Raw genomic sequence first — 909239 nt, 5'->3', positions numbered from 1 at the left:
GAAACAATTCCCCCTAATATACACAAGAAGTCCACAAAGTTATCCACAGTTTGTTGATAACTTTCCTATAAATAATGAATGCCTCCGAACCCGGAGGAGTTGTTTTATCATAACAAATTCGGACAGGGCTCTCAACGAACAAGGCAGGTAAAACCCGGCCTGTGGAAAAAATCCCTTTCTTGACCTGGGAATGTGAGGCGACTATAATTAAAGCCACATTTGCGCGAGAGTCGGGGGGTGACGAATTTATGAAGCGGACTTTTCAACCGAACCGTCGACACCGGGCTAAAGTTCATGGTTTTAGAAAACGCATGTCCACCAAAGCTGGCCGTATGGTCATTAAGAGGCGCCGTCAAAAGGGCCGAAAGCGTTTGGCTGGCTAGACCATGGCAAAATTTCAGCGGCTCAAACGGCGTTCTGATTTTGGACGGGTTTTCAAGTTTGGACGCACGGTAGGCGATCGGTATATTGTCCTGTTTATTCTTGGTAACGGCCGCGGAGAAGGGCGCATCGGTTTTACCTCACAGCGGTCCGCTGGCTCCGCGGTGAAGCGAAACAGGATTCGTCGTCGTATGCGTGCTCTTTTTTCCCTTTTTGCGCCGGATATGAAAGCATGTGGAGATATGATTGTTTTGGGTAAAAAAGCCGTGTTGTCGGAAGATTGGGACCGTCTTGTTCAATCCATGCGGCGATTATTAGTGAAGGGTGGCTGCTTGGACAAGCGGATGTGATGGAGAAAGCGGGTAACAGCTGGTGAAGACGTTGGTCATTGGGCTAATCCGTGTCTACCAAAAATATATATCTCCGATGACTCCCCCCAGTTGCCGATATATGCCAACCTGCTCGCAATACGCGGTGGAAGCCGTATCGAAGTACGGGGTGCCCAAAGGTGGTTATTTGGCGGTCAAGCGTGTATTGCGATGCCATCCCTTTCACGAGGGGGGCTACGACCCTGTCCCATAGTTCGTTAAGGAGGCTGTAAATGGCTATTTGGGGCGGATTTTTGAGCATAATTCGTGGGGCGTTTGTGTTGTTCACGGGGTGGACCCACAATTATGTGCTGGGGATTATTCTGCTCACATTGCTCGTGCGTCTGATTCTTTTGCCGCTTGGGGTGTATCAAGCCCGGTCGATGCAAAAGATGGCCAAGGTAGGGCCTAAACAACGGGAACTGCAAAAGCGGCATAAAGGTAATCCGCAGCAATTGCAAAAGGAATTGGCGTTGCTCTACAAGGAGGAAGGCGTCAATCCTGCATCGGGATGCTTGCCGTTATTATTGCAGATTCCGGTCATGTATGGGTTGTTCGACGTATTGGAGCGATTTCATTACGTCTATCACAATTATGGATTCTGGGTATGGGAGAATTTGGCGAAACCGGATCCGACCTATATTTTGCCAATCTTAGTGGCTATTAGCACGTTCTTTATGCAGAAGCAAACGATGCAAATGACACCGCAGCAGCCTGGAATGGAACAGAGTCAAAAGATGATGTTGTGGATGATGCCCATTGTTTTTGGTTACGTGGCATCCCGGTTTCCCGCAGGACTTTCTGTGTATTACGTGATTTCCAATCTCTTTCAGTTGGGACAGACGACGTGGTTGTTACGCAAGCCGCTGAAGGATGCATCAGGCGGGGGCGCTCAGGCCACGCACTGACACGAGGGAAGACCGCGCTGAAGCGCGGTTTTTGCTTATTACGGGGCAAGGAGACGACGGTGGAGTGGAAATACCCCAATGGGTTACGCCAGAAATGGCTAAGAAGCTGCAGTCATCAACGTATGAGGCGCAGTTGATGCAGATGATGACAGAGCTTTTAGATGTACCAATGAACGTAACAGGCTTTCGAACGATTGCGGATTTGTGGGATCACGGGGTATTGGATGCGGTGTATTCCTTGCAGGCTGTCGACATGACAAAGGTCCGACAAGGAGTGGATATTGGCAGTGGTGGTGGATTTCCGGGCATGGTCATGGCGATTTTATATCCGGAAGTGGAGTGGGTTCTCGTAGAATCACGAGCCAAACGGGCCGATTTTTTGGAAGACATGAGTAACAAATTGGGACTAGAGAACGTGACCGTCTTCGCCCAAAGGGCGGAAGATATGATTCAAATGGACCCCTCATGGAGGGAATCGGCAGAGTTTGTGACGGCACGCGCTGTGGGCCCCTTGGCGATAGCGTTGGAGTTAAGTGTGCCGTTTATGGCTGTGGATGGTTATGGAGTATACCCCAAAGGGTCGTCACAAGCGGCCGATGAGGTGCGTGTGGCGAAATCGTTAGGGCGCAGGTTAGGGGCGGAATTTGTGTCGGTTTCGGAACCGTATGGTCCTCGCTTGAGTTCGCGGTTGGTTACGGTGAAAAAAGTCCATCCCACACCGGTGATGTATCCTCGAAAAGCTCGCGAGTTAGGGGACCGCGGCTAAAGTGTTTCTTTTTAGGGGAGCGGGACAAGCATGCTGCCCGGTGCCGAGATCGTTTATAATGCGGAGTAAGGCGTGTAATGGGTGATGTAGGCTTTACGGCCGGTGGTCTCCTTGTGGCCAAGCCGTTATTGAATTCAATGCAACAGGAGGCACCATTTTATGGGCCGAATCATCGCGGTGGCCAATCAGAAGGGTGGGGTCGGCAAGACAACGACGGTGATTAATCTTGCCGCCTATCTGGCTGATTCGGGCAAGCGCGTTCTTGCGGTAGATATTGATCCCCAAGGAAATACGACGACAGGTTTGGGGATTGAAAAACACACGGTCGATGCGTCCATTTATGATGTGTTGTTAGAGGGACAGCCGTTAATGGAAGCCTTGGTCCCCACTGATGTAGTGGGCTTGCATTTAGTGCCAGCCACGATGGATCTCGCAGGGGCCGAGGTGGATTTATCGAAGGCAGATCACCGGGAAATGCGGCTTAAAGCCGCATTGATGATCGTCAAGGAACGCTACGATTATATTTTCATTGATTGTCCACCCTCTTTGGGTTTATTAACGGTGAATGCCTTGTGTGCAGCGGATCGCGTGATGATTCCGATTCAATGTGAGTTTTTTGCATTAGAAGGACTATCACAATTGTTATCAACCATTGAGCTGGTTAAATCTCATCTCAATCCTACGCTGGCTTTAGAAGGCATTTTGCTCACAATGTTTGATGGGCGGACCAATCTTGCTACGCAAGTGGCGGATGAAGTACGTAATCATTTTACGTCTCAAGTGTATCAATCCGTCATCCCGCGGACGGTGCGTCTAAGCGAAGCGCCAAGCCATGGGTTGCCGATTATGCGATATGACCCGAAATCGCGCGGAGCAGAAGGGTACCGCGCGCTAGCGGAGGAGGTGATGGCCCATGGCTAAGGCACGGGGATTAGGTCGGGGTTTGTCGTCTTTAATTCCTGGTAGCGCAGATGATGCGGTAAGGGAAGAGCCCCGCGACGGACAAGCGGTTTCCGCGGTGCCGCTAAACCAGGTTAGTTCCAGTCCTTTTCAGCCTCGAAAGCATTTTGGAAGCGAGGAACTTCAAGAGCTCGCGCAATCGATCCGGACGCACGGGATAATTCAGCCCATCGTGGTGCGGCCGTGGCAAGAAGGATATCAGCTGGTTGCTGGGGAAAGGCGTTATCGGGCTGCAAAATTAGCGGGATTGAGTGAAGTGCCTGCCTTGATTCGTCCCTTGTCTGATCCAGATGCCATGGAAATTGCGCTAGTGGAGAATCTACAACGTCGCGATCTTAATCCGATGGAGGAATCGTGGGCGTATTTTAAACTGACACAGGAGTTGGGGTGGACGCAAGAAGCCTTGGGCGAAAGAGTGGGCAAATCCCGATCGCACATTGCTAACTATTTACGGTTATTGAAGATAGCACAAAGGAACAGAATTGTCAGCAGAGGAAACTCATGGAGTGTTCCTCAAGGAACATTCTGTGCGTGGAAGGAGTGTTCCTCAAGGAACAATGTCACATGTATTGGGTGCGTTAATCAATGGAGTCGGCATCGTGGTTGGGTCCTTAATCGGGCTCTTGTGGGGGAAACATCTCGCCGAAGATTTTCGTGGACAAGCGCTTAAAGTAATTGGTCTCTTTGTCGTGTTAATTGGATTAAAAATGGCGTGGCCATTACCGGATCCTATTAACACGCTCCTGTCGATTATTTTAGGGGCATGGTTGGGCTCGGCTTTGCAGCTAGACCGCCGATTAGAACACTTTGGTGCTTGGGCTGAATCGCGCGTGGGACAATCGGGATTCGCCAAAGGCTTTGTCGCCGGGACATTAATTTTCAATATCGGAGCGATGGCGATTTTAGGTGCCTTGCAAGATGGCTTGACAGGCAAGTTCACCATTCTTGCCACTAAAGCGGTGCTAGACGGTACGACGGCGATTATTTTGACTTCGGTCGCTGGGTGGGGTGTCATGGCTGCTGGCGTGGTCACTGCGCTTTACGAAGGGGCTTTATCGTTGTTGGCAGGAGACTTGTCGACCGTTTTGAAAGGGGTTCTCCTGACAGATGTCACGGTGGTGGGTGGCCTCATGATTGCGGCGATTGGGCTGAATTTTATTCTAGACAACGGCGTGATCAAGATTGGCAACTTGCTGCCGGCGTTATTATTTCCGGTTCTTCTGTTGTGGCTAAAGAGCCATGGGCTCGAATTCTTGTGATTGGGGGATTTGTCGAATGCTATCCGGTTTGCCCTTATCTTGGGTCGCGGTAGGCAGTGCTGGCATTGCCGCGTTAGCGGTCGTCATCGCTTTGTGGGCTTTAATCTCTGCGGCTCGTCTTCGTAAACGAATCACCCGCTTAATGCGAGGGGGTGGCTCGAGTCTCGAAGAAACCATGGCCAAGACGCACGAGGCGGCCGAGTCCGCCAGGACCATGGCAGGTAGCTTTGATGCCCGGATCGAACTATTAGAGGCAAAAACTGCTCAAACCCTCAATAAATTCGGCTTGGTGCGTTTCAATCCGTTTGAAGATACCGGTGCTGACCTGTCTTTCTCCTTGGCCTTGCTCAACGACAGCGGGGATGGTATTACATTGACGAGCCTTTGGGCGCGCAATGAAGTGCGCCTCTATGCCAAACCAATCAAAGACCGTACGAGCCGCTATGCCCTGAGTCAGGAGGAAACGCGTGCAATCGAGCTGGCGATGTCTACGCGCTTAGACACGGGCGAGGGTAGGTCCCGCGTCAACGCCTCGCGATCCTCATAACAGGGTCTGCACCAGGGACATGAAAAACGCATTTAGCCTAACCCTAAACTATGCACAAAGGCCTCGGATATGCACGAGGCCATTTTCATCACAAGATTTAAGCGGGTGTTCTGCAGCACAAAAAATTCCATAAAGCCACCGACGTTGACCGTTCCCGTCAAATGATACCGTCCCAAGGGCGGTAGCTGTTTGTTCACTCCCGCTCCTGGACGCAAGGGACCAAAACTCGCGGTGATGCTCCCGACATCGCTCAATTTACCTAATGAGGCGTCGACAGCTAACACCCGACTGCTGAGGATGGCAGGATAGGCGCGAATCATCTCTGTGAGATTGGCCGCGTGCACGGGATCATCGAGCGTCCCGAGCACCCGAATCGGATGAATACGAGCGCCGATTAAATTACTGCCGACAAGGGGGCCTAAGGCATCACCGGTCGAGCGGTCGGTGCCAATACAAACGACGACCTCCGGCACACCCTCCTTGCGCCATAGCCATTTCATCGCCGCGCTTAATTCCGACACTGCCCCTGGTGCGTCGTATTGGACCCTTTTATCTGCATAACCGCCGTTGCGGTTGACCCCTAATTCTGCCAACACTTGTTCCCCCCATATCTGTTATGACTATTTTATCCAACTCCCATCATAGATGTACTGAAAAGGGGGAAATCCATGAAATCCTCATCGATTGCAGTGGCGATGGCTTATGTGGGAACCGTAATAGGGGCGGGTTTTGCAAGTGGCCAAGAAATTTGGCAGTTCTTTTCACGCTTTGGCTTATGGGGCGGATGGGGCATTGCTGTGGCAGCTCTTGGCTTTGCGCTCGTGGGATGGCTCGCATTAGAACGAGGACGAGCCGGCGTCCATGACTTTGGAACATTGCTTGCCTCCGTGTATCCACCGTGGGCCGCCTATATTGCAGAAGGCTTGACCACGGCCTTTTTGGTGGTGGGGGTTGTTGTGGTGGTTTCCGGTGGGGGCGCTGCGCTCGCCTTTTTTAGTCTGCCTTCTATCCTTGGAAAAGCTTTGACGCTCCTAGTGATTATCGCTGTTGCGAGTCGTGGTGGGAATGCAGTCACTATCGCTAACTCATTTATTGTGCCGTATTTAATCATGATGACGGTAGCTGTTGCCTGGCTTTACCCACACAACCTCCTGACTCACGGATCGCCGGACCATTCGTGGGCATGGGCTTTGTCAGCACTGCTTTATGTATCGTATAATTTGTTTACAGCGTTAATGGTGCTCCTAGCTCTGGGATCCCGTCTGACGTCTTTTAAATCGACGGGGGTGGCCGCTGGACTCGGAGGGGCTATCCTAGGACTTTTGGCCTTTTTGGAACATGGGGTGCTTTTGCGCCTATCTGTGATTGGTGACCTGCCAATGCTGACTGCGGCTCACCAGATTCATCCGGGTCTTGGGTTTTTATTTGCAGCAAGTCTTTGGTTGGCTCTGATGACAACCGGCATTGGGGGGGCCTTTGCCCTAGGAGAACGATTTGGCCGCTCCCGTTTGTGGTGGCTGGTGTTCACGATAATTCTTACGCCTTTGAGTTTTAAAACACTAGTCAGTTTGCTGTATCCCGTGATGGGGGTGTTGGCGGTTATGTTATGGCTTCCCCTATTTGTTACACCAACAAGGAGCGAGTGAGTCTTGTGAGTAATCATCAAACCGAAAGTCCGCCGTGGGACAGCCAAGGCCAAACATGGTTGATGCAGGGCACGCATGCGTGGGAGGGTGGCGAACGCGAGCAAGCGTTGGACATTTTCCACCGCATTATTGACGCCTATCCCGAGCGCCCTGAAGGTTATAATAAAATCGGCGTGATATACGCGGAAACGGGCCAACTTGACGACGCGGAAAAATATTTTTTGTATGCGTTATCCAAAGACCGTATGCATGTCCCGGCGCTGACCAACTTGGGAAATATATACCTTGAACGGGGGCAGCTTACGGAAGCGATTCAGCACTATGCACTAGCCTTACAGGCGGATCCGGAATATCCTCCTGCCCACCGCAACTTGGGGGTAGCATATCGGCGCCAAGGACGCATTGGTGCTTCTGTGTCGCATCTGAAACGCTCGCAACGCCTTGAGGCGCGGAGGCTCGACGAAAAAGCGCGCGCGGAACGGCGCTTGCAGCCGGGACCCGCTAAAAGCGGCCCCAAGATGGAACTGTCACATTTCGGGGTCCGGTGGGCTCTGTGGATTCTCGCAGCCATCGTTGTCACCGGATGGCTGCTTACAAGGGGTAAACTATAAATGCGTCGTAAACCGCCCATGATCTTAAGGATTTTCGGTATGGTTGTGACGGTGGTGTTGCCCATCGTGGTGCTTTCGTTATGGAGCGCATGGAGTGGTCCGCTTCCACTATTGGTCAAGGATTTGGTGGCATTCGTGTTGGCTTCAGCGGCTGCTCAACTAGGTTTTTTGCTCACAAAAGCTCGCGCGACCGCTATGATCGGACAAGACGTGGCGATAGCAGGTGTTGCGGGTGTGGGATCGTGGCTGGCAGAAAAACTGGCATTGGCTCAAGGTGGGGGCGCAGCGAATACGGCTCTGATTGCTTTAATAGCGGCGTATGTCTTAGCTCTTTGGCCCCATGACCGACGCCGCCTTTCACCAAGACACTAAGGACCTATTGGTCCTGAAGGAGGACATCGGAATGCGTTGGGTGGATATCGCAATTCTTCTCTACATCGCGGTTGGCGCGGTGAGTGGAATACGGCGTGGCCTTATTACGGTTCTATTTAGCCTAGCCGGTTATGTGATGGGGATTATTGTGGCCGCTCAGTATCAAGCTGGCCTCACTCAAACGCTTATGGCCTCGCTTCCGGTTACCACATGGGCTAGGCGGCTCTTGCCAGGGCCTGCCGCAAGTGTGCCTGGTTACACCCTGCAAGCCGACGACCTTATTCATACCTTGGTCGCGCTGTTGGTCTTTTTAGTTATCGTCGGGGCTATCGAGTTTCTCGGCCGATTGCTGGGAGAGTTTTTAACCCGCATCGTTAAGACACTCAAAGTGACGGGATTTTTGAATAAAGTAGGAGGAGCCGCCGCGGGCTTGGCTGAACACGGAGTTTTGGTGGGATTAGTGATTACCCTGATGTTCGCCTTGCCCATTTTCCAGCATAGTCCCATTACCAATGACATGCGGCACGATGCGTTGGTCATGGCGCTGCGTGGGTGGTTTGGCCATCTTGCTAAATTACCAGGAGGGACATTTTTGTAATGCATTGGCCACCACACATGCTTTGGGACCTCGCTGAGTCCGCTGTCATTATTCTTGTCGCCAGCATTTTCCTTCGGGTTATGGCGCGTGTATTTAAGCATATGGAAACCGGGCGAACCGGTAAACCCAGTCAGCGTAAAACGACCATTGCCCGCTTATTGACCTCTGTTGTCCGCTACGTGACAGATTTTGTAGTCATTGTCATGGTATTGGGACGTTTTCACGTGCAAACAACCTCCCTGATTGCGGGGGCAGGGATTTTAGGCTTGGCGGTTAGCTTTGGTGCGCAAGGCTTGGTACAAGACGTAGTTACCGGAATCTTTTTGTTGTACGAAGACCAATTTGGCGTTGGCGACCATGTCACGTTTCCCGCACTGACTTTGTCTGGCACCGTCCAGGAAGTGGGGATCCGTATAACGCGTCTCACCGGGTTGTCTGGGGAAACCGTCATTGTCCCGAATCGTCTGATTCTCGAAGTTAAAAACTACAGCCGGGGTTCGCTCGGCGTATCAGTCGTGATTCCGGTGTCCGCTGATGAGAATCCCGACCGGGTCCGCCGGGCATTGGACTACGCGGTGCAAAACCTCCAAGATGTGGTGCCTGGAGCATCTTTGGTGGGTATTACCGGTTTTTCGAATGGCACGGTGGAGTGGACGATTAGTGCCTCCGCCACGCTTGCGACACAATCCGCCGCCAGCCGTGATATTCGAGAATATGTGGCACAAGCGTTTTATGACGAACACATTCATTTCGCCGGCATGGGAAAGGGACCTGTTAATTATGACACCAGTTCAGTATCAAATTAACGATATTGTTGAACTGAAGAAACCGCATCCCTGTGGGAATAAACTGTGGATAATCACACGCACGGGAATCGATTTTGGCTTGAAATGCCAAAAATGTGGCCACCGTGTCATGATTCCTCGCAAAACCTTTGAGCGCGCCGTGAAGCGTGTGGTCACACCGGAAAAAAATACGGGGGCGTAAGCGCTACGCACTGAATACAATAAGGGGCAACGCATCAACTACCAAAAAGGAGGAGTCAGCGTGGCAACAAAGCGGGTCGTAGTGCTGATGGGAGGCCCCTCCGCAGAATACAGTGTGTCCATGGCGAGTGGCGCAATGGTGATGGAGGCCCTTAAAAGTTTTGAGGACTTGGACGTCCAAGCGGTCATCATTCATGAAGATGGCGTATGGGAAAAGACCACGGCGGTGCCGCACGGCCATATGCGCCCTGCGGCCCTTATCCGCCCCAATCCTCCCAGGCGCCACATCCTAGAGGGTCTAAGTTTATTGGAGGACGCCGATGTAGCGTTTGTTGCCCTTCATGGCAGTTTTGGGGAAGATGGGACCATGCAAGCGGTGCTGGAAACCTTGCATTTACCGTATACAGGAAGCGGACCTCTGGCATCGGCCCTGGCCATGAACAAGCGCCGCGCCAAGGAGTTGTTCCAGTGGCACAGACTGCCCCTTGCCCCTGATTTTTACATTCCCTATCTTGATCCCAATGCCATACAGCAACTTCTGCCGCAAATTGAGAGCCGTCTGGGATATCCTCTCGTGGTTAAACCGAATGATGGCGGATCCAGTGTAGGCATTCATATGGCGTCTGATCGGGATAGTCTGCGTGAGGCCCTTTATGACCTTAAGGAATACCCAAGACCTTTGTTAATTGAGAAACGGCTCTCCGGACGTGAGCTGACTTGCGCGGTCCTCGAAGAACCCGATGGGAGCGTGCGCCCGTTGCCCGTCATTGAGATTGTTCCCCACGCCGGGCAGTTTTTCGATTTCAATGCCAAGTATCAAGATCAAGGATCCGAGGAGATTTGTCCGGCTCAAATTGATGTGCGCAGTACGCGCCGAGTGCAAGATTTAGCGGTAAGGGCGCATCAGATTCTTGGCTGCCGGGGATTTTCCCGAGCGGATTTTATTTTAACGGCGGATGGCCCCTATCTGCTGGAGGTTAACACCATTCCGGGAATGACGCCCAACTCGCTTTTACCCAAGGCTGCTCAAGCGGCGGGATTAGCCTTTCCGACCTTGATGCGGCAATTACTGGACCTTGCGCAAAACCCTCGGGCATCGTCTTAAGCGCCCCCCCAAAAAAGGGGGGAGATCGCCAACAAATTCAACAGGTTTTCTGTAACGCCTGGCGATTATGATAGAGGAGCGGACACGCTTGAGCACGCATTGCACCAGGCTGGCTATTTTGGTATAATCGCCTTTGTCTGGGTGAAAGCCCACACCACCCTGCTCCGGTGAAGAACGGAGCCCCCAGTTGCTGGGTGACCGTAGAGGAGGTGAAAAGTTTGGCTCAGTATGAGCTTATGTATATTTTAAAACCCGATTTGGGCGAAGAGCAGACACAGGCTGATATCGACCGTTTCAATGAGGTCATTACCGCCCAGAATGCAACCATTACCAAAGTGGATAAATGGGGCCGCCGTAAGTTAGCGTATGAAATTAACAAGCTAACCGAAGGTTTTTACATGCTAGTGACCTTTGAGGGTGCTGGCGACATTGCCAACGAGATAACCCGCGTGCTCAAAATTCATGACGACGTGGTACGCTCCATTGTCGTGCGCTTGGATGAGTAGAGAGGGAGGATCTCCATGCTAAACCGCATTATTCTTATTGGCCGGCTGACCCGTGATCCGGAACTGCGCTACACTCCCCAAGGGGTGCCCGTGGCGTCTTTTTCTTTAGCAGTCGATCGGCCTTTCGCGAATCAGCAAGGCCAGCGTGAAGCGGATTTTATTGATTGTGTGGCATGGAGAAAGCTTGGCGAAACTGTTGGCAATCACCTGACCAAGGGGCGTTTGGTCGCTGTGGAAGGGCGTTTACAAATTCGCAGTTACGAAGCGCAGGATGGCACCAAGCGCAAAGTCGCTGAAGTGATTGCTGATAGTGTGCGGTTTTTGGACCGTCCTCGAGATGGCCAAGTCCCCGGTAGTCCTGCAGACGTCGGAATGACGGACGATGTGGCCTTTCCCGATGACCTTCCCTTTTAAAGCGAATCAGGAAGGAGGTATAAGCGATGCGAAAAGAACGAGGGCGTCGGCCTAAAAAGAAAGTTTGTGGATTCTGTGTGGATAAAGTGGAGCATGTCGATTATAAAGAAGCGTCACGATTGCGGCGATACGTTACCGAACGTGGCAAAATACTCCCCCGCCGGATTTCCGGAAATTGCGCCAAGCATCAACGGCAGATGACAGTAGCCATCAAGCGTGCGCGGAACATGGCGCTTTTGCCATATACCATTGAATAGCGACAAAGAGCACGCAGCGCGTGCTCTTTTTCTTCACGAGCCCTTGGCCTCGTGATAAAGGCAGGTGAAAGCGGATGCTGCAAAACTTCGAACCGTTTGGAGACACGTGGTTGCGTCCGGAACGTTTCGATACGATTACCGTTTTTCTAAGGCGTCTGGAACTTGTGTTGGAGTTCTTTTTTTTGACCTCCTATGCAGTGACTTTGGCAGGCCTTCTCGTCAACTTCCCAGGCAGTCAGCCTCTGGTGCGATTGGCCATGCCTTTAGGCATCAGTTACGCCGTCATGCGACGAGGATGGGCTATCTCGTTCGCGGTCGCCATCTTCAGTGCGTTGGCCATCTTTTTATTCCCCAAGGCTACAACCGGGCCTGAGTTTTTTGCTTTGACAGCTCTCCCCGTGTGGGCCGTCACCGGGTGGGCATATAAAACCCATCAGAGAGCGGTGTGGCGCTGGGTGGGTACGGTGTTGGCGATGGCTAGCAGTGATATCCTGATAGCCATGGCATTTTATCCTCACTGGCCTTCTGTTATTCTCAAATGGAGTACGGGGCCTATTGTCGCGATCAGCGGGCAGTTGGCACTCCAAATCCCAAACGTTCCGCTCTATTGGCCCTTGTGGTTCATTCTTGAGCAAGTTCTCGAAGGTACCGCAATCTTTTTGGTCCTAGCATTTTTTGCTGATTTAGCCGCGCTCCCTCTCCCCCAAGTGCCTCGCTTTGGCACATGGGTCATGCCGAAAGGGGTGTTGGGTCTTTTAACGGTGTTGTTCTTAGCGGTGTTTTGGGGCCGTACCAGCCATCTTTTGCCTGCGGCTTTAGTGGAATCCATCATCATCTTATTGGTGAGTTACGCGGTCGTGGGGGTTAATGTGCTGTGGGGCTTGGGGCAAATCATTGGGGTACCGAAACCGATGCGTGTCGCGTTGTTGCTCTTACTCGCCGTGGGAGCATGGGTTGGAGTGGGACTTCTGACGTTAATCGGAATTTATGATAGTCTATGGGATTTAAGGCAGTACGTGAGGACATTGAGGAGGTCATCGTAATGCGTGTTATTCTCTTGCAAGATGTGCGGGGCAGCGGCAAAAAGGGCGATATTATTGAGGTCAAGGATGGGTATGCGCGCAATTATTTAATTCCCAAAGGCCTGGCAGCCGAAGCGACCAAGGCTCGCGAATTAGAAATTAAGCAGCAAAAAGCTCGGGAGACCGCCCAACATAACAAAGAGCTGGAGCAATACCGCAGTTTGGCGCAGGCTTTAAAAGGTCAGACTTTTGTCATGCGGGCCAAAGCAGGCGACCAGGGGCGGCTCTTTGGAGCCATTACCACCAGTGACGTGGCCGCTGTCTTGAACGACCGAGGATACAAGCTGGACCGAAAAAAGCTGGAGGTCGAACCGATCCGTCACTTAGGCACGTATACCGTACGATGCCACTTTTATCAAGACATCGTTGCGGATTTTCAACTGCACGTCATGGCGGAATAACGGTACCGCAAGGAGGCCGATGATGGAAGACAATATTAAAGACCAAGAACCTAAAGCGAAGAAGCGCGCCAATACCTTAGAGCGGCGGGTGGCAGCTTTGCATGATATTCTTATGCAAATCTATGGACCTGAGCGACTCATCTTACGCGCAGGGAAATTGCAAGCGCTCAAATATCTGCGATCGGATGACATTGGATTGCGGGCCCTAGCCCTCGCCAAGCTGGTCCGGGAAGATCCGTCATTAAACGAAGTGCCCACCCGTAAAGAAATAGGTCCCTTGCTTAACGATTTGGAAGATGAATTGGCGGACATTTTAGCGCGACGGACCTTGGAGGATGACCTCGAGAAGCGGATTGCGGAAAAAATGCAGGAGAAGCATGAAGACTACGTCCGCGACATTCGTAATCAAATTCTGAAAGAGGATGTGGGTCCGGAATCTCCAGAAACCCTGAAGAAATTTGCAGCCTTAGTCAAGTTGGATGAAGGGGGCCTCACCCAATCAGCCCTTGAGGTCATGCGCCCGAGTCGCCTTGATGAGGTCATAGGTCAAGAGGATGCGATTGACAGCCTTTTGGCTAAACTCGCTTCGCCTTATCCGCAGCATGTCCTTCTCTATGGACCGCCGGGGGTGGGCAAAACGACGGTCGCCCGGCTGGTTTTGGCTGTAGCCCGCAAGCTGCCTCAAAGTCCTTTTAGTGAAGAGGCTCCGTTTGTGGAGGCGGACGGGACGACCCTGCGTTGGGACCCGCGTGAAATTACCAATCCCCTCTTGGGGTCTGTACACGACCCTATATATCAAGGCGCGCGCCGGGATTTGGCCGAAAGCGGCATTCCCGAACCCAAAACGGGTCTGGTTACAGACAGTCATGGGGGCGTGTTATTCATCGACGAAATCGGAGAAATGGATCCGATTTTGCAAAATAAGTTGTTAAAAGTCTTAGAAGACAAACGCGTCTACTTTGACTCGCCATATTACGATCCGTTGGATCCGAACGTGCCTAAGTATGTGCACAAGCTGTTTGCCGAAGGCGCTCCTGCCGATTTCATTCTTATTGGTGCGACGACCAGAAGTCCTGAGGATATTTCGCCTGCCCTGCGTTCGCGCTGCGCGGAAATCTATTTTGAACCGCTGACGCCTAAAGACATTGCTCGCATTGTCATGCAAGCGGCCGAAAAGCTGCAAGTGCGCATCGACGACGGGGCGGTAGACTTGGTGGGCCAGTATACGCTTGAAGGGCGCAAGGCGGTGGGATTGGTGGCGGATGCGTTTTCTGTCGCGTACTTGCGGATGAACAAGCGGCCTGACGTCATTACGCCTGAGGTCATGAAGGATGTGATCAGCCGTTCGCGGCTCATCCCGGTAAAGCCACCTGTAATCAAAGAGCCGATGATAGGTCGGTCACTCGGTCTCGCAGTTGCGGGATACCAAGGGATGGTCTTGGAAATTGAAGCCACCGTGTTCCCAACACTGAAAGAGGGAGAAGGGCGTTGGCGCTTTAATGATACCGCAGGGTCCATGGCAAAAGACTCTGTGTTTAATGCGGCGACGGTTTTACGACAATTGACGGGGCGGGACCTTACCCAATATGATGTTCATGTCAATGTGGTCGGGGGTGGCAATATTGATGGGCCCTCGGCGGGTGTCGCAATCTTTGCGGCTGTGTATAGTGCGCTTACCCAACGGCCGATCCGATCGACCGTGGCGATGACAGGGGAACTCTCCTTGACGGGAAGGGTTAAGCCTGTGGGTGGTATTCCGGAGAAGATTTTTGGGGCACGACAAATTGGCCTGACCACGGTGTTGGTGCCTGAGGACAACGCCGGCGATGTTCCGCCTGGTATTCGGGATATGCGCATTATTTTGGTCAAAACCGTGGAAGATGTGTTAACTGAGGTGCTAGTGTGAGTATAGAAGCCGTCAGGACTCCTCCGCATAGTATTGATGCGGAAGTGTCTGTACTAGGAGCCATGCTGATCCATCCTGATGCAGCGTCTAAAGCGATAGAAATCTTGCAGCCCGAAGATTTCTATCATGAGCCCCACCGTGCGATTTTCGAAGCGGCCATGAGTTTGTTTAACCAAGCCAAGCCATTGGATGTCGTGGTGCTAGGCGATGAGTTGCGCCAGCAAGGGCAATTGGAGGCCACCGGTGGACTGGCCTATTTAATGGAACTGGCCTCGTCGGTGCCGACGGCAGCGCACGTGGAATACTACGCCCGCATTGTGAAAGAGTCGGCCATGACGAGGCGCATTATTTCTGTTTCAACCAAACTGGTGACTGACGCGTACCAAAATGAAATGCCAGCCCAGGATTTGCTGGACCGGGCCCAGAAAGAGCTGTTTTCTTTAGCTCAAACAGGACAACGTGATTACGTGAGTTTGCACCAAGTGCTGTTGGAGACCTTTACGCGGCTTGAGGTCCTTTACGCGAACAAAGGCAAGTTGGTCGGACTGCCGACGGGCTTTCACGATTTGGACCGGATGACGGCCGGCTTGCAGCGTTCAGATTTGATTATTGTTGCTGCCCGCCCCTCCATGGGCAAAACCATGCTTTGCTTGAATTTGGCGCGTTATGTGGCGCTGCATGATCACACCCCGGTTGCCTTTTTTAGCTTAGAAATGTCCCGAGAACAGCTGGCCTTGCGACTGTTGAGCGCAGAATCCGAACTTCCAGCGCAAAGACTGCGGACTGGGGAAATGGATGACAATATGTGGGCTATTGTGAGCCGCGCGTTAGGCCGGCTAGGGGAAGCGCCCATATTTATCGACGATACCCCAGGCATCACCGCTTTGGAACTGCGAGCTAAAGCGCGGCAAATGAAAGTGCAGCATAATATTGGGCTGATTATCATTGATTATATGCAGCTGATGTCAGGGCGTCGGTCAGAGAACCGCCAACAAGAAATTTCCGATATCTCGCGGTCACTCAAGGCGCTGGCTCGCGAACTCGATGTTCCTGTTATGGCGTTGTCGCAGTTGTCACGGGCGGTGGAAAGCCGCACCGATAAAAGACCGATGTTATCAGACCTGCGCGAATCAGGGGCCATCGAACAGGACGCGGATATTGTCGCCTTTTTATACCGCGATGATTATTATACGAAAGACTCAGCAACACCGGATATTACGGAGTTAATCGTGGCCAAGCAGCGCAACGGTCCTACGGGTACCGTGAATTTGCTGTTTAAAAAGGACATTGGCAAGTTCTTTAACACGACCTCTGTAGAACCATAATCCATCAATGGCTGACGTTATGAACGATTTCAGCATAGAAGGGACGAGAGAGATGTCAACAGTAGTCGTGGTAGGCACTCAATGGGGTGACGAAGGGAAAGGCAAAGTCATAGACTTCCTCGCACAGCAAGCAGATGTGGTGGTACGCCACCAAGGCGGTAACAATGCAGGACACACCGTGGTGGTGGAGGACGAAGAATACCGCCTACATTTGATTCCCTCAGGCATTTTATATCCTGATACCTTGTGCGTCATCGCCAATGGAGTTGTCGTCGACCCGCGTGTGCTTTTTGAAGAGATTGACTACTTGCATCGGCGGGGCATACCCACCGATCGCCTGCGGATCTCGTCCGAAGCGCATCTGATTATGCCATATCACACCCGCCTCGACGCTTTGGCGGAGGATCGGCTGGGTGTGAATAAACTGGGGACAACATTGCGGGGCATTGGACCGGCATATATGGACAAGGCGGCACGCACCGGTTTGCGCGTCGTTGACCTTCTATATCCTGCACAATTTGCGACCCGGTTAAAGCGAATCTTGGATGAAAAGAATCGCATATTATCCAAGGCCTACGACGTTGAGCCCTTCGACTATGATGAGTTGTTGCAACTGTATCTGTCTTACGGAGAGCGCATGAAGCCTTATGTGGCCAACACGTCGGTGGTCATTAATGACGCCATTGATAATCATGAACGGGTGCTCTTTGAAAGCGCGCAAGGCACCATGTTAGACATCGACCACGGGACCTATCCGTTTGTGACGTCGTCCCATCCTATTGCAGGCGGGGCTTGTATTGGTGCAGGTGTCGGTCCCACCCGCATTGATCAAGTCTATGGGGTGGTTAAGGCGTATACGAGCCGGGTTGGCGATGGGCCATTTCCCACCGAATTGCATGACAATGTGGGTGCTGACTTGCGTGAACGCGGCCATGAATATGGTACAACCACGGGGCGGCCTCGGCGTATTGGATGGCTCGATGCGGTGGTGCTGCGTCATGCTGTCCGTGTTAATGGCTTGACAGGGCTGGCCGTGACCCGTTTAGACGTCTTAGATGATATGCCCGAGGTAAAAATCGGGGTCGGCTACCGCTATCATGGTGAATTAATTCATGAATTACCCGATAGTGTTGAAGTTTTTTCGAGCCCGAATATGTGCTGTTGTGTCTCATACTGACCTTGTCACGTTTTCCCACAATATGATTACGGACCATTTGGCGTTCGGGACCTCAGGAAATCTCAGTGTTCGTGAAGGCGATCTGCTATGGATTACCCCTTCAGGTGTGCCTTTTGACGAGGTCACGGTCCAAGACTTGGTTGGCATTCACGTGGACACCGGTCAGCAGATCGCAGGCAGTGCGCGCCCCTCCTCAGAATTGCCGCTACACCGGGCCGTATATCAGGCGCGTGCAGACGTCCAGGCCATCGTCCATACCCATTCCGAATATGCGGCTGTGTTTGCCGCCTGTAAAGAACCTGTGTTGCCTGTCCATTATCAGCTGGCTCCTTGGGAATATGAGATTGTGTGCGCCGATTATGCGACTTATGGCACCTACGAGCTGGCACAAAATGCGGTAGCTGCTTTGGGTGCGGATCACCACGTCATTTTGTTGCAAAATCATGGGCTTTTGGCCGTCGCGGGAACGTTGGCCGATGCTGGGTCCAAGGAGTATGTGGGCGTTGCTGGATTTCCCCACGGCTAAGGTCATGGCCGCTTTGTGGCTGGCCTTTACCCTGTGGTCGGCGTGGGAGGTGCAGGCCCCATGATGCAGCGAGTGGGCCGGAAATGGGCGTGGATTCTTGTCGCCGTCGGGGCCGCGTTAGTGGCGGGATACAGTACATTGGTATGGAGTATGCGCACGGTACAGGCAACCGTCCCCACGCGTATTGTCATTAATGTGGTGCAGCATAAACTTTATCTATACAGAAATCATAAGCTCTTCCATACGTATCCCGTCGCCGTAGGCAAACCGGAAACACCGAGTCCCCGGGGAGAATTTGTGGTGACCCAAAAAGCTATTTGGGGGGATGGGTTTGGCACGCGCTGGATTCGCTTCTCGGCACCTTGGGGTATTTATGGCATTCATGGCACAAATAAGCCGTGGTCGGTGGGCACGGTGGCGTCTCACGGCTGTTTTCGGATGTACAATCACGATGTCGAACAAGTGTACGCCTTAGTGTCAATTGGCACCCCTGTGACTGTTGAGGGCATTACTCCCTATGTGAAAATCCGGCGTCCCATAAATCCCGGACAAATTGGGCAAGATGTAGTAGAATTGCAACGGCTCTTGCGCCTTGCGCGGGTCTATTCTGGACCCTTGGGCGGCGTCTACACGCCAGAGGTGAAAAAAAGTGTGGAAACCTTTCAGACGATGGTGCATTTACCGGTCACAGGGGTTGCCACGCTTGAGACGACGGCGAAATTATTAGAGTATACGCATCAAACAGGGGCTAAGCCAGGCTACCTGGTACGACCGAGTTGATAGTTGAAATTTAGAGCGAAACGGTGTATAGTAGCCAATGGAACTGCTAACGTAGCTCAGTCGGTAGAGCAACGGTTTCGTAAACCGTAGGTCGTGGGTTCGAATCCCTCCGTTAGCTCCATTGTATTTTGCGCAGCATGGAGCAAATGAAAATGGACATATTGATTGCCCCTACACGATTTCTTCCCAATGTTGGATCACAAGCCGTCGCAGACGCTTTGGAACGCGGCGTTAAACGCTGTCCTGATATTTCCCACGTAATATTACGACCAGTACCTGAAGGCGGACGCGGTACGATGGATACCGTGGTTCGCGCACTTTTTGGGCGTGTGCGCCGCAGCCACACGGTGAATGCCATGGGTCGTCCGGTCGATGCCCGCTGGGCTATGTTTCCGGACGGTACGGCTTGGGTGGATGCCGCTGAGATCTTAGGAGGCAACGAAGTCACCGATGTGAGCCGAGCTAGCTCGTGGGGATTAGGCCAATTGATTGCGGAAATCGCACGCTGGAAGCCTTCCCGTCTCGTGATTGCACTCGGCGATGTGATGACCCATGATGGCGGTTTAGGCCTTTTAGACTTCTTTGGTGTCCATGGTTACGATGTCCACGGTCGGCCGCTTGTGAACGGAGTGCGCGCCGTGGAACTGCTGGATCATGTGGGCGGGATCGCCACCGTTCCCGACATTCCGATGATCGTACTCTATCCCCATGGGTGGCACATGACCGGCAATACCGGCACGACCTGGCAGCAGGGGTTATCCAAAGGCATCGCGCCCTTTCAATTGACAAGCCTTGAGAACCATATGCAGCACGTTTCCCAGCAGCTAGAACAGTTTTGGGGACGAGCGTTGTCTTCCCTAGAAGGCAGCGGTGAAGGAGGCGGGCTGGGTATGGCGCTAATGGGACTGGGCGCACAGGCGTATTCGGCCACGGAATATCTCTTAGATATTTTGCAGATGGAATCCTTCTGGCGCGGTGTCGATTGGGTACTGACGGCACAGCCCACACTCGAAGCAACGCAACCTTTTAGTCTCGCTCCTGCATTGGCCCGGCGTTTGAGGGGAACAAAGATCCCCCTAATTGCGATTACGGAGCGCGTAGGCCAACACTATGAACAATTTTACGACATAGGCCTAAGCGGTATTTACCCCTTAACAGATAAGCCGCGTAGTGCCAAAGAGACAGAGCGCAGTCGTATTCATCTGCTCGAACAGGCGGCTTTTCGTGTGGCTATGTGGATGCGCGCCCTCCCTAATCACATGTGACCGCACGCTGTTAGGGTGTAAGACGCACGTAGCGCGTCACGGCATCCGTGGTGATGCATGTGACTTGGCCGCGCAGGCGCAAATATTCCAAATGGGCCAGTGTCTCGGTCAAGGCAAAACGCCATTGCGAGGGTGTGAGCGGTCGGCGAAACAGAGACTGCGCAACTTCGTAAGCGGTGTGGGGTTGGCTAATGCGGGTTAGCACCTGCTGAGCTCGCTCATGGTGATGCGCGACAATTTCATCAATCCGGTCTGACAAGGCAACAATGAGGGCTTCGTGGGCGGGTAAGGCCAGCTTAACGGGTAGGGTTTGTAAGGTTTTAAGCGAGGTCAAATAGGACGCTAGGGGATCGGGATCCGCGTCAGGCCAGAAGCTAATGTTGGGCGTGATGCGGTCAAGGACTTGATCGCCCGTAAACAGCAACTCGCGACTGGGCCAATATAAAACCAACTGATGATCGGTGTGCCCCTTTTGTTCTATCACCTGCAAGTCGCCAAGATAGGTATTGGCTTGTAGGCCTTGAATAACCGGCGGCAGTTTGACGGCCTGGGCCCAAGTGCGTTCCTCCTCCAGGACGTGAACATCTGTGGCGGGCAATCCATGCTGCGTAAAGAAAGAGGAAAACGACAAATGCTCGGTAAACACCTGATAGGCGGTGTCTTTTTCTTCCTCTAACATCATGACCGGGCACTCCCATAAGGCTTGGGCAAAGCTTGACAAGCCGATATGGTCGGGGTGAAAGTGAGTGATGACAATACCCCAGACCCGGCCGGGTCTTAGTCCCAGGGTTTCGGACGCACGCTGCCACACATCACGCGCTTCGGGAGTGTCCATGCCCAGATCTACCACCAACACTCCTTGGGGCAAGGTGATGACATAACTGTAGAGCCAAGCATTTGCAGCCTATTGCATTTGCCTCATCGAAGACCATTGAACCAGGTGAACTGGTGGTGGCGATTGGCAATGCCTTAGGGCTCTCCCACACGGTGACCACAGGGATTATTTCCGCTAAAGACCGGGTGATGTTTCATGACGGATGGGAATATCATCTCATTCAAACCGATGCAGCCATTAATCCCGGCAACAGCGGGGGGGCGTTGGTCAATGCCCGGGGTGAACTCATTGGCCTCAATTCCAGTAAGATTGCTCAAGCTGGCGTGGAAGGGATTGGATTTGCGATTCCTAGTGACACGGTGAAAGAGATTTCGCAACAGTTGATTTTATATGGCCATGTGAAACGGCCGTGGTTAGGAGCTACCGTGGAGTCATCAGGTCCGCGGTCATTTGGATTGCTGGTGGTGGGGGTGGTTCCGTCAGGTCCTGCTGCGCGAGCTGGTATTCAGCCAGGCGACTTTATTGTGGCCGCCGACGGAATTCCTGTTCACCAAAAAGAAGATATTGTGAGGGTTTTTCAGAATGTGGGAGTCGGTCGGGCCGTGCGTCTTGACATTATGCGGGGAACTCAACGCTTGCAAAAAGTCGTTACACTACAGGAACTGCCGATGAAGCCGCGCCAAGCGGGGTAGATATAGGAGGCTCTCTCGCATTCTCGTTATGCGGGAGAGCTCGACGACGCGTTATCGACAAGACGTTCTTTACCGTTGTGCTAATGAAAACCGTAAGCTATGGTGGCGCTAAGCATCTTTACTAATCATGAAAGCGGATAGCTATTCGGCAAAGGTGGGAATTCTAAGGGGCACGGCCTTGGCAGGATGCTAGGTGCATCCATAAGGTGGCTTACATAGATGGCGCAATCTTTGGGCCTTGCTCTGTGGCTACAGAGGTTAAAGCTATAGAGGGAGACTGTGGAACATAAGGAGCAAGCGCGTGTAAGAAAAACTCCCACGCATGCCAGTTCCTGCGTGAGAGCTTTCCTTATCCACGAGGAGGAAATGCCCAGTGCCAGAACCAGGGCCATCCCATTGTGGCGAAGACTGTTGTCGCGACGGCCAAAACCGAAATCCATAAAATGTGGCGCGTGACAGGCCATTGCCGATCGGGATGACCGCCCCAAATAAGCGAGAGCAGAAGCGCGCTACCCAAGGTCGTAAGGGCTAGGACGAAAATATGGGGAAGGGATAAGGAGCGGCTGCCCACGGCTGACCGAATCAAGACGATAGAGGATCCCCCGCCAAATGTCGCTGCGAGTGCTGATAATAAAGCGTGCCCAGCCGTTTGCCGATTTTCAGCGGGATTGTCTTCATGCACTAGAAACCCCTCATTTCTGTCAGAGTTCTCTATGTGATATGTATGTGCAATATGGGCCAATAGTACAAGCTACAAAGCCTCTTTCTGGCCCTCGAGCCGCAAAACCTGTAAACTGAAAAGGCAAAGGAAACAGGGTATGGGAAAGGAGAGGGCGATGGCACGGGGCTGGCGCATGCTTACGGTAGGACGCCCCAAAGACAAGCGGGTTACCCAGTTGATAGATGACTACCGTCAACGGCTCACCCCGTGGATGCCAGTGCAGTGGGACAGCGTCACAGAAATCGGTTATCGTTCGGGCCAGGAGCTTGAAACCCAAGAACGCGAAGGAAGACTTCTGCTGGACAAAATCTTGCCGAGTGACTGGGTCATCATTTTGGATATCATGGGACAATCTTTGAATTCCGTCGACCTGAGTGCCAAAATGGCGCACTATTATGACCAAAGTCTCCCTGTGGTGTTTGTGGTAGGGGGGAGTTTGGGATTGTCGGCCCGCATTAAGGACCGTGCCAACTGGCGCTGGTCGCTATCTCCGTTAACCTTGCCGCATGCGCTGGCGCAACTTCTCGTCATGGAACAAATTTACCGGGCCTTTAGCATCATACATCACCATCCCTACCATAAATAGCGAGAACGTCCAAAGACACAGAACGAAAGGCGGAATGATGGCGTGGCAAGGCTCTTTGAACCATTTCGTGTAAAAGATCTGACGGTAAAAAATCGCATTATGATGTCGCCGATGTGCCAATACTCTGTGTGGGAGCACGATGGCCGACCTAATGATTGGCACTATGTTCATTACATATCGCGGGCCGTGGGTGGTGCCGGACTGGTGATGATGGAAATGACGGATGTCGAGCCGGATGGCCGCATTACGGTTCGTGATTTGGGGCTGTGGTCCGATGATCAAATTGACGCGTATGCTCGTGTCATTGAGGGGGTTCATGCGTACGGGGCCAAAGCTGGCATTCAAATTGCCCATGCGGGCCGCAAGGCTGAATCGCCGGAACTAAGTCCCGTGGGACCATCGCCCATTGCGTTTTCCGACCGGTACCGCACACCCAAAGAGCTTAGTCGCGACGACATCAAGCGGCTTGTTGCGGCGTTTGCACAAGCGGCGCGTAGGGCTGTCAAGGCAGGAGCGGATACGGTGGAAATCCACGGTGCACATGGATATTTAGTCCATCAATTCATGTCTCCGCTCTCAAATCAACGCGATGATGAATACGGAGATTATGCACGCTTCGGGACCGAGGTTATCCAGGCTGTGAAGAGTGAATTGCCGGCGGGCATGCCACTTATCATGCGGGTATCGGCGACAGAATATCATCCGCAAGGCTACGACATTGACCAACTCGAATCGATGGCCCGCCAATACCGAGATCATGGCGTGGATGTTTTTGATGTGTCCTCCGGCGGTAATGCCCCTGTTGTTCCTGCGTTCTTTCCCGGCTACCAAGTGCCCTACGCAGAGCGTCTACGCAAGGCCTTAGGCGTTCCTGTTATCGCCGTGGGAATGCTGGAGGCGCCAGCGTTGGCCGAATCCGTGTTGCAACAAGAACAGGCCGATATGATCGCGATTGCGCGCGGGATGCTGCGTGATCCCTATTGGGCCAACACCGCCGCGGCAGCCTTGGGGGAAGGGATCCAAGTGCCCAAAGCTTACGACCGTGCGTTTGGGCCGGATTTCGTCAGCAAGACGCGTGGGAATCCCTCATGACGGTTGCCGACATGCAAGCCCGGGTCGATGCGTGGATCAGCCAATTTGAGGAGGGGTATTTCTCTCCTCAAGGCATGATCTTGCGGCTGACCGAAGAACTGGGTGAGTTAGCCCGTGAAGTCAATCATCAATTTGGCGAAAAACCTAAAAAACCTAGTGAACCAGAAGGCTCGTTAGCGATGGAGCTAGGCGACCTGTTGTTTGTGGTGGTTTCATTTGCTAATGCCTTAGGACTGGATTTAAATGACGTCTTTAACGCGGTCATGGCCAAGTATGAAGAGCGGGATAAGGGGCGTTGGACACCGAAAGCGTCACAATAAGACGCTTGGGGTTTGGAGAAGAGCAAGGAGGCGCTTATGGATTTATCAGCGATTCTTCCCATTCCAGATTTGATGGCCGCCAAGAATTTGATCGTGTTTTCACCGCATCCGGACGATAATGAAGTCGGCGCCGGTGGCACGATTGCCAAACTGATCGACCATGGCTGCCAAGTGACGTATGTTATTGCGACCTCTGGTCAAGCGGGTAGTGAAGATGGACAGATGTCGCCCGATGAACTGGCTGCCATCCGCAAAAAGGAACAGCAAGCTGCTTTGGAGATTTTAGGGGGCGGACGCCTCATCTTTTTGGACTATCCGGATACGCAACTGAAAAAATATGAAGAGGCGCTAGGCCGAGACATCATTCGTGTGATTCGGGACATACGACCTGATTTCGTGATGGCCCCCGATCCTTGGCTGCCTTACGAAGCCCATCCGGATCACCGCACATTGGGGCATCAGGTGTCTACGGGGGTCATTATGGCCCCGTTTGCATTAGCCCAACCGGATTTAGGCACGCCCGTCCCTTCTCCCGCCATTGCCTATTATGGCAGTGCATGGCCGAATACGGTGATCGATGTCACCGAGACGTTTGACCGCAAAATCCAAGCGCTTTCGGCGCATCAAAGTCAGTTTAGCCCACCTCCCCAATTTGCCAGCATCTTCTGACAGACGAGAGGGTTCGTCCAATCCGGTCAGAGCTCTGCCGCTGATAAGAGCTTTTGGCCAGTGCGAGGATACACCCAGCGACACAAGGAGGATCAACGACGATGGCACCAAATCACTACGATCTCATAGTGCTGGGCGGTGGAACGGGGGGGTATGTCGCGGCCATTCGTGCAGCACAGCTGGGACTCCACACGGCTTTAGTGGATAAAAGCAAGGTGGGGGGAACATGCTTGCACCAAGGCTGTATTCCCACAAAAGCGTTACTGAATACCGCTGAACTGCTCCACACCATCCAACATTTGCCTGACTATGGGCTTACGGGTCAGAATATGGGACTCGATTATCCGAAGGCCTTGGCGCGCAAGGATAAAGTGGTAGACCAACTGTACCGCGGCGTGCAATTCTTGCTCAAGAAGAACAAGGTGACGGTCTATGAGGGATTTGGCCAGTTGGCCGATGCTAGCCACTTAACCGTTACGGCAGCGGATGGCACAGTCACAACGCTCGAAGCGACCAATATTCTGATTGCGACTGGATCTGTGCCGCGCGAAATTCCGGGTATGGCCTTTGATGGTGCCCGGATTATCAGTTCCGACGACGTTCTCAAACGCCCCACAGTGCCATCCTCTATCGTCATTTTAGGGGGCGGAGCGATTGGGGTCGAGTTTGCCTCAATGTACAATGACTTTGGGGCCCAAGTGACATTGGTGGAAATGTTGCCGCACATTTTACCCCAAGATGACGATGAAATTGCGGGCCAATTGACCAAAATGCTGACACGCCGCGGTGTGAAAATCTACGCCGGATCCAAATTCGATACCGATAGTCTGAAAGTCAATGATGATGGTATTCAGGCCGAGGTGGTGTTGCCCGATGCCAGCCGTGTCGCCGTGGCCGGGGAAGCTTTGCTGGTCGCTGTAGGCCGGAAAGCTGTTATTGATGGGCTGGGCCTCGACAAAGCCGGAGTGGAGACGGCACGCGGGTTTATTACGGTCGATGACCACTACCGCACCAATGTGCCGCATATCTACGCCATTGGCGATGTGATTGGCGGCTATTTGCTGGCTCACGTGGCAGCCGCTGAAGGGATGATCGCGGTAGAAACCATGGCCAATGCGGACCCGGAGCTCTTGGATCCCCACCGTGTCCCTCGCATTACGTATTCTCGGCCAGAAGTAGCGTCCGTAGGCCTGACGCAAAAAGAAGCTGAAGCCCAGGGTTATACGGTCAAAGTGGGGACATTTCCGTTTCGGGCGAATGGCAAATCCCTTATTTTGGGGGATGCTGATGGCATGGTAAAATTAATCGCTGATAAGCAAACGGATGCGTTACTTGGGGCTCATATTGTGGGTCCACATGCGTCCGACCTCATCAACGAATTGGCTTTGGCCAAATTCCTTGAAGCGACGTCATGGGAAGTGGCGGAGAGCATTCATGCGCATCCGACAGTGTCCGAGGTTCTGCATGAAGCCGCGCTTGCTGTGGATGGTCGCGCCATTCATATGTGAGCCAAAAAGCCGGTACGCCGGAAGGGGGAACGGAATATGGCGCAGAGAGAACCAGTCTCTGGGCTACCAGTCGATCGAGAAAAATTAAAGACCATGTATTATTACATGGTATTAAGTAGAAGACTTGACGAGCGCATGTGGATTCTTAACCGTCAAGGGAAAGCGCCGTTTGTCATCTCCTGTCAAGGGCAGGAAGGCGCACAAGCCGGGGTGGTTATGGCCTTGGATTCTCAGGTCGACTGGATTGCGCCTTATTACCGCGACCTGGCTGTCGTATTGGCATTTGGTATGACGCCGCGGGAAGTGATGCTGGGGTTTTTGGGCAAGGCGGATGACCCGAGCTCTGGCGGCCGGCAAATGCCTGCGCATTATGGACATCGTGCACGGCGGATTTTTACGGGATCGTCGCCGGTGGCCACGCAGGTGACACAGGCGGCGGGGCTGGCATGGGCGTTCAAGCTGCGTCATGAGGCCGCGGTGGCGGTGGCCTTTTTAGGAGAAGGTTCCACCAACCAAGGGGAGTTTCACGAGGCCTTAAACTTTGCGGCGGTGCAGCGTGTGCCGCTGATTGTAGTGGTCGAGAACAATGGCTACGCTATTTCGGTGCCGCAGAACCATCAAATGGCGATTCATAATGTTGCAGACCGGGCTGCGGGGTACGGAATTGTGGGCGTTGTCGTACAGGGGTCTGACCCGCTTGCGGTGTATGAGGCGGCGCATGCGGCGCGCGAGAGAGCTGTGGCTGGCGGGGGACCCACGTTGATTGAGGCCAAAACGTATCGCTATACCGCACACTCGAGCGATGATGATGACCGCAGTTATCGTAGTCGGGAGGAATTGTTGCGGGAAAAGGCGGATGATCCGGTTGTGGTCTTCCGAGAATCTCTCATGCGCCTAAACGTATGGGACGAGCGGCAAGAGGAACGGTTGCAACAAGAAGTGCGGGCGGTGGTCGATGATGCGACAGAGTATGCATTAAACGCGGCGATGCCAGACCCCTCGACCTTAATGGACCACGTGTATGAGAAGGATTGATGAAAGGAGTGGGGACATTGGCATCTTTAAATATGACCCCGGAGTTGCTCAAGGAGATGTATTACACCATGGCTCTATCGCGGGCCTTGGATGACCGGATGTGGATTCTGAACCGGCAAGGGCGAGCACCTGTGGTGTATTCTGCTAACGGCCATGAGGCTGTCCAGGTGGGAGCTGCGATGGCTTTGAACCGGGGCGAAGATTGGATTGTGCCTTATTACCGGGATTTAGCGATGGTATTGGCTTATGGCATGACCCCACGTGAGGTGATGTTACACCTTTTAGGACGTGCGGACGACCCGAACTCGGGCGGCCGTCAGATGCCGGCACATTGGGGCCTTAAGCGACGGCACATTTTAACGACTGGGTCTGTGGTGGCAACCCAGGATGTGCACGCAGCAGGTCTGGCGTTGGCATCGAAGGTGCTGAAAGATGGCCGGGTCTCTATGGCCTCTTTTGGAGAAGGGTCCACGAGTCAAGGAGAATTTCATGAGGCACTGAATTTTGCTGCGGTGCATAAGCTCCCTGTCATTTTTCTCAACGAGAATAACGGATATGCTATTTCCGTTCCAGCACGCAAGCAAATGGCCATTATGGACGTTGCCGCGCGGGCCCAAGGCTACGGGATGCCGGGCGTCATTGTGGACGGCAATGACCCGGTTAAGGTCTATGAAGTTACGCGAGAGGCGGCAGACAGAGCACGCCGCGGAGAAGGACCGACCTTAATCGAAGCGAAAACCTACCGATTTGTGCCGCATTCCAGCGACGATGACGACCGGGCTTACCGGAGTCGTGAGGAAGTCGCGGAGTGGAAAAAGCGGGACCCGGTGATTACGTTTGAAAAGCGTCTCCTCGACGAGAAGGTCATGACGGAAGAAGAATTAAAGGCATTCCAGCAGCGGATCAAGGATGAAGTGAACGACGCCACAGAGTATGCAGAAAAAGCGCCGTTGCCTGATCCCGCGACGCTTTGGCAGCATGTCTACGCTGATTAAATCCATCCCATTTCCCTTGAATGCTCAAACGAGCAATCACCACAAAGGAGGGCAGTCCCGGCCACAGGGAAACGGGGAGTATCGCAGCCGGGGATCCGTATGGCGGTAATGAGTTATTTGGAAGCAATACGTGAAACATTGCGGCAAGAAATGCGCCACGATGAGCGCATCATCATTTATGGGGAAGATGTTGGCGTACGGGGCGGGGTGTTCCGGGTTACGGAAGGCTTGCAAAAAGAATTTGGCGAGGACCGGGTGATTGATTCGCCGTTGGCGGAAGCGGCAATTGTTGGAACAGCCATAGGGGCTGCGGTGAATGGCTTGCGTCCTGTGCCAGAGATTCAGTTTGCAGACTTTATTTTTCCGGCCATTAACCAGATTGTACAAGAAGCGGCTCGTATTCGTTACCGGTCCAATGGGGCCTTTGGGGTCCCGCTGGTCATCCGGGCGCCTTTTGGTGGAGGTGTCCATGGGGCGTTGTACCATTCCCAGAGTGTCGAGGCGTTTTTTGCCCACGTTCCCGGATTAAAAGTGGTGATTCCGAGTACGCCTTATGACGCCAAAGGATTGTTGGCAGCAGCTATCCAAGACGAAGATCCAGTACTGTATTTTGAACACAAGGCGGCCTATCGCTCGATTAAAGGGGAAGTGCCTGATGAGCGTTATCTCATCCCCATTGGCAAAGCCGACCTCAAACGAACCGGTAAGGATGTCTCCATCATTACGTATGGGTTGATGGTCAACTATGCGTTGAAAGCGGCCGAAACCTTGGAAAAAGAGGGGATTTCGGTAGAAATTCTTGATTTACGCAGCATTCGGCCCTTGGACGTGGAGATGATCTTAGAGACCGCCAAGCGGACCGGGAAAGTGCTCATTGTGCATGAAGATAACTTGACGGGCGGCATTGGTGGCGAAGTGAGCGCTTTAATCGCCGAACATGCGCTGTTCCACTTAGACGCACCAATTATGCGTCTAGCTGGACCGGACGTCCCCGCGATGCCTTACAGTCCACCCCTGGAACATGCGTTTATGGTTACCAGCGACAAAATTACTGAGGCCGCCCGCAAGCTCGCCAAGTTCTAAATGCAGGTCGGATGGCAAGGAGGAGAATTATGGCAGAAGTTGTGCTTATGCCCCAATTAGGGGAGTCCGTCACAGAAGGCACGATTGGTCAATGGCTCAAGAAGGTCGGCGATACGGTCGAAAAATATGAGTCTCTGCTTGAAGTGACGACAGATAAGGTGAACGCCGAGGTGCCCGCGCCCATAGGGGGCACGGTCAGCAAGATATTGGCGGAAGAAGGGCAAACCGTTGCGGTCGGCACCCCAATTTGTGAGATTACAGCGTCAGGTGAGTCGTCTGCAGATACGGCCCCAGCCGCAGCACCCGCTGCTGCAAAATCCGCTTCGGCCCCGGCTGCAGCCCCGTCCGAAATGGCTCAACAGCCTGCGCCTGAGACAACGGGGAGCAAGGATTTGCGCGGGCGCTATTCCCCTGCGGTTCGCCGCTTGGCAGAAGAAAATCACATTAATCCCGACACCGTTACAGGGACCGGAGCACAAGGGCGCGTCACACGGGATGATATCTTGCGGGCTGCCGCTGCCAAACCTGTAGAAGCGGCTCAAGTCCCCGTTTCTACCGAACCGGTCACACAGCCAGCTCCCGTACCCCCAGGCCCACCGTCCGCGCCTGTCAGTGCTCCTGCAGCGGCCGCTGCGGTGATCGATGCCGATGATGAAGTGGTGCCGCTGTCTTCGGTGCGCAAGGTTATTGCCGACCGTATGATGCGTTCCAAAGCGACCGTGCCACATGCATGGCTCATGATGGAAGTGGACGTCACTTCGCTGGTGGCCTTACGGGAGAGCCTCAAAGAGGAATTTAAGGCCCGCGAAGGGGTGTCACTGACCTACATGCCGTTTATGTTGCGAGCGGTGGTGCAGGCGTTGAAAGCGGTTCCGGAAATGAATGCGCAGTGGAACGGAGATAGTATTGTTCTAAAGAAACACGTGAACATCGGAATGGCGACGGCGACCGACCGCGGCCTCATTGTGCCGGTCATCAAGGATGCGGATCAGAAGAACATCGTAGGGCTGGCCAAGGCCTCTCAAGATCTGGTGAAACGGGCCCGGAGCGGTCGCCTGACGATGGATGATTTGACGGGAGGTACGTTTACCGTCGACAATACCGGGGCTATTGGCACGGTTCTGACATACCCCATTATCAATGCCCCCGAAGTAGGCATTGTGACCATGGAAGCCATTGTTAAGCGCCCCGTCGTGATCCAGGATATGGTGGCCATCCGATCTATGATGAATGTCTGCATTTCCTTCGATCACCGGGTGGTGGACGGAGCCGAGGCCGGGAAATTTATTCAGGTGATCAAGCAAAACCTGGAATCGATTGGGCCTTCCACTTCGCTGTACTAATACTTTAGGGGACCACGAGAAGAGGGAAAGGAGTGCGAAGATGGAGTCATTGCCAATCATACACACCGACCGCAAAGCCCCATCACAACCTTTGCCACCATGGCTGAAGGTGCGCTTGACGCAAGGAAAAAACTATGTAGACCTCAAGAATTTGATGCGGTCTCAGACCCTGCATACCGTGTGTGAAGAGGCCTTATGTCCCAATATTTATGAGTGCTGGGAAAGCCGTACGGCCACGTTCTTAATCTTGGGGGACATTTGTACGCGCAATTGCGGATTCTGCGCGGTAACGACAGGGCGTCCTACGGGACTGGATTGGGAAGAGCCTCTGCGTGTGGCGCAAAGTGTCGAGGACATGGGCCTTAAGCATGTGGTGATTACATCCGTGACGCGAGACGATGTGCCTGATGGGGGATCTGCAATTTTTGCCGAGACCATTCGGGCGATTCGCCGCCGTGTGCCGACTTGTACCATCGAGGTGCTGACACCGGATTTCTTAGGGAATTGGGACGCGCTGATTACCGTGGCCGATGCTCATCCTGAAATCTTCAACCACAATACCGAAACGGTTCCTCGTTTGTATCGCCATGTACGCCCTAAGGCGAAATACGAACGGAGCATGGAGTTTCTGCGCCGTGTCAAGCTTCATGACCCATCCATTGTCACGAAATCGGGCATCATGGTGGGCCTTGGGGAAACACGAGAGGAAATTCATCAGGTGTTCGAAGACTTACGTGCCAATTTGGTGGATGTGTTGACCGTAGGGCAATACTTGCGTCCTGATGCCAAACATCTCCCCGTCGAACGGTATTACCCGCCGGAGGAGTTTGCGGAAATCAAAGAGGAAGCTTTGGCTCTGGGCTTCAGCCATGTGGAATCAGGTCCTTTAGTGCGGAGCTCGTATCACGCAGCGTCGCAAGTCCCTGAGGTGCGCTAAAATGTCACAGGCTGCCTATGTCGTCGATTTAGGAACGATGGCCTATCTTCCGGCGTGGGAGTTGCAAAAGCAAGTGGGACAACGTGTCGGACTAGGGGCTTTGCCCGATATTGTGTTGTTGGTCGAACACCCACCCGTTTATACGTTGGGGCGGGCGGCACGCGGATCGCATGAAAATTTGGTCTGGGATGCGGCACAGCGCGCCAAAGAAGGTATTGAGTTTGTGGAAGTCGACCGGGGCGGAGACGTGACCTATCATGGCCCCGGCCAATTAGTCGGATATCCCATCTTTGACTTGAATCGCCACGGCCGTGATTTGCATCGTTATTTGCGCGATCTTGAGGAAGTCTTGATCCGCACACTGCAGGACTTTGGCATTGAAGCGGGCCGCATGCCGCCTCACACGGGGGTTTGGGTCGGTCATGACAAAGTGGCGGCGATTGGGGTAAAGGCGAGCAAATGGATTACCCAACACGGTTTTGCCTTAAACGTCGATCCGAATTTAGAGCATTTTACCGGGATTATTCCGTGTGGGATTCACGATAAAGGGGTGACCTCGATGCGCCGGTTGTTAGGGACATCGATCACCCTCGAACAAGTCAAGCCGGTAGTCATTCGCCATTTAGCAGAAGTGTTTGACGTGGCACTGACGCCTGTTTCGCTGCAAAGCTTGGATGTCCACGCGAACACTGTGTGAAAATCGTTAAACAGCATGCTACGGCAAGCCTTTTCCTGATGAAGGAAGGGCTTGCCCGCGTTTTAGGGGCAAATGGACACGGGTAATTGCTGCGGGTGGCCCTAGGCGCTTTTTCGCACGGATGGTACAGTGAGGAAGGATGAGATAGTCATCCTAATGGGAAAGTGGGGAATCCACAATGATGCATGAGACCGAACGCTACCCGGATTGGGCTCGCAGCATGAAGCATGCGCAAGAAGATATTGGCTTGTTAATGGCGCATTTGATGGAATGGAAGGCAATTTTCGATCAGGAACTGCCGACTGATACGGCAGCGGGCGCTTTAGACCGGGCCGTAACCGCGTTAGAGCTGGCGACATCCGAAATGATGGTGGTGCTGTCCGCGTTGGACGGAGACGATATGCCGTATCAAGAGACGGAAGGGGATGCATTCTCCTCCATGCGCCGCAACGCTCCCGATTTATACGACGACCCGACGGAAGAGGAGTTAGACGAGGATTAACCTTTGCGCGAGATGGAGACGGTCATTGGGAATCGAACCCAACCAATCCCTTCGGGATTGCCGATCGGTTTGCAGCCGATGGGGAACCCAGTTCCATGACCGTCGTATCTGTTCCAAGAGGCTATGGCTTTAAAAGGTAACGCCGCAAGTCCTCTGTTCGAAATCCCACGACAATTTGTTCCGTACCTTCTTGGGTACGTATCACCGTGGTAGGGGTGGCGTCGGAGCCAAGCGCTATGACTTCGTCTATCCATGCGGGATTTTTTCGGATATCGCGTTCCTCAAATGCGATTTGATGATGAAGAAGCCAAGCCTTCTCTTGTTGACAGGAATGGCATCCTGGTTGTGTATAGACAATCACTTCCATACCCGCGCCTCCCTTCGTGCGGGTATTATTATACCCATTTGCTAGACCATAATCTAGGATTGGCAATGACAAGATAAAAGCTTCATACCCAATGGGGTATGTATTCAACCGCGACAAGAAAAAATGGGCGAAACCTGTGTGTGCGAAATGGTGGCGTTGTTGCCCATTACGCAATCAGCGGTGTCGCAGCATCTGAGAAAGCTGAAACAAGCGGGATTGGTGCAGGAAAGACGGCAAAAATACTGGATATACTATCGCCTTAATGAGGCGATGGCCTCTCCCGTCGCGAATCTGGTGCAGGCTTTACCGGAAGAACCGAGCGATGTGCAGTGGCTAACGACGCATGCCGTGGGATGGCCTTGTACCGTCGCAGAAAATGGGGCTCGCAAGACGAACGATGCCGCGGACGAGGAGGGAGAAGCTGTATCAGGGCAACCTGGGCACAGCGAACGCGATGCAGGATTATACCGTTGATGTGGCTAGAACGTCGGACGGAATAGCGGATGCGTCGGTACGGTCGTTTCATTTAACCTTAGGAGCGCGCCGCGGTGCGTTGTCTTTGGGATTCAATCCCGTGGAAACGTTGCTTTCTGCGCTTGGGTCTTGCTTGATGACGTCACTGGCGATGGTGTCGGAGTTGTCACGGGTGCCCATTACCACGATGCATATGCATCTTCGTGGAACACGTCAAGATAAGCCGCCGGTTTTGGTGGCCGTGGGATATCATCTGACGGTGGTCACGGATTTGGGGCGCGAACGGGTCGATCGGTTGATAGAGTTGGCCCACAAAAACAGCACGGTTTTTCAAACACTGTCGGGAGCCGTGCCGATATCCGGGACGTGGGATTACGGCTCCCTTGGTTCCTAAGCGATTTTAGGTGCAGGGAGAAGGAATTAGTCTGTTGTGCCTAATTGTTGGACCCAACGCCGGGACAAGATAGGGACGAATGACCCTAGGGAATCGAGAATGTCTTGCGTAAGCTTAAGCCGTGGTCAGTCTCGAGAGGCTTAGGAGACCGAAGACGCAACGGAGGGAGTGAGGACGATGTACAACTACAACAGTTACAGTGTGTCAGACGGCATTGATGGCAAGCTGATGGGAAAGACCTTGGCCTATTTGGTGTTGCTGTTAGGGATATTAATGATTGGCAGTGTGATCGGGGTGGGACTCGGTTCGGTCGGGCTGTGGGTGGGCTTTATCCTCGCCATTTTATCGACGATTATGGTCTCGCGCCGGGTCGGCAACAGCGGGCAGGCTTTGATGTGGGGCATTTTGGCGGCCATCGGTATGGGAATGATGATTTCGACCGTCTTGTGGTATGCCATTCTTTATCAAGGACCGCTCCTCTTTACGACCGTCATTGCTTTGCTGCTGGCGGTGTTGGTTGCCGCTGCGGTCGTCGCGTGGATTCCGTGGGATTTTAGCAAAATGGGGCCGCTGCTCTTTGTCGGTTTGATTGTATTGCTGGTGGTCGGCTTGTTGTCGATGGTGATTCCGAGCATGGGTGGCGTGATGATGTCCCAGGCTTACAACATTATCGGTGTCGTGATATTTACCGGGTATTTGATGGTGGACTTTGGCATCATGCGCTACCGGTCACGGGCCTTTCCCGAGGACGGCATGGCCATCATGCTTGCGGTCTCACTGCTCGTCGACATTGTCAACTTGTTCCTCTTCTTGCTGCGATTGGGGCGGCGCTGAGCCGTCCCTCTTTTTTTATCGCATCCCCTGATTCTTCCCCATATTTACTGCACTCACATCATGCAATTGCTGGAGCACGACCGGGGTTGTGTTCGCTTAGCGGCGAGCTAGCTTTGCTATTGGCTACGGGCCGATGAATCCCATTGGCCCGACGGAGAGGAAGGATGAATCATGCAAACATTGACATTCGATGTCGTGACCATAGGAGGAGGACCGGGCGCCACCCCGGGAGCTCAGCTGCTGGCTCAACAAGGGCAGAAGGTGGCCATTGTGGAAAAGGGTGCGGGACTGGGGGGCACGTGTTTATTTGAAGGCTGCATTCCGTCCAAGATCTTCTTGGAATCTGCCGCGCGGATCCGTGCGATTGGAGTGGATGCAGGCTTTGGCGTGCAAGGAGCCCATTTTGACACGATTAATTTAGACCGCATCCGGGCACGCAAGCAGGAGATTTTGGCAAAGCGGGCGGGTGGTGCTCAAGTCGCCTGTGACAAGCTTGGAATAACCGTGATCCAAGGCGTTGCCGACCTTCTTGATCCGCACCATGTGACTGTTCAGACGGCGAATCACGAGTCGATTCTTCTTGAGGCCAAAACGCTAATCATTGCACCCGGATCCGTCTCTCGGCCCTTGGAGGTGCCCGGAGCGGATAATGAGGGCCTGTGGACTAGTCAAGAGGCGTTAGAGCTTGCCGAAATTCCCAAGACCCTTTGCATCATCGGTGGGGGATACATTGGGATGGAACTGGCGACCTTGTATCACGCACTCGGAAGTCAGGTGCACATTTTAGAGGCCGGTCCTCGCATTTTGCTTACCGAAGATCCCGGCATCGCGGAGCATCTCGTGCAGACATGGCAGAAAACGGGGGTATCCATCCCCATTGAAACGGGCATTACGCTCGACGCCATTGAAAGTACCGGGAAAGCTTTGGGCCATCAGCGCGTGCATTACCGCGCTGCGACTGGTGAAGTCCGCATACTCGAGGCGGACCGCGTCTTGATAGCGGTAGGGCGGGCCCCGGCCACGCCTCAGCTCCGTTGGGATCGCGTAGGCATTACCCTAGGGGCCCGAAAGGAAGTTCCGGTAAATGAGTTCTATCAAACCGTCGTTCCCAGCATTTATGCTCCGGGGGACGTCAATGGGGAGGTGATGCTGGCCCATGCCGCAACGCGTCAATCCCTCATTGCCGCGCAGCAGATCTTGGGCCGAACCACGGTTCCCAACGCGCTGGTAGTGCCCCATGTGGTCTTTACGGACCCGGAAATTGCCGCCGTTGGTGCGGACAGCCGTGACTTAGCTGCGCATCCGCAATGGGCCATGACATCTTGGCCGTATCGTCAAGACGCCCGGGCGTTGATTATGGGGGACGCGGAAGGTTTTGCGCAGATGATTTGGGATCAAAAGACGCATGCGTTGTTAGGGTTGCAAGGCGGGATGCTTCATGTGCCGATATTGCTGTGGTTTGGCTATCCCTTAAAGACCGTCGCCCAACCCGTAGGGATTCTTCTCAACGGCATCACCACATTGGTCGCGCTCGTGGTTTATGCCCGCAACCGATTGGTGGACTGGAAAGGGAGCTGGGGGATGGCGGCAGCTGCTTTGCTAGCAGCGCCGTTAGGAAGCATTGTGGCCCGTATGGTGGCGGATCGCTTGTTAATCATTCTGCTGGTCCTCATGATTTTCTTTGCTGCCATCAGAACCTTATTGACCGCTCACAAAGCCGAACCCGAGAAGTTTGCCCCGAGCCGGATGCGCCAAGTGTTAGGCACCATCGTCGTGGCGTTCGCGGCTTTTCTGGGGGCGATGCTGGGACTTGGGGGCGGCACCCTTATCAGTCCCATGCTAATGTGGATGGGATATCCGACGAAGAAAGCCGTGGCGACATCGGCATTCGTCGTCACTGTATCTAGCGCCTCGGGGTTTGCTGGACGCGTGGGTCATATGGCGGCATCGTGGGAGCTGATCTTGGTCCTGTCGTTGGCTGTGATGCTGGCGGCGTGGTTAGGAAGCTGGGTAATGGCCACGCGTGCTAAGCCTAAGTGGGTCAAGTACGGTTATAGTCTCTTGTTAGTGGGGGTGGGAATCAAGCTCTTAATCCCGATTCTCTAGGTTCACTCTGGGCAGAAGATGGAAAAAGGAAGACGGCCGTCAAGATCTCGACCATGGCTGTCTTCTAGCGTTGTGTCGATGGACCTAGAAATCTCATTCCTTGTGGCCATAAAGGAGTTATGGCGATGGATATGCCACGCTCATCATCTCGGATGCTGCAATGGGGTCTGGCTGCTTATTGGTTTTCCTTAAATATGGAAGGAGCCGCGCTCCTTACCATTTTGATCCCGATGACCTTACTCCAAGTGTCTCCCGTAGGACATGTCGGCCAGTTGGCGCGTATCGTGTCCTTGGCCGCGCTATTCACCATGATTGTGCCCCCTATTGCCGGCGCCTATTCGGACCGTCAAAAACGCCGTGGTAAACGCCGCATGCCGCTGATGTGGTGGGGGACGGCGCTAAATGTGGGGGGCTTGTTGATGATCCCTGGGGTGTCACGAGCCTCAATCTTAACCGTTTCGGTCCCGGCCATGGGGTGCGCGGGTCATTTCAGCGGGCTCACAACGGTTGTTTGAACCAAATTTTTTTACCACCCGTTTGCCAGAGCGCTGGGGATACTGGTTAAGTGCTGTAAATGTAGGTCCTGTATTGTGGCGTCTTGGGGTGCGGCCTATAGAAAATCAACCGCTGTTCCGCCCCATTACGAGTTGGGCGTATCATATTTTTCAAACGCAGGGCAATCTTCTTGCGAGCGCGGTATTCACCGAGGAGGTGCTTACGGGTTTGGCCATGGTGAGGACAAATAAGGCGCCGCTGCGGCTACGCGACCTTTGGCAGCCGCGCTATGCCCGGCAAGGTGCTTGTCTTGTCAGCGTCACCGCCCTGCAAGAGCCCTATCGGCACCAGATGCGCCAGCAACTAGCCATGCATATCCGGCAACAAATAGCGGAACTATTAAATGCCGTCCGCGATGGCGATCTATTGTATTTGACACCCGAAGGCCGCTATACCCAAGACGGACGCGTGGGCCGGTTCCGCATGCTTTGGACGGTAGCTCAACAACACATCCCAGAGGTTGTGGGGATGGCTACCGCCTATGACGTGTTGCGCCCGGGCCCTTTGCACGTCTGGATGAGGTGGACCGAGAGGATGAAAGCCCCTTGGGCGCAAACCATTTTGCGAGCTAGGCGGCCGATTACGGCGAGTCATGTGGTGGCGGTCGCGGTTGAAGGCATGGCCGATGAATCTTCAGCCATGGCCCGGGCGAAGGCGCTGATGGCAAAAATTCCCGCGGATGCCCAGGTGGCAAGTGACTTGGCGACACGGCCAGATGAGGTGTTGACCCGCGCGTTGCACTTTCTTTGGCCTCGGCATCAGCACGGCGTGGTTTGTGACCCGCGGTTACCAGGAGTACCGGATCTTGTGCAGTATTACCGCAATCAATGGGATGAAACGATAGCGGCGTTAACCCGTTGCACAAGACCATAATCGCCGTGAAAGTGACCACGATCCGACTGCCCATGCAGAAATGCTTGTGATTCGAGCGGCATCCCAAAAACTGGGGCGATGGCGTCTGACTGGGACGACGTTGCTTGTGACGCTTGAGCCTTGTATAATGTGTGCGGGTGCTATTATATTAAGTCGGATAGATCGATTGGTTTTCGCTACACGGGATCCCAAAGCTGGCGCTGTGTTGAGCCTGTATCAAGCGCTATCGGATGACCGTCTCAATCATCGCGTGGCGATTCATGAAGGTCTCTACCAACAACAGGCACAAACGCTGTTGCGGGACTTTTTTCGGGCCCGGAGAATAAAGGACAAGTGAATAGTGCGGAGAGGTGTCTGAGTTGGTCGAAGGAGCCCGACTCGAAATCGGGTAGGCGGCTAAAACCCGTCTCGTGGGTTCGAATCCCACCCTCTCCGCCACGATATTGATCTGGAGGGGTGGCCGAGCGGTTTAAGGCGCACGCCGACGCGATTGAGCTCATCGCCGAGTATGCCGACGGGGCTTTGCGTGACGCGCTTAGTTTGCTAGACCAAGCCTTGGCGGTCGGACAAGGAACTCTGAGCCGAACGGTTGTAGCGGACTTGGTGGGTACGGTGGATCCTGCCCTTATGCTGCGGTTGATGACAGGATTGAGCCAGTCCGAGACCTTGGCTGAGGTGATGGTGACGTTGGATACGGTGTATCATTTAGGGCGCGATTACCGCAGTGTCCTGCGTGACCTTGCTAAGCAGATTCGGGATGTGATTATATGGCGACAAGCCGGGCATGATCTTTTTCCGCAATATCGGCAGCAGTGGCTTGCCGAAGTGGATCAGGCTCTTCCCACTCATATTGCTCCAGCTCAGTGGTTCCATGCGTTAGAAATATTAGCGGAAGCCGATACGCGTTTGCGCGGGGGATTTCCGGCGCAATTGTCTGTAGAATTGGCACTGCTCAAGATTCGTGAGGAGTGGGGACTCGGATCTCCTCCACCTGTCTTGGAGGCGGTTCACGCTCAAAAGCCCCCGACCAAGACCCCTTTGTCTCCTAGGGCCGAGCCCGCGAACACGGGTTCCATCGCACCGGAGCCCGTACCCGTTCAAGGGGGTGGAGGTACTGGCAACCGAGTACCATTGCTCTTAGAGACGATTCGTCAAGAACGGCTGTCAACCCATGCACTCTTGAATGATGCCAAGGTCATTGAGCGCGATGCACAGAACTTGGACATCATCTTTTCTTTTCCGGCGCACCGTGATTTAATGATGACCACGCAGAATAAAGCTTTGCTGGATCAGGTGATACAGCGGATATATGGGCCTGGAATGCGGTATCATTTAACCACAGCTGACAACGCCGCCGAGACCGGCGCACCGCCGTCTCAATCGGTTGCTCCCCCGCTTGAGGACAGCATCCGTGAGTGGTTGGGGCCTGACGTGCCTATTCGTACGGTGAGCGATTAATTCGAGGAGGGTTATTATGGGATTTAACCCCAACAACATGCAAAAAATGATGAAGCAAGTCCAAAAGATGCAGGCGGATATGGCTCGGGTTCAAGAAGAATTGCAGACGGAAACGGTCGAAGTGGAAATTGGCGGCGTAATCAAAGCCGTGTTTAATGGACATGGGGAGATTCAGTCCCGATGGCACACCCGTCTACAATTTTGCGGTGGTACTCGACGATTATGATATGGCGATCACCCACGTGATTCGGGGCGAGGAGCATCTCTCCAACACGCCGAAACAAATCTTAGTCTATCAGGCGCTAAACTTGGACCTTCCTGCCTTCGCGCATGTCCCCATGATTTTAGCTCCCGATCACACAAAATTGTCCAAACGCCATGGCGCGACTTCTGTTGAGGAGTACCGGCAGCAGGGTATTCTACCTGAAGCATTGACGAACTATCTCTTGCTCTTGGGATGGTCTGCTCCAGACGATACCGAAATCATGACCCTTGAGCAAGCGGCGCAGTGGTTTGACTTGGACCGAGTACAACATACGGCTGCAATTTATGACATTAAGAAGCTAGAGTGGATGAACAGCCAATACCTCCGGTTGCTGCCGGTGGACCGGATAAAAGAGGCGGTGACGCCCTTCCTGGCGGCAGAAGGTATTGTCTCGGAATCAGGGCCGGACCTGGATACCGTTATTGCTTTGGTGCGCGAACGGGCCCGGACGTTGGTGGAGTTGGCGCAAGGGATGGCTTATTTTTATGTGCGGCCCCAAACATTCGAGGCCAAAGGTGTTCAAAAGCATTTTGACGCCACCACCCCCGAGCGGTTACGAGCGCTAGCGGAGGTCTTAAGCCAACTGTCGACATGGGACCATGACAGCCTGATGGCGGCGTATGATGCGGAAGCGGCTCGTTTAGAGGTCAAACGGGCGGCGTTGATTCACCCTTCCCGATTGGCGGTAACAGGACGCACGGTGGGCCCGGGCTTATTTGAACTGTTGGAGGTCTTAGGGCAAAAAGAGACCGTGGACCGTCTCTTGGAGACGGCCACGGCCATTGAGAATGGGCATATTACGCCAACACCTTGACCTTGGCAGGACCGGGGGTCACGTACCCAATGCGGTAAACCGCAATCTTGGCTTGCTCGAACGCGGCCTCTAAGGAGGCGGCGTTCTCTTTTTTGACCGTAAACAGCAAACCACCTGAGGTAACCGCGTCAGCTAGCAACGTCAACAACTGGGAATCCATCGCCGGATCCGCATCAAGATGCGGCCTCACGTACTCTAGATTGCGACGGCTGCCCGACGGAAACCGCCCGAGTTGCGCGAGTTCCTTGGCGCCTGGTAACGTGGGAACACGCGAGGCCTCAAGGACGATGCTAACGCCAGCACCTTGGGCCATTTCCCAACTATGCCCTAGTAGACCAAATCCCGTAACGTCCGTACAAGCGGTGGGATCTCCCACTTGTTTAATGGCATCGCGTGCGGCGCGGTTCAAGGTTGTCATCATGGTGACCACGCTGTTCGTCCATTCGGGACGCGCTTCACCATCTTTGACAGCTTTGATGACCACGCCACTCCCAATCGGTTTGGACAGATACAACAAGTCGCCGACTTGCGCCGTGCTGTTGCGCCATATGTGATCGGGGTGGACAAGGCCTGTGACGGCATATCCCATTTTCGGCTCGTTGTCATCGATAGAGTGTCCTCCAAGTAAATGGCAAGACGCTTCATCTAAGATCGACTGACCGCCTTGCAGCATGGCTCCGACTTCTTCGGGTGACAACACGCCTTCTGGCACCGCTAGAAGATTCAATGCGGTCACGGGAATGCCTCCCATGGCATACACGTCAGATAATGAGTTGGCGGCCGCGACTTTGCCAAATAGTTCAGGATCGTCGACAACAGGTGTCAAAAAGTCCACGGTTTGCACAAGGGCTTGATCTGGCGTGAGGCGGTAAACGCCCGCGTCATCGTGGGTTTCGTTGCCCACTAAGACATCAGAATCCGCATGAAGGCGGGGTGGCACAAAGCTTAGTGCCTTCGTTAGGTCCTCCGGACCTAACTTGCACCCTCATCCCGATTTGCTGGTCATCTGTGTTAAGCGCGGGTGCATATCCTCACCTCCTGGATCCTCCAGAAAGCCTGGCGGAAAATTTTTCATGATGATTCTGGAGACAACGAGGCCTCCAGTCTTCTGTATCATAGCACAGTCATAAGGGCAAAGAGTTTGAGCGATGGATTAAACCCCCCGGCTGTTATCCGGAGGGTTTGACTTCAATGGCGCTGGCTCAAGGGCTATTGTTGTCCATACCAGATGGAACGGATGACGGTCCACAAGTGCGGATCCTCATCGCCGAGGCGCCAAATGGCGACCCCACCGAGATGATCGTGTTTGGCCAGTTCCAGCTTAAAGGCATCACTATAGCCGTTTTCAAACCACACAGTGTGGGTCGTGCCATTCGCAGCTTGGTACTGAAACGTGGCTTCATCATACGTCGAATTCCACGTGATGGGCACCCCGTAGTGGGCAGCCAGGTTCACCGCTTGCTCGTCATGGACCTCTACGGTATTGCCGTCCGAAGACCAGTTATAGCCGTAGGCGGCAAGTCCTAAAACAATCTTGGAAGCTGGGATGCGGGCTAAAGCGTAGTTGACTACATTAGTGACCCATCCGATAGGGGCGACAGGCCCTGGCGCCGAGCCGATGTCATGATAGTCATACGTCATGAGGACCACTTTGGTGGCGTATTGCCCCAAGAATTGATAATCATAGGCGCGTCCGTAGGGATCCGTGGAGGTGCGGGGAATAACGGCCACCGTGACCTCTTTCCCTAAAGGGCTAAGAGATTGACTGAGCGACTGGATAAAGGCATTGAGTCCAGAACGGTCTTGGGCACTTAAACCTTCAAAGTCAATGTTGTAGCCTTGGTAATCGTCTTGAACTGCCAATTGCGTCAGCTCGGCGACTACCGCACTGCGTGTGCTGGCGTTCGTCAGGATCGCGTCATTACCGCCAGCATTGGTGACTAACGGGAGAACCGTAATGTGATGAGCTTGGGCATACGCACGCACCGTAGCGCGCTGATAGCCCATGCGCCCGATCAAGCCATCGGCATGGACCGTGTACCACAACGGCGCAATCGTGTTGATGCTACCGAGGTTCTCTGACAAGCTGGTTTGCGATGCGGTAGACTGCGGCGTATATTGCGTGTAATATCCTAGCACCATCTTATGAGTGGAAGGGGCTAAAGGCGGATTCCCTGATGAGGGGGAGGGGGCCGCGGAAGATGACGGCGCATAGCCCATGGCGACCATTAAGGCATGCACCGTTTGAGGACCGACTACTTCATCGACTGCAATACCCGCGTGCGCTTGAAAGGCAAGCACGGCACGTCCTGTTTGTTGATTGAAGACCCCATCGGCAGGACCGGGATTGTATCCTAATTGGGATAAATCACCTTGCAAGGTGGTCACGGCAGAACCGTAGTCCCCTAGCGAAAGCATGTGCTGTCCGAGTGAGCCCTTTGATAGGGACATAGGACACTAAGGATATGAATAGGAGGGGTTTTGTGGCTGGGAGCCTGCGTTTAAAAACGGGACCGCACCGAGTGCTTGAAGGGGCTCCGTGGGTATATCGTGGAGAGATGTATCATGCCGATTTAACGCCAGGAACGGTGGTCGAATTAACCGAGGTCAATGGACGGTTTGTTGGCAAAGGGTTTTTCAATCCGGCATCGCTAATTGCCTTTCGTCTGCTCACGCGTGATGTGCATGACGTGATTGATGGGGCATGGTTTCGCCGCCGGGTGCGTGACGCGGCGCAGATGCGACAGGATTTACTTGGGCATAAAGATGCTTACCGCGTTGTCAATTCCGAAGCCGACCAATTGCCAGGGTTGATTGTGGACAAATATGGGCCGATGCTGGTGGTGGAAATTTTAAGTTTGGGATTGGTGCCCTTTACCGCGGATATTGTCGACGAGCTTGTCGCGATTTTTCAGCCCCAAGGAATTTACGAGCGGGGGGATGTTCCCGTGCGCACGAAAGAAGGACTGCCGCGCACGAACCGCATGTTGTTTGGAACCATGGTGTCCCCTGTCCATATCATAGAAAATGATGTGGTCATGCTAGTGGATCTGGCAGACGGCCAGAAAACAGGCCATTTTCTTGACCAATATCCCAATCGTCGGCGTACCGGGGAATTGGCTGCGGGCCGGAAAGTCTTTGATGCGTTTTGCCACACGGGGGGCTTTGGTCTTACAGCCGCCAAACACGGCGCGCAATCTGTCATTGGGATTGATATCGATGAGAACGCGGTGGCGCGCGCTCAAGAGAACGCAGCGGCGAATGGGTTGAACCAGGTGGAATTTCTCACCGCCAATGCGTTTGACTGGCTGAGGAAAGAAAGTGAAAAAGGACCCCAATACGATTTGGGGATCTTGGATCCGCCGGCGTTTACGAAGTCCAAAGATACAGTGGCTGGGGCGATCCGGGGCTACAAAGAGATTAATTTACGGGGCATCAAATTGCTGAAACCAGGGGGGTCATAAAGCTAAAGCTAAGGAAAATACCGTTGGCGCCGATAAGGCGACAGGAGGAGCTTTATCATGTCATCTGAGTCTACTGATTTCCAGTCCGCAATGGATCACGCTAAATTAAAAGGCTTGCATTGGAAAATTTGGTTTTTATCCGCCATGGGAGTGTTCCTTGACGGATTTGACCTCTTTATTATTGGAGTGGCTTTGCCACTGATTTCTCACCAAATGCATATGTCCAAGACCGGTCTGGGACTCGTAGGCGCTGCGGCTCCCCTAGGGGCTATGATTGGGGCCTTCACGTTAGGCCGATATACTGACAAGTTGGGTCGAAAGGCGATGTACTTTTTTGACCTTCTTTTTTTTGTCGTGTTCACAGGACTTTCCGCACTCTCTTGGAGTACGATATCTCTTCTCGTTTTCCGCTTTCTTTTGGGTATCGGCATTGGCGCAGACTATCCCATCAGCTCCACATACGTATCAGAACTCATGCCCAAAAAGATTCGCGGCCGCATGCTTTCTTCCGCCTTTAGTTTTCAAGCGTTGGGCGCGTTGTTTGGTGCGGCGGTTGGTCTTGCCATCTTAATGTTGGACCCCGCTCCTAATGCGTGGCGGTTTATGCTGGCCATTGGTGTCGTTCCGGCCATCATCGTGCTCGTCTTGCGGACCACGGTGCCCGAAAGCCCCCGGTGGCAAATGGAGCACGGTGACGCAGAAAAGGCTCGGACCTCCGCTGAAGCTTTGACAGGGCAAGCGATTGCCGTCGAACCGGTGCGCAAAAGCACATTGCAGTACAAGGACTTATTTAGCGCGGCCTACCTCAAACGAACCATTTTAGTGACGGTGCCATGGTTCTTAATGGATATTGGGCTCTATGGCATTGGCATTTTTACGCCGACGATTTTGTCCGTTATGGCTTTCGCGGGGCATGGTAACTTCATTCATAAAGACATTTTGTCAACCCAAGGCGCGATTTTCTTGGACGTCTTTTTAGTCGTGGGTTTTGCCTTAAGCATTACCCTTATTGAGCGGCTTGGGCGCATCCGGCTCCAAATGATAGGGTTCGCGGGGATGGCCGTGGCGATGGCGGTGCTCGCGGTTGTCGGTGTGCCCAAGGGGGCCCAAGGAGACTCCACGTTGTTAATTTTCTTTGGATTTGCCTTGTTTAACCTCGCGGTGAATATGGGCCCCAACGCCACCACCTGGATTTTGCCAACCGAGGTCTTCCCCACCAGCCTGCGCGCATCGGGTCATGGTCTCGCGGCCGCATCCGGAAAATTTGGCGCAGCCGTGGGTATTTTCTTGTTACCGGTCTTAGAGCAAGCGTGGGGGTTAGGGGTCACGTTAGGGATGATTGCGTTGGCTTCCTTTATTGGATTGCTGATTACCTGGCTTTTTGGGTATGAGACAGCTGGCCAATCTTTGGAAGAGGCCGGGGGCAATGGGAATGAAAAAGGGCCGCGAACGAAGCAAGTGACGGCCTAAGGAAAAAGCCTTCCGGCACAAGCCGGAAGGCTTTTTTAATGAGACGATGTTAGTGGCTGCACGAATTGGCGGCGCCGGGATCATCCTTAGTACGGAAGGAGTGACCACATCCGCAGGAAGAAGCCGCATTGGGGTTATTGATGGAAAAGCCACCGCCCATCATTGAGTTCACATAATCGACTTCGATTCCCTCCAAATAAGGAGCACTTAAGGGATCGATCACCACTTTGACCCCATTAAACTCAAAGACGTTGTCATCCTCTTGGGCAGCGTCCAGTGCCATGCCATAGCTGAAGCCACTGCACCCACCCTTACTGACATAAATGCGCAGGGCTAGGTCCGCATGATCCTTTGAGGCCATAAATTCCTTGACCTTATCGGTGGCAGTTTCACTCAGTGTAATCATTACGACATTCACCTCCGGGAGAAGTATTATAAAGCATCGGGTTATAGCTATCCTATCATAGATCCATCGTGCGTATCACACTATTTTTTACTGCTTTTGGACTCCTGTTCAAGAATGCCAAAAACATTAAGTAGTTCAGAAAGGCCAAAAATAAGAGCGTCGCGCGACTTCTGATCTAAACGTTCGGCAAATCGGCTAAATTGAGCCTGTCGGCGTTCAAAGACGAGTTCGGCCAGTTGTTTTCCATAGGAAGAGAGGCGTACTCGCACCACGCGTCGATCTTGATCATCGCGCTCGCGTCTGACCAGGTTCATGTTGATCAGGCGATCGACCAGTCGTGTCGCCGCGCTTTCTGTAAGTCCTAACTGTTCAGCCAGTTCACCCATGGGCAAATTGGGCACACCATATAAGGCAAACAAGGCGTTCATTTGGGACGGCGTAACCTCGAGGCCAATCAACTCACGACTAGCTTCGGCTTCGAGATAACGCATTATACGCGGGAAAAGTCGCTGAATTTCATTAATGAACGATTGTAATTGGTCATCCATCTGGGGCCCTCCTTGCGTCTGTTGTTTCATCATATCAAATCTTCGGCTTTTCGCTAATAAATTTGTCGTTGACAACTATTGCATTAGGGCGATATACTGGCCCTGCAAAACGTCACAGTCTAAAGGAATGGGGCGCCATGATCCCGATATTACGGACGCATCAACGAGTCTTCTGCGGTTCCGAGGGGGAGGTGGCGCTTTTTCTTATGATCAGGAGGGGTGCGGATGTATGTCAAGAAGGTCGCGGTTATTGGCGCGGGGACCATGGGCGCCGATATTGCTTATACGCTGGCTTTGACGAATATTCCTGTGGTTCTGCGGGATGTGGATGATTCGGCGCTTAAGAGGGCCCAGGAACACATTCAAGGACTTTTTGCCCAACGGGTCGCGAAAGGACGTCTCACGGCTCCAGATGCCGACCAACGTTTCGCCCGCATCGTGTTTAGTGGGGATCCTGCAGCTTTGCAAGATGTGTCCGTGGCGATTGAAGCCGTGCCAGAAAAAATGGCTTTGAAACAGAAAGTTTTTCAGGAACTCGACCGCTTGCTTCCGCCACTGGCCATTTTAGCGACAAACACCTCGGCCCTTAGTGTGACAGAGATGGCTCGCGTAACGTCCCGTCCCGAACGGGTGGCCGGCATGCATTTTTTCTATCCTGCGCACATGATGAAGCTGGTCGAGATTATTGCTGGATCGGATACAGAGCCTGATGTTCTCAAGACCCTCAGTCGACTTAGTGAAGAAATTCGGAAAATTCCGGTGGTCGTGAAGGAGTGCCCGGGGTTTGTGGTGAACCGCGTGTTGACAGCCTCCATGGCCGAGGTGATGCGGTTTAAGGCCGAATATGGCTATAGCGCGCAAGAGATTGATGACGTTATTGTGAGACATCAGATTGCTCCCTTGGGCCCTTTTACGTTGGCGGATGCTTTAGGTCTAGATATTGCCTGGGATGTCGCACAAACGCTGCAAGCAGCTTATGGAGACCGTTTCGATCCGGGTCCCGAGTTGCCACAACTGGTAGCGGAAGGACATCTTGGGGTGAAAACGGGCCAAGGCTTTTATACCCACAACAGGTCATGAAAGGATGGGGAGAAAATGGAGGCAGAACGCGAACAAGAATTAATAGATCGGTTTACGCTGGCCACGTATTTAGAAGCAGCTAGACTGTATGAAGAAGGTATTGCTACCGCGCAAGCGATTGACATTGCGATGCGGGCCGGTGCAGGGCTTCCTCAAGGGCCGCTGGCGTGGGCGGATAGTATCGGCTTGGATGTTATTTATGAGAAGCTCACGCGCCTGCAACACGAATTGGGCGACCGGTTTGCGCCTCCAACATCTCTGACAGAGCGGATCGGGCGGGGTCAACTGGGTGTCAAAACGCACGCAGGTTATTTCAATTATTAACGGACAATGGGAGGTGAATACAACATGGCACTAATTACCGTCGAACAGAGGGACCGTGTCGCTGTCTTGCGCCTGAGTCATCCTCCTGTGAATGCCTTAAGCTTATCCTTGTTGCAAGAACTCGATCGTGCCCTCACCGAGGCGATTGAGAATCATACTGTACGAGCGTTGGTTATTACGGGAGATGGTATGTTTTTTGCTGCGGGCGCCGATATTCCGAGCTTTTTGCAAATGGGAGCTGGCGTTAAGGATTTTTTGGCCTATGGCGTGGCCTTGTTTAATCGCATCGAACAGTGTCCCAAGCCTACTATTGCGGCCATTGGCGGCCCTGCCTTAGGCGGTGGCAATGAACTAGCGATGGCCACCGATATGCGCATTGCGTCCGACGCGGCACGTTTTGGTCAGCCCGAAGTAAATTTAGGGATCATACCGGGCTGGGGTGGGACGGTTCGTATGCCCAAATTAATCGGTCGGTCTCAAGCGGCGCGCTTATTACTCACCGGCGAAGCCATTGATGCCCAGGAGGCCTTGCGTATTGGTTTAATTCATGAGGTGGTGCCTGCCCATCTTTTATTGGACTATGCCGTGAATCAAGCAGACCGCTTAGCAGCCTTGCCGCCTTTAGCCCTGCAAGCCATTAAGAAACTTCTGGTCGATCCGAGTCTTGGACAAGCGGCGGAAACCGACGCGATGTCGGCTCTCATGGCGTCATCTGATGCAGCGGAGGGTATTATGGCCTTTCTCCAAAAGCGACGCCCAGAGTTTCGAGGGCAGTAGCGATGAGCGTCTATGACGAAAAACCTTGGTTGAAGCATTATGGGAATGTGCCACCAGAGATTGCGCAACCCCTTCGACCCTTAACCGATGTCATTGAACGCTGGAAAGACTGTGACGATAGAACGGCCGTGGTATTGGAAGACAGGACTATAAGCTATCCCGTTTTGTGGTCCATGGTAAACCGCGTGGCGGAAGGATTGCGGCGGTTGGGCGTTCAAAAAGGTGACCGTGTGGCCATTATCTTACCGAACAGCTTGGCCTTCTTACAAGCCTATTTCGGGATTTTGCGTTTGGGTGCGGTGGTTGTCGCGCTCAATCCGTTGTATACTTCATCAGAGCTGGCCGCGTTGTTAATGGATGCTGCCCCACGCACCCTGATTGTCCCGCCACAAGCCGTCGATCGGTTGCCTTCAGGCCTTCCCTGGCCCGTATTAATCGCCGATATGAACAATGACCAAGCGGTGGAAGAAAAGGCGTGCGCAGCATATCCGCAAGCTTCCTCCTTTAGTGCATGGTTGTCGTTGCCGGAATTGGCTACTCCCCCGGACATTGAGCCTGAGCATGATTTAGCGCTCCTGCAGTATACAGGCGGCACGACGGGTTTGCCCAAAGGCGCGATGCTGTCCCATGGGAATCTATGGGCCAATGCCGAACAGTCGCGCCTATGGATGCAAGACATCGTGTCTGCCGATCACCAAGACACCATCCTGATTGCTTTGCCATTATTTCATGCGTACGGGATGACGGTCGGCATGAATTTGGGCTTGTTGATTGGAGCGCGTTTGGTCTTTATGGTCCGTTTTCATCCCGAACAGGCCGCATTCTGGATTGAACGCACGAAGCCAACCCTCTTTCCCGGAGCCCCTACGATGTATGTGGCGCTCGCGCAATATGCGGCTCAACATCATTTGGACCTCACCTCGATTAAAGGGTGTATCAGCGGCTCGGCTCCGTTGCCCGCTCAAGTACAAGAAGACTTTGAAAAACTAACCAAAGGGCGGATTGTAGAAGGGTACGGTTTGACCGAGGCGTCTCCTGTGACACATTGTCAGCCTTTATGGCCGGTCGATGTGAAATCGCCAGGCATTGGATTTCCGTATCCGTCTACAGCTGTGCGGATTGTCAATGCGTCCGGTGAAGATGTTCCTGTTGGCGAAAAAGGTGAATTGTTGGTGAAAGGGCCTCAAGTCATGCAAGGATACTGGAATCGACCGGAAGAGAGCCAAATGGCGTTGAAAGAGGGATGGCTTTATACGGGAGACGTGGCGACGATGGATGAAGACGGATATTTCCATATTGCTGACCGTAAAAAGGACCTCATTATTTGTTCCGGGTTTAACGTGTACCCGCGGGAAGTGGAAGAAGTGCTCTACCAGTATCCGGGGATCGAAGAAGCCTGCGTCATTGGGGTACCTGATCCCTACCGAGGAGAGACCGTTAAAGCCGTTATCGTGCCGCGCGCGGGCGTCGCGTTGGACGCCCGTGCGCTCGATGCGTTTTGTCAAGAGAGGTTGGTTTCATACAAACGTCCGCGGATTTATGAGATGGTGGACCACTTGCCGAAATCAGCGATCGGCAAAATTCTACGCCGGGAGCTAAGCCGCACGGCGGCGCAGAATGACCAAAAAATAGGCGGCAAAGAAAAGACCTAGTGCAGGAATTCCGTAGCTAGCCGCAACAATCCGCACATGCACAAACGCAAGCCACAAGAGGCCGGCCGATCCGAGCCACGGACTGACCGGCCCGCTATTGCGCCCGCCAATGGAAATCAGCACGGCGGCTAACAGAAGAAATCCTATCCACCACCAAAGGCCATGGCCCAAGGACAACAAGGAAAAAGTGACGGCTAAAATCAGAAGCCGCAAAAGGCCCCGGCTGTGAAAGCGCCAAGGAGGAGTGGTAGTTCTGGGCACGGCAGAAAGTTTGGGACGCATTATGCAAAAAACCTCCAAAACCGGTTTGTTGAAGCTCATCGCAAGCTCGGGTGTGTTTGCCGCGCCCGTAATCAAAGCGGGCTTGGGAGCGAAGCTTGTCTAGCTCATAGTATCATTGCTGTGCGTTTTTGACTAAAAATTAGAGCGATTTGGGGTGGGAATTCGCACGCAGACGACCTGTCACGCGCTTTGTGTCTTTGGGTAGACTAAAAAACAAAAGACGCCTTGATGAGGAGGACAACGAAATTCCTGGGCCTCGAGAATATTACCTTTTAAATTGGTAGATGGTATAATACGGGGGAATTTAGTGTGCACACGGGGGTATGGCTATGCAGGTCACTGATGCAGCGTATGAAGTATTAAAAGAACACGGGCAGCCGATGGAAGTGCAGGACTTGCTCGATGAGACGTTGCGCAAACTGGGCCAAGACCGGGAAGCCCGTCAAGTGGCAAGAATTTACACAGAAATTAATCTTGATGTCCGCTTTCAATATCGTGGCAACTCGATGTGGGGATTAAAGGAATGGTTGCCTAAATCGGTAGCAAAAGGGTCGACTGGTCGGTCGGGCGGCTACGACGACGAAGAGAACGGCGACGTGGAGGAGGACGAGGGCTAACCTTCGGACTCCTTCTCCTTTTGAGTAAAAATCAATAGGCGGACAGCAAGAATTGTTATGAGGCATGGACATTAAGGGGAGGACATTGTGGCGAAGTTTGTGTTTATAACGGGTGGGGTCGTGTCATCCTTAGGCAAAGGGATAACAGCAGCGTCTTTGGGGCGTATTTTAAAAAGTCGGGGCGTGAAAGTCACGGCTTTAAAGTTGGATCCGTATATTAATGTGGATCCTGGTACAATGAGCCCTTTACAACATGGCGAGGTTTTTGTTACGCAAGATGGCGCGGAAACAGACTTAGACCTAGGTCATTATGAACGTTTTATGGATGTGAACTTGGGACAAGCCAACAACGTGACCACAGGCCGCATTTATTGGTCCACTCTGACCAAGGAACGACGCGGCGATTTTCTGGGAGGCACCATTCAGGTCATCCCGCACATTACCAATGAAATCAAAGAGCGAATTCACCGCGTTGCCGAGGCATCAGGAGCCGACGTCATTATTGTGGAAATTGGCGGCACTGTGGGCGATATTGAGAGCTTGCCGTTTTTGGAAGCAATCCGCCAAATGCGGTCAGATATTGGCCGCGACGCGGTCATGTACATTCATGTCACGTTGGTGCCCTATCTCAATGCGGCGGGCGAAGCGAAAACCAAGCCAACGCAGCACTCGGTCAAGGAATTGCGTTCTATTGGCATTCAGCCCGATGTGATTGTCTGCCGCGTCCAGAAGCCGTTGTCGCGCGATTTGCGTGACAAAATTGCGTTGATGTGTGATGTGGATCGGAAGGCCGTTATTCAAAATGTTGATGCCGAATCGATTTATCAATTGCCTTTGATGTTAGCGGAAGAGGGCTTGGACGATATTGTGTTAGATCGGTTGCAGATGCAAGCGCCGCCTGCTGACCTGGCTGATTGGGCGCAAGTGGCCAAACGGGCAACAACGTTGCAAGGGGATGTGACGGTTGCTGTTGTCGGCAAATATGTGGCGCTGCACGATGCATATATGAGTGTGGTCGAGGGGCTTGTGCACGGAGGGCTCGCCCATCAGGTTCGGGTTAATATTAAATGGGTCGACTCCGAAGAAGTGGAAGAGCAGGGAGCTGCGGCTTTATTGGAGGGCGTGGACGGGGTTTTGGTGCCTGGTAGCTTTGGCTACCGAGGTGTCGAGGGAAAAATTCAAGCAATTACGTGGGCGCGTGAAACAAGAACCCCATTTTTCGGGATTTGTATGGGCATGCAGGCCGCGGCCATTGAAGTGGCGCGCAATGTCTGCGGATTGGAAAATGCGAATTCTACGGAGTTTGATCCGAACACCCCGTATCCTATTATTGACTTGATGCCCGAGCAGCAAGGCGTGATGGACATGGGCGGCACCATGCGGTTAGGGAGCTATCCATGTACCTTGAAGCTAGGGACTAAGACTCAAGCTATTTATCAAGATACCTTAATTTTCGAAAGGCATCGCCACCGGTTTGAGTTAAATAACCGGTTTCGGGAGATGTTGGCAGACAGCGGACTCGTGGCGTCGGGTCTGTCGCCGGATGAGCGTTTAGTTGAAATTATGGAGTTGCAGGGACATCCTTGGTTTGTGGGGACGCAGTTTCATCCCGAATTTCAGTCTCGCCCGAATCGCCCACACCCCTTGTTCGCAGGATTTGTGGGAGCTGCGGCTAAGCGCAAGGGACTAGGCCCAGACAAGACGTTAGTGGAAGAAAATGCGGGGGCTGTGGGCCATTCCTAACGGGGGGTCTGTCTTATACCTAACGCTCTAAGAGTCTATCGCAACAGGTCCGGTGCCGGGTTCGGGTACCGGACCTCCTTATTTGCTCGCTAGTGGGGATGGTGCATCAGAACTAAACTGCGGTTGATGGGGTATAAAGCTATGGCAGAGGGCGAAGATAAGGGCAGTGACGACCGTGTATTCGGATATCAGCGGTCAAAATTACACCTGTCAGGAGACGACGTTGCTTATGTTTACGCAATCTGCCTTTCTTCCCATTGCCATTGGATTTTTTGGACTGGGCACCAACTACTTTGTGTGGGGGGGACAAGCCCTCTTCAACCACCCACCGAACGGCCCCGAAATTGATAAAGCGGTGGCGATTTGGGGGATCTGGATGGGGGGCTTCATGCAGTTCAGTGCTGAAGGATGGATGGCCATTGCCTATGCAGCCCTTTCCTTATTGGGAACCTTGATCTTTTTAGATGCCGGAGACGTGCCTGTGGGCATCTTGTTTATCATTCTGTTGCTCATTTACTTATCGGAAATTCCTACCCGACTCGCTGGTTGGAATCCTGGAGCACGCTTAGTGGGACTGTGGCAATTTCTGGGCGCTATCTGGCTCATGTATTTAACGTACGGCGTGGTATTCAACACCTCTTTAGGAGGACACTGGTGGGTTTAGTGCTTGAGTATGCAAGGGGACGAGGCTTTCCAAGAGAAGGGGCTTGGAAAGCCTCTTGGGTTTGCGTAGCGGTCATGGATACTCTTTGACAAGGTTTTTGCAGACAGAATATACTGAAGCAAAAGAGGAGAGGAGGCTCGACACATGGGATTGATTTCACGGGTGTCCACCATCTTTAAATCGAAAGTCAACAATATCTTGGATAAGGCTGAAGACCCTCGCGAGACCTTAGAATATTCCTATCAGAAGCAAGTCGAGCAGCTTCAGCAAGTTCGGCGTGGAGTGGCCGAGGTTGTGACGTCGAAAAAGCGTATCGAATTGCAGCTGAATAAGCTACAACAAATGGCCGCGCAATGGGACCAAGATGCGCGCGACGCGGTAGCTGCCGGCCGTGACGATTTGGCCCAAGAAGCCTTGACCCGCAAGCAAACAGTCGTTGCGCAAATGCAAGGACTGCAAACGCAAATTGCGGATTTGGAGAAAGAGGAGCATCGCCTACAAGATGCCCAACAAAAGCTGTCGTTGAAAGTGGAGACGTTCCGGACGCAAAAAGAAGTTATCAAGGCGCAATACTCCGCGGCCCAAGCTCAGGTGAAAATTGGGGAAGCGTTTTCAGGGTTGGGCGAGGACATGGCGGATGTTAACATGGCGTTGCAGCGGGCGCAGGACAAAACTCAGGCCTTGCAGGCACGCGCTCAGGCCATTGACGCGTTGTCCGAGGCGTCTTCGTCGACCCTACAGCTTGATGCAGCCCCATCGACAGGGGATTCCATTCGCGACGAATTGAATCGTCTCAAAGGGTCAACATCGGTGTCCGATGAGTTGGCAAAGCTGAAAGAAGAAATGGGCAAGGGAGAACCCTCATGATTGTTAGGATTTTGGCAGAAGGCCAGTATGACGTGGACGGAGCGACATTGGACGCTATTCATCGTCTGGATGATGAAGTCATGCAGGCCATCATGAACAACGATGCTGGGCGCTTTCATACTCTCTATGGGAAGCTCGTAGCACTGGCACGAACGGGCCGCCGAATTGAACCGCATGAATTTGCGGAATCGGATATTATACTTCCAGCGGCCGATACCAGTTTAGCGGAAGCAAAGAAACTGTTCAGTGGCACAATCGACTAACATGATCTTAAAGGGGAGGATCCCAGAGCGCGTACCATCGCTCCGGGTCTTTTTCTATGGGCATAAAAGGCTTCAGGGTTTGGGCAATCCGAAATTCCCGGGCTTGGTCGCGACGATGGGAGAGTTGAGGGACAAAGGGGTAAAAGGCCGCGCGACGATAGGTGTAAATCAAGTACCATGAGGGCGTGAAGGCAAACATCGCGGCCAGAAGACTATCGCCATATCCGGCTTGCTTTAACATATCTGCGGTTAAGTGCAGCGCGTTGATGACATCTTCGGGATCTTTTCCCTCAAAGACAATCCAGCGATAGCCTTGTTGGTCGTCCACGTGATGGGCTGTGACCGGCATATCTTTGCCGCCTAAGGTGAGAATTTGTTGGACATCCTTTTCTAAGGATTCATACCCTGAATTGTCAAAAAAAAGCTGGCAATAGTAATCACCGCGACGTCATGATTCTTAATATGGGTCAACTCGTGGGCTAATACCGCTTCTAATTCTTGTTCCGGAAGCTGATCCAAAAGGCCTTGGGTCACGGTGATCGTCGCCTTTTTAGGACTGCGTCCTGTAGTAAAGGCATTCGGCATGCGAGTCGGCATCACGGCAATTTTGGGTACCGGGATATCCGCGAGTTGTGCGAGACGCTCGACCATAGCATACAGCTTGGGCGCTTGCTGGGGCGTAACAATCCGTGACCCCGTCGTTAATAGCACCAGGCTGTCTGAAAAGAAATATTGGCTAAAGGCTAATGCCATAATGATTAAAATCAGTAACGGCAATGCCACACCTGCGTCCCATAACACCACAATAAACGCCAAATACAACGCCGCTAACAACATCATGGTAATGAACATCCGAAGCGATAAACCAAAATCGTGGCCATACCAGGCCGCAGTTTTTTTTGCCATCGACGGTATGCTCCTTTCCTCTTATAGTATAGTCTACGTCCTAAAGGTCTTGCACTCAAGCTTAAGAGACGATTGTTATGAGAATCAGTCTCAGTTTACTGCGGCAAAGGCTTGTCTAGTGTGGTGCGATGAGCTAAAACGTATGCGAGAAATTGTGCTGGGTAGACGTCTGTGGCAAAAAACGGATCGACAAAGTTCTTGCAAAATCTCATCACGGAGAGTAAAATGGTTTTTGCTGCTGGGGGATGATGTAGCGGTAGCATAGGTGACTCTGGATCACCTCGCCTAGGTTCGAATCCTGGTCCCCCAGCCAATTATGGCCCCATAGTCTAGAGGCCTAGGACGCCGGACCCTCATTCCGGAAACAGCGGTTCGAATCCGCTTGGGGCTACCATTTAATAACCGCTGTGAAGCGGTTATTTTTTTATGCTCACTGTCCGACGGCCTGAATAATTCTCGCATCTCGCGTGGATTAAGACCGTTGCGAAAATCCAAGGCTGGGTTTGAACGAACGACCCAAGCCTTGGATTTTAGTGGTGTTAAGGGTGAACGGTGGTGAGCATATGCCATTTGATGCCGCTGACGTCCTCTACGGTTACGGTGACCTGAGTGCCTGGGGGAATAGGGCGATTGATAGCGAGTCGTATCGTGCCCTTGGCGGAAAGCGGCACGATGAGTCCGTGTGGGCCTGGGGCGATTTTTTCAAAATGATAGACGTTGTGAATAGATTCTTTTGAGATCTTGTGCAGTTGTTGACCATTCCATATCTCATAGACCTTTCCGGTGCTAGATGTGAGGGCCACCATGGAGGTAAATTCCCCATAGACGCCAGAACCTCCGGTATTATACAGTTCTAGATCAAGCATGTGCGGTGTGACGTGGGTGCCGGTTAACACTAAATCAGGTTTTTTGCTGTAGTTGACTAACTTTCCCCACAGACCATGGTGAAAGACTTGATAGGTGAATAGGGTGATGACCACCCCGACAATCAACATGCCAAGGGCTTGCCGTTTTTGGTTTTTCGTTTCAACGGCTTCGTGTTTGATCGCCATCATTTTTCACTCCTTACACGGCAGTTTTTAAGCTAATCTGATGCGCCAAGGGCCAATGTGAACATAACCATCCCAGTTTCTGAGCAGCCACCGGTCCAAACTCCAAGGGCCAGCGCCGGAGAACATAAAGACCATCGCAGCAATGCCTTCCACGGTACCAATTTGCCATTCGTCAACACATGTGGTTCCTTGCCAGCCGTCCCCCCACAAAATCCCAAAACTCAATAGGACTGCTCCAAGAGCGGAAAGACGGGTCAGAGTTCCGCTGATTAAAAATAATCCAACCAAGAATTCGATCCACGTGAAGATAATTAAGAATCCAAAGGCTGTGTGCGGGTGAAGAATTAACGTGTTCATTAGATGATTCAGAGGCCAAAATCCCGCCTGTTATTCGCAGTATGCCCGCCTTGGGGCCTGCTGGCACAACGAGCGTAGGCGTTAGAGCTTCTGATTTACCATGGGTTGTGCCTATGATTTTGTCTAAGAGGGCCAAAAGGCCAAGGTATCAGTGCCCGAATGGTAGTGTTCGGCTCAAGTCCCGCAACGTACACTGGGGATGACAAATCTGTTTGAATGGTAGAGGTGGAGAAGGACCGTGGAAGTCGAAGCGTTTGGGTATTCCAGTTCTGTCATTGTGAGGCGCCTACGCTTTATCATTCCTTTGACCTGTTTCCTTGAAGTGTTATTACACCCTGCAAATAGTGAAGGATTTGCCGTCGTCGGTTTCGCGGCGGTTATCGATGTTTTGCGTCACGAATGGTTCTTGGCCTCAACCTCAAAGGGATCATTGTCTTCTACTGCATGGCGTGACGCCGTCTATGCGCTGCTTATCTATGTTCTCTATCTGACCCAAGCCCGGTTTCCTGCTCTTGCGCTCTCCCCTGTTCCAGTGATGGAGTTAGCATTAATGGCCAATCCTTCGATGGTCAAAAAAATCCTGCCCACTGTGGCAGGATTGATTGCGATTCGCCGCATAGTGTTGGCACGCCAAGGATTATTACTCTTACATATGGTTTGGCCGCTTTGGATTTTGGCGGCAGCCCTAATGGCGCTGATAATAGCCGGGCTAGTCCGGCAGCATGATCAAGCCAAAGAATCTGCTAATACCCTTATTCAGCGTCATCAGCAACTGTTAATGCGCGTGATTGAGCGGCTTTTCGAGGAGACCCACGTGATAATAGCTGATGCCGAGCGTGAGCGCCTCGAGGCATTGATTACCCAGCTGTGTCGCTCGGGCGGGGGGAAGCTCTCAGAAGAACTAAGCCATATCGTCGCTTGTGCTATAAAAGAACATGAGGAGGTCTTACATCTTTTCACGCCTCGTGAGAAAGAAATTCTTCAGGGAATGGCACGCGGATACTCTTACCGGCAGATTGCGGTCCATCAGCAGGTTAGTGAGGGAACGGTGCGGGCCCATGCGGCTAACATTATGCAAAAAATGGGTGTACACTCGCGTAGGGATGCTGTGCATTGGGCTCAACAGCAGCACATGCTTCCGGTACAGCCCGGCTCAGCTCCAGCCAATACGCGTCAAGAGTAAGGGCAAGCCGGTAAGGGGAGGATACGACAGTGATAACCACGTGGACAACGTGTTTGCGTTGGGCGGAATGTGATGTGGCCGGCATCATTTATCACGCTCATTTATTTGATTGGTTTTCTGAGGCGCGAATTCATTGGCTTCGAGCGCACAATATGGATTACTATAAGATCTTGAGACCGTTAGGTCTTGAGTTGTTGGTACGACACGCTGAAGCAGACTTTATTCATGCTATGCGTCCCGGAGACCGCTGTGACGTGCATGCGTCACTCACTAGGCTTACGCCCACACGCGCGACCTTTACGTATCAGGTCACGTCGCAAGGCCAGGAAACGAGTCGGGGAATCACCGAACATATTTTTGTGCTCAATGGGCATGCTGCTCGCCTGGACCGTTCTTTGCCTGAGTACTATGGTTCTTTGCAGCAGTTGTTGTCCTAAACACAACAGGAGGCAAAAATCATGGCCATTAAACCCTATCACTACGAGCTTCCACTGGATTTTAATCAACCTTCAAATCGCAAAGCCATGGAATCGGCGCTGCGCGAAGTCAAAGAGCAATTTGGTCTATCCTACCCGCTGTTAATCGGCTCCGAACGCGTTGACACGGAAAAAAAGATTACCTCGACCAATCCCGCCCATCCCGACCAAGTCGTAGGATTTGTCTCCAAAGCCGAAGCGAGTCACATTGACCAAGCCATTAAGGAGGCGTGGCGTGCCTTTGACTCATGGAAGAAGGTGCCCGCCGCAGACCGAGCACGCTACCTCTATAAAGCGGCAGCAATTATGCGCCGTAAAAAATTGTTTTTGGCAGCCGTAGAGGTCTACGAAGCTGGCAAGACCTGGGCGGAAGCGGAAGGCGACGTCAACGAAGCGATTGATTTTATGGAGTATTACGGTCGGCAAATGGAGCGGTTGGGAGCGCCTGTGCCCTTGACCCCTTTAGACGATGAAGACGACCAGGCCTTTTATGTACCCATCGGCGTGGGCGCAATTATTCCCCCGTGGAACTTCCCGTTGGCGATTTTGACGGGAATGACAACGTCTGCGATCGTGGCCGGAAATTGTGTCATATTAAAGCCGGCGAGTGCGACCCCGGTGATTGCCGCGCATTTTGTCGAGATTATGCATGAAGCAGGGCTGCCATATGGCGTCTTGAACTTCGTGCCGGGCGATGGCGGCACGATTGGTGATTATATTGTGACGCACCCGCTTATTCGCTTCATCAGCTTTACGGGCTCTCGAGAAGTCGGCTTGCGCATTAACCAATTAGCGGCCCAAGTAGCTCCCGGCCAAAAGTGGATTAAGCGCGTCGTGGCGGAAATGGGGGGCAAAGACGCCATTGTTGTGGATGAAACTGCCGATCTCGACAAGGCAGCACAAGATATTGTAACATCGGCGTTTGGATTTCAAGGACAAAAGTGTTCCGCATGCTCCCGCGCCATTATTGTTGATGAAGTCCATGATGTGTTGTTGAAGAAGATTGTGGAACGGACCAAAAAGCTGGTTGTCGGCGATCCCGATAATTTTAACAGTCAAATGGGTCCCGTGATTGATCCCAAAGCCTTTGAAAAGGTTCATAGTTATATTCAGTGGGGGAAAGAACACGCGCATCTCGAAACCGGTGGCGGGACCATGGACCGCGACGGCTATTTTATTCCGCCCACGATTTTCTCGGATGTGAAGCCAGGGAGCAAGCTGGAACAAGAAGAAGTGTTTGGGCCAGTGTTAGCGGTGATTCGGGCACGTAATTTGCTCTTCCAACCACTGCAGCGTGTTCACATCCAAGTGGTTATTGGGCTCATCGAGCAGCCAAATATCCGCGCCGGACAAAATAATTTGCAACAGTGCTAGTCGATGTTGTTCTCCGCCGGAAAGATGCTGGGGAGAGTCATTGAAACGGGATTCAGCAAAGCCCAGCGCAATGAGGCCCGCCCGAACGGTCGCTTCCCATTCATATCCGCCCATGTCCGAAAATTTTTCGGAGAGCCTGCCCCACTGCTCGGTTAACTCGATGAGTTGTTCAGAGGTCATATCCGGGTTGGCCATGGCTTGTTCGACGTGCTGCAGCTGTTCTTGAGTTTGCCGAAGCTGGCTGTTGGCGTCCGCTGCACAGGCCCAAATTGTCGAGCAAGAAGGCTTTTGCCACTGATTAAGTTGGGTGATATAAGGGGCGCCCATGACTTTTATGGAGCCGGAGTCGGGTTCGATGGCTCCTGACAATAAACCTAAAAAGGTGCTTTTGCCCATCCCGTTGGGTCCAACAATGCCAATTCGGTCACCAGCATTAATATTTAATGTAATGTTGTTAACTAAGGCGCGACCGCCCATTGAAAGTTGGGCCGATTGTACAGAAAGCCAAGCCATAAAATACAAAACCTCCGCGCTGACGCTTTTCTCTGTATCTTAACACAGGGCGAATACGTCAGTCGTGATGCATTAAGTTCCGCAAGCTGGGCGAAACTAATTCGACACAGAAGAAATTGGGAGTTGCATACGCAGCAAAAGGGTGTTATTATATCAAAGCTGTCCGCGAGGACAGTGAGACCACCCGGTTTAGTGGTGGTGCCCGGTCCTTGAAAACTATATCGTCATGAACTCATGACGATATAGTTTTCAAGGACCGACGCCGCCCGCTGAAGCGGGGGGCTCACTGTCCTCGCGGACAGCTTTGATATAATAACACCTGAGGTGAGTTCTGTCTAGCCATATTAGAAAACTTTTTGTTTAACCATTGTACCCCACGGATTTCGACATTATACGGTGCCGCCGTTAGAGATCCTCGCCGTCTTCTATGGTTAATTCACGTGTTTCGGGATTAAATACGTGATATCCGCGCCAACGGCCTTCAAAGCGCCAAAATGTAAAAATTATGCCTCCCGCCAGCATAATGGCAACCAATGCATCGATAGAGCGACCAATAGCGGCGGGGCCGTAAATCAAGAAAATGCTAATGACCACCGCAAACCACGTCGTCGTCACATAAGAAATGATCTGAAGGCCTCTGTGTTGGTGCGTAATGCCATGTAGACCATGGTGATGAATACGCGTTAAAAACACCGCCGCACTAAGACTGTCAAAGAGAAACTCCAAAATCAGAAAGAAACCCGCCGTACTGAGCACTAAATTGAACACAGACGCAAGCGATGCCACCAGTAACTGCAATGACACAATCGTCCATCCCAACACGAGAGGGACCACAATCGTCCACGTCGGCGACTGTGCAGAGTTTTTCGTCACAAAAAATCGGGGGAGTATTCGGTCCCGAGCCATTGCATACAACGCCTTACTCAAAATAAACGTTGTAAGCCATAAAGAGCCGGCGGTTGAAGCCACAATGGGCACAATGGCCCAACGGAATTGATGAGGCGATAACGCTTGCGCCCATGCAATCAACACATCGGGATTCTTAACCAGCTGGGCTAGTGACACGGAATGTAGCATTAAAGGGAAAATCGTTAAATAAAAAGCTAACACCATGAAAGCTCCTACCACGCCGCCCATTCCCGGGGTTTTCTGCGGGTAATCAGCTTCTTCCGCCGCATAGCTATCAATTTCCCAACCATCCACTATAGTCGCGCCTACAACCATCGCAATAACAAAACCGTGCCATGATGGCGTCACATGATTTCCCGGAAGCGCACGCCAATGAAGTACTCCCGCTATGGCAAATATGATGATAGCGATGAATTCTAAAACCATAAATATTTTGGTCAATTGCGCAACGGTTTTACTCCCCCTCAATAACAACCCAGCGGACAATCCGATCCACGCCCCGCTCACGATAATCACCAACCACGACGGAGGGGCTGTGACTCCAACTAAGGCGAGAGACTCCTCTGCTGCTGGAATAATAATGGGAGGAATGGACCAAAAATAGGCCATCATCAGAATCCATGATTGATATCGCGAGATACCAAAACCTAAAATCCTACGAGACCAATGATAGGAAGCTCCGGTATTAGGATAGTGTTGATTCAACATCCGAAACAGCCATGAACTTAGAATAAAAGGTGTGGCAATCGCCAAGACAGCCCAAATAATATCAGCGCCAGCCAGGCTAAGCATAATGGAGCCGGCAGCCGCCACACTAAATAAGGGTGCGACACTCGCAACGGATAGTCCCGAAAGATCCGACAGGCTTAACAAAACCGGTTTTTTACCTAATGGTTGCACACTGATCCTGGCCTTCCCGATAAGTTATCAAGAAAGGTTCCTTGATAACTCCGTTTTTATTTGCAAGGGATGCTTTTTATTTTGTGGCCGATTGGCATGATTGGCATAAGCCCCATGCGGTAATTTGAACACCTTGAATATCGCGGCTGGTAACGGAGGCTTTTAGCATGCGATGAACTCCGTGCATTACGTCATCCGTAATGTGTTCAATCGCATGGCAACGCTGACACACCCAATGCGCGTGCGCTTTTACCGTGGCCTCGATTACGCGAGATCCGTCGGGCAAGTGCATTTCACTGGCCAGGCCCACTTCTACAAAGGCCTGAACCACCCGGTAAACCGTCGAGAGTTCAATAGAAGGCACTGTTGCTTTGACAGTACGCCAGAGGGATTCAATAGTATAGTGACCCACCGATTGGGATAAGGTGTCCATAACGATGGTACGAGGTAACGTTGCGCGCAATCCGTGTTGATGAAGGCGATTTTCTATAGTATTTTGTTCCATGTTGCAAATCATAGGCAATAATAAAGGGTGTGTCAACCATGATTATCCAACACACCCCTCCATTTCCCATTTGAAATGCTCTTTTCCTCGAACAGACAAGCCACGCGGACGGATTTGAACGAAGGACAATAGAATGCGATCCGATATTAATGCCGCAACGAAGCGGATTGCCGCGGGTGATGATGGTGGTGATGCGAACGCCCTTTCTTCTCAGAAACGGCAGGAACGGCCTTGCGACTAACCTCTTTAGAGGACTCTAACGCCTTCACTCGCCATTCTCCTTCTGCTCGTTGCAAAACCTGCTTGCACCAGTTAAGCAAGCGCCAGCCATTTGCATTCTGATTGGTGCGAGGCGGGATACCCCAACCAATATGAGTACGCCCACCATGTCCATGAATCCGTTCCACATGCTCGATGGTCTGAAATATCGTGACGGTGGGCCAGCGTGATTGCCATTCCATGACGGCATGCCCGGAGGGAAGAACCACTCCAATGGCCACAATTCCTGTACCACTCACGCCACTGACATCTTCGTGCCGGTAGAGATAGAAAGGTTGCACCAAAGGACGCTGCCGGGATACACGCATAGCTTCCACTGCCTTTCTCGCAACTTTTTGTTACCAGTATATGGGCGGCGCTGTCAATGGTGCAAAAATCACGGGGCGTAGAGGTTTGCCTAGAAAAAGTATACACTGTTGGCGGAGACTCTCTTAGCAAACGCAACACCGTCCCGACACCGCCGTACGGGACATCGAGAAAGGACGATGCACAATATGGCAACCCTGGTGGTCATTCGGCATGGCCAAAGTCAATGGAATTTAGAAAATCGCTTCACCGGATGGACCGATGTCGACCTCTCTACTCAGGGAATCGAAGAGGCGCGCCGCGCCGGACAACTCCTCAAAGCGAAAGGAATCCACATCGACGCAACCTATACGTCACTGCTTAAACGCGCCATCAAAACATTGAATATTGTCTTGGAAGAAATGGACCTGCTATGGCTCGATGTGGTCAAATCATGGACGTTGAATGAACGGCACTACGGCGCATTACAAGGGCTAAACAAAGCCGAAACCGCTGCCAAATATGGAGACCAACAAGTGGCCGAGTGGCGCCGCAGTTACAATACCGTCCCGCCTTTATTACCTGAAGGCGATCCCAGGTTACCCATCAACGATCCTAAGTACCAATCCCTCGATCCCGCCCTATTGCCGCGTGCAGAAAGCCTCGCCATGACCGTGCAACGTGTTCTACCTTTTTGGAATGCGCAAATTCTACCGGTTTTAACGCGGGGTAAAAACCCTTTAATTGTGGCGCATGGCAATAGCTTGCGAGCGCTCGTCAAATCTCTTGATAACCTCTCTGATCAGGAGATTGTTTCCCTAGATATTCCGACTGGGATTCCCTTAGTCTATGAGTTTGATGAGGACGTCCGCCCTGTTCGCCATTATTACTTGGAATAGGGGTTACTACATAGCAGGACAGCTGTTTGACTCCAAATAGGTCACCATTAAGATTTTTATACGCATAGCAAGCGGGGCGTCGTCATTGCCATGAATGACACGCCCCACGTTTAAATCTATAGATCATCGTTAAGCCACCTAATTCTCCATCGCGCCTTTAGGGTGCGGCAAAGGTCTTTCGCTTGAGGAATTTTCCACGCCCCGCACGGCCCAAATACTGTCCGTTCGCTATAATCTTTTCTCCACGCGAGAAGACCATATGAACTTTGCCCTGGGCATTATAGCCTTCAAAAGGATTATAATCCACTTGCATGTGCGCCGTATTCACGCCCCATGTCGTAGTTGCCTGGGGGTCAAATAAAACCAAGTCCGCATCCGAACCCACCGCAATCGTGCCTTTTTGAGGAAACATACCAAAGAGCTTCGCGGGCATTGTGGCCATAATTTCCACAAAGCGATTGAGAGAGAGTCGATTTAAGCGAATCGCGGCATCATAAAGAAGGCTCACGCGAGTCTCAATACCTGGAGCACCATTGGGAATCTTGGCAAAATTGTTGATCCCTAATACCTTTTGGTCTTGCATGCAAAACGGACAATGGTCTGTTGCGACAACCTGCAGATCGTCTCCGGCCAGCCCCCGCCACAGATGAGTCGCATGGTCTGGGGATCGCAACGGTGGCGACATAACGTATTTAGCTTTGGCCCACCACGTATCAAGGGCTTCTTCGACGCTATGCCCGCGTTGTTGAATGGCAAAATCAATTATAGTAGTCGTACCCCCAAATGCTGCAGCTCGCGTGCCGGTGAAAAAATCATCGGAGGACGTCGTGCCACCAAATGGCATGTCGAGGTGCGTATGCACATCGACACCGCCGGGCAATACCAACAAACCGCTCGCATCAATGACCTCATCGGCCGCAGGGACAAGAAATTGCAAATCCTGGCCAATATACACAATGATTCCTCTGTCGATGAACAAATCGGCATGATAGTCATCGGTGGCTGTGACGATATGACCATTTCGTATCAATGTCTTCATCCTAAAGTCTCCTCCCGCGTCCCCATATTGGCAAGCTTTTAGAATCCCACACGACTTTGGCGTTGTCGCCACGTCTCCACCAAGCCCAAGTCAATGTCTTGCATTTCAATACATCCTGGTACTGGACAGACCAGACTGCATAAATTGCACCCGACACAATCGTCTTTTCTGACCACCGGGGCTCTTTGTCCTGGGAGTCGATCAATACATTGGTGGCCCCCGTCATCGCAGGCAACAAAGCACAAATTGCAGCCAATGCATTGATCTGCATGGATTTCTGCGACGGTTTTGTACGAGTAGGACAGCCGAAGGTCATTCCAATCGCCCACGCGATGTTTGGCTTTCCCCACAAGGTCCTGGACGGAGGCTAGACCCTTGCGGTCTAGGTAATCATTTAATCCTTCGGTGAGATCATCAATAATACGAAATCCGTAATGCATCGCCGCCGTACACACTTGAACGGCTCCCGCTCCAAGAAGAAGATATTCGACGGCATCTCGCCATGTCTCGATGCCGCCAATACCACATAGGGGCACGGGCACTCTTCGGTCATTAGCTAGTGCCGATACCATGTATAGGCCAATAGGCTTGACGGCCGGTCCACAATATCCTCCGTGGGATCCCCGGTCCGCAACATGGGGGTCAGGCAGCCATGTCTCAACATCTACGCCCATAACACTGTTGATCGTATTAATCAACGACAAGGCATCAGCACCTCCAGCCACGGCAGCCCTGGCCGGCATTCGCACATCAGTCACATTGGGTGTTAACTTTACGATAACCGGTAACGATGAGCCGGATTTGGCATACGCGGTAATTTGCTGCGAGTACTCGGGTACCTGCCCCACGACCGACCCCATGCCGCGCTCGCTCATACCGTGGGGACAGCCAAAATTGAGCTCTACCCCATCAGCTCCCGTATCTTCTACGCGACGCATCATGTCTGACCACAGTGTAGGATCGGACGCCAACATCAGAGATATGATAACCGCATGGTGAGGGAAACGGCGTTTGACTTCTGCAATTTCTCGCAAGTTATCGTCAATAGGCCGATCGGAGATAAGCTCAATATTGTTCAAGCCCATCATACGGCGACCCCCATAGTCAATCGCCGCCAAACGAGAGCTGACATTAATCACAGGCTCTCCCACTGTCTTCCAGACAGCTCCGCCCCATCCCATATCAAACGCCTTCATGACTTGATAGCCTGTATTGGTTAAGGGGCCTGAGGCCAACCAAAAAGGGTTAGGAGAAGAAATCCCTGCAAAGTTTACCGACAAGTCTGCCATTTTTAGCCCTCCTGTTTTGTGATACTATGGCCCTCCAACCGCGCAATAATGGCACGAGCTGCCTGTTTACCTTGAGCGGCCGCAGTGACCACGGTCGCCTCAGCGGATGGAGCTAGACAATCTCGTCGTATTGATCTTTTAACGTCTGCCAGGCGACATCTGTCCCCACATGCGTATTCAAATACACCGTCGCCCCTAACGAATGGATAAGTTCTCCCTCCCACAAGCTGACTGCCAGAGGTTCGCGAAATGACACAATACCGTAGGTATCTAATCCTCCTAAGGCAGCTTGTGCTTCATAGATGTCGACATGACAACCATGGCGCAAGAGCTCTGCAGCAGCAGCCAGTCCCGCGGGTCCTCCGCCTACAATTGCCACCTTCCCCGTGACTTGCGTTTGGCGCCTAGGCAACCGCGGAGCGCCCGTGACATGCTGCATTGCATAATCCATCGCCGCACGTTGCAATCGGCCAATAGCAACGGGATGACTGTCCCGGGTGCGCACACAGGCCCCCTCACATAAGGTCGCGGTTGGGCAAATACGCGCGCACGTGGCGCCGACGATATTCGCGTCCAAAATCGTTCGACTTGCGGCCGCCAGATCGCCTTGTGCGATCTGGCGAATAAAACGGGGAATATCGATACCCGTGGGGCACCCTTGGATACATGGCGCATCATCACAATAATAGCAACGTAAGGCCTCCTCGTGGACTTCTCGATCCGTGAGAGGCGGTACCACTTCCTCAAATGCGCGCAACGTGGAATCAGTCGGCATCATCGCTGTCCTCCTTTGGCACCATCCGGGTTAGAGTTACAAGTCCGTTAAACGTTGGTAGGTCTCTGGACGCCGGTCCCGGTAAAACTGCCAGGTATTGCGGACTTCGCGCACAACATTCAGATCGGCATCGCCAATCACGACCTCCGACTGGTCAGGACTCCCCATAGCAACAAATTGTCCTCGGGGATCAACAAGATAGCTTTCTCCATAGAACTCCCCCATGTTCCACGGCGCCTCGACGCCCACGCGGTTAATAGCACCTAAATAATACCCATTGGCCACCGCATGAGCCGGTTGTTCTAACTTCCACAAATACTTGGATAGGCCGGCCACGGTCGCAGAGGGATTAAAGACGATTTCTGCCCCATTCAATCCCAGCGCCCGGGCACCTTCCGGAAAGTGGCGATCATAGCAAATGTATACCCCAATCTTGCCCACGGCAGTTTCAAATACGGGATACCCCAAATTACCCGGGCGAAAGTAAAACTTCTCCCAAAATCCCGTCGCCTCCGTCGGACCAGCTTGGACATGAGGGAGATGACTTTTTCGGTATTTCCCCAAAAATTTCCCATCGGCATCGATCACGGCCGCAGTGTTATAGTAAACTCCCGTTATCTCCTCCTCATACAGGGGAACGACCATAACCATCCCGGTTTCTTTTGCGACGGACTGCATCATTTGTGTCGTCGGACCGTCTGGTACCCGCTCCGTTAACCCATACCACCGCGTATTTTGTTCGGCACAGAAATACGGTCCATAAAACAGTTCTTGGAGACATACTACCTGCGCCCCCTTGGCGTGGGCTTCATAAATCATCCCTAAATGTTTATCGATCGCGGACTGCTTATGCTCGTCTAGAGGCCGTTCGCCTGAAACGTCGTGCTGGGATTGAATTAATCCAACGCGGACTATATGGCTCATAAATATCCTCCTCTATCAATCGCAGTGGTGTTCACAATCTGTTCGTTAGTGGGATAGATGCGATGACGGCATTTCCCGAGATGGTGTAGGATTGTGGTATTTGGCATTCATCAACACTAAATAAACTCCAAACGACACGGCAAAACCCACAAACCATGAATAATTGAAGAGCCAGACTAAAGGCGGTACGACTTTACCAATGAGCGACACCAAAATTCCAGCCGCCAACGCCCAAATCGCTAACGGATTGTAGCCATTCTTGTAGTAGTACTGTCCCGAGGCCTCGTACAATTGAATAACCTCAAGAGTTCTGCGCCGAAATACCCAGTAATCGGCAATCAGAATAGCCGCAATGGGACCTAAGAAGCCCGAATAGACATCAAGCCATGTAAAAATATAGATGTGCGGGTTGGAAATCAAAAGCCACGGCACCATGACAATACCAAGAATGCCCGTGATAAGACCCCCGCGTGCAAAGTTCAAGTGTTTGGGGAACAGCTGTATTAAGTCATATGCAGGCGACACAATGTTGGCGGCCACATTGACTGATAATGTCGCCACAACGACAGCACCTAAAGCTATAATCAAAATCACCACGTTGTGAAAGTGACCTAACAAGGTAATGGGATCCGAAATCGCGTGATGAAACACGACAATCGTTGCTGATGTCACGAGAACCCCGATGCCGGAAAAGATGGTCATGGTCAAGGGCAATCCAATCGCTTGCCCCCATTCTTGCGCTTGTTGACTCTTAGCAAATCGCGTGAAGTCGGGGATGTTCAACGACAATGTCGCCCAAAAACCCACGACGCTTGTCAAGGCCGGAATCTCGACGGCCCAAAAGGCCGTACCATGGACCGTCGCAGGTCGCTGTAGTAGGGGTCCAAATCCATGGGCCGCATTCAATGCCCAAATTAATAGCCCAATGCCTAACAGCAATACCAACGGTCCGGCCCACGCCTCAAACCGGCGCACGGCTTGAATGCCATGGTAGATGATCCACACGTTCATGAGCCAAAATAACAAAAAGCTAATCCATCCGCCCAAGTTCATTCCCACAAACGTGAAGACGTCGGAAAAATGCGCCCATCCTGGAATAATCATGAGAAGGAAGGTTTGAATGGCCTGTCCGCCTATGGCGGTTTCAATGCCAAACCAGCCTGCCCCGACTAAGGCACGCAAAAAAGCTGGAATCCCCGCCCCTACCACGCCAAATGAGGCACGCGCCAAAACAGGAAAAGGAATCCCATATTTTGTGCCCGGATGGGCATTGAGCAAGATAGGGACAAGCACAATCATGTTCCCCACAAAAACTGTTAAGATCGCTTCCCACCAATTGAGACCAAGAACGATAAAGCCGCCAGCCATCAAATAGGTGGGAATATTGTGAGCCATGCCAATCCACAAGCTCAGGTAGTTGTATAAGGACCATTGCCGCTGCTCTTGGGTCGTGGGGGCAATGTCCTGGTTATAGCGAGCTAAATCCTCGTTGTTTTCCACATTCACAGCCATCTGATGTTGTCTCCCTTGCTGACGGGATCTTGGTCAGTCGTATCATGCCTCCGTACTCATCCACGTGATATCCATGTATCTCTTGTTGCTAAATGCTGGACAACAAGGATGATTCCATGATATCGAGTGTTCGGCACAGATAGGACGGACAGATCCGTGATTTTTAACGGAATTTTCTATACATAATGTAAAAGGCCGATTTTGCCTAGAGAGTGGCGCACAAAAATCCGGTCGCACTCCCCACCTAACAGGGCCTTTCCCTATCATAACGGTAGTGTCAAGACGGATGGAGCTCCTAAGAGCCCTTTAAGATGATGTGCACTACTGCAAAAAAGGCCACGCGTCAAAGCGCGTGGCCTAACCCGCCTGCATGTTATTGATGTTATTGATAGATGATGCGAGTGGATTCCACGGCCACTAGGCCGGGATGGGCTTGATATAAGGCCGACATCACATCTCGCAACACTGTCAGCGCTTCGTTGACTTCCTCATCGCTAACCGTCAACGGCGGCGCAATTCGCAAGACGTTATGGTACAGCCCACCAAGTCCCAACAAAAGCCCCCGGTCTTTCGCCAATTCTAAAATTTCCTCCGCTAATTCCGCTGCTGGCGCCTTATCCTTTTCAACAATTTCAATCCCTTGCATGAGGCCCATCCCGCGCACATCGCCCATGACCGGATATTCATCCGCCAATTGTTCAAGTCCACTACGCAAAATGCGACCGAGCGTGGCAGCGCGCTCGGTTAGCTGCTCTTGTTCCATGACCTGCAGCGTAGCTAACGCAGCCTGCATTACAACAGGGTTACCTCCAAAAGTTGAAATAGTGGGTCCTTGGTAATGACGAGCCACATCCGGCGTGGCAATAGTCGCCCCAACGGGCATACCATTGGCCATGCCCTTGGCAAACGTCATAATGTCTGGTTCCACCCCGTAATGGTTAATGCCGAAGGGCTTACCCGTTCGCCCAAATCCCGTTTGCACCTCATCATCAATAAATAGGGCTCCATACTTGCGAGCAATGCCGACAGCTTCTTGAAAGAAAGCTGGAGGAGGGGTAATAAACCCACCCACCCCCTGGATAGGCTCGGCAATAAAAGCCGCTAATCGCCCAGATGTGCTGGTTTTAATGAAGTCATCCATGTCCCGAGCACATTCCAACCCACATCGATCAGGCGTCTTGCCAAAGGGGCACCGATAACAATACGGATTATGCGTGTGACGGATCGGTAAACCCATCCCACTGCCTCCGAGTTTCCACGCACCTTGACCAGTTAGCCCCATGGTCACTTGGGACCGTCCAGAATAGCTATGTCGCAGTGCTACGACTTCATTGCGGCCTGTGGCCAACTGCGCCATCACCAGCGCGGTTTCGTTGGCTTCGGTTCCGCTCGTGGTAAAAAAGCTTTGGGAAAGAGCACCTGGCGTAATCTTAGCCAGATATTCCGCCAAATCAATCATTGGCTCGGACAAATACAGAGTTGAGGTATGAACCAACGTCGCAGCCTGTTGGGTGATGGCCTGGGTTACCACCGGGTGACAATGCCCCACCGATACCGTGAGAATGCCGCCAAAAAAATCTAAATAAGATTTCCCTTGATCGTCTTGGACATGGCACCCTTGACCAGACACCAATGTCAAAGGCTGCTTATAATAAACCCCAATCCCAGGCACTAAATATCGCCGTTGCCGCTCTAATGCTTCACGCATAACATTCCATCCTCTCTTGGCGTGGCTTCTACCGTTTGCAACCTGCACGGCACGTTAAGGTTGCTCAGTACCCCAAAATCGGCTGATCACGACCTTCTCTTCCGTGTAGAACCGAAAAGCGTCCATGCCTGTGGCATGCAAATCCCCATAAAATGAATGTTTCCAACCCGCAAAGGGGAAAATGGCCACGGGTGCCGGCACGCCAATATTGACCCCGACCATCCCCGCTTCAATATGGTCGCGAAAGTAACGAGCCGCAGCGCCTGATTCGGTATAAATGGTCGCGGTATTGCCAAATTGCGACTGGTTGGCCATGTCCACTGCTGTTTTCAGATCGGGCGCCCGCATTAGACTTAAGACGGGTCCAAAAATTTCTTCGCGGGCAATCGTCATGGTACTCGTAACCTCATCAAATAGCGTCGGCCTTAAGAAGAATCCTTCAGCCGCTACAGGATTTTCTCGGCCATCCTCCAATAATGCAGCACCCTCTTCTACGCCTGTTCGAATAAAGTGGCTAATGCGTTCACGACTTTGTTCGCGAATGACGGGGCCCATATCATTGGTTTCATCCAGTCCCGAGCCCACTTTCCAGTCGCGAATGGCTTGTCGAAGCGCGGGAATCAGACGCTCCGCCGCAGAGCCCACTGCAATCGCTACAGACCCGGCAAGACACCGCTCGCCAGCGGACCCAAATGCGGATCCCATTAGAGCCTCTACCGTACGCGGGAGATGCGCATCCGGCATGACAATATGATAGTTTTTCGCACCGCCCAGCGCTTGCACGCGCTTTCCCGCCGCGGCCGCGGTACGGTAAATATACTCCGCCACGGGTTGTGAACCAACGAACGAAACGGCTTTAATGGTCGGGTGGGTCAAAATCTGATCCACGGTAGACCGCCCGCCTAATACCACATTGAGCACGCCTGGCGGCAATCCGGCCTCCTCCCACAATTCCATCATAAGTAAAGAGGTTAAGGGAGTTTTTTCAGAGGGTTTCAACACAAAGGTGTTGCCGCTAACCAAGGCAGGAGGAATCATCCACAAAGGAACCATAGCGGGAAAGTTAAAGGGGGTAATCCCTGCGACAACGCCTAAAGGTGTCCGGACCATCATCGTATCCACACCGCGTGACACATCGGGCAACACTTCACCCTTGAGTAAAGACGGGGCTGAGGCGGCCAGTTCCACCACTTCAATGGCTCGCGCCACCTCGAGACTGGCATCGGGTAATGTCTTTCCATGTTCTATCGTGACCGACCGCGCGATATCCGCCTGATTGCGCGTCATGAGATCATGAAACTTAAACATAATCCGCGCACGCTGTAAGATAGGGGTGGTAGCCCAAGCCTCAAAAGCCTCCGCGGCCCTTTGCACCGCACGATCTAGCGCCTGGGTGTCATCCAGAGGAACGCTTCCAAGCATTTCTCCCGTAGCGGGATTGATGACATCCTCCCATTGATTGGCTGTTGGCGTAATGCGTTCACCACCAATGACATGCTTCAGTGTAGCCATCGATATCTCTCCTTCATAACGGCGCTTATACGATAGTAACAGCTTGGGCGCGGCGCCGATTTTTGTTGATCGTAGCAAAATCAGAGGCGGCAAGGCTCCGACAGTTTGTATAATTATTGCAACGAGAACCTGACATATTGATGAGAGGAGAAGCGCTTATGGTGGTTTTGCGTGATGTACTCAAAAGACAACCTTTTGCGGATGCGACGGTAATCGCGGGCCACACCGGCGTGAATCGTCCCGTGAAGTGGGTCCATATCGGGGAAATTCCGAATATAGGAGAATTTCTTCGTGGAGGCGAGCTAGTACTGAGTACAGGGGTCGGTCTGAGTACAGAGGAACAGCGTCGGACCTTTGTTCTAGGCCTGGTCAAAGCCCAAGCGTCAGGCGTTGTCATTGAGCTAGGAGCCTATTTCACCCAAATTCCTCAAGACCTCATCGACTTGGCCAACGCTCACGATCTTCCGGTAATCGTGTTCTCCCACCTGGTCCGGTTCTTAGATTTATCCCAGGAAGTCAATAGCCTCTTGATTAGCCAGCATCACCGCATTTTAGAAGACTTGGATGCTTTATCGGGACGCTTGCGCAAAGTATTGCTCTCAACGGAAGGATTAACGGCTCTTTTTGAAGCCTCGTTTGACGTATTGAAACGCCCCCTCGCCTATCTGTCACGCGCAACGGATGACAAAGTCCAACTAGGAGATTGGCCCTTTGCTCTGGTCCCAGTGCGTCAGAACGCTTTACATCCCCTCGTGGAATCCTCTCCCGCACCCTACCTGCGGCAGACAATCTCAGTATTTGGACAACCTGTCGGAGATGTCGCCATCTTGCTCTCTACAAATTACGTTGATGAATATCTCTACTTAGCGTTAGACCGCATCACCACGGCTGCCGCGCAAGAAATTATTCGCATGGACACCTTAGAAAAGCGCAAAAGGCAAGAGGAGGCGGTGTTATTAGAACAGCTGTTTTTTGCAGAACATCCCTCCGAAACCCTCCTCCAGCGTTGTCGCTCGCGTTACAATTTAACTAGCACGCGGCGCTACCGTGTCTGCGTGGTGCCGAATGATAGCGCAGCTCCTAAAGCGCATGCGGCCATCCAGCGCCTTTCTGCGTTATTAGCTACAGCGCTCTTGTCGCAAACGGACCGGGATATCTGGCTCATTACCGGGCGCGAGGGCGATATCACCAATCTTCCCCAGTTGCTCGGCACCTATTTGGGGGAACGCCCAAATCATATTGGCTTGTCCGCGCCCTACCGCGATCCCGCTCAAATGCATCAAGCCTTTTCCGAAGCATATGATGCTGCACAAGTGGCCTCTCATCTTGATAGCACACGCCCTCAGTGCTATGAAAAGTTAGGAGCTTATCGCTGGATTTTAGCAACGCCGCCTGACGTACTGCGGCGCCTGGTCATTCATCCCGAACTTGGTCCCTTGTTGCAGCCTGAACACGGCAAAGAAACAGAAGGACTCCTACAAACCTTAGAGGCTTTATTAACCTTCAATGGCTCCAAACAAGAAGTCTCGCAATGGCTAGGGATTCATCGCCAAACTCTTTATGCGCGAATTCGTGCCTTGAAATCCTTATTAGGCCACGACTTCCTCGTGTTTGAAAGGCGTGTCGCCATAGAAAACGCCCTTTTAGCCTACCGTTTTCTGTGTAGTCAAGGCGAGATGCCATCCAGGGCCGCGCCGCCTAGTTCCTGAGCTCCGCCGCCGCTTCAGCTTGGAAATGACAATCGGTCGCGACATTATGCCGTTCGCTGCTGGTTATTACTGGCATCATAGGCTTTAACCGCAAACGGCACAATGGCGGCCCCCACGCCCATCACAAGAATAACAGCCATCCAAACAGCCGCGTGCGTTATCACCAGGGGCCCCACGATGACCGGGATAAGCGCGACGCCAATATTGGAGGCCATGCTAAAACCGGCTGTCGCAATGCCGGCATTGTGCCGCGTCCGCGCCTTTTCCGCCGCTGCTTCCAACGCTAAAGTGTACCAGCCATTACTAAATAGCCCGAAGAGAAAAAACGATGCATCAAGACCCGCTGTTGACGCGGAAAGCCCGCCTGTTAACAAGAGTCCGGAAAGAAACAAAAACACCAACGTCAACACGCCTAGTAAACGCGGCAGACGCCGCACACTCGCGGGATTTTCGCCCAACCAGCCAAATAAGATCGCGCCTATCGCCGACCCTAAAAACGTCAGGCCAGACAGCATTCCTCCCAACGCCGCCGCGTCCGGCACATGCAAATGAAGCAAGGCACTGGTACTGACAGAACCAAACATCACACTTATGGAAGCGACCACAAAACCTATCACCCACCACCAAGAGACGATAAGACGCGTCTTTCCCACGGATACCCCCGGGGACTTCCTCGTTGCCCGCAATTGGCTAAGCAACCATAACCCGGTGACGACATTGAGGACAACCGCCATCCAAAGATCCACAACCGGAGACATATCTGGTCCAATAAAAGATCCCGCTGCCATTCCTAAAAAAAGCATGCCAATAACCAAGCCCGTCCCCATTTTGAGCTGCCGCACGCCTCCTAATCGCAACACCGAACCAATGGGCGCAATCAGCAACGGATAGGCCAAAGCCGCCACCACTTGCCCCATTAGGGCGAGGGTAAAACTTGAAGCCCCTGCACGTAGCGCCAAGCCCACAATCGTCAGCACAATACTCCCATAGAGGGGCGCTTGTGGCCCAGACTTCGCAACCCAATACCCGGCAGGAAGTGCTCCCACAATCATGGCGTACCCATATAACGAGATAAGAAGCAAAATCATAGCTAAGGAGACGTGGAAGGTTCCTATCAAATAAGGAACCAAAGGCGCCAATACAAACCAGCCCCACCCTAACGTAAACGCAAAGAATGCATAAGGCCATAAAAGACGCCCATTGTCACTGGACAATAATATCATTCCTTTCCATTTTTCCCATTGATTGTACGTGAATCCCGAATTTTATGGCAAGGCCTCAAATACAGTTAGTCCGCAATTCCGCATAGAGTTCCTTGGCCGGTTGCTTTCCCATCCTAAGCTTCATTTAGGACAAAGAGGACGGCGGTCAAGGCCATGAAAACCACGTTGTCTTGGCATAGGTTTCGTCGATCGACGAATGCCCTTACGAACTGAGAGTAGATAACACAAGATGGCACGTATGGATGACCAGCGCCCACTAATCCCTTGGCGCCATACAAACACAGGGATTAACAGCGGCCGGAGAAGTTACGCTGAAAGAATTTCCCCTAATCCAGGGGAGGCTAGACAATTATCTCGCGCCGTTAGAACAGTTGATTTATCATGTGCAGAATATCTCCAAGTGGTATGAACTCATAGGCCCAACTCGCACACGACAAGACCTTATTAGAATGGCTTGAATAATCGGGACCTGCCACGGCAATATACTGTCCATGAATGCGCGAGACAGTAACCCACGCCCAATTCTGAGCCCATGTTGGTGAGGGCGCTGCTGAATCCGTGGCTGTCATCCATATCGCGATATGCTTTGCACGAAGACGCGGTAACATGGTGAGATTCTCTTGGCTTGAGCTAGGATTGACGACGCGTCCTTGATCGATGACCCAATTTTCCGCCAGCCAACCATCGTTCCGGCGCAGTCCCGCGACCAAGGCCGTTTGGGGATTCCAGCTATTTAACAAGACCTTCAGATCTTGATCGTGAGCCAATCCGACGGCGGTTCGCAACCGCGATTGTGACACCCCATAGCTAGCACCCGCACAATCAAGCAGCACCCCCTGCACGCCCAATTTCTTCCACGCGCGAAGGTCTCGTCCAATCACCGTTAACGTGTGATCGGGTTGGTGGTCGGTTACGCCAATGTCTACGTATCCATAAAAAGTCGTGTGAGGCAATGCTTTAATGACGTGCGCGCAAGCGACCTTGTCGCCTGACGCGCTCCACTCATCGCCACCTCCTAAAACGATTATGCGGTAGCCAGAGACTTTCCTAATCCATTGGTCTTCGTGAGAACGGGTTTGCGGAATCCACCCATAATAAATGAGAAAAGGCGTCACAGCAGGATGCGCTAAGAGCCGTATCCCCGAAATCGCCAAACTTGTGAGAAGAAGCCCCGTTATCCATGTTTGCCAACGTTTCCGACTTGTTACCACTCAAACCGCTCCTTGAATTGATGAAGCGACTGTACAGTCTGTGCTTTACGGTGAAAACGCCAAAGATGACTGGCGGGTGATCATGACCCCATTACGAATGCCCAAATGGCTCACGGCTTGAGGTCCCTTGCTCCAACTCAAGACTACACCATTACCGCGCATCGGGACTAATTTTTAATATCTTAAATACTGGTTCAGTAACGTTTCTGTTTTTTGTAATGGTTCATCAATAAGGACAGAAGCCATGGGACTTCGCGTGGCTGAAGGATGCCTCCCGGGGACAATGGCCGTGTTCCATGCGGATCATCGCCCCTGATTCCCTCTGGCATCTTCCGATTAGGTATGGGATGATGGAGTTGGTTGTTGCATACAGAGGAGGCCCGCGTGAAACCGGTTACACGTTTGTTTCTCATTGCCACGGGCTGGACCTTGGCATCTTATATGGCGTCCAATTTTGTAGGTGCTTGGTTTTGGGACATCGGCACAGGGCTGCGGGCGATCATTCTCTTTTACGCGCTGTTATTTGCGGTCATGATTGTCGCGTTTGCGGGCGCCACACGCATTTCACACCGTGTTAGTGCCCGCCGACTGATGACCTGGGGCATTTGGCTCAACGTCTTATACCTTGCACTGCTTTTGGTATTAAAAACTCACGCCCGAACCTATTACATCCCTCTAGCCTTGCTCGAAGGATTATCCGCTAGTTTCTACTGGCTAGCCCTTTTTGTTTTGGCGGCCTCATGGGTTCCCTCTGAGCAGTCGCGTTGGTATAATGCCTGGACCGGGACGCTTGAAGCGATTCTAGGTCTCGTGGTTCCTCCACTAAGTGGGTGGATTATTGCTAGTGTGCCAGGTATAACGGGATATCGAATCGTCTTTGCGATGGCGCTTTTGAGCCTGATGGGCGCTCTTATTCTCATTATAGGAAGTAGCCCCTCGACAAGCGCGCACCTTGCTTCCGGCAACCATCCTCCGCTTCCGAAGATTCCCTATTGGCAACGTCTATTATGGAGTTTTGGCGCTTTGGGCTTACGCGATGGACTCTATTTCTTTCTGCCGAACCTCGTTTTATACATCCTAACCCGCAGTACTCTCTGGCTCGGGCTTTTTATTGCCGGTCAGTCCGTATTAGAAGGAGGTGTGTTTTGGGCACTAGCTCGGTGGCCCCAAAGCCGTTCGTGGAGCCTCCCCCTTGCTACAGCCCTCTCAGCCCTTGTTTTGTTCATCGTGCAACACCCCTTATCAGGTACCTCCGTATTCGTGTTGGGCATGGTTATAGGACTCTCCTACCCGCCTTATAAAGTCGCCTTGGAAGCCAGTGCGCTGACAATGATAAATGAGTATAGCCGCGACGAAGGAGAACGAATTCAACTCACAGGTATAAAGGAAGTGTGGATTAATGTCGGACGATTTATCGCTTTATTGCTAGTATTGGCCGTACTATGGATCTGGCCCCTTGATCCATTACAAGATATCCGTTGGGTCTTTGGCATTTGGATTATCTGGCCCATTATGATTTGGCGGCTTTACCCCAATAAACAGCTACTGCGTGTCAAGTTTTAAGTGGTGTCCGACGCCTCCGTTCTCCATTGTATTATCCGATGACGCCAGCATATTTTGTATACTAAAAAGAGGACGAAGCGCCAGAATAGTTGGAGTCAGGAGGACCACACCCATGCCTACCCTCTATTGGGATGCCTATACCCATTTTCAATGGGACATTCCCCAACAATTCAACATAGCGGCGGCCTGTTTGAATCATCCCCCAAATCAAGAGGCGCTTATCCCCTATGGCACGGCTCCCATTACCTTTGGGATGTTAAACGACAAGTCCGCACGTTTAGCCAATGGACTCCGTGCCCTGGGTATCACCCGCGGCGACCGCGTGGCGGTATTGCTCAGCCAGAGCGTAGAACTCGCGGTATCGCACCTCGCGATCTACCGCATGGGGGCGGTTGCCGTTCCTCTCTTCTCTTTATTTGGCCCAGACGCCCTGACATATCGTTTAAACGATTCTGCGGCCAAGGTCATTATTACCGACCCCAGTCATCAAGAGATGGTCGCCGACATTGCACCCGCTCTGCCATCTCTTGTCCAAGAACACATTGTCGTTACCGGTGAGGCCGTGCTCCCAGGACTCGCCGGCTATGAAAACCTCTTACAGGGTTCTCATCCTACGCATGAATACGTCGTAACACAGAGCAACGACCCCGCGGTCATTATTTATACCTCCGGCACGACGGGAGCACCCAAAGGGGCGCTACATGCTCACCGCGTGCTCCTAGGACACTTGCCTGGCGTAAGCTTGTCGCATAATCTCATGCCGCAGCCGCACGACCGCATCTGGACTCCTGCCGACTGGGCCTGGATTGGGGGTCTATTTGACGTCCTCTTTCCTGCCTTATATTGGGGCGTGCCCGTCGTGGCCCACCGCATGGAGAAGTTCGACCCCGAAGAAGCCTTTCACCTTCTGGACACTGCATCCATCCGGAATACATTCTTACCCCCAACCGCACTAAAAATGATGCGGCAAGTCAAAAATCCCCAAGATCGCTTCGCCCTTCATCTCCGCAGTGTGGCGAGCGGAGGCGAGCCGCTGGGGCAAGAAATGATTCAGTGGGGCCGATCGGTGTTGGGTTTGACTATTAATGAGTTTTATGGGCAAACCGAATGTAATATGGTGTTGTCGAATTGCGATGCCTTAGAGGCCACCGCCGAGGGAGCTGCAGGGCTGCCTGTGTTTGGCCATACCGTCGCCATTGTTAACGAGGCCGGAGTGCCTTTGGCAAACGGGCAGACTGGCACCATCGCCGTCAAAAGCCCTGACCCTGTAATGTTTTTGGAATACTGGAACAACCCTGCGGCCACCGCGGCCAAAATGCAAAAGGATTGGCTGATGACGGGCGACCTGGGCTACCAGGATGATGCCGGGTACATCCACTTCGTGGCGCGCGCCGATGATCTGATTTCGTCCGGTGGTTACCGCATCGGGCCAGGAGAAATCGAAGAATGTCTTCTTCAGCATCCTAGCGTGCTGATGGCCGCCGTCGTTGGCAAGGACGATGCGTTACGAGGCCAAATTGTCACGGCTTTTGTGGTTCTTAAGAACCCCAACGACGCCTCCGCGGCGCTGAAAGACACTTTGCAGCAATGGGTCAAAACCCGCTTGGCCTATCATGAATATCCGCGGGAAATTACCTTTGTAGACACGTTGCCCCTCACAGCGTCTGGAAAGGTCCGGCGTAACGTGTTGCGTCAGCAATTTAAGTAACGTGTCGTGACCCTTGACCACGACCCATTCTATTTAGAAAAGAGGCCTGCCCATGAGTGAAGGATTTCGCGCATTAATGGTCAGTAAAGAACCAGAGTTTCGCGCCGAGATGCACGACATGACCTTAAACGATTTGCCTGCTGGGGATGTAACCATTCGCGTGCATTATTCCTCCATAAATTTTAAGGATGGTCTGGCATTGATCCCCCACGGCAAAGTCATTTTTCGCTACCCCATGGTTCCCGGTGTAGACCTTGCGGGTGTGGTTCGGCACTCCAGCGACAAGAGATTCCATGAAGGCGACCAAGTCCTGGTCACCAGCTACGGATTAGGTGTCCAACACTTTGGCGGTTTTAGCGAATACGCGCGAGTCCCGGCTGATTGGGTCATTCCCAAACCCCCAGGGCTCAGCTTACGCGAAGCCATGATTATTGGAACAGCTGGACTCACCGCCGGTATTTCGATCACGCAACTAGAACGCAATGGGCTTCGACCCGATCAAGGCCCTGTCTTGGTAACGGGCGCTAGCGGCGGTGTCGGCAGCTTTGCGGTCGATATCTTAGCGCGCCTAGGCTATCACGTCGTTGCCAGCACGGGTAAAGCCTCAGCGCATGCCTATTTGCAACGCTTAGGCGCCGATGTGATTCTCTCCCGAGAGGATGTCAGCATAGCCTCGCCCAAAGCGCTCGAGGCTGAACGCTGGGCCGGTGCTGTAGACCCGGTCGGGGGTGAGACGCTAGCCTACGTGCTTAAGACCACCCAATACGGCGGGTCCGTTGCCGTGTGTGGCCTAACGGGCGGCAGTACCTTGAGTACGACAGTATTCCCTTTCATCTTGCGTGGGGTCAACCTTCTGGGTATTGACTCGGTGTCCTATCCATATCTTGCGCGGCGGCATTTATGGGAACGGCTGGGCTCTGATTTAAAACCACGTCATCTTGAAGACATTCTGGCTGAAGAAATCTCCTTAGAGGAGATTCCGGCGGTTGGCGAAAAAATTTTACGCGGAGAGGTATTAGGCCGGGTCATTGTCCGCGTTTAACGCGAGGTACAGTGGCGTGGCGCTTACGTGCCGCGCCACGCCGGTGCCTAGGGTATTAACGCACGACTAACACGGGATAGGTGGTGTGATCCAGCAAATGGCGACTCGCGCTGCCTAACACAAACCGGTCCCATGCCGTATATCCGTGACTGCCAATTACAATTAAATCGGCATGAATCTTTTCCGCGATTTTATTGATCTGGGCCGATGGCTGGCCTTCGGCCACCATAAATTCGATGTCAGGCGTCCTTTCAAACAAACTGAAGACCTGCTGTTCGACAAAACTCTGAGCGTTTAAGGCATCAGTCGCGTCTTCTGGCACTAATGTTTCAGGCGGATAGATAAGCTGGTCTTGAACGTATAAGGCAACCACCTTCGCCTGCGGAAATCCCTCTTTCAACTGCTTGACCATCGCTCCCGCTTTCTGTGCACTCTCTGATCCATCCGTGGCCCACAAAATCGTTTTTATTGCCATATGACACAGCTCCTTTCAAAGGCATTATGGCGGAACTCCTCTTTCCATCCTAACTGTATCAAAGTCTGCCGTTCTGGCTAATGGACAAATGGTCCATCCATGGAACGCAAGAGACCATAATTCGCTCCTGCCATTTGGCGCGACAGGCCTTTAATCCATGACCATACCACCCGTGACATTGATGGCTTGGCCCGTCATATACCCAGCCGCAGGCGAAGCGAGAAACGCGACCACTTCTGCGACGTCATCAGGTGTGCCCAGCCGTTTCAATGCCGATCGTTCCTTCCAATCCTTGCGTGCGCTGAGCTGCACCATATTACGGTGGCCCACATCGGTAAACAAGATGCCAGGACACACGCTATTGACGCGAATGTGATAAACACCCAGTTCCAATGCCAACACCTTCGTCAAATGAATCACGGCCGCTTTAGCCGCTCCATAAGCGGATTGACCGGGTATGGCCATTTTTCCCGACATAGATGCAATATTCACAATCGTTCCTTGCTCCCGCGCTATCATGTCTCGCGCGACGCGTTGAGTGACCGTAAAAAGCCCTTTCACGTTGACGTCAAACATCCTCTGCCATTCATCGTCGGTCATTTGCATAAATTCGGCAACATGTAAAGCCCCGACATTGTTGACCAAGACATCGATCGGTCCCATCGTCTCCGTAATGTGTTGAATCGCCACCTCCACAGCGAGGCGATCGCGCACATCACAAGGCAGATATTGTCCTTGGTGCCCCTCCAGCATTTGCTGCGTCTCGTCATCCGGGGTTGGCGCAATGTCGAGCACAGCCACGTGGTCTCCTTGCAAACTAAATTTTGTCACCAGGGCTTGGCCCAACCCCCGATTTCCTCCGGTAATCACGACAATGCGAGCCATCTTCACATCTCCTGTCGGATTATGTTTTGGTGTAGACATTACGCATAAAGGACGCGCAAACCCGGCAATTCTTCACCTTCCACCCACTGCAGCAATGCCCCACCTCCCGTGGATATATGGGTCATGCGTGAAGACACTCCTGCCTTTGCAATGGCCGCAACGGTATCGCCTCCCCCCACAACCACCGCACAACGCATATCCGCTACTTTGTTCGCCACCATCAGCGTCCCATAGGCAAACGCATCGTATTCAAAAACTCCCATCGGCCCATTCCAAAGAACCGTGCGCGATGCTTCAATGGCCTCTGCCATTCGCTGAACCGTCATGGGGCCGATATCGACAATGTGCTCATCGTCATGAACATCGTCCAACGCACACAAACGGCTCGGAACATTGGGGCCAATAGCCGGAGCCACCATCACGTCTTCAGGCAGAATTACGGGCACATGCCGCGCTTGGGCCTTGGATAAAATGTCCAGCGCCTGAGTTTCCAAGCCTTGACCGTACAAGGAACGTCCGATGGGGTAGCCTTTCGCTGCTAAAAAGGTGGTGGCCATAGCGCCCCCTAGAACCAGTCCGTCCAACTTATCTACGAGTCGCAAAAGCATGGCTAGTTTGTCCGGCACTTTCGCACCGCCGACAATGGCCCAATATGGCCTGGCAGGACGGCCCAGGATATGCTCAAGTGTCATCACCTCTGTTTCCATCAGATGTCCTGCATAAGCGGGGAGATACTGAGGAATTCCGACAATAGACGCATCACTGCGGTGGGCGGTGGAAAACGCATCATCAACATAGGCATCGCCCAACGCCGCCAACGCTTTCGCAAATTCCGGATCATTTGCTTGTTCTCGGGGATCAAAACGCAAATTCTGCAGAATCAACATCTCCCCCGGTTTCAGGGCGTTGACGGCCTCAGTGGTTTCATCGGACACAATGCTATCAATAAAGCGCACGGGGTAATCTAAAAGTGATTGCACATAACGCACGACCGGGGCCAAACTTTGGGTCTCATCCCAGCCATGGGGTCGACCTTTATGACTCATCACCACGACACGCGCACCCGCGCGCAATAACTGATTGAGTGTCGGCAAGACCGCTTGGATACGTGTTTCATCCCCCACATACCCGGTTTGTGGATCGATTGGCACATTAAAATCAACGCGCACCAAAATTCTCTTGTTATAGACCGAATCCATATCTTTCATCCGCCGTAACGTCAATGTCATTGCCATCCATCCCTTTCTGCAACCATCACTGTCAAATCGACCAAGCGCTGCGCATACGCCCACTCATTGTCATACCATGCCATCGTTTTGACCAAATGTTCACCGACGACGAGGGTTTGCGTCCCATCGACAATAGCCGAATGAGGATTGCCCTTGAAATCCATGGACACCAGCGGAAGCTCGCTATATTGCATAATGCCTTTAAGCAGTCCCGACGACGCCAGGCGAAAGGCTTCATTCACCGAAGACACAGAAGCGGGATATCGCGTATGAATCGTCAAATCCACGACCGAGACGGCGGAAATGGGGACGCGCATGGCCACACCATTCAGACGCCCCTTTAACCTCGGTAAGATGCTATCGAATGACTGAGCCGCACCTGTACCGGCAGGAATAATGTTCTGGGCTGCGGCCCGAGCCAAACGCCAATCTGGATAAGGCGAATCCATTAATTTTTGATCATTCGTGTAGGCATGAATCGTTGTCATGAGGCCTGTTTCCAGCCCGAACGTTTCATCCAGCACCTTGGCTACTGGTGCCGCACAATTTGTCGTGCACGAGGACATGGACAGTACCTGATGCTTCCATGGTCGATACTCTTCTTCATTGACACCCAAGACGACCGTCAGATCTTCATGCACGGCGGGTGCCGTAATGATCACTTTTTGAGCTCCTGCCCGCTCAATATGAGCCCGGGCCAAATCCCCATCGGTATAGCGCCCGCTGGCCTCAATCACGATGTCGACTCCTAACGGTCCCCATGGAATGGCCCCAGCATTGTGTTCGGAGAAAACGTGGACGTCATGACCATCTACGCGGAGAGATCGGCCCGCAGCCACGACATCCGCGTGAAATCGCCCATAGTTGGAATCGTAGGTCAATAAGTGCGCCAGCGTCGCCGCATCAGTTTGATCATTGATGGCCACAATATCAAACAGGCTCGCCCATATGGCCCTGATTTCTCCCCCCAATGGACAACAACGATGAGCCGTGGAGCCCATCGTTGTTGTCCATTGCGTGCGTCTATCTCGTCTCTAGCTTCAGCATGGGTTATTGACATCCTGACCGTGCAGGGGCGACACCCTCACTCCGCTCCATTCGGTAATTCATCCCTTCCCAGCGTTGTTCCGTAGACCAGTAAAAAGTGAATTCCACCGCCGTAAGGCCATGCAAGGCAATGTCGTGATAATACATACCAACATGGGCATCGTGCAGCTCCGCGTTTAAAACATGGGCCCACTCGTCTGTGGTATAGACGAGCACCCCAGGTCGTGGTACGGCAATACGTAAAAGCTGATCCCCCGCATGCCAGTGTAGGCGTTTATGATTGAATTGCCAAAACAGCATGCCCGAATGGCGAGCGTCATGCGGACGTTGAATATAGCGGGTATGCACTAACTCAGGCAGTTCAAAGACATGCCCATCCATGGCCGAGCGGACGAGTTTGATATATTCGGCATGGGCCCAGACCAGCGGCATCGCCGAACCCGAGGGCCGTCCCAAAAAAAGTTCTCGCTCAGGAATGTCCGCGCTATCCCACACCTGTTCCGGCAAAAGGCCCCCGATACTGGCCGACCCTTCCATGGCTGCCAAGTAAGGCTCGGGAGACTGTCCCAGCGCTATGGCGTAATGCCCTCGCTCCCCAGCTAATAAAGGCCACAGCCGTCCGCGTCCATGCCCTTGAAAAGGTGAGCCGTCTTCTTGTTCTCCATAGCCGTCATGATTATAACGATGCCAAAGCGGACCATATGGCAACTCTTGCTTTAAAATCGCATCATACGCAGCAACAGATTGTGTGATGTGGGGATCATCGGCGGCTTTCAATCCATAACGGACTAATTCGAGAAAACCGCCATCAATCACCGCCTCTTCTGGGTAAAGATTAGGGGCTCCGGGCGGCATATTTTTAATGGGCACAAAACCATGGTCGATGCGCCCATCAGGACTTCGAGGCGCTTGCGTATGAATGCGGATGTAGTGACAGGGAAAGCGGGGATCCACTTGTCCATGTTCCGTGAAAGTCCACTTGTCAATGCGTCCTTGCCAATAATCCGCCAGCATTTCGCAATAAGCCGCGACATCATTGTCACCGCGACGCCGCGCAAGACACCGTACTACCAATGCACAGCGCTGCATCTCCACGCCAAGCCATAACCGCCTGCCTACCTCGCAAGTCGATTAGCGCGGCGTTATTGTGGCCACCTTGATTTTTAATGTGAGGTGCCAGGAGAAAAAAGACCCGGTAATCGCTCCGTGCCCCTTGCAGTACTTCAAAACGGACGTGCGTGAGCAACGCATCCCCTTCCGGCCAGGTCACAATGCGTTTCGTGATCCGAAACCGTCCTTGCGGGTCCGTATTGATCAGCTTATACGCCGGAGCATCGGGATGAATGTACTGCACCTCATGAATTAAGTCTCGTTTTTCTTCCCAAAACTGTCCGTCGCGCGACACAATTAACAATTGCGCATCCCGGGTATTGGCCACATCCATCCGGGGGAAATAGATTTCATTCAAAATCCCATGCGATAGCGTAAACCAAACACGCGACGTATCTGCCATCGCCGTACCGACCCCGTGCTTGGCGCTACTAGTCCATGTCGCGTCTAATCCGGGATGGCCTGGTGCTGCTGACATAAAAACCCCTCCCTTATCGGGCGATCTCCTCATCTCACGCACAAAGGTTCTCTTCCCGTGCGTGTTCTTCGCTCTTCATCATCTCACAAAAGGCTCGGGGTGAGGCCGTTTAATCCAAAAACGCTTCAGCCCAAGACAGGTTCAATGCCTACCGCGGTGCTATGCTCGTTGTACCGTTTAGCCAGGCGTGGGACATCACGCACGGTGGCTCATAGAAAGAGGACCATCATCCAGTCGCCCCCACGCCCCATGGCTATTGCCCGCGCCGTGAGGGGAACAGGGGCCTTCCTCGTGAGATCACATTGGTTAAGCCACACCATCTTGTTCAGACGACAATCCATGATATAAAGACAAAAAAGGATTGCAACCATCTAAGAGCCTGCAGGCAAAGAGTGTGCCATGATATAGTGGTAGGGGTAGACGTAGCTCTACATGGTATGAGCCCCCACGACATCGCCCATACTGGATCCGAGGCACACCGACAAGGAGGATGATTCCATGGCAGACGATGATGTAAAAGACATGGGTGGGTCCGCCGCAATAGCGATTTACGACACCCACGAGTTAGCCGATAACGCGGTCAAAGAACTGCAAAAGGCTGGCTTTGACATGAAGAAGCTGTCTATTATTGGTAAGGGCTACCATTCTGAAGAACATCCCATCGGCTATTACACCACAGAAAAAAAGATGAAGGTCTGGGGAGGAATCGGCGCCACATGGGGCGCTATCTGGGGAGGCTTCTGGGGACTGCTCTTTGGCGCAGGATTCTTTTTAGTCCCCGGCGTCGGACCGATTTTAGCTGCCGGCCCCTTAGTGGCAGTCTTAGTCGGCGCTTTGGAAGGCGGCGTCGTGGTTGGAGGGCTGAGTGCCTTGGGGGCCGCCTTAGTCAATATCGGGGTGCCCAAACATAGCGTCATTCGTTATGAAGAAGCGATTAAAGCGGACAAATATGTCCTTATTGTCCACGGTTCACCCGAAGATGTGCAGCGGGCCAAAGCCCTTATTGATCAGGCCAAAGCCACAGAAAGCACCATCTACTCAGCCAGTTAAAACGCTCTATGGGCCGCCATAAGGCCAGCCCCTCACGTAAACGGGCTGGCCTTTAAGGCGATTCAAGAATTGCCCTGGCGCTTTGAAAGATGTCATTAAACATCGTGACCGTCAATTTTCCCGTTTGGGTATTTTGCCGACTGGGGTGATAGGAGGCAATCAGGGTAAGGCTATGACTTGGTAGCTCGAGATCAAACTGTGCCCCATGCTTGAAGATTAAGGAACGCTGGTCGGATCCGCTAATTTTTAAATAATGCCGGACCGCTTGAAACGCCACCCGCCCCAGTGCCACAATCACCCGAGGGGCCAAAATTCTGAGCTCAGCTTCCAGATAGGGGCGGCAGGCTTGCACTTCTTCGGCCGTCGGTTTGTTTTGCGGCGGCGCACACCGGACCGCGGCTGTCACATAGGCGTTACGCAGCGCGAGTCCATCGTTTGATGCGACGCTATGGGGCTGATTAGCAAATCCATTCACATAAAGCGCATGGACGAGCCAATCGGCGGACGAATCCCCTGTAAACATCCTTCCCGTGCGATTGCCCCCATGAGCGGCGGGCGCAAGCCCTACTATCACTAATTGAGCATGCGCGTCGCCAAAGCCCGAAAGCGGTTTTCCCCAATACGTCTCCTGCGCAAAACGGCGCACTTTCTCCTCTGCCACGCGTTCGCGCCATGCCACCAACCGTGGACAACGCCCACATGACACAATATCCTCTGATAAGCGTTCCAATGCATGCATAAGACTCGAAGCTCCTTCAATGTCATCGGTCACTGGCACCCAGGCCCTCACCTCGCCTTGGATCTAAGGCCATTGCCTGCTATCATCATAGCATGGATGAACGGCGCTTAAGGCAGACCCCACCGTTGTGGGACACCCACGTGCATCTCGACCAATTGCCCCACCCGCGGTCTGCTGTCCAGCGGGCCATAGACGCTGGGGTGACCACGTGGGTCTTAGTGGCGACCTCGCCCTATAGTTACAAGGCGCAGTCTCGCCTGTTAAAAACAGGTGCATTCTCAGGAATCCAGCATATCCGCGCGATCGGGCTTCATCCGGAAGTCGACCACGCAGCTGATGCGCTTCACAGCGTATGGTCCATTATCCACAACGAACCCATCGCGGCCATCGGAGAAATCGGTTTGCCGGTCTATCGCCAGCTGTCTCGCGCTGCATTCAATCGCAACTGGGAGTGGCTCCATATTCAACTCAGCTGGGCTGAACAAAGACAACTCCCGGTGATTATTCATGCCGTCCATCAATCGTGTGAGCCCATGCTGCGCATTTTGGAAGACTTTCCGCACATTCCGCGCGTCGTCTTCCACTGGTTGAAGGCCCCTCTTGATTTAGTGCAAGAAATGATCGCACGCCACTACTTTGTAGGCATCACCCCCGATGTCATCTGGCGTGAGCGGGATCAGAACCTCTTGTCTTTGTGGCCCCCACACCAAATTTTGCTGGAAACCGATGCCCCGTGGCCCCATCGTCAAGATCGCCAAGACGGTGAACCCGCAGAAATCCGGGCCTTGACAGATTTTCTTGACACATGGTCGCCGCAACCGAGCAGTTGGCGAAAAATTGCCATTCATAATGCGCTCGCCTTCTTTGTTCCCTCGGACTCACGAATATGACATGGAAAAGGAGACCTTCACGTGGCTGGCTGTGGATGGGAAGGAACAGATCCGTTATATCGGCAATACCACGACACCGAATGGGGTGTCCCCGTATTAGACGACACGCGCCTGTTTGAATTTATCGTATTGGAAAGCGCCCAAGCAGGGCTTAGTTGGCTCACCAGCTCTGGTGTGGTCATGCGTGAAACGCTTGAGTACCCCACCACCACGACTCTTTTTTAGCAATTAATGCCGCCCAACGACACATATTTGATGTCCAAGTATTCGTCTATCCCATAATGGCTGCCTTCTTAAGCCCGATACCCAAAGTGGCAAACCATCGTTAGCCATATTCAAGATGTTCGGCTAAACGCATGACGCGCCCAACATCCCGTGTAAAATAATATGCGGCCAGTCCCGCACGCGTATTATTCGCACGTGCAATGACTTCATCCTCGGTATCAAACGCCAAGATCGCCGCAACAGGCCCAAAGGTTTCTTCCTGGGCAATAAGCATCGAGTCCGTAACGCCTGCTAACACCGTCGGTGGATAAAAATAGCCAGGGCCTTGTGGGCGCGTACCCCCTAACAGCAGTCGCGCTCCCTGTTTTTGGGCATCAGCCACATGCCGTTCAACCTTCGCCACCGCTCGCCCGTCAATCAGCGGGCCCACTGTCACATCATTTTGCAACCCGTCGCCCATCCGCATCGTAGCTAAAGCATCCGTCAATTTACGGCTAAAGGCCTCAAGCACCGGACGTTGGACATACATTCGATTCGCAGCCACGCAACTTTCGCCAACACTCCGCATTTTGGCAATGACGGCATTTTCTACTGCCGCGTCAAGATCGGCATCAGCAAACACAATGAACGGCGCTTGCCCACCTAGTTCCAACGAGACCCGCTTCATGGTCTCAGCGGCTTGCACCATCAACCGCTTGCCGACCGCAGTCGACCCAGTGAACGAAATTTTTCGCACCGAAAACTCATCCATGGCCACTTGCACCAACGGTCCGGGTTGCGTTCCGGTGAGTACCGACAACACCCCTAGTGGCAAGCCCGCGTCTTCTAAAATCTTCGCAATAGCGAAAGCGGATAATGGTGTTAGTTCCGAGGGTTTGACAATCACGGGACACCCGGCGGCTAAAGCGGGCCCTACTTTGCGAGTAATCATCGCCGCAGGAAAATTCCACGGAGTAATCGCCAAAGACAAACCAACCGGTCGTTTAATGACAAGAATTCGTTTATTTGCGGAATTGGCGGGAATTATTTCCCCATACACACGTTTTGCCTCTTCCGCAAACCATTCGAAGAACGAAGCGGCATAAGCGATCTCGCCGCGCGATTCACTCAGCGGCTTCCCTTCCTCTTCGGTCATGAGCCGCGCTAAGTCTTCCAATTGCGCCCGCATAGATTGCGCAGCTCGCAACAAGATTTGCGCCCTCTCAGCGGCCGGTGCATCCGCCCAAGAAGCTTGAACCGCTAGGGCCGCATCAATGGCCCGGCGCATATCCTGGGGCCCAGCATCCGGGACGCGGGCGATGACTTGCTCAGTCGCAGGATTGACGACATCAAAATACGTTCCCGCGGCCGCTTCGGTCCATTCGCCCCCGATATACAAGCGAGCTTTATCAATTTCCATCGTTTATTCTCCTTCTCCTTGAGAGTTGGCATATCCTCTCAACCTCACTCATCCAAATTTTATCACGCCACCGTATCCCGCGGTTTATCAATATGGATAAGGCCTGATTTTCATTACCCGAGTGGTCTCCTGGCCGATCAGTGGTGGACGCGGCGGCGTATCGCGTCGGTGCCGCCCTCACCGATGCCCGGTCGGGCCTTACGCCTGACTACTCCCGCAGCGGAGATGTGCGCGAGACCGTCATCCTGGCGCCTGCGGACGCCATCGGCAGGCCTTGTGAACGGCGATCGATGCAGCCGAGTAGAAGAACTGGCTCTCCCGCACATTTGCTGATCATGAGGAATCGGTTTATGGTCGAAGAAGAGGACATGCGTCCAACGTAAGCGTCAACGGGGTGGGCGTCGTGGGACCATCCCATGGCATCGCACCCCGTATTCCCCAGTTCACGGGGGGGACGCGATGCGGGAGTGAGGTTGCCGATCGCAGTCTTTATCCTGGCATGCCGCCAGTCGCTCCGGACATCTCTGCCTAGCGACGCGCTCTCAAAGAACTGATGCATGTGAATCGGTTCGTGTTCGTCAACCGTCTCTCTCTTAGCCTAGGGACTCATCTTGGCTTAATGGCTTCGCCGCAAACCTCGTTTCCTGTAGACTACGTCACCGTGCGTATGTCCCGCTCGCCACCGCCACTTCGGCTCACTCGCCCGCGTCGTCGGACGAGGGCCGGTTCCAGCGCGTTCGCGCTGGTCCTAGGGTTCGACCGGATCGGCTTTGTAGGCCGCGACCCAGGCATACAAGGTTTTGCTGGGAATGCCCAAGCCCACGGGCGGCGGATGAACTCGACGAAGTCATGCAAGCGGCGGAGGCCAAGCAAACCGTCGATACAGGAAAAGAGAATGAGTACCCTGCGGCCAATCCAATGGGGTAAGCAGCGTTCGGCTCTTTTGGTGTCAAACACTGATCAACTGCTCGGACACTTGGGCATATCAGACCACGTTCTCGATATTTAACCCTCTCACTTAATGCCGCGTAAGAATCGTTCGATAGCATTCTTGGGAGGACGAGCGCGCTGAGCGTTGACCGCCGTCCGTTGTTGTTGCAGTTTAAGTAAAGTGCGGGAATCCCATAACTCAAATCCATTGTCTCGCGCCAACGAAATGGCCGCTGGTGTCATGCCCCACCCACCAGCAGGAGAATAAGCAACGGCTCACTACCGGCTGAACTCTTTCGTGAATACCGTCGATAGAAGCGATAAGACCGATGACGTGGCATGAGGGCCCCCCTTTCTTGATTATTGGATTATTTTGAGTGCCCGGGGGTTTTAGGTCATTTAAATGGTCACTCATAATCCTACCTCCTGTGCTATGATGACGCGTTCGGAGACGCCCACTTGCGCTGCCGAGGAGCGAGTCCTGACTGTAAATCGTGCGTACCCGCCTAACGCTTTACCGCCCGTAATGCCCCTTCAGTTTCTCGCTGACGGCCGCCGCAGCGTCTGGCCCATACGCCTGTCGGTACTCATTCATCAGCATGCTCAGCACATGTTTTCCAGCAGGAACTCTTGATTGTGCTTGCCTTTCGATTCTACGGTAAACCGGACGAAGTCCGTTTCTAAGTTCACGTTGGCCAAGATACATCCCTCCTGCGTTATTGGACCACCGCCGTGCGGTGGTACTTGTCGCCAACTTCGTATCTCAAAGTCTTTATGCAGGGGAATTGTCAGAAACAATTTATTACGATACTCACACCGGAGAACCAGAAACAACGTCTAATAATTCAATATGCCTATTCATGGACTGTAGCTGATGACCTTTATCAAAGATTAACCCAATATGGCTACGGTAATCTTTATGGCACGGCACCAGGAACCGATGTCAATTCATCAAGCGGTATCTATAAGGGCGATGTGCTGTTTTTTAATTGGGGCCAGGGATTAGGTATTAGTCACGCAGCAATTCAGACCGGCTATGGTACCGATCCTGACAGTGGCTTTGTTGGAAATTACGTTGATGAAAATACAAATAATCGATACCATGCATTTTGGTCTCTATATCCGTATAATAGTCAGGCTAGTACCACAACTATTTTTTTGGTCACTATCGATGCCTCTTAATATACAGAAATAAGGAAAAGAATGAAGGAGGTGCTATGATGATTATTCATCCATGGAAATTGGTAAAAAATCATAAATGGTCATTTCTAGCCGCCGCTGTTCTCATGAGTATCATGAGTACGATTATCTTGAACAAACTACGGGCTGATTCGACTAATAGCAATAGCAACCAAATTGCAGAAAAAATTGCTGAAGCGATTAGTGCTCCCGGAGGAGTAATCCCTCTAACATCCGTACCACTCGGAACAGCGCTTTCGCTGTCTCAAAAAAATAGTCTTTTACAAAATCAAGAGACGGTATTATCCAATGTCTTTAGGCCACAAAGTCCCTTGTTTGATACCGACTTAGCGGGGTATCAAACAGCTTTGACCAATGTTGCTACTGAACGGCGGACACAGGATATTGTCACATCTCTCGACTTAACGTCCCTTACCATAAAAAACGGATTAGCGACAGCAACATGGCAAGCCCAACTTTCTTTTACCAGTCAATGGCGAAATTCCACGACCGCCTCATGGTCACAACCTTATAAGGCGATAAATGGATTATATGGAACAACTACTTTGGAAGAAATTAATGGACAATGGTTGATATCCAATCAAGTGAGCAACTTTCTTCCAGGAGAGGGCCCTTAAGGTCCCTATTATCCCGAACATTGCTTCAAAAGGATGTTCGAGTTATAGTGACCAAAATTTACTGACTAGCACTAGATCGGGGGTATTCTCGGCTTTGACACTTCGGCACTGCCTCTCAGGTAGCTCGGAGGCACTTGTCCTTAAGCAAGTTTTACTAGAGTTTTGACCCAGTCATCCATGGAACTAAATCTCTACGAATCTCTGATGTTCCTAAGCGTGGCAGACTCAACTTGGGTAAGTTTGACTAAAACCCCGAGGCGTCAATAATGGTGTTTACGACGCGATTTCTGGCACTGGCTGTTTTCTTACTCAGTGAGTCGTTGGTGCGGGCTAATCGGATCACGGGGTGACATAGCGTGCACAGTATATCCTATTGAAGAGTTTTTTCCGCTGTCGCCAATTTCAGTCCATGCGTGGCGAGTCCACAGCTGTTTGTAACGCAGATCCCAGAGAGTCAATGGGCCTCAATTATGGCGGAACAGGAGGAATCGACGCCAAAACAGCGGCCCGACGGGCCGTTCAGGAATTTCGATGATTGGGTGGGGTTCACGACCCCACCAGGCGGCGCGCCCGCTGAGATCGCCGCTGCCGTATCCGTCCGAGCGCCATCGCCAACATGACGACGAGGGCTAAACCACAGCGGAGGTGCATTTTCTTGAATCCCCGAATGGTATACCATTCGAACCCAAACGCAAACGATACATCCAACCGACTGTTCACCTGTTCCACCGCCGTGCGATGGGCATACTCATGCTTCCATTGATAACTGGCCCGGTCCATGGGCGTAAAAATCCGCCGATCAGTCTGTAAGGGAATGCGCAGGCCCTGAGCGACGGGACAGTGGTCTTGACCCTCGCAGGACGCGCCCGCAAAGCGGGCGGGACACCGTTTTTGAGACGTTGGCGCCCGGCTTCGAATCCGCCGTTACTCATGGTGTGCACCTGACCCGAGACCGGATCGTGACAAAACACCTCTTGAGAAGGGTCATAGAATCCTGACGAACACTTTCTGAGTCCGCCCCTGTGTCAGGTGTACCCATCTGACAGTCTCATTTGGGTACACCCAGTTGAGACGGATTTCCAGAGACGGATTGTCGTCGTTTCCAACGTATCGTATGCTTGACTCATTAATCATATTGAAAACCGGAGCGAAAACCCCATCATTTACGGGTATGCTCGGGTGAGTTCGCCTACGCAAAGTCTGGGCACGCAGGTCCGTCAATTGCGACGCCTGCCAGAAGAGCGATCCCTCACACCGCGCACGCAGTTTGCGGGGCTTCTAGACTCCTGCCCCCCTAAAGCTGTCGTAGTCCCGCCCAGCGGTGACCCGCTCTATTTTCCCAGTTTACTCTCTGGCAGCAGCGACCTCCAACCAACGCATTCCCAAGCCTTTACCATCCCCATATCTGCGCGGCAGCCCCACGTAGCCAAGAAATCCGTGAAAACATAAATGGCTTCGTTAGGGACAGACCCGTCGCGGGCATAATAACTAGGAGGAACGGGATACGGATATCGGGGAAGGGATAGCGATTGAGGCCATCATGGCAATCCTTAGAGACCATTATTCATGAAGCCGTCGCAGACTTGGGCGAACGCATCATCATTCATCGTCATCAAGCGTTTTCGACAATGACGTGGGTCGTAGTCTGGACGCGGGATGACAATCCCTATAGCCACCAGCATGAAGTATGGCCCCCTTTATGGCGGATCCGTGCAGGTACCTCATGGGCGCTGTGGGAAGCCCAAACCGCTTCGACGCCGGTCCACTGGACCTTAAAATATGACAAGGATACATGGACGGAAGTAGGACAGAACGAGGGCAATATCATGCATAAAGCTCAGCAAGCGTTCCTGGGCTTTCTAGGCCGTATTCCCCCGCCGACGGCTCGGTCTGTAAGGCATTCTCCATGTGCTCTTAAGATCCGTGAATGGATCTGGCAAGGCCTGTTATGGACAACGCCCTTCTTGTTCTGGAGAACGACACGACTGATAGCCTTAGGTATGGTCATCGCAACCACTGCGGTGGTTAGTCTTTCTTATGTGCTTGATATTCGGCAGCAGTTTCGCTCTCGCATCCATGTGCCGCCTGTGCCGCGTGCCTATAGTCCCGTGGCATGCCTAACCAAACCGTCGTGCGCGATTGCACACTGGGAGATCACCGATCCCGATGCGCCCTCGCATCGCCTCTTTCAGCATTTACAAAATTGGCTCGTAGAGGAAGAGCTGCCCTTTGAACTTCACGCACGGCGCACGGATTTATGGCGCCTAAGCGCGCAAGCGGGAGCGTCTCCGTCGGTCCCTAGCTTCTTATCCATCACCCTCGTCAGCTCAGGGTATGCCATTCATTGGTATTACGATGTCTATGATTGGGATGGCAACTATGTCCCCTTAGTCCAAGATGCGCTGATCTGGTCGGGTTCTTGCTGGCTATATCACGACGTGCCCCTAGAAGACAGTTTTTTGCCTCTACTACGAAAAAAACTGGCGCCTCACGCGCCAGTTCCTTAAGTCAATCCAAAATACGCGGCTTTAATATGAGTGTCCGCATCAAGCTCTTCCGGCGATCCATCAAAGTGCACACGACCATTGTCCAAGACGTAAACATGGTCAGCACCCTGTAAAAACTTAATATTTTGTTCGGCAATAAGAAAAGCGGGTCCCGTACGGCGGTAGGTTTCTAACAACCCCAACAGTTCATTCACCATCACAGGAGCCAATCCGGATGACGGCTCGTCCATCAATATTAACCGGGGTTGACCCATCAACGCTTTAGCAAATCCTAAAATTTTTCGTTGACCGCCACTGAGGCTTCCTGCCGCTTGCTTGCGGCGCGCCTTCAGCAAGGGCAATTGTTGATAAATCCGATCCAATTGTTGCCGTGATTGGGAGCCGGAAAGATAATACGCACCCAGTTTAAGATTTTCTTCAATACTCAATGTCGCAATGACACCAATTTCGGATAAGAAGGCCATGCCAGCGCGAACACGCCGACTCGTGGGCCAATGCACCACATCATCACCGCCGAACTTAACATGCCCCTGCCAAGCGGGTAATAAGCCGACAACCGTTTTAAGCAATGTGGTTTTGCCCGCTCCATTGGCACCCAGCAGAACCACTTGTTGACCCTGATCCACCACAAACGTAATGTCGGATAGCACTTGCAAGGTCCCGTAGCCACCGCTTAACGCTGCCACCTCGAGTATGGCCATGTATGCTTCCCCCTTCTCGCCATCACCTATTGCACGGAGCTAACGTCCACCGCGTCGTTACCGAGGTAAACCGCCGACACAATAGGGTCTTGTGCGGCTAAGGCCAACGACCCTTCAAAAATTTCCTTGCCTGCATTCATCACAATCACCCGGTCCGTCAATTGATTGACAAACCCTAAATGATGCTCGACAACGATGAGCGCCATTGCCCGATCCGCCAAATGCCGCAAGCTGTCCGCCATTTGGTGTAGTTCGTGGGGGCCAAGACCCGCCGCCAATTCGTCCACGAGCACCAACTCGGGCCCTGTCGTTAAGGCCCGGGCTAAATCCAACAGCTTCTGTTGACTGCTATTGAGGCTCTGCGCTAACCGATCCGCAGCATCCGCTAAGCCGGTAAACTCCAGAACTTCCCGCGGAGTCATCGCTCCGGGCCGGGCAAAATGATGCGCGAGTTCAACATTTTCCGCCACCGTCAAGGTTTTAAATGGCTTAGGAATTTGAAACGTCCGATTAATCCCGTGCCGTGCACGCCGATGCATAGGCCAGTTCGTGATGGTGCGGCCCTGATATTGCACAAGCCCGCCATCCGGACGATAGAGTCCTGAAATGACGTTGATAAGGGTTGTTTTACCGGAGCCATTGGGCCCCACCAACCCTAGAATTTCCCCTGGCGCAACTTGAAGGCTCACGCCATCTAAGGCCTTAAATCCGCCAAAGGTCTTCACAATTTTATCGACGAGTAATAGGGGTTCACGGGACATAGTTTCCCCTCCGTTGCAAGAGTGAGACCACTCCGCCAGGCAAAAACAATACCAACAGCACAATGAGCAGTCCATAAATCAATTCGAAATATTGGGGGTCGGAGATCCCAATCGCGTTATAGAGCCCGTACAAGACGACCGACCCCAAAATAGGGCCAATCGCGGTGCCGCCTCCCCCGAATAACGTAAACACAATGGCTAGGATGCTGATGCTGAGATCAAACACGGTACTGGGGTAAAACACAGACAAATGCCAGCCAAAAATTGCGCCCGTCAACCCGGCGATGACTGCGCTGACAATCCAAATTATGGTGCGCGTGCGCACGACTGCAATGCCCGCCATCTCAGCGCTCACGGGATCTTCACGGATGGCCATGAGGGCACGGCCAAACGCGGTATTTTTGATGACGATGACAATGATCGTGGTCACAATCAACAACACGACCATGGCAATGTAACTCGTTTCAGGATGATAGCTTTGCACTAATGATTCCCCATACGGCCCATTCGTGAGATGCACGAGGGCCGGATTGGCGACCACATTATACAAAACCTCAGACGCGGCAAGACTGCTAATAGCAAAATAGGCCCCCGATAGACGCAATAGCGGAGACAGAATCAATGCCACAATGACGGAAAACAAGGCACCCACAATGAGTGCCACCAGGCCCGGAAGATGAAAGATCTCAATGCCCATGGCCATGCCATACGCCCCAATGCCGAAAAAACCGACATAACCAAACGGCAAATAGCCTGTAAACCCATATAATAAGTTCACACCTTGGGCCAAAACCATAAAGGCCATCATTTGAAAAATCACCGCTTGATTAGCGTAAACCATGGGGGCCACAGAAAATGCTGCCAGTAAGACAACCGGGATGGCGACATTCGTGCCCATATGAGACCGCCGACTCACGAGCTTCGGACTAAGCATTGCGCACCCCCCTGCCTAACAGCCCCGAGGGTTTGACCAACACAATAATCAACAGCAGAAGATACGGCACAAGATTAGACCACGATGAAAAATACGTTTGCATCAGCATGACCGAAATGCCGTAGACTAAGCCCCCAAGAACCGAACCCAAGGGATTACCTAGAGAACCAATCACCACAATGGCAAACGCAATGGTGGTCAGCCCCAATCCCGTAGACGGGTCGATGCTGCCAATCATAAAGGGACTCATCACCCCCGCCATCGCAGCCAAACCAATCCCCACTGCAAAAATAATGGCAGAAGTTTGCGCTACCGGCAATCCGCTCGCCATCGCTTCGTCGCGGTTGCCCATAACGGCTCGCGCCGCATACCCAATGCGGGTATAGTATAAAAACCCATACGTGACGCCAATCATAATCAAACTCACAAGTGCGGTGATTACCCATGCCATTTGATAATTCTGGCCCAAAAAATGAAGGGGGGCGGATCCCATAATGGCTAACGGCAACGAACGCGGATTGTTGCCAAATCCAATCACATCAAGCGCCTCAATAATTTGTGATAACCCAAAGAATAGAATCAACGAGAGCATTTCCGGATCCTTCGACTTGGTTAGTCGGGGAATTAAAGGAAAGTACAACACGTACGCCACCACAACAAATAGAACCAACGCTAAGATTAGACTCATCAATGGATTGACATGGGCAGATGCGTACGCCACGACGGCTAGGTACCCACCAAGAACCACAAAATCGCCATGCGCTAAGTTCACCACCTGCATCACACCAAAGATCAAATTGAGCCCCAGGGCCATAAATCCAAAAAAGACGCCAAATAAGATACCGGCAATAAGACTGTATTCGAGCATTCGCCCCTCCTATGAATGGCCCCTGGCACGTAAACCAGGGGCATAAAATGCGTTATGAAAGCGGGGTCATCAATTGGACGGATACTTGACCTTGGGCGTTGGCAGAAATTTTTCCAACGGGCAAGGTTTCTCCGGTTTGGGCACCCTCGGAGTTAATTTGGAACTTGCCATCTAATGTTTCAATCGTGCCCGAAAAACGGGACACGGCGTGACGCAACGACAACTGACTCAGACTATTAGCGGTTTGCAGCGTTTTCTGGATGATAAGACCCGTGTTGTAACCAGCAATGTTCAAGAAGTTGGCATTGTCCCCCGTCGCCTTCTTGAACGCGGCAATAAATTGGCTGGAATCCATCCCGTAGTTGACGTGTGCATGAGAAATCAACGGCGGAGCGGGATACGTGTATGTTCCATTAATCGCTGAAGGCCCAACACTACTCGTAAATAGCGACGGCAGTTGTCCGGGGAAGACCGTAAATACCATCTTATACTGGCTTCCGCTGGCCTTGAGCGCTTGAAGGAATGAGACATCATTATTCGGATATCCGAACTCGATGACGGCCTGAGGTTTGGTCTGCGCGATGTTATTCAGCAACACCGAGTAACTTGAGGTGCTTGTCGGAACCCCCGAGTTATAGACGGGCGTGATCCCCGCCGCCTTCAATTTGGTCACCAGGGTCTGATCCTGAGACTGGTCAAAGTCATTGGTATCATACAAAATCGCAATCCGCGAATAATGCTTACCAATCAAATATTGCGCTAAGGAATCGGGCCATAACCCTGAGTTAGGCAAGGATGTCAAAACAATATAGGGGTTATTGGGCGTAAAAAAGGTGGTACCTGTCCCACTTTGGTCGAACAGCACCATTTTGTTTTCTTCAGCCACAGGCACCGCCACAGATGTCAGCACCGAACCAAAGTCCGCCACCAATATGTTGACGTGGTTAACCGAGATTAATTGCGAATACAAACTCGTAGCCGTTGTCGCTGAACTTTGATCATTATAGGCCACAATTTTAATGGGCACTTTCTTATTCAGGGCTTTGACAAACACCCCGCCCGCCTTGTTCACCTGATTGGCCCAAAACTTCAATCCATCATATTCTGGGAGCGATGACGTTGCAAACGATCCACTCCCCGCATATAAGGTCCCGATCGTGATTTGGGAAACATTTTTCGCCGGAGGTACCGACGTCGTAGATGACGTGCCACAGCCCGCCAATGTGGCGCCAAGCAAAGCTGCTGATAAGCTAAATAACGCCATCGTTTGCTTGCGTTTACGCATAGAAGAATCCTCCCAAAAGGATTTATTTGTGTGAATACTGCATACTACTGAATAATACCCTAAAATAAGTCGATACGGTACAACCTTTATTTGCGTGAATATTCATTGCGATATTTGAGACAATTGCACAAAAACCTCTCCCGTTATCGGGAGAGGTTTTTCTGGCTGGTACAAATCTCCTTCGAAAGGCTCTTAGAGATTCAACACGGTTGACTTCAGTCGCGTCATAGCGAGTAAGGAGTAGCGCACGCCTTGGGCACCCATTCCCGAGGCTTTAGTGCCCACAAATGGAAAATGGTCCGGACCTCGCGAGGTTTTGCCGTTAATTTGAACGGTTCCCACGTCCAACTCTTCGGCCAATAAGAACGCTTGGGACACGTCTTGTGTAAAGATGGCGCCTTGCAGCCCGTACTCACTGGCGTTGGCTAACTCCACGCCTTCTTCCGCGTCATGAATTCGGATAATCGGCAACACCGGTCCAAAGGGTTCTTCCCAAGCTACCCGCATATCGCGCGTTACAAAATCCAGCACGACAGGATAAATCAAATTCCCCTCCCGCCGAAGTGGAGTCAATGCCACCGCCCCTTGCGCCACCGCTTCATGTATCATATCCCAAACAAAATCGGCGGCTTCATTTGAAATCAAAGGCGTCACCACACTATCCGCCTCTGGTGCCCCCACCGATAAAGTCATCACCTTTTGGGCCACGGCCGTAGCCAATTGATCCGCGATCTCCTCGACCACCAAAACCCGTTTGACTGCCGTACAGCGTTGGCCTGAATAAGAAAAGGCCCCGCTCACAATATTGTCTCGAGCCCGTTCAATATTGGCATCGGCGAGCACAATGGCGGCATCTTTCCCGCCCAGCTCGAGGAGCAAGGGGACCATAATGGCTTTGGACGCAATATGTTGGCCCGTCTGCGTCGAACCCGTGAAGTTAATCATATTGACGCGGGGATGGCTAATCAGATAATCGCCAATCACCCGTCCGGAACCTGTAATGGCGATGATGACGTTGTCTGGAATCCCCGCTTCGTAGGCCAATCGTGTGATATTCAGCCCCGCAATAGCGCCTTGTGTCGGCGGTTTCAAGACGACGACATTGCCCCCCATTAAAGCAGGCGCAATCTTCGTGACAGCCAGGTTGATGGGATAATTAAACGGAGGAATGGCCAAAACCACCCCTAGTGGTACGCGGCCAACAATACTGACTTTCTGTCGCGTTTGACCCGGAAACGCGTCTCCAAACAACGTTTCGCCTGCCAGTCGCAATCCTTCCTCGGCGGTGTAGTGGATGAAATCCGCCGAGCGCTGCACTTCGTCGAGAGAATCACGGTGGTTCTTGGCGATTTCTAACATCAGTAGTTCCGCTAGCTCCGCCCTGTTCGCTTCTAGCTTATCTGCCCATTGATGAAGCAGGTGAGCACGTTCGGTGAGAAGCATACGCTTCCAACTTTGAAAACCTTCTTGTAATCGTCCAATCGCCTGGTCAACTTCTTCTCGCGAAAAGGCATGCACCTTGCCAATAATTTGACCGTGAACAGGACCATAGACGGCCACATGTTCTCCGCTCTGACACGATGTCCACCCCTGTGGTCCTAACTGTACACAATCATCGGCACTGTTAGGAATAAATACTGATGTATTTGCCATACTGCCTCCTCCATAAAACGCATCTGCTGTGGGATTTTATGCTTGTGACTTCAGAGGCTGCCTGTCCTCAGCGGGTTTCATCACGAGAGGAAAAACGAGGAAATTTGCTATCAGTCCTCAGACACCTTGCAGTCGATAAGGTTATGCTACCATAAAACCTTCCCTAAAACTTCAATAATCTGTAGCAATTGTCTGTTTAATATTAGAACCTTATAACCTTCCCAATCCTGCAAATCGTGCCGTAGATGGGCCCAAGGCGATATATTCTCATACATCGTGAATTCGCACCGCGTACTACCTGAGGGGCTCGACTCGCCCACCTGCCGAAAGAGACCGCACGGTTTCGCCACCAAAGCATGACTCGCGCTATGTCGTATGAGGACATGCGGCCTCCTTTAACGCGCTGTAGGGCTAGGCACTATCAGGACAGGTAACGTGCTGTGAGTGGTTAACCAGTGCGGTACACTGCCCAGGAAATTTTCCTTAACGGGAGACCCCTGATGACGCCCAACACAAATGGCCTCCGCGTGGTGCTCACGTGCCCACGCCTCAAGCATGGCAGCAATGCTCCCATGTTGTCCTGGCATCAGGCTTAAAACGTGATGGCGTACAACAATCCCGGGCGCATGCGGCATCTGCACCAACTGGGTAAACGCCGCGTGAGCTGCGCTATCCCACTGCTTTTCAAAAAAATCAGGGTCATGAGGCAAAGCCCCCCCTAAATCAGCACGGGCTTCGTCCCGGTAGAAGGTCTTCACCGTCTTGATGTCAATAGCCCATAATGTCCCGCTTGCATCCAATATGCGGTAAGCAGCAGCTGCCGCCGCAAAACTCCCATCCGACCCATCGAATCCGACAACCACTGAGTGCATCAACATGCCCCCCGTCTTAGTCACACGCTGAATTTAGTCGCAACATTCCGGCATTCTCAAAGAACCACCAGCGCCATGGGCTCAGGAGCGCATCATTTGGCGGGCAAATACGGCGGGGCCGTGATGTCTGGCGACTGTTGAGGGTCTTGTACACACTCTACAGCCAATTGCTTCATATTTACCACGCCTGCCCAAAATGGCAAGCTCAAGTCGGACACATCATCAAGAGGCGGGCCTGAGCGAATTTTTGCTGAAGCTTCCGTTAACGGCATTCCAAAGACGCGCGTGGTTTTGATTTCCACGTCCGTTGGTCTACGGCAATCATTCCATCGCCCCGGCATGACATGCTCGACCATGGCCTCCAACACCGAGGTTTTGTGCCGAACATCGGTGACTTCATACGGCGTGCCCATAACCACCACCGACCGGTAGTTAAGCGAATGATTATACGCAGAGCGCGCGAGGACGAGCCCATCTAAGAGGGTGACTGATAAGGTCGCATGGGCCTCTTCCTTTAGATCTTTAAAAATCCCCGCAGCGACAGCTCCGTGGAAATATACTTGGTCTTCGATACGCACGTGCAACGTCGGCAAGACCACCGGCACACCGTCCCGAATTACGGCGATATGACAATACAGGGCTTCATCCATAATACTGTAGATGGTGTTAAAATCGTAATGCCCGCGCTCCGAGTGCCTATGTACGCGGATGCGTGACGAAATGTTTGGGTCCATGTGTGCTCTCCTTAATATCAGTGATGGTCTGTGATGAGCTACAAGCGGTTTGGTGCTTTCTTTTTATGCCACCTCACCCCCAAAACACCTTATTTCGCACAAGGCAAACAACCAGCGAAGAGGCATTACGTCTCCATAATACAAGATCCAAAGAGCTCTCAGATAGCTTACGTGTCCCTTTCTGGCGTGCATCCGTGGGGCATTATGACCGCTTATACCACAAGAGGTACGACACGGGCGTCTTCCGGCGTCTTCGTGGCAAGAAATTTTGCCAAACACCTGGGTCGGGGAGGAATGAGAAGGCATTAGCGCGAACTACAAAGATGTCACATCATAACTACATACGCTAACAACACGACGTTCTATGGCTTAGGAGGCAACGATGATTCCACGCGCTGAAAAAATTCCCTATCTCCACATCCTTCACGGTGATGTGCGTGAAGACAATTATTATTGGTTGAAAGACCGCAATAATCCCGAGGTCATTCGTTATCTAGACGATGAAAATCGGTATTTCGAAGAAACCATGCAGCCGCTTCGAAGTCTTACAGACGCTCTCTATCAAGAGATGCTAGCCTATGTGCCCGAAGACGACGAGGAAGTCGCCGCCGCGCAACCACCCTACTACTATTATCGGCGCACGGCCAAGGGCCAGCAATATCCCATCTATGCGCGCAAGGCCGCACACCACCGGAAAGATCTCAGCACAGCCCACGAGCAAGTGCTGTTAGACATCAACGTACACGCCGCAGGTCAGACCTTTTACCACGTTAGCCTCATCCGGCTGAGTCCCGACCAACAATGGTTAGCCTATCTCGAAAATCGCGACGGTACAGACCGTTATACCTTACGCATTAAACATATCGACACCGAAACGTATTTGCCTGAAACCATTCCCAATGTTTTTCTCAGTCAAAGCGTGGAATGGGACGCGACGAATACGTACTTGTTTTATACGCTAGTTGATGCTTCGCAACGTCCTTACCGTCTCATGCGCCATCAGCGGGGCACAGACCCGGCCATGGATAGCTTAATTTACGAAGAACAGGACACCACTTTTTCGCTGGCATTGAAAAAAACGCGAGATGGCCGCTTTCTTCTTTTAACGTCACAAAATAAAGAGACCAGCGAGGTGCGGTGGCTCGATGCTAACCACCCGCTAGAACCATGGACCGTGTTCACACCGCGGCGCACGGGCCTCTTATACTCTATGGAACATTGGCACCATCAATTTGTCGTCCTCACTAATGACGGCGCCCCTAACTTCGCGGTCAAGGTCTGTGAAGACGAGTCTGCTGGATGGGACTCCTTGCGTGATCTCGTACCCGTGGATCCGACCGTCTACCTACAAGATGTTGTTCCGTTCGCGCATGCATTGATTCTGGAAGGACGTCAAGAGGGCCTGAGCCAAATCTGGATCTATTACCAAGACCAACGTCTCGAAAAACTGAAATGGCCGGAGAACCTCTATCATGTCGCATTAGGCCCTAACCGCAGCTATGAGACGGATGAAGTCTTGATAGACTATGAATCTTTTCTCACCCCGAAAACCACCTTGGGATTCAACCTGACGACTCAAACACGTACCGTGCTCCACAAACAGGTGGGAGGGCGCCCGTTTGAGTCCCATCACTATGAACAAAAACGGCTTTGGGCCCCCGCCATAGACGGTACGTCCATTCCTTTGTCCGTGGTATACCGCGTAGACGCGTTGTCACAAGGCCCGGCTCCCCTAATACTCTATGGCTACGGATCTTACGGAGTCAGTGTCGACCCGCATTTTGACCCTGCCCAAATCCCTTTGTTAGATCGCGGCATTGTGCTCGTCACGGCCCACGTCCGTGGAGGCGCCGAACTTGGACGCGCGTGGTATGAACAAGGGAAGCTCCAACATAAACGCAATACCTTTACCGACTTTATCGATGCCGCTCGGTATTTAATCAAGGAAGGCTACACGACGCCCCAAAAGCTTGCGGCACGCGGCCGCAGTGCGGGCGGTTTGCTGATGGGCGCAGTCGCCAATATGGCCCCCGATCTGTTTCAGGTCATCGTCCCCGGCGTGCCTTTCGTGGATGTCCTCACGACGATGCTTGATGCCAGTATCCCACTGACGACATTAGAATGGGACGAATGGGGCAATCCGGCCCATGTAGAAGACTACTGGTATATGAAATCTTACAGTCCTTATGATAACATCACCGCACAGGACTATCCCCATATGATGCTATTCACGGGACTAAATGATCCACGCGTCGGCTATTGGGAACCGGCCAAGTTTGTTGCCAAGCTGCGCGAGGTGAAAACCGATACCCACACTCTTGTGCTGCGCACGGCGATGGGAGCGGGCCACGCGGGGGCTTCGGGCCGCTACCAGCGCTTCGCTGAGCTTGCGCAGGAATTTGCGTTTATCTTGGATAAGATAGCCCCTAACCAATAAGCGGCTCCAAGGAGTGGATGCGACGGGGTCGCTTTGCTCCTTGGAACTTATACGCTAAACCGGAGGAAGAATGCCCAGCTGTTTCAAAAACTCTTGAGCATTAGCAGGCCAATAGATGGGGGCGCGAGGCCGAAAACAACCAGGTTCTGGCGCAGGCCGGCAGTGGTCTAAAACTTGCACCCATGGCTCGGGCATTTGGGAAAACCCGTACACGGCTCCCAACAAAGCGCCTGCAATAGCCGCATTGGTATCGGTATCGTGGCCCAGCATGATCGTCGCGACAATGCCCTCCTCCAACGATGGGGCGTGCAGGAGTTGATAAAACGCATTATGCAACGCCGAGTCAAACGGGGCCACTTGCTGCCAAATCCGCATGATAGCGTCCATCCATTTCATTGCTCCCCTTTTACTATAGCGGATTTCAAAACGACTTGACCACGGTCCGCACGCGTTGAAACACGACGCAGATAGGGTGCCATACAGGAAGACCGGTTCGCTTTCCCAACCGAATGCATGACCCCATTAATATAATAGTAACCCGATCGTCTTTTTAGCCATATTAGTGTAAAGCCGCTCTCAAGTTGGCAGACACCACCGCGTTTAGAAACTTTTCAAGAAAGGATGAACAGATCGTGACCCCTGACTTGCGCATCAATCAGTGGCAACACACTTTACGCCACGCCCCCCTCCAAGACATTCTGATTTGGGCCAAAGAGACCTTTGGCGACACGATTGTCATCGCCTCCAGTTTGGGACCGGAAGATATGGTCATTCTTGATGCCGCCCATGCTACCGGATGGACCCCTCACGTCATTTGTCTTGATACTGGCGTCCTCTTCCCCCAAACCCTCGCCCTATTGGACCAAGCATGCCATCTCTACGACATTCACATTGAGCTCATCACCCCCAAGCAAAGCCTTGCCGACCAAGCCGAACAGTATGGTCCCCGTCTTTGGGAAACGCACCCTGATGTTTGCTGCCGACTACGCAAAGTCGAACCGCTGCGCGAAAGATTGGCCGCCGCTTCCGCGTGGATAACAGGTATTCGCCGCAGTCAAAGTCCGACGCGCCAAACAGCTGAAGTCGTCGAATGGGATCCCATTTTTTCGCGCATCAAAGTCAATCCTCTAGCGTTTTGGACGCATGATGCCGTGTGGGAATACATTCATCAGCGGCAGGTTCCTTACAATCCGTTACACGACCAAGGCTATCCCAGTATTGGCTGTATGCCCTGTACCCAGCCGAGCGATGGAACCAGTGAACGTAGTGGACGGTGGTCGGGATTTACCAAGACAGAATGTGGGTTACACCGATGACATACGCCAAAGTCATTGCGGTTACGGCGGACGTCGCGTGGGATGTCACCCTTCTCACCTGGGGGGCCTATGCTCCCCTGCAGCACCTCATGACGGGTGAAGAGTATCACAGCGTCTGCGAAACGATGCGCTTGCCCAACGGGACGATTTTCCCTCTTCCTATGGTCTTGCCCGTGCCAGCGTCCGTGGCCGAAGCTGTTCATCCGGGCGAAGACCTAGAGATGGTTGGGCGATATGGGTTTGCAGGGCAGATCAAAGTCACCGAAATTTTTAAGCGAGACCTACTCGATGAAGCGGCAACGGTCTATTTGACGACCGATATCCGACACCCCGGCGTTGCGCACCTTCTATCGCAAAGCCCATGGTGTCTCGCCGGAGACATCAAAGTCCTACATCCACCTGATTTACCATTTCATGAACCGGTCCATCCAGGCCAGGTCAAAGCGCTTATCCGCAAGTACCAGTGGCGAACCATCGCCGCCTTTCAGACCCGAACGACGGTCCCGCACGGATAATTTACCGATGTTTGGGGGATGCCATCCACCCATGCATGTATGTGAATCATCGCTCCAATTTCGGGGTGCGCTTCATAGATCCCCCAATGTTCTACCGCATCCACAGACACACGTAAGGGGGATGAGCCCGGGGAAACGGACAGACGCATCGCGTTGGCTTCGGCGTCATAGCCCTTAACCAGAAGAATATCCCGGCTCACCGTGCCAATTTTACCTTTATCGACCCCACTCGCTGACATCCAAAAGCGGTGTCGATCATGACGGGCGCTGAGATTGCCGTAGCTAATGCCCCCGATGCTAAAAACATATTGCAAGTGCCGGTAGTCTGCGGGCGATAACATCTCCGACAACGGATACGGGGTAGGAAACAAATTCCAAGCGGCCAGCGTGCGACTGGCGTGCCGCATCTGCTCCGTCACCGTCGTCCCTTCGGCCAATTCCGGGGGTAAATCTTCATCAAAAATATTGTCAATCACCAGACGCGAGGTGGCCAACGGAGCGATTCGGTCATAAATCGTGTGAAACCACTGGTCGCGGTCTCGGGTCGGCTCAGCCGGATAACACCCTAATTCAGGAGTCACTAGATATACCCAAGGTTCGGGATCCGGTCCGCCATAAATGAGCAGATTGGACAACGACCGCAATAATAACGGGTAGGCGTGATTCAAAGGCGATCCCTCTACGGGTGGTACCTCGGTGATTCCGACCACAAACACAGCCTTCGATTGACGCCGAAATGGTCGCGGCCTATGGGCGTCGACCAGGTGAAACACAAGCTCGCCGTCATCCGGATGCCCGACGTGTTCATGACCGTAAGCATCCATCACATATTCCAGTCCGCCTCGCATCATTTTCAGCCAAGAAGACGCTTGGAAATCGCCGTCAAATGCGTATTTCATAACCACACTCCTTGCTAAACCCCTCTGTTTCTACTCTAAAGAAGGCAATTAAGCCTCGCGTAGGACCTATCGGCCCGATTTTCTTTGCCCATTTGTCCCTAATTTTACCGGAGTGCGTCACACCTTCTCGACATAGACCCGGTGAATGCCGTGTTGCCACACAGCCACAGGATGTTCCGCACCTGGATTGGCGTAAATCTCTCCTGTAGGCTCATATCAATACCAGGAACCGCCCAGTCCACAATATGATTAAATATGAGAGGTTTGCGACGGAGTTGATACCAAAAGGCTAAGACGCCAAACCCGAGGGCCCCGTCAATGGCCAATCCCCCATCCCATATCCGCAAGATCTGCACGGGATCGGTCCAAATCCATTGGGGTTCGTTAGCAAGAACAAAGACGACGCGAGCGCCCACAACCCCCCACAAGACTGTCCAGAGCAGAATATTCGAAAGAGCATCAGGGTCTTCGCCTAATTGCCTCCCCCGCTCAATTAGGTAGTACGAACCGCCTAAGATGGCCATCACCATAAAAATCCCATACCAATGCACGCCCACCGGACCAATGTGAAAGGCATAAGGATTCAGCTTAGCAATATACACACAATTCCTCCTCAACCACGCTACAGTTCGGCCCCCATCTGAGTCGTGAAGCTTATTCGGATACCTCCACCGTCCGTAGATGGGCCACTGGGTGACTACCAGCCTCCTGCCAACCCTTTTCTCAGTCTATCGATTGTCTCTTCTATCCGCAATGACTGGCCGGCAACACGACTATCACCAATCGCCAATAACGGTGACGACGCGTCTGGGACCATGCACCCCAACTACAAGCTGTCCTTCAATGTCCGCCGTCATGCTCGGCCCACTAATCAATTTCACCAAGTGTGGAACCGCTCCTTGCGCATGCACTGCCCGCAATCCCTCGGCTAGGGTTGCATAAATGCGCCGTTTCGGCAGCAATACCACATGCGTCGGTGGCAACAAGCTCGCCGACAAACTCGTTTGGGCCGAAGCATAAAGCGCTACGGTTCCAGTATCTGCCGCTGCCCATGCCGCGCCCGTCACTCCGACGCTCGCATGAGCGACGATATCCTGCAAAGCCTCTTGACGGCTGAGAACGTCTAGATCGTGTCTATCATAAAAACGTGCTCCGATTGTCTCACATAACGCTGACCAAGGCACGTCTTTCGGCCAATCCCCAGTGTCAAATCCCACAACTGTTGGGAAAGCCGGGTCAATGACGCCGGCTAAGACGTCCTCTATCGTGTGTGACCAGCCCACCGCGGCGTCAGCCAGCACGACTTCGCCGCCTAATAATCGCCATTGTGTGGCGAAGAGATCTACTGGCTCATGCACGGCGCCGCCTCCTTTGTTCGTGTGCCCACCCTTCGAGAAACGTGCGCGCTGCCACAGGGGGCATCTTACGGGTTTTCAGCCAACCCGCTGCCAATCCTACGTGCCTAAGCGCCAGACGCTGGGCGATGCGGGCGGCTTGCACCGAACGGCGATAGCCATGAACGGTCGACCAAGCCTGTCCCCACAACCGATATTGCGTTCGAACAGCAGCGGGCTCGCGGTCTTCAGCTACAGCTTGGGCACGCAATCCGATAATCTGCTCCGGCAACGGAATGTCCATGGGACAGGCTTCTTGACAGGCATAACAGACGGTACACAAATAACGTGGCAGCTCGCCGAACGTCTGCATGCCGCCGATTAGAGGACTAATGACGGTGCCGATGGGCCCTGAATACACGGATCCATATCCGTGCCCTCCAACTTGTTGGAAGACCGGGCAGACATTCAAGCAGGCACCACAGCGGATACATGCTAAAACATCTTGGTATGGGCCATCATGAATGGCCTGACGGCCATTATCCAGCAAAACAACATGCCATTCATCAGGCCCCTCCCAACTCTCTGGACCGCGGGGACCAGAAATCATTGTCGTATACGAAGAAAGCCGTTGGCCCACGCCACTTAACGCGGGTTGTTGAATAATATCGATAAGAGCATCCCAGTCTTGGACAATTTTTTCCAACCCGACAATCGAAATTAAAATACGAGGCAGGGTTGTCACCATATCGGCATTGCCTTCATTGGTAATGACCACTACCGTGCCTGTTTCCGCGACCAGAAAATTTCCCCCGGTAATGCCCATATCTGCCGACAAAAAGTCTTGGCGTAACTTCTGCCGTGCAAACTGCGTCAGACCGGGAATGTCATCAGAGACAACATCGTGTGCATCCGCAACGGTCTCACGAAAAAGAGCCTGAATTTGTTGGCGATTTTTATGAGCCGCCGGGGCCAAAATGTGGGACGGTTTTTCATGCGCTAGTTGAATAATATACTCGCCCAAGTCTGTCTCCCTTACTGCAAATCCAGCGGCTTCCAATTGGGCGTTGAGTTGCACTTCCTCCGTGGCCATCGACTTCGACTTAATAATGCGTTGCACGCCGTGCTCTTGCGCCACTTTTTTGATGTAGGCTCCTACGTCACCGGGCGTGGCGGCACGAAACACTTGCCCACCGTGTGCGGTAATTTGCTGTTCGGCTTGGACCAATAATGGCTCCCACTCGCGAATCGCTTGACGCTTGCGGTGTTTAGCACGCTCCCTCGCCTCTGCGCCGGCCGGGTAATTTTGGTAGGCTTTGATGCGCGCGGTGTTCAAACGGTGCGTTACGCGCCTTAATGTGGCTTGTAAAACCGGATCATGCAAGGCTTCGTCACGTCTTGCTGGCCATGGTCTGGGATCATGCGGCAATCGTTCCATGCCATCACTCTCCTTTTTTCTGTGCTGACATTTTTTCTCGCTGGTTAATCCATTCCGCCACATGCAACACCGGCCAACGATCCCCTTCGTATTCCATCCGCCCGCTCAAATGCAAAAGACATCCCCAGTCCCCACTAATCAGACTGGTGGCACCTGCGGCTTGCGCTTGGCTCAACGCCTCCCGCTTCGCATCAGCAAGTTGGGTCGATATCGTGGGTTCAATCATGCTGTAGGTACCACCAAAACCACAACACTGGGTCTCATCAGGATACTCGACCAATTCCGCTCCATAGGCCCGCAACGCCTCATCGGTCGGTTGCATGGCTTTTAACACACGGCGCATATGACACCCATGATGCACCGCCACCTTTTCTGGCTTGACCGCCGGTAACGCCAGAGCCTCTTGCCCATGCACCCACTCTCCAAATTCCATGAGTCGTTCCGCCATCACCGTAGCACGCTGCACCCATTGGGCGACCTCTTCGGGCGCTAGTCCCATATTGGCTCCTTCACGCTGGAAAAGTTCCGGGTATTCATGCGCTACCATAGCGGTACATGAAGCCGATAAGCCCACAATGGTGGCCGCATTAGCGCTCTCAAAGACCTCAATAAAATGTTGAGCCAGTTTGATGGCTTCGGCAAAATGACCTGCATTATACGCAAACTGTCCGCAACACGTCTGCGATAAAGGCACTTCAACCTCCCACCCATGGCGCTCCATGACTTCGGCCGCTGCATAGCCTGTTTGCGGTTTAAAGAGGTCCACCAGACAAGTGACAAATATGGCTGCTTGGGGCATGACAATCCCCTCCTTTCTCACGCGTCTTCCGCGACAAGTGTGGTGGCAGCTCGCTTAAACAAAGTGTGACAGTTGTTCGCCAAGACCCTCAATCCGCAACCGAACCACATCGCCCGCCTTCAGCCAGTCTCTTTGTCCTTCCGGCCGACCTAAGATGACGCCTTGGGGCGTGCCCGTACAAATGACATCCCCAGGCTTCAGCGTCCATACTTTCGACAAGTATGACACAATTTCCGCACACGAAAAAATCATATCGCGGGTATTCGAATGCTGGCGGTTTTCGCCATTAAGCCAAAGATCAATAGCCAAGTGATTGGGATCGGGAATAGCATCAGCCGAAGTGACTACAGGTCCTAACGGCAAAAACTTATCGCATGACTTGCCTAGCAACCATTGGCTTGTTTTCGTTTGCAAGTCACGGGCAGAGATATCATTGGCAATCGTATAGCCCCAAACGCTTTGCAGCGCTTCGTCAACCGACACATTGTGTGTCACACGGCCAATAACCATCGCCAATTCCGCTTCATAATCCACTTGCGATGAGGCTTCCGGAATGGGAACCCCTTCCTCATGCGCCGCAAGAGTATTCGAAAATTTACTAAACACCACCGGAGAAGTAGGCAGAGGCATACCACTTTCTAACGCATGTTGCTTATAATTGAGTCCAATGCAAAAAATTTTTTCGGGGCGCGTCAGTGCAGGCCGCCACGTCCATTCACCAGACTTTACCGGAACCGCTGCCTCTAGCAAGTCCGGCACAGAAAATGATGACGTCGATTGATGCAAAAGAAAATCGTCGGTGGTGCTCATGGTTAACCCGTGCCACGTCTTCGGCACGATCATCCATGACTCGGCGTGGTATACCGCAATCCGCTCTTCCCCACCATAGAAAACATTCGCAATTTGCATATCAGGGCCCTCCTCCTTTGATGTTTGCCGTCCATGCTTATGGCCTTGTTGCACCTCCACAGAGTCACGGAATTAACGCGTGATATGCAAAGGCCAACCAGAACCAGTCCGAGAGGCCTTAAGACAACGCCCATGATTCTCGATACAAAAACTACTCGTTTACCCTCTAATTGGCAAGTCAATTCACAAACTATGCTATTGTGAGGATTCCCTGTATTATGCATTATAACGTGTCTATTCCCATGCCAAAGGAGTCAACGACTGCATGAAAACATTCAATATTGCTGTCATCCCCGGGGACGGAGTTGGACAAGAAACCGTTCCGGCAGCTTGGCGGGTTTTGGAGTTAGCTGGGCAGTTATCCAACGCATTCGCCGTACGTTCCCACGTCTTTGACTGGAGTTGCGCCTATTATCAACGCCATGGGCATATGATGCCGGATAATGGCCTCGATTTACTGAAGCCCTTTGACGCGATCTTCTTAGGAGCCGTCGGCTTTCCGCCCGTTCCCGACCACGTGTCACTATGGGGTCTGTTATTGCCGATTCGGCGCGGATTTGACCAATATATCAACTTGCGGCCCATCAAACTCTTACGCGGGATTACAAGCCCTTTGTGCGGGTATCATCCCGGCGACATTGATTTTGTCGTCATTCGGGAAAATACAGAAGGCGAATATTCCAACAGTGGCGGACGCCTTCGCGTTGGTACGCCACAAGAAGTGGTGGTGCAAAATAGCGTGTTTACCCGTTTCGGCACCGAACGCGTTATCCGCTATGCGTTTAACCTAGCCCGTGCCTCTCGCCAGTCCCTTACCTCTGCTACCAAATCCAATGGGATTAACTTTTCCATGCCGTTTTGGGATGAAGTATTTCAGGAAGTCGGAGAAGAATATCCCGATGTAAAACAAGTGCTCTACCACATCGACGCGCTGGCCGCGTATTTTGTAACACGGCCCCAGACGTTTGATGTGGTCGTCGGATCTAATTTGTTTGGCGATATACTAACCGATTTGGGAGCCGCCATTCAAGGCAGCATTGGCATTGCCGCGTCCGCGAACATCAACCCCGAAGGCCAGTATCCCTCGATGTTTGAACCCGTGCATGGATCGGCCCCGGACATCGCGGGCAAGGGTCTTGCCAATCCCATCGGCCAAATTTGGACGGCCAAACTGATGGTCGACCATCTCGGCTTTCCCGACGTCGGAGCAACCATCTTAGAAGCCATTGAACGAGCCTGGCCCAAACTAAGAGTGCAACGCCCAAAAGCCGCATGGCAGCAGCAATGCCCGCTGCCAGCGGCACCCCCCAAAAGTTTAACGCGCCAATCGCAACGACCGCCCCAAGTCCTCCAGTTAAGTTTGTCAAGATGCCGTACGCGCTTATCGCCATGAGCCGCGTCGACTCCGGAACCACGTCCAACAAGCGTACAAACATAAGGAGATTCATCCCCGCTCCGGCTATTCCGCCAACGATATTCAAGCCTAAGACTCCCATCATGCTTGGATGCCATATGTAACCGACCGGAACCAAGACCAGCAGCAATGCCGCAATAGGCACCAGCCGAGCTGTGGAAATCGGTTTTTGTAAGCGTTTCCAGACCGGTAAAGCGAACATCGTCGCGGCCCCGTTGGTGGCCGCCCAAATTGCCATCCACGCATTGGTAGCATGTAATCCCGACACTTGGTAGCGGAGGGAAACGGGCCACAGAAAAATCCAACCAAAGTAAAAGACCGCAGCGCTTCGCGGTGCCATGTTGTGACCTGAGGCGTTGGATACTCGCCGACACGAAACCGTTGATAAATTAGGACTTCTCCAATGCCCACAGCAGCCGCAATAACGTCCATGACCCCATAGGCATGAACGCCAGGAGCCGTACCTATGGCCCACCCCCCCACGAGGAGAGTGACCAAGCCAATGGCATTCATCCCCCATTGCCGCCACATCACCGCTTGCGCACGCCCCGAGGGCGGTAGGACCTGGCCGAGCAGCGTTTGCCAGCCAATGACCGCTAAAGCGCCTGGCAGATTCAGCACGATGACGGCCAACAAAAACCACAGCGCCGCGTGGGGTTTATTGCCCCAGAAGTCCACGGCCGCTAAAAGCAAAAATCCCAACCGTGCCGCAAGAAATAATTGAGCCGTAAAGCGCTTGGGACGACGCGCACGCAGTAGCCAACCCGTCCCGATCGCTGCAGCCAACGCTTGCGCAAGATATGGCACAGCAATCATGACCCCTAAAAATAAATTAGGGGCGCCCAAACGCACCATATTAATGCCCAAATAGGGGTTTACGAGGCGTAACTCGACGGCTTTAAGCAGCCCATTCCAGACATTGACGGCTTGATTGTGCCGCACATCCACGTCCTCTTCTTGCAATGGCTCGACTTGCGCGCCCCGCTTCTTGCGGTAGTATGGCCACATCGCCCAACGCTCCATCCCTGATACCCTTAGATGCGGTTATTCTACTCTATTCCGCGCCCATAGGCGATCATAGGAAATGGAGTATTCTGTTATGCGAAACTCTGCCACAACCAGTTTAAAAAGGCGTCGACATCAATAGAAGACGCAATTTTGCAAAGAGGGCGATCCGCAGGCCCTTGCGCCACCACCACCGTGCCCCGCAAGGGACCTTCGCGCACCACGGCCAGTGGCAATTCCACCCATTGAAACAAGTCAGGCGCATCCACCGCCGCAATTGTTAAGACATCATCAATCGGAAAGGCCTCCGGATCACCGCCTTCCCCCTGAGATTTCGTCCCATAGAACGTCATTAATTCGAACAGCAATTGACCAATTCGTCCATATTGGCGAAAACGCTGGACATCTTTTAGGGGCAGTAACGCGCGGTGCGCCACATTGATGCCAATTAATTGCACATTTTCCCCATAACGTAACACCACATCTGCTGCGTGGGGATCTAAATACACATTGAATTCTTCAAAGCGGTCAACGTGCGTCCCGGGTAGAGCTCCAAACATACAGGTAATGCTCGTCCAGCGCGTGGCGAGATCGGGATGGGCTAAGAAGAGAAGCGCTAAATTTGTTAAGGGCCCCGTCGAAATCAAATGCATGGGCCCAACGTCTTGATGAGCAAGAGCGGCCAACTCCGTCCATGCCCGGTCTTCCGGTAACCTCTGCTTGGGAATATCCGTCAACAATCCGAGACCATGGCCGCCATGAATGGCGGCGGCCTTGATAAGGGGATAGAACAACGGACGCGAAGCACCTGCCCACACCCGGGCGTGCTGCCGCAATGCAATTGCTTCATGATTTTTGCCGCATGCTCGATCGAATCGCTCGGCGCGACCGTCGACACCTTATGCGTCATAATGTCTTTGACTTTCATTTGACCCCTCCTTATTACCATGATGGCCCTAGTATGAGTCGAGCCTCATCGTCCTATGCGCCGAAGGAGCAGCCCCACTAGAAATCGCCCGCCTCGAGGCTCACCCCATCGCCGGGCGCGTGCTCTGCCGTCAGATGCCACGTCAACCCCACCAATGCCGCACTGATGCCTAAAAGCAAAATGCCGCGCAAAGCCCCCGCACTCCACGCACTGCAGGCCACGTCCACCATCATCAGTAACGCCCCGGCTAACCACGCGATACCGTATCTAAGCTGCCTGATTGCGCTCCACCGTCCCGCCGCCAGTATTAAAAATGAGACAGTTTGAGCAGCCCACATCGGATTCACCCCATCAACGAAATGCACCGGTGAGAATCCAGTGAGGGCGTTCAACACAAAGCCAACCCCCACTGCGCTCACCATGGCCCACGTTATCACCGTACTCGGCATGTCGTCCCCCCATAAAAGCAAGCCTACCGTCGGGCCGACCACACCCGCATTACGCAGGGTAAGCCCAAAAACTCTCCACCACGCCATCTCCCCGGGTCTCCATAAAGCGTAAGCAATCATCAAGGCCCCCTCCACCCCAAGCGCCCACTTGGTCGCCATCATACTAGCCTTCCGGGGCATGACATCGGCGCCCAAGCTAATGGCCCCGGAAAACAGCAGCGGACTGCACCAACTAAGCGCCATCGCCCAAATGCCTAACCCAATGACCAGCATCTGCCACGGCTGTGCGTGGCGCGTCAACAAGACCGCCAGGTGAACAAGAGCTCCGGGTCCAGGCCTGGGCGCCAACATGCGCAGGCGCAGGCCTATCCAAGTGGAAATCCCAACAACGCCGAGAAGGACGGCCGAAGAACACCCTACAATCATCCGAGCCTTGCCAGGATAACGAGAGGCTGCTAACATTTGAAATTCGGCCTGCGCCGCAAAAACATTGAGCCAGTTCATCCCAAACCATACCAGAATGGTGGGAAGTCCTACACTTTCCCACCCCATCAATCGGTTCGCCAACAGAATAGGAACCGGATGGGTCAGAGGTTGTTGATGCATAATCCACGCGATCATCACCAAAGAGCCCATCATCAAGACTAAATTTGATCCTTGAGTGGCTGCTAAAGACCTCATTCCCGCAAACTGAATACTCGCGATTAAGACGGCTGTGGTGATCGCAAGACTCCATGCCATGGGCCATGCCCATAGCACATGAAAGAAAACGGCAGAAAACACCGCATTAGACATCGCAAAAATCGGAAACGTAATGCCAATAATTAATCCCGAAAGGCGACGCACAGCCGGTCCATAGACGGCACCTAACAAACCGCTATTAGAGATATAGCTTCGGGATTGAAAAAAAGGCAGTAAAAGAGCTACCAAAACCGATAAGGTGAAGATAGAAACGCCATACCACGCCGCCGACCACCCGACCGCATACGCCGTATCGATCTCCACGACGATGCACGACGAAGCCCATAGGGCTGTCACCAAGATAAAACAAACGCTTAAGACATCGTGAGGTTGCTGTAAAGGATATTTGGGTCCCAGTGGCAACGAGCTCTGGAAACTTCCACCGATGAATGCGGAAATCCAATCCCGCACCCACGCTTTGACGACCGGATAGCGCCGCAGAATATCGCGCACACGTTGTTGGTGGAAATCCCGGACAGACGCGGGTTCTTGGTCTTGGGTGTGCAACAAAAAGGCATTCATCATGATCGCCGTTCCTGCTTGCGCGGCGCGGAGGCGAATTTGATGACCATCATCGGCATCGGCAAAACGCACCGCATTCCATGCCTTTTGAGGCACAGCGGTCATTAAGCAGCCAGGATGGCTGCTTGCTACCCATTCTTGGCAGAGTATGGCTCGCCCCGATTCCTCTAATGAGGCCACAGCCCAAAAAGCTGCACTCTTATATCGCCGCGCTCGAAAGTGCGTTTCTGCTTCTAATGAAAAGCGCATTGCCGCCCGCGCCGCATCTTGTCGGCATCGACTGAGCGTCGAGATCGCAATTTCAGCCATTTCGTCATTCCTCCGCTTCCCCGCAGTCGTGTCCCAAGAGGCACCATTGTTTCACGCGCCCTACTGGTGCTGTCTCAGGTCATCGTACGATAGGGACGAGAGAATCACAATAGGGCATCAGGACGCAGATAAAGGACAAACGGCCCATAGGTCATAGGCCGATCGTTGCGAACAGCATGCCCGCGTTTATTTTTTAGGGGGTCACGTGATGGTGCGTGCTCCTCATAGACTGCAGAGAATGACTCCAGCGACGCAACTCTTGGAGCATATCCTGGGCCGCTTGTTCTGTGGCTTCACTGGGATGAAACTGGTGGTGGTCATCAAAATACTGCTGAATGAATGGGATATTTACGGCTTCAGTAACCGGCACCATTTTCAAGGTCGTGACGACTTGTTTCAGCATCTGAACCGCTCGCACCCCACCTGAAACGCCCCCATAACTGACAAATCCCACGGGCTTATAGTGCCACTCGCTAAAAAGATAGTCGATCGCGTTTTTTAGGGGAGCGCTAAATCCATAGTTATATTCCGGGGTCACGAAGACCACCGCATCAGCCGATTCGACCTGCGCACTCCATTTTTTCGTATGATCATGGACATATTGATGAAAACGGGGGTGTTTGGGCTCATCCATAAACGGCAGATTGATTTCTGCTAAGTCCGCGATAGCGACATCCCATCCCCCCATGGCTTCAGCCCGCTGGGCAATCCATTGCCCAACAGGCAATGCGACGCGCCCGGGTCGGGTACTTCCAATCACAACCAATAACTTAGCCGTCGATATTCCCTCCTAAACTTAGTGCTTGAAGACACCTCTCCTTTAGGATACTGGTGGGGGTCATCCGTGTCAAAATTCTTAGGCTCGTGATACCAACACACGGCATGGCCCCCCGAAACCGCTGCCGCTTTTCTTATTTTGTGCTATGGTTAGGATACAGAGTTGACGAAGGAGATTAGCATGCCATGCGTTCACCTAGACGTCAAAAACACGAAGAAAGAGCACCGCAGCCCATGCCCATGTGGCAAAAACTCTTTGCCGTTTTCATTGCCTTAATCTTTTTATCCTTGAGCATGGGCAGTTTCCTTGTGTTATTCACCCACTAATCTGTTTACGGATCGAGGGAGTTCCCAAAACGAAACGCGAGGTGCATGGATGGGGAACGCCGAATCAAGACAGACTCTTAGAGCAGGTACGCTAAATTTTTGGGGAGCGTTTGCCATATCCTTTGGGAACATGGCACCGGCCGCAAGCGTCTTGTTCTTGCCCCAGGCTATGGCACAATTTACTGGAACAGCCGTTCCCTTAGCATTTGTATTCGCCATGATCGCCTCGTTTCTCACCGCCGCCTCCATTTTGCACTTTGTGAAACGCTTCGCATCCGCCGGAGCGGCCTATACCTTTAATAGTTTAGCATTCAATAAAGTCATGGGATTTGTATCCGGCTGGATGCTGTTTTTAGCATATGGACTCTCCTTGCCTTCCAACTTGTTGGTGTTTGGCTACTTTTCACAGGCATTTGCCATGCAGATTTGGGGCATTCACCTGTCCTGGTTTCTCTTCACGGTGGCGGCGCTTTTAGCTATCACGCTCTTGGTTATGCGAGGTGTTCGCATGTCCTCGCGCGTGGATCTCGTGTTGGTCATTCTCGAAACTAGTATCATTGTGGCATTGGCTGCCGCCATTATTGGGCAAGGAGGCGCCAACGGCAATACCTGGGCTGTCTTCTCCCCGTTCCGCGCCCGAACCCACTGGGTAGGTATTATCTTCGGCATGCTCTATGGCGTTGGGGCTTTTGCAGGCTTTGAAGCGTCCGCCACCGTGGCCGAGGAAACCCAGCAACGCTTTCGTACCATCCCCTTAGCCATATTTGCCACAATCATCGTAGGCGGCTTTCTTTATATCCTGGTGGCTTATGCCATTGCTATCGGCTACGGTGTCGGCCATGGTCACGCATTGGCCACCGCTACCTTGCCTTTAAGTGTCCTAGCCACGCGCTATGTGGGGCCGTGGATGGCGCTGGCCGTCGAACTGGCCGGGATGGCATCGGCACTGGGCATTGCCTTGGCGAGTGCAACAGCCAGCGCACGCGTCATCTATACCATGGGGCGGGACGGCGTGATTCCCCGCTGGTTTGCCACAGTTCATCACCGTTTTGGCACGCCCTTTCATGCTATGGCCGGTTTAGCTCTTTTTTCAGGGTTTTTGCTGACCATCATGGCCGTGTCTGTCAAGCCCTATCCCCAAGGCTTCAGCGATTTAGTCGCCGCAGCAGACGTGCTGGGTCTCACTCTTTACATTTTAGTCAACCTAGCGTGGGTGACTATGTGGTTCAAGCAACCCGAGCACTATCACATGTCCTGGCTAGTGGGAATCGTGCCCTCACTGCTGGGCGCCCTGGTGATGGCTATTCCATTAGTCTCCACCATTGTGCCTATCCCCCCGTGGCCCCTTAATTTGTTTTTATATCTCACGTTCGCCTACATCGGCTGGGGTTTGGTCACCGCGTGGTTGCTCAAGCGGCGGAATCCGGCGCGCCTCGACCAAGTCGGCCGAGGGCTGACTATCAATGAATGAAGACGGTTCCAATAATGTATCCATAACAGCCGTAAGCCCTTGCAGAATCTCGGCGGGGGTTGGCGGGCATCCCCGAATGACAACATCGGGTGGACGCATGCTGCCTTCGACTCCCCCCCGCGTCGCATAGGCTCCTTGAAACACCCCGTAGCCTGCAGCACAATCGCCCAATGCCACCAACCGTTTGGGACGCGGCAACGCGGCCCATACTGCTCTGAGCGGCGTCATCATCGTATCAGAGACGGGCCCTGTTACAATCAAGGCATCGGCGTGGCGTGGAGAGGCGACGATGTCCAGTCCCACATGCTGCATATCGTAAAAGGACCCCGTCAAAGCGTTTAGTTCTTGCTCGCAACCATTGCAGCTCCCCGCATCAACATGGCGGCATTGCAACGACCGTGAATGTGAATGGTGGCCCATATGCCTTTACTCCTTCCAGCTATCTATCGATCTGTACAGCTATAACACAACTCGAAACTCTTGTTGATCAAGGGAAAGTCACCCACCGCGCCGCCTGACACCGCCTTGACCATAAGCGGCCAATTGCGAAAAGTGCCTGAGCGCACATGATAACGGCGCACACGCCCATGGTCTAAGGAGATCACATGGGCATTCAACCCATGGGGAGACTCGGTATACGTCGTGATATCGCCACTTAAGTCAGGCAATATGGCCCCCACCCCAGACGACTCTGGATCCGGGGCGCCTATGAGATTACGCGCTACCTGTTCGAGAATACGCCACGATTCCTCAACTTCATGAAGTCTGACCCGAAACCGCGCTGCGACATCACCTCGGGATTCGCACGCAGGGGTCCAGTCTAAATCGCCATATCCAGGAGTCAGCAAACGGGCATCAAAGCCCAAGCCCGATGCTCTGGCCACCACTCCAAGTTGTGGCCATGATTCCAAGCCTCCCCACAGCCCTTTCAACAGATGGTACAGCAATGCCGTAAAAGTCAAGACAAGCGCGGTACTCATCGTCCCTAAGGCCCAAAGTGCGTGGGATTGCCACAAGGCCCAAAGTATCATCCATTCACTATACGCCAGCCCTAAGGGCGGCAGGCCTGCTAAGGCCAAGATACCCACCGCCCAAAGCCCGGCCATTTTTGGATGCTGACGCGCAAGATCCGTGATATGACCAAGGTTCTTGGAATGATACCGCTCCGTTAAATGGCCACTGGTGAAAAATAGCGTGGACTTAATCACGGCATGAAACGCGTATTGCCACAGCGCTGCCGTCTCGGCAAGCGGCGTGCCCAAGCCAAATCCAATCGCCATAATGCCCATTTGTTCAATGCTTGAATACGCCAACAAGCGTTTGATGTCGTGCTGGACAAACAGCGCAAGTGCCCCCATGGCCACTGAGGCCATGCCAAAGCCCAAAAGCAGATGGGGACCTGACAACACACTTTCTGAGGGTACGGGAACCGCCTGAATAAAACGTACAAGAGTGATAAGGCAGAGCCCTAGAAGCACGCCCGACAGCAATCCACTGACCGGCGATGGGGCTTCTGAGTGAGCATCCGGCAACCACGTGTGAAAGGGCACTAAGCCGACCTTGGTGCCGATCCCCCCCACAACCAACAACGTCGCAACCGCCCGTATTATCCCTGCGATATGGGCATGATGCCGCCATAAATTGACATATGACAGCGTCTGCCAGCCCAGTCCTTGCGATCTCAAACTTCCATAGATGAAAATAATCCCCATGAGTCCCAAGGCTAAGCCGACCGATGCAATAACAATATACTTCCATGCTGCTTCCAGCGCTTGCGGCGTATTGCCCAGTACGATTAAAGCCCCCGACGCTAAGGTGGAAAATTCAATCGCCAACCACGACACAGCGAGATTTGGCGACCACGCAATGACGTTCAGCGATAGCCAAAACGACGCTAATAGATGCATCGCATGCGTAACCGCTAATACCAACAGGGCCGCCATGCCATAGGCCCAAAGAGGCAAAGAAGAATCTTGGCGAAATTCTTGGGGCCACCTATGCATCACGCGATGCATGACATAAGGAATCAGACCTGCCTTCACTATCATAGTGACCGCCCCAATCACCGCGACCGCTAGGGTCAATGGGCCGGATGTCCAAACCATGACCCCAAGTGCTCCTCCCTCGAAAACCAAAAACCAAATCCCACGAGCAATATTGCGAGACCACAACAAACCACCCGCCGCCAAAAAGACCAATAGCCCCGCGGTTGCCACCTTAGCTCACGCTCCCCGACGCCACAAGATAAAATGCCAATAGTCCCACCCCGGTCGCCATGGCAAAATACGTTGGCAATTGAAAATACCGTAATTTCACAAAACGGCTCTCTGCCCATCCTAACGCCATACTCGTAACGGCTAATTCCCCAACACGCATGAAAAGGTTCGCCCACACAGAGGACATCACCGGGCCTAAATAAATCCATCCTAATCCGATAAGGGCGGTGAATTTGAGCGCACCAGCCATTTGCTGCTCCGCAAGAAATCGCCCATTATATTCCAATACGGTCGCTTCGTGCATCATCGTTAGCTCTAAATGGGTATCGGGATTATCCACCGGCAAGCGTCCTGTTTCAGCTAGCAATACCAGCACATAGCTCGATGCGGCCAATATCCAAGGCAGAATACCTAAGGCTTGGTGTCGTAGCCAAGGGGCTAACGGCGCGATGGCCGTATGACCGCTCACGACCCAGAGCACGCCAAATGCCGCTAACAGGGCAGGCTCAATGCCACTTCCCACCGTTGACACCCGGCTAGCTCCCAACCCGCCAAAGGCTCCCGCACTATCCATGCCGGCCAAGGCGCTCCAAAATCGTTCCACTGCCAGCAAAAAGAATAGAACAAGCGCATTATGCGGCCAGGAAGATGGCAATTTTCCCGTCCACGGCAGCATAGTAACGATGACGAGCATAGTAGCCACATTAACGCTCGGAGCCAAACGAAATATCCAGGAACTGTCTTGGGGTACGGTCGTTTCTTTATGCCAAGTCTTCCACAAAATGCGGTACGCTTGGAACACAGACGGGCCCATGCGCCCTTGAATTCGCGCCTTCGTCGTCTGACTGAGGCCTACCAACAACGGCGCTAGGGCGATCGATGCGACCATGCTGATTGCTTGTCCCCACCACTCCATGATTTGTCCCCTTCCTTAGCGCAGCGTCAGCAACAGGACCCCGATAGTCACCAGCAAATACGTCAAGTACAGTCGGACAGGCCCCGCTTGTACCCGGGTACTATATTGGGCGATGCGCCAAATAGCTTGAGACACAGGTCGATATAGATACCGTTCCCACGTTGGCGTTGTTCCCCCTTGATAGACAATGCGTTCAGGAAAATCCTCACGATAGGGCCCCAACCGGGCGAGATGGCGATGGGGCCGGTAAATCACCGCAAAAGTGGTTCGAATCGCCTTGGTAAAAGAGGCCGCAGAAAATTGCATAGCCGGATTCGTTTGGCGCCCCCCTCCCCAGCGCGGCACTTCCGGTGCATCCCAAACGCGTGAGGTAATCGCTGCGATACCAATCCCCAGAAGGAGCATACTCGCAACCACTATGACGTGAACCGGTACCAATAGGGCGCCCGAGCTAGCCCGCGTTGCCAAGAGACGTCGAGCGATGAATGCAATGACAGGTCCGGGAAAGATGCCTAACAACAATGAAATGACGCCCAGCACAAGAACAGGCGCCCCCATGGTTCGTGGAAGAGATGTATAAGGTAATGGCTGGCGCGCCTGTCCAAGAAACATAACGCCCACCGCCTTCACAAAGGCCATGCCCGCCAGAGCTGCGATCAACCCCAATATTAAGGCCAAAGTCAACGCTGTCACGCGAACAAGCACAGGAGATTGCAAGGTCATCAACAACATCCCCCGCAACACGAGCCATTCGCTGACAAAACCATTGAACGGCGGCAAGCCGCTGATTGCCATGGCTCCCATCACGAAAGACAGCCCAATGCCGGGCAAGGTGTGAATCAAGCCCCCTAATTGGTCCATAGTCAAACGGCCTGTGTGCTGCTCTACCCCACCCGCTATCAAAAACAACTGACTCTTAAACAAGGCATGATTCAATGCATGAAGCAGGGCACCCACGCCGCCAATCACCTCTAAACTCGGGCGATGCCAGTCGAGTCCCGCCGCCATGATGCCTAGAGCCATAAAAATAATCCCCATGTTTTCCATGCTGCTGTAGGCTAAAAATTTCTTGAACTCTCTTTCCATTAGGGCATATAACACCCCGAGGAGGCTTGAAAGAGCCCCAATGACGAATAAGACCATAGGCCAAGCGCCGTTCGCGGGGCCCAAATCCATAATGGCAAACTGTATAATGCCAAAAACGGCCACTTTAATCATGACGCCCGACATTAAACTTGATACCGGTGCCGGCGCTGCCGGATGCGCCCGCGGAAGCCATATATGAAAAGGAGCCACACCGCTTTTGATGGCGAATCCTGCGGTTAAGAGGCCAAAGATCACATTTTTTTCAGGCCCAGAGAGTTCATGGGCTTTTATCGCCCACATTGCAAACTCACCCGACTGTACCTGATAGGCCATCAGCAACAATCCTAAAACAATGAGCATGGCGCTCACTTGCGACATGACCAAATAAACGTATCCGGCCTTGACGACACCGGGTCGTTCAGGGTGCGATATGACTAAGAAAAAAGAGGACAACGCCATGATTTCCCATGCCGTCATGAACCCCCAAAGATTTTGGGCTGTTAACACCCCGACCATGCTGACCAAAAATAACGGAGTCCAAAAGGCGCTCCATAATGGATGATGCAAACGGTAACCTAAGGTGTAAATAGAAGCGGCCAACGCTACCACCCCTAATAGGAAAAGAAACCACGATCGCAAAGGGGTTAGGGCCCATTGAGACCCCTGAAGCCACGATAACGTCGGATCGCACAGCCCCAAAAGGGCCACGACAACTAAGGCGACACTCCAGGCGATGTACGCGATTCGGGCCCCTTGTTCATACCAGGCAAGAACCATTATCATGAGTCCACTCAGTAAAAGCCCCATTACTAACATAACCTGACATTCTCCATTCGTTCGGTCGAGACCACACGGCCAGTGCCATCCTCTAGGGTTGAGAACGTAATACCGAATTCATGCTGTCGACTTGATGTTGAAATATCGAACGCGCGATGTCCAACAACTCAAAGATCAACACGTCTGGAACACTGTAAAACACATTCGTGCCGCTTTTGCGCGATTCGACCAGATGATGCGAACGTAGTACTGCCAACTGCTGAGAAACGGACGACGGCTCAATGTTCAAAGCCTGTTGCAGCTCAGACACACTTCGCTCCCCATCTCGCAAGAGATCTAAAATCCGCAATCTGATAGGATGGCCCAAGGTTTTATATAGTTCGGCCTTAAACGCATACATAGCATCCACAGCCACTGGCCTCCTTTCCCAACTTTATTATACCATAAAGTTATTATCTGTGAATATTAATAGGTTTTCATATATGCATATTGCTGTTGAAGAAATTTTTCACCGTGTTTGGTACACTAAGAGCTGTGCAAGGAGGCCCAGATGGATAGCAGTCGTGAAACAGCGAGACCTGTACGGTGGGGATTTACTCCTTCCATCTTAATGGCCGTGGTCTTAAATCCGTTAAATTCCGCAACCATCTCCGTCGGTTTAACCATTCTCCTGCGGGCCTTTCACAGCAGTTCGGAAGGCATTACTTGGATCGTGTCAGGATACTATTTGGGAAGCGCTGTGGCGCAACCGATTATGGGGCGCTTGGGCGATCGGTTTGGTTATCGTCGTTTCTTTTATTGGGGGTTGACGCTCGTGCTGATTACGGCGATCTTGGCCCCGCTCTCGCATCAATTGTGGGTTTTTGTCGGATGGCGCGTAGTGCAAGCGATCGGAACATCCATGGTCTATCCCAATGCCATTGGATTAGTACGCCAATGGCAAACGAAACGCCTGCCCACAATCTTAGGATGGATTGGAATGGCAGCCGGCATCGCTTTGGCAGTCGGTCCCCCCGTAGGAGGGCTGCTCATCGCGCACTTCGGATGGCAAGCAATTTTTTGGCTCAATATCCCCATCGCGATCGCCACAGGTCTCTTACTGGCCATCAGTATTCCTCACACAACCCGGCCATCATCGTCGGTCAAACCCCACGAAGACGTTCTCGGAAGCGTTCTCTTTGTGTTGCTCATGCTCGCGTTTCTGCAAGCAACAAATAAGGCAAGTGTGGTGGCGAGCTTAGGTGGACTAATGATTCTCGTGGTGTTAATCGTGGCCGAAAAGCGTCATGACTATCCCACAATCCCCGTTCGGTGGTTTCTGCGCCGCGCATTTACCTTGGCTGCCCTGATTACCCTATTAACCAACCTGGTTATGTATCTCGCGTTGTATGGGATTCCCATTTTTTTAGAAACCGATAGGCATTTATCCGTGAGTATGAGTGGTTTCATGCTTTTACTTTTTGCCGCCACGCTAGCGGTAGCTTCTCCCCTCGGTGGATATTTGGCGCGTTCCCAAAGCCGTCGATCGCCTATTCTCCTATCAAGCATTCTGCTGGTTGCTGCAAGTCTTATACTGTGGAGCCAGTCTTGGGCCTCCTTAATCTGGATTGGCCTCTCCTTAGTGCTTTTGGGTCTAAGCTTCGCCGTAACCAATGTCGTTCTCCAACAAATGTTCTTGGAACTCGCTCCCGCGCATCAGTCTGGCACCGCTTCGGGGCTCTATAGCTTATTGCGCTATGTGGGCACTATAGCCTCTTCGGTTGTTCTCGCCCAAGCCTTTGAGGCCACTCACACCCTAGTTGTGCTGTTTGTCGCCCTCACAATGGCCAGTGCACTAAGCGGCATCTTAAGCGTAGGACTGCCCGTCAAGACAAAGCGGACAGAAACTTTGTAACCTAGTATCGACGCGGGGGTATCTTGTTGCACGGTAGGCAAAAAGTAACACAGAGAAACGTCTGACGACAAAAATGGCACATTGACGGAACGGAAAGACCCCCACGCACACGCGGCGGAATAATATGGTCTTCTCGTGCTTACACACCAGATCACCTGATGCGGTGGAAATCCCCACAGACCTGAACAGAAGCCAACCCATCCTCCCAATGAGGACTTCTGTTCAAATCTCTGAGGATTGCGAAGAGCCACCCGCCACCTCTTTGACCTGCTTGCCGGGGTGCCTTGTCATGAGACCTTTAGAGACTGGAGACTGACCGTTTTGTGTTCCCCTAGCCATGGTGGCGCAGGTGTCTTCGTGCTCACGCGCCATCCCGTACGCGTTTCTTCATAGACCATCCAGGGAATGCCTTGACGCGTTAACTCCTGCTGATAGTGCCGCCACCGCCTCGGGCTCCAATGAAAACGGCTCTCCCATTCTGTATGACTCATTAAATATTGTTGCAGCACCCGAAAGCTTTCATTCGTCTGCACGCGATAAAACACCACAGGGTCCCCCCATTGGCGTCCCGTCCACAATACTCCATACGTAACGGATTTCTTGGCTGCCATCGTCATCACCCACTCCTTTTGTGATTTCATTCACAATGTATTCCGGTTTCCTGTATTTGTCAAGCGTATGCGTAGTGATGCAGTAGCACGAGCGTTTCTAAAGCGGCAGCCTTGTCACGTAATAAACGCGTGATCGGTTCGTCACGAAGACACGCTAGGCTCAAACATTCCCGCGTATGGAGAAATGCGTCCCACGATTCTTCTATCGCAAGCATAAATGGCTGAACGAATGCAGACACATCGAAAGCAGTTGCCGCTCGCCCTGAAACCAAATCTACATGATCGTTAAACAACCCATCCGCGCGCTGCATGGAACGAACCCACTGCTCCATGGCCAACATTTTCGGATCAATTCCTCGACCGTCACCCTGAGCCAGCCGCCATAAACGCAGTCCTAACAATAAGGTGGGGCCAGTCGAACACACATGAACTGTCCGAGGGGGGATTTGACGCCACAATATCCCTCCACTGCCCACATCAAGGCCGCGGGACACAATGCCTTGATAGAGACCTTGCGCTATCTCAAGCCACGGCTTATGCCGTAATCCTTCATATAAGTCAAGGGCAGCTAAACCAATCCAGGCATTATCGTCGAAGTAGATGCCACCCGGAAACTCGTCAGATTGATGAGGAATACTGTCCATAAGGCCATCCCCAGACTCATAGGTCCGCACCGAAGCAAGAAGGTCCCCTTCGACCTCTTCAACCAATGTTCGGCCATCTGGCAACCACGTAAGTTTACCACAGGCCGACAACAATGCACCAAAACTCCAGTTATAGGCCCAAAAGGGATGGTGACCCACCTCTGTTGATTCTTTGAACCCCGACCATCGACCCACCTTATATTCGGCCCACAGCCGTTCCCATGCACACACCACCGCATCAAAATCCCTCCACTCTGGGCTTGCTGGCGCCATCACCTTCCTCCTTCAACGAGGTATCCTTTGCATTCTTAGTATTCCACAGTTTGATCTTAGCGTCTGATCGTCGCCGAAAGTCAGCAGATCAAAGAGGATAGGGGCGCACGCCCCTATCCTCTTTGATCCCCATAACTCGCCTATCATCATGCACTGTATCGCAGCATCTAACCCTTCACGGACCCGGCTAAAAGACCCCGAACAAAATACTTGCCCAAAAAGATATACACGACCAAGGTCGGAATGGATGCCATCAGCGCACTAGCCATCTGGACATTCCACTGAATGGTTTGGCTTCCGGCAATATTCACCACCGCAACCGTCACCGGTTGGTGCGGAGGTACGGTGATCGCGACCGCAAATAAGAAGTTGTTCCAGATTTGCGTAAATTGCCAAATACCGGCCACCACAAACCCTGCAGCGGATAATGGCAGGATAATACGGCGGAAAATACCCCAATATCCGGCGCCGTCAATTTGGGCGGCTTCAATCATTTCGGCCGGAATCGCTGCATAGAAGTTTCGAAAAATAAGAGTCGTAATGGGAATTCCATAGACCACGTTCACCAGAATAAGACCGGGAATCGTGCCGTATAATCCAATCGCATCTAAAACCCGCAATACCGGAATGAGCACGGCCTGATAGGGAATGAACATCCCCATAAGAATAATGAAAAACACCACATTGGCGCCGCGAAATTTCCACTTCGCCAAAGAATATCCGTTCACCGCTCCAATGAGCGACGAAATCACGGTCGCGGGCACAGCAAGATAGACACTATTAAGGAAGTTTGGGCCTAATTTTTGCCATGCAGAAACTAAACTTGATGTACTCCAGTGCGTCGGTAGATCCCACATCTGCGACAAATGCAGAGCTGCACCCGCTTTTAAGCTAGTCGTCACAACGAGATAGACCGGCATGAGATAGAGAATGGCAAACACGGTAAGCACGAGATAAAGGATAGACCGATTCAGACGTCTTAGTGCCATCACATCTCCTCCTCTCGATTTTCGCGCCGCAACACCGAGATTAGATAGGGGACACTAAAGGCCGCCATCAGTAAAAACAAGATAGTGGCAATGGCTGCGCCTTGGGCAAACTGACTCCCTTGGAACGTCGTATCAAACATGTTTAAGGTCGGCATATCCGTACTAAAATCTTGACCCGGTCCTGTCATGGCATAGACCAGCCCAAACACTTTCAACGACGCCGCCGTCAGAATGATGACAGCGGTGACCGTTGAACTGGCCAACTGCGGATAAATGACGGACCAGAACAAACGCCACGAACCCGCTCCATCAATGCGGGCTGCTTCCTTGATTTCTTCAGGTACTGCCCGCAAGCAATACCGGTCGTCCGTGCACGCACGGACGACCCAAGCGCCTTATGATAATGGATTGGACTGGGCAGCGTTTTCCAACGCGGTCACGAACTGCGAAACATTGTGATTGCTCAGGAGGATATCCATCGCATTGTTGACCGCAGTCGTAAAGCCAGGATTGACAGCCCCCTGACCGATGACTAATACCAGTTTGTCCTTCTTGTACGATTGCATCGCAGCACGCGAATAGGCGTCATAGTCTGCCGGATTCGCATCAAGTCGCGGCGAAAAGGTCCCTTTTAAGGGGTTGAAGATATCTTGCCCGGTCTTGGATCCCAAAACTTTGAGGTAATCTAACGTCGCTGTCTTGTTCTTTAAATGCGATGGCAGTCCGAAGACGTCAGACACCACGGCAAATGTGCCAGCAGTTCCTGGTGTAGGTGCCCAGCCAAATCCTTTGCCAGGCGTTAGATGTAAGTCCGTCGTAAAGTAGCCTTGCGCCCAATCCCCCATGACATTCATCGCGGCTGATCCCTGAGCAACTAATTGATCGGCCTGCTGCCAATGCAATGCGGTGTAGTCACTGTTGGTATACTGCAGCATCTTCACAAAGGTTTGGGTCGCCGTGGTTACCCCAGGACTACTCCACGAGGCTTTCCCGCTTAATAACGCATCATATTCCTGAGGTCCCACTGTGCCTAATAAAACATCACTCCACAAAAGCGTGGCTTCCCAGTCCCCATGATTCGCTAACGCCAACGGCGTAATATGATGTGCCTCGAGAACCTGGGCATCGTTAAAGAATTGCGTAAATGTTGTCGGCGGGGTTAAGTTATATTTTTGAAAAATGGCAGGATTGTACCATAGTACGTTGCCTCGTTGCATATCGACCGGCACCGCATAGATTTTGCCATTGAAGGTCAGTAAGTTCAACAATGATGCGGGATAATCATGATACCAACCTTCTTGCTTGTACAAGGAATTTAATGGGGCCATATCGCCCGCTTGAACCCAAGAATATAACGATCCATGTCCGGCATGGACTTGAAATGTACCCGGAGGATTGTTGGCCTCCATGCGGCTCGCAAGCACGGCCTTGGCGTTCGATCCAGCTCCTCCTGCCACCGCTTCGTTAATCACTTTGATCTGGGGATATTCTTTGTTGAACTGAGCGTTAAGGGCCGCCAACGCCTTACTACTGGCCACACCTGTCCACCAGCTAAAAATTTGAAGCTGTTTTGGGGAATTGTTGACGGTCGCTGGCGCCTGCGCGCTTTGTGAACCACAACCTGCTAACCCGACCGTACTGGCCGCAAGTAAAGCCGCAAAACCTATCCCTATACGACGTGTTCCCATTAATGCACGGAGCCTGGGCAGAGTTTTTGCGTCGCCCTGTGGAGAGCCTCGTCTTTATCAATGCGGGAATCGGTGTTGGCGCCGGTCTCATTTTAGGGGGGCAATTGGTTCGCGGGCACCATGGTATTGCTGGTGAATGGGGACACACTACCATCGACGCGATGGGCTTGCTTTGCGCGTGCGGCAGCTACGGGTGCTGGGAGTTATACGCGTCCGAACGCGCTTTAGCGCGCTATTTAAAAGAAGAGGGCGTTCCTGATGGAGACCCGTTTGCGCCCTCTTTTATGGATTCTGCCCTGATTAACGCCCCCGACGATCCACGCTTTCAGGAGGCCTTCAGACAAGTGGGCCACTACTTGGGCATCGGCATTGCCAATATCCTCAACGCCTTAAATCCTCGCTACATTATCGTCGGCGGCACCATCGCCCGCGCGTCGCGATGGATTCTACCCGAAATCACCTCCGTTCTGCGCAAACGGGCCATTGGCGTCAACAAAAACGTAGAGATATTTGCCGCCGACCCAGACATGGTCGCTATTGGAGCCGCCGGATTAGCGCTATCACGCGCGCTTCCCCTTACGCCTCTTCCGGTCTTAAGCCAACTCGATGTCGGCCGCGCGCCCATTCGTTCCATCGGATCAGGAACCATACTGAACGACCGATAAAAATAATAACCTGGGAATTATGATTTTTCTGCCATTAGCGGAATCGTTGATGCGCAATTATCCCCCTCTCATACTAGTAAGTAATCACGAGATAAGGAGGGATTAACCATGACGCGTCGTCGTTGTGCCAACTGTGGCCAATGGATTAATGAGCCGGAATGGACCAAAGCCGGACAAGAATCACGCCCTACGGTCTATTGGTGCCTCCCTTGCCGGCTGCAAGTGCAACGCGAATGCCAATTGCAATTGTGGGATCAACTAGGAACCAAATCCGCGACCGATTCGTTATTGCAACAGGTGGTGCGGGAATGGTTGAGCCCTTGACACGACAATGCGACTCCCATGACCATCCTTTGCTCACCGCGCGAAGCTCGCGCGGTGTTTTTTGTTGCCGAGCTTGTTGTCTGGATTATAAGGCCAAGCCCGCAAAACATGACCGATATCCGTGCCGCTTTCGCCTTTAAACCCCCTCGAATGACTTCCGGCCATCAGGTTATGGAGTTATATCGCATCGCCATTCTCTCCCAGGCTTTACCCCCTCTCAGTAGATTAATTAGACAGAGAGAAAGCCGTTGTGATATAATAATTTCATACTAGTTGAATCCGACTATACTTCCGTGTAATGATTTCAGCCACAACTTCAAGCCTCGTCTACGAGATAATGCAAAAGAGTCTTACCCTGTGAGGTGCACGCAAACATGTGGAGCAATGGAGCCTGCTTTATTGTTAATAACGATTTAGCCATTGAGCATTGGAACCCTGCGATCAGTCAAATGACGGGCCTCTCGGAAGAAGCCGTCTTGGGTCGACGCTGCTATGACGTGATACGAGGCGCCAATCTCGATGGCAGTGTGTTTTGCCAGGCCTCTTGTACCTTGCTGACAACGGGCACCGTCCCGTCGAACATCTTAGTTCCCACTCGGTACACAGGTCACCGAATTGCAGAATTGCGTGTCACTATGTTGGATACTCCGCCGGTTATTGTACACTGGCTCACACTCTCCGACCAGGTCGTCTCCCCGACATGGCACCTAACTCCTCGTCAACAGGCCATTTTTGCCCTGCGTTCCCAAGGATATTCACGGGCTGCCATCGCCAAGGAACTTCATATCCAGCTCAGCACGGTGAATACGCACATCAAACGTGTGCGGGAAATTCTTGGTGTCCGCACCGAACAAGAAGCACTCGCCCAAATAGCAGCCAGTGCATCCTCTTCTCCAACAGCTCGCAACGAATAACCTTCACACCTAATGATGTTCCCGATACCACGCAATTAATTCACGATCCGAGTGGCAACTCAACATCGACCGCATTCGCTTCAAATGCGTTTCAATTGTACTAGTGCATGCGCGGGCTTGCCAATCCATTCGGCCACTTGAGGATCCATATCCATAATGCGCCAATCACTCCCGACGAGAAACGTCGGAACATTGCTCCACATATGACGTCCTCCCACCTATCCCCTAATATCTTGATAGCGCGTGGGTTCCACCCAATGCGTAATCGCGCCAGAATGTCCATCGATAGCCATATGGAACCGCACAGGCGCCTTAGTCTCTGGCCCGGACATGACCAGCACCGGAGCGGACGTCCCCAACCCCTCTTTACGCACGGGGCAAGGACTTCCACAATACGGTGTGCCATCTATGCGCGACGTTCGCACAATGTCGGCACATAATTGACCCTCGACACGTTCTCGCGATAACCCAGTTAATTGACTAAGCGACTCGCTCCAAAATTGAATATGGCCGTTTTGGCCTACAACAAAACACGGCGAGTTACTGGCGGTAGTTACATCCTTCTTGACAGCCTTGGATGCCGATAACCGCCGACGAAAAGACAATCCTAAGCCACGTTTAGCCCACCGAATGGCTTCACTGCGGTGCGAGGTTGCCTTTGCCCACGCCCATACCGCCGCCCACGGCACGGGAACCAGTCCGCTCTCATAAGATTCTACTAGAAACAACGGCCAGCGAATAGCCTCGGCTAAATCCGCCTGCGACCACCCTCTAGCTTCACGGAATCGGCGCAACCTCACGCTCACCTGATTATGGTCCCAGTCGGGCGTGGGACCAAATTCCCTAGCAACATTTTCCCAATCGCCAAAGGTATCAGCAATCGCTTGAGACAAACGTGGATGATACGCTAACGTTTCTTTCACCGTAAACCCATGACTCAAATAGTTGCGAAGCAACGCCAACACCCGTTCTTTCGTCCACCGCTCTGCCCGCACCGCTTGAGATCCCGTTGCCAGTTCCACAGCACGACTCCATGATCCAAAATGGTCACACGCGGCACGGTAAAGCGCACGGTTCCAAAACCTCGCCGAACTATCACGGAGGTCGGCGCCCGACGCATACGCATCCTGAAGCAAGGTCTGAACACGTTCCGCCGACCACGGTATGGACGCCCGGACGGCCTCGGCGTTGAATCCGGCTGCCTCGAGGGCCCGGCTCCACGATCCAAAATAATAGGTCGCGGCAGAAACCAGTTTGTTGTTTTGAGATCGCATGTGATGAGCATAGAGCGGTTCCCCACGTTCGGCATAGGATTGGATTTCAGCGATGATGCGTTCACGGGACCACCGCTCCTCCTTAGGCCCTTTGTGGCCTAATTCCTCCGCAATGCCACTAGCCTCAAGCGCTTTCGCCCAACTTTTATAATAGCGGCGAGCGGCTGCCCATAAGGCGCTGTCTTCAATACGCACCCGCTCTGATGCCATCGACAACCCTTTGGCCTGCCGTTCGTGGAGGGCGCTTGTGACACGGTGTGCGTCCCAGCGCTGTTTTGGCATCTTCCGTTCTTCGTCCACCGTCTCGTCTCCCATTTCGGTATCGTGTTGGTAATTTAAGAACAGTGGCACAGCGAATGCCACTGTTCTTGTCACTCAAAGCTAACGGTTGGCGTTAGACGAACGTTTTTCTGCGCGTTCCCGGTCGATGTCCATCGCGACCTTGCGCAAGGTAATCAATAATACCGTCATCACCACAATTTGAAAGATCCACCACATCGGATCCCACCAGTGGGCCATCCCAATGCTGTAGGGAATCCGCAAGGGCAAGTGGGGCCAAAAGTTGTTACCCATGACTTCGTCCTCCCTTCTCTTTCGTTACAGCAGATAGAGCACAATGTATACCACAAGCCAAATCACTGAAATTCCTGCCCACAATAATGACACAGCCTCCATATGCCAATACCCATCATCGGCGGACGCCACAAACCGCACCCGCGAGATATATGAAAGCAATGCGATAAGGCCCACAACGAGATAAAACACGGCAAATCCCGTCATGGTGAAGAACACCTCGCCATAACGTGTACCAGGCGACAGATACCGCACAGACCATTGGTACAGCACGCCCAGTAACGCCCCAGCCCCCAACAGCACCATCCATTTCACCCGGGCGACTTGGTCCACCCCGCGAATCGCCGATCCCCGAACGGTCCACGCCATAATCCCACTTACGGCCATGAGAACCGCCACTAAAAGGGCAACCGGTTGGTCTGCGGAGGAGGAGACGTAGCTTCCCACAAAGAGGTAGCGTACATCGATTAACACGATAATGGGCACCAATTGACTGGCAATGAACATGAACATTCCAAAGCGCCCCATCCGACGACTCGAATCCGGCCGCCCTTTGCGCGGCGCAGAACCCATGCTCACAGGTTGGTTCGTCATTCGTGAGGCCCTCCTTCATCTTGAGGATCTTTAGTCGCAGCCAACTCCTGCTCTGCGGGGAATTGCACCGACACTGGCTGCTTGGACCCAATAACTCATTACACTGCCCGTAGCAGCAAAGAAATTAAACGGCACCAGTTTTTCCAGCAACGCGAGGACGAACGTCGTCTGAATTTCCGGAATCCATATGAGCACGAGCAATCCCACGGTGAGCTGTCCCCACGCAAATAAGGGCAATCGACTCCATGTCATTCCCTGGGCCCGGCGGAACATCACGGTGGTCACCATGTTGAGTCCGACGATGAATGTAGACATTGTCAGCGCTGCGACACCAAGGTAGTAGTATAGAATCCCATTAGCATCCTGACTGGCCAACGGCTCATACCCACGCCACCCTGTCGTCCAAGCCCCTAACAATGGACTGAATAGTACCGTAAGAATTCCCGCCGGTACTAACCAGACGCTAATGCCGGACAATTTGGGGAAGGCAGTGCTCCGAGACCCAATCATCATGGGCACCATGTAATTGCCGAACCCACCGAGAAGAGCCACGTTGGCCACGGAAAACATCATAATCGTTCCGTGAATACCAACCGCGGTAAGGTAATTGCTCGGATAGTGGAAAATTGTCAGGTGGTCGCTCATAAGCTGAATCCTCATCAACATAGCCACAGCGCCGGCGATGAGGAATCCCCCCATAGCTGATCCAAGATATTGCAACCCAATAACCTTATGGTCGGTACTATATTCGAAATAGCGCCGCCATCCCGTAGACTTTTCGTGCCAACGGTCCTTATATCCAAATAAGGGCAACGCCACCGATTCCCAGACTCCTACGCCCAATAGCCATCCAATCACCGCTGCAACCCATCCAAATGTTGCTGACGGGCCCGTCACAAACGGATGGCCGCGGAACGGGTCGACAATGTCAACAAACGTGTTAACGACCACAAAGCCAATAGCGGCCCACAAAAAGCCCCTTAAGACGGGCGGCATGACATTGCGTTTCCCCGCCTTGGGTGCACGAGTGGCGGCCGGCACCATAGTGGTTTGTGCCATTAAAATTCCCTCCTTGCTTCAGCCATCGCTTTACGCTTAGCCTCCGTTATCATTAACCCAGACCACTTTGCAGCTTTTTCTCGTACTGAATCCATTTAGCAAACTGGCTCGACGATACAACATTTAACGGCGCTTCCATCCATGGGTGTCCGGGGCCGCAGACTTCGGCGCACTGTACGCGAGACATCGGGTTTTGCGCGAACGAGGTGATCTTGGTGGGCGTAATATAAATGGAACGCGCCTCACCTGGAATGACGTCCTCTTTAATACCCCAAGACGGCACCCAAAAACTATGAATCACATCCACATATTGGTCGTAGGTGTGATACGGGTCATACGAGCGCAACACAAATTTCACCGACCGTCCCACCGGCAATTCCAATTGATCTTGACCATTGGCATCCAAGGTCTGCGTCAGCCCGTACTGCGGGTAGCTAAAAATCCATTCCCACTGGCGCGCGGTGACGTCTACGATAATGGCTTGTTTGTTGGCGGCCGCTTGCGGATTTTCCATCGCAAAGAATTGTTCGGTCGCGGACGCCGTAGGATGCAGGAAGAACAATAAATTGATGCCTATACTGCCAATGACCCAGCTTCCTACAAACCATTTGTTACTGCGGGCAAATTTTTCCGGTAACGTTGGGGTTTCTCCGCGTTTCACCGTAAATCGAATCATCGACCACACGAGCGTGAGCCCAACGAAAATGAAAATCGGAACGAGCACCACAATCAGAAAATCCATTGCACTTTCGACCATGAGTCCAATATTGGAAGCGGTATAGTACATCGGGTCATTGTGAATAATGACCCGCACGCCCATTTCTCCGAGAATGGAGAGAACGACCCACACAATGCCAAACCCTAAAACATCCACAGACACCCTTCTCCCTTCCGCCATCACCCCTTAGGCTGGCAAAATCATCAGTTTGCCGCGCATACCGGTCCGGTAGTGAATGTACTGCTGAACAAAGCATCCAAAATCCCACAAGCCCGGTTTATTGGGAACCTGAAACGATAATGTCAAACTTCCTCCCGGCTTCAATGTGGGACTAAAGTCCCCGCCGCTCGCAATGTTATAGAGATATTTGGGACCCTCGTAAGTGACAATGGCTTTGTTGGGGACGAAGTTGTCAATGTTATATGGGTTACTCAAGGTGACAGGGACACCATCCCAAAAATCCGTCTGCCACGCATCCGCATCCATTTCCCCAAAGGCTTGGAAATATGCTTCATTAAGATGGCGACCAATGGTCCATTCGTGCCAGTGCGTATGACTTTGATTTTGGAACGTCACGCGCATATAATCCCCAACACGCCACGTCATATAATTGGGAATGTAATAATAGTCATAGGCGTAAAAGTTAAGATTGCCAGAGTCCACCGGAGACCCAAAGACCCCTCGAGCCGCGCTAACAAGCGCCTGCCGACCAAACAATGTGACGGCTCCCGCCGCCGCAACGCCTCCCATACCCCACAGAAATTGGCGCCGACTCCACGTAGATTCTTCAGGCAATTCTGTCTCTAATGGACTTTTGTTATCCACCGTGCCACCTCCTCACAGACATTGCGACAAACGCCAGACATAAAGCGTTTGCCCGAAAAACGCGATCCCATAGAACTAGTTCTTTAAAAGTGGGTGCATTTGTATTGCCAATGCTTAAATTAATAAAAAAGGCTATCTGCGACAATCCTAAAAACAGGGTGACTTTGTCCCCTGACTACGTACCCCTCGAAGGCACGAGTTCATTTGAATGAGGTGTTCGAGAGCGCAAGCCGATGGATATCAAATGCAAGATCCTTCCTTTGGATTATCGGCGACCCTTGGGATTTACAGGCATCCCTCCCTACCGTCCCAAGAAAAATCCCGGTCTCTCGCGTAGCGACGCGTCAGAAACCGGGGAGTCGTTAAGGACGTTTATAATGGACCAATGTATTAAGCGAGCAGCGAACAACATTTCTCGTTGTAGTGAATGGTATACCCTTTAGCTTCCGCATAGCGAATGGTCCCGGCCAAGGGGTAGGCAATACTTTGCACGCCGCAGTCAATCGCGTATGCTTCCATAGCCAATTTGTCTGGACCAGGCGGCCTTGCACACCCCAACGAAATAGGCGTGGACGGCATCATAATCCGAGCCGCCGCAATTACACGCGCGACATCCTCGGCTGAAACCCGTGCAGCCCCTGCCATGGGAGTCCCCGGCAACGGCATTAACGCCACAATGACCAGTTGTTGGCAGCGTTCATCACGGATCATTTCCAACGCATTAAATTCTCCCAGCAACGCACCAAAGTGCAATCCAACCACGACATGCGGCACTGCATTTAAACCCTCTTCTCGCAAGATCGCCAGTGACTCACGGTAATCTCGGGTCGTCTTGTCGAGATGATACACCCGGTGAATGGTTTCGTCGGCACCAATAATGTCTAAAAGAATTTGGTCCACACCCGCCATCTTCAAAGCGTGAGCGACCGAACGTTTTACCAATCCGGTGTGAACTAAAACGGTAAGCCCTCGGTCTTTAAGACGCGCAATATCCTCTACAAACCGTTCTAAAGGCACCGACCCGTCTTCTAAACATCCTCCGCTAATCAAAACCCCATCCGTCCCGTTGGCAACTAAGGTATCCGCCGCGTCACGAAAGCGCTTAAGACTATTCGCAACCGTCATCCCTTCGAGGACTTTTGTGCCACAGTGGTCACATTGCAGTGCACAATGATTGCCCGTGACGCTCATGGACGCAAAAGCAGTACGGTGATTTTGATAGATCCCCGTATCATAGTGTTTCTGACTCGGCGCCGAAACGGTCAACGACCGGGCAAAGTAATTCTGCGATAGCATCCCCGCCCTGGTGATAAGCTCCTCTAGCGGTCTATCGCTCCAGTTCATGCCCCACCTCCTGATATATGTCCTCCCCGGCCCAATCCGTCCATAATTGCGCGCGAATGTCTTGGATATCTTGCGGTCCCGGCTGAAAGGCGAAGTTGCGAATTTTTTCACTGGGGCGGCCGTTACCATAAGGCCGATTGCATGCGGTTTCTCCTTGTTCATCGGGACATCCCGACGTCATAAACGGTTGCCCTGATTCAATAATTCGCGCAAGCACATCAAGGTCTACGCCAAAGTCGATAACCTGCCCTTGCGCATTGAAACGAAACTGATGGACAGATACTCCCAACTCATTGACAAGGTAACGTCCAAGTTGGCATCGACGATAATGACCCATTGACGGTTGCGGATAATCCCCTAACAGTGTTGACGGTTCCGGATTAAACGAGAATAAATGCGTGACAACATTCATATCTTGAGCTTTTTGACAGGCCTCCAGCAGTTCTTGTTCTGTTTCTCCTAACCCCGCCACTAAATGAATTCCCACAGTGCCCGGTTCGAATACTTTCGTGGCCTCCTCTGTTACCCACCAAAAATGCTCCCATCGATGAGGCCCTTTGACAGGTCGGCCCCGATGCTTCTCAAAGAGCGCAGGGGTCGCGGCATCAATAGCAATATCGACTCGATCAGCCCCCGCGTCGCGGATTTTTTGCAAATCATCGCGCTTCTTGATTAAGGACGCCGTGATAAGCCCAGAAATCAACAACGGGGTACGCTCATGAAATTGCCGGATAATCTGCAACGAATGGTCAAACGACTGATGATTTGCCAACATACCGACGCACAATCGGCGCATTTGATGGGGCACTTGAACACTGCGCTCTATGAGATCGTCAACTGCCACAATGGGCCACTTGACCCGGATAAAGGTGGCGTCTTCACGCGGCACCCTGCGCTCCCGAGACATCCCACAATAAGAGCAGTTCGCGACACAATTTTCTTGATAGGTCATTAAAATATTAAGACCCCTTAACACCGTTTCTGGCCGAGCGAACTTTCCCTTTTCGAAACCTAATGTAATGGCCCCAGCCAACGACGTCATCACATGAGTCGGACTCTCATGGGCAACGTGTGGTTGGGGACGCAGCTCAATTTGGTGGCGATATGCGTCATCGTTCATAGCGATCCCTCCCGGCGATTGAGGCAAAGAGGAGACAATGCGGCAATCCAGTCTTCCTCTTTGACTCCTAGATATTGATAGCCTGTGCGGTAATGTTGCTTCACGATGCTTTGCAAGGCATGGATCTCTAATGGGGCATCTTTCAAGGCCGCTTCTAAATCCAAGACAGCGCGTTCGGGATAGACAAAAAAATCTCCCGTAATAAAAATGGTTTTAATGTGAGTCATCGCCATGTTGGTTTGCACGGTTAAACGGAGAAGACCACCAGAGGCTTTATACGTCAGATTTTCAAGCGGATAGTTGGCATCCGGTTGAGGCGGCTTGCGACGGTCAATCCACTGCGGCATACGGTAGGTTTCGGCCGATTGCTGCCATGCATCCGCTTCAAAGTCTGTTAACGAGGAGGGAACTAAACGGACTCCTAGGACATGCATCAAAGCCGCTTGCACTCGCTCTTTGACCTCATCCATTGGAGGCGACTGCCCAAGCAACTCGCGCATCGTTACTAATCGCTGCGCAAAAGATGTGACACTTTTGTCTGAAAGTTTTTCAACAGGAAGCCGCAAAACCTCCAGCATGGTCTTGACATCAAAGTCCAGTAATAGTGTCCCTTGGTAGATCACGGTGCCATAATAATCAACCCCACCGGTTCCGGAAATTTTACGCCCATCGACTTCCACATCATTGACAGGACGAAAGTGCGCCTTAATGCCCCATGAACCCAACGCCTCCACGACCACTTGCGCGAGCTGTGGATAGAGCGATTCTGGACGAATGCGCTGAGACGCACCTACCTTCATACATATCTCCCATCCGAGTTGTTGGGCATCCATATAAATTGCTCCGCCGCCCGTAATGCGTCGATTGATTTCCACCCCCAATCGCTCGGCTTGACTTCTATTTATTTCCAAATCCACACTCTGGTGATATCCAATTAACGCTGTAGGTGGATAAAATTCCATAAACCGCAAGGTGTTGGGCACGCTATCGCGCGCACGCGCTTCAATAACCACTTTATCCAATGCCATCTGCTTCCATGCAGGCAACGGCCCTAAATCCAACATCCGCCACGTGTCCATCACAACACATCCTGCTGGGATAGCCACGCGCTGTACGCGTCCGCTGATAACAAGTTCTCCAAGGACGTCGTCGCCTTAGCCTTAATTAACCATCCTTGTCCATACGGATCACGATTCAGTATTTGCGGATCGTCTTGCACTAAAGCATTGGCAACAATCACAACCCCGTCAAAAGGTGCATATAACTGCCCCACCCACTTGCCCGACTCGATACTACCAAAAGGCATGCCTTCGACGAGAACGGTTCCGGGCTCCGGCAGTGCCGCATAAAGAATATCGCCCGCAGTATCTTGGGTATAATCCGTGACTCCCACCGTAATAAGTACATCCTCTTGAAGCACCCACTGATGATGCCTATCGTACAACCTACCCGGCACCACTTTCCACCGATGAATCGGTTCGATGGCCATACTTACCCACCCCTCACAAAGATTTTTCAGATCATATCGACACACCGCAAGGGAGAGACCTTTACGGTAATAAGGACGAAGACGTCGAACGGTCCATAAGACTTAGCAATACTTCTTGTAAATGAGGATCCCCTATGTAATCGCCAATTTGCGCGTACGGCAACGGCAGGGGCACCTCAAACGGCAGGTTCCAAATCTGCAAACATAGTTGCCGCTCCGTATCCACTTCCGCCACAATATCAGGAAACCAGGCATCTTCACGGGGTTGCCGCAAATACACCCCTTCCCGCACTTTGATTTGATGGTAACGTGGCCGCATTCCCGGTGCGTAAAGCCACCGCGGTTGAAGTAGACTGCGTCCCACTTGCGCAACCACCGGGTTCCAGCGGTCCCAAGGAACCTCGCGCAGCACGGTGTCCCAATGCCGATGGAAAGAGGTTGCCAAATCCCTCATCACGGTCTCCGGTTGCCACTCGCGCCCGCTGAGCTCTTCCAGGGTGGTAAGATGCCGGGCCAGCGCATCCGCAAAGGAGTGTTTGAAGATAGAGGAGCCCGCTCGCACTTTGACCATCATTTCGGGGTCAAAGCGCAACAAAATATTCCCTACAATAACGACACTATCTTCAATTTGACCCCCTGCATTCCCAGAAATTTTTCGGTTATTGATGAGAATATCGGCAGGGCTCTTGAACATCGCAGCAAATCCCATGGTCTGCAAATACGACACAACAGGCGCTAAGGCATATTGGTACCATTGCTGCGGGGACTTTTTTGCAACGTGGTGGGATGCATTGACAATAACTTGAAAAAAAATTTGGTGCTGATCTAAATAAACTAGCGTACCTCCTACATGCCGCCTTACCACAGGAAGCCCAGCACGGGCGTCAAATTCTTGCCAATCCTGATGACAACCGATGGATACATAAGGATCGCGCGGCCAGCATAGAACGATTCCTTCTTCATGCATCGTCGGCAACGCATGATATAAGGCTTGGGTGGTGAGCCAATCAACCTCGCCCACCATATATAGCGGCAACACGGCCTCACCCCATAATTGTCTTAAACTTTATTTAACTACGGTACAAATGTTACCACGAATATTTCCTCAATTCAATGGAAATGGTCAATTCTGATCTCTTAATGCAAAAAAAGTCCACGAAATCCCCTGCGCAGGACGTCGTGGACCTCATTGGGAGTCCAATCATTAAAGACCTTTAGGAGGTAAAGCGGGATAATGATGCTGGCTATTGTGCCGATGGATTAACTGCCATAAACTGCTTTGACTGCCTGTCTTGAGTATTCCTTGAGGATTTCCATAGGGAATGCGCAAAGAGACAGCACTGGTAAATAGCACAAACGTCACAATGGTCAAAGACACATGAAGAGTTAAATAACGCAGCGGTAATCGCCGACCGCGCATGTCAAATGCCATGAAGAAAATAATGCCCAACAGGAACGTGAGAATATACACGAATACCGTCCAGCCTAGAATATGGTAAACGGACGACCCATTGTGGCGAAAGGCGAACAAGAGCTCGGTCAAAGGGAATGTACACTGCGTTGACTCAATTCAATGGCCCGGTCAAGCTTTTGATCTAAGGCGGCAATGAGCAGTTGGGTTTCTTTAATATCCGCCTGCAAGACCTGTATCCACTTCTCAAGATTCTCCGTCCGCTCCTCAAGCCGAGCTACACGCACTTCTACAGATTCTGATCCATCTCCCATGACGAGTCCTCCGTTCCATCCCTGTTGTTATAGGAATAATATGGGAGCACGTCGAAAAGGTGACTAGCATGTCGCCCATTTCCGCCCACTCTGAGATAATCGCCAGGATCGGCCCCAAGACCGCATCATGGTGTCGCCCCTGAAAGTGGACCCTTGCAGCCAAAGTGTTGTGTTTTATTGATAGAGGCCTAAGTAACGGCAATCCGCATAGAGTATCGCCTAGAGACACACAATACGCCCATGAACCCAACAGCAAGGATGATGGATTCGTGGGCCGCACCGAACAGGCAGTGATTTTGGGATCCCGATTTGGAGGATTGGCCGTGAGCACTTGGCTGCGGCGACTCTATCGTCCCGGACAATTGGCCATCGTGGTCATTGACCAATGGCGCGATACGGTCTATCGACCTGGACTCGTGCACGCTGTCAACAATCCTCCTAACAAAGTGATGTCGTCAGTCCAGATTCCCCTCACGGCCTACCGAAAACGTCATGCGATCACGTTTGTCCATGATGTCGTCACAGGCATAGATCCTGTCAGACATCTGATTCATACCGCGAACCACCCACCAGTCCCTTACACCGTTCTTTTCATCGCAACGGGAAGCCGACCAGGTTGGGATACTATCAAAGGACTTGAGCCCAGTTGCGGCGGAATATGTGAAGACTACTTGGCACGCCAATTGGCATCAACGTTAACGCACCAGATTCCCCGTCGCATCGTATTTGCCGCGGGCGGCATTGACAGCAATCCCGCTTGGACACCTCCCATCACGGTGGGATGCGAGTGTCCGCTCCTCGAAGCTGCCTTCTTGTGGGATACCCATCTTCGCCAACAAAACCAGAGAGGCAATTCGACAATAACAGTCCTTACCCCGGCCAAGACCATTGCCGAAAACGCTGGCCCCAAAGCCCAACATTGGCTTCAACAAGAATTGGCTCGGCGTCACATTGGTGTCGTGACCGAAGCCCAATATCATCAAGTGACCGCTAGCGAAATCATTTTAAGAACCCAGCGCATTCGTTATGACGCGACCGTCTGGATTCCGCCCTATATCGGATCAGAGTACTTGCGGGGGACGGACCTTGACGATGGGTTCGGATGGGTTCCCACCAATGCGTACCTCAATCATCCCCACTACCCAGAGATCTACGCCGTTGGGGATATTGTCAGCCATTCCTGGCCCAAGATGGGACATAGCGCCATGGTCCAGGCACACATTGCTGTTAAACACTGGCACGCCGTGCAAAATCATCGTCCCTTGCCACAGCCCTACCGCCCCCAGCTTTTATGGGCTCTTGAAACCGGCGGAGGGCGCGGCTTATTTGTGCAAAGCGATGTGTATTACGGAGGATCGCGAGAAATCGTGCATGCAGGACATTGGCCATGGGCGGCGAAGTCTCTCTTTCAAAAAGCCTATATGGTGTTACGGGGCAATCTACCGGTGTAATAGCCGCATCTTAGTCGTGAGACCAGTTATCTTACGTCTGATTCACGTTCTAAGGCCCCCCGCGCAACCGCACAATGAAAGGCGCATTCCAGTTTCAGTGGATGTGTTTGAAACATTACACAATATTTTCGTTCGGAGCTATTGTATAGTATGGTTATAAAGTAGGGTTTCGATAGGATGCTATGGAAAATAATCGATGAGACCTTCACTCTAGAAAAGAGGTGCGATGGAACCTCAAATTCAGGCAAGAATAGTGGTCAGTACACAACACTCGAACGCAAGCCGTCACGGTCATCGACCCATTGCCCGTCACGTACATTCACAGCAGGTGCGCGGTGGTGTCTCGCACGGCTTGACTCAAATGTACATAAACTGGCTGGCCCTTTATAAGGACGGCCACTTTCCTCATTCCCTTCGCCGAATATTCATGATCCAAAGGAGTTGACTGTCATCGCCAACTGGACCACTGCCTCGCGTAATATGCTCAAAGACATCCTTTCCCTAGACACTTGGCTCCCTGAGACAATGCCCGAATATGCCCAAGGCTTTATGTATATGCTGGGCTCTTTAACCGCGTCGAGCTTTGTCGTCCTCGTCATTTCAGGGATTGTTCTTGCCGCAAATGGTCCGGCAAGCTGGTCGTATAATCCGGCCGACCGTTTTGTAGCAGCTATTCACTTTTGGGGCGTGCAAGCGTTTTTCTTTTTTATGATGCTCCATCTCTGGCGTGTCTTTTTTACAGGTGCGTGGCGCGGGGGGCGGCGGGAGACCTGGTTGCTTGGTGCTTTAGCCTTTTTAATCGCTATTCCCACCGCCTTTACCGGCTATTTGATTAATGGCGATTTCTACTCGCAATGGAATGCCGTGCAAGCTAAAGACGGCCTCAATGCCTTGGGGCTAGCATGGGTCAATCTTCCCAATGCGGGCCAGATGTTTGGCATGCATGTCGTGGTCCTACCACTCACCCTAGGAGCCCTTATCTTTGGTCATATTGCGCGCGTGCGCTTAAAAGGTGTCGTGCCGCCGTATCCCCTCTCTTCTCCTCACTCCGCGCCGAAAAAGGAGGTCCCAGAACCATGACTTTTACCGCCACCATGCATCCATGGAGGATTCCCATGAAAAGTCCTAAGAATTGCCGACGTTCATTAGAGATGATACGTTTTGCCCTAGGCAGCGTGTTGGGAATCCTAGGATTTGGCACCATTAGCCTCGCCCTCTTCCCGTTTCGAGCGGGCACTTTCTTTTTGGGCATCGGCGAATTGGGAATCGGCACGGTCTTAGCGCTCGCAGTGATGGCTCCGGTCCGGCGCAAGCGACAAAATAGCGAAGAGTCTTTGCCCCCCTCGCTTCCTCATGATGAATGAAACAGCCCTCTCATCTCCAACACCTTGATTAGAACCATCCCTTAAGACTCTACATCGCCTTGGACCCCCTAAAGTCTCCTGCCCCCTTGTAGGCGGGAGACTTTAGCCCACCTCTTCATCGCACCTGCTCACCCCAGACACGCCTTATGATGTTTGGCCAATGCAGGCCTTGAGATCATAAACAGCAATCCCGTCTGGGTGTGGCAGTGTTCTGATCTGCTCAATCACGGATTGATGGTGCGTAAAATAAAGAATTTGGGTCTTTTGCGAGAGTTCTTGTAATACCGCTAAGGTTGCCCACGTCCTTTCATCGTCAAAGTGGACTAAAATATCATCCATCACCAGCGGCAACGGTTCGGATGCCTCGAGGTGCTGTTCCACGAAGGCGAGGCGCAGGGACAAAAACAATTGGTCTCGTGTCCCATCGCTCAGTTGATGAATATCACGGCGTTGACCACTTGCATGCACCGCCAATAAATATGGGGTCTGTTCAGCGTATTCGATTAACAGTCCCTCATATTGTCCCAGCGTCATGCGCGTAAAGAAGTGTTCTGCGCGCCGTAAGATGCTTGACTCATTACGTTCTCGGAATTGCTCGACCGCCCGCGCTAAAAGGCGTCTCGCCAATTCTACTCGCAAATACTCAGACCATGCCTTATCGACCTCCGCCCAATACCTTTGCGCGTCTTGAGCGGCTGTTGCCGCAGCATCCTGGGTAGCGCTCAGCGAGGCCAACTGCCCTTTCACCTCTTGCAATCGCTCTTTGACACGCTCTATATCCCCTTGTAGCTGCTCGCTCCTATCCTTGAGCTGTAGCTGTTGGGCAAAGAGCTTATCGGCATCACCCATTTCCTTTAAGGCTCCTAGCAAGTGTTCGACAGGCACTCCATCGGCCGTTTGCCGAATCGTCTGTTCCAGCTTATGGCCTTTGGTATCCAGTTCGCGAAATTGTTGGGCGGCTACAACATAAGCCCTCAAGGCCGTGAGGTCTGCCACATCGCATAAGGATACGTATTGCGTCAAGTCATTCACGACCCGTGAGACAGCATCCTGCGCTTTCTCAATCTCCTCACGCAAAATGCCCGCATCATGAGCACTCACTTGCCACAATTGCTCTTGTTCGCGAGCTATCTGGAGTCGATGCCTGACGCTTCTTACCCACGATTCCACTGAAATCGTCGACGCTAAAGACTCCCCTAACATCTGCGCCACAGCATTCGCTTCTTGGCTGAAGCCCTGACATTGCTCCTCATCATAGCGAATCTGCGTATCGATTCCTTCTAACGTGGTTAACTGCCGCAATAGCTCACGCAAATGTTCCGTATAATGCGCTGCATCTTCAGGGCGCGGCGGTAATGAAGGAAAGCGTGATACGATCTCCTGCCATTGGTCTTTAAGTATCTGACCTTCCCGCTCCCAGCGGGCCATGGTTTCGCGCCGTTGCACAATTTTGTCAGCTAATTTATGCTCTTGGTCCTCCAGCGTCAAGCGCTCGGCCGCCATTTTGTTCATCCGCTCAACATAACGCTCCGCCTGCGTTAATAAAGCATTCAACGGTTGATTCGTGTCGACCTCGCTGTCAGGCAGTTCGTCTAAGGTCTCGACCAGCTCTTTGCGCCACATCTCCATCTCCGTTAGGAGCGCTTGACGTGCCTCCTCCATATGTTGATGCTCTGTGACCATTTGGATCATGGGGCGATAAAAGATACTGAGCCATTCTTTCATAGCCCCAGGATTGCGCGGTACAATCCCAGAGCCTGTCCATTCCAAAGCCCATTGCGTGCGCAGCGCAGAAAACTGCTCTTCCAAATTGGCTTGGTGTTCCCGGCTATCTTGCAGGGCTTTTTGCGTTTGTCTTTGCTGCAGCAATAACATCGCGCGACGTGCCGAACGTTCAGCATCTAAACGCAAGTCGTCAGATACACGGTCGGCATTCTCCACTTGCCGGGCATATGCGTCGGCCAACGCATGCGGATTAGGCACCTCATCCGCCTGGCCTTCGAGCCATACGCGTTTAATCTGCGCCCACGAGATATCGCGCTGTTCACGTGCAACCCACAAATCATGAAGGATCGGCACAGTCCCCTGCAAGGACAACGCCTCCAAATCCCTTTGGATTTCCTGCAATTGAGCACTTAACGTCTGGAGCGTCTTGGCCGTATCCGCGAGTTCTTGTTCTAGGTATGCCCATTGCTGTGCAAAACGGTCCATGGTGTCTTGCAAAGGAATCGGCAAGGTGGCCAGCTGATCGATAGGACCCGTAAATATCGCCTGTTGATGCGCTTTTTGCTCGAGGTCCACGGTTTTTTTTGTGATGTCACGAGAAAGAAGGGCTAATTGTTCACTTAGATTTCCTCGTTCTCGGATTTTTCGAATAAGTTGGCTAAGAACGGCGGTATCGATCACTGGCCCGACGTGACTTAGTTGGTCTCGGACAGATTGGTGTTCGCGTAAAATATCATCATGCTGCGCCTTTTCATGCTCATAGCGAACCCGCACATCGGCGAGGCCTTTGATCAGTTCCGTAACCCGGTCCACTACGGCAATAGGCAGCCGCAACTGTTCGCGTTCAGTCCACGAAAGTCCCGGCGCCAAATTTTTAATCCGCTGTTCACAATCCGTCTGCAGCACCTGTCGATTCCGGCGTGCATCAGGCAACGTGTGGTCCCGCAATTTAAGAAAATGCTGCAAGCCCTCGCCTAACGCATCAATTCGGTCGAACACCGCTAAGACCGCCGGATCTCGGATAATCTCCCCCATCCGTTCTTGTTGGCGCTGATATTCATCATGAAGTTGGGATAAGCGGGATTGGGTCGTATCGAGCACCTCGAATTGCTGACGAATATAATCTTCGACATCAGGAGACGTCTTCGGCACTGCTTTACCCGCCATGGCTTTTATATGCTCTTGCCACTCGATCAGGAAAGGGCGAACCCGAATGAGCCGTTCCACCTTATGCAACTGGGCCTGAGCTTCTTGCCACTGCTGCTGTAAATGCTGTAAATGGCCTTCGTGTTGGGCCACCTCGTCACGGACCCGGTGCCATTCCTCGGCCCGCAGACTATACTGCCTAATCCGCTTTTGCGCTTCGGTAAACGCACGCCATTGTTTATTCAGTTCCTTAGCGGATCTGGCGTTAAACGACGGATCGAGCAGTTGTTCCGAGCGCTGGCTTAATTGTTGGAGAATCTTGGTTAAATACTGGATGCCCCCACCGGCCTCAAACAACGAGATCCCCACATTTCCCTGGGACTCGAGCAAACTTTGTCCGCCCGCGCGAAGGCGATCATGGTCAAACCCAAACAGCATCATATAGCGATCGCGTGGATATCCGCCTATAAATGGCCACAACACATCTTCAGGGAGTTCCGGGTGACTTGGGTCACTTAACACCAGACGGTTATATCGTTTCTTTCGCTCAATGTGATAGATAGCATCGTCACCGCGCTCGACAATCCCTTGCAACCGGGAGCGGCTGTCATAGTGTGCCCGCAGCGCTTCGGGGATCGGCCCCCCAAACAACAAATCCACAATGACACTAAGCAGCGTGGACTTGCCCGTTTCATTCGGGCCATAAAATACATGAAATGAGGCTTCGTTATTGAACTCTAAGGAAAATTCGTCATAATGTAATACCTGACGAACACGGAGGGAACGTAGTCTCATAGGGCTCCTCCTTTCGCAATTAAGGCTTCAAGAAGATCCCGCGCTTGGCTGAGGAGGTCCATCGGACGGACCTCGGAGGCATTTGTATCCTTATTATAGTCTGGCATGCGACGTTGGATTGCTTTCATATCCTTAAGAAATTCATCGAGAAAAGGGTCGCCTATCTGAACTGCTTGCAAAAGACGATCGAGTTCCGACCAAGCATCAAGATACGCTGTAGAGACCTGCTCCACAGCCATGGGCTGAGTGTCAATGAGGACCTTCTCGACCCAGATCCGGTCCACACCACTTTGCTGCGCCGCGTTAAGAATTTCATGATAATAATAGTCCCACTCCGCCAGCAACGCACCGTGCAAAGAGGTCGTCCCGGTCAACCGAATCCGTACCGCCAAAGGATAGCCGGGATGATTCGCCAGTTCTTGCTGAAAAGTCGTCAAGCACCGGTCCACCACATCTTGAGGCTGCGCCGCATTCTCCAAATTCACCGTGCATAACGACCACCGCAAGACATCTAGCGGGCGATGTTCTAGCGACACATGGGACCCATCAACCGTCACCACCGTGCACCCCTTGTCTCCTGTTTCGCGAATATGGCGCCCTTGGATATTTCCCGGATACACGATGGTAGGATTCTCAGACCGAATAACCTGCCTCTTATGCACGTGCCCCAATGCCCAATAGTCATATCCCTTCATCACCAAGTCCTGTACGGTACACGGTGCATACGCCTCGTGCCCCTCATGCCCTTCAAGGGAGGTATGAAGCACACCAATGTTGAAATATCCCCGCACAGGGGTCGGATATTCAGGTACCAGGTTCTCGGTGACGGCACGATTTTTAAATCCTTGACCATGCAATGCGACCTGTAGGTCCTCAATGACAAAGGTCTCGGGGCGGTCATGTGAAAAGCGGTACACGCCGTCAGGAGGCACGAGCTTCCGACTCATTTGACTGGCCGCATCATGATTGCCATTGAGGATATACACGGCAATATTCTGGGCTGTTAATTGCGCCATGCAAGCGTTGAAAAACAAGCCCGTTGAGTAATCTATCCAGTCCCCATCAAAGATGTCGCCCGCAATCACGACAAATCGCACAGCTTCGGCAATACTTAAAGACACCAAATTCTCAAGAGCTCGCCGCGTGGCCGACCGTATCGCATCCGTGGGCGCATCCTCTCGCATGGTCAACCCGCGCATAGGACTGTCTAAATGCAAATCGGAACAATGAATAAATTTATACATTCAAAACCTCCCCTATTTCGTCGTCTTTATTATACCAAGCCCCTGGCACATACGCCTTCGATCCCCATCCAGACTCGCGCCTTCGGACGCGATGTCGTAAGATAAAGGAAAGAGCATTTAGCGAATTGAGGAGTGTATTATGGCACGGCCTAGTAAGAAAAGCGAAATTGTTCAAGCCGCCGCAGAATTATTTAGCACCAAAGGATTTAAGGCGACCACAGTCCGCGACATTGCGGAACGGGCGGGGGTATTGTCTGGTAGTCTATATGCGCACATCGACACTAAGGAAGACTTATTGATCGAAATCGTCCGCCAGGCGGCTAATGAATTCGCCCAGGCTTTAGCCCCGATCGTGCAATCGCAAGAAAGCCCCACCGCCAAGATGCGAGCGGCCGTCCATGCGCATTTAGGGGTCATTGCGTCATCTCGCGCTTGGAGCACTGTATATTTAGATGAGGATATGGCATTTTCCGAGACGGGGCGTGCGACCGTGCGCCAATTGCGCCGCACCTATGAACAATATTGGATTCAGCTTTTAGAAGAAGGACAACAGCAGCACGTGTTCTCTGACATCGATATTGGGCTCACGAAATTGTTTATTCTTTCGGCCTTAAACGGCTTTCATCGGTGGTATGATCCAAAAGGTCGGCTCATGGTCCACGAAATCGCAGACCATTACGCCGACATGATCCTCAAGATGCTGGCTTAAATAGGAAGTGAGTCTCAAAACCACAACGGTTCTAAGGACGTTCCACTAATGTGGTAATACCTTGGCCAACCCCAATGCACATCGTTGCCACTCCCCGGCGTGCGCCTTGGCGACGCATCCCATAAATTAAGGTCGTAAGGATGCGAGCTCCGGATGCACCTAGCGGGTGACCCAAGGCTATGGCCCCTCCTTCCGGATTGACAATATCCCGGTCAAATGGTAAATCGTGTAATACCGCTAAGACTTGAGCTGCAAAGGCCTCATTGAGTTCCACACGCTCAATTTCGTCCAATGTCCACCCATGCCGCTGCAATGCCCGCTGCGTAGCAGGTACGGGACCATATCCCATAATTGCCGGATCGACCCCCGCCACACCGCCCCCGCGAATATAGGCTAAGGGTTCCAAATTGTGCCGCAAGGCCACACTTTCCTCCATCAACATCACGGCTGCCGCTCCATCATTAATGCCTGATGAGTTTCCAGCCGTAACCGTCCCGCCTGGCCGAAAACCCAGAAAAAATGGCTTGATAACCGCGGTTCACTGCTTCGAGCGAACTGCCGCAAAGACGATTAACGGTGGCCCCCGGAACCTCAACAGGAAATCCTGCCAATAACAAAGCCATCCGGGCCACATTGCGATTGTCTTCCCCGGCTTGGTTAGCTGCGCCAAGCAGCACGTCGTCCACCTCGCGCGGATCAAGGCCCGTTTGTTCTAGTAACGCCTTCAGTACGAGGGCCGCTAAGTCATCAGGCCGTACATCTTTCAGCACCCCATGGTGGCGACCAATGGGCGTCCTTTTAGCCGCCACCACTACCACTTCTCGCATAGTCCTGCCTCCTTTGGGAATGCGCCGCCGTTATTGCAAACTGATCCAGACATCTTTGGTTTCAGTGTATAACTCCAGCGCATGATGCCCCATTTCGCGGCCCAAACCCGATTGCTTAAAGCCTCCCCAAGGAGCGGCGGCGTCATAGACATGATAGGCGTTGACCCAAACGGTGCCAGCTTCTAAGTTCTGGGCAAGATAATGCGCCGTGCGCACGTTTTCCGTCCAAACTCCAGCAGCTAAGCCGTAAGCCGAAACATTCGCGCGCTCGATCACTTCGTCCACCGTATCAAAGGGCATCACGGCAGCAACAGGTCCAAAGATTTCCTCTTGGGCAATCGTCATCGTGTCGGTTACTTGCGCAAACACCGTGGGTTCAATAAAGAAACCGGACCCCGCAGCGGGCATTGCACCGCCGCCGGCAATCACCGTAGCGCCTTCTTGACGTCCTTTGGTAATATAACCCAACACGCGTTCATATTGCTCCGCCGACACAACGGGTCCCATTTGCGTTTTGGCATCCAGCGCCATCCCGACTCGCATGTTTTTCGCGTACGTGGCCATTTGTTCCAACGCTTCATCGTAAATTTCACGCGCCACGTAAATGCGCGACCCAGCTGAACACACCTCACCCTGATTCATAAAGATACCCAGCATTGATCCGGATATGGCCCGCTTGAGATTGGCATCGGCGCATATAATGTTAGGCGATTTGCCGCCCAACTCTAGCGATACCCGGGCCATACGGTCGGCAGCAGTCCGCATAATGGATTTGCCCACTTCGGTCGATCCCGTAAATGAGATTTTATTCACACCGGGGTGCGCGACTAACGCAGCCCCAGCCTCGGGGCCATAGCCTGTAACAATATTGATCACCCCGGGCGGAAAGCCCGCTTCGGTAATCAGTTCCGCTAACCGCAAGACGCTTAAGGGCGATTGTTCGGCAGGTTTTAAGACCACCGTACATCCCACCGCCAAGGCTGCACCTAACTTCCAAATCGCCATTAATAAAGGAAAGTTCCAGGGAATAATGGCTCCCACGACCCCAACGGGTTGACGCACAGTATAATTGAAAAAGGGTCCTGCAGAGACCGGAATCGTCTCCCCCTCGATTTTGGTAGCCCAACCGGCCATGTAACGCATGTGATCAATCGCCATCGGTACCGTGCCATACTGAGCTTGACGTAGAGGCATGCCCATATCCAAACTATCAATTTGCGCCAGCTCTTCCAAATGCGCGGCCATCAAATCGGCTAATTTCCACATTAAGACGCCGCGGGCCTGCGGACTCATGTGTCTCCATGCCTTATCCCGAAAAGCCTGTGCGGCGGCGGCCACCTCCCGGTCAACATCGGCGCTATCGCCCCGAGCCACCTGTGTTAACACGCCCCGCGTGGATGGATCAATATCGTCCATCGTTTCTCCGGACGCAGCGGGAACCCACTCACCCCCTATAAAATGACGATGAGTGCGCTGAATAAATTCCTGCACTGACGCCTTCGCGTTAAGAATCTGCTCCACCTTTGTCGTCCCCTTCCGCATACTCTGCAATAGTTGGCCTCGTCCCTAAACGCCCGACCGCACCCGATTGTCGACAATCCGCACCGCCTTGCCTTCGCTGCGCGCAATCGTCCCTGGTTGATGAATCTTTAATCCCACAGAGATCCCCAATTCGCTTTTTAGGGCATGAAGAATTTGGCGGTGCAACTGAATCGAGCGCGGGTCTTCAGGATTAGTCGCCGTGGCTTGATGGAATTCTGGCGTCACTTCGCAATGAACCTCAAGCGTATCCAATGTCCCCACGTGGTCGACGACCACTTGATAGTGCGGTGCAATTTCATCGACTTGTAACAATACGTATTCAATCTCGGTGGGAAATACGTTGACACCTCGAATAATGAGCATGTCATCCAACCGCCCCTTAATTCGAGACATACGCATCACCGTCCGCCCACAAACGCAAGGTTCAGGATTTAGCGAAGCAATATCCCCCGTACGGTAACGAATCACCGGAAACGCCTCTTTGGTTAGCGACGTGAACACGAGTTCTCCCGTTTCCCCATAGGGCACGGGCAGTCCTGTCTCAGGGTCAATAATTTCTGCCAAGAAGTGATCTTCGGCAATATGAAGCCCGTTTTGGGCTTCCCAGCATTCCATGGCGACACCTGGTCCAATGACCTCACTCAGTCCATAAATATCGATAGCTTTAATCCCTAATGTGTTTTGAATCTCTTCCCGGAGTGCTTCACTCCATGGCTCGGCACCCAAAATTCCGTATTCAAGACTTGTCTCATGCGGGTTGAGACCCAATGCCCGCATTTCTTCGGCAATATTTAAAATATAAGACGGAGTGCCGGATATCCCACGCGGCCTAAAGTCTTCAATCAGCCGAACCTGGCGGGGGGTGTTGCCTCCCGATACCGGAATCACGGCCGCTCCTAACTCTTCAATACCATAATGAAGTCCCAAGCCGCCGGTGAATAAACCGTAGCCGTAGGCGTTATGGAAACGATCGCCGGGTCTTGCGCCTGCACACGCCAATTGACGCGCCACGATATGAGCCCAACGCGAGATATCGCCCTTAGTATAGGCCACGACGGTCGGTTTTCCCCGTGTGCCCGACGATGCGTGGAATCGAACCACTTGGTCCATGGGGACAGCAATCAGTCCAAACGGGTATTGATCGCGTAGATGACTTTTCCGCGTAAAAGGCAGTCGAACAATATCCTCCATCGACTGAATATCCTCGGGCCTCACATGCGCTTCGTCCATGGCTTGACGATAAAACGGCACCGATTGATACACACGTTCCAAAGTTGTTTGCAAGCGGCGCAACTGGAGGGCTTGCATTTGATCCCGTGACATCGTCTCAATTTCTGGGTCTAACATCATTGGCTGTTGCCACTCCTTCCCCATTTTCACTCCCGGGTCGGTGTCTCGTGGGTCTTGGCCTTGGTGACAGCGCGACCCCCATTGTCATCAGGCGCTGACTATTTCAACACATTTTCATCTGCTCGAAAGGTTGTGAACAATCAAGACAATAAAAGAGGGCCGGACAGGGACTGTTACCAATAACTGCTCGTACGCTTAGGTCCACATCACCTTACCGACATAGAGCCCGTCGTCACCGATTTGACCCCCACGTCAACAATGCTCTCGTCGCTACTCCACGACGTCGGCAATCGCCTGCCTCCGTATGCGAGTTACCAGTGCGCAGCGGGCTCACTGCGCCGAACCTCCGTCATCACCTGCAAAAGATCATGCATGTCGGGGCTATGCTCGCCAAGACGGCCGTCGAGCACCGGACTCGAAAGCGCTCCTGGCCATGGCAAGTCCATAGACCGCATCTTTTCCGCCACGTGAGTTTCCCACGACCGCTGTAACTCCGAGCCTCGTAGGCTGTCTAACCCAATGGCAGTCAAAAAGTGCTCCGAAGGGCCCCACAAAAACAGACCCCCTAAAAGCGACCAAAGGTCGGCAATAGCCTCACGCAGCCGATGGCGCGACTCCTCGGTTCCGGTCGCCAACATCTCAAACCATGTGGTAAAGTGTTGCAGATGATAGGCTTCTTCGCGCCGAATCTTACGCACGCCATCTTGCAAAGGCTGCCAGGACGCCGTACTCAACCGTTCAAGGCGCAGGGCATCGAAGACTTCGTAAAAATACCGCAAAGCCACAAGTCTGGCCCAATCGCCATGAGCCGTTTCCAGCACGACGGCATGCCGCCACTGCTCCTTGGAGCGTCCGTACACCATGTCCTCGGGAGTTTTCTCGCCTAGTTCTTCCAATAGCGCATAATAGTATTGAGCATGGCCCATTTTGTCCTGATTAATGGAGCTAAAAGCCAAATCCTCTTCCAAATCGGGAGCCAAACCGAGCCATTCTGAGCCCCGGTGTGCAATAATCCACTCATCATCCGCGATCGGCTGTAAAAGCGCTATCCAATGTGGCACGTCTTGAGATTCCACCTAGGTCATCACGCTCCTCCCTGTTTGTGCGTAGCCATTTCTTCCGCTACTTCCTCGATAGTCATTGCTTTGGCTTTGAACCGCTTCCACCGGGGCGCATTGTCATAGCCAGCCGGTAACCGATATTGCTTATCCATGGTGTGAACCGGTAAATAGGCCGAGTCACGAGGACTTGCTACAATGCAGTCTTGGGGCACGACCCATACCTCGCAAGGTTCTTCCCGCCGAAAAAAAGTTTCCCGCGCCATTTGTAAGGCCATTTCGGAGTTGACAGCCCGCAGACTCCCCACATTCACATGAAATTGACTCGCATCGCGTTGCACAAACACCTCATACACGCGGTACTCCGCTGCATTTAATGCCACTTCCGTCCCCCCTCGCTCGTCACCCGTCTGAGCCCTTTATACGGTCGCCAGAGCCGTGGCATGCATCACAGCCTCTCGTACCCAGCGTTGTTCGCTATGCGCTTGCCGACGCAAATGCAGGCGGGCTTGAGACTGCGGCCCCGAATTATTCCGGACCATTTCGGTGTCCCGGACCCAATCGGGCTCCGTTTGTCCCATTTGCCGCGGCCCAAAAAAGAACATCATCGGTTCCCACCACCGATCAATGGCGCCTTGTAGCATTTCTCGCTGGCGGGTCGTGCCTTCGGCCAACGCCAGAACCACCGATTCACCATACTGCATGTGAAAGCTTTCCTCGGCGACGATGCGCTTGAGCATGCGCGCATACGGGGCATAAGAACTCTCGAGCAAGGCCGCTTGGGTAATAATGGCTCCTCCATCGACCAAAAAACCAATAACCCCTGCATCAGCCCATGTGGGCGCCGGCATATGAAACACATTGTGAAATTTCACGTGCCCGTTCAGCAAGTCCTCCATCAATGCCTCGCGGCCACGGCCATACGGTCGGCTTAAATCTTCTGCGAGTCTCAAAAGCATTTGACCATGCCCGATTTCGTCTTGAACCTTGGCATTGAGCGCCAGCTTGCGCCGTATCGATGGAGCCTTCGGCACCCATTCCTTTTCGGGATAGGCTCCCATGATTTCGCTGACCCCATGCATATGAATTTGTTTGATTAACAGATTACGATATTCCTCGGGCATCCAATCGTTTGCTTCGATTTTCTCACCGTTCTCAATCCGCGCCATAAATTCCGCCGTTTTTTGCGCCTCATCCACCGCTTTTTGCCCCTCCTTTTGGTAGGAACCCGCCACACCCAAAGAGTGAGATCTTTTTAAACAAAGCAATCGCTTGCTTGCACCATGATATAATGTTCGTCAGTATTGGTCAACAATTCTTTGATATTCTATTATTTGAGGATTTGCGGCCGATACAACACGTATTGCCAGAAACCACGGGGCTCAAGGCTTTGCGGATGGACGGTCCATATTCGTAGACATCGCCATTCACTAGCTCAGTGCGGTATTGCCATATTTTGTGCGTCATATCACCCGATCGATGTAGTTATTGCGGAGGATATGCGCCTTGAGAAAGACGGTCAGGAGGGAGCAAGATGGCCGCAAGAGACATATTTAGCGAGACTCTTGGGATTATCATAGATGAGGAAGAAGACGGCTTTGTCAGCGGACGCCTAAGGGTCACCGAACAGCATTTAAATCAACACGGCACCGCTCATGGAGGTGTGATATTTGCCCTCGCGGACGCCGTGTTTGCCCGCGCCAGCAACCGCGACGGCATACCCGCCGTCGCGCTAGATACCTCCATGACCTTTACCCGGGCCGCTAATACAGATGATGTGCTGTACGCCCACTGCGAAGAACTCGTGCGCAAACGAAAAATCGCCGTCTACAGCGTGCGCATTATGAATAGCCGCCGCGACTTAATCGCCGTTTTCCGCGGCACAGTATACCGGATGGACACAGCAGGCGCTGAGCGCCCCAATAAGGAGCGACACTAGATGGGATGGTATTATGAAGATTTTCAAGTCGGAGCCCAGTGGAACACGCCCGCCCGCACCATCACGGAGAGCGATGTGATGCATTTCGCACAGTTATCGGGCGATTTTAACCCCTTACACACCGACTTTGAGTTTGCCAAACATCAGCGTTTTGGAAAACCGGTCGCGCATGGCATGCTGGGGCTCAGCATCGTTTTGGGCCTCATTGCCCGGCTTAATATTTTTGATGGCACTGCTGTCGCGCTGCTGGGCATTGACCAATGGAAGTTCTCAGCCCCCATATTTTTTGGTGACACCGTGCACGCCATGGTAACGATTCGCGACATGCGCGAAACCCGGGACCCCCGCTACATTACGATCCTCGTTAATAACGCGGGCATCACCCGCGATAATCTCATTTTTCGAATGACCGACGAGGAATGGTGGTCCGTCGTCAATAGCCATTTGACGGGATCTTTTAACTGCACACGCGCGGTGCAACGTTATATGGTGCAAGAGAAGTGGGGGAAAATTGTTTTTACATCTTCAACCTCAGCGCTTGGCAACCGGGGCCAGGTCAATTACGCGGCTGCCAAGGCGGGACTCATTGGCATGACCCGCACCTTGGCCATTGAACTCGGGCCCTTCAACATTAATGTCAATGCCGTAGCCCCTGGCTTTGTCGATACCGACATGACCAGAGATACCGCCTTTCGGTTGCATAAGGACCCTGAGGAATGGAAGGCCGAGCGCGCCGCTCAAATTCCGTTGCGCCGCGTTGGCACGCCGCGCGATATTGCCAATGTCGTCGCGTTTTTGTGCAGTGATGATGCCAGTTTTGTAACGGGTCAAGTGATTTATATCAGTGGAGCGCCCGGACGCGCCTAAAGCGGCACAGCAGCCCTTTTACGGGCTGCTGTGCCCTTATCTTATTCTTCGCCTGATGCGGTTTCCAAACTGACGCCGCGCCCGGTCTCATTGCCTTTCCAAACCCACAACAGCGCGCCGCTTAAACCAATAGCCCACACCACCAGATTAAACAGCATATACTGGTGCAGGTCATAGTTCTGACTCATGTAGATGGTGACAATATAAAGACCAATGCTAACAAATCGTACAATAGCTGTATACGTCCCACGCTTCTTGGTGGGCCATACTTCGCCTTTTAAAGTGTCTTCGGTTAAGTATCCAATATTGACAAAGAAGTTCAGGACCACCAACAGCAACCAGAATAACGCCGCGGTTTTCGTCCACGCATCCACCGACAAGTAAATAATCAAGGTGACCAGAAATGTGCCTCCATAGCCCCATAGCAACATGGTTTTCCGGCTCCATCGGTCAGCCAACAATCCCAAAAAACCCGAGAAAAAGCCCACGCCGGTCGCCACCAATAAAATCAGAGCGGTATCGTTTTTGAAGTAGCTAGGCCCCAGCACATATGTCATTAATCCGAACCCTGCACTGCCCGCAAACGCCGTGGCCGTCGTCGCATAAAACCGAACACCCATTGACGTTTTCGGTGCCGCGTGTTGATCTTGTTCTCTGCGCAAAAGGTTTTGGCGCACTTGATATTCATCTTCACCGTAATATTTGGCAGCTTCCGCCTTCGCGCGTTCTGTCAAACCACGTTGTTCCAACCACCGAATGGACTCGGGAGTCCGGTTTCGCGCCAAAAACAGCACAAATAAGACCACTAAAATCGTAATCGCAATCATGCCCCGCTGGAAGCTCACCGAGTTATACGCACTCATCAACGCAACCAAGGCCAGTAAAAAGCCGCCCAAGTTGATAAAGTTGAGTTCCATCATCATAGTCTTACCACGATGTTTAGTCGGCATCATTTCGTGCGAAGCCGCCATGATCGTATTCATCTCGCCGCCCGCCGCAAACAGCAGCACCGCTAAAAATAACAAGATCAACACATAGGAATAACTAAAAACAATTCCGATAGCTCCAATCCCATAAAGACTCATCGTCAAATAGAACGTATTCTTACGACCGACCCGGTCCGACAAGGGGCCTGCAACCGCAATTCCGATAATAAGCCATAGCGGTGCCCATGATAACAGCAACGACCGAAGATCTGGGGGCATATGGGTCCAGCCCGTCGCAATCGTCGCCATACCAAAAATATACGCTTCAAGCAACATACCTAATCCAAAGGCCCAAAATGACCACGTATCGGTTCGTGTCCAATGTTCTTCCCCTGTAACTGGCGGCTGCGTCATCGTACTTCCCTCCTTGAACACTTAGTGTGAACCATGACTCCACTTTTTACCCTGATTGTGGCCCTTTACCATAAAACCCCTATTGCCGGTGACGCCGCACATCAAAGCGGAAATGTCCCGGTAAAAAATGGTCTTGAGACCATAACAATACAGTCGAGTGTTGATTATAATGCGCTTGTCGCAAACATAACAACGGCGTAGCACGCGGCACCTTTAAATGATCTGCCATGGGCTTAGACGCCATAACGACGTCAATTTCTGTTTGCGCAAAAATGATGACCTGGCCCCAGCGCTTTTCTAAAAACGTAAGAAGCGACTCGTCGAGCTCAGAACCTTTAGTCGGTGCAAATTCACCCGGAATGACATCGATACAATATAAGACCGGAATTTGACTAGCGGTTCGTACCCGATGGATTTCTGCCACTTCTTCTGTCTTCCACGGAGCGAATAGCTCCCGTTCATGGGCTGTCGGCGGCCTCCGGTCAATTTCAACAAAGGTTGTCCCTGGCTCCCGGCCGCTTTGGCGAATCCACTCAGTAATACTGATGAGCGATTCCAAACCGCCCGAAATGGCGTCCGGCTGGCCAACAAAAGTCCCAACACCGCGCCGCTTAATGAGATATCCCTGCAGCGCCAGCGAAGATACCGCTTCCCTTACGGTCGCACGGCTGACTCCATATTCATGAGCGAGCTCCTCCTCACTGGGCAATTGTTCCCCAGCTCGGCACTCTCCAGAAATAATGCGCTCTTTGATTCGCGCCTCCACTTGCCTGGGCAATGGTAGACGATTGGGCTGCATGGTTAATCACCTCCCGGTCAGATGTCAGACCTCAAGTTGTATTGTATTTTCCCGCCTTTCATAAATCAACAACGTCTTTTCGTCCATCCGTATGGACACTCTTGTATTTTGGCTGCAATAGGGTACAATCACAGCAGACGTCAGACATCATTCAAGACGCTCTTGGTGTTATTTTCAGATAAATAGAGCTTAATGGCATTGTTCTTACGGGTTTTGTTGTGAAAGGCCGGTGGGTCAGATGATGACGGTGCTCATGTCATTTGGCGTCGGCATAGTCGTCGGCGCCGTGTTCACCTTGTTGCATTTACCACTCCCCGCTCCGCCAACGTTGTCGGGAGTATTAGGCATTGTCGGAATTTTTTGCGGTATGTGGCTTACGCAATACTTGATACATTAGTCCATCCACGCTCGGCACGAGCGTGAAATAATCTCAGCGAACGGAGGAGACGACGTGAAAAACCCCGCGGATAGCCCCAATAACGGACTCTTTCAAAAAACCTTGAATGAAATTGAAACAGTTGGGGTGTTGCCCGTACCCGATGCCGAAAGAACGATGACGTCTGGAAAATTGATGATTGTGTGGTTAATGGCCTCAGCCTCCGCAATGACCCCGCTCATTGGTTTACTATTATTTCATTTCGGCATGACCGACATGATTTTGGCGATTCTCGTCAGCTGGCTCATCAGCTTTATTCCTGCTGGGTTGTTTTCGGAAATGGGCCGTGAAGTCCCCTTAACCGGTCTCATTGTGGCACGGAAAACCTATGGTCGCGTAGGCGCCTTTCTCTTCGCCGTGCTGTTCACCTTTGTCAACATGGGCTGGTTTGGTCTCAACACCGCCGTGGCTGGCGAAGTCCTTAATGCCATCTTCCACGCCACCGGTTCCTTTTGGTTTTGGGTGATTGGGGCAGCACAAGTGATTTTGGTGTTATTTGGCATGAAGTGGTTAGAATATTTCTACCGTTACACGTCGGTGCTTTTACTCTTATGTTATGGTGCCTTGACTTGGTACCTCTTTACCCACTTCCACATCACGACGCCGCATGCCACCACCGCGATGCAATGGGGTACGGCCATTTCCACCGTGGTAAGCTTCTCGATCTTGGCATGGACCTACAAATTGTCTACCGTGTCCCGTTTTTGTGTACCCAAGTCCTCCAACACCGGCAATGCTCGGTACTTTTTAGCCCCCTCTATTGGCATCATGCTAGCCGTATTGCTCATGGGAATTGTGGGAATGGATGCCCAGCAAGCCACCGGCAACTGGAACGTCGCGTTGTTAGGACCTCACATTCCCGTCTGGGGGCTAGCCGCAGCATTGGGTGTGGCGTTAGCAATTATCCACACGGCGGTCTGCATTAATCCTCTCTATATCCCACTGGCGCGGACCCATCTGGCCTCCTTGGTAGATTTGGCAGCGGTTGCCGGTTTCCCCCTGGGCGCGACCGCTTCTCGGGTCAAAGCTCAAGAGGCCGCGTGGTGTATTGACCATGGAGCCAACGAAATTGATATGGTCATTAGCATCGGTTTAGTAAAAAGCCAGCAATGGCGGGGTGTGCTCGACGACATTGAAGCGGTCCGCGAGGCAACTCCAGCGCCCAATCGCCTTAAGGTCATCCTTGAAAATGCATTGCTTAGCCGCGACGAGATTATTCTCTCATGTCTTCTCTGTGTGGCTGCAGGGGCCGATTTTGTGAAAACCTCCACCGGTTTTGGCCCCTCTGGCGCTAACGTGTCCGATGTTTTACTCATGCGCCAAGTGGTGGGACGCAATACCGGAGTAAAGGCCGCTGGCGGTATTCATACGGCCGATGAGGCCTTGGCGATGATCGCAGCGGGTGCTGACCGAATTGGCGCGAGCCAGACCCGCACCATTTTGGAGGCCATGCCCGTTTCGTAACAGGAACGGCCTAGGGCAAACTAATCAAGGAGAGTGTTGCGAATGGCACACGATATTATGCCGCAGCTCATTGCAAAAACTCGGGATGGGATCGCTTTAAGCCGAGAAGAGATTCAAGCGCTGATTGCTGGCGTAGTCAATGGCGATTGGCCCGATTACCAGCTCTCAGCTTGGCTTATGGCGGCCTACCTTAAGGGGTTGACCGACCGAGAAACCTTTGAATTGACAGGAGCCATGGCAGAGTCGGGCGGGCCGATTCCTGAACCGTTGGGGTTAGTGGACAAACATTCTACGGGAGGCGTCGGCGACAAAACGACCCTTGTTCTCGCCCCTTTAGTCGCCAGTTTGGGCCTACCCATTGCCAAAATGTCAGGCCGAGGTCTGGGCCATACCGGAGGCACGCTCGACAAGCTGGAGAGCATCCCCGGATTTCGCGTAGACTTGCCACCCGACACCATTCGGGCCCAAGTCGAGAAAATTGGGGTGGCGGTGGTGGCGCAGTCATCCAGCTTAGCCCCAGCCGATAAGAGACTATATGCGTTGCGTGATGTGACTGCCACGGTCGATTCCATCCCACTCATCGCCTCGTCTATCATGTCGAAAAAGTTGGCCAGCGGTACCAGACACATGGTCTTAGACGTAAAAGTCGGAAACGGAGCTTTCATGACGACGTTAGACCGTGCCCGTGAACTAGCCCAACTCATGGTGAAAATTGGCGCGTTTCATCAACGTCATGTCACCGCGATTCTAACAACGATGAACGAACCGCTTGGCTGGGCAGTGGGCAATGCTATTGAAGTCAATGAAGCCGTAGCCTGTCTTAAAGGGCAAGGACCTTCAGATTTGCGGACTCTCGTCATCGCTCTCGCAGCAGCTCTCGATCAGTCCGTCAATGGCACGGATGCCGACACGGCCCACGCTCGTGCCAGCCAAGCCTTAGATAGTGGTAAAGCCTGGGAGGTCTTTGTTCGTTGGATTCAAGCCCAAGGCGGTGATCCGCAAAGCATCGAGCAACCCCTACCCCTTGCGCCCGTTACAGCAGAGGTGCGTGCTCTGAATCCCGGGTGGATTTCGTCGATTCAAACCCAAGCGCTAGGCGAGGTCGCCTTGGAACTCGGTGCCGGTCGCCACGAACTAGGAGAGCAAGTCGACTTTGGTGTAGGATTAGAATGCTTTGCCAAAATAGGCCAGCATTTTGACCAAGGCGAACTGGTTGCGCGCATCTACGCACGCACCCCATTGGCTGCCGAAAACGCCATCGCTGGCGTTCAACAAGCCTTCTCATGGAGCGCGTCACAGATACCCGCACCCGCATTAATTTTAGACCGCATCGCCAGTGCCTAAATCTAGGACGGCGTTTAAGAAGAAAGGAGAAGGCGAACACGACATTCGCCAACGGATACTATGCGCATCGTATTATTGGTTATTGATTCGGGAGGAATAGGCACAGCCCCCGACAGCGAAGCCTTTGGCGATGGGGGAGCCAATACCATCGGTCATACCGCCCAAGCTGTGCCCTCATTGTCATTGCCTCACTTGGCGGCCATGGGATTGTCCGCGCTCGTAACCCTGCCAGGAACCCCAGCGGTCCCTCTGCAAGGGGTGGCCTATCCGGTTTATCCCAAAGCCGCAGGCAAAGACACTTTAGCTGGCCACTGGGAAATGATGGGACTTACGGTCACCATCCCCTTTCGCACGTTTCCTCATGGCTTCGACGCAGCCATTATTGACAAACTGAGCTCGGCGTTCGGGCGTCCTGTTTTAGGCAATGAAGTGGCTTCGGGAACAGAAATCATTGCACGTTTAGGGGAACAGCATATGGCTAATGGTTGGCCGATTGTTTACACCTCAGCCGATAGCGTCTTGCAAATCGCCGCCCATGAAGACATCGTACCATTGTCCCAGTTATACACATGGTGTCAAAGCGCTCGCGACATTATGCAAGGCCCGTGGCTTGTCGGACGCATTATTGCCCGTCCCTTTATAGGCATCCCAGGGCAGTTTGTCCGTACAGCGCACCGGCATGATTTCAGTGTGTCCCCAACTTCGGCCACTCAAGTGGATGCATTGCAAGAAGCAGGCGTTCGAACTATTGCGGTCGGAAAAATCGGCGACATTTTTTCTGGCCGAGGATTTGATGTAAAAGTGCCAACCATTAGCAATCAAGATGGTCTAGAAAAGACTGCTGCGGCCTTAGCGGAATGGCCTGATAGACAGTCGGGATTTATTTTTACCAACCTTGTTGAATTTGACTCACATTACGGGCATCGCCGTGATGTGGCAGGCTATGCACAGGCACTGAAAGAACTTGACAACTTCTTGCCGAAATTGTGGGCCCTTTTGGAACCCGGTGACCAGCTATGGATTACGGCTGACCATGGCTGTGACCCCACCTACCGCGGGACCGATCATACCCGCGAAGCGCTCCCATGGCTTTGCTATGGGCCGTCTCTGACGCCCTATGTCGGTAGCCCACGTATGACTTTGGGCGACATCGGGGCGACTTTAGCCGCCTTATTCGCTACACCCCAAATTGGTCAGGGGAAACCCAGTTCAGAACTCATCACATCGTAAGGCCTATTCTGCGGACGCCAATACGCGTCCGCAGAACCCTTCCCCCAACAGTCCTCATCTGCATCATGGCACATTGATCCGCTTGTTCTCGTCCATTTTAGACTTGACACAACTGCCATCTAGCCGTCCAATAGAATGCGAAGAAAGAGCCATTGATTGGAGGTCTCGTATGTCACCCACACAACGCCATGAGTTGCTAGTCCATCTTCACAACGACGCCAAGCTGTCCGTTCACACCCTAGCGGCCATGATGGATGTGGATCCCGCAGATGTGGAAGCCACAATCGCTGAACTAGAAAATTCCGGAATCATCCGCGGGTATAATGCTGTCATTAACTGGGACCGCATTGAACGCGACCGCGTACGGGGAATTATTGAGGTAAAAGTCACTCCACAACGCGAAGTCGGCTTTGACGCCGTCGCCCGCCGCATCTATCAATATCCTGAAGTCAAAGATGTCACCCTCGTATCAGGCAGTTATGACCTGCTCGTCATTGTCGAGGGTCAACGCATTCAAGAAGTGTCTCGCTTTGTTTCCGAACGGTTGGCCACCATTGAACACGTACAATCGACGACGACGCATTTCGTTCTCAAAACCTATAAAGTCGACGGGGTGGTTCTTGACGACGATGACAACGAACAGCGGCTGGTGATTAGCCCGTGACCACCTTGAAAGACCGTTTGGCCCCGCTTGCCGCGTCCTTGCCTCCATCAGGCATTCGGCGGTTTTTTGATTTGGCCAGCACAATGAAAGACGTCATATCGCTCGGCGTCGGCGAACCAGACTTTGTTACTCCCTGGCATATTCGCGAATCGGGCCTACATGCCCTAGAACGAGGCATGACTGCCTATACCGCCAACGCCGGGTTGTTTGAACTCCGATCGGCGATTTCTCGCTATCTTGAAAGCTTTGGCACCATATATCAGCCCGAGAATGAAATCTTAGTTACGGTCGGCGGCAGCGAAGCAATCGACCTGGCCATTCGGGTCCTAGCAGGCCCTGGTGATGAAGTCTTGATTGCGGAACCCGCCTACGTATCATATCGGCCTTTAGTGCATTTGACAGGCGCCACGCCCGTAACCGTTCCGCTACGACCCGAAAATGGATTTCAGCTTGATGCCAATGACATCCGTGCCCGTCTAAACTCTCGCACGAAAGCCATTATCCTATGCAATCCCAACAATCCCACTGGGGCCGTGCTGACCCGCGCTCAGCTCGAGCCAATCGCCCAGGTGCTTAAAGAGGCCGACCTTTTCGCGATTGTCGACGAAATTTACGCGGAACTCACCTATGATCACCCGCATACATCATTTCCGTCTTTGCCAGGCATGCAAGAACGCACCGTCCTCATTGGCGGCATGTCCAAAGCCTATGCCATGACAGGATGGCGCCTGGGCTATGCCGCAGCCCCCGAGTACATTTTGCATGCGATGCTCACCATTCATCAATATACAATTTTGTGCGCCCCCGTTGCGGCCCAAGTTGCGGGCATTGAAGCTCTTAACCGCGGCCGAGGCGATGTAACTACGATGGTAGCCGAATACGATGCCCGCAGGCGCCTCATCACCAAAGGTCTCAACGAACTAGGACTCCTCTGTCCGCTTCCCCAAGGGGCGTTTTACGTGTTTCCTGACATTCGCGGAACAGGGCTCACATCGGAACAATTTGCCGAGTCGTTGCTCATCCACGGCCAAGTCGCCGTGGTCCCTGGCAATGTCTTTGGTGACCAAGGAGAAGGCTTTGTCCGCTGTTCGTACGCCACGTCGGTCGGTCATATTGAAAAAGCCTTGGAGCGCATGCGAAAGTTTTTAACGGCTGGTCGTGACTAGATGTTCTAAGCGAACTGCTAACCCGTAGGAGATTTTCGGCATAAGGTCTGACCTTGTGCCAGAATCTTCTACTCTTCAATTTGATTGTCGATTCCCCTTGCGCATGATAGTCTTGTGAATAAAAATTCCAAGGAGCTCATTTTTATGGATTATTATCTGATTCGTCATGCGGAAAGTACGCTCAATCGGGAACACACATTACAGGGTTGGTATAATGCGCCTTTGTCTACCCAAGGCATGCGCCAAGCCGCTGCGCTACGCGGTGTTCTCCCCTCCTGTGTAATTGTAACGAGTGATTTATCCCGGGCGCTCGACACCGCCCACGCTTTGGCCCTGCCGACGCAAAAAGTTCAGCCCGATGCCCGTCTGCGCGAGGCAGACGTAGGGGAATGGTCTGGCATTCCGAAGGTGTTGGTGCAAGAAAGCACTCTGTGGAAGCCCTATCAACGCGCACCCCATGAATTTCGTTTTCCGGGTGGAGAAAGTTTGCGCGAAGTCCAACGTCGTATGATCGGGGCGTTTGAAGAGTATCTGCAAGCCTATTCGCAACTAATTATCGTCTCTCACCATCTTGCCCTCAAAACTTTAATTTGTTATTTGCAAAATCGGAGCCTGGCAGACCTTCATCAGTTTTCTTTGCCCAATGCGTCCATTACCCGCGTCACACAAGTCGGTTCCCACTTTATCTGCGAAGGAGTTGGCTTTTCATTATAAGATGAGCATGGGCACAGACAATCACGCATTTTTAACCCCTTCCTCTCGTAAGCTTACACTGGAGGTGTGAAAAGATGATCGTGATATCGGAAGTCATCCACCCTGTAGGCCTCGAGCTGTTGCGCTCGTTCCCCGTGTACTATGATCCCGACTTGTATCAACGCCGGGCCGAATTGCTGGAACGAGTCGCCACCGCCGATGCTTTGATTGTCCGCAACCACACGGCCGTCGACGCCGAGTTATTACGCCATGGCCCCCACATCCTGGCAGTGGGCCGTTTAGGGGTGGGGTTAAACAATTTAGACATAGAGGCCTTACGCCAACGCGGCATAGCGGTCATCGTTCCCTACGGCGCCAATGCCACGGCGGTGGCCGAGTACGTGTTAGGCTCGCTGATTATTTTTCGTCGCCACCTCATGACCTTAGCACGCCACACAAAAGAGGGCCACTGGAAACGCGATATGAAGGGAAACGAAGTTAAGGCAACAACATTAGGCATTGTCGGATTTGGAGCCACAGGACAAGCCGTGGCCCAGCGTGCCCAGGCATTGCACATAAGGGTCAAAGTCCACGATCCGACCAAAACCCAAATGATTCCACAAACATGGCGCAGTACGTCACTAGAAAACCTCTATGCCGAATCCGACCACATCACCTTGCATGTCCCCTTGAATACCCAAACCTTTCACATGATAAATCCGCAAACCTTAAACCTCATGCGTCCTGATGCGCTCATTATCAATACAGCCCGGGGTGAACTCGTTGATGAACAGGCGTTGTGGCGCCGACTAACCCAGAACCAATTAGTCGGCGCCATTCTCGACGTGCGCGAGCACGAACCGCCTTCCGTTCCGGATCCACTCGCGACCTTGCCCAATGTCTGGCTCACGCCACATATTGCCGGCTTAACTGCGCAGAGTCAACAAACCATCGCCGAAGCGGTGGCCGCAGGCGTCACGACCGCTTTGCTCAAGGCTGGCAAAACCCCCTAAAGACCTATCGCGTCTAGGTTACGAAATCCCTGCGCACAAACCATCAGCTGCTTTTACCACTAGGGAGAATCGCTTGATGGATGAGTTATGGCCATTTGTTGCAACCGTTGCATGACCAAATGAATCGCTAACGCATCATCGAGGTATCCAATGGGAAACATGTAATCCGGAATGGCATCGGTTGACAAAATAAAGTACAAAAGGCCACTGGCCATCACCGTGCGCTCTGGGGCAGCCCACGGCAACGTCTGATAGTTGGCAAACCACCGTTCCATTTCTGATACCAAGGGCCCAATTCCCGCGACTTGCGCCATTTTTTTGGGAAATTCCGTTCGGATCATGTTGTCACCCTCTATAGTGCGGGCAAATGTTTCATACGTATCCAAAATCTCTTTGATATGCGCGTTCAGATGATTCCACTGACTAACCTCCATATCCGGTGACACCACTGCAAAAAATTCTTGAAGACGTTGCCATGACTCTCCATCATGGCCGTCTTCTTCCTTTGGAATCGCCACATAAGGAGCTAATTTGCGCATTTGTTGCGCAGTCGCCCGGCGTTTGCCGTTCACCAGTCGGGACAGCGTGGACACATGAATCTCTGTCATTGTGGCAAATTTCCGCAAGGACAGACCGTGTGCCTGTAAATACGCTTTTATGGCTTGCCCCACAGCATTGGTGTCCGACCTTTCCATCGCGCGCCTCCTTTCTCGGAGATGTTGCCCACATACGGCAAACATTGTGTCAACACCCGTCACGCTTCGAATCTCCCCACCGTACTATGAACCGAGAACGCTAGGCGGGCCATCCCTACATGTTATGAAAGAGTCGGGATCATGGCGCATGGACCTGCAGGAATGGCAGAGGGAGGATTTTCATGAGTTCGCACAACGAATCACCGGTGAGCACGGGTACACAGCCGCGAGTTTTATCTTCCACTTCTTCTGCTGGCTTTTGGCAACTTCTCCTTCTCATTTGGGCAGCACTCGGCCCAGGGGTCTTGGCTATTATCGGTGACAACGATGCGGGAGGCGATATTGCCTATGCCGTAACGGGGGCCCGTTTCGGTATCAGCGGTTTTATTCCCCTGATCCTCGTACTGGGAATTGTGACGTACACAGTCCAAGAAATGAGTATGCGCCTGAGTGCAGCGTCCTCAACCGGCTTCACCCAGCTTATTTTTTATCGGTGGGGTCGCTGGTGGGGCTACTACCATATTCTCACCCTGTTTCTCGAGAATTTAATTACCCTCCTCACCGAATTTATTGGTATGACCGCAGGTCTCATGATGACAGGATTATCGCTGGCCATGAGTGACGCGGCCTCGCTGGCCTTGGTATTCAGTTTGCTGTTCATTTCGGGATACCGCAGCAAAGAGCGCTTGGTACTGCTATTGGGGCTCATTAATTTTGTCTTTTTCATTATCGCCTACCAAACCCACCCCAATCTGGTGCGCATCGCACACGTATTAATCACCTGGCACTTGCCATCCATGACACCTTTTGCTGTCGTCTCCTGGTATATTGTTGCAGCCATCGGCAATTCCTTAGCGCCATGGATGGTGTTCTTTCAGGGCGATGCGACCCTCGACAAGGGAGTAACCTCCGAAGACATTCGACTGGGACGCATCGATACAGCGGTCGGCACCTTGGCACAAATTGTGGTCGCCGCGGCGATCATCATTATTGGTGCGGGCTTATATGGACATTTGAGCCATATTAATCATATCGGTCCCAGCCAATTGATCGCCGCCATCAGGCATCGATTTGGGATGTGGCCAGCCTACCTATTTGGGGTGGGACTCTTTGACGCTGGTCTTCTCGCAGCCATTACCATATCCTTGTCGAGCTCGTGGACCATTGCCAGCGCGTTAAAATGGAGCCATAGTCTCAATGCCTCCCTCACGCGGGCCCCCAAATTCTATGCCATTTATATCGGCAGTTTAACGACCGCTGCGGCCCTTCTCTTGATTCCTCATTTACCACTAGACTTTTTGTCCGTCCTCGCTCAGGTCGTAGGCGGGGTGCTAATGGCTCCTGTGCTGATCTTTCTCGTCGTTCTGACCAGTGACGGCCGTTTGATGGGACATCACCGCAATAGTCGTTGGGCAACGCGGTGGAGTTGGTTGATTGTCTCGCTTTTGATCGTGATGGCGCTCTTAACCATTTGGAACACCCTAAAATAACCCGCTTACGACGCTTTTGCCACGCTATGCATGACACACATCTTTCCCCTAACGCTGGATTGCTCATATCCCGGCCAGAGCCGAGCAATTCGACGGGGGGAGAACTTTCGTAAGGCGAAGGGTATCTTATAGTATGATAGAAGCTGCACATGAAAAGGAGGCGCTTCTCGTGCCTAAAGATAACCCAACGCCTATCTGGGAAGAGACCCTGATTGTCGACCCCCATCAACTAGAACGACTACGCATCTTTATCACGCAACCAGACAGCCGCACGCACGACGTATTTGCTGAGCAAACCTTTACTATCAACGACACAATAGCCCTGAACTGGCTCGTCAAGCACGACCTGCAACAACCCTTGCCTTTCTATGCCTTTGGGTGGTAAACTATGGACATGGAAGAATACTTATCCATTGGCAAGGCGGCAAAGATTCTAGGCGTTACGCCTAAGATCATGCGGCTTCTCACCAAACGCCAGGTGGGATTCGGTACCCGATGTGTCGTCTATGCGCGTGTGTCCTCTGCAAAGCAGTCGCGTGACGGAAACCTGGAGCGCCAAAAAGAAAGGCTCCTGGAAGAGGCCCAAAAACGCGGCTATGATCCGGTGTTGGTGGTGGCGGAGCAGGCATCCGGCATCAATGACAAACGGCGTGGTCTTTGGCGCGTCCTGCACCTAGCTGAAAAACGGGGCTTTGATGTGCTCCTTATTGAATTCCCGGATCGGTTGGCGCGCTTTGGCTATCGCTACCTGACCGAATATCTCCGGGCCTTTGACGTCCGGGTGGAAACCGCGCGGGATATGCCTCCGGCATCCTTCGAGGAAGAACTGACCCGTGATCTCATCACCATCCTGACGGTGTTCTCCGCCCGGCTCTACGGTAGACGGAGCAAGGGGTTCCGGAAGAAAATCACGGATACCATTCAAGAGCACCACGAGAAAGGCGGTGAATCCCCCTTTGGCCATAGCCATGAAGACCCTGATTCTGCCGCTCCTTGACGCCAATCCCGGCAAACTGGAGGCTTTGGAGTCGACGGAGGCCCTGTTTTCCCAAATGGTTCAGTTCTACCTGAACATCCTGCTGACCACCCCCTTATTCTGGGACACGGTGGTCAAGGTAGATCCCGCAACCGGCGAAATCCTTTCCGAACGTGCCCCTACCAGCAAAGACATCCTTACCCGGCTGGAATTTGCCACGGTATCCACTCCGGCCCATACCCATCCTTCTTATCCTCTCTCCAATGTTCCTGGTGCGGAGGATGCTCCGGTGGTGTTCCGCCGCGCGGCGATCAACCGCGCCATCGGCATCGCGAAGAGCTATCGCGCCAACCGCAAACGTTGGGAATCCCTGCCCGAACACCGTCGTGGGAAGGCTCCTGCCATCCCCACTGTCCGCTCGATGCCCGTCACGCTCTACCAGGGCATGGGCCTTCTGGTGCGAGAAGAAACCCGTTCCTTCCTGCGGGTGAAAGTTTGGGATGGTCAATCTTGGCGATTCGAGGGGTACCCGGTCGCCATCGCTCCCTACCAGCGCACCATGCTGGCGATAGCTGAAACGGAGCAGGCCCGGCTGGACGCGGTGCGGGCCGAGGCGCGGATGATCAAGAAGGCTGGCCGGGACGAGGAAGCCCAAACCTTGCTGGCCACCGAGGGGAGGCAACAGGACGGCATTCCCGTCATGGAGTCGGGTACCCTCTTTCATGATGGCAAACGCTGGCGATTCCACGTGCCCCTGGCCACCCCGATCCGCGTCAAACGGGCGAAAGACCAGCTGGCGGAAAATCCCGATCTGCCGGTGACCACGGTGGATCTGGGCGTGAACAACCTGGCCGTAGCAGTGGCGTTTCATGGCGCGAAAGTGAAAGGCACTCTCTTCGTTCCCGGACGGCCGCACGAGCAGCGGAGGTTCCGCAGGCTCCAGGCCATCGCCGTCCGGCAACGGAAGACGGGGGGGCGACCCAAGCGCCAGGCGAATCACCGGATCTGGGAGCATCTCAAGCACAGAGAGGACGCCATCGCCCACCAGGTCGCCCGCCAGATCGTCGATTTCGCCAAACGGCACGGCAGCCGGGTCATCGTATTTGAGGCCCTGTCCCGCATGAAAAACCCCAAGCGCACCGGCTGGATGAAGCGGCAGAACCTCCGCCGATCCTACTGGATGCGGGGGAAGATCATGCGCTGGGTTCGGCACATGGCTCTGCACGAAGGGATCCTGGTCGTGACTCGGGATGCCCAGTTCACCAGTCAGGCATGCCCTCGCTGCGGCCATCTCGGAGCCCGGTTCTGCGAAGCCACCCGCCATCACCGCCGGGGCAAGGACGTGTTCCGCTGCTACGCCTGTGGCTGGGGCGGCAATGCCGACCTAGTGGGGGCCTTGAACCTGCGCAAGAAATGGCTCAAGATCTTCCCCTCCATCGCCACATTGCGGCATGAGCAGCAGATCCGGGAGGCCCAGGGCAAGGTCACGACTCGCCGGAAGAACCGGAACGTAAAAGCGACGAAAACCGGCCCGAACCGGACAGTGGCATAGTCCCTGTTCGGATACCAGAGAATCGGGAGGTCCGTTTTCCCCTTGGGGGATGCCCAGAAGGGCACCGGCTAACCACCAAACAGGCGGCAAGCGGTCATCAGCGGCCTGGGGATGCCGGAAACGGCGGGGAGGCCAGTGGTTCTCCCCCGGCAGGGCCATCGGTGTAGAAGCAGAGGCTTCGTACCTCACAGCATCGATGGCTCTACCCTGCAACCGGCTAGAAATGGCCGGAGTAACCGGGATGGAGCGGATAGTCGCTTCGTAAGCCGCTCTTCCTCCACACGAGGATCCTCCGGAAAGGGGCTGCCGTGAATAGCGGTTGTCCATATTTGTCCCAAGAATTGGGCAGCTGCTGATACCACCTTTTCGAAGGGGTGATGATGCAAGTGAGCCTTCTCGACACGGCCGATTATCGGCATCTGGGAGGGGACGACATTATTGTATCTAATCCCGAAGACATTTTTGGCGATTACCGGGTACGGTGGCGCCATGCCGAATATCTGCTGCACGTCAAGCCAGCGTAACCCCTTACACGCCTCCCGTCACGATAACCCCGGCAGCCTAGAACGGCCATTGCCCTCTTGACTGCTACGCTTGCCGGGGCTCAAGCCCGCGTATCCCCTTTACGACGCTCTTGTCGTCGCTAGTCAACCCCTGCGCACCATGGTATGATGGAAGCGTGTTACAGCATGAGGGGTGCCGATTTGTGCTGAGAGGCTTACCGCCAACCCTAGAACTTGGCCAGGTAATTCTGGCAAAGGACGATGTGCTCATCCATCCTTGCTTACGACGGACGCGGTATCTTTTCGTCATAGATGCTTCTCCCCTCTAGTCGAGTGCACGGCCGTGAAACTAACAGGCCTATTCCAAGCAGACAAGAGGAGGATATTCGTGATTTCCCCAGATATTGACACTCATCAGGTATGGCACGTGGAGCGTAACGGGATTAACCCTATCAATGCATCCGGACGCCATGGTACAGTCCGACAAGTCTTTTGGTTATGGTTTGCCGGCAACTTATCTTTTACCTATCTTGTCATTGGCGCTGTCGTTTGGAGCTACGGATTGTCGTTAGGCCAAAGCGTCTTGGCCATTGCTACGGGATTATTGTCCTTTGCCGCCATTGGGTATCTTGGGATCCCGGGCAAAGTCACGGGCCTACCGACCATGGCCTATTCGGAAAAGTACTTTGGACCGAAAGCCAATCGCTTCATTGCCCTAATTGCCTGGTTGAATATGGTAGGATGGGAAACCATTGTTCTCATCATTGGCAGCTATGCTTTGCAAACTGTGTTTCATCTGGTCTTCGGCGTCCCACTCACGGCGGTATGGTTGGTTGCGTCATTGGGATTGACGGCTTCCGCAGAATTATTTTTAGCTTTTCTAGGCCACGCGACCATTGAATATTTGCAGCAACGGATCTCGTATATTTTTGGCTTTTTAACGTTGCTAGTAGTTCTAGCCCTCTTGCCGCATACGGCATGGCATGCCGTTTGGACGCATTCAAGTGGCTCTTGGCTGAAGGGAGTTATTCCGGCTATTACGATCGTAGTCGCCGTCAGTGCGTTATCATGGATTACGACGGCGTCCGATTATACCCGCTACTTACCCCACCATCTTCCTAATCGGCGGATTGCCTACGCAGCCACCCTGGGCTCCATTATCCCCACGTTGGGATTGATGCTTACCGGGTTACTCTTGGCCCAGAGCGCGCCCGCATTGGCCACCGCCGCGAATCCCGTCGAATTCTTGCTGCATTGGCTTCCGCTATGGGCACAAATTCCTTATCTTATTATTACGCTCACAGGCATGTTAGCCGGCGGCATCTTGTGTGCCTACTCCTCCGGTCTTAGCCTTTTAGCCGCTGGAGTTAAGGTGCCGCGATCTCGTACGGTCGGTATTGATGCCGTTCTTTCCATTACCGCCAGTCTTTACGTGTTACTCGTTTCACAAGGTTTCTTAAATAGTTTTGAGGGGTTTCTTGAGCTCATCGCCACATTCTTGGCACCATGGGCGGCCATCGCCCTCCTTAATGTGCGCCAAATCCAACCAACCGCACCCTCACGTGCCATCATCGCATGGCTAATTGGAGCCGCCGTGGCTCTGTCCACGACAGCCACCCCCGTATTTACGGGCCCCCTCGCCGTGGGCATTTTTAACGGGTCCTCTTTGGGATATTTTGTGGGTTTTGCCGTGACGGCCCTGGTGTACATCAGTGGCAAGCGCCAATCCCCAGGCGGTCCGTTCTAAAGCATAAACCGCGAGCGCAAGGAACATCCCTCGCCTCGCGGTTTTCATTGCTCTTGCCTCAGCTTATTGCGCTGATTCACTCGGCGGTATCATTCCCAACTGATGGCCCCGTTCCTTGGGAATGCGCTTGGATATCCCATAGACATAGAAAACGACGGGAATCAACACCACAATCCAAATCAGCGCCGAAAGACTAAGAGGATAGGCGATGGGCCAAACCGATTCGTATAGAACGATCCAAAACAATCCGATGGCTAATATAGGCAGCACTACATGTTGTAAAAAGTGACTTTGTTTGTGTTCGGACCGGAATAAGCGCATCAAGGAGACATTCATCAAGGTGTGAGACGTCACCAGCCCAAACAACACCGCTGTCGTCATCACATTAAAAGCGGCCGACGGACCTAAAAGCGACCCGGCCACGACAGCCATGACCACCGCCATCCCTGCTAACAACGTCACGCTGCGGCCCGGCGCGCGACGGCCATTGACTTGCGCAAACCCCGTATTTACCAGGTTATCTCGCCCAATCGCAAATAAGACCCGCGATGAACTCGTTAAGAGCGCGATGCTATCCGCCAACGCACTGTTTAAGGCTAAAATGACCAAAGATGCCGCGCCCACAGGCCCCAAATAGTGAAGAAATACCGTCACTCCGGGGGCATTAGCGGTAGAAAAGCTACTCATGCGAAACATGCCCCACCCCACTGTTAACGCATAGGCCGAGAGGGTTAAGGCCACTCCGGTTAACGTGAGTGAGACTAACGCCGCTTTCCCAATCAGCCGGCCTTGTTGGGTCCGCACTCCTTTGGCTTCCTCTCCTAACGAGCTATGACTTCCGATGCCGATAAAGCTCGTGATCGCAAAGACCATGCCCATCGCCACACCTTTAATGCCCACCGACCCGAACTGAAAGGGCACCAGAGGATGAGATGGATGAACTTTGGCCATAATAATGATGGATGCCACGATTAAAAAGCTGATTTCCACCAAACTGGTTGTCGCTAATACCTTAATCGATGGTCGAATGCCCAACACCGCCAAGAGCCAAGGTACCCCGATGAAGAACAATACGGCAACGATCCAGAAATAAGCGGGCAATGCCACGTGCAAGCGGTCCGCGAGTCCTGGCAAAAATACTCCGCCAATATAGACAGGAATCCCCGCCACACTCAGAATTTGGTAAAACACAACCATAAATCCTGTCACGAGGGCAGCGCGCGGGCCCAATCCCGCCGAAACATAGCTATAGTATCCCCCCGCTGATGCTCTATCTTTGGAGAGGTGATACAGCGTATTCACTTCAATAAACATTAACAGGAAAGCCAATAAAAAGGACAAAGGCATGGCGACCAAAGCAAAAGCGGCACCAGCCGTCATAAAAGCCACCACATCACAACTCGGTGCCATGCCCGCCAAACTCTGACTGACTAATCCCCAAAAGCCGACAACATCCGGTTGCAATGTCCCTTGCTTATCCGTCATTGTTGGTCCCCCGATCTTTTGCAATAAATTTGCATCTGCTGTGATATTACATAGCATAACAGTTATTGTCAAGTCTCCACTCGACTTGCTTCCATGCTGCGAAGCGGACCGACAACGCCACTTCGGCGGTGCCTAGCACAATCCATCACGCAGCGTATTGGGGAAGACGCCAAGACGTTGGTTGTTTCGCGTCTTATGCCCATGGGAGATTCTTGATGAATCTTTGGTCCACGACGTTGTTGTGTGGCTTCTGAAAACCGTTATTCCCTTCTTACCAACAAACATGCTCCGTAACCGTACCCGGCCCTATGGTGACCAATGGGTCACAGTTTTTTTCAAGTGGCTCTTGACATTTTGGTACGCAATCCTCGCCTGCCGTGACGTCTCTTGCCCTACCAGTGGATGATTCACCGTCTCACCCCTCTCCCATTCCACCCTGTGATATGTGTCTGCATGCAGCATACCAAGAGGGTATGAACCTTTTATGAACACCGCGCGAACCTTTTGTGAAAATCGCGTTATATCATTTTGAAGCTCTTCCCATCATCTGAGATATAGTTCGTCTCAATACCGCACATACCGGCTTAATCGTGATATTATTAAGATTATGTTAAGAAAGGATTACGATTACGTTAAGGGAGGCGACGCCGATGGTGTTGGACGGAGCTATCTTCACCCTCATCGTGGCCTTTACAATCATATCGGGCATTAACGACGGCGGAAACCTGATGGCCACGTTCTTGGCCAGCCGCACCTTACGCCCCTTTACCGTCGTCCCACTTATTTTAATAAGTATTGGATTAGGTCCCATGGTCTTTGGCACGGCAGTATCCCATACCATTGCCGTCGAAATCATTAACTTTCAGGTGGCCGGGTACGGGGTGCTAACAGGAGCTCTGCTCGCCGCGTTGTTTACCCTGCTGGTTACCTGGAAAATGAAAATGCCCACCAGTACAACCGTGGCTCTAGGCGGCGGCATGATTGGCGCAGCCCTAGTGAGTGGCCACGCGCGAGATATCCATCTTCTTGGCATCGTCAAACTGCTTATTGGCCTATTAGGTTCCGTGGGTCTGGGGTTTTTAGCGGCATGGCTTTTAACACGTGCGATTTGGTGGATTTTAAGCCGATTAAGCGCCGACCGCATTCATCAATTGGAAAAAGGACAGTATCTTACCGCATTCTGGCAGGGATTGGCCTACGGCGCCAACGATCAAGAAAAAGCTATTGGCCTGATGGCGTTATTTTTTATGATCCTCCATCATCAAACACGCTACCACGTACCTATTGCCGCAATATTCTTACCCTTGGTATTTTGGGCCCTAGGGATGATATTTGGCGGCATTCGCATTGCGCGCACGGTTGGTAATCATGTGATTCGCGTCAATCCCATGAACGCCGTGAGCACCCAATGCGCTGCCGCGATTACGGTAAGCCTCGCAGCCATCGCCGGTTTTCCTGTCAGCACAACCCAAACCACGGACGGCTCCCTCTTCGGAACCGGCACGGCTTTGCGACCCGGCAGCGTCCGGTGGATTGTCGTCCGCAAGATCCTGGGAGTCTGGGCCTTGACCTTACCTGCTGCCATCGTACTGGGCGGTGGCATTATGGCTCTGTTTCTTTGGATTAAGTAACTATCCCACTAGGAGGTTATCATGAGCTGGAAAGATATCTTTCAAATGTCCCGTCAGGTTCAAAACTTTGACCGTTTGTTGGCTGACCAATCGCAATACGCCGTAACCATGGTTGGCTTGTTAAAAGCCTATGTGGAAAATGGCTCAGACGAAACCAAGCAGAGACAAATCGCTGAACAAGCCTCTGATTTAGAACACGCAGGAGACCGAGCGCGTATTACCATTGTCGAACAACTCTACCATACCTTTGTGACCCCATTCGACCGAGAAGACATAAACGATCTCTCGCAAGCTTTAGACGATATCGTCGATTACGCCGAAAACTCCTCGCACTTATCGCCCTGACCGAGAATGGCGATGTGCGCACATACACGTACGCGCAAATGGCCGCCGAAGTTCACCGTCTCGCAGCCGGATTTCTGGCCTTAGGCATACAACCAGGAGATCGTGTCGCGATATACATGCCCACGGGACCTGAAGCCATTTTTTCAATGCTTGCCCTCTCCCGCATTGGCGCTATTCACATGGTCGTTTTTGCCGGGTTCGGTTCTGCGGCCTTAGCCCAGCGGATTGAGTTAGCCCAAGCCACGGTCTTAATAGCCAGTGACGTCTCCCATCGCCGGGGCAAAGTGATTCCCCTCTCCTCCATTGTCGCAGAGGCCTTGCACGATCCGCATTCTCCCGTCCGAACTGTTATCTGGCAGCAAAGGACGGATCACGCGTTACCGCCAGTACCAGTACGCACGGTTCTGTGGAATGACTTGCGACAAGAAGCCCCTTCCCACACATCTGAAGCGATTCAGCTCGAATCGAACACGCCAGCTTTTATTCTGGCCACCTCCGGAACCACAGCGCGCCCTAAATTAGTCGTTCACATGCACGGCCCTTATCAAGTCGGTATTTTGCACGCCTCCCAGATTTTGTATGGCTTATCGCACCAAGATGTTTGGTGGTCAACCTCGGATATTGGATGGATTGTCGGACATAGTTTTATCGTTTACGCGCCACTTCTGGTGGGCGCTACCACCATCAGCTACGAAGGCGCACTGGATTTTCCCTCCCCCGAACACTTTTACCGCATCATTGCTGACCACAAAGTTAGTGCGATTCTGACAGCCCCAACAGCCGTCCGCTTGTTAATGCAATACGGCACAGATGTCGCCCGCAAACATGACTTGTCAAGCGTGACGCGCGTCTTCTCGGCCGGTGAACCTCTTAACGCCCCGGCTTGGGAATGGTTTCAACATGACGTTTTTAACAACCAGATTCCCGTTATTGACCACTGGTGGCAAACGGAAACGGGCGGACCTGTCATAGGCAATCCCTATCCGCTGGGGCTGCTGCCGATTAAACCTGGCTCGGCGGGAATTCCGCTGCCCGGCTACGGTGTTGAAATAAGGCAGCCGGATGGCACACGAGCTGCCCCCAAAGAGACTGGGAGTGTTGTCATTACCCATCCATTTCCAGGGCTCACCCAAGAATTATGGAACGATGCCGAACGCTACCGCACCTCATATTGGGAGCAATTGCCTGGTGTTTACCTGACAGGAGATGCAGCCAACATCGACGAGGATGGCTACGTGTGGTTTAGTGGCCGCGCAGACGAAATCTTAAAGATTGCTGGGCACCGGATTGGCACAAGCGAAGTCGAAACAGCCATCTTGCGACACCCTGCGGTGGCAGAGGTAGGTGTGACAGGAGCTCCCGACCCCTTGCGCGGGGACGTCATTGCTGCGTTCGTGGTCTTGCGTCCCGGGCTTGAATCCTCACCACAACTCGCCGACGAAATTCGGCAAACGGTGCGGCGCGAACTGGGGGCGGTCGCCGTTATCGGAGCCATCGAGTTTGTAAAGATCCTGCCCAAGACGCGTAGCGGAAAAATTATGCGCCGGGTATTGCGTTCAGTAGTTCGCGACGAGAATCCGGGAGATGTCTCGACCATCGAAGATCCCACAGCGGTTGCGGCATTAACAGAAGTCTGGCATCAAGGTCATTCTCAATAGGCCTTAGAAAAAGGGGGCCGAATGGCCGCTTCGAACCCTGCAGCATTAAAAGCATGTCAATGAAGCCTAGGCAAGCCGCCACAGACGTGCCTTGCCTAGGCCATGCTATTTAGAAACAGGATAACGTCTGCCAATGTCTAGTGCGTGAAAGATTGGAGGAAAAATGCATGACGGGGATGTTCATCCTTTCGCCTCTTCTTCGCTATGTTCACCCCATGATCCATGCGATGAAGGCTTGATAATGCAACAAAAATCCCCTGGTAATGGATGGAGATTAGAGCAGGACAGCTATCCGCAGCGAACGGAAGTATCCCGCCGTTTTCCTAGGACGCACAAACTGACTGTTTAGTAACACTCTGCTGCGAATCGGGAGGAGCCCTCGATCTGGGAATGCCTCTCTTAGGGTCTCTTCGCATTCCGGATGTTCTCCAATACCCCGTCTATCGCTTTACTTAGACAAAATGGGAAGAGCCCCCTTAGGACAGTCAAGCCTTCTTATTGCTGGGCTTTCCACGCCGCCTGCCATGCTTGCGCCGCCATTTGCACCGGATCAAAAGGACTAGAAACCGGTGGTGTATAGCTTAAGTCCCAATCGTTGACATCATCGACTAAGGCACCTTGCATGAGGCCTATCGCGAACAAATCGATTCGTTTGGCGACTTCCGCCCCATATTGTCCCATTATCTGAGCGCCTAACAAACGTCTTGTGTGCTGATCTCCCGTGAGGCGGATCCACAGCGGAGAAGCTCCGGGATAATAGACCTTATGGTCGGTCAGTTCTGATTCCACTGTTAAAGGTGTAAACCCAACTTTTCGGGCCTCTTCTTCTTTGAGCCCCGTTCGTCCCACAACCCAATCAAAAATCTTCACAACCTGAGTGCCGACCACCCCGCGAAACACAGCCTGTCCACCTGCCGCATTGATTCCTGCAATCCGCCCTTGCTTATGCGCCGTAGTTCCCAAGGGGAGATAAGTCGTGCCTAGTAATTGATGCTGTGTGATGACCCCATCCCCCGCGGCCCAAATATGCGCGCGATTGGTGGCCATCCGCTCGTCTACCACGACCGCTCCTTGATGCACATGGAGACCCGCACTCTGAGCCAAGGACGCATGAGGACGCACCCCCACAACAATCATAACCATGTCTGCGTCAAGGCGTTCTCCGGTATGACAAGTTAACACCAGCCCTTGCCCAGCCCTTTCAATGCGTTCAATCGTCGTGTCGGTCATCACGTGGACTCCGTGGGCGCCCAAATGGCCCGCCAATCGATGAGCGAATTCCCGGTCGACAGTCGGAAGCACTTGGGGCAGCCGTTCAACCACCGTTACCGTCATGTGACGATGCGTCAACGCATCCGCCATTTCCAAGCCAATGTAGCCAGCCCCCACAATCACAGCGCGCTGGGGCTGATATTGAGCAATAAAGCGGTCAATACGGACGGTATCCTCCATGTCATGCAAGCTAAACACCCCAGGCAAGTCCCGCCCCGGAAGAGGAGGTACAGCAGCCTGAGCCCCCTGGGCTATCACCAACCGATCAAATGGGACAGAACGCTCCACTCCTTGATGTACCACGTGCAGCACTTGCGAATCCCCATCGACCGCGACTGCTTCTGTATTGAGATGCACATGAATTCCTAACGCCTCAATATCAGACAATGAGCGGTGCGCCAGTTTTTCCACGGAGGGCACTTCGCCACCCAAAAACATGGGAGCGCCACAGACGCTATAATTCACCCATTGGTCCTTCACTATCATTTCCACATGCAAGCTCGAATCGGTGGCCTTGGCCCACAAGGCTGCCATTACCCCCGCATCGGATCCTCCCACAACCACCACACGCGTCTGTGCCATCCCGTATCTCCTCCATCCATCCATGGGTTCATTATCTAGGTCAACGCTAAAAAGCCCAGGCTGACCACGCCCATAGCCCAAGCAAGGACGCGGCCAATACTGGAATGGTCAATGTAATCCCCACACGCATGTAATAACCCCATGTGATGCGAATACCACGCCTATCAAGAACATGAAGCCACAACAAAGTCGCCAACGACCCAATCGGGGTGAATTTCGGGCCCAAGTCACAGCCAATGACGTTAGCATAAGCCATTAACGTCCGAATCCCGTGGGAGAGGGCAGCCCCATGAATGGCTAACGCATCGATTAGAACGGTTGGCATATTATTCATCACCGATGAGAGGGCCGCGGCCAATACGCCAGCGCCCATGACGCTAGCGAGTCCCCCATGTTGTCCCAATGCCGATAGCAGGTGGGCTAAAATATGTGTCAAGCCCGCATTGCGCAAGCCAAACACCACAACATACATGCCAATGGAAAAGACGACAACCTTCCATGGCGCCTCGCGAACCACAGTCGGTACGCTAACAGCGGGACTGCGGTGCGCGATTGCCAGAAAGATTAAGGCGGCCCCTCCCGCAAAAATCGCCACCGGCCAATGCAAAAGTTGACTAGCAAAGTACCCGATCACTAAAAGCGCCAGCACAATCCATGCGGCATGAAAAATTCGTGTATCCTTAATGGCATCTTGTGGACGAGCCAACGTCCCGACATTAACCACTTTGGGTAGTGTTCGGTGATAAAATGCGAAGAGCGCCAACAAACTTATGGCCAGCGACACAATATCCACCGGCACCATACGGGCGGCATAAGAGGCGAAACCGAGGTGAAAATATCCTGCCGATACAATGTTGACCAAATTCGAGACCACCAGTGGCAAGGATGTCGTGTCGGCAACAAACCCACTGACCATAATGAGGGCCAACGTCGCTTTGGCATCAAGGTGCAATGCTTTGGCTTGTTCATAGACAATGGGGGTAAGAATTAACGCGGCGCCATCATTGGCGAAAAACATGGCTACCAACGCTCCTAAAATACCTAACCCAATAAATAAATGCCGTCCATTGCCCTTGGAGGCATGCGCCATATGCAGCGCTGCCCACTCAAAAAACCCCACGGCATCGAGAATTAAGGAAATGAGGATGACCGCCACAAAGGTCAACGTCGCATCCCAAACAATACCGACCACTTGCCCTACATTACTCCACGATACAACGCCCGTAAGCAGTGCTAGCGCTGCTCCTGCGGACGCACTCCAACCAATCGATAATCCTTTGGGCTGCCAAATCACCAGGCCCAAGGTGACCACAAAGATTGCTAACGCCAGATAACCCATAGCACCCTCATCACTTGTGTCTTGAATAGATTCCAAAAAGACGGTGGCAATGCGGAGACTTCAAAAAGGCTCGCTGTGCCGGTTTGATAATCTAACTCTTGCTTTATCATCGCAAGAGTTTGACAATCTGTCGAATCGCCTCTGCGCCTGTTATTTCCTCTTCTTGCCATGGTATGCCCACTATTTCACGCACGCGATAACGTCTTTGCAATTCCGTTAAATAGTCCCGTTGTTTGGTAACCGGCAACTCCAGCAACCTTAACGTATGGCCTGTCGGAGCCGTGTCAAAAACTACCCAGTCGTAGGCGGGGTTACGCAAGCAGGCAATAAATGGGTCAAATGTCGCCATCTCTTCCGTACAGGGACCGCTCATCTTCTCATCTGCAGCGTGAACAATCGTTTCCGGAAATAACACCCGCAAGGGGGCTAACGCACGCTCTTTATACGCCGCAAGAGAGGCTTTAGAATCGATAGCCTGTACAAAGAGGCCATTGACCGCTTCTACCGGTTGAGGCTCAAGACCCACAGGCTGCCCAAAAACGTCTCCCAGATTGGACGCCGGATCTGTTGTCACCAACAGCGTGTTCAAGCCTTTTTGCGCTAGTGCGACCGCCGCTGCCGAGGACAGGGACGTCTTACCCACCCCTCCCTTGCCTGAAAACAGCAGATAATGCGTCATGTCAGCCCTCCTGGCGGCCACAAATATCTTCATAAGAGGGATACTGCCCCATTGTAAGGACAGCCCCTTCCACCGTAACAATCGGAAGCGCCTGATACACAACGGTATCGGAGACGAAGGCGTCCGGATTGTGACTCAACATATAGCGGGCTACCTGGTGCCCCTCATGTTTCAATCGTTCAATCAGGGTCGCTACTCGGACCAGTTGCTGAGTGCGAGGCCAATAAGTTCTCGGTTAATACCCGTAACCGTGATTTCCTCTTTTGTTAGATTCATGTATAATTATATCATTATCTATAAATAGCAACATGTGTGCTGGGAACATTCTTTACCTTATGATTTGATGGAGCGTCCTAGAGGAAAACTTCCCAAAATACGACAGCCTGGCACGCCCTGTTGGACATTAACCCACTCAACTTCGGAGATGTCCCAAAATAACGCAGACCGGTGTTGCTCAACCAGATGGGTGAGGCGTGCTTCAACGGCTCCCGCAGTCGCAGGATTGACGCGCGCCATGGTGATATGGGGAATAATCTCTTGATGCTTACCTTCATACGGTGGATATGTTCGAAATTTTTGCCAAATCGTTTCAAATAGCGTCATCAACTCTGGCGTTACTGTGACTTTTAAGTACAAAATCATTTCGTTGGGCATTTCAAAGCGCCCCATGTTGTCAAAATAAATCCGAAAGGGCGCCATTTTACCCAGCAAACGCTTCAACTGGGGAGCCACGATCCGAGATTTTGGCTCATCGGCAAAAGGAAAATGCACCGTGACATGTGCAGGGAGTTGCCGAGCAGAAGGGTCGCTTTGCAACCTGAACGCCTCTAGCGCGTCAGGCAAGGCTACCGGAATAATTAAAGCATTACCGTCAATCAGCAATGTGTTCCCTCCACGCTCAGTATGCCTTGTCTGCAATGAACTGATTCTCGGTCAACTCCTCTGGCAAATCTTAGGGTGAAAAAACACAGAATTTATTACCTGCCGAAAAAAATTTGTCACAATAAAACCGCATTATACCGTTTATTCTAGTGACATTTTCGTGTTTCGCCAAGTTTTTTTCCATTTCCACATCTTTGCAGCCAAAACAAATGCTGGAGTTCGTCTCCCTTCGTGCTCATTGTCGTGCATACCCGCGCCAAAATGCCTAGACGCCACGTTGTGCCCGGACAAGGCATCTCGACAGATTTCCCCGTTTCTTGTGATCCCCGTTACACTATGGGGCGTTACACCGCGCCTAATTCCTTGGGAACCGGGGGATTATTCTTTGGGTGAATCCTTTTTAGGCAGGGACGCTCGTGCCCGAACCCGTAAACTAACTCCGGCGGCGCCAAACGAGAGGAGGCATTCATTGATGGGATTGTGGAAACCTTTTGCATTAGCCATATCCGCTATGAGCAGTATGTTAATGGTATCGAGTCCTACATGGGCGCAAAGCGTCACGCTACCGGAACTCGAAGCCCAACATCCCGCGATGCAGCACACCCTATCTTATTCCGACCAAGGGCATTGGGTGATGACCTTGCAGGCTGACTTACAAGATCTCGGTTTTTCGGCTGTTGGACCTGTTGATGGTATCTTTGGCCCCAAAACCGAACAAGGGGTCAAAGACTTCCAACAGGCTGAAGGTCTGCCCGTGACGGGGACCGTAGACCCTGCAACTTGGCAAGATATTCTCGCCGGATTTCATCTCACCCCGGCCTATTCGTCTTCTGAAGGCTCCGCGGTCCAAGCATCCAATGCATCCCCTCAGACGATAGACGGCAAACCGGTGGTGGCGGTCTATCATATGACGGCAACAGCCTATGGACCGAGTGCACAAGACAACTATCCCTATGGTCCTGTTGATGCATTCGGACAACCTCTGCAACCCGGCATGATCGCTGTTGACCCCAGTGTCATCCCTTTGAAATCTACCGTCTACGTCCAAGGCTATCACGATTCTGTACTGCCCCAAAGCGGCTTTCTTGGTCAAGCCATGGATACCGGCGGCGCGATTGTCGGCGACCGCATTGATATCTTTATGGACAATGGCTCCCAGACCGTAGCCAACTTTGGCATTCAGCCCGTCACTGTTTACGTGCTGGGCCAATAACTAGGCATTCTCGCGCCAAAGGATCCGTAGTCTGGGCGCGAGAATGCTATCCATCTTTAATATCCCACATAAGCCGCGCGGCCCGGCCTCCAATTTTTAAAGGCCCGAACCACGCCGACACATATTCCGTTCCGTAGCGAGAAAGTGTTGCGGTGCTTATAATAGCTATAGGGATTGTGGTTGCACGACCGATGACGAATAATTTAAGAATGTGCAACATAATACGGCTGTGGTCTGACCATAACGACCGTGTTCAGAGCGTACATCCTCAGATTCGACATGTCTCGCTCGTTCCATTCTTGCGTATGAAAGTGTTAAGTGATGTAACCTCCTTGCATCGTCAAACGTTATGGTATTGAGACAAGAGAAAAGGGAGTTGCCTGTTACGGACGCACAGGAAGAACGACGGTTTACCCAATTTATGGAGGAATATGGAGATAGAGCTTTGCGGTATGCTTTCGTCACACTGCACGTCAAAGATGACGCGGAGGACACGGCCCAAGAAGCCTTCGTCCGTTTGTGGCGCCATACCGAACGGCACGGCGCGGACACTCTGAGCCCTGCTTTGCTTTTTCATACGATTACCAATCTTTGTCGCGACCGTATGCGTTATTACAAGCGCCATCCCGAAGATCCCACCGACATTCTCGAGGTAACTCAATCTGCCGTCGATGAGGTACCCTTACTTTTGGAGGACGTCAATGTTTTGGACGCTGTCATGAAACTCGGTGTGGTTGAACGCCAATGCATCTTATTATTTTATTATATGGACCGCTCACTAAAGGAGACCGCCGCGGCGCTCGGCGTCAGCGAACAGGTTGTGAAAACCCGTCTCTACCGGGCCCGCCAACACTTGCGTCCTTTGCTTGAACCCCTGTGGAAGGAGGGACTGTTATGAGCGAAGAACGCCACCATGACACAATCGGAGAGCTGATGGATCGGGCCATGGCTGACGGGATGGGTCTGTACTTCAAACCCGACTGGCATCCGAAAAAAGCGTTAAAACGGCGTGCGCGCGTCCGGCAGATATTTTTGAGCGCTGCCGCGGCGTCGATTGCAGGATTGTTAATTCTTCCGCAAATTCGCCCCGCCGGACAAAGCCATACATCGACAGGCCAGCGCACCTTATCAGCACCGGCCCTGTCGGCTTCTGTGAAACATGTGATATCCCAATTAAGCAATCAACCCGTGCAAGTCATGGGGATGTCGCCGGTCTATGCCACCTATCCAATGGCTGTTCCCACGGGACACGCACTCACCTTGTCAGGCAAGTTTAGCGTGGGCAATATCACCGGGACGTCTTTGGTGTTAAAACTGGACAATCGACGCCGTGTATTAGGCGGCACACTATTTAATCAAGGCGTCCCTGTCTATGATTTTGTGGGAAATATCACGACGGGCGGTGACGTTATTAACCCCCATCCGTCGGCTACCCCACTTGCTGGCACGTGGGTTTCCGGCCTCCCGACTCCCATTTCCTCATTTGCGGCGGCCGGCTCATATATTTATCTGACACATAACAATACCTGGGCGGTGCTTCATGGTCCCCGCAACGCGTACTGGGCAGCCTCGCCTGGCCACGCCTCTCCCAACATTATCGACACCATTTCAGCGCTGCCATCCAATCCACAATCCGTTCTCTTGGCGGAAGAAGCGCCATCAGGACTCAGTTCCGGGTATGTCAGTAATAATGGGGGACGGACTTGGCAACCGTGGACTTTAGGGCAAACCACGTTTTCGAATGTCGTCGCGATGGGACACCAGTATTGGGCTATCATCAATGGGACTTTGCAAACAAGCTTCAACGGCATGACGTGGCGTTCCATGATGGCCCTTAATACCAATCGCTGGCAAGTCGAGGATTTTGCCATTAATCCTTCCAACGCGCAGCAAATTGCCGTGGCCCTAGTGCCGATATCCGGCACAGGGATCGGACCCGTTTTAGAAAGTCTTAACGGCGGCAAGACATGGCAGGAATTACCCCATTTTCCTGCCTTAGGAGCCGCCCCCTCCAGTATGGTCATGTCTCCAGCCGGAGGAATTTCGGCGCTCGTCAATCTTACAGATCCTGTGTTGGTGTGTTATTCCCCTCACCACCAAAAGTGGACCGCTATTGCCGTCCCCGCGTCGCCAGACCAAGTGGGCATTGGCCAACTTGCCGCGTCTCCCAACGGTGATCTGTTATACGGCTCGCCTACTGGATCCATTTACCGATGGGTAAAAGCCACAGGCCAATGGCAGTCCATTAGTGCTCCGACCACAACGACATCCGCCCCATATCCGCTTGAAGCGATTGGAAACCATCAAATTCTCGCCGGCTATGGGAACGGCTGGTCGATTTTCGTGGTGTCGAATCCTCTCCCGTCTAAGAAACCTTCTTAAGCGCCTGTTAGCCAAGATGATGGATGAAGGCCCTTCTCACCGGAGAAGGGCCTTCATCCATCGATCCTAATATTGCTGTTTAGACCCGTTCAATAATGGTCGCCACGGCCATTCCCCATCCAATGCACATCGTGATGAGTCCATAGCGTCCTTGAATCGCCTCGAGCTGATTGAGCGCCGTCAAGACGAGACGACCGCCTGAGGCTCCTAGGGGATGTCCCAACGCAATGGCTCCCCCATTGGGGTTGACTTTGTTCCAATCGGGATGATATTCGCGGCCCCATGCTAAGACAACCGATGCAAAGGCTTCGTTTACCTCAAACACATCGATATCATCAAAACGTAAGCCCGCTTTGTCTAACACCTTGCGCGTCGCAGGAATCGGTCCGGTGAGCATGATGACAGGATCCACTCCCACCACGGCCATTGCAACAATACGAGCCCGCGGGGTTAAATGATGCTGACGCAGGGCCTGTTCCGACGCAACCAACAAGGCGCTGGCGCCATCGCTAATCTGACTGGAATTCCCCGCGGTGACGACACCGTCGGCCTTAAAGGGCAAACGCAGTGTAGCCATTTTCTCCACAGTAGTGTCTGCCCGTGGGCCTTCGTCCTGCGTCACCGTCAAGGGCTCTTGACCTTCGGCACTTTGGACCCTGACCGGTATAATTTCCTTGTCAAAAAAATGCTGATTTTGGGCCCGAACGGCCCGCATGTGGCTTTCGTAGGAATACTGGTCTAACTCTTGACGCGATAACTTCCACTGGGCCGCTATCAATTCTGCGGAAATACCCTGAGGAACAATATTGTATTGGGCCAAGAGCTGGTCGCTGAAGGTCGAGCCATCGCTGCCCATGGGCACCCGCGTCATAGATTCCACGCCAGCCGCTACGACCACATCGTGCATGCCTGACATAATGGCTTGTGCCGCTTGGTTGATGGTCTCAAGACTTGACGCACACATGCGGTTGACGGTGGTCCCGGGCACCTCAACAGGAAATCCGGCGATGAGGGGAGCCAACCGGCCGATGTTGTATCCCTGTTCACCAATCTGGGTCACACACCCTAGTCTGACGTCTTCGACCGCGTGGGGGTCAACCTGAGTGCGCTCCATCAATTGCTGCAAAGTCAGCGCCGCCAAGTCATCCGGGCGCACATCTTTCAACACGCCATTGCGCTTTCCAAATGGCGTACGCACGCCATCAACAATATACGCGTCGGCCATGAATTCCGCCCCTTTCTTGAGTACTTGCCTTAGCTAATCAAGGTTTGTAGTTTTAACGCCATACTCATATCTCCGCCAACGGACAGCTTCCCACCCATAAACGCCGTCATTGGGTTGAGTTTGCCAGACGCCAAGTCCTTGAAATCACTAGCACTCATCGTAATCGTGACGCCCGCATTGTCAGCTTTGCCAGATTCCACCTTGGCGCCATCCGCGCCAACGACGACAAAATACTCGGCCCCATCATCCCCTGTAAGAACAAATTGATACGTTCCCTGGGATCCTGCTAATTGCGCTGCCGGCTTTTGGGCCAAGCGACCTTTTAATTCCTCGAACACTTCTTGGGTTGTCATCATCCTGCCTCCTCTATCGAAATCAAGTGCGTGACGCACTCACATGAGACGCGTCATCACCCTTTTTTGGATTTGCGTAGTTCCTTCGTAAATGGACATAATTTTGGCGTCACGCAGCCACTTTTCTACGGGGTAGTCACGGATGTAACCATAGCCTCCCAGTAGCTGCACAGCATTAGTCGCGACCTCCATGGCCATATCCCCACAGTAGGCTTTCGCCATGGATCCCTCTAAGTTGCAAGAGCGCCCTTGATCCGCCAGCCACGCCGCCCGATAGGCTAAAAGACGACCCGCTTCGATCTTGGTTAACATGTCCGACAACGTAAAGGAGACCGCTTGATTATGATAAATGGGCTTGCCAAATTGAGCAGTTCGCGTTGATCAGGCGTTAATTCAAAGTCCATCGTGCCATCCCCCCTCGCACTAATTGCAACCAGAATTATTTTACCACATCAAATTTATGCAGTTAACAAGTATTTACACGATGACGATGAAACATTTCAACGCACGGCGAATAGCGCTGAGAACACGGCGAGTCCATTAAGCAAGGCATGGGCTATGGTCGTCGTGACCAAGGACCGAGTCTTCACGTAAGCGACATTCAACATCATTCCGGCGACCATCAAGGGAATAAACAATGTCGGATCCATGTGTGCCGCACCAAATACGGCCGCTGCCGTCAGATTAGCCCACCAAAATCCCCATGCCGTCCGCAAGGAGCCAAAGAGGATCCCACGAAAAAGTGCTTCTTCCGCCAACGGGGCCATCACGATGACGGCGAGCGCCATCGCCACAACGATCACAGGATGGGAGTTGATGGTCGAAGCGTACACAAAGGGGTTATTTGATTGGATGGTCACATGACCTATTTGACTCTCTATGCTCACCAACACCCCAACCAAGAGAGTCATCACGCCGCCCGTCGCCAATCCCCACACTATCTCGCGAGGCCACTGAGAGGGCCCAGCATAGTTCTCGGCAATAAAGGCCGACAGGCGGCGACGGTGACGAAGAATCATGAAGACAATAAACCATTCGGTGGGCGGTGTCAGAAGATATGCGGTCAGCAGCAAGGGCAGATTGGCCGATAGCGACGTATGATGAGTTGTTAATAAGCTTATAGAGAGGATGAAGGATGTCCATAAAAATAATCCAAATCCCAAAAATCCATCCCCGGCGGTAATGCGGCCGGGTTGAGCGCGATGTGCCCACATCGCAACGCCCCCGGCCATGATGCCCAACATGGCCGGCAATAGCAACCGTTGGATCCACGACACCGGGACGAACCACAATGGCAGACTTGAGCCAACCGTCAGCAAGACCACCATGGTCGGATAAGGAATCGCCCATGCCATCGCCATCGTCGCAATAACCAATGCCAAGCTGGCGATCATCGCCTCGTCCGCATGATGCACGCGAGCAACACACGCGTACAATCCAACAGCAATAAGTCCTCCCAGAAGGGCCTTTACGCGCTGATTCAGCCGTCCTCCCCCTTCCCCATTACATATTATGGTACAATATTTTAGGCTCTATAAGGAGGACGATCGCTTGTGATGGGAGAAAAGCAACAAAAGATTCTGACCTTTATTCAGGATTATTTAAACCACAATGGATACCCACCGTCGGTGCGAGAAATTGGCAAAGCTGTCGGCTTGAGTTCCACCGCTAGCGTAGCCCGCCATTTAAAGGCGCTGGAAGAAGCCGGGTATATTTCACACCCTCCGTCCAAACGACGTGCGTGGGCAATTGGATCGTCTTCGCACACTCCGACCCTGTCGGTGCCCCTTGTGGGCCATATTACTGCTGGCTTGCCCGTTTTAGCGACCGAATCCTTAGAGGAGCGCCTCACCTTACCCGTCACATTGTTTCGCACTGTCCCCGACTTTCTATTACATGTCGATGGGGATTCTATGATCAACGCCGGGATATTCGACGGCGACATGGTTGCAGTAAAACGCACCTCGTCCGCCGACGACGGCGATATTGTCATTGCCCTCATCGGCGACGAAGCGACCGTCAAATATTTTTACCGGGACCCTGAAGGGGTGCGTCTCATGCCCGCTAATGAGCGATATCGCCCCATTGTTTCCCCTGACATTCAAGTTATTGGCCGCGTTGTCGGTCTAGTCCGCAGCTTGTAACGCGTCGAGACCTTTATTCACGGCCATGACCATATGCCAGCGTGACAACCCGCCTTGCAAGTAGGCCGTATAAGGCGGCCGCATTGGCGCATCACACGATAATTCCAATGACGCCCCCGCCACAAACCCTCCCGCTGCCATAATGACGGGATCGGCATATCCGGGCATGTCCCACGCTTGGGGATCGACGTGTCCATCGACCGGCGATACCGATTGCACTGCCCGGCATAACACTTCAATGCGTTCCGCCCGTCCAAGTTCAATAGCGGTAACAATGTCGGTACGCAAGAGGGCATCAGGCGCCGGATCCACGCGATATCCCGCCGCGTGAAATGCATGGCTCGCATAAATCCCCCCCATGAGGGCCTCGCCTACAATCATCGGGGCCAGAAACCACCCTTGTGCTAACAAACGCACATAAGGGCCCGTCGGCCCGACTTCTTGACCAATGCCCGGCGCTAACAGCATGTCACCCACAGCCTGCACCAAATCCCGTCGTCCCGCAACATAAGCCCCTGTGGGCGCGATGCCCCCGCCTGGGTTTTTTAACAGACTGCCAATAATCAGATCGGCGCCCCAATCCGTGGGTTCTTCCGTGAGGGTAAATTCTCCATAGCAATTATCGACCACTAACCAAGCTCCGCGCGCATGAGCTTGCGATGCGGCCTCTTGAATCTGCGTACGGGTCAAGGACGGTCTGGCCTGATAACCCCGCGACCGTTGCAAGTAGACCACACGCGGCGATATCGTCTCACTCAGTGCAGGCCACTTTGGATCGCCATTCATATCAGTCGGCAGTGTCGTAATCTGCACACCATGCGCAGGCAGGCTTGTACGGCTGTTCCCGAATAGCAAAGGCTGTAACGTATCATAGACAGGACCATTGGCGAGCCATAGGGCATCTCCGGGCATCAACAAGGCGCGCAAAGCCGTGGCTAACGCGTGCGTACCCGATGTCCATTGCGGTCGCACCATGGCCGCTTCAGCATGCATCACGTCGGCGACGATGTGATCCAAGGTATCCCTTCCGCGGTCATCATAACCATATCCTGTGGTCCCACCGAGATCACTGGTTGCCATTCCACTCGTACTAAACGCGGATGCGACCCGCATCATATTGTCTGCCACAACAGCTTCAATGCGCTCCCATGCATTACGGCTCGTACGGAGCACATCAGGACGACGATCTCCTATCACTCTCATTCCACCTTCCTCAAGCGATCTTGGGTATGATACATCATCACCGGAGGAAATGAAATCAACCGATAGCTAGCCCCGTACAGCAAGGCTCAAAAAATAATACCCTCCCATGTTTAGGGTATCTTTGATGATTCGCCCGTTGTACCCGCCCCGCATGGATCGCGTCGTTTCCCATTGATAGGGGCCTTAGGCCGCGGCACAACGGGTCAAAAGTGCTAACCGCACAAAGGACAATGGCCACCACATGTTCCCGTGGCAAAGGAATTCCCCCGATCCTCCTGGATCCGCTGGGTCGCATGCGGTCAACGGGCTTCACCGTTATGTGAACTGATCCATTCGGCGATGGTGCACGCGTCATTAAAGATCCAAGAAGGGAGACAAGATCTACACGGCGCGGCAACAAGGTCTTATGCGCTGTATGAGAGACTAATTTTCTCTTGGCATCCTCTAAGGAAACCCGCCGAACCGATACGCGATCATCGCTGCTCATCACATCCAAACGGATCTCTCGCAGGCCCAAATAGGACGCGAAATTCAACACAAACAAAGACTTACCCACATTGGGCTTGCCGATGACCAATGCGTCCATCACAAGCCTCCTTCAATATCAGCCCATGTCAACGTCATTAAATCCTCGCGGGATGCCATGTCTAATCGACGCATCAAGCGCACGGCTTGCCGCCGAATTGCGCCTTCCATTAAATTTCTCACAAGGCGCGCATTGCCTGCATTCTTATGCCACCGTCCCTGGGTCTGTAGCAAATACTCGGCTAATTGACGGTCGGCTTCCGGAGTTAACTGGTATTGACGGGCGGACAACATCAGACGGGCAATGGCAACCAGCTCAATTGGCCCGTAGTCGGGAAAATGCAAATGAAGGGGAAAGCGTGAGAGTAAACCCGGATTCATCGAAAGAAACCACGCCATCTCTTCAGAGTATCCCGCAAGAATTAACACAAATTCACCCCGATGATCTTCCATAGCCTTGACGAGGGTATCGATCGCTTCTTTGCCAAAATCCTTTTCACCGCCTCGCGCCAAGGAATACGCTTCGTCGACAAACAAGACCCCTCCCAAGGCCCGCTTGACAACATCTCGTGTTTTCTGCGCGGTATGCCCAATATATTCCCCCACTAAGTCAGCACGCTCGACCTCTAACATATGGCCTTTGCTGAGCACTTCTAAGGCTTGAAACAATCGTCCTAGAATGCGGGCAACGGTCGTTTTTCCCGTGCCCGGAGCTCCTGAAAACACCATATGCAACGCCTGCGGCTCGCTCGCTAACCCGACCTCGACCCTACGCTGCTGCACTTCGACATAAGCACGAATTTCGTGGACCATCTTTTTTACATCGTGAAGTCCCACTAAATCATCTAATTCTCGCAAAACTACTTCGACGCGCCGACGTCGCGATTCTTGACTGGGCACACGAACCGTTGTCCGGGAATCTCCTGTCCGGCTGTCCAATTTCTGGAGATGCTTTAACGCCCCTTCCGATGAAATACGGCCCGCCTCAAACCACGCCAGAACCTCTCGCGACGTCATCGGATCAGGGGAATAACCATGCTCATAGACTGGTTCGGGCATCTGCTTTCCCTCCGCCTCATATCGTCACACCCTTAACTATACGCACGCCCTTCCAAAATGCTGCCTGTCCGGCAAACAATCCGTAGGTCCTTTGCCGTTCTCTTAAGGAGCGCTGTGAGATTTTCTAAGACCAAGGGTATTAACGTGCCGTTCGCGGTATAATCGAGACAATGGCAGGAATCATGGAGAGCGCAATGGAGCTAAACGCACAGAGGTATCACTTGGGTCAGTGGGGACCTTCGGTATCAAGAATCGGATTGGGCTTAATGGGCATGTCCGGGATGTATGGCACGGCCAATCGCTCTGAAAGTCTCGCGACCATCCACGCCGCCATAGACGCGGGCATTAATTTGTTGGACACGGGTGACTTTTATGGGATGGGTCATAACGAATTTTTGCTCCGTGAAGCGTTACAAAACCGACGACGCGAAGACCTGATTATCAGTGTGAAATTCGGCGCTTTACGTGCGCCGTCGGGAGAATTTCTAGGATATGACAGCAGACCAGCCGCCATCAAAAACTTCTTGGCCTATTCTCTTCAACGTCTCGGGGTGGACTACATTGATATCTATCGGCCAGCCCGGCTCGACCCCTCAGTGCCCATTGAGGATACGGTAGGCGCTATCGCCGATATGGTCAAAGCCGGTTATGTCCGCTACATCGGTCTCTCCGAAGTTGGCGCTCACACCTTGCGCCGGGCCCAAACGGTCCATCCCATTGCCGATCTTCAAATTGAGTACTCGTTGATGTCACGGGGGATCGAATCCGAAATATTACCGACATGCCGTGAACTGGGCATCGGCATCACGGCCTATGGGGTCTTGTCACGCGGACTCCTAAGTGGAACATGGTCACCACAGGCATCGCACTCTGGAGACATTCGCAGCAGGATGCCACGTTTTCAAGAGGGCAATCTTGAAAAGAATCTCATATTAGTCGAAACACTTCGCCAGATGGCAAATGAAAAGGGCCTTACGGTCGCGCAATTAAGCATTGCCTGGGTGCTTTCCCGTGGTCACGATATTATTCCTCTCATAGGGGCTAGACGCCGCGACCAACTTGCCGACGCCTTGGCGGCACTAACGGTGGAGTTGAATCCAGATGAAGGGGCGAGAATCGAAGCGGCCATCCCCATGGGTACGGTAGCGGGAACTCGCTATGCCCCAGCTCAAATGGCCCAGCTCGATAGCGAACGGACTTCGTCGTAAGCTCTCCTTAAGGCTAGAGCTTGGCGCACGGGGAAGGATTGCGAAGAAGCGTGGGCGAATGTCTTGTGCTACTTGACTAAGCGGGAGACATTCGCCCTTAGGCGCCCCGTTATGCTTTAGACTCCCGCTCCTTCTCGCCCATGGTCGGCGTCACACCTAACTGTCGGCATTGGAATGTCCAGATATCCGATTCTTCTTCAAGAGCTTGCTCGCGTGTCTTACCCACACCATGTCCTGCCTCCGGTTCGATGCGCAAATATATAGGATATCCTGAACCCGTCGCATCTTGGAGGCGCGCAGCCATCTTCCTGGCATGCAGCGGAGCCACCCGGTTATCGTGAGCCGATGTAAAAAGGAGGACAGCGGGGTATTTCGTATACGGCACCACATGATGATACGGCGAATACCGGTAAAGCCATTGCCATTGCTGATAAACCGCGGGATCCCCATACTCATCTTTCCATAGGGCTGCCACTAAAAACTGGTCGAAACGTACCATGTCCAATAAAGGAACGCCGATGATAGCCGAACGCATGAGCTCGGGATGCTGCGTCACTAGCGCCCCCGTCAGCAACCCACCATTGCTCCGCCCGGTAATGCCTAACATTGAGGCCGTGGTATAGCCGCGCTGAATCAAGTAACGCAAGACGGCGGTCATGTCGTCAAACACCGATTGCTTGCGCTCCCGCATTCCAGCTTGGTGCCACGCCTCTCCTCGCTCGCTGCCTCCCCGTAAGCCCGCCACCACATAAAGTCCGCCCGACTCCACCCATAACGCAATACCTGGCGAGTAAACCGGGGTATAGGCAATATTAAAGCCGCCATATCCGCCGACTATTGTTGGCACAGGGCCTGTCGACTGAGCCCGCTTTTTCGCCAAATAAATTGGAATGAACACACCATCTGGTCCTTCGACTTCCTCTGCCCAGACGTCCATCTCAAAGCGCCAAGGTCCGTCCACACCCCATGATTCGAGCGGCCCAAGCGGACTGCGCATGCGAAATAATTGGGGAGGATGATCAAACGATGTCCAACCCAGCCATGCCTCCTGGCGGTTGGTGTCAATGGCCATTCCCATCACCGTACCGATTCCTTGATGGGGCAAGTCAATATCGTGCCCTTCACCTTCGGCACTCGTCCACTGCAGCACTAAGCGCGCACAGCGCCAGCGCAGCGTTAAAAATCCGCCCGCATACGGATAGCATTGCTCAATCGCCTCGTTGTTCTGCTCACATCGCCATCGTTTTCGCGTTCACTGGGTGAATTCTGACCCAAAAGCTCATTATGATCCCACGGATCGTGCCTCTTGGCCAAATATGCGTCGGTTGCGAGATCGCACGCAGCGCACTCCATCCTCTATGCGTGTCGATTAACAGCCACGGTGCTGTGGTCGCTAAAGAGAGCGTAAACGTTGCTTGCAGGTCGGGTGAATCTTCTAGGTAGGGGGACTGATGCCGATAGACTTTGGTATCAATCCGCACGTAGAGGATAGCGCGTGTAATAAAAAGCATCAGCCCCTTCCCCCATTAGCGCGTGATCTCGAATCTTTTCAAACTCTTGAGTCATGGAGCCATCTTGTTCTAACGCGTAATACGGATCAAAAATGGGAAAGCCATGCATAAAAACATATGACATCAGTCCAGCGCTCCTTACGTCACATAATTAGACAACGACCTCGGCCTGCGGCACCGCCATGTAATCAATTCCCCCGAAGTCTGGCTTGGCGCATCTCTTGGTCTTGGCCGATGAATAAGACGCTTCGGGTTCTAGAGACACGCTACCACAATGGCACAATCCCCGCGAGGCATGAATAAGTAGACCGGTTTCTCCCTTATAAAAAACGCATACTTCCTGGTCGTCTCTTTCATGCTAGGTGCAGAGGTGACGTTGATGCCATTGAGGAACCCCCGGATTCAGCCCCTATGGTTTTTTGCGCAAACATTTGTTATTGGCTTGGACTTATATATTGTCTCGCCCTTACTCCCCCAAATTATGAGACACTACCACATTGGCGCATCTCATGCCAGTTTATTAGTCACGGTCTTTGCTTTAACGTATGCTATCGCTTCTCCCTTTTGGGGCTATTATGCCGACAGCCATCCCAGGCAATGGACAGCCCTATGGGCCTTAACCATCTTCATCGTGGGTGATGTCCTCACAGCGCTTGGTCCTCCCTATGTCCTTGTGTTGGCCAGCCGCGTTCTTGCTGCGGTAGGTGCCGCGGGCTTTACCCCCACCTTATATGCCTATATTGCCGACCATGTTCCTTACCGGTCACGGGCCAAAAGTATGGGCGTTGCCTCCGCTGGCTTTTCATCGGCCACGTTCCTAGGCATTCCCACGGGCCTCATCGTCGCGAACGCTTTAGGATGGACCGCTGCGTTTTGGCTAATCTTTGTACTGGCGTTATGCTCGCTCGTCATTACGCGTGAGCTGTGGATACGTTCACCAATCCCGCAACCCACTACTCCTCCGTCTTGGACCTTACCGCGCCCTCTGTGGGGAAACGTTCTGATGACAGGCTTGGCGTTCGGCAGCTTTGGAACCGTCTATACCTATCTTCCCTTATATTTAGTGCAGACATGGCATATCACCAGACTGTCCTTAACTATTTTTATGATGGTCTTCGGCCTCGCTGGTCTCATCGGCACCTTATCATCGGGCCGTCTTGGTGACCGCTTCGGCAATTTGTTGGTCATCCGTTGGGGCATGTCTGCAGAAATCGCGACTTTGGTGATGTTACTCTTCACGTCTAATGTGGCCACCTTGTGGACTGCCTTATTGGCCTATTCCTTCGTCAGCTCTTATACCCCCTCTCTGAAAGCGCTTATTAGCCATAAAGGGGCCAAAGGATTGGCATTAGCTTGGAATAACTCGGCCATGTATCTCGGATTGTCCGTGGGTTCTGCGTTAGGCGGCTGGCTCTGGCATTGGCACATGAGCGCCGTCTATGGGGGCGCCATCATTCTATTAGCCGGAGGTTGGCTCAGCGCGACTTCCAAAGTTTGGGCATGATTTCCAAGAGCACGACATAAGATGAAACCGTAGGACAAGACTATCCCCATAGGAGGAATGCGCATGATAACGTCGACCCCCGGGTGGGCGCCCCGTCAACGGTCGAGCGTCTGGCCTGCACGTGTCGCTGTGGCATGTGGCACCTTGCTGTTGGGCAGTGCCGCGCATCAAACACCTGCGCCCAAAGTCGCGCCAGTCGGTAGGAAAGCCCATTCACCTACGCTCATTGTCCCACGCCCCATTGCCTTACCGAAAAAACTTCGCAGGCCCTTGTCATCGCTGGCCCAGTCGCAAACGCGTGCCCACGTCTATCGGATCCGGTGGGGTGACTCTTTGTGGAGCATTGCCGAAAAGTTTCATGTTTCTGTTGCCACGCTGGAAGCTGCTAATCACTTACACAGTACAACCATTTACGCCGGGGATACATTGACGATTCCCACCCAGAGTCATACCGTAACCCCCGGAGACACTGTGGAATCCATTGCCCGTCGTTACCAAGTCCCTATTTTGAAAATTTGGCATGCAAATCACCTGACGTCTGACCAATTGACCAAGGGACAAGTCCTGAGTGTGCCGGCTGCGAAACCAGAAGCTCACCTCTATGATGCCGAGCCCGTGCAGCCTGCCGCCACCATCTCCCCGTCGACGGTGCCTTTTACGCACGAGGATATCCGGTTATTGGCCCATTTAGTCCACGCCGAAGCCGGCAACCAACCTTTTTTAGGTCAAGTCGCCGTGGCCGCAGTCGTTCTGAATCGGTTAAAAACCCCGGGGTTTCCCAAAACTATCCCCGAGGTGATTGAAGAACCCGGACAATTTGATTCGGTGAGTTCCGGAACTTTTTGGCAAAGTCCCGGAACCTTGGCCTATAAAGCCGTGATGGCAGCCCTGAACGGTGCCGATCCGACGGGCGGGGCGTTATTCTATTACAACCCCTCTTTGCCCTATGCCAGTTGGATGAATACGTTGCCGGTGACAGTAACTATTGGCAATCAAGTCTTTTGTCGTTGAACCGCCACGAGCTCTTGCGCGTGGGAAATAATCTGGGCCGCAACCCGTTCAAATCCGTAGAGAGACAGATCGAGCCAACGAGCAGCCTTTTCCGAACGAAACCATGTCAATTGACGTTTCGCATACTGCTTGGTATGCCGCGCAATAAATTCGTCCCGTTCCGCCGCGGTACTCCGGCCAAAAGCCCATTGCACCGTTTCTCGGTATCCGATAGCGGACAAGCTTTGCGCATGGGCCGGCACCCCCTGCGACAACAGACCTAAGACCTCTTCGGGCAAGCCCTGCGCAATCATCTGGTGCGTACGCTGTGTAATCCGTTGGTGCAAGTCAGCAATAGGGCGAGTCAACACCCAATAGTCGACACGGTAGGGACTTGGCTGTCCCTGCCGTTTTAATGGACGGCCAGTGGTCCACACGACCTCCAATGCCCTCGTAATTCGATTTTTGTCGTTGGCCGCGATTTTGTCATAGCTCACCGGATCTAATACCTTCAGTAAATCGCGAATTTTTTCCCATCCCTGCTCGTCTGCCAATTGCCGGATATGGCGCCGAATAGCTGCCGACAACGCCGGATCTTGGGGAGTAAAGATAAAGTCTTGAACCACGGCCCGAATCCACAGCCCCGTGCCGCCCACCATAATGGGCAAGTGGCCACGCGCCCAAATCTCATGAATGCGGGTTTTGGCGTACTGCTGATATTCGGCCACGGAAAACGTGGCCGACGCATCCACGAGGTCCAAGCCAAAATGCGGAATGCCGCGACGTTCCGCTAACGGAATTTTCGCGGTCCCGATATCCACCCCTTGAAAAATTTGCGCTGAATCACAGGAAATAATTTCGCCCTGCAGTGCCTCGGCGACGGCAAGGCTGACATCAGTTTTCCCCACCGATGTCGGTCCTGCCAAAATCACCAGCGGCGGCTTAACACGCCCGTTATCCCCGTCGTCCAAATCGGCGGTCAACCTCCTCCATACTTAAGTGCAGCGTCGTCGGCCGACCATGCGGACAGCCACGAGGGTCTTCCACCCGTGCCATGAGGTTCAATAGGGTTTGCATTTCTTCCAAGGTGAGGGGACGGTAGGCCTTAACCGCCGCCTTGCATGCGGCCATCGCATACTTCGCCTCTTGCGTCCAAAAGATCGGATGGCCCTGATGGGCATCTTGCTCGGTTAAGGATTCCAGGACGGTACGAATGATCCCCCCATTGTCACCATGCGGTGCTGTCAAGCCTTGCGGCAAAGCGCGAACTAATAAGGTTGTCCCTCCTACTTCCTCCACCTCAAATCCCATTTCTGCAAACAGCGCACGGTTCTCTTGCCATTTTGCCCATTCTGCTGGAAGACACGTATAGGTGTAGGGAATCAACAACGGCTGACTTACGAGAATGTCACGCCCTTTTTTGCGAAATTCCTCATAATACACCCGTTCGTGAGCGGCATGCTGGTCAATGAGATATAACCCCAAAGGACCCTGCGCAATGATGTATTTAGCCTGCCATTGAGCCAACGGGACCAGGGCTTGATATTCTTCATGCAAAATCGGGTCGGGCTCGGGAGCCTCATGACGGGGCCTATCCCATACCAACATTAACTGCTCGTTGGCATGGACCTCTTCGGAAGCCACAGGCACCTCCCAAGAACTGTTGACTCTCAAAGCCGACGACGAGGAATATCGGGTCAACACCTCCGTAACCGCACGGTAGAGGTATCCCGCAATCATCCGTTCGTGGTCAAGACGCACCTCGGCTTTGGTCGGATGGGCATTGGGATCAACCTCCGCGCCATCCACCGTCACCCACAGCCAAAAATAAGGATACCGTCGGTCGGGAACATTCGGACGAAATGCCTCTTCCACCGCATTGCGCAAAACCCAGTTAGTGACCCAGCGCCGATTGATAAAGAGACTTTGTCCCTGACGGGTGCCACGGTGCCGCCCCGCGGGACACACAAACCCCGTCACAGTCACTCCGTGCCCTGACCAAGATACTTCCAGCATGTCCGAGGCCACTTCACGGCCAAACAACTGCAAGACAATCTCATCGATTCGGCCTTGGCCAGAGGTCTGCCATAACACGGTCTGCTCACTCGTGAGTTTGAATGCCACCTCAGGATAGCCAATCGCGTAATGCTGCAGCGTATTTTGAACCGCCCCGAGTTCCGCCGTTGGCGATTTTAAGGCCTTAAGTCGCGCTGGAATATTAAAAAATAAATCCTCGACCACAATCTCTGTGCCCTGGTCCATGGCACACGGCTGCGGCTCTAACGGTATGCCTCCGGTAATCTGAACTTGGTAGCCGTAGGCACTGCCGCGGGGACAAGAGGCCATACGCATGCGGCTGACGGCAGAAATGGCGGCTAAAGCTTCGCCGCGAAAGCCTAGGGTCGTTCCCTGCGCCAAATCCTCTAACCGTTCAATCTTAGAGGTGGCATGACGTTTAACACAAAGGACGAGGTCCTCGCGGTCCATGCCGTGCCCATCATCGCGCACCGCTAAAAATTGCCGTCCTCCCTCAGCTAAGGTCACATCAATATGCTGTGCCTCCGCATCTAAGGCATTCTCCACCAGTTCCTTCGCTACAGAAGCGGGACGCTCCACCACTTCCCCAGCCGCAATTTGGTCAGCGACTAGCGCGTCCAGAATATGTATCCGCCCCACCTTCTACTCCTTTCTGCCGCGCCCTCCGAATACGTTCGAGCCAGTCCGTAATCCACGCCCACGCTTCCCGCGGAGAAAGGTCATCGGGGTCTATAGCGGCGAGGGCCGTCAGTAATTCTTCTCCCATCGGGTCGGGTTGAAACCAGGTGACCTGCTGCAATGGTTCGGTCAATTCCCGACTATGTTCTTCCCATTGCGCCAACAAATGCCGCGCACGGGTCAAAAGCGTCTTCGGCAGTCCCGCAAGCTCCGCTACTTCTACCCCATAAGACCGCGACGCAGCGCCTGTGATAACACGGTGTGTAAACACAAGTTGACCGCTTAATGCGTCATGCGCCACTTCCACAGACAAATTGCTGACCCGCTCACGTGTCTCGGCTAGGCGCGTTAATTCGTGATAATGCGTCGCGAATAGTGTCAACGGGCTGGGTTCTGCGGATAGTCGTTCCGCCACGGCTTGCGCAATAGCCATCCCATCAAACGTCGACGTACCGCGACCCAATTCGTCTAAAATCACCAGACTGTCACGCTGACTCTGCCGTAAAATCCAAGCCATTTCTTCCATTTCCACCATAAACGTACTTTGTCCCCGGTATATATCGTCGTCAGCCCCGATACGTGTATAGAGGCCCGTAAACAATGGCAGCTGCATCTCCTTGCACGCCACGGGTGCCCCTATGTGGGCCAGGAGCACATTGAGAGCAACCGCGCGCATAAATGTTGACTTCCCGCCCATATTAGGCCCGGTGATTAACGCCAGCCGCAAGCTGTCAGGAAATTCCACATGAGTCGGCACAAAATGCTGCGTAAAGGTCTCTAATACCGGATGGCGCAATCCGTTCAACTTCAGATGACGATCTTGCGCATCGTCATTCCATTGCGGTAAGTAGTAATGACGCTGCACAGATACTTCAGCCAGAGCCGTCAACGCATCCATCTCACCCAGCCACCGAGCTACGTCATTCAGTAAGGCGCTCGCCTCGCGGATCGTTGCCAGTACCTCGCTCGCTTTTTGGTATTCATAGGTCTTCAACTCCGTCTCCGCTTCCACAATCGTGCGCTCTAACTCCAACAAGCTATCGCTAGTAAATCGCTCAGCATTGGCCATGGTCTGGCGACGACGCCAATCATCTGGTACCTTATGGGCTTGCCCATGACTCACTTCCAAATAATACCCAAAGGTACGATGGTAGCCGACCTTGAGCGATTTAATCCCAGAGCGTTCTCGTTCCGACTGCTCTAGCTGGGCTAATGCCTCGCGTTGATGGCTTAACAAAGCCCGGTAGCGATCAATGCGGGCATCGGCACCCTCGCGAATGAGGCCGCCTTCGTCCCATTTCACAGGAGGGTCGTCATGCAAAATGGCCATGTGGGTGAGAATCTCGCTTACGCCCCGCTCACCGGGTCTAGCCACTTCCCCTTGGAAGTCGCTTGGTAGTGGCTGGATTATTTGATACACGGCTTGTACTTGTTGCAAGCCCGTCCGAATAGCAATCAAGTCCTTAGGCGACGCGAGCCCTAATGCAACGCGCGAAACGCGCTTGGCCAAATCCCCGATGGGCCGAATTTGTTGGCGTAGAGCATCGCGAATGAGCGGTTTGTCCATCCAACCCGCAATAGCGCGTTGACGTTTCTGAATACGGATTAAGGAGGCCAACGGACGTTCCAACCACGCCATCAGTTGACGTTTGCCCATGGGCGTACACGTTTTGTCAAGCACGGACAACAAGCTAGGCCCATTGTCGCTGAACACGTTGAGTTGGCGGAGCGTACGAGCACTCACGGCCATGGTATCACCAGGCTTAATCCACGCAATGTAGCTAAGATGAATAGGGTCTTGGCGCTCTAGCCGCGTAACATAGCGCCATAAAACGTAAACCGCGGCCTGAGCGGCTTCATGCTCAGCAAGCCCCCACCCACTTAGGGTCTGGGTCCCTAGCTTCGCAGCCAAGAAGGCTTCTTGTTCGCGGCGGTTAGGCACCAAAGCAAACCATGGAGCAGACTCGATTAAATGGCCGGATAAGGTGAGTGGTTCGGGCCAATTCGACAAATACTCCTGGGGTCTCCAATGCGCCCACTGTTCCGTGACCTGTTCCGCCGCCAAGCGCCCCATACGCTGTTCGCTTAGGTATATAGTACCTGTCGCGAGTTCCGCCACGGCCAAGGCCCATTCTTTCTTGGTGGCATAAATCACGGCAAGACGTGCAGGAGTTTGATCGTTTTCGCCAATGTACGTCCCCGGCGACACCACACGGATAATTTGGCGCTCAACCAATCCCTTTGCCTGCTTAGGATCTTCCGTCTGTTCCGCAATCGCCACGGTAAATCCGGCGTCAATGAGGCGCTTAAGGTATTGATCCACCGCATGATAGGGCACCCCACACATCGGCGTGACTTTGTCGCGCGTAGTGAGTTGCACATCCAAAATCGGCGCCGCCACGGTGGCATCGTCACCAAACAACTCGTAAAAATCCCCCAGTCTAAAAAAGAGCAAGGCCTCAGGATTTTCTTTTTTCAATCGTTGATATTGTTCTTGCATAGGCGTCGTTTTCACGCGGTTCACCAGGCAAACCCCTCACTCTCACCATGGGCGGCTAACCATAATCCTTCAAGAAAGCCCCGGGGATGAAACGTCACATAATCCCATCCATAGACTGAAAACAGTTGCCGCACCAATTGCAATCCTTGGGGAAAAATTTGACGACGCAGGGCATCTAGCGTCGAAAGACGTTCCGGATACGCGGCCAATTCGGCTAATAACGCCTCAACCTGCGAGACGTAAATGACGTTCGTTCGCACCATCTGGGATAAGACTTGCGCCGTTCCCCCTATCAGCACCGGGTGCTGAATACGCCCCACGGCTGGCCATGTTACCGACTCTTGCCGCACGGCACCAACGGGAACGCTAAACGCCTCCGATGACGAGGCGAATTCCGTGCTGCCTCCCCCAATATCCACAATCCACTCCATCTGGGGGACGGCATCTTTGACGGCCATCCATGTCAATCGAGCTTCTTGCCAACCGCTCACCTCATGATAATCCCAACCCGCCTTTCTCACTAAAACCGCAAGATCCGGATGGCGCCGCATTGCTTCTCCCCCGGCCGCGATCATCACTTGGCACTGTGTTTGGCGGGCGCTATCAGTAAAAGACGTGATCACTTCAGCTAATGCATCTTCTCGGTCGTCCGCAAACATATTAACCAACCGTTGTTGGCGCATGAGCACATGAGACAGATCTGTTGCAATTAACAAACTCGTACTCGTTGACCCGATCTTCATTGCGGCTACCCTTTGCATATTGTCACCCTTTAAAAAAATTGCTCAGACTACGCCAATGTGTCAGTATTATAACAAATTATCTTCGGAAGGCAGGTATAGGGTATGACTGGAAGTGAACGCCGGGCATGGCTTAAAGCACATTTAAACGGTACCACGCCCATTGCGGGACATGAGCTGTCTCAGACATTAGGGGTCAGCCGTCAAGTGGTCGTGCAAGACATTGCCTTATTACGCGCGGAAGGACATCCCATCATCTCCACCCCGCGGGGGTATATGATTTGGGAAAAGCCTTCGGGCAGTATTCGGCAAGTGCTAGCAGTCAAACACTCTGATGACCCCCATATTGTTCGACAGGAGCTCCTCACCCTGGTTTCGCATCATGTCACGGTGCTTAATGTCATTGTCGCCCATCCCCTATACGGTGAGCTCGTAGGCAACTTGAATTTAACCTCGTCCGACGACGTGGACAATTTCCTACAAACGATGCAGTCACAAGGTGCCGCCCTGCTGTCTCAGTTAACGGATGGAGTCCACCTGCATACGGTCGAGGGCACGCCGGACAACATCGCCCGCGCCAAACACGCATTACAAACTATCCATATTTTATTGCAACCCAGTTGATGGAGCACGTTATGCCACACGCGTATTTTCTCGACACAGCACTCTATGAGCCCTTAATCCCTTCTGACGCGTGGATAATGGGGCGTGGTTGCCCGGATATCTCGGCACCTTGGCCTCTTGAACAGCGGGGTCTATTTATAGAGGACGACCAGCAGATGTTTTGGATCAAAGACGACACATGGCGCCACGAGCCCATGACGAACTTGCCGCTCCTCGTGGAATGGCACCAACAGTCTGTCGCATTAATGGCTGAATCACACCTTCAATTTCCGGAAATCAGTCGGTATTTCGCTCATCATGGGGCCATGCTCTTCCTTGTCGTTGGGGAAGCTCCACGCGCTGATTACCGCAGCGGGTTGTGGCGAGAGGTCCAGCAAAATCAAGTCGTGGCGTTGACGTGGTGGCCGCACCCCGGTCTTCTTGTTCCCTGCGAAATGGACCCCACGACCACCGGATTTATTCCGGCCGTCTCTTCCCATGTCCAATGGGAATGGTCTCAGGTGTTCGAGGTTCGAGAACGCTATCCCCTGTGGCAACGGCGGCGCCCCGATCTCTACCGCACGCACTGGTGGATTGCCCCATGACAATCGGCCATCGGGTGAAAAACCTCTATCTCCGCGTACTCGCTGGCCACCTGCGCCGTACATTGCAGCGTTCCTGGACGCCTTTAACAGCACCACGGCATGACTTCCCTCGACGAAAGGAGAGGCCTGTAGTGCGAATAGCCGCGGCTCAGTTTTCTTTAGATGCCGTGCCTGAACCGTCTTTGTGGCATAAGCGGCTTCATGCCATCTTTCAATCCGCGGCTCAAGCCAGAGCGGATATCCTCGTATTCCCGGAAGATATGTCACTGCCTCTGCTTGGCATCATTGCACGGTGGCTGCCCCGCTCCCCAGGTCCACCTGACCCAAGTCAAACAGCCTTGGCTCTTGCTACTCTCGCACCCATTGCTTATGACCATTGGCAGCGTGTGATGCAAGATATGGCACGCCATTTTGCGATTATTACGGTTGCGGGTTCAGGACTCACGGTCCGGCACCAGCGGCTAGTCAATCAAGCCCTAATCATCTCGGATCAAGGCCATATCATGGCCGAACAACCCAAAATGCACTTATTTGCTTTTGAACAGGATTGGGGAGTAACCGCCGGATCCCTCGTCAACCAAACCGCCAACTCCTGGTCCTTATACACGGTCGTATGCAATGATGCCACTTATTTCGAGACGTTTCGTATGCTACGACATCGGGGTGCTGATCTCATCGCCGTTCCTATCGCCGATCCCGAACCCCAATATTCCGAACATAAAGCACGAAGAGGCACGTGGGCGCGCGTGCAAGAAACGCCTGTATGCGGGATTGTAGGCGCGGGCACAGGTTCCCTATTCGGCTTTACCTTAAGCGGTAAAGCTGGCATTTATCTACCAGCAGCTTTAACCCCTGACCACACTGGCATTGTTGCTGAATCTTCCTCGGCGTACGGAGAGGGCATTGTCATGGCCGATGTCGACTTAGACGCGTTGCACGAGTACCAGAAAAGTCAACCGAAACTTCCTAAGGGTCCCTGGCAGCATCCCTTTTAAGGTCTTTATACGCCGGGCAATGATGCCATGACATCATGTTGTGTCTGCTCGCCTGCATTCCGAGCGAAAAGCAGATAAAAGATCGCCCGGCACGTGGACACCGGAGTTGTCTTCCGGCGTGTGGTATTATCATAATGTCTTAAAGACTCTCTTAAGTGTGTAAGGGGTCTAATGGGGGCGAGACATGAGTCTAATCCCCTTCACCGGCGCCTATTATGACGTTTTGCCGTGGCATACGCGCGGCGTTGTGGGGAACGAACAATGCCTAATTGACAACCACCAAGCCGCCTTCGGGAGAATCCCGACTTGCGGTTGGTAGGAAGAAAGGAACAGATGCGGTGGTGGCCCTTTTACATAGTGTTACCCATGGGATTCTTGCCTTAGGCATTATGGGTGTGTTTATTGGCATGTTTCTGGAAAGCGCATACATCCCGGTGCCTTCTGAGATTATCTTGCCGTATGCCGGATATCTGGTCTATCTCCACCGCGCCACCTTAACGGAAGCTATGCTGGCAGGTTTACTCGGAGGGCTCTTTGGAGCAGTTTTTGCCTACTGGATCGCGCGGTACGGGGGCAGGCCTTTGATAGAGAAATATGGCCGCTATGTCCTCATTCACCAAAAACAAATAGAGCGTGCGGACCATTGGTTTCAGCGCCATGGTGATGGCGCCGTATTTTTTGGGCGGTTACTCCCCGGCATCCGCACGTATATCTCGTTGCCAGCCGGTGTTGCGGAAATGCCAATAGGGCGATTCATCCTTTTTTCTTTGCTAGGGGCACTGCCTTGGACCATTTTATTTACCTATATTGGCTATATTTTAGGCAACCGTTGGCAAAATATCGGCCACTTAGCCCAATATTTTGGTGCCGTCGTCGTGGTGTTGTTTATCGCTTGGATTGCCATGTTGTGGAGGAATCGCGCCAAAACCAATCACTAACTTCCCACCAAATGAGCCACGGCACCATCCACAAAACTTCGAGGTCCATGTGCACTCGCATCGGCGCTAACGCTTCCACAATATTTTCTAAACCAACGGCCCCTAAGGTAATGGTGCGCAAGACCGTCAGTGCGCTGTGCCAGGGGCTCATCCAATTTTGCAGCGCAAACGGCAAGGCGAATCCGGCAACAAATCCTGTCACAACGGCCAATACCTGTCCCGAACCGATGACTAAGGCCCACAGGGTGCCAACGGCTTCGAGCGGTTCAACCCATAAATGGGACAAGGTATGGGAAATTCTTTGATGCCGTTGAATATCGGCTAAGGCTTTAAAAACTAAAATGCAACCGGCCGCAAACCACCAGCCGCGCAATGAGGCGGGGGCACGATCTCCTGTCGTTTGCCATAGCACCACAACCACGACCATGCCCAATCCCCAGAGCCAAAGAGTGGACAAAGTGTGGGACAAACGCCCCCGCTCAAAGAAGCCCGCTCCCCCCTGAAAGCCAACGAGCATACCCGCTCCCAATACCCAGAGGTCCTGTGTCAGGCTTGTTACCCCCTTGGAATCTTCGTCCAAAATCCGGGTGACTCAAATCCTAACCGCCATAACGCCACACCTGCTAAATGCCGAGATTGCGCTAATCGCACACGAGCTTGAGCCGATCGATTCCCCATGTAGTAAACAATATGCTTGACCCCTGCTCGCGTAGTATAGGTCAACACATTTTGAGAGTCCCAAGGATTATACCGAGACGTCACCCCATATTCGTGCTCAAGGGACGGTACACTCTCATCTGGCACCGTGGTGGCAGGACCTGCAGACCCGTTATCCACCCAGTCATACCCATACATGCCAATGGCTAAAATCAAGTGGTCCGCCGGGACGAGTTTAAGTGCTGCATCCATATTTTGTTTAACCCACTCCCACGGCGCCACCGGTCCCGGAGGGCCCCCGCTATAGTGATGGTCGTAAGTCATGATGACCAAGTAATTGGCTGACGCGCCCAGTTGCCTGTAGTCATAGGCGCCATTAATCGAAGACGGTACTCCTACGAGCGGAAACACGGAGACGGCCACAATTTTATGAATCGCATGGAGTTGTTTGCTGAGTTGAGCGATAAAGAGGCTAAGATCTCCGCGACTCGATGCAGGAATCAGTTCGAAATCGATATTAACGCCATCTAAGTGATCCTGCTTAACCAACGCTACTATATTGTTGACGGCATTTGTACGCGCAGCAGCGCTGTATAAGACCTGCGCACTACCCTGCGCATTATTGAACAGCGGAACGACCTGCACGTGATGGGCATGAGCAAGACGCACCACACTTGGGGTATAGCCGATATCGGACACAGCGCCCGACGGGTCGACGAGAAACCAACGGGGACTTACCGTACTCAACTGCGTCACATGGTGTTCAAAAGACGATTCCGACCCTGGGTGTCCACTTGTTGGGTTATAATTTTGATAGAAACCAACGACCTGAAAGTTTTGCAACGCTGGGGCGGCCGATCGTGGCGCACGAATGCTGATCCATGCAATGAGGGCAATAACCACAGCGGCCACTCCCCCAACAATCCAGACTTTATATTCGCGCCACACCATAAGCCAGTCCCGGTTATTCATCGTACAGCCCTCTTTTAGGTTATTTGCCCATAGTATGGACAATCCCCATTACATCATGCGCCTGATCTACGGGCTCTTGACCAGGCGCCGATGGCTTTTTAACAACGTCCGTAACTGCCGATTTTCTAGCTCCAATGAGTGAATTCGCCATTGCTTTTCACGCGCTTGCAATGTTAAGAGGTTCATGAGGACACGGCGGCTCGAACGCAGCCCTAACAACTTAGCATGCAGGCTTTGGATTTCTTCTTCCAACCGCGCAATTTCTTTTTGCGCATCGTGGTACATCAATTCCACCTCCTGAGCCTAGTATACCGAGGATAGTGGCAAATTATTCCTCAAGTGGCAAAGCGTGAGGATCACAAAGCGCCTAGGACGGTCCGTCCTAGGCGCTTTGGCAACCCACCACGTTTATTAACCCAAAGTATGTGCCAATTGCACAAACGTCCGCACCATGACTCCTGTAGCTCCACTCACAGCAGTCAGGGGGCCTTCTTTGGTCCACGCGGTCCCCGCAATGTCCAAATGGGCAAATGGTACGTCTCCCGCGAATTCACTGATAATCATCCCACCCGTGATAGTACCCGCATCGCGTCCTGGCGAATTTTTCATATCCGCTACTGACGATTTATACAACGCCTTGTATTCCGGATAGATGGGCAATTGCCACACTCGTTCACCCGCCGCAGTTGCCGCTGTAATCACCTGGTTGGCTAAAGCCGTATCGGTCGCCACGAGCCCTGTCGCTTCATGGCCTAATACGACAATAACCGCCCCGGTTAAGGTGGACGTTTCGACGATCCAGTCGGGGTGGAGATGCGCGGCATAACTCACACCATCTGCCAACGCCACGCGCCCTTCCGCATCGGTGTTCGTAATTTCAATCGTTTTGCCATTAAATGCCCGCACCACATCACCCGGCTTATAGGCTGAGCCCGACGGCATATTTTGAGCGATTGCCATAATGCCAATCACATTAATCGCGGGTTTTGTATCCGCAATCGCACACATCGCGCCTAACACAGCACCTGCACCCAACATGTCATACTTCATTTCTTCCATGTTAGCCGATGGTTTGAGACTAATGCCCCCCGAATCAAACGTTATGCCCTTTCCGACAAGCGCCAATGTTTTTTCGCCGTGCCCATGATAGCGCATCACGACGAGTCGAGGAGGATGCACACTACCTTGTCCCACGCCCAACAACGCACCCATGCCAAGTTCAGCTAAGCGCGCTTCATCCATGACCTCGACCTCAAAGCCATGCGCGTTCCCCGCCTTGACCGCCTCTTGCGCCAAGAGCTCAGGATATAATTTGTTCGATGGCGTAAAACCTAGCTCACGGGTCAGGTTTTGGGCCTGTCCAAGGGATAAGCCGCGTTTAATGCCCAAAGCCGCCGCCTCGTCGTCCTGAATGCCCGCCAATACGAGGGCCGGAATTTGACGGTCGACAGGCTTTTGATGATATCCTTCAAAGCGCCAGCTTCCCAGTACCCATCCTTCGACAGCCGCCGTTACTGCGTCTAATGCGGCATAATCAGCCTCCGGTAGCTCGAATCCTACGGAGCGCACTTTTAAGCTTTCGCTGGTTTGCGCCGCTTGCCCCATAATCTTCCGTAACGCATGGACATCAAACTCCTTAGATGGGCCCATGCCGATAAAGAGAACGCGATCAAGGTCGGCATCCGTGCTCGTCACGATAAAGCGCTGTAGAAGCTTTCCTTCAAATTCTTGACGCGCCCATGCATCCGCTAACGCGCGGCGCAGACCTCCGGGGATATGTTCCGAAACTTGTCCAGCACTATCCTGAAATACGCCCACAACCGTCAACTCAACGGTCCCAGTCTGAAGGCGACCTGTTATTGTCTTAATATCCATGGTTATCCCTCTCCTCCTTACGTGACCACTCGCGGGTAAAAAACTCCACATAATTCATCCCAAAAATGCGACGAATTGTATCGTCTGCCAAACCTCGCGCACTCATACGGTCTGCTAAGTGGGTCAGACGTGTCACGTCCTCTAGTCCATCCACCGGATGTTCCACCCCGTCGAAATCTGATCCCAACCCTAAATGGTGATCATCGCCCACCAAGTCAAGATGCAGACAGGCATGGTCCACAACCCGTTCGACATCTTCTTGACCTCCCAAGAAATCGCGCACAAACGTCAATCCTTGAATGCCATTGGCTTTGGCCAATGCAATAATCTGCGCATCCGTCAAGTTGCGGCGATGGTCCGCCAATGTACGGCAGTTTGAATGCGAGGCGATGACCGGGCGCTCAGACGTCTCCATGGCATCCCAAAACGCTGCATGGCTGAGATGAGAGACATCAAGTACGATCCCCACCCGGTTCATTTCTTGTACAATCCTGCGTCCTGCAACACTCAGGCCGCCGCCTCCCGGGTCTTCCCCCGCTCCATCCGCTAACGCATTGCGCTCGTTCCACGTCAAACTCATCAAGCGAAAACCTAGGCGGTGCATAATGCGCACCATACGAGGGTCGGTGCCAACCGCTTCGGCTCCTTCCATGGACATGACCACTCCGATTTTACCCGGCGATAGCGCTGCCAACAACGACCTGTCATCCACAACGGGCACGACCATACCGCCTGCCCCCAACACTTCTTGGTCAAATTGGTCAACAAACGACAGAAGTCGAGGTAAGGCCCGTTCCGGTTTATATTCGGGCTCCACCCAACACGAAAGGAATTGCAAGCGGTGGCCGCCTTCGACCATGCGGGGAAAATCCAGCTGCCCCTCGTGTGAGCGCTCGTACAAGTGCCGCTTTCCCTTTAGAGCGTCCAGTAAACTATCTGCATGCGTATCGACCACGGGTGTTTCTTCGCCATGCCATAACACGTACACTCCTCCTACTCCCGGTAGAATATCCTATGAAGAGACAGTGCCTTGCCATTGGTCGGATCGACATCCACCACTAAGCCGCCAAATTGACCGGGACCCGTCGCCGTCTCGAAGCGTACTGGCATTTGAGTCCGCATTTTTTGGATGACCAACTCAGATTTTACTCCAATTACCGAGTCACAAGGACCGGTCATCCCCAGATCAGTGATATAAGCGGTGCCTTTAGGCAAAATACGCTCATCCGCCGTCTGTACGTGGGTATGAGTACCCACCAACGCGCTGACCCGCCCGTCTAAATACCATCCCAAGGCAATCTTTTCCGACGTGGTCTCGGCATGAAAATCGACGAGAATGACCTTAACTTCAGAGGGCAAACTACTCAGCACATGATCAAGCCCTTGTAAAGGGTCATCATATTGGAACGGCATAAATGCCCGTCCCGCTACATTAATGACGGCCACCGGAATATCGTTGGTGGCCGTGACAACGTACCCATGACCCGGAGTGCCCGGAGGAAGGTTGAGCGGTCGTAAAAGAGCTGGGACATCATCGAGAAAATCAAAGACCTCTTTTTTATCAAAGATATGATTTCCCGACGTCAAGACATCAACCCCGGACCCGAGAAGGTCATCCATGATTTCGTGGGTAATCCCGTTACCCCCAGCCGCATTCTCGCCATTGGCCACAACCATATCAATAGCGTACTCTTCACGTAGACGGGGAAGAGCCTCTTTAAGCATACGGCGACCGGTTTTTCCCACGATGTCTCCCACTAACAAAACCTTCATAGCCGCCCGCCTTTCCTCCTTCAACCCACTTAGGTATTAAACACCACAACCCGTCCCTCGTCTCGCAACGCCACTAAATGTCCATGTGCGTCTTTTGTGAGGGCTTCAAGATTGGCCTGAATCGTTTCCTCCTGAAGCATTAATTCTTCTTCCAAGAGATCATGGGAATCCATTACCACGTCTTGTTCGAACCAATCATGAAGAATCTCGATCATCATGCCCACTTCCTCGACGGATACGGTCTCAATATCCCGTCGCAATTCAATAATCGTGGCAGTGTCCCACTCAAGACGATCCAGACTAATCTGCGATAAAGGCCGGCCCGTAACCCACCGGTAGGTTTGCAGCACATCTTGGAGCTGAAGTTGGAAGCGTTGCCATACGTCTTCCCCCAACGTCTTACGGACGATGAATGTCATATTAAGCGTCCGGTCATCAGGATTAAATTGGACGCTGTTGATCTCCGGATACCGCATCATAACCGTAATTAATGCCCCAAGCCCCCGTGTGCTACTCCCCCAACCTGATGATGATAGGTTCATTCCGCACCCTCCTTTTCCGGCCATCCCACATCTTCTTGATATCATATGCGATGCCATAGAAAACTCGCTTTATGGTCGCTTAGAGGACGGGAGGCTTCCACTGGTCAGTATTTTCTAGTGCTTTACCGGGATACAGCCGTTGAAATTTTGTCTCTAATTCCTCCCGCGATTCGGAGTGTGCAACATCAGCGACGCAGGCCTCTACAGGACACACATCAGCGCACTGTTGGGTCCCGTAAAACCCAAAGCACTCGGTACAGTGGTCCGGATCAATAATATAAATATCGACCCCTTCGCGAATGGCTTCATTGGGGCACTCCGGCTCGCAAGCACCACACGAAATACACTCATCAATAATCTTTAATGCCATACCTACGGCTCCTTTCTCATCCCCCTTGGTCGCCATGCCCTATTATCTTCCAGACAATAGACGTGGGAAAGCCCCGGCGGACAAGGTACCGTCCGTAGCGAATACGCTCGCGGTCATCCTTGATATCGTAACGCTCTTGCAGACCTTCAGCAATCTTTAACCAATCAATATTCTGCTGCCGTTCTTCCCATAAAGGCTCCCATACCTCTCGCGGCAGCTTTTTATCCTGAAGTTTTTGGACTACGAGTCTTGGCCCCATCGTACCATTGCGTAGACATTGCTCGATAAGTTGGGCGGCAACCCGCTTGTCATCGAGCCATCCTTTGGCCTCCAGTTGGTCCATGACCGAGTCCACCAAAGGTTCAGGAAAACCCGCCCGGAGAAGCCGGGCGGAGAGATCCTGTCGACTATAATCACGATACCCCAACCACCTTAGGGCTTGTAGGTAAGGATCTTTATTGGATGTCTTGGTCATCTTGAGCGCCTATGGTCACCAGTGACGAGGCCGCTTGAAAATGTTGGCGAATTTTTGTGTCTAATTCTTGCGCCAGCTCAGGATTTTTCTTGAGATAGTCCCGAGTATTCTCACGCCCTTGCCCCAGGCGCAAATCTCCGTAGGCATACCATGCACCGCTCTTTTGCACTAAATTAATCTCAACTGCCAAATCCAGGATACTTCCCTCACGGGAAACCCCTTCCCCATAGAGAATATCAAATTCGGCTTGCTTGAACGGGGGAGCCACCTTATTTTTCACAACCTTGACGCGCGTTCGATTGCCCACCACATCGGTTCCTTGCTTTAAGCTGTCGATACGGCGCACTTCAAGACGCAAGGAAGAGTAGAACTTCAGAGCTCGCCCTCCAGGGGTTGTCTCCGGATTTCCAAACATCACACCAATTTTTTCTCGAAGTTGGTTAATAAAGACTGTGACCGTATTCGATTTCGAAATCGACGCCGTCAACTTACGCAAGGCTCAGGCGGGACAACATGGGAATCATTTCGCCCGTGCTTGCACAAGGGCCCAACAGGAATCACCGCCCCATTTCGCCCTCGCAATTTTCAGCGCGTGGCACATTGAGGGCTGCCACCTTAGTCCACGATCCAACCATGCTCTAATCAATCAACGCCCCGGACCGAACCAACGCTTCCGCAATTTCTAACGCTTGCAATTCACAGCCCGTATCACCCCTATAGGATTTGGGCTTCCCCAAAATCGAGCCCTTACCGAACTGCTTTTCTATTTGGGCGAAATATGCGCACCTTCCGCTAAGCCCCGCACAATATCAGCCGGAGAGACGCGGTCCATCCGCCCGAGGTTTAAGAACAGCCGAACCATTCCGGGCTCTGCGCCCGTTTCCCCGAACTCTCCTTCTGGCGCTTGATCATGCCCCTTATCCAGCATTAAGCGCAAAGCAGCAGCGGCAATATCAACACTGTCATACGACTGTGCGAGTTCCATCACAATCTCTTGATAAGCCGGCAACACACCATGCTCGATTTCATCGGCCAAGCGGTTTTTCAATGCTTCCCGCTGTTTCTCTGCAACATCCTCCTGGGTAGGTAAGGGCCGCCGTTGTAAGCGAACATGCAACAACTTTTCCATTTGCCGCAGTTGGCGAAATTCCTTGGGCAACACGAGAGTAATTGCCGTGCCGCTCTTGCCGGCTCGTCCCGTCCGTCCAATACGGTGGACATAAGTCTCTGTGTCTTGAGACAAGTCATAGTTGATAACGTGCGTCACGTTGTCAATGTCCAATCCTCGCGCCGCGACATCGGTAGCGACCAGAATTTCACTAACTCCCTCTTTAAAGCGTTTCAACACCCGGTTCCGTTGCACTTGATTCAAGTCCCCGTGGATGGCTTCGGCAGAATAACCTCGCGCTTGCAAGCCCTCGGCCAATTCATCGACGCGTTTTTTCGTGCGGCAGAAGATAATGGTGCGCTCAGCGCCCTCCATGTCCAAAATCCTGGACAACCCATCTAATTTTTCATGTTCTCGCACTTCGTAATAGACTTGTTCAATCTTGGGCACCGTCAAACGCTCGGGGCTAATCGATACGTGTTCAGGATGGCGCAGATACTTCCGAGCCAACCGGGAAATGGCATCAGGAACGGTCGCTGAAAATAGCATCGTCTGGCGCTCGGTGGGTACATTCTGCAAAATGAACTCGACGTCTTCGATGAAGCCCATGTCAAGCATTTCGTCGGCTTCATCCAAAACCACGACCTTAACGTTATCAAGCTTTAATGTCCCTCGGCGAATATGGTCCATGACACGACCAGGTGTTCCAATCACAACCTGTGCGCCGTGTTCTAGCGCTCGAATCTGACGGTCATAGGACTGCCCTCCATAAATCGGAACCACTTTCACGCCCGCATGGCGGCCGATTTTGGTGATTTCTTCTGATACCTGAATGGCTAATTCCCGCGTGGGGGCCATCACCAAGGCCTGCACTTTTTTGCTGCGATGGTCCAACAACTCGACAATCGGAACACCAAATGCAGCTGTCTTCCCGGTTCCCGTTTGAGCCTGTCCAATAATATCGTGCCCTTGCAAAATCAAGGGAATGGTTTTAACCTGAATGGGTGATGGTTCTTCAAAGCCCATGTCTTCTAAAGCTTTAAGTACTGGGCTGGTCAACCCCATACTTTTAAACGATTCAAGTTTTACTGTTTCCTCTTCCATCGAAAGCTCCTTCATCATATGTTTTAATGTCCTCTCCATCCCACACCCGATACGTTAACCCGGTAATTCGAGTAGGTCCCACAATTGCGTCAACGCCATCTCTACCGCGGCCTCTCGTACTCCTTGTCGGTCAACGTGAATAATGCGTTTGCGAACCACCGTTTGGCCTTTATGGCTTACCGCCGTATAAAACGTCCCTACAGGATTTTCGGCGTCTCCACCCCCGGGACCTGCATACCCTGTCGTACTCAGACCCCAATCCGTGTGAAACCGTTGGCAAACAGCCTCTGCCATCGCCTGCGCGCATTCAGCACTAACCGCCCCAAACTCTTCCAGTACATGTCCCGGCACTCCAGACAGCTGCTTGACATGATCAGTATACGCAACAGTCCCTCCTGACACACAGAGCGATGCGCCCGGCACTTCAATAAGACGCGCGGCTAAAAGCCCACCGGTGAGGGATTCCATCATGCTACAGGTCTCATGCCGTTTTTGCAGGGTCTCGACAATGACTTGGGCACGATTCACCCCTTGAACATGATACAACGGTGCTTGAACCTGACCCTTTACCCACGCTAGAGCCCGTTGCGCTAAAACGGTCCCGTGCTCGGAAAATGCGGTAGTCTCGACCCGAATGTCCACTTGCCCAGGCTTCGCATAGATTCCCATTTTAGGATGTTGGCCGGCCAAAAGCGGTTCAATCCAGTGTGCGAGTGTCGCTTCGCCGATATCGAAGCATGAAAGACTTTGACGCATGACCGTTCGGCTACCTTGCATACGGCGCAACCACGGCAATAAATACTGCTCAACAATGGCTTCCATTTCTCGTGGTGGCCCGGGCAACAAAACCAGCGTTTGCCCCTCTAATTCAATCAGTTCACCCGGAGCCTGGCCCTTGGGATTTTGCCAGATGACCGCTCCCGACACGACTGACGCTTGTTTCTTAATTGATTCTTCCCAACCTGAGTTCCGTCCATGATGTTCCGAAATGTATTGGTGTGTCTCGGAATCCACAGTCACCGGCCGCTGATATAACTGAGCCACCGCTTCCTTAGTCACGTCATCTGCCGTAGGACCCAAACCACCCGTCACAACCACCAGGTCACAGTCCTGGCGCAAATAGCGAAGGGCTTGGATAATGGTGCGCACACTATCCCCTACCACAGTTTGGGCGTGAATATGTATCCCGACCGATAATAATTGTTGCGCAAGCCACACGGCATTGGAATTCATGACTTCGCCGGTCAACACTTCATCGCCTACCGCCACGAGGCCGGCAAGTTTGAACACTCCTGTCCCTCCGTACTATCAGGTATTTTGATCATGCCATATTTGGGACAGAATTACAACCACCTGCACACCCCCCAGCCCTGCAGGGTGTGCAGGCATGCCATAAATTTACGCGATATAAGCCCGTACGGCCTCGCCGGGAAGAGTTTCGTGCTCCAATAACGCATTGGCCAGCGTCCACAACTCCGCTTCATGGCTCGTAATCAATTCGTCGACGACGGTTTGTTGCTCCGCTATAATATCTCGGATCGTCTTGTACAACGTCTCTGGCGACAACGCTTCTTCTTGAACCACACCGAGCGGAGATAACCCCGACAACACCATTTGGCGTGCAATATCCCATGCCTTTTCAAAATCGTTGGCCGCTCCTGTACTTTGTTCCCCTAACAAGATGCGCTCGGCCGTTGAACCCCCTAATAGAACGCGAATATCCGCTTTGAGTTCCGAGATAGTTTGCAACAGCCGATCATCTTCGGGAGCATGCCGCACAAAACCTAGCGCCATTCCCCGCGCGGCAATCGTAATTGACGACACGGAGCCCGGGGATACTAATTCCCCCACAATGGCATGACCTCCTTCGTGAACCGCTACTCTTTTCAGGTCTTCACGGCGCAAGTTGCGGTCGATTTTTTCCCCTAACATCACTTTATCGACGGCTTGACGGAGGTGCCTTGTTGTTATGACATCGGTCTCTTCTCGCATCGCCAGGATGGCTGCTTCATTACAAACACTTTCTAAATGTGCCCCCGAAAATCCGAAGGTTTCCCGAGCAATGCTATCCAAATCCACGTCCGGTGCAAGCGGTTTATTACGCGTGTGCAATTGCAAAATGCTTAGCCGTCCTTCGCGATCCGGTAAATCTACCCGCACCATGCGATCAAAGCGGCCCGGGCGCATCAGAGCATTGTCGAGCAAATCCGCGCGGTTAGTGGCGGCCATCACTAAAATCCGCACATCGTCCTCATGAATCTGCATGCCATCCATTTCGACCAGCAGTTGGTTAAGGGTTTGGTCATACTCCAAATGAGATTGGTTGCTGCCGCGTTTCCCGGCCATCACTTCAATTTCATCAATAAAGATGATAGCACTAGACTTTTTTTCTTTACGGGCCAAAGTGCGTGCGTCTTGAAACAACTGACGTACCCGCTGCGCACCCACACCCGCATACATTTCGACAAACTCCGAACCTGACGCAGCCAAAAAGACGGATTCCGTATATTGAGCAGCGGCCTTGGCCAATAAGGTTTTCCCCGTGCCAGGGGGGCCGGTTAAGAGAATCCCTTTTAACGGCCGTATTCCGAGTTTACTAATCACTTCGGGCTTTAAAATAAATTCCAAGGCTTCCTTGAGTTCGCTTTTAGCCATATGCTGGCCGCCTATATCTTGAAACGTCGTATTGACTTGGCTTAGCACGATTTTTCGTGCGCTTTTATTACTTAAGCGACTCAAAATACCCGAAAAGTAGAGTGCGGAACCCAAAGCAATAAGTAAAACGAGCGGCCAAATATCAATGCCATCAAGACCTAAGAAAACAATTACGGCTAGACCAATCCCCACAGCCACTTCTCGTTTCATCATCCTTGGCCCCCTAATCGTAACGGCATGACAATGTCTTCCCAATATTGCGGGGCCCTCAAGGTGACAAAAATGTGACGACTACTGATTTGTACGGTCGCCGCGAAATGGTCATGTTTAGCCACCTGCTGGATGGATGCATTCATCGCGACATATTGTCCCGTGGCTTCACCTTGGGCAATTATGAGGCGAAGAGTATTGAGTGATTGAAGCATAGCAGGACTCGGATGCGATACAATCGTAATGGCCGTCGGTACATGGCCGTAACGCTTTGCATGGCGTGCAACAAGGGCGAGCGGATTGCTGACCGCATATAAATCCATTGAACGCCGCGCAACAATCCTAAAACCAATGCAAAGACAACAAATACCAAAAAAACTTGCCGAACCGTAAACTTCATCAATGGTTCTCGCCCTCCTTCAACCACCATGTCACGAATCATTTCGCAATCAATGGGGAGTATATCATAGCGAGAACAATTGAGCGCAGGCAATGCTTGTCTAGACGGGGAAAGCCCGCCACATCAGGAAAAGCCAAGAAAGTTTATCTTTCCAAAAAACTCACGCGCGTGGCCAATACCGATAAAAGTATTCAATACCACTCCAGATGGTGAGCGTTAACGCGACTACCCAAAACACAATTGGGACCATCCCTGTCAATACCGCCGAAGCACCTAAAGCAAAAAGCTGCCCTGTCGTCTTCCACTTCGCAACGGCACTGGCGCCCATCGTCGTTCCAGCGGGAAGAATCGACCGCAATCCCGTTATCGCAAATTCACGCAACAATAAAATCAACACGATCCAAACAGAAAGCCGATTTGACGCAATTAGCGCCAAACCGGAACCTAGCACAAGAATTTTATCCGCCAAAGGGTCCATATAAGCCCCAAAATGCGTTGTTTTTGATGCATGCCGTGCAAGACGTCCATCAACAAAATCTGTCATACCCGCAATAATAAACACCACCAAGCCGATCCAATGCCACTTAGGAGCGTGAGCTAACCATAGAGCCACCACAACCGGCGTGAGAATAATCCTCGACAATGTGACTTGGTCGGCTACATTCACATTAGCGCCTCCGCCAACAGGTCGTATTCGCGTGTTCCAGAGATCTTGACGGGAATAATCTGCCCGGGGCTAAAACGTCCTTTTACGTACGTCACCCCATCAATGCCGGGTGCATCAGTAGCCCCGCGCCCCACACTAACAGTATCACCTATATCTTCAATCAATACTGGCATCACATGGCCAATGTGGCGTCCCCGTACCGATCCCACTAATTTGCGTTGCACCAGCATCGCCTCGCGGCGCCGACGCTGCTTTACCGCTTCGGACACCGGATCTCCCAATTTTTCCGCCCTTGTACCCTCTTCATGCGAATACGTGAAAATGCCGACGTGGTCAAAGCGCATTTCCTCTATAAAGTTCAGCAAGGTTTGGAAATGGTCATCGGTTTCACCCGGAAACCCGACGATAAACGTTGTACGTAAGGTGATATCAGGTATAGCGTCCCGAATCATCCCTAGGACCCGATCTGTTTTATCCCGCCGAAATGGCCGACCCATTTTTTGCAGAAGTTCAGGATGGGCGTGTTGGAGAGGCATATCTAAATACGGGGCCACAACGGGTAAATCGCGCATCGCACGCACAAGATCGGGAGTAATCTGCGTGGGATAACTATACATAATACGAACAAAAACCAAATCCGGGATCTCTTGTAAGGCATACAACAGCCGTGGCAGCTCCGGATGTCCGTAGAGATCATGGCCCCAAATAGTGGAATCTTGGGCAATTAAAATCAATTCGCGTACCCCTTGCGCTACCAATCGTTTGGCTTCAGCCACAATATCTTGCAGAGGTCGGCTGCGGTATCCTCCCCGCATTTGGGGGATAGCGCAAAAGGCACAACTGTGGTCACAGCCTTCGGCAATTTTTAAGTAGGCCGTATAATTGGGTGTTGTTAATTTGCGTGGAGCTGCTAATCCACTTACCGGCATTTCTCCCCAAAAACTTGGGCGCGTACCGTTTAACGCCCCTTCCACGGCTTCCACAATGCGGTGAAACTCGCCTGTTCCTACCATGGCATCGACTTCAGGCAAATCATCCCATAAGGTTTGCTGATATCTTTGCGAGAGACATCCAGCCATGACTAATGCCTTGAGTTGGCCAGTTTCCCGGTAATGATTCATCTCAAGAATCGTATCAATCGATTCTTGCTTGGCTGAGTTGATAAAGCCGCACGTATTCACAATCAACACTTCGGCATCATCGGCTTCCGGTGTTAACTGGTACCCTGCTTGTTCAAGAAGACCGAGCATCACTTCCGAGTCTACTCGGTTTTTGGGGCAGCCTAGAGAGACCATCCCCACTTTCGTCGCCAAAACAATCACCTCGGACGTATCATAGCCCAGCGAGGCGGGAAAATAAAGAGGCAAACCATGTGCTTTGGATTCTACATGTCTGCAGTCAGTCACTGTCATTGCGAAACGGAGGCGAAGTTTTGCGTATCCATACATTAAAATACCGGGTTACGCGGGCCTTTATGGCCTTGCTCATTCTCATCGGGTTGGTTGCAGCCAGTTTTTGGACATCAAAACAGGCTACCATATTTGCGCAGACATCCCCGCTACCCGCGGCGGATCGTTATTCATTGCGTGATGTCGAGACCACCCAGAAGGTTGCTGCTTTGACGTTTGATATTTCTTGGGGCACAGTGATGCCTCCAAAAGTTTTGTCCATAATCTCCCGAGACCATGTACCTGTGACTATCTTTGTGTCAGGCCCATGGGCCTCGCAACACCCGGACATCGTGAAAGCCTATGCGGCCGCTGGCGCTGAAGTCGAGTCACACGGATGGGCTCATGTTAACTACTCAGACCTATCCAATGCCGGTATTGCCGAAAATTTAATGAAAGCCAATGCTGCGATCGAAAAAATCACCGGCAAACGCGCCACGTTTGTAAGGCCCCCGAATGGTGATTTCAATAGCCGTACCATTATGGCTTCGCGCGCGGTGGGTTATACCACGGTCACATGGGGAACAGACTCCCTCGACTGGATGAATCCGGGCGTTCCCACCATTATTCGCCGGGTTACGACCCGCATTCATCCGGGAGACATCATTCTCATGCACGCTTCGGACACATGTAAGCAAACCGACATTGCCTTGCCGACCATCTTGCAGGATTTGAAAGCCAAAGGCTACAAATTGGTGACTTTGAAACAATTGTTGACCTACGGCAAGCCTATTTACCGCGGATAATCCACCACCGATGGTGGTGAACAGCCGCCGCATCACTTTGCATCGTCTGCACTGAAGTAACCACCGCTGGCTGGCCAGGGGTGGTTACTGTTATAAAGCCGCTGGCTTGATGCCGTGCAACTGGCGCTTTAAGAAATTTTAAGGTCGCGTTGATGTGATAGGTCTCTTGATTCGGTAGACTCAACCACACGGAATGCATAGCTTCCACTGGCACCATCGGTTGTTGTCCGCCTTGAACCGGCACCTGTGCCAACACCTCGCCAGGATGCACGACTTCCACAGTGGACCAATGCTCAAACCCCCACGCCAACAAATTGCGGGCATCGCTATAACGATCTTGGCTATGTAGAACCACGGCAATCAATTCATCGCCATTACGCTGCGCAGACGCCACTAAGCACTTGCCGGCAGCGTCTGTGGTCCCAGTCTTAATGCCCGTTGCTCCCGGGAACGTGTAAAGCAATTGATTGGTGTTATGAATTTCTCTACGCTGATGATGACGCAGTTCTGTAACAACGGCTTCTTTATTGGCCACAATTTGGCGAAATAATACAGATTCAAGACATCATTGGCCGTAGGAAGTGCAAATGCCTGTCCGTTTATCATCATCGTCAGCGCATGGCTGCCCAACGTCAGCGAGATATCGTGAGACCCTGAAAATTGAGCGGATTGCCCAGCATAATAGAGTTTACTCATGGCAGGACCTCCATCGACCGACGCCGATACCCAGCACGTCCCAGTAAAAGACAAAGCAATCGTTACTGGCGACGTGCTGACAGCATATTGGGCATAATATGAATGGCCGCTTTGGCTCGCACTTTGTTGCGTAATCTTAACGCCCGTGGGAGAGGCGAGCTGGGGATGAGATCGTGCCTTATGGCTTTTAGCTGGGCCCTTAACAGAAGTCTGTAATTTGGGCGGACTTTTCTCCGCCAAAGGACTCGTCACCGATCCCGAATAATGTTGCAGCAACCATAACCCGCCAATGAATAGCACCACTAAAACACCGACCACCCAAATCATCAACCGGGGGTTGGAATACTCGGGCATGTCTTTTTCGCCGTCTTGACGGCGAATGCGCGAGGGGGAAGACCTATGCGTCGCCCGCGGTGAGGCATGGGCATAAAGACCCGTACGTCCAATAGGTTCCATTGGAGACAATACCGGATGATCTAACGGCTGTCCCAGGGCTTTGCGGCGCTGCTCTACCAAGGCATCACCATCGAGTTCTAAATACCGCGCATAGTTCCGAAGAAAGCCTTGTCCATAAACTTCTCCAGGCAAGTCCTCCCACCGATTCTGCTCCAAAGCCAGCAAGTATTCGCGCCGGATGTGCAAAGCTTCACTGACTTGGTCGACCGAGAGACGCCGGCGAATGCGGGCCTGATTGAGCGCTTGGCCCATATTCTCTGGACCGTTATTCGTTGACGTATCCATTGCGCATCCTCCTCATGACATTATGGCCAGACCCGGTTCAATGTGCGTGCAAAAGGAATGGTTTCGCGCACATGGTCCAACTTGCAGATCCATGCCACCATTCTTTCCAACCCCATCCCAAATCCACTGTGAGGCACCGAGCCGTATCGTCGCAAGTCAATGTACCAAGCATAAACCGCAGGATCGAGATGATGTTGCTCCATACGCTCCAACAGCAAATCCAGGTCATGAATGCGTTCACTACCGCCAATGATTTCTCCATAACCCTCTGGCGCCAACATATCGGCGGCTAGAGCCACCTCCGGTCTGTGCGGATCCGGTTGCATGTAGAAGGCCTTTAATGCTGTCGGAAAATGCGTGACAAAAACCGGCCGATCAAACATCTCGGCTAAAGCGGTTTCGTGGGGAGCTCCCATATCATCACCCCATGCGAGCGGCATCCCCACACTCTTGAGACGTTCCAAGGCCTCGTCATAAGTAATACGCGGGAACGGTGGAATGACTTTTTCCAAGCGGGAAATGTCCCGCTCAATCGTTTGCAATTCCACCCGACAAGTGGCCAAAACATGTTGCACAATATGGCTCACCAGTCGCTCCTGCCAGACCAAGTTCTCTAATGCGATATTGATGCCCCTCTTTGATAGCGCGGGTTCGTGTCCCCCCAGCGTCCGACCCGGCGTCTGGCTCGGTCAAGGCAAAGGCACTCAGACACCGCCCTTGGGCAATATCAGGAAGGTACCGAGCCTTTTGCTCTGCCGATCCCGCAATCAGTATAGGCATCGCGCCCAGATGCTGCGCAGCAATAATCAAGGCCGAGGTGGCACATACACGCGCCACTTCTTCGATCGCGATACACGACGTGAGCAAGTCCGCCCCGCCACCACCATATTCCTCGGGCATTGCAACACCCAAGAGCCCGTACTCCCGAAACAATTCGACGATGTCCCAAGGAAACTCTCCTGTTTCATCAATTTCTTGCGCTCTGGGCTTTACTTTTTCCTCTGCCAAACGCCTTACGGTATCACGAAACATCCGCTGTTCATCGGAGAGTCCGAATGTTGTAAGACTAGACACAGTCCTTCCCCCTCTTCTTCCCTACCTATTCACGTTATTGTAGCATGCTCCGAATCCCGGATACCTCTTTGGACCCGCAAAAAATGACGCAGGAATTTTCTTTGTACACTGTCGCGAAATTCGGTAAAATAAGCGTAAGACTCTTGTATAGTTAGGACAGTAAAAAGATTTGGTGGTCGTACTCAATTAGGGGGGTGCGTGATGCCTGCAAGCCGCGAATCTGTCAGCATGCCAATACTGCCCATCAAGGGAATTTTGTTTCCAGGGGCTAAAACCAAGATGGTGATCGATGATAGTTCCTACAAGGCCATGATATCCTATTGCATTCAGCAGGATACAGGACTATGTGTTTGTATGGAACGTCGAGCACAAGAATCGGGCACAACAGCAGAAGCAGCAGAACCATCCAACATCGGCACGTCTGCCCGCATCCTCCAAGTTTCAGAAATGGATAACGGAAGTCTGCACGTAGAACTCGCGGGCATTAGCCGCATCAGCCTATTGTCTTATCGCCATGGTAGCCGGTACATGGTGGGACAGTTTAAATATCTGCCAGATTTGGATGATTCTGTGCCGCCTCCGCTGATTGATGAGGCTTTAGCCTTAAGCTCCGAGATTTGGAGCTTTATTTCACCTACCCAGGCGCGTCCTCAGATACCCACAGAGCCAGAAGCCTTGTCTTATTGGATTGCCGCCCATGTTCCCTTTTCTGTAGCGGCGCAACAAGAGCTGTTAGAACTGCGCACGACGCGAACTCGGTTGTCCAAAGAAGTATCGCTGGTCCGCCATTTAATAGACCGCATACGTAGCGAACAAATCATGTAGCCCTCACCCCCGCATGCAGCGGGGGTCCCTTTTGACTGTCTTCAGGCTAATCGGGCGAATGGTCACGGGGCGCATGGCGGTCTATCGCCGGTAACAGATGTTGTGACAGCATATAGGCCCAATAACGCCAATCTTGTGCAAAACGGTCAATTCGTGTATATGTGTGCACGCAGCCAGGGCGTCCACGGTGCTAAGAGCGCTGGGCTGTTGCCTGCTAACGTTAACACACGTGATGCAACGCCACGGTTTAAACGCTGTAACCATTCTTCCGTGCGTTCCACATCGGGCCAAAACCTCCGCGAGTCCGTTGGAATCGAAGGAGAAAACTGAGCAATGAGCTGCAATGGGACACCTGCCTATGACCGTCGTAATTACGACTAGTATAACAAACTCGACCATTGTACTTCACCGCGACGACATGGCTTTTGAGATGGAATATCACACCACATTATGCAGTGGTTGGTCAAGATGGGACCGAGCTGAGACGATCAACCACCGTATCAAACAACTTGATACGCCATTGCAAGGCTTCTCGGGCAATGACTGTCGCTCTTTCCAATTTAGCTGGGTCGCGACCGCACAGGTGATCGAGGAGCTGTGCCGCCAGCGGTCCATGGGTATCGGAGTCCACCTCGATATGCCGTTCCAGGTAATAGCGAAACCGCTCAAGACGTGCATCCGTTCCCAGTTTATCCACGATACGTAAAAACATTTCAGGGATAATGTCTTCACGGCCGTAAAAAAAAGCGGCAGCCACTTCGTATGTCTCTCCATGATGCGCAAGATTCAAATCAAACCGAATAAACTCTTTCACACGGGGATCGACGGGCAGAGCCTCCACTGCCTTTTCCCAGGGCACGCCTTGTTCAAGTTGCGCCAAAAGAAAGTTAATCGGCGCCCTATCCGCGCCAAGTTGCACCATAGCGTCTTGATACAAGCCAAAATGGCTCTGATAGTGGCCGTTCCCCACTTCATCCGATTCTTCTGCCACCACAATCTCGTTAATAAAACGCGTATAGGGCTCTTCCCCACGCGGCCGCCACGGAATATCAAGCCCTGTCAAATCATGTTAAATATCGGGGATGTTGTGGTCTTGTGCACAGCATCTCGCCCCCGTTACGGTCATGGACCGCGAAGTGGAGAATTTTATCACGGTGTGGCCAAAGTCACGAGCGGAGAGCGCTATTCGCTCAGTTGCCTCTTTCACGATGAATAGCAGGATGAGCCCAGATAGTCGCTCATCCTCGTTTCTTGACCGCGTCATAAATGGACCACCATAGGATAAGATATTCCCTGTGATATGCTAATGACCTGAGGTGCCCTATGCCTAATCTTGATAATCTCATCGACGATTTGCAAGCCTTCGGATTTAGTCCCATCGAAGCCAAAGTTTACCTTGCGTTAGTGTCCCAAAACACGCCCATGACGGGATATCAAGTGGCGAAAGCGGCAAACATTCCGCGCCCAAACGTTTATCCTGCGTTAAAACGCCTAATACAGCGCGGAGCGTGTTTGGAAAACCCGGATCAAGACGTCATACGGTACGTAGCCGTTCCCTTTCAGACCTTAGGTCATCGGAACCGTCTTGGTTTGGGTTTGGCCTTGATGCACGGCCGTTATCGTTAAATCCCATTGATCGCTCGACACCGGTTCAATGCTAGCTGAAATGGTGGACCCAATGGGAACCGTCATAATGTCTTGCGCATGCTGTGGCAATTCTTCTACAAACACTTGAGCGGTAACGGCACCGTTGCTATTTTGTTGTTCGATAGTTCCCGTTTGCAACAAATCTTGGCTCTTCACTCCACCAAGCCCAACCCACTGCGCGGCCACTCCGCTCCCATTTTGAATTGCAGGCACCGTCCAAGTCGCCGATACGCTGCGGTATTGCCCGGAAGAGACAACGTAGCCGGCCCAGTTTTGGGAACTCTGAACCGATGCTAATTTGGTAACCGGAGCGTATTTAACGTCCTGGGCCTGCTGCGAAACGCCCGGCGCGGCAGAACCGGTCAAGACAAGACTTCCTAAATGGTTGTGGCCGTATAGCAACAACGCCTCCACACCACAAAGTGCCATGGCTGCCACGACTTGCCTTACCAGTCGACGACCATTCATGGCTTCAACCTCCTTTGCCCTTCTGTTCGCAATGTCCTCTGTAGATTAATTTAACCGCCGATTCATTGCAAAACTGTTAACAAATGGGTCAAGAAGCTGAGATTTTGCTGAAGCTCTGGGTCAATTCGCGTTAAAGCGCGCAAATTCCTTGACCATGCGTTGTGCTCTCAGCACAATATCGTCATCCCCTGGCTGGAGCGGTTCGGTCTCCACGATTCGTTTCCATGTCTGCAGGGCTTTGTCACTGTGACCCGTTTTTTGATACGCCTCAGCCAACGCCTGAAGGATTTGAATCAAGGAGTATTTGTCTTCATCCGGAACTAATATACGCTTCCATTTTCGTTTTTGACTTGTGATTTCCGTGGCCTTAAGATATTGCGCAATCCCCTCTTCCGTTTTTCCCAGCCGCATGAAAAGGTCGCCTAGGCGTTTGCGCGCGGGAATCAAATCCTTTTTAATGCGATTCGCCATTCGGTATTCGCGAATGGCGTCATCAATACGGCCGCTTTGTTCATATTGGACAGCGCGCAGATAATGCGGCTCCGCTTTATCGGAGTATTTGGTAGCCATTTCCTCACTTCCCTATTGAAATCGCCCTTGCGGTTACGCAGGAGACGTTTGCGTGCGTGGTGCCGGTACTAACTGCTTCCAGTGTCGCTCATGAGGTAATTGAAAATACACCGGCCCCATCCATTTGGGATGGCGCGGGTTCACCACGATACCAACCAATGTATTGCGAGGCAGCACATGACCTACGAGAAGAACCTTCTTACGCATAATATACACGGTCATAGGACGATGGTCGGGCAAAGCCCGACTCAGACCGATGAGCAAAATATAATCTTTGGGGGACAAGCGATGATCAATCCATGCCACAGCGGTAGGATATCCATGCCCCACAATGACGGGAGCTACGCTCGCTCCACAGCCCGAAACAGCGGCTAGCAATCCTACACTGAGCATCCATGGAACAAAGCGTTTCACTTTCATCCCCCCACTTACCAACCCACACATTAATGGTGGCTTAACTCCACTTTATTTCCCGCGACGCTAAGAGTCAACGTCTGCTCGTTTGCGGCGCAGCTTATGAGCGTAATGCAAGATAAGAGGAAGGCCAACACCCACCACAACGAAACCCACCATCGCGATATCAATCATTTTGAACTGCGCCATAATCGCTAAGATGCGGTGACTAAAGAAGTAACCCGACAACGCCCATGCACTAACCCATGCACCGGCTCCCAGCGTATTCAAGGGCACAAAAAACTTCCATGGCACCCGATTAGCCCCAGCAATCCATCCGTTCAATTGGCGAAATCCATCGACAAAACGCGCACCCGCGATTAACCACACTCCGCGGTGGACCACCCAGCCATTAAACCGTTCTAAAACATTGGGTTTCAAGCCGACAAAATGACCAAAACGCCACAACAGATGATGGCCAAAACGTCTGCCTAACATAAAGCCTACTGTATCCCCTGTAATTCCGCCCAGTAGTGCCACCACGATGACGTCAGTAATGCGAAAGACATGTTGTCCTGCCAAGATGCTCGCTGCAACTAAGATCGTCTCCCCAGGCAGCGGCAATCCAAAGTCTTCCAAAAATACACCCAAAAAAATGGCCACATACCCGTAGTGGTCAAGGAACGGCACCACGTACTTTGTTGGTGCCCAGAGGGCTCTGTGTCTATTGTCATTCTGCGCAAAGCCAACGAATTGGTTACCACTAAAACCGAGCTAAAGGCCATGGCCCCACCCGCCAGCGCGGGTGATATGACTCCGAACGCGGCTAATGGGATACCCACTAAATTGTACCCCAGTGCCCAAAATAAGTTCTGGCGAATTTTGGCCATGGTCCGCTGCCCTATTAACAATGCCTGGCCCGCGGCATTAATTTCCGGGCGGACTAGCGTAACGTCAGCGGTGTGCATAGCAATGTCGCTCCCTGTCGCCACCGCCATGCCCACAAAAGCCACCGCCAAGGCTGGAGCGTCATTGACGCCATCTCCCACCATAGCTACACGCTCGCCTTGTGCTTGCCATTGCTTAATAAGTTCCGCTTTCTCCGTAGGAGACAACTCGGCATGAACATCCTCGATACCGACACGAGCCGCAATCGCATGCGCAGATGGAAGACGGTCGCCCGTCAACATGCTAACGCGATAGCCATTGGCTTGCAAACGTTGGATGGCAAAGGCGGCATCATCACGCACCCGGTCGGCAATGGCGATGGCACCCAATAATCGATCGTGCAGTCCCACATAAATAATTGTCGCGCCTTGCTGCATCCATTCAGCAATTTGCGACGTTTCCCATGTCTGTGGCCATATTATGCCATAATCTCGCAAGAGTGCCTCCGTCCCCACCACAACGGTTCCCTCGCCGCTCGCTGCTTCCCCAACGACGCCGCGGCCTTCCTCGGTATAAACGCCTTCCACCGCAGGCCGTGAAACATTATGAGCGTACGCAAGCACCGCCCGACTCAGAGGATGATTGGCTTCTGCTTCCAAACTGGCAGCATACCCCACAACCTCGGCCTCCAAAACATCGCCATAGGGGAGGACCGCAATCACTTGGGGACGTCCTTCCGTCAAGGTTCCTGTCTTATCCATTGCCAGTCGGGTCACCTGACTGACGCGCTCAAGGGCTTCGCCATTTCGATACAGAATGCCATAACGCGCCCCCATCCCGGACCCAACCATCACCGCCGTGGGCGTTGCTAATCCTAATGCACACGGACAGGCAACCACCAACACGGCTACGGCATGAAGCAAAGCAGCCGTCCAATTTGCGGTCAACCCGCCCGTCAAAACAAAGGTCAGCACAGCCAATGCGACCACGGTGGGAACAAAGACATTACTTACCCGATCCGCAAATCGTTGAATGGGCGCTTTACCTGCTTGCGCCTCCTCGACCGCCCGAACAATTTGGGCCAACATGGTGTCTTGCCCAACACCTTGAGCTTGCATGATAAAAGCGCGTTCTCCTTGATGAATTGTTCCTGCACTGACGGTGGAACCAACTGAAACACTTTGCAACTCGGGTTCTCCTGTCAGCAACGATGCATCCACCAGGCCATGGCCTTCGGTCACCACACCATCAACCGGAATACGGTCGCCGGGTCGAATCTGAATAAATTGTCCAACGGCAATCGCGTCCACATCCTTGTAACAGCGTAATCGTAGCAGTACCTGTTGCAGCATTCGTGACGACTTTATAAACGCCATCCATCTGGGCTACGCGTTCTTCAAAGCGAGTTTTCACAGGGACCTCATCCAAGCCTTCAACAGCAAGCCGATACGTCTCTTGTCTCACTTGGTAGCCAATGCCGGTGACCGCTTCGACGAACTGATGGGGAGAAATCAGTCTCGGATCAAAGACAATATTGGCCTTTTCCAAAGCTAAGTTGACCTCAGCTAAGCCGACCCCTGGCAAATGGCTGAGTTCTTTTTCAATACGCAATGAACAGCTAGCGCATGTCATTCCACCAATATCGAGCGTAATCTTTTCTTGAGAACTCGTAGGGTCTTGCTGCGCCATCCCTCTCGCCTCTTTCTATCGTTTCACAACCTTGCGAATAACGGTCATCAGTTCTTGAATCGATTCTGCCCCGTTTTGACTTTGAATAGCATCGGCCACGCACCCGGTAATATGGCTCTGCAGCAAAATTAAAGAGACTTCATCCATCGCGCCCGACATGGCAGCGATTTGTTGGAGAATATCTGGGCAATAACGCCCTTCTTCAATCATGCGCATGACGCCTTTGACTTGCCCTTCAACGCGCTTTAAGCGACTCATCAAGTTGTCTTTTTGTTCAAGATATAGATACGTCGGAAGATCCTCCCTTCGCATTCTATGATACCCCTACGGTGTATGTGTATCAAGCTTGGCCGAAAATATGCACAAATTTTGGGTTCATGGCGCAGAATTCTTTCATTCCTACTCTGTTTGCTGGCTGAATTATTTGTATAATGAAATCGCTTGAACGGACCTATTCCTTAAAAGGAGGTCAATTATGCAACTGCCCATGTTGCCCATCCGCTTTCTTCATCGCGCCCAAAGCCTTTATCCCGATAAAGCTGCCGTCGTTTGTCAGGGCGTTGTCGAAGACTATACCGAATTCCAGCGCCGGGTCAACCAACTGTCCTGGGCGCTGTTGCACGCCGGCGTTCAACAAGGGGACCGGGTTGCGTATCTAGCCTTCAATTGTCATCGCATGATCGAAGGCTACTATGGTGTCCCCCAGATCGGAGCCGTGTTGTTATGCTTGAATGTCAGACTACATGCCGATGAAATTGCCTTCATTCTTAATGATGCCAGCCCCAAAATCTTAGTGGTATCCCCCGCATTGCTTCCCATTTGGGACACAATAGCGGAACGCTGTCCCAGCGTTCAAGACGTTTGGTTGATGGAAGACGACGACACGCCGCATCCTTATCCATCCTACGACAGCAAACTTCAAAATGAGCCGCACACGTCCCCTGACCTTCCGATGATTGATGAAAATGACGTAGCGGAACTCTTTTACACATCGGGCACAACAGGATCCCCCAAGGGCGTTATGATGACCTACCGCAACTTGTATGCTCACGCCATGAGTATTTTGGCCACCCTCCATTTAACAGATGACGTCGTACAAATTGTCGGCACGGTCCCTCTGTTCCACGTTAATGCACCCGTGTGATTTAAGGCCGCGCCGCTCACGATTCGTATTTTTCTTCGACATAGTGTCCGTTTCGCCACTGAAGGGCTGTGGCCCGAATTGTCATTCCGGGCCACAGCACGGCGGATATACGGTCAAATTCCTCGGTCTGACCCGTGGTATAGAAGCGCATCGTACCACCCTCTTGCTGTTTCAAGGGTCCCAAAACAGCGGTCAAATGCTTAGCCGTTTCGTAACCCGGGTCAACAATTTCAGCTCGACCCGCAACTTCTTGATAAAAGATGCGTTCCATGTGCGGGAAGTGGGTGCATCCCAAAACCACGGTATCCACGTCTTCTCGAAAGACCGTGGTGAGACACTCTCGCACCGCCAAACGCGCTTGCTCCGTATCCGTATCACCCGACTCCGCCATCGTCACCAGCACAGGACAAGGGTGCTGAACGACCTGAGCCCCTTCGTTATACCGCGCAATAGCGTAACGATACACCTCAGACTGATACGTTGCATACGTTGACAATACCGCGATACGGCCACTAGAAGAAAGTCTGGCAGCCCTGTGGGCTCCTGGATCCACCACCCCAATGACCGGCACCGGCGAGCGCCGTTGAGCCTCTTCCAGTGCCGCTGCAGTGGCGGTATTACAAGCAATCACAACAGCCTTGACGTGCTGGTCGAGAAAAAAATCTAAAAATCGTAGAAACAATTCGCGCACATTATCTAATGACCGGGAGCCATAAGGGAAATGCGATGAATCGGCCCCATAAATAAAATCCTCGCCAGGATATAATGCCCAAGCCCGTTTCAAGACGGTGAGGCCACCTTCCCCGGAATCAAAAATTGCAATTGGTTGTGACGTGGCCAACCATCCTTTCTCGTTCACTGCGTCCATAGTATCTCGAAAGAACCCGCTTTCCAGTCCTGATCATGAGGAGCGCCTCAGGTGGCGCTCCTCAGGTGGCGTAATATTTCTAAATGCTAAATAATATGCAATCACATTCAATGCCATGAAAAAGGCCGCGCCGTAAACGGGGAAATCCAGCACACTTTCCATGGCATTGCCGCCAATGACCGGTGAAATCATAGACGTTAACTGCGATGGCAGGTTACTAAAGGCCGCAACACGGCTACGATACCTCCGGTCCGAAACGCCCATGGCAAACGATTGACGCGCTGGCATGCCAAAAGAATTAAACACCATACGCAGCAGATATAAGAAACCCGCTTCCCAAAATTTGGGCACAAATGCCATAAGCAATAATGCGGCAATACTCAAAATCCGCGTGACGGTGACCGCTTTTACCGCGCCCAACCGCCGGGCAATGCCCGATGCCAAGAGATATGGCAACGCTGTCGCTAAATTAATAATCGTATATAATGCGCCTAACTCGGCAGGACCCGCTCCGTATCGGCGATAGAACCAATAGGTGAGTAATGGACCCAAAAACCCGAATCCTAGTCCATTTAAGGCATTTGTTAAGCCCAAACGTCCTGTCAAGCGTTTAACACTAATCGGGGGAGGCTCTTGCTCCGACACAGCCATCATGTTCGGCCGTTCCTCATGAATCGGCCACGCCGTGGCAATCATCAACAACGAAAGAATTGCACTAAAACCAAATAACAGATGATAGCTGGCCACCCACGTCCATCCTAGACCGTGAAGCCATTCTGGCACGACAGCCACCAATGAACCAAATGCTCCGGCGACGACCCCCACAAACGAAATCCGCCCAAAAACTTTCGTACGATTTTCATCAGAGACCGCTTCCGCTAACAGGGGTTGTTCCGCGGGAAACAAAGGACCCCACGAACCGCCGCTTCCCGCGCCGCCGCCCTTTCCCACGCCGCCTAGCCCAGAAGAGAGCACAACGACCCAAAAGGCCGCGGACGTCGCCATCGCCACGCCTCCAAGCAATGACAAAATACTGAGCCCTATAATCGCTCGTTTCCGCCCCATGCTATCGGCAAAAATCCCCACCCCGGCTAATAAAACGACGCTCACGACGCCAGATAGTGTCAAGACCAAGCCAATGCGAGCCGCCGAATAGCCTGACATGGCGAGGTAGAGGGGAAAAACAACCGTCAAAAAGGCCGTAGCAAAGCTGCGCAAGGCGCGATTCGCATACAGCCAACGTAAGTTCTGTGACACACATAAGCCTCCCGCATCCTGAAAAATTCACGGGTCTACTATAGCACACCCTAGCAACCCCATCGGTAGCCCGGCATCGTAGAATATGCTAGCATTTGGATTGTAGATATTGACGTTAATTAAAGGGGGCACAGATCGTTCGTACACGGCTTAGCTGGGCGCTCGTGCTTATGCTCGGGGTCATAGCCGGAGGCATCTTAGGATTCCATATGGTTTACCATGCGCCATGGCTCCTCTCGATGTATTTCACCATTGCGACAATGTCCACCGTTAGCGACTCACGCCTTAGTCCTCATGGCCCCATACAAATTATTTTTACCACCGTCATGATCGCGTTTGGTACAGGGATTTGGGTATTTGGCCTGTCCTTATTCGTTTCGTATTTTTTAGAAACTGACTTGGGTTATTTTAAGGAGCGAAAAATGATACGGGAAATTGGACGCCTTCGCCAACACTTTGTCATTGTGGGAGCGGGACGGGTTGGAGAAAGTATTGCCCGCGAACTGACGGCGATGGGAGAAAAGGTCGTCATGGTGGATTTCGAACAAAGTCGGGTTGAGCGTGTCCGCAAGTTAGGCATGCAAGCTCTTGTCATCGCGAACTTCGATACCGAGGCCATGCAACAAGCCAATCTTGCCCATGCTCGTGGCATTGCCTTGGCGTTGCCTGACGACGCTCAAAATCTCTATGCATTTCTCACGGCCCGTGATGCGAATCCTGATTTGCAAGTGGTCGCACGAGCTCAAACCCCCGAATCCGCCCACTACCTAAAATCCTTGGGGGTTGAACGAATCATTTTACCGGATATCGTCACCGGCCGACGCCTAGCCCGTATGCTCGTGAAACCGGTAGCCCAAGATTTACTGATGGCGTTGTTGAATGAGGAAGGGGTGCATGTACAAGAAATCCCCGTCCAAGCTGACGATGCCATCGCGAATCAGCCCGTTCAAAGTGTGCGAGACATTTACGGCGAAGCGGTCACCCTCATTGGGTTTTGGCATGACAACCACCTACATATGGCCCCCCGAGCTCAAGACATTATTGTGCCAGGGGATACCCTTATCCTAGTGCAAGTCGATGACGATAGGGCGCATTGAGAAACTCACACGTCTTTTGCTTGCTGCCACCGCGGATGAGACTCCATTTGCCGAAAATCCGGTTGAAACCACAGCATCGCGCAAAAGAGAGCAATAATGGCGCCTCCTACTATCATGAGACTTGCCGGGCCAAGCCAATGCATCCGCAAAATGAGAGAAGACATCCCATAGCTTACAGGCACCAATCCAACCGACATCAGCGTTAACAATGACATAACCCGCCCCATCATGGCGTGATCCACGATCGTCTGGATATACGTGATAATGGGAATATTAGTCAGGCTCATCGCGATACCTGATGCGGCCAGAAAGACAATACCCATAGGCCATTGGTGAACCATAGCGGCTCCTATTAATCCAAGGCCGATAACAGCGGCTGCAAGAGCAATCCACTGAAAATGTCCACGCATACCGCGAACGGCAACCGTGAGTGCCCCACCAACTACCGCCCCTAAGCCCATAGCCGCCTCAAAATACCCATAAACGCTACCGGACCATCCTTGACGCTGCACAAAACTCGGCAAGCCAATGTTGACAGGCCCCATAAAAAAGAGGTTAATAACCATGGATGCCAACATTAAAAAGAGCAGAATGCGAATGTTCCATACATAACGCACGCCATCATATATTTCACCCCATACGCTGCGCGACGCCAAGGGAATGACGCGTTCCTTTGCTGTCATATGAATGGCGCGAATGGCCACCGCGCTCCCTGCATATAGCGCGGCCAGGACCGTAAATATCCCGGCGAACTGATGCCATTGCAACATCCCCCCTGCGACAAGAGGACCTACGACCATACTGAGTTGTTGTGTCGTCTGAATAAAGCTATTGCCTGTCGCAAGCACTTGGTCTGGCAATACATGCGGCACTAAGGCATTTTGAGTTGGCCAATAAAAGGCGTCGACCACCCCAAACATCCCTGCCACGGCATAAAGCACCCAGAGATCCAACGCCCCAACCTTTGTAGCCAGCCAAACGGCTAGACCAAGCAAAATCGCCATTCTGGCGGTTAATGACACCACCATGACCCGGCGTGGGTTCAACCGGTCTACAGCAACCCCTCCAAAAATCATGAACAATAGGCGCGGCAAGGAAGCCATCAACAGCGTAGTGCCTAAGTTTGCAGCAGAATGGGTGATCTCCAGCACAAACCACGCAAGAACTATATAGTATGTGCTGTCCGCCACAGACGATAGCATAGCGCCTAGCCATAAAGGAAAGAAATTGGGTTCACGCCATACCGTGGATTTCATGACTCTTATTATACTGAAATCCTTGAAGCACCGCCCAGGGGTATCATAGCACGGTTGAATTTTTTGATCTTATACCGTCTTCAACGGTAGTAACGCTCAAGTGCCGTCCACATCCAATCAAAAAATTTGGCGGTATCAATATCCGTCGCGACCGCCACAAGAGGTCCCTCACTGCGTTGCTGAACTTGTCCCCGGCACTGACCGTCACACCTTTCAACGGTTACCGGCACCATGAGCCATGTAAAGAACTCAGGATGCTCTGCCGCGGCAACCGCTAGCACATCGTGAATCGGTACGCCCTGCGCATTGGCATCAGGCTCATGCGCCGCAAAGAACGTAAACAATCCATAAAGCATCTCACCTACCATACCAGGCAAGCGGCGAAATCGTTGAATCCCGTCTTGGGATAGTAAGGCCTTATGCGTGACATCGAGCCCCACGAGGCGGATGGGAATGCCAGATGTTAATACAATGTTCGCCGCATCCGGATCGACGTAGAAATTAAATTCGGCATTTCCATGCCGTTGTTTGGGAACAACACGCAATTGACCTCCATGGGCGAAGTGGAAGAGGAAATTCAAAAACTCCAACAAGATCATGGCGCTGCCACGAGCAACCTCAGTGCCATGGATTTCTGGCTGGTCACCGATGCCGGCTACCGGCCCTTAGGCTTTGTCCTCGGCAACTCCGTGATGAGCATGGGGGTCAGCGGCGGAATTGCTACGGCATTTAAAGGCATGCAACGGGGGGAATTAAAACAGTTAACCCAGTTGATGTACGCCGCGCGTGAGCTGTCACTACAGCGCATGAAGGCAGAAGCCGATGCACTAGGGGCAGACGCGGTGATAAATGTCCAGATCGAGATCATTCATCGTTCAGAAGAAATTATGGAAGTGGTCGCAACGGGAACCGCCGTAAAAAAAGTCGGAGAGCCTCAGAATCGGCCCGTCACCTTGCAAGTCAAATAAAGATCACGGCATTCCCTGGTTAAAAAAACTTACGATAATCTCTTTCGGCTTTTCTCGGCCCCTAACGGGACCCGCAGTCCTCACAGGATTCGTCTGCTCGGGGGTGGCTTCCGCTCCATCGCGTGGGGATGTTTTTCCCCCACGCACCGCTCAAGATCCCGGCAGGAGAAGGATGGCAGGAAACTCCCATCGGTGTCCCGTCGGTGGTGCCCTGAGCCCCAGTGTTACTGGGCCCTCATCAAGATGCCCCGTCGCTCCTTTCGCCACGTGGTGGCGACGGGGGAATGCGATGTGGGTCATTCGGAGAATAACGTCTTGCGATACCCTAACCAGGCACTCAAATACTGATGGTGCGATGCCAACGTCTTCGTCATGATCCGTTTAATCCGAGCCCATGCACTCCAATCATTTTTCCGATAAGTGGGGTCGTTCCATTGATCGCGGTCTTGCATCCAGAGCCGCAAGGCTTTCGGGACGTTTTCTCGGCGGACTTTCAGTCCGCCTCGTCGTCCGATCACGAGGGCCGCGGCGTGATGCACGCTCATCCCGTATTGCGGCTGATACTTGAACCGCCCGATAATCGAGGTATAAGCTGGTTTGACTTTCCGCAAGGCGACGCCTACCCGCGCGGCCTGTCGTTCGACCGCCGTCAGCAAGGCCCGGTAATTAAACTGGTGCGTCACGCGGTTAAACTTGGCGCTCACATCCCGATCATGGATGAACTGCAAGTCTTCCACGACCAGTCCCGCTCCACGAGCCTTAGCCCACTGAACGGTCTCGACCGCGAGACCTCCCACCAACGCGTCGCGTTGGGTCGATCGGACATCGAAGAGACGGGGATCCCCGATCGTCGCGAAGGCGCAGGCGTTGCCGTTCGGCAACACGTGACAGAGCGCCAAAAAGGTGCTGTTGGTATCCACTCCCACCCAGCCATGACGAGGATCGGTCTGTATGGGCGCGGGGACTTCTTCGACGGTCACGCGGACCTGATACCGTCCTTGACGTCGGAGAATTTCGACTTGATAGGGGTCGCTGGCGGCGAGCACCCGACGCAGCAGCCCCTCATAATCCCGGCCATGGACTTGGCCGGTTTTCTTGGACACCTTCCGCGCAATATAGAGAGGGATCTCCAGTTTCTCATACCGAGGGACTTTGGCGTCGGGGTTGCCCGGTTTGAGGCAATCGAGAGAGATTTCTAAGATCCAATGGTCGGTTCCTGCGCGGACGCGCAGGAGGGGATTGCCCCTTTTGGTTCGATCCCCACGCGCTGACAGCCGACCATTCCGGCTCTCGTCCCATTCTTCCCGCCACGCCTGCTGGCGTTCCTGTTCGGCGAGGGGGTCATCGAGAGTCTTGAACCGATCCAGCCACCGTTTTTTTGTGCCAAACACCACGGGAGGAAAGGTGCCTGCCTCGACATGCTGTTGATAAAACGCTTGCTGGGCTTCTTGATGCGTGAGCTTACGTTCTTGTCCCGCAATGCGGCGGGCATTCGGATGCGGGGAGGCCCGGAGTGCGGTCAACCGTTCTCGGGTTTTTTTCACGCGTTGCGTCCATAAAGTCGCCCCGTCTTTCATGGCTTGATGGCGGGCCCGAATGAGGTCTTGCGCTTCTTGCACCGCATCTTTGGCGTAACGCAGCGGCAACTCCGTTTCACTGGCACAGTGACGTTCCAAACCGCCTATGTTTTGTAGTCCTCCAACCAAGCGTTGAAAGGCAAACCGTAGCATGAACCCATATTTGCGCATCAAACGGCGTAACACCGTGTCCTGATCGGGCGTGACATCGAGCAAGACACCCAAAATGGTTGTCTTCATTCGGGGACTCCTTCCTGAGATAAGGTCGCCATCGCTTGACGCACGGTCGACCCCATCTTTTCCCCTCCGCGTTTGCCATAAATGCGGGCCGAGAACGACGTGGTAATGGCAATCAAGTCCTCCACGAGTTCCTGCTGATCGTCTTTCACCGTGTGTTCCATGACAACAACACGCACGCCAAAGGCGTGCAGGTAACTTTCCAGATAAGTAAACCCGAAGCGTGCCAATCGATCCTTGGATTCCACAGCCACAATGCCCGCTTGGTGTTGCTGAGCAAGATCCAGCAACCGATGGAGACCCCGCCGTTTTTCATTCAAGCCGCTCGCGACATCGGTAAGAGCCGCCACCACAGTCCATCGCTGCTCCGCAGCGAACGCGGTTAACCGCCCGAGTTGACGATCCAAGTTCCCCGCGTCTTGTTGTTTTGTGGTCGAGACTCGGGCATAGAGGAGACAACGAGTATCCCTAGCAACATCAGGCGCATCCTCGTGCATCAGGGCGCGTAAGTCCGCGACCCGATAGCGCCGATGATTCGTCACGGTACGCACCGGAATCAGGCGCCCTTCGCGTTCCCACTTCCGGAGTCCGTCGATGCTCATGCCGAGCATCTTGGCCGCCTTGCCGATACTGACAAACTGCTCATCCATAATACCATCACCTTATTATATTATAACATATTATCAGAGATCATCATAGATTGACAGCAAGCAGCTTAAACCTCCTAAGGCGCATGGTACCGTGTTCGACGTGCTGTGCGCCGCACCCTCATTAAGCTCACCACGCCACTAAGGAACGCGACCCCCGCGATCACATACAGGGCCGTCGCGAGCCACAGGGCCCCCTTGTGTTGCTGCCATAAACTCGCCACAATAGCCGAAAAGCCCGCAAGCACCCATGCCACAAGGACTGCCATTTGACTAGAAATTTTATCCAGACGCCGCAACACCGGTGTCAATTCGGGGCGGGTGCTGACTGAACCGCGACCGATTTTGTTCAATGCGACATCGAGCTCTTCCGGAAGGCGCCATCCAATTTGCCCCCAACCCTTGGCCTTGTCGGCCACTTTGTCCCACACCATTTGACCTGTTGGACCCCATAGGTTGCCAATTTGCTCGCGAACCCATTGATAATAACGATTATTCCAGACTACACGCCGTTCGTTAATCATCGGCAAGGCTTTTTCTTTTAAGAGCGCCATCCAATCTAAGTCGGGATCGAGTCCTCCTACTAGCCCAAACAGCATGCCAATAGCTCGTCCTAAAAACATATATTGTGCAGGAAACTGCAACGGCTCCTCATATAAGAAATCTTGAAAATCGCGAACGAGCGCGCTTAGTGCTGGCCCTTCTTGTAACGGCACTCCCGCAATGCGATCGAGCATGAAGCGCACTGCGCGTGTCAAAATTTCTAAATTCGCTGATGGCCTCACAAATCCTAGCGCCACCATACTATCCACCACGCCCGGTGCATTGCGTGCCAGCCCAAATTCGCGCGCTGTTCGTCGGACATATTTGACCACTTTGTGACCCGAGCTACGCGAGTCAATCCCAAAAGCGCTAAGAACCAAAAGAACAATGGAACTTGCGGACGTCGCCTAAACCACATCGTAAAACCCCCTTAACAACTATTCGTACTGCTTACTATTTGTCATTATAGACGTTTTCCTATTTACATGCAGCCTATCGTAACGCGCTAGACCCAAATTTTGTCATGCGCAGGGCCTGCCGATAACAACGCCCATACAGTTTAGGAAGATGGCGCAATCCCATCATCATCACTTCTTCGCGTGCTCGCGAAATGCCCGTAAATAATTGATAAGCTCCGGCTCCTGTTGTCTCAAAAGCCTCTTCCGTTTCGGCCATCAAGATCACCATATCAAACTCGAGTCCTTTAGCATATTCCACGGTCGCCATAATGACGTCGTACGGTTCAGGATTTTCGGGCTCAAAGGCCATTTCAATCGTCTCCGGTTTAAGACGTTGAAAGCGCTCTAATAAATCCCGCGGTGCCTTATTAGCAAAAATCACTGCCACTTGTCCTAAATACTCTCGTTTGCCCCGCACTACCTCTTGCATCACCGCTTCGGCCACCTTTGACTCGCTAACCTTGACCGGTGGATGAATGATGCCGCCGCCGCGCCGAGGGACTTGTTTAATACCGGCCGGATGCGCCGCATTGGCTAGGTGCACAATCTGCGCTCCTGAACGATAATTATCCAAAAGTTCGACATGTTGGGCATGCAATCGGTTTGCTACCTCCGACCAGTTTTCGACCTCCGTATAGGGATTAAGATGTTGAAACGGATCCCCAACCAACGTAAGCGAGCCATTCGTGGAGACCAATTGCTCCGCCAGAGCGAAGCCCACAGCGGGGACATCTTGAGCCTCATCTAAAACCACTAAGGCATAATGCTGTGAATGCCCTAAAAACTTCCCGGCTAAAAACAATAACGCTAAGGCATCGGCGAGGGCCCATACCGATTCCCGATGAAAGGGTGCTTCAATCCCTGCTTCCTGTCGCGCTACGGGATAAATAGCCATCAAATCTTGAATCGTCTCCACCCGTGGGACTTGTTCTTGCCAATGATCAAATCGCTGGCGGGCCAACTTTTGATAAGAGGTCAATTGACGGCTCTCCGCTCCCGCTAAGGCCGTTTCTACCATTTGGTCCCAACGGTGTCTTAACAGGCGCCACCGTTCCCGTAATGAATATCGTGAGGAGGTCGCAAAAGTCTCATAAACTTGCGCCGATGACAATTCCAACGTACCTTGATGCCGACCGCTGACCGTTTCCACATCAAAGGCCATCCGCAAATCGCCCAGGTTCTTCGCCAAGTTCGCGGCATAGTGGTCAACCCAACGTTCTAGCCTTTGGGTAAACACCTCATCATATAATAAGGCGTCGTCAGAACTAGCCGATTTTTTTCGAACGGGGACGCCTAATTCTCGTGACAGCCATGAGACGAGGTCGTGTAGCACAACATCTTGAGCGCAACCGGCGCATTCCATGGGATAATATCCACTAACCGCCCGTTAGCGTCCTCAAATTCCAGCGATCTTTGGGCTTTACTGACATAGACAACAGTCGGCTCTTCTCCCTCTGTTCGGTCGACATACTCGATACGGCCATAGTAAGGATTGTGCCCATGACGGTCCCATTCCTCATACCAAATCTGCTGTCCCCGAGCCACGGCCTGATACACAGTAATATCATTATAACCACTCACGGGCGTGCCCTTACTGTCAAGCAATGCTTGGATGCGTTTTTTTATAGTAGCTAGCGCTTGCGCTAAATTTTTGCGTTCTAAAGCAAATGTGTGCGATGAGGGCCGATAGCGATATTCCAAATTCTTTCACCACCCGCATAATTCATGACAAAGGCTTTGGCAACCCACCAAAGCCTTACCATGCCATGCCAATGGTCACTATCATACCAGAAGAACCGCGACGATCCTAACGAAATCCGTCGGTGGAGCTATTTCGGACGTAAAATCGATCGCCGATGATGGCGCCCACCTTCAATTTGCTCCACGATATTTTTGGCCTGAAGCAAAGAGCATTGGTAGCGTTTTTTGATAACCCGAATAGCCTCGATCCGGCGCCCCTGGTCCAACAGACTACGGACTTCTTCCTGGGGTGACTGATCAGGTGATACTTCCCACAACAACTCCATCAGGGCACGCTGTTGGTATTCCAACGTCTTAAGACGGTGATGCAAAAACATAATCATGCCTAAAAATCCTAACGCGGTAATGAGTGCAATCCATTCCACATGCCATACCCCTATCCTATAGCCGCAGCCGTAGTTCAACGATTATTATGCCAAACCTATCATGTCTATTGTGTTCACCTCTAAGGCCCGGTGATATTCCATTTTCGACAGTATACGGGACGTGCCATGGCTTTTCAACCCGACCGAAAAGCCTAGTTCAAAACGTTCGGTGGGGTGAGAACGTCCGTGGAAGTCGGCAATGGTGCTTGATTCGGTTCGACACGCCATAGGGCCGTCAACCCAGCACCCAAAAGAGCCGCGGCCCCTGCAATGGCCAGCACGGCTCCCAACCCCCACCGCACTTACCCCACAATAAACCGTGCGACCACAAGCCACATATAGGAATTCAAGACCGCAGATAACAAGGAAAACACCATAAAAATCACAAGATCCCATAAGAGTAACCTTTTGCGACCTAGCCAATCCGCCAGCACCCCAGCAGCCAAACCGCCACCAATCGACCCTAGAAGCATGGCCGAGGCTAAGAGCCCTGTTTGCCCAGCGGTTAAGCGATAGAAACGGGTCAGGGGCACAAGCGCGACGGCAATCACGGACAGGTTGTATCCATCGAGAACAATTCCCAGACTCGACACAAGACGAATGCGCCGTAATACAGAACCCGAAGATTCAAGATTTGTCGTCATAAGACCTATACACGCTACTTTCTCGAGACTTGAACACGACGAACACCCGGCCATATTTCCCCGATACAACCAGTCCTTCACGGCCCCGAACATTAATACACGCATGCCCATCCCTCGCGCTGACTTTGTAGCATGTTGGCGAACCCAATAAGGTATGATAAAGTCAGCCATGCATATGAGACGGCCTATGTCCCACGTAGTGAACCCGTGCGGCCAGACGTTGGTCTCCAGCTCTCAACTTCAAAAGCGAGGTGCCTCATGTCTACCCCGATCTTACCCATCGACCACCGCGGATTGACCCGGGAACAAACCGCAGACCTGTTGCGAGGCCTGTCTGATTTTATTGAAACCTATCCCCACGACGCTTTTGTCGTCACCATTGATATTACACCTGCCACGACGGAAACCGCTGCACCCAAAACCCGCCGAGCGCCTCGTAAGAAATCCTGAAGACCATGGTCCTTCTGACAAGCGGCAAGTTCTCACGTCCTCTCTTTGCCGCTTGACGAAGGGGGATGCCCTTAATGCCGGAATCCCGATACCGGCTCTTGTGGGTGGGGCATAGGGCCATCAAGGGATTCAAGATAGCCCACGGCTTCCTTTAGATCGTCCAGCAGCAAATGCGCTAAATCCAATGAAAAACCATTGCGCACTACGACACGTCAGGTCGGCTAAAATACGTACGCATCGCTCTTCAATAGCGGCCGTCTGCGGATATTCATCTTTATCAATCATGTTTTTGTCAAAGGCTTCCGCATACAGTTTGTCAGCCTGGGGATCCATCCACGTCCCCACAAACGTTGCCAAATTGAGGCGTGCATTGCCATCCATAGCAATTTCATCATGCACAATTTGATACGCAGCATCGGGATTCATGCCATGTTCGCGTAAACGAAATCGCGGAATTGGCTCATCATTCTCCTGAAAGACTAACGGATTGATGGCCAGTTCATCGGGCAGCGCTACGTGCTTTCGGCGAGCATGCCAGCGGCTCATAAGACCCCTCCTTATTTTCGCGCGTTGTCATAGCGAGTCTTCTTATAGTGTGACGCTATAAACAGGGAGGGGCAAGAGCCTTATCAAATAGAACCCGAAGTTCAACTTGACATCGTGCTATGGAGTGTGAAAATTAATATATGAACAACATGACTGATTTTCCTTTGCCTATAGGGTCTATGCTTGTTGATCGGCTAAATGCCGCAAGCCGCCGCACGGGACTCTCCGTCGATTCAATCGTCATCATAGCATGCCTTGATTGGCTCAGACGGCATGAAGACCACATGTCATTGTGGACCCCTCGGGCCTTTCCAGAACGAGATCCCCATGAATAGCTATGCGGGCTGTTCGTGTTTACGCCCGTTAAGATGTCTTGCCAAGCGGTCTCAAGGCAGTTCTTATCCTCCTGGAAATATACAGATATGATTTGTGCAGGTAGAGTAATATATGGCCGTGCCCTATAATGGACCAGTCACAACAACTAGGAGGGACTTCTCGACACATGGCAGGAGAAAACATCTCAGCAGCAGCATCGGGCACTTTTCGCATTGGCGAAGATTTGCCTGTTCATCGATTAGGATATGGCGTCATGCAGCTCCCGGGCCCTGGCGTTTGGGGCGAATCGCGTGATCCCGAGGGAGCTTTACGTATTCTGCGCCGAGCCATTGATCTCGGTGTCAATCTCATCGACACGGCTGATGCGTATGGCCCCTTTGTCGCAGACCTTCTCATCAAAAAGGCCCTTCATCCCTACCCGGAAGGTCTTGTAATTGCCACCAAGGTCGGGTTGACGCGTTCGGGGCCCAATGACTGGCGCCCAGTAGGACGACCCGAATATCTTCGTCAACAAGTCGAACTAAATTTACGCCATCTAGGACTCGAGCGCATTGACTTATTGCAGTTGCACCGCATTGACCCCAAGGTCCCTCTCGCCGACCAACTAGGTGAACTCACCCTCTTGCAAAAAGAGGGAAAAATACGGCACATCGGACTCAGCGAAGTGACCCTCGAGCAACTCAGTGAGGCCAGTCAGTATGCCACAATTGTCTCCGTCCAGAACTTATATAACTTGGCGAAACGCGAGGCAGAGCCGGTGTTAAAGTACTGTGAAGCCCATCATCTGGCCTTTATCCCGTGGTTTCCCCTGGCCACTGGAGCTCTTGCTGCTCCCCAAGGCCCACTGGCCGAGATGGCCAAACGGTTAGGTGCCACGCCCTCCCAACTGGCTCTCGCTTGGTTGTTAAAGCGCTCCCCAGTGATCTTGCCCATTCCCGGCACCTCAAACATACAGCACTTGGAAGAAAATGTGGCCGCTGCAGCAGTGACGCTAAGCCAAGAAGACTTCGACGCTCTTACCCATGCGGTCTAGTCGCTTCAGAACGAAGGAAACAAGCACTTTGTAGATTCGTCAAACGAGATGCCCCAATGCCACAAAAATCACATCTAGGCATTGGGGCATCTTGACGCTAAGCTGATGGAGTCTCATTCATAAAGATGCGCTGAAAATCGGCCATAGTAATGCGCACATCCCGAGCTTTTGCCCCCTCAGCAGGCCCAATATATCCGCGCTCTTCCATCGCATCGATTAAGCGCGCAGCTCTGGTATATCCCACTCGCATCCGGCGCTGCAACATCGACGTTGAGGCTTGCCCACTTTCCACGACTATTCTTACGGCATCTTGAAACAAATTATCCGTTTCTTGCGGTACCGATGCCGGAGAGTCTGGACTCTCTTGGAATTCGATAGCGTCATCTACAGATTCCGACGCCTGAGCATGCTCTACGAGATAGGTGACAATTTCCTCGATTTCCTTTTCGTGAATAAAAGCCCCTTGCAAGCGCTGGGGTTTGCTTGCACCTACCGGATGAAACAGCATATCTCCGCGTCCCAAAAGTTTCTCGGCTCCGGCTCCATCGAGAATCGTGCGAGAATCCACCTGTGATGAAACGGCAAACGCAATGCGGGAGGGAATATTCGCCTTAATAGTCCCGGTGATCACGTCAACAGATGGGCGCTGGGTCGCCACAACCAAATGGATCCCCGCTGCGCGCGCCATCTGCGCCAAGCGAGCAATGGACTCTTCAACATCTTGGGGTGACACCATCATTAAATCCGCAAGCTCATCAATAATGATGACGATCAGGGGCAGACGTTCTTCAGCCGTCTGATTATATCGCGCCACGTCACGAACCCCCATATCCGCGAAAAGACGGTAACGCCTTTCCATTTCCGCAACCGCCCAACGCAGGGCTCCGGCTGCTTTTTTGGGTTCCGTCACCACCGGACTTAATAAATGGGGAATGCCGTTATAAATCGACAACTCTACGACCTTCGGATCACTAGAAATCCCGCCTCCAGCTTGTCTGCAAAAGGCAATAAGATAAACAGGCCAACAATTCCAATGACGGCTCCCCAGCCCCGACGATTTCCTGTAAAGGAGGGACGGTTTAATAACCGTAATAACCCAGCGACAATCACAAAGGCAGGTATGGCCCACGCCAGCAGACCAAATGCAAAAAATAAACCCTGACCCAAATCACGCGTTAACCGGCCTGAATGGGGAAATACTAATGATAAATAGCCCAACAATCCCAAGGCTACGAGAAGAATCCCTCCAATTTCTCGACGCATATCCTTGGTAATTTGTTTGAGCACCGACCCCATTACAAATCCTCCTAACCACTCTTTAACACTTGATGGCTGTCATGGCTTAAACCCATCATGTGGCGTCAACGCTGCCGTCATCATCGGGTCCAGACTTAATGCGCCATAGATAGGCCCCACGTGAGTAAGGCCAACATCAACGTATACCATCCAAATTGTCGCCATAGGCGCGTCACTCCCAGTGCATGCTTAACCCATTTTATCGCAAAAACCCCACTAATGGCAGCCACACCCATTCCGACCAAGATGGACGGATCGATACGAAATTCACTAAATGCGCTTTTATGCAAGATTAAAAAGGCCGCCCCCGCAATCACTGGAATAGCCATGAAAAACGACAATTGAGCCGCATCATCCGCCGATAGCCCCAAGACGCGTCCGGCAAAAATCGTCGAGCCGGACCGGGACAGCCCTGGCCATAAGGCAAATGCCTGAAAAATCCCTATTATAAAGGCTTGGCCCCAAGACAGACTTTCCAAGGAGCGGTGTCCACGCTCGGCCGGCGGAGTAAGCCATAAAGCCACCGTCGTTGCCCCCCAGCCAGCGGCCACAGCTATGGGAATAAACCACTGCGTTATCCATTCGCCAGCCCAATATCCCACAACTGCAGCCGGCACTGACGCGGCAATTAATTGACCAAGAAACCGAAAACTCCGAGAATGCCCAGCGGCCAGCTCAATCAACCCCACGTCGACTGCGTCTTTGCCCACCAGAATAGTGCCAATATCCCGCGCCAGTTCCCCGGTCGTAAACATCAACTTGCGAAAATCATGGTCCGAAATATGGGAATGCATGGTGACAAAGTTCACAACACGGTCCTGCATTTTATCCAAATACTCGTAGGTCTGAGGTACGCCAATCACCATCCCATTCATGCGAATCGGATGGATCGTCATTGTCGCAGTGGCGGCGATAAAACTGTAGTCTGTTGCCACGGAAACCGGGACACCAATGGAGTGTCCGCCTCCTAACACCAAAGAGACAGAGGGTTTGGATAAGCTCGCAACCATTTCCGCCAAGGCGAGACCGGCTTCTACATCGCCGCCCACCGTGTTCAAGATTAATAACAGGCCCTTGATATCCTTACTCTCTTCAATAGCGACCAACTGGGGAATGACATGTTCATACTTGGTCGTTTTGTTTTGCGATGGCAGGACAACGTGCCCCTCAATTTGACCAATAATGACCATCGTGTGAATCGACGACTTCGCGGTCGGGATTTTCGTGCTGCCAAACTCTTGAATGTTTTCTCCGGGATCTTGATGCCTCTTTTTCTGCCGCTGATCTGGAACCTGCGGCTCTTCTGCTTCGTTCCCTACATGGTGACCCTGTCGCACCGTTCGTTCCCTCCTCATCATGCCTAGCCGTGATAGTGTTTGAAAAAGACTCCTTTTCATACCCTTGGGCTTGGGAGATTCCCACATTGCGTGCTGAGCCATGGGTCACGGTCATATGTTGGAGTAATGAGGGGGATTGACATGCCTAATCAGCTCTTGCTTACTATGCAGACCCTACAACAAGCTATCAATAAAACCGTGCAAACCGGACTTCCTCCATTTTTCTTAGCTCTAGGGGTCACTATTGGTGGAGGCCTTTTGGGATCCTTCGGCCTATGGTTAGCAGGAAAGGGGCCACAAGATCCTGCGCAAACCGCTTATCGCATACGCATTTGGGCTGTAGCCATCGCGATTGGCGGGACTCTCACCGCCTTAGAAAACTTAGAACGCGGCGTTTTCGCCCGAGCTTTACCCGCCATCGTGCGAGATGGCGTCGCTATCGTGACTGCGTACTTGGGCGCCCAAACGGGATATTGGCTGCTAACATGGCTGGTTACTCTGTGAAAAGGCTAACCCCCAGTCTCGCGAGCTTTGTGCTGGGACTCTTACTTGGATTCGCGTTGATGCAAGGATTGGGAGTACGCGAACGCCAATACGCGGATTTGTCCGCAAAAAAATGGCAGGCGGAAGCGACGCAGTGGCACAACGAAGCCAATCGACTCAAAGAAGAGGTGGGGCGGATTAATAAGACGGCCCAACCCCACCTTTATATTCAGAACGTCGATGTTATGATATTGCGCGCCCCGGTTGCCAAATCCGATGTTATTGAGGCTCTTTCCCCTTATACCCAGGCATTGCTGGGTCTTCCCCTAGACTCATTGAAAGCCCCTATCGTCTATCATCTTTTCAACAACCGTATTATTACGATTGGCACCAAACTTTACCGCATTCGAGTCGAAACCCTGCTGTTAGGCCCTGATACCGAGCTGATGATTTCCCTACGGCCTGAACCCGGCCCGGCCGTGATGTAAAAAACCTGCCGCCACAAAGGACGGCAGGCAAAACCCTGCGGGAGCTGCTTACACTTCCATGATAATCGGCAAAATCATCGGTCGCCGCTTGGTCCGGTCCCAAAGGAATCGGCCCAGGGTATCGCGCACGACGCCCTTAATTGCGGACCACTCCGTCAAAGTGCCCCCTTCCATCGTCGTCAACGCCGTTTTGACCCGCGACCGTGCTTCGTCGAGTAAGGCTTCGGACTCACGCACATACACAAATCCCCGGGACACAATGTCGGGGCCTGAAACCAAAAGACCAGATTGGGCATCCATACCCACCACCACAATCAAAATCCCGTCATTCGACAATTGTTTGCGGTCACGCAATACAATATTGCCGACGTCACCGACGCCAAAGCCATCGACTAATACCTTACCCGCAGGCACCTGTCCTACCAACTGCATCGAGTCCGCCGTGAGTTCAAATAGGCTACCATTATCGCCAATTAAAATATGGCTAGGGTCCATTCCTATATCCCGAGCCAATTGCGCATGATGCACCAAATGCCGATATTCCCCATGAACTGGAATAAAGAACTTCGGCTTGACCAGATTGAGCATGAGTTTTAACTCTTCTTGGCAAGCATGTCCCGACACGTGAATGCCTAAATCGCGGCCATAGTAAACATCCGCGCCCAAACGGTACAAGTTGTTGACCGTCCGAGACACCATTTTTTCGTTGCCCGGAATAGCGGTCGCCGAAATGATTACGGTATCTCCCGCATAGATTTCCACTTTTTTATGGTCGGACGTCGAGATGCGCGTCAAGGCAGACATTGGTTCGCCTTGCGAGCCCGTAGTTAAAATCAGCGTCTTTTGGGGGGGCTGGCGTAATACCGCATCCAGCGACATCCAAGTACCTTCAGGAAAATCAAGGTATTTGAGCTCAATCGCTTTTTGCACGATATTTTCCATACTACGTCCGACAACGGCAACATGACGCCCATGGCGAACAGCCGACTCCACGACCTGACGAATGCGGTGCACTTGCGACGCAAACGACGAGACAAGCACCCGCCCTTTGGCCTGTTCGATAATGCGGTCTAAGGTTTTCCCTACCGTTTTTTCCGAAGGGGTATAACCCGGTCGTTCCGCATTGGTGCTATCGGCCAACAATAACAAAACGCCTTCCGATCCGACTTGCGCCAACTTATGAAAATCCGCAACGTGTCCATCGACAGGCGTGTGATCAAATTTAAAGTCCCCTGTATGCACTATCGTTCCGACTGGGTTGCGAATAATTAAGCCGGTCGCATCAGGAATCGAGTGGTTAACGCGGAAAAATTCAACGGAAAAATTCCCGACCTTGACCGTATCACCGGGCTCCACCGGATGGGACTTGGGATGCAGACTCACCTGATGTTCTTGCAGTTTCATCTCCACAATGCCCATCGTCAACCGGGTCCCATAAATGGGAACAGAGATTTGCTTCAGAAAATAGGGAATAGCTCCAATGTGATCCTCGTGACCATGCGTCAGAAAAATTGCGCGTACGCGGTCCTTATTCTCCAGCAAATAGGTAATGTCAGGCAAAACCAAATCAATTCCGGGCATATCGACTTCCGGAAACGCTAGCCCGCAATCGATCAAAATAATATCGTTGCCATAGACAACAGCCGAAATGTTTTTTCCAATCTCTCCCAATCCCCCTAAGGGGATAAACTGTAATTTACCGGGTCCTGGGCGTGCCAGTGTAACCCACCTCCTATTTATCCCGCACACGGAGCACATCAAAATGCCCCTAGCCATCCGACTAGGGACTTATGCCAGGGGCATCTGATTTGAGGCGGCGCTTTCAGCTCCCTTCCGCGCTATGCTGAACCGCTACACCCCATTTGACCACCGAGCACTAAGTCGTTGCGTTAATTATAACGCGGTTGGACTATTGCACGCAATGGCCACTAATTTTTTACAGAGCTTATAGGCATCTGGCGAATATGCTTCGCTCGCAAGTACGCCAACCATAAGTCACCAAATACCGCATCCTCCGGCATGACTAAGGGCATTCGCACCGTTCTCGGAGCCAACGCCAAGCGATGTAGCAACCATTTAAGGGGAATGGGATTTGAAACAACAAAGAGTTGTTTAAACAAAGGCCAGAGGTCCGCGTGTAGCATCCTCGCCTCGTCAGGATGGCCAGATATAAAGAGTTCTGTCATCTGTTCCATTTCCATTCCTACCACGTGCGATGCCACCGATACCACACCATACGCGCCAACGGCCAAACTCGCTAGATATAGACTATCGTCACCGGAAAAAATCGGCACCTCAGACCCCAGAATTTGATCTAAGCGAATAATTTGCTCGATCGTACCGGAAGCCTCTTTCACCGCAAAAGGTGCACGCGCTTTCTTGGCTATCTTGGCCACGGTGTCGGCCTCGACCATACTAGCGGTACGTGAAGGGACATTGTAGAGCATAACCGGACAGGTAACATGGTGGAGGACTTCCCCAAAGTGACGAATTAACCCTTCTTGCGAAGGCTTATTGTAGTATGGCGACACAACCAGTACCCCATCCGCACCCCACTCATCGGCCGCCATCGCCAAGTCAACCGTTGACCGGGTGTCATTCGTGCCACATCCCATCCACACCGGCACCATGTCACCCGCCCCCCGGCGCACAGCCGTGTACAACCGGTACCGCTCATCAGGACTTAGGCTAAAAGCTTCCCCGGTCGAGCCTGCCAAAATTACTCCCTGCGTTCCGTGAGCCACCAAATGCCGCGCCAACCCTTCGGCGGCTTCGACATCGATGCTGCCTTCCTCGGTGAAGGGTGTAATCATTGCTGTAAAAACTCGTGGCCATCTCATCCTTTGGGCACCTCCTCAGCCAAATGGAACTGTTTGTGTAATGCACTCACCGCCCTTTCCATATCAGAGCGATGCAATAAAAGGGTGATCGTCGAATGCGAATCCGCCGATTGCAGAATTTCAATATCCGATTGCGCCATGGCCGCCATCACCCGTCCTACGACTCCTGGAAGTCCTTGAATAGCGGACCCGACAATGGACACTTTAGCCCGATCGTCAAACGCCTCATAGCCAAACCCGCTAGTTTCGAGAATTTCTTGGGTCACAGCATTTTTCTCGGGCGGCACACAAAAGTACACTTGGTCGGGAAAGAGATTAATCAAATCCACGGAAACGCCGCGTTCGCCCAATGCCATAAATAGTTGAAACGCCCAATCTTTGTGCATAGTTTCCGGTGGCGTGACACGAAATTGCAGCAAGTGGTCTAGTTGGGTAATACCGGTTACAGAATGGTCCGGATCACGGTGGCCCCACGCATCCAATATGCCCTGACCCGACGCAATAATAGTGCCTAACGACTCCGAAAACGTGGATCGGACGCGGATCGTCACGCCAAACTGTCTCCCAATTTCTACCGCCCGAGGATGAATCACCTTCGCGCCAAGATTGGCCAACTGAAACACCTCTTCGTAATCTAACGAAGAAATCGTCCGCGCCTCTGGGACAATGCGGGGATCGGCTGTTTTAATCCCATCGACATCGGTAAAAATATCGACAACCTCTGCCCCTAGCGCTGCCCCTAAGGCTACAGCAGTGGTGTCAGATCCTCCGCGTCCCAGCGTCGCCACCCGCCCATCGGGCGTTCGCCCTTGAAATCCCGCAACCACCGGAACGATCCCCTGAGCCACCAAACTTTCTAAGGCTTGAGGTTTGACCTCCACAATGCGCGCATCACCAAAATTCGCATCGGTGACAATCCCCGCATCTCCACCCGTAATGGCCCGGCTCTGCAACCCCACCGACCGCAAATGACCCGCAAGAATCACCGCGCTGATAATTTCTCCACAAGAAATCAAAAGATCGCGTTCATCCAACGCGCCTTCGGTGCCATTATCTAGTAACGATAAGAGCGTATCGGTCGCGTACGGATCGCCAAGCCGTCCCATTGCCGACACCACAACCACGACATGGTGCCCTTCTCGCACAGCTTTTTGAACCCATTGCGCCACAATGTCACGACGCGCTGCGTCACGCACCGAAGTCCCGCCGAATTTCTGGATCACCAAAGACACAGAAATCTCCTCCCTGTCAGGACCAACGTTCTTCGAGCGTTTCGACAATTTGTACAGCGTTGGTCGCAGCCCCTTTGCGCAGATTATCGGCCACTACAAATAAATGAAGTCCTTGAGCAATAAAGGGATCCCGGCGAATGCGTCCAACGAACACCAAATCCTGTCCAGCAGCTTCTAACGGTGTGGGCACAATGCCATGCTCAGGATCATCCACGACTCGAATTCCTGGGGCCTCCCGCAATAGCGTGCGCACCTCGTCGACCTCAAAAGGTCGCTCTAACTCGACGTAGACTGCTTCGGCGTGGGACACAGCTACGGGCACTCGAACCGCGGTTGCACTAACAGGCAATTCCATGCGAAAAATCTTCTGGGTCTCGCGCGTAAGTTTCCATTCTTCGCCCGTATAGTCCAGATCTCCGAACTTATCACAATAAGGCAACACGTTAAACGCAATCGGGGTGGGATAAGTACTCGGCGTTACAGGCTCTTGAGCCAATGTTTGCGCCGCTTCATGGCGCAAGGTCTCCATCGCTTCGCGGCCAGTGCCTGAAACAGCCTGGTACGTCGAGACAATCACTCGCCGCAGCCCGTAGCGCTGACGCAAAGGCTCAAGTGCCACGACCATCTGAATCGTTGAACAGTTAGGCGAAGCAATAAGACGAGCGTCCCCTATAACCTCAGCATTTACTTCGGGAACCACCAAAGGTACGGTTGGATCCATACGGAAGTAACTCGATTTGTCGATAACCGTTACGCCGTGGGCTGTAGCCAGGGGGGCGTAGTGCCGACTCACATCATTCGTGGCCGCAAAAAATGCCACGTCAATTTCGTCCCAATGCGCCGCATCCACACTTTGCACAGGAACTTGTTGTCCTCGAAATTCTATAAATCGGCCATGTCCTTCCGTAGCCAGCGCCACCAACGAGCGCACCGGCGTGTTGCGTTCCTCAAGAATTTCAAGAATTTTTTGCCCAACGAGTCCTGTTGCTCCAACAACGGCAATACGCAATGCGTTCACTTGATCCGTCAACTCCTACAGTATCAATTCCATGGCACTAAAATGGGTTGCATCTGCTCTTGGCGCTGAGCCGCTTGGACCGCAGGGACAATGAGTTCAAGATGCGCGTCAATAGAACGCGGCTTCCGTATTGGGTCATCTTGACCAAACGGGACAAAATAAATGTTGCGTGCGCCAAGCAACCGCCCTAAATTAACTGCATTGAGGCCTAAAAGGTCATTTGAGGTAATAGCCAACAAGACCGGCCCCCCATTGCGCAATTGCGCTTTTACCGCCATGGTTACGGGAGAATCATTAATGGCATTAGCAATCTTGGCCAAGGTGTTGCCAGTGCACGGCATGACCAGCACGACATCAAACCAACGTTGCGGTCCGCTGGGTTCCACCTCGGGAATCGTCGTGAGGATTTCTTGGCCTGTAACCGCTGTAATTTGTTCTGCCCAATAATCGCCGGACCCAAATCGTGTTGTTACGTGAAGAATACTGGGCGATACAATCGGCGTGACAATGGCACCCTGGTCCACTAATAGCTTCATTGTAGCGACAGCACGGTGCATATTGCAATGGGAAGCGGCCATGGCTACGCCGATTTTTACTCCGTTGAGTTCTCCCTCTGTCATGTTTTTCAGTTCCTTTCCCGTTGTACCGTAGCTTTCACCGCATTTTCCTGCAAGATGGACGCTAACGTCTCCCAAATGATTTCCGCAGCCCGCCTAGGCGCAATGTGACCCGGGACCCCCAAATACGATTCATATCGCGCCATGACATGCGAATCCGTCTCCAGCCCTTTGGCCAACCCCCCTGGCAGTGACGCCAGATCGATAATCCAAGCCGGATCTGTCGTATCGATCCACTCCCGGGTAATCACCGGAGCCGGTATCGTATTGAACAGCCCATCTAGCGGCGGACACCACACCGGGTCGAGAGGATGGACGGGAAATCCCATTGCAGACGCCATAGCCCGTTTTTCGACCGAACGGTCAAACACTTCTACGAAACTTCCGTAACTCTGGAGGCGAAGCGCCAAAATCGCCCCGACACGCCCAAATCCTAAAATGCCCACGGGGCGATGATAGAGCGTAAACCCCGAACGTCCAATCGCTGCGCGTATCGCCCCCTCTGCCGTTGGCACCGTATTGAGCCACATAAAGGTAGTTTGATTACGGTACTCCACCGTCGTGAGTCCATAACGCTTTGCCCATAACGTCACAGGAGCCGCAATTAACCCCGCAGCGATAAGACCGCCGTGGGCCATACGCGCTAAGAAGTCGGGGGTGAGAATGACACGGCCATCCATCGTCTTCATTGAACCATCCGCATCAATGCCCGTCATTGGTCCTATAAAGATGGCCACGGGCTCCCCCGATTCACGGTAAGGGGCGATTCCTGGCGCGCTAAAGCCCCAAGCTTCTACCGTAAATCCTTGATTCTCCAGAAACTGACATAACCATGCATCGCGCGCATCACCACCAGCTACGACAACCCTTGTTGCCACATTCTCATCCCTTTCTGCATTCTTATCCCTCTGGTGTCACTATACGGAACATCCAAGCCTGACGTTCCGTAAGCCGTAGTGTCAGAACTTCCCAGCCAAATAGGGGGCATTGGCGGTGAGATAATAAAAACCACCAGTGTCTCATCCAACTCGCTATGCGCAATCGGATGAGACACTAGTGGTTTTCTGTTCGTTAGACCAAAGGTCCGTACACAGCCGGACCTTAAAGAGAATTAGTGGACGTGAATGTCCGTGGCTCCATGTTCTTCAAAAAGGTGCTGGGCTTTATCGACTTCCGGTGCATCAGAGCGCACCATCAACAAGACATCACCCTCTTTAAGACGCTTCTCATAGCCATGACTCTCGTTGCTGGGAATGCCATAATCCACAAGGGCTCCAGCTACCCCGCCTGCAACAGCTCCAGTTAGCGTGGCCGCTAACGGGCCGGCGGCAATAATCGGGCCAACACCCGGAATCGCTAAGGCTCCAACTCCTGCTAACAGACCCGTGATACCTCCGAGCGTGCCGCCCCAACCAATCCCATTCCCTAAGTTATGCATACCGTCACCCGGGTGACCTTCTCGAACATGCCCTTCGTGTCGTGCCACCAACGAAATATCCTTTTCTGGCACACCCCGGTCTTTTAGCACAGAGACCGTCTCTTCAGCATCATGGTGATTTTTAAAGGCACCGACGACTGTCTTCTTCATCTCAATCCCTCCTTTTCAAATGACCGGAGTTAGTATGCCCGGACATTGAAAGGAACTCAGGGTTAATTTTCTCCAAATTCCGTGGGTTGTGCAGATTCATCGAGATCAACGATCATAACTTCTGGCCCAATGCGGCGAATAACCCGCCAAGGAATTACCGTCGTCCGACCTTGACGGACCAACCGTCCACGCGGAGGCACTAAAATCGAAAAAATGGCTCCACTTGTGGGATCAATTTCCAAATCGGTATCCCCTAAAGGCCCTAACCGTTCACCATTGGTTAAGTTGATAATTTCTTTGGAAGCCAGTTCACTAAAACGCATAAGGCATTCCTCCTTAGAAGACATTATGCGTGTAACGCAGTCTGTAGCACTCGTTCCAATCCTTGGACTGGCCCGCATGCCGCCACAGCCCACGGTCTTACAGCCAAGATCTCGCGCGAGACTCGCATAATTTGCTCGCAACTCACTTGCTCTAGACGCGACAAGCGGGCTTTGGGGTCTAACGGAGAGGCTCCGCAAACGGCATAAGCGCCGAGTCGCGCCATGCGTCCATCAGGTGTTTCCATGGTGAATGCCATCGCGGTTTCCGCTTGGGTCAGAGCCCATGCCCGTTCCTCCTCCGTGGGCCCATATTCCAATAAATTCATAACCTCTTGAGTGGCTGCCTCCAATGCTTGCGGCACCGATTGTGGACTCATTGCCATATAAATGGACAACTCTCCCCAATCCTTCATCGCACTATAAGAGGCCGAGACGGTATACACGAGACCTTCGTCTTCCCGCAATCGCTGCCATAACCGGGACGAATTCTGGCCTCCCAAAATAGTTGACAAGACCAAAGCCGCGTCATGGTCCGCATCAAACATTCGTGGAGCAGGAACCCCCATCGTAACATGCACTTGCTCTCCAGGACGTGACAATATTTCTATGTGAGGACCAATCTTCGGGCCCAAACGTACCGGGGTGATACTGGGGCCTAAAGGGTGCGGCCACCGCAAGGATTCAGCCAAGACCTTCAACTCTTCGACGCCTTCCCCACTGAGGACTAACGTGATATTGTCGGGATGATAAAATTTTCGGTGAAAGTTTTTTAGTTGTTCAGCGTTTAACTGACGTAAGCTACGCCGACTCCCCAAAATATCATGATGAAATTGTTCATCGGGGTAGAGTGCAGCCATATAGAGTTCGGTAGCGCGGTCTTCGAGATCATCTTCGGCTTCCAGCAACTCTTCTAAAATCACTTGGCGCTCTTTCCCAATATCGTCTTCGCGCAACCAGGGTTCGCTGACCATGGCCCACAGAAGTTCCAACGCATCCGCCGCTTTTGACGCCAAGACCTTGGCATAAAAGACGGTATAATCCCGCGTCGTAAAGGCATTGATTTCCCCGCCTAGACGATCTTGAATATTGGCGATATCGCGAGCCGACCATGACCGTGCGCCCTTAAAGACCGCGTGCTCAAGGAAATGCGCCGCCCCAAATAACTCAGGGTTCTCATCCCGCGAACCGACATGGACGTAAAAAGCTATTGCGGTTGTGCCCAATGAACCATAGTCATCCCATGCTAACGTCAAACCCGATGACAATGGAGTCAAGTAATTGATATCGCTTCTCCTGCCTTTCCACTGCCCCAGATCCTCATGACAGCGCTTAAATTTCCGGTTATCCTTATACGAAGCTCATTCCCTCGTTCGTTATCATCCTACAGACTTCACATCTAGGTACTTTACCACACCATTAACCATCGCCGACAGGGGTCCCCATTTTTAAAAGCGCAGAGACCGTCACTAAATTGTATCCTTGACTCTTTAATCCCTCTATAATAAGAGGCAAAGCTTTAACCGTGCGGTCCGTTGGATGCATGAGAACAATGGCCCCAGGGCGGGCTTTGGCCAGAACCTTATTCACCATATAAGGCACGGAGGACGACGGGCGCCAATCAATCGTGTCAATCGTCCACATCACCAACGGCATATGCAATAACGACGTCGCCTTTAACACCGCGCCGCCAAGTTCTCCATAAGGAGGAGCATACACGGCAGGAGTCACCCCCACAAGCTGGTGAACTATCTCATTTGTCTTTTGGATATCTGCGACATTCTCGCTTACGGACATCGCAGCCGGATGTCCATGTGCCCAGCCATGGTTGCCTACTTGCATGCCGTCTTTCACAATCTGTTCGAGCACTGTCGGATTCTTCTTAGCCCATACTCCCCCCACCATGAAGGTCGCTTTGACATGGGCAGCTGTCAGCGCTTGCAGCAATTGCGGCACGTATTGTGTTCCCCACACCACATTGATGGTTAAAGCCATGGCCCGTTGTGTTGTGACAACTCGGTACACAGGTCCTGGCTCTAAATTCTCCGTTGTCGGCACAGGTGCCGTGGCCGGTGAATGAAAGATCGCGACACTAGCTAAAAACAACAAGAAAAGGGCAACTACTTTGGTTGCTGGTGATCTTAAGGAAATGACTTTAATCCACATCGTGCTCTCCCTCCTTCCTTGTCCTATGTGGACAGCCAAAGAGGTAGAACAATGGGCATCTAAAGGAGCTGTTCAATCTGCCATAGATCGTGCTCACGAGCCTCTACGGTCGAACCAGGCGTTTCGAGAATAAGAGGCCATGAACGGTCGCGTGCCTCTCTGAGCAACGCCTTAAGCGCGGGTAATCCGAGATGTCCGGTTAGTAAATGTGCATGGCGGTCGCGGTGGGAACCCACGGGATAGGCATTGTCGTTAAGATGCACACCCCGAACCCGGTTAAGGCCCACCCCCCGCTCCACCGCGCCAAGAAACCGCGTCACATCTTCAGTGGTGTGCAGGGGAAACCCCGCTGCCATGGCATGTGCGGTATCTAACAGAATCCCGACACGGCGTATTCGTCCCAAATGGCGAAACAATTCATGGAGTTCATCAAAGGTACTGCCCAATTCGCGGCCCTGTCCTGCCGTATTTTCCATCAAAATGATACCCGGACGCGTCAACATGTAACGGAGCGTGCCGGCCAGTATTTCTAGTCCTGCTGCCTTAGCCTCATCTCCAATGCCTTGGCAATGACCTGGATGCAACACCAAAAAGTCTCCATGCAACCGCTTGACGCGAACCATTTCTTCTGCCAAGACCGCTCGGGCTCGTTCCTGCATTGTGGGATCAGTGGCTGCCGGATTCACAAAATACGGCGCATGAACAAAAAACGGGCGGATGTGGGCCTGTTCCAACCAGGCCGATACCGTCCCCGTTTTGGGCAATTCTTTACTTTGTCCACCAACCGGACTACGACTAAACACTTGTAACACGGAGAGACCGCGTTCAGACGCCTCCATAATGGCTGTCTTCAGACCACGCGTGGTGGACAGTTGTGCGCCAAGTTTCACCGTCCCGAATCACGCCGTGGACCCGAGTGCGCAGAAGGTCGATGACTTGCCCCGCGCTCCCGGTCTTGTGCTGGCCGCGGTTTTGGCGGCTCGTATCCTTCAGGCACTGGCATGGTGTCTTTATGCGAAAGGTTAATGCGTCCCGCGCTATCTATTTCGATTACCTTCACCGTGAGCATATCTCCGACGTTAACCACATCTTCGACTTTGTTGACGCGTTGATAGGCGAGCTGGGAGATGTGCACAAGCCCCTCTTTCCCCGGTAAAAGCTCCACAAAGGCCCCAAAATTCATCAAACGCGTTACTCGCCCGGTAAACACTTCACCGACCTGAACAGTGCGTGTCAAGTCTTCAATCATTTGCTGAACCTTGCGTCCCACTTCTTCGTTGAGCGCAGCAATATAGATCGTCCCATCATCTTGAATATCGATATCCACCTTCTTGTCCCCCACTTTGGTGGCCTCGATAATTTTGTTGATGGTCTTTCCGCCGGGTCCAATAACCTCACGGATTTTGTCTGGCTCTACCGACATCGTCAAAATGCGTGGTGCATGCAGCGAGAGATGTTTACGCGGAGTGGGAATTACCGCCTCAATTTTGTCCAGAATGAACAAACGGGCGTTGCGTGCCTTGTCCAGGGCTGTTTCTAGGATTTCGCGCGATAGTCCATGAATTTTAATGTCCATCTGAATGGCCGTAATTCCGTCGCGTGTGCCTGCCACTTTGAAATCCATGTCCCCTAAGGCATCCTCTAGCCCCTGGATGTCGGTCAAAATGGCAATCCCATCTTCATTTTTCACCAACCCCATGGCAATTCCCGCGACGGGCGCTTTGATGGGTACACCCCCATCCATAAGGGCTAAGGTGCTGCCACACACAGACGCCATCGAGCTGGATCCGTTCGACTCTAAGATATCGGAGACCAAGCGCAAGGTGTAGGGAAATTCAGACTCTGAGGGAATGACGGGTTCCAAGGCACGTCCGGCTAGTGCCCCATGACCGATGGCCCGCCGATTCGGTCCCCGCATAGGTCCCGATTCCCCAGTAGCAAAAGGCGGAAAGTTGTAGTGGTGCATATAACGGCGCGATTCCTCGGCGCTGATGCCATCGAGCATCTGCTGATCGGACAACGGCCCTAGTGTCATTGCCGTTAAAGCCTGCGTTTGGCCGCGGGTAAACAATCCGGTGCCATGTACGCGCGGTAGTACGCCCACTTCGATCGAAATGGGACGGATCTCATCAAATCCACGTCCGTCGGGTCGGATGCCGTCTTTAATAATCGCCTGCCTGACCACTTCTTTGAGAACTTTCTTGAGCGTTGCCCCAATCATCGCTTCTTGCTCTGGAAATTGTTCGAGCAAGATTTGACGCGCCTCTTTATTCACCTGCTCAATGTCCTGGCCCCGCTGCTGCTTGTCCGGATTACGCATCGCTTCTAGCAGTTTGTCATAGGCGATATCCTTCGTGGCTTGAACGAGTTCAGGACTCGGCAAAAACACCGGATATTCGGCTTTCGGTTTTCCCGCCATCTCCTGAAAGCGTTGAATGCCTTCAATAATGCGCCGAATTTCTTCATGGCCAAACCAGATAGCATCGAGCATCGTTGCCTCTGAGACAATATTGGCACTCGCCTCGATCATTAAGATCGCATCATAGGTGCCCGCAATCATTAGCTTAAGTTCGCTAACTTTTTCCTGTTCTGCGGTAGGATTAATGATAAACTGGCCACCGACATATCCGACTTGAACCGCTCCAATCGGTCCATCAAAAGGAATGTCCGACAAACTTAGAGCCGCCGATGCCCCAATCATGCCGCAGATTTCTGGCGAATGATCGTAGTCCACCGATAAAATGCTGGCAACAACATGTACTTCATTGCGAAACCCTTCCGGAAATAACGGACGAATGGGCCTATCCGTCAATCGGGCGGCCAGAATTGCCGCTTCGCTGGGCCGACCTTCGCGTTTGATGTAGCCTCCGGGAATTTTACCCACCGCATAAAGGCGTTCTTCGACATCAACGGTTAAAGGAAAAAAGTCATAATTTTCCTTTGGTTCGCGAGACGAGACGACCGTCACTAAGACGACGGTATCCCCGTACCGAACGACCACAGAGGCATTCGCTTGCCTGGCCATTTTTCCGGTTTCCAACGTCAACGTACGGCCGCCTACCAAAAAATCGGTAGTGATAGCCTCCATATGTACCCTCCTGTACAGCCTTGGGTCCGTATACGGTTCCCAGAAATCTTCTTGTGTGGTAAAAAAGAGCGGGAATGTCCCGCTCTATCGACGCAATCCCAACCGTTGTATCAAGGCATGATATCGTGCGCTGTCGGTCTTTCGCAGGTAATTCAGCAACGCGCGACGATGTCCGACCATGGTCAACAGTCCACGCCGGGAGTGATGGTCCTTTTTGTGAATCTTCAAGTGCTCGGTGAGTTCACTAATGCGCTGAGTCAACAACGCGATTTGAACTTCCGGCGACCCCGTGTCCGATTCATGCAGCCGATTAGCCGCAATGATGGCCTGCTTTTGTTGTTCCTGTAGGGCCATTCGTTCTCCCCCCTTCTCAATAGCGTTAATGCGCAGTCAAGACCGCGCCAGATTCCTCATCTTGTGCCAAGATGGAAAGCAATGCGTCTTGATAAGCCTGTACTGCCGGTTGGGAAACTCCTGCCCGCCGATAAAGCTCTTCGAGTTGACGCTGCAAGCGCTTAAACTCCCCGGTGACACAAATGGCAGACACTTTCCCCACCATTTCACGCCAGGTATCCGTTTGCATTAAGCTTCCTCCAGTCCAAAGACAGTTTATTGTATCATGACCCCGCTAAGTCAGCAACTGACGGGCTTTTTCGATATCCTTCTGAATTTGTCGAATCAATGCGTCAACACCGTCAAATTTCTGTTCAGCGCGCACATGCTCTATAAAATCAAATGATACGCGATGTCCATACCAGTCGTCTAATATTTTATCGAGCACATGAATTTCCAACACTGGTAAAGACTGTCCAAACGTCGGACGTACTCCCCAATTGGCTACCGCCGCATAACGGGAACCATCCGTTCCTCTAAGAAATCCCGCATACACTCCATAAGGAGGCATAATCTGACACGACGGAACCCCGACATTTAACGTTGGAACCCCTATGGTCCGCCCGCGTCCATCCCCATGCTGCACGGGTCCCATTACCACGAAAGGATGCCCGAGGCGTTCATTCGCTGTGCCGATTTGGCCTGCTTGAATATCTTGCCGAATCGCAGAACTTGAGACCACCTGCGCCGAGTGGTCTCCTTCCACGGGTTCAACCACATCCACGATAGTCCCATTGAGGCGTCCCCACTCGATTAACGTCTCGGCCCGGCCCGCGCCTTGCGCCCCAAATGTAAAATTAAAACCCACAACCACCGCATGCGCATTGAGCGCCGCTTTGACTTCATGGGCTAGAAAAGGAAGCGCGGGAACAGCAGCCAGCTGGCGATCAAAGGGCAGGATTTTCACAAACTCTACGCCGAATTGTTCAAGCCAGTACAGCTTTACATCCGTCGGCGTAATGAGAAAATGTTCTGGGGGCACCGGCCTTAAGACCATGGCGGGATGGGGGTCAAAGGTCAAGGCAATAATGCGCCACCCATGACCTGATGCAATGGTTTTGGCATGTTGGATCAACGCTTGGTGGCCGATATGAACACCATCAAAATTGCCAATCATCACTACACTGGGCGACGCAAATGCGTTGGCCACTATGCGCTCCATTATCGTTCACCCTTTGCGAGTACTTTGCGAAAGTGCCACGGAGGACCATCTACCACCGCCACAATCTGCTTCTCGTAGACGATGGCTGTGGGACCAGACCCTGGCAATGGTGGAATCCCCGCCACATTCCCTGACCACAGCATCGCGGCTTGATCAGCGGTGACAGGCCAAGTACTGAGGCTGAGCATCTGTGTCCCGGCTACGAGCGCGTCTTGCCATTGGTTCGGATTAGCTTCCAAGTCATCGAGACGCCATGCGTCTTGCGCAGAAAACGCCCCAACTTGCGTCCGTTCAAGCGATTCTAAAGAGGCCGCATGGCCCAGTAAAAAGCCCATGTCACGGGCTAATGCGCGAATATAGGTGCCTGAACCGACAACAGCCTCAACGTACCACCGATCGCCCACCCCGTCTAGTACCTTAATGGCCTCTATTTCGATCGGTCGCGGATCGAGCCAGACCGTTTGACCCTGTCGGACCTTATGATATGACCGCTGGCCCCCTTGCTTAAGGGCCGAGACCTGCGGGGGAAATTGCCAGATAGTCCCTGTAAGCCATGGTAAAATATTTTCTAGAGCGTGTCGATCGGGAAAAGGAGCTCCTGATTCCCCGACCACATCCCCTGCGCGGTCCCCGGTATGGGTTAAGCGTCCCAGAACAATGGCAGCCCGATAGACCTTGGGCGTTAGAACGGCCCACTCTAATAGACGGGTGAACTGTCCCAGCGCCACTGGCAATACCCCGGTCGCATCGGGATCCAATGTCCCAGCATGACCCACGTGACGTTCGTGCGTCAAACGGCGAATGCGTTGGACAACCTGATGTGACGACATGCCCGCCGGTTTATAGACGTTGAGAAATCCGTTCGCCACAGAACACTCCATTCATCCCCGCCCGTCATTCGTGACCGGGCAGGGTTTTAATGATTTCTTGAATATGCATGCTATCGACAATCGACTTGTCCAAACGAAAATCGAGCTGCGGCGCCAGCCGCAAATGCAGCCGACGCGCAATTTCCCCTCGCAGGAAAGGCGTAGCGCTCTTGAGTCCTGCAAGACTGGCCTCAGCTTCCTCTGCACTGCCCATGTGACTCACAAAAACTTTCGCCACCGACAAGTCTCGTGAGAGCTCCACGTGCGTCACGCTCACAAATCCAATACGAGGATCTTTCACATCGCGCAACAGCATCGCACCCAGTTCTTGCTGAATGGAAAGCGCGATCCGTTCTGCTCGGGCTTTGTTCACAAGCACACCCTCACTTTCAGCTGGCTTTGACCTCTTCTTCACTAAAGGCCTCAAAAATATCTCCGACCTTAATATCGTTAAATTTCTCTAGGCCAATACCACATTCAAACCCGGTAGCCACTTCCCGAACATCATCTTTGAAGCGTTTAAGAGAGGCAATATTCCCTTCATGAATGACCGCCCCGTCACGCAAGACACGCACCTTACCCGAACGCAAAATTTTCCCATCGGTGACATAGCACCCGCCAATGGCCCCGATCTTGGGAACACGGAACACTTCCCGCACTTCCGCTCTTCCCAAAATGACTTCTTGGAACTTCGGCTCGAGCATCCCGCGCAATGCCTTGTTGATATCATCAATAGCATCATAGATGACCCGGTAACTACGAATATCGACGTGTTCTTTCTCCGCGATTTGTCGGGCCTTGTTCTCTACACCAACACCAAAGCCCACAATAATAGCATTGGATGCCTGCGCCAACATGACATCGGTTTCCGTAATGGATCCAACTCCCGCATGAAGCACCCGTACGCGCACTTCGTCGTTAGACAATTTACTCACGGACTGCGCCAAGGCCTCAGCAGACCCATGCACATCGGCCTTGATAACCAAGTTGAGCTCTTTGACCGCTTCGTCTTTGAGACGCTGCAAAAAGTCATCCAACGATACTCCGCGTGCGTTGGGCTCGGACTGACGGCGAATCCGATCTTGCCGCGAATCCGCAATGCTTTTCGCTTGGCGCTCATCGGCCAAAATGACAAAATCATCGCCTGCTTCGGGCAGCTGATTGAATCCCAAAACCTCCACCGGCATAGATGGCCCTGCACTCTTCACCCGTTGCCCACGATCGTTAATTAACGCCCTCACGCGGCCATAGACGGCCCCTGCCACAAAGACATCTCCCACATTGAGCATGCCCCGCGAGACCAAAACCGTAGCCACCGGTCCCCGGCCTTTATCCAACTTTGCTTCAATAATGGTCCCTTGTGCTGCCCGCTGGCTGTTGGCTTTCAGCTCCAAAACGTCCGCTTGCAAAATCAGAGCTTCTAGTAAATTCTCGATGCCCTCACCTGTGCGCGCAGATACCGGCACCATAATGGTATCTCCACCCCACTCTTCGGCGATAAGTCCGTAATTGCTTAGTTCCGTGCGGACCTTGTCGGGATTAGCGCCCGGTAAGTCGATCTTGTTAATCGCCACGACAATCGGGACGTTCGCAGCCTTAGCATGGTTAATCGCCTCAACCGTTTGCGGCATGACACCGTCATTGGCCGCCACGACCAAAACAGCCACGTCCTAATTGGTCCGCCAGATCCTTGACCATAATGGCACTGGAAATGATAATGTGACGCTGCACCGGCGGCATGACCGTTTCTTGCTGCTTGACTTGGTTTTTTTGCGATTTCGACCGATGCTTGCTCCCGTAATTTTCGTCTTCCCACGCGTTTTTCCGGCGACCTGAGGACATAGCCGGGGTCGTACGGCGGTCCTTGTTATAAGCCCCTCGGCGATTTTGCTCCCGAGCAGGACGCGTGGGGGGGGCGGCAAGAGGAGCCCCTATCGGACGACTCGCGGGGCGCGGTCCGGTTCCTCCTGAACGGTTTGAAGAAGCCCCCGCAGGCGCTCCTCCGGGACGGCCGGAAGGACGAGGTCCCGGTCCATTGTATCCGCTCCCTTGGGGACGCGGCCCCGAAGGACGAGACGGACCGGGGCCACGCCGCTCCCCCCCACCAGCTGGCCGGTTGCCGCCGTTATATCCAGCTCCTCCAGTCCGCGTTCCCCCGGCATTGTATGACGTTTGTGGACGCGAGGTACTGGCACTTGCGGGCCGGTTGCTTGACGCGGATGCAGCGGAACGCCCATTTGCACCTTCGCGCGGCGGATAAGGTCGATTGTCTCGACCGTTCGTGGGTCGAGGCGACCGATTATCTGGTCTGGCCCCATTAGCCATGGGTTTTGCAGAGGTTGACACGTGATTTTTTTCATCATGAGATGACGACACTAGTGGCGTACCGGCCACTGTCGGTCCTTCGCTATGGGCGGGGACGCTCGGCGTGGGTTCGGTCTTTCTCACTGGTTCGCTGACTGCCGGTTCTTGCGACTTCGGTTCCGGCGGTAACTTGCCTTCCATGATGTTTTTCACGGTCTGAACCGCCTCGGGTTCCACGGTGCTCATGTGATTTTTGATATTTTCTACGTGGAGACGGTGAAGCAGGTCGATCAGACGGCGACTGTCTAGTTTCACTTCCTTGGCTAGTTCGTACACCCGTACTTTTTCTTTTTCTGTCAAAATTCATCCCCCCTGATGGCACTCCAAACTGGGCGGCTAAACGGTCGGCGATTGATTGGTCCAAAATCGCAAGTACCGCGTGCGGCCCCATTCCCATAGCCCTGCCAAGATCGGACATGGATCCGGCTTGTAAAAGAGGCACATCAAGGTTCTGGGCCCACAGGTGGTACTTGCGATAAACTGACTCGCCTGCATCCTTTGCGATAACCACGAGGCGTGCATCATGATTCGTTAATGCAATCTGCACTTGATTATGACCAGGCGCCAGCTTACCAGCACGTTTCGCCAAACCTATCCAGTTTAACCAGTTATCCACTGATGTTCTCCTTTGCGACCATTTGCCGTAGCTGGTCTACAATTTCCGAATCCAAGACCACATCGAGCGCATGCTCAAGCTTCTTACTGCGAACTGCTAAATCAAAACAATCCACCGTGGAGCAAATGTATGCCCCCCGGCCAGACACTTTCCCTTTACGGTCTACAACCACCGTTCCTGTCGGCGTTCGCACCACGCGAATCAATTCACGCTTAGGGCGCGTTGTCCGACATGCCACGCAGGTACGCATTGGGATTTTTCGCGTCTTCATTACCACAGGCCCCCACCAGATACCTGAGACTCGGATCGCAAATCCACTTTCCATCCGGTCAACTTGGCTGCTAACCGAGCATTTTGCCCTTCCTTACCAATTCCTAAAGACAATTGGTTATCTGGCACAACAACCCGCGCTGCGCGCGTATCCGGTTCTACCACGACTTCGGTCACTTGCGCAGGAGACAGCGCGTTCGCAACAAAAATGGTGGGATCCCGATCCCAACGAATAATATCAAGCTTTTCACCATGAAGTTCTTGGACAATGGCTTGCACCCGCGTACCCTTGGCCCCTACGCACGACCCAACCGGATCGATATTGGGGTCTTCAGCCCACACGGCAATTTTAGTCCGTGCCCCGGGTTCTCGAGCAATCCCCTTGATCTCCACAATGCCATCATGAATTTCCGGCACCTCGAGTTCAAATAATCGCTTAATCAACCCCGGATGGCTCCGTGAAACAAAAATTTGCGGTCCTTTGTTGGTCTTCTTCACCTCGACCACGTATAATTTCACATGTTCGTTGAGACGCAGACGTTCATTAGGAACCTGCTCGCTTGGCATCATAATCGCTTCGGTCCGGCCCAAATTAATATAGATAAGGCCCCGCTCGCTTCGTTGAATGGTCCCCGTGACAATATCGCCTTCGCGGCCCACGAATTCCTCGTAGATGAGACCACGTTCCGCTTCTCGTATCCGCTGGACGATGACTTGTTTTGCCGTTTGTGCCGCAATCCGCCCAAAGTTTTTGGGCGTCACCTCAAATTCCAAAATGTCACCCTCAATAGATCCGGGCCGTATTTCTCGCGCTTCATCAAGTCCCACTTCCAGACGATGGTCTTGCACTTCAGCCACGACTGTCTTTTGGGCCCACACTTGGGTCGCACCGCTTTCCCTGTCAATACGTACTCGGACATTTTGAGCGGAAGCAAAGTTCCTCCTGTATGCCGAAATCAATGCCGATTCTATGGCCTGAAACAGAATTTCCTTGTCTATACCCTTTTCTCGCTCGAGATCGTCAAGAGCACCTAGCAGCTCCGCGTTCACACCAAACATCCCCCCTCAAAGGAGCCTTAGCCCCTGTCAAGCGAAAAGAGTGGGAAGCTCCCACTCCAAGTCCGGTCCGAGACCAGCCTGCCTCTTAAAGTTATCAAAACTGTCACAGCATGATAAGACTCATAGAAACAGCTTCAAGCACTGACAAGGCAATGGACACACTCGGAGAATCGGACGCGACATACAATAGCACGATGATTCCATTAAGAAGCGCCCCACCATAGATGAGCCGTGAACGCCACGCAGCCTTATCCGCCAATCGTCCCGCCAAGAAATTAAAAAGTAAGTACGGTAGCGCAAACAACGTCCACGACAAGCCAATGACAATGTGAGAAGCCCCAAGCTGGTCCATATAGATGCTCCACGTGGCATCGTACATGCCTCCCAGCCCCATCCATCCAAAATTCAAGACCAGCCAGCGCCCGAGAGTATTCCACGGTATGGGATGTGGTTTGGCCTCTTTTTGCACCGAGCGTGGCATAGGACTAGACTCGCGTATCCCAAACAGCACGGCGATGATGGCGATCACACCTAATACCACCCCGACTTCAAAGGGCAGGCTAAGACCTCCCACCGCACTCGCCAGACCGCCGATCATCGGCCCCACAGCATAATTTTACGACACGACTCTAAGTACCAAGCTGGAACCTGGTGTTCTCTCATGGCTTGTTCTTGCTCAGGCTTAAGCCCTTTTCCTTTACGTACCGATTCCGAGATGCCAAACGCTACTTGCGGTTCCATTCCCCGACTGATGAGGTACAGCATAATGTCATCACGCGTTGCGATAACATCCGACAAACCCGCTAAATTCTGGCGAATGATATCTTGCGCATTATTCGCCCACACCTCCGTACCATGGGATAAGCCTGATATGCGTACGAGTTCGGCAAACGTCTGAGGTTTGGTGTCAACCAGCATACGTCGAACAAAACTTGTCCCGAATTCGGGGATCCCTAAACTTCCCACCGGTGTGCCAATATCATCTGGTTTGACCCCAAGTGCCTGCACTCCCCGAAACAGACTCATGGTGGCTTCGTCTTGAAAAGGAACGGCCTTGGCTGATATGCCCGTCAGATCTTCCAACATACGAATAGCTGTCGGATCATCGTGTCCTAGCAAGTCAAGCTTCAACAAACGCCCTTCAATTGAATGATAATCAAAGTGAGTCGTAATGATGTCAGAGGTCTTTAGATCTGCGGGATGTTGCACCGGACAAAAATGATGAATATCCTCGTCACGAGGCACCACCATTAAGCCTCCGGGATGTTGTCCCGTCGTACGTTTTACGCCTGTAATACCAGAGGCCAACCATTCCAACTCAGCTCCAGAGACCTCCCGTCCATTTTCCCGAGCCCATGCCAGCACAAGTCCAATGGCGGTTTTTTGGGCAATGGTCGCAATGGTGCCGGCACGAAACACATGGCCCTCTCCAAACAGAACCTCAGTATATTTGTGAATTTCCGGTTGATAGTCCCCTGAAAAATTTAAATCAATATCAGGCACTTTGTCGCCTTTGAACCCGAGAAACGTTTCAAACGGAATATCTTGGCCATCTCCCACTAACGGATGCTGACACTGCGGACACAATTTGGTTGGCAAATCATATCCCGATCCAAAGGAGCCATCCGTAATAAACTCGGTATAGCGGCATTGCGGACACCGATAATGCGGCGGCAAGGGGTTGACCTCGGTGATATCGAGGAAGGTCGCCACCAATGATGACCCCACTGAACCTCGCGAACCTACCAAGTAGCCGTCATCCAAAGACTTTTTGACCAACCGGTGAGCGATATAATAAATACTCGAAAAACCGTTGTCCACAATTGACCGAATTTCTTTATCCAGGCGCGCCTGAACAATGTCAGGCAACGTATCGCCATAAAGGCTCTTCGCCCGCGCAATAGGCTCTTCGCGAACAACACGTTCGGCTTCCTCTAATTTAGGCGAGAACAGTCCATCTGGCACGGGCTTAATGACAGGGCACTGGGCCGCAATCGCCTGAGTATCATCAATCACCACTTTCTGAGCCAACTCAGGCCCTAACCACGCCATCTCTTCCATCATGTCAGTCGTTGTCCGAAAGTGCAGCTGATCGTCATGATTATGCAATTCACCCTTGGCCGTGGTCGCTAAAATATCCCGAAATGCCTTTTGGTAAGGATACAAATAATGGACATCCGACACAGCCGGCGTGGGTTTTTTGTGTGCTATCCCGAGCTGGACTAACTCGGAAATCCATTGTGTGACCGCCTCGTCACCGCCAAGATTTTCGTCCCGCGCCATCTGTCGCAAAGCGGAATGAGGCGCTACTTCCCAATAATCGTAAAACTGACAAATGGATTGGATTTCTTGTGGCGAGGCCCCTCGAAATAACGCTTCTTGAAGCTCTCCCCCATGGATAGGCGAACCCAAAAGCCAATGAGAGCGCCCGGCCTCCAGGGCCGACCGAAACACTCTAGGGACCCGGTGAAATGTCTCCAAGTGCGACTGACTAATGAGGCGGTAGAGCGCCTCGACTCCCTCTTGAGAACGCAATAACAGCGTAACGGGAGTCGGCCGCCCAATTGTATAGGGCTGAGGCACAAGATCGCGCAACGTTTCTAAAGCACGCAATGTGCCATCCTCATTTTGTAACAACTTTAATAGCAAAAGACCTGTCGCCTCGGCATCGGCCAACGCCCGATGGTGCTGAGACAGTGGAATTTTCAACGCATTGGTTAATGGGCCTAAGCCGTAAGCCTTTAACCCCGGTAATCGAATGCGCGCTAGCGTCAACGTATCAATCACGCAAAAGTCCCATGGATCCGTAGGAAAAAGACGCGCAAACGCCTGCGAAATGTACCCGATATCAAATCGCGCATTATGTGCGGCCAAAACCGACCCGGAAGCAAAGGCAAAGAAGTCTCGAAACACTTCCTCAAAACTAGGAGCATCGAGCACCTCTTCAGGGCGAATGCCCGTAATTTCCTGCGTGGCCTGAGATATGCTTCGCATGGGTTTGACCATGCGATGAAACTGGTCAACGATAGCGCCACCAACAATCTTCACGGCACCAATTTCAATCACTTCGTGCTCTCGGGGCGATAGTCCCGTGGTTTCCACGTCCAACACCACAATAGGTTGCTCCGCTGACACAGTGCCTGGGCCTGTCAGAGCGGTCATCACATCGTCAACCATATTGACTTCGACGCCGTAAATCGCTTGAATGCCAAATTTTTGGCTTAACGTTTCCAGCTCCGGATACGTCTGCACCACACCATGGTCAACAACGCCGACATGCGTATGACCTAGGTTCTTAGCCAGTTGAAACAGCTCAGGCAACGCCACTAAGCCATCCCCCGCGCTCATTTTGGTGTGTATATGAAGTTCCACGCGTTTGGCTTCCGACGCATCATGGGGAGGCGGCGGCCCATCGACACGTCCACCATCTCGAATGCGTAATACCGTCTCTTTAGAATACTTGTCCTCCTCTAAACTGCCCTTGACCTTAAGATATTGCCCTGGAGTCCATGTTTCCACTGCCGGAAATGGTTGTCCCCGTCGCTCCGACAACCGTATCCGCAACGCATGCTGCAAATCGGTAATGACAGCGCTCCAATGCCGGAGGTTATCCCGGCTTAGTCGCATTTCGGAACTGACAATCTGTCCAAAGACGACCACCTCGCCCGCTGGCGGCAACTCCCCCAGAGCAACAGCCTCTCCTTCAGGGATTCCCCGTCCTACAATCGCCGCACGGTCCTCACTTCGGCTCTGCGGCAGCTCGACCGCAACCACAGGATCAGGCACGGGAGCTTCAGCTTGTCGCACCGATTGATGCCACGCAGGCATCTCGGGCCAAAACCGCCGTACTCGTTCCACCCCGCCCCATTTCGCAAACAGACTTTCCGCAATGGCATTGGGAAATGTGACCACTAATCCTTGATCTGTCAGTGTCACACCGTCACGGACCACGAGCTGCCGCACTTCGGAGTTGCTTAAAGCAAAAATTTGCTGCAACCGCTCATAGGGATCGTGCGCCCATGGATACTCCAGCCATTCCACCTCACGGCCCCACTCCCTCTGTAGTACTGCCGCCAGCTGACGCAAAATGTCCTCGTCTTGTGAGGCTTTACGGACGAGGACGATGCGCACCTTAGTGGGCCTAACCTCGACCCAAAGCAGTTCAAAGTGAGTCAGACCATTGTATCCCGCCTGCTGTAACCAGTTCTGAAGTTGAGCAGTCATCGCTGAGTCGCTGCGCCCAGACCCCGACCGTCACGGTGGGGAGGAGCGTTGCTTCCCCCCTTCTCCATCAAAGACGCTGTCAAACCAAATCGGCGTTGGGGCAAAAACATCGAAGAAATAACGCCACGCCTTGCGTCATAGAGCAGACGTATGGTAAATAGCGTCATTCGACGGGTCCAAGACCGTTCTTGGTCTTTCAGCAACCAAAACACCGGCGGTTGCTGTTGTCTATCCCCTAACCGTACCGCCATGTTTCCATCCTTTCGTTATATAAACCCTTAAGGAGAGCTACGGTGCAGCAACCAGCGCCACGCCCTGCCCTTGTCTGGCCCGCGAGCCAATAATGCCCTACATTCTGGGAATTTCGCGAATAATTTCCCAATACATGCGCATCCGAGCCGCAAAGCCCTTGGCCAAGCCTAACTTTTCTTCTTTCATCACCTGAGACACATCCTTTAAGATGACTTCCTTAGGTGCTTTACCCATCCGTTTTAATTGCCTATGCAATTGCAACTCTACACCATAACGTGACTCATTGATATGGTCGACGCCCGTCAACAGCGTGCGGCGAATGGCCCGCTGACCGGACAAAAAGGGGGCCAAAGCTTGCGCCCAATCAGTACTCGTGCGTCCTCCATCAAAAATGCCCACTGTGGCATCAATTTCTTGATCGATCACGGGCTTTAACAGTTGCTGGACATGGCCAACGGTTAATCCAATCAAATCTGCATCAAGAAACAAGAGAATATCCGCATCAGCCGCTTCAGCTCCCGCCTTCAGTGCAGCGCCCTTACCCTGATTCTCGGCTTGGTCTATAACAAGCACCGATGGAAAACTTGCCGCCACGGCTGCGGTGCGGTCACAGGAGCCGTCATTGACCACAATGACTTGATCGATTTCCGGAACCATGCATAACACCCGGAGGACTCCCGCTATATTCGCTTCTTCGTTATATGCCGGCACGATCGCGGCCACGCGTTCCTTCGGCTCTTCGTTAAATGGCAGGCACCGAATCGTCATGCCCGTTTCCGCCTTCAAATGGTCCGCGCATGTCTCGCTTCCACACCAGTCTCCACGGAAAAAGCCTCGATATCCATTTTGTGCCATTTCTTGGTAACTTTCAACAGACATCGTATGCGACTCACGAAATTCCAATGCCTGCCGAAACAACTCAGATTGGATAGCATCTAAAAGGTGTTGCACGGTCTCCACCAATTGAGATTCTGATACGCTCAGCTTTTCTCCCGTATCGCGGCGAGCCAGGACAACTTGTTGTTTCGCTAGGTCTTTAGGCCCCAGCTCCACCCGCAAAGGCACCCCGCGCATTTCCCAATCATTAAATTTGTATCCCGGGGTAAATTCATCCCGGTCGTCTAGCTTGACCCGAAACGCATTGGCCAATTGTGCTTCCAATGCTTTAGCGTGCGCGACAACGGCTTCGCGTTCAGCCCCTTTCCCAATCGGGACAATCACCACTTGAATCGGCGCAATTTTGGGTGGCAACCTTAGCCCCTTGTCGTCTCCGTGCACCATAATCACGGCACCAATTAAACGTGTAGAGCTTCCCCATGATGAAGTCCAGCCGTACTTCAATTCCCCATCTTCATCGAGATACTGAATCTGAAACGCCTTTGAGAAATGCTGCCCTAGAAAATGAGAGGTCGCAGATTGCAACGCGCGTCCATCACCCATTAAGGCCTCTAAGGTGTATGTATCGACAGCGCCCGCAAAACGTTCCCCAGCACTCTTAACGCCCGCAATGACAGGCACGGCTAAATATTCTTCAATAACTTCACGGTAAATTTCCAACTGCTGAAGCGTCTCCGCCAATGCCTCATCCGCTGTGCGGTGTACCGTATGCCCTTCTTGCCACAGAAATTCGGTCGTGCGTAAAAACGGTCGCGTCGCTTTCTCCCACCGCAGCACGTTGGCCCATTGATTGATTAGTACCGGGAGATCCCGGTAGGAGTGGATCCATTGCGCATACATCGCGCCGATAATCGTTTCCGAGGTGGGGCGAATCGCTAAACGTTCGGCCAATTGCTCGTTACCGCCCATGGTCACCCATGCGACTTCCGCTGAAAATCCTTCTATATGTTCTTCTTCTTGTGCTAGCAAATGCTCCGGAATTAAAAGAGGAAAATAGGCGTTTTGATGACCCGTGGCTTTGAAGCGCCGATCCATCTGTTCTTGGATAAATTCCCAGATGCGATAGCTATAGGGCTTCATGACCATAAAGCCCTTCATCGGCGCATAATCCACCATATCCGCCTTACGAATAACATCAACGTACCATTGTGAGAAATCACTTGACTTCGGGGTGATCTCCTTGAGAACTTTTTCCACCCACGCGAACCTCCTCGGCTGCATCCAAAATTTCTTTCCATAATTCTTCGACCATGTCCTCTTGGTCAACACGCCGGACAATTTGTCCATGCCGGAAAATCAGCCCCATATTTTTACCGCCCGCTAATCCGACATCGGCCTCGCGAGCCTCGCCTGGCCCGTTTACCGCACAGCCCATCACTGCCACGGTCACGGGTTCTTTAATAACGGCGAGCCGCCGTTCTAACTCATTAGTCACCGGCCACATATCAAACTGTAACCGACCACAGGTCGGACAGGCGACAATATTGGCGCCACGTTCCCGCAGCTTTAAACTTTTTAGAATTTCCCATGCCACCCGAATTTCTTCTTCGCCCGGCCCGGTCAAAGACACTCGAATCGTATCGCCAATGCCATCGGCCAATAAAGAGCCAATGCCGATAGCCGACTTTATCGTGCCTTGAAACAAGGTTCCCGCTTCCGTGACGCCCAAATGGAGAGGATAGTCATGACGCTGTGCCATTAAGCGATACGCGGCGACCATCGTCGGAACATCTGAAGCTTTCAAGGACACCACAATATTATCGTAATCTAAGTCGTTAAGAATTTGGATGTGATGCTCTGCCGACTTCACTAGGGTTTCTGCTGTGCGCCCATAATCTTGCAACAGCCCCTTCTCAATCGATCCTGAGTTCACCCCAATGCGAATGGGAATTTGTCGCTCTTTCGCAGCCTTAACGACTTCTTCCACCCGTTCCCGTGCGCCAATATTGCCCGGGTTAAGCCGTAATTTGTCGATTCCTTGCCGAATGACTTCTAAGGCCAACCGGTAGTCAAAATGGATGTCAGCAACAACAGGAATTGGAGAGCGCTTGACAATTTCCCCAACGGCTTGCGCCGCCTCGTGGTCTGGAACAGCCACCCGTACAATCTCGCAGCCTACGTCCACATAGCGAGCGATTTCTTCCAACGTGTTTTTTACGTCGCGAGTATCCGTCTTGGTCATCCCTTGGACAACGACCGGAGCGCCTCCACCAATCACCACATCACGCACTCTTACCGCTTTACTCATATGGGCCCGAATGATGTTCGGGCACACCCCCCTTTTTTGTCGGTCGACGATACTCTTATCTTATCATGCCCTTGCATATCAAGCATGGAATAAATGTTCGACCTCACGAAAGGTCACAAACAACACCAACGCCATCAGGATAATAAAGCCCACAAAATGAATCATGTTTTCGTGGTCAGGATCCATGGGTTTCCCACGAATCGCCTCAACAATAATGAGAAATAATCGGCTACCATCCAGGACCGGAATGGGCAAAATGTTAAACAGTCCCAGGTTTGCAGACAGTGCCGCGGACAGTAACAACACATCCACAAGACCCGTATGGGCAGCTTGCCCAACAAGTTCTGCAATCCCAACAGGGCCTGTGAGGTCAAAGGGTCCATGCCCAGTCACCAACCGGTACAGAGCCCCAAACCATTGCCCGGACAAATCCACTGTCTGCCTGACACCAGACATCGTGGCCGCGGCAAAATTTTGATGGACCGTGACAAAGGCGGGTTGAATCCCGATAATATACTCTTTCAATTTCTTGTCATACCGCGTCTGCAGTTTGAATGTGCGCCGCGTGTGATCACGCTCCACCGTCACGTTCATCGGATGGTTTTTGTGATTAACAATCGCATGCGCTAACGTTTCCCAATTGGTGATACGCGTTCGGTCGATTTGGATAATCCGATCTCCCGGACGAATGCCGGCTTCATAGGCAGGATAATGGGGAATGGCCTGCTGGACGGTTGTCGTGGGGGTCGGAATACCAACCGGTCCAAAACAGACAGCATACAAGATAGCGGCTAAAATGAGATTCATTATCGGCCCCGCCAGCACCACCAAGAATCTTTGCCAAAGCGGACGATTGGGGTATTCACGAGGATCAGCCGTCTTATTCCCTTCCATACCGGCTAAACGATTATACCCGCCGAGCGGAATAATTCGTAAGGCATAGACTGTCTCGCCCACCCGCCTTTTATATAAGGCTGGACCAAAGCCCACCGCAAATTCTTCGACCCGCATGCCAAAGGCTTTGGCAACCAGAAAATGGCCAAGCTCGTGAACCGTTACCAGCACGCCAAACACCAAAATAATGGCGATTACCGTCGTCATCGGCTGTCCCCCTTAAAGGCGATAACGCATCGCCATGTCTTCTGCTTGCCTCCGTGCCCACCTGTCGGCTTCGAGAATTTGCTCGAGTGCCACCACAGATGTGTTGTCCGTAAACGCTCCCAACACGTCCTTGATAATCTCAACGATGGAAAGAAATCGGATTGACCGACTAAGAAACAACCCGACGGCGACCTCATTAGCAGCATTGAGAACCGTCGGCATCAATCCCCCTGCTATTCCCGCCTGCCGTGCCAAGTCCAATGCTTCAAACGTGTCCGTGTCTGGCTTATCGAATGTCAACGGCTGCTGCGTCAAATCCAAAGCTGGTCCAGCCAACGGCCACCGGTCGGGCCAACTCAGAGCAACTTGGACGGGAACAGCCATATCCGGCCACCCCAGTTGCGCCATGGTCGCCCCATCAACAAATTCCACGAGCGAATGCACAATGCTCTGCGGGTGAATAAGCACTTCAACTTGTTCATAGGGTACCCCAAACAAGTGGTGCGCCTCGATGATCTCGAGTCCTTTATTCATTAACGTCGCGGAATCAATGGTAATTTTCGCTCCCATCGACCAATTGGGATGGCGCAATGCGTCCTCCACCGTAACGGTCTTTAATTCTTCTTTGGTACGTCCCCGAAACGGCCCACCAGAACATGTCAGCAAAATACGCTTGAATGGCTGATTCAGTGCGAGACACTGAAATATCGCCGAGTGTTCACTATCAACGGGAAGAATTTTACGGCCCCGTTGCAAGGCAACCCGCTGAACTAAATCTCCGGCAGCCACCAGCGTTTCCTTGTTGGCCAATAAAATGTCCTTGCCATTCTCAAGCGCGGTTAACGTCGGCATGAGACCTGAAAATCCACTCATAGCCCCAATCACTTTGGTCGCTGGCGAAATCGCGATGGCTTCTAAAATGTCATCCATGCCGCTGATAATGCGAGGGCCTGATTGTCCCTGGTGCTGGTGGCGAAGCTCCGCCGCCTGTTCGCGGTCCGTCAGTCCAATCCAATTAGCATGGAGACGTTGTCCCATCTCCCACAACTTTTCCGCTTGTCGGTGTGCCACTAACCCGTCTACAGCGATTCGGTCGGGTTGCGCCTGAATAACGCGATATGCCGTCTCGCCGACAGAGCCTGTAGCCCCGAGAATGATGATCTGCGTCATAATGTCCTCGCCTTCCTTATTGCGCCCTTATACGCCAATGTCACCCGGAGGGGCAACCAGCACTTCTGCTAAAACCTTGATGACCACGGCAGAAATGGGGCCGAGAATAAACCCTGCCGGACCAAACAAACGCACCCCAAAATATAAGGCTGCCAAGGCCACTAAGGGATGCAGGCCCATGTTTTGTCCGACAAGCCGCGGCTCCGTAAATTGCCGCAACAAGGCCACCCCCAGCATAACCGTTAAAACCTTAACGCCATCCATCATCGCCCCCGACAGAAATGCTACGACCGCCCATGGAGCCAACAATGTCGTCGGCCCCATGTAGGGGACAAAATCCAACAGTCCTGCGAGAACCCCAATCAGCACGGCATACTTAAACCCAAAAAAGATGAGACCCGCCATTGTCCCGAAGGTCGTCAACGCGATCAAGGTCCCTTGCGCCTTCAAAAACCCTAAAGCACCGGCCAAAATGTCGTCATGCACATGATGGACGTAGGGCCTAATAGGCGGAGGCACCCACTTAACGGCCACCTGCAATATGTGTTCCTTATCACGCATCATGAAAAACGCCGCAATTAACGCTACCATTAACATTAACATGCTGTCCGGCAGATGCACGAGAAAATTCCCCAAGGTCCTTAAGATTGATTCGAGGAGCCTCATGACCGAACCTAATTGGCTGTGCCATTCCCCAGGATTTAATCCGAGAACCTGCCGCAATTGATTCCAACCGAATAGTACGCGGCTGGCGATGCGTTCCACAGGCAGAGTCAATGCCGGCAATGTTTTCACCACCTGCGCCAACTCAGTCACCATGACACTCACCAACAACACCACAATGGATAAAAGAGCCACCATGGCCGCACCCAACGTCACAAACGCGGCCATGGCCCGAGACAACCCCCATCGCTCCATCCGATGTACCAGTGGCTCAAGCCATACAGATAAAACAAAAGCCCCTAAAAATGGCATGAAAATCGGACTGTACCATTTCCAGAATGCATAGACGCTAAATAACAAGCCTATCCAAATTAGAAGCATACGCACATAGCTGCCCATCAGCATGGCCTCCATGCAGCTAATGTATGCCCAAGCCTATCAACAAATAATAAGCAATTGGTAAAGCCAATAAAGAAGAATCGAATCGGTCAAGGACACCACCATGTCCAGGCAGAAGACTTCCGGAGTCTTTAACCCCTGTATAACGTTTAATCGCTGATTCTAAAAGATCTCCAATTTGCCCGACAATGCTCACCGTAAAGCCAAATAAGAGGGCGTGCCATACAACAAGATGCAAAAACCAAAAAGCCCCTCCGGCCACAACGACTCCGCTCACGGCCCCGGCCACCGTGCCTTCCCACGTCTTCCCTGGACTTACGCGCGGCATTAATTTATGCCGTCCCCATTGTCGTCCAACAAAAAACGCCGTGGTGTCTGTCGCCCAAATCACCGCAAAAAACACATATGCAAAGACTTGTCCGTGTACCAAATGACGAATCATCGGCAAATAGGAAAAAAATAAACCCAAATAAACCGCCACCCATGTCGTGGTGACGGCCCCTTGAAAGCTTTCCTGCGGCGAGCTTAGTAATGACACAATGGCCACGACAGCCGCGCCTAAGACAAGAACTGGTACCAGCCCTCGCCCTAATCCCACCGCCGCCATAATGCTCCACACCCATACCACCGTTAACCATGGATAAAAAACAATTCCACGGGAGCGGAACATGCGAGCAATTTCAACAACACCAATCGCAGCCAAAATGGCAACTCCACCTGTTAACACCCATCCACCTAAATAGATGAGGAGAACCACTACGGGAATGCCAAAAGTTGCTGTGAGTATTCGCAGTCCCAGCACGCGCGTAACTCCTTATTCCCGAAGGCCGCCGAAACGGCGCACCCGTTGTTGGTAGGCATGTATAGCCTTGTGAAGCTCCGCCGGGTCAAAATCAGGCCACAACGTCTCTGTCACGTATATCTCGGCATACGCGAGTTGCCATAAAAGAAAATTAGAAATGCGCATTTCACCACTGGAACGAATTAACAAATCGGGATCGGGAAGGCCAGCTGTATCCAAATACGACGCCATAGCCGGTGCGGTGAGAAGAACGTTGTCTGTCAGCGAACGGTTGTCCTGAATCCAACGGTTAATAGCACGAACAATTTCATCCCGTCCACCGTAATTAAGGGCCAGATTCAACACCATCCGTGTTTGTTGAGCCGTGGCTTCCATAGCCGTTTGAATCGCCCGCTGGGCGAGCTCAGGCAATCCTGAAATGTTGCCGATGGTGCGGATACAAACACCTTCAGCTTTAAGTTCCTCCGTTTCCGAACGCAAGAACTCCACAAGAAGAGCCATCAGGGCGTCAATTTCGTTTTGCGGCCTCGACCAATTTTCGGTCGAAAAAGCATAGACCGTAAGAACATCAACACCTATGGCTGCACATTCCTTCACAATAGGCTTCAGCGCTTTGACCCCTTGCCGATGGCCCTCTGCCCGAGTCAAGCCTTTTTGTCGTGCCCAACGCCCATTACCATCCATAATGATAGCGATATGGCGCGGCACATTTCCGGATTCGATGAGTTTTTGGCGATTTACTAACGCATCGTGACGAGCCTCAGTTTCCATCCAACCTCCCAACAGATCGACGTATCGCCCGAGCTTCGTTAAGGAGTTAAAATATCCTTTTCGCGATGCTCCGCTAACACATCCAACTCCTTAATAAAGCGATCCGTAAGTTTTTGAACCTCGGTCTGACCACGGCGTTCGTCGTCTTCCGTAATAGTGTGGTCTTTTTGCTCGGCCTTGAGACTTTCCAGTGCGTCCCGTCGAATATTACGAATGGCCACCTTTTCCTCTTCCAAAAGACGACGTAATTGTTTCACTAAGTCCTTGCGCCGTTCTTCGGTCAAGGCCGGCACGCTTACCCGCAGCATGGGACCATCTGATCTCACCGACACCCCAATGTCTGCCTTAATGATAGCTTTTTCAATGGCCGACATCACACTCGGGTCAAAAGGTTGCACAACCAGCATGCGCGATTCCGGGACAGAAATAGCGGCCAGGTGCTGAATGGGGGTCATCGCCCCATAGTAATCCACCGGAATCTTTTCAAGCAGACCCGGATGCGCACGCCCAGCACGCATCGACGATAAATCTCTCTCAAAGGATTCCACCGTTTTTGTCATTTTGCTTTCTGCGTCGGACAGAATGTCTTTAACCACGATGTTCGCTCCTCACAAACGTCCCAATCGGTTCACCTAACACGACTTTGCGGATGTTACCAAATTGATTCATGTTAAACACCACAATCGGAATGTCGTTGTCCATACATAAAGAGGTAGCCGTCGCGTCCATCACCCGTAAGTTTTCTTTCAAAATATCTAGGTAACCAATTTCATCTAGTTTCTTAGCTTCCGGATTCGTGCGCGGATCAGCATCGTATACCCCAGACTCTTTAGTTGCCTTCAACATCACATCGGCTTCAATTTCCGCCGCGCGCAGAGCCGCCGTTGTATCCGTAGAAAAATACGGATTTCCGTTGCCTGCAGCAAATATCACCACACGATTTTTGTCGAGGTGATTAATCGCCCGACGCCGAATATAGGGCTCAGCAACCTCTTTCATCTCGATGGCGGTCTGTACCCGAACGGGAACACCGTGTTTTTCCAATGCGTCCATTAACGCCAGCGCATTAATAACGGTAGCCAACATGCCCATATAATCAGCCGTTGCGCGGTCCATGCCTTTAGAGGAACCCGAGAGACCTCGCCAAATATTGCCTCCCCCGACAACAACCGCAATCTGCACACCTAAACTTAACACGTCCTTGATTTGTCGGGCAATACTATCGACAACAATCGGATCAATTCCATATCCAGCAGCACCCGCCAAGGCTTCCCCAGACAGCTTAAGTACAATACGGTGATATTTGGGCTGATCAGCCATTGTATTTCCTCCATATAACGCCAAGATAGGAGGGGACGCTCCCGCCCCCTCCTTCAAAGCATTTAAACTGGTACTCCTGGGAGTTCTTCACCGCGCTCAAACCGAGCAAACCGGCGAACCACAATATGTTCTCCCAACCGGGCAATATGCTCTTTCAATAATTGGTCAATCGTTACATCGGGATTCTTCACATACGGCTGATCTAAGAGACAAATCTCTTTATAAAATTTTTCTAGTCGCCCCTCGACCATTTTCTCGACAATGGCGGCGGGTTTACCCTCATTCTGCGCTTGCGCCATTAACACTTGCCGCTCATGTTCAATGTCTTGAGCTGATACCTGATCACGGCTCACAACACGCGGATTAGCGGCTGCAATATGCATCGCAATGTCATGCGCCAAGTTGTGAAAGTCAGGAGTATTGGCCACGAAATCTGTTTCACAATTGATTTCGAGCAACACCCCTATGCGACCTTGGAGGTGAATATAGCTCTCAATCAATCCCTCGTTAGCATCGCGGCCGGCCTTCTTGGCCGCCTGAGCCAGGCCCCGCTCGCGTAAAATATCGACGGCGCGGGCAAAATCTCCGTCCGCTTGCTCCAGAGCCTTTTTGCACTCCATCATGCCGGCGCCGGTTTGTTCGCGGAGTTTCTTAACATCACTTGCGGGTATCACAGAGTATCCTCCTCGTAATGAGAGCGACCTTACGGTCGCCCTCTGGTCCCATCATATTAGGCATGCTTACTGGGCTTCAGCAACTTCTTCTTCAGCAACTCCACCTTGACGACCCTCAATCAGCGCATCAGCCATTTTGGCCGTCAACAATCTTACAGCTCGAATGGCGTCGTCATTACCGGGAATGATGTAATCAATTTCGTCGGGATCACAGTTGGTGTCCACAATGCCGACAATAGGAATGCCCAGTTTGCGCGCTTCCGTGACCGCAATGTGTTCTTTGCGAGGATCCACAACAAAAACCGCTGCCGGCAGTTGCGTCATCCCTTCAATGCCACCCAAATATTTTTCAAGCTTCTCTTTCTGCCGGGTTAACATACTGACTTCTTTCTTCGGCAGACGGTCCCACTGGCCCGAGGCTTCTTGTTCCTTCAATTCTGCCAACCGTTTGACGCGTTTTTTAATGGTGTCAAAATTGGTTAACATCCCACCAAGCCATCGTTGATTGACATAATAATCTCCAGAACGTTGAGCCTCTTCCGCGACAGCTTCTTGGGCTTGCTTTTTTGTCCCAATGAACAGCATACGGCCGCCGCTTGCGCCGATTTGGCGAACGAAATTATAGGCATCATCCACTTTGCGAACAGTCTTTTGCAAATCAATGATGTAAATCCCGTTTCGTTCTGTAAAAATGTAGGGTTTCATTTTGGGGTTCCAACGCCGGGTTTGGTGACCGAAGTGCACGCCCGCTTCTAGCAGTTGCTTCATCGAAATGACAGCCATCATATACCTCCTGGTTTTATCCTCCGCTGCTCCTATCGCTTTTGATCAACACCAGGGAAAAGAACAGCGTGTGTGGTAAAAAATCCTAGCGAATTATAGCACAATTAGCGAATTACGACAAGGTTAGGGAATCGTCACGAAGACCGGTACCGTCAACGGTCCCACCCGTTCAGTCAGGAAAATTTCTTGCGGATGGGACAAAAATACCTTCTCGAGATCGATAGCGAGCGCGACGTGCCCACCACCTTGAGTGAGATAGGCGGTCACGGCCTGGCTCATTTCGGAAAGCAACCGTTCGCGCAAGCGCTGTTCGTTACGTGGATTAATGCCCACGTTAAGGCCATCGACCTGAATATGGACCGTTCCGACGATTTTATTAACAGAACGCACTAATTCCGGACGCATATGTTGTTCCACTGTATTCCCCATCGCCTTCCACTGCGACCTTTGGATTCCTTGGAGGCTCTGTGTCAGCGCTTGCGACACAATAGATACTGGCAAGGTAATGTGCACCCCGCCCGTGACAAGCCAGCTGACCTCTGTCCCCAAAGTCACCATGGCCCCTGCTAGAACACCTAGCCAAAACTTTTTCACGCTCCACCCCATTTGCCTCCAACCTTCCCTAACACTTCCAGTATGGCCCTTAACGATGCGACTCATAATAGAACTGCAATTTGTCCCGTCGGACTATGTGTTCCACAGCCAAAGGAGGCACAGCATGAACAAGCGCACTATTAAACTGTTCACCACTTTAGGGTCCGCAAGCATTCTCATTGGAGGATGCGGTCTGTCTGCCGAACCCCAAAAGCCGGCACCCGTAAAAAAAGCCACGCAAGCCACACGAAAATCCGCCAATAAAGCAGCGACAACCGTGAAAAAGGCGGCAACGGGCGGGGCTACGACCGGTCCTGGAGAACTCAAAGTCATTGCCTTTTATGATCAAACCATGGCCCATGTCAGTCCTAATCCCTTCACGTTTGTTAAAGCCCATCCATCATTGGTGACGTATCTTTCCCCATTTTGGTACGAAGTCACGTCGCAAGGAACAGTCATTGCCAAACCTGAAGGGAATGCCGCGACATTAGCAAAACAAGCCCATTTGCCGCTGATGCCCTTGTTTAACAACTATATGGGTACTGATGGCATGCTCTCAACCGCCGCATTGCGAACACAGGCCGTGGATCAAATTGTCAAGATTGTCACGGACAATCACTACCCTGGCGTACAAATTGATTTTCAGAAACTCAAAGCCGCTGACCGCCCGCTTCTCGTCGATTTTATGAACGAGTTGCATGCAAAAATGCCCAAAAATGTTTCTATTTCCATGTCCGTCGTCCCGCTGACCGCAGGAACTGGGCAATCGGGGGCATATGATCTTAAAGCCTTGTCGGCCGACGTTAACAGCATGGTCTTAATGGCGTACGATTTGCATAGTAATGGCACCGCCCCAGGTCCGGTGAGTCCCTATCCATGGGTCAAGAAGAGTATTGACTTAGCACTGAAAACAGGCATCAAACCGTCGAAATTATATCTGGGCATTGCCGATTACGGCTATTTGTGGAAAGCGGGATCTACGAAAGCTACCACCATTCCATTGAAAATCATGTACCAACACAAATATGGTACCTATACGTGGGATCCCACGGATAAAGAAGCGTATGATAACTATACGCAAAATGGCGTGAAGTACACCTTATGGTTCGTCAATGACCGAGGCGCAGTGGACCGGATTAAGCTCGCGGAAAAGGATCACCTAGGGGGAGTCGGATTCTGGCGCGTCGGATACGAAGATGCCCAATGGTGGAACCGTGTAGCCAAGGCTCTAAAGGCGGCTCCTAAACCTAAAACGTCATCCTCTGGAAAGAAAGCCAGCGCCATGGCACCTGTATCACCGCAACACCGCCAGATCACATGATGGACATCGACTCAGTAATATCGGTAATATCATAAGACACGAACGTGATCAGCCCTTCTAGTCATGATCACGTTCGTGTCCTACCACGAGAATATCAATATTGCTCGTTTGTCGCAAAACTTCGTTGATGACCGACCCCTTAAAGAGCTCTTGCCACCGTGTCCGCAACGATTCTCCCATGACAATTTCTGTCACATGGTGTTCCCGTGCAAAATTGACAATCGCCCGAGGAACGTTATTGTCTCGCAACTCAAAGACTTGCGCTCCTAACTGCTTGGCCAAGTTAATATGCGACGCCAATGCCTGTTCGTCCTTTGTGGGAAACTGACTGCCGTCCGCAGGACGCACGATGACCACATAAAATTCTCCCTTCAATCGCTGCGCGATGCGGTAGCCACGGCGCAGCAAACGCGCACCGTTCGGAGAGGGCGTCACCGCCACCATGATGCGATCATGGGTAGGCCAGGGTCCCTCAATAGCGTGCCGATTCATATACGTTTCTAGACGGTCATCGGTGTCATCGGCGACCGCCCGTAAAGCCAATTCACGCAGTGCCGTCAAATTTCCCGTCCGGAAAAAGTTTTGCAACGCTTGGTCAATCCGGCGTCCTTGATAAACTTTTCCACGTTTTAGCCGTTCAATGAGCGCCTCCGGTGTTAAATCCACGAGACGGATTTCATTTGCTTCGCGAACAATGTAATCGGGGACGGTCTCGCGGACGCGAATGCCTGTGATCTGCCGAACGGTATCATTAAGCGACTCCAAGTGCTGAATATTTAATGTCGACCAGACATTAATACCAGCTGCTAATAAGTCTTCAACATCTTGGTAGCGTTTGCGATTTTTGCAATTATCGGCATTGGTATGAGCCAACTCATCCACCAAGACGACATCAGGTCCTCGCGCCATCACCGCGGCTACATCTAATTCCCCGACCTCAAGCCCCTTATAGGTCCCCTTAGCAAGGGGAACCGCTTCGATGCCCTGGGTGAGCTCCTGCGTTTCTTCGCGGCCGTGTGTGTCGATAATCCCAATAACCACGTCAATGCCCTGGTCCAGGGCGATATGGGCATCTCCCAACATGGTAAAGGTTTTTCCCACTCCCGGTGCCGCACCCAAATAGACCCGATGCCGACCACGACTCATGCGCCGAATATCTTCAAGGATCTCCTCGGGTGTCCTGCGTTTGTAAGTCGATGCCACGAAAGTTCCCCTCTTTCGTCCCGCAACGTGTTATACGAGCGGCAGTTCAACCCGGCGCCTAGGCGATACATCAGAAACGGGCTTTCCCGCTACTTGACCCGCTAAATAGAACGTTTTGGCCTCCGTGATTTTTACGGGCACGAAACGGTCAATTAAGTCCTCGGCGGGATCTCGGGCAACTAATACCACCTTATTAGATTGCGTCCGCCCCGCCCACACGTTCGGATTCTTTTTACTTAGCCCCTCGATTAACACCAACTCCGTGCGTCCGATCAACCGTTGATTAGCCTCCCAGCTAATTTGATACTGAAGCTCCATCAATCGGTTTAAGCGCTCCTTTTTTACAGGATTGGGGACAGGATCGCGCCCTTCCCACCGTGCAGCTGGCGTTCCCTCCCGAGGCGAATACAAAAACGTAAAGGCCGCATCATATCGCACCGTGCGAACAAGGTCCAAGGTTTGTTCAAAATCTTCTTCGGTTTCGCCAGGAAAGCCAACAATAATATCGGTGGTCAGCGTGACATCAGGAATCGCCCGCTTAACTTGATCAATTAGATCCAAATAGTGCTCACGGGTGTACTTCCTATTCATACGTTTCAAGATGGCATTCGAACCGGCCTGCACAGGCAAATGAACATGGTGAGTAATCTTTTCACTCGCCGCAATCACTTCAATCAAGCGCGAACTAAAGTCACGCGGGTGTGACGTGGTGTACCGCAACCACCGCACACCATCAATCTTTTCCAGTTCCTGTAATAAGTCGCCTAAATCTACCGCGGGATTTAAGTCATGGCCATAAGAGTTGACATTTTGGCCCAGCACCGTAATATCCTGGTACCCTTCTCGGGCCAACGACTGCACTTCTTCCACAATAGCAGCGACTTCACGCGAACGTTCTTTTCCACGTGTGAACGGCACAATGCAATACGTGCAAAACTTGTCACATCCGTAAATGATATTGACAAAGGCCTGCACACCTTCAGCACGCTGCGACGGCAAGTGTTCAACAACCTCACCCGCACTTTTCCAAACGTCGACCACCATTTCATCGTGCTGCTCCACTTCGTCCAATAATTTGGGCAGCTCATGCAAGTTATGCGTACCAAAGACCAAATCCACATGGGACGCATGCTTTTTGAGCCAAGCGACCGTTCCCGGTTCTTGAGACATGCACCCCGCCACTGCAAGGCGCATCTGCGGCTTCTCGTCCTTCAACTGCTTTAACTGCCCAATATAACCGAAAGCGTGCTCCTCTGCGCTCCCTCGAACAGCACATGTATTGACAATGATGAGATCAGCCGACGTTTCTTTGTCGGCTCGCTCATAGCCCATCTGCTGTAATTGCCCCGCCATAATTTGCGAGTCTCGTTCATTCATTTGACACCCGTAGGTTCGAATATAAAACTTGGGGGACGCCATAGTTCCTACCCCTTCCTCACAATATGTGACAAACACTATTGTTCCAATATATCATGTCAACATGAAGACCTGGAGTAAAAAGCAAGTTCCTTAGAGGTCATCCGAAAGATGGATGAGCCCTGGCAAAACCGCACGCGGCGCACGAATCAGCATGCGGGATCCATCTTCCGTATCATGCCGCGCAATGATGGTCGCTTCTTGATATATGCGTTTCCATACGACGGCATCATTCCAAGGCACAAAGAGCCACTGGTCGATGAAAAATTCCTCTAAGGCGTGACTAATCGCTGTATATAAGCCAGCGAAAGCCAAATCGTCATTAGAGACGACGACCCCACTGTCTAATTCTAAGGCTCTTTGCGCGACTTCCTGCAATGCTCCCGGCCCCAGCCCTACCTCGGGATTGTCTCGCGCCTGCAAATATCGGTCAACAACCTCGCCGCCTGCTTGTTCCACTAACAATGCTAATTCATCCAGCTCTTGCAATCCACGGCGTCTAGCACTTTCCCCTTTATCAGCCGTCCCCACCAAAATCACACGTTCAGCGCGCACCATAAACTTTTTCCTCCTTCACCCGCTTGGGTGATTATGGGCGGGTGGAACTGGTCTGAGGCAAAGACTGCAGTAAGATCCACGGTGCCGCACTGTCGGGATTGTCGTGCAATGCTTGGCGAATATTACTTTCGGCTTGAGCGATTTCACCCCAATGCACGTCGACAATCGCCATGTCATAATAACCTTCCCACCAGGCGGGATTCGCAGCAATCGCATTGCGATAATACGTCGCCGCTGTCGTCCAGTCATTGGCATTTTGAGCGACTTCACCAAATAACACGTAAATGGGACCTTGTGGTCCCGCTACCGCTAATGCCTTGTCAGCAAGAACCCGGGCATTATTCCATTGATGCAAAGCCACAGCAATTTGCCCTAGTCCCACCATGGCTTGCCAATTAGCGGGGTCTAAGTGCAAAGTATGGTGATAGGCATGGCGTGCCAATGACCACTGCTGCATACTCACGGCCATTTCCCCTAAATTATTCCAATAGGTCTGGCTCTTGGGGGCCAAAGCACATGCTCGCTGCGCTTCTTTCAGTGCAGCATGAGGTTGATCCGCATCCCAGAAAAGCTGCCCCAGACGACTATACCCGGCTGCCCAAGTCGGGTCTTTCACCAACGCACTTTCTTCGGTGGCTACCGCCCGCTGCAAGTTAAACTGCAAGGCCTGGTACCGCTCTTCAACCGCTTGCTGGTCAGCCGCAATCTGACCATTATTCGCGTGAGCTCCTGGAGGCACTAAGTAGTTATTCGAGCCACACCCGGAGAGTATCATGAGTAATGCCGCCGCAGCCATGGCCCATTTTAAATTCATCAGGTTGCGCGGGAAACCCCGGCGTTCACGCCGGGCAGGGATAGCGCGGCGGTCGAAGACCGCCCCATTCCCGCCTCTCCTTTGTCCAATGCTATCTTGGTCCAGAAATATCCATACCCGTCTGCCCTCTGGAGCAACGCGCAGAATCGGTGATGGATGCCTTGTATCAACCCGTTTCCGCCCTGGATGTTGAAACTGCCGCGGGCACGGATCGCAACGCGGCCCATGTAGGTGCCGACTTTCTTACCCTTGGTGACCACCGCCTTGACCAGATCGCCGGTCTGGAAACCAAAGGCGCTTTTGCTGCGGGTAAGATAGCCGCGAGGAAAGCCGTACCGGTTCAGGCGCGTGCGCTGGTAGCTACCGCGCCCCGTGGCCTTGATGGCCAAGACGGGTTGCTGCCAACTTTCAAGAACATCGACGTGCCCCACGCAAGCAGCGTCGAGGCAGTGCGCCTTTGGCACCTGCAAGCGGTGGCGGTTGTACTTCGTCCTGCCGCCGGTGCCGACCTCGACATCGAGGCCGGTAGCCACCAGTTGCCGCCAGAGTGCCCAGCGGGTGCTGTTGACGGCAGCGGCATCCTTGAGAGGCGCCTTGCGTTGGGCCCCGATGCGGGCCAGACGCTGGGGATCGTGCGCCAGGAACTCGGCCACGTCCCGGTTACTCTTGCGCTGGTTACAGGGAAAGCAGCCCAGGGTGAGATTCGATACCCGATCGGAACCGCCCGCGCTTCTGGGGTGAATATGGTCGATGGTCAGGGGCACATGCTCTGCGTCGCAGTAGGCGCACTTGCGGCCCCACTTCTCCAGCAGGTACTCGCGCACTTCGTAGCCGAAAAGCTCGCCGCGCAGGTACTCGGCCCCATTGATCTCAGGGTTCTGCAAGGCCTGCGTGTCAAACCGCACCAATTCTTGCGACAGCGTCGTGACCGGCGACCAGCGCAGCAGTCTCCGCACCCATGCCATCGTCGTATCGACCCGGTGCTGCAGGGACGGAGCCAGCCAGCCTTCGGGCTTGGAGCGATTGTCAAAGCGAGTCGGACGATAGCGCAGATTCCCGCGCCGTCGCCGCCGAAAGGCTCGGCGCTGGGTGAGGGCGTCGCGGATAGCATGGCCTCGATGCTGCAACTCCAGCAGCATCAGCAGCGCAGCCTTGCGGGAAATTTCGCCGGTTTCTGCATCTACCATCTCCGTCTCCCGCACGAGGGCCATGCCGGTCGTCTTGCTGCCGGGGTCCAGCTTGAGACGTACCGGTTGCAAGGTGGAATTTTCCTGCAAGCGGTCCACGAGCCGGATAGTGAAAGGCACCATGCGATGCACCCGCGCCCGCCCACGCTCCAACAGCAGCCGCGCCCGTTTCTCCGAGCACGGCATGAGTGGTTTCTTTCTTTTATCCAATACCAAAACGGCCATTACCTGCCTCCTACAAAGCCCTTACGGGCGCTTGTGACGCCGCCTTTCGGCGGTCTCCCCTCGGGGTTGTTTGCAACCGGCTCCTACGTTTCCGTAGCGGCGGGAACCTTCGGCGCTTTGCCTTTCGCCCGCATGATTCCTGCCTTCCAGTGTCCGGGACTGAGGAAGCATCCCGGAGTGGGTCTTACCGACCTGTTGCAAAGGTCTGCACGTTACCGTGCCCCTGGTCAACCCAGCCTGCTCTCACAAGCTCCGCCCTTCAGGGCGGGGTAGTTGACAGACATAAATAATCTCGTACGGCCTTTGAGGCAAAGAACTGGTTCATCCCTGCAGCCCAATCTCGTGAACCGATGTCTTGGGGAGAAATCCAACACGCCGACAGCGCATCTGAGTCTGGGCGGAGACTCTCCTGGCCAATCACCGTGGCCGCGTAATCCAACACAATAAAATGGACCGTTGGCGTCACAATTTCTGCTACATGCAACAACGGTCCCGGAGCAATATGCAAATGCACTTCTTCCGAAATCTCACGACACAAGGCTCCGGCAAGCGATTCGCCCCACTCCACACGGCCTCCAGGCAAGGCCCATAATCCTTGTTCGGGCGGATGGCCACGCTGCACGATGAGGAGTTCGCCCTGGTGATTTAAAATGGCGGCGGCTACTCCAATTTTAGGGCTGGCCGGCATTATCAGTAATATCGTAGATAGTCAGCTCGTTGTCCTCCCCTAGCTGCCGCAGGCCGAAGATAACACCGCGCTCCTTTAACACTTGATTGAGAAATGTAACCACTTGATATGGGGTAAACCCATTAAACCGCCGTTGCCCCAGCGCGACAAGTTTTTCATGGTCTGCTGATACCTTCATCCGTGACGCCTCCACTTACAGTCTCTTGCCGTTGTTTAAATTATTATAGCAGGTTCGCCACACATTAAAGAAGGATCGGAACTTATGCCCGGGAAATGTGGCTTGTTGTGTCATGATCATCCTAACATGCCCGAAGAGTGTTTTCGGCATACTAATGACGTCATCAATAATCCACAAGGGAGGAATGCATTATGGCGCGCCGTAAGCAAGGACCGTCATTGTTATCGCCCCAAATCCGCGATCAATTTAAATATGAAGTGGCGGAAGACTTAGGATTAACTGATGAAATCCTCACGAAAGGATGGGCCGATATGCCATCGCGTCAACTCGGACGTATTGGCGGCAAGATTGGCGGAAACATGGTGAAGGTCATGATCCGCCAAGCCGAAGAATCCTTATCGTCTCGCTCGGACTAAATCTTGAATCCAACCCTCCCAGATGGTGCTTAGCCATCTGGGAGTAATATGTACGGGCCATCATGAAATTATCCCCCATTCGCCCACACTTGCCCTAATGTCAAAAAGACAAAATGATCTGTCGCTAAGCGTTGGAACACCCTGTCCCAGCCCTGTGACGATTGGGGACCGTAGACACTTCCCACCACACCTTCAGGATGGTCGAGTAAGGCATGTACCATTACCGTCGCCCAATGACTTTGGGTTACGACAACACTAGGAGAGAGCGCAATAACATTTTGTGCGCTAATCTCGCCCAGGACAGATGATTGAAAAGGTACCGATTGGCTGATAAATACGGGCGTCTGCCCGGTCGTTTGCGAGAGCGCTTTAACTGACCATGTGACTTCTTGGCGTATGCCCCAATCGGGCAATGTGTTTAATGAGACGCCTGAATACCCGTCCATGATGATTTCATTACCTGATTTGGCCAAAGCTTTCATTAAACGCGTATGCGTTAAGGCCCACTCCCCAGTGATTGCCACATCAATCAGGGCATGAGGATAACGTTTTTGAGCCGATAATAGCGCTTGAATTACCGCCTTTTGGGGATCATATAGCACGAACGCCGCAATGGGTTGGAGATTGCTCAATACCCCTGTTGAGGGGGTTGAGGATCCTGAGGAGGATTGAGCCGCGGGCTGTGATTGAACGGAGCTCAAATCCCTGTGCGCCGGGATTTTAACGCGGGGTGACGAGGCTCGCTTATCTGGTTTTTGGATGGGGTTGGTGTGTGCCGAAACTTTAGGATAAAAAACAACCGGTTGCCCCACCCACAATAGAGTTCCATGTTCGGCATTAGCCCTTTCGAACGTCTTTAGGGGGACGCCAGCTGCCCATGCCAACAGGCGCATCTTATCACCCGGCTGGGCCGCATACGTCCATCTTTTATGCGCCGCAACGCGGACAGTAGCCAAATGCGCTAACGCTGATAACGTTGGTCCATTTAAGACACCGGTCGCGGACAATCCCGCAATCGTTTGAAATTTTTTGACCGATTGGCTAAGAGCCGGTGACATGCGCCCATTTAAGGCCCCCTGGTACAACTTCCACTCCTGAAGCCATGACTGGACAGCCAACACACTCGCCCCCGATACATACGAGGGCAATGCCGGAAGGGTATGGACAATATCTGCAACTTGCGTCGTGAACGATGCCTTAGGACCGATCCCGAATTGCGTTACAAAATTTGCAACACTATGGTAAAAATTTGGGGTGACCTGACCGGTCAGAGGGCCGGCATTATAACCCAATACATCCAGCTGCGCTTGGACTGTTGCCACCGCTACAGGATCATGTCCTTGTATCCAACTCTGCGGAATAGTGTTGGGCGCCAATAAGGACAATGATAGAGCCGCTGAAAGCATGGTTGAAGAAATGATTCCCGCCATTGTGCATCCTCCTCAATTACCAGAATGCACCAAAAGCGAGATTTTATTCAGACGGCCTAATATTGCATACTATATCCCCACATCCCGCCAATCATTCCCGCAATCAATGCCGCAACCAGTCCGACCCATAACGGGCCTCCCTGACCCACATGAACGTTTTCTCCGATTACTTTCCCTACCAAAAAGAGTGTCAACGCCGCTAGACTTCCGTGTATCCACCCCGCATGTTCAGCACCTCGGCCTGCAACCCATCCACTGATTCCTGTTACCACCAATAATGCGGCCCATAACAAGATTGACAATACAGAGCCAGCTAGGGTCGTATTATAATCCACTAAGGCTAAAATAAAAGCCACTAGGGCTGCCGCCACAAAACCGGCTAACACGCCTCTCAAGATAACGCCTACGCTCACTTGACCTCGTCTCCTCTCCTAAGACAACCTACGCGGCGTATAACCGTTCGATGACAGGACGAGGACGACATTTTCGAAAAAAAAAACGCCGACCTAAGCCGGCGTTTACGTTTATTCCTTAGACATCTGTTGCTCGGCACTTTTGACAAGGCGACGAACCATGTTCCCGCCAATTTTCCCGACTTCGCGAGTCGTCATGTTTCCCCAACCCCGCTCCCGAATATCATCATCCAATCCTAAATCCTCCGCCACCTCTTCTTTGAGGTCATCTAACGCCTCTTCTGAGCCTGGTTCCACTGGTTTCTTGCCTTCAGCCATAATCAGCCCCCCTCGTCTTTAGACTGTCCGCGACTAACACAAGTTATAGCGGAACCTTTTCCCACCTAGACAGCCTTTATCTGAGACGTTACACTCAAATGACAATTATGATTACGTGCGGGGAGATTTTATGGCGAGACCTCAGTTAAATATTGCCCACGACAGTTTAGGACAGTGTAATTTTTGCAAGAAGATTCGACAGGAATCGGGCATGGCCCATCATCTACAAGCGTGCCCAGCACGGCGCCAACAATTCCAGCCATTAAGCGGTAAAGGCTCCCGGTCAAGTTGCCACATGATTGTCACGCCATGCGGTGCGCCGCGCACATGGTGGCACATTGAGGTGGCCGCAGACTTGTCACTTCGTGTATTTCAAGAAAAGCTAGGAGGACTGTGGCCCTCCGTAGCACATGGCGTATTTGTACTAGATAGCACGGAGCATTTAGACAGCCAATCCGTCGCGAACGTTTTTATCCCAGGCTTAATTGTGCGCTACGATAGCCCCACCGGATGTTTGATGGTTCAAGTCATTTCTTGGTATGACGGCCAATCTGCTCCTGATCAAACGATGGCAATCATGGCCACAAGCCTTCGCCAAGCTGAGACGGAATAGGTAACGCCTCTTTGTCCGCAATGAATGGATAGGCCGTCGCATCCATTTGCAGCGGTGTCACTGTTATCATCCCCCCAGCCAATGCCCCCACATCGGTATCGGTTTCCTGGATAGCGTCGTGCGGCCTTCCTGCCATCCAATAATACGCACGGCCGCGCGGATCAATACGCTTGTGGAAATCATTAGAATACCTGCGCTGCCCTAATCTCACCCACACCATCTGATGAGGAGGCTGATGATTCCATTGCGGAAAATTCACATTGTATAACATGCCATTCGGGGGCTGAATAAATTTCGATTGGGTCACCCACCATCTCACAAACCTAGCCGACCACTCTAGCCCCTCGCGATCATCTCCTGCATAAGACAAAGCCATGGAGGGAACGCCCAAAAACATCCCTTCCATGGCGGCAGATACGGTCCCGGAGTAATAAATATCCCGTCCTAAATTGGACCCATGGTTAATGCCTGACAGCAAGAGGTCAGGCCGCGTAGGCAAAAGCGCTTCCACCCCCAATTTAGCGCAATCCGCGGGTGTTCCATTAATGCGCCACGCTTGCGTGGCGCCTTCTATTTCAACGGGCGTTGCGTGCAACGGTTTGTGCATCGTGATAGCATGACCCATGGCACTGCGCTCTAATTCGGGCGCCACCACGTAAACCCGAGCCACGGCACTGAGCATGCCCGTCAGCAGCTTAATGCCCTCCGCTCCAATGCCGTCGTCATTTGTCACAAGAATCCGGTTAAATTTCACGGTCCTGCTCTCCTTCTTTCTCCTTAAAGAATTCCCTAATCCACGTCACAAGAGCCCTTTGAGGCTGGGTCTCAAGATGCGGTCCCCCGAGCGCTTGAATAAACTTGGTTCCGTACCGACTTGTAATCAAACGTGGATCGAAGACGACAACAACTCCACGGTCCTGACGTGTCCGCAATAGCCGGCCGAAGCCTTGTTGGAAACGCAATACAGCTCTCGGCAAGGTGTGCGCGTAAAAAGCTGATTTCCCAGCTGCTTGGAGTCGTTCCATCCGGGCTTCTTCGAGCGGTTCGCCCGGGGCACCAAACGGTAACCGCGTCATCACCACCAGGGAAAGACCCGGGCCCGGCACATCCACGCCTTCCCACAAACCTGATGCCCCAATCAATACAGAGCGCGGCGTCTCCTTAAATTGAGAGACTAAGCGCACACTAGGGCCATCAATCCCTTGCGCCAATGTGATGATCCCTATAGCCTCCAACTCATCACGAATAAGATCGGCCAGCGCCCGTAACGTCCTGTGTGAGGTCGTTAGCACCAATGTTCTTCCCTCAATAATGGGCACCACGTCGAGTAAAAATTGTGCCAACGCATGCACATGCTGAGGATTACTGACATCTGGCGCGTCAGTGGGAATCGCCAAACAGCTATTATGGCGCAAATCAAATGCCGACGGTAACTGAATCGCCCGCAGACGAGATTTCGGGACCCCCAATGTCCGCGCCATATATTGAAAATCGCCCGCAATACTTAACGTTGCTGACGTTAAAACGCCTGTTTTGACCTTCTCCCATAGGGTGTCATTCACTAACTTCGACACATCCACAGGCCCTTGGCGCAACGTAACCTGAGGCTCTGTGTCTAATCGTCGGGCCTCCCACCAGCTCACAACGGCCTCTTGAGGCGGCCCCCACTGATCCATGTGAATGCTAAAATCATAGACATCTTCTGCCCACTTCTGAAATCTTAGCCAGCCTGCATCAGTCTTCACGGCATCACCTAATATCGCTTCAGCGGACGCCCAAATGTCGCGAGACACTTGCGCCACCGCCGCGAGTGTGTACCGCAACGATTGAATCGCCGAATCAATGCCGGTACCAGCCCATTGGGCGTAGAGATCCTCCGTCACCCGCACCGACTGCCTCCCATAATCAGACGGGGGGGTTTGACTCAGCAAGGCCTGTTCCACGCGTGCCAAGCGATCTCTAAGTTGCATGGCCTGATCCCGTACCGTTTCCACCAATCCAAATAAGTCGGGATGAGCTTTCAAGTGATCAAAGAGCCCATTATGAGCCACCATTTCCCCTAAGACCTGGGTAAAATCTACAATATTCACATCCATCCCAAATGCGCGCTCCACAACATCACTAAAATGATGCGCTTCATCAATGATGACGTGATCAAAGTCTGGAAGAACCCCTGGCGTGGCCATGTGGGCGGCCAGCAACGCATGATTAACGACCACAATGTGACTGGTTTCGGCCTGACGCCGGGCCAGACGCATATAACACGATCCCGCATAGACACAACGCGAACCTGCGCAGGCATGGCGATCGGCCAAAACATCTTGCCACAATTGTTTGCTCTCATGAGACGAGGGATTGAAAGCGTCAAAGTCTCCACGGTCCGTCAATGCAATAAATGTCAGTAGTCTGGCTAATGCCAAACGGCGCCCCCGCGATTCGTTAAGCATCGTCGTGGTTTGTCGCAATTCATCGGCTTTGAGCAAACAAATATATTGCCCACGCCCCTTCACCATCGCGGAACGCACCGGCAGATGCTGCTGGGCGACGGGTAAGTCTTTATTCCACAATTGTTCTTGCAATGCCAATGTATATGTCGCAATAACGGTCCGTTCTCCACGCCCAAGAGAGGCTAACAACGCCGGCGTTAAATATGCCAAGCTCTTGCCCGTACCGGTTCCCGCCTCGACCATCAGGATTGTTCCGTCCTCGTAAGCCCGGTCCACTGCCGACAACATGGTTTCTTGTGAGGGCCTTCGCTCAAAAGCGCTAAAACTCTTGCCAATAGGCGACCGCTCCGTTAACCAATCGTGAGCATTATACCCGTGGGCCATCTGAGGTAATTCTCCCGTCAGAGGCACTTCGGCGACGGGAAAATCCAGGGGTGAATGAAAGGCTGTCCCGGAGTCGGTCACATCCCACCATTCCCACTCGTTTCCCAATAGATACCGCAAATCCGCCTGTGTTTCCTTGGGTAACTGGCTTAAAGCCTCACGAATCCGGTAGACCAAGTGATACGTTGCTTCGACATCATTGCGTGCATCATGAAATCCATGATCTTCCGGCGCTAAACTTTCTAGACGGTAACTGCTTTGAATGGGCAAAGCAATGCGCGCCCATTCCAATGTGTCAATGGCATCGACAACCCTCACACCGACCTTAGCTAAAAACGCTAAATCAAAACTGATTTGATGGCCCACAACCGGCCGATCCCCGATAAACGCCCTAACCTCATTGATGACGTGGTCAATCGTAGGGTAGAGAGTAAAATCGATATCCTGAAAGCCGGTCAATCGTCTCACAAAAGACGGTATGGGTTGTTCGGGATTGACAAAAAAGTCCAGACGCTCGACGCAACCGTTGATCTCACGTAGCATAGCCACCTGAATAATGCGATCCCCTTCAGGATTAAGCCCCGTGGTTTCTAAATCCAACACCACAAAATCTGTTCGCATGCTACCCCTATCCCGTCCTTCATTAACCGTAGGCCTATCTTAGCACATTGTCCAATGCCTCGATGAATGGGTTATAGATTCCCCCGATAATGACCACACTAGCATGCACAAGGAGGCGACCCGATTGAACGACAAAAACATCTTGGCATTTTTTTCGCGGATGGAAGATGCGCAAAAGTGCCAAACCCGCTTGCGTGAAGAAGGTTTTGATGTGGTGGAGATTGACCCGATTCCCGCGCAATCCGCCTATGACACACAAAACAATATGCTCTCTTTGGATGACGGTCACGGGATGTTTACAACCAATCTTCATAGCGCCTCTAGCTACTTATGGAGCACCCAAGGTATCGCACCCGATGCATGGTTGTTGACCGCTGTGGTCCCTGCTGAAGACCGAAATAATGTGGCCGATATCGTCCGGCATTATGGCGGACAACTTTAGGCTTCTCGCACATAAATCGGATTGCTAAAAAGCCAGGGCCGCTGCTTGCGGCCCCGGAGCAATTCTACTCGCCACACACCGGGCCCTGTTATCGGCCAGTCACCAATCAAACCTACGCCGTCTCCTGCCAGCATCCCGTTATGCCATACGCGCCACGAAACCAAAACCGGACTGGTCGCTTTGAGGGTAAGTCCCGATTGCCACGGGACCTCACTCCCCATCGGCCATTTATGGGTGGACGTTTGTGCCCACAAGCGAAACCCTTTTTCCGTGCCCTCGCGGCACGCCATCAGGGCCACCCGCCCTTCCTTCAAGGCATCATAAATTAATTGCTGGTCAAAACCCAAATCATGATACGTTAACGGCTGGGGTACATAGATCTGCGTTCGAAGCGTTTGGAAGCTCACCAGATAAGGAAACACCGTAAAACCCAAGCGTCTGCCGCCGACGCGAGCGGCATGGGCATCCACTCCAGCAATGCCAACCACTCGCTGCATCTGCCCGAGTTCATCCCACAATTGCAACGCCTCTGGGTCAGGTCCTTGTATACGCCACCACGGATCCAAAATGGCTCTCAGTGCGGTCGGGGTGTTAGTAACCGATGGCAGCCAACTGGATAAGTGGTTCCACACTTCAATCCCCGTAAACGTCCTGACTCCTCGCTCGGTCCACCGGTACGAGGGTAATTTTAGAAAGGGACTCCCCTGGTCAACCGGGTGGGCAACAAAAGACAATCCCTCACGAAGGTTCACCGCCTGAACAATGTCCCCCCAAGGGAGGTCGGGGTTCGGTAACTGGTCAACAAATAAGGCTAATAGATGGTTTTGCTGAGGAGTGATTTCACCACCAACCAAAAACAATAGGCGCCCATAATACCCTTCTCCGTAACGGTCGTGGCGTGGCTGTAAGGTGTCATGGTCGGTCAAAATCACGATATCCACTCCCGCAGCCTGCCCTGCTTGAATAATGTCCGCAACCGTTCCTGTCCCATCTGAATACTGCGAATGCACGTGCAAAACCACGCTATATTCAAAAAGATGAAACGGGTCAATCATGCGGCGGTTCCTTGGGTGGCATAAAAACCCCTTCTGCTGTCACTAACGTCTCACCGAAGCTCTCAATCCATGCCTTGGTATGCACAATCCGCCGATTAAATTGGGTAACGGTCCCATAAATATTCAGCAACGTGTCAATGGGCACAGGCCTTCGGTAGCGAACAGTTAGTTGCGCTGTCATCGTCACCAGATCGTGCTCATGATAAAGCGCATGCCACATGGCATCATCCAGGAGACCGGCGATAATGCCCCCGTGAACCACCCCTTCAAAACCTTGCCACATTTTGTCAACCGCTAAGGCACAATGGACCTGATTTTGGGCTGCATCATACAGAAAATGCGCATGCAACCCCACGGCGTTATGCATTCCGCAGACAAAACACGGATTGTCGTCCCAGTTAATATTCACGGGCCACCCCCAACACCATCCTTAACAATGTCGCTCTATGCAAACAAATGCTGCAAACGTTGCTTCGCTTCTTGAATGATGGCCCGTTCATCGAGTCGGGTTAATAAGCCATCCGCCAGTAATATCTCCCCGTTTACCACGGTATAGAGTACATTGGATCCCGTAGCCGTATAGACGACGTTGGCCACGGGATCAATCTCTGGCGTCATCGCCGCTGCCGTTGCATCAACCACAATGAGGTCCGCTGGGCGCCCCGGTTCTAAAACGCCACCTGTACTCCCTAAAATCTCGGCGGTCCGCCGCGTCGCCATTGTAAGGGCTGTGCGGGCATTAAAGGCTTCAGGCCGGCCCTCAACGAGCTTTTGCATCCATGCCATGGCTTTCATCTCGAGAAACATGTCCAGCGAGTTAGTTGATGCCGCCCCATCGGTTCCCAAGCCGACGGGCACGCTTTGCGCTGACAACAAAGAATAGGGCATAATCCCATTACCCAGCTTGGCATTGCTGATAGGACACGAAATAATCCCCCCAGTCATGCCCGTGAGGTACCCAAGATCCTCGGGCTGAATATGGACCCCGTGAGCAATCAGCAGCCGGGATTCAAACAATCCTGCCTGCCACGCAACGCCGATGGGACTCAGTCCATATTGCTGTTGCATTTGCTGAACTTCTGTAGGACTTTCTGCTAAATGAATATGAATACCCACGCCGAGATCTTTGGCCACTTGCCCCACGCGGGCTAAATAAGCCGGTGAACAGGTGTACGGAGCATGAGGTCCCAGCATGGGCACAATACGGCCCTCCGCTTTCCCTCGCCATGCATCAACAAATTCAACACTCTGGTTGAGCTTGACAAAGTCCAAATCATCATTGCCAACCAACCCACGACTCAGCCAACCTCGCATACCGCTCTCTTCTGTTGCGCGGGCCACGGCTTCCATCTCGAAGTACATGTCCGCAAATGCAACCGTGCCAGACTTAATCATTTCAATCGCCGCCAGTAACGTTCCTACGTAGATGTCATCGGACGTTAGGCGAGCTTCACGTGGCCAAATATGCTGTTCCAACCACTCAAAAAATGGACTATCGTCAGCCAGTCCACGCAATAAGGTCATTGCCGCATGATTGTGGCCGTTATAAAACCCAGGCATAACGATGCCCCCAGAGACATTAATCTCTTGGTCCACGCGACTTGTATCCAGTTCAGGCGGACCCACACTGACAATAACGTGACCGTCCCATGTGACCTGACCAGGCTGGAAAATATGAAAGGCATCATCCACGGTAATCACGGTGTCCGCTTGTATACGGTACCTCACTGCTGCTCACCTCGTTCCTGAATCGTTCTCACTCTTACCATGATGCCGTATAGGCTTGTTGCTCAGGAGTCAGCGTATCAATGCCAATGCCTAGGGCCTTAAGGCGAATGCGGGCTACCCATTGGTCGACATCAGGGTCTACTGGATAGACACCGGGCGACAAGGGATGAGATAATAAATACTCCAGCGCTAACGCTTGCAATCCGAAGGTTAAGTCCATGATTTCCGCAGGATGGCCATCCCCCGCCGCTAAGTTCACCAAACGGCCCTCTGCTAGCAACCACACCGTCTGACCTGACGGCAAACGAAAGCCTTCTACGTTGGCATTGCGGCCAGGAATCGTCTCAACCGCCATAGCACGCAGCCCCTTCACATCCACCTCGACATCAAAATGCCCGGCGTTAGCCAGGACAGCGCCCGTTTTCATTTTGGCGAAATGTGAGGGCGTAATGACATCACGGTTGCCCGTCACCGTCACAAAGAAGTCACCATAGCCGGCCGCTTCATCCATCGTCATCACTTGGTGTCCATCCATAAGCGCCTCGTTTGCCCGCACCGGATTCACCTCCGTGACAATGACGCGAGCCCCAAGCCCCCGAGCCCGTTCAGCGACGCCACGGCCACACCAGCCATAGCCTGCAACGACCACGGTTGTCCCCGCAATCAAGAGGTTTGTCGTGCGCATAATCCCATCCCACGTTGATTGCCCCGTGCCATACTGATTGTCGAATAAATGCTTCATATCCGCATCATTGACCGCAATCATCGGATAACGCAGTTTTCCTTCTCGGGCTAGCGCACGCAACCGTGTAACACCAGTGGTCGTCTCTTCCGCTCCTCCTTTCACACGATCAGCCAATGATGACCGTGACGAATGCAATCGGTCGGTTAATTCGCCGCCGTCATCAATAATTAGTGTGGGTTCCAAATCTAAGACCCGTTGGTGCAAGCGGTCGAATTCTTCGTCAGTGGCCCCACGAAAAGCGTGGACCGTCACGCCCCGTTCCGCAAGGGCTGCAGCCACATCATCTTGAGTACTCAGAGGATTGGAGCTGGTAATACTTACCGTGGCTCCTCCGATATGTAGCAATTCTGCCAAGACGGCAGTTTTCGCCTCAAGATGTAAGGAGATGGCAATACGTTGGTCTGTAAAGGGCTTTTCACTCGCATAACGCTCACGCAGGGCGCCTAATACCGGCATGCGGCCGACAACCCAATCCATTTTCTTATGGCCATCTGAGGCTAAAGCGCGATCTTTAATGGTTGACAAGGCTCAGTCCTCCTTTGGTTCACGATATCAATGCGCGGATAAGCTACAAGCACACGTACGTTCATGCTGCAATAACGGTAGCGCCGCCGCGATAACATTGCGCAGTCCTGCCACATTTTGTGCCATGACGTCCAACACTTCTTGATGGCTAAGTACCTCGGAAGAAATGCCCGCCGCGAAATTCGTAACCAAAGCGACAGTGCTGTAACACAAACCGAGCTCACGGGCTAGAACAACCTCGGGTACACCGGTCATCCCGACGACATCACCGCCAAGCAACCGGTAGGCCTTAATTTCCGCAGGCGTTTCAAACCGAGGGCCGTCGGTTGTGACATAACAGCCTCCATTAACGGCCGCAATCCCCAATTCCTTAGCCTTTTGGACGAGAACACTCCGCATATCAGGGCAGTATGGCTCTGTCATGTCGGTATGGACAACGCCTGACTCCCCCCCGTTATGAAAAGTCGAAGCCCGCGCTTTGGTAAAGTCGAGGAATTGGTCGCACAATACAAACGCCCCTGGCGGCATAGCCACATTTAAGGACCCCACGGCCGCTGTTGCCACAACTCGGTCGACGCCTAGCTCCCGCAACGCCCATATATTAGCCCGATAATTCACCAAATGGGGCGGGACTTTGTGTCCCGCCCCATGGCGGTTCATAAAAAAGACCTCCTCTTCCATTCCTTCTAAATGGCCGCGCGTCACACGAGTGGGCCCAAACGGTGTGGCCACTTCTTCGGTCGTACTCTGGGAGAGCCATGTTGGATCATACACGCCCGTTCCCCCTATTACTGCAATTCTCATCGACTATCCCCCTAATGAATGCCATTTCCCGCTATTCTACCGCTTTGTGTGCTACCACGTCGCTATGTAGAGTAATTTTCACCACTTCAGGCCGGGAGCCAAATCGCACGGGCAATTCGGATGCCCCTAAGCCCCGCGACGTAATCAGAGGCGGTTTGGAATCCGCTGTGATCAAACCGCCCGCATACGGCTTTTTTACCCGGGTATGGCGCACAGGTACCCAGCGCCCAAAGGCTGTCACTTGCCCCCCATGGGTGTGTCCTGCAAGCACCAATGCAAACCGCTCAATGCCGGGCAAGAGCCATGCGTCAGGACGATGGGAGAGCAAAATAGCGGGTTCCGTACTCTGCGCCAATTGCCCTAAAACACGCTCCCATGCCGGTTGTCCCTTCACCAAATCAGGAATTCCCGCCACCCAAAGACTATGTTCTCCACGCTTGATGCGATGTACACGATTATCGAGGAGGCGCGGCCCGGGATTCCATGGCGTCACGTCGAGGCGTCCTCTGTGATAATCATGATTACCACTCACGTAAAAGACGCCTTCGGGTGCCGTCAGCCCATTTATTTCCCGAACAAGGCGCGCTCGTGGCAGCGTGCGCCAGGCATATAAATCGCCCGTGACCGCTACCATATCTGCTCTGATTGGGTGGTGCCGCAGGAACGAAAAAGCCCCCACCCGCCCGTGAAAATCAGACAGATGGAGGATGGTGAAACCGTCAAATTCCTTTGCCAAATTGCGGACAACCAGATCGTAGCATACTTCGCGAATCCAAAACGGCTCAATACCTACGGCATAAAACGCCACGCTGAATAAGCCCAAAACCGCTGCATTAAGCACGGCTATACAAGTTCATGCGGGGCAAAATAAAGCCCGATTTCTCGCTCCGCGGAAGCATCACTGTCCGAACCATGAACAATATTTTCCGTAATGGCCAGTCCATAGTCTCCTCGCAAGGTGCCAGGCAAGGCTTTAACCGGATCAGTAGCCCCCATAATCGTCCGGGCAACCGTTACGGCTTCGCGTCCTTCCCAGACCATCGGGACAGAGGGACCCGACGTGATAAAGGCGATCAACTCGGGATAGAAAGGTTTGTCTTGGTGCTCAGCATAATGTTGCGCTGCTAGTTCTGGACTGACTTGCAATAACTTCATGGCTTTTAGCCGCAAGCCCTTTTGTTCCATTCTCCGTATAACTTCCCCTACTAGCCCCCGCCTGACACCATCAGGCTTGACCATGACAAACGTAGTTGCCAACGCTAAAATCCCCCTGTCGTCAAATCACAGCTTTTTCCGAATGCGCATTCGTCTCGACCAAAACACCCCGGAGGGTTTCCGAAGCGGTAAAATTTTGGGCGCGGAACTGTTCGACGATGTAATTACAGGCGTCCCAGGGGTTGACAGAATCGCCGCAAGTAAACACATCTACGGCGGCATAGCCGTGTTCCGGCCACGTATGCACGGCTAAATGCGATTCAGAAATGACCACCACCCCGCTTACTCCTTGCGGACTAAACTTGTGGAAAGCCACCTCTCGCACCTCAGCGCCTGCCTTTAAAGCAGCCTGTACCATAATTTCCTCTACGCTGGTGATGTCGTTCAACACCTTGGAATCACAACCGTGTATCTCTGCCAGAATTTGTCGACCCAATGCGTTCATCGCATTCCCAACCCCCTTATCACCCGATTGGTGCTCGTCAACAGTAACCTGTCCGACGGCCAGAATCATTTTATCAAAATAAGGTCTTCTGTCAACAAAATAATGCAATAAGGCAGGAAATAGCAGAGAATTACGATATCCTCGCTATAAAATCTCTATTATTCTCTCGTTTTTACGCGATTACTCAATTTTCCTATGCCCTGTATAGTAATTTCGATGAGATCGCCCGGTTGAACGGGGCCCACACCCTCGGGGGTACCTGAAAAGATAACATCCCCCGGCTGCAGGGTCATAAACCGCGAAGCATAAAAAACAATACTTTCCGGGTCGAAAATCATATCGGAAAACGCCCCTTGCTGCCTTATTTCGCCATTAACCCGCGTTTCGATGCGAAATGGACGATAATCATACGCAGTGGCAACAACAGGTCCTAGAGGGCCAAAGGTATCAAATCCCTTAGCACGCGTCCATTGACCGTCTTGCTTTTGCAGTTCCCGTGCCGTTACATCATTGCCAATGGTATAGCCAAAAATCGCCCCCGCTATGGCCTCTTTCGGCGTTTGCCAGTTGACCGCTTGACCAATGACAATGACTAATTCTCCTTCATAATCAATCCGTCCAAACCCCGATGGATATAAAATGTCGGCGCCATGGCCCGTGATGGTGCCCGGCTGTTTCAGAAATAACAGGGGCGCATCCGGAACCGCGTTGCCTAATTCTTTGGCATGTTCCCGATAATTTCTTCCCACAGCCAGTACCGTGCGCGGCCGTACAGGTGCCAACCATTGTACATCCGTGCTAGGTACCTCTTCGCCGGTTGGCACCACAGCCGGGTCGAAAAATGACCCGCTCAAAAATTGAATGCGCTCTCCCATTACCGCTGCATATTTTTCCACGCCATGATGCACAACTCTCGCATAATATGCCACAATCGCCACCTCCTAATGCTCGCTATCCGCGGCTTGTGCTTTCTCTCCTATAGCCCTTACCATAGCCTTGGCGTTTTCGCGAATCGCTAGCTTGGCTACCGGATTTAATAAACTGGCCAGCATGGGCATACCAAATTCGAACTGCCAGAAGCCCTCGAACTTCTTGAGGTCGCCTTGAATTTGGCGGTAGCTAATGCGGCCTTGCTGCGGAAAAAATTCGTCACGCTCGGTCCACTGGAATGTTGCACCCTGCAATTTAGTGCGCCACACCGAATGGGTATAGTCTTCACCTTGCTCCGCAATGGTCACAGACTCAACGTTTTTCATAAATTCCGGAAACCGCTGCATATCCGAAAGAATTTTATAAATGGACGTCATCGATGCGGGCACGACTTCCGTCACGGTTACCACAGGCATAACTAATCGCTCCTCTCAGGTCCAGATATTCATCGACTTATCCTTCTATTAAATCGTCAAGCATTGGCTCAATAGCGCTCAGAGCTTGCTCCCATACCTTAAGCACCTGATCAATTTGGGCCGCGGTGATCACTAAAGGGGGAACCATGCGAATCACACGATCATTGTTTAAGGTATATACGGCGAGAACATGGCGCTGGAATAGCTCCGAAATTAATGCCCCTCCGACTCCAGCGCTAGGCACTTCCACCCCAATCATCAGACCCCGACCGCGCACATCCGTAATCGCCCGTGAAAAGCGGCCTTGCAACTGTTTCAAACCGTTTAGCACGGTAGCGCCCAAAGTGGCGGCACGCTGCGGCAAATCGTCTTCGACCGTGACGCGCAAGGCTTCTTGCGCCACTGCACAAGCGAGCGGATTTCCCCCGAAAGTCGACGTATGAATCAACGGTGCGGAATCAAAGAATGTCCAAGCACTTGGTCGCCCTACCACAGCACCAATCGGCATGACACCACCGCCCAAAGCTTTGGCCAAGCACATTAAATCGGGCACCACCCCACTGTGTTCCACGGCAAATAATCGGCCCGTTCGGCCAATTCCCGTCTGCACTTCATCCGCAATCAATAAAGCCCCGTATTGGTCACACAATCCGCGCAAAGCGGGCAGATACTCATCGGGTGGAACAATGACGCCCCCCTCCCCTTGAATCGGCTCTACGATGACGGCGGCCACTTGGTCGTCCATAACTTCGGCGACCTTTTGGGCGTCACCATAAGGAACATGAATGATGTCTGGAAGTAGCGGCGCAAAAGGCTGCCGATATGTATCCCGTCCTGAAACGGATAGGGCCCCTAAAGTTTTGCCATGAAAGGCTCCATACGTGGAGATAATTCGGGGGCGGCCCGTTTGGATACGAGCAAATTTTAATGCCGCCTCCACCGCTTCGGCCCCACTATTACAAAAAAAACTATACTGCAGGTCGCCTGGAGTGAGGCGAGCCAACTCTTCTGCCAAAGCAATCATTGGCCGATTCAACAGAACGCGCGAGGATAAGCTCAGCTGATCTAATTGCTGATGGGCTCGCTCAACAATACGAGAATTTTGATAGCCCTGCACAAAAACCCCATAACCTCCAGCACAATCAATATATTGATTGCCTTCTTCATCCACAATGATGGCCTCGTGCCCGGTTTTTTCCACGGCATTTAGACCCATAAACCGCAAAGCTCGCGCAAGTCCTGGATTCATATACCGCTCAAATTTCGCTATTAAATCATCGTGTTCCACGTGTCTGACCTCCCTACCTATTCCATCCTGACCATAATAGATCGCCGCGGCGGATTATACCATGATGGAACTGGCTCCATGATCATCGCAAAAAGAACAACCCCAGGCGTTACCACGCTCTGGGGCTGTTCTTTTCTTATCCAATTAGTGACTGACTGTCCAATAGTTGGGATAGTTGGTGTTTGTTATCGGATTGTAGCTGGAATTGACACCATGAATATAGGTTGCCGTTTCATCAAACTGCGCCGTCCATGGCATCCAAATCACGGGCAATTGCTGCGAAGCGTACGCCAAGTAAGCATCCATCCGGGCCGTGATCTGACTGGAAGTGCCAGGCTGATACGTCGCTTGAATCAGCTGGTTCATTTTCTGATTCTGGTAGCCGCCGTAATTCGAGGCTGAGGTCGAGGCAAACAAACCGCCTCCCGTGGGATAGTAGTCAGGCTCATAAGTCCATCGCCCCACCACACCATCTGCCACTTGTTGGCATTGGCCTGGTTTGTATCCGCAATGAGGGTATTGAACTGCTGTGACTCGAGATTGACTTGAATGCCCTCTTGCGCCCAATCCTGCTTCATGAGCTGCACTTGGTTCGCAACAGCAGATACCCCCGAAACATAGTCAAGGGTAAACGCGAGTTTTTGGGAACCCTTCGTCATGACGCCATCCACCAGATGCCAACCATGGGCTTCCAAGAGCTTTTTACCCGCTGCTGGGTTATAAGGATAAGGATTCTTCAGACTGGCATCATAAAATTTCGTAACAGGCTTGGCAGGAATGGGACTAAACCCTGGTGTGCCGTATCCGTGATAAAAGGCGGAAATCATGCCAGGCTGGTTGATTCCCATTTCCAAAGCTTCACGCACATACTGGTGACTGACAATATTGCCAAATCCACCAGGCGCATTCGGACTAAAATTCGGAATCAGATAGTTGAAACCAAACGGATACACGGGTGCAAATTTATCATCGACGAGCGTGTTGCGTGAATCGTACAATGAAAATGGCAGATAGCCAACGCCCACTTTATTCATCTTCAAATCCGCAAATTCGGAACTGTTGCTGGACTCATAAACATAGACCAACTTATCAATTGTCGCCTTGTGCCCATCATAGTTCGGATTGGGAACAAACGTCCAATACTCATTATTGGTCTTAGATGCTGCAGCATCGAACTTAAATGCTCCGTCTACCACGTCATAATAAGGGGATGCTGGGTCATTGGACACAGACAAAATGAATTTCAGCTCATTGTCCATGTTCTTATGAATATCCCAGACTGCCTTAGGAGCCGGGACAATTTGCCCTAAACCGTTATGCAAGAACCATTGGGGATTTGACGGCTGATTCAAGGTCACAACCACTTGGTACGGACCATTAGCGGTCACACTTTGCCACCGGGTAGGAAGTCCGCCGATGCCAGCTCCACCATATCCCCACGGCAACGACGGTGCGTTGCTGCTTGCAGCCATCATCAACTGCGCAGTCCATACGACGTCCGCAGACGTGACAGGCGTACCGTTAGACCAATGCCATTTTTTGTTAAGAGTGATGGTATATACCGTTCCATTGCTATTCCACGTCACGTTCGACGCTAAAGACCGTGCATAATCAATACCGTCGGTCTTTGAAATATGCAACAGCGGCACGTACATCAGAGAATTCATCTGCGAGTTGTAAACAGAAAAGGCCGACGACGACTCCACTGGGAAAAACCAATTGGGTGAAACTTGAACAGGTAAAGCGACGACAGCTTGGTTTCCAACAGGCGATTTCACCGTCGAGCTCGCGGCAGACGAGGTCGTGCCACAGCCAGCAAGCGTCAACGCACCCGCCACAGCCGCTGAAGCGATTAAAGCAAATGAACGCTGTTTCATTGTGCCCTCCCTAAGATGTCATAATCTCATGATGATACGCGTAACATGACAGCGCAATTCGACATATTGAGCCTTCAGCATTTTAGGGCAGGTCATGAAATTCGTCTAGAGGGGAACATAATTCTACTTTGTGTCAATTTGGTTTTAAATCCACTTTCGCCGTTTAAAAATCCACAGTAACAGTGCCGAAATAAGCAAGACGGAAAGAATGACCACATGAAATCCCCAGGGATTATCCGCCCCGGGCATATGATCAAAATTCATCCCGTAAATGGCAGCAATCACAGAAGCAGGCATAAAAAGTGCGGTCACAATCGTCAGCGTCTTGACAATTTCATTAAGACGATTGGAGACACTCGATAAATACACATCAAGCACCGTATCCATCATTTCGCGGTAGGTATCTGCGGTTTCAGATAGTCTAATAACATGAAACAACATTTAACAAATCGAGCCTGACATTGGGCAATGGCCACAACCCTTGTAATTGACATAAAAGTCAAGCCCCCTTTATAATACATTGTCGCTAGTTTTCATAATATTGTAGGCTGGTTGTCCTACGCATGTCAGGATTCCCTGATATAGTGAACGGTTGAGGCAGGAGCGGATGACAACATGATTTCACCTGAAATAGAGATGCGCGATCCTCTTCAAGGGAATCAACCGGTAATTGAACGCACCCGGAGCATATCCCGTGAATGGAGAGCGTTCTGGAAAAATCCTTTGGCACGTTTTGGCATTGGAGGCTTAGCCTTCTTAATTCTCTTCAGCTTTGTCGGGCCCATTTTTTACCATGCCAGTGCCTACCAACCCAACCTGCTAAACACGCTGCATCCACCGAGTGCCAAATTCCCCCTCGGCACCGATAGTTTGGGACGGGATTATTTGGCGCGCATGATGCTAGGGGGACAACTTTCCCTCGAGGTCGGTTTTGCAGCAGCCTTTATGACCACCATGATCGGCGTGATTTATGGTCTGATTTCCGGTTTGTTAGGTGGTAGCATTGATGCATTGCTCATGCGGCTTGTCGATATTTTTATCGCCATTCCCAGCCTGTTCCTGTTGCTCTTTGTCGACTCCGTTTTTAAACCTAATGCGTTATTGCTTATCGTTATTATCGCATCGTTATCGTGGTTCGGTGTGGCCCGTTTGGTCCGTTCCGAGGTCCTTTCGCTCAAGCGACGAGATTATGTGGAAGCGGCCCGGGCGCTCGGAGCAAATAACTGGCGAATTATGATTCAGCACCTGTTACCCAACGTTATGGGCGTCGTCATCGTCAACGCCACGTTTCAGGTCGCAGACGCCATTCTCACGGTGGCCGCTCTAAGTTTTCTGGGCTTAGGACTTCCCCCGCCGACCCCTAACTGGGGAGAGATGCTGTCCGATAGCATGTCCTACATGTTTCAAAACGCGTGGTGGCTCATATATCCACCGGGATTGGCCATTTTGCTCGTAGAACTCTCGGTAAACTTCATTGGCGATGCACTGCGTCAAGCTTTCGACCCGCGCTTGCGCAAAAGATAGGAGGGATAGGTCATGCTCAAATACATCCTGCGGCGTGTGCTCCAGGCGATTCCTTCCCTCCTGGGCATCACCGTTATCGGCTTTTTCTTAGTTCACATTGTGCCTGGGGGGCCGGCCCAAGCTATGCTAGGTCCACGGGCTACTCCTCTGCGTATTGCACAGGTGGACCGAGAATTTGGTTTAAATAAACCCATTCCGGTTCAATATGTCGAGTGGCTTGGCCAATTGCTTCATGGCAATTTGGGCACGTCCTACTTTTATAACGAAACGGTTTGGCATCTTATTATGGTCAACATGCCACGGACATTATCCATTGTCGGCTTAGGCATTTTAATCGCGCACGTGTTGTCTATTCTGCTTGGAAGCATTCAAGCCTACTACCACGACACCAAGTTCGATTATGCGATGACCTCGTTAACGTATTTCTTTTATTCCATGCCCATTTTCTGGCTAGGGATTATGATTATCATGTTGTTTTCCATTTCGCTCGGATGGTTTCCCTCCGGAGGCCTTTCTAACCCCTTAAATCCCAATCCTGGTTTCGGATCTTGGCTGGCCCATACCACGTTGCCGGTCCTCACCATCGTTTTGACCACCGTCGCTGGATGGGGACGATATATGCGGACTGCTATGAGTGAGAACCTCATTCAAGATTATGTGCGCACCGCACGTGCCAAGGGGATTCGAGAGTCCGTTGTGGTATTGAAGCACGCCCTTCGCAACTCTGTCTTGCCGTTGATTACCTTGTTGGGATTTTCCTTGCCCAATCTCTTCTCAGGCGCTTTGCTCGTAGAAGTCATTTTTAACTATCCTGGAATGGGACTGTTATTTTGGGATGCGGCTAACCAACGGGATTATCCCGTAATTCTTGGCATCGTTGTCATTACGGGTTTCTTGACCATTATTGGTAACTTGCTCGCAGACCTACTCTACGGCATTGTGGATCCACGGATTCAATACAACTAACCCACAATTCCTGTTTCCAAGCATAAACGGCCTCGTGAGAGGCCGTTTATGCTGTTCCCAAAGAATTTCGCTTCACCATTCGGCCTTTGGCGCCAGGTTTGCCTACATCATGAAGTTCAATCGCATATATCCATCCAAAAGTCGTACTGTCGACCTCAGTAATGCCTGCATTCCTCAACGCATCCGGCAGATCCTGATAAAGGCGCTGTGCGTCCGCGACAGGCAGCGGCTGGTCAGAAAGATGATTGAATGAATGGATCACGACAGGCAAGCGCCGGTTACGCCTTAATATGGCCTCCGTGAGTTCCTGACTCACCATCTTAAGCGTGTCACCTGCCTCCAACGCTAAATAGAAGACGGTGCATTCGCGTGTGACCAAGTCATGCGCTTCTAAACTCGCATTGCGGATCACCGACTGCACGGGATGCGCAGCGAAACGCCTCGCATCACAATACAAAGCCACCATTTGCAACTGCCTCCCAGCCCGTGTTGTCTTCTCTACTTTGGTATAATACTAAATTATGAACGCTTACTCAGTGCATTTTTCCAAGAAGGCCACGTCCGCAGCTATCAGTGGCATTATACTTGCGGGTCTGTTGAGCCTAGCGGGATGTGGAACCAAAGTCACGATCCCTCACCCTCGGCTCTTTGACCACTCTCAAATCGTCCTGGGACTGCGCCCTTTCGCCTTAAACCCTTTTTCCCATGCGCAATCCAATGCCTGGGTCATGAATATGATGTACGACAGCCTGGTACGTGTAAACGCGCATGGAGCCGTTTCCGAAGACATCGCGGCCTCGTGGCAAATTCAAAAAAACAGTCGCCAATATATTTTTCATCTCAATCCGCATGCCAAATGGTGGAACGGCCGTCCTATCAGCGTGCATGATGTGGCGTGGACCTACCAATTATATGCCAATCCGAATGCCCCTATCGCCGCTTCTCAGTCGTTGGCGCGACTTGTGGCGTCAGTGACGACTCCCAATGCCGACACTGTCGTCATCACGCTCGTACGGCCTGATCCGGGCTTTTTGGCGAATGTCGCAGCAGCAGGCGATGACCATCCCATTCTCCCAGCATTTCTCGTCAGTCGCATACCGATCGCGCGGTTGAACCAGTCTCCCGTTTTTAATCGTCTGCCGGATATGATGGGTTCAGGTCCTTACCGTCCCTATGCCGAAGGACCAAACGGTATCCGCTGGATAGCCAATGCCCATTATTTTCTGGGATCGCCTAAAACGCACATATTGCTCACGCAGTGGTCGACTCCCCCACAACCTGACGTTGCCTGGGGCCATTGGCATATCTCGCAGACTAAGACTTTATATTACCCCCGGCTAACTTATACGATGCTGCTCTTTAATATGAATGCGTCTTCCTTGCCGCGTCCCATGAGGCTCGCGTTAAATGCCCTTCTCAACCGCTATGAGCTATCCCGCACGTTAGGGGCAGCTATTCCCATGACGGAGCCTGTATGGCCGTCTAGTATCTATGCCGTATCCATTCACTTGCCCAAGGCCGATACGATTTTACGTCATGCCGGCTACCGACAAATTGGAGGCATTTGGCATACACCCCAGGGCCGTCCTGTCCAAGTTGACCTTACCGCTATGCGCACAGGCCAAGATCTCCATATTGCCCAGGCTGTCCGGCATCAACTGCTTGCCGCAGGCATACCGACGCATTTAGCCCTTGTGTCCGATATGCATACCACGCTCATACAGCATCACTTCGTCGTGGCCGTCGTTGAGCGACGCGCTACGCCCTTTCCGGCGTTGGCACAAGATTTTAGCATGACCTCACCGACCAACTATGGCCTATACGACAACCCAGCCTTTCAAGTAGACGTGACAGCCATGAATAACCATCCCGGTCAGCTCGTGGTAAATGAACACCGAGCCCTGCAGGCGCTCTTTAACAATCCACCCGGTGCGTATTTAGTGTGGTCGGCTCAGAAAGTGGTGGTCGCACCCACCGTTCAACACTTGACCCTTAACCCGTATAATCCCTTGGAAACCGTAGGGCAATGGACTGTTTTACGCTCCAAAAACCCATAGACACAAAAAAAGAGAGATTGCAAGCAATCTCTCTTTAAAATGGTCGGACTGGCGGGATTTGAACCCACGACCTCTACCACCCCAAGGTAGCGCGCTACCAAGCTGCGCCACAGCCCGTTCTCAACTGCACAATGATTATAGCACGGTGTCCCATAGGATACAACTCTTTTTTTCGCGTACCCTCACCTGAAAAAGGGAAGAGGAGGTCTTCTTGACCCCCTACTGCCAGTCATCCTCCTTATTTATAGCTTATACGCGGATCAACCAAGCTGTATAACACATCGGCCAACAAGTTTCCTGCCACGGTGAGCAGGCCAATGATCATAATAATGCCTAATAAAATCGGATAGTCGCGCTGAAGGGCTGCATTCCAAAAAAGCAATCCCATGCCTGGGTAGTTAAACACGAGTTCAATGACTAATGCTCCAGCAAAGAGTGTGGGAATGGACAACCCAAATAGCGTAATGATTGGTAAAAGTGAATTACGCAAAGCGTGCTTAAAAACGACGGACAACTCAGAGAGTCCTTTGGACCGCGCTGTTCGGATATAATCTTGCAGCATGGAATCAATCATCGAAGAACGCATAAACCGTGCCCAAGTTGCCACTGTGGCCAAAACGAGCACTAATACAGGCAATGCTGCATGGTCCAAGTACCCTATGAATCCACCCGGACCGCCATTAGAGAAGTTAATGCCTCCCGACGGAAACCAGCCAAGATAAATAGAAAAGATGAGAACGACCATAATCGCCAGCCAAAATACCGGCATCGACCAGAAAAAAAAGACGACCGTCGTAATAACATGGTCAAACCAGCGATTGCGAAAATAGCCCTGAATGGTTCCTAAGACGATAGCAATTAAATGCGACAACACCACCGCAATCAAAACAATGGCTAGGGTATGCGGCAAATACTCTCCTATGACTTGCAATACCGGCTGGTTAAAGGTATACGAATAGCCAAAATTGCCATGCAGTAGATTATCAAACCAGATCCAAAATTGAACCGCTAGCGGCTTGTTTAATCCCAACGAACGATTAATGGCCGCAATACGCTGGGGCGTAGAATGCTGCCCCAAAAGCGTCTGAGCCGGTCCGCCTGGAACGATATGCAACAAGATAAAGCTGAAAACGGCAATCCCAATAAGGGCTGGGATCGACTGGATAATACGGCGGATAATATACACAAACATCCCTAGGTTCCTCCTTACAGCCTGCTGTCAATCGCGTTTTGCAACGCTTCGGAAATAAAGTTGATGGACAACAGCGTCCATAGTAGAGCAATCCCGGGCGGGTAAATCAACCACCAGGCATTCTGAAACATATAGTTCATCGATGTGGACAACATTTCTCCCCAATTAGGCTGCGGTGCAGGCAACCCTAACCCTAAGAAGCTCAGGGTGGCAATGGCAATAATCGATCCGGCTACCTGGAAAATAGTGGCAACCATTACAGTTCCCATCACGTTCGGAAGCAGTTCCCTGAGCATTATGTGCCAATTACTGGCACCAAAGGCACGGGACGCTTCCACGTAGTCACGCTCTTTGATGGACAAGACTTCGGAGCGGACCAAGCGGGTTACACCAAACCACGAAGTAATTGCCAGAATTCCTGTCAAAAGCAACGCATTCGGTTGAAAGACCGCATCCAAAAACAACAGTACAAATAACGTCGGAATGGTGAGGAGCACGTCAATAATGCGCATCATGATAGCGTCGACGACGCCTCCCACTAGCCCACTCACCAACCCGTAGGCGACGCCAATCACCATCGAGGCAATAGCGGCGGAAAATCCAACAATTAGCGACACCTGGCCCCCCAGCATCAAACGCGCCAGATAGTTACGGCCTAGGTCGTCCGTCCCTAAAGGAAAGCGCGCACTCGGTGGCTGCATAAGGGCGGTAATATTTGTGGTATAAGCACTCGCATGATAGATCAGAGGCCCCACAAAGCAAAACAAGATAATAAGAACCAACCCAATTACCCCAGCGAGCCCCAAGGGATGGTGCCAAAAAGCACGCCACGCCCGAGAGCCCATAGGCTTTTCAGCAATCGCGGCCGGTTCTTCGGCCATGTGTATATCGGTAGACTGCGAAACCATTGACCAGACACCCCTTCATCAATATCCCTTAGCACGGACGATTTGAGGGAGGCCGGCACCAAAGGCCCTGGCCTTCGTGCCGGCCCTCGCACGTTATTTGGACAGCCAGAAATATTGGGGCGAAAAGTACTGGGTAAAGGGGTTCGAATACTGCACCACATTGTGCAGATTCTTAGCATTCTCATCATACGATGGTGGTGCCGGTACAAACAATATGGGTAAGTCCTGCGCCACATATTTTTGGAAATTGTATAGCGCTTGCAACGAGGCTTGTTGTGTCGCGAAAGGCTGGTGGGTCTTGGCAATCAGCGCATTCATCTCGGCATTGGAATAGCCTTGGCTGTCAAGCCCTTGCCCAGGCTGTCCAAATAGGCCTTCGCCAGTCGGATAAGAACCGCCCCAGGTAATGCCGCCATAGTCCTCCATTTCCCACTGGTTGTTGGTCAAGCCCACAATGGTCGAGAAGGGCTCTGCCTTTAACGTTACTTTTATGCCTTCTTTAGCCCAGCCTTCTTGCATCAGCGTCACTTCTTGAACGAAAGATTGGGCACCACTGGAGTACACCAGAGTAAAGTCCATCTTTTCGTTGCCTTTGGTCATGACGCCATTAACCTCATGCCATCCGTGTTGCTCGAGCAACTTCTTGCCAGCACTAGGGTTATACGTATAGATGGGCTTCAAGTTGGGATCGTAGAAGATTGTAGGCGGTTTGTCTGGCACAATCGTTGTTTCGTCAATAGCATTACCATGGAACGCCGCTGCATTGATAGCGGGCTGGTTAATCCCCATTTGCAATGCCTGTCTAACATAGAGATGCTTGAAGATATCGCCCACCCCATTGGGCGCATTATTCGAGGCGGTCTTGTGCCCGTGATTCATGTTCACCAGTACGTCATCGTACTCGAGGTAGTTAATCACAGCCAAATTATAGTTGTTGGCTAAGGCGCTGCGCGATCCCCATAGCGAATTGGGCAAATACCCGGCCTGAATGGCTCCTGTCTTTAACGCCGCAAACTCGGCATCACTGCTGGTTTCATACTGCAAAATAAATTTCGACAAGTAGGGCTTGTGTCCCCCATAGCTGGGATTGGGCACAAACACCCACTTTTGGCTGGATACCGCTTGCTGTAATTTAAACGGTCCGTCCACCACTTGGTATTCGGGAGCGGTCGGCTCAGTGGCAATTGTACCCAAGAACTTTAATTCTTGCGTCATATTATTCGGATATTTGTCAAAGACCGATTGCGGCAACGGCGTCATCTGATCAAGGCCATTGTAAATAAACCATTCTTGGTTCGCGGGTTTATTCAACGTTACCGTGAACTGATGGCTGCTATCCGCCACAACACTTTGCACTTGGGAAGGAATGCCGCCTGAGCCAGCCCCCACATAGGGCCACGGCGCGGGTGCATTGGGCGCGGACGCGGCCTTGATAAGATTCCACGTGAACACCACATCTTGTGCAGTCACCGGGTGGCCATTGGACCACTTATATTTGGGGTTCATGGTCACCACAAATTGGGTACCATTCGCATTGGGTTTGATACTGCTAACAATCGAACGGCTGTAATTGATGGACCCGTTATTGTTATATGTGAGTAATCCTTTATACATAAAACTTTGGACCCAGCCATTGTACAGACTGTCTTGCAAGCCATTCATCAAGGGGAAGTACCAGGTAATATTGGAATCAGCCGGCAGCGCCATGACCACTGTGCCGCCGTATTGCGGCTTGCTCACCGCGCTGGATGGAGAGGTAGTCGTTGTGGTTCCGCATCCGGCTAGCAGCATGCTAGCGGACAGCACGAGCCCTGAGGCCAGCGCTATTTTCTTTGAGGCGATCTGCTTCAAGCGAATTCCTCCTAATGTGTCTGTGTTTAGACAAATGAAATACTCTTCGTACGTTTCGACATCCAGAGGACGAATTCCTTCTAAAATCTGGGGATCTCGATAAAACTTTCTTTTCAAAACAATTGAGGTCGACAAATGATGGGTAGAAATATCCTCCACCCATGTTCATGAAGCCCAGAAGATATTTACATAATACTCTGTCGTGTCAGCAAATGCTATCCCTCCAAAGTAAGCCGAACGCACAAAAAAAAATACGCGGGTAGGGAATCCTGCCCGCGTGTCCCAGCGCAATGTCTAGATGATAATGCAAATAAGACCGCCTGAACCTTCATTAATGATCCGCTGCAAGGTCTCTTGCAGTTTCTCTTGCGCATTCTCCGGCATTTTAAAGAGCTTAGACTGGATGCTTTCGCGGACCAAATCATGGAGCGACTTTCCAAAGAGATTCGTTTCCCAAAGTTTAATTGGGTCATCCTCAAATTGCTCCATAAGATATTGGACCAATTCATCGGCTTGGCGCTCCGTACCAATAATGGGCGTTAATTCCGTTTCAATATCCGCCCGAATCATATGAATCGAAGGGGCTGTGGCTTTCAACTTCACGCCAAACTGGGCGCCCCGGCGAATGGGTTCTGGCTCCTCAAGATTCAGCTCTGAGAGAGTGGGAGCCACCATACCATATCCCGTCGCTCGCACTTCTTGTACCGCTTCTTCCACCTTATCCCACTCGGTTTTGGCGATAACATATTCCCGCCAAAGTTTCATAATATCCCCGCGCCCACCGACATGACGATCCGCTAACTCTCCCAAAATTCTGTAGAAGAGGTCAGATTGAACCCCGACGGAGATATTCGCGACGCCCGTACCCAAATCCATATGGAGCAAGCGCACCGTCTCTAGATAATCATAGCTTTGCAAGTTGTTCACTGCGGGATCCACGTCACGCAATCGGCTAATGCTGGTCCGGGCTTCCTCCAACACATTGTCAACCTGTTTGCGCAGCCAATGCGTTGGACTTAACGCGTCCACCCAATCGGTCAACTCGAACACAATTTCCGTGACCGGAAATTCGTAGAGAACTTGTTCTAAAATGTGCACGATGTCGTCTTGCTGCAGTTCTTGACAATTGATGGGCAATACAGGTACGTCGTACGCCTCTTGCAGTTCTGACGTCAGCGCTAGGGTGTCTTCCGTATCCGGATGCGCCGAATTCAACAGGACGACAAAAGGCTTGCCAAGTTCCTTTAATTCAGCAATGACCCGTTCCTCAGGTTCGATATAGGCATCGCGGGATAAATCCCCAAAACTGCCGTCGGTCGTGAGCACTAACCCAATGGTTGAATGGTCTTGGATCACTTTTCGTGTACCGATCTCGGCCGCTTCCTCAAAAGGCATCATCTCGTCCGACCAAGGCGTCATGACCATGCGGGCACCATCGTCTTCCATGTACCCCAACGCCCCCGGCACCGCGTAGCCGACACAATCCACGAGTCGGGCGCGGAAAGAGATTGCATCGGTTAACTGAATTTCCACGCCGTCATCTGGAATAAACTTGGGTTCCGTTGTCATGATCGTCCGGCCCGTACCGCTCTGCGGCAAAGAATCTTGGGCACGCTCACGTTCATTAGCGTCCTCGATAGCGGGCAAAATCATCCGCTCCATGAAACGTTTAATAAACGTGGATTTGCCGGTACGGACCGGTCCCACGACGCCAATGTACACATCGCCGCCAGTGCGTTCGGCCAAATCCTTAAACAGATCAAACTTTTCCATCCTTGTGGTTCCCTCCCTTTAGGTCTCCAAGTGGGTTGGCGCCGGTCCTCGCCTGTCCCGGGATCACCCTAATGAATGACAGTAGCAAGATATGAGAGAACCACAAGAATAATGACCATGCCAGGAAAAAATGGCACAGTTTACCGGTCAGATTCCTCCACCCTCTGCCGGCTCATTAAGGCTTCCACCGCCAATTTGACGGACTTCCCATTAAAAATTTCCACGACCTCGGTCGTGATAGGAACCGGCAAGCCAAATTTTTGTCCAAGATCCCGAGCCGCGTACGCTGTAGGCACCCCTTCCACAACCATCGGCGTGCTACCGAGAATAGCGTCCACGGAACGCCCTTTCGCAAGTTCTTGGCCAAACCAGCGATTGCGGGAACTCGGCGAATTCGACGTGGCGACCACATCCCCTAACCCTGAAAGGCCCGCCAAAGTCTCCCAACGTGCTCCCATTCTCACCGCTAACCGGCCCATCTCATGTAATCCCCGGGTCATAATGGCCGCTTGGGCATTGTCTCCTAGACCGGACTCCACCGCAATCCCAACAGCAATGGCGAGAATATTTTTGAATGCCCCACCTAACTCCACCCCAACGATGTCTCGCTGGCCGTAAAGGCGCAAATTGCCTTGCCCTAAAATATTCGCCATGCTTTTGAAGTAACTTAAGAAGCGCAAGTGTTCCTTTGCCTTCTGTTGGAACGGAATGGTAGTGCCTTTGATAAGGTCAGACTTATTTAACAACACCACGCAGCCCTTGCGTGCCTTGTCAATTTGGCCGGCAATACGTTGGTCTTGAGCCGTAATGTCATCATCGGCCGCAATTAACAACAGCACCACATCGGCATTGCGAATCGCATCGAGCGTCCGCTGTACGGTTTTTTCTTCTAAGGTTTGCGTAATTTTGTTTGGCCGCCTGAGTCCCGCCGTGTCCAAGATCACATAGCGCTGACCCTCTCGCTCAATAACCGTATCAACCACATCGCGGGTCGTCCCGGCAATTGGGGTGACCAATGTGCGTTCTTCCCCAGATAGGTAATTGAGTAACGATGATTTCCCCACATTCGGGCGTCCCGCTAAAGCAATCCGAATCTCCCCGGTATGGGTCAGTTCATTCAGGTCTTCTTCCGGCGGCAAACGGTCGACAATAGCATCAAGCAAATCGCCCACGCCTTCACCGTGAACAGCCGATACCAAGATCGGTTCTCCTAGACCATATTCATAAAACTCCATCCCGTTTACCTTAGGGCTTTCTGCCTTATTGACCGCTAAAATTACCGGTTTTTTTGTTCGGCGCAAAAGGTCGAGCACAATTTGGTCGGCTGCCGTGGGGCCGCCCATCCCATCCACGACGAAAACCAAAACATCCGCCTCAGCAATCGCCATTTCCGTTTGCTTGCGGGTTAGTCCCAATAACGTCTCATCGTCACCAGTCCAAATGCCCCCGGTATCGATAATGGTAAATTCCCGCCCGTTCCAGTCTGTATCTTCATACAATCGATCACGCGTTACGCCCGGATAGTCTTCGACAATCGCGCGACGCGATTGCGTAATCCGATTAAACAACGCCGACTTCCCTACGTTGGGCCTTCCAACTAATGCCACTAATGACAACCCAATCCCTCCAGTCCATAGGATTATCCCAGGGTCTGCGCACGCTGGCAAGGCGCTTAAGTGGGAGACTCCTTAGATAAGAGTCCTTGCTTGCGTTGTTTCCACCAACGAACGGCCACGGCCCCCATCCAGGCCACCAGTGACACCAGTAAGGAAAAGACCAAATCGCGCACCGTTCCCCAATGCAATCGCCCCGTATACAGACTGAGCATCACACTCGAGCCGATTTCTGCTCCCACGCCAACGAGGACGGCATCAAGGGGGTCTTCGCCCACTAACGCTGCCATTATCCCCACGACACCTGCTTCCCATGGCAACCATGCAATAATCTGGACCCGCGACGGGTTAAGCGGACCAATCAGACGCGCAATGCCAAGAAATACGCTAAAATTCAAGGCCCACATCACAGTGGCCATACGGGCATATTGAATACCCACCGTCACAACCGCGGCACTCCAAATAATACTCCCAAAATTTATTGCCTGAGGATGAAATAGATTCGAAATAAGACTACACCCGCTAACGACTATCATCAGCACGGGTCCCCACCATGTCGGAAAGGCATAGGGTTTTAGCAGCGTGCGCCCCCATCCTGCGCTGAACAACAAGGCTCCGGCTATCCATAAACTAAAGACGAGAACGGTCATAGTGCTCTCCTTGCACGTAGTAGTAGTGCAAGTGTCCCCGAGCTGCCAGGGTTCCATGCATTGACCTCATATGCTAAAATGACCCAAGTTTCCGCCTTGTCCCCAAATACGCTTTCATACCTATACCAAGGAGGTTTATATGCCACAATCCATGCGCTTTTTGGTTTTAGCGGGATTTGTCACGGCCATGACCGCGGTCGGTGCCCTGACCTCTTTCACAATCCCCCTATTCTCCGTCGTCCCTTTCACGTTACAAGTGCTGGGTGTCTATTTAGCGGGTGGCTTGCTTCCCCCACGCTGGGCGTTTATGAGCATGATAACGTATGTACTGCTGGGCGTTTTGGGGCTTCCGGTCTTTGCTGAAGGAAGCCACGGAATCGGCATTCTTCTAGGACCTTTTGGGGGGTACTTGTGGGCATACCCACCCGCTGCTTGGCTCATTGCCCGTTTAGCGCCGGCCCCCTTGTTATTGCGCGAGTTCATACTTTTTTTGGCAAACTCTCTTGATGCGCTGGCGCCTCAATCTGTTCGGCGATCTTTTCCATAATCATCTTTTGCGCATCGTGACGCTCCATTTCTGGAGGAATGGTAAACAGTTCGCCTATCGAATAGCGAATGGTCTTGCGAAACCCATACTGACCGCTAATCCCAATAGGAAGGCAAGGACACCCTGTTTTTTGAGCTAAGTACACCGCGCCCGCTCTTGCTTCCTGTAATGGACCTTGATGCGACCGGTGTCCTTCCGGAAAAATCATGAGTGCTTGGTCGCGAGCTAATAGCTGCAGAGATGTCCGAATAGCTTTGCGGTCGGCTTTGCCCCGGTGCACCGGAAAAGCATGCAAACGGCGAATTAACCAGCCAAACACCGGAACAGAAAACAACTCGGCTTTGGCCATAAAATAGACAGGACGCGGCATTAATATCGCGGCCATAGGAGGGTCTAAAAACGTAATATGATTGACTAAAATCAGCACTGATCCACGCTTGGGCACATGTTCTAATCCCGACACTTCAATGCGAAAGTATAATGACATCAAAATGCGAACCAGCCAATAAAAAAATCCGTAAATCATGATTCCACACGTTGACGATAGATCGACAACATCATATCGACAACATGGTCCACCTCCATGTCGGTGGTATCAATGTAAATCGCATCAGGCGCTTGTTTTAATGGCCCAACAGCCCGTTCTGAGTCCAGGGCATCTCGGTGACGGATTTCTTCTGCCAATTCAGCAAGGTCCGCCGGGAATCCCATCCCCGTCAAGTCCTGTAGGCGGCGTTGAGCGCGCGCCTCGAGCGAGGCTGTCAAATAAAACTTAAGATCGGCACTGGGCAGGACGTACGTTCCAATATCACGACCATCCATAATCACATGACCCGCGCGTGACATTTCTCGTTGCCGACGCACCATCTCTTCCCGAATGCGCGGGAACCCCGCGACCACGGAAACGCTGGCATTAACCTCCGGACTGCGCAATAGCCGGGTAACATCTTGCCCGTCAACCAGCACCAACGGCTTTTGGTGGCCGGCCCCATCTAGCTCAATCCGCGTCATGTCCAACAAGTGTAGTAATTGCGTCTCGTCACGGAGATCCACCCCATGTTGAAGTGCCTTCAACGCTAACGCCCGGTACATCGCACCTGAATCTAAATACAAAAATCCCAACCGCTCCGCCATTCGGCGAGCCGCAGTGCTTTTGCCTGCGCCCGCCGGTCCATCAACGGCAACGACGGGGCCTTGTCCCCAGTGCCCCATTATCCTTGTGACTCCTGGTCAGCGGCAACGAGGTCCTCGCGTAAAACGACAGCCCCATACTGATAGACATGACGAACATCACGCTGGGCGCATGTCATCTCCGCCTGCATTAAAACACGGACAGTTTTGGGCAATCCATGAGGCACGTTGAGTTCGCTCATGCAGATGACCGGAACGTATTGCCAGCCCACCTTACGTGCAGCCTCCGCAGGAAATGTGGCGTGCAGATCTGGTGTCATGGTAAAACAGATGCTACTCATTTGCTCCGGATCCACACCATTAACCCGAGCCATTTCCAAAATCAACTCTTGCGTACGCTCTAAAATTTGCGCGGCGTCATCTTGCTCCACCGTCGTCGCTCCGCGAATACCCCTTATCACTCCATCAACACCCTTTCCCCTAGACATTCGGACATCCTACGATTTTTGGTTATCTTTCGCTTCGAGCTGAATTTTCTGTTGGCAGGCCCGACAGATATAGGGATGCTGGCTGCCATACTTTTGATTTTCAAACTCTTTCGTCCACGCAGCGATTTCTGTCACCGTTCCGCAAATCTGGCAACGCACTTGCATCATCTATCCCTCCTGCTTCATGATAGCAATGATAAAACTAGTCCTAGGGGGCGAATCATGTCTACACTAGTGTCTCTCGCATTGACGAATGTCACTAGAGAAATTGTTGATGAATATTTGGCACCATTCCCAACTAAACTTCTCCGCTACGCCCGGGACTACTTATATGAGGACCGCCTTATTCGTAAAATTGCCATGCCCGAACGGTTAATCGCTCAGCTACGAGGTTATAATGATACCTATCTCCCTCATTTTGAACTGTCAGCCTCCGGACCGCAAGGGGGCTGTAATTGTGGCCATTTCCAGCCGTGCGCCCATTTTACCGCACTTTTGCTGGCTTTTCGCGACCATTCCGAACAATTCGTATTTCCTCCCTATGGCCTCTATCACGCCGTGAAGAATATCTGGCCACTCGTCTTTGAAGAGACAAGTCTGACACAATTTATTCCTGATCCGATCCCCCATTGGATGTTACCGCAGCCTTTAGTCCCTCAGGCGAGCTGGTCACCCCCATCCCTTGATCGCGTGGTGCGGCAGCCATCCTTGTTAGCTGATGTCCATCCCTCGTGGTTAACCCGTCCCGATATAGAAGAGACTATCAGGCACTGGGATACGGTCCTAATGCAAAAAGCCGGCGCCGTATTTTGGATCGCCTTATGGGCATATAATCCCTACTTGCCGCTGGAGTCTGTCTTCCAGGTTATTGGGAGTCAATTACCACCCGCGCAACCCTTTATTTTAGAAACCTTGTGGACGAAAAGGCCGATTGCACTCCCCGTAGAGCGCCAGGTCCTAGCCACCCACCGACTGCTAACCTTGTTGGGCCAGATTCCAGATACTCCCATGATGTGGCTGTGGAATCAATTTCCCGAGGCGGATCCGTTATACCTCGAACGCGCCCGCCTGCTCATGAACGGCAATCAACCTGACAAGGCGATTCGTTTGCTTGAGTCGCATTGGCCAGATACCAAAGAGGCCCAACACACCGTCCGACAGGCATTAATTTCCTGGTTGCCTGTGCCTGATCAGTTACCTTACCGCATCGCGGATTGTCTCGACACCGGTTCCGTATTGGAACTCGAAGCGCTCCAAACCCTGCTGTCTCCCGAGGCTTGGCACGATCTTGCCCAACACTTTAATCACCGGTGGCGCCCGTCTGCCGACGCTTAAGTGAGGGTGAGGGCGTAAGACCAGGAATACGCCCGCGTTTGGCAACCGGTTTGCCGTTAATCTCTTTGAGATCCATCGTCATATCTAACGGACTTGCAGCAGCAATGTAACTGCCAATGCCAAAGCCGGTCACCCCTGCCTCCACTAATGGCCCTACGCGCGCGGGGGTCAAGCCTCCTGAAACAAAAATCCCGACATGCCCGTAGCCCTTTTGGCTTAGCCGCGCTCTCACTTCGCGAACCAATTCTGGCGTTACCCCACCCCGTTCCCGAGGCGTATCCAAGCGAATAGCGGCGAGCTTGCTGCCCAACGCCTCGGCCACGCGAAGGGCCTCTTCGGCCTCGTCCTTAAAGGTATCAACAAGGACAACCCGCGGCGCGTTAGGGGGCATCAACGCATCATAAGCTTGAGCCGCTTTCACGGTATCTCCTGCCATTAACAACAAGGCATGAGGCATGGTGCCTGAGGGAATTTCTCCGGCTTGACGAGCGCCTAAGATGCTACTCGCACCTTGAGCTCCTCCCACCATGGCAGCCCGGTCCATAACGGAAGCTACAGCCGGATGGACATGGCGAGCGCCGAACGACACGACCGGTACTGGCTTGGCTGCTTCCACAATTTCGTGTGCAGCAGTGGCCCAGCCTGACGATGCTGCTAAAATTCCTAACAGGGCGGTTTCATATAAGCCAAAAACCCCATATTGGCCTGTAATGCGCATGACCACCTGTTTGGCTGAGACCATACTCCCCTCGTCTAACGCATCGACCGTAACATTCAATGGTGCAAGCATCGTCAACGCTTCTTCTACCCCAGCGAGAACGCCGGCGTGATTCGCGAAAATTTCTGCTGTCACCACCTCGTCACTTAACCCGAGCTCGTGGAGAATTTGTTGGGTGCCAACAAAATAGACATCAGCGGTGAGGCCGGCCTGAATTTCCTCGGGTGTTGCTGACCGAATGCCGCGTTTTGGGGGTTGATATTGCTGGACGGCTTGAACGCTTGCTACGACTTCTCGTAAATCCTGATCCGCTCTCATTACTATCGTCATCCCTTCGGTGCATTGCATAACGCGCTGGCGGCTTCTCGACCAGACTGTACAACATTTTAACTTCTCGGTGTGTGAGCGGGCGCGTTCGTCCCTCTTCCAATCCTTCTATCGAAAGGGGACCAAAAGCCACGCGGCGCAATTCGAGGACGGGGTGGCCAATGGCCTCAAAAATTCTCCGCACTTCCCGCTTTCTTCCTTCTGTCAGCGTCAAGCGAAGAAGCGTCCGGTCATTAGCCTTCTCGCTACGAATAATTTGAACGCTTTGGGGGCGAGCAACCCCATCATCTAATTCGATTCCGTGCTCGATTCGCGCCACATGATTGCGTCCGGGAATCCCTTTAATCCAGACTTCGTAAATCTTCGGTACATGGTAGGAGGGGTGCATTAAACGGTGCGCCAAATACCCATCATTGGTGACCAAAATCAGACCGGATGTATCACGATCCAGACAACATAGGCAGCAACGGCTTTAGGAGGTTCCGGCAAAACCAGACCCAGTGCTGCTAAACGCTCGGATAAACGTCCCATAATACCCCCCAATCATGCTTGTCACTGTTTCAACATATCTTTTCCCAGAGCCCAGCGGTGCACCCTGGATTTTCCGAATTAGTATACCAGGTTGTCCCAACCATTTCGACAAGGAGGCCAAAGCTATGATCGCATTCATTGAAACCATCTCAGAATGGGCCATCCCGTTCTTAATTGGATTCATCCCCCTCTACGGTTGGATTAAAGGGGTGAAGGTTTACGAGGTGTTTGTCGAGGGCGCCGAGGAGGGGTTTCGTATGGCCGTGCGCATGATTCCATTCTTGGTGGGCATTTTAGTCGCCCTCAATATCTTCGAATCATCTGGCGCACTGGACGCCGTCATTCATTTCCTCTCCAAGCCCTTAAATTATTTAGGAGTTCCCGCTCCGGTGGTTCCATTGTTGCTCGTGCGCCCCTTGTCTGGCGGCGCTGCGTTGGGCATTACCACTGGACTGTTGCACCACTATGGGCCAGACTCCTTTGTTGGGCGCCTGGCCTCAACGGTTCAAGGTAGTACGGATACGACGTTCTATGTCATTACCTTATACTTCGGATCTGTTGCCATCAAGAAAATCCGTTACGCGCTAATCGTCGCACTGATTGGCGATGCCGCTGGGTTTATCGCCGCCGTCTTTATCTCTCATCAACTCTTTCATTAGAAAACCTACAACAGAAAACCTACAACGATTGCTTGTCGTTCCAGTGACGAAAGAGCCTCTCTGCCACAATCGCGACAACACAAGCCACGCTGGTGGCAAATATGGTGGGGCCGACAATCTCTGTAGGATTGCGGGATCCCGCCGCTACTCGTAACGCAATCACGGTAGCCGGTATTAAATTGATAGACGCGGTATTGATCGCTAAAAAGGTAATCATATTGGCGGACGCGACATCCTTCTGCGGATTCAGTTCTTGGAGTTCCTCCATCGCCTTGAGGCCAAAGGGCGTCGCAGCCCCTCCCATCCCGAGAATATTGGCCGCCATATTCATCAGCATGCTGCCCATAGCAGGATGATCTTTAGGAATGCCAGGAAAAAGCCGCGAGACTAACGGCGCCAATAATCGCGAAAACGCGCGCATCAACCCCGATTCTTCCGCAATCTTAGCCATTCCTAACCACAAGGCCATAATGCCAATAAATCCGAAAGCGACCTCCACCGCTTTTTCACTTCCGGTGACAATTGCTTGCGTCATTAGGAGTTAGCCCTAAAGACACTTCGGCGGTGGGAAGCTGAAGGCCAGATTGAGCCGCCTCTACACCTCCCTTGGAGGGCAAAAGCATCGAGTGATGCAGCGCGCTTACCACGAGCCCTCCCACAATGAGGATGAGCCACACAACATTGACCATTACGCTTGCCCCCGCAAGACAACGTATTCGCCTGAGTGCTTTGCGAGACGATCCATCCCGTTTGACCGAAGAACTTTACACTAAGGGGATGAATGGTCGAGGGAACGGCGGAAACGTCTTGCCATGTGTGACCGCCCGTCGCGGTGTGGTCCAATTGCACCTGATGCCCTTTCGCGACAATGTCCCACCCATTTTGCGATGTGATCCAGTCCAGAGAGACCACAGATGCATTAGCACAGGTCCAAATAGGGGTCCATGAGGCTCCGCGAGTCGTCTTGTAAAGCACAGCATAGTGATGGTATTTGACGATGTTCTGAGCGCCGATATACGGCACATTTACGGTGGTAGACAGGTAGCCCACGCCATCGACAAAGGTCGGTGATTGAAAGGCCTCCAAGGAGGCATGCAGTTGTGGTCGAGGATTGTTCATCGCTTTAGGAGGCACCCAGTTCGGGAGGGGTAGTGCCACCGGACTCCACGACGCGCCGCCGTTCGTAGAGTCCATCAGGGCAGGGGAGCTAGCGCCGTCAGAGATTGCCCATGCGCGAGTGGAGGATATCCACGCAACGGCCGCGAATGCCCCGTGAGCGGTGGTGTAGACAGGGGCGGATGAAACATGACCTTGAGAAATGGTCCACAGGGCTTGCGGGCCTGTTTGCATGCCCACAGGACCCGACAACAGCACCGATCCAAACGAGCCATCCGCCGAGTTGGTGGTGACATTCACTTGAGCCTGAACCACAGGCCATGGCGCATTGAGTTGATGTGTTGCCCAGTGTACACCACCGTCGTCAGTATAGCTGAGGATGACATCACGAGCCCCTTCTTTTGTACCCACCCAAGCGGTTTTCGCATTGACGGCATCCATTGTCAGGATGGTTGGAGATTTCAATACGATTACCCATTTTTTCCAGATGTCGTGGTCCGGAAAATTTGATTCGATGAGCTGGCCCATCCCGTGGCGCGACTGACCATAACGATAGTTTTCGCCTTTTCTAATGGAGATGCTCCCGTCACTGCGGCTTTGGATGCCCTGTGATTTTGCGCAGGAATCGGAGGGGAAGCGTCTTGGATTCCGCATCCTGATAATACCGCGCCCCCCAGTATCACTAAGGCACCAAGCGGTACCACGAACAGGTTCTGTGTCATACCACTACACCTTCCTACGTGCGGCTTTTGTAATGTCTATTCACTAGAACGACAGACGGAGCCCTGCGGTTCCGCACTGAGAAGGACACGGCCGCAGACCGACATCCGCGACGGGTATCATGATCGAAGGGAGGGAGCGCAATCAGCTGGCCTATGTTTGGCACCACCACGGGGGCTGTTATGATCGTCCATGCGGTCCTCTTTGTGACCCGCCGACTGTTTCCCCATGCACCGATGACCATGGTCGCGCTGGTGACCGCCGAAATCATCGTGTGGGGATACGGGAGCTTGACTTCCGGGTGGTCTATCACCCGCATGCTGTTGTGGACGAGTAACGGTCTGATTGTGAAACGGCTATCCAATCGGTGGTGTCTCGGGGGTAAGCCGGGCCGTTTGCATTGAACATAAAGCCCGCGCATTCCCCTTCTTAGGCGATAGCCAAGAGGGGGTCAAGCGGGCGGCGGCCTTCTGGCGCCTTGCGGAGTTTTTCTTACGTCCCTTGGGCTGCGACATAGCGCTTCACGGTATCCAAGGATGCCCCTCCGACACTCCCCACGTAGTAGGCCCGTTGCCAAAAGGATGGTTTCCCATAAAGCTGGCGCAAATGTTCGGCGAACCGGTTACGCATAATGGCGACTACTCGCGGATTTTAAGTTGTTGATCAACACGGAGATATTGAGGGCGGGATGGACGCCCACCAGTAGATGGACATGATCCGCTCCCCCCCCCCGAATTCTATTAGGGTACAACGCCAATCCTGCTCGAGCCTTTACAAGAAGCGTTCGCAGAAATCCTGGATGACAGCGTCCCGGCGAAAAAAGGATCCCAGAACTAGAAAAAAGCGTACCGTAAAGGAGTGGGTCAAGGCCATTTCGGGAAGCGAGGTTCCGTCGCCGGAAGGAGACCCGGGAGAATGCCCAAGTCGGCATTCTCCCAACGGCACACGCTCCCGGATGGACTCTAGCGCCACGGTGGGGACGTCGGTTGCGGGCCCATCGGCAGAGAGCGAACAGTAAGTGAAAAACCCACAGGTCTAAGGATGTCTAGGTTTTTCGGAGCCGGTTAATACAACATTGTCAATAAGACGAGCCTTGCCAATCTGAGCTGCCAAAGCTGACCCAAAAAAAAAAACGCCATATCCGGCTGGATTATATTGAATAGTTTGGCCACTACCGTGCACACCCCTTCAAAGTGTCCTGGCCGGTGCAGCCCACACATTGTTCCGGTCATCCGTGGAATCGATACAATAGTCCAACTAGGACCCGTCGGATACATTTCTTCTACGCTTGGCGTAAACACGACCGTGCCGGGATACGCCGATAACAACTCCATATCGTGGTCCAGAGTCCTTGGATAGCGCCCGTAATCTTCATGGGGCCCAAATTGCATGGGATTGACAAAAATACTGACAATGACTTGCTCACAACGATCCCACGCTGCCTTAACCAACGCCAAGTGCCCTTGATGCAAAGCCCCCATGGTCGGCACAAGCGCCACCCGCTGGGGGTGGCGCCCAACTTCTTGGCGAAACGCGCGTAGTTCCGCCACCGTTTTTATCTGTCTAACCTGATTCACGATATCTTCTTCAACTCCCTAAATCAACCTGTCCGGTATCATCCAGCAGTAATTTAATTTGACGAATCATGTATTCCTCACTGACGGCGCCTTCAAACGACACTGACCTTGCAGGATCCTTGGTCGTCAGTACGGTTTTCGGTACCGAATACACGGATTCTTGGTCCGCCCATTCTAGAAATTCGTTCGCGTCTACTGATTCAGCGCGGACCCTCACAGGGTTGGCCAACGCCATCTGATGTACCAGGCGAACTGCCCGGGGACAATGAGGTCACGTGGGCGTGACAAAGACTTGCATCGTAATATCGCGTTCCAAATTGCGAATGTAATGAAGCGATTTCTCCCGCAATCGGTGCAGCAGATCCGGCATCAAACCGACCACTTCGGAGAGAATCCCCTGGGCATGCTGGCTCCATTCTTGATCCGGATTGATAAACAGCTCCAGATGCACGGGAAATTTCAGGTCCCGAAACATCTCGGCCAATGTTTGACGATCACGGTCACTTAAAAACGCCATATTGGACACCCCCTTTCTTAGCCGCAAGGGACAATAGCTACCTGCAATCCTATGACCTCTGATTGGAGATATTTTCTCTTTAGTGTACTGATTCCGTGGTTGTTTGGCTACTACGGCTCGTTCCAGATTCCACGCCACTATCAGGCCATGATAAGCGGCGCCGCACAGCAAGAAATTCTTGTCCCAAAGCGTCTAGACGCGTTTCGATCTCTTGACGGTCATCTTCCCAGAAAAAGATATCAAGCAGCCGCTTTTCAAGACTCCCGCGGCGCTCCATGTGGCGCAAGATAACGTCAATCTCGCCAATAACATGGCGAAACAAATCAATTTTCTCATGCAAGAGGTGCAATATGTGTTCTTCAATCGTATCTACTGTAAAGAGATTATAGATTTCAACCGGATGTGTTTGCCCCAGACGATGAATGCGCCCAATGCGCTGCTCAATCCGCATGGGATTCCACGGCAAATCAAAGTTAATCAACTGATGACAAAACTGCAGATTCAGCCCTTGCCCCCCTGCCTCTGTTGAAACTAACACATGATCGCCTTCCTCAAACCAACGAATCAAGCGGTCACGTTCTGTGCGGCGCAAGCCGCCATGAAAAGGTTGCGCCGCGACGCCGGATTCCTGCAAAAACTGAACCAACGCTAATTGCGTCGCGCGGTACTCCGTAAACACCAAAAATTTCCCGCCTAACGCGCGAATCACATCGACCACCGCTTGCATTTTGGCCGGCATCCCTACGGAACGGGCCAACGCCAACAACTCCTGCTGGCGTTGGCCAAGCCACTCCGCAGATTCCAATGTCGGCATTAAGGCATGCGGCGAAGAACATAATTCGCGTTGAAGCGTAATCAGGGGCAAGACCGTTTCATTCCCTTGCATTCGGTGCCGATATTCAGTTTTGAGGGCCTGGGTCATCGTGTCATATAAATGCCGCTCGGCATCGGTAAGCCTAATAGGCCAAAGGGTCACTTCGCGAGGCGGAAGCTCCAGGCCCACATTCTGGCGCTGATTACGCACCATCACCTCGGCCAAAAGTTTTCTCAGCGCTCGGGCATTCTTCGGCGTGCGCTTATCTAAAATAAATTGCCGATAAAAGCGCAAGTAACTGCCAAATTTTCCTGGCTTCACCAAATTGACAAGATTGTAAAGCTCGGTCAATTCATTCTCCATTGGAGTAGCGGTGAGCAAAACCATAAATTTCGCGGTCAATCCCTGGACGAGTTGATAGTTGAGGGTTCGGGTATTTTTCAGATGGTGGGCCTCATCGACGATAACCAAGTCCCACGGCACATATTGCAATTGTTGATATAACGGAGCGCGTTTGGCTTGATCGATGGATAACACCCAGAGCCAGCCGGTATCATGGGCATCATGCAACGCTGTCCAACCAAACTTTTGCTCCAGTTCGGCAATCCATTGGGTAATCAGCCCCGCGGGAACCAATACGAGCACATGGTTGATAATTTGGCGGGCCTTCAGTTCCGCAATAATAAGCCCCGCCTCAATGGTTTTGCCTAATCCGACCTCATCAGCTAAGATAGCACGTCCTTCTAATTGATTGACCACAGTCAGGACACTGTCAATCTGATACGCATGAAGGTTTAAGCCCTTGTTCACAAAGGGTTCTAGCGTCGGCCAGGATACCAAATGCTGTACCAAATGTTCCAAGGGTACGGGTTTTTTTCGTTTCATCCTATGTCCCCCGCCATGTGGTCTACATGAATTCCGCCTCGGCTTAGAACCTGCACAAGAGGAATCGCTGGCACCAAAGAAAACAAATCTCCTTCACGTCGCAGCCTCTTTGATACCCTCTCCATCGTCCAATGCGTGGCGGGATAGTGCAAATCGTCGGGCTGTAAGGGACAAGACACGGTCCCCGGTTCCTCAGACCGTACGGAATAGACCCCAATCATTGTCCTCCCAGGACCGTTTTGCAAATAATCTAAGTACATCTTGTTCTGCCTTTTCGCTTTTAATCGCTCCACCGTAAACACCTCCGGATAGGTCTTAACGGCAATAGACGCGAGCGCCTTGATGGCAGCCATCACACGTCCTGGATTTTCCGGTTCAATACGTATAAAAAAGTGCAAACCGCGCCGGCCGGAGGTCTTCAAGGCATGCGGCACGTGCAACATGTCCAACAAGGTTTGAATAATCCGCGCGGCTTGCATCAACGGGGTCCATTCGCTACCGGGTGGATCCAGGTCAATTACGGCCCAATCGTGCTCGTTTGGCGCTGTCAACGTGTTAAGCGGCACATGCCATTCAATCGTGCCACGGGCAGCCCACCAGATCAGCTGTTCCACCGTATCGACTGTAATGGGTTGGGTGCTATTTCCCTCGGGATGTCTTTGAAAGAAATGGGGGCCCCCTAGCCCGTGCGGCCAGCGCACCATGGTCAGCGCGCGGTTACGATAATACGACAACAATACCGGTCCCACGGCCGCATAATACTCGACTAATTGGCGCCGGGTCACGCCGCTACCAGGAAATATGATTCGTTCCGGATGGGGAATATCCATTACCGCCTCCACCTTCTTATGCGGCCATGACGCATGCGCCCCGTATCTGTTAACATGCGGTACGACACCTCCGCATGAAGAGGAGGTTTCAGCGGTACCATATCGGCCGACGTTTGCTGGAGTTCTTCGGGTACCGACCATGAACGAGGCGCCGGCAACAACCCAAGGGGTAATTGCGTTTCGGCCGACACAATAGCCCATAACCAGCCCCCGTGGTGCTTCCTACGCGACACATAAGGCACAAGAGCCCACTGTCGATATTCTGCGAGAAACTTTTGCCAAAACCGAACCCGTTGGCCCGGATGATCCGCATCTAAGACCATGGGAAACGGCAAAAACGTCCCCGCATCTTGCAGATCAGGAAATTGTGTGAGCAAATCATGCCCTTGACGGGAATACAAGCGCAATGTTCCATTCCAATGAATCTGGCATCGATAGCCATCCCACTTCACTTCATAAATCCACTGGGAGTCATCAAATGGCTCTTGGGCGGTGACAGCCAGCATCGGCGGAACAAAAAATCCCGGTTCTCTCATGCTTGGTGTTCACGCTGCGTTCTTTGTTCCACAGAGGCACGCAATTGTTCCATCAAAGACAGCACCTCTTTTGTGACCCTCGCATCGGGTGCCGGTTGCGCGTTTGGTGCCAGCGCCTCAATGCGTTCCAAAAGTTCACGACGCGCTAAGTTGGGATAATTCTCCTCGACAAACGGCTCTTGCATCTGCGTGACTAACATCTTGGCCATATCCCGTTCTTTTTCTGAAATGACGGCCGTGGTCTGTCCAAAGGTTCTCCCTTCTTCGCGCAAACTTTCCGGAAAGTAGAGGCTATGCAACATTAACACGTGAGGCGGAACCGGGCGTATCACTGACAACGAAAACTTTTGTCGCAAAGTCATTGTAGCCAGCCCTACCGTCCTTGTTTCCTGCAAGGTATCGGTCAATAAACGGTACGCTTTTTCTCCGCCGGGTAACGGCTTAACCCAGTACGCCTGTCGATACAGCACGGGGTCAATTTCTCCCAACTGGTGAAAGCTGACCAGGTTAATGGTGCGATCAGCGGAAGTCTGGGAATCCTCATCCGGTTGCAAAATCACATAGCGTCCATCGGGAAGTTCCACTCCACGTACAACGTCATCAGGCTGGACGTCGACATCGCATACGGGACAATGTTTGCGGTACTGAATCCGGGACCCACAGACCACATGCAACAAATGCATCGTAATCTTGTCATCATCCATCGCTTTATACAGTTGAATCGGAATGGCCACCAACCCAAATCCTATAATCCCTTTATATAAACTTCTCACGACTTAAGCCATGGTGTGGGGATCCACCAACGTCGTATGGTCCTTAGACGGTGAGGAATCTGACGATTTACCCAAAAGATGCTGGATTTGATCAATGAGCTGCGGAACATTATTGACCAAGGACTCGAGCACATCGCCCCGGTCTACCGACAATAACCGCACATTGTCCCCATGAGCCACTAAAAACCCGACCGGATGGACCGTCACACCAGCTCCACTGCCGCCACCAAAAGGGTGGCCTGGGGTGTCGGATTCTCGCTTCCAATATTCGCCTCCCCCTGCCGCAAACCCAAATGATACTCGCGAAACCGGAATAATTGTACCCCCATCTGGTGTCTGCACAGGTTGCCCCACAACGGTATTGACATCAATCATGCCTTTAATGGATTCCATCGCGGTCTTCATCAAACCTTCAATGGGATGGCCTTCACCATAGCCCGAATTCGTATTGTTTGTCATCGCCGTGTCCATCATCTCACTCCCTTTATTGTTGACGCTGCTTATAAAACCCCAGAGAGTCGCTGATCGTCCCGATCAGCGCCTTGGTCATGTCAACGGGTCGAAACCGAACCGTAGCACGAATATGTGCCGTAAGGCCTATCTGGTCCCATAAGGGATAGACTCCATATTCCGGCCAGCTCTCACATTGCGGTGCTATGCGCAAGCTTACCCAAGGCCCTATCACATTATTCAAAAACCCTACGAGCAACGCAGTGCTCGAGGCCTCATTGACACCTAGATGTACCACACAGGAAAACTTTTCTACGGTTGTGCTGTCCCATAGCTTGCGCACGAAACGCGAATAGACTTTTAGGAATTTCACACCCCGATGGACTTTTTTGGGGTCAAATCCCGTCATCGGCTTTACATGCTGGGCAGGGGTCATAGGCACCGTCCAGGCGTACCGGCTGCGCCACGCCAGAAATTGGCCCGTATAGGCCATCGCCCACGAGCGCCCACGCCCGGTCACTTCAATGGTGGTGGTAATATTGGCAAATCCTACGAGAACCAAGACGGCTACCAAGAGTCCGCCCACTACGACGCCCCACATAAAAAAACCCCCTCTTCTAGAGTGGGGCATTTATGTCCAAAATATACCAAGCTTTAAGAATTTGCCATAATCGCAAAAATTCATCTAAATCGGGGGCTGTGGCTAAGCGGTAACGGCCTGCCACCGTCTGAACAGTCAAGCTCGATCCCGTGGACGCCAACTTATTGGCTAAACTCGTGACAAGCTTTGGGACCTCGTCATCTGAGACAGCAAGCCATAACCCAATTTGCTCGACAGACACGGGTTCTGGCTGCAAAAACAGCAGAGCTTCCAATACGCGCACAAGATCCATGCTCATGTTCCCTCTTTCACTTCGCACAACCACATTTCCTCAAAGGGCATTTCTTGGATTACCGTCAGGCGGTTTTGATGCCATAAGTGCACCACTGCTAAAAAAGTTCCAACCACTTCATGAGGTGTGTGCGATTGGACCACCTCACCAAATGAAACGCCATCTACGGCCTGATGCACTTTTTCCCAGACACGGTGAATACGGCGCTCCAACGGGTCTTCTTCAGCCGCGACATGATGCAAGGCCGGCACGGTCTTACGTGTTCGAAGATGAGGCCATGAAGCTATTAGCTTGGCGACGCTGGCACCTTTGACAGGATGATACACGTCCATCGCATCCTCAGACACTAACCGCTCATGATAACGCTGAGCAAGACGCAATGCCTCTTGCAACTGGCTCACACCCTCGCTTAGCCACAGCATGTCAGCCGGATCGTCCACAACGCTCTCTATCTCATCGTCTTCCGGTTCATCTTGAGGCAAGACCAAATCCGATTTTCGGCGAATGATCCAGGCCGTGACCGGCGCTTCATCACTGACCGTGTACAAATCAGCGGCCTCGCGCCATCGTTCCGATATCGCTTGCACCAAGTGTACAAGGTGCAGTTCCCGCGCTAACATAGGCATCCGCCGAACTTTCACCGCCAACGCATGGATATCTCCCTGCCAATGCGTCTTTGGCAAGACATCTTCCGGTATCACTCGAGGGTGGTCAGATGCATTGCGTCTTTAACCAAGGACAACGTCTCTTGCGCCGCTTCTCTGGCCTTGATGGCCCCTTGATGAAGAATTTCCTGCACCTGCTCCGGTTGATGTTCCCACCGCACACGTTCCTCACGGATAGGGTCAAGACGTGCATTGATTTCCCCGGCTAGTATCGCCTTGCAATCAACACAGCCAATCTGCGCGGAACGGCAAGCAACATCTATTTCACTAACACGCTCTGGTGCGGTAAAGACCTTATGCAAACTGAATACGGGACACACATCGGGATGGCCAGGGTCCGATTTTCGAATCCGAGCCGGATCTGTCATCATCACCCGGATTTTTTGGGAGACATCATTAGCACTTTCACCCAAGGCTAAGGTGTTTCCATAACTCTTACTCATCTTCTTGCCATCCAGACCGGGTAAGACTTTAGCCTCAGTCAAGATCGCCTCCGGCTCAGGCAGCACTTCTCCATAGAGCCCATTAAAGCGTCGAACAATTTCCCGCGTTAATTCCACATGGGGTACCTGATCTTGTCCCACAGGAACCTTGCGCGCACGGTAAAGCAAAATATCCGACGACATTAGCACGGGATAACCAAGAAAGCCATAGGTATGGATGTCTCGTTGGGCTAATTCTTTCAGTTTCTCTTTATAGCTAGGCACGCGCTCTAACCATCCTAACGGCGTGATCATGCTTAAGAGCAGATGGAGTTCCGCGTGCTGCGGCACATCCGACTGCCGAAAGATAATCGACCGATGGGGATCCAATCCCGCCGCCAGCCAATCGACCACCATTTGGAAGACCAAACCCGGCAAAGCGCTGGTATCGTGGTAGCCGGTCGTTAAAGAATGGTAATCAGCCACCATAAAATAGGACTCATAGACGTCTTGCATCGCTACCCAATTCTCTAAGGCGCCTAACCAGTTTCCAATGTGCAATGCCCCCGACGGCTGCATGCCCGATAACACGGTGTCTCTTGTCGTTGTCATTCCCCTCACCTACGGTCCCCTTTTCTAATATCGCGTTCTCCTATTGGCATGGACCTTGCACATGGCTTTTAGCGCCACAGACCTTCTTCAGGATCCTGCCATGGTAAATCGTTGTGCGCCATGTCTTCGTAGCTTTCCCGTTTGACCCATAAGGAGGCCTGACCGTTATAGACTAAGACGACAGCGGGGCGTGGCACCCGGTTATAATTTGACGCCATCGCAAAATTATAGGCACCGGTTCCAAAAACCACCACGTAATCCCCTGGTTCTATAGGTGGCAGCGGAATATCTTTGACAAGAATGTCTCCGCTCTCGCAATAGCGCCCGGCAATGGTGTATAACGCCCGGTCCTCAGGATTTTTTCCGTCAACTTGGGCCGTATAGGACGCTTGATACAAGGCGGGACGGATATTGTCCCCCATTCCTCCATCCACGGCCGCATAACGTTTCCCACCAGGAACCGTTTTGGTCGCCCCCACTTGGTAAATGGTCACCCCAGCCTCCGCAACAATGGCGCGGCCCGGCTCAATAAATACTGTGGGCACCGCATAACCGTGAGGTGTCATCCGCTGCATGGCATCATTCACCCGCGCCAAAATTCGTGACACTTGGGGCGGATCATCATCTGGGCCATATTGCACACCAAAACCTCCGCCAATATCGACGACTTCTGGCCAATAATGATAACGCTCCAACGCGTCGTGCATAAATTCCATCAGTCTTTGTGCATTATGCACAAAAGGGTCTTCATCAAAGATTTGGGAACCAATATGGGCATGAAACCCTTTGAGCTCGAGATAAGGGAGCGTCAAAGCTCGCTGTAAAGCCACTTCATGAATACCGTCTTGCATGGCAAAGCCAAATTTCGAATCAAATTGCCCTGTTTGAATGAAGGCATGGGTATGGGCCTCGATTCCAGGGGTCAGCCGTAATAAAATCGGTGCAGGCTTGTCCACTTCTTTAGCAATCCGGCTTATTGCTTCCAGTTCCGCTAAGGAATCGACAACAAAGTACCCCACGCCCCGTAATAGGCCAAAACGAATTTCCTCATCGGTCTTCACATTGCCGTGAAAGATGATGCGGGAGGGGTTCATCCCCCCTTCTAACGCCGTATAAAGCTCACCACCCGATACGACATCCAAGCCCATATGCTGCTGCTCCAAGAAACCTGCCATCGCTTTGGTCAGGAAAGCCTTTCCTGCATAAAAAGCTTGTCCCGGAGGATTCATATCCTGGAGGGCTTGTTGGAAGCTGCGTATACGGTGTCGTAAGGTCTCATAGTCGAGTACATAAAGGGGCGTGCCAAACTCTTGTGCTAACTGCCTAATTGGCAGTCCTCCAATAGAAATGTGATAACGGTCATCGATGGTATAGGTATCAGGAAACAATCCAATCCTCCTCGCGGACGGCATATTTGTTGTTAGCCTAACATTCAAGCCCTTCGTGGTCAACAATTTAGAGCCGTCCGGACCCTTGTCATTAGGAGCGAGCATTGCTTTGACCCCAGATCGAGTAGGAGGGGGCGTCTCTCCCCCGACCTCTCACACCACCGTACAAGCACGTCCGCATACAGCGGGTTATGAAGATTGACGCAGATATCGATATTGCTCCGTAACGCTCTTAAGCCAGGCCTGTGTGAAATATGCCGTGTCGAGCGCGTTATTGAGGTTTCGAGTATTGCCCACGGTCCTCGCCATGACGTGCACCCATTGCTCGGGCACATTCCATATCCGAAGCTCCCGGTAGCGTGTGCGTACCCGTTTCCATTGCGTCCACAGGCAGAGGCCTGCCATCAATGCGTTCACAACGGACTTCATCACATAGACGTTAGAACCGTCGCGTAGCGAACGAAGCGATGCCCCCGTTTCGTGAGTTCTCGGTCGAAGTCATCCAAGAGGATATGGGCCAGCAGCGGAGTCAATGGCCCCCCTGTTGGGTGCCTTCCACGTTCCGTACGACGACTCCGTGGATTCACACTCTGGCTTCGAGGAAGCGCCGCATAAGACGTCGGCGACTCGCGTGCCACACGCGCCATGAGCATGTCATGGTTCGCGTGGCCAAAGACGGCCTTGAGCTCGATGTCGACCGCCCATGTAACCGTCCCGGATGTGAGCTTGGGCTTGCCACAGGACTTTGCGGCAGGCCTTATATGCAATTCGTGTTCCTCAGGGTCGAGATTTTGCCGCGAGCTTCCTCCAGATTCCGCCTCACGGCGGATACCCTTGCTGTTGGCTAACGGTGGTGTGTCACCAACCCCGTTCCGGACTTTCCCCGTAGAGAAACCGCCCATGCCGGGCGCACTCAAAAGAAGTCGGCCAAAAGGGCCGACTTCCTAGGCTTTAACGGGGCTTTGGTCGACGATGGGTCGGATCATGCGGCAACGTCAACGACGGACGCATCACTTTACGATTGAGGGGTTTGCGCACAAATTCCGCTCCCAACGCCCTGCCAATGGCTCCAAAAAAGCCCATGGACTGAGTAAGGGGATCGGGACTAAATGTCAGGGCTAACCGTAACAAATCCACCCCAATTTCTGCCCCGACGAGCTGCCAGAATACGGGCACCTCGGTTACCGCGGGATGAATAAGAACCTGCCAACCGTCCGGTAATACCGTATGCGAAGCAAGCAACGCATACCATAAAGGTGGGCCAAACCATGATAACGCGACCCCTAAAAACCGTACCCATTTTAGATAGGTGCCAATCATAACGTCTTCGTGATATTCTTCGACGGACTGCAAAAACGAGAAGAATGTCACCGGTAAAATCATTGCATTGGGTGACGTGTCAATCATGACGAGAACATGGCCTTCAGTAAGGTGCTCTGCCGCAACGTCAGGACGTTCGGTAAAACGACTATTTGGAAAAGGATTCCACCATGGCTTGCGGATAATCCATTCCTGTAAAGCTTTTTCCGACATGGTCAGCGCATCCACATCAACATGCTTAATCCGTTCCCGAATCTGCTTCACAAAAAAATCATTGGCGATATCTTTGATGAACATAATGGCCACATCCGCTTGGGAACGGCGTCCGACTTCATGAATCTCGATCCGCAAGTTCGGATCGCGAAGACGTCGGCGAATCATGATGGTGTTAAAGACTAGCGTTTCGACAAATCCATCTTTGGGTCCTCGGAGCACACGTTCCATCGACGGCTCCGAAGGCGTCCGGTCGGGATATTTTCGGACGTCAAGCACAATGGCGTGGCTAATGCCATCGACCAGCAGTGCCGCTGGCCCGGCCAAAATCTGATCAGCCGTTTTGTCCAATTGCGTTTCGGGCGTGATTTCAATGAAAGGGATTTTTCGATTCAACAAGCGCTGTAACCGTGGATGCGTAAGTTGATCATCCGGGGTTTTGAACAGTTCCTGCATAATCAACGTTAAGTTCGTCTGACTAACAAATGAATCCAGATAGATTAAGGCAACATTACGGGCCCCAATTTTAAATTCCCGAACAATGAGATCAAAGGTTTCTTTATATCCTAAATAGTCCTTCAACCACTGCACGTTATGTTTGAGATCTTCAGAAACCTCTTCCGGCTTCACCGTACCTTGGCTTTTATGGACGTGCTCAACGGGCATGATACCCACTCCTTTGTAACACTTCTTCGAGTGCACGGCGGGTAGCCGGTACACCATGACCGATCGCATCATGCCCCCCCATTTTGCCCGGGTCCCCAAGCCCAATAATTGGTACATCACCCACATCATCAGCCAAAACGTCTACCGTATCACCATCCTGCGCTGGCTTCCTCGATCGCGTGGTAGGCTGTTTGGTCTCCATCCGTCACAATAATTATCGGTGTCTTTTTAGGCATCGTCGTTCCCCCTTGTCCAACCATTAATCGTTATACCTTCGGTTTAAAAACTAATGAGGCAGCCAACCCAAACAACACCGCAGCTTTAATTCCCCCGGCGGCCGCGGTGAGTCCTCCGGTTAACAGCCCCAAAACCCCTTTGGTCTTCACAGCTTCACCCACACCGGTGACTAGGGTATAGCCAAAGCCGGTTAATGGGACGGTCGCCCCCGCACCCGCAAAGGACACTAATTTCCCGTACAAACCCACGCCCCCTAAAACCGCGCCGATGACCACAAACAGTACCAACACGTGAGCTGGCGTCAACGGAAAGAGATCGAGAGTCAATTGCGCGATAACGCATAAGAGTCCCCCAATCACAAAAGCCCAGAAAAACATCATGACCGTCCCTCCTATTGAAATGACAGTGGCTTATGGATACTCGACCGATACCGCATGTGCGATACAAGGAATGCTCTCTCCTTGTTGATAAGTCGTGGGAGAAAACTGTAAACAATTTCGCTCCGACTCCTAAAACCAACCCTTCCGTACGAAATTCCATGGCTGGTGCGACCATCGCGTTAGCAAAGCCCGTGACCGGCAATGATCCCCCCATCCCGCCATACTTCACCACACGGTCGTACCATCCCAAACCCGTTAACAAGGCCCCCAATCCGATCATGACAACGGTAACTGGTGACGTCGCTTCCTTCGCTGACATTCCATGCTGCATGAAAAACCATTGAACGCCTTGCCCTACCTCACTAATAAATCCGCCAATAAAGAAGGCTAGCAAAACATTTTTCAGTAACGGTTTTTTAGGACGCATTTCTTGCGCCATCTTCTGATACTCTTGCATTTCATCAGTCTGGTGTTGCGATTTCGTAGCCATACGCTCCTCCTCACTGTGACAAAAAATACTCCTGGCGACCATGGAGGTCCAGGAGTAGTATGGGCTAATGGCTATTGACCTTATTCTCGTATGGGATTTGTTCCGCTGCTGCCTTCATGATCTGTCAATGCGGCTTTCATCCGGTCCAATGCGCGTCGTTCTAGTCGTGACACTTGCACCTGTGAAACCTTCAACTGCCGGGCGACTTCCGTCTGAGTGCGGCCTTCCACAAAGCGCGCTCGTAAGATAAAGCGCTCACGTTCGTCCAATGCACTAAAAGCTTGTCCTAACGCCATCTGTTCCAACCACTCGTTTTCTCCCAAACTATCCGTGATGACATCGCCCAAATGCTTTTCCGATCCGGTTGATGACTCGATGGTTTGATTCAGGGAGGCTGGCGGACGAACCGCCTCCATCGCTTCAGCAATATCGGACGGGTCAATATCCATCTTTTGCGCGACTTCGGCCGGAGTAGGATCACGTCCTAATTGTTGAGACAATAAGCCACGAACTTGCTCCACTCGCATTCCTAATTCGCGCAGGGAACGGGCCACCCGAATGGGCTGGTCATCGCGCATATGACGACGAATTTCCCCCATGATAAGAGGGACAGCATACGTAGAAAATTTTAGACCGCGGTCGACGTCAAACCGATCAATGGCTTTCAATAAACCAATAGCCCCCACTTGAAACAGGTCTTCGGGATCATATCCCCGTCCTTGGAACCGGTGTACTATATGCCAAATCAGGTTCCAATGTCTCTCTACCAGATCCCGTCGGGCGTTGGGATCTCCGGCTTGGGCTAAACGATATAATTGGGTATCGTCCTGGGGACCTGGCCAATGCCCTTCACTGGGCATCGCGGGATAACTCCCCTTGAATGGTCACAAATCTCTGCATCTCCACGCGGGTGCCCTGGCCCACCGTAGACTGCACGGTTAGTCCGTGCATAAACGATTCCATGAAAACAAACCCAAGGCCCATGCGCTCAGGATCAGTAGAATAAGACGCTTGCCGCGCCTGGTCCACATCATGGATACCGACCCCAAAGTCCTCGACCACAATAGTAATTTGCTGAGCATCTAGTGTACCCGAGAGTTCAACCCATCCATCAGTCCGGCCTTGATATCCATGAATTATGGCATTTGAGACCGCTTCAGATACCGCCACTTTGATTTCGTCAATGTCGTTTAACGAAAAGGCAGCTTGTCCTGCGAGCGCGGCAATGGCAACGCGAGCCAGTCCCACATTCTCCGGAACGGAAAGAAATCGCAAGTGTATGATGTTCGTCACCAATTTACTCCTCCTCATAGTTCGCGCCCATTCACAGTCCCTATCGTTGGTCTTTAACAACAGATCGTGTGGCATCCGTCACTGGCAAAAGGTCGGTGATGCCGGCGAGTTCTAATACCGCTTTGACCGACGGTCTGACTCCAACTAATGAAAATGGCCGATCACCCATTTTCCGAAAGCGCCCGAGAATCACACCGAGTCCCGATGAGTCGATAAACTCCACGTCCGAAAGATCTAAAACCAGCGCCTTATCCCGGTATCTTTCGAGTAATTCATCCAGAGCATCTCGCAGAGGCGCCGCACTCGTCAAGTCTAAATCACCGTTGACCGCCACTAAAATGCGGCGTCCTTGAACCGTGTGTACAATAGTCATAGAAGGCCTCCATTGTCAGCCAAATTTTTCCTGTTACTATCATACACGGCAGATAGCGCGAAATAAGGCGGCTTTTGGCCGCCTTATGAAGGATATTCGCTACTTTCTTCTTCCGTACTGCGCGCTTGCCGCTTCATTTTGACGCGAAGAGCATCCAGCAACGGCTCGCCATTCTCATCGACAATGGATTCGACTTGTTCGACAAATCCTACCGGTTCATCGAAACCTACATAGGTTTCATGATAGTCTACAGCGGGAGGCGTATCTTGCGGACTATTCGATGTCCCCCATTGCGCAATGCTTTGCCAAATATCCTCCCCATCTGTTGCCACATCCCCATGATGAATGTCATCGCGGTCCCCAAAGGGCATAGGCACCACCGGATGGTCGAGCGGTATGTAGGGAGGCTCGACAACTTTTTGACACGTGATGCAGTATATCGCCTCCGGCTTCGCCTTTAAACGTTCGGGTTCAATTGCCTGTTGACACCGATCGCAGATACCGTAACTACCTTCGGCAACTTTTTCTATGGCGCGAGTCACTTCGGCTTGTTGTTCGGCCAGCCCCCGCTCAATGCCCACGTCTAGTTCGCGGGCAGCTGTATCCGTAGCCAAGTCGGCAGGGTGATTGTCATAAGCGCTCAATGCGCCAACCGAGTCTGTTTCTTTGACCGACAATTGGCTTCGCAAGCGCACTAACATATTCTCCAATTGGCGTTGTACTGCTTGTAGGCGACCTATGGGATCCATCTTATCCTCCAATATGTTTTAAGTGAACAGTTTCCACAAATACTTCCAGGTCAAGGCACCAATGGTCGTGCGTGCCACCTGCTTAGCGGCCACAATCGAGACGCTCCTTATCACATGTCGGCCACTTTTAATCTCTAAATGCCCTAAAGCTTGCCCCACGCGCACTGGGGCTTGGACCTCTTGCGGTAGCGTGAGGGCCGCCTTGGCGGTTTCATTCATTTGTTGCACAAATCCTGCTTCAGACCCGCTAATATAAGTCCCTAAGGCATAAGCAGCGTCATTCGCCGACCCTACGGCCACCGCTTTCAGCATCTGGTCCACACTCAAGCGTTCGCCTGGCTCCAACCAAATCTGAGAACCGCCAATGCGGTACGCCTCTTCATCAGCGGGAACCATATCATGCAAACGAATTTGGTGCCGTTCGATAGCCCTGACGGCGATATACAACGTCATTAATTTCGTGACGCTCGCCATCGGTAATTCTTGTTGAGCGTTTTTCGTATAAAGAACTTGACCCGAATTCGCATCGACGAGCTCGGCGGCCTTGGCATTTATCGGAGGTGGTCCCGGAGGACTTTGTGCTCCGACGATCGGTGAAGAGATCAGCGCCAAAAACAAGGCCAGTTGACTCGCACGAAACAAGTGTTGCCACGTTTTTCGAAAATCCATTGCCCTATGCCTCCCTAGTGCTATGCTTGGGAGTAGTATGGGGCAAACTTGACGCAATTCATGCGTCATCCGCCCTACGGCGGAAGATCAGACAATCAAGCGCGCGGATGGGTTTTGTCATAGACCGGACGTAGTCGATTTTGACTCACATGGGTATAAATCTGGGTGGTTGAAATATCTTGGTGGCCCAGCATTTCTTGTACTGCGCGCAAATCCGCTCCATTTTCCAAAAGGTGCGTCGCAAAAGAATGACGCAAGGTGTGAGGGGTAATCGTCTGAGTCACTCCGAGCCCGGCCGCGTATTTTTTAAGTACTTTCCAAAACCCTTGACGGGTTAAACCTTTCCCTTGGCGACTTAAAAATAATGTTTTGACCGAGGAATCCTTCACCAATATAGGCCGGGAGACATCGAGATAGCGTAACAACCAAACCATCGCCATGCGTCCAAGCGGGACAAACCGTTCTTTGGATCCCTTTCCCAAACACCGAATGCGCCCCGGATCCGCCCACCAATCATCGATCGTCAAATGACACAATTCACTCACTCTCAATCCCGTAGCGTAGAGCATTTCGAGCATAGCCCGGTCGCGAATACCGGTTTCCTTAGACACATCCGGCGCTTCAATTAAACGCGTCACTTGGTCTACACTCAGCACGCCCGGCAGCTTCCGAGGCATTTTAGGGGCGACTAACAACTCCGTAGGATCGTTGGTAATATGTTGTTCACGTATCAAAAAGCGGTAAAACGCCTTGATAGCGGCTAATCGGCGAGCTTGCGTCGCTTCCGACTTCTTCGTGTTCTGCAAGTATTCCATATAGGCCACCACTGCCGCCTCAGTACCGGCTTCGGGATAATTATCCAAAAACTGCATATAATCCTGAAGATCTCGTCCATAGGAATCAATTGTGTTCACAGATAAATTGCGTTCGAATCTCAGATAATAGCGAAACTCATCGACCCACTGATCCATCGTATTCATGATGTCGTCCCGTCCATTTCTACTGATATATTCGTCCGTTATATTGATATTTCAACAAATTCGACGTATAGCTGCCAATGTCCTGCTTTTTGTGTTGCCTTCGTAAAAAATTAAAAGGCCCCCCGAACAAAATTCGAGGAGCTTGTATCCAGTTTTCGCGTCAAACGCTTAGCCGATCACTTCTTGAACCGGTACGTATGGAAGATTATGCGATTCTGCTACGGCTTGAAAAGTGACCTGACCCTGATACACATTTAAGCCCTTCGCTAAAGCCGGATCTAACTGCATGGCCCGAACTGCCCCATGCTGTGCCAGCTGGCGCGCATAGCGCAAAGTCACATTGGTAAGCGCCAGCGTCGACGTGCGAGCCACAGCTCCTGGCATGTTAGCTACGGCATAATGGACCACCCCATATTTCACGTACGTTGGATTCGTGTGTGTGGTCACATGATCAATCGTCGCAATCGACCCTCCTTGATCAATGGCAACATCCACAATCACAGATCCTGTCTGCATGCTTTGAACCATCGCTTCACTGACCAAATGCGGTGCCCGCGCACCGGGAATTAATACCGCTCCCACAAGCAAATCCGCAGTTTTCACCGCATCGGCAATATTGTACTCGTTGGACATTAGTGTCCGCACGTGACCATGAAACATGTCGTCCAACTGCCTTAGGCGATCGGCATTGATGTCCACGATCGTGACATCAGCCCCTAAGCCCAGCGCAATGCGGGCCGCGTTCGTGCCAACGATGCCTCCTCCGATAACGAGGACCTTTCCGGGCAAGACCCCAGGCACCCCACCTAACAAAATTCCACGGCCGCCTTGCGCCTTTTCCAAAAAATGAGCACCGATTTGCGTGGCCATTCGGCCGGCCACTTCACTCATCGGCGTTAACAATGGTAACGAGCCGTCGGGTGCTTGCACCGTTTCATAGGCAATCGCGGTGATTCCCGATTCCACCAAGGCATGAGTGAGACCTGGTTCTGGTGCCAAATGCAAGTATGTAAAGAGAACCAAGTCTCGACGAAAATACTGATACTCGTCTGGTAACGGCTCTTTGACTTTCACGACCATGTCCGCCTCGTTCCATACGGAGGCCGCATCACGGACTAACGTCGCTCCGGCACTGCGGTACTGATCATCAAGAAATCCGCTGCCAATACCGGCGCCTTCTTGCACCAAAACTTGGTGCCCATCCCGTGTGAGGGCCATAACCCCTGCTGGGGTTAACGCCACCCGATTTTCATCGATTTTAATTTCTGTTGGCAAGCCGATTCGCACTGAATTGCCCCTTCTTCCCGATAGCGTCTCATAATATTGTGAGGAGCTCCCAAGCCCGCATCACGACTCATTCTAACACACCACAATTTCACGTAAACTCATTTTCCCTGAGAACGTTGAGAACTGTGCAAACGCCTAGCACGTACCGGAAGATAGGCCAAGAAAAAGATAACTGAGGCGCCCACACTGATTTCTAATGCGGTCATTTCATGCGGAGCCAGCGGTGCGGTTGCAATCACGCCAACAATTAAAGCCACCGCTAAAATCGAGGTATAAGGATAACCTTTCATCCGGAATGGAAGTTCTTTCCCTTCTTTTAAAAGAACCTTGTGATAGACGATTTGCGTGACAATGATGAGCCCCCAGATAAATAGCGCTTGAAATCCGGTGGCCGTAACAAGATACAGATACGCCGTTTTTGGCAAGAAATAGGCAAGGCCACTAATAACGATAAACAAAATCCCCGTCACTAAGTTCGCCATACGCGGAATGCCATGAGATTCTCGACTGACGATGTGCGGAGCGGCATGAATTCGCCCTAAAGTGGCCAAAACCCGGTCGGTGGCAAACAGTCCTGCATTCATGGCACTCAAAACGGCTAACAGAATCACCAAGTTAAAGAAATTGACCAACCATCCCCATGGCAACGTACGGAGCGCCGCTGTAAAAGGACTTTGTGCGGTGGGAACAGTGGACCACAGCAACAGCCCCGTCAAGCCTAGAGCCGCTCCAACATACAACACATAAATCGCTATAATAGTATTCCGAATGCTTTTCGCAATCGTGTGGTCGGCATCTTTCACATTGGGGGCCGCGAGCCCTAAAACACCCGTGCCGGACATCGAAAACAACACCAAGACCATAGCCGCGAAAACACCAATCACGCCATGCGGGAAAAAGCTGGGTTTCTGATACCAGCCGTGAACGCCTGCAGCGGTATGTACAGGCAATAATCCTGCAAGCGCCGCCGCCGCAAGTAAAATGAAGACCACCGTCGCCGTAATTTTCGTGCCGGACATCCACGACTCCACTGTACTAAAGCCGCGGACCGTCAAAAAATTAATGCCCACGACAATAATGGCATAGCCTACACTAAAGACATACACAGGAATGCTAGGGAACCATAGTCGAGTAAAGATTGCTCCCGCGGTCGCTTCGGCTGAGATGTTGAGGATGCTCGAAAACCAAAAAATCCATCCTCCTACAAAAGCCGCCCCAGGACCTAAAGCATGGTGGGCAAATGCTAGAAAAGAACCTCGTTCACGGTCGGCCACCGCCATTTCTGATAAAGCCATCACTTCTAGCGCCATAATGGTGACGCCGATTAGCATTGAAATGACAATAGCTGGTCCTGCCAAACGAATGGCCTGGCCCACAGCCAAAAATAGCCCGGACCCCATAATGCCGCCTACTGTCATTAATGTTAAACTATTGGCGCCAATATTTCGAGGACTCGGCGGCTTTGGCCCCGATCCGTAACGACTGCTGATAAGGCGCGTTTCAGTTGGTTTGCTGTGCCGTGTCGGCGCTTTCACTTTGTTCATAGTGGTTGTATGATGCGCTAAAAACCACGGGCCTATGCACGGTGCGTTAGACGGATGTTGGGGTCTTATCCAGACAATCCATAGAAACGTTTGGATCGTTTCGTGATACAATATGACTAGAACTTTAGAGGCTTTCTTAGTCTCTATGTTCATGTGTAAGGGAGGGATCGCGATGATTACCACAGGTGACCTTCTGGTTATTGCAGTAATTGGTATATTCTTTATAGGAGCGATTGCCATTATTGCTCCTATCCTATACCGTGACTACAACCTCAATGACTAACAAGAGTGGCGAATTACGAGCATTCTTCGGCACTTTAACACCGGAGAATGCTTTTATTGTTTTTTAAAAAACGGGAGCAATACTGGCACTTGCGCACTGTTGGCATGCCCCAGATAGCGCAAGTGCCAGCTATCTTCGATGGTTTTCAAAATACTGTAATGATCCGCCCATAAATTGGTGTCAATCTTTTCGCCCTGACCTACGATAACAATCAGAGGTATTTTCCCTCCGCCTATGGCAATATGAACCCAAGGCACCACGGGAGACGCGGGCCCCGGCGCCAAATACCTCCGCAAATTCTCCACAGATAGCAAGTTGGCTGGGGTATTCGTCTCATCCCACGTTAAAAACAAAACCGACCGCCGATTCCAACTTTTGGAGTGAATAATTTGAGGAATGAGGCGCGCCAAAAACCGGTCCCCCGATTGCACTAAGTGTTGAGAACTTGAAACCGGACAGCTGTTTCCAGGTCCCGGCTGTTGCCCATGCATATCGTCACATAAGTTGGGAGTAATCCACACGAACTGAGGTACGTGTCCTTGTTGCAACTCCTCTTGAAATCGGGAAAGCGTCACGGTATGTCGTGCCAAGGATGACCGCAACGGCAAAAGCAACGCGAAGGGATTATGTTTCTTGGCATACAAGGCATTAGAGGGGGGAGTCGTGCTTTGCGCATTACCAGGATACCAATTGCCTTGAAAATTGGATGAGGGAATACTTTGCATGACAGCCTGCCATGTTTTGTGCACGGCAGTTAATTGCTGGGGTAACGAACGTTGATTAAACGTTTGATTGGGGTCATCGGAATGGGTATGACCGGTCTCACCAGTGAGTAATGCCACATAATTGGGAAGGCTGACATGGGTCACGCCGAAATAATTACGGTCAAATCCATCACGCCTTACGAGTTGATTGATATAGGGTGCAGCACGATTGCCTAGCAAAGCCGCATCCCCGTGATTCTCCATCATAATCACAACAACGTGTGAAAAATTCGGTACGGGGGGACGGGATGGCTGAGGTATCGCTCTTTGAAATTGGGGTCCGATGGCCATTTTCACGGCGACGGCCACCGCAGCTATAGCGGCCGCACCTCCAATAATAACGCGAACGGCCTTCTTTCCTGATTGCCATTTAGACACGACAGAACGTCTGCTTTTTGGTCAGGGTTGTCAGGCTCCCGTACACGGTAAACAGATGGACAGCTTCCTCAACCGTCACATAGATTTGGCACCCCGCTAATAATACGCGCAGTTGTTCCGGATTTAATGGCTGGCCTGCCTCAACAATTCGTTCGACAAGATTCATCACCAATCCCCCCTAAAATCGTCATCTCCGTCGCGTTTCTTCTTGATATAGTATTCGCGCCAGATGAACCGATTATGAGGGTATTATTCCCTTTTTCGACACTATTTTTACGATTTAGCGGTAACGATGATGCAAGCAGAATGCTTGCCAGGCATTTGCCTGCTCCCCCTCCAGAGCAGGATCCCACAGGCCCACCACATTAACCCCTTCGGCTTCACGATATTGCGCGCGGCCGGTATCGAGACGCACGATCTGAAGTCGCCCTTGAAATTCTCCTGGCTGATCCCATTGCCATTGCGTTGTAACATGTGAGCCGATGGGCAATACCATGGGGCTAAAGAACCGAATGCCGGAATAAGAAAAGTCTCGGGACACCGTTGTCCATGCCGATATCTCTACCGGTCCCACATCCTCGCAAACCTGAACCCGTCCGCGCATATGATACCCGTGATCTTCACTTCGCCACTCTCGGCGCCGATTCGTACGGACGGGAGGCTCTAAATAGGTAACTTGCATGGCTGGTAAGGGATCCAAAACCATGATGATTTGCACTTTGTATTGCCACAAATATCGGTCTTGGCCCCAGTACAGCCGCATGGGCTGCCCCTGAAGGCTCCACCCTTGAACGACGTCCCCCCGTCTATCACGCAATGCGTCAAGATAATCGTAGACTCCATCTCGGCGGATAAGACGCGACGTCCACGTGTGCGCCTGTGGTTCATCCAATGTTTGCAGCGACACAAACGATTGCAAGGGTGGTTTCAGCGCATCCGCGATACCGGGACTAGGCGCTTTGGAAGAAACCGATTTTTTTCCCCATACCACCATCATTCACTCCTCTTTGGGATATACCATATTTGAGGTTAGGCGACCTTCCAACCTGCCGCAGCCAACATCGCCCACGCCACGATAAACGCAAGTCCCCCAAACGGCGTAACCATTCCCCATTTGCGACGGCCTGTGATGGAAAGCACATAAAGACTTCCAGAAAAGAGCACAATACCCACCACAAAAAGCCATCCCGCCCAGGCTAAAAGAGTCGTGCCCGGTGCCTTAATGCTCACCAGTCCTGTGACCAAAAGTCCAAGGGCATGATACATTTGGTATTGCACACCGGTTTGATAGTTGGCTAAGCTTTTCTCATCCAATTTCGCACGTAACGCATGAGCTCCAAAGGCCCCTAACGCTACTCCCAAAAGCGCCATCACCGCCCCTAGTGAAAGAAACATCGTATGGTCCCGACCCCCATTGTCTATTGTTGCCATCATCTTATGGTACCGCGCTGAGCCATGCTTCACAAAGGTTTTGCGCTGTGATTTTGTAACTAGAACCCTGAAATATCTCGACAGCCATGAGCCCTTTAATCTTTCACGATTCCCTAACAAGCCTGACAGCACGCCACCGGAGTCTTGGGCTATCATGGATTCTCAATGCCCCTGAATAGACAAATCATCCCTCCAAAGCGCATAATACTAGTGGCAAGGAGGTGCAATCATGTGTACATTATGGTCTAAAAATCTTGTCATTCTCGGAGTCTTAGCCAGCTTTATCCACCCGTGGTTCATCATCATTGCCATTTATCCGTTTGTCGCTCGATTGATTACCCACCTAACAGGACGAAACTGGTGGCCCGCGACAACGAGTTGTGCTGTTTCGGTGTCCGAACGACCGCGGAAAGGGAACTCATGAAACATCCATTAGTCGATGCGCAATGGCTGGCAGCCCAAGATCCGGAGAACGTAGTCATTGCAGATTGCCGTTATAATTTATTGGCTCCGGCTCAGGCTTATATCGATTATCAGAAAGGACATATCCCAGGAGCTTTCTTTTTGGATTTAGAGCGCGATTTATGCGGCCCCATCGGTGTGCACGGAGGGCGTCATCCTCTCCCAGACCGCGAACAGTTTGCCCACGTGTTGTCTCGCATAGGAATGACCGAAGAGAAAACCTTGGTGGCATACGATACGGATGGCTCAGGTGCTGCCCATTTATGGTGGTTAGCTGGTTATTATGGTTTGACGAATATCCGGGTCCTACAAGGCGGGTATTTGGCATGGATAACCGCTAAATTACCTGTGTCTACAAAGAAACCTGCCATATCTCGCACACCGACATTGATTCTTACTCCTCACACCGAATGGCTTGCGACGCGTGAAGAGGTTATCACTCGTCATTCGGATCAAACTCTTATTGACTCCCGGTCGTATGAACGGTTTATTGGGGAGTACGAGCCCATCGATCCTATTCCCGGACGCATACCTGGAGCCATCCACCGCGATTGGGCCGAAGTTTATGACAAGCCTGCCCACTTTCGACCATTACACGATTTACGCCAACACTTTGCCAACATTGACACCAAACAACCTCCACTTGTTTACTGCGGATCCGGTGTTTCGGCTTGCTCTAATGTATTGGCATTGCACTTACTGGATATCCCCGCCGTGTTGTATGCCGGCAGCTACAGTGACTGGATTTCTTACGAGACAGCTCCGGTGGCTAGAGGCCGTGTATAATATTTGGCATAAGGAGGACTAGCATTGCCAGGATATCATGACCCAGAGCACCAATCCCCCCACGCCACCCCCATATCCGGAGAAACGGCGCCATTTTCACCCTACTCGCCTCCACCTATACCGCGTAAGGGGCGTAACTCGTGGAAAAGTCGCATCCTCTCGTTGTTGGCGATCATTTATAAAGCGAAAGTTTTGCTGCTTTTTGGTAGTGTGGTGCTCTCGATGCTGGTGTATGGTCTGGCATTTGGATGGGCCTTTGGCATTGGGCTGGTGATTTTAATTGCCATCCATGAATCGGGCCATGTGTTGGCAAACCGGAAGCGGCATATTCCTGCGTCTTGGCCGACCTTTATTCCCTTTTTGGGCGCGGTCATCAATATACGCCAAAGTCCCCGCAACGCCGATGACGAAGCCTTTATTGGCATTGCCGGCCCCATATTTGGGCTAGCAGCCACTCTGGTCTGTTACGGACTCTACCTCACTACGCATCTGGCCGTATTGCAATGGCTAGCCGTCTTTGGCTTTTTCATGCATATCTTTAACTTAATTCCGGTGGTGCCTTTAGATGGAGGGCGCACGGTGGCCTTTTTAGGATGGAAAGCATGGGGTCCGGGCCTTATCGGACTGCTCGTCCTGTTATTTTTCAATCCGTTAACCGGCGCTCTTACGGTCGACCCAGTCTCTGTTATTATCCTCATCTTCATCGTGTGGAACTTTATTGGAAGGCTAAAACATCCTGTTTCAGCCGCCTACAACGCCATTGCTATACGACGAAAATGGACCTATGGCCTTCTCTGGGCAGGCTTGATGGGCCTCTCGATTGTCGGGTATCTGAGTGCTGGATCGCCCGTTTGGCACTAAACTCGCAGGTGCCCCTTACCTCTGTTGACTCTTTTCATACTTTTTCCAGTGGTCCATGCCCCCTTTTAAGTGATAGACGTGCGTAAACCCTTCCGCTAACAACTCCCACGCCGCAGCTTGACTACGATGCCCTGTCTTACAGATCAAGACCACAGGCCGCTCATGACCCACATGCGTGATATGCTGCAATGTGGTTCCAAGAGGCGCGAGAACGGCTTTTGGGAGATGCCCCGCCTGATACTCGGTAGGCGTGCGCACATCGATGACGACCGGATCTTGTGCATGGATAAAGTTGTCAAGGTCTTGCGGCGTAAGATCTCGCAGCTGAGGCGGGTGGCGAAATAAGTTCAACAAATTCATCACGCAATCTTCCTTTCTCCCAATATCACCCTAGTCCCACCAAAGCTTATTTACCGATTTCCGATACCTCGCCCGCTTTCTGGCGTAATGCAAGGATTTTGGCCTGCACCTCTTGCAAATCTTGCCACGCCCCCTCTTTCCAATGCGGATTGCGCAACAATGCAGCGGGATGATAAGTTGCCCGAAACCACACACCGCCTCGTTCATGCCAACGGCCCCGGGCCTCGGATAGACGCGAGATGCCGAGCAATGTTTGCACGGCGGTTGTACCTAGCAGCACCACCACTTGAGGCGACAAGATCCTCAATTGTGCCGCCAAATGCGGCCAACACGCTTTACGTTCCGCTGGCGTAGGCACCCGGTTTTGAGGCGGGCGACACTTTACGACATTAAGAATGTAGATACCGTGGAATCGGTCCATCTCGATTGCCGCCAACATCTTGTCCAGCAGTTGGCCGGCTGCGCCAACAAATGGTCGAAGAAGACGATCTTCTTCGCGACCCGGACCCTCTCCAATCAGTACAATATCCGCCTGCGGATCGCCTTCCCCGAACACGACACCATGTGCTTGATCGCGCAATCCACACTGATGGCAAGGTTCCATCTGAAGTCGCAATGCCTCTAGAGCTTTTTCCTTATTCGTATGCTGATTCACCACGCCCGCTCCTTTTTGACCTTGCCACAAGCCGGCTTGTCATTCCTAATAACGCGCCTCCAACCGTATCCCATGGCCAGTGCCCTCCCGTCGCGACAACAGCAAATGCTGCAATCAGAATCAAAATCCCATAAGTCCAGTTACGTAAGAAGAGACCATAGGCATACGTAATGCGAAACACGTGGCCACTAGGGAACGAACCCCGTAAGAATGACCGAGCCGCGTGATGCAAACCATGCGTGGGAACTAATGCTCCAAGCCATGCCACCACGGTTGCCGGCTCAATATTGGTCCACGCCGTAATTTGTGCATAAGGAGGAGGGGCCGCCACATTGATGGGCAGAGGCGTCGCGATATAGTGCTTCAGAATCAGCTCCACAATACTTCCGCCGATAAACCCCCATAACAGGCGCCATTCGTGTGTCTGCCGTCCCCATCGCCCACTCGCTTGGTAAATGACAAGCAAAGTAGTTAGGGGTAGTCCCCCAACAACCCAAATCAATTGCAGGAACGGCCACCTGTGCCCCAACGGCTCAAGCATGCGACTGATGCTTCTATTCAACCCCATTATCTCCGGTGAAGGAGCTAGAAGCGCCGCAACGACAAATGCCGCTATGGACAGCCCTATCCAAGAAAACTTTCGCATAGCGATATTTTACTCATAAAGATATGGCCGTGGCTACCATCAAGTATGGAATGGGCGTATGATCTGGTTAACTGCGAATCTGACCGTGACCGCGCCCAACCCATTTCCACGTGGTTAACGCTTCTAATCCCATAGGCCCTCGGGCATGAAGTTTCTGGGTTGAGATTCCGACTTCTCCTCCGAATCCAAATTGGTAGCCGTCGGTAAATCTAGTGGACGCATTAATATAAACCGCTGCCGCATCCACCATTTTGAGAAACCGTTCGCCTTGTGAGTAATCATTGGTCACAATCGTCTCCGAATGCTTGGTACCGTATTGCTCAATATGGGCAATGGCTTCATCGATATTGGCCACTACGCGAACCGCGAGGTCTAAGCTAAGGTATTCCTTCGCAAAATCCTCATTGGTCGCCAATACGGCTCCAGGTATAAGCGATAGTGCACGCGAATCGGCATGCAACTGGACGCCTTGAGCTGACAGTGCCTTAGCCAGCTCTGGCAACAGCTGTTCGGCAATATCCTGATGCACCAAAACCGTCTCGGCTGCATTACACACGGCCGGATTTGACACTTTGGCATTAATCACAATGTTCACCGCCATGTCCAAATCGGCTTGGCGATCGACATATACGTGACAATTTCCGACGCCTGTTTCAATCACGGGAACGGTGGCCTCGGCTACCACTTTTTGAATCAAAGCGGGGCCTCCGCGGGGAATCAACAGATCGAGGCCGCGCAAGTGGAGTAAGGCATCCACATACTTCCGGTCCGGGTCCAGAATTTGTTGAACAAGATCTGCCCGGAATCCTGTCTTGGTCAACGCCTCTTGCCAACACGCGACGATTGCTGCCACGGTTCCTTTTGCCTCATGACCAGAGCGCAGAATCATCGCGTTTCCTGCCTTAAGGGCAAGCGCGACGGCTTCAATCGCCACACCAGGACGACTTTCGAAGATTAATCCAATCGTGCCAAGAGGCACTCGGATCGCCTCGATGCTCAACCCATTAGGCAACGTACGTTGCCCCATCCCGGTTCCCAAGGGATCCGGTTGATCTATCACTACCTTTAAGCCCTGCAACAGCTTAGACAATCCTTCGGGGCTTAAGGCCAATCGATTAGCCAAGGCCTTAGGCAACTCGCTAGCGGCGTCCAGATCGCGTCGATTAGCTGAGAGAATCTTGTCTTGATCACGGCGCACCAGGTGGATCATTTGCTCGAGGGCGTCGTTTCTCACTTGCGTATGTGATAATGCCCACTCTTTTTGAGCCGCTTGCGCGTTTTTCAACATCGCTTCTAACATGGTCATTTCCTCTCTATCTTTGGTTGTCTGTCTCCTGCACAAGGTTCTTTCTATTCCATGGAAGGAATATGATCGGGATTCTCCTGGCCTAGAAAATAGGTTGCGCGCAGTGGTAATCCTTGCAACAAATGCATAAGAACGTCAGGGGTTCGACTATCGGCTAGCACGGTGCGTATCCGACTCTCCTGTGCCAAAGCAGCGGCCTGTAATTTGGTCTGCATGCCCCCTGTTCCCCACGGTCCTCGACTGACAGCATGTTGTGACAACATTTCATCCGTCACCCATTGCACTCGGCTAATATGCTGTGCGTGGGGGGATGTGCGAGGGTCAGCCGTATAGAGTCCATCAACATCGGAAAGCAACACTAATAACTCCGCATGAACGAGCTGCGCTACCCGAGCTGCCAAGGTGTCATTATCCCCAATCCGAATTTCCTCATGGGTCACCGTGTCGTTCTCGTTGACAATGGGCAATGCGCCCCATGCCAGTAAACGCTGTAGTGTGTTAGAGGCATTATCCCGTCCTTCACCATGTTCAAGATCTGCCCGGGTCAACAGGATTTGGGCGACTGCAATGCCCGGCAAATGGCGTTGATATGCTTGAATCAATTGAGCCTGTCCAATAGCTGCGAGTGCTTGTTTCTCGACTAAATCCATGGGATGGCGGCCCGTTTGGCCGATTCCTGCACCTACGGCTCCCGAGGACACCACAATCAGCTCATGATGGTGCTCACATGCCCATGCCATTTGCTGGGCTAAGTCTTGGACACGTTCTTCCATAAGAAGCCCATCGTCCCCACAAATACTTGACGTTCCGATTTTTACGACAACGCGCACCGAAAACCCTCCTCAAAGAAAACAAAAAACCGCCCTCATCGTGAGGACGGATAAAATCCGCGGTACCACCTCGGTTGCCGCCTTGGCGCGGCCCCTTGTCGTCCGGGTAACGGCCGGCCCGTTCTACTCATCGCAGAATGGCTCCGAAGTGGGGCACACTCCCCCTTAACACCAGCTCTCACACAACCTGGCTCGCTTTGTTAAGACAAAGAGTGATGGCTTCATCATTGCGAGGGAAGAATTCTGCGGAAAATTTCCACACAAAACGCTCTTCCCTGATATAATAAATTGCCTTTATGATAATGATCTCATGGCGCCGCTGTCAAGATTTTCGCAAGCCGATCAACCTTGGGCACCAAGGATCCCCACGATCCGTCAACTCAAATGCTTTAAAGCTGGAAGGAGACTGTATGTTTGAGCGTGAAGGGCCTATAAAACTCTTATCAGGAACGGCAAACCGTGCGTTGTCTGAAGACATTGCCCGCCACCTCGGCATTGCGTTGACCGCCGCCGACGTGGGACGGTTTGCTAATGGAGAAATCCGCATTCGTATTCTGGATAACGTACGCGGCTGTGACGTATTCATTCTTCAACCCACATCTTTCCCGGTTAATGACAATTTAATGGAACTCTTACTGTTAATCGATGCTGCCCGGCGGGCATCGGCACGTCGCGTCACAGCGGTTACGCCATTTTATGGATATAGCCGACAAGACCGAAAAGAGCGTGGACGAGAACCGATCTCAGCAAAGCTCGTGGCCAACCTCATGGCCACGGCCGGCGCGCATAGACTGCTCACGATCGACCTGCATATGCCGCAACTACAGGGTTTTTTTGATATTCCTGTCGATAACCTTCAGAGCGCGCCCACGTTTGCTACAGCCCTGCGCAAGAAGGAGCTGGACAACCTGATGATTGTGTCTCCGGATGCCCGCGGTGTCCACCGCGCGCGTCAAATGGCCAAAATGCTAGGGGCCCCGTTAGGCTTTATAGATAAGCGCATAACGGAGCTAGGAATGCCCGAAGTCGTCCATGTCATTGGCAACGTAAAAAACCGCCGCGTCGTCATCCTTGACGACTTGATTGATACCGGTAAAACGGTCGCGCGGGCCGTACAGTCCGTCAGCCATCTTGGCGCTACGGCGGTTTATGTGGCAGCGACCCATCCCGTTCTTTCAGGATCCGCCACCGCATTGCTATCGCAGTTGCCTCTCGAAGACATTCTACTTACGGATACCATTCCCATAGCTGATCTATCTCCTAATATGCACATCATCTCCATGGCTCCCCTATTAGCGGAAGCCATCATGCGCATCCATGAAAATCTCTCGGTCTCTAGTCTCTTTGACGTTTAATCCACAAGGGAACTTCTTTGCCGACGATTGTTCAACAACAAACTCAGAAACACCAAGTAGGAAAGAGCCACGTCAAGAACTGATAACCCCCCATGAGCTCTGAGGGACGCATCATAAAATCCATGAAACATGGCGGCTAAAAGAAAAGCGCCGACAGCTAAATGCCAATCCCGGTAACCACGGTGAGCGACTATACCCAACCCATAAGCCACAATTCCGGCCCAGATGGCATGTAAAAAGGGAGTATACAAGGCGCGCGTGAGAGCCGTAATGGTCCCCAAGCCAATCGTCTTGTGCAACACGTCAAATGTAATCCCATGCTCCACGTAGGAAATATTCTCCACAGCCGAAAATCCGAGGCCTGAGCTGATACCAATCATCATATAGACCAAAGGGTTCCAGACTTTTTTCTGCACACGATTCACGGTGAATAGCAAGAGGACAAAAATTTGTTTCGCAAACTCTTCAGTTAATCCAATGAAAATAATGTACGCCGGAGCGGAAATCAATAAGTACGAGGAATTTAATAAAAGATTAGCCCCATGTCCAATCCAAAAAGATTCCACCGCCAAGGCAAACAACACGCCTACGATCCCTGTAAATACATAGGCCGCGATGTCGAGCACAATGGACCGAAATGGCATTGCCATTTGGGCCGTCATGATGGGCTGAAAGATAAAAAACCAAAAGAGCGAAAAATATACCATCATCCCGTCTACCACGTTCAAGTGCAAATCTCCTAATAAAATAGGAACAATGGCAAACAAGAGCAAACCTAGAAACAACCGGGATTTTATGATACTGAAGAGGTATAACAACGAGTTTTGCGGTAACCGACGATACGCAATTGAAAAAATGCCATTCCGTTGACTTCGGCAGGTGTCACACAATACTTCATCAACCGTATCACCGCATTGGACACATCGATTCGTTCCCGGAAGTAAATGCACACTGGTCATCTCCTTGTGTCTTCCACAGTTTCAAGCAAATGGTCCAATGGGTCTTTGTAAGCGTTTATCGCCACCCTTTGCGCCATGCTTCGTCAACCTTATCATTCCATTCTTTCCACTCGGGGGGCGGTTCCTTTTGGTCGATAAGCCAAATCGCGTACCATAGAGCAGCCCGTAGTTCCTGTTCTGGAACCGCCAAACCTTCAGCTGCCTTAGGAATCCACTCGCTGTCTTCGAGATCACGCAACATCTCGCGCACTGGTCGCAATGACCGTCGGCCGTAGGCCTCCCCTTGCCCATCACGGTGGCCAATTTCCTTAAAGATTACCCATAAGGGGAATTTCGGATTCGTACGCGTAGCCACCCAATAATCGAGTCGTAATTCATTCTCATCCAAAAGTCTTACCTCCCTTTCATTATACCGATTATCGGCTAAAGGCAATGCCAAATGGCCGACCATATCAAAAAACGCGCACGACCCTTTCGTGGGCCATGCGCGTCATCTCTTCTAGCTGAGACGGTCAGCAAATTTTCCCATCCACTCAATGTCCGCTAAATCGAATCCATTTTCTTCGGCTGCTTGACAATCCAGCACCGCATAGAGATGAGTGCCCCGAATAATTGGCCACGCCACCTCACTTTGAGTCCGGGAGACTGCCGGAATATAGCCCGCAAATCGGCTAACCGCGCCGACAATCTGAACGGCCCGTTCTTGGGCACACGACCCTATAACGCCCGAACCCCAAGGAACAACCAACGGTGCGGGATCTCCCCAAAATGGGCCCAGCACTAAATCCTGTCCCGCAAAAGGCGCCCGATAAAATCCAATCCATGTACAATGCGGCCACAAGGATTTCAGTATGGCGACCAAATTCGCCATGATCGCCACGTCATCTGCCTCCGGGACCTCACGCCATTGGTCAAGCTGGGCCAATGCTTCTTGATATGCTGCCGTAGCGTTCATCCTCCTGAGTATTGGCTTAAAAGGTAATCACGACATCCGATTCCAAGGCCATTTCGTTGACCGCACTGCCCCCAACAACCCCTTCATTCTCGATAAGGTCGTCTAATGTGCAGTCATTTAAGTCCAAACTCGGTGCGCAGACATAAAATTTAACGCCGGCATCACGTGCCTGGTCTACAAAAAACTGCAGTTTGGCGCCATCTCCGCCTTCTTTGACGGTTAACTCTTCAGCGACTCCTTTCTTTAGTAAAGCGGTCCCCCGTATCGTGAAAACCATTGACACCTCATGGTCCATCAAAGCTGCGGTCGTTGCCAGAAAAAATGGCGAGGCTGCCCGGTAGGCAACTTCTGGCCCTGTCGTGAGAATGTATAAGTACTTTTTCACATCAGACATGAAAACGCCCCCTTTTTTGGATTATTTGGTGCGGCGAATAAAAAACCGGAAGACTTCACCGTCTTGTTCGGCCGACAACAAATCGTGACCGGTCGATCGTGACCACGCCTTAAAATCGGCCATAGATCCGGGATCCGTGGATAGAATTTCGACAATTTGACCGACCTCTACACTCGTAATGCCTTTTTTCGCGCGAATGACTGGCATTGGACACTTCAATCCTGATGCATCAACTTTCAAATCGGCTTCAATCGGACCATTGGTTATCTCACTCATAATAATCCCCCTTTTAATGTCACTGAATTGGACGGATCATCCGTCACCCGGCGTGTTTGAGCCTCAAGGAAACAAGCCACGATATGCTCTGGTCGCACCCCAGAAATGCTAACAGCATCAAATAATTCCTGGGCTTTGCGCTGAACTGTCTCATGATTAATCGGTTGTCCCTCGAAACTCTTTTCCCACTCAGCAAGTGCCGGACTGTTCCAAGGTGTCAAAAAAAAGTCTCCAGACAGACTCACTTGCTCAAATACACCTTCATTGTCACGATAAATGAATCGCACCAACCCGCCCGGTGCTTTAATGACCCCTTCATACACATAGACGCCTGAACGGATTTTTACACCCGCCTCTATCAACCCATGTTCTGCCCCATAAACAAATGTCGGGCTAAACAATTCGTCCGCTAAGCGTTCCATCTCTTGAACCTCGCCTGCCGTCAATACGCTGGAATGAACAGGTTCTCCCAAGAGGGCCGCAAAACGCTCGACGAGGTCGTCGGTAACACGAGATCTATCGGGTACGCTACGTAATTCTCGTGAAATCGTCGTCATGTAATCCTCAAGACTCTTGACCATTTTATCCCGAAACTTTTCTGAAGGAACCCGCAATACCCGTGCCATCAGGGACATGTTGAAATCCCACATCAGACTTCCCACGACAACAGTCGCAATCCCTATCGTCGAAGCCCCTGTGCCTCCAATTTTTCGAGGTCCCACAACGATATCGTTGACGGGTCGAAATGTCGCTTCAATGCCCATAGCCTGATACGTTGCAATCGGTACCGATAAAACGCGCCGATATAGCTGGTCAATAGTCCCGGATACTTTTGGCAAAATTAAGTGCCAAAATACCTGGCCCTGATCTAAGTATACGGCTCCACCCCCAACCCAACGTCGTCCGACAGGAATGTTATGCTGTTCACAGTAAACGCGATCAATTTCCCGACTCGCCAATTGGTGGTAGCCCACACACACATACGGGCGATTGGGACTCACAGTCACCAGAGTCGGCTCGTCGTTGCTCTTCATACGGTGCGCTAAAGCATGATACACGGCCTGTGACCACCGTGCGTCTACAACTCCTAAATTCACGTAGCGCACCGCTATTCCTCACTCTCTGGACTAAGATCATCGGACGGTGGCACACACCGCATGCACGTTAAACCTTCCGCCCGAAGTTTTTCACGGTAAGCATCGATGGCCTTTGGGCCCGTCATCAAAGTACTCCTCCAAACATCTGAGGACGGTTGCAGTTCGACAATCCATCCTTGCCCATAAGGATCGCGATTGATCTCATTGGGGTCAGTCATCACAATTGGATTCACCGCGACAACCAGACCCTCACACGGTGCCGGAAACGGCCCCACCCATTTCGCCGACTCAATGGTCGCTAGATTTTGCCCTTCCACAACGGTTTTGCCCGTTTTAGCACGCACATGCAACACCTTGCCTGCTCGAGTTTGAGCGGGATCCGTCATGCCCATGCGCAGCTGTCCAGATGGCTGAGGCATTACCCAAACATCCCGTTCCACGTCAAACCAATACACGTCTGGAAACTCGCAGGCAAAAACCTGAGCCATACTCCCCCCCCTTTGTCTGTGCCCAACGCTTCGGACGGGATCTACACGCTGCTACTTGGCGCATTGGATTCCGTCTTGTTCGAGTTTTGCCTGGTACTGGGCGATTCCGTCTGACCCAAACGCCAGAAGCTTAGCATCGTCATCCCAATTTGAGGGCTTAATTTTTAGCAACCATCCCGCGCCATAAGGATCGTCATTAACCAACTGAGGCTGAGACCGGACCGTCTCATTCACCTCGAGAACCTCCCCCGCCACGGGCGTCGGAATGGCTCCCACCCATTTTCCACTCTCCAGCGTCCCACCACTTTTCCCACGGGCAAGCGTTTTACCGCGCGACCGCATATTCACGACAATAATTTTTCCCGCCATGTTTTGAGCCACATCCGTTAACCCCACCAATATGGTTCCGTCATCCTGCGGTTTCGCCCATGTGTGCTTTTCGATCCAATAATATAAATCATCTGGAAGATTACAGCCGTGTACGTCTGACACCCCTAACTCCTCCTTATGCGTTATCAATACCTTCATCCGTCATGAGCTCGTTATTCGGCCATAACCCGGTCTAGCGGTTCATCTAATCCCACCGCCTGCGCCAATAGCTCCGCGACGTCAATCACCTTCATACGCTCTTCACTGCCTGTACTCTGCACTGCTGCCGTAAACATTGACATATCTTTCGGACAAGCCACCACAAAATGATTGACGTCTTGCAATGTCAAAGCTTCACGCATACGAATATTCGCGGGTCTGTCTGTCATACCAACCTCTTCCATCCAAATCCGGCCTCCCCCAGCACCACAACAGAAGCTATTGGCCCCGTGATGAGGCATTTCCACCAATTCCACCCCCATCTTTTCAAGAAGTTGGCGCGGTGCATCAAACACCCGATTCCAGCGACCTAAATAACAAGGGTCATGATACGTGACGCGCAGATTCAAAGGCTCTGGACGTAACCGACCTTGTTCAATTAAATCCAGAAAGGCTTGAGTATAGTGACGTACTGGACGGTCAAATCCTAATTTACCGTACTCGTTGCGCAGCGCATTAAACGAATGCGGGTCCGTCGTAAAGACTTGATTAAACTGCGCTTTCTCGAGGGCTGCCAAATTTTTTTGCGCTAGCGTTTCAAACAATCCATATTCACCCATCCGCAACGCATCATTGCCCGAGTTCACTTCCCCCTCATACAGAATGCCAAAATCAATGCCTGCGCGGTGGAGAAGCCGTGCGACCAACCGTGAGAGATGCTGCATCCTCGGGTCATAAGAAGCAAAGTCACCCACAAACCATAGCCAATCGACGGGTTCTTTGCGCGCATCCTTAATCGTAAAATCCAACCCCTTAGCCCAAGCGGGACGCTTGCGCTGCGGTTGATTAAAGGAATTGCCTTGACGGTCCCATCCCACCAAGACCTTTTGCGTACTTTTATCCACTTCGCCATCCTCAAGCAGCGCTGCCCGCAACCCGGCAATCTTGGGCACATGCTCGATAAATACTGGACAGGCTTCTTGACAAGCGCCACACGTCGTGCAAGACCACAATTCTTCCGCACTCACGACGCCGCCTGCGAGCGGCAGCGGTTCGCCCCCTGCAAGCTCTCGGCGCACCGCATCCCGTAATTCAATGATGACCATCTTTGGGGAGAGGGGCTGTCCGGCGGCATGGGCAGGACATACAGCTTGACATCGCCCGCATTCGGTACAGGTAAAAAGGTCCAAGACATCCTTCCAGTTCATATCCTTGACCGTGCGAATGGCCATGCCCGCATCGGGATCCACAGGCGGTACTAACTCACCATGGGGACGCGTCTTGTGCAAAAAGATACTGGGAACTGCCAAGAAGATATGCAAGTGTTTCGAGGTGGGGAGATATGCCAAAAAGGCAAAGACCATCCCAATGTCAAGGAGATATCCCAGAATGTAACCCACTTCTGCAATCACGGGATGCATCGCCAGCCCCGTACGAATCCACAGTTGCGCCACCGAATACCCTAAGAAGCCCCATGGGTCAAGTCTTGGATGGACATGAAACAACACAGGCGCGGCAAACGGATAGAAGGATTCGTGGAGCACAATCCCAATCATAATGAGGGCAATCATGCCCAAAATGATATAGCCGTCACGCTCATCTGACCCGTGATAACGTTCCGGTTTCAACACCGCACGTTGATAGACGGCTAATATAATGCCAATCAATACCAGCGTTACAAACAAATCGACCACAAAATCCAACGCCGATCCGATGTTGAATCCCGGGACAAATACTTGGCCAATGGCATCGACAATATCAATAAACAAAATCACAAACCCACTAAATATGAAGAAATGCAACACGCCGGAGAGTTTCATGCGCATCAGCCGTTGATGCGCAAACACTTGCCGCATCATAAATCCCAGCCGCTGACCAACGTTGTCAAGACGATCAGTGGGTCGTGCAAGGCGCATGACCCCGATAATCGGGGCCATACGCGAGATAAAAAAGCCTCCAGTTCCCAAGAACATTACAATGGTCAGCGCCATGAGCAAATCACGGCCCATTCCCTCACCCCCCTTTAAGACGTTCGGCTAGCGCCGGCATCAACTCCAACATATCGGCAGTCGTTCCAAAATGCGCAATATCCATAATCGAAGCCGACTCATCCGTGTTAATGGCAATGATCAAGTCGGCATCGCGCATGCCTTGGAGATGTTCGGGAGCTCCGCTGATTCCACACGCCAAATAGAGTTTGGGTTTGACCGTCTGCCCAGACTTTCCCACTTGGCGGGCTTTAGGCAGCCAACCGGCATCGACCACAGGCCGTGAACAGCTGACAACACCCCCTAGAGCCTCAGCCAAGTCTTCCGCCAAGGGCAAATTGTCTGGTCCCTCAATGCCACGGCCCACGCTCACCAAAATATCCGCTTTCGTAATGTCAATATCACTCTGTTCGGGTTCAACCACGCGAAGGACCCGCATAGCTTCCGAGTCTTGGGCCGTCCATTCCTCAATCTCCGGATCTCCCGCTTCATTGTCCGCGGGCCACGACCCAGGAATTACAGTCACGATTGCACCATCCTCTGGGATAGGAACCCGGGCCAAGAGTTTGCCTGCAAACACTTGACTGATGGCTGTTAATCGCCCATCTTGCTCTTCGATGTCAATGCCATACGCAATCAAGGGCGTCTGTGTACGTCCTGCTAACCCAGCACCTAAATCTAATCCCATCGTTGTGTTGGCTATCAACGTTAAATAGGGTTTGACATTCCCAAAAATCTCCGCTAATACCTTCTCGTAAGCATCCGGATTATACAGATCCATGGTCCCCCCACTGGCAATGACAACCTTCGTCACAGCCAGCCGCCGCAAGTCACTGACATGCTGTTTGCCAAATCCCACCGCAACGGTTGTCGTTCCCAACTGAGCCGCCAACGACTTGGCCTTGTTGACGCATTCCTTTGTCGCCTCAGTGATCCCCGCCGCACCATTTTCTACCACAATGAGAATAGGTCCCATTCTTATGCCCTCCTTAGTAAGTTGCGCTCTTCCAAAATGGCCACAATTCGATCGACCACTTCGTCGATATCTCCTTCAATCATTTCTGCATGACCAGCGGCGACGGGGCGAACATATTCCACGCCGGCCAGTCTCGCCTCAGCAACATCCGCTTCGACCTCGTCAATCGTGGCTGACTTCGCCACTTGCCTGACCTTAGCCACGGACGCATATCGCGGAGGTTTACGCGCCGCCTGCACCCCTACCACAATCGGCGTCACCGTTTCTAATTCCGCAACAAGCCCTCCCGCATATTCTTGTCGCAGCTGAAGATGCGACCCGCCCGCGACGCGAACCTCTGTGATTACGGACGCGTGCGGCCAACCTAAAAACCCCGCAACAAGCCCTGGCAACTGGCCATCGACGTCATCAATGGCTTGAACTCCGGAGAGCACTGCGTCAAAATCCCCTCGCCCAAGATAGTCCGCTAGTACGCGCGCCTTTTGCCAATTACTCATGGCCGCATCAAAATCTCCTACGATTTTTACCGCATAGTCAGCGCCTTTCGCCAACGCGGTGAACAGCATCGTGTCCACATCTCCCGTGTCGACCGCAATCACCGTGACCTCCGCGCCAGACTCTTCTTTGATAATCAAAGCCTCTTCTAGCGCTTGGTCATCCCATTCGCTTGGGACATAACTCATCTCGTCAAACAGTAAGGTCCGCGCGTCTTCATCGAGGGCCAACTCTTCTACCAAATCTGGAACCGTCTTCAAAAGCACTGCTAATCGCATATGATGGCCTCCTTTAACTAATATCGTGGGTCAGTGCAGGACCAAAGCCTCGTTCAGCCCCATGCAATACGCCATAAGTTCGGCAATATCCATAACTTGCAACTCTCCATCATGCCCGGTTGACTTCACCGCATCCTCAAATCGCGGTACTTCATAGGGGCAGCTGACGGCTAAAATTTCTGCACCATATTCAATGGCCTCTTTCACGCGCCGTTCCGACAGCCGCTCGCTGGCGTAGTCTCGCGTAAAGCTGTCCATCCACATGCCGCCCCCACCGCCACCACAGCAATAGGACGTCTCTCGACAAGAATAATCTCCTACCGTGTCCACCGGACACACACCCGTACACTTTCCACACTGATAGCAATAACCTAACGACTCAGCGCCAGGAATTTGCGTGATGCTATCTAAAACCGACAAGTCATATTCAGAAATCACGCGCGGCTCAAACATGCGGTTCCATGAACCGTTAAGCTCAACACCATCGACTACTGCAATGTCTAATTCAATTGCTTTTGCCTTTTGCAATGCTATATTCCTCCCATCTCTGAATACCCAAGAGACTCGCAACCACGCGGGGAAATGGAGGGAGCACGCGGGTAAACTCTTCGGTAAGCCGCCACGAGGTCATTGTAAAGAGGTACACCGCATACACCATGGCGAATGCCGTTAAATGCCGATAACGCGGATCAATATCAGGCAGACGTCGCAAACTCTCCATCACATGATTCATAAAATGTCCAGCCTGCACAATTTGCCCATAGAGCGTCTGGGGATCGGCCACAAGACACTCTGGATCGACGAGCACAAGCGGCACCGCCCCGGTTCGACTAGAGGGAAGAAACATCCACCGTGACCACCAGACGAAATCGTCAGGCCACAAGGCCGCCAGCCAAAATGTCGTCCATTCCCATAGCCAAGGGGGAGCTGATATCGACGTCAAGTAGGCTGCCATATTCCCGGGCGTGTGAATAACGCCGTGTTTTAACGTCTCCTTGTGTTGCGTCCAGAGCTGATAGCCCCCCTCATTCAACCGTCTCGTGCCCGGGACCACCAAAAGATTGCGCATGTCGTCGGCCAGAACATCAGAAGCATCGCCTAAACGCACCGTCATGACCCTATTCCAGCGTTCGATATCTTCCGCCGTCACAAAACCTTCTGCCTTATCTAAAAAATCTCCAACCGCTTCCGCATCAATAACTAGAGCGCTCATCACACCTCCTCTAACGCCATGCGGTTTAACATCCCCACAGCCTTGGCAGCTGCCGCGCCTCCCATTGAAACGGTATCCTCAATATCCTTGGGCCCAGCCGCAGCTCCCGCCACAAAGATTCCTGGGATAGGCGTGGTAACGGTATCTAAGGGGCCTCCTACCGTTTGCAGAAACCCATGACTTTCGCGGGGAAGATTAAAAATCTTTGCCATTCTCGTTCAGGCGCCTCCCCATTTGATGGCCGAACGATGGCACCACTCTTAAACATCCGCTCCGCATCGACCAAAGTAATCACATCATCATATTCGTAATAACCGTACATCTGCGTTTCACGGCCGGGATCAAAGTGCTGAAAGCCCGTGGCAACAATGATGGACCCTACTTCCACCACGGTTTGTGTCGAATCCTCACTTTCTAAAGTGACATGAAACGCCCCAACTTCTCCTTCGCTTTTGACAACCCGTGTATTGAGGCGCAAATCAATTGCAGGATTTTGATGAATGCCCCGTACAATATGGCCCATGGCTTCTTCCGTTTCTTGCAAGTCCGGCGTTAATGTCGCGTAGGAGGAATACGGCGTACCGCCTATCTCCCCTTTGGCCTCCACCAAAATGGCTTTTTTACCGAGGTCGGCCACGGCCCGCGCCGCCTCCATCCCCCCAGGGCCCGCCCCGACAATTAATACTGTTTCCGTGTGTAATCATAGCCCAATATGCGGTTGAGCCAGAAAATCGATGTGGAGTAGCCGGGAATGTGTCCGCATTGACCACAGCTTTTATGGTGCCATGTGTGTTCTAACGGAATCTTTTTCATTCTCCCAAACTTCGTTGGTGCTAGGTAATATGGCTCCGGGACAGGTTGAACAATCCACTCCCCTTCGCGACCTAATTCCCATATGGCTTCACGCAAGTCCTCGTCGCGTACGGTCTCAGGGTCTCTCTCAAAGACTTTGGACGTCTCAACCTTGGTACCAGTGATCGGCAAATTCAACGGTTCCATGTGTTCCCTCCTCTTTTAGACCTCCAACGGCCCCCTAGTCAACCTGCAATCCGCTCTCTTCCAGCGCATCATCCATAATCTCCTCCATAATGTCGTGCAGCCCTTCATCAACTAGGCTAATCATGTCCAAAGTCCCCGTCATTTTCCAAATCGCGTATAACTCGTGCATGGTTCGTTCTTCCACCTGCCACGAGAGCCCTGTCGTATGCAGCGTTTCCGGCGGCAACGCCCGGCGCCACACGTCCAAATTTTCCGAAACTTTTTTCACTTGGGGTCCCCAATCAGGAAACGCATCCTCTTGCAACATGTCTGGCGACACCTGAGTACCTGTCGTCATGATCTTGTAGATAATTCGGGTGTATCCCGCGAGCGCTTCTTTCATGGAACGCAGCCCATTATTTACGGCAACTTCGCGCATGACCGTGATCAGACCACCAGGGCTGTTTTGGCGCGGACATCGATTGCAAGAAAAGCATTGCGAACAATTCCAAATATCGTCATTAAGCTGTTCGTAAAACAATTCCACATCTTCGCGCGCCAACGTTTGAGTAATCTTGCGTGGGGAAAAGTCATAAAAACGCGCCGAAGGGCAAGCAGCAACACAAATTCCGCATTCGTAGCACCCGTATAAATAAGTCTCAAACCGGGGATCCGCCTTAACCTCGTCGAATAGTCTCTGTTTTTCCTCTAGCGCGACTTCTTTATATAGATTTGACGGCATTAACCCACCTCCTTCGCAGCACTCAAACGAAGAGACTGATTTTGGCGTCGCGAGCAAAATCTAGAAAGGTTGCCGCTCCCACCACATCCTCTACTTCAGGCACTAAATCCTCGCGCTTCACACCTAAAACATCCATAGACATTTGACACGCCACCAAATGGACCCCCAATTCTGCCGATTCTGTAAGAAACTCCCGAATAGACATGACATTGGAGCTAGCAAATTGGCTTCGCATCATAGACGACACCACCTTAGTGCCAAAGGGGACAACTCCAGCTACACGGGCCATTGCCGGCATGCCAGGATTTCCTGCAATAGACACCGTCAAATTGTCAATTTTCTCTTTATTGATAACATCGAGACCCCAAAACGTAAAAAACAACATGCACTCCATATCCAAGGCCGCCGCTGCCGTTGCCAAAATAAACGGCGGATAAGCCATATCCAAGCTGCCTTTTGACACAATAATCGCCAACCGATCTTGCGCCATAATCTCCCCCTCTTTTAACCACGCCTATTTGACTAGTACTTTAGTCTAGTTTCATGATATATTGTTTAAGTGAAAAATACAACCAACTTTATATTTTGTGAATACAATAACTTTGTTGATATACTTCAGACGATTTAAGGTACACTGTAGTTCTTTTTGACTCACACTATATTACGGGGAGGCTTAACTGACGATGACAACAACGTACACCACCGCACTATCCTTTTTAGATCAGTGGTATCCGGGGATGGGCAAGACATTAATAGAGGTCAACGCAGCCTTGCGCAACATCAATCGAGGAAAAATGGACTTTCTTCCTTATACTCAGCCCACCGAAAACTTTACCTGGTACATGGAAGCTGTCCTCACCCCACAAGGCGAGAACAACCCCCCCGCCATTGGCCATTGGCAACTGCGTTTGCGGGCGACTGATGACACATTCGATATCGTCCTTCAAGGTAAGAGTCAAGAGGGAAATGAACGGGGATTAATCATATTTCGCGCCCCTTCCCCAGAACGCGAAGCCGCGCTCACCTCCAACCAGAAGGCGAGCGCGGAAAACGTCTTATAATGAGGGCCTAAGGGGCTACGAAGGATACCTCTTGGCCCGAAGCCGTCGTGAAAGCTACGGCTTGGGCATAGCGGTTCATCAGCAAGGCCGATGGTGGTATCTCGGGATCTTGAGCGTCTACCAATTGGTCGAACCAGCGACCACCCCGAAACCACAACGCAATATCTTGTGGCGTAGAATCGCCGACCGACAGCGCACTAGCCACCGGGAATTTCCCTATCAACTGGGAAATTCCCTTTTGTGGCAAAACGTGCAGCGCTTGTCCATCCACCGTCCATGTGGTCCATCTCTTTGTCAGCCATGTGGAGGACGTAGCGCTAGAGGGAAATACGTAGTCACTATACCACTGGGCATTCACATGCCACGCCAGGGGTTGCGTACTCTGTTGGCGAGACGCTAGCAATCCCCATGCACTCTGCTCCCACTTCGTAGCCCGCGTCACAACAGCCGATCGTTGAGCTAGAGCAACAGCAGCGGAAATCGGCAGATAAGTGCGGCACGTCGCCGCAGGGCTGACAGGTCCTTGCCCCGCAGCATTGACGGGAACAACCCAATAGGTATATGACGTATTGGGTTTCACGGAAGCATCAACAAAACTGATGGAAACGGCAACATGGCTCACTTGGCCCACCTCTATCGCTTGCGGATAGCTTTGTGAACCTTGAGCCCGGTACACAACATAAGCCGCAGCGCCTTTTACAGCCGGCCACTTCACGGTCACATGTCGCGCTCCCCACGTCAAGCTGAGACGAGACGGGGCCTTCTCCGGAGGTTCTTGGGGTATGGACGCTTGCTGATGGGCGAGAGCTTTTTGCGCCGCATCTAATTGGCTTAGCACTGGACGAACCTGACCCACATCCGCCATCCATCCAGCTAAATATGAGACAGGAACCATCATTGCAACCCCTAAAATTGCGAGCACCCGCCAAAATCGCCGTCTCTTGCCAGAATTGTCCATTATGATTCCCCCTACCTTTGCCAGGCGTAGACAAATACTATCAAATGGAATCAGTATACTACACGGCATCCTGTCATAAAGGCTCAATACTTCGACCGCAAAAGAAAACAACAGGACGTCCATAACCGCGAATAACACTCGGCAGAGTATCCAGAAAGCTTTGATTCTCATGCATAAATGAGATAAAATTTACGGAACCAGCATAAATTGTTATGGCTTGGCCTGAGCTGGCCATTCGCAAGCAACCTTGAGGAAGTGATGAGTGTACTGATGACAAACCGTATCCAACTATATGACACCACCCTCCGCGATGGGACCCAAAGACGCGGCATCAGCCTTTCGGTCGAGGACAAATTGCAAATTGCCCAGCTGCTTGATGAATTCGGGTTCGACTATGTCGAAGGCGGGTGGCCCGCTTCCAATCCCAAAGACACAATGTTTTTCCAATTGGCCAAAACCCGACTCACCCAAGCTAAGCTTACGGCCTTTGGCAGTACCCGAAGGCGCGGTGTGTTTGTGGAAGACGACGCAAATCTCCGTGCCATTCTTGATGCACAGTGTCCTGTCGCGACATTATTCGGAAAATCATCGGTTTTCCAAGCCACACAAATTCTCGGACTGTCTCTCCAAGATAATCTGGAAATGGTTGAGGAATCGATTCAATTCCTACGCCAACATGATTTAGAAGTCATCTTTGACGCCGAACATTTTTTTGATGGCTGCAAATCCGATGTCGATTACGCGCTGCAGGTGTTGCGAGCAGCTGAAGCTGGTGGCGCGCAGTGGATTGTCTTATGCGATACCAACGGCGGGTCGCTTCCTCATGAAATCACTGAATATGTGGAACTTGCACGCCGTGCAGTCTCCGTGCCCCTTGGCATTCATGCGCATAATGACAGCGGATTAGCCGTGGCCAACTCGCTGGCCGCCGTTATCGGAGGGGCCACTATGGTCCAAGGAACGATTAATGGTTATGGTGAGCGTTGCGGCAATGCTAACTTATGCACTATTTGGCCCAATCTTGTGTATAAAATGAATAGACAAGCAGGCCGCGAACTAATGCTGAAGGAATTGACACGTCTTTCCCGCACCGTGGCTGAAATTGCCAATCTAATGCCTGATGACTCCGCACCGTTTGTTGGCGACAATGCTTTTACGCACAAAGCCGGTGTGCACGTGGGAGCCGTCCGCGAATTTCCGGAAGCCTACGAACATGTTCATCCAGAATCCGTTGGACAGAGCCGGCGCATCCTCGTGTCCGAACTGGCCGGCAAATCGAATCTGCTTTATAACTTTCACAACCTTGATGCTTCTTCGGAAACCGTTACAGAATTGGTACAAACGGTGAAAAAGCTGGAAGCACGGGGTTATCAATACGAAGACGCGCCATCATCCATGAAATTACTCGTTGAACGCTCACTAGGAAACGTCCCTTCCTATTTTGAAGTAGATCGGTTTCATGCGTCCGTCACAAAGGACCAGCGTATGATTTCTGAAGCCACCGTACGCATTATTATTGGTAACGAACATTTCGTCGAAGTCGGAGAAGGCGACGGTCCCGTGAACTCTCTAGACGTGGCCTTACGCAAGGCTCTTAGCCAGATCTATCCCATTATCGAAGGGTTGCGGCTAAAAGACTATAAAGTGCGCGTATTGGATGGACGCGATGGCACGGGTGCATTGGTCCGTGTATGGATTCGTTCAGAGTTCCGCGACGAAACCATTCAAACTGTTGGGGTTTCGCGCAACATCCTCGAAGCCTCATGGCAAGCTTTGCTAGATTCGGTAGACTATGCCCTTTGGGTTTCTCATACCGTTCCCGCTCACCTAGGTAAGCAAAGCCAGCCCTTGTAGAATCAGGTCATAAAGGAGTGTAAACCTTTGCCAGCCATTGTCGAATTGCAACATGTCCATTTGTCTCGCAATAATGAACCGCTCTTGCACGATATTTCTTGGCGCATTGAGCCGGGACAAAATTGGGCATTAATGGGAGCCAATGGCTCAGGAAAGAGTACCTTACTCAATATCATTACGGGCTACTTATGGCCGTCATCAGGCGATGTCCGCGTCATGGGACATGCATTTGGACAGGTGGACTTGCGCGAATTACGTAAGTCCATTGGATGGGTTAGCATATCCCTAGGCGATTGGTTTTATAGCCATCATGGAGATAACACGGTCCTCCAAGTCACCGTAACAGGTGAAGATGCCTCTATTGGAGCCCCGTTCAAAGGAATGCGTCCCGAGCAACGGGACAAAGCGCTGGAAGCGTTAAAAGCCGTGCATATGGTAGATAAAGCGGACCGTCCCTTTCGCGTTCTGTCCCAAGGCGAACGCCAACGCGTCTTAGTCGCTCGGGCGTACATGGCAAATTTTCAACTGTTGATTCTTGACGAACCATGTACAGGACTCGATATTCCTTCCCGCGAAGTGTTGCTCCAAGGGGTTGCGCAATTGACGCAACGCGCGCAATCCTCCGTCATCTACGTCACGCACCATGTCGAAGAACTCGTCGCAGGTTTCACCCATGGCTTGCTTCTCGACAAAGGGCGAATTTTAAAATCCGGCACCCTATCGACGGTTGTGACAAACGATGCGCTTTCTACTGCCTTTCAGGTGCCAATTGAAGTACAATGGGATCATGGACGGCCATGGGCAAGAGTTGTGGGAGAAACGCGGGTTGGATAATGTTGTCGACAATGTGGTCATTAACTAGAAGCCGTTCTGACATCATCAACAAAGGGGCATTTATATGGCGAGTGTAGTTCTACAGCATGTGACGAAACGCTATGGCAACGTGGAAGCGGTCCACGATGTCAATCTCGATATTCGTGACCAAGAGTTTTTAGTATTTTTAGGTCCATCCGGCTGTGGCAAAACGACAACATTGCGCATGGTCGCCGGGCTAGAAGAATTGTCTGGTGGTGACATTTTCATTGGCGACGAAAATGTCAGCCAAAAACCGCCTAAAGACCGCGATATTGCTATGGTCTTTCAAAACTACGCACTTTATCCCCACATGACCGTGTATGAAAACATGGCTTTTGGCTTAAAGTTGCGTAAGACGCCAAAGAGCGAAATCGACCGGCGGGTGAAGGAAGCGGCGGAAATTTTAGGTTTGGGCCAACTGCTCTCACGTAAACCGAAGGAACTTTCTGGTGGCCAACGCCAGCGCGTTGCTCTTGGACGAGCAATTGTTCGAGAACCCAAGGCCTTTTTGATGGATGAACCGCTCTCAAACCTAGATGCCAAATTACGTACGCAAACGCGTGTTGAACTAAAAAATCTTCACCGCCGTCTGGGCGCCACGATTATCTACGTGACCCACGATCAAACAGAGGCCATGACGATGGGCACGCGCATTGTTGTTATGCGCGATGGAGTCGTTCAGCAAGTAGACACACCCGATGGGATATACAACAATCCTGCCAATCAATTTGTCGCCACCTTCGTCGGAACCCCAGCGATGAACCTTGTTAAGGGGGCCGTCATATCCCAGGGCGATACGGCCTCATTACAAATCGGGTCTCAGACCATCGAGTTGCCTGGGCGCATTCGCCAAACCCTGTCACGCCTTAACTCCAATGCATTAACGCTAGGGGTGCGTCCCGAGGACATTTTCTTAGGCGAAGGTCGCGCCGATGAACCTGCTCTCAATGCAACGGTGCAAGTCATTGAACCCATGGGCCACGAGCATATCGTCTATCTAGCGGTAGAAGGTCAACCCATCGTTGCCCGAACAGACAATGCATGGCAAGGCCGTGTCGGAGATGTTGTCCGCATGAAATTAAATCCCCAGCGACTCCATGCCTTTGATCCACAGACTGAAGCGTCCCTTCTTTATTCATGAGAATGGATTTCGGCATAAAAGCCGCCCTTTTAGGGCGGCTTTTATGCGTCATGAGCATATCCTAGCCCCATGCGCATTCCAACAGTCAACACAGCCATTCCCACAAGGGACCAAACCGTCGCATGAACCAGATGCGGTAAAGAGTGGCTGTGCACGAGCCAGATGACCCATACAACAAACCCCACACTTGATGCCATCCATAGAAGCCACCAACTTCGTGCGACAGCTTCCGCCAAAAAAATCAAGACCATCCCTAACGCCAACATGCCTACCCCATAAAAAACGAGCCACGTTGTGATGGGGTGAAATGAACTCCCCAAGGCCCACCCCACTAATTGCTGCGGAACCAACCCAAACACACCTTCAATGGTCATACCAAGGCCCAGATACACTCCTAGCGTATATTTTAACCAACGACGGCTTTCCTCCGGATGTTCCAACATCGCCGTCATCATGACCAAAGCCAAACTTGCGGCGGCATAGGGTATAGATTGCCCTATCGTCGCCAACCCGTTATAAAACCCCGCCATCTTTTGTGTTAATTGCGCCTTAGCCACAACCCCATCTGTCAGCCCGGTTAGAGTTTGCAAGACTCCCACAGCTCCTGATAAAGCAACGGAGCGTTTGGTCGATGGACCGCTAGGCAAAATCGCACGGACAATCCACGAGCTAAGACCCCAGAGCATCCCCACCGATACCGCTTGAAATGCTCCTAACAAGAGGACTGGATGGCGCGTATAACTGGCTAACCAGACGTCTATCACACTGAGAGCCGAACCCATCACTGTTAAACCTCCAAGCCAACGATACCGGCGAGCTCGCGCGACATATCCTAAATTGGCCGCATAATCCACCATGGGCCATGCCGATAACCCGAAGACGACAAAAAAGATGGAAGGCATCTTCAATGCCCGGCCCAACGGTCCGGAAAAAGCAACAAGGCTCCCCCACAAGGCGAGCCCCGTAATTCCATAAACAAGACGCCAACGTCTCCACTGCGGACCTGAGGGTTTCCCTGCGCGAATGGCCATCAGCGTGACTACCGAAGCCGGTAATGTGACGATGGCCACAACGTTATTTAGGGTCGTGACCACCCCATACAAGCTCGGCCCCAAGCGGTGCCCCAACAGCACCGCATAGAGCCAGTTAAAAATCCCCGATCCCAGGGTGGCTACACCGTAAATGGCGTTGTCAAGCCAAAATTTCTTCAATTGGCTTATCACGGGATAAAAGCCTCCACTATGGTCTCTACCATCCCTCACTCCCGCCAAAACCTATTTTGACGCCTCTTATTGGGATACCGTCCAATATTGCGCATATAGAAAATCCGTCACCGGATTAAATGTGCTTACTGTGCCATGGACATTTTTGGCATGCACATTTAATCCTACTTCCCGCGCATAACCCTGTGGGAACCACGGCATCCATAGCACCGGTAGGTCTTTGGCAGCCCACTGTTCGTAAGCATCCATGCGCGACTGAATTTGTGTCGGCGTGCCTGGTTCATAGGTAGCTTGGATCAACGCGTTCATCGTGCGACTGTCGTAACTGCCACTATTTTCTCCTGCCCCGGAGGCAAAAAGATTGCCGCCCGTTGGATAATAATCTAACTGATACGTCCATCCTGCTCCCCAATAGGCCATCGCCCAGCGGCCAGCAGACGCCGGGACGGCTTCTCCCAGTAATTCATCGAGCGGCAAACTTTGCAGGCTGACCTGAATGCCCTCTTTAGCCCAGTCTGTTTTCAGCAACTGAGCCATGTTGGCAACCGTTTGGCTCCCTGATACATAAATAAAAGGAAAGGCTAACTTCTGGCCATTTTTAGTCATGACGCCGTTCACCAAGCTCCACCCATGCTCTTCCAGCAACTTTTCACCCGCCACAGGATTATAGGGATAAAGCGGTGTATTCAGTGCCGGATCATAAAAAGCCGTATGCGGTACAGCAGGAACGGGACCATCGGTCGCCACCCCTAAACCATGATAGAGAGAGTCAATAATGCCTTTTTGATCAATGCCCATTTCCAAGGCCTGACGAACATATCGGTGTTGAAAAACACGCCCGATTCCCCCTGGCGCTTTAGGATTCATATTTAGGAGCAAGTAATTCATCCCAAACAAATAACTCGTACTAAAATCATCGATGCTAGCCAATTCCTTTTTGGTATTCCATAACCTCAGGGCCCGTGGGAACCGCAATGACAATATCAGATAAATGCTTCACTTCGGGTTCATCGTTGGCACTGACGGAAATCGTGCACGCCCCGCGCAAGCGCCCCTCTTTGAGCGCGCCAATCACGAACGGCGTTCGCCCAGAAGCCGACAGGCCCACCACCACATCACGGCTTTGTACCCCAGCCAACCGAATTTGTTGTTGCCCTGACTCCATGCTGTCTTCCGCGCCTTCCACCGCGTGCACTAAAGCATCCGGGCCACCCGCCATGATTGCCTGCACCATCGATGGATCCGTATTAAAAGTCGGGGGGCATTCGGCGGCATCCAACACTCCCAATCGACCGCTGGTGCCAGCCCCCACATAAAACATTCGGCCCCCTTGACTCAACCGCTCACTAATGGCATCGACCGCCGCAGCGATTTCACTGAGATGTTCTTTCACCAACAGCGGCACCGTTTGGTCTCCAGCATTCATCACTTTGAGCATTTCCAACGTCGTTAAGGTTTCTAACGGAGGAATTGTCCGGTCCCACATTTCTGTTTGTAGTCGTTCGATTGTCTTATCCGGCTCCATAAAATACCTCCACCTAGCTATTTAGAAAACGCATCATGAGCGTGGAGGTATGGGCCCCAAGTTTTCCAGTCCCCCACCGCAATAAATCCGTCATTGTGTAAATCTACCTTATTATATGTGAGTGGTTCTCCGTGCAGGTCTACAACCTTTCCACCGGCTTCCTCAATCAAGAGCTGTCCCGCCGCACTATCCCATTCCATATTGGGCATCAGCCGCGGATATATGTCCGCTTCTCCTTCCGCTACGCGGCAGAATTTTAGAGCACTGCCCATTAGAGATAAAGAATGCTCGGCCAAGCCCACAGAATTCAACCACTCCACCTCACTCTGCCGGTGTGAACGGCTAATAATCGCACGGCACGGCTGTGTCAACGGCCGGGAGTTAATGGCTTGGACGTGGTTCTGCGCTATTCGGTAAGCCCCTTTTCCTGCCACAGCCTTATAGGTCACACGAGCTTCGGGCCAATCGATAATAGCTACCACCGGGTGATTATCTGCGATGAGCGCAACGTTGATGGTAAATTCTCCGTTACCACGTACAAATTCCTTTGTCCCATCCAACGGATCGATAAGCCAAAGCATTTTCCAACGATTGCGCACTTCATACGGCTTGGCCGTGGTCTCTTCAGATATAATAGGAATATGCGGGTAGTCGTGTTGCAACATATGCACCAACACTTCTTGAGACGCAACATCGGCCGCAGTGACGGGCGACTGGTCAGATTTATAGTTGACAGCGAAAGGTTGAGTCATGACCTCTAAAATCTTTTCACGGGCCGCCCAGACAGCATGTAGTGCTTTGTCGGCCATGCTTTCAAAAATCTCCATCCTGTCACCCCGTCGTAATGGGCTCGTCTGCACACGGTCTCTTGCAAGACAATTCGCCATATATTCTCTCGCACCCTTATTATAAAGGGAGAACGCACGCAGGGCGAATCATGGAATAACATTTGGCGATTTCTTGTGGTTCTACGTAACGTGACCGTCGTGACCGTCGTCTTGGTCAATCCCTTGCACACGCACAAGCTCAAAGAAGTCGACGATCACACGCCCTCGAAAAATGACGCCAAGGATGCCGGGATTATTGCTCGGGCGGTCGCCGAAGGGCGGTATATGCACCGGACCCCGCGGGAAGGCGTCTGGAGTGAATTGGCTACCTTGTCCGTGACCCGACGCCAACAGAAGGCGGATGTGGTCCGCTGGCAGAATCGCATTCAGGGGTGGTTGGATGTCTATGCCCCGGAATTTCGGCAGGTCTTCAAAGCCTGGAAGGGTCTCGCCGCCTTGTGGGTGCTGGACACCGTGGGAACGACAGCATCCTGCACAGAGGACGATTCGGGCGTAGACCCTGTAACCCCTTGGTAGGCTTCGTGAGGTCGTTCATCACGTGTCGACGGTCGCAGAGGTCCCGGGATTGACAAAAAAACTATGAGAACAAGAGGATTTACACAAAAAACTAAGGTAGGAGAGACGCCTTTTGAGAGCTTTGACATCCCTGACGCAATTCCCGAACTCTCCGCATTATGCCCGCTTTAGTCAAGTCCTTCTCACTGACGATGACCAACGTGCCATTATTAACGGTCAAGGGCATCTAGATTCTCCCGTGGAACAATGGGATGTGCGTATCAGTGCAACAGGTCGGGTGCATCTTTTGTGGCACAATGGTCTAGATGCCTACACATTGTTAAGCGCGGATCTATTCGTGCCGACCGACTCCTTTGTGCCTTTAACCCTAATTCGCGACAAAGACCGCTGGCTATTAACCGGTAATACAGTGACCGTCGTAATTGACCCACAAGGGACAATCGAGGTCCAAGTGGGGCCAGCTCAATTCTTTTACACTCACTTTTATCGTCACAATCAGCATGTCCGTTGTGCTCTTAAAACCACGTTGCAGGAGCACCTTTATGCATTAGGCGAAAAGGTCGGCAGGCTCGACAAAAAAGGTAGATTGTGGACGCAGTGGACCACTGATGCCGTTCCTCATGAGGATCACACTGATCCTCTCTATCAAGCCATCCCCTTTGCACTTTTAGGTCAAGCCGGTCCCCAAGGATTTCGCGGCATTTTCTTAGCCAACAGTGCACGGACCTACTTCGATGCGACCATGGACGAATGGTTGTGGATAGGGGCCGATGATGGTCCTTTAAGTCTTTACGCCCTCCCGGGCCCACACCCCCAAGACGTCCTGCGTCATTACACGGACCTTACGGGCCGATTCCCTATGCCTCCCCAATATGCCTTAGGGTTTCAGCAAAGTCGCTATAGTTACATGGACGAACAAGAGGTGGTGGAAATTTCTATTGTCAAGGTCATACCCAGCAATACTTCATGGAATACCTCAACGGGGAAGAATTTCACTCCGAGGTCTGGCCGGGCGTTTGTGCTTTTCCGGACTTTGCGCAAAGTCGTACCCGGAACTGGTGGGCCGGGTTACATCGTCCTCTCCAAGAGGCAGGAATTCAAGGGATTTGGAATGATATGAACGAACCTGCATGGTGGGGCTTGGGTCAGGCTGGCCCCGCATCACATCCCGACGAAGAAAGTGGCATTGTCCACCATACTGACCATGGTCAAATGATTCCTCATCATCTCGTCCATAATTTGTATGCTCTCCTCGAAGCTCATGCCACGTATGACGCCTTATCATCGTCTTCTTCGCGCCCATTTATTCTCAGTCGTTCCGGTTTTAGTGGCATTCAGCGCTATGCCGCCGTCTGGACGGGAGATAACTCGAGCCAGTGGGAACATTTAGCTATGGCGATCCCTATGTGTCTTAATCTTGGCTTATCGGGCATTCCTCTCGTTGGTGCTGACATTGGTGGTTTTTTGGATAATGCCAGTCCGGAGCTCTATGCACGGTGGATTCAAGCGGGGTCCTTCTTCCCTTTCGCCAGAGCTCATAGCGCCATCGACACGGCCCGGCATGAACCATGGTCTTTCGGTGAAGAGGTGCTCGACATTGCGCGGCGCTACCTGCAATATCGGTACCGCCTTTTGCCCTACTGGTACAGCCTACTCTATCAAGCCCATCAAGACGGAAGCCCTATGATGCGCCCGACCTTTTGGGTCGATGCGGCTCCGCCGTTTCTCACTGTCGATGACCAATTTTTGATTGGCAACGACCTTTTGGTAGCCCCCGTCATTGAAAAAGGAGCCAACAAAAAATCCGTACACATCCCTTCCGGACAATGGTATGACCTTTGGCACCACCAATGGATCACAGGTCCCCGGCACATCATCGTCGATGCACCGCTGGCTGTGCTGCCTGTCTTCCTCCGCGCAGGAGCCATTCTTCCCCTTGCAAACATCGTTCAGTCAACAAGGGAATGGCCTCATCATAGTCCGTGGCCATCCGTGATTTGGATTGTGCCTGGCCATGGCTCTTTGAATTTCTATGGCGACGATGGACACTCATTGCAATATCAAACGGGCGCTTACTTCATAATACAACTCAGCGTCAGCGTGCAAGAGACCACGCTTGTGGTTCATTGGTCGCGCCTTTACGGCCAGGACGCACTGATCCCCGATGAGTCTGTCCTGTTTAAGATTGGTCCACTGGTAAAGACCCAATCGCTGACGGCAACCGGAGACGGCACCCGGATTTCTGGCGCAGATAACGCACATTATATCTATGTGATGGCGTCATTGCGGAAGAAAGGTTCCGGCACCATCACCATTAAGCAAGATGCCTAACGACAAGATGTTCGGTTTTGTCAGAATACTTTATGCCTTTGCCAATCGACCCACAATCTGGCTATGATAAGGGGAGAAACGGCTAAGAACCGTTTACCTGAGAGGATGTGACCATATGACCGACGAAACCTATAAGCCAGGACTGGAAGGCATTATCGCAACCGAGACAGCGTTATCGTACTTGGATGTCGACCACGAACAAATTGTCATCCGGGGCTACGACTTAATCGAACTGGCCAACACGGTCGATTACATTAAAGTCGCCCACCTATTGATGGAAGGTCATCTGCCCACGAGTACTGAATACGACGCCTTTGTGCGCACACTCAATGAACGCCAGACCGTTCCCGACCAAATTTTCTCCATCATGAAGTCCTTAGGACCCCAGCAGCACTTGATGGATTCCCTACGGACGGCATTATCCGCATTAGCCACATTTGATTCATCTCTAGGACGATTAGATGCGCAGAGCACTGCAGAACAGTCCTTAACATTGCTGGCTCGCATGCCTGTTATTGTGGCCAATAGCTACCACATCAAAAATCACGAAGCGATTGTACAACCGCGCGCCGACTTAGGCTATGCAGCCAACTTCCTCGCGATGATTACAGGCTCAGTTCCGACGCCGGATGAAGCACAAGCTTTTGACCAACTCCTTACGGTATATAGTGAGCACGAAATGCCTAATTCGACCTTTACGGCCATTGTCATCGCCTCCACCTTGTCAGATATGTATGGTGCCTTAGTTGGCGCGGTCGCCTCTCTGAAGGGCACATTGCATGGAGGCGCCAATGAGGCCGTGATGCATATGCTGCTCGAAATGAAAACACCCGACCAAGTTGAACCCCAGCTTCTCGCTAAACTTGCCCGCAAGGAGCGAATCATGGGATTTGGACATAGAGTCTATATGAAGAAACCAGACCCGCGGGCCATGCTGATGAAAGAATCGTTAAAGCGCCTCGTAGCGATAAAGGGCCATCAGGATCTATATGACATGTGTGTCATCGGTGAAGAGGTCATGCAGCGGGAAAAAGGTTTGTATCCCAATTTAGATTACTACGCGGCGCCCGTCTATTACTTGTTGGGTGTACCCATCGAGCTCTATACCCCGATTTTTTTCGCGGCGCGTACAGCGGGTCTCGTAGCCCACGTGCGCGAACAGTACGAACATAACCGCCTCTTCCGACCCCGCGTCCGTTATACGGGGCCGCGCGGTTTGCACCCTTAATGATTTTTCGGGTCCGGTTATCGAAAACCGGACCCCCGAAAGGACTTGGTTTTTGTGAATACAACCAGCACGACCCATACTCCGGTTGATGCGGTGCTATCAACGATTACGGATTATGTTATCTCTCCTCCTTCATTCTCGGACGAAGCCTATACCATGGCACGTTGGGTTTTAATGGATGCTATTGGCTCAGGCATTTTAGCCCTCAACTATCCCGAATGCCGCAAGTTGTTAGGACCCATAGTGCCTGGCGCCAACCTTCCTGGTGGTGCGCGCGTTCCCGGCCTTCCCTATGAGCTCGATCCGGTTCAAGGTGCTTTCAACATTGGCTGTATGAATCGGTGGTTAGACTACAATGATACGTGGCTCGCCGAAGAATGGGGCCATCCCTCCGACAATATCGGGGCCATCTTGGCCGTCGCTGACTGGAAGAGCCGACAAAATCTGCGTGAGGGACATCCTCCCCTCACCATGCATGAGGTTTTAACCGCCATTATTGAAGCGCATGAAATCCAAGGCGTGCTAGCATTGGAAAACAGCCTGAATCGTGTCGGCCTTGATCATGTCTTGTTCGTCAAAGTCGCCTCAACGGCTGTCAGCGCCCACCTGCTAGGGGCCACACGCTCTCAAACGATCAATGCGCTCTCGAATGCGTGGATTGATAATGGTAGTCTCCGGACCTATCGCCACGCCCCCAATACGGGATCACGCAAATCGTGGGCTGCTGGAGACGCTACCAGTCGGGCCGTTCGTCTGAGCCTCATGGCACTGGCTGATGAAATGGGTTATGCCACAGCACTGACGGCGCCCCAATGGGGTTTTCACGACGTGGTCATGCACGGCACGCCGATTCGCTTGAGCCGTCCTCTAGGGTCTTATGTCATTGAACATGTGCTCTTTAAAATTTCATATCCTGCGGAATTTCATGGTCAAACGGCCGTGGAAGCGGCCATTGCTTTGCATCCCAGCGTAGCCAACCGACTAGATGATATTGCCGAAATTATTATTGACACCCAAGAGTCGGCCATGCGCATTATTAATAAAACCGGCCCATTGGTCAATCCGGCCGACCGCGACCACTGCCTGCAATATATGACAGCAATCGGCCTCATTCATGGCCACCTGACTGCCGATCAGTATCTTGACGACGCCGCACAAGATCCCCGAATTGATGCTTTAAGGGACAAGATGATAGTACGCGAAAATAAGCAGTTTTCCAAAGACTATCTGGATCCGGACAAGCGCTCCATTGCCAATGCTATTCAAATTCGTTTTCGCGACGGTTCCATGACGCCCAATGTGGTTGTGGAGTATCCCCTGGGGCATCAAAAACGTCGTCAAGAGGCCCAAGGCCCCCTTTGGGATAAATTTCATCACAATGTGTCCTCATGGTATGTACCCGCCAAAGTCGAACGGTTAATGGCGTTAGCACAAAATACGCAATTAGCCTCCATGTCCGTTCCTGACTTTATGGCGGCTTGGACAGTGTAAAACAGAAGTGGGTCAAAGGAGGACGCCAGATGGCTTGGTTATTTCAAGAAGACGTTCCACAGTCTCAGCTATCCGCACAGTTTTTACACCGAATCAATAGCCCAGGGATTGTGAAAATCCCCGGAGCGCATGATGCAATGGCCGCTTTAGTCGCTCAATCCTGCGGCTTTGACGTGCTCTACCTCTCTGGTGGCGCCTATACAGCGTCCCGGGGCCTTCCCGATGTGGGCCTCATCAGCGCTCCCGAGGTGGCTCGGCGCGCTCAAGACCTCGTACGCGCTACCAACCTTCCCGTGCTAGTTGATATTGACACCGGCTACGGCGGAGTCTTGAATGCAGCACGCACGGCAAAAGAAATGGCCGAAATGCGAGTGGCGGCGGTGCAAATTGAAGACCAAGATCTACCGAAAAAATGCGGGCATCTCAATGGAAAAACCTTAGTCCCCGCCGATGAAATGGTCGCTAAAATCCGCGCCATTCGCGAAACCGTCCCATCGCTGGCCATCATTGCCCGCACCGATGCTTACGGCGTCGAAGGGCTAAATGCCGCGGTCGAACGGGCTCAGCAATATCTCGAAGCGGGAGCTGACGGCATATTCCCGGAGTCCCTTGACACGGCAGAAGCCTTCGCGGAAATGGCCCGGCGAGTGCATGCACCATTGCTGGCCAATATGACAGAATTTGGCCGCACCCCCTATTTCACGGCCCAACAGTTTGAAGCGTGGGGATATAAAATGGTTCTATATCCGGTGTCTTCACTACGCATTGCAGCCCATGCTTATGAGCGTTTGTACCGGGTACTGATGGAAGAAGGAACTCAGCAGTCTTTGTTGCCCGAGATGCAGACACGTAAGGAACTTTACGACCTCATTCGGTACTGGGACTACGAATCACTCGATGCCCACATCGCGCGCACGATATTGCCGGATAATACCGAATCTTAAACGGATCCTAAGTCAAGGAAAGGCCCCCGGCCACCTAACCCGCCGAGGGCCGTTTTTAGTTGGCAGACACTTAGACCTCGTCTAATGCGCGCAACAAGTGGTCCAGCGATGCTTTGGCATCACCAAACAACATCGAGGTTTTAGGATTGGTATATAGCGGGTTGTCAATACCTGCAAACCCGGGACTCATTCCCCGTTTCAACACGACAATACGCTTTGCTTGGTCGACGTTAAGAATAGGCATGCCGTATAAGGGACTCCCCGGTTGGTTACGAGCAGCAGGGTTTGTTACGTCATTCGCTCCGATGACTAAAACCACGTCTGTTTGTGGAAACTGCGGATTTATCGCATCCATCTCATATAATTGGTCATAGGGCACGTCAGCTTCCGCTAGAAGCACATTCATGTGACCTGGCATACGGCCCGCTACGGGATGGATTCCAAATCGCACGGTAACTCCTTTTTCGTTAAGGCGCTCTGTTAATTGCCGCACTTCTTGTTGTGCCCGGGCTACCGCTAAGCCGTACCCGGGGACAATTACGACATTCCGTGCGTACGCTAACATCGTCGCCACATCGTCAACGGTCGCCGATTGAACAACGCCGTCTCCTCCGTCCGGGCCCGCTCCGGCCCCCGCAGCCACTTGCCCAAAAGCGCCAAATACAATGTTGTGGATAGGGCGGTTCATGGCGCGGCTCATTTGCTGCGTTAAAATGGTTCCCGAGGCCCCCACCAAGGCCCCCGCGATAATTAACACATTGTTGGACATTAAAAATCCTGTGGCCGCAGCAGCCAATCCGGTAAACGCGTTGAGCAGTGAAATCACGACGGGCATATCCGCTCCACCAATCGGCAGAACCAGGAGAAGTCCCAATAAAGCCGCTAACACAATGTAGACACCCAGCCATGGCAACGCATGAGGACCACCAGATACAATCATCATAATCCCTAAAACAAGAGCAACCGCCAACAATAGCCCATTAAGCAGCTTTTGGCCACCAAACGTAATCGGTCGACCCCGCACCCACTCTTGCAGTTTGGCAAATGCCAGCAAACTTCCTGTAAAGCTGATGGAGCCAATAAGGACCGTCAACAGAGCGGCAATAGATGCGGCTGCCGAAGACACCCCAACGCTCCACTGAGAATGCAGTTCCCCAATGGACACTAAAGCGGCAGCGCCTCCACCCATTCCATTAAAGAGCGCGACCATTTGTGGCATAGCGGTCATACGGACTTTGAGCGCCGCATAGCTCCCGACAATGGCTCCTAAAATCAGCGCCAGCCCAATCCAAAGCCATGAGAACGAATGATATTGCACGAGAGTGACAACAAAGGCAACAACCATACCACTTGCCGCGATCAAATTCCCTGACTTGGCCGTGGCGGGGGAACGAAGGCGCATAACTCCCATAATAAAGAGAATGGCCGTGATTAAATATCCTACTTGTAATAGCATGTCCATTCACTCACTCCGTAGGCCGTTCGGCTGATTTTTTCTTGAACATCCCTAAAATCCTATCAGTCACAACATATCCCCCCACAACGTTGAGGGTAGCCAAAAAGACCGCTGCCACACTAATGCCGACATCCAAAGGCCCTTTTACCGTCGCGGCGAGCGCAATGGCCCCCACTAGGATAATGCCGTGAATGGCATTGGTGGCCGACATCAGGGGTGTGTGCAACACCGACGGTACTTTGGAAATTAACTGAAATCCTACAAACACCGCCAACACAAAGATATAAATTTCGGTCAGCAAACTATGCGGCATGATATCCCCACTCCTTAAGCATTGATACGATTTTTCAAAGCCTCATGCGTAATAGTTCCGTCGTGCACAATCATCGTACGAGCCACAATTTCATCGTCTAAATTCAATGCCTTGTCGGCTAGCCCCATGGCAAACAAATGCGTCAAAAAATTATAGACATTACGCGAATATAGCTGACTAGCGTGTGGCGCCAACTGAGAGGCAATATTCAACGGGGCCTCAATCGTCACCCCATTATCGGTCACAACCGTTTCGCCAGGACGACTTAGAGCGCAATTGCCTCCGGCTTCAGCCGCCAAATCTACGATCACCGCCCCGGGTCGCATGCTCTTAACCATTTCTTCTGTCACCAAAATTGGGGCGGGTCTACCAGGAATCAATGCCGTGGTAATCACAACATCCGCTTCGGCGACTGGCTTGGACAAAAGGTTGACCTCCGCTTGATGAGCATCCTCAGCTAAGGCTTGTGCGTACCCGTCTTGGGTTTGTTGAGATTGCACTTCTAACGCCAAGAACGACGCGCCCAGACTTTCCACCTGTTCACGAACGACCGGCCGCGTGTCAAATGCTTGCACCACAGCTCCTAAGCGATGCGTGGTGGCAATAGCTTGAAGTCCAGCCACCCCAGCCCCTAAAATCAGCACTTTAGCAGGCGTAATTGTACCCGCGGCGGTCATAAGCAGAGGAAAAAATCGTGGCAACCTCTCGGCACCGATTAAGGCTGCTCGGTACCCCGCCACCGTACTCATCGACGACAATACGTCCATGCTTTGGGCCCGGCTAATCCGGGGAATCGCATCCATGCTAAATGCGGTCAAATTTCGATCACGGAGGGCTTTAAACACCTCAACATCCGTGGACAACGGCCCCAACATGCCAATCGCCACGGCTCCAGCACGAAGATGCGCATAGGGCAAATCTTGAGCAGACGGATCAATAACCTGCACACTGACGGCAATATCCGCATCCCGCATCCAGTCACTTTTGGCGCCATCTACTACAGTGGCTCCTGCATCACGGTATTGCTGATCCGAAAAGCCGGACGCAATACCCGCCCCTTCTTCCACTAAAACGGCGTGGTCCGCTTTAACTAATTTCGCCACGGTTTCCGGTATTAGCGCAACCCGGCGCTCTCTCGCGCCGCGTTCACGAGGTACTGCAATAATCATGTTCTGTTTGCCTCCATGCCGCCATCCGCGGAAAATTAGGGTATTTTAATTTAAGATGAGCGCAATATTATACAATATAACCCCGATTTTGAACTTAGTGTCAATAGCACTCGAAAGTTTTTTGCGCTCCACTCGCCTATAATAATAGGCTACAGTCATCGTGAGTATTTTTGACCTTATCATATACACAGCATCCTGACAATTGCTGAACCGCTTTTTCGACCCCTATTCTATCTTCGCTCACCTATCTTGCGCTGGATCTGTTGAAATTATTTGGCACCCTATCCGTCTGCTAAAGCTACTCGCCTTGTAACGCACAAACCGGTGCGTGCCTTGCCCTCACCGGACCTTAGGCGCATTGTGTCGAACGAACAAAGCCTGTACACTAAGAGCGTGTGATCGCGGAAACAATTTGGTAACACCTGTGGGGCAGGATAGAGCAGGGTAAACAAAGGATGGTGTGACATGAGAAATCCACAGCATTGGCCTAAATTGATGGCCACCGTAGTGGGGCTAAGCGTAAGCGCCGCCGCTCTTGCAGGCTGCGGACAACAATCGTCCGCGGCGCCAAAGCCGTTGGCCGTAGTAAATGGAAAGGATCTCACCACTGCACAGCTCAACACGATGGTGCGGATGACAGAACTGTTTAACGGTTCCACCTTGCCCAACACTAAACAAGAGAAAATTAGCGAAGTGAAGTACCTCGTCCAAGAGAAAAGTGTGGAAGACTGGACGCTCGCTCATCACTTAACGACAAAGGCTAAAGCCGAAGCGTCGGCCAAAACAGTATTGGATAAGTCGATCGAGCCAGAAGTAGGCGGCGTATCGGGATTGGATAAGATGCTTAAGAGCAAAGGCGTAACCATGAGCCAGCTTAACGATTATTTGACTCAGCAGATGATTTTGCAACAGGCATATAACCAAGCGACCAAGAACGTCAAACCAATTACGACGGCAGCAGCGGAGTCCTTTTATAAGGCAAACCCGCAATACTTCACGGGTAGCCCACAGGTGGAGCTGGAGGAAATCACCGTTAAATCGCAAAGTGAAGCCCAAACGCTTGAAAAGCAGGTGGAAGCCGGCGCGAGTTTCGCGGCCTTGGCTAAAAAGGATACCACCAATACTACGTTAAAGAGCAAGGGGGGCGAAGTCGGCTGGACACCGGAGTCGCTTCAATCGTTATCGCCTGCTGTTTATAAAGAAGTCCAAAGCCTCAAGCCTGGCCAATTTGGCATTACCAAGGGATCTCATGGGTACGACCTTATTGGCTTACAAGCCACGAAGCCTGCTCAAGTGAGTCCGTTCAGCCAAGTGGAAAGCGAAATTAAGGCTAATCTTCTACAAACAGCGCAAGGCAATGCGTATCAAGCTTTTGCATCGAAAATTGAGAAACAAGCGCGCGTCAAAATTTTTTACAAATAACAAGTTCGTGCGGCACTCCACCCACTTAGGTGGGTGGAGTGCCTTTCAAAATCAATCGCGAGGTTAGCATCATGACACGATTCAAACACTTATGGAAACTACTCATCTTAGGGCTTCTTGCCGTCTTTGCCACAGCGTGCGGGGCATCGGCTCCCATTACGTTCGCTCCAGTGTCGGCCCACTCCTTAGCCCAAGAAGTCCATCGATGGCGTCTTCCTTTATTGAATGGCCATTTTACGACACCCTCCCAAGTGATGATAGATCCGTTGACAACGGCGCCTCATTCCACTGAGGCCAATCTTCTAAGAGATAGTTTAGAAAATCCTAGTCTCGGCATCTCTAGCGCGTGGAATGGATTAACCGTTCCGGCTATGTGGCTTACAGACGGTCGGACAACCTTTAATATCCCGATGTACCGTAGCCTGACATCCAATTCTACCTTAAATACCCCGGTTACAATATCGGCTGAGCGTGTTCATCAGTTGCTGAATCACCTGATGCAATCGCACTATCTTTTGCTAGCACCTCAAACGTACGTCCTTGTTATCCAACGCATCTCAGCACATCAAGCCAATCAACTAGCCGCCAATGCAACCAATCTGATTGAAAATGTTGACACGCAGTCGACTCGTCCCGCTTATCTTGTCATGTGGGTAGGAATACGCTGATAGGGGTTCGTGTGATACACTTAAGCACGAGGTGACGCATCGATGGAACCAAACCTTGATGAAACAGACCTCAAGCTGCTGAAATATCTTAAAACCTTGGGGCCGGACTACGCAAAGCTCCTAGCATCCCGCTTCCACATCGACTTGGAATCGATGCGCTCGCGGTTAGCCTACTTAGAATCCATCAACTTTATCGAACGCGTGGAAGGCCGGATCGTGAAGTATTACCATCGGCGAATGAAGTCCGTGAAGCATCGCAACCATACATATTTTATGATTGCGAGGGAGGGCGACCACTATTTGCGTGCCCAGGAGGCAGACCCCGACGTTCCTTGGAAAAAGCCAAAGCGTTAATACAAGAGCTGCGGTTATCTCCTAAACAACTTGTAAATTCCCGTACAGGTCGCGCAAATAGTTCCTGCTTCATCAAGAATTTCGCCTTCGACAAAGACTGTCGTCGCTCCTTGGCGGGTTACACGGCCGTGACCCGTTACAATTTTGTTGGCTTTTACCATTTTTAAATATTGGATGTTGAGCGTTATGGTCACTTGCCCTATAACCCCGGGTGTCCACGCCGACCGCACCGCCACCCCCAGCAACCCATCAAACATGTACGCCATAATGCCGCCATTCACCGCATCAGTACCGCCGCCACCCCGGTGGTGATGCGCTACATCAAGTTCTACCGTGGACTTACCGCCTTTGGCTTCAACGATTCGAAGCCCTGCCCACGAAAAAAATGGATACCCATTGGCCTCACTTGGCGGCACAGTAAAGCCCGGCAATTCCTCGCGATTGTCCATTGATCTCCATCCTGTCATTTTAGGGTCTTTTCATCATAGCACAATATGCCTCGAGGATATCTCAGGCGGTCTTTGGGCCTCAGGTTTGCTAAGGATATAACAAAAAAGCCCCACTCAAAGGCGGGGCCGTGAGGGTCACGTCATGAAGGGGTTTGCTGCTTACAACCAAGCCATGACAAAATATCCGGCCATAATAACAAACAGAGCACTGAGGACGAAAAACAGGCCAAACACGGTGACATCCATCAGTTCGCTCTGATGCCAACTTCTGCGCTCTAAGGTTTCTGACACTCCCATTGGTACGTTACCGTACTGAGCCATTTTCACTACCCCCATTTTTATCACGCTCTACTTTCTACGGGTATTATAGCTCAATATGACTAGTCTGAAAAGGCCTCCCGCGTCATTTGGAGGATAATTGTTTTTCGTCGGATAGAATCCATTTTTAGCATGGCACTTTCTCGTGTCGAACAATCCTGCCCGGTACTAAACCCCAACAAAAAAGCGCCGACGACGAGTTCGCCGGGCGCTCCATGACCTTTGACATTGTCATATACGTTATGACTGCACAGCTACCCAAGTATATTCATCGACGCGCACTTCACCACTGCCATGACACATGCGGCATACCGTATAGCCCCGTTGGTCGCAGACCGTACAACCTTCCCCTTCGCACTCCCCGCAAATGTCTTCTCCATGCCCGAAGCATTGATCACAGTCTTTCCATTCGCCCTTGGGCGACTTAGGGAATACGGGCACCCGTCGCGACTTTGACATGGTCATTTCCTCCATTCTCTAAAAGTCCGTCATGATAAAACTCCAACGCCAATCGTAAATCAATGACGGCATCGAGGTCTTTCAAATCACACCCCAACATCGTTTGTAGCCGCTCCAATCGGTATGCCAAGGTATTTCGATGCACATATAAACGCCTTGCCGCCTCTCGCGCTTGCCCGTTGCTATCTAAATACACCTGCAGCGTCCACAACAACTCGCGGCTATAAGTACTATCCTCCAGCAGACTCCCCAACTTTTCTTGAGCAAAAGTTGCACGCACCGATGCAGGCACTGAATCGAATAACCGCGTCACCGGCCACCCTCCTCCTTCGGCATCTATCGAACGTCTGTTTGCATCGTGGCGCACAGGATATTCCTCCATTTGGTAACACATCTTTCGAATTCCGCAGCATTTGTTATCCAAGCAATGTCACGTTGTTTCGTCATATCCTCCGATATCTACCATTTCCCTCTCAACGCCATGCCACGCCGATAGATATTTGTGAGTTCTTGATTCAACCTGTGTTTATTCTACATCAATGTATGTTAACTTTCAACCATAATAACCGTTATTTGTGTAAGCTTTTATACATAAACGGATTATTTCTCACAATAATTCAGAATGCATCTTAACACGTAAACTAATTCGAAGAGGCCCGTCATGCCGTGAGTACCTCTATGTATTGCGGATGGCGAGGTAGTTCCGTATTGCGATAATCTCGGCTCACCCCACAGCACTTTGCCTATAGCTCCTCTATTCCCGATACGACTCGGAAGTAGATGCAAAATACCAAATGATAATGACGCACTAGAGTCATTGACCTGTGATAACTCAATGGTGTGGGGTAACATTTGGCGTAAATACCGTTAACAATATAATGACCATTAAGACGTCGCAGGAGGTTCCCAAGCAAGACTGGCTTTATGCGCCCACACACTTTCCGGGTAATTCTCACGCAATAGACGCCAAAGACGTGCGACATCTCTTAGACGCCCGGCAAGATGACTGGCTACGCCTTGATAATAGAGACACTCAGGGATCCGTCCGCTGAAGGCAAAAGTTTGTCGTGTCTCGTCCAATACACTAATAGCTTCTTGATAACGGCCTGTTCGCAACAACTTTCCGGTGAGAGCCAACCGCAAAAAAGGAATAAATTCATAGGGCGGCAAGAAGCCTTCCTCGTGCCTCAACCATTGATGGCTATCCGATAACGCCACGACTGTTGGATACCAAATAATTTCTGACAAAGAAGGATCTGTACGGCGCACCACATGCCACTGAAACCGCGTGAATTCCTCTTGCACCCTAGAATCGCCTAACGTCCGATGTTCCATTAACTCACACCCTGAACAGTGAGTCTTTGATGCTATCAAGACTATGAGATGATCCTTTTCAACGCGCGGCAATAAACCTTGGGTATCAAACCACATAAAGACACCTCCTAGGTGTTTTTTTCAATCTTACCGCTTACTGTATCTTCTGTACGGTGTTCTCAAAGCGCTCCACTAACTGGGGATGGACTCTGGGACGATGAATCACCGGCTCGCTATCCTCTTCGGATGACACGTAGAGCTCACGAGGTGAGGTTCCTCATGAAAAACCCCTTGTCCCATCATTTCCGGCCACGACGTATAGTCCCTGCCGCATCTCGTAGCTAAACAATAGCCGGCATCTGGCCAAGGTCCACTCGCCGTTTCATCATCCCACCGGCCGCCGTCAGGCGATATCAAATCCAGTCTTTCAAAGCCACAGAATGACAACTTTCCTCACGCTTGAGCTGCACCAATCATTTCACAGAAGGGGGACATAGCATGAACGGGACAACCGGTACGTTCATACCCCAGCGTGGAAAAGCCTTTTGAGAAAACAGATACGCCACTAGAGTCTGCGCACGCTGATCCATCCATGTCCATGCACGCGTTTGCGGCTCCCCTTTATTAACTACGAAAAACGTGGACATGACCCGCTCAAAGCAACCCTGTAGGTTGCCTCCGGCAAAATTCCCGTCGCGATTTATTTTAAACACTCCGACTTCCCGTTCGCCCGTGCTCTGCATAGGCATCGTCCAGTCGTCAAGAAGTCTGGTCTATATTTGTTACAATAGAACGAGACTTGCAAGAGAGGAAGGGTACGTATACATATGGACAAGATATCTGGGAAAGTCGTTGTCATTACAGGCGCTAGCAGTGGCATTGGAGAAGCTACAGCGCGTCTTTTGGCGTCTCGAGGAGCAAAGGTCGTCTTAGCAGCCCGCCGGGTTGAACGCCTGAAAACGATTGTTGAAGAGATCCTGCAATCTGGCCAACACGCTGCGTACACCGCAATGGACGTCACGAACCGTGAATCAGTAGAACAGGGAAAAAACGCTGCGTTAACGCAGTTTGGACGGATCGATGTCTGGATTAACAACGCGGGTCTGATGCCGTTGTCCTATTTAGACAAGCTACATGTCGAGGAATGGGAGCGTATGGTCGATGTAAACATTAAAGGAGTGCTGTTTGGCATGGCCGCTGCGTTGCCGGTGATGATGGAGCAGCAATCAGGTCATATCATTAACATCTCATCCGTTGCGGGTCATAAAGTGGGGATGGGCGGTGCGGTTTACAGCGGAACCAAATTTGCCGTGCGTGCTATTACCGAAGGTTTACGGCAAGAAGTGTCAGGTCGCTACCACATTCGAGCTACCATCATCTCGCCGGGCCTTGTGGAAACGGAGCTGCTCACCACAATTACCGACCAAGATGCCCTTACAGCCCTAAGCGCTCGGGTGCCTGGGCAGCCCCTACGGAGCCAATCCATCGCTGAGGCCATTGCCTACGCTATAGAGCAGCCCGAATCTGTATCCGTCAACGAAATCATTATTCGGCCCACGGAACAGGTGAACTAACCACATCGCGCGTGCTAGTGCCATAAGGTGACAACGCAGAACTTTGTGGTCTCACAACGCCAAACGTGTGAGACCACAGTGTTTTGTGGGGGGCCTTCTACTATTTTACAGCACGTCACAGACCGTCATAACGCCCATCGACCTCTGCTTCAATACCCGGAGTATAGCTTCCCATAATCGCAGTGTGCGAGGCTCCGGTGACGTGCGGAAGGTGAATAGGCACCCCATTTAACGACAACCACCCATAATATGCAAACGCCATGGCCTCTTTAGCATCTTCGGGGACGCCATAAGCCCCCGTTGGTTCCCAAGGACGTAACAAGGGCAGAGCCCGGGAAATCTTCTCCATCAGCGCGGCATTATGCGTTCCTCCCCCTCCGGCAATCAATGCCACGGGAGCGGCCGTCACTTGCGTTAGTGATCGGCTAATGGCCTGTGCAATGAGCTCTCCAGCGGTGGCAAGTAGGTCCGAAAGGGACAGCCCGAGCGTTATCCCATCTTGCCACAGGCGTTGAACGTATTCCATGCCAAACTCTTCACGCCCGGTTGACTTGGGAATGGGCTTGAAAAAAAACGGATGCTGCTGCCACCGTTCTAACAATCCCTTGTGAACCGTTCCTTGCGCCATCTGGCGGCCCCCCTCATCCATTAGGCTCTGCCCTTGGGTCGCTATCATCACGAGGCCATCCAAGATCATATTGGCGGGCCCCGCATCCCACGCCGTCACTGCATCACAAGAATTGCCGGCCGTCAGAACTGTCAAATTGGCAATACCTCCGAGATTCAGCAGCACCCGCGTCTCGCCAGAGCTATGAAACATCACATAATCGTAGAGCGGCACCAAAGGAGCCCCTTGTCCTCCTAAGAGAAGGTCCCGTTGACGAAAATCGCTGATTACGCCAATGCCTGTCCGCTGCGCTAAGACATGGGGATTGCCAATTTGCCAACTGATGTGCTGATCGGGATAATGCGCAACCGTGTGCCCGTGGCTTCCAATCACACGAATGTCCCGCGCATTCACATGGGCCTCGGCCAAAAGTTGGTTGACAGCGTCGGCCAACCATTCTCCTAAAGCCATATCTGCCCGCTTTACGTGGAGCGCCGAGCAATCGGGCTGGGTCGCATCCAATAACAGTTGCCGTTCGCTTCCCAAATAGGGCCGAAATAGGCTGGAGATTAATGTCGTAGGGCGAGGATTTTGTAAATCCACAGCAATCAACGCCGCATCAATTCCATCGGTTGATGTACCTGACATCAACCCAATAGCTAAACCGGATTTTTTCTTCACGCGCCCTCCCCATCTCCCTTTACCTTAAAAGGTGAGCCATTGATTGTTGGCTAACATGAAATGGCGCGTCACTCCGTTGACGGTGACACGCACCGGTTCATCAAGCATCCCTGGCTGCTTTTGCACCAACATACGCTTCACATTGACGCCCTTTGGCAACGTGAATGTGACCACAACGGTGCCCTTCGACGGCGGCTGTGACTGAAGAAATCGGCCAGGCAAATCTACATGTCCCCCAAAAACTGTTTTGTTGAGACTTTTCTCATTGGTCACTTGCGCATAGCTATCGATGCCGGTCATCGACACAAACTGAGAGCCATATGGAGCATAGACCCTTACCCAGGAATGATATGGAACCGTCAGCCACCAGTTCACAATGGCCGGATCTATCCAATGAATCGTAACGGTTTCCACGTACTGGCCATGACGCCGCTTAATGTCCGCAACGTAGGACTCGCGCACATAGTAGTTATCCTTATGTCCTAACAAGTTTTCATCCACGACTTGTAAATAATTTCCATCGACCTTTTGGGGAATAATACCTGCCCAGTGATACCGTGCCGCCAAGGCTTCGGCATCTTTGTTATCGAAATATAAAAGAACCTGTTTGTCGTTTAATGCTTGGTAGAACGTTTCACCGACTTTCAGAAGTTCGGAGACGTGACCATGAAACACCTTATGCATCAGTTCTTTCATCATGGTGCCAATAAAGAGTTTTCGTAGATTGGCCGGCAGCCCCATACCTTCCGCCATGTATTCCATTTCGTAGTTGGCATTGCTTGCCGTCAAGTGGATGGTCTTGCCCGCTACGGTGGGCACATTCAGCCCTCCGACATCACGAATAAGATCATCAACAAACCATGTGTCGATAAAAATCATGCCACCATTAATAGCAGGCGCACCAGGAATCGAACGATAAAACCGTTCAATGTTGTCAACCGTGCGCGGGACATCCGGGGATGTATTGGCATCACGCAGATGCCAATACGTGACAGGCAAATATGCTCCAATAACCGTGGGAGCCGGGGGATGATAGGTGACTTGCGAATCTAGTTCTTGAATGTTTTGTGAGGTAATTTTCCCTAATTTCCCATCATGGAACGGTACGTATGCGTAGGCGGTCATAAAACCACCCGTAGCCCGAAGCTCCCCGCTGTTTTGAAATACTAAAAAGTACCGTACCGCGTGTGGGAACCCTATTAACTTGGCAAATACGGGATGGGGGCCGGTCATCATTGGCAAAATGCTGACAAACGTCTGACTTATGGCTTGAATAGCAGGAATATCGAGCCCCTTACGAATCAATGCGGGAGGGATATCCTGAGCACTGAGGCGTTGTAGTGCCGCATTAGCGCGCATGAATGTCGGCGTTTCTTTCTGCATATTTAAACCCGCTTGGGTCACCGCTTGATTCAACAATGGTGCGCGTTGACCTGGCGAGAGGTGTTTTTGGTTTAATACCGTAAGAATTGGATCCAAACCTTGCCGCATTCCATACAGATAATCATGACCCGCTCCCAACAAGGTCATACCGTTCAACCAATACCCTCGTGCTATGGGAATAGCATCAACCCACGCTGTTAAGTAGAGTGCATCATGCATCAATCCAATCGTTGCCGATAGCTTGCTGGTTTCCAACCCCAACGCAACATATTGCTTAGCATGAAGCTCTCGTTTAAGCACTTTAGCGTCAGACTTCAAACTAAAATATCCCCAAACCATCACAAGCCCGGGAATAACAATGCCCAGGCTCACCAGAATCCCTATGACCCGGACCCACCTAATGCGCCATCCGCGCCGAGGAGTTTCTGATGTATTAGCCATCCCCGATGCCGCCTCCTCTCGCGTAAGCCTGACCATTCATTTTAACCCGACAGCCCCGTCGGGCAGAGCGCATGACAAGGAGCAAGGACGGATAGCCCTTGCTCACGAAAACCGTCAACATAATTCTAAAGGGATAGGAAGGGTCGTTAACCCTACCATTGTCACGGGAGATTGGGGATTGTCAACGGTTTTTAAGACGCCCTCAACGATTTCCGCATGCGTCAACCACCGGTATCCCTCAGGTATTTGAACGTATCCCAATTGCACCCGTTGATATTGACAGGTCTTAGGAAGAATGTCTTTTGGACTCTCAAGACGGCTTTGAATACCTCGCACATCAATGAGGCGCCAAGCATCATGGCGATAGGCCAAAACTTCCTCACCGACAATGCGCAACACCTCATCCCGTGGTTCGTGTACCCATGCTACCACAAGATCCAGTGGCCCTTGCATCAGTTGCACATGCGCCACCCACTTATGCAACTTATTCCCGTCGTGATAATCCAAGGCCAAGGGCGTAATAGTGGGTGGTTTCGGTGCCATGGCCGTGCCCAAAGCCGACAAACGGGTTGCATCGCGAGCGATCACTGTCACCCAATAACCCCGGTCGATCAAGGCCGGGATTAACCCGGCCAACATACCTGTCCCCCCTAAAACCAACGCTTGCTTCACGCCTGCTGTCTCCCTCCATTTCCGGCGCCGCCGGTTCTGGATTCTTATCAACAGCATAGCAGAAGATCGTGAGGTTTTCATTGAGATGTGGATATCCACCAATAGTTCGGAGACAATACGTCACCCACCGGGTCAAATGTTTTCACCGTGCCATGGATGGAGAGGGAATGTTCGTTAAAATTCGGGATCCATGGTACAAAAACGGCAGGCAATTGCTTTGCGGCATACATTTCATATGCATACAAAGCTTTGAGCACCTGTTTGGTACTGCCTGGTTGATAAGACGCCGCAATCAACTGATTCATGGTTTGACTGTTGTAGGAGCCAGAGTTTTCGGCTCCGTTGGTGGCAAATAGCCCTCCACCGGTTGGATACGGATCCGTTCCGTACGTCCATCCCCCGTTCCAATCGACCATCGCCCACTGCGATGCATTACTCGGGCTGTCACTGATTACGGTATCAAAGGGCTGTGACACCAATGTCACATGAATTCCTTCCAGCGCCCAGTCGCTCTTGAGCAACTGCACCATATCCGTTGCCGTCTGGCTGCCTGATGCATAGTCCAGCGTAAAACTCAAAGGAATCCCGTTTTTTGTCATCACGCCATGCACCAAATGCCAGCCGTGCTTAAGAAGTAAGTCTTTCCCGGCTTGTGGATTAAAGGGATAGGGATTTTTAGCCAAAGCCGGGTCAAAGAACGCCGTGGAGGGTTGCGGCGCTACCGTCGTGTCATCCACGACGCCATATCCTTCATAGAGATGCTGAATAATCCCATTTTGGTCCACACCCATTTGCAAAGCCTGCCGTACCACCAACGAGTTAAAGGCTTTGCCAATGCCGTCCGGTGCCTTCAAGCTAAAGTTATCTACAAGGTAATTAAAGCCAAAAGAATAGGCCACGGAAAAAACATCGTGGGTCAGCTCACTGCGAACTTTCAGCAAAGACGGAGGAAGATAGCCTACATTAACCGTCCCTGTTTTGAGAGCATCAAACTCACTGGCAGAGGATGTTTCATATTGAAACGTCACCTTATCTAATAATGAACGGTGCCCATCATACCCCGGATTAGGAACAAAAGACCAGTAGTTGTTCGGCGAATAGCTGTTAAATTTGTAAGGCCCATCCACCACACGATATACGGAAGATAGCGGAGAATTCGCAACGCTGTTGATAAACTTCAGTTCTTGGGTCATATTATCAGGATATTTGTTCCACACCTGTTCAGGCACAGGAATAAGTTGATTAATCCCGTTGCGCAAGAACCATTGCTGGTTCTTGGGCGCATTTAACGTAATCACGACCTGATACGGTCCTTGCGCTACGACGCTCTTCCATAGCGTGGGAAAGCCCCCAAAGCCCTCTCCAGCAAATGCCCACGGCAGGCTAGAGGCCCCTGAACTGGCTGCCTTCATGATGTTATACGTAAAAACCACGTCTTGTGCTGTCACCGGTTGTCCATTAGACCAATGCCATTTTTTGTTCAATGTAACAACATAGCGGGTTCCTGCAGCATTCCACGTGACCGATGATGCAAGCGACCGCGCATAATTTACGGTATCATGACGCGAAATGTGCAATAACGGCTTATACATCATTTCATCGACCTGAAAATTCACCACCGAATCCGCCGTTAATGACATCACTGGAAAAAACCAATTGGGCGAAGTCTGCACTGGCAATGCAATAACAGCGGTTCCTCCATGCATTGGTTGAGCATGGGCGGTCGTCGCTCCCGTGGAATTCGCTCCACACCCACTAAGGCCTAAACTTAAACTCAGCAACGTGCTTGTCCCTAACAGATTCCATCGTGTACGCGTCATCATACCCTCCACTTTCTATAGACACTGTTGCATAATTATACGCTATAAGCGAAATGCGTCAATGGGCAAGCACACCAGTTCGTGTGTTCGTGTATCGCTTAAAACAGGATGTGTCGGTCCAGCGTGCCAAAAATGACCAAATCCAAAGAGATTTAGGTCGTAAAAAGCGCGGGATACGCCCCTTATGACACCGGATGCCTTTGGAAGCCGTTAATGCATGGTTATACATCTCAAAAGACAAGCTTGAAGCATATGCTGGCGGTGGCTGAAGCTTCGCGCTGATGGTTTTCCCCGCCACCACGACGGTCTTTTCCGTAGCGTACGGCATCTTGGGTGGACTGTTGTCTTGCGGCCCGAAAGTCACTGCTATCAGATACGAAGCCAAACCCACTGGCTCCAAGGCCGTCTCCCGCCCTCAATGCTCAAATAGAGCTCTCTGTTCATGATGGTTACCGAGCACACGCCACGAAAAAAAACGGTCTGCTGTAAAGCAGACCGCCCTATTTAAAGAATGAAAGATAATATCAGCCCGCGTTACGACGGGGTTTCGTTGGGTTTGGTGAGGCATTATATGCGTGTAAGGGAAGAACATCACGGCCAAATGCAGGATTAATGACATCCGCTGCCGATGCATAAAACGCTAAGATCGCGGTTATCATGCCTAAGTAGCCACCGATCTCGGTAATACCGACCGTAGTCCACGCTCCAATGGCTAAGACGATAAAAGTAATCCATAAGAAGAGAAAAACCAATTGCAAAGCCCGATTGGCTCGAAACGTGGCAATCCACATGTAAAAGGTAAAGACACCCCACATAAAAAGGTACCATCCGACAAACGCCGCAGGCACTTGAGCGCCAAAATAATGAGCAAACAAGGCAAAAGACCACCAGAACGCTCCGTATGAGAAAAACGCCACAGTGCCAAACGTATTGCCGCGCGGGTATTCCAAAATCCCCGCCACCAACTGCGCGGTGCCCCCAAATGCCATTGCCAGCGCGATAATCATTCCCATCGCATGGGCGTTAAACCACCCCGCATTGATCATGCTTAACATCCACGTAGTAAATGCGAATCCTGCCAGCCCCAGCGGGCCAGGATTGGCCAATTTCCCAGTCATGTCATCCAACCTCCAATCATGTGTAGGAGCTTTGTGTCTGTCAAGATGACGTGCGGTGCAGACCAATGGCCTGCACCTTTTCGGGTCATAGACCCGTCAATTAAGGACGGACCATCTGGTGAATCGTATCCACAACCTCTGGATTCGCCAGAGTCGTCACATCCCCAATCTCTTTATTGTTCGAGATGGACGCAAGAATTCTGCGCATGATCTTTCCTGAACGGGTCTTCGGCAAATCTGGAACAATCCACACCTTGCGCGGACGGGCAATTGGCCCAATTTCCGTAACAATCGCAGCGACAATGCGCGCGCTCAGCTCGTCTGACGGAACCACCCCAGGTTGTAAAGACACATACAATTCCGGAACGGTGCCTTTCATGTCGTCGTGTGCCGCAATGACTGCAGCCTCCGCGACATCATCCAGCTTAAGGACCGCCGACTCAATTTCTTTCGTGCCCAGGCGGTGTCCTGCTACGTTAATCACATCATCGATGCGTCCCAGGATGCGAAAATACCCATCAGAGGCCAACATTGCGCCATCTCCGGCCATATACGGCCAGTCGTGCCAATCTTTACTCTCGGGATTCTTACAATACTTCCCGTAATAGGTCGAGACAAAGCGGTTAGGGTCCTTCCAAATGGTCTGCAAAGCCCCAGGCCATGGGTTTCGAATACAAATATTCCCCCCTCGTCCAGAGCCCGCAGCAATTTCATGTCCTTCATCGTCGTAAATGACAGGATGAATTCCGGGAATACCCGGGCCCGCACTTCCGGGTTTCATTTTATCGAGAGCCGGTACCGTGCTACATAAAAATCCTCCCGTTTCGGTCTGCCACCATGTATCGACAATCACGGCTTCATCGCGTCCGATGACATGGTAATACCAACGCCACACATCGGGTTCAATGGGCTCTCCCACGGTCACCATGAGCTTAAAGTGGTACTGGTAGTTTTGGGGAGCGATATTCTGCGCCATCCGTAGACTTCGAATCGCGGTAGGAGATGTATGAAAAATGTTCACTCCTAATTCCTCCGCAATCGCAAAGGGACGATTGGCATCAGGGTAAGATGGCACCCCTTCATATATGACGGAAGACGCGCCTAGTGATAAGGGACCATAGACAATATACGAATGACCCGTAATCCAGCCAATGTCAGCCATGCACCAATAGACATCTTCGGGCTGAATGTCCAAAATGTTCTTACTCGTGGCCGTCGCATAGGAGAGGTAGCCCCCTGTCGAATGTTGCACACCCTTGGGCTTACCCGTCGACCCACTCGTGTACATTAAAAACAAGGGGTCTTCAGCCCGCATCGAAACAGGCTCTACACGACGTCCGCGGTATTGCTGGATAACATCATTAACTAAGATATCTCGACCGGCAACAAGCGGGGCGTTACTCGTGTAAGTTCCGGAATGCCGCTCGAAGACTAATACATGCTTAACAATATGCCCCGCTTCTTTAGCCTTGTCGACAGCAATGTCCGCTTTGTCTTTGTGACTTAGCCACTTGCCACCCCGATAATACCCATCCATCGTGATTAAAACATCGCTCTCGGAATCCACAATGCGGTCAGCACATGCCTGCCCGCTAAAGCCGCCAAACACGACCGAATGAATGGCTCCCAACCGAGCGCAAGCCAACATCGCCACAGGAAGTTCAACAACCATTGGCAAATGGATGGTCACGCGGTCTCCTTGCTTGACACCTAAATCACGCAACAACGCCGCAAACTCATTGACCCGCACAAATAGATCCTGATACGTTACCACTTGTTTAGGCTCTTCCGGGCGCTCCGGGATAAAGTAAAAGGCCGTCTTATTGCGATTTTTAGCCAAATGTCTGTCAATACAATTGACAGACGCATTCAGTTTACCGCCCACAAACCACTTCCAAAAGGGCGGGTTGCTCCCATCAAAGACCTGATCCCACGGACGGTCCCACTGCAAAAGATGGCCATATTCCGCGAAATAATCAGGAAAATTGTCTAATTCAAACTTCCTTAAAGCATCGGCGTCGCGAAAGTTTGCTTGCTGAATAAAGCTTTCTGGCGGAGAATAATACTCTTCCTCATGCCAGTGTACAGCGATTTCTGTCTCGGAAATTCTTGTGTTGTCATCCGCCATAGAACAGTCTCCTCTCAAAGCGGAACCTTTACTTTCTAAGAATATTCAGTAATAATCCCAATATTCTTCCTTCCTTTGTCAGTATACTAGTTATTCCACATTTCATCGCTATTTTTTTGCATTATTTTCTATGACTTTCATCACAGGCCGCAATTGACTATCATACGGAGTGATGGGGCTTAATTTTCGGTGTTAGTTCATACCCAGCACATTCCATCATTTGTAAAAGGAGCTTAACCGTGATCCGTTATTTTGCCTTTGTATCCGACTACCAAGACCAAGGGCTTTCCCTCCCTGTCCGTCATACCCAAGATTCGGCTGGCTATGACCTGGCATCTGCCGCGCGAATCGAGTTAACGCCCGGCCAAACAGCTCTAGTGCCCACGGGGCTTAAGGCATACATGCCTCCCGGCGAAGTGCTTCTTATCGTCATTCGAAGTTCATGGGCTATCAAAAAACATTGCGTTCTCACCAATCAAGTGGGCGTCATTGACCGAGATTATGTGGACAACCCCGACAACGAGGGCCATATTTTCATTCCTCTCACCAACAACGGTCAAGAGCCGGTCATAATTGAACGCGGTGACCGCATTGCTCAAGGCATATTTGTAAGGTTTGGTGTAACAGATGATGACGCGGCCCAAGCAACCCGCACAGGAGGCTTCGGCAGCACTACTTACTAACGTTCAAACAAGAGAAGCCCCTGACAGAATAGTCAGGGGCTTCTTGGGAATTCTATGTCCAATCCTTTATGAAGGATGGTGTCCAGTCCGCAGCGGGGTAAGAACCCCAAGCGCTAGGACGGTACCAACAGCCACCTCGCCAAGGCCTAATAACACGTGCTCGCCGCGGAAGGGTAAAATCCCCGTACTAATGGTGCCGAATCCAGCGATTCCTAACACGCTCCCGCCAGCCATGCGAAGGAAACTCACGCTCTTTTTAAGAGACTCCACGCGTCTCATCTCCTTTGCTGGGAGACGTGTGTGTTTGACGATAGTAGAAGTCTTTCCAAACCAGCTTATAGACCCCAAGGTAACGAGGAACCTTGTTCCAGCCTGGAATCCAAGGGGTCAAAGCCAATGCCAACCAGAACAGGAAGCCAATGCTTAATGCAATTGCATCGTTAGCAGGCGAATTGGCGACGAACGGCCACTGGTAAATCCATGTCGGAATGGTCATCCACCAAGCGGCTGGATATCCGGGCACCGCGGAGTGTTCAATACCCCACTGCGTGCCTTTGAGGTTCAATGGGGCCGCCGCGCTGTGAAGGGGTTGCCCCTCAAGAAACAACTCGTAATTTTGATTATCAAAACGTGTGACGACGTTGGGATTCCGGATTAAGGCCCCAGACATTAGACCACTCTCACCCAGCTTCAAGGTGTCATTCATCAACGCTTGCACTGGTCCGTAATTGCCCGGCGGAACCACAACCACACCATTCTTAACGGTGCCTTTAGCCAAGGCATTTTCATAATTGTTGGCCCAAAGAATCTGCTGTGCCCGTGACGCGCTTTCAAACTGATTCAAAGCAGGCGTGATAGAGGGATTGACGGTGGCCGCCATGCGCAGCGGCTTTAGAATAAAGTCGTTTTCCGCATTAAGCGGGTGAAGAATTCCTACCCACTTCTGAAAAACAAACTCCAAGTTCCCGGTTCCATTGTTGTAAGGCGGTCCATAACTGGCCATACGACCTTGCCCATTAAGGTCGCGCGTGGTCATCGCTTCAAACGCCACAGGATTTTGAATCGCATCCTTCTGAATGGTCAGAGGTGGTTTCTCCGGCACCCCAAACAAGCCCGCCAATACCAAGACAAGGACTGAGACAATGGCTAGAGTCCCCATTAAATGCTTCATAAAGTCTTCTGGGACGTAGCGGTAATTCGTCACCATATCATCTTGCGCTCGTGTCGCCATGACTTATTGCCCCTCCTTTGAGACCGCTGAAACAGACGCCTCGTGTTTGATGGGATACGGCGGTACAACACCCTTGATCCGCACTCTCACGATGTGTCCAAAGATAATAACGCTCAAGGTTAATGGCAAAACCACCACATGCATACCAAACATTTGCCCAGCATTGGGCAAATTGACCCACGCTAACCCTAAAGCGTTCAAACCATCTTTAGCTTGCACGGCATTCCACTGAGAATAAAAGTCTCCGTTAATCAAAAATCCCGTAAATGCGGTAGGAATAGCGATAAGAAGAGCTAACGCCCCGAGCAACCATGTTTCCTTGCGTCCACCCCGCCACGCTCCGGTAAAGAACACTCGCCACAAATGCAACATCATAAAGAAGAAAAATGCTTGCACGGACCAAAAATGCACCGCTGCTGCAAAGCGGTCGGCCCCGTTATAAGACCAGCTGGCCGGACCATTGGCTGCCAGCACCACCCCCGAAATAATGAGTGCCACAAAACTGGAGGCCGTGAGAGACCCTAACATATACATAAAACCCTGCGCGTACTCGGGCATCGTTTCTGGCAGCCATGTATCGACTGACATCACTTCCGCCAGCGCTTTACGAGACGCCGTTGTCCAGTTCGCCATAATTCATTCCCTCCCTGTGTCGCTACTACGTGCGCACCGTTTGTTGCTGCTTAGTGGTGCTTACTGGGCCATAAGAGCCCGACGACAAACGTCACGAGAAACAGTATTTCCACAATATAGTTGCCTGTCTGAGTGGTCATGTTCTCACCTTCCTTTATCTCCAGCGTAGGGTACCCCGCTCTATTGTTTTGAATTCACAAGAACGGGTATTTCTGGCCGTTCTTCTAAAAACCCCTTGCTGTGCATCTTTAGTGTAGCGGGTTATGGCCTCGTGCAAGAGAGGCAGGGGGTCCCATTTCCAGGGACTACCGGATCACAGTCTTCGGGGCCATTTGGCCCTAGTCTTTGGACCTTTCGTACTACCGAGTCTAGCATTTTCCCTCGGTGTTTTTTCACCTCCCCGCTCTGCACCGTGCGAACGTTCCGGGTTTTTTTCCGTCTGGCGGTGGCTCTTCACCTGATCTGTAGGTCCCTAGGATGGTTAAGGACCTTGCAGGCTCGCAGGTTTACAGACTCCCACTAGAGGTCCATCCCAAAAGAACTACGAAGCACCGTGGCAATCGGCCGGGAAGTCCTGCGGCAATGCACTACAACGTTTGCACTTTTCACAGGAAGAGTCACTAAAGAATAGGAACCTTTATGTGAAAAGAAACCCAATAGCTCTCCGCCCCATCTCGCTTTTGCTTCTAGACCGCCACTTGTCGAACCTTATCGTCTTTTGTGTATTCCAGTCGGCCAAAATGCGGTAAATTTGCTAGCAGGATTGTAACCATTGAAGGATGCCTTGCGTTACTCTAAGTAGAAGATTGTATGGATGGGATTGTATATGAATGGTAGGTGATTTCCTTTGTTGGAAACGCGTAGTGGTAAACATAGACCGCACCGCTGGGGAACATATCTCTGGCCGTTGCCATTTCTTGCGGCCGGACTCGCAGCCTATGCCATCTGGCCCCGAGTCTCCTTTGGCGCGAGTTCTCGCGCTTTAGCTCGCATTACCGTTACAGGACATGTCCTAATGGCCGACGCTGTCAACGCGCACGGGCAGGCCATTCCTCTGGTTATTAAAAATGGCCAATTGTGGCCCTCACGCTCCTTGCACGCCGGCTCGGTCTATGACGTGCGAATTGCGGTGCAAGGTCCTAGTTGGTGGCCATTTGGTCCCGTAACCGTTACTCATACGGTCACGACTCCAACAGATCCCATTCTCGCATCCAATCACTTAATTGTATCCCCGGGCAAACCCTTGTCGTTATCTCTTTCGGCCCCGGCATCGTCCATCCGCATTATGGCAAGCGGCCGGATAAGCGAGGTCACCGCACCGGTTCCACAACAGGTCTATTCCATTAATAGTTTGGGCACTGTGCCAGGACAACAAGGCACCCTGACTGTAGAAACCCAAGCCCGCGCTTGGGAAAGTGTTTCCATGCCCAAAACTCTTAGCTGGCGTACGCCGGGGTGGCTCAAAGTCACAACATCCCCGTCGGTGTATCATCCGATTGGCTTGTACACTCCGTTACTCCTCTCATTTTCTCAGCCCATTGCGAATCCACGCATCACGCCACGGCTTAGTCCGTCCATTCCGGGCCATTGGATTTGGAAAAACAACCAAACGGAAGAATTCATTCCGAATTCATCAACTTGGGGATACGGTCCTAATGCCGTCATTAATGTGACGTTGCCCGGCGGCAAGAACGGCTATATTGCCACGGACGGCGCCTATTTCCCAAAGACGTTATCCGTCAACTGGGCTACCGCCCCTGGCTCGACTTTGCGTCTTCAAGAACTTCTAGCCAAACTCGGATATCTTCCTTTGAAGTGGATTCCTTCTACCCCCGTGGCTCCAACCCTACCCGCGCAAATTGCCGCGATGGAAACGGCGCCTTCGGGTCAATTTCAATGGGAGTATGCCCAAACTCCAGCCGCGCTCCAAAGCCTATGGGTTCCTGGCCAATATAACGTCATGGTTAAAGGAGCTGTGATGAATTTTGAACGCGTAGAAGGCATGCCCACAGATGGTGTAGCAGGACCTGCCGTATGGAAGGCTCTAATCAATGCCGATCTTGCGGACCAAACGAATCCTGATGGATACACCTATGCCTACGTGTCCGAAAATCTTCCCGAAACTCTCACACTATGGCACAATGGACAAATTATTCTCAAGACCCTCGCTAACACCGGAATTCCACAGTCGCCCACGTACCTTGGAACCTACCCCGTCTATCTGCGGTATCGTTCCCAAACCATGCAGGGCGTTAACCCGTTTGGCGTTAAATATTATGACCCCGGGGTGCCTTACATCAATTATTTTAAAGGCGGCGACGCTGTTCACGGATTTCCCCGTGCCTCCTATGGATTTCCTCAAAGTCTAGGTTGCGTGGAACTGCCTATTCCGGTCGCCGCACGTGTGTGGCCTTATATGCACTACGGTACCCTCGTTACGGTTGCTCCCCCCACGAAATCTGCATCCTAATCGCTAATTCCCATAACTATTCCGTTCATTCACGACCAGATGGACCATCCTTTTTACCCCATCTGGTCGTGGTTTGGTTACACAATTTTTGTGTAAATAGGAATGAGAGAAGTGGGAATGGAGCAGGTGATGAAGATGCCAGGCATTGCCAAGGAACAAGCTTATCATAGCATCCATAAGACAGGCAAAACTGAGCCGCCGCCTGTTTTCCCATGGCAGCAATGGGCTCAAATCGCCTCGACCATTTCAGTGCATACCGAATTGGTCGGTGTTGACAATTCCTTCGAACTGCTACACCAAGCCGAAGCCTTAACGCGCAACCGCACAGAACGTCGCATTCAATGGCTTATGGGTAATTGGGATCATATTTTCTATCCTGATCAAAGTTTTGATCGTATCATCACCGATTTTGTCTTAACAACAACCACGCAATGGCCCGTGGTGCTATCTGAACTATCCCGCTTGACGCGCCCAGGCGGCCGTATTATTTTGCTCACCCACGGCCCTCGGGACACCTTCTTAGCACGTATCGCCCATCGTATTTGGTATTGGTCCGAAACCTACCGGCGATTTACGGGATTGCCCACGCGACCATGCTGTGTGTCCCATCCAACAATCGCCGAGATTGTCCAAGTTTTATCGCCGCAATTTGCCCTCCTCTTGACCCGGCCCGACCTAATTATGGCAGATATTGGGTGTGGACCGGGTTTTTATGCAATCCCTGCGGCCAAGCGATTGCCTCAAGGCCGTGTATTTGCGATCGACAGACAGCAAGATATGTTGGAATGGACTGCTAAGCGCGCGACAGAAGCCAAGCTAACAAATTTGTCCCCGATTCAAGCCATGGCCCACGATATTCCTATAGCCGACGCTTCAGTCGATGTGGTCCTTATGGCCAACGTGCTTCACGATCTCCCTGATTATCCTGCGATTCTCAATGAAGTCCTTCGCATTCTTAAACCCGGAGGTACCTACTTTTTAGTGGAATGGGACAAAGTGGATACCGCATTTGGGCCGCCTATTGATATTCGTTTTGCACCGAATGAACTTGAGCACTTGCTGCTGTCCCACCACTTCCGCGAGGTCCAGTTTATCCCGGCTCCCAGCCCATGGTACCAAATGTCCGCAAAGAAACCCGAAGAGTAACTCTTCGGGTTTCTTTGTAGTACCGTTCCTATGGTCTTCGCCTTACATTTGGCGCAGACTTTGTTCATCGTGCCGAAAATTACGGTCCAACAACAAAATCATACTAGCCACTAAAATCCGCGAAACACCAATCGGATCATAATCCAATGTCTTCCCCAATCGGGTTATGTGTTCATGAAACAACTGACTGTCAGACACCATTTCCACTAAAGACTGCAACGCGGTTTGCTGAGTCGTTCCCCAAAGTGCCGCTACTTCCATTTCTTCGCCTTCCACAATGTCATGTACATGTTCGGCATGCACCAACCCCAGGCGAGCTCCTAAGGCCAACCATTTAACCAAAATGCGCTTGTTACGCCGTAGTCTCTCAGCAAATACCACACGCACCGGCTCTGGGTATTCGGGACTGGGTTCTTGCGAATCGTCAGGCATGTAGTGAATCACCAGATCTGCAAACGCTTTCTGCGGTTCAATGTAGCGCATGACGTCAGGACGTCGCCGTTCAATTTCCGCCAAAACTTCCTGGGGAGTATAACCACGGGCCCCAGAATCACGGCGCACTTTCCAACGAACACGCAACTCATTGTCTGTGTCAAAATACATGCGCAGGTCCAAGGCTTCGCGGAGACGCTCCAGGTAGAGGGTATGCAAACCTTCCAAAATGATAATATCCTTCGGAACTATTTCTTCCATGGGGCCAAATCGTCCGGTCGCGTGATCATATGTCGGTTTGACAATGGGACGACCATGCCTCAAGGCCCAAACATGATCCACTAGAAGGCCAAGGTTATTCGCCTTCCATGGGTTCAACGCCGTAATGCCGATGGCATTACGCTCATCACGGTCCAATGAATGATAGTCATCTAGTGTCAAAACCGTTACGCGGTCTGGCCCTAGCAATTCTTGTAGAGCCGTGGCATAAGTTGACTTGCCTGCACCGCTGTCTCCCGCGATGCCAATCATTGTAATGCGGTGACGTTTTGGTACCATTTTAGTCCCTCCTATCTGTCCAGACAACCCGTCTATGCTCTCCTCCTAATTCGTCGCTATCAGACGCGATTGACAGAGCCGGTCAGTCGCAATTTACTCTTCACCATTTCCTTGATAGCATCCCGGCCTGGGCCCAAATATTTTCTGGGATCATAAAGGGTTTCGTTGCTTGCCAAAATTTGACGCACCTTTTTGGTGAAAACTTCTTGGTTGTCGGTATTAATGTTCATTTTTGCAATGCCAAGACTAATAGCCTTTTTCACATCCTCGTCAGGAATTCCTGAACCACCGTGGAGCACCAACGGAATTTGTGTCGCTTCCCGAATGGCCGCCAGTCGCTCGAAATCAAGTTGCGGCGTGCCGTGATAATGACCATGCGCGGATCCAATAGCGGCAGCTAATGCGTCGACATGGGTTTCCTCCACAAAACGCATAGCATCGTCGGGCCGGCATAATGTGGCGAGTCGTTCGTCCACAGTTAAGTCGTCATCCGTTCCGGTAATCCGTCCGAGCTCGGCCTCCACTTCAATTCCAAGGGGATGGCACAAATCGACCACTTTCTTGGTTAATGCAATATTGTCCTCCAAAGGCAGATGCGACGCATCAATCATTACAGAAGAAAATCCATAGCGAATCGCCTTGAGCACCCATTCCAAATTAGGTCCATGATCCAAATGCAACATAACAGGCACTGTCGCGCGCTCAGCCGCCGTACGGCAGATGGCCACCGCGTAGTCGATCCCCATGTATTTAAGGGCGCCTTCACTAGCTCCTAAAATAACGGGGGCTTTCTCCTCCTCCGCCGCTTCAATAATTGCCTGGACAAATTCCAGATTGTTGATATTGATTTGCGCTACGGCATATCCCTTATTTAGTCCGTCGTGCAGCCAGCTATTAAATGATCCAAATCCCACGCGTGACCCTCCTTTTTTGTCCCTGCTATGGCCATTTTTGCGAACCCACGGAATGGAATTTCGCAATCGGCTTCATGATTTCAGGTATTACAAATTTTCAGCAATTTCACCCTATAAAAGAGATGAGGGCCGATACCGATAAATGGTGTGGCTCATCGAGAGTTATTATAACTGTTTTGTGAACCACATCACAAGTTTTTTAGACGAATAATCAGATAATAAATGTGAAATGCTTTAACATTGCGGTGAGTAGCACAGAAATGATTAGTCCTCCGTTGGACCCCGAACTCAGACCACGGTTTTGACCTCAAAATTTTCTTCGCACCGTTGCCCCCGACCCAAAACCGCGCGCCTTGGGGGATTCCCGCCATGCATCATGATACGCCCGCGCTGGCTCTTATCTCCTGAACTCATCAAAAACCATAACCGCATTTGAACACCCCAGAGCACGCTCTGGACAGCGGAGCCATCTAGGAAACGCAACAACGCAAAGAACCCTAGCCCAGGCATCTGAAATCCGTATGCTGAACTCTTTTTATTCGAACCTGTCTTGTTGATGATGTCATAGGGATGGTAATTTAGCGACAATAGCTAAAGCGGTGACATCGTTCGGATCGAATCCTGCGTCGTTTGCAGATAGTAATATAATATACACAAAGAAATAACCTGGTGACATTTCAAGACACGGTTAAATAGCCCACGCCTACTTACAAGGCACGAGTTTGCCCTCCATCCACAAATAACGTGCTTCCCGTAATATATTGACTCGCAGGTGATAACAAAAAAGCTGCCGCCTGTGCAAATTCTCGCGGTTGGCCATATCTCCCCAGAGGAATTCGAGATGCGGCATTCTGGTAAATCGCACCAATATCCATTCCCGTCATACTGGCTCGATAGGCATCCAACTCCCGAACGCGTTCGGTATCAATACGCCCAGGGGCAATGACATTGACCCGTATTTGACGCTCTGCCATCTCTAAAGACAGGGACTTCGCCAATGCCGCGACAGCTGGACGCAACACATTAGATAGAATAAGCCCATCAATTGGAACTTTCAGAGACGAAGAGGTGTTGAATAAAATACTAGACCCGGGCGTGAATTTTTGTGATAGAACGCGAATCAAAAACACTGGGGACCTGACTAAGCTAAGAAACGCTGCTTGCCAATCTTCGTCGCTTACGTCGAAAAATTGCCCCGGCTTGGGCCCGCCGGTATTTAAAAAAATCCCATCGACAGTGCCCCAAGGAAGATGTTCCGCAAACTCTTCTAGACTCGTCATATCTTGCATGTCGAGGAAACGCCACTCCACGGCGGGATTCCCTATGTTCTCCGATTGATGGCGGGAAGCGATAATGACATTTGCGCCTTCAGTGGCCAAGACTTCAGCGACAGCCCTGCCCAGTCCACGAGAACCTCCTACCACCACGATGTTTTTGTTGGTCAGTTGCAAATCCATGACACCATACTCCCTACCTTTCTCCACATCGCCTGGTTAGATACCTAGGCGGTCGCTCAGCCCATCGTCGGCCTCAGCCAAACCATGGGGAATAGATGCAGGCCGAGTGGTCGTTGCAACCTGAATTAATATCTGGCAGCTATCCTCATTATTGGGTTCTTTTTGTCCGTTGCCGCGATTTCTGTGCCATTGGCTTTGCTTTTGGGAATGCACAATTAATTTTTTACGACAACATGCGAAGGTCCAATTCGTTACTCGCCTTAGCCCTTACCCGTTGCAGTGCGTTATCGATCGATTTGGCACTACGCCCAAGTTGAGCGGCAATTTGATGATAGGTGAACCCAGAAAGATAGAGAGCTAGCACATCGCGTTCCAGCGCGGTCAGCCTTCGATTTAAAAGTGCCGTCCATTTTTCGGTGGATTCCTGTTCCATCACCCAATTTTCAGGATTTATCGCCCCATGATCGACAAGGCGCCCAATAAAAGGCTGACCATCTTGTTCGTCTGAACTCGATTGATAGAGAGAAAACGCTGTATTCAAGGGTTGCTGTTTTTTACGTGTTGCACGAATCACCGCACTTACAATCCGTCGGCTAACGCATAAATCAGCGAAGGCTTGAAATGGAACCCCTTGTTCCGGACGAAAATGCCGAATGGCATAAAATAATCCCAATAACCCTTCCTGCTGCAGGTCCTCATGTTCCAAACCGACCACATAGTATGTCCGCGCTTTCGCCGTAACCAATGACTGATAGCGCAGGATAAGTTGGTCCAGCGCATAGGAATCCCCTTCCCGTTCTAAAGCCAGTAACGTATCGTCCGTCACCTCACGATTTACTGACGGGATTACCATGTCTAGCCATACCTCCCTTTTATTCATATCACTATAAAAAACCCATTGATGTTGATTCATTATACGGTAAGCATCTGCTAACGATCTATACTCTTTAGAAGGGAGACTTTATGTAAGACCTTACTATCGTTTGGCCAATGAAGTGCCCCGATGAAGAAATAGAAAGGTAGGCCTTATGGTGAAACACTATGACTACATAATTGTCGGAGGCGGCATGGCTTCAGCAGCGGCTGCGGCGGGCATTCGACGACGTGATAAGAGAGGCACAGTCGGAATTTTTTCTGCAGAACGCTATCCTATGTATAGCCGCCCACCTCTATCCAAAAGGCTTTGGACAGACGAACGGATTGAGAATATTTGGATGCGGCCTGACGCGCAAGCACTACACGCTGATGAACATCTCGCCACCGTTATTGAGACCGTGGATCGCGACAAACAAACCATTCACGATCAATACGGGCATACGTATCATTATGGCAAATTGCTTTTGGCTGTAGGCGGAACACCTAAGACCTTACCATTCCCCGATGTCCCTATTCTCTATTTTCATACGCTAGACGACTACTTTCAGCTTTATCGCCTCACACGCTCTGCTAATCGCTTTTTAGTCATTGGGGGCGGCTTTATCGGCACCGAAATCGCAGCCGCTTTATCTCTCCTCGACAAAACGGTCACGATGATATTCCCTGAATCGCACTTGGTCGACCGACTATTTCCCGAAGACCTTAAAAACTATATCGACACGCAATACCGCCAACATCATATTTCGCTTTGGAGTCAAAGCCATATTGCAAGCCTTACCCGAAATGCGCAGGGAATCCTGGTCACAGATACTAGCGGGCGTTCGTGCCTTGTGGATGCGGTTGTCGCAGGAGTCGGGTTTAGTCCCAACACCGCGTTGGCTGAAAAGGCAGGTCTCACTGTTCAGGACGGTATTGTTGTGAATGAATTTCTCCAAACATCGGACCCTAACATTTACGCTGCAGGGGACGTTTGCGAATTTCCTTATCCTTATCCCCACCAAAAGCGCCGCGTCGAACACGAGGATAACGCTCTATCTCAGGGTAAGGCCGCGGGGTTGAATATGGCTGGAGCTGAAAAACCCTATACGCACCTCCCCTTTTTCTACTCAGATATGTTCCATATGGGATATGAAGCCATTGGCCGTCTCGACTCAACGTTAGAAATCTTTGCCGACTGGGTTACGTTTGGCGAAGAAGGTGTTTTGTATTACCTGCACGACCACCGTGTCGTTGGCATACTCAATTGGAACGTCTGGAATCAAATACCCCAAGCGCGTGAGATCATCACATCCCAAGCGCTCTATGCAACACCCTCCCAATTACGGGGCATTCTTCGCAACACACCTTGATGTCGTGTCACCCATGTTGCTCGACGGATTAGCAAAAAACTCCTCAGTAATCTCGAGGAGTTTTTTGCTAACTTTCCATGATGTTAGCTGATCAGTTTTCCCGCCACCATAGCGAGCCGTTCACCCAAAAGCAAACCGACAGAGCGCTCATCGTCGGACAGTTCTGGTTTGTTGCCTAGTTCCGTGGGACCATAAGGACTCCCGCCTGTCTGGGTGCCATGGACCGCTGGGCTAAGGTATCCCGTCGGCACAATCACCATCCCGTGATGGTACGCAAAAGTTGACATCGTGAGAATTGTGCTTTCATGGCCTCCATGCATGGTTGCAGCTCCGGTGAAAAACCCTGCCGCTTTCCCCGCTAATTGCCCTTGAGCCCACAACGGGCCGGTTTGATCTAAAAAGTTTTTCAGCTGCGCCGCCATGTTCCCATAACGTGTTGGAGATCCAAAGGCAATTCCGTCTGCCCAAGTCAAATCCTCTAATACTGCAACCGGAACATCTTTTTGGGCCTCTAACGCTTGTTTAATGTTCTCGTTGGATTCAATGACTTCCAGAGGCAGAAGATCAGGAACGCGCCGCAAGCGCACCTCGGCCCCTGCTTGCCGCGCGCCTTCGGCCACGGCTTGCGCCAAGTGATACACAGACCCTGTCATTGAGTAATAAATCACGCTAATTTTCAAGTGGTCACAATCCTTTCGTATCGTGATGAGAGTTATTAAGACGCCTGAATAACGTCTACATACGTTAGACGAATTTGCCCGTAAAAAGATACCCTCTCATCTTGTGCTAAAAAGTTTCTTTTTAATCCTCAAGCTCGTGAAATGAAGAATATGCGAAGATTGTACTGTTGCCGCTGGATATTATAGAATGTATAGTAACGTAAAGTTTCAGGCACTGATGATGGAGGCCCCTTACATGACCGATTGGGAACTCATTCAACAATATCGCCAGGGCACTACCAATGCCCTGGGAGAGCTCTTTGACCGACACCAAGGGCAACTGTACCGGCTGGCCCAGCGGATGCTGGGCAATGCCGATGAGGCAGAGGATGCCGTATCAGAAATTTGGATGCGTGTCATGAAGCACATACCGCAATATCGACACGATGCACAATTTAGTACATGGCTCTACCGGCTGGCCATCAATTACCTTATTGACACGTCCCGAAAACGGGTTCGCGACTCCCTGCTTTACATCAACTCCGAGATGCGAATCCCTAGCTCCGAAGACCCCGACCTCCATTGTGAGAAGAGGTTTCAAAGCGCGCTGGTACATCATGCTTTGGGCCAACTTTCTCCGACACAACGGATGCTCATTATTATGCGCGATCTCGAAAACATGCCTCTAAAGGAAATGGCCTCGGCATTAGATATTCCCCTAAGCGCCGTCAAGTCGCGCCTACGCCGCGCCCGTCAGGCTTTTAAACGCATTGCTTCCCAAGATCAACGCATTCCCGGTCAAGAAGCCGTTGGCACCGCACGATTGACATACCAGGGATTCTTGCAATAAATCGCCCGACGAGAAGGCTGCCTTGGTACACGTTAGGCAACCTTCTCGTCGGGCAGTCGTCCTAATTGTCGCAATTACACACCGTTACAAACGCCGACGGGTCAGACTATATTCCAAGTCCTGTAACGTCTGCGTCGTTAAAGCCCTCACTTGAACCGTGTCGGAAGTCGGCCAGGATACCAATCCCATTGTCGTTAGTATCCGCATGGCTTGCTTTAAAACCTTAAGCGAAATACCTAATTCTTTCGCTTCTCGATCTAACACGATGGTGGCCCCAACCGGCAGACGTTTGGTGATAATGGCGTCCCGATACCGAGACGCCACAGTACTTGGGTTATCAACAAGGCTCATAGGAATTCGTCCTTTCGTTAGTTAAAAAGATATCCATCATCGATTATCAATCTTCCCATATGACATCATAATGAGTTCGAGTCCAAGCGCCGTGGGTTCCATTAAATATGCAATAGTCCGACGTTTGCGTCAAGCCCAGTAGATAACAAAGAAGCAGCCATGGTTTCCCGCCCACGACAAATGGATATAATTAACACAAGGCGAATCACCACGAATGGGGTTGAACAGTGTATGATGTTACCGGTCAAATGAACAGTGGGCCACGAGGAGGTTAGGATGATGTCTGAAATAGAACCCGGCAGCCGCGCGTTGACCGAAGCACCGCAAAAAGAGGCGACACCGAAGGGGCTGAGAATCTCATGGCCCCAATGGTATTGGCCATGGTGGGTATTACTATCTTTAGCTGTAGTCGCATTAATGGCGGCATCGTATTTTGCTGGAATGCTAACGACCGTCTCTCATGCGCATACCCTGCTCTCAAGTTTACACCAACAGCTACAACAAGTGGCTCAGGAAAAAGCTCAACTCCATAAACAAGCCGAGGCTTTAGGCGTATTGCATGAATGGCAAACGGGCCACTGGAACTCCCCTCTCATCTGGTCGGTCTTCGTTCCTCAATGGGCGTGGTATCTAAGTGGGATCGTCACAGGAAGTTTTCTCGTTACCGGATTGCGGTACAAGCGAAACCGTCGCCATGTTCCCTCCCATATGTCGATGCCCGAAGAGTCTCGTGATTCTGTTATTCCAAGCCGTCGCCCCGCCTCTCATCATCACTGGACCCATGAACTAGTAGGGTTAGTGCTGTGGGTGGGCATCATTGCTGCCCTAGGATTTTTTATTGTCCACGGTAGGGACACCCTAGGGGTCTCATTCCCCTCCTTGCATTTGTGATGCCCGGTAACGCTCGATATCCTGTCGGCGACTACGTAAAGAGGCTGCAAGAGCCGCCACCATCACTGCAACCCCCACCAGTTCCGCTACCATCACCATCCACAAAGACAGACGCCCCCCAATGGTCATAAACAATGCCCAATATCCGCCACCCAATACCACCAGAGTAATAAGGCCCGCCGCCCGAAACCACCATATGGTCTTTTTCGAATAAGGGGCTGCTTCTTTGAGCATGTCGATATACTGTTGCTGCCTATGATTCATGTATCGTCTCCTGCCTTTCCTACCGTTGCTTGCTTATTATATCCCATTGCTCACGGGAAGAGCCTAAGGGTCGATATCAGGCATTGGGCTACCCTTTTGGATAACCATGTCACCGCCCTGCGTTATCCAGCCGTCTCCAAAATTTAAGGGGGTAACGGCTCATATGTGCAAGTCCTGCGCCTCTTTCGCTTATAATATAGGTCAGTATGCTATCCATGATGGGGGGCTTTAGCCATCGACGAATCTTTACTCGCCATTATCGACATTGGTTCAAATTCTGTGCGTCTTATGGTTGTTCGGCGCTTTGGGCCAAACCTGGCCGCAATTATTGATGAGCAAAAAGCCACGCCACGGCTGGCTTTAGCTAAAGATGCAGATGGCTTCCTCACGCTGGATGGTTTTTCGCGCCTCGTGCAATCCTTACAGTATTTCCGGGACATTGCCCAATCCTATCACGCCGACCCCATCATCGTGCGAGCTACCGCCTCGTTGCGTAATCTGGCAAATCAACAACAAGTGATCCAAGAGATTCAACGTCAAACAGGCTTAGAAGTCGTCGTGCTATCGGGAGAAGATGAAGCCCAAATTGGTTTCCGAGCGGTTCAGTCTAGCATTTGCTTAACACAAGGCTGGACCGTGGATGTCGGAGGTGGAAGCACCGAAGTTGTAACGTTCAATGAGGGGAGACTGGTCCATCAAGAATCGTTTCCATTTGGCGCCGTGTCCCTCGCCTCTCGTTTTCCGGTGTATAAAGATCTCCAAGGCTGGATTCACCAGCAATTCGCATCTGCCAAATGGTTGCCCCGAATGCCCTTACAGGGCATCGCTTTAGGGGGAAGTGCCCGGGTTCTAGCCCGAGCACTCCAAGAAGAGATGGATTATCCTCTGAGGCAAGTGCATCACTTCTCGGTGCCGACGGTAGTGATTGAAACATGGTTAAATAACATTGCCACCATGACTCCCGATCAAAGAAGAAAAGTGGCGCATATCCCCAAAGACCGCGTTGATATTATTGTTCCAGGAATCGCTATTATTTTGGCCTTGCTCCAAATCACTCAAACGGATCAGTTAACCATCAGTGGATTTGGACTCCGCAATGGTCTACTCTTAGATTATTTGGGATCCGAGCCGGCGCCCGTTTTTTCATCAATCGCCTTGAATAGCGCCTTGACCGTAGCATTGCGCAATGAATGGCCCTTGCATTTGGCCATGCATCTTCAAGAACGGGTGGCCGAATTGGGACAGGCTGTGCAATCGATATTAGGATGGACTCCCCGCGCCGTGGAATTGGCCCGGACAGCGGCTTTGCTCCGCGCCGCCACGTAAAGATGGATCGGCTTCGGTTCTGTCTCAGGCGTGGGAAGTCGTGTCACTCCTCTTGGGCTTTCACTCAGTGAATGACCCTGTAATTAATTCCGGCTCCCACGTCTTCCATACCGCACGTCAAGCGGAACGAAGGATTGGCCGGACCTAGACCCTGAGAGACATGATAGGGTTTGCTCACGTGATAACGGCAAAGGAAGACCGCTTAAGAGGGAACCGAAGTGAAAGACCTTGAAATACGGCACGACGGTAAGAAAACAAGACAAAACATTGAGGTAGGAGTGACAGCACGTTGACAATGGATCACAATGCCTTTCGCGGCCACTTAATTGTCGCGGAAGGTACCGATGGGTCAGGAAAAAGCACAGCAATGAGCCTCCTAGATAGTTGGCTGACTGCTCAAGGCATCCCCGTTTACCGTACCGCTTGGAATAGTTCATCCTTTATCAAACCCATCATGCGCCATGTCAAAAAGAAAGAGTGGTTAAGTCCTGCAGCGTTCAGTCTCCTCCACGCGAGCGACTTTTATGACCGATATCATCGCCTCATCCTTCCCCGTCTTGAGGCCGGCTATGTGGTCCTAGCGGACCGCTGGGTCTATACGGCATGGGTCCGTGATACCGTTCGAGGGCTTGACTTGCCTTGGGTCCAATCCCTGTACCAAGGTGTTCGCGAGCCCGACTTGGCGATTTATTTTTCGGCCCCTCCTGATGTGGCCATTTCACGCATCAAACACGCCGCCCGCGAATTGAAATATTACGAGAGCGGCCAAGATATTAGCGGGTTGCATGATAGATGGGCCAGCTTTTTGTGGTTCCAAGAAAAAATGCGGCAAGCATATCTCGCCTTGGCGGACCAAGGTATTCTTCAATTGTTTGATGCCACCTTATCGATTACCGATCAACAGAAAGTGTTACGACAGTGGTTGCGGCCTATTCTCGAATCCTATTGGCAACAGTCTGATTTCTTTCAAGCCCCAGCCGATGACACCACGTCGTCTATCACCTCAATTAAAAAAGGAGATTTTTAAACATGGGTAGACCGGTACGCACTGTAGCACCTCAATGGCCATATGTTGACACATATTACCCGGGCTTATATGTTGGGGTGGATGGTTTAGACGGTTCGGGACGTACCACCTTGGCTAATGAACTCCATCGCCAATTGCAGTCCCATGGCTACCCCTCTGTGGTAACAGGACCTTTTCCCAGTAAAAAGTCACAGACTCAAAATACCCTGAATAAACATGATCGACGCGTTGGGGACACTAGCCGCCATTTGCTCTATGCCAGTTTTCTTGCCATCGTGATGCATGAAGTCATTTTGCCGCATCTGCGGGCGGGATATATCGTCATTTCTGACAGGTCTTGGATTAGTCTTTACGCCCGAGCTACCGCTCAAGGTCTCGATAAAAATTGGGTGACGACCAGCCTCGGGTTTGCTTTACAACCCGATCTGGTCATAGAACCTGCTGCTACCCCGTTAACCGCTGCGCGGCGAAAGCTCGCGGGGGCCGAAGCGTTAGACCCATTGGAATCTGTAGGAGGTCGAAGTCAACTCTCCGGATTTATCGCGTTTCAAGAACAGATCCAAACCCTCTTAGCCCCGTTGCGGCAACAACTGCCCTGGCATGTGGTCGAGGACATTAAAAATTTGGATCAGATGGCTCGCATCATCCACCGCATTGAAGCCGAAAGTGAGGGATTGCCATCTTAGAGCATACGGAAGCCCTGATGAAACGTTATGCAGTTGGCGTGCCGCACGCGATACACGTCGCCCAATTGTCGTTGACGCTATTTGACCATCTACAAACATGCCTAGACTTGCCGCCTACGGAACCATGGCGAGACTATCTTGAAACGGCAGCGCTTTTGCACGATATCGGGTATTTCATTGCCAAACCCAAGCACCATCGACATAGCCGGTGGATCCTAACCTATACGTATGAGACCCAATCGTGGCGGCCTATAAGCCGCCAGTGGGTGAGCGACCTCGCGTATTTTCACCGCAAACCCTTAACGAACAAAAAGGCCCAATACCTGGCAAGCATTCCAGGCCTTGGACCCCTTGTATCAATTCTCCGAATCGCCGACGGCCTTGACCGCGCCCACCAACAATTGGTGACCATTGAACAGGTCACGTGCTCTGATAAAAATGTCGTGATTACAGTCCGGCATTTAGAAGATGCTGATTACAGCCATCTCATGGAGAAAAAGGCTGACGGTTTCCGGCACGCTTTTCACCGTTCTCTAAAAATCAAGCGCTTAGATGCGAGCTCCTGACGAACGCCGCGCCACATTATCCTTTTCAGCTGCTAAACTGACTGCTTCGGCAATTTTGTCCACCACGTTGCGGTTGAACACGCTGGGAATAATATATTCGGGTCCCAGTTCTTCCGGTTTTACCACCGCGGCTAACGCTTCGGCCGCCGCAACCTTCATTCCCATGGTCACAGTTCGCGCCCGAGAATCTAAAACACCCCGAAACAGGCCAGGAAAACATAGCACATTATTAATCTGATTGGGGTAATCTGAGCGTCCCGTAGCGACCACCCGAGCATACGCTTGGGCCACCTCGGGTTGAATCTCTGGCGTGGGATTAGCCATCACAAATAAAATAGCATCGCGCGCCATTTCTTTAATATCATCCGGAGTCAGCAAATTTCCCGCCGACACCCCAATAAACACATCGGCACCCCGCAAGAGTTCCCGCAAGGTCCCCGTGCGTTTATGGGGATTGGTTTTGCGCGCATATTCTTGCCATTGAGGATGATTGGGATACGACTGGCCGGCAACAATTGCGCCTTCCTTGTCGTACCCTACAATATCCTTCACCCCCATATGTAACAGCAATTCCGTGGTCGCTGTACCCGCCGCGCCAATCCCCGCAATCACAACCCGCATCGACGTCAAAGGTTTATTAACAACCTTCGCAGCATTGATCAAACCCGCTAAAATAACCGTAGCCGTTCCGTGCTGGTCGTCATGAAAGACCGGAATGTCCAAGCGTTCCTGCAATCGCCGTTCAATTTCAAAACACCGCGGAGCAGAGATGTCTTCAAGGTTGATCCCCCCAAAGGCGGGAGCAATGCGCACAACTGTCTCCACAATGGCATCCGTATCGGTCGTGTCCAAGCAAATGGGCACGGCATCGACGTTCCCCAGCCACTTAAAGAGCACCGATTTTCCTTCCATGACGGGCAAAGCGGCTTTCGGGCCCAAATTACCCAGGCCCAAAATGGCCGAACCGTCTGTCACAATGGCCACCGTGTTGCGCTTCATTGTCAACTGAAACGCTTTACTGGGATCTTCGGCGATGGCTTCAACCACACGCGCCACACCGGGCGTATAGACATGTGACAAATCAGCGCGCGTCTTGATTTGCACACGTGGCTTGATCTCAATTTTTCCACCCAAATGCATTAAAAATGTACGGTCTGAGACATTCTCTACCGCGACACCCTCTAGCTGGGATAACTGTTCAGTGAGACCTTTTAGCTGTGCCGCTGTCGGCATCAACACAGTCAAATCACGGATCGTTTTTTGGTCTTCCGCTCGAACTAAGTCCCATGCGATGATGTCTCCACCTAAATCGTCGACAAGTTCGACCACGTGCCGAAATGGCAAACCATCTCGTTGCATGATTAAGCGAATGATATACTGCACACCATTTTGAACCACATTCCTATCCCCCTGCGCCTCAAGGCTTTCGTTGTTTACTCCGTCTATCATAGCACGTCGTAAAACGAGAAGATGCTCGAAAATCCGACGATCAGCTTGAATGCGCGCCGCATTTCTCCCAGAACCCGAAAAACCACAGTTTAAGCGCCATCCATTGGACGGTATAATCACCAAAGGAGATCTTCGCACAGCACGATTAGGGAGGAGATCCGGATTTCGGTTCAGCATAAAGACGAACATCATGATGAGTTTTGGTTAATCGCCCGCGCTAAAGATGGCCAAGAAGAAGCTATCGCCCAGCTCATGAGTCGCTACGCCTCATTAATAAAAGCTACAGCCAGTCGTTATTTCCTACCCGGAGCCGAGCCTGAGGACGTTATCCAAGAGGGGTGGATCGGCTTTTGGCGCGCTATCCAGCACTTCGACGATGAGCGTCATGGCTATTTTGCCGGCGCCAAGCCTACCGCTGCTACCGCTGCTAACCGGTGAATAAAATCCAGTCCCACCAATCCAGAAAATCCTGGGAAAACTTTTCCATTACACAACGGCCATGACGGGCAGGCTTCTCCCGCTCCACGAAATGCCACATATGAACCCCAATAGATCGCCAAATAGGTATAAATCCACGTACCCCAAACCCATTTCTTTGTCGCTGACGATGTGTGGTGCCGAAAAGCAATACCCGCCTTGCGCCCTTTTATTTGGGCATCCAATTGAAAGAGAAATACCGTCAGCAACCCAACTCCCACCATGGCCAACAACCCGAAACCAAGATGTAAAGCCAGCACAGGTGGTGGATTCACAAACACCACTGCAAGCGCCCCGAGTGCCGATTGAACGACGATGAATCCAATTCCCACTAACGCAAAAACTTTAACCTCGATCCACTTTCCATACCGCACCAGCGCCCAGATCATAAAAATTGTCGCGATCAGAGCAAATCCCCCTACGAGTACGCGGTGGCCAAACTCGATCAGCACATGAATGTTACGTAGATTCGGGATGACTTGTCCATTACATAGTGGCCAATCTGGCCCACATCCCAATGCCGATCCGGTCTGCGTGTCCAAAAATCCGACCATGTTCACGATATACATCCCAATAGTCGCAATGACACCCAACCACTTTATCGACCGTGAAGGGGGGATGAATTGATATTGCTTCGCTGACATTTGTGCCAATCACTCCTTACGATAAGCCAGTAGACGCAGCACTTCACTTCCGCCAGTCTATCACAAAACGGCTCGAAAATTGGCGTCAAATCTTGTGCCACTTAGGACCTCTTGTTATCGCAGGGTATCTTTGCCATTTGTCTATCACTCTATGCAGCCATTCCCGGCAATTCTTAAATTATCCAATCTGCGGCCGGACTTGTTCGACCAGGTACGTGATGATCGACGGATTCTCCATGGCCCCTGGATTAAATGCTACTTGGGGCTCAGCGCCCAACAACAGCTTCTTAACAGGAATCTCCATTTTCTTGCCATTAAGCGTTTTAGGAATGGCAGGCACAAAGAAGATTCGGTCCGGCACATGGCGCGGAGACAACGCATCGCGCAAACGTCGCGTGATCTCACCAGCTAACGACTCGTTGGCTTGCTCGCCAGGGCGCACGACAACCATTAATATCAAGCCCTTCGCGATCCCCATGGCTGACAAGTCCACGACCAGGCTATCTAAGATCCTGTCATCATCCTCTACCACGCGATAAAACTCACTGGTGCCCATGCGGATACCGCCCCGATTTATCGTCGCGTCAGAACGACCGTAAATAACCACGCTACCATCGTCATGCACCAATATCCAATCACCATGGCGCCAAACACCTGCAAACATGTCAAAATAACTGGCACGGTAACGCGTTTTTGCGGCATCATCGCCCCAAAGGAACAAGGGCATGGACGGCAGCGGCTGGGTTATCACCAGTTCGCCAACCGCGTTATAAACCGCATGCCCCTCTTCATCAAACGCTTCGACTTGGGCCCCTAAATAGCGACACTGGATTTCCCCACTGCGCACTGGCAATGTCGGCACCCCACCCACCACCGCACTGCAGATGTCGGTTCCTCCACTGAGCGAGGTTAACCACAGGTCTGTCGAGACTTTTTGATAAACCCATTCAAACATCTCAGGCGTCAGAGGAGACCCGGTTGAACCAACGGCTCTCAGCATGGATAAGTCTAAGGACCGAACATCGACCTCTTGTTTTTGGCACAAACCAATATAGGCGGCGCTCGTACCTAAAAACGTTATGCGTTTCTCGGAAGCTATCTGCCATAATCTTCCAACCTGGGGATACGCCGGATTCCCATCATACAGAACAATGCTAGCCCCGACTAACAACCCGGAAACCACAATATTCCACATCATCCATCCTGTCGTGGTAAACCACATAAATCGATCTTCGGGTCCAAGGTCTAGATGAAAGGTCAATGCCGCCAAATGCGTGAGTAAGATCCCTCCATGGCCTTGCACGATGGGCTTTGGCAATCCTGTCGTCCCCGAAGAGTAAAGAATCCACAGCGGATGGCTGGCCTCAACGGCTTCAAAATCCAATGGTTCGGACGACTCCAGCAGATCATAATCCTCCAAACCATGGTCTAAGGATTGGTCGCGAAAAGTCTGCCGCACCATAATCGTATGGGTAACCGTAGGCAATCCCGTCTGCAAGGCGCGCACCACCGCACGCCGGTCATGGACCTTTCCGTTATAGCGATATCCATCCACGGCAAAAAGGATTTTCGGCTCAATTTGCTGAAAGCGATCTAAAACAGCTTGGGAACCAAAATCCGGCGAACAGCTCGACCAGATCGCTCCTAAACTCGCGCATGCCAGAAAAGCGGCCACCGTCTGGGGAATGTTCGGCAAGTAACCGGCAACGCGGTCGCCTACCCTCACATCCATAGCCTTTAGGGCACCGCGAATGCGGCTGACCTCAGTGCGCAATTGATCCCACGACCACGTCAGCTGGTCACCATTTTCCGCTTCATAGAAAATCGCTGGCTCTTCGCCTTGGCGCCTTAAACTATGTTCGGCGTAATTCAAGTAAGCACCGGGAAACCACTGGATATCGGGCATTTGCGTGCCCTTCAGAATTTTTGAAAAAGGGGTCTTGGATAACACGCCGAAATACTCCCAGACCGCTGCCCAAAACTCCTCCAAATGGTCGACGGACCATTGCCATAAATCTTGGTATTGAGAAAAGGTGAGATTTTTGTGCACCCTCAACCATTCTTCGAATTGCGTGACTTTTGCTTTTTCTATTTGGTTAGGTGAGGGGGTCCACAGGACTCGCCCCCGTTCTAATCCGTCCATTGTCCGCTCCCGTCCTTTCGTATTCCCTTCCATTATAACAAGGAATCGGAGAGCCACAGCACGTTAAAAGGGGTCAAAGCTTCATCCCCGTTGACAAGCCTGATACAATACAGCAAAGATGATTGCACTGAATGTTAGGGTTCTCGAAAACCCGTTACGCACACTGCCAAGGAGACCCGTTCGGAATGCCCTTGTATATTATTTTAATGCTGATGGCCGGAATCTCTTACGGGCTCGTCACGCCCCTAGCTAAACTAGGGATTGTCCATGACGTTCCTGTCGCATGGCTTACCCTCGCCCAATACCCTGTCAGCCTTATTATTTTTCATTTTGGAAAGACCATGACGTCATCCAAGGTCATCCCGCGGTGGCAAGACCATCTCACGATGATTGCGATTGGCGCATTAGGGGCTGGCGTATCGTTAACTTACTACCGCAGTTTGACATTTCTTCCGGGATCCATCGGTATTGTACTGCTTTTTCAATTTACCTGGATGCTCCCACTGCTATCAGGGCTTTTGCATCATCACTGGCCCACTCGGTGCCAACGTTACGGAATTGCAGCCGTTCTCGCTGGCACATTCTTGGCGGGCGGGATAGTCCGCGGAAGCCTACCCTTAGAAGGCTTTGCGTTAGGATTGGCTTCCGCCTTGCTGTATGCGCTCACTTTGCTTCTCTCAGGGCGTATAAACGCCGCAATTTCTCCCTGGTACCGATCTGAAATATCCCTCGCGTCTGGACTCCTTCTTATCTCCATTGCCTATCAGCCCTGGCACAATCTCCAGTGGGCCATAGACCCCTCGACATGGGTCTGGGGAAGCTTGATGGGCCTGTTTAGTCAAGCCATTCCCCTTCTGTTTACGTATATTAGCGCGCCCCAATTGCCTCCTGCCCTGACCGGGATGTTAGCATCGTCGGAGCTACCCGTGGCGGTCATACTGTCCGCGGTGTGGTTGAACGAAACGGTAAGCATTTGGCGTTGGATAGGGGTTGCTATCATTTTAGCAGGGATCCTCATAGGCAGCGTGCCACTCAAACGCCTGAAGCATACGTCGCCCCTTTAATAGAAAGAGTAGAAAGCATAGGGAGACAGCCACATCTCTTATGGCCAGCCTCCCACCAACGCTGATGGTTAAAACTTCTCTAAGTCTAACAATTCCCATTGCTTTACAACAACCGTACGCGCACCAGATGAGACAGCGGGGTCGGCTTCTGCCATGGTTACGGCATCCTCCAATGAACTTGCCCGGTACACGACCATCCCCCCTGAACGATCACCAAAGGGCCCGCCCCAAGCAACACGACCCTCTCGGAAGAGATTACCTAGGTACGCTAAATGCGCTGGACGATTCTTTTGATTCAAAGCCTCGTCGACAATGGTCAACCATGCGACATATAAATTCGTCATATTTACCTCTCCTAAGGCGATTGTATTTTTATCCAACCGCAGCGCACTCACTGGGTCTCCCCGCACAATAGCATACGCGCACAAGCCTGAGAAGTGTTTCGATTCAAAGTCAGTGACCAACAAAAAACCAGCCTTTTCAGGCCAGCATTGTTTCTCCATTAACATCCTTGTCTAAATGCCCCATCCACTCAATAGATGCATTAAGAAAGGAGCCGCATAGGCCTCTAGCGCTGTTCCCACCAACACGACAAAGCTCATGGCCACCACTAACGTCGTAAATGCCGCAAACCGTTGAGACAATGTGCTGCGAGCCGCTCGTCCTTTTGTGGAAATCAACTGCCACGAAAATCCTAAGGCGACTCCTCCTACGATAACGATGGCGGGAACAATAAAAACATTTTGCAAGCCCATGGTGATAGCAGCCAATCCGGCACCTTGCCAGTGAAAAGACATCAAAACAAAAGCGGCAGAAAACCCCAGCACGAAGCCTCGAAAAAAAAGAGCCACCATGACCAAAGGCATGCCTGCGACGGATACCCCTAACAGGTACAACAAACCCAACAATTTGAGATTCGCCGTCAACGCTTGGCGAAAGACCCCATGATACGTAGGCGTCGACGTCTGAATATCGATAAAATGCCGAAGATAACCAACCAGTGATAATTTGTCCGCTGGAGTTAACGTACCCACGGCCAAAACACCAAATAATATCCCGACCGCCATCGTGGCAACAGCAATATATACGGGCGTAAGATACTGCGCCAAATAATCTTCTAGGATGCTGGTTGGTGCCTCAGAATGCATAGGCTGTCCCTCCTCATACAGCCTATGCATTCACTTAGGAATCGAGACCCATAAGATCGGGAAGCGGCGACGGAACATCCCAACTATCTCGCTTCGGTTCCCACAGTGGCCGTGTGCCGCTTAAACGTTCCGTCATGCCTAATAACAGCATTTTGTCACCATCCGATAACCCGCCCCATAGGCGATTTAACGCTTGTGCAATTAAATCCGTGCTCGTTGAGCTGTCCGACGGCATATGCCATTGTCGTAATGACAAGTCTAACTCTTCTGCTAAATGTCCAATCAGCGCTGCACTGGGGACCATTCTACCTTGCTCTACGCCACAAATGGTTTGTTTGGTGACACCCACACGCAACGCCAACTCTCCTTCGGTCCAATGTCTTTCGCAGCGATGATAGCGAACATGTTGCCCAAATTCACCAATCAGACTAGGACAACCGACACGCGCCGCCTGTAGTTGGGCATGAAGAAACTGAGCCAATTCTTGCAACGTGGGTTCTTGACCACTTTCCATAAACTGATGCCAAGCGTTGGCCCCTAACTGCAACACTTCAAAAACTTTGGACAGTTTATCCTCACTAAGCACCGCATTCGCATGCTCAACCCGAGTAATGAGGACTTGCGATACACCAATGCGCCGAGCCAATTCCGTTGCGGTCAGACCGTGCTGCTCGCGTTCTTGGCGCAGCCACGCGCCGAAACGCTTGAGAAGACCTCCATCATGGTGCTTGGCGTCCAACAAACTTTGATGAATTTGTTTGATGTGTGGCAAGGACTCCACTGCCGAATGCCCCCTTTTGGTCAGCACGGCCTTCACACCCTAAGACGACCCGTTAATGGCCCGAACGATTTACCCACCACTGCAACCCTGCATAGGCAATGCCATTCAGCGGTGTGGAGCGGTTAAAAAACTCGATGACTTGGCGTCGGGTCCAAAGTTCCGTGCTAATCTCTTCATCAGCCTCTAAAGCAGGCGCCCCAAGGCTCAGATCCGTTGCAAAATAGAGAGAAAGTTTTTCATCGGTATACCCAGGAGACGGATAAATGTCTGCGACAAACTCCCATGACTTTGCACGGTACCCCGTTTCTTCCCGGAGCTCCCGTTGAGCGGCCTCCAAAGCGCTTTCTCCGGGGTCAACTTTACCAGCGGGCAACTCCCAAAGAAAATCCTGTACCGCCCAACGATATTGTTTAATGACAACCACCGCGCCCTCTTGAGTTTCAGCAATGACCGCCACGGCAGGAACGCGGACGACCACTTCACGCGTGGTATCTAAGCGGCCGACCCTGACGGGATCCACCCTCACAGACAACGTACGGCCTCGATAGATCCACCGTGGCATTCCTGACCGTTCTTCCAAGGTATAAACCTCCTTATATTAGACTATCCTTTTAGCAAGAGGAGGTATAGATAATGTATAAAGTCCAGAAACTTCTGTTTTACGGAACAATACAAGAATTCAAGGATTGGCGCCAATTATGGCTACCCGCGTTACCCGTCACCAACTATCTTACAGCGTTGGATCACCGTCAAAAGCTCCCACGTAGCGACGAATCGCACGAATCGCCGATTTAAATAATAGCACCTCTTCATCACCAGACACCACGAGGATGGCATAGGTATCAAACCCATCTATCGTCCCAACCAGTGTCGTGCCGTCTAAAAATGTGACTTCAACCGGAATCCGTCCTGTAATGAGATGCTGATAAAAAGCGTCTTGCACATAGCTGGTACGGCTTCCCGGAGTACTCGCAGCTTTGCTAGGCTCGGGTTTCGAAGGCACCTGAGGCTTAGACACCCGGGCTCGCGCGCTACGCTGGGTGTGGGGGATTTCAATCCATTTATCTCCTGACACTACTCTTCATCCTTTCGCTCATCCAACTCTTCCGAGCTTCCTAATACTTTTTTCGGCACAGGTCTCTCGATTTGACCTAACCGGCGATTGACCGCGTCGAGAACAGCCCGAACTGCCGCTCCCTGCCCGTCGCCACGTTCCGGAGCTGCGCCAATTAAGACTTCTTCTTTGCGTTTATTCGTCACATAACTGAGCGCAACGGCTACAATGGTGCGCCCTGCCATCTGAAACGTTCGCAATTCTGTTAATACCACTGGCTGCGCCAGTTCGGGAATTTGATTCACAGCGTCAACTGTCGCCCAGGCCATAATATTGTGATACTGACTAGGTACATAGCGTCCGTGCCAACGACCCTCAAAATCCGTCGTCGTATCATCCGCTGGCTGCAACCGCACATATCCCTGGGCATTTTGATGCACCGTATCCAAATCAATCCGAAATTCTACTACCGTAAGCCGGGCTAAGGGCCGCGTCGCCCGGTCATCCATAATCTGCGCGACAGAAACTTTTTTATGGTCTACGCGTAGGCCCCACTGAGCCAACAAGGCACTTTCCACATCACGTACGATCTGCTTGGGCGAACGATCCAACGTCGTTAACACGTGAATTTCTTCAATGGCTCCCCATTCGTTAACGGCAACATGCGAACGCAAAACGGTAGGCAGACGTTTAATCAAGGCCTCAAGCTCAGCGACAGGTACATGGTCAAATTCTTGACTCATTCGGGCGGAAACTCCTTTATTAGACTGGTATTTTTTGCATTATGAAAAAGAGGACATCATAACATTCGATATCCTCTTTGCAAATTCCTCTATTTTTGTTATTCCGGAATATAAGTCGAATCTACCCTCCCCAAAATATGAATCCGAGCTTCCGCCACTTGGTCGGCGGCTTCCTGGGTAGGGATTTGGGCTTGTTGGGCATGTTGCAAGATTTCTTGGACCTGCTTGCCTATCCCGCGAACCCGCGCATAGGCTCGCTCTTGATTATAACCATCACGGTGGAATTCGTCGGCAACATTCACCACTCCACCCCCGTTAATAACATAATCCGGAACATACACGATCCCACGTTTCATCAACTCTAAGCCATGGCGCGGTTCTTGGAGCTGATTGTTGGCCGATCCAGCAATAACTCGGCATTTAAACTGATCAATCGTGCGATCGTTGATGATAGCACCCAACGCACAAGGAGCAAAGACATCCGCGTCAACCCCATAGATAGCATCCGGAGCCACCCATTGCGCGCCTAATCGGTCCGCCACAACCCGGCCCTCGTCTTCATGAATGTCTGTGACAATGAGCGTAGCACCCTCATTCTTCAACATTTCGCCCAACAACGTCCCGACGTGACCGAGCCCTTGAATCGCAATCCGACGACCATGAAAGTCTGCACTGCCAAACGCCAACATCATGGCCGCTTTCATGCCTTCTAGCACACCCAAAGCTGTTGCTGGGGAGGGATCCCCACTTGTTTCCTTTAATCCGCCGACAAACTCGGTTTCCCGTGCCACAACCGCCATGTCGTCCGCGTTGACACCAACATCTTCCGCCGTAATATAGCGGCCTCCAAGACTTTGAATCAGCCGGCCAAATGAACGCAATCGTGCTTCGGTTTTATCGTGCCGCGAGTCAGCCCATATAACAGACTTACCTCCACCGAGGTCCAATCCCATCGCCGCATTCTTGTAGGTCATGCCGCGAGATAATCGCATGACGTCGGTAATCGCGTCATCTTCGGAGTCGTATGGCCACATGCGCAAGCCGCCCAGTGCAGGACCCAAAGTCGTATCATGGATAGCCACAATGGCCTTCAGCCCCGCCGCTTGATCATACCAAAACACAAGCTCTTCATGTCCGTACTGCTCCATCGCCTCAAATATGTTCATCGTTAACCCGCCAGCGCGGGAGTCACTTCCTTTCTGTCCTATGGAGGTCTGTTCGCACTCCGTTCCTCATCATGTCACAAACCTTCTCAATGGTAAACTACCCGGATACCGAAAATATACTCGGAACCGGCTAGCCGTGTGACAAGAAAAAAGCCCCCAAAAATGGGGGCCTAGCTGGCTTTAATCTGCATTCTCAATTTGTCAGCAACCATCGCAATAAATTCCGAATTGGTGGGTTTCCCGCGATCACGATTCACAGTGTGGCCGAAAATCCCGTTGATGACATCGACATTACCCCGAGACCACGCCACCTCAATGGCATGACGAATAGCGCGCTCCACCCGGGAAGGTGTCGTCTTATACGTCTGCGCAATGGCTGGATACAACTCCTTCGTCACTCCGGACAGTAAATCAACGCGATCAATCACCATGACAATCGCTTCACGGAGGTATAAATAGCCTTTAATATGGGCGGGAATTCCAATTTCGTGGATAACATTCGTAACTTCGACATCCAAATTCTTTACAGGTGCTACCGTCACCTTGCCACTACTTGCCGCCGGCGCCTTACGTTCTGCTGTCGAGGCCCCGCCAAGCTGCTTAACCCGCTCCGCAAGTACTTTGAGGTTGAAAGGTTTTAAGATGTAATAATCTGCGCCTAACTCTAAGGCTCGTTGGGTCATCGTCTCTTGACCAAAAGCCGTGAGGATAATCACGCGGGGCGGATTGGGCATATTCATTTCGGATAGCCGCTCCATCACACCTATTCCGTCCAAATGAGGCATAATAATATCTAGAACAATCACGTCTACCGGGCGTTGACTCAATATGTCAAGCACTTCCACCCCATGATTCGCCACTCCAACGACTTCCAGCCCATCTTGTTTGTCAATAGCGTTCTGGAGCAATTCGCAAAAATCACGATTGTCATCTGCAATCAAAACCTTTATTGCCATTTCCCATCCTCCCGCATTTGCACTCGATATTTGCCACAGACCGTTCTTCTATGATTTTGCCTGATCTTTGCCGTCTTGCGAAGTCTCTTTTTCATTCTCATTCTTCCATATTTCTCTGTTTTTCGACACCAATCCCTGTTCTTGCATCCACGCCAAACGGAGATACGTGGTTTTGGTTTTCAGCCACAAAGACCGTGCATACTGACTCATAATCCATAAAATGCCTAAGATAACGCTAAAAAAAAGCCATAAAAAAAGGGCTGCTCGCGGATGATCAACCATGGATCCCACCACCTCTCAGCGCTTCCGTTTAGGGAAATATGACGAACGAATTCGTGATCGCCCGCCATATTTCCTGCTAAAGATCGGTTATGTCAAAGATTTTTGTTTGACCATCCAATACGCATAACACCCATAACCCAAGCTAGGACGGCTCACTAACACATGAGTGACTGCTCCTACAATGCGACCGTTTTGAATAATAGGGCTGCCACTCATTCCCTGAATAACTCCCCCCGTTTGACTTAACAACCGCGGATCATCCACCTCAAACAACAACCCCTTGGTATGGGGTGCCCATTGGGGATACGTTTTCAAAATGCGCACCGCATAGGCATGGGTGCGTTGTCCATGCAATACCGTGATAATATGTGCTGGACCCGGTGTGACTTGATCGGGCAACGCTACAGGCAAAGGCTTAGCCGGGCCGTAAGGTCGGTGCCATAACGTCCCCGTAATCCCAAATATTCCGTTATGGCGAACATTCCCTTGAATATCTTGCCCCCCTGTCAGAACACCAATTTTTTGTCCCGGAGCATTGGCAGTCCCAGCGATAATCCCGACAATATCAGCGCCCGTTACACGACCACTATGCACTTCGACAGGGGAACGCGTTAAGCCATCCGTAATACTGTGTCCCAGTGCTGCATATTGCAAAGAATGCGGATTATAAAACGTTAAGGTCCCGACACCACTCGCGCCGTCTTGTACGAGAATCCCAATTTGCCACCGATGATGCTGAGAAGACCACAGCGCACGAACGGAACGAAGGTGAAAACTCCGACTGCCTTGAACTCCTAGCATCACCGCTTGATGACGCCGCCCCGCTTGTTGCACGGCTTGCGCTAAGGCTCGATCTGAATAAACGGGGCGATGATTAACCTGAACAATCACATCCCCCTTATCAATTCCTGCCTGTTCGGCCGGATCCTCAAACCGTCCATGACTCCACACAGGGGCATATTGGGTCACCACCAACCCTTCGGTATTAACCAATACCCCCATAGACTCTCCCCCAGGCACCTCATAGATTGGCTTCGTGACCTCCACGGGCACTTGCCTCCATGGAAGCCATCCAAACAATTTCGTTTGCAAGAGAAATCGGCCCGGCGTCATCCCCCTGACTTGGGCAACATTACCCGAGATATTCACCGGGCCCACGGACGCCGAAGACAACGACAGCCATGAGCTCCAAGGCAAGACAACTTTTTGACCTTGAGGAACCATCACCGCATCGGGTAACGCCGCCATGTTTTGCACAGGCCTGGATAATCCAATCCCCACGGTAATCCCGGCCGCGATTAATCCCACAATTCGCCTTTTCGTCCAAAAATGTTGCCGCACGTCTTTCACCTCCCGTTCCTTTTGCGTTTATAAGGTCCCGGAAATGCGGTCACTTCATGCCCGGTAATATGCCCAAGGCCTGTCTTTGCATCCAACGCAAAACGACTTGACCGCGGTTTCTTAAGAAAAACCCGCAGTCAGCGACATTGTTAGAGGACATTACATTGTTTAGGACCATTTTCCAGAAAACGTGAAGACGACGTGTGCCATTTGGAAAGGGACAACGAGACAATGCCCGGCCGATTTAGAGTTCTTGCAGACGTAACGCGATGGCTTGCGCCGCATGCGGCCGGGCCCATTTTCCTTGAGCATGAATAATTTCTTGCCGTTTAGGAGAGTCTTCTGGTAGAAGTTCTTTGACTCGTGCAGCGAGTTGACCTTTATCACCACGTACGGCCATATTGTGACCGACGAGGCGGTCGCGGTTGGCCTCTTCCTGGCCCGCAATCCAATGCGTTAAAATCCAAGGTACGCGTGATTGAGCGACTTCAGCAGCTGTAACACCGCCCGGTTTTCCCACGACCAATCGGGAATGCCTTAACAATAGGGGCATTTTTTCCACATAGCCCACAATGCTGACGGTGTCGGGCCACGTTTTTTGATCTAAGTGCCAATGGAGCTTCTCATTATGACCGCAGACGGCCACAACGGGATAATCAATTTCCGATAATTTTCTTAAAATCCGGTAATAAGGTCCCATGCCTAAGCCTCCCCCTAACAACACAATGGGATCTTTGGCGTAAAGTGGCAGTTCCCAAGCCGGATCCCGAAACGACGAGCGAATGGGAATTCCCGTCTGCCAAACTCTGTTGGCATCCACGCCAAATCGTGTTAAGTCTGCGACTTGTTCGGGGAACCAGACTGTATAGGCATCGGCCATAGGCTCGTACCAGAAACGGTGCACGGACAAATCGGTAAGAACGCCCACCAGTTTAAATGGTCGCTTTTTGCTTTTGACCCCGGCCCAGGCATTGAGCGCAAAGGGATGGGTGGCCAAAATAACATCCGGATGATAAATATCATATACGTGCGACAGGACTTCCTTTCCCGTCTGCATCCAATGGCGGCGATGACCTTCCCAATGGTAACCCGTACGATCTTCCCAACGAAACACCCCACCATATTGCTTAGGAAGGTATTTTAAGGCCCAAAAATACAATCCCGTTTCAATCCGAGCCCGTCCCACCAAGTGCTCAGAAAATTCTACGGCCATGCCGCGTTGCAAACACGCCTCAGCTAACGCACGCGCGGCAATATCGTGGCCTGTGCCAATGGGTAGGCTTGCAATGAGTACCCTCATCATACGCTCCTTGCCTAGTCATTTAATAAAAAAGGCGGCTAATCAGTAAGCCCCATAACGTCCCCGCAATAACTTCCATTGGGGTATGACCCACAAACTCTGGCAACGATTTATCCCCGTCGGGATAATCATCGGAGCGCGCCAACCGATTAAGATACCGCGATTGCAAACCAACAGTACGGCGAACACTGAGCGCATCATATAAGACGATTAATCCAAAGACACTGCTAATCGCGAAATCTGGTGATTTCCAACCATAACGGAACGCAATGGAAAACACAAGTGCCGCAACCATTGCCGAGTGTGACGATGGCATGCCTCCAGCCCCAAAAAGCCTTTCATATTGCGCCTTGCGTCGTCCTATCGCATACAACACAAATTTGAGCAGCTGCGCGCTTAACGCTGCTGTCAGAGCACTTATGAGGATGCGGTTACCATGAGCCAACCAACTAGTCAACCTCTTCCCCCTCGCCCAAAAGATGGCGTGCATGGCCCATGGCCACGGAATCTACCTGGCCGCTGAGCATACGCGCGATCTCTCGTTCCCTCTCGACACCTTGGACCCGTTTGACAAGCGCGCGCACGATCGCATCCTCAGCGGTGCGTGCCACTACCCACTGATCAGCGGCACGAGCCGCGACGGACGGCTGATGACTAATCGCTACAACTTGGTGGTCTTTACCTAATTGCTGCAATAAGCTCCCAACTTGTGCCGCACTCTCCCCGCCAAGGCCGGCATCGAGTTCATCAAAAATAAGGGTAACATCGGTGCGGCCTCCACTAAGCACCGCCATAGCGAGTGCAATGCGCGCCAACTCCCCGCCCGATGCGACCTTAGTGGCTAAACGCAATTCTTGTTGAGCCGACGATGCAAATACAACACTTGCCCGGTCGAGCCCCGTCGCACTGGGTTCGGATGCTTCTAGCCGCAACGTCACCACGGCATGAGGCATTTCCATCTCGTGCACCAAATCGCTCACACGGCGGCTTACTGAGAGGGCCGCTTCCTTCCTGATACGCGAGAGTTCTTCGGCCACCTTCCGGTATGCCTCCTCCGCCTCCATTGCTTGCCGTTCGGCCACACGTAAATCCCACTCCAAATTTTCCCATCCTTGCAGATCTCTATGCAAGGCTTGCATATACTGCAACACTTCGGGAATGGTCATGCCATACCGACGTTTCACCCGCGCCAAATCATTGGCGCGGGCTTCGAGCTCCTCAAGGCGATCCGGTCCTTGCTCCAAACCACTGGCCCACTCACTCAAGGCCAAACGCAACTCGTCAATCACATCTTGGGCTTGTTGAATGAGTCCTTCCATCGTAACGGCCGACGGATCTAGCCGTACTAACCCCTCCACTTGCCGTCGTGCTTGGTCAAGTTGCGCTATGATGCTAGTTCCCTCAGCACCATCAACAATTTGGCTTAAAGCTTGGGATCCTTCCAGTAACTGTTGCCGCGACCGCAGACGCCCTAAGTCTTTAGTCAGTTGGCTCTCTTCATCCACGGAAAGACCTAAAGCTTTCAAACTGGCGTATTCCTGGGCCTTCTCCGCCATAACCTCGGCCTTAGCCGACCCTTGCAACAATTCCTGCCAAGCGGTTTTCGCCGTCCGCCATTGTTGATAGGCTGCCTCAACGGCATCACGAAGATCGTTAAGCTGTGCATAGTGATCGAGCCATGTTAACAAGGTCGTCGGCTCGAATAGTCGCAGCGCATGATGCTGACCGCTATAGTCAATAAGCTCCGTGGCCAAATCCCGCACGGCTTGACGGGGCACAATTTGGCCTTGGATACGATAAATAGACCGCCCTTCACGGGACATATCGCGCTGCACGATTAACACGTCATCTTCTTCAATGCCCCACTGTCTCAATGCAGTCCACAAGGGATGGCTAGAGGCTACCGAGAAAGCCGCACGAAGGCGAAAACTTCCGGCAAAGGGCCCGACGTGGTCTGCAGTTCCCGCCAATCCCAGCACAGCGGGGACGGCGGTCAATAACAACGACTTTCCTGCCCCAGATTCACCAGTAACCGCGGTAAACCCCGCGGCCAAGGAAATTTCTGCCTGTTGGATAATGCCAAAGTTCTCCACCCTTAGAGCGCTTAGCATAACCGCACCCCATTCATCGCAGTTCATCCAAACGAGATGCCAACCGCGGTGCATCGTCTTTGGAGCGTGCAACAACTAACACGGTGTTTTCACCCGCCAACGTTCCAACCACCTCAGGCCAATCCATTTTGTCAATGGCCTCCGATACGACTTCTGCCCCCGCCGTAAGCGTTTTGACCACCACCAGATTCTCGCTGACGGTGTAACCCGTTAACACTTCGCGCAACAACCGACGCAATCGGTCCCGTGTAGCCCCCAACACATGGTCATCAGGCAATGCATAGCGATGCGTATCCTGATAAGGGACTTTAATCAGTCCCAATTCCTTAATATCTCGAGAAATCGTCGCTTGAGTGGCCGGCATCCCTTTGGCTGCCAAAATTTCGGACAATTCTTCTTGAGTCTGAACCGCCTGTTGGGTAATAATCTCCTGGATTAATGACTGACGCGAACGCTTATCGTGCCGCATAACTCTTAATGCCCCTTTCGCCACCCCCGCAGAACTTGAAAAAAGCTCCAACCAGGGCGACGAAGAAGCCGAATCGTCGTCGAACTGGTTTCAACAAGCACCTCATCACCATCCTCCAAAGGATGTGTTTCTTGCCCGTCCACGGTCACCAGCGTATCCCGGTGCATGGCTCGCACGCGTATTTTGACTTGCTGGCCGCCGTTTATCACAATTGATCGATCAAAAAACGAGTGAGGACAAATCGGTGTCACGACCATCACACTCAAGGCCGGACTTAAAATCGGCCCGCCTGCTGAGAGTGAGTAGGCCGTTGACCCTGTTGGCGACGCAACAATCAAGCCGTCCGCAGGATACGTTGTCACATAGCCGTCATCGACAAAGGTTTCCAAGTTAATCAAGCGCGCAAATGGGCCTTTCGTGACGACCACATCATTCATTGCCTCAAATCGCGCTAGTTCTTTTGAGCCCCGCATAACCTTCGCGGACAACAACCGACGTTGATCGATCTCATATTGATTATTGACCATTGCAGTCAACGCAGGCAATAAGTCGGGCACCTCAACTTCGGTTAAAAATCCCAAATGTCCAAGATTCACGCCAAGTATCGGACAGTTAAGCCGAGACAAAGCCTTGGCGGCATGAAGCAGTGTGCCGTCCCCCCCTAACACCACGACACCATCGATCATCCCCGCTTCCAAGGTCTCCAAAGCCCTTCCTAGTTCTGGGAACCCCGTCTCTTCGGCTAGCGACTGAGGGATCGTTACGGTTATCTCACGTTGAGTCGCCCAATGACGGATTTTGCCCGTAAGGCCGCGCACTTGGTCCTTGTCGGGATTGGGCCAAATCATCAGATGTTTCACCGCTGTTCATCCCCTTCCCAGGCCTGATCCACAATGTGACTGATCGGTGGAACGTACACGGCATCGCCAGGTGCCTGACCAGCCAATAGGCTCAAAAATTCAATATTGCCTTCTGGGCCGCGAATGGGCGAAGGGGCCAGCCCCAAAACCGTCCAGCCTTGCTCCTTGGCTTGTTCCACAAAACGCGACAATACCGCTTCGTGAACACGGCGATCTCGCACAACGCCATTTTTGCCTACGTGTTCCCGCCCTGCTTCGAATTGGGGTTTCACTAGCCCGACAACCCGGCCCGATGGCTTCACGATCGATAACAGAGGTTTTAACAAGAGGGCTATCCCAATAAAAGAGGCATCGATGGAGGCAGCATCCACCCGGTCAACGCCAGGCAGCATATCTGCTGTTAACCAGCGCGCATTCGTCCGCTCCAGCACTGTCACCCGTGGGTCTGTTCGCAAACGCCAGTCAAGCTGGCCATAACCCACATCAACCGCCCACACATGACGTGCCCCATGCTTCAGCCAACAATCCGTAAATCCGCCGGTCGAGGCGCCAACGTCCACGACGTCCCACCCGTCTGGCTGAATGTCAAAAACTTTTAGGGCTTCTTCCAACTTTAGACCACCCCGACTGACATAGGGATGCGCCATCCCATCAACTGCCAGCTGATCGTCCGCCTTGACCAGATGACCCGCCTTCGTCATAACCGAACCGTTCACACGCACCTGCCCCGCCATAACCAAAGCCTGAGCTTGCGTTCGCGTGGGTGCCAATCCTCTCTCGACCAAAACGCGGTCAAGACGCGAATCCCCGTGGCCTACTTTTCGGCGGTCTTCTTTAGAGGAAGCCACTCTCTCACCCTCCGCGCCACGCCATCAGCGTTCAATTCGTAAAGGTTTAAATAGTAGTCGACGGAGCCATGATCAATAAATTCATCTGGCAATCCGGCATTAAAAATCGGTACGGTCACCTGCGCCTGATTAGCCCACTCATTAATGGCAGACCCGAAGCCGCCAGCTATGGCATGTTCCTCTAAGGTCAAAACCGCCTGGGTTTCTGCCATCACCGCCGTCATAAGAGCTGTATCCAATGGCTTCACAAAGCGCGCGTTGACAACGCCAACGTCATACCCCTCACCTTGCAACATCTCACGGGCAGCCAAAGCCTGATACACTAGTGGCCCTAAAGCAATAATGGTGACATCGCGTCCATGAGCGAGCCATTCCCCCGTCCCCCACACCAAAGGCGAGGAGGGCTGTTTGAGATCGAGCCCTCGTGTCGCTCCTCGAGGATAACGTAAGGCCACGGGATGCGGTCTATCCCATGCCCCTTGTAACAGTTGCTGTAATTCGACCTCATCTTTCCCCATTGCGATCTCGATATGAGGAACCGTGCGCAGAAAGCTGATGTCATACACCCCTTGATGCGTCGCACCATCGGCACCCACTAGCCCGGCCCGGTCTATACCAAAAATCACGGGCAAATCTTGATGGCAGACATCATGTATCACCTGGTCATAGCCCCTTTGTAAAAACGTGCTATAGACCGCAAAGACAGGCCGCATACCGCCTACCGCTAATCCCGCTGCAAATGTCACCGCGTGCTGTTCAGCAATCCCTACGTCAAAAAATCGGTCCGGAAACACTTTTTGGAACATGTCCAACTTCGTCCCGTCAGGCATAGCCGCCGTAATCGCCACAATCTCAGGATGCACGCGAGCCATATCAATCAAGGTTTGACTAAATACCTCGCTGTAAGAAGGGGGTTGCCGTTTTTTAATAAACTGTCCCGATTGGATTTCAAAAGGTCCCGGCCCATGAAATTCCCCGGGCCGTTGTTCAGCAGGAAGATATCCGTGACCTTTTTGGGTAATCACGTGCACCACTACAGGACCCTCGACGCTCTGGGCATTGCGTAACACAGAAATCAAATCGCTTAAGTTATGTCCGTCAATGGGACCGTAATATTTAAAGCCCAATTCTTCAAAAACATTGCGCGGCAACACCGCATGATGCAAGACATCTTTGGTCTTCTCCAACGTCTTGCGAATTGACCCTCCGAAGACTGGCACAGAATCTAAGAGCTGCTCCACTTCCTGCTTCATGCGCGTATAGGCCGGCGCAGAACGCAATTCGGTGAGATAATGCGAAAACGCGCCCACGTTAGGAGCAATGGACATGGAGTTGTCGTTGACCACCATCACCAAATTCGTTTTGGACTGGCCAATCTGGTTCATCGCCTCCCACGCCATCCCCGCCGTCAAGGCCCCATCACCAATAACGGCTACGACCTGATAGCGCTGTTTACGTAAATCCCGCGCCATGGCCATGCCCATCGCCGCCGACAATGCCGTCGAGGCATGACCTGCTTCCCAGACGTCATATTCGCTTTCACGCCGCTTAAGAAATCCCGACAGCCCATTGAGTTGCCGTAAGGTACCAAACGCATGATAACGTCCTGTTAGAAGCTTGTGCGCATAGGCTTGATGACCGATATCCCAAATGAGCTGATCAGTTGGGGTGTTATACGCATAATGCAGCGCAATGGCCAATTCCACTGTGCCTAAACTTGCCCCAATATGGCCTCCTGTTTGCGCCGTTGTTTCAATAATCACTTGACGCAATGCTGCCGCCAACTTTTCCAGCTGCAACACCGACCATCCGCGGATATCCTCAGGCGAGCGAACCAGTTCCAGGATATTCTCTTCCATCGCTTCTTCTGCCCCCTAAACTTTACAACAACACGTACGACAACTTGGCATAGGTGGGGTCATGTTTACCACTGACGGTCCACAGCAAAATCCACCAAACGTCGCAAGATGTCTGATTGTGGCCCCGACCCAATGGCAATTTTTGCGCGTATGCGGTGGTCGTCCGCCAAACGCCTAGCCTGATCTAACCCCACCAAACTTGGATACGTCGCCTTGCCCAACGCGCTATCCGTCCCGATGTTTTTACCCATGGCCGCCGGATCGCCTACGACATTCAAAATATCATCAACAATTTGAAAGGCTAAGCCAAAATGTTCGCCAAAATCTAATAGTGCCTGTTGTTCCCGTTCGTTGCCCGACAAGATAGCCGGGATGACCAAAGCCGCTTTAAACAAGGCCCCCGTTTTATGGCGGTGAATATTTTGCAGCTCTCCTAGCTCAACATCCTGGCGCTCGGCCGCTAAATCGAGCACTTGCCCTCGAATCAACCCTTCACGGCCCGCGGCACGGGCTAAGTATACCGTCGCTCGCAAAACATCTTCAGCTTTCGCCGTTTGGATAGTCCCCATTTTGACAAAGGCTTCTGTAAGCAACGCATCGCCGGATAAGATGGCCATCGCTTCGGGAAACATTTTGTGCGCGGTGGGACGGCCTCTGCGTAAATCGTCATTATCCATAGCAGGCAAATCATCATGAATGAGCGAGTAGGTATGAATGTACTCCACCGCTAATGCTGCGTCTCGAAAAGTATCGGCCGGCAACCCCAAATACAAAGTGCTGGCCATCACTAATTGCGGACGAAGACGCTTACCCCCCGCAAGCAAAGAATAGCGCATCGCTTCTTCTACCGCGCCCGGTTGGGCAACGCGGCACACGCTGTCCTCGTTAATCCATTGCTCAATTATTTCACGAGTCTCTTGGAGCCATTGTTGAATGTCCACATTAGGCCTCATTTTCCGCATTTAACAAGTCTTCCGCTTGATTGAGCAACAGATTTGCCTTTTCACTCAGTTGACGAGCTTCTTGAAAAATCGTCAAGCTCTCTTTAAGCGACAAATTCCCACTCTCCAGCTGACGCACAATCTCCTCAAGCCGGATAATTAGATCCTCGAATCGCTCCAAGTCATTATCTTGCGTCATGCCTCGTCCTCTTTCCCCGGCTTTTCGGATATCATCCAATAGCTCCCATTATACCAGTGTATCTCATAGTGTTCACCTGGCCGAATATCGGCCAGGTCCCGAGCCTTCCCCTGTGTGTCGGTGAGATAGGTGTAACCACGCGCCAAGACCGCCGAGGGATTTAAGGCATCAAGCCCCGCCGTCAGACGATCCAGACGGGCTCGGCTGATTTGTACCCGGCGTTCCATCGCACGGTCCCGCCGCTCTTCCAGCCGATCAAGCACATCGCGGCGACGCCCCACGATACGACCAGAGTCTGTTAAGATTCCGTGTGCCGTCCACCCTGCCAACCGGGAACGTTCCCACTCGATGCGGTGGCGCATCGCGCCGTGAATGCGTTGGCTTAGTAAATTTAAGCCTTGGATCAAACTCGCACGCTCCGGTACAGCAAGTTCTGCCGCCGCTGACGGGGTCGGAGCCCGCATGTCGGCGACTAGGTCCACCAGCGTCGTATCAATTTCATGTCCCACAGCGGAAATGACAGGAACAGGCGAGGCCGCTACCATGCGTACTACCGCCTCATCATTAAAAGCCATTAAGTCCTCTTTTGATCCGCCACCTCGACCAACAATCAACACATCAATGCGATCTTGATACGCCTCTTGCAAAGCACGCACAATGGCCCTAGGCGCTTCCGGGCCTTGCACTAATACCGGAAATAAGCGCACTGGCATCGACGGAAATCGTCGGCGAATCACCGTTTCAATATCGAAGCGCGCCGCTCCAGTTCCTGATGTAATCACCCCAACCGCACGCGGCAATCGGGGCAAGGCACGTTTGGGCGACGAAAAGAGGCCTTCCATGGCTAGCTTCTTTTTTAAGGCCTCAAGTTTCTGAAATTGGTCTCCATCGCCTGCTTCTTGGACTATCGCGACATAGAACTGCGTTTGTCCGTCCCGCTCGAAGACCCCCACGCGTCCAAAAGCCAAAACCGACAAACCATCGCGCAAGGGAGCTGTTAACGAGGCAGCATCGCGCCGAAACATGACCCCCCGCAATTGGGCTTGGTCATCCTTCAAAATGAAATACCAATGGCCGGAGCTGTGGTGCTTGACGCCTGACAACTCACCTTTTACCCACACCCTTTGCCATTGGGGCACCCCTTCCACAAGTTGACGGATGCTCTGCACCAGTTCATGAACGGTGACGGTAGCTGGCGTCATGCGTTCAATTCTCCTTGAAAGGCCTGCCAGGTATTACTCAGCAGCATGGCGATCGTCATCGGGCCAATCCCCCCGGGGACAGGTGTAATGTAGCCCGCACGGGTCAGTACCGCAGGAAAATCGACGTCGCCAACAAGTCCTTGGGCCGTGCGATTAATCCCAACATCAATCACGACCGCGCCGGGTTTAATCCAGTCTGCTTGGACCAAATGCGGTCGGCCAACGGCTGCAACCACAATATCGGCGTCTTGAGCCATAATACTGGGATTGGGGGTTTTCGAATGCAATACACAAACCGTCGCATCTTTTTCGAGCAAAAGCAGCGCTAACGGCTTCCCAACCAACTGAGAGCGTCCCACAATCACGGCCTTTTTGCCCGCTATGGGCACATGATAACGGGACAATAATTCCATAATACCTAGCGGCGTACAAGGCCTCAGTCCGGGTTGTCCTGTCATCAGACGGCCCATATTTGTAGGGGTCAACCCATCGACATCTTTGCGAGGATCCAAATGTTTAATAATCACTTGAGCATCAATATGGGGAGGCACTGGCAACTGCAGCAAAATGCCATGGATGCTGGGGTCTTGATTGAGCATTTCAATCATTTCCAGCACCTGTCCAGTCGTAGCCGACGCGGGTAAAAGGACTTGTCTGGAATCCATTCCCGCCTGCGTGCTCGCACGATGTTTATTGCGCACATAAACCGCTGAAGCCGGGTCGTCACCGACCATCACCACCGCAAGCCCAGGCCGCCGTCCCGTTCTCGCATAATGTTCGCCAACTTTGACCGCAAGTTCTGCCCGAATTTGGTCAGCAGTCGCCTTGCCGTCTAGCAGTTGGGCCTTGGACATCACCACGAATCACCCTTTCTTACGTTCTTGATATCCACCTTATGCTACCTACTGTCAGGAAAATAGCGTCAAAGAACTTGCGCTCTCGACGCTGTTTGGTGGAGGAGATGTTTGTTCATGCCGTAGACACGTCCGCCCGTTCCGAAATCGTCCATGACCCAACTCCTATGCGGGAGGCTCCGCCGATGTCCCAGCATCCGCAGGCTCTGACACGATCCGGTCAAGGTCCCCTTCAGGGCGTATCTGTTTCGCCACAGCCGACAGCACCCCATTGACAAAACGCTTGGCGTCGTCGGTACTATACTCCCCCGCCAATTCCAACGCTTCCGAAATAATCACAGAAATGGGCGTGTTATGGTCATTATAGAGTTCATACACCGCCATGCGCAGAACATTGCGGTCGATGGTAGGCATGCGCTGAATTTTCCAGTCCACAGCTGCTTGCGCGATCACCGCATCCAGCTCCGCTTGTTGCTGAACAACTCCTTGGACAAGGGATTGTGCAAATTCCCGGTCAGCGGCATCGGGTTCATGTAACCCCTTCAATAAAATTTCGATCCCCGTTTGCGCGAGATCATGCTCAAACAAAATTTTTAACGCCTCTTCCCGGGCATGATGCCTTGCCACGGTTCTACCTCCTCCATACTCCTGTCACTTAGGTCACATCTGTTGGGTTCTCGGAGTGCTGTTCATTATTCCATTCATGGTCTGGCTCTGTCGCAAATGACACTCCTTGAACGTGAATATTGACATCCGATACCGTTAATCCCGTCATCCGCTCGACCTGTTCTTTCACCTGATCTTGAATTCGGGATGCGACCTCAGGAATCTTCGCACCATACCGCACAACCACAAATAAATCAAGACTTACGTGATTCTCTTTCACGTCAATCTTGACGCCGCGACTCGCCGTTTTCTTTCCCAACATTTCGGTCAAGCCGCCTGCCAAACCGCCACTCATCGCCGCAACACCATCCACTTCGCTGGCCGCAATGCCCGCAATCACAGCAATAACCTCATTGGCGATCTGTACCGTTGGTAGCGTCTTGACTGGTAGCAGCGTTCCTTCTGACATCATGCGCTCCTTTCATCAAGCTCCTTTAATGCGCTCTGCCAAAAACGTCGTGTGAATTCGCCCGGCACAAAACTCTTCGTCGTCCATGAGCTGACGATGCAGTTCCAAGGTGGTCTTGACCCCTTCAATCTGAAACTCACTCAACGCGCGCCGCATGCGTTCGATGGCCTCATCTCGTGTCCGCCCCCACGTCACAACCTTAGCGAGAAGCGAGTCATAAAAAGGTTGAACTTGGTCGCCAGTTTCTGCCCCTGAATCAACCCGTACCCATGGACCACTGGCCTCTTTCCATAAGGTAATTTTTCCGGGGCTCGGACGAAATAGGTGTTCGGGATCCTCGGCGTTCAGACGGCACTCAATACTCCAACCAGACAGCACGACGTCTTCTTGACGAATCGACAACGGCAAACCCGCCGCGACCCGAATTTGTTCTTTCACAATATCCACACCGGTAATCATCTCAGTGCAGGCATGTTCAACCTGGACTCGCGTATTCATCTCCATGAAGTAAAAGTGACCGTCATCATCTAAAAGGAATTCTAAGGTACCAGCGCTCGTATAGTGGACCGCCTGCGCTGCGCGACGGGCCGCCTCACTCATTTGTTCGCGTAGGGCTGGCGTCATCGCACATGATGGGGCTTCTTCCATCACCTTTTGCCTCCGGCGCTGTAAGGACGATTCTCGTTCTCCCAGCGTCACGACATTGCCCTGGCTATCGGCAATCACTTGAATTTCAATATGACGGGGCTTACGCAAGAATTTCTCAATATAAACATCCCCTTGACCGAAAGCCGATTTGGCCTCACGACTTGCACTTTCTAGAGCATTGGCCAATTCTTCTGGGGAATCGACAACCCGGATGCCGCGACCTCCACCACCAAAAGAAGCCTTCACCATAATAGGATATCCAATTTCTTCTGCAACTTTCTGGGCAGCGGCGATATCATCCACAGCGCCCACCGTCCCGGGCACAACTGGCACCCCGGCTTGAATCATCATTTGTCGCGCTTGCGCTTTAATCCCCATTTTTTCAATGGCATCCGCCGGCGGACCGATAAACTTTAGCCCCCATGTCTGACACACGGCGGCGAAATGATGATTTTCGGACAAAAAACCATACCCTGGATGAATAGCCTCTGCGCCCGTTTGAATCGCCGCATTGATAATATTGGGGATATGAAGATAACTAAGATTAGAAGGAGCAGGGCCAATGGGGAACGCTTCATCCGCATATTTCACATGCAATGCATCTTTGTCCGCATCGGAATAGACCGCAACCGTCTTGATGCCCAGCTCCCGCGCTGCCCGCATCACCCGAATTGCGATTTCTCCCCGGTTTGCAATCAAGATTTTCTTAAACACCTCGACACCTCCGGTTCTACCTTCCTACTAGACCACAATCAGACAAGAATGTCTAGATGTCCCTCACCCATGAACAACGCCTCACAAGAAAGAATCATGCACAGACTTTGGGTCTGATTGGGGGACCCTTAAATTTAGAACCCAGTCCATCTCGTATGGCCATTTCTGCAATGTGATATGATGGCCTAGGGCACCAAGAAGACGTTTGGAGGTGTTGATCATGGAGAACAATCAGCCGACTTTAGTGGTGTTGACGACAGGCAAAGAAGCTTTTGTGCGAGCCAATGCGATTTTACAAATGACTTTGATGTTGAAAAAATTTCGGCCCGATATGGCCGTGGAGTTCCTCGCCTTAGGTCCCGGAATAGAAATTCTAAAATCGAATCAAAAGAACTCTCCACAATTCGGTCAGCAATTACAAGCCATGCGCGATGCTGGCATCACCATCAGCGTTTGCGAACAGTCCATGCAAAATCTGGGATTAACAGCCGATCAAATGTTTGAAGCCCAAATTGTCCGTGGTGGTCAGGAAGTCGCACAACGTCTAGGAGAAGGCTATCACGTCTTAACCTTCTAAACAAATATCTGACGGGGTGCCGCACTCTGACCCCATTATTCAGGTTAGCTCCTCTTTTGTAAAATACTGTATCCAAAGAAGCCCCTATGAGGAAGACCCGGACCAGTGGCCGCGGGTCTTCTTTCATGGAGGTGCGAGCTTCTATTTATTCAGGACTTGGGCAGGATCACCACGTCTTGTGGCGGCAATGAGGTCACTTCGGTAATGGTGTCCGCGATACGCCCAATCTGCTCGCTCGTCAAGGACGCTCCTCCGACCACGACAATCGCTTTATTTTGCGTGACCGTCACGGCACTCAGCGGAAATCCTCGAGCGGATAACAGCCCCTCCGCCTGCGTCTCCTCTTTAAGTTCTTGGGTATCTTGCACCATGGTGGCCGAGGCTTGATCTTTCGCCGATTGACCAATCGATGGATTTTCGGTCAAAGCTTTCAGCGTCGCAATTTCTTCGCTCATCACCCGGTCACGATGCATACGGTAATTCACGAAATAGTTTTCTAAATTCGATACGGTATTGGCCTGGTGTTGTTGCGGGGTCACCGAGGCGGACAAGGCGGTATTAGGGGCTGTACGGTGGTAGACCACATACCCTAACAAGACAGCGAGCACAGTCACAAAGGCAGCAAAGCGGACGATTTGGGGACGTTTCATGGCAATCTCTCCTCTCACAATGCTCATTAATTGGTAGGCAAAATCAATACTTGGTAAGGTTGGACCTGAAGCAACGTTTCTACAGCTTGAGCAAGCTCGGCCCTAATGAGGGGATTGCGGGCGCTCGCCGCCACGACGACAACGCCAGCCACCGACGGACCGAGTTCATCCAACGGGACCACGGCCTGCCCAGAGTTCGTCGTTATCACGACGGGAGAAGACCCTTGCCCACTTTGGTTCGTATCGACGTACTGGGAGGTCATGCTTTTCGTCAGGGTGACCGCCACGGACACTCGGTGCACTTGCGGAATATCATCAAGAATTTGTGTCAATTGCGCCGATACTTCTTGTTCCTGTTCAGCCAAAGGGCCACTATGTGTCGTCGTGACCGCTTTTTGGGTATGGGGAGGTGAGGGCACGGAAGGACCGAAACTTCCAAATCCTAACAATACAAGGCCTAAAATCCCCACTCCCGCCAGCCGATACAATTTCGTACGGTCTTCTTTAGCAAATTTCTTCCACCACTCTTGGAAATTACTAGCCATATGGACACTCCTTCTCCTTCCGCCGTACTCCTTTGAGGCTACGGTTCTACCCGGTACCGTGTGATAGAGTGCTTGGGTTGGTCTGATTGCACGATGAGATGAACTTTGGGAGTTTCGCCGGTCGTGACCGCCAAGGCATCTTCAATGTATTGTCTCAGCGTTGCGGTGTTGGTCGTTCCTGAGACTCGCACCACGGCGCTATATCCTCCTTGGGTGTCTGCTGAAATGGTGCATGCTTGCACATTTTTGTAGCTGAGTACCATCGCTTCCGCTTGGTCAATCTGCTCGGCGTGGACTAAAGACGAAAGATTTTGTCCCGTTCCTGCCCCAATCCAGGCGTTAGGCTGAGGCGACTTGCCAACCTGGTGAATCAGACTCCAAACGGGACTCACCATCGCTAACAAGAGCACTAAACCGACAACAAGACCCGCATATTTTTTGAGGTCTCCTTTCGGCAAAACAAAGTCGGCCAAGTTGCCCAAGAGCACAATAATGATGAGGGAACGCACCCAGTGTCCAATCAGCGCTATCATTACAATCCCACTCCGTTCGATACGGTTACCACAACCGTAATCATCAGGAAGAACATCAGCGCCACAGAGCCCGTAATGGCCAACAACCATCCCACGGCTGTGGCCATAGTTTCTAAGGTCCGGTGTACCCCACTAACCCCAAGCGGCTCAGTCGCTGCAGCCCCCAATCGGTAAAGCACCATCATGACAAACAGTTTGAGCACGGGAAACGCTACCAGCACGATGATGGTGAGGGCTCCAACCACCGATACCGCATTTTTCAATAGCATCGATGAGCCTAAGACCGCTTCCATCGCGTCGGAGAATGCCTTACCCACTACAGGAACAAAGGTATTGGCCAGAAATTTCCCCGTGCGCAAGGTCACACCATCGGCCACGGATCCGGCAGCCCCTTCTACGGCCATCACTCCTAAGAACAAGGTCATCAATCCTCCCAGCAGCGTTAACCCCGTCTGCCGAAGAAGCAGCGCCAAGTTTTTCAACGAAAAATTCGGCATCCAATGACTCACCAAGTCCAAGATGGTAGCCAATAGCACCAAGGGCAACACCCAACTCCGCGTCAACATCGCGACAAAGTTCACGGTCAGCATCATAACGGGATGAAAGATCCCAGCTGAGGCTACCGCCCCGCTGCCGGCCATCAACACCACCAACAAGGGAATCAAGGACTCCATGAGATGAACCACATCTGTGAGGAGTTGATTGACCATCGACAGTGCCAACCCAAAGGAGTGGAGGGCAATCAGAATCAACGCCGACACGACCACCATCTGGGAGACTTCAGCCACCCGCCCCGACCCATCAATAGACTCTGTAAGACGAGAGAGAATGGCCGCCAAAACCGATAACAAAAAGATGACGCCTAACACCCGTCCTTCCGTCTCCAAATCCCCTGCAATCGCTTGCGTCAGGGCATCGAGCAGTTCCTGGAGGGAAAAAGGATTTTTGCGGTGCAAGAGGTCCGAGGCCATTTGCGAGACCGTTGGGATATGCACCTGAGGATACGGATTAACCAGTTGCGAGACTTGATGGTCTAAGGACTCGGTATTGACACTTTGGGCCTGTTTGGTGATAAGAGCATCCACCGTTTGGGCATGCACGACGGGAGAAAAGCCCCACACCATGGCCATCGCCGCAAGCCAAATCCACAGCCTTTTCATTGCCATCGCTCCTCAGGACGGTATCATTTTCAAAACGGTCTGCAATATGGCACTGACCAGCGGAAGTGCCAAGGCCAAAATCACGATTTTCGCTCCCACCTCTATGCGCCAACCGACGCCGGCTTCCCCCGAATCATAGGCAATATGGGCAGCAAATGTTGCCAGATAGGCAATGCCGATGACCTTCAGCAGGAGACCGAGATAGAGTCCTCGAATGCGAGCTTGGTCGACTAATTTCAGAAATCCCGAAAGCACCTCTGCAAGTGGCGTAATAAGCACCAGCAATAAGGCGGCTCCTAAGGCCAATCGCAGAACCACACCGAGTTCTTTTCGCTCATCACGCACCACGACGAGCAACAGCGTCCCAATGATGCCCATAGAAACTAGGCGCAAGATGGTGTGCACAGGAGGCCTCCTTCACCTACAGGTTGAACATGGTGCGGACCGCGTTAAAGAGTTGCTGCACTTCCCGGAGCACTAACAAGAACCCGATAGCCACCCCGGCCAGCGCCACCAACTGCCCCCATTCCTTGCGATCGAGTCGCTCCAGCACACTATAGGCCACGGTTACCAGTATTCCAATTCCTGCCAAACGTACAATTAAGTCAATGTTATTCCCCATATCCTCACTCCGTTTGTCAGATGAGAACGATAACGAGGGCCAATCCCGCCAGCGATACGAGGGTTTCCGTAAGGCGTGCCGTTTTCAGTCCCTGACTGCGAGCTTCGTGCAAAAGCCTAGTGAGCTCCATTTCTGCGGCCTGCAGATGGTTCAACTGAAATTCTGCGGCAGATTGACCCAAGACATGGCCCAATTCGTTCCACACGACGAGGTCTTGTTCCCACAATCCCGGTACGCATTGCAATGCTTGACGAAAGGCGCTTGCAAAGTCGGTATCATGCTCGCCAATCCTTTCGGCAAGACTATGGGCCATAGACTGCCAGGCGGGAAATGGACGGCTCGCGCGTTCGAAAGCGGTGGCTAAAATGCGGTGGTGCCATCCAATCTCCGGCCGCAGTTGGCCAAGAATTCCAATACCCTGTTCGAGCGCGGTAATACGCAGCCGATACGGTTTAGCCATTAAATGGCCCAAATACCAAGCGCTTAAAACCGTTAATACCGCCCCAAACAGCTTCATGAGGCCAATCGCCATACCTGTTGATGGCCTTGCCACAGTTCTTCCACAGTTCCAGGCCCAAAACGCCGGCTAATGACCGCTACTGCAGGAAAGAGAGCGGATACCCGAATCCCTTTAAGGTCCGGATCGGCAATGGCTTCAAGTTGTTGGTAACTTCCCGCGTGAATGCTCGCTAATACGCCGACACCCGCTTGCAAGGCCCGGGCGACGGCTTGCAGATCTTCCGGTCCCCCGATTTCGTCTACGACAACCCAGTCCGGGCCTAATGTTCGGATTGCTGCCATGATACCTTCAGCCTTCGGCCAAGCATCTAAGACATCGGTATGCATGCCTAGCCAAAACCCGTAGTGACCGCGATAAAATCCTGCCAACTCCGATCGCTCATCCACGACGGCCACCCGCTCCCCACCATCACTGAGGTGGCGCGCTAAGTCTCTCAACAAAGTCGTTTTCCCACACCGTGGAGGAGCCGCAATCAAGAGCGAAGGGATAGGCTGGGTTGTATCGAATAGATTGAGGACCTTTTGGGCCGCCCCATAAACATCTTGGGCACGGCGAAAATTCAACCCCGTGATGTCAGTCATTGTGGAAAGCACGCCGTCGCGCCATACCGCTCGACCCGCAATGCCCACACGGTGTCCCCCCGGCAACGTCAAATAGGCGTGGCGCAATTCTTCGACCCGGGCGTATAGTGAATGGTCTGCTAGGATCGACACCAATTCATCAAGATCTTGTTGACGCAAAACATCGTGTTCGGGATCACCAAGTGCCTTCGACCAGTTTGGCCCGTAACACAGGACAGGACGATCCAGACGAAAGCGCACTTCTTCCACGTTTGCCAAGTGCTTAGGCCCAAGCTGCTGCACTTTCTCTTTCCAACGCCGCGGAAGAAAATCCCATGGCTCCATCCTTTTCACTCCTTCCTGGACGTTGCATTGATCTCCAACGTCCGGCCGGGATGTCCATCCCAGTTACTTGATATCTATGGACAGGGCTGACAAGTTATACCAAAAAAGTTTGCATCACTCCTATGCATAAAAAAGCCCGCGGCTGGCGACCGCGGGTCTTGCCTATAACAGGCTGTAAGGCTAATGGTTTAATGGTAGGCCGTATAACCGGGACCGTCATCCTCATCCGCATCATCCATGATGATGCAGTCTTCCTCGCTGTCGTAGATGACGTTGCCACAGTGAGGACAACTGAGTTGAATGTCGTCACGGTCAAACAGTTCTCCATTATAGGACGATTCTCGGTGACACACGGGGCATTCCAGCGCGATATACGAGGGTTCTTCGTCAAATCCGTTGCCAACGAGCCCTTCGTCATCTAAGGTATCGTCGTCATCGAATTCAATATCGTCATCACCATCGTCATACAGTTCCTGTTCGACGTCGAGTAAGTCCTCATCAAGCTCGTCAAGGAAATCCTCGATCTCTACTTGATTGGCGGTCACTTCCTCGACATCCAAAGTCAGATCCCGTAAAACATCAATGATTTCCTCGATAATCTTGCCTTCGCGGCTACGCGAACCCACGTCATACCGCTGGGCCATGCCCACCAAATGTGAAACCCTGCGTCGAAGATCTGCCATAGACCACACCTCCTTAGCCGTTACAGCTCTACCTTCTCCATCTCCAAAGGATTTCATACAAACGCAAAACGAAAGAGCTCAGTGGATTTCCACTGAGCTGGAATGCACCCTCTGAGGTTTAGGAGTTTGCCCGTCCTAAATACAATCCCGTTCGTGTATCGACATTGATTTTCTCTCCTTGTTCCACAAAGAGAGGCACTTTGACTGTTGCGCCCGTCTCGAGCTTAGCCAGTTTCGTAGCTCCGGTTGCGGTATCGCCCTTAAATCCTGGTTCGGTTTCCACAATTTCTAACGTCACGCTATTAGGAAGTTCAACCCCAATACTGGCTCCTTTGAACAGCACTACATAGCAGATCATATTTTCCTTCAGAAATTTGACCCCATCACCAATGTCGGCAGCGCTCAGAGTCATTTGCTCGAAGCTCTCGGTGTCCATGAACGTATACTCGTCCCCGCTGCTGTACAAAAACTGCATTTCATGCTTTTCCACTTTTGCTGCTGGGACCCTCTCGCCCGCATTAAAGGTGCGGTCCACAACCCCACCGGTTTGCAGATTTTTTAGTTTGGTTCGTACAAAAGCGGATCCTTTCCCAGGCTTTACATGCTGAAACTCAATGACCTGATAAAGTACCCCATCGAGTTCAATGGTCACACCGTTACGAAAATCGTTTGAAGAAATCACCGACTCCCACTCTCCCGTCGTCCTCGTATAATTTGTTATAGCGCTCCCCACTGTTTATCCCAGTGAGTCAGTCGTTCATATCCGGTTGCCGTAATGACTACGGTATCTTCCAACCTTACGCCTAAGACATCCGGAATGTAAACACCGGGCTCTACCGTGATGACCATGCCGACCGTTAACTCAAAATCAACCAGCGGATGAGGCCCAATAAATGGGTCCTCATGCACTTCCAAGCCAACCCCATGACCAGTGCCATGGCCAAAATAGTCGCCCAGTCCCGCTTGAGCAATCACGTTCCGGGTCGCCTGATCAACCGCCGAAACCCGTATCCCCGGTTTCAGAACCTGCAGCCCCGCTGTTTGCGCCTGTTTCACAATATCATAAATTTCCCGTTGCCGCCCGTTTGCCTGCGAATCCGATACGGGCCACGTCACCGTTTCGTCGGAATGGTAGTGGTCAAATACCGCGCCAAAATCGATGGTCACTAAATCTTGGGCTTCTAGCAAACGCGTAGAGGGCTCAGCATGGGGCAATGAACCGCGAGGCCCGGAGGCAACAATGGTTGGAAAGGATAAGGCGTCCGCTCCTAGTTCCCGCATGGCATGCTCCAACGCCACGGCTATTGCTCGCTCGGAGATTCCGGGACGGATAAGGGGCGTAATACTTTTGAGGGCTTGGTCTGCAATGTCAGACGCCTTATGAATACGAGCAACCTCGTTTGCATCTTTGACAAGACGAAGAGATTCCACATGCCCTGCGGCCGCTACCCATTCAATCCCGGGTAAGGCATTGCGCCACTGATCCAACATCTGCACGGTCACGCGGTGCGTTTCAATGCCGATTGTTTTCCACCCGCTATCCCCCACACGCCCGGCTAAGCCTTGCGTAAGGCGCGGAACTACTACCACTTCGTAATCAGGCGCTTGAGCCGCCGCTTGTTCGGCATAACGAAAATCCGTGAGCAACACCCGGCTGTGCTTGCCAATTAATAGCCATCCCGCAGAACCTGTAAACCCGCTGAGATAAAAGCGATTTTCAGGAGAAACAATGAGATAAGCATCGACCAAGGCGTTTGGTCGCTCCCATAGTTTGGCAATGCGCCGTGCATAGACTGACATGCTCGCCAAGAACGTTCCCCCCCCTTAGCGTACCGAACGACACAGAAAGGCTACGGCCAGCTCATATCCTTCAACCCCGAGGCCCGAAATTTGACCGGTCACAGCCGGGGCCGTCAGGGAGTGAGCACGAAAGTCTTCACGCGCATAGATATTGCTGATATGCACTTCGATAATCGGCATGTCCACCGCTGCTAAAGCATCGCGTAACGCGTAGCTCTGATGCGTCCAAGCCCCCGGGTTGATGACAATCCCTTGCGTTCCGTTCGAGGTCAATGTCTCGATAAAATCAATGACGGCTCCTTCATGATTCGATTGAAAGGCCGCCAGTTCACACTGGGGAAACTGCTGTTGGAGATCGGCAAACACCTCTTCCCACGTGCGGTGCCCATAAATTTGGGGCTGACGTTTGCCTAAGGTCCCCAGATTAGGACCGTTGATGATCGCGATTTTCATTAGTCTTCCAATCCCGGCAGCGGAAAATCATTCGCCAGTGTCTCGACCCGGCCACGTAAAGCCGTAAAGTCAAAATCATGCGGTGCCGTGATAGCCTCTGCAATGATGGCTGCTAATTCCTCAATTTGTTCGCGTCCAAATCCCCGTGTTGTCACTTGAGGTGTACCAATCCGAATGCCCGACGTGACCGTAGGCTTTTCCTTTTCAAAGGGGATGGTATTTTTATTGACGGTAATCCCGGCTAGCGCTAAGCGATTTTGGGCTTCGAGCCCGGTAATACCACTGTGTTTCGTATCCACTAACATCAAATGGTTGTCCGTGCCCCCAGACACCAAGCGTAAACCCCGCGCCATCAATTGTTCCGCTAAATGGCGCGCATTTTCCACCACTCGCGTTTGATACTGACGAAATGCGGGCGTGAGCGCTTCGCCAAACGCGACGGCCTTTCCCGCAATGAGGTTCATTAAAGGCCCTCCTTGCATCCCGGGAAAAATTGTCTTGTCAATCTTTTTGCCCCATTCAGGCGTCGTGAGAATAAAGCCCCCACGGGGACCACGTAAGGTTTTGTGAGTCGTCGACGTGACGAAATCAGCAAAGCCTACAGGATTGGGATGAAGGCCCGCGGCGACCAGACCAGCGATATGAGCCATGTCCACCATGAGCAAGGCTCCGACCTCTTGAGCAATGTCGCGGAACGCTGCGAAATCAAGAATGCGCGGATACGCCGAAGCCCCCGCCACAATAATATGGGGCTGAAATTCTTTGGCCAACCGCCGCACCTCATCCATATTCAGACGCTCGGATTCCGGGTCCACACCATAGCTTTGCACCTGGTAGAGCTGCCCCGACACATTGACAGCACTCCCGTGGGTTAAATGGCCTCCGTGAGACAAGTTCATTCCTAATAACCGGTCTCCCGGTTTCAAAGCGGTAAAATATACAGCCAAGTTCGCTGGTGCCCCAGCATGAGGCTGTACATTGGCATACTCGGCAGAGAACAACTGCTTGACCCGTTCCTGAGCCAAGCGTTCCACGACATCCACGTATTCACAGCCCCCATAATACCGATGCCCGGGGTAGCCTTCAGCATATTTGTCCGTCATCACAGACCCAACGGCTTCGCGCACAGCCTTAGAAGTCCAGTTCTCCGATGCAATCAGTTCTAAATGGTGAGCCTGACGTTGCTCTTCGTCTACGATGGCCTGGTAGACCGCGGGATCCACCTGGGCTAATGCTTTCAAGTCCTCTCTCATTGATTCGCCTCCTGCTCATTTTGTGATGGATTTTCCTGAAAATAGGTTAAGATGGGGTGACGCGCGGCAAGAGTTTCGTCCAGCCGCCCCACCACTGTATGATGCGGTGCCTCGTGAAGGAGTTCCGGTGCTGAGTCAATCTCCTGATTGATTTGCAGCATAGACTGGGCGAAAGAATCCAGTGTTTCTTTGCTTTCGGTTTCCGTCGGTTCTACCATCATGGCTTCTTCGATCACAAGCGGGAAATACACGGTTGGCGGATAAACGCCATAATCAATCAACCTCTTGGCCACATCGAGTGCGCGCGCTCCACGTTTCTTCTGATTCTTCAAAGTCAACACAAATTCATGTTTGACAGTCCGGTTGTAAGGCGTTTGATAGGCGTCTTTGAGCAGATGCAACAAGTAATTGGCGTTTAATACGGCCGTCTCCGAGACAGCTTTTAAGCCACTGCTTCCGTGGCTCCTCAGATACGCGTAGGCCCGCACCAAGACTCCGGGATTCCCATAAAAAGATCGTACTTTGCCGATTGACTGAGGGCGATCGTAATTCCAACGATAATGACCCTCCTGGCCCACAATCCGCGGCACCGGCAAGAACGGCTCTAGCCGGGCCTTGACACCCACCGGTCCTGCGCCTGGGCCTCCCCCACCATGCGGCGTAGAAAACGTCTTGTGAAGATTTAAATGCACAACGTCAAAGCCCATGTCGCCTGGGCGCACTTTTCCCATAATCGCATTGGCGTTAGCCCCGTCATAATAAAGCAGGCCCCCTGCGGCATGGACAATGTCCGCAATTTCCAAGATATCTTCTTCAAACAAGCCCAAGGTATTCGGATTGGTCAACATTAACCCGGCAGTCTCTTCATTAACCATCTGGCGAAGCTTTTGCACGTCCACCCCGCCGCGCGCATTAGAGGGGACAATTTTGACATGAAACCCTGCCATGGCCGCTGTCGCCGGATTGGTCCCGTGAGCCGAATCGGGAACAATCACCGTAGTGCGATGCTGTCCTTGCGCTTCGAGATAAGCACGAATAATCAGAATTCCTGTAAGTTCCCCATGAGCTCCTGCAGCAGGTTGCAGGGTGACCGCATCCATCCCTGATATTTCGGCAAGGGCCTCTTCCAACGCCTTCATCAGGTACAACATGCCCTGGACGGTCGATTCGGGTTGCAACGGATGAATATCCGCAAATCCCGGCAAAGCCGCAACGGCCTCGTTGACTTTCGGATTATATTTCATCGTACAAGACCCCAAGGGATAAAAGCCGGTATCCACACCATAATTTAACGTCGACAAGTGGGTATAGTGCCGCACTACATCCAGCTCAGACACCTCTGGCAAATGCAAGGGTGATGTGCGGACAAAATTCTCCCCCACTACTTCATCGATCTTTACAGGCGGCACGTCAGACTCGGGGAGACGAATCCCGCGGCGATGCGGTACGGATTTTTCAAAGATCACCGGGACATCCATTGTTTCACCTCTTCTACAAACTGATCCATCTCGCCTTTGCTACGCTTTTCGGTCACCGCGAGCTGCCAATAGCCTTGCCATTGAGCCGACCATTGGCCCATATCAAAACCGCCGATAATGCCACGGGATAAGAGGTGTTGATTAAGATCGCTAATAGATTTTGGCACCTTTACGGCAAATTCATATAAGAAAGGTTCATGGGGATTCACCAGCGGTAATCCCAGCTGTTCCAATTTATTTGCCAAGTAGTGCGCCTTGTTAACACTTAACGACGCCACGTCGCGCAACCCTTCGGGTCCTAACAGTGCCATATAAATCGTCGCCTGCAGAGCATTAAGTGAATGATTGGAGCAGATATTCGATGTCGCCTTTTCGCGGCGTATATGCTGCTCGCGTGCTTGAAGGGTCAAGACAAAACCACGTCGGCCCTGATGATCGACCGTCTTTCCCACTAAGCGCCCAGGTATTTTACGCACCAATGGTTCCGTCACCGCAAAATAACCAAAAGCCGGGCCCCCATAATTTAATCGGTTTCCTAACGGTTGACCTTCACCAACGACCACATCCGCCCCAAATTCCCCCGGAGGACGCAAAAGCGCCAGTGCGACGGGATCGGAAGACACGATTGCCAAAGCCCCATACTGGTGAGCTAAATCGATGACGGCTGGAAGATTGGAAATGTGTCCAAACACATCGGGATATTGCCAAATCACACCCGCGACATCATGTGACGCCAATAACTGCTCAAGGTCTTCGAGCGTCTCTGCTTCGAGCACTGCGCCCTGGCGCGCCGCTACATACGTACGCACCACCTGTTGGCTGTCAGGCATTAGCGTCTTTGATACAATCAGGGTCGATCGCCGTGTATGCGCCATGGCTAAAAAGGCTGCCTCGCCTACGGACGAAGCCCCGTCATACATGGAGGCTTGTGCGGCATACATACCGGTGAGACTCGCGATCATCGTCTGGAATTCAAAAATCGAGGCGAGTGTACCCTGCGATAGTTCCGGTTGATAAGGAGTATAAGCCGTCAGAAATTCCCCGCGTTCAACAAGCTGGGCAATGGCGGCGGGAATGAACCGGTCGTAAAAGCCTCCCCCTAAATAGGAAACAGCTTGATCAACGCTCAAATTTTGTGACGCTAATTGGAACAAATGTTGCTGCAATTCCATTTCGGAGAGAGCGTCAGGCAATTGCAGCGGTCTATCTAAGCGCGCTGCCTCGGGAATATCCTCAAACAGCGGGTCAACACTGTCAATTCCGAGCGCTTTAAGCATGACTTCTTTGTCAGCATCCGTGTGGGGAATATAGCGCAATGAAGTTATTCTCCTTCAACCTGTTGTTGGTATGCTTGGCTGTCCAATAATTCTTCGGTCTGACCGGTAATCTCGATGCGGATAATCCATCCCTGGCCATAGGGATCTTGATTAATCAGATCTGGCGTCGTGCTCAGTGCCTCATTGACAGCGACCACCGTGCCATCGGCTGGACTATATAAGTCTGATACGGATTTCACGGACTCTACCACCCCAAACGACTCGCCCGCCTTCAGTGTCTGTCCGATTGCCGGAAGCTCCACAAACACCACATCCCCTAAAGACTCTTGCGCGTAATCGGTAATCCCAACCGTCCCTTTGTCGTCTAACCATTCATGGTCCCGTGTGTACTTAAGCATTTCCGGAATATTCATGCCTCTGCCTCCTCGTGTGTAATAGCCACTTGATGCTTTCTCATATCAGCGCGGCGGTCTCCGATAAAAAGGGGTTTTAACACTTTTGGCCTGCACCTTGCGATGGCGCACTTCCACCAGAAACTCTTGCCCAATCGTTGCATAAGAGGAATCGAGCAATGCCAACGCAATAGGCTTTTTTAAAGTGGGCGAATAACTTCCCGAGGTGACATATCCTGCAAGCTCATGTTCCGCTGTAAAAACCGGATACCCTGAACGCGCAATACCAACTCCATCATCTTCGCCCCATGTTGACGATGCCAACCGGTCAATGGCGTCTGTTTCAACAACGTCCCCTCTTTTATCTGCGCTCGCGCGGTGATGTGGTAGCTTAACAGTATGATGATACCGTGAGACGCAATGCATCGCAATCATAAAACTTCTCAGAGATCTACGGCTGAATCACCTGCAGACTGTCCAATACAACATCCGTTGGTACCGATGTGACAACTTGTGGCTTCCCGATATCAGCCAGTAATACCCACTGCAATCCAAATGCCCGTGCCTTCTTATCTTGGGCCATAATGCCCATCAATTTCTGCGAATCAAAAGCAGGGGCCCGACTCGGCAACGTCCATCGTGCCATCCAAGTTCTTGCCTGTTCTTCGACCCACCGCGGCATGTTCAGCACTTTTTCGGAGAGATCGAGGGCGACCAAGGTACCCAAGCCAACGGCCTCTCCATGCGTCAACGTACCGTACCCAAAATAATTTTCGAGGGCATGCGCGACGGTGTGCCCAAAGTTCAAAAACATACGGGTATTGCGCTCATAGAGATCCTCACTGACAATCCGCGCTTTAAGAGCAGCCGTCTCACCAATAACAGCAGCCCACCAGTCATTCATTGTACCTAATGGGGGAAGCTCGCTTGACAACGCATCGCTTAAGGGAGGCCCTGCAATTAGTGCGGATTTGAGTACTTCCCCAACACCTGCTTGCCACTCACGCAGGGGCAATGTCTCAAGAACTGCGGTGTCGATCCCAACGATTGAGGGCAAGTGAAATGCGCCTACGAGATTTTTGCCAAAGGCGGTATTGACCGCCACTTTTCCCCCAATGGCTGCATCCACTTGGGCCAATAGGGTTGTGGGAATCGCAATCCAACGCAGTCCACGCAAATACGTACCGTCACATCAGAGCGCTCGACCTGGGCTAAAAAGGGCTCCTTGCTGTCTATATCAAACGACCCGAGTGGCGAAAGTAACGTAGACAGCGGCTTCATGGCGACACGAACAACCAACGGCATGCCAGTTGTAATGCCCCCTTCAATGCCTCCTGCTCGGTTGCTTAAACGGGTAAAGCCTTGGTCTTTGTCCCACCAAATCGCATCATGCACCGCGGACCCGGGCACATCGGCTTGGGCAAAGCCTGATCCCACTTCTACCGCTTTCATGGCTGGAATGCTCAACAACGCTTGTGCTAAGGCCCCTTCAATGCGGCGGTGCCATTGAACATAGCTGCCCAACCCGACGGGTAATCCAAAGGCTTTAATCTCGAATGTCCCACCCAGCGTGTCTCCTGCCTCTTTCGCCCGGTCAATGGCGCTAAGCATAGCTGTTTCGCTTGCCTTATGGGCGACGCGCACTGGAGAATTTTCTGTCTCTTGAATTTCTTCCAGGGTATAAAGGTGGACGTAACGGGAACTAATGACGGAACCCCATCAATAATGCCAACCAGACCCGGTCCATGAGATTCTCCTGCTGTCATCCACTGCCATCGTGCCAATTTCATCCGTCCTTTCGAAAGACTATTCTGACCCACGTTTTTGTTCGATGATCCATCTATTGGATAATTAATGCATAATTCCTAATAAGCCAAGAAGCCCTCCAAATGCTAAAAAAGGTCCAAGCGCGATAGCGTGGCGCCTCTTTCGGTGAAATGCGAGCAATAATATCAAAGCATAAAGCCCAGCCGCCCACACGCCCATAGCCGACGCCAATACCCCTTGAGGCCATCCTAGAACAAAGCCCTGCGCCCCAGAAAATTTCACGTCGCCCATTCCTAAACCTCCGCGCGTAAACAGGTGCACTAGGAGATAAAATCCAACGAGGCCTAACCCCATTCCCACATGAGACAGAAAGGCCGCTTGCGTCCACGGCGTCATGATGAGTCCCCAAAAAACCGTCAGCAGAACGAGGCGATTCGGAATGATGTGTTCACGCCAGTCGATATCGGCAACCACCATCCAGATCCCTAAGAGTCCCGCATCCGTCCATAGCCAGTGCCTATCTCCCATCAAGGCCGCTACATCCATGGCAGCAATCGCCGCTCCCAGGGCTATTCGGTGTCGCCAGCCCACCCTTTCCGTCCCGCCCCACCAAGGGGCCGAACCGACAGCGATTCCTCCCCATAGGATCGCAACCACAACGTCCTTAATCATAATAGTCTCTGACGGCCTCCGCCATCACGGCAAAGGGACCCTCTGTGCCAAACCATGACATCCATGCTAAAGAGGCTTGTTTCACTAGAAGGGATAGTCCGTCAACAGTATGTGCGCCCACCCGTCTCGCCTGCTGAATAAGGCGGGTGGTGTTAGGGCGATAGACCCAATCGACAATGGTCGTATGCGGCAAAAACTTAACGGTGTCTGGCCACTCGCCTTCTCCATCTTGTCCAAGCGGCGTAGCATTGACAATCACGTCATACGGTGGCAGATGTAATGTGTCCCACTGCCAAGCAATCCACGAGGCATGCCACCTGGCTTTCTGCGAAGGGCGAGCCATCACCGACACGTGATAGCCCAACACTTCTAAGCCCGCGACAGACGCGCGCGCAACCCCACCTTGACCTAATACCAAAGCCGTGCTCTGTGCATGGGGTGCGGGAGGAACCATGGCAACGAATGCTTGAATGTCAGTATTGTCGCCCACCCATCCATCGTTTTCCCACAAAATCGTATTGGCCGCGCCGGTTTTTTCTACCCAAGGGGATTGAGCACGCAAATGGGGAATAATCGTCTCTTTAAGAGGACGCGTGAGGTTTACGCCACGTCCACCTAAGTCGTGAAACGCCGCAAGTTTAGGCAATAGCTCCTTGGGAGAGCATTCCACGGGAAGATAAAATGCTGTACGATTGGTAGCACTAAACGCACGATTATGCATTTGAGGCGACAAAGAGTGATGAATAGGCTGTCCAAAGACTGCGTATAATTCCATTACGACCGTCACATCTCCACCCAAAAATTCCCTTATGGGGTTGCACGCTGCCGCTTCCAGCGCTGGTCTGTGGCAGTCAATGCCCTAATAAAGCCCTTCCACGAAAACGGTGGCATAAAGACAATACGACGCTTATTCGGCAATAAAGATCCGGAAATATCGATCAGTACAACTTGGTGATTCTGTTCCCAGCGCCGAAGCATTTGGCGTTCTGGGGCTGAACATTGAAGCCAATCGACAATCACCCGACCTGTGCCTTCGGGGTCTTTCAACGCCAGAAGCCCTCGTAGGTCGTTTACGCAAACGATTCGATACGGAGCCAACACACGCCGAAGAATCTCGTCCATATCCTGATTGTGCGTTAAAATCCCTATAGATTCCACCATGTGCGACTCCCTCCCATATAGCCTTATGCTAAAGGGTAGGGGCCCTCAGAATCTGTCGAGTGTTGTCCTTAGTGCGAAAAACTTTGCGGACGCCGCGGTCTCCTGACAAAATGCCCCTCTAAACGCCGCACAAGTTTGGTTGTCCAATATTCATGGGTGTCAATCGGATGCACCAAAATGGTGTACAGCTTCAATCGATTGCCGCCAAGAATATCCGTACACGCCGTAATGGGGCCTAACGGCACGGGCAAGACGTCATTAGCGCAAACCTTAATGGGACATCCCAACTATACCGTGCCCCAAGGACAAATCCTTTTAGACGGGGAAGACGTCTTGGCCATGAAGACTGACGCGCGCGCACGAGCGGGGTTATTCCTAGCCATGCAGTATCCTAGTGAAATTTCTGGCGTCACCACGGCAAATTTTCTCCGGACGGCCATTAATGCACGCCGCGGGGAGGGCAACCAAATTCCCTTAAAAGAATTCCGGGACAAACTGGATGCCGCAATGAAGTTTCTCGAAATGGATACCAAATTTGCCAACCGGTATCTTAATGAAGGATTTTCCGGTGGCGAAAAGAAACGGAATGAAATTCTTCAAATGATGATGCTGGAACCGCGTATTGCTATTCTTGACGAAATTGACTCAGGTTTGGACATTGACGCCATCAAAGTTGTTTCCAAAGGTGTTAATTCCTTAGCTGGTCCCAATTTTGGCGCATAGCACACATACTATGGTTTTCTTTGGTGCGGACAAACAACGCCAGGATTTTGACACACGCATTACCCATAGCAGCCCACATACCACGAGTCACATCATTGCGAAAGGCGTCATGAAGGACAAAGCGCGTAGCGCTTTTAATGGGGTGACCGATATTAAACCCGGGGCCGTGCAATCCGACGGTCGCCAAAAAGAGCAAACGCTCATGCTCTCCGACGATGCCCGTGCCGATGCCGTTCCGTCCTTACTCATTAACGAAAACGATGTCTTTGCAGCACATTCCGCAAGCACCGGCCCTATCGACAAAGTTGCCTTATTTTATTTAATGGCGCGCGGACTGTCTGAAAAAGAAGCGATTCGGTTGTTTGTTCATGGCTTTTTAGCTCCCGTGGTCGACGCCATTCCCTCAGACCTCTTACGGAACGCCGTCTGGGATTCGGTAGAAAGGAAGTTGGATCAATGATCCCTGCTCTGGTTGACCTCGGAGACTTTCCGATTCTTGGGCGTCCCATTAATGGCCACCGGCTTGTGTATTTAGATTCGGCGGCCACATCACAAAAACCGCGTAGCGTCATTGACAGTCTCATATACTATTATGAGACCACCAATGCCAATGTGCTACGAAGTGTGCATACCCTAGCCGAAGAATCGACGGTCGCCATGGAGGCCGCACGTGCTAAAATTGCGCAATTTATCAATGCACGGGGTCCAGAAGAAGTGATTTTCACACGCGGCACGACGGAGAGCTTAAACACCATAGCCCGTGCATGGGGTGACAAATTTCTGGAAACCGGTGACGAAATCGTCCTTTCACCCATGGAGCATCATTCCAATCTTATTCCCTGGCAACAATTAGCGGCCCGAACCGGTGCTCGTCTTCGTTATATCGAACTAGAGGCTGATGGCACCATTGCCTTAAACCAAGTGCAAGCCCAGCTGTCGGACCGCACACGGATTGTCACGTTATCTGCCGTATCCAACGTGCTAGGGACGTTTAATCCTATTCGTGAGGTGGCCGACATGGCACACCAAGTGGGTGCCATCATGGTCGTCGATGGTGCACAATCCGTGCCGCATCTCCCCACGGATGTCCAAGCCATGGGCGCAGACTTTTTAGCCTTCTCGGGCCACAAAATGCTTGGGCCAACAGGGATAGGGATTTTATGGGGCAAAAGCAGTTTACTAGATGCGGCGGATCCTGTCGTATTCGGCGGCGAGATGATTGCCTACGTCGACCGCGAATCTGCAACGTGGGCAGAACTTCCTGCAAAGTTTGAAGGCGGCACTCCCCATATCGCGGGGGCAATTGGCCTTGGCGCAGCGGTCGATTATTTGCAAAAGGTGGGCATGAGCCGCATTGCCCTACACAGCCAGCAATTGGCTGAAGAAGCATACCGACGTTTGGCGGCTATTGATGGTATTACCGTGTATGGTCCGCCGGCGCCCCGAACTAGTGTCGTGGCTTTTAACGTAACAGGAATCCATCCTCATGACGTGGCACAAGTCTTCGATTCGCGGGGTGTGGCCATTCGAGCTGGCCATCATTGCGCTCAACCCCTCATGCATCTATTAGACGTAGGGGCAACGGCGCGGGCGAGCTTTTACCTTTATAACAGCAGTCGCGATGTCGATGCGCTCATTGAAGCCACTGAGGAGACAAAGAGGTACTTTACACGATGAACTTGGACGATATGTATCGGGAAACAATACTGGACCATAACCAAGCTCCGCGCCACTTCGGTCACATGGAAAACCCGACACAAGTCGTGGGCATGCTAAATCCGACGTGTGGCGACCAAATTCAATTGGAGCTAAAGATTCACGACGGCCTTATCGAAGATATTCGCTTTAGCGGCCAGGGCTGCTCTATTAGTATGGCCTCAGCCTCCATGATGACCGAAGCGGTAATCGGGCATCCTGTAAGCGAAGCCCTTGCCCTTGCCCAAAATTTTAAAACGTTCATCACAGGAGGGACATCAACCGTACCCCTGGGAGATCTTGAAGCGTTGCACGGCGTGTCTCAGTTTCCCAGCCGTGTTAAGTGCGCCACCTTGGCCCATAATGCTTTAGAAAAAGCTTTAACCGAACCATCTTAGCCGCTTAACCCCAAAGATCTGAGACGTTTAAGGAGGGACTATAATGGCCAGCAAACCAACAATTGTCAACGAAGAGTATCAGTATGGCTTTAATGATGGCGATGTCAGCGTTTTGAAATTTGCGCGCGGCTTGCGTCGAGAGACGGTCGAAGAAATCTCGCGCATCAAGCAAGAGCCTAAATGGATGCTGGACTTCCGCCTCCATGCGCTCGATGTGTTTTTCAAAAAACCTATACAGCGCTGGGGAGCTGACCTCAGCCAATTAGATTTTGACCAAATCGTGTATTACGTGCGCCCCTCCGAGAATCAAGGCCGAACATGGGACGATGTGCCTAAGGCCATTAAAGACACGTTCGAGCGATTAGGCATTCCGGAAGCGGAAAGAAAGTTTCTAGCCGGCGTCTCCGCACAATACGAGTCAGAAGTGGTCTACCACAGTATTCATAAGGACTTGGAAGAAAAGGGCATTATCTTTACCGATACGGATTCTGCCTTAAGAGAATACCCGGAAATCTTCCGAGAGTATTTTGGCACCGTAATTCCTCCGGAAGACAATAAGTTCGCCGCGTTAAATTCGGCGGTATGGTCTGGAGGCTCTTTCGTCTATATCCCGAAGGGAGTCACTTGCGATATCCCCTTACAGGCATACTTCCGGATTAACTCTGAAAACATGGGCCAATTTGAACGAACGTTGATCATTGCAGAAGATAATGCGTTCGGTCACTATGTTGAAGGCTGTACAGCGCCAAGCTATAATTCAGAGTCTTTGCATTCTGCTGTGGTTGAGATTTTAGTGAAAGAAGGAGCCCGGATGCGCTACACGACCGTTCAAAACTGGGCTTCCAACGTCTACAATTTAGTCACGAAACGGGCCGTGGCCTATAAGAATGCTACCATGGAGTGGGTCGACGGCAATATTGGCTCCAAAGCCACCATGAAATATCCTTCTGTCTATCTAATGGGCGAAGGAGCCCGGGGCAGCGTGCTTTCTATTGCTGTTGCGGGCCGGAACCAACACCAAGATACCGGAGCTAAAATGGTTCACATGGCTCCAAACACCACCTCGACAATCGTATCTAAATCGATTAGCCAACATGGGGGCAAAACGACTTATCGTGGGTTAGTTCATTTTGATAAAACAGCGACCGGAGCTAAGGCGAACGTGAAATGCGATACGCTGTTGTTAGACAACGAATCAGTCAATGACACCCTGCCCTATTCCGAGGTCGAAACCAGCCATGCTGAAATGGAGCATGAGGCGACCGTGACAAAAGTCAGTGAAGAGCAGTTATTCTATCTCACTGCGCGTGGGTTATCCGAAGAGGAAGCCACCCGTCTAATCATTTTGGGATTCATTGAACCTTTTACCCGGGAATTACCGATGGAATTCGCGGTGGAAATGAATCGCTTGATTAAGTTTGAGATGGAAGGAGCTATTGGCTAAGTGGCACAGTGGGTACGCGTGGCATCAGTCAATGATATCGTTGCCGGTGAACCGTTTCTTGTGCCGATGGAAGACGATGACATTGCGTTATATCAGGTCAACGGCGAATATTTCGCCACAGATGATTTGTGTTCCCATGCCGAAGCCTCTCTGTGTGAAGGAGACCTTGTCGGATACATCATTCATTGTCCGAGGCATGGCGGTCAATTTGATGTGCGGACTGGGGAGGCGAAGCATTTTCCCGCTTATGCTCCCATTCGCACCTACCCGGTAAAAGTTGAAGGTTCAGATCTCTTCATTGACATCGAAGGATAGCCAAAAAGCACAACCAGCTCGTGTCTGGTTGTGCTTTTTCATTAAGCCGATAACGTGGCAGCCTGAATCAAGTCACCGGCAATGTCTCCTGGGTCTTCTAGCCCTATAGAAATACGAATGGTTCCGTCTGTAATGCCCATTTGTGCCCGTTGCTCCGGAGTTTGGTTGCGGTGTGAAGCAATTAACGGATATAGGCACAAAGAGTAGACGTCCCCCACCGTCGTTGCCGAAGCAATGAGTTCTAGGCGGTCCATAAAACGAAATACACGGTCTTTTCCGCCCGACAATTCCAGTGTAACCACAGCACCGCCCATGTTAGGGAGCAGTCGCTGAGCCGTTGCGTACGTGGGATGATCTGCAAATAGTGGGTAATAAACGTGCGTAAAGAGACCAGACGCTTGGAGCTTTTGAGCTACCTGCAACGCATTTGCGCTTTGCTTTTCAAAGCGGACTCCTAATGTCCGCAGGCCTCGGTGGATAAGCCATGATTCAAAAGGACCTAAGACCGCCCCACGCAATTTGAGATATTGGTGCAAGCGCTCCTCATGTTGCTGGCGCCCTAAAACAACGCCCCCCATGGCATCGCCATGCCCTCCTAAATACTTGGTAGCACTATGAACCACCAGGTCAGCCCCGCACTCCGCAGGTCGGTACATCACGGGTGTAGCAAATGTATTATCCACAATGACCTGCGCGCCATGGCCATGCGCCAACCTTACCAGCTCTGGCACATCAAGCACTTTCAGAAGAGGGTTAGAAATGGTCTCGATTAGAACCGCTTTCGGCCGAACCTCGGCCAACATGGACACGAATACATCAGCGTCGGTAAACTCACCGACGGCAGTCTCAACGCCAAACTCAGCCCATAGGCTTGATAACAGACTTAATGAGGCCCCATAAATATCTTGGGAGACCAGAACACGATCGTGCGGTGCTAATCCCGTTGCGTAAAGAGCCGCATCAATAGCCGCCATACCAGAAGCTGTGGCAATACCGGTTTCGGCATGCTCCAACACCTTCATAGCCTCAACCAAAGCCGCTACATTGGGGTTCCCATGACGGGCGTAAGAAAAACCTTCGCGAGTTCCACCCATCAATTGATCTAGCTCTTCGCCTGATCGTGATCGATAACTCGTGGATGGATAAATCGGAAGAGCCGTAGGTTCTAAATTTCCAAAAAAATCGGTCCCAGCATGAACCAACCACGTATCACGTTCCCATTGCGGCATAGATGTCCGCCTCCTTTTCCATAAAAAAAAGCTCCCACCGAGGGAGGACGGACAACAACCCGTTCCCTCTCATCTCGAAAGACATTACGTCTTTCAGGAATTAGCACCCCAAGGGGTTGCCGGGCTTCATCGGGCCAGTCCCTCCGCCACTCTCGATAAGAGGCTAAGCAAGCTGACTTTATCATAAACTGATACGGCAATCAACGTCTTCCATCAATTATCTTCGCATCTAAGGCAATAAATGGCAGTTCTTGCTATTTCCAACAATGAATGCCATGATAGAAAGAAGGATTTCACATTAGGAAGAATGGGGCATTCATGGAATCAACCAATCCGCTTTTCCCGTGGAGTGATAGCGACCAGGAAATATGGCAAACCCATCGCGACGGACTGTATGCCATTCATACACAATTTGTTGGTCGTGCACTGACCGTTGCCGAGGCTCATGATGGAATGCGTACCATCATTGAAACTGTCACATGGGAACGCTTTACGCAAATGTTACAAGGGCACTTTCACACCCTCGCGCAAGATCCTAGGCTCGCTATATCATCCGAAACTAGTAGGCATATGGGGACAGCTCATATGCGTGCGCACATCAGCCCGTCTTGGTTTATCCGTCTCTTCAACGAATACTTCCCTGCCTACCATGAAATGCAGGAAAAGTGGGGTGATGGTCTGCCCCCCTTACGGTTAGTAAGGACCCGCTGGCTCTGGGACGTAGCTACAGCACTGGATAGTTATAATGATCTTCTCCACCACGAAATTGCCCAACAAAGCCAAAAGGTTGCTGACTTAATGGCTTATGCCTATCAAGACCCGCTGACGGGACTTCTAAACCGCCGAGGGCTGGAAGAGTTAATCGAACGACATGACCAATTGTATTCAAATATTCCAGGCCTCTTGATCCTTTTAGACTTAGACGGGTTCAAAGCGGTAAATGACCAGTTTGGGCATCCAGCTGGCGACCACTTTCTGCAACAAACGGCACAATCGTGGCGATCCCTCATCCGTTCGCATGACGGTCTCGCACGGATTGGTGGAGACGAATTTGGCCTATGGTTCACCTTTGCCGGACAACCCGAACAGGTGATATCCCATCTTCGACACATGGCTCAAGCCTTACCCTCTAAGACATTCCCGTTCGGTGTCTCGGGCGGCATTGCGCGCTATCCTGACGACGGCAGACGCTTTCAAGATCTCTATCGCCAAGCTGATAAAGCGCTATATCAATCGAAAAATCATGGCAAAGGATGCGTTTCTACTCTGTCGCCACCCCGCTTTTATCCCCTATCTAGTGCCTAAAACCGTATGGTGACAGATACCTTTTTATCAAATGCGCCTGATAGCTCCGCCGTTCAGGGCGGAGCTATCAGGCGCTGACCCCGCAAGGGTCAATCCGGGGTTTCCTGTTGTTCGATGTATTGCCGAATGATGGAGAGGGGTGCTCCACCAGCCGATCCCGCAAAATAACTCGGCGACCAGAGACTGCCGCCCCACAGCGCCCGCTCAATGCTCGGATAGTGCTTCTTACGTATCAATCGCGATGAGACGCCTTTGAGGCTATTCACCAGGCGAGAAATCGCGACCTTAGGCGGATAAGTGATGAGCAAATGCACATGGTCCCGCTCGCCGTCGAATGCCTCCAAGGTGGCCTCGAAGTCCTGGCACACGTCAGAAAAAATGGTACGCAAGTCCTCCAGGATTTCTTTCGTAAAGACCAACCGCCGATATTTCGCCACAAAGACCAAATGCACGTGTAAGTGAAAGACACAGTGTCTGCCGGTTCTGTAGTCGCTTGTGTTCGCCATAGACCAAGGGTATAATAGACCCAAGAGTTCGTCAAGCTCAGGAGGAGATCGATGCAAGAAACCATCGTCTTCCCCTATCGCGTGTCGGTGCCCCCGACGGAAGGGGCGAAAGCCTCCGCTGCTCGGCGATCAGCGGGCGACTTGTGGACGCGTTTGGTCACGATCCATCGGTTCTGCCGCAAACGCCATTGGCGATGGCCCACCGAATCTCCACTGAAAGCGCATGTCAAACGGCGCTTTCCGCTGCATGCGCAAACCGTCCAAGCCCTCATCGAAAAGTTCTCCGCCACGATTGACGGGGTGCGTACCAAACGCCAAAACGGGGATAAAAAGGCACGCTATCCGTGGCGATTCCGCCGATACTTCAACCCCATTTTTAAGGGACAAGCCCTCCAAATGCAGGGATCGCATCTGCGCTTGTCTCTCGGGCGCGGGCGTGAACCCATTCGGGTGTGGCTTCCCGATGCGTTACCGACCGGGACGATGGTCCAGGCGGAGCTGGGCTATGGCGAGATCTTTCTGACGGTGACCCGCATCCTCGACGATCCGCAACCCCCGGTGTCCGAAAAGGTGGGCGGCCTCGATATCGGCGTCATTCACCGCGGCATGGTCTCCGATGGCCAAGAGGCCCTCGCCGTGTCGGGTCGGGGCCTGCGATCCGTCAAGCAGGGCCGCGCCAAAGGGCTGACCAAGCTCCAGAAAAAACGGCGCCGCACGCAACCCGGGTCGCGACGGCGCCGCCGTCTCAACCGCGCGCGGCACCGTCTGAGCCAACAGGTCAACCGGGTGAGTCGGAATGCCCTCCATCATGCCGCCAACCAGATCGTCGCGTTCGGTGTGGCGCAACAGCTCACCGTTCTCTATGCGGGTGATCTCAGCACGCTCAATCATCAAAAACGGCATCGACGATCCCGACGCATGAACCAAGACGTCGGGGCGCTGGAGTTCGGACGGTTAGAACACTATTTGGCATACAAACTCCGGCGTCATGGCATCCGTCTGATGCCGATCAGCGAAGCGTATACGTCGCAAACGTGTCCGCGTTGTGGCCACCTTAACAAGGTGGCGGGCCGCACCTACCATTGTCGCGCTTGTGACTATCAAGCACACCGGGATGGCGTCGGCGCGGTGAACATCCTCAACACGGGGATGCATGGAGAGATTCGCCCCGGGGAGTTCTTGGTACCCCAACGGATCACGTATCGCCGTCCCGTTCCTTTCAAAAGGGCGTTAAGGCGTAGTCCGGCTGAACCCCGGCATGTTGCTGGTGGGATAAACGATAGCGAGTCCGGAGGACCACTCCGAGGGGTTCACACCCCGCGACGCAGCGACCACGGTTCCCCCAGAATCTCCGCCCTTTAGGGCGGGGAGTTCAACATCACAAGTATCGTAAGTATGGTGCCCTTTACGAGTTACAAAGACACCATGGCACGCATGCTTTGACCGCGGGATAAAGTCGGTGTCCAATTCCGCAATGGCGGCCGACGCCGTCATCAACAGCAGCCCAATGTCGGCGTCGGCCATATCCTCACGAGCGGAAAGGACCTGACGTGCAGTTCGAGGATATGCCACTAACAAACACCCTGAGGCCTTTTTAGGCCCTTCTTAGGGGAGAACACGTCTTCACACTGGAGGACCCCCTCGGGAATATGTGGGTAAGTCGTAGCGACGCTTCGGGGAGCCGTAGCGTTATTATACGTGCCATGATTAGTAGGGCCCGACACACTTTTGAAGACCCATGGAGGTATTCAGCTGAATGGTTCTCGCTGGATTTGGCACTAGCCGACATTCTGTAGCCATATTCCCTAAGCATACCGGGCGCGAACAGCAAATATGGTCGCACGATACGCCCTTGACTCACGCTGACATGGGAGATGCTTCGGTGCAGACGGGTTCATAATTGAATGCACTTTTCAACCATCTCTCATTAGGCGTCAGGAAGACTTAAGGCGGCTAAAATCTTTTCGACGGCCCGTTTTTCAATGCGCGAGACATAGCTGCGTGAGATTCCTAGACGATCGGCAATTTCTCTTTGAGTTAGCCGCCGAGATTGCCCATTGAGTGCAAATCGAAGATTGAGCACCAAACGTTCTTTTCGCGTCAAACTCTCGACAAACTGCGTGACCCACTCCATAATCATGCTGACCTCGACCGTATCGGGAACTTCCTCTCCACCCGCTAAAACATCCATGAGCAGAATTTCATTTCCGTCGCGGTCAATCCCAATGGGACTATAAATACTGACCTCATTTTTAACTTTCTTTTGATTGCGCAAGTGCATTAATACCTCGTTATCAATGCATCGTGCACAGTACGTTGCCAACCGAGTCCCCTTGGCTTGGTTAAAGGTGTCGATACCTTTTATGAGACCGATGGCGCCAATACCGATTAAGTCATCGGGATCCGTTCCTTTATTATTGTATTTTTTCACGACATGCACAACCAATCGCAAATTGTGTTCGATTAGTCGCTGCCGGGCCTCTAAATCGCCCCGTTGCATCGCTTCAAGGGCTTCCTTTTCCTCTAAATCAGACAGAGGTTGAGGGAACGCATTGCCTCCAATATATCCTGAAAGCCAGATGGCCCCTTGGACCGCGGCTGCGGCAATTAAGGCTAACAATCCTAAACCCATGGTTCTCACGCCCCCTCGCGTGTACACGCACAAATTCGTTGCCTCCTCATGATATGAAGGCATCATGACGACTGTGCATGTCACCACAAGAAATCTCTAACCGAATAGCCCCATAGCCGTCCATCTCGGACGGATGAGAACCCATCGCGCCTAAAGAGTAAAGAAAGAGGGCTCAACCCAGCTTCTCAATACAAAAACGGACTTCATCTCCATGAGTGAGGAAGTCCGCCGCAATAATTGCCATTGACCCTCCTAGAAAACCGTATCCGGTCACCTACGAGGAACACCTTATTCGAAACCATGGGGATTCTGTTACGAGCCCTGGGCACGCTCTCGGATCCGGTATTGCACGCGCTCTTCGGCAGCCCGCACGCCATCATCTTGCAACTGTATACAGCTTTGGGATACCGGACACACCAGGCAGTACGGCTTGCGTGCTGTACACACCATCGCGCCCATATCCATTAAGGCATTGTTAAACTCCCGGGCCTGGCCAGTCGGCACAATAGCCTCTGCCACGGCCCACAGCTGATGTTGAATTTCAGCATTCGTGCGTTTGTACTCAATACCAAAATAACGACCGATGAAGCGGTTGACATTGGTATCGACAATGGGGGCATCATTTCCGAACGCAAATGACAGCACAGCCCCCGCGGTATACCGCCCTATGCCCGGCAGGGCGAGCAATTCCTCTAAGGTCTGCGGAAATTGACCCGCATAGTCATTCACAACCGTTTGCGCGATTTGATGCAACCACGAACCCCGCACTTTATATCCCAACGGGTCGGTAATATACTTGACGGCTTCCAGTGGTGCCGCGGCAAGATCCTGTATAGTGGGAAAGGTATCAAGAAACTTCTCATATATCGGTTGAACGGTTTTAACAGTGGTCTGATGCAGCAAAATTTCCGACACCACAATATGATAGGGGTCCATTGTCTTCCGCCACGGAAGATCACGCCCTTCTCTACGATACCAGTCGAGTACTTGCCTTTGAAACCACTGCAACTGCTGAGCATCGAGGTCGGCTTTATACTTAATTCGTTTCATAATCTCACTGTAATCGACCCCAGACCACATTTCAAGTCAACCTGCACGTTCCCGTATTCCGGGAGACTCTCCGCCGATTTATGAGCTTACGGCTTTCTTCCTACTTCATAGCGCATTTTATCCCTGCCCCAGCCACGCGCCCGCACGGTCGACAAGGGTCAGCGTTTGCGCTGTTGCAGGCCCTTCCAATACAAGGACCATTCCTTGGTGGTAGGTTGTATACGCTATAGCGAAATTCGCATCTGGCCGCCATACATGAAAAACAATGCCGCCCACAACCTCAGTAGGAATCGCGCGATTAATTTCCTCTAGGATCTGGGGCGTCACAATCTTTGGACCTCTTATGGCCGTTGCTTTCTCCACATTCCAGTGTAGAGGCACGAGCCGTCCGCTTGTGATAAAAGGGAGATAAGCATGGGCGACCTCATCCGGAGTGCCCCACAGATCCCGTCCTGTGGTCATCACTGCGCTAGTCATGTGCGGAAGAGGAGGATTAGGTAGCAGTTGGCCGGGAAGTGTCCCCTGATCGTCCCACCCTAGAATCTTCAATCCGTGCGCTATTCCTTTGTTTCCCCAGTGCTGAGCAAGACTCGGTAACACTTGTTCCGGTAGACTGATAGACAGTCCCTTAATGACATGCGGGTTCATTAACGCTAAGGCCATCATGAGGGGCGTTAACGCCTGCCCCACTGGGTGCGGCTGCCAACTTATGGCACGGCCGGCTGGAGACCCTACTTGTCCAAGAAGCCCACCGTCACCAGTCACAGCGACAACGCTGCCTCCTCCGGGGAGTGCCGAGGTCACTTGCCTTGCAATCCTTTGTGTAAATAAGTATTATACGGCGAGACCACGGTTAGGTTGGTGTACGTTAATGGTCCACGAATGCTATTGTCTAACGCGTAACGAACCGTTGCATCACTTTGTAGTGGCATTCCTGCCACAAGTCGGTTGACGAACACTCCAGCAATACCAGACGCTTCCTGCGGTTCCTTGTCTTCCCGCTGCACAATCGATGCGAGGGTCACCCACTGCACGAAACTCAATGACGTGCGATCTTTGGAATAGAGCGGCTCCACCTTGCGCTCGAAAGTCTGCCACATAATGGCTAAGGCCTGCGCGGGGGTCGTCCCATAGGCAAATTTATAGGTGGCAGGAAACAGATAACCTTCATAGGGGTCTCGCACACCCGGTGCCGGAGCTGGCATTCCAGGCAATGGATGTTGAAGTAATGACAAGTAGGTTGCGGGACTAGACCCAATATGCGCCGCGACCAATCGGGTAATAATTTGTTGGACCGTATAGCCCTCGGGAATCGTTACGCGAATAGTGACCACCTCGCCAGTTCGCATCGCTTGCAATATCTGCTGAGGGGTTTCACTCGGACGAATACGATAGACTCCGCTTTCCAGCGAACGCGATAGATGCGACGTGCGACTCAAAATGCGAAATACCAGAGCGGAACGTATTAGACCGCGTTTTTGCAAAACACGCGCAATGGACGACGCGCTCTGCCCGGATTGAACCTTCACATATTGGGGATGGGAATCATGTCGGTTCACAGGCTGTAACTGGCGCCAAACCCATAGTCCAGACAAAAGGACGGCTAGTAAAGCCGCCGTCCCTAGCATTGTCCAGACGCGCCGATTAGGCCGCCGATTAAGCTGATAGAGGTTACGGGATGGCAACAACAACGCTTCCCTCCCGACTCATGCACTTACTCATCTTCATCCAAAAGTTCTTCGTAAGCTTGAGCTACTTTCTCCCATTCTTCCTCCGACTCGATATCCACCAATACATCATCACCGTCGTCGTCCTTTTCCAAACGCAAAATCACGGCTTCAGCTTCTTCGTCTTCTTCTGTGTCAATTGGCAATAAAATCGCGTAATCCTGTTCTTCGACCTCAATGACATCGACGACAACAAATTCATGTTCGTTACCGTCTTCATCCGTCAACGTAATTATTTCGTCCTCTTCCTCAGGTCCATGCCCTAACAAATCTTTGTCATCCGCCATTGTGATGTCCTCCCTTGGTTGGGTGTGTCTTTTATGATCTAGATACCCCTGCAAAATCAATGCGGCCGCTAGACCATCCACCAATTTTTTTCTGTTTTCGCGCCGAACGTCGCGTTCAATCAGCAAGCGTTCGGCCTGTCGCGTGGTTAGGCGTTCGTCCCATGTCACCACATCGCAGGACACCTGCGCTCGAAGTGCGTCGACGAACTTCAAAGTTTTTTGGGCCTGGGGACCGACGCTTGCATTCATGTTCAATGGTAAGCCTACCACAATTTCGTTGATATTCCACTCAGAAACCAAAGCCACAATGCGCTCAACATCTTGAGCCTCTGAAGTGCGCTTTATGGGCGGCTTAGTGGAGGCCAGAAGTGCCGTTTCATCGCTGATAGCGACCCCAATCCATTTATCCCCCACGTCCAAGGCCATTATGCGTGAATTAGCCATTGGGCGAGGTCGTTTCCACATGGGCGACATACTGCCGTAAGAGTTCTTCTAGCAGTTCATCTCGTTCCACACGCCGTATCAAGTTGCGTGCCCCCTGGTGACTCGTGATGTAGGCAGGATCGCCGGATAACAAATACCCGACAAGCTGGCTAATGGGATTATACCCCTTATCTTTCAGGGCACTATAGACTTCACGTAACACCGCATCAGCCTGGTTCGCTGCTTCTTGACGCCCCCAAAGCCTGCGAGTCTCATCTGTCGACCCCATCGTCCCCATCCTCCTTTGTGATCATTTGTTATCCCGCGGCCACGAGTTTTTCGGATAGTTGCCGCCTCGCGTCGGCTAGCATGCCCGTGATTCCTTGAGCATTCTTACCGCCGGCCTGAGCCAAGTCCGGGCGACCACCACCTCCGCCGTCAATAAACACGGCCAGACTTTTCACCAAGGCTCGGGCATCAAGGCCTCGGGCGATCAAATCTTTCCCTAAATATACAACTAATGACGCTCGCTCACCATGGTCTGCCGCTAAAATTACTCCATCGGCCTTTGTCTTGGCACCATCCAGCACTTGACGTAAGGCCTCCACCGTTTCGGCGGCTGTTTGTGCAATCACTATCCGTTGACCTTCATAGAGAGCAGCATGCTCAGCAAGCGCTACGCCTTGCGCAAAGCGATGTTGGCGTTCGAGTTCCACAAGGCGGCTTTCTAAACTCCTACTATTTTGGACAAGATCCTCCACCTTCGACCGCAAATCCGTCGGCGCGGTATGTAGGGATTGACTGACATCCTGCACGATCTGGCGCAAACCGCGTGCCCAATTCACGGCATTGCGTCCGGTAACGGCTTCAATACGGCGTGAACCGGTTCCCACAGAGCTCTCTTCAGTGATAGCAAACAAACCAATTTGGCCTGTCGCCGAACAATGCGTGCCCCCGCACAATTCTTGACTTGCTCCAGACACGGTGATAACGCGCACAACTTCCCCATATTTGTCGCCAAAGAATGCCAGAGCCCCTTCTTGTAAGGCCTCCTCTTTAGCCATCACTTGAGTCATCACAGGGATGTTCTCTAATATCCAGCCATTCACCAGATTTTCAATTGCGTTAATTTGATCCGGTGTCAGCGGATGCGGATAGGAAAAGTCAAAGCGCAAACGGTTGGGGGCCACTAACGATCCTGTCTGATGCACGCCAGTGCCTAAAACCGTCCGCAACGCGGCATGTAACAAGTGTGTTGCTGTATGATTGCGCCGAGCATCATCACGTTTGCCTTGATCGACGGCCAAGCTTACCTCATCACCTACGCGCACCGAACCTTCCAAGACTGTCCCATAATGCCAGATGGTACCGTGCATTTTGACCACATCTTCGACACGGAAAACCCCTGTGGGTCCTGTAATCGTGCCCTGATCCCCCACTTGACCTCCGCCCTCAGGGTAGAAGGGCGTGATGGGCACCTGCAGCCATCCCGACTCTCCCGTCATCAAGCGCGTCACGGCGTCATTACCGATATATAGGTGTTCAACCGGGACGGCCTCTAATGTCAAGTGCTCATAGCCGACAAATTCTGTGGCATCCAGCTGCGGGAGATTTTGGACCTCCTGATGATGGCTTCGTGCGCTGCGCGCACGCGCCCTTTGGCTTGCCATCGCTTGGTCAAACCCTTCTTGATCCACGGCAATGTGACGTTCCTCGGCGGCATCCAGTGTCAAATCCAAGGGAAAGCCGTATGTATCATAGAGGACAAACGCTTCTTCTCCCGACAGCGTTTCGCCAGGTTCGAGCGCATCAAGCTTCTCATTCAACACCTTCATGCCAGCCTCTAGGGTTAACCGAAACCGTCTTTCCTCTTCCTCAATGCTTTGCTGAATAAGCGCCGCGCCCTCCAGAATTTCTGGATAGGCACCGCCCATCACATCCTCAACGACAGGAACGAGCTTATGCAGAAATGGCTCTTGAAAGTTAAGCAAACGACCAAAACGCACAGCCCGACGCAAAATCCGACGCATCACATAGCCACGGTCGGAATTGCTAAATGACACGCCTTCAGCGAGGAGAAACGTGATGGCGCGAATATGATCCGCAATCACCCGAAACGGCATGCCTTCCGGCCCAGAGTCATAGACTTTGCCGGAAAGCGCCTCAATGGCGGAGATTAAGGGCCGAAGTAAATCGGTATCAAAATTAGAGTTGACTCCCTGCAAATAGGCGGAAATGCGCTCTAAACCCATGCCGGTATCAATACTGGGACGCGGCAATGGTGTCAACACCCCGTCGCTAGAACGGTTGTATTGCATAAAAACGAGATTCCAAATTTCCTGAATACGGTCACATTCACACTGGCCCAACCCGCAATGGTCGCTGCAGGCATACTCGGCTCCGCGGTCCACAAAGATTTCAGAACACGGGCCACAAGGTCCAGTGTCCCCCATACTCCAAAAATTATCTTTTTCGCCCATCCGGACGATTCGGTCTGGTGATACCCCTGCAACCTCTTGCCACAAAGCATACGCTTCATCATCGGTTTCAAACACTGTGACCCATAAGTTCTGCGGATCAATATGCAACACTTCAGTCAAAAACGTCCACGCATAGTGGATGGCATCGCGTTTAAAGTAATCCCCAAAGGAAAAATTTCCCAGCATCTCAAAAAATGTCTGGTGACGCGCCGTCTTCCCTACCTGATCTAAATCATTATGTTTACCGCCAGCACGCATGCATTTTTGAACCGTGACAGCGCGCTTGTAGGAGCGCACCTCTTTACCAAGAAAGACATCCTTAAATTGCACCATGCCCGCATTGGTAAAAAGCAACGAAGGGTCTTGAGCAGGTACTAGGGGGAATATTTAGCCCAGTCGCCTCTTCGCTAAATGCACCAGGCCTCGTCCCCCGGCACGTGCAGCTTTCCACGCCTTAGGCGCAACATGACTAGCACTACGCAGCGCCTTGCGGTAAGTTCCTGTGGCGGGCCGACGCAAAATCCAGACGCCCGCCATCACTGCCCCCACCAGAGCTCCCGTGACAATTCCGGACATGTATTTTCTCATGAAATCACTCCTTCCGGACCACAGTCCTCAATTCGAGATAGCTCTCCATCTGCTTCCACACGAAACATGCGTAGGCCCCGGGGACTGACAGAAAACTCGATAAAGCATTCCCAGCAATAGTACTGTCCCGTACCCACTCGACCCACATTGCGTCCATGGCATGCAGGGCATAAAGGGTCTGTCATGGCATTCGCTCCTTATCGCGTGATGCCTCTATCTTGCCCCGGTCGGGTGGATTTTAATCCGTCCATTGCTGTCAATGGAAAACTGGTGCGCAGGAATCAATAACGAACCCGTCATGAGGTCTTCCAATAATCCTCGGCTGACGACGATATGGTGAATGGCAAGGCTGTTTTCATCAATTACAAAGTCTTTCACGCGTCCCACGAGCTGATCATCCTGGTCACGCACGGGTTGGTTGATGGATACCACTTGGCGACGCCGATGGTGCCACCACGAACGCGGCATTTTTTGCGCATATTTTGGTGTATCAATCAATAAGGCCATGGGGGTCACCCGCATGGCCTCAGCTGGAACAAATCGGCGGCTGATAGCCGTGTGAACACTAAAACCCTCCACCACGGCATCTGGCCACCGACAATAAATATCATCGACCCAGCCCCATGATCCCCGCCTTCCTGCAATACTGACAGGCAAATGTAACAAATGCCAACGGGTCACCATGGCTAGACGCTCCTATGACTGAGGCACGTAAATTTTTCCCCCGGCCAATAACACATCGTTTTGATAAAGCACCGCCACCTGTCCTGGCGATATAGCCCATTGCGGGTCATGAAACGTAATATGCGCATGATCATTCTCCGCCTCCCACAAAGCCGGTTGCGGCTCCATGTTATACCGGATCTTAGCTTCTCCGTGCAATAATCCCTCCACACCAGGAATCACATAATTGACATCCTGGACATGGACGAGAGACTGTTGAACTTCTTCCTTTCTCCCCACAATCAACCGGTTGCGCGAAGCCTCAACACCGACAACATATAATGGTTCACGAGCGGTAATCCCTAAACCCCGCCGCTGGCCCACGGTATAAAAAGCGATCCCCTGGTGGTGACCCAAAACCTGTCCAGCCGTGTTAACGATCTCGCCCACTTGGCGAGCCTCGGGCCGATGCGTCTCTAAATACGATTGATAATCGTTTTTAGGGACAAAACACAACTCCTGGCTCTCAGCTTTATGAGCCGTTACTAATCCATAGCGCTCTGCGATGGCTCGGCTATCCTCCTTGTAGTATCAAAACAACCCCAGCACGTTTCAATGGCCCCATTAACTGTTCTAAATATTGCTCCGAAATGTTTTGAGATTTGGCGATCCAACTTACGGCAACGGGCCCTTGGCCATAATGCAAGGCGAGCTCGTACACAGCCTTTACACCATAACGGCCCTTGCTCGACACTTTAATCATGTAACCCCCACCCTCTTGCCTCTCTTGGTTCAACTTATCACGTGCCCAACCGTATGGTCAATGGCATCTCGTCACTTCTTCAATTCTTTTGGATACGGGCACTAAAAACGACAAAGTAACTAGTCATAAAGCACTACTTTGTCCGCATTATGAAGAAGCTCATCCTCTCCGTAATCCCGCAGCCATAAACGGATTCGTTATTAATATTTTACCACCATTCGTCAAATAGCTGCACACATGCCCGGGATATTCGTGATGTTTTTCACATTCCCGTCTCCAACGCCATTGCACAGCCGCCTTAAGAAATCTGCTATAGTACTGGGAAGGAGGCTCTGCCTGCGCTTTATCGTGCAGGGAAAGGACGATAAAATATTTGTGAAACGCTCAACAGCTTGGTTGATTTTCGTAACCGTCTCAGCGATGTATTGTCTAGTATTTATGCAGCGAACAGGTCCTGGCCTCATTGCCCAAAAATTAATGGAGCAGTATGCAATTGCGCCTACCACCCTATCCCTCATGACAGTCGCCCAATACTTAACCTATGCGGCGTTACAAATTCCCGTGGGATTGTTTGCGGTGCGCATGCATCCGGAACGCCTCCTTGCCTTGGGCGCCTTTTGTGACGGTTTAGGTACGATCCTGTTTGGTACCAGCACCTCTTTTCATGCCATTATCTTCTCACGTGTTATCGTAGGAATTGGAGACGCCATGGTCTGGTTAAACATTGTCCTCGTGTTAGGGAAATGGTATGACGCGGGAGTTTTTGGACGCATCCTAGGCTTTGTCGGCATGTCCGGCAATTTGGGCGCCATACTCTCGACATTTCCCTTGGCTTGGTGGATTGCACGCGACGGATATCGTGAGCCTTTTGTGGCCTTAGGCGTCGTCTTAGTCGTGGTCTCGCTCCTTAGCGCCTGGCTTTTAGAGCACACCACCCCCGTGCGTCCCCCATTAGCTACCGGTCTTTATCGTCCCAACATCCGGACCGTCTTCCACAAGCCATGGGATATGATGGCTCCTATCCTGGCACACTGGGGATTCATGGGGCCTTTTTTGGGTTTTGCCAGCCTATTTGCCATACCTATGCTCCACACCCTGTATGGAATGAATGCCGTTCAAGGCGGGTATTACTTGGCCCTTGCCCTTTTGGGTTCACTAATGGCGGGTCCGATTGTCGGGCCTTTGTCGGATCGGTTCGGACGTAAGATCCCTTATGTCTTAGTCGGCATTGTCGACGTTCTCGCCTGGGGCACTTTTGCAGCCTTTGCGCCGATTTTACCCCGGTTTATTCTCGCCGCAATATTTCTTGTTCTCGGGTTTGCCAACGGAGCCAGTGTTTTGACGTTTGCCGTCATCCGCGATACCTTTACATCCAACAATATTGGGCTGGCCTCCGGCATAGCGAATACCGCAGGATTTCTTTCCGCCGTGTGTGTTCCTTGGGGCATCGGATTTCTTCTGTCGGCGGGGCCGGGCCTGGATATTAGCGCTCGTGACCAATGGGCTTTGGCTTATGTGACACTATTTAGCGTTTTAGGAACCTTGGGCACCTTGAAAATCGCCGGTAAAGCCAGGAAAAAATCTGCGGTGGGCGCATAAACCAACCTTTCTCATCTGGATATAGCAAACCCGCCAACACCCAAAACGTGTTGGCGGGTCATATTGGTATACCTTATTCGGGTTGCGACTCGTCTCCTTTTCCGCCGAGCTTGCGGAAAAAGTTTCGAATCGGGTCGTAATAGCGATCAGCCACTCGCTCTTTCAACGGGATAATAGCGTTGTCGGTAATATGAATATGCTGTGGGCAAACACTCGTACAGCATTTCGTCACGTTGCACAGACCAATTCCGCCCTCGTTTTTAATTTGAGGAATCCGGTCCGCGCGGTCCATGGGGTGCATTTCAAATTCAGCCATCTTCACCATAAACCGCGGTCCGTAGTACTGACTTTTCTCCTGATGGTCTCTCAGCACATGACAGACATCTTGGCACAGAAAACATTCAATGCAATGATGAAATTCCTGAATTCGGTCCACATCCCATTGCTGCATGCGGAATGGCGCCGCCACCGTGGGGTGAAATGCAGGAATTTTTTTGGCGACCTCATAATTCCACGACACATCGGTCACCAAATCCTTAATGATTGGAAACGTCTTCATCGGTTGAATGTGAACCGTTTGGCCTTCGTACTCATCAAGACGCGTTTTGCACATGAGTTTCGGGACACCATTGATCTCCGCCGAACAGGAACCGCAATGGGCCGCTTTACAGTTCCAGCGAACGGCTAAATCTTGCGCCTCATGGGCTTGAACATGGTGCACCGCGTCTAACACCACCATTCCTTCTACGCGCGGCACTCGGTATTCAACTTCTTGGCCTCCGTCAGCATCACCCCGAAAGATGCTGAGGATAAACTCATCAGCCATGGCGACTACTCCTTTCTTGGTGGGACTTGAGACGATCCCGCAACCTTTTCCCGGCCGGGCGCGACGGGACGAGCGCAGATCTCCGCCAATTCCGGAGGCATTTCGGGTACTGGGACCCGCGTAATACGGTCTCCGTCCTCAGAATATTGATGGACAAAATTCCATTTCCCCATCTCCGGCAGCTCGTCTGGATAGTCAGAACGCCAGTGTCCGCCACGGCTTTCTTTCCGTTCAAGGGCTCCGCGGACAATGAGCTCGCTCAAAAGCAGCATATTTTCGACATCGAACACTGCATGCCATCCCGGATTGTAGACTCGTCCGCCTTTAATTCCCATCCGTTTCGCGCGTTCCTTAAGGGAGAGGATCTTATTGAGTCCGACCTTTAGATCGTCTTCCGAACGTACAATCGCCGCATGGGTCGACATGGCTTCTTGCAGCTCTTGATGAATCGCATAGGGATTTTCCCCGTCAGGGCGATTAAATGGCTCCAAAATCCTGGCCACCTCGGCCTCCACTTGCGTGTCATCAATCTCAGGAGCCTTCTTAAGAGAGGTAGCATAATCACGCGCCGCAATACCTGCACGGCGGCCAAAGACGAGGATATCCGCGAGGGAATTTCCGCCCAGCCGGTTGGCGCCGTGCAATCCACAAGCCACCTCTCCCGCGGCAAACAGCCCAGGCACCGTTGTTGCACAGGTTTCGGCGTGTGCTTGCACCCCGCCCATTTGGTAATGACACGTGGGTGCCACCTCAAAGGGTTGCTTCGTAATGTCGATATCCCCTAAGGTAAGAATCTGCTCGTACATTCCAGGCAACTTTTGTTTAATAAAGTCGGCTTTCTTGTGACTGATATCGAGCCATGCGCCCCCATGGGGTGTGCCCCGTCCGGCTTGGACTTCCTTAAAGATGGACCGAGCCACAACATCACGCGTTGACAATTCTTGACGCTCTGGATCATAACGCTTCATGAAGCGCTCTTTTTCAGAATTATAGAGCAACCCACCTTCGCCACGCACTCCTTCCGTGACCAATAAACCCGCCACGCCCGGAGGCCAGACCATCCCCGTTGGATGGAACTGCACCATTTCCATATCCTTCAAATCGGCTCCGATCCGGTACGCCATAGCCGCCCCATCGCCGGTACTTTCCCAAGAGTTTGATGTCACCTTATACACTTTGCCCCAACCACCGGTCGCTAAGACAATCGCCTTAGCTTTAAGGAGAATGAAATGACCATCGGCCCGGTAGTAACCCATAGCTCCTGCCACGCGGCTCCCATCCATAAGGAGTCGAGTAATCGTCACTTCCTGGAATACCTTGATATCCATAGAAATCGCCTTATACTGCAGCGTTCGCAAAAGCTCCATCCCTGTCCGGTCACCAATATGGGCTAAGCGGCGGAAAGAGTGCCCACCAAAAGCTCTTTGCATAATCCGACCTTCCGGCGTCCGGTCAAATACCGCTCCCCACTGCTCAAGCTCCAGTACGCGTGCCGGTGCTTCTTTGGCAAACACTTCGACCGTCCGGTAATTATTGATATAATGGCCGCTTTTCATCGTGTCATAAAAGTGCGTTTGCCAGCTATCCGGGGCATCCACGTTGCCGATGGACGCTGCCGCTCCGCCTTCAGCCATGACCGTATGCGCTTTGCCTAACAATGATTTCCCGACAATGGCCACAGAGACTCCACCCTCAGAAGCCGCTTCCACCGCAGCGCGCAATCCAGCGCCTCCGGATCCTAATACCAACACATCAAATGCATGGGTTTCCATCGTCTCGATATTCATCAGAATAACCTCACATCGTGAATTACGCCCATAATAAGCAAGCGCACGTATAAGTCGGCAATCCATACAGAGAACATCGAAGCCCAAGCCCACCAGCCGTGAAAGACGTTTAAGGCCGATACACGGCGCCAAATGCCATAGCTTACAGGCTTTTTACCATGTGCTGTACACGAAAAGCAGTCCTTACGGCCGCCAATCATATTGCGCCACGCATGGCACGAAAACGTGTAGCCGGTTAGCAAAATCGCATTCACCAACAAAATCAAAGACCCCACGCCCACGCCAAAGCCGTTAGGGAATATAAACGCTTGCACGACATCTTTCCACAAAAAGATTAAGACGAACACCGCTAAAAACCACGTATAGCGATGCAAGTTATTGATTTTCCATTCCCCTTTATAGGGACGCGTCTGATGCGATTTGGGTTCTGGGACCGCACAGCCAAATGGATGGAATGTAAAGGCACGATAATACTCTTTACGATAGTAATAGCACGAGAAACGAAAAACAAATGGCATCCACGCGACATACAACGCGGTTAAGATGTGAACTCCAAACCACCCAGCAATGTCCGGTGAAAAAAACGGTGACACATAATTGTGATACGTTCCCGTGTTATGAAATAACACTTCCCATAACGCATAAATCACAAATCCGCTAAATGCTATTAGTGTAAAAACCGGCTCCACCCAATAGGGCATCTTCCCTAAGCGAGGTTTGGGATGATTGACGCCGGGTTGGCTTGTCTGTGCCATGGCAACCCCCTCTTGACAGCGTTTTGTTGCTACCGATGTGTCATGTGGCAGCTTCAAGACGTTTAAAGTATAACCTAACCCGATTTGTGTAATTTCTTTTGTGTTTTTAGGCAAAAGATTCAGATATTATGGCGCCCTTGACGAAGCGCCGCTAACTTCTGAGCACGCACTCTTTCAGAACCTTGGTCTGAAGGATGGTATAGGCGTAAGCCTGCCATTTCATCGGGTAAATAGGCTTGGTCAACATAGTGCATAGGAAAATCATGAGGATATTGATAAAGGGGAGCGCTGGCACCCATCGGAGCATAATGTTTGTCGCGTAAGTAGCTAGGCACCGCTGCCTGAGGCCAACGTTCGAGGGCACTGTCCAGTTCCGCCAGTGCTGTGACCACCGAATTAGATTTGGGAGCCGACGCAATGTACAAGACGGCTTGAGCCATGGGAATGCGCGCTTCGGGAAGGCCCACCGCTTCAAGCGCCGTCCACGCCGCTTGAGCCACCACAAGAGCCATCGGGTCTGCCAATCCCACATCCTCCGCGGCATGAACCAAGATGCGCCGCATGACATAGCGAGGGTCGGTTCCCCCTGCGAGGAGGCGCCCAAACCAATAAAGTGCGGCATCGGGATCGGAGCCGCGCATTGATTTAATGAACGCTGAGGTGAGATCGTAATGCGCGTCGCCCGCGCGGTCATGATAATGAACACTCGAGGCCAGCACACGGTCACCTAAGGCTATCGTGAGGACATTGGTTGGCACCGTGTCCGCCAATAATGCCATGTGTTCAAGCGTACTTAACGCTAGCCGGGCATCGCCTCCCACCCGTTCCGCGATTTGGTGAAAGAGGCCATCATCAATGGCCCCCTCATGCCACCACGTCATCCGCAACGCCCATGCGCGCTCCAAAATTTGAACAATGGCCTCCACTTTTAAAGTCTTCAGTTCGATCAACAAACAGCGGGACAATAGCGCTCGATTAATCGATACCCAAGGGTTTTCGGTGGTCGCGCCAATTAACACGAATGTGCCATCTTCGACAAAGGGCAACAATACATCTTGTTGTGAGCGATTTAAACGGTGGATTTCATCAATAAACACGACGGTCCCTGACCCGCGCAATTGCCAACGCTCTTTAGCTCGTTCCGCCTCTTGCCGAATTTCTTTAACTCCTATATCAATGGCAGACAAGGCGGCAAAGGCTGCGTGCGTTTGATCCGCAAGAATCCGAGCTAAAGTCGTTTTCCCCGTTCCGGCCGGCCCATGAAAAATAACGGAGCGCAGTGAGGAAGCCACTAGGGAACGCAAAAGGCCTTGTGGTCCCGTCAGATGTTCGTGTCCAATGACGTCATCCAACGTTCGTGGGCGCAGCTTCCAGGCTAACGGTGCCTGTGCTTCACGACTCTTGTCGCCAGATTGTGCAAACAAATCGTATGACACTGCCATCAGCCTTTCAATTGAACAAATCCCGCGATTGTCCGGTCGATATCTGCATCGCTTACATCAAGATGGGTCACTAAACGCAAGCGTTTGGGCCCCATGGCGCCCACCAAGATATCTTGACGCGCTAGAAATTGAATGGCCAAATCAGCTGGCTGCTCCAGATCGACCATGACCATGTTTGTCGGCACCGATGGTAAACTAACGGAAAAGCCCTGTTCGCGCAGTGCATCAGCGAGACGCTTAGCTCGTCTATGATCATCCTGCAACCGATTAATATGGTGCTCTAGCGCATATAAGCCCGCAGCCGCTAAAATGCCAGCTTGCCGCATTCCACCCCCCAACCATTTCCGGTAGACACGCGCCCGCTCAATATAACCTCTGGGTCCGGCCAACACCGAACCCACCGGCGCTCCTAATCCTTTCGACAAACACATGGACACTGAGTCCATATCAGCAGCTAGAACGGCAATCGAAACCCCCAAAGCTACGGCGGCATTAGCAATCCGTGCACCGTCAAGATGAACGGCCAAACCATGCGCCCGTGCCACTTGGATGATGGGCGCTATGCGCTCTCGAGATAACGCCGCGCCGCCCGCTCGGTTATGCGTATTTTCTAAAGCCAGTAACCTGGGCCGAGGATGGTGGATATTGGTTGGGCGGATGCGGTCATTCAGTTCCTCGGGATCCATCAGGCCCTCTTCTCCTGCCAATTGGGTAAAGGTGGCTTGCGACCACATGGCCGCTCCGCCACCTTCATAAAAATAAATGTGATTGTCCCGGTGGATAAAAACCTCATCGCCGCGCTCGGTATGAGCTAGCAAAGCGATTTGATTAGCCATCGTCCCCGATGGCACAAAAAGGCTCGCTTCCTTGCCCAACAGTCTAGCCGTTTCTTCTTCCAACCGATTCACGGTGGGATCTTCCCCGTAGACATCATCACCGACGTCCGCCTGAAACATCGCATCACGCATGGCCGCCGTCGGTTTCGTGACCGTATCTGAGCGCAAATCCACCACTTTTTTCATAAACCCAACTTCTTGAGAAGCTGTGCTTTCGGCAAAGCTCCTACAACGCGCGAGGTTTCCTGTCCACTTTGAAACTTAATTAAGGTAGGGATACTCATGACGCCATACTCCGCGGCAATCGTAGGATTTTCATCAACATTCAACTTCGCAACGGTGATGTTCCCCTGCCGCTCTTGAGCCACTTCTTCAAGAATAGGACTAATCATACGGCACGGCACGCACCAAGCCGCCCAGAAGTCGACTACAACAGGGACGGTTGAATTGCTAATCACGGAATGAAAATTAGATTGATTTACGGTGACCACATTATCTGCCAAAACATTCGCCTCCAATTTCACCCTCGATGATACCAGGGAACACAAAGAAAGAGAAGATAGCGAACTATCCTCTCTTTCTTAGCCCCGCCATGCCGTGCAACCCCGACGTTTTGAACCTGCATTACGCAGGTGGGCACCTCCCGTTAACTTTCGCAGTCCCCTAACTTCAGGGCCGGACGGCCATTAACTGCGGATCAGGTTCCCTATGTTCTGATGTTGGCTCAAAACATATCGGTCGTCTTCACGTACACAGCCGGATTTGTTGGCTCTATTATAATAAGCGCGGACGCTCAATGCAACTGTCATCCCGAACCTCATTCTGCCAGTTACGGGAAACGACAGGAAGAAAACTCAGGCCCGAAGCACGCGGGCCTGAGTTGTTGATCGTGTTAAGAGAGTTCGTCGTCATCCTTCGCCATACGGGTCACCATATTTGCAAGCATCTCTTTCTGTTTAGGTCCGCTTGCCTGCCACATCCGCTTTGCTACCCGGTCCTGCGCATTCTTCGGCTCAACCCCGGCTTGCAACATGGCATCTCCCATGTCAACGACCTCATTTTGGACGTGTTCCTGGTTGGCGCCATTTTGGAGTTTCTCGGCCACACGGGACTTTAACTCATGAAATGACTGCGGCACACCCTTTGCCAAAGGAATCCCTCCCTGGGTCAATTTGGAGCGTAAGCAAGTGCTCCGCGTTTATTGTGTACGCTAGTCCGAAAAACTATGAGGGGAATAATTCTGAGGGTCTTCGCCACACTAACAATGCGAGTTGGCTGGTACTGACAGGACTTGGGGCATTCATCAACGGGTCCACGCCTTTGGCGGTCTTGGGAAAGGCAATAACCTCTCGTAAACTCCTTGCGCCCGCCATTAACATGACAAGGCGGTCTAAGCCAAACGCGATACCACCATGGGGTGGAGCCCCATATTGAAAGGCATGAATTAAGAATCCAAATTTCTCTTCTGTTTCCTCAGGGTCTAGTCCCAACGCCGCAAAAATCTTTGCTTGCAGTTCTGGCTGATAAATACGCAGGCTGCCAGACGCCAATTCCGTACCATTGAGCACCACATCATAGGCTTGCGAACGTACGCGTAATGGGTCGGTAGCAATTAAGTCGATGTCTTCAGGATGTGGCATGGTAAAAGGGTGATGTGCAGAAACCAAACGCTGCTCTTCCTCACTCCATTCAAATAAGGGGAATTCGGTGACCCATAAGAATCGCCAGCCATCCTCTATCCGCTTTTCTTGACGAGCAAACTCAAGCCGCATCTGTCCTAAGACCGCTAAACTGGGGAATTTTTCTCCGGCCACAATCATCAAGGTGTCATCGGTCCCCAACCGCGCAGCCGCTGCTAAATGCTGCAATGCCTGTTCGTCAAGCCATTTTCCGGCCGAAGTACGCAGTCCCTCCCCACTTTTCACAATCCAGATCAGACCGCTAGCGCCCTGACCCTTTGCGAATTCAACCCACCCATCGAGTTGCTTTCGCGTGGGTTGATAATGGCGCATGACTGCCCCGCCCGCAAACGGTGCCGCTTGCAGAACAGGCCAAGCAATATGAGCACGGACCGCTGATGTCAAATCCATTAATGGCTCGCCGGCCCGCAAGTCCGGCTTATCCGAGCCATATCCCTCCATGGCTTGTTGCCACGTCATCCGTTCAAACGGTGCAACCTCGACCCCTAAGCTCTCGTAAAAGACTTGGCGAAGCATGGCCTCCATCATGTCGAGAATTTCACTTTGCGACATAAACGACATTTCTACGTCAATTTGCGTGAACTCCGGTTGCCGGTCGGCCCGCAAATCTTCATCGCGAAAGACCTTGGCAATTTGGTAATAGCGATCAAACCCTGCCACCATCAGCAATTGTTTGAAAATCTGCGGACTTTGGGGCAACGCGTAGAATTCCCCCGGAGCCAGACGACTGGGCACCAAGAAGTCGCGGGCCCCTTCTGGAGTCGACCGCGCTAAAGAGGGCGTCTCGACATCGAGAAACCCGTGGGCATGAAAAAAGCTTCTCACAGCCATCAACACTTTATCTCTCAGCATAAAATTCCCAAGCAGGGAAGGCCGCCGCAAATCAATATAACGATATTTTAAACGCAACATCTCATCCACATTCTCGGCTTCGGCCGGCATAAACGGCGGCGTTTTCGCCTCCGATAAAATCGTCACGCGCAGCGGTTCGATTTCAATACGACCAGATGCCAATTCGGGATTTTCCATGCCTATAGGTCGAGCACGCACCATTCCGGTAATCGCCACGACAAATTCTGCACGCACTCGGTCGAGCTCCGCAAAATTTTCAGCGTGGACAGGTTCCGCAACAATTTGAACAAGACCCGTCCGGTCCCTCAAATCAATGAATATCAGACCGCCATGATCCCGCCGCCGATGAACCCATCCCGCTACGGTCACTGTTTGCCCAATAAGTTCCTCGGTTACAGCGGCCGCGTAATGTGTGCGTCCTTCCATCAAAAGGTCCTCCCCAGTCTATGTTTGCGGTTTTCTAGAGGTTTATGATTAGGCCAACGTCGTGGCCTCTCCATTTTTAATCAACCGTGTGACACTAACTAAACCACAGTCGCGGTTCCTAAGGCTCTTCATTAAGGGGTGCTAATTTTTAGGCCTTACCTTTGTCCGCTTGCCCACTAAGACGCGTCCCCGACGGTCTAAGTCCATGTGACGTCTTAGGGGTGCCATGGGCAGACGGTCGCTCTTCGTGGGCTACACGGTTTTTCTTGCGTTCCGCACTATCCACCCAGAGCGTAACAGGCCCCCAATTAATCAAGGAAACTTCCATGGGTGCTCCAAAACGTCCAGTCTCCACGTGGTTTGACTTGGCGCGACATAACTCAACAAAGTACTCATAAAGCGGCTCGGCAACGTCACGTGAAGCGGCCAGAGAAAAATTAGGCCGACGTCCATCGACTGTTTCGGCATATAACGTAAACTGTGAGACCACCAAGATCCCGCCCTGAACGTCCAAGACGCTGCGATTCATTTTGCCTCGTTCGTCAAAGATCCGCAAATTCAGAACCTTATCGGATAGCCACCGGGCGATATCCCGGTTATCATGCGGATGAATCCCTAAAAAGAGAAGCAACCCCGTATCGATCGATGCGATGCTTTGGCCGTCTACCGCGACGGACGCGCGTCTCACGCGCTGTAATAGGGCTCGCATTAGAGTTTCTCGTGGCTGACACGCTCAACCCGCTCAACATAGGGGAGCGCCTCAAGACGCTGGATAATCCGTGTCAGCTGTGTTAGATTTTTCACTTCCAACCTCACATTCACGACCGCAGTCCGGTCTTTAAATCCTCGGGCCTTCGCTGAGATAATGTTCGCGTCGGCCACCACATTGGCCACATCAGCCAGCAATCCAGCCCGGTCCCAGGCAAATACAGCTAATTCAACAGGATGCGGAGCCAATTCTGCCTCCGTCGTATCCCAACTCACTTCAATCAGCCTCTCCGGATCTCGACTCAGCTCCTTATGATTTGGGCAATCGAGTCGATGGACAGAAACACCGCGCCCCCTGGTCAAATATCCAATTATGGGATCGCCAGGCACCGGTTGGCAACACCGCGCAAGACGCGTAAGCAACCGATTTTGGCCGCGGACCAAGATTTGCTCACCGCGCACTGGGACAGTCACTTCGCGTTTCACCGGTGCAACCGGCGCCACGACGGGCTCTAAACTACGACCCAGCTCGTCTTTCAAGCGGGAAACGGCTTGCACCGGATTGATCATCCCGTCGCTAATCCCTATCGCTAGCTCGTCTACTGTACCATAGCCAACCTTTTTAACCAATTCCTGCAGACGGTCATGTTGTAAAGCTAACCCCGCCCGGCGAAGTTCCCGCTCCAACAGTTCTTGGCCCCGGCTTAAGTGTTCTTGGCGTCTTTCCCGACGAATCCATTGCCGTATGCGGTTCTTGGCTTGAGACGTCTGCACAATGTTCAACCAGTCCACACTCGGACCCGGCGACTTGCGATTGACCAAAACCTCGACTATGTCCCCGTTTTCCAGTGCGGTCGTCAGGGGAACAATACGGCCATTGACTTTCGCCCCCACACAGTGATTGCCCACATCGGTATGGATGCGATAGGCAAAATCGATGGGTGTGGAACCCGCGGGCAAATCGAGCACATCCCCTTTGGGGGTAAAGACGAACACTTCTTCACTAAAAAGATCGACTTTTAGCGTGTCCATAAACTCGCGGGCGTCACGCATATCCCGTTGCCACTCCAAGAGCTGACGCAACCACGACAGTTTTTGTTCAAACTCGCGGTCCTCTTTGCCCCCATCTTTATAGCGCCAGTGGGCAGCAATTCCATACTCGGCAGTATGGTGCATCTCAAAGGTGCGAATTTGCACCTCTAAGGGCTCCCCTTCTGGCCCCATGACCGTCGTATGCAAGCTTTGGTAGAGATTGGACTTGGGCATGGCAATATAGTCCTTAAATCGACCCGGTACGGGCTTCCATAAGGAGTGGACCAAACCTAGTACGGCATAACAATCTTTTACCGTTTCGACCATCACCCGCACAGCGACCAAGTCATAGATTTGAGAAAAATCCTTGCCTTGCTTATACATTTTTTGGTATATGCTGTAGAGGTGTTTGGCCCGCCCGGATAATTCCGCCACCATTCCCATCGATTCAAGTCGCCGCGTCAACTCGGCCGTCACCGCTTCAACCGCCGCTTCTCGCTCCAGACGCTTCTTGGCCACCAATTCTTTCATCATTTGAAATTCTTGCGGCTGCAAATGTTGAAAGGCCAAGTCTTCGAGTTCCCATTTAATCCGAAAGATCCCTAAACGGTGCGCTAAGGGAGCATAGATTTCCATCGTTTCGCGCGCAATACGTTGAACGCGGTCCGCCGTCAAGTGTTTGAGGGTACGCATGTTATGAAGACGGTCAGCTAGCTTGATGAGAATCACCCGAATATCTTTGGCCATCGCCAAAAGCATTTTACGAAGGTTCTCTGCTTGTTCTTCTTCCCGCGTACGCACCTCCAGGCGGTCTAACTTGGTGACGCCGTCTACTAATTGAGCGACCTCAGACCCAAAACGGTCTTCGATGTCTTTGAGCGTGTAGCTGGTGTCTTCCACCACATCATGCAATAAGGCCGCGATAATCGTCGGCACATCCATTCGCAAGTCGGCGAGAATAGACGCAACCGCCAGCGGATGTTCCACGTAGGGGGCTCCAGATGCGCGGCTTTGCCCTTCATGGGCGTGGCGGGCAAAATCGATAGCCTCCGCGATTTGTTCCGCTTCCGGAGAGTCGGCCGAAAATCCAAGTTTTTCTGCCATGCTAACTTGCTCCATGACAGCTCCCCCCCATTCTTTCACGGCTGAACCAGCAAGCTCAGCACCGGTACCCCGGCATCCAACTTTTGGCGACCCTTTAGGCCCTTTAGCTCTATTAAAAAGGCAAATGCCACCACATGGGCCTCGAGTCGGCTCGCCAGCCGCGCTGTGGCTGCCACCGTGCCTCCTGTGGCCAATACGTCGTCGACAATAATGACACGTTTACCCGCCAAAGTTCGGTCGTCTTCTACCTCAAGCTGGTTTTCACCATATTCTAGCGAATATGCTTCTTGGAGAACAGGGGCTGGCAACTTTCCCGCCTTGCGCACAGGGACTAACCCCGCATGCAAGCGGTCTGCCAACGGCGCCGCAATTAAAAATCCCCGTGCTTCCGGCGCGAAAATAGCATCCGGCTGAAGCGGTCTCAATTGCGCCTCCAATGCCTCCAAGACTTCATGCCATGCCTCAGGATTGGCCATAACCGGCAGTACATCCCGAAACAACACGCCCGGCAAAGGAAAATCCGGGATTTCTCTTACCCACTGTGTCCATGCCATGTTGACCCTCCTCACCCTTTAAGCTTCTACTCCCAATCTTTCAGGGGCTTCTTCCAGTCCTGTTCTATAGCCCGCCAATGCTGTTGCGCTCGTTGGTATGCTGGGCTGAAGCTTAAGGCCCGGCGCTCGGCGGGCTTGCACCCGCGCTGAAATCCCAACTCATGAAACACGCGTCCTCCGATCAGCAAAGGTGCCTGACCTCGCTCCCAAGCTTTCCATAATCGAGCCAATTTTTCACGTGTCGGATAGAGTCTTCGCGCCTTGCCGATGACCGGCTCTGGAGCCATATCCGGGCTTATCCACATCACGCCCGCCGGTTCCTTAAGGAGCGCCGACGCCGTACGCAAAGCCATATGGTGAACGGGCGCAGTGAGCCAGACAATGTGGTCGGCCCAATGGAACAAGCGAGGCCACCGGTCCCATTGATTCACAACAATGGCGACCATCTCTTGGTTTTGAACCGCGGTTTCATGCCCCACCCATGCGCCATCCGGCCAATAATGATACCACGCTTGAGCCCCTAACTGACTAGCCCATGCCTTTTGTTCGCGCGTGCTATTTACTATATAAAGCACGCGCCCGGAAAGCGGCTTTGTCACGGCTTCAAATCGCACGGCCTGGCGCCATGACTTACGGCCTGCTGCCACCCCAACAAATTCCTCAACCTGCCACTGTGCCGTTTTCTTACCCTGAAATTGGTTAAGCATGAGGCTGCCGATAAATTCCACAGGACCGTCTTCCACTAGGGTCTGTGCCATTTGCGCTTGTCCAAATGCAACGACACGGTAGGGATGGTTCACAAGCATTAAAGATAAATGCGCAGCATCGCTTCCCATCGTACGCCACCCATCAACAACGCCGTGCACCGCGAGTCGCGGCCGTTCAAAATGATGACCGTACGGTTCGAGAGCTAACAATTGCTCCACGGCCCTAGGTGTCAGCTCTGACGCGTCCACGACGGCGTCCACCGCGGTTCCTACAAACTGCTGGCGCACAACGTCTTCCGGCAGCGCTTCGGAAAATATTTGCGATAACCGATAGGGATCTTGCTTGGATAAGCTAAACCCACAGGCACCGCGATGTCCTCCCAGTTTTAAAAAGACATCTCGATTTTTCCACAAATGCTGGAAGAGATCCAACCCCTCGACCGAACGCGCCGATCCTTTGCCGGTCTCCCCATCCCACCCAATTACCGCCACCGGCCGCTTCAAACGATCCTTGAGTCTTGAAGCCACAATGCCGATAACCCCATGATGCCAGTGGTCGCCAGCCACTACGACAAATCCCGGCACCTGTCCCGAGCCATCGAGTGGCACTTGATTTAGGGCTTGGTTCACCAGGTCCTTTTCTATTTCGCGCCGCAGCTGGTTCCGCGCCTTAAGGTCTTGAGCCCAATGACTGGCCTCTTCCCGACTTTCGGCAAGAAGCAGTGCCACGGCCGGACGCGCGTCGCCCATCCGGCCCGAGGCGTTGAGGTGGGGGCCCACAAAAAACGCGAGGTCGTCGGCTACGATTTGCTGGTGGTCTTTAATACGGTCGCCTAACAAGACGTCAACCCCTACACAGACTCCTTTCTGCAAGGCCTGCAATCCTTTCCTGACAATCAGGCGATTGTCCCCCCTCAAGGGCACCACGTCGGCAACGGTGCCAATGGCAGCCACCGCGTAGAACCAGTCCGGGACCTCATCGTCTAACATCGCCCTGACTACTTGAAGCGCTACCCCCGCTCCTGACAAGCGATTGGGCTGGGCCATGCGCTCAGGATTGACTAAAGCCGGCACATCGGGAAGTTGTAGCGGCAAGGCGTGGTGGTCGGTAATAGCAAGGGTTAACCCTTTTTGGCGTGCCAACTGTGCCGCATCAGGCGAACTTGACCCGCAATCGACGGTCACCATCACGTCCACACCTGCTTGCACCGCTAAATCCACTGCGTCAGCATGCAGTCCGTAACCCTCATCAAACCGGTTGGGAATGTAATAGTCTACATGCTCAAACCCTGCCCACTGCAGACCCCGAACCATGACAGCCGTCGCGGTTACGCCGTCAGCATCGTAATCGCCATACACGCGGACGTGTTGCTGGCGTCGGCGAGCCGTCCGAAGTAGCGCCACCAATTCCCCCATGTCGGGTAATTCGTAGGGACGGCTCAACGTCTGGTCATTGCGTTGAAGGTCTAGGACCGCCTGAACCGAGCGAATGCCTCGGCCCCACAAAATTCGAGAGACCACGGGTTCTAACCCGCTTTGTTGTTGAAAGGCTTGATAAGCGTGCATTTCATGAGCCGCTAATGCCTTGAGTACATAATTTGCGTTACGATACCGTTTCGTGCCAACCATTCCAATCCTCACGTTAATCGGGATTTACATGCACCATCACGTCTTGAATCCGCGGCAAACTCATGACCGCACGTTTAACCCGGTGTGAAATTTCGTGCGCTTCCCATACCGTTAAGTGTCGATTCACCACAATTTTTAAATCCACTAGAACTTGAGTACCCGATACGCGCGTTCGAATCTCCGCAATCTTTTCGACGCCATCGACCATCGTACAGTGGGCACGGATGGCATCAACAATTTGTGGATCGGCCGCGCGGTCCATCAAATCGTTTGCAGCTTGCGAAAAGATTTCGATGCCGAGCCAGACGATTAATGCCGCCACCGCCAGCGCACCATAGGCATCACCGTGCGGAACTCCCCACTTGGCCGCTAAAATCGCACCCGTGGTGATTGCAGAAGAAATGACGTCCATCCGGTTATCCAAGGCGGACGCCATCAAGGAGTGACTGCCGGTACGCGTCGCAATGGTTTTTTGGCGCACGTACATGACCCACTTGATTATCATAACGCCTGCAGCCACAATCAAGGTCAACAGGGTGGGATGTTGACTCGCGTGGCTTAACGCGGCAATTGATCCATTGGCCACTTCAAATCCTGCTAAAATCAACAGGAGCGCTACGACTTTCTGCGCAATGGCTTCAGCTTTGGCATGCCCGTAATTATGTCCTTCGTCGGGCGGTATGCGCGCAACACGCAACCCGATGATGACCGCTATGGACGATCCAAGATCAGCACCAGAATGAATACCATCCGCAATTAGGGCGCGAGAATTTCCGATAATCCCCACGGTAATTTTCAATGCCATGAGAATAAAGTTTCCGAGGGCTCCCCACGCTGCACTTCGGGTACTGGTCTGTAGCTCTCCGTCGACATCAATCACGCCGTCTCACCCGTTTTCCGATTACTCCTCCCGCTCTATTATTGTACCATGGACTGTTATGGTCTTAGGCGCGTCAGCATAACGAACCACAATAAGGCCACTACGAACTTGGCGCCACGCACCATCACAATCTTACGCATATCCTGACCAAACCGTTGGAGCCTGACGGCCGCATCAAATCCTACCGTGCCTTGCCACGCCACCAACCCTGGCACGGGTGTGAGCAATAAGGACAACCATAATAACACCCATGACTCTCGTAGGAGCCGGTGCCTACTCCGGGCGACGGGACGTTTAGGCAAAAGACGGTGGAATCCCCATTCTAAGGCTGCTGCTACTCCCCATTGAAGAGCCAGCAAAGAGCCCCCCCAATACGGAAACCCCACCCGCCATACGGTCTCCGCCAATACCAAAATCAATAGCCATGGGCCATCCCATAGCCAGACGCCCAATACCGGCACTAGAAGCCATCCCACGGGATTGCCCCCTTTACATTCCTGATATCTCCTTATCATGCCCCAAATTCTGTCATATCGCGCAAAAATGAGAAAACCCAGCACACGACTGGGTTCTCACTGAATACACACCTTCGTTAAGCGGACGCCGGCCGCGATTTGCCTTTGCCTTTTTCCCGTTTCGTCCACAACAACCAGATAGGACTGGCGATGAAAATCGATGAATACGTTCCAAAAATCACGCCAAACAACATCGTCAAGGCAAAGTCTCGAATGCTACTCCCCGCAAAAATCAACAACGCCAGCAATGCGATAATCACGGTGGTTGATGTGTTAATGGAGCGGACTAGAACCTGATTCAGACTTTTATTCACCAAATCATCCAGCGGGTCATTCTTTTTGCGAACGGCCAAATTCTCCCGAATACGGTCAAAAACAATAATCTTGTCGGTAATCGAATATCCAAAAATCGTCAACACGGCCATAATAAAGTACTCGGTAATCTGAATATGAATCAACGCAATGAGCCCGACGGTAATAATGACATCGTGCAACATGGCTAAAATCCCCGACAATGCAAACCGCCATTCAAACCGAATCGTGATATAGAGAATAATCGCAATGACAGCTAAAACCACGGCGATTAGGGCCCGCTGTTCCGTTTGTTTGCCAATAATCGATGAGACACGACTGGTTGAGATCTCTTTAAATGCCCCCACCCGCCTTGATAACTGCGACAGCAGGGCATCGCGCTCATGCTCCGAAATGGTCGGGGTGGTAATTAACACATTGTCATGTCCTTTGCCGAGAAACACGACGGTACTGCCGTTTAAATGGTCAGCATCCAACACGTGGTCAATCTGGGTTACAGTCACCGGGCGTAGGAATTGAAGATTCATCTGCGTACCGCCCGTGAAATCAATCCCGTAGTTCAAACCCCGAATAAAAAAGGCTCCCAACGCCAAAATCACCAGCAATCCCGAGAGGACAAACCATGTTTTCCAATGTCGGACAAATTCGAAATGGTACCGCATCATGCCAGCCCCCTAGCCCACAAATATGGTGCGCACTTTAGCCCACCCCGCATCGGCTACCCAGCGGATAACGACGCCTGTTACCGAAACCGCCGTGAGAAGGGAAACCGCTGTGCCTATCATGAGCGTCAATGCAAACCCTTTCACTTCCCCGGTCCCCAAGAAGAAGAGGATGAGCGAGGAAACAAAGGTTGTCACATGAGAGTCCAAAATAGCCCGAATGGCATGACGAAACCCTGCTGCAACCGCCGCTCCGGGTTTCTTCCCGTTGATTATTTCTTCTCGAATGCGGGAGAATATAATCACATTCGCGTCGACCGCCATTCCCACTGACAAGATGAGCCCCGCAATCCCCGGCACCGTGATGACGGCGTGTATGCTCCACAATGCCCCCACCACCAGCAGCAAATAGATTAATAACGCCATATCCGCGACAAAACCTGCCAACCGGTACCAAAAAATCATGACCACCCCGATTAAGAGAATCGCTATGATGGCCGCCATTTTGCTTGCTTCAACCGATGCATGGCCTAGCGTCGCACTGACCGTACGCACATCCAGAACTTTTAAATTCACCGGTAACGCGCCTGATTGCAAGAGCAACGCCACTTGTTGGGCTTTCTTTAAAGTGGGAAAGTTTCCGCTCATTTGGGCTTGTCCATTAGGAATCACACTTTGCACCACTGGCGCTTCCACTAACTTGCCATTTAAATAAATGGGGAGTTCCTTCCCTAAATATTTCTTAGTAGCCGCCGCGAACAAAGCTGTGCCTTTGTGGTTAAAAGTCAAATTGACGACGTATTGGCCGTTGGCTTCACCGGCCGTTGCAGACGACAAGTCAGCCCCGGTCACGACCACTTTACCCGCAGGATTCTTTATTTCCAACACGGCGGTCTGACCTAAAAATTGGAGTGCTTGTTCGGGATCTTTGACTCCCGGCAAATCAATCGTAATCCGGTTAGACCCCACTTGTTCGATAACCGGCTCAGAAACTCCTAAAGAGTTTACGCGAAAGTTCATGATCTCCATCGCGCGTGCCATGGTTTGGCTGTTCACCGGCTGACCTGGTGATGGTTCCGCTTGATATGTTGCGGTGACGCCACCTTTAAGATCTAATCCATAGCGGAGATGGCTCGCCACAGGATTCACCTGTAAAAAGTAAAAAAGGGCTGCGATAAGCACCGCAACCAGGGCAAAAAACTTAATCTTGCTCTTTCGACGCATTGCAAAGCCCCCCGGGTTAAAATCGTTTCATTATAGTCCGGGGGTTCAAGCAGTGTCAATTCACGGGGTTCTAAGGTTTGGGAGCCTTTAAGGCTGGCACGCCCCGGCCATAACAAACATCCAGTCTGATCTGCTTTTGCTCTCGGACCGTATAAGACGAATCATTCTGGCTCCAAAACACGTCAAGGCCCGTCCAGCGATCAAACCACTGCACAATCACTGCCGCAACTTCTTCGGGCGTTAAGGGATCCGTGCGGACAATGAGGCGGGCCGCCTGGCGCGCCGAAATCAAGCGATACCATTGTCTCCAATAATGCTGGCGAGTCCATGCCATACGCCGTCTTCGCCGCACTGTCTCCACTGCCGCATCCAGGACCACCACCGGATGGTCTCCTTTGCGGCGATACAAGGTGGGAACTGACGAATGCTCTTGAGCGACCGACTGCGCAATGATGCCATAGCGATCCAGCACACCGGATATCGTAGATTTTCCGGCTGCACAGACTCCCACTAAAATAATGCCATTAGTAGGGAATGCTCGCGGAGAGTGTCCGTATGGCGCTGTCATCACCGCCTCTGACCGCTAACGCCACAATGCTCACATCATCGCCAGGCCGGTCCTTGTCTAAGAGGAGCGTTTGCATCATCAAACCATTCACCCACGATTGGAGATCATGAATATCTAAAGCCGTCATCTCCTCTTGGATTTGGTCCCAAGGAAGGGACTTACCGTACCGTTTACCGGCATTTGTCACGCCGTCCGAGAATGTTAGCAAAATCGTCCCCTCTACGAGAGGTAGCTCCGTAATCGCAGGCCGTGTGCGGCGATAGGTTCCAATGACCTCAGCGCCTCCTTCAAGCCGGAACACCACATTGTCCTGCCGTACTAACACTGGCACAGGGGTGTTGCGGGCAATTACCATGGTTTTCGTATGGAGATCGCAAGACAAGACGGCCAGGGTGGCCGTTACACGCCCTTCACGGGCTGTATATAACATATCCTGCACAGCCCTTGCGACAGCGCCATCCCGGGAGCCGTCGGCAATCAAGCTCACGGCCTTCATCGCGACCAACCGACTGATCCGTTTCGCCGCCACGCCTGATCCTTGTCCGTCCGCTAAGATAACGGAGACGCCGCCTAAAGGCCGCTCAACCAGTTCAATCGTGTCTCCGCTCTCCCCAAAGCCTCCTTTGGGGACCTTAGACCATGCTACATCAATTCGCATATCTGTCATCCTAACTCACTAATGTCCGGCTTTCCCCTTGCCGCCTGGTGATATGCAACGCATCTAGCAATTCTAAAAAGAGTACCGCAAATCGGCGATTCGCTTCCAATACATCGCGCAATTCGCTCGTCGTAAGAGCCCCGCGTTCTTGTAAGGCCTTGATGACAATATCCCGGCTTGCGATATACACCGGCGTGGAGATATAGATGCCTTCTTCCAGTCGCACTAAGCGTTTTTGACTCAACAAATAATCAATGATATCGAAAAAACGCTCCGTGTGAATACTCGTCATACCGATGAGCTGCTCAACCGTCAAAGGCTTGCGCGCTGACGCGTCAATCGCTTGGTAGACCGACTCAATTTCTTGGGCCCACGCACCTTCCACAACCGGAACAAAATCAGCCAGGCGAACCCATTCGCCCTCCACAACGACATTCTCGGCATAGTGGACCACAAAGAGGACACTACGCAATGACCACTTGGGCCACAAACTGTCGCGAAGACGTTCCCGGCCAATGCCGCGTCTCAGAGGATGATCCTGGTGATATTCTCCAAGAAAGTGTTGAACCGTGCTGATAAGATCGGGCAAATACGGCTTCCAAAACACTTGGCGGTCCGGACCATAAACGATTTCGGGGTCGTCTTGACATAGCGTCTCAATCTCTGTTACCCGGTATCCCGCCCTCTCAGCCAATTTTTCAATGCTGCAAGGAGCATCACACGCGCGTAACTGCTCCAACACGACCGCCTTGGTATTCCCACTGGCAACAAGCGCTAGATGACCAAGCAGACCCAAAAGCCCAAATCAATTGAGATACCGCGTGCACGCTCTTCAGGCAACCGGTCCGTGTTGACCCCCGTCAGCCGTTGCGTCAGCGTTGTTTTTCCATGATCGATGTGCCCAGCCGTACCGATGATCAGAGGCCTTTGATAAATATCAGCCAACGTCATCCCTACCCTTCCCGAAAATGCTTGGTATACCCCTTGTCGGTCAAATACTGACGCACCTCTAATAGTGCCGTATAGGTCGGAGTGATATAGGTCACGTGTTCTGCCGTCGTCCGCCGCAATAAATCGTCCATGGCTTCAGAGGGGTTCTCAATCACCGTAATGTGTTCAGGATTGACACCGGCATATTGCAAACGCAGTGCCATATCTTGCGCGCGAATCCCACTCGTCCAAAAGGTATTGTGCCTTTGCGTTGCGACCCATGACTCAAAATCAACATCCCAAAGCCATGATACGTCTTGACCGTCTGCGTAACGGTCATTGATAACCAAGAGAATATGCTTATCCGGGCGCGGATCCTGGCGGATGGTCTCCAGGACTTGGTTGAATCCAACCGGATTTTTAACAAGCGCCAACCACAGCACACGATCTCCAATGCGCACTTCTTCCATGCGCCCAAACGCGGGGCGCATGGCCTCCAATCCCTCTCGAATTTCGTGCGGCGTCACCTCATAAAGTAAGGCCACACTCAGAGCAGCCAACACATTATAGGCATTGTATAAGCCTGGCAACCGATTAGGAACTGCAAACTGCTCCCCGCGAAAGTCAATACGCATCAGAGGCATGCCGGGCTCCCAATCCACCAAGAGAAGGTCAGGAACTGGCCGCTTAAACTGGCAGTAGCGACACTCGTAAACTCCGATGTGCGCGTAGTATAAACGCTGGTACTGCAAAAGGGTCCCGCATCGCGGGCAGAAGCGCGCATCGGCCACATCGTAGGTTCCGGCGTGCTGCCCTTGACCTATAAGATCTGCGCCAAAATAAAGAACGTGGGGATGTTCTTGGCCTAAATACGCAACTTGCGGGTCGTCGGCATTTAGTACCAGCCACCCATCGTCCGCCAAGGATTCTATACCCCGCCGAACGAAATTGACCGTGGTTGACAGCTCCCCGTAACGATCGAGCTGATCTCGGAAAAAGTTCGTCACGGCAATGACCCTGGGGCACGCTTCTTGCGCTGCTTTGGGCATCGTCGCTTCGTCGGTCTCCAGCAGCGCCAAATCTGCTGTGGGCAACAATCGAAATCGACTCGCCTGAACCAATGTTGCCGTGAGTCCTAAAATTAAATTAGCGCCAGCCCGGTTGTGGATGACCCGCAAGCCGCGCGCACGCAAGAGATGACTGGCCAGGGCCGCCGTCGTCGTCTTGCCGTTAGTGCCTGTCAAGAGTATGACGCCTTGCCGTAGATGCGCACTTAGGCGCATAAACACTTTCGGATCAATGCGCCGCGCCACCAGTCCCGGCAATGAGCTGCCTCCACGCCCTGTTAACCGGCTCACCCACCCCGTAATACGTCCAAGCCAAACCGCGAGCGCGAACCTCATCGAGATGCTGACGGGGCCCGAGTGGTCCCGCTCTCTCCGTACTGCTGACGATAATACTCCCGGTATGCGCCCGTCTTGAGTGGACGCCACCAATCCTCATGCTGTTGATACCATGCGACCGTACTTGCAATACCGTCTTCCCAAGCGATACGAGGCTCCCACCCCAATTCTTTCGTGATTTTCTGGGCATCCATGGCATAGCGACGGTCATGTCCTAAACGGTCAGGCACTGGCACGATGACGGAAGCAGGAAGTCCCAGAATAGCACGCAAGTCTTCTGCGATCTCCCAGTTGGACTTTTCTGTATGTCCTCCAATGTTATAAATTTGGCCGCTCTTGCCTGAGTTCAACACCGCCCAAATTGCCCGCACATGGTCCTCAACATGCAGCCAATCACGCACGTTACGGCCATCGCCGTAGAGCGGCCATGGCTGACCCTCGATACCATTGGTGACAAAGAGGGGAATGAGCTTTTCTGGAAATTGATAAGGCCCGTAGTTGTTGGAGCAGCGGGTAATCACCACGTCTTGTTGATACGTGCGCGCCGCAGCTAACACCATTAAGTCGGCCGCCGCCTTACTCGCCGCATAGGGACTGTTCGGCTGAAGCGGTGAGGTCTCCCGAAACAGGCCATTAGGTCCAAGGCTGCCATAGACTTCGTCGGTTGACACGTGTAAAAACCGGGGCACATGATAAGTGCGGGCTAATTCCAGAAGAATTTGTGTGCCTAGGACATTCGTCGCGACAAACGGAACCCCTGACTGAATGCTGCGGTCAACATGCGATTCCGCAGCAAAATTGATGACTGCATCGATTGGTTTGTCTGCAAAGCACGGCTCCATTTGCGCCCGGTCTGCAATGGACGCGTGAATCCATTGATAGCGCGAATTGTCAGCATAATTCGCAACGTTGGCCGGGTTCCCTGCATAGGTCAACGCATCCACATTGATAATGTCGACATCCGGCTCATTGTCCAACAGCCAACGCACCATCTGTGAACCAATAAACCCCAAGCCGCCCGTTACCATAATCCTCACTTTTTGTCTCTCCCTTACCGATTCTGCGTGCGCCAATCAAAGTCAATCGTCGGATCATTCCACGGTAACCGTTTTTCATCAGGGTCCTGGGGCCTATAGGATTCGGTTGTAAAGTACACAATCATCGCCGGCGTATTGCCTAACACACGATATCCATGAACCACACCTACAGGAATGACAATAAGAATCGGATTCATTTCACTGGGATAAAGAACCTGGGTAATTTTGTACGTTGGCGACTCAGGCCGTTGGTCATAAAGCACCACTTGGGCTGAGCCCACGGGAAAAAACCACAGATCGTCTTGCCGTTCATGATAATGAAAGGCTTTAATGACGCCAGGATAACTCATCGACAAGGATGCCTGCCCAAATCTGCGTAAAAGATCATCATCATCACGCAAAATCTCTTGAAAAAACCCACGGTCATCGGGATGGCGAATGAGTTTTTTTACCTTGACCCCATCAATTTCCCCAAAATTGCTCACGTGAAAAACCTCCTAAACGTTCCGCTATTTTATAAATCGACCCGACTTTGGTCCCCCAACACCAACCGTACCGCACGCGGGCGCTGGGAGCGTCCTTGAACCACCGCCGCACGACCAATCAGAGACTGATCGATGCGCTCCGGCACATGACTAATATGGCTCTCGGGCAAAATCACCGTGTTTTCTAATTCCGTCTCTTCAATTGTGACGCCATCACCAATCGCGGTGTATGGCCCTATGTAACTATCACGGATAATCACATTGTCCCCAATCACCACGGGTCCACGAATCGTGCTATGCTGAATTTGTGACTTGCGACCTAATTGCACGCGCCCGACAATTTCACTAGACGCATCAATGTGCCCAAGAATATGTGTGGGAATATCTTCTAACATTAAGCGATTTGCCTCGATGACATCTTGTGGGCGTCCAGTATCCTTCCACCATCCCTGTACAAATGTCGCATCTACCACTTTGTGCTGATCAATCAATGTTTGAATCGCATCAGTGATTTCATATTCACCGCGTTTTGATGGCTTTAGCATCTCGACGATTTCATGAATGTCCGGACTAAAACAGTAGGCCCCGACTAACGCCCAATGAGACGGTGGCTCAGCCGGTTTTTCCACCAGCTGGACGACACGTCCTTGATCCACAACCGCCACCCCAAACTGCCGGGGATCTTCAACCTCCGTCAGCAAAATGGAAGCCGCATATTGTCCCGTCTTGAAACGGTCCACAAGATCTTTTAGACCACTGCGCAGTAAATTATCTCCTAAAAACATTAAGAATGGATCTTGACCCAAGTAACTCCTCGCCGTTTTCACGGCATGAGCCAACCCCAATGGCGCAGCTTGAGGAATATAGGTAAAATGGCATCCGAAAGCCTCTCCCGTACCGAGTTTAGCGCGAATTTCTTCGCCGGTCTCTCCTGTAATCACACCAATATCCTCAATACCCGCTTGAACCATAGCATCGACGGCATAGAATAAAATGGGCCGATTGGCCACAGGAATCAGTTGCTTGGCCCCGGTATAGGTTAATGGACGTAGTCGACTTCCCGTTCCTCCTGCGAGGAGCAACCCTTTGAGCTTCATCAATCGACTCCCTTTAAATGTCTTTGACAAAAATATTGTAGCCGTCTCTGTAGAATTTGACCATTTATTGACGCATTAAAATAAATGGCGGCAAGTGCCCCAGGGAAAACCAGAAAAACCGCACCGACAAGAACGACCTGACAGGCAGTTTATAATAACAGCGTGACATAGAGGACGTTACGCCAATGCAGCACATCTTGACAAAAACCAAGAACAGACGGTACAATGTCGTTCGGGCGTCGGGGAGTAGCGCAGCTTGGTAGCGCGCCTGCTTCGGGAGCAGGAGGTCGCAGGTTCAAATCCTGTCTCTCCGACCATTTATAATGTCTTGTGCAATCTCATGTTATGATGTTCTTCAGTTACCCAATAAAAGAGTCCTCTCCTGTAGCGGACCTCGCATGTCAAATCCCACTCTTTACTCGTTATTTAATCTTGCTATAGTTTCCTCGGCATTAAGCACCTCAGCAAAACCTGTCATTGCAGCAAGCGTCACACGTTGAACATCCTCCGCTCGTACGGTTTCCCCACGCAATTCTAAATCCCTAGTCCCTGTGGCATCTCCAACAAATATTACCTGAAAACCACGCTCACGCGCTTGACGCGTAGTCGCATCACAGCAATGGTGGGTTTGATATCCTGTGATGACCACGGTGTCAACTCCAGCATAGCGAAGATAGGCGTCTAAGGGCGTTTGCGTGAATGCACCGGGAAAGTGCTTTGTTACAAGGCGTTCGTTTGGCATGACCTTTATATCAGGATGCATTAGCACCCCAGGGGAACCCAAACGAAATACAGGAGAGCCAGGGTCAAGGGCTTCATGAACAACATGGACAACTACGCCTTGGTTCTCTCGCCAAACCGATAACAAGCGCTGAATCTGGACTAACGACTCCGCTCCGCCTTTAACCACCCATTGTCCGTGTGGTGCAAAGTATTCTTGTTGCGCATCAATGATAATCAGTGCCGCTTGCATAACATCTCCCCTAACCTTATTAGTACAGCTTTTCTCTAAAAGCGTATCATAAGCCAGCAAGCCCATGTTAAGGCGGCATTACCCACGTCAAAACATCGGCAGATTTTTCGATATGCTGCATCTAATAGAGTGAGGGATATTTGTCTAAGGCGTCCAATGCACATAGCGAGGCCGACGAGACGGCAGTCCGCGCAAGACTCTGGCAAGCACTTCTTCTGTTTTCGGATAACGACGTTCTAACCACAAAAAAGCCTGACCTACATGACGCGCATCTTGTGTAAGCCCCCATCTTAACACCAAAACATCTTTCACGTCTGTAATTCCTAATTCGCGCGCCGCTTTGCCAGGAGGATAACGAAAAAGTTCATTGCCTCCGATAGAAAGAGGGGGCAACTGGCCGTCAATAATGCAGCGTTCAACAGATAGCGGACCGGAAATGATGGAACCCGAAAAGTCTGTCGCCTCAAAATTGCATTCCCTAAAATGGATTAATGATAGATCAGCCCTCAAAACAGGTGGCGAAACGTTATGCACAAGCAGTCCATAGCGCATATGGAACTTCGACTGAGCAATCGTCTCGTTTAGACGCTTGACATATACGCCTAGCTCGGTACCTCGTTCCATAGTAATATGGCTAATGTCAATGACGCTATTAATATGACGGCCGTGAACCTCTAACTGCTCAGAATCGAGTCGGATAGGGTATTCTTCAAATCCATCCACTTCAATCTCTAATGTAACTGCCATAGGACACCTCGGTTGAAGGATGAGGCTGACGGCATGATTTTATACCGGTTATTTTTGGCTAAATCGTCCTTATAATCTCCTTACAAGTTGCGGGCTTGTTCTTCGATCGTGATACACTAAATAAAAACAGGAGTTCGCGATGTCTTTAGAAACGTTACGGATCACAACCGTGTTTACGTTAGTGATATCCCTGGCTGGCGCCTATGCGGTGGCATTTTGGACTGTGCGAACCCATCACACCGCCCTCTTACGCCATTACGAGCAACGTCTCGACCAACTCTTGCGCGAAGGCGAATATGCGTCGTCGCAACTAAAGGCTCAACAGCACAAAATCTATGCAACTCTTTACAAGAAGTTCTATCGTGCGTACCGCACCAGCCTAGCCGTCGTCCGTAATGCAGTCCCTTTTGCTTCCTTAACCCATCAAGGATATATTGAAGAAACGTTACGGACCGTAGGGGCCTCAAAAAAGGAAATTGCCAAAATCTTAGACCGTGAACACTCCCTCTCTGGCGAACAAGCCATTATCCATGAATTAAATGCGCTGTATATTGACTGTCTGCATCGTCAATGCAAACGCCACTATCAACACGCAGTCGACTTTTTTCTTGCCAATGAACTCTTTTTACCCGATTCTGTCGTGCAGGCCATCGAAAATCTCGAAGCCCTATTGAATCCTATTGTTCTGAAAATGCCTGGGCAACCCACCCTTCAAGAATCTCAATTAACCAGCCAAATGCGACTGATTCGTCATTTGTTAAGCGAAACACCGCATCCGCCTACATCGTCCGAAACTCTATCTCAACCATAAACTTTTCTTTATGTTTTTTTAAACTTATCCATATTTCACAAATAATAAGTCCTCATGTATGCTTAAAGCATAAATTGCTTATGCTTCAAAAGTATTAAATTGTCGGAAATTAAGATGTTATGCGTAATTTAAAGGAGGAGACTCATGAGCGCAACTGAATCAAACAAAGACCGCTGGGCTTCGGGTGTTACACCCTACAAAAAAATGGGCTACTGGAGGCCTGACTATGAACCCCTCGACACCGACGTCATCTGCGTATTTCGTGTCGTTCCCCAAGAAGGCGTAGACCCTGAAGAAGCTGCAGCCGCTGTTGTCAGGCCAAAGCCTTCCGCGTCGTACCAGTCCCAGGTACAGATCAATACTTTGCCTATATCGCCTACTCTATTGATTTGTTTGAAGAGGGCTCCATTGCCAACTTGTCGTCCTCTATTATCGGTAACGTCTTTGGATTTAAGGCTCTCAAGAGCTTACGCCTCGAAGACATGCGCATTCCCTTGCACTACATCAAAACCTTTCAAGGTCCTGCCCACGGGATCGTTGTCGAACGCGAATACCTTGACAAATATGGTCGCCCTCTCTTAGGTGCTACCATGAAACCCAAATTGGGACTATCGGCGCGCAACTATGGCCGTGTCGTCTACGAAGGCCTTCGTGGAGGACTAGACTTCACCAAAGACGACGAAAACATTGGATCTCAGCCCTTCATGCGCTGGCGTGACCGCTACCTCTACGTGATGGAAGGTGTCAACCACGCTGCAGCCGATACCGGAGAAGTCAAGGGCCATTATCTTAACGTAACCGCCGCGACGATGGAGGATATGTATGAGCGGGCCGAATTCGCCAAAGAATTAGGAAGCGTCATCATCATGGTCGACTTGACCGTTGGTTACACGGCTATCCAGTCCATGGCCAAGTGGGCACGAAAAAATGGAATGCTTCTTCACTTGCACCGTGCGGGACACAGCACCTACACGCGTCAAAAAACCCATGGCGTATCGTTCCGCGTCATTTCCAAATGGATGCGTCTCACAGGCGTAGACCACATCCACGCCGGAACCGTGGTCGGCAAGCTTGAAGGAGATCCCGACATGATTCATGGCTACTACAAAACTTTGCGTGATGCCAAAGTAGCGGTGAATTTACAAGAAGGTCTGTTCTTCGAACAAGACTGGGGCTCCATGCCCGGCGTAATGCCCGTCGCTTCCGGTGGTATTCATGCGGGCCAAATGCACTTATTATTACACCATTTTGGTGACGATGTCATCTTGCAGTTTGGTGGCGGAACAATTGGACACCCGATGGGAATTGCAGCTGGGGCCACGGCCAACCGTGTCGCACTCGAAGCTATGGTTCAGGCCCGTAATGACGGCAAAGACATTCTCAACGAAGGTCCCGAGATTTTGCAAAAAGCGGCCAAGATGTCCCCTGCTCTTCAGGCGGCCCTAGACGTTTGGAAAGACGTGACGTTCAACTACCAGTCCACAGACACCCCGGACGCTATTCCGACCCCGAGTGTCTAATCACGCTGCAACCAGCAAAGGAGGATTTTGAATGGCATTCTATTTGACGCAAGGAACCTTTTCGTTCCTGCCGCCGTTTTCAGATGACGAGATTAAAAATCAAATTAACTGGGCCCTTGACCACAACTGGCCGATGAGTCTCGAATTTACTGATGACCCGCACCCGCGCAACACGTACTGGAGCATGTGGGGTCTCCCCATGTTCGATTTGAAAGACCCGGCGGCCATTTTGTATGAAGTCAACGAATGCCGCAAGGCCTATCCGAATCACTATATTCGCCTCAATGCCTATGACCAACGGCGTGGGAAGCAGACGATTGCCATGTCCTTCATTGTCAACCGGCCCGCTAATGACCCCGGTTTTGGACTCATCCGTCAAGAAGCACAAGACCGGCGTATGCGGTACACGTTACACAGTTACGCCACTGACAAGCCCTCAGGCGAACGGTTCACCGACTAATAAACGCTTAGAAAAAAGAGCGGCGGGAGGCCGCTCTTTTTTCTTTTGTGCTTTAAGCCTTAACACGCGTGGAAGCCAGCAACATCGCTTTAAATGCTTGGGCGGGGGGCGGGAGATAATGACCGCGTAGATGGACAACATACCAGTAGCGTTTTAGGGGGAAGCCTTGCACTGGCAAAATCACCAACCGTTTCGCTTCTAGTTCCAACTGGACAACCTGCCGCGAAATAACCGCAATCCCTAAGCCGTTAGCCACGCCTTGTTTAATCGTGCTATTATTTCCCAATTCCATATTCACACGGTACGGTATGCCCGCCGTCTGAAAATAGCGCTCCATTGTGGCCCGGGTTCCAGATCCCGGCTCACGCACGAGAAATCCCTCTTGCGCCAATTCTTCGACGCGAATCTCCCGATCACCCGCTAAAGGATGGTCAGGATGCGCAATAACCACCAAATCATTCTCCATAAACGGGGTCGCATCCCAATCTTCCCCGTTATCAGGCACTTGGCCCATCACGGCTAAATCGCTCTCGCGCGCGGCAATACGGTCCATGACCGCCGTCCAGTTGGCAACATCCAACATAATAGCGACATGGGGAAATGCCCGCCGAAATTGGCCTAGGTATTCAGGGACGACATAAACACCAACCGTCGTATCAGCCGAAACACGGAGTTGACCCAATTCTCCCCCACGCATAGCGCCTAGCACTTGCCACGTCTCATCCATTAGCGCAAAAATCTTCTGACTGTACTCCCATAACGCGTGACCAGCGTCTGTGAGCCGAATACGGTGACCCACTTTTTCGAACAACGGCATGCCCACGGTACGTTCCAAGCTTTTGACATGCATCGACACCGCAGATTGGCTAATCATCAGTTCTTCGCCCGCGCGTGAAAAGCTGAGATGTTTGGCGACGGTTTGAAAGATCTTCAGATGGTGAAGATTAAGCAACTCATGAGCCATTAAATCCCTGCCCCGTCCTGCCACAAGGGCGCATCAGGCAACACAACTGAGTGGGCCATAATCTGAAAAGGCGCCTGGCCGATAAGGTGCGCCAACGAGATGCTCGCAAGGGAGCTGCCCAGGCACACCTCGAGTGCCTCCCAAATTTCAGGTCTAAGACAGTCCTGACATTGCTGCACGCCGCAATCACAAAATTCTATGGGACCCTGTAGTGCGGTCAATATGTCGAGAAGAGAAATCATTTCGGGAGCACGGGCTAAAACAAATCCCCCACTGGCTCCCCGCACTGACCGAACCAAACCCGCCCGTTTGAGACTCATCAAAAGCTGCTCCAAGTATTTGTCGGACAGATTGAGCTTAGGAACCATAAGGCTAATTGGGACGGGCGACTCCGACCCGTGCTCAGCCAATACCGCCAATATTCGCAATCCAGACCTAAAGCCCGAAGATAGCTTAAACATGGGCGTCCTCCCGATATAACGCCGTACTGAGATACCGTTCCCCCGAATCCGGAAGGATTACCACCACGACCTGCGGACGATCCTGATGTTGGAGCCACTGCGCAGCGCCGACCAATGCCGCCCCGCTCGAGATCCCCACAAGTAGCCCTTCGGTACGCGCAAGATCACGTGCAGCTTTAAAAGCCCCGTCACTCGGCACGGGAATAACCTCATCAATGAGGGACCGCTCAAGGATTTCGGGGACGAATCCAGCACCAATTCCTTGGATTTTATGAGAGCCCGGCTGTCCCCCACTCAACACCGCCGATTCTGCTGGTTCCACGCCAATGACCTTGATATCACGATTGCGTTCTTTTAAATATCGTGCCGTGCCGCTAATGGTCCCTCCCGTACCGATTCCCGCCACCAATGCGGTCACTGTTCCGTCGGTATCCCGCCAAATTTCGGGGCCGGTCGTGCGGTAGTGCACCATGGGATTCGCCGGATTATCAAACTGGTGCAAACTGACCGCACCCATTTCATCCTCCAAAGCTTTAGCGCGGTTGATGGCCCCCGTCATGCCAAGCCGCCCAGGTGTCAGCTCGACCTTCGCTCCAAACGCTTCAAAGAGCATGCGCCGTTCCACCGATGCAGAATCAGGCATGACCAGAATACAACGATAACCGCGCCGCGCCGCGACCATGGCCAGCCCGACTCCCGTATTGCCTGATGTGGGCTCGACGATCAGGCCTCCAGGATGCAGTCGTCCTTGCTGTTCGGCATCTTCTATCATCGCTAATGCAATGCGGTCTTTCACACTGCTCCCTGGGTTATACGATTCGAGTTTTCCCAACACCGTAGCACCCAACGTTTGCGAAAGTCCTTCGAGCCGGACCAAAGGAGTCTGTCCAATAAGGTCACATACGGACCCAAACGTTTTCACAGGTCATCACCTCATATATACGTCTATTCCTATAACCATTGTGGTGATTATTATATCACCCCAAATGAGGCATATTAGCCCCAAGGAGGCTATATGATGACACGTAAAAAGAAGAAGCTGCTAGTTCCTGAAGCCGAACAGGCTCTGCAAAAACTGCAAGAAGACATTTTGCGAGATTTGAGAGCCCCCGTTACGCCCATGCGGGAGCAATTTCGAAACATTGCTCGTCGCATCGCCGAAGAAAGCGAATCATCTAGTCCGGAACAATAACGTCGCCCAGATTTTGGACAACCTTGCCACGAAATTCGTGAACGCGCCGTATTGCGGCCAGCACTCCCGCCGCATACGCACTCCGGTCGTGCACATCATGGCGTAACGTCAATGTCTGACCACTCGAACCGAAGATCACCGCTTGATGGGCCACCATGCCTGGGAGTCGAATGGAATGCACTGGGATATCTTCGACGCTTCGCCCCCACCCATCCGCTAAGAGGCGGGCCATACGCTTCGCTGTCCCAGAGGGCCGGTCGCGTTTGGTCGCCGCATGTGCTTCAATGACTTCAGCCTGATCAAGATATCGGCTTGCATCTTGGGCCAATCGCTCCATAATCCATGCGCCTAAGGAAAAATTTGCGATGAGGACAGCACCGTTCTGTTGGTGTTGTACTCGGTCATGAATCGCATCGAGCTGAAGGGGCGAGAATCCTGTTGTGCCCACGACGAGGTCCCATCCTCTTGCTGTAGCCTCTAAGATCCGCGAATAGGCCGACGTTGGTTCCGTGAAATCTACGAGCACCGCATACGAGGCGTCAATGGTGTCCACAGCTCCCCGAATGACCACAGAAAGCCCCGGCTCGCTCCATAAATCGCTTAGAGCCATCCCAACATGAGAATGACCCACCGCACCTATCAATTCCATGTCCTGCGCCTGAGCGATAGCGCGTCCCACCTCCTTTCCCGTTTTGCCGGTTGCGCCGGCCAACACCACAGGAATCTTCGTCGCCATGAGATCCTCCTAAATGTTTCCTAAATCGTATTCTTTGAGCAGTCGACTTGCGATGACTAACCTCATAATTTCCGAGGTGCCTTCGTAAATTTCCGTCACTTTTGCATCACGCAGCAAGCGCTCCACGCCATATTCACGCATGTAGCCATATCCCCCAAAAATTTGAATCGCATCAGCGGCATGTTGTACCGCCTTTTCGGACGCAAATAACTTGGCCATTGCGAACAAAGGACGTTGGGCTGGTCCCTCTTCACGGCGGTGAGCCGCTTCATAGGTCATCAGCCGCGCTGCATGTAAGTCGGTTGCCATATCAGCTAACCGCCACTGCACCCCTTCGAACTGCCCGATTGGCCGCCCAAATTGCTCGCGTTCACGTGCATACGCCAATGACCGCTCTAGAGCCGTGCTCATAATGCCCACACTTTGGGCCGCAATCCCAATGCGTCCTCCGTCCAACAAAAATAAGGCCATGGAATAGCCTTGCCCTTCTTGGCCCAGACGGTTTTCCTCTGGTACTCGGACATGGTCTTCAATAGCCTGCACAAGCTCGCCAATACCCTCATTGCGATCGGCGGAAGTTTTAATAATCGGCGGTACCCAATCTAACGATGTGGAGGTGAGTCCCAGCATAGACCGTAACGACCGGACCGTCCGATCGGCCCCTTCTCGGTCCCCTTTATTGACGACAAAGATATTACCAATCTCCAAAATCCCGGCTTTAATCGCTTGAATATCATCACCGAGGCCAGGCGCCAAGACCACCAGCACCGTTTGGGCAAAACGCATAACATCGACTTCAGCTTGCCCCGCCCCCACCGTCTCGATGAGAATTACATCAAATCCTGCGGCATCCAACAACGTCAACGCCCCAAAGGTGGCCCGCGACAATCCACCTACGTGACCTCGACTGGCGAGGCTTCGCATATAGACGCCTTGATCATCCACCGAATCCTGCATGCGAATGCGGTCTCCTAAAATCGCGCCGCCAGTGAAAGGACTCGAAGGGTCGACCGCCAAAATCCCTACGGTCTGCTTTGTTTTGCGTAAGTGCAAGGTCAAGGCGTTCACAAGCGTCGACTTGCCTACACCGGGCGCCCCAGTAATTCCTATCACATGGGCATGCCCGGCATGAGGAAACAGCCTTCCCAACAGGGCATTACCGCGGTCCGAGCCTTCATCCACCCATGACAGACCCCGCGCCAATGCGCGCCTGCGTCCTTCTTGGATACCTTGGTACACTGTCTCGAGATCCATCATGCTGTCCCTTTATGCTGGCGAATAAAGTCTACGATGTCCTGGGTGTCCGTTCCTGGCCCAAAGACTTGGTGGACGCCCGCCGCCTTCATCGCGGGTACATCATCTTCGGGGATAATGCCTCCTAAGAGGACGAGCATATCATCGACGTCGTTGGCACGCAGCAGTTCCATAATGCGCGGGACAAGCGTCGGATGTGCCCCGGATAAAATTGAAATCGCTAAAACGTCGACATCTTCTGATAATGCCGCATCCACGATTTGCTCGGGTGTTTGATGGAGACCCGTATAAATGACTTCCATTCCCGCGTCTCGCAAGGCCCGGGCAATAACTTTGGCCCCCCGGTCATGTCCATCAAGACCAGGTTTCGCCACTAGCACGCGTATCATGCGATTCACTCCTCGCATTCCGAATGATAACATTCTATGGTATAAGACCAAACAGCGTCACACCTTCTGCAATCCCTCTCAGTGTACCATTTTCGGATAGAAGAACAGGAGAATAACGCGACAAAAAGGCGTAGGCCACACATAAGAATGAATCACGTCGAATAAGGCACCCTTTTAGCCCGTACCCGGCTGAGCACAGGCTAATAAGGCCACCTGATGAAAGTAGAGAACGAAACGTCAAAAGATAGATTACAATTCCCGACTGCGCACATGAGGTGCTACAGACGGAGCATCCGCCACGGGTAAGTCTTGTTTTCCTTCTTCATCCGCCAATAACGCAATATCCCGCGCCAATTGTCTGGTCTTCTGTAGCATTTTGAACATGCGCGTTAAGAGGTAAGTCACACTGGCGACGGCCGTTATACTAAAAGCCAGCAACACCACAGCGGCCGCTCCCATATGAAAATAGAAAATGCGTTGGCTCGCCCCGAGAATGCGGTCATCAGGACTCCACACAAAGTCCAGATATAAAGCCCCCACCATGAGCGGCAGCAAGAGCCAATACCACCCATCTGCTTTGACCAATTTCTTCACGGTCAAACCTCCCAAACATAGTCGTAAAGCATTAACGGCAGCACCAAGAAAATGGCATCATACGCTATGAGCCCGTGGATCCATAACCAAAAACCAGCGCGTGTCAGGGTCAATAAATCCCGCGTCGCCTGCACTGTCATAATCATGACCGGAATTTCCAAAGGCAGAAGCAGCATGGTCAGAATCAAATCACCTGACGACGTGTGCACACTCATGGTCGATAACAAGGTCCCCACTTCAACAAATCCGGCGGCCCCTAGGGCTAGAATCAAGAGCCACAAGGTCCATGGGCCCCTCCACGGTACTTGAAACACTTCCAAAAAAAGTGGTGTCGACACAATTTCAATGAGAACCATGAAGACAAAGGCTCCGGTCAGCTTGGCTAAGTAAATCGCTATCTTGTCTCCGGGAGCTAGAATCAATCCCGTTAAGGCCTCTTCTCGCACTTCGTTGGCAAAGGTTTTACCCATGCCTATCATGCCCGCAAACAGGAAAGCCATCCATAAAATCCCCGGCAAAGCTGCATGCAAGTCTGCGACATGTGAGCCCAAAGACAGTGCAAACAAGAACGCCATCATCACCACAAAAATCATCATCACGGTCCACCGGTCACGGCGCCTTAGCTCAACGGCTCCGTCTTTATATAAAATCCACCAAAATTTACGAATTATGCCCCCTCCTTGTCATAATCGCCCCGACACACTCTTTGCAACTGCTCCGGTCTCAGCTTGTCGGTATAGGACCACCACACCATGCGTCCACCGACTAATAGGGCTACCGCATCCGCCACACGTATGACGTCATCCTCATCGTGTGACGCAAGAATAAAGCTGCGCCCTGTCCTTTTTTGATCACCCAAAATCCTGTCCAACAGCTGTCGCCCGGCCCCATCAAGACCGGTATAGGGTTCGTCAAGCAATAGCAGCTGGGCATCGGCTAGCAAAACCCGCGCCAGAGCCGCCCGCTGGACCATGCCCCGTGAAAATGTCTGAAGAAGGTCATTCTGGGCCCATAACAAGTCGACTTGCCTCAGCACCTCCACAACCCGCTGCCTGGCTTTTCGCAATCCCCACAAATGAGCATAAAACAGGAGATTTTCAAAAGCCGTTAAGGATGGATATAAAAAGGAGTGATGGCCGAGCAACACTACACGCTGGTCGCTGCTTGTTTCATCACCGACACGCCTCCCAAAACGCCAAAGTTCTCCCCCAGAAGGTGCCCACAAGCCACTCAGCACCTTCAACAACGTGCTCTTGCCCGCTCCATTTGGCCCCATAATCGCAAGGCCGGATCCACGCTCCATGCTAAAGGAAACCTCTCTCAAGACCGCATGGGCGCCAATCGTTTTGCACAGCGTCAGGGCGCGTAAAATAGGCCCTGTGATTTCCTTAGCCATCAAGATTCCCCCTTGATTGAGCTAAAGCGTGGCGCAGCTCCTTCCGCTCCGCTTCATAGAAGTCCCTGGGCACTTCACGTCGACTATGGGCAGCCTCCAACACCGCCAGCTCCCTTAACAACCGGTCCCAGTCAGCAAGACCATTCTCCTGACCACTAGGGACTGGTCGCCAGCGTTTCACAATTAGGACAACGCCGACCATTAATCCCATCATGAGGCCGCTCAATGTTGGCATAGCCCACCTAGGACCTTGGGGCTGAAAGGACATCGTAGGTCCCACCTCGCCCTTGCCTTCCAACACAATGGGCACAGATTCTCCCGCCGAGACCATGGTGGTGATGTATTCTTTAAATACCGGGCCATTAGCCACCCCGGGAATTTTTCCTCGCTCTTTTAATACCCATGTGGGATTAAGAACCGCGGGCGCACGAACTCCTTGAGGGATAAGTAACGCGACGGTGCCAATGCTCGACATGGCGGGAAGCCGGTATTGCCCTGAGCGTCCGTTCCACGGCACATCGTAACGGGCTGAAGCCTGCAAAGAATGGCCTTGCATCGCAAGGATTCCACCGGGCTCCACCGACGCTCTTGTGGAGGTGTGAATAGCCTGCGCTTGGGGCAAAATCCCTATAACTGGATCACGGACCCTTGTCGCCCACGTTATTTGTTCATAGACAGCGAGACGCCCCCGTTCCGGGAGCAGCACGAGCATTTCCAGGCGTATAGACGGGGAAGATTGAGCCCACGCATTTCTCACCGGCAGAGCCACCCCCAACAGTCCTATAATCACCAGTACCCAGCGCTTGTACATGCTCAATCCTCCTGTATCGCTCCACAATGGGGACAGACCTGTCCTAGATCTCGTTCCTTAAGGGCCCCACAAGCCCCACAAAAAGATTGCAAGGCTTCATCAATGGCTTCGTCCAACCCCTCGTTATCCTTGGTAGAGGAGCTCGTTCCCGATTCATCGACTTTCCACGTAGGGCCATAGACGAGTCCAATGACAGCACCCGATAGCAATATCGCCCACTCATTAATCATGGCTGGGCCCCCCATCCGCGGTCGTCAAAGCCGCGTCAGTCAAGCGGCGCCGCTCTTCTTGAAGCCACTCCCAACGACGCACCTTAACTGCATCGCCAAAGGCCGGAGCCGACAACGCAAGCAATGTGCCCGCGACTAAGCCATACATGCCCATCCAGATCCAGCTCACCATCGGGTTTATAAAAATCTGAATGGTTGCCGCATTTCCTCCTGGTGTGCCTTCTAACACGAGATACAAATCCTTCATAACCCCGCTGTGAATGGCAACGCGGGCCACAGGTTGTGCATCCCCTGGGAAAAATTCCAGGCCAGGCATAAGGACGTCATGATGGCGTCCAATGCTCACGGCGACATGCGCCGTGAGCAACTGGTCACCATGTTGTTCCTGGACGCCCAATCCTTCATAGCGCAGATAATATCCGCGTAAAACGACCGATTGGCCTGGCTGCAGGGTGCGTGTAACAGCCACATGACGCGCATGCGATCCGATCACACCCAAAGCTATCGTCAAAAAGGCAAGATGCGCCACATAGCCGCCATAACGGCGGCGATTGTGGACAATAGTGTGGTATATCGCCCGACCCGCGCTCCTAATCCCCGCCTTTTGCCTAGCGCGAGTAGCGCGCGCAAAGTCGAGAAGCATCGATGTCATGGCAAAGACGACGACTCCAACGCTCCCCCAGGACCTTAATGTCTGAAATCCTAGTTGGTACACGGCGATACAGGAGACAATCCCCACCACCCAAGGTATCCATAGGCGCTGCCAAAGCTGTTGCAAACGCGCATGATGCCACCCAACGACAGGAGCTATGCCCATTAATCCGATCAATACAACAAACAAGGGCGTACTTAAGGTATTAAAAAAGTGGACCGTCAAAACGACTGTGGACCCATGGAGGGCTTTCGATATCACGGGATAAAATGTTCCAACTAAAACAATAACGGTCAATGACGCCAAAACCATTTCCAATAACAAATAGAGGGCTTCTTTCGAAATGATATGGCTCAATACTATTTTGTCGGACAACTGATCACGGCGTAAAATCAACACGACACTCGAGACCAAAACGGATGCCCAAAACAATCCCACAAAATATGGTCCCACCCCTGTGCCGGTGAAGGAATGAACCGAGTTCTTCAACACCCCACTGCGGGTAATGTATGTCCCCACTAACGTCAATAAGAAGCTGGATAGGCCAAGCAAGGCGGTCCACCACCGAAACATGCCCCGACGTTCTTCTATTTGCAATGCATGCAGAAAAGCGGTTGCGGTTAGCCACGGCATGAGGGAGGCGTTTTCGACCGGGTCCCATGCCCAGTAACCACCCCATCCTAATTCCATATAAGCCCACATACCGCCCAACACAATGGCTGCTGACAGAAATAACCAAGCAAATAACGTCCAGCGCCGAACCACAGGAAGCCAATCCCGCGAAGGCGTTCGTGTCCATAGAGCCGCCAGTAAATAGGCAGCGGGCACGGCCAAACCGATGAGCCCGATATACATCGCCGGCGGATGAATCGTCATGACGAAGTTTTGCAATAACGGGTCAAGACCCACGCCGTCGAGCGGGTGTCCCCCCGTGAGGCGAAAGGGATTGACCACCAAATTTGATAAGCCTGTAAAAAATACCAAGAGGGCGGCTAAAAGCGGCACCGCCACGGGTGTGAGCCGACGCTCGCGCGGCCATCCTTGCCAAGCAGCATAGGCGGTATACAACGAGAGAAGCCATGCCCAAAACAACACTGAACCCGCGTCTCCACCCCACAATGCTCCCATTTTAAATAACAGCGGCAACGCCCTATCCGTATGGTTATAAACCGCTTGTACGTTGAAATCACTGGTGATTAACAAGTATTCTAAAACAAGGACAGAGGCTGTCAGTGCCACGGCGATGGCTAAGGCAGCACCTCGCACACTTTCGCGCAATCGTGCACCTTTCACATGGTAACTCCAAAAACCGGCACATGCGGTATACAGCGCACTACTTCCGGCAAGGAGCAAGGCTAAACGCCCTAAATCCGGCATATCCACAGCTCTTCACCTCACTGTTCGGTTGTGGCATTAGGCGCAGGCGCGTAATGGTCGGGGCACTGAATTTCTAGTTTCTGCGCCACAAAAACCCCATGAGAATCCATTTCTCCCTTGACAATTGCACTAGCGTTTTTGAAGTGTTCATTAGGCATTGCACCGTGATATAGAATGGGTAGACTTTCTCCATTTGATACCAGAGAAAACCGTAAGGTACTCGTCGCCGCATTGTAATGGACGCTTTGAGCAGACAGCGTGCCTTGCACCCGTACGTCCATACCAGCCAACCGTCTCATTTGATGCCGATATTGGCTCACCGTAACAAAGTAATTAGAAAAATTGTGTGCCCCCTGAAAGCCCAAATACGCTAATGCTCCCAGTATGACAAACGTCCCAATCTGCATCCTGAGCTTCTTAGTCATGTGCCACCCTCAACTTTGCTACCAGATTTGGTATTTTTAATGCAGCTCCCTCTCATCTTGCGCAAGTGGGTCAAACATGATACACTCATTTCTGCACCTCAAAGGCTTTAGAGAGTGTCGAAGTGGTGGAATTGGCAGACACGCGGTGTTCAGGGCGCCGTGAGCGAAAGCTCGTGTGGGTTCAAGTCCCACCTTCGGCACCATTGTTTGTTTAAACAAGCCGAAAATAGTGTGAAGAGGTTTGCGATAACGTACTCCTTTTCATGATAATTTAATTTTTGTCGGGATGGCGGAACTGGCAGACGCGTACGTTTGAGGGGCGTATGGAGCGATCCGTGGGGGTTCGAGTCCCCCTCCCGGCACCATTTTTGTTGTCCTGAGACTTTTGACATGCTTCCAACCACCTCCGGGTGATTTTTTTATGCCACATCCGAGGTGTTGCAGGATTCTGGCGCATCGTCCTGTCGTCCCCCTGGCGTGACATGATCTCTCCCGCCTCCCTCTCTTTACCCATATCATCCGCCCAGACTCCTGGTCTCCCCACTCATTTTCTCCACTTCCTACCATAAATCACCCTGCGAGCGTCCTAAATCTTCGCAACAGTGTCACGGTAGGGCCAGAAGACACGGAACCCCCTCAGACACAGATGTGTCCGTGGGGGTACGGATCGCTTGATAGAAAAAACAGCCTCTTTGGACGCTCGGCTTCCTACGGGAACGTTGACTCAGAGATGGGACAGATGAATATACCCTAGCTATTGCGCCTGTCCCGCCACGGTCGCGTCATGATTGGCTTCATTGACCATCGTTTGCGCTGCGGCTAAATCTTTGTTCATCTGTTTATTAGCACTAGCCATCGCATTGTTGGCTTGGTTAATGGCGGACTTTACAGCACTCTGGCTCGGCAGACCTCCCGAAGGCTGATAGTTCGGTAATTGTTGCTCAAGAGATAGAAGATTCTGGTCGTCACTTTGTAGTTGACTGACGTCATTTTGCACCGATGCCAAATCGGAATTTAGCTGGCCTTGATCACTCCCAATCTGCCCTTGGTCCGCTCCTACTTGCCCTGCATCGGAACCTACCTGGCCTGCATCACTGCCAACTTGCCCATCATCCCCATTCGGATGCTGAGCGGCCAAGGCTAGAGTCGTCTGCTCCTCTTGATAAGTAGTCCCAAGGTCCTTTTGTTCCGTTTGTAGATCTGCCGTCGTCTGTTGCAAGTCCTGTTGCAAGGCAGGCAGAGATGCACTTAACTGCTGGATATCGCCTTCCACTGCTGAGGCTGCACTGCTGATGTTGCTTTGTAACTGTTGCTGTTGTTGGGCGGCGGCAGCCGCATTCGCTTGAGCCTGTTGTTGAGCCGCTGCCTTAGCTTGCGCCTTTTGCAGTGCTGCCAGATTAATCGCTTCATTACTGTTCAGTTGGATAGCCGTGGCCTGATAAGTGTTGCCGGACAGTAATAGCACCAACTTCACACTACCGGGGTTTGGTATGTTTGTTAACTGAGGAAAATCTCCAATCACCGTTTGGGATTGTCCTGCTTCAATCTGGAAGGGAGTGGTTCCACCAATCGTATTATTCTGCATGTATCCCGTTTGCACTGTACCTTGATTATATGTCTGCCCGTGATTTGTCCATGTCAATTCCACGGTATTATTTGTAAAAATAATTGGTTGCTTTGAACTATTTTTGACTAAAAAATAAACCCAAAAGTGATTGTTCTGATTAATCTCTCCTACATGCAACACACTAGCAGTGACAGTGCTAACCTGATTATACGGTTTAGCGACCGAATGTCCAGGCGCTGCGAGGTTTGCGGTCGTGCCACACCCTGCTAACAATAAAGTAGGAAATAGAAGAAAAATGCTCGTATGCGTCCGTTTCATAGCATGATGACCCTCCTACTCATAAGTATATCATCATATCTCATGGCTTCGAGCTCCTGCTTCTACGAATTAAAACCGAAGACCTGATTGCCATTCTGTAATGGTATCTAATATATAATCCACACCTAGTGGGCTAAATAAGCAACGCTCGGTTTTGCTTATCCAATTATTGTTCAGGGAATTTTTTCTCAGATGTATTCAAATTGCTTAGTCCATCTTTGGAAAAAACCAGTAGCATAATGAAAATTAAAATTAATATTCCCGCTACTCCTGCAGAGGTCGCAGGGGATGGTAATGTGGTAATCCACTGGCGCATTGATTTGAGAGCCACTTCGTATGCGACCGTCAGCAGAATAGTACCCACAGCCACGTATAGAGCCAAAAACACGTCAAAAGGAATTATCGGAAAAAGGAATAACACCAACACGTTAAGCAATCCCCCGAGGAATGCCCATGACCTGTAGCGATCATAAGATTGATCGTAGCTTCGCATAGTGAGCCAAACTGTCAAAAATCCCGCCAATAATATCCCTACCACCGTGATCCAGTATGTAGCTGACAACGCTCTCACTGCATAAGAGTTAAGAAATACGAGATAAATCACTAATGCAATCAACAATGTTACAATCCACCTGATATAGCCTCGGCCCAATAAACCGAGCAACTTTTCGAGTAATATCTGAAGCCATGTTAGCACGGCTAACGACGCCATTGAAGACATAAGGATGATCCACGCAATGGGTTTCCTCATATTACAACACTTTCTACTACACTCACCCGCAGTCCCGCTGGCACTGCAGTCACGGCATCACCGGCCCAGCTCTCCACCCACTCGGTTGCCTGCTCCGCACTGAGCTCGATCGGCAAGGACAACCGCACCTCCACCGTGGTCTGGTCTGCACTGACCGTCATCCCCTCGATCACCTGTCTCAGCGCGTTCTTCCACCACAGAGTTTTGAGCGCCATCTCATCCCATTTGTGCTGGCGGAGCGCATCAGACCAAATGTTCCGCCAGACCGTCAGCGCAGCCTGCAACGTCACGGAATCAATCGATGGGGGTGCAGACTCCTTGTGCCTCCCAATCTCCAAGTCTAACTGAGCCAGCTGGCCTTGGACCATATTCAACCGCTCCTTTAACAGGTCACTCGTCCCCATGTCCATGAGCAGATCCAAGACCTTGTCCGCTTGGGCCTTCTGCTCTGCTCGCTGGGCCAGCAATGCATCCATCTGAGTCTGCCAGGTCTGCTGGGTCTCCGCCATCTGCGCCAGAATGGTCTCCGCTTGGATCCGATTCGCTGGGTCCCGTCCCATCCACTGCAACAGAGCCCGTGCCACTGCACCTTCGAGCACATCCGCAGGAATCAGGTGCGTATTGCAGATCTTCCGTTTCTTATGTCCGATGCAGACATATCTCCGATAGACAACCCTGGTGCCGTCCGCACGGAGACGACTGGCAGGGTCCCCGATGTAGTTCGAACCGCACTGTGCGCACTGCACCAAACCGGAGAGGTTGTACGTCCTGCGCTCGGTTTTCTGAGTGTGAACCGGCTTGCCACCGGTGCTCCCATTAGGGTCACTGCGTCTGGATAACTGAGCCACCTTCCGGGCTGTCGCCACTTCCTCCACTTTCTCGAAGATTTCTGGCGTGATGATCGCAGGGTGAGCATCGGGCTCCACGATCCACTCCTCCTTGGGATTCCAGCTCCCTCCGCCATACCGGGGCTGTTGGTTCCAGACCCGAGAGCCGGTATATGAGGGATTGCGTAAGATGCGGTGGATGACCGAAGGAGTCCAGCCCTTCGAGGACTTGCTCTGGGGAGACGGGACATGTTGGTCATTCAGCCGTTTCGCAATGCGTGCAATCCCTAGCCCCTCGTCCGTGTACCACTGATAAATGTGCTGCACCGTCTCCACTTTCGACGCGTCGGCTAAGATAAACGTCCGGTGCTCCTGACCCTTGTCATCCTGCACTGTCGCCAGTTCAAAGCCGTAGGGCGCGTTGCCCCCATTATGCCAGCCTCGCAGTGCATTCTGACGCTGTCCTTTCTTCGTCTCAATCGCCAGATTAGCGGAGTAGAACTCTGCTAAGGCTTCCAGCAAGGTCTCCATGAGCTTGCCTATCGGCTGGTCCGCATCAAAAGGCTCAGACATCGAGACCACCGTCACGCCTTCTGCTCTCAGCAGGGCTTTATAAATCCGAGACCGGTCCACATCCCGCATGAATCTGTCGAGCTTATGCACCACAATCTTATCGATGGCGGCAGACTTGGATTTCGCCGTGGCTACCATCTCTTGAAACTGGGGCCGGTCCGCGTCCTTAGCAGAAACGCCGGGATCAACGAACTCCTGGACGACAATCCAGCCTTGCTGTTGACAGTACTTTTTCATCTCTAGGAGTTGCTGGGGGATCGACAAATCTTTCTGGGCCTGATCCTCGGAGCTGACACGGGCATACAACAGGACTCGGTCTGGCCCCTCGTGCTGTTTAATCTGCAGTCTTTTTCTGGTCTTCGTGGGGGTTCCACCTCCTATGGTCTCTACTCCAGTATGATCGAGAGATGAGGAGGTTGTCCACTCTATGCGGAGACTTACCGAGAATGACGGACGGGGGTGCGCTGTGAGAGGCCGGGGTCTGGGAGTAGTGCGTTATCAGCGCTGATAACGCGGTGCAAGGAATTTAGCCGGACAGTGTCGAATCTCCTTGGTATGACAAAGGAAGGGGCCAATATCGTTGATCTCATCAAATATGATCACAATCATCCAATCACTCACTGGTGGCATCGCCGCTTATGGGGGCATTCTCATCGGCATTATCGCCATCGTCACCTTGACGCAGATTCATAAACAAGTAGATGCACGCTTTGATCAAAAATACCACGAACACGAAACGAAGCTCAACGAGCAATCCGCGCAGTGGGCTACCGGCATCCGCTACTGGACCCAATCGGTAATGACGCCAGACCTCTCGGAGGCTACTGATCTAATGGAACAAGCGCTCTCGGCATGGCCCTCGGCTCCCGGAGCACGCACCGAAATGCTGAGGCGTCTATTTAACGAGACGCGGCGAGCTTATCTCATCGATCTCGTTCCGGGGCAACGCCAGTGGAAGAAATCGGCCAATGTCGGGACGGTGGCTGGTATCACTTCTTTTGACCCTCCCCAAGAGTTGCCTGTTGCTCACCGTAAGGAATGTCTCGTTTGGTTGACAAAGGCACTGGACCATGAAGCAGATGTAGATCGGGCAGGGTTACTACTGACTGCGGCACAGATTTATGCCATGGAACAAGATTTCGACATGATGCTGAGTTACTTTGAGCAATGGAACACTACTGGCGCTCCTCTTGCGAGCGATGATATTGCAATCCCCATCCTCTTGTCATCAATCCATACCCTGGGCCAGTATTCACAATTTGAACAGCTCTGGAACCAAAGATTCAGTGCTTACAGTCTCAATGTTGCGCCACAGGACGTGGTGTTAAACCTAAAACAACAAAATAGTCCGTATGGTCAAAAATGGCTCGTCGTCCCCAAACATCCGACGAGTACGACGCGGCTCGTTTGGATATCCACGGCACCACAAGGATGGGATGTCAACATCTTCTATGAAGGCGGAAGGGAGGAGGTCAAAAACTACAACAGTGATGAGGACTTAATTGCAGTTATTATTCACCAATGGATCTTATTACGTTCGATTCCAGATTTCATCGGGTGGAGCTGATGCGCCCCAGCTTATGATATAACTGCTCTCTCCAGTGCCTCGCAGTCCCTGGCCTTACTATACTCCCCACGTGTGGCCACGTGTGCGCTTTATCGCTCTGAGGACGGGTCGTAAGGGTTTCTATGTGGGGGGAGAGGGTACACAGGGGCTGCGCTGGAAAGAATTCCGCTTTTACATGACCTTTTTATAAATCAGCAAGCCTGTCGCAACTCTCCCTGTAAAAGATATCGCTATTTCTTCTTCCGTGGAGACTCGTTCGATGAGGGAGGGGTTACTGGACGATCTGAATTGGATTTGTTCAGAGTATTAGCCCTGACCCGCGATGGCGGTAAATCAGAACCATGATTTTGTTCAGAATTTTTTGGGGGTTGGGATGGTTTTTGACGTACCCGTTTGGACATAATGTGGTTCCCCTCCTATGTAATGTTGCCACACTGTTAATACCGGAAGACTTGCTGCGGTCAAAATCAAAAAAATCAATGCACCTTTGAGCCACTTACTTTTTTTAATCATTATTTTTTTATTGCTTGCTAAGTGATTCGCAATTTCCCTCCACATCAGCTTTTGTACATCGGTATGTGGCTCTTTTATAATCAAATTATAAAATTCATTTAAATCGGGTCCGTTTTTGTATTGTTCTGGTCGGAGAGTTATTATGGAACACCATACTGAAATTATACCGAAAACGAACGGAATAGCAATCAGTGCACCTAAGGAAAGCTTGCTTGATAATGCAAAAATGACACCCGTAAAAGCCAAAACGCCAACGGCTTTAGTTTCTATAGAATTTGTTGCATCTAATTGTTGTGCTAACTGTCTGTGTGCTAAATCGAGAAGCATGGGCATCAACATAGAATTACCTTGAAATGCCGATTCCATGCGTTCGAATTGGTGGCTGTTGATTTTCTTCAATCGTGTGTGAATCGATGCCAATAGCTTGATCATCAATCTCCACCAATCTTTATAAATCTATATTGAACCATGACCATCTCGACTTATGTTTTAACAACTCGTTGACGCGGCTTCTAAAGTGTCTCTTGCAAACGATGCCGACAAAACATCACGCCAATAAACCAACAACTGCACAGAAACCTCTCCCCAACTCCACCCCAATCCTGTATGATCTGACTATACACAAAGCGATTGTCGAATGGAAGGAGATTCCAATATACATGGCTCTGACCCTGCAAGAACTGGAAGCCCATCTCTGGGAGTCCGCCAACATCCTCCGGGGCAGCATTGACTCGGCGGACTATAAAAATTATATTTTTGGACTCCTCTTTCTGAAGCGTCTCAACGACGTCTTCGAAGATGAATACCAAGCCCTGCGACAAGAACCCGGTTCCGATCCCGAAGATCCCGTCGAATACCAGTTCTTTCTCCCCGCCCGAGCACGCTGGGCACATCTGCAGAGCATCGCGGTGAATGTCGGGGAGGCCATCAACACCGCCTTTGAAGCCTTAGAAGAACAAAATCGTCGACTCGAAGGCGTCCTCGTCAGCATTGATTTTAATAACAAGGACCGGCTCCCGGATCAGGTCTTGCTCCGCCTCATGGCACACTTCAGCCAACTGCGTCTCGGCAACCATGACCTCCCGGAGCCAGACATGTTGGGCCGAGCCTATGAGTATCTCATCGCCCAGTTTGCAGACGATGCAGGCAAGAAAGGCGGCGAGTTTTACACACCCCGCGATGTGGTCCAACTCCTCGTCGCACTGCTCCAACCCACCGAAGGCATGCGCATCTGTGACCCTACCGTAGGATCTGGGGGCATGTTGATCGAATCGGTGCACTATATCCAAGCCCATGGAGGCAACATCAAGAACATCAGCCTCTATGGACAAGAGAAGAATCTCAACACCTGGAGTATCGTCAAAATGAACATGCTCCTGCACGGCTTAGTGGATGCTCGCATCGAGAAAGGTGACACGATCCGCGATCCTAAGCTAGTGGAGCATGGCGAGTTGATGCTGTTTGACCGGGTCATCGCCAATCCCCCGTTTAGTTTGAAGGGCTGGGGCCGAGAAGAAGCCGAGCATGATGGTTATGGCGATTCCGCTATGGACTCCCTCCCAAGAGCTATGGAGACCTCGCCTTTGTGCAGCACATGGTAGCGACGCTCAATGTCACCGGACGCTTAGGCGTGGTTATGCCACACGGGGTCCTGTTCCGAGGTAACAGTGAGCAACATATCCGCCAAGGTCTCTTCGAAGATCACCTCATCGATGCTGTGATCGGACTTCCTCCCAACGTGTTTTATGGCACGGGGATCCCGGCCTGTATCCTCAACATCCAGAAGTCCCGCCCTGAGGATCGCCAAGACCACGTGCTGTTCATCGATGGGTCCCGAGACTTTCTCGCTGGTAAGAACCAAAACACCCTGCGTCCAGCCGACAGCGCCAAAATCGTGGATGCCTATCTCGGCTATCAAGACGTGGACAAATATGCGCGGGTCGTTTCCCTTGTAGAAATTCGTCAGAATGACTACACCCTGAATATCTCGCGCTATGTGGATACCACCGTCGAAGCCGAGACCGTGGACATTGGAGCCGTCATTCGAGAGTTGCGCGATCTGGAGACGGAGCGTGCTGCACTAGAAGCCAAGATGTACGGCTCGATTCTGGCTTCCCTCCTGAATCGATTCGACCCCATTCGGGCTCGTCCATCCATCCGTACCCTCAACACAAATCCTGTGGTTGGAGCCTTTTTATTTTTTCCATTCATGGTTAAAATGTCCCGGTCATAGAGACCTCTTAAATCGCCTACTCCCCTTCTTCGCATACGATTTGACACACCCGTGTTTGATCGGAAACACTAAGAATAGTCTATCCCACGAAGGAGGAATATCTTGCCAACAAACAACCCCACCATTGAGCAGTTTCTGCGAATTCGGCAAGCTTTTGGCGCTCGCTTTACGGGCAGTGGCCATCACGTCGTGTTTTTGATGAACCTCACGGGCACGGCTCAAGTTTACGTGATGAATGAATCAGGTGGATGGCCTCACTTAGTCACAGATTTTGACAATCGTGTCATGGACGTGTGGCCCCTTCCTCAGCGAGCCCAATTGTTGTTTGCCATGGACCAAGGCGGTAACGAAAATTCCCAGCTCTATCTCACTAATGAAGATGGAACCGACATACTCGCCTTAACCAATAACCCGGCTGCGATGTACAATCTCGGAGCCATCAGCGTCGATGGCCAATGGCTAGCCATCACAAGCAATGCCCGCAATGGTCAAGACTATGATATTTACCTCTTAAAAACTGGAGACACCTTTGACCAGAGTCAGTTGATTAAGAAAAACCAAGGATGGTGGCGCGTCTTAGATTTTTCCAGCGATAATCGGCGCCTTTTAGCCGTATCGCATTTATCGAACCTCAACCATGAATTGTACGAACTGATAATCGACACGGGCGAAATGATGCATTTGACGCCGCATCAGGGAAATGCCCAATACAATTTTGCGCAGTACTGGGGCCCCCAAGAGGATGTGCTGATGGCAAGCGATGAAAATGCTGAGTTTACCCACCTCGCATTATGGCGTCGACAAACTCGCCGTCTGGAATGGCTAACTCAAGACCCATACGATGTCGAGTATCTTGCAGTGCACCGTCCGTCTGGACACTATGCATATGTTCTCAATCGCCAAGGCTATTCGCAGCTCTATGTGTCTGCAAACGGAATGACTGAGCCCATTCAGTCGTTATCAAAGGGCGTGATTGCCCAAATCGACTGGCATCCAAATGGATCGGACTTAGCCTTAACTTATCACGATGCCACCCATAACCCCAATGTTTATCGCGTCCACTTGAATCCTTTGGAAACAACCCCGATCACCTGGGCATCTCGATCTGGCCTAGATTTTCATCAATTTGTGGAACCGACCCTTCACGCATTTCCTTCCTTCGATGGTCTTATGGTCCCCGTATGGCTATATCGTCCCCAACAGCCTCATAGCGAACGCGTCCCCGTAGTTATTTCTGTGCACGGTGGCCCGGAATCGCAAGAGCGGCCGGGATTTAATCCCGTTTATCAGTATTTACTTAGCCGCGGTTTTGCGATTGCCGCGCCAAACGTGCGAGGCAGCGCAGGGTATGGCAAAACGTATGTCCATTTGGATGATGTGCAAAAGCGTATGGACTCGGTCAAGGATCTTGCGGCCTTGGTCACATGGCTGCGCGATCAACCAGGAATCAACGGCCACCGCATAGCACTCATGGGTGGCTCTTATGGCGGCTTTATGGTCTTAGCCGGATTAACCACCTACCCTGATCTTTTTGCGGCCGGAGTCGATATTGTCGGCATCGCCAATTTAGAAACATTTTTGGAAAACACCAGTCCATACCGGCGTAAACTTCGCGAAGCGGAGTACGGTTCATTAGACCATGACCGAGCGTTTTTTCGAACGATTTCTCCTGTTTACCATGTAAACAACATTCAAGCCCCGCTGATGGTCGTGCATGGCCAAAACGATCCCCGCGTCCCGGTCAGCGAAGCCGAACAGATCGTAAAGCACTTGCGGGCCAAAAACCTTCCCGTTGAATACATGCTGTTTGAAGACGAAGGTCACGGTGTCGTCAAATTGAAAAACCGCCTCACGCTGTATCCGCGCATCGCGTCTTTTCTAGAAAAACACCTGATGCACAATGCGTAAAATTTTAGGGACATAGGGCAGATGCCCTATGTCCCGTTTACTCTACGGATTCTCTGTATCGTCTCGTTCGCGGAATATCAGCTCTCAGCAGATACCGTCATGCGGCGGATTTGCCGCAAACATAACGGCGTCAATGCGGTCATCATAAAGGCCACCCCGGCCACCATTTCCACGGGGTGAAGGCCCCAACGGTTTGCACAAGGAATCGCGACAATTTCTCCCACCGGAATCAACATATATGCCCCTAAATCGTCAAAAGCCATAATCCGCGACAAGACTTCAGATGGCATCCTTTGCTGCAGTGTCGTATTCCATAAGACCTCCGACACCGACGCCCCAAAGCCAGCCATCAAAACAGATCCCAGCAAATAGGACAGCGAAAGTCCTTGTCCCAGCACCATCATGGGAAGCCCCATGATGGCTGCCGCCATCATAGCCGTCCGCAATGGATAAGAAATTCTAAGGCGCCACATGAAAAGACTCCCCAAAAACACTCCGAGAGCTCGCATGCTCAATGCAACACCCCATCCGGTAGCGCCAAAGGTATCTTTAGCGTAAATGGGCCCTAAGACTTGCCAAGTTCCCATCTGCAACGCATTCATGATGGACCATGCCCCGGTCAGGGGCCATATCCACTCACTGTGACGGAATGTATCCCAGCCCTGCCGAACCACGATTGCGATAGGATCATGATGGCTGACAACGTGAGACGGCAGATGCACACGCGACATAAACACCGCACTCAAAAAAAAACTACTCGCATCTATGACAATGGCCCAGCCTCCCCCGATGGTTGACACAAACATCCCTCCCGCTATTGGCCCCACCATGCGGGCCACGCCACGCACCGCATTGAGAAGGGCATTGGCATTTTTGATCTCTGGAACGTCGACTAACTCCGGGACAATGCCGCGCATAGCCGGGCCTGTAAATGCCTCAAGCACCCCATTTACGATAGCCAAAAGGATAATCCACGCGGGATCGGAATCGGTCAATACCACCGCGGCAATGGCGGCTTGGGACAAGCCAGCTCCCATATTACCTAGCATGATTAAACGATCACGCCGGTACCGATCGGCAACACTGCCACCCACAAGTAAGAAAAGAGTATGGGGAAGCAACTGCGCAGCTAAGATATACCCCAGCAGCTGTGGCCCGTGGCGGGACTGCAACACGGCAAAAGCCAGGGCAATGGGCGTCATCGCACTACCAAACAGAGAAAGCATCCGGCCCATAAAGAACCAACGAAAAGGATCCCGGGATAATGGCCCTTTAGCCAATGTCCACACGTTTTCATTTCCTCTCATTCACGGTTTTCCGGCCGGATGCGAACATCATAAGGAAAATGTCGTGGAAAGAATAGACTTATAGTTTACGGTCGTTTATACTCATAGTATAAAAGCGCGGTAGAGAGTCCGCTGTTTTTTTGACCTCGTTTCGCAATCTCTGATCCGAACTCTTCTCATATATTGAGCATATTTTCTCGGTATCTCACGGAAATAAATCGAGCTCTTTTGATAAGGTAGGCCATCTGATTTTAGATGGCAACGACTTTCGTCCGCGGGAATACATGCATCCAGAACTATCGATATGGGCACAATGAGTGAACAAGGTCTTCAGAAAAAAAGCCCCAAAGCTTAAGCAATCAATGCAAAAGCGTGCGTCGCTTAATGTTCAGACGCACACCTTCTATGTTTGGGTTAGTCAACAACACCGTTCGCGAACGGGCTCACTCCATGGCTGCTCCACCATTAACCGGAATATAAGTGCCGGTCACAAATCCGCTATCGTCGGATACATACATCGCTATAACGCGGGCGACATCGATAGGTTCCGCAACGCGCCCTAATGGCGTAGTTTGGGCAACATGCTCCAAGAAGGTTGGCGATTGAAAGGCTGTGGCTTCGGTGCGAACTAATCCAGGTGAGACAACATTCGCTGTAATCCCTAAAGGACCATATTCCGTAGCGACGTAACGCGCAAATTGCGTCAATGCTGCTTTGGCCGTCCCGTGGGCTGCCATTCGGGGCGCCGTGTGTTTGGATAGGCCGCTCCCAACATAAACAATACGGCCTGCATGATGGCGCGCCATGAGCGGGATGACGGCTTTGGTCATGAGAAAGGCTGCTTGTAATTCATCATTAAGCTTTTGCTGAAATTCCTGCCATGTCATATCATCCAATGATTTCATCGTAAAAGGCATGGCCGCATTACTCACAAGAATATCGAGGCGTCCCCATTGCTCATCAATATGTCGTACCATGCGGTCAACGTCATCAACCTGGCGCACATCCGCAGGCCACGCCACCGCACGGCCTCCGTGTTCGCGAATGGCACGGACGGTGTCTTCTGCGGCGTTAGCATTATTCACGAAGTTCACAATTACTTCAGCTCCCCGCTCTGCAAGCAAGAGGGCCGTCGCCCGCCCAATACCGCGACTTGCTCCCGTGACCAATGCGACTTTTCCTTTCACATGAATCTCCTCCTTGTCATGCTTAATGAAAACGACGCAACATCCTTTCGGCGTAGACAGCCCCGATGACTTCGTGCCCATAAAAGTGTCCTTGTCCCGATGCGTCTAAGCTAAGACATTCAGGCTTGCCAATGTCATGGAGTAGACCCGCAAGTCGTAATACTTCAGACGAGCCGTGAGCCGCCGTCGCAAGCAAATGTACATGGACTGGATACGCGTGGTGACGATTATGTTGCGCAAATCCTCGGGTTGCGGCCCATTCCGGCCATACCAAACTTAAGAGCCCCAGCATATCAGCGGTGCGCAGCGCATGATCAAAGTGCGGGGTGCCCAATAACTTCCACAATTCATCGCGCTGCCGCTCTGGGCTTATCCGCAACACCCAAAGACCATTCTGCTGAATCTGATTTTGCGTCTCTGGGGCCAATGTAAAGGGCTGACCTCCATGGTCTTTCCCGACAAACCTTACGGCGCGCCAGATTCTCAAAGGATCTTCACGCAACCGGACTGCGGCATCACCCACCGTCTTAATCACACCATTTCTGAGGTCCGTCTGCCCTTCAAAGGGGTCGACCACTTGGCCATCAATACTCATCGCCAAGGCATTCATCGTAAAATCGCGACGAGACAGATCGTCTACAATATTATTGCTAAATTGGACGTCGTCTGGATGACGACTATCTTTATACGCGCCATCAAGGCGGAAGGTGGTCAGTTCTACCGGCCAATTGGGATAAGCAGGATGTCGCAGTGTCACGGTGCCAAAAGCCGCGCCTGTCAAGATGGCCTGCCATCCCTGCAAATGGGCCCAACGGATTACCTCAGCGGGCGGGCGAGCCGAAGCAAAATCGTAGTCATGAGGAATCTCCCCCAATAACAAATCCCGTACGGCTCCCCCCACTAAAAATGTCTGGCTTTCTTGGGTCAACGTTTGCCAGATCACACGGATAGGTTGAGGAATCTTAGTGAGCAATTTCCTCACCTCCTCACTAATCATGATCTTCTTAAACACCTAGGCGTTCATTATACCGCCTGCCATCACCGGATATTCTCGCACAATCATAAAACAGCAGCCCTTAGAAAGGCTGCTGTTTTATGATTTTCTAACCTAAAACTAGACTTACTCCTTGGCATCCGAGTTCTTGGCACGCGGCACCGTGACCCCATCAATAATGCCGTAGGCCTTGGCTTCCTCAGCGGTCATCCAATAATCGCGTTCCAACTCCCGCATAATCTTCTCAAGCGGTTGGCCGGTGTGCTTCGCTAACACGGCCGACAATTGTTCACGGGTCTTCAGCAATTCTCGCATGGAAATTTCAACGTCTGTCACTTTTCCCCCCATGCGTTGAACCGACGGCTCATGTACCATAATCTCGGCATGCGGCAACGCATAACGTTTCCCAGCCGCGCCTCCCGCTAACAGCACCGCTCCCATACTAGCGGCCATGCCCACACAAAGGGTAGAGACATCAGGCTTAATATATTGCATCGTATCGTATATGCCCATCCCAGCCGTGGTGGAACCGCCAGGCGAATTAATATAAAGGTGAATATCCTTATCGGGATCGTCACTCTCCAAGAATAAGAGTTGAGCCACCACGAGGTTTGCCATATCGTCATCGACGACCCCGGCTAAAAAGATAATGCGCTCTTTAAGCAACCGTGAATAGATATCATAAGAGCGTTCTCCCCGGTTGGTCTGTTCGACCACCATGGGTATTAGCGGCATGTTCATTCCCCCCTATGCTTGACACTATGTATTGAGCGCCTTCTAGATACGAGCAAAGAAAAGCCTCGCTGCCTCACCCTTTCAGAAGAACATATCCCCATGGCTTCCGTCAATAGTTAGCTCCTCTGCAAAGCTCCTCCTATAACCGGCGTTCCAAGTAGCGGACATCAGGACGCGGATTATCATTATAGCGTGGAATCTCATAGAAACCCAACGTCCGGTAGAGATGAAGCGCTGCCGTCAACGATTCTAATGTATCGAGACGCATCCGCTCATAGCCAAGCGTTTGCCCCAATTCCATAATTCTTTCGACCAACTGGCGTCCTAGACCGTAACCACGACAAGAAGGACGGACATACAGACGCTTCATTTCACAAATGCCTTGTTCCAACCGTTTTAGGGCAACGCACCCACATGCGTGTTCCTTGTGGAAAGCAAGCAAAGCCGAGCCGGAAGGACGCGCATAAATATCCGCCAGTTTTTCGAGTTCTGCTGAAAAGTTTTGAAATTCTAGAGAAAAGCCTCGAGTATTGCCGTACTCTTCAACCAGTTCGCGAAATAATTGCCACTGTCTCGCGCTATGTACCTCGTCTACTTCAATTATTTATATAACCCCCTTGGCTTTCGCCACCTAATAACCTCGCTCCCGATCTACAACACCCTCTAAGGGTTCTCCTCCCAAGAAACGCTTTAGATTGCGTAAGAAGAACGCGGCTACCTCCTCATCAACACTGGGGCCGGAAATATGGGGCGTCACCACCACGTTGGGTAACCCCCACAACGGATTATCCAGCGGCAATGGTTCGTCTTCAAAAACATCTAAGATGGCACCCCCAATATCTCCCCTGTAAAGCGCTTGTATGAGGGCGGATTGATGAATTACTCGCCCACGGCCCACATTAACAATTATGGCATGGGGCTTCATATACCCTAATATCGTGTCATCGACAACCCTTGCGGTCTGAGCACTCAACGGCAAGGCCAGTACCAAATAGTCCAAATCTTGTACAAACTGTATCCACTGCCGATCATTAAAGGCACGGTCAACAAGCCCTGCGACAGGTTGATGACGACTGAGTCCCACCACCCGCATGTCAAAAACGCGGGCTTTGCGAACAATTTCTTTCCCAATCGACCCGAGTCCCGCAACGCCTATGGTGCGTCCTTTTAAAGAATCCACAGAAAACCCCTGCCATCGCCGCGCGTGCTGCAAGCGGCGTGCTTCTGACAAGTTTCTTACGTGGTACAAAAGTTCAGCAAAAACATACTCCGCAATGGGCACACCAAACTGGCCCACAATACGGGTCATGAGTACTTCCGGCCCAATATGAGGATTCACGACAATATCCTCGACGCCAGCTCCCATACTTTGAATCCAGCGCAAATGGCGTGCGGCAGCATAAAGCGGTGACGGCAATCGCCATGCAAAGACAATTTCGGCTTCCGTTATCGCTTTTTGTGCGTCATCTGCATGAGATGCCGTTACCACACGTCCCGGACAATCGTGCCTCCTTAGATAGTCCGCAATGGGTTCAGGATTCTGATTGTATACCAATATCAACGGATCACGCATATCCATTCTCTACCCCTATCAAGACCGTAAAGTCACATTGCTTGTTTCAGGAACCAATTGCCAATAGATGCCATATATTATCCAGCGAATGGGAGAGCTCCCATTCCTTAGCAAAGAGATGAACAGTGAAAGGAAGGTCGTTCTCATGGCCAGTGTTAGCCCCGGTCCTTGCCCAGATACCGGATGCCCTCCAACAACGGAAATTGATTGCATTGTCGTAGATAAGGTGTATGACTCCTGTTCACAGACCATCACGACTACACAAACATTTCTGCCATCTGCCGTTTGCCCCATTTCTTCCTGTGCGATAGATCTGTCGACCTCATCGTGCACAGTGGGTGCCGTCACACCAACCAGCGCTACTGATTACAACAATATCACATTCATCATTTCCGTTGACTATTCTGTCACCTGCACCTCTGGAGTAACCCTGCCGGAAACCGCCGTCATTACGCAAAACGTGACGTTGTATAACCCCAGTGGCACAACGCCATCGTGTACGATACTCTCAGGAGCCTGCACGTGTGTCAACCTGCCAAACGGTGACATCAGCTGCACATTAACCTTGTGCATGCTCTTTCAGACCACCGCTACGGTTCAATTATTGATTCCGACTTACGGCTTCTGTGTCCCGCCCGTGTGTCCGCAAGTCGGTCCCGTACTAGCTTGCCCGCCCAGTCCCTTATTTCCGCCCCAGGCAAGTTAATACATGCGGACGCTTACTTTACCTAAATAATGGAACTACAGGGAAATTTGCTATGACAGAACGATATCTGGCAAATTTCCCTTTTTGTTCCACATTGTGCGAGCGCAAACACCCATTTGCCATTTGCCCAAGGTCCCCTCATTCCCCTACTGTACAAGAGATTTGATGTGCCTAACTATGGAGACGGAGGTTAACATTCATGAACTATTTTGCCGCTTTACTGCTCGCCGCTGGGCTTTCAACCCCTTTAACTATTCCTTCAGCCGTGACGACCATACATATCGCCAAACCCGCTACGCCCCCAGTCACAACAACAAGCATTCAAGCTGGCATTGCTACGCCTTTTCCGGTCGCTAGCGTCCAAAGCGCATACAAAACCATGGGACAAGCGCAATATGCCATAACCAGCACCCCTCCCATCAAAACGACCGAAGTCGCCCCAGCACCCGCGCCTGCCGTCGGCTTATCATCGCAAGCCCAACAAATGATTGACCTGATTAATCACGCTCGGCAACAAGCCGGCCTTTTACCTTACACTGTCAACAATACCTTGATGGCATTAGCACAAGAACGGGCGCAAGCACTTAGCAACGGTCCCTTTACGAGCGACATGGTCCCTTACGGCTGGCCTATCCAAATGGAAGAAGCCGCTGGCCTTAGGGCGCAAGGCATGGGCGCAGAAAATATTGCCGAGGCCAGCACGGTGACCCAAGCCTTTTCGCTATTAATGGCATCCGCACCCCACCGAGCCAATATCTTAAATCCGTATGAAACCCAGATCGGGGTCGGCGTTGTTCCGTGGGGGTCTGGCGTGGCCATTTCTGAACTTTTCATGGGGCCAAACCTTAGCACTCAATATTGACGGTTTGACCTAAAATTTTTCCTTTATCTGTCCTTTGGACCCGTTCTTGACGTTTGCAGCCGACGGAATTTTGTTACGAATTAAGGGCAGGCAGCCAACTGCCTGCAAAAATTATCCGGAAATTTATGGTTTTGCTGTATCAATTTGGTCACCGTTAGCCATACCAGCGAATAGAGTAATCCCGGGTGAAAAAAATGAAATCTTGGGGTATCTCAGTTGATCCCGTATCACCAGACCTTACCAATAGCGCAGAAAACCTGCGTCAAGCTCTCACGTCGTGGCACATCTTACAACCCTCCAACAGCGCCGCCCTAAATCTCCAGCTTGTTATGGGCCCCTTTGCCATTTTATCCAGTGCTGTTGCTACCCGCTATACTCGCCAAGCGGCGCGGATATTAGGGATTTTAACTCATTGGCCAAGACAACGCAGCCCGCGGTGGAATAGCCACACCCTATACCTGCAGCTCGACCCTACGACCGTATCAACCGATACGCTATCTCGTGTGGCTTGGGGACTTTTCTTATGGGCAGCGGCAAACGACCCACAAAACCCGACCCTAACGCCCCTGTACCTGAAGCGCTCGGTCGAGCCAGTTGCATCCACGCCCGCCGCGCTCCCCATCCCTCACGCTCCCATTGCCGCGTCGGCAGTGGCGAGCCAACCTCTAAAAAGGCCCCATGTCACGGGATATCCTTCTGCCCCGCCGCCACGGGCCGCCGCAACATCTCCTCGCCGCGGGTGACATTAAAGAACCTCTTGGTGGATCCAAGAGCATAGAAGGGGCGGCCCTACGCCACTCGGCAAGCGGGCCGCTAACAGATCACGTTATTAGGAGTCTACGGGTCATCACCAACGCCGATCCCTCCATACCCGGATTTCAAACGATTCGATCCATCACCAGACTTGTGCGCTATTGATCTCCGTTATGAAGCACTAATCCTGGCGCAGGCGTAATGGAAAATCGCTCCATTTCCAAATAGGCTTTGTCATGTTGACCCACAGGATCTTCGGCAAAGTAGCGTTGCAGACCGCCTTGCATCAATGCATCGTCGATCCCCGCCATAATCATCCCTTGATCAAGAACCAAGTAACGGGGCGCCACTGTGCCGGTGACAGGATTGACGGCATCATAGAACCCGTACCTCCCGTAGACGTTGTATAGGCTTTGCAGCTTTTGAATGTTTTGGAACGCTTCTTGAGGCACGAATGGCAGCGCTAAAAAGGACGCGTATGGAGTCACCGCCGTATTCGCATAGGCATTGCCCGTTCCCCCTGACCCCATTGGATAAGCACCGTAGGCTGCGTAGTTGCCAGTCGTACCGGGAACGCTGGCCGGCGACAGACCCCATACCGGGTATTTCAACGCCTGGGTCGCATAGTCGATAGAAGCCTGCGCATAATTGATGTCATTGAGACCAAAGCTCTTTTGCCCCCACGTCGACTCGGGAACGACAAGCGGAGCCATTAACGCTTCAAATTCACTCCCACCCCAGCTTGGTACATAGGTAATCCCGTCATAGGTGTAGTGCCCTTCTACGACCGAAAAAGATTTTCCAGAATACGGGTCGGTATAAGTCACTGTCGGCCCGTTTGGTACCTGGGTCTGCCAAGTAAAGTCAGCCGGAAGGGTACGCCACGTGCGCCACCACACGTCTCCGGGCAAAGTTCCCGTTCCCATGCCGACATACGCAGCAATTCGAGGATCTGTGTTAAGGTTGCCATATTCGAATGATGCCGGTCCCTCCCCGGCATAATAGCCGCCGTACATTTGTCCGGCCGTTATATTGGTGGCTTGATCGCCATTATCATAGAAAATCCCGAAATTCATGGCCTTCAACAATTTCGAAGCTTGCGGTGCTAAACCGGGAAAAGCGTTGCGGACAACAATTAAAGACGATGCGTACCAACCATTATCTACGGTAGAGATAAATTGCCCTGTCGTTGACGTAATGGGTCCTTGCCCCGGCCCATTAATAGCCGCGCCAGTATTGGTGTCATACCAACTCAACAGAAAACCGTTCCATTTTTGCAGTTTTTGAATCGCTTGCAGTTCTCGATTAGCCAACGCGTATCCTTGGTGCGCGGGAATAATATGCATCTGTGCAGCTGCTGTAATGCTCCACAAATACATCGCAATGTCGGTGGGCGACGTATACGCACCCTGAGCTGGCGCTCCTTGAAAACCCACATTATCCATGGGCAAATCGGTTTGGGGGTTCACATCAATCGAGAAAAACTTCCATGTTCTCTTTGCTATCCCCTTAAGGGAGTGTCGCTGCTGAGCCGTCAATGGTTGTCCAGCGTAGAGCATCTTTAAAGGTGGGGCCGGGGCCAAGGATTCCGACATCGGCGCTGTAACTGCAAGATTCGTTGATGGCGGGCTAGCGGCCGCAGAAATCGGAGACCAGACCAACAAACTGGATAGACCGAGGACCGCGGCTCCTGCTCCGGCGAGGGTGATCGTGGTACCTTTGCGAGACCTATGAGGCATGACAGTTCCCCCTTATGTAGTGTTCCGGATTGATGATACTTTTTCCCATCGAATCATTTCGATTCGCTAGTTATTATTCGAATACTGTTTTATTACTGTCAAGTACCAAACGTTGAAAATTTTCTCACGAACATCTTGTCGATTTGCCTAGGGTTTTTGGCGGGAATTTTTGAGTTTTCGCGTAGATCCTTAGAAAACGCGCTGATAATCACGGGTTTCAACCCCAAAAACTCCTATTATCTGAATTGATGTGATCCTTCTTTTAATTCCTAACCTATTGACATCATGATCGCTTTGCACCAAGATACTGATTGAATCGTTTCGAAGGAGGTGTCTTGTGGCTACTATCCGTGATGTTGCGCGGGCCGCAAATGTCTCCGTGTCGACGGTATCGTTATTCTTAAGCCAACCTCATCGTGTTTCGGAGGCCACTCGTGAGCGCGTGTCCATAGCAGTCGAAAAATTGCATTACCGGCCTAATGGTAGCGCGCGTGACTTGCGGACTCGGAAGACGAACACGATTGGAGTGTTTCTACACAATTTAAGTGGCCCTTTTTATTCTGAGCTTATTGCAGGAGTGGAAGAGGTTACGGATACCTTAGGACTCACAACTATTGTATCCGGTCTCTCCAAAAACCACCTGCAAGGATCTTTAAGACTGTTACGAGAGGGTCGCGTAGACGGGGCTATCGTGTTAGACCCGGCCATCGAATCCAAAGACCTGCGCAAATATGCGAGCGCGAGTCTGCCTGTGGTTGTGCTGGATAGATCCCTATCGGCCAATCTCCAATCAGATTTTGTGACAGCGGTGGCTGCGGACCATCAGGAAGGCGGATATCTTGCTGGCCGACATCTTTTGGAGATGGGATACTCTCGTTTCACGTTTATTGCAGGGCCTATTGACTCGGAGGATAGCCGGCTGCGCCACCGAGGGTTCTTCAGAGCCTTACAAGAAGCCGGGGTGGACACAATGACGGTGCCTGTTGTGCACGGAGACTTTAAGGAACAAGGGGGAGCGCAAGCCATGGCCGCTTTGTTGAATAATGGCCTGATCCCTGACGCGGTCTTTGCCGCCAATGACGAAATGGCGTTAGGCGTTATGCAAACCCTAGCCCAAAAAAATCTCCGCGTTCCCCAGGACATAGCCGTAATGGGTTTTGATGATATCCGCTTGGCGCGTTACGTCACGCCCGGGCTGTCAACCATTCATCAGCCCATGTATGAATTAGGTCGAGCGGCTATGATGCAATTAGATCGGGCGTTAAATGGCGAAACACGTATCCCGCCAATCATTTTGCCGACTACACTGGTCGTTCGAGGGTCCACCGTACCTCAGGAAAAGAAAGCAGGCGAAAATTATTATGCCGCGCCTTGACATCAATGATCAGGCATTCGAATTAGATAATCACCCCCTTTTTTTCTATGGCGGCGAAGTTCATTATTTTCGGATGGATCCGTCCCAATGGCGAGATCGTCTCGCCACGGTGAAGGGTTTAGGGATCAATGTAGTCAGCACCTACATCCCGTGGCTGTGGCATGAACCTGAACCAGGGCTTTTTGACTTCACCGGTCATACCGACCCGCGGCGCAACGTGGTAGACTTTATTGCACTAGCGGGTCAATTAGGCCTGATGGTGTTCGTCCGTCCGGGTCCCTATGTTATGTCAGAATTGCGGCAAGAAGGGTTGCCGGACTGGCTGTTAGACCTCCATCCCGAAATCATTGCACTAGACAGCCAAGGACGTCCACATCCTACCCGCATGGTCACATATCTGCATCCTACTTTTTTAAGCTTTGTCGATCGTTGGTATGCGGCTGTGAGTGAAGTGCTTGCTCCCTATTTCTCCCACAATGGCGGCCCGATTATTCTGAGCCAACTCGACAACGAAGTAGGCATGCTGCATTGGGTGACGATGATGCCCGATCAACGTCCCGATATTGAAAAGCAGTACCAAGATTTTCTGGCAAACACTGCCGGTAGCGCTCCGTATGGCCACAGTGACTACCTACAGCGAGGGGTCTTTTGGCGAGAGTATCGTGCCCAGTATTTGGCCCATCTGAGTGGACAAAGCCAGCGTCACGGTTGGCCCTCGCCCTATATCATCAACGTGCATGGATTTCGTGACTATTCTATTTATAGTCGCGGCAATGACTATCCGATCGGCCTGTCTACGATAACTTTCATGATTTGGCTCTGGCCGTCACTTATACCGCAGCAACCAATGCACCCGATGCTCCGCTATTCTCTCCAGAATTCCAGTCGGGACGATTTCAAGACCGTCCCCACATCGACCCCTCCGACCTCGATTTGGCCGCGCGTGTCAGCGTGTCGTACGGATTAAATGGGTTGAACTGGTATATGCTTGCGGGCGGCGATAATCCTGGAGATATCGGCTTGTTTGGCCCACGTCATGAATGGCAAGCGCCGATAGCCAGTGATGGCACCTTGCGTCCTTCATCTCAGGTAGTGGCTCATTTAGGTGCATTGTTTGGCACCTATGGCTCAACCCTAGCCCAAACGAAGCCAGTGACAGACATCCATATTGGGTTCTATTCTGCCTATTACTTGACAGAAAATCCCGGAAATCCCGAGCAAGCTGCTATCTTGCAAGAAATCGTATCCGAACGAGACAATTGGCATTTTGACGGCATTTACCGCATTCTCATCGCAGCGAACTTGACCGCAGAGGCTGTAGCGGTGGACAAAGAAGAGAGCGTCCTCGATCCCGAGCGCATTCCTGTACTATGGGTGGCCACTTGTCGGTACATGGATGCACGGACACAAGAGCGCCTTTCCGCCTACGTTCAAGACGGCGGTACGTTAATCATAGGTCCGCGCGTTCCTGAATGGGACTTGGCCGGGCGACCGTGCCGTATTCTCGCCGACACCTTGAGTCTTCCCAAAACCACCGCGTGGGCGCAACGCGGACTGGCAACGATTCTTGATGTTTCTTCGGTGTTCTGTGCCAATTACGGAACGCTGGCGGAAAGTGCCACAACGGAAGTATTAGGCCGCATTACCCGCGGAGAATCCCAAGGCGCCATCATTACCCGCCAATCGGTGGACGCAGGCCAAGTGGTTGTTATGGGGTGCGCACTGCCGGATTTATATCAGTACTATCATGACGTAGTCCGTCAATTGGCCCAAGCAATCGGATGCCGTCTTGGTCTCACGCTCTCCAATGCGTCGTTACACGCTACGCGACGCGAAGGGCCATCAGGAGGATTTCTATTCCTTCATAATCTAGTCGAAACCGAACAGTCTACCACGGTTTCCCTTGCTGGCAACGCCTGGCATGATGCATTGGAATGGGACGTCACCGTTCCGCCAAGGTCTGGTCTCATGTTGCCTTATAACCGAGTGGCGCTAGGCCATACGTCCATCCAGGTCATGCAGACTGACGCAGAAATTACCCTAGACGCCCAGAGTCTTGTCATTCACCGCGGGGTTCACGCGGGTCATTCTAAGCTGTACACCCAGCTTGCGAGTCAGATCGCACTAGCCTCCGGGCAAGCCACGATTGAATACGCAAATCGCCACGTCACGATCCAGTGGCAGGAAGATGGCCAGGCCCAGCCTATTATTTTGCAATTCGGCCGAAACGATTCGACTGTCCAAGATCCCTCCGTCGTCGCCGACATCTTGGCAGAGGGCAGTCGATAACCAGGTCACCATTTCGAGAGAATATTAAGGAGGCATTCCTAACCATGAAACGTGTAAAAATGGGCGCACTTGCCGCGCTTCTTTCGGGCACCAGTCTATTAGCTCTTGCCGGCTGTGGCACAACCACACCGACTACAACCGCAGCTCCCGTTAAGCAACATACCCTCGTGGTTATTCCCGGTCTGAATGGCGCCTTTGCAGATAACTTCAACCCTTATTCGTCTAGTGCATTAAGTGGTACGCTTGGCTTAATCTATCAACCACTGTTTTACTTCAACTTAGTAGGCCCCCAAGTCTATCCGTTAATAGGAAAATCCTACCAGTGGAGCAATGGCAACAAGACGTTAACGGTGACTTTGCGTCCTGACGTCAAATGGTCGAACGGGACACCCGTGACCGTTAACGATGTCGTTTACAGTTTTGATATCTTGAAGAAATTCCCCAGCTTGGACACTAGCGGTATTTGGACGCACTTAAACTCCGTAACCGCTCAAGGCACCAACCAAGTGGTGTTTCAATTCAACTCAGCCGACGTGCCCTTTGGCCAGTTCGTCTTGGACGATGTTTATATTGTTCCAGAAAAAATTTGGAGCACGTACGCCAATCCCGCCACGGTTACGAATCCGAACCCCGTTGGCACGGGTCCCTACCTTGTGGACAGCTTCACCGCTCAAGCGTACACTTATAAAGCAAACCCCTTATACTGGGGAGGCGAACCCAAGGTCAAAAAGCTTCAATACCTTGACTATTCCGGGAATGAAAGTGCGACGTTGGCGCTTGCCTCCGGTAAAATTGACTGGACTGACCTCTTCTTCCCGCACATTAATCGTGTCTATGTCAGTAAAGATCCCCAGTACAACCACTATTGGTTTTCTGTAGGCGGCACGAACATGCTGTATCCAAACCTCAAGAACCCCATACTATCCAATTTGGCCGTACGGACTGCTCGTTGATGGCCTACTACTTGTACCAGAGCTTATTGGAACCCAAGAATCCCGGCAACTTCGAACAATGGTCCAACCCGGTGACTACCGCAGCGTTGAACCAATACCGCACATCCAGTAATTTAGCTGTACAGCGTCAAGCTATTTACACCTTGGAAAAAGCTGTGGCTCAGAATCTCCCAGCTATTCCCTTGATTTACGGTGCCACCTGGTTTGAGTACAGCACCAAGTACTTCACCGGATGGCCTACGGCACAAAATCCATACGCACAGCCTGCTCCCTACAACTACCCTGCGGAGGGCATTGTTCTGACGCATTTGACGCCACGATCTTAGTTACGGGAGGCTTTTGCTATGCGTTTTATCTTAAGGCGTCTCGGGTTTTTATTGCTCTCGTTATGGGCCGCGGCAACCATCAATTTTGTGTTGCCCCGGCTCATGCCGGGCAATCCTGCCATTCTTATGATTGGCCGCTTTAAAGGGCAGATTAGTCCCCAAGCTCTGCATGCTCTCGAGCTGCAGTTTGGTGTTACACATACCCCCTTATGGAGTCAGTATCTCACCTATCTCAACAATTTAGTGCATGGCCAGTGGGGATTGTCGTTGACCTATTATCCTGTGCCGGTTTCCAAGATTATTGCAGAAAGCCTTCCATGGACCGTGGGCCTTGTCGGGGTGGCTACGGTTCTCAGTGTTTTCATTGGCGTCATGATGGGTATTTGGACAGCATGGCATCGCGGAGGAAAATGGGATGCCATCCTTCCTACCGTATCCACCTTTACCGCCGCGCTGCCCTATTTTTGGCTGGCGTTGATTCTCCTATATCTACTAGGCTACCTCTGGCATTGGTTTCCGATGGCGCATGCCTACTCCTCGAGTTTGACGCCATCATGGTCATTCGCATTTATCAGCAATATGCTGTATCACGCCATATTGCCTGCCTTGACCATCATCATCAGCTCCATTGGGGGGTGGTTGCTTGGTATGCGCAACAATATGGTACAGACCTTAGGCGAAGATTATGTTCTCTTCGGGGAAGCCAGAGGTTTAAAGTCGAACCGCCTCATGTTCCAATATGCGGCGCGCAATGCGATATTGCCTAGCATGACAGGGTTCGCCATGGCCATCGGGTTTGTAGTGGGAGGCGCTTTGCTCACCGAAGTGGTGTTCTCGTATCCCGGGCTTGGATATCAACTGTTAGCCGCGGTCCAAAACGAAGACTACCCTCTCATGCAAGGTCTATTCCTTATCATCGCCTTTTCGGTGCTGGTAGCCAACTTTTTGGTCGAGCTATTATATGGCAAGTTAGATCCCAGAACTCGGGGAGGTGCATCGCATTGAGCCAGGCAGCGCATAACGATCCCCAACCACCCGTCATCATGACGCCGCCCCACCGCAGTAGTCGTTGGAAGGAATGGAGTGGCATTATCAAGCGGGATAAGAGACCTCTCGTCGGGATCATCATTCTGTTGATATTTATTCTTGGGGCGATTTTTGCACCTTGGCTCACGCCATATAGTCCATCGTCGACAGAGTTTACCCCATTAGCGGCGCCAAGCTGGCATCACTGGCTCGGAACCACGTCGAGTGGTCAAGACGTCTGGGCGCAGTTCCTTTACGGTGGTCGTATCTCGTTGTCGGTAGGATTTTTTGCAGGGTTTATTGCCACCGCACTCGCTGTCATCCTTGGCATGTTGCCCGCATATCTCGGTGGATGGATTGACACTGTTATGGCGACATTCACCAATATCATGCTGGTCATTCCGGGATTACCGTTGCTCATCGTCATCACGGCCTACGTGCACCAAACCGGGCCAGTAACCATTGCTCTCGTCATTGGATTAACCGGGTGGGCTTGGGGTGCACGTATTTTGCGAGCCCAAACCCTATCACTGGCGCGGCGTGATTTTGTCATCGCTGCACGGTTAGCGGGCGAAACACAATGGCGCGTGCTCATTGGGGAGATCTTGCCGAATATGCTCTCCCTGGTGGTAGCCAACCTCGTGTTTGCCACAATCGCTGCTATTTTAGCCGAAGCCAGTTTAGAGTTTTTAGGTCTCGGCAACCCTACCGTCATTACATGGGGCACGATGCTCTATTGGGCCGATGCAGGGCAAGCCTTGCTAAACGGCGCATGGTGGTGGATTGTGCCTCCCGGGTTAGCGATTGCTCTCGTTGGTCTCAGCCTTTCGTTAATTAACTTCGGCGTTGACCAAGTCTCAAATCCCCGTTTGCGCCTCAACAAAGTCAAAGTCCCTAAATCGCGCAAAGGAGCATCGTCATGACTGAGGCCCTCGTGGTGGATTCGCTCCACGTCTCTTATATCACCCAAAGCGGGCTGGTACCAGCCCTGCGGAATGTCTCGCTTAGCATTGCCAGCAACGAAATTCTTGGACTCGTAGGAGAGTCTGGCAGTGGGAAATCAACCATGGCGCAGGCGGTTATGCGGCTGCTCAAACCCGATGTCGCGACCGTCGACGGCCGCATCCTGGTTGACGGACAAGATCTCTATCAGCTGACGCCCGAAGAATTGCGACTGACGCGGTGGCGCAAAATTGCTATGGTGTTTCAGAGTTCTATGAACGCCCTTAACCCTGTCTTGTCGATTCAGGAACATTTTGCGGATACGATGGAAGCCCACATCCCCGGTATCACGCGTGACGAAATTCTTAAACGCACCGCCGATCTCCTAGAACAGGTGCGGCTAGATCCCGCTGTCGCCCGCAGTTATGCGCATGAACTCTCTGGGGGCATGCGCCAGCGTGTGGTGATTGCTTTATCGCTCGCTCTCGATCCCAGTGTCCTGATAATGGACGAGCCGACCACAGCACTGGATGTTGTCGTGCAGCGTTCGATTTTGGACGAAATCGCCGCGCTCCAAAAACAGCGCCAGCTTGCGGTGTTGTTTATCAGCCACGATTTCAACTTAGTTTCGGGTTTAGCCAACCGAATTGCGGTAATGTACGCCGGAGAAATCATGGAAATTACCGACCGCGGCATGGCTTTGGAAGACGCCCGCGAACATCATCCCTATACCCAAGGGCTCATGCGAGCCGCTCCCCGTTTGGTGGGCACCAAGGTGAGCATTGAAGGGATTCCTGGCGAACCGCCGGACATGACACAGCTGGGCCCCGGCTGCCCATTTTTTGACCGTTGTCCTGAACGCCTGCCCATGTGCCGAACAACCCCCTTACCCTCTAAAAGCGGACGCGTTTATATTCGTTGTCATGCGATGCCAGATCCCGTTGTTGAGAAGGTGAAAAGGCCATGAGTGCTAAGATTCTCGTATCCACCGATCATGTTACCGTGCGGTTCCCGCGCCCAGGCGCCCCTGATCTTGTGGCATCCCGGGCGGTGAGCTTGCATATTGCCACACAAGAAACGCTGGGTCTTGTGGGCGAATCAGGGAGCGGCAAAACAACCATGGGACGTACATTAGTTCGGCTGTTGACGCCAAGCGCGGGCACCGTATGGTTTGAGGGAAAGGATGTTACGCATATTCACGGGTCCGCTCTGATGCGCTACCACCGCAACGCCCAGATGATTTTTCAAGACCCGTTTGCCTCTCTCAATCCTTTTCATACGGTTGGCCATCATTTAGCTCGCCCACTCGCCCGCCTGCGTCATCTCAAGGGCCATGAACGGCAAGAGGCGCTGGATGAACTCTTAACCTTGGTGGGATTAACCCCCAGTGCGGTCTTTCGGGAAAAGTATCCCCATGAACTCTCCGGTGGTCAAAGGCAGCGCGTGGCCATCGCCCGCGCGTTAGCAGGCGGTCCTTCCTTTATCGTCGCCGATGAACCGGTGTCCATGTTGGACGTGTCATTACGCGCCGAAATCTTGACCTTGCTAGAGTCGTTACAATCCCGCAGAAATCTGTACAATAGGCGCATAAACCCTTATACTGCTTGGCAAGCCAGACTGTCATTGAGAGCCAGGCGTTAATCGACTAGTGATGGAAGGATAGGGGCCTTTGGTCCACACGTCCGTGAAAGGAGTCATATGCGAAGCGATACAATTAAAAAAGGCCTTGATAGAGCCCCTCACCGTAGTTTGTTACGCGCCGCCGGCGTCAAAGAGAACGAATGGGATCGCCCATTTATTGCTATTGCCAATTCATTTGTCGAAATTATTCCTGGCCACACTCATTTATCCGCGGTTGGCCGAACAGTAGCCCAAGCTGTGCGTGATGCAGGTGGGGTCCCGTTTGAATTCAACACCATTGGCGTTGATGACGGCATTGCCATGGGCCACATTGGCATGCGCTATTCTCTTCCCAGTCGCGAGATTATTGCCGACAGCATCGAAACCATGGTGCGCGCTCACGCATTTGATGGTCTCATCTGCATTCCCAACTGCGACAAAATAGTTCCGGGAATGTTGATGGGAGCGCTACGGGTCAATATCCCCACCGTATTTGTCTCAGGGGGCCCCATGGCCGCTGGACGCTGGAAGGGTAAATCGGTCGACCTTATTTCCGTCTTTGAAGGAGTAGGCGCTGTTGCGTCCGGGAAGATGGCCTCGAACGACCTGTTGGAATTAGAGACCGTGGCCTGTCCGAGCTGCGGTTCTTGCTCGGGAATGTTTACAGCCAACTCTATGAACTGCTTGTCAGAAGCGCTAGGCGTCGCGTTGCCCGGAAACGGCTCCATACTCGCCACCGACCCACGGCGTCAAGAACTGTTTCAAGCAGTCGGTGAAGCCATCATTCGGCTGGTCAAGGACAATGTCGTCATTCGTGATATTGTCACGCCTGAAGCCATTGCCGACGCGTTTGCCTTAGACATGGCTATGGGCGGATCTACCAATACCGTTTTGCACACGTTAGCCCTCATCCATGAGGCCGGTCTGACGTTCCCCTTAGAACGCATCAACGAAATATCGACCCGCGTTCCTCATCTCTGCAAAGTTTCCCCGGCCTCATCGTGGCACATGGAAGACGTCGACCGGGCTGGAGGCATTCCCGCAATCTTGGGCGAACTGTCCCACATTGATGGCTTGCTCCATCCCAATCGGCCGACCGTAGCAGGTACGTCCTTTGGCGCGTATTACGAAGGCCATGAATCGCTAGACGAAGAGGTGATTCGGCCGTTGGCGAATGCCTACCGTACCGATGGAGGTCTTGCCATTTTAAGTGGATCCTTGGCCCCGAAGGGCGCCGTGATTAAAACTGCCGCTATTGAGACGGGCCAAGACGTTCACGAAGGACCCGCCAAGGTTTTCAACTCCGAAGATGAAGCCTTAGCAGGCATTCGGGCCGGGATCGAGCCGGGGTCCGTGGTCGTAATTCGCTACGAAGGGCCTAAAGGGGGACCAGGCATGCCCGAGATGCTATCGCCCACCTCGCTCATAATGGGCATGGGCCGTGGCCAAGACGTGGCACTAATTACCGACGGACGCTTCTCCGGGGGTACCCGCGGCTTTTGTGTCGGCCATGTCTCGCCTGAGGCGGCGGCAGGCGGTCCTATCGCCTTAGTGCAAGATAATGATATCATCCGCATCGACATCCCGAATCGGAGTATTGACTTGTTGGTTGATGAGGACGAGCTAGAGCGTCGACGCGCCGCACTTAAACCCTTTGAGCCCAAAATTAAAACGGGATGGTTACGGCGTTATAGCTGGTTTGTCACCTCGGCCGACACGGGAGCTGTTTTGTCGGACGACCCCACCATAGAGTAATATCAGGACGGCCACACGTGGGCCGTCCCTCTTTATTCATAACAAAACCATGCGAACCATCCTCAGATTACCCTGAAGTTATGCATACCCATTATTGTGGTCCATACCACGCCAACACGTAAGGCCAACGCCTTAAGCTTGCGACTCCCCGGAAGTGCGTCCGATGGCTGAACGCCATCTCCTTCCTTGGGCTGGGGTCGCATCGTAGGGCGGTTGACGTCGCCCTCACGACCGCGGGCCTGCCGCGATCGCCCCTGTCACCCGGTACTCAATTCCCTGGCGGTGCAGGTTCATGGCGCCAATCCAATTAATACCGTGTCAGAGCATAAAATACTGAGGCCCCGATGGCTAAGCACGCGAATAGCACATTAATAATGTGAAACATTCTGGTCCCTCCCGACCTGGCCGATTGCCATTTAACCATTTGTTTCCATCATATCACAAAAACTCACTATATTTGTTGATTTAGTGATGTAGATCACGAACATACGCCTTGTATTTGTGCCGTTTTATTCCATATAATACGGTTATTGCATTTAATATTATATTCTTTGCAATTTTATGCACCATATGCTGTAACCATTCCGCCATATATTAAATAGGGAGGCCGGTACATTGAATAGGCTGATAAAAGTCGCAATGAGCGGCTTAATCGTTATCGGACTGGCAGGATGCGGCACACCAAGTTCTAATGCCGCGCCTCGCATCGTTCCGCATTTTGGAGGAACGGCTGTTTACGCACTGCCCGTGCAAACATCACCCAACTGGTTTTTTCCCCTCGTTTCACTAAACGCGGATACCGTCGTCAATTTTGAAACAGATTTGATGATGTATAAGCCCCTGGTATACTTTAATCAACAAGGCCACTTTGAGCCCCAGCATAGCCTTGCATCGTCCGTGACATGGAATGCAAGCGACACTGTCTATACGATTCACCTAAATCCCAAATGGCACTGGTCAAATGGGCACAGGGTCACCGCCCAAGATGTCGTCTTTACATGGGATATTATGCAAGCGGGCTCAATGCCCAACAATCCTTATTCGTGGGCTTTTTCGGGAGAAGGATCTGGCGGCATTCCTGCTACATGGAAAAGCGTTGTCGCACCCAATTCCCATACCGTCGTAATCACGACAACCGTTCCACGCAATCCCGAATGGTTTATCCGCAATGGATTGATGGAAATAATTCCCGTGCCCCGTTCAATATGGGACCGCTACCCAAAGAATATGGCCAAAGAAATGTCCTTTATAAATTCAGTAGCCAACATGCCCACGAATTCCGTCTATCAAGTGGTTGACGGCCCTTATCGTTTGGCTAGCTACCAGCCTGGTAATTATTGGACCTTCGTACCCAATCCACACTATGACGGCCATAAATCCTATCTAAGTCGTGTCGTTTTTAAATATGAAACATCATCGGCTGCCGAATTCGCGGCATTGAGAACTGGTGCCATTAATGTCGGTTATTTAGGCGTAGGATTACTCGGTGCACGTTCTGAGATTCCCCATGACAAAATTACCGCGCTATATCGACCGGGCTTCGATTATGTGGCTTTAAACTTAAACCCTGCTGCTCCCCACGAAATTGGGAAAGCTTTTTCGGAACTTCCGGTTCGCCAAGCCCTACAGATGGGGGTCGACCAAACCGGTATGATTGCGCACATTTTTCACGGATACGGCGTGATCGACGATACCTCCTTGGCCCCCCTTCCTAAAACCTTCCTATTTAATCCCGCCCTCACTCGTCCTCTGTATCCCTTTAATCCTGCCCGCGGCAAGCAGCTCTTGCTGACAAACGGATGGCATGAGGTACACGGCGTGATGACGAAGCAGGGAATGGCGCTCAATTTTACCTTGGATTATGCCGCCGGGACGCAAAGCGCTGCAGACATGGTGCAACTGATGAAAAGCAATTGGGCCCAAGAAGGCATCGAGGTCCACTTAGTGCCCCAAACTTTTGACACCGTGGTCAGCTATGGGCCCTCGAACGCCAGCAAATGGGCTATGGTGGATTGGTCTGACGGAGCCGCATGGACCTATGGCAATGACCCGTATCCGACAGGAGGAAGCTTATTTGCAACAGATGCGGGCGAAAATGGTGGAGATTACAGCAACCACGAAATGAACCAATTAATACAAGCCACCTATGAACCAGGGACTCCAATGCAGACACTACACCGCCTCTACCGGTATGAAATGTATGTCGCGCAGCAATTACCAGGGGTGATATTTCTGCCCATGGAGCCTAAATTTATCGTTCACGCGGACACGATTCATGGTGTGAGCACGGAATTGGGGACATTCGGAAACATCCATCCGAATTATTGGTGGGTCTCCCCCTAAGGCCTAAAAGTCGTACCAGTCAGGCACTGTCCATGAGGGCAGTGCCTGACGCCAAGATACGTTGCTAACGACTTCTTCCCCCGAAGAATCCTACCATCCTTTCCGCTTCGTCCGCCTAGCCGAAGTATGGTAACATGAAGATGAATCCTTTTCTTTGGTCGACGTGAAATGCGCAAACATTTCCTTCGACCAAAGAAAAGGCATCCTGGTTGATCTGCCCGTTGGGCAGGTCCAATTTTCTTATTTCCCTTGACGTTCCAAAAAAATGGGCGTAGTGATTTGAGGTGCGGGTGTGGGTCAAAGACTGGTTCGGCAGTTCTTTCGCAAACATGGGATGGAATATATTCTCGCCATTTTAGCGGTAGGCGTATCCAAGATTCTCCAAGTACAAATTCCTGACATTATCGGTCATTTCATTGACCAATTTCGACGGGGTATTACGCCCCACGGTATTGACCGCTACGCGCAAGACCTTGCCGTGATTTCCATCGGTTACGTCATCCTTTTTGGCTTCGGCCAATTCACAGTCGGGAAGTTAGCGCGTATCTTTGAGGGAGATTTGCGCAGGCTGTTATTTGACCATTGGGAAGATCTCGACGCGGACTATTTTAACCAACATACCACGGGCGATTTATTGTCCCATGTCCTCAATGATGTACCGGCCATCCGTCAAGCACTGGCAGGCGGCATCAACCAAACGCTTCAGGCCGTATTTTTGTTTGTGGCCACGTTGTTTATGACCATTCGCCATATCAATTTATCATTAACCGTTATTAGCCTCATTCCCCTGTTACTTATCCCGGTGGTCGTGGTCAAACTAGGCCCAAAAATTCGGCAGCAGTCGCGGGTGGTCCAAGAATCTCTATCAGCCATGGCCGGGATGACCGAAGAAAGCTTGCAAAGTATTCGCCTGGTCAAGTCTGCGGGAAATGAAGGAGTGGAAGTCCGGCGTTTCACGGAACGCACCGATTCCGTCTATGATAACTCCATGCATTTGGTTCGCCTGAATACAACATTCCAAGCCCTCATTCCGCTGCTCAGCGGCATCAGCTTTGCCATTGCCCTCGTGTATGGCGGGGCCCTCACCTTGTCTCACCATATCACCCTGGGGGCATTTGTGGCCTTTACCGTATACCTCAGCATGCTGGTACGCCCCCTGATGCAGTTTGGCAATGTCATTAATATTTTTCAAAATTCGTCCGCGTCTTTGTTGCGCATTCAAGTCTTGCTCGAAGCCCAACCTCAAATCACCGAACCTGCTGAGCCGCAGCATCTGCCCGTACATGGTCCTATCGTCTTTCATGACTTAACGTTTACCTATCCTGATGCCAAGACTCCCGCTCTTCGACACCTCTCCCTTACGGTGCCAGAGGGCAGCATTCTTGGTATTGTCGGCCGTACGGGTTCTGGGAAAAGTACGCTAACACGCTTGCTTGTTCGGGAGCTAGACCCACCAGAAAAAGCCATAACCATCGGAGGGACCGATATCCGCAATGTCGCCAAAGCCGACTTACGCGAGGCCATTGCCTACGTGCCCCAAGATGGGTTTCTCTTTTCCTCCAGCATTGGCCATAATATTGCCTTTCCGACTCCCCAAGAAGATCCGGCGCAAATACGTCAGGCGGCGCAAGCAGCCAACATTCTAGCCACCGTGCAAACCATGCCAGAAGGCTTCGATACGGTGGTCGGCGAGCATGGATTAACCTTATCCGGTGGCCACTCTCGCCAGTCACCGCCTCTCTAATGTTCCCCAGCCAGGAACGTCTGCCTCGCGTCCTAGCAGTGCCACAATCCGAGAATTGCTGGTTTACGCGCGCCCATATACCCGGCTATTTGCCGGCGTGGTAGCCCTGGTCATTGTGTATAACCTGACCCAAGTGATTCAACCCTATCTCGTCAAGGTAGCCATTGATCGCTATCTCCTTATTCCCCATGGCCGCCTAGAGCCGCTCATAGCGATTGGAGCCACGTACTTAGGGATTACGTTAGTGGGCCTGTTGGCCAATTTATGGCAAACCCGTGTCATCGCATCAGCAGGCCAGCAAGTCGTCCGGCAAATTCGCATTGACCTATTTAGCCACATTGAATCGCTTTCCATGGCTTTTTTCGAGTCTCATGACACCGGTCGGCTGATCACAAACGTAGCCAGTGACACGACCCGCATTAGTCAATTTTTTACGCAATTCTTGCTGAGTGTCATCCGCGATGGATTAACGATTGTTTTGGTAATGGGTGCGATGTTCTTATTAAATTGGAAACTCGCCTTATTAAGTGCGTTGGTGATTCCCATTATCGTCGTCATTTCCGCTATATTCCGCCCGCGCCTGCACAAAATCTACAACACCACCCGATCCCGGCAATCCCGACTGATTGGATTCATTGCCGAAAATTTGACCGGCATGCGAATTATCCAGGTGTTTCACCAAGAGGATAAACAGCTCGAGGCCTTTAACCACCTCAACATTCCCTTTCAGACGGCCAATGTGAATGAATTTCGTTGGGATGTCTTTTTTAACCGAAGCTTTGACCTCCTCGGCAACTTGGCGGTAGCGTTTATGGCTTGGGCGGGAGGCATGGCCGTTTTTCACCATACTATTAAAATTGGCGTTTTATATGCCTTCATATCCTATATCCAACAATTCTTTGAGCCGATTAACTCTCTCACCCAAAATTGGAATACCTTACAATCTTCTATGATCTCGGCCGAACGTATAAGCGCTGTGTTAGCCACGCCTCCGGCGATAAAAGATCCGCCCCGTCCGATTACACCGCCTGCCATTACCGGACGAATAGACTTTGATCATGTCTCATTTGCCTACGACCGCAGTCGCCCGATTCTTGATGACATCACGTGTCACATTCTCCCCGGCCAATTTATTGGCATCTGTGGTGAAACCGGAGCCGGTAAGAGTACGCTCATCAGTCTGTTAGCCCGTTTCTACGACGTCACAAGCGGCACCATCTCCATTGATCATGTAGATATTCGGGAGGTCCGTCAGGCTGACTTGCATCGTTGGGTAGCCGTTGTGCAGCAAGAAGTGAATTTATATTCCGGTTCCGTGGCTGACAATATTCGCCTCTTCCGATCAGACGTGTCTGATGCGCAAGTTGTCCACGCGGCTCGTCTTACAGGGGCTCATGCTTTCATTTCTCAACTTCCCCAAGGCTATAGCACCCCATTAACCCCGCATGGATCGAATTTGTCCGCTGGCCAGCGCCAACTGCTCGCATTCGCCCGCACCATCGTCCTCAATCCTTCTATTTTGGTCCTGGACGAAGCCACGGCCAATTTGGACGCGATGAGTGAAATCGCAGTACAACAGGGGCTCATCGAAGTCGCCAAAAACCGCACAACAATCGTTATTGCTCACCGGTTATCGACTATACGTGCCGCCGATTGCATTTATGTGCTCGATAAAGGACGGATCGTGGAATCGGGCACCCACGATCAGCTGGTCGCCCATCATGGTGCCTATGCCGAGATGCTGCAGAAATCCCAGCTCACCGCAAACGCGGAAGGCTTCTAAATAAAGACACCCCGAGCGGATGTTACTTCATTCCGCCCGGGACCTTAGTATCACCGCCTAAGGCACATCATGACGCCAAATGGGCATAGCCTGGTATAGTCAAAAACTCTGGAAAATCTTCCCCTAATGCCACCTCTTCAAACAGTGCGATGGCTTCGGAAAATTTGCCTGCGTTAAAGGCTGATTCCCCACGTTCTTGGCGGAGTTTGGCGATTTCATCTTCCTCTAGCATTTGTACCAGTTCGCGCGTCACCGTACGGCCATCGTCCAACACAGCGTGTTGATGAATCCATTGCCAAATCTGAGCCCGAGCAATTTCAGCCGTGGCAGCATCTTCCATCAAATGAAAAATGGCCACCGCGCCTTGCCCTTTTAACCACGATTCAATGTATTGAATGGCCACACTAATGTTGTTACGGATGCCCGCTTCGGTAATGCGGCCCCCAGGCACTGTGAAGGTGAGCAACGCCTCTTGGGACACCCTCTCTTGGGGCATTACGTGTTTTTGATTCGGCGCGGTTCCTAACACCCGGTCAAACGCTTCCATAGCCACCGGCACCAAATCCGGGTGGGCAACCCATGTTCCATCAAACCCATCGTTCGCTTCGCGCGTCTTATCCTCCCGGACCTTCGCTAACGCTTCGCGATTAATGGCGGGGTCGCGACGACTGGGGATAAATGCGGCCATCCCCCCCATCGCATGAGCTCCGTGTTTGTGGCAAACTTGTACCAACCTTTGTGTATAGGCCCGCATAAAGGGAACGGTCATCGTCACCGCGGCACGGTCTGGTAATACGCTCTGCGGTGCATGACGGAATTTCTTAATGATGCTGAAAATGTAATCCCATCGTCCGGCGTTGAGACCCACCGCATGGTCCTTCAGTTCATAAAGAATCTCTTCCATTTCTAAAGCCCCTAAGATGGTTTCAATGAGCACCGTCGCCTTAATGGTGCCGCGTTGCAATCCCAAGCGATCTTCCGTGAAGTCGAAGACCTGGTTCCACAAACGCGCTTCACGAGCGCTCTCCAATTTGGGTAAATAGAAATAGGGCCCCGTTCCTTGTTGCAACAACGTCTGGGCATTGTGAAAAACATACAGGCCAAAGTCTACCAGACTGGCCGACATAGGGACGCCTTCCACCTCTAGATGCTTCTCCAGCAAATGCCATCCGCGCGGTCGCACGACTAAGGTCGCCACTTTGTCGCCCAAACGATAGGCCTTCCCGTTTTCAGCGGTATAATCTATGCGTCGCTCAATGGCTCGGGTGAGATTGATTTGTCCTTCAATAATATTCGCCCATGTTGGCGCATTCGCATCTTCAAAATCGGCCATAAACACCTTGGCCCCGGAATTGAGGGCATTGATGACCATCTTACGGTCTACCGGTCCTGTGATCTCAACCCGCCGGTCCATCAAATCCGCCGGTATCGCGCCGACCGTCCAATTTCCTCGGTCTGGACTTGGAGCCGGAGCCCACAGACCTTGATCAATTTGGTGCTGAATCACTTGACGCTCTGCTAATAGCGCTTGCCGCTCGTCTTCGAATTTTTCGTGCAAGGCGCCAAGAAAATAGCATGCCTCGTCCGTTAATACTGTCTCGTAATCGGTTCCCATCGTCCCGGTAATGGTCACGCTCGTTGTGTCACGCATAATGGCTGTTGCCTCCTCATTTTGCAATCCCCTTGCTCATCATGCTCCCGACGTTGCTAATAGTAGAGCCCGCGCCGCCGCCTCCGCTATCCACTGATATCCGTGCTGTTGAATGTCCTGCGCTGTGGCACCACGCGGCGTGGCCTGCTCTAGCCACACATTCCCTAAGGTCTTAAGTTGTTCCGCGCCTTCCCCTAAATGGCCAGACACCACAATGCAAGGCTTCTGATATTGACGACACAAGTTCAGCACCGCCATAGGCACCTTGCCCGACAACGTCTGAGCATCGGTAGCTCCTTCTCCCGTAAAAACGATATCCGCCTGTGCAATCTCTTCTGCCAGTCCAGTGGCCGTCACCATTAAGTCGGCTCCGCGTGCCATGCGCACCTCGCGTCCCAACACCCTAAGCGGAAAGGCTGCACCTCCGGCAGCCCCCATTCCTTCCTCTTCCATCACCGAGGCGTCGGCTGTTTTGGCCGCATGCACTAACGCCTCCCCAAACCGCCGCAATTCCTCATCACGCTGCCGGACGCCTGCAGGACTAAGACCCTTTTGAGGTCCATACACCGCCGCCGCACCACGAGGCCCCCATAAGGGGTTGGTCACGTCGGTGGCCACTACGATTTTTATAGGAGCAAGCAATTGACGGACCGTCTCAACCTCTTCAATTTGTACAGGCAACGCTAATTGGCGCGCATCCGTCCCTGGCACCACCTCCTTTTGAAATCGATACAGCGCGCCTAAAGCTGAAAGCAATCCAAAGCCCCCATCCGTGGTGCCGCTGCCCCCAATCATAAAAAAGATGGTATGTGCACCACGTGCCAATGCATGACGCCATTGCTGCCCCGTCCCCCATGTCGAGGCACGCATCGCCCACTGATTTCTCTGCTCCGGGTGATGAAGAAACTCGGGTAAAAAATGCAAGCCAGATGCTTGTGCGAGTTCGATCCAGGCCGTGCCGTTATCCCAACCGTATTCCGCAGTAATCTCCCGTCCATAAGAATCGACCGTCGCCATCGACACCCGCTGTGCAGCCGTGCCGCTGAGCACGACGTCCAAGCTTCCTTCCCCACCATCGGCCATCGGTTTCAAAGCGATGTCAGTCCCAGGCCTTGCTTGTGCAATGCCTTCCGCCATCGCCATCGCCGCTTGTTGGGCGGTAAATGTTCCTTTGAATGAGTCCGGTGCCACCACAACCTTCATTAGGACCCGCCATCTGGGCCGACGGCCACCAAAATAGGGGGCACGACGTGATGCATACTTCTATCCTCAACACAAGCCCCAGGTCTTGGCACGAGTTTGCCGGAATTGCACAACCCTTGCGGATTAAACACGTCACGCAAGTCCTGTTGCGCTTTGAGATCGTGTTCTGAAAACATGTAAGCCATGTGGCCGATTTTCTCAATCCCGACTCCATGCTCGCCGGTAATGCTTCCCCCCATATCCACACACACTTCTAAGATACGCTGGCCTAGGGCCAGTGCTTGCTGCAATTGACCCTCGATCCGGGCATCATAGCAAATGAGCGGGTGCAAATTTCCGTCTCCCGCATGAAACACGTTGGCTACCCGCAGCCCATATTCCGCACTTAAAGCGCTTATACGCTGCAAAACCGCTGATAATTTGGTGCGTGGAATCACGCCGTCTTGCACTAAATAATCTGGGGAAATGCGGCCAATGGCAGGAAACGCCATTTTCCGGCTGTTCCACCATAGTGCCCGTTCACGGTCATTTTGGGCCACGCGGACCGTTCTGACGCGGTTTTGATTGCACACATCTAATACTCGCTGCGCATTGTCTTCCACACTCTCAAGCATCCCATCGATCTCGACGAGCAACACTGCTTCAATATCATCAGGATAACCCACGTGATAGACACTTTTATCCACCGCATGAATCATCAACTGGTCCATCATCTCACACGCCGCCGGCACTATCCCCTGCGCAATGATATCCGATACGGTCTGCGATGCGTCGTCAACGCGATCAAAATATGCTAAAAACGTTTTGACCGCTTGTGCTTTGGGAAGAATTTTCACTGTAATGGCTGTAGTAATTCCCAAGGTGCCTTCGGAACCCACGAGCACTCCCAGCAGGTCATAGCCAATCGAATCCCCATAAGGCTCACCCACCGTGATGACCTCTCCTGAAGGCAGTACCACTTCCGCCGCTACCACATGATTAGTGGTCACCCCATATTTTAAGCAGTGCGAGCCCCCAGAATTTTCCGCAAAATTCCCCCCAATGGTACACACCGACTGGCTTGACGGATCCGGTGCATAATAAAACCCGTCATTGGCCATCTCTTTGGTCAACCGTAAATTGACAAAACCGGGTTGCACCGTCGCACGCCGATTTTCAAAATCAAGGTCCAATAGCTTATCCATCTTAGCTAAGCTAATTACCACTTCATGGTTCAGTGGCGTAGCCCCACCGCTAAGGCCTGTTCCTGCGCCACGAGGAAGAAAAGGAATACCTTCTCGGCCCAGACAGCGCACGATAGCCACAACCTGTTCCGTCGTTTCCGGAAACACGACGGCACTTGGCATATACTTTTCTGCAACATATGCATCACAATCGTAGGCGACGATTCGGTGCTCATCCACAATAAGGTTGTTCCGTCCTACGATGTCCTCGAGTTCGTGTATCACAGGCTCAGGCAACATCGGATACACCGTCCTTTCTTCCCCACAAACTAGTCTTTATCGCTTTGAACTTTGGTCCTCCGCTTGATACGCCATATCTAAGAGCTGCACCGTATGCCACACCGGTGTGGAGCGTTCGCGCGCTGCCAATCCCGCGCGAATCTGAATCATGCAGCCCGGATTGCCCATCACCACAGCTTCGGCTTGCGCTGGGATATCCGTGATTTTTCTCTCCAAGAGTTGACGAGCCATATCAGGATGGGTGAGGTTATACACGCCGGCGCTACCACAGCACCTATCAGAGTCGGGCATTTCAACTAATTCGACACCTGCGATCGCACCAATCAATTGCCGGGGTTGCTCACGAATACCCTGCGCATGACACAAATGACAGGCATCATGATACGTGACTTGCTGGTCGAGTGATCCGATTGGGGGATCAAATCCTTGTTCGATTAAGAGTTCGGAAATATCTCGAACCATTGCACTAAACGTCTTGGCTTTCTCCCGATACGCCGGATCATCACGGAGGAGGTCCCCATATTCTTTCATAGCCGCACCACAGCCAGCAGAGTTCGTCACAACAAAGTCGCTTCCTGCGCCTAAAAACGCATCAATGTTGCGCCGGGCCAGGGCCTGCGCTTCCTCGCGATCCCCTGCATGCACATGCAGCGCCCCACAACATACCTGCCCTTCGGGCACCACTACCGTCATGTGATTACGAGCGATTACCCGTGCTGTTGCATCATTTACATCTGCGAACAGGACATCCATCACGCACCCCGTTAGTAAAGCCGCACGCACTGGCTGTCGGCCAGACGAAGAAGCCGGATGGGGAACCGGCAAGGGGAGCGACCGCTCCTTTGGCTTGGGTGGCACTGTAGGCAGCCCTGCTTCAATTTCTTGCAAATGGGATGGCAACAGTTTTAAGGCCCCTACCGATCGCGCAAGCTGCCGTAAACCCGAGACTTGATAAAAGCGCAAGATATTGCCGGCAAGACGCAAGCGCTTAGGATGACTAAAGAGGCCTCGTAGCATCCACCGCTCCCGCCGAGATTGCTTTTGCGCTTGCGTTCGGGCCGCATGGATTTGTCCGCGTGACATTTCGATTAAATGGCCAACGGGAACCCCAGACGGACACACGGTTTCACAAGCTCGACAATCTAAACAGGTAAATACCGGATCTTCAGCAGCTTCCAACGGCAATGTGCCTTCGGCCACTTGCTTTATAAGAAACACACGGCCACGAGGCGAATGATTTTCATCGGATAATTGCTGATACGTCGGACAGACCTCGAGACAAAATCCACAGTGTACACATTTGGAATATTCATCGGGGTCTGGGCCGGCAAACATTTTTATCGTCTGCTCACTACTGCGATCTGTCAGCGCTTCAGACTTGACCATGGTCACATCCCCCTAGCAAAAACTCCTGGATTCAAAATGCCGTATGGATCATAAGTTGCCTTTATTTGCTGCATTAGTCGCCATTCACCAGCATGGAGTCGTCGGCTTTCCATCATAGGCTCTGTCCACATCACGTCGGCAGGCATCCGTTCAATCACAAACGACACGCCTGACGACTGACAATGGGTCACAACTGTTCTCACCAACGTTTTCGCATGGTCTTCGGTGTCACCATATCCATAAATTTTTCCGACCCCATCACTGAGGGTGAATGACCACGATGCCTCAATCTCCTGCGTCAAGAGCGTGTGCTGCAAGGCATCGGCAAATTCTACCATCTGTGTCGGCGCCATCTGTACTCGCACAGTCGTCTCAGCAGAGATAAGCGCCGCACGATAATGCTCCCAATATTTCGTTACGTCATCATTTTCAAGGATTTCTAAAGACACGTTAGCACTCTTCGTTATCTCACGAATTTGCTTTTGCAAGGCCTGCGCTGCCGTAGCCGGTTCATCACTCCCCACCAAAAGGGTCCAGGCGTTTGGCGCATGCGATGATATAGTGTTAGGAGCTTGCGTGGCGCTTACCATTTCTAACATCGACACGGTTAACGCATTCCGCATAATTATCTGATAGACAGAACCGACCTCAGCGGCAGGACCGGTTACCGCAAACAATGCGCGGTGGCGAGGTAGCGGGTGCAACTTGAAGGTACATTCTGTAATCACACCCAAACTGCCATGAGATCCAATGAATAGCTTGGGCAAATCATAGCCTGCCACATTCTTCACGACCTTGCTCCCCACCTGAATGACGGATCCGTCAGCCCGCACCACACGAAGACCCGTCACCAGATCTCGCAAAGTCCCATAGCCAACACGAGACGGCCCATAGGCTGCGCAAGATACCAACCCTCCCACGGTCGCGCGTGCATCACAAACCGCGTCCAGTGCTAACATCTGTTGATGTGTTCGCAGCGCATTCTGCAAAGACTCAAACAAGGTCCCGCTGCGGACACTGACAATCATATCCCCTGGCGAATACTCACTCATTCCAACCATGCGATCAGTATAGATTGCTATAGTAGGATCTTGAGCCTTCCGTTCTAACGGGCGGCCTCGTGGTACGACGCGCCAGCGATGCTGTGACGCCAAACGACAAATCTCAGCAATTTGCTCCTCATTATGCGGGTGGACACCATAGACCTCTGCGTCTGGAGACGGGTCCACGGCCGATGGTTCGACGATCTCTGCTAACAACGCGGCTACATCTTGCATACTCCTGTGTCTCCTCGCTTCCCCTTGTGCACACCTGGGCGCGTTGTGGTTAAATCACCGAATCCGCCTGTGCCAAATTCCTTAGATACTGAATTAAATACGAATGATCCTCGTTGTCATGACCGTGGGCAAGCAATACATTCATCATTTCTCTGGTTCCTGCCGTATGCGGGAGAGAAACTCCTAATTCAGCGGCAGACGATAACGCAATCCCTAAATCCTTATGATGCAATTTCAAGCGAAAGCCCGGATTATATCGTTGTTCCAAGGCGCGTTGGCCATGCAGGTCCAGAATTCGACTTTGGGCAAATCCACCTAAAAGCGCGTCCCGCACCCGATCTAATTCCACGCCAGATTTCTCGGCCAGCGCAAAAGCCTCACCCACTGCTTCGATAGTCAGCGCGACCACAATTTGATTGCAGGCTTTCGTGACCTGACCCGCGCCGGCCGGGCCCATATAGACAATATTCCGACCCATAGCCTCGAAAATCGGTAGGGCTCGTACAAAGACCGCCTCCTCGCCGCCTACCATAATGGATAAGGTCCCCGCTTTAGCGCCTACGTCACCCCCCGATACGGGGGCATCGAGCGTTTCAATTCCGCGTTCTCGAGCAGTCTGGGCGATTCGTCGCGCAATGGAAGGGCTAGCTGTGGTCGTGTCAATCAGCAACATCCCCGGACGCGATGAAGCCAAGAGCCCATCGTCTGTAAAGTACACGGCTTCAACATCGGGAGTATCCGGTAACATCGTTACAACCACATCACTGGATTCGGCCACTTTTGCCACAGTATTCACCACATGGGCTCCGAGCTCTTCCAAACGCGCCGCCGCCTTCACGCTGCGGTTAAACACCGTGAGGGAATACCCCGCCTCTAGAAGATTGGCGGCCATCGGTTCCCCCATTACTCCTAAACCGATAAATCCTATTCGGGGTAGAGTGCCTTTCTCATTTTTCATGATTCTCATTCCTTTCGTCAATATTTGGGGAGTGAATTACCTTTTTTCGCGGGGGAGCCACCTTAAGCCCTCATCGGTATCGCCTGCCGGGATATATTCCAACCCTACATAGCCACCATATCCCGCATCATCTAACGCGTTCAGGACATGGTCATAATGAATCTCGCCAGTCCCAGGTTCATGACGTCCCGGGTTGTCAGCAATCTGCACATGGCCGATATGCGCTGCCAATCGTCTAAAGGTCCCAATCAATTCCCCTTGCATGCGCTGAGCATGATAGATGTCGTATTGAAGAAAGACATTAGGGTGCTGAACCGTGTCCAACAGCTGCTCAACGCGCGCAGGGGTGTTCAAAAAGAATCCAGGAATGTCCAACGAATTAACCGCTTCAACAAGCAGACGAATATTGTGCTCAGCGAGCTGGTCGGCTGCAAACCGCACATTGGCCACTAACGTTGTCCAAGCTTCGTCCTCCGACAACTCGTAAGGCCGAACACCTGCAAGACAATTGATGCGCACACACTGCAGAGCTTTGGCATAGCGAATGGCTTCGGCAACGCCCGCGCGAAATTCCTCTTGTCTATCAGGGAAGATGGCAATCCCTCTTTCGCCATCTTCCCAGTGTCCTGCCGGCAAATTGAATAAGACAAGTTTCAGCTGATTGCGGGCCAATGCATTTTGTACCGCATCAAGACCCGCAGCATAAGGGAACATAAATTCTACCGCCGAAAAACCCGATGCTTTAGCGGCGTCAAAACGCTCTAAAAACGGTCGATCAGGGTACAACAACGATAAATTAGCAGCATAGCGTATCATCACATTGTCCTGCCTTTCATTATTGGCGTTCTGAAGCCAGCGCAATGTCGCGATCGATCACCTCGTCAAACTCACGAATCTGATCGAGACTCGGGCCCATGGCCGCATCAGCTTCCCGTTCGATAAAGACTTCCACCAACACGGGCAACTGGTGCGTCTGAGATGCCTCTTGAGCCCACCGCATGGCCGATTCAAGATCTTGCGGATTCATCACTTTCTTGCCTAAGCCTCCCATGGCTTCCACCGCCAACACATTGTCCATGCCCCGGTCCTCATTCATCCCGTAACTGATATCCACGCCAAAATTCATGTCATACTGATACTTCGACGGTTGGCGAATCAGGCCAAGATATCCGTTGTTTAGCATGACAATCACCATGGGGATATGGTATTGCACGGCTACAGCGATTTCTTCCATGAGGAATTCAAAAGAATAATCCCCTACCACGGCAACCACTTCTTCTTCAGGGCGAGCGCATTTCACCCCGATGGCCGCAGGTATTTCCCACCCCAATGGACCCGCTTGGCCACACACCAGGTAATGGCGCGGTTTATACACATGTTGAAATTGCCCCGACCAAATTTGATACAATCCGATCGCCGTCGTAAAGATCGCGTCGGTGCCAAACACCGTATTCAGCGCCTTAAAAACCCGCGCCGGCTTAATGGGCACCGTGTCCATATCCATGCGCCGGTCCTTGGATTCTTTTAAGAGCCCGACACGTTCTACCCATTCTCGTGGTTGTTGCCGAGCTACCCGAGACTTTGCTGTTTCCAAAAGCGCTTCCAGGGCGAGGCGTGCATCGGCAACAATGCCAAGGTCCGGTTGAAAAATACGGCCAATTTGCGTTGCTTCCACATCAATGTGCACAAATTTCCTACCCTTGGTATACACCTCTAAATTGCCGGTGTGACGCTCCGCAAAACGAGCTCCCACCGCAAGAACAAAATCCGATTCTAAGAAAATCTGGTTAGCGGCGCGAGTTTGGGTTTGAATCCCCACCGTGCCCACATATAAGGGGTGATCAGCCGGTATCGTACCCCATCCCATCAGCGTCGGCGACACAGGAACTTGCAAGTACTCCGCGAGCTCCCTCAACACATCCGAAGCGTTCGCGTTAATGATGCCCCCGCCCGCCAATATAATGGGCCGCTTCGCCTGCAACAACATATCGAGTGCCTTTTCTATGGCAGGGCGATACGGAGGCATAGGAAAGACCGGCAAACGGTGGTCCGTTTCTGGATTGTAATCAATCATGGCCTGTTGAACATCAAGAGGCAAGTCAATATGCACGGGCCCCGGACGCCCTTCGCGAGCAATGCGAAAGGCCTCGCGAAACACCCACGGCACTTGAGCCGGTTCCATGACCAAAAAACTCCTCTTAACCACCGGCTTCACAATCGAACAAATATCCACCGCCTGAAATCCTTCCCGGTGCAATTGCGCCCGAGGAGCCTGCCCCGTAATGGTAATCATCGGGATCGAATCAGCCCATGCTGTGTAAAGACCGGTCACCATGTTTGTCCCGGCAGGTCCCGATGTTCCAATGGCGACCCCCACATTACCTGTCGCCCGAGCCCAACCGTCTGCCGAATGGGTAGCACCCTCTTCGTGCCGAACAGTAATCGACTTAATTGCAGGATTTTGGGACAAGGCTTTGTATAAGGGCAAGATGGCCGCCCCAGGAATACCGAAAACAACGTCCACCCCTTCTTGCGCCATGACGGCTACCGCCGCCTCCATTGTGGTCATTCTTGGCATAAACATCCTCCTTCTTCTTTCCGTTCTACGATGTAGAACTCAGTTCCGGTGGGAACATAAAAAATTCCTCAAGAAACGGAAAAAATGATATAAGTCAGACTATGCCAAGAATGCACAGGTGTCTAATTCGCATTTTATTTCATTCACCAAGGTTATCCGAATGTTTCGGCGTCAATAGGCTGCTGACACGCAAATAAGTCTTGACCAATGCGGCGCGCCACCTCGACAAATGCCGTAAGCGCGGAAGATTGGTCTCCGCGCCGCCATCCGACCGCCATATCCGCTTGCGGGTGTCCCCCAATTAACGTTTTATAAACCACATCCTCCGTGTGCAGGTTTTGCGCTGACTTGGGCACGACAGCCACCCCCATACCTGCGGCCACTAACCCAATCACCGTCTGAAATTCCATGGCCTCTTGCAGAATGTTGGGTTCAAATCCCGCCTCCCTTGCATAGGCTAAAATTTGGTAATAATACCACTCCCACGTTTTAGGAGACAGCAGGACAAATGGCATAGCCCGTAAATCTTTCCAATGCAAAGGCCCCGATATCTTCATATCTTGCGCTTTCGGCATCGCGAGCACAGAGGCAGTTGAATAAACCGTTTCCGTTTCAACCGCCGGATCATCAACTGGGGGTCTTAGCACCCCTAAGTCAATGCGCTTATGACGCAACGCCTCGATTTGCATTGGAGTCGAGAGTTCTAGGGTTTCGACCGTCACATCAGGATATTCCTGACGAAATATGCGAATGACGCGCGGCAAAAGATCATAAGTCGCAGATCCAACAAACCCTACCGTCAATCGTCCCCATTCGCCGCGGTCGACACGCCTAGCACGTTCAACTGCGTGATTGGCCGCTTGCAGCACACGCCGCGATTCTTCCAAAAACGCTTCCCCAGCCCGAGTTAAGCGAATGCGCCGATGGCTGCGCTCAAAGAGTTCCACGCCCAATTCTTCTTCCAATTGTTTTATGGACTGACTTAAAGGTGGCTGGGTCATACTTAATCGGCGCGCAGCGCGTTCGAAATGCAATTCTTCCGCAACCGCTACGAAATAGGTCAATTGTCGTAGCTCCAATGCCATCCCTCCAAGAATGTTGTCGACAAACTCCTACCACCGCCTAGACGGTTTCGGATACGCCTGCTCTGAAACCCAAACGACTCGAGATCTTTTCCGCCATCTCCCTAACCAACGGATTTTGTTCCATTTGTCTTGATTTTCTACTAAATTTCCCTCTACACTGTCCGTGCATCAACACACTCACTCTCCACTGCAAAATAACCGTCTTTTTTCTTACTCAGAATGTACTCTTGGGAGGGACCTCTAATGGCCGCAAAGCCACAATTGACTACAGAACAGCAGTCTTCCTATCGATGGGTTATGGCCATTATTGCCGGCATATTGATGACCACAAGTTTTGTGGCTCTGACTTCGTTTGGTGTGGCCTCCCCCGCTATCGCTCAATCGCTTCACCTCAATCCGGCCACGGTGAACACCTACGGGGTCGATAGTTTCTCGATTGGACTGTTTCTCGCATTCTTTTTGGGACATGGCGGAATATTTGATACCCGAGTGAAAACAGGCGTGCTGGTCGCGCAAATTCTTCTCATTGTGCCACAATTTCTGTTGCCCATTACCACCAGTTTGTGGCTATTAACAGTCTTGCGGTTCGCGCAAGGGTTGATGATTATGATGCTCGCCTTATTCTCATTGCAGCTATCCGGATGGTTCCGGCCTAGTGAACGAGGACGCTCGCTCGCTTTTACATTAGGAGCCATTACCTTGGGGGGCGCTGTCGGCGGTCTTTTGTCTAGTCGTCTAGAATCCTTAGGCTGGCGCGAGATGTACTATATTACGGGACTGATTATGATAGTCGGCGCGGTCATTTATTTTCTCTTTGCCCGCAACGCCCAGTCCTTGCAGGAGATGCTGCTCAAAGAAAAACAACAATCCACAAAACACCAAAGCGCATGGAAACTGGGCATTACATGGATGATGGGCTTTGTGCAAATACCTTTGACATGGACCTTGTTTAGCGTGGGCGGCTTCTTACCCTCATATGCCTACCATTTAGGCTATCATACCAATCAAGTCGGAACCCTCATGTTTGTTTGGGGAATTGCCGGATTCGTCGCGGCTTTTGTGGGCGCCTTTTTGGGAGATGCCATGTCCGCCAAGCACGCCACGCATTCCGGTGTTTTCCGTGCCCGTCTCAAAGTCATGACAGCAGCCAACATTCTTATGGGATTAGGGGCTTTGCTGGTGCTGATGCTTGGTCATGCATCTTTTGGACTCTTAATGTTTGCCGTCATCGTCAATGCTTTTATGATGATGTTGCCCCCCAACTACTGGGCCACCCCCGGCACAATTTTCCCGTTGGCTTTGATTGGTGCCGGAGCTTTTGGTATGGGACTCATTTCTAATTCCACGAGCGCCATAGGCCCCTTAGTATCTTCGGCTCTAGTTCCTACCGTAGGTTGGAATGGGGTGTTTATCATCATGACCGTCCTATCCGCCATCGGCGTGGTGCTCAACGTGATTGCTGGTCGTATGCCTCTGCCCTCCGAAGAGCAGGTCGTAACGCCTCGTTCTCACTCCATTAACGGCTAATAGCCATATCAATCGTAGGAAAAGCCCTGGGCTCCGGAAAGAATGCTCTGGACCCCAGGGCCTAACCATTTCACACCGCTACCACTGCAAGGCAGGCCCATGATATCGGAGCCACTCTTTGTGGATAGGGTAATCTGGAAACGATAACGCCACCATATCCCAAAATTCCTTGCGATGATGCGGGTATTTCAAATGCGACAGTTCGTGCACGAGAACATAATCCACCGCATCAGCTGGAGCCTGAATAACCTGCCAATTAATTGCAATTTGGCCATCTCCGCGGCAATAACCCCACCGACTCTTATAGGCATGAATCTTCAACGACGAGGGCCTTACCCCCATATAGCGGGCCCACCGGGTGAGTCGTTCAGGAATCAGCTGTTGCGCCTGGTCCTTATACCACTGGATTAATAAGTCGCGTACCCTGTCTGGCTGGACGGCATTGGGTCTCACAAAGACCGTCAGATGCGTTTCATTCAACAGCTCAACCCGTTCACTCTCCAACTCTGGGATCTGTTTAATACGTAAGGTTAATGGTCTCCCGAGTAACGTAAAGGTCTCGCCCGTAACAAACGCCAGCGTCGGCTCACTGCGAGGTTGCCGATAGTGTTTATAAATCCATTCTGCTTTGTCATAAAGGAGAGCGCGGATCTGTTCCGTCGTAAATCCCGGCGGTGTTAAGACTTTAACCTGTCCATCGGCCAAGACCTGAATCGCCGCAGACCGGCGCTTTGGCCGCTTTTCGGTGGTGCATACAACCGATAGGCCCCGCACTGTAACTGTAAAATTTCCGTGTGAATCTTCGGTAATATAAGGGCGAACCATGTGATATCCTCTCCTGATTTTTGAATAAAATCCCGAAAAAGGGAAACTCCTGCGGAATTTTTACGCCCAGTATAGCAGGTTAAACCCGGAGATTCTCTGTAAACATTCCCCAGCTATTCGGATACAGAGAATATGTCAACCCTTTAAATCGCCTCGAGTATGGCAGAATACTAAGGAGCACCCTGACTGATCCCGAATTCAACACCGGAGGTTCTGCCTGTGAACACGTCTCATCACTCAACATCTCGCTTGACCACCATTCGCGATACGCTCATGGTCATTATTATGGCAGGAATCATTCTCTTTGCCGCCGAACGCATTCTCAGTCGACTCCATGAAGTAGTCATCGTCTTGCTATTAGCAGGAACCCTCTTTATTACATTGAATCCCCTTGTGACCGCTATTGCCCAGCGCTATAAGAGAAGTTGGGCCGTGCTCATCGTCATGGCGGGAGCCCTATTAGTCATCTTTGGCGGTTTAAGCGGCTTATCCAGCATTATCGTAATTCAAACACAACATCTGGCCAGACAATTGCCGGCTGATTTAAAGCGATTGGTCCCTATCATTGTCAATGCACTGAACACAGCAGGCATCCCCTTAAATATGCGTCAAATCGAACATACTGCGTTGCAACACGCCACGGCGACCTCCACAGCCGCCTTGCACGATACCTTTACTATCGTGCGCAGTATTTTTCGCGGCTTCGTCGACACCGTGTTAATTATTTTCATCACGATATATCTTCTCTTAGATGCGCCCCGCATGGGCGAAACGCTCCAACACTTGGTCCCGAAAAAATCTCGCCCAGCATTTGCCGCCGTGGAACACACCGTTGTCCGGGTCATGGGAGGTTATGTGCGCGGTCAATTATTATTGTCGCTTCTAATTGGTCTAGCATTTGGCGTTGGCAGTGCCCTAATTGGCCTGCCTGACGCCATTTTAATCGCCTTTATTGCCTCGCTAGGGGAATTAATCCCCCTATTGGGCCCCATTATTGGCGCTTTACTGCCTCTTATTTTTGCCTTGTTGGAACATCCTGCTACTCGGGTTCCCGAAGTGCTCATTCTTTTACTGGGCATTCATCTCCTGGAATCCGACGTTCTCGGGCCCCGCATCATGCGCGACAATGTGGGATTGCATCCCGTATTATCGGTCACAGCTCTGTTAATTGGTGCCAATTGGCTTGGCATTTGGGGCGCGTTATTTGCTGTTCCGACCGCCGGAATCGTGGTTGCCGCCTTGCGCGCTGGAGCCAAAGCTTGGAGCGTTTATGTTGAAGAGCCCTAAGCATCATCACCAGCGCGCCCTTGGTCCCTCGCCTAGTCACCCTCCTTACAAGGAGTCCAAAGCGTGTTGTATAACAGCCCTCAGGTCTTCGGGTTCTACGGCGGGTTCGTAGCGCTGGATCAAATGGCCTTGTCGGTCAAACAAAAACTTGGTGAAATTCCAGGCAATAGGTCCTGCCGGCTCCAATGCGGTCAAATATTGATATAACGGATGTGCCGTAGTTCCATTGACATCAATTTTCGCCATCACGGGAAACGTAACGTGATATTGCGTTTGACAAAAGGCTTGGATTTCAGCATTGCTCCCCGGTTCTTGTTGACCAAATTGATTGCAAGGAAATGCCAAAATTTCCAAACCTTGATCATGAAAGGCGTCATAAAGGGCTTCTAAGCCTGCGTACTGGGGAGTAAAACCACACTGACTGGCGGTATTGACAATCAGTACAACATGATTGCGATAATCCTTGAGACGCTTCGGTTGGAGCTTAGAATCTTCGACGGTAAAATCGTAGATGGACATCATCATCCTCCTTCATTAAATATTAAGTATATGCCATTGCAGGTTACTCCGCGGGCGCTTTCTCGTTGTTTCGTCTATAAAAGGCCGCTGAATAAGCGGCCTTTTTTCAATTCATACGGCATACCCTATTACATAGGAGGAGCAGCACCCCTAATACTCACCGAGACATCAGCCGCTTCGTCCAACCCTTCTTCTAGCGGTGGGGAATTAAAAGGGATGCGGCCCGGAATAAACTGAGTGATGCCCCAGGCCCCCACGGCTACCAACCCCAACCACAAAACATTGCGCCCCACTCTGGCAGCTAAAGCTCCGGAAATTGCGTAGCGAAGGAGATGAATAGCCCATGTCATGGGAAGGTATGGATGAATGGCTTGGAATATGGGGGGTGAGAGCTGAATGGGATAAGTGCCCGCTGAGCCCGCCAACTGGACCACTAAAAGCACGATACCTAAAAGCCGCCCTCCATCTCCTAGTTTTTCCGATAACAAACGCATAACCGTCCACCAGGTCACGGCAATGGCTATCATCGTCTCCCAAAAAATTAAAGGGTGAACGGGGTTCATAGGCAATAGCCACAAGATCCCCGCAGATAAGATGATACTTTGCGCTAAGCCCAGCCCTAAACTGGTCCATTGACGCAGAGCAAGACCCTTGCGGGTACCGCCTGGTACAATCACTGTCGCCACCAAAGCTCCGACCCAAAGTGACAGCGCCAAGAAATAGGGAGAGAGCCCCTTACCGTAGTTGCTGTGCGGTCCGAGAGCCACAAACTTCCCCGTTACCGGTTCTGCGACAAAACTGAGATCACCTGCAGCTTCCTGCAACTTTTTCCCCAGAACCTGGGTATCATATCCTACCGTATGCAAATGTGACCCCAAACGCATAGCGCCTGATCCCATGGCTTCAGCGGCAGAAGCCGATTGTGATAACTTCTGAGCCAGACCTTCCTGGGACGCAGCTAATATCTTACTACGTTGACTTAAGGTATTGGCGGCTTGATCCGCCTGCACGACTCCTTCTGCCAAGGCTTTTGCTTCTTGGGGCCATAAGGTGACTGATGAAGGATTGTCTAGCGCTTTTTCAAGTGCCCCAAGCTTTCCCTGCTCTTGAGACAGCTGCTGCGCTACTGCTGCCCATTGCGTTTGTTGTTGCGTTATGGATTGTGTCGATTGAGGGCTCGCCATCGCTTGAATCTGCCGAGAGAGAATGGACAGCACGGCCTCTTCTTGCTGAGCGGCATCTAACAGCATGTGTTGGCTTGAACTAATCCCCTGAGCCGTCTTGGTGGCACCTTGAGCCACTTGCTGCATTGTGGTAGAAAGCGTGCCAAGATGCTGGGCTAAATCGTTCATCCCTGTGGACATCCCCATCGCCCCATGAAAGAGCTCTTGCCCCCCTAAGGATGCGCTCATAAGCGCTTGACCCAACTGGTGGTCATCGGCCGCAAGGCGCAGCCCGGCCTGCCCCAACGCCATAGTGCTGTTGCTGAGGATATGTGTATCAGACGCTGCGTGACTGAGATTGTATCGCATATCCGCGAGACTGACATTACGCAACGCCTTATTGAGTTCGCTCGTCAACGCAATACTCTCTTTTTGCATCACCAAATCATTGAGATAATTGCTGCCGGGGTTCACAACAAACGACACCGTCGGCGATTGGTGATGGATAATTCGTCGGGTATAATTTTTGGGAATAATAATGGCTAAATCCGCTGTCCCCTCTTCTAACTGGTGCTGTGCCATAGCTTGCGTGGTTTGATGAATATCCCATCCCCGTGGCAGTTTTTTGACGACAGCGCGGCCGAGAAATTTTCCGTGATCCCCAAGATCTTGATTCACAACATCAATAGGCAGACGATTAAGATGCCCATAAGGGTTCCAATAGGCGCTTAAATACGCCCCGCTGTACAGCAATGGGACAATCGCAATAGCCGCCATGGATAACCACCCTTTACGGGTTCCTAATAAGAGCGAGCGCATGTTTTCACCTCTTTGTACTGACTAGTCAGTATACTAACAGCTGCTTCAAATCTTTTCAATGGGTGGATTCATTGGGATGTGGAAAACACGACGTCCCTTACTATTTTTTGCTTAAGACGATATAATCAACAAGACAGATATACATTGACGTTAACGTTATGATTGATTGGGGGGTACAGTGTGGCCAAAACGCACGGCGTGGCTTATAAATGGATCGCTTTGTCTAACACCACCTTGGGCATTTTAATGGCCGCTATCAATGGCACGAGTGTCATCATCGCCTTACCGGCTATTTTTCGGGGCATTCACGTCAATCCCTTGGCGCCTGGGCAAACCGGATTGCTCCTTTGGGTTTTGATGGGATTTAACGTGGCCACCACGATTCTTTTGGTTTCCTTTGGCCGCTTATCAGACAGTTATGGTCGCGTACGTTTGTACAATTTAGGATTTGCGGTGTTTACACTGGGTTCTATTCTATTGTCTATTACATGGGGCCACGGAACAGCAGGCGAATGGCAACTCATCATCTTTCGAGTCGTCCAAGGCATTGGCGGAGCCTTCTTGTTTGCCAATAGTGCAGCCATCTTGACCGATGCCTTTCCTACAAATGAACGAGGTTTTGCCCTGGGACTGAACCAAGTCGCTGGGATTGGCGGTGCGGTCATTGGAATCGTCTTAGGTGGACTGATGGCGGCCATTAATTGGCGCTGGGTCTTTTTAATCAATGTCCCTTTTGGTCTGTTGGGCACCATTTGGGCGTATGTCGCCCTGAAAGAATCCGGTCGACCGCGTTCTCCGCTGCGCCTGGATTGGATCGGCAATATCACCTTTGCGGTGGGACTTCTGGGCGTATTGTTGGGACTGACCTATAGCATCCAGCCTTATGGCCATCATGCCACTGGGTGGAGCAGTCCTTTTGTTCTGATCAGCCTGATTGGCGGGCTTGTGCTGCTAGCCATTTTCGTTGTTACTGAGATGTACATCAAAGAACCCATGTTCAACATGCGGCTGTTTGGCAATCAAGCCTTCAGTGCCGGCAATATTGCAGGGCTTCTGGCCGCTGTGGCCCGAGGCGGTCTGCAGTTTATGCTCATTATTTGGCTTCAAGGCATTTGGCTGCCCCTACACGGTGTCTCCTTTGTCAACACCCCATTGCAGGCGGGAATTGACACGCTCCCACAAATGGTAGGCTTTCTCATTGCCGGTCCTGTCAGCGGACGCCTCTCGGACCGATTTGGAGCCCGTTGGTTTGGCTTAGCAGGCATGCTCGTCGCCGCCACTGGTTTTCTTTGGCTAACAAGCCTGCCGGCCGATTTTCATTACTGGACTTTTGCGGGAGCAATCTTTTTACTTGGTATTGGCATGGGATTGTTTGCTTCGCCAAACTCTGCAGCCATTATGAACAGCGTCCCTGCCCGTTACCGCGGGGCAGCATCCGGCATGCGTTCCACCTTTATGAACGCAGGGATGATGCTCAGTATGGGCCTGTTCTTCACGATGGTCATCAGTGGTCTGAATCAAAAACTCCCTGACGCCATGCGCCATGGGCTTCAGGCCTTTCACTTGCCTGCGACTTTAGTCGCCGGACTCTCCCATCTGCCCCCGATTGCCGCCCTATTTGCGGCCCTGCTCGGATACAACCCAATTCAAACCATTTTACCAGCAGCGGTGTTGCATAGTCTCCCGGCTACCAGTACGCAAGTGCTCATCAGCCGTGAATTCTTTCCTCATTTGATTGCGAATCCCTTTATGAGCGCCCTACGCACCGTCTTTATATTTTCAGCGGTAATCTCCTTCATTGCCGCCATCGCGTCCTTACTTCGCGGACCGCAATATATCTACAGCGAAGACGAAGTCAAGACCTCCTTAAGCCCAACCGATCCGTTACAGCGCCGTTATCTGGCCGTTGCTTTGCTGGGCATTTATGCAAGTCGTCAAAAGCTTAAACAAGATGACAGCGTTGAAGCCCAAGCCTTGCTCAAGCGCTCGTTGTCTCTCCTCATGATTGCCACAGACCCTAAACGATTTGCCAAGAACATGTCAACACACCGCACTAAAGGAGGAAGTATCGCACAATGAGACGATATTTTTGGCCGATTACCAGCAGCGCCTTGAGTCTCATCTTAGCCGCTGTCCTTACGGCAAGCCCATGGCTATACATGCGTCACGCGCCGGGACCGTGGAACCAAACAACCCAGACGTTTTTCTGGACAGGGTTGGGAATGATCCTCATTTCAGGCATTGCCTTAACGTTGTGGATCCGTCAATTACGCCAACAATGGACTCCCCAGCAGATAACCTTCTCGCAAGGTGAAGCTCCCGATCAGGCCATTTCCTCTAAGGACATTAAAGACGTCTCCACTGCGCGAGAGCCTAAAGTGGTTGTCCCCGAAAGCGAAGAAGAACGTTGGGAGCGCGAATTGCGCCAACTCGCCCAAGACGTCTTGCTCGACATCTCCCAAGACCATCAACCTCACACGACCGCACGCGGGGAGGGACTCAAATGAAAAGCGCTTCATGGCTGACAGGACTCAGCATTTTAGGGGGGCTATGGCTCATCTTATCGCCTGCTATCGTTGGCTTCCCGGCACCTCACTCCCATCATATATGGACGGCAAGCCTCGCATTGGCCACCATATTTGGCGGGCTATTCGTCGTGTTAGGCGTCGTAGGCCTCACAGGCTTTTATGCGTCGGTCGTTCCCAAGCGCCTGCATATGAGCCGTCAGCCAACTCCTCAAACACCCTTACCCGAACCTTCGCCGCTACGCGAAAAGCCACGCGCGGTGGCAACGCCTGTACAAAATCAAGACGATACCGATGCGCTACTCAATGAATTAATGCGACGTCTTCTGCACGATGGACCAGCCTAATCTCAAAAGCGGCAGGCATAAGCCTGCCGTTTTATCACGGTGCAATGGGCTCCGCACGGCGAAAACCCCATGACCACAATCCCCACACCACGGCTCCGGTTATTAGGGTAAAGACCCCATCGGCTAAGAACATGGCAGACAATGAGGTTTTTACCACCAGCAGACCAGAAATTACCGGGGTTGCAATCATGGCCAACACAAAATACACTTGTGTCACTCCAAAATACAGTCCTCGCTGAGAGGCATCCCCATACATTGTGACCGCACTGAGAAATCCGACATTCAAAAGCCCCGCCGCAATGCCTCCCAATAACAAGAACACAGCTACCAGCGTTGCAGTGCCTGTACTCGATAGGGCAACAGACATTCCTAACAGCGCAATGCTTCCCAGTATCACGGGTCGAAATCCCCAGCGCCGCAATAGAATTGTGGCGCCTAATCCCGCGGCAATCATGCCGAAACTCTGCAAGGCCGTGATAGCGGTCGCGTCTTGTGCTGACATGTGCAAGCTCAAGAGTTTTATAGGATAAAAAGATTGAGCGAGAGCTTGCGGCAGTGCGGTCAGTAATGCAACCAAACCACTCACCACGACCACCGGTTTCTTCGCCACTGGTCCTAGGGATTTCACCGCGTTCATAAAGTCAGCCCCGGTAGCCGCCGTAGCAAACGTGGGAAATGTCCAAGCCAATGCCCCAGCAACGACCGATAAGAACGCGGACAAGCCAAATGCTACGGGCATTCCCCAAATCCCGGCAACTGATCCCGAGGTGGCGATTCCCAATAGCGCTCCCGCTTTGGTGGCACTGGTAAACTGACCCAGATTACGCGCTGGGTCACTCCCCAATTTGGACGCCAGCGATTGGGCAGCCGTCCAAAAAACCCCCCGAGCCGCTCCAATCAACAATTGCGCAAGAATCAACCCAACGACCCTAATATCAATTGTGGCCGCACAGAGGCCTGCCGAAGCACCCACGGCAAAGGTGATCAAAAGCAGGCGGCGTTCTCCAAAAAAACTTGTCAATGGCCCACTTAAAATGCGGGCGGGTAACTGCATAACGCCAGGCGTTGCAGCCAACAATCCCACAACCCAAGCATGGTATCCTAAACGCGTTGCATCAATCGGGACCAACAACGCCAGCATCAAAAACGAGACGTTAAAAGCCAGTCCCGCCCCATTGACTGCCCATAGCCGGACACGCACGAACCTCCCCCCCTCCTTGATGATACGCTTTTTTCAGAAGGGGACAGCAAAAAACGCCTCCGTTTTATTGGAGGCGTTGTACTTCTGTTACAACACGTGTCCGACAGTAGCCAATCCCGCATATACCAGACCCAATACCGATAATCCTCCGGCCGCTGCGAGTCCAAGGAGCACGACAACCGCTAATTTATCCACTAAAGTCTGCTGGGAAGTTTCCCTGTCTGGTGCAGACATCACATGTTGCCCCATAGCATGCTCTCCTCTCACTTCTCAGGTTGTTGAAAATAGTCTACCATGATGTTCTGATATTGTGAACCATTTCACATTACGTTTGTTCATGCTATCACAAATATTTTTTGGAAACCTGAGGCTTGTATTGTCCAAGGGAAGACGTTGATAAGCTATCACAAAATTTCATCCCCCCAAGGAATTCTTGACACTAATTCCTTTATAGTATATATTCCTATATAGAAAGGAAAGGTGATAAATGATGTTACGCTCCACACGGATAGATCTCTCGGCTGAAAATCGTACCGCATTGACCGCCCTATTAAATCAGGAATTGGTGTTGATGACCGACCTCTACCTCCAAACCAAATTATCCCATTGGAATGTTCAAGGGCCTCACTTTATTGCCTATCACCAACTATTTGATGAGATCGCAAGCCACGTGCTAGAAGCTGTCGATATGATTGCCGAGCGCGTGACGACTCTGGGCGCAGCCGTGGATACCTGTGCTCAAACCATCTCAAATACCACAACGCTTGCGCCATGGACTGCATCAGACCGCCGAGACCAAGTGATAATCCATCGCCTAGCCGATGTCATTGGTGACGTCGCCAATTCCATGCGTAGGGCCATTGACGAAGCCGCAGCTTTAGGCGATGCCGATACCGCCGACCTATTTACCGAAGTTTCCCGCCAGTTGGATAAAGATTTATGGTTTGTAGAATCGCACGTGAACTAATCGGGCATCAAGGTACTTAAAAAGCCACGCCCCTGTCATGGACGCGTGGCTTTTTCCTTTTATCGTCAGACGCCATGCCATGCGGCAAGCATTGGCGTTAAATAGACCTAGCTGTCAGACGGCAAGTGCCGTCTAAGATGGAGCGCAATGTTGTTGAATAAATCGCGCGGCGTCTCGCATAACCGCGCTAGCTTGGGCGAAAAACGGCACCGAAACAAATCCGTGGATGACACCTTCATATCGGCGAAGCCATACATCGACGCCTTGTGCCTGCAATGCATGCGCGTAGTCCTCGGCTTCGTCACGCAATGGATCATATTCTGCGGTGGCAATAAACGTTGGTGACAGCCCCGCTAGATTGGGCAACCGAGCAGGCGAGGCTTCGGGCAATAGAGCATCCTCCACGGTGCGCAAATACATCTCTCCAAACCATGCCATATCATCATTTTGCAACAAATATTGTGTACCAAAGATTTGTTTGGAGGCAGTGACTGCAAGCATATCAGTTGTCGGATAAAATAGAATCTGTCCCCTTAGCGTGATTCCATCGTGTCGCGCTTTTTGCGCCACAACCGCAGCAAGATTACCACCCGCGCTGTCCCCCGACACAAAAAGGCAATGAGGGTCCGTATTCCAATCCGTCGCGTGACGCATAACCCAATGCAAGGCTGCAAAACATTCGTCCACCGGTTTGGGAAACTTAAACTCAGGGGGCCGATGGTAGCCGACTGATATCACGACAGCGCTCGATGCAGCTTGTAGCGCTCGAGCTACATGGTCATAGGACTCGATGTCACCTAAAACAAAGCCACCCCCGTGGAAAAACAGGACTAAAGGAACAGCCTCTTGATGAGCGGAAGCATATACGCGCACGGGAATTTCGCCATAAGGGCCCGGTATCATCAAATCCTCAGTGAGAATGTTCGGGGTCATAGGCGCCGCGGCTTGCAACAATTTCTGGCTCGCAACAAAACCTTCGCGAGCTTGTTCGGGCGTTAACGTTCGCAACGCAGGGGCATGGAGCGCTTGAATGCGCGTAACATATTCTTGGACAGTCGGATCTAATGGCACAGTTATCCTCCCTTTTGCTGGGGAACCCGAATATGCGGGGCCCGTTCGATTCCTTTCTTCTTTTGTTATACTCGATCGTCGGGAACGAGGCACGAACATCCCTAAAGACTTTTGCATTTATCAATCATCTAAGACCTTTAAAAGCTTATGCCCCCTATCAATCCTGATATAATCAAGAAAAACTCCCAGGGGAGCCGATGTCCGTTCTATGTCATCACCTCATGTAAAAGGGTCCTATCCAATAAGCTACACCTTCAGGGATGCCGATTTGTCCTTGGAGATTGGCTACGGCGACCAAACGCTAATGCGATGGCCCTTTTCGTCGTGGCGCATCGTTGAAACTCGTCCCCCTAAAATCAGGCGGGTGATGGCGTGGGATTTCATTCGGCGACGCCCTACCCATATCGTTCCCATTGTGGCCGGAGATGTCCAATGGCTAAATTCCAGCGTCTTACGGGTGACATTGCGAAGTGCGCGTCATCTCGCCTTGACCCTAACGCTCACCACCATTGAGCCATGGCACACGGTTATCGAGGTGCAAACGGAATATCCCGATGCGCTGCTTGAGATCGTTTGGCAAACTCCCGCGGCAGAATCTTGGAAGGGATTTGGCGAACACACGCACAGTATTCATCCCCCCGCACGGTTTGACTCATGGGTAGAAGAAGGACCCGTCGGACTCGGACGATGGTCACGGTGGCTGAAGTTTTTGCCCTTTGTTCCCTTTCCCAAAGGTCCTTATGCCTCTTACGCATCGGTCCCTTTATGGCTGAGTTCAGCGGGATATAGCGCATGGTTTGAATCTACTGAAATGATCCGGTGGCACCTCCAATCAACATGGCGGCGCGCCCAAATTTGGTCGCATCAGACAACATTGCACGTTGTTGCGGGAAAGGATCCCGAACAGGTGATGACACGCCAATTCGCCGTCCTCCAACGCCCGCCCCAGCCTCCCGCGTGGATATTTGCTCCTTGGAATGATAGCGTACAAGGCCAGGCTGAAGCTCAGGCACTGAGCCGATTTTTACGGAATAAGCGCATCCCCTCCAGTGCGATTTGGATTGAAGACTGGATGGGTTCTCAACAAAACGCCCGGCGGTTTTGGATGCGCCCTTTGACGCATCAGCCGGACCAGAGTCTGTACCCTAATTTTCCTGCCTTATCCCATCAGCTCCATTCGACCGGCTTTAAGATGCTTGGATATTTTTGCCCCGAGGTCACAGAAGGCACCCCTTTATATCAACAGGCATTAAAGGACCACATGCTCGTGCAAGATGCATCAGGCTTACCTGTCCGCATTCCCATTTTAGGAATTGCCCATGGCGAGCTTGACCTGACGCATCCCAACGCCCAAAGTTGGATCTCGACGCATCTCTTTGAGCCAGCGCGGCAGCTAGGCTTCGATGGGTGGATGGCCGATTTTGGCGAATATCTCCCAGTTAACGCCATCATGGCTGATAAGACGACAGGCTGGCATACCCATAATCGGTATCCTTTACTTTGGCAGCAGATTAACCGGACTTTTTGGGACAACGCCCGCCCATCAGGGGATTATACGTTTTTTGTCCGTTCCGCATGGGTTGGAACGCATCGCCTGGCTCCGGTCATGTGGGGCGGAGACTCCGATACAGACTTTGAAGAAGCTGACGGCTTGCCCACTGTCATTCCCCAAGTGCTTTCCGCCCAAGTCGCAGGATTTTTCTACTGGGCTACTGATATCGCGGGCTATATGACGTTTGGCTTGACCAAGCCCTCTGGACGTCTCTTATACTGGCGCTGGCTCCAACTGGCCGCCCTATTGCCAGTTATGCGCACCCATCATGGCACGGCACGCCCCAGAAACTGGCATTTCACCAAGGATGAGGAAACTTTAGAGGTCTATACCCGTTATACCCGCTTACATACTGCCCTTTATCCGTATTTTCACCACTTAGCCGTGCAAGCCACCCAGGTCGGACTGCCCCTCGTGCGTCCCATGTATATGGTTTTTCCCACCGACCCCGTCAGTTGGACGCTGGATCAACAATTTATGCTCGGATCCGATCTCTTGGTCATTCCAGTGACGAAACGATCTTCTAAGCAACACCGTCTCTATTTTCCCACCGGATCGTGGCGCTGCTGGTGGACCAATACAATATATACGGGCCCGCAGTGGATCTCAGCGGCCATTCCCGATGACCGCCTGCCTTTGTACGTACGCCTTGGCGCCACCCTCCCCCTGATGGAAGGGGTTGAGATTGCAGATGAAGTAATGGAAGGCATTGTAGACTCATTCATCCCCATTGGACAAGGGCCTGGAACCGATCTGCCACACGCCCTTGAATACCTCACCCTCTATATGAGTTGTGGTGATGATCCCACCACAGGAGAATGGGCATTGCCAAGTGGCGGCACGTTGGTCTGGCAGTATCAACCGAGAGCTGGGAGTTTGTGTCCCATGGATGATTCTATAGCTATGCCCGTTTACGCAACGCACCTGCCAAAAGGCACTCATAGCGCCGTCAAGGTACGCTTAAACCCAGGTAGCCGTTGCCAGTTTGCGGCGTTTGAGGGCGCCGTCGTACTTTCTTTGCACGGCGCTGTAACCCCATTAACCTGTATCGTTCGCTTATGGCATGATAAGAAAGGAGATTCCCGTGATGGCTATTCGGCCTAAATGGTATGCGCTTGGTAACTTAGGCAGCAATATCTTTAGTCAAGCGTTTGCTACCTTTGCCCTGTTCTTCTATATTGACCATCTTCGAGCTCCTTTAGGCGCGATTACCGCCGCAATGGCCGTTCAAAGTGTTTGGCATGCCGTGTTAAATCCCGCCATTGGCCAATGGTCAGACCGTACTCGCACCCGGTTTGGACGCCGTATCCCGTATATTGCCGGATTGAGCCTCCCGGTTGGCATTCTCTTTTTCTTTCTCTGGCACCCGGTGGTTTCCCACCAATGGCTTCCGGCATACTTTTTATTCATTGTCATGTTCTTTGACCTGACCTATTTGACCGTGGTACTTAATTGGACGAGTTTATTCCCGGAAATGTTTCGTTCTGTCCAACAGCGCACACGGGCCCAATTCCCCCGACAAGTCGTGGGAGTTATTGCTCTGTTGATTGGGGTTGCCGCCCCTCCCCTTTTATACGGCCATTTGGGGTGGACGGCCATGGGATTCATCCTCGCGACTATCGGAACCGCTGGATTCTTCCTCTCCCTCTTCGGTTCCCACGAGGAACCCTCCATAGCGTCTCTGCCACACTGGTCTTTATGGGAAAGCCCACGTATTCTAAGGCACGAGCAAGGCTTTCGCCAGTTCCTCGCCATGAATTTCCTCGTCCAATTGACATTAGGGCTCGTGCCGGCGGTTCTTCCATTTTATGCGAAGTATGTTCTGCATTTGTCCCACAGTATGCTGTCCCTCGTCTTAGCCAGTATCTTTGTCACTGCCATGATTCTGATCTTACCATGGACACGACTGGTGAGAAAAATTGGATCCCATCAGTCCATACGTTGGACTATAGGGTGGATTGCCGCAGGCTTACTACCGTTGTTATGGGCCCATGGACCGCTTATGGTCCTTGTGAGCGCTGTGTTTTTAGGTTCAGGATTAGCAGGATTTTTAACGTTGGCTGATGTATTGATGGCCGAAATTATTGACTACGATGCACGCCAAACGGGCCGCCGTCGTGAGGGCATTTTCTACGGCATCAATGGATTTATTCTCCGTCTCGGCGTCTCCGTGCAAGCGCTGTTGCTCTATATTGTGCTTCACAGTACAGGATACCATGCTAATGCGCACGGATATGCCTCTATTAGCGTGCAAGACGGCTTTCGTGCCCTCATCAGCGGTATTCCCCTCGTCTTTATGGCATTAGCCTTCTGGACCATTTACCGCTTTAGTATCCCTGAAAGTGTCGTAGAAGCACCAGAGTCTTTGACCGTGTAAAAAGCCGTCATGGGGATAGACCCAGCAGACGGCTTTTGCACGATGATTCTAATCCCTAGGTCGACCCATGTACCTCAAACGGTGCTTCTTCGTGCACGACTTCGGTGACTTGATTGCGTTCATCCACAAACACGACCACTGGGTGATATGACGCTAATTCCTCTTCGCTATAGAGACGAAATCCCAAGATAATGACCAAGTCTCCGGGGCTAAACAACCGCGCAGGAGGACCATTGAGGCAAATATCCCCTTGAAAACGAGGCCCCGCAATAATGTACGTCTGCCACAACGCCCCATTAGATAGGTTGCTAATTTGAACCATTTCGTAGGGCTTTAGCCCTGTTTGGTCCAAAATCGCCTGGTCAATAGTGATAGACCCAATATAATTTAAGTTGGCTTCGGTCACCGTAGCCCGGTGAATTTTTGCGGCTAACATGCGATACTGCAAAGCCGACACCTCTTTTCTTTTAACCCCGCGTCATGTTACCAACTACCGTCCATACCTTACCACCCGCTTATAGGACTGTCAAAACGCCATAAAGTCCCATATCGTCCATTTATCTCCCTGAGCTCGCCTTGGAATGACTATGCCAACAATCGCGGCCTCTTGACCCCATATTCTTCTACGGAAATTTTGTCCAATGAATCCTTCCGTTGCTATTATGACTCCAATGGATCATCTGGCCCCAGCGTTTCTTCCATAAGAGCGGCAAGACGGTGGTTCACCGGCTCATTCGTACGTCTAAGCCCTAAGATGGCCCCGATGCGACTCGCCACCGAGCGATTTTGCCCCAGTTTAGCTTTGCCTTCGACACTTGTAATATGAATACGCACGCCAACAATTTCTTCTAACATCTGCACATAGGGCGCCCTGGTTAACTTTTCTTCCCACAGAGCCTTCGTTTGGGGTTCGAAGCGCTTTAATAGGGCCTGAAGAATGTCGGCAATACCCGGAGCCTGATCGACAATTTCACAGGTCCCGCGAATATGGATTGCTACATAATTCCACGTCGGCACGCTGAACTCTTCCCCGTACCATTCCGGGGAAATATACCCATCCGGTCCGGAAAAGATGGCCAAAACAGACGCCCCCGCTAATCCTTGCCAATGAGAATTCGCCCGCGCCAAATGCCCTAGTAATTGCGGATTTTCTCCGTCTCGATACAACAAAGGAAGATGTGTCGCCACAACGTCTTGTCCTTGAACAGAAGTCAACACGCCAAAAGGGTATTGCCACAAGATATTCGCTAATTCGCTCGGGGGAAGCTGAAAGGCTTTCGGAATATACATAGTGTCCACCTTTCTAAACTCACAGTGCTATTGCCGTCATCACTAATTTGTACCACGCCATCGTTTTACGTCTTGATAAAGCCAACACGGCAGGCGTCCTGTCGTGGTTCGCGGTAAAATAACGCCAAGGAGGATAGGACGCGTGACTATCTTTATTGTACTCTGGAAAAAAATTCGACAACACCAGATTCTCGTGTTATTTGTGATGGCCGTCTTGTGCATGATTGGTGGTGCGACGTTATTTGCCATCACGCAGCATACCTCATTCTTCATTGCCCTGTATTGGGCCATCACCACGGCGACTACGGTAGGATACGGAGATGTCACCCCGCACAATACGGCAGGCCGCGTCATTGCCATGGGGGTCATGTTAACGACCATTCCGCTTATGGGTGCGGTATTTGCTGGTTGGGCGGCAATTCTTGCGTCGATACACATAAGGAGAGTGTTAGGGTTGGAAAAAGTTTGGGACCATCGCGGCCATTTGATCGTGTATGGATTTAGCGCCACTGTCGCCCATCTGCTCGACGACCTTATCGAGGAAAAATCTCAAGTCGTGGTCGTAGCTGATGTGCCTCCTAGCTCGGTTCCTGAAGGCGTTCGATTGATCTCCGGTGATGCAACAAATCCCCAAGTATTGGCCAAGTCGCGTCCGCAGACGGCACGGCAAGCGTTGGTTTCAGGAGCCACGGATGGCGAGGTGCTCTTAACAGCTATTGCTTTAAAACATTTAGCACCAACTTTACCAATTATGGCTATCACCCAAAGTGCCAAAGTGGCTGAAGCCTTAAAGGATTTAGGTGTCGAGCATACCGTCGCCGCCGATAATTTATTAGGCCAGACTGTAGCCAAAAGCCTTGAAACCCCGCACGCTGCCGACCTCTTACTGAGCTTATTAGGCTCAGAGCGCTATGTGCTCCGCGAGCGGACCATAGAAGAACAGTGGGTCGGCCTGCCTTTGAGCCAAGTTCGCCACCGTTATCCCGGCATTTTGCTGGGTATTGTGCATGAGCACCATGTGATTTTAGGCGTCGAACACGATCCTGTACTGGAGGCGGACGATCACGTGCTCTTTTTAACCGCCACCGATATCCGCTGAATCCGCGTCGCATGGTATGCCCACCGTCTGCTGCGCGCATAATAGCACGGACCGTCCTGATTTTGTTTAGGGCACTTTGGGTCAGACAAGGAGACGAAAATAATGGACCAGCACTTGCAATCAGCGACTAGTACCCACTTTACGCATTTTGCCATGACACCTCCTCCGGACGCTAGTGTAGACTCCCAAGAAAATCGCATTATCTTCCACAACCAACACGTCCAGATGGACGTCGCAGCCCTATCGCGAGAGTTTTCAGATGTGATGTTTCATATTGGTGGACTCGACGATCCGCGCATCATTATTCCCTTAGGATCCGACGTCACCGTAAATTTCCAAAACCAAGACACAGCCAATCCACATGGGTGGCGCTTGATTGCAGATAAGCCACCATTTCAGAACCCGCAAAGTGCAGCACACAAGCCGCTTGCCTTTGTAGGCTCTGAGGTTGGCGTCACCAATCCCCAAGAAAGCGGCCAAGCCCATTTCACGGCAAACCAAGCTGGCATTTATACGTATATTTGCCCTGTTTCAGAGGATGGCGGTATCGGCCTCTATGGCATTTTTGAAGTCAGCCCGTCTCACTAAGTAGATATCGTTGGCCCCCTGCACTATGATGGGGGCCCGATTTTTACCGCGACCGAATCACCATCCAAATTATCAAAGCCACCATAAGGGGAAGCATGACGATCGCGAACAATTCATGCGCAATCAAATAGACCAGCGGTAGCCCGACGATAATAGCGATCCATGTCTTCAAGGCGCGAGAACGCAAGTGGGGGTGCCTTATCGCGGCAATAGACAACCGCACCGGATAGGATAACAAGGGTTTAACAGAGGGTGCAGGACTAATCTGTGCCTTCATTTGAGTTGCATCAGCAGGATTCAGCATAACATCCCGAGCGCGTTGCAACAAAATAAATTGGGACGCTTCTCCCCCGTTATCGGGATGAAGGCGCCGCGATTGTCGCCGAAATGCTTGCTGGACTTCTTGAGGATCAGCATCCACACCAACGCCTAACAAATCCGCCGCATCTTGGCGTGTCATGGACCATCCTCGCCTCCATAAGCAAAATCTCCCATGTACATTGTCGTCACCGTCCCTTTATCATTAACCTCATCATAGCATGGAACAATACTCGCTCCAAACGCTGTGAACCTTAGGCCCGTCGGCCTTCAGTCTTGACGCATCCATGGGGCCATCATACACTTCGTTTGTGACAAACCATAAACTCTTTGGCCACGTGATGGATTGACTCGAAGAGACTATGGCTTCATGTTCCCCATAGAAAGGCAGGCTCAGCATGACCGAGTATGATAATTTTGCTTGGCTGTACTATCGGCATTGGGCGGGCTACTCTTATACGGTGCGCCCCGTGTTATCCCGGGTATTGTTGTCAGCGCTAGCGCCTGGGGGACATATCATCGATCTCTGCTGTGGAACCGGACAGACCGCCGGTTATCTGGTCTCTCAAGGATTTGCGGTGACCGGAATCGACAACTCACCCAACATGCTCGCTTATGCTAAACGGGAAGCACCTGGCGCACAGCTTTTATTGCAAGACGCCCGCACATTCGCGTGCGACCACCCGGCGAGTGCCGTAATCTCGCTGTTTGACAGCTTAAATCACATGCTCACGGCAGACGATTTAATGGCAGTCTTTTCGCGCGTCTTCGCCACGCTCGAGCCAGGAGGAAAATTTTTCTTTGACGTCAACACTTTACAAAAATATCAAGCACAGTGGACTCGCACTGACGCCATGATTCATCCCGACCACGTCGCAACGTTTCACAGCAAATTCGACTTACGGTCCCGACTGGCTACCTTCAATGCGACTATTTTCATCTTGCACGACCGCCAATGGATTAGGTCCGATGTTGTCCTGCAACAACGAGCCTATAAACTATCAATGGTGGCGCAGCTGCTCCGTGAGACCGGATTCTCTGCGATACAGATAATGAAAGGCGTCTCTCTGTCCACTGACCCACAATTTTCAGGCCGCGCCTTTTTTCTCGCCACGAAGCCCACGAACCCATTCAACGCCACCTTGCGAGTCCTTTAGCTCACGCTAGATGTGAACACACTCCCATAAAGCCCCGACGTCCTGATAAGATTATTGCTATCTACGTCATCGAAAGAAGGCGGAATATGAGGACCGTATTGGATAGAGACTTGGTAGAAGCCTTTGAACAAACCGAAACCACCATGCACCGGCAGCATTTAGCGCGCTATGTGACTTATGAGCCAGGTGGAGATTTCGCAGACATGTCCCGGGACGGAGGACAAGCACTTTTTGCAGGTCACCTGTCGCCACTTAGTTATGCGTCAGGGTTCGGCCTGCCATGCCGTGGCAATGAAAACGACCTAGCCGCAATCGAGTCCTTTTATGATCAGTTTGACATGCCTGCACGTATAGAGGTTACATCGTTTTCAGACCCCACATGGCTCAGCGTGTTGGCGCACCACGGGTATTGCCTCGACCATTTTACCCACGTTTGGTATAAGCCACTCTGTTCTCGACCGCGTCATTTCTTCCCCCCAGTCGGTTCGATCGAGATAGTTGAAGAAAACACGCCGCTTGTGTCCCAATGGGCACACATTGTGGCATCCGGCTTTAAAATCGATGGTCCGCCTTCTCTTGACGACATCACATTTGCTACATGCTTTTTGCAGCACGACAGCTCGACGGGCGTGTTAGCAAAAGTGCATGGCGTCTGGGGAGCCGCGGCCGCAATCTCTATTCAAGGCCCCATCGCCATGCTTTTTGCCGCCAGCACACAACTCACCCACCGCAATCAAGGGCTCCATCACATGCTCATTGCCAAGCGCTTAGAGATGGCCGCCGAGGCCCACTGCGAGTGGGCGATTATCCAAACCGACCCCGGCAGCGCCACGGAGCGTCACGCTAGCGAATTGGGATTTGTCATGGGATACACCAAAGCGATGATGGTCGCTCCCATGGCAACATCATAAGTCAGTCAAGCTTGGCCCATTAAATGCTTTTCAAAAAATTCACTACGGCCTTTCGCAATCATGTACAACACATCATAGCCACGGGGCATATGACGGGTCTTGGGCAACGCCAACAGCGCAATGTCTTTATGAGCAGCTGTCAACGCTTGTATCATTTGGGCTGTGTGACGGAAATGGACATTTTCATCAATGAAGCCATGAATAATCAGCAGCTGCCCCTGCAGATTGTGTACAAAATTTAGCGTGGATGCGTATTCATATCCTTCGTGGTTTGTCTCATCGGTACCCATATAGCGTTCGGTATAGGCTGTATCATACCAGCGAAAATCTGCCACGGGAGCGCCTGCTACGCCAACAGAAAATACATCCGGCGCCTTAAGAAGCGCACTAAGCGTCATATAGCCCCCATAACTCCACCCGTAGATCCCCACACGTCTGAGATCGACAGGATAATGATCGCCGAGCCACTGCACTCCGGCAATCTGGTCGTCGAGCTCAATTGTACCAAAGCGGCGATTGATCGCGGTTTCAAAAGCTTTGCCGCGGTTGGCGCTTCCCCGGTTATCGACCTTAAGGACAAAAAACCCGTGTTGAGCTAAATACTGAGCCTGCAAATCCACCGTCAGACGCCAGTCTCTCGTCACCATCTGCGCGTGAGGGCCCCCATAGACCGCGACGACAACAGGGGCCTTCTCCTCCGTCATCTGCTGGGGATGGTACACTGCGCCATACAAGATGGTGCCATCATGAGCGGGGATTTCCACTAATTCTGGCTCTGATAGGGCCACGTCTCGTGCATCGATAGGCTGATGCAACACGATTGGCGCAACCTCGTGGCTGCGTTGAACCAAGCGTACGGCTGGACTATGCGATAAGTTGGATATCTGGTCAACATACCAGCGGCAGTCCTTGGAGAAAACCGTGAAATGCACCCCAGCTTCTTCCGTTAGACGCTCCATAAGACCCGTACTTAACTCCACCCTATATAGATGGCGTTCCAACGGCGATTCCTTGGTGGCTTCTACAAATAGATAGTCCTGCGATGGCGCAAGCGCCACAATCCGCGTGACCATAAACGCCCCGGACGTCACCCAACGCTCGCGTCGTCCTGGCTCCCGAAGAACCACATGACGAAACCCGTCTGAATTTTGCTCGCTAGTCGTCACAATGGCCCCCGAATCTAAAAACCACATATCGTGGGTCACGTTGATCCAATCATCAGCGTGCTCCGTCCACAAAATCGTCTGCTGATGGGTTTGCGGGTTATAGGCGAACACCGTAAGCGTTTTTTGATCACGCGTCAACAGCGATACCACCAGTCGATTATCTGGGGACCAATGGACATCCACCAAGTAACCGTCTGCAAAACCCCGGACGTCTACCCACTCGGTAGCGCCCGAAGCGATTTCCACCACACCTAGGCGAAAAAGCGCATTGGCATGCCCGACGAAGGGATAGCGATGCGTCTCGATTCGCGTAGCTTCCTCATCCCAATGAACAATAGGATAAATCGGGATGTGGCGATCATCCACTTCTTCAAACGCAATCCACTCTTCATTCGGACTCACAAAATATCCGTGGGGTCGATCAAATTCTTCTTGGGCAACATATTCCGCCAGCCCGCACGTCATCCCCGCTTCGCGCGGCTCAGCCAATACGCGCACGGTATCAGACACGGAGTCGAACAAGCACAACTGACCATTTCGTACAAACACAACCCGCTCGCCATCTCCCATAAGGTAGGGATCTTCTGCGCCTTCGGCAGGTGCCAGGAAAAATTGTTCCATGCTGTCGATGTCTAGGAGCCATAATTGACTGCCTTGTGGAATCAACACACGATGTGCCTTAGAGTGCGCAAATTGATAGTGGGTAATGCCTTCCCACGGCATTCGCTGCCGTTCGCGTCGCAATTCCTCCTCAAGAGAATGACCTGGCGTGCTCTTTGGACCCGCCAAAACCCGAGACGCCATGGTTGACAAGTCAAGCGTCCATAACGACAGCGCAGGATTATCACCAGACGGGGCCAAATAGGTCAGATGTTGATTGTCTGGTGTAAACTTCCAATGAATGGGGACATTGAGCCCAGGCGCGGGAACCGTTGCTATTTGCTCCCACGTCACTTTCTTGTCAGTTTGCATTATGTCTACTCCCTCTAATCGCCAATTCACTATCTCTGGTCAGTCGTATCGTTGTTTCCCGTCATACCTGTTTCATTGTACTATGATAAAAGAGAACAAACCATGAGACGTTGCCTACGGGACCGCCATCCGTCACCGTACGTGTATCGCCCGCTTTACATCGATCCAACCAATGTCTCGTTCCATTTGCAGGAGGTTCCCGATGACCGTTATGGCATGCTTTAGTGGCAGTATCGTCGCGTTTTTGATGGTCTGGGGCTTATTGCGTCTTAGCAATCAGGTGATTCAACACCCTGTCCGCGACCCCGTCGCATTTCCGAAGCAATTACGTCTGGGAATGTGGCTGCTCGTGATGGCATTGTTCGAAGAAGGCCTCTTTCGTTGGCTATTAGTAGGAGTGGCGAGCCGCTTTATTGGACTAGGGCCCGCATTTATTGTATCAGTCGCAGCGTTTACGGTGGCCCACCGTACAAACGGCACTCTATCCTATAGTGCCATTATCAACCTCATTCTGGTCAGTACGATTTTAGGGGCGATCTTTATTTGGTGGGGATTTTGGGCCGCGGTCGCGGCGCATTTTGGCTGGAATCTCGCTCAATGGTGGTTAGGGTTTACGGTAAGCGGAGAAAAAACCCGACCGCTTCTCCCCTCTCCCCACATGCGCACCATTCCCGATTGCCCTTACGGGCCTGAGTCGCATTGGACAACAACTATCGTAATGATAGCGACACTGATTGCGATGATCGCTCCCGGATTAGGCCATCTGACCCTATCCCGAGGGCTTCTGTAATCCCGGCAAGGCTATAGTGTTTGAATAAATTTTTCCATGGCCATAATGTCGACAAATGCTCCATCAAGATATCCCTGACGCTGGAAAATGCCCACTTCCCGGTAACCCATTTTGGTATACAACCGTTGACCCGCCATGTTATGGGGAAATGTAAAGAGAACAATTTTATAAAAGAGGTGTTGGCGCGCCAAGATTTCTAACTGCGTTAACAGCTGCTGTCCAATGTGTTGTCCTCGGTACTCACGGTGCACATAGATGGACAGCTCTGCTACTCCGCGGTAGGCCTGACGAGAAGAATAAGGATTGAGGGATGCCCAACCCACCACCTGATGTCCAATCTCGGCGACCAAAACTCCATAGCGTCCTCGATGAGCATCCCACCATATCATCATATCGTCCGGACTCTTGGGCTCAGCATCCAAGGTCGCGATACGGTCCAGTATGCCTTGATTGTAAATCCCACGAATCGCCTCAAGGTCCTGACTTTGCGCGACTCTTACCGACACATCCACAATATTTAACCATCCTCCAAAATTTTCTGTCACCGCTAGCATTGAGCATTCCCGCATTAGCTATTAAGATAAAGGAAGAACGCTAGCCTTGCCAAGGGGGTAGGTGCCCAATGATGTTGCCGCAGTCGTCTACCGAAATTCCTACCGCGATTTTTAACTTCTTTATGCTGCTGTTATTGTGGCGTTTCTCCTTGCGCTTATTGCGCCGGCCTAGGAATCGGCGCCGGTGGTTAGTCGACCCCACGGTAGCACATCGCCTGCCGGAACCGAAGCCCACACCCTTAGAAATCGCTCAAGACCGCTATGCTCGAGGAGAGCTCACAGACAAAGAGTTTGAACAAGTTGTTGAACGGTTGCTAAAATCGCGATCGCCTTCTCAAGATTGGTAGGGCTTTATTACCAATCTTGATTATTATCAGACAATTCTTTGTATTGAAAAGCTCGTTCTATTTTCCATGAATCTCCGTCGATGACACACACGGCGGGAACCGGAACCGACAACCACTCCAGCAGCGACACCGAGCGCCCCAGCATATGACTATAAAACAAGGCTAAAATGCGCCCATGCGCGACGACGCCAATGGACCGACCGGGATTCGCTCGCATTAACTCTTTAAGACACATACTTATACGGTCTATGGCGGCTTCGCGGTCCTCCTGTCTAGAAAAAAATGTCGGACCTATTGATCGTCTCGTGCGCCTAGCCATCGTTGCCGTTTTATGGATTTGGCCCCTAACCACTGCCATGTCTACCGTCGGCACCGCGATAATGTCGGCTTTAGGTGGGATCATTCTTGTGACCGCCGTTACCGGCTATTGCTTGCTATACGATGTATTAAACTGGTCGACGGTCAGGCGCCATTCCCACGCATAAACCAGTGCGACAAGAAAGCTCTTGACAACAATTGGTTACATGTTAAGGTAAACACATCGGGAGATCACCTTCAACCAGTGGTCTTTAACAATTTTCCTGGGTTCCAGATTGCAGCACTATCTTGGCTGATGCATCCCGATTCGTCCATCTGCCCTGCGGTCTTTACCCCAGTACATAAGGAGGTGAAAAACGTGGCTTATTTGGATGAAAAAATTCGTGACCAAGTCACCCAGTTCTTTCAAGACTTAAAGGATTCGGTTACTATTCAGATTTATCCGGGTCCTGAAGCGGAAACCGCTCAAGTCTTTACCGACTTGGCCAATGAAGTAGCGGATCTTTCCGACTTGGTCATGGTGAGCCAAACCTCCGAAGCGCCTGTTCTAGAACCCGGACATCCCGGTAACGAGCCAATTTCTGGTCCTATTGCCAACTTGCTAGACAACCAAGGCCGTGCAACCGGCATACGTTTTGTCGGCATTCCCAGTGGGCATGAATTTGGTGCGTTTCTTGAAGACATCAAAGCAGTTTCAACCCACACGGTCAATCTGACAGACAAAGCCAAAGAAGCGCTGGCGCAGTTAACGCAACCTGTGCACATCCAGGTATTTACCACCCCTACGTGACCATATTGTCCCCGGGCTGTACGCCTGGCACATGATATGGCTCTAGAATCACCCAACGTAGTGGCAGACATGGTGGACGCAAGCGAGTTCCCAGACCTCGCAGGCAAATATAATGTCTATGGTGTTCCCAAGTCCGTCGTCAACGGCAAGCTCGATGTCACAGGAGCTGTCCCCGAGAACCAATTGTTAAAAATTGTGTTAGAGGCAGCTGGTCAATAATAAAAACAAGGCCCAAGACGGGCCTTGTTTTTATTCTCTCACCCCTAGTGCTCGAGCTAATTTAGGGCGATTAAAACCCACAATGACTGTCCCATTGACAATAATCACCGGCACGCCGGTTTGTCCGGATTTGCGTTGCAATTCCTGTGCGGCCTGGGCGCTTTTTGAAACATCCACCTCTTTAAAAGGCACTTTCCTCTCTTGCAGGAACCGCTTCGCGCTCCGGCAATGGGGTCAAGTTTGTGTGGTATACACAATAACGGCCATATGCCCACCTCCCGCATAGAAACAATATATGTTGCCTTGATTATACCCCTAGAGGTATTTTAACGGCAATAACTTCGCCGTAATGGCACACTTTCATCCTTCCCACGTATGGTGATTAGCAACGCCGGAGGTGATGAAGAATGGCCGTCGCACATTATGATATCCTAGCCGCAGCTCATACCGCCCACGGATATCGTTCTTATTATGCCAAATGGCTGAAAAATGCCCGCCACATCATCGCTCTTAAGGGACACTATGTGACGATATCCGCTGTTCTTACAGCGTTCGCCGATAACCTAGACGGTATAGAGCTGTGGCGCTTTCATGAACCCTTAAATCCCAACCTTTTGACAGGGCTTGTCATCCCATCACGTCATACCGCTATTATCATGGATCACTCATCATGGCAGATCAGCGGAGTAACCGCCGTTATTGACACGGTTAGTTTAGACGCGCCTACCGTGCGTTATCCCTCGCTGCCTCCTGATGTCTACCGGCACCTCCGCATCGCCAGTGACTATCTGCAAGATATCCGTGAGTTTTGGCGTACAGTACCCCAACTCTCCGCGGCCGTACATGATGTTCAACAACGATTATTGGAGATGGTCTCTGTATGCCCAATACCAAAGGCCGGTCAAAGCTTCCATGCATTTGGGACAGCCTTATCCTCCCAGGGACCCTATTCACCTGTGACTGATGCAAGTTGGCCCGCAAAACGCCGCCACCTCCTTATCAGTCCCCCGGGATCAGAGATTCACGCCCTCATGGCCGCCGTCGGCAAACGGGCTCTGGCGTCGGGGCACTCTGTTCTTTTTCTGCATTGCGGCATTAACCCCGACCATTTCGACCATCTCTATCTACCGCAGTCACAGTGGCTAATCAGTCATTGCGTTGCTCCGCACTGGCAAACCCCGCACACAACGGACGTCACTTATGACTTAACACAAGCCAGCCTCACGGCTGGCGCTCGTGATGAATTAGATAATTTATATTTTCTCTACGCACAGGCCTATCATAAAGCATGGGCACGTATTGCAGAAACAATGTCTCCCCCCACGCCAGTGCCCGCCGAGGAGGTCCAGCGTGGAGTACAAAAAGTGAGCGATGAGCTCTCGCGCCACCTAACCCTGTCAGGTTGAAAGAACTTGGTACAGGCGCGTCTCATCAGTCTCGCGTCTAATAAATAACAATAAAGGCGGCTCATTACGAGCCGCCTTTTGTTTTAATGGGATTGCTAGCCTTTCGGGACTGACCTTTATAACGCGCCCGTCTCGCGGGTTTCCTCGAGGGCTTCCAACACTTCATCCGCCGCTTTGCTGCGGTAACCACTCGATACCCCCCAGTAGTAAAACAGCAACGAGACGACCGCAATCACTACCAAGTCCCACGGATACGGAATAAAGCCCTTGCCGTGGTTAGCCGGGGCTCCAAAGACACCCGAGCCGTAATAAGACATCGCCAGCATGAATAGCAGATAGAACACCATCCATACGCTGGACTTAAATGACTGTGCCGAGGGCTTCGCAATCGTCTGCGGCACAATGGCGCTGATAATCAAATACAGGACCACGCCAATCAAGATAATGCCCAAGAGTTTCTCGTCAGCGACCCAGCCATCCCAGTAGATAATCAAGGACGCGCCAATAAACGCCACCGGCGCAATCCACGACAAGCCGCCTAAGCGAATGGGCCGCGGTACATTGGGCATCGTGCGGCGAAACACGGCGGCCGAAATCGGTCCCACCATGTAGGTAAAGACGGTGGCTCCCGACACAATCGCCACCAGCGACTGCCACGCCGGGAACGGGGCCAAGAAAATCAAACTGATGATGGCCGCGACCACCAAGGCAATGCTGGGAATCCCCGTCTTGGGGTTGATTTTCGCTAAGCCCTTGGGCATATAGCCATTGCGGCCCAGCGCGTCTAAGACGCGCGTCGTGGAAGCCAGATAAATACTGCCCGTGCCGGCGGGCGACAAGAACGCATCAATAAACAACAGGGTCGACAACCACGACAAGCCCGCAAAAATGGCCAACTGGGCAAACGGCGCCCCTGCAATTTGCGCATTGGACGCAATCGCGGCCCAGCCTTTGCCCAACACCGAGGTGGGGAGTGCTCCGATAAAGACCACCTGCAACAAGGTGTAGAGAATAATGCCGATCACAATCGACACAATCAAGGCGCGAGGCACGTCCCGTTGGGGATTTTTCGCTTCTCCCGCCAAGTCCACCGCTTGCCGAAAGCCCAAGTAGGAGAACACAATCCCGGCCGACGCGACCGCCCCCAACATTCCCGAGGATTTCATCGGCATGAATCCCCCAATGTGGCTGAAGTTGGTGCCGTGCAACCCGACAATGGCCAACACAATCACCGTCAACGTCGGCATGAAAAATTTCCAGATCGTGAGCGGTGTGTTAATCCGCGCAAACACCTTAATTCCAAAGTAGTTCACGGTGAAAAAGGCCACAATCAACAGGGCAGCGAAAATCAACCCCGACGTAGTCAACGTGGACTTGACATACAGTCCCGGGAAAAAGTGACTCATATACTGCACTGTCGCTTCGGCTTCTACGGCGGGCACCGACGCATACGCAATCACCGCGGCCCACCCGACGATAAAACTCGTCAAGTGCCCATGCGAGTATTGCGTATAGCGCGCAATGCCCCCGGATTCCGGAATCATCGAACCTAGCTCAGCATAGACCAAGCCAATGAACAAGACAATCACGCCACCAATGACCCAGCTGAAAATCGATGACGGTCCCGCCAAATACGCCGCCGTAAAGGCCGCAAATAACCATCCGGATCCAATAATGGCCCCCAGCGAGGACATGGTCAGATCGAGAAAGGATAATTCACGTTTCAAGCCCCGCTCTAAATTAATCAATGTGGTGCCTCCTCTTTACGGTATCATTTTGTCTAAAACCTACATGTTGTCTGAAAACGGAGAGCCTCCCACGCTCAACCAAAAAGATAAGAAATAATTTCTGGGCTGTGGGCGTCTTTAATTAAACGTGGCCACAGCACATTATAATACTTCGACACAAATGTCTGATTTCCTGCCTAATTGCCAAACTAATTTTTCATGCATTGGGGAGTATTTTATTTCTATCTCCAAACCCCCGATTAAAAACGATCAATATCATCTTGTTCCGTCCTTATTTTGGACCAAATCTCCGATTTTCAGCCGATATCCCTTGTGCAATATATCAGACGTCTTGTCAGGGCCGTACCCATTCATCCTTGGCCACCATTCTGTATCGAATTCCGTGTAATAGGGATTTGCATCACTGTGTCCACCACACTAAAATGGCATAAGATAGGCCTCAGGAGGTTACAACCGATGGGACAAGATGCTTTAATTGTGGTGGATTTCCAAAACGATTTTTGTTCTCAAGGAACATTAGCGGTGCCGGATGCGGAGACAATTATTCCTTCCATTCAAGCTTTGCTTAACTATTTTTCGCTGCAAGGCCAACCTATTGTCTTGACGAAAGACTTCCACCCTGAAAACCATGTGTCTTTTCAGGCCCAAGGGGGCCCATGGCCTCCCCATTGCGTACAAGGCACCGTGGGCTGCCAGATCCATCCGTCGCTGACGATTCCTGAAGGCGCTGCATATTTTTACAAGGGATTTGACCCCGCTGTGGATGCTTACAGTGGCTTTGAAGGATTTTTGGCCGAAAGCGGCCACATTTCCTCTATCGGGTTGGCAACGTGGCTCCATCGACTCGACGTCGAGACCGTCTATATTAGCGGACTAGCAACCGACTACTGTGTCCGGGCTACAGCCCTAGATGCCGTCACGGAAGGCTTTCATACGATTGCGGTCACCAATGCCATGAAAGGCGTCAATGTTCGACCGGATGACAGCGCCAAAGCACTTGAGGACATGCGCCAAAAAGGCGTCACCTTACAGCCTTGGACATTATAGAAGAAGGTGACCATTTATCAAACGAGGACTAATCTTTATCCTGCCCGTTGTCGCTTTGGTCGTGCTGATTGTCACGGCGCCCCTTACGTTATGGCAACAAGTCTTAGCCGTTTTGGCCATCCTTGTTCCCCTAGGATGGCTCCTCAACCAAAAGCGGCGTCGTCCTGCCACGTTGTTACAAGATTCCTCGGTAGCAACATTAGATGCAGCGGAAACAACTTTTCAAATTGGTCATGCCGCCTTGCCCCATCTTCGCCAAGGCCTCAATCGGGAGACAGCGCAGCATATCGCCAATATCATTCAGCAAACGGTTGGGGTTGAAGCTGTGGCGATTACCGACACGAACAGTGTCCTAGGATGGGCTGGCAAGCCCTGCCCGCAACATAATCCGGGCTCAAGCCTTTCGAATACCACTAGAGAAGTGATGGAGCAACGGGTCCAAAGAATCTTAAAAACCGAGGAACTCAAAGGAGCTTACGATGAATGTCAGCTCGGCGTTGTCATTATTACTCCGTTGATCTCTCATGGTCAATCAGTAGGCTGCATTAAACTTTATGTCGCAAACCAGAGCACTTTGCCGAAGCGCGCAGGCCGACTTGCCGAGGGGATTGCCCAACTCCTCTCTATTTTATTGGAAGTGGCCGAATTGGACCGGCAGCGTAGCCTCGCTTCAACGGCCCGTCTGGAGGCTCTGCAAGCTCAAATTCGTCCGCATTTCTTGTTTAACGTCCTTAACACGATTATCTCCTTTTCCCGCACCGACCCGGATAAAGCCCGCGACTTATTAATCCAGCTGGCCTCGTTCTTTCGGCGTTCCTTAGCGCATAAAGGATCGATGGTGCTCGTCAAAGACGAAATTGACTATGTACAAACCTATTTGAATTTAGAAAAAGCTCGCTACGGGGATAAGCTCCGTTACCGATTGCGCATCCAACCCGAGGCATTGCACCGCTCAGTTCCTGTCCTCATTATTCAACCACTGGTTGAAAACGCAGTCATTCACGGCATTGCCGAAAAAGAAGGTCCCGGTATGGTCAGCGTTAGCATTCGCAACCAAGGCAATCATACGATTATCTATGTCTCTGATAATGGGCATGGCATCCCCAAATCACGCCAGCGGGAAATTTTTGAAATGGGACACGGTCAAGGGATGGGCTTGGGGCTATCCAATGTTTCGGAACGGCTTATCGGTCTTTACGGTGTTAAATATCGCCTACGCTTGCGATCTTCCGAAGATAAAGGAACCACGGTACGAGTCGTAATTCCATGCCAGCCGTCTTCGACCGCTAGCACGGGTGCCTAAAGCGCCCAACACTGCACCGACCGTCGCATAAATAGAGGAGGATTGTCTATGCTAAAAGCCCTAATCGTTGAAGATGAATATCCCGCTCGCCAAGAACTGCGTTTCTTACTCGAACCCTACCAAAATGTATTGGAAGTCATTGGGGAAGCGCAGACGGCCAAAGAAGCACTCTCGCTCATCGAAGCTCTGGATTATGACGTGGTTTTTCTCGACATACAGATGCCCGGCATGTCAGGCATGGAGCTCGCTCGCATTCTAAAAGACAAGCGTCCTCAACTAAGCGTGGTCTTTATTTCAGCGCACGAACAGTACGCCGTGGATGCGTTTGCGGTCCAAGTCGTCGACTATCTGCTTAAACCCGTCAGTAGTGAACGTATTGCCGAGACCATTCGTCGCTTGACCGATCTTGATACCGCCACGCCGAAGACCACATCCGATGTCCTCACTTGGGTGCCGTGTGAATCCGGAGGTCATACCATTCCGGTCAATACCAATGACATCATTTTTATTATGGCTGAACATGAAATTATTTACATTTACACCTATCACGACCGCTACCCGACGCGTTTTACTCTTCAAGAATTGCAAGAACGCTTGCCTAGCGAGACATTCTTGCGGACCCACCGCAGTTTTATTGCCAATATGCACCAGGTCAAAGAAATCATGCCCTATTTTAATGGTACTTACCTTCTAAAAATGAAAGACAAACAGAGCAGTGAAGTGGTCGTTAGTCGATCCAACGTCAAAAAGGTCAAGGAACTCTTTAATATTACCTAGGCGTTCTAAAGACACTCTCTCAACTTTTGTCATCGTGCCAAGCACTTGACCCATCGGCCCAATGTTCCTTTTTCCAAATCGGCACACGTTCTTTTACCCGATCAATCCCCGCGCGCGCAGCGGCAAATGCCGCATCCCGGTGGGCAGCGGAGACGGCAACGGCCACGCTTATCGTCCCCACCGGAAGAGAGCCAATACGGTGGACGATGACAATATGACGTACACAAAATTCCTCTTTCAATTCCTCGCCTATCTTACGAATTTGCGCTTCCGCCATCTGTGGGTAGACATCATAAAACAAGCCTTCTGAGGCACGGCCTTCAAATTCATTGCGCACCGTCCCGAGAAATAATACCTGCGCCCCTGCGCCTGGATCTTCCAACGCTTGGAGGAGCGCCGACGGGTCAATCACTTGTTGTGTAATCTGATAAACGTCCATAAACCCTCCTTGGGATACGTTTTCCCATATTACCCTCCACTAACAGGGGGAACGACCGCTACTTCATCCCCATCGTGCAATTGAGCATCTCCGTCTACCCACTCTTGATTGACACTGAAAAGCCACGCGTCAAACGGATCCCCTAAAGGTTTTACTAAAAATTTTTCAAAAAACTCCTTGACTGTCATGGTGCCATCAAGATCATAGAGTTTTTGGCGAGCATTCATACGATCAGCAGCAAAAGAAAAGAATAAGACCATAATCGACATGGCGGGCACCCTCTTTCGTTGGAAAAACCCCCCATTATGTGAGGAGGCACTGCATCATTCGTTACCGACAGTTTAAGTTTGCACTTTTTGCGGCGGTCATCTTTGTATGGACGATTTCTTTATCCCTTAACCGCATAAACCCCTCGGTGCATGATACGACAGACGCCCCCGCTTACTTTACGCCACAGACCCATAGCCCTGTTGGCATCGACTACGGCGTCCAGCTCGAAACCGACCATCCAGAGGCCCGTGCAATTTTGCTAGAAGACCTCCATGTTCATCCGGCTTTGGCCTTTCACGTCACGGCCACCACCCCCACCGACTATACCCTTATGCCCGATAGATTTTGGCCAGCCCACTCCATCATAACGGTATCGTTCCATCAAGGTCAATTTCATACTACAACCACCTTTGCGACGGGTGACGCGCACATACTGCGCGTCAACCTCACTGATCAGACACTTGAAGCCTATGAAGGCTCCACCCGTGTGCGCATCATGCCCGTCTCCACCGGCGTATCTCCCCAATGGACCACCCCCACCGGTACGTTTTGGATTTACCGACGCGTAGTCGATGATCATATGGTCGGAGGGATCCCCGGTACAAAAGACTATTGGGATGTTGAGCATGTTCCGTACGCCCAGTACATTTTCCGTGGCATCGCGATTCATGGGGCATGGTGGAACCATCACTTTGGCGTCCCTAAGAGCCATGGCTGCATTCAACTATCCACCGAAGGCGTGAATAATGCGCGTTGGGTGTGGGATTTCAGCGCATTAGGCACCCCCGTCATTGTTTTTGGACACACCCCTAAGGCTTTGGGGAATCCAGTGCCGTATCCAAAGGAATAAGCCGCGTCGCTGACTTTCGCCAAGTTCTACGCATCATCAGCCCTGTAAAAATTAAAATGGCAGGCGTAAAGAGTTGCATCAACGTCGTAAACCCAATGCCCCAATAGGGATTTAGATAGTGCCAAACATACAGCGGATTGTCCCTCGTGGTTTCTCCAATAAAACCGCGCAACAAAGCATAATAAAACATCGCAGACCAAAATTGATATCCCGGCGGTGGTGTACGGTAGCGTTCGATCCAAAAATACCGCACTAAGAGAAAAATGCCTATAGAGGAGCCAATTAACTGTTCGGGCCATCGTCCGAAGCCTAGTTCTGTCATGCGACCCAGTACTTCGTGGTTGAAGATATTACCAATGCGGACCATAAAAATGCCTAAGGCAATACCAGGCACAGTCCAATCGACAAGATAGTTAAATTCCAAGGGTTTCTGGCGCAATTGGTACCATAACGCCAATACTCCCAATCCGATAGCTCCATCATAGGCCAATCCCCCATCCCAAATTCGCACGATTTGTGAGGGATCGTTCCATATCCATTGGGGTTCGTTCGCCAATACGAACACAAGACGTGCCCCAATGACCCCCCATAAGACAGTCCACAACGTGACGTTCGAGAGATAATCCGGATCCTCTCCCAATTGCTTGCCCCGCTCAATCAGGTAATATGCACCGCCTAAAATGGCCATGACCATAAAAATACCATACCAATGCACCCCAATTGGCCCGATCTTAAAAGCAAATGGGTTCAGCCACGGAATATCCAAGGTTTGTCCTCTTTCTTTGAATCAGTCTAGATCCGCGCAAACACCCGTTCCGCTGCTTCCAATGTCGCCTGCGTCGTTTCATCATTATGCGCTGCCGAAGGAAAAGCTGTTTCAAACGGTGAAGGGGGAAAGAAAATCCCTTCTTCCAACATCCCATGGAAAAACCGGGTATAGCGTGCACGATTTGAGGCATTAACCTCATCAAAATTGTGCGGAGCACTTTCGCGAAAGAAAAGAGTAAACATGGCACCAATCGTGTTAGCACTCACAGCAATCCCATGTCTCTTTCCTGCCTCGACCAATCCGGTAGCCAATGTCCGTGTCCTTTCGACAAGGGGAGGGTAGAACTGCGGTCCGCCAATAGTTCGTAACTGTGCAAGTCCCACAGCCATAGCTACAGGATTGCCAGAGAGCGTGCCGGCCTGATACACGGGTCCTAGAGGAGCGACCTGTTCCATATAGTCCCGCTTCCCTCCGTAAGCCCCCACGGGCATTCCTCCCCCAATAACTTTAGCCAGACAAACCAAATCGGGTTCTAGGCCAAAAAGTCGGGACGCCCCTCCCCAGTCTACCCGAAATCCTGTCATCACTTCATCCACAATCCATAAAGCTCCGGCTTGACGGGTAAGATGGCGAATGGTCGCTAAGAATTCCTCGGAAGGCAACACCGTGCCCATATTGCCGGCAACGGGCTCCGAGATCACCGCTGCAATCTCGTGACCAAATCGGGAAAAGACAGCTTTTAACCCCTCAATATCGTTATAGGGTACCGTCAAGGTTAGCTCCGCCAAGGCCACCGGAACGCCCTGAGAATCTGGTATCCCCATAGCCGCTGCCCCAGAGCCCGCCTTGACTAACAACGAGTCGCCATGTCCGTGATAGGATCCGGCAAATTTCACAATTCGACTCCGTCCTGTGACTCCACGAGACACCCGAATGGCAGACATGGTGGCTTCAGTTCCAGAATTAACCATTCTCACCATTTCCAAGCCCGGCACGGCTTGGGTTAAAAGCTCCGCCATTTCCACTTCCAACACTGTAGGAACCCCATAGCTCAATCCTTTGACGGCTTGGGCAGAGGCAGCGTTGACGACCGCAGGATGCGCATGACCTAAAATTAATGGACCATAACTCATGACGTAGTCAATATAACGTCGCCCTTCCTCGTCTTCTAGATAGGGCCCCTCGCCTTGACGGGCAAAAAACGGCGAGCCCCCCACACCTTTAAATGACCTAACCGGCGAATTGACGCCGCCGGGAATCAGCTGCTGCGCTTTCTCCCAATAGTGTTCCATCCCCACATCTCCTCCCACTAGACATTAAAGCGAAAATTGACCACATCTCCATCTTTCATCACGTAATCCTTTCCTTCAAGGCGGACGTGGCCATGTTCTTTGGCCTTAGCCATACTGCCCCATTGATCCAAATCGCTGAAAGCTACGACCTCGGCGCGAATGAATCCCCGTTCAATATCCGAGTGGATTTTCCCAGCAGCCACTTTAGCCGTGGTATTATGAGCGATAGTCCAGGCGCGCACCTCATCCTCGCCTGCCGTAAGAAAAGAAATGAGCCCCAATTTATCATAAATAGCCTGCGCCACACGTTTAAGCCCCGACTGCTGAATTCCCAAGTCTTGCATAAAGGCGGCACGATCTTCTGGATCCAGTTCTTCCATTTCTTGCTCTAATGCCGCAGCCATCAGGACGACTGGGACATCTTTATCTTGTGCTAAGGCTAAAATGGCTTCACGGTTGGGAAAGTCTCCGGCTTGAAATGCTTCATCGTCTAAGTTAATAACCCAAACGGCTGGCTTCAATGTTAAAAACTGATACCCGCGAATTAAACGCAGCTCGTCATCTTGCAACGTCATTTGATTCAAGCGCTGATCATTTTCTAACGCATTTATCAACCGATCAATTAAATCCAGCTCCTGTCTCATCTCCGCTGTGATCTTTTTCCCCGTCTGAATCCGGACCCGGCGTTTCTCCAATAAATCTAAATCAGATAATCCTAATTCTAATTCCATTTCTTCAATGTCGCGGAGCGGATCCGCGGGTCCAACAATATCAGAAGCATAGCCGCGCACTACATGAACTAGAGCGTCCACCAACCGCACATCATTAAGAAATCGGTTGGGTCCTCCGTTATCCGCGCGATTAAGCCCGGGCACATCGACCACCGCAATTTGCGCAGGCGTCACCTTACGCGGGTGATATAACTCCGCCAGACGATCCAGTCGGCTGTCTGGAACTGGCGCAAGGCCGCGTCGCGATTCTGTTTTGCCTGAACCAAAATCGTTTGTTTCCGCCTTGGCTCCTGTCAACAAATTAAATACTGTCGTCTTGCCCGCAAGTGGCAGACCGATTAATCCTACGTCCAAAATTTGGCCCCCCATTTCTTTCCCGATTATACTCAATGGGAGAAGACAAAGAAACCTAAAGCGTGCATAGCTTTAGGTTTCTTTGTCTTCCTCTACCAGCTTACTCTGGAGAGTGGTCCTGGGCCTCCTCTTGAGTTGCCGGGTCATCGTTCAGCGGGATACTGCGGCGGCTCGCATCCGCTGCACTCAAATCAATTCCGAGCTCCCGCGCCACTTCTTGCTGAAAACGCTCCCGATTGAGGTCCGCAATTTTTTTCTTGTCTTGTTCGTGTTCGTCCAATTCCTCTTCCCCTTTCCCGACCATGGAACGTTGGCCTAGAGCTAGAATGTCCGAGCCCTAGCAGGTTCATGTGCAAAAAGGGGAAGGAATGTTAATGCGCTATCGTCTCCGCTAAATTGCCGTTAATGTAAATCCTGGCTTCGATCGTCGCGGCTTTGACGAGCATTTGGGACACACTACAATACTTTTCTTGACTTAAATGCACCGCGCGCGAAATTTTGTCCTGAATATCGTGTTCGGTCTCAAACCGATAATTGATGACAATCGTGGTATAAACTTTGGGATGATCAGGCGCTCTATCCCCATCAATGTCCATCGTAAAACTCTTGACGGGTGCACGCATTTTTTGCAAAATCGACACCACATCGATTCCCGTACACCCTCCTAAAGCAATCAACGTCAAATCCATCGGTCGCACCCCAGAATTTTGACCACCAACCTCTGGAGCAGCATCCATTACAATGGAATGGCCTGTGGGAGCTGTGCCGACAAATTGCATGCCCCCCGTAAATTTAACATCGACGTGCGCCATGTGCGTTCAATCCTCCTAGTTTTGGATCTCCATGGATTGCTATTGGATATCTTCTCGTTGCCGCCAAACCGGATCGCCCTCTTGAATAATCTCGGGAGCCGCTGGGTGCGGTTCCCAAAGCGGATGTTCAGCAATGGCTGCTTCACGTTCCGCCTCGGACTTAAAACAACGCTGCCACCGATCACAATGGCGACAATTCAGACTCACCTCGCGCGGAGGCAACGTACGCTTCTCTTGGTAGGTTTGGGCTGTGTTAATGCGCTGGACCAACCAGCTCTTCCAATGCACATCAGGCCACTGCAGCCACATCAGCCGTTCATTCGTTTCCCGATTTTCAACCACTAAACGCCCGGCATCATAACCGCCAATGTTGACGTACAACGCCAACTGCGCCCAATGGTCAAAAAAGGGGCCCGCTACCCGCACCGCTGCAAACTTGTCATCGCGAACCGTCTTATATTCGACAGCAACTTGGTGGTCGCCTTCTTTCAACACCGCATCAATACGCCCTGAAACATGAAGTACCGGATCTTTCAACGGCACTTCAACCCCCACGACGTCATATAAATCGCCCAAGCTTTGCTGAAATCGCTTGTGTAAAGAGGCTCCATCATGCATGGCAACAAGCGCCTCGGGAGCGATGTGTCGCCCAAATCCCAAGAGGTCCATGACCGTATACCGCAAGCACCGTCCTGATAGCGACGGTGCAAACGTCTTCGGTTTCCGAGGCTTTTTCTCTGCCATGATATGTCCTCCTAGGCCACCGTTTGTCCCGGAGCCAATACCATGACCGTATGTTCGGTTCCCACTAATAAGTCCTTTAACGCCTCGGGATTACCCTTTAAGGCATCAAATGTACCATAGTGCATCGGAACAATGGTCTTCGCACCTAGCAGTTTTGCTGCATACGCGGCTTCTTTAGGAGCCATAGTGAAGTGCCCGCCAATGGGCAATAGCGCAATGTCGGGTTGATAAAGTGTTTTAATGAGCGCCATATCTCCAAAGACATTCGTGTCTCCGGCATGATACAACGTCAGTCCATTTTCAAGCGTTACCACGAAGCCTGCGGCTTCGCCGCCATAAATAATACCGTTTTCCGTGCTAATGCCTGAGCTGTGGTCAGCATAAACCATCGTCACTTTAATGTCGCCAAAGTCGACGGTCCCTCCCTTATTCATGCCAACCGTGTTGGTCACACCCTTAGATCCCAAATAGGTCGCTATTTCAAAATTCGATACCACGGTCGCACCGGTCGCCTTAGCCAAAGGCTCCGCACTTCCCATGTGGTCAAAATGGCCATGAGTCAATAAAATATAGTCGGCTTTATCCCATGCATAAAAGGCCGGAGGGCATTTTGGATTGCCTTCCAACCAAGGGTCAAACACTAAATATTTCCCGCCAGGGGACTTTAAAATAAAAGAGGCGTGTCCCAGCCATGTCAATTCTGCGCCATCAAGTCCCATATTTATCCCTCACTTTTGTGATGATTAATTTCCCACCATGAATAAAGTTCTGACCAGCTCTGAACCCAATGACCGGCACCAGCTGCCACCAGCTCTTCCGCTTTAAAAGTATTGTAACTAAAGCCAACAGCCTCACATTGAGCCGCCCTCGCCGCTCGCATGTCATAGGGGCTGTCACCAATATACCACGTGTCCTCCGGACGCGCTTTCAGATTGGCCAAAGCGCATTGCAATGGCTCAGGATCAGGCTTATGACGAGAAGTGCTGTCGTGATGCACCACTGTTTGGAACAACGACCACAGCCCGTATTGCTGAAGTCCACGTTTCGTCATATCTAAGCGTTTGGATGTTACCACCCCCATTGGAACACCTTGCTCTGCCCACCGATGTAACGCCACATCCGCACCGGGGATGAGCGCAATCATCTGATCATGGTAGGCGTGATTATGTTTTCGGTATAAGGCCACCAAGCGATCGATTTCCTCACCACTCAAATTAGGTCGCATGATACGAAATTGGTCATCCAGCGAGCGCCCAAAGTGTTGCAATATTTGCTCGCGACTCACGGTCTCACCCAGCCCTTCTTTAAAGGTATAGACAAAGCTGGCAAGAATGAGCTCGGTGGTGTCCAAAATGGTGCCATCCAGGTCAAAAAGAAGAACCGCCCGTGGAGCCATTAATTCTCGCGCTCCGCAGACTGCCACCGCAAGACATAGCTTGCTTCATCCTGATCATGGTAGCCTTGTCGGTCATGCGCTTCGTAAAAAGGAAGCGCGCATGCTCCTAAGTCCGCTGTATAACCCGATTCCTTGGCTAAGTTCACCGCTAATCTTAAGTCTTTGAGGCGATTGGCCACGGAAAATCCCGGTGCAAAATTGTTGTGGCTGTAGCGATCCAGGACTTTGGTGAGCTCGTACGATTGCGCGGATCCCCAATTCATGACCGCCGCTAAGTCGTCAAGGGCTAGATTTTGGTGTAGACCAAACTGCAAACCTTCCGCCGCCGCCATCAAATTAATGGCAGAGACCATATTGGATATCAGTTTCAAAGTTTGTCCCTGACCAACGGCTCCCACATGTAAAATGCGCTGTCCCATTTGTTCCAAGAAGGGTCGAACCCGAGTAAAATCACCCTCCTCGCCGCCAACCATGATGGTCAAAGTCCCATTCTGAGCCCCGACATCGCCCCCCGTAACAGGTGCATCAAGCCACGCCGCTCCCCGGCTTTGAACCTTCTTCGCCAAGTCTTTGGTCAGCGCGGGCGATACCGTTGAATGGTCGACAACAACTATCCCTGGTTTTATCTCGTGTAACAGACCCCCTTCTCCTTCTACGACGGCCCGCAAGGCATCATCGTCTGACACCATGGTAAAAATAATGGTACTCACCCTTGCCACGGCTGCAGGCGTCTCACACCAGTCAGCCCCCATTTCGACGAGAGCTGCACCCCGAGAGGGCGTACGATTCGTGATGGCGATAGCTTGATGGCGCATCAGATTAGCCGCCATTTTCTGACCCATCACTCCAAGCCCCACAAAGCCAATATGCTCTTCCATTTGTCTGCCTCCTTAACGCTCTGAGCCTTACCGTAATAATTCATCATATCCCAAACACACGCAAAAACAAGGAATCGCCATATTCCCCTAGGCTTTATAGTTCTTTGGAACCAGGTATTTCACCCATCTAGTCCATGATTAGGATTCAAAGGCACCATCTCCCTCATGCACCACCTCGTCCGATTCCGTCGACTTGCGCTATAATAGCGAAAGAAATGCATCCTGTCATAGCCATTGAGGAGATGGTGTTGTTGAGAGCCGCCGATAGCTCGCTTATGCCTACATTTATAAGGAAGCAACGAACCCTGGGCATGGTCTTTGGAGGCGCCTTGCTGACGTTATCCTTATCAGCGTGTGGGCAGACAGCGCCATCCGCCACGCACCAGCCCAGCACCATCACAATAAAAAGTTCAGGCATGACGAGCCTTTGGAGCTATCGCCCCCATCCGCTCGTGGCCCTAAAGCCCTTTAACGTGAATGTATCATTACGTACGGCAAATGGGAAACCTGTCACGAATGCCCATATCGTATTCATAGATACCCATATCCCTTTATTGGTCGAAGCAGATCTCTTGCTGTATCTGATGGGCGTGATTGCGGGATCCTCGTGGTACATCATTTTAGACCGTCAATCTTGGCTGGGCTTGTTGGTGACCCCTGCCATGGCTCTGATGATTATTGGCAGTGTATTAGCGGGACACGGATGGTGTTAGCCGTCCTACAGACGCGTTCGGCCACCGCGGCGAACCGTATACAAGGAGTACTTAGATGAGCAGCACGCTTATTGTTTGGGCACTGGGTGTAGGTCTTCTTCAGGGATTTTTGCACTGCACAGGAATGTGCGGCCCATTTGTCCTGGCCTTTAGCATGTCCTTTAAGTCGTCCGATGACACCGCCCGTCATCCGGGGCGACAGGTTGTCACCAGTCATCTTGCCCATAACCTAGGGCGCATTTTGTCTTTTGTGATTATGGGCGCGATTTTTGGCGCTCTCGGTCACTTTGTAAACACAGCAGCGCATGCCACGGGATTTGAAGCTGCGGCCGGAATTATTGGCGGAAGCATGATGATTCTTTGGGCCATCGACGAAGCTCGGACTGGTCATGGTGGGGGATTTTTGGAACGCTGGTCTCTTTTGCAGTGGAAACCCGTTCAAAAAGTCTTCCGTAGATTGATGAGTGTGAGAACTCCTCAAGCCGCATTTTTTGCGGGGCTGATTTTAGGGTTTCATCCATGCGGTCTGATTTTTGCCATGCTCTTATCTGCAGCAGCGACGGGCTCTGCTTGGGCAGGCGCCGTAACCTTGCTGGCTTTTGGCATCGGCACAAGCCCGGCCCTCTTGAGCGTTGCCGCTGCTGGCTGGTATGGTAGCAAGAGACTCAAAGGGCGCAAGTTCACCTATATTGCGGCTGCCCTTATTGCCTTGAGCGGGATTTTGTTCATGTTGAGAGGTTTTGCTGTCAATGGTTGGATTCCGGAGGTGAACCCATGGCTGTTTTAACATGCTATTTATGCGAGCAGCCTGTTATTACTGAGGTACCTGGCGATGGGCACATCTTTTGCTGTCATGGTTGCCGAGAACTCTGGCGGTTATTAGGCGATGAAGAAATCAAAGAATTGAAGAGTCGGCCGGGAATTAATTGGGAGAATTTACGGGAGAACATTACCGTGCCCACCCCGCCGGTCATTAGCCTAAATGCGGATCCTAAAACGGTGACCATTGATATCGACGGGATGTGGTGCGCGTCGTGCAGCATTTTGGTTGAGCAAGTCCTGACACGCATGCCCGGTGTTCTTGGCGCTCAAATTGATTTTGCCACTAGCACCGCGCAAGTGGCGATGGACGCTGCCACCACGTCGTCCAAGGACTTGGAAGACGCAATTATTAAATTAGGTTATGATGCGAAAGAGCGCGACCGTGATGACGAAGACCTTGAGTCCGATCGAGATTTGACGCTGTTGCGCCGCTTTGGCGTCTCGGCCGTTCTCACCGTCTTTGTTATGATGTTCAGTGTACCGGTGTGGTCCGGCTATTTACCGACATTTCCTCCCAGCCTACGTGAGGCGCTAGAATACGGTCTCTGGGCTATCGCTACACCTAGTGTTTTCTGGAGTGGTTGGCCTTTTTTGCGCGGCGCTTGGCTGAGCGCGTGGCCACATGGCGCGACGAGGGTCGTACGATTGCCAAACTGGAAGTCGATGGTCATGTCCGTGCCATTCTCAGCGTTGGAGACCAACTGCGAGCACAGGCCCGTGAGGCCATCAGCCAACTGAAGGCGCAAGGACTAGCGATATGGATGGCCACTGGTGACTCTCCCGAAGCTGCTGCGCTCGTGGCCAACCAAGTCGGCATCGAACATTATTTGTCCCGTCAAAAACCCTTGGACAAAGCTGCGTTGGTCGAGAAACTCGAAGCAGAAGGCCATCATGTAGCATTTGTCGGCGATGGCATTAACGACTCGCCAGCCTTAGTGAAAGCGCATTTGGGGATTGCCATGGGCACAGGTTCAGACATTGCTATCGAAGCTGGCCATTTGACACTAACCCGCCCCAATTTGATGAGTCTGGTGGATACCTTAACCACAAGCAAACAAGTGACGCGCATCATCAAGCAAAACTTGCTCTGGGCATTGTTTTACAACGCCTTAGCTTTGCCCGCTGCTGCCATGGGATATACGGGCCCCTTCATTGCGGCGGTAGCTATGCTCTTGTCATCCGCATTTGTCTTGGCCAACTCCTTGCGCATTTTAGGATTTTCCCCCAAGCGGTATGTGGTCGGGACCAGTGTCGTGATCGGTGTTGGTACCAGTCTGGCGCTTCTGGCATTTTTAGGCATTTAAAGATAGACAGATCCCCTCGTGTTAAAGCCCCCTTTCGGGGGTTTTTTTATCAACCGTTTCAAAAGACCATCGCTATCATTGCAATGCTTGACACCAATAGGCACAGACTCGTACGCTCTTGCCACTACACCAGGAAGGGGCGTCAAATTCATTGCTGCCAACTCTCGTGATTTTTGCCCGTGAATCGGTCGAAGCCAGCATGATTGTTGCGATCATCTTGAGCTATCTGCGACAAATCGGACGCCGTGACCTCACGTTTATGGTATGGACCGGCACCGTTATCGCCTTAGTGAGTGATGCAGCTATCGGCACCTTCGTCTGGGAAAACATCCACCGTTACAGAGGAACACGCTTACAAATCGGGTTCGAAGGCACCACCTATTTTGCCGCAGCCGTGATGCTGACGGCCATGAGTTTTTGGATGAAAAAGCAAAGCCAGCATCTCAAATATCACATACAACACGACGTCGCCCGGTCGCTCACTCGTTCTTCTCGATGGACGCTGGCACTGCTGTCAGGTGTGACGGTCGGTCGAGAAGGCTTGGAAACCACCATTTTCGTGCTGGCCCTCTCGTTTCGAACGGCACCTGCCCAACTCTTGACAGGTGCCGTTCTCGGTATTGCTACGGGCCTTAGCCTTAGTTATTGGATGTACCATTTGGGCCGCCGCATCCCGCTGCGGACATTTTTTAGCATCTTTGGGGTCTTGCTGCTGCTATTTGCGGATGCCTTAATAAGTGACGGGGTTGAAGACTACCAAGCCCTGCACTGGATTCCTTGGGGACGACGCGTGTTGTGGCACAGTGGACGTTACCTACGCGAATCAGGAGCCTTAGGCGACCTGCTTCATACCTTTATCGGATATGCCCAATCTCCCACTCTTCTTCAAGTCGTCTTATATCTCGGCTTATTAGCGCCAGGCATTTACCTCTTTCTAAAGCCATGGGGACACCAAACGGCCAAACCCTAACACCTACACTGGCTGATGCTCCGCAAGCCACTGGCGGGTTGCTTGGATTTGCTCCGTGACCCGCTCCGGTGCCGTCCCCATCGGCTGCAGTCGCTTCGCCACGAGCCTTTCCGGCGTCAACATTCTCAACCATTCAGGCTGAATTTCCGGGGCCACTGTATGCAACCAGTCAGGGTCCGCATCCCCAAAGCCTTTGCCGTGTTTTTCAAGTTCTGTGACCAACATTCCAACTAAATGATGCGCCTCGCGAAACGTCATCCCATTTTGTACCAATATGTCGGCGAGGTCGGTGGCTGCCGTATAGTCCTGGCCAATGCGCCGGGCAATGCGCTCGCGATTGACTTCTAAAGTGTTTAGCATACCCGGCACCACTGTGAGGACTCCGTCCATTGTGTCGACGACATCAAAAACCGCTTCTTTGTCTTCTTGCATATCGGAATCATACGCAAGAGGTAATCCTTTCATGGTCGTCAATAACCCTTGTAACCGTCCAATGACTCGGCCGGCTTTGCCCCGGGTCAATTCCGCCACATCGGGATTGCGTTTTTGCGGCATGATCGAGGACCCGGTAGAATAGGCATCCGAAATCCGCACATATCCAAATTCCACACTGGACCACAATACCAATTCCTCAGCTAATCGGCTCAAATGAACCATCGTAATGGCGGCCCAAGCCAAAAATTCCAGCAAGAAATCACGGTCCGACACGGCGTCTACGGAATTGTCATAGACAGAGGATAACCCCAGCAAAGAAGCCGTTCGCGCGGGGTCTGTCGGATATGGAGTCCCACTTAAGGCACCCGCGCCTAACGGCGACAAGTTGGTCCGTTGCTGCCATTGCTGAAGGCGTTCGAAATCTCTGATGGCCATACTCTTATAGGCCAGCCAATGATGTGAGAGCAAAATCGGCTGCGCCGCTTGCATGTGCGTGTATCCGGGAATAATCACGCCGAAATCTTGTTCCGCACGGTCAGTAAGCGCCTTGATATACGCATAAAGCAACGATTTCAAGCGTTCCGCTACATCAAGCATATATAAGTGCATATCGACAGCGACTTGGTCGTTGCGGCTTCGTGCCGTATGCAGCACGCCGCTTATGGGGCCAATAATTTCCCCCAAGCGACCCTCCACATTCATATGCACGTCTTCCCATTCGACGCGGGGCGTCAGCGTACCTTGCTCCCACTCTTGACGGACCTGTTCTAAGCCTGCGAGAATTTGCTCTTTCGCTTCCTGAGTGACAATGTTCTGTTCTGCCAACATCGTAATGTGCGCCATGGACCCCGCGATATCGTAAGGCAATAGTCGCCAATCAAAAAAAACAGAAGCCGTAAAATGCGCCGCATTGCGGTCCAAGCCTTGAGCCAAGCGAGGACTACGCGCCATATCCTCCATTAATGTCGTCCTCCCCGGCGCATGACCCGTTGGCGAACCGCTAAAGGCAATCCAAAAAGATGAATAAATCCTTCCGCATCATGATGATCGTATTGTCCGCCATCAAATGTTGCCAAGTCTTCCGAGTACAACGAAAACGGAGAGACCGCCGCATGGACCGTGACAGAGCCTTTATACAACATCAATGTGACATTGCCACTCACTACGCGATTGGCTTCATTTACAAACCCCATCAAAGCTTCCCGTAGCGCTGAAAACCACTGTCCATCATAGATTAAACGAGCCATCCGTAAGGCAACGGTTTGAGCAAACAACGCCGTTTCCCGGTCCCACGTGATGCTGGTGAGGCCTTGATGCGCCGCATAAAGAATGGTTCCTCCTGGCGTTTCGTACACCCCGCGCGATTTCATTCCAACCAGTCGATTTTCCACCATTGTGACCCGCCCAATGCCGTGACGTACACCCAGTTCATTCACGGCATTCATTAAGGCTAATCCCTCAAGGGGCTCCCCATCAAGGCCCGCTGGCACCCCTTGGTCAAAGGCTATCGTTACCCATTGCGGAGCATCGGGTGCCTCAACAGGCGATTTTGTCCACGTATAGACATCCTGAGGGGTTGGAACAGCTGGGTTTTCCAGCACCCCACCTTCATGGCTAATATGCCAAAGATTTTGGTCTCGAGAGTAGGGGCTCTCTTTGGTCGCTGTTACGGGAATATTGTGACGTCTGGCGTATTCCATTGCTTCAACGCGCCCAGTAATATCCCATTCGCGCCACGGTGCAATCACCTTCAACGCGGGATCCCACGCCATAACACCAAGCTCGAACCGCACTTGGTCGTTCCCTTTACCCGTAGCCCCATGGGCCACCGCGGACGCCTGATACTCGTGCGCTACCTCCACTAAATATTTAGCGATCAAGGGGCGGGCAATTGCCGTGCCCAAGAGATAGACATGCTCATAGACCGCTTGGGACTTCAGCATGGGAAACAGGTAGTCCGCGACGAACTCTTGACGCAAATCCTTAATCACGACATCTTTTGCCCCCGACGCCAATGCTTTTTGCCGTACCTGATCGAGGTCTTCGCCTTGTCCTAAGTCCGCGCAAAACGCAACCACTTCAACACCATAATGCTCTTTCAACCACGGAATAATGATAGACGTATCGAGTCCTCCCGAATACGCCAAAACCACCGTATCACCGGGATTTACACCTTTAACCACGTTGCCACACTCCTTCGAAGTTTCAGTGCGCCCCTTGACGCCACTGTTCTAACACTGTACTCAAAATATCATAAAACGCCGTAATACCCGCTTCTTCTACCACCAGTGGCGGCAATAGACGAATTACATGAGGTTTGGGCGCATTTAAAATGAGTCCCTGATCCAAAGCCGCCTGCACCAAATCTTTTGCCGGTGCCGTTACCATAAGACCCCACATTAAGCCCCGCCCTCTGTATCCTTCGACAATATCGGGGTATTCGCGCACCAATTGTTGTAGGCGTTGTTCCAACAGCCCGCTAATCCGTTGGATATGGTCTAGCCCGCCCTGTTCGAGCCATTCAATTACGCAGAGCCCCGCCCGTGCTGCTAAGGGATTGCCCCCAAACGTCGTCCCGTGATCGCCAGGAACAAAATATTGCGCTATCTCAGGCTTGGCCAACATCCCTCCAATGGGCACTCCCGAGCCTAAGCCCTTGGCTACCGTAATAATATCTGGCGATACTTTTTCGTGCTGAAACCCAAACCATTGACCCGTTCGGCCCATGCCCGTTTGGACCTCATCCAGCATCAACAAGCAGTCGTATTGCCGGGCAACGGCCGCCGCCTCCGCTAAGTATCCCTCTGGCAACGGCACCACACCGCCTTCACCCTGAATAGACTCTATCATCAAACCGCAGGGATGGTGTTGTTCCATGGCCTGTTTCAAGGCTTCAATATTGCCCGCTTCAACTTCGTAAAAATCCGGGACTAACGGCGCAAATGGCTCTTGATACGCTGCGACAAATGTAGCGGACAAAGAACCCATCGTGCGACCATGAAACCCACCCGTGAGACTTAAAATGGCTTGCTTATTGACCGATTTGCCATACCGGCGCATGAGTTTGATCGCCGCTTCATTGGCTTCTGTACCACTATTCGACCACAAAGAGAGGTAGCCACCTGTTATCTCCGCCATTTTATTGCTCAACGCAATGCCCTCGGCGGTCCAGAAGAGATTCGACGTATGAATCAAAGCCGCACTATCCGCCAAGACTTTTTGCATTGCCGGATGGTTGTAGCCTAATGAATTGACGCCAATGCCCGCTAAAAAGTCCCAGAAATGACGTCCCTGCACATCATAAACTTCCGCCCCATCACCACGCGTCAATACCACCGGATACCGGTTATATACCGGCATTAAATGATTGCTTGGTATCACAATCTTTACCCTCTTTCTTTACCCCTTGACCACTTCCGTAGCGCCCTGTTCAAAATCGTAATAGGAACCAATCAGCACCGTTTTCACTCCCTGTTTAAGAGCGTCCTGGGCCGCTTGCAATTTAGGAACCATTCCTTGGGTGGCCCGTCCATGAGCTATCCACTGACCAATCTCTAATTCCGAAATCCGCCTCACCAATCCGGCGCTGGGTTCCGGACTCTCCCTAAGCCCCCCACTTTCGGTATAAAACACCAAGACATCCGCCTTCAGCCACCTGGCGAGTGCCGATGCGGCCCCATCTCCGTTACAATTCAAAATTTCATTACCGTCTGACCCTATGGCCAAGGGCGCAATGACGGGCACAAAACCTGCGCGCCACAGTGCTGTCACGACATTGGTCGCGACATAGTCTATGACGCCGACATTGCCCAATTCGGGCGGATGCATACGCGAGGCACGGAAAAGCTGCCCATCGGCACCGCTTAAGCCAACCGCCGCGATGCCGGCATGGTTCATCCGCAGAACTAGTTCCATGTTCACTTCACCTCGCAAAACCCGGACAACATGACGCAAAACGTCCGGAGTCGTGACACGCTGTCCTTGATAGAAAGTCACCGGCACTCCGGCTTCGGTCAGACTATTCGTGATTGCCGGGCCACCTCCATGCACAACGGCCACTTCGTGTCCTTCTTGGACAAAGCGGGAAATCTCTTGAATCCCAGCCGGCTCTGAGTCTGTTGGCTGCAACACGCTACCGCCCAGCTTTACTACAACGCGCAATGTTCCACCCCCATTTAAGTCCGGTAATGGGCGTTAATTTCGACATACTGCTCGGTCAAATCGCATCCCCAAGCTTCGGCAAATCCCGGTCCATTGCCAATGAGGACATCCATGACGACTTCATCGGCCTCTAACTCGTTATGCGCCTGGTCTTCTGCCATGGGCACCGGCAACCCGCCTTCGAGAACCAATACGGTCCCTATCCATAAGGACACTGCGGAGAGATCAAACGGGAGCCCCACGCTCCCCACGGATGCAATGACCCGCCCCCAATTGGGATCGCCTCCATAGACAGCCGCTTTGACTAAATTGGAACGAACTGCCGTGCGCGCCTTTAGGGCCGCATCCTCTTCAGTGGCAGCCCCCCGCACGCGCACGGTAATGAGACGAGTTGCGCCTTCCCCATCATGGGCAATCATCCGAGCGCCTTGGCGCGCCAAATGCGCTAAAGCCTTGCCAAACTGCGCGATGTCCTCTGGTGTTCCTACGTGGACCCCACTTTGTCCGTTCGCTAGAATCACTGCCATGTCATTGGTCGATGGGTCCCCATCGACTGACACCCGCAAAAAGCTCCGAGATACGGCTTGGCGCATTAATTCATCCAAAATGGATTTCTCAATAGCCGCATCTGTAGTGAAAAATGCTAACATGGTCGCCATTTGTGGATGAATCATGCCGGAGCCTTTCGCCATCATTCCGATACGAACAACACCTGAGCTAAGCGTCACGTCGCAGGCCAAAGTTTTCGGTTCTCGGTCGGTTGTAAGGATGGCTTCACTGGCCTTGACTCCGTCGGAATGCTGCTGCTGCCAAGCGTCCACCAACTGGCTCATGCCCTGTTGAACCTGGTCCATCGGCAACGGTACACCAATAACGCCCGTTGACGCCACCGCCACCTGCTCAGACGCTACCCCCAGATGGTCGGCCATATACTGTTGCATCGTATAGGCGTCTTGAAGTCCCCCTTGGCCCGTCACCGCATTCGCATTACCGGCATTGATGATGATCGCTTGACACCAGCCTTTGGCCGCAACTTGTTTTGTAACGGTAATGGGTGCCGCCGCCGCTTGATTGGTGGTAAACAACCCAGAAAACACCGCCGGGACGACTGACCAAAGGCATGCCATATCGTGACGCCCGGCAATCAAGCCTGCGGCCGCCGCATAGGCCTGAAAGCCTTGTGGATAGGTTACTGTCGCATCTTGCCACATCATACCTGAGAGCGGCGGTTCAATGAATTGCTGCATGGTCCTTCTCACTCCAACCCTAAAGTCTGGGGCCACCCCAGCCACTGATTTACATGCTGTACCGCTTGACCCGCGGCACCCTTGCCTAGATTATCCAACGTCACGTATAGCACGGCCATATGCGTACGATTGTCCCATGCCGCTGCCAACTCTGCTCGGTTCGTGCCACGCACGCGCTGTGTTTCAGGCTTTTGTCCCTGGGCTAACACGTCGACAAAAGCATTCCCGTCATAGGCCTTATGCCAACAGTCCACAATATAGTCAAGGGACCAGGAGCAATTCGGAATATATATGCTGAGCTCCATTCCTCGCGCCATTGGCATAAGATGCGGTTGAAACGTCACATAACCGCCAGTTACCGCCTCCATTTCAAATGTATGGCGGTGCTGCCCAGGATTATTGTATGGCGCCACATTTTCTGCCATTTCTCCCATCATGAGGTGCACTTGCGGTTTGCGTCCTGCGCCACTCACGCCAGATTTCCCATCGACAATGACAAGTGGACATGCCAACCCCGCAGCGACCAAAGGGCCAACCGCTAGATAAAATCCGGTCGGATAGCATCCCGGATTGCCAAAGAGAGGGCGGTCTGGTGCATAGGTGATGTCTAATTCATCAGCATATCCTGTTTGAGCCAAGCGCAATAAATCTGGCGCCGGATGAGAGCCATAGGCTGTTTCATAGATACCTTGGTCAACAAAGCGAAAATCTGCGGATAAGTCCATTATCTTAACCCCACGTTCTAGCCACTGCGTGAACAACGGGGTCGCTTGTTTGGCACCTTGACAACTGAAAATGATGTCGAAACTTTCGTATTCTAATTGGTCAGGACTGACAAATATTTTCGGCCCTCCACGCAAAAAGGGAAACAAGCGGTCTGTCGACAAGCCTGCTTCCCTCTCTGACGTCACGGCCACTAAGGAGAGCGTTGGATGACGCATGATAATGCGCACGATCTCTTGCCCTGCATATCCTGTAGCCCCTACCACTGCCGCTCGCATCCCCGGGTCACCTCAGGAATTATTATACGAACGAAAGAATGTTTATACAAGAAGAAATTCCAAGCTCCCTAGCCCTGAGACCCGCCATTTTTCTTGCTAGACTTTTTCTTAATGGTAATATCTCCGGTCGGCTCCAAACGCGCCTCTTGCACTTTTTTTAGAGGAATGTCATTTTTACGCAATTCCATGTTTAAATCGGCCATTGAGACGCGTTCTTTTTTCAGAACATGGGAATCCACTTGCCCGTTTTGTACAATCACGGAAGGATTGCCTTGTGTCAGCTTTTCCAACCAGCGAAAACGTACATTAAGCCATGTTAATGCATACTGCAAAATACCCAGTAACAACGTGATTCCAATCGCATTAATCAGAGGCGTCTGACTGTCCTCCATGCCGATGGCAACCGCCTCACCAATCATAATAATCACGGCAAAATCGAAAGGGCCCATTTTCGCCAACGTCCGCTTTCCCATCATGCGGAAAACCAACAGGGCCACGAGCCATAATAGAGCTGTCCGCCACAATAACGTCAATAACTCTTCCACTAGCTCACTCCTTATCCGATAATATTAGTCGTAGCGTTTACGTGAACGACTCAAGCTATGCAACATTCGACCGGTATTAGCGCCAAACAACGACTGAAGGGTATAATTAAAAAATGATATGGGCTGCTTGTTACGAGAACCTTCAAGGACAAGCACCATCGCCTAAACCAAGGAGGATTTATGGGATTGACCAAGGACGAAGTGCTAAAGCAAGCGGAGGCAATGAACGTCAAGTTCATTCGTCTGCAATTTACTGATATCTTAGGTATCGTAAAAAACGTGGCCATCCCGCTGCATTCATTGTCCTCAGCTCTTGATGGCAAGATTATGTTTGACGGCTCGTCGATTGAAGGGTTTGTGCGGGTTGAAGAATCTGATATGTATTTAGACCCCGATCCGGATACTTTTGCCATTTTCCCATGGACTCCCAAAGAAGCTTTGACCGCTCGGTTAATGTGCGACATTAAGAATCCCGATGGGACGGCTTTTGCTGGCGACCCACGGACCACTTTGAAACGCGTTATTCGTGAAGCAGAGGAAATGGGCTATCAAATTACGGTAGGACCCGAACCCGAATTCTTCCTATTCCAACGGGATGCCGATGGTAAGGCAACCACTCATACTGTTGACCAAGCGGGGTATTTTGATTTATCCCCCGTCGATATGGGCGAAGAGATTCGACGCGAGATTGTACTCGCGTTAGAACAAATGGGCATCATGATTGAAGCCACGCATCACGAGGTATCTCCTGGTCAGCATGAAATCGACCTCCACTATGATGACGCGTTGAAAACGGCCGATAACATTGTCACCTTCCGGTTTGTCGCGCGGACGATTGCCCTACAACACAATTTCCACGCAACGTTTATGCCGAAACCTCTCCAAGGAGTCAACGGGTCTGGCTTGCATTTTCATCAAGCGTTATTTCACGAGGGCAGTAACGCCTTTCAAGACCCCAAACACCCTGATGGCATCAGCAAAGTCGGGTTGCGTTATATTGCAGGACTCATCGAACATGCCAAGGCCTTTACAGCCGTCACAAATCCTTTAGTCAACTCCTATAAGCGCTTAGTGCCGGGATTTGAAGCACCGGTGTATATTGCCTGGTCTATGGGTAACCGCAGTCCCATGATTCGAGTCCCTCAATCACGAGGGCCGGCCACGCGCATTGAACTCCGCTCCCCGGACCCTTCTGGCAACCCGTATTTAGCTTTAGCTTCCACGATAAAAGCAGGACTGGACGGCATTCGTCGTAAACTTGATGCGCCCGCCCCTGTAACACGCAATATCTACCGCATGAACGACTTTGAACGGAAGGAATACGGCATTCAAAATCTCCCTGAAGACCTAGGAGAAGCCTTGGATTATTTTGAACGCGACAGCGTCATGCGCGAAGCCTTGGGTGATCATATTTTCTCACGCTTCTTGGAAGCTAAACGGATTGAATGGGAAGTCTACCGCCAGCAAGTCCATGACTGGGAAGTCGACCAATATCTCACGGTGTATTAGCCCCAAGGGTCCTCGCTCCACTTCGGAACGAGGACCTCTTTACCCCTTGTCCGCCGCACTTTCTTGCTGACCTTCCCCAAGCTGTGCTCGCTTGCGAATCAGTTCAATTTCCGATGCGTCAATAGCCCGCTCAAAGCGCCGGAACCCCGCGAGATGAAACCCGTGCGTTTTCCCCAGTCGGTGAATTTCTTCCACCTTCGGCACTTCAATTTCTGCTCCAATAGTAAAATTCTCTAGGCGGGAAGACAAGGCTAAAATCATCGTCTCCGCCATGCAAGCCTCGACCATTTTGGGAGGAAAGCCAAAATTAAAACCCATGTCCGCTTGATCACCCGGCACTTCAATAACACCACCATCTAACACAAGGACATCGGGACGCGCCTTGGTCACAACCGAAGAAATATTGCGAGGGCGGGCTACATCCGTAATGACCGCTCCGGGCTTTAAATCTTCCGGTTCAATAATAGCCCCAGGCGCCGATGAGACCGCGACCACAATATCTGCATCATGAACCGCCGTGCGGGCATTCGTAGCAGTTTCCACGGACAACTGGGGAAACTGCTGCGCCAAGTCGTAGGCAAGGCGGTCCAACGTCTCTTGATGACGCGCCACAATACGCAATCGACGGATCGATGGCGCCAAAACAAAACACGTCGCCCGCCCAATCGATCCCGTGGCGCCAAGCACTGTAACCTGCGCATCTGGCAGGGTTATCCCCATACGTTCGGCCGCCGCCAATGTACCTTCGACAGCCGTTGCAGTCGTGTAGGAATTCCCCGTCGTGACAGGAATCTGAAGACGCTCCGCCAACGTCACTCCCCGGTCTCCTGCAATCTTTGTGAACGCCCCCAAGCCCAAAATCTCGGCGCCCAAGTCTTCTGCCATTTTTCCAGCCCGTTCCAACTTTTTCAAAACCCAGTCATAAGGAGAATTTAAAATGATTTCGGGCGTGAGGGGCAAGCCAATCAGCCATCCTTCCAATTCTTCACCCGTCAACGAACGAACCCCCGTCACATGACCAGCTAATACTGGGTTCACATGTTTAAATGCCGACTCGACCAATCGTTGGGGAAGATAGCGCGTAAAAGGGTACTTGCGAGCAAAGTCATCAAAACGCAAAGGATGAAGAATAAAGGCAAAACGACGCAACCGGGACACCTCCTGTGCACAGCTATGTGCACATTTTACCATACCTCACAGGCAACCCCAACCCACTCACAACGTTCAGGATACAATGAGTGATTCCATTGAAAAACGCTGTGGCATTGACAGACCACTCTTCGTTTCACGCTACCGTGCGCAAGACTCTTGCCATAGCCCCATCAGCCTCTTATACTACAGGTGTCAAGACAGTTGACAAGGAGGATGCTATGGAAGCATGGTCATGGAATCGATTGGCCCGGTTAGGGCTTGAAGAGGATGTTGGTGCAGGGGATATTACCACTGAGCTCACAATTCCTCCCCACCGGACAGGCCGAGTGCTTGTCAAGAGCCGACAACCGCTAGTGGTCTGCGGCTTACCCATTTTAAAAGCCGTCTACGATCAGCTAAGTCATGATGTGACGATCACGCTTTATAGTCAAGACGGAGAAAACCATCAAACAGGTGCTGTCCTTGCTGAGATTGAAGGGCCTGCTCGGGCTTTGCTCACAGGAGAGCGTACCGCGCTCAATGTTCTGACATGGCTTAGTGGCATTGCAACCGCTACCCAGCTTGCTGTACAAGCTGTGCAAGGTCTTCCGGTCACCATCTTAGATACCAGGAAAACCCGTCCTGGTCAGCGCCTGTGGGAGAAATATGCCGTGCGAACGGGTGGGGGAACGAATCATCGTCAAGGGTTATATGATGCCATTTTAATTAAAGACAATCATATTGCCGCCATGGGCGGTATTACCGCAGCCGTGTCCCACGTGAAACAGCATGCGTCTCACGTTCTCTTTGTAGAAGCCGAAGCCGATATGTTGAGCCAAATTCCCCTGCTACTAGCAGCAGGCGTCGATGGAATTCTTTTAGACAATATGCCTCTCACCATGCTTGCACAAGCAGTCGCGATGATAGACCACCGGGTATTTGTCGAAGCATCAGGGGGTATCGGCCCCGACCAAGTGCGAGCCGTCGCGGAAACAGGGGTGGACGCCGTGTCATTAGGATATCTCACACACTCCGCACCTCACGTTGATATTGGCATGGATTGGGAGGCACTTTCGTGAAGATCTCTGCAGTCATTGTCGGGGCAGGAATTAGTGGTCTGATGACAGCCTTAGAGGTCGCACGCTTTGCGGACGTCGCAGTCTGTGTGCCTCCTCAGGGATGGACCACTAGCAGTACTTACCGAGCACAAGGTGGAATTGCCGTAGCCCTCGGCGCTGATGATTATCCCCACCATCACTACAACGATACCGTACGGGTGGGGCGTGGATTATGTCATGAGGAAGCAGTAGATATTCTAACCAAAAGTGCTCCGACCATTTTGTTGCCCATGATTGAAGCCGGCATATTCGCCATGCGGCAAAGCGGCATTCCGGCATTGGGGCTGGAAGCAGGCCACTCACATCCACGCATTGTACACGCGCCTGGAGGTTTAACAGGGCAGGCTATCGCACATTTTCTTTATGAGCAAGCGCGCCGAAATCCCCGCATCCGCTGGGTTACAGGACGCGCCATACAATTAATTACCAACCAAAACGGTCATTGTCTAGGTGTCTGGGTCCGTCCCCCGTCCGGTCCTCCCTTTCCCTTATGGGCATCTGCAACCGTACTAGCTACCGGCGGGTACGCAGCGCTATGGCACACGACAACAAATCCCGCAACATCAATAGGCCACGGCCACTGGCTGGCGTATCAAGCGGGCGCGGAGTTGGCAGACCTCGAATTTGTGCAGTTTCATCCCACCGTACTCGCTGAAGACGTGCCCCGTGGCAACGCGTTATTGCTGACGGAAGCCCTCCGAGGACTCGGAGCGCATCTCCTAGATCCAGAGGATCGGCGGTTTATGCTCACGCATCCCCAACAAGAGTTGGCACCACGTGATGAAGTCGCTCGGGCTATCTTTCAGCAACCAGCGGCCTACCTCTCGCTAAAACACGTAAACCCAGCGGAAGTGAATCAGCAATTTGGTGAGTTATCTGCCCTCGTCGCTGCTCGTGGATATGAATTATCGTCAGACCGCCTTCCCGTCCACACCGGAGCTCATTATTGCATGGGAGGTATTCGCACCGATGTCTTTGGCCAAACAACCGTCCAAGGGCTGTATGCCGTCGGCGAAGCGGCTCACACGGGAGTCCACGGCGCCAACCGCTTGGCATCCAACTCTCTCTTAGAAGGACTGGTATTCGGACAGCGTGTTGGCTATCACATTACCCACCATCCACGGCCCGCTCCCAAATCCGAGGCCATAAATCTCCATCCTCCGACTACCGCTGTCCTTCGCGATGACGAGGCACTTGATCTCATGGGCCGTTTGCTAGACGAACATCTTGGCGTCATCAGAACAAAACAATCGATCACCCAAGCATTAGCCATACTCGACACCTTAATAAACCAAAATGATCATTGGCTCTTTCGGTTCGCCATGCTTATCGCACGTGCAGCCTACGAACGCACAGAAAGCCGCGGAGCACACTTTCGTGCCGATGCACCCAAGACAGACCCTGAACAACAAGGGCACTTCATTCAACACGTGGAACACGGTCTTCATTTCACAGCTCTAACCCATGTTTAATGAGTTCGAACAGAAAGGATGACATCATGACTCTCATAGACGAGATCGCTGAATTAAAAGAAAAAGAACAGGCAGTGATTTTAGCGCACAACTATGAACCGGGGCCCGTGCAAGACCTCGCCGACTTTGTCGGAGACTCCTTGGCTTTGGCCAGGTGGGCCGCAACAACTCCTGCTCGAATACTGGTGATGGCTGGCGTGTACTTTATGGCGGAAACCGCTTCCATTTTGTGCCCAGACAAAACGGTCCTCATTCCGGACCCGGAAGCCGGCTGTTCACTCGCTGATACCATCACCCCAGAGGAGTTGATGACGTGGAAGGCCAATCCTTTACGGCTCATTGAACAACCTCATCAGGCTGGGAGAACTAATCCCGCCTTCAAATTTATCGATGGTTGCCCCCACATTACGGCAGCATTCACAGGCCCATGGAGGACATCGCCGGGCGTATGGCACGAATCCATGGCACCAGACCCTTTTGCAGCGCATTAATGCCGGCGGTAGCGGCCTTGGTCAGCTGCCCACGCCTCCACCACGCGGCGAACCATACAAAGGAGACCAATTTAGCGGTCAGCACCCACGAGACCCACTGATCAACATGGCCTGAGGCCGGTATTGTGGTCCTTTCGAGATATCGTTCCACGACGTCCTTCACTGTACCTTCATCAGGAAATCCTCCACAAAGGACTGCCAAATCATACGCTGGATGGCTCCACGATGCTTCGGCCCAATCAAACAACACCAGTTGCCCGGTAACCCGCTTCCCCCAATTTGTCGGATTAGGGTCTCCAGAAATAAGGACCGGCTTACCGGTTAATGGAGGCCATGGCATATGGAGAAAATCGACCAATGCAGCGGCATCATCGCCCTCCCAGAGGGACACCGCATCGTCAACGTCTTGGGGCGTCCATGCCACCAAACGTGTAGGTAAAGTCCCCAACATATCAGGCGACTCTTGGCCTAGCGAGTGCAACCGAGCCAAATATTCAATTTGGTTGGATAGCCATGGAATATAAGGAGGCCCGATTATGGTCGGAATTACTTCCATTAGCACCCAAGGCTTTCCCTCCACATCACCTTGGGCATAGACATCCGGAATCCCTAGCCCTTTTCCTCTAACGATCGGCGCGCAGTTCTTATAAAAAACGGCTTCCGGTGCATTGGTGTACTTTAACACCACCTCACCCTGCGGTCCCTGAAACTTCAGAATGCCGGGACCTCCGACGCCCATCATCGGCACCTTCGTCACCGGGCTCCCCGTGATCGCAACAACGTGTGCGCGCACACTTTCATCTAAGTGTAGTACATCCATTTTGAGCCCCACCACTTTTTTCGTCATCCATGGGACCAGCAAGCACATTGGAAGTTACCAGCTTGCTAAGTCCGTTACTAACTATGTCAACGACCGCTAATGAGCTCAGATATTTACATGTGTTAGACTTCAATTTTATAAATTGGACAGGGGCATCCTTTGTTTTATCTATGTTAGCCTCGTTACGTCTTTCAATGGGATCAATCGGTGTTTTCGTCAAGAGTTCTGTCAGACAACAATCTTCCTCACCTTAATAATACACCAGATCTGAAAGATTTCCCTGCTAAAAACCTTCATCATCATATAGTTAATCCTATGTCGGGAAAAAGTTACGGTCCAATGGCCGCCTTCATTTGCCATACTAATGAGCCCAACTGCGTGAGCGTGGAGAAATTGAACTATGCTTCGGTTTCGTACAATATTGCCCTGTTCATCAATAGACAAGCATTCATAGACTGGAGCGGTTTGATTTGTGGAAAAGAAAAAAACGCAATTTCTAAAAGAAATCGCGCTCAAAAGTTTGGTGCGCCCGAAGGGACTTGAACCCCTGCTTCAGGCTTCGGAGGCCTGCGTGATATCCGCTTCACTACGGGCGCAACAGCTTTATTATGATAACACTTTCATGAGGTGCTCGCAAGGACAAATTACGCTTCTCGGTCCGCACCCTAAAACGCAAGCAGGTCATAATTCCCCTAAGGCGGTGGACACGAGTTTGTCCCTGCGTTGCACAAATCATAGCGCTTCATTTAAGGTGATACTAGTGTCAACCGCAGAGTTAGGTAAGCGAGTGAGGATATCGATAGATTTTAACATTCAAGGAGGCTTGTTATGACTGATGTGATTATAACCTATCAGCAGACATTGGAAGATGTGCTCATCTTTCTGTTTTTTGGCATTGGCGCTAAAGTCATTATGCTCTTTGTATTCCAATCCAAAAAACCTGTAGTCCCGGTTGGACGCACACGCCTATGGTATGGTCTTGGCCTTTTTTGGTTTTTGAGTGCGATACTGCAAATATGGCCCACGATGGCTATTGCGTCATTACAAGCCTTAAAACCCCACCCGCTATTATGGAACCTCGCGTCGTATTGGGCACGCCATACCGTGGCAAATACCATCTGGAGCATCATCATTCAGTTGATTTTGGGCATCCTTCTACTAACGGAACGTGAAAACCTCACCGGACGCATTGCCTTAGGAGTTTCCGCGATCTGGTCCTTGTTTCTGTGGTCTGCCGGAGAAAGCTGGGGCGGATTAACACATCGTTCTGCGTCGTTAGTACTAGGCAGCCCTGGGGCAGGAATTCTTGCCTTCATTGCGTCTGCAGCGCTTCTCATGCCCGTGTCGTCTTGGAGTAACCATCAAGTACCGCGTATCTTGTCAAGAGGGCTTATCGGCATATGGAGCATAGGCACAATTTGGCAAGTCATCCACTTTGACGCCTATAATGCCTGGTCTCCTATCTGGATCCCCTATATCGACAAAGCGCAACCGACCGTGACTCTATTAATGAGACACAGTGCGCAACTCATTATTCACAGTCAACCCTTGCTCTTCAACGTCATACTGTCTGCCCTGATGGCGTTTGCTGTGATATTGATGCTTCGTCAACGATATGACGGCTTATTTTGGGGCATCATATCTCTTGACCTCTTGTTATTCTGGTGGATAGGTCAAGGCTTTGGCTTGCGTCCAGCCTATGGCGCTAATCTCAACGCAGCCCCTTTGTTATTTCTCCTCATCTGGTCCATCGCCAGCACAGCGGCTAAGACTCATCCCGAACAATATGTGGTGGAACAACCGGCGGCCTCAGCCTAGAGGCCATTACAGCTTTCCCGTCATCAACAAAAATCCTAAAATCACAAAAGCCGCTCCTGCCCCGAGATGAATGTATTGCGTCGGAATTAATTTCGTAATGGCTTCGCCAAAAATTACTCCTAATAGGGCGCTGACTGACAAAGCCAGCGCCGCCCCAATAAAGACAGACAAAGCGGAATCGGACTGTGCCGACAACGTCATCACACTCAGTTGGGTCTTGTCACCTAATTCGGCAAAAAATATCAAGCCAAAAGTCGAGAATAATACTTTCCAGTCCACCGGGACCCCTCCCTTAATGCTTGTGCTTTGTCCTCGGCTGATTCTATGATGCTCATCCCCAATTCATGTAGCGCATTCACGAAATAATCTCGGGTATTGCCACCGCGTTTCTATCAGAATATCAGCCACGTGTTTTCATAGATTTCTGCAACAGCCCCCATAAAGCCATGCAGACCGTAAATAAAAAGGCAAGGCCCGCAAATACCCACCGCGGCTGTCTGATGAATGCCTCAGCCAAAAAAGGCGATAACACCGCTACTCCACCCGCTGTAATCATGCCAATCCATCCTTGCACGTCGACCCGCACGGCATCTGGCAACCACGTCATCCATACACTGGTATGGCTGCTCGCAAATTGCGATTGTCCGGCCATCACAAGGCCCCATGCGAGAAGAACCCAAGAAATTTGTCCCTGGGGTCCTAACGTAAGTCCGGTATAACCCAAAGCAAGAAAGACAAGGCCCAGACCCATAAGCTGGGTGGGCGTCCATGTCGGCATCATCCGTCGAACCACGGCTAATATCAGGACCCCACCCACCGCGCCGATGGGTAGCAAACTCAAATCTGCGGCCACCAAGTGTAATCCTTTAGGCGACACAAACGACAACGGTACAAAGGCCGCCACCATTAACAGTGGCACCATAACGAGGATCCGCAATACGGCAAGATAAAACCCTGGGCCCTGAAGCCCTTGACGCACATGAGATAGCCTGACTGACCAAGACACATGCAGGCGTTGCTGCATAGAAACCTTACCCGCCGTCGATTCGCGCAATGCTAAGGCTCTGATCGTCCATGCCATAGCGACACTCGGCCAAAAGATTGCCAGTAGGGTATGCCCTGAAGCGACCACGCCCTCTTTCATGACAAATCCTCGAATGAGAGGAAGAATCAACCCACCGGTGATTGTCAGAACTTGCAGTAGAAGAAAATAGCGGGGCAAACGATGCACCTGCTCGTCTTCGCTAAACAAGCTATTCCATGCGGGCCCAACGTACCCTGACCCTTGATTGAGCACAAGCCCCAATGCCAACACCCAAGGGGAATGTGACAGTGTCCAAATTCCTAAAACGACAATCCACCCTGCGAAATCCCCGGACATAATGGTCATCTTCCGTCCGACATGCCGCGTCAACGTACCAGATAAGCCCAGTCCCAAAAGTTGGACGAAAGCTCCTACCCCAATCGTCCATCCTAAATTTTTTGCAGACAGACCTTGGTCCAGCAAAAATAAAGACAGGTATGATCCCATCCATGCAGCAGTCACCGACCAAGGAAACTCGGTGAGAAGAAAAACTTGCGCATTGCTCCACGTTCTCAACAACATTACAGCCGTCCCATTTCAGCAACATGAGTGTCATGGGCACTATAGCATGGATGACCGGCGATTATTCCCTCCCCGCCGACTTTTCCTGCAATTTTTTGAACGGCTTGGCATGCTTAAGCCAAAAATTCCAGTATGATAGACAGCAAAGACAAGGCGTTCGTGAAAGGAGCCTGTGCGTTTTGAAAACCCAACCCTATGGTTCTTGGTCATCGCCGATCTCAACGGCCATGTTAACAAAAGACACCATTCATCTTGACCAATTAACTCATACCCCCTCCGCTATCTACTGGGTGGAATCGCGTCCATCTGATCAAGGCCGTAATGTGATTGTCGGTCGTCGCGACGATGGGACGATTGAAGATAGGACACCAGCTCCCTTCAACGCGCGCACACGCGCACACGAATATGGCGGCCGCTGTTACACCGTTCATGAAGACACCATTTTTTTCACCAACTTTTCCGATCAGCGAATATACCGATTAAATCCAGGCCAAGCCCCTATTCCCATTACCGCAGAAGGCGCTATGCGATATGCCGACCTTGTCTTTGATGCCTTACACAACCGGTTGTTGTGTATACGCGAGGATCATCGTCAATCCGATATCCAAGCCGAAACGTCCATCGTCAGTGTCGACCCCAATGGGGATCTCTACGGCACTGTCTTAGTACACGGCAACGACTTTTACGCCGATCCACGAATCAGCCCTGACGGCGCGACATTAGCATGGGTGACATGGAACCATCCGCAAATGCCGTGGGATGGCACTCAATTGTGGACCGCGACGATCAACGCCCAGGGTCATCTTCAAAATCCTCGGCAAATCACGGGATCATCTTCAGAGTCCGTTATGCAACCCGTATGGTCACCCGATGGTCACCTCACGTGGATCTCTGACCGCGAGGGCTTTTGGAATCTTTACCGGTGGGAAAATGAGCGAATACGCGCAATCTATCCCATGGCTGCGGAATTTGCTCGTCCCGCATGGGTATTTGGATTGGCGAACTATGTGTACAAAAATGCCGACACGATTGTCGCGACCTATTTTCATCATGGTACGTGGCATATCGGACTCCTCAACATCCCTGCGCAACACCTTGATGAAATCGTAACGCCCTACACATTTTTCACCCATCCGGTTTTGGACCACGACTCGATTTTTGTTATCGCCGGATCTTGGACACAACCCGAAGCTCTTGTCGAACTGCCTCTCACGCGCGGTGTTCCAACCCTCATCAAATCGTCGCAAATGCTCCCTATAGACTCGCAAGATATCAGCGTGCCGCAACTACTAGAGTTCCCAACCGAGCAAGGCCAAAGCAGCTATATGACCTTTTATCCCCCCACCAATCACAATGTCATAGCTCCCGAAGGCGAACGCCCTCCGCTCATTGTGATAAGCCATGGAGGGCCAACCAGTGCGAGCAACCCGCTTTTTCAAATCGGCATTCAATATTGGACGACGCGCGGATTTGCTGTTGCGGATGTTAACTATGGTGGCAGTACCGGTTACGGACGGGCTTACCGTGAGCGCCTTATGGGCCAGTGGGGGATTGTCGACGTCGACGACTGCACCAATGCGGCAATATTTCTCGCCCAGCACGGACTCGTTGACCCTAACCGGATGGTTATCCGGGGCGGCAGCGCAGGCGGATTTACCACTTTGGCCTGTCTTACGTTCAAAAAAGTTTTTAAAGCAGGCGCCAGTTACTATGGTGTTAGCGATATCGGAGCTCTGGCCCGCGAAACCCATAAGTTTGAGTCGCGGTATATGGACAATTTGGTAGGGCCTTGGCCGGAAGCCAAATCAGTCTATATAGAGCGCTCGCCGCTCTATCACGCAGAGAACATCACGGCCCCCATTATCTTTTTTCAAGGACTAGACGACAAAATCGTACCACCCAACCAAGCCGAAATGATGGTCAACAAGATGAAAAGCAACCATATTCCCGTCGCCTATCTTGCTTTTGCCGGCGAAGGGCATGGCTTCAGACAGGCCGAAAATATACAACGAGCGACCGAAGCAGAATTATATTTTTATAGCCGCATTCTCGGATTTGACCTTCCCACGCCTGTAGAACCCGTCGAGATTATCTCCTGAAATAGTCTCTCGAAAGGATGGTTGTCATGAGTGATATGATTCATCGCCAAACGCTGTATGATTTGCTTCACCGATCGGCAGCACGATTTCCCCAAAAAACCGCTATCATTTACCAAAACACACGACAATCCTACATGGAATGGGAACATGACGTCTTACGCATGGCCCAGCGCCTATCGGATCACGGATTGTGTCTACATGACCATGTAGCCGTATACGCCAGAAACTCTCACGACTACGCCACTCTCATCTTCGCGGCCGCCCGCCTAGGCATTGTGCTGGTCCCGATCAACTTTATGCTATCGGCGGAAGAAACTGCCTATATTATGGAACATGCGGGCGTGAAGGCCATTGTCACGACTCCCGAATTTCTCGAAACAGTACAAGCAGCCCGCTCAGTTTTGGCTGATTCGCCTTTAGCAGCTCTGCTCATCGACACGGCGACTATTCTTGGCGATTTGCCGACGCTCCATCCGGGGCCGTCCGACCCGATGATTAGCGATGACACCGACTATCCAGACTCCCACGACCTCGCTCAAATTCTTTATACATCCGGAACCGAATCGCGCCCCAAAGGCGTCATGCTCACGCACGACAATCTTATAAGCGAGTACGTCAGCGTCATCGTCGATGGAGGATTTTCCCCGCAGGACATCGTACTGCATGCCCTCCCCTTCTATCACAGCGCTCAGCAACACGTCTTTCTCGGCCCCTATGTATACCTTGGAGCCACCCACGTCATTTTATCCGTTCCCAAGGCGGAGACCATTTTACCTCTCATCGAAGCGGAAGGCGTCACGGAATTTTTTGCTCCACCCACGGTGTGGATTAGTCTTTTGCGATCAGACCTGTTTGATAAAACTAATCTCTCCACATTGACCAAAGGCCATTATGGCGCCGCGATTATGCCCCGAGAAGTGTTGGTAGAGCTGCAAACTCGTCTCCCAAATACCCGCTTTTGGAATTTTTACGGACAAACCGAAGTGGCCCCGTTAGCTACGGTGCTAGGTCCCGACGAACAGCTGTCGAAGCTCGGATCGTGCGGTAAAGCAGGACTCAACGTCGAAACGATACTCCTCAACGATGTCAACGAGCCCGTGGCCCCTGGTCAAATCGGCGAAATTTGCCACCGCACGCCCCATGCTATGCAAGGTTATTACCGCAACCCCGAACAAACCGCGGCCGCTTTTGCAGGCGGATGGTTCCACAGCGGTGATTTGGGTGTCATGGATGAGGATGGATATCTTACGGTGGTCGATCGCAAGAAAGATATGATTAAAACCGGAGGAGAAAATGTCGCAAGTCGCGAAGTGGAAGAAGTTCTTTACCGTGCGCCAGACATCGCCGAAGTGGCTGTATTTGGTGTGCCCGACCCGTATTGGGTGGAAAAAGTCGTAGCGGTCATCGTGCCCAAAGCGGGAACCACTCCGAACCCAGACGACTGGCTGAAGTTGTGCCGGCAGCATTTAGCGCCCTATAAAATCCCCAAGGAATTCCAAATCCGTCAGGACTTACCCAAAAATCCTAGCGGAAAGATCCTAAAGCGTGACCTTCGCCAATCGTGGACATCGACCGTATCCTAGGGCTCTAGGACAAAAAAAGGGACGCTTCTCCCAAGCCTCCCTTTTTTCATGGCCATAGCCGAGTAACCGTTACTCCAAGTTCACGCATTGACCATAGAATGCCGCAATTTGAATATGGTCTCCATCCTGTAGCGGATGATGGCTCCGCCGGGTACTAGGAATGATTTCTCCAAACCACAATACCACGACCATATCCCCGGATAGGGCTAATTCCGCGAGCAATTGGTCTAGGGTCCTGACACGGGTTTGAAACTCCTTGCCATTCAGAATGAGTGTCACTGGAGACCCTGCTCTGCCGCGGATTTTGGCTCTAAGCCCATACGGGGCCCAAAGGCCTGCGCCATAACCAAGGCTTGATGGACGCGGTCGGGCATGCCCACGCCGCCCTCAAACGCACCCAACAGAAATAACTGAGGCCATGCCTGGAGGTATTGGTGCAGCTGTTGCATTCGGTCTAAATGCCCCACTATGTATTGGGGCATCCCTTTAGGAATTCGAAACACCCGCTGGTACTCCGCTGCATGGGAGATTCCCATCGTCTTTTTGATCTCGTCATAGTATAAATTGAGAAGCTCATCATCACTTAAGGTCAAAATATTTTCTGTGGCACGGCCATAGAAGGCCCGGAGAACAAAGAGCGGATCGACATGAGGATATCGCCATTTCGAGGACACCCACGTGACGGCAGTCATCCGTAACCCCGTTTGATGCGGAACTAAGAACCCCGTCTTATCGGTTTTCATTGGCACATCTTCGGAATGATATGCGGCCCCAATCACTGCTAAATCAGCGTAAGGAATGCTTTGCAAAATATTTGTCGCCGCGTCAGGCAAAAACGGCAGCGCACGGGCACTAACAAACGCAGGGGTTGTCATAATCACGGCATCATACCGTTTAGCCCCCTGCATCCCATACACGGTAAATCCTCCGCCTGCAATGGGTTCCACTTTCTCCACGCCATTGTTCAATAAAAGATGCGAATGCTTTAGGTGCTGAGCAATTGCCTCGGGAATTTGTTGCAAGCCTTGATCCGTGGTCAGAAAAACACTGTGATAGCGTTTTAGATAAGGACTAGGTGGCGCCGGTTTTCGGCGTTTAGATCCTACATAAACAGACCGCGCTTGCTGCTCAGCCTCTAGTAAATGCGGAAATGTCGCCTTAAGACTCATTTGGTCAATATCTCCCGCAAAGATGCCGGAAAGCATTGGCGCGGCCAAACGGTCGACAATCTGATTGCCAAAGCGCCGGCGTAAAAAGTGTCCTAAAGATTGATCGTCCGTGGTGCCGCGAGGCAGCACAAAATCCTTCGCCAGCGCGACTTTTCCGGTAAGAGACAGCAACGGACTGGCTAATACCGGTTTAGCCTTCGTGGGTACGCCGGTTTGAATTCCCTCCGGGATCGGCATGAAACGATGGTTCCAGTAGATATATGCCCCCCGCACCTGCGAATTCGTCCCAATCAGACGATTTCCGAGACCCAAGGCCTCGCATAGAGCCACCAAATCAGGTTTCGTTGCGAGAAATGAATCGGGTCCACCTTCAATGACAAGATTTCTTGACGTATCTGTCCGAATCCATCCCCCGACATGCGGTTGGGGATCATACAGGTCGATCTCAAGTCCATCATAGCTCTGTTCTAGATAATAGGCCGCAGCCAATCCCGTCAATCCTGCCCCTACCACTGCTACCTGCGTCATCTTGGTCACTCCATTTGTTCAGCATGTTTACACACGACAGACGCCAACATTTGCAAGAAGGCTGGATCATCGTTGAAGGACGCCGTGCGCTCAATATGCATGCCTAATCCCTTCGCATGTTGCTGAGCCTGAATATCCAAATCGTATAGCACTTCCAAATGGTCGGCGACAAATCCCACCGGAGCCACCAGCACATGGTTATATCCCTCGGTATGCAAAGAAGAAAGCGTCTCCAAAATATCTGGCCCCATCCACGGTTCGCGCGTGCGGCCAGCACTTTGCCATGAATATATATAGCGTGAAATGCCTGCTTGCTCGGCCACAAGCTCGCCGGTCTGCCGCAATTGGGCCGGATAGGGATCCCCCTGCGCTAAGATGCGTTGGGGCAAACTATGCGCGCTGAACACCACAACCAAGTCCTCGCGCTCTTCAGGCGAAAACAGCGCCATCGACTCCCGAAGACGTTGCGCTAACAAGCGAATCAGCCCCGGGTCCATATGCCATGACCTAATGCCAAAAAACTTCGGTGAAGGATTGTACGATTGCAACGCTTGGGTAATCTCTTGGAAGTAATCCCCAACACTCATTGAGGAATAATGGGGCGCCAACACTAAACCCACAAACCGCTTCAGGTTGGCCTCATGGATGGCTGCAACGCCGTCGGCAATAAAGGGTGGCGAGTGCTTCATACCTAAGAACACCTGAAATTGTCCAGGGCATGCGCCATCGAGCGCAGCCTGCAATCCGGCTACTTGCCGTTTGGTAATCAGTGTCAGTGGCGATTGCCCACCAATCGCGTCGTAACGGAGGGTCAAATCTCGCAACTGTTCATCCGAAGGCGGAAGCCCATGCCGAATATGCGTATAGTAGCGCAATAAGTCATCCCGACTTTGCGCAGCCCCATAGGACATCAAGAGAACGCCCGTCACAATGATGCCCCCTTTGCGCGGTCCGCAACCTCTTGAGAGGCTGGGGTGCCCGGAAATTGGTGAACCCACTCGACCAGCCGTTTTAAGTTGTCAGGATGAGCCTCTGGCGGCACGCCGTGCCCCAAATTAAAGATAAAGGCAGGATCCCCTAGCATGTCCTGAAGAATCGCCGTGCTATGTTCTTTAACAATGTCCCACTCGCAGACTAATGTCATCGGATCTAAATTGCCCTGCAGCGTCACCTCTGACCCTACGGTCGAGCGTGCCTGCCTTATAGGCGTTCGCCAATCAACGCCTAAAACCGTTGGGCCGGTTTCTTTCATTGCATGCAGAAGCGAAGCCGTTCCCGTCCCAAAATAAATCGTGGGTACTTGCAGCGCATTCAACTTGGCAAAGACTGCACGCATTGACGGCATAACATACTTCCGGTAATCGTCAACCGGCAACGCTCCTATCCAACTATCAAACACCTGCACGGCCTGCGCTCCATGCCGCACCTGAGCCGATAAATGGCGCACAGTAGCGTCCGCTAACACATCCATAAGCTGGCGCCAAACCTCGGGTTGCTCCCACATCAAGCGCTTGGTATGCAGGTAATTCTTCGACGGACCTCCTTCAATGAGATAGCTTGCCAAAGTAAAAGGAGCACCCGCAAATCCTATGAGGGGAATCGTACCAAGCCGATCACAGATCTTTTCAATTGCTTCAAACACCTCGGGCAAATCGTCTTCAGGTTCAAGCACACGGAGCTGTTTGAGATCGCGGCCAGTACGCACCGGATGCGCAATGACCGGACCAAAGTGTTCTCGAATTTCAAAATCGACACCCATCGGCCCCAACGGAATCATAATATCGGAAAAAAGAATCGCTGCATCGACCCCAAGTTCTTCCACAGGTCGGCAGCTGACTTCAGTACAAATATCGGGGTTATGCGCCATTTCGAGAAACGAATATTGTTGACGTAATTTCCGGTAACCGTCTTGATACCGGCCTGCTTGCCGCATAAACCAAACCGGCACCTTATCATGAGGCCGTCCCCAACACGCCTCAATAAAGCGGCTAGTGCTTATCACGACTCGGTCCCTCCTCGCATGATCGCCCCATTATAGCATAAAACCCGCGCACACCCAGCTTCTCTGAGCTGGCGCACGCGGGTTCCTTACGCCCTTTTAATATTCTGCGACCACTTTGCCGGCATCTACATCGTACTCATCATCATCCTCAACCTCTTGTGAAACCTCGCCATGAACGGCGATATCGCCCGAATGCAGTTCCTTCTCCGTTGCTCGCAGCGGCACCACGAGCCCTATAAGCTTCAAAATCACCCATGTCATCACCGCATCGTAAGCAACAATCACAAGCAATGCCTCGATTTGCACCACAACCTGATGGAAGTTCCCATATACCCAACCGGTTACAGAGGATCCTTGCCCAAGTTTCGTACTAAGGTATTCGAACATATGCGGGTCTGCAAAGACCCCAGTCAATACCCCTCCTAATGCCCCGGCAACGGCATGGGTGTGGAATACCCCCAACGTGTCATCCACCTTCTGGAAGAGTTTCGTCCGACCCAGTTTATTCATGCTAATCCACGGCACAACACCTGCTGCGACACCAATCGCCAACGCTCCATAGCCATTGACGTACCCAGCGGCAGGCGTAATGGCCACAAGCCCGCACACCATTCCGTTGATGGCCCCAACCAGCGACGGTTTGCCCGAAGCCCACATATCCATAATCGTCCACGATATCAACGCCAATGCCGTTGCTAAGTTGGTGTTCAAAACAGCCGCCGCCGCATCGGCATTGGCAAAGTATGGGTCACCGCCATTAAAGCCATTCCACCCTAGCCATAAAATGCCTGCACCCGCTAAGGCAATCAATAAGTTATTCGGACTGAAATTTTTACGGTCTTTGACCATACGCGGTCCAACAACAGCCGCTGCCACAAACCCGGAGATTCCTGCTGCCACGTGAATCACATAGCCTCCACTGTAGTCCACCGCGCCTAATTGAGAGAGCCAGCCGCCTCCCCACAGCATAAAGGCGTTCACACTATAGACCAACGTTGACCACACTGGGACAAATAACATCCACGCTTTGAAATTCATCCGTCCTAAAACGCCACCGGCTAATATGCCAGGAGTAATTGCGGCAAATACAAACTGGAAATAGACCAGCGTAGATTGCGGAAACCGGAAAGACGGCATCGCCCCATTGACGAGCGGAATCGAAGCTTGCCCCTGTTGATAGAGACTATTTAACACCGGATGCGGCACCCCAACGATAGCCCCTAAGATACCCGGTCCAAGTTTCATGGGATCCCCAAAGCCCATGCTGTATCCAAAGAGGACCCATGTAATCAATACCACCGAAAATGCATAGAGCACCATAAAAGCCGAATTGATGGCCCATTTCTTTTTAACAATTCCCCCATATAAAATAGCGAGACCGGGAACACTTTGAAGGCCCACAAACGTCGCGGCCGTTAATTGCCACGAATTGTCACCGGTATTCAAGTAACTTGGGCTAGGAATATACATCGGCTGACTCCTTTCCTTATCGGCGGCAGATGGCAAAACCATATTTGCAAGATTATGCGTATCTACGCATTTATATTTAGTAACGATTTAAGGTAATGTTACATAAACTCTCGGCGCAAATCAAGATACCTGACAAGAAAATCAAAAATATTTCTCTTGGTGCGTAATATATGGCGTTATACTCTCACATGCAACGCATTTCACCGATGGAAGCTGCAAATTATTTAACAAAGACCCGGGGCTAAATGGGCATTGGCCGCCCTACCTTGATTAGAAGGAACGCGCAGTCCTCTTTATAACGAGACAGCACGGGGCCATTTGGAGGCCGCGTGCTGTCGAAGCACCCTAATACAATGTTCTAGCTTTTTGTGGGTTATGGTTAACCTTGTGTCAAAAACCTTACAAATATCATATCGCTTTGATAGACTACGGCACCGGAGTCCCAGTCCCACTCTAAAAATACCTTTTAATCGCTATTCGTGATGATGTCTTCGACTTTGGCATTCAAGACGCGAATCAAATCCGTGCCGCGCAAGAAAATTTGCAGTCCCCGTTGACCTGCACTGATACTGATCACATCTTCTCGATTGAGCCTACGGTCCACATAACAAAGATAGGACTTTTTCATGCCTAAAGGGCTCACCCCTCCGCGCACATACCCCGTCAGAGCTGGCAATTCTTTTACGGGAACCATTTCCACGCGCTTATTATGCGATACCATTGCCAGGCGTTTTAAGTCGATGTGCGTCGCCCCTGGGATTATAGCCACTAAAATCCCCGTACGGTCTCCTCGCAAGACCAACGTCTTAAAAATCTTATCCGGTTCAATTTGTACTTTTTTCGCTACGGACAGTGCGTCTAAAGCATCCTCGGACCATGCATAGGCATGCAGTTCATAAGCAATACCGTAGGTATCTAAAATCCTACACGCCATGGTTTTCTTAGCCATGAGATCCTCCCCGTTATGGTCCCAACGAATCTCCCGACTGCTAATATCCCCTTAACTCAGCAAAACGGCCGGATCCAGCCGAACGCGATCGAGTAATGCACCTAAACGGTCTCCGTCCCATAATTCGATGGTTCCCGTCCCCAGCGGCAATACGATATCCTCACCAAAGCGCCCGACCGTCACCAAAATCGCGTGGGACATATTATGCTCGCGCTGACGCTGGATAACGTGGTCGATGACCGGCTGATGGATGACAATGTTGTGGACTTCTAGCCCCACCAGTATGGGTGGGCGCATGGGAGCACGCAATATCAGCCCGCTCTCATCTAACGGGTCAACCTGATAACCAAAATGTTCAAAGAGTTTGTGAATCACACGCGCAAACTGGAGGGCCGTCATATCTTCACAATCGGCTACTGTCACGTAACGTCCGAACGTCGCACGAGTTGTTTGGCCATACAGAACTTCTGCTTCAGCATTCTTAATCAGCAAATCGAGATAAGCCCGGTCCACTTGACCCACGTGAAAGTCCTGTTGAAGCCAAAGACAGACGGCTTCAAATTGATTGGCGGTTAACGGTGCATTTTGTTGTTTCATTAGGCGCTGCACGGCAGGCAGAACTCGCGGCCAATACTGTTCGAGGAGTTTGCGCCGTACTTTTACCATCTCATCGTGATACGCCATGCCGATCACCCTCCATTTAGTCTAGGGCTTTAGATGTTGGCCAGCAAGCGGGTTCCCCCCCAAACAAATAAGGAGTGCGAACAGGACACCAAGGCCGCATTCGCACTCCTTACTGGGCGCTTAGTGGGCGCCTAAAGTCCGCGTTTAAGTCGCCAAATAAGGCTGGGCTTGGGAACGGGGGCAGTCAATGATACCGGAATAGTCCAATGCTGGCGCCCATCGTTAACGTCTAGAACGCCATCTGGTCCACCGGACCAATGCAAAGATTCATGCACAGCAAGACCCGGCCACACCACAGCACTCAATGATTTATCCGCCACCAAGGATACCGAATGGCCCCATGGAACGTCCACCTGTGCCACCGTTTCCCCTTTGTGCACGATAGAGTCAACCCGCAACTGGGCAGCAATTTGATTAATCAAACTTTCCCCATCGTCTAAAGACCTTTGCAATTGGGGAATGGATTGGGTTCCTTGTTGTCCAAGCACTGCACCATAAATGGTGACAGGCTGGCCATCCACCGTACGCGGCGCGGAAAACACAAAACATCCGCCGGCGTATAGCGTTGAACCGGTTTTCACCCCTGTAATCCCATCATGCCCGACTAGGTAATTGTAGTTCTCAATGGGCTGATTTCCGCCCGGCCACGAAATTTGAGGCATCGCGACAATTTCACGAAAAACTGGAATGGTCATCGCTTGTTCAGCAAAGAGTGTTTCATCCTTGGGGGTGCTCACATTGCCCGGATTCAGCCCACTGGGTCCGACAAAGTGCGTATGAGTCATCCCCATAGCCTGCGCCTCTTGATTCATTTCGCGCGTGAAGGCCGGTGTCGATCCTGCAACCCAACGAGCGACAATGTGGGCAATATTATTCCCCGAAGCCACTAGTAGACCCTCGAGCAGTTTACGTTCAGAAATTTTCTCGCCTAACGTAACCATTGCCACAGACTGTTGCGTCTTAATGTCTTGTTGATATTCTTGAACATCTTTGGCTGTAATGGTCACTGAAGGTCCCGAACTATATACGCTCAGTGGATATTTTTTTAACAACAAGTAGGCCGTCATCATCTTTGTAACACTCCCGATGGGAATCGCCTGATCCGGTCCGGCTTGACCGACCTTTCCAACCGGGCTGACCGCAAGATAAGATTCAGCGCCACTTGGCCATGCCATGTGTAAAGACGACGCCATGGTGGGCGGTTCGATGACTGTGCGAACACGAGCGGCTCCCACGGGACGCACCATTTGGACCCCAAACGCTACCACCACCAAGGCCCCTATTCCAGCAAGATATCCCCATCGCGCCACACTCCAAGCCCCTTTCAAAAAAGATCTCGGTATAAAACCCATAGAAAAAACGCCCAGAACATCTCTTGGGTTACGACCTATTACGTCATCAATCAGAAATCCTAGCGACCTTAGCCTTTTTTCGACAAAAGAATGCTTAAAAACCCACCTAAATCCGCTGTTCTCTCATTTAAAACTTTACGATAGCCATGACAATTTTAATAGGGGGCAAGCTCTAGCAATATCTGGCGCTAAAGCCATGCCCCCTTAAGGACGTGGTATATGTCGTCCTACTTTATCGTAAATAAGACACTCGTTGTTCGATTCCGTTCCACAAGACATCGGTTGTCATCGGCGGTGTTGACGCCACGACTCTCCCGCCAGCGATTACCCACCTTGGACGAGGCAACAGGCGAATCGCATCCGTTGAGGTGGGGACATCAAAAATCACTAAATCCGCCTTTTTACCCTCAGCCACACCATAATCCTCAAGTCCCATAACCCGAGCTCCTGCATATGTAATGCTGTTGAAACATTGCTTAAGCTCTTCGGTACCCGTCAGTTGCCCCACATGCGCAAGCATGGATGCGACAAATAGCTGACTGCCGGTGCCAAGCGGATACCAGGGATCCATAATCGAATCGTGGCCCGCGGCGACAGGCACCCCAGCCGCCATCAATTCCTTTACGCGTGTCATTCCACGGCGTTTCGGGTAGGTATCAAATCGTCCTTGCAGGACCACGTTATCGAGCGGATTCGCGACAATAGCCATTCCAGACCGGGCAAGAATACGAATTAATTTAAACGCATAGGCGTCGTTATATGAACCCATCGCCGTGGTGTGGCTGGCCGTAACGCGCTGTCCCCATCCCCGCTCGTAGGCGAGCTTGGCCATCGTTTCGACAAAACGCGATTGATCGTCGTCGGTCTCATCACAATGAATATCAATGGGCTTATCATATTTTTCCGCAAGTTTAAATGCATACTCAACATCCCGAATGCCATCCTCCCTTGTCCATTCGTAGTGCGGAATTCCCCCTACGACATCAGCCCCTAACCGCATTGCTTCGTCCATCAACTCCGGCCCGTCGGGAAAACAAAAAATGCCATCTTGCGGGAAAGCGACCAACTGCAGGGTCACGACGTCGCGGACCCGTTCCCGAACGGTTATTAACGCCTTTAACGCCGTTAAATTCGGATCGCAAATATCTACATGCGACCGAATTTTTAATACGCCCTGCCCCATATGCCACCGAATCGCCTCTTCCGCTCGGGTAATAACGTCCTCTTCGGTTAAGTAAGGTTTGCGCTGACTCCAGCGCTCAATGCCTTCAATAAGAGTCCCACTGTAATTAGGTGCGGGAAAGCCCTCGGTCAGCAAATGTCTCCAACATCTCACTACACTTCCCCTTCTCCCCACACGCTGGCAGCAGCTTCCGCTAGCGCAACGCCGCGGTATTTGTCGGCGCGTATGTTTACCGTACAACCCGGAGATACCCTAAGCAGCATTGCGTGGCAGTTTCACACGACTGTATCAGCGCTGGCTACCTTGAACCACATCGCCAACCCCAATGAAATTCGTGTTGGACAAGTATTGACCATTGGGTACGGTGGTGCTGACCGCGGAACCGCAGTATCAAGCGCAGCCTTGCCGTTCACAGACGCACGGTCAACATATACCGTTCAACCGGGAAATACGCTTGGCGGAATTGCTTTTCAATTTCACGTTACCGTATCACAACTGATGTCTTGGAACAATTTATCCAATCCCAATTTCATCAGTGTCGGTCAAGTGTTGACCATCGCAGGTCCTGCCGCGCAAGCCCCATCAACACCGGCTCCAGCGCCTTCCGCCTCCGGAAATCGTAGCGAATACGTGGTACAAGCGGGAAACACTTTGGCCGGAATTGCGCAGCAATTCGGACTTTCTTGGGAGACTCTTGCATCGTACAATCATCTTAGTAACCCCAATGTATTAAACGTAGGACAAGTCCTCGCGATTCCTTCTGGCGCACAGGCTTCTACGAGCGCTGCTGTTCAATTGCCTGCCCAAAATGCTTCCATTAGTTTTGGACAAGCCATTGTGCAAACGGCCGAACGGTACTTGGGCGTGCCTTACGTCTGGGGAGGCACTTCTCCGGCTACTGGCTTTGACTGCTCTGGTTTGGTGCAATATGTGTTCCAACAAAACGGAATTCCCATGCCCCGCACCAGTTGGGCCCAGTACGACTATGTTACTAAGATACCAGAGTCGCAATTACAACCCGGGGACCTTGTATTCTTCAGCACTGACGGCCCGGGTGCTTCCCACGTCGGTATATATATTGGTTCGGATCCATCTCTTGGATATTCCCAAGCTTTTATTGAAGCGCCAGCTCCCGGTCAGACCGTCATGGTTTCCAACCTTGATGCGCCTTTTTATGTCGACCATTATTACGGGGCAGGTTTTGTTAATCAATAAATGGGCCCTTACTAAGAAAAGAAGAGGAGAAGCGATATGCTGCTTCTCCTCTTCTTTTCTTACGCATGTCTTGGACTTTGGTCTCTTGACACAAGGGGTATGGAACCTTCGGCGTCTCTAATCCATCACGCCAATCGCCCCATCAAGCACTTTCACAACGCGGTCATAATGTCCCGGGTGAAACTGGTCTTGAGGAGGCAATTCCTCCGGCTGCACCCATTGGACGTCAGCAATCTCTTCTGGTTGTGGCAAGAGTTCACCGCTTACATAGTGCCCGCGAATGACAATATGGTATAAATGATGTGACGTCTCTCGGCGATCCATCCAGTTATCGAACACCCCTACAACGTAATCGGCCTGCATCACGATACCTGTTTCTTCGACAACCTCACGGATAACCGCCTCACTCGGCGTTTCACCGATTTCTACCGCGCCGCCAGGTAGTGCCCATTGATGAGAGTCGCGACGACGAATCAATAACAGTTCCCGTTGCTTAAAGACGGCCCCATCCACCCCCACTTTAGGAGTGACAGGCGTAATCGTACTTAAAGGAGGTGCATCCTTAGAAATTCCGCCCAAAATCCTTGCCAACTCTTGGATACGCGCATAACGATGCTGATCGTAGGTGTTATTCGCATAATGCTGGCCATCAATCGCTAAGCCTTCGAGAATATGAGCAATACGCGCAGGAGTCAATGGCTGTTCCGGGGATTTCACGCGTCCGCCCTCCTTTGGCTTTTGAAGCGATATCGAATTAGGCTCGTGTCGCTGCCGACATCTTGAACGTTTCAAAGACCTTTTGCAGCGTTCGCAGACTGAGTACCGTTGCCCCAGAGCATCCACACCCAAATCGACTGGTGGTTCAGCCAAGGTCAGTCCCACCGCCCCCAATGCGTCAACGGTAATGACGGCAGCGCCCGCAGCGTTGGTAATGACCACAACCCTATTACCGTCTGGTAATGGCATCGTACCAAGCAAGGCCGCGATATCAAATAATTCTTGCAAAGTGTCAGCCCGAATAATGCCGCTCTGCTGAAATAAGGCCTGCACGGCCACCTCATTATCCACAGGCTGCAATCCCGACTCAGTGGGGACACTGTTATGGACGGTGCGCGCACTCTTTACCGCAAGGATCGGCTTACGCTGCGTCAATCGCCTAGCAATACGGGAAAACTTCCTCGGGTTGCCAAATGATTCCAAATACAACAAAATCATGGCTGTCGCCGGATCATCTTCCCAGTATTGCAGCAAATCATTGGAGGACACATCAGCCTTATTGCCAGTGCTTGCAAAACTCGAAACACCCACACCCATGCGCGCCGCATAGTCTAAGATGGCAATGCCTAACGCGCCCGATTGACTAGCAATGGCCACTGACCCTGCCGGCGGCAGAGCTGGTGCAAAACTCGCATTCAACGGATGCTCTGGGTGCGCATTGAGCAGGCCCAATGAATTAGGGCCCACCAAACGAATGCCATGGCGTCTCAGATCAGCGGTAATATCCTGTTCTAAGGCCGCGCCATTTGCATCCAGGTCGGAAAATCCTGCAGAAGTGATCAACACGGCTTTAACCCCTGCTATAATGCAATCCTGAACCACACTCTGGACTTGGTCACGCGCGACCACAATGACCACAAGGTCAACAGCGTCGGGCACAGCTTGCACTGAAGGATATGCGCGAACCCCCAACACGGCTTTAGCACTTGAGTTAACCGGATATACGACCCCATTATAGGAGCCTTCAAGCACGTGACGCAGCAATAAGTGGCCCAAGCGGTGAGAATCCCGAGATGCTCCCACGATGGCGACTACCGCTGGCTCAAAAAAGGGCCGCAAGGAAGCAGCCGTCGCCAACTTTTCCCGCGTTTCTTGCAATGCCCGAGTGCGTTCTGTCTGCTGTAAAGGCAAGACGAGATGAATAACACCGGACTCATGTTGCTCATGAATTTCGTACCCACTATCTTGGAATACACGTAACATGCGGCGGTTATCGCTTAAAACATAGGCCTCAAACTGTTTGAGACCCCGGCGCCATGCGATTTGCGCAAGATGTTCCAGCAGCAGTGTTCCCAGGCCTCTGCCTTGCACGCGGTCATCCACAAAAAATGCCACTTCGGCGCTAGCCCCATCCGTCATAATGTAGTGGCCAATCCCTAAGATTTGATCCTGACTCACGCAAATGAGAGACTTTCCTTGGCCGTCAATCCGGATCATTTGGTCAATATCCCGATCCGAAACCTCTTTAACCATATGGAAGAACCGAAAATACAAATCATCCGCAGAAGCATGGCGAAATAGCTCATGAAGCATTCTCCGATCCTCTGGTGTATCCCTTGCTTCCCGCAGTTCAGCTACCCGTCCATCTCGGAGAATAATTCTAGCCAAGCCTTCCATCCCCTTTGTCTTGCCCGCTTGCTTCGATTATATTACGTTGGGCTTCTCAACAAAGACCATGCTCCCCTATAATAGAAGAAAAATGAACGGATGCGGACAATGACCGATACTGCCAAGTTTATATATAGCGACGCTTACAGCCAATATGATTTTGGTGCAACCCACCCTTTTAACCCGGTTCGCTTAAGAGCTACCAAAAGTTTAATCGACGCGTTGCATCTAGTCTCTGATGACCAACTGGTGCTTCCCGCCCCGGCCACGATAGACGATCTAGTCCGTGCTCATCACCGTTCGTATATTGACATGGTACAGCACTTCACCAACCTGGAGGATGTGAATAATCCTACTTTGCTTAAGCGCGCAGCAGCATACGGTCTAGGCACCGAAGACGACCCTGTCTTTCCCGGGATGCATGACGCTGCCCGGTTGGCCGTGGGCGGTACGCTGGCTGCTGCTCAAGTCATTGCTCAAGGCGAGGCCATGCATGCGCTTAACCTCGCTGGAGGCTTGCACCATGCTAAGGCCGCCCAAGCCTCTGGTTTCTGTATATACAATGATTTGACGGTCGCAATTCATTGGCTGAGAGAAAAGACACAATGGCGAATTGCTTATATCGATACAGATGCGCATCACGGGGATGGCGTGCAGCAAGCATTTTATGATGATCCCCATGTCCTAACGATCTCATTTCACGAAACCGGCCAGTATTTATTTCCGGGCACAGGCAGCGTTGAAGAAACGGGCACAGGGGCCGGACAAGGCTACGCGTTGAATGTCCCCCTCCGTCCTTATACGGATAACCAGTCGTGGCTTGAATGCTTGGAACGCATTGTCCCTGCTGCCTTACAGCATTTCCAACCCGATATTATCATTAGTCAGCACGGCTGCGACGGCCATTATTGGGATCCCTTGACGGACTTGTTTGCCACGACCGATTTCTACGCAAAAGTTCCAGCTCTTGTCCACCAATGGGCCCACACCTATGCACACGGTCGGTGGCTCGCCACTGGCGGTGGAGGATACGAAATTTGGCGTGTCGTGCCGCGGGCATGGACCCTGTTATGGGCGGAGATGTCCGACCAGTCCTTAGACGTGAATACGCCCCTTCCGCAATCCTGGCTCGACACCTGGCAACCGCTGTCATCTCCCCCATTGCCAACCACCTTTTTTGATCCTCCTGAATCCTTTCCACCCGTAGCCCAATCCTTTGCCATCACCCAACAAAATCGGGAAACGGTCGATCGTCTCAAGCGCTTAATTCCGTGGTTATGACGTCTACCACAACGCAAAAAATCATGGGCCGCTCTTCTTACGCCCTTTCGGGTGAGGACGTATGTCTTCTTGTTGATAAGGACCCTATGGAGCCTCATTGAGGCCAATTCAGAAAATATCTGCTAAATAATTAAATAAAATGCCTCTAGTCACCGCCTCTTTGTTGTGATCCGTGCTATAATGAATGCGTACAAAATGTGAAAGAGTTCACAAGGAGGCCGATATTGATGAAGAATACATCCAACGAAGTGCTTTGCCCCGTGTGTCAGCGTTACACCGTACGTTATCAAACGCTAAAGTTGACCGGCGATGTGTATGCCATTTGCGAAAATTACCCAGAATGCTCGTATGTCAGTCGCTTAGACAATCCTGCCCGCGATCATGCTGCCATGCAGCCCTCTGCTTAATATGATAAGAGGCATGGCTACCGCTATCGCGCTTCTAATCCCGAACCTTCTCGCTAACACAGATGGTTGGGGATTTCTTTTTAGGTAACCTTCAAATAAAAAAGAAGGCGGTCACCCGCCCCCCTGCTAAGATACACGTTGCCGCACTTGCCATGCCTTTGTTGACGGAGGTTTTGACCCGCTATTTTGGATCTGCTGCCGACAATATCGCCCAGAACCGTATGCCACGGCCCACACCACAACGAGAGCAGACCCCACAACCACCACCGCTCCGGCCACCAACAGTCCTGTTAGAAATGTCACAAACGGCATGATCTACGCCCCCCTTATATAAAACATAACGCCAAAGGGAAGCATTCGGTTTCATACGAGCCGCTCTTGCCATTAGAGTTCGTATGGAAGAATTTCTTTCAAATCATGAATAGTCTCCGCTTTGACTTCCGTAGTGTCCTTATCCCACTCACTGGACGGCACAAACCACAACGCCCGAATAAAGGGCACGTCACTGGCCAAGGCCGCCTCGCGATCATTATTCGTATCGCCAATCATAATCGCGTCGGCAGAATTCTCTTCACAGGTGTTTAATACTAAATTGATGCCCTCGGGCGACGGCTTGGGATAAGCCACGTCCTTTGCCGTCACTATTTTTATAAAATAGTGACGCAAATTGAAATGGGCCAACGTAATATCTGTGGTATCGCGTTCTTTATTTGTCACAATAGCCATCTTAATGCCAAGATTAGCGAGGCCATCCAAAACGCCAACAATTTCCGGCGACAGCGTGACCGTATCGTGTCCCGCTTGGTAACACTCAAGATAATCCGCGAGAATCTCCGGCCAGCGCTCGCCAAATTCTCGGGCGAAGATCACAGACTCGCCTGGGCCAAACATGGCATGCACTTGTTCATCCGTCAACTCGCGATGGCCATATTTGCGAAAAACCTTTTGAAAACACCGCGTAATCAATGGCACCGTGTCGATTAAGGTACCGTCTAAATCAAAAATGACCAAGCCCACTGCTCATCCCTCCAACAATTCTTTATTCTGCTTTTTCATGGGCATTCTTTACGGTAAATCGCAATTCATGGCTGCGTGGAAATTCCCGGGGAATAGCCTCTTTCAAAACAGTCGAAGCGGTATCGTCGTCCACAGACCATACTTGTTGCACGAATCCCTGTTCAATCACGTCCATGTGCCCGTTTGGGTGGCGGACAATAGAGACACTCCGATCTTTTTTGAAATTCAAAATTTGAAGGCTCGTCCCTGGCTTCAGTCGGTGAATCATCTGAATAGCCGTTTTTACGGCACTGCGCGCTGGCACTTTGCTCATTCGCATCCCCCTGACTTCTCAGTCATCCAGTAGGCTTGCCGTGACGTTGGACGCATCCGCTACAGGTCGAGTTTGCCCCCATTTGCTAAGAGGACGCCCCACTGCATGCCATACCATGCCTCCCATGACCAACGCCATGCCCGCTATACTGGCCACGTCGGCATGGCCCGGTAGGTGAAAAATAAGGGCCAACAACAATGTAAACACGATTTCCATAGACTGCGTGGCTTCCACCTTAGCTAGCGTGTCCGGCCTGCCTTGAGCCTGGTCGGTGGCGCGGAAAAAAAGTGCCGTAGCCACAATCCCTGATGACATAGCTACCCAAAAGGTCTCTTCCCATTGCCAAACGGGTGGCCTTCCAGCTGAGACCGAAGCAATCCCAGCCAATACAATCCAAAACGGCAAACTACCAATGGTCATCCCTAAAATGCGAGTTACGGCGGAAATGTCTCCAGTCGTCAATGCCATCATCTTCCGATTCCCTAACGGATATGCTACGGCTGACAGTAAAACGGCGGCCAAGCTCACAAACAACGATTGATTCAACGCGACATGACTCTGCCACTGCACCATCGCGATCCCTGCAAGAATCGGCACCGAGGGCCATAAGTGACGCCAAGGAATCTTCTGATGGGTTGTAAAGGGCACAAGAAGACTTCCAATAATGATGGTGAGTTGAAACGTGCTCGCCACCGCCCATGATGGCCCATATGCAGCAGCAAAAGTCAGTGGGGCATAAAATAAACCAAATCCAACCGTGCCCCACAAAAACCAAGGCCATGGCCGACGAGTCATCAAGGAGGCCAGTTTGGGCAATTCCCCGCGCCATGCAACCCAGATAGCCAAAACAGGCACGGTATAAAAATACCGTAACGAACTCGTCCAGAGCCAACTACCCCCATGAAGCGACATGGTTTCTCTCTCAACCATATCTCCTTTGCCATAGTATGATGACATTACAACGCAATGTGCTCCATACCGCGAGGACCAAAAAATACCACGGTATCATACCCGGCTTCGCGAGCTAGTACCCGCGCCTGTGGAAAATACAGCCCAACATTTTCTGGTTCGTGCGCGTCCGAAGCAAAGGTAATGGGCACATGGGCTCTATTCGCTTCAGCAAGCAATGCGGGATGCGGATAAATTTCCTTAACAGGCCGTCTGAGACCCGCGGTATTTATCTCCAACGCCACACCCATATCGGCTAAAACTTCCACAACTTCCCGATAAAGGCCGAGCAAAAAGGACTCAGGTGGCTTCTGGAATCCATAAATTTTTGGCAAGTCAGGGTGAGTAATCGCTTGAAAGAGACCCGATTGCGCCGCCTTCATTGAATATGCATAATACTGCGTCCAGATTTCTTCCACGGGCTGGTGAAAATATTGTTCTTTCATCTCGCTAACGTCCAGCCCAAAATCGCCAATAAAATGAATCGACCCTAAAACAAAATCCCACGGATACCGCGACAAAAATGTCCGAATGCCATTTTCGTTTTCGGGAACATAATCCATTTCCAAACCGACGGCGATGGGATAGCTAGGGCGCACCACATCCAAAAACGCTGTATACCCCGCTAAAGGATAACGACACCGTTGGCGCGACCACTCTCCGGGCAACAGCCCTTGTGCCTCCGTAAAGCGGTAAGCATGTTCTACAATTCCTATGCCGCTCACTCCACGGCCTTCCCCCACTGCGAGAAACTCTTCCAACCATGCAATAGGGTATTCTAATGGCGAGTATGGGCCATGTTCCATATGCACATGATGGTCAAACCACATCCATAGCGCTCCTTTGTCTAACCTTGCTTTGTATTTTTACTCGTACCAATGGACTGCTTGTGTATTCTATGGCAGAGAAAATATACACCAAAATAGCCTCACATTAAAGGCAATAATGGCAAAGGGTGGGTTCGTGGTAATGCGCAATAATCTTGACCAAAACCGCGTTTTCCACAGCGCATTCATCATCCATTGCGGAATCCCAGCCAATAATAATGGCGGCAATACCAGGCTTAACAATGCATATTGCACCATGTGCCCCGAAAAAAGGTAGTCATCGGCTATCAGTTTTACGGGCGTCCCCATCGCAATATAAAAGGTCAATAGAGCCGCGACAAAATAAATTTTCTGCAACAGTGGCGTCTCAGGCAGGTCGTCACCAAACCGCGCCTTTAGCGGCCCGAGAAGCTGAAAATATACCACCAACAAGATGATAACCAGCAGCATGACTTCTGGGTGCCATAACGCAAAGAAATTATAATGCTGAAATAGGAACGCCATTGACTCACCCTCACTTGCCCCTTAAATCAAACCCATTCGTTCTGCTCAGTATTATAGCGACTAATTACACAGTCAGCCGCGGTTTTTGTGGATCTCGGCGTGCTTGGCTCGCTTGCTCAAAAGCAAACGCCATACGTATGAGCCGCGCTTCCTGAAACGCGCTTCCGGTAAATGTCATCGCCAAGGGGCGGCCCTCACGCGTATATCCTAATGGCACGGTGACCGACGGATAACCGGCCCTCGCGGCAATGTCAGCCCCTTTTGCACCTAAAAACACGAGCGCATCGAGGTCGTGCCGAGCTAAGGTCCGGTCAATCCCTTCTTGGCGCGACCATATGAGGTCTTGGTGGCGGCCACGCAAGTAACGTGCATCCGTCAAGCGTCCCTGTGTTCCTTCAGATTCAATAAGTACAGCCTGTCCATATTTTAGCGCTTTAGCAGGATGACTGCTATTAAATGCGATGACCTCTTGCAATGTCCGAGGCGCCCCTTGCAGCCATTGCGCTAAATACGCGTTCACTGCGACCCGGAATTCATATAAGAGGACATCATAAGTCCAATCAGCTCCCGCGGTGTCAATATCTGCCGGGTCGATGATTGTCGCCCCATGCCTGCGCATCAGATCCAACGCCTGCTCAAACAAGGCCCGCTCTTCGTCTGTCGTATCGTCCCAATAGATATGCCGCGGCACGCCAATACGCACTTGACGGAGGCCTTGGGGATCTAAATCCCTCACGTAATCGGGATATCCTGGGGCCATCGCGGTGACGGGGTCAGCCGAGTCGTATCCTTGTAATACGCTTAAGACTAGCGCCGCATCTGCCACGGTTTTGGCCATGGGGCCCGCGGTATCTTGCGAATACGCAATGGGAATAATCCCCGAACGACTCACCAGTCCTACCGTAGGCTTGATGCCCACTAAAGAATTTTGTGAAGACGGGCTTAATATCGATCCCGATGTTTCCGTCCCAATGGCCACAGGAGCCATTCCTGCTGCGACAGCGGCCCCAGACCCGGAGCTTGATCCGCCGACATCGAAGACTCCCGGCCCGTAGGGATTCAAAACTTGGCCCCCCAGAGCACTGTACCCATTGGGCATATGGTCTGCCATAAAATTCGCCCATTCCGTTAAATTGGTTTTGCCTAAAATAATAGCCCCCGCAGCACGGAGTTTTCGGACAATAAAAGCCTCCCCCGTCGCATACGCCTCGGCCAAAGCCAATGATCCGGCTGTTGTATGCATGTCCGACTGCACCGCGACATTGTCTTTCACCACAATCGGCACCCCGTGCAGCGGCCCCACCGCCCCTTGGCCATACGTACGGTCAGCTGTTTGCGCTAGACCCATTGCATATGGATTTAGTTCTTTAATAGCATTTAACCGGGCATTGTGTGACGCGATCGCGGTTAAACATGTCCAGACCCACTCTTCCGCGGTTTCCAATCCCTTATGGCGCCGTTGCCAAAATTCCTGAATGGCTGACACACGCGAACCCCCCGTCATTAATTTGTGGATGCGCACCGGCGATTCTCCGAATTGACGTCGATACCCTCCAAGGGTATCATAAAAATTACTGGAAATGCCAGGCACTTGAAATGGGACGCGAGCGCACCCCCCTTGAGCAATCATGGTCCGTGACGTCGACACATGCAGGGCGGCAAGCTGCATTCCCAGGTTGAATTGGAGGCTTCGGGACAAGATAACCGGAGACATCATGTCATTAGATGAGGTGATATTCATGGATCGGCGTAAAGTTATCATTCTGGGTACGGGCCCCGCAGGCCTCACCGCTGCTATTTATGCCGCACGGGCTAATTTAAAGCCGCTTGTCATTGAAGGCAACGAACCAGGCGGCCAGCTGACGTTAACAACAGAAATTGAAAATTTCCCAGGGTTCCCGGACGCCATTTTAGGTCCTGATCTGGAAGCGTACACTGCTGACGCTTTGATTATTTCTACGGGAGCATCGGCCAAAATGCTGGGAATTCCCGGCGAAGCGGAATTGATTGGCCATGGTGTATCTACTTGTGCGACCTGTGATGGTTTTTTCTTTCGGGATAAGCCCATTATCGTTGTCGGGGGCGGCGACTCGGCCATGGAAGAGGCCAGCTTCCTGACGAAATTCGCCTCCGAAGTCACCATCGTCCACCGCCGGGAAACGTTACGCGCCTCAAAAGTTATGCAAGACAGGGCGCATGCGAACCCGAAAATCAAATGGGCTATGGATCAGACCCCCATTCGTGTCGTGTCGGAAGACAATCACGTCACGGGTCTCGAAGTCCAAGACAACAAAACCGGTCAAAAACATATCATTCCCGCAGAAGGGCTTTTTATTGCCATTGGTCACAAGCCCAACACCAGCTTTCTCAATAACCAACTCAAAACGGACAAAGTGGGGTACCTCAAAACCAATTTGCATAATTCTGCGACCAGCGTCGAAGGTATATTTGCCTGTGGAGACGTGATGGATCCCCACTACCGTCAAGCCATTACGGCAGCTGGCAGCGGATGCAAAGCCGCCATGGATGTGGAAAAGTATCTTGAAGGCGCATTTGTCTATGATTGGTCCATGTCGGAACCCGATTAGACGGCGTCCCAACAAGCGCCCTCTTATGCAGTGCGTTGCATAATTTTGTTTGACAGCTCGGGAGCTTTACGGCACTATTAGGGAGACATCCCCCACAATTTAAGGAGGAAGATTTATGGCTCATGTCATTACCGGGTTATGCCAAGACACCAAAGATCAGAGCTGCGTGGAAGTTTGTCCTGTCGACTGCATTCACCCGGCGCAAAGTTTGGACGGAGACGAGGCGTTTGAAGCAACGCCCCAACTGTATATCGACCCTGACGTGTGCATTGACTGCGGCGCGTGTGTCCCTGAATGCCCCGTTGGTGCCATCTTCATGGAGGAAGACCTCGCTCCCGAAGACGAAAAATACATTGAAATCAATGCCGCCTTTTATCGAAAATAGCATTCTATGTTGTGTTCCAGCCGAGCGCTTTTTAACGCTCGGCTTTTTTTGACATCCCCTGCGAACTATAAGCAGTCTTACGCCGCACGCTCTTCACCGCTAAAAATTTGCATTCATCTATTGCCTCATTTCATCGGGAACACGGTCGTTCCCACCAAAGATCACAAGACGCCCCAAGAATAGTTCTTTGGGACTATCCGTAAAAATGGTGAAACGACGTACCATGAATATGAGGTGAGTTTAACATGGATTCTAATCGGAAAGGGTTATTGTGGTTAGCTTGGCCCGTGGTTAGCACTGCGCTTTTTGTGCTCATGTTTCGGTCGGAATCAGGCTTGCCGATGCATACGTCATGGCGAATTACTATAGCTCTTGCGGCGATATTCTTTATTGGCCAATCGGCCTTGGGCTTTTGGTTATTTTGGATGCGCGCTCACCAAATTGCGCCCCCACGTACTCGTCGTCCCGGACGGGTTATTGACCTTACGGCGTACCGCAATAAAGAGTCTCATATGACGGACAGCTCGCGCCGCTAGGATCGCCTTTTTTGTAAGGCCATCCGCGGCGCATTACTGGACACCTTGTTGGTCTCGGGATTAAGGTACCATTCAAGAGCTTCCGCAATCAGCGTATCTTCATCCTTCTGTAAACTTTGTGCTTTTTCGGCAAGTGCCTGATAAATTTCTGTTTTAATGGATAGGTTCAATTTACAAGTTAAAGGCAGAACCATCGTATCGCCTCCATCAGAAAACGACACGGAGTGCCGCTTCATGACAATAGTGGACAAGATAGAGCATAAAGAATTATGGCCGATCTTCCCGCAGAAGTATAGCCTTTCCTCGCTTTTTTCTTAAATTTGTGTGCTTTCGTAATGTCTACAGAGATTTTTCTGTGGACAGTGGCTCCGCGTGGCTTCCATAAGGATACGACGGCCACCCTTTCCAATATCGACTCAAAAGAGCGGACGAGCCCGTCGCGACCACCGTAAAGGGAAAGACCGATAGGAACGGAAACCATGGGCTTGTTTTAATCAGCACAGGAAAAATGGCGAATGCCACCGCCGGAGGAAAATACATGCCCAGGGGCGGCAGAATGACAAACGCCACCAAAGCTGCCAGCGCAGCCAGAAATGGTCCGTGTCCCCATAGAGCAATCAGACTGCCAATCCCAGCGCCCACAGTGCCCCCGGCAATGATGGGAAAGGGCTGCGACACGTGTTGTTGCGGTAACGACACGATGAGGCTAAGCGTTGCGCCAAAAGGTGGCACAAGAAATGCGGTCACTCGCCATGGGAGATGATCTACGGCAGCAAAAAGCCCCAAAATAAGAAAAAACCACACGTAAACAAACCAAGGCAATTGAAACCGATGATAATGCAGTCGGTGATGCCACATGATATCTGGCCCTCCTTTTCCGCCGCAAATAGTGTACCATGTCATTCCCCCATGGATCCTAGATAGCTGAGGGATTTTTCGGCTGAGACACACATCAGTGAACAAGAAAAAAGCCGCTCCCGGTTACCCGAGGCGGCGATCGGAAATATTCCACAACCCCTTAACGATTCTTGTTCTTAAGCGTTGTGCTGTGAGGCAGCCCGCTGACACCTGGGTGCAAGAAGGTGCGAATTTGTGCCACGGCAATTCCTACTTCACCAAATCCCGTCGCAATTAGTTTCACCTTACCGGGGTAAAAAGCGGCGTCCCCTACGGCCCAAATGCCCGGTCGAGTCGTCATCATCGACTCTGGCGCCACCTTAATGGTCGAACCTTTTAATTCAAGCCCCCAAGTTTTCACAGGACCCAAATCCGGATGAAAGCCCAAACCTCCGATAATTGCATCCACATTCAATTCGTGCGAACCCTTTTCTTGATGGCGAATACGCACACCCGAAACCTCGTCCGCCCCTAAAATCTCTTCAACTTCAGCGGGCGTGACCACGTTGATATTGTCCGTCTCGTGCATCTGTCGCACGCTGTCCTCTTGGGCACGAAATTCATTCCGACGATGCACCACCGTCACCTGCCGCGCCTTGCCCGCCACAGCTAAAGCCCAGTCCACGGCCGTGTCTCCGCCCCCGACAACCAACACATGTTGGCCCGCAAACGTATCTAAGGGAGGCACAAAATAATGCAGGCCCTTCCCTTCCCAACTCTCCGCCCCTTGAGCGGGGATTCGCCGCGGCAAAAAGGACCCAATACCCACGGCCAACAAAATTGCCCGCGTACCGTGTACACCCTTGTTCGAATGTAAAAGGAACGTGCCATCCGCCAACGCTTCTACCGTTTCAACGGACTCCTTCAACACCACTTCGGGCCGGTAGCGCTCCATTTGCGCGACTAGGCTCAGAGCAAGGTCTTTTGCCGGTACAGCAGGAAATCCCGCCACGTCGTACACAGGCTTTTCAGGATATAGGGCGTATAATTGCCCTCCTAATTCCGGCAAACTCTCAATAATTTTTACTTTCATGCCGTGAAGGCTGGCTAATGTGGCACCAAACATGCCCACCGGGCCTCCACCAACTATCGTTAAGTCAAATAGTTCCGTCCTAACCGCCTCCAACTCTGTAGTTCCCCGGCTCTTCCAGGCGGCATGCCGACCGCAGACAGCTACGGCTCCTCCATGTACAAGACTCAGGCACTAGATGATGCAAAAAAGCACTTTAGTCATTTAATTTAGCGTATTAAGTCGTTGTTGGCAAGAATTCTGCACCACGTGTTGACGTTCAGCCTTGCGGAAAACGTCGTGCTTGTGCGGCGAATGTTTGGGAAATCACGCGAAGCGCCGTACTCATCGTATCTAGGGGGCGATGGATTAACGCAAGTTGGCGGAAAGCGGTCGGATTCAAGTGCCTCACGACGACCTGGCCCACATCCGCAAATACCCGAACCGCCTGATTCGGAACAATGGAAATCCCCAGACCGGAGGCCACAAATCCAATGACCGTAGCAATACTGGTCGCTTGAAAGATAATGTTCGGTTGAATCCCATGCTCGTGAAACAGAGATAGGACCGTACGCTGCAAACCTGTGCCGGCATCGAGACCAATAAAAGGATATCCCCCCAACGTTTTCACCAATAAGGGCTCCTCAGCAAACCCTGACTGGGCACTGTCAATCACGACGAGTTCTTCACGCCATAACGGGACAATATCGATATCCGTGTAATGAATAGGCAAGGTGACAACCGCCAAATCCAGATCACCTTGGCGGACTTGTTCCACCAAATCCAACGAACGGCCCTCCGACACAACCAAATGAACATCAGGATATAAGGTCAGCATACGACGATAGACAAAGGGAAAGTGCGACGCTGAGGCCGTTGGTATAATGCCCAATTTGACATCGCCATGAACTTTGCGGATATCCTCCAAATCGTCGGCTAAGGATCCGACGTCCCGTAAAATGGCTCGAGCGCGATCGACAACGATTTGCCCCTCTGCGCGGACGGTAATCCCTCTGGCGCTCCGGTCTATTAGCCGATGCCCAATGAAATCTTCGAGTAATTGGATTTGATGAGTCACTGTCGGCTGAGCCACATCAAGGGCTTGAGCGGCCGCAGAAATGGATCCATGATCAGCGACCGCTACGAGACATGTTAACTGTCGTAGCGTGATATCCATCACTTTCTCCTATAAATTATTTCTATATCTATGTATACCCCAAAATGCCTTGGTCGTCTACAGAATGCGGTCTTTAATAAAGTAAGAAAAAGAACGGAGGTGACCGCATTGAACAGACACGTACCGGATTCGGCCTATAAATGGTGGGCGTTGTCGGCAACCAGCATGGGAATGTTTATGGCTGTGCTGAACGACACCACGTTGTTAGTGGCCCTGCCGACATTGATTCGCGCTCTTTACCACGGCCAGTTTGGCCGCCGGTTTTGTATCTAACGGGCTAGCTTTGTTGATAATCCGTGCCATTCAGGCAATCGGAGGTTCCCTGGTATTGGGCAATGCCACTGCTATTGTGGCCGACGCCTTTCCTCGAAAACAGTTAGGACTCGCCCTCGGCATTAATAGTATTGTCATCGCCGTCGGCATGGTATTAGGTCCCGTATTGGGGGGGCTATTAGTCACGTTGTTCAATTGGCGGTGGGTCTTCTGGTTCAATGTCCCCGTGGGTATCCTGGGAACCTTGTGGGCTGCGCGCCAGCTGCATGACGTAACGAAACCTTTACAAGGACAGCGCATCGATTTCGCTGGCAACGTTAGTTATATGTTGAGCTTGTTAGGGGCCCTTATCGCGATAACATGGGGCGGGATCGTTGGATGGCACGCCCCGGTCGTTTTAATCGCAGCCATAAGTGCGGCAGCTGGATTTGTGTTCTTCATTCGTTGGGAAAACACCGCGCCGAGCCCCCTTTTAAACCTCTCATTATTTCGCATCCGGGCATTCGCCATGGGAAACCTCTCTAATTTGTTTATTGCCATGGCTCGCGGGGCGATCGTTCTGCTGTTCATCTTTTATTTTCAAGGCGCTCGTGGGGAAGATGCCTTAGAAGCCGGCATTTCCGTCATTCCCATGGCCATGGCCATGGGAATCATTGCCCCCGTGTCGGGATGGTTTGCGGACCGCATTGGGGCCCGTATGTTGGCCACAGCTGGCGCCATCGTCATGGGGATAGGGCTTATTGGGTTTGCCACCACAATTTCTCTCAACACGCCCTATATCGATATTGCCTCATGGTTGGTTATCGCCGGCATCGGCAACGGCTTGTTTAACTCCCCGAATACCAGTGCCATTATGCGCGCGGTCAACGCTCATGAACGGGGAATTGCTGCCGGTACCCGGACCATGCTTTTAAATACCGGCAACGTCTTTTCGATTGGCATGGTCTTGGCGCTTGTAGCGTCCACAGTACCACACCCCGTCATGTTGGCCATTTTTTCGGGTCAACCCGCCCATGTTGACCATACGGCGTTGACAAACTTTTTACGCGGCTTGAGCCTGGCCTTTTCGGTTATGGCGATGATGGCCTTTATCTCTGCGGCCTTATCATTTTTGAGGGAGCCCAAGCACGCGGCGGCGCTACATGAAGCCCACGCGGCCAGTCAATAATACCAACAGACCAAAGGGAGCAGACCAAAGCAGATGGAGCCTGGTCTGCTCCCTTTGGTGATTAAGAATTCGCACCCGTATCTTGCGGACGCAAGATATCAACCAAGCTTGCCAATCCTGTCACATCCCCGGGCAAGATGAGCTTAGAGGACGGCGATTGGCCAACAGTGGTTAACGTTTCAAGGGACTTCAATTGCAACAACGCATGCATGCGTTCTGGGCGCCAATCATGATCTTCGTTTTCAGCGAGGCTCAAGACTGCAGTATTCATCACGCGAGTCGCCTCTGCTTGGGCCTCAGCCAATTTGCGAATGGCAATGGACTCCGCTTCTGCCTCAAAAATACGGGCTTGTTTCGCGGCTTCGGCCCGCATGACAATAGCTTGCTTGTCTCCTTCGGCTTGCGCAATGGCGGCTTGCCGCATGCCTTCCGCTTGCAAAATGCTTGCTTCCTTCTGTCCCTGCGCCTGTTCAATAGCTGCTAATTTATTGGCATCCGCCTTCTTCTGAGCCTCCATCGCTTTTTGCATTTCGTCAGTCAAATCCACCTGGCGAATCGAAGCCTGAACAATGCGAATCCCCCAAGGTCCTGTTATCTCATCTAATTCGTTGCGCAATGCCGTATTAATCTGCTCCCTATGTGTCATAACCTCGGCCAGCTTACGCTGCCCCACCTCCGAACGCAGGGTCGACGACACAATGTTCTTAATGGCGAGCTCCGGGTTTGCAATTTCATAGAGGTAGCTTTTTGCATCGACGACTTGATATAAAAAGTACGCATCAATCACAGGGCTCACGTTGTCCGCTGTGATAACCGGTTCAGGAGATAAGGCCACCGTGACTGATTTCGTACTCACGAGTTTTAACGAGTCGACCAACGGCAGTTTAATCGTCAAGCCAGGCGGCGCTTCGTGATGAAATTTTCCTAGACGTTGAATAACCCCTACAGAGCCTTGCGGGACGATGCGTAAAGTCCCCCGCAAAATCAACACGACAACGATTAATACCATTCCAATCAAAAACTCGACCATCATGGGCACTCCCTTTCAAGACAGGGCCGCGACAACGATCAGGACCACCCGGTCACGCGCGACAACCCACACCTTTGTACCGGCCGCGATAGCGACCGGATCCTCGGTTGCCGCCGACCATTGCTGGCCATTCACCTTCACAATGCCCAGACCAGTTCGGTCTTCAGGAATGGCTGTTATGGCTATCCCAGGCGCCCCGACAAGTTGGTCAACCGTAGACCGATATGACATCTCCCTCACCTGCGTTGTTTGACAGTACTTGCTTTAATCATAGTCATCTCAGCGTGGTGTGTCATTGATGACGTTTAAGGAAATCCACAATCTGGCGGTACACCGCGATCTCGTTTTCCTTTTTGCTAAAACCATGTCCTTCATCAGGCAACACCATATACTCAATATCTCGTCCGCGTTTGCGCAACGCATCGACCAGTTGGTCTGATTCGTGTTGAACAACCCGAGGATCATTGGCCCCTTGAATGACGAGCATCGGTCGTGTCATATATTCCACATACGTTATAGGTGAGTCTTCAACAAATTTCTCCGGATTTTCTTCGGGATTGCCCAAAAATTGATTCATCACGGGTTTCCAGGAATCTGGCACGGAATGATAAAAGGTGCGTAAGTCTGAAGGCCCAAACAAATCCACCACCGCACGAAAATATTCACTATGCCGTCCATGGAGCAGTAGACTCATATACCCCCCGTAACTTCCTCCAAGCAGGAACAAATGCCCAGGCTCAACCATTCTCTGCTCTATCAACCATTCAATTCCGGCAATCAGGTCACGCCGCGGCCCATCTCCCCAATCACCTTCTACGAGGCGCGCAAAACTCTTTCCATATCCGGTACTCCCGCGAAAATTCGGAGCAAAAAACTGATAACCTTGACTCACCAAATACTGGACAACGCTACGAAATTGTTTGCGTTCGGCCGCTTGCGGGCCCCCGTGCGGCCAAATAATGGTATACCCATTGCGACGGTCAGCTTGGGGTGAAAACCACAAGGCTTCGATAAGCGTGCCATCAAAAGAAGGATAACGAACAATAGTCGCCTTGGTGGCTGTCGCAGGGGAGATGCCCATGGAGCGATTATCCGTCAACGGAGTCCAAGCGTGAAACGGTTCCGCACGGTATAAGTTATTGGGGAGAATTTCCGATTGCCCTAAAACATAAACCACTCCGTCATTGGTAACGCTCCAATTCGCGACGACGCTCACAGGGAGAGGCCATGATTGCAAGACCCAATCATCGCTGTCTAAATCCACCATATAGAGGTGATCTTCTACGCCACCTGTCCCCATAATAAATAGCCGGTTTCGCTTACGGTCGATTTGAATATCGCGCAAATCCTCGCGTTCTTGAGCGATAAGCTTAGTTAACGTGCCTGTCGCGATATCATACCGGGCTAGATAGCTAAACTCTTCTTGATAATTGGTCGTGACAAAAATGGTGCTTTCTTTGTAAAACTGTGCCCCATAGATGACATGGGGGATGGATGGATCTGGAACCAACGGACGCATCGTGTCCTCACCCAGTTTTCCGTAGAGTCCCATCACGTATGTGTTAGAGAACATCTTCAACACAACAACCCATGTCTCATCTTCCGACACCTGAGCAATATAGGTGGGTCCTTCGGCGCCCACAATCAATGTTTCTTCTTGACCAGTGTCAAGATGGAACCGGTAGTTGTTCATAAACAGGGCATTCTCTTTATCGGAAGCATAGTAAATGCGGTTCCCATCCTTAGATACATGAAGAACAATCCACGCGGTGGTAGTAAATATAATTGGGTATTCTCGTCCCCGTCGTGATCAGCACTCACCAGTATGTATCGACCTTGCGGGTCATAATGCAAGTCGTGAACCATTTGCCCCATATGACTCAGTTGGTGAGGATATCCCACTTCGGGTCGCACACCCCACACATCAAAAACGCCGCCTAAATTTGTTCCAAGAACAATCTGGGCGCCATCCTCGCTAGCGGCATAGGCACTAATCGTGGCATAGCGAAAAAAATCCTCTAAATCTGGTGGATTAAACTCCCATTCACTCATAAAATCACCCCTTGGTCTCTAGTATGAATGTTTTTGCACGGACCCTCAATGTCGAGTCACCCGTAATTTCACCAAGGTCTAAACCTTGGTACAACGGATCCACATCTCAAACGATGTCGCTTGGATGCTACACCGAGTCGCTAACATACCGGAGATCGGACAACAAACGTGCTTCGGGGGCTCTTTAGCAACATCGTTTCGTGGTTCGCAGCGATACCCATCCAAAAACGCTCATACTAAGACGCCTCGATACACACGAAAAGAGTCCACGTCATAACCTGAAAGGAAGAGACGGAAATGAGTCCTTTTATGGGCGGATAGAGAAATCAGAGCTCACATGCAAAACCACCCGAACAGTCGGCTATTCGGGTGGGATGCGATTAAGAAGAACTATGGTGGCTTTCGGTCTTGCGCCTTGGACGTACCGTAACGGCAGTATTGCGCTTTCCTCCCCGAATTACTGCCCATGTGGGAGGTAATGTGCGGGGTCTGTCCTCAGACGGCGGCTGCAACCATTTCGGATACTCATCGCCGTAGGCTGATTCTTTTGGCCCATTACCTAGCCACTTAAGCATCCACCATCCGAAACTGACAAACATTGCTGTCGGAATGAGTATCCACAAGGCATCACCCACGTCGACCCCGACAGCGCTCAATACCACCGTGCCCATTTGTACCACTCCCACTGCCGTTGTCTGAATGTTAGGCTAACAACAGATATGAATTATATAATAAAAGAAATTTCTTATAGAATCAATATGCCCCATTATTTGGCAGACAAACTCTTCCGCTATCCCCTAGCCATGAAAACTAGTCCGACCGAACTGGGCATGCTACAATAACCACAAAACACGCGAGGTGTAGCATTGTGCACATACGTTTACGTGCTAGTATTTTCATCTCCCTATCCGTTCTCGGGCTCTCAGGGTGTGGCACGGCCCCCCAGGCGGCGCCCAAATATAAAGTGTGGTCCGTCGCTGCAGATAAGTGGCAGAAGACTTCTTTCGTAGATACTAACGGGGCCGTTGTCATCGCCATGGCCTCATGGTGCAAATACTGCGCATGGGAAGCTAAGTGGCAAGAACCCCAGCTCTTTCACTGGGGTCAGGCGCACCATATCCGCATAGCTCTCGTCGATATTTCACCCCGGGGAGGGATTGGAGTGGCCGGCCCGGCCAATAACGCCGCCGCGGGGCATGATGGGACGCGAGTGCAACAGCTCCGTACATACCGGTAAATCCGTGCAGGACTTTAGCAGCGGTAAGCAAAATAGGCCCCGCCGCGAGGCCTGTGGCGCGAAATACCGCCATCAAGGACAACGCTTCGCCTGCTTGCTCTGATCGGTACAAATCCAACGCCAAGCGATTTAGCGGAGCTCCCATAGTGAACGCGGTCCCCATGCCCAGTGCTATCATAGCCAAAATAAATCGTAAAAATGTCAACGGCGGCCATGCTAATAAAACGCCACCAATAGCCGCTGCTGCTAGTCCGACGGCAAGAATACGTTTAGCTCCCACGCGATCCACCATCACACCCCCTGCCCCTGCCAGCAGGGCCCCTGTAAAGGCAGCTGGCAAGAGCGCGAGCCCCGACTCCAGTACCGAGTAATGCAAGTCGGCCTGCACTAAAGCAGGAACAAAGATCGCCGCAGACATGTCTAAACCAATAAGGCCCGCTCCGACCATTACCGCAATGCCAGCCTTATTGGCCAACGGTGTTGTATCCAAAAACGGCGTCCGAGCCACTTTTTGCCGCCATGCCATAATCCCAAAGAAAAAGACCGCCAATACCAAAAACACAAGACGGACAGTCCCTTGGCCCATCAATACCAACAGCACGCTCGCCAGACCGGCGCTGAAACTTGACCCACCAACCCAATCGGGCAAAGGGCGCGTGACAATTTCCGAGGGCGGTGCTTTCCGCAACATGGCCAAGACAATTAAAGCAATTGGCAAGTTAATAATAAACACGGCAGGCCATCCAAAATACTGACCCAAGACACCGCCAAGCTCGGTTTCACCCCAGATCCTCCCTCCCTTGCTTGTCTTCTGTCCCACTATACCCCGGCAACACCAGTTTTCCCACTTTCAAATTTTACTATCACTACCAGTACATTAAAAACAGGCCACGGGCACGTGGCCTGTTGACTCTTTCCATTGCAGTTAGTGCGGAATCGCAACAACCATGGCAAAGAAAATCGCCATCATGTACAGCAAAGAAAATTTAAAGGTCCGCTTGGCCCATATTGTATCAGGCTCATGCTCCCGGAGCAAAAAAACATGATAGCCAATAAAGGTAACTCCAAGTGCTACAGCAATTGCCAAGTATACCCATGTCACCGTACCCGTAAAATATAGGGCCACTGAAGCAGCTAAGAGCAACCATGTGTACACCATGCTTTGCACTTTTGTCACGTGCTCGCCGCGAACTACGGGCATCATGGGAATAGCGGCTTTACGGTAATCATCCTGCTTATATAAGGCCAGTGCCCAAAAGTGTGGTGGCGTCCATAAAAAGATTATTAAAAACATCAAAATAGCGGGCCAACCAATTGTACCCGTGACAGCAGCCCACCCCACCAAAGGCGGAAAGGCTCCTGCTGCACCACCGATAACAATATTTTGAGGCGTCCGTCGCTTTAACCACATTGTATAAATGAAAACATAGAATAAAAACCCGCCTAATGAACACAACGCCGTAGTCCAATTGACCCATAGGCCCAATCCGACAAAGGATATCGCTTGCAATATGATGCCAAATGCCAAGGAATGCGAACCAGGGATTCGACCTTGTGCTACAGGACGCATTTTCGTGCGGCGCATCACCTTATCAATATCACGATCGTACCACATATTGACAGCGTGAGCTCCACCGCTCGACAACGTAAGACCTCCCAGCGTCAACAGCGTCAGTCCAATAGAAGGCAGGCGGCCTGCCCCGACAACCATGGCGCAATAGGCGGTCACGACCAATAAAGAAATAATTCGTGGTTTCATGAGCGTCACGTAGTCCATCAAGACAGACGAGAAGCTCCGCGGGACAGATACCGACTGGGCGTACATTAGCGCGACCTCCATTTGTAGCTTGTGCCCAAAATTGGGCACTCAATTAGTAATACTATCGAACTAACTATAACTTGCCGCTTCCTATTTGCCAAGCGGTGAATATGGAAAGGCTGGCATTTGCATACCAGCCTCCTCCTTAATCAACCCGGAATCGACGGGGGCTGGTCCGAACTCGCGCCCGGCCGACGCCCACTGGCGGACGTCTTCGCCGCCTTGTCGCTTTTGTCGACACTGAGCGCCACGCGCCGGAGCGTCAACAACAATATCGTCATGACCACAATCTGAAAAATCCACCACGCCGGGTCCCACCAATGCGGCACCCCTTCGCTATAGGGAATCTTCAAAGGTAAGGTTGGCCAAAATCCTCCGCTCATATCCTCAGGCCTCCATTTCTCGCGTCTTGGCGCTTACAGTAAAAACACGACCACCCAGCTCGCAATCCACGCCAACGCCACATACACCCAAAAGTACACGCTAGCTTCCGCCGTCCAAAACCGTTCCGGAGCCATGTCTTGGCGGGCGTTGCGTAAGATGGCGATGCCCACCATAATCAGCCCGACCACCGCGTAGACCATGTCCGCGCCCGAAATCACGTAATACATTTCCCCAAAGCGTCCTTGCGGCGACGCATACCGCAGGCCCCACTGGTAAATCACCGTCAACATCGCCAGCAAGCCAAGCCCCGCGGCGACTTTCAAGCGGGTGGCCACCCGCTCGCGGGCGTCCGGCTCCGTCCGGGCCCGCAGCGCCTGCCACGCGACCCACGCGCTCAGCGCCATCAGCACCGCCCCCGCCACGCCAAAGCCTTGGTCGGCTTGGGGTGAGACATAGGATCCGTCGTACAGATACTTCGCTTCAAACAGCACCACAAAGGGCACGATTTGCGTCGCGATGAAAAACAACATGCTAAAGCGGACCGCCCGGTAGTTCGCCGGGGTCAGCGCCGCACTGCGGCGCTGTTCCGGTGCATTCGTCATGACGTAACCCCTCCTCCGTCGGGCGCGTAATCGTGCCAGTCAAACTGCGGATCCTGCGTCGCCCGACTGGTCGCGGCCAGTTCCCCGAGCGCCGTCGTCACCACCGGCACTTTGGTGCCCTCGCCATACAGATACAAGCTCCCCACAATTTCCGGTTGGACCGGGAAGTTATACCGCGGCGCCGGCGAACTCGTAAACCATTCCGGCGTCTTCGCGCCCCACGGGTTCTCCCCCGCCTGCGCGCCGTTCCGCCAGCAGTAGCCAATGTACAAAATATTGCCCAAGAACGCCGCGCCCAAGATAAACGCGAAGATCGAAACCTCGAAGTTCATCGGCTGCAGATACGCGGGGTACGCGGGCACCCACCGGTTCATCCCGTGCAAGCCCAGCAGGAAAAACTGGCTAAAGGCGATTTCTGCGCCATGACCGGACTAATTTCGTTCCAGATGGCAAACGCCGGCACGGCGATAATGTACACTTCCGGATGGCCAAACAGCCAGAACAACATCAGGTACGTGAGCGGACTGCCCGTCGCCGTGAAAAAGTTCAACGGCACCACTTTATCCAGCAAGGCCATCACAAAGGTGGTCTGGATTTCCGGAAACCAAATCAACATCAGCAGGTTGACGGTCACTTGCCCCCACACAAACAGCGGCAACCGCCCCCACGTCAGCCCCGGCGCCCGCCGGAACATCACCGTCGCGACCAAGTTTCAACGCCACAATCAGCGAGGACATGGTCAGCGCCAGCACGCCCCAAGATAGTGAGAACAAAATCCCGTTCGGGCATCTTGCCCCGCCAGCGGCTCATACCCCCGCCAGCCAGTGGACCATTCCCCCCAGCAAGGGGCTGAACAACACCGTCAAAATCCCCACCGGCACCAACCACACGCCAATCCCGGAGAGTTTCGATAAGACCGGATAGCTGAAAATCCATTGCCATTGCCGCGCCGTCACATCCACGACGAGGTCGTGGGTATTCGCGGCGGGCTGATCCAAGGCAAACATCTGCTCCATCGCTGATGTCGTCGGATGCAGGAAAAATAGCAGATTTAACGCAATCGAGCCGCCCACCCAGACCAAGACGAACGCTTTGTTGTCAATCGCAAAGCGCTTATTGGCCGGCGGCATTTCGCCGCGCTTGGTGGTGAACCGGACCATCGTAAAGACCAAAAAGAGGACCACAAACACAAAAATCGGGGTCAGCACCACCATCAGAAAGTTAAACGCTTGCAGCGCCAACTGCCCTTGGTTGGACACAATGTAGTACATCGGATTGTGCCGAATGATCACGCGGTCGCCGATCTCCCCCAGCACGCTGAAGACAACCCACAGCACCGCAAAGACGACATTTTCTCCCATGCGGGCACTTCCTCCTTTCCCTCGCCGCGCTTAGGCCGGCAGGATCATCACTTGGCCCCGCATCCCGGTGCGGTAGTGAATGTATTGCTGCACAAAACAGCCGAAATCCCACAATCCGGGCTTGTTCGGCACCGTAAACGACAAATGCAGGCTGCCCCCGGGCTTCAACGTCGGGCTAAAATCGCCCCCCGATTGAATGTTGTACGCCGCTTTGGGCCCCACATAGGTCACAATCGCTTGATTGGGCACAAAGTTGTCGATGCCGTAGGGATCACTTAACGTCACCGGCACCCCATCCCAGAAGTCTTCTTGCCACGCATCGGCCGGTAGATTGCCAAACGCTTGAAAATAGGCCTCATTGACATGCCGGCCCATCGTCCATTCATGCCAGTGGGTATGGCTTTGGTTTTGGAAGATGACTTCCATGCGGTCGCCCACCCGCCAGGTCATGTAATTCGGAATGTAGTAGTAGTCATAGGCATACAAATGCACGGTCCCCGAACTCACCGGCGACCCAAATACGCTCCGCGCCGCATTCACGAGACTCTGGCGCCCAAACAACGTCACCGCGCCGGCCACGCCAATCGCCGCCGTGCCCACGAGAAATTGCCGCCGGCTCCATTGATTTTCTTCACTGTTCTCAGTATTCGGGGTTTTCTCATCTTTGGGAGACTCGTATTCCACACCTTTACCTCCTTCACAGGATCTCAATACTTCGGCGAGACCCATGTATTTCGCAACTTAACAACCGTTGCTGAGGTTATAAAACTTTAATTGTTCGAGTCAGCAACAGTTAACAAAAATCTTTGCTTCACTAAGATGACTGGTAATACCTAGCCTTTATTGCCTGTTTAATAACTACTCAACAGTACTAGCAAATTGTAACACGTTTATATGCGAATGGATCCCTCAAATATTGCAGAGACTGTTCATTTCTCGCAATACAGAGATAAGCTTTAGGTCAAGTTATAATGCCCGCGCGCTGAAAGCTTTGTATTCCAATCCAGATGAGCTGTTAAGGATAATAAAAAAAGAGGGCGTAACGCCCTCTTTTTTCCGTGATTAATGGCAATCATGAAGGTTTGCGCTCAAGACGGCTGGCCCCAAAACTCCATCAACTGTGCCGGCCCGAACCGTTACGACCCCCAAAGGAATGGTAGAGACTCCTGGCGAGTAACTCCCCGCCCAATCCTGAGGGGGCTCCTTTGCGGAAGTAAGAAACATGGGAGTCGTGACCACAAGATTTCCTGTAACCGGGTTTGTTAACGTAAAAAAATATCGTTGAAATCTCTTACCAAAAGTTTGCGGGGCCGGTACAAAATTTGCTACCACATCCAAACTTTCGAAACCCTCTAACTCATTAATCACCAACGATGCACTGCCATAGGGATGCAAATCGGAGGTTACGGTCATCAACGGCGCACTGCAAACACTCACTTGCGGCTTAACGGCAGGCGGCCACGCTATCGATAACGGACTCGGCGCCGCAACCGCATTGTTTTTGCCGATGTGAAAATACGTTACAGGGCCAATGATACCATCGGCTGCAATATGAACAGCTTCTTGAAAGTGTTTGGTCGCCACCACCATCTCGTCGTTAAAATATCCAGTAATTCGGCCGCCATAAAAACCCAAGTTCTGCAGTAGCACTTGCACAAAAACCACATCAAATCCCTTGCGTCCGAGACTAAGCGAACGGCCCCCGGCCACCGCATAGAGCCACGAAGCATCATAAAATCCAAACCCGGCAATGCCGTTTGGCGGAAATCCCGTATCCCCATTATTCTCGGCATCTATCTTAAAAGCCGCCACCGCCTCAACCGTGCGGGGCGTAAACGTGTCACTAGCCCCTCCAATCAAGGACGCATAGCGAAAACAATTAAGGCGGTTGTGCAGAATCATCACATCACCGCCATACATTCCATCCTTTAGTTCGCGACTGCCATAAGCGGGTCCCCCATAGGGAGTATACGGACCGACACCTTGTCCATAAGCCCAATATGTCTGGGGTCCCACCACATTGTCCACGCGCAAACCAAAGTATTCTTGAATGTTGGCAACCGCTACAGCGGTCATGTCGTCGAATCGTCCTGTTATCGCAATCGGCTCGCCTAGAGCACCTTGTGGGGGATTCATCGCTTGTATCATCACGTTGTACACGGCCTGCAAAACAGCCACATCAGTCCCTAAAGCTCCCACTGATAAGACCCGACTGCCAAACGGGACATATGGAGCAAAGGTCTCGTCAAATAACGCCATGTCCAGCCCTCCTCGTTGTGCTTTTTTCGTTACACCGTACGTTATGACATCCGTCGGCAATTGTTGCCATAAAAACCACTCATTTCATGTAAACCTATCGAGTTAAGCAGGTGGTAGCCCAATGCTCATATGTACACACGTGATGAGCGGAAAGGCGAACGTGAAATCCTTGAAAAAGGATAATAACCCCCGCGTTGGGACGCGAGGGTTATTATTTCGTATGAATGGATTCGGCCGACTCATGAGTTTCGAAAGTTTTCCGGGCCTTTGTCCTAAGGCCCCGTAAGGGCTCGCCGCGCTTGATCCGCACGCCGCAAGGCCGTATTGGGACTATCTGCTAAGACCGTTAGATGCCCCATTTTCCGCGCCGGCCGAGGGGTGACTTTACCATAAAGGTGCAAGTGGGTCGAGGGGATGGCGAGGGCCGCAGAAAAATTCGGTTGATCGGAGGCCGTCCATATATCTCCTAGTAAATTCGCCATGGCCGCCGCACTCAACTGACGCGTTTGTCCCAATGGTAAACCGGCTACAGCTCGGATATGCTGTGCAAATTGCGAGTACTCAAAGGCTTCAATGGTAAGATGTCCCGAGTTATGCGGACGCGGAGCCATTTCATTAACTAGGACGTCATCACCAATGACAAAAAATTCAACCGCCATAGTTCCCACTAGGTCGAGTTCGATGGCAAGGCGATATGCATAGGACGTCGCCCGTTCTCGCACGATGGGAGCCACTGGAGCCGGCGATATGGAAAAATCGAGAATGCCATTCCGATGATGGTTTTCAATCAATCCAAAATCGACAATTTGTCCCCCTTGGTCTCGGCTTAATACCACGGATACCTCTTTATCAAACGGTACCACTTGCTCAACCACCACGGGAATGTCGCGCCACTCCTCAAGCACGCCCTGCAGCTCTTGGGCGGATCCGCATATCCTTTGTCCATGGCCGTCGTAACCGCCTCGAGCCGTTTTGACAATGACCGGGAACCGCGCTACTTGCGTCCATGGTTCTCCTTGAACACCTGTTACAGCCAAGTAATCGGCTGTACGTAGACCTAAAGCCCGAAACGTAGCCTTTTCTTGAATGCGATCTTGCGATATGCTCAATAAGCGTGTATTGGGAAATAATCGACGCTCAGCCTCACACGCTGCCAACACCGCAGCATCCACGTTTTCAAATTCATAGGTAACAACCTTTGCCATTTGTGCTAACTTAGCAACCGCCGCTTGGTCACCATAATCCGCAATAATGCGGGCATCTGCCACCTGACACAGCGGCGCATTTTCATCCGGATCGAGCACCACGACTTTGAATCCCAGATCATGTGCCTCGTCCGCCATCATGCGCCCCAGCTGGCCTCCACCAATAATGCCTATGTACTCTCCCGGTCGAACCGTCGTCATTCGTTTTGCCCTCCAAAACCTTTATGTGCCGCTATTTTGACGGTCTCTTCACTATGAAGAACTTCTGCTTTGAGGGTTGCTCGATATTGATGCAGCCGCTCTCGCACCCTTGGTTGTGAGAGGGCGATGATTTGGGCAGCCAGGATGCCAGCATTTTTTGCTTGACCGACGGCGACCGTCGCGACCGGAATGCCCCCAGGCATTTGGACAATCGACAAGAGAGAATCCATACCCGCAAGATGCTTGGACGGCACCGGCACACCAATCACTGGAAGTGTGGTATATGCGGCCGTCATACCCGGTAAATGTGCGGCGCCCCCGGCCCCTGCAATAATGACTTGATATCCTTGGGCTTCCGCATTTTGAGCAAATTCTGCCATGCGTTCTGGTGTACGGTGCGCCGACAACACATGCACATCGACAGGAATATCCATAGTCTGCAAAAATTGCACTGCTTCTTGCATGACAGTCCAATCAGACTGGCTGCCCATGATGACCGCTACTGACATCTCTTGCTCCCCCATTCCTCCGCCATTACGTACCTTATGACATTCTTCCCTGATTATAGCCGATAGGAAAGACTACCTTGCACTGTCATTGGGCAAGATCAGGCGCAATGTGCAACCAGTGTATCTGGTGTTCCGTTTGCCGCCAATGCGTACCAAATTTTTGCGTAGGATGCGCAATGACAGCAATGGCCGCAAAGCGTTGCGGAGGCCAGTGCATAATCTCAAGATTTGCTGGATTATTGGGCGTTCGGGCAAGAAATAAAGCAATCGACGAGCCGGTACGCAGGTTCACACCATAGACCATGCCTTGCTTTATCATATTTTCCAGTTCGGGGAACGCAATAGTCGGAAGGTGACCAAGTTTTTTGGCCGATACAGACACTGAAATATTAGGTTTAGGAGCGAAATGGAGCGGAGCATGATACCGCACCCAAGCAAAAGAAGCTACAATCGCCATCATGATGATCGCGAAAAATTTTGCACGCATACTGCTCACTCCCGAGCCCTTTACTTACATAACGCCGAAGAAGTCCCGAAGGTCACGAACGGATCCAGGTTTCTTTGCTATGTTACAGCGTATCACATTCGGCACCAGACGGGGCTCTTTCAGGCGATAGAAATGCAATGGAAATTGTCACCAGGACTCCCTAAAAAGCCCTGGTCCCACTTCATTGTTAATACTCAAGTTTGGTATCATCCGTTAAACGCCTGCGAAAAATCCAATAGCTCCATGCTTGATATGCCACAATAATGGGAAGCATAACGGCGGCCATGATACTCATCACTTGCAAACTGTAAGGATTTGACGCCGCATTATAAATCGTTAAATTCCAATGACTGTTCAAACTGCTGATCATGACGTCGGGAAACATCGCTAAGAACATAGAAACGGTCCCAAGCATTATCGCCAAACCCGATGAAATGAAGGCCCATTTGTCGTGACCCCTCCGGACAAAAGCCCACGTTCCAATCACGCTCAACCACGCGAGGAGAGGAATAGGCCCAGGATCGAGCCCAAGGCGGCGTACGACATCCGTCTCATAGTACATCATCACAATGAAAACAAAGAAAATCCCCACGACGACCGGAGCCATGGTGAACGCCGCACGCTTGGCTCGGTGATACAGCTCACCGGACGTTCGCAGCATCAAGAAGGAGGCTCCATGAAACACAAAGACTGCGACAACCGTCAACCCCCCCACAATGGCGAAGGGATTAAGCAACCCTAAAAAGGTGCCCACATAGTTTCCTTGCGCATTTATCGGAATTCCTTTGACCAAATTGGCCAAAGCTACTCCCCAAATCAAGGGGGGTAGTAAACTTCCAATGAAGAACATGGCATCCCACCAACGGCGCCACCTCAGTCCTTCAACGCGGCTGCGAAATTCAATCGCAACGCCCCGAAGAATTAGCCCTCCTAACAAGAGAAAAATGGCCAAATAAAACCCGCTGAGCATTGACGCATACCACTGGGGAAAGGCTGCAAATATGGCTCCACCTGCGGCAATAAGCCATACTTCATTGCCATCCCAAAACGGTCCAATAGTCGTTAAGACAATCCGTCGCTCGCGATCACTGCGCCCCATAAAGGGCAACAACATTCCCACGCCATAGTCAAATCCTTCAAGAAAAAAATACCCGACAAAGATTATCGCCACTAGGACAAACCATGTGATGTTCAACACGGCAATTCCCTCCCTTTGGGTTGTTCTATTCCCCGCGCCGCCCTATTTAATGCCATTCGCCACCAATGGGGTCTTGACCACGAGCATGCCGCTCTTGTCCCGTGACAAACAGTGATTCCTGCGGTTTGGGCCGTGCTTCTTGACCTTCTTCCGTTTGAGGACCCGCGTGAATAATGTGGACAAAGAGATAGACCGCTGCCGCTCCCACACTCAAATACACCAAACCAAACGCGATCACGGTTGTCCAAAGTTCTGTTAGGCTCACGAGCGGAGAGTTAGCCTTAGCGGTAAACATCAAGCCAAACACAATCCACGGCTGCCTACCAACCTCCGTCATCAACCATCCCGACGTGGTCGCCATATAGGGCAAAATTAATGTCCATTCCGTTAATACCAAAAACCACCGCGGACGGACTTTTTTAGCCATCATATATGTGCCCACCATGGCAATAAGCATCATGGCTGTCCCCACAAAAATCATGATGCGAAAACTCCAAAACGTCGGGTTGACTGGCGGGATATAGCTGGCCATACCAAACTTCTTTTGATATAGATGATTGAGCTCAGTAATCCCTAACACTCGTCCCGTAAACCGGTTGTAGGCGAGGATGCTGAGTAAGTCAGGGATTTGAATAACAAACGGGGTGGCATGTCTTGCAACGTTAATCCAACCAATAACGGTCCATGGAGCATGCAAGGGACTCGTATGCCATAAGGCTTCCGACGCGGCCATTTTCATGGGCTGCGCAGTAATTAAATGCTGCGCCTGTTCATGCCCTAATACAAACACCAGTACGCTAAATATTAGCGCGCTCGTCATTGCCAAACGGTAGCTTGGGTCAAAGACGGCGTCATTGGTGTGACGGATGAGATGATAGGCACTCACAGAGGCCATAAAGAAGGAACTTAACGCCATTGCTCCGAATACCGTATGCGGAAACTCTAGCCACAATTGGGGATTTCCTAAAAGCGCGAAAAAGTTGACCATTTCGGCTCGCCCATGGCGCACCATGTAGCCCACCGGTTCTTGCATAAACGAATTAGCCGTTAAAATCCAAAACGCTGAAATAACCGAGGCAATCGAGGTTAGCCAAACCGACAATAGATGGAGTCGCGGAGAAAGATAGTCCCATCCATAAATCCAAATGCCTAAGAAGGTCGACTCCAAGAAGAAGGCCATGAGGACCTCAATAGCTAAAGGCGCGCCAAAAATATCACCGACAAACCGAGAAAACTGCGACCAATTGGTTCCGAATTGAAATTCTTGAATTATCCCTGTCACAACGCCTACAGCGAAATTAACTAAGTAAATTTTCATCCAAAATTTTACAGCTACTTTATATTCCTCGGCCTTAATGGAAGTTAAGAAAAACCGGAGTAATCATAATTGGCCCACGCTTCCGCAAGTACCACATGGGCTATAATAGCTCTATGTCCATAGGGGCTTCATGTGTTCGAAACGATCAAGCAAAAAGCAGGTGAGACAAGATGCCGACAGCTATTATCGATAGCAAACAACGACCATTACGTGACTTGCGTCTATCCGTCACAGATCGATGCAATTTCCGATGCGTTTACTGCATGCCCAAAGAGGTTTACGGGGCTAAATTCCGGTTCTTGCCTAAACACGAGCTGCTGACGTTTGATGAGATTGAAAGAATTGTCAGCATTTTTGCCTCACTCGGCGTGAAAAAAATCCGTCTCACTGGCGGCGAGCCGTTGTTGCGGCAAAATCTTGAACACCTTGTCGCACAATTGGCCAAAATCCCTGGCATTACCGACCTGGCCATGACGACAAATGGCTATTTTTTGACGCGAGACAAAGCTATAAAGCTCAAACAGGCAGGCCTCAACCGTATTACGGTCAGCCTGGACGCGCTCGATGATGAGACTTTTGGTCGGACGAATGACGTCGGTGTGCCTGTCAAACGCGTGCTCGATGCGATTGACGCAGCTCATGCCGCGGGTCTCAGCCCTATTAAGATTAATATGGTGGTAAAACGCGGCATGACCGACTCAGCTATTATTCCCATGGCACGTCATTTTCGATTTACAGGGCACATCTTGCGGTTTATTGAATATATGGACGTTGGCAATACCAATGGTTGGCGCCTCACAGATGTTGTGACGGCCGAGGAAATCCTTCACCAATTATCCACCCATTGGGACCTCGAACCCATTGCTCCCCATCATCCAGGGGAAGTCGCGCGCCGCTTTCGATTTTTAGACGGCGGCGGGGAATTTGGCATTATTTCCTCTGTCAGTCAACCCTTTTGTCACACCTGCGGCCGTATCCGTCTATCCCCGGAAGGACGCCTCTATACCTGCCTATTTGGTCACGACGGTTACGACATCCGTGCACTCCTTCGCGATCCCAAGCTTACCGATCAGATTGTCGCAGAAGCGCTCACGGGCCTTTGGAACAAGCGCCATGATCAATACTCGGTCGACCGGACGACCGCAACACCGTCCCACTCCAAAGTGGAAATGTCACATATTGGAGGATAATCCGAGGATTGCTTAATCCTCCATTACTTACTCCCCACATCCGTCTCACTCCCTAGCCAGTGCCGCATAGTTTAGTTGCGTGATTGGCCCCACAGATGGCGCGGCGTCGCGCATTGGGCACTGAACTTGAGGAGGGATTTTCTATGTGCGGCATTGCAGGGTGGATAGACTGGAACAAAGATATTCGCCAGCATCAATCATCATTGGAGGCCATGGTATCTCCTTTGGCCTGCCGTGGACCAGATGGAAGCGGCACCTGGGTGACAGAGCACGCGGGCATGGGACACCGAAGACTTATCGTGATTGACCCTGAAGGTGGCATGCAGCCGATGTCCCGTAAAGAAGGGCGAAAAGTCTTCACCATTGTCTATAATGGCGAACTTTATAATTATCGCGAGCTGCGTCGGGAGCTTCAAAGCCTCGGCTACGAGTTCCGCACGGAATCAGATACCGAAGTCCTGCTCACGGCGTACATCGCATGGGGAACGGATTGCCTGCAACATTTTAATGGCATTTTTGCGTTCGCCATATGGGACGCCGTTGATCAGACCTTATTCATGGCGCGGGATCGATTAGGGGTAAAACCGCTATTTTTTGCAAGGACCCCCCACGGAATTCTCTTTGGCTCGGAAATGAAGGCAATATTAGCCCATCCCGAGATGCCTCATGAGATAGGTCGCGATGGGCTCGCAGAAATATTCGCCTTAGGACCAGCGCACACCCCGGGGCACGGCGTGTTTAAGGGTGTGCAAGAACTTACCGCAGGACAATTTCTGATCTTTAACGCCCGCGGCTTGAATATCCGGTCATATTGGCAACTCGTCTCGCATGAACATCCTGACGATCTCCATACCACACAACAGACCATCCGTGACATTTTAGAAGATACCGTGAAACGCCAACTGATTGCTGATGTTCCCGTCATCACATTATTGTCGGGAGGGCTCGACTCAAGCGCCGTCACTGCACTGGCCGCCCGTACTTTTCAGCAAGAAGGGCGGGGTCCGTTAAATACCTATTCGATAGATTTTGTGGACATGGAGAAACATTTCAAGCCCACTAAATTTCAAACCAACTTGGATGCGCCGTGGGCAAGGCGCGTATCGGAGGCGCTACACACACGCCATCACCGCGTTGTGCTAGACACCCCTGACCTCGTGCAAAATTTACTGGCTGCCATGCGGGCTCGGGATTTGCCGGGCATGGCCGACGTGGATACATCCCTCTTAGTCTTCGCTCGCGAAATTAAAAAAGAGGCCACGGTAGGCCTATCGGGAGAAGCGGCTGACGAAATCTTCGGAGGATATCCTTGGTTTCATCATCCGGATGCCATAGCGGCAGACACCTTCCCATGGGCCCGGCGCTTAAAGGACCGCGTCGCCATTTTATCCCCAGAGTTCACAGAATACATTCAACCCTTTGCCTACGTCGATCAACGGTACCGCGAAGCGTTGCAAGAAGTGCCTCGGCTGGAGGGCGAGGACCCTTACGCCGCAAGAATCCGTGAAATCGGTTATCTTACACTCACACGGTTCCTCCCCACGTTGCTCGACCGTAAAGACCGGATGACGATGGCCGTCGGTCTGGAAGTGCGCGTACCGTTTTGTGACCACCGGTTGGTGGAATATGTGTGGAACGTCCCATGGGCTATGAAAACAGAAGGGGAGCAGCGGAAGGTCATTTTGAGGCAGGCAATGCGGGGCCTGCTCGCTGAGGATGTCCTTTGGCGCCAAAAAAGTCCTTACCCATCTACACCCAATCCCACCTATTTTGCGGCAATGCGCGACCAACTCGAAGAAATCTTGCACGAACCAAGCTCGCCTCTTCACGCCATTGTTGATGTCGCAAAAATCCGCGAGGTGATGCGACAAGGACCTCAAGCCGAACAAATTCCTTGGTTTGGTCAATTAATGGGTAATGCCCAACTGTTTGCGTTTCTCATTCAAGCCCATCATTGGTTTAAAGAATATCGTGTACACCTGGCATAATCGGAACCGAGCGGCTTTGCTTAGCCGCTCGGCTAACAGGCACGAGGCCAAGTTGCTTGCGGCACCAATTGATCGATTAAGAGACGCAATTCATCAAAAGCCCGTGGATCCCCAGGCGTAGCCAATGGCAGCCGCACATCACCTGCGTGGAATCCTAGATAATTCATCGCCCATTTCACACTGATTGGATTGGTATAACGAAAAAGTTCCTGAAAGAGCGGCATCAGAAGTCCATTGATGCGGCGAGCTTCATGCAAATCTCCTTGTTCTACAGCTTGTGTCATTTCTTGAATTTTGCAACCCACCAAGTGCGAGGCCACACTCACAACGCCATAGGCCCCCAATGTCAGAGCAGGATAGTACATGGCATCATCTCCTGCATAAACATGCGTGGCGGGAGATAACAAGTTAATCAATTCCTGCATTTGGGGAAGAGAGCCGGCCGCCTCTTTTATCGCGATTACATTGGGACATTCCTGAATAATCGTGCGGGCCGTTTGTGGCAAGAGGTTGACGCCCGTACGTCCCGGAATATTATAAAGCATAGCAGGAACGGGAAGACCATCGGCAATATCGACAAAGTGGCGGATTAGTCCTTCCTGCGGCGGTTTGTTGTAGTAAGGACACACTAGCAATACGCCATCGGCTCCAGCTTCAGCTGCTTGCCAAGATAACTCTCGACTGTGACGCGTGTTGTTGGTTCCTGTCCCCATCCATAGGGGCACGTCATTGCCCACTGCCGCACGAACCGCCCGTAATAAGTTCATACGCTCTGTATCGGTTAAGGCGGGCGACTCGCCCGTAGTCCCGGACAAAATCAGGCCACCACTTCCATGGGCCACAAGCCACGCGGCCATAGTGCCTGCTTCTTCATAGTCAACATCACCGTCAGTGTTAAATGGGGTTATCATCGCAGTAAATACACGGGGTAGCATAAAATTAGCCTCCTTAGAAGTGTGGATAGGATAGGTAGTTAGACAGGTACGCCGGGACGCGCGAAAAATTACGCGCGAACCGGCCAGGTCTTAACGCCCGGCTTCTTCCACGACTTTTCAGAGACTGCAGAGACACACGAAATCGCAAAGAAATTGCTCAACCAGACAGATTCTGAATATCCGGTCATCGCAATTCCCCTTTCCGTGTGTTAAAGTTTTTTCGACTATATCACCTCTTACGCATCTTGTCAAATAATCATTCACCGTCATTGCATACGTTGGCGTTTGCGGATTGGCCGCACTTGTGGCATAAATGAAACGATGTCGTAGCCAACATGATTCCGTAACCCGCACCATCATTCCAACACTCCATGGTGCGTCAATCGACGGCACTCTTCGTCCCGGTACAAAGCCCCGAAATGATTCCGGGGTATTGTCTTTGGCAAACGATAACTTTGTTACGATGAAACGAAAGGTAGGGTAACCCTTTATGCAATGGGCGTCTCGAATGCAACAGATTCCTCCGTATTTATTTTTAGAACTTGACAACCTTGTAGCTCAGGAACGGGCCAAAGGTCGCGATATCATCAGCTTAGGCATTGGTGACCCGGTTCAACCCACCATTCCTGTTGCGGTAGAGGCTTTAAAACACGCAGTGGACAACCCGCAAACGCATCGCTATCCCAATTACTTGGGAAGTCCAGAATTTCGCCAAGCCATTGCTGACTGGTATAACCAAAGATTTCAGGTCCAGCTTGATCCTCACAATGAGGTTGTCGGTCTTATCGGATCAAAAGAAGGCATAGCGCATCTGATTTGGGCGATGGCAGAACCCGGTGATATTGTTTTAGTTCCCGACCCAGCATACCCGGTCTACCATACCCAAACTATTTTAGCGGGAGCTAAACCTTATCCATTGCCGCTCACGGCACAGAATCACTTTCTTCCGGATTTACGCGCCATTCCCGAGGATATCTGGGCGCGAGCCAAAATGCTTTGGCTCAACTATCCCAACAATCCCACGGGAGCGGTAGCTCCTTACGATTTCTATCAAGAAGCCGTCGATCTCTGCCGCACGCACGACGTTTTGTTATGCAGTGATGGGGCATACTTAGAAATGGGTTTTGATGGCTACAAGGCACCATCCGTCCTCGAGATTCCGGGCGCGAAGGACGTTGCTATCGAATTTTATTCCTTGTCTAAGCCCTTCAACATGACCGGTTGGCGTATTGCAGCCGCGGTAGGCAACTCATCGGCAGTCGCCGCATTGGGAACGTTGAAGAGCAATCTAGACTCCGGGCCCTTTACAGCCGTGCAAGATGCGGCAATAGCCGCGCTGCAATCAGATCCGAGGGCCTTTTTTGCCGACATGAATGCACTTTATCAGGAACGGCGCGATATAGCCATTCGTGCCCTCCATGCTATGGGAATTGCGGCAGCCACTCCCGCTGCAACATTTTACCTCTGGTTCCCAGCGCCATTCGGTATGACAGCGGCCGAAGCCACTACCTATTTTATCCAAGAAGCAGGTGTGCTGTTAACCCCAGGTGAAGCTTACGGCGCACATGGTCAAGGATGGCTCCGTATCTCCCTAACAATTGACACGCCTCGACTGCGCGAAGGCATGGAGCGCATGGCCGAAGCCGTCCGCAGCCACCCGCCGGCCTAAAGCACAGAGACTAATGTCTTCAAGTACCGGACGACAGGACGCGGCTGGTTGTTCAATAAGTCCACTCCTTCAGGACCTAATGGCACAGCCAGCACGTCGTCTAGTTCGGGATCGGCGCTCGGCTGCTGAACGTATTGGCGAAAATGCCGGCGAATTTCCTGACTCGTGGCCATAACGGCCATATCGACCGCAATGGCAATGCGCCCTGCTTCGTCGACTGTATAGCCTTTCACCGCACACGCTTCGTATGGAACATCAAGGCCTATTTCTTCTCGCGCTTCGCGACGGGCGGAAACAATGGGTAAGAACAATCCATCCATAATATCTTGAGCATCCGCCGATCCTCCTATGGCTTGAATCCATCCCGGCCTCGCAGTGTCTGAGCCCATCACCCCCACAATGAGAGAGCGATCAGATGTTCTGACACATGCCGCCGCAAACAGAACCCGTACATAATACGGATCATCGACGTTTAAGCGCTGAGCGAATAAGAAATGCGCATAGTCCGTCAGTGCTGTGTAGAGATAATGATGGGCACTGCCCTGATCCATATGAGTGACAGTGAGCACAGAGCCCCGAAACAAACCGGGTTGACGCCTCTTTTGTTCCGCCCAAAATTGGTCAATCTGGCCTTGCACGGTCCTTGGTAGTTTCATAGGCAACGGATCTACCACAACCGTTAATGCATCACACGGCACCCACTGCGACCACCGATTCAGAGGCCTTCCCCCTTTCTAAGTTGATTCGCCAACAAACCAGACCTCAATAATAAACCCGACAATCAGTAAAATTCCAATCACCGTATTAATCATCACCGATTCACCATGAAGTTGGGCAAATTCACTCGACGTCGAGCGAATTTCATTCATGACATGCAACATGCTGTTAGCATACAACACCAAGATCCAAGAAATGAAAGCTTGAGCAAATAGTACCCATCCCATCCGCCGTGACGAAAACCACGCGACAATCAACGCACCCACTAACGCTGCGCCGCCTGCCCACAAACCAATCCCGTAATAGGCTGGAAAAATCTGCACCAAGAGCTTTCCCGCATCCTCCATCGGTAGCACTTTGAATACCGCCTCCGCCACCACCAGCGAAAAGAAGAGAATGGTACCTAACCAAATGCCTGTGCCCATCATCCACAATAGGCGACCAATATTGCGCGTCATCGTATTTGCCTCCGTTCTCCGCTTTCACAATAAATTATGCTAAGGGGACAACACAATACCACCCATCCCTCTTGCAAGCCCTGTTGCTCCCGCCGCTTGTTTCAAGTACCATGAACAAGGATAGCCCCAAATACGGCACACGGGAAAGGACACGGTATGCACGACAAAGTCTCTGCGCGATTCATCGATATCCGCCCCACACTAGATCCCATTCTCTTTCAACGCTCGCCCGTGCTGGCCGAAGTGATGGGACAATATTCTGCCCGTACCCAGCGTTGGGGTGTTATGATACGGGAACATAACCCATACCTTCTTCTCGGTCCAAAAGACCGGCGCCTACCTCATCTCGATGAGGCTATCCGTTGGGCAACCGAACAAGGATATCCTGTATTTATGCGGGTCGGTGGCGGCTCTGTTGTCTTATTGGATCGTCAGTGTCTAAGCTTTGCCGTGTCCATGCCGTGCCGTGATCTCACGGTGTGGGAGCAAAACTTCCGTATTATGGCTCAGCCGGTCATCGACGCCCTTACTCAATTCGGAGTGGCTTGCCGTTTTGGACGTGCGGAAGGGTCGTATTGTGAGGGTCCTTATGACCTCGTGACGTTAGACGGTCAAAAGATTTCGGGAATTGCCCAAGCGATTCGAGGCGGGTCAGCCCTCGTCTCTGGGATGATTCTAGTCAAACAAGATCCCGTTCGCACTACGGCGCTGATCCAAGAATTTTACCGACGTGCCGGTAGCTCTCAAGTATTGCGAGATTCTGTCGTCACCGCGATAGACCGTCTGCCCGGATTTGAGAAGGTGTCCGTCGACGATGTTCACGATGCCTTGATCAAGGGGTTCTCGCAAACCTTCGACCTAGCATGGCAGCCCTTTACCCCTGAAGAATGGGACACGGCCGCCAATCTTGTCACCGGGCGGTTGGTCGCGGATATCACAAACAAGGAGACAAGCGATGCATACCACTATTGAAACGGATAAGGGGACAATGATTCTCGAACTCTACCCCAACGAAGCGCCAGGAACGGTCGCCAACTTTGCAAAACTCGCACAATCGGGATTTTATGACGGGCTAACTTTAACGAAAATCATTGAGCTGATGTTCAATTAATAGGGGGGTATCAATCTGCGAGGCATACCGTAAAGGTGATTGTTGCCAATAAGGCGCTGGATCCTCCCACCATGGCTTGTCTCCATACTGGGGCACCCGTAACCAGCCCAAATCACTGGTACCCATCGCACTGAATCGATTGACAACCGAGCGCATGGTCACCGCGCACCGAAACCGGTTCGTATGGGAAATCACCCAGTTGACCATAAACCCACCGTAACTTCCACCTAAGATCCCGAGACGACCCGCATCGATGACCGATGCATAGGGATGGGCTATTGCCGCGTCAATGATAGCCATTACGTCCGCATAATCTTTATCGCCCCATTCTCCCACAATACTACGACAATAAGCCTGTCCATACCCCAATGAGCCGCGAGGATTGCCAAAAATCACCGCATATCCTTGCGCCCGCAGCCACTGCAGCTCAAAATTGAATCGGTGCCCATACATGGCCATTGGTCCGCCATGGACCTCCAGCACCGCTGGGACTTTCTGTTGAATATTTTCGGGCAACAACATCCATGCTGCGACAGATGTCCCGTCCGCACTCGTTACGGAAAGAGCCTGTGGTTCTGCCAATTGATACGCAGGCCAGGGCATGGCCACCCGCAGCATCGGCTCAATCCCCGATTTCTGACCGACCAGTGAAAGAATTGAAGGGCAACGATCATCCGCGGAGAGCACGACGACTCCATGTGGATGACGCGCAAAGCTATAAATCACCTTATCGCCCTGCGTCAGCGCCTTAGGAGGACCTCCCTCCAAACTAAACGCCCACAAATGAACGCATCCCTCGCTAGATACACTCATGATAACCGTTGTGGCGTTTGCCATAACTACCGGATTATCCCAAGCTAACCCAGCCACATCTGTGACACTATGATCACCAACCGGCCGATCTAATTCACGAGATAACGGCCGTAGGATCTGCTCATCCTGATCCCACACATAAAGTTCTTCATTCCCATAGCCATAGTCATTAGGATTCGCGGCCGTAATGACCAACTGAGATGGACCAGCGACAACAAGACGGGTGATGGCCAACGATAAATCCGTCACGCGTTCCGTTGTCAACGTGTCGACATGACAACGAAAGATATCCTGCACCCCAGGATTGCTATCAGCCGTGTCACGAGGACGCTGCAGGTAGTACAGGTCAGAACCGTCTTTCGAAAACGCCAGGCACGACGCACTTGAAATTCCAGCCGTTAACACCACAAAATAGGGCCTATCCATGTCAACTAGCACAACCCGCTGAATCGTATGATTGAAATAACCCATCCCGTCGTGCTTATAATACTGGTCGGTGATGACCATGACATCCCGGGTAGCCCTCCGCCATCTAGCGGCTCGGTTCTCATAATTTGGTGACAGACACGGTTTTGTTCTGCATCAAAATGCGACTCCACCATATAAACCCGGCCTTGTGGGTCGCTTACCGCCTGTCCCCATGTTTTCAATAAGAGAAGATCACTGCTGTCCATCCCAACCCTCCTACTTAGTTGAGGCCCGTACAGATCTCAAACCTACGAGTCATGAACCATTTTTGAGCCGATCCCCCGACGTCCCTTCAAACAGGTCACCTCAAAAACACTTTTTGCAAAAATCCCCAATCGCTCCTGTCATTTTACACCTTGTCGGTCCTAAATCGTTGCCGACAACGACCTGGATCTAAAGATCATTCGATCGTTCATATCTGGTGCCTACGCCATGGTATCAAGTTTTCAAAACGCGACAAAGCGAAGGAGTCAGCTCAATATACTGACAGTTGCATTGTAAAGTAACTTTTAGTATGGTCAAGGCATACTTCACCGTATTTGTTGCATCCTGTCATTGAACAGGTGACACAAGGAGGATCCCATGGCTGTCTCATCACATGCTAAACGCCAACAACCATTGACCGGTCGAGCTCTATGGCTTAGCTTTGCCGCCGCCACCACCGGTACCTTTATGGTTAATGTCGATTCCAGTGTCGTCAATGTGGCACTCCCCGTCATGCAGCATCAATTTGTCCTACCCATCGGTACTTTGCAATGGGTTGTCACTGCATATTTATTGACTATTACCGGCGTTTTGCCCGTTATGGGACAAATTGCAGACCGACTTGGCCGCCGAGAAGTCTTTATTGTGGGAACTGCCACCTTTATTGCTGGATCTCTTTTATGCGCCTTGTCGCCAAACTTTCAATGGCTCGTCACAGCTCGCGTATTTCAAGGGCTCGGAGGGGCCATCATTATGGCCAATGTCATGGCGATCATCGCATTAATCTTCGCCCCCGATCAACGAGGCAAAGCACTCGGATTAATTGGGTCTGTCGTGGCTGCTGGAACCCTGGCTGGCCCTCCCTTAGGTGGTGTGCTCACGGCCGCATTCGGGTGGCAAAGCATTTTTTGGATTAACATTCCCTTTGGTTTATGGGGCTTATGGGGATCGTATCGGTATCTTCCCCGCTTTCCACGCGACGAGAGCCTGAGACGTCAGAAATTTGATTGGCCAGGCGCTTTAGCCTTTGCGTTCACCACATCACTATTGCAATTTGGACTCGCCAATTTGCACAATTGGTATGGATTGCTATTTATGGTGTTGGCCGCCATAGCCCTTGGTTTATTCATCATGGTTGAATCACATGGCGACCATCCATTAGTACCACTGGGCCTGTTTAAAGTGAAGCCCTTCTCTATGAATATGATCGCCGGTATTTTTTACTGGATTTTAATGATGTTTCCCGCTTTTCTCTTGCCGTTTTTTCTCCGCGACGAGCTGCACCTATCCGTCGGAGTTATTGGAGTCTCTCTTTTTCCTCAAGCCCTTACCATGATCATTGTCTCTCCTTGGGGAGGAACCCTTGCGGACAAATACGGCGTGCTATTGCCCGCCCGGTTAGGTCTGGCCATTTTTGCTGTTGTCAACCTAGGTTTAGCGCTTATTCCTGGCCATGCCCCGTTATGGTGGGTCTGGGCGCTGCTCGCTGGTCAAGGCATAGCTGCTGGCCTCTTCTCATCACCGAACAGTGCGGCAATCTTAAATTCCGTGCAAAAACGCGATACGGGACTCGCCTCGAGTCTAATGGCGACGGAAAGAAATTTAGGCCGCGCCATTGGCGTCGGCCTTGCCACAGAAACCTTATCTCTCATTTGGGTCCTCATAGGTATCGGACCGTCTCCATCGCACACAAATCCCCATTACAGTACATGGTTTCTGCTCGGATTTCACGGGGTATTCTGGGTGGCCATCATCTTTTCGTTCCTGGCCTTTGTTACCACAGTAAATCCAGACACCTCACCGCACCCCCGCATGCCCGGACGAGGCGGCTCACGTTGAGCCGCCTCCTAATCCGCATGCAGCATTTTCGCTTTATGGTGCTTTAAGCGTTTGCGTGCCTGAAGGCGACTACGCCGCGATTCTGTCAGCAACCGAATGCCAGGGGGGTACAGCCGGACAAGAGGTCCAGTAGTAACCATTTCTTCTGATCCACAAACCGAACACCGATCATCCACAATCAAACCCTCCCATTTCATTCCACAGGTTTCAAGTTATTCACAGTAAACTTCCACATACCGCAGAGCTTTTCCTGCCTTTCTTACTTTCCTTTCCACAGTTTTTTCACAACGTTATCCCCATTATATCCACAGACTTCGACAAGAGTGAGCACCTTGGCTCACTCAATACCGTAGAACTCTGTGAATTCTGTCGGGAGATTATCCCGGAGATTATGCAAGACCCCTGTGGGCACCGCCATCAATGTCGATACTAGTACCCGTGATAAACCCTGCCGCATCCGACATGAGAAAGACAATTAAAGACGCCACATCCCATGCCGTCGGAAGACTGCCCAAGGGCGCCCCTTGGCGCATTTCAGCTAGAACCTGGGCCGGATCTTTATGCGTTCTGGCCGCAATTCCTCTCGCCATTTCTACAAGCAAATCGGTATCAGTCGCTCCGGGATTGACATTAACCACTCGGACGTGGGCACTCTTCGCTTCGTCCGCTAATACCTTGCTCACCGCGCGCAAAGCCCCATTCACGGCACTGGCCACAGCGAGCGTTGGATTGGGATCTTTGCCCGCTACCCCTACCAGATTAACAATCACCCCGCGCCGATTCTCCATCATTTTGGGCAAGACAGCGCGCATCATCGCCAAATACCCCCAGAATTTTAGGGAAAAGTCCTGTTGCCATAGTGTCCACGAAGCATCAAGGGCACCGGTAATAGAGGCTCCTCCGGCCCCATTGAGTAATAACGTTGGAACTCCTTCCATAACCCTCTCGGCGTAAGCCACCACTTCACCCGCCGCTGTGGGCTGATCTGTCAGATCGGTGGCAAACCACCACGCCTTACCCGGCCCTAACGCATTCAGCGCTACCGTGCTTTGAGCCAAAGTCTCTGCATTGCGGGCCACCAAAAGGACATCGTGCCCACGGGTCACCAATTGTTCAGCCACAGCCCGACCGATACCGCGGCTGCCACCCGTAATAATTGCGCGGTCATTGGTCTGTTCCATGGTCCACCCCCTGCTCGTGATACCTCCACTTTATGCTGGGGCGGGTGTCTTTATGAACTTGGTCCATGCGTCGGCTGATGGGAGATAAAAAGCTAGACCATATCCCTGTCCGACCACAATGACCCCCGAGGGGGTGGATATAACGGGAAAAATAGGAGGTTGTCCGTAGAGGAGAACGGGAGAAAAATTGCTAGAAGGCACGACATCAAGAACATCACGAGCAAGATTCACGCGACCAATCGCCACTTGGTTGACGCCAGCATCCCACAACGTGACGACCGCTTCGTGGGGCGTCACCCAGGCAAGACGACTGACCCCTCCCGCAAATAACTGTGAATTCCCAGGAACAGCCCAGCTAGAGGGTATTATGGTGACAGACGTATCATGTGCTCCAATTTTCATGACTTGGTTAGCCGTTTGAGGGAAAGCACCAGGCCCTGCAATTAATGCCAAGACCTGTGGGGTTGAAGAAGAAAACTGGGGAGAGGATAAGGCCACAATGGGCCCATCTGCTGACGTCTGGGTTAGCACGCGACCCTTTTGCCATAACATAACCACATTGGGATGGTCTTCGGCTAACCACACCCCGTCACCGGGTGCAGGTTGCATGGCTACGACTTGTCCCGTGATTGATGGCAAGGGATACAAGGACACCTGCTGGCCGTATGTGACAGCCATTTCCCAGCGTTGATGGCCCATAGGAAGCGCAGCGTAGACACGGGATGCAGACACAGCCATGGCTGCTGGCGTGAGGAGTCCATGGACAGACAATGTTTGTTGGCCACTCACATCGCTAAATTCATCAAGCCCTGCTGACTTATGTTCAACCGCAGTCTGACCCTTGATCCCCAACGCTGAAGCAGAAGCCGCGTCATATGCTGTTTGACGCACTGCACCGCTGCTCGGCTGCCAGCTTATCATTGTCAGGGCTCCTGGCACATTGCTCCAAAAAGCTTCCGCTCGAATGGTTCCAGTCGGTGTTAAAGCCAATCGCCCGACATAGCCTTCTAGTTCTGGGCTAATGGGTTGTAAGGAGGTCGCTGCTATCCCTGGATAAGCCGGAGGCATCCGAACTGATAGCGTTGGCGCGGGTGGTGTCCCACAACCCGCAAGCGCACCCAATAGCCCCACGATGCCCAGCCTTTTAACCCATTTTGTCATTGTCGCATCACCACCCGTTATTGTGCGACGTTTCGACATTAATCGCAAGCAATTAGGCTTCTAGATGCTGATAGTGGCGGTAAGCTTGCTCAATTAAGGGATACTGTGATGGCAACAACCGATCGGGCAGTTCAGTAAAACCAAACCAACGTGATTCCATAATCTCCCCGTCTTTCGAACTTTTAGACACCGTTGGCTCCGACACCTCCGCCCAATAGCCGATTTCCAGATGACGGTGATGTGGCACACCTGAATAGAAATACTTCAAATGCTCAATATGCAACCCCGTTTCCTCAAAGATTTCCCGACACGCGGCCGCCTCGGGCGTTTCTCCGGCATTGACCCAGCCTGTCAGCAAACCCCATGGATAGCGAGGACGATAGCTATGGCGCAACAACAAGATCTTGTCATCGCGCCACAGCACTACCACGACGGCCACTAAGAATTTAGTTTGCGTTAGATACATTAAGAACTGAACCAGACGTTTTGGCAGCATTCGCCCCACTACAAAGAATCTCAACCGCTGCCACGCCTGCTTAAATCGCATGGCGCCACTCCGTTCTGGGACTTAAAAGGCGTCGTTTACTTAATACAAGGCCCATATCGTCTTAGAACACAGGCCGCTCTCGCCACGTGCCAAAAACTGACTTCATCACCTCGACAATCTCACCTTCGGTACACCCAGCCCGAACGGCATCGATAATGGCAGGCATTAATGGCGCCGACTCCGTGGCACACGCCCGTTCAAGACTGGACAATGTTGACCGTACAGCGGCGGCATCCCGCTGCTGTTTCCATGCCTGAAGGCTTTGAACTTGCTCCCGTTCGACCGCTGGGTCGATGCGCAAAAGGGGAATAACGTTTCCTTCTTGAGGCTCCACAAATGCATTAACCCCCACCATAATCTGCTCGTGATTTTCTAATTCTTTTTGATAACGGTAGGCGGCATCCGCGATTTCTCTCTGCAAAAAGCCATTCTCAATGCATTCGAGAACGCCACCTTGATCGTGAATGCGCTGGAAATACTCTTCCGCCAGCTGCTCCATTTGGTCTGTCAAGGCTTCAACGTAATAAGAGCCTGCCAAAGGGTCCACGGTATTGGGAACACCCGTCTCATATGCCAGAATCTGCTGCGTTCGCAGAGCAATCTTCACAGCCTTCTCTGTTGGCAACGATAACACTTCGTCCATAGAATTCGTGTGCAGTGATTGCGTTCCTCCCAATACCGCCGCCATCGCTTCATATGCCGTCCGCACAATATTGTTCTCAGGCTGTTGGGCGGTTAAGGAACAACCAGCCGTCTGCGTATGAAAGCGCATGGTCCAGGACTTGGGATTTTTCGCTCCATAAATTTCTTTAAGATGGCGCGCCCAGATTCGGCGAGCCGCACGAAATTTTGCAATTTCTTCAAAAAAGTCAATATGGGCATTGAAAAAGAAGGAAAGACGTGGCGCAAATGCATCGACATCAAGGCCAGCGGCTATACCGGCTTCCACATAAGCAAATCCATCCGCTAAGGTAAAGGCCAGTTCCTGCGCAGCCGTCGATCCCGCTTCGCGAATGTGATATCCACTGATACTAATGGAGTTCCACTGAGGAACATGAGCCGTCGCATAAGCCATCATATCCACGATAACGCGCATCGACGGTTTGGGAGGAAAAATCCACTCTTTTTGTGCAATGTATTCTTTTAAAATGTCTGCTTGCAACGTCCCTCGCAACTGATCCCAAGCCACGCCTTGGCGTTCTGCAGCCACCAGATACATTGCCCAAATAATGGGGCCTGGCCCATTGATCGTCATCGACGTCGACACTTTGTCCAGTGGGATTCCCTCAAACAAACGCTGCATATCGCCGACATGATCAATAGCCACACCTTCCCGACCTACTTCTCCTAAGCTGTGCCCGTCGTCCGAATCGTAGCCCATCAACGTTGGCATGTCGAAAGCCACGGACAATCCCGTTTGCCCTTGTTCCAAAAGATAATGAAAACGTTCATTTGTTTCACGTGCTGTTCCAAATCCGGCAAGACATTGCCCAAGGCACAAGGTGCTAAAACATCGCAAGGTGTTTCTAAAATTGTCCAAGGATCGGCAGGTTCTATGTTCAGTTCCGCTGAGGCTTTGCCGACGACATGCGGGTTGATATCCGCGGCTATCACATGCGCCCCCTCCGCCATGGCACGGCGGGCGAGTTGATAACCTACTTTGCCTAAGCCTTGGATGGCCAATCTACGTCCCGTCAACGACGGCGAACCAAATCGGTATTCCAACGATGCCCGGATAGCGGTGAGCACTCCCTGCGCCGTCATATCACCAGTGTCACCGGACCCTCCATAAGCTTTTGGCAAACCAATCACATGATGAGTCTCTTTAGCTACCTGGACCAAATCTGATTCATTGATGCCAACATCTTCCCCGGTAATATACCGACCTTGAAGGGTTTCCACAAAGCGGCCGAATGCTCGCAGAGCTTCTGAAGTTGACCGATTCACCGGATCTTCCAAGATGACCGCTTGCCCGCCGCCGAAATCGATACCTGCTGCGGCGGCCTTATACGTCATGCCTTCGGACAGCCTGAGCACATCCTCAATGGCGGCATCTTCAGACCCATAGGGAAACAGCCGACACCCGCCCAAGGCCGGTCCCAAAGTCGTGTCATGGATAGCAATAATCGCCCGCAATCCTGTACGCCTATCGAAGTTGAAAATCACTTGCTCATGCCCTTGCTGCGCCATAGCCTTAAAGATATTCATTGAATTCCCCCTTGTCGGCAAAAACGCTCCACGCTTCTTCTATGACTTTAGCGACAAAGGACAGGCATTGCAACCAGTAACAATCCGCGTTCTATCTCTTGGTTTTGGTTGACGCCACCTCATCGTCCGCCCAAATAAGCCCCCCTAAACCTTCCCCCGGTATCATGCCCACAATCCCCCCCTCCTCGTCGCCAATCTGTGCTGTTGGCCATGCGGTGCGCCGCTCAGCGACAGCCTGTGGCCTTAACACGGCCAGAGGAGTGCGTTGCGCACCTTGGCCCATCGGATTATCACGCAGAAGACTGCGCACCAATTCTTTGTCGACCCGCGCTGATGCTGCCAAGACTTCCGCCCCGATATCATTGACATCAACAATGGCCACCTGTGTATGCAAAAGTTTAGCTAATCGGTCGGCAATTTCTTGTCCATGCTCTGGTGCTAAGACAATATATTCGTTATACGGCGGAATGGTTGTTGGCCCTGGCCCGTCAATCGACGCCACTTCCCTCCCCGCAATCCGGTAAAAGTCTCCCGAACGTCCCGTCAGACGATCAAAGGCCCCGGCAGTTGCCGCCGCTAAAATGCGCGGCAGTCCCGCCTCACGAATCGCCATCTCCATGGTTTCGGGGCGCCGCAAGCCCAACCCGTATCCAAGCTGGCGCACATGCCGTGACAACCATCGGGCCATCCACCGCGGCTTCACTTGATTTAGCAAAACCGCCCGCCCTTCGGCAATCGCTACCACCTTTTCTCCAATCACCACGATATCGCGCGGCGACACTTTCCCCGCAAAATAGGGTACGAGCGTCTTAAGCAAATCTTCCCCTGGTGTCACCAGATGGCTGCGCACGACAAACCGTTGAAATCGCTGAGAGCCAGCGGTTTGCGTTGGTTTTTGAATCCACGTCCCATTGCCGTCTTCGTTGGCGTGATGTGCATTCTTGTTGACAGACCCTGCCATGATCATCTCTCCCATCGCACGTTTATACCCTTTAACGTATGCGCAACGCATACCCCAGGTACGCCCACAATTGGCGTCATCTTCTACCAAGGCAGATTGTCTTCTCCATATCATTTAAATTCTGGCAACAGGCCGCAACATTTCCGGGGCTCAGCCCACATTCCTTTGTGGAACATCGGAAAAAGGCGCTGACCTTATGGTCAGCGCCTTTTTCCGTTATCTTCTCAAGGAGCATTAGCCGGGATAATTGGCCAACAATTTATGAATCTCCTCAGCTAGTGTCATCGCATCATGATATGACCGTTGCCATACAGTCCGCCCAAAAATCAGTCCAGTGGCTCCACTATCCATGCACTGGCGAGCCTTGGCCAACGTCTCTTCTTCTGACGCTTTCTCCCCGCCTGCAAAGATGACCAAAGACCGTCCACCCGAACGAATAATCTGAGATAATGCGGCATCAAGTGTCCACTCACGCTGATAGGCCTTAGGTGCTTGGCTGAGATCTGCTTCCACATTGGGCACATTGACCTTGATGACGTCCGCACCGAGCTCTTGGGCCGCGCGAGCCGCGTAGTCTATAGCGTAGACGGTGTTCTTCCCTCCCTTCGCCTCGATCGCTGCTCCACGCGGGTAACTCCAGACAATGACAGGCATTCCAAAGCGCTCTGCCTCCGTCCGGATTTGACGAAACTGAGCAAAATCCTCATCTTGCCGGGGCGACCCAACGTATAGGGTGTACCCCACCGCGTCTGCGCCAAGCCGCACCGCATCCTCCACCGATGCGGTCAGAGGCGACAACGGTTCGTTATCGGACGGAATCTCGGTCTTCCCATTGAGTTTTAAAATCAAGGGAACCTGTCCCGCATATTCCGGATAAAATTTCTCAGCCAATCCGATTTGGCAAGCAATCGCGGAAAAGTGCCCGTCCAAGGCTAGGCGAAACTGAAATCCGGGGTCAAGACTTTCTGGCGCCTCTAGAAAATCACGCGGCCCATGTTCCAGTCCTTGGTCAATGGGTAAGATCATAAGCGTCCCATTGGCGGGGCCAGCTCCATAGAGAAGGCGGTATAAGCGCGCCTTTTTTCCCGCATTAAGAGTCAATTGATCAAGATGTGTGCGTATGTCTAGACCTGCCATGTTCGATATGTCAGTCCTTTCTCTTGTCGGTTCCTGTTCTGTCTCCATCATAGCAAACCCTGTAGCAATGGAAAATTCGACCGCCATAACGTACGGTTGACAGAACATTCCCGCCCTATTCCGTTACAAAAAACTTCCCTAAACCTACTCACGGGGAGTTTTCGTCTTATTGTTCGCTCTCTGAACGGCTTTCCACGACAGTCTGCCGTTGCTAGAGTCAGGCCGTTAACGGTGAGTCACATCCTCCACAAGCGATGCGACCTTCACAACCGGCGCTGGGGTTGCCCCCGTGATTTGGGCGTTGCGCTGATCCAAGATCTTTTTAATGGCCTCTTTCGTCATCCACGGTTTGATCTCGGGATCGGTGCTCCGCTTTAAAATCACCTTCGCTGCATTGCCATCGGCGGTATCGACCGTGCCACAAAACACGCACCGGAAATGATCCCCTTTGCGGTTGTCTTTAGCCGTGAAACCGCAATGAGCGCACTCCTGACTCGTATACGCTAACGCAACCGCTTGTCGGCGAGAACCTCTCGCCGTGGTTTTAAAATCTAATCGTTCGGCCAGGACGCTACGCATCCACAAGGACACTTGACGGGACATGGTCTTACCTTGGGCCTTGCCGCGCATATGACTTAAATCTTCGACAATGATCCGTTGCGGTCTCTGTTCCAACACGTCGTTGAGCGCGTGGTTAATTTCCGTGGCAAACGCTGCTCGGGCTTTGGTACGCCGCATGTTTTGTTTCTTCTTGCCCAGATTGTTTCGATGCACTTTCTTGAGGTGTGCCTGGCGTTCTTCTTCACGGACAAGCACTTTATTCTTCGCGGCATCACGAATGTGATTGCGCTTCTTGCCTTTATCCGTCACCCGCGCGTCTACCTTCGCGAGGATGCGCCCAAAGTCAGTGCCATAGCGTCGGTTATTCTGATCGGTATAGACTTCCGTGGTGCCCGCATCTAGCGCAATATTTTTGATGCCAGGGGACATCTTCTTGACGTTGACCTGGGTCATCGTATGAATCTCAAAGTGATCGGCCGCATACATCACGCGAATATTCCCACGGATGCCTGCGTTGCCAAGAAGGGGTAACACGATACGCTGACCTTTGACAAGACTCGTGAGGCTAATATATTGTTTTCCTTTCTCGATGAACACGCGATAGCTACTGTCGTCCAGCATGGCACTATGCCGATTGTGAACCCGCGGTGGGTGCATCAAGGGATTGCGTATCAAGTGGAACAACCACGGATCGTGCCATGCGCCAGACAGCACCTGGGCCAGTTCAGCGTAGGACTTGAACGCCTTAAAGTAGCGGATGCGCGCATTCGCATCCTCCGTGTGGGCGAAGACTTGGCTTTTCCAGTGATTGAGAGCGTTGGCACTCTCCACCCACGCCACCATCGTCGCAACGGCATCGAAAACACATTGATCTTCGATATGAATCGGTAACGTGTGATAACTATACTGACGGGCAAATCGGCGTTTGACCTTGCGCGGCGATTGCCAAATGTGCCAGTTCTTCGTTTTGGCGAGTGCCACCAGGTACGCATCTTTCTGCTGGGCGTACCGGTCGATGAGGTCATGGAGCAAAACGGTTTTGCGTTTATTCGGTTGTCGGGTCAGCCGCCGCCGGGTTCGCATCATCTTGCGTCGCCTCTTTCATGCGTTCAATCAATTTTTTATTCTTGTGGCTCCGGGAACCATACCGTCTCGCGGAAAACACCGTAATGATTTCGAGCACGTCCTGCGTCAGTTCTTCTTCGTAGCACCTCTCTTCTGATGTATTGACGATCACCACTTCGGTGTGGAACTCTTCACAGAGAGCAAAGACCAGTTCTGCGCCGAATCGCAACAGCCGATCTTTATGGGTGACGACGAGCCGTTCCACATCATTGCGCATAATGCGCTGTAAAAGCTCACGCAATCCTTTCTTGTGGTAATTCAGACCGGATCCCCGATCACGAATCACCTCATGAGTCCAGCCGTTCGTTGTGCAGAACTCGGATAACACCATGGCCTGTCTTTCCAAGTCGGCTTTCTGGTCGGGACTCGACACACGGGCATACGCGATGGTCACACGATCTGTTTTGGGCAGGGGATGCACGGCCCTTTGCGTTAACTCTTCAGACCGATACCGGCGATGTCCGCCCGGCGTTCGCTCGGGTTTCAGACGCCCTTCCGCTTCCCAACGGCGCATGGTGCTTTTGGATACCCCTAAGACTTTCGCTGCTTCTTCTAAACTTAATAGCATATCTAAATCATACAGAAAAATATGATTTAGTGGAGAAAAAGCAATATTTTAGTTACTGATTGAAACCCCTATAGAACCCAAGACAACCCCCATAAGGCGGGACATTTTGGCGATTTTTGGGTATCATCAAACTGCGGGTGTCTCCCTCAGTGCACGGCACGCGATCATAAATTCAAGGAGGACCTATGCCAACGACTGCTCCATCGACATTGCGATATCAAATTTCTATGGAAGACCCAGGCCGTCACCGCTTTCATGTCGAGATTACGTGGAGCGGCCCACATCCGATGCCCTTACACTGGGCGTTGCCCGTTTGGACCCCAGGGTCTTATCTCGTGCGCGAGTTTGCCAAAAATGTGAGTCAAGTCCGTGCCCATCACGCAGGACACCCGGTGCGAGTTGATAAGGTGGGAAAGGCCGAATGGTCCCTCGTACCTGACGACGGCTCCGCATCGACATGGCAATTGGCTTACGATGTCTATGCCTTCGAATTGAGCGTGCGCTCAAGCTATTTAGATACCACACGGGGATATTTCAATGGTGCGAACGTTTTTCTTTATCCACAAACTGACGTGCCTTATATGATCGAACTTGAAGTCGTCCCCTTCCCAGGCTGGGATGTTGCCACGGCCCTCGAACGCTCTGCTGCTCCAGGCTTCGTTTTTACTGCGGCTGACTATGATACCCTTGTGGACAGTCCTGTAGAATGCGGAACATTTCGCCGAGAAAGCTTTGAAATGAATGGCGTCCGCCATGAGCTCATCCTGACGGGATTTGACCGAACCAACCTTTCCAACCTTCTGCGTGACCTCCCACGCATTTTAGAGGCGGCTCATGCAGTCTTTGGTGGTCTTTTACCCTACACTCGCTACGTATTTTTGGTGGCGGGGGTTCCAGACCAAGGTGGTGGGCTCGAACACCGCAGCTCAGCCAGTATTATCTTCGATCCGTTACAACTCGATAATCCGGAGCAATATCCGAAAATTTTGGCGCTGTTTGCTCATGAATATTTCCATTTGTGGAATGTCAAACGACTTCGTCCACAGAATTTAGGTTCCTTTGACTATCAACACGAAGTCTACACCCATTTACTCTGGGTACTAGAAGGTTGGACAGATTATTACGCATGGCTATTGTTAGCGCGCTCGGGCACCGTCACCCCAGACATTGTCCTACAACATTTTGCCGAATCCCTTCGAATCTTGGACATGACTCCCGGCCACAAGGTACAGAGTGTGGCAGAAGCGTCATGGGATGCGTGGATCAAATTTTACCGCCCCGATGGAAATACGCCGAACATTACGGTCAGCTATTACCTCAAAGGAGCTTTGGTGGCGCTTTTCATGGACCTCTCTTTGCGGCATGCCACGAATGGCCGTGGAAGCCTTGACACCGTACTGCAAACATTATGGGAGCAATATGGCGACCATGGCTACCCTGAAAATGCCGTGGACCACGCCCTAGAGGAGGTTGGCGGCCCGATCGTCCGCACATGGCTGAGCCGGTGGGTCTATGGTACGGATGATTTAGAAACCGATCTGTGGCCTGAGTTTGGCCTTGCTTTAAAGAAGGAATGGAAAAATCCCCGCATGACGCCCGCTTTTACTGGCCTCATCGTCGAACGATCTGAAACCGACCGTGTCAAAATTAAGTCGGTTCTGCAAGGAAGCCCCGGAGAGGCGGCAGGATTGGCTCCCGGCGACGAATGGATTGCTTGGGATCAAGTCCGCTTGCGTTTTCAAGATCTCGACACACGCTTGGCGCATTGCGTCCCCGGACGCCCAGTCACCGTCACCATATTCCGTCACCAACGATTGCAGATCTACACCCTCATCCCCGAGGCTCCAAAACCCGACAAGTGGGCCCTTGAACCCGAAGCTCAGAGCACAGAAAAGGCCCGCCAACAATTTCGCGACTGGTTGGGAGCCCCTTTGCCGTGATTTTATAAATTCGTTAATTCCACCGTGGAGGCGGTTCGCAGATAATGGCGTGCCGACTCTACGGCCGTAGCCGCTTCACCGAATCCAGCCGAAATCAACTTGACTTTGCCTGGATAACTCACGATGTCGCCGGCAGCAAAAACTCCCGGCAAATTCGTGTGCATCGCCGAATTTACATGAATCTCTGTCCCGTTGCCTTGTAGGTTCCAACGCTGAAAAATTTGCGTCCCCGGCAAAAGCCCTATCGCTACGATGACGCGACTTAAGGCTAATGAGGCTAGAGTCTGTGTCTGGTTATCACGCAGACTAACGGAGTCAATGCCATCGGAACTTCCCTCAATGGCGACTAATTCGTGGCGCGGCAGTAAAGTGACGTTAGGAAGCGCTTGCAACTTGGCTAAACTGTCCGCATGGCACTGAAACGTATCGCGGCGATGAATCATCCAGACTTGTCGGGCCACCTGCGCCACCGCCATGGCCCAGTCCGCCGCGGAATCCCCCCCTCCTACGACCAATACATCGTGCCCCCGAAAATCTTCCAGCGTATTGACAACGTAATACAAACCGTGGCCTTCAAAACGATCGATGGCATCAACATTAAAACGCCTCGGAATAAATTCCCCAATGCCTGCGGTAATGATAACAGTGCGGCCCGAGACAGGTCCATGGTCTGTCTCAATATGCCAAAGACCGCCTTCGGCGGTGAGAGATTGGGCCGTCGTATTCAATAACACGCGGCTGGGATACTGCAACGCTTGTTGCTTCAAAGCCTCCACCAAATTGTGTCCGGTAATCATCGGAAATCCGCCGACATCATAAATGGGTTTGTCTGGATACAAGTGGTCTAACTGGCCCCCAAGACGAGGCAAGCGTTCCAATAAAATCGTGTCCAGATGATGCAGCCCTGTCAAATAGAGCGCATAAAGACCTGTTGGTCCTCCCCCCACGATAAGCACTTCTGCCGAGCTCTCTGCCATGGCGTTCCCTCACTGTTCGTATGCTCGAATGGAAATCCTTCCGAATTCCTTCATCAGTGTATCCACTGGATTTTCTCCTTGTCAAAAATCTTATTTCGCGTTATTGTCGTCTGAAAACTCCTAATTAATATGGAGGTGGTTTTCTGATGTCTCTTTCGTCGCTACCCGATCGGGAGACAAGCCTTGCCTTGCTGACTCGCTATACGAAAAATCCTTCGCTTATTAAGCATGGACTAGCGGTAGAAGCCGTCATGCGGGCATTGGCTGAGCGTTATGGCGAAGATGCGGACCTATTTGGTACGGTGGGTCTCCTGCATGATTTTGATTACGAAGCCTATCCCGAAATTGGGCAACATACAATTGAAGGCGGGAAAATTTTAGAAGCGGAAGGGTTCCCCCCTACCATCATTGAAGCGATTGCTTCGCATGTCACCGAAAATGGCATACCCCGGGACTCAGTGCTTAAACGTGCCATTTATGCCGCCGACGAATTGACCGGGTTTGTTGTGGCCGTCACACTCGTTCGCCCCACTAAGAGTTTAAGTGAAGTCAGTCCCCGTTCCGTTATTAAGAAATTAAAAGACAAAAGCTTTGCAAAAGGCGTCAATCGCACGGATGTAATTCAAGGCGCCGAAGGATTAGGTATTCCTCTTGAGGAGCTCATTGCTTTTATCGTCGACGCACTGATCTTGCATGCGCAAGCACTCGGATTGAACCCGTAAAAAGAAAACTCCTCGGAGGTTCAACCCGAGGAGGATTCCAGTCGCTTGCGTCCTGAAAATCCTTCGTCAACGCCATGATAATAGAGAACAGACGGTTCATCCATTTTCCAGCACAGATAAATGGGCTCCCCCTCCCGTTCACTCGGAAAATCTACCAATCCCATTTCGACATCGGTTACCCGACATCCCATCTGATTGATGTCCGCTAAGACGCCATTCGCATCGGCCACCACTTGATCAAATTCCTGTTTTGCCAATTGGTAGTCACTCAGCATGATCAAGTTACCATCTTTGCGGTACCCGACCTCTCGAATATCCCGCATTTCTTCATATTTCAAGCGAGCTTGTCGCTGCAGCGTCTGCAAAGTTGTGAGAAGTTCGCGCAGAGGCTCGAGCAATTGATTGGCCTCGTCAACCGTAAATTGTCTGGCTACCATTACCCCAACCTCCTGTCACTAAAATTGCGCCAGCTCGTCCGAGACACCAGCTACCTGGTTAGCTTCCCGTGCGGCAACAAACAAAAAATCGGATAATCGGTTTAAATATTTCAACTGCAAGGCATATGAGGGTTCCTCTTGGATGAGGGCCACTAAGCGGCGTTCTGCCCGGCGCACAATGGTTCGCGCCTGCTGCAAAAAGGCCGCCGCGGGAGCTCCTCCTGGCAAGATAAATTGCCGAAGTGCTGGCAACCCCTGATCAAGCAAGTCAATCCATTGTTCTAGCATCTCTACCGCCTGGTCCGAGAGTCGGTCGGTCCGGTCCGGGCTGATATTAGACAAATCCGCCCCCAAGCCAAACAAATCATTCTGGATTTGTCTGAGCATGTTATCCAGCCGTCCAGGCGCCAAGTATGCACGGGCTACACCAATAGCCGCATTCGCCTCGTCCACGGCTCCATAGGATTCGACCCGCACTCCATCTTTTGGCACGCGCTTCATTCCGCCGTGCCCCCATAAGCTAGTAAGCCCCGTGTCGCCTGTTTTCGTGTAAATTTTCATTCGTCAGTCCTCCTGCGTGCCTTACGCCCTATTCACCACGGATCTCCTAGACCTTGATGTCCTGCTACCCGGCTATAATCAAGGATTAAAAGCACAGCGGTGACTGTCATGATAGCGGCTCCTCCTATTCTACGAGAATTAGCCGCTTCTCGAAACAAATAGACGGCGATCAGCGCGGCAAAGAATGCTGCAACCGCCGACGAGGCCTCAACGAGACTCGCCGGCCATCTCTTTAAAAGAATGACCACACTGACATACGCGATCGCGTTTAACAGGCCCACAATGCCTGTGGTTACAGGCATTGCCTTTGCGACACGAAAAACAGCTTTGCCTTCTTGGTGCCAAAATACAGCAGCAATCATCCATGATGCAACACAGGTCATAAGACTGGCACCATATGTCCACGGATCAGGGGACTGCACGTGGACATCTGCCAAACGGCCCATAGCGAGGAGGCCGTCACTGGCTAACATCATCCACACGGGTTTTGATAAATGGCCTTGAACCTGCCACCACGCTCCGACGGCAAACAATCCAATGAGGAGCCATGACGTGGGGGGTAAATGGGCTGGATGAATCAAAAACAATAAGAGTGTTGTGGCATTGGACCACGGGCTCACCTGACTCGCTTCCCCAATCACCAAAGACATCGTAGATAAGGCAAATGCTCCAGCATAAAGCGTGCCAGGGCCTAAGGCCTGCCAATCGAACCCACTCGTGCCCTTCCATGCAGCAATCGCCCACAGCCAGACTGCGGCACCCACGTAGGAAAGCCCCATAACGGCCCAAGGGCTGGCTCGGTCGCGTCCAAACACGCGGTAAGCCAGCCGTTCTCCTGTTAAGCTGACAATGCGAAGTACAATCCACAGGTCCATAGCCGTCCCCCTGTCCCATTCTATGGGACGAGGGGGCGAACTAGTCTTAAGGCGTGGGGGAGCTCACGGATGGCCCTTTTTCAATAATGCGAGGACTCGGGCGATAATGGTCAATCCCTATCACTTTCGTGCGAGTTCCTTGAGGCTCTTTAATTTCTAACCAGGTCTCAACCCGAACACCAGGCTGCCCCGGCGCTAAAATTTTTTCTTCACCGGGCTTGAGCTTTGAATTGTAGCGGACTATCGTCCGGTAGGGATACGTTTGCAACGTTTTATGGTGCACAATAATTTCGGGTCCAGCCGAGGCACCCCAAATTTTTACCGTCAAATGGCGCTGCCCAGCTTGTGCACTGAGAAGAATAGGTGTCGAGCGATTGTTTCGAAATTGAAAATTGAGGTAATCACTCGCAACTGTGGCATCCTCTCCCGGTGGCAAATACGGGACCGTTAACCCGTGGTTATGGCGCTCAATAATGGGCAATCCTGTCCGTAACAAAGCCGAATACAAGGTGGATGAGCCTTGGCACACGCCGCCACCCACCGAAGGTACGATACGGTCTCCCACAAAAGCACGCCCCCACCCATATCCATTCTCCGCGGTGTAAGGTCCCACCACCTTATAATATGAAAAGATGTGGCCAGGCTGAATGACCGTACCGTTAATCCGGCTTGCCGCGAGCTCAATATTTTTAGCTTGACTCGGTGTGGCATGAAAATAATTGGTCGTCTGTTGCCCAAGCAAATAATGCAAGGGAATCACCTTATCTCCCCCAGGTCCTTGCTCTGTGACCAAGGGAGCCTGTGCGTGATATTCCAAGCGTGCCCACAGCGCCCCACCATGCGGAGCAATGACCGCAGGTGCCGAAACCCCCGGAAAAAGCCCTAGCCAAGCCGCCAATAGCCAAAAACGCAACATAAGTTTTAATCCCTCCCTATTTGACGGTATCTTGCCCCAGACGTAGGGTTTCCACTCCTCGCCACGCATTGCCACCCTTTCCCAAGAATGTTATCTCGTGCATTTTGTGCACAATCCGCCAAGTTGTGGCACACTATGAGGAAGACAAGCAGTCTTTGCCGCATGCCATGCGCACATGAAGCTCAAGGTAAAACAGGGTCTACTATCCCTCTGTGCCAATGATGCTTGTGTGAAGGCTACTACCACGACGTTCGCAACATAACCGTGTGCAAATACTGCCGTGTCGTTCAACGCCAAGACGGATAGGAGTATCCCTACCGTTGCAATGCGTGAGAAGGGAGGAAGGCGGTGCAAGCCCTCCGCCAAGGAATTATGGAAAACACACAGATTGGATTATTGGGGTTTGGCACCGTAGGTCAGGGCGTGCTGGACGTGGTCAACAGACGGGAAGGACTCCATGTCGCAAAAGCCCTTGTACGTCATCCTGAAAACTATCAGGGAAAGTATGCTATCCCCTTTACCTCTAATCCCGACGACATTTTGTCCGATCCGGATATTGACGTCATCGTAGAGGTCATGGGTGGCCTTCGTCCTGCCTACGACCTTATTGTCGCAGCGTTGGGACAACGCAAATCCGTTGTGACCGCAAACAAAGCCGTTGTGGCCCGTTATGGTCCAGAATTGATGAGTCGTGCTCGAGAAGCCCGACAAAATTTCCTATTTGAGGCCAGTGTTGGAGGCGGCATTCCAGTACTTGATGCGTTGTCACAGCACTTAAGCACCGTACCCATTCACGTTGTCGAAGGCGTTGTGAACGGCACGACCAATTTTATCCTTGACCAAATGGACCAAGGCATGTCATATCACCATGCACTAGAGCGCGCTCAAGCCCTAGGATTTGCCGAACAAGATCCGTCAGCCGATGTTGATGGCTGGGATAGTGCCCGCAAGCTGACGATTCTAGCGGGGTTAGCCTTTCATGCCTGGGTTGATGCGGAAGAAGGCATCGTAGAAGGGATCCGTCAGATTGACGCCGAGCATCTGACGCGCCTGCGCCAAATGGGCTTTGGCATGCGGCTTGTCGCACGCGCTGAACGCCACCCTGGGAGCATTGGGTTTGTGGTAGCCCCCACTGTCTATCCTCAGGACCACCGCTATCTCCAATTGCATGGCTCACAGAATGCGATTGGCTTTCTGTCAGAAGCTGGCTGGACCTGGATTGAAGGGCCAGGAGCGGGTGGGATTGCCACGGCCACTAGCATTGTCGCCGATATTCAACGGATCCGTATGTCCGTTCCCGACCGTAATCCGCTCTTTTTTTCGCCATCCTATGCGGAAAATGTTGATGATGCCTATTTCATCTTCATGGACAACCCTGACAAGCCTTTACCGCACATCGCAGATGCCCTGCGCAGCGGCCCGGGCTTTATTGTCGCTCCCCACAAGTTACCGGAGGACCCTAGCATCATCCAATACCGATACCGCGCAAAATGAGGACGGCCTAGGCCGTCCTCATGGGGCTCTATTGATTCTGAAGCTGTTCCTCCGCCATGCGGATGGCTTCGCGGACCAAATTGCCGCATTCGCGTGCCGGTACGGCACCCCATCCTTCACGGCGAACAATGTCATCGACACCCAACCGTTCACTCAATTTCATTTTTGTGGCCTCGGACAAGATTTTTGCCAAGATACCACCCCCCACAACTAGTGTGGCTTCTGCGCGTGTTTTCATTCACGCCCCATAATCTGATGCCAGACTTTTAGACCCTCTGCGAGGTCGCGTGATAATGGTGGCTGCATCGCCGGAAACGCCCCGTAGAGAAAATGATAGACTTTTTCATAAAAGAGCACGCGGGTCACAAAATTCTTGGTTTCTGGAAAGGGGATTTGATCTGAAGTGGTGGATGTCGGCTGCAATCTCCCCTCTGCTATCCACCGTGCTACATTGCGTCCTCCCGCGTTATATGCCGCTAATCCAAGAACGGGATTCCCATAAAAATTGCCCAGCAACTGGCTAAGGTACCATGTGCCGAGGTGGATATTGAGTGCCGGATTGTTCAAGTCTTGTGTTTTAATCGAGCGCTTATCCGCTTTTTGGCTAGCCCACTGCGCCGTCGCAGGCATTAACTGCATGAGCCCCACCGCGCCTTTTGCGCTGACGGCATCAGGACGGTAGCTACTCTCAACCCGAATAACGGCAGCGACCAAATAAGGACTAACCGAATGGGCGCGCGCCTCTTTCCACACAATCGCTCGGTAGGGGAGCGGGGCTACATAATGGTACGCGCCAAAAATCATGAAAATGATCACCAGCAGCCACAAACCCGCGCTGCGCTTGGGATTTAGGCGATAGTGTGTGCGTTGCGCCATAGTTGCGTCACCTGTTCCCTTAAAGACAACAACGTTCCTTGGTTGTCAATTACATGATCGGCATATTGAACTTTCTCCGCTAACGGCATTTGTGCGGCAATACGTCGCCGCGCTTCATCCGGGCCAATATGATCCCGTGCCATCACCCGAGCAAGTTGCTGATGCGGATCAGAATATACAACCCAGATCTCGTCCACCTGGGTTCGCCATTCTCCTTCAATTAATAACGGAATATCCAAGACCACAACCTTGGAGCCTTGCCTTTCAAGCTCCGCGAGCCTCTCCTGAATTTGCCGCTTCACGGCCGGATGAACGATACGATTCAATGCTTCACGTTCAGAAGCCTCATGAAAAATGATGTGACCCAACTTCCGACGCAGCAGTTCCCCATCCGGCCCCAGAATACCCCACCCGTAACGATCCCACACCGCACGCCACACCAGCTGGCCGCGCCTTTGACACTGGTGTGTTAACGCATCCGCATCAATGACAGGTGCCCCCAACTCTTTCAATATCCGGCTGACCTCTGATTTTCCACTGCCGATGCCCCCTGTTAGCCCCACGACACGCATGTCATCACCTCCAGCCTGTCTCACCCTTACCATATGGTCGGTCTTTACGGAACAGAATGCCACGACAATACTTGATGAGACAATACCTCCGCATGGGGCATCGATTGGGAAAAGAGCCAAAAAGAGCGGCGTTTTACCAATTCTACAGATGTTCCGTGAGTAAACCAGCGATGCTGCCCAATATACGCTCCGATTTGTCCATTTTTCGCTACCGTAGCCAAATGGGCAGCCGTCGTCTGCTGTATGGCAATACGTCCCCGCGACAACGTCACCAATGATTGGGCTAATTGGACCGCTTGGGAATCTGTCCGGTCTACCCATACAACAAATGGCCCCTGCCCGTGAGATGGGAGGCGAGTTGATGGTGATAATGGCGGCAGCAAACCTCGGAACGCTTTGGAAACCCAATGCCTGATATTAATACGGGACATGGCCGCCGTGGACTGATGTGCATTGATGTACAAGGTCACAACCCCCGGCTGAGTTAACGTCTGCACATGTGTCAATTCTCGCCGCGTTAAACGGGATAGGGCCGTTGGAGCAATCGGCACCGCATTGACCAAGCCATTCTGATACGCTAGTAAGGCCTGATTCAGCTGGGAATAGACCTCGAGATTGACCGCCTGCGGCCCAGAGCCCGAAACCTTAGAAAAACTCAAATGATCCCCTGGGGTCCATTGCGTCAGGGCGTAGCCACCCGTGCCAATCAAATTGGTGAACTGCCAATTTTGGCCGCCCTGGCTTTGGTCCGATACCGGAACGATAGCCAGAACCGGATTCGCCAAATTTTGTAAGAATGTCGTCGTCACCGGCTTTTTTAAGGTTAATTGCAGACTTAAGGGCCCGTTGACCGCAATCCCTTGAACATAATGAGCTTGTCCATGTTCAAATCGGTTGGTCCCAACCACCTCGGCCAATAGATGTTGCGCCGCCGATGAATTCACAGGGGCTACCAAAGGTCTGACGAGGGCCTCAGCAACAAGGTCAGCTGTTATGCGTCGGCCATTGGATAAGCGGGCGGGACGCAGTTCAATTTTCACCGTATTGCCTTGATAACTGACAGCGCTAGCTAGCCCTGGCTCAAGGCGTCCCGTAGGAGACACCGTCAGCAACGTTTGAAACACATTGCTTGCCACCTGCCAATCGGCAGGCGACGACGCTAAAGCAGGATCAACATTACCGGGACTTTGAAAAATCACTTCGGTAAAAACATGACTGGTTACCGGCGCTAGTCTTTCCTGCGGTCGTTGAATCAGCAGCGCCGGTAGAAAGGCCAGTACCAGCAACAACCATGGCCATATCCGCCCCCGCATCAGCCTTGTTTCCCAGGCAGTTTCTCCAACTGCGATGGCGTTAAATCCTTTTCTGAAATGACATTCACACGGTATTTGTCGTGTTCTTGAGGAATTATCTCAACTTCTCCCCGAACCTCATACGAGTCCCACAAGATATTTTTCAAATTCTGGGCCTCCGTTAACGAATCCACCCCAAATGTCAGATGTTGCAAGAAAAATTCCTCCTCATCCGTCTCATGATTGACAGTGCCCACAAAAGTGGCTCGTGCGGCCCGCAATAACCTGCTGTGCCAAAAGATGACCGCAACGGCGGCATTCCTGCCCACTGCGCCCATAGACCCAGAGATAGGCCTGGTTTTCACCAGGATGTCCTAGGGCGTCGACATAATCGGAAAATGTTGTGCCGCGGTGCATAATAGCCTGTTTCAGGACCGCCCGAATTGCACGAATCATTCGCGTGATCTCGGCAGGGGTCAAACTGCTGCCTGGGCGATCCGGCCTAATCCGAGCCTGAAACAACGATTCATCCACATAAATGTTGCCCAATCCCGCAATAATCCGCTGATCGAGCAGTAGAGCTTTTATCGGCGCAGAGCGCCCTTTAAGCTTTTGGGCGAGAAATTGACGGGTCAACCGCCGGCCAAGAGGCTCAACGCCCAATTGCGCCCCGGGCTCCTCGCCCGCTGGGAGCCACCCAATTCGCCCAAAACGCCGTGGGTCACTCAAGCGCAGGTCAAAATCTCGAAAGCCCAACACCATATGTGTATGGGTTACCCATGGTGCACTGTCGGGGATCCAAATTAAGCGCCCCGACATCCCGAGATGCACCAGCAAATGATCTTGGGTATCCCACTCAAGGAAAAGAAACTTGCCCCGCCGCTTTATGGATTTTACCATGCGCCCCGGCAAACGACGAGTGATTTCCTCTGCGCTGGCTGAGCCAGTTTTCACCATGCGTTGGTCTAAATGCTTGACCGTATTAACCCGTTGGCCTAATACCGTCTCGGTTAAATAGAAGCGAATTGTTTCGACCTCTGGCAACTCAGGCATCAGGAATCTCCCATGACGTCATACTTTCCCATGTTATTCCTTGCTTAAATTCTACTTCCAAAGGCACTTTCAGCTGCATAGCGCTCGTCATATACTCTTTCGCCAACCGCGCCAGAGAATACTTTTCTTCTTCCGTTGCGTCCCAAATGAGTTCATCATGCACCTGCAGTACCAATTGGCTTTGAAACGACTCTTGGCGCAGGCGTTTCCCCAAGTTCACCATCGCAATCTTAATTAAGTCAGCGGCACTTCCCTGAATGGCTGTATTCATTGCCATACGCTCGGCATACTGGCGTCGCGCGCGATTTTTGGAATGAATATCGCGAAGAGGGCGGATACGTCCCATGATGGTGCGGACCAATCCCTCCTCCCGCGCCGATTCGATGACACGGTCAAAGTACTCTTTCAGCTTAGGATAGCGCGCAAAGTACCGGGCAATATAATCTTTAGCTTCTCGTTGACTGACTCCAGTATCGCGAGCCAACCCGAAATCAGAAATTCCGTACACAATACCAAAATTGACCGCTTTGGCTCGACTGCGCCATGTACTATCGACCTCATCAAAGCGCCTTACTATCCCATGTCCATAATGGCACATCGGGCCACGGCTCATTTTGCCACGGGGCCATATGCCCTTCAGGGTCCATAACCCAAATGCCGGTGTCGTCGCTATGCACCACCAAATATTTTGGATTGGCAGCTAATTGGCTCCACAAGACTCGTTCTTGATCCCGGGTTACCGCATGCTGGACTGTCTCCTCTGCGGCGGTGGCCACCTCGTCCGCCGAACGCGGCGCCTGGCCTAACCGTCTTTCTATAGCATGTAGCGCTAGACGGTTGAGCAGTTCTGACGCGTGGGCATCGGGCGCAGGCGTAAAGGGTTCTGCCACGTCAGGCCACTGAAGGGGAACATCGCGAATAATGGTCGCTAAATCTCGACTCGTTCGGGCATCCTCTTCGTGGCCCTTAAGTGCCTTTATCCACCGCGTGTTATCCAGTGTATCCACATGTTCTAAAAGGTTGTCCACGGATCCATACCGGCGAATTAATTCCCGCGCCGACTGCTCTCCAATCCCTTTGACTCCCGGTATATTGTCTGAGCTATCCCCCATGAGCCCTTTCAAATCAGGCACTTGCACCGGGGCCACGCCCAATTTTTCCTCCACTTTTTGAGCGTCCATGCGATCCATATCACTAATGCCTGTTCGTGACGTCAGAAGCACCGTGGTATCATCATCCACGAGTTGCAACAAATCGCGGTCTCCCGTCACAATCAAGGTACGGTAATGGCGTGCACGCCCCATGACCGATAACGTACCAATCACATCGTCCGCCTCGTAGCCATCAACCATAATCGTAGGAATCCCGAGGTGACTGGCAATGTCCAGCGCTAAAGGGACTTGAACGCGAAAGTCGTCGGGAGCTTCTTTACGCGTTCCCTTGTACTCAGCATATTGCGCGTGGCGAAAGGTCTTGTGGGGACCATCATAGGCAATAATCACCCGGTCCGGATGTTCTTGACCAATAACTTTGAGCACCATCGCCAAAAACCCATGAATTGCACCCGTCGGCGTTCCGTCCGCCGCCTGCAAATTTTGAGCTGAAAGCGCATGATATGCTCGAAAAAGAAGGCTATGGCCATCTATGAGTAGTTGCGTAGGCATGGAATTATGTGGGCTCCTTCACTAAAAATCCCCCGAAAGATTGGCTGCCACAAGTGTAGCGGTCTATTCTCAGCACTTCGGCATCTTCGCAAAAAGTGATCTATACTATAGTAACTGATATCGACTACGCTCACAAACCTATCTCATACGCCATACGAGGCGAGGAGGTCTACTTTTGCCACAGCCGTGGATTTTTATTCATGGAGCCGGTTCGACCGCACACACGTGGTCTCGACAACACCGATTGCCTTGGCCCACGATGTTTCTCAATTTGCCCGCAAAACCCCAAATATTGCCGGATCATTTGATTGCTGCCCTCGCAGATTGGATTGTGCCGCAAATTCACGAACCCGCCGTTCTCGTTGGTCATTCCATGGGAGGCGCTATCGCCCAGACGCTCGCGTTATTAGTCCCTGATAAGGTTGCGGCGTTGGTCTTGGTCGGAACTGGTCCCAGGCTCATCCTGGAACACTTTGGATCGTCGCCAATTCGGCCGCGCTGAGTGCATAGATATTCTTATCCATGGGACCGAAGCCTTCCTTCACCGGATCCAAGCCTTTACGAATACCATCAAGGCCAGCCATTAGCAAAGCGGCGAACGCCAAATACGGATTGGATGTGGCGTCAGGAGTGCGGAACTCAATCCGACTGGCTTTCGCATTGTTGTTGACGGGGATACGAATAGCCGCAGAACGGTTACCATGCGAGAACACAATGTTCACAGGCGCCTCGTAGCCCGGCACTAGACGACGGTAACTGTTGGTAGAGGGATTAGTGAAGGCTAACAGAGCCCTGGCATGCTTGAGCACGCCGGCAATATAACTTAACGCCAATGGTGACATATGCGCGTATGCGTCGGGTTCCTCGGCATAAAACAACGGCTTTCCATCTTTCCATAAAGACTGGTGGACATGCATCCCATTGCCGTTATCCCCGAATATAGGCTTGGGCATGAAGGTGACGGTCTTGCCGTGCTGCTGGGCCACATTACGGACCACATATTTGTACATCATCACGGTGTCCGCCTGCTTTGTTAGGGTATTGAATCGTAGATCAATTTCTCCCTGGCCCGCCGTCGCCACCTCATGATGGTGCATTTCCACACGAATTCCCACGCTTTGTAACGCTTTCACCATCGCTGTACGCAAAGCGGCTGTGCTGTCTAAAGGCGGAACGGGAAAATAGCCTTCCTTAGTGCGAATGGTGTGGCCTAAACTACCTTCCTGAAACGAATTCCAGAATCCTTCCCCCGAGTCCACCATGTAAGCAGCATGATGCCCTTGATTGATATAGCGCACGCTATCAAAGATGAAAAACTCCAGTTCCGGGCCCCAAAAAGATGTATCCGCAATGCCTGAAGCCTTTAAATATGCTTCCGCGTTTTGTGCGACACGCCGGGGATCTCTTTGATATGCGACATGTTTCGGATCGTACACATCGGCCACAAGGCTAAGCGTGGGGACAGGTGCAAACGGGTCAATCACCGCCGTGTCCGGATCGGGCACCATGAGCATGTCGCTTTCTTCAATGCCGCGGAACCCTCTTATACTGGACCCGTCAAAGGGAATGCCATGAGAAAAGGTCTCTTCGTCTACTTCACTCACGGGAATCGTTACATGTTGCCAAATTCCTGGCATGTCAATAATATGCACATCTATCATTTCAATTTGCTTTTCACGGATGGTGCGCAACACGTCCTCAGCTTTCACCTGAAATCCCCCTCTAAATTTACAAGAAATGTTCTCTTTGACGGAACACATGTCAATACGTTGTTAAGTATATGAATGTATCTGCCGGTATGTCAATACAGCTTGTAAGCTTTTTGCTCAAATCTTACAGACCCTTTTACTATGCCCTGACGTCCCATCCTTATGCAAAAACAGGCCCAGAATCGCTTCTGCTGGGCCTGTTTCGTTGGTTCTCTTTTAGATGTGATATTTGGCTAAACGCGCGTTAACCTCATCCCAGTCGACATTCTTCATGAATGCGTCTATGTAAGGTGCGCGCTTCACCCCATAATCTAGCCCGTACGAGTGCTCATACACGTCCATCACAAACAAGGGATAGGCTCCCCACGGCACACCCACGTTGTGTGCATCTTGACCGACGATGTGCAATTTTTCATCATCGAGGTCATAGGCTAGCACAACCCATCCGCGCACGGCTAACCCTGTTGCTTTGAATTCCGCTTCAAATTTTTGAAACGAGCCAAAGTCCCGATCAATTAATTCTTTGGCACGCCCCGTTGGTTCGCCGCCTTTACCTCCCATGTTGTCAAAATACCATTCGTGCAATTTTGACCCGTTAAGGCAAAAGCTTTCCTCGGTCTTCAACGCCCGCAATTCACTGTAAGATTGGTTCGCGGTAGATAGGTCGACCGATTCCATCTTGTTTCGAATTTCGTTTAGCTTGTTAACATATCCTTTATACAAAATCCCGTAATGCTGCTCAATTTCTTCTTTGCTGATGCCTTCCATGCTTAAGCAGCTCTCTTTAAGGTCGCGGTATTTGCGCTCCTCTGCCATTCAACATCCTCCTGTCGTTTAAGAAGTTTCGCAGTCCATGCCATTGGACGCCATCGTTTGTAGTTCTTGGCATTATTGGCCCCTATTAGTATAACAGAATTTGGACAACTTGCCCCCAAGGGGCTACTAGGACTATTCTGAAATAAATATCAGGAACAGTCCTCTTGCCTCCTGAGAAAGCTTGCCCAATTCATGGGCAGAAAGAGGGGTAGTGCAGTGATTGCACCCAAACCTAGCATCAAGCAACTAAATCCTTATGTTCCCGGCCGTTCCATTGAGTCCGTCATGAAAGACACCGGCATATCCACCCTCGTCAAATTATCATCCAATGAGAGTTTATGGGGACCTTCCCCACGTGCCATCGAAGCCGCTCAACAGGCGGTGGCTTCAGGCTTGACATTTTATCCTGAAAGCGACCCGGCGAGCCTTTATGAAACGTTAGGCCGCATTCACCACTTCGCACCGACCCAGCTTATTGTGGGAAATGGCGCCGACGAGTTGTTGGAACTGATTGCGGTCACCTACGCCGGGGCCAACGATGAAGTCATCTATCCTGTTCCAAGCTTTTCGGCCTATCGACACGGCACCTTGATGACAGGAGCCCGGGGTGTTACAGCCCAGTTAACACCTGAGGGAGCCGTTGACCTCGATGATGTCTTGAATCAAGTGACTGATAGAACTCGCATTATTTTTCTTTGCACCCCCAACAACCCCACGGGAGGGATTATTAAACATACCGCATGGGAATCTTTTCTGGCCGCATTGCCGGATAACATCTTAGTTGTACTAGACCAAGCCTACGTTGAATTTGCCAACCATACTGAGCATTTACAAGCTCAAGAATCGATCGCCAAAGGCCATCCCGTTATTATGGTGCGAACCCTTTCCAAAATCTATGCATTAGCCGGCCTTCGCATTGGCTGGGCTGCCGCCCCTGATTATATTATTAGCCCTTTGAAAACCGCTCGACAGCCTTTCTCTGTGAATCGGGTGGCATTAAGCGCTGCCCAAGCCGCACTTGAAGATCAAACCTACATCCAGAATGTCTTATCGGAAACGATAGCAGCCAGGCAATACATGGCCAGGCAATGGCAAACGCGCGGCTATTCGTTTTGGCCATCGTATGCTAACTTCGTCACGGTCGATCTGAAATCTGATGCGCGTGTGTGGGCTGCTAAATTGGAACAGGCGGGATTCATTACACGCCCAGCCAGCGCCTGGGGACTGCCTCATCATCTGCGGGTAACTGTAGCGCCCATTCCCATCCTAGAACAATTCTTTGCCGCGTTTGACGCCATTGGCCGGGGTTGACAAATCGTCTAAAGTTGGCTAATGTCTTACAAGTACTTTAGTTCGCTGAATCGCTAATGTAATGAGGTGCTAGGGTGGACGAATGGTTAAAACAGAACCGTAGTGAATACGCGTTGATGATTAGGGTCATCAATCAGTTCTTAGCCCAAAGCTTTTTTCCGGTGCCGACGGCGCCGGCGCAATCCGGTCATTATCGTGAGGACCATACTCAATCCATCTTGGAACTCTTAAGCTCGTTTCCGGAAAGCCATCTCAATTTGCCGCTCAAAGTGTTTTCCCTTGGGCCTGTCTACGACCCCGGTCACGGACGTTGGGCCGAAACAGTTGATGTGGAAATTCTTGGCGAAGGCGGCCCCCAGCATGAACTGATGGCGGTGCAACTCATTATGCAACTCATTGAGCAGTGGCCCCGTCTCGCAGAGAAAACGGTGATGGTAATGGGACACTTAGGCCTTCTGGATCAGGCCATGGCCGCTGAAGCCGTCCTTCCTGTCGTGCGCCATTCCGTTCGTGATGCCTTGCGTGCGGGCAACCTCGTCCAAGCGGAATCACTGTTAGCCCCCACCTCGCCCAAAACTCGGCGCTTGTTGTTACCCAAGACGTATGACGACTTTGTTCGTGCACTCCAAGACACGCTGCCCGAGGCGGATTTTGACCATATAGCACGGCTTCAAAATGCTATCGACCAACATATGGCTACCCGCTGGGATTTATCGCTCACCGGCAATTGGCCCTATTACACCGACCTCGTATTCTCTTTATATTTGAAAGATATTGGCCAACCTCTATTAAATGGCGGCCGCTTCATGGCCGACGTGCATGGTCGCACATGGCACGGTGTCGGCTTTACCTTATATCTGGACTCTCTGTATCAAGCCGTCCAGCAAGAAATGGAGCAAGAATCTCATGACCTTTGATAACGTGACCGTTGCAGTTGCTAAAGGCCGAATCCTCGAGGGCGCTGAAACATTGTGGGAGCAGCAAGGTCTCCCGTGGCCTATTGACAAAGAATCACGCAAACTCTGGTTCTCCCCTGAAGCGGCCCGGCCTGGAATGCTCATTGCCCGCGCGCGAGATATTCCGACGTTTGTCGCTATGGGCATCGCTGATCTCGGCATTGTCGGGCTCGACGTTCTCGAAGAACATCCCAATGCGCAAATCATCCAAGTGGCCGACCTCCATTTTGCGACGTGCCGTGTGGTCTTGGCCGGTAAAGAACGTCAGTGGCCAGCCGGTCCTACCCGGATCGCCACGAAATACCAAAGAATCGCGCAGGCGTATTTTGCCGTCCACCATCACCCCGTCGAAATTGTTCCCTTGTCCGGGAGTCTCGAGTTAGCACCTGTCATTGGACTGGCACCATACATCGTTGATATTGTGGACACAGGGAGCACTCTACGCCAACACCAATTAGTGGAAATCGCCACAATCATGGAATCAAGCGCCCGTTTGATTGCAAACCCGTCACACTGGCGTACAAAGCCAGCTCTCGAGCATCTGAGAAACAGGCTAAATCCGTAAACGACCTTTCACTTTATCAGGAGGCTTTCTCATGGACACGGTATCTGCTACGGTGCGTCAAATTCTAGACGACATTCGCGACAATGGCATTTCCAAAGCATTAGAATACACCGCCCGTTTTGATGGCATTGAGCTAAGCCCAGACGCGGTCATTTGGGACATTACCACGCTCCCCCCCGCAGCCATCGACCGCTTACAAAAAGACGCCATGGATTTTGCTATCACCCAAATCCGTGCCTTTCACGAAGCGACTAAACCGCATGACATTCAGGTGGAACAAGCCCCTGGCTTAATTTTGACGGAACGCATGGTGCCATTAGAGCGAGTCGGAATCTACGTTCCCAATGGCCAATATCCCCTCATCTCAAGTCTTTTCATGACGGCAATTCCTGCGCAAGTGGCCGGCGTTCAAGACATCGTGGTCGCTATTGCCCCCAAGGCGCAAGATCCTGACCCCGTTTGGATTTATGCGCTGCAGGCGCTGGGTATTCGAACTGTGGTCAGATTAGGCGGTGCCCAAGCTATCGCCGCCTTAGGGTATGGGCTTGCCGGCCTTCTGGACCCTGTGGATTTAATTGCAGGGCCTGGTAACCAATATGTTGCTGAAGCCAAACAAGAGCTATTTCGTCGCAAAGTGACCGGCATTGATGTGATTGCGGGACCGTCAGAAGTTCTCATCATTGCATCCCCTGGCGCTCCGCCAGAGGTTGTGGCCATGGACCTCCTGGCTCAAGCCGAACATGCACGTGATGCACACGCCTACATGGTTTCGTGGGATGCCCCGTTAATGGCAGAGGTGCAACGTGTTGTCACCACTGCCACCATGCACCGTAACGCGCCCTTAGGTCCTATCGACTGGATCACCGTCTCATCTCCTTGGGAAGCGGTCGCGTTTGCCAATCGTACAGCTCCTGAACACTTAGGCCTGATTGGAAAAGAAGCTGAAGCCCTAGCCTCCCAAATCCGTACTGCCGGTGCGTTATTCGTGGGGTGGTTAGCGGGCCAAGCCCTAGGTGACTACGTGGCCGGTCCTAGCCACGTCTTACCGACTGCAGGCACCGGACGCTTTTTGCCCGGATTATCCACTCGTACTTTCACGCGGCGGATGTCGATTATTGAAGCGCAAGAGACTATGCCTGATGCGTATTTATCCTATGGCCAAGTCCTTGCCGCCATGGAGGGTCTGCAATTCCATGAACAATCCCTCCAAACCCGACACGCTTTGCGTAGCCAATCCAAGGATGTGCCGTTATGAGAGAAAGCCAAAAACACCGCAAAACCTTCGAAACAGATGTCGTAGTCGCTGTCAACCTTGACACCGATAGGCCCTTGGAAATTTCAACGAACCTCCCACTGTTTACCCATTTTCTAACGGCGATGGGAAAGCACGGACATACGCGATGGCAGATTCAAGCCACCGGGGACATCGAGGTGGATCCCCATCACCTTGTAGAAGATGTGGGGATTGTCATGGGTCAAGTGCTACGCGAAGCCGTCGGGGATGGCCACGGCATTTACCGGTATGGTCAGCGGTACGTGCCCATGGATGATGCGTTGGTGCTGTGTGCTCTCGATATCTCTGGCCGCGGCCAATTATATCTCTCAGGGGACTTTCCTGACCGGATGGTCAACGGCGTTAACGCCGAAGTCTGGCCGGAATTTTTTCGGGCCTTTGCCGCCCATAGTGGCATCACCTTGCATTTGGTTTGCCAAGCGGGCCATAACGCGCACCATGTCTACGAAGCGACCTTTAAAGCGCTGGGGCAAGCCTTGTGGGAAGCCGTGCGGATTAATCCAGAGTGGGGAATTCCCTCGACTAAAGGGGTGTTGTAAATGGAATTGGCCGTCATCGATTACGGCAATGGCAATCTTGGTAGCCTCCTAGCCGCTTTGCACCGTCTCGGACAGAATCCTCACGTCATTCACCAAACAACGGACCAATCCACCCCGATTTTAGGCATTTGTCTCGGCATGCAGCTCTTTTTTGAGCAAGGAGATGAGGGAGGCGAAGGACTCGGGTGGCTCAAGGGCAATGTGCCAAGTCTTCAAGCGCCTGTGTTGCCTCATATTGGGTGGAATGATGTCGCCGTCACCGATCACCCTTTTTTATGGCATAACATTGTTCGTCCCATTTTTTATTTTGTGCATACGTACCGCATTCAGCCACACGAAGCAGCCATTGTACGGGGCATCACCGATTATTATGAGAGCTTCCCCGTGGCCATTGAATCCGGCTCGTTATATGGCGTCCAATTTCATCCCGAACTGAGTGGTCCAAACGGCACGAGATTGTTACAAAACTTTTTAGAAGTGGTGGAAACTTATGGAAATATGGCCAGCCGTTGATTGGTTTGATGGGCAGATGGTGCGATTAGAACGCGGGTCATATAACCGTGTTACCGCGTACACCGACGATCCCCTCGCACTTTTTCAAGAGCGTTATCATGCCCTCCCCAAGCGCATTCATTTAGTCGACCTTAAGGGCGCCAAAGACGGATCCTTTTCCGCGTGGCCACTGTTGGAACGTATGGCTCGCTTAGGAATTGATGTCGAAGTGGGTGGTGGGTTTCGCGAGACCCAGCAGGTTCAAAAGGCCCTGGATTCTGGTGCATGCCGCGTTGTGTTGGGAACGCGCCTAATCGAAGACAAAGCGTGGGCCCAAGACCTCCTCCATCAATTTGGTCCGCATAAGCTGGTTGCGAGTATTGACATCAAGGACGGTCGCGCTATGCTGCGTGGCTGGACCACCAACGGTCTAGCCGCTGATACAGAATGGTTCCCCTTATATCACATGGGTTTTACGCTTTGTAATATTACCGACATCTCCCGAGACGGGACGCTTATTGGGCTAGACCCTGCATTCTGGCGCGAAACGGGGCAGTACCCTGGCGAAATTGGCGCCGGGGGAGGCATTGCCCATATGGAAGATCTCGCCCTGCTAGAGGCGATGGGTATTGGACGTGCGGTTATCGGAAAAGCGTGGGTCTCTGGGCAAATTGATCTTCACCAATGCAAAGGGGTGTTCTAAAGATGGTCAAACCACGCATTATTCCCTGCCTAGACGTTAAACATGGGCGCGTTGTCAAAGGGGTTCACTTCCAAGACCTAAAAGATGCCGGGGACCCCGTGGCGCTAGCCGTCAAATACTGTGACGACGGTGCGGATGAGTTGGTCTGGCTCGACATCATCGCCACGGTAGAGGAGGAAGAATTAAGCTTAGCGCTTATTCAACGAGCTCGGGAAGTTTTAACTATCCCCTTAACCGTAGGTGGAGGCATTCGGTCCATCCGCCATGTGGAAGAACTACTGGAACACGGAGCCGACAAAGTGTCCATCAATACGTACGGGATTGAACATCCTGAAATTTTAAGCCACGTATCGCGCCGTTGGGGTTCGCAATGCCTTGTTGTAGCGATCGATGCAAAATGGGAAGAAGATCACTATCAAGTATACGTGCACGGGGGACGTACCCGCACAGAGCACGAACTAGGAGATTGGATGCGGCGCGCCCAAGACTTAGGCGCCGGGGAATTTTTATTGACCAGCATTGACCGTGATGGTACACAAAATGGCTATGACCTGCCTATGCTCCGTTATGCCCGTCAACACGTGTCACGTCCGATCATTGCATCGGGCGGTGCCGGACGCGTCGAGCATTTAGCCGAAGCCATTCGGGAAGGGCAACAAGCGGTGTTGCTCGCCTCATTACTGCATCAAAATCAGACGACCGTGGGAACAATCAAGCAATCTCTCTTAGAGGAAGGAATTGATGTACGGTGGCCCCTTTAATCGAAAATGACAAAACTCTCTATCCGGTGGTGGTGCAGCACGCTGAAACCTTGCAAATTCTCATGATGGCATTCGCCGATGAAGAGGCGTTAACCTTAACGCGATCCACTGGTCGAGCACATTTTTACAGCAGGTCGCGCCACGCCTTGTGGGAAAAAGGATTGACCTCCGGAAATGTGCTGGCGGTGCAAGACATCATTCCGGACTGCGACAACGACAGTTTTATCTATCTCGTCACCAACTACAATCCTGCCTGTCACCGCGGCACCACGTCGTGTTTTGACCAAAGTCCCGCTGCCGCTCCTAATCCGCTGGCCCGCTTGCAGTCGTATATTGGCGAACGCCTGCATGCCTCTGCAGACACCTCTTATACCGCTCAATTATTGCAAGGACCCCTGGAGCGCCTATTAAAAAAGATAGGAGAAGAAGCTATTGAGGTAATCGTCGCGGCGGCTACAAACACCCAGACGCAAGGCGCCGACATGGTCTGGGAAAGCGCCGACCTGCTCTATCATCTGAGCGTTTTATTAACCCGCACCGGAGTTACTTTGCAATCCCTCGACCAGGAACTCATACGCCGCCACGAATAACTAGCGCGGGCCGCATCTGCGACATAATGCGGACGACGGCCGGAAGAAGAGGCACCCCAAAAGCGGCGTCGGACAGCCACGGCTTATACGCCCACACCATGCGCAAGGTGTCAGGCGCTGCTATCACCGCTGCTTCGTCGATGATGGCGTGCCAAACTTCGGCCACATCGCCGAACGCCCATGCCTGTGCAACCGCCTCGTCGGCATTCCCCGTCTGCAACGCCCCCCACAGGGCACAGTCATCATCGATCGGTTCGACAGGGACTGCACCAGCAATCGCCCCATCTGGCGACAAGAAAGCCAATGCCACGGCCAAAAACCATCCCCAAGCTGTCCAGATGGCGATTCGCTCATCGGTTTCCGAGGGTGCGTACCGAGACAAGTGCAGCCAATCCATTATCGCGAGAAGATGCCGGGACACTTGGTCGGCATCCATCGCCGGAGTTGTGGCCACTGTGACGGCTGAGACTTCCACGAGCAAGCTGGCCAGACGCCGATTGCTTAATCCTGCCGCCCCTTGCGCAATGCGTGCTAACAAAGCCCCCGCCAGATGAGGTTGATAACACGCTAGCACGTCCCCCAAAGCTGCCATGGGCCGCATTTCACGAATTAAGTCGACGACATAAGCCGTATCATTCCATGTGCGGTACCGGGCCTGTTCGGATTCAGGCGTTAACACCTGCAGTCGGTGGCGGTTGCTGACCCACGAAGCTTGTGCCCGCGTCGCCAGCCGAAATCCCAGCACCAAATCCTGGCCGCTCCATCGCTGAACCATGCGCGTGCTCACACGCCACAGCGATGGCAGCGTACTCGGCACTGTTGCTGGGGCTGAAGGCGCCATAAGCTGAACGAGCAGTCCACGAATCCCCGCTTGGCGGACCAATTGCACGGTTCTTGCTTCGGCCTGATCCATGTGCCCTTGATACCACGCATCATGCAGGTTGCCTGCCACATTGGACGGACGCGGCTCCGGTATGCTATCGCCGCCTAACATGACCAGCAAACGTTGCATAAGCCGCACCGCGGCCGCCCAGCTCGAATCGCTTGGAAGCACGGATAATGACAAGATGATAAGTCCGGCGTCGACGCGCTCGTAAAGGATGCGCTCATTTTCCCGGATGCGTGGCATACTCGCAAAACGCCACAAGGCCCGAAGAAACTCTTGAAGTGGCAAATTGCGCTGGCGCCATTCCGTCGCCCAATCCTCCACCTGATGTGGCAATAATTGGCGCATTTGTTCAACTAACTCCGGGCTTGCTGCCCGCCAGCTTTGGGTTACCGCCACGGTGTTACCCCCTTCTCTCGTTGCCTTCACCATTTTTCTATTGTAATGGGAATTATGGGCCATTGGGAAATTTCCAGCAAGAAATCTAGACACTTTGCCGGTTACAGGGCACAATACTGGTAAGGATATGAGTGAATTTGGGAAGGATGCGATAACAATGGCATTTCTAAGGTCATGGGGTTATGCGAAGGATCGCCCCCTCACCTCGTACCAGGAACAACATTTAAATGCGTTAGTGGACCGTTACCACGCCGTACAACATCAAAATTTCGTCGATGAATTGGACATCACGGAGGCCATTATCGGCCGCAAGGTGCCCTTCAGCGAACTTCGCGTGGCTGAAGCCAATAAAGTCGCGGCTCACCTCAATGTCCGTATCGCGCTTCACACTTATTTTGCAGATTATCTGCCCTCTCCCCCCCCGGACTTTGCCCATGAAACCCAATGGTTGGACAATGATCGTCCCTTGCTCAATCGGGTCATCGCACGGGCCGGATGGGATACGGGAGAATATTTCCTATCACCTCATCCGTTAGATAAGGAGCTTGTGAAAAAATAAATGGATTCTTTCCGGGTGTTAGTCGTCGATGACGAAGAGGTCATTCGCGATGTCCTGAAAATTGGGCTGTCCCACCGGGGTTTTGAGGTCCTAACCTGCGAAGATAGTCAAACGGCAATGGAGGCGATAGGCGGATTTCAGCCTCATGCCGCCATTATTGATGTGATGATGCCAGGGGAAGATGGGTTTCAACTAAGCCGCCGTCTGCGCCAGAATCCTGATTTGTTTATTCTCATGTTGACAGCGCGTGATGCGGTATCTGACCGCATTCAAGGCTTAGAAGGCGGAGCCGATGATTACGTCATCAAGCCCTTTGACTTTGACGAATTGGTCGCCAGACTGCGCGCCGGCCTCCGGCGTGTTCGCCATGATGACCACGCCGCCATTCAATTTGGAGACCTTATGATGGACGATGCCGCTCACAAAGTGTCCTTGCAAAACACGGCCATTACCCTAACCGCCAAAGAATATGAGCTTCTGCGATATCTTCTCCTTAATCCGGGCATTGTCCTGTCCAAAGTCCAGATTTTGCAGCATGTGTGGGGGTATGATTATCCTGGCGATGACAATCTCGTGGAAGTGCACATTTCCAGCCTACGCGACAAGTTGCAAGATCGATCGCGCCAGCTCATTCAAACTGTCCGCGGTTTTGGTTACCGGTTAGGCAGTTAAATGGCCCAGAAAACTTTGACCGATGAACTCATTGGTCGCCAAATTTTGCTATTGGCTATTCTGCTCGTGGTAATCGGAGTCAGCCAATATTTAACCTTACGGATTGTGCTGTTTCATTCCGAAGCACGATCGCTTCACCAAGAGATCTCGGTCCTCGCTCCGATTATTCATCGGGCCATGGTAAAGGACAGCGCAGCCCATTTTCACTCTTTGGCTACCTTACTTGTCAGCCGTCTCAAGGCGCCCGGCGTTGAAGTGATGATTACGAACCGGTTTGGGGTCATCATTGCTAACTCATCTACACTGGTACCACAAGTGCCCCCGATTAACTTCACACAAAGCTACTTTATCTGGCATGAGCACGTGGTGGTGGATGCTCCGTTAGGTTCACCACTGCATCCCTCGGGCTATGTTTGGCTCATGGCCCAGTCTCATGCGTTAAATCGCATTCTCATTCGCGATATCGAATTTTTTTCTTTTCTCGGATTCCTCTCCCTCGCCATTACAGGATGGTTGGGCTCCCTTTCGGTCAAAAACAGTTTAGCCCCTTTAGAACAGATCCGGGATGGAACCGCACGCATTGCGCATGGCGAAATTGGTCACATTACCACATTGAAAAATCCGCCAAAGGAACTGGCCGAATTGGGAGACGCCATTAACACCATGTCTTTGTCAATCAAAGAGCTCCTTGACCAAGAGAAAATGCTCTCGGAGCAAATGCGGCGTTTTGTGGCAGATGCGTCCCATGAATTACGCACCCCTTTAACAGCCCTCAACGGGTTTCTCACCTTAATCTCAGAAGATAATCTCACCGAGGCAGAAGTCAAGCAAGGATTTCACGCGATGCGCCAAGAAGGACAACGAATGGCACGTTTAGTGAATCAGTTGCTAACACTTTCCCGGCTGGACAATGCGAAAGACACTGCCACCCACAGTTCCGAGGTGGATCTTGGAGAGTGGATCGCCTCCGTACGGCCTTTGTTAGAGCCACTGACCCACGACCATCTCTTGCAACTTGTCCCAGCCGCGGTGGTCGTAAGCGTTGACCGTGATCGACTGACCGAGATGGTCTTCAACTTAGTCGAAAATGCCGCGCGGTACACCCCAGCCGGTTCACATATTACTGTGCGGATTGGGCGACACATGGATAAGGGCTACATCGAGGTTACCGACAACGGCCCCGGTATCAAAGAGGCGGACTTGCCCCACATTTTTGACCGTTTTTATCGTGGAGACCGATCCAGGACATCGAAATCTGGCGGCAGCGGCCTAGGGCTGTCCATTGTCCAAGCGTTAGCCGAAGCCTTTAACGGACATGTCACCGTAGCGAATGCACCAAGTCCCCAACACGGAGCCATATTTACCATTTGGCTTCCCCTGTCCTCTTCCCATTAAATTCGAAACCCATACATACTTTGCTGATTTTTGGTGCATAACACCGTGTATACCAAAAATACCCTTAGGAGGCGGTATGTTGAATTCTCTCGCCAAATTGGTCATGCCCTTGGCCAGTCTACTGTCTTTAAGCCCTTTAGCGCCCACAAGCCGTACGGCATCGCCCAGTCCTGCAATGTTTTTGCAAACGCGCCACGACAAGATGGTCGGGTCTTGTCTCAAGTGGAAAGGACAAATTACCCAGCTCTCAGCCGGATCCGTCACCGTGATGTTACAAGCGTCCGGCTCCTCGTCCACAGTCGCCTTAACCAAAACGACTATCCAAGCAGGCCTTTATCCTGCGACTGCTAAAATCTTGCGTCCAGGCGAGCAGGTCCTCTTGTGGAAGGCCAACCAACAAGCGCACCTTATGGTCTTGCCCGTTGCGCGCGGCCAGCTTCACCACACCGGCCAACAATGGTCTATCGAATCTCCCTGGCGTGGCACGTCCTTTTCCCTACCCACTAGGGGCGTCGATCTCGTCGGCATGTCCCAGTTGAAAGACGGTCAACGCGCGATGGTCTTCGGAACGAAAAACGGGACACGCCTTATGCCGACCCTTATCGCCGCTCCTCCGGCCAAATTCGCTGCCACCATCACGGCTATCCAAGGGAGCACAGTCACATTGCAGACCGCCTACCACGGCCTGTTTACCTATTCATTAGAGTCTTGGCCTCTATTCCCACAGCCTGCCCACACGCTCCAAACGCTCAAAAAAGCTCAAGAAGTCACCATTTTTGTCAACTTAATGAACCGCCAGGTATTAGCGCTCATGCCGACTCCGCCCGGCAGAGACCGTCGTGACATTTTGGAACACAATGCCTATGGTACTGTGCTCAAAGCGACGCCGTCGTTTCTGCGTTTGCAAACCGCATGGGGCGAACAAACCGTTACACTTCAAGGACTCACCCTTCGTGTCATATGGCCCGGCCATCAAGGCGCCTTTGTGACCGCCTTGCCTACCGGGGCACCGGTCTGGGTGCATGTAGACTCCCCGTTGAAAACCGTGGTCATTCGGGTATTGCCACACTCACAGCCTTAACCGGGCGGACTTCCCCAAAAAGCAATACGCCTTTGGGGACTGGCATGGCCAATCCCCAAAGGCCTGCTGACGCTAACTGCCTATGTGATTATCCAGCCATAGGCCGTTGTCCCACCTGTCGATGATGTAGCAATTCTTGGCGCATCTCTGCAACAAAAATGGCCATCCCTACAAACTGAAAGACACCAATCAGCCAAAATCCCCAGCCCATATTCGCATGACTAATGATCACACTGAGAACCAGGGGCCCAAACGTTCCCGATAGGTCAAATGAGGATTGCGCGACGGTATTGGCGGCCACCAGAAGAGGACGCTCCACACTGCTCGCAATACGCATCGAGACTAACGGAAACAGCACGGCGTGAGGCCATGCCAATAGCCAAAACCCGACCAAAAACACCAGCAGTGAGGGAGCCCACCCCATCAGGCCCAACCCCACGCCACCAATCCCTAAACACCAGTGTTCCCAAGACCGGAGCCACCACTAAACTGGTCGAGAGCGCTAAAGAGTAATAGCTTAAATTTTTCTCGCGTTCCTCGGCTGGCGACAAAGCCCCCATCAGGGACAATAGGTGCGGCATGATGAGGGCCGTGGACACCCCTGCTAACGCGATCGCAATAAGAAATTCGACGAACGTGTGACTCCAAAGCACGCCGGCAATCGCAAGGGTTAGCAAGACAAATCCTATTGTCATCACCCGGGGCACGTCATGGAGCCGCACGCGCGCACTATATCCAAAACGTACGACCATGGTCACGACGGCATAGACCGAGGTGGTCAAGCCCACTTCCGCTAATCGGACCCCTAGCGAATGCGCGTACAGTGGATTATTTGCCTGCATCATAGACGAAATAGCTCGCGCCATAAACGTCAAAATTAAAATAAGATAAATCACGATCGACCCTTGAGACCAAGCTGTCCGTGAAAATCGCCTCACCGTTTCCTCACTCCCTTTAAACCCAACCGTCCTATTTTACTGCACCGCATCTCGTCTCATTACCAACAGTATCAGTTTACTGCTTTTTTCACTATAAAGGAAGAGGTCCTCATCCCCCCGCTCAGACCAGTTAGGGCGGACCAATCCCTCATCCCTATGAGTAACTGCGCTCAGATCGCGCTTAAAAAGCCTTGTCGCCATCCTCTATCACTATTTGTGAAACATTTAACCACCTTGCGCAGTCGCTCTATAACTTCCCAACGGATTGGTCCTTAGGAGCTAGTTGTAAAGTGCACAAGAGTGTCCAGCTAGTTGACAACATTCCCCCGAAAGTACGATAGAGAGCACCAATGCGACAAGGTTACCATACAAGTGCTTTGAAACACCGGGTCAACCGGAAGGCAAGGAGGCCTCATTCAATGGGAAAACCCCACGTACTTGTGTTGGGTGCAAACTTTGCCGGCTTAGGTGCCGCGCAAAAAATTCGCGAATATGCCCACGATACGGTAGACATTACCGTCATCGACCGTAAACCATATCTCCTATTCGTACCAAACATTCCTTATGAAGTGTTTGAAAACCGCAATCCTGGACTTACCTTGCATATGCCGATTGTCGACGTATTGCATGAAGACAATATCCGCTTTATTCAGGGAGAGGTCAAGGCCCTTGATCCGGACGCGCAAACCGTTGAGTATGTGCCCTCGGAGCGGGTCGGTTCGGCCCCGGAGACTATCCACTATGACTATGTGGTTGTCGCCATTGGAGCTCGTCTTGCCTATGATGAAATCGAAGGCTTTGCCGAATACGGACAGACTGTCAGTGACACCTTTTACGGAGAAAAGCTGCGTTTGTTCTTAGCCAACGAATACAAAGGCGGCCCCGTCGCCGTCGGATCAGCGCGGTTCCATCAAGGCACAATGTCCACCGATTTGGTTCCTACGGCAGAAGCTGCTTGTGAAGGCCCGCCGGTTGAAGTCATGCTATCGTTTGGACATTGGTTGCAAAGCCACGGCATGGGCGGCCCAGAAAAGGTGACTGTTTTCACTCCAGCGGCTGTCATTGCAGAAGATGCAGGTATTGGTGTTGTTAACCAATTACTGGCCGCAGCAAGTTCGATGGGATACCACTATATGAACAACGTCCATGACATCAAGCGTCTTACCAAGGATGGTATTGAATTTGCCAATGGCCAGTCGGTAGAAGCTGAACTCAAAATTGTATTTCCAGATTGGAAAGCACACAGCTTTATGAAGGATCTTCCCATTTCTGACGACCAAGGATTTGTTTTGACCGACATGACAACCCGTAACCCCAAATACCGCAATGTGTTTGCGTGCGGTGATGCGGCAGCCGTCACGGTGCCCAAGCTAGGCATCTTGGCGCACATGGGAGCCGAAACGGTCGGTAAACAAATTGCGATGGATATGGGACGCATGGCGCCAGAAAAGGCCAACGTGCCGATGCACTTTGTTGTCAATTGTCTAGGCGACATGGGTGGCAACAAAGGATTTGCTATCAACTCGGATACCTGGTATGGCGGTACCAAGTCTGAACTCAAGATGGGACACATTCCCTTCCTGATGAAGATGCAGTACAAAGAGATGTTCTTCCGTACCCGTGGCAAAGTCCCCGATTGGGGTATTCCTGCCGCTGACTTCCTCATTGATAAACTCAGCTAAAATACGCAGTCTGAGATAAGGAGCGCTTGCGATGGCCGTAAATGAAATGGCGCACAACCCCGAGCCTGCTACGCCTATTGCCCTCACGGCAGAGCAATGGCAAGGTTTAGCACGCCTCGGTGAACTCATCCAAGCCGTCGATCAAGGTCTCAAAGGAGACTTTGGTTCAGCACAGTGGATTGCCATCACAGCCTAAAACGTCTTGACGCCCCTTCATGGAGCACGTCAAGCAGATTCGTCCGGAAAATCTTGCTCTGTTGGCGGCGGAAGCCACCGATCCGGAAACGACGGCTGTATTGGCAGATGCCTTGCGCTTGGCTCGCTTGTTGCGCAACGGCGATTTAGCCAATGAGTTTATGTCTGATTTTATTAAAGTCACAGGCATTATTTTTGATAAGCAATTTCTAGAGACACTCCCCGATTTGTTGAATACCGTAGTCATGTTGCGCAAGACCGGTCTTCTCAAGTCGCTGCAAAATGTGTTAATTGCCTATCCTAATCTAGCCAGCCTGCCGTGGAACGAGTATATCACGGGATTAGTTCACAAAGCTGAAAAACTGGACATTTCCGGCATTATGGAGAAAGTCAAAGAAGCTTCGGCAGAAACTGAACAGAAGGCCGCGCACTTGGGCGGTATTGGCGGGTTAATGCGCATTATGAAGGACAAAGAGGTGCAGCGCCTCATGCAGTTTGGTCTCACTCTCGGCACTAAGTTTCTTCCGCCACGGTCAAATTAACTACCGCTCTTCGCACCAGCCGTTTTGTGCGGCTGGTGCTTTTTTTCCGGAAATTGGCACGCCTCCTTTCGAGCCAAATGCGGCTAAACTCCCACTGCGGCGGCAATAATACCTCCATGTTGGAAAGACGGAGGTGAAAACATGGCTCGTGGAAGCAACACTGGCAATCGGGCACTAGTACAGGGAGCCGCAAGGGCACTTGACCAATTTAAGTACGAAGTGGCCCGCGAACTCGGCCTGCAAGGTGTCGAGGATGGCTACTGGGGTGAAATTCCTTCACGGCAGTGTGGGGCAGTAGGTGGCCACATGGTGCGCAAGATGATTGAAATGGCTGAACAGCAAATGGCTGGACGCCGGTAAGACAACATATCACGCAATGGTTAACAAGGCTTGCCGGTTCACGGCAAGCCTTCATTTTAATGTCATCATATTTTTAAATATCCAAGACGATATTCCCAAATAGCCCATGCTCTTCCATGCGCTGATGGGCCTGAAAAGCCTGTTCTAAGGGAAATGTGCGGTCAATAATTGGGATGAGCACGCCTCGAGCAAACAGGGGCAGCAGTCTCGGTAAAATCGATGACGATCCCATATACGCCCCGAGGACCGTAAGTCGGCGCCGAAACACTTGACCTAAGTCGATCGTCACTTCCCCCCCTGTTGTGCCACCCACCGTCACCACGGTGCCCCCACGCCGCAGCATGTCCAAGGACTGCCCAAATGTCGCTTGTCCCAAGGAGTCGACGACAATGTCGGCGCCACGCGAATTCGTCATGGTTAAAATATCCGACGCCAATAAAGACGCTCCGTCCCATACCAACACGTCGGTTGCACCATATTGCTTCAAGCGATCAATGTAATTGGCATGCCGAACCACCGCGATGACACGCATGCGGCGCATATGCGCCAACTGTATCGTCGCCAATCCCAAGCCGCCATTGGCTCCCCACACGACAATCGTCTGACCAGCCGCCGCTTGGGCGCGAATCAGAAAGTCCTCCGCCGTCACAAATGGAATACCAATCGATGCCGCCTCTAAGAATGTCAAGCCACTGGGCATCGGAACCACGTTCACGACAGGTACCACGACTTGCTCCGCATACGTACCATCCAATATCCGGTAATGAGGGCAACTATTTTGTTGCCCGGACAAGCAATAGATACAACGCCCACAACTGAGTCCAGGATTAATCACAACCTTTTGTCCCACGGGGTAATCACGCGCGCCAGGCCCCAACGCATCAATTTCTCCAGCACCATCAGACCCGGGGATCAGAGGTTCGGGAAACGCCCCAAAGGCGCCTTCACGAACCCAAATGTCACGGTGGTTGACCCCTGCAGCTCGAAGGCGTACCCTGACCTCTCCAGGTCCTGGCTCTGGACTCGCAACCTCTTCATACTGCAGTACTGGCGCAGCCCCCGGCTCATGAATTCGAATCGCATACACAGCTAAATCCTCCTCACATTAAGTTCGATATTGAGAATATTTCAAGGACCACGCCAGGCGACGCGTGTCTTCCCACAGCCCAACCGGTCGAAAATCTGGTGGAAAGATCGGCCAATCCCAGTGTAATGCGTTGGGTTCTTTAACGAAATTCAAAAAGGTTAAGGGCACCGTTGACGTCGTATGGGGGGCGAACTGAGCCAACGCCGTCCGCATCCAGTCCTGAATGGTCACCGCGCTCGTTCCAAGGGTTACGGTCCCCGGTAGCCGATGAGTCTTTTCGACGTGATTCACAATTTGCCGCGCACCTGATAATACGGCATCAATGGGCATTCTTTCCCCATCCGCTGACTGGCGATTTTCTTCACTTCTCCAGTCCCGTGGCGCCCGTACCCGCGGTAACCGGGTTCCTAAAGGCGCCCCTGTCATGCTAAGCGCTGTTGCCACAACGAGATCAGCCGCGCTATAGCTCTCATCGGCGATCACAACCGGACCCAATCCATGGGATGCCACAGACGTCCGCAATGTTGTGAGGTCGAGCAACCGAGGCGCTCCCAAAGGCACTAAGCGGTTCGCCAAACTGTTCACATCCAACCATTCAATCCCCGAAATTTGGTGAATTTCCTTAATATAGGCATAAAAAGCGCGTGCCGCTTGATCCCGATCTGTACGTGAACGCAGCGGCGCAGGCCTCAAAGTGCTGTTCGTTGCCCCAAACGAAAAATTGACAGCATCCCAAAATTTGGTAGTCACCAATTCAGTGGGATGCACCATGACCATAAAGATATCCCCGGAACGCCGCACTTGGGCCTCTCGGTGGATCATGGCCATGGCATATCAAATGCTTCCATAGCAGCCAGCACCGCAGCCAATCCTTCATCAGATTCGGGCGTAATGAAATCCTCAATATCAAACCGTATGAGTCCATACACGCTCATATCCCGCACCCCTTCGGGCAAGAATTCATAGCCACGTCATATAACGCGTGATACGCTTCGGCTTCTTGAATCAACAAGTGCTGAGACAAGATACGCATCCGGGCATTATGACGCAAAATATTAGATTCCGCGGGATGTGAAAAAATCCACTGCATCTCTCGAATAAAATCTCCTTCATCATCAAAAAGTATTCCCGTTTTATGGGAATCAATCAAATATCGATTGCCGTGAATATTGGTGGCGACTATCAGGGCCCCACACGCCATGGCCTCCATTAACGCATTGGAGACCCCTTCGATCTGACTGGTGTTGAGAACCACTGAAGCCCGGCGATACCAATCGGCCATCGCCTCTTTGGGAACTTCCCCGACCAATTCAACCCACGAGCGGCCTTCCGCTCCTTGCACTACACGTTCCCATTCACCCGGATCTCGCACTGGGCCCAACATGGCTAGCCGCAAATCCATTCCCAACGCACGGCGCGCACGGTCCACCAAGTCGATAGCCCAGGCACTACGTTTAACCGGGCGAACGCCGCCAGCTATGACAACGAGAGGCGAATCTGTAGGGTTAACGGGCGTCCCCTCGGGTGAAAAAATAGCGTCATCGACCGAAGGTGGAATCACATGGACGATATCTTCCCAATCCGGAGCGTCTTGCAACAACCTAAGCCTAGCGTTAGGGGTAAACACGACTTGTTGCTTCACCACTTGCAATGTTCGCCGTATGGGTTGGCTGTCGCGAATCCAATCACCCCAGAGGTCGGTTCCCGTCCAAGTAATGACGATCCGTTCCGGTTCCACACCCTCGCGCAACAATGCCTGCCCTACTTGTACAGCATTCCACGCATGGTAGACGTCGTAGGCAGGCAGTTGCGGCCGAAACCGCTCAACCACCGCCGTAATTCCCAATTTTTGCAGCCCTGATTGAAGCCGCTGTGCGGAAATCATATTGCCCCCCGTCGGCGGTGTATCCGACGGGACGACCAAACCTACTTTCATGCGTTCTCCGCCTTTCCCTGATGCAGATCATCAGTGGCTCTTTCGTCCTAGCTAATGGGGGTCCCATTGGGCACAGGACTATCAAGGTTTAATAATATCACGTCATTCCCCTCGAGTTCGGCGCCTAGCACTAATACTTCGGAAACGACACCAGCTACACGCTTAGGGGGCAAATTGGTGGCGGCAATAATTTGTCGGCCGATTAAGTCTTCCGGACGGTATCGCCGGGTAATTTGCGCCGATGTGTGCTTGTGGCCCAGTGGTCCAAAATCGATTACCATATGGTATGCAGGTTTTTTGGCACGGGCATTCCATTCCGCTGAAATAATAGTGCCCACGTGGCAGGTCAGAAGTTGTACCTCGTCCACGCCATTCCCTCCTTCTTCCGTATCGAAACTTATCCGTGCACTGGGTGTGTTAAGACTTCTGGGGGAAAATACAACCGTCTAAGCGCTTGCCGGTCCCGTGCTATCGCTTGAATGGGCTCCGATAAGCGCGACATCTCTATTAATTGCTGTTGGTTTTCATCCCACAAAAAAAGAGCTCCGTCACCCGATCCGTTGTGATCCGCGCCAAGATAGTAATCATAGTACACCGTGGCCGTCTCGTCGATGGCCACGTAATAGGAGGGGTCGAATCCCGCCGCACGCACCTTTGACACCATCGCTTGGTATGCATCTTCATCATTCCCGGGAGCATCTGTATAGCTGAATAAATGGCGATCGAGAAAGCGACGGCACAAATCGGCCAAAATCTTATCGGGTCCGTATTGCCAGACATTAAAGGCATTGAACAACACGGTGTCATCCAGAGCACAGTAACTGGCCATGTCTAGCTGATTGTGAAACAACTGCTTCAGCGCAAAATGTGTGGGCTCGGGGTCTTGCCCCTGGTCGACTAAATCCTTAGCCCGTCGCAAAATGGCTTTCAGAATCACTTCTGCCGACCGACTGACGGGATGAAAGTAGACTTGCCAATACATAAAGTAGCGGGCCAATAAATAGGCTTCCACCGTATGCAAACCTGACCGCTTGACCACAATCCGGCCTTCATGGGGTCGCATAATGCGAATGATGCGCGCCAAGTCAAACTTCCCATAGTCCACCCCGGTAAAAATCGAATCCCGCATTAAATAGTCGAGACGATCGGCATCCAGCTGACCGCTCACCAGCGACACGGCGAGCTTGCTGGGGTGAGACTTATCGATAATAGCAGCAACGTCTTTTGCCAACCCCGGATCATACGCTTCAAGCGCTTGATGCACTTCCGTTGTCGGATCCAAAATAATGCGCTCACTCCACACTTCATGACGCAATCCAATAACCTTCTCCAACGCATGCGAAAAGGGGGCATGGCCAATATCATGCAATAAGCCCGCGACCATCACCAAACGATCCATTTCCGACGGCCATGGATATCCGTTGCGCGCAAACGCTTGCACGATTTGGCGCACGACTTCATACACCCCCAGCGAATGGGAGAAACGGGAATGCTCTCCTCCGGGGTACGTGACATACGAGGTGCCCAACTGCCGAATGCGTCGCAGACGTTGCATTTCCTTGGTATTGATTAAGGCCCAAATTAACGGATCATTGACATAAATATATCCATGTACCGGATCTTTAAACACTTTTTCTTCGCTCAACATACGGCTCCCCCCGCCTGTCTCATCATGTTCGTGCCCGCGTCTTGCCGGGATCCGTTAATGGACACTTTTTTGGTTAAGAGCATGTTCAACGCCTTTCGCTAAGACCTCTTGCTCCCTATTACCGCGACGCGGGCAGGACACACTCTGCCCACGCGCAGCCTTTGGTCAATGAATGCGGTTAGATGAGCGCTTGAATGGCGGCAAACGCTTTATCATAATCGGGATGCATGCCCACTTCAGGCACATATTCGACATACCGTACAATCCCTTGGGGGTCGATGATGAAAACGGCACGGGATAAGAGGCCTAATTCTTTAATGTAGACCCCGTAGTTTACACCAAATTCACGATCCTTGTAATCACTCAACAGGGTCACTTGGTCTACCCCGGTTGCTCCACACCAACGATTTTGAGCAAACGGCAAGTCCATAGAAATCGTCACAATTGCCACAGCCCCATTAAGGCGCGCCGCTTCTTCATTGAAGCGGCGGGTTTCTTGATCGCATACCGGCGTATCCAGCGACGGAACAGATAAAATGACCACCACTTTGCCCAAAAAATCACGTAAGCTAGCCGATGACAAATCTTTGGCGACTGCTGCAAAGTCTGGCGCTTTCTCACCCACTAGCAGTTCGGGGCCAATCAACGTCATCGCTTGATCCTTAAATCGCACAGCATGTGCTCGTTCTTCCACGCTTGAACCACCTTTCCTGTTAAGATGCCTGAGTCTTCCTTATTATACCGTTTTGGCATCCCTGTCCTAAAGACGAATAGCCAGGATCTTAGTTTTCTTCAGGGATGAAAGAACGTTCGCCGACGCCACCAATTTTCGCTATGATAGAGAAGATCTCAACATGCGGGGAGGATATCCATGTCACACGCAACCCAAGCGTTATCCTATTTAAAAGACCACCATGCCCAATATCTTGAAGAACTGCAAGCGTTTCTCCGTCTACCTAGCATCTCAGCCTTATCAGATTACAAAAGCGCGGTCAAAGATACCGCAATTTGGCTTAGAGAACGTCTCCACCAAGCTGGAATGGTGGTAAGCCGTGTGGACGAAACCGAAGGCAATCCCATCGTCTATGCCGAAACGGACCAAGATCCTACCAAACCGACAATTTTAGTCTATGGCCATTATGATGTCCAACCGGTTGACCCGCTTGACCAATGGACCCATCCTCCCTTTACTCCGACCATCACCGACAACATCCTCTATGCCCGAGGCGCCAGCGACGATAAAGGGCAAGTCTACATGCAGCTTATTGCCGCAGAAGCCTGGATGAAAACAGGCACGCTCCCTGTTAATCTCAAATTCCTTTTTGAAGGGGAAGAGGAAATCGGGAGCATTCACTTGGACGATTATATCCGCTCCCATCAGGACCAACTGCACGCTGACGTCGCAGTAATCTCCGATACGCCGATGTTTGCGGACGGGGTCCCAGCCGTCTGCTATGGGTTACGCGGGCTAGCGGCTCTAGAAGTGCATATCGAAGGACCACGTCAAGACCTACACTCGGGAGTTTTTGGAGGCGCCGTGGCCAATCCGGCCCATGTGTTGGCCCAAATTTTGGCGTCGTTACACGACAGCGAAGGACGCGTGACCGTACCAGGTTTTTATGATGCAGTGGATACTTTAAGCGCGACCGAGCGGGAAAATTTCGGATCGTTACCTTTTGACGCCACAGAGTTTTTGGCCTCGACAGGAAGTCCCGCACTCTATGGGGAAAGCGGATATACCACGCTTGAACGTATTTGGACGCGCCCCACATTAGAAGTTAACGGCATGTGGTCTGGTTTTATTGGCGAAGGCCGCAAGACCATTATCCCCCAGAGTGCGCACGCAAAAATATCCTGCCGCTTGGTTCCGCACCAAGACCCTGATGACATTCTCGACCGCGTAGAGGAGTATCTGCGCCAGCAATGTCCTCCCACCGTCCGCCTGCGCATTGAACGTGGAGAAGGAGCTCCTGGCAGCGTGACGCCGCTCGATCATCCCGCAACCCAAGCGGCCGTGCAGGCGATTCGCGACATCTATCACAAAGAGGCCGCGTATATCCGCATGGGCGGATCCATTCCCGTTGTCGTCACATTTGACACCGTATTGCACATTCCCACGGTCTTATTAGGCTTCGCGCTGCCCAATGAGAATTTTCACGCCCCCAATGAACATTTTCACTTGGACAATTTCTACAAAGGGGCGGAGACGGTGGCCACTTTATGGCATTACTTAGGAGAACGCGCGAGGACGACGAAAAGATGCAAACCATTCATGACAACAAACCCGCATTGTCGACCGGAACCGGCAGTATATTTGTGGATTTGATTTTTTGGAAACCCAAAGCCACGGACATGGCCCCTCTTACGGCATTTCTCCAAGAGACCCATTTAGGCGAACGTTCTCAAACTGTTTTGTGGTTGAATAAGATTACAGTGCGCCTCAGCATGTGGAACGGGACATACCTAGCAGACCTTCCCACTGAATACTGGCCCCAAGCCCAAAAGGATTTGCAAACCTTTATTGCTAAGACCATGGAATACTACCGCATCCCCAAAGCCGAATATGATACACGAGCATTTACTGTAGGGCTGACTCGCAAGGTGCATCGCCAAAAGGTCACGATAAGCCAGTTGACGATTCCCCAACCGCAATCGAATAACCCAGTGTGGTGGGTGATTACTCCATGACATCCCTGGATCTCGCTCTGATTCAGGATGCATACGCCAAGCTCCGGCCTATCGTGCATCAAACACCGTTGTTTTCCAATCGCCTATTATCGCAGCTGACCGATTGCGATCTCTATTTGAAAGCGGAAAACCTGCAAATTACGGGCTCCTTTAAAATTCGGGGAGCCCTAAACAAAGTGTCAGCGGTCGCTCAAACAAACGCGTCCGGCGTTGTCACAGGTTCCTCTGGCAATCACGGGCAAGCAGTCGCTTGGGCCGCCCGTTTCATGCACCTTACCGCCCAGATTGTGGTCCCTACGACAGCGCCTGCTGCAAAAGTTGAAGCGGCCCTGTCTTACGGTGCACAGGTCGAATACTGCGGCACCACAAGCCACGAACGATTGGAGCGCGCGCAACAAATTGCTAAGGACACGGGCATGACCTTTGTCCCTCCATATGATGACCCTCTCGTTATGGCTGGGCAAGGCACGATTGGTCTTGAAATATTGGAACAACGACCTGATGTGCAAACCGTGCTCATTCCGATCGGAGGTGGAGGGCTAATTTCAGGCATTGCCACGGCCATAAAAAGCCTGCGTCCCGATATTCGCGTCATCGGCGTGGAACCTTTGGGTGCTGCGAAGGCCTATCAGTCACGCCAAGCGCATGCGCGCATCACGCTCCCAAGCACAGACACGATTGCCGATGGCCTGAAAAGCTTGGCATTAGGCACGCAAACTTATCCTATTATTGAACGACTCGCACTGTGTGACGACCTGGTGCACAATGTGACGATGACGATTACTCTGGTGGACCCCAGATCTCTTCATCTAATCATATAGTTCTAACGGTCGGTGTATTGCTTACACGCAAACATAAAAACTTTTCACATAGGGAAATGTCGCCAGATCGGATCAACCTTCACGCCGGTACGGTCGCATGGGCACAGGCATCACTGCCTTAGGTGCCTATTTGTATCCGGGTGGTCCCCTTTGGCTTAAAGAGGCCGGCACCGGATTATGGTTGGTTAATGTCGTTATTGTGGGCATTTTGTCCCCATCTCGCTCACACCGCAACGGCTCAGACGATGATGGTGATTAATCTTGGACTCTGGGCTCTCAGTGTGCCCTTAGCCTTTCTAATGCTCGGCTTCTTGTTCTTGCGCTTAGCGGTACACAAATTGCCTCCTGCTGAAATGGCTATTTCCACATGGATTTCTTTGGGAACCTTAGGAACGGGAATCATGGGATTAATTGGTCTTGGAAAATCCTTACCCTTGTTGTTTGGCAGCTTGGGGCACGCCATGGATGGCGCTGCCGTGCTGGGATCGTTTGCCCTGTGGGGTTTTGGACTTTGGTGGCTGGCGCTTAGCATATTGCTCACGGTCGTCCATGCGCGGCGCGGATTGCCCTTTAATCTGGGCTGGTGGGGACTGACCTTCCCCTTGGGGGTGTTTACCGGAGGAACCGATATGCTCTATGGGCAAATGCACGTGGGGTTAATCGCTTTCTTTGCTCATCTCTTCTTCGTCATGCTAGCGCTATTTTGGGCCATGGTTGCCCTACGCACGTTTCGTGCTGTGCTCACCGGTCGCTTAACGTTTTCTGGAGCCCCTAAAAAAGTGGTGCTCCACGAAACGCGGGCCGTAAATTAATCTAACGTAAGCGCACAAGATGGCATTTTAGATCAAGCCTTAGCTCATCATGGGCTCAGTGTATCAGCTCTGCGCGTCAACGCCGAGTTGTCCTCTATTCGCGCCATTTTGGATCTCGTCAAAAACAACGTTGGCTGTTCTGTCATGTCTTGGATGATCACGCGCGATGTCCCCGAAGTCGTCTTTATCCCCATTCCTGACCTGCCACTGACCCGCCGTATTCATCTCATTCAACACCCAACTAGCGATATTCGCCCGGCCATGGACCAACTAATCCGGACACTTGTCAGTGCAGCACGCGCTTTCAACCAATCACCCACATCATCGGGGGATCACTAGACCCCCGATGATGTGGGCATTCACTCAATGATGCTCGTTTTCATCTCTTTAGGGGCGTGTTAAACAAGCGGCAACACCCGATATGGGAAAAGCGAGACCGGTACACCCAATCCGTCAGGGTCGAATAAAAACCAGAGGCCCTGTCCATTGAGCTATACATGACATTATCCCAAGTCCTTAGACTCGTCGACATGGGGATCGGGACTGGGCGAATGCGTGTATTTTACAATGCGTACCGGATCAATCGTAATCAGCCCACCCTCCACCATCGTATCAAGGACAGGTAAAAATCGTTCAATGTACTCTTTGCTATCGACTATCTCGACGACCACGGGCAAATCATCTGATAAATCGAGCAAATTAATCGTGTGAATGCGTGACGTTGCCCCAAAACCTTCAAGCGCCCGGGTGACAGTGGCTCCTGCCATCCCCATCTCCCGGGCTTTAACAACAATGGCATGATACAACGGCTTGTGGTGCCAATGGGCATCTTCTCCAATAAATATGCGAACCCGCAAGGCTTCTCCCGAAATCTTCGCAGACATGCCTACCGTCTCCTTTTTGGCCATGATAGAAACGATCTGTGTAGGCTTTGGGTCTTCATACTTACATTATACTCAATTATCATGTAAGGCTTAAAGACTGTCGCCTCACGGCCAGCACCTTATATCCCCGCCCTGAAATTTGGGGTTTACGGGCGCAAAAAAACACCTACCCGCTGGTAGGTGTTCGTATGCGAGTCAACTTATAAGCCGAGTTCTGTCGTGGATGACCATTTATCTGGGACGACAGTTACCTGTCGCCTCAAGCGACCTACCCGGGCAGCTCAGCGAGCAACTTCATCCTGCCCCTATTCGGTCTTGCTGCGGGTGGGGTTTACCAAGCAGACCAGTCACCTGGCCTCTGGTGCGCTCTTACCGCACCGTTTCATCCTTACCTAAAGCGACGCTTTAGGCGGTTTGTTTTCTGTGGCACTTTCCTTAGGGTCGCCCCCACTGGACGTTATCCAGCACCCTGCTCTATGCAGCTCGGACTTTCCTCAGATGCCGCCTTTCGGCCTGGCACCCGCGGTCATCATATCGGCTCGCATTTCAGATATCTATTATCCTGCGATAGGTGCATTTCGTCAACTAGTGGATTATTCCACCTCTACGTGTCCTTGACGCAGTTTTTCCATAGCCTGAACGGCCAAACGGTCTGCCATTTCATTGTGGATCACACCGGCATGTCCTTTGACTTTCGTCCACATCACCTTGCGCTCATCGACCAGTGCCCGCATTATGCGCCACAAATCTTGATTTTCAACAGGTTGTCCCTTTGCATTTTTCCACCCACGCCGTTCCCAGCCTTGAAACCAGTTTTGTACAAACGCGTTAATAACATACGCCGAATCACTAAATATCCGCACCGTCGACCCTGGCGGCGTATGTTTTAATGCTTCAATCACGGCCGTCATTTCCATCCGGTTATTCGTCGTCGAAAGTTCGGCTCCTGCGTAAGACGGACCGTCAACAAAAACACATGCCCATCCTCCCAATTGACCGCCGGGCGCCTGATTATTCGCGCAGGCTCCATCGGTATAGACGTTATACATCGTGTCTGCCATGTTTGTCTCCCTCTGCCACATTGTCTTCCTGTTATGGATCAACACAACTGCAAGGCTTTCAATTGCTGAAGCTCCTCATCCCACGAAGCTCCCGGGGGAGTCACGGAGGCCGTCAAGCGTTTTTGTAATTCCCGAATTCGCTGCTCTACTAATCGAGGAAACAAGGGATCTTGACAAAATTCATCGGGTACCAGGCGTTTGTTTTGACCATCTATCCCGCTCTGGCCTACGAGCCACGTTGCATAAAGGCGTCCACCTTGATCGATCAATTGCGCTTTTTGGATGCTCCACCCATCCTCGACCAGTTGGCGATGCACTCGAAAAATTCCTTGCATCGGCTGAATAATAAAAGGCAAAGAATAGCGCCGCTGCATAATGTGGCGAATAGAGTTCGGGCCCATGCCCGCTATCACCGCCACATCAATGGGCCGATCGCCCAGCGGCGTTAAACCATCTCCTTGCAGCGGCGTAATGCCAAGACATCCCTCAATACCCTGTAATAGGTCTAGATAGGCCCCGCGAGGATATTCAATCGCATAGACCCTATGGTGCTCGCGAGCTAGAGCTTTTGCCAAATGGCCGTACCCGGCTCCGATATCAGCAATGACCCTAAACGGTCTACACCACTCCTTAATCAACGCTAAGCGCGCTTCCAACCGCGGAATATCGGAGTCCTCCTTCTGCCATCTGTACCCGATCGTAGCATTGCAGACAAAGCGCCGTGTAATTCGATTCGCCCACCACAATTTGTTCAGCGTCTTGGGTCAAACGATAGGATATCATAGCCGGATGTTGTTTGCATTGCGTACACACCGCATGTAGTTTCACGACATCATCTGCTAAACACATTAAGGCCCCCATGGAGCCAAAAGGATTTTCCTGATAATCCATATCCAAGCCGGCAATATATACCGTTTTGCCGTGGTGGCGCCAACGTTTAACGGCCTCCACAATTTGGGGAGAAAAAAATTGGGCTTCATCCACCGCGATAACATCAGCAGAATCCCAAGATCCGATTGACGCAAACTGCGTCGTTTCGATTTCATGAAATGTGACCGCATGGCGCTTTTTGTCCAGCCGGGTTCGGATATCCCTAACACTCACACGTTCTGCCACACGCGGGTAAAAAATTTCAACTGATAACTCTGCAATTAATGCTCGTTCAATCAACCGCGTTAATTCCTGCGATTTACCAGAGAACATTCCCCCGGTGATCACCTTAATATATCCTGCCACACCGTTTCCCCCTTAAAACCTTCCGTAGTTATATTCGACAACCACCCCTCGAATCCTGCTAATAAAGTAACCTGTGCGTTTAGAGAAAAAATCGTTTCAGATCTCTTGACGTGACTGCTTTCGCCTGCTATTATCTTTGATGTCGGCATTCCTCGATAGCTCAATTGGTAGAGCACCCGGCTGTTAACCGGGTGGTTGCAGGTTCGAGTCCTGCTCGGGGAGCCATTTTTATTGGGCCCATAGCTCAGCGGTAGAGCTGCCGGCTCATAACCGGTTGGTCGTAGGTTCGAATCCTTCTGGGCCCACCACCAGTTGACTCATATCCATGCCTATGCTAAAATAACTTTCGTTGTTTCGGGCGCGTAGCTCAGTGGTAGAGCGCTTGCTTCACACGCAAGAGGTCACAGGTTCGATACCTGTCGTGCCCACCATATGAACCCCATCCAGTAAACAGTGGATGGGGTTCTCCCATTATTGCCTATACCTACCTCCCTTCTCATCCCCTATTTCTCGTCTAGTCGTCTTGCCCTTTGACCAAAAGTCCTACCAATGTCACGCGATAAAGTCCAGTCCAGCTAAATTTTACAAATCATTGGCACTAAAGCGACAAGCACGGATTATCATGGAGACGGAAGTCAGCGCGGATTAAGGACGGGAGAGAGAAAAAGCATGGCAGAGTTAGTGCGCGAGGGGCCCAATTTAGTGGTCAAATTGAGCGCCGTTGAAAAAGCCGAGGCTTTCCATAACGACATTCGGATTCCGTGGAGTGCGGTGCAATCCATAACGGTTTTAGATGATGCCATCCACGCCGTACACGGTCTCAAATTACCCGGCAGTCGGTTGCCAGGGGTATTTGCTATAGGAACCTTTAAATCGGCCAACGGTACCCTGTTTGCCGCGGTTCATCATCACACTCCACGTGGAATCAAAGTCACATTGCTCGGTGAGCCATATGATACCCTGATCATCGGAACGCCAAAACCGGAGGAGGTTATAGCGTCATTAAAACAATTGGGGCCCGGCTAGAATAATTTTTAGAGGGGCGCCTTGCATTGCCCCTCTAGATTTATGACCATGGTTTTAGTGTGCGTTTGCGATATTTTCGTTCAGATTCTCCAGAGATTGGTACCGGGTCTCAGGAAGTCCTAAGGTTAGAGCCACCCCGATTAGCGCACAAAGCCCCGTTAAAACTAATATCACCTCAATTCCCTCCGCCTTAAGAATGACAGGCAGCAGAAATGCACTAACAAAAGCACCGATACGGCTAATCGCCGTGCCTAGTCCCATGGCTGTCCCTCGCACTCGGGTAGGGACTAACTCAGACACGAAAATCCCCGTGGTCTGTCCCGTGCCTCCTGCATTGGCGATATAGAACACAGCAAAGGCAATACTTAAGAGAAGGAGAGATGGTTTGGGATTAAATGCAAACACCAATAAGGTGGCACCTTGCAAGAGAAATCCCCAGACCTGTAACGGGCGCCTTCCCCATCGATCCAGTAAGATCATTCCGGCAAAAGCGCCGAACATCCCCATGACATCCAAAATTCCTGAACCGGCTATGGATGCGATATGCGTTTTTAGTCCCATTCCCAACAATAAAATCGGTGTGTAAATCCCAATGCCGTAAAAGATAATGTCGTTAATAAACCAATTAGCGTAGGACAACCACACGCGCCGTGCAAAAGGGGGGCGCATAAGGCTTTTCAAAGATATTTGGGACGCCCCGATCTTGTTGCCCTCTGTAACCGCTTTCCACCGAGGACTCTCCGGTACCGTGTGACGTAGGATTAACACGATAATCGCAGGAATGACGCCAACTAAGAGCGTCAACCGCCACGCGAGTCCGCCGGCTATCAAAAAGAATAACAGGCCCAAAAAAATCGAGGCAACGGCGCCGATCCAATAGGCCAATAGGCCCGCCCCCATTAACGTCCCGCGCCCTTTAATAGGCGCAAATTCACTGACTATTGTCAGAGTTAAGGCGTAATCAGCCCCAATTCCGACACCCAGGAGCCCGCGAAAAAGGATTAGCTGCCAAATATTTTGGGCTACCGCTGCCCCGATTGTAAAAATAATGAACACGATTAAATCCCACAAGTAAATCCGTCGACGTCCCAGGCGATCCACCAAAAATCCTGCTCCCAGACCACCAAAAAACATCCCCGCAATGGTTGCCGAGCCAATTAATCCGGTCGCGACAGCCGTTGGATGAAAAGCCGGCACGATGGTCAATAATGCAACCGATATGACCAGCAGGTCAAATCCATCGAGAAAGTATCCAGCTACCGTTAGTACCGTGACTCGAACATGAGATCGGTCAATCGGCATATTATCGCGTTCCATCAGCGACGCATCCATCTAATTTACCCCCCTTCTGTATCTCTCACTCGCGAACACCTTATACGGAAAACGCATGAAGACGATGAAAAGAAACAACCTGACGTCACCATATCCTATTTAATGAAAGGTCCATCGCGAACCATATTTACGAATCATTGCAAAATTTAACGAGCCTTAGCCTTGAGATGCTAAACGGTCGCCTATAATGAGCAAGGAAGGGTAATCATCCCTATTACATTGAACCTGTTACAGGGCGTATAGCCGGGCAAACTATTCAAGGCGATACCATCGTGGTCACGACCGCACCGGACTATATAAGGAAATTTTTCCTCACCCATGCCCTAACCCGTTATAATACGCTTAAGAGACGGACGAGGAGGCAAAACGGTGTCAATGGATTTTCTTGCAGTTCAAGACTTTTATCCCGAGGATTTTGCATGGTGTTATGGTTGTGGGCGTATGAATAGCTCGGGCCATCATTTTCGGACCCGCTGGAATGAAGAAGAGACCCTGACCGAATATCAACCCGGCCCCGAACATATGGCGATTCCCGGGTTTGTCTATGGTGGACTTATCGCATCCCTGTTTGATTGCCACAGTACAGGGTCAGCTTCGCTGGCCTTCTATCGCCAGGCAGGACATGCATTGGGAGACGAGACGCCTGTCCCCCGCTGCGTCACCGCCTCATTGAAGGTCGATTACCTCAAGCCGACTCCCTTAGGCCCCACCTTACGCGTAATTGGACGCATTGCCGAAATCGGCCGCAAGAAAGTCGTCGTGGTCAGTGAATTATGGGCGAAAGATGTTCTCTGTGCTCGTTGTGAAGCCGTATTAGTCATTGCTCCAGCCTCGATGCTACAAAATTCTTCGCCTTCCTGATTGATCTGAAAGGGCAGACGAGAGACACTGATTCGCCCCTCGTCTGCCACAATCGTACACCCGTAGCGGTTTTTATTCCCATACGGCGTGGGCGACTTCCACCACGCGCCGCAGTTTATCCCACTGCTCGTCCTCGGTTAGCAAATTGCCTTCCTCCGTCGACGCGAATCCACATTGGGGGCTTAAACACAGTTGCTCGGGATTGACATAACGGGCCGCCTCATCAATACGGCGTTTGATGTCATCAGCACTTTCCAGCGTGCCTTCTTTGGTGGTGATAAGGCCTAGCACGATTTCAAGGTCGGGACGCTGGACGAAGCGCAGCGGCTCAAACCCGCCGGCCCGATCACTATCATATTCTAGAAAGAGTCCGTCAATCTTTAACCCTTGAAATAAGGTTTCCGCAACTGGCTCATATCCCCCTGACGCTATCCATGTCGACCGGAAATTCCCGCGGCAAATATGCATCGTAATTTTCATGTCGTCCGGCTTTTGCGCCACGGCTTGATTAATCGTCTGCGCATATAGCGCTTGCAAGCGCTCAGGCTGCAACCCTCGCGCACGCAATTGGTCTGTTTGCTCTGTGGAGCATAAGTAAGCCCATGCCGTATCGTCCAATTGCAGATATCGACAGCCTGCCTCATAAAAGGCGGCAATGGCTTTCGCATAAGCTTGCCCTAAGTCGTTAAAAAAGGTCTCTTGGTCTGGATAGACTCCTTCTGCCATGGTTGCACGAAAGTGCAGCATACTAGGGCTCGGAATCGTCATCTTCGCCACGTGGTCTCCTGCGATCTGCTTCAGGTATTTAAAGTCCTCGATCATGGGATGCCCCGCAAAATCCAAACGGTCCACCACGCGGATGCCTCGTGACTTGGTCGCCATGTTGTGAAATTGAATTCCCGAGTCCGCATCATAACCTTGCACGCCGACTAACTGTTCCAGAAAATCATAATGCCACCATGCACGACGAAACTCTCCATCCGTCACGGCTTGCAATCCAATCGCCTTTTGTTTCGCGACCACGCGATCAATTTCCTCGTTTTCCACTTGGCGCAACTGTTCCGCAGTCAATTCGCCCGCCGCACGTTGTTGCCGCGCCTCTTTAATTCGCGGTGTCCGCAACAAGCTGCCCACTTGGTCTGCCCGAAAAGGCGGTTCGTGCCGCCACTGATGCTGGTTATCTGTCACCGATTTCTTACTCCCTTCGCCTTCGAATGACAGATATCATAGGCTTATCCACGTATTCCTGCAAGCGGCTTCGTTAGGCGTGTGCGAGTGAGCTATGGCGCACCAGAGCGTACGCACCAGGTGATTCGGGGCGCAACGATCCATCGCTATTCAAACTCCAATAACTCCACTGAATACGGTGCTTCCCCTGCGAAATACCCACACGGTAATTGCCCCGACGCCGTTCCCGTTTAGCGTTCGGCTCATTGTCTATCCAATAGACCTGACAGCTCACTTGCGAAGCGCCCATGGCCTGCGCGTAATCTGCCAAGTGCCTCTGCCACTCTGGAGATATGACATCTTGTTCACAAGGAATCCAGTGAGACCGTTGAATCCAAAACAAAAAGCCGCCGATGACAAGCCCTAGCAACGCTAGGCTCGACATCGACAAAAGCGCTAACCACATCACCGTTCTTTGCACTTTGTACCAAAACCAATAGGAACTCACGGCCATTCCTCCTGTCCCTATCATGAGTAATTCGACGGATGCATGACAAATCCCTGCTTTAGCGCAAATAGCCCTATGGTTTTTTGGCCACGGCCACAAGCCGGTACTTGATAAATTGTCCCTTCACCACAATGCCCGGCGCGAGGTCAGGGGATTCAAGACGTTGTAGCGCCGCATGGCCTGGTTGACTTTCGGGCAGCACAGGTGATAGCCATTGCTGTGGACTCATGACTTCCTCGGATACGCGCAGGTATATCAGGTCAAATCCCACGTCCGCTAGCAATTGGGCCCACTCATTGGCTGAGCGCGCCGCCCAATGCGAGGTATCTCGCAAACGTTCAATTTCATTAAGGTCGGCTACAGCGTGTGAAGGGGCCGTCATGTCCGAAATGCCCAGATGACCGCCCGCTCTTAGAACGCGAAGACACTCTTGAAGAAACTTCGGCAAATCACGAAAATGGTGCGCCGCTCGCCGGCACGTTACCGCATCAAAAGTCCCCTCGGGCCACGGCAAGTGATGCACATCACCCACGACCCACTCCACTGCTAGACCCTGCTGCTTAGCCACAGCCCGCCCCTCCTCTAACATAGCCGGGGTCAGGTCTAGCCCTGTCACTTTATAGCCCTGAGCTGCAGCGGCTAACGCCGTATGACCGGTTCCACACGCTGCGTCAAGTATTTGGGCGCCCGTAGCCATAGCCAGCTGGGTAAGCAGCTCCCGCAAGTCCGCACCACGGGCGTGGGCCGCACTTTGCTGGTAATCGTGGTGGTGTTGGCTAAAAAAATCTCGAATTTTTTGGTTGGACTCGTTCATTATGGTAAATTCCCCCCTGTATGGTGTTTGCTCTATAATACAGGCTGACGGGCATTCGACACATGAAGGATAGACACGATGACCGTGAAGGATGTGCATGCCACAATGGACGCGAGTTTCCCCGAGATGGATTTGTTCGACTTGCACCTTTTGGTTTTGCTCGCAGAAGGACATAGTCTTGCTGGCGCCAGCCGCCAATTGAACCTCTCTCCCTCGGCACTATCCCACCGTTTGTCACGCCTTTGTCAGAGAATGAATCTTCCCTCTTGGGGGACCGATCCCCAAAGCCTACGCAGCGTTCTCATTCCGGCATTGCCATGGCTGAAATCTAGTCTGAGTCATTGGAGTCAGGCCCACCGGCTGTTAACCATGCCGCAACCTTCATACCAAGCGGTCGGCATCGCCCGAATTTTTAGTGGCTGGGCCGAACAACTTCTACCAGATGCATACCAGTCGCATCGTCTCCTATGGCAAATTCAAACGGGAACTTCCAACGATATCATCCGCCGTGTGGAAAATGGTGAGCTTAAAGCCGGCCTGATTCGCACCACCCATGGTTTCGGGACGACAGTGACGTTAAAGACCCTTTATCAGGATCCATTGGTCCCCATCGCACGCCCCGATATCATCGAAACTCTTGGGTCTTCGCTCGAAAGTTGGCCATGGATTGGATTTTCTCCAACGCTTAGCCATGGGTATACCGTCCGCACGGTGTTGGCAACGCTCAACATCCATCCTCTTCATGAAATCATCGTGGATTCCTTGCAATCAGCTCAAGCCCTCATTCGCGCTGGACGAGGCGTTGCCGTCATGCCGCGCTCGTTAGTCTATGCGGATATGCTCCAAAACACTTTGGCCACTGTGGAAACACCTGGCGTGATATGGCCGGTACGCACCATGGCCCTGATATATGTGTCCAAGGCACCGCCGTGGCTCGATATATGGGCACGCCGCATTCTTCGCTATTTACAACAAACCTTGTAAGTCTAAAAGTCGTTAAGACATTTAGACGCATCTCCCGCATAATAATAGGGAGGGTTTCAAGGAAAAATTTCCCGCAGACATGCATTCTCAAGTTCTATGGGGGAACGATATGTGGAAACGGTGAGGGGGAGCGTATCATGGCAGATTTTATGCCAAGATTACAGCATTTAGGGACGGGATCGGACATCCATGGCTAAAATTTCGGTATTTGCTCAGTATCTGCCTATGCAGCCGCGTATATATGTGCGAACGGTTGACGTCTCACATGCCCATGCCCAGCTGATGTTTTTGCACGCCTCGGCGGTTCACTCAGATTATTATTTGCCCTTGGCTATCAACTTAGCCGAAGCAGGGATTCGTGTGTGGTTGCCCGACTTGCGAGGGCATGGACGGTCGCACGGAGCAAGGGGCCACGTTGTCCAGTTTCAAGACTATATAAACGATTTATCCGCCATTTGGTCAGCCTTTCTAGCAACCAACACGGCGTCGACGCCGTCTTTGCTTGGCGGTGAAAGCTTAGGCGCACTCATTGCTTTACTGACGTCCCAAGCCCAAGTCCGACCTGACGGTCTCTTTTTAGTGTCCCCTGCGCTACGGTTGCACTTCCAGTTTCATCCCGTAGCTTTTCGTCTGCTATGGAGCTTGCGTAAGGTCCTTGGGCGAGCCCGACCTTTAAAGCCGTTGCCCATGACGGGCGTCAGCAACAACTCCCAAGTCGTCGACCTGATTGAGGGCGATCCCTTAACCAATCGCTATTACACCCTAAGCTTTCTTTTAAACCTTTTGGACGCACAACATCGCCTGCTCCAGCCCCAGACTCTATCATGCCGCAGTCTGGCTCTTTTTAGCGCCGATGATCCGATTGTTGATGTGTCCCAGTCCGCAGCGCTCTTGGAAAAGGCCGGGCTTAATGACACGCAATTTTTGGACAAGGCCCTACATAGCTTAGTGGCTGATTCTCCCGAACGCGTTGTCCCTCTCTTTCTTCATTGGTACCAACAACACATCGAGCGCCTCCCCTCCTCGACATTCTTGCTTTAAAAGCACCCAATGCCAGCGGCAGCGAGAGACAAGCTCGTTGCCGCTGCAAGTTACCGGTGATGAGGCAACGCTATGGGCTTTTCCATGGGCCACTTCTGACCATACCCTAATACCGCGACCGTCATGTACGGCCAACGCTCATGGGCATACCGCGCCGCTTGGCCGACGTCCCCTAGGTTGCCTGCAAACGCATCGTAATGCATGGGAATGAGAATACTGGCCCCAATGCGGCCAGCCAAATCCACCGCTTCACACGCCCCAAGATTCCCAACAATATCCAGCGCATCACGAAAAAAGTCCCGGCCGTTAATGGGCAACATAGCAATATCGATGTGCGCATCCATGAGCCGATCCAACAAAGCCTGAGACAATATGGTATCCCCGCTATGATATAATGTGAGACCTTCCAAAGACAGAATGTATCCCAAGAACTGATCCTTTTCCCCAGATCCGTAGCCGTCTTGAGAGTGTACTGCATGTACCGCAGACACCGCTTGCACTGCCACGTCTGGAGTCAAATGCACAGGATGGGTCAGTGAAGGAACCACAAATTCCTCCGCCAAAAACCCAGCATCCGCTATGACCATGCGCACGCCTTGATGTTCCAATAAAAATCCCGATTGCCCGAGCCAACTGAGCCACGAACCCACTGTCCTTTGCTCCTCTCCTAGCCTTACGCGGTACGGATTGCGAACATGACGCCACCTGCAATCAGAGCAGCGCCTAGCCAAAAAGCTGCAGAGACCTGTTCACCCAATAATAGCCATCCCAAAAGGCTGCCTGCCACGGGTTGGAAGAAGAAATAAATCCCCCCGGTCGCCGCGTCGACACGTTTCAACCCTTCATTCCACAAAAAGAACGCTACCGCCGTCGAGATAACCCCTAAATACAATAAGCCTCCCCAAATTTTAAAAGGCTGAAGTTGACTCACACTCACATGGTGCAACTGAAGCCATGCCATTGGTGACAGCAGCAAAAACGCGATAGCAAGCGCATAGACCGTTACGACCAACAGTGACACGCTAGAAGGCACCTTCTTAATCAAAACCGACATTAACGCCCATGTCACAGCCGCCACAAAGAGGACAACGCCTCCCGTAACGCTGTGCGGCCCTCTTGCACTCCAGCCTACAATGAGCCACACTCCTGCCATAGCCAATAGGACGGACCCTAGCCCTTGGCGGGTGATACGCTCCCGTAATAGCACATGGGCAAAGACCACCATAAAGGCTGGCGTTGCAGCGGTAATCACAGACCCCATTTGCGCGGTTGAAAGTGCAGTGCCAAGAAATTGCGCCCAAATGGATACGATATAGCCGATCACACCAATTGCCGCAACGAGCCCCCAATATTGCCGGGGAAGACGCCACGATTCGCGACGAAGGAACCCTAATGACACAAGGGCGATGACAGCCAACACATAGCGAATCCACATAAGTGACAAGGGAGGAATAACCTCCAAGACTACTTTGCTGACGACATACATGCCACCCCAAATGCTGGCGGCGATAGCCAAAAATACTCCACCCCAAAATCGTTGTGTTCGCAATTTATTAATCCCCCTGTCAACAAATGAGGCAGGGAGTGCCCTGCCTTAGTGCGCAGGGTACGCAGGAACATCACATTCATATAATGTTAACACCAAATCTCCTCCTTCCATTTAAACACCCCGTTATAAAAATCACATGCCGCGGAAAAATTCTTCATCATTATACAAGATTCCACGACCTTGTCGGCAACACCCCCTTCCCGCACGACGGTTTTTCTCCACAATTTATCCTGTGCTATACTAATTCTTAGGCACCATATCCGTTCGGGTTGTGACGTTTTTTTCCATCCATTCACGCGTGTGTTGGTATTAAGAACCAGATTCCACCGAGACTAGACACCCTGTGTGATGACATCAGAAAGGATGGTTCAAATGCGAAAAACTTTAGCGCTCGTCGGCACCATCATTAATGTCTTTGCTCCGGGCATTGGCTCGTTAGTCATGGGCAAATTCTCAAGTGGATTGATTCAACTGGGTCTACTAGCCGCGGCATGGTTGCTTAAAGCTATCACATTCGGACTTCTTGCCCCTCTCACGTGGCCTCTTATTGGCATCGTGTGGATCTGGGCGGTTGGCGGTGGCGCGATAACCTATTTTTCATTGCCGAACCATCATAAAGCGCTCAAGCCTTAAACATTTGCACGTCAGTTGCGAGGATGAGTAGCGTACAATAATTTGCAACACTCATATCATTATTTATTATTCAGCAAGTAAGGAGTTAACGAATGGCTGCAACACCGCAAACACGTATCGTCATACTCGGAGGAGGATTTGCCGGTCTGCGGCTGTTATATCGGTTGCATAATGCACTTCACCCGCACGCCGACATCGTTCTGGTTGACCCACGGGCAACAACCTTGCAAAAACCTGGGATGCCTGATGTCGCTATGGCAGGCAAGCCCGTCGCCCAGTTTCGTCACCCGTTGCAACCGATTGCGGATCGCGCTAACGCCCGGTTCATTCAAGCAGCCGCTCAATATATCGATCCCCACAAACAAACGGTTGCCTTGTCCAATGGTCAGGTCCTACATTACGATTACCTTTTTTTGACCATGGGAATTGTTAAGGACTACGAAGCCATCGAAGGCTTTCGCAACTTTGGGTATTCCATGTGTGATGATACCGAAGCACCGCGCCTACAAGAGGCCTTAAAAAAATTTAAAGGCGGCCCTATAGTACTGGGGACCGCTAAAACGCATTGGGGGCATACCGTCCAAATCCCCCATTTAGACGTGGCGTGCGAAGGTCCGATGGGAGAAGTCACGTTCATGCTCGACCACGACCTTAGACGGCTCGGCTTGCGCGATAAGAGCTCAATCACCTTGTTCACACCAGGCCAAGACTTTTTAGAAGATGTCGGCACGACCGTGCATCATATCTTACACGAACGCATGACGGTGAAAAATATTACGGTTTTGCGCAGACAAACCATTGTGGCCATCACTGCCGATCACGTCGTGTTTAGGGATGGTACAACATTACCGAGCGCGCTGACCATTGTCATTCCGCCCTATGCAGGACCTTCGGTCATTAAGTACTCTGGACTCGGCGATGAAAAAGGGTTTGTCCCGACAGACCATACAATGCGCCATTTAACCCACCGCAACATTTTTGCAGCGGGCGACGTTAATGCTCTAACCATTCCTAAACTAGGCCACCTGGCGATTATTCAGGCCGATATCGCCGCCGCCACAGTCGTCAAAGAATTGACCAATACGGGCGACGTTCCGCTCTATAAGCCCGAGGTCTTTTGCATCATGTATGAAGGCGGCAGTGAAGCTACCCTCATATTGTCGGACACCATGTACGGAGGCCAAACGGACATCGCGCTCCACGGAGTCAGTGCTCACCTGATGAAATGGAGCTTTGACAGCTATTATTTCTACTCTCATGGTCATTTGCCTCCCGACCTGGTGCAAGTCGGGTTAGAATCCGTGTTGGGGCATGTCAACATTAAGCGACCGCGTCTTTAGACGGCATCGGCATTCCATGCAAAGGTCTGAATTTCAGATTCTCGCATGCGCTGGAAGAGACCTCTTTGGCGCCCCAACGTCTCTGCCGGACCTTGTTCTACAACACGGCCTTGCGCTAGCACCACCACTTGATCCATCACATCCAAGTTGACGAGACGGTGCGTAATCCATAACACCGTCTTATTTTTCGCCCATTGCCGCAGTTCTTGAATCAGCCGACGTTCAGTCAACGCATCAAGACCTTCCGTGGCCTCATCAAACACCAGAATCGGGGCATTTTGCAAGATAACCCGGGCAATCGCCACGCGTTTGCGCTCACCGCCTGAGAAGTTGAACCCATGTTCACCGACGGGCGTCTCGAGTCCGTCCGGTAATTCATTGACCAAACTCTCCAACTGTGCAATGCGTAAAGCCTCTTGGAGCTGCGTCGGGGTCGCTGATGGATTCGCTAGCAATAGGTTCTCCCGCAATGTTGTATCAAAAAGATGCGGTTCTTGGTCCACGACCCCGATGAGATGGGGCATGGCATCCACCCGCAGATCCGAGAGTTCCACACCATTAATGAGAATATGCCCCTCCTCATAGGGCCACAGTTGCGACAAAACCCCTGACAGCGTACTCTTCCCGGCACCACTAGGGCCAACCACCGCTACATGTTGCATAGGCAACACATCAAAAGAGGTCTTATCTAAAACCCATGGCGTGGTGGAGTGATAACGAAACCGCACATCGTGAAGCTGGACAGCAGGCGCTTTACCGTCAAGACCTACTGCCTCCAACGTCTTCTGTCCCGCAAAAATGGGAGGCGTTTGATCAACGATTTCATTGATTCGCGTGCGTGCGGCGGAAATCTGACCCCGCATTTGAAAGGCTGGTGGCAAGGCGTTGACCGCTTCAAAGCTAGCCAATGTTAATAACACCACGACCGGTAAGAGTACAGGAGGCAATGCCCCCCGAGTGACCATGCCAATCCCTAGCACCAAGATCAACCACATGGCCCCATTGTTAAGAGCCTGCATAATCCCCGCGCTAAGGCCCGCTAACCAATGCAGCCGAATGCGTCGCAGCGCCCATGCGCGCACTAATGCCCCCAATTTCTCCAAGTGCCGCGCCTCTTGCCCCAACACCAAAAGGTCCGTGTTGCCATGAATCGTCTCGACCAATTCTGTGCTTAATTCCCCCCGGGCTTGCACCATGCGAGCGGTCAAGCCCCCAGCACTCCATTGGCTGAGCACAGGTACCACCACGCCGGCCAGAACCAAAAAGACCGCTAACACCAGGGCCAAAGCTACCCCGAAATAAGCCATTAATCCTAAAATCACAATCGTCGATAACAGAGCCACAATAGGGGGTGCATATAAACCTAAATAGAGATTTTGCAAGGTATCCACATCGCTTACCACGCGGCTTAACAGGTCGCCAGTGTGAAATGCCTGCAAGCGAGATGGAATCAGCGGCTCAAGTTTCCGGTAGACATACACGCGCAGTTCCTTCAATAATTGAAACGTTACATTATGCGATACATAACGATCTAAATAGCGAAATACGCCTCGAGAGGTACCAAAAAACCTCACCCCAACGATGGGCACCCAAAGAAGTAAAATCGTATACGGATGTTGGGCGGCACGGGCAATAAGATACGCAGAGGTGGACATTAGCCCCACATTGGCCAACACGGTCAATGTAGCCATTAATAGAGCCAAAACCACCCACCATCTATAAGGTTTCAGCAGCGCGGTGTACTGACGCATAATGCCCCTCCTCTGGCAGCGGCGCATAGGCCTGAATCAATTCACGATACAACCCAGGAACCCGCTCCAATTCTCGTGGAGCTCCCACCTGTTCTAATTGGCCATGATTCATCGCCCAAACCACATCCATACGGCGTGCCGTCGACAGTCTGTGCGCAACAACTACAGCAGTGCGTCCCGTCAATAGGGCCTCGAGATGACGCCACAACTCCGCTTCGGTTTCTGGATCCAAGTTCGCGGTCGGTTCATCCATAAAGATGACCGGAGCGTCTTTCAAATACGCGCGGGCCAAAGCCAGTCGTTGCTTTTGTCCCCCACTGAGTCCCGTTCCCCCTTCACCTAAAACTGTTTGCAATCCCTGCGGCAGTGCCGCAATATACTCCCAGGCACCTGCCCGTTCGGCCGCGCGGCGAATCTCGGCGTCCGTTGCGTCCCAGCGGGCCATGCGCAGATTGTCGTCAACCGTGCCAGCAAAGATATAAGGATTTTGGGTCAAATACATCACATGTTGACGCCACCAAGCTAGATCAAGGCTCGTAAACGGTGTGTCCCCCAGCGCAATCGTTCCACTCGTGGGCACCGCAAATCCCATTAACAACGCCAACAGCGTACTCTTTCCCGCACCACTCGGACCCACCACCGCCACACGCTCGCCAGGCTTCACCACCGCACTAACTCCTTGCAAGGCGGGCTCCGAACGCCCTGGATATTGAAACCCCACCCGATTGAGAACGATCGGTTGAGCATCAACAGCCGCTGGCCGCATCGTACCGCCCGCCTTGGCCAGCTCCGGAGCATCTAAAATTTCAAAAATCCTCTTGGCCGCCTCCATGCCATTTAACCCATCATGAAACCGGGTGCCCAACATCCGCCATGGCAAATAAAAGTCAGGCACGAGCACAAGTAAAAAGAACGCGGTCTCAAAGGGCATGCGTCCTGGAATGACACGCAACCCAATAGCTACGGCCACCATGGCCATACTTAACGACGCCAGCAGTTCCAACACCAGAGCGGACACAAAGGCAATACGCAAGCTGGCCATCGTGGCGCGCCGAAACTCATCACTAGCTCGCTCAATGCCACGTGCCTGGCCGGCACTTTGGCCTAACAATTTAAGCGTCGTGAGCCCTTGTAATACATCTAAAAAGTGCGCACTCAACCGACTCAAGGTTTCCCATTGTCGCTTGGTCGACGATTCCGCTTGGCGTCCGATTAAGATCATAAAGAACGGAATAAGCGGCACCGTAATTAATAGAATCAGTCCCGTAATCCAATCCCGCGAGAACGCCTCAACCAAAATGATTGTCGGCACCAATGCGGTAATTGCTATTTGGGGCACATAGCGGGCCAGATAGGGTTCAAGATCCTCGATCCCTTGAATCAATACCAACGCCCCGCACAATCAGACCCAGCAAAACCAATGTCAACGCAAGGTAAAATCCGCTAAACATGGTCGCATACCACTGCGGAAAGGCAGCAAACAACGCTCCCCCCGCAGCAACTAGCCACACTTCATTCGCCGCCCACACTGGCGCAATGGCGCTTAGTGAGGCCCGCTTTTGCAAGTCCGTTCGGTTAATAAAAGGATGCAAGATTCCCACGCCGTAGTCAAATCCATCCAGAATAAAATACCCGACAAACAGCACGGCGACTAACACAAACCACAAGTCCTGCAACCACATATTGTCACCTTCCCCTGAAGATAGTCGAATTATTCCTCCCTTAGGTAAAAGGTAGGCTTAGTGGGCGACTTTGCCGCCTTCACTTAAGAACAAATCGCTGTCCTTCGTGACATCCTGAGCGACTGCTGGATCGGGATCCAATCCTTGACGGATAGCCTTTTTCCACAGATGAACCGCCGCATAAGCCATCGCTCCATAAAAAATCGTAAAGGCCAACAAAGATAGCTCAATATCAAGCGCTGGCACAGAAGCCGTCGGTGATACGCCTTGTTCCGTCAATTGCAACCCGTAAACGACCCATGGCTGCCGGCCTACCTCAGTCATAATCCATCCGGCCGAGTTGGCTAGATAAGGTAGTGCAATCGACCACGTTAACACTTTTAAGAACCACTTTTTCTGGATAAAGCGGTCTTTCTTAAAGAGATAGAGCGCATAGTAGGCAAGCGCCAACATGGCCGTTCCCGCAAAGATCATGGTCCGAAACGAGTAGAACGTCACCGCCACGGGAGGAATATAATTGCCTGGCCCGTATTGGTGGACCATTTGCTTTTGCACTTGGTTAATGCCTTCCACCGAACCAGACAAGCGCTTGTAGGCCAATAGCGTCAGCATTTCGGGAATCTGCACCTGAAAAGTGTCACGGTGAGCTTTAGCATCGATAAGCGCCACAACGCTCCACGGCGCATGCTGCGAACTCGTATTCCATAATGCTTCCGCCGCAGCCAATTTCATCGGTTGCGCCTTCACCAAGTGCGCGGCTTGCGAGTCTCCTACCACTATCACCAACACACTGGCCACAGCCGCTACGATGGTGGAAAGCTTAAAGGACCGTACAAATGCATCGACATTTTTCTTGCGCAGAATCTGATAGGCACTAATGGCCAACATGAAAAACGAACCGGAAAGAATGGCGGCCAATTCGGTATGCGGGAATTCCACCCACAATTGCGGATTGGTTAAAATAGCGCCGAAACTCGTCATCACCGCGTTGCCATTGCGAATGACATAGCCGACGGGTTCTTGCATCCATGAATTGGCGGTTAAAATCCAAAAAGCCGACAACGTGGTCCCAATCGCCACTAACCAAATCGTCAATGCGTGGACTTTAGGCGATAGACGATCCCAGCCAAACGCCCAGGCACCAATAAACGATGATTCCAAAAAGAAAGCAGCCAAAGCTTCCACCGCGAGGGGCGCCCCCCTATCCGGGCTAGCGTGGGTTGGACCTATGTCGGTGCAAGGTCCATTCTCTCTAGTAATTGTGAACCGTTTCACATTGCCTAGTATGACACTTCATCGATCAACAGGATATTATCCATGCGGGACAATTACCGACAAGGCCCCGTGTCGCACCGTAAAAGTACACGGGGTATGCTCCCAGACTTCACCGTCGATATCAATGGCCATCACCGGCTCAGCGCTAACTCGCACCTCGCGCACCTGCTCATAATGAGCTTGCCGATCACTAATATGTCGCCCCACCAGCAACACCATGCCCACTTTTAGCAACGACCACCAGTCCTGTCCGCCTAAACTAAAGGCATGCAATTTACCATCTTGGTGTGACGCATCGCGCAACGCAAACACTGGCCCCGCTAAATTGCGCCCATTGGCAATGATAAGTTGGCGGGTCCGAAAGGAAACGACGCGGCTGCGAAATTCCAAACGCACTTGAAAAATCGGTGTCATGGCAATAGCACGCCGCACACCTTTGGGCCACGCCATCCACCCCAGCTTTTTTTTGGATTCTGCCGTTAACAGTTGTGTGAGCCGTTCGCTGACCCCCAAAGTCGCCGTATTAAGAAAATAGCGATGTCCATTGGCGGTTTGTGCCACCCCTAAGTCTATCGGCATAACATATCCCGTAGCCATGACACGAGCGAGGCTGCTGAGCGCGCTAGGCAAATTCAAACCTGCGGCGAAGGTATTCCCCGTACCAAGCGGCAAAATCCCCATCACGACGGGCGTTTCCGCTAGCATGTTGGCTGCTAAAGACAGGGTCCCGTCTCCGCCCCCAATAATGATTCGCCGCACACCACAAGAGCGTTGCGCGGTGATTTGCGCGCAGAAGTCCGCTTCAGTATTGGGCATGGCGGCGTATACCAAATTCAACGCCTGCGCTAAAGCGCGCCGAACTTCTTCAAAGCGATCGTGTCCCACACGGGCGTGGGGATTAACGAGCAGCGCCGTAGGTTCTTCCGGCTGCAGCTGCCTGAGCGTTTTAACTTGACCACACCACCTGTCTCCAGTTACCCTTTACTCTATAGTAACCGAAATGTCATAAGCTGCGCCGATTCTGTTGCCGCATCCGTTAGTGTCTTCTTGTTGATAAGGAGGTCGATCATGCCCGAAGCCCTGGCTGATCTTGTAGTTCTCGACTTGACAAGAATTCTCACTGGCCCTTTTTGTACGATGATGCTAGCGGATTTTGGCGCAACTGTCTACAAAATCGAACCTCCCGGTGGAGACGATACCCGCCAGTGGGGCCCACCCTTTATCCATGGTGAAAGCGCCTATTTTTTGTCAGTGAATCGCAATAAAAAAAGTATCGTGGTTGACCTCAAGTCACTCGAAGGCCAACGGATGTTTCGCCAAATGGCAGCTCAAGCCGATGTTGTCGTCGAAAACTATCGCCCTGGCACGCTTAGTCAGTGGGGGCTCGACTATCCCTCTTTGTCCGCAATAAACCCGCGGCTCATTATGGCATCAATTTCTGGCTTTGGAGCCACCGGCCCTGGGCGTCAAAGGCCCGGCTACGATCTGATTGCCCAAGCCATGTCAGGATTTATGGCCACGACGGGATCATCCGAACAACCGCCCATCAAGGCAGGGTTTTCAATCGCCGATATCGGGGCTGGCATGTGGGCCGCGTACGGGATTATGGTGGCCCTGCATGCGCGCTCCTATACCGGCCGCGGCCAATGGATAGATACGTCACTGTACGAATCGATGATTGCTTGGCAAACCTATCAAGCCAGTAATTTTTTTGCCACCGGCGAAGAACCCGAACCATTAGGTTCAGCCCATCCCAATATTGCCCCTTATCAAGCATTGCACGCACAAGACGGATTTCTTGTGGTCGCCTGTGGCAATGACCATTTGTGGCAACGCCTCGTGAAAGCCTGTGACATCCCATTCGGAAATGACCCCCGTTTTCGCACCAACCCAGAGCGTGTTGTGCACAGGGAGCTACTTATCAAGCGTTTAGAAGAAATTTTTGAACGACATCCCGTCCGTCATTGGCTCGCCATCCTGGAGGAAGCCGGCGTCCCGGCCGGGCCCATTCAACATTTCGCGGATGTCTTTAATGACCCCCAAGTACAATTGCGCGAAATGGTCCAGACCATATCTCACCCCATCGCCGGTCCTATTAAAATGACCGGCATTCCGCTGAAACTTTCCGAAACCCCAGGACGCATCACCCTTCCCCCACCACGTCTAGATGAACACCGGGAAGAAATTCTCCGACGCTTTGGGTTATACGAGAAATAAATGAGAAATGTTATCACCAAGTATTAATACTCGCCCCTAAAGTATATAATTATCAGAAAACGACGGGCCGTGACTCTCTAACGCAAACCTAACATATACTTTGTAAATCTTATTAAAACCTAACAAGAATAGTTGCCTTATTATTTTTTGTGTCATATATTTAGATCGTGATTCAACGTATTGTACACTCATGGAGGTGTGCCCTGTGACTCTTAATATGACGGACTCCTTTTGCGTAGTGCCGGTCATCCACATTTCGTCGGGACGAGTCATTCGCTGGCAAGGCGACCATCCTGTACGTTACACCGGTGCCAATGCCAATCCCTTATCGATGGCCCTACAGTGGGCTGCTCGGGGTGCGCGCCACCTCCATGTTGTGGACCTTGATGCCTCTCATGGACGTATGAGCGTCGTACCGGCCTTGTTAATGGCGATGTCGAAACGTCCTATCGCCATCTCCGTGGGCGGCGGCATCTACAACGTGGAGACCGCTCAACAACGCATGGCTTATGGTGCCACGCATCTTGTCGCCGGATCCCTCCTGGCACAAGATCACATGACCCGCCGAGTGGCACGAGTCGTGGGGTCTCAACGGTTGTGGGGGAGCTTTCTCGTAGCCAATGGGGCCCTTGTAGCTCCCGATGCGGCGCAGCGCCTCGATAACGCCCGTCGCCATGGGATAACCACCATCATATTGACCGCACGACACCCGGAAAACATGGCGCACCCCAACAATCTGCGACTCATTGAAGCCGTGCGTCGCCAAGGCTTTTCGGTCTGGACCTCAGGGCAAATTGACGATGTGCAAGACATTATTCCCATGTATCAAGCCGGAGCCCAAGGCGTGCTGATTGGCCGCGCTTTGCACGAAGGCCTGCTATCCGTTGATGGCATTCGCAGTGCCATGGAGCAGCTCGGTGCCCACATCATCGCTTAACGCTTTCTCCCACGCGCACTCGTCGCCAGGGTGCGCTCTTACCTCCCGCCTCGTGGGTCATCCCACTGCCTACCTTGTCTTTGTCCCATTTAAAAATCATTGCAATCTAGGTGCCATACCCACGGGTTTTGGGTTACCATAGAAGATGGTTTGTAATAGCAAGATCCTTTAGCGTATTTGAGAGGATTTGGGCACTACTAATTTCGGCAGATGTCACGGTATCGCCGGAGAATCAGCCCAACAGAGAGAAGGAATGGTTTATGTCACAATCCTTGCATACTAACAAATCGTCTCAGCCTGTCGGCCTGGATACCGCTGTAACCGTTACCGACTCTCCAGAGATGAATATCACTGCCGCTCACTCCGTCGACCGCCAGAAAATTGAAGCGGCGGTACGGATGATTTTAGAAGCGGTAGGGGAAGACCCTACACGAGAGGGGCTCCTTGAAACCCCGGCTCGTGTTGCGCGCATGTATGAAGAAATTTTCTCGGGACTGCACCGTGATCCCGCTGAAACTTTGTCTGCGCGCTTTCATGTTGACCATAACGAAGTCGTCTTGGTCAAAGATATTCCTTTCTATTCGGCCTGCGAGCATCATCTTCTGCCATTTTTTGGTGCCGCCCACGTCGCCTATCTGCCACGTCACGGCGTCGTAACCGGTCTATCAAAATTGGCCCGCTTAGTTGACCTCGTAGCAAAACGCCCTCAAATTCAAGAGCGTATGACCAACATTGTGGCCGACACCCTTGAACAAGAATTGGATGCAGAGGGCGTCATGGTCGTGATTGAAGCCGAACATTTATGCATGACTATGCGTGGGATAAAAAAACCTGGCAGCAAAACCGTCACCATTGCTTCCCGGGGAACCTACGAAGAATCTAGTCGGCAAATGGAGATTTTACGCTTGCTGAATTTGGGTTAGTCACAAGGCCAAGGGTGTTTATGGCCCTGGCCTTGTGATTTTCTTTATGTTCCGCCGCTTGTGCCCTATGCTATTATTAAATAATTATACAGTCGCCTGTCGAGAGGATGTGTCTTAGAATGTCTAGCGTCAACTCGCCGGGGTCCCATGCCTGGCAAGAAACCGTTCAACTTTTATGGGATATTCTTCACCGTGTCGTATCTGAGGAAGAGCAGAGCGCCGTCGTAGAAAAAGGACAGCAAGCCTATATGGTCGCCGAACGTCTGCGGCAAGAGCAAGTGCCCTACCATTTGCGTGGAAACATGTATGCTTCTGCATCATCTACGCTTCACGAAGTCGATCGCATCATTCGCATGCTAACTGAACAAATTCGTCTGCAAAACTTGACGGAGGACCTGCATCGTATCCACTTAGTGGAAAACCGCCGCCGTTCTCCCCATCCCCCTTTGCGCGGATCTCTCGAGGAACTCCGGCAACAAGTTGAGCAATTCGGCCCCGGCGACGAACCCACAACGCCAGCACAAGGTCGGATCGTCTTAACATCGCATCCCACAGAAAGTACGCGCCGGACGATTTTACAGCACCTAGCGAAAATTGCCACGTTATTAGAACACGTTGATGGACCATCTCTGCCTGCTGGCACACTACATAATCTCACCGAGCTTATTCGAGTGCTGTGGCGAACGCCCAATCAGCGTACGGCGCGTCCTACGGTCATGGACGAAGTGGAATTAGGCCTCTACTACATCCGCAAATCCCTTTTTCATGCGCTGCCGGCAGTGCTTGATGATTTACAGCGTACGCTTCCTACCCCCGCTCCGGTTCAATGGGCTATTGATTCTTGGATTGGCGGGGACCGAGATGGCCATCCTTTTGTTGATGTGGCCATCACCCAAAAGACCCTCCAACGCCATCAAGAGGTCGCGGTCGAGCTCTATCTACAAGCATTGGATGAGCTTGAGCGCACATTAAGTGCCGAGCCTCTCTACATTCATCAAGTCGATCTCTTGAATCGGTGGATTGCAGCTCATGCCCGAATTTTCCAAGAACAAGCTGCCGATTTGCAGCATCGATATCCCCAAGAACCTCTTCGGCAAATGGTGGGTCTCATTGCCGCAAAGCTCCAAGTGACTCTCACGCACCGTTTAGGGGGATATGCTAACGCCTCCAATTTTTTGCAAGATGTTCGGCAGCTAGCGGGGCATTGGGATCCTAATCCCGACAAATGGCCGGTGGAATTGCGTTTGCTGATGCGCCAAATCGAAATCTTTGGGCTGCATTTAGCGAATCTTGACATCCGCCAACATAGCCGCATTCATACGCAAGCCATGGTGGAAATCTTGGGACCTGACTACGAAAAATGGGATGATGAACAGCGCATTCAAGCCATTCACGACGCTTGGAAAACACCTCCCCCCTTTATTCCGCAAAGTCCTTTAACGCAAGATTTGAAGGATGTCTTAGAACTCTTAGCGCGTTATCAACACTTGTCAGGTCCTGAAGGTGTCACCCATTATCTCGTCAGCATGGCGCACCACCCCAGTGATCTGCTAGCCGTACTGTTCTTAATGCACGTGGTCGATCCCCGGCTTTCATTAGACGTTATTCCGGTTGTCGAGACCTTGGACGATTTGCAACATGCTCGTCATCTCGTCGAACGCATCAATCGCGACAGCTTATGGCAACACCACTTGGTTGCCCGTCAACACTATCAAGAAGTCATGCTGGGCTATTCCGACAGCACTAAGGATGCTGGCAGTTTAAGCGCCTCGTGGGCGATTTTTCGCGCCCAGTTGGATTTGACCCAATGGTCAAAAGAAAACGGCCATCACATTGGCTACTTTCATGGCCGTGGTGGAGCCTTAGGCCGCGGCGGCGGGCCGACGTCATACGCCATTTCCGGACAACCAAGCGGCAGCGTGCGCAGTGTGCTCCGCATTACCCAACAAGGCGAAGTGCTCTCTCAAAAATTTTTACTGCCCGAGATGGCATACCGGAGTCTTGAACTGATGATTGTTTCGCATGCGAAGGCCGTTCTATTCCCCTCCAGCGACCCCAACTCCAGTACCCGGGAGCATATGGATGAGATAGCCAAGCGCGCCCATCGCCATTATCGTGCTCTCATCGATGATCCTGCGTTCTGGGAGTACTTTTTGTCCGTATCGCCCATTCGTGAAATGAGCGCACTTAATTGGGGTTCGCGTCCGTCATGGCGCGAGCAGTTCCGCTGGGAAGATTTGCGGGCTATCCCCTGGGTATTTTCTTGGACCCAAAACCGCATGCTCCTACCCGGATGGTATGGTGCTGGTCACGCCCTAAGTAGTTTTTTGGAAGAAGGTTACACGCGCCTTCTGCAAGAATGGTATGCCACGTGGCCTTTTTGGACAACCACGATTCACAATCTTGAACTGGCCCTTGTAAAGTCGGACTTGCATGTCGCTATAGCCTATCACGATCTCGTGCCGCGCCCGCTGAGCGCAATGTTTTGGCCAAAAATTCAAGAGGACTATAACCGCTTGCATGATGCCTTGCTCACTATTACCGGCCACGACGAACTGTTGGAAGATCAGCCCCGTTTGCAAGAGGTCATTCAATGGCGAAATCCGCACGTCGACCCCTTGAACTACTTACAGATTGAACTGTTAGCACAATTTCGCCAAACCGGGGACGAGGCTCTTTTGCCGCTTATTGCGAAAACCATGGAGGGCATTGCCTTAGGTATGCGCAATACCGGATAATCCCAACGCAGGGAAGGTCCTCGACCGGGCCTTCCCTCTGTCCTTGTCCGTTAATGCCCCGCATCATTAAGATGATCGATGCCATAACGCAAAATGCCGCGGTACAGATCAAAGCGCTCCCCGTCCAGCCCCGCCATGGCAAGATGCCACAAGAGCCGAAAAGCCGCACTGCGGTCTTCATCCCGCCACAATGTCAACGCATAGACAGCGTCCAGAATTTCGTTCGGCGCTCCTTGGGACCTGGCCTTTTCCAGCACTTGTCGAGATTCATGAATACGGCCTAATAGCCGTAAGTCATTACCCAACACAATAGCCAGATGCTGCATGAGCACCGCGGGTGGGTCATGGCGCAGGGCTTGCTCATAAAATTGGACCGCTTCCTCTATCAGGCCTAGCTCGTCTAACACTCCTCCCATTTCTGCTTCCAAATACGACCTCCTGAGTTCCTGGAACCCCGCCGCCGCAGTGAACAGGCGCTCGTGGCCGTCGCGTATGTACACGGGTGCAGTCGTTAGGGATGACCGGCAGCAGGTGTCGCAGTTATGCCAGGGCCTCGACGAGCGTGTCACCCGATTTAAGCAGCGGCCCTTGGAGGGTACGTATCCGTACGTCTGGCTGGATGCCAAATATCTCGACGACGATCGCATGGTGAGTATAGCCTTCGTGGTGACGACGGGCGACCAGGAGTCTATCTGGACACCGGAGCATTTCACGACTGGATCGCCATGGGTCCGAGACGATATTCATCAGAGCCAACAAGCATGGCGTTGCCCGTTCTGTCATCATCAGATCCTGCATCTCGATCACGCTACGGATTCACCTGGTCTCCCGCCCAAGCGTATTAGGCTCTAATTCGTAAAAATTCGGTGTTTATACAACACGAGACTCCCCACGGCTCCAATTTTCTCCGGATCGACCCACCATCGCTAAAAACAATGCCCGCCGCAGAAGGATGGCCCAGGAAGCCCCGGGCGGTACTTCCAATTCGCCTTCGCCCTGCAAACTTCCCGTATATCTTGACCTCAATTGGACCGATATTCCTGAACCCGATGCCGTTCCTCACACCGTGGACGAACTCCAGGCGGATCTTTCTTCTTCAACCGACTTATCCCTACCAGTTGCCCACTTGCTTTACGTGTCGCCATGTCTTGACCGTTCCCGGACCATCTTTTGACGGGCGGAAATATTGTTGCCAACATCCTTTGACCCATCTCCAACCCTTCATCGAACAAGACATGATAGGCTACGCATCGATCAACATCAGCAGCCACTCACTGGGCCAACCAACCGCCAACCAGTTGCAAAATCTCTTACTGGGTGACGCCCTGCAACCCTTTCCTGCTATTAACAATAATGAGTTCGAAGGCTATATTGCTTCCCTAAATTACTTTCATAGCCCCATTTGCTCCCAATATCGCGAAAATCCCGATACCTTAGACTTTGATCTCATGAAAGTTCCGGTCACTTTGTCTGCTACGTTTGACGTGGTCAATGTCGCCCAACATCAGCAACGCAAGCGCATGGAAGAAGCCCAGATCCTGCTTGTGCAAACCATTGTGCGCCAGGCTCTCGTCCTTACGCCCGCAAACTCTTTCTATTGCTCACACGGTGGGTAACGCCGTGGGATGCTCCTCGTATTCCTTAATTATTCCCAGAAGGGATTATGATGGTTTTCGTCGCGCCAACAAATCAGCTCTGGCGCAGTCACCAGGATCTCGGCTCCCAAAACCTGTCGTCCGTCTCCCCCCACGACCGGGATTGATCGTCTCGGAGGCCCACCGGAACATCGCCTCATGCTGTACGTTCGGGTATACTAGACATGACACTGTGGGGAAGGACGGTCACAACACACAATGAGCACACCGTTCGTCGCGGTCAACCCATCGGACTGGCCTCGCCTTCAACAGTCCGCCGCCTTTTGGGATGTCAACCCCACCACACTCGATCCCCAGCGCCATGCTGCGTGGATTATCGCCCGGATTCTTCAATTCGGAGCATGGGACGAATGGATTGCACTCTTTCGCCTCTATCCCTCGGCTACGATTCAACACGCGCTCGCTCAGCGTGGCCTTCCCGATCATATTCGCCGCTTTTGGGAACCCTATTTTCAAGAGGAGACACCCTCCATGTATCCCCAAACATTACACCCTACTACCGCAAAACTGTTAGAACGCGTGGGTGCGGAATTATGTCCTCCCGACTATCTCTTATGCGGGGGTACAGCACTCGCTTTGATGTTAGGACATCGGCAGTCTGAAGTTCTGGATTTTATGACCATGCAGGCGCACAATTCAGACTCTATTGTCCAACATATCTATGCCCTCGATCCCAACGCGGAAATTCTCGATCGCAGTCATTATAGCATTCATGCGCGCATTCAAGGCGTTAACGTATCCTATTTATGGCAACAAGGCATACAGCTCGATTCAGGACCGACGTTTCAAGACATCTCTCTCGCATCCCTTCGTACCTTAGTCGTTCTAAAATGTAACGCGATAGCGAACCGCGGTGCTCGAAAAGATTTCATTGATTTGTACGCGCTATTCCAAACAGGATGGTCTCTCTCGAACGTTCTTGAGGCCGTTGCCACACAAGCCCCCCACCTTAACCGCGCTCATCTCTTGCGCAGTCTGACCTATTTTGACGATGCCGAAATTCAACCGGAGCCTCTCTTATTAACACCGTGGACGTGGCCAGAGATTCGCCGCACGATCGAACATCATGTCTATACGTATTTACGCCACACACTGCCGCCGCCCGATATGCCCACACCTCGACTTTAACAGAAGGAGGAGGTAAGATCTCGTAATCTCCGGCTGATGGGCGGAGGCGGTCATCGAGCCGGCGTGGCGGCACTCGGAGTCAGCCCGCCTTTGCTTCTGTCCGGCGCGCCCGTTGTCCCTCTTATCTTGTCCTTCAAGGAGGCGGGTTTTCATGTCTACGCGCGGATTTGTCAGCATTGGCACCCCGGATCGGTTCCGTGCCCCCCTACAATCATTTCGATTCCTATCCGCCCCCCCCGATCGGCGGCGCGTTCACGCCCTGGATCGCGAGATTCAGCAGGCTCAACACCCCCCTCGAACAAGCGACGCAGCGGATGATCCATCAGGAATTTGCTTGTGAGGCGGAGCGCCCTGGATCCCGAGATGGCCACCACGCCGCCTCCATGGCATCCTGGCAGCGGAATGGTCCCGTCCGAAATGCCCTAAGACCCCGCCGGGCCGACCGGCCAATCGTGACGTGACAGGCCACCACACCGTGACCATTCCGATATTTTCCACCCGACCCTTCGGAAGCGTAATACGTGGTAGATTTCTATATCCAAGACGAGAATGGGATATGATAAGAAGAATAAGGAAGTAACTTTCCGTCAAATCCCTGATCAATCGAAACGGGAAAAAGGAGGCACAACGGTGGCAAATTCTCTAGGCGTCATCTTTCACGTTAATGAGGCTGATCCCAATAAACAACGCAGTGCTTTACGCAATATCGAAAATTTACTTGCGGAAATGCCGTCGACACCCGTCGAGCTTGTCATTCAAGGCGCAGCCATTGACCTTGTCGTTGCCGAAACTTCGCCATGGCCCCAAGAACTAGAGGCCTTGCAACAGCAAGGGGTTACGGTGGCGGTATGCGGCAACACCATGAAAGCCAACCACCTTAAAGAGACAGACCTCCTGCCGGGCATGACCATTGTCCCGTCAGCCGTTGGAGAATTGGTGCGAAAACAGCGGGAGGGTCTTTCTTATGTCAAACCTTGAGGGACATGCCGATATGGTCCGCTTGGACTTGCCACTCTACGACATCGTGCACGATTGTGTAGGCAATCCCGGTAACGCCGACTTCATCGCTTTCTTCAATGGCAATCAGTTTATGGTCTTAGCCGACCTTTTCGCCGCATTCCGTCTGGATTCCGATAAATCGCAGACCCTGTACTACGAGACATTACCTCCAGGCATTTTAGCAAAGCAAATTACGGCCCATGGCCGTCTTGATATTGGATCTTTACAACTGCATGTCAACCCCGATGTCTTTGCAGCAGGGCATCACGAAATGCAGCAACTGGCCTCCCACCTTCTTTCCCCCGTGCCCTACGCGCAAAATCATTTGGCATTGGTAATGCCCAAAGGCGCCTCGAGTACGGCCACGCTAAGCGACCTTGGTCGCCTTGGTGTGCGTGTCCTCATGCCCAACCCCATGACTGAAGGGATTGCTCGTTTAGCCCGGCGCGCACTCGAAATGGACGGCGGCCCGCAATTGGCGAAGACGGTGTTCGAGGAAAAAGTCCGAAGACAAGAGACGGTATTCACTACAGTACATCACCGTGAAACGATTCCGGCCATTGCCCAAGGCCAATTTGATGTCGGGGTCGTATGGGTTAGTGAAGCAATGTATGCCGCATCGCAAGGCTCCCCCATTGTCTGGACGCCTTTTCCAAGCCATGCGAATCCTGTGGGCCGCTACTATATCGCTGCACTGAAACAGGCCCCTCACCCAGACACGGCCCAGCATTTTTTGCGCTTTATCGCCAGCCAAGTGGCCCAAGGTATCTACCATCGATACGGGTTTGAAGCGCCAAACCAAGACACGCCATTTGACGGTTTTTAACCAGCCAGGGCCAAGCGCCGCCGTTGGGGCGCCTGGCCCATTCCCACCCGATAAGACCTCATATCTAAAACTTCTTTCGCAACCCACGTCTGATTACATACCTACCGCATAGGATATGGTAAAGGAGGCGAAAGTGCATGACTTGGCAGGAGGCGCTTCAGGAAGCCGTCATTGAACGCAATCTAGCCGAACACGCATTTATGCAATCTGACCCCGATTTTTGTGACTACCATATCTACCAACTCCATGCCGCAGAAGAAAAGGTGCGACTCATTATCCGCCAGGCAAGAGAAGCGATGGGATATCATCCCGCCTTACCGCCCTCCCTCAGCGCGGCCTTAATGACCCCGGCGTCTGTTTACGAGGGAACATCGGAAGAAGACGAGACATAAGGGACATGTCGCCGGCTAAGCGCACGACTTCCCATTTCCTCCGACCACAGTTCCAACATGAGCAATGCATAGATTTGGCGCGAGGTCGTTCCGTGTCCCGGTCCCATGTCCGTGAGTAGCTGGCGTACACGGGCGCCCTCAAACCACTCGTGGCTGCGCGCCGTGGGACTCGCCAACGTATCCCACGCAATATCGTGAAGCGGCCCCGCTAGTAAGTCTGTGAGCGGCGTGGGAAAGCCTTGTTTGGGGCGGTTGACAATTTCAGATGGCAACACCCGTTTGGCCACTTCCCGCAAAACCCTCTTGTCTTGGCGACCAAACCGGCGCAGTGCCAGAGGCATGCTTAGCGCCAATTCCACCACTTCGTGGTCGCAAAACGGCACGCGAATTTCTAAATTGTAATGCATGCCAATCCGGTCCGTCTTCAACAACACATCATCTGGCAAAAACCACTGCACGTCAAACCCTTGCATCGCTTGCAAGTCTGGTAAAGCTAAGTGACTCGCCCAATATTCGGCGACCGCACCCGGTCGGTCAGCGACACGCCATTCCGGTCTTAACAGCTGAGCTTGTTCTTCTGGGCTAAATGTGTAGCCTACACCCCGGTAGCGCTCCGCCATCGGCTCCATGGCACGCTTAAAGGCATTGCTACCAGGCCATTGCCGTTTTATCCACTGTGCCCGTAAGAAGGCCGGAATTTGTCGTAACCGTGCTAAACTCTGAACTTCTCCATAACCTGCGTATCCCGCAAAAATCTCATCAGCGCCTTCACCGGACAACATCACGGTTTCTTGCTCCGCCGCGGCCCGCGCCACCCCATCAAGAGGCAACACCGTAGGATCTGCCATGGGTTCATCGAGGATATAGGCAAGCTCTCGCACTCTATCCGGCGTAATGCTCAAATCAACCTCAACCCGGTGCAAGGGAATAGCGTAATGCGACGCCACCTTTTGCGCCCAGCCGAACTCATCATAACCAGGGTACTTGGCCGGAAAGGTCGCCGACCATGCCTCAAGCGGATTTTTTAATGTACCCGCGGCAATGGCCGCTACAATACTCGAATCGAGCCCTCCCGATAAAAAGATGCCTAAGGGCACATCGGAAGCCAAATGCGTTCGTACCACATCGACCAATAAGCCATGAAGCCTATCTGCCCAATAAGCCATTTGGTCCATGGACTCAGGTTGCCTAATCGTCGGCTGCCAATACCGCCAGCGCTGGCGCCGTCCATCCCCGTGAATCACCAAAACCTCGCCCGGACGCAACTTACTTACGTTTTTCAACATCGTGTGCGGCGCAGGCACAAATCGATGCGCCAAGTAGCTTGACAACATTTTAGATAATCCTTCAATTTCTTGCTACGAGTGGGGTGGCGCAACTTGCGCAACGCCTTCGCCTCAATTTGCCGAATTCGCTCGCGGGTGACGCCAAAAACCTGGCCCACTTCTTCAAGCGTCCGCGCTCGCCCATCATTGAGTCCAAAACGCAAGCGCAAAACTTTTTCTTCCCGATTTGTTAGGGTATCGAGCACCTCTTCAAGCTGCTCCTTCAGTAGCTGATATCCTGCCGCTTCCGCCGGGGCTGGTGCGTCCTCGTCCTCAATAAAGTCTCCCAAATGAGAATCTTCCTCTTCGCCGATAGGCGTTTCCAAGGAGACGGGTTCTTGCGCCACTTTAAGAATTTCTCGGACGCGTTCCTCGGTAATGCCCATTTCTTTGGCAATTTCTTCCGGGCTCGGATCGCGCCCTAACTCTTGAAGCAATTGGCGTTGAACGCGGATCAATTTGTTAATGGTTTCGACCATGTGCACAGGAATGCGAATCGTCCGCGCTTGGTCAGCAATGGCACGCGTAATAGCTTGGCGGATCCACCATGTCGCATAGGTACTAAATTTGTAGCCCTTTCGGTAGTCGAATTTCTCGACCGCCTTAATGAGTCCTAAATTGCCTTCTTGGATTAAGTCGAGAAATAACATGCCTCGGCCCACATAGCGCTTAGCGATGGACACCACCAAGCGCAGATTAGCTTCGGCCAACTTGCGCTTAGCTTCTTCGTCCCCTTCTTCAATGCGTTTCGCCAGTTCTACCTCTTGATCTGCTGTTAACAACGGAACGCGCCCGATTTCTTTCAAGTACATCCGAACCGGGTCGTCAATGGCCACGCCGTCGGGGGCCGTCAGTTCGTGCCCCACATCTTCGCTTTCCTCAGCGTCCACCTCATCGGGATCAGGCCCGGGCTCTTCATCTACGGGTTGTTCGCCCACCAGTTCGATGCCGAGCTCTCCAAACATCTCGTAGATGCTGTCAATCTGGTCGGGAGGAAGGTCAATAGATTGCAAAGTGTCCACAATTTCCCCATAAGACAATTTGCCTCGCTCTTGACCACGGCGTATCAGGGATTTAACCTCATCAATTTGCCCAACAGTTTTCTTCCCCTGAGCCATGCTATCCCTCCTTTCCTATTATTCCAGCGAATGGAAATGGTGTTCCCATTCCCGTGTTTTGGCCTTGTGCCAGACGCCCTTGGACCATTCGGATCTCTTCGCGTAATGCCTCAGTGTTTTCACCTTGTCTCAACCGCTCAATCAAGGACTGCCAATGTCTATAGTCCTCGCGCCGCCGAATCACCTTTATCGTATCCTTGATGACTCTTATCCCCCCGTCAGGCCCCTCAAAAGTTATTGCTTCTAACAATAAACTGCGTAAACCCGGATCCATCGTGTCAATAAGGCTGCTGAGTTCAGCAGGCGACTGGCCCATTTCAATGCGAGTGACGATGTCACTCAGATGGTACTTCTCAATCCAGTCGGGCAGTTCTTCACGCACCAGAGCGACATGCTCAGGGTGACGCAACAACAACGCCAGTAAGTATACATCGAGAGATGGCCTTGCCCCTTTTGACACGTTTCTCTCCATATTATGCCTATTTTTAGGGGATGTATGCCTAAAGCCTTGCGCTACCCCAAAACTTTGTGCTAGAATACTTTGATCTAATCGCAGTGTTCTCGAAACCATCTCCAGATATCCCGCCTGCTCCACCGGATTCGTCAACGCCTTCCACAAGGGTTTTAGCTCATCCACCAGTTCGGCTTTACCACGCGCAGTGAGACTCGGCAACCGACTAAGACGGTCCTTAAACACGGCTTCAAAATAGGGTATGCGTTCTTCTACCTTTTCGGCTAAAGACAAGGCCCCTTTTTCCCGCAAAAATTCATCGGGGTCTTTGCCTGCATCCAACTGCACGCGATTGACCTGTAACCCTTGCGCTGACAAGATCAGAAAAGCACGACGCATGGCTTCTTCTCCGGCCGTGTCCCGGTCGTAAAGCAAGTCCACTTCCTTCGCATGGCGCGACAACGATCGTGCGTGATCCTCTGTAAGCGCTGTCCCCAATGATGCGACAGCCTGTCCCAGGCCAGCTTGATGACACGCAATTACATCAAAATTTCCTTCTACTAACAGTGGGCGACGGCCTTGACGCCACAGCGGACGCGCTAAATGCTCACCATATAACACCTGTCCTTTATGAAACAACGGCGTCTCTGGGGAGTTCAAATATTTTGGCTCTTGCTCCGGTAATATTGCCCTTCCCCCAAACGCAATAATTTGACCCCGGTGATTCCATATCGGAAAAATGATACGGTGGCGCCACCGATCATAGACACCTCGTCCTTCGCGCCGCGCTACCACGACCCCCGCTTCCAACATTTCTTCCTCGGAAATCCCGTGCTTCATTAAGAAATCCCGCAAAGCCGTCCACGAATCTGGTGCATAACCCAATGCGAACCGCTCGCGTGTTGCTTCATCCACCTGCCGTTGTTGCAAATAGCCATCATAAATTCGCACGGATGATTGGGCGCTTGCCCTGAAAAATTCCTGACTCCACTCCATGATGGCCTGCAAGCGACTCATTTTCTGACTACGAGCATGGTCCCGTTGTGATCGATGCGGCTTGGGTATTCCATTTTCCGTGGCCAGCATGTCCACAGCTTCCGAAAAACTCATGCCGCCATGTTGCATGAGAAACGTAAACACCGTTCCGCCGACATGGCAACCGAAGCAGTAGAATAATTGCTGCTCCGCATCGACACTAAACGACGGGGTTTGCTCCTGATGAAATGGGCATAAACCCCAATAGTGCTTCCCTTTCCGCTTCAAGGTGACCTGCCGACCAATAACCTCGACAATGTCCGCGGCTTCTCGCACCGATGCTACCCAAGTATCGTATTCGGGGTCAGACATCAGGAATCACTCCAGTCCATGTGAAAAAATTCGCCACCGAGGGAAATATTCCTGCATCTTTTTGGCTTCTAATGCGAAAAGAAGAAAAAAAATACCCAAAGCCGTTCGGCTGGGATACGTGAAGGTTTATTGTCAGAAGCAATTATATCACAAAGAGCACGGGTTTTGAGAATTCCCGTGCTCTTTGCTGGACTTTTTTCTCGACTTAGTGTGACTGGTGGCGAAGAAAGGCTTGAGCGGCAGCCAACCGCGCAATGGGAACGCGGAATGGCGAGGCACTCACGTAATTTAACCCCGCTAAGTGGCAGAACTCGATCGAGGAGGGATCCCCACCGTGTTCTCCACAAATTCCGACTTTCAGGTCAGGACGGGTGCGGCGTCCATCATGCACTGCGATCTCGATGAGTTTACCCACGCCTTGGCGATCCAGAACCATAAAGGGATTTTCGGTTAAGATCTTTTCTGCCAAATAATGAGGCAAGAATTTACTTTCGGCGTCGTCACGGCTAAAGCCAAACGTCGTCTGGGTTAAATCGTTGGTACCAAACGAAAAGAACTGCGCCGACTCCGCAATAGTTCCTGCTGTCAAGGCTGCCCGAGGTATCTCAATCATGGTCCCAATCTTATACGGCAGATCTAGTCCCGTGCGCTGTTGGGTCGCTTCATTCACCTGCTGAATCAAGTCTCGCATCCGGATAAACTCTTGGTCAATTCCCACTAAAGGAATCATGACTTCGACCACGGGATGATAACCCTCTTGCAACAATGCCGCTTGCGCTTGAAAAATAGCCTGCGCTTGCATGGCATAGATCTCAGGATAGACGATTCCGAGGCGGACGCCGCGAAATCCCAGCATGGGATTGAATTCGAAGAGCACACGGGATCGCCGGAGAATCGCCTCAAACCGCACCACGTCGTCTACCCGACCCTCTTGTTGAGCTTGCGCTAGGGCTTTTTCGGTCTCGGCCATGTTCGGCAAAAACTCATGCAACGGCGGATCCAGAAGGCGAATCGTCACCGGATACCCATCCATTGCCTTAAGAATCCCATAAAAGTCTTCTTGCTGCATAGGCAAGAGCTTTTGCAACGCGGCTTCCCGTTCCGCCAAGGTTTCAGCCAAAATCATAGCTTGCATTGCCGGCAATCGGTCTTGTCCCATGAACATGTGCTCGGTACGACAGAGTCCCACTCCTTGGGCCCCAAAGTCCCGTGCAATTTGCGCATCCTCTGGGGTATCGGCATTGGCTTCCACGCCCAACGTTTTGATCTCATCAGCCCACGCGAGCAGCGTATTAAAATCCTCCGACAAGCCTGGTTCAACAGTCGGAACAATTCCTTTCACAACCCGTCCTGTGCCGCCATCAATGGTGATGACGTCATTTTCGTGAACTGTGATATCACCGACCATAAATTCGCGCGCTTCGAGGCTAATGCGTACCGACTCACAACCGGTAACGGCCGGCTTCCCCATTCCACGAGCAACAATCGCCGCATGCGACGTCATGCCGCCGCGACTGGTTAGAACCCCTTGAGCCGCTACAATCCCATGAATATCATCCGGCGTAGTCTCTGGTCGCACTAAGATGACCGCTTCACCACGGTTGCCTCGCGCCTCCGCCTCATCCGCATCGAAGACCACTTTGCCTGAGGCTGCTCCCGGCGACGCCGGCAATCCTTGTGCCAAGACGTCAAGCTCGGCGGCGGGGTCAATTTGACGGTACAGCAAGCGCGCCACTTGGTCCGGATCTTGCCGTAGCAATGCCTCATCCCGTGTGATAATCCCTTCCGCTACAAGGTCAACCGCAATTTTGACCGCCGCGCGTGCTGTTCTCTTTCCCGTCCGAGTTTGCAACAAATAGAGTTTCTCACGCTCTACTGTAAATTCGATATCTTGCATATCTCGGTAGTGAGTTTCCAGCAAACGGCAGACATCTGTGAGTTCTTGGAATGTTTTAGGCATTTCCTGCGCCATTTCTTGAATCATTTTGGGCGTGCGAATCCCCGCCACCACATCTTCTCCCTGGGCATTGGTAAGATACTCACCGTACATGCCAGGTTCCCCTGTGTTGGGATTGCGTGTAAAGAGCACCCCCGTCGCCGACGTGGGACCCATATTGCCAAAGACCATCGACTGAACATTCACGGCCGTTCCCAACGTTTCGGGAATTTTGTTCAGACGCCGGTAAACAATGGCGCGAGGGTTCTTCCACGAATCGAAGACCGCTTTAATCGCCATTTCCAATTGCTCTCTCGCATCTTCTGGAAAATCGCGTCCCGTTTCCGAGCGAACCAAAGTCTTGTAGCGGTCAATGACGTCTTCCAGCGCAGCTTCTGACAAATCAGGATCCTGCTGGACGCCGGCCGCATCTTTCACTTCCTGGAGAACATGTTCGAACCGGTTATGCTCCATATGCATGACGACATTGCCAAACATTTGAATGAAGCGGCGATAACTGTCCAACGCAAACCGACGATTTTGCGTCAAAGCGGCCAGACCTTCTACAGTCGCACTGTTGAGACCCAAATTCAATACCGTATCCATCATCCCGGGCATCGAAATGGGAGCTCCAGAGCGCACGGAAACCAGCAATGGCTTTTGAGGGTCCCCGAGCCTTCGTGACAGCTTCGCTTCCAACTCGGTCAAATGCGTCCAAACTTCGTCCATCATGCCTTCAGGAAAGTGATCCAGCTCTTGGTATAAATTGCAGGCTTCGGTCGTAATAGTAAATCCAGGAGGAACGGGCAAACCGATATAGCTCATTTCCGACAGGCCGGCCCCTTTTCCCCCTAATAACTCACGCTGACTTGCCCGACCTTGCTCGAAAGGAAATACGTATCGAGACATCCTAGCTGCGCCCTCCTTGTGTGATTTCCAAGACTTTGGTCGCCGTTTCTTCAACAGCGTGATTACTGACATCAATTACCGGACATTTCAAACGGGTAAAGATGTCCCATGCATAATCCAATTCTGCCATAATTCGCTCCATCGTGGCATATTGCGCGGACGAGCCCAGTCCTAGGGATTTTAATCGTTGCCGCCGAATGCTCATCAACAATTCCGCATCGATGACCAGTCCGACAGCCTTCAAACGGCCTTCTTGAAAAATCTCATGCGGTACTGGCACTTCGGGTACTAACGGCACATTCGCGACTTTCAGACGGTGATTCGCTAAATATAAGCTGACCGGCGTTTTGCTGGTTCTGGACACTCCCAGCAACACGATGTCTGCCTCCCGAATGCCTCGCGGATCTTTGCCATCATCATACTTTACCGCAAACTCGATGGCTTCGACCCGGTCAAAATACTCTCGGTCCAGGCGATGACTGAGCCCTGGCACCAATTGCGGTGTTTGACCAAGCATATTTTGCAAAGCCTGCAACACGGGCCCCATGACATCAACATGATGAATTCCCAGCTGCTGGGCCTTTTCCCGCAAATAACTGCTGAGATCGGCCCGCACAATAGTATAAATGACAACAGAGCTTTGGGCAGCTGCTCGCTCTAGGACCGCATCAATCCCCGCAAAATCGGATACGTTCGATAAGCGCTCAATGCGAATTTCAGCGTGATCAAATTGAATGGCCGCGCCATGAGCGACTCGCTCGGCCGTTTCACCAAGCGAATCGGACACAATAAAAATCCGACCCTGGTTGGCCATGTCCGCCCTCCTAGACCTGACTCATATCAAAATACCGATTATATTGCGTGCGGGCCAGCGCTAAAAGTTGCTTGCGCGCTGCTTGCACCTGCGGATCGGGATCATTGACTAACACCGCATCAAAAAATACCCGCACCGCCTCGGACAAGGTTTGAACCGCGTTCCACCACGCGTCCGGCGTGGGCGCATGACGAACCTGTTCCACGGCCGCTTGGACCGCTAATTCCGCCGGCAACGTCACCTCTGGCGTTGAATCCGTCGCCCTTGTATCCCCTATCACACGGTCTATACGTTTGTAAGCTTGAGCAACCAACTCCCAGTCAGGCTTCTGATGCAAACGCTCAAGCAAACTCAGTCGGTCAGAAAAAGTGTGCCATGGGCAAGCCGCCTGCAATACAGGAGTGGACCATTGCGCGGCGATATGGCGATCGCTCTCGAGAAAACGCGTGACGCGGCCAAAGGTCAATTCAAAGGCCTCTTGAATGCTCCTTTCGTCAACCCCTAAAATATGTCCCACTCGGTCAAAGAGATGCCGTGCAGGTTTTTCCCATACTTGGCTCTCCATGAGAATGCGCCCGATGGCCAGCGCACTACGGCGCATCCCAAAAGGATCTTCGGAGCCTGTCGGCTTAAGTCCTTGGGATAATCCCAACAGCACCGTATCTAAGCGGTCCAGCAATACGAGGAGACGCCCCAAAGTCGTTTCAGGAATAATGTCCCCCTGATAGCCAGGATGATACTGATCCCGAATCGCCTGCACAATGGGGGTGGGCAACCCTTCTTGCTCAGCGTAAATGCCCCCCATCGTGCCTTGAAGTTCGGGAAATTCTTGAACCACTTGCGTCAGCAAATCTGTTTTATATAAATCAAGCGTTCGGTGGAACAAATCCTGTTCGAGTGTCGTTAGAGGCCATTCATCTCGCGTCTCTTGGAAAATATGGTGTAATCGCCGGATTTTGTCGCCATAAGTTCCTAGCTTGGCGTGAAACACCACACGGTCTAACGCCTCTACGTAATCCTCCAAACGGTGGCGACGGTCGGCTCGGTAAAAATAGAGCGCATCGGACAGGCGCGCCCGCAAAACCTTTTCATTGCCATGGACTACGGTCTCCAAGCTCCGCCCGATACCATTGCGCACCCCAATAAAGTAGGGCATCAGACGTCCTTCCCCATCAATCACGGGAAAGTAGCGCTGATGAACTTTCATCGACGTCATTAAGACTTCTTGAGGCACCTCTAGAAATGCGGCATCAAATGCGCCTAAGAATGGGGTAGGCCATTCGACCAAATTGACCACTTCTTCCATCAGACCCTCATCATAGGCAGGGACCCCTCCGACACTTGCTGCGAGTTCGTCAGCCTCACTCACAATTGCTTCTTGGCGGCGCATGGGATCTAGCACGACAAACCCTTGGGCCAAGGCTTGCTCGTAACTCGCAATGCCTCGAATCTCAAGAGCCCCAGGCTGATCGGTACGATTGCCATACGTGTATGGCTGCGAAGCAACACCAGTAATCGAAAGGGGAAGCGCCTGGTCATCGAGCCACAAACTACACCACCGTACCGGGCGAATGAACCGGTAGTCGTGGTCTCCCCAGCGCATGCTGCGTGCCAGGGGAATGGCCGCGAAGGCTCTCTCCATAATCCCTGGCAATAGATCTTCAGCGGCTTCAATGGGTTTCTCTATCACCGCGCATACATATGTCTTGTCCCCTTCACCCATCGTCTGGACTTCGGCAGGACCAATTCCTAGTCGGCGACAAAACCCTAGCAGAGCGGGAGTAGGGACTCCATTCTGATACGCATTGGCCATTAAGGGACCACGCACCGTTTCTTGCAAAGGACTTTGACGGGAAGAGACTTGTCCCATTACGACCAAGCGTCTAGGAGTCGCATAGGCCGCAATGTCTCGCGAGCTTAACCGCATCAGAGCAAACTCGTCCATTATCAAGTCCCGATAGGCGCTTGTAATGTCACGGATATATTGGCTAGGAATTTCTTCCACACCAACTTCCACGAGAAAAGGACGCCATAGCGGAAGGGCATCTTCGAGCATCATGACAACACCTCCTGCTTTTTGGGTGTACGCAGATCTAGATAACGCGTCGCAGCGAGCCGCGACAAAGTGCGCAGACGGCCTAGATAGGCTTGACGTTCGGTAACCGAAATGGCTCCCAAGGCATCGAGAGTGTTGAATATATGAGACGCTTTCAGCAAATATTCATAGCCAGGCCGAATTAAGTCCAAGGACAACAGCCTTTTGGCTTCACTCTCATAAAGGGCAAACAGCTGAAACAATACATCAGACGAGGCCTGCTCAAAACTATACGTGGCGTGCTCCCATTCGGCCCGGCGGAACAATTGATCGTAGGTCACGCCCGGAGCCCATTCAATGGTCCAAATCTCATCCATCATCTCCAGGTCTATGACGGGTACAATAGAGCCGGTCATGGACCAGATCCAGCGCCACCGGGCCGTCGTCCGGCACGCGTCCACACACTTCACACGTTTCCCACTGTGGATAATAACCGGCCAATTGTAGCAAATGCCAGCACGCTGTCAAGGTAATCGTCAGGGCGTTGGCACCTTGCGCAAGGCCTTCCCAACCTCCCACGACCCACGGGAAAACCGCTGGCGCGGCATCGCGCTCTTCCCACATTTCATCCACAAGGTCAGCCAACAACATGCCCCAACTTAAACGGCTTAAGTCCTGACGCATACCTGAGAACCCTTCGACCAAGTCCGTTCCCGTAATGGTATCTAGATTCGACCGGCCATGATAAATTTCACAGACGGTATAAGACAATGGATAAAGACCGGCCAACCGATTCTTGGCCCGCCTAGTGCCTTTGGCGATGGCCCCAATTTTTCCCGATTTAAGGCCAAACGCCGTGATCAGCGCATCCGATTCTCGGTACGGCCGCGATTTCAAAATCAGCATGTGGTCCTGATATTGCGCCATTTACCCCTCCGGTTGTGCATACCCCAACCGTTTGAGCCACGCCTCTTGATCACGCCAATGTCCCCGCACCTTGACCCAAAGGTCCAAATACACTTTTTGTCCGTAATATTCTTCTAAGTCTTTGCGCGCCAAAAAGCCTATGCGTTTCAGCATTTGTCCTTGATTGCCAATTAAAATGGCCTTTTGTGTATCTCGCTCCACGTAAATGGCTGCCCGGATATACATCAGCGTCGGGGTGCGTTGAATTTTTTCCTCAATGGTGACAGCGACCGAATGCGGGACTTCATCGCGGGTTTCTTCGAGTATTTTTTCCCGAATCACCTCCGCTATATAGAAATCTTCCGTCTGGTCTGTCACGGTATCGTCTGGAAAGTACGGCAAGCCTTCGGGAAGCCTGGCTAACAGCGCTTGAACCATGGCCTCAATTCCTTGTTCGTTCTGCGCAGATACCACAAATTCTTCGACATACGGCGCTAAAGCGCGGTACGGGTCAAGCCGCCCTTTGGTCTGCTCGACTAAATCACTCTTGTTGCCCACAAGCACTGCATCATGATGCAAACGCGCAATCAACTGCGCAATCGCGATGTCTTCCGGGCGCGGAGGCTTGGAGATATCCACGACGTGAGCAATCAGGTCGACTTCTTTTAGAGCCCGTTCGGCCGTCATCACCATCCGTTCATCGAGTTTGGTGCGGGGCTGATGAATGCCAGGCGTATCCACGAAGACAATTTGACCGGAGGGGTCATGCAATACCCCTTGGATCCGATTTCGCGTCGTTTGCGGTTTTGCCGTCGTGATGGCGACCTTTCTTCCCAAGATGGCATTAAGCAACGTCGACTTTCCCACGTTCGGCCGACCGATTAATGCAATGTAACCGGATTTAAACGCCATATGCGTCCCCTCTCATTATTCTGCCAATTCCCCTGGGTGTGTCGGGCTCCAGTGAAAACTTTCGGGTAATAGGTCATGCAACCAGTAGCTTTTGACATCATCGCCATCACCTGATGCCACAAATATCTGCAGATCACCAAACTCACTAAGAACCTGCCGACATCCGCCGCACGGCATAGGCCGTTCTCTCTCGCCCATAATCCAAATGGCCTCAAACGAGTGGACGCCGGCTGCCAGTGCCATCGACACGCAAGCTCGCTCTGCACACATGCCGAGAGGATAACTCGCATTTTCCACATTACAGCCGCTAAAAATCTGCCCATCCTTTCCCACCAAAGCCGCCCCCACCGGAAAGTGGGAATATGGCACGTAGGCCCGGTCGCGCACTTGCCGAGCCTGCTCCTTCAGTTCCTGCAACGAATACGCCATTCTCGACTCCCCCTAACGCCCTTCACTAGTCATTGTTGTCAACCCGGGCGTGTTCATGTGCCTTGATAATCACGCGCGCCACGCGTCGTCCAACAACCTTCGATACCGTAAATTCCAAGTTGTCCCATTTCACGACTTCGCCTTCTACAGGGGCCCGGCCTAAAAGGTGGAGAATAAGCCCTCCCACCGTGTCAAAGTCCTCATGGGGCAAATCGACTTCCAAAATTTCGTTGACTTCGTCTAGTTGTACCATCCCGGCTACGTCAATCACGCCATCATCCAAATAACGAACAGGCTGATCTTCCTGATCATATTCGTCTTGAATTTCTCCCACAATTTCCTCAAGCAAGTCTTCAATGGTCACTATCCCTGCCGTGCCACCATACTCATCCAACACCACAGCAATCTGAGTTCTTTGACGCCGGAAATCCGCCAAAAGCTCATCCACTTTCTTTGTTTCCGGCACATATAAGACGGGTCGCGCCAATTCTCCCACGGACGTCGACGGATCGCGCTCTTTTAAATACGCCAAAATGTCGCGGGCATAAATAACCCCGACGACATCATCAATCGTCCGTCTGAAAACCGGGAGCCTTGAATGGCCCCAATGAATCACTGCATCCCACGCTTCGCGCAAGGGGGCGGTATCTGGCAACGCATTCACATCGATGCGTGGCACCATGACTTCCCTGGCCACGGTATCGCCTAAGTCAAAAATGCCTTGAATCATTTGACGTTCATCGGCTTCGAGCAAGCCTTCTTCTTCTCCCACCTCGACCATGCTGCGAATTTCTTCTTCCGTCAGCAACCGGCCCCCTTCGGCCCGTCCGCCCAGAACACGGATAATGCCGGCACCAAACCACGTAAGCACTTGCACAATCGGATAGAAAATCCGCGCAGAAACTTCTAGAAATACCGCAAAACGCAACGCGACACGCTCTGAGTTATGCGCGGCGAACGTCTTCGGAATAATTTCTGCGACTAACAAAATAAACAGGGTCATAACCACTGTGGAAATCAGAATGCCATTGTTCCCAAAATAATGAATAAAAATACCGGTTGCGATCGTCGCCGACATGATATTGGCGAGATTATTTCCCACCAATACCGTCCCGAGCAACCGATTGGGACCCCGAAAACGCATAACGGAATGATTCCTGAAGACTCTCAGCGCGCTTCACGAGACAGCCCAATGCCCCCTAAAATTTCTTCGGTTTTCGCCATCATGCGCTGTTCCTCATCAGGCAGTTCGTGATCCCAGCCCAGCAAATGCAGCACTCCATGCACTGTTAAGAATCCCAGTTCCCGCTCAAAACTATGCCCATAGTCTGCCGCCTGAGCTGCCACTCGGTCTAGCGAAATGACGATGTCCCCTAGCACCGGATCGTCAGGGTTCGCATCCTCTCCTTCCCGTTGGCTAAAAGACAACACATCGGTAGGACGGTCGACCCCGCGATACTCCCGATTCAACGCATGCACCGCTTCATCATTGGTTAACACCACACTCACCTCGGCGTTTTCAAGACCCCCAAGAACGTCAAGCGTGCGGATGACGGCCGCGCGTACTATGGCCTCCAATTTTTCTGATGATCCCGGGGGGCTTTCCACCCATATTTCCACGTCCCCGACTCCTTTCCATTTCCTTCAACACGCTTTCAGGATACTCAATGCGTTGATGAAACATCCCCGTCAAAACCCGCGTAAAAGTGCGGGCAATGGTGTCGAGTTCCTTCAAGGTCAAATTGGACTCATCGAGTTGTCCATCTTCAAGCCGGTCTTTGATAATTTTCCGCACCACTTGTTCAATAGTCTGTGGGGTAGGGTGTTTAAGCGTACGACTTGTCGCTTCGGACGCATCCGCTAACATCACAATAGCCGTCTCTTTGCTTTGCGGGCGCGGTCCATCATAACGAAAATCTTCTTCCAAAACCCCGTCTCCCGTATCGGCAGCGAGCGCTTTATGATAAAAGAAACTGATCAGCGTTGTGCCGTGATGCTCTCGAATAAACTGCACGATGGCATCTGGGAGATGGTACTGACGTGCTAATTCAATGCCATCGCGTACATGAGAGGAGATGATTAACGCCGACACCGTAGGGGCCAGCTTGTCATGGGGATTGTCCGCCCCAAATTGATTGTCAACAAAGAAATAAGGCCGCTTGGATTTCCCAATATCGTGATAGTACGCCCCTACGCGTGCCAACAGCGAATTGCCACCGACGGCCTCCGTCGCTTGTTCCGCTAAGTTTCCGACCATAATGCTATGATGGTAAGTGCCCGGCGCCTCAACCAACAGTTTGCGCAATAATGGCTGATTGGGGTTACTAAGTTCGATCAACTTCATCGATGTAATGATGCCAAAAGGCCCTTCCAAAAAGGGAATCGAGCCCATCGCCAAGACCGCCGCTAAAATCCCATCGAGCAATCCCCATAAGAGCGTCTCCCATGTCGTAGCTTGGCTTAATGCGGCCCCTTGCATGATATCGAGGCCCGCTAAGGCCAGTAAGTTGACAATCCCGACTAAAACCCCCGCACGAATAATGTCATAGCGCTGAGAGAGGCGGGTCACCCCAAAGACCCCTGCTAACCCCCCAAAGAAAGAGACGAGTGCCACATTGAGATCAGCGCCCGTGAGCGTAGCCACCCCCAACGCCAGTACCCCAGCCATAACCATACCCAAGCCTGAATCGACAAGAGCCGTAACCATGATTGCCGCCGTTGGCACCACCAGGTAGCTTAAAGCCGGCAAGTTTTTGACGATATCCGCACCAATGAGTGACGTGGTAAAAATCAATCCCGTAATAATCGTAGCGGGTAGCGATAGGAGGGTTTGACGCCGTAAGAACCACAAATAGCCTGCAATTAAGGCCACCAAAACAAATGATAACAAGGCTGACCCAATCACAGGGGCTGGGTTGAATCCTTGATCAAGAAGCCCCAGTTCTTGCAAAACTTTAATATCAGCAGGCGTGATGACCTGCCCCGCTTGCAGGACCTCTTCCCCCTTGAGAATTTTAACGGTCGGTACCTTGTCCATAGCCGCTTGTCTGCGTGCTGCGGTATCTTGCGCATTTAAAAAGGTATTGGGCACAATCAAGCTCTTTGTGAAGTCCGCTAAAAATAAGCGCAAGCTGGGCTGCTGTTCCTCTTGTGCTGCCAATTGCGCCGCAAAGCCTTGAGCCTCGGCTAAGCCCACTTTATTGTTGCGCACACCATTGCCATTACCCATTGCGGAGGAAATGATCACGAGCGCATCTTGTTGCAGCTGCGACAAACTCGCAGGGGACAGGCTTAGAACCTTACCCCAGACGCTTAAGGGCAATCCGATGGGCAAGGCTTGGGCAATGGTTTGTTCTCGCAAATCTAACGGGGCGGTCTGGTCTATCGACAGCGAGAGTATTAGGGAAAAATCCTTATGGAGCGCCGCCTCTTGATTGCGCAATATTTGATTGTTCGTCGTATAGACACTGGGAACAAGTTTAGCCGCCTGTTCACGAGCTTTTTGGGTGGCACCCCAATCGACCACCCCATACGGCGCCACGACCGTACGCGGCGCCAAATCCCCCGCTGCCACATCGATGCGTTGGGCCAACAACGTCGTGGCGAACACGATAGTGGCCAACAACCAGACCCCTGCCGCTACCAGGACTTGCCGCCACTGCAGGGGTGTGCCTTGAAAGCGGAGTCTGCTAAACCAGTCATGGACGTTGCGTTGCGTGTTCATGCTCATTGTTAGCTCCTTGCTCTGCTTCAAACCGCTGATACGCCTCGATAATCTCCCCGACTAACGGGTGTCTTACCACATCCCGCTTTCCTAAACGAATCGTACGGATGTTAGGAATATCGCGCAAGATATGCTCCGCCTCAAACAAGCCTGAACGCTGTCCGCGTGCTAAATCGACTTGAGTCTCGTCACCTGTGACGACCATCTTAGACCCATAGCCTAGTCGTGTCAAAAACATTTTCATTTGCTCATAGGTGGTATTTTGGGCTTCATCCAATATGATAAAACTCGAATTGAGGGTGCGACCGCGCATGTAAGCCAATGGCGCGATTTCAATATGGCCCCGTTCGCGATACCGTTCCACCGCCTCTTGTCCAAGGAATTCAAAGAGGGCATCATAAAGCGGCCGCAAATACGGGTCGACTTTGTCTTCCAATGCTCCCGGTAAGAAACCCAGTTTTTCTCCTGCCTCCACAGCGGGACGTGTTAAAATGATGCGCTCAACCTCATGAGCCTTTAAAGCTTGCACAGCCATCGCCATGGCCAAATAGGTTTTCCCAGTGCCTGCCGGTCCGATTCCGAACACCAAGGTATTTTGCCGGACCGCTTCCACGTAAACTTGCTGTCCCACAGTTTTAGGCCGCACAACGCGCCCTTGCGTGGTCGTGTACACAGCTTCCGTAAGCAGATGCAAGAACTGGCTTTGGGTGCCTTCTTTAACAGCTTCTACGGCCGCATCAACCGTATCCAAGCGAATCGGCTGCCCCGCATAAGCCCACTGCGACAGCAAGTCCAAAACCTCTCGCGCCAACGCTTGATCGGAGTCAGGTCCTTGAATGGCAATCACGTTGCCTCGCGCCGTCAATTTGACATGCAAGGCATTCTCAATATGCTTTAGATGCTCATCTCCACGTCCTACCAAAAGCGTTACGGCATTGTTATCCGTTATCACCCACTGAGAAAGCGGCAATGGCGTCCCCCTTTGCGTTCCGCTGTTAAGCTGGCGGCACTGCAATATTTTGATTGACTGTCCAAATCAAATGAACCGAAACTCCCTGCTTGGTCCAGTGTACGATGCGCTGCTCCCGCACACGGGTTCCCCCGTGCGCTTCATGCTGCAAGCGCTGCGTCACCTCTGCGACAGCACGCGCCAATGCTTGTTTGCGCGATAACAGCTGGTGACGCCTTTGCAACTCATTATATACGATTTTAACCTCTTCAACCGGAAGGGTCACCTTTCGCCATTGCAGCGGCTGGACAATTTTCTGGCGCCAATAATAGCGAAATGGTACCGCTCCATATCCTTTGAGCAAAATTGGCTCACCATCCGCTAATTTTAGAAAATCTTGCTCAAACCGTCGACCCGTAGGCTTTAAGGCCCAAAAACGAAACGGCTGCCACCAAGTGGCGGCATAACGCACATCCGCAAACACGTCGCCCTTTGCCGGCGTTTTCACGGCATCCGTAATCGGCTGCTTGGCATCTGGCGGCTGCACCGGAATCTGGGCACTGACCGCTCCACTGATTAATGTTTGTCCTTTGTGCACGCGCTCCCCCGCTACCACTTCCGGATCTCCGATAAAGACCAACACGGAGGTCACCACGCCATCTCGCGCCGCAACCAATTTGGATGGCAGTGCATCCGGGGGACGATTGACCAAGGGAATCACATGAATCGTCACCAACATCCCGTGCACCGACAAGCCAATCCACGCATATTGGGGAAGCCTTCTTTGCATCCTTTGGCGTTCGGCATTGAGATTCATGCGTGAACGCAACATGCCAATGTGTACCCCTGCTTGCTCCGCTGCGGCCACGAGCTGTTCTTGAGCCTCATGACTGATATTAGCGCCCGGCGCGTCAATCACCCAAATACGGCTGGTCGCAAACACGATGAGAAATAGCGCCGTCAATGCACCTACTCCGAGAAAAGGACGGTGCTTGAGCGCTTGCACCTTAAATGGCAGTCCCCCTCGGCGCCCAAAACGAACGCGGCAATGATAGCCCCGAACGGACTTTCGCAACCACACAATGCCTTGCAGACTTACAGTAAATGTGTATCCTTTGTCTGTTTGCCGTACATTCCATAGTCTAGGCCCGGCCAAAACGAGACGGCTAATGGCTTCTTCCGGATTGCGACCTGTCAAGGTAATTTCAATCCAACCAAATACTAGACGGTACAAGAAATCAATCACGGCCGGCCCTCCTGAAACACTAACGAACGCACATGGCCCGTAACTAATACTTCGCCGCGGTCTATCCAGCCAATCACCATATCCTGACCCTGGACAATAAGACGGCCGTCCGCCAAGCGCAGAATCACTTGATCTGGAGCATATTTTTCGAGACCACGGTGATTTTCGACGCGGAATTGAAGATGCCCGACCACCTCGATGCGGGAAACATTGACTAAAACTTCAGGGGGGATTTCCAGCATCTGGGCTATTCGTGTCATGGCACGCCCCTTTTTCATACGGTGTCCTCCTTGTCCCTTCTCTCATTCATGCTATGCCTAGATATGAGCAGCCATGAAAGAATTAGAAGCGAAGTTTGCAGGAACCGTACGTCCCCGTGGCGAATATAGCTCTCATCAGTGAACGCTATACCTCCAAAGACTGCTCAGGGTGTGGCTATCGCCAGGACATGCCGTTGTGGAACCGGACCAGTGCGGGCTCGTGATGGATCGCGACAAAAATTCCGCTCGAAATATTTTAGCCTGGTTCCTTGCCCGGCTAGGGTTATATCCTGCTTCTCAGCAGGACGATGTGCTGAGTGCACACTCAGGAATTTGAACATGTTTACACATGTTTAGGAAGGCAGGATGTATTATAGTGGATGCTTTGCTTCGCTACGTAGTGGAACCCCTTTTGCCTCCAGCAAGACCGCTGAATATGGTCCGAGTGCTTCGCATCACGACCACACGGCAATGCTGGATGCAATGTGCTTTTTGTGATTTCAGCCAGTATGCCCCCTTGGTCGGACATCATACAGCGAGTCCCGCCATTAGCCCCGATCACGTCCAACAAGCCGTATCCGCCGCCTCTTATGATCTCATTAAAGTGCGTGGGGGGCTCACCGTATGGGAGCCATGGAGTTACTTTGTACAATTAGTCCGTCACATCTCTTCGCAAAGTCGGGCTCCGATTCAGGCCTTTTCTGCGGTTGAACTCATGCATTTTCACCGCGTGGAAAAAATCCCCTTGCGCGATATGCTCGATGAATTGCGGTGGGCAGGTGCTACGAGTCTAGGCCCTGGGGGTGGAGAGCTCTTAGTCGATGAATGGCGGGAAACGGTCGCGGCCCATCGTCTGCGATCGGCCGAGTGGCTGAGCATTCAACAATTGGCCATGGAGTCTGGTTTGCAGTCACGTGCTATGCTACTTGTCTTTCACGGCATAACCCCTGAGCTCATACAATCCCATCTCCACGCCTTGCAAGCGATTCGGGATTTGTCCGTGATTGAAATCAAACCCTTGCGAACGGCAAGTTCCCCAATGGCCTATTGGGATCCTCCTCACCTTCTCGAATTATTGGCGGTAGTCCAAGCCATTAGAACGCAGTGGCCACATGTGGACATTGTGATGAACCGCACCCTATTATCCGAGGATGCCCTTACGCTTTTGCATCATCATGGTGTAAATCATGTCTATATCACCGCAAAGGAGATTGGTTAATGGCTCGTCCCTTATCATGGGTTCCTGTTCTCGACGTTAGTCATAGCGCAGTGACGCCTTTCACATTGCGCCAAATTTCTGTCTTTGTCCGCAGCCATAATGGCTACGGTCATGTCCTTACCCGCAGTCCGCTTCCTCAAGACTTCGACTGTCCCTCATGGACATATACCGCGGCCCCCATTCAAGGACCATGGCGCATGCCAAATGCCAGTGTGTTAGTGGGCAAACTAGAAGACCCTGAGATGGACATTATGTTAGAAATCCCCGCAAATAACCCTGACAGATCTCCTGCCTTAATCGACCTTGCGAGCTGTACCGCCATGCCTGGGTGCCGTTGGATCGTGTACCGCAAGCCGGGAGTCGGAGCCATGGCGGCCAGCCATGCCATCTTGCGTCTCGCCTCTTTGTACCCGCACGCCTCCTTATGGCTAGACCAGCCTTCGATCGGATGGGACCTTGCCGCATATTTGTTGGCGGCCGACGATCGCTTACAATTACTTCATATTCCGGATCAGGAACTCTCTCAACTGGTGGATATCGCCACCGCACTGCAAAGGCCTATTATGCTTCATGATTTTGGGCCTCACAAGGCTTTACCTGTAATGGCTCTGCCGCAACATGCCTTCTTGCCCCCAGTACCCTCATCGAACATGACGTCGTTGCCCGTCTACCCCGGTTACCTTTAATTTTAGGGCCAGGGTGTTACAGCCCTAGCAAAGGCCCCTGCCGGGGCTTGAACCACAAAAGCCGGCCCAAATTGGTCCTTTTGTGCATTAAACCAGAAGCCTTGACTTGGCCCATCCACAATCAGAGCCCATCCAGGCCCAGTACCATCCGTCGTCATAGTCGCTTGCAAGGGATGCGGCCATGGCTTTTGATTCTTCCACTGGGCTTGTCCCGCTCTCAGTGGCACAATGCCTTTAACCGTCAACCCATAAGGCGGATTAGTGGGCATCACGGCAATCACCGCACGCCATACACTAGGATAGGGGTATCGTTTAAAAATCCTACCACGGTTCGCCGGGATCGTTACCATATCAAACCCCCGCAATCCCGACGTGACTGGAAGATAACCGCGAGCTTGGCCAAAGGCCAACGTTCCTTGCGGCGGACTATCAACCGTCCAATGTTGGAGAACGTGAGCACCTATGCGAGTAATCGTAGCATGATTGGGGTCGGCACTTAACACCGCAACAGTGCCGCCCGGTGCTGGTACCAACGTGGTAATCGCTAGAGGCGTTCTCGTGCGTAACCTCAGGCCGTGGTTCCATTCATAAATGCGAACATGCAAGGCGTTAAGTCGCTCCGCTACAACCCATAGGTGACCTCCAAGATACGAAACGGCTAACAGCGTCATCCCTTTGGGCGCACGGACTGCGACATGGGGTTGGCGGCCCGGTGTCATAGCCCAAATCGCATAGCCGGTCGTCACCCACAAGGTACCACCATGGGCCGTCATAATTTCTTCTTGGGCAACTAACCCCAGGGCTCCCAAATTCCACAGCGGGCCGCGCAAATGACCTTGCGCGCTAAATTGGCCCACCCACAAATCCTCACGGTTATGACCTATATTCTTAGCAAATGCGACCGCCAAATGGGGCGGATAGGAGAGTGGACCACATCCTGCTAATACGAGAGTTAAAAACAACAAAAAGACCCTTTTGGACAACCTGATCCAAAAGGGTCTAAAAGCCCAGCCTTTACGCATCTTAAACCTGTAGTTGCGCTTTAACTAACTCCGCAACATGCCGACCATCGGCCCGACCACGAATTTTAGGATTGATCAAATTCATGACCTTTCCCATATCTTTGGGGCCTTGGGCTCCGGTCTCTTGAATCGCTGCGACAATCAGTTCAGTCAGCGCCGTTTCTGTCAATGGTGTTGGCAGATACTCACTGAGAATAGCAATATCTTTCTCATTTTTCTCCACTAAATCACTGCGGCCTGCGCGCTGAAACTCTTCGTTGGCCTCTTTGCGCTCTTTAATTTCTTTCACAATGACCTGCAAGATGCCATCGTCATCCAGGGTAATGCGTTCACTGCGCGTTTCTTGAGCCAAAATTCCCGCCTTTACGGCACGAATCACAGACAGACGCACACTATCTTTTGCCCGCATCGCCGTCTTCAAGTCATCATTCAGCCGCTCTCGGAGAGTCAAGGGAGAACCCCCTTAAAAACCATAATTATTTCGCACGCTTTTTGCGCGCGGCTTCGGATTTCTTCTTGCGACGGACACTCGGCTTCTCATAATGCTCGTGTTTACGCGCTTCCGCAAGGACGCCCGCCTTTTGGATCTGTCTCTTAAACCGCCGTAGTGCGCTGTCCAAGCTTTCGTTTTTACCGACTTTTACCTCTGACATAGTTCTCCCTCCCCTCCACCCGAACGGGTCGGGGTACGCTTCTCTTTATTATATGTGTCGAGGGAAAAGTGTGTCAAACCCTGATTGCTATGTCTTTTGTCTGAAATCCTACCTTACCATGGACGGTACAAGTGCCCATACTTTGATAAGCACTCTTTGCAGAGGGTGCTCTCCAAAAAGCCGGTGGACATGGAGGTCGCCTCCCGTTTCACCACTGGTTTATGACAGATATCACAAAACTTTAACTCCACAACTTTGCCCATCATCTCGACCTCCTGCCTATAGCATGGCCGAAAGATCGGGCAAGAATCCTAGAAAAGGTCACCAACCGAGGAAAGCCGTGAGGACGCCCACGCTGTCAAAATCCCAGCAGCTATCACGCCCGCGTTCTCTGCCCGGTAAATGAAAGGGCCTAACGATACCGCAACGTATTGTGCCTCTTGCAACATCGCCACTTCGGAGTCGGAAAGACCCCCCTCGGGCCCAGCCACCAACATCCACTCGGAGCCGTGAGGACGCTCCTCCAGTAGCCACTCCAGAATGTTCGGCCCTTCAGGATGTAAAACGCATTTGACATGCCCGGGCATGGTAGGCAGTGCTTTAAACGACGTGACGGGTTCAATCTGGGGAACTCGTGTTTGCCGAGACTGTTCCGTCGCTTCCTGGGCAATAATTTGCCATCGTTGCTGTTTTGCAGGTGAGACGTCGCGCACAATGCTTCGTTCTGACACCACCGGGATGAACCGAGAAATGCCTGCTTCGGTGCCCTTTTCAACAATTTGGGCAAAAAGATCGCGTTTGATCAGCGCCTGAGCTAAGGTAATGGCAATAGGCACGTGCACCTCGTCCACGTTCTGAATGGTCAAGGTCTGTGAGTCTGGCTCCACCTTACACTCATATAACCGGGCTCCACTGACCAACGCTTCCACCAATTGTCCTGGTCTTACGCGCATCACCCGAAATAAATAGTGTTGCTGCGGTGGTGTCAGCATGCATTCGTGCCCTTGAATCTGCGAAGGTTCTACAACGATGCGAATCATCGCCTCACCACCATCATCGCCCACCCTTGACGATGCTGCACCGATTGGACTTGAAACCCGGATTGCCTTACGACCTGGGCCACCTCATCAGTGCGCTCGCTTAAAATACCAGACAAGATGCTTTGGGCCCCCTGTGCCAAATAGGGAACCAAATGCGGCCATTCGGGAATAATGATGTCGGCAATTAAGTTGAGCAAAGCAAGATCAAAGACCTCGCGGTGTGGTACATCCGCTAAGGTCCCCAAAATTAAGGTCGCCGCGACTGCGTTGCGGTCCACGTTCTCTTTCAGGGCACGGAATGCCACGGGATCCGGTTCAACGGCCACGACGCGCTTAGCGCCCATGCGTGCAGCTAAAATCGCTAAAATTCCCGACCCCGCCCCCAAATCCAAAACACGCTGCCCCACAGGTGCGACTCGGATGATTTGCTCTAAGCACATTAAGGTGGTAGGATGATCGCCCGTACCAAAGGCCATCGCCGGATCTAAAACAATCTGATGGCGAGAATCGTCGGTTACAGCGTCACTCCAAGCGGGAACGATCTGGTACCCTTCGGGTAAGGAGATCGGCTGGTAGTATTGCTTCCAGCTATTTTCCCAGTCTTCCGTCAAAATTTCCCGGTAGGACACCTCCCAGCCCTTGCTGCGCGCTTCGGCCGCAATGCGAGCTTGGTTAGAGGGCCAGCTGGCATCCAAAGGAAAATAAGCGCGGACAAACGGCTCACCAGGCGCCAAAGGAATATCCGTGTAGGGCGCTTGGGCTGGCGAGCCATCGTCCCACTCGACCCCTGCTCCAGTCCATGACAAGAAGATCTGAACCGTCTCCTCAACCGCCTCAGCAGGCACAGTGCATGTCACGGCCATATAATTGAGGGGCTGAATGGAATTACCGGCCCAGGGCATCTTTCACCTTGCGGAAAATACTCTTGTCCTCATGGGCAACCTCTTCTTTTCGCATTTCCGCCCACATGTGAAGAATCTCCCGCTCTTTCGCGGTCAGCGAGGTGGGAACCACAACCTTTACACGCACATTCAATGAGCCGTGAATGGTGCTGCTGCCAATCCGCGGCAACCCATGCCGACTCAGCTTGAACACGGACCCCGTCTGAGTCCCTGCCGGAATATGAAGCGTTTCCTCCCCATCCAAGGTGGCCACTTTAATTTCAGCTCCTAAGGCCGCCTGAGCGAACGTGATTGGCTGCTCCACCCACAAGTCATCCCCGTCTCGTGTGAAACGTTCGTGCGGTTTGATGTGGATAAACACAATTAAGTCGCCAGATGGGCCTCCGTGTTGTCCGGCGCCTCCTTCACCCGCCACTCGCAATCGAGTGCCTTCATCAACCCCTGGGGGTACCGTTACACTCAAACTTTTGTCGACGCGTACTTGCCCTCGACCATGGCATTCTTTACATGGAACAGGAATAATCCGTCCGGACCCGTGACATTTTGGACAGGTTTCCACCTGACGAATGCGGCCCAAAAAGCTTTCCCGAATGCGTTCAACCTGCCCACTGCCATGACACGTCGAACACATTTCTAAACGGGTACCCGGCTCGGCTTGGTTGCCATGACAGTGAGGACACACTTCGTCACGCGTCACTTTAATGTCTTTAGAAGAACCCGCCAACACCTCTTCTAAAGTCAACGTCAGATCATAGCGCAAGTCAGGACCTTTTTCCGGACCTCCCCGGCGCCCTTGACCGCCACCCTGCCCAAAAAATATATCAAAAATGTCTCCAAAGCCACCAAAGCCGAAGTCTTGGCCCCCAAACGGATTCCCCGCTTGCGGCCCATCCGCACCGAACTGATCGTAACGGGCGCGCTTCTCGGGGTCACGTTTCGCCATTACTTGATATCCCTCCTCGTAATGCCAGTCCCTGACATCGCTATCCCGTTACTCCGGTAATGCTTCTTCTTCTGTGCTGACCGAAGCGCCTTGCCCTGTCGACACTTTAACCAAACTAGCCCGGAGGACCTGCTCCCGCCATTGGAACCCTTTGAGCAACTCTTCAACGATTGTTCCCTCAGGCTCGGCACTGTCCACCTGCTGGACCGCCTCATGAACCCGGGGATCAAAAGGCAACCCAACGGTTTCAATGGGGGTGACACCAAACCGAGTGAACACTTCATTAAATCCCTTTAGGGTCATTTCTAACCCTGCTCGCCAAGCTTTTGCTTCGCCTTCTTCCGGCATATACTTGAGTGCCCGCTCTAAGTTATCGTAAACGGGTAGAAAATCTTTCAAAATTGCACCCGTGACAAATCCCCTTAGTTCCTCTCGCTCTCGATCCATCCGCCGCCGAAAATTATCAAAATCGGCCTGAAGCCGCACTAATTGATCGTAGCGATCTTGGGCCACTTGCTGCCAATTCGTTGCATCCTCCTGAGGCTCTTGAGAATCCGCAGTCTCTTGCTCCATCTCCTGAGATTCCACGGTTTCCGGCTCTTCCTGGGATATCTCACGTTCGTCAGCCATCGATAATCCTCTCCTTCTCACATTCTACCTTATGCTACACCCAACCGATGTCGCCTCATACGCGCTTTTCGCTGTCACGCCCACCGCAAGGCTTGGGACAATTCGTCCGATACGACCTCTAACACGGTCATCACATAAGCATACTGCATACGCCGCGGCCCGACCACCATCACCTGCCCGACGATTCGTTCTCCCATTTGGTAGGTGGCCGTCACAACACTGCAGTCTTGGATGTCTGCAACCGATGTCTCCGTGCCGATCAGCACGGTTACCCCGCCCGTCATGGGATGAGTTTGGGCCATTTGCTCGACAGCCTTATCTTGCTCTAAAAATCCCAGAACCCGACGAACCTTCTCGATGTCATTAAATTCCGGGTAATTTAAGATGTTTAAGGGGCCCGCCAGGGTCATGCGTTCCTCGTCGCTACCATCGCGGGCTAGCCAACCTAAAGCCGACTTCCACAAAGACCAATGTTGCTTAAGGCTCGTCGACAACGGGTCTAGAATATAATTCTGCAAGTCCCGTATCGCCATGCCCGAAAATTCTCGGGAAAATTCCAGGGCCAGTTCATTTAATTGTGCTAAACTGAGTTCAGATGGAATGGAGACCGTACGGTTTTGCGTCAACCCATCTTCCGTACGCATGATAAGGAGCGCCTGGTCCGGGCCCAGACGGACAAAACGCAGCGCTGAAAAAATGCCGAGTTCCCAAGATGGTGCCAGCACAATCGAAGGATAGCCTGTAATATCACTGACAAGCCGCGCCGTCTGATGCACAAACCATTCCAATTCGCGAATGCGCGATTGATAGGTTGCCCGAATGCGTTCTAGCAAATCGTGGCCAATCGCAGGCCGCGCCATCAACTCATCCACATAAAAACGATATCCTTTATCAGACGGCACACGTCCCGCTGACGTATGCGGCTGTTCAAGAAAGCCCCAGTCCTCCAAATCCGCCATTTCATTACGAATCGTCGCAGGACTAATTCCCAGATTATATTTGCGTGCCAGTGTCCTCGAGCCCACAGGTTCTGCTGAGAGAATATAGTCCTCGGTCAGCACCTGCAAAATGCTGCGTTTTCTCGCATCCATGTTGTCACCTCCCACCCGAATTAGCACTCTAACCACACGAGTGCTAACGTATCCTACTAGCTAAAATAGCGTGCGTCTACAATCACTGTCAAGCACTTGCCGTCTCCTCGACAAATTCTCGAAATACGTAGTTGGCCACGTCAAATCCCCGCGCTGACAACCGAATCCGGTCTCCATCACGCTCGATGAGGCCTTGCTGAAGAAGCCGCCCCAGTGTACGCCCAAAGAGTGCTTCCGGCACGACGCCAAAACGGCGCACAAAGCGCGATCGCGAAAATCCTTGGCACTCCCGCAACCCTAACCAGACGTATTCTCGCATCTCTTCGGGCCGTGCTAACGGCTCCGCTCCTGCTTCAACAGACTCGCCGGCTAAAGATGCTTCGATATAGCGCCTAACCCCGCGCACGTTCCACCAACGCCGTCCGTGCCAGTATCCGTGCGCCCCTGCCCCCAACGCCAAGTAGGGGTTCATGGTCCAATAGAGCCGGTTATGACGCGACCACCGGCCATTTCGGGCATAATTGGAAATTTCATAGCGTTCAAGCCCGGCCCGTTCCATAAAATCGCGACCATAATCGGCCATGTCGGCTGTCGTGTCGGACAGTGGTAACGTCACCTGTCCCTTTTTTAGTTGCGTCGCCAAGGGCGTCCCTTCCTCAATTTGAAGCTGGTACATGGAAATGTGATCCGGTTCCAATTGGCATGCGGCGTCCAAAGTCTCGTGCCACTCCGCCATGGTCTGTTGGGGCAATCCATAAATCAAGTCCAGACTGATATTGGAAAAGCCCGCGGCACGGGCCGCAGATACCGCATCGCGAGCATCCTTTGCCGAGTGAATGCGATTCAAGCGCTTCAAATGATGATCCTGCAACGCCTGAACTCCTAAGGATAGTCGATTCACGCCCGCGTTCCGGTAGGCCTCAAGACGCTTTTTGTCCACCGTTCCAGGATTAGCCTCCATGGTAACCTCGAGGTCAGAGGATACCGTAAGAGGGCTTGTCAACACCTCGTGCAACAGCTCTCCAATGTGGTCAGGACTCACTAAAGACGGCGTGCCTCCACCAAAGAAAATCGAGACTAAGGGGCCACTTGGAACGTCTTGGATGCGTTCCCACTCTCGCATCAAGGCCTTCATATATACGGCATGATCTTGTTCGCCCATCCCTGTAACGGTGTTAAAATCACAATACGTGCAACGGGATTGACAGAAAGGAATATGCACATAAAGGCCCCAGTGGTTGATGGCCGGATCCGTCACTTGTCTTCCACCCGCAAGATGGCCATAAAGGCTTCTTGGGGAATATCGACACTTCCCACCGATTTCATCCGCTTTTTACCCTCTTTTTGTTTTTCCAACAGTTTGCGCTTCCGGCTAATATCCCCACCGTAGCATTTAGCCAAGACATCCTTGCGCATCGCACGGACCGTTTCGCGAGCAATGACGCGCCCACCAATAGACGCCTGCAACGGCACTTCAAAAAGCTGCCGGGGAATCAAATCCCGTAATTTTTCCACTAAAGCCCGTCCCCGATGATATGCCTTATCGCGATGCACAATGATCGAGAACGCATCGACGACTTCGCCATTAATTAAAATGTCCAAACGCACCAAGTCGGCTGGAACATATCCGCTCCACTGATAATCGAAGGAGGCATACCCACGGGTACGGCTTTTCAGCTGGTCAAAGAAATCATACATAATCTCCGCCAAGGGCAGTTGATATGTCAGCATGGCACGTTGGCTGTCGATGTATGAAAGATCTTTATAGACTCCGCGCCGCTCTTGGGCCAATTCCATGACGGCCCCAATATAATCGCTTGGTGTAATGATGCTCGCCGTTACGACCGGTTCTTGAATCTCTACAATGTCGCCAGCGACCGGCATTAAAGCCGGATTGTCCACACGAATCTGCTCGCCATTCACCAGTTGGACCTGATATACGACGTTAGGTGCAGTTGTAATCAAAGAAATGTTGTATTCACGCTCGAGCCGCTCTTGAATGACATCCAAATGAAGTAACCCCAAAAATCCCGCGCGAAAACCGAACCCTAAGGCTGCCGAGGTCTCTGGCTCAAACGTCAAGGCTGCGTCATTGAGCTGCAATTTTTCCAACGCCTCACGCAGACGGCCGTATTCATTGGTATCGACGGGATAAAGGCCCGAAAACACCATCGGCTGCGCAGGACGGTAGCCCGGCAATGATTCTTTCGCCGGATTGGCGGCCAACGTCACGGTATCCCCAACGCGCGTGTCTTGAACGGTTTTAATGGCGGCGGCAAAAAATCCCACCTCTCCCGTTTGCAATTCCGATACGGCCACCGGATGTGGCCGAAATACTCCAATCTCGGTCACATCAAATTCCGCACCATTAGCCATGAACCGCACCCGGTCGCCCACCTTCAACGCGCCGTCGACCACGCGGATATAGACCAACACCCCTTTGTAACTGTCAAAGCGAGAATCAAAAATCAAAGCCCTAAGCGGCCCCTGGCTGTCGCCTCGGGGAGGGGCAATCCGTTCAACAATCGCATCAAGCGCTTCGGCAATGCCGATCCCTTGCTTAGCGGATACTAAAATCGCTTCGGTTCCATCTAAGCCAATTTCTATCAGTTCCTCGCGGACCCGGTCCGGATCGGCATTCGGCAAATCAATTTTGTTAATGACAGGAATCACCGTTAAATCATGCTCCAACGCCAAATATAAGTTGGCCAGCGTCTGAGCCTCAACGCCTTGGGCGGCATCAATCACTAAAAGAGCCCCCTCGCAAGCCTGTAACGCCCGCGACACCTCATAAGTAAAGTCCACATGGCCCGGCGTATCGATGAGGTTCAGCTCATAGAGATGTCCTTGACTCTGATAGTCCAGACGAACGGCCTGCGCCTTAATCGTAATGCCACGCTCCCGTTCGAGATCCATGGAGTCCAGAACTTGCGGCGCCATTTCTCTTTTCGTCAACGCGCCGGTGGTCTCAATAAGCCGGTCTGCCAACGTACTTTTACCGTGATCTATATGAGCAATAATCGAGAAGTTGCGGATATCCGACTGTTTCACACTAGCCCTCCACCGTTTGGTCCGTATCCTTATTATCTTAACGATTTCCGTGGTGCATGAAAAGCGACGCGAGCCCTTACCGAAACAATGCCCCTTGGGGGCTTTGGAGGTCTTAACCCTTTGATGTAGTTCTTTGTCACCACACCCCCCGGACCTCATGGTCTGGCCATTTTACGACAAACGTCCATTCCTCGCTCCCCCATGACTTTTTATGCTAAGGATACCGGCCATGCATAGGCTGTTATTTCGAGGAGGGTGTGTGATGGACCAATTGGGGTTTGCGCGCCTGCAGTTTGGCGTAACGACCGTGTATCACTTTTTATTTGTGCCAATCACTATTGGCCTGGCATTTCTCATTGCCATTCTGGAAAGTATTTACGTACGAACGGGCAACGAAGACTACCGGCCCCTTCTACAATTCTGGGGGCGTTTATTCCTCATCAACTTTGCCGTCGGTGTGGTGACAGGTCTGCTTCAAGAATTTCAATTTGGTCTAGACTGGGCGAACTATTCACGGTTTGTTGGTGATATCTTTGGGGCGCCACTGGCCGTCGAAGCGTTATTAGCCTTTTTTATGGAGTCGACGTTTATTGGCGTCTGGAATTTTGGGTGGGACCGCATATCCAAAAAGTTGCACCTACTATCGATTTGGTTAGTGGCCGCAGGCACCATGATTTCAGGTTTTTGGATTCTGACCGCCAACTCGTTTATGCAAGAACCCGTGGGCTATCAAATTGTCAATGGCCATGCTCAAATGGACAGCTTTGGGGCGTTATTGACCAATCCCCAGCTTTGGGTTGAATTCCCGCATACGATTTTAGCCGCTTACTTGAGCGCCTCGTTCTTCATGTTAGCCATTAGTGCCTTTCATCTCTTAAGAGGCCAACACGTTGAGAGCTTTAAAAAATCGTTCCGCGTGGCCTCCATTGTTGGTCTCATTTCGGCCGTTCTGGTGATTGTCGTAGGCGATATGCAAGCCAGTCACCTCGTCAAATCACAGCCCATGAAGCTTGCAGCGGCCGAGGCTTTGTGGAATACCAGTTCCGTCCACGCCCCGTGGAGCGTGATTAGTGTGGTCAACACCAAAGCCCAAAAGGACGAATTCAACATTAAAATTCCCGATATGCTGACCATATTAGCCTACAAACGGCTCAGTGGCTCTGTTCAAGGCATTCACCAAGTGCAAGCCGAATACGTCAAAAAATATGGGCCCGGTAATTATATCCCGCCCGTTGCCCCGACGTATTATGCCTTCCGCACCATGATTTTTGCTGGAACCTTGATGCTTGTCTTCGCAGCGTATGCGGTCTATTTACTGCGCCACTCACGCTTTACCAACAAGCGCTGGTTTTTGAAAGTGCTGGAATGGAGTCTCATTCTTCCCTACCTGGCCAATACCGCCGGATGGATTATGACCGAGGTGGGACGACAACCATGGGTCGTCTACGGCCTACTACGCACCGCCAACGGTGTCTCCTCCCCCAGCAGCGTGTCAGAAAGTGACATTGTCGTATCCCTGATTACCTTTGCCGTGGTCTATGGATTCATGGCCGTCTCCGCAATCTACTTGTTCCGCAAGTATACGATTATCGGCATCGACCCCACAGACAATGCTCAAAGTGTGGAGAGCACGTCTCCGATGATGTTTATTGGGTCGTAAGTGCCATCAGCGGATACAAACAGGAGGGAGTCTATTATGTTACCGACAATATGGTTTATCCTCATTGCTGTGTTGTTTACCGGATATTTCATCCTTGAAGGATTTGATTACGGCGTCGGGATGCTATATTCCTTCATTAGTCATAATGATACCGAACGGCGCATGGCGCTGAATACCATCGGACCCTTGTGGTCCGGCAACGAAGTCTGGTTGGTGACCGCAGGTGGTGCCCTATTTGCGGCGTTCCCGTTCTGGTATGCAACCTTATTCAGTGGATTTTATCTCGCACTTGTGCTCATGCTGGTCGGCCTCATTTTCCGGGGCGTTGCTATTGAGTACCGCAGCAAAGACCAAAGCCCCGCGTGGCGCAAGCGTTGGGACATTATCATGACCGTAGGCAGCTTCTTGCCTGCGTTGCTATGGGGCGTGGCGTTTGCCAATTTTCTCGAAGGCGTGCCCATTAACGCCCAAATGAACGACGTTGGGGGATTTTTTAGCCTTCTACGTCCGTATACCGTATGGGCAGGATTGTTGAGTCTCACCTTGTTTCTCGCCCAAGGCGCTACCTTCCTTGCGCTGAAAACGGCTGGCCCGTTACGCGATGCAGCCGTTCGCGTTGCCAAACCGTTATTAACCACAGCGTTAGTGTTAGCAGCTGTCTTCATGGTATGGACAATGCGCATGCCCGCCTTAGGCCATCGTCCTTGGTATTTCACCATCAGTCTTTTAGGCTGGATTAGTCTGCTTGTCGCCCGCCTCGTCGTAGACAAAAAACAAGGCACGGCATTTTTGTGGCAATCCGTTATGATTGCGCTGAGTACAGCCGCATTCTTTTTGGGACTGTTCCCTCATGTCATGGTGTCGACTTTAGGTGCCCGCTATGACTTGACCGTAACGTCAGCCGCGGCCAATCCGTACACGCTGCATGTCATGACCATTGTTGCGTTAACCATGGTGCCTATTGTCTTAGCGTATCAAGCGTGGACCTACTGGGTCTTCCGCAAGCGCATTACGCCCGAACAACACTTGGAATACTAACCCTGCCGCACAGAGGGACCCAGGTTTGCCTTGGGTCCCTCTTCATCATAAGAGCCCATTCTAAGCCGCTTTCTCACGGTGCTTGCGGTGAACAACAATGGTACTGGCAAACATCACATTCATGGTGCCCATTAATAAGTTGAGTTCCATATCGTGAGGCTCTTTAAACCCTAACGTTAAAAAGAAGATACCATTCAACACGGCCAATATAATGGGAGGAATGCGTCCGCCCCGGGCTAGCACTAAGAGACCACCACACACCAATTCAATAATCCCAACCGTCAAGCCGAATGTGGCCACGTGGGGAAAAATATAGGTGCGGATAATAGGGGCCAAGGGTGTTGTCGGCAAAGCGGCCGTCACGCGCGGAACAAGCCATACGCTGGTCGGGGTATAGAGCTTAAAAATTCCCCGCCAAAAGAAATATAAACCGTCAATCAGCCGAAGCACTGTCAACCACCGACTGCTTACCTGATACCGGGCCATCAGCCCACCTCCTTGCCTTTCCTCTTGTTCGATCTTAACGCAGTTTTGCCGTTTCGGCGGTTTTATGGCTAAAATACATGCCGACCACAATCATATTACGGGCTTCGATACACTGGCGGCTTCCTCAGGAAACCCCATGACCGTGTTAATCAACGAACGGCGCACGCATGAATTCGCGAACCAGCAACCAGGACTCATCGCGATAAGCGTTCCCGAATTTCTTGTGTATTTACATGATCGGGGTATACTCTCAATTACAGAGACGGCAGATACCTTCAATCGGTTGGCGGCCCTTGGACGCACCCCGAAGTTATTTATGAATGCGGCTGCTGCGGATATCCGTGCGCGAGGAGGGAGTGTGTGATAGCTATGAATCGTCAATCTATAGCAGATGAGCGCGTCATTGCTGAACTATGTGCCATGGGAGATCTCTCGCGTTCGGAGGCGGTAGCGCTCGTACAACAGAAAGGGCTGGATGCACTTCGTGTGAAAGTCGGCGCTTTCCTCTATGCCCGAACCCCCATGACCAGTGGAGACGCGGCCGTACGCGTCGGCCTGCGCAACCGGGGATTGCTCTTGCGGTATTTGGACGATCATCAGATACCCCCGGCCTCCGAAGACGATGACGATTCTGAAATGGCCCAACGCGAATTCAGCCGCCGGATGAATGAGCGGCTTTCCCGTTTGCGTTCCTAACGGGGGTCTGCATATCCGGAGTTAAGTGCAATAGAAGTTGAAAGCCTTACACCGTGCGACGTTCTTCAAAATGTCATCTCAGTTGTCAGGCGACTATTTTCGTGCAACAGCGCTCCCAGCGGGAGTGGAAGGGCTGTTTTCTGAGAGATTGGGGTAGTTTTAGACCTATCTTTAGTGGCTATTGCAGTTTTCGTTTGCGGGAACTCCCCCGCCGGGGATTCGCGAAGGTCGCTGAACCTCTGATCATGATCTATTCGGGGCGCTCGGCCTGGCGTGCCAAACGATACAAGGTGGCCCGGCTCACCTGCGTCATGGCGCAAATATCGTTGACGGTCAGATGATTGGTGTCCCGCGCTCCGAACAGTTCGAGGGCATGGGTCGCCCCTTTATGATGCCGGGTATACGTGTGCGGCCGTCCCTGGTAGACCCCGCGGACTTTGGCCGCGGCAATGCCTTCCCGCTGGCGCTCTCGAATGAGATCGGCCTCAAATTCCGCAATGCCGGCCAACACCGTCATCAAGAGCTTACCGATGGCGGTGGCCGTGTCGACCATATCCCCGCCCATGTTGAGCACGACCAGGGCCACCCCTTTCTCCGTAAGGGTCGCGATGGTATTCAGCGCATCCTGCGTGCTTCGGGCAAATCGATCCAGTTTGGTGACCACCAGCACGTCACCGTCCTGGAGACGATGAAGGAGAGCCGCGAATTGGTCCCGATGGCGCAGGGAACGTCCCGAGATCTTTTCCTGATAGATGGGGTCACACCCGTAGGCAGTGAGCTGGTGAACCTGGGTCGCCAAACTTTGGGTGGTGGAACTGACGCGCGCATAGCCGTAAATCATGGTCTGGGGGCCCTCCTCGCGCGATGATTAATGAGACAAGCATATGATACACTACAAACGGCGACAACACACAGCGTGTTCGGTATCTCAGGTGAGTCTACCCATGTGAGACGCCGGCGCACCTCGTTTCGAGAGGAGGATGGCGGTGCCCGTCAATTTTCTGACCGCAGAGCAATCTGCTCAATACGGGCGGTATGCGGGGGAACCGTCGACGTCCCAACTGGCCCAATATTTTTTTTTGGATGATGCGGATCGCGTATTTTTGCGCCCGCTCCGGCAGGCGGAGACCCAGTGGGGTTGTGCCGTGCAACTTGGCACCGTGCGTTTTCTCGGGACCTTTGTCGACGATCCCGAGAACATCCCGGCCAACATCGGCGATTATCTCGCCGCACAACTCGGTCTGGCCGCCACGCCCAACCTCCGCGCTTACGTTCAGACCCGGGTCCATTGGGACCATCAACGGCGCATCATCGCCCACTACCACTATGCCTCGTTTGACGCCCAACCCCAGCATTGGCGCCTGACGCGCTGGCTCTACACCCGCGCGTGGACGGCGGCGGAGCGTCCGAGTCTCCTCTTCGACCAGACCACCGCCTATTTACTCGATCGGAAAATTCTCTTGCCCGGGGTGACCACCCTGACCCGTCTGGTGGCCCAGGTACGCGATCGAGCTCAACTCCGCTTGTGGCGGCGCTTGGCCGCGGTACCGGATGAATCTCAACGGAACCAATTGGAATCCTGGGTTCAGGCCATCGACCCCGGGCGCCCCACGCCCTTGGATCAGTTGCGCCATCCCCCGACCCGGATATCACGCACCGGCTTTCGCCAGGCGGCGGAGCGTCTAGACCTCCTGCAAACTGTGGACCCGGGCCGATGGGATCTGCACCTCTTGCCCACCGCCCGGCTTCAGGCCTTGGCCCGATTCGCCGCCACCGCGCGCGCCCAGACCGTGGAGCGGCTAACGCCGGAACGGCGCGTGGCGACTTTAGTGGCCTTTGCTACCGTGTTTCACCAGACGGCCCAGGATGATTTTTTCGAGCTTTTCGATCGGTTTTTGAGTGAGCATTGGAGCCGCGCGACACGCCAGCAAGCGCAAAGCCGCTTGCGGACCCTCCGCGATTTGGATGCGGCCGCCAAAATCTGCCGAGACGCCTGTACCATCCTCCTGCAAGAGGACACGCCGGATGCCCGGATCCGGGATGCGATCTGGGCCACCATTCCCAAGGCAACGTTGCAAGCCGCCGTGGCCACCATTGCCCAGGTCACGCAGAGCGCGGCCGCGTCAGACGAACAGCAGGCGGTGGAGACTCTGTATCCCCTGTTTCGACCCGTCATGGCCTGGTGGCGGGAGCATCTGATCTGGGAAGCCACGCCGACCAGCCAAGCCGTGTTGGAACGCTGGAATTTTGTCCGCGCGCATTGGGGAGAGACTCGGAGCCGATGGCAGACTGCCCCGACGACGGGCCTGACGGCCGCATGGCGGGCGGTGGTCTGCGATGAGACGGGGCGGATCCACCCCGCAGCCTATACCGTATGGACAGTCCAAGCCGTCTGGGACGCCCTCCGGCGTCATGACCTGTATAACCCGGGCAGTGTCCGTTACGGCGATCCGCGGGCGCAACTCTTGCACGGTCCGGCCTGGGACGCCGCCAAACCGCATATGCTGCGGACCTTAGGCTGGGCCGTCGATCCCGCCGAGGCGCTCACCCCATTAGCTCAGGCACTCGATGCCGCCTATCGCCAAACGGCAGCCCACTGGGCGGACAATCCGGCCGTCCGGCTCGAATCCGGGGCGATTCGGCCCCGGGTGGTGCTTACGCCACTCGACCGCTTGGAGGAATCCGCCGCGCTGCGCACACTGCGACCTCGGGTCGATGCTTTGTTGCCTGCCGTCGCGTTACCCGAGTTGCTGTTAGAAGTCCATCAGTGGACCGGATTTGCGGACGCGTTTACCCATGTGAGTGAAGGGGGCGACCGCATTCAGGATTTGGCTCTGAGTATCTGTGCCGTGCTGTTAACGCAAGCCTGTAACATCGGGTGGGAGCCCGTGGTCAATCCCGCCGTCCCCGCCCTGGCCCGTGATCGGCTGGCCTGGGTCGCGCAAAACTATATCCGGGCGGAGACGTTGGCGGCCGCCAACGCCACCCTCGTCGACTACCATGGGCAGCTGCCGCTGGCCCAGTCCTGGGGTTCCGGCGACGTGGCCTCCGCCGACGGCATGCGCTTTGTGGTGCCGGTCCGCACCCTACACGCGGGGAGCAATCCCAAGTACTTTGGCATGGGACGGGGCGTGACCTATTACAACTTCGTGAGCGACCAATTTAGCGGCTTTCATGCATTAGTCGTGCCGGGCACCCTGCGGGATTCGCTGGTGGTGCTGGAGGGACTCCTCGAACAAACCAGCAGTCTGCATCCGCACGAAATCATGACCGACACGGCGGGATATAGTGACATTATTTTTGGCCTGTTTGGCCTGTTAGGCTATCAATTCAGCCCCCGCTTGGCGGATGTCGGGGAAGCGCGCTTTTGGCGCATCGCGGCGGACGGCGACTATGGCGTGCTGAACGATCTCGCGCATGCTCGCATCCGGTGGGATCTGATTCAGCGCCATTGGGAGGACATGCTCCGGGTGGCTGGCTCTTTGAAGTGGGGCGCGGTGAATGCCACAGCCCTCATCCAAACCCTGCACCGCGGCGGACGACCCACGGTGTTGGGGCGGGCCATTGGAGAGCTCGGCCGGATCTACAAGACGCGCTATCTCTTGGCCTACCTGGATGACGCGGGCTATCGGCGGCGGATTCTGACGCAACTTAATCGCGGGGAAGCGCGGCATAGTCTCGCCCGCGCCGCCTTTTACGGCAAACGGGGGGAACTGCACCAAGCGTATCGGGAAGGCCAGGAAGACCAATTGAATGCGTTGGGGTTGGTGGTGAATGCGATGGTCCTTTGGAATACGCGGTACATGGGGGTGGCCGTCGATGCCTTGCGGGAGGATGGCGTCTCTATCGACCAGGAGGACCTCGGTCGGTTATCACCCTTAAGCCATGACCACATCACCATGTTGGGCCAATACTCGTTTCAGGTGCCCGAATCGGTGGCTCAAGGGCGACTGCGGCCGTTGATGCGGCTCACCCGGCGGTAGTGCCTACTGCATTTATCGTTCCGTTACTACCCGAACCCCACTTATTAGAGGACTTTCGTGACTTCCCGAAGGGCCTGGCAAGCTTTCGTGGGGAGGACGGCGTCCCAATCCTGTTGGTCGGTGGGCGGGGCGGATATTTAAGTGCTTACCGAACCGAGAATGGCATCCCCCAAAAAGTGCGGACCGTTTACTTATAGCAACAAAGAGAAGGAGCGCTAAAGTTATGAAGTCGTCGAGTCGTTGGATGACCTCCCGCTTTGCCATTTACGCGACTGGTAACTCCATAAACAACGTTGGGAACTCGATGTATGCCATCGCCTTGCCACTTCTCGTCTATCATCTTACCCAGTCAAGTTTATCGATGGGGTTAACCGTAGCCTGCGAAGGCTGCTCAATGCTCTTCCAACCCTTTATCGGCACGTTGGCGGATGGCCTAAGCCCGCGATTCCTCCTGATCGTCTCTCTTCTTTATCAGGCCGCACTTGGCGCTGCGCTCCCTATTCTTTACTGGCAACACGATCTCACGACCTATATTATTTACGTTATTGTGTTCCTCCTTGGACTGGGCATGAATTCCTTACAGTCAGTGCAAACCGTTATTATTCCGATGATGTTCGGGGAGTCTAAAGACCAGGCAAGCGCAGGCCTGACGGCCGCCTACACGGTCACCACGATTATTGGGCCCTTGGCTGGAGCTACCGCTCTTGCTACGTCGGGGTACCAGGCACTGCTGTGGATCAACTGCTTATCGTTCCTAGCCCCCATCGCGTTACTTCCGTGGACGCGGGTACCCACTCGTTCCCATGCCTTGAAGGGCATCGCACGCGCACGGTCATCATGGTGGAACCAAACCCGCGAGGGGTTCCACGAACTCACACGTCACGGCTTCACAAAAAATCTGTTATTAAGCTTGATGTCGTTGCGCATGGCCAACGCCGCGATCCTCCCCTTGGCCGAGTTTATTCTGAGACATACGTTTGGCGTGGGTAGCGCGATTGTGAGTGGCGTTTTTGTTGTCGAAGGCATCGGTTCGTTTATCGGAACCCAATTGCCTGTCCGGCTTAAGCGGCTATCGACCACCTCGTTTCTGCTGTACATGGTTGCATTTAATGTTCTAGGACTTCTTTTCATGCTGTTCCCTGCCTGGCCTGCGGTGCCTGCGGGATTATTTCTCGGTGCCGTTGGATACTTGGGAGCGTCTGTGGCAAGAAACTTGCTTTTGCAAAACCATGTGCCTATCGAATTGCTCGGTCGAGCCAGCTCGACCTTTCGGACAGCCACAGGGGCCGTCGCCATCATTTCTCCGCTCGTGATGGGATTCATTACGACGATTTGGGGAGCCAACACGGCTTTAATCGTCTTGGCCGCTGTGGCCACAATACCCTTCGCGTCTTTAACCCGGCGCCCGAATCCCATCCGTGTTTCGAGCCATAAATTAGAATAGCCCTGTCCTCGAAGCCAAATGGAAAGGTACGGCAAGCTACCAAATTGGCCTGGAAGGCAGAGGTCAGAGGAACCAAACTTACACGAGGCTCATTCACATTGGAGAGGACAAAGGGAATATGACTAACCTATCTAGCAGACGCAAATTTATGCAGGAAGCTCTCAATGCCGCACGCCAAACGTCCGCCCGCGTGTCGCCCAATCCACGTGTCGGAGCCGTGCTAGTGAAGGGCGATAAGATCATTGCACGGGGATGGCACAACGGGCCCGGAACGGCTCACGCGGAGGTCATGGCCATTCACGCTGCGGGTCCTGCGGTCGCCGGCAGCACCCTCTATGTCACCCTGGAGCCTTGCAACCATTTTGGTCGCACCCCTCCGTGTACGAAGGCCATTATCGAAGCCGGAATTTCTAAAGTCCATGTAGCCCTTTCGGACCCTAATCCTCAGGTATCCGGACGAGGAACCGCCCGTCTGCGACAGGCCGGGATCGACGTGATTTATGATGACGAAGCTCAGGACGACGCCGCAGAGCTGAATCGGCCGTATCTCACTTGGATGACGAAGCATCGGCCGTGGGTGATGTTAAAGACCGCCCAATCGTTAGATGGCAAGGTGGCCTCTTCGTTTGGAGAATCCCAATATATCAGTGGTCCGAAGGCCTTGTCTTACGTCCATGATCTCCGCGGCGATTCGGATGCAATCCTTGTCGGTGTAGCAACAATCATCGCAGACAATCCTCAGCTCACGTTCCGAGGGGCGTCTGACCGCCCCGACCCGCTTCGGGTTATCTTGGACACACACGGTCGCACGCCGCCGACAAGCCGCGTGTGCAATCAGTCATCCTCCGACCCTACATGGATTTACACTTCAGATAAGAGCACTGAGGAGTGGCGCGAAGCCATGACTAACCGCGACGTCCGAGTGATCACAGTACCCACTCTGAACAATCGCATTGATCTGCCGGCGGTGATCCGAGACTTGGCGGATCATGGGATTCAGTCGCTCATGGTTGAGGGCGGCCCCACGGTGCACGCAGGCTTTATTACAATCGGTGTCGTTGATGAGTGGCAAACCGTGATAAGTCCAATAGTCTTGGGCGGTAATGGACCGGGGGCCGTCGGAGGGTTAGGGTTTCATCTGTCCCAAGCTCCGCTGTTCCGAATTCACAAAATCACCCCTCTAGATCGTGACATGTTGATCGTGGCGCGGCCTGTTGAGGACCCACGGGCACTCGGTTAATCTGGGAGTACCGTGGTTGCTTATTGGTTTTGTAGCAACCGTTTGAATGGGCCTTATATGGCCGGACCGAGCGTCTTCGTTCTTGGCCCCCTTACAGTTGTCCCATCACCATTCGCCGACACAATGCCACCATATCAACCCCGACATCGACCGGAACCGTCGATTCGTCGGGCCCCATGATGGTGGGCCGTGCGAATTGGGCATTACCGATAGGCGGTAATTGCTCCCGTAACGGACTTTGCCGTGCTAGCGGGCGCCGACGCGTTTTGGTGACCCCTTCGGCCCAGAGCATCTTCGCGCGCAAGGCCGCGAAGCTATAGCCGCGCCCCAGACGATCCGTCGCGCGGATGAGATTATTAAGACTCTCGGTATACGCGTTCGTCACCGGGTGATCAAAGTACGCCACGATATGCGTATCCCAGTGCCGCCAAGCGGTCAGCAACTCCGCAAAGGCGGCGCGTTGGTCGGGCGTGAGTGACTGCTCCCACGTCTGATAATAGGATCGAGCCTCGGCGGCACTGCCGCAATCATAGAGCCCGAAGAATGATTCCTTCAAGCGATGGATCTCGCCCAAAACCGGATAGTTTTTGACCCACGTGGAGAGGCGCAAGGCTTCCCGGTCGGTCAGGTCGGCCTCCCGTTTGAGGAGGACGAATCGATCGTGCATGAGTCCCCGGCGCTGGGCCGGCGTCAGCGCCTCCCGGAGTTGCTTGCGCACCCGCTCCACGGCGGCATTGGCCATCTTGAGCACATGGAACTTGTCAATAACCACGGTGGCCTGCGGGAGGGCCGCCTGGACGGCCTCCTGGTAGGGGCGCCACATGTCCATCGTCACCCGTTGCACGCGCTGTCGATGCGGCAATCGCATGAGGTACGCCGTCACGGTCTCCTTGTTGCGGTTCACCAGCAAATCGACCAGCGTACATTCTTGGACGTTGGTCACCACGCCCCGAGGACGGATGAGATGGATTTCATCGAGACCCAGCCATTGCGGAGTCTCGACCTGACGGTGCGCTTCTAAGGCGGTCACATGATCGTGGAAAATATCGCGGACCGTCCGTTCGGAGACACCCACCTCCTGCGCCACGTGGGCAAAGGGCCGTCGGATGGCCGCCGGTCCGATCCAGGCGACTAACCGTTCCGTCATAAACCGCTGGGTATCCACGCGGGGCAAATCCTCGTAAAAGGTCTTCCCACACGCTTTACAGCGAAAGCGGCGCGTTTGAAAATAGAGACCCACGCGCTTCCCGTGCATTGGCAGATCCCGAATCCATTGCTCACGACGGCCATAACCCACGATGGCCGTGCCGTCACAATGGGAACACATCCTCGGGGCTACCAGAGTCTCGGCGGCAATATGGTAGGCGTCATCGGTTTCATCCACCGCGATGATGCGGTAGTCGGGCAAGTTGAGCAGGTTCGGCACGGGTTCCGCCATACGATCATCCATGAAGCCTCCAGATTCGTCATTGCATCCATCCATCATACAATCCGTTTTTAATTTACCATGACAATCACCAACGATCCATTACAAACCCCGTTTTTAGTACGGCATGTTACTTCGACTCAATTATCCGAAATCCACCACAAACTCCGCATACCCCATTCCCCGAAGGAGGAGACGCCATGAGGTGGTATCTCAGTGGGCCGATGACGGGTTTGCCCGATTTCAACCGGGCCGCTTTTCATGCGGCGGCCGCGCGGATTCGGGCGGCGGGCCATGAGGTCTTGAATCCGGCCGAGCTCTGTCCGCCCGGCATTTCATGGGAGGAGGCCATGGCCATAGACTTAGCGGCTTTAGAGACGGCGGAAGGTGTTATTACGTTGCCAGGCTGGGAGCGATCGCGCGGTGCCCGGATTGAGGTGCAACGGGCCCGCCAACAGGGGCTCCCTGTGCATGCCCTGCGCCATTGGTTGCAAATGCGCCACGATGCCCGTAGCGCACAAGAATTGGAATACGACTGATATCCCTTTGGCAAATTGCATATAAATAGAGCCCGTACTTCGGTGCAAAGACGGGCTCTTTAGATCACGAATGTAATGCCGTTACAATTACGTGGCCGACAATTGTCCCCACGACAGCACCGATGGGACCCCCTATTGCGGTCCCAATCGCCGCACCGAGTGCCGCGCCGACAATGTGTTCAGTTTTTTCTTGCTGCATTGGACACCACTTCTCCTTTCTGTTCAAATGTTTTGCCGAGGAGTCGAAGTGCTCCTCGCCTACTTAGCATAACAACACGGGTATGGGATACAGGGCCTCACCAATGTAAGTTGTAAGTTCGCAGATCCTGGTGCCCATTCCGCGAGACAAGGGTTCGACATGCCTTACAGACCGTGAATATGTTGTAAAATAAGCTATGGTATACGATACCGATACACTCATCACATTAGCTCAGCAACGGGGGATTGTTCTTCATCGGCGCACTCTCACCGATTGGGCGCAACGGGGCCTTATCGCCCAGCCCGTCCGCCGAGGACGGGGACGGGGCCATGGCGTCCGTTTTGAGTGGTCACATGATACGCTAGAACGCATCGAAGCCATTGTACCCGCGATGAAGGGCTTCCATGACGCGCGCTTTCCGATGATATTATTGTGGCTACTGGGGTTTGATGTGCCCGTGGCCCAAGCCAAAAGTGCTATGCTATCGACCCGAGAATTCTTTGATTCCCTGGCCGTGATGCGCAAGGAAATGAACGAACAATTGGGTCCTTCTTCTTCTCGGGATGACCAGGCGGATTGGCTCAGTCGCTACGCCGTAAGAATGGCGGGCACCAACACTATCTTGGCGGATGATATGGAGGCGCTGTTTCATTTATTTCTCGCCGACCATCCTGACCTTGGGGTGATCGACAGTATGATTGATCGGGCTGTAGCTGATCAGCCCATGCAGCGTCTCCCCCGTAACCTAATAAAAAAGGCAATGCACTTTCTTCGCTACGACTTTCCGCTGAATACCATGATGGAGCAAGCCTATGCCACATCTGACAGTGATTGGCTAAGAGCGCGCAGAGAATGGCTTCAGCTCTTACGCGCCGCGCGCAGACTGTCGCAATCCTTAACGCTAAACCAAACTACCTTTCGTCTGGTCGGCTATCAACTGGTTATTATGGTGGGCCCTCTGGTTTTTTTCACGCTTTTGCTATTAAAACATCCGAACAAGCGGCATTGGCTGGCAACAATTGATAAGATAACACGAGACGTTCAAGAGATTAGTCGCGAAAGCCCTGAGCTTTGGGTTCCAATACGCGCTTTCATATTGAAACGCGTTCGCTACGCGGCCTCTAAGACAACGAAATTGAGGCCATTTAAACTTAACCCGTAATTTTAATACTTGTGGTCGGATCGGCACAGTAAGTTTCCTGCCGCCTGATTAACACGGTGCCAGATCTCGGCAGACACATGTCACGCCATCTGCGTCATAAATCAAAAAATCGTTGCGTAAACCCGATCACGCTATCTCAAGAAACTCCTCGATATGCGGGATCGTCAGCGTCATATTAACCACATAAAGGGGGTTCTCTCTGGGTAAATCCACGGGTTTATTGGCGGGCCCCTAATCGAATGAACACGGCTCGCCGCATGCTTTTGTCGTCGCGCTCTATTTTACAATAGGATATTCCACGTTACCCAAATGCGGCACAAATTGTGGGGCCCAGTCAGCGAGCCCCTGCTTCAGGACAAAGGCGTTATATCCCAAGATCCGCAAAATGGCGGTGGCTTGGGCGGCTTTTTGCAAGGTCCCTGAGACCAAGACAACCTCCTTGCGATAAGGAATCTTGGTGAGATTGGCTCCGAGTAAGCGAAAGGGAATATTCACGCTGCCCGGAATGTGCCCACGGTTAAACGCCTGCGGACTCCTCAGATCGACTATCATTGGAGCATGGCTGGTGGATAATAAATTGAGCAGTGTATTCGGCCCAATGGTCCAAGGGCGTCCATAACCTTCGGGGTATTTCTGATTTAACCGGGTCCAAAAGGTGGCGAAGGGGCGCGCGAGCCTGAACGGCACGCGATCATTACCAGACGGCGGCGCCACATTTCGTGGGGGCGCTATCGATGATGTGACGAGAGGCAATGGTGACACCTCTGAGGCGGTGGGCCACGTATCGAGTAGGCGGTTCCATGCCGACGTGCCCCACCGGAGACTGTACGCGTTGTACCCTAATAACCGTAAGAGGGCGGGCGTCATTTCGCCGCCATCGCCATCATAACAAAACACCACAACGGGTCGGTGTTTAGGCAAGGGAAACAGATGAATGTGCGCGATTCCCAACGCACTCATCATCGTGATAGTCCGAGGTTTTTGGGTAAGCAATTCTTGCCCCATATCTTGCAATGGAATATTATGGCTTCCTGCAATGTGCCCACGGGAATATCCATCGGGGCCAAAAGGTTGGCGCACATCAATTAAAACCGGGCGGTTGTATGGCCTGTTGATCCAAGTGGCCAGTTGCGCCGCCGTCACTTCATAATCGTGATGGGCGGCAGCAACGGCAAAGTACCGGGCTATCGTCCTTTTTTCGGCGATAGACAACCCGTAGGGATTGGGGGGGAATCTCAAGGACGCGCTGAGTCGTATGACCCCTCCAATGCCGACCACCGCGGCAATGAGGCTCGACACCATCCACCATTTCTTCCATTTCTTCATTCGGCATCCTCCAGACTCTCGCCATTTACGGGAGCGAGGTTTTGAACACGAGAATGCGGGTATGGACAGGGCCGACCGACCAGAGCCGCGTCGGCGGAAATGCCGCGAAGCCGCGCCACCTCATGTCAAATGTCGCCGTATCAAATGCGGTGTGGAGTTGGGCTAGAGAGATGCGCATATCGGGATCATTTGTTAGGTAGTTCGCATACACAAACGTCCCAAGGTGAAGGCGCATAGGCGAGATGAGGCCGCCTTGACCCCCGCCCCCGATCCCTTTGGGCCACGACATCCGGTCCGGCCACTGAAGCAACACGGGAGGAAACAGCCCGTGATACTGCAGCTGTTCGGCCCAGACGACATCAAAGTGCGGGAACGACGACGTATGGTGGCCGTGGGATGGAACCGGCTTATACCGCATTTGAAGCATCCCCCGCCATGGCCCCGCGGTCGCCGTTTCCTCCTCAACCGTCCACGGTGAGGGTTTTTGCGCGAGCGCCACGGCATTACCAATCGTCAGTAGCGGCGTCCCCGCGGAGGGCAGAAACAGGCCGATGCCCTCCAATCCCAGCCATCCGGCCACCATTGCCCCGATCGCAAGGCTCCCGATCACGCTTTTTCTCATGGATCCCATCCTCTGTGTCGCCATATCGCGTAGACACCATGATCATATCTCTCCGGGCCTGCAAACGGAACGGGACCGGCCCTGAAACTGATGTTACCCTGTGTCACATCGGTTTTGCTCGTCAGCCCCCGTATTATTTGCCACCATTACGCTGACTCGCCAAACGAATAAGGAGGCAGGATGATGAAAACCACCATGGTATTAGGCGCCGCGATCTCTCTCGGCCTCGGAATGGTGCCCTCGTCCGCCATGGCTGCAAGCCTCGGCCAAGTGGCGGCCATTCCGCAGGCTGGCGGGAATACAACCATTCAAGAGAGCAATAGTCCAACCGCTACCCGTACCTTTTTTTCAGAGACCAACCCCGCAGGCATTGAAATGACCCCCGCAATGACCGCATTACTGGGACCGAAAGTCCGACATATTGTCGCCCACGGCGGTGTCGTGACCTCCACAGCGGGTGCATCTACACCGTGATCGAATCATCCCAAGTGCCCAATGATGAAAACATTGGCAACCTTCAGGAGACCTATTTTCACACGACAAGTGGCGTATCATACAGCTTAGGCGTCACCTATGGGTCCCCGAGCCTTACAATCAGTCCCACAACTTGTGAAAGTCCTTACTATTCAGATCTTGCTAGTTGGGATTATTAAAAAAACCGTTGGCATCCAGCAAGCGACTCAACCGGGATCCAAGCGTCTTTTCTTGGCTCCCGGATTTTTTTCGAACGCTTTGACACTAATCCCTCGTATGTTTGGTCCCGAGGACATATTGTGGTGTCCGAAAACTAGACACATGTGGAGCGCCACACGTGTTATACATCTCTATTAGGCCATATGCATCCCCGACGGTGCGGCGGATGCTATAGTCAACGGACGCGACGGGACAGACGCTCTTCAGTTTTCCCCCTGCAGTAAATCTTGCCTAACGCAGGCCGTTTGCCGGTCTTCAAACATAGCGAGCCGTGACACCATGCTCGCTATGTTTGACCACTTCTCCACCGCACGTGTCGCGGTTGGAATAAGACAGGAAACCGCTACCGCACTTTACCACCCAAGAATAAAAGCCCAAACCCCCGCCATCCAGAATGATAGGTTGTGATGTCCGTAAGTCACCATGCGTCCAAACATACTTTGTGATAGACTCCAGTTGCATTATCGGGATCCCCGACAGGACCTTTGGGATTGCATTTGTATATCGCATTATTTTTATGCAATAGCGGCGTTGATAATCCGGTAAGTGTTTTCTGAGGCCCGTTGCGTATTACAGCATCTGCTGTAATAGGGTGTTTTTGCCCATCCCCTCGAAAAGGGGGAATAAGAGATTAGACGTGGGTAACTTGTTCCGGTATAACTTCTAATTGAACCAGTTCGTGAATGATAGCCTCCATGTCAACGGGCTCTGGATCGTGATTAAATTCGTATCGACCGTAGAGATTAATATGCTGCCACGCAACAGGAGAAATTCGCTTCAACGCATCGGAATCTTGACTGTGCTTTTGCCTGTAATCCAACATGTTTGATAAAATACTGGCATTGTAATAAATGATGCAATTGGCGATGAGACGACTGCACTCGCCCCATATTTGTTGGTGTTGTTCGGTTTTAAAACGAAGTTTCCCAAAGTTGGCATAGGACACCGCTCGGCATAGTTTATGATAACTCTCGCCCCGATTCAGGGCTCGCTGCACATTGCGACGTAGCGGTTGAGAATCAATGTAATCCAGAAAATACAAACTTTTGATGATGTTATCATACTCCCACAACGCGCGCTTGGTTTTGTTTTTACGGGCGTAAGCACTGAGTTTCCCGGTGATAATGCTCTGCGTTGTAGTTTTCAGGGCCAGGGACAAAATGATTCGCTGGATATTTTCAAACACGTAATGGCCATTCTTCCATAATCACCGGAATGGATTGGGTATTGATTTTTCGAACGGGCGAATCGTATGAATTCCCGTCTCGAATTTCTGCCCATCACTGCTGGAATGAATGACTTCGTGGATATCAAAATGGTGAAAGATCGACAGTTGGCTGGTCGCGTTACTGACGCGATCGTTGGCCTCTTTTAACGTCTCTAAGCGAATAAAATTATCGGATGTGGCCACAAGCAAGGGATAACCAATATCCGAGATTTCGCCCATTCTCCCCAGCCCCATATTGGTTCCCCAAGCAATCAGGCCAGCGATCAGAACCTGTTCTTCCTTGGTCTGTTTCGCATACCGCCCTAAGATATGGTCGAACGATTCAATAAATTGACAGCGTTGATTCACGTAATGCAACACACTCCCCACATCAACGGATTTTAATGTATCGAAAAAGGAGTGGTTGATGGAATCAGTGTCTCGAGTATACGGAAGCGTCCAACGGTTATGTACGCCGCGATTTTTAATTTGTACCTGTTCATTGTCGCCGGATGCAATACGGTGGTTCACTTCGGTAATTCGGGCTTCCAGTCTCTGTTCCAGTTCCGCTAAATGATCGCGGATGGGTTGGCTGACGGTCGTCAGACCGACATCGGCCATCAATTTTTCTTTTTGTTGCCACTGTTCGTCCTCGATCAGGTCATCCTCAAAACTACGAAATCGGATACTGTCACGGCAAAAAACATCTCCCGCTTCCAAACGATTACGTAAAAGGCGGTAAATGAAGAATTCATAACGATCCACCGATAAGGTTTTTTGTCCATCGGAATCTTGTTGATAGATGTAACGCTTTACGTTATTTGGTAGAAACTGATGGGGTAAATCGGAGGCATACGGCCCCAATGATTTATTTTGACGAAAAGACCGTGTTATAAAATAAATGGCCTCCATCAGCGAATCATGCCCCGAAGGGGCTGTGAGATCAATCATGCGAATTAAAGGGCGTAAATGTCGTTTGAACTGACGAGCTAATTGATCAATGTGCTCCCATTGAAAAGCCGATTCATCCCATTTTGCATTGATGACAATTTGGTCCGCCACAGTGGCCAGCTTCGGACGTTCCAAAATGGAAAAGGCCTTCTCCTGAATATCACGAAAAGGGGTGTTCGAGGCAATGCTGTCGTCAATAAATAGTTTAAGTACCTCGCCCACCCTTTTCATGTCTTGGTGATTTTCTGCGTAACGTTCATATACTTGGTCCTTGGCTGCGGATTTGGCTTCTTCTATGTACCGCCTGACGTTGTAAATGAAGGTACTAATCAGATTGTCATTCATTCGCTGATAGCGATAATAAACAAAGCATAATAAATAAACGTAAACCATCCATTCATCAAGCCTCTTGAGTTTATAGACAGAGTAATAATCGACCAAGGAGGCAAAGTATTTAATGCTTTCATTCGAAATTCCCAACGTGGACAATAATTCCTGGGCCAGTTGGTATAAAGGCTGGATTTGCTGACCTCGGTCCATCTCACGCTGGATTTCCTTCAGACTAAAATCCTTAGGTTCACGCTTAAGTTGCGTCACTTCATACAGTCCTTGGGAATCCTTTAGCAGTGCCTTCAAGGCATCGATATGAGACTGTTTTAGGTGGTCCTGCATCATGGCGATTAAGCGGTTCTGTTCAAAGGTGATTGCCTGGCCAACCGTCTCTTGCATAAAACTGTATCCCGGGACGACGATGCATTGTTCGGACAAAAAATCCATGATTTCACGAAAGATAAAAATCGGCTTGACGGAAACGGTTACCGCTTGACGAGCCTTTTTTCTCATCTGTTCCCTTTCTTCTGTACCACAACTGCGGTAACTAAATAATTCAAGAATCATCTGCTGTTGTCTCAATCGGGTAAACTTATCAATTGGACGAAAGTCAGTGAGTTCACTATTGTTGAAGTGTTCCTTTAAAACGTACTGAAAATCCTCCGCAACATCCTGAAGGTCCAATACGAAAAATTGATGTTTGGCTTTAAAATAGCCTAGCTGCAAGACAAAATAAGCCTGGGAATGGACAGAGCGCAACCTTTGTAGCAATTCCTTTTCGGGTTGGGAGAGTAAAAAATAATGACAACGGTCTTCATAGGTAAAGTGTGGTCTACCAAAAATCGCTGTGAATTCATCGTCTCCCAGAATGTTTAACCGTTTTTGTTGGGTCCCGGTTTTTTCAACCGCCATAGTTTTCCCTTTCCTCATCATAAACTCTTTCAAAAAGTATACTTTTCGAAAGAGCCTATTTGTCGTGGTTTTTCCATGTCATAAATATAACATAATTGACTTTGAAACATGTCAGAGATATTGTATATGTTTTGAAATACAAATATAATAGCAATGTTTATTTTTAGATTCTCCATTTATTGCCGAAAGGTGGAGGATATTCCATGAGAACCTTTTTTTATGCCAGAGTCAGTAGTCAGGACCAGTCTTTAGAAAGACAACTTTCTGCCGCCAGAGAGATGCGCATTGAGGACGAGTACATATTCGTAGACAAGGCCAGCGGTAAGGATTTTCAAAGACCGGAGTACCAATTGATGAAACGGATGCTGCGGAGTGGAGATGTTTTATATATTAAGTCCCTCGATCGATTGGGACGTAATAAACAAATGATTTTGGACGAGTGGCAGGAACTGATCACAGTCAAAAAAATTGACATTACCGTTTTAGATATGCCTCTTCTTGATACCATGAAATATAAAAATCTGAACGGTATTGAAACCTTGATCTCGGATCTAATTCTGCAATTATTAAGCTATATGGCCGAAGATGAGCGCAAGAGGATACGGGAAAGGCAAGAAGAAGGGATTCGAGTAGCCGTTCAGAATGGGGTCAAATTTGGGAGGAAGAAGTTCGAGATTGACGAGACCTTTAAATCCGTCTATCCCGAGTGGAAACAAAATAAAATTACGGCGGTAGAAGCCATGAAAAGAGTGGGGATGAAAAGCAATACCTTTTACAGAAGGGTCAAAGAATACGAAGCGAACCTTTGATGGCTGTTTTCGAGGGGATGGGCACCTACTATGAGGATGTGCCATTACCACCGTCAATATGGGACCTTGCGGTTCCAATGATACTGGGGATTTAGTTCAATGTAAAATGCCACGAGACACCACCGATTGGATGGCGGTTAACCTCCCCAGAGTGATCGCCGTCACAATAAGACCGTTACTCGTCCACAACAGCATGCTCGTTAGCGACCACCCTGAAGTCAAACCCCCGTATCCCCAGACGATGACTTCGGCGGTAACCAGCGCGATCATGGTTGTCGGTGCATGGGGGAACAGGCGGCGTGTCAAAAAGAGGCCCACATGGACGAACAGAACAGCCCCCGTGGTGGTACCGAGCATGGACCAGGTCAGCAATCAGCATCGTGTCCTCTCCTCTCTATTCTGATCCTCGGTGACCTGTCGATGGACCGCCAGTTCCTTCTTAGAACGTAACCGGTCGACTCGCTCCATCGTTATTCAATAGGACCGATCATCATCGCATTCAACATTCTAGCCGGGAGGCATCCGCATGAGACAATACCTTTTCCCCATGATAGGGGTAGCACTGGGAACGCTCGCGTTGGCGGGGTGTGGGATCAGCAATCACCTCGCGGGAACGCCGACAAGCGCTGACCATAGTCCCAGTTCCGCTACAGTGCAACCGAATGGCAGGACCACGACGCCTTCTGCGTCACCGAGTGCTTCCCCTACGATAACACCGTCTGCATCGATATCAACGACATCACCGATTGCATCGAAATCCCCTATCACCGATACTTCTTCATTAGATACATCCATTGCTGTTGTGATCCATAGGCAGTTTCCCATGCCGGTGGAATTACCCACCTATATTCCATCAATCGATTCGCATCCCTCGTGGCCTGTTACCGCTACGACACAAGAATCTTCTCATTCGTATCAGGTGACATTTTGGAGGAGTGCCACCGCATTGCCGATGAATAGCGCACAGATCCCCCATTCCTCCCATATATGGATTGCGACCATCCAAGGGTCCCATTATGGTTCGGCGACGCAAGCCTATAGCGCTCTTCAAACGCAGGCGGCTCCGACTTGGATCCCATTGACACGACTCGGAACGCACTCCACATCCGTTTTTTTGAATTCTAGCATTACCGCAAGGCTCTATCCGTCAGGTGTTCTCCAATGGACAGTCGGCAACTGGACGATTCAAGTGAGTAACGGAAGCCGCGCAGCGGATATGACGGTTGCAAAATCCTTGCTGGCAACCATTAATCCGGCATCTCTCCCGGCTCCTCATGGATTATTAGCGGCTACTGCCACGGCCTCCGGGGAACAATTTCAGGCGGCATGGGCTAACGGTTCTAATGTTTATGATTTCACCCCGTTTGCACAGCAAATTCGGGGCAATGGTGCCATCTACGACCGTATGCTCTCGGCAAAGTCGGGCACCTCTCTTTTTATTCACGTATTAACTTCAATAAAGACGAGATAGCCATAAACAGTGGGACAACGAACCCCTCGCAATGCGACGAGTTCGTCGTCCGCTATTTCCCATGACTAGCTTAAACCTGCTCCAGCGTAACCCACAAAACCGAGAGGTAAATCATCATCAGTCGTGGAACAGATGTCAGCGTAATAGGCTACACTGGCCCCATAATTGGTGACTTGTCCATTAACCATTCCGCAGACCGCACCATTGTAAGCGCTAATGGCACTGAGAATATTCGTGTAATCTTCTGCTGTAGTGGAATACTTATCGGAAAATAGAAAGTCGATCCCGTGGTCAATGGCCATCAGCGGGTTATCTTGGTAATGTGCATTCATGGCGGACTGACACTCGGAACAATTATCGTCACAATTGCAGTCGCAATCGTCTTGCCATGTCGCTAAATACGGTGCACTAATCACGTTCACTCCTTGACAGGTATCGGCCGCACTCGATTCCATCGTGATCATGGCCAAAATCAGTCGCGGATTCAAATTGTACTTGATTCCGATGAAGTTCGCATAAATCGTCACTCAATGGCCTGACGAATGCGGTGAATCTGGGGAAATAAATCGGCGGGCGTACGAATATCTTCAGGCCATCCGACACGCAGGAGCAGAGAATCGGGAAGAATTTGATGTGGATGGTCCAAACAGCACGCCAAAATCCGATAGGTCCGTATCGGCAATGGCACAAAGTGATGCGCACGCCATATCCCTTGTTGTTGAGGGTCGACGATAATCCGCTCACGCAATTGCAGGCCCCTGATCATCCTCGCATCTCCTTCGGGAGGGCACTCCACCGACGATCCGAGAGCGATGATCGTGAGGGGCGGTCAGGCTATCTGGTCCCGACGGTTCAGGACGGAAGACCCTATGACTTTGCGACGCCGGCTTCCGCACGGGTGTGCCCTGTTAAATGTTGGTAATGATATAACGCTGATGGGGACGGACAAGTTACGCCAGCACGGTGAGAGTGACCAAAGCCGAAAAGCACGAACTGCGACCATGAAAACACACCCCGTTTGCTGAGTGATCAACACGGTCGGGTGCTTCAACACACCGTCGATGATATCGCCATTTCAACAGAACCTCGATGGACGAACAACTGGCAAGGGAAACCTATTTCAATCACGGAATACGGATACCCCGCAACAAGACATAAGTTCCGGCCGATTGGCAGGGACTGCTATTTGGTGAAGAACCGATCATCGGGAATTATTTCCGGTGATCGCATTCTTGATTTATGAAACGGCACGTCTTGTCCTAAAGTTACGCATCGCGGCAACATGTGGAAATTTTTCGTGGTGTGACAACGGCTCGTTCGTAGTGGAGTTCTTTACGAAGTAACATAGGGTTCCCTCCGGTGCAAGGGGGCGTATGATCCAATCTGAGCCTCATTCTAGTACACAGCCCCCTTAATAGCCATTATTACCCAATTATAGCGTGGGGAATCCGCATTTTGTTGGCGGCACCCCATGCAGTACAATTTGGCCTGCTGTGGCTCGCTCATCCAGAGTGGACTTTACCGTCAGACCAATATTATTGGCTCCTCGCTATCTTGGGCGCTGCCTACCAAAAGCTTGGACAATTACGTACGGCAGAACTCTTTTATCGACTCGCTCAGGATCATACGGGAAGTTACACGGAATCGGGACTGCGCATGGCCCTCAATCGCGGCACATGCGCCTGGTTATTAGGCGAGGTGGACGAAGCGCAACGCTTATTTGAGTTTACGCGCGTGGAAAGTCAACAACGGGGCTTTGCCTTGGTGGAGGCGTGGGCTACCATTGGTTGGACAACTATCCAGTTTTATAACCAGAAGCTCGACGGCACTCTTGCCGCGCTCAATCGGGTCGAGCAAATTGCGATGATGCTCGAAGAGTCTTCTCTCATCCACGCGGTGTGGCACAATCAGGTGGTGTGGGCACGCCTCACCAACCAATGGGATCAACAACGAGACTTTTTACAGCGGTTGGAAGACGCCTACGCTACATCCGACCTCCCTATTACCCTGCTCACGGAATACCTCTATCGATGGACGCACCTCCATGCGTATGATCGCGCCCAAGACTGTCTTATGCGTGCTCGTACTCGATCAGCCATCGGCATCGAAAGCACAGAGTTTTGGCAGGCGGCCGCAACCTACTTTGCGGCGTGTCATAATCATGTAGCATGGAACGTGGCGCAAAGGTTCAGTCAACGTCCCACCATCTCATGGGAGGATTCGTGGCACCTATTTGACGCGATGACCATAAATCAGGGAGGACCATACAGTGAATAAAAAATGGTTCGTAATATCTCTCGTGGTGATGGCATTGATCATCATCCTACCGATGACCGGAGCGACACCGATTACTTTAATCTAGAGAATATAGCAGGACGCAGGCTTTTCAACGATAAGGAAACACTCGTGGGGATATGTGGTGGAGATGGGGAGGATGGCTTCACCATCCTCCCCGTTCCGCCCTTTTCAACGCTCGGTAGAGTGTCGTCCGCGACACATGAAAGGCCTGGGCCACCTCCGCCATCGTCAGGTCGGGATCCTGCAATTGTCGCTGCGCCATCCGAATCTGATCGGCGGACAAGCGCGGAGGCCGACCCCCTATCCGTCCCCGGGCCCGTGCGGCCGCTAACCCCGCTTGCGTGCGCTCCCGAATCAGCGCACGCTCAAACTCAGCTAGGGCCCCGAAAATGTGAAAAATGAGCTGGCCGCCGGACGTCGTGGTGTCCATGTTTTCTTGGAGACTCCGGAACCCGATATCCGCTGTGTGCAGTTGCTGGACCACTTGGATCAGATGCGCCAAGGACCGCCCCAATCGATCGAGTTTCCAGACAACCAGAACATCCCCCGATCGGGCATAGGCCAGGGCCTCGGAGAGACCGGGGCGCTCGGTAGTGCTGCCGGACATCACATCCCGAAAGATTTTTTCACACCCCACCTGTTGCAGCGCATCTTCTTGCAAGGCCAGCGGTTGCTCGGCCGTCGACACGCGGGCGTATCCGATGAACATCAAATCCCTCCCCCTCTAGTGTTGCAGAACTCAGGTCTCCTGTCTATTCTGAAACACACTATTTTGGAACAGAGTTTTGCAACACCATCTATGCGGTTTTCGAGGTTTGGCGATCCCGGAGACGAGGCGGTGCAAAAACGGTCGTTTGTGATACAAAGTTTTTCAACCTGCTTAGATGGACGCGGAAGACGAACTCGAAAGTGCGCGATCTCCACGGGCACCGGAGCTTCGCCGTATGCCGATCAATTAGACCGAAGATGGCTGTCCGTATGTAATTGATAACGGCAAATCGCTGATAGCAAACAACGGTGACCCCGAGAATGCTAAAAGAACTACAATTGGGGTCTTTCTTTTTCGGGAATTACAGCCCACTATTCCCAACGAAATTAATCAACAGTTGTTTGACGAGCATTGTTGCATAGCAACCGGAAGGGAGAAAGAAATTCAATGAACACCGCCATTTGCCATTGTTAAGCTCATCGCGGGCTACATCGTTCACTTCGACTATGGTTTGTATAACAGTTGGTCGAGACGATTCTACTACGGCAATGCTATGCGCTCCAGAGATAGCATACCGATGGTATTTAAGCTTTGGAGTGCCATTCAATAGGTCCGTTAAGACGCTCCTATCATCGCAGAATACATACGTTATTGACTCCTGATCGAAGCGCCGCACGCTGGTGTTACCGGTCTTCATTACAATATTTTGAAGGTCATTATTCCATCGAAAAGATGAGAATGAATTTCGATAGAATGTCTGCTTACGCCCATCAAGACTATCGAAAAAGTCTTTTGCGGGTCCCGCATAATCTATCGCCATATTGCCCTCGTACGTCCCTGATTCCTTCAGAAGTTGAAAAGCACTGTCATAATTGTTGTCAACCAGATGCTTCCCAATTTTATGAGTGAGTTTTGGGAAATTCGGAATGCCAAATCTCTGCGTATCATAGTAGTTTAGAAACAAAGCACTTTTCTTGCGCTCGTTCCCTAACGCATAAGCAACGTCCTTTGTAAGGTTCCGCACAACTATGCGAAAACAGTTTCCATACAGCTCACCTATCCCTATTGGCTTCGTTCCATAACCTCGGAAAACAACGTGGATATACTCCGCAGGTGTAACATGAAACCTGGCGCTCAACTGGTTGGCGATGTCCCAGTTAATAATCCCCCGTACGGAAATCGTCTGTTCTGTCAGGGCATCTTCGTCTTTGAGGCCTGCATATCCTATATCGTTCACGCATATTTGGAGTTCCTCCGCCAATATTTCAATAGCGTCGAATGTCGTGTAGCCAGCCTTGCTTAATGTTAGGTATGTATAGCTTGAAACATTACCAACTGTTGACTGAGGTATCGCAAGAGATTCGAATACAACGAAGTCACTATTTATGGATTTCAACATGCCGTTTAGCATTAACGAACACTCCTTCCTAAAATGTTGTAATTTATTACTTTACGTACGGTAAACCTCGTCAATGCGGTCAAGGATTGCTCGCGAAAGTTTCATGTTAACGGCGCCTATATTTTGTTTAACTTGCAGTGGATGGGTGGCTCCAATCAATGCACTTGTAACGGCTGGGTTCGCAAGTATCCACGCGAGGGATAGTTGAGCCACGCTAATTCCCAAGTCCCGGGCAATGCCCCCTAACAGTTCCACCTTGGCAAGGTTGTTATCGGTAACTAGGCGACCAATACTCCAATACGGTCCTGGGTGCTGAGCCCTGGACATCGAAGGAAATGGCTTTCCACGGATATACTTTCCCGTAAGCAACCCTTCGGCTAATGAGGAATAGGTCACTATTCCGACGCGCGATTCTGCGGCCCAAGACATAATTCCATCCCGATCCGCGTCTTGATTTAAGACATTGTATTGATATTGAATAACCTCGACACCATGAACCCCTATATTTTTCTGGATTGAGACCATGTCGGCCAGTTGGGGTAAACTCCAATCGCTTACGCCGACACAACGGACCTTACCCTGATTAATGAGTTCGCTCATTGCCTGTATCGTCTCTTCAATTTCGGTATCAGGGTCGAAACGATGGCAGTAAAAGATGTCTACGTAATCCGTATCGAGAGCCCGAAGACTTGCTTCAATTCCCTCTCTAATGTGGTTCCTCGAAAGACCTCGTTCGTTAGGGTTTTTCCCTGTGGGCCAATATACCTTGGTGGTCAGAATGTATTCGGTTCGGTTGTACGGCCTAAGTATACGCGCTAATAATTGCTCCGCATCATGGGGCTTGGCGCCATATGTATCAGCACAATCAAAATGGTTTATCCCGGCTTCATAGGCCGTACGTACGCACTGCTGTGCATCCACAATAGACATCGCACCAGAAAATACCCAGTTGGCTGTTCCCAGCCCTATGGCAGACAAACGCACTTCGGAAGCCCCCAAACGTCGGTACTCCATCCATTTTCCTCCTCACAATCGACGTTCTAAATCTTCCAACATTGCAATGAGTTTCTGACTACTTTGGAATCGACCGGCCTTAAAAAAAGGAGCCTTGGCAAGCAATTTAGGGATAACTGTATCTCCAACACCGTCAAATTCATCGACCGTCCCTGAAACCCAATCGGTAAATTCATATGTTCGCACGTTATCCCGAAACCAAGCTATCCCAGCGTCTGCCTCAATACGAAGTACCTCCTCCTTCCGATATGTGGGATCGATATAAATAATTGCAGCTAACGGTGCCTTGCTAGTAATGTCTTTCCCTAAAACTCGCCTTAGCTCAATTGGGGTGAAGGTTCGTTTGCCGCGTTTATATGAATCCCACTCGTAGTGCTGGTAATGGTCCATGTGATTAAAGAGGGGCTGTATCTGAGGGAGCAAGGCCGTCGTACCTAAATCTATGTTGATTGAATAGGGCCATCCATAAGCCACTATTCCTTTAGAGTTCCCGGCGGGAAACAAAAACGTTTTGTCGTTGCTTATAAAGCCAGCGCCGCCGAGAACAGCTGTTAACATCATCGTCGTCTTACCAGCTCCACCGGCTCCTACCAGCAGAATGGCCTTCCCATTGATAGCCACCGAAGCTGCGTGGGCTTGCACGAATCCCATAGTCTCGATATCCTTTTGTGCAGTTGCTCGCAGTACGCGCATGAACACGTATTTAGCATCATTGGCTAGAGGGTTAGGAAATACATAGGTAGTGTTCCGTGTATCGATCAATATATGATTACCGTTTTCTAGCAATAAGATTCTTGTAGGATAGCCATCATAGAATTCTTTCGCAACGTTATCGTAGTGAACTCGAACATTCCGATAGCTTCCTTGACACATGCGAGTGCGAAACTGCGAATGCTCATCAGATCCTAAACTAATCAACACGAACGACTTTCGAGGAAGAACGTCAGACTCGAGCTTAAAGTAAGGCGTCAGATAATCAAGCGTGAAATGCATGTCATCAGGCTTTGCCGACTTCACCTTGTACGTCAACAAGTCCCCGAACGAAACGTTGTTTTCGAAATAATTTGAAGTTAAGTTCTCGATGTTAGCTAACATCTCCGGCATTGCTCCTTTTGGTGCCGAGCACCACTAATTGACCTTGGCCGTATTGTAAAAAGTCTAATCGAAAGTCAAGGGGTTCCAAGCTCGCAAATCTCCCTTGTTCTATATTGTCAACAAGCCAATAGGGTTCAGCCAAGGGCAAGTGGGGTTGGAACGCCTCAGCGGTCAGCGGCTCCAGAGTCAGAACATGTTCGTAAACCCTTTTCGCCTGTTGGGCAATATTGCGCCATGCCATCTGCTCCGCTCGAGCACGCGCACGTCTCGTCATGGTGAGGTATCTCTCAGGATACGCAACCACATTTAGGATGTGTTCCCCGAACCGTAGCACGTCGTTCTCAAATATGACGCAACCGTCCAGTTCCAACTCAGAAACACCTTGAGTGGTCGTTACGGTCGGAACTCCGCTAGAAATATAATCCAGAACCTTAGTTCGGAGGCCGGTTCCGGTGGTTACGGGATTGATAGCAACAGCTGCTGTTTCGAACGCGCTATTAAGATCCGGTACTCGCCCTTTGAAGGTAACATTGTTTACCCGACTTGCCATTACTTGTAAGCTCTTAGGCGCGTCGCCAACAATTACGAATTGTATATTGGGATTTCGCTCCACAACATAGGGAGCAATACGTTCTATGATATCTAAAGTAGCTTTTTGGTTAGGTTTGTGAAAATGATTGCCTACAAATACCACCTCTAGTCGGGGTTTATTAAGTGTTCTCGGCCGAATTTTTTGAGGATCAGTGCCACACGGGACAACAGCAACTCGGTCGGCCGACGCACCGTAGTAAATTAACCGCTCTCGGTCGCTTTTCGTAAAGCATATCAAGTAGTCGGATACTCGAACGGCTTCGCTAAAAATCTTCTCGGCCTCTCGAATTTGTGAGAGATCGGCCCCGAGTAACCGCAATAGATCTGGCGTTACATCGTGAACCTCAAAACATATCCTAGTCCCACCTAAGGAGTTACGAACAATCGGAGCCACGGAGATAACTCGTTCCGGATCGTTTAGCTGAAAAATGCTTATACGTTCGCGCTGCAGCACGTCCAAAATCATGGCGAATGCTTCACGGAAGACATTCGGGGTTACAACGTAAGTTTTATAGGGCTGATTTTGGATTTCGCTAAGGTCAGACCACCCTCGGTAGACATGGATGATAACCGGTTCCATTCCTAAGGATTCTAACCAATACGCCATATTTGTGAACCGTTGGGTGGCACCTTCAAATGAAGGTAACATTGGTCCGTCAACTAGCAACCCCAATTTCGGTTTCATTCCCGCACCTCCGTCAGAGATTCCGAAATTAATGTCCTTAGTTCTGCGATCGTAGATCGATTCCCCCAATTATTCGGACCAAACTTTGCTACAAATCTCCTCTGGGAGTCCTCATTACGCCACCGCAACGACGTTCCAATCTTTCCGGACACATTGTACAGCATGTCCCCAGTATCTCCAGGGGATATGAGACCCTGTTGCACCCCCAACTCGTAATACCTTGTGCGAGGATACGGAGTTGGTATGCCAATGGAAAACCGGAATCCCTCCGGAAGCGACTCTAGAAAATCTACTGTCGCCAACGTTGTATCCAACGTCTCGCCTGGTAGCCCAATAAGCATAAACAACAATGGTGATATCCCAACCTTGATTGCACTGCTAAAGAGCTCGTGAGCCCTATTTAAGTCATTGCTCTTGTGCGCGTACCTAAGGGCGGTTGGGTTAAAGGTTTCAAATCCGAACTCCATGCTTAAGCAACCTGCATCGGCCATTTGACGTAGCTTGCTTTCATTTGTAAATTTCATATTTCCCTGACAACCCCAGTTCAACGAATGTTTTTTCACAACTGGCATAACTTCCTGGAACCATGCGTCGTCATATCCAAAGGATTCGTCAATAAAATACACGTATTTCGCTTGAAACTCCCTGGTCATAATCGCTAAGTCACGGTCAATGGTCTGTGGCGACTTGACTCGGAAGTTCCTTCGGAAATCAATGGTATTGCAGTAAATGCACTGAAACGGACAACCCCGAGATAGCTCGTAGAGAAACCCATTTTCGAAGGACGCAGGCGCATTGTGCGCATCAAACTTTTTGCCTGTGCAAAACTCCCATCTTGGAGTCGGTAGTGTGTTTAGATTTGCAACCGCTATCGGACGCGGCTGATCATTTATAGTGAGCGGGGTGATGACGTTGTCGAACCCGTGCAGGGACTCTCCACGAAGGAGAGCCTCGACTACGGGTGCGACCGTGACGTCTGGTTCGCCAACGATCACGGCATCTGCTCCTTTGTTTACTATAAGAAGATAATGTGATAGTGAATGTGGGCCGACAACAACTAGATAAAAATCCTTATGTTTTCGCAGTCTTTCAAACCTTTCCAACAGAGTCAAGACCCCGTCAAGAGACAAATTGTGATTGTTCCACTGCAAATAGCTGTTCGTGGTGGACATAACAACAACGCTAAACTGCAATGTCTTAAGCAAGCCGAAATTTTCTAGGGCGTCGTGCACGTATACAGTTTCATACCGTTGTTGGTCGAAAGTATTTGCTGCATACATCAAGTCTAGCGGTTGGAGAGGTTCCCGAGTACCCTGAAAGAGGTTGTCAATGTTTCGCAAATCAACATTCACAAAAACTACCTTTTCTCTTGTTTGCATTGTTTCGTGAGCCTCCAAGTTAAATTTTAGTTATGCTGATCGTAAGCGCGCTTCTGTGAACTCGGAGAATATGAATTTAGTAGTGAGGTGTCGGCGTATCTATCCCCATGCAAAAAACACTCTGTCACGAGCCACCGTGAACCGATTAAATCCCATTGAATTCTTGAATCATCAAACTGAGGAACTGTGCCTATTAGGAAGTAATCCAATAAGGCGGCTGGAATATCGACTCCCGCTTTGATCGTTATAGGTAGTCCACCGCTAATACGAGGATTAATATCTATGCAAAATAGGTTACCTTTATGATCCTCAAGGAATTGGATGTTAACACACCCTTCGAAATGAAACCATTCACAAATCGTGCGACAAAGTTCCACAATACGCGGGTGTCGTGTGACTTGCGCAATGACAACTTCCCCGCGAACTTTTAGTCGTTTTCGCGGAACAGCAACCATGATCTCTCCACTACAGCAAAAAGCGTCGACGGTGTATTCCGTTCCCTCAATCCATTCCTGAATCATAGGTTCCTCCGTGCATTTCACTGCCGCTAGTACCTCCGCGTCGTTGGTAACCTTACGTACCCCCACAGCTCCTGAACCACGATCAGGTTTAACGACAGCTGGAAACTTTATGCTTTCCGGCCGAAATTGGTCGGGAGAAGGGATTCCTATTTCCCGCAACGCTTTATCTGTCGCAATTTTAGACAGACTTACTATGGTATTAGGATGGGATCCCATTGCTACTCTTGTCCCACTAGATTCAAGATCAGCCGTTAATGGAAATAACCTACCGACGTCCACGTCAAGGTAAGGGATGATGAGATCAATGTGCCAATCACGGCAGATATGTTTCAGGGCCCGTAAGGTATGACCAGAGTGACCAGATTTCGCCAATCAAAACCATTCCGCAAACTAAGATAATCACCGAAAAAGCGATTGTTTTTTGGTTTAAGGGTGTTCTGCGAGTTAGCTGAATGCCAGCCAAGATACCGCAGCCGGAGCACACTCCGTAGGCACCAGCACTGCTGGAAGAAAGATGAAGGTCTTTTATGGCATGAATCACGTAATAAACGGAATTTACTCCCATGGCTAAATTGATAAGCAACGCAACGACGGTAAAAGAAATCAGTAGTCGATGAGAGAAAATTATTCGCAAGCCCGCCCAAAGGTCTCTAAAATAAGGTTCTCTCGCGATTAGCCGACCACCAACGTCCCCATCTAACTGGGCATAAGCCCGTGAAAGAAAGAAGTACCCGACCACAATTAGCACACTCACCACCGAAGCTTCCATCCAATCGCCATGCCCCAGTAGCAGCAACAGACCGCCGGCTGAACTTCCAAATAACCGTCCGATCCAAATTCTTTGTTGAAATGCGAAATTGGCTTTGCGCCATGCCACTCCCGAAAAGCCGCGAGCCAAGAAAACTCTCTCCGATAGATAGACCATAGTTCCAGCACCTGCGAATAAGGCAACAGCAACGACCACCCAAGGAACCGGTAAAATCATAAGCATAATGACAGCAATAATCATCATGCCCATAGCGATTCTCCAAATGCGTTTCGAGTTTCCCCGGTCCGCCACCGGTCCACCAGCGATCCCTACGATGGTTCTGATTGCAAAATCCACCGCCATTGTGGCACCGGTTAGTTCAGTCGAGTGGGTGATGGAAAAAACCACCCACGGCACGACAAAGTAAAAAAGCTGAGTCGCAATGGTTAAGAATGCGCCACCAAAAAATAAATTTATCATTGAATGCTTACCCCACATACTTGCCATTTTATTTAATTTATACCACAATTTAGGCGCAGGGGTGGCAAGAAATGGGATAATTGTCATTTTATAGAGAGGAGGTGAGACCATGTCAGACATTATCGCGGCAATTAAGTGGCCAAAGAGTGAGCCAAAGTCAAAAAAGACAAAGACTATTACCAAGAAGAATAACAAGTAGAGGACATGTTTCTTGCCCTCCTGCTACTAGATATCTCCTTAGATCCAAAAAGGTGAATGGCGGACTGCGACGTGTTAACGAAATCTCCAGAAGATGTACGTTCTGCTTTGATTGAGCGCGGCTTCCAACATGGAACCTTCTCTCGGAGCGGAGCATGGATGAAAGCCTCGGACGAAGTTGTACGGGAACACGAGGTCGGCCATTATGAGTTGTTTCCGCTAACGAAGCAAATTGTAGTTCCTTATCGAAAAGTTCCCGGCGACCCCATCCTGCAACAGCGCTATAGACTCTTCAGGACTCGCGGAGGTTTTTTTACCGACTTGACCGTCGACATTCACCATACCTTATACCCCGACCTGAAGTGGAATTGGATGACGTACGACGGAGATTTTTTTCCACATATGAGACCCATAGATGATGTCTGGTACTCCATGTTTAAATCGTATTACGAGGTAATTCGAGGGCCTTCAATAAATATTCAAGGGCTTATTTTAACAGTCAACAAAATGCGACACCTATCTGACAAACGCCGACGAATTGCAAAACGAATGGCAATGACAGGATTCTTCAATGAGGAACTATGGAAAGAAATGTGGGACATATGCAACGGTAAAATGTCTGTCATGGTAAAGGAACGGATTTCGCAAAAACTAGTGACGGCCGAGTGACGAAGCCGACGGAAGGGCTGAGTTCTTGTCATTATTTATTATGGACTTTGACGGTTGTCTCGCAAACGAGGACAGAACGGACATACATCCAGACTTTATTCCTATACTGAATGATCTGCGCCAAAGGGGACATTTTGTCGTTTTGGCTACAGGGCGGCGCCCGCATGCAGTCCCCAAGTCCATACCTCCATTCTTTGATGGGGTTGTTATGGCAAATGGTGCGGCTGTTCATTCCGGAGACCAGCGCATCTACCGGTCTCTAACAGAGAAACAAGTGATGACGGTAGCGGCTAAGTTAGAGCAACTAAATCAGAACTACTACGTTGATTACCCAGACAGAACCGTCGCGCGCTACTTACGAGGGAGTTCTGAAGAGGTGCTACCTAACCGGCGTTATGATTTTAGGCGAATTATATCTTTGAGATTGGCTCTTCGTTCTCTTCGGGATACAGCCTCATTTTTAACCTTGGCCACCACTATGCGCCTTTCCGTTCTTGCATGGCCAAGGTTCGACCAAGAGATTGTCCTTGAGTTGCTTCCCTTCGGTGTAACCAAATTTTCGGGAGTGCAACAATGCATCAAACTATTAGGTATAAAGAAATCCCAACACATAGTCGCCATTGGCGATGGACTCAATGACTTGCCTAGTTTCTTATCGGCAGATATTGCGATCGGCGTTGGCGAGCTCGACCCTGCGGTACAAGCCGTTGTTCATTGGCGAGCCACCACCCCAGACGAACTCGCGAACTGGTTGGGTAAATATGGGAGGGAGACCACAAAATGAAGATGAACAATTGGGCCGATACCGAATACGCAGCCAACTATGCAAGTCTCGCGGCTCCCCGGTACCGCGATAACGAAATATTTGTTACAAGCCTTCTCTCACTACTTGATCGTATGCCTGAGACCGCGCTGGACACATTTTGCGGTACTGGGGAGCTCGCCCTAGAGATGGCGCGCCGCGGAATATCAGTCACAGGATTGGATGTTAATTCTCATCTGATCGCTAAGGCCACGGAGTCAGACGATGGCCATCTCGTAAGATGGTACAATCAGGACATCAGAACCCTTGGCGTTCAACATGAATTCGACGTAGTCCTTTGTATGTTTAACTCCTTTGGATATTTCAAATCCCAACGAGAAAACCTTGATACCTTGCGCCGGATGCGACAAAGTTTGAATCTCTCTGGGTCACTGATACTTGAGATCCCTGATTTCGAAGCTGTGTTATGCAACTTTGTACCAAGGAATTGGATCGAAACCAAGACCGAATATATTTTGGTCGCAACACAGTGGAATGCAAGTCGCAACTGGTTGACCATCACTTTAACAACAGTTCCTAAGGCCGCGGGAACGCGATCTCGTCTTCATACGTATGGTATGCACCTATACAAGCCAAGGACTATGGAGCGAATGCTCAAATCCGTTGGATTTCAGACTATTGAAGTTCATTCAGCACTATCATATAACGTGGACGGGTTCGTCCCCCCTCATCTTTGCTATTTGGCAAAAACTTGATAATCCCGTCATAAACGACCATTAAAGATCGCTCGCACACAATTCTTAAAATCTTCTCCCGAATTGTAACCATGGCGAATAAGATACTCCGCGAAACTAAACGCGAAAAGACCCGTATACGCGATCAACACTTCGCTGTCCGGCATGCCGTAACCCGCCAAGAAGTCGTCGCGTGATGGGCAATCCAACAGATACCGCCCAACATCCCACAGGGGATCTCCCCATATTGCGAGCTCGTAGTCGAGTAAAACCAAGGAATTGTCCCGAGATCCTATGTTGGCACGCCGAATGTCTCGATGAATTAGGCATATTTTCGGGTTTCCCTGCGACTCGACTAAGGAGAGAAGGGTCGTCAACTGGTCCGTTACTTTGCGACCCATGTGCCTTTCAATAATGTCAACCCATTTTCCGGATTGCGTACGAATGTATTCCAACCACGTTGGTGCGACAAGTTCTGTGCCGGGGTCCCGAACACATGGAGAGATCCCCATCGTAGAAGCATGCAGTTGACTCATTAATGTCCCTATGTCAAAATCACTGATAACGGTATTCGGTGCGACGGGGTCGTAAGAAATTTCAATGGTGAGGGATGTTGGTATGTCTCTTAGTAGTTTCGGCCGTAACTTTTCCGATAACACCCGATTTTCCGATCAAATTGTTGATCCAAGTTGGTCTGGTGTGCTGAGAAGAAAAATTCCTTGCCGTACACGACTAATTGTTGTGCCGAACGCCGCCCACATGGCCATGCAAGAACAGCCGACTGTTGTTACAGCCATTATCCGACAATGTTATGGACAACTTCTACAATCAAATCGGACCCAATGCACCCAACAACGCCGTGGTATCGATAACCCCCAACTTTAGGAAAACGACCGAAATACGATGGAACTTTATAGGGGAATAGTTGCATTGGTGGCAGGCGACAAATCGTACCATGTTGTTGAATTCAGAGTCGTCCGACTTGTGTGCCGTCAGTCCTCTACTGTCTTTTCCTGCACAGTAAGCGAATGAAAATGGGTGTGGCTCCCTTAGAGGGACGGAATACAAAACATCGGCTCCTTAGCAGAAGGCAGTCGCCGTCGCAGTCACGTGGCCGATCCGCTAGGGCTGAATTCCTCGCCGCGTCGCCCGTGCGTTTCTACGCCCTTCTGGCAAGAAAAATGACCCCGAGCGCGAATGATATAAAGATAGAGTAGTCGTAAGAGTATCCAGGATGCGAGAGGAGGGAAGATCTCATGAGCTCATCGAAACGAGCCCCGGAGCTGAAGTCAGTCGCTGACAGCCTGTCAGGGCTGCCCGCGACGGAGGCCGCAGCGCTTCGCATGGCGCTGCAGGAGATTTTGACCAAGACTGATGGCACGAGTGCCGACTTCGAGGCCCGCTTGGGCCTCATTCAACGCCGTCTCTTGGCGGCAGGCACGAAGGGTTCGGTCGAATCCCCACCAGAGCAACCAGCAGATTAGGCGGCTGCGGAAAACGAGCCGGGGGCATAGCGCTCCCGGTGCACCCGTTGTTGTTCCTGGGCCAAGTGGTACGCCCAATACGCCGTCCAGTCGTCATTACTCCAGACGGCGCGGAGTTTCAAAATCGCCTCGGCCCCGGCGAGACCCCACCGGGCTCCCGTGATATCGAATCGATCTTTCACCAGATGGCGACAGGCGCCCTCAATGATGCCGGTCGCAATCGGCCAGCCTTGCGCCAAGGCCGTCGGGTAGTCTAAATAGGCGCGTTTATGGAGGAGATAGTCCGCACACCGATCCGCTGCCTTGCGCTGGTCCTTTGTCAGGTGGTTTGTGGTGGCCTTGCGGCGAATCGCCCCGGCCACCACGGACGATTTCCCGTGCAAAATGGCCAGACCGTGGTGCAAGACCCACGCTTCGGCTTGGGGGTCCCCCGCCACAAAAAAGCACCAGGCGGCTTTCCACAGATACTCCAGCACATGGATGAAATCGATGAACAGCTGGAGGTCGATGTGGCGCTGGTCCGCTTCCGTTTGCAGATGCCGCAACTGATCATTGTTGCCATCGACCAGGCCGAGCCAGGGGCGCTCATGGTGCGGATCCCGCCGTTCGGCTTCGTCCATGACCGTCTGAATGACGGAGCGGACATCGCCGACGACGCTGGCGGTCAACCATTTATCCTGGGCCTTCGGCCCCGGCGTCTTGGCGGCCGGAGAATCAGCCGATGGGGGTGAGAGAATATCGGAAGGCGTGCGGACCACCGGGGTCACCCCGTACACGGAGCCGACCTCCGCCATGCGTTTGCGCCCGCGTTTCTCGCCCGACGATAACCGGGTCTGGAGTTTGTGCCCCGCGTTCCCCACTTTGGCCGTGCTGGGTCGCAGGCCTTCTCGTCGCATCACGATCCCTTTGCCGTCCACGGACAGCACCAACACCTGATGCGCCGCCACTGGGAGCCGGGGCTGTTGGGCGTAAAAGGCGTCCACATCCCTGGCCGCCTTGCCGACCAGTTGTTCGACCTGCCGTTTGCCCAGCCGTTGCCCCGTCTGGTGTGCGATGGTGTCGACGGTGGAGTCAAACGAGTCTTGGAGAGCGGTACGCGCGGCGATTTCTCGGAGACCATGGGAATAACTTTCGGAGGGCAGGTTGGCGACGAGGTCGGCGGGATACAGATTGGTCGTCCCTTTATGGCGATAGGCCACCCGACTCACCGGGATGGGGCCAAAGATGGTGACCAAGGGCCGCGTGTGGTTGTCCTCGTGGGCCGTATGGGGGATCCCCTGGGCATCCATCACCTGAGCGTGATGCACTTCCTCCTTCGCCCGCAGGGCGAAATGGTCCGCCATCAATTGCCGGAGCATCTCACGCCCGCGGCACTCGACCTCGACTTCCAAGGCGGCATGTGAGGGCCTGCGCTTCGGCGCTGCCGGCAAAGGTCAGCAACGTGTCAAAGCGCTCGCATGTGCTGTGAAAGGTCGTGGGGTCTCCCCCTGGCAGAGTCTGAACCGGTGTCATCGTCGTGATGCTCCTTTCTTGGATGGGGTGGCGGGGGAAGGCGTTCGGGATCCGCCTGGGGCGATCGGGTCGGTGCGCCGCCCATCCGTTAAGGCGGCTCGAAAGTCGGGGCGCAGCGGATACACCCAGATGTCGCGCACGGGTTGCGCGGCCGCATGCGGCCGCGCCAGGCGGCCCTGCCCCGAACTGCGCCCAATTTTATGCCAATTGGCGGCCGCATAGGCCGTGCCCGCATAGCGCGCATGCTCGACAAACGTTTCCAAGAGCACGGGGTGTTCGTGGTAGCGGTGGGTCCAATCCGCTGGCAGACGGCGGGCGACGCCCGCCAAGAAACTCGAGGCTAAGCCTTGGACCTGCACCCACGGCAACACCAAAAATCGCCGATTGCCCACCACCTGGGACAAATGAGCCGTCCGTTCTTCCGGCGTCCACCCAATCCATTGGTCCCGAGCCGCTAACTTGAGCGCGGCCGATCCAAAGCCCAAGCACGCGACAATGCGGTCGTGCACGACCGCGAGATAGCGGAGTTGGGGCCCCGCCATGTGCGCACTATGCAAAGGATGATACCGCCGAACGAGTTCGCCCCATAACTGGGCCGATGCACTGCCCGGTTCCACTAACTGCCACTGGAGATCGGGGAAGTCGCCCCGAGAGCCCGTAAGGAGCTCTTGCGGATCCGAAGCGGCGGTCCAGGGCGCCTCAGGGGGGTGCCACGGGATTCCTGGGTCGGTAAGGGCAACCAAATGACGCCATGCTCTTCCATCTGTTGCAGGGCTTTGCGACAGGTCGCTAACTTCGGTTGGCCATTGGCCATGGTCCAATTCAAGGCCGTACAGACGGCACGGGCAATGGCACCTTGCGTGGTACACCAGGGATCATCGGTGATGCGGCGAATGGTTTCAATCTCGGCCTCGGTGAACGATCGTCCGCCATACCAAAACGGCGTTCCCCCGGGGTTGCGCTGTATGTAGTCCATGACGTTACCATACTGCGAGATTCACGGGGTGTCTAAGATGTTCAATGGAGTTCTCGTGGTGTGGCATCCGCTTTTCACGGGAATATCTGGGGTGAGCACAGCGAATCGTAGAATTACGAGTGATATCTATAGGATATGATGCAAAAATCGTCCCTCTAGAAGAGCCACACCCAATTATTATGGCTGTCCTTGGTGGAATGTCGAACGCAACCGCCTATGGTTGCAAAGCCTGGCATGGCTTTACGGAAATACAGCTGTCCTAAACATCGCAGCCGGTGGAGCTGAGGATTGTCTGCGATGATTGTTGCTACACCGACAAGGATTGCATCCGAATCGCCGCGGAGATCATGGACGTAAGACAAGGCCTTCGGACCACTGATATATTGGGATTCTCCAAACGAAGAGGCCACCTTGCCATCTAACGATTGGGCGGTCTTTAACATCACCCACGGCCGATGCTTCGTCATCCAAGTGAGATACGGCCGATTCAGCTCTGCGGCGTCGTCCTGAGCTTCGTCATCATAAATCACGTCGATCCCGGCCTGTCGCAGACGGGCGGTTCCTCGTCCGGATACCTGAGGATTAGGGTCCGAAAGGGCTACATGGACTTTAGAAATTCCGGCTTCGATAATGGCCTTCGTACACGGAGGGGTGCGACCAAAATGGTTGCAAGGCTCCAGGGTGACATAGAGGGTGTGCTGCCGGCGACCGCAGGACCCGCAGCGTGAATGGCCATGACCTCCGCGTGAGCCGTTCCGGGCCCGTTGTGCCATCCCCGTGCAATGATCTTATCGCCCTTCACTAGCACGGCTCCGACACGTGGATTGGGCGACACGCGGGCGGACGTTTGGCGTGCGGCATTGAGAGCTTCCTGCATAAATTTGCGTCTGCTAGATAGGTTAGTCATATTCCCTTTGTCCTCTCCAATGTGAATGAGCCTCGTGTAAGTTTGGTTCCTCTGACCTCTGCCTTCCAGGCCAATTTGGTAGCTTGCCGTACCTTTCCATTTGGCTTCGAGGACAGGGCTATTCTAATTTATGGCTCGAAACACGGATGGGATTCGGGCGCCGGGTTAAAGACGCGAAGGGTATTGTGGCCACAGCGGCCAAGACGATTAAAGCCGTGTTGGCTCCCCAAATCGTCGTAATGAATCCCATCACGAGCGGAGAAATGATGGCGACGGCCCCTGTGGCTGTCCGAAAGGTCGAGCTGGCTCGACCGAGCAATTCGATAGGCACATGGTTTTGCAAAAGCAAGTTTCTTGCCACAGACGCTCCCAAGTATCCAACGGCACCGAGAAATAATCCCGCAGGCACCGCAGGCCAGGCAGGGAACAGCATGAAAAGAAGTCCTAGAACATTAAATGCAACCATGTACAGCAGAAACGAGGTGGTCGATAGCCGCTTAAGCCGGACAGGCAATTGGGTTCCGATAAACGAACCGATGCCTTCGACAACAAAAACGCCACTCACAATCGCGCTACCCACGCCAAACGTATGTCTCAGAATAAACTCGGCCAAGGGGAGGATCGCGGCGTTGGCCATGCGCAACGACATCAAGCTTAATAACAGATTTTTTGTGAAGCCGTGACGTGTGAGTTCGTGGAACCCCTCGCGGGTTTGGTTCCACCATGATGACCGTGCGCGTGCGATGCCCTTCAAGGCATGGGAACGAGTGGGTACCCGCGTCCACGGAAGTAACGCGATGGGGGCTAGGAACGATAAGCAGTTGATCCACAGCAGTGCCTGGTACCCCGACGTAGCAAGAGCGGTAGCTCCAGCCAAGGGCCCAATAATCGTGGTGACCGTGTAGGCGGCCGTCAGGCCTGCGCTTGCCTGGTCTTTAGACTCCCCGAACATCATCGGAATAATAACGGTTTGCACTGACTGTAAGGAATTCATGCCCAGTCCAAGGAGGAACACAATAACGTAAATAATATAGGTCGTGAGATCGTGTTGCCAGTAAAGAATAGGGAGCGCAGCGCCAAGTGCGGCCTGATAAAGAAGAGAGACGATCAGGAGGAATCGCGGGCTTAGGCCATCCGCCAACGTGCCGATAAAGGGTTGGAAGAGCATTGAGCAGCCTTCGCAGGCTACGGTTAACCCCATCGATAAACTTGACTGGGTAAGATGATAGACGAGAAGTGGCAAGGCGATGGCATACATCGAGTTCCCAACGTTGTTTATGGAGTTACCAGTCGCGTAAATGGCAAAGCGGGAGGTCATCCAACGACTCGACGACTTCATAACTTTAGCGCTCCTTCTCTTTGTTGCTATAAGTAAACGGTCCGCACTTTTTGGGGGATGCCATTCTCGGTTCGGTAAGCACTTAAATATCCGCCCCGCCCACCGACCAACAGGATTGGGACGCCGTCCTCCCCACGAAAGCTTGCCAGGCCCTTCGGGAAGTCACGAAAGTCCTCTAATCAGCCTGAGCCGGTGAGGCATAAGCTGCCCCCTTGTTCGTAGTACCATCAAATCAGATATAAATTTCTCGAACCTTTTGAGGCCTTCCGTGACTTAGGCCGTAGATGCTAACGAATCCTCCTCGCCCTCCCACAAGAATCCAGGATTTTTCATTCTTCTGGAAATGGGCAATCCCTTTAGTAAAGTCGAGTAAGGGCTCTTCAAGACCCGTAAGCTCCTCGTCCTCGTATTCGTACGATGCTAACTGATATCCGTAACTCACGACATGAACAAACCCATTGAGTGCGACGGCGTTTTCTGCCGTATTTTCGATAAGGTCAACCCACCGATGTCGCAGTTCAAAGGTTGAGAAATCGTATTCTTTAATGCCAAACCCACCCGTAATCCAGAGACTCTTATCGGCGACCCACATGCGCTTCGGATTGGGATCTGTCTTCATGCGGCGGGACTCAAGGCCGGTTTCACGGGAGAATTCGACCACATGTCCGGCACGCGTTGCGAGAATAGCATCTCCTGTTTCTGCGTAAGCGGAGGCCCAAACCGGCACCCCGTCGACCGACCATTGCCGCATCACCGCGCCAGTCGATAGGTCCAACGCGAGAGCCCCCGAATCCGTCGCGACAAGCACGTTCTGGGATTGTTGGTCCACCGATATGGTATGCCCAAGCGATGCCAATGATCGGGTCCAGACTAATCCTCCTGATGAGGTGGCTCGAAACACGTATTGCTGGCGACTGAGCCCAATGTAGTCCCCGTTTTTAAGTGGTACTACGCGCCGAATGAACCCCATTGTCGTGCGATGGTGCCAAAGAATGTCTGCGTCGATGGTGTCTAACAGCCCTTCGTGCAAATGTAGTGCTGCCACACCGGAATCCGTGGCACAGTAAAAGATAGAGGGATCGCTCGTCGGCTGAATGTCCCAGACACAGCGCCGATCAAAGGCATGAACCTTTTTGGCACGGCCAGCGGACAGGGACACCTCCGTAATCTCGCCATCTTGGGTCAATACGTAGGTTTGCTCAGGATCTACATAGGCGCAGTCGATAAGTTGGTGTGAGAACCCCCCAATGAGATTTGTGAGTTCAGCCCCTTCGTTGGTGTTAGTGAAGATGTACAGTCGTCCATCGAATCCGCCACTTAACACCAAGGAACGATTGGAATCTAGTTCTAGAAACTCGACATCGTCATTTGTGAATGGATGTTTAGCGACAACTTCTCCAGAGCGTGTGACGCGCACCAAACCATTTTGCACAAAGGCAGCCGCATCATCTCCCGCGTCTTGGGTAACCCAGAAGGCATCGTATTCCGGGTCGTAGCGCACTCGGTGTAAATTCGAATCATCAATGGAGACCGTTATGGGGAATTGGCCACTAGTCAGATTGCCCATGTGTAACCGCCCATGTTTATCGGACATCACTTGCAGCCCAGGGGCGTCAGTGCAAATCCATTCGATAAATCCATCGGCCAAACCTGGTTGCATGGTACGCAGGCGGAATGGGTCGCAGTCAAATACGGCCAGTTGCCCGTATCCGCTATTAACATAGAGTCGACCTTCAAACGCCGCTATACCCCGGGCAGGTGTCGGAGACGGCTCTTCACCCTCCATAAGATAGTCTGGATCAGCGAGACTCGTTGCGGGATACACATCAATGGGTGCGAGCGTTTCAAGACCCCAACGAGCAATCGTTCCGACACGATTGCGGGTGAAGATATAGGGTGCGGCTACCGTCAAAGCATTAATGGGCCATTGTTCGCGTAGCTGTGGGGAAGAACGGACGACCCGTAGATTTGGATAGAGGAGATGCAAGACACCGGCAGTGTCGACGGCTAGCAAAAGATTGAGTTCTGAGACGTATAGAATGCGCGTTGCGCGATTAGCGAGATTCATGAATTCCACCTCCAAAATGTAATGGCAATCTAGTCATGGTTGACAGCAGGACTGGTTCCCTTGGAATGCGCCTTGCGGGTTACACGGAGTGTTGCGAGCGCTACGATCGTCATGAACACTGCGACGATGACAAACATGCCCTTTATTGTGAATGCATGAGAGAGGGCAGCAAGCACTAGGGGACACAGAAGAGCAGGAAGCCCTTGAATTAAGCGGGCAATTCCATTGACACGCCCGAGGACCTCAGGGGCAATTTGGTGATAGACCGCCATTTCAATTGCGGTCGTGATCCCAGTAACCCCAAGAGGCAGTAGGAACAGAATGACGGGGACAATCCACCAATGCGGCACGAGTAGCCCAAACAACACGCCCGCTGACAACACGCTCCCGAATGGTAAGATCCAGCGGATACCCCGCTGCCCCCAGCGTGGCACCAGAATAGACGCGACCAACGCGCCGGCTCCATCCGCCATCACGATCCAACTAACCACCGCTGCAGAAATGCGAAAGTCTTGGCGAAGGTAATACATCAAGACCGTGGTCAGTCCCGACGAAACGACTAAGTTTTGTGCGGCCTCCGTTAATACTGATTCGAGCAGTAACGGTAGTCCCTTAAGGGCCTGCCATCCTTGAATCAAATCTTCTAAGAGCGAACGGCTTGGTGTATTGGATACCGGACTTGGGTAGGAAACACCCGTAATCATGACCAATAGCGGCAAAACAAATGAGGCCACGTTGACCCAAAGGAGTGGTACATAGCCTATTCGTGGCAATAAAAGACCTGCCACAAACGGTCCGATAAGCGTCGTCGTCACGTAAAGAATTCCTAAAGCGGCCCGCGCTTGGGGCGCACGGCCCGGGAAAACTTGCGGCAAGGAGGCCATCCAACTACCACGGTAGATACCCCCCGCGACTTCGAGAATACCACCCAAAGCGTACAGGGCTCCGACGGGCAAGGAGTGTTCCATGGCTAAGACGGCCATTAGGCTACCCGTAACGATCTGAACCCCTAATGCGGGGACGATCAAACGTCCGGGCCCCCACCGATCAACGGAGATTCCGGTGACCGGTGCAAAAATGAGCGGAAGCATCGCCAACATGGTCATAACGCTCATGGCGGCGAGTTCGTGCGTTACGTGATAGACAAAAAGCGGTAACACAACGGCATACAAAGCATCCCCGATGTTGTTGCCTGTGTTGCCGGTCGCAAACCATATGAAACGCCGAGACCGCCAAATGGATTCCACGAACCCCGCTCCTTTGTCTAAATCTGCTTTAGGACGGACAGGACGATCGCTATTCGGCGATCGTCCTCCCGTTCTGCTTTTTATTAGCGGTTGGCAACCGAAAAACGCCGCACAGGCTTTTGCATGTTTGTCACCCCCCTTGGACTCCGTAGGAAGAGCCTAAATTCAGAATAGAGCTTCCTAGCCGTTTTCCAACCCCCCACGCGTGTACCCCTGACCCCGTTTGCGGTCACCCAGAATATAAAAACGGAGACGGCTTCCCACCTTTCTGCCACATAGAAGCGTCGCCCGCCCGATAGTGGCGCGACCGCCGAGTAGATTATCGCGGCTAGGATAACGTGGCCCAGGCTGTATGCCCGTCAATTTCAGCCCGAGCGCGAACCTTGGAGACGGGGGTTGCCTCAAACATTTCATAAAAATATCCGCGGTCATCGACCTGGGCCCAATAAGGCCCTTCACTCCGGCCACATTGATCCTCGACCCAAATGTTAACGCCGCTTGTGGCACCGATTGATCGATGGGGGATACGGCCGGCAATTCGTAGCATATAGTCTCCCTGATCTGTCTCCACAAAGTCAGCAGCCAAAGCAAGTGGACTATCGTTAATTGGCTCTCCCATTCGATACATTCCTCCGTGCTTAACCAGCGGATGTGCTTGGGCGGCTGGATCCGTCCGGGCGGCGAGTACGCGTGAGAGAAAAAGGCGATAGCCGGGCAAGCGAATAATGCGCTCCACGCGGCACTCGAAGGTCGCTAATCCCCCTCGGATGACTGGCGGCACAATTTTCTGGCTGGGAATGGTTTCAAAAATCGACGCCGAGAGTTTGGTCATATCGGACTTACTAAAATGTCCGGCAACGTCGGCGAGAACACTCTGTTTATCTGTAAGGAACGTAGCACCAAATTCCAACTGCTGAGCAATCAAATCGCCTGAGACATTCCCATCTTGGATGCATACCATGACATAAGGTGGTCGACGCGCGACCATGTAAGTCCATTCGGCCGCCATCACATTGTAATCGTTGGATGCCCCGCTGGTGATGAGAGCAACCGTGGTGGTCATGTATTGAGGTAGCTCCTTAAGTTGTGCTTCCGACCAGGTAAAAGCGCCGTTTTCTTCCCACGTCACATGATCTCCTCCTCGGGCGTATGTCCGAAACGTTGAACCTTGGTGTTAAGATAGGCACGATTGTGCGGGGTAATCGAAGCCCAAAGGGGGCGAACACTGCGAATGGAAATGCCTTCGGCCTCCAAAGATTCTGGTTTCAGGGGATTGTTCGTCAGTAAAATAATCGGTCGATCACAAAGAAACCGCAAAACAACTGCGGCGTCGCGATAGGACCGGGCGTCGGCTGGTTGACCTAAGGCCAAGTTGGCGTCGAGGGTATCGAGGCCGAATTCCTGTTGTAGCGCATAGGCCATGGCTTTGCGGTATAAGCCAATCCCCCTCCCTTCCTGGTCGCCCAGGTAGAGGAGAACACCGGTGCCATGTTGGACAATTTGCTGCATGGCCCGATTCAGTTGGTCCCCACAATCACACCGTTCACTATGAAACACATCGCCCGTGACACAGACGCTGTGCATGCGGACTAGGGGAAGGGCGCTTTTTCGCTGGAGATCGCCGATGACGAATGCGGAGCCACCCGGAGGCATATTCAGGGGATTTTCTAAGTCTTCCAGGGATGACTGCCAGACGTACCACTGTGCCTGAGTCGTGCCCTTCGGCGTGGCGAGAGGGAGCCTGACCGGTCCAAATATCGATAGGGGTGGAATCCCTTCGGCACGCGCGAGCAGTTTCGTCCGTTGCTTCAAATACTCCGGGATGTTCTGATGGATGTTGATCATCAGGAAACCTCCTCAGTGGCCCACTCCGCGAAGCGCTGTCCTGATGGGGCCAGGGAACGGACGGATAGGACGGCGGTATCGGTCACCACTAAGCTGCCGTCATACGATGTCGCTAAAACGCGAGTTTGGACGTGGGATAAGCTACTTAAGCCATTGGTGGCAATACGCCGTGACGCGATCTGGCCACTATCCAGATTGACGTGCAGTAAATATCCCCAATAATCGCCCACCAACGCTTCGTGTTCGTTGATCAATAGAACCGATTTGGGTGAACGCCTCCCTAAATCCACAGCCGTCATGAGTCGGCTGGTTTGATATTCGTAGAGTCGCAAGATGAAGTCGCGTCCGACGGTGACGAGCCAGCGCCCATCCGAGGACACGTCCAGATCGTTGACGATCGCCGTGTGCCCGCCGAAATGCCGGGCACGGCGTCCTGACCAATCCCACGCAAGCACCTCCCCTGCGGCTGAGCAACTCACCCCCTCATGGCGGTCCGCTAATAGCCGGAGTGCTTTGATGGCCCCGTCATGGAGGGCATATGCTCCGATAACGGCATGCGTATCCGGAGACCAGCGCACGAGCGTGCCGCTATAGGTACCAATCCATGCCTCTTCACCATGGGGCGTAAAGCGAATCGTGTTAATCGGGCCGAGGCCAAGGCTGTAGGATGCTTCAAAGCGAAGCCCCGTCAGGGATACGCCTAATTGGTGCAGAACGTGGTTATGAGCTCCAGCGAGAATGCGCGCGTGGTGAGGATCGTAGGCCACGGCGTTCATCAGAACACGTCCACTGGGCGGTTCCATCGTGAGCCAGCTAGCGGGGTCCGTGTCAATGTGTCCCGCGCGAACCCGCCCATCGTCACTTACGAGGGCAATTGTGCCATCTTCGGCCGCGGCGGCTTCGTTCCAACAGATGTGATCCGGCCCGGCAGGCTGTGCGCCGAGTTCCGCCATCTGCGCGCCACTTTGGGCATCCCATTGAATGACGGTACCATCGAACGTACCAGCAACCACTCCGGAGCCATCGGAAGTCCAATTCAGCGATCGTTCCCAACACGCCGAATGCGGATCAAGGACAACCTGGGGAGCATGGCTATCCATGTTCCAAACGATCACGCGTTGGTCATAACCCGCCGACAGAAGGCGCCCGTCCGAATTGACGGCGACGCGTTTGATCCCAGACTGATGGGCCGACCAGGATGCCAACGACGCGCCCGTATTGAGACTAAATATCCGAATATAACCATCATCACACCCTAACACAATGCGGTTGCGAGGGACATCCAGCGCGCAGGTATCCGTCTCCGCTTCAAAGGGTCCCCATTGCGTGAGAAGTGTGCCGGTATTGCGATCCCAAACGCGCAACGTCCGATCATCACCGGTCGAGTAGATGTGTTGGTTATCAGCCGCGACCGCTAATACGTCACGTTGGTGCCCTAAGAGGATCCGTTCGATACGACCAGACGGCCAGTTCCACATCAACAGGCGCCGATCTCGCGAGGCCGACACGGCCCATTCTGAGTCAATAAAGACGAAGTCTTCCACATCATCGCTATGCCCCCGCAAGGTCTGGACCAATCGACGCTCGGGGATATTCCAAATCTTGATCGTGTAATCCGACGAACAAGACCCAGCCCATGTCCCGGTCGGGTCCGTGACCACGCGGTTGACCAAGTGATCGTGATATCCCAGCAATTCGATCGCGTTGGGAGAAAACAGCCCAACGGCCCCATCATATCCCGCCGTCACAATGAGAGAACTATGGGGGACTGGCATCGCGGTTGTGACGGGTCCGCGATGAATGCGGACGCTCTTAAGCAAACGTTCCATGGTGCATCCTCCTCCAATCTTTCAGTCGGTCATGTCCTCAGCAATCCGAAACCCAATGGCGTAGAGCGGATGATCCAGGTAACCATGACGACGTTTGCACCGCCCCAGATCCCGAAAGCGGGTAAAGCTCCCCCCGCGGGTTATGGGATAAGGTCCCGATGCCGCGAGGTCGTCATCGATCCAACGCCCCCCTGGATACGGGCCATAGTACGTGTCGACGAGCTCCTCCACATTGCCGGCCAAATCCAGATGCCCAAAGGGTCCTGCGCCCTTGGGAAACATGCCGACGGGCGTGGTCATCCAGCAATGGGATTCCACCGTATTGGCGCAGTCGTCCGTCCACGTGCTCCCCCACGGGTACTCCCGATTATCGCCCCCGGAGGCCGCCCATTCCCACTCGGCTTCGGTCGGCAGTCGGAAGGGTCGCCCAGTCTTCTGAGACAACCAGGACACATATTGTTGAGCGGCATGGAGAGGAACCGAATACACCGGATGATTGGCGCGTTCGGGGGGCATTTGTCCAAAGGCCCAACTGGTCGGCAGTGCAGCCTCGGGGCAATCTTGGAGAAAGGCTACGTACTCCAGATTAGTGACCGGATATCGGCCCAACCGAAACGGGGGGATGGACACCGTCCATGTCGGGACCTCTTTTTCAATCCATGGGCGTGCCAAATTTAAGTCGTTGAACCGTGCCAATACGCGATCGACCTCGGAGGCCTCGGTGCCCATACGTAAAAGTCCGCCGGGCACCGGTAACATCTTGGGATTGAGCGGTTGTATTCGTGGATCCCCAGCTAAGGCTAGGACTGTTCCCGCCAGATATCGCAGGGGCGGGGGATATCCCTCGTGGATAAGATGCGACAAAGCGTCGCCCGGCTCGCCTAACAACCCACGGCTATCCGCTAGTGGCAGGTTGTCGTTCAATTGCCCGGACACGTAGGCTGGGGGCAAGCCCATAGCCGTACGTGGGGATACAGAGTTAATCGCATGCGGTTCGGGTAGTCGTATTGGATGACGCGGCATGTTCTCTTCCTCCTGGGTACCGCTTACGCGATGGGTGGGCCTGACCCCGTATCGGGTGCCCCCGTGGTGCTGCTACTTGCCACGGTCACGGCAGACGGTGCCGCCAAATGCCCAAGGGGTCTATGAGTTAAACCAAACGTCAACACCGTCAGCAGTGCGAGGGTCAGCACCACGAGTCGTCCCACGCGATGAATATATTGCATAGCCATTTTCGACTTCCTCCTTGAGAACCTTTGTGTCAATTGCCGCTATTGCTTGACAGTTATAAAATTAAGAGGAAGGGGCCGCTGCCGCAAGAGGGCAACCGTATAGTGTGCCAGCGAGGTCAGACCAGCAGAAATACAAAAAATGCATTTCCGCATATCTCGCCGAAAGAAGGGGGTGTCCCAAGTGGAGGAGGAAGTGACACTAGGCGAGGCGATTCGCACGGCGCGGACAGCTCGCCATAGGAAAATGATTGCCGTGCACCGTTTTGTCTCGGCATCCACCATTAACGCAATTGAACACGATCGTATGTGCCCATCGGTTTCGATCCTGGACGCGATTAGTCAAGGCCTGGAATTGCCCACGGGGGTGTGGGACGAACTCTATTTGGACCGAGCCACGGAGCCTCGCCAGGCATTAGAGGTGGGGAATCGCTTGCTGGCACGGCCGGATCCGCCGTATCGCTGTGTCCGACGGAACTGGCTCAGGTTGCTACGCCAGTCGTCTCGATACCCGCAAGTATCGGCTGAACTGCTGTTCGCCTTGGCCATGATGGACTGGCGACACGGTCATGACCGACGCGCCATCTTTCTCGGCCGTCTCCTCTCCCAACGCGCGCACGAACACCATTGGACTGAAATCGAAATTGAGGCGCGCGCCACCGTGGGCCGCTGGTTATTGCTCCGGAATCAATCCCAGGAGGCATTACCGATGCTGGAAGCAGTGATCACCCTACCCGCTGTTGGGCCGTCTTGGGAACGCTCGGCATATAATGTCGGAGTCGCCCTGTGGAACTTAGGCCGGTACGAGGAAGCCGCTCACCATTGGCAAACCTGGCAGTCAAAAATTTCCCAAGTGGATTTGCGCGCCCACCTTAGTATGGGATTAGGCAACGTGGCATTGGCCCGAGGGCAATATTCGGAAGCTATGGGGTATTTTGAGTCCGCCTACACATTTTATGGAGGCTGCGTCGACCAGACGGACCACGTCATCGCCGCTCTCAACAATTGCCTCTATACCGCCGCGATGATGGAAGACTGGGAAGCAGCCGCGCGATGGCTCCAAGAAGCTCCGCAATGGTACGGAGTGGGTGAGGCTTACCAATGGGGGGAATTGGCCGGCACCCAGGCAGAAATAGCCTGGAAACAAGGGCGCGTGGAGGACAGCCGTCAATATCTTCACCGGGCCTATGATTTGCTGGGCGATCATTGGTGCCGTGGATGGTTTACCTCTCGGATTTTGCATGCCGAGATGGCCCTATCTGTCGACGACGCAGACACTGCGGTTCAACGCTTCGACGAAGTACTGAATGCGCTTTCTGGGCTAGAGGACGATACCCTCCGGGTCGCCCTGGTTATTAAAGCGATCGACATTGCTTCCCGTGCGAAGCCGCGGTCTGTGAAAAAGTTAAATGCCAGCATCCGTCGATTCCGCGCTTTAAATACGAGCTACTTATACTAACAAGTTCAATACGAAGACACTTAAACGACGTAGATGTCAATGTTCGGATAGTGCCGAATTGCTTGTGGAAATTGTTTGATAGGTCTTTTGCCGTATGCATCTTGAGACCTCCGCATTGGTCGTCCACAGGGAGTGCATCTGCTCCGGCACTGTCCCTATAGTTCCGTATTTTCAATTGATTAGATATGACGAAGGGCCGGAGGGCTCGTACATTAGTTTTCTCCCCCATCAACCGATTTGCAGCGGACATTGTGCATTGAGAAATAACGTTCCATCAACACGAAACGTCCTATCGTTGTTCAAGATAGAAAGCAATTGATCCATCATAAATCCCGGATACCCGTAAAGAGTAGAGTTGGCACCGTGAATTAATCCAATAGAAAGGGGCAAATGCGCCATGAGTAACGGAGGATTTACCCTTCGCCAAGGTCTTAGTTTGAGGTGGCATTTGAAAAAAGGCACGTGTAACTGTTATCCGGACTTATCAGCGCTAACGCTTCACCTCTCCGTTGGGCCATTAAATCCTATTCCCAGTCAACACAACCAAAAGTCGGTGATTCAGATTCATCTAGGGTACCAATCCAATCAATGCTGTTGGGGTTTCTGTAGCAATGGAACGAAAATGGCAATAAGAGAAAACTTCTTCTGCATTTGAATGCGGGGTTTGTGAATGGAACGAAAAGTGCAATAGAGATGGATGGTTGGAGACGGAGAGATTTCGTGATGCGTCAACGAGCCTTCCCGTGATATTGGCACAACATGGGTAAGTTTGACTAAAACCCCGAGATGTCAATTAGAGCCCCTGCGCCCAGTAACCATGAAGCTGATATCCCACTAAATAAATAAGGAGACCCGCCAACAAAACGCGAATTTGCCCCGGTCTAGTTTGTGTAGCATTGGAACCAAAAACAGGAATAAGAATGCTGAGTTGACCACTGACAGGTGATTGTGTGAGAGGCGGGGCAGACGGCTGACCGTCGACGCCGAGTTTTCGTTCCGTTACTACACAGACCCCTTTAAGAGACGTCCATGCCCCGGATTCGGGGCACCCCCATGAATGAAAAATGGAAGCCGGTGGGTCACGGTCTCTGACGGTATGTTGGGGAGGGAAAGCCGCTCACCACTAGATGTTGGCAGTGCCATTTATTTTTCACAGGAGGTGAATTTCCATATGCGTGTATCTAAATTGAGGCTGCCATGGACGCCTTCTTCTGAAACAAAATATACGATCGCACCGTTCTTTGAAATGCTCGTAATCCGAAGGATGCCAAGTTGCTGTGGACACACATAATCGACCCATTCGACGCCGTTAACATACGGTGTCCGATCTTCGTTATATACTTCAATCAACGGGATTTGACGGCTATTACCCGTTCCGGCGAACGAGATAACATACCGCGGCCCGCTAAGGGAGGTTTTCGGATCGTTCCAGTTGCCATCCCGCCAAATGCTTTGTGCGCCATTAAACATGTCGTTACCGACCACCTCCTTAGCACTCACGGGATGAATCGGTTCCGAAAACGTGCGTGGACTCACCGAATGCGTGGGCTGAGTAGCCGGGATACTCGCCGATGGCGTGGATGATCGACGGAGCGCCGCCGGGCTACTAGCGTTCGAAGGCTGACCGACTGATCGTAGTGTAGACCCTGTCCCGCATCCCACGAGCAGACAGCTCGTGGCCGCAACCACAGTTGCGGATAAGGCCAGTGGAATTTTGACCAAGACAGATCACCCCTTTGCATTTCAAAAGAACCACCCTATCGATGTAACGTTCGTGAACCTGCTGTTGTGTCCATACAGAAGGATCTTCGACATAGGCTTCGCTTCCATAATCAATAGTAGTTTGGGACCCACTCACGTTGTTATATGCTTGGCACCAATCCGTGGAGTCGGTTCCCGTAGCTACCCAGCCATTAGAAAACGACCCAGCCCACGATTCGATGTCATTGGCTCCGTAAACGGCGATGTACTGGTAGGACTGATTTGCTACCGCATCGACCAGATTGGCCCAGTCGGTTCCCGCAGTGGCCCATAGGCTCGAACCGTTACTCCATGCGTAATCGGAATTGTTTGTGCCAATGGCCTCGGTCAGTGTCGTAGAGTGGTCGCTCTGCCACCCGGAGGCGAAATCTTCCGCCACAGTTTGAACCCATGACTGTGTCTCCTCCGTACCATCAGTTAACAACACTTGCCACCCCGAACTCGTCGACTCTTGCCGTCCAAAATCGAGAATTGCGACAACGCTAGCATTAGGCTCGCCGCTTGCACCTTCGTTATAAGCAAAAGTATGGCCGTTCGATTGAACGTTGAGCCACGCCGATGTGACGTAAAAGGAATTTCCCGCCGTGGAGGGAGCGCTATATGCGTTTGCAATGTTGGGTGTCATTAAGCTAAAGGATGCTAACAACACTCCAGCCATTGCGACTCTAACGATGGCGGTTTTTATCGTGGAGTTAAGCTGTTTTGCGAGTAAGTGCATCATAAATTCCCCCTTCCAGTCACAGAGAGAATATTCTCTCATATAGGCTATTTCTGGACGAGGGCTTCAGATCCTTTTTTACAACTACACTATTTTTCGGAATCCTATGATTAGATTTAGAACCTGGCCCCGATCGGTTGGAGGCGCCCTCGTTTCGCTATCACGTCGATTATCCTGGCTGTCGACAGCGATCGGTGGTGGCTCGCTTAACTGCGGAAGTCCTGACAGAGGCTGCCCTTCATCGGGTAGCCTCTGTCACGTGATCGCATCCGATTGAAAGGTACGCAAAATTTTCCTGCGTATCCGCTGCAACGTCGGTGCCGTTCCTTCCGTTTTACCTGATGAATGCGCAGTAAAGGACCCGGTCAGCGATCGGCGGCGCGGACTGGGGGGACACCATCGCCCGGTTTGTGCTTTCGCATACGCACGATCGACAGTTGGCGCAGGACATTGCCCAAGAAATCTTTTGGCGGCTATATCAGTGGCACGAACGCCATCCTCGCCAGGTTGTTCATGGCGGTTGGCTCTTTACGACAGCGCGGCACCTCATCATTGATGCGCGTCGCAAGAACCGCGACTCACCCAATAATCTGCGTGTTGAGGAGGTGAAATCCAGCGATCCTCTGATGGAACAGCAAGTGGTGCAACGCCTCGCGGTGGAAGATGCGCTGAGGCATTTGGCGCCCGCGGATCAGGAGTGCTTGTGGCTGTTTTATTATCAATCCTTATCGGTCGCGGAAATCGCCGCGAGGGTCGGGCTATCCGAGACTGTCCGCACGCGAGGGTCTTCGCGAAGGACTCACAATCGAATCAGGGTACTCGGTCGCTCCCGGTCCGACAACCCTCGTGTCGATTGCCCCTGGGATCATCGGGAAAGAGTCCAGCAGTCACACTTCAGCTGCTTCGCTCGCGGCGACCAGTCTGCGCTGGATAGCAGGCCCCTGGCAGGTGGTCGTCAATGCCCCGTCGGCTACGCTTGCACGCCAACAGGCGCGACAACTGACCCATGATCTCACGTCCCTGTCATTACCCCAACCGGCTACGAGCGGCTATCTCGTCGTGAACAGTACAGCCAGTGTCACGGCTCAAGGGAGCCTGCGAATCGCCACGGAGGTGATCATCACCTGGAATCGCGAAACGACCGTCTATCAAGTCACGACCTACTCGGATGTGCAGCAGCGTCTGGAAACAGCGTTGTCGATTGCCCACTCGATGCGTTCCTATAAGCCGTAGTCGTACGAGAGGAACAACAACGTTTGGCGTAGAAACCGTTCAAAAACTCTCTCGTTATTCAATTCAAGGAGGACGATACCGTGAACATTCGACATTCACTCATTCTATCGGGCATCATCATGGGATCCCTGACGTTAGCCGGTTGCGGAGTCACCGGCCACCTGACAGCCACTCCAACTGGTCACGGAAACTATACGGTGTCCGGCACCGTGCACACGAGCGGCGTAACATCATCGCCCTCATCTTCCAGCACACCCCCCAGCTCGACCACCGCGCCTTCTTCTCACGCAGCGGCATCGACTCGCCCTTCCACGACCACCGCATCCCCCGCGCCGGCGCAAATCGCTAAGCTGACCGTGACGGCGCAACCGAATCCCATCACGCCTCAACAACCCACCACGATTTCGGACACGGTCTATTTGACGAACGGTCAAGGCGCTCCGCATGCCAAAATGACCATCCTGGGGTTGCCCCATGACCCTACAGGGGAAACGATCTACACCAACGTCTCAGGGCAGTATCAAATCACCGCCCAATGGTCGCAACCGGGGACTTATCTTGTTTCGGTGGGCAATGGGATGGTCGGTTGGCAAACCCACGTGGTGGTGCATGCGTCCTCTTCATCGCAAACAGCAACGAGTCCCCCGCCCTTCGCCGGGCAACAGGTTCAGCGTTATACCGGGCAACAAACTCCTCAAGCCCTGCCGAATGGGTTTGTCGCGAGTTCTGCCCCGTCACCTCACACGTTTTCGAGCCAGACCTATCACCGGGTGGAAGGCTTCACGGGCATATTGGACAGCCATCCCTTTGTGTTGGATTTCTACCAAGACTCCCCCGTTGGTCTCTTTGTGGGTGTAAGCTACAATGGCCATCCAGTTTATTTTGGCCCGGGGCCCGCCCCCGTGTTTGATGTGTTGAATTTTACCGGGACTGACGTGGTTCTCGGTACGCCGTCCGCGGGAGCATACATGGCGTTGAATTTGGTCACCGGACACCCGATCGTGAGCACTCGGGCAGTCGTCGCCCTCAAAGGGTATTCCGGACTCACGGCCCCGTCCCACATTCTGGGGCTACCGACCGCCACCTATCCCGTCGACATTCCATACGGCGCGGGTCATTAACGGGCGTCCATTGGCGGTGCCATCACACCGTGCGGCGCGTCACCCGCAGGGGCAAGATTCCCATGAGAACAACCGGGGGTGCAAGCGGATTGGAGGACCATTGATGATCGGGCGAGTCACGGGGACTCGTTCCGTCGACCGGCGCGCTTGCGCTACGATTGGGTGCCGGTCTTTCGCGCCAACCGATACAAGGTGGCCCGGCTGACCTGCGTCATCGCACAAATGTCATTGACGGTGAGGTGATTAGTGTCTCTGGCATCGAAGAGGTCCAACGCATGCGCCAGGCCCTTATGAAGCATGGTGTAGGTCCGGGGACGCCCCTTGTAGACGCCCCGGGCTTTGGCTGCGGCAATGCCTTCGATTTGACGCTCCTTGATGAGGTCCGCCTCAAATTCGGCAATGCCGGCCAACACCGTGATCAGGAGCTTGCCGATCGCGGTCGACGTATCGACCACATCGCCTCCCATATTGAGGACGACGAGGGCCACCCCCCGCTCGGTCAACGTGGCCATGGTATTGAGGGCATCTTGCGTACTCCGGGCAAAGCGGTCGAGTTTGGTGACCGCCACGGTGTCCCCGGTCGTGACCTCATCGAGGAGCGCCGTAAATTGGGCGCGATGTTTCAGCGAGCGCCCGGACAGCTTTTCTTGAAAAATTTTCTGGCAGCCATACGCCGTCAATTGCGCGACCTGCGTCTCGAGACTTTGGGTGGTCGAACTGACCCGGGCATAGCCATAGATCATGGGGGTTTCGCTCCCTTTTCCGGTATAATTAATGAGACAAGCATACGATACGCTGGAAACGGCGACAACCCGTGCCTGGCAACAAGTCTCAGTTGGGTGTACCCATATGAGACAGTAAGCTCCGCACTGGGGTATGGCAACGATTCGCTAATTTTCCGCCATAAGCCACATTCTGGTAATTACGCTTTTACTAGAATGTCAGGCGATGACTCATAAAAGTGGATGTCTTATCCTAAATTAGCTGACGAGCGATGCAGGCAGCGAGGAGCGCCGTTAGCGGACCGTTTCCATGCACTTCGGGAATTTTTGCCAGAGCGACAAGAACACGAGAGACGGTATTTCGAGGATCTCCTTGATCAATTAAATGCTGATCAACTATTAAGCTCTGCCACCGGTCTACGAGTTCTTGGCCGATTTGCTGGGCAACAGCTATAATGGAACGACTATGAAAACCCGCTTCCGATAACGTCATTATGGCCTCCAACGATCTGGAGGTCCAGCAAATCCCCACACCCGCTAGCAGAATGGGCGATTCAAATTCCAACAAGGTCATCGTAGGCTCGACGAGTTCATGAACGGGTAGCTGCGATTGTTTCATCTAGATCCTCCCCTGTTTTGACATCCATTCCTCCGATGGCATGCATTCGGCCAAAAATCGCGAACTTGTAGTTGTGTGAGCTTGTCGCAATACTGTCGGTCAAAAGTCGCGAACGGATAGCTGGCAGGATGCGTTCCGCAGCTAAGCGCGTCCCGTCGATTAGTTTACTAGCCGGTCCTAGGGACAATGCGCTATGGATACCTGCAAAAAAGATATTCGGTGCCGTTACCGATTCGAGAGTTGTGTCGTGAAGAACGGGATACCCGCCCGCGGTTGCAATATCGGGCATTATTCGAGGCAACGGGGACGGTTTCAGTCCGGTCGCATTGTACACGTGGGAACAAAGATACACTCGGCTGTCTGAGCAAATGACCTTCTGAAGATCTCTCGCTTGAGCCACATTAACCACGGGTTTATTCACAACCGTCACCAAGTTGTGAGCTTTGAATGCCTTGAACAATCGATAATGCTCAGGCATACAGCTGCCCAAGAAAGCTTCTTGTAACACTTTACGACGCAATGACAACGGTTGCCGTAGGTAGTCTGCAATGCCTTCATCGCGGAAAAACCTATGAGGCACGTCTGTACATGAATACCGTTCGTCTTCACGAACGAACCACAGAACTCTGTAGCCCGCGCGGACTTCATTGAGGATGACGTGCCCTGCGGTGTTCCCCGCCCCGACGACGCCCACAAGATTCCCGTGGTTACCAGAGGACGTGTTGGGAGAAAGCGGATCAATAAGGGTGCCAGTCCATGAAGTCATGGAGCTGATTTGCCCCATAGCAAAAACAACACTCTCGGCGCGCACAACCCGATTCTGATCGTCACACAACATCCAGTATTGACCGTCCCGATGGACATCGGTTACCCGAAACTGAAAGGCTGACCGAGCTAAATGATGAGCCGAGATAATATGGTACATATGGTCTACGAACAGCCTTGCGGACGGTAGAGAGCGCTCAGATAACCGGGCAAGATCTAGTTGGCGTCGCTCGGAAGCGGCTAGCTCACTCCAATGTAGTCGGCCGAAAGCCGCCAAGGTAATATCTCCGTCTGGTGCGAGATGATGATGATAGGGGCTTCGCATGACATGTTGTCCCACAGCAATTAGCCGACTTACAAACGACTCGGCAAACGTCGTTCTTTCATCAAGAAGAACAAAGCTGTCGCCCAATCCCATGTGCCAAAGGCGGGCCGCCAATGATATTCCGGTCGGACCCGCCCCAACGATCGCGACACGTGTGTCTACCACGCTTGGCGCATGTCGAAGAGGAATGTATTTTTGTTCGGGTAATTTAATAGCTTCTGTAAAAACATCCAAGCCCAGTTCGATGGGCCACACACTATCACAACGTTTGTTGTATCTTATCATTGCTGTGTTGCTCCTTCGCGGATGATATTTTCACTTAGTGCAGAGCGCCCAAACCACACGAGGGCTAGAAGTGCCACACCACATAACGCAACTATTCCTAGTAGAATACGCCCATTCCACCATGCAAAAAGCACCCCAGGGACCATAGACCCAATCGCGCGGACCATTTGGTTAGAAAACGTTATCCCCGCCCGCATGGCGACAAGCTTATCTTCGGGCGTAACCATATTTCGAATCGCACCATTCATCACAAAAATGGCTGCCATTCCACCGTCTAACACCACATATCCGACGGTCAATCCGTAGTATGTGCCCGACGTTAATAGCACCACTGATCCAAGCACGGAGACTCCTAAAGCTATACCTAAAGTCTTGACGGGATGGAACCGTCGGCTATTTTGTATGCGATCAAGGATTACGACGGCCACGAAGTTACCAATGCCGGAGAGTGTAAACACCAATCCGGCGGAACTATCAGGAAGATGTAGGTGACGCGCGACAATTAAAACGAGATCAAAGACGACAGCGATTGAAACGAAGTTTGCGACCCAGTCGACGACTGACAACGTCAAGAGGGGAGGCGTAATGAGCACGCGTAACCCATCAAACACGTGGTTGAGTCTCGCTGGCGTTTGCACACTCGCAGTAGCATCATGACGACCGAGGATCGCCAGACCAAGACTGGATCCAACAAACAACAATGTTAACGCCCCAAAAATTCCCATGCCGCCCCATACACTGAAAATCACGCCAGCCAAGACTGGTCCGATGACAGTTCCTATGGCATCTGCACCCTCCAAATAGTTAGACACGCGAATCATGCTGTCGCGCCCAAAAATGCTTCGCACTTGTGGAGTTAACGTAATTCGCGTCACCGTGCTAAACATGCCAATGAGGATTAAAGCAATGACTAACCCAGGCACGACAAAGCGTCGCAAAACGCCTGTCACCATCAGAATGACGAAAGCAAAAAAGATACCACCCTGAATCAACTCTGCTTGGGCAGGCATTTGGGCCAGTCGCTTTGTCCGAACCCATCGACCGAGTGGTAGCGCCGTAACCGCCGTGACCAACGGAATAATGGCCATGATGGTCGTGGAAGCCGTACCATGATTGGTGGCTAGCAACAACCACGGGATGCCTAATTCGATGAAACGCCCCCCTACGATCGATAGCACTTGGCTGGAGAATAATGCCACTAATGGCCTCTTCAAATGGTTTGACCTCCAAAACGGCAAGACCCGCAACTAGCGCGGGTCTTGCCGTTGACTTCTTATCGCCTACCCAACTTTCGAAATTCTATATACGTCCGGTATGGCGATCTTCTTTGTGGGCACCGCGATCTCCAGTTTAGGCAATCCGACACCCAAAAGCTGACCTTCCGCCATTAGCTCAGCATCAGCCTCGTCGATGATACGGTTATGGCCCATGACAATCCGTGGAACGCGCGTTTCGATTGTGTAGAACTTTAAGATGGGTTCTCCCGGGCGGATTTCACCGCCATAAAAACCCACCGTGTTAGTTTCGGGAACGTAACGGGCATGCTCGAAGTTTCGGGAGGTCAACAGTTGGGGCTTGTTCCCCGCCATAGGAACGGTAATATCCGACCCCAACGTTACTTGCCAGCCATACCATGTCTTATCAGTTAAGTTCGTTTCGGCTTTCATAATCGTCCACGTTCCGGCTGATGGTAACTCCGTTCGCATTACGATGGTGATATCGTTTACATCGATGCCTCCAGTAATCATGACCATCCGGTTTTGTTCGTCAATAGCAGCCACCATGTGCAAGTCATGTGCTCTCATTAAACTCCACCTCCAAGGTAAATTCTACCATCCCGACATTAAGTCATGCAATATTCGCTCAATGTAGGAGCCAGCTTAGGATAATACGCGTCATTACGAAAACCTAGAATAAGGGTGTGAATGGCCCCATTTTGCTCGGCCATTTATAAATGCCACAAAGCCCACCATGAGGTGTCATATTTACGTATACGTCAACTAGACACGAGAAGCATGGAGGAAAAATCACGAACTGTGGCCATACTCTAGCAGAAGTTTCCGGGTTAGCGATTGCGCAAGGTCGAAAATCAAATGACACCCCTAAAAGGCCTTCTGAATCTATGCGAAAACCCTTGACCATGGTTTTTTGAGGATGGACATATAGCGGCGGATGCAGCAGAAGATTGCGGCGCCGTGTACGCTGCGGACGGTGACGGAAATTTTTTCTTGGATTTTTACCATACGCAAGACTCTAGCACGAAAAGACTTTTGAAAAACGTCTTAAAGTACCAGACATAAAAAATCTACCTATGTTAAAATTTTACTATAATCCGCCAGAATCAATACATGTGCAGTTCTATTATATTGCGCTCGCGGGATGGTTCAGATTGTACCATAGTCAAGCGCTCTCCTGTTAGGCGTGTTACGGCAGGATGCTTGATAGATATATACAATCTTACATATCCCTCACTTCACCAATTGTCCCATCTCGTTACCGATCCTGGTATGCTTGACGGCGTACCCACATTGGGATGAATGCTATCGTTGACGCAGATAGCTCGTATTAGTACTTAAGCGGACCTTATGGAGGGGTTATGTGGTGCAACAGTATGTATTGTTACTAGGCGCTAATCAGTATTTGCGCGAACGCTCGTTGTCTGGAGCTAAACAAGTGACGAACTTACCCATCTGGACGGCCGACCAAGGCGTCGCATATAGCCTGAACCGATACTTCGACGGCACAATAAATGTTGATCCTCAAGACGCAGACACCCTTTTAAAGAGCATTCATGCGCATGAGCTCCAAGGCTGGACCCCCAAAGCCGTCATTCCGCTAAACGATTGGACGTTGGCAGCCGCGCATACCGTAAATCGGGCGCTGGGATTGCCGTCCATGGACGCGACTACCATCCTGCGGTCCCGCAATAAATATCTCATGAAAGAAGTCTTTGCAAAATATGGGGTACCAACCGCTCCTTTCGTTCTCATCGAAACCGAGGCTGACCTTATGGAGGCCATCGAAACGGTGGGGTTGCCAGTCGTCATCAAACCGTATGACTTTGGCGGCAGCGGGGGGGTGTATTTGGCCAAAACCGTGGAGGAGGCGCGGGCGCGACTCCGGGATTCCATGGAGATGATGGACGAATACCGTCAGCAGTTCGGCATTGCCGGCAACAAATTCTTAGTCGAAAAGTTCATTGCGTCGCGTGATGAAGTGTCGGTTGAGGTCTTGTGTTTTGATGGTCAATATCAAGTCATTACAGTAACCGAGAAGTATTTGTCGCCGGAACCGTGGTTTGCTGAAATGGCCCACTTGGTACCGAGTCATCGCATACATGATCGCCCGCTGTTGGACATGGCCATTCACGCGTGTAAGGCACTCAAGCTTTCGTTGGGCATGGCCCATGCCGAGATCAAAATCTTGGATGGGCAAGGGTGGGTGATTGAGGTCGGTGCTCGTCCTGGCGGCGATGGCATTATGGACCAGATTGAGCGGGCCTATGATTTCAATCCATATGCCGCTCATGTCAAAGCCTACCTAGGGGAGTCTCCTTTTGATATAGTTCGGAACATCACTCCGCAACGGACCGCCGCCATTGCCTTTCTCAAAGCACCTCCAGGCATCATCACCGACATACGTCTGCCAACGAAACTGCATGACTGCGTGAGGTCCTTGGCGATACAAGCCAGCGTGGGCAAAGTCTCTGAACCACCCATCGCCTGGCGTGCCCGAGAAGGGGTCGTGGAATACACATGGCCGCACCTTTTCACATCTAAACCGGATGAGCCGACACGGTTAACGGAGGCGTTGTCTCAAGAGATTTTTGTCACGAAGAGTTTGTGAGATGTATCTTTACCTAGCACTCTCTGGAATTTACCGCTTCCTATCCGGAGCGGTGCTCTTGTCCGTTAACTGGGGACTGTCTAGTAGTGCAAGCGACCACTATCGAGCCTTAGCACTTGCCAGCGTCCTGTCCTTTGTCCCTGCAATTTTTGTACCCATGATGACCCGCAATGTTCTTAAAAAATACGATGGTTCCCGTATCTCGGCCGTGGGTTTGGTCGGCGTGGTGGCCAGTTGCGTGGCGCTGTTCTGGGTCCACTCCGACGAGACCCTCGTTGTAGCGGTTAACTTCATCATTTGGACATTCTTCTTCATATTGGAAACCAGCTGGGAGATGTGGTTCGCTGGGATTGCCAAAGGCTATGCCAATGATCTCATCCCGAAGTTCAGTTCCTACTCGGTAACCATCAATCAGGTTGCCTTAATGGTAGGCCCTATTTGTGCTCCCTTTATTATCCACGCCCTAGGATACCGCAGCTTTTACCTTGTTGTCGCTGCCGGCTTCAGTGCTCTCACACTGGTCGTCATCGGCCGACCCATAGCGGAATCGCCAGGGACCCCACTGAAAGCACCGGCATCCCGAGGCGGCGGATTTCTCTTTCTGGCCTTGGCCCTAATTTGGCCTACGTTGGGTAGTTTCAATTTCATGTTGCCTGTGCAGGTGCGATTGCATCAGGGGTCGATGCTCGATGTGGCGCTGTTGGATGCTGCTCTGAGTATCGGCATGGCGCTATCGGGATTTGTCTTTTCGCTTTGGTCCAGAGCGATTAGTTTTCTCGCGATAGCCTTCATTGGTGTCTCCATCGTCTTGAGTTTCCTCTTGTGGTACATCACGGCACAAATTGATGAGCGCCTCTTCGGTCTGTTATTGCTGGGATTTGGCTTTGGCGGTTTGCGCATCCTTGCACGAGCGATTCTGGCACATCGATATGGCACTGCAAATGTGGGGGTGATGGTCTCACGGGCTAACAGTCTCGCGTTGCCCATTCTCATTGGCACATTGGCATTAGCACGCATACATATCGCCGATACGTGGATGCCGCCGTTTATTTTAGCGCTTCTGATGGCCTTGTCGCTTTTGGGCAGTATTTCGGTGAACGGCGGTGTGCGTATGCAGCCGTCAATGGAGGAATGAATAGCTATGATTGTTGATGATGTGCGAGGAGTGAGTGCCGCAAACCGTTTGGGACCGGAACGACTTGCCAGTATTGGAACAGGCACTGGTCGGGTTGTTAGGAATGGAGTACGTTCCGGAAGATGTGTTGAATTCAGAGCGTCCGTCATTAGCCAGTCTTGAGATTTTGTGCGTCGATTTGGTCACGACCATGGAGCAAGCCAAAATTCTACGCGCACGGGAATGGCTTCGGTCTATGAAGGAATTTGCGGAGCAGTCGGAGCGCGATCAGTTGCTGCTGAGGGCCTTGGAACACTGGACGAATCGACGCTTTGAAGAGTCGCATCGTAACTTACGACAAGTGCTGAATCGCTATCCACAAGACATTTTAGCCGTATGGGCCTGTCATATGCTCGAGTTCTACATGGGCTGGATTTCGCAGATGCTTACAACGATGCAGTTGGTCCGTGATGCATGGAATGCACAAACGCCATTACTGACGTACTTTAAAGCAATTGATGCCTTCTCGCTCGAGGAGAATGGAAACTTCGAGCAGGCTTTGACATCCGCAAATCTCGCGTTGACCCTCAATGCCCGCAATGTTTATGCCATTCATGTCGTCTGCCACTATTACTACGAAACTGGGCAATTTTATGAGGGCAGTCGATGGATGGAGGCACATCGGAGTGAATGGTGCGACAACTCCTCTATGCGGATTCACATTTGGTGGCACTACGCCATTTTCCGACTCTATCTGATGGACATTGCCCAGGTGTACGAGATCTATGACCAGGAACTCCGTCGCAAAAGCGATCCCAATTCCCTCGAGGATCTCGATGCGGCGTCATTGTTGTGGCGTTTGCATCTCTTGGGGTACGACGACTCGTCACGCTGGATGGAATTGTACCAGTCGTGGAAGCACTACGGGCTCGAGGAATTTTATTGGTTCAATGACCTGCATGCCCTGATCGTCCTGCTCGCTAATGGGTATGGAGACAAGGCCGCCGCTCTCGCACAACATTCCATTACGCGAAGTGAGCCCGGATCCCAGGAAACACTGCGCCATGCCTTACGCGGATTCGCATTTTTTGAGGCAGGGGAATGTCAGTGGGGTTTGGAGGATTTATGGCACGCCATGCAAGGGACGCCATTTGGTGGGAGTAACGCCCAGCGAGACATCTTGGAATTGACCGTCGCCGTAGCCATCACGCGATTGCCCAACGGTCCTCCGACGCTCGACTCCCTAATCGATCTCGGTCGAAGCTTGAAATATGAAACCCCATTGCGTAATCAGCTGTTATCCCAGATGCGTCTAGGAGTGAGAGAAAATGGATAATGTAAACACGTTGAGCGATCTATTCAAACAACTGGCAGAAAGTGATACGAGTCAGAGGCTTGCCATCAATACGGTCAGTTTTAAGACCGCTCGATGGCGTTTAACCAAAAAATCTGGGATTATTGTGCTGCCACACCAGATCGAGGCTATCTTGTGTGTGGAGACCAATAAAATCGATTTGGGCGAAGTCGACACTACGCGCTCTGAAATGATGGAGCCTTTTCTCTTAGGAGCTGGGGAACCGTACTACAAAAAGGCGGGCATTCGCCTCTTGATACGTGCCGCGAAGGGTGACGCTGACGTCGTCATTTATATGTCGTGGCAACCCGGTGAACAAATCGAGCAAAAGGCGTTCCAAGAGGCAGCCGACAGCCTGGATGACTATTATTTTGGCTATGATCAGCGGTACCGACGGGTTTATGACGCTGGCGCGCAGTTGTGGGAATCCGATCAACCCAATGCATCGCTAGTAAACATGCTGCAAAAGCATTTTGAGCTGGCCAAAGGGCGTATCGTGGACCTAGGATGCGGCGAAGGACGAGATAGCCTTTACCTTGCGCAACAGGGACTGGAGGTTACAGGCGTCGACATATCGAGCGTAGCTTTGGGACGTGCGCGTGAGTTGGCACACCAACTCAGATTACAGACGGTGCGGTTTATCGAAAGCGACGTCATCTACCTGCGCCCCATTGCGGATTCTAGTTATGACGTGGCCCTTAATATGGGATGCCTTCACATGTTAACGGACACTAAGCAGCGATCGCGCCATATTCAACGGGTGTTTGAAATCCTTAAACCCGGTGGATATTTTTTGGTTGATCACTGCAAATCCGACTGGGGGAAAGGGTTCTATTCCATTCCGGATTATGATGCGGTAGCCAAGGACTTGATTCCGGGTCAGGTCATTCCTCGCCGCGTTCGGGTCGATGGTCAGGAGGTCGACATTCCCTTAGAAGTTCTTCCGCATTTGGATCAAGCACCCGAGGTTCTCATCGATGAAATCTGTAGCCACGGATTTGACATGGTCGACACCGAATCCAGCAATACCGAAGCATTCGGAAACTCCGCGGTGGTTTTGTTTCGCAAGCCCAATCTATAACGCCATAAAGATTGTGTAGTGAGCACCGTCGTGCCAGCAGAGGGCCCTCGTTCAATCTAGTCCGAACAGGGGCCCTGCACAATTGACTCAGACGATCGGTAGAACTCGTTAGTACGGATGTGAAGAGTTTGGGGTCTGTGTAGTATGGGAGCAGAAAAGGGCAATAAGCGACGATCAGCATGATAATACCCAATCACCGAGCCAAATTAGGCCGATCGGGAGACGAACATACGGCACCCTGCGAAGATTCGTGACGGAAATGAATCGGAGTGCCTTGCGGTGTGTTCCCGGCGATTTGAGAATTTTTCAGATCACGCCGGTGACTTTTTTAGTGCAGGGGTCCCGCCAACAAAACGCGGATTTCCCCCGGTAGAATTGGGTTAATATGGTATTTAATTCATCTATTCTGGCTACCGCACGCATGAATGTGTTTCATTTCCCTGATGGGTCCACCCTTCGTCAATGCTACACCGTAGTCCTCTTAATCATGTTTTGTGCGGTTCACAATACGAAAATCAGGTGTCGTGGCTAAAAGTGTTGATAGGACGGCATTCTGAACCGCACACAAGGCGCTTGTGTGCGGTTCAGCGGTGGGCACCGCGTCGATCAGATCCCGCGGGATCGCTGCCATTTTCCTCTCTACCGGGAGACCACCGTCGCCATGGCGGAGGCGGTTCTATCATCATTGTCGCCAAGAGGACCGTGGTGGCCGTGGCGACGTTAATATCGATGGATTGTGGGGATCGCCGCCCAAATCTTGGACGCCCGTGTTCTGTAACGTGCATCAATGCACGTGCGTTATGTTTATGACAAGATTGTGAGAGCAACTGGAGGAAACCCATCATGATAAAACATCTCGCGTTAGGATCACTCGTCCTCTTGGGCGGCACACTGCTCGCAGGCTGTGGTGTCAGCGGGCATCTTTCCGCTACGCCGACCGGCAACGGAAATTACAATGTATCCGGTACCGTCCATACTAGTGGTGTACCCACCTCTTCAAGCCCATCGTCGAACCCGCCACCGGCATCAAATACGTCTTCAAATCCTCCTAGCTCATCGGCCATCGTCCAACCCTCCACGAACGTCTCAATATCTCCCAGTGAGCCAGAGTCGAGTCCCGTGTCGACAACGATTGCGTTGCCGCGTGACGCGAGTCAATGGCCGCCGGTTGTCCGAACGGCGCTCACGTGGATTTCGCATCATGACGTCGGCATCGGGGATATAAGCTTACCACTGGAGGGCCCCCGATGGATTCCATCGGGCGTCTTATCACCGATGGCGACCAGCACTGTTGGTCGCCAATATTCCGTAGGACTGTGGAATACGACTACTGCCTTGGCCGTCGTCAACAGTCCGTCCTTAAATCAAGATAAAACTGCATCGGCCGCGATTGCAGGATGGACAATCGACGCAGGTGGATCCTCACAGTCACATCCCCTGACATCTCTTGAAGGCGTGAATGGATTCTGGTCTGCTCCGCACGGATCGGAAACCGCTGTCAATCTGGGGCACGGTATCATTGGAAACTATTACGCGTACGGCGAATTCCATTCGGGTGTAATCAACGGGGAATCAAACACGGTCCGGCATTTGATCGTATGGCATGAGGGACAATGGATCTGGGAGGTGGGCCAAGGTAGTGAATCAGCCGATCAAATGATTGCCGAACGCCTCGTATCCTATTTCCACCAAGCTCTGCTGCCGCCCGGTCCAGGCGTCGGAGTGGTTATTAACTTGCACCAAAAACCACTGACCCGAATGGACTGGTCCCCAAAGGGACCCGAAATCACAGTGCACTTGTCGGATAGCATCCCATCGCTGGCTAATCCTATCGATACAGCGCACATGGCAGTGTCTTGGCAGGGATGAACAGTTTTTGTAATGCGATGACATCCCAAGACACACAGAAAGGCCGCCTAGTTATATCGAGCGGCCTTTCTGGTGATGTGCGTTTACCAGCCAGCAGCACTGGCTTGATCTGCGGCCGTATTCCCAAGAGAGTAACTATCTGCAGCTGTTGCACCGTCTGCGTTAATGTAGCCGTAAGCAGGCGTTGAATCCCATTCCGAAAAGCTGCTGAACGATTCGCACGAAAGGCCTAAACTACTACATGCATTGTTGATGGCCGTTACGCGGGCCACCCACAGCAATCACGCAAATACTCGAATCTTGTGTGGAGCGGGCAGCGAAATCCGCATCGGACGTCACAAGAGGCTGGTAGTATCCAGCATCATACTGGTTGATATCGATTTGAAGCGAACTAATCGTGTCAATGGTATCATAAGCCAAGAGAACGATTTGCCGACCGGTGCTATTGAGCCCATAGGGAGTCGACCGAAGAATGCGAGTCGTCGCAAACGTTGGCACGGTTATATTGGTGCCAGACCCACACGACGCACTCAAATAACGGTACTGAAGACCTGTCGGGCCCGTCACATAATAGGCTCCTTGATAATTCATCGAATCGATCGTATCGTAGGCATTGCCGTACGCTAGAAAGAGACTAGTCCAACCGTAGGCTGTTGCCGTGGGACACGCACAGGCCGATTGCTCGTTTATGCAGTTGCCATTATACCAGGAACTTCGGCTTAAAAGTCCCTGCCAATCGGTAACATTACAATCGTCACCTTGTTGATACCACCAAACACCTGCCGCAGCGTTGATAGGGTCGATGGCTTGGATTTGTGTACTTGAAGGAGTCGGTTGGCCTGTAGCATTATTCTGGGCCCAGAATTTTGTCTGAAACTCCGAGATTGAGGTTGGTTCCATCTGCAACCAATTATTCCCCGGACCTCCATCTTCAAGATTGCCTATTGCAAGAGGAATCGGTGACCGAACATTTAAAACCGCTGCTGCTCCGACAAGATAATCCGCCATTAATTGCCATGCTGGCCCTTGAGCATAGTAGCTAGCTAACGTATCGGCCTGATCGTATTCGGTGTACGCACATGCAAACACAGTGGACATTATAAAACACCCTTTCCTGTTGTAGTATTTGACCTTACCGGTCTACTAAGGTAAGAGACAAATCTGCGGAAAAAGCGGACAGGGTGGGCGCAATAAATTTTTTCATTGATGCAGATCCTCATGATATTGCTGCATAAGATAATCGCGGAGCACCGATAAAACGATGTGGTGATGCTGAAGTTCTTCCTCCAATGCTGATGAACACCCGCCGGTGGTATCCCACTGCGCACAACACACGAGGATGGCTCTATGTTCCTGCCGACACGCGTGCCGAAGGTCTTGTTCAGAAATCATGGGTCTCGCCTCCTAAACCGCAAATTTGTTGAAGAATCTGAGGGGGATGCGTCTGCAGCGCGAACCATAAGGTCACGCGGAGTTCTTGGTGTAAATCGGCAGAGTCCGCAGCCATTCTCGTCCACGATTGATAGCGGCTCATTTGAGGGGTCAATTGTGGCAGCAGCGCTTCGAAGGCGTCCGCATTCCCCGCGCAAACCTGACAGAGGGCTACGAATAGGGGCACTGACTCCGGATACGCCGGATCGCCCGACGCACCGTCCGATCGGTGCAATGCAGAGCCTGAGCCGTTTCCTTTTGCGTCCAACCGTGATTGATCGCCTGAAGAATGGCTTGATCGCGCGGCGTTAATTGCCGCAAACAGTGAGCCATCCACATCGACACCGCGATGTCGGAATCGGTGGAATGTGGATCCGCGTGCTCCCATAAGACTTCCTCCTTTTCTCTTGGTTCCAATGCCACCTCCGAAGCATGCTGGTGGCGTTGGTCTATAAACCAACGCACCGCCGCACGTCGCAACACCGTCTGAATCCACGCTCGCACTTGCCGCTCTTCGACGGTCATCATGAGGATCCTCCTGGCCTCAACATCAGGGTTCCACTGAACAGACCGCCCAGAAACACGATGATTTCCGCAACGCCTTTCATGCGTGTCCACATTCCTCTCGGATGTCGATAGATTGAGCGTACACCGCGAATCTGACACGAACCTGGCAATAACCTGCACCTTATCTGCACCTTATCTGTCATTGGGTGCTGTTATCTGAATAGAACAGACAATCCGATCAATGAGAGGAGGGTCGCTGCGCGTCTACGCCAGAGGGTAATAACAAGACATATCCGACATCCCGCCGGGTCAGGAGTACCTGGGGGTGACGCGGATCGGGTTCGATGGCCCCACGAATTCGATGCATATGCCGATAAAGGTCTGAAGGCGCATGCCAATCTTCTTGAGGCCACCCCACCCTGAGGAGGGTCGCATCCGGAATCAGGCGCTGGGGATGGTCTACCAGGTAGGCCAGCAGATGCCAGGTGCGCGCTGGTAGAAACACGGTCCGATGATAGCGGAGCACGATCTGTTGGTCGCGATCAATCGCAATCGCGGGCGTAATGACAATGAGGGAAGGGTTTTCGGACATCTCGCGTCCTCCTTCAATCCGGAAACGTTCGACGGAAGACATCCGCAAGCGCAGTCTGGCGCCGATCAGGGAGTCCGGCTATCCTCCCGCAGGGAGAGGACCCGTGACTTTGCGACCCCGCCTTGCGGCGGGTGTGCCATTTTTTGTCATATACTGAAGATAACGCCGGGCCGAGGGGACAAGTTACCGCTAGGCGCCAAACCCTGTCCCGTCTTCTTGACATAACGCCCCCTTCCCGGACCCCGTGCGCCTCTTGGATCCGTTAAGAGAAGTCAGGAGACTCTGTGCACGGACGCGATTTATCGTTATACTAGTATGACATAAGATAAGGAGGTGCTGTGCGATGTTTGCCGTCCGTTTGCCCCCGGATATCGAAACGCGATTGGAGGAACTGGCCAGAAAAACCGGTCGGACCAAAAGCTATTATGCCAAGAAAGCCATTGCCGACTTCCTCGAAGCTGAGGAAGACTATCTTCTGGCTATGGCCCGCCTTGAAGAACATCACCCACGCATCGGATTGGAAGCCATAGAACGTGAACTCCACCTGGACCGTTGAGTTTGATGCCGCAGCGCATCGCGATCTCCGGGCATTGGATCCCACGATTCAGCGGCGCCTCGTGCAATTCTTGCGCACCCGTGTTGCCGGGCTCGACTCGCCCCGGGCCTTAGGCAAACCCCTCAAGGGGGAAAAAACCGGACTGTGGCGCTACCGGGTGGGGACGTACCGGATCATCTGTCTCTTAGAGAATGACCGCCATGTCGTGGTGGTGGTGGCCATTGGCCACCGCCGCGAGGTGTACCGCTAAAGAGGTTTTGGGTATCATGGGCCCCCCTCCCCGGAATCTGCGGTGAATTGCCCCCAAAGCATTCCGAAAGGATGTGTGTGTCGCAGTGGGCTCATTCGGATCTTGCAGGAGTTGGCACCATTTCGACCGGTGTGGCGCATAAGGGCGGATCGTCGCGTCTTTTGCGACGCCGCTTTGCTACACTGAAGACGATCTATATTAATAAAAAGCAGGTTATGGGGTCTGTGTAGCAAATGGAGCAGAAAAGGGCAACAAGGTTCGTATGATAATCTAAGGCGCATAACTTCACCATGTAAAGAGACCTTCGTGATCCAGATCTGCGTTTTGTTGGCCGGACCCCAAAAAGGTCTGGGCTCGGGCTAGAGTTCGAGCTCGTCCTCCTGGCTCTTAGGGGGATGCGAGGGCTTGCGGTCTTGCGCTCGCCGTGCACGCATTGTGGCGTCGCGTTGGGCAGTCGCTCGGCGTTCGGCCTGGAAGTCTTGGAGAGTCGGATTGAGCTGCTCCATAAACCGCGTGAAGACATCTGGTGTGCGCCAATCGGCAACACGCTGCGTAAGAATGCGGGAGCTCAACGTTCGGGCCTCCGCGACCAGCTGACGACGAAAAGTCGTCTGGGCCCAGGCGGCGTGCTGGCGATTGGCCGCATTGAGACTGACAAGGGTCGCAAGGGTGCCGATCGTGCACGCTTCGGCTAGCGCTGTCCGCGTCTGTTCCACGTGCGGTTGCAGAGCCTGCCAGGCGGTGTCCTCAGTCTGAGAAGCCCGCTGATAGCGCTGGATGCGCGCATGATAGGCCTCTGCGTCTTGTCGGAAACTCGCTAAGTGTTTTTCCTTGTCGGCCACCTGCTGGCGGGCCGCGCGCAGCCGATCCGCATGAAAAATCCGTCCGAAGAACGTATTGACCTGCGCCAGATCTTTTTGCGCTTGCGTCACTTGTTGCTCCCAATGCTGCACGACGCCATCATAATCGCGCGCGCGATCCACCTGGGCGGCGAGGGCCGTAAGCGGCGCCCCGTCCGCATCGCGCCATTGGGCGGCAAAAGCCGCAGCGGAGTCCGGAACCTGCGCCAGAGACAGCACGAGGGGATCGACGGCTAACGCCTGCAAGGCCTGCGTGAGCGCGCTGCCCAGGGGCATATGCTGCTGCTCTAACCGGTGTAGAGTGGCGATTTCTTCGGGGGTCCAGCCATGCTGGCGACGCGCCTGATCGCGGTGCTCCTCCACCTCCTGCTGAAGCAGGTCGCGCTCAGCGCGGACCGCAGCGAGATCCTGTCCCAAGAGACTACCGGGACTGGCGTATTTGACCCGCGACAAAAATGATAATTTTAGCCATAATGGTGTGGAAAAGGAGCTGACGCAGGTGATACGAGTTAATCCCGAACTGACCGACGATCAATTGCTACGATTATTTGATAAAGGGACACTGGGCCAATGGACCCCCGACGCTATTGAGTGGGGGGATTTAGATCGCATTACGCCTGACCTGCGCCACGCTATCGCCCAGGTGCTGACGCCTGTCTATTTGGGAGAGCAAACGGCGATGTACGGGGTCAGTGCGGTACTGCCGGATATGCTAAGCCATGGACATCATGAGGAAGCCTTATACCTCAGCAGTATGGGCTTAGATGAGGGACGTCATTTTCGCAACTTACACAAACTCTACCACATCTTTCAGGAAGAGCCGGCAAGCCGCCACCGCATTCCCGAGATGTTTCGATATCATGCCCGGCTTCTGAGTCATAAAGATTCCACAGAGTGGATCTGGGGCATATTAATTAGCGATCTATTTGCCAAACACTTTTATGGCGGCCTATTTCAGCGTTACCCTGATACCGTGGTCGGACGGCTATCGCGCCGAACCCTTAAAGATGAGGCTCGCCACCAAGCATTTTCCGAGCGGTATCTGGAAAAAGTTCTGCCAACCATGGACTCCGAACATAAGGCACAGCTCATTGCCCTGCGCGATGATCTCTTCCGAACCATGGAGGCCATTGGCCATCGACTGTACGATTCGATGATGGTACTGGATTGGAAACCTGAAGACTTTTTACATGATTTATCTCTCGATACTGAAAGGTGGGTTAAACGCTTGGGCATTGAGACCGGAGTATAATCCGGTCTCTTTTTTATCGACCGCACAACCTCCTCCGCAGGGATTTGCCATACGAGAACCTTTCACGCTAGGGTACAATACGAAGAGGAGGGGTCTCATCATCATGCCAATACCACAATCATTGCGCCAATCCATCACCCACGTTCGCCGCCACCATTACCAAGGGGGCCAATGGTGGGCCGAAGAGGTTGAAGTCGTCAGGGAAGAGGCTTTAACTCTCTTTGTCAATGGACATGAGTTTGTCACAATGGTAGTGACACCTACCGATTTAGAAGAGCTTGTGACGGGTTTTCTTGCCTCAGAAAATTTTATTTCCCGGGCTGACGCCATCACGGTCTTCCAACATCATCCGGGTACCCAACAAATTTGGGTGAGAGTCCCGGGTCTCGACCCCACCCGTATCACGCAAACCGGAACGCGCTATCTCAGCAGTTGCTGTGGGCGAGGACGTCCAGGGTTTTATTTCATTGAGGATGCTAATATCAGTCCCTTAGTGGTCGAGCCCTTGTCGCATCCGCTTACTGCCGAGGCGATGACCACATTATTTGAAGAATTTAGCCAGTGGACACACCAACAGCATTCAGGAGGATTGCACGCCGCCGGATTGGCCTACGGCGCAACACTGTTGACGATTCGCACCGATGCTGGACGTCATAATGCCCTGGATAAACTCTATGGGTATTGTCTACGCCAACAAATTCACCTTTCGGACAAGGCTATCGTGTTTTCAGGCCGCCTGTCGTCCGAAGTTATTCTTAAAGCAGGACGCATGGGCATTCCCTTAATCATTTCCAATGCCGCGCCAACCAATCTCGGCATTGAACTAGCGGAAACGCTGGGGATTACGGCGGTCGGCTTTGCTAGAAACCACGAACTCAGCGTTTATAGTCATCCGGAGCGCATTCTCCCATTTTAGTTGAGGGCCTACGCGCTAAATAGTACAAACCCGCATCACAAACCTATGCGGTCGGTTGCCCGTTATCCCGTGAAGCGTACCGCCGATCACTTTTTTAAGAAAGCCCTCACTCCTAACCTTCGATAATCGTGTCGTCAAATCCCAAGCGTCGCGCGAAGGTTGTCATGAAGCGAACGCGATCGACCCCAACGGCCACGTCAATGTTCGGGCGCAATGGCAACCATTCTCGTCGGTCTACAACTGTCATTCCCCGTGTCAACGTTCCATACCGCTCAATATCCACCGCGTAAGGAATAGTGTCGCACAAGTCGGGCTCTTCTGCGAGTGCCACCGCTAACGGGTCGTGCAGTGGCGCTGTCCGGTCTCCTATAAGACGGCCAGGATTATAGGCGCCCAAATAAAAGTCGACAGCCCCTTTCAGCATGGCAGCATACGGACGACGCGGGTCGAGCGTCTCTAGCATCGCGTCACTAATCCGCACTTGCATCGTCACGTCCAAGCCCACCATCGTGATAGGCATGCCAGAGTGAAAGACAATCCAAGCGGCTTCCGGATCTCCCCAAATGTTCGCTTCCGCCACCGGGGTGACATTCCCCCCTACAAAAGCCGCTCCGCCCATAATCACCAACCGTTTCACACGCCTGACCATCTCGGGATGCGCCGTTAAAGCGGCCGCAATGTTCGTCAGTCGCGCCGTAGCGATGAGAACAATCTCTCCGCTAAGTTCTTGGGTGACCTCACCGAGATACTGGACTGCGCTCTGGGCTTGCACTGCGATGCCTTGTGGTGTGAAGGCATAGCCTCCGAGCCCATCCGTACCATGAAACGCTTCCGCCGACGGCTCCCACTGACCGACTAAGGGGTGGGCAGCTCCTTGATACACCGGCGCTCCCCGTTCGGCTAGGCTCACAACCGCCAAAGTATTTCGCGTTGTGGTCTCAACATCGCCATTACCAAAGCACGTAGTAATCCCCCGAACATCCAAGCGGTCTGAGGCCAGCGCGTATAACAACGCTAATGCGTCGTCAATCCCCGTATCGACGTCCAATACCACTGGCATCTTCTGCATAAATTCCGTCCTTCCCCATCCTTAAGATACCCTTATTGTACCATCCCCCACTTAGCCCTTGCCGAATCCTGTCTTCGTGATCACGGATATTGTTTGTCCCGGACCACCAGCGCCAGCGCGCGTGCCAAATCATTAACCGCATATCGTTCTTGCGCCAAGGTATTGTATTGCCCACCCACTTCAATCAGTAAATCTCCAGGTGCCAACTGCTGATTGTAGCGGTAAGGTACCATATCGATGCCATCCCCCTCTAAAATTCCCGGCGCTATCGCCGCCAAATGATGGGCAACATGGATGGCCAATTCAAGATTTTGATGCCAATAGGGATTCGGCAATAATTTATTGCTCCCGACAATCAATAAAATGCGTGCTGTTGACACCCCATGGATCTTCGCCGTTGTTTCTGCCAAGGGTTTTTCACTACGATGAATATCGACAAGAATGTGAACCGTAGGATACCAGCGAAGCAACCGCTTCGCTGTGTGATATGACTCATTATAGCTTGGCAGTAACCCTTGAGACATGTTGTCTACCCGAGACTGTACCACCGCGACCCCTTGACTATGCAAATCCTGTGCCAGCCACCAACCGACTTGCACCACGGTTTTAGACCAGTCAGTGGAATAAGCCGTGGGCGCATTTTTTGGCAAGGACGGCCAGAACGATTCGTGACTGTGCGTTTGATAAATGCCCACGATGGGCTGTTTTCCCAATTCTGCCCACACCCTTTGGTGATCACCCGGCAATCCGGGTTCAACAGCATCTTGCTCTTTGAGCCGGGGAACGCCAGTCGCAGTCCGCGACGGTAAGTTTGGAAGAGATACGGTGGCCAACGCGGGAATTTCCATTCGTAAAATGCCCGTCAAACTCGTGAGGCGCACCCCCGAAATATCTGCCAATGCCGTCATAATCACCGAACGCACGTGCCACACGGTGGAACGGGGCGAAGCCTGCGACAAGCGCGACAAAGGTATTCCGTCCTCAATCCATGTGAGAAATGAGGAAGAACTGCCCTGCCATGCATGCAGCGTCCGGTCCAACCATGACGTTTGGCGCGGTGTTCCAATAGGACCCGTGACCGGAACCGCCGCGCCCGTGCGGGCTGGGACTTTGATAAAAATCAACGCCGCCATCACCAACACCATCCCGTAAAGAGACAAGCTCGTCCAAGGAAACTGTTTAGGAAGAAAGGGACGAAAGTTCTCTTGAGGGGGCGCGCCAGCCAAAGGCAGACGCCTTTTCCAGCGAGCGGCTCTCCCAGGCTTTCTCGAAGGTTTGGACCATTTGAACCAGATAATGGCCGGACGTCGCCGGCGAGATGGCCGCGGCATACTTTCCCTCCTTTGCGATGATGATATGTATGGTAAATCATGGAGAAATAGACCAGCTTTGGGAAAAATTGCTGGGAAATCCGCGTGAAAAAGTTTTCGCGCTCGACCTGCCATGCTCGCTTTACCCCATGTCAAGGCCATGCTATAATCAAACGTCAGGAGGTATAGGCGTGGCTAATATTAAGTCTGCGAAAAAGCGCATTAAGCAAACCCAGGTGCGCACGCTCCGCAACAAGATCCGAAAGACGATGGTTCGAACGGCGGTGCGTCGATTTGAGGATGCTTTAAATCGCAATGATTTAGAAGCGGCCCAGTTGGCATTGCGTTTCTGCTATGGCCGATTGGACCGAGCGGCCCAAAAGGGTGCGATTCATCGCAACACAGCCGCACGCAAGAAATCACGGCTGGCACATCGATTGAATAAGGTTCGTCAGGCATCCGCCTAATATGGGAAAAACCCCGTCGGTTCGGGGTTTTTTTCTTCCCTCGCCAGAAGGTCTTGTTTTTCACCGTGCCAGCAAAGCCAGATAGCTTAATAGCCACGATTCCGCGTCACCATAACCCGATTTCAACGCGCGGTCAATAAACGCGGCCCGTTCTAAAAACTTTTCAATCTCTTGGCGCGTCCAGTACTGGCTATATTGCCACAATTTTTTGGCCGGAAATTCCTTAAGCCCTTCTTGGCGAGCAAATTCCCCGACCCCCTGCCCCTTTTGCTTGGCGCTCAGCACGTGGTTGAGTTGAATCAATTGGCGCACTGCCACAATAAAGAGCAACAAAGGCGCCTTGCCCTCTTTCAACAACTCCTGAGCCTGCTTGATAATCAACCCGGTTTGACGCTGTACCAGCGGGTCCGTCAGACGCCATAATTGGGTGTCATGGGGCAACGGTGGGACAAATGCGGTAATAGCCCCTTCGTCCCATGTTCGCGATGGATCATAGAGCGCCATCTTATCGAGTTCATAGATCACCTGTTGAGCACCGCGTGTTAGCATCTCTGCTAGCAAATCCATAGCATCCGAAGTCACACGTAGATGGCGCTTCTTGGCTTCTTGCGCGACAAAGCGACGAAAAACTGCCGGAGCCAAGGGTTTCAATTCAATCGTTGCTTGCGGGCCAAATATCTTCGCTGTCTGCACCGATGGCTTCTTATCCCAGATCACTAGCAACACATCCGGATCGGCCGAACGCCGATACGCTTCCAGTTGGGCATCGCGCTTCGCCCAAGTCCCGTCCCTGACGACGACCATGCGGCGCGTACTGAAAAACCCGTTCGTGCGAAGGGCCAAATCCACTTCTGTCCATTGGGTCACCCCCTCCAGCACCACATAGCCCTCCGCATAAGCCTCACCCAAAAACCACTGGCGCGCCTTATCGAGCCACCGCTTTGCCCAAAATTCTAAGTCTCCTGTCAGATAATAGCTTTGGCCCATGCTCCCATGTTCAACGAGGGCCAGTCCTTCAAGGATGTCCACCGTCTTGACCTTCTTCCTTGCATAAAGGCTCTCAATAGTGGCCACATTGTACCAGAGAAGCGCAGCACAGGAAAACACCAGGAAATTTCTTTAGGAGGATCTCTGCCATGTGGCCCTTTTCGACTCGCCATTCCCGCCCAGGTCCTAAGACATCCCCCAACCAGAAACCTGTGGTGAAAAACCATCTAGGGGGAGCCCCCCGTAAGCCGTTTCCTGCCGAAACGCTGATGGAGACCATGAAGACCGCCCAAGAGAGCCTAGAAGGAATCTCCGGAGTCGATATCGGCTTGGTCCAGGATCTCATTACGGAGACCAAAACCTTTAGCAAGCAGCTGGAGACCTTGGTTCACACCGTCAGGCAAAGCCATGGAGCGACGCAATCGGTGGATATTTATAATGGCAGCGTAGAAGATGCCTATAACTACTTAAAAAATACCGTTGGCCAGTCCCCGGACATCAATATTCGGCGTTTTGTACTCGGACGCACCCAGCAGATTCCGGCCGTGTTGGTCTTTAATGATGGGTTGGCGGATAATCAGATGATCGATCAAGATACCATTGCCTTAATGCAGCGGTATGAAGATGCGGAATCGCTCAACATGTCCGGGTCGGCGATTCATCAGTTCGTCCATGACTCCATTGTTGCGGTCGGCCATGCGACAGCTGAAAACAAATGGTCTAAGCTGCTGCCGAAAGTGATGGGCGGCAATACCTTAGTCTTTATTCAAGGCGCCGCATCCGTCCTGGTGCTGGATACCGTTAAGTATCCTGCGCGCGGCATTGAGCGACCCGAAACCGAGCGCGCCGTAAAGGGTCCCCAAGAATCGTTTAATGAGGTTGTCTTGACTCAAATGAATCTCATTCGTCGTCGTATTAAGAGTCCCAAACTGCATTTTGACAAGCTTACGATTGGCAGACTGACGCACACCATGGTGATTATTGCCCATATTGAAGGCCTCACAAATCCAGAACTGGTCATGGCCGTAAAACGGCGTCTGCGCGCAGCTAAAGTCGATTCCTTGCAATATTCGAGCACGTTAGGGTCATTTCTATCCACCCACCCAATGTCGCTCTTCCCGCAAGTCCGCTCGACGGAACGAGTGGATATCATTGTCCGTGACCTGCTGCAAGGCAAAGTCTCGATTTTGGTGGACAATACGCCATTTGCTTTAGCCGTGCCATCAACTTTTATGGATTTTTATCAAACCACCGACGATTACACCGTCAGTTTTTGGACCGCTAGCATGGAACGGCTTGTACGGTTGTTCGGATTGTTCGTCGGCCTTCTTCTCCCCCCACTCTATGTCGCATTTGTGTCGGTAGACCCCAACTTGCTGCCGCTGAAACTGATTATGACCATTGCCGGTTCGCGTGAAGATATTCCTTTTCCGCCATTATTGGAAGTCCTCATCATGTGGGTCATTATTGAAGTGCTGCGCGAGGCTGCCATCCGCCTGCCCAAAGGGATGTCAACCACCTTGGGCACGGTCGGGGCCATTGTCGTAGGGACGGCAATTGTTAACGCCGGAATCGTCGACAATTTAATGATTGTTATTATCACCCTGACCGCACTAGGGCTTTTTACCTCCCCCGTTTATGAAATGGCGACCCCTTGGCGCATTTTGTTTTGGGTTTTGGTCTTTGCATCCTATATATTCGGCCTTTATGGCATCGTTCTCATCCTTCTTATTATTATTACCCATCTCGTCAGCCTCGAGAATTTCGGCGTGCCCTATCTATCTCCCTTTGGTCCAATTCGAATTCGCGACCTGAAAGACACATGGATCAAATTTCCTCCATCAATGCTTGCTAAACGGCCTACGTATTTGCGTACGCTCGATTTGCGCAAATGGCGCAAGCATATTCCCCATCCGATGAAAAGTCCCCAACTTTATAGTACGCAACAAGAAAGGTTAGACGATGAATAAGATCTTGCGCGTAACCGTACGGGTTATGGCCATTCTCGGATTGTTAGTAAGTTTGTCAGGTTGTTGGACCAATCGGCCTGTGGATGAACGCGACCTTGTTTCCACCCTGGGCTTGGAAAACGGTCCACCCAAAGCCCCGCTGAAAATGATCTTCGAATTCCCCACACCGGCCGCGTTGCTAGACTATGCCGCTCACAAAGGCATTTCCGCCAAAGAACATCCGGTTTCAGACATCATTGGCGAGGGACAAACGCTCCCTCAATGCTTTAATCAAGGGCAAGGCCAAGTCTCTCACGATTTGTATTTGGGACAAATTCAACTCGTCGAAGTAGCCCAGAAATTGAATCCCGCCATATTCCATGAAACGCTGTTGGAACTCACGCGAGTCGGTGAAATGGACCTCACGCCATACATTTTCGTGTCGCCCGATCCTCTTAAGGAGGTAATGCAAGCAGAAACCGATCAGGCCCAATTTCCCACCTTGTTTTACTCGTCGCTGTTCAACTGTGCGCATTGCCAAACTATTAATTTAGGCGTCAAATTGTGGCAGTTCGGCGCAGACGCTGCCACCCCGGGAATCGATCCCCATTTGCCCTATGTCAACCAAGAGTACCCCAAGGTGGCCGTCAGCGTCAAAGTCAACATGCATGTGTATAAGCTGGGCAATATCAAGTAGGAGAAAGAAGGCCTTTATGCATAACGCCAATAATCGGTTGCCTCGGATTTCAGGATTGCAATTTGGTACCATGGTGACAGCAGGTTACATGGCCATGGGCGTCTTTTATTTCCCGCGTGAACTTGTAACCTCGGCCGGTCGCGACGGCATTTGGGGATTATGGTTAGATGGACTGGTCACGTTCATTCTCATGGCCCTGAGCTTCAAAATGAGTCGCCTCGTCCCCAATGAAACCTTCGGCCAATTTTCATCACAAATCTTATCGAAGCCCGTAGGCTTTCTGGTTGGACTTTTTACCATTGCCTACCACATGTTATTGGCCATTGTTATGGTTGTTCAATTTACTTGGTTAATGGACAATGATTTTTTGCCGGGCATTCCCACCTGGGCAATTAAATCTTCTTTAATGATTGCCAGTGTGTATATGGCGTGGTTCGGTGCCGCAGCCCTTGGACGCGTATTGCAAACGGGCTACATTCCCATGGTCGTTTTGTCTATGGCCACGATTGGCCTAGCCGGGACATTAATCCGGCATCCCATCTTGTTGCTCCCCCCCGGCAATATTCAATTATTGCCGTTATTGCAAGGAAGCTACCGCCAATATTTTATTTTCATTGGCTTTGAAGTCAGTATTACGCTCTACCCTTTCATGCGCCAAGAGGAGCGACAAGCTGGGGAGCGGTATGCGTATGGTGGGCTGGTGGTCATGATGTTGATTCTCACAGCTATGTATGAGGTGTGCATGGCCACGTATGGGCCTGCCTATATTCCACTGCTGCGCTGGCCCATCGTCACACTCATGCGCACGGTTGAAATCTCGGGATTCTTTATTAACAAGTGGGGCAGTCTGGTAATTGTGCTTTGGACGGTGGCCGTGCTTGGATTTATGGCCGTGCGGCTATGGTGTACTGCCCACGACCTGGCCACATTGTTTTTTGTCCATGCAACCAGCGCTTACCCCTACTTATTGCTACCTAGCGCCCTTGTCATCTGGGTTTTAGCCATTTTGGTCCCCAATGCGGCGGTGAGTGATTACATGACGCAGACCTTTTTAATCCCTGGCGGCCTGCTCTATCTCACCCTGACGCCGTTGCTTGTGCTCACAGTCGCTTTTTTTCGCAAAAAGCGCGTGCATCAACTGCGCGTGAGCAGCGAAGATCCGACTACCCCGGGTCTAAAATAGCTTCGTCATTAGGATAAGGGAGGGTTACGGTAATCGCCGTTCCCTGCCCTTTTTCCGTCGTGACCTGCACCACCCCACCATGGCCTTCAGCCAACTGCTTAATAATCAAAAGCCCCAAACCGTGTCCATGCGCCTTCGTCGTACGCCTCTTGACAAACAAGGTCTCCATCACCTCATCGGGCATCCCTGGTCCATTATCGGCAATGACCAGATGCTGTCCGTCCACATCGCGGTGCATGGAGACGGTAATGATCCCAGGCCCAGAAAACGCCTCGACCGCATTTTTCAGGGCGTTAATCAAAATCTGCTCAAGACGGTCCGGGTCCCCAAACACCCGGTCTTGTGCATTAAGATCCACGTGCAGTTCCACGGTATGTTCACGTTTCTCGCCCGCTTGGGCTATCGTCCATGCCTTTTCGACTAACGAAGCGACATGACACCACTGCTTATGCAGCTCCGTACTGCGCGACAAGGACATAAAATCGGCCGTCATCCGCGACAAACGGTCCACTTCCGCCATGGCGCGGTCGAGATAGTCGCGAACTGGCCCCGGTGGCAGCTGCATTTGAGCCAGCTCGATGTAGCCGCTAAGCGCTGACAAGGGATTACGCACCTCATGCATCATCGCAGAAGCAAATTGCACCGAAATGCGATCGTTATCAATGATGGGGACGGGAATCGCTTCCAACATGACCCAAGGGTAATGGGCATGGACCCGAATCTCAAATCCCTCCCGCGCCAATGCGAAGAGCGTCCGGTGTCCCCGCCGCATCGCCACGTGCCATGGTGGTAGCCAGTCAACGGCATTCCAATAGGCATTGGCCGTCTCTAGACCTAAAACATTCCGAGCCACCGCATTGACTAAGATAAAATGACCATTTTCGGCCACAGCAAGGCCTGTCTCTAAAAAATCTCCAGCCAACCCGGATAAATTGTCAGAGGCCCACACTAAATAGCCCTCGATCGACCCTGTCAGGGAGTGAACGGGTTGACTCTGCAAAAGCACTTCCACACCCGAGAAGAGTTTTACCGACGCAAACGCCTTCGCTGTACGACTTCTTCCAATTAGCGCTAACAATCCCTTGCGTGTGTCTTGACTGAGATCTAGCCAGTCCGCCAAGCGATTTTTCCAAATAATTTCTTTGGTGGTCGAGACAAAAATCAAGGGCACAGGTAGATTTTCCAAAACCTCCTTGCGCACCATAAAATCATTGGTCAGATGAATATGAGGCAAAATATGAAAAGTATGCGGCACGCTGAGGCATCTCCCGTCGTCAAGCAATCACGATGCAAAAGGCATCTCTATGGTATTGGTGTTATACGACAGTTCTTGGCAAATCTCCTGCCCGTTTGGGCAAGATTTTGACGAATTCTGTTAGGATCGCGCGATATCAAGCCATAAAAATTCTGCCATTTCATGTAAACGGTAAGCCTGCAAGATATTTTACGCCAGAGGACATACTATGCGCGGAGGTGACGCTTATGCTTATGCGTTGGGATCCCACTGATGTGGATCATTTCCGTGAAAATATGTCACGGATGTGGAGTCAAGTGCGAGACGACTGGAACTTGGACAACACGCGGCCGCGAACCCATTTGCATCAAATTGAAAATGGCTACATGGCCGAGTTTGAGTTGCCCGGTGTAAACCCCGATAATGTCAATATTGAGGTGGATGACCAATCCATCAGCGTTAAGGGGACATTCCCCGCCTCGCCGCTCGAGAATGACAAGCGTGCAGGCGAAGAGTTTCACGCAGTCATTGGATTTCCTACAGAAGTCGATCCCGAAACCGCCCAAGCTGATTATACCTATGGCCTCTTGCGGGTCACTGTGTATAAGGCCACGGGACGGCGTAAACGGATCAGCATTAACGCTCACTAATCCACAACCAACAAAATAGAAGGCCCTGTGGGCCTTCTATTCTTTCGGGGGCTTTTTATTCCGTGCCGAAAAAATTCCGGCCATCACTCCAATGAGCACCCCACCGATAGCTGGCTGCCATACGCCGCGTGGTGGCCCTACCCACAATATCGTGGATACTTCCGCCACAAGAGCCCCTAAAGCGGCCACGATCATGACCCACCCCATCGGTACCGGCCCTGTTGGTCGTCTGGCACGCACCACTATCGCGCCGACGATGGCCGAAGTGGCGGCGATAATGAGCGCTAGGGCCGTTCTCACCGGATCACCACGTTGACAAGCCTCCCCGGTATGGCAATGACCTTCACCAGGCTGTGACCCGCCACGAGCTCTTGAATTTTTTCGTCTTCCAGCGCCAGGTGTGAAAGCGTATCGGCATCCGCTGCGGTGGGCACCGTCATCCGACTCCGGACTTTGCCATTGATTTGCAACGCAATCGTGACCACATCATCCTTTAGCCAACGCTCCTCATACGTCGGCCACGCTGCCCAATGCACGCTTGATTCATGCCCTAAGGACTCCCACAACTCTTCGGCCAAATGAGGAGCGAAGGGTGCCAACAACCGCACAAGCACATCGAGCGCCTCGATCTGGGCCTGAGTCGGCACCATCTCTAAATCCTGATATAGGGTATTGGTCAATTCCATCAGCGTGCTAATGGCAGTATTAAATGCACGGCGGTCGCGGACATCCTCCGTAATCTTCTTAACGGCTCGGTGTACGGCCTTATTAATCTTTTCCTCCGACTGCTGCACCACATCCGGCGATACGGGTTGTTGGACCCTGGAGCGCACCACCAAGCGATAGACCCGCTGCAAAAAGCGGTAAGCACCCTCCACCCCTTGATGCGACCATTCAAAGTCCTTATCTGGCGGAGCCGCAAAGAGCATAAACACACGCGTGGCATCGGTTCCCCACTCTTGCATGATGTTCTCGGGGCTCAGGGTATTGCCCTTGGATTTCGACATTTTGGCGCCGTCATAGACGACCATGCCTTGGGCTAAAAGGCGGGAAAACGGCTCCGACACGGGAACTAGCCCTGCGTCATAGAGGACTTTGGTGAAGAACCGCGAGTACAACAAATGCAAGACGGCATGCTCTTTGCCACCAACGTACTCATCGACCGGCATCCAGTACGCCGCATCTTCTGGTCTAAAGGGCTCCTGGGCTTGCGGCGAGGTAAACCGGTAGTAATACCATGACGAGTCCACAAAGGTATCCATCGTATCCGTTTCTCGCCGCGCAGGCTGGTGGCAGATGGGACAGACCGTGTTGACCCAGTCTTCAGCACCTGCCAGAGGCGAGGCACCTTTTCCGGTAAACGTCACGTTTTCGGGCAGCAAGACCGGCAAGTCTTCTTTGGGCACAGGAACTGCTCCGCACGTCGGGCAATGGATAATTGGAATAGGAGCCCCCCAATAGCGCTGGCGCGAGATTAACCAGTCGCGCATGCGGTAACTTACCCGCACGCCCCCTTTGCCCCGGGCGTTGAGCTCCTCCGCAATGCGTTCTTTAGCCTGCTGGTTATCAAGCCCCGTAAATGGCCCGGAATCTACTAAGGTCCCCGGTCCTGTATACGCTTCTTCGGCCATAGTGTCTCTACCGGCCGATGTGATTACGGTTTTAATCGGCAATCCGTATTTTTTCGCAAACAAGAAGTCCCGCTGGTCATGTGCTGGCACTCCCATGACAGCGCCCGTGCCATAATCCCCCAAGACATAGTTGGCAATCCAAATGGGCACTTGCTCCCCTGTCAAGGGATGAATAGCATAAGCTCCAGTAAAAATTCCCCGTTTCTCGGTGTTCTCCGCCGTGCGCTCAATATCGCTGTGAATCCGCTCTTCCGCAATGAACGTCCGCACCTGTTCTTTTTCTGCATAGTCCGCGATCAATGCTTCGACAAGCGGATGTTCTGGGGCAATCACAATGTAGGTCGCCCCAAATAGCGTGTCTGGCCGTGTCGTGAACACCGCAATGGTGTGAGATGACTGCGCCACGTCAAAGACCACTTCCGCTCCAATGCTCTTGCCAATCCAGTTAAATTGCTGGACTTTAATTTCTTGCGGCCAGTCCAGCCCTTCCAAATCGGCTAACAAACGTTCCGCGTAGTCGGTAATGCGAAAATACCACTGCGTTAAATCCCGTTTGACGACAACCGAATCGCATCGCCAACAGAGCCCATCTTCCACCTGTTCATTCGCTAACACGGTTTCACAAGTCGGGCACCAATTAACCGCACCCGCTTTTTGATACGCGAGGTGGCGTTCAAAAAACAACAGAAACAGTTCTTGGGTAAACCGATAATATTCCGGTTCCGACGTTGTCACTTCACGCGACCAATCGAAAGACAAGCCCATTTGCTGCATCTGCTGTTTCATATAGGCTATATTGGCCAAGGTCGAAACCCTAGGAGGTACGCCATTCTTAATCGCTGCATTTTCAGCTGGCATCCCAAATGCATCCCATCCCATGGGGTGTAAAACGTTATATCCCGCCATACGCCGAAAACGTGCAATCACATCTCCCAATGTATAAACCCGCACGTGCCCCATGTGCAAATGGCCTGATGGATATGGAAATTGCTCTAAGCAATAGAACTTCGGCCGGTCCGAAAATTGCGTTTCATACAAACGAGCCTCTTCCCAAGCCTTCTGCCATTTGCTTTCCACCAACCTGACACTGTATCGATCGGGATTGTAAACGGTTTCGGCCGGAGTTTCGTCGGTCTTCATCATCTCGTGTCTCCTCCAATTAAAAAACGCCCCTTATTTCACGTAAGGGACGAGCGTTAACCCGCGGTACCACCCAACTTAGCACAACGATTGTGCTCTCTTTGACCAGCGGTAACGGGCTGAATCCGAGCTCTCCAGAAGCGAGAAGAAAAATAGGAGGGATCGGCTCACACCAACCACCGATTCTCTGGAACCCTGTCTACCTTTCCGGGATCTTCTCTCATAGAGCGTACGCAATATTCTCTCAGAGCAATATTACCGCGAATGGATTGCGAACGCAAACCCTCATACAACCCTAGAGGGAATTATTGGCCATTTAAAGCAGGAGTTTCAGGCGACGGCACGAAACTTATGGACAATGAGCGCTTGGAGGTTGTCTGGAGGGATGAACATTTGAATCAGAAGATGGAGCCGCCCTATCACACGGTTTGGGACCAGTGGTCACAAAGGCGCCAGATAAAGGTGGTCTTTCAGCCCATCGTCTCTCTGCGTACTGGCGCAGTCCTAGCATTTGAAGGACTCAGTCGTCCCCAAAGTGACGGAGGCGAGCCAATCGAGGTTTCAGCACTTATCGCCTCGGCTGAACAGCCTTGGAGGCCCACCATTTTGCCAGCCGGCAGCCTTTAAAGCTCGACCCCAAGAGGTCACGAATTACAATCGCCTCATCAATTCGGAGTCTCCTAGCCTATTGGCGGCTTTGCATAAACGTAAACCCGTGATCTTCCAGCGTGCAGCAAGCCATGCACTCGGACCCTCCCCCCAACACTCCCCCTTGGAATCACAGATCGCCGTGCCTGTTTGCGACAACCTCGGATGCTGGGGCCTTTTACACCTGGGATATTATGAGCCCGATCAAATTCGTCCCGATGTGATCCAACTAGCGGAAGGAGTAGCGTCGCTGTTCGCCTTGGCTCTTGGTTATGCCGAACGTGAAGAATCCTTAGAGGATCAAAGTTTACTCGGAGAACCGCTATTTGAAGCTATTTCTGCCTTGGCCGACACCGCCAATTTAGATCACTTGCTCGCTAAGGCGGTCGCTGCGGCCCTCGCCGTTACGGGCGGCCATGAAGGTTGGATTGGTATTTTACAAGCACAACAGCTGCATTGTGTCACCGCCGATGGCCAACGCTTCGATCTGCCCGCTGCCGATCTGTGGGATCCCAGCACGCAAGATGGCCAAGGACCTGTGGGATTGATAGTTCGCAATCAACAAGCCCTCATTATCCCCAACATTGCCAGTGAGCCCATGCTTAACCCTTGGCTGAATGAAATGCTCGATAGTGGGATTAAATCCGCAGCAGGATTTCCTTTGATGTCGCAAGGAGAACTCCTCGGCATTTTGAAAGTCTATCACAGCCAAATCGGAGGATTCACGCCCGGCCGCATTAGACGCCTGCAGGCTTTAAGCTCTTTAGCGACGGCGCTGATTGAACGCTCCTTAAGCACTCTAGCCAGCGAAGCTCACGCACGTCGCCAAGAGATCATGGCCCGCGGCTTGGCTGCCATGAACACCTTAGATACCCGTGACGACCTCGTTCAACTGCTTGTGGCCACCGTCAGCGATTTTGGCCCCTAGCACAGCCGAAGCATTGTAGGCCTTTAGTACGCTCGCTTGGGTAATCGTTCCTAAAATTTTGTGCGTCGTGCTGTCTTGGACAGGTAGGACGGCCACGTTATATAGCGACAAGTAGCGAATGGCCTCATCGAGCGAAGCATTGCTGGCTATAGGCTTGGGTAGGCGCTGCACAATATCTTGAACCGTCAGATGAGGTTGTTGTTTCTGGATAGCCGCCACAATATCGCGCATGGTCACAATCCCTTCTAGCCCGCTTTGTCGCGTCACAACGGGAAGAAACCCTCGGTTAAGGCGCGTCATTTTTTGCCACGCTTCGGATATTTCGGCACTAGGGCGAATCACAACGTCGCCCAACGGTTCCATTGCCGTTTGCACCGAGATGACCGCCATAGGCCTCACATCATCCCCACGAAGAATTTTAATGCCCCGCCGATGCAATTTGACGGTATACATCGAATCTCGCGTGAAGTACGTGTAAGTCAAAAAACTGATGACTGCGCAAGCCATCACCGGCGCCGTCAAATGATAATCTCCAGTAATTTCCAGCAAGATGGTAATCGCCACAAAAGGGGCTTGCGCGGCAGCGGCAAACAATGCCGCCATGCCCGCAATCGCATAAATAGAGGGGTGAGGCGCCAATTGCGGCGAGATCGCATATAGCAGGTGGCCAAACGCTCCTCCGACCATGCCTCCCAAAAATAGTGACGGAGCAAAGACGCCGCCGGAGCCGCCTGCTCCAATAGTGAGGAGGGTTGCCACAAATTTCGTCACAAACAATACAATTAAGCCACCCCACAATATTTGATTCGTCAGCGCCATGTGCATTGTCGGATAGCCTACCCCTAAAATTTGGGGCACAAAGAGCCCAATGATGCCGACCGCTAATCCTCCAGCCACTGCTTTTAACCAAAAGGGTATGTGGAGGTGGTTAAAAAAATCTTCAGAAAAAGTTAGCCCCTTCGTATAGAGAACGGCGACCAAGGCCATAATCAAGCCCAATCCTATCATAAACAACAGAGCAAAATGATTAATCACGTGATAAGGAGGCGTCTGAAGTACCGCCCGACTACCCATAATCGCGTCGAATATTGTGGTACCCGTAACGGATGCCAGAAAAATGGGCACCACCGCACCCATTTGATAGCTGCCGAGAATGATTTCCAAGCCAAAGAAGCCCCCAGCAATCGGCGCATTAAATGTCGCGCCAATACCAGCGGCCGATCCCGCCGCCAATAGCAGGGTCGTGTACTTTTCCGATAACTTTAACAGCTGCGCCATCGTGGATCCGAACGCCGCTCCAATCAACGCAATCGGCCCTTCACGGCCTACCGAACCCCCACTGCCAATCGTCACGGCCGGCGCAATAATACCAAACAGTCCCACGCGAGGTCGGATTTTTCCGCCGTGAAGCGCCAATGCTTCAAGAATCTGTGGCACGCCATGCCCCTTCACTTCGGGCGCACCGTAGTGAGTAATTAAACTCACCAACACAAGACCCACGGCCGGGCCTAGCACAACCAAACCGAGGTGGCCAGCAGACAGGGTATCGCCTATCAGCAACGTATGCACCACGTGGATCATCCACCGAAAGATAATCGCGCCAACCCCGCCGACTACCCCTGTCACCATCGCCAGACCACTGACGATCCACGGTTCCCACTGAGGCACAAAAAGATGTCCCCGAACATTGTCCACCCGAACCAACTAAAGCCACCTCTTTAGTACCGAATATTAAGACCGCCATCCACCTGTAGGGCTGTGCCGGTAATATACGAAGACGCCTCTGAATCCAACAAAAAACGAATAGCTTGCGCAGCATCACGCGCAGTGCCGAGACGCCCTAAAGCAATTCGCCGGGCCAGCTCGGACGCCACTTGGGGGTTCTGAGCACTCATACCTTCTTGCAGGGCCCCCAACATCACACTGTTGACGCGAATACCGTCCGGCCCCCATTCAGCAGCCAAATGCCGTACAAGCCCGTTTAGGCCGGCTTTAGAAGCGCCATAGGCCGCAGCCGGCCCTGCCGCACTCGACAAGGCCGCATCCACGCTCGATACAAAAACCACGCTGGCCGTAGTTGTCAGAAACGGTTTCAAGACGACGGCCAGCTCAAAAGCCGACCGCAGGTTAACGGCGCAGGTGTAATCCCATTCATACCCGGTTGTCGCCACCGCCGCATCGCTAAAGACCACGCCGGCCAGATGCACAAATCCTTGGACTTGGGCCATGTTTTCTCGCGCCAGTCTTCGCACCAGTTGGTCTGCACCTTGGCCAGCCACCGATAAATCTGCCACAATCCACTCATAGGGATCCGGAACTTGCGGCGGATTGCGGCTAATCCCGAAAATTCGCCAATCATTGACCAACATGGTTCCTAGTTCACGACCAATGCTGCTCGTCAGTCCTGTTACCACGAGCACGGGTTGATTATTCAAACTCGTCTCCTCCCTAAGAGGCATAGTCTCGCCAATCCGGGGCAAAGATTGGTATGATACCCAATGAGTTGTTGATGTCGAGAAAGGATGGAAATCATGGCCGAACCCACTTTCCGTTTTAGTCCACGGCCCAACCGGGCTCACGAAATCCATTGGCAGGAATGGACCCCTGCCACGTTTGAAAAAGCTCGATCCGAAGACAAGCCGGTTTTGCTGTCAATTTCTGCCGTGTGGTGCCACTGGTGTCACACGATGGACGAGACGACCTATTCGGATGCGCAGATTATCGCCCGCATTAATTCTGATTTTATACCAGTTCGCATTGATAATGATCAAAGGCCGGACATTAATCAGCGCTATAACATGGGCGGATGGCCCACCACCGCGTTTCTCACACCCTCGGGGGAAGTGATTACAGGAGGCACATTTGTGGCCCCCGAACAAATGGGTCCCCTTTTGGACCAAGTGATGCAATACTGGCAAGAACATAAAAACGAAATTCGCGATCAGTTGGCAGCCCCTGCGGGGATTAATTTGAATGTGCAAGCGACGGCACCGAACCCGGAATCTGTGACCAAAATAATGGACGCTATCCGTCAGCAATTTGATCGGGCATATGGTGGATTAGGTGTCGCACCCAAATTCCCCCAAGTAGACGTCTGGGATCTCGCCCTTCTCTTCTTTACTGCGACAGGTGATGGGTGGGCCGCAGGCATGGCGGTGCGAACCCTCGATGCCATGGCGGGTTCAGCATTGTTTGATGCCGTCGCTGGCGGATTCTTCCGCTACTCGACAACACGTGAATGGACCATTCCTCACTTCGAAAAAATGCTCGAAGAAAATGCGCAACTAGCACGTCTTTACATGCATGCGTATCAAGTGCTTGGGGACGAGACCTATCGTCAAATTGCAGACCAAGTGCTCAGTTGGGCCAACAAATTTTTGTTGAATATGAATGGCCTTTGGGGCGGCTCCCAAGATGCTGACGAAGAGTACTATCGCCTGCCCCAAGAAGAACGCGACAAGCGCAAGGCGCCCTTTGTCGATCCCGTCGTCCATACGAACTGGAATGCGCAAATGATTTCCGCGCAGCTTTTGGCGGCAGCCCTTATCAATCCCACAGTTTACTCCCCCATTGCGCTGACGGCGTTAGAAGCGCTATGGGATAGAATGTGGGACGATGAGACAGGACTTCACCACTACGAAAATGCTAGCGCGGAACTGCCTGGTCTTCTCACCGATGTTGCCCATTTTCTTAATGCCTGTATCGATGGGTATGAGTTCACAGGAGATACCGTATATCTTGACCGGGCTCGCACATTGATTGCGTACGCTGATACCGTGCTCAAATCGGATGCCAACACGTATTACGATCAGGCTGACACTCCCTCAGCTCCTGGGCGTTTGCAACACCGTCAGCAGCCGGTGAATGAAAACGCCCTGATGGCCAAAGCCTTCTTGCGGCTCGGCGCTATCTTAGATGATGAGGCGTGGACAACACGTGGGCGTAGTCTTATTGCCATGTTTGCGCCGGTAGCAGAAGAACAAGGCGTCTTTGGGGCGCCTGATGGATTGAGGTGTACTATGATTAATCTTCCGGCTCAATTGACAGAAGATGTTCTAGTTCAAGGTCTACGTCATTCGGATTCATGGCTAGCAGCGCTGTTACGCATGGGAGGTGAACGAATGGCTGTAGCCATAGCCTCGGGTGGTCAAGTATTTTCTCTTAATGTTAAAGAATGGATGTCCACTGACTTATTAGGAAGCCGTGAGCAAGGAAGAAAGCTTCGACAGTTATTGGTGGACTCTGTAGAGCAGCAGCAAACCATTCACCTAGATTTTCGGGGAATTGATGTGATGACAAGCGCCTTTGCGGATGAATGCTTTGGCAAGTTATGGGATATCAAGCCTCATCATATCCTCAAGCAAATGATTCGAATATCAGGATTGACTGGCAACAATAAAACCGTCTTTCGTTTTGTGTTACAGCATCGGGACTAAGCGATCTTGCAAGGTGAATTGCCAATCCTTGTTGATGTCGCATGACAGGTCCTGATAGGTGATTGAACGCGTAGCTCGCCATAACCCCGGCGTCAAGAGATTTCTAGAGCTAGTCCTCTCAATTCCTTAATTTATGACTGCACCGTATCTAGCACCAGACGCGGTTCCGACCAACCGCGTCTCTGTGTCATGGGTCCCAACATTGACCCACCGCCTGTGTCGGCTGGTGAACAGGACAGATTTGAGACCACGGGATTAGTTCCTTTCCTTCCTCGTTGGCTCATCATTTCTGACATAATTCGTCCTTGAAAGAAGGCCTACGCCTGTCTATTTTGCTATAGTACCGATATATACGACACTATGGGTCTTGCTGCTGTCCTCCTCGTGCGGATGCTCAGGTGAGTGGTCCCTTCGCCTGGCTACATAGCCGCCGCTGTCGGTCTGTTCTTGCACTCGACCCGAGAGGAGCCCCCATGGGCATTCACCACTTTCATAGGACCCCCTCTTATAAGGTCCGTTTATCACGAAGCTATGTTTGGATATTACTCGTACTCAACAGTCTGGCTGTTGTTCTGTTCGTGTACTTGTCCCATGTCTATTGGAATACAAACGTTGCGACGACTGAGCGCAATCTCGAAGCTCAAGCATCGGGATCAGCCGTGCTCCTTGACAGCAAGCTATCTGCTGACGAGGAATTTTTGCGGCGCGCACGCCAAGCATTGACCACAGACCCCTCATCTTCAGCTAAGCGGCAAGTTCTGACCCTTTTGGTAAATGAACTCGGTGCAGAAAATGCGGCAACAGCAGCGATTGTGAATGCCAACGGGGTTCCCCTTCTACAATCGGGCGTACCAGTCCAGTGGCCGCTTGGGAACAGTGCTCATCTAGGCTCTTGGGCCATCCGGCAATCGGCTTTTTCTACGGGGTCTTTCTTTTTATCTCGGCCTTTCCCCAATTTACGTCAAGACCATCAGCCTTGGGTGTTGGCCGGCATGAGCATTCCCGGGACTCGTCAATACCTCATTATCGCCCGGTCTGCCTTTCTGCCTGTGCTCATAAAGAACTTAACGGCTTCCCCATATGCTGAATTGATGGTGCAACTCGTGCGCCACAACGGCCTGATCCAAGCTCAATCATCGCTTTCACCGAACCAAGGCTCGGCTTGGCAACCGTGGTTAATCCGGAAACTGCATCAGACCCCCGCCCTTACAGCCGCTATGGGCGAAGGCCCTCTCGCCAAAGTTCCCGGATCTCCCCGTGATTTGTGGGCCGCCGCCAAACTGGCCAATTACCCTTTATATGTGGTGGAAGGCATCCCCTTAAAGGCGGTTTTTGCCGACTGGCTCCACACTATGCTCATCGGCCTTATCGCATTTGCCGGGCTTGTTGTCATCTCAGATTCGGCCATTTTGTCTATTATCAGTCGCCTAAACCACGCTCGAGAACGCTATGTGTTTACCCTTCAACTCTATACCGTGCTCTCTGAGGTCAATCGCATCACGAGTACCGCTACTACCGAACCTGACTGTTTGCAGTCTCTCGTTTCAGCGCTTTGCACTCAAGGATTTCATGCCGCCTGGATTGGCGTCGTCGACCCCGACCATATACGCGTCCTGGTAACACAAGGCCCGGGTTCCAAGACCTTGCACACCTTACCGTTTCCAACCAACACCAACGAGGCTGCCTTCCAGTCTTTGGCCGTACGTGCGGTACGCACCCGAGAGGCTGTCTATGAGAATGACTTGGCTACCGCCTTGACCCATCTCGGCTATGCCTCTTTCATCGAAACCTATCACTGGGCCTCTGGCATTTCCATTCCCATCGAGCGTCACCACGGGGTGTGGGGTGTGCTGAGCCTGATTAGCGACAGACCCCATGCGTTTGACCGCCATATCTTGCCATTGGCCAACCAAATTGGACGAGCCTTGCAAGATGCCTTGGAGCGTTTTGACCTGCGCGCCCTGGAGCATGACATACAACGAAAAAACACCCTGGTTTTGACACTGCATCACGTCCTAGGCGCCATTGGGGAAATGGCCTTGCGCACGCTTGACGATGCCACCATTTTGCAACAAATTTGCACACTACTCACTGAGAATGGCGTCTTCGTCGGCGTCAGCATAGGCATCCAAGACCCGCATGGACACCTCACGTTTCCATACCATAGCGGCCGATTGCCGGCCCATCCTACGGCATCGGCGCAGTTAGCATGGGACAGTGGACACTATCAAGTCGATAACGAATACCACGAGACTGCCAGCGCCGATAATAGCGCCAGATCCTCCAAAGCGGACTTTGTCATCTACCGCAGCAAGACACCGTACGCGGTTTTGACCGTGCATCATCAAGAGCCCAATATTATAGTGCTGGAGACTATGTCTTGCAAGTCATTGCACAAAGGCTGAAAAACTGCTTGCGTGGTGAAGATAGAGTCTACCGCTACGGTGGGGACGAGTTTGTCATTTTGATTGAAGCAGCGCTGACGCCGCCCACTATCGACCGGCTCACGGATTGCATCGTGCACCACATCCAAGAGCCGGTGAATTGGAACAATATATCGTTGTCTGTCGGCATTAGTCTTGGGATCGCCATTGACTCCGAGGGCCACAAAGAGCCGCGCAAGCTATTTAAAGAAGCCGATGAGGCCGTTTACCAAGCCAAACAACAAGGGCCTAACCATGTCTGCCTCTTTCACGATGGACCAGGCACCGCTTTTAAAGGCGGCGCCTAGCTTTTCAAGCGATAGGGCATAATCAACACCGAAATGTCCTTGCGGAAAATAAAAGAGGTTTCAAGGGTCAATGCCAGTTGATTGTGCAAAAAATGCTCCCAAACGTGGCTCACTACGAGTTCCGGTAGGATGATCAAGGTTCTCTCACTCGTATTCTGATGCGCGACGAGATCCACATAGCGCACAATCGGACGCACCACGGATCGATACTGTGTCGGTACGACAGCAAGCTTAATGCGCGGATCCGGATCCCACTTTTGCCAACGCTCAGCAAATTGCTGACCCGGCTCAATGCTGCGCACCACATGAAGCGCAATGACCTCATCGGCTAAACTCAACGCATACGACAGCGTGTCAATCGATAGCCGATTGATGCTGTTAATGGGAACTACGGCGACGACACGCATCGGAACCGGTTTGATCGACAAATCGGTGACGCGCAGCTCATCCGCGACCGCACGGTAATGCCGCCGAATGCGGCGCATGCCGACGATCAACAAAGGCAGCACGACCGCCACAATCCAAGCCCCTTCAGTAAATTTGGTCACGAGGGAAACGAGTACAACAATAGCGGTTAAGGTGGCCCCAACACTGCCCATGGCGATGATTAACCAACTTTTAACAGGGGAGATTTGCTTCCGGTTGCGCCAGGTCTTCACAGCTAAACTCAGCATAGCAATCGTGAAGCTCATATAGACGCCAATGGCATAAAGCGGAATCAGGTTGGTGGTATTGCCTTGAAAGATGACAATGAGAAAAATGGCTGTCAAGCCTAAGATAATAATGCCGTTTTGATAGACTAACCGGTCTCCTCGGCTTAAGAACATACGAGGCATCCACTGATCCCGCGCCATAATGCTAGAAAGCAACGGAAAACCCGCAAAACTAGTATTGGCCGCAATCGCCAAAATCGCCATCGTGACAAACGAAAGGCCATAGAAATATACACCGCGTCCAAAAATATCGGCGGCTAATTGCTGCAATACCGTATTATTGGCTGCCGGTACAATATGATACCGATAGGCGATAATGGAGGTACCTAAGAACATGCTCCCTAAGAAAAGGCCCAGCAATAACAACGTCGTTCGTGCGCGACCGGGCG

Annotated in this window: 967 protein-coding genes, 12 tRNA genes, 2 other RNA genes, 21 pseudogenes and 4 riboswitches (1 of these 1006 cut by a window edge); of the genes and pseudogenes, 346 read left to right on the top strand and 656 right to left on the bottom strand. The window is 52.1% G+C overall.

All coding sequences use genetic code 11. The features are described 5' to 3' along the window. Nucleotides 1-248: 248 nt before the first annotated feature. The 9 genes from rpmH to ORD20_RS16300 all read left to right on the top strand — a co-directional run bounded on the left by rpmH (nt 249) and on the right by ORD20_RS16300 (nt 5189). On the top strand, nt 249-383 hold the full coding sequence (gene rpmH / locus ORD20_RS16340; RefSeq protein WP_103374076.1) for a 50S ribosomal protein L34: 135 nt from the start codon (nt 249-251) through the stop codon (nt 381-383). Between the two features lie 3 nt (nt 384-386). Then, nucleotides 387-731 (top strand): ribonuclease P protein component, encoded by a 345-nt coding sequence (gene rnpA, locus ORD20_RS16335; RefSeq protein ID WP_103373997.1) that lies wholly within the window; start codon nt 387-389, stop codon nt 729-731. Between the two features lie 19 nt (nt 732-750). Next, on the top strand, nt 751-963 hold the full coding sequence (yidD, locus tag ORD20_RS16330; RefSeq protein WP_207654599.1) for a membrane protein insertion efficiency factor YidD: 213 nt from the start codon (nt 751-753) through the stop codon (nt 961-963). A 19-nt stretch (nt 964-982) separates the two neighbouring features. Continuing rightward, nucleotides 983-1657 carry a YidC/Oxa1 family membrane protein insertase gene (locus tag ORD20_RS16325; protein WP_103373999.1) on the top strand — a complete coding sequence of 225 codons (675 nt, stop codon included), beginning with the start codon at nt 983-985 and terminating at the stop codon, nt 1655-1657. 64 nt (nt 1658-1721) lie between these two features. After that, nucleotides 1722-2423, top strand: a complete 702-nt coding sequence (rsmG, locus tag ORD20_RS16320) for a 16S rRNA (guanine(527)-N(7))-methyltransferase RsmG (protein ID WP_158246117.1) — start codon at nt 1722-1724, stop codon at nt 2421-2423. Nucleotides 2424-2582: 159 nt separating this feature from the next. Further along, entirely contained in the window at nt 2583-3344 is a 762-nt protein-coding gene (locus tag ORD20_RS16315; protein ID WP_103374001.1) for a ParA family protein, read from the top strand. Beyond that, on the top strand, nt 3337-4053 hold the full coding sequence (locus ORD20_RS16310; protein ID WP_430626377.1) for a ParB/RepB/Spo0J family partition protein: 717 nt from the start codon (nt 3337-3339) through the stop codon (nt 4051-4053). Before ORD20_RS16315 ends, ORD20_RS16310 begins: the two co-directional genes overlap by 8 nt. Further along, nucleotides 3983-4642 (top strand): DUF554 domain-containing protein, encoded by a 660-nt coding sequence (locus ORD20_RS16305; RefSeq protein WP_430626376.1) that lies wholly within the window; start codon nt 3983-3985, stop codon nt 4640-4642. Before ORD20_RS16310 ends, ORD20_RS16305 begins: the two co-directional genes overlap by 71 nt. A gap of 16 nt (nt 4643-4658) precedes the next feature. After that, nucleotides 4659-5189: a DUF4446 family protein gene (locus tag ORD20_RS16300; RefSeq protein WP_158246118.1), complete on the top strand. Its 531-nt coding sequence runs from the start codon at nt 4659-4661 to the stop codon at nt 5187-5189. A 32-nt stretch (nt 5190-5221) separates the two neighbouring features. Here ORD20_RS16300 and yyaC read toward each other — a convergent pair whose 3' ends face one another. Continuing rightward, the gene (yyaC, locus tag ORD20_RS16295) at nt 5222-5785 is read right to left on the bottom strand and encodes a spore protease YyaC (RefSeq protein WP_430626375.1); all 564 of its coding nucleotides are present in this window, start codon (nt 5783-5785) and stop codon (nt 5222-5224) included. A 72-nt stretch (nt 5786-5857) separates the two neighbouring features. Between yyaC and ORD20_RS16290 the strand changes: the two genes are divergently transcribed. The 19 genes and pseudogenes from ORD20_RS16290 (at nt 5858) to ORD20_RS16200 (ending at nt 20146) form a co-directional block, all read left to right on the top strand. Then, nucleotides 5858-6835, top strand: coding sequence for a YkvI family membrane protein (locus ORD20_RS16290; RefSeq protein WP_103374005.1), 978 nt, complete (start codon nt 5858-5860; stop codon nt 6833-6835). A 5-nt stretch (nt 6836-6840) separates the two neighbouring features. Further along, on the top strand, nt 6841-7446 hold the full coding sequence (locus ORD20_RS16285) for a tetratricopeptide repeat protein (protein WP_242968172.1): 606 nt from the start codon (nt 6841-6843) through the stop codon (nt 7444-7446). Next, entirely contained in the window at nt 7447-7818 is a 372-nt protein-coding gene (locus ORD20_RS16280; protein WP_103374007.1) for a hypothetical protein, read from the top strand. A gap of 31 nt (nt 7819-7849) precedes the next feature. Then, the gene (locus ORD20_RS16275; protein WP_158246119.1) at nt 7850-8416 is read left to right on the top strand and encodes a CvpA family protein; all 567 of its coding nucleotides are present in this window, start codon (nt 7850-7852) and stop codon (nt 8414-8416) included. After that, nucleotides 8416-9222 carry a mechanosensitive ion channel family protein gene (locus ORD20_RS16270; protein ID WP_103374009.1) on the top strand — a complete coding sequence of 269 codons (807 nt, stop codon included), beginning with the start codon at nt 8416-8418 and terminating at the stop codon, nt 9220-9222. The genes ORD20_RS16275 and ORD20_RS16270 overlap by 1 nt, the downstream gene beginning before the upstream one ends. Next, nucleotides 9197-9403 carry a DUF951 domain-containing protein gene (locus ORD20_RS16265; protein WP_103374010.1) on the top strand — a complete coding sequence of 69 codons (207 nt, stop codon included), beginning with the start codon at nt 9197-9199 and terminating at the stop codon, nt 9401-9403. The genes ORD20_RS16270 and ORD20_RS16265 overlap by 26 nt, the downstream gene beginning before the upstream one ends. Nucleotides 9404-9463: 60 nt before the next feature. Further along, a complete protein-coding gene (locus ORD20_RS16260; protein ID WP_103374011.1) occupies nt 9464-10507 on the top strand; it encodes a D-alanine--D-alanine ligase family protein in 1044 nt (347 codons plus the stop codon). Nucleotides 10508-10725: 218 nt separating this feature from the next. Next, complete coding sequence (gene rpsF, locus ORD20_RS16255) at nt 10726-11013, top strand: 30S ribosomal protein S6 (RefSeq protein WP_103374012.1); 288 nt, start codon at nt 10726-10728, stop codon at nt 11011-11013. A 15-nt stretch (nt 11014-11028) separates the two neighbouring features. Next, nucleotides 11029-11427 carry a single-stranded DNA-binding protein gene (locus ORD20_RS16250; protein ID WP_103374013.1) on the top strand — a complete coding sequence of 133 codons (399 nt, stop codon included), beginning with the start codon at nt 11029-11031 and terminating at the stop codon, nt 11425-11427. 26 nt (nt 11428-11453) lie between these two features. After that, a complete protein-coding gene (rpsR, locus tag ORD20_RS16245) occupies nt 11454-11684 on the top strand; it encodes a 30S ribosomal protein S18 (protein ID WP_103374014.1) in 231 nt (76 codons plus the stop codon). 74 nt (nt 11685-11758) lie between these two features. After that, the gene (locus tag ORD20_RS16240) at nt 11759-12727 is read left to right on the top strand and encodes a hypothetical protein (RefSeq protein ID WP_103374015.1); all 969 of its coding nucleotides are present in this window, start codon (nt 11759-11761) and stop codon (nt 12725-12727) included. Beyond that, nucleotides 12727-13167 (top strand): 50S ribosomal protein L9, encoded by a 441-nt coding sequence (gene rplI / locus ORD20_RS16235; RefSeq protein WP_103374016.1) that lies wholly within the window; start codon nt 12727-12729, stop codon nt 13165-13167. Before ORD20_RS16240 ends, rplI begins: the two co-directional genes overlap by 1 nt. A 22-nt stretch (nt 13168-13189) precedes the next feature. Then, nucleotides 13190-15073 (top strand): Lon family ATP-dependent protease, encoded by a 1884-nt coding sequence (lonC, locus tag ORD20_RS16230; protein WP_103374017.1) that lies wholly within the window; start codon nt 13190-13192, stop codon nt 15071-15073. Next, nucleotides 15070-16398, top strand: coding sequence for a replicative DNA helicase (gene dnaB, locus ORD20_RS16225; RefSeq protein ID WP_103374018.1), 1329 nt, complete (start codon nt 15070-15072; stop codon nt 16396-16398). The genes lonC and dnaB overlap by 4 nt, the downstream gene beginning before the upstream one ends. A gap of 52 nt (nt 16399-16450) precedes the next feature. Beyond that, nucleotides 16451-17545 (top strand): annotated as a pseudogene (locus ORD20_RS16220) (adenylosuccinate synthase); the annotation flags it as partial. Nucleotides 17546-17561: 16 nt separating this feature from the next. Continuing rightward, entirely contained in the window at nt 17562-18101 is a 540-nt protein-coding gene (locus ORD20_RS16215) for a class II aldolase/adducin family protein (RefSeq protein WP_430626374.1), read from the top strand. A gap of 60 nt (nt 18102-18161) precedes the next feature. Beyond that, nucleotides 18162-18881, top strand: a complete 720-nt coding sequence (locus ORD20_RS16210; RefSeq protein WP_242968176.1) for a L,D-transpeptidase family protein — start codon at nt 18162-18164, stop codon at nt 18879-18881. A gap of 45 nt (nt 18882-18926) precedes the next feature. After that, nucleotides 18927-19002, top strand: a tRNA-Thr gene (locus ORD20_RS16205). 31 nt (nt 19003-19033) lie between these two features. Beyond that, the gene (locus tag ORD20_RS16200) at nt 19034-20146 is read left to right on the top strand and encodes a glycerate kinase (RefSeq protein WP_158246120.1); all 1113 of its coding nucleotides are present in this window, start codon (nt 19034-19036) and stop codon (nt 20144-20146) included. 10 nt (nt 20147-20156) lie between these two features. Here ORD20_RS16200 and ORD20_RS16195 read toward each other — a convergent pair whose 3' ends face one another. Beyond that, nucleotides 20157-21020 carry an MBL fold metallo-hydrolase gene (locus tag ORD20_RS16195; RefSeq protein ID WP_430626735.1) on the bottom strand — a complete coding sequence of 288 codons (864 nt, stop codon included), beginning with the start codon at nt 21018-21020 and terminating at the stop codon, nt 20157-20159. A 23-nt stretch (nt 21021-21043) separates the two neighbouring features. On the opposite strand from ORD20_RS16195, the gene ORD20_RS16190 reads away from it, so the two are divergent. Further along, nucleotides 21044-21673, top strand: a complete 630-nt coding sequence (locus ORD20_RS16190) for a S1C family serine protease (RefSeq protein ID WP_430626373.1) — start codon at nt 21044-21046, stop codon at nt 21671-21673. Between the two features lie 349 nt (nt 21674-22022). On the opposite strand, the gene ORD20_RS16185 is transcribed toward ORD20_RS16190, so the two are convergent. After that, on the bottom strand, nt 22023-22355 hold the full coding sequence (locus ORD20_RS16185) for a hypothetical protein (RefSeq protein WP_103374025.1): 333 nt from the start codon (nt 22353-22355) through the stop codon (nt 22023-22025). Nucleotides 22356-22509: 154 nt separating this feature from the next. On the opposite strand from ORD20_RS16185, the gene ORD20_RS16180 reads away from it, so the two are divergent. The 12 genes from ORD20_RS16180 to ORD20_RS16125 all read left to right on the top strand — a co-directional run bounded on the left by ORD20_RS16180 (nt 22510) and on the right by ORD20_RS16125 (nt 33161). Next, a complete protein-coding gene (locus tag ORD20_RS16180; protein WP_158246121.1) occupies nt 22510-22980 on the top strand; it encodes a 23S rRNA (pseudouridine(1915)-N(3))-methyltransferase RlmH in 471 nt (156 codons plus the stop codon). A 42-nt stretch (nt 22981-23022) separates the two neighbouring features. Further along, a complete protein-coding gene (locus ORD20_RS16175) occupies nt 23023-24072 on the top strand; it encodes an NADH:flavin oxidoreductase/NADH oxidase (RefSeq protein WP_103374027.1) in 1050 nt (349 codons plus the stop codon). After that, a complete protein-coding gene (locus ORD20_RS16170; protein ID WP_103374028.1) occupies nt 24069-24392 on the top strand; it encodes a nucleotide pyrophosphohydrolase in 324 nt (107 codons plus the stop codon). The genes ORD20_RS16175 and ORD20_RS16170 overlap by 4 nt, the downstream gene beginning before the upstream one ends. Before the next feature lie 36 nt (nt 24393-24428). Continuing rightward, entirely contained in the window at nt 24429-25061 is a 633-nt protein-coding gene (locus ORD20_RS16165) for a PIG-L deacetylase family protein (RefSeq protein ID WP_430626372.1), read from the top strand. A 101-nt stretch (nt 25062-25162) separates the two neighbouring features. Further along, nucleotides 25163-26569 carry a dihydrolipoyl dehydrogenase gene (gene lpdA / locus ORD20_RS16160; RefSeq protein WP_103374030.1) on the top strand — a complete coding sequence of 469 codons (1407 nt, stop codon included), beginning with the start codon at nt 25163-25165 and terminating at the stop codon, nt 26567-26569. Nucleotides 26570-26605: 36 nt separating this feature from the next. After that, nucleotides 26606-27604 (top strand): thiamine pyrophosphate-dependent dehydrogenase E1 component subunit alpha, encoded by a 999-nt coding sequence (locus ORD20_RS16155; protein WP_103374031.1) that lies wholly within the window; start codon nt 26606-26608, stop codon nt 27602-27604. A gap of 8 nt (nt 27605-27612) precedes the next feature. After that, entirely contained in the window at nt 27613-28599 is a 987-nt protein-coding gene (locus tag ORD20_RS16150) for a thiamine pyrophosphate-dependent dehydrogenase E1 component subunit alpha (protein WP_304465931.1), read from the top strand. Between the two features lie 99 nt (nt 28600-28698). After that, a complete protein-coding gene (locus ORD20_RS16145) occupies nt 28699-29682 on the top strand; it encodes an alpha-ketoacid dehydrogenase subunit beta (protein ID WP_103374033.1) in 984 nt (327 codons plus the stop codon). 29 nt (nt 29683-29711) lie between these two features. After that, nucleotides 29712-31025 carry a dihydrolipoamide acetyltransferase family protein gene (locus ORD20_RS16140; protein ID WP_242968181.1) on the top strand — a complete coding sequence of 438 codons (1314 nt, stop codon included), beginning with the start codon at nt 29712-29714 and terminating at the stop codon, nt 31023-31025. A 40-nt stretch (nt 31026-31065) separates the two neighbouring features. Continuing rightward, nucleotides 31066-31962 carry a lipoyl synthase gene (gene lipA / locus ORD20_RS16135; protein ID WP_103374034.1) on the top strand — a complete coding sequence of 299 codons (897 nt, stop codon included), beginning with the start codon at nt 31066-31068 and terminating at the stop codon, nt 31960-31962. A gap of 1 nt (nt 31963) precedes the next feature. Then, a complete protein-coding gene (gene lipB / locus ORD20_RS16130) occupies nt 31964-32659 on the top strand; it encodes a lipoyl(octanoyl) transferase LipB (protein WP_103374035.1) in 696 nt (231 codons plus the stop codon). A 178-nt stretch (nt 32660-32837) separates the two neighbouring features. Continuing rightward, nucleotides 32838-33161: a hypothetical protein gene (locus ORD20_RS16125; protein WP_103374036.1), complete on the top strand. Its 324-nt coding sequence runs from the start codon at nt 32838-32840 to the stop codon at nt 33159-33161. A 121-nt stretch (nt 33162-33282) separates the two neighbouring features. On the opposite strand, the gene ORD20_RS16120 is transcribed toward ORD20_RS16125, so the two are convergent. After that, complete coding sequence (locus ORD20_RS16120; RefSeq protein WP_103374037.1) at nt 33283-33528, bottom strand: glutaredoxin family protein; 246 nt, start codon at nt 33526-33528, stop codon at nt 33283-33285. A gap of 138 nt (nt 33529-33666) precedes the next feature. Between ORD20_RS16120 and ORD20_RS16115 the strand changes: the two genes are divergently transcribed. The 11 genes and pseudogenes from ORD20_RS16115 to ORD20_RS16065 all read left to right on the top strand — a co-directional run bounded on the left by ORD20_RS16115 (nt 33667) and on the right by ORD20_RS16065 (nt 41301). Further along, entirely contained in the window at nt 33667-34002 is a 336-nt protein-coding gene (locus ORD20_RS16115; RefSeq protein ID WP_430626371.1) for an ArsR/SmtB family transcription factor, read from the top strand. Nucleotide 34003: 1 nt separating this feature from the next. Then, nucleotides 34004-34396, top strand: coding sequence for an OsmC family protein (locus tag ORD20_RS16110; RefSeq protein ID WP_242968184.1), 393 nt, complete (start codon nt 34004-34006; stop codon nt 34394-34396). A 177-nt stretch (nt 34397-34573) separates the two neighbouring features. Further along, nucleotides 34574-35230 carry a Bax inhibitor-1 family protein gene (locus tag ORD20_RS16105; protein WP_103374040.1) on the top strand — a complete coding sequence of 219 codons (657 nt, stop codon included), beginning with the start codon at nt 34574-34576 and terminating at the stop codon, nt 35228-35230. 171 nt (nt 35231-35401) lie between these two features. Continuing rightward, complete coding sequence (locus tag ORD20_RS16100) at nt 35402-37336, top strand: TSUP family transporter (RefSeq protein WP_430626370.1); 1935 nt, start codon at nt 35402-35404, stop codon at nt 37334-37336. A 125-nt stretch (nt 37337-37461) separates the two neighbouring features. Beyond that, nucleotides 37462-37851 carry a hypothetical protein gene (locus tag ORD20_RS16095; protein ID WP_430626369.1) on the top strand — a complete coding sequence of 130 codons (390 nt, stop codon included), beginning with the start codon at nt 37462-37464 and terminating at the stop codon, nt 37849-37851. Continuing rightward, a complete protein-coding gene (locus tag ORD20_RS16090) occupies nt 37844-38764 on the top strand; it encodes a hypothetical protein (RefSeq protein WP_430626368.1) in 921 nt (306 codons plus the stop codon). The genes ORD20_RS16095 and ORD20_RS16090 overlap by 8 nt, the downstream gene beginning before the upstream one ends. 40 nt (nt 38765-38804) lie before the next feature. Continuing rightward, nucleotides 38805-39101 (top strand): nucleoside deaminase, encoded by a 297-nt coding sequence (locus ORD20_RS16085; RefSeq protein ID WP_430626367.1) that lies wholly within the window; start codon nt 38805-38807, stop codon nt 39099-39101. A 7-nt stretch (nt 39102-39108) separates the two neighbouring features. Further along, a tRNA-Ser gene (locus tag ORD20_RS16080) sits at nt 39109-39202 on the top strand. 18 nt (nt 39203-39220) lie between these two features. Then, nucleotides 39221-40222, top strand: a complete 1002-nt coding sequence (locus ORD20_RS16075; RefSeq protein WP_430626366.1) for a hypothetical protein — start codon at nt 39221-39223, stop codon at nt 40220-40222. 16 nt (nt 40223-40238) lie between these two features. Then, nucleotides 40239-40400: pseudogene (locus ORD20_RS16070) on the top strand (YbaB/EbfC family nucleoid-associated protein); the annotation flags it as partial. Nucleotides 40401-40449: 49 nt separating this feature from the next. Then, nucleotides 40450-41301 (top strand): glutamate--tRNA ligase, encoded by an 852-nt coding sequence (locus ORD20_RS16065; protein WP_430626365.1) that lies wholly within the window; start codon nt 40450-40452, stop codon nt 41299-41301. Here ORD20_RS16065 and selD read toward each other — a convergent pair. Together selD and ORD20_RS16055 are read right to left on the bottom strand one after the other, a co-directional pair. Further along, entirely contained in the window at nt 41285-42328 is a 1044-nt protein-coding gene (selD, locus tag ORD20_RS16060) for a selenide, water dikinase SelD (protein ID WP_103374052.1), read from the bottom strand. The genes ORD20_RS16065 and selD overlap by 17 nt on opposite strands. Before the next feature lie 182 nt (nt 42329-42510). After that, complete coding sequence (locus ORD20_RS16055) at nt 42511-43689, bottom strand: glycosyl hydrolase family 18 protein (RefSeq protein WP_430626364.1); 1179 nt, start codon at nt 43687-43689, stop codon at nt 42511-42513. 95 nt (nt 43690-43784) lie between these two features. On the opposite strand from ORD20_RS16055, the gene ORD20_RS16050 reads away from it, so the two are divergent. Next, the gene (locus ORD20_RS16050) at nt 43785-44765 is read left to right on the top strand and encodes a class I SAM-dependent rRNA methyltransferase (RefSeq protein ID WP_430626363.1); all 981 of its coding nucleotides are present in this window, start codon (nt 43785-43787) and stop codon (nt 44763-44765) included. A gap of 57 nt (nt 44766-44822) precedes the next feature. Next, the gene (locus ORD20_RS16045) at nt 44823-46235 is read left to right on the top strand and encodes an MFS transporter (protein WP_103374055.1); all 1413 of its coding nucleotides are present in this window, start codon (nt 44823-44825) and stop codon (nt 46233-46235) included. Between the two features lie 49 nt (nt 46236-46284). Here ORD20_RS16045 and erpA read toward each other — a convergent pair whose 3' ends face one another. Both erpA and ORD20_RS16035 read right to left on the bottom strand, forming a co-directional pair. Continuing rightward, nucleotides 46285-46641, bottom strand: coding sequence for an iron-sulfur cluster insertion protein ErpA (gene erpA, locus ORD20_RS16040; RefSeq protein WP_103374056.1), 357 nt, complete (start codon nt 46639-46641; stop codon nt 46285-46287). A gap of 80 nt (nt 46642-46721) precedes the next feature. Continuing rightward, nucleotides 46722-47189, bottom strand: a complete 468-nt coding sequence (locus tag ORD20_RS16035) for a MarR family winged helix-turn-helix transcriptional regulator (protein ID WP_103374057.1) — start codon at nt 47187-47189, stop codon at nt 46722-46724. 225 nt (nt 47190-47414) lie between these two features. On the opposite strand from ORD20_RS16035, the gene ORD20_RS16030 reads away from it, so the two are divergent. From ORD20_RS16030 to ORD20_RS16015, 4 genes are read left to right on the top strand one after another with little or no spacing between them, the layout of a single operon-like run. After that, nucleotides 47415-48269: a 3-hydroxyacyl-CoA dehydrogenase family protein gene (locus ORD20_RS16030; protein ID WP_103374058.1), complete on the top strand. Its 855-nt coding sequence runs from the start codon at nt 47415-47417 to the stop codon at nt 48267-48269. 15 nt (nt 48270-48284) lie between these two features. Further along, nucleotides 48285-48593, top strand: coding sequence for a 3-hydroxyacyl-CoA dehydrogenase family protein (locus ORD20_RS16025; RefSeq protein ID WP_103374059.1), 309 nt, complete (start codon nt 48285-48287; stop codon nt 48591-48593). Nucleotides 48594-48617: 24 nt separating this feature from the next. Beyond that, nucleotides 48618-49370 carry an enoyl-CoA hydratase/isomerase family protein gene (locus tag ORD20_RS16020; RefSeq protein ID WP_103374060.1) on the top strand — a complete coding sequence of 251 codons (753 nt, stop codon included), beginning with the start codon at nt 48618-48620 and terminating at the stop codon, nt 49368-49370. A 2-nt stretch (nt 49371-49372) separates the two neighbouring features. After that, a complete protein-coding gene (locus tag ORD20_RS16015; protein WP_103374061.1) occupies nt 49373-51022 on the top strand; it encodes a long-chain-fatty-acid--CoA ligase in 1650 nt (549 codons plus the stop codon). Here ORD20_RS16015 and ORD20_RS16010 read toward each other — a convergent pair. Further along, a complete protein-coding gene (locus ORD20_RS16010) occupies nt 50966-51304 on the bottom strand; it encodes a hypothetical protein (protein WP_103374062.1) in 339 nt (112 codons plus the stop codon). The genes ORD20_RS16015 and ORD20_RS16010 overlap by 57 nt on opposite strands. Nucleotides 51305-51633: 329 nt before the next feature. Here ORD20_RS16010 and rpoE point away from each other — a divergent pair, with 329 nt between their 5' ends. The 5 genes from rpoE (at nt 51634) to pspAA (ending at nt 55458) form a co-directional block, all read left to right on the top strand. After that, nucleotides 51634-51921, top strand: coding sequence for a DNA-directed RNA polymerase subunit delta (gene rpoE, locus ORD20_RS16005; RefSeq protein WP_103374063.1), 288 nt, complete (start codon nt 51634-51636; stop codon nt 51919-51921). A gap of 87 nt (nt 51922-52008) precedes the next feature. Continuing rightward, the gene (locus ORD20_RS16000) at nt 52009-53664 is read left to right on the top strand and encodes a CTP synthase (protein WP_103374064.1); all 1656 of its coding nucleotides are present in this window, start codon (nt 52009-52011) and stop codon (nt 53662-53664) included. A gap of 229 nt (nt 53665-53893) precedes the next feature. Then, nucleotides 53894-54328 carry a hypothetical protein gene (locus ORD20_RS15995; protein ID WP_430626362.1) on the top strand — a complete coding sequence of 145 codons (435 nt, stop codon included), beginning with the start codon at nt 53894-53896 and terminating at the stop codon, nt 54326-54328. A 144-nt stretch (nt 54329-54472) separates the two neighbouring features. Then, nucleotides 54473-55195: a PspA/IM30 family protein gene (locus ORD20_RS15990; protein ID WP_103374066.1), complete on the top strand. Its 723-nt coding sequence runs from the start codon at nt 54473-54475 to the stop codon at nt 55193-55195. Then, nucleotides 55192-55458 carry a PspA-associated protein PspAA gene (gene pspAA, locus ORD20_RS15985; protein WP_103374067.1) on the top strand — a complete coding sequence of 89 codons (267 nt, stop codon included), beginning with the start codon at nt 55192-55194 and terminating at the stop codon, nt 55456-55458. The genes ORD20_RS15990 and pspAA overlap by 4 nt, the downstream gene beginning before the upstream one ends. 7 nt (nt 55459-55465) lie before the next feature. On the opposite strand, the gene pspAB is transcribed toward pspAA, so the two are convergent. Together pspAB and ORD20_RS15975 are read right to left on the bottom strand one after the other, a co-directional pair. Continuing rightward, nucleotides 55466-55831, bottom strand: coding sequence for a PspA-associated protein PspAB (gene pspAB / locus ORD20_RS15980; protein WP_430626734.1), 366 nt, complete (start codon nt 55829-55831; stop codon nt 55466-55468). A 17-nt stretch (nt 55832-55848) separates the two neighbouring features. Further along, nucleotides 55849-56364 (bottom strand): M48 family metalloprotease, encoded by a 516-nt coding sequence (locus ORD20_RS15975; RefSeq protein ID WP_430626361.1) that lies wholly within the window; start codon nt 56362-56364, stop codon nt 55849-55851. Nucleotides 56365-56603: 239 nt separating this feature from the next. On the opposite strand from ORD20_RS15975, the gene ORD20_RS15970 reads away from it, so the two are divergent. Together ORD20_RS15970 and ORD20_RS15965 are read left to right on the top strand one after the other, a co-directional pair. Beyond that, nucleotides 56604-56677: transfer RNA gene (locus ORD20_RS15970), tRNA-Gln, on the top strand. Between the two features lie 5 nt (nt 56678-56682). Continuing rightward, nucleotides 56683-56758 (top strand) — tRNA-Glu (locus tag ORD20_RS15965). 145 nt (nt 56759-56903) lie between these two features. On the opposite strand, the gene ORD20_RS15960 is transcribed toward ORD20_RS15965, so the two are convergent. Further along, nucleotides 56904-57419 (bottom strand): TQO small subunit DoxA domain-containing protein, encoded by a 516-nt coding sequence (locus ORD20_RS15960; protein WP_103374070.1) that lies wholly within the window; start codon nt 57417-57419, stop codon nt 56904-56906. A 24-nt stretch (nt 57420-57443) separates the two neighbouring features. Then, nucleotides 57444-57785: a TQO small subunit DoxD gene (locus ORD20_RS15955; protein WP_255398082.1), complete on the bottom strand. Its 342-nt coding sequence runs from the start codon at nt 57783-57785 to the stop codon at nt 57444-57446. Between the two features lie 226 nt (nt 57786-58011). On the opposite strand from ORD20_RS15955, the gene ORD20_RS15950 reads away from it, so the two are divergent. The 3 genes from ORD20_RS15950 to ORD20_RS15940 are packed head-to-tail and all read left to right on the top strand — an operon-like array spanning nt 58012 to nt 60806. Next, nucleotides 58012-58956, top strand: a complete 945-nt coding sequence (locus ORD20_RS15950; protein ID WP_103374072.1) for a helix-turn-helix transcriptional regulator — start codon at nt 58012-58014, stop codon at nt 58954-58956. Nucleotides 58957-58985: 29 nt separating this feature from the next. Next, nucleotides 58986-59393, top strand: a complete 408-nt coding sequence (locus ORD20_RS15945; RefSeq protein WP_242968189.1) for an acyl-CoA thioesterase — start codon at nt 58986-58988, stop codon at nt 59391-59393. A gap of 21 nt (nt 59394-59414) precedes the next feature. Next, nucleotides 59415-60806 (top strand): aldehyde dehydrogenase family protein, encoded by a 1392-nt coding sequence (locus ORD20_RS15940; protein WP_430626360.1) that lies wholly within the window; start codon nt 59415-59417, stop codon nt 60804-60806. On the opposite strand, the pseudogene ORD20_RS15935 reads toward ORD20_RS15940, so the two are convergent. The 4 genes and pseudogenes from ORD20_RS15935 to ORD20_RS15920 all read right to left on the bottom strand — a co-directional run. Next, a pseudogene (locus ORD20_RS15935) lies at nt 60807-61283 on the bottom strand (ATP-binding cassette domain-containing protein); the annotation flags it as partial. A 441-nt stretch (nt 61284-61724) separates the two neighbouring features. Then, nucleotides 61725-63128, bottom strand: coding sequence for an APC family permease (locus ORD20_RS15930; RefSeq protein ID WP_158246186.1), 1404 nt, complete (start codon nt 63126-63128; stop codon nt 61725-61727). 76 nt (nt 63129-63204) lie between these two features. Further along, nucleotides 63205-63633 (bottom strand): Fur family transcriptional regulator, encoded by a 429-nt coding sequence (locus tag ORD20_RS15925; RefSeq protein ID WP_158246187.1) that lies wholly within the window; start codon nt 63631-63633, stop codon nt 63205-63207. 146 nt (nt 63634-63779) lie between these two features. Next, entirely contained in the window at nt 63780-64220 is a 441-nt protein-coding gene (locus tag ORD20_RS15920; protein ID WP_207654618.1) for a hypothetical protein, read from the bottom strand. A 186-nt stretch (nt 64221-64406) separates the two neighbouring features. On the opposite strand from ORD20_RS15920, the gene gpmA reads away from it, so the two are divergent. Beyond that, a complete protein-coding gene (gene gpmA / locus ORD20_RS15915; protein ID WP_103374710.1) occupies nt 64407-65096 on the top strand; it encodes a 2,3-diphosphoglycerate-dependent phosphoglycerate mutase in 690 nt (229 codons plus the stop codon). Between the two features lie 157 nt (nt 65097-65253). On the opposite strand, the gene ORD20_RS15910 is transcribed toward gpmA, so the two are convergent. The 7 genes from ORD20_RS15910 to ORD20_RS15880 form a co-directional block, all read right to left on the bottom strand. Continuing rightward, nucleotides 65254-66135 carry an amidohydrolase family protein gene (locus ORD20_RS15910; RefSeq protein WP_430626359.1) on the bottom strand — a complete coding sequence of 294 codons (882 nt, stop codon included), beginning with the start codon at nt 66133-66135 and terminating at the stop codon, nt 65254-65256. A 38-nt stretch (nt 66136-66173) separates the two neighbouring features. Continuing rightward, nucleotides 66174-67424: an NAD-dependent dihydropyrimidine dehydrogenase subunit PreA gene (gene preA, locus ORD20_RS15905; RefSeq protein WP_103374712.1), complete on the bottom strand. Its 1251-nt coding sequence runs from the start codon at nt 67422-67424 to the stop codon at nt 66174-66176. Between the two features lie 112 nt (nt 67425-67536). Continuing rightward, entirely contained in the window at nt 67537-68202 is a 666-nt protein-coding gene (locus tag ORD20_RS15900; RefSeq protein WP_430626358.1) for an NAD(P)-binding protein, read from the bottom strand. A 33-nt stretch (nt 68203-68235) separates the two neighbouring features. Beyond that, entirely contained in the window at nt 68236-69123 is an 888-nt protein-coding gene (locus ORD20_RS15895; RefSeq protein ID WP_103374713.1) for a nitrilase-related carbon-nitrogen hydrolase, read from the bottom strand. 45 nt (nt 69124-69168) lie between these two features. Beyond that, complete coding sequence (locus tag ORD20_RS15890; protein ID WP_103374714.1) at nt 69169-70635, bottom strand: NCS1 family nucleobase:cation symporter-1; 1467 nt, start codon at nt 70633-70635, stop codon at nt 69169-69171. A gap of 382 nt (nt 70636-71017) precedes the next feature. After that, nucleotides 71018-72343 (bottom strand): aspartate aminotransferase family protein, encoded by a 1326-nt coding sequence (locus tag ORD20_RS15885; protein ID WP_103374715.1) that lies wholly within the window; start codon nt 72341-72343, stop codon nt 71018-71020. A gap of 54 nt (nt 72344-72397) precedes the next feature. After that, nucleotides 72398-73855: a CoA-acylating methylmalonate-semialdehyde dehydrogenase gene (locus ORD20_RS15880; RefSeq protein ID WP_103374716.1), complete on the bottom strand. Its 1458-nt coding sequence runs from the start codon at nt 73853-73855 to the stop codon at nt 72398-72400. Nucleotides 73856-74013: 158 nt separating this feature from the next. Here ORD20_RS15880 and ORD20_RS15875 point away from each other — a divergent pair, with 158 nt between their 5' ends. Then, nucleotides 74014-75564, top strand: a complete 1551-nt coding sequence (locus ORD20_RS15875; RefSeq protein WP_158246188.1) for a PucR family transcriptional regulator — start codon at nt 74014-74016, stop codon at nt 75562-75564. A 44-nt stretch (nt 75565-75608) separates the two neighbouring features. Here the strand turns inward: ORD20_RS15875 and ORD20_RS15870 are convergent, their stop codons facing one another. Together ORD20_RS15870 and ORD20_RS15865 are read right to left on the bottom strand one after the other, a co-directional pair. Further along, entirely contained in the window at nt 75609-76778 is a 1170-nt protein-coding gene (locus tag ORD20_RS15870; protein WP_242968325.1) for an MFS transporter, read from the bottom strand. A gap of 371 nt (nt 76779-77149) precedes the next feature. Next, entirely contained in the window at nt 77150-77998 is an 849-nt protein-coding gene (locus tag ORD20_RS15865; protein ID WP_103374719.1) for a hypothetical protein, read from the bottom strand. A gap of 384 nt (nt 77999-78382) precedes the next feature. On the opposite strand from ORD20_RS15865, the gene ORD20_RS15860 reads away from it, so the two are divergent. The 3 genes from ORD20_RS15860 (at nt 78383) to ORD20_RS15850 (ending at nt 82311) form a co-directional block, all read left to right on the top strand. Next, the gene (locus tag ORD20_RS15860; protein WP_103374720.1) at nt 78383-79561 is read left to right on the top strand and encodes an MFS transporter; all 1179 of its coding nucleotides are present in this window, start codon (nt 78383-78385) and stop codon (nt 79559-79561) included. 112 nt (nt 79562-79673) lie between these two features. After that, nucleotides 79674-81269 carry an acyl-CoA synthetase gene (locus tag ORD20_RS15855; RefSeq protein WP_103374721.1) on the top strand — a complete coding sequence of 532 codons (1596 nt, stop codon included), beginning with the start codon at nt 79674-79676 and terminating at the stop codon, nt 81267-81269. A gap of 52 nt (nt 81270-81321) precedes the next feature. Further along, nucleotides 81322-82311, top strand: a complete 990-nt coding sequence (locus ORD20_RS15850; protein ID WP_103374722.1) for an oxidoreductase — start codon at nt 81322-81324, stop codon at nt 82309-82311. 55 nt (nt 82312-82366) lie between these two features. Here ORD20_RS15850 and ORD20_RS15845 read toward each other — a convergent pair whose 3' ends face one another. The 6 genes from ORD20_RS15845 to ORD20_RS15820 all read right to left on the bottom strand — a co-directional run bounded on the left by ORD20_RS15845 (nt 82367) and on the right by ORD20_RS15820 (nt 87535). Continuing rightward, the gene (locus ORD20_RS15845) at nt 82367-82786 is read right to left on the bottom strand and encodes a universal stress protein (RefSeq protein WP_103374723.1); all 420 of its coding nucleotides are present in this window, start codon (nt 82784-82786) and stop codon (nt 82367-82369) included. Between the two features lie 150 nt (nt 82787-82936). Beyond that, complete coding sequence (locus tag ORD20_RS15840; RefSeq protein ID WP_158246189.1) at nt 82937-83671, bottom strand: SDR family NAD(P)-dependent oxidoreductase; 735 nt, start codon at nt 83669-83671, stop codon at nt 82937-82939. Between the two features lie 38 nt (nt 83672-83709). Further along, entirely contained in the window at nt 83710-84900 is a 1191-nt protein-coding gene (locus ORD20_RS15835) for a phosphoglycerate kinase (protein ID WP_103374725.1), read from the bottom strand. Further along, complete coding sequence (locus tag ORD20_RS15830; protein WP_430626357.1) at nt 84897-85826, bottom strand: type I glyceraldehyde-3-phosphate dehydrogenase; 930 nt, start codon at nt 85824-85826, stop codon at nt 84897-84899. The genes ORD20_RS15835 and ORD20_RS15830 overlap by 4 nt, the downstream gene beginning before the upstream one ends. 124 nt (nt 85827-85950) lie before the next feature. After that, on the bottom strand, nt 85951-87036 hold the full coding sequence (locus ORD20_RS15825) for a glycoside hydrolase family 15 protein (RefSeq protein WP_430626733.1): 1086 nt from the start codon (nt 87034-87036) through the stop codon (nt 85951-85953). Next, nucleotides 86987-87535 (bottom strand): hypothetical protein, encoded by a 549-nt coding sequence (locus ORD20_RS15820; RefSeq protein WP_430626356.1) that lies wholly within the window; start codon nt 87533-87535, stop codon nt 86987-86989. The genes ORD20_RS15825 and ORD20_RS15820 overlap by 50 nt, the downstream gene beginning before the upstream one ends. A gap of 498 nt (nt 87536-88033) precedes the next feature. Here ORD20_RS15820 and ORD20_RS15815 point away from each other — a divergent pair, with 498 nt between their 5' ends. Further along, complete coding sequence (locus ORD20_RS15815) at nt 88034-88585, top strand: DUF1269 domain-containing protein (protein WP_242968327.1); 552 nt, start codon at nt 88034-88036, stop codon at nt 88583-88585. A gap of 52 nt (nt 88586-88637) precedes the next feature. Here the strand turns inward: ORD20_RS15815 and ORD20_RS15810 are convergent, their stop codons facing one another. Further along, nucleotides 88638-89363: a uracil-DNA glycosylase gene (locus tag ORD20_RS15810; RefSeq protein WP_304465934.1), complete on the bottom strand. Its 726-nt coding sequence runs from the start codon at nt 89361-89363 to the stop codon at nt 88638-88640. Between the two features lie 86 nt (nt 89364-89449). Here ORD20_RS15810 and ORD20_RS15805 point away from each other — a divergent pair, with 86 nt between their 5' ends. Together ORD20_RS15805 and ORD20_RS15800 are read left to right on the top strand one after the other, a co-directional pair. Beyond that, the gene (locus tag ORD20_RS15805) at nt 89450-90214 is read left to right on the top strand and encodes a TatD family hydrolase (protein WP_158246191.1); all 765 of its coding nucleotides are present in this window, start codon (nt 89450-89452) and stop codon (nt 90212-90214) included. A 21-nt stretch (nt 90215-90235) separates the two neighbouring features. Next, nucleotides 90236-90439 (top strand): DNA-3-methyladenine glycosylase I, encoded by a 204-nt coding sequence (locus ORD20_RS15800; RefSeq protein WP_430626355.1) that lies wholly within the window; start codon nt 90236-90238, stop codon nt 90437-90439. Between the two features lie 100 nt (nt 90440-90539). Here ORD20_RS15800 and ORD20_RS15795 read toward each other — a convergent pair whose 3' ends face one another. Further along, nucleotides 90540-91838 (bottom strand): NAD-dependent succinate-semialdehyde dehydrogenase, encoded by a 1299-nt coding sequence (locus tag ORD20_RS15795; protein ID WP_430626354.1) that lies wholly within the window; start codon nt 91836-91838, stop codon nt 90540-90542. Nucleotides 91839-91978: 140 nt separating this feature from the next. On the opposite strand from ORD20_RS15795, the gene ORD20_RS15790 reads away from it, so the two are divergent. Further along, on the top strand, nt 91979-92221 hold the full coding sequence (locus ORD20_RS15790) for a MobA/MobL family protein (RefSeq protein ID WP_103374732.1): 243 nt from the start codon (nt 91979-91981) through the stop codon (nt 92219-92221). Between the two features lie 631 nt (nt 92222-92852). On the opposite strand, the gene ORD20_RS15785 is transcribed toward ORD20_RS15790, so the two are convergent. Further along, complete coding sequence (locus tag ORD20_RS15785) at nt 92853-93011, bottom strand: hypothetical protein (RefSeq protein WP_158246192.1); 159 nt, start codon at nt 93009-93011, stop codon at nt 92853-92855. 489 nt (nt 93012-93500) lie between these two features. Here ORD20_RS15785 and ORD20_RS15780 point away from each other — a divergent pair, with 489 nt between their 5' ends. After that, nucleotides 93501-93950, top strand: a complete 450-nt coding sequence (locus ORD20_RS15780) for an amidase domain-containing protein (RefSeq protein WP_146038989.1) — start codon at nt 93501-93503, stop codon at nt 93948-93950. A gap of 35 nt (nt 93951-93985) precedes the next feature. Further along, nucleotides 93986-94585 carry a hypothetical protein gene (locus ORD20_RS15775; RefSeq protein WP_146038990.1) on the top strand — a complete coding sequence of 200 codons (600 nt, stop codon included), beginning with the start codon at nt 93986-93988 and terminating at the stop codon, nt 94583-94585. A 546-nt stretch (nt 94586-95131) separates the two neighbouring features. On the opposite strand, the gene ORD20_RS15770 is transcribed toward ORD20_RS15775, so the two are convergent. Continuing rightward, nucleotides 95132-95365, bottom strand: coding sequence for a hypothetical protein (locus ORD20_RS15770; protein WP_242968328.1), 234 nt, complete (start codon nt 95363-95365; stop codon nt 95132-95134). A 749-nt stretch (nt 95366-96114) separates the two neighbouring features. Here ORD20_RS15770 and ORD20_RS15765 point away from each other — a divergent pair. Beyond that, nucleotides 96115-97092, top strand: a complete 978-nt coding sequence (locus ORD20_RS15765) for a hypothetical protein (protein ID WP_103374735.1) — start codon at nt 96115-96117, stop codon at nt 97090-97092. Here ORD20_RS15765 and ORD20_RS15760 read toward each other — a convergent pair. The 8 genes from ORD20_RS15760 to ORD20_RS15725 form a co-directional block, all read right to left on the bottom strand. Further along, the gene (locus ORD20_RS15760) at nt 97089-97793 is read right to left on the bottom strand and encodes an ABC transporter ATP-binding protein (protein ID WP_103374736.1); all 705 of its coding nucleotides are present in this window, start codon (nt 97791-97793) and stop codon (nt 97089-97091) included. The two genes, ORD20_RS15765 and ORD20_RS15760, sit on opposite strands and share 4 nt — an antisense overlap. Before the next feature lie 26 nt (nt 97794-97819). Continuing rightward, entirely contained in the window at nt 97820-98554 is a 735-nt protein-coding gene (locus tag ORD20_RS15755) for an ABC transporter ATP-binding protein (protein ID WP_103374737.1), read from the bottom strand. Continuing rightward, nucleotides 98544-99488 carry a branched-chain amino acid ABC transporter permease gene (locus ORD20_RS15750; protein WP_207654620.1) on the bottom strand — a complete coding sequence of 315 codons (945 nt, stop codon included), beginning with the start codon at nt 99486-99488 and terminating at the stop codon, nt 98544-98546. Before ORD20_RS15750 ends, ORD20_RS15755 begins: the two co-directional genes overlap by 11 nt. Further along, entirely contained in the window at nt 99481-100356 is an 876-nt protein-coding gene (locus ORD20_RS15745; protein WP_103374738.1) for a branched-chain amino acid ABC transporter permease, read from the bottom strand. The genes ORD20_RS15750 and ORD20_RS15745 overlap by 8 nt, the downstream gene beginning before the upstream one ends. 52 nt (nt 100357-100408) lie before the next feature. Beyond that, complete coding sequence (locus ORD20_RS15740) at nt 100409-101641, bottom strand: ABC transporter substrate-binding protein (RefSeq protein ID WP_103374739.1); 1233 nt, start codon at nt 101639-101641, stop codon at nt 100409-100411. Between the two features lie 192 nt (nt 101642-101833). After that, nucleotides 101834-103294 carry an NADP-dependent glyceraldehyde-3-phosphate dehydrogenase gene (locus ORD20_RS15735; protein ID WP_103374740.1) on the bottom strand — a complete coding sequence of 487 codons (1461 nt, stop codon included), beginning with the start codon at nt 103292-103294 and terminating at the stop codon, nt 101834-101836. Nucleotides 103295-103689: 395 nt separating this feature from the next. Continuing rightward, nucleotides 103690-104166 (bottom strand): universal stress protein, encoded by a 477-nt coding sequence (locus ORD20_RS15730; RefSeq protein ID WP_158246193.1) that lies wholly within the window; start codon nt 104164-104166, stop codon nt 103690-103692. 92 nt (nt 104167-104258) lie between these two features. Then, the gene (locus ORD20_RS15725) at nt 104259-104900 is read right to left on the bottom strand and encodes a pyridoxamine 5'-phosphate oxidase family protein (RefSeq protein WP_103374742.1); all 642 of its coding nucleotides are present in this window, start codon (nt 104898-104900) and stop codon (nt 104259-104261) included. Between the two features lie 382 nt (nt 104901-105282). Between ORD20_RS15725 and ORD20_RS15720 the strand changes: the two genes are divergently transcribed. After that, nucleotides 105283-107337, top strand: a complete 2055-nt coding sequence (locus ORD20_RS15720) for a S9 family peptidase (RefSeq protein WP_103374743.1) — start codon at nt 105283-105285, stop codon at nt 107335-107337. 54 nt (nt 107338-107391) lie between these two features. On the opposite strand, the gene ORD20_RS15715 is transcribed toward ORD20_RS15720, so the two are convergent. After that, nucleotides 107392-107733: an ADP-ribosylglycohydrolase family protein gene (locus tag ORD20_RS15715; RefSeq protein ID WP_430626353.1), complete on the bottom strand. Its 342-nt coding sequence runs from the start codon at nt 107731-107733 to the stop codon at nt 107392-107394. Between the two features lie 236 nt (nt 107734-107969). Between ORD20_RS15715 and ORD20_RS15710 the strand changes: the two genes are divergently transcribed. Both ORD20_RS15710 and ORD20_RS15705 read left to right on the top strand, forming a co-directional pair. Then, a complete protein-coding gene (locus tag ORD20_RS15710; protein WP_242968330.1) occupies nt 107970-108653 on the top strand; it encodes a phosphoadenylyl-sulfate reductase in 684 nt (227 codons plus the stop codon). Next, entirely contained in the window at nt 108650-109168 is a 519-nt protein-coding gene (locus ORD20_RS15705; protein WP_430626352.1) for a hypothetical protein, read from the top strand. Before ORD20_RS15710 ends, ORD20_RS15705 begins: the two co-directional genes overlap by 4 nt. On the opposite strand, the gene ORD20_RS15700 is transcribed toward ORD20_RS15705, so the two are convergent. The 6 genes from ORD20_RS15700 to ORD20_RS15675 form a co-directional block, all read right to left on the bottom strand. Then, the gene (locus tag ORD20_RS15700; protein WP_430626351.1) at nt 109138-110067 is read right to left on the bottom strand and encodes a class II aldolase/adducin family protein; all 930 of its coding nucleotides are present in this window, start codon (nt 110065-110067) and stop codon (nt 109138-109140) included. The genes ORD20_RS15705 and ORD20_RS15700 overlap by 31 nt on opposite strands. Nucleotides 110068-110171: 104 nt before the next feature. Then, a complete protein-coding gene (locus tag ORD20_RS15695) occupies nt 110172-110669 on the bottom strand; it encodes a prolipoprotein diacylglyceryl transferase family protein (protein WP_430626350.1) in 498 nt (165 codons plus the stop codon). Nucleotides 110670-110843: 174 nt separating this feature from the next. After that, on the bottom strand, nt 110844-111425 hold the full coding sequence (locus tag ORD20_RS15690; RefSeq protein ID WP_158246195.1) for a LutC/YkgG family protein: 582 nt from the start codon (nt 111423-111425) through the stop codon (nt 110844-110846). Beyond that, complete coding sequence (locus ORD20_RS15685; RefSeq protein WP_103374748.1) at nt 111418-112839, bottom strand: lactate utilization protein B; 1422 nt, start codon at nt 112837-112839, stop codon at nt 111418-111420. Before ORD20_RS15685 ends, ORD20_RS15690 begins: the two co-directional genes overlap by 8 nt. 4 nt (nt 112840-112843) lie before the next feature. Then, on the bottom strand, nt 112844-113638 hold the full coding sequence (locus tag ORD20_RS15680) for a (Fe-S)-binding protein (RefSeq protein WP_103374749.1): 795 nt from the start codon (nt 113636-113638) through the stop codon (nt 112844-112846). A gap of 54 nt (nt 113639-113692) precedes the next feature. Then, a complete protein-coding gene (locus tag ORD20_RS15675) occupies nt 113693-114547 on the bottom strand; it encodes a fumarylacetoacetate hydrolase family protein (protein WP_103374750.1) in 855 nt (284 codons plus the stop codon). A gap of 265 nt (nt 114548-114812) precedes the next feature. Here ORD20_RS15675 and ORD20_RS15670 point away from each other — a divergent pair, with 265 nt between their 5' ends. Beyond that, nucleotides 114813-115940, top strand: coding sequence for a tartrate dehydrogenase (locus ORD20_RS15670; protein ID WP_430626349.1), 1128 nt, complete (start codon nt 114813-114815; stop codon nt 115938-115940). Between the two features lie 102 nt (nt 115941-116042). Here ORD20_RS15670 and ORD20_RS15665 read toward each other — a convergent pair whose 3' ends face one another. The 5 genes from ORD20_RS15665 to ORD20_RS15645 form a co-directional block, all read right to left on the bottom strand. Next, nucleotides 116043-116969: a hypothetical protein gene (locus ORD20_RS15665; RefSeq protein ID WP_430626348.1), complete on the bottom strand. Its 927-nt coding sequence runs from the start codon at nt 116967-116969 to the stop codon at nt 116043-116045. An 89-nt stretch (nt 116970-117058) separates the two neighbouring features. Then, on the bottom strand, nt 117059-117802 hold the full coding sequence (locus ORD20_RS15660) for a nucleoside hydrolase (protein ID WP_430626347.1): 744 nt from the start codon (nt 117800-117802) through the stop codon (nt 117059-117061). Beyond that, entirely contained in the window at nt 117700-117915 is a 216-nt protein-coding gene (locus ORD20_RS15655; protein WP_430626346.1) for a CBS domain-containing protein, read from the bottom strand. Before ORD20_RS15655 ends, ORD20_RS15660 begins: the two co-directional genes overlap by 103 nt. A 56-nt stretch (nt 117916-117971) precedes the next feature. Further along, complete coding sequence (locus tag ORD20_RS15650) at nt 117972-119915, bottom strand: hypothetical protein (RefSeq protein WP_430626345.1); 1944 nt, start codon at nt 119913-119915, stop codon at nt 117972-117974. Between the two features lie 193 nt (nt 119916-120108). Further along, nucleotides 120109-120675: an NADPH-dependent FMN reductase gene (locus tag ORD20_RS15645; protein WP_242968341.1), complete on the bottom strand. Its 567-nt coding sequence runs from the start codon at nt 120673-120675 to the stop codon at nt 120109-120111. Nucleotides 120676-121068: 393 nt separating this feature from the next. Between ORD20_RS15645 and ORD20_RS15640 the strand changes: the two genes are divergently transcribed. Next, a complete protein-coding gene (locus ORD20_RS15640) occupies nt 121069-122490 on the top strand; it encodes an APC family permease (RefSeq protein WP_103374758.1) in 1422 nt (473 codons plus the stop codon). On the opposite strand, the gene ORD20_RS15635 is transcribed toward ORD20_RS15640, so the two are convergent. The 5 genes from ORD20_RS15635 to ORD20_RS15615 are packed head-to-tail and all read right to left on the bottom strand — an operon-like array spanning nt 122377 to nt 127885. Further along, nucleotides 122377-122910, bottom strand: a complete 534-nt coding sequence (locus tag ORD20_RS15635; RefSeq protein ID WP_103374759.1) for an NADH-quinone oxidoreductase subunit B family protein — start codon at nt 122908-122910, stop codon at nt 122377-122379. The genes ORD20_RS15640 and ORD20_RS15635 overlap by 114 nt on opposite strands. A 23-nt stretch (nt 122911-122933) precedes the next feature. After that, nucleotides 122934-124706 (bottom strand): proton-conducting transporter membrane subunit, encoded by a 1773-nt coding sequence (locus ORD20_RS15630; RefSeq protein ID WP_430626344.1) that lies wholly within the window; start codon nt 124704-124706, stop codon nt 122934-122936. 1 nt (nt 124707) lies between these two features. After that, nucleotides 124708-125622, bottom strand: a complete 915-nt coding sequence (locus ORD20_RS15625; RefSeq protein WP_103374763.1) for a respiratory chain complex I subunit 1 family protein — start codon at nt 125620-125622, stop codon at nt 124708-124710. Between the two features lie 15 nt (nt 125623-125637). Continuing rightward, entirely contained in the window at nt 125638-127524 is a 1887-nt protein-coding gene (locus tag ORD20_RS15620) for a proton-conducting transporter membrane subunit (RefSeq protein WP_103374764.1), read from the bottom strand. A gap of 52 nt (nt 127525-127576) precedes the next feature. Further along, on the bottom strand, nt 127577-127885 hold the full coding sequence (locus ORD20_RS15615; protein ID WP_173677071.1) for an ArsR/SmtB family transcription factor: 309 nt from the start codon (nt 127883-127885) through the stop codon (nt 127577-127579). Between the two features lie 150 nt (nt 127886-128035). On the opposite strand from ORD20_RS15615, the gene ORD20_RS15610 reads away from it, so the two are divergent. Continuing rightward, nucleotides 128036-129379: an MFS transporter gene (locus ORD20_RS15610; RefSeq protein ID WP_103374766.1), complete on the top strand. Its 1344-nt coding sequence runs from the start codon at nt 128036-128038 to the stop codon at nt 129377-129379. A gap of 287 nt (nt 129380-129666) precedes the next feature. Here ORD20_RS15610 and ORD20_RS15605 read toward each other — a convergent pair whose 3' ends face one another. The 5 genes from ORD20_RS15605 to ORD20_RS15585 form a co-directional block, all read right to left on the bottom strand. Then, entirely contained in the window at nt 129667-129999 is a 333-nt protein-coding gene (locus tag ORD20_RS15605; protein ID WP_430626343.1) for a hypothetical protein, read from the bottom strand. 50 nt (nt 130000-130049) lie between these two features. Beyond that, complete coding sequence (locus tag ORD20_RS15600) at nt 130050-130907, bottom strand: glycoside hydrolase family 76 protein (protein ID WP_430626342.1); 858 nt, start codon at nt 130905-130907, stop codon at nt 130050-130052. A 167-nt stretch (nt 130908-131074) separates the two neighbouring features. Next, a complete protein-coding gene (locus ORD20_RS15595; RefSeq protein ID WP_173677069.1) occupies nt 131075-131896 on the bottom strand; it encodes a carbohydrate ABC transporter permease in 822 nt (273 codons plus the stop codon). Next, a complete protein-coding gene (locus ORD20_RS15590; RefSeq protein WP_430626341.1) occupies nt 131896-132249 on the bottom strand; it encodes a carbohydrate ABC transporter permease in 354 nt (117 codons plus the stop codon). The genes ORD20_RS15595 and ORD20_RS15590 overlap by 1 nt, the downstream gene beginning before the upstream one ends. A 42-nt stretch (nt 132250-132291) precedes the next feature. Further along, nucleotides 132292-133584 carry an ABC transporter substrate-binding protein gene (locus ORD20_RS15585; RefSeq protein WP_103374770.1) on the bottom strand — a complete coding sequence of 431 codons (1293 nt, stop codon included), beginning with the start codon at nt 133582-133584 and terminating at the stop codon, nt 132292-132294. Nucleotides 133585-133586: 2 nt separating this feature from the next. On the opposite strand from ORD20_RS15585, the gene ORD20_RS15580 reads away from it, so the two are divergent. From ORD20_RS15580 to ORD20_RS15570, 3 genes are all read left to right on the top strand, one after another. Beyond that, nucleotides 133587-134249, top strand: coding sequence for an ROK family protein (locus ORD20_RS15580; protein WP_430626340.1), 663 nt, complete (start codon nt 133587-133589; stop codon nt 134247-134249). Between the two features lie 108 nt (nt 134250-134357). Beyond that, complete coding sequence (locus ORD20_RS15575) at nt 134358-134573, top strand: hypothetical protein (protein WP_103374772.1); 216 nt, start codon at nt 134358-134360, stop codon at nt 134571-134573. Between the two features lie 374 nt (nt 134574-134947). Then, nucleotides 134948-135487: a LuxR C-terminal-related transcriptional regulator gene (locus ORD20_RS15570; protein WP_103374773.1), complete on the top strand. Its 540-nt coding sequence runs from the start codon at nt 134948-134950 to the stop codon at nt 135485-135487. Between the two features lie 80 nt (nt 135488-135567). On the opposite strand, the gene ORD20_RS15565 is transcribed toward ORD20_RS15570, so the two are convergent. From ORD20_RS15565 to ORD20_RS15500, 14 genes are all read right to left on the bottom strand, one after another. Next, nucleotides 135568-135690 carry a hypothetical protein gene (locus tag ORD20_RS15565; protein ID WP_430626339.1) on the bottom strand — a complete coding sequence of 41 codons (123 nt, stop codon included), beginning with the start codon at nt 135688-135690 and terminating at the stop codon, nt 135568-135570. A 15-nt stretch (nt 135691-135705) separates the two neighbouring features. After that, nucleotides 135706-137124 (bottom strand): homing endonuclease associated repeat-containing protein, encoded by a 1419-nt coding sequence (locus tag ORD20_RS15560; protein ID WP_103374775.1) that lies wholly within the window; start codon nt 137122-137124, stop codon nt 135706-135708. Between the two features lie 18 nt (nt 137125-137142). Next, nucleotides 137143-137334, bottom strand: a complete 192-nt coding sequence (locus ORD20_RS15555; RefSeq protein ID WP_103374776.1) for a hypothetical protein — start codon at nt 137332-137334, stop codon at nt 137143-137145. A gap of 24 nt (nt 137335-137358) precedes the next feature. Further along, nucleotides 137359-137928 carry a hypothetical protein gene (locus ORD20_RS15550; RefSeq protein WP_103374777.1) on the bottom strand — a complete coding sequence of 190 codons (570 nt, stop codon included), beginning with the start codon at nt 137926-137928 and terminating at the stop codon, nt 137359-137361. Between the two features lie 30 nt (nt 137929-137958). Beyond that, nucleotides 137959-138987, bottom strand: coding sequence for a cbb3-type cytochrome c oxidase subunit I (locus ORD20_RS15545; RefSeq protein ID WP_430626338.1), 1029 nt, complete (start codon nt 138985-138987; stop codon nt 137959-137961). Nucleotides 138988-139039: 52 nt separating this feature from the next. Then, complete coding sequence (locus ORD20_RS15540; protein ID WP_242968334.1) at nt 139040-139867, bottom strand: cytochrome c oxidase subunit II; 828 nt, start codon at nt 139865-139867, stop codon at nt 139040-139042. A 24-nt stretch (nt 139868-139891) separates the two neighbouring features. Beyond that, the gene (locus ORD20_RS15535) at nt 139892-140530 is read right to left on the bottom strand and encodes a hypothetical protein (protein ID WP_103374780.1); all 639 of its coding nucleotides are present in this window, start codon (nt 140528-140530) and stop codon (nt 139892-139894) included. 390 nt (nt 140531-140920) lie between these two features. Next, nucleotides 140921-141874 carry a radical SAM protein gene (locus ORD20_RS15530; RefSeq protein ID WP_103374781.1) on the bottom strand — a complete coding sequence of 318 codons (954 nt, stop codon included), beginning with the start codon at nt 141872-141874 and terminating at the stop codon, nt 140921-140923. Further along, nucleotides 141858-142994, bottom strand: coding sequence for a radical SAM protein (locus ORD20_RS15525; protein WP_103374782.1), 1137 nt, complete (start codon nt 142992-142994; stop codon nt 141858-141860). The genes ORD20_RS15530 and ORD20_RS15525 overlap by 17 nt, the downstream gene beginning before the upstream one ends. After that, nucleotides 142991-144073, bottom strand: coding sequence for a lipoate--protein ligase family protein (locus ORD20_RS15520; RefSeq protein WP_103374783.1), 1083 nt, complete (start codon nt 144071-144073; stop codon nt 142991-142993). The genes ORD20_RS15525 and ORD20_RS15520 overlap by 4 nt, the downstream gene beginning before the upstream one ends. After that, entirely contained in the window at nt 144073-144483 is a 411-nt protein-coding gene (locus tag ORD20_RS15515) for a glycine cleavage system protein H (protein WP_103374784.1), read from the bottom strand. The genes ORD20_RS15520 and ORD20_RS15515 overlap by 1 nt, the downstream gene beginning before the upstream one ends. 61 nt (nt 144484-144544) lie before the next feature. Further along, on the bottom strand, nt 144545-145522 hold the full coding sequence (locus tag ORD20_RS15510) for a lipoate--protein ligase family protein (protein WP_103374785.1): 978 nt from the start codon (nt 145520-145522) through the stop codon (nt 144545-144547). Between the two features lie 165 nt (nt 145523-145687). Next, nucleotides 145688-145954 carry a hypothetical protein gene (locus ORD20_RS15505; protein WP_430626337.1) on the bottom strand — a complete coding sequence of 89 codons (267 nt, stop codon included), beginning with the start codon at nt 145952-145954 and terminating at the stop codon, nt 145688-145690. A gap of 68 nt (nt 145955-146022) precedes the next feature. Next, nucleotides 146023-146208: a hypothetical protein gene (locus ORD20_RS15500; protein WP_430626336.1), complete on the bottom strand. Its 186-nt coding sequence runs from the start codon at nt 146206-146208 to the stop codon at nt 146023-146025. Nucleotides 146209-146477: 269 nt separating this feature from the next. Between ORD20_RS15500 and ORD20_RS15495 the strand changes: the two genes are divergently transcribed. From ORD20_RS15495 to ORD20_RS15485, 3 genes are all read left to right on the top strand, one after another. Further along, nucleotides 146478-147659, top strand: coding sequence for an NAD(P)/FAD-dependent oxidoreductase (locus ORD20_RS15495; RefSeq protein ID WP_103374788.1), 1182 nt, complete (start codon nt 146478-146480; stop codon nt 147657-147659). 441 nt (nt 147660-148100) lie between these two features. Continuing rightward, nucleotides 148101-148739 carry a cytochrome b N-terminal domain-containing protein gene (locus ORD20_RS15490; protein ID WP_103374789.1) on the top strand — a complete coding sequence of 213 codons (639 nt, stop codon included), beginning with the start codon at nt 148101-148103 and terminating at the stop codon, nt 148737-148739. A 35-nt stretch (nt 148740-148774) separates the two neighbouring features. Then, nucleotides 148775-149023 carry a hypothetical protein gene (locus ORD20_RS15485; RefSeq protein WP_103374791.1) on the top strand — a complete coding sequence of 83 codons (249 nt, stop codon included), beginning with the start codon at nt 148775-148777 and terminating at the stop codon, nt 149021-149023. Nucleotides 149024-149167: 144 nt separating this feature from the next. Here ORD20_RS15485 and ORD20_RS15480 read toward each other — a convergent pair whose 3' ends face one another. After that, nucleotides 149168-152689 (bottom strand): AAA family ATPase, encoded by a 3522-nt coding sequence (locus ORD20_RS15480; RefSeq protein ID WP_103374792.1) that lies wholly within the window; start codon nt 152687-152689, stop codon nt 149168-149170. Further along, nucleotides 152686-153933, bottom strand: a complete 1248-nt coding sequence (locus ORD20_RS15475) for a metallophosphoesterase family protein (protein ID WP_103374793.1) — start codon at nt 153931-153933, stop codon at nt 152686-152688. The genes ORD20_RS15480 and ORD20_RS15475 overlap by 4 nt, the downstream gene beginning before the upstream one ends. A 139-nt stretch (nt 153934-154072) precedes the next feature. Between ORD20_RS15475 and ORD20_RS15470 the strand changes: the two genes are divergently transcribed. Then, nucleotides 154073-154642 (top strand): TetR/AcrR family transcriptional regulator, encoded by a 570-nt coding sequence (locus tag ORD20_RS15470; RefSeq protein WP_103374794.1) that lies wholly within the window; start codon nt 154073-154075, stop codon nt 154640-154642. 31 nt (nt 154643-154673) lie between these two features. Here the strand turns inward: ORD20_RS15470 and ORD20_RS15465 are convergent. From ORD20_RS15465 to paaA, 7 genes and pseudogenes are all read right to left on the bottom strand, one after another. Continuing rightward, nucleotides 154674-155469: pseudogene (locus tag ORD20_RS15465) on the bottom strand (thiolase family protein). A 30-nt stretch (nt 155470-155499) separates the two neighbouring features. Continuing rightward, nucleotides 155500-156990: an aldehyde dehydrogenase family protein gene (locus ORD20_RS15460; protein ID WP_304465935.1), complete on the bottom strand. Its 1491-nt coding sequence runs from the start codon at nt 156988-156990 to the stop codon at nt 155500-155502. 45 nt (nt 156991-157035) lie between these two features. Further along, nucleotides 157036-158361, bottom strand: a complete 1326-nt coding sequence (locus tag ORD20_RS15455) for a phenylacetate--CoA ligase family protein (RefSeq protein ID WP_103374796.1) — start codon at nt 158359-158361, stop codon at nt 157036-157038. A 103-nt stretch (nt 158362-158464) separates the two neighbouring features. Beyond that, nucleotides 158465-158566, bottom strand: coding sequence for a hypothetical protein (locus tag ORD20_RS15450; protein ID WP_430626335.1), 102 nt, complete (start codon nt 158564-158566; stop codon nt 158465-158467). Nucleotides 158567-158672: 106 nt separating this feature from the next. Further along, a complete protein-coding gene (gene paaC, locus ORD20_RS15445) occupies nt 158673-159422 on the bottom strand; it encodes a 1,2-phenylacetyl-CoA epoxidase subunit PaaC (protein WP_242968335.1) in 750 nt (249 codons plus the stop codon). Nucleotides 159423-159445: 23 nt separating this feature from the next. Next, the gene (locus ORD20_RS15440; RefSeq protein WP_103374798.1) at nt 159446-159802 is read right to left on the bottom strand and encodes a phenylacetic acid degradation protein; all 357 of its coding nucleotides are present in this window, start codon (nt 159800-159802) and stop codon (nt 159446-159448) included. Between the two features lie 36 nt (nt 159803-159838). Then, nucleotides 159839-160618: a 1,2-phenylacetyl-CoA epoxidase subunit PaaA gene (gene paaA / locus ORD20_RS15435; RefSeq protein WP_430626334.1), complete on the bottom strand. Its 780-nt coding sequence runs from the start codon at nt 160616-160618 to the stop codon at nt 159839-159841. Nucleotides 160619-160953: 335 nt separating this feature from the next. Here paaA and ORD20_RS15430 point away from each other — a divergent pair, with 335 nt between their 5' ends. Both ORD20_RS15430 and ORD20_RS15425 read left to right on the top strand, forming a co-directional pair. Then, the gene (locus ORD20_RS15430) at nt 160954-161358 is read left to right on the top strand and encodes a hotdog fold thioesterase (protein WP_103374799.1); all 405 of its coding nucleotides are present in this window, start codon (nt 160954-160956) and stop codon (nt 161356-161358) included. After that, a complete protein-coding gene (locus ORD20_RS15425) occupies nt 161359-162225 on the top strand; it encodes an SDR family oxidoreductase (RefSeq protein WP_430626333.1) in 867 nt (288 codons plus the stop codon). Between the two features lie 41 nt (nt 162226-162266). Here the strand turns inward: ORD20_RS15425 and ORD20_RS15420 are convergent, their stop codons facing one another. Next, nucleotides 162267-163565 (bottom strand): MFS transporter, encoded by a 1299-nt coding sequence (locus tag ORD20_RS15420; protein WP_103374802.1) that lies wholly within the window; start codon nt 163563-163565, stop codon nt 162267-162269. Between the two features lie 79 nt (nt 163566-163644). Next, nucleotides 163645-164364, bottom strand: coding sequence for a GntR family transcriptional regulator (locus ORD20_RS15415; RefSeq protein WP_103374803.1), 720 nt, complete (start codon nt 164362-164364; stop codon nt 163645-163647). Nucleotides 164365-164602: 238 nt separating this feature from the next. Here ORD20_RS15415 and ORD20_RS15410 point away from each other — a divergent pair, with 238 nt between their 5' ends. The 8 genes from ORD20_RS15410 to ORD20_RS15375 all read left to right on the top strand — a co-directional run bounded on the left by ORD20_RS15410 (nt 164603) and on the right by ORD20_RS15375 (nt 172374). Then, nucleotides 164603-164761 (top strand): DUF1427 family protein, encoded by a 159-nt coding sequence (locus ORD20_RS15410; RefSeq protein WP_103374804.1) that lies wholly within the window; start codon nt 164603-164605, stop codon nt 164759-164761. Nucleotides 164762-164815: 54 nt separating this feature from the next. Further along, a complete protein-coding gene (deoC, locus tag ORD20_RS15405) occupies nt 164816-166264 on the top strand; it encodes a deoxyribose-phosphate aldolase (RefSeq protein ID WP_430626332.1) in 1449 nt (482 codons plus the stop codon). A 42-nt stretch (nt 166265-166306) separates the two neighbouring features. After that, nucleotides 166307-167608: a thymidine phosphorylase gene (locus ORD20_RS15400; protein ID WP_242968339.1), complete on the top strand. Its 1302-nt coding sequence runs from the start codon at nt 166307-166309 to the stop codon at nt 167606-167608. A gap of 60 nt (nt 167609-167668) precedes the next feature. Continuing rightward, on the top strand, nt 167669-168838 hold the full coding sequence (locus tag ORD20_RS15395) for a phosphopentomutase (RefSeq protein WP_103374806.1): 1170 nt from the start codon (nt 167669-167671) through the stop codon (nt 168836-168838). Between the two features lie 169 nt (nt 168839-169007). Next, nucleotides 169008-169502, top strand: coding sequence for an Lrp/AsnC family transcriptional regulator (locus tag ORD20_RS15390; RefSeq protein WP_103374807.1), 495 nt, complete (start codon nt 169008-169010; stop codon nt 169500-169502). Continuing rightward, entirely contained in the window at nt 169499-170668 is a 1170-nt protein-coding gene (locus ORD20_RS15385) for an aminotransferase class I/II-fold pyridoxal phosphate-dependent enzyme (RefSeq protein ID WP_103374808.1), read from the top strand. The genes ORD20_RS15390 and ORD20_RS15385 overlap by 4 nt, the downstream gene beginning before the upstream one ends. A gap of 144 nt (nt 170669-170812) precedes the next feature. Continuing rightward, nucleotides 170813-171382: a histidine phosphatase family protein gene (locus ORD20_RS15380; RefSeq protein WP_103374809.1), complete on the top strand. Its 570-nt coding sequence runs from the start codon at nt 170813-170815 to the stop codon at nt 171380-171382. A 74-nt stretch (nt 171383-171456) separates the two neighbouring features. Continuing rightward, nucleotides 171457-172374: a hydroxyacid dehydrogenase gene (locus tag ORD20_RS15375; RefSeq protein ID WP_103374810.1), complete on the top strand. Its 918-nt coding sequence runs from the start codon at nt 171457-171459 to the stop codon at nt 172372-172374. A 59-nt stretch (nt 172375-172433) separates the two neighbouring features. On the opposite strand, the gene ORD20_RS15370 is transcribed toward ORD20_RS15375, so the two are convergent. Next, complete coding sequence (locus ORD20_RS15370; protein ID WP_158246198.1) at nt 172434-173069, bottom strand: DUF1232 domain-containing protein; 636 nt, start codon at nt 173067-173069, stop codon at nt 172434-172436. A gap of 182 nt (nt 173070-173251) precedes the next feature. On the opposite strand from ORD20_RS15370, the gene ORD20_RS15365 reads away from it, so the two are divergent. The 6 genes from ORD20_RS15365 (at nt 173252) to ORD20_RS15340 (ending at nt 179337) form a co-directional block, all read left to right on the top strand. Then, entirely contained in the window at nt 173252-174559 is a 1308-nt protein-coding gene (locus ORD20_RS15365; RefSeq protein ID WP_103374812.1) for an NRAMP family divalent metal transporter, read from the top strand. Between the two features lie 169 nt (nt 174560-174728). Continuing rightward, entirely contained in the window at nt 174729-174944 is a 216-nt protein-coding gene (locus ORD20_RS15360; RefSeq protein WP_103374813.1) for a hypothetical protein, read from the top strand. Nucleotides 174945-174947: 3 nt separating this feature from the next. Next, nucleotides 174948-175556, top strand: coding sequence for an IS607 family transposase (locus ORD20_RS15355; protein ID WP_430626331.1), 609 nt, complete (start codon nt 174948-174950; stop codon nt 175554-175556). Further along, nucleotides 175516-177087, top strand: a complete 1572-nt coding sequence (locus tag ORD20_RS15350; RefSeq protein WP_430626330.1) for an RNA-guided endonuclease TnpB family protein — start codon at nt 175516-175518, stop codon at nt 177085-177087. The genes ORD20_RS15355 and ORD20_RS15350 overlap by 41 nt, the downstream gene beginning before the upstream one ends. 377 nt (nt 177088-177464) lie before the next feature. Then, a complete protein-coding gene (locus ORD20_RS15345; RefSeq protein WP_158246161.1) occupies nt 177465-177611 on the top strand; it encodes a hypothetical protein in 147 nt (48 codons plus the stop codon). A gap of 367 nt (nt 177612-177978) precedes the next feature. After that, nucleotides 177979-179337: a purine-cytosine permease family protein gene (locus tag ORD20_RS15340; RefSeq protein WP_158246162.1), complete on the top strand. Its 1359-nt coding sequence runs from the start codon at nt 177979-177981 to the stop codon at nt 179335-179337. A gap of 63 nt (nt 179338-179400) precedes the next feature. Here ORD20_RS15340 and ORD20_RS15335 read toward each other — a convergent pair whose 3' ends face one another. Continuing rightward, on the bottom strand, nt 179401-180822 hold the full coding sequence (locus ORD20_RS15335; RefSeq protein ID WP_158246163.1) for an APC family permease: 1422 nt from the start codon (nt 180820-180822) through the stop codon (nt 179401-179403). 650 nt (nt 180823-181472) lie between these two features. Between ORD20_RS15335 and ORD20_RS15330 the strand changes: the two genes are divergently transcribed. Genes ORD20_RS15330 through ORD20_RS15320 form a run of 3 tightly spaced genes read left to right on the top strand, consistent with a single transcriptional unit; the run spans nt 181473 to nt 184456 of the window. Beyond that, entirely contained in the window at nt 181473-182453 is a 981-nt protein-coding gene (locus tag ORD20_RS15330; RefSeq protein ID WP_103374514.1) for an inorganic phosphate transporter, read from the top strand. Between the two features lie 21 nt (nt 182454-182474). Then, a complete protein-coding gene (locus ORD20_RS15325) occupies nt 182475-182798 on the top strand; it encodes a DUF47 domain-containing protein (protein WP_430626329.1) in 324 nt (107 codons plus the stop codon). 14 nt (nt 182799-182812) lie between these two features. Beyond that, entirely contained in the window at nt 182813-184456 is a 1644-nt protein-coding gene (locus tag ORD20_RS15320; protein ID WP_430626328.1) for an acyl-CoA synthetase, read from the top strand. Nucleotides 184457-184951: 495 nt separating this feature from the next. Here ORD20_RS15320 and ORD20_RS15315 read toward each other — a convergent pair whose 3' ends face one another. The 5 genes from ORD20_RS15315 to ORD20_RS15295 form a co-directional block, all read right to left on the bottom strand. Continuing rightward, nucleotides 184952-186310, bottom strand: a complete 1359-nt coding sequence (locus ORD20_RS15315) for an FAD-dependent oxidoreductase (protein ID WP_103374517.1) — start codon at nt 186308-186310, stop codon at nt 184952-184954. Between the two features lie 46 nt (nt 186311-186356). Further along, entirely contained in the window at nt 186357-187649 is a 1293-nt protein-coding gene (locus tag ORD20_RS15310; RefSeq protein WP_103374518.1) for an arsenic transporter, read from the bottom strand. Between the two features lie 106 nt (nt 187650-187755). Further along, on the bottom strand, nt 187756-188328 hold the full coding sequence (locus ORD20_RS15305) for an ArsA family ATPase (RefSeq protein ID WP_103374519.1): 573 nt from the start codon (nt 188326-188328) through the stop codon (nt 187756-187758). Nucleotide 188329: 1 nt separating this feature from the next. Continuing rightward, complete coding sequence (locus tag ORD20_RS15300; protein ID WP_103374520.1) at nt 188330-188533, bottom strand: arsenic metallochaperone ArsD family protein; 204 nt, start codon at nt 188531-188533, stop codon at nt 188330-188332. 128 nt (nt 188534-188661) lie between these two features. Continuing rightward, nucleotides 188662-189210 (bottom strand): 2'-5' RNA ligase family protein, encoded by a 549-nt coding sequence (locus tag ORD20_RS15295; RefSeq protein WP_158246165.1) that lies wholly within the window; start codon nt 189208-189210, stop codon nt 188662-188664. A 342-nt stretch (nt 189211-189552) separates the two neighbouring features. Next, nucleotides 189553-189674, top strand: a riboswitch (cyclic di-AMP (ydaO/yuaA leader). Nucleotides 189675-189682: 8 nt separating this feature from the next. Between ORD20_RS15295 and ORD20_RS15290 the strand changes: the two genes are divergently transcribed. The 3 genes from ORD20_RS15290 to ORD20_RS15280 all read left to right on the top strand — a co-directional run bounded on the left by ORD20_RS15290 (nt 189683) and on the right by ORD20_RS15280 (nt 192805). Next, a complete protein-coding gene (locus tag ORD20_RS15290) occupies nt 189683-190423 on the top strand; it encodes a peptidoglycan-binding protein (protein WP_103374522.1) in 741 nt (246 codons plus the stop codon). 376 nt (nt 190424-190799) lie between these two features. Then, nucleotides 190800-191321 carry an RNA polymerase sigma factor gene (locus ORD20_RS15285; protein WP_103374523.1) on the top strand — a complete coding sequence of 174 codons (522 nt, stop codon included), beginning with the start codon at nt 190800-190802 and terminating at the stop codon, nt 191319-191321. After that, nucleotides 191318-192805 carry a WD40/YVTN/BNR-like repeat-containing protein gene (locus ORD20_RS15280; RefSeq protein WP_103374524.1) on the top strand — a complete coding sequence of 496 codons (1488 nt, stop codon included), beginning with the start codon at nt 191318-191320 and terminating at the stop codon, nt 192803-192805. The genes ORD20_RS15285 and ORD20_RS15280 overlap by 4 nt, the downstream gene beginning before the upstream one ends. A 79-nt stretch (nt 192806-192884) precedes the next feature. Here ORD20_RS15280 and ORD20_RS15275 read toward each other — a convergent pair whose 3' ends face one another. The 4 genes and pseudogenes from ORD20_RS15275 to ORD20_RS15260 all read right to left on the bottom strand — a co-directional run bounded on the left by ORD20_RS15275 (nt 192885) and on the right by ORD20_RS15260 (nt 195777). Further along, entirely contained in the window at nt 192885-194030 is a 1146-nt protein-coding gene (locus ORD20_RS15275) for a thiolase family protein (RefSeq protein WP_103374525.1), read from the bottom strand. Between the two features lie 29 nt (nt 194031-194059). Continuing rightward, nucleotides 194060-194386, bottom strand: coding sequence for an SCP2 sterol-binding domain-containing protein (locus ORD20_RS15270; RefSeq protein ID WP_242968294.1), 327 nt, complete (start codon nt 194384-194386; stop codon nt 194060-194062). Nucleotides 194387-194422: 36 nt separating this feature from the next. Further along, nucleotides 194423-194746 (bottom strand): annotated as a pseudogene (locus ORD20_RS15265) (acyl-CoA dehydrogenase family protein); the annotation flags it as partial. A 137-nt stretch (nt 194747-194883) separates the two neighbouring features. Further along, on the bottom strand, nt 194884-195777 hold the full coding sequence (locus ORD20_RS15260; RefSeq protein ID WP_146038978.1) for a CPBP family intramembrane glutamic endopeptidase: 894 nt from the start codon (nt 195775-195777) through the stop codon (nt 194884-194886). Between the two features lie 162 nt (nt 195778-195939). Between ORD20_RS15260 and lexA the strand changes: the two genes are divergently transcribed. Further along, complete coding sequence (gene lexA / locus ORD20_RS15255) at nt 195940-196527, top strand: transcriptional repressor LexA (RefSeq protein WP_173677064.1); 588 nt, start codon at nt 195940-195942, stop codon at nt 196525-196527. On the opposite strand, the gene ORD20_RS15250 is transcribed toward lexA, so the two are convergent. From ORD20_RS15250 to ORD20_RS15240, 3 genes are read right to left on the bottom strand one after another with little or no spacing between them, the layout of a single operon-like run. After that, nucleotides 196510-197730, bottom strand: a complete 1221-nt coding sequence (locus tag ORD20_RS15250; RefSeq protein ID WP_103374530.1) for a methionine gamma-lyase family protein — start codon at nt 197728-197730, stop codon at nt 196510-196512. The genes lexA and ORD20_RS15250 overlap by 18 nt on opposite strands. Before the next feature lie 55 nt (nt 197731-197785). Continuing rightward, a complete protein-coding gene (locus tag ORD20_RS15245) occupies nt 197786-198316 on the bottom strand; it encodes a hypothetical protein (protein ID WP_430626327.1) in 531 nt (176 codons plus the stop codon). Then, nucleotides 198316-199314 (bottom strand): AAA family ATPase, encoded by a 999-nt coding sequence (locus tag ORD20_RS15240; RefSeq protein ID WP_103374532.1) that lies wholly within the window; start codon nt 199312-199314, stop codon nt 198316-198318. Before ORD20_RS15240 ends, ORD20_RS15245 begins: the two co-directional genes overlap by 1 nt. A gap of 194 nt (nt 199315-199508) precedes the next feature. Between ORD20_RS15240 and ORD20_RS15235 the strand changes: the two genes are divergently transcribed. Further along, a complete protein-coding gene (locus tag ORD20_RS15235) occupies nt 199509-200522 on the top strand; it encodes an aldo/keto reductase (RefSeq protein WP_103374533.1) in 1014 nt (337 codons plus the stop codon). Nucleotides 200523-200631: 109 nt separating this feature from the next. On the opposite strand, the gene ORD20_RS15230 is transcribed toward ORD20_RS15235, so the two are convergent. Both ORD20_RS15230 and ORD20_RS15225 read right to left on the bottom strand, forming a co-directional pair. Then, nucleotides 200632-201672 carry a prolyl oligopeptidase family serine peptidase gene (locus tag ORD20_RS15230; protein ID WP_430626326.1) on the bottom strand — a complete coding sequence of 347 codons (1041 nt, stop codon included), beginning with the start codon at nt 201670-201672 and terminating at the stop codon, nt 200632-200634. Between the two features lie 320 nt (nt 201673-201992). Then, nucleotides 201993-202157, bottom strand: coding sequence for a hypothetical protein (locus ORD20_RS15225; protein ID WP_430626325.1), 165 nt, complete (start codon nt 202155-202157; stop codon nt 201993-201995). A gap of 255 nt (nt 202158-202412) precedes the next feature. Between ORD20_RS15225 and ORD20_RS15220 the strand changes: the two genes are divergently transcribed. Next, nucleotides 202413-203537, top strand: coding sequence for an MFS transporter (locus tag ORD20_RS15220; protein WP_158246166.1), 1125 nt, complete (start codon nt 202413-202415; stop codon nt 203535-203537). Nucleotides 203538-203600: 63 nt separating this feature from the next. Continuing rightward, complete coding sequence (locus ORD20_RS15215) at nt 203601-204548, top strand: LysM peptidoglycan-binding domain-containing protein (RefSeq protein ID WP_158246167.1); 948 nt, start codon at nt 203601-203603, stop codon at nt 204546-204548. Here the strand turns inward: ORD20_RS15215 and miaA are convergent. Genes miaA through ORD20_RS15195 form a run of 4 tightly spaced genes read right to left on the bottom strand, consistent with a single transcriptional unit; the run spans nt 204530 to nt 210485 of the window. Continuing rightward, nucleotides 204530-205498, bottom strand: coding sequence for a tRNA (adenosine(37)-N6)-dimethylallyltransferase MiaA (gene miaA, locus ORD20_RS15210; RefSeq protein WP_103374537.1), 969 nt, complete (start codon nt 205496-205498; stop codon nt 204530-204532). The genes ORD20_RS15215 and miaA overlap by 19 nt on opposite strands. Beyond that, a complete protein-coding gene (mutL, locus tag ORD20_RS15205; RefSeq protein ID WP_103374538.1) occupies nt 205482-207203 on the bottom strand; it encodes a DNA mismatch repair endonuclease MutL in 1722 nt (573 codons plus the stop codon). The genes miaA and mutL overlap by 17 nt, the downstream gene beginning before the upstream one ends. Beyond that, complete coding sequence (mutS, locus tag ORD20_RS15200) at nt 207166-209766, bottom strand: DNA mismatch repair protein MutS (protein ID WP_103374539.1); 2601 nt, start codon at nt 209764-209766, stop codon at nt 207166-207168. The genes mutL and mutS overlap by 38 nt, the downstream gene beginning before the upstream one ends. Next, nucleotides 209763-210485, bottom strand: a complete 723-nt coding sequence (locus ORD20_RS15195) for a hypothetical protein (protein ID WP_158246168.1) — start codon at nt 210483-210485, stop codon at nt 209763-209765. Before ORD20_RS15195 ends, mutS begins: the two co-directional genes overlap by 4 nt. Before the next feature lie 102 nt (nt 210486-210587). Between ORD20_RS15195 and ORD20_RS15190 the strand changes: the two genes are divergently transcribed. The 4 genes from ORD20_RS15190 (at nt 210588) to ORD20_RS15175 (ending at nt 213623) form a co-directional block, all read left to right on the top strand. After that, nucleotides 210588-211106: a transcription repressor NadR gene (locus tag ORD20_RS15190; RefSeq protein ID WP_103374541.1), complete on the top strand. Its 519-nt coding sequence runs from the start codon at nt 210588-210590 to the stop codon at nt 211104-211106. Nucleotides 211107-211117: 11 nt separating this feature from the next. After that, nucleotides 211118-211690 carry a hypothetical protein gene (locus ORD20_RS15185; RefSeq protein WP_146038979.1) on the top strand — a complete coding sequence of 191 codons (573 nt, stop codon included), beginning with the start codon at nt 211118-211120 and terminating at the stop codon, nt 211688-211690. A 131-nt stretch (nt 211691-211821) separates the two neighbouring features. After that, complete coding sequence (locus ORD20_RS15180; RefSeq protein WP_158246169.1) at nt 211822-212685, top strand: nitrilase-related carbon-nitrogen hydrolase; 864 nt, start codon at nt 211822-211824, stop codon at nt 212683-212685. A 269-nt stretch (nt 212686-212954) separates the two neighbouring features. Further along, nucleotides 212955-213623 carry a DedA family protein gene (locus ORD20_RS15175; protein ID WP_242968297.1) on the top strand — a complete coding sequence of 223 codons (669 nt, stop codon included), beginning with the start codon at nt 212955-212957 and terminating at the stop codon, nt 213621-213623. Here the strand turns inward: ORD20_RS15175 and ORD20_RS15170 are convergent. From ORD20_RS15170 to rimO, 16 genes and pseudogenes are all read right to left on the bottom strand, one after another. Next, entirely contained in the window at nt 213571-214140 is a 570-nt protein-coding gene (locus ORD20_RS15170) for a hypothetical protein (RefSeq protein ID WP_103374544.1), read from the bottom strand. The two genes, ORD20_RS15175 and ORD20_RS15170, sit on opposite strands and share 53 nt — an antisense overlap. A gap of 38 nt (nt 214141-214178) precedes the next feature. After that, nucleotides 214179-215252, bottom strand: coding sequence for a glycosyl hydrolase family 18 protein (locus ORD20_RS15165; protein ID WP_103374545.1), 1074 nt, complete (start codon nt 215250-215252; stop codon nt 214179-214181). A 66-nt stretch (nt 215253-215318) separates the two neighbouring features. After that, nucleotides 215319-215537, bottom strand: a complete 219-nt coding sequence (locus tag ORD20_RS15160; RefSeq protein ID WP_103374546.1) for a hypothetical protein — start codon at nt 215535-215537, stop codon at nt 215319-215321. 126 nt (nt 215538-215663) lie between these two features. After that, on the bottom strand, nt 215664-217127 hold the full coding sequence (locus tag ORD20_RS15155) for a leucyl aminopeptidase (RefSeq protein ID WP_103374547.1): 1464 nt from the start codon (nt 217125-217127) through the stop codon (nt 215664-215666). Further along, the gene (locus tag ORD20_RS15150) at nt 217117-218109 is read right to left on the bottom strand and encodes a dipeptidase (RefSeq protein ID WP_103374548.1); all 993 of its coding nucleotides are present in this window, start codon (nt 218107-218109) and stop codon (nt 217117-217119) included. The genes ORD20_RS15155 and ORD20_RS15150 overlap by 11 nt, the downstream gene beginning before the upstream one ends. Nucleotides 218110-218120: 11 nt before the next feature. Further along, complete coding sequence (locus ORD20_RS15145) at nt 218121-218900, bottom strand: TIGR00282 family metallophosphoesterase (RefSeq protein ID WP_103374549.1); 780 nt, start codon at nt 218898-218900, stop codon at nt 218121-218123. A gap of 29 nt (nt 218901-218929) precedes the next feature. Further along, entirely contained in the window at nt 218930-219442 is a 513-nt protein-coding gene (locus tag ORD20_RS15140) for a hypothetical protein (RefSeq protein WP_103374550.1), read from the bottom strand. A 79-nt stretch (nt 219443-219521) separates the two neighbouring features. Continuing rightward, the gene (locus ORD20_RS15135; protein ID WP_103374580.1) at nt 219522-219812 is read right to left on the bottom strand and encodes a YfhL family 4Fe-4S dicluster ferredoxin; all 291 of its coding nucleotides are present in this window, start codon (nt 219810-219812) and stop codon (nt 219522-219524) included. A gap of 16 nt (nt 219813-219828) precedes the next feature. Further along, complete coding sequence (locus tag ORD20_RS15130) at nt 219829-220287, bottom strand: regulatory protein RecX (protein ID WP_103374551.1); 459 nt, start codon at nt 220285-220287, stop codon at nt 219829-219831. Then, a pseudogene (locus ORD20_RS15125) lies at nt 220268-220997 on the bottom strand (recombinase RecA); the annotation flags it as partial. The pseudogene ORD20_RS15125 and the gene ORD20_RS15130, both read right to left, overlap by 20 nt. Before the next feature lie 53 nt (nt 220998-221050). Beyond that, nucleotides 221051-222499: a DEAD/DEAH box helicase gene (locus ORD20_RS15120; protein ID WP_430626324.1), complete on the bottom strand. Its 1449-nt coding sequence runs from the start codon at nt 222497-222499 to the stop codon at nt 221051-221053. A 54-nt stretch (nt 222500-222553) separates the two neighbouring features. Then, nucleotides 222554-223789, bottom strand: coding sequence for a CinA family nicotinamide mononucleotide deamidase-related protein (locus tag ORD20_RS15115; RefSeq protein ID WP_103374554.1), 1236 nt, complete (start codon nt 223787-223789; stop codon nt 222554-222556). A 108-nt stretch (nt 223790-223897) separates the two neighbouring features. Further along, complete coding sequence (locus tag ORD20_RS15110) at nt 223898-225364, bottom strand: AAA family ATPase (protein ID WP_103374581.1); 1467 nt, start codon at nt 225362-225364, stop codon at nt 223898-223900. Further along, nucleotides 225364-225687 (bottom strand): hypothetical protein, encoded by a 324-nt coding sequence (locus ORD20_RS15105; protein ID WP_430626323.1) that lies wholly within the window; start codon nt 225685-225687, stop codon nt 225364-225366. The genes ORD20_RS15110 and ORD20_RS15105 overlap by 1 nt, the downstream gene beginning before the upstream one ends. 237 nt (nt 225688-225924) lie before the next feature. Next, on the bottom strand, nt 225925-226431 hold the full coding sequence (gene pgsA / locus ORD20_RS15100; protein ID WP_158246170.1) for a CDP-diacylglycerol--glycerol-3-phosphate 3-phosphatidyltransferase: 507 nt from the start codon (nt 226429-226431) through the stop codon (nt 225925-225927). Continuing rightward, nucleotides 226428-227753: a 30S ribosomal protein S12 methylthiotransferase RimO gene (gene rimO, locus ORD20_RS15095; RefSeq protein WP_242968299.1), complete on the bottom strand. Its 1326-nt coding sequence runs from the start codon at nt 227751-227753 to the stop codon at nt 226428-226430. The genes pgsA and rimO overlap by 4 nt, the downstream gene beginning before the upstream one ends. Before the next feature lie 110 nt (nt 227754-227863). On the opposite strand from rimO, the gene ORD20_RS15090 reads away from it, so the two are divergent. After that, a complete protein-coding gene (locus ORD20_RS15090) occupies nt 227864-228625 on the top strand; it encodes a polysaccharide deacetylase family protein (protein WP_103374583.1) in 762 nt (253 codons plus the stop codon). On the opposite strand, the gene ORD20_RS15085 is transcribed toward ORD20_RS15090, so the two are convergent. Genes ORD20_RS15085 through ORD20_RS15070 form a run of 4 tightly spaced genes read right to left on the bottom strand, consistent with a single transcriptional unit; the run spans nt 228609 to nt 231136 of the window. Next, on the bottom strand, nt 228609-229088 hold the full coding sequence (locus tag ORD20_RS15085) for a hypothetical protein (protein WP_430626322.1): 480 nt from the start codon (nt 229086-229088) through the stop codon (nt 228609-228611). The genes ORD20_RS15090 and ORD20_RS15085 overlap by 17 nt on opposite strands. Further along, on the bottom strand, nt 229019-230062 hold the full coding sequence (locus ORD20_RS15080) for a helix-turn-helix domain-containing protein (RefSeq protein WP_430626321.1): 1044 nt from the start codon (nt 230060-230062) through the stop codon (nt 229019-229021). The genes ORD20_RS15085 and ORD20_RS15080 overlap by 70 nt, the downstream gene beginning before the upstream one ends. Before the next feature lie 20 nt (nt 230063-230082). Beyond that, entirely contained in the window at nt 230083-230649 is a 567-nt protein-coding gene (locus ORD20_RS15075; RefSeq protein ID WP_430626320.1) for an amino acid--tRNA ligase-related protein, read from the bottom strand. Further along, the gene (locus tag ORD20_RS15070) at nt 230591-231136 is read right to left on the bottom strand and encodes an acyl-CoA dehydrogenase family protein (protein WP_430626319.1); all 546 of its coding nucleotides are present in this window, start codon (nt 231134-231136) and stop codon (nt 230591-230593) included. Before ORD20_RS15070 ends, ORD20_RS15075 begins: the two co-directional genes overlap by 59 nt. Nucleotides 231137-231337: 201 nt before the next feature. On the opposite strand from ORD20_RS15070, the gene ORD20_RS15065 reads away from it, so the two are divergent. Beyond that, nucleotides 231338-231961 carry an LON peptidase substrate-binding domain-containing protein gene (locus ORD20_RS15065; protein ID WP_103374560.1) on the top strand — a complete coding sequence of 208 codons (624 nt, stop codon included), beginning with the start codon at nt 231338-231340 and terminating at the stop codon, nt 231959-231961. A 463-nt stretch (nt 231962-232424) separates the two neighbouring features. On the opposite strand, the gene ORD20_RS15060 is transcribed toward ORD20_RS15065, so the two are convergent. After that, on the bottom strand, nt 232425-233024 hold the full coding sequence (locus tag ORD20_RS15060) for a DUF3050 domain-containing protein (protein WP_430626318.1): 600 nt from the start codon (nt 233022-233024) through the stop codon (nt 232425-232427). Between ORD20_RS15060 and ORD20_RS15055 the strand changes: the two genes are divergently transcribed. Then, nucleotides 232905-233177, top strand: a complete 273-nt coding sequence (locus ORD20_RS15055; RefSeq protein ID WP_430626317.1) for a 2OG-Fe(II) oxygenase — start codon at nt 232905-232907, stop codon at nt 233175-233177. The genes ORD20_RS15060 and ORD20_RS15055 overlap by 120 nt on opposite strands. Before the next feature lie 107 nt (nt 233178-233284). Continuing rightward, the gene (locus ORD20_RS15050; RefSeq protein ID WP_430626316.1) at nt 233285-233587 is read left to right on the top strand and encodes a TrmB family transcriptional regulator; all 303 of its coding nucleotides are present in this window, start codon (nt 233285-233287) and stop codon (nt 233585-233587) included. Here ORD20_RS15050 and ORD20_RS15045 read toward each other — a convergent pair. The 7 genes from ORD20_RS15045 to ORD20_RS15015 form a co-directional block, all read right to left on the bottom strand. After that, nucleotides 233528-234076: a G1 family glutamic endopeptidase gene (locus ORD20_RS15045; protein ID WP_430626315.1), complete on the bottom strand. Its 549-nt coding sequence runs from the start codon at nt 234074-234076 to the stop codon at nt 233528-233530. The two genes, ORD20_RS15050 and ORD20_RS15045, sit on opposite strands and share 60 nt — an antisense overlap. Nucleotides 234077-234196: 120 nt before the next feature. Next, the gene (locus ORD20_RS15040; RefSeq protein WP_103374566.1) at nt 234197-234646 is read right to left on the bottom strand and encodes a tetratricopeptide repeat protein; all 450 of its coding nucleotides are present in this window, start codon (nt 234644-234646) and stop codon (nt 234197-234199) included. A gap of 33 nt (nt 234647-234679) precedes the next feature. Next, nucleotides 234680-235060 (bottom strand): hypothetical protein, encoded by a 381-nt coding sequence (locus tag ORD20_RS15035; protein ID WP_103374567.1) that lies wholly within the window; start codon nt 235058-235060, stop codon nt 234680-234682. Between the two features lie 66 nt (nt 235061-235126). Then, entirely contained in the window at nt 235127-235690 is a 564-nt protein-coding gene (locus ORD20_RS15030; RefSeq protein ID WP_430626314.1) for a DedA family protein, read from the bottom strand. Continuing rightward, nucleotides 235636-237237, bottom strand: coding sequence for a heavy metal translocating P-type ATPase (locus ORD20_RS15025; RefSeq protein WP_430626313.1), 1602 nt, complete (start codon nt 237235-237237; stop codon nt 235636-235638). Before ORD20_RS15025 ends, ORD20_RS15030 begins: the two co-directional genes overlap by 55 nt. Continuing rightward, the gene (locus tag ORD20_RS15020; RefSeq protein ID WP_430626312.1) at nt 237176-237616 is read right to left on the bottom strand and encodes a cation transporter; all 441 of its coding nucleotides are present in this window, start codon (nt 237614-237616) and stop codon (nt 237176-237178) included. The genes ORD20_RS15025 and ORD20_RS15020 overlap by 62 nt, the downstream gene beginning before the upstream one ends. A gap of 15 nt (nt 237617-237631) precedes the next feature. Then, a complete protein-coding gene (locus ORD20_RS15015) occupies nt 237632-237928 on the bottom strand; it encodes a metal-sensitive transcriptional regulator (protein ID WP_103374572.1) in 297 nt (98 codons plus the stop codon). Nucleotides 237929-238091: 163 nt separating this feature from the next. Between ORD20_RS15015 and ORD20_RS15010 the strand changes: the two genes are divergently transcribed. Then, complete coding sequence (locus ORD20_RS15010) at nt 238092-238760, top strand: AMP-binding protein (RefSeq protein WP_430626311.1); 669 nt, start codon at nt 238092-238094, stop codon at nt 238758-238760. Between the two features lie 16 nt (nt 238761-238776). On the opposite strand, the gene murI is transcribed toward ORD20_RS15010, so the two are convergent. Both murI and ORD20_RS15000 read right to left on the bottom strand, forming a co-directional pair. Next, nucleotides 238777-239628 (bottom strand): glutamate racemase, encoded by an 852-nt coding sequence (murI, locus tag ORD20_RS15005; RefSeq protein ID WP_103374574.1) that lies wholly within the window; start codon nt 239626-239628, stop codon nt 238777-238779. A gap of 33 nt (nt 239629-239661) precedes the next feature. Beyond that, nucleotides 239662-240885, bottom strand: a complete 1224-nt coding sequence (locus tag ORD20_RS15000) for an MFS transporter (RefSeq protein ID WP_103374575.1) — start codon at nt 240883-240885, stop codon at nt 239662-239664. A 170-nt stretch (nt 240886-241055) separates the two neighbouring features. Here ORD20_RS15000 and ORD20_RS14995 point away from each other — a divergent pair, with 170 nt between their 5' ends. Beyond that, nucleotides 241056-241982 carry a potassium channel family protein gene (locus tag ORD20_RS14995; protein ID WP_103374576.1) on the top strand — a complete coding sequence of 309 codons (927 nt, stop codon included), beginning with the start codon at nt 241056-241058 and terminating at the stop codon, nt 241980-241982. Between the two features lie 5 nt (nt 241983-241987). On the opposite strand, the gene ORD20_RS14990 is transcribed toward ORD20_RS14995, so the two are convergent. Then, nucleotides 241988-243238, bottom strand: a complete 1251-nt coding sequence (locus ORD20_RS14990) for an MFS transporter (protein ID WP_103374577.1) — start codon at nt 243236-243238, stop codon at nt 241988-241990. Nucleotides 243239-243318: 80 nt separating this feature from the next. After that, complete coding sequence (locus ORD20_RS14985) at nt 243319-243783, bottom strand: nucleoside hydrolase (RefSeq protein ID WP_430626310.1); 465 nt, start codon at nt 243781-243783, stop codon at nt 243319-243321. Between the two features lie 9 nt (nt 243784-243792). On the opposite strand from ORD20_RS14985, the gene ORD20_RS14980 reads away from it, so the two are divergent. Further along, nucleotides 243793-244206, top strand: coding sequence for a YbjQ family protein (locus tag ORD20_RS14980; protein ID WP_430626732.1), 414 nt, complete (start codon nt 243793-243795; stop codon nt 244204-244206). A 296-nt stretch (nt 244207-244502) separates the two neighbouring features. Here ORD20_RS14980 and ORD20_RS14975 read toward each other — a convergent pair whose 3' ends face one another. The 8 genes from ORD20_RS14975 to ORD20_RS14940 form a co-directional block, all read right to left on the bottom strand. Then, entirely contained in the window at nt 244503-246023 is a 1521-nt protein-coding gene (locus ORD20_RS14975; protein WP_430626309.1) for an IS200/IS605 family accessory protein TnpB-related protein, read from the bottom strand. Beyond that, complete coding sequence (locus ORD20_RS14970; protein ID WP_430626308.1) at nt 246020-246670, bottom strand: IS607 family transposase; 651 nt, start codon at nt 246668-246670, stop codon at nt 246020-246022. Before ORD20_RS14970 ends, ORD20_RS14975 begins: the two co-directional genes overlap by 4 nt. A gap of 74 nt (nt 246671-246744) precedes the next feature. Next, the gene (locus ORD20_RS14965) at nt 246745-247542 is read right to left on the bottom strand and encodes a hypothetical protein (protein WP_430626307.1); all 798 of its coding nucleotides are present in this window, start codon (nt 247540-247542) and stop codon (nt 246745-246747) included. A 160-nt stretch (nt 247543-247702) separates the two neighbouring features. Continuing rightward, nucleotides 247703-249001, bottom strand: a complete 1299-nt coding sequence (locus tag ORD20_RS14960; protein WP_430626306.1) for a hypothetical protein — start codon at nt 248999-249001, stop codon at nt 247703-247705. Next, entirely contained in the window at nt 248962-249369 is a 408-nt protein-coding gene (locus ORD20_RS14955; protein WP_430626305.1) for a hypothetical protein, read from the bottom strand. Before ORD20_RS14955 ends, ORD20_RS14960 begins: the two co-directional genes overlap by 40 nt. 128 nt (nt 249370-249497) lie before the next feature. Then, nucleotides 249498-249794: a hypothetical protein gene (locus tag ORD20_RS14950; protein ID WP_103377016.1), complete on the bottom strand. Its 297-nt coding sequence runs from the start codon at nt 249792-249794 to the stop codon at nt 249498-249500. A gap of 152 nt (nt 249795-249946) precedes the next feature. After that, entirely contained in the window at nt 249947-250096 is a 150-nt protein-coding gene (locus tag ORD20_RS14945) for a hypothetical protein (protein ID WP_430626304.1), read from the bottom strand. After that, complete coding sequence (locus ORD20_RS14940; RefSeq protein WP_430626303.1) at nt 250097-250543, bottom strand: MFS transporter; 447 nt, start codon at nt 250541-250543, stop codon at nt 250097-250099. It abuts the gene before it with no gap. Between the two features lie 153 nt (nt 250544-250696). Here ORD20_RS14940 and ORD20_RS14935 point away from each other — a divergent pair, with 153 nt between their 5' ends. After that, nucleotides 250697-250888, top strand: coding sequence for a hypothetical protein (locus tag ORD20_RS14935; RefSeq protein ID WP_103377018.1), 192 nt, complete (start codon nt 250697-250699; stop codon nt 250886-250888). A gap of 129 nt (nt 250889-251017) precedes the next feature. On the opposite strand, the gene ORD20_RS14930 is transcribed toward ORD20_RS14935, so the two are convergent. Continuing rightward, nucleotides 251018-251434 carry a pyridoxal-dependent decarboxylase gene (locus ORD20_RS14930; RefSeq protein WP_430626302.1) on the bottom strand — a complete coding sequence of 139 codons (417 nt, stop codon included), beginning with the start codon at nt 251432-251434 and terminating at the stop codon, nt 251018-251020. Between the two features lie 502 nt (nt 251435-251936). Between ORD20_RS14930 and ORD20_RS14925 the strand changes: the two genes are divergently transcribed. Next, nucleotides 251937-252803, top strand: coding sequence for an aldo/keto reductase (locus ORD20_RS14925; protein WP_103377020.1), 867 nt, complete (start codon nt 251937-251939; stop codon nt 252801-252803). A 97-nt stretch (nt 252804-252900) separates the two neighbouring features. Here the strand turns inward: ORD20_RS14925 and ORD20_RS14920 are convergent. The 3 genes and pseudogenes from ORD20_RS14920 to ORD20_RS14910 all read right to left on the bottom strand — a co-directional run. Beyond that, nucleotides 252901-253773 (bottom strand): annotated as a pseudogene (locus ORD20_RS14920) (FtsK/SpoIIIE domain-containing protein); the annotation flags it as partial. Continuing rightward, nucleotides 253758-254099, bottom strand: a complete 342-nt coding sequence (locus tag ORD20_RS14915; protein ID WP_430626741.1) for a hypothetical protein — start codon at nt 254097-254099, stop codon at nt 253758-253760. The pseudogene ORD20_RS14920 and the gene ORD20_RS14915, both read right to left, overlap by 16 nt. A 95-nt stretch (nt 254100-254194) precedes the next feature. Next, complete coding sequence (locus tag ORD20_RS14910; protein WP_430626731.1) at nt 254195-255454, bottom strand: undecaprenyl-diphosphate phosphatase; 1260 nt, start codon at nt 255452-255454, stop codon at nt 254195-254197. 123 nt (nt 255455-255577) lie between these two features. Between ORD20_RS14910 and ORD20_RS14905 the strand changes: the two genes are divergently transcribed. Together ORD20_RS14905 and ORD20_RS14900 are read left to right on the top strand one after the other, a co-directional pair. Further along, on the top strand, nt 255578-255940 hold the full coding sequence (locus tag ORD20_RS14905) for a YtrH family sporulation protein (RefSeq protein WP_173677091.1): 363 nt from the start codon (nt 255578-255580) through the stop codon (nt 255938-255940). Beyond that, complete coding sequence (locus tag ORD20_RS14900; protein ID WP_158246256.1) at nt 255922-256407, top strand: hypothetical protein; 486 nt, start codon at nt 255922-255924, stop codon at nt 256405-256407. The genes ORD20_RS14905 and ORD20_RS14900 overlap by 19 nt, the downstream gene beginning before the upstream one ends. Before the next feature lie 48 nt (nt 256408-256455). Here the strand turns inward: ORD20_RS14900 and ORD20_RS14895 are convergent, their stop codons facing one another. The 37 genes and pseudogenes from ORD20_RS14895 to ORD20_RS14715 all read right to left on the bottom strand — a co-directional run bounded on the left by ORD20_RS14895 (nt 256456) and on the right by ORD20_RS14715 (nt 291919). Continuing rightward, a complete protein-coding gene (locus ORD20_RS14895) occupies nt 256456-258165 on the bottom strand; it encodes a ribonuclease J (RefSeq protein ID WP_103375480.1) in 1710 nt (569 codons plus the stop codon). 170 nt (nt 258166-258335) lie between these two features. Further along, nucleotides 258336-259247, bottom strand: a complete 912-nt coding sequence (gene dapA / locus ORD20_RS14890) for a 4-hydroxy-tetrahydrodipicolinate synthase (protein WP_103375479.1) — start codon at nt 259245-259247, stop codon at nt 258336-258338. Next, entirely contained in the window at nt 259244-260479 is a 1236-nt protein-coding gene (gene dapG, locus ORD20_RS14885) for an aspartate kinase (RefSeq protein WP_103375478.1), read from the bottom strand. The genes dapA (ORD20_RS14890) and dapG overlap by 4 nt, the downstream gene beginning before the upstream one ends. 16 nt (nt 260480-260495) lie before the next feature. Then, nucleotides 260496-261497 (bottom strand): aspartate-semialdehyde dehydrogenase, encoded by a 1002-nt coding sequence (locus tag ORD20_RS14880; RefSeq protein ID WP_103375477.1) that lies wholly within the window; start codon nt 261495-261497, stop codon nt 260496-260498. A gap of 23 nt (nt 261498-261520) precedes the next feature. Then, nucleotides 261521-262117, bottom strand: coding sequence for a dipicolinate synthase subunit B (locus ORD20_RS14875; RefSeq protein WP_103375476.1), 597 nt, complete (start codon nt 262115-262117; stop codon nt 261521-261523). Between the two features lie 5 nt (nt 262118-262122). Continuing rightward, nucleotides 262123-262992 carry a dipicolinate synthase subunit DpsA gene (locus ORD20_RS14870; protein ID WP_103375475.1) on the bottom strand — a complete coding sequence of 290 codons (870 nt, stop codon included), beginning with the start codon at nt 262990-262992 and terminating at the stop codon, nt 262123-262125. A 233-nt stretch (nt 262993-263225) separates the two neighbouring features. Beyond that, nucleotides 263226-263702, bottom strand: coding sequence for a hypothetical protein (locus tag ORD20_RS14865; RefSeq protein ID WP_103375474.1), 477 nt, complete (start codon nt 263700-263702; stop codon nt 263226-263228). A 62-nt stretch (nt 263703-263764) separates the two neighbouring features. Continuing rightward, on the bottom strand, nt 263765-264025 hold the full coding sequence (locus tag ORD20_RS14860; protein WP_103375473.1) for a YlmC/YmxH family sporulation protein: 261 nt from the start codon (nt 264023-264025) through the stop codon (nt 263765-263767). A gap of 23 nt (nt 264026-264048) precedes the next feature. Next, nucleotides 264049-265299 carry a M16 family metallopeptidase gene (locus ORD20_RS14855; RefSeq protein ID WP_103375472.1) on the bottom strand — a complete coding sequence of 417 codons (1251 nt, stop codon included), beginning with the start codon at nt 265297-265299 and terminating at the stop codon, nt 264049-264051. A 142-nt stretch (nt 265300-265441) separates the two neighbouring features. After that, nucleotides 265442-266188, bottom strand: coding sequence for a polysaccharide deacetylase family protein (locus tag ORD20_RS14850; protein ID WP_103375471.1), 747 nt, complete (start codon nt 266186-266188; stop codon nt 265442-265444). A 59-nt stretch (nt 266189-266247) separates the two neighbouring features. After that, a complete protein-coding gene (locus ORD20_RS14845) occupies nt 266248-267078 on the bottom strand; it encodes a deoxyribonuclease IV (protein ID WP_103375470.1) in 831 nt (276 codons plus the stop codon). After that, the gene (gene pnp, locus ORD20_RS14840) at nt 267075-269276 is read right to left on the bottom strand and encodes a polyribonucleotide nucleotidyltransferase (RefSeq protein ID WP_103375469.1); all 2202 of its coding nucleotides are present in this window, start codon (nt 269274-269276) and stop codon (nt 267075-267077) included. The genes ORD20_RS14845 and pnp overlap by 4 nt, the downstream gene beginning before the upstream one ends. Before the next feature lie 84 nt (nt 269277-269360). Then, nucleotides 269361-269630: a 30S ribosomal protein S15 gene (gene rpsO / locus ORD20_RS14835; RefSeq protein WP_103375468.1), complete on the bottom strand. Its 270-nt coding sequence runs from the start codon at nt 269628-269630 to the stop codon at nt 269361-269363. Between the two features lie 25 nt (nt 269631-269655). Continuing rightward, nucleotides 269656-269859: a hypothetical protein gene (locus ORD20_RS14830; RefSeq protein ID WP_103375467.1), complete on the bottom strand. Its 204-nt coding sequence runs from the start codon at nt 269857-269859 to the stop codon at nt 269656-269658. 45 nt (nt 269860-269904) lie between these two features. Beyond that, on the bottom strand, nt 269905-270831 hold the full coding sequence (gene ribF / locus ORD20_RS14825; RefSeq protein ID WP_103375466.1) for a riboflavin biosynthesis protein RibF: 927 nt from the start codon (nt 270829-270831) through the stop codon (nt 269905-269907). Next, nucleotides 270831-271712 (bottom strand): tRNA pseudouridine(55) synthase TruB, encoded by an 882-nt coding sequence (truB, locus tag ORD20_RS14820; RefSeq protein ID WP_103375465.1) that lies wholly within the window; start codon nt 271710-271712, stop codon nt 270831-270833. Before truB ends, ribF begins: the two co-directional genes overlap by 1 nt. A gap of 13 nt (nt 271713-271725) precedes the next feature. Continuing rightward, nucleotides 271726-272073: a 30S ribosome-binding factor RbfA gene (gene rbfA, locus ORD20_RS14815; protein WP_103375464.1), complete on the bottom strand. Its 348-nt coding sequence runs from the start codon at nt 272071-272073 to the stop codon at nt 271726-271728. 16 nt (nt 272074-272089) lie between these two features. Then, nucleotides 272090-273370, bottom strand: a pseudogene (infB, locus tag ORD20_RS14810) (translation initiation factor IF-2); the annotation flags it as partial. Continuing rightward, nucleotides 273339-274340: a hypothetical protein gene (locus tag ORD20_RS14805; RefSeq protein WP_430626730.1), complete on the bottom strand. Its 1002-nt coding sequence runs from the start codon at nt 274338-274340 to the stop codon at nt 273339-273341. The gene ORD20_RS14805 and the pseudogene infB, both read right to left, overlap by 32 nt. Before the next feature lie 88 nt (nt 274341-274428). Further along, nucleotides 274429-274680: pseudogene (locus ORD20_RS14800) on the bottom strand (L7Ae/L30e/S12e/Gadd45 family ribosomal protein); the annotation flags it as partial. Next, complete coding sequence (gene rnpM, locus ORD20_RS14795) at nt 274673-274951, bottom strand: RNase P modulator RnpM (RefSeq protein ID WP_103375461.1); 279 nt, start codon at nt 274949-274951, stop codon at nt 274673-274675. The pseudogene ORD20_RS14800 and the gene rnpM, both read right to left, overlap by 8 nt. After that, nucleotides 274951-276000: a transcription termination factor NusA gene (gene nusA / locus ORD20_RS14790; RefSeq protein WP_103375533.1), complete on the bottom strand. Its 1050-nt coding sequence runs from the start codon at nt 275998-276000 to the stop codon at nt 274951-274953. The genes rnpM and nusA overlap by 1 nt, the downstream gene beginning before the upstream one ends. Nucleotides 276001-276112: 112 nt before the next feature. After that, nucleotides 276113-276607: a hypothetical protein gene (locus ORD20_RS14785; protein WP_430626301.1), complete on the bottom strand. Its 495-nt coding sequence runs from the start codon at nt 276605-276607 to the stop codon at nt 276113-276115. Further along, nucleotides 276604-280233: a PolC-type DNA polymerase III gene (locus ORD20_RS14780; protein ID WP_430626300.1), complete on the bottom strand. Its 3630-nt coding sequence runs from the start codon at nt 280231-280233 to the stop codon at nt 276604-276606. Before ORD20_RS14780 ends, ORD20_RS14785 begins: the two co-directional genes overlap by 4 nt. Continuing rightward, the gene (locus ORD20_RS14775; protein ID WP_103375458.1) at nt 280230-280484 is read right to left on the bottom strand and encodes a hypothetical protein; all 255 of its coding nucleotides are present in this window, start codon (nt 280482-280484) and stop codon (nt 280230-280232) included. Before ORD20_RS14775 ends, ORD20_RS14780 begins: the two co-directional genes overlap by 4 nt. A gap of 97 nt (nt 280485-280581) precedes the next feature. Then, nucleotides 280582-282579, bottom strand: coding sequence for a proline--tRNA ligase (gene proS, locus ORD20_RS14770; RefSeq protein ID WP_430626299.1), 1998 nt, complete (start codon nt 282577-282579; stop codon nt 280582-280584). Further along, nucleotides 282539-283642, bottom strand: a complete 1104-nt coding sequence (gene ispG, locus ORD20_RS14765; RefSeq protein ID WP_255398127.1) for a flavodoxin-dependent (E)-4-hydroxy-3-methylbut-2-enyl-diphosphate synthase — start codon at nt 283640-283642, stop codon at nt 282539-282541. The genes proS and ispG overlap by 41 nt, the downstream gene beginning before the upstream one ends. A gap of 66 nt (nt 283643-283708) precedes the next feature. After that, nucleotides 283709-284731, bottom strand: coding sequence for an RIP metalloprotease RseP (gene rseP, locus ORD20_RS14760; RefSeq protein ID WP_103375454.1), 1023 nt, complete (start codon nt 284729-284731; stop codon nt 283709-283711). A gap of 12 nt (nt 284732-284743) precedes the next feature. Next, nucleotides 284744-285901, bottom strand: coding sequence for a 1-deoxy-D-xylulose-5-phosphate reductoisomerase (gene dxr / locus ORD20_RS14755; RefSeq protein ID WP_103375453.1), 1158 nt, complete (start codon nt 285899-285901; stop codon nt 284744-284746). Nucleotides 285902-285928: 27 nt separating this feature from the next. After that, the gene (gene ytvI, locus ORD20_RS14750) at nt 285929-286963 is read right to left on the bottom strand and encodes a sporulation integral membrane protein YtvI (RefSeq protein ID WP_158246255.1); all 1035 of its coding nucleotides are present in this window, start codon (nt 286961-286963) and stop codon (nt 285929-285931) included. Between the two features lie 19 nt (nt 286964-286982). After that, nucleotides 286983-287765, bottom strand: a complete 783-nt coding sequence (locus ORD20_RS14745) for a phosphatidate cytidylyltransferase (protein WP_103375451.1) — start codon at nt 287763-287765, stop codon at nt 286983-286985. A gap of 12 nt (nt 287766-287777) precedes the next feature. Beyond that, nucleotides 287778-288536, bottom strand: coding sequence for an isoprenyl transferase (locus ORD20_RS14740; RefSeq protein WP_103375450.1), 759 nt, complete (start codon nt 288534-288536; stop codon nt 287778-287780). A gap of 38 nt (nt 288537-288574) precedes the next feature. After that, nucleotides 288575-289132: a ribosome recycling factor gene (gene frr, locus ORD20_RS14735; RefSeq protein ID WP_103375449.1), complete on the bottom strand. Its 558-nt coding sequence runs from the start codon at nt 289130-289132 to the stop codon at nt 288575-288577. After that, nucleotides 289125-289856 (bottom strand): UMP kinase, encoded by a 732-nt coding sequence (pyrH, locus tag ORD20_RS14730; RefSeq protein ID WP_103375448.1) that lies wholly within the window; start codon nt 289854-289856, stop codon nt 289125-289127. The genes frr and pyrH overlap by 8 nt, the downstream gene beginning before the upstream one ends. Before the next feature lie 62 nt (nt 289857-289918). Continuing rightward, on the bottom strand, nt 289919-290530 hold the full coding sequence (gene tsf, locus ORD20_RS14725) for a translation elongation factor Ts (RefSeq protein WP_103375447.1): 612 nt from the start codon (nt 290528-290530) through the stop codon (nt 289919-289921). Between the two features lie 66 nt (nt 290531-290596). Further along, nucleotides 290597-291313, bottom strand: coding sequence for a 30S ribosomal protein S2 (gene rpsB / locus ORD20_RS14720; RefSeq protein WP_103375446.1), 717 nt, complete (start codon nt 291311-291313; stop codon nt 290597-290599). Between the two features lie 123 nt (nt 291314-291436). Then, nucleotides 291437-291919, bottom strand: coding sequence for a hypothetical protein (locus ORD20_RS14715; protein ID WP_103375445.1), 483 nt, complete (start codon nt 291917-291919; stop codon nt 291437-291439). 112 nt (nt 291920-292031) lie between these two features. Between ORD20_RS14715 and ORD20_RS14710 the strand changes: the two genes are divergently transcribed. Further along, nucleotides 292032-293228 (top strand): glycosyl hydrolase family 18 protein, encoded by a 1197-nt coding sequence (locus ORD20_RS14710; RefSeq protein WP_173677090.1) that lies wholly within the window; start codon nt 292032-292034, stop codon nt 293226-293228. Between the two features lie 57 nt (nt 293229-293285). On the opposite strand, the gene ORD20_RS14705 is transcribed toward ORD20_RS14710, so the two are convergent. The 7 genes from ORD20_RS14705 to ORD20_RS14675 all read right to left on the bottom strand — a co-directional run bounded on the left by ORD20_RS14705 (nt 293286) and on the right by ORD20_RS14675 (nt 299497). Further along, a complete protein-coding gene (locus ORD20_RS14705; protein ID WP_103375444.1) occupies nt 293286-294431 on the bottom strand; it encodes a universal stress protein in 1146 nt (381 codons plus the stop codon). Nucleotides 294432-294461: 30 nt separating this feature from the next. Then, nucleotides 294462-295850 carry a tRNA (N6-isopentenyl adenosine(37)-C2)-methylthiotransferase MiaB gene (gene miaB, locus ORD20_RS14700; RefSeq protein ID WP_103375443.1) on the bottom strand — a complete coding sequence of 463 codons (1389 nt, stop codon included), beginning with the start codon at nt 295848-295850 and terminating at the stop codon, nt 294462-294464. 90 nt (nt 295851-295940) lie between these two features. Next, nucleotides 295941-296405 carry a hypothetical protein gene (locus ORD20_RS14695; protein WP_430626298.1) on the bottom strand — a complete coding sequence of 155 codons (465 nt, stop codon included), beginning with the start codon at nt 296403-296405 and terminating at the stop codon, nt 295941-295943. Nucleotides 296406-296436: 31 nt separating this feature from the next. Then, nucleotides 296437-297219, bottom strand: coding sequence for a tetratricopeptide repeat protein (locus tag ORD20_RS14690; RefSeq protein WP_103375441.1), 783 nt, complete (start codon nt 297217-297219; stop codon nt 296437-296439). After that, nucleotides 297219-298631 carry an RNA-guided endonuclease IscB gene (gene iscB, locus ORD20_RS14685; RefSeq protein WP_103375440.1) on the bottom strand — a complete coding sequence of 471 codons (1413 nt, stop codon included), beginning with the start codon at nt 298629-298631 and terminating at the stop codon, nt 297219-297221. Before iscB ends, ORD20_RS14690 begins: the two co-directional genes overlap by 1 nt. A 259-nt stretch (nt 298632-298890) precedes the next feature. Continuing rightward, nucleotides 298891-299319, bottom strand: a complete 429-nt coding sequence (locus ORD20_RS14680; RefSeq protein ID WP_103375439.1) for an NUDIX hydrolase — start codon at nt 299317-299319, stop codon at nt 298891-298893. Then, complete coding sequence (locus tag ORD20_RS14675) at nt 299303-299497, bottom strand: DUF4264 family protein (RefSeq protein ID WP_103375438.1); 195 nt, start codon at nt 299495-299497, stop codon at nt 299303-299305. The genes ORD20_RS14680 and ORD20_RS14675 overlap by 17 nt, the downstream gene beginning before the upstream one ends. A gap of 191 nt (nt 299498-299688) precedes the next feature. Between ORD20_RS14675 and ORD20_RS14670 the strand changes: the two genes are divergently transcribed. Beyond that, entirely contained in the window at nt 299689-299913 is a 225-nt protein-coding gene (locus ORD20_RS14670) for an alpha/beta-type small acid-soluble spore protein (protein ID WP_103375437.1), read from the top strand. A 68-nt stretch (nt 299914-299981) separates the two neighbouring features. Here ORD20_RS14670 and ORD20_RS14665 read toward each other — a convergent pair whose 3' ends face one another. The 3 genes from ORD20_RS14665 to ORD20_RS14655 all read right to left on the bottom strand — a co-directional run bounded on the left by ORD20_RS14665 (nt 299982) and on the right by ORD20_RS14655 (nt 302074). After that, complete coding sequence (locus ORD20_RS14665; RefSeq protein WP_103375436.1) at nt 299982-301343, bottom strand: peptidoglycan-binding protein; 1362 nt, start codon at nt 301341-301343, stop codon at nt 299982-299984. A 56-nt stretch (nt 301344-301399) separates the two neighbouring features. Then, nucleotides 301400-301756 carry a TIGR04086 family membrane protein gene (locus ORD20_RS14660; protein ID WP_103375435.1) on the bottom strand — a complete coding sequence of 119 codons (357 nt, stop codon included), beginning with the start codon at nt 301754-301756 and terminating at the stop codon, nt 301400-301402. Between the two features lie 111 nt (nt 301757-301867). Next, nucleotides 301868-302074, bottom strand: a complete 207-nt coding sequence (locus tag ORD20_RS14655) for an alpha/beta-type small acid-soluble spore protein (protein WP_103375434.1) — start codon at nt 302072-302074, stop codon at nt 301868-301870. A gap of 130 nt (nt 302075-302204) precedes the next feature. On the opposite strand from ORD20_RS14655, the gene ORD20_RS14650 reads away from it, so the two are divergent. After that, the gene (locus ORD20_RS14650; RefSeq protein WP_146039038.1) at nt 302205-302687 is read left to right on the top strand and encodes a hypothetical protein; all 483 of its coding nucleotides are present in this window, start codon (nt 302205-302207) and stop codon (nt 302685-302687) included. On the opposite strand, the gene surE is transcribed toward ORD20_RS14650, so the two are convergent. Both surE and ORD20_RS14640 read right to left on the bottom strand, forming a co-directional pair. Next, nucleotides 302650-303441 (bottom strand): 5'/3'-nucleotidase SurE, encoded by a 792-nt coding sequence (surE, locus tag ORD20_RS14645; RefSeq protein WP_103375432.1) that lies wholly within the window; start codon nt 303439-303441, stop codon nt 302650-302652. The genes ORD20_RS14650 and surE overlap by 38 nt on opposite strands. Beyond that, complete coding sequence (locus tag ORD20_RS14640; protein WP_103375431.1) at nt 303431-306139, bottom strand: helicase C-terminal domain-containing protein; 2709 nt, start codon at nt 306137-306139, stop codon at nt 303431-303433. Before ORD20_RS14640 ends, surE begins: the two co-directional genes overlap by 11 nt. Before the next feature lie 124 nt (nt 306140-306263). Between ORD20_RS14640 and ORD20_RS14635 the strand changes: the two genes are divergently transcribed. Continuing rightward, nucleotides 306264-306581, top strand: coding sequence for a hypothetical protein (locus ORD20_RS14635; protein WP_103375430.1), 318 nt, complete (start codon nt 306264-306266; stop codon nt 306579-306581). On the opposite strand, the gene ORD20_RS14630 is transcribed toward ORD20_RS14635, so the two are convergent. The 14 genes from ORD20_RS14630 to ORD20_RS14565 form a co-directional block, all read right to left on the bottom strand. Further along, nucleotides 306578-307636 (bottom strand): CehA/McbA family metallohydrolase, encoded by a 1059-nt coding sequence (locus ORD20_RS14630; protein ID WP_103375429.1) that lies wholly within the window; start codon nt 307634-307636, stop codon nt 306578-306580. The genes ORD20_RS14635 and ORD20_RS14630 overlap by 4 nt on opposite strands. Further along, nucleotides 307629-308045: a PaaI family thioesterase gene (locus ORD20_RS14625; protein ID WP_242968491.1), complete on the bottom strand. Its 417-nt coding sequence runs from the start codon at nt 308043-308045 to the stop codon at nt 307629-307631. Before ORD20_RS14625 ends, ORD20_RS14630 begins: the two co-directional genes overlap by 8 nt. Before the next feature lie 35 nt (nt 308046-308080). Continuing rightward, the gene (locus ORD20_RS14620) at nt 308081-309364 is read right to left on the bottom strand and encodes an amidohydrolase family protein (protein WP_103375428.1); all 1284 of its coding nucleotides are present in this window, start codon (nt 309362-309364) and stop codon (nt 308081-308083) included. A 34-nt stretch (nt 309365-309398) separates the two neighbouring features. Further along, nucleotides 309399-310634, bottom strand: coding sequence for an adenosylhomocysteinase (locus ORD20_RS14615; protein WP_103375427.1), 1236 nt, complete (start codon nt 310632-310634; stop codon nt 309399-309401). 27 nt (nt 310635-310661) lie between these two features. Continuing rightward, nucleotides 310662-311438, bottom strand: a complete 777-nt coding sequence (gene mtnP / locus ORD20_RS14610; RefSeq protein ID WP_103375426.1) for an S-methyl-5'-thioadenosine phosphorylase — start codon at nt 311436-311438, stop codon at nt 310662-310664. A gap of 31 nt (nt 311439-311469) precedes the next feature. Continuing rightward, complete coding sequence (locus tag ORD20_RS14605) at nt 311470-312279, bottom strand: metallophosphoesterase (RefSeq protein ID WP_103375425.1); 810 nt, start codon at nt 312277-312279, stop codon at nt 311470-311472. 2 nt (nt 312280-312281) lie between these two features. Then, nucleotides 312282-312695, bottom strand: coding sequence for a nucleoside-diphosphate kinase (gene ndk, locus ORD20_RS14600; protein WP_103375424.1), 414 nt, complete (start codon nt 312693-312695; stop codon nt 312282-312284). 19 nt (nt 312696-312714) lie between these two features. Then, on the bottom strand, nt 312715-313098 hold the full coding sequence (speD, locus tag ORD20_RS14595; RefSeq protein WP_103375531.1) for an adenosylmethionine decarboxylase: 384 nt from the start codon (nt 313096-313098) through the stop codon (nt 312715-312717). 158 nt (nt 313099-313256) lie between these two features. Next, complete coding sequence (locus ORD20_RS14590) at nt 313257-314027, bottom strand: fumarylacetoacetate hydrolase family protein (RefSeq protein ID WP_207654661.1); 771 nt, start codon at nt 314025-314027, stop codon at nt 313257-313259. A 12-nt stretch (nt 314028-314039) separates the two neighbouring features. Beyond that, nucleotides 314040-314444: a type II toxin-antitoxin system RatA family toxin gene (locus tag ORD20_RS14585; protein WP_430626297.1), complete on the bottom strand. Its 405-nt coding sequence runs from the start codon at nt 314442-314444 to the stop codon at nt 314040-314042. A 37-nt stretch (nt 314445-314481) separates the two neighbouring features. Then, nucleotides 314482-315732, bottom strand: coding sequence for an aspartate aminotransferase family protein (locus ORD20_RS14580; RefSeq protein WP_242968489.1), 1251 nt, complete (start codon nt 315730-315732; stop codon nt 314482-314484). A 144-nt stretch (nt 315733-315876) separates the two neighbouring features. Next, entirely contained in the window at nt 315877-316098 is a 222-nt protein-coding gene (locus ORD20_RS14575) for a hypothetical protein (protein WP_430626296.1), read from the bottom strand. After that, entirely contained in the window at nt 316095-317609 is a 1515-nt protein-coding gene (locus ORD20_RS14570; RefSeq protein ID WP_430626295.1) for an ABC transporter substrate-binding protein, read from the bottom strand. Before ORD20_RS14570 ends, ORD20_RS14575 begins: the two co-directional genes overlap by 4 nt. A gap of 144 nt (nt 317610-317753) precedes the next feature. Further along, nucleotides 317754-318050, bottom strand: coding sequence for a CorA family divalent cation transporter (locus tag ORD20_RS14565; protein WP_430626294.1), 297 nt, complete (start codon nt 318048-318050; stop codon nt 317754-317756). A 174-nt stretch (nt 318051-318224) separates the two neighbouring features. On the opposite strand from ORD20_RS14565, the gene ORD20_RS14560 reads away from it, so the two are divergent. Then, the gene (locus tag ORD20_RS14560; protein ID WP_173677089.1) at nt 318225-319133 is read left to right on the top strand and encodes an ABC transporter permease; all 909 of its coding nucleotides are present in this window, start codon (nt 318225-318227) and stop codon (nt 319131-319133) included. 12 nt (nt 319134-319145) lie between these two features. Then, a complete protein-coding gene (locus ORD20_RS14555) occupies nt 319146-320099 on the top strand; it encodes an ABC transporter permease (RefSeq protein ID WP_103375420.1) in 954 nt (317 codons plus the stop codon). 46 nt (nt 320100-320145) lie between these two features. Here ORD20_RS14555 and ORD20_RS14550 read toward each other — a convergent pair whose 3' ends face one another. Further along, on the bottom strand, nt 320146-320565 hold the full coding sequence (locus ORD20_RS14550; protein WP_103375419.1) for a threonyl-tRNA synthetase editing domain-containing protein: 420 nt from the start codon (nt 320563-320565) through the stop codon (nt 320146-320148). 55 nt (nt 320566-320620) lie between these two features. Between ORD20_RS14550 and ORD20_RS14545 the strand changes: the two genes are divergently transcribed. After that, the gene (locus tag ORD20_RS14545) at nt 320621-322156 is read left to right on the top strand and encodes an ABC transporter substrate-binding protein (RefSeq protein WP_103375418.1); all 1536 of its coding nucleotides are present in this window, start codon (nt 320621-320623) and stop codon (nt 322154-322156) included. A 40-nt stretch (nt 322157-322196) separates the two neighbouring features. On the opposite strand, the gene ORD20_RS14540 is transcribed toward ORD20_RS14545, so the two are convergent. The 7 genes from ORD20_RS14540 to ORD20_RS14510 form a co-directional block, all read right to left on the bottom strand. Continuing rightward, nucleotides 322197-322273, bottom strand: a tRNA-Pro gene (locus ORD20_RS14540). 121 nt (nt 322274-322394) lie between these two features. After that, entirely contained in the window at nt 322395-323348 is a 954-nt protein-coding gene (locus ORD20_RS14535) for an ABC transporter permease (RefSeq protein ID WP_103375417.1), read from the bottom strand. A 14-nt stretch (nt 323349-323362) separates the two neighbouring features. Beyond that, entirely contained in the window at nt 323363-324256 is an 894-nt protein-coding gene (locus ORD20_RS14530; RefSeq protein WP_103375416.1) for an ABC transporter permease, read from the bottom strand. A 93-nt stretch (nt 324257-324349) separates the two neighbouring features. Then, nucleotides 324350-326107 (bottom strand): peptide ABC transporter substrate-binding protein, encoded by a 1758-nt coding sequence (locus tag ORD20_RS14525; RefSeq protein ID WP_146039037.1) that lies wholly within the window; start codon nt 326105-326107, stop codon nt 324350-324352. Between the two features lie 294 nt (nt 326108-326401). Next, nucleotides 326402-327880: a stage IV sporulation protein A gene (gene spoIVA / locus ORD20_RS14520; protein WP_103375414.1), complete on the bottom strand. Its 1479-nt coding sequence runs from the start codon at nt 327878-327880 to the stop codon at nt 326402-326404. Nucleotides 327881-328020: 140 nt separating this feature from the next. Beyond that, nucleotides 328021-329487: a ribosome biogenesis GTPase Der gene (gene der / locus ORD20_RS14515; protein WP_430626729.1), complete on the bottom strand. Its 1467-nt coding sequence runs from the start codon at nt 329485-329487 to the stop codon at nt 328021-328023. A 65-nt stretch (nt 329488-329552) separates the two neighbouring features. Next, nucleotides 329553-330143 (bottom strand): hypothetical protein, encoded by a 591-nt coding sequence (locus ORD20_RS14510; RefSeq protein WP_103375411.1) that lies wholly within the window; start codon nt 330141-330143, stop codon nt 329553-329555. Nucleotides 330144-330282: 139 nt separating this feature from the next. On the opposite strand from ORD20_RS14510, the gene ORD20_RS14505 reads away from it, so the two are divergent. Continuing rightward, nucleotides 330283-330690 carry a biotin transporter BioY gene (locus tag ORD20_RS14505; protein ID WP_430626293.1) on the top strand — a complete coding sequence of 136 codons (408 nt, stop codon included), beginning with the start codon at nt 330283-330285 and terminating at the stop codon, nt 330688-330690. Here the strand turns inward: ORD20_RS14505 and ORD20_RS14500 are convergent. The 4 genes from ORD20_RS14500 to ORD20_RS14485 are packed head-to-tail and all read right to left on the bottom strand — an operon-like array spanning nt 330623 to nt 332477. After that, the gene (locus ORD20_RS14500) at nt 330623-331216 is read right to left on the bottom strand and encodes a lysophospholipid acyltransferase family protein (protein ID WP_103375409.1); all 594 of its coding nucleotides are present in this window, start codon (nt 331214-331216) and stop codon (nt 330623-330625) included. The two genes, ORD20_RS14505 and ORD20_RS14500, sit on opposite strands and share 68 nt — an antisense overlap. Further along, nucleotides 331213-331902 (bottom strand): (d)CMP kinase, encoded by a 690-nt coding sequence (cmk, locus tag ORD20_RS14495; protein ID WP_103375408.1) that lies wholly within the window; start codon nt 331900-331902, stop codon nt 331213-331215. Before cmk ends, ORD20_RS14500 begins: the two co-directional genes overlap by 4 nt. Then, the gene (gene aroH / locus ORD20_RS14490) at nt 331902-332309 is read right to left on the bottom strand and encodes a chorismate mutase (protein ID WP_242968487.1); all 408 of its coding nucleotides are present in this window, start codon (nt 332307-332309) and stop codon (nt 331902-331904) included. Before aroH ends, cmk begins: the two co-directional genes overlap by 1 nt. Before the next feature lie 9 nt (nt 332310-332318). Continuing rightward, a complete protein-coding gene (locus tag ORD20_RS14485) occupies nt 332319-332477 on the bottom strand; it encodes a DUF2197 domain-containing protein (protein WP_242968485.1) in 159 nt (52 codons plus the stop codon). Between the two features lie 54 nt (nt 332478-332531). On the opposite strand from ORD20_RS14485, the gene ORD20_RS14480 reads away from it, so the two are divergent. After that, the gene (locus ORD20_RS14480) at nt 332532-333644 is read left to right on the top strand and encodes a hypothetical protein (protein WP_103375406.1); all 1113 of its coding nucleotides are present in this window, start codon (nt 332532-332534) and stop codon (nt 333642-333644) included. Here ORD20_RS14480 and ORD20_RS14475 read toward each other — a convergent pair. After that, the gene (locus ORD20_RS14475) at nt 333610-334578 is read right to left on the bottom strand and encodes a nicotinate phosphoribosyltransferase (protein WP_242968500.1); all 969 of its coding nucleotides are present in this window, start codon (nt 334576-334578) and stop codon (nt 333610-333612) included. The genes ORD20_RS14480 and ORD20_RS14475 overlap by 35 nt on opposite strands. Next, nucleotides 334556-335092, bottom strand: a complete 537-nt coding sequence (locus ORD20_RS14470; RefSeq protein ID WP_430626292.1) for a pseudouridine synthase — start codon at nt 335090-335092, stop codon at nt 334556-334558. Before ORD20_RS14470 ends, ORD20_RS14475 begins: the two co-directional genes overlap by 23 nt. Before the next feature lie 253 nt (nt 335093-335345). Between ORD20_RS14470 and ORD20_RS14465 the strand changes: the two genes are divergently transcribed. Continuing rightward, entirely contained in the window at nt 335346-335879 is a 534-nt protein-coding gene (locus tag ORD20_RS14465) for a spore maturation protein (protein WP_103375403.1), read from the top strand. A gap of 19 nt (nt 335880-335898) precedes the next feature. On the opposite strand, the gene ORD20_RS14460 is transcribed toward ORD20_RS14465, so the two are convergent. Genes ORD20_RS14460 through ORD20_RS14450 form a run of 3 tightly spaced genes read right to left on the bottom strand, consistent with a single transcriptional unit; the run spans nt 335899 to nt 337717 of the window. Beyond that, nucleotides 335899-336414 (bottom strand): nucleoside recognition domain-containing protein, encoded by a 516-nt coding sequence (locus ORD20_RS14460; RefSeq protein ID WP_430626291.1) that lies wholly within the window; start codon nt 336412-336414, stop codon nt 335899-335901. Next, nucleotides 336414-337460, bottom strand: a complete 1047-nt coding sequence (locus ORD20_RS14455; protein ID WP_430626290.1) for a hypothetical protein — start codon at nt 337458-337460, stop codon at nt 336414-336416. Before ORD20_RS14455 ends, ORD20_RS14460 begins: the two co-directional genes overlap by 1 nt. 5 nt (nt 337461-337465) lie before the next feature. Further along, entirely contained in the window at nt 337466-337717 is a 252-nt protein-coding gene (locus ORD20_RS14450) for a hypothetical protein (protein WP_146039035.1), read from the bottom strand. A gap of 180 nt (nt 337718-337897) precedes the next feature. On the opposite strand from ORD20_RS14450, the gene ORD20_RS14445 reads away from it, so the two are divergent. Then, nucleotides 337898-338119: a hypothetical protein gene (locus tag ORD20_RS14445; RefSeq protein ID WP_146039034.1), complete on the top strand. Its 222-nt coding sequence runs from the start codon at nt 337898-337900 to the stop codon at nt 338117-338119. Nucleotides 338120-338207: 88 nt separating this feature from the next. On the opposite strand, the gene ORD20_RS14440 is transcribed toward ORD20_RS14445, so the two are convergent. From ORD20_RS14440 to ORD20_RS14280, 33 genes and pseudogenes are all read right to left on the bottom strand, one after another. Next, on the bottom strand, nt 338208-338345 hold the full coding sequence (locus ORD20_RS14440; RefSeq protein WP_207654660.1) for a transposase: 138 nt from the start codon (nt 338343-338345) through the stop codon (nt 338208-338210). Next, nucleotides 338338-338646, bottom strand: a complete 309-nt coding sequence (locus ORD20_RS14435; protein ID WP_369825242.1) for a transposase — start codon at nt 338644-338646, stop codon at nt 338338-338340. The genes ORD20_RS14440 and ORD20_RS14435 overlap by 8 nt, the downstream gene beginning before the upstream one ends. Before the next feature lie 133 nt (nt 338647-338779). Beyond that, nucleotides 338780-339292: a 4-phosphopantoate--beta-alanine ligase gene (locus ORD20_RS14430; RefSeq protein ID WP_430626289.1), complete on the bottom strand. Its 513-nt coding sequence runs from the start codon at nt 339290-339292 to the stop codon at nt 338780-338782. A gap of 10 nt (nt 339293-339302) precedes the next feature. Continuing rightward, nucleotides 339303-339527 (bottom strand): hypothetical protein, encoded by a 225-nt coding sequence (locus ORD20_RS14425; protein WP_146039033.1) that lies wholly within the window; start codon nt 339525-339527, stop codon nt 339303-339305. Between the two features lie 36 nt (nt 339528-339563). Further along, complete coding sequence (locus ORD20_RS14420; RefSeq protein WP_430626288.1) at nt 339564-339809, bottom strand: hypothetical protein; 246 nt, start codon at nt 339807-339809, stop codon at nt 339564-339566. Between the two features lie 79 nt (nt 339810-339888). Further along, on the bottom strand, nt 339889-341508 hold the full coding sequence (locus tag ORD20_RS14415; protein WP_103375396.1) for a DEAD/DEAH box helicase: 1620 nt from the start codon (nt 341506-341508) through the stop codon (nt 339889-339891). Then, nucleotides 341505-342338 (bottom strand): DNA primase, encoded by an 834-nt coding sequence (locus ORD20_RS14410; protein ID WP_103375395.1) that lies wholly within the window; start codon nt 342336-342338, stop codon nt 341505-341507. The genes ORD20_RS14415 and ORD20_RS14410 overlap by 4 nt, the downstream gene beginning before the upstream one ends. Next, nucleotides 342338-342874: a hypothetical protein gene (locus ORD20_RS14405; protein WP_430626287.1), complete on the bottom strand. Its 537-nt coding sequence runs from the start codon at nt 342872-342874 to the stop codon at nt 342338-342340. The genes ORD20_RS14410 and ORD20_RS14405 overlap by 1 nt, the downstream gene beginning before the upstream one ends. Next, nucleotides 342871-343608 (bottom strand): Ku protein, encoded by a 738-nt coding sequence (locus tag ORD20_RS14400; RefSeq protein WP_242968483.1) that lies wholly within the window; start codon nt 343606-343608, stop codon nt 342871-342873. Before ORD20_RS14400 ends, ORD20_RS14405 begins: the two co-directional genes overlap by 4 nt. Nucleotides 343609-343650: 42 nt before the next feature. Next, nucleotides 343651-344106: a GerW family sporulation protein gene (gene ytfJ, locus ORD20_RS14395; RefSeq protein WP_103375524.1), complete on the bottom strand. Its 456-nt coding sequence runs from the start codon at nt 344104-344106 to the stop codon at nt 343651-343653. A gap of 25 nt (nt 344107-344131) precedes the next feature. Next, nucleotides 344132-344698 carry a hypothetical protein gene (locus ORD20_RS14390; RefSeq protein WP_103375392.1) on the bottom strand — a complete coding sequence of 189 codons (567 nt, stop codon included), beginning with the start codon at nt 344696-344698 and terminating at the stop codon, nt 344132-344134. A 16-nt stretch (nt 344699-344714) separates the two neighbouring features. Next, nucleotides 344715-344990, bottom strand: a complete 276-nt coding sequence (locus ORD20_RS14385) for an SMC-Scp complex subunit ScpB (RefSeq protein ID WP_430626286.1) — start codon at nt 344988-344990, stop codon at nt 344715-344717. A 2-nt stretch (nt 344991-344992) separates the two neighbouring features. Next, the gene (locus ORD20_RS14380; protein ID WP_146039032.1) at nt 344993-345673 is read right to left on the bottom strand and encodes a hypothetical protein; all 681 of its coding nucleotides are present in this window, start codon (nt 345671-345673) and stop codon (nt 344993-344995) included. Nucleotides 345674-345687: 14 nt separating this feature from the next. Continuing rightward, nucleotides 345688-346689 carry a tryptophan--tRNA ligase gene (trpS, locus tag ORD20_RS14375; protein ID WP_103375389.1) on the bottom strand — a complete coding sequence of 334 codons (1002 nt, stop codon included), beginning with the start codon at nt 346687-346689 and terminating at the stop codon, nt 345688-345690. Nucleotides 346690-346757: 68 nt separating this feature from the next. Continuing rightward, the gene (lysA, locus tag ORD20_RS14370; RefSeq protein WP_103375388.1) at nt 346758-348077 is read right to left on the bottom strand and encodes a diaminopimelate decarboxylase; all 1320 of its coding nucleotides are present in this window, start codon (nt 348075-348077) and stop codon (nt 346758-346760) included. Between the two features lie 428 nt (nt 348078-348505). Then, a complete protein-coding gene (locus tag ORD20_RS14365) occupies nt 348506-348979 on the bottom strand; it encodes a hypothetical protein (protein ID WP_103375387.1) in 474 nt (157 codons plus the stop codon). A gap of 49 nt (nt 348980-349028) precedes the next feature. Further along, a complete protein-coding gene (locus tag ORD20_RS14360) occupies nt 349029-350276 on the bottom strand; it encodes a spore germination protein (RefSeq protein ID WP_430626285.1) in 1248 nt (415 codons plus the stop codon). Next, nucleotides 350266-350478, bottom strand: a complete 213-nt coding sequence (locus ORD20_RS14355; RefSeq protein WP_430626284.1) for a stage V sporulation protein AE — start codon at nt 350476-350478, stop codon at nt 350266-350268. The genes ORD20_RS14360 and ORD20_RS14355 overlap by 11 nt, the downstream gene beginning before the upstream one ends. 64 nt (nt 350479-350542) lie before the next feature. After that, nucleotides 350543-350893, bottom strand: a complete 351-nt coding sequence (gene spoVAE / locus ORD20_RS14350) for a stage V sporulation protein AE (RefSeq protein ID WP_103375385.1) — start codon at nt 350891-350893, stop codon at nt 350543-350545. 30 nt (nt 350894-350923) lie between these two features. Further along, nucleotides 350924-350968: pseudogene (locus ORD20_RS14345) on the bottom strand (hypothetical protein); the annotation flags it as partial. Nucleotides 350969-351002: 34 nt separating this feature from the next. Then, a pseudogene (locus tag ORD20_RS14340) lies at nt 351003-351320 on the bottom strand (SpoVA/SpoVAEb family sporulation membrane protein); the annotation flags it as partial. Between the two features lie 143 nt (nt 351321-351463). Next, the gene (locus ORD20_RS14335) at nt 351464-352243 is read right to left on the bottom strand and encodes a SigB/SigF/SigG family RNA polymerase sigma factor (RefSeq protein WP_103375382.1); all 780 of its coding nucleotides are present in this window, start codon (nt 352241-352243) and stop codon (nt 351464-351466) included. Beyond that, complete coding sequence (spoIIAB, locus tag ORD20_RS14330) at nt 352233-352679, bottom strand: anti-sigma F factor (RefSeq protein ID WP_173677086.1); 447 nt, start codon at nt 352677-352679, stop codon at nt 352233-352235. The genes ORD20_RS14335 and spoIIAB overlap by 11 nt, the downstream gene beginning before the upstream one ends. A 37-nt stretch (nt 352680-352716) precedes the next feature. Beyond that, nucleotides 352717-353049: an STAS domain-containing protein gene (locus tag ORD20_RS14325; protein ID WP_103375380.1), complete on the bottom strand. Its 333-nt coding sequence runs from the start codon at nt 353047-353049 to the stop codon at nt 352717-352719. A gap of 83 nt (nt 353050-353132) precedes the next feature. Further along, entirely contained in the window at nt 353133-353798 is a 666-nt protein-coding gene (locus tag ORD20_RS14320) for a TraR/DksA C4-type zinc finger protein (protein WP_103375379.1), read from the bottom strand. An 18-nt stretch (nt 353799-353816) separates the two neighbouring features. Continuing rightward, nucleotides 353817-354467, bottom strand: a complete 651-nt coding sequence (locus tag ORD20_RS14315) for a serine hydrolase (RefSeq protein WP_430626283.1) — start codon at nt 354465-354467, stop codon at nt 353817-353819. A gap of 95 nt (nt 354468-354562) precedes the next feature. After that, the gene (xerD, locus tag ORD20_RS14310) at nt 354563-355438 is read right to left on the bottom strand and encodes a site-specific tyrosine recombinase XerD (RefSeq protein WP_103375522.1); all 876 of its coding nucleotides are present in this window, start codon (nt 355436-355438) and stop codon (nt 354563-354565) included. A 177-nt stretch (nt 355439-355615) separates the two neighbouring features. After that, nucleotides 355616-356734, bottom strand: coding sequence for an alanine dehydrogenase (ald, locus tag ORD20_RS14305; RefSeq protein ID WP_103375377.1), 1119 nt, complete (start codon nt 356732-356734; stop codon nt 355616-355618). Nucleotides 356735-356832: 98 nt separating this feature from the next. After that, the gene (locus tag ORD20_RS14300) at nt 356833-358278 is read right to left on the bottom strand and encodes an amino acid permease (protein ID WP_103375521.1); all 1446 of its coding nucleotides are present in this window, start codon (nt 358276-358278) and stop codon (nt 356833-356835) included. Nucleotides 358279-358614: 336 nt separating this feature from the next. Then, nucleotides 358615-359703, bottom strand: a complete 1089-nt coding sequence (locus tag ORD20_RS14295; RefSeq protein ID WP_103375376.1) for an alkaline phosphatase family protein — start codon at nt 359701-359703, stop codon at nt 358615-358617. Further along, a complete protein-coding gene (locus ORD20_RS14290; protein WP_158246252.1) occupies nt 359696-359869 on the bottom strand; it encodes a hypothetical protein in 174 nt (57 codons plus the stop codon). The genes ORD20_RS14295 and ORD20_RS14290 overlap by 8 nt, the downstream gene beginning before the upstream one ends. Before the next feature lie 114 nt (nt 359870-359983). Beyond that, nucleotides 359984-360700: a PilZ domain-containing protein gene (locus tag ORD20_RS14285; RefSeq protein WP_146039031.1), complete on the bottom strand. Its 717-nt coding sequence runs from the start codon at nt 360698-360700 to the stop codon at nt 359984-359986. Nucleotides 360701-360732: 32 nt separating this feature from the next. After that, the gene (locus tag ORD20_RS14280; RefSeq protein ID WP_173677085.1) at nt 360733-361098 is read right to left on the bottom strand and encodes a DUF423 domain-containing protein; all 366 of its coding nucleotides are present in this window, start codon (nt 361096-361098) and stop codon (nt 360733-360735) included. A gap of 265 nt (nt 361099-361363) precedes the next feature. On the opposite strand from ORD20_RS14280, the gene ORD20_RS14275 reads away from it, so the two are divergent. The 3 genes from ORD20_RS14275 to ORD20_RS14265 are packed head-to-tail and all read left to right on the top strand — an operon-like array spanning nt 361364 to nt 363243. Then, nucleotides 361364-361558, top strand: a complete 195-nt coding sequence (locus ORD20_RS14275; RefSeq protein ID WP_103375374.1) for a hypothetical protein — start codon at nt 361364-361366, stop codon at nt 361556-361558. After that, entirely contained in the window at nt 361555-362382 is an 828-nt protein-coding gene (locus tag ORD20_RS14270; protein WP_103375373.1) for a sulfurtransferase, read from the top strand. Before ORD20_RS14275 ends, ORD20_RS14270 begins: the two co-directional genes overlap by 4 nt. A 24-nt stretch (nt 362383-362406) precedes the next feature. Further along, nucleotides 362407-363243 (top strand): site-2 protease family protein, encoded by an 837-nt coding sequence (locus ORD20_RS14265; protein ID WP_103375372.1) that lies wholly within the window; start codon nt 362407-362409, stop codon nt 363241-363243. Between the two features lie 15 nt (nt 363244-363258). On the opposite strand, the gene ORD20_RS14260 is transcribed toward ORD20_RS14265, so the two are convergent. The 5 genes from ORD20_RS14260 to proB form a co-directional block, all read right to left on the bottom strand. Beyond that, nucleotides 363259-363603 (bottom strand): rhodanese-like domain-containing protein, encoded by a 345-nt coding sequence (locus tag ORD20_RS14260; protein ID WP_103375371.1) that lies wholly within the window; start codon nt 363601-363603, stop codon nt 363259-363261. A 46-nt stretch (nt 363604-363649) separates the two neighbouring features. Continuing rightward, nucleotides 363650-364258, bottom strand: a complete 609-nt coding sequence (locus tag ORD20_RS14255; RefSeq protein ID WP_242968481.1) for a uracil-DNA glycosylase — start codon at nt 364256-364258, stop codon at nt 363650-363652. Beyond that, a complete protein-coding gene (locus tag ORD20_RS14250) occupies nt 364239-364799 on the bottom strand; it encodes a phosphatase PAP2 family protein (protein ID WP_103375370.1) in 561 nt (186 codons plus the stop codon). The genes ORD20_RS14255 and ORD20_RS14250 overlap by 20 nt, the downstream gene beginning before the upstream one ends. 172 nt (nt 364800-364971) lie before the next feature. Further along, on the bottom strand, nt 364972-366210 hold the full coding sequence (locus tag ORD20_RS14245; protein WP_207654657.1) for a glutamate-5-semialdehyde dehydrogenase: 1239 nt from the start codon (nt 366208-366210) through the stop codon (nt 364972-364974). A 44-nt stretch (nt 366211-366254) separates the two neighbouring features. Further along, complete coding sequence (gene proB / locus ORD20_RS14240) at nt 366255-367040, bottom strand: glutamate 5-kinase (protein ID WP_103375368.1); 786 nt, start codon at nt 367038-367040, stop codon at nt 366255-366257. Between the two features lie 410 nt (nt 367041-367450). Here proB and ORD20_RS14235 point away from each other — a divergent pair, with 410 nt between their 5' ends. Next, on the top strand, nt 367451-368395 hold the full coding sequence (locus ORD20_RS14235; protein WP_103375367.1) for a ribose-phosphate diphosphokinase: 945 nt from the start codon (nt 367451-367453) through the stop codon (nt 368393-368395). On the opposite strand, the gene ORD20_RS14230 is transcribed toward ORD20_RS14235, so the two are convergent. The 19 genes from ORD20_RS14230 to ORD20_RS14140 form a co-directional block, all read right to left on the bottom strand. After that, nucleotides 368392-369117: a PrsW family glutamic-type intramembrane protease gene (locus ORD20_RS14230; protein WP_242968498.1), complete on the bottom strand. Its 726-nt coding sequence runs from the start codon at nt 369115-369117 to the stop codon at nt 368392-368394. The two genes, ORD20_RS14235 and ORD20_RS14230, sit on opposite strands and share 4 nt — an antisense overlap. A gap of 71 nt (nt 369118-369188) precedes the next feature. Beyond that, nucleotides 369189-369347 carry a hypothetical protein gene (locus ORD20_RS14225; protein WP_158246250.1) on the bottom strand — a complete coding sequence of 53 codons (159 nt, stop codon included), beginning with the start codon at nt 369345-369347 and terminating at the stop codon, nt 369189-369191. A 62-nt stretch (nt 369348-369409) separates the two neighbouring features. Further along, nucleotides 369410-369742 carry a hypothetical protein gene (locus tag ORD20_RS14220; RefSeq protein WP_103375365.1) on the bottom strand — a complete coding sequence of 111 codons (333 nt, stop codon included), beginning with the start codon at nt 369740-369742 and terminating at the stop codon, nt 369410-369412. 111 nt (nt 369743-369853) lie between these two features. Beyond that, on the bottom strand, nt 369854-370309 hold the full coding sequence (locus ORD20_RS14215) for a GAF domain-containing protein (RefSeq protein ID WP_103375364.1): 456 nt from the start codon (nt 370307-370309) through the stop codon (nt 369854-369856). A gap of 16 nt (nt 370310-370325) precedes the next feature. Further along, on the bottom strand, nt 370326-370703 hold the full coding sequence (locus tag ORD20_RS14210; protein WP_103375363.1) for a DsrE family protein: 378 nt from the start codon (nt 370701-370703) through the stop codon (nt 370326-370328). A 21-nt stretch (nt 370704-370724) separates the two neighbouring features. Beyond that, nucleotides 370725-370979: a sulfurtransferase TusA family protein gene (locus ORD20_RS14205; RefSeq protein WP_103375362.1), complete on the bottom strand. Its 255-nt coding sequence runs from the start codon at nt 370977-370979 to the stop codon at nt 370725-370727. Then, the gene (locus tag ORD20_RS14200; protein WP_207654656.1) at nt 370976-372085 is read right to left on the bottom strand and encodes a lipoate--protein ligase family protein; all 1110 of its coding nucleotides are present in this window, start codon (nt 372083-372085) and stop codon (nt 370976-370978) included. Before ORD20_RS14200 ends, ORD20_RS14205 begins: the two co-directional genes overlap by 4 nt. A gap of 2 nt (nt 372086-372087) precedes the next feature. After that, entirely contained in the window at nt 372088-372564 is a 477-nt protein-coding gene (locus ORD20_RS14195) for a biotin/lipoyl-containing protein (RefSeq protein WP_103375361.1), read from the bottom strand. Between the two features lie 51 nt (nt 372565-372615). Continuing rightward, the gene (locus ORD20_RS14190; RefSeq protein ID WP_103375360.1) at nt 372616-373056 is read right to left on the bottom strand and encodes a glycine cleavage system protein H; all 441 of its coding nucleotides are present in this window, start codon (nt 373054-373056) and stop codon (nt 372616-372618) included. Between the two features lie 50 nt (nt 373057-373106). Continuing rightward, the gene (locus tag ORD20_RS14185; RefSeq protein WP_103375359.1) at nt 373107-375101 is read right to left on the bottom strand and encodes a (Fe-S)-binding protein; all 1995 of its coding nucleotides are present in this window, start codon (nt 375099-375101) and stop codon (nt 373107-373109) included. Nucleotides 375102-375105: 4 nt separating this feature from the next. Next, the gene (locus ORD20_RS14180) at nt 375106-376056 is read right to left on the bottom strand and encodes an electron transfer flavoprotein subunit alpha/FixB family protein (RefSeq protein ID WP_103375358.1); all 951 of its coding nucleotides are present in this window, start codon (nt 376054-376056) and stop codon (nt 375106-375108) included. Nucleotides 376057-376058: 2 nt separating this feature from the next. Beyond that, on the bottom strand, nt 376059-376829 hold the full coding sequence (locus ORD20_RS14175) for an electron transfer flavoprotein subunit beta/FixA family protein (protein WP_103375357.1): 771 nt from the start codon (nt 376827-376829) through the stop codon (nt 376059-376061). Nucleotides 376830-376859: 30 nt separating this feature from the next. After that, nucleotides 376860-377357 (bottom strand): heterodisulfide reductase-related iron-sulfur binding cluster, encoded by a 498-nt coding sequence (locus ORD20_RS14170; RefSeq protein ID WP_430626282.1) that lies wholly within the window; start codon nt 377355-377357, stop codon nt 376860-376862. Continuing rightward, nucleotides 377335-378042: a hypothetical protein gene (locus ORD20_RS14165; RefSeq protein ID WP_146039029.1), complete on the bottom strand. Its 708-nt coding sequence runs from the start codon at nt 378040-378042 to the stop codon at nt 377335-377337. The genes ORD20_RS14170 and ORD20_RS14165 overlap by 23 nt, the downstream gene beginning before the upstream one ends. After that, the gene (locus ORD20_RS14160) at nt 378042-378254 is read right to left on the bottom strand and encodes a hypothetical protein (protein WP_430626281.1); all 213 of its coding nucleotides are present in this window, start codon (nt 378252-378254) and stop codon (nt 378042-378044) included. The genes ORD20_RS14165 and ORD20_RS14160 overlap by 1 nt, the downstream gene beginning before the upstream one ends. Beyond that, nucleotides 378200-378697, bottom strand: a complete 498-nt coding sequence (locus ORD20_RS14155; RefSeq protein WP_430626280.1) for a hypothetical protein — start codon at nt 378695-378697, stop codon at nt 378200-378202. The genes ORD20_RS14160 and ORD20_RS14155 overlap by 55 nt, the downstream gene beginning before the upstream one ends. 23 nt (nt 378698-378720) lie before the next feature. Next, a complete protein-coding gene (locus ORD20_RS14150; RefSeq protein ID WP_430626279.1) occupies nt 378721-379041 on the bottom strand; it encodes a hypothetical protein in 321 nt (106 codons plus the stop codon). Between the two features lie 34 nt (nt 379042-379075). Further along, nucleotides 379076-379762 carry a 4Fe-4S dicluster domain-containing protein gene (locus ORD20_RS14145; protein WP_103375354.1) on the bottom strand — a complete coding sequence of 229 codons (687 nt, stop codon included), beginning with the start codon at nt 379760-379762 and terminating at the stop codon, nt 379076-379078. 22 nt (nt 379763-379784) lie between these two features. Next, on the bottom strand, nt 379785-380252 hold the full coding sequence (locus tag ORD20_RS14140) for a DsrE/DsrF/DrsH-like family protein (protein ID WP_103375353.1): 468 nt from the start codon (nt 380250-380252) through the stop codon (nt 379785-379787). Nucleotides 380253-380445: 193 nt separating this feature from the next. On the opposite strand from ORD20_RS14140, the gene ORD20_RS14135 reads away from it, so the two are divergent. Then, complete coding sequence (locus ORD20_RS14135) at nt 380446-380823, top strand: hypothetical protein (protein ID WP_207654652.1); 378 nt, start codon at nt 380446-380448, stop codon at nt 380821-380823. 7 nt (nt 380824-380830) lie between these two features. Here ORD20_RS14135 and ORD20_RS14130 read toward each other — a convergent pair whose 3' ends face one another. Continuing rightward, a complete protein-coding gene (locus tag ORD20_RS14130) occupies nt 380831-381781 on the bottom strand; it encodes a fibronectin type III domain-containing protein (protein ID WP_103375352.1) in 951 nt (316 codons plus the stop codon). Nucleotides 381782-382039: 258 nt separating this feature from the next. On the opposite strand from ORD20_RS14130, the gene cimA reads away from it, so the two are divergent. The 3 genes from cimA (at nt 382040) to ORD20_RS14115 (ending at nt 385631) form a co-directional block, all read left to right on the top strand. Then, nucleotides 382040-383635 (top strand): citramalate synthase, encoded by a 1596-nt coding sequence (cimA, locus tag ORD20_RS14125; RefSeq protein WP_103375351.1) that lies wholly within the window; start codon nt 382040-382042, stop codon nt 383633-383635. Nucleotides 383636-383662: 27 nt separating this feature from the next. Beyond that, the gene (locus ORD20_RS14120; protein ID WP_158246249.1) at nt 383663-384469 is read left to right on the top strand and encodes an ABC transporter ATP-binding protein; all 807 of its coding nucleotides are present in this window, start codon (nt 383663-383665) and stop codon (nt 384467-384469) included. A gap of 64 nt (nt 384470-384533) precedes the next feature. Continuing rightward, nucleotides 384534-385631, top strand: coding sequence for an ABC transporter ATP-binding protein (locus ORD20_RS14115; RefSeq protein ID WP_430626278.1), 1098 nt, complete (start codon nt 384534-384536; stop codon nt 385629-385631). A gap of 41 nt (nt 385632-385672) precedes the next feature. Here ORD20_RS14115 and ORD20_RS14110 read toward each other — a convergent pair whose 3' ends face one another. The 4 genes from ORD20_RS14110 to cysQ all read right to left on the bottom strand — a co-directional run bounded on the left by ORD20_RS14110 (nt 385673) and on the right by cysQ (nt 389206). Then, on the bottom strand, nt 385673-386854 hold the full coding sequence (locus tag ORD20_RS14110) for a lipopolysaccharide biosynthesis protein (protein WP_103375348.1): 1182 nt from the start codon (nt 386852-386854) through the stop codon (nt 385673-385675). 66 nt (nt 386855-386920) lie between these two features. Further along, nucleotides 386921-387784 carry an ABC transporter substrate-binding protein gene (locus ORD20_RS14105; protein WP_430626277.1) on the bottom strand — a complete coding sequence of 288 codons (864 nt, stop codon included), beginning with the start codon at nt 387782-387784 and terminating at the stop codon, nt 386921-386923. Then, on the bottom strand, nt 387777-388379 hold the full coding sequence (locus ORD20_RS14100; protein ID WP_430626276.1) for an N-acetylmuramic acid 6-phosphate etherase: 603 nt from the start codon (nt 388377-388379) through the stop codon (nt 387777-387779). The genes ORD20_RS14105 and ORD20_RS14100 overlap by 8 nt, the downstream gene beginning before the upstream one ends. Before the next feature lie 17 nt (nt 388380-388396). Continuing rightward, nucleotides 388397-389206: a 3'(2'),5'-bisphosphate nucleotidase CysQ gene (gene cysQ / locus ORD20_RS14095; RefSeq protein ID WP_158246248.1), complete on the bottom strand. Its 810-nt coding sequence runs from the start codon at nt 389204-389206 to the stop codon at nt 388397-388399. A 27-nt stretch (nt 389207-389233) separates the two neighbouring features. Between cysQ and ORD20_RS14090 the strand changes: the two genes are divergently transcribed. The 6 genes and pseudogenes from ORD20_RS14090 (at nt 389234) to prpB (ending at nt 395737) form a co-directional block, all read left to right on the top strand. Then, nucleotides 389234-389743 (top strand): IS110 family transposase, encoded by a 510-nt coding sequence (locus tag ORD20_RS14090; protein ID WP_430626728.1) that lies wholly within the window; start codon nt 389234-389236, stop codon nt 389741-389743. 238 nt (nt 389744-389981) lie between these two features. Further along, nucleotides 389982-390467, top strand: a pseudogene (locus ORD20_RS14085) (hypothetical protein); the annotation flags it as partial. Between the two features lie 242 nt (nt 390468-390709). Next, entirely contained in the window at nt 390710-392074 is a 1365-nt protein-coding gene (locus ORD20_RS14080) for a TIM-barrel domain-containing protein (RefSeq protein ID WP_430626275.1), read from the top strand. Between the two features lie 115 nt (nt 392075-392189). After that, on the top strand, nt 392190-393302 hold the full coding sequence (gene mmgD, locus ORD20_RS14075) for a citrate synthase (RefSeq protein ID WP_103375342.1): 1113 nt from the start codon (nt 392190-392192) through the stop codon (nt 393300-393302). A 54-nt stretch (nt 393303-393356) separates the two neighbouring features. Then, nucleotides 393357-394793, top strand: coding sequence for a bifunctional 2-methylcitrate dehydratase/aconitate hydratase (locus tag ORD20_RS14070; RefSeq protein ID WP_103375341.1), 1437 nt, complete (start codon nt 393357-393359; stop codon nt 394791-394793). 29 nt (nt 394794-394822) lie between these two features. After that, entirely contained in the window at nt 394823-395737 is a 915-nt protein-coding gene (prpB, locus tag ORD20_RS14065) for a methylisocitrate lyase (RefSeq protein WP_103375340.1), read from the top strand. Between the two features lie 70 nt (nt 395738-395807). Here prpB and ORD20_RS14060 read toward each other — a convergent pair whose 3' ends face one another. From ORD20_RS14060 to ORD20_RS14050, 3 genes are read right to left on the bottom strand one after another with little or no spacing between them, the layout of a single operon-like run. Then, a complete protein-coding gene (locus ORD20_RS14060; protein ID WP_103375339.1) occupies nt 395808-397199 on the bottom strand; it encodes an NAD(P)(+) transhydrogenase (Re/Si-specific) subunit beta in 1392 nt (463 codons plus the stop codon). A 4-nt stretch (nt 397200-397203) separates the two neighbouring features. Further along, on the bottom strand, nt 397204-397506 hold the full coding sequence (locus ORD20_RS14055) for an NAD(P) transhydrogenase subunit alpha (protein ID WP_103375338.1): 303 nt from the start codon (nt 397504-397506) through the stop codon (nt 397204-397206). Between the two features lie 14 nt (nt 397507-397520). Next, complete coding sequence (locus tag ORD20_RS14050) at nt 397521-398675, bottom strand: Re/Si-specific NAD(P)(+) transhydrogenase subunit alpha (RefSeq protein ID WP_103375337.1); 1155 nt, start codon at nt 398673-398675, stop codon at nt 397521-397523. A gap of 465 nt (nt 398676-399140) precedes the next feature. On the opposite strand from ORD20_RS14050, the gene ORD20_RS14045 reads away from it, so the two are divergent. From ORD20_RS14045 to ORD20_RS14035, 3 genes are all read left to right on the top strand, one after another. After that, complete coding sequence (locus ORD20_RS14045) at nt 399141-400097, top strand: peptidyl-prolyl cis-trans isomerase (RefSeq protein ID WP_103375336.1); 957 nt, start codon at nt 399141-399143, stop codon at nt 400095-400097. A 71-nt stretch (nt 400098-400168) separates the two neighbouring features. Further along, the gene (locus ORD20_RS14040; protein WP_146039028.1) at nt 400169-400765 is read left to right on the top strand and encodes a hypothetical protein; all 597 of its coding nucleotides are present in this window, start codon (nt 400169-400171) and stop codon (nt 400763-400765) included. 42 nt (nt 400766-400807) lie between these two features. Next, a complete protein-coding gene (locus ORD20_RS14035; protein ID WP_103375334.1) occupies nt 400808-401119 on the top strand; it encodes a DUF2250 domain-containing protein in 312 nt (103 codons plus the stop codon). A gap of 14 nt (nt 401120-401133) precedes the next feature. Here ORD20_RS14035 and ORD20_RS14030 read toward each other — a convergent pair whose 3' ends face one another. The 4 genes from ORD20_RS14030 to ORD20_RS14015 all read right to left on the bottom strand — a co-directional run bounded on the left by ORD20_RS14030 (nt 401134) and on the right by ORD20_RS14015 (nt 403776). Continuing rightward, nucleotides 401134-401568: a PaaI family thioesterase gene (locus ORD20_RS14030; RefSeq protein WP_158246247.1), complete on the bottom strand. Its 435-nt coding sequence runs from the start codon at nt 401566-401568 to the stop codon at nt 401134-401136. A 159-nt stretch (nt 401569-401727) separates the two neighbouring features. Then, the gene (locus ORD20_RS14025; RefSeq protein ID WP_158246246.1) at nt 401728-401889 is read right to left on the bottom strand and encodes a hypothetical protein; all 162 of its coding nucleotides are present in this window, start codon (nt 401887-401889) and stop codon (nt 401728-401730) included. 421 nt (nt 401890-402310) lie between these two features. After that, nucleotides 402311-402658 (bottom strand): PucR family transcriptional regulator, encoded by a 348-nt coding sequence (locus tag ORD20_RS14020; protein ID WP_103375332.1) that lies wholly within the window; start codon nt 402656-402658, stop codon nt 402311-402313. A 572-nt stretch (nt 402659-403230) separates the two neighbouring features. After that, nucleotides 403231-403776: a tetratricopeptide repeat protein gene (locus ORD20_RS14015; RefSeq protein WP_103375331.1), complete on the bottom strand. Its 546-nt coding sequence runs from the start codon at nt 403774-403776 to the stop codon at nt 403231-403233. 710 nt (nt 403777-404486) lie between these two features. Between ORD20_RS14015 and ORD20_RS14010 the strand changes: the two genes are divergently transcribed. Beyond that, nucleotides 404487-405233, top strand: coding sequence for an SDR family oxidoreductase (locus tag ORD20_RS14010; protein ID WP_103375329.1), 747 nt, complete (start codon nt 404487-404489; stop codon nt 405231-405233). 115 nt (nt 405234-405348) lie between these two features. On the opposite strand, the gene ORD20_RS14005 is transcribed toward ORD20_RS14010, so the two are convergent. The 6 genes from ORD20_RS14005 to acs all read right to left on the bottom strand — a co-directional run bounded on the left by ORD20_RS14005 (nt 405349) and on the right by acs (nt 414083). Beyond that, complete coding sequence (locus tag ORD20_RS14005) at nt 405349-406521, bottom strand: anhydro-N-acetylmuramic acid kinase (protein ID WP_103375328.1); 1173 nt, start codon at nt 406519-406521, stop codon at nt 405349-405351. 24 nt (nt 406522-406545) lie between these two features. Beyond that, entirely contained in the window at nt 406546-408345 is a 1800-nt protein-coding gene (locus ORD20_RS14000; RefSeq protein WP_158246245.1) for a DUF4012 domain-containing protein, read from the bottom strand. A 114-nt stretch (nt 408346-408459) separates the two neighbouring features. After that, nucleotides 408460-409017, bottom strand: coding sequence for a short-chain dehydrogenase (locus ORD20_RS13995; RefSeq protein ID WP_103375326.1), 558 nt, complete (start codon nt 409015-409017; stop codon nt 408460-408462). A gap of 77 nt (nt 409018-409094) precedes the next feature. Continuing rightward, nucleotides 409095-410840: a peptide ABC transporter substrate-binding protein gene (locus ORD20_RS13990; protein ID WP_430626274.1), complete on the bottom strand. Its 1746-nt coding sequence runs from the start codon at nt 410838-410840 to the stop codon at nt 409095-409097. A 521-nt stretch (nt 410841-411361) separates the two neighbouring features. Further along, on the bottom strand, nt 411362-411955 hold the full coding sequence (locus ORD20_RS13985) for an acetate uptake transporter (RefSeq protein ID WP_103375324.1): 594 nt from the start codon (nt 411953-411955) through the stop codon (nt 411362-411364). A gap of 100 nt (nt 411956-412055) precedes the next feature. Continuing rightward, a complete protein-coding gene (gene acs, locus ORD20_RS13980) occupies nt 412056-414083 on the bottom strand; it encodes an acetate--CoA ligase (protein WP_103375323.1) in 2028 nt (675 codons plus the stop codon). Between the two features lie 239 nt (nt 414084-414322). On the opposite strand from acs, the gene ORD20_RS13975 reads away from it, so the two are divergent. Then, nucleotides 414323-414766: a dUTP diphosphatase gene (locus ORD20_RS13975; protein WP_207654650.1), complete on the top strand. Its 444-nt coding sequence runs from the start codon at nt 414323-414325 to the stop codon at nt 414764-414766. Between the two features lie 66 nt (nt 414767-414832). On the opposite strand, the gene ORD20_RS13970 is transcribed toward ORD20_RS13975, so the two are convergent. From ORD20_RS13970 to ORD20_RS13960, 3 genes are read right to left on the bottom strand one after another with little or no spacing between them, the layout of a single operon-like run. Then, nucleotides 414833-415036, bottom strand: coding sequence for a hypothetical protein (locus ORD20_RS13970; protein WP_369825239.1), 204 nt, complete (start codon nt 415034-415036; stop codon nt 414833-414835). Beyond that, nucleotides 415023-415997, bottom strand: a complete 975-nt coding sequence (locus ORD20_RS13965; RefSeq protein WP_103375321.1) for a cytochrome B6 — start codon at nt 415995-415997, stop codon at nt 415023-415025. Before ORD20_RS13965 ends, ORD20_RS13970 begins: the two co-directional genes overlap by 14 nt. Nucleotides 415998-416000: 3 nt before the next feature. Next, a complete protein-coding gene (locus tag ORD20_RS13960; protein WP_103375320.1) occupies nt 416001-416630 on the bottom strand; it encodes a cytochrome b N-terminal domain-containing protein in 630 nt (209 codons plus the stop codon). Between the two features lie 847 nt (nt 416631-417477). On the opposite strand from ORD20_RS13960, the gene ORD20_RS13955 reads away from it, so the two are divergent. Together ORD20_RS13955 and ORD20_RS13950 are read left to right on the top strand one after the other, a co-directional pair. Beyond that, nucleotides 417478-419100, top strand: a complete 1623-nt coding sequence (locus tag ORD20_RS13955; protein WP_103375319.1) for a L,D-transpeptidase family protein — start codon at nt 417478-417480, stop codon at nt 419098-419100. 117 nt (nt 419101-419217) lie between these two features. Continuing rightward, a complete protein-coding gene (locus ORD20_RS13950; protein WP_430626273.1) occupies nt 419218-420246 on the top strand; it encodes a class I SAM-dependent methyltransferase in 1029 nt (342 codons plus the stop codon). Nucleotides 420247-420288: 42 nt separating this feature from the next. On the opposite strand, the gene ORD20_RS13945 is transcribed toward ORD20_RS13950, so the two are convergent. The 4 genes from ORD20_RS13945 to ORD20_RS13930 form a co-directional block, all read right to left on the bottom strand. After that, on the bottom strand, nt 420289-421236 hold the full coding sequence (locus ORD20_RS13945) for a phosphoribulokinase (protein ID WP_103375315.1): 948 nt from the start codon (nt 421234-421236) through the stop codon (nt 420289-420291). Nucleotides 421237-421295: 59 nt separating this feature from the next. Further along, nucleotides 421296-422150, bottom strand: coding sequence for a class II fructose-1,6-bisphosphate aldolase (gene fba, locus ORD20_RS13940; protein ID WP_103375314.1), 855 nt, complete (start codon nt 422148-422150; stop codon nt 421296-421298). Nucleotides 422151-422857: 707 nt separating this feature from the next. Continuing rightward, nucleotides 422858-423607, bottom strand: coding sequence for an SDR family oxidoreductase (locus ORD20_RS13935; protein ID WP_103375312.1), 750 nt, complete (start codon nt 423605-423607; stop codon nt 422858-422860). A gap of 223 nt (nt 423608-423830) precedes the next feature. Beyond that, entirely contained in the window at nt 423831-424460 is a 630-nt protein-coding gene (locus tag ORD20_RS13930; RefSeq protein ID WP_158246243.1) for a sigma-70 family RNA polymerase sigma factor, read from the bottom strand. A 175-nt stretch (nt 424461-424635) separates the two neighbouring features. On the opposite strand from ORD20_RS13930, the gene ORD20_RS13925 reads away from it, so the two are divergent. Further along, nucleotides 424636-425832, top strand: a complete 1197-nt coding sequence (locus ORD20_RS13925) for an NAD(P)/FAD-dependent oxidoreductase (RefSeq protein WP_103375310.1) — start codon at nt 424636-424638, stop codon at nt 425830-425832. 83 nt (nt 425833-425915) lie between these two features. Here ORD20_RS13925 and wrbA read toward each other — a convergent pair whose 3' ends face one another. Beyond that, nucleotides 425916-426512, bottom strand: a complete 597-nt coding sequence (gene wrbA, locus ORD20_RS13920) for an NAD(P)H:quinone oxidoreductase (RefSeq protein ID WP_103375309.1) — start codon at nt 426510-426512, stop codon at nt 425916-425918. Nucleotides 426513-426747: 235 nt separating this feature from the next. On the opposite strand from wrbA, the gene ORD20_RS13915 reads away from it, so the two are divergent. Continuing rightward, nucleotides 426748-427341 carry an RNA polymerase sigma factor gene (locus tag ORD20_RS13915; RefSeq protein WP_158246241.1) on the top strand — a complete coding sequence of 198 codons (594 nt, stop codon included), beginning with the start codon at nt 426748-426750 and terminating at the stop codon, nt 427339-427341. An 84-nt stretch (nt 427342-427425) separates the two neighbouring features. Here the strand turns inward: ORD20_RS13915 and ORD20_RS13910 are convergent, their stop codons facing one another. Beyond that, nucleotides 427426-427692: a GntR family transcriptional regulator gene (locus ORD20_RS13910; RefSeq protein ID WP_103375307.1), complete on the bottom strand. Its 267-nt coding sequence runs from the start codon at nt 427690-427692 to the stop codon at nt 427426-427428. A 276-nt stretch (nt 427693-427968) separates the two neighbouring features. Between ORD20_RS13910 and ORD20_RS13905 the strand changes: the two genes are divergently transcribed. Continuing rightward, complete coding sequence (locus ORD20_RS13905) at nt 427969-428583, top strand: hypothetical protein (RefSeq protein WP_146039026.1); 615 nt, start codon at nt 427969-427971, stop codon at nt 428581-428583. Here ORD20_RS13905 and ORD20_RS13900 read toward each other — a convergent pair. Then, nucleotides 428560-428847 carry a hypothetical protein gene (locus tag ORD20_RS13900; protein ID WP_103375305.1) on the bottom strand — a complete coding sequence of 96 codons (288 nt, stop codon included), beginning with the start codon at nt 428845-428847 and terminating at the stop codon, nt 428560-428562. The two genes, ORD20_RS13905 and ORD20_RS13900, sit on opposite strands and share 24 nt — an antisense overlap. A gap of 288 nt (nt 428848-429135) precedes the next feature. Between ORD20_RS13900 and ORD20_RS13895 the strand changes: the two genes are divergently transcribed. The 4 genes from ORD20_RS13895 (at nt 429136) to ORD20_RS13880 (ending at nt 432452) form a co-directional block, all read left to right on the top strand. Next, entirely contained in the window at nt 429136-430173 is a 1038-nt protein-coding gene (locus tag ORD20_RS13895) for a hypothetical protein (protein ID WP_430626727.1), read from the top strand. A gap of 295 nt (nt 430174-430468) precedes the next feature. After that, the gene (locus ORD20_RS13890) at nt 430469-431200 is read left to right on the top strand and encodes a dTMP kinase (RefSeq protein WP_103375302.1); all 732 of its coding nucleotides are present in this window, start codon (nt 430469-430471) and stop codon (nt 431198-431200) included. A gap of 2 nt (nt 431201-431202) precedes the next feature. Beyond that, entirely contained in the window at nt 431203-431886 is a 684-nt protein-coding gene (locus tag ORD20_RS13885; protein ID WP_103375301.1) for a dTMP kinase, read from the top strand. Between the two features lie 17 nt (nt 431887-431903). Beyond that, nucleotides 431904-432452, top strand: coding sequence for an HD domain-containing protein (locus ORD20_RS13880; protein WP_103375300.1), 549 nt, complete (start codon nt 431904-431906; stop codon nt 432450-432452). Here ORD20_RS13880 and ORD20_RS13875 read toward each other — a convergent pair. Continuing rightward, nucleotides 432435-433850, bottom strand: a complete 1416-nt coding sequence (locus ORD20_RS13875; RefSeq protein ID WP_242968474.1) for an NAD-dependent malic enzyme — start codon at nt 433848-433850, stop codon at nt 432435-432437. The two genes, ORD20_RS13880 and ORD20_RS13875, sit on opposite strands and share 18 nt — an antisense overlap. Before the next feature lie 153 nt (nt 433851-434003). On the opposite strand from ORD20_RS13875, the gene ORD20_RS13870 reads away from it, so the two are divergent. Continuing rightward, complete coding sequence (locus tag ORD20_RS13870) at nt 434004-434339, top strand: sigma factor (protein ID WP_430626726.1); 336 nt, start codon at nt 434004-434006, stop codon at nt 434337-434339. Here ORD20_RS13870 and ORD20_RS13865 read toward each other — a convergent pair. Together ORD20_RS13865 and ORD20_RS13860 are read right to left on the bottom strand one after the other, a co-directional pair. After that, the gene (locus ORD20_RS13865; protein ID WP_430626272.1) at nt 434291-435022 is read right to left on the bottom strand and encodes a COX15/CtaA family protein; all 732 of its coding nucleotides are present in this window, start codon (nt 435020-435022) and stop codon (nt 434291-434293) included. The genes ORD20_RS13870 and ORD20_RS13865 overlap by 49 nt on opposite strands. 178 nt (nt 435023-435200) lie before the next feature. Continuing rightward, nucleotides 435201-437165, bottom strand: a complete 1965-nt coding sequence (locus ORD20_RS13860) for an acetoacetate--CoA ligase (protein ID WP_103375297.1) — start codon at nt 437163-437165, stop codon at nt 435201-435203. A gap of 185 nt (nt 437166-437350) precedes the next feature. Here ORD20_RS13860 and ORD20_RS13855 point away from each other — a divergent pair, with 185 nt between their 5' ends. Beyond that, entirely contained in the window at nt 437351-438229 is an 879-nt protein-coding gene (locus ORD20_RS13855; RefSeq protein WP_158246240.1) for a DMT family transporter, read from the top strand. A 68-nt stretch (nt 438230-438297) separates the two neighbouring features. Here the strand turns inward: ORD20_RS13855 and ORD20_RS13850 are convergent, their stop codons facing one another. The 24 genes from ORD20_RS13850 to accC all read right to left on the bottom strand — a co-directional run bounded on the left by ORD20_RS13850 (nt 438298) and on the right by accC (nt 458780). Next, nucleotides 438298-438573, bottom strand: a complete 276-nt coding sequence (locus tag ORD20_RS13850) for a YciI family protein (protein WP_103375515.1) — start codon at nt 438571-438573, stop codon at nt 438298-438300. A 171-nt stretch (nt 438574-438744) separates the two neighbouring features. Beyond that, nucleotides 438745-439377, bottom strand: coding sequence for a stage II sporulation protein M (spoIIM, locus tag ORD20_RS13845; protein ID WP_103375295.1), 633 nt, complete (start codon nt 439375-439377; stop codon nt 438745-438747). 34 nt (nt 439378-439411) lie between these two features. Next, complete coding sequence (locus tag ORD20_RS13840) at nt 439412-440158, bottom strand: helix-turn-helix domain-containing protein (protein ID WP_158246239.1); 747 nt, start codon at nt 440156-440158, stop codon at nt 439412-439414. Nucleotides 440159-440210: 52 nt separating this feature from the next. Beyond that, on the bottom strand, nt 440211-440738 hold the full coding sequence (locus ORD20_RS13835; protein ID WP_242968472.1) for an NUDIX hydrolase: 528 nt from the start codon (nt 440736-440738) through the stop codon (nt 440211-440213). A 150-nt stretch (nt 440739-440888) separates the two neighbouring features. Continuing rightward, complete coding sequence (locus ORD20_RS13830; protein ID WP_103375293.1) at nt 440889-441233, bottom strand: RNA chaperone Hfq; 345 nt, start codon at nt 441231-441233, stop codon at nt 440889-440891. After that, nucleotides 441233-441955 (bottom strand): hypothetical protein, encoded by a 723-nt coding sequence (locus ORD20_RS13825; protein WP_103375292.1) that lies wholly within the window; start codon nt 441953-441955, stop codon nt 441233-441235. The genes ORD20_RS13830 and ORD20_RS13825 overlap by 1 nt, the downstream gene beginning before the upstream one ends. A 98-nt stretch (nt 441956-442053) precedes the next feature. Further along, nucleotides 442054-443121, bottom strand: a complete 1068-nt coding sequence (locus tag ORD20_RS13820; protein WP_103375291.1) for a Glu/Leu/Phe/Val dehydrogenase dimerization domain-containing protein — start codon at nt 443119-443121, stop codon at nt 442054-442056. Nucleotides 443122-443291: 170 nt separating this feature from the next. Further along, nucleotides 443292-444077 carry a sporulation transcription factor Spo0A gene (gene spo0A, locus ORD20_RS13815; RefSeq protein ID WP_103375290.1) on the bottom strand — a complete coding sequence of 262 codons (786 nt, stop codon included), beginning with the start codon at nt 444075-444077 and terminating at the stop codon, nt 443292-443294. Nucleotides 444078-444125: 48 nt separating this feature from the next. Continuing rightward, nucleotides 444126-444359: a hypothetical protein gene (locus tag ORD20_RS13810; protein ID WP_103375289.1), complete on the bottom strand. Its 234-nt coding sequence runs from the start codon at nt 444357-444359 to the stop codon at nt 444126-444128. Nucleotides 444360-444446: 87 nt separating this feature from the next. Then, nucleotides 444447-445700: a SpoIVB peptidase gene (spoIVB, locus tag ORD20_RS13805; RefSeq protein ID WP_242968471.1), complete on the bottom strand. Its 1254-nt coding sequence runs from the start codon at nt 445698-445700 to the stop codon at nt 444447-444449. Between the two features lie 244 nt (nt 445701-445944). Further along, nucleotides 445945-447003 carry an MGDG synthase family glycosyltransferase gene (locus ORD20_RS13800; RefSeq protein WP_242968463.1) on the bottom strand — a complete coding sequence of 353 codons (1059 nt, stop codon included), beginning with the start codon at nt 447001-447003 and terminating at the stop codon, nt 445945-445947. Between the two features lie 19 nt (nt 447004-447022). Then, nucleotides 447023-447457, bottom strand: a complete 435-nt coding sequence (locus ORD20_RS13795) for a divergent PAP2 family protein (protein WP_242968454.1) — start codon at nt 447455-447457, stop codon at nt 447023-447025. Next, nucleotides 447450-449111: a DNA repair protein RecN gene (locus ORD20_RS13790; RefSeq protein ID WP_158246238.1), complete on the bottom strand. Its 1662-nt coding sequence runs from the start codon at nt 449109-449111 to the stop codon at nt 447450-447452. Before ORD20_RS13790 ends, ORD20_RS13795 begins: the two co-directional genes overlap by 8 nt. Before the next feature lie 13 nt (nt 449112-449124). Beyond that, the gene (argR, locus tag ORD20_RS13785; protein WP_103375285.1) at nt 449125-449580 is read right to left on the bottom strand and encodes an arginine repressor; all 456 of its coding nucleotides are present in this window, start codon (nt 449578-449580) and stop codon (nt 449125-449127) included. 5 nt (nt 449581-449585) lie between these two features. Then, complete coding sequence (locus tag ORD20_RS13780) at nt 449586-450440, bottom strand: NAD(+)/NADH kinase (protein WP_103375284.1); 855 nt, start codon at nt 450438-450440, stop codon at nt 449586-449588. Beyond that, a complete protein-coding gene (locus ORD20_RS13775; RefSeq protein ID WP_103375283.1) occupies nt 450437-451288 on the bottom strand; it encodes a TlyA family RNA methyltransferase in 852 nt (283 codons plus the stop codon). Before ORD20_RS13775 ends, ORD20_RS13780 begins: the two co-directional genes overlap by 4 nt. Next, entirely contained in the window at nt 451255-453147 is a 1893-nt protein-coding gene (gene dxs / locus ORD20_RS13770) for a 1-deoxy-D-xylulose-5-phosphate synthase (RefSeq protein WP_103375282.1), read from the bottom strand. The genes ORD20_RS13775 and dxs overlap by 34 nt, the downstream gene beginning before the upstream one ends. Before the next feature lie 65 nt (nt 453148-453212). Then, on the bottom strand, nt 453213-454088 hold the full coding sequence (locus tag ORD20_RS13765) for a polyprenyl synthetase family protein (RefSeq protein WP_173677084.1): 876 nt from the start codon (nt 454086-454088) through the stop codon (nt 453213-453215). Between the two features lies 1 nt (nt 454089). Next, on the bottom strand, nt 454090-454287 hold the full coding sequence (gene xseB, locus ORD20_RS13760; protein WP_103375281.1) for an exodeoxyribonuclease VII small subunit: 198 nt from the start codon (nt 454285-454287) through the stop codon (nt 454090-454092). Further along, nucleotides 454284-455489, bottom strand: coding sequence for an exodeoxyribonuclease VII large subunit (gene xseA, locus ORD20_RS13755; protein ID WP_103375280.1), 1206 nt, complete (start codon nt 455487-455489; stop codon nt 454284-454286). Before xseA ends, xseB begins: the two co-directional genes overlap by 4 nt. Continuing rightward, on the bottom strand, nt 455486-456343 hold the full coding sequence (gene folD / locus ORD20_RS13750; RefSeq protein ID WP_103375511.1) for a bifunctional methylenetetrahydrofolate dehydrogenase/methenyltetrahydrofolate cyclohydrolase FolD: 858 nt from the start codon (nt 456341-456343) through the stop codon (nt 455486-455488). Before folD ends, xseA begins: the two co-directional genes overlap by 4 nt. Nucleotides 456344-456508: 165 nt before the next feature. Further along, on the bottom strand, nt 456509-456970 hold the full coding sequence (gene nusB / locus ORD20_RS13745; RefSeq protein ID WP_103375279.1) for a transcription antitermination factor NusB: 462 nt from the start codon (nt 456968-456970) through the stop codon (nt 456509-456511). A 28-nt stretch (nt 456971-456998) separates the two neighbouring features. Next, nucleotides 456999-457421, bottom strand: a complete 423-nt coding sequence (locus tag ORD20_RS13740) for an Asp23/Gls24 family envelope stress response protein (protein WP_369825238.1) — start codon at nt 457419-457421, stop codon at nt 456999-457001. A gap of 12 nt (nt 457422-457433) precedes the next feature. Beyond that, on the bottom strand, nt 457434-458780 hold the full coding sequence (accC, locus tag ORD20_RS13735) for an acetyl-CoA carboxylase biotin carboxylase subunit (protein WP_103375277.1): 1347 nt from the start codon (nt 458778-458780) through the stop codon (nt 457434-457436). Between the two features lie 220 nt (nt 458781-459000). Between accC and ORD20_RS13730 the strand changes: the two genes are divergently transcribed. Further along, nucleotides 459001-459357: a DsrE family protein gene (locus ORD20_RS13730; protein WP_173677083.1), complete on the top strand. Its 357-nt coding sequence runs from the start codon at nt 459001-459003 to the stop codon at nt 459355-459357. Between the two features lie 149 nt (nt 459358-459506). On the opposite strand, the gene ORD20_RS13725 is transcribed toward ORD20_RS13730, so the two are convergent. From ORD20_RS13725 to ORD20_RS13615, 23 genes and pseudogenes are all read right to left on the bottom strand, one after another. Continuing rightward, nucleotides 459507-460007 carry a SpoIIIAH-like family protein gene (locus ORD20_RS13725; protein ID WP_103375276.1) on the bottom strand — a complete coding sequence of 167 codons (501 nt, stop codon included), beginning with the start codon at nt 460005-460007 and terminating at the stop codon, nt 459507-459509. Nucleotides 460008-460033: 26 nt separating this feature from the next. After that, on the bottom strand, nt 460034-460552 hold the full coding sequence (locus ORD20_RS13720) for a hypothetical protein (RefSeq protein WP_103375275.1): 519 nt from the start codon (nt 460550-460552) through the stop codon (nt 460034-460036). Nucleotides 460553-460590: 38 nt separating this feature from the next. Next, nucleotides 460591-461085: a stage III sporulation protein AF gene (locus ORD20_RS13715; RefSeq protein ID WP_158246237.1), complete on the bottom strand. Its 495-nt coding sequence runs from the start codon at nt 461083-461085 to the stop codon at nt 460591-460593. Beyond that, the gene (spoIIIAE, locus tag ORD20_RS13710) at nt 461085-462245 is read right to left on the bottom strand and encodes a stage III sporulation protein AE (RefSeq protein ID WP_103375273.1); all 1161 of its coding nucleotides are present in this window, start codon (nt 462243-462245) and stop codon (nt 461085-461087) included. The genes ORD20_RS13715 and spoIIIAE overlap by 1 nt, the downstream gene beginning before the upstream one ends. A 12-nt stretch (nt 462246-462257) precedes the next feature. Continuing rightward, nucleotides 462258-462650, bottom strand: a complete 393-nt coding sequence (locus ORD20_RS13705; protein ID WP_103375272.1) for a SpoIIIAC/SpoIIIAD family protein — start codon at nt 462648-462650, stop codon at nt 462258-462260. Between the two features lie 16 nt (nt 462651-462666). After that, on the bottom strand, nt 462667-462867 hold the full coding sequence (spoIIIAC, locus tag ORD20_RS13700; protein ID WP_103375271.1) for a stage III sporulation protein AC: 201 nt from the start codon (nt 462865-462867) through the stop codon (nt 462667-462669). Nucleotides 462868-462883: 16 nt separating this feature from the next. Further along, on the bottom strand, nt 462884-463420 hold the full coding sequence (locus tag ORD20_RS13695; RefSeq protein WP_146039023.1) for a stage III sporulation protein AB: 537 nt from the start codon (nt 463418-463420) through the stop codon (nt 462884-462886). Continuing rightward, nucleotides 463381-464292 (bottom strand): ATPase, T2SS/T4P/T4SS family, encoded by a 912-nt coding sequence (locus ORD20_RS13690; RefSeq protein ID WP_103375269.1) that lies wholly within the window; start codon nt 464290-464292, stop codon nt 463381-463383. The genes ORD20_RS13695 and ORD20_RS13690 overlap by 40 nt, the downstream gene beginning before the upstream one ends. 188 nt (nt 464293-464480) lie before the next feature. Then, on the bottom strand, nt 464481-464975 hold the full coding sequence (locus tag ORD20_RS13685) for a CD1247 N-terminal domain-containing protein (protein ID WP_146039022.1): 495 nt from the start codon (nt 464973-464975) through the stop codon (nt 464481-464483). A 118-nt stretch (nt 464976-465093) separates the two neighbouring features. Further along, entirely contained in the window at nt 465094-465657 is a 564-nt protein-coding gene (gene efp / locus ORD20_RS13680; protein ID WP_103375267.1) for an elongation factor P, read from the bottom strand. 35 nt (nt 465658-465692) lie between these two features. Continuing rightward, nucleotides 465693-466775 (bottom strand): M24 family metallopeptidase, encoded by a 1083-nt coding sequence (locus tag ORD20_RS13675; protein ID WP_103375509.1) that lies wholly within the window; start codon nt 466773-466775, stop codon nt 465693-465695. Nucleotides 466776-466799: 24 nt separating this feature from the next. After that, entirely contained in the window at nt 466800-467228 is a 429-nt protein-coding gene (aroQ, locus tag ORD20_RS13670) for a type II 3-dehydroquinate dehydratase (RefSeq protein WP_103375266.1), read from the bottom strand. Continuing rightward, nucleotides 467228-468481, bottom strand: a complete 1254-nt coding sequence (gene glyA / locus ORD20_RS13665) for a serine hydroxymethyltransferase (RefSeq protein ID WP_103375265.1) — start codon at nt 468479-468481, stop codon at nt 467228-467230. The genes aroQ and glyA overlap by 1 nt, the downstream gene beginning before the upstream one ends. Continuing rightward, a complete protein-coding gene (gene gcvPB / locus ORD20_RS13660) occupies nt 468478-469959 on the bottom strand; it encodes an aminomethyl-transferring glycine dehydrogenase subunit GcvPB (RefSeq protein WP_103375264.1) in 1482 nt (493 codons plus the stop codon). The genes glyA and gcvPB overlap by 4 nt, the downstream gene beginning before the upstream one ends. After that, nucleotides 469944-471275, bottom strand: a complete 1332-nt coding sequence (gene gcvPA, locus ORD20_RS13655; RefSeq protein WP_103375263.1) for an aminomethyl-transferring glycine dehydrogenase subunit GcvPA — start codon at nt 471273-471275, stop codon at nt 469944-469946. The genes gcvPB and gcvPA overlap by 16 nt, the downstream gene beginning before the upstream one ends. A gap of 5 nt (nt 471276-471280) precedes the next feature. Continuing rightward, entirely contained in the window at nt 471281-471649 is a 369-nt protein-coding gene (gene gcvH, locus ORD20_RS13650; protein ID WP_103375262.1) for a glycine cleavage system protein GcvH, read from the bottom strand. 45 nt (nt 471650-471694) lie between these two features. Next, nucleotides 471695-472063 carry a glycine cleavage T C-terminal barrel domain-containing protein gene (locus ORD20_RS13645; RefSeq protein ID WP_430626271.1) on the bottom strand — a complete coding sequence of 123 codons (369 nt, stop codon included), beginning with the start codon at nt 472061-472063 and terminating at the stop codon, nt 471695-471697. Nucleotides 472064-472079: 16 nt separating this feature from the next. After that, nucleotides 472080-472805, bottom strand: coding sequence for a 3-dehydroquinate synthase (locus ORD20_RS13640; RefSeq protein WP_430626270.1), 726 nt, complete (start codon nt 472803-472805; stop codon nt 472080-472082). Continuing rightward, entirely contained in the window at nt 472697-473272 is a 576-nt protein-coding gene (locus tag ORD20_RS13635) for a chorismate synthase (protein ID WP_430626269.1), read from the bottom strand. The genes ORD20_RS13640 and ORD20_RS13635 overlap by 109 nt, the downstream gene beginning before the upstream one ends. Nucleotides 473273-473479: 207 nt before the next feature. Further along, on the bottom strand, nt 473480-474067 hold the full coding sequence (locus ORD20_RS13630) for a prepilin peptidase (protein ID WP_103375257.1): 588 nt from the start codon (nt 474065-474067) through the stop codon (nt 473480-473482). Next, entirely contained in the window at nt 474060-474842 is a 783-nt protein-coding gene (locus tag ORD20_RS13625) for a shikimate dehydrogenase family protein (RefSeq protein ID WP_146039021.1), read from the bottom strand. The genes ORD20_RS13630 and ORD20_RS13625 overlap by 8 nt, the downstream gene beginning before the upstream one ends. Before the next feature lie 32 nt (nt 474843-474874). After that, a complete protein-coding gene (locus ORD20_RS13620; RefSeq protein ID WP_103375255.1) occupies nt 474875-475228 on the bottom strand; it encodes a hypothetical protein in 354 nt (117 codons plus the stop codon). 68 nt (nt 475229-475296) lie between these two features. Then, a pseudogene (locus tag ORD20_RS13615) lies at nt 475297-475446 on the bottom strand (YqeG family HAD IIIA-type phosphatase); the annotation flags it as partial. Between ORD20_RS13615 and sufC the strand changes: the two are divergent. Genes sufC through ORD20_RS13585 form a run of 6 tightly spaced genes read left to right on the top strand, consistent with a single transcriptional unit; the run spans nt 475406 to nt 479803 of the window. After that, the gene (gene sufC / locus ORD20_RS13610) at nt 475406-475951 is read left to right on the top strand and encodes a Fe-S cluster assembly ATPase SufC (protein WP_430626268.1); all 546 of its coding nucleotides are present in this window, start codon (nt 475406-475408) and stop codon (nt 475949-475951) included. The pseudogene ORD20_RS13615 and the gene sufC overlap by 41 nt on opposite strands. After that, the gene (locus ORD20_RS13605) at nt 475941-476411 is read left to right on the top strand and encodes a SufD family Fe-S cluster assembly protein (protein WP_430626267.1); all 471 of its coding nucleotides are present in this window, start codon (nt 475941-475943) and stop codon (nt 476409-476411) included. The genes sufC and ORD20_RS13605 overlap by 11 nt, the downstream gene beginning before the upstream one ends. Further along, complete coding sequence (locus tag ORD20_RS13600; protein ID WP_103375251.1) at nt 476408-477628, top strand: cysteine desulfurase; 1221 nt, start codon at nt 476408-476410, stop codon at nt 477626-477628. Before ORD20_RS13605 ends, ORD20_RS13600 begins: the two co-directional genes overlap by 4 nt. Further along, nucleotides 477625-478044, top strand: a complete 420-nt coding sequence (gene sufU, locus ORD20_RS13595; RefSeq protein ID WP_103375250.1) for a Fe-S cluster assembly sulfur transfer protein SufU — start codon at nt 477625-477627, stop codon at nt 478042-478044. Before ORD20_RS13600 ends, sufU begins: the two co-directional genes overlap by 4 nt. 43 nt (nt 478045-478087) lie before the next feature. Beyond that, nucleotides 478088-479488 (top strand): Fe-S cluster assembly protein SufB, encoded by a 1401-nt coding sequence (gene sufB, locus ORD20_RS13590; RefSeq protein ID WP_103375249.1) that lies wholly within the window; start codon nt 478088-478090, stop codon nt 479486-479488. Continuing rightward, entirely contained in the window at nt 479489-479803 is a 315-nt protein-coding gene (locus ORD20_RS13585) for a non-heme iron oxygenase ferredoxin subunit (protein ID WP_103375248.1), read from the top strand. A 41-nt stretch (nt 479804-479844) separates the two neighbouring features. Here ORD20_RS13585 and ORD20_RS13580 read toward each other — a convergent pair whose 3' ends face one another. Beyond that, nucleotides 479845-481032 carry a trans-sulfuration enzyme family protein gene (locus tag ORD20_RS13580; protein WP_103375247.1) on the bottom strand — a complete coding sequence of 396 codons (1188 nt, stop codon included), beginning with the start codon at nt 481030-481032 and terminating at the stop codon, nt 479845-479847. 66 nt (nt 481033-481098) lie between these two features. After that, nucleotides 481099-481194, bottom strand: a riboswitch (SAM riboswitch). A gap of 156 nt (nt 481195-481350) precedes the next feature. On the opposite strand from ORD20_RS13580, the gene ORD20_RS13575 reads away from it, so the two are divergent. Further along, the gene (locus ORD20_RS13575) at nt 481351-482337 is read left to right on the top strand and encodes a GGDEF domain-containing protein (protein WP_103375246.1); all 987 of its coding nucleotides are present in this window, start codon (nt 481351-481353) and stop codon (nt 482335-482337) included. Between the two features lie 89 nt (nt 482338-482426). Here ORD20_RS13575 and tnpA read toward each other — a convergent pair whose 3' ends face one another. Further along, nucleotides 482427-482843, bottom strand: a complete 417-nt coding sequence (gene tnpA, locus ORD20_RS13570) for an IS200/IS605 family transposase (protein ID WP_103375508.1) — start codon at nt 482841-482843, stop codon at nt 482427-482429. Between the two features lie 51 nt (nt 482844-482894). On the opposite strand from tnpA, the gene ORD20_RS13565 reads away from it, so the two are divergent. Beyond that, nucleotides 482895-484205 carry an RNA-guided endonuclease InsQ/TnpB family protein gene (locus ORD20_RS13565; protein WP_103375245.1) on the top strand — a complete coding sequence of 437 codons (1311 nt, stop codon included), beginning with the start codon at nt 482895-482897 and terminating at the stop codon, nt 484203-484205. A gap of 565 nt (nt 484206-484770) precedes the next feature. Here the strand turns inward: ORD20_RS13565 and sigK are convergent. The 11 genes from sigK to ORD20_RS13510 all read right to left on the bottom strand — a co-directional run bounded on the left by sigK (nt 484771) and on the right by ORD20_RS13510 (nt 493456). Then, a complete protein-coding gene (gene sigK / locus ORD20_RS13560) occupies nt 484771-485475 on the bottom strand; it encodes an RNA polymerase sporulation sigma factor SigK (RefSeq protein ID WP_103375244.1) in 705 nt (234 codons plus the stop codon). Nucleotides 485476-485787: 312 nt separating this feature from the next. Beyond that, the gene (locus ORD20_RS13555; protein WP_103375507.1) at nt 485788-486525 is read right to left on the bottom strand and encodes an A/G-specific adenine glycosylase; all 738 of its coding nucleotides are present in this window, start codon (nt 486523-486525) and stop codon (nt 485788-485790) included. A 117-nt stretch (nt 486526-486642) separates the two neighbouring features. Continuing rightward, nucleotides 486643-487290, bottom strand: a complete 648-nt coding sequence (locus tag ORD20_RS13550) for a hypothetical protein (RefSeq protein ID WP_430626266.1) — start codon at nt 487288-487290, stop codon at nt 486643-486645. A 35-nt stretch (nt 487291-487325) separates the two neighbouring features. Continuing rightward, entirely contained in the window at nt 487326-488216 is an 891-nt protein-coding gene (mltG, locus tag ORD20_RS13545) for an endolytic transglycosylase MltG (RefSeq protein WP_430626265.1), read from the bottom strand. A gap of 23 nt (nt 488217-488239) precedes the next feature. Beyond that, the gene (ruvX, locus tag ORD20_RS13540) at nt 488240-488983 is read right to left on the bottom strand and encodes a Holliday junction resolvase RuvX (protein WP_103375242.1); all 744 of its coding nucleotides are present in this window, start codon (nt 488981-488983) and stop codon (nt 488240-488242) included. Further along, on the bottom strand, nt 488976-489251 hold the full coding sequence (locus ORD20_RS13535; protein WP_103375241.1) for an IreB family regulatory phosphoprotein: 276 nt from the start codon (nt 489249-489251) through the stop codon (nt 488976-488978). Before ORD20_RS13535 ends, ruvX begins: the two co-directional genes overlap by 8 nt. Before the next feature lie 28 nt (nt 489252-489279). Next, on the bottom strand, nt 489280-491829 hold the full coding sequence (gene alaS / locus ORD20_RS13530; protein WP_430626725.1) for an alanine--tRNA ligase: 2550 nt from the start codon (nt 491827-491829) through the stop codon (nt 489280-489282). Beyond that, on the bottom strand, nt 491830-492030 hold the full coding sequence (locus ORD20_RS13525) for a hypothetical protein (protein ID WP_103375239.1): 201 nt from the start codon (nt 492028-492030) through the stop codon (nt 491830-491832). Between the two features lie 213 nt (nt 492031-492243). Further along, nucleotides 492244-492714 carry a PRC-barrel domain-containing protein gene (locus ORD20_RS13520; RefSeq protein ID WP_103375237.1) on the bottom strand — a complete coding sequence of 157 codons (471 nt, stop codon included), beginning with the start codon at nt 492712-492714 and terminating at the stop codon, nt 492244-492246. Nucleotides 492715-492726: 12 nt separating this feature from the next. Beyond that, nucleotides 492727-493209, bottom strand: a complete 483-nt coding sequence (locus ORD20_RS13515) for a tRNA methyl transferase PRC-barrel domain-containing protein (RefSeq protein ID WP_430626264.1) — start codon at nt 493207-493209, stop codon at nt 492727-492729. A gap of 58 nt (nt 493210-493267) precedes the next feature. Further along, entirely contained in the window at nt 493268-493456 is a 189-nt protein-coding gene (locus ORD20_RS13510) for an RrF2 family transcriptional regulator (protein ID WP_430626263.1), read from the bottom strand. 375 nt (nt 493457-493831) lie between these two features. Between ORD20_RS13510 and ORD20_RS13505 the strand changes: the two genes are divergently transcribed. Further along, entirely contained in the window at nt 493832-495055 is a 1224-nt protein-coding gene (locus tag ORD20_RS13505) for an MFS transporter (protein WP_158246234.1), read from the top strand. 73 nt (nt 495056-495128) lie between these two features. Here the strand turns inward: ORD20_RS13505 and ORD20_RS13500 are convergent, their stop codons facing one another. From ORD20_RS13500 to ORD20_RS13380, 25 genes and pseudogenes are all read right to left on the bottom strand, one after another. Then, nucleotides 495129-495881 (bottom strand): succinate dehydrogenase/fumarate reductase iron-sulfur subunit, encoded by a 753-nt coding sequence (locus tag ORD20_RS13500; protein WP_103375233.1) that lies wholly within the window; start codon nt 495879-495881, stop codon nt 495129-495131. 5 nt (nt 495882-495886) lie between these two features. Continuing rightward, complete coding sequence (locus tag ORD20_RS13495; protein ID WP_103375232.1) at nt 495887-497668, bottom strand: FAD-binding protein; 1782 nt, start codon at nt 497666-497668, stop codon at nt 495887-495889. Beyond that, complete coding sequence (locus ORD20_RS13490) at nt 497668-498423, bottom strand: hypothetical protein (RefSeq protein WP_103375231.1); 756 nt, start codon at nt 498421-498423, stop codon at nt 497668-497670. Before ORD20_RS13490 ends, ORD20_RS13495 begins: the two co-directional genes overlap by 1 nt. A 119-nt stretch (nt 498424-498542) precedes the next feature. Continuing rightward, complete coding sequence (locus ORD20_RS13485; protein ID WP_103375504.1) at nt 498543-499859, bottom strand: replication-associated recombination protein A; 1317 nt, start codon at nt 499857-499859, stop codon at nt 498543-498545. A 5-nt stretch (nt 499860-499864) separates the two neighbouring features. Further along, on the bottom strand, nt 499865-500887 hold the full coding sequence (gene ltaE, locus ORD20_RS13480; protein WP_103375230.1) for a low-specificity L-threonine aldolase: 1023 nt from the start codon (nt 500885-500887) through the stop codon (nt 499865-499867). Beyond that, the gene (trxA, locus tag ORD20_RS13475) at nt 500884-501204 is read right to left on the bottom strand and encodes a thioredoxin (protein WP_103375229.1); all 321 of its coding nucleotides are present in this window, start codon (nt 501202-501204) and stop codon (nt 500884-500886) included. The genes ltaE and trxA overlap by 4 nt, the downstream gene beginning before the upstream one ends. Before the next feature lie 77 nt (nt 501205-501281). Continuing rightward, nucleotides 501282-501466: non-coding RNA, 6S RNA (ssrS, locus tag ORD20_RS13470), on the bottom strand. A 127-nt stretch (nt 501467-501593) separates the two neighbouring features. Then, nucleotides 501594-501851, bottom strand: coding sequence for a DUF3243 family protein (locus ORD20_RS13465; RefSeq protein ID WP_103375228.1), 258 nt, complete (start codon nt 501849-501851; stop codon nt 501594-501596). Nucleotides 501852-501924: 73 nt separating this feature from the next. Then, entirely contained in the window at nt 501925-503679 is a 1755-nt protein-coding gene (aspS, locus tag ORD20_RS13460) for an aspartate--tRNA ligase (protein WP_430626262.1), read from the bottom strand. A 148-nt stretch (nt 503680-503827) separates the two neighbouring features. Next, the gene (dtd, locus tag ORD20_RS13455; protein WP_103375225.1) at nt 503828-504388 is read right to left on the bottom strand and encodes a D-aminoacyl-tRNA deacylase; all 561 of its coding nucleotides are present in this window, start codon (nt 504386-504388) and stop codon (nt 503828-503830) included. After that, a complete protein-coding gene (locus ORD20_RS13450) occupies nt 504388-506538 on the bottom strand; it encodes a RelA/SpoT family protein (protein WP_103375224.1) in 2151 nt (716 codons plus the stop codon). The genes dtd and ORD20_RS13450 overlap by 1 nt, the downstream gene beginning before the upstream one ends. Nucleotides 506539-506558: 20 nt before the next feature. Then, nucleotides 506559-507077 carry an adenine phosphoribosyltransferase gene (locus ORD20_RS13445; protein ID WP_103375223.1) on the bottom strand — a complete coding sequence of 173 codons (519 nt, stop codon included), beginning with the start codon at nt 507075-507077 and terminating at the stop codon, nt 506559-506561. 26 nt (nt 507078-507103) lie between these two features. Then, the gene (gene recJ / locus ORD20_RS13440; RefSeq protein WP_103375222.1) at nt 507104-509413 is read right to left on the bottom strand and encodes a single-stranded-DNA-specific exonuclease RecJ; all 2310 of its coding nucleotides are present in this window, start codon (nt 509411-509413) and stop codon (nt 507104-507106) included. 13 nt (nt 509414-509426) lie between these two features. Then, on the bottom strand, nt 509427-510293 hold the full coding sequence (locus tag ORD20_RS13435) for a cation diffusion facilitator family transporter (protein WP_103375221.1): 867 nt from the start codon (nt 510291-510293) through the stop codon (nt 509427-509429). 56 nt (nt 510294-510349) lie between these two features. Beyond that, the gene (locus ORD20_RS13430) at nt 510350-510769 is read right to left on the bottom strand and encodes a hypothetical protein (RefSeq protein ID WP_103375220.1); all 420 of its coding nucleotides are present in this window, start codon (nt 510767-510769) and stop codon (nt 510350-510352) included. A gap of 116 nt (nt 510770-510885) precedes the next feature. Further along, the gene (gene secF / locus ORD20_RS13425) at nt 510886-511785 is read right to left on the bottom strand and encodes a protein translocase subunit SecF (RefSeq protein ID WP_242968445.1); all 900 of its coding nucleotides are present in this window, start codon (nt 511783-511785) and stop codon (nt 510886-510888) included. A gap of 9 nt (nt 511786-511794) precedes the next feature. Continuing rightward, on the bottom strand, nt 511795-513006 hold the full coding sequence (secD, locus tag ORD20_RS13420) for a protein translocase subunit SecD (RefSeq protein WP_103375218.1): 1212 nt from the start codon (nt 513004-513006) through the stop codon (nt 511795-511797). Nucleotides 513007-513076: 70 nt separating this feature from the next. Beyond that, nucleotides 513077-513574, bottom strand: coding sequence for a hypothetical protein (locus ORD20_RS13415; RefSeq protein ID WP_207654648.1), 498 nt, complete (start codon nt 513572-513574; stop codon nt 513077-513079). Further along, a complete protein-coding gene (locus ORD20_RS13410; RefSeq protein WP_103375217.1) occupies nt 513531-514232 on the bottom strand; it encodes a PP2C family protein-serine/threonine phosphatase in 702 nt (233 codons plus the stop codon). The genes ORD20_RS13415 and ORD20_RS13410 overlap by 44 nt, the downstream gene beginning before the upstream one ends. A 10-nt stretch (nt 514233-514242) precedes the next feature. After that, nucleotides 514243-514971 carry a SelB C-terminal domain-containing protein gene (locus tag ORD20_RS13405; RefSeq protein ID WP_430626261.1) on the bottom strand — a complete coding sequence of 243 codons (729 nt, stop codon included), beginning with the start codon at nt 514969-514971 and terminating at the stop codon, nt 514243-514245. Between the two features lie 56 nt (nt 514972-515027). Next, nucleotides 515028-515183: pseudogene (locus ORD20_RS13400) on the bottom strand (GTP-binding protein); the annotation flags it as partial. 2 nt (nt 515184-515185) lie between these two features. Further along, a complete protein-coding gene (locus ORD20_RS13395) occupies nt 515186-516487 on the bottom strand; it encodes a MurT ligase domain-containing protein (RefSeq protein ID WP_242968443.1) in 1302 nt (433 codons plus the stop codon). A 74-nt stretch (nt 516488-516561) separates the two neighbouring features. Further along, the gene (gene rfbB, locus ORD20_RS13390) at nt 516562-517593 is read right to left on the bottom strand and encodes a dTDP-glucose 4,6-dehydratase (protein WP_369825246.1); all 1032 of its coding nucleotides are present in this window, start codon (nt 517591-517593) and stop codon (nt 516562-516564) included. Between the two features lie 23 nt (nt 517594-517616). Then, the gene (locus tag ORD20_RS13385) at nt 517617-518087 is read right to left on the bottom strand and encodes a dTDP-4-dehydrorhamnose 3,5-epimerase family protein (protein ID WP_103375213.1); all 471 of its coding nucleotides are present in this window, start codon (nt 518085-518087) and stop codon (nt 517617-517619) included. 29 nt (nt 518088-518116) lie between these two features. Beyond that, the gene (locus ORD20_RS13380; RefSeq protein ID WP_103375212.1) at nt 518117-519184 is read right to left on the bottom strand and encodes a glucose-1-phosphate thymidylyltransferase; all 1068 of its coding nucleotides are present in this window, start codon (nt 519182-519184) and stop codon (nt 518117-518119) included. 240 nt (nt 519185-519424) lie between these two features. On the opposite strand from ORD20_RS13380, the gene ORD20_RS13375 reads away from it, so the two are divergent. Beyond that, a tRNA-Pro gene (locus tag ORD20_RS13375) sits at nt 519425-519501 on the top strand. Nucleotides 519502-519599: 98 nt separating this feature from the next. On the opposite strand, the gene ORD20_RS13370 is transcribed toward ORD20_RS13375, so the two are convergent. After that, nucleotides 519600-520157: a cysteine hydrolase family protein gene (locus ORD20_RS13370; protein ID WP_158246233.1), complete on the bottom strand. Its 558-nt coding sequence runs from the start codon at nt 520155-520157 to the stop codon at nt 519600-519602. Between the two features lie 144 nt (nt 520158-520301). Continuing rightward, complete coding sequence (locus tag ORD20_RS13365; RefSeq protein ID WP_242968442.1) at nt 520302-520904, bottom strand: hypothetical protein; 603 nt, start codon at nt 520902-520904, stop codon at nt 520302-520304. Between the two features lie 139 nt (nt 520905-521043). On the opposite strand from ORD20_RS13365, the gene ORD20_RS13360 reads away from it, so the two are divergent. From ORD20_RS13360 to ORD20_RS13350, 3 genes and pseudogenes are all read left to right on the top strand, one after another. Continuing rightward, nucleotides 521044-521715 (top strand): hypothetical protein, encoded by a 672-nt coding sequence (locus ORD20_RS13360; protein WP_103375210.1) that lies wholly within the window; start codon nt 521044-521046, stop codon nt 521713-521715. A gap of 144 nt (nt 521716-521859) precedes the next feature. Then, a pseudogene (locus tag ORD20_RS13355) lies at nt 521860-523235 on the top strand (ribulose-bisphosphate carboxylase large subunit). Between the two features lie 31 nt (nt 523236-523266). Continuing rightward, on the top strand, nt 523267-523695 hold the full coding sequence (locus ORD20_RS13350; RefSeq protein WP_103375208.1) for a ribulose bisphosphate carboxylase small subunit: 429 nt from the start codon (nt 523267-523269) through the stop codon (nt 523693-523695). Nucleotides 523696-523747: 52 nt separating this feature from the next. Here ORD20_RS13350 and ORD20_RS13345 read toward each other — a convergent pair whose 3' ends face one another. The 3 genes from ORD20_RS13345 to cysK are packed head-to-tail and all read right to left on the bottom strand — an operon-like array spanning nt 523748 to nt 526042. Next, nucleotides 523748-524659, bottom strand: a complete 912-nt coding sequence (locus ORD20_RS13345; RefSeq protein ID WP_430626260.1) for a LysR family transcriptional regulator — start codon at nt 524657-524659, stop codon at nt 523748-523750. After that, a complete protein-coding gene (locus ORD20_RS13340; protein ID WP_103375206.1) occupies nt 524659-525120 on the bottom strand; it encodes an RrF2 family transcriptional regulator in 462 nt (153 codons plus the stop codon). The genes ORD20_RS13345 and ORD20_RS13340 overlap by 1 nt, the downstream gene beginning before the upstream one ends. Next, nucleotides 525113-526042 carry a cysteine synthase A gene (gene cysK / locus ORD20_RS13335; RefSeq protein ID WP_103375205.1) on the bottom strand — a complete coding sequence of 310 codons (930 nt, stop codon included), beginning with the start codon at nt 526040-526042 and terminating at the stop codon, nt 525113-525115. The genes ORD20_RS13340 and cysK overlap by 8 nt, the downstream gene beginning before the upstream one ends. Nucleotides 526043-526135: 93 nt before the next feature. On the opposite strand from cysK, the gene ORD20_RS13330 reads away from it, so the two are divergent. Continuing rightward, complete coding sequence (locus ORD20_RS13330) at nt 526136-526312, top strand: hypothetical protein (RefSeq protein ID WP_158246232.1); 177 nt, start codon at nt 526136-526138, stop codon at nt 526310-526312. Here ORD20_RS13330 and dapB read toward each other — a convergent pair. From dapB to ORD20_RS13280, 10 genes are all read right to left on the bottom strand, one after another. Continuing rightward, nucleotides 526296-527048, bottom strand: a complete 753-nt coding sequence (dapB, locus tag ORD20_RS13325; protein ID WP_103375204.1) for a 4-hydroxy-tetrahydrodipicolinate reductase — start codon at nt 527046-527048, stop codon at nt 526296-526298. The two genes, ORD20_RS13330 and dapB, sit on opposite strands and share 17 nt — an antisense overlap. A 9-nt stretch (nt 527049-527057) precedes the next feature. After that, a complete protein-coding gene (gene meaB / locus ORD20_RS13320; protein WP_430626259.1) occupies nt 527058-528305 on the bottom strand; it encodes a methylmalonyl Co-A mutase-associated GTPase MeaB in 1248 nt (415 codons plus the stop codon). Continuing rightward, nucleotides 528302-528691, bottom strand: coding sequence for a cobalamin B12-binding domain-containing protein (locus ORD20_RS13315; protein WP_103375201.1), 390 nt, complete (start codon nt 528689-528691; stop codon nt 528302-528304). The genes meaB and ORD20_RS13315 overlap by 4 nt, the downstream gene beginning before the upstream one ends. A 249-nt stretch (nt 528692-528940) precedes the next feature. Continuing rightward, complete coding sequence (locus tag ORD20_RS13310; RefSeq protein ID WP_430626258.1) at nt 528941-529285, bottom strand: hypothetical protein; 345 nt, start codon at nt 529283-529285, stop codon at nt 528941-528943. 2 nt (nt 529286-529287) lie between these two features. Further along, entirely contained in the window at nt 529288-529935 is a 648-nt protein-coding gene (locus ORD20_RS13305; protein WP_103375199.1) for a heme exporter protein CcmB, read from the bottom strand. 17 nt (nt 529936-529952) lie between these two features. Continuing rightward, nucleotides 529953-530681, bottom strand: a complete 729-nt coding sequence (locus ORD20_RS13300; protein WP_103375198.1) for an ABC transporter ATP-binding protein — start codon at nt 530679-530681, stop codon at nt 529953-529955. Further along, the gene (locus ORD20_RS13295; protein ID WP_103375197.1) at nt 530674-531492 is read right to left on the bottom strand and encodes a hypothetical protein; all 819 of its coding nucleotides are present in this window, start codon (nt 531490-531492) and stop codon (nt 530674-530676) included. Before ORD20_RS13295 ends, ORD20_RS13300 begins: the two co-directional genes overlap by 8 nt. 2 nt (nt 531493-531494) lie before the next feature. Next, the gene (locus ORD20_RS13290; RefSeq protein ID WP_103375196.1) at nt 531495-531722 is read right to left on the bottom strand and encodes a hypothetical protein; all 228 of its coding nucleotides are present in this window, start codon (nt 531720-531722) and stop codon (nt 531495-531497) included. Then, entirely contained in the window at nt 531715-533751 is a 2037-nt protein-coding gene (locus tag ORD20_RS13285; RefSeq protein ID WP_103375501.1) for a heme lyase CcmF/NrfE family subunit, read from the bottom strand. The genes ORD20_RS13290 and ORD20_RS13285 overlap by 8 nt, the downstream gene beginning before the upstream one ends. 17 nt (nt 533752-533768) lie before the next feature. Beyond that, entirely contained in the window at nt 533769-534176 is a 408-nt protein-coding gene (locus ORD20_RS13280; RefSeq protein WP_103375195.1) for a cytochrome c maturation protein CcmE, read from the bottom strand. 116 nt (nt 534177-534292) lie between these two features. Here ORD20_RS13280 and ORD20_RS13275 point away from each other — a divergent pair. Both ORD20_RS13275 and ORD20_RS13270 read left to right on the top strand, forming a co-directional pair. Continuing rightward, a tRNA-Leu gene (locus ORD20_RS13275) sits at nt 534293-534379 on the top strand. A 77-nt stretch (nt 534380-534456) separates the two neighbouring features. After that, nucleotides 534457-534541, top strand: a tRNA-Leu gene (locus ORD20_RS13270). A gap of 389 nt (nt 534542-534930) precedes the next feature. Here ORD20_RS13270 and ORD20_RS13265 read toward each other — a convergent pair. From ORD20_RS13265 to ORD20_RS13255, 3 genes are all read right to left on the bottom strand, one after another. Then, a complete protein-coding gene (locus tag ORD20_RS13265) occupies nt 534931-536061 on the bottom strand; it encodes a hypothetical protein (RefSeq protein ID WP_103375194.1) in 1131 nt (376 codons plus the stop codon). A 166-nt stretch (nt 536062-536227) separates the two neighbouring features. After that, nucleotides 536228-536812, bottom strand: a complete 585-nt coding sequence (locus ORD20_RS13260; protein WP_103375193.1) for a hypothetical protein — start codon at nt 536810-536812, stop codon at nt 536228-536230. Further along, nucleotides 536809-538518 (bottom strand): recombinase family protein, encoded by a 1710-nt coding sequence (locus ORD20_RS13255; RefSeq protein ID WP_103375192.1) that lies wholly within the window; start codon nt 538516-538518, stop codon nt 536809-536811. The genes ORD20_RS13260 and ORD20_RS13255 overlap by 4 nt, the downstream gene beginning before the upstream one ends. 274 nt (nt 538519-538792) lie before the next feature. On the opposite strand from ORD20_RS13255, the gene ORD20_RS13250 reads away from it, so the two are divergent. Further along, nucleotides 538793-539779 carry a hypothetical protein gene (locus tag ORD20_RS13250; protein WP_146039018.1) on the top strand — a complete coding sequence of 329 codons (987 nt, stop codon included), beginning with the start codon at nt 538793-538795 and terminating at the stop codon, nt 539777-539779. Nucleotides 539780-540130: 351 nt separating this feature from the next. Here ORD20_RS13250 and ORD20_RS13245 read toward each other — a convergent pair whose 3' ends face one another. Further along, nucleotides 540131-540724: a hypothetical protein gene (locus ORD20_RS13245; RefSeq protein WP_103375190.1), complete on the bottom strand. Its 594-nt coding sequence runs from the start codon at nt 540722-540724 to the stop codon at nt 540131-540133. 227 nt (nt 540725-540951) lie between these two features. Here ORD20_RS13245 and ORD20_RS13240 point away from each other — a divergent pair, with 227 nt between their 5' ends. The 3 genes from ORD20_RS13240 (at nt 540952) to ORD20_RS13230 (ending at nt 544433) form a co-directional block, all read left to right on the top strand. After that, a complete protein-coding gene (locus tag ORD20_RS13240) occupies nt 540952-541893 on the top strand; it encodes a type I restriction-modification system subunit M (RefSeq protein WP_207654646.1) in 942 nt (313 codons plus the stop codon). Next, a complete protein-coding gene (locus ORD20_RS13235) occupies nt 541887-542525 on the top strand; it encodes an N-6 DNA methylase (protein WP_255398125.1) in 639 nt (212 codons plus the stop codon). The genes ORD20_RS13240 and ORD20_RS13235 overlap by 7 nt, the downstream gene beginning before the upstream one ends. 102 nt (nt 542526-542627) lie before the next feature. Beyond that, the gene (locus ORD20_RS13230; protein WP_103375189.1) at nt 542628-544433 is read left to right on the top strand and encodes an alpha/beta hydrolase family protein; all 1806 of its coding nucleotides are present in this window, start codon (nt 542628-542630) and stop codon (nt 544431-544433) included. 77 nt (nt 544434-544510) lie between these two features. On the opposite strand, the gene ORD20_RS13225 is transcribed toward ORD20_RS13230, so the two are convergent. From ORD20_RS13225 to ORD20_RS13200, 6 genes are all read right to left on the bottom strand, one after another. Then, nucleotides 544511-545722 (bottom strand): MFS transporter, encoded by a 1212-nt coding sequence (locus tag ORD20_RS13225; RefSeq protein WP_430626257.1) that lies wholly within the window; start codon nt 545720-545722, stop codon nt 544511-544513. Nucleotides 545723-546162: 440 nt separating this feature from the next. After that, a complete protein-coding gene (locus tag ORD20_RS13220; RefSeq protein ID WP_103375187.1) occupies nt 546163-546906 on the bottom strand; it encodes an SDR family oxidoreductase in 744 nt (247 codons plus the stop codon). Between the two features lie 22 nt (nt 546907-546928). Then, nucleotides 546929-547879 (bottom strand): HD domain-containing protein, encoded by a 951-nt coding sequence (locus ORD20_RS13215; RefSeq protein ID WP_430626256.1) that lies wholly within the window; start codon nt 547877-547879, stop codon nt 546929-546931. Between the two features lie 147 nt (nt 547880-548026). After that, the gene (locus ORD20_RS13210) at nt 548027-548635 is read right to left on the bottom strand and encodes an ATP-dependent Clp protease proteolytic subunit (RefSeq protein WP_103375185.1); all 609 of its coding nucleotides are present in this window, start codon (nt 548633-548635) and stop codon (nt 548027-548029) included. A gap of 139 nt (nt 548636-548774) precedes the next feature. Beyond that, the gene (locus ORD20_RS13205; protein ID WP_369825245.1) at nt 548775-549113 is read right to left on the bottom strand and encodes a GNAT family N-acetyltransferase; all 339 of its coding nucleotides are present in this window, start codon (nt 549111-549113) and stop codon (nt 548775-548777) included. Between the two features lie 153 nt (nt 549114-549266). After that, on the bottom strand, nt 549267-550208 hold the full coding sequence (locus ORD20_RS13200; protein WP_103375500.1) for a D-2-hydroxyacid dehydrogenase: 942 nt from the start codon (nt 550206-550208) through the stop codon (nt 549267-549269). Nucleotides 550209-551113: 905 nt separating this feature from the next. Here ORD20_RS13200 and ORD20_RS13195 point away from each other — a divergent pair. Both ORD20_RS13195 and ORD20_RS13190 read left to right on the top strand, forming a co-directional pair. Next, nucleotides 551114-551776, top strand: coding sequence for a CAP domain-containing protein (locus tag ORD20_RS13195; protein ID WP_103375183.1), 663 nt, complete (start codon nt 551114-551116; stop codon nt 551774-551776). A 194-nt stretch (nt 551777-551970) separates the two neighbouring features. Then, complete coding sequence (locus tag ORD20_RS13190) at nt 551971-552519, top strand: hypothetical protein (protein ID WP_146039016.1); 549 nt, start codon at nt 551971-551973, stop codon at nt 552517-552519. A 168-nt stretch (nt 552520-552687) separates the two neighbouring features. Here ORD20_RS13190 and ORD20_RS13185 read toward each other — a convergent pair whose 3' ends face one another. Continuing rightward, nucleotides 552688-554268 carry a glucoamylase family protein gene (locus tag ORD20_RS13185; RefSeq protein ID WP_242968434.1) on the bottom strand — a complete coding sequence of 527 codons (1581 nt, stop codon included), beginning with the start codon at nt 554266-554268 and terminating at the stop codon, nt 552688-552690. A 337-nt stretch (nt 554269-554605) separates the two neighbouring features. Between ORD20_RS13185 and ORD20_RS13180 the strand changes: the two genes are divergently transcribed. From ORD20_RS13180 to ORD20_RS13120, 13 genes are all read left to right on the top strand, one after another. Then, on the top strand, nt 554606-555643 hold the full coding sequence (locus ORD20_RS13180) for a LacI family DNA-binding transcriptional regulator (RefSeq protein WP_103375182.1): 1038 nt from the start codon (nt 554606-554608) through the stop codon (nt 555641-555643). Further along, a complete protein-coding gene (locus tag ORD20_RS13175; protein WP_430626255.1) occupies nt 555630-556610 on the top strand; it encodes a beta-galactosidase in 981 nt (326 codons plus the stop codon). The genes ORD20_RS13180 and ORD20_RS13175 overlap by 14 nt, the downstream gene beginning before the upstream one ends. Nucleotides 556611-556627: 17 nt before the next feature. Further along, a complete protein-coding gene (locus ORD20_RS13170) occupies nt 556628-557932 on the top strand; it encodes a hypothetical protein (RefSeq protein ID WP_430626724.1) in 1305 nt (434 codons plus the stop codon). Between the two features lie 44 nt (nt 557933-557976). Continuing rightward, nucleotides 557977-558885, top strand: coding sequence for an ABC transporter substrate-binding protein (locus ORD20_RS13165; RefSeq protein ID WP_430626254.1), 909 nt, complete (start codon nt 557977-557979; stop codon nt 558883-558885). Then, on the top strand, nt 558885-559211 hold the full coding sequence (locus ORD20_RS13160) for a hypothetical protein (protein WP_430626253.1): 327 nt from the start codon (nt 558885-558887) through the stop codon (nt 559209-559211). The genes ORD20_RS13165 and ORD20_RS13160 overlap by 1 nt, the downstream gene beginning before the upstream one ends. An 18-nt stretch (nt 559212-559229) precedes the next feature. Next, nucleotides 559230-560216 carry an ABC transporter permease gene (locus tag ORD20_RS13155; RefSeq protein WP_103375179.1) on the top strand — a complete coding sequence of 329 codons (987 nt, stop codon included), beginning with the start codon at nt 559230-559232 and terminating at the stop codon, nt 560214-560216. After that, nucleotides 560213-561160, top strand: coding sequence for an ABC transporter permease (locus tag ORD20_RS13150; protein WP_242968432.1), 948 nt, complete (start codon nt 560213-560215; stop codon nt 561158-561160). The genes ORD20_RS13155 and ORD20_RS13150 overlap by 4 nt, the downstream gene beginning before the upstream one ends. Beyond that, nucleotides 561157-562146, top strand: coding sequence for an ABC transporter ATP-binding protein (locus ORD20_RS13145; protein WP_103375178.1), 990 nt, complete (start codon nt 561157-561159; stop codon nt 562144-562146). The genes ORD20_RS13150 and ORD20_RS13145 overlap by 4 nt, the downstream gene beginning before the upstream one ends. Beyond that, entirely contained in the window at nt 562143-562820 is a 678-nt protein-coding gene (locus ORD20_RS13140) for an ATP-binding cassette domain-containing protein (protein ID WP_430626252.1), read from the top strand. Before ORD20_RS13145 ends, ORD20_RS13140 begins: the two co-directional genes overlap by 4 nt. Before the next feature lie 57 nt (nt 562821-562877). Continuing rightward, nucleotides 562878-564554 (top strand): dihydroxy-acid dehydratase, encoded by a 1677-nt coding sequence (gene ilvD / locus ORD20_RS13135; protein WP_103375176.1) that lies wholly within the window; start codon nt 562878-562880, stop codon nt 564552-564554. Nucleotides 564555-565169: 615 nt separating this feature from the next. Beyond that, nucleotides 565170-566897: a peptide ABC transporter substrate-binding protein gene (locus tag ORD20_RS13130; protein WP_242968430.1), complete on the top strand. Its 1728-nt coding sequence runs from the start codon at nt 565170-565172 to the stop codon at nt 566895-566897. Between the two features lie 292 nt (nt 566898-567189). Continuing rightward, nucleotides 567190-568641 (top strand): ABC transporter ATP-binding protein, encoded by a 1452-nt coding sequence (locus ORD20_RS13125; RefSeq protein ID WP_430626251.1) that lies wholly within the window; start codon nt 567190-567192, stop codon nt 568639-568641. Then, nucleotides 568610-570424, top strand: coding sequence for an ABC transporter ATP-binding protein (locus ORD20_RS13120; protein WP_430626250.1), 1815 nt, complete (start codon nt 568610-568612; stop codon nt 570422-570424). Before ORD20_RS13125 ends, ORD20_RS13120 begins: the two co-directional genes overlap by 32 nt. 67 nt (nt 570425-570491) lie before the next feature. On the opposite strand, the gene aceB is transcribed toward ORD20_RS13120, so the two are convergent. The 9 genes from aceB to ORD20_RS13075 all read right to left on the bottom strand — a co-directional run bounded on the left by aceB (nt 570492) and on the right by ORD20_RS13075 (nt 582019). Continuing rightward, nucleotides 570492-572075 carry a malate synthase A gene (aceB, locus tag ORD20_RS13115; protein ID WP_103375173.1) on the bottom strand — a complete coding sequence of 528 codons (1584 nt, stop codon included), beginning with the start codon at nt 572073-572075 and terminating at the stop codon, nt 570492-570494. Nucleotides 572076-572114: 39 nt separating this feature from the next. After that, nucleotides 572115-573278, bottom strand: a complete 1164-nt coding sequence (locus ORD20_RS13110) for a glycerate kinase (RefSeq protein WP_103375172.1) — start codon at nt 573276-573278, stop codon at nt 572115-572117. Next, nucleotides 573278-574741 carry an FAD-linked oxidase C-terminal domain-containing protein gene (locus ORD20_RS13105; protein WP_103375171.1) on the bottom strand — a complete coding sequence of 488 codons (1464 nt, stop codon included), beginning with the start codon at nt 574739-574741 and terminating at the stop codon, nt 573278-573280. Before ORD20_RS13105 ends, ORD20_RS13110 begins: the two co-directional genes overlap by 1 nt. Nucleotides 574742-574777: 36 nt before the next feature. Then, the gene (locus tag ORD20_RS13100; RefSeq protein WP_103375170.1) at nt 574778-576127 is read right to left on the bottom strand and encodes a (Fe-S)-binding protein; all 1350 of its coding nucleotides are present in this window, start codon (nt 576125-576127) and stop codon (nt 574778-574780) included. A 2-nt stretch (nt 576128-576129) separates the two neighbouring features. Next, entirely contained in the window at nt 576130-577404 is a 1275-nt protein-coding gene (locus tag ORD20_RS13095) for an FAD-binding oxidoreductase (RefSeq protein WP_103375169.1), read from the bottom strand. Nucleotides 577405-577453: 49 nt separating this feature from the next. After that, complete coding sequence (locus tag ORD20_RS13090; RefSeq protein ID WP_103375168.1) at nt 577454-578362, bottom strand: 2-hydroxy-3-oxopropionate reductase; 909 nt, start codon at nt 578360-578362, stop codon at nt 577454-577456. A 36-nt stretch (nt 578363-578398) separates the two neighbouring features. Then, the gene (hyi, locus tag ORD20_RS13085) at nt 578399-579178 is read right to left on the bottom strand and encodes a hydroxypyruvate isomerase (protein ID WP_103375167.1); all 780 of its coding nucleotides are present in this window, start codon (nt 579176-579178) and stop codon (nt 578399-578401) included. Nucleotides 579179-579197: 19 nt separating this feature from the next. Beyond that, entirely contained in the window at nt 579198-580940 is a 1743-nt protein-coding gene (gene gcl / locus ORD20_RS13080; protein WP_103375166.1) for a glyoxylate carboligase, read from the bottom strand. A gap of 152 nt (nt 580941-581092) precedes the next feature. Beyond that, nucleotides 581093-582019, bottom strand: a complete 927-nt coding sequence (locus tag ORD20_RS13075) for a LysR substrate-binding domain-containing protein (protein ID WP_207654643.1) — start codon at nt 582017-582019, stop codon at nt 581093-581095. Nucleotides 582020-582268: 249 nt separating this feature from the next. Here ORD20_RS13075 and ORD20_RS13070 point away from each other — a divergent pair, with 249 nt between their 5' ends. Continuing rightward, nucleotides 582269-583552 carry an MFS transporter gene (locus tag ORD20_RS13070; protein ID WP_158246229.1) on the top strand — a complete coding sequence of 428 codons (1284 nt, stop codon included), beginning with the start codon at nt 582269-582271 and terminating at the stop codon, nt 583550-583552. Nucleotides 583553-583630: 78 nt separating this feature from the next. Here ORD20_RS13070 and ORD20_RS13065 read toward each other — a convergent pair whose 3' ends face one another. Further along, nucleotides 583631-584377, bottom strand: coding sequence for a M48 family metallopeptidase (locus tag ORD20_RS13065; protein ID WP_103375162.1), 747 nt, complete (start codon nt 584375-584377; stop codon nt 583631-583633). Between the two features lie 219 nt (nt 584378-584596). Between ORD20_RS13065 and ORD20_RS13060 the strand changes: the two genes are divergently transcribed. Continuing rightward, on the top strand, nt 584597-585664 hold the full coding sequence (locus ORD20_RS13060; RefSeq protein WP_103375161.1) for an AI-2E family transporter: 1068 nt from the start codon (nt 584597-584599) through the stop codon (nt 585662-585664). 45 nt (nt 585665-585709) lie between these two features. On the opposite strand, the gene ORD20_RS13055 is transcribed toward ORD20_RS13060, so the two are convergent. Together ORD20_RS13055 and ORD20_RS13050 are read right to left on the bottom strand one after the other, a co-directional pair. Further along, on the bottom strand, nt 585710-586183 hold the full coding sequence (locus tag ORD20_RS13055; RefSeq protein ID WP_103375160.1) for a glutathione peroxidase: 474 nt from the start codon (nt 586181-586183) through the stop codon (nt 585710-585712). Nucleotides 586184-586311: 128 nt separating this feature from the next. Then, nucleotides 586312-588165, bottom strand: coding sequence for a YhgE/Pip domain-containing protein (locus tag ORD20_RS13050; protein ID WP_103375159.1), 1854 nt, complete (start codon nt 588163-588165; stop codon nt 586312-586314). 180 nt (nt 588166-588345) lie between these two features. Between ORD20_RS13050 and ORD20_RS13045 the strand changes: the two genes are divergently transcribed. The 3 genes from ORD20_RS13045 to ORD20_RS13035 are packed head-to-tail and all read left to right on the top strand — an operon-like array spanning nt 588346 to nt 591037. Continuing rightward, nucleotides 588346-590244: an MFS transporter gene (locus tag ORD20_RS13045; protein ID WP_242968427.1), complete on the top strand. Its 1899-nt coding sequence runs from the start codon at nt 588346-588348 to the stop codon at nt 590242-590244. Then, nucleotides 590241-590672 carry a hypothetical protein gene (locus tag ORD20_RS13040; protein ID WP_103375158.1) on the top strand — a complete coding sequence of 144 codons (432 nt, stop codon included), beginning with the start codon at nt 590241-590243 and terminating at the stop codon, nt 590670-590672. The genes ORD20_RS13045 and ORD20_RS13040 overlap by 4 nt, the downstream gene beginning before the upstream one ends. Continuing rightward, nucleotides 590669-591037 (top strand): hypothetical protein, encoded by a 369-nt coding sequence (locus tag ORD20_RS13035; RefSeq protein WP_103375157.1) that lies wholly within the window; start codon nt 590669-590671, stop codon nt 591035-591037. Before ORD20_RS13040 ends, ORD20_RS13035 begins: the two co-directional genes overlap by 4 nt. Before the next feature lie 34 nt (nt 591038-591071). Here ORD20_RS13035 and ORD20_RS13030 read toward each other — a convergent pair whose 3' ends face one another. Continuing rightward, nucleotides 591072-592238, bottom strand: a complete 1167-nt coding sequence (locus tag ORD20_RS13030) for an MFS transporter (RefSeq protein ID WP_103375156.1) — start codon at nt 592236-592238, stop codon at nt 591072-591074. Nucleotides 592239-592325: 87 nt separating this feature from the next. Beyond that, complete coding sequence (locus ORD20_RS13025; protein WP_158246228.1) at nt 592326-592487, bottom strand: hypothetical protein; 162 nt, start codon at nt 592485-592487, stop codon at nt 592326-592328. A 238-nt stretch (nt 592488-592725) separates the two neighbouring features. On the opposite strand from ORD20_RS13025, the gene dps reads away from it, so the two are divergent. Then, entirely contained in the window at nt 592726-593205 is a 480-nt protein-coding gene (gene dps / locus ORD20_RS13020; protein WP_103375155.1) for a DNA starvation/stationary phase protection protein Dps, read from the top strand. 132 nt (nt 593206-593337) lie between these two features. On the opposite strand, the gene ORD20_RS13015 is transcribed toward dps, so the two are convergent. Further along, nucleotides 593338-594276 (bottom strand): alpha/beta hydrolase, encoded by a 939-nt coding sequence (locus tag ORD20_RS13015; RefSeq protein WP_158246227.1) that lies wholly within the window; start codon nt 594274-594276, stop codon nt 593338-593340. 367 nt (nt 594277-594643) lie between these two features. Here ORD20_RS13015 and ORD20_RS13010 point away from each other — a divergent pair, with 367 nt between their 5' ends. Both ORD20_RS13010 and ORD20_RS13005 read left to right on the top strand, forming a co-directional pair. Further along, nucleotides 594644-596932: a TIM-barrel domain-containing protein gene (locus ORD20_RS13010; protein ID WP_430626249.1), complete on the top strand. Its 2289-nt coding sequence runs from the start codon at nt 594644-594646 to the stop codon at nt 596930-596932. After that, nucleotides 596916-598205: an MFS transporter gene (locus ORD20_RS13005; protein ID WP_103375152.1), complete on the top strand. Its 1290-nt coding sequence runs from the start codon at nt 596916-596918 to the stop codon at nt 598203-598205. The genes ORD20_RS13010 and ORD20_RS13005 overlap by 17 nt, the downstream gene beginning before the upstream one ends. 55 nt (nt 598206-598260) lie before the next feature. Here ORD20_RS13005 and panD read toward each other — a convergent pair whose 3' ends face one another. After that, nucleotides 598261-598653, bottom strand: coding sequence for an aspartate 1-decarboxylase (gene panD, locus ORD20_RS13000; protein WP_207654641.1), 393 nt, complete (start codon nt 598651-598653; stop codon nt 598261-598263). Between the two features lie 212 nt (nt 598654-598865). Next, nucleotides 598866-599495, bottom strand: a complete 630-nt coding sequence (locus ORD20_RS12995) for an FMN-binding negative transcriptional regulator (RefSeq protein ID WP_103375151.1) — start codon at nt 599493-599495, stop codon at nt 598866-598868. A 142-nt stretch (nt 599496-599637) separates the two neighbouring features. Between ORD20_RS12995 and ORD20_RS12990 the strand changes: the two genes are divergently transcribed. Both ORD20_RS12990 and ORD20_RS12985 read left to right on the top strand, forming a co-directional pair. Next, complete coding sequence (locus ORD20_RS12990; protein WP_103375150.1) at nt 599638-600594, top strand: potassium channel family protein; 957 nt, start codon at nt 599638-599640, stop codon at nt 600592-600594. 102 nt (nt 600595-600696) lie between these two features. After that, nucleotides 600697-601182, top strand: coding sequence for a hypothetical protein (locus ORD20_RS12985; protein WP_103375149.1), 486 nt, complete (start codon nt 600697-600699; stop codon nt 601180-601182). Between the two features lie 43 nt (nt 601183-601225). Here ORD20_RS12985 and ORD20_RS12980 read toward each other — a convergent pair whose 3' ends face one another. Further along, nucleotides 601226-601642 carry a J domain-containing protein gene (locus tag ORD20_RS12980; RefSeq protein ID WP_103375148.1) on the bottom strand — a complete coding sequence of 139 codons (417 nt, stop codon included), beginning with the start codon at nt 601640-601642 and terminating at the stop codon, nt 601226-601228. A gap of 256 nt (nt 601643-601898) precedes the next feature. Between ORD20_RS12980 and ORD20_RS12975 the strand changes: the two genes are divergently transcribed. Continuing rightward, nucleotides 601899-602657 carry a class I SAM-dependent methyltransferase gene (locus tag ORD20_RS12975; protein ID WP_103375147.1) on the top strand — a complete coding sequence of 253 codons (759 nt, stop codon included), beginning with the start codon at nt 601899-601901 and terminating at the stop codon, nt 602655-602657. 86 nt (nt 602658-602743) lie between these two features. Beyond that, the gene (locus tag ORD20_RS12970) at nt 602744-603568 is read left to right on the top strand and encodes a hypothetical protein (protein ID WP_103375146.1); all 825 of its coding nucleotides are present in this window, start codon (nt 602744-602746) and stop codon (nt 603566-603568) included. Between the two features lie 5 nt (nt 603569-603573). On the opposite strand, the gene ORD20_RS12965 is transcribed toward ORD20_RS12970, so the two are convergent. Next, nucleotides 603574-605706, bottom strand: coding sequence for a S9 family peptidase (locus tag ORD20_RS12965; RefSeq protein ID WP_103375145.1), 2133 nt, complete (start codon nt 605704-605706; stop codon nt 603574-603576). A gap of 202 nt (nt 605707-605908) precedes the next feature. Between ORD20_RS12965 and ORD20_RS12960 the strand changes: the two genes are divergently transcribed. Further along, complete coding sequence (locus ORD20_RS12960) at nt 605909-606496, top strand: CPBP family intramembrane glutamic endopeptidase (protein WP_103375144.1); 588 nt, start codon at nt 605909-605911, stop codon at nt 606494-606496. An 11-nt stretch (nt 606497-606507) separates the two neighbouring features. On the opposite strand, the gene ORD20_RS12955 is transcribed toward ORD20_RS12960, so the two are convergent. After that, nucleotides 606508-607050, bottom strand: coding sequence for an arsinothricin resistance N-acetyltransferase ArsN1 family A (locus tag ORD20_RS12955; RefSeq protein WP_207654635.1), 543 nt, complete (start codon nt 607048-607050; stop codon nt 606508-606510). Between the two features lie 68 nt (nt 607051-607118). Here ORD20_RS12955 and ORD20_RS12950 point away from each other — a divergent pair, with 68 nt between their 5' ends. Further along, nucleotides 607119-607397 (top strand): SHOCT domain-containing protein, encoded by a 279-nt coding sequence (locus ORD20_RS12950; protein ID WP_103375143.1) that lies wholly within the window; start codon nt 607119-607121, stop codon nt 607395-607397. Between the two features lie 7 nt (nt 607398-607404). Here ORD20_RS12950 and ORD20_RS12945 read toward each other — a convergent pair whose 3' ends face one another. Beyond that, a complete protein-coding gene (locus tag ORD20_RS12945; protein WP_430626248.1) occupies nt 607405-607800 on the bottom strand; it encodes a histidine phosphatase family protein in 396 nt (131 codons plus the stop codon). Between ORD20_RS12945 and ORD20_RS12940 the strand changes: the two genes are divergently transcribed. From ORD20_RS12940 to ORD20_RS12930, 3 genes and pseudogenes are all read left to right on the top strand, one after another. Then, nucleotides 607733-607882, top strand: coding sequence for a YgaP-like transmembrane domain (locus ORD20_RS12940; protein WP_430626723.1), 150 nt, complete (start codon nt 607733-607735; stop codon nt 607880-607882). The two genes, ORD20_RS12945 and ORD20_RS12940, sit on opposite strands and share 68 nt — an antisense overlap. A 191-nt stretch (nt 607883-608073) precedes the next feature. Continuing rightward, a complete protein-coding gene (locus tag ORD20_RS12935) occupies nt 608074-608505 on the top strand; it encodes a hypothetical protein (protein ID WP_103375140.1) in 432 nt (143 codons plus the stop codon). A gap of 12 nt (nt 608506-608517) precedes the next feature. Next, nucleotides 608518-608724, top strand: a pseudogene (locus ORD20_RS12930) (thioredoxin family protein); the annotation flags it as partial. A 30-nt stretch (nt 608725-608754) separates the two neighbouring features. Here the strand turns inward: ORD20_RS12930 and ORD20_RS12925 are convergent. Further along, nucleotides 608755-608946, bottom strand: a pseudogene (locus tag ORD20_RS12925) (glutaredoxin family protein); the annotation flags it as partial. 185 nt (nt 608947-609131) lie between these two features. Between ORD20_RS12925 and ORD20_RS12920 the strand changes: the two are divergent. After that, on the top strand, nt 609132-610130 hold the full coding sequence (locus tag ORD20_RS12920; RefSeq protein WP_103375137.1) for a hypothetical protein: 999 nt from the start codon (nt 609132-609134) through the stop codon (nt 610128-610130). 116 nt (nt 610131-610246) lie between these two features. Here the strand turns inward: ORD20_RS12920 and ORD20_RS12915 are convergent, their stop codons facing one another. Next, on the bottom strand, nt 610247-611878 hold the full coding sequence (locus ORD20_RS12915) for an APC family permease (protein ID WP_242968415.1): 1632 nt from the start codon (nt 611876-611878) through the stop codon (nt 610247-610249). A 456-nt stretch (nt 611879-612334) separates the two neighbouring features. Here ORD20_RS12915 and ORD20_RS12910 point away from each other — a divergent pair, with 456 nt between their 5' ends. The 3 genes from ORD20_RS12910 (at nt 612335) to ORD20_RS12900 (ending at nt 615005) form a co-directional block, all read left to right on the top strand. After that, nucleotides 612335-612925, top strand: coding sequence for an isochorismatase family protein (locus ORD20_RS12910; protein WP_103375136.1), 591 nt, complete (start codon nt 612335-612337; stop codon nt 612923-612925). Between the two features lie 61 nt (nt 612926-612986). Continuing rightward, entirely contained in the window at nt 612987-614228 is a 1242-nt protein-coding gene (locus ORD20_RS12905) for a sensor histidine kinase (RefSeq protein WP_242968413.1), read from the top strand. Nucleotides 614229-614276: 48 nt separating this feature from the next. Next, a complete protein-coding gene (locus ORD20_RS12900; protein ID WP_103375134.1) occupies nt 614277-615005 on the top strand; it encodes a LytR/AlgR family response regulator transcription factor in 729 nt (242 codons plus the stop codon). Nucleotides 615006-615024: 19 nt separating this feature from the next. On the opposite strand, the gene ORD20_RS12895 is transcribed toward ORD20_RS12900, so the two are convergent. After that, entirely contained in the window at nt 615025-615444 is a 420-nt protein-coding gene (locus ORD20_RS12895) for a molybdenum cofactor biosynthesis protein MoaE (RefSeq protein ID WP_103375133.1), read from the bottom strand. Between the two features lie 29 nt (nt 615445-615473). Next, on the bottom strand, nt 615474-615713 hold the full coding sequence (locus ORD20_RS12890) for a MoaD/ThiS family protein (protein WP_103375132.1): 240 nt from the start codon (nt 615711-615713) through the stop codon (nt 615474-615476). A 38-nt stretch (nt 615714-615751) separates the two neighbouring features. On the opposite strand from ORD20_RS12890, the gene ORD20_RS12885 reads away from it, so the two are divergent. Further along, on the top strand, nt 615752-616564 hold the full coding sequence (locus ORD20_RS12885) for a L,D-transpeptidase (RefSeq protein WP_146039015.1): 813 nt from the start codon (nt 615752-615754) through the stop codon (nt 616562-616564). Here the strand turns inward: ORD20_RS12885 and ORD20_RS12880 are convergent. The 9 genes from ORD20_RS12880 to ORD20_RS12840 all read right to left on the bottom strand — a co-directional run bounded on the left by ORD20_RS12880 (nt 616524) and on the right by ORD20_RS12840 (nt 623540). After that, the gene (locus ORD20_RS12880; RefSeq protein ID WP_103375130.1) at nt 616524-617330 is read right to left on the bottom strand and encodes a prolipoprotein diacylglyceryl transferase; all 807 of its coding nucleotides are present in this window, start codon (nt 617328-617330) and stop codon (nt 616524-616526) included. The genes ORD20_RS12885 and ORD20_RS12880 overlap by 41 nt on opposite strands. 26 nt (nt 617331-617356) lie before the next feature. After that, on the bottom strand, nt 617357-618625 hold the full coding sequence (gene hemL, locus ORD20_RS12875) for a glutamate-1-semialdehyde 2,1-aminomutase (RefSeq protein WP_173677080.1): 1269 nt from the start codon (nt 618623-618625) through the stop codon (nt 617357-617359). A gap of 17 nt (nt 618626-618642) precedes the next feature. Beyond that, nucleotides 618643-619710 carry a redox-regulated ATPase YchF gene (ychF, locus tag ORD20_RS12870; RefSeq protein ID WP_103375129.1) on the bottom strand — a complete coding sequence of 356 codons (1068 nt, stop codon included), beginning with the start codon at nt 619708-619710 and terminating at the stop codon, nt 618643-618645. Nucleotides 619711-619810: 100 nt separating this feature from the next. Next, nucleotides 619811-620014, bottom strand: coding sequence for a hypothetical protein (locus ORD20_RS12865; protein WP_103375128.1), 204 nt, complete (start codon nt 620012-620014; stop codon nt 619811-619813). Between the two features lie 67 nt (nt 620015-620081). Continuing rightward, nucleotides 620082-620522: an OsmC family protein gene (locus tag ORD20_RS12860; RefSeq protein ID WP_242968411.1), complete on the bottom strand. Its 441-nt coding sequence runs from the start codon at nt 620520-620522 to the stop codon at nt 620082-620084. A gap of 39 nt (nt 620523-620561) precedes the next feature. Then, a complete protein-coding gene (locus ORD20_RS12855) occupies nt 620562-621266 on the bottom strand; it encodes a hypothetical protein (protein ID WP_103375127.1) in 705 nt (234 codons plus the stop codon). An 11-nt stretch (nt 621267-621277) separates the two neighbouring features. Further along, a complete protein-coding gene (locus ORD20_RS12850; protein WP_103375126.1) occupies nt 621278-621985 on the bottom strand; it encodes a metal-dependent hydrolase in 708 nt (235 codons plus the stop codon). 2 nt (nt 621986-621987) lie between these two features. Continuing rightward, nucleotides 621988-622662, bottom strand: a complete 675-nt coding sequence (locus ORD20_RS12845; protein WP_103375125.1) for an HAD family hydrolase — start codon at nt 622660-622662, stop codon at nt 621988-621990. Continuing rightward, a complete protein-coding gene (locus tag ORD20_RS12840; protein ID WP_103375124.1) occupies nt 622662-623540 on the bottom strand; it encodes an NAD(P)-dependent oxidoreductase in 879 nt (292 codons plus the stop codon). Before ORD20_RS12840 ends, ORD20_RS12845 begins: the two co-directional genes overlap by 1 nt. A 251-nt stretch (nt 623541-623791) precedes the next feature. Here ORD20_RS12840 and ORD20_RS12835 point away from each other — a divergent pair, with 251 nt between their 5' ends. From ORD20_RS12835 to ORD20_RS12815, 5 genes and pseudogenes are all read left to right on the top strand, one after another. Next, the gene (locus tag ORD20_RS12835) at nt 623792-624253 is read left to right on the top strand and encodes a hypothetical protein (protein WP_430626247.1); all 462 of its coding nucleotides are present in this window, start codon (nt 623792-623794) and stop codon (nt 624251-624253) included. A 55-nt stretch (nt 624254-624308) separates the two neighbouring features. Then, nucleotides 624309-625040 carry a sulfite exporter TauE/SafE family protein gene (locus ORD20_RS12830; protein ID WP_103375121.1) on the top strand — a complete coding sequence of 244 codons (732 nt, stop codon included), beginning with the start codon at nt 624309-624311 and terminating at the stop codon, nt 625038-625040. Beyond that, nucleotides 625028-625381, top strand: a pseudogene (locus ORD20_RS12825) (cation transporter); the annotation flags it as partial. The gene ORD20_RS12830 and the pseudogene ORD20_RS12825, both read left to right, overlap by 13 nt. A gap of 308 nt (nt 625382-625689) precedes the next feature. After that, nucleotides 625690-626379 (top strand): HAD-IC family P-type ATPase, encoded by a 690-nt coding sequence (locus tag ORD20_RS12820; RefSeq protein WP_430626246.1) that lies wholly within the window; start codon nt 625690-625692, stop codon nt 626377-626379. Between the two features lie 151 nt (nt 626380-626530). Further along, nucleotides 626531-627349 carry an FTR1 family iron permease gene (locus ORD20_RS12815; RefSeq protein ID WP_146039013.1) on the top strand — a complete coding sequence of 273 codons (819 nt, stop codon included), beginning with the start codon at nt 626531-626533 and terminating at the stop codon, nt 627347-627349. A 3-nt stretch (nt 627350-627352) separates the two neighbouring features. Here the strand turns inward: ORD20_RS12815 and argH are convergent, their stop codons facing one another. The 7 genes from argH to ORD20_RS12780 form a co-directional block, all read right to left on the bottom strand. Next, a complete protein-coding gene (gene argH, locus ORD20_RS12810) occupies nt 627353-628744 on the bottom strand; it encodes an argininosuccinate lyase (RefSeq protein WP_242968408.1) in 1392 nt (463 codons plus the stop codon). Continuing rightward, nucleotides 628744-629967, bottom strand: coding sequence for an argininosuccinate synthase (locus ORD20_RS12805; RefSeq protein ID WP_103375118.1), 1224 nt, complete (start codon nt 629965-629967; stop codon nt 628744-628746). Before ORD20_RS12805 ends, argH begins: the two co-directional genes overlap by 1 nt. A gap of 22 nt (nt 629968-629989) precedes the next feature. Then, nucleotides 629990-631165 carry an aspartate aminotransferase family protein gene (locus ORD20_RS12800; protein ID WP_103375117.1) on the bottom strand — a complete coding sequence of 392 codons (1176 nt, stop codon included), beginning with the start codon at nt 631163-631165 and terminating at the stop codon, nt 629990-629992. Between the two features lie 18 nt (nt 631166-631183). Continuing rightward, the gene (argB, locus tag ORD20_RS12795; RefSeq protein WP_103375116.1) at nt 631184-631945 is read right to left on the bottom strand and encodes an acetylglutamate kinase; all 762 of its coding nucleotides are present in this window, start codon (nt 631943-631945) and stop codon (nt 631184-631186) included. A 14-nt stretch (nt 631946-631959) separates the two neighbouring features. Further along, complete coding sequence (gene argJ / locus ORD20_RS12790) at nt 631960-633192, bottom strand: bifunctional glutamate N-acetyltransferase/amino-acid acetyltransferase ArgJ (RefSeq protein WP_242968406.1); 1233 nt, start codon at nt 633190-633192, stop codon at nt 631960-631962. 8 nt (nt 633193-633200) lie between these two features. Beyond that, on the bottom strand, nt 633201-634193 hold the full coding sequence (gene argC, locus ORD20_RS12785; protein ID WP_103375115.1) for an N-acetyl-gamma-glutamyl-phosphate reductase: 993 nt from the start codon (nt 634191-634193) through the stop codon (nt 633201-633203). Between the two features lie 68 nt (nt 634194-634261). After that, nucleotides 634262-634738: a DUF421 domain-containing protein gene (locus ORD20_RS12780; RefSeq protein WP_103375114.1), complete on the bottom strand. Its 477-nt coding sequence runs from the start codon at nt 634736-634738 to the stop codon at nt 634262-634264. A 180-nt stretch (nt 634739-634918) separates the two neighbouring features. Here ORD20_RS12780 and glnA (ORD20_RS12775) point away from each other — a divergent pair, with 180 nt between their 5' ends. Continuing rightward, nucleotides 634919-636247 carry a type I glutamate--ammonia ligase gene (glnA, locus tag ORD20_RS12775; protein WP_103375113.1) on the top strand — a complete coding sequence of 443 codons (1329 nt, stop codon included), beginning with the start codon at nt 634919-634921 and terminating at the stop codon, nt 636245-636247. A 39-nt stretch (nt 636248-636286) separates the two neighbouring features. On the opposite strand, the gene ORD20_RS12770 is transcribed toward glnA (ORD20_RS12775), so the two are convergent. Continuing rightward, nucleotides 636287-637396 (bottom strand): shikimate dehydrogenase, encoded by a 1110-nt coding sequence (locus ORD20_RS12770; protein WP_103375112.1) that lies wholly within the window; start codon nt 637394-637396, stop codon nt 636287-636289. Between the two features lie 221 nt (nt 637397-637617). On the opposite strand from ORD20_RS12770, the gene nadC reads away from it, so the two are divergent. Genes nadC through ORD20_RS12755 form a run of 3 tightly spaced genes read left to right on the top strand, consistent with a single transcriptional unit; the run spans nt 637618 to nt 640459 of the window. Next, complete coding sequence (nadC, locus tag ORD20_RS12765) at nt 637618-638457, top strand: carboxylating nicotinate-nucleotide diphosphorylase (protein WP_103375111.1); 840 nt, start codon at nt 637618-637620, stop codon at nt 638455-638457. Further along, nucleotides 638454-639968: an L-aspartate oxidase gene (locus ORD20_RS12760; protein WP_103375110.1), complete on the top strand. Its 1515-nt coding sequence runs from the start codon at nt 638454-638456 to the stop codon at nt 639966-639968. The genes nadC and ORD20_RS12760 overlap by 4 nt, the downstream gene beginning before the upstream one ends. A 26-nt stretch (nt 639969-639994) precedes the next feature. Next, a complete protein-coding gene (locus ORD20_RS12755) occupies nt 639995-640459 on the top strand; it encodes a quinolinate synthase NadA (RefSeq protein ID WP_430626245.1) in 465 nt (154 codons plus the stop codon). Here the strand turns inward: ORD20_RS12755 and ORD20_RS12750 are convergent. Together ORD20_RS12750 and ORD20_RS12745 are read right to left on the bottom strand one after the other, a co-directional pair. After that, nucleotides 640386-641327, bottom strand: coding sequence for an aminoglycoside phosphotransferase family protein (locus tag ORD20_RS12750; RefSeq protein WP_103375108.1), 942 nt, complete (start codon nt 641325-641327; stop codon nt 640386-640388). The two genes, ORD20_RS12755 and ORD20_RS12750, sit on opposite strands and share 74 nt — an antisense overlap. Nucleotides 641328-641800: 473 nt before the next feature. After that, nucleotides 641801-641875 (bottom strand) — tRNA-Arg (locus ORD20_RS12745). 232 nt (nt 641876-642107) lie between these two features. Between ORD20_RS12745 and ORD20_RS12740 the strand changes: the two genes are divergently transcribed. After that, entirely contained in the window at nt 642108-643097 is a 990-nt protein-coding gene (locus ORD20_RS12740; protein WP_103375107.1) for a hypothetical protein, read from the top strand. Nucleotides 643098-643103: 6 nt separating this feature from the next. On the opposite strand, the gene ORD20_RS12735 is transcribed toward ORD20_RS12740, so the two are convergent. After that, complete coding sequence (locus ORD20_RS12735; RefSeq protein WP_103375106.1) at nt 643104-643376, bottom strand: TMEM165/GDT1 family protein; 273 nt, start codon at nt 643374-643376, stop codon at nt 643104-643106. Nucleotides 643377-643497: 121 nt separating this feature from the next. Next, entirely contained in the window at nt 643498-644703 is a 1206-nt protein-coding gene (locus tag ORD20_RS12730) for a hypothetical protein (protein WP_103375105.1), read from the bottom strand. A gap of 179 nt (nt 644704-644882) precedes the next feature. On the opposite strand from ORD20_RS12730, the gene ORD20_RS12725 reads away from it, so the two are divergent. Beyond that, complete coding sequence (locus ORD20_RS12725; RefSeq protein WP_242968405.1) at nt 644883-646802, top strand: S9 family peptidase; 1920 nt, start codon at nt 644883-644885, stop codon at nt 646800-646802. Between the two features lie 26 nt (nt 646803-646828). Then, nucleotides 646829-648385: a fatty acyl-CoA synthetase gene (locus tag ORD20_RS12720; protein ID WP_103375104.1), complete on the top strand. Its 1557-nt coding sequence runs from the start codon at nt 646829-646831 to the stop codon at nt 648383-648385. A gap of 69 nt (nt 648386-648454) precedes the next feature. On the opposite strand, the gene thiS is transcribed toward ORD20_RS12720, so the two are convergent. From thiS to ORD20_RS12675, 9 genes are all read right to left on the bottom strand, one after another. After that, on the bottom strand, nt 648455-648664 hold the full coding sequence (gene thiS / locus ORD20_RS12715) for a sulfur carrier protein ThiS (RefSeq protein ID WP_103375103.1): 210 nt from the start codon (nt 648662-648664) through the stop codon (nt 648455-648457). Then, a complete protein-coding gene (gene hemG, locus ORD20_RS12710) occupies nt 648661-650082 on the bottom strand; it encodes a protoporphyrinogen oxidase (RefSeq protein WP_103375102.1) in 1422 nt (473 codons plus the stop codon). The genes thiS and hemG overlap by 4 nt, the downstream gene beginning before the upstream one ends. A 5-nt stretch (nt 650083-650087) precedes the next feature. After that, entirely contained in the window at nt 650088-651011 is a 924-nt protein-coding gene (gene hemH / locus ORD20_RS12705; protein ID WP_242968401.1) for a ferrochelatase, read from the bottom strand. Continuing rightward, entirely contained in the window at nt 651008-652084 is a 1077-nt protein-coding gene (gene hemE / locus ORD20_RS12700; RefSeq protein ID WP_103375101.1) for a uroporphyrinogen decarboxylase, read from the bottom strand. Before hemE ends, hemH begins: the two co-directional genes overlap by 4 nt. Before the next feature lie 96 nt (nt 652085-652180). Further along, nucleotides 652181-653554 (bottom strand): ammonium transporter, encoded by a 1374-nt coding sequence (locus tag ORD20_RS12695; protein ID WP_103375100.1) that lies wholly within the window; start codon nt 653552-653554, stop codon nt 652181-652183. 466 nt (nt 653555-654020) lie between these two features. Continuing rightward, on the bottom strand, nt 654021-654503 hold the full coding sequence (ybaK, locus tag ORD20_RS12690; protein ID WP_103375099.1) for a Cys-tRNA(Pro) deacylase: 483 nt from the start codon (nt 654501-654503) through the stop codon (nt 654021-654023). 51 nt (nt 654504-654554) lie between these two features. Beyond that, nucleotides 654555-655187, bottom strand: a complete 633-nt coding sequence (locus tag ORD20_RS12685) for a restriction endonuclease (protein ID WP_103375098.1) — start codon at nt 655185-655187, stop codon at nt 654555-654557. Nucleotides 655188-655318: 131 nt separating this feature from the next. Then, nucleotides 655319-656497: a D-alanyl-D-alanine carboxypeptidase family protein gene (locus ORD20_RS12680; RefSeq protein ID WP_158246223.1), complete on the bottom strand. Its 1179-nt coding sequence runs from the start codon at nt 656495-656497 to the stop codon at nt 655319-655321. A 274-nt stretch (nt 656498-656771) separates the two neighbouring features. Continuing rightward, a complete protein-coding gene (locus tag ORD20_RS12675) occupies nt 656772-657875 on the bottom strand; it encodes an amidohydrolase family protein (RefSeq protein ID WP_430626244.1) in 1104 nt (367 codons plus the stop codon). Between ORD20_RS12675 and ORD20_RS12670 the strand changes: the two genes are divergently transcribed. Then, a complete protein-coding gene (locus tag ORD20_RS12670; protein ID WP_430626243.1) occupies nt 657858-658937 on the top strand; it encodes a LysM peptidoglycan-binding domain-containing protein in 1080 nt (359 codons plus the stop codon). The genes ORD20_RS12675 and ORD20_RS12670 overlap by 18 nt on opposite strands. Nucleotides 658938-659054: 117 nt before the next feature. On the opposite strand, the gene ORD20_RS12665 is transcribed toward ORD20_RS12670, so the two are convergent. After that, nucleotides 659055-661322 (bottom strand): GNAT family N-acetyltransferase, encoded by a 2268-nt coding sequence (locus ORD20_RS12665; RefSeq protein ID WP_430626242.1) that lies wholly within the window; start codon nt 661320-661322, stop codon nt 659055-659057. 99 nt (nt 661323-661421) lie between these two features. On the opposite strand from ORD20_RS12665, the gene ORD20_RS12660 reads away from it, so the two are divergent. Together ORD20_RS12660 and ORD20_RS12655 are read left to right on the top strand one after the other, a co-directional pair. Beyond that, nucleotides 661422-662603 carry an acetoin utilization protein AcuC gene (locus ORD20_RS12660; protein ID WP_242968399.1) on the top strand — a complete coding sequence of 394 codons (1182 nt, stop codon included), beginning with the start codon at nt 661422-661424 and terminating at the stop codon, nt 662601-662603. A gap of 224 nt (nt 662604-662827) precedes the next feature. Then, nucleotides 662828-663010 (top strand): hypothetical protein, encoded by a 183-nt coding sequence (locus ORD20_RS12655; RefSeq protein ID WP_158246220.1) that lies wholly within the window; start codon nt 662828-662830, stop codon nt 663008-663010. Between the two features lie 126 nt (nt 663011-663136). Here the strand turns inward: ORD20_RS12655 and ORD20_RS12650 are convergent, their stop codons facing one another. From ORD20_RS12650 to ORD20_RS12620, 7 genes are all read right to left on the bottom strand, one after another. Continuing rightward, complete coding sequence (locus ORD20_RS12650; RefSeq protein ID WP_103375090.1) at nt 663137-663322, bottom strand: hypothetical protein; 186 nt, start codon at nt 663320-663322, stop codon at nt 663137-663139. 72 nt (nt 663323-663394) lie between these two features. Continuing rightward, nucleotides 663395-664027 (bottom strand): HAD family hydrolase, encoded by a 633-nt coding sequence (locus tag ORD20_RS12645; RefSeq protein ID WP_103375089.1) that lies wholly within the window; start codon nt 664025-664027, stop codon nt 663395-663397. A gap of 22 nt (nt 664028-664049) precedes the next feature. After that, nucleotides 664050-664340: a hypothetical protein gene (locus ORD20_RS12640; RefSeq protein WP_103375088.1), complete on the bottom strand. Its 291-nt coding sequence runs from the start codon at nt 664338-664340 to the stop codon at nt 664050-664052. 18 nt (nt 664341-664358) lie between these two features. Then, the gene (locus ORD20_RS12635) at nt 664359-665270 is read right to left on the bottom strand and encodes a DMT family transporter (RefSeq protein ID WP_430626241.1); all 912 of its coding nucleotides are present in this window, start codon (nt 665268-665270) and stop codon (nt 664359-664361) included. A 26-nt stretch (nt 665271-665296) separates the two neighbouring features. Next, nucleotides 665297-666118 carry a histidinol-phosphatase gene (locus ORD20_RS12630; RefSeq protein ID WP_103375087.1) on the bottom strand — a complete coding sequence of 274 codons (822 nt, stop codon included), beginning with the start codon at nt 666116-666118 and terminating at the stop codon, nt 665297-665299. 66 nt (nt 666119-666184) lie between these two features. After that, nucleotides 666185-666619 carry a cytochrome c oxidase assembly protein gene (locus ORD20_RS12625; RefSeq protein ID WP_430626240.1) on the bottom strand — a complete coding sequence of 145 codons (435 nt, stop codon included), beginning with the start codon at nt 666617-666619 and terminating at the stop codon, nt 666185-666187. 64 nt (nt 666620-666683) lie between these two features. Beyond that, entirely contained in the window at nt 666684-668105 is a 1422-nt protein-coding gene (locus ORD20_RS12620; RefSeq protein ID WP_242968397.1) for an amidase family protein, read from the bottom strand. A 253-nt stretch (nt 668106-668358) separates the two neighbouring features. Here ORD20_RS12620 and ORD20_RS12615 point away from each other — a divergent pair, with 253 nt between their 5' ends. The 3 genes from ORD20_RS12615 to ORD20_RS12605 all read left to right on the top strand — a co-directional run bounded on the left by ORD20_RS12615 (nt 668359) and on the right by ORD20_RS12605 (nt 670128). Next, nucleotides 668359-669207, top strand: a complete 849-nt coding sequence (locus ORD20_RS12615; RefSeq protein ID WP_430626239.1) for an NAD(P)/FAD-dependent oxidoreductase — start codon at nt 668359-668361, stop codon at nt 669205-669207. A gap of 115 nt (nt 669208-669322) precedes the next feature. Continuing rightward, nucleotides 669323-669592: a 4Fe-4S dicluster domain-containing protein gene (locus tag ORD20_RS12610; protein WP_103375084.1), complete on the top strand. Its 270-nt coding sequence runs from the start codon at nt 669323-669325 to the stop codon at nt 669590-669592. A gap of 245 nt (nt 669593-669837) precedes the next feature. Further along, nucleotides 669838-670128 carry a hypothetical protein gene (locus ORD20_RS12605; RefSeq protein ID WP_103375083.1) on the top strand — a complete coding sequence of 97 codons (291 nt, stop codon included), beginning with the start codon at nt 669838-669840 and terminating at the stop codon, nt 670126-670128. On the opposite strand, the gene ORD20_RS12600 is transcribed toward ORD20_RS12605, so the two are convergent. The 4 genes from ORD20_RS12600 to ORD20_RS12585 all read right to left on the bottom strand — a co-directional run bounded on the left by ORD20_RS12600 (nt 670125) and on the right by ORD20_RS12585 (nt 673211). Further along, nucleotides 670125-670322 (bottom strand): hypothetical protein, encoded by a 198-nt coding sequence (locus ORD20_RS12600; protein ID WP_103375082.1) that lies wholly within the window; start codon nt 670320-670322, stop codon nt 670125-670127. The genes ORD20_RS12605 and ORD20_RS12600 overlap by 4 nt on opposite strands. A gap of 145 nt (nt 670323-670467) precedes the next feature. Beyond that, the gene (locus ORD20_RS12595) at nt 670468-670986 is read right to left on the bottom strand and encodes an HPP family protein (protein WP_158246219.1); all 519 of its coding nucleotides are present in this window, start codon (nt 670984-670986) and stop codon (nt 670468-670470) included. A gap of 160 nt (nt 670987-671146) precedes the next feature. Beyond that, a complete protein-coding gene (locus ORD20_RS12590; RefSeq protein ID WP_103375080.1) occupies nt 671147-672151 on the bottom strand; it encodes an NAD(P)/FAD-dependent oxidoreductase in 1005 nt (334 codons plus the stop codon). 163 nt (nt 672152-672314) lie between these two features. Then, complete coding sequence (locus tag ORD20_RS12585) at nt 672315-673211, bottom strand: LysR family transcriptional regulator (protein WP_103375079.1); 897 nt, start codon at nt 673209-673211, stop codon at nt 672315-672317. Nucleotides 673212-673319: 108 nt separating this feature from the next. On the opposite strand from ORD20_RS12585, the gene ORD20_RS12580 reads away from it, so the two are divergent. Beyond that, on the top strand, nt 673320-673484 hold the full coding sequence (locus ORD20_RS12580; RefSeq protein ID WP_430626238.1) for a hypothetical protein: 165 nt from the start codon (nt 673320-673322) through the stop codon (nt 673482-673484). Next, nucleotides 673462-674652, top strand: coding sequence for an MFS transporter (locus ORD20_RS12575; protein ID WP_430626237.1), 1191 nt, complete (start codon nt 673462-673464; stop codon nt 674650-674652). The genes ORD20_RS12580 and ORD20_RS12575 overlap by 23 nt, the downstream gene beginning before the upstream one ends. A 61-nt stretch (nt 674653-674713) precedes the next feature. Here ORD20_RS12575 and ORD20_RS12570 read toward each other — a convergent pair whose 3' ends face one another. The 19 genes from ORD20_RS12570 to ORD20_RS12480 form a co-directional block, all read right to left on the bottom strand. Beyond that, nucleotides 674714-675685, bottom strand: coding sequence for an SPFH domain-containing protein (locus ORD20_RS12570; RefSeq protein WP_103375077.1), 972 nt, complete (start codon nt 675683-675685; stop codon nt 674714-674716). Nucleotides 675686-675697: 12 nt separating this feature from the next. Continuing rightward, nucleotides 675698-675913: an NfeD family protein gene (locus ORD20_RS12565; protein WP_103375076.1), complete on the bottom strand. Its 216-nt coding sequence runs from the start codon at nt 675911-675913 to the stop codon at nt 675698-675700. A 61-nt stretch (nt 675914-675974) separates the two neighbouring features. Continuing rightward, on the bottom strand, nt 675975-677375 hold the full coding sequence (locus tag ORD20_RS12560; RefSeq protein WP_430626236.1) for an alpha/beta hydrolase family protein: 1401 nt from the start codon (nt 677373-677375) through the stop codon (nt 675975-675977). Further along, the gene (locus ORD20_RS12555; RefSeq protein WP_430626235.1) at nt 677372-677734 is read right to left on the bottom strand and encodes a hypothetical protein; all 363 of its coding nucleotides are present in this window, start codon (nt 677732-677734) and stop codon (nt 677372-677374) included. Before ORD20_RS12555 ends, ORD20_RS12560 begins: the two co-directional genes overlap by 4 nt. A gap of 380 nt (nt 677735-678114) precedes the next feature. Further along, nucleotides 678115-678405, bottom strand: a complete 291-nt coding sequence (locus tag ORD20_RS12550; RefSeq protein ID WP_103375074.1) for a hypothetical protein — start codon at nt 678403-678405, stop codon at nt 678115-678117. Between the two features lie 399 nt (nt 678406-678804). Beyond that, complete coding sequence (locus ORD20_RS12545) at nt 678805-679791, bottom strand: MFS transporter (protein WP_430626234.1); 987 nt, start codon at nt 679789-679791, stop codon at nt 678805-678807. A 105-nt stretch (nt 679792-679896) separates the two neighbouring features. Beyond that, nucleotides 679897-680796, bottom strand: a complete 900-nt coding sequence (locus ORD20_RS12540) for a heme o synthase (RefSeq protein ID WP_103375071.1) — start codon at nt 680794-680796, stop codon at nt 679897-679899. A 143-nt stretch (nt 680797-680939) separates the two neighbouring features. Continuing rightward, a complete protein-coding gene (locus tag ORD20_RS12535; protein ID WP_430626233.1) occupies nt 680940-681173 on the bottom strand; it encodes a hypothetical protein in 234 nt (77 codons plus the stop codon). 33 nt (nt 681174-681206) lie between these two features. Next, nucleotides 681207-681776 (bottom strand): cytochrome c oxidase subunit 3, encoded by a 570-nt coding sequence (locus ORD20_RS12530; RefSeq protein WP_430626232.1) that lies wholly within the window; start codon nt 681774-681776, stop codon nt 681207-681209. Continuing rightward, nucleotides 681773-682150, bottom strand: a complete 378-nt coding sequence (locus tag ORD20_RS12525; protein ID WP_430626231.1) for a hypothetical protein — start codon at nt 682148-682150, stop codon at nt 681773-681775. The genes ORD20_RS12530 and ORD20_RS12525 overlap by 4 nt, the downstream gene beginning before the upstream one ends. After that, the gene (locus ORD20_RS12520; protein ID WP_430626230.1) at nt 682147-682485 is read right to left on the bottom strand and encodes a cbb3-type cytochrome c oxidase subunit I; all 339 of its coding nucleotides are present in this window, start codon (nt 682483-682485) and stop codon (nt 682147-682149) included. The genes ORD20_RS12525 and ORD20_RS12520 overlap by 4 nt, the downstream gene beginning before the upstream one ends. A gap of 97 nt (nt 682486-682582) precedes the next feature. Further along, nucleotides 682583-683137: a hypothetical protein gene (locus ORD20_RS12515; RefSeq protein WP_430626229.1), complete on the bottom strand. Its 555-nt coding sequence runs from the start codon at nt 683135-683137 to the stop codon at nt 682583-682585. Nucleotides 683138-683167: 30 nt separating this feature from the next. Further along, nucleotides 683168-683821 (bottom strand): twin-arginine translocation signal domain-containing protein, encoded by a 654-nt coding sequence (locus ORD20_RS12510; protein WP_430626228.1) that lies wholly within the window; start codon nt 683819-683821, stop codon nt 683168-683170. Nucleotides 683822-684199: 378 nt separating this feature from the next. Further along, entirely contained in the window at nt 684200-685396 is a 1197-nt protein-coding gene (locus ORD20_RS12505) for a peptidoglycan-binding domain-containing protein (protein WP_103374364.1), read from the bottom strand. 272 nt (nt 685397-685668) lie between these two features. Beyond that, nucleotides 685669-686802, bottom strand: coding sequence for a 5-(carboxyamino)imidazole ribonucleotide synthase (gene purK / locus ORD20_RS12500; RefSeq protein ID WP_103374365.1), 1134 nt, complete (start codon nt 686800-686802; stop codon nt 685669-685671). Then, nucleotides 686799-687311, bottom strand: coding sequence for a 5-(carboxyamino)imidazole ribonucleotide mutase (gene purE / locus ORD20_RS12495; RefSeq protein WP_103374366.1), 513 nt, complete (start codon nt 687309-687311; stop codon nt 686799-686801). The genes purK and purE overlap by 4 nt, the downstream gene beginning before the upstream one ends. A gap of 85 nt (nt 687312-687396) precedes the next feature. Beyond that, nucleotides 687397-687798, bottom strand: a complete 402-nt coding sequence (locus ORD20_RS12490; RefSeq protein ID WP_103374367.1) for a hypothetical protein — start codon at nt 687796-687798, stop codon at nt 687397-687399. A gap of 187 nt (nt 687799-687985) precedes the next feature. Continuing rightward, on the bottom strand, nt 687986-688996 hold the full coding sequence (cydB, locus tag ORD20_RS12485; protein ID WP_103374368.1) for a cytochrome d ubiquinol oxidase subunit II: 1011 nt from the start codon (nt 688994-688996) through the stop codon (nt 687986-687988). A 46-nt stretch (nt 688997-689042) separates the two neighbouring features. After that, nucleotides 689043-690353: a cytochrome ubiquinol oxidase subunit I gene (locus tag ORD20_RS12480; RefSeq protein ID WP_430626722.1), complete on the bottom strand. Its 1311-nt coding sequence runs from the start codon at nt 690351-690353 to the stop codon at nt 689043-689045. Between the two features lie 131 nt (nt 690354-690484). Between ORD20_RS12480 and moaA the strand changes: the two genes are divergently transcribed. Next, nucleotides 690485-691504, top strand: coding sequence for a GTP 3',8-cyclase MoaA (gene moaA / locus ORD20_RS12475; protein WP_173677061.1), 1020 nt, complete (start codon nt 690485-690487; stop codon nt 691502-691504). 143 nt (nt 691505-691647) lie between these two features. Continuing rightward, on the top strand, nt 691648-693492 hold the full coding sequence (gene asnB, locus ORD20_RS12470; protein ID WP_103374369.1) for an asparagine synthase (glutamine-hydrolyzing): 1845 nt from the start codon (nt 691648-691650) through the stop codon (nt 693490-693492). Between the two features lie 32 nt (nt 693493-693524). On the opposite strand, the gene dapA (ORD20_RS12465) is transcribed toward asnB, so the two are convergent. Further along, a complete protein-coding gene (dapA, locus tag ORD20_RS12465) occupies nt 693525-694427 on the bottom strand; it encodes a 4-hydroxy-tetrahydrodipicolinate synthase (RefSeq protein WP_103374370.1) in 903 nt (300 codons plus the stop codon). Nucleotides 694428-694917: 490 nt separating this feature from the next. Here dapA (ORD20_RS12465) and ORD20_RS12460 point away from each other — a divergent pair, with 490 nt between their 5' ends. Continuing rightward, nucleotides 694918-696096 (top strand): LL-diaminopimelate aminotransferase, encoded by a 1179-nt coding sequence (locus ORD20_RS12460; protein WP_103374371.1) that lies wholly within the window; start codon nt 694918-694920, stop codon nt 696094-696096. Here the strand turns inward: ORD20_RS12460 and ORD20_RS12455 are convergent. After that, the gene (locus ORD20_RS12455) at nt 696093-696794 is read right to left on the bottom strand and encodes an NUDIX hydrolase (RefSeq protein ID WP_103374372.1); all 702 of its coding nucleotides are present in this window, start codon (nt 696792-696794) and stop codon (nt 696093-696095) included. The genes ORD20_RS12460 and ORD20_RS12455 overlap by 4 nt on opposite strands. Nucleotides 696795-696830: 36 nt before the next feature. Then, a complete protein-coding gene (locus tag ORD20_RS12450) occupies nt 696831-697271 on the bottom strand; it encodes a DUF4149 domain-containing protein (RefSeq protein ID WP_103374373.1) in 441 nt (146 codons plus the stop codon). Between the two features lie 156 nt (nt 697272-697427). On the opposite strand from ORD20_RS12450, the gene ORD20_RS12445 reads away from it, so the two are divergent. Both ORD20_RS12445 and ORD20_RS12440 read left to right on the top strand, forming a co-directional pair. Next, nucleotides 697428-698243, top strand: coding sequence for a lipoate--protein ligase family protein (locus tag ORD20_RS12445; RefSeq protein ID WP_103374374.1), 816 nt, complete (start codon nt 697428-697430; stop codon nt 698241-698243). Next, a complete protein-coding gene (locus ORD20_RS12440; protein WP_430626227.1) occupies nt 698227-698382 on the top strand; it encodes a peptidylprolyl isomerase in 156 nt (51 codons plus the stop codon). Before ORD20_RS12445 ends, ORD20_RS12440 begins: the two co-directional genes overlap by 17 nt. Here ORD20_RS12440 and ORD20_RS12435 read toward each other — a convergent pair. Continuing rightward, nucleotides 698350-699702: a prolyl oligopeptidase family serine peptidase gene (locus tag ORD20_RS12435; protein ID WP_430626226.1), complete on the bottom strand. Its 1353-nt coding sequence runs from the start codon at nt 699700-699702 to the stop codon at nt 698350-698352. The two genes, ORD20_RS12440 and ORD20_RS12435, sit on opposite strands and share 33 nt — an antisense overlap. A gap of 543 nt (nt 699703-700245) precedes the next feature. Between ORD20_RS12435 and ORD20_RS12430 the strand changes: the two genes are divergently transcribed. Then, on the top strand, nt 700246-701706 hold the full coding sequence (locus tag ORD20_RS12430; protein WP_103374377.1) for an MFS transporter: 1461 nt from the start codon (nt 700246-700248) through the stop codon (nt 701704-701706). Nucleotides 701707-701714: 8 nt separating this feature from the next. Here ORD20_RS12430 and ORD20_RS12425 read toward each other — a convergent pair whose 3' ends face one another. The 10 genes and pseudogenes from ORD20_RS12425 to ORD20_RS12380 all read right to left on the bottom strand — a co-directional run bounded on the left by ORD20_RS12425 (nt 701715) and on the right by ORD20_RS12380 (nt 711155). Next, on the bottom strand, nt 701715-701882 hold the full coding sequence (locus ORD20_RS12425) for a hypothetical protein (RefSeq protein ID WP_430626225.1): 168 nt from the start codon (nt 701880-701882) through the stop codon (nt 701715-701717). Nucleotides 701883-702095: 213 nt separating this feature from the next. Next, nucleotides 702096-702887 (bottom strand): SDR family NAD(P)-dependent oxidoreductase, encoded by a 792-nt coding sequence (locus ORD20_RS12420; protein WP_103374379.1) that lies wholly within the window; start codon nt 702885-702887, stop codon nt 702096-702098. Between the two features lie 30 nt (nt 702888-702917). Then, nucleotides 702918-704048 (bottom strand): hypothetical protein, encoded by a 1131-nt coding sequence (locus tag ORD20_RS12415; RefSeq protein ID WP_103374380.1) that lies wholly within the window; start codon nt 704046-704048, stop codon nt 702918-702920. A gap of 52 nt (nt 704049-704100) precedes the next feature. After that, the gene (locus ORD20_RS12410) at nt 704101-704595 is read right to left on the bottom strand and encodes an NUDIX hydrolase (RefSeq protein WP_103374381.1); all 495 of its coding nucleotides are present in this window, start codon (nt 704593-704595) and stop codon (nt 704101-704103) included. Nucleotides 704596-704656: 61 nt separating this feature from the next. After that, a pseudogene (locus ORD20_RS12405) lies at nt 704657-706075 on the bottom strand (acyl-CoA mutase large subunit family protein); the annotation flags it as partial. After that, complete coding sequence (locus ORD20_RS12400) at nt 705976-706785, bottom strand: Glu/Leu/Phe/Val dehydrogenase dimerization domain-containing protein (protein WP_430626721.1); 810 nt, start codon at nt 706783-706785, stop codon at nt 705976-705978. The gene ORD20_RS12400 and the pseudogene ORD20_RS12405, both read right to left, overlap by 100 nt. 109 nt (nt 706786-706894) lie before the next feature. Beyond that, a complete protein-coding gene (locus ORD20_RS12395; protein WP_103374384.1) occupies nt 706895-707764 on the bottom strand; it encodes a coenzyme F420-0:L-glutamate ligase in 870 nt (289 codons plus the stop codon). 234 nt (nt 707765-707998) lie between these two features. Next, nucleotides 707999-708901, bottom strand: a complete 903-nt coding sequence (locus ORD20_RS12390) for a class I fructose-bisphosphate aldolase (protein ID WP_103374500.1) — start codon at nt 708899-708901, stop codon at nt 707999-708001. A 225-nt stretch (nt 708902-709126) separates the two neighbouring features. Beyond that, nucleotides 709127-710548, bottom strand: a complete 1422-nt coding sequence (locus tag ORD20_RS12385) for a zinc ribbon domain-containing protein (RefSeq protein WP_103374385.1) — start codon at nt 710546-710548, stop codon at nt 709127-709129. Then, the gene (locus ORD20_RS12380) at nt 710508-711155 is read right to left on the bottom strand and encodes an IS607 family transposase (protein WP_103374386.1); all 648 of its coding nucleotides are present in this window, start codon (nt 711153-711155) and stop codon (nt 710508-710510) included. The genes ORD20_RS12385 and ORD20_RS12380 overlap by 41 nt, the downstream gene beginning before the upstream one ends. 185 nt (nt 711156-711340) lie before the next feature. On the opposite strand from ORD20_RS12380, the gene ORD20_RS12375 reads away from it, so the two are divergent. Then, nucleotides 711341-713095, top strand: coding sequence for a M61 family metallopeptidase (locus ORD20_RS12375; RefSeq protein WP_103374387.1), 1755 nt, complete (start codon nt 711341-711343; stop codon nt 713093-713095). 2 nt (nt 713096-713097) lie between these two features. Here ORD20_RS12375 and ORD20_RS12370 read toward each other — a convergent pair whose 3' ends face one another. After that, on the bottom strand, nt 713098-714072 hold the full coding sequence (locus ORD20_RS12370) for an NAD(P)/FAD-dependent oxidoreductase (RefSeq protein WP_103374388.1): 975 nt from the start codon (nt 714070-714072) through the stop codon (nt 713098-713100). 146 nt (nt 714073-714218) lie between these two features. On the opposite strand from ORD20_RS12370, the gene ORD20_RS12365 reads away from it, so the two are divergent. Further along, a complete protein-coding gene (locus tag ORD20_RS12365; RefSeq protein WP_103374389.1) occupies nt 714219-714794 on the top strand; it encodes an HDIG domain-containing metalloprotein in 576 nt (191 codons plus the stop codon). 20 nt (nt 714795-714814) lie between these two features. On the opposite strand, the gene ORD20_RS12360 is transcribed toward ORD20_RS12365, so the two are convergent. From ORD20_RS12360 to ORD20_RS12345, 4 genes are read right to left on the bottom strand one after another with little or no spacing between them, the layout of a single operon-like run. Continuing rightward, the gene (locus ORD20_RS12360) at nt 714815-715231 is read right to left on the bottom strand and encodes a DUF2203 domain-containing protein (protein ID WP_103374390.1); all 417 of its coding nucleotides are present in this window, start codon (nt 715229-715231) and stop codon (nt 714815-714817) included. 18 nt (nt 715232-715249) lie between these two features. Beyond that, complete coding sequence (locus ORD20_RS12355; RefSeq protein ID WP_103374391.1) at nt 715250-715792, bottom strand: cob(I)yrinic acid a,c-diamide adenosyltransferase; 543 nt, start codon at nt 715790-715792, stop codon at nt 715250-715252. A gap of 32 nt (nt 715793-715824) precedes the next feature. After that, nucleotides 715825-716667: an EamA family transporter gene (locus ORD20_RS12350; protein ID WP_103374392.1), complete on the bottom strand. Its 843-nt coding sequence runs from the start codon at nt 716665-716667 to the stop codon at nt 715825-715827. A gap of 46 nt (nt 716668-716713) precedes the next feature. Beyond that, complete coding sequence (locus tag ORD20_RS12345; RefSeq protein WP_173677062.1) at nt 716714-717583, bottom strand: VanW family protein; 870 nt, start codon at nt 717581-717583, stop codon at nt 716714-716716. 348 nt (nt 717584-717931) lie between these two features. Here ORD20_RS12345 and ORD20_RS12340 point away from each other — a divergent pair, with 348 nt between their 5' ends. After that, nucleotides 717932-719077, top strand: a complete 1146-nt coding sequence (locus tag ORD20_RS12340; protein ID WP_103374393.1) for a homoserine dehydrogenase — start codon at nt 717932-717934, stop codon at nt 719075-719077. A gap of 28 nt (nt 719078-719105) precedes the next feature. Here ORD20_RS12340 and ORD20_RS12335 read toward each other — a convergent pair whose 3' ends face one another. Genes ORD20_RS12335 through ORD20_RS12300 form a run of 8 tightly spaced genes read right to left on the bottom strand, consistent with a single transcriptional unit; the run spans nt 719106 to nt 724534 of the window. Beyond that, the gene (locus ORD20_RS12335) at nt 719106-719315 is read right to left on the bottom strand and encodes a hypothetical protein (protein WP_103374394.1); all 210 of its coding nucleotides are present in this window, start codon (nt 719313-719315) and stop codon (nt 719106-719108) included. Then, nucleotides 719312-719953 carry a lytic transglycosylase domain-containing protein gene (locus ORD20_RS12330; RefSeq protein WP_103374395.1) on the bottom strand — a complete coding sequence of 214 codons (642 nt, stop codon included), beginning with the start codon at nt 719951-719953 and terminating at the stop codon, nt 719312-719314. Before ORD20_RS12330 ends, ORD20_RS12335 begins: the two co-directional genes overlap by 4 nt. After that, nucleotides 719926-720525, bottom strand: coding sequence for a dephospho-CoA kinase (coaE, locus tag ORD20_RS12325; RefSeq protein ID WP_103374396.1), 600 nt, complete (start codon nt 720523-720525; stop codon nt 719926-719928). The genes ORD20_RS12330 and coaE overlap by 28 nt, the downstream gene beginning before the upstream one ends. 44 nt (nt 720526-720569) lie before the next feature. After that, on the bottom strand, nt 720570-721838 hold the full coding sequence (locus ORD20_RS12320; RefSeq protein ID WP_103374397.1) for an ABC transporter substrate-binding protein: 1269 nt from the start codon (nt 721836-721838) through the stop codon (nt 720570-720572). After that, a complete protein-coding gene (locus ORD20_RS12315) occupies nt 721838-722032 on the bottom strand; it encodes a hypothetical protein (RefSeq protein WP_103374398.1) in 195 nt (64 codons plus the stop codon). Before ORD20_RS12315 ends, ORD20_RS12320 begins: the two co-directional genes overlap by 1 nt. A gap of 22 nt (nt 722033-722054) precedes the next feature. After that, nucleotides 722055-722870 carry a bifunctional DNA-formamidopyrimidine glycosylase/DNA-(apurinic or apyrimidinic site) lyase gene (gene mutM, locus ORD20_RS12310; RefSeq protein ID WP_103374399.1) on the bottom strand — a complete coding sequence of 272 codons (816 nt, stop codon included), beginning with the start codon at nt 722868-722870 and terminating at the stop codon, nt 722055-722057. Beyond that, on the bottom strand, nt 722863-723468 hold the full coding sequence (locus ORD20_RS12305; RefSeq protein ID WP_430626224.1) for a DNA polymerase: 606 nt from the start codon (nt 723466-723468) through the stop codon (nt 722863-722865). The genes mutM and ORD20_RS12305 overlap by 8 nt, the downstream gene beginning before the upstream one ends. Next, a complete protein-coding gene (locus ORD20_RS12300; RefSeq protein ID WP_430626223.1) occupies nt 723431-724534 on the bottom strand; it encodes a 5'-3' exonuclease in 1104 nt (367 codons plus the stop codon). Before ORD20_RS12300 ends, ORD20_RS12305 begins: the two co-directional genes overlap by 38 nt. A gap of 175 nt (nt 724535-724709) precedes the next feature. Between ORD20_RS12300 and ORD20_RS12295 the strand changes: the two genes are divergently transcribed. After that, on the top strand, nt 724710-725036 hold the full coding sequence (locus ORD20_RS12295; RefSeq protein ID WP_430626222.1) for an alpha/beta fold hydrolase: 327 nt from the start codon (nt 724710-724712) through the stop codon (nt 725034-725036). On the opposite strand, the gene glnA (ORD20_RS12290) is transcribed toward ORD20_RS12295, so the two are convergent. Together glnA (ORD20_RS12290) and ORD20_RS12285 are read right to left on the bottom strand one after the other, a co-directional pair. Beyond that, nucleotides 724993-726243, bottom strand: coding sequence for a type I glutamate--ammonia ligase (gene glnA, locus ORD20_RS12290; RefSeq protein ID WP_430626221.1), 1251 nt, complete (start codon nt 726241-726243; stop codon nt 724993-724995). The genes ORD20_RS12295 and glnA (ORD20_RS12290) overlap by 44 nt on opposite strands. Nucleotides 726244-726459: 216 nt before the next feature. Then, entirely contained in the window at nt 726460-727059 is a 600-nt protein-coding gene (locus ORD20_RS12285) for a superoxide dismutase (protein ID WP_103374402.1), read from the bottom strand. Between the two features lie 216 nt (nt 727060-727275). Here ORD20_RS12285 and hisC point away from each other — a divergent pair, with 216 nt between their 5' ends. From hisC to hisIE, 9 genes are all read left to right on the top strand, one after another. Then, nucleotides 727276-728370, top strand: a complete 1095-nt coding sequence (gene hisC, locus ORD20_RS12280; protein ID WP_158246150.1) for a histidinol-phosphate transaminase — start codon at nt 727276-727278, stop codon at nt 728368-728370. A 74-nt stretch (nt 728371-728444) separates the two neighbouring features. Next, a complete protein-coding gene (locus tag ORD20_RS12275) occupies nt 728445-729287 on the top strand; it encodes an ATP phosphoribosyltransferase regulatory subunit (protein ID WP_103374404.1) in 843 nt (280 codons plus the stop codon). Then, nucleotides 729277-729891 (top strand): ATP phosphoribosyltransferase, encoded by a 615-nt coding sequence (gene hisG, locus ORD20_RS12270; RefSeq protein ID WP_103374405.1) that lies wholly within the window; start codon nt 729277-729279, stop codon nt 729889-729891. The genes ORD20_RS12275 and hisG overlap by 11 nt, the downstream gene beginning before the upstream one ends. A 31-nt stretch (nt 729892-729922) precedes the next feature. Beyond that, nucleotides 729923-731146, top strand: a complete 1224-nt coding sequence (hisD, locus tag ORD20_RS12265; protein ID WP_103374406.1) for a histidinol dehydrogenase — start codon at nt 729923-729925, stop codon at nt 731144-731146. Then, nucleotides 731143-731724 (top strand): imidazoleglycerol-phosphate dehydratase HisB, encoded by a 582-nt coding sequence (hisB, locus tag ORD20_RS12260; RefSeq protein ID WP_103374407.1) that lies wholly within the window; start codon nt 731143-731145, stop codon nt 731722-731724. Before hisD ends, hisB begins: the two co-directional genes overlap by 4 nt. Then, nucleotides 731725-732237 carry an imidazole glycerol phosphate synthase subunit HisH gene (hisH, locus tag ORD20_RS12255; RefSeq protein WP_430626220.1) on the top strand — a complete coding sequence of 171 codons (513 nt, stop codon included), beginning with the start codon at nt 731725-731727 and terminating at the stop codon, nt 732235-732237. Then, nucleotides 732215-732919, top strand: coding sequence for a HisA/HisF-related TIM barrel protein (locus ORD20_RS12250; protein ID WP_103374409.1), 705 nt, complete (start codon nt 732215-732217; stop codon nt 732917-732919). The genes hisH and ORD20_RS12250 overlap by 23 nt, the downstream gene beginning before the upstream one ends. Nucleotides 732920-732921: 2 nt before the next feature. After that, nucleotides 732922-733680: an imidazole glycerol phosphate synthase subunit HisF gene (gene hisF, locus ORD20_RS12245; protein ID WP_103374410.1), complete on the top strand. Its 759-nt coding sequence runs from the start codon at nt 732922-732924 to the stop codon at nt 733678-733680. Continuing rightward, nucleotides 733668-734270 (top strand): bifunctional phosphoribosyl-AMP cyclohydrolase/phosphoribosyl-ATP diphosphatase HisIE, encoded by a 603-nt coding sequence (gene hisIE / locus ORD20_RS12240; protein ID WP_103374411.1) that lies wholly within the window; start codon nt 733668-733670, stop codon nt 734268-734270. The genes hisF and hisIE overlap by 13 nt, the downstream gene beginning before the upstream one ends. On the opposite strand, the gene ORD20_RS12235 is transcribed toward hisIE, so the two are convergent. Further along, complete coding sequence (locus ORD20_RS12235) at nt 734251-735555, bottom strand: hypothetical protein (protein WP_103374412.1); 1305 nt, start codon at nt 735553-735555, stop codon at nt 734251-734253. The two genes, hisIE and ORD20_RS12235, sit on opposite strands and share 20 nt — an antisense overlap. Before the next feature lie 157 nt (nt 735556-735712). Between ORD20_RS12235 and ORD20_RS12230 the strand changes: the two genes are divergently transcribed. From ORD20_RS12230 to ORD20_RS12215, 4 genes are all read left to right on the top strand, one after another. Further along, nucleotides 735713-736114, top strand: coding sequence for a hypothetical protein (locus ORD20_RS12230; RefSeq protein ID WP_103374413.1), 402 nt, complete (start codon nt 735713-735715; stop codon nt 736112-736114). Further along, nucleotides 736115-736786 (top strand): response regulator transcription factor, encoded by a 672-nt coding sequence (locus tag ORD20_RS12225; RefSeq protein ID WP_103374414.1) that lies wholly within the window; start codon nt 736115-736117, stop codon nt 736784-736786. It begins immediately after the preceding gene. Then, nucleotides 736787-738181, top strand: coding sequence for a sensor histidine kinase (locus tag ORD20_RS12220; protein WP_103374415.1), 1395 nt, complete (start codon nt 736787-736789; stop codon nt 738179-738181). Nucleotides 738182-738257: 76 nt separating this feature from the next. Continuing rightward, nucleotides 738258-739262, top strand: coding sequence for a hypothetical protein (locus ORD20_RS12215; RefSeq protein WP_103374416.1), 1005 nt, complete (start codon nt 738258-738260; stop codon nt 739260-739262). A gap of 88 nt (nt 739263-739350) precedes the next feature. On the opposite strand, the gene ORD20_RS12210 is transcribed toward ORD20_RS12215, so the two are convergent. Next, nucleotides 739351-739563: a hypothetical protein gene (locus ORD20_RS12210; RefSeq protein WP_430626219.1), complete on the bottom strand. Its 213-nt coding sequence runs from the start codon at nt 739561-739563 to the stop codon at nt 739351-739353. Next, a complete protein-coding gene (locus ORD20_RS12205) occupies nt 739529-740200 on the bottom strand; it encodes an MFS transporter (protein ID WP_430626218.1) in 672 nt (223 codons plus the stop codon). The genes ORD20_RS12210 and ORD20_RS12205 overlap by 35 nt, the downstream gene beginning before the upstream one ends. 419 nt (nt 740201-740619) lie before the next feature. On the opposite strand from ORD20_RS12205, the gene ORD20_RS12200 reads away from it, so the two are divergent. From ORD20_RS12200 to ORD20_RS12185, 4 genes are all read left to right on the top strand, one after another. Next, complete coding sequence (locus tag ORD20_RS12200) at nt 740620-741882, top strand: NAD(P)/FAD-dependent oxidoreductase (RefSeq protein ID WP_103374418.1); 1263 nt, start codon at nt 740620-740622, stop codon at nt 741880-741882. A gap of 31 nt (nt 741883-741913) precedes the next feature. Further along, a complete protein-coding gene (locus tag ORD20_RS12195) occupies nt 741914-742078 on the top strand; it encodes a hypothetical protein (RefSeq protein ID WP_430626217.1) in 165 nt (54 codons plus the stop codon). Between the two features lie 19 nt (nt 742079-742097). After that, on the top strand, nt 742098-742619 hold the full coding sequence (locus ORD20_RS12190) for a hypothetical protein (protein WP_430626216.1): 522 nt from the start codon (nt 742098-742100) through the stop codon (nt 742617-742619). A gap of 141 nt (nt 742620-742760) precedes the next feature. Continuing rightward, a complete protein-coding gene (locus ORD20_RS12185) occupies nt 742761-742979 on the top strand; it encodes an alpha/beta-type small acid-soluble spore protein (protein WP_103374420.1) in 219 nt (72 codons plus the stop codon). A 73-nt stretch (nt 742980-743052) separates the two neighbouring features. Here the strand turns inward: ORD20_RS12185 and ORD20_RS12180 are convergent, their stop codons facing one another. From ORD20_RS12180 to tpx, 6 genes are all read right to left on the bottom strand, one after another. Continuing rightward, nucleotides 743053-744066 (bottom strand): alcohol dehydrogenase catalytic domain-containing protein, encoded by a 1014-nt coding sequence (locus tag ORD20_RS12180; RefSeq protein WP_103374421.1) that lies wholly within the window; start codon nt 744064-744066, stop codon nt 743053-743055. An 18-nt stretch (nt 744067-744084) separates the two neighbouring features. Next, complete coding sequence (locus ORD20_RS12175) at nt 744085-744894, bottom strand: hypothetical protein (protein WP_430626215.1); 810 nt, start codon at nt 744892-744894, stop codon at nt 744085-744087. 103 nt (nt 744895-744997) lie between these two features. Next, nucleotides 744998-746002 carry a glycosyltransferase gene (locus ORD20_RS12170; RefSeq protein WP_103374423.1) on the bottom strand — a complete coding sequence of 335 codons (1005 nt, stop codon included), beginning with the start codon at nt 746000-746002 and terminating at the stop codon, nt 744998-745000. 47 nt (nt 746003-746049) lie between these two features. Then, the gene (locus tag ORD20_RS12165) at nt 746050-746370 is read right to left on the bottom strand and encodes a tRNA-binding protein (protein WP_103374424.1); all 321 of its coding nucleotides are present in this window, start codon (nt 746368-746370) and stop codon (nt 746050-746052) included. A 29-nt stretch (nt 746371-746399) separates the two neighbouring features. After that, nucleotides 746400-747650, bottom strand: coding sequence for an HD domain-containing protein (locus ORD20_RS12160; protein ID WP_103374425.1), 1251 nt, complete (start codon nt 747648-747650; stop codon nt 746400-746402). Nucleotides 747651-747828: 178 nt separating this feature from the next. Beyond that, nucleotides 747829-748344 (bottom strand): thiol peroxidase, encoded by a 516-nt coding sequence (tpx, locus tag ORD20_RS12155; RefSeq protein ID WP_103374426.1) that lies wholly within the window; start codon nt 748342-748344, stop codon nt 747829-747831. Nucleotides 748345-748521: 177 nt separating this feature from the next. Here tpx and ORD20_RS12150 point away from each other — a divergent pair, with 177 nt between their 5' ends. From ORD20_RS12150 to ORD20_RS12130, 5 genes are all read left to right on the top strand, one after another. Beyond that, nucleotides 748522-749976 (top strand): dipeptidase, encoded by a 1455-nt coding sequence (locus tag ORD20_RS12150; RefSeq protein WP_430626214.1) that lies wholly within the window; start codon nt 748522-748524, stop codon nt 749974-749976. Further along, nucleotides 749910-750338 carry a hypothetical protein gene (locus tag ORD20_RS12145; protein ID WP_103374428.1) on the top strand — a complete coding sequence of 143 codons (429 nt, stop codon included), beginning with the start codon at nt 749910-749912 and terminating at the stop codon, nt 750336-750338. The genes ORD20_RS12150 and ORD20_RS12145 overlap by 67 nt, the downstream gene beginning before the upstream one ends. After that, nucleotides 750335-751159, top strand: a complete 825-nt coding sequence (locus ORD20_RS12140) for a threonine ammonia-lyase (RefSeq protein WP_430626213.1) — start codon at nt 750335-750337, stop codon at nt 751157-751159. Before ORD20_RS12145 ends, ORD20_RS12140 begins: the two co-directional genes overlap by 4 nt. Nucleotides 751160-751347: 188 nt before the next feature. Further along, nucleotides 751348-751971, top strand: a complete 624-nt coding sequence (locus tag ORD20_RS12135; RefSeq protein ID WP_430626212.1) for a hypothetical protein — start codon at nt 751348-751350, stop codon at nt 751969-751971. Between the two features lie 24 nt (nt 751972-751995). After that, nucleotides 751996-752310, top strand: a complete 315-nt coding sequence (locus ORD20_RS12130) for a LysR substrate-binding domain-containing protein (RefSeq protein ID WP_430626720.1) — start codon at nt 751996-751998, stop codon at nt 752308-752310. A 164-nt stretch (nt 752311-752474) separates the two neighbouring features. On the opposite strand, the gene ORD20_RS12125 is transcribed toward ORD20_RS12130, so the two are convergent. The 5 genes from ORD20_RS12125 to ORD20_RS12105 all read right to left on the bottom strand — a co-directional run bounded on the left by ORD20_RS12125 (nt 752475) and on the right by ORD20_RS12105 (nt 755152). Further along, on the bottom strand, nt 752475-752855 hold the full coding sequence (locus tag ORD20_RS12125) for a DUF190 domain-containing protein (RefSeq protein WP_103374432.1): 381 nt from the start codon (nt 752853-752855) through the stop codon (nt 752475-752477). A gap of 187 nt (nt 752856-753042) precedes the next feature. Beyond that, nucleotides 753043-753397: RNase P RNA component class A (gene rnpB / locus ORD20_RS12120), an RNA gene on the bottom strand. Between the two features lie 51 nt (nt 753398-753448). Further along, entirely contained in the window at nt 753449-753916 is a 468-nt protein-coding gene (locus ORD20_RS12115) for a ribonuclease H family protein (RefSeq protein WP_242968274.1), read from the bottom strand. A gap of 38 nt (nt 753917-753954) precedes the next feature. After that, nucleotides 753955-754572 carry a tRNA (adenine(22)-N(1))-methyltransferase TrmK gene (locus ORD20_RS12110; RefSeq protein ID WP_207654605.1) on the bottom strand — a complete coding sequence of 206 codons (618 nt, stop codon included), beginning with the start codon at nt 754570-754572 and terminating at the stop codon, nt 753955-753957. Beyond that, nucleotides 754547-755152 carry a thymidine kinase gene (locus ORD20_RS12105; RefSeq protein ID WP_103374434.1) on the bottom strand — a complete coding sequence of 202 codons (606 nt, stop codon included), beginning with the start codon at nt 755150-755152 and terminating at the stop codon, nt 754547-754549. Before ORD20_RS12105 ends, ORD20_RS12110 begins: the two co-directional genes overlap by 26 nt. A gap of 149 nt (nt 755153-755301) precedes the next feature. Between ORD20_RS12105 and ORD20_RS12100 the strand changes: the two genes are divergently transcribed. The 4 genes from ORD20_RS12100 (at nt 755302) to ORD20_RS12085 (ending at nt 756178) form a co-directional block, all read left to right on the top strand. Beyond that, nucleotides 755302-755377 (top strand) — tRNA-Asn (locus ORD20_RS12100). An 8-nt stretch (nt 755378-755385) separates the two neighbouring features. After that, a tRNA-Ile gene (locus ORD20_RS12095) sits at nt 755386-755460 on the top strand. 48 nt (nt 755461-755508) lie between these two features. Then, nucleotides 755509-755583 (top strand) — tRNA-Val (locus ORD20_RS12090). Between the two features lie 238 nt (nt 755584-755821). Further along, complete coding sequence (locus tag ORD20_RS12085; RefSeq protein ID WP_103374435.1) at nt 755822-756178, top strand: hypothetical protein; 357 nt, start codon at nt 755822-755824, stop codon at nt 756176-756178. Nucleotides 756179-756232: 54 nt separating this feature from the next. Here ORD20_RS12085 and ORD20_RS12080 read toward each other — a convergent pair whose 3' ends face one another. After that, the gene (locus tag ORD20_RS12080) at nt 756233-757510 is read right to left on the bottom strand and encodes an MFS transporter (protein ID WP_103374436.1); all 1278 of its coding nucleotides are present in this window, start codon (nt 757508-757510) and stop codon (nt 756233-756235) included. Between the two features lie 375 nt (nt 757511-757885). Between ORD20_RS12080 and ORD20_RS12075 the strand changes: the two genes are divergently transcribed. After that, complete coding sequence (locus ORD20_RS12075; RefSeq protein WP_103374437.1) at nt 757886-758371, top strand: PaaI family thioesterase; 486 nt, start codon at nt 757886-757888, stop codon at nt 758369-758371. Nucleotides 758372-758443: 72 nt separating this feature from the next. Here the strand turns inward: ORD20_RS12075 and ORD20_RS12070 are convergent, their stop codons facing one another. From ORD20_RS12070 to ORD20_RS12060, 3 genes are all read right to left on the bottom strand, one after another. Then, on the bottom strand, nt 758444-759559 hold the full coding sequence (locus ORD20_RS12070; RefSeq protein WP_103374438.1) for a 5-methyltetrahydropteroyltriglutamate--homocysteine S-methyltransferase: 1116 nt from the start codon (nt 759557-759559) through the stop codon (nt 758444-758446). Between the two features lie 73 nt (nt 759560-759632). Continuing rightward, a complete protein-coding gene (locus ORD20_RS12065) occupies nt 759633-760046 on the bottom strand; it encodes a hypothetical protein (RefSeq protein WP_103374439.1) in 414 nt (137 codons plus the stop codon). Between the two features lie 73 nt (nt 760047-760119). Beyond that, nucleotides 760120-760860: a class I SAM-dependent methyltransferase gene (locus tag ORD20_RS12060; protein WP_158246152.1), complete on the bottom strand. Its 741-nt coding sequence runs from the start codon at nt 760858-760860 to the stop codon at nt 760120-760122. Nucleotides 760861-760938: 78 nt separating this feature from the next. Here ORD20_RS12060 and ORD20_RS12055 point away from each other — a divergent pair, with 78 nt between their 5' ends. Further along, nucleotides 760939-761844 carry a LysR family transcriptional regulator gene (locus ORD20_RS12055; RefSeq protein WP_103374440.1) on the top strand — a complete coding sequence of 302 codons (906 nt, stop codon included), beginning with the start codon at nt 760939-760941 and terminating at the stop codon, nt 761842-761844. 189 nt (nt 761845-762033) lie between these two features. Next, a complete protein-coding gene (locus ORD20_RS12050) occupies nt 762034-762885 on the top strand; it encodes an alpha/beta fold hydrolase (protein WP_103374441.1) in 852 nt (283 codons plus the stop codon). Nucleotides 762886-762935: 50 nt separating this feature from the next. On the opposite strand, the gene ORD20_RS12045 is transcribed toward ORD20_RS12050, so the two are convergent. Both ORD20_RS12045 and ORD20_RS12040 read right to left on the bottom strand, forming a co-directional pair. Beyond that, entirely contained in the window at nt 762936-763535 is a 600-nt protein-coding gene (locus ORD20_RS12045; RefSeq protein ID WP_430626211.1) for an MBL fold metallo-hydrolase, read from the bottom strand. Between the two features lie 23 nt (nt 763536-763558). Next, nucleotides 763559-764434: a DMT family transporter gene (locus ORD20_RS12040; protein ID WP_242968276.1), complete on the bottom strand. Its 876-nt coding sequence runs from the start codon at nt 764432-764434 to the stop codon at nt 763559-763561. 372 nt (nt 764435-764806) lie between these two features. Here ORD20_RS12040 and ORD20_RS12035 point away from each other — a divergent pair, with 372 nt between their 5' ends. Together ORD20_RS12035 and ORD20_RS12030 are read left to right on the top strand one after the other, a co-directional pair. After that, on the top strand, nt 764807-765067 hold the full coding sequence (locus tag ORD20_RS12035; protein WP_103374443.1) for a hypothetical protein: 261 nt from the start codon (nt 764807-764809) through the stop codon (nt 765065-765067). Nucleotides 765068-765159: 92 nt separating this feature from the next. After that, the gene (locus ORD20_RS12030) at nt 765160-766407 is read left to right on the top strand and encodes an NAD(P)/FAD-dependent oxidoreductase (protein WP_103374444.1); all 1248 of its coding nucleotides are present in this window, start codon (nt 765160-765162) and stop codon (nt 766405-766407) included. Here the strand turns inward: ORD20_RS12030 and cydC are convergent. From cydC to ORD20_RS12005, 5 genes and pseudogenes are all read right to left on the bottom strand, one after another. After that, nucleotides 766404-768158, bottom strand: a complete 1755-nt coding sequence (gene cydC / locus ORD20_RS12025; protein ID WP_158246154.1) for a thiol reductant ABC exporter subunit CydC — start codon at nt 768156-768158, stop codon at nt 766404-766406. The two genes, ORD20_RS12030 and cydC, sit on opposite strands and share 4 nt — an antisense overlap. Next, nucleotides 768124-769497, bottom strand: coding sequence for a thiol reductant ABC exporter subunit CydD (cydD, locus tag ORD20_RS12020; protein ID WP_430626719.1), 1374 nt, complete (start codon nt 769495-769497; stop codon nt 768124-768126). Before cydD ends, cydC begins: the two co-directional genes overlap by 35 nt. Nucleotides 769498-769531: 34 nt before the next feature. After that, a pseudogene (gene cydB, locus ORD20_RS12015) lies at nt 769532-769840 on the bottom strand (cytochrome d ubiquinol oxidase subunit II); the annotation flags it as partial. A 57-nt stretch (nt 769841-769897) separates the two neighbouring features. Continuing rightward, on the bottom strand, nt 769898-771115 hold the full coding sequence (locus ORD20_RS12010; RefSeq protein WP_430626210.1) for a cytochrome ubiquinol oxidase subunit I: 1218 nt from the start codon (nt 771113-771115) through the stop codon (nt 769898-769900). Between the two features lie 36 nt (nt 771116-771151). Then, nucleotides 771152-772024 carry a diacylglycerol/lipid kinase family protein gene (locus ORD20_RS12005; protein WP_255398088.1) on the bottom strand — a complete coding sequence of 291 codons (873 nt, stop codon included), beginning with the start codon at nt 772022-772024 and terminating at the stop codon, nt 771152-771154. Between the two features lie 159 nt (nt 772025-772183). On the opposite strand from ORD20_RS12005, the gene ORD20_RS12000 reads away from it, so the two are divergent. From ORD20_RS12000 to ORD20_RS11985, 4 genes are all read left to right on the top strand, one after another. Continuing rightward, complete coding sequence (locus ORD20_RS12000) at nt 772184-773332, top strand: CaiB/BaiF CoA transferase family protein (RefSeq protein WP_103374450.1); 1149 nt, start codon at nt 772184-772186, stop codon at nt 773330-773332. A 205-nt stretch (nt 773333-773537) separates the two neighbouring features. Beyond that, a complete protein-coding gene (locus ORD20_RS11995; RefSeq protein WP_158246156.1) occupies nt 773538-774269 on the top strand; it encodes a HisA/HisF-related TIM barrel protein in 732 nt (243 codons plus the stop codon). 341 nt (nt 774270-774610) lie between these two features. Beyond that, entirely contained in the window at nt 774611-775192 is a 582-nt protein-coding gene (gene folE / locus ORD20_RS11990; protein ID WP_242968290.1) for a GTP cyclohydrolase I FolE, read from the top strand. Nucleotides 775193-775311: 119 nt separating this feature from the next. After that, a complete protein-coding gene (locus ORD20_RS11985; RefSeq protein WP_103374453.1) occupies nt 775312-777930 on the top strand; it encodes a phosphoenolpyruvate carboxylase in 2619 nt (872 codons plus the stop codon). 50 nt (nt 777931-777980) lie between these two features. Here the strand turns inward: ORD20_RS11985 and ORD20_RS11980 are convergent, their stop codons facing one another. Next, the gene (locus tag ORD20_RS11980) at nt 777981-778358 is read right to left on the bottom strand and encodes a tetratricopeptide repeat protein (RefSeq protein ID WP_430626209.1); all 378 of its coding nucleotides are present in this window, start codon (nt 778356-778358) and stop codon (nt 777981-777983) included. 9 nt (nt 778359-778367) lie between these two features. On the opposite strand from ORD20_RS11980, the pseudogene ORD20_RS11975 reads away from it, so the two are divergent. The 6 genes and pseudogenes from ORD20_RS11975 to ORD20_RS11950 form a co-directional block, all read left to right on the top strand. Then, nucleotides 778368-778620: pseudogene (locus ORD20_RS11975) on the top strand (transposase); the annotation flags it as partial. 545 nt (nt 778621-779165) lie between these two features. Then, nucleotides 779166-779546: a hypothetical protein gene (locus ORD20_RS11970; RefSeq protein ID WP_146038975.1), complete on the top strand. Its 381-nt coding sequence runs from the start codon at nt 779166-779168 to the stop codon at nt 779544-779546. Between the two features lie 237 nt (nt 779547-779783). Then, entirely contained in the window at nt 779784-780713 is a 930-nt protein-coding gene (locus tag ORD20_RS11965) for a nucleotidyl transferase AbiEii/AbiGii toxin family protein (RefSeq protein ID WP_103374457.1), read from the top strand. A 630-nt stretch (nt 780714-781343) separates the two neighbouring features. Then, nucleotides 781344-781691: a DsrE family protein gene (locus tag ORD20_RS11960; RefSeq protein ID WP_103374459.1), complete on the top strand. Its 348-nt coding sequence runs from the start codon at nt 781344-781346 to the stop codon at nt 781689-781691. Next, nucleotides 781678-782538 carry a molybdate ABC transporter substrate-binding protein gene (locus ORD20_RS11955; protein ID WP_103374460.1) on the top strand — a complete coding sequence of 287 codons (861 nt, stop codon included), beginning with the start codon at nt 781678-781680 and terminating at the stop codon, nt 782536-782538. The genes ORD20_RS11960 and ORD20_RS11955 overlap by 14 nt, the downstream gene beginning before the upstream one ends. Before the next feature lie 137 nt (nt 782539-782675). Beyond that, nucleotides 782676-782930 (top strand): hypothetical protein, encoded by a 255-nt coding sequence (locus ORD20_RS11950; protein WP_103374461.1) that lies wholly within the window; start codon nt 782676-782678, stop codon nt 782928-782930. Here the strand turns inward: ORD20_RS11950 and ORD20_RS11945 are convergent. The 16 genes from ORD20_RS11945 to ORD20_RS11870 all read right to left on the bottom strand — a co-directional run bounded on the left by ORD20_RS11945 (nt 782897) and on the right by ORD20_RS11870 (nt 801309). Beyond that, nucleotides 782897-784264 carry an asparagine synthetase B family protein gene (locus ORD20_RS11945; protein WP_430626208.1) on the bottom strand — a complete coding sequence of 456 codons (1368 nt, stop codon included), beginning with the start codon at nt 784262-784264 and terminating at the stop codon, nt 782897-782899. The two genes, ORD20_RS11950 and ORD20_RS11945, sit on opposite strands and share 34 nt — an antisense overlap. Then, nucleotides 784210-785373: an RNA polymerase sigma factor RpoD gene (gene rpoD / locus ORD20_RS11940; RefSeq protein WP_430626207.1), complete on the bottom strand. Its 1164-nt coding sequence runs from the start codon at nt 785371-785373 to the stop codon at nt 784210-784212. Before rpoD ends, ORD20_RS11945 begins: the two co-directional genes overlap by 55 nt. Before the next feature lies 1 nt (nt 785374). Further along, complete coding sequence (dnaG, locus tag ORD20_RS11935; RefSeq protein WP_103374464.1) at nt 785375-787171, bottom strand: DNA primase; 1797 nt, start codon at nt 787169-787171, stop codon at nt 785375-785377. A gap of 205 nt (nt 787172-787376) precedes the next feature. Then, a complete protein-coding gene (gene ppdK / locus ORD20_RS11930; protein WP_103374465.1) occupies nt 787377-790016 on the bottom strand; it encodes a pyruvate, phosphate dikinase in 2640 nt (879 codons plus the stop codon). 1 nt (nt 790017) lies between these two features. Next, nucleotides 790018-790830: a pyruvate, water dikinase regulatory protein gene (locus ORD20_RS11925; RefSeq protein WP_103374466.1), complete on the bottom strand. Its 813-nt coding sequence runs from the start codon at nt 790828-790830 to the stop codon at nt 790018-790020. 10 nt (nt 790831-790840) lie between these two features. Continuing rightward, nucleotides 790841-792889 (bottom strand): glycine--tRNA ligase subunit beta, encoded by a 2049-nt coding sequence (gene glyS, locus ORD20_RS11920; protein WP_103374467.1) that lies wholly within the window; start codon nt 792887-792889, stop codon nt 790841-790843. Continuing rightward, nucleotides 792886-793245 (bottom strand): glycine--tRNA ligase subunit alpha, encoded by a 360-nt coding sequence (locus ORD20_RS11915; protein ID WP_430626206.1) that lies wholly within the window; start codon nt 793243-793245, stop codon nt 792886-792888. Before ORD20_RS11915 ends, glyS begins: the two co-directional genes overlap by 4 nt. After that, a complete protein-coding gene (gene recO, locus ORD20_RS11910; RefSeq protein WP_430626205.1) occupies nt 793235-793792 on the bottom strand; it encodes a DNA repair protein RecO in 558 nt (185 codons plus the stop codon). Before recO ends, ORD20_RS11915 begins: the two co-directional genes overlap by 11 nt. Continuing rightward, the gene (gene era, locus ORD20_RS11905) at nt 793793-794683 is read right to left on the bottom strand and encodes a GTPase Era (RefSeq protein ID WP_103374470.1); all 891 of its coding nucleotides are present in this window, start codon (nt 794681-794683) and stop codon (nt 793793-793795) included. It abuts the gene before it with no gap. 15 nt (nt 794684-794698) lie between these two features. Next, entirely contained in the window at nt 794699-795112 is a 414-nt protein-coding gene (locus tag ORD20_RS11900; protein ID WP_103374471.1) for a cytidine deaminase, read from the bottom strand. A 25-nt stretch (nt 795113-795137) separates the two neighbouring features. Beyond that, a complete protein-coding gene (locus ORD20_RS11895; protein WP_430626204.1) occupies nt 795138-796256 on the bottom strand; it encodes a hemolysin family protein in 1119 nt (372 codons plus the stop codon). Nucleotides 796257-796279: 23 nt separating this feature from the next. After that, nucleotides 796280-796690 carry an rRNA maturation RNase YbeY gene (gene ybeY, locus ORD20_RS11890; RefSeq protein WP_242968285.1) on the bottom strand — a complete coding sequence of 137 codons (411 nt, stop codon included), beginning with the start codon at nt 796688-796690 and terminating at the stop codon, nt 796280-796282. Next, nucleotides 796650-798836 carry an HD family phosphohydrolase gene (locus ORD20_RS11885; protein WP_103374475.1) on the bottom strand — a complete coding sequence of 729 codons (2187 nt, stop codon included), beginning with the start codon at nt 798834-798836 and terminating at the stop codon, nt 796650-796652. Before ORD20_RS11885 ends, ybeY begins: the two co-directional genes overlap by 41 nt. Continuing rightward, nucleotides 798811-799806, bottom strand: coding sequence for a PhoH family protein (locus ORD20_RS11880; protein WP_103374476.1), 996 nt, complete (start codon nt 799804-799806; stop codon nt 798811-798813). Before ORD20_RS11880 ends, ORD20_RS11885 begins: the two co-directional genes overlap by 26 nt. A gap of 25 nt (nt 799807-799831) precedes the next feature. Next, nucleotides 799832-801031 (bottom strand): sporulation protein YqfD, encoded by a 1200-nt coding sequence (locus tag ORD20_RS11875; RefSeq protein ID WP_158246159.1) that lies wholly within the window; start codon nt 801029-801031, stop codon nt 799832-799834. Further along, nucleotides 801028-801309 carry a YabP/YqfC family sporulation protein gene (locus tag ORD20_RS11870; protein WP_103374478.1) on the bottom strand — a complete coding sequence of 94 codons (282 nt, stop codon included), beginning with the start codon at nt 801307-801309 and terminating at the stop codon, nt 801028-801030. Before ORD20_RS11870 ends, ORD20_RS11875 begins: the two co-directional genes overlap by 4 nt. A 358-nt stretch (nt 801310-801667) precedes the next feature. Between ORD20_RS11870 and ORD20_RS11865 the strand changes: the two genes are divergently transcribed. Both ORD20_RS11865 and ORD20_RS11860 read left to right on the top strand, forming a co-directional pair. Next, complete coding sequence (locus tag ORD20_RS11865; RefSeq protein ID WP_103374479.1) at nt 801668-802510, top strand: hypothetical protein; 843 nt, start codon at nt 801668-801670, stop codon at nt 802508-802510. Next, entirely contained in the window at nt 802510-803196 is a 687-nt protein-coding gene (locus tag ORD20_RS11860) for a hypothetical protein (RefSeq protein ID WP_103374480.1), read from the top strand. The genes ORD20_RS11865 and ORD20_RS11860 overlap by 1 nt, the downstream gene beginning before the upstream one ends. 2 nt (nt 803197-803198) lie before the next feature. On the opposite strand, the gene ORD20_RS11855 is transcribed toward ORD20_RS11860, so the two are convergent. The 10 genes from ORD20_RS11855 to lepA all read right to left on the bottom strand — a co-directional run bounded on the left by ORD20_RS11855 (nt 803199) and on the right by lepA (nt 812528). Then, complete coding sequence (locus ORD20_RS11855) at nt 803199-804161, bottom strand: hypothetical protein (RefSeq protein WP_103374481.1); 963 nt, start codon at nt 804159-804161, stop codon at nt 803199-803201. 58 nt (nt 804162-804219) lie between these two features. Then, nucleotides 804220-804669: a GatB/YqeY domain-containing protein gene (locus ORD20_RS11850; protein WP_103374482.1), complete on the bottom strand. Its 450-nt coding sequence runs from the start codon at nt 804667-804669 to the stop codon at nt 804220-804222. 25 nt (nt 804670-804694) lie between these two features. Next, nucleotides 804695-804871 carry a 30S ribosomal protein S21 gene (gene rpsU, locus ORD20_RS11845; protein ID WP_103374483.1) on the bottom strand — a complete coding sequence of 59 codons (177 nt, stop codon included), beginning with the start codon at nt 804869-804871 and terminating at the stop codon, nt 804695-804697. A gap of 311 nt (nt 804872-805182) precedes the next feature. Then, a complete protein-coding gene (locus ORD20_RS11840; RefSeq protein WP_103374484.1) occupies nt 805183-805911 on the bottom strand; it encodes an RsmE family RNA methyltransferase in 729 nt (242 codons plus the stop codon). Continuing rightward, nucleotides 805908-806813: a 50S ribosomal protein L11 methyltransferase gene (locus tag ORD20_RS11835; RefSeq protein WP_103374485.1), complete on the bottom strand. Its 906-nt coding sequence runs from the start codon at nt 806811-806813 to the stop codon at nt 805908-805910. The genes ORD20_RS11840 and ORD20_RS11835 overlap by 4 nt, the downstream gene beginning before the upstream one ends. Further along, nucleotides 806797-807756 carry a DnaJ C-terminal domain-containing protein gene (locus ORD20_RS11830; RefSeq protein WP_430626203.1) on the bottom strand — a complete coding sequence of 320 codons (960 nt, stop codon included), beginning with the start codon at nt 807754-807756 and terminating at the stop codon, nt 806797-806799. The genes ORD20_RS11835 and ORD20_RS11830 overlap by 17 nt, the downstream gene beginning before the upstream one ends. 48 nt (nt 807757-807804) lie before the next feature. Next, on the bottom strand, nt 807805-808386 hold the full coding sequence (gene grpE / locus ORD20_RS11825; RefSeq protein WP_103374487.1) for a nucleotide exchange factor GrpE: 582 nt from the start codon (nt 808384-808386) through the stop codon (nt 807805-807807). 74 nt (nt 808387-808460) lie between these two features. Continuing rightward, nucleotides 808461-809477, bottom strand: coding sequence for a heat-inducible transcriptional repressor HrcA (hrcA, locus tag ORD20_RS11820; protein WP_103374488.1), 1017 nt, complete (start codon nt 809475-809477; stop codon nt 808461-808463). A gap of 88 nt (nt 809478-809565) precedes the next feature. Beyond that, a complete protein-coding gene (hemW, locus tag ORD20_RS11815; RefSeq protein ID WP_103374489.1) occupies nt 809566-810735 on the bottom strand; it encodes a radical SAM family heme chaperone HemW in 1170 nt (389 codons plus the stop codon). Continuing rightward, nucleotides 810732-812528, bottom strand: a complete 1797-nt coding sequence (gene lepA, locus ORD20_RS11810; protein ID WP_103374490.1) for a translation elongation factor 4 — start codon at nt 812526-812528, stop codon at nt 810732-810734. The genes hemW and lepA overlap by 4 nt, the downstream gene beginning before the upstream one ends. Nucleotides 812529-812790: 262 nt before the next feature. Here lepA and ORD20_RS11805 point away from each other — a divergent pair, with 262 nt between their 5' ends. Then, nucleotides 812791-814188, top strand: coding sequence for a cytochrome ubiquinol oxidase subunit I (locus tag ORD20_RS11805; RefSeq protein WP_103374491.1), 1398 nt, complete (start codon nt 812791-812793; stop codon nt 814186-814188). A 33-nt stretch (nt 814189-814221) separates the two neighbouring features. Next, the gene (gene cydB, locus ORD20_RS11800; RefSeq protein ID WP_207654611.1) at nt 814222-815226 is read left to right on the top strand and encodes a cytochrome d ubiquinol oxidase subunit II; all 1005 of its coding nucleotides are present in this window, start codon (nt 814222-814224) and stop codon (nt 815224-815226) included. A gap of 60 nt (nt 815227-815286) precedes the next feature. On the opposite strand, the gene ORD20_RS11795 is transcribed toward cydB (ORD20_RS11800), so the two are convergent. Continuing rightward, nucleotides 815287-815712: a hypothetical protein gene (locus tag ORD20_RS11795; protein WP_103374493.1), complete on the bottom strand. Its 426-nt coding sequence runs from the start codon at nt 815710-815712 to the stop codon at nt 815287-815289. A gap of 64 nt (nt 815713-815776) precedes the next feature. Between ORD20_RS11795 and ORD20_RS11790 the strand changes: the two genes are divergently transcribed. Together ORD20_RS11790 and ORD20_RS11785 are read left to right on the top strand one after the other, a co-directional pair. Beyond that, a complete protein-coding gene (locus ORD20_RS11790) occupies nt 815777-816076 on the top strand; it encodes a hypothetical protein (protein ID WP_103374494.1) in 300 nt (99 codons plus the stop codon). Continuing rightward, nucleotides 816073-816408, top strand: coding sequence for a hypothetical protein (locus ORD20_RS11785; protein ID WP_103374495.1), 336 nt, complete (start codon nt 816073-816075; stop codon nt 816406-816408). The genes ORD20_RS11790 and ORD20_RS11785 overlap by 4 nt, the downstream gene beginning before the upstream one ends. A gap of 250 nt (nt 816409-816658) precedes the next feature. Here ORD20_RS11785 and ORD20_RS11780 read toward each other — a convergent pair whose 3' ends face one another. Then, on the bottom strand, nt 816659-817249 hold the full coding sequence (locus ORD20_RS11780; protein WP_103374496.1) for a recombinase family protein: 591 nt from the start codon (nt 817247-817249) through the stop codon (nt 816659-816661). A gap of 139 nt (nt 817250-817388) precedes the next feature. Here ORD20_RS11780 and ORD20_RS11775 point away from each other — a divergent pair, with 139 nt between their 5' ends. From ORD20_RS11775 to ribD (ORD20_RS11765), 3 genes are all read left to right on the top strand, one after another. Next, nucleotides 817389-820391 carry a Tn3 family transposase gene (locus ORD20_RS11775; RefSeq protein WP_430626202.1) on the top strand — a complete coding sequence of 1001 codons (3003 nt, stop codon included), beginning with the start codon at nt 817389-817391 and terminating at the stop codon, nt 820389-820391. Nucleotides 820392-820614: 223 nt separating this feature from the next. After that, on the top strand, nt 820615-821835 hold the full coding sequence (locus ORD20_RS11770) for an MFS transporter (RefSeq protein ID WP_103377025.1): 1221 nt from the start codon (nt 820615-820617) through the stop codon (nt 821833-821835). Nucleotides 821836-821953: 118 nt separating this feature from the next. After that, nucleotides 821954-823075, top strand: a complete 1122-nt coding sequence (gene ribD, locus ORD20_RS11765) for a bifunctional diaminohydroxyphosphoribosylaminopyrimidine deaminase/5-amino-6-(5-phosphoribosylamino)uracil reductase RibD (protein ID WP_430626201.1) — start codon at nt 821954-821956, stop codon at nt 823073-823075. A 91-nt stretch (nt 823076-823166) separates the two neighbouring features. Here the strand turns inward: ribD (ORD20_RS11765) and ORD20_RS11760 are convergent, their stop codons facing one another. Then, the gene (locus tag ORD20_RS11760; RefSeq protein ID WP_158246299.1) at nt 823167-824525 is read right to left on the bottom strand and encodes an ISL3 family transposase; all 1359 of its coding nucleotides are present in this window, start codon (nt 824523-824525) and stop codon (nt 823167-823169) included. A 176-nt stretch (nt 824526-824701) separates the two neighbouring features. On the opposite strand from ORD20_RS11760, the gene ORD20_RS11755 reads away from it, so the two are divergent. Beyond that, nucleotides 824702-825040, top strand: coding sequence for a DUF4406 domain-containing protein (locus tag ORD20_RS11755; protein ID WP_207654677.1), 339 nt, complete (start codon nt 824702-824704; stop codon nt 825038-825040). 64 nt (nt 825041-825104) lie between these two features. Here the strand turns inward: ORD20_RS11755 and ORD20_RS11750 are convergent, their stop codons facing one another. Then, on the bottom strand, nt 825105-825239 hold the full coding sequence (locus ORD20_RS11750) for a hypothetical protein (RefSeq protein ID WP_255398145.1): 135 nt from the start codon (nt 825237-825239) through the stop codon (nt 825105-825107). A gap of 196 nt (nt 825240-825435) precedes the next feature. Between ORD20_RS11750 and ORD20_RS11745 the strand changes: the two genes are divergently transcribed. After that, nucleotides 825436-826401, top strand: a complete 966-nt coding sequence (locus ORD20_RS11745) for a hypothetical protein (RefSeq protein WP_103375880.1) — start codon at nt 825436-825438, stop codon at nt 826399-826401. Between the two features lie 276 nt (nt 826402-826677). Here ORD20_RS11745 and ORD20_RS11740 read toward each other — a convergent pair whose 3' ends face one another. Both ORD20_RS11740 and ORD20_RS11735 read right to left on the bottom strand, forming a co-directional pair. Continuing rightward, on the bottom strand, nt 826678-827727 hold the full coding sequence (locus tag ORD20_RS11740; protein ID WP_103375881.1) for a rhodanese-like domain-containing protein: 1050 nt from the start codon (nt 827725-827727) through the stop codon (nt 826678-826680). Nucleotides 827728-827752: 25 nt separating this feature from the next. Further along, nucleotides 827753-828349, bottom strand: coding sequence for a hypothetical protein (locus ORD20_RS11735; RefSeq protein WP_103375882.1), 597 nt, complete (start codon nt 828347-828349; stop codon nt 827753-827755). Nucleotides 828350-828529: 180 nt separating this feature from the next. Here ORD20_RS11735 and ORD20_RS11730 point away from each other — a divergent pair, with 180 nt between their 5' ends. Then, nucleotides 828530-828823, top strand: coding sequence for a hypothetical protein (locus ORD20_RS11730; protein WP_430626200.1), 294 nt, complete (start codon nt 828530-828532; stop codon nt 828821-828823). Between the two features lie 850 nt (nt 828824-829673). On the opposite strand, the gene ORD20_RS11725 is transcribed toward ORD20_RS11730, so the two are convergent. After that, a complete protein-coding gene (locus ORD20_RS11725; protein WP_430626199.1) occupies nt 829674-830228 on the bottom strand; it encodes a Tn3 family transposase in 555 nt (184 codons plus the stop codon). A 21-nt stretch (nt 830229-830249) separates the two neighbouring features. After that, a complete protein-coding gene (locus ORD20_RS11720) occupies nt 830250-832442 on the bottom strand; it encodes a DUF4158 domain-containing protein (RefSeq protein ID WP_430626198.1) in 2193 nt (730 codons plus the stop codon). A 203-nt stretch (nt 832443-832645) separates the two neighbouring features. Here ORD20_RS11720 and ORD20_RS11715 point away from each other — a divergent pair, with 203 nt between their 5' ends. After that, a complete protein-coding gene (locus tag ORD20_RS11715; RefSeq protein ID WP_103375885.1) occupies nt 832646-833251 on the top strand; it encodes a recombinase family protein in 606 nt (201 codons plus the stop codon). A 96-nt stretch (nt 833252-833347) separates the two neighbouring features. Here ORD20_RS11715 and ORD20_RS11710 read toward each other — a convergent pair whose 3' ends face one another. Then, a complete protein-coding gene (locus tag ORD20_RS11710) occupies nt 833348-833623 on the bottom strand; it encodes a hypothetical protein (protein ID WP_146039060.1) in 276 nt (91 codons plus the stop codon). Nucleotides 833624-833777: 154 nt separating this feature from the next. Here ORD20_RS11710 and ORD20_RS11705 point away from each other — a divergent pair, with 154 nt between their 5' ends. Then, on the top strand, nt 833778-834722 hold the full coding sequence (locus ORD20_RS11705) for a hypothetical protein (protein WP_146039061.1): 945 nt from the start codon (nt 833778-833780) through the stop codon (nt 834720-834722). Between the two features lie 65 nt (nt 834723-834787). Here ORD20_RS11705 and ORD20_RS11700 read toward each other — a convergent pair whose 3' ends face one another. Continuing rightward, nucleotides 834788-835249 carry a hypothetical protein gene (locus ORD20_RS11700; RefSeq protein ID WP_430626197.1) on the bottom strand — a complete coding sequence of 154 codons (462 nt, stop codon included), beginning with the start codon at nt 835247-835249 and terminating at the stop codon, nt 834788-834790. Next, entirely contained in the window at nt 835246-835488 is a 243-nt protein-coding gene (locus ORD20_RS11695) for a hypothetical protein (protein WP_430626196.1), read from the bottom strand. Before ORD20_RS11695 ends, ORD20_RS11700 begins: the two co-directional genes overlap by 4 nt. Before the next feature lie 55 nt (nt 835489-835543). Then, a riboswitch (cyclic di-GMP riboswitch) is annotated at nt 835544-835637 on the bottom strand. Nucleotides 835638-836177: 540 nt separating this feature from the next. On the opposite strand from ORD20_RS11695, the gene ORD20_RS11690 reads away from it, so the two are divergent. Then, a complete protein-coding gene (locus tag ORD20_RS11690; RefSeq protein WP_103375892.1) occupies nt 836178-836999 on the top strand; it encodes a hypothetical protein in 822 nt (273 codons plus the stop codon). Nucleotides 837000-837162: 163 nt separating this feature from the next. Here ORD20_RS11690 and ORD20_RS11685 read toward each other — a convergent pair whose 3' ends face one another. The 8 genes from ORD20_RS11685 to ORD20_RS11650 all read right to left on the bottom strand — a co-directional run bounded on the left by ORD20_RS11685 (nt 837163) and on the right by ORD20_RS11650 (nt 845836). Further along, a complete protein-coding gene (locus tag ORD20_RS11685; RefSeq protein ID WP_173677102.1) occupies nt 837163-837729 on the bottom strand; it encodes a recombinase family protein in 567 nt (188 codons plus the stop codon). 361 nt (nt 837730-838090) lie between these two features. Then, nucleotides 838091-839140 (bottom strand): tRNA pseudouridine(13) synthase TruD, encoded by a 1050-nt coding sequence (gene truD / locus ORD20_RS11680; protein ID WP_103375894.1) that lies wholly within the window; start codon nt 839138-839140, stop codon nt 838091-838093. A 39-nt stretch (nt 839141-839179) separates the two neighbouring features. Further along, nucleotides 839180-840142: an aldo/keto reductase family protein gene (locus ORD20_RS11675; RefSeq protein ID WP_103375895.1), complete on the bottom strand. Its 963-nt coding sequence runs from the start codon at nt 840140-840142 to the stop codon at nt 839180-839182. Nucleotides 840143-840154: 12 nt separating this feature from the next. After that, on the bottom strand, nt 840155-841237 hold the full coding sequence (locus ORD20_RS11670; RefSeq protein WP_103375896.1) for a hypothetical protein: 1083 nt from the start codon (nt 841235-841237) through the stop codon (nt 840155-840157). Then, on the bottom strand, nt 841227-842513 hold the full coding sequence (locus ORD20_RS11665; RefSeq protein WP_103375897.1) for a glycosyltransferase family 4 protein: 1287 nt from the start codon (nt 842511-842513) through the stop codon (nt 841227-841229). The genes ORD20_RS11670 and ORD20_RS11665 overlap by 11 nt, the downstream gene beginning before the upstream one ends. After that, nucleotides 842510-843892, bottom strand: coding sequence for a B12-binding domain-containing radical SAM protein (locus tag ORD20_RS11660; RefSeq protein ID WP_103375898.1), 1383 nt, complete (start codon nt 843890-843892; stop codon nt 842510-842512). The genes ORD20_RS11665 and ORD20_RS11660 overlap by 4 nt, the downstream gene beginning before the upstream one ends. Before the next feature lie 26 nt (nt 843893-843918). Further along, complete coding sequence (locus ORD20_RS11655; protein ID WP_430626195.1) at nt 843919-844629, bottom strand: ATP-grasp domain-containing protein; 711 nt, start codon at nt 844627-844629, stop codon at nt 843919-843921. A gap of 97 nt (nt 844630-844726) precedes the next feature. Further along, nucleotides 844727-845836, bottom strand: a complete 1110-nt coding sequence (locus tag ORD20_RS11650) for an MFS transporter (RefSeq protein ID WP_430626194.1) — start codon at nt 845834-845836, stop codon at nt 844727-844729. 75 nt (nt 845837-845911) lie between these two features. Between ORD20_RS11650 and ORD20_RS11645 the strand changes: the two genes are divergently transcribed. Genes ORD20_RS11645 through ORD20_RS11635 form a run of 3 tightly spaced genes read left to right on the top strand, consistent with a single transcriptional unit; the run spans nt 845912 to nt 848026 of the window. Next, on the top strand, nt 845912-846508 hold the full coding sequence (locus ORD20_RS11645) for a hypothetical protein (protein ID WP_430626193.1): 597 nt from the start codon (nt 845912-845914) through the stop codon (nt 846506-846508). A 25-nt stretch (nt 846509-846533) separates the two neighbouring features. Continuing rightward, nucleotides 846534-847292, top strand: a complete 759-nt coding sequence (locus ORD20_RS11640) for an HAD family hydrolase (RefSeq protein WP_103375902.1) — start codon at nt 846534-846536, stop codon at nt 847290-847292. Then, a complete protein-coding gene (locus tag ORD20_RS11635) occupies nt 847289-848026 on the top strand; it encodes a class I SAM-dependent methyltransferase (protein WP_103375903.1) in 738 nt (245 codons plus the stop codon). Before ORD20_RS11640 ends, ORD20_RS11635 begins: the two co-directional genes overlap by 4 nt. An 8-nt stretch (nt 848027-848034) precedes the next feature. On the opposite strand, the gene ORD20_RS11630 is transcribed toward ORD20_RS11635, so the two are convergent. Beyond that, the gene (locus ORD20_RS11630) at nt 848035-848406 is read right to left on the bottom strand and encodes a phosphotransferase family protein (RefSeq protein WP_430626718.1); all 372 of its coding nucleotides are present in this window, start codon (nt 848404-848406) and stop codon (nt 848035-848037) included. Between the two features lie 855 nt (nt 848407-849261). Here ORD20_RS11630 and ORD20_RS11625 point away from each other — a divergent pair. Beyond that, nucleotides 849262-849489, top strand: a complete 228-nt coding sequence (locus tag ORD20_RS11625; protein ID WP_103375906.1) for a hypothetical protein — start codon at nt 849262-849264, stop codon at nt 849487-849489. Here ORD20_RS11625 and ORD20_RS11620 read toward each other — a convergent pair. The 14 genes from ORD20_RS11620 to ORD20_RS11555 all read right to left on the bottom strand — a co-directional run bounded on the left by ORD20_RS11620 (nt 849486) and on the right by ORD20_RS11555 (nt 862444). Continuing rightward, nucleotides 849486-850847, bottom strand: a complete 1362-nt coding sequence (locus tag ORD20_RS11620) for an ISKra4 family transposase (protein WP_103375907.1) — start codon at nt 850845-850847, stop codon at nt 849486-849488. The genes ORD20_RS11625 and ORD20_RS11620 overlap by 4 nt on opposite strands. A 1-nt stretch (nt 850848) precedes the next feature. After that, nucleotides 850849-851001, bottom strand: a complete 153-nt coding sequence (locus tag ORD20_RS11615; RefSeq protein WP_158246304.1) for a hypothetical protein — start codon at nt 850999-851001, stop codon at nt 850849-850851. Beyond that, a complete protein-coding gene (locus ORD20_RS11610) occupies nt 850998-851720 on the bottom strand; it encodes a Druantia anti-phage system protein DruA (protein ID WP_242968562.1) in 723 nt (240 codons plus the stop codon). The genes ORD20_RS11615 and ORD20_RS11610 overlap by 4 nt, the downstream gene beginning before the upstream one ends. Further along, nucleotides 851618-851977 carry a hypothetical protein gene (locus tag ORD20_RS11605; protein WP_242968563.1) on the bottom strand — a complete coding sequence of 120 codons (360 nt, stop codon included), beginning with the start codon at nt 851975-851977 and terminating at the stop codon, nt 851618-851620. Before ORD20_RS11605 ends, ORD20_RS11610 begins: the two co-directional genes overlap by 103 nt. A gap of 155 nt (nt 851978-852132) precedes the next feature. Then, a complete protein-coding gene (gene ribD, locus ORD20_RS11600) occupies nt 852133-852657 on the bottom strand; it encodes a bifunctional diaminohydroxyphosphoribosylaminopyrimidine deaminase/5-amino-6-(5-phosphoribosylamino)uracil reductase RibD (RefSeq protein WP_430626717.1) in 525 nt (174 codons plus the stop codon). After that, on the bottom strand, nt 852576-852884 hold the full coding sequence (locus tag ORD20_RS11595; protein ID WP_430626192.1) for a hypothetical protein: 309 nt from the start codon (nt 852882-852884) through the stop codon (nt 852576-852578). Before ORD20_RS11595 ends, ribD (ORD20_RS11600) begins: the two co-directional genes overlap by 82 nt. A gap of 118 nt (nt 852885-853002) precedes the next feature. Next, complete coding sequence (locus ORD20_RS11590; protein WP_103377025.1) at nt 853003-854223, bottom strand: MFS transporter; 1221 nt, start codon at nt 854221-854223, stop codon at nt 853003-853005. Between the two features lie 232 nt (nt 854224-854455). Further along, nucleotides 854456-856291 (bottom strand): hypothetical protein, encoded by a 1836-nt coding sequence (locus tag ORD20_RS11585; protein WP_103374287.1) that lies wholly within the window; start codon nt 856289-856291, stop codon nt 854456-854458. A 29-nt stretch (nt 856292-856320) separates the two neighbouring features. Further along, the gene (locus tag ORD20_RS11580; RefSeq protein WP_242968262.1) at nt 856321-857538 is read right to left on the bottom strand and encodes an MFS transporter; all 1218 of its coding nucleotides are present in this window, start codon (nt 857536-857538) and stop codon (nt 856321-856323) included. A gap of 328 nt (nt 857539-857866) precedes the next feature. After that, nucleotides 857867-858667, bottom strand: coding sequence for a flavin reductase family protein (locus ORD20_RS11575; protein WP_103374288.1), 801 nt, complete (start codon nt 858665-858667; stop codon nt 857867-857869). Continuing rightward, nucleotides 858664-859383, bottom strand: a complete 720-nt coding sequence (locus ORD20_RS11570; protein WP_103374289.1) for a GTP cyclohydrolase II — start codon at nt 859381-859383, stop codon at nt 858664-858666. The genes ORD20_RS11575 and ORD20_RS11570 overlap by 4 nt, the downstream gene beginning before the upstream one ends. Next, nucleotides 859383-861212 carry a WD40 repeat domain-containing protein gene (locus ORD20_RS11565; protein WP_103374290.1) on the bottom strand — a complete coding sequence of 610 codons (1830 nt, stop codon included), beginning with the start codon at nt 861210-861212 and terminating at the stop codon, nt 859383-859385. Before ORD20_RS11565 ends, ORD20_RS11570 begins: the two co-directional genes overlap by 1 nt. Nucleotides 861213-861233: 21 nt before the next feature. Continuing rightward, nucleotides 861234-862235, bottom strand: coding sequence for a formylglycine-generating enzyme family protein (locus ORD20_RS11560; RefSeq protein WP_103374291.1), 1002 nt, complete (start codon nt 862233-862235; stop codon nt 861234-861236). Nucleotides 862236-862258: 23 nt separating this feature from the next. Then, nucleotides 862259-862444, bottom strand: a complete 186-nt coding sequence (locus tag ORD20_RS11555; protein WP_103374292.1) for a hypothetical protein — start codon at nt 862442-862444, stop codon at nt 862259-862261. Nucleotides 862445-862625: 181 nt separating this feature from the next. On the opposite strand from ORD20_RS11555, the gene ORD20_RS11550 reads away from it, so the two are divergent. Continuing rightward, nucleotides 862626-863900, top strand: a complete 1275-nt coding sequence (locus tag ORD20_RS11550) for a tetratricopeptide repeat protein (protein ID WP_103374293.1) — start codon at nt 862626-862628, stop codon at nt 863898-863900. Nucleotides 863901-865043: 1143 nt separating this feature from the next. Here the strand turns inward: ORD20_RS11550 and ORD20_RS11545 are convergent. Together ORD20_RS11545 and ORD20_RS11540 are read right to left on the bottom strand one after the other, a co-directional pair. Beyond that, entirely contained in the window at nt 865044-865370 is a 327-nt protein-coding gene (locus ORD20_RS11545) for a hypothetical protein (protein WP_103374294.1), read from the bottom strand. A gap of 136 nt (nt 865371-865506) precedes the next feature. Then, nucleotides 865507-866382, bottom strand: a complete 876-nt coding sequence (locus ORD20_RS11540; protein WP_430626191.1) for a hypothetical protein — start codon at nt 866380-866382, stop codon at nt 865507-865509. A gap of 368 nt (nt 866383-866750) precedes the next feature. Between ORD20_RS11540 and ORD20_RS11535 the strand changes: the two genes are divergently transcribed. The 3 genes from ORD20_RS11535 to ORD20_RS11525 all read left to right on the top strand — a co-directional run bounded on the left by ORD20_RS11535 (nt 866751) and on the right by ORD20_RS11525 (nt 868733). Continuing rightward, a complete protein-coding gene (locus ORD20_RS11535) occupies nt 866751-867389 on the top strand; it encodes an RNA polymerase sigma factor (protein WP_430626716.1) in 639 nt (212 codons plus the stop codon). Next, entirely contained in the window at nt 867328-867612 is a 285-nt protein-coding gene (locus ORD20_RS11530) for a hypothetical protein (RefSeq protein ID WP_103374297.1), read from the top strand. Before ORD20_RS11535 ends, ORD20_RS11530 begins: the two co-directional genes overlap by 62 nt. Nucleotides 867613-867692: 80 nt before the next feature. Then, on the top strand, nt 867693-868733 hold the full coding sequence (locus tag ORD20_RS11525) for a hypothetical protein (RefSeq protein ID WP_031942675.1): 1041 nt from the start codon (nt 867693-867695) through the stop codon (nt 868731-868733). 152 nt (nt 868734-868885) lie between these two features. On the opposite strand, the gene ORD20_RS11520 is transcribed toward ORD20_RS11525, so the two are convergent. The 5 genes from ORD20_RS11520 to ORD20_RS11500 form a co-directional block, all read right to left on the bottom strand. Continuing rightward, nucleotides 868886-869476 carry a recombinase family protein gene (locus tag ORD20_RS11520; RefSeq protein WP_031942676.1) on the bottom strand — a complete coding sequence of 197 codons (591 nt, stop codon included), beginning with the start codon at nt 869474-869476 and terminating at the stop codon, nt 868886-868888. Nucleotides 869477-869708: 232 nt separating this feature from the next. Continuing rightward, entirely contained in the window at nt 869709-870074 is a 366-nt protein-coding gene (locus ORD20_RS11515; protein ID WP_103374298.1) for a hypothetical protein, read from the bottom strand. Continuing rightward, nucleotides 870046-871449 carry an FAD/NAD(P)-binding protein gene (locus tag ORD20_RS11510; protein ID WP_103374299.1) on the bottom strand — a complete coding sequence of 468 codons (1404 nt, stop codon included), beginning with the start codon at nt 871447-871449 and terminating at the stop codon, nt 870046-870048. Before ORD20_RS11510 ends, ORD20_RS11515 begins: the two co-directional genes overlap by 29 nt. After that, entirely contained in the window at nt 871446-872663 is a 1218-nt protein-coding gene (locus ORD20_RS11505) for an MFS transporter (protein WP_146038965.1), read from the bottom strand. Before ORD20_RS11505 ends, ORD20_RS11510 begins: the two co-directional genes overlap by 4 nt. 66 nt (nt 872664-872729) lie before the next feature. Further along, nucleotides 872730-873254 carry a DUF6423 family protein gene (locus tag ORD20_RS11500; RefSeq protein ID WP_103374301.1) on the bottom strand — a complete coding sequence of 175 codons (525 nt, stop codon included), beginning with the start codon at nt 873252-873254 and terminating at the stop codon, nt 872730-872732. Nucleotides 873255-874050: 796 nt separating this feature from the next. Here ORD20_RS11500 and ORD20_RS11495 point away from each other — a divergent pair. The 5 genes from ORD20_RS11495 to ORD20_RS11475 all read left to right on the top strand — a co-directional run bounded on the left by ORD20_RS11495 (nt 874051) and on the right by ORD20_RS11475 (nt 880713). Next, a complete protein-coding gene (locus tag ORD20_RS11495) occupies nt 874051-875295 on the top strand; it encodes an ATP-grasp domain-containing protein (protein WP_207654603.1) in 1245 nt (414 codons plus the stop codon). Nucleotide 875296: 1 nt separating this feature from the next. After that, complete coding sequence (locus ORD20_RS11490; RefSeq protein ID WP_103374303.1) at nt 875297-876430, top strand: hypothetical protein; 1134 nt, start codon at nt 875297-875299, stop codon at nt 876428-876430. Nucleotides 876431-876464: 34 nt separating this feature from the next. Then, the gene (locus ORD20_RS11485; RefSeq protein WP_103374304.1) at nt 876465-877745 is read left to right on the top strand and encodes a hypothetical protein; all 1281 of its coding nucleotides are present in this window, start codon (nt 876465-876467) and stop codon (nt 877743-877745) included. Further along, nucleotides 877738-878844 carry a class I SAM-dependent methyltransferase gene (locus tag ORD20_RS11480; RefSeq protein ID WP_207654604.1) on the top strand — a complete coding sequence of 369 codons (1107 nt, stop codon included), beginning with the start codon at nt 877738-877740 and terminating at the stop codon, nt 878842-878844. Before ORD20_RS11485 ends, ORD20_RS11480 begins: the two co-directional genes overlap by 8 nt. Nucleotides 878845-879687: 843 nt before the next feature. Beyond that, nucleotides 879688-880713: a hypothetical protein gene (locus ORD20_RS11475; RefSeq protein ID WP_146038966.1), complete on the top strand. Its 1026-nt coding sequence runs from the start codon at nt 879688-879690 to the stop codon at nt 880711-880713. Between the two features lie 237 nt (nt 880714-880950). Here the strand turns inward: ORD20_RS11475 and ORD20_RS11470 are convergent, their stop codons facing one another. From ORD20_RS11470 to ORD20_RS11455, 4 genes are all read right to left on the bottom strand, one after another. Then, complete coding sequence (locus tag ORD20_RS11470; protein WP_103374306.1) at nt 880951-881811, bottom strand: hypothetical protein; 861 nt, start codon at nt 881809-881811, stop codon at nt 880951-880953. A gap of 102 nt (nt 881812-881913) precedes the next feature. Beyond that, nucleotides 881914-882105 carry a hypothetical protein gene (locus tag ORD20_RS11465; protein ID WP_103374307.1) on the bottom strand — a complete coding sequence of 64 codons (192 nt, stop codon included), beginning with the start codon at nt 882103-882105 and terminating at the stop codon, nt 881914-881916. Nucleotides 882106-882315: 210 nt separating this feature from the next. Next, complete coding sequence (locus ORD20_RS11460; protein ID WP_103374308.1) at nt 882316-882672, bottom strand: RNA polymerase sigma factor; 357 nt, start codon at nt 882670-882672, stop codon at nt 882316-882318. Nucleotides 882673-882889: 217 nt separating this feature from the next. Then, nucleotides 882890-883243 carry a winged helix-turn-helix domain-containing protein gene (locus tag ORD20_RS11455; RefSeq protein ID WP_158246145.1) on the bottom strand — a complete coding sequence of 118 codons (354 nt, stop codon included), beginning with the start codon at nt 883241-883243 and terminating at the stop codon, nt 882890-882892. A gap of 65 nt (nt 883244-883308) precedes the next feature. Further along, a riboswitch (cyclic di-GMP riboswitch) is annotated at nt 883309-883391 on the bottom strand. A gap of 195 nt (nt 883392-883586) precedes the next feature. Between ORD20_RS11455 and relB the strand changes: the two genes are divergently transcribed. Both relB and ORD20_RS11445 read left to right on the top strand, forming a co-directional pair. Then, nucleotides 883587-883799, top strand: coding sequence for a type II toxin-antitoxin system RelB family antitoxin (relB, locus tag ORD20_RS11450; RefSeq protein ID WP_103374309.1), 213 nt, complete (start codon nt 883587-883589; stop codon nt 883797-883799). Continuing rightward, nucleotides 883777-884049 (top strand): type II toxin-antitoxin system RelE family toxin, encoded by a 273-nt coding sequence (locus tag ORD20_RS11445; RefSeq protein WP_103374310.1) that lies wholly within the window; start codon nt 883777-883779, stop codon nt 884047-884049. Before relB ends, ORD20_RS11445 begins: the two co-directional genes overlap by 23 nt. Nucleotides 884050-884408: 359 nt before the next feature. Here ORD20_RS11445 and ORD20_RS11440 read toward each other — a convergent pair whose 3' ends face one another. Beyond that, nucleotides 884409-885362, bottom strand: coding sequence for a hypothetical protein (locus ORD20_RS11440; RefSeq protein ID WP_146038967.1), 954 nt, complete (start codon nt 885360-885362; stop codon nt 884409-884411). 46 nt (nt 885363-885408) lie between these two features. Here ORD20_RS11440 and ORD20_RS11435 point away from each other — a divergent pair, with 46 nt between their 5' ends. Together ORD20_RS11435 and fdhD are read left to right on the top strand one after the other, a co-directional pair. Next, the gene (locus tag ORD20_RS11435) at nt 885409-886161 is read left to right on the top strand and encodes a hypothetical protein (RefSeq protein ID WP_103374312.1); all 753 of its coding nucleotides are present in this window, start codon (nt 885409-885411) and stop codon (nt 886159-886161) included. A gap of 103 nt (nt 886162-886264) precedes the next feature. Beyond that, complete coding sequence (gene fdhD / locus ORD20_RS11430) at nt 886265-887077, top strand: formate dehydrogenase accessory sulfurtransferase FdhD (RefSeq protein WP_158246146.1); 813 nt, start codon at nt 886265-886267, stop codon at nt 887075-887077. Between the two features lie 112 nt (nt 887078-887189). Here fdhD and ORD20_RS11425 read toward each other — a convergent pair whose 3' ends face one another. Together ORD20_RS11425 and spoIIP are read right to left on the bottom strand one after the other, a co-directional pair. After that, nucleotides 887190-888146 carry a nucleoside hydrolase gene (locus ORD20_RS11425; protein WP_103374314.1) on the bottom strand — a complete coding sequence of 319 codons (957 nt, stop codon included), beginning with the start codon at nt 888144-888146 and terminating at the stop codon, nt 887190-887192. 80 nt (nt 888147-888226) lie between these two features. After that, nucleotides 888227-889477 (bottom strand): stage II sporulation protein P, encoded by a 1251-nt coding sequence (gene spoIIP, locus ORD20_RS11420; protein ID WP_158246147.1) that lies wholly within the window; start codon nt 889475-889477, stop codon nt 888227-888229. Between the two features lie 170 nt (nt 889478-889647). Here spoIIP and rpsT point away from each other — a divergent pair, with 170 nt between their 5' ends. Then, nucleotides 889648-889923 (top strand): 30S ribosomal protein S20, encoded by a 276-nt coding sequence (gene rpsT, locus ORD20_RS11415; protein WP_103374316.1) that lies wholly within the window; start codon nt 889648-889650, stop codon nt 889921-889923. 60 nt (nt 889924-889983) lie between these two features. On the opposite strand, the gene holA is transcribed toward rpsT, so the two are convergent. Then, entirely contained in the window at nt 889984-890952 is a 969-nt protein-coding gene (holA, locus tag ORD20_RS11410) for a DNA polymerase III subunit delta (RefSeq protein ID WP_103374317.1), read from the bottom strand. 107 nt (nt 890953-891059) lie between these two features. Here holA and ORD20_RS11405 point away from each other — a divergent pair, with 107 nt between their 5' ends. The 3 genes from ORD20_RS11405 to ORD20_RS11395 are packed head-to-tail and all read left to right on the top strand — an operon-like array spanning nt 891060 to nt 894739. After that, complete coding sequence (locus ORD20_RS11405; protein ID WP_103374318.1) at nt 891060-892880, top strand: spore germination protein; 1821 nt, start codon at nt 891060-891062, stop codon at nt 892878-892880. After that, entirely contained in the window at nt 892873-893556 is a 684-nt protein-coding gene (locus ORD20_RS11400) for a hypothetical protein (RefSeq protein WP_430626190.1), read from the top strand. Before ORD20_RS11405 ends, ORD20_RS11400 begins: the two co-directional genes overlap by 8 nt. Nucleotides 893557-893572: 16 nt before the next feature. Beyond that, nucleotides 893573-894739, top strand: a complete 1167-nt coding sequence (locus ORD20_RS11395) for a GerAB/ArcD/ProY family transporter (RefSeq protein WP_103374320.1) — start codon at nt 893573-893575, stop codon at nt 894737-894739. Here ORD20_RS11395 and ORD20_RS11390 read toward each other — a convergent pair. Beyond that, the gene (locus ORD20_RS11390) at nt 894720-895994 is read right to left on the bottom strand and encodes a sensor histidine kinase (protein ID WP_103374321.1); all 1275 of its coding nucleotides are present in this window, start codon (nt 895992-895994) and stop codon (nt 894720-894722) included. The genes ORD20_RS11395 and ORD20_RS11390 overlap by 20 nt on opposite strands. Before the next feature lie 227 nt (nt 895995-896221). On the opposite strand from ORD20_RS11390, the gene ORD20_RS11385 reads away from it, so the two are divergent. Beyond that, the gene (locus tag ORD20_RS11385; RefSeq protein WP_103374322.1) at nt 896222-896623 is read left to right on the top strand and encodes an Hsp20/alpha crystallin family protein; all 402 of its coding nucleotides are present in this window, start codon (nt 896222-896224) and stop codon (nt 896621-896623) included. A 36-nt stretch (nt 896624-896659) separates the two neighbouring features. Here the strand turns inward: ORD20_RS11385 and ORD20_RS11380 are convergent, their stop codons facing one another. Together ORD20_RS11380 and leuS are read right to left on the bottom strand one after the other, a co-directional pair. After that, nucleotides 896660-896923: a hypothetical protein gene (locus ORD20_RS11380; protein ID WP_103374323.1), complete on the bottom strand. Its 264-nt coding sequence runs from the start codon at nt 896921-896923 to the stop codon at nt 896660-896662. Then, entirely contained in the window at nt 896920-899397 is a 2478-nt protein-coding gene (gene leuS / locus ORD20_RS11375) for a leucine--tRNA ligase (protein ID WP_242968266.1), read from the bottom strand. Before leuS ends, ORD20_RS11380 begins: the two co-directional genes overlap by 4 nt. 390 nt (nt 899398-899787) lie before the next feature. On the opposite strand from leuS, the gene ORD20_RS11370 reads away from it, so the two are divergent. Both ORD20_RS11370 and ORD20_RS11365 read left to right on the top strand, forming a co-directional pair. After that, nucleotides 899788-900021, top strand: coding sequence for a hypothetical protein (locus ORD20_RS11370; protein ID WP_430626189.1), 234 nt, complete (start codon nt 899788-899790; stop codon nt 900019-900021). 61 nt (nt 900022-900082) lie between these two features. Beyond that, the gene (locus ORD20_RS11365) at nt 900083-900970 is read left to right on the top strand and encodes a GAF domain-containing protein (protein ID WP_430626188.1); all 888 of its coding nucleotides are present in this window, start codon (nt 900083-900085) and stop codon (nt 900968-900970) included. Here the strand turns inward: ORD20_RS11365 and ORD20_RS11360 are convergent. Beyond that, the gene (locus ORD20_RS11360; protein WP_430626715.1) at nt 900908-902665 is read right to left on the bottom strand and encodes a chloride channel protein; all 1758 of its coding nucleotides are present in this window, start codon (nt 902663-902665) and stop codon (nt 900908-900910) included. The genes ORD20_RS11365 and ORD20_RS11360 overlap by 63 nt on opposite strands. A gap of 23 nt (nt 902666-902688) precedes the next feature. Then, entirely contained in the window at nt 902689-903405 is a 717-nt protein-coding gene (locus ORD20_RS11355; protein WP_103374326.1) for an SDR family NAD(P)-dependent oxidoreductase, read from the bottom strand. Nucleotides 903406-903501: 96 nt separating this feature from the next. Here ORD20_RS11355 and ORD20_RS11350 point away from each other — a divergent pair, with 96 nt between their 5' ends. The 3 genes from ORD20_RS11350 (at nt 903502) to ORD20_RS11340 (ending at nt 908137) form a co-directional block, all read left to right on the top strand. After that, nucleotides 903502-905406, top strand: coding sequence for a DUF255 domain-containing protein (locus ORD20_RS11350; protein WP_430626187.1), 1905 nt, complete (start codon nt 903502-903504; stop codon nt 905404-905406). A 473-nt stretch (nt 905407-905879) separates the two neighbouring features. Further along, nucleotides 905880-907811 carry a GAF domain-containing protein gene (locus ORD20_RS11345; RefSeq protein ID WP_430626186.1) on the top strand — a complete coding sequence of 644 codons (1932 nt, stop codon included), beginning with the start codon at nt 905880-905882 and terminating at the stop codon, nt 907809-907811. Then, the gene (locus ORD20_RS11340) at nt 907787-908137 is read left to right on the top strand and encodes a GGDEF domain-containing protein (RefSeq protein WP_430626185.1); all 351 of its coding nucleotides are present in this window, start codon (nt 907787-907789) and stop codon (nt 908135-908137) included. The genes ORD20_RS11345 and ORD20_RS11340 overlap by 25 nt, the downstream gene beginning before the upstream one ends. Here the strand turns inward: ORD20_RS11340 and ORD20_RS11335 are convergent. Further along, nucleotides 908134-909239: the 3' portion of an APC family permease gene (locus ORD20_RS11335; RefSeq protein WP_103374329.1), read on the bottom strand. Its footprint extends 721 nt past the window's final position; 1106 of the gene's 1827 nt are visible here — the last part of the coding sequence; the start codon falls outside the window, past its right edge; its stop codon occupies nt 908134-908136. The genes ORD20_RS11340 and ORD20_RS11335 overlap by 4 nt on opposite strands.

The sequence above is a fragment of the Sulfobacillus thermotolerans genome (assembly GCF_039623705.1).
GTDB lineage: Bacteria > Bacillota > Sulfobacillia > Sulfobacillales > Sulfobacillaceae > Sulfobacillus > Sulfobacillus thermotolerans.
This window is presented reverse-complemented; position numbering and strand designations above follow the sequence as displayed.

Coding starts and splice junctions, on each gene's coding strand:
- rpmH (WP_103374076.1), top strand. CDS start 249: ATGAAGCGGACTTTTCAACCGAACCGTCGACACCGGGCTAAAGTTCAT.
- rnpA (WP_103373997.1), top strand. CDS start 387: ATGGCAAAATTTCAGCGGCTCAAACGGCGTTCTGATTTTGGACGGGTT.
- ORD20_RS16325 (WP_103373999.1), top strand. CDS start 983: ATGGCTATTTGGGGCGGATTTTTGAGCATAATTCGTGGGGCGTTTGTG.
- ORD20_RS16315 (WP_103374001.1), top strand. CDS start 2,583: ATGGGCCGAATCATCGCGGTGGCCAATCAGAAGGGTGGGGTCGGCAAG.
- ORD20_RS16310 (WP_430626377.1), top strand. CDS start 3,337: ATGGCTAAGGCACGGGGATTAGGTCGGGGTTTGTCGTCTTTAATTCCT.
- ORD20_RS16300 (WP_158246118.1), top strand. CDS start 4,659: ATGCTATCCGGTTTGCCCTTATCTTGGGTCGCGGTAGGCAGTGCTGGC.
- ORD20_RS16290 (WP_103374005.1), top strand. CDS start 5,858: ATGAAATCCTCATCGATTGCAGTGGCGATGGCTTATGTGGGAACCGTA.
- ORD20_RS16280 (WP_103374007.1), top strand. CDS start 7,447: ATGCGTCGTAAACCGCCCATGATCTTAAGGATTTTCGGTATGGTTGTG.
- ORD20_RS16275 (WP_158246119.1), top strand. CDS start 7,850: ATGCGTTGGGTGGATATCGCAATTCTTCTCTACATCGCGGTTGGCGCG.
- ORD20_RS16270 (WP_103374009.1), top strand. CDS start 8,416: ATGCATTGGCCACCACACATGCTTTGGGACCTCGCTGAGTCCGCTGTC.
- ORD20_RS16265 (WP_103374010.1), top strand. CDS start 9,197: ATGACACCAGTTCAGTATCAAATTAACGATATTGTTGAACTGAAGAAA.
- ORD20_RS16250 (WP_103374013.1), top strand. CDS start 11,029: ATGCTAAACCGCATTATTCTTATTGGCCGGCTGACCCGTGATCCGGAA.
- rpsR (WP_103374014.1), top strand. CDS start 11,454: ATGCGAAAAGAACGAGGGCGTCGGCCTAAAAAGAAAGTTTGTGGATTC.
- ORD20_RS16240 (WP_103374015.1), top strand. CDS start 11,759: ATGCTGCAAAACTTCGAACCGTTTGGAGACACGTGGTTGCGTCCGGAA.
- rplI (WP_103374016.1), top strand. CDS start 12,727: ATGCGTGTTATTCTCTTGCAAGATGTGCGGGGCAGCGGCAAAAAGGGC.
- lonC (WP_103374017.1), top strand. CDS start 13,190: ATGGAAGACAATATTAAAGACCAAGAACCTAAAGCGAAGAAGCGCGCC.
- ORD20_RS16210 (WP_242968176.1), top strand. CDS start 18,162: ATGATGCAGCGAGTGGGCCGGAAATGGGCGTGGATTCTTGTCGCCGTC.
- ORD20_RS16200 (WP_158246120.1), top strand. CDS start 19,034: ATGGACATATTGATTGCCCCTACACGATTTCTTCCCAATGTTGGATCA.
- ORD20_RS16180 (WP_158246121.1), top strand. CDS start 22,510: ATGGCACGGGGCTGGCGCATGCTTACGGTAGGACGCCCCAAAGACAAG.
- ORD20_RS16170 (WP_103374028.1), top strand. CDS start 24,069: ATGACGGTTGCCGACATGCAAGCCCGGGTCGATGCGTGGATCAGCCAA.
- ORD20_RS16165 (WP_430626372.1), top strand. CDS start 24,429: ATGGATTTATCAGCGATTCTTCCCATTCCAGATTTGATGGCCGCCAAG.
- lpdA (WP_103374030.1), top strand. CDS start 25,163: ATGGCACCAAATCACTACGATCTCATAGTGCTGGGCGGTGGAACGGGG.
- ORD20_RS16155 (WP_103374031.1), top strand. CDS start 26,606: ATGGCGCAGAGAGAACCAGTCTCTGGGCTACCAGTCGATCGAGAAAAA.
- ORD20_RS16145 (WP_103374033.1), top strand. CDS start 28,699: ATGGCGGTAATGAGTTATTTGGAAGCAATACGTGAAACATTGCGGCAA.
- ORD20_RS16140 (WP_242968181.1), top strand. CDS start 29,712: ATGGCAGAAGTTGTGCTTATGCCCCAATTAGGGGAGTCCGTCACAGAA.
- lipA (WP_103374034.1), top strand. CDS start 31,066: ATGGAGTCATTGCCAATCATACACACCGACCGCAAAGCCCCATCACAA.
- lipB (WP_103374035.1), top strand. CDS start 31,964: ATGTCACAGGCTGCCTATGTCGTCGATTTAGGAACGATGGCCTATCTT.
- ORD20_RS16125 (WP_103374036.1), top strand. CDS start 32,838: ATGATGCATGAGACCGAACGCTACCCGGATTGGGCTCGCAGCATGAAG.
- ORD20_RS16120 (WP_103374037.1), bottom strand. CDS start 33,528: ATGGAAGTGATTGTCTATACACAACCAGGATGCCATTCCTGTCAACAA.
- ORD20_RS16105 (WP_103374040.1), top strand. CDS start 34,574: ATGTACAACTACAACAGTTACAGTGTGTCAGACGGCATTGATGGCAAG.
- ORD20_RS16100 (WP_430626370.1), top strand. CDS start 35,402: ATGCAAACATTGACATTCGATGTCGTGACCATAGGAGGAGGACCGGGC.
- ORD20_RS16095 (WP_430626369.1), top strand. CDS start 37,462: ATGGATATGCCACGCTCATCATCTCGGATGCTGCAATGGGGTCTGGCT.
- ORD20_RS16085 (WP_430626367.1), top strand. CDS start 38,805: ATGCTTGTGATTCGAGCGGCATCCCAAAAACTGGGGCGATGGCGTCTG.
- ORD20_RS16065 (WP_430626365.1), top strand. CDS start 40,450: ATGGCGATCACCCACGTGATTCGGGGCGAGGAGCATCTCTCCAACACG.
- ORD20_RS16045 (WP_103374055.1), top strand. CDS start 44,823: ATGTCATCTGAGTCTACTGATTTCCAGTCCGCAATGGATCACGCTAAA.
- erpA (WP_103374056.1), bottom strand. CDS start 46,641: ATGATTACACTGAGTGAAACTGCCACCGATAAGGTCAAGGAATTTATG.
- ORD20_RS16035 (WP_103374057.1), bottom strand. CDS start 47,189: ATGGATGACCAATTACAATCGTTCATTAATGAAATTCAGCGACTTTTC.
- ORD20_RS16030 (WP_103374058.1), top strand. CDS start 47,415: ATGTATGTCAAGAAGGTCGCGGTTATTGGCGCGGGGACCATGGGCGCC.
- ORD20_RS16025 (WP_103374059.1), top strand. CDS start 48,285: ATGGAGGCAGAACGCGAACAAGAATTAATAGATCGGTTTACGCTGGCC.
- ORD20_RS16020 (WP_103374060.1), top strand. CDS start 48,618: ATGGCACTAATTACCGTCGAACAGAGGGACCGTGTCGCTGTCTTGCGC.
- ORD20_RS16015 (WP_103374061.1), top strand. CDS start 49,373: ATGAGCGTCTATGACGAAAAACCTTGGTTGAAGCATTATGGGAATGTG.
- ORD20_RS16010 (WP_103374062.1), bottom strand. CDS start 51,304: ATGCGTCCCAAACTTTCTGCCGTGCCCAGAACTACCACTCCTCCTTGG.
- rpoE (WP_103374063.1), top strand. CDS start 51,634: ATGCAGGTCACTGATGCAGCGTATGAAGTATTAAAAGAACACGGGCAG.
- ORD20_RS15995 (WP_430626362.1), top strand. CDS start 53,894: ATGTTTACGCAATCTGCCTTTCTTCCCATTGCCATTGGATTTTTTGGA.
- ORD20_RS15990 (WP_103374066.1), top strand. CDS start 54,473: ATGGGATTGATTTCACGGGTGTCCACCATCTTTAAATCGAAAGTCAAC.
- pspAA (WP_103374067.1), top strand. CDS start 55,192: ATGATTGTTAGGATTTTGGCAGAAGGCCAGTATGACGTGGACGGAGCG.
- ORD20_RS15975 (WP_430626361.1), bottom strand. CDS start 56,364: ATGGCAAAAAAAACTGCGGCCTGGTATGGCCACGATTTTGGTTTATCG.
- ORD20_RS15960 (WP_103374070.1), bottom strand. CDS start 57,419: ATGATGGCGATCAAACACGAAGCCGTTGAAACGAAAAACCAAAAACGG.
- ORD20_RS15940 (WP_430626360.1), top strand. CDS start 59,415: ATGGCCATTAAACCCTATCACTACGAGCTTCCACTGGATTTTAATCAA.
- ORD20_RS15925 (WP_158246187.1), bottom strand. CDS start 63,633: ATGGAACAAAATACTATAGAAAATCGCCTTCATCAACACGGATTGCGC.
- ORD20_RS15920 (WP_207654618.1), bottom strand. CDS start 64,220: ATGCGTGTATCCCGGCAGCGTCCTTTGGTGCAACCTTTCTATCTCTAC.
- gpmA (WP_103374710.1), top strand. CDS start 64,407: ATGGCAACCCTGGTGGTCATTCGGCATGGCCAAAGTCAATGGAATTTA.
- ORD20_RS15910 (WP_430626359.1), bottom strand. CDS start 66,135: ATGAAGACATTGATACGAAATGGTCATATCGTCACAGCCACCGATGAC.
- preA (WP_103374712.1), bottom strand. CDS start 67,424: ATGGCAGACTTGTCGGTAAACTTTGCAGGGATTTCTTCTCCTAACCCT.
- ORD20_RS15900 (WP_430626358.1), bottom strand. CDS start 68,202: ATGATGCCGACTGATTCCACGTTGCGCGCATTTGAGGAAGTGGTACCG.
- ORD20_RS15895 (WP_103374713.1), bottom strand. CDS start 69,123: ATGAGCCATATAGTCCGCGTTGGATTAATTCAATCCCAGCACGACGTT.
- ORD20_RS15890 (WP_103374714.1), bottom strand. CDS start 70,635: ATGGCTGTGAATGTGGAAAACAACGAGGATTTAGCTCGCTATAACCAG.
- ORD20_RS15885 (WP_103374715.1), bottom strand. CDS start 72,343: ATGCGTGAAGCATTAGAGCGGCAACGGCGATATTTAGTGCCTGGGATT.
- ORD20_RS15880 (WP_103374716.1), bottom strand. CDS start 73,855: ATGGCTACACTGAAGCATGTCATTGGTGGTGAACGCATTACGCCAACA.
- ORD20_RS15875 (WP_158246188.1), top strand. CDS start 74,014: ATGGTGGTTTTGCGTGATGTACTCAAAAGACAACCTTTTGCGGATGCG.
- ORD20_RS15855 (WP_103374721.1), top strand. CDS start 79,674: ATGCCTACCCTCTATTGGGATGCCTATACCCATTTTCAATGGGACATT.
- ORD20_RS15850 (WP_103374722.1), top strand. CDS start 81,322: ATGAGTGAAGGATTTCGCGCATTAATGGTCAGTAAAGAACCAGAGTTT.
- ORD20_RS15845 (WP_103374723.1), bottom strand. CDS start 82,786: ATGGCAATAAAAACGATTTTGTGGGCCACGGATGGATCAGAGAGTGCA.
- ORD20_RS15840 (WP_158246189.1), bottom strand. CDS start 83,671: ATGGCTCGCATTGTCGTGATTACCGGAGGAAATCGGGGGTTGGGCCAA.
- ORD20_RS15835 (WP_103374725.1), bottom strand. CDS start 84,900: ATGACATTGACGTTACGGCGGATGAAAGATATGGATTCGGTCTATAAC.
- ORD20_RS15825 (WP_430626733.1), bottom strand. CDS start 87,036: ATGCAGCGCTGTGCATTGGTAGTACGGTGTCTTGCGCGGCGTCGCGGT.
- ORD20_RS15820 (WP_430626356.1), bottom strand. CDS start 87,535: ATGTCAGCAGCACCAGGCCATCCCGGATTAGACGCGACATGGACTAGT.
- ORD20_RS15815 (WP_242968327.1), top strand. CDS start 88,034: ATGGCAGACGATGATGTAAAAGACATGGGTGGGTCCGCCGCAATAGCG.
- ORD20_RS15795 (WP_430626354.1), bottom strand. CDS start 91,838: ATGGAAATTGATAAAGCTCGCTTGTATATCGGGGGCGAATGGACCGAA.
- ORD20_RS15785 (WP_158246192.1), bottom strand. CDS start 93,011: ATGACACCAGCGGCCATTTCGTTGGCGCGAGACAATGGATTTGAGTTA.
- ORD20_RS15775 (WP_146038990.1), top strand. CDS start 93,986: ATGATGATTATTCATCCATGGAAATTGGTAAAAAATCATAAATGGTCA.
- ORD20_RS15770 (WP_242968328.1), bottom strand. CDS start 95,365: ATGGACCGGGCCAGTTATCAATGGAAGCATGAGTATGCCCATCGCACG.
- ORD20_RS15760 (WP_103374736.1), bottom strand. CDS start 97,793: ATGGCCATACTCGAGGTGGCAGCGTTAAGCGGTGGCTACGGGACCTTG.
- ORD20_RS15755 (WP_103374737.1), bottom strand. CDS start 98,554: ATGTCCCGTGAACCCCTATTACTCGTCGATAAAATTGTGAAGACCTTT.
- ORD20_RS15750 (WP_207654620.1), bottom strand. CDS start 99,488: ATGCTTAGTCCGAAGCTCGTGAGTCGGCGGTCTCATATGGGCACGAAT.
- ORD20_RS15745 (WP_103374738.1), bottom strand. CDS start 100,356: ATGCTCGAATACAGTCTTATTGCCGGTATCTTATTTGGCGTCTTTTTT.
- ORD20_RS15740 (WP_103374739.1), bottom strand. CDS start 101,641: ATGCGTAAACGCAAGCAAACGATGGCGTTATTTAGCTTATCAGCAGCT.
- ORD20_RS15735 (WP_103374740.1), bottom strand. CDS start 103,294: ATGGCAAATACATCAGTATTTATTCCTAACAGTGCCGATGATTGTGTA.
- ORD20_RS15730 (WP_158246193.1), bottom strand. CDS start 104,166: ATGCACTCAGTGGTTGTCGGATTCGATGGGTCGGATGGGAGTTTTGCG.
- ORD20_RS15725 (WP_103374742.1), bottom strand. CDS start 104,900: ATGGACCCAAACATTTCGTCACGCATCCGCGTACATAGGCACTCGGAG.
- ORD20_RS15720 (WP_103374743.1), top strand. CDS start 105,283: ATGATTCCACGCGCTGAAAAAATTCCCTATCTCCACATCCTTCACGGT.
- ORD20_RS15715 (WP_430626353.1), bottom strand. CDS start 107,733: ATGAAATGGATGGACGCTATCATGCGGATTTGGCAGCAAGTGGCCCCG.
- ORD20_RS15705 (WP_430626352.1), top strand. CDS start 108,650: ATGACATACGCCAAAGTCATTGCGGTTACGGCGGACGTCGCGTGGGAT.
- ORD20_RS15700 (WP_430626351.1), bottom strand. CDS start 110,067: ATGAAATACGCATTTGACGGCGATTTCCAAGCGTCTTCTTGGCTGAAA.
- ORD20_RS15685 (WP_103374748.1), bottom strand. CDS start 112,839: ATGGAACGATTGCCGCATGATCCCAGACCATGGCCAGCAAGACGTGAC.
- ORD20_RS15680 (WP_103374749.1), bottom strand. CDS start 113,638: ATGCCCCAAGCAGCCATATTTGTCACTTGTCTGGTGGACCTCTTTAAA.
- ORD20_RS15675 (WP_103374750.1), bottom strand. CDS start 114,547: ATGCAAATTGCGAATGTTTTCTATGGTGGGGAAGAGCGGATTGCGGTA.
- ORD20_RS15670 (WP_430626349.1), top strand. CDS start 114,813: ATGAAAACATTCAATATTGCTGTCATCCCCGGGGACGGAGTTGGACAA.
- ORD20_RS15665 (WP_430626348.1), bottom strand. CDS start 116,969: ATGTGGCCATACTACCGCAAGAAGCGGGGCGCGCAAGTCGAGCCATTG.
- ORD20_RS15655 (WP_430626346.1), bottom strand. CDS start 117,915: ATGGTAATAAGGAGGGGTCAAATGAAAGTCAAAGACATTATGACGCAT.
- ORD20_RS15650 (WP_430626345.1), bottom strand. CDS start 119,915: ATGGCTGAAATTGCGATCTCGACGCTCAGTCGATGCCGACAAGATGCG.
- ORD20_RS15640 (WP_103374758.1), top strand. CDS start 121,069: ATGGGGAACGCCGAATCAAGACAGACTCTTAGAGCAGGTACGCTAAAT.
- ORD20_RS15635 (WP_103374759.1), bottom strand. CDS start 122,910: ATGGGCCACCATTCACATTCACGGTCGTTGCAATGCCGCCATGTTGAT.
- ORD20_RS15625 (WP_103374763.1), bottom strand. CDS start 125,622: ATGGAGTGGTGGGGACAAGCAATCAGCATGGTCGCATCGATCGCCCTA.
- ORD20_RS15620 (WP_103374764.1), bottom strand. CDS start 127,524: ATGTTAGTAATGGGGCTTTTACTGAGTGGACTCATGATAATGGTTCTT.
- ORD20_RS15615 (WP_173677071.1), bottom strand. CDS start 127,885: ATGTATGCGTTTAAGGCCGAACTATATAAAACCTTGGGCCATCCTATC.
- ORD20_RS15610 (WP_103374766.1), top strand. CDS start 128,036: ATGGATAGCAGTCGTGAAACAGCGAGACCTGTACGGTGGGGATTTACT.
- ORD20_RS15600 (WP_430626342.1), bottom strand. CDS start 130,907: ATGGCGCCAGCAAGCCCAGAGTGGAGGGATTTTGATGCGGTGGTGTGT.
- ORD20_RS15595 (WP_173677069.1), bottom strand. CDS start 131,896: ATGGCACTAAGACGTCTGAATCGGTCTATCCTTTATCTCGTGCTTACC.
- ORD20_RS15585 (WP_103374770.1), bottom strand. CDS start 133,584: ATGGGAACACGTCGTATAGGGATAGGTTTTGCGGCTTTACTTGCGGCC.
- ORD20_RS15580 (WP_430626340.1), top strand. CDS start 133,587: ATGCACGGAGCCTGGGCAGAGTTTTTGCGTCGCCCTGTGGAGAGCCTC.
- ORD20_RS15575 (WP_103374772.1), top strand. CDS start 134,358: ATGACGCGTCGTCGTTGTGCCAACTGTGGCCAATGGATTAATGAGCCG.
- ORD20_RS15570 (WP_103374773.1), top strand. CDS start 134,948: ATGTGGAGCAATGGAGCCTGCTTTATTGTTAATAACGATTTAGCCATT.
- ORD20_RS15565 (WP_430626339.1), bottom strand. CDS start 135,690: ATGTGGAGCAATGTTCCGACGTTTCTCGTCGGGAGTGATTGGCGCATT.
- ORD20_RS15555 (WP_103374776.1), bottom strand. CDS start 137,334: ATGGGTAACAACTTTTGGCCCCACTTGCCCTTGCGGATTCCCTACAGC.
- ORD20_RS15550 (WP_103374777.1), bottom strand. CDS start 137,928: ATGACGAACCAACCTGTGAGCATGGGTTCTGCGCCGCGCAAAGGGCGG.
- ORD20_RS15545 (WP_430626338.1), bottom strand. CDS start 138,987: ATGGCACAAACCACTATGGTGCCGGCCGCCACTCGTGCACCCAAGGCG.
- ORD20_RS15530 (WP_103374781.1), bottom strand. CDS start 141,874: ATGAACTGGAGCGATAGACCGCTAGAGGAGCTTATCACCAGGGCGGGG.
- ORD20_RS15525 (WP_103374782.1), bottom strand. CDS start 142,994: ATGAACGATGACGCATATCGCCACCAAATTGAGCTGCGTCCCCAACCA.
- ORD20_RS15520 (WP_103374783.1), bottom strand. CDS start 144,073: ATGGACACGTGGCGGATGTTGGATTTAGGGCCGTTGCCTGCATGGAAG.
- ORD20_RS15515 (WP_103374784.1), bottom strand. CDS start 144,483: ATGGCCATCGAACCGATTCATCGGTGGAAAGTGGTGCCGGGTAGGTTG.
- ORD20_RS15500 (WP_430626336.1), bottom strand. CDS start 146,208: ATGGGAGATGGATCAGAATCTGTAGAAGTGCGTGTAGCTCGGCTTGAG.
- ORD20_RS15485 (WP_103374791.1), top strand. CDS start 148,775: ATGAAAAGTCCTAAGAATTGCCGACGTTCATTAGAGATGATACGTTTT.
- ORD20_RS15480 (WP_103374792.1), bottom strand. CDS start 152,689: ATGAGACTACGTTCCCTCCGTGTTCGTCAGGTATTACATTATGACGAA.
- ORD20_RS15475 (WP_103374793.1), bottom strand. CDS start 153,933: ATGTATAAATTTATTCATTGTTCCGATTTGCATTTAGACAGTCCTATG.
- ORD20_RS15470 (WP_103374794.1), top strand. CDS start 154,073: ATGGCACGGCCTAGTAAGAAAAGCGAAATTGTTCAAGCCGCCGCAGAA.
- ORD20_RS15455 (WP_103374796.1), bottom strand. CDS start 158,361: ATGATGTTAGACCCAGAAATTGAGACGATGTCACGGGATCAAATGCAA.
- ORD20_RS15430 (WP_103374799.1), top strand. CDS start 160,954: ATGGCCGCAAGAGACATATTTAGCGAGACTCTTGGGATTATCATAGAT.
- ORD20_RS15425 (WP_430626333.1), top strand. CDS start 161,359: ATGGGATGGTATTATGAAGATTTTCAAGTCGGAGCCCAGTGGAACACG.
- ORD20_RS15420 (WP_103374802.1), bottom strand. CDS start 163,565: ATGACGCAGCCGCCAGTTACAGGGGAAGAACATTGGACACGAACCGAT.
- ORD20_RS15415 (WP_103374803.1), bottom strand. CDS start 164,364: ATGCAGCCCAATCGTCTACCATTGCCCAGGCAAGTGGAGGCGCGAATC.
- ORD20_RS15410 (WP_103374804.1), top strand. CDS start 164,603: ATGATGACGGTGCTCATGTCATTTGGCGTCGGCATAGTCGTCGGCGCC.
- ORD20_RS15400 (WP_242968339.1), top strand. CDS start 166,307: ATGGCACACGATATTATGCCGCAGCTCATTGCAAAAACTCGGGATGGG.
- ORD20_RS15395 (WP_103374806.1), top strand. CDS start 167,669: ATGCGCATCGTATTATTGGTTATTGATTCGGGAGGAATAGGCACAGCC.
- ORD20_RS15390 (WP_103374807.1), top strand. CDS start 169,008: ATGTCACCCACACAACGCCATGAGTTGCTAGTCCATCTTCACAACGAC.
- ORD20_RS15380 (WP_103374809.1), top strand. CDS start 170,813: ATGGATTATTATCTGATTCGTCATGCGGAAAGTACGCTCAATCGGGAA.
- ORD20_RS15375 (WP_103374810.1), top strand. CDS start 171,457: ATGATCGTGATATCGGAAGTCATCCACCCTGTAGGCCTCGAGCTGTTG.
- ORD20_RS15370 (WP_158246198.1), bottom strand. CDS start 173,069: ATGGAAAGGTCGGACACCAATGCTGTGGGGCAAGCCATAAAAGCGTAT.
- ORD20_RS15365 (WP_103374812.1), top strand. CDS start 173,252: ATGAGTTCGCACAACGAATCACCGGTGAGCACGGGTACACAGCCGCGA.
- ORD20_RS15355 (WP_430626331.1), top strand. CDS start 174,948: ATGGACATGGAAGAATACTTATCCATTGGCAAGGCGGCAAAGATTCTA.
- ORD20_RS15345 (WP_158246161.1), top strand. CDS start 177,465: ATGATGCAAGTGAGCCTTCTCGACACGGCCGATTATCGGCATCTGGGA.
- ORD20_RS15335 (WP_158246163.1), bottom strand. CDS start 180,822: ATGACGGATAAGCAAGGGACATTGCAACCGGATGTTGTCGGCTTTTGG.
- ORD20_RS15330 (WP_103374514.1), top strand. CDS start 181,473: ATGGTGTTGGACGGAGCTATCTTCACCCTCATCGTGGCCTTTACAATC.
- ORD20_RS15325 (WP_430626329.1), top strand. CDS start 182,475: ATGAGCTGGAAAGATATCTTTCAAATGTCCCGTCAGGTTCAAAACTTT.
- ORD20_RS15315 (WP_103374517.1), bottom strand. CDS start 186,310: ATGGCACAGACGCGTGTGGTGGTTGTGGGAGGATCCGATGCGGGGGTA.
- ORD20_RS15310 (WP_103374518.1), bottom strand. CDS start 187,649: ATGGGTTATCTGGCGTTAGCAATCTTTGTGGTCACCTTGGGCCTGGTG.
- ORD20_RS15305 (WP_103374519.1), bottom strand. CDS start 188,328: ATGACGCATTATCTGCTGTTTTCAGGCAAGGGAGGGGTGGGTAAGACG.
- ORD20_RS15290 (WP_103374522.1), top strand. CDS start 189,683: ATGGGATTGTGGAAACCTTTTGCATTAGCCATATCCGCTATGAGCAGT.
- ORD20_RS15280 (WP_103374524.1), top strand. CDS start 191,318: ATGAGCGAAGAACGCCACCATGACACAATCGGAGAGCTGATGGATCGG.
- ORD20_RS15275 (WP_103374525.1), bottom strand. CDS start 194,030: ATGGCCGACGCGTATATTGTTGATGGCGTGCGTACGCCATTTGGAAAG.
- ORD20_RS15270 (WP_242968294.1), bottom strand. CDS start 194,386: ATGATGACAACCCAAGAAGTGTTCGAGGAATTAAAAGGTCGCTTGGCC.
- ORD20_RS15260 (WP_146038978.1), bottom strand. CDS start 195,777: ATGATCGCCAGCTTGGCATTGGTTATTGCGACGATGGCGATGGCATGG.
- lexA (WP_173677064.1), top strand. CDS start 195,940: ATGGGAGAAAAGCAACAAAAGATTCTGACCTTTATTCAGGATTATTTA.
- ORD20_RS15250 (WP_103374530.1), bottom strand. CDS start 197,730: ATGAGAGTGATAGGAGATCGTCGTCCTGATGTGCTCCGTACGAGCCGT.
- ORD20_RS15245 (WP_430626327.1), bottom strand. CDS start 198,316: ATGGACGCATTGGTCATCGGCAAGCCCAATGTGGGTAAGTCTTTGTTT.
- ORD20_RS15240 (WP_103374532.1), bottom strand. CDS start 199,314: ATGCCCGAACCAGTCTATGAGCATGGTTATTCCCCTGATCCGATGACG.
- ORD20_RS15235 (WP_103374533.1), top strand. CDS start 199,509: ATGGAGCTAAACGCACAGAGGTATCACTTGGGTCAGTGGGGACCTTCG.
- ORD20_RS15225 (WP_430626325.1), bottom strand. CDS start 202,157: ATGTCATATGTTTTTATGCATGGCTTTCCCATTTTTGATCCGTATTAC.
- ORD20_RS15220 (WP_158246166.1), top strand. CDS start 202,413: ATGCCATTGAGGAACCCCCGGATTCAGCCCCTATGGTTTTTTGCGCAA.
- ORD20_RS15215 (WP_158246167.1), top strand. CDS start 203,601: ATGATAACGTCGACCCCCGGGTGGGCGCCCCGTCAACGGTCGAGCGTC.
- ORD20_RS15195 (WP_158246168.1), bottom strand. CDS start 210,485: ATGAAGATCGGGTCAACGAGTACGAGTTTGTTAATTGCAACAGATCTG.
- ORD20_RS15190 (WP_103374541.1), top strand. CDS start 210,588: ATGACTGGAAGTGAACGCCGGGCATGGCTTAAAGCACATTTAAACGGT.
- ORD20_RS15185 (WP_146038979.1), top strand. CDS start 211,118: ATGCCACACGCGTATTTTCTCGACACAGCACTCTATGAGCCCTTAATC.
- ORD20_RS15170 (WP_103374544.1), bottom strand. CDS start 214,140: ATGCTCGTTGGCTTTCAGGGGGGAGCGGGCTTCTTTGAGCGGGGGCGT.
- ORD20_RS15165 (WP_103374545.1), bottom strand. CDS start 215,252: ATGAATAACCGGGACTGGCTTATGGTGTGGCGCGAATATAAAGTCTGG.
- ORD20_RS15160 (WP_103374546.1), bottom strand. CDS start 215,537: ATGTACCACGATGCGCAAAAAGAAATTGCGCGGTTGGAAGAAGAAATC.
- ORD20_RS15155 (WP_103374547.1), bottom strand. CDS start 217,127: ATGGATATTAAGACAATAACAGGTCGCCTTCAGACTGGGACCGTTGAG.
- ORD20_RS15145 (WP_103374549.1), bottom strand. CDS start 218,900: ATGAAGGTTTTGTTAGTGGGAGACATCGTGGGAAAAACCGGTCGCCGT.
- ORD20_RS15140 (WP_103374550.1), bottom strand. CDS start 219,442: ATGAACCTATCATCATCAGGTTGGGGGAGTAGCACACGGGGGCTTGGG.
- ORD20_RS15135 (WP_103374580.1), bottom strand. CDS start 219,812: ATGGCATTAAAGATTATTGATGAGTGTATTTCGTGTGGTGCTTGCGAG.
- ORD20_RS15130 (WP_103374551.1), bottom strand. CDS start 220,287: ATGACCAAGACATCCAATAAAGATCCTTACCTACAAGCCCTAAGGTGG.
- ORD20_RS15120 (WP_430626324.1), bottom strand. CDS start 222,499: ATGGAAGAGGAAACAGTAAAACTTGAATCGTTTAAAAGTATGGGGTTG.
- ORD20_RS15110 (WP_103374581.1), bottom strand. CDS start 225,364: ATGAAACGAGAAGTGGCTGTGGGGATTGGTCTAGCCGTAATTGTTTTC.
- ORD20_RS15105 (WP_430626323.1), bottom strand. CDS start 225,687: ATGGATTTATATGCGGTCAGCAATCCGCTCGCCCTTGTTGCACGCCAT.
- ORD20_RS15080 (WP_430626321.1), bottom strand. CDS start 230,062: ATGGATACGTCAACGAATAACGGTCCAGAGAATATGGGCCAAGCGCTC.
- ORD20_RS15065 (WP_103374560.1), top strand. CDS start 231,338: ATGCCTGCAAGCCGCGAATCTGTCAGCATGCCAATACTGCCCATCAAG.
- ORD20_RS15055 (WP_430626317.1), top strand. CDS start 232,905: ATGGCTCTGATAGTGGCCGTTCCCCACTTCATCCGATTCTTCTGCCAC.
- ORD20_RS15050 (WP_430626316.1), top strand. CDS start 233,285: ATGCCTAATCTTGATAATCTCATCGACGATTTGCAAGCCTTCGGATTT.
- ORD20_RS15045 (WP_430626315.1), bottom strand. CDS start 234,076: ATGAATGGTCGTCGACTGGTAAGGCAAGTCGTGGCAGCCATGGCACTT.
- ORD20_RS15040 (WP_103374566.1), bottom strand. CDS start 234,646: ATGGCTACCAAATACTCCGATAAAGCGGAGCCGCATTATCTGCGCGCT.
- ORD20_RS15020 (WP_430626312.1), bottom strand. CDS start 237,616: ATGGCGCAGCAAGACCCTACGAGTTCTCAAGAAAAGATTACGCTCGAT.
- ORD20_RS15015 (WP_103374572.1), bottom strand. CDS start 237,928: ATGCGAAGGGAGGATCTTCCGACGTATCTATATCTTGAACAAAAAGAC.
- ORD20_RS15010 (WP_430626311.1), top strand. CDS start 238,092: ATGCAACTGCCCATGTTGCCCATCCGCTTTCTTCATCGCGCCCAAAGC.
- murI (WP_103374574.1), bottom strand. CDS start 239,628: ATGGACGCAGTGAACGAGAAAGGATGGTTGGCCACGTCACAACCAATT.
- ORD20_RS14995 (WP_103374576.1), top strand. CDS start 241,056: ATGCTCGGGGTCATAGCCGGAGGCATCTTAGGATTCCATATGGTTTAC.
- ORD20_RS14990 (WP_103374577.1), bottom strand. CDS start 243,238: ATGAAATCCACGGTATGGCGTGAACCCAATTTCTTTCCTTTATGGCTA.
- ORD20_RS14980 (WP_430626732.1), top strand. CDS start 243,793: ATGGGCGAAGTGGAAGAGGAAATTCAAAAACTCCAACAAGATCATGGC.
- ORD20_RS14975 (WP_430626309.1), bottom strand. CDS start 246,023: ATGAAGACAACCATTTTGGGTGTCTTGCTCGATGTCACGCCCGATCAG.
- ORD20_RS14970 (WP_430626308.1), bottom strand. CDS start 246,670: ATGGATGAGCAGTTTGTCAGTATCGGCAAGGCGGCCAAGATGCTCGGC.
- ORD20_RS14940 (WP_430626303.1), bottom strand. CDS start 250,543: ATGCGTGTATTAATGTTCGGGGCCGTGAAGGACTGGTTGTATCGGGGA.
- ORD20_RS14935 (WP_103377018.1), top strand. CDS start 250,697: ATGTCTACCCCGATCTTACCCATCGACCACCGCGGATTGACCCGGGAA.
- ORD20_RS14930 (WP_430626302.1), bottom strand. CDS start 251,434: ATGAGCCGCTGGCATGCTCGCCGAAAGCACGTAGCGCTGCCCGATGAA.
- ORD20_RS14925 (WP_103377020.1), top strand. CDS start 251,937: ATGGCAGGAGAAAACATCTCAGCAGCAGCATCGGGCACTTTTCGCATT.
- ORD20_RS14915 (WP_430626741.1), bottom strand. CDS start 254,099: ATGGGGTCGGTGCTCAAACAAATTACCAAGGATATGCGTCGAGAAATT.
- ORD20_RS14910 (WP_430626731.1), bottom strand. CDS start 255,454: ATGAGGAGGGAACGAACGGTGCGACAGGGTCACCATGTAGGGAACGAA.
- ORD20_RS14905 (WP_173677091.1), top strand. CDS start 255,578: ATGCCTAATCAGCTCTTGCTTACTATGCAGACCCTACAACAAGCTATC.
- ORD20_RS14900 (WP_158246256.1), top strand. CDS start 255,922: ATGGCTGGTTACTCTGTGAAAAGGCTAACCCCCAGTCTCGCGAGCTTT.
- ORD20_RS14895 (WP_103375480.1), bottom strand. CDS start 258,165: ATGTGCTCCGTGTGCGGGATAAATAGGAGGTGGGTTACACTGGCACGC.
- dapA (WP_103375479.1), bottom strand. CDS start 259,247: ATGAGATGGCCACGAGTTTTTACAGCAATGATTACACCCTTCACCGAG.
- ORD20_RS14875 (WP_103375476.1), bottom strand. CDS start 262,117: ATGACAGAGGGAGAACTCAACGGAGTAAAAATCGGCGTAGCCATGGCC.
- ORD20_RS14865 (WP_103375474.1), bottom strand. CDS start 263,702: ATGAAGAAGACAGTCGTCGGTGCCTTTAAAAATCACCATGATGCTGAA.
- ORD20_RS14860 (WP_103375473.1), bottom strand. CDS start 264,025: ATGCGTTTTAGTGAACTGGCTTCCAAAGAAATTATCAACTTAACCAAT.
- ORD20_RS14850 (WP_103375471.1), bottom strand. CDS start 266,188: ATGTGGATTAAAGTCATTTCCTTAAGATCACCAGCAACCAAAGTAGTT.
- pnp (WP_103375469.1), bottom strand. CDS start 269,276: ATGGAGGCTATCACTACCGATTTTTTGGTAGGCGGCCGTACGTTGACG.
- rpsO (WP_103375468.1), bottom strand. CDS start 269,630: ATGGCCCTACAGGAACAACAAAAGCAGGCCATCATTGCGGCTAATCGG.
- ORD20_RS14830 (WP_103375467.1), bottom strand. CDS start 269,859: ATGCAAACGGATACCTGGCGTGAAATGGTGGGGAAAGTGTCTGCCATT.
- ribF (WP_103375466.1), bottom strand. CDS start 270,831: ATGGAGCGCATAGTGGCCAACGCATTTGCGTCGCCCAGTGTAGTGATG.
- truB (WP_103375465.1), bottom strand. CDS start 271,712: ATGGAGTGTTCTGTGGCGAACGGATTTCTCAACGTCTATAAACCGGCG.
- rnpM (WP_103375461.1), bottom strand. CDS start 274,951: ATGAAGACGCGAAAAATCCCAATGCGTACCTGCGTGGCATGTCGGACA.
- ORD20_RS14785 (WP_430626301.1), bottom strand. CDS start 276,607: ATGATCGGCGGTCTGGCGAGTGCGGTGGGAGGTCTTAGCCTGCCCTTT.
- ORD20_RS14780 (WP_430626300.1), bottom strand. CDS start 280,233: ATGACTGCTCAACTTCAGAACTGGTTACAGCAGGCGGGATACAATGGT.
- ORD20_RS14775 (WP_103375458.1), bottom strand. CDS start 280,484: ATGGCGGTACGGTTAGGGGATAGACAACAGCAACCGCCGGTGTTTTGG.
- rseP (WP_103375454.1), bottom strand. CDS start 284,731: ATGACGACGGTAATCGCCATTATTTTGGTGTTTGGCGTGCTGGTAACG.
- dxr (WP_103375453.1), bottom strand. CDS start 285,901: ATGACGCAGATCATCATTCTCGGGGCTACAGGCTCTGTCGGCGAGACG.
- ytvI (WP_158246255.1), bottom strand. CDS start 286,963: ATGGGCAGCTATGTGCGTATGCTTCTAATTTGGATAGGCTTGTTATTT.
- ORD20_RS14740 (WP_103375450.1), bottom strand. CDS start 288,536: ATGGAAACTGAGGCTCGTCACGATGCGTTAGTAAATCGCCAAAAACTC.
- pyrH (WP_103375448.1), bottom strand. CDS start 289,856: ATGGCTGATCAGCCCAAATATCACCGTATTGTACTTAAGCTGTCTGGG.
- rpsB (WP_103375446.1), bottom strand. CDS start 291,313: ATGGCTGTCATTTCGATGAAGCAACTGCTAGAAGCGGGCGTGCACTTC.
- ORD20_RS14715 (WP_103375445.1), bottom strand. CDS start 291,919: ATGGGGTGGAGCGTGAAAAAGTTTTGGCTAGGTGTTCTAGCAGGGGCC.
- ORD20_RS14710 (WP_173677090.1), top strand. CDS start 292,032: ATGAACAAGCGCACTATTAAACTGTTCACCACTTTAGGGTCCGCAAGC.
- miaB (WP_103375443.1), bottom strand. CDS start 295,850: ATGGCGTCCCCCAAGTTTTATATTCGAACCTACGGGTGTCAAATGAAT.
- ORD20_RS14695 (WP_430626298.1), bottom strand. CDS start 296,405: ATGGTGCGCGCTGAACGTGTGATTTTGGTGGGGACGGCTGATAAAGGG.
- ORD20_RS14690 (WP_103375441.1), bottom strand. CDS start 297,219: ATGAATTTAAAATGGGCCATGGCTGCGGCGGCATTACTCATGATACTC.
- iscB (WP_103375440.1), bottom strand. CDS start 298,631: ATGGCCGTTTTGGTATTGGATAAAAGAAAGAAACCACTCATGCCGTGC.
- ORD20_RS14680 (WP_103375439.1), bottom strand. CDS start 299,319: ATGCCGGCCAGCCCTAAAATTGGAGTAGCCGCCGCCATTTTAAATCAC.
- ORD20_RS14675 (WP_103375438.1), bottom strand. CDS start 299,497: ATGAAGGTATCAGCAGACCATGAAAAACTTGTCGCGCTGGGGCAACGG.
- ORD20_RS14670 (WP_103375437.1), top strand. CDS start 299,689: ATGGCGCGCCGTAAGCAAGGACCGTCATTGTTATCGCCCCAAATCCGC.
- ORD20_RS14665 (WP_103375436.1), bottom strand. CDS start 301,343: ATGGCGGGAATCATTTCTTCAACCATGCTTTCAGCGGCTCTATCATTG.
- ORD20_RS14655 (WP_103375434.1), bottom strand. CDS start 302,074: ATGGCTGAAGGCAAGAAACCAGTGGAACCAGGCTCAGAAGAGGCGTTA.
- ORD20_RS14650 (WP_146039038.1), top strand. CDS start 302,205: ATGGCGAGACCTCAGTTAAATATTGCCCACGACAGTTTAGGACAGTGT.
- ORD20_RS14640 (WP_103375431.1), bottom strand. CDS start 306,139: ATGCGAACAGATTTTGTGGTGTTGGATTTAGAAACCACGGGGCTTAAT.
- ORD20_RS14630 (WP_103375429.1), bottom strand. CDS start 307,636: ATGATTGACCCGTTTCATCTTTTTGAATATAGCGTGGTTTTGCACGTG.
- mtnP (WP_103375426.1), bottom strand. CDS start 311,438: ATGAGAATTGCAGTAATAGGGGGAACGGGCGTGTATGATCCAACATGG.
- speD (WP_103375531.1), bottom strand. CDS start 313,098: ATGAACGCATTGGGTCGACAAATTCTGGCAGAGATACACGGTTGTGAT.
- ORD20_RS14585 (WP_430626297.1), bottom strand. CDS start 314,444: ATGCCTGTGGTAACCGTGACGGAAGTCGTGCCCGCATCGATGACGTCC.
- ORD20_RS14575 (WP_430626296.1), bottom strand. CDS start 316,098: ATGAACCAGCTGATTCAAGCGACGTATCAGCCTGGCACTTCCAGTCAG.
- ORD20_RS14570 (WP_430626295.1), bottom strand. CDS start 317,609: ATGAAACAGCGTTCATTTGCTTTAATCGCTTCAGCGGCTGTGGCGGGT.
- ORD20_RS14565 (WP_430626294.1), bottom strand. CDS start 318,050: ATGTTGTTTCATGTTATTAGACTATCTGAAACCGCAGATACCTACCGC.
- ORD20_RS14560 (WP_173677089.1), top strand. CDS start 318,225: ATGATTTCACCTGAAATAGAGATGCGCGATCCTCTTCAAGGGAATCAA.
- ORD20_RS14555 (WP_103375420.1), top strand. CDS start 319,146: ATGCTCAAATACATCCTGCGGCGTGTGCTCCAGGCGATTCCTTCCCTC.
- ORD20_RS14550 (WP_103375419.1), bottom strand. CDS start 320,565: ATGGTGGCTTTGTATTGTGATGCGAGGCGTTTCGCTGCGCATCCCGTG.
- ORD20_RS14545 (WP_103375418.1), top strand. CDS start 320,621: ATGAACGCTTACTCAGTGCATTTTTCCAAGAAGGCCACGTCCGCAGCT.
- ORD20_RS14535 (WP_103375417.1), bottom strand. CDS start 323,348: ATGTTTGTGTATATTATCCGCCGTATTATCCAGTCGATCCCAGCCCTT.
- ORD20_RS14530 (WP_103375416.1), bottom strand. CDS start 324,256: ATGGTTTCGCAGTCTACCGATATACACATGGCCGAAGAACCGGCCGCG.
- spoIVA (WP_103375414.1), bottom strand. CDS start 327,880: ATGGAAAAGTTTGATCTGTTTAAGGATTTGGCCGAACGCACTGGCGGC.
- ORD20_RS14510 (WP_103375411.1), bottom strand. CDS start 330,143: ATGACCGTTCTCGTCTTTAGTTTATGGATAGCCGGAGCCTTGTTGTTC.
- ORD20_RS14505 (WP_430626293.1), top strand. CDS start 330,283: ATGCCACAATCCATGCGCTTTTTGGTTTTAGCGGGATTTGTCACGGCC.
- ORD20_RS14500 (WP_103375409.1), bottom strand. CDS start 331,216: ATGATTTACGGATTTTTTTATTGGCTGGTTCGCATTTTGATGTCATTA.
- cmk (WP_103375408.1), bottom strand. CDS start 331,902: ATGGGGCACTGGGGACAAGGCCCCGTCGTTGCCGTTGATGGACCGGCG.
- aroH (WP_242968487.1), bottom strand. CDS start 332,309: ATGTCTAGGGGAAAGGGTGTTGATGGAGTGATAAGGGGTATTCGCGGA.
- ORD20_RS14485 (WP_242968485.1), bottom strand. CDS start 332,477: ATGATGCAAGTGCGTTGCCAGATTTGCGGAACGGTGACAGAAATCGCT.
- ORD20_RS14480 (WP_103375406.1), top strand. CDS start 332,532: ATGTCTACACTAGTGTCTCTCGCATTGACGAATGTCACTAGAGAAATT.
- ORD20_RS14465 (WP_103375403.1), top strand. CDS start 335,346: ATGATCGCATTCATTGAAACCATCTCAGAATGGGCCATCCCGTTCTTA.
- ORD20_RS14460 (WP_430626291.1), bottom strand. CDS start 336,414: ATGACGCAAGCAATTGTCACCGGAAGTGAAAAAGCGGTGGAGGTCGCT.
- ORD20_RS14450 (WP_146039035.1), bottom strand. CDS start 337,717: ATGACACAGAACCTGTTCGTGGTACCGCTTGGTGCCTTAGTGATACTG.
- ORD20_RS14445 (WP_146039034.1), top strand. CDS start 337,898: ATGATCGTCCATGCGGTCCTCTTTGTGACCCGCCGACTGTTTCCCCAT.
- ORD20_RS14440 (WP_207654660.1), bottom strand. CDS start 338,345: ATGCGTAACCGGTTCGCCGAACATTTGCGCCAGCTTTATGGGAAACCA.
- ORD20_RS14435 (WP_369825242.1), bottom strand. CDS start 338,646: ATGCCGACTTGGGCATTCTCCCGGGTCTCCTTCCGGCGACGGAACCTC.
- ORD20_RS14425 (WP_146039033.1), bottom strand. CDS start 339,527: ATGGCGTTGGCCAACCCTGTGAGGGTCCGCGCTGAATCAGTAGACGCG.
- ORD20_RS14420 (WP_430626288.1), bottom strand. CDS start 339,809: ATGGCGTTTTTAAGTGACCGTGATCGTCAAACATTGGCCGAGATGTTT.
- ORD20_RS14415 (WP_103375396.1), bottom strand. CDS start 341,508: ATGAAACGAAAAAAACCCGTACCCTTGGAACATTTGGTACAGCATTTG.
- ORD20_RS14410 (WP_103375395.1), bottom strand. CDS start 342,338: ATGGATATTCCCCATCCGGAACGAATCATATTTCCTGGTAGCGGCGTG.
- ORD20_RS14405 (WP_430626287.1), bottom strand. CDS start 342,874: ATGAGAGAACCGGGATTTTTTGTTCCGCCGATGCTGGCTGTCACCGCC.
- ytfJ (WP_103375524.1), bottom strand. CDS start 344,106: ATGACAAACAATACGAATTCGGGCTATGGTGAAGGCCATCCCATTGAA.
- ORD20_RS14390 (WP_103375392.1), bottom strand. CDS start 344,698: ATGTGGGGCGTCGTAGTGGGCGGACTCTTGGTAGCCGTCTTGGTTCTC.
- ORD20_RS14385 (WP_430626286.1), bottom strand. CDS start 344,990: ATGGATCTTGTGCGCGTATTGGAAGCTCTGCTGTTTTTGCAGCCAGAA.
- trpS (WP_103375389.1), bottom strand. CDS start 346,689: ATGACAACGACAAGAGACACCGTGTTATCGGGCATGCAGCCGTCGGGG.
- ORD20_RS14365 (WP_103375387.1), bottom strand. CDS start 348,979: ATGGGCGGTTTCTCTACGGGGAAAGTCCGGAACGGGGTTGGTGACACA.
- ORD20_RS14360 (WP_430626285.1), bottom strand. CDS start 350,276: ATGCCCGTTGAGCACGTCCATAAAAGCCAAGGTACGGTGAAGCCGGAA.
- ORD20_RS14355 (WP_430626284.1), bottom strand. CDS start 350,478: ATGGAGACCAAACAGCCTACCACGCGATCGAGGAAGCCAGCGCAGGAT.
- spoVAE (WP_103375385.1), bottom strand. CDS start 350,893: ATGATGTTTTTCTGGGCTTTTGTGATTGGGGGACTCTTATGCGTTATC.
- ORD20_RS14335 (WP_103375382.1), bottom strand. CDS start 352,243: ATGCCCAGTGAAGGGCATTGGCCAGGTCCCCAGGACGATACCCAATTA.
- ORD20_RS14325 (WP_103375380.1), bottom strand. CDS start 353,049: ATGACTATTGTACACACGGTTCAAGGACGCCGCATTTTAGTGGCGGTC.
- ORD20_RS14320 (WP_103375379.1), bottom strand. CDS start 353,798: ATGGATCCCATAGGTCGCCTACAAGCAGTACAACGCCAATTGGAGAAT.
- ORD20_RS14315 (WP_430626283.1), bottom strand. CDS start 354,467: ATGGATTTTCGAAAAACGTGGCAACACTTGTTTCGTGCGAGTCAACTG.
- xerD (WP_103375522.1), bottom strand. CDS start 355,438: ATGGATCAGTGGGTCGATGAGTTTCGCTATTATCTGAGATTCGAACGC.
- ORD20_RS14300 (WP_103375521.1), bottom strand. CDS start 358,278: ATGAACAAAGTGAAAGCGCCGACACGGCACAGCAAACCAACTGAAACG.
- ORD20_RS14290 (WP_158246252.1), bottom strand. CDS start 359,869: ATGAATCTTGTCGAACGAATTGTTGAGGCAGGCCAGCCATTAAATCCG.
- ORD20_RS14285 (WP_146039031.1), bottom strand. CDS start 360,700: ATGATGGTGGTATGGGGAAAAAAATCGGTTTCTTCCAAAGCGCCTAGT.
- ORD20_RS14280 (WP_173677085.1), bottom strand. CDS start 361,098: ATGTTTCTTTCACTAGGGGCGGTGATGGCGCTTTTGGGAGTAGCGTTA.
- ORD20_RS14275 (WP_103375374.1), top strand. CDS start 361,364: ATGTGTACATTATGGTCTAAAAATCTTGTCATTCTCGGAGTCTTAGCC.
- ORD20_RS14270 (WP_103375373.1), top strand. CDS start 361,555: ATGAAACATCCATTAGTCGATGCGCAATGGCTGGCAGCCCAAGATCCG.
- ORD20_RS14260 (WP_103375371.1), bottom strand. CDS start 363,603: ATGAATTTGTTGAACTTATTTCGCCACCCGCCTCAGCTGCGAGATCTT.
- ORD20_RS14250 (WP_103375370.1), bottom strand. CDS start 364,799: ATGCTTGAGCCGTTGGGGCACAGGTGGCCGTTCCTGCAATTGATTTGG.
- ORD20_RS14245 (WP_207654657.1), bottom strand. CDS start 366,210: ATGACCATGTTAGAAGCGATGTTGAAAAACGCGCAAGCGGCTCAAAAA.
- ORD20_RS14235 (WP_103375367.1), top strand. CDS start 367,451: ATGTTTGAGCGTGAAGGGCCTATAAAACTCTTATCAGGAACGGCAAAC.
- ORD20_RS14215 (WP_103375364.1), bottom strand. CDS start 370,309: ATGAACGCTACGGCAGCATATCAAGAAGCATTGGCCCAGCTTGACCAA.
- ORD20_RS14210 (WP_103375363.1), bottom strand. CDS start 370,703: ATGTCTGATGTGAAAAAGTACTTATACATTCTCACGACAGGGCCAGAA.
- ORD20_RS14205 (WP_103375362.1), bottom strand. CDS start 370,979: ATGAGTGAGATAACCAATGGTCCGATTGAAGCCGATTTGAAAGTTGAT.
- ORD20_RS14195 (WP_103375361.1), bottom strand. CDS start 372,564: ATGGCTCAGGTTTTTGCCTGCGAGTTTCCAGACGTGTATTGGTTTGAC.
- ORD20_RS14185 (WP_103375359.1), bottom strand. CDS start 375,101: ATGGGCCGTGATTTGCTCATGGCGCTGACCATTGTAATGTTCTTGGGA.
- ORD20_RS14180 (WP_103375358.1), bottom strand. CDS start 376,056: ATGGGACCTATTCTCATTGTGGTAGAAAATGGTGCGGCGGGGATCACT.
- ORD20_RS14175 (WP_103375357.1), bottom strand. CDS start 376,829: ATGCGATTAGCAGTGCTTTTGAAGACGGTTCCAGATTTGGTAGAAGAG.
- ORD20_RS14165 (WP_146039029.1), bottom strand. CDS start 378,042: ATGAGCGCTCTAGTTATTGATGCGGAAGCGGTTGGAGATTTTTTAGAT.
- ORD20_RS14160 (WP_430626281.1), bottom strand. CDS start 378,254: ATGGCAAAGATTTTTAATCTTCCCCGCGAAAGTCATGGGTTTCTGCAA.
- ORD20_RS14155 (WP_430626280.1), bottom strand. CDS start 378,697: ATGGAGGCGGCGCGGGCCGTGGCCGACCTCGGTAAAAAAGCCATTTTG.
- ORD20_RS14150 (WP_430626279.1), bottom strand. CDS start 379,041: ATGGAACCGTTGAATTTGCCGATCACTGGTACCAAGGTTGAGACGTCC.
- ORD20_RS14145 (WP_103375354.1), bottom strand. CDS start 379,762: ATGCCGTCAAATCTATATAAAGAAGTCGCGCTAGAGGAAAAACAGAGA.
- ORD20_RS14140 (WP_103375353.1), bottom strand. CDS start 380,252: ATGGCGCAAGATCGGTTGGCGATTATTGTGTCAAAAGGCAGCTTGGAT.
- ORD20_RS14135 (WP_207654652.1), top strand. CDS start 380,446: ATGACAACAACGTACACCACCGCACTATCCTTTTTAGATCAGTGGTAT.
- ORD20_RS14130 (WP_103375352.1), bottom strand. CDS start 381,781: ATGGACAATTCTGGCAAGAGACGGCGATTTTGGCGGGTGCTCGCAATT.
- cimA (WP_103375351.1), top strand. CDS start 382,040: ATGAGTGTACTGATGACAAACCGTATCCAACTATATGACACCACCCTC.
- ORD20_RS14115 (WP_430626278.1), top strand. CDS start 384,534: ATGGCGAGTGTAGTTCTACAGCATGTGACGAAACGCTATGGCAACGTG.
- ORD20_RS14100 (WP_430626276.1), bottom strand. CDS start 388,379: ATGGAGCCGGATAAGACAATCGAACGACTACAAACAGAAATGTGGGAC.
- cysQ (WP_158246248.1), bottom strand. CDS start 389,206: ATGGAGATTTTTGAAAGCATGGCCGACAAAGCACTACATGCTGTCTGG.
- ORD20_RS14080 (WP_430626275.1), top strand. CDS start 390,710: ATGGAATACCTCAACGGGGAAGAATTTCACTCCGAGGTCTGGCCGGGC.
- mmgD (WP_103375342.1), top strand. CDS start 392,190: ATGACCGACGAAACCTATAAGCCAGGACTGGAAGGCATTATCGCAACC.
- prpB (WP_103375340.1), top strand. CDS start 394,823: ATGGCTTGGTTATTTCAAGAAGACGTTCCACAGTCTCAGCTATCCGCA.
- ORD20_RS14060 (WP_103375339.1), bottom strand. CDS start 397,199: ATGGACATGCTATTACAAGTAGGATATTTAATCACGGCCATTCTCTTT.
- ORD20_RS14055 (WP_103375338.1), bottom strand. CDS start 397,506: ATGCCGCATAGTTTGCTGACCGAAATTTATATCTTTGTGTTGGCGGTG.
- ORD20_RS14050 (WP_103375337.1), bottom strand. CDS start 398,675: ATGATTATTGCAGTACCTCGTGAACGCGGCGCGAGAGAGCGCCGGGTT.
- ORD20_RS14045 (WP_103375336.1), top strand. CDS start 399,141: ATGAGAAATCCACAGCATTGGCCTAAATTGATGGCCACCGTAGTGGGG.
- ORD20_RS14040 (WP_146039028.1), top strand. CDS start 400,169: ATGACACGATTCAAACACTTATGGAAACTACTCATCTTAGGGCTTCTT.
- ORD20_RS14035 (WP_103375334.1), top strand. CDS start 400,808: ATGGAACCAAACCTTGATGAAACAGACCTCAAGCTGCTGAAATATCTT.
- ORD20_RS14030 (WP_158246247.1), bottom strand. CDS start 401,568: ATGGACAATCGCGAGGAATTGCCGGGCTTTACTGTGCCGCCAAGTGAG.
- ORD20_RS14025 (WP_158246246.1), bottom strand. CDS start 401,889: ATGGCTCAGTACGGTAACGTACCAATGGGAGTGTCAGAAACCTTAGAG.
- ORD20_RS14015 (WP_103375331.1), bottom strand. CDS start 403,776: ATGTGGTTTGATACCCAAGGTTTATTGCCGCGCGTTGAAAAGGATCAT.
- ORD20_RS14010 (WP_103375329.1), top strand. CDS start 404,487: ATGGACAAGATATCTGGGAAAGTCGTTGTCATTACAGGCGCTAGCAGT.
- ORD20_RS14000 (WP_158246245.1), bottom strand. CDS start 408,345: ATGGCTAATACATCAGAAACTCCTCGGCGCGGATGGCGCATTAGGTGG.
- ORD20_RS13990 (WP_430626274.1), bottom strand. CDS start 410,840: ATGATGACGCGTACACGATGGAATCTGTTAGGGACAAGCACGTTGCTG.
- ORD20_RS13985 (WP_103375324.1), bottom strand. CDS start 411,955: ATGACTGGGAAATTGGCCAATCCTGGCCCGCTGGGGCTGGCAGGATTC.
- acs (WP_103375323.1), bottom strand. CDS start 414,083: ATGGCGGATGACAACACAAGAATTTCCGAGACAGAAATCGCTGTACAC.
- ORD20_RS13965 (WP_103375321.1), bottom strand. CDS start 415,997: ATGGCGACACGAGCGCAAGATGATATGGTGACGAATTACCGCTACGTC.
- ORD20_RS13960 (WP_103375320.1), bottom strand. CDS start 416,630: ATGGCGAACTGGACAACGGCGTCTCGTAAAGCGCTGGCGGAAGTGATG.
- ORD20_RS13950 (WP_430626273.1), top strand. CDS start 419,218: ATGGAGCAGGTGATGAAGATGCCAGGCATTGCCAAGGAACAAGCTTAT.
- ORD20_RS13945 (WP_103375315.1), bottom strand. CDS start 421,236: ATGGTACCAAAACGTCACCGCATTACAATGATTGGCATCGCGGGAGAC.
- ORD20_RS13935 (WP_103375312.1), bottom strand. CDS start 423,607: ATGGATTTGCAACTGACCAACAAAAACATCGTGGTGGTAGGAGGTTCT.
- ORD20_RS13930 (WP_158246243.1), bottom strand. CDS start 424,460: ATGGTAATCCCGTCAGTAAATCGTGAGGTGACGGACGATACGTTACTG.
- ORD20_RS13925 (WP_103375310.1), top strand. CDS start 424,636: ATGGTGAAACACTATGACTACATAATTGTCGGAGGCGGCATGGCTTCA.
- ORD20_RS13915 (WP_158246241.1), top strand. CDS start 426,748: ATGACCGATTGGGAACTCATTCAACAATATCGCCAGGGCACTACCAAT.
- ORD20_RS13910 (WP_103375307.1), bottom strand. CDS start 427,692: ATGAGCCTTGTTGATAACCCAAGTACTGTGGCGTCTCGGTATCGGGAC.
- ORD20_RS13905 (WP_146039026.1), top strand. CDS start 427,969: ATGATGTCTGAAATAGAACCCGGCAGCCGCGCGTTGACCGAAGCACCG.
- ORD20_RS13900 (WP_103375305.1), bottom strand. CDS start 428,847: ATGAATCATAGGCAGCAACAGTATATCGACATGCTCAAAGAAGCAGCC.
- ORD20_RS13895 (WP_430626727.1), top strand. CDS start 429,136: ATGGTTGTTCGGCGCTTTGGGCCAAACCTGGCCGCAATTATTGATGAG.
- ORD20_RS13890 (WP_103375302.1), top strand. CDS start 430,469: ATGGATCACAATGCCTTTCGCGGCCACTTAATTGTCGCGGAAGGTACC.
- ORD20_RS13885 (WP_103375301.1), top strand. CDS start 431,203: ATGGGTAGACCGGTACGCACTGTAGCACCTCAATGGCCATATGTTGAC.
- ORD20_RS13880 (WP_103375300.1), top strand. CDS start 431,904: ATGAAACGTTATGCAGTTGGCGTGCCGCACGCGATACACGTCGCCCAA.
- ORD20_RS13865 (WP_430626272.1), bottom strand. CDS start 435,022: ATGTCAGCGAAGCAATATCAATTCATCCCCCCTTCACGGTCGATAAAG.
- ORD20_RS13860 (WP_103375297.1), bottom strand. CDS start 437,165: ATGGACGGATTAGAACGGGGGCGAGTCCTGTGGACCCCCTCACCTAAC.
- ORD20_RS13855 (WP_158246240.1), top strand. CDS start 437,351: ATGCCCTTGTATATTATTTTAATGCTGATGGCCGGAATCTCTTACGGG.
- ORD20_RS13850 (WP_103375515.1), bottom strand. CDS start 438,573: ATGACGAATTTATATGTCGCATGGTTGACCATTGTCGACGAGGCTTTG.
- spoIIM (WP_103375295.1), bottom strand. CDS start 439,377: ATGCATTCTGAGGCACCAACCAGCATCCTAGAAGATTATTTGGCGCAG.
- ORD20_RS13825 (WP_103375292.1), bottom strand. CDS start 441,955: ATGAGTCAAGAATTTGACCATGTACCTGTCGCTGAGCTTGAGGCCTTG.
- ORD20_RS13820 (WP_103375291.1), bottom strand. CDS start 443,121: ATGAACATATTTGAGGCGATGGAGCAGTACGGACATGAAGAGCTTGTG.
- spo0A (WP_103375290.1), bottom strand. CDS start 444,077: ATGGCAATAAAGGTTTTGATTGCAGATGACAATCGTGATTTTTGCGAA.
- ORD20_RS13810 (WP_103375289.1), bottom strand. CDS start 444,359: ATGGTTGATCATCCGCGAGCAGCCCTTTTTTTATGGCTTTTTTTTAGC.
- ORD20_RS13800 (WP_242968463.1), bottom strand. CDS start 447,003: ATGATGAGGGTACTCATTGCAAGCCTACCCATTGGCACAGGCCACGAT.
- ORD20_RS13790 (WP_158246238.1), bottom strand. CDS start 449,111: ATGCTAAGCGCTCTAAGGGTGGAGAACTTTGGCATTATCCAACAGGCA.
- argR (WP_103375285.1), bottom strand. CDS start 449,580: ATGCGGCACGATAAGCGTTCGCGTCAGTCATTAATCCAGGAGATTATT.
- dxs (WP_103375282.1), bottom strand. CDS start 453,147: ATGGAAGAGAATATCCTGGAACTGGTTCGCTCGCCTGAGGATATCCGC.
- xseB (WP_103375281.1), bottom strand. CDS start 454,287: ATGACGCAAGATAATGACTTGGAGCGATTCGAGGATCTAATTATCCGG.
- xseA (WP_103375280.1), bottom strand. CDS start 455,489: ATGACGCCAGCTACCGTCACCGTTCATGAACTGGTGCAGAGCATCCGT.
- folD (WP_103375511.1), bottom strand. CDS start 456,343: ATGTCCAAGGCCCAACTGCTAGACGGCAAGGCGACTGCTGACCAAATT.
- ORD20_RS13740 (WP_369825238.1), bottom strand. CDS start 457,421: ATGATGTCAGAAGGAACGCTGCTACCAGTCAAGACGCTACCAACGGTA.
- ORD20_RS13730 (WP_173677083.1), top strand. CDS start 459,001: ATGGAGAACAATCAGCCGACTTTAGTGGTGTTGACGACAGGCAAAGAA.
- ORD20_RS13725 (WP_103375276.1), bottom strand. CDS start 460,007: ATGAAACGTCCCCAAATCGTCCGCTTTGCTGCCTTTGTGACTGTGCTC.
- ORD20_RS13720 (WP_103375275.1), bottom strand. CDS start 460,552: ATGGCTAGTAATTTCCAAGAGTGGTGGAAGAAATTTGCTAAAGAAGAC.
- ORD20_RS13715 (WP_158246237.1), bottom strand. CDS start 461,085: ATGATAGCGCTGATTGGACACTGGGTGCGTTCCCTCATCATTATTGTG.
- spoIIIAE (WP_103375273.1), bottom strand. CDS start 462,245: ATGAAAAGGCTGTGGATTTGGCTTGCGGCGATGGCCATGGTGTGGGGC.
- spoIIIAC (WP_103375271.1), bottom strand. CDS start 462,867: ATGGGGAATAACATTGACTTAATTGTACGTTTGGCAGGAATTGGAATA.
- ORD20_RS13690 (WP_103375269.1), bottom strand. CDS start 464,292: ATGGAGCCATGGGATTTTCTTCCGCGGCGTTGGAAAGAGAAAGTGCAG.
- ORD20_RS13685 (WP_146039022.1), bottom strand. CDS start 464,975: ATGGCAGATCTTCGACGCAGGGTTTCACATTTGGTGGGCATGGCCCAG.
- ORD20_RS13675 (WP_103375509.1), bottom strand. CDS start 466,775: ATGTCAGTCTATGCACGGCGCATTGCCAAACTATGGGAGCGACCAAAC.
- aroQ (WP_103375266.1), bottom strand. CDS start 467,228: ATGAAAATCGCGATCATCAACGGTCCTAATCTGGGGACCTTAGGCAAA.
- glyA (WP_103375265.1), bottom strand. CDS start 468,481: ATGAGAGAGGACTTGAAAGCATTAGCCCAGGTGGATCCCGCGGTCTAC.
- gcvPB (WP_103375264.1), bottom strand. CDS start 469,959: ATGGATGTCCCGGTGATCTTTGAAAAATCCGTACCGCATCGCCGCGGG.
- gcvH (WP_103375262.1), bottom strand. CDS start 471,649: ATGAATATTCCGGAAATGCTTAAGTACACACGGGACCATGAATGGTTA.
- ORD20_RS13645 (WP_430626271.1), bottom strand. CDS start 472,063: ATGATTGCGATGCATTGCGTCTCACGGTATCATCATACTGTTAAGCTA.
- ORD20_RS13630 (WP_103375257.1), bottom strand. CDS start 474,067: ATGATTAAGGACGTTGTGGTTGCGATCCTATGGGGAGGAATCGCTGTC.
- ORD20_RS13625 (WP_146039021.1), bottom strand. CDS start 474,842: ATGGAATTATACGCAGTCTTTGGACAGCCTATTCATCACTCTTTGTCG.
- ORD20_RS13620 (WP_103375255.1), bottom strand. CDS start 475,228: ATGGTGGAATCTATAGGGATTTTAACGCACAATCAGGATATGGACGAG.
- sufC (WP_430626268.1), top strand. CDS start 475,406: ATGGTGTACAGCTTCAATCGATTGCCGCCAAGAATATCCGTACACGCC.
- ORD20_RS13600 (WP_103375251.1), top strand. CDS start 476,408: ATGATCCCTGCTCTGGTTGACCTCGGAGACTTTCCGATTCTTGGGCGT.
- sufU (WP_103375250.1), top strand. CDS start 477,625: ATGAACTTGGACGATATGTATCGGGAAACAATACTGGACCATAACCAA.
- sufB (WP_103375249.1), top strand. CDS start 478,088: ATGGCCAGCAAACCAACAATTGTCAACGAAGAGTATCAGTATGGCTTT.
- ORD20_RS13580 (WP_103375247.1), bottom strand. CDS start 481,032: ATGCCGCAATGGGAACGTGATACGTGGTTGGTTCATGCTGGGACCGAT.
- ORD20_RS13575 (WP_103375246.1), top strand. CDS start 481,351: ATGGAATCAACCAATCCGCTTTTCCCGTGGAGTGATAGCGACCAGGAA.
- tnpA (WP_103375508.1), bottom strand. CDS start 482,843: ATGGCGAACACAAGCGACTACAGAACCGGCAGACACTGTGTCTTTCAC.
- ORD20_RS13565 (WP_103375245.1), top strand. CDS start 482,895: ATGCAAGAAACCATCGTCTTCCCCTATCGCGTGTCGGTGCCCCCGACG.
- sigK (WP_103375244.1), bottom strand. CDS start 485,475: ATGGGTTTAGGATTGTTAGCCTTAATTGCCGCAGCCGCGGTCCAAGGG.
- ORD20_RS13555 (WP_103375507.1), bottom strand. CDS start 486,525: ATGAAACGAATTAAGTATAAAGCCGACCTCGATGCTCAGCAGTTGCAG.
- ruvX (WP_103375242.1), bottom strand. CDS start 488,983: ATGGCTAATTCACGCATAATGGCCTTGGACGTGGGGGATAAATGGATT.
- ORD20_RS13535 (WP_103375241.1), bottom strand. CDS start 489,251: ATGGGGTCGACAGATGAGACTCGCAGGCTTTGGGGGCGTCAAGAAGCA.
- ORD20_RS13525 (WP_103375239.1), bottom strand. CDS start 492,030: ATGAGAAAATACATGTCCGGAATTGTCACGGGAGCTCTGGTGGGGGCA.
- ORD20_RS13520 (WP_103375237.1), bottom strand. CDS start 492,714: ATGGTGACCCGTTGGCATTTGTTACATTTGCCTGTCAGTATTGCAGGA.
- ORD20_RS13510 (WP_430626263.1), bottom strand. CDS start 493,456: ATGATTAAAGTGTCGAGCAAGGGCCGTTATGGTGTAAAGGCTGTGTAC.
- ORD20_RS13500 (WP_103375233.1), bottom strand. CDS start 495,881: ATGGCTGATGAGTTTATCCTCAGCATCTTTCGGGGTGATGCTGACGGA.
- ORD20_RS13495 (WP_103375232.1), bottom strand. CDS start 497,668: ATGAATATCGAGACGATGGAAACCCATGCATTTGATGTGTTGGTATTA.
- ORD20_RS13490 (WP_103375231.1), bottom strand. CDS start 498,423: ATGGCACAGACAAGCCAACCCGGCGTCAATCATCCCAAACCTCGCTTA.
- ltaE (WP_103375230.1), bottom strand. CDS start 500,887: ATGAAAAAAGTGGTGGATTTGCGCTCAGATACGGTCACGAAACCGACG.
- aspS (WP_430626262.1), bottom strand. CDS start 503,679: ATGGAAGGACGCACACATTACGCGGCCGCTGTAACCGAGGAACTTATT.
- dtd (WP_103375225.1), bottom strand. CDS start 504,388: ATGCGAGCCCTATTACAGCGCGTGAGACGCGCGTCCGTCGCGGTAGAC.
- ORD20_RS13450 (WP_103375224.1), bottom strand. CDS start 506,538: ATGGAGCAAGTTAGCATGGCAGAAAAACTTGGATTTTCGGCCGACTCT.
- ORD20_RS13445 (WP_103375223.1), bottom strand. CDS start 507,077: ATGGCATGGACACAGTGGGTAAGAGAAATCCCGGATTTTCCTTTGCCG.
- recJ (WP_103375222.1), bottom strand. CDS start 509,413: ATGGTTGGCACGAAACGGTATCGTAACGCAAATTATGTACTCAAGGCA.
- secF (WP_242968445.1), bottom strand. CDS start 511,785: ATGATGCGGTACCATTTCGAATTTGTCCGACATTGGAAAACATGGTTT.
- secD (WP_103375218.1), bottom strand. CDS start 513,006: ATGCGTCGAAAGAGCAAGATTAAGTTTTTTGCCCTGGTTGCGGTGCTT.
- ORD20_RS13415 (WP_207654648.1), bottom strand. CDS start 513,574: ATGACAGCGCCATACGGACACTCTCCGCGAGCATTCCCTACTAATGGC.
- ORD20_RS13410 (WP_103375217.1), bottom strand. CDS start 514,232: ATGCGAATTGATGTAGCATGGTCTAAGGTCCCCAAAGGAGGCTTTGGG.
- rfbB (WP_369825246.1), bottom strand. CDS start 517,593: ATGGTAACGGGCGGCTTGGGGTTTATTGGTTCACAGATGGTGCGTTGG.
- ORD20_RS13380 (WP_103375212.1), bottom strand. CDS start 519,184: ATGAAGCTCAAAGGGTTGCTCCTCGCAGGAGGAACGGGAAGTCGACTA.
- ORD20_RS13370 (WP_158246233.1), bottom strand. CDS start 520,157: ATGCAAGCGGCACTGATTATCATTGATGCGCAACAAGAATACTTTGCA.
- ORD20_RS13365 (WP_242968442.1), bottom strand. CDS start 520,904: ATGGCAGTTACATTAGAGATTGAAGTGGATGGATTTGAAGAATACCCT.
- ORD20_RS13360 (WP_103375210.1), top strand. CDS start 521,044: ATGTCTTTAGAAACGTTACGGATCACAACCGTGTTTACGTTAGTGATA.
- ORD20_RS13350 (WP_103375208.1), top strand. CDS start 523,267: ATGGCATTCTATTTGACGCAAGGAACCTTTTCGTTCCTGCCGCCGTTT.
- ORD20_RS13345 (WP_430626260.1), bottom strand. CDS start 524,659: ATGGCTCATGAGTTGCTTAATCTTCACCATCTGAAGATCTTTCAAACC.
- ORD20_RS13340 (WP_103375206.1), bottom strand. CDS start 525,120: ATGTTTAAGCTATCTTCGGGCTTTAGGTCTGGATTGCGAATATTGGCG.
- ORD20_RS13330 (WP_158246232.1), top strand. CDS start 526,136: ATGATGACACGTAAAAAGAAGAAGCTGCTAGTTCCTGAAGCCGAACAG.
- dapB (WP_103375204.1), bottom strand. CDS start 527,048: ATGGCGACGAAGATTCCTGTGGTGTTGGCCGGCGCAACCGGCAAAACG.
- meaB (WP_430626259.1), bottom strand. CDS start 528,305: ATGATGGATCTCGAGACAGTGTACCAAGGTATCCAAGAAGGACGCAGG.
- ORD20_RS13315 (WP_103375201.1), bottom strand. CDS start 528,691: ATGATACGCGTGCTAGTGGCGAAACCTGGTCTTGATGGACATGACCGG.
- ORD20_RS13300 (WP_103375198.1), bottom strand. CDS start 530,681: ATGGCTAAGGAAATCACAGGGCCTATTTTACGCGCCCTGACGCTGTGC.
- ORD20_RS13295 (WP_103375197.1), bottom strand. CDS start 531,492: ATGTACAAGCGCTGGGTACTGGTGATTATAGGACTGTTGGGGGTGGCT.
- ORD20_RS13290 (WP_103375196.1), bottom strand. CDS start 531,722: ATGATTAATGAGTGGGCGATATTGCTATCGGGTGCTGTCATTGGACTC.
- ORD20_RS13285 (WP_103375501.1), bottom strand. CDS start 533,751: ATGCCGGATTTAGGGCGTTTAGCCTTGCTCCTTGCCGGAAGTAGTGCG.
- ORD20_RS13280 (WP_103375195.1), bottom strand. CDS start 534,176: ATGACTAAGAAGCTCAGGATGCAGATTGGGACGTTTGTCATACTGGGA.
- ORD20_RS13265 (WP_103375194.1), bottom strand. CDS start 536,061: ATGAAACGGACGCATACGAGCATTTTTCTTCTATTTCCTACTTTATTG.
- ORD20_RS13260 (WP_103375193.1), bottom strand. CDS start 536,812: ATGAGGAAACCCATTGCGTGGATCATCCTTATGTCTTCAATGGCGTCG.
- ORD20_RS13245 (WP_103375190.1), bottom strand. CDS start 540,724: ATGATCAAGCTATTGGCATCGATTCACACACGATTGAAGAAAATCAAC.
- ORD20_RS13240 (WP_207654646.1), top strand. CDS start 540,952: ATGGCTCTGACCCTGCAAGAACTGGAAGCCCATCTCTGGGAGTCCGCC.
- ORD20_RS13235 (WP_255398125.1), top strand. CDS start 541,887: ATGGTAGCGACGCTCAATGTCACCGGACGCTTAGGCGTGGTTATGCCA.
- ORD20_RS13210 (WP_103375185.1), bottom strand. CDS start 548,635: ATGCCGCTAATACCCATGGTGGTCGAACAGACCAACCGGGGAGAACGC.
- ORD20_RS13200 (WP_103375500.1), bottom strand. CDS start 550,208: ATGCGTGATCCGTTGATATTGGTATACAATCAGAATCCTGAACCCATT.
- ORD20_RS13195 (WP_103375183.1), top strand. CDS start 551,114: ATGAACTATTTTGCCGCTTTACTGCTCGCCGCTGGGCTTTCAACCCCT.
- ORD20_RS13190 (WP_146039016.1), top strand. CDS start 551,971: ATGAAATCTTGGGGTATCTCAGTTGATCCCGTATCACCAGACCTTACC.
- ORD20_RS13185 (WP_242968434.1), bottom strand. CDS start 554,268: ATGCCTCATAGGTCTCGCAAAGGTACCACGATCACCCTCGCCGGAGCA.
- ORD20_RS13175 (WP_430626255.1), top strand. CDS start 555,630: ATGCCGCGCCTTGACATCAATGATCAGGCATTCGAATTAGATAATCAC.
- ORD20_RS13170 (WP_430626724.1), top strand. CDS start 556,628: ATGCTTGCGGGCGGCGATAATCCTGGAGATATCGGCTTGTTTGGCCCA.
- ORD20_RS13165 (WP_430626254.1), top strand. CDS start 557,977: ATGAAACGTGTAAAAATGGGCGCACTTGCCGCGCTTCTTTCGGGCACC.
- ORD20_RS13160 (WP_430626253.1), top strand. CDS start 558,885: ATGGCCTACTACTTGTACCAGAGCTTATTGGAACCCAAGAATCCCGGC.
- ORD20_RS13155 (WP_103375179.1), top strand. CDS start 559,230: ATGCGTTTTATCTTAAGGCGTCTCGGGTTTTTATTGCTCTCGTTATGG.
- ORD20_RS13145 (WP_103375178.1), top strand. CDS start 561,157: ATGACTGAGGCCCTCGTGGTGGATTCGCTCCACGTCTCTTATATCACC.
- ORD20_RS13140 (WP_430626252.1), top strand. CDS start 562,143: ATGAGTGCTAAGATTCTCGTATCCACCGATCATGTTACCGTGCGGTTC.
- ilvD (WP_103375176.1), top strand. CDS start 562,878: ATGCGAAGCGATACAATTAAAAAAGGCCTTGATAGAGCCCCTCACCGT.
- aceB (WP_103375173.1), bottom strand. CDS start 572,075: ATGCGTGACACAACGAGCGTGACCATTACCGGGACGATGGGAACCGAT.
- ORD20_RS13110 (WP_103375172.1), bottom strand. CDS start 573,278: ATGAAGGTTGTGGTGGCACCGGACTCATTCAAAGGAACATTTACCGCC.
- ORD20_RS13105 (WP_103375171.1), bottom strand. CDS start 574,741: ATGTTGCCTGAGCCTGTGATACACGAACTCGAGGACATCGTAGGACGG.
- ORD20_RS13100 (WP_103375170.1), bottom strand. CDS start 576,127: ATGGTCAAGTCTGAAGCGCTGACAGATCGCAGTAGTGAGCAGACGATA.
- ORD20_RS13095 (WP_103375169.1), bottom strand. CDS start 577,404: ATGCAAGATGTAGCCGCGTTGTTAGCAGAGATCGTCGAACCATCGGCC.
- ORD20_RS13090 (WP_103375168.1), bottom strand. CDS start 578,362: ATGAAAAATGAGAAAGGCACTCTACCCCGAATAGGATTTATCGGTTTA.
- hyi (WP_103375167.1), bottom strand. CDS start 579,178: ATGATACGCTATGCTGCTAATTTATCGTTGTTGTACCCTGATCGACCG.
- gcl (WP_103375166.1), bottom strand. CDS start 580,940: ATGCCAAGAATGACCACAATGGAGGCGGCGGTAGCCGTCATGGCGCAA.
- ORD20_RS13070 (WP_158246229.1), top strand. CDS start 582,269: ATGGCCGCAAAGCCACAATTGACTACAGAACAGCAGTCTTCCTATCGA.
- ORD20_RS13065 (WP_103375162.1), bottom strand. CDS start 584,377: ATGGTTCGCCCTTATATTACCGAAGATTCACACGGAAATTTTACAGTT.
- ORD20_RS13055 (WP_103375160.1), bottom strand. CDS start 586,183: ATGTCCATCTACGATTTTACCGTCGAAGATTCTAAGCTCCAACCGAAG.
- ORD20_RS13050 (WP_103375159.1), bottom strand. CDS start 588,165: ATGCGCTCGCTCTTATTAGGAACCCGTAAAGGGTGGTTATCCATGGCG.
- ORD20_RS13040 (WP_103375158.1), top strand. CDS start 590,241: ATGAGACGATATTTTTGGCCGATTACCAGCAGCGCCTTGAGTCTCATC.
- ORD20_RS13035 (WP_103375157.1), top strand. CDS start 590,669: ATGAAAAGCGCTTCATGGCTGACAGGACTCAGCATTTTAGGGGGGCTA.
- ORD20_RS13025 (WP_158246228.1), bottom strand. CDS start 592,487: ATGGGGCAACATGTGATGTCTGCACCAGACAGGGAAACTTCCCAGCAG.
- dps (WP_103375155.1), top strand. CDS start 592,726: ATGATGTTACGCTCCACACGGATAGATCTCTCGGCTGAAAATCGTACC.
- ORD20_RS13010 (WP_430626249.1), top strand. CDS start 594,644: ATGGCGTGGGATTTCATTCGGCGACGCCCTACCCATATCGTTCCCATT.
- ORD20_RS13005 (WP_103375152.1), top strand. CDS start 596,916: ATGGCTATTCGGCCTAAATGGTATGCGCTTGGTAACTTAGGCAGCAAT.
- ORD20_RS12995 (WP_103375151.1), bottom strand. CDS start 599,495: ATGTATATTCCGAAAGCCTTTCAGCTTCCCCCGAGCGAATTAGCGAAT.
- ORD20_RS12985 (WP_103375149.1), top strand. CDS start 600,697: ATGGACCAGCACTTGCAATCAGCGACTAGTACCCACTTTACGCATTTT.
- ORD20_RS12980 (WP_103375148.1), bottom strand. CDS start 601,642: ATGACACGCCAAGATGCGGCGGATTTGTTAGGCGTTGGTGTGGATGCT.
- ORD20_RS12975 (WP_103375147.1), top strand. CDS start 601,899: ATGACCGAGTATGATAATTTTGCTTGGCTGTACTATCGGCATTGGGCG.
- ORD20_RS12970 (WP_103375146.1), top strand. CDS start 602,744: ATGAGGACCGTATTGGATAGAGACTTGGTAGAAGCCTTTGAACAAACC.
- ORD20_RS12965 (WP_103375145.1), bottom strand. CDS start 605,706: ATGCAAACTGACAAGAAAGTGACGTGGGAGCAAATAGCAACGGTTCCC.
- ORD20_RS12960 (WP_103375144.1), top strand. CDS start 605,909: ATGACCGTTATGGCATGCTTTAGTGGCAGTATCGTCGCGTTTTTGATG.
- ORD20_RS12955 (WP_207654635.1), bottom strand. CDS start 607,050: ATGCTAGCGGTGACAGAAAATTTTGGAGGATGGTTAAATATTGTGGAT.
- ORD20_RS12950 (WP_103375143.1), top strand. CDS start 607,119: ATGATGTTGCCGCAGTCGTCTACCGAAATTCCTACCGCGATTTTTAAC.
- ORD20_RS12945 (WP_430626248.1), bottom strand. CDS start 607,800: ATGATCCCACCTAAAGCCGACATTATCGCGGTGCCGACGGTAGACATG.
- ORD20_RS12920 (WP_103375137.1), top strand. CDS start 609,132: ATGGCCGTCGCACATTATGATATCCTAGCCGCAGCTCATACCGCCCAC.
- ORD20_RS12910 (WP_103375136.1), top strand. CDS start 612,335: ATGGGACAAGATGCTTTAATTGTGGTGGATTTCCAAAACGATTTTTGT.
- ORD20_RS12900 (WP_103375134.1), top strand. CDS start 614,277: ATGCTAAAAGCCCTAATCGTTGAAGATGAATATCCCGCTCGCCAAGAA.
- ORD20_RS12895 (WP_103375133.1), bottom strand. CDS start 615,444: ATGGACGTTTATCAGATTACACAACAAGTGATTGACCCGTCGGCGCTC.
- ORD20_RS12890 (WP_103375132.1), bottom strand. CDS start 615,713: ATGTCGATTATGGTCTTATTCTTTTCTTTTGCTGCTGATCGTATGAAT.
- hemL (WP_173677080.1), bottom strand. CDS start 618,625: ATGGAACACTATTGGGAGAAAGCGCAGCAGCTGATTCCCGGCGGCGTC.
- ORD20_RS12865 (WP_103375128.1), bottom strand. CDS start 620,014: ATGGTCGGGAAAGGGGAAGAGGAATTGGACGAACACGAACAAGACAAG.
- ORD20_RS12860 (WP_242968411.1), bottom strand. CDS start 620,522: ATGGCGCACGTCGATGTTAAATTTACGGGGGGCATGCAATTTGTCGGC.
- ORD20_RS12855 (WP_103375127.1), bottom strand. CDS start 621,266: ATGGCAGAGAAAAAGCCTCGGAAACCGAAGACGTTTGCACCGTCGCTA.
- ORD20_RS12850 (WP_103375126.1), bottom strand. CDS start 621,985: ATGGGACTTGATGGCGCAGAATTGACATGGCTGGGACACGCCTCTTTT.
- ORD20_RS12845 (WP_103375125.1), bottom strand. CDS start 622,662: ATGGCTCCACGGGCGGTTCTTCTTTTTGACCTGGATGGCACCATTTTG.
- ORD20_RS12840 (WP_103375124.1), bottom strand. CDS start 623,540: ATGGAAGAGCATATTGGCTTTGTGGGGCTTGGAGTGATGGGTCAGAAA.
- ORD20_RS12830 (WP_103375121.1), top strand. CDS start 624,309: ATGAGCAGCACGCTTATTGTTTGGGCACTGGGTGTAGGTCTTCTTCAG.
- argH (WP_242968408.1), bottom strand. CDS start 628,744: ATGGAGGATATGGCGCGTAGTCCTCGCTTGGCTCAAGGCTTGGACCGC.
- argJ (WP_242968406.1), bottom strand. CDS start 633,192: ATGCAGCAATTCATTGAACCGCCGCTCTCAGGTATGATGTGGCAAGAT.
- argC (WP_103375115.1), bottom strand. CDS start 634,193: ATGCGAGCGGCAGTGGTAGGGGCTACAGGATATGCAGGGCAAGAGATC.
- glnA (WP_103375113.1), top strand. CDS start 634,919: ATGGGATTGACCAAGGACGAAGTGCTAAAGCAAGCGGAGGCAATGAAC.
- nadC (WP_103375111.1), top strand. CDS start 637,618: ATGGAAGCATGGTCATGGAATCGATTGGCCCGGTTAGGGCTTGAAGAG.
- ORD20_RS12755 (WP_430626245.1), top strand. CDS start 639,995: ATGACTCTCATAGACGAGATCGCTGAATTAAAAGAAAAAGAACAGGCA.
- ORD20_RS12750 (WP_103375108.1), bottom strand. CDS start 641,327: ATGTGCTTGCTGGTCCCATGGATGACGAAAAAAGTGGTGGGGCTCAAA.
- ORD20_RS12740 (WP_103375107.1), top strand. CDS start 642,108: ATGACTGATGTGATTATAACCTATCAGCAGACATTGGAAGATGTGCTC.
- ORD20_RS12730 (WP_103375105.1), bottom strand. CDS start 644,703: ATGTTGTTGAGAACGTGGAGCAATGCGCAAGTTTTTCTTCTCACCGAG.
- ORD20_RS12720 (WP_103375104.1), top strand. CDS start 646,829: ATGAGTGATATGATTCATCGCCAAACGCTGTATGATTTGCTTCACCGA.
- hemG (WP_103375102.1), bottom strand. CDS start 650,082: ATGACGCAGGTAGCAGTGGTAGGGGCAGGATTGACGGGATTGGCTGCG.
- ORD20_RS12695 (WP_103375100.1), bottom strand. CDS start 653,554: ATGTATATTCCTAGCCCAAGTTACTTGAATACCGGTGACAATTCGTGG.
- ybaK (WP_103375099.1), bottom strand. CDS start 654,503: ATGGCTAAGAAAACCATGGCGTGTAGGATTTTAGATACCTACGGTATT.
- ORD20_RS12685 (WP_103375098.1), bottom strand. CDS start 655,187: ATGGCGTATCACGATGAGATGGTAAAAGTACGGCGCAAACTCCTCGAA.
- ORD20_RS12670 (WP_430626243.1), top strand. CDS start 657,858: ATGTCTCCAACATCTCACTACACTTCCCCTTCTCCCCACACGCTGGCA.
- ORD20_RS12660 (WP_242968399.1), top strand. CDS start 661,422: ATGCGGACAATGACCGATACTGCCAAGTTTATATATAGCGACGCTTAC.
- ORD20_RS12650 (WP_103375090.1), bottom strand. CDS start 663,322: ATGCCGTTTGTGACATTTCTAACAGGACTGTTGGTGGCCGGAGCGGTG.
- ORD20_RS12640 (WP_103375088.1), bottom strand. CDS start 664,340: ATGAGCAAAGTGCCAGCGCGCAGTGCCGTAAAAACGGCTATTCAGATG.
- ORD20_RS12635 (WP_430626241.1), bottom strand. CDS start 665,270: ATGGTTGAGAGAGAAACCATGTCGCTTCATGGGGGTAGTTGGCTCTGG.
- ORD20_RS12630 (WP_103375087.1), bottom strand. CDS start 666,118: ATGTGGTTTGACCATCATGTGCATATGGAACATGGCCCATACTCGCCA.
- ORD20_RS12625 (WP_430626240.1), bottom strand. CDS start 666,619: ATGGCGTTCCTATTTCAGCATTATAATTTCTTTGCGTTATGGCACCCA.
- ORD20_RS12615 (WP_430626239.1), top strand. CDS start 668,359: ATGGATCGGCGTAAAGTTATCATTCTGGGTACGGGCCCCGCAGGCCTC.
- ORD20_RS12610 (WP_103375084.1), top strand. CDS start 669,323: ATGGCTCATGTCATTACCGGGTTATGCCAAGACACCAAAGATCAGAGC.
- ORD20_RS12605 (WP_103375083.1), top strand. CDS start 669,838: ATGGATTCTAATCGGAAAGGGTTATTGTGGTTAGCTTGGCCCGTGGTT.
- ORD20_RS12600 (WP_103375082.1), bottom strand. CDS start 670,322: ATGGTTCTGCCTTTAACTTGTAAATTGAACCTATCCATTAAAACAGAA.
- ORD20_RS12595 (WP_158246219.1), bottom strand. CDS start 670,986: ATGTGGCATCACCGACTGCATTATCATCGGTTTCAATTGCCTTGGTTT.
- ORD20_RS12585 (WP_103375079.1), bottom strand. CDS start 673,211: ATGGATATCACGCTACGACAGTTAACATGTCTCGTAGCGGTCGCTGAT.
- ORD20_RS12570 (WP_103375077.1), bottom strand. CDS start 675,685: ATGATGGTCGAGTTTTTGATTGGAATGGTATTAATCGTTGTCGTGTTG.
- ORD20_RS12565 (WP_103375076.1), bottom strand. CDS start 675,913: ATGTCATATCGGTCTACGGTTGACCAACTTGTCGGGGCGCCTGGGATA.
- ORD20_RS12560 (WP_430626236.1), bottom strand. CDS start 677,375: ATGAACAACTACCGGTTCCATCTTGACACTGGTCAAGAAGAAACATTG.
- ORD20_RS12555 (WP_430626235.1), bottom strand. CDS start 677,734: ATGAGTGAATGGGAGTTTAATCCACCAGATTTAGAGGATTTTTTTCGC.
- ORD20_RS12550 (WP_103375074.1), bottom strand. CDS start 678,405: ATGGGCACGGTGGTATTGAGCGCTGTCGGGGTCGACGTGGGTGATGCC.
- ORD20_RS12540 (WP_103375071.1), bottom strand. CDS start 680,796: ATGTACGCCCAGTCGGTATCTGTCCCGCGGAGCTTCTCGTCTGTCTTG.
- ORD20_RS12535 (WP_430626233.1), bottom strand. CDS start 681,173: ATGAGCGGAGGATTTTGGCCAACCTTACCTTTGAAGATTCCCTATAGC.
- ORD20_RS12530 (WP_430626232.1), bottom strand. CDS start 681,776: ATGACGAATGCACCGGAACAGCGCCGCAGTGCGGCGCTGACCCCGGCG.
- ORD20_RS12525 (WP_430626231.1), bottom strand. CDS start 682,150: ATGAACCGGTGGGTGCCCGCGTACCCCGCGTATCTGCAGCCGATGAAC.
- ORD20_RS12515 (WP_430626229.1), bottom strand. CDS start 683,137: ATGGGAGAAAATGTCGTCTTTGCGGTGCTGTGGGTTGTCTTCAGCGTG.
- ORD20_RS12505 (WP_103374364.1), bottom strand. CDS start 685,396: ATGGCGTTATTTGACGAGACCTTTGCTCCATATGTCCCGTTTGGCAGT.
- purK (WP_103374365.1), bottom strand. CDS start 686,802: ATGACGACGGTTCGACCGGGAGAGTACATAGGCATTATTGGTGGAGGC.
- purE (WP_103374366.1), bottom strand. CDS start 687,311: ATGTCAGTAGCGGTCATCATGGGCAGCCAGTCTGATTGGACTGTCATG.
- ORD20_RS12490 (WP_103374367.1), bottom strand. CDS start 687,798: ATGCGTGCAAAATTTTTCGCGATCATCATGATGGCGATTGTAGCTTCT.
- moaA (WP_173677061.1), top strand. CDS start 690,485: ATGCCGACAGCTATTATCGATAGCAAACAACGACCATTACGTGACTTG.
- asnB (WP_103374369.1), top strand. CDS start 691,648: ATGTGCGGCATTGCAGGGTGGATAGACTGGAACAAAGATATTCGCCAG.
- dapA (WP_103374370.1), bottom strand. CDS start 694,427: ATGCTACCCCGTGTATTTACTGCGATGATAACCCCATTTAACACTGAC.
- ORD20_RS12460 (WP_103374371.1), top strand. CDS start 694,918: ATGCAATGGGCGTCTCGAATGCAACAGATTCCTCCGTATTTATTTTTA.
- ORD20_RS12450 (WP_103374373.1), bottom strand. CDS start 697,271: ATGACGCGCAATATTGGTCGCCTATTGTGGATGATGGGCACAGGCATT.
- ORD20_RS12445 (WP_103374374.1), top strand. CDS start 697,428: ATGCACGACAAAGTCTCTGCGCGATTCATCGATATCCGCCCCACACTA.
- ORD20_RS12440 (WP_430626227.1), top strand. CDS start 698,227: ATGCATACCACTATTGAAACGGATAAGGGGACAATGATTCTCGAACTC.
- ORD20_RS12435 (WP_430626226.1), bottom strand. CDS start 699,702: ATGGTCATCACCGACCAGTATTATAAGCACGACGGGATGGGTTATTTC.
- ORD20_RS12430 (WP_103374377.1), top strand. CDS start 700,246: ATGGCTGTCTCATCACATGCTAAACGCCAACAACCATTGACCGGTCGA.
- ORD20_RS12420 (WP_103374379.1), bottom strand. CDS start 702,887: ATGGAACAGACCAATGACCGCGCAATTATTACGGGTGGCAGCCGCGGT.
- ORD20_RS12415 (WP_103374380.1), bottom strand. CDS start 704,048: ATGACAAAATGGGTTAAAAGGCTGGGCATCGTGGGGCTATTGGGTGCG.
- ORD20_RS12410 (WP_103374381.1), bottom strand. CDS start 704,595: ATGCGATTTAAGCAGGCGTGGCAGCGGTTGAGATTCTTTGTAGTGGGG.
- ORD20_RS12400 (WP_430626721.1), bottom strand. CDS start 706,785: ATGGCGCAGCAAGGGCATGAGCAAGTGATTTTCAACTTCGATAGGCGT.
- ORD20_RS12395 (WP_103374384.1), bottom strand. CDS start 707,764: ATGGCAGGGTCTGTCAACAAGAATGCACATCACGCCAACGAAGACGGC.
- ORD20_RS12390 (WP_103374500.1), bottom strand. CDS start 708,901: ATGGCAGGTCTAGACATACGCACACATCTTGATCAATTGACTCTTAAT.
- ORD20_RS12385 (WP_103374385.1), bottom strand. CDS start 710,548: ATGATGCGAACCCGGCGGCGGCTGACCCGACAACCGAATAAACGCAAA.
- ORD20_RS12380 (WP_103374386.1), bottom strand. CDS start 711,155: ATGCTATTAAGTTTAGAAGAAGCAGCGAAAGTCTTAGGGGTATCCAAA.
- ORD20_RS12375 (WP_103374387.1), top strand. CDS start 711,341: ATGCCAACGACTGCTCCATCGACATTGCGATATCAAATTTCTATGGAA.
- ORD20_RS12370 (WP_103374388.1), bottom strand. CDS start 714,072: ATGGCAGAGAGCTCGGCAGAAGTGCTTATCGTGGGGGGAGGACCAACA.
- ORD20_RS12365 (WP_103374389.1), top strand. CDS start 714,219: ATGTCTCTTTCGTCGCTACCCGATCGGGAGACAAGCCTTGCCTTGCTG.
- ORD20_RS12360 (WP_103374390.1), bottom strand. CDS start 715,231: ATGGTAGCCAGACAATTTACGGTTGACGAGGCCAATCAATTGCTCGAG.
- ORD20_RS12355 (WP_103374391.1), bottom strand. CDS start 715,792: ATGAAAATTTACACGAAAACAGGCGACACGGGGCTTACTAGCTTATGG.
- ORD20_RS12350 (WP_103374392.1), bottom strand. CDS start 716,667: ATGGACCTGTGGATTGTACTTCGCATTGTCAGCTTAACAGGAGAACGG.
- ORD20_RS12345 (WP_173677062.1), bottom strand. CDS start 717,583: ATGTTGCGTTTTTGGCTATTGGCGGCTTGGCTAGGGCTTTTTCCGGGG.
- ORD20_RS12335 (WP_103374394.1), bottom strand. CDS start 719,315: ATGAAAACACGCGCAGAAGCCACACTAGTTGTGGGGGGTGGTATCTTG.
- ORD20_RS12330 (WP_103374395.1), bottom strand. CDS start 719,953: ATGGCGCAACGCACACACTATCGCCTAAATCCCAAGCGCAGCGCGGGT.
- coaE (WP_103374396.1), bottom strand. CDS start 720,525: ATGCGTGTCGTGGGGCTAACAGGGGGCATCGGCAGTGGAAAATCAGAG.
- ORD20_RS12320 (WP_103374397.1), bottom strand. CDS start 721,838: ATGCGGGGGCGGATATGGCCATGGTTGTTGCTGGTACTGGCCTTTCTA.
- mutM (WP_103374399.1), bottom strand. CDS start 722,870: ATGCCTGAGTTGCCAGAGGTCGAAACAATTCGCTTCTATTTAACCGAG.
- ORD20_RS12305 (WP_430626224.1), bottom strand. CDS start 723,468: ATGTGCCATTATGGACATGGGATAGTAAGGCGCTTTGATGAGGTCGAT.
- ORD20_RS12300 (WP_430626223.1), bottom strand. CDS start 724,534: ATGCCTACGCAACTACTCATAGATGGCCATAGCCTTCTTTTTCGAGCA.
- ORD20_RS12285 (WP_103374402.1), bottom strand. CDS start 727,059: ATGGCAGAGGAGCGCAAATACCGCGACCTTAAAGAGAGCTGCTTAAGC.
- hisG (WP_103374405.1), top strand. CDS start 729,277: ATGACCTTTGATAACGTGACCGTTGCAGTTGCTAAAGGCCGAATCCTC.
- hisD (WP_103374406.1), top strand. CDS start 729,923: ATGGACACGGTATCTGCTACGGTGCGTCAAATTCTAGACGACATTCGC.
- hisB (WP_103374407.1), top strand. CDS start 731,143: ATGAGAGAAAGCCAAAAACACCGCAAAACCTTCGAAACAGATGTCGTA.
- hisH (WP_430626220.1), top strand. CDS start 731,725: ATGGAATTGGCCGTCATCGATTACGGCAATGGCAATCTTGGTAGCCTC.
- ORD20_RS12250 (WP_103374409.1), top strand. CDS start 732,215: ATGGAAATATGGCCAGCCGTTGATTGGTTTGATGGGCAGATGGTGCGA.
- hisF (WP_103374410.1), top strand. CDS start 732,922: ATGGTCAAACCACGCATTATTCCCTGCCTAGACGTTAAACATGGGCGC.
- ORD20_RS12230 (WP_103374413.1), top strand. CDS start 735,713: ATGGCATTTCTAAGGTCATGGGGTTATGCGAAGGATCGCCCCCTCACC.
- ORD20_RS12225 (WP_103374414.1), top strand. CDS start 736,115: ATGGATTCTTTCCGGGTGTTAGTCGTCGATGACGAAGAGGTCATTCGC.
- ORD20_RS12220 (WP_103374415.1), top strand. CDS start 736,787: ATGGCCCAGAAAACTTTGACCGATGAACTCATTGGTCGCCAAATTTTG.
- ORD20_RS12215 (WP_103374416.1), top strand. CDS start 738,258: ATGTTGAATTCTCTCGCCAAATTGGTCATGCCCTTGGCCAGTCTACTG.
- ORD20_RS12200 (WP_103374418.1), top strand. CDS start 740,620: ATGGGAAAACCCCACGTACTTGTGTTGGGTGCAAACTTTGCCGGCTTA.
- ORD20_RS12195 (WP_430626217.1), top strand. CDS start 741,914: ATGGCCGTAAATGAAATGGCGCACAACCCCGAGCCTGCTACGCCTATT.
- ORD20_RS12190 (WP_430626216.1), top strand. CDS start 742,098: ATGGAGCACGTCAAGCAGATTCGTCCGGAAAATCTTGCTCTGTTGGCG.
- ORD20_RS12185 (WP_103374420.1), top strand. CDS start 742,761: ATGGCTCGTGGAAGCAACACTGGCAATCGGGCACTAGTACAGGGAGCC.
- ORD20_RS12175 (WP_430626215.1), bottom strand. CDS start 744,894: ATGGCCATGATCCACCGAGAGGCCCAAGTGCGGCGTTCCGGGGATATC.
- ORD20_RS12170 (WP_103374423.1), bottom strand. CDS start 746,002: ATGAAAGTAGGTTTGGTCGTCCCGTCGGATACACCGCCGACGGGGGGC.
- ORD20_RS12160 (WP_103374425.1), bottom strand. CDS start 747,650: ATGTTGAGCGAAGAAAAAGTGTTTAAAGATCCGGTACATGGATATATT.
- ORD20_RS12150 (WP_430626214.1), top strand. CDS start 748,522: ATGTCACACGCAACCCAAGCGTTATCCTATTTAAAAGACCACCATGCC.
- ORD20_RS12145 (WP_103374428.1), top strand. CDS start 749,910: ATGCAAACCATTCATGACAACAAACCCGCATTGTCGACCGGAACCGGC.
- ORD20_RS12140 (WP_430626213.1), top strand. CDS start 750,335: ATGACATCCCTGGATCTCGCTCTGATTCAGGATGCATACGCCAAGCTC.
- ORD20_RS12135 (WP_430626212.1), top strand. CDS start 751,348: ATGTCGTTATTGTGGGCATTTTGTCCCCATCTCGCTCACACCGCAACG.
- ORD20_RS12125 (WP_103374432.1), bottom strand. CDS start 752,855: ATGTCTGCGAAGATTTCGGGAGAAGCCTTGCGGGTTCGCATATTTATT.
- ORD20_RS12115 (WP_242968274.1), bottom strand. CDS start 753,916: ATGGCAGACACGATGTATAACGTCTATACCGATGGAGCCTGCGCGAAT.
- ORD20_RS12085 (WP_103374435.1), top strand. CDS start 755,822: ATGGCAGAGTTAGTGCGCGAGGGGCCCAATTTAGTGGTCAAATTGAGC.
- ORD20_RS12080 (WP_103374436.1), bottom strand. CDS start 757,510: ATGGATGCGTCGCTGATGGAACGCGATAATATGCCGATTGACCGATCT.
- ORD20_RS12075 (WP_103374437.1), top strand. CDS start 757,886: ATGGATTTTCTTGCAGTTCAAGACTTTTATCCCGAGGATTTTGCATGG.
- ORD20_RS12060 (WP_158246152.1), bottom strand. CDS start 760,860: ATGAACGAGTCCAACCAAAAAATTCGAGATTTTTTTAGCCAACACCAC.
- ORD20_RS12055 (WP_103374440.1), top strand. CDS start 760,939: ATGACCGTGAAGGATGTGCATGCCACAATGGACGCGAGTTTCCCCGAG.
- ORD20_RS12050 (WP_103374441.1), top strand. CDS start 762,034: ATGGCTAAAATTTCGGTATTTGCTCAGTATCTGCCTATGCAGCCGCGT.
- ORD20_RS12035 (WP_103374443.1), top strand. CDS start 764,807: ATGCGAAAAACTTTAGCGCTCGTCGGCACCATCATTAATGTCTTTGCT.
- ORD20_RS12030 (WP_103374444.1), top strand. CDS start 765,160: ATGGCTGCAACACCGCAAACACGTATCGTCATACTCGGAGGAGGATTT.
- cydC (WP_158246154.1), bottom strand. CDS start 768,158: ATGCGTCAGTACACCGCGCTGCTGAAACCTTATAGATGGTGGGTGGTT.
- ORD20_RS12000 (WP_103374450.1), top strand. CDS start 772,184: ATGCCCGAAGCCCTGGCTGATCTTGTAGTTCTCGACTTGACAAGAATT.
- folE (WP_242968290.1), top strand. CDS start 774,611: ATGAATATCACTGCCGCTCACTCCGTCGACCGCCAGAAAATTGAAGCG.
- ORD20_RS11985 (WP_103374453.1), top strand. CDS start 775,312: ATGTCTAGCGTCAACTCGCCGGGGTCCCATGCCTGGCAAGAAACCGTT.
- ORD20_RS11970 (WP_146038975.1), top strand. CDS start 779,166: ATGATAGGCTACGCATCGATCAACATCAGCAGCCACTCACTGGGCCAA.
- ORD20_RS11965 (WP_103374457.1), top strand. CDS start 779,784: ATGAGCACACCGTTCGTCGCGGTCAACCCATCGGACTGGCCTCGCCTT.
- ORD20_RS11955 (WP_103374460.1), top strand. CDS start 781,678: ATGTCAAACCTTGAGGGACATGCCGATATGGTCCGCTTGGACTTGCCA.
- ORD20_RS11950 (WP_103374461.1), top strand. CDS start 782,676: ATGACTTGGCAGGAGGCGCTTCAGGAAGCCGTCATTGAACGCAATCTA.
- ORD20_RS11945 (WP_430626208.1), bottom strand. CDS start 784,264: ATGTTGTCAAGCTACTTGGCGCATCGATTTGTGCCTGCGCCGCACACG.
- rpoD (WP_430626207.1), bottom strand. CDS start 785,373: ATGGCTCAGGGGAAGAAAACTGTTGGGCAAATTGATGAGGTTAAATCC.
- dnaG (WP_103374464.1), bottom strand. CDS start 787,171: ATGTCTGACCCCGAATACGATACTTGGGTAGCATCGGTGCGAGAAGCC.
- ppdK (WP_103374465.1), bottom strand. CDS start 790,016: ATGTCTCGATACGTATTTCCTTTCGAGCAAGGTCGGGCAAGTCAGCGT.
- ORD20_RS11925 (WP_103374466.1), bottom strand. CDS start 790,830: ATGGCCAACCAGGGTCGGATTTTTATTGTGTCCGATTCGCTTGGTGAA.
- glyS (WP_103374467.1), bottom strand. CDS start 792,889: ATGATGCTCGAAGATGCCCTTCCGCTATGGCGTCCTTTTCTCGTGGAA.
- ORD20_RS11915 (WP_430626206.1), bottom strand. CDS start 793,245: ATGATGGATGAGATTTGGACCATTGAATGGGCTCCGGGCGTGACCTAC.
- recO (WP_430626205.1), bottom strand. CDS start 793,792: ATGGCGCAATATCAGGACCACATGCTGATTTTGAAATCGCGGCCGTAC.
- era (WP_103374470.1), bottom strand. CDS start 794,683: ATGGCGTTTAAATCCGGTTACATTGCATTAATCGGTCGGCCGAACGTG.
- ORD20_RS11900 (WP_103374471.1), bottom strand. CDS start 795,112: ATGGCGTATTCGTTGCAGGAACTGAAGGAGCAGGCTCGGCAAGTGCGC.
- ORD20_RS11895 (WP_430626204.1), bottom strand. CDS start 796,256: ATGCGTTTTCGGGGTCCCAATCGGTTGCTCGGGACGGTATTGGTGGGA.
- ORD20_RS11885 (WP_103374475.1), bottom strand. CDS start 798,836: ATGAACACGCAACGCAACGTCCATGACTGGTTTAGCAGACTCCGCTTT.
- ORD20_RS11870 (WP_103374478.1), bottom strand. CDS start 801,309: ATGAAAAAGGGGCGTGCCATGACACGAATAGCCCAGATGCTGGAAATC.
- ORD20_RS11860 (WP_103374480.1), top strand. CDS start 802,510: ATGGCTCGTCCCTTATCATGGGTTCCTGTTCTCGACGTTAGTCATAGC.
- rpsU (WP_103374483.1), bottom strand. CDS start 804,871: ATGTCAGAGGTAAAAGTCGGTAAAAACGAAAGCTTGGACAGCGCACTA.
- ORD20_RS11840 (WP_103374484.1), bottom strand. CDS start 805,911: ATGATTCGCATCGTTGTAGAACCTTCGCAGATTCAAGGGCACGAATGC.
- ORD20_RS11835 (WP_103374485.1), bottom strand. CDS start 806,813: ATGCCCTGGGCCGGTAATTCCATTCAGCCCCTCAATTATATGGCCGTG.
- ORD20_RS11830 (WP_430626203.1), bottom strand. CDS start 807,756: ATGGCGAAACGTGACCCCGAGAAGCGCGCCCGTTACGATCAGTTCGGT.
- grpE (WP_103374487.1), bottom strand. CDS start 808,386: ATGGCTGACGAACGTGAGATATCCCAGGAAGAGCCGGAAACCGTGGAA.
- hrcA (WP_103374488.1), bottom strand. CDS start 809,477: ATGGATGCGAGAAAACGCAGCATTTTGCAGGTGCTGACCGAGGACTAT.
- ORD20_RS11805 (WP_103374491.1), top strand. CDS start 812,791: ATGGACCAATTGGGGTTTGCGCGCCTGCAGTTTGGCGTAACGACCGTG.
- ORD20_RS11795 (WP_103374493.1), bottom strand. CDS start 815,712: ATGGCCCGGTATCAGGTAAGCAGTCGGTGGTTGACAGTGCTTCGGCTG.
- ORD20_RS11790 (WP_103374494.1), top strand. CDS start 815,777: ATGGCTAAAATACATGCCGACCACAATCATATTACGGGCTTCGATACA.
- ORD20_RS11780 (WP_103374496.1), bottom strand. CDS start 817,249: ATGATTTACGGCTATGCGCGCGTCAGTTCCACCACCCAAAGTTTGGCG.
- ORD20_RS11775 (WP_430626202.1), top strand. CDS start 817,389: ATGGCGGTGCCCGTCAATTTTCTGACCGCAGAGCAATCTGCTCAATAC.
- ORD20_RS11770 (WP_103377025.1), top strand. CDS start 820,615: ATGAAGTCGTCGAGTCGTTGGATGACCTCCCGCTTTGCCATTTACGCG.
- ribD (WP_430626201.1), top strand. CDS start 821,954: ATGACTAACCTATCTAGCAGACGCAAATTTATGCAGGAAGCTCTCAAT.
- ORD20_RS11760 (WP_158246299.1), bottom strand. CDS start 824,525: ATGGATGATCGTATGGCGGAACCCGTGCCGAACCTGCTCAACTTGCCC.
- ORD20_RS11755 (WP_207654677.1), top strand. CDS start 824,702: ATGAGGTGGTATCTCAGTGGGCCGATGACGGGTTTGCCCGATTTCAAC.
- ORD20_RS11750 (WP_255398145.1), bottom strand. CDS start 825,239: ATGCAGCAAGAAAAAACTGAACACATTGTCGGCGCGGCACTCGGTGCG.
- ORD20_RS11745 (WP_103375880.1), top strand. CDS start 825,436: ATGGTATACGATACCGATACACTCATCACATTAGCTCAGCAACGGGGG.
- ORD20_RS11740 (WP_103375881.1), bottom strand. CDS start 827,727: ATGAAGAAATGGAAGAAATGGTGGATGGTGTCGAGCCTCATTGCCGCG.
- ORD20_RS11735 (WP_103375882.1), bottom strand. CDS start 828,349: ATGAGAAAAAGCGTGATCGGGAGCCTTGCGATCGGGGCAATGGTGGCC.
- ORD20_RS11730 (WP_430626200.1), top strand. CDS start 828,530: ATGATGAAAACCACCATGGTATTAGGCGCCGCGATCTCTCTCGGCCTC.
- ORD20_RS11720 (WP_430626198.1), bottom strand. CDS start 832,442: ATGGCGGTTGAAAAAACCGGGACCCAACAAAAACGGTTAAACATTCTG.
- ORD20_RS11715 (WP_103375885.1), top strand. CDS start 832,646: ATGAGAACCTTTTTTTATGCCAGAGTCAGTAGTCAGGACCAGTCTTTA.
- ORD20_RS11705 (WP_146039061.1), top strand. CDS start 833,778: ATGAGACAATACCTTTTCCCCATGATAGGGGTAGCACTGGGAACGCTC.
- ORD20_RS11695 (WP_430626196.1), bottom strand. CDS start 835,488: ATGATCAGGGGCCTGCAATTGCGTGAGCGGATTATCGTCGACCCTCAA.
- ORD20_RS11685 (WP_173677102.1), bottom strand. CDS start 837,729: ATGTTCATCGGATACGCCCGCGTGTCGACGGCCGAGCAACCGCTGGCC.
- truD (WP_103375894.1), bottom strand. CDS start 839,140: ATGCTAAACGGCATGTTGAAATCCATAAATAGTGACTTCGTTGTATTC.
- ORD20_RS11675 (WP_103375895.1), bottom strand. CDS start 840,142: ATGGAGTACCGACGTTTGGGGGCTTCCGAAGTGCGTTTGTCTGCCATA.
- ORD20_RS11670 (WP_103375896.1), bottom strand. CDS start 841,237: ATGTTAGCTAACATCGAGAACTTAACTTCAAATTATTTCGAAAACAAC.
- ORD20_RS11665 (WP_103375897.1), bottom strand. CDS start 842,513: ATGAAACCGAAATTGGGGTTGCTAGTTGACGGACCAATGTTACCTTCA.
- ORD20_RS11660 (WP_103375898.1), bottom strand. CDS start 843,892: ATGCAAACAAGAGAAAAGGTAGTTTTTGTGAATGTTGATTTGCGAAAC.
- ORD20_RS11655 (WP_430626195.1), bottom strand. CDS start 844,629: ATGGGATCCCATCCTAATACCATAGTAAGTCTGTCTAAAATTGCGACA.
- ORD20_RS11635 (WP_103375903.1), top strand. CDS start 847,289: ATGAAGATGAACAATTGGGCCGATACCGAATACGCAGCCAACTATGCA.
- ORD20_RS11630 (WP_430626718.1), bottom strand. CDS start 848,406: ATGGGTCGCAAAGTAACGGACCAGTTGACGACCCTTCTCTCCTTAGTC.
- ORD20_RS11625 (WP_103375906.1), top strand. CDS start 849,262: ATGAGCTCATCGAAACGAGCCCCGGAGCTGAAGTCAGTCGCTGACAGC.
- ORD20_RS11620 (WP_103375907.1), bottom strand. CDS start 850,847: ATGCTCCGGCAATTGATGGCGGACCATTTCGCCCTGCGGGCGAAGGAG.
- ORD20_RS11615 (WP_158246304.1), bottom strand. CDS start 851,001: ATGACACCGGTTCAGACTCTGCCAGGGGGAGACCCCACGACCTTTCAC.
- ORD20_RS11605 (WP_242968563.1), bottom strand. CDS start 851,977: ATGGACTACATACAGCGCAACCCCGGGGGAACGCCGTTTTGGTATGGC.
- ORD20_RS11595 (WP_430626192.1), bottom strand. CDS start 852,884: ATGACTAACCTATCTAGCAGACGCAAATTTATGCAGGAAGCTCTCAAT.
- ORD20_RS11590 (WP_103377025.1), bottom strand. CDS start 854,223: ATGAAGTCGTCGAGTCGTTGGATGACCTCCCGCTTTGCCATTTACGCG.
- ORD20_RS11585 (WP_103374287.1), bottom strand. CDS start 856,291: ATGAATCTCGCTAATCGCGCAACGCGCATTCTATACGTCTCAGAACTC.
- ORD20_RS11570 (WP_103374289.1), bottom strand. CDS start 859,383: ATGATCAACATCCATCAGAACATCCCGGAGTATTTGAAGCAACGGACG.
- ORD20_RS11565 (WP_103374290.1), bottom strand. CDS start 861,212: ATGGAACGTTTGCTTAAGAGCGTCCGCATTCATCGCGGACCCGTCACA.
- ORD20_RS11560 (WP_103374291.1), bottom strand. CDS start 862,235: ATGCCGCGTCATCCAATACGACTACCCGAACCGCATGCGATTAACTCT.
- ORD20_RS11555 (WP_103374292.1), bottom strand. CDS start 862,444: ATGGCTATGCAATATATTCATCGCGTGGGACGACTCGTGGTGCTGACC.
- ORD20_RS11545 (WP_103374294.1), bottom strand. CDS start 865,370: ATGTTTAATGGCGCACAAAGCATTTGGCGGGATGGCAACTGGAACGAT.
- ORD20_RS11540 (WP_430626191.1), bottom strand. CDS start 866,382: ATGATGCACTTACTCGCAAAACAGCTTAACTCCACGATAAAAACCGCC.
- ORD20_RS11520 (WP_031942676.1), bottom strand. CDS start 869,476: ATGATCTATGGCTATGCCCGGGTCAGTTCGACCACCCAAAGTCTCGAG.
- ORD20_RS11515 (WP_103374298.1), bottom strand. CDS start 870,074: ATGAAACAATCGCAGCTACCCGTTCATGAACTCGTCGAGCCTACGATG.
- ORD20_RS11510 (WP_103374299.1), bottom strand. CDS start 871,449: ATGATAAGATACAACAAACGTTGTGATAGTGTGTGGCCCATCGAACTG.
- ORD20_RS11500 (WP_103374301.1), bottom strand. CDS start 873,254: ATGAGAGCACATGACTTGCACATGGTGGCTGCTATTGACGAACAAAAC.
- ORD20_RS11490 (WP_103374303.1), top strand. CDS start 875,297: ATGTATCTTTACCTAGCACTCTCTGGAATTTACCGCTTCCTATCCGGA.
- ORD20_RS11480 (WP_207654604.1), top strand. CDS start 877,738: ATGGATAATGTAAACACGTTGAGCGATCTATTCAAACAACTGGCAGAA.
- ORD20_RS11475 (WP_146038966.1), top strand. CDS start 879,688: ATGATAAAACATCTCGCGTTAGGATCACTCGTCCTCTTGGGCGGCACA.
- ORD20_RS11470 (WP_103374306.1), bottom strand. CDS start 881,811: ATGTCCACTGTGTTTGCATGTGCGTACACCGAATACGATCAGGCCGAT.
- ORD20_RS11465 (WP_103374307.1), bottom strand. CDS start 882,105: ATGATTTCTGAACAAGACCTTCGGCACGCGTGTCGGCAGGAACATAGA.
- ORD20_RS11460 (WP_103374308.1), bottom strand. CDS start 882,672: ATGATGACCGTCGAAGAGCGGCAAGTGCGAGCGTGGATTCAGACGGTG.
- ORD20_RS11455 (WP_158246145.1), bottom strand. CDS start 883,243: ATGTCCGAAAACCCTTCCCTCATTGTCATTACGCCCGCGATTGCGATT.
- relB (WP_103374309.1), top strand. CDS start 883,587: ATGTTTGCCGTCCGTTTGCCCCCGGATATCGAAACGCGATTGGAGGAA.
- fdhD (WP_158246146.1), top strand. CDS start 886,265: ATGCCAATACCACAATCATTGCGCCAATCCATCACCCACGTTCGCCGC.
- ORD20_RS11425 (WP_103374314.1), bottom strand. CDS start 888,146: ATGCAGAAGATGCCAGTGGTATTGGACGTCGATACGGGGATTGACGAC.
- spoIIP (WP_158246147.1), bottom strand. CDS start 889,477: ATGCCGCGGCCATCTCGCCGGCGACGTCCGGCCATTATCTGGTTCAAA.
- ORD20_RS11405 (WP_103374318.1), top strand. CDS start 891,060: ATGTGGCCCTTTTCGACTCGCCATTCCCGCCCAGGTCCTAAGACATCC.
- ORD20_RS11400 (WP_430626190.1), top strand. CDS start 892,873: ATGAATAAGATCTTGCGCGTAACCGTACGGGTTATGGCCATTCTCGGA.
- ORD20_RS11395 (WP_103374320.1), top strand. CDS start 893,573: ATGCATAACGCCAATAATCGGTTGCCTCGGATTTCAGGATTGCAATTT.
- ORD20_RS11385 (WP_103374322.1), top strand. CDS start 896,222: ATGCTTATGCGTTGGGATCCCACTGATGTGGATCATTTCCGTGAAAAT.
- leuS (WP_242968266.1), bottom strand. CDS start 899,397: ATGATGAAGACCGACGAAACTCCGGCCGAAACCGTTTACAATCCCGAT.
- ORD20_RS11350 (WP_430626187.1), top strand. CDS start 903,502: ATGGCCGAACCCACTTTCCGTTTTAGTCCACGGCCCAACCGGGCTCAC.
- ORD20_RS11345 (WP_430626186.1), top strand. CDS start 905,880: ATGGGCATTCACCACTTTCATAGGACCCCCTCTTATAAGGTCCGTTTA.